This is a genomic window from Methanofollis sp. W23 (assembly GCF_017875325.1).
Classification (GTDB): domain Archaea; phylum Halobacteriota; class Methanomicrobia; order Methanomicrobiales; family Methanofollaceae; genus Methanofollis.
Genome location: NZ_JAGGMN010000001.1, coordinates 2070145 through 2869765, shown reverse-complemented (window position 1 = coordinate 2869765; position 799621 = coordinate 2070145). Strand labels below are relative to the sequence as shown.

Below are 799621 nucleotides of genomic sequence, written 5' to 3'. Positions count from 1 at the left end.
TCACCCTGTGGTGGTGTTTTTTTAATACCCCCCCCCCCCCCCCCCGTCCCCCCGCGGGGCGTCCAACACGTTTTTTTTTTTTTTTTTTTGGGCCCCCCCCCCCCCTGGGGGGGGGGGGGGGGGGGGGGGGGCGCCCCCCCCCCCACCCCCGGGATGACAAGAGGGTCAGGAAGGCAGAACGATGATCATGAAGACAGGACACAATCCTCCGCCACTCTTCATCTCCAGGGGCCAGGAGGAGGCGGCACACCCCCTGGTGGAGGACAGGGTTCGGACGCTCAGGAACAAAACACTTCAGTTCAAGATGATGTGCACCCCTAGAAGAGTCTGGGGATACGTTCAGAGCCAAAAAAACCAAAAAAAAGAGACGGACTTACGCCGCCTGCTGCGGCCCGCCGACCGCCTGCTGGATCTGGGCCTGGAGCTGCTCGAACTTCTTCTGCAGCACCTTCTCCTGCTTTTCCAGCGACGTGATCCGCAGTCCAAGCGTCTCGGCCTTCTCGGTGAGCGAGGCAAGCACCTTCTCCTTCTCCTGCTGCATCATGACCGTGCCCACGTTCACGAAGACCGGGGCGTCGTCGGCGACCTCCTTGAGGTCTTCAGCCGCACGGTTCGTCTCCTTCACTGCCATCTCGTACTGGGTCTTCTGCCCGACCACGGTCTGGAGCTGCTGCTGGATCTGCTGGAGCATCGCCACCTGCTGCTGCACCTTCGGGGAAATATTACTACTCATGCCTGATCATCTCCTGGATTTCATCTGCCACATTGATCAGCCGGAGCCACATGTTCAGCGCCGCCCGCAGGGCATGGACGTCCTCGGCCTGCACCGTAAGCACCAGCGTCTCAGGGTCAGGGAGAGTGACCGCCTCGCGCGAACGCGAGCCCGCGACCTCCCCGGCCTCAGGGGCGAGGGCCTGGTACAGGAGAGGCGCGGCAGGTGTTTTACATGAAAAGACCGCCTCATGCATCGGGTTCCACCTCAAGGACGACCCGCATCTTCTGCTGGCCGTCATAGACGACGAACGACTCTGTGGCCTCGACCAGTTCTGCTTCACAATATCTTTTCACGACATCATAAACCGATTGGTCAGAGACCCGGAGCGTCCGGACGATCGGTCCCTCCCGTGGAGAGATGGTGACCTTCCTGACCAATATCTCAAAAACGATCGTCCCTTCTTCGACGACCTGGAACCGGACCCTGCCGTGTTCACGCGAAAAAATGACCGCCGGTTCCTCTCCAAGGGCCGCAAGTCCCGTCTTCCCGCGGGGCAGGTACCTGGCACCGGTCGCAAAGGCGAGGTGCCGGGCAAGTGCCCGCAGTTCATGCGCCGCCTTTCTCGAGGTGGTGACGACGGTCATTGAGCCTTCAGTTCTTTGATCCCGGCCCCTCTTTCCTTAAAGAGGATACGGTGCCCGCAGTAGGGGCAGCGGATCTGCTTGCGCCCCTCGGAGTCGATATCGATCTCCACCTTCTGCTTGCACCGTGCACACTTATATCCGCTCGCCACGGCGTCTACTCCTGGAGTTCAATTGCGCGCTCGATCGTCCTGAGCGCCACGCGGAGCGACGGGGTCTGCGGCGTATAGGCACCGCCGGCGAACTTGAACCCGCACTTGCGGCACTCCCAGATCCCGGTGCCGACCCGCTTGACCGCGACATGGTCGCAGCGCGGACAGGTATGGGTCGCCCTCTGGACTTTCTCCACCTGCTGGACTCTCTTACGGATGAACCTACCGTACCGCGGTCCAAACCTGCCGGCACTCCCGGTGACTTTACCTTTTGCCTTCTGGTTACGCCTCGCCATTCTGGATTACCCCTGATTATGTCTTACTAGGTTAAACTTCTCGGTTAATATACTTGTTCAAGCACCTTGACCTCGCCGTCGCCCTTGGAGAGACGGTTGACCAGAGAGAAGAAGTCGTCCTGGACCCCGGCAGGGATGCGGCAGACACAGATCCAGGACCCGTCGTTCTGCCACTCCTCCTGCTCGACCGTCACCGAGGACTGCATCTCCCCATAGGCCTTGGGTGCGAATTCTGCAGGGATCCGCACCGCAAGCCGCAGCTCCTCGAAGCGGATCGGGATGAGCGGGCGCAGGGCCTTCATCGCCACCTTCACCTGATCTTCAACAGACTTGAAGGGATCGATACTCACCCGCGCCTCCTCCATCGCCATCTCGATCCGTTGCGGCGGATGCGGATACTTGGTCTGCGGGTTGATCGCGTTGCGTGCGATGAAGGTGACCACCTGCCGGCGCTTCTCCTCGATCATCTTCTTTCTCTGCTCTGAGGTCAGGTGGATCTCACCCTTCGTGAGGATCCGCCTGGCGACCGGTTCGAACTCGGCCGTCCCAAAGATCTTGGTCAGGGTCTCCTCTGAGGCCCGGTCCCCACGAGCAAAGTTCTCAAAGATCGTCTCTGCAGCGACGACCTCGTCGATCGGGACGTCTGCGCCCTGCCGCACCTCCTGTGCAAGGTCAGGGTCGACCCCGATCTCGAACCGCTCGCCATGGGTCTCCAGACGCGCCACGACTGCCCGGTCAAGCGGGATCATCTCACCACTCACTCCTCGCCGGGCGTCGTCTCAAACTCGGTCTTTTCGACGAAAGCCTTCACTTCTTCAGAGCCCATCTTACGGAAGACCGGGTGCTCACGTTCGATGATCCCGATCTCGACCGTCTGGACGTCGAACTTTCCTTCAGTCGCCGCATGAAGCGCCTTGAGTCCCAGGTGCACGCCCTGCTCGACATTCATCTCAGGGTCGTAGTCCTCCTCAAAGACCTTCATCACTGCAGAGCGCCCGATCCCGATCCCGGTGGCCTTGTACTCCAGGAGCGTCCCCGAAGGGTCGGTCTCGAAGAGGCGGCACTCGCCTTCAGAGACCCCTGCAATGAGCAGGGCCGTCCCGTACGGGCGTGCACCGCCGAACTGGGTGTAGACCTGCATATGGTCGCAGATCTTCTTGGCCAGGGTCTCGACCTCGATCGACTCGTCATAGGTGACGCGGTTGATCTGGGCCTCGACCCTGGCACGGTCGACCAGGAGGCGTGCGTCGCCGACCAGGCCGGACGACGCGACGCCGATGTGGTCGTCGATCTTGTAGATCTTCTCGATCGATTCAGGCTCAAGCAGGCGCGACGAGACGCGCTTGTCGACGAGGAGGATCACCCCGTCCTTGCACTTGACCCCCACCGCGGTCGTCCCGCGCTTGACTGCCTCACGGGCGTACTCTACCTGGTAGAGACGACCGTCCGGACTGAACACCGTGATGGCCCGGTCATATCCCATCTGATATTGTGGCTGCATTAGATCTCCTCACTCTCACTATCTGTCAAAAAGACTATGCTCTCTCCTTTAATATCTTCCTGTAACACATCTACCTTGTGCCGCCCATATCTGAAGGCCGGCACTTCTTTTTCGCCGTAGTGCACCTTTTCAGGTCGAAATCGACCAGAATCCCGGTCAAGCCGCGCTTTTAACGCGGCGATGGTCCCCGAACACGCAATCGTCCGCACAGAGACACGTTCGCCTCCGACCGAGGTGACGGTGGCGCAGGCCACGCCCAGGTCGTCCTCATACCCGCGCTGGCAGCGGATGACCGCGTACTCGCCTGCCGAGAAGACCACGGCCGGCTGGACCCGTGCCGCCCCGACATCCCCAAAGAGGGAGGTGACCGCCTCGGCGACCGCGAGGTACAGCGCCTTCTGCTCGACCGCACGCCAGGGCGGGAGGATCCTCACCAGGAGATAGCGCCGCTTGGCCCTGAGGGCTTTTGGTCTCGCCCTCATTCCACCACCCTCACCTGCTCCTCGCGGTCGAGCAGCCCTTCCACCGTGGAGAGGGCGGCATGCACCTCGTCCTTCTCCATCCCGAAAAGGGAACAGAGCCCCACCATATCATGCACGCTCCGCAGGTCAAGGACCGAATGAGCGTTGCTGGCGATGCAGAAGGGGAAGGCGTACTTCCGCTGGAGCCCGAGGAGGTCGGCATACCGGCCAAGGACCTTCTGCCTTGTGCGCCCATGGCAGGCGACCAGGGGGGCAAGGTCGATCTCGACGGCCACCCTGTGGTCGGCCGCGGTCTTTGCGGCCACGAAGTCGAAGCCCCGCCGCGGGACCCGGTGCATCCCTCTGAGGACGTCGACCCCCCCGGTCGAGAGCACCGCCCGGTTGAAACCGTCGTCCCCTCCTTCGACAAGGACCAGCGCATCCTGGGGCGCACGGCGTACGCTCCTGGCGACGTCCCTGGGGGTCCGCCCCCGCACCAGGACGCCTTTCACCACCCTGACCCCGAAATACTCCCCTGCCCCTGCAGTCGAGACGAGGATCTCAAGACCGCATGCACGAGCCTCAAGGGCAAGGCGGGCGGGGGAGGTATCGCCTGAAGGATAAGGATGCACACAGGCATCGGCATACGCCATCGGTGCACTCCAAAAAAATAAAGATGAGATTACTTTCCGCGGTTCGCGTGGGACCGGATGCTCGGGCGGGTCTTCTCGGTACCCTTGCCCCTGCGGCGCATGCCACGACCCTTCCGACCGGCCATCGTCTTGCCGCGCTCGGCACGACCGCGCTGGTTGGGGTTGATCACCCAGGCAAACGCCGGGTCGTTCCTGACCGCCGGGTGGCTGGCGTCGACGAGGATGACCTCGTACCACTTGTAGCGTCCGTCCTGGCCGACCCAGTACGAGTTGACGGCCTCCATGTTCGGGTACTTCCGGGAGGCGCGCTCCTCGGCGATCCGCTGGATACTCTTTGCGCCGGTGATCCTGCGCATCCCCATCCGTGCGGTCCTGCGGCCGCGGATATATCTGGGCTTTCTCCGGCCGCCCCGGCGGATCCGGGCACGGACAACGATCACGCCCTGCTTGGCCTTGTAACCAAGGTTGCGTGCACGGTCGATACGGGTCGGGTGGTCGACACGGACCACGGCACCCTCGCGCCGCCAGGTCTGCATCCGCTCCCAGAGGAGGGCCTTGACCTCGGTGGTTTCAGGGTTCTTCCACGCCTCGCGGACGTAGGCATACATTGACTTTGCCATTGATATTCACCTCAGGTTCGGCGCGTTCTGCGCCACATTCCTCAACGGGACGGATCCCGTGGTTCTGTATACTTAGACTTCAAGGGGATATTATTGTTCCGAACACCAGGACCGATCCGGTCCCCTCTCCTCAGGCACACGGGAGACCCCACCTGTCGCCGCCCTCACCCATCCCCATAGAAGGGGTAAGGAGGGCACGGTCCCCCGGCGCGAGACGAGGTGAAGATTTGACAATTGAGGGGGCGGCCATTCTGATCAGGGTGCCTTCTCCCATCACGTGCGCCGGGAGCTCAATCAAAGATCAAAGATCGTCTCACACTCCCTCGGGTCGCATCCTCCTGACCCCCAGGACCACGATGGGATTGGGGAGGCAGAATAAATGTCCATAATAAGGGGGGTGCCGTCCTTGGCCTATCATGTGGCGGGGGTCAGGGGGGTGGAAACCCCCGGCAGAGAGATTCATCAAGAGGATTTCTACAGAGCAAAAAAAAGGTCAGACCGTGCCCTTCGTCTTCTTGATCACCCTGATCCCCTCGATCCTGGTGACCGGGTACTGCCCGTCCTCGTCCTTCTCTGCAGACTTGACCATGTCCCAGACCGTGAGCAGGGCGGCCGAGACACCGGTGAGGGCTTCCATCTCCACGCCGGTCTTGCCGTACGAACGGACGCTGACCCGCGCCTCGATGGCGTCCTCCCCGGTCTCCTCGAACTCGACCTCCACCCCGCCAAGGGCGAGGGGGTGGCACATCGGGATGATCCTGGAGGTGTCCTTCACCGCGAGGGTGGCGGCGACCCTGGCGGTGGCCAGGACATTGCCCTTGACCGCGGTGCCAGAGCGGATCGCCTCCAGGGTCTCTGGACGCAGGTAGATCCGGCCGGCGGCGATCGCCGTGCGCACCACGTCGGGCTTGGCCGAGACGTCGACCATATGGGCGCGGTCATCGGCGATATGGGTAAACTCAACCATAGAGCACCTGTGGGATCTGTTCGAGCATCTCTGTTGCGGTCATCCCGGCGTCCCTCCCGGCGGCGGCGGCCTCACCGGCGAGACCGCTCGCGTATGCGGCGAGGCACGCCGCATCGAAGGGGGAGAGACGGCAGAAGAGCCCGGCGGTCAGCCCGGCAAGGACGTCGCCGGTCCCGCCCACGGTCATGGCCGGACACCCGCTCTGGTTGAAGCGGAGGCGCGCGCCGTCAGAGACGATGTCGACCGCACCCTTGAGGAGGACGGCCGCCCCTTCAGGCACCGCGGCCCGCACCGTTCTCGCCCGGTCGGCAAGTCCGTCAGGGAGGGCGACGCCGGTCATCCTTGCAAACTCGGCGGCATGCGGAGTATAGATCGTCTCATGCCCCGCGGGCAGGGGGCGGCGGAGGGCGTCGGCGTCCAGGACGAGTTTTCTGGCATGCGGGGCAAGGGCGGCCACCACCTCGTGGCTCTCGGTCCCCAGGCCGTTGCCGCAGAGGACGACGTCGGCCCGCTCGGCACACGGGACGAGCGTCTCCAGGTGCTCCGGGCCGATCCGCCCCCCCGCAAGGGGGAGATGGATGAGGTCAGGGGCAGGGAGGGCCACCGGCGAGGCGACCCGCACGATGTCGGCCCCGGCCCTGAGGGCTGCGAGCCCCGCGAGATAGGGGGCGCCCTGGTAGGGCCCGCCGCCGACGACGAGCACCTCGCCGCCCACACCCTTGTGGGCGGCCGAGCCCTTCGGCCTCAGCATCATGAGGTCGCCAGGTCCGGTGCAGACCTCCGCAGCGAGCGGGATCCCGATCTCTGCCACCCGGGCGCCGGGCGCCTTGGGGCGGTGGAAGGTGACGATGAGGTCTGAGCGCCCTCCTGGCGTCGGGACGTCGGTCGTCACCACCCTGGCAGGACTCGCGTTCATGAGCCTGACCATCGTCGCCAGGGGCTCTCGCGGCGTCCCCTGGACCCCGGTGCCGAGCATGGCGTCGACGATCAGGTCGGCCTCATTGAAGAGGGGGGCAAGGCCCTCGACGTCTGAGGGCATCCGCACCTCATGGAGGTCGACCGGGCAGGCCCTGAGGGCGGCGAGCTGGGCAAGGAAGCCAGGGGTGGCCGAACCCCATCCCTGATAGACCACGTCCACCTCCATCTCCTGGAGGTGGCGGGCGACGACCAGCCCGTCGCCGCCATTGTTCCCGCGCCCGCAGAGGACGAGCACCCGCGACGGGGCAGACTCCCGCACCGCCGCCGTGACCGCAAGCCCGGCCGCCTCCATCAACTGGGGACCGCTGACCCCGAGGGCCATGGTATTCCGGTCCACCGCCCGCATCCGCTCGGGGGTGATCGTCCCGGTCTCGCAAAACTCCCGCAATTCCCTGAAGTCCATAGTATATCCTCTCAAAGAGTCCTTTTTCGTGGTTCCTGCATAGATAATTTTGGCTCAGGGCGATCAGGTCGAGAGCACGCCTCAAGCATATCGATGAACAATAAACTGAGTGGCGCTTCTGAGTCTGAAGGGATCCATGACCCTTCTCCTCGCGAGAGGGCACCAGGCGGGAACATTGAATCTGGCCGCCCCCACCTATCCTCACTCCGTGGGGGGTCCGGGGGGCACTCGCCACCCGGCGCGAGACGACGGTGAAGATCCTGTGATCGGGGGCGGCACGTCCGATCATCACATCTCCAGTCTCAGGAATTCAGATCTCACGCCTTCCCACATCAATCGCGCCTGGGGCAGGGCCCCCAGAACCCCGGGGACAGCGATCGGGCCGAGACGGCACCATCGATGAATCTGAGGAGGTGTCGTCCCCAGATTTTCCCGCCACCGCCCTTCACCCGATGCATTATATGACAGCGACAAGGTACATACAGTCCATGAGTCTTGAGGGCGAGGTGCGCGAAGCTGCAGACACGATCCTGGACGCCGACGAAGTAACGGTCATCTCCCATATCGACGCCGACGGGATCACCAGCCTCTCGGTGCTGATGCAGGCCATCACCCGTGCCGGGGTGAAGGCGACCCCGGTCTTTCTCAGGCAGCTCGAACCCTTGATGATGCACCGCGTGCCCCAGGACGACACCCTCAAGGTCTTTTCAGACTTCGGGGCAGGCCAGCAGCACCTCCTCGAAGAGCACGGACTCTCGACAGACGAGGTGGTGATCGTCGACCACCACGTCTCGCAGGAATCCAATACCCCCTATCTCCAGGTGAACGCCCTCCCGTACGGCCACTCCAAGTTCTCGGCCGCAGGGGCGGCGTACCTCGTCGCCAGGGCGATCGATGCCGACAACCGCGACCTGGCCAAACTCGCAGTCATCGGGAATGTCGGGGACATGATGGCCAGGGAAGACTGCGGGCTCATCGGTCCGGCGAGGGCGATCGCCGCGGACGGGATCGAGTACGGGAACGTGACCGCCCGCCGCGACCTCAATGTCTTCGGGATCTCCACCAGGCCCCTTCACATCTGCCTTGCCTACAGCAACGAGACCAGGGTGCCTGGCGTGACCGGCAACCCCAGGGGCGCCCGCCGGCTCCTGGAACGCCACGGGATCCAGACCAGGACCGGGAACGGCAAGTGGCGGGTCTGGGAAGACCTTGACGAGGGCGAGCGCCGGACCGTCACCTCGGTCCTGGCCGAGCAGGTCGTCGCCGCCGGCGGGGACGTCGACAAACTCACCGCCGAACTCTACCTCTTCCCTGACGAGACCCCGCACACCCCCCTGCGAAACGCCGCCGAGTTCTCCACCCTCCTCAATGCCTGCGGGCGCTGGGCCAGGCCAGAGGTCGGGGCCACCGTCTGCGCCGGTGACCGGGGCGTCGCCTTCAGGGAGGCCGAGCACATGCTCACCCACCACCGGGCGGCGATCAAGGACCTGATGCACTACATCCTGAGGACCGGGGTGGAAGAACGCAGCGCCGTCCAGTACATCCACGTGGGCGACCGCTTCCCTGACACCGTCGTCGGGATCGGCGCCGGGATGGCCCTCTCCAAACTGCACTCAGACAAACCGATCCTGGTGATGTGCTCGCTCCCCGAAGACCCCTCCCTCACCAAGGTCTCGATGCGGGCGACCGACCAGATGGTCGAGGCCGGGGTCGACCTCCAGGCGGCGCTCGTCGAGGCGACCGCACCCTTCAACGGTGCGGGCGGCGGCCATGCCATCGCCGCAGGGGCCTTCATCCCAAAGGAAGCCGAGGAGGAGTTTGTCGGCCTGGTCGACGCCTGCATCGGGCGGCAGTGCGACCGGCGAGAGTGAACGCCCCTCGCCATCGAGTGACTTTCAATTTTTCGAGACACGGAGCTACAGCGAGTTCGAGAATGTCTCTGAGCAAAAATTCTACGATGAACCTGACCGACGTGCCTTCCCATCATTTCTTGCCAGAGACCCTATCAAAGACCTATCAGTCTTCGAACATATCCCAAAACTCTCTGGAAGTAAACCTTCTCATCGAACCAGAGTGCTCCCTTCCAGAAATTCTAAATCCTTTCCTCGACCGGGGGGCGGCACGCCCCCCGGACCCCCCTGCGGCACGATAGAACGAGGACAGCATCCCCTTCGTCATGGTCATCGATTCTGCCTTCCCGTTCCCATCGCCATCCCGGGGGTCCGGGGGCAGCGCCCCCGGCGGGGGGAGGGGGAAGGCGACAGATGCATGGGTGCGCGATGAAAAAACTGGGATCTCTTCATTGTCATCCACTGTTCTCAATCGGTGAGGAGGAGGACCAGTGAGTTTTGGGATGACCTCCCTGCCTGTGCCATCCTATCCCCGCCAGAACAGATGGCGACACCCTGCTCTCCCATCTCCATCCCCACATGTTAAATCCACCTGACACCCAAGTACTGACCGACCAGCCCCTGCGGGGGCAGAGACGGCAGGACCCGCAAACAGGAGTCTGTGTGTTGTGACAGGAAGATCAGGAGCGCGCGCGCTGGAGCAGGTTCGGGCCATCGCCGACTTCCAGTTCGGACGCGGAGCAGGCGAGGCCCTCTTCCCTGAAGGGTGCCGGTTCGTCAGGTCCAGGACCAGGCGGATCAGACAGGTGATGCTGGACAAGAAACGGCTTGTCACCCTCAGGGCCCAGGACGGACGGTTCACCCTCGGGATCGAAGGAGCACGGCGGCTCAAAACCGGCATCCAGGCCCCGGCCTATCGGGTCGTGATGATGGAGGACGCCGCCGAGTTCGTGGCGCAGGGGAAGAACGCCTTTGCCAAACACGTCATCGCCGCCGACCCAGGGATCCGCCCGGGCGACGAGGTGCTGGTGGTGCGTGAGGGCGACGACCTCCTCGGGACCGGCGAGGCCGCCCTTTCAGGCGACGAAATGATGGCATTTGATTATGGAGTAGCGGTAAAGGTACGGAAAGGAGGGAAGTAAACGTGTTTCCAGGCGGAAAGATCAATCCAAGAAAGATGAAACAGATGATGAGACAGCTCGGCATGCAGATGGAGACGCTTGAGGACGTCAAGCGGGTCGTCATCGAGACCGAGAAAGGGAACTATGTCTTCGACGAGGCCGAGGTCGTGGCCACGCTCATGCAGGGGACCACCACCTACCAGATCAATGGCGAGGCGCGGTTCGAGCCTGCGGCCATCGAGATCCCTGACGAAGACGTCAAACTGGTGATGGCACAGACCAACGCCTCTGCAGAAGCCGCACTTGAGGCACTCACCGCCACCAACGGCGATATCGCCGAGGCGATCCTGCGGCTGACCGGCGCATGATCCAGGCAGGGGAGCGGGTGCTCCTTGTCTCAAGCAAACGGGAGTACTATGTACGCGCCGGCGAGGGCACCCTCTCCACCGACCTCGGGATCCTCGACCTGGCCACCCTGGTCGGGGCGGCGCCCGGGAGCACCGCCGCCACCCACCTCGGGCACGAGTTCACGGTGCGGCGGCCACGCGCCACCGACTTCTTCACCCATGCCTCCAGGACCGGGGCCCCGATGCTCCCCAAGGACATCGGGATGGTCATCGCCTATACCGGAATGAGCAAGAACGACCGTGTCCTGGACGCGGGGACCGGGAGCGGGATCGCCGCGATCTATTTTGGCGGGATCGCCCGGACGGTGGTCACCTGCGAGGTGAGGCCTGAGTTTGCAAAGCGGGCCGAGAAGAACATCCAGGATGCCGGGCTTGAGAACGTCGAGGTGCGGGCCTGCGACGTCCTCGAAGTGGAGGGCGAGGCGTGCTTCGAGATCGTCCACCTCGACCTTCCGGTCACGGCCGAGCATGTCGCCCGCGCCCACGCCCTCCTGGTCTCTGGCGGTTACCTTGCCTGCTACACCCCCTTCATCGAGGGGATGAGGGCGGCCTATGACGCCGCCGCAACGCTCTTCTCAGAGGTGCACACCTATGAGTGCATGGAGCGCGAGATGACGCGGGGCAAACGCGGCACACGACCGTCGACGCGGGTCGGACACTCTGGCTACATCACGATTGCAAGGCGGTAAGATGCGGCAACATATCATCTCAATCAAGGAGTTTGAGAAGGCGGAGATCGACGCCCTCCTCGACCGGGCGGCGGCGATCGATGAGGGGAACTATGACCACAAGGCCCTTGAGGACAGGATCCTCGGGGTGCTCTTCTTCGAGCCCTCGACCAGGACGCGGATGTCGTTTGAGGCGGCGATGGCCAGGCTCGGCGGGGCCTGCATCGACATGGGCGGCGTGGAGGCGAGTTCGGTCGTGAAGGGCGAGACCCTTGCCGACACCATCAGGGTGGTGAGCGGGTATGCCGACGCCATCGTGCTCCGCCACCCCAAGGAAGGGGCGGCCCAACTGGCCAGCGAGTTTGCCTCGGTCCCGGTCCTGAATGCCGGCGACGGCGCAGGGCAGCACCCGTCCCAGACACTCATCGACCTGTACACGATCAGGCAGGCGATGCCGCTCGAAGGGATCGATGTGGGGCTCCTCGGCGACCTGCGCTACGGGCGGACGGCCCACTCGCTCGCCTACGCCCTCACGCAGTACGACGTCACCATCCACACCCTCGCCCCCGAGGGCCTGGAGATGCCCCCCAACGTCGTCGAGGAACTGCGCGAGCGGGGCGTCGAGATCGTGGTCCACGACGAGATCAAGGAGTTCACGCGGGGCCTCGACGTGATGTACGTCACCAGGATCCAGCGCGAGCGTTTCCCTGACTCGGCCTCGTACTACGCCGTGGCCTCGAGCTACCGGGTCACCCCAGAACTCCTCGCGGGAGCGCGGGAGCAGATGATCGTCCTCCACCCGCTGCCGCGGGTCGACGAGATCGACCCCAGGGTCGACGCCCTCCCGCACGCAAAATATTTCCAGCAGGCAAGGAACGGCGTCCCGATCAGGATGGCCCTCCTCCTGGAGGTGATGAGATGAAAGAGGAACCAGGGGTGCTGTTACAGATCAGTCCGATCAGGAACGGGACAGTGATCGACCACATCACCGCGGGCGAGGCCCTCAATGTCCTCAAGATCCTCGGGATCACCGGGACGACCGACGAGTGCCTCTCCATCGCCACCAATGTGGCAAGCGAGAAGTCGGGCAAGAAGGACATCGTCAAGATCGAGGAGCGCGAACTCTGCGCCGAGGAGGTCGACCGCATCGCCCTCATCGCCCCACATGCCACGATCAACATCATCAGGGACTACCTGGTCTGCGAGAAGATGGGAGTCGAGATCCCGCAGGTGCTCCTGGGCGTGGTCAGGTGCCCGAATCCAGGGTGCATCTCCAACACCAACGAACCGATCAAGAGCAGGTTCGAGGTGACAAAGCGGGGGCTGCACTGTCTGTACTGCGACTGGTACCTGAAGGACGATATCCCCGGGCATATTATCTGAGAGTTTTTTTCTTCTTTTTTTGGCTCTGTAGAATTTTTCATGAGGCGAGAACACGCCTCAAGCATACGGGATGAAAATATCGGATCAGATCTGGATTGATTCTTGACCCTCATCCTTGCGTTCGAGGAGTGAATCAAAGTCGAGCATCATGCCGCCCCCACCTATCTTCGGTCCGTGGGGGGTCCGGGCGGCAACGCCCCCCGGCGCGAGACAGCGGGGAAGATTCTATGATCGGGGCGGCACGTCTGATCATTCTATCACGCCTTCCCACATCTTCGTGCCGGGGGCGCTGCCCCCGGACCCCCGGGATTGCGATTGGGCGGGGAAGGCAAAAGGGAGAATCGTTCATACGGAGTATCTGTCCTCTGCGTATCAGTCTAGAAGGTGTTTGGTGGAGTAAAATCGCCATGCAATCTTGGAGTGATGGTCTTCTGGATCATTTTCATAGTAATTTTTTTCATGAGAGGAAAGCACGCCTCAAGCATATGGGATGAAAATTTCATAGCGCAGGTCTCTGGGTGTGGAAGGATCTTTGATCCTTCTCCTTGTGACAGGGGAACTGGTGTGAACACCGCTCCATCGCCGCCCCCACCTATCTTCGGTCTGTGGGGGGTCCGGGGGCAGAGCCCCCGGCGCGAGATGGCAGGGAAATCTCGTCGATGGGGGCGGCCGATCCATGAGAAGAATTTTCTATCCCCTGTGTATTGGCTTCAACGTGATATGACGAGTTCAAAATCTCATGCAAACTTGAAGAGAGGATCTTCTGGATCATTTTCATGGTAAATCCTCTCTATGACCATCTCTGTGGGAGGCTGGCCGCCCCCCCCCCGCACACACCCTGCCACATGATAGGGTCGAGGACGGCAACGCCCTCGTCATGGTCGCCCATGCCGCCTTCCCTGACCCATGTCATCCCAGGGTTTCGAGGGCTGAGCCTCCGGTGTGGGGCTGTGGGAAGGCGTTTGAATCATACTCGAACCAAGGGTGAGGTATTCTACAGAGCAGATTTTCCTCTTTTTTGTGGTAGGAGGGCGGCGAGGAAGCCGCGAGTGAGCACTCCTTCAGGAGGCAGCACGTCCGATCACCGACCAATCCATCTCGTGTAGGAGCAGAAGATCGAAGACGCACAAGAGAATGTTATCACACCAACGGGCTACCGAGAGATCCGGGAAATCAGCATGTACATTTTTTAGGTCATACATGTCCGTTAGGGCGAGCGAAATCCCGACGACAATTAGACGATCGTGCGAGAAACTACATATATTAATACAAATATATTTGACGCCGTGGAGGCCGATTCGGTCCCCCAGTAGGGTTCCGTTGCCAATGTCTAGGTGCTGACGGACCCCCACACTGCCCGGAGGCAAAGGGAATGTACGCGTCTCCTCTACTTAAGCGTGTACGTCTGCCTCTGGGAGAGAATGGAGGAAAGACACATGGTAAAAAGAATTGGAACGCGGGCATTCTCCATGCTCCTAGCAGTAGTGCTGGTGAGCGTGACGATGGTGCCGTTAGTGAGCGCCAGCGACGAAAAATGTGAGAAAACAAACATCATCGGTATCGATGTGCCCGTACCGGAGCCGGTTGTTGTACCATCGGATGAAAAATTACAGTCCCTCAGGGAAAAAGACGATGGAGTGATCATCGAGAGTACAATAACCTACCTGACCTATTGGAACGAAAAGATGAAATGGGACTTATCCGAGGAAGAGATCAAGAGATATTCCCAACACCTTGAAGAAAAAGTACTGGTCAGGTATTATGATGTGGACGATGGTTATTACCGCATACATGATCTGGACATCTTTGGCAAAGAATTAGGCTCCGTTCTAGGGCTCAATACTGAGCAAACCGTAGCTTTTGTCCAGACGCACAGAGAACAACTTGCGAAGGATCATCAGAACTATCACTGTGACTTCTTCCCACCCGATAACCAGATCAAGCATTACATTTCTCCCAGTACTCGGTCAGCACCCTACGCACATGGAAAGATGTACTACCTTTACATTATCACGAATTTCCAGACTCAAAGCAGTGACGGAGCATGGACCACCACACATCAAGATGACGCACTGGATGATGCATATTATGGGACACATGAAATAAGACAACAAGCGCCTTCAGGTGCTAATGCTGTCAACGAAGGCGGGATTTATACTGTAACTGTTTCTGGAGCAAATACTGGTGATAATAGCGATGCCTGGGGAGTAAATGGGTGGATGGAAGAAGCGGCAAGTAATATTGGCTATTCTGATAGCAACGGTGATGGACGAACGACAGATGACATGGCGAGATCGATCAAAAGTTGGTCTGGAGCAGATACGGTTATACTCTTGTATTTGACCCATGACGATATGGGTGGCTATGCGGTAGGCCCGGATCAGGGTTATGCAGACAGAACCGCACTTTCATACTGGGGTAAGGCAGACTGGGGAAGGTTCAATTCGGTTCCCGGGAGTTATGAGCATGAATCATTACACCTCTATGGTGCCCTCGACGAATATGAGGCACCTGGGACGTTCTGCGGCCAGTCTAGTATTCTTGCTGTCAGCCCGATGCACGATATGTACACCAATACAAATCATGTCTCATGTTCTTCTTCAACCAACAGCGTTATGAGATATTTATACAACACATCAACAATCAGTACGTCCACCAGGCGGTTCATCGGTTGGGGTGATTATGACAATGACGGAACTCTTGATCCGATCGACGCCACGCCGTGGGGTTGATCCCCCCCTCTTTTTTGGACAGGGATCGGCAATGCATATACCCCCGGTTATTGTCATACTGATGGTCATCACGCTTCCTGCAGTATGCTCCGGTCTTCCCTCTGAACAGACGGCACACCCCGAAGAGCCAATAAATCTCATTGTCACCTCCCCTAGTGAAGGAGATGAGGGCTGGATCGACGTCGTTCCACCTCATGTTGCAGTTGTCGGTGAAGTCTCTGCTCCTTCAGGAATACGGAATGTGGTTGTTCAGAGTAATACAGGAGAAGTTGCGTGCGGGAACGGGACGACATTCGCATGCTCTGTGCCGGTCTCCGCAGGAAAGAACACGATAACTGTCATAGCAACTGATAATCTTGGAAACCGGGCTGAAAAAACCCTGAACGTGACTATCCACATCGGGTTGCCCCCGCCTCCGGCGATCACCGTCTCGGGCAGGGTGACTGATCCGGACAACGGCCCGATCGCCGGTGCATCGATAGAATTCGAGTCGGAATTTACGCTCGACAACGAACCTCTCACGGTGACGAACACCACGGACCAGGACGGCAGGTACCTGATAGAGAACGCACCGGGATACCGGCAGAACATCACCGTCAGGAAAGAGGGGTATAAAGATCTCCATCGTGAAATCGAGTTCGAGAATCTGACGAACGAATGTGATCTGGAGATGGAACCATCAGGTCGGACCGTTCCGGGGTTTGGTCTCCATCTGAGTATCCTTGCCTTACTGGGGACTTTTTTGATCCTTCGGAGCAAGAGGAAATGAAGGCGTGCGCATCATCTTCCGAACCATAGAATAACGCACGCAGAAAAGCCCATCATTTCGTATCATAGAAAGGAATCGAGATGTATTGTCCGATGAATTTGAACCGCCCGGTTCATCGAAATACGCGATTCGTGAACGAGGGACATTAATATGGGCAATAGATTTATTTTCCAGGTTATTGCCGTTGCAGTGATTATCAGTTTCATCGGCTTAATTCCTACCGTCGATGCATCCGTTATTCAATTAGAATATTTTCACGCGCCCCGATGTCTCGAATGCGAAGATACCTCCCCGATAATTTCAGATCTGGAAGAAATATATGGGGAATCATTGAATGTGGAAAAAATTGATGTCAATACACCTGATGGATGGGAACGATGGCATCAATATGGATTTTTCGAAGTTCCCGCGGTGGTCGTGAACAGCACGATCAAAATTCCCCGAGAGGAGATCACCGAAGAGAATGTCAGAGTGGCGATCAGACAATCTCTCTCCGGAACCGAAGAGGAGAGCGGGCCACCTGCAATAAGTTGGAACATCCCGCTTGCATATTCATTGGGCCTCTTCTCCGGCTTTTCACCCTGCCTGATGGCAATATTGGGGTTTATACTGGTATATGTCACCGGTTCTTGCAAAGGTCTGAGAAGCAGTCTCATGAACTCGTTGATATTCGGCATGGGGTTGGTTGCCGCATACATCATCATGGGATGTTGCGTCCTGCTGGTGGGGATATCGCTTGGCAGATTCGGGCCTTATCTATCAGTCGCAGCGGGACTGATCACGATACTCGCGGGGGTTAGCCTGACAGGGTTGATAACGTTCCCGGTGACCACGAACAATTTCATTGATTCCTCGGTACGGAAATATTCAACCTCGCTGGCCGGATTATTCCTCCTGGGCATGCTGTTCTCGATCGTCAAAGCACCGTGTGCCGCACCGATGATCCTCATATTGCTGAGCAAGATCCTGATCGACGGCACGATACAGGACCTCTCGCTCCTATTGATTTTCGGTCTCGGAGTGCTTACGCCGTTTATCGGAATCGGGATCTTCGGAGGATATGTTTCATTGAGTAAGATAAGAGAATACAGAGAAATAATGAAAGTCAGTAGTGGAATTATCCTGATCGGATTCGGAGTCTGGCTGCTCTTCTGAGCTTAGTTGAGGTGTGAAACAAATTGAAGAAAAGGGCGTGAGACTTATTGGTCTTCTCGAAAACGCTCTCACTCGCATCCTCCGGGCCGTCGAAATGAAAGTAGGGCCGAAAAAGCTAAAAAAAGATCCTAAAAACCAGGGTGCCCTCCCCCGATGCTCCGAGGGAACTCCCGACGTGGGAATGTGGGAAGGTTTGAAAAATCATAACGTACCTCCTCCCGGTTGTGAGGAGAAGGATATCTTTCGCGCACTGCCTGCATCTCCCTCTCGTTCAACCCATCAACGATACCCCTACACTTCGCCAGAAAACTCTCTGATAGGGTCCACTCCCGCCCACATACCGACTCGAGGCGGCCCACAACCAGAACACAAGGATAATTTTCCGGGATTGGAACTGCCGTCTCCAGGCTGAAATAACCCTGGATGCCCCTGACGAGAAGAGAAAGAGCAGTTACTTATTCTTTTTCCACTCCAACCAACTTTCCATTTTCGTCATAAATCGTATGAACAATGATTTCACCACCATCAACAGACCGATAGGTAAAAATTCCCCCCCATTTGTTTTCATCTATAAACAACCGTACCATTTGTCCGTTATAATAGACGTTGCCAACGCTGCCTCCTTCTCGTTCTCTGTACTCAATTCCATATCCCTTATACTTGGAAAACCTCTGTGCAACTGATTCATCCTGTCCGGATCCTCCCGATACGTCCGCTACATAGGTGTCCGGTCCAGACGACTTTTTCAAATCAGACAGGTCTCTTTGTTTATATTCCTCTTGGCTATATCTTTCAATTCCTATTAATTCACCAAAAGGATTTTCACTCCCATCTCCATTGTCTATCACGTTTCGCGTTGTATGGACATCAACCGTACCATCAGCGTTAAGGTATTCGTAATAGACAGACGATGCATTATCGTCTAATTCGGCACCATCCCAAAAGTATCTGACGGGCTCTCCATTAAAACACATTTTACCTTTTTCATCAAAAGAGATGCCATATGCACCATATTCAGATAATAAATCCTGCTCAGTAGGGACATTTAGGGTTGTCTGAAAATTATCATTTTCTCCCTCGACCACATATGTGATGCCAGCGGTGTAATCTCCAATTGCGATTCTTGATATGCCTGATGTTGCAAATACTGCTGCAGTACCAACAACAAGCACCAGTGCCAGGACAATACCAAAAGTCGTCGTTTTCTTTGTTTTCATGATGGACACGATCCTTTCTTCAATCGCATTTCTGCTGAAGTTGTTGCATAAAGTAGTCAGTCCGCTTTTCTTTTCCTCCATGGTGATGAGGGTACGAGCATACGCAGATCTCGTCGTCTCACCAAACGTCCGCACGATCGCTTCATCGCAGGCAAGTTCGATATCCCGGTTTGCAAGGACATACATCACCCACACCACAGGATTGAACCAGTGAACGCACAGAGCAGCAGCCAGCAGACTCTTTGCCAGCGTATCAAACCGCATGACGTGCGTGTACTCATGGGCAAGGACATACCGCAACTGACGTTTGTCGGTATAATCCATTGATTTCGGCAACAATACCACCGGCTTGATGATCCCGTATGTCAACGGAGCGGAAATTGTATCTGAACGTTTGACCTGCACAGGTCGCCATGTCGGATGTTCCCGTTGCCACGCAGCCACAAAGTCGCTCTCAACCGGCAACGCCGTCCGGTATTCTCGACGGCATCGTACATGCGTGACGATGAAGAACAGGGCACAGACGAAGATGCCGGCCAACCACACCAGTGTCAGGGGGGAGACGGACAGGGCAGACGATACTGAGGGTGCGGGTGTTTCTGAAGCGATAACAAGAGAGTGAATCCCTTCAGCTGTCGAGATCGGAGTGACAATCTGTTCCGAGAACATACTTCCCACCCGGTCCATCAGCGTATAGACGCTAAACCGCGACGGTATGGAATACGGAACGAGCAAACGGCACACCACAATGCCCCACAGTACCAGAAAGGTAATTTTGGGTAGCCTGAGCAGGAACATCGCACGGACCGCCACGACCACCAGTATGAGGATAGACGCGGAGAGTGTCATACTGAGTATCGACATACCCACCACCTCATTCCAGACTGTTGACGATCTGCTTCAGGTGCTCGATCTCGTCTCTGGACAGGTTCTTGCGCCCTAATATAGAGGCGACAAGTTGGTCGGCAGCACCGTCGTACATCTTCTCGATAAGTTCATCTGTTTCAAATTCCTGTGCGTCTTCCCGCGTGACACGCGGGCGGCACACAAAGTGCGGGTCGATCCTTTGAATCGCTCCTTTCTCCACGCACTTTTTGATGACCGTATAGGTGGTCGTCTTGCTCCAGCCCACCTGCTCTTTCAGGATCTCTGCGATCTGCTTCGCGGTCGTATCCCCCTCTTTCCAGAGGACTTCCATGACCCTCAATTCAGAGTCAAATAATTTGATCGCCATGTGTACGGCTCCCTTGTGGCCGGGGATCGGATGTGGGTATCCCGGATCATTCTACTACAATAGAATGGCAGTACTCTGGGTGTATTTATCAGCTTCGATCTGGCCGCGAGAATGACAAGAGGACTAAGGGCGCGGCTTTCAGAAATCTGTCCCACCTGGGTGATGACCCCGACAAAGGTGATAGCCTGGGGGCCGCAGAACAATGGACCTTACGAGGACGATTGGCTCTTTAGAGATCCTTTTGATAGTTTTGAGGGAGGGGTCGACGCCTCCGCGTTCCCCCACGCAAGCGAGAGGCGGCGGACAGGGCAACACCCCCTTCATGATCATCCATGTGTTGCCTCCCCGACTCCATCGTCATCCTGGGGGACGACCGGAGGAAGTCCAGAAGATCTTTGATCTTCGCATTCCGAGGACTGCGAGCGCGAGCGGGCTTGAGAAATCTCTATTTTCGAGGGAGCCCCCGGTGTGGGGCTGTGGGAACGCCGTTCAGTCGAATCCATCCCAGGAGTAACCGAGGGATTCTCCAGAGCCAGGTCAACAATTTTATCCCGCCACCAGAGATATGAACACCCATAGTCTCAGGGTCATTGAAGGCAAGGACCATTCCGAGTGTTCCCTGTCCCACGCATGGATCGCGTGACCGAAGGAGAGGAGGAGTGATCGCACTCCTCCTCGTCCTCTTTATTTACTGTGCCGGGTGCGTTCAGGAACAGCCCATGAATCCATCTGAATATGACGACAATTCTTCTACAGAACCGATCTCTCGATCAGATGCTGTTATTATTGCTCTTTCTCATCCATGAGTTCCCGAAGCAATCAATAATGTCTCGTTCCAGATCTCGGTCAGAACGCTCGATGCCTCGACGCTCAGTATCTCAGACCCGGATTATCCCAAAGAGTTCTATGTTGTCTCCATCGAGCGTTCCACCATCAACACCGACGAACCACTCGAAACACTCCGTGTCGACGTGACCATGGACGGGCGGATCTATAGAATCCGTCGAATGCCTCCTCGGCCAGAGAATTTTGAGTGAGAGATCATCCTGGAACTCTTTTCAGGGGAAGAGTAGTGCCGCCCCGGACGTGATATGGCGGCAAAGATCCTGTGATAGGGACGGCACATCTGATCCATCACTCGCATCTTCAGGTCTTCTGAACGAGCACCTTCCCGGTCAGATCGCGTCGGCATCTTCCCGCCCAGGATAAAATGAGAACATTTTCGTATCCGCGAGAGAGAGCAGACATACACCGGAGAGAGCATGTGAATCACGACAGAGAAAAGATCACTGCATTGCTTGACCAGGATTCGGTCATCATCTCCCATCACGCCCGGGTCAGGATGTTTGCGCGCAACATCTCCACCGATGATCTCTCTGGTGATCAGGAGCGGCGAGGTGATCGAATCATATCCCGACGATGAGCCCTGCCCGTCCCGGCTCATGCTCGGTTTTATAGGGGACCGTCCCTATCACGTAGTACTCGGGATCTGCACAGACCACCTCAGGGTGATCACCGCCTCCATGCCGGATGACGAACACTGGACCGATACACGAACAAGGAGGAAGAGAGAATGATTCCAGAAAGGTGCACGTTCTGTAAAGGAACCCTGCACGAAGGGAAAACTGAGTTCATCGCGAGGGTCGGAGACAAGATCATCGTCATCAAAGATGTTCCTGCTTACATCTGCGATCGGTGCGGTGAGGCGTATTACCGCGCAGATGTTTCCCGAAAGATCGATGCCGTGATGAGAGATGTCCATAACGGCAGGATCTGCTGCCGTCCGCTCGCGGCAGGCGAGGTCGAACTCACCGGATAAGTTGGAACAGCGACAACGCGTTCACCCTGCCCTTTCGCGAGAAAAAAAGATTTTCCAGGTCTTGTAGAATATTTCATGAGGCGAGCGCCCGCCTCACACATACGCGATGAAAATATCATCTCAGAACTGGATCGATGCTTGACCCTCATCCTCGCGTTCGAGGAGTGAATCGAAGTCGAGCATCGTGCCGCCCCTCGGCTATCTTCGTCGGAGGGGTCCGGGGGTGCAACCCCCGGCGCGATTCAAGATGTGAAGGCATGTGATCTGAAGGCTACGCTGACAGATCAATGCATATAATTCCGCCATGATAGATCCCATTCACAGAGGGTATGAAGAGATGGAGAGAAAAAAGACGAGGAGCATCCTGGCCCTGGTGGTCACCGCCTGCCTCGTCGTCGCGGCGGCCGGCCTCCTCCTCATCGCCCCTGCGTTCGTCGAGACCACACTCTCGGTCAACTCCTACGTGATCGAGGTCACCGGCCTCTCCGGCATTCCTGTGGACGGCACCGCGACGATCATGGTCCCTCTCCCTGTGAATACGGATGGCGAGCAGGTGATGAGCGAGGAGACGTTCGCTGAAGGTCAGGTCGAGGGATGGAACGTGGCGGTACAGGATACCCCCTACGGGAGGATGCTTGCGTTCACGACGACAGAACGCAACGCCTCAGACATCTTCGCCCCCTTCGGAGTCGGAGAGCATGAGACAAAAGAAGAACCACGGCTGTTGGCACCCGTGCTCAGGACGCCAGACAACACGAGCCTCGCCGAATATTGTCAGGTGCCAGACGGGGCCTACACCACCGCCGTCTTCCTCGACGGGCTTGCACCAGGGCCGGAGGACCAGACCCAGGTCTCGTTCAGCCTTGAGTACAGGGGCGGCGGAGGCATGAAACATCTTGTGAAAGAGGATACCTTGACGACGACGGTGAAGACGGTCGTGCCGGTCACCGCCTCAGGGGTTGTCCAGGTCCCTGCCAGGTACCAGGTGATTGCCGGGGGGGTCTATTTCTGAAAGCTAGGGGCGTTTTTATTTATCACGGGGGATCAGTCTCCCGGCATCGTCGATCTCGCCCCTGATGATCCGTGTCGAGGAGATCCACCGCCCGTCCTCGGCAAGGACACAGGCGATCTGGTGGATCTCCACCATCTCCCTCCCCTTGGCACGGCGGAGTTTGTTGATCTCAAGCCCCACAGGAAGCGTCTCCTCTGAGACGACCAGGATATCGAAATCGACATCAAGCGCCGAACCGTAACGGTCGTAGAGAGGCTCCACCTCCCACCTCGCCGTGGTGCCAAGACTCTGAATATATGTTTCCAGCGCCTCCTTCCGCGCCTCGTAGGTCGTGACCGGGTGGCTCTTCCTGCCCGCAAAATTGTCGGATGAAAGCCCCAGGACGACCAGACCGTCAGGGCCCGCGAGTTCGAATGAGCGCGAGATCAGTTTCTTGTGCCCGGCATGAAGGGGTGAGAAGGTCCCCCCGACCATAATCTTCATTGATAGTAATGGGGAAACCCATACTATAATATGAACCACAATCTGCGCATCGGCGACGAGGTGTTCATTGCAGAGAATGCCACGGTACTCGGGGACGTCACCCTCGGCGAGAGAGCGGCGGTCTGGTTCGGCGCCGTCGTGAGGGGCGACCGGGACCGGATCGTCATCGGCGCCGACTCCAACATCCAGGACAACGCCGTCGTCCACGGCAGCACCGGTCACCCGAGCATCATCGGCGAACGGGTCTCGGTCGGGCATGGCGCCATTATCCATGGGTGCACCATCTCAGACGAGGTGCTTGTCGGGATGGGGGCGATCGTGATGAACGGGGCGGTCGTCGGAGAAGGTTCGATCATCGGCGCCGGCGCGGTGGTCACCGAAGGCAAGGTCGTCCCGCCGGGTTCCGTGGTCCTCGGCGTCCCAGGCAAGGTCGTCAAGGAGGTCGACCCTGAGCAGCGCGAGCACATCAGGGAGAATGCACGTGTCTATGTCGAATTGGCCGGGAGGTATAGGCGTGGCTGACGTGGTCGTGGTCGGCGGCGGGATCACCGGGATCCAGGCCGCTCTCGACCTTGCGAATCATGGAGTGAAGGTCCACCTCGTCGAGCGCGAACCGACGATCGGCGGGCATATGGCCATGCTCGACAAGACCTTCCCGACGAACGACTGCTCGATGTGCATCCTCTCCCCCAAGATGGTCGACGTCGAGCGCCACCCGCTCGTCACCCTCCATACCTGCACCGAGGTCGTCGGGGTCGAGGGCGAGGTCGGGGACTTCACGGTCCGCCTCCTCCGCCACCCCCGCTATATCGACGAGAAGGAGTGCAATGGCTGCGGCGACTGCACCGAGGTCTGCCCGGTCGAGGTCTACAACCGGTTCGACGCCGGGATCGGGGTGCGCAAGGCGGTATACAAACCAATGCCCCAGGCCGTCCCGAACATCACGGTGAGGGACGCCGAGCACTGCATCGACTGCGGGCTCTGCTACGAGGCCTGCGGCAAGGACGCCGTGCTCAGGGACGACGAGGACCACGAGGAAGAGACCGAGGTCCATGCCGCCGCGGTGGTGATCACCACGGGCTACGCCACCTTCGACCCTTCGCGGAAGCCCAATCTCCGGTACCTCCAGCTCCCCGACGTCGTGACCAACCTCGAGTTCGAGCGGATGATCAACGCGAGCGGCCCGACGAAGGGCGAACTCCGCCGGCTCTCGAACGGGGCGGTGCCGGAGAGCATCGCCTTCCTCCAGTGCGTGGGGTCGCGGGACATGCAGATCGACCGTCCGTACTGTTCCTGCGTCTGCTGTATGGCGGCGGTCAAGAACGCCATCCTGATCAAGGAGCACCATCCAGGGACCGAGGTGACCGTGCTGTACATGGACCTCAGGGCCTATGGGAAGGGCTACGAGGAATATTTCGAACGGGCCAAGGCGATGGGCGTTCGGTTCCTGCGCGGGATGCCAGGCGAGATCGCCGCCAGGGACGGCGGGCTCGAGTTGATGGTCGAGGACACGGAGAGCGAGGAGGTCGAGTACCTCCACCCAGACCTTGTCATCCTCTCAGTCGGGATGCAGCCCCCGGCAGGGGCCGAGGAACTGGCCGGGCGGCTCGGGATCACCCTGGAGCCGACCGGGTTTGTGCATATCAAGGACGAGAAGATGAACACGGTCTCGACGCTCAGGCCCGGGATCTATGTGGCCGGGACGGCGGTCGCCCCGAAAGATATCCCTGACTGCGTGGCGATGGCCGGGGCGGCGGCGATGCGGGCCTACCAGGACACGCGCAAGGTGGGAGCGTGATCCCGCGGACCATCGCCCGCAAGGGTGAGGGAATCGTCTTTATCGACCAGACTCTCCTCCCTGAACACCTGGAGATGGTGGAGTGTACTGATCTCGAACGCCTGGCGAGGGCGATCAGGCGGCTCGAGGTGCGGGGGGCGCCGGCCCTCGGGATCGCCGGGGCTTACGGGGTCGCCATGGCCGCAATGCAGAGCGAGGCCGCCGAGATGGAAGGGTTCCTCGCCGAGGCCGTCAATGCCGCCGAGTTCCTGAGGGCGACGCGCCCGACTGCGGTGAACCTGGGCTGGGGGATCGACCGGGTGCTCGCCGCCGCCGGGGCGGCAGAATCGGTCGGAGCCGCAAAGGAGGCGGCGGTCGTCGAGGCCGACCGCATCGCCGCCGAGGACGAGGCGACCTGTCGGGCGATCGGGAGCCATGGGGCGGCGCTCATCCCTGACGGCGCACGGGTGCTCACTCACTGCAATGCCGGGGGCCTGGCCTGCTCGACCTGGGGGACGGCGCTCGGGGTCGTCCGCTCGGCGGTCGAGGCCGGCAAAAAAGTCTCGGTCACGGCGTGCGAGACGCGGCCGCTCCTGCAGGGGGGGCGTCTCACCGCCTTCGAACTCGCAGAGGACGGGATCCCGGTGCGGGTGATCACCGATTCGACCGCGGCGTTCCTGATGCGCAAAGGCGAGATCGACTGCGTGGTCGTGGGGGCCGACCGGATCACCCGCGATGTGGCCTTCAACAAGATCGGGACCTACATGCACGCGGTCTGCGCCCGCCACCACGGGATCCCCTTCTATGTGGCGGCGCCGCGCTCGACCTTTGACCAGGTGCTGGGCGAGGACGAGGTGGAGATCGAGGAGCGCGACGAGGAGGAGATCGCGGTCTTCAATGGCAGGCGGACGGTGCGGGAAGGCGTGCGGTGCACCAACTACGCCTTCGACGCCACGCCTCTCGACCTGGTGAGCGGGATCATCACCGAGGAGGGGGTGTTGAGGCCGCCCTTCGATCCGATGCCTTGACCCCGGAATATATAAATTCCCTTCCCATATCTTATGTCAACCATGTTTCTCTCAAGCCCGCTCTGGACGCCGTTGATGACGCTGATCGGCGAGATCACGGTCCTTATCTTCATCGGGATGTTCGTCGGGGCGATTATTGTCATGACCATTGCCACGTTCTCGGTCAGGAACGGAGAGTTTTACTTCCCGCGGTTGATGAAGAGCGGGATGGTCCTGCTTGAGGGAATGATCAAGGGGATCTGCAAGTTCTTCGGGTTCGACGACAAGGACCTGGTCACCTTTTTCATCAGGCTCCACAACACCATGAACATGAAGACGTTCGGGGAGACACCGGTGAAAAAGCGGGCGATCTTCCTGCCCCAGTGCCTGAGGGCAGGGGACTGCCCGGCCCGCCTTACCCCTGAAGGTCTGGTCTGTCGCCGGTGCAAACGGTGCGCCATCGGGTCTGAGATCGATGCATATGAAGCGATGGGCTACCGGGTCTTCATCGTGCCTGGTTCGACATTTATCAAGCGGATGGTAAAGCAGTACCATCCTGAGGCGGTCATCGGGGTCGGGTGCCTGATGGAGATCAAAGAGGGGCTCGAACTCTGCGACCGGATCGGGCTCATCGGGATGGGCGTGGTCACCCTCAAGGACGGGTGCGTCGAGACCGTCCTCGACTGGAACGACCTCACCGAGATCGCAGAGATCGGACTTGGCTCTGAGAGTGTCCCAGGGAATACTTGAAGAAAGGGGGAGGCCTGGTGCCGGGTTTTCATGTGCCTGGCTCTGGCCTGATCAAGATAGATTTCACTTTTCTCGACTCTGTAGAAACGGGCATGAACTCGGGGTTCACGCATACGGGATGAAAATTCTTGTTGGTCTCCAGTGAGTGGATCCTTGTTCCCTCTTCGGAGCAGGACACCACATAGGATCATCACGTCATTGCCGCCCCCGCCTATCCTCGCCGGGGGGGTCCGGGGGGCACTCGCCCCCCGGTGCGAGATTGCAATGAAGAGTCGCAAAGAGGGCGGCACGTTCTGATCATCACGCCTTCCCAAACATCGATGTCGGGGGCAGCGCCCCCGGCGAGATTCATGAGGGAAGGGGGGTGAGGATTTCTACATAGTCCTTTTCTCGACTCTTTTGTTCGTCTTCAAAAATTAGACACGGTCTCCAGGTGCCTCCGGCACCCGAAGCCCTCACCATGAAGATTGGTCGAGGGAGGGACGCGGTCGAAACAATTGGGAGAAGCATCCCCCTTGATCACAGGACAGCGGTCCTCCACCTATCGCCATCGCGGGGGTCCGGGGGCGGCCAGCCCCCGGCGCGAGGGCGTGCGTACATGTAATCAGATCTCATGCTCTCCCTCTCTCTCATCCGATCACTCAAACAACAAGCTTCAGGCGCCTCCGACACCGAAGCCCTTGTCATGAAGATTGGCCAGGGACGGCACCATTCCTTCCATGAATATCAATGAGATCATCCCAGAACTCTCCGCCCCTCCTCCTCACCGATTGATGGCGATGGATGACGATGAAGAGATCCCCACGTGTTCATCGCGCACCCATGCATCTGTCGCCTTCCCCCTCCCCCCGCCGGGGGCGCTGTCCCAGGACCCCAGGGATGGCGATGAGGACGGAAAGGAAGAGTTGAGATCATGAAGATGGGACGCAATCCTCCGCCAATCTTCATCAGCGGGGGTCTGGGGGCGGAGTCCCCCAGCGCGAGGGCAACGGTCTCCAGGTGCCTCCGGCACCCTAAGCCCTCACTATGAAGATTGAACAAGAACGGCACAATTCCCCCCATGAATATCAATGGATCCCTCTCCGGCCCACTCTTCATCCAGAGATCCGGAAGCCGCACCCTGAGCAAGAAACAATAGGAAGGCTGGTGAATCACACGTGTATCAAGAATTGATAAGAGATTCTACAGAGCCAAAAAAAGTACTGATCATTGAGGCAGGGGATCTGCCGCTAATTCCCCATCACCTTCACGTTCTTGCCAGTGAGTTTGGTCGAGGCGATCTTGCCGTAGACATAGATGGTGGCCTCGCTCCTCACCTCGCCGACGTCCGCCCCTGGCCTGAGGATGATGTCCCCCTGGGCATTGACGCCATGGATCTCCGCCCGGTCAGAGATGGTGAGCGTGCCGGCCGACGAGAGCACCCCCTTGATCCGCACCCCTGGACCGATGACCCCTGAGCCGCAGGTGACGTCGTCGCCGACGGTCGAGAGAGGCCCGAGTTCGAGACAGCCGTCGACATCGAGGCGGCCCCAGATATGCGTCTCAGCAGGGACGATAAAATTTCCAGGGATATAGATATTTCCGTCAAAAAAAGATCCTTTTGGTGCAATATAGGTGTCCCCGCGCTGATAGACCTTCATGCTCTCCACACGATCATACCGTGCGAGAGAAGAAAAGGTTTCGGTTTGTTTATATTTTTGAGGAAGAGATCACCAGCCGGTATAAATTATTTTTCACCCGCCTGTCCACATTGCGGGACTGGATCGAAAAGGTGGGATATTTTTTGATTTTTTTCAGGTTCAGTATATCACCGCGGCGGCGGTGAAGACCAGCAACGAGAGGAACATCCCTTTCTTCAGGGTCGAGGTGACGCGGGAGTCGCGGACACAGGCCGGCGTGGCGCACTCGCGCACCCCCGCCGACCTGACGAAGACGAGAAGGTTGAGGGCGCCGATGGCAAGGAGGTACGGGAGGCCCCACCACCGGAAGACCGGGAGCATCGAGAGGACGGCGGCCGCAAGGGCGAAGCCGAGGGCAAGCCCGACCGACCTGGGCACCCCGAGGATCATCGGGAGAGTCCGGGCCCCGCCGGCGCGGTCGCCCTCGACGTCCTCGGCGTCTTTGAGCACCTCGCGGGCAAGCATGGCGAGGAGGGTGACCCCTGCCACCGGGAGGTTGGCGGCAAGCCCCGCGGGCCCGGCGAGCGCCCCGCCGAAGAGGAAGATCGAGGACGAGAGGTAGGCGACGGCGAGGTTGCCAAGAAAGGGAGTACCCTTGAGGCGCACGGCGTAGAGCACCAGGAGCACCGAGTTGAAGACGGCGATCCCAAGACAGAGAACGTTGGTGAAGAACGCCAGGACGACGCCGCCGGTAAAGAGGAGCGCGGCATAGACGAGCGCCCCGCGCCTGGAGACCGCACCCGAAGGTACGGGGCGGTCAGGGCGGTTGACGGCGTCGATCTCGGCGTCGCAGTAGTCGTTGATGGTGTTGCCTGCGGCGGTGACAAGGGCGATGATCCCGATGAGGAACGCCGCCTCAGGCCTGACCGTGCCGGTGGCGATGAGGTAACCGAGCACCCCGGCGAGCCCGGCGACGACCGAGTTGACCGGGCGGGTGATCGCAAGATAGCCGTGCATGCTGGAAAAAAGGTGAGCGGGAGAGGTATTTCAATCCCACTCACCTGACGACGACGAGGCGCCCCACCCCGGTCAGGAAGGAACGCACCTCACGCCACCGCCGCATACCCGGCGGTCCACCAGGGCCTGGGCGGGGGATCGTCCCTGAGCATCTGCATCCATGCCTCGTCGGTGAGGCGGTCGTCGAGCGGGTGCGTGAACTCGTAGTACGAGAGGACCGGACCGGCGCAGAGAGTGGCCTCGCCGTCTGAAGCGGGACAGGCGACGACGATGAGGTCGACGTACCCCACGCCCTCTTCGAGGACGATGTCATCGTACGGGTCTGAGTGCACGTCGGCGACCAGAGTCGTCTGTTCCTCAAGGCCGAGAACAAGGCCGTCGAGGGTCTCGGCGGCGCCCCTGATGAAGGCATGGTCATCGGCGGTGAGGGGGACGCCTTCGAGTTCTTTCATCGAGAGGGCGGTGAACCGGTCGATCACCTCGCCAAGGGCGCTGAGCCGGTGCTCTGCGTCGGGGTCAAGGACGCCGAGGTCAAAGAGCCCGTCGGCGGTCATGGCGTTGAGGGCGGCGAGGCGGTGGTAGGCCTCCGGGACCGGCTCGACATAACCCGGGATCTCTGGCGTCTCAAGGGGGAGCCGCACACCACCCTTAGCGAGGGTATAACTCTGCTTGGCATAGAGGAGGGTGTCGTGGCGGAGTTCGGTCCATGAGGCAAGCGAAGTGGTGAGTTCTTTCTCCTGCCAGGCCCGGGTCTGCATGAAGGTCGGGTAGCCTTCCCCGAACTCGACGAGGAGCGGGCGGAGCGAGTCCAGCCAGGCCCAGTAGAGGGTCTGGTGCCACTCGGTCTCGTTGCGCGCGGCAAGGTCCTCCTCAAGCCTGCCATAGATCGTAGCATAGTTCATGTAGGCGCTGTCCCCGCCCTCGTCCAGGAGAGCGCGGCCCCGGTCTGAGCCGAGGAGGGCCATCAGGTCCAGGCCGGTCGGAATGCTCCTTTCCTCGTCGATCATGGTGAAGGGCGCACCGGTCCCGTTGAACGTGCCGGTGTACGGAAAGACAAGTTCTGAGAAGACGTACGAGTCGGGGACGGCACGCTGGCCCATGAACCTGAAGCCCATGGTGGCGTTGAGCACCGCCCGCGCCTCTTCAGGCGACCCGACAATCTGGTAGCCGGTCCCGCTGTAGATCGTCGGCGGCGCCAGGGTCAGGAGTTCCTGCCTGAGTGCTTCGACCTCGTCAGGAGCGAGGGTCTGCTTCGCCTCGCCGAAGAGCCGTTCCATCGCGGCGATATAGTCCGCGGGCCCGAGGTCGTCCGCGTAGCCGACATAGAAGGAGGTGACCTCATAGACGCGGTCCCAGTGCGCCTTCAGGTCAGGGTCGGCGACGAGGAGTGCCGAGGTCTGGGCGGCGGCCGCGGTCTGGACGCGCGCCTCCTCCTCACTGACCTCGCGGGTGGCGTTGAGGAGGAAGGGCATCCGTCCGTGCCACATCATCGCCTGGAAATAGTGTTCCAATTCCTCTGACTTCGTGTAGTGGCCGCGTGGGCGGTACTGGGTGTAGTCCTCGGTGTACGAAAAGAGAGGCGAGGGCGCAAGCCCGGCCTGCCCCTCGATGAGGGCGAGTTCGGCCGCGGCCTCGTCACGGACCTCGGCCGGGACAGGGTGGGCTGAAGGGTCGAGGAGGGCGACGGCCACGGCATAGTAGCCCATGTTCAACCTGGCCGCCTCCTTCGCCTCGCCAGAACTCTGCCGATAGGCTCCCTCTGAGGCGTTGAGCAGAGCGGTGTCGAGAGCCAGGAGGTCGCCTGCGAGGGCGTCCATCTCGATCCGGCAGAGGGTGTCGTCGAACTGGGCATGATAGAGATGGTAGAGGGTGTCAGAGGAGAGGAAGAGCGGGACGTCATGCTCGCCAAGCGTCCTGTACGGCCTGACGATCTGGCTTTCTGGGCCGAACGGGTAGGCGGCGACGACAAACCCGTGCTCCTTGAGGAGGGCCTGCTCCCCCTCGCCGAGGTCGAGGGCGGCGACGACCTCGTCCCAGTTCGTAATATTCTCGGGGTCAAGGGGGAGGGGGTACTGCGGTGCCGACGGCGTGACCTTCAGGGGCTCGGACAGATAATACCCGGCAAAGCCGGGATCATTCTCCGCCGACGCACCCTCGATCGGAGGGGCGGGTCCGTCTACGGTGGTGCACCCCGCAACGAGGAGGGCCGCACCAAGGATAAGGACCGGAAGTATTCGGTGCATGATCTCACGACTGGAGATCTGGCCGACGGCGCAATAAAGATATCCAAGACTGCGAATACAATCGCAGCGATAAAATCGAGCGGGCTTGAGGGGATTCGAACCCCTGGTATTCAGCTTAGGAGGCTGACGCCCTATCCTGGCTAGGCCACAAGCCCTCAGTGCCTATAGATGTTGGTGCCAGGAAGGTATTAAGGTTTTGAGAGGTCACCTCTCTGCCGCAATGGAGAGAGTACGGGTCACCGAGGGAAAGACGTCATTTTATGCACCGGTCCAGGATACGAACACGCAGTTCCCCCCGGGGTCAGCCCCCATTTTCTACAATCCAAGGATGGAGGCGAACCGGGACGCCACCGTCCTCTTCCTCTCGGCGGTCCGCCCTTCCGAGTATCTCGATGCGATGGGGGCGACCGGAGTGCGCGGGCTACGGGTCGCACACGAGACTGGGGTCCATGCCACCATCAACGACCTCGACCCTGCGGCGGCGGCAGAGATCAGGGCCAATGTCGAGGACCTGGGTCTCGACGCCGAGGTGACCTGTCAGGACGCCAACGCCCTGATGAGCAGTCGCCGGTTCGACTGCGTGGACCTCGACCCCTTCGGGACGCCGGCGCCCTTCACCGACTCAGGGTGCCGGAGCGCACGGCGGTTCCTCTGCATCACCGCCACCGACACCGCCCCGCTCTGCGGCGCCCACCTCAAGGCAGGGATGCGCCGCTACTGGGCGCGGCCGATGAACACCGAGTACCATGGCGAGGTGGGGCTGCGGGTGCTCCTCGGGTTTGCGGCGCGCCAGATGATCAAGTACGACCGCGGGGTGCGGCCCCTCTTCTGCTTTGCCCACGAGCACTTTGTCCGCCTCCACCTGCGGGTGGTGCCCAAGGTCAGCGCCGCCGAGGAGACCCGCGGCCGGATCGGGTATCTTCTCCAGTGTCCGCACTGCTTCTACCGCGCTGAACACCCAGGGATGTTCCCTGAAGACCGGACCTGCCCGCGCTGCGGGGCGGCCCTCACCCCGGTCGGCCCCCTCTGGCTCGGGGCGATCAACGACCTCCCCCTCCTCGAAGAGATGGAGGCCCTCCTCCCGACGATGAGCCTCGGCACCGCCTCCTATCTCGGGCGTCTCCTCCCCCTCCTCAGGACCGAACTCCCGACCTCGTCGTTCTACGACTACCACAAGGTGGCCAAGCGGCTGCGGACCTCGCCGCCGTCGATGGAGGTGATGCTCCAGCGGGTGCGGGAGGCCGGGTATGCGGCGACGCGGACGCATTATCTCGGAACCGGGGTGAAGACCGAGGCCCCGCTCGAAGTGGTCGAGGCGGCGGTGAAGGGGGAGAACACCGAGAAATAATTCTAAAGAGGGTGCTCCTTTCCCCACCAATCCTTCACAGGACTACAGAGACATACGCATCTCCCTCTTTCCCTCCAGAAAAAGAATTCAACAAAAAAAATGAATCCCCTCTGAAGCCATCAGAGAGAGAAAGTGCAATCCCACTCAGGTGAAGAGTGGATAGACGACTTTCTCTAGAACCCGGTCAATCCCGCCGACTTCTACAAGACGAGAGTCCTCAATTTTCTTAACATTCTGCTCAGACCAGACCCGGTACACACTCGATTCCCCCACAGTAAGGACAATATAGCGTGATGTTGTGCGGATCGTAACGGTCGGATGTTGAGATCCTGGCCGTGAGATCCAGATCGTGTTTTCATTGTACTTCCTCCCCCTTGTCTCCCAGTTACAGGGGGAACTGTTCTGGCGAATCCCTTCACAAAGGTACTTCAGGGCCTTTTTACTCTCATTATTCTTTAAAACGTCAAAGACATGACCAAAACCTAGATCATTATAATATTGTTTCTGTTTAGGGCGTATGAAAGCATCAAACAAAAGATCTGGTCTCTTGTTGAACACTTCGTACAAACATGGCCTGGCTCTGAGATGGCTCTCAAAATTACCCGGTGACCTCTGCTGTGTATGGGAGATCGCATAATTATACCCCCTACACAGATCAATCTGTTTTGGCTCGATAACTTCGTCTATGAAATATTCATCTTCATCCTTGATACAGAGCAGGACACCGATGCCCTCATGATTACATAAATTTCTGATCTCATCCGACACTTTTTCAGCAGGATAGGAGATATAAACGGAAAGCGTATCCAGCCCGACTTTACTCCCCTGAGGAAGAAGAGAATTATCTATCCAGTTTTTCAGACACGACACCGATTGAGTAACGCTCTTTTCACTATTTTCTATTTTGATCGCATGGCCATGGAAATGCAGATAGTCAGAAGAGGTGTTTTCCTCATAGACCTCATAACGGATGCCAAGGACATCGAAAACGAAACTCTCTCCTAAACGAGCATCTATAATATATCCCTGAGAGTACTCATCTCTCTGACATTTTTTCTCTTTTGATAGCCATAGACCGATCCGATTTATCATTCCGCGCATATTAAACCCCATACCCATGGGATATGATCATATATATTCATCCTGAGGATTTCAAGGAACATAAGCCTTTTAAAATTGAAAAAAATCCCGCGATCACTCCATTCACACCAAATATAAGGAAATAGGAAGGGAAAACATCCCCAGAGGGCCGCACACCCTGACGATGTGAGTGGCCAGTGAACAGACATTCACCGCAAAATAGAGTTTAACAAGAGACGATCTGATCTCTCCACGATCATCTCTGATGAGTTCTAAGCTCGTATGACTGAATTATCTTCAGGCTTTGTAGAATCCCTCATAGATCGATATATCTGGGTGCCCTCTCCCTCCTCACGTCAAAGGCTCCCTCAAAGACTTCGTATTCCCATGCTCGCGCAGGGGGCGCTGCCCCCCCGAGCCCCGGAGGAAGATGGACCAGGAAGGCAGAGGGCGGACGTAGATGACGAGAGGTTGTTATCCTCGACCCCATTCATCCATGTGGCGGGTGTGAGCGAAGCGAAGATGAGAAGATCTCTCAAATGCCCGGCGGCGAAACCCCCAGCGCGATCGAGGCGAGACCGCACGGGATCAGAAGACCGCTCTGACAGATCTATGGGGGTATCTACAGAGCCGAAATATTCTCAAACTCGCTCGCGCTCGTTTCCACCGGACACCATCTCTCTTCGCACGAGGAGGATCAGTGGACGACCTGAGCGAACATGAGATAACTCTCAGGTCTTCGAGTGACGGGCTCGCCGCAGAGATTGCTATCCTGAGGATTTCTACAGTGTCCATCATAAGGAGAGACTACGAGACCGCACAACGATCCGCACACGCCACAAAAATATGAAAAATTTTTCAGAAATATTCAGAACCGCGAGACGATCGTGATGATGTCCTCGTCGGCAAGGACATGCTGGAGACCGACCCGCTGGGCATCGTGCTTGACCGAGTTCCCCCAGACCTTGGCGTACTTGAACTTGTCGACAAAGTCGCGGTGGAGCCGCTGACAGACTTCCTCGACCGTTGAGCCGGACCTGACGATGAGGGGTTCTTCCATATCCGCCTTGCCACCCAGGGGTTTCATGTACAGGCGCATGAACCCAAGGTGGTCATAGATCGCGTCCTTCAGTTCCTCGACATTATATCCTGAGTGGGCCGAGATCATATAGGGCTCTTCACCAAAGCGCCCGGTGACCGTCTCCTTGACCTCCTTCCTCATCTCGTCATCGACAAGGTCGACCTTGTTGACCGCGGCAAAGGCCGGGACATAGACCCGGTTGCCGATCATGGCGTCGATGAAGTCGTCCTGCGTGACATCGCCGCGGATGAGGACGTCGGCATTGTTGATCTTGTTCTCGGCAAGGATCGAGCGGACCTCGTCGAGGTCGAGAGATTCTCTCCCAACATAGTTGAGCCTGATACCCCCGCTTGAAGCCTTCTTAATGGTGATGTCGGGCTTTGGCCTGTTGATCCTGATACCGGCATCATAGAGTTCACGCATCAGGACGTCGAGGTGTTTGCCATTATAGACATCACCAAGAAGAAGGATCAGGTCGGCACTCCGGACGACGGCGATCACTTCCTTGCCACGCCCCTTGCCCATCGCCGCACCGGCAATGAGCCCAGGGATATCGAGGATCTGGATCTTCGCCCCCTTGTGCTCAAGGACACCAGGCACGACCGTGAGGGTGGTGAAGGCATAGGCTGCAATCTCGCTCTCCTTGCCGGTGAGCCGGTTGAGGAGAGTGGACTTCCCCACCGACGGGAAGCCGACAAGCACGACTGTCCCGTCCCCTGACTTCTTGACTGAATAGCCTTCGCCGCCGCCGGCAGAACTCATCGCCCGCTGAACGGCTTCCTCCTTCATCTTGGCAACTTTCGCCTTCAGGCGACCGATGTGTTTGGAGGTGGCCTTGTTATAGGACGTCCGCTGGATCTCATCCTCGATCTCTTTGATCTGATCTTCAAGACCACTCATTCCTCATAAGTCTGTCAGAAGACTACATGAGGATTGTGATGGCGGCCAGCGCTCTGCGCCCGCCACCGTCTCCGAGTCCTCAGGAGGGGCGATCAGGGCGCAGGAAGGGAAATCGTTATATAGCGCACACGTAGACATAATAGACGCACAAGTGTGTGCACCACGCTGCTATAGTGTAGACCGGCCAATCATGCAGGACTCTCACTCCTGCGACTGGGGTTCGAATCCCCATAGCAGCATTCCGACTTTCGGTCCAAATTCCGAACTTTTCTCTGAATGCATTGGGAGAGAGCCTGTGCCATCATGAGATCCCCACGCTCCCGCGGAAATGGTCCTGGATAACAGTCCAGAAGATCCTAAACCAATTCTGGCGGGAGCACATCTCAACCGCCCTTCTCCCCCATCTCGCACTCGAAAATCCGCCCAGGGGGCGTGCCGCCCCCTGACCCCCAGAACGAAAACTGATGGAAGACCGCGTCCTGTCTTCATGATTTCCCTCTGCCGTCCCTGTTCTCTCTTGATCCCGGGGGTGCGGGGGGCACGCGCCCCCGGCGCGAGGGTATGGGAAGGCACCGAATGCGTGGTTATGTCATGGAGAAAGGAGGAGGCGGTCCCCACTATCATTCATCGCTATCTTCGAGGGAGATATGGATGAAGAGTGGAGGGATGACCTCCATGAAAATAATCCTGAAGATCATCTCTCCAGGTTTCCATAATGATTTGAATCCACCTGACCCCTTCAAGAATGATACACAGATCGCAGATACATTTCCTGAATGATCGAGCCTCTGCTTTCCCCGCCCTATCTTGATCCTGGAGGCCAGGGCAGCACCTGCCCTGGCACGAAGGTGCGGGAAGGCACGTCGATCAGACAGGTCGCTCCCATAGAAGGACGAGAAACTTTACTCTGCTCTCTCGCGGGACCCCCCACGGCGACGACAACCGAGGGGCGGCGAAGTGTGTGGATCCCGTCACCTCCAAGGCCAGGAGAAGAGGACGCGGGCTCTGTAGAAATCCTCTGGATATCTCTTTTTTGGCAGAGGGAGGGTTGCACCCCCACATGTTCGTCTATTGTGCCTTCCCAGCCCTATCTTTATCCGGGGGTGCCCTCCCGGCGCGATATATGTGGGAAGGCAATTGAGTTACAGTCACATCAAAAATTTGTGAGGGGTCCAACAGAGCCAAAACTTTCTCACAAGTCAAAAAAAATCGAAGACCCCCCTCTCACCCCCATCTCCTGATCCGCCAGGAGGCCTATGCCGTCGGCGCAGGGTCGGGGGGGAGCGGGGTGACCAGCACCTTGTCCACGCGGTTGCCGTCCATGTCCACCACCTCGTAGCGCAGGTCGTCCAGTTCGATGTAATCCCCGGTCCGCGGGATCCGCTCCAGGACATACATGATCAGCCCGGCAATCGAGTGGTAGCGCCCCTCCTCTTCTCCAGGGAAGACCTCCACCGAGAGCACGTCCTTCACATTCTCGATCGCGGTGCTCCCATCGATCAGCCACGACCCGTCCTCCCTGACGACCACCGGTACCTCTGCCCGTTCCCTGAGGGTACGGACGTCGCCCACGATCGCCTCCAACACATCATGGAGGGTGACAAGCCCCTGCACACTCCCGTACTCGTCAGTGACCAGGGCAATATTCAACCCGGTCTGCTTGAACGACTCGATGAGTTTCAGGACCTGAAGACCCTCAGGGACAAAGAAGGGTTCTGTCATGGCTGCCCTGATCGCCGGCGAGGTGCCCTCCTCCATCTTTGCCAGCACGTTCTTCACCGAGACCATGCCGATGATGTTCTCCTGATCCCCTTCATAGACCGGGAACCTGGAGCGCCCGCTCTGGATCATCGTCTTCACGTTCTCGGCATCTGAGTCATCAAGGTCGAGGGCGACGACATGGGGGCGGGGCGTCATCAGGGACTCGACCCGCCGGTCGTCGAGGTCGAAGATGCCTTCCACCATACTCAACTCAGACCGCTCAAAGACCCCGGCCTCGGCCCCCTCCTCGAGCATGATCTTGATCTCCTCCTCGGTGACCGGGGGCTCTGCAGAGTCTCTGATCCCCATGACCTTGAGCACCGCCTCGGTCGAACAGGTGAGCACGAAGACGACCGGTGTGGCGACGACCGAGAGGATGTGCATCGGGCGTGCCACGACCGAGGCGATCTCCTCGGTCTTGTTGAGGGCGATGCGCTTGGGGACGAGTTCCCCGAAGATCAGGGTCAGGTAGGTGATGGCCAGGACCACCAGGGTGATGCTCAGCACCTGGCTGTAGGGGGCCAGGGCAGGGACCTCCTGGAAGAAGGGGACGATGCCCGCCGCAACCGTCGCCCCACCAAAAGCACCGGCAAGGATCCCCACGAGGGTGATCCCGATCTGGATCGTCGAGAGGAACGTCGTCGGCTGTTCTGCAAGTGCAAGGGCCGCAGCAGATCCAGTATCCCCTTTTTCTGCACGTTGCTGGAGTCTGACCTTTTTGGCCGAGACGATTGCGAATTCAGACATCGCAAAGATGCCATTGAGCACAATAAGGATAACAATAAGAGCAATCTCAAAGAGATACGACATTTGGTTAGTAGAGTGTTTCAAATTGCCGATATATAAATATTTAGAAAGAACGATAATGAACCGCAATTCTGGGACGGCATACGATTTCCCGACCAAAATGACGGGAGAATTATTTTTCATCCCTATAATGATCGCTATCGTCCCCCTGATCTGGTGCACCCGGTCTTATCGGCCATGTTAGATGACCTCTCCTGGACGTGATCTCCTGAAAACCCCATACGACATGCGCATGAAAAGAGAGCACGCTTTATTCCTGGGCGGACTTTGTAGAAACCCTCATCTTTTCTTAGTACGAGCGTGATGCACCCCCCTTCCTCCCTCTGGCCGGGGGCGCTGCCCCCCAGACCGCCGGGATAAAGATAGGGCAGGGAAAGCATAATCAGTGGACTTGAAGAGAGATTGGCCACCCTCGACACTCTCGTGTGGCGGGGATTCTGGGTGCAACCCCTAGATTCAAAGAGAAAAGGCCGCCCTTCACAGGACTATAAGGGTTTCTACAGAGTCATGAGAGACCATATGTCGGCACCATTATCTGCACAGAAAGCAACATTATCCGCTCCTATCCAGAGACCCCCGGAGCACTCAGAAAGGGCATGATCACCCTTCTTCCAGACCCCCAGATATTCTAAAAGGTATGATATGACAGAACTCCCCATCACCCCCGACCAGGACCAGGAACCGGCCGGCCACCAGAACATGATCACCGAAGGTGTCGCCGTTCTCACCGGCGACCCCAAACGTGCCATCTGGAAGATAGGCGGACCGATCATGATCGCCATGCTCTTCCAGGCAGTTTACAACCTTGCCGACGCCGTATGGGTCTCAGGACTCGGCGACGACGCCCTTGCCGCCGTCGGGTTCATCACCCCCATCTTCATGATCTTCATCGGGCTTGGGAGCGGTCTTGGGGCCGGCGTCACCTCGGCCGTCTCACGACGGATCGGGGCGGGAGATAAAGTTGGGGCAGACAATGCCGCGATGCACGGCATCGCCATCATCCTGATCCTCTCGACGGTCGTCACCCCCGCCCTCCTCCTCTTCATCGAACCCCTCGTCCTCGCCCTCGGTGCCGGGGAAACCGCGGGATATGCCGTCGAGTACGGCCGCATCGTCTTTGCCGGGGCCGTGTTCATCCTCTTTGCCGACGTGCTCTATGCCATCTTCACCGCCGAAGGGAACACGCAGAAGACGATGTACGCCTGCGCCGGGTCCGCAGTCCTCAACATCGTCCTCGACCCCATCCTCATCTATGGCGCCGGCATGGGCATCGCAGGGGCGGCCTGGGCGACGATCATCTCGATGGCCGCCGTCTGTGTCCTTCTCCTGTACTGGTCCCTCGTGAAAAAGGAGACCTATGTCGCCATCGACCGGTGGCACTTCTCCCCTGAGAGGCACACGGCCATCGACATCCTCGCGGTCGGGATCCCTGCAAGCCTTGAATTCGTGCTGATGTCGATCGCCGGGATCGTCATCAACTGCATTCTTGTCCATGCCGCAGGCTCCGACGCCGTCGCCGTCTATACCGGGGGATGGCGGATCGTCTTCTTCGCCCTGATCCCGTTCATCGCCATGTCCATCGCCGTCGTCTCGGTGTCGGGCGCAGCCTATGGCGCAAAGAAATACGACAGGCTCAGGGTCGCCCACTCGTTCGCGGTTCAATCAGGCCTCCTCATCGGGCTCGGTCTCTCCCTCCTCACCTGGTTCCTCGCCCCCACCATCGCCTGGATCTTCACCTACTCGGCAGAGAGCGCCCACCTGGCCGGCGGGATCACCGCCTTCCTCATGACCATGTGCTTCTTCTACCCCTTCATCGCACCAGGCATGATGTCGGGCGGAGTCTTCGAGGGGACCGGGAAGGGCCTCTTCGCCCTTGCAGTCGAGGTCCTCAGGAACCTCGTCTTCATCGCCCTTGCCGTCTGGGTGCTCGGCGTCGTCCTCGGGTTCGGAGAAGTAGGGGTCTGGTGGGGGATCGTCGCAGGGAACACCCTCGGCGGGATCGTCGGCTACCTCTGGGCGCGGGTCTATATCTCGCGACTCATCAGACAGGGGTCACCCTCCCCCACCCCCGCCCACAGCCCTTAAGTAACCCCGCGCACTATTGCCGGCATGGACCCGAGCGCCTTCTCAGCCGCGTTCTTCGCCGCCCTCTTCGCCATCGCCAACCCGGTCGGCAACGTCCCCTTCTTCATCATGTACACCACAGACGTCTCCTCGACCCGCATCAGGCACGCCGTCGCCCTCCTCCTCGGGGGGATCCTTGTCGGGACGATGCTGGTGTGCATGGTCTTTGGTTCAGGGATCCTCGGGTTCTTCGGGATCTCGGTCCCGGCCTTCGAGATCGCCGGGGCGATCATCCTGCTCACCATCGCCTTCTCCATGCTCTCGGGGACGCACACCGACCGCACCCATGCCCACACCACTGCCAGGGGCGACGCCTCAGTCTGGAAGCGTGCCGAGGCCGTGATCCCGAAGGTCATCGTCCCCCTCGTCATCCCGATCTATGTGGGCGCCGGCACGATCAGCGCCCTTGTCCTCTACGGCCACCAGACCCTGGCAGACGACGCCCTCCTCCTCCCGGCCGTCGGTGTCGTCCTGGCTGTCTGCCTGCTCATCACCCTCTGCAACCTTGCCTCAGACTATATCCTCCAGTTCTTCGGGAAACAGGGGCTCGAAATCGTGGTCAGGATCTTTGGGATCGTCATCGCCGGGATCGCAGTCCAGATGTTCTTCGAGGGACTCGGGCAGATGACGGTCGGGTTTGTCAACCCGGATATCAAGTAGGTCATATGCCATGGAAGATATTGGTCGGCCTCATGACCCTCCCCACACAGACCCCAGGAACCATTAAGTATGCGTACGGGTGCATCAACCAGCATTGCCGACCATTCTGCACCGGGAGAGAGGCGTATGACCCTGAAGATCACCACATGGAATATCGAGCATGCCGGAAAACTGATCGCCGATCCACCCTCAAAAGCCATCCTGAACCGGAGAGGGAGGGTGAAAAACACCATCGACCAGATCGATCCCGACATCCTCTGCCTGCAAGAGGGACCGAAAGGAGAAGAAGGAATAATCGCATTCGCATCGGAGGTGCTGGAAAACGGCTGGAGTCCGATACTCCTCCATGAAAGAGAAGGTACACGTCCCAACAGTCGTGCATACCATCAGAAAGGAACCCAGTGGATCTGGTTCCTCGTCAGGGCAGGGCTTGAAGGCCGGTGTGCCCTGCAATCACCAGGGATCTGGCAGGCATTCACCGCGTCAACAACCTGGCCGGTGCACTTCTGGGGACAGGAAGAGGCAATGCAACACTCCCATTACCGCCATCCCCAGGTGCTGGCCTACGACACCGGGAACAATCAGACGATCGAGTTCATCGGTGTCCATCTCAAATCCAAGATCAACCGCGAGAGGATAATCCGGGACGACGATGGAAACCTCATCGGCCCCTATGTCAACGAGGCGATCAAGGCCAGGATAAAACTCGCAACCGAGGCCAGAAACGTCCGGCAGTACATCACGTCAAAGTTCAACCAGATCGAACACCCCCACCTCGTCATTCTGGGCGACTGCAATGACGGTCCAGGACAGGATTATTTCGAGAACGCCTATCTTTTCTTTGATCTCGTCAGCAATCTGCAGGGAGACATGATCCTTGCAGAACAGTTCTTCATCCACGCACTGATCGTCGACCCGCCGCATCTCCGCTGGACGGCACGGTTCCGAGACGAGGTGCTGGGGATCCCTGCATCCAAAAACCCCCTCCTGCTGGACCACATCCTCCTCAGCAGGTCGCTTGTCGACGGCACCTCAAACCTCCGTATCGACGATGAGAGGACAAAAGTCGAGCATGAAGCATATGAGATCTTCAATGCCAACTGCACGAATAGCACCCGGACAAGCGACCATCGTCCGGTCTCCCTGGTGCTCAGGGAGTGCACCTGAAAGGCAGAGAAAAAAGGGATCTTTGGCCTTGTAGAAACCCTCATATATCGCAGGGAGAATGTGTGTCACCCGCCTTCCTACCCCTTTGGCCGGGGGCGCGGCCCCCAAACCCCCGGGACGAAGATAGGGACAGGAAGGCATATTCAAACTCCCTGAAGAGGGTATTGTCGGCCTCGACCTATCGTGTCGCGGGGGGTTCGGGGGGCGGCAAGCCCCCCGCCAGAGAGATTCATCAAGAGGATTTCTACAGAGCCGGATCTTTAGGTTTTGTAGAATTTTTCATGAGGGGAAAACATGCCTCAAGCATAGGGGATGGAAATTTCTCGTCGCTTACTCTCCCTCTTTTCAAGACCGGAGACTTGATGGAGACCTTGTTCCATTGCCGCCCCCACCTATCCTCGGTCCGCGGGGGGTCCGGGGGGTGCAACCCCCCGGCGCAAGACGGCGGTGAAGATCCTGTGATAGGGGGTGGCCGATCAGATCGACGTGCCTTCCTCCACCCGTGCGCCGGGGGCGCTGCCCCCGGACCCCAGGGATGAAGATAGGGCGGGGATGGCAGAGGACCGATCACGCGGAGGAATTTTCTATCCTCTGCGTACCGGCTTCAACGAGATATGGGGAGTTCAAACTCTCATCAAAACCTGAAGAGAGGATCGTCAGGATCATTTTCCATGAAAACCCCATTGAAATCAGAAATAGCATTCAATGTGTGGGTTTTCATCGGTTCAGCATGAGGCTCTTGCCTCATCCACTTTCATAGTAATTTTGCATGAAGCGAGAGCACACCTCAAGCATACAGCATGAAAATATCATCTCAGATCTGGATCGATTCTTGACCCTCATCCTTGCGTTCGAGGAGTGACTGCTCCCCCGACTTTCAGTCGTGGGCATCCTGGGATGTTACCCCTGAGATTGCAGTCCCAATCTCATAATATTGATCGCCGCGTTCTGGTCGCGATCCATCACCAACCCGCAATGCGGGCAGGAGTGAACACGATCAGAAAGCGTCTTTGCGACGATCATCCCACATCTGGACCATTGCTGAGAGGTGTTTCTGGGGTTCACCAGGATCACGCGTGAGCCAGCCTCTTCCGCTTTGTTCCCTGTGATCGAGATAAACATATTCCAGGCAACATCTGCAATGATTTTCGCCAGATGATGGTTTTTCTCCATTTTTATGATATTCAGATCCTCGAATACAATTCTGCCGAACCGGTCCACCACCTTCCGGGAGGTCTGATGAGCAAAATTGAGCCGTCTGTTGGCGATCCGTTCGTGGATGTGTACAACGATCTTTCTAGCCTTCTTCTGTTCGGGAGTGCCCTTCTCTGCGTTTGAAAGTCTTCTCTGTGCTTTCGCAAGGGCTTTCTCATCGGTGCGGAAGAACCGGGGGTTCTCGATCTTCTCCCCGTTCGAGAGGGTGGCGAAGGACTCCAGACCCACGTCGATCCCGACTACTGACTCCTTCTGCGGTGCAGGGGAAGGATCATACTCGACCGAGAAGCAGGCATACCACTTCCCGGTCGAAGACCGTCGGATCGTGAGGGTCTTGATCGTCCCTTCGACAGGACGGTGGAGAACGATCTTCACATCCCCAATCTTCGAGAGATGGAGACGACCCCTATCGAGTTTGAACCCATACTGGGGATATGTGAAGCTGTCGTACAGATCCCTCCCTTTGAACCGTGGATGCCCGGGGTTCTCCCCTGCCTTCACCCGCCGGAAGTATGCTTTGAAGGCAAGATCTACGCGCATCTGAACGTTCTGGAGAACCTGAGAATGAACCTGATTCAGATCAGGTCGTTCCTTTTTCCACTGCGTCAGGATCTTGTTCGTCTCATAAAGAGAGATGGAACGCTGTTCCTCTTCCTAGGCGTTCTTCCGCAATGCGAGCGTATCGTTATAGACCCATCGGCATATCTCAAGCGTCTGCTCAAGGAGAGAAACTTGAAACTTTGAGGGATAGATCCGATATCGATATGCCTTACGCATTATGGGGCCATATGGCCTGATGCGTACTAAGATTATCGGAGGACCGCATTCATCCCCCCACTAAAGTGGGGGGCCTTTTGCCTGTTTTCTTCGTAAATCGAAGTCGAGCATCATGCCGCACCCACCTATCTTCTGTCTGTGGGGAGTCCGGGGTTTTCTCCCCGGACACGCCCCCAGAGAAACTTCAGAAGATCCCGGTGTCGATGTATTCGCTTTTAATCAGGGTCCACCAGTCCACAGCCAGTCCTTTGAGGACATACTCATAGGGCAACCATCCATAGCCGCCCGAGCCCCACCTCGCCCCCCAGGAGTTCCGGATCAGCAGTGCCCCGGTTGTTTCAGCGTCGCAGTTGGCGTTCTTGATCTTCCGGTTGTCATCGTACCCCACCGCCACCACCGCATGGCCGCCGAGGACTTTTTCTTTCCTGCACGGATAGGGAATCAGACCGTCGTCATTCGCCTGCTCAATCGAGTCGTAGACCGTGAACCCGAACATCGATGGGAAGCCTGCAGCAAGATGCGCCCGGATCCATTGAAGGGCCTGCTCCTTGGTATAGTTCGGAGGATCAAGTTTGTAATAGTGGATCGGTTGGTATGACTGGCCGAAGGCATAGCAGAACGCCGGAGGCTCCTTGTCGAAATCTGCGATTTTATAGGGCCAGTACTCTTCCGGAGGCACGCCGAAGAGCACCATCGCCCCCATCGTCGTCCTCAGATAGGCCCCGGTGTCACCAGTCCAGTGAAGGAGGTTTCGTGTGGTCTTATAGAGGAACAGCCGCGATGCATCGATATGTTTCCCAAACGCCCTCCTTTCGAAGTACTCAATCAGAGTCACCCCTGCCTGAGCGGTACATGACCCAAGATTGCTCTGGTGCTCAACCGGAGGGCACCACTTCCGAAGGTCCACAGACGCGGGCAATTTCGCCTGGGAAGACCGATCGATTCTGGTCCTCTCAAGCAGCGGTGCAATGGCTTCATGGTCTGGAGAGTAGTCCCTGACATCAGGGTACTCATGCACCCAGCCCATGGCATAGGTATTCTGTTCGGTCATCGTCCATCCTCTCCTCAGGTAGCCGCGAGCAGCCGGAGCGACGGGGAATTCCCCCCACTCAATATATATACCTATCGTAGAGAAGACCAGACCATCCCTGAAGGGCAGGTCACAGCAACATCAAGGCCGTTGAACCAGGACAAAAATAGAAAAAGGACAAGATGAGGTACCAACGCAGGTTATCCAGATCCCGATCACTTCCCCATCATCGGCACCCCGCACTTCGGGCATGCCGTATCCCGGCAGGGCACGCCCCTGACCTTTGTCTTTTCACAGCCGCACGCGGGGCATACACACTTCTCAGGCGGCACCCCCCGCCGACCTTGCCCCCTTCCAGGCGGACCTCTTGCTCCATCAGGCATGATGATGCACCTCAGGCGAAAGTAGCATGCCAGGGTTAAAAATAAACTGGCGAAATTAGTTGCGTACGCAACTATTATCCCCTGTCAACACCCATGAGATACTCATGCACCTCTCCCCGGAAACGCCACCACTCGGGGCCCTCGTCTCGGTCATCCACCGAACCCACGACATGATCATCAACGAACGGATGAGAGCGTTCGGCCTCTCGTCAGGGCAACTCTTCACCCTCATCCACCTCGCCCACCAGCAGGGAGTCACCCAGGAAACCCTGGCCCGCCGCTTTCACGTCGACAAAGGCACCACCGCACGGGCGGTGCGGAGGCTGGAAGACACCGGGCACATCATCAGGACCACCGATCCAGACGACCGTCGGGCAGTCAGGATCTTCCTGACCAAAAAAGGGGAGGAGATCATCCCTGAGATCATCAGGATCGATCGAGAATGGGAGAAGGACGTCTGCGCCGGGCTCACCGACGAGGAGCAGCGCGCCGTCTACACCCTCCTTCAGACCATCGCCAGGAACAGTATCACCATTACCCAGGAAAACGAAGATGCACGCCACAGAAACAAAACACCCTGAACAGACCGGCACCACAAGAGGCGTCTCCGTCCTCACCGGCGATCCGAAGAAGGCGATCATCAAACTCTCAGGCCCGATGATCGTGGCGATGTTCCTCCTCTCGGTCTACAACCTCGTCGACGCCGTCTGGGTGGCAGGCCTCGGGAAAAACGCCCTTGCTGCCGTCGGGTTCGTGACCCCCCTCTTCATGGTCTTCATCGGCCTCGGGAACGGCCTCGGCGCCGGGGTCACCTCGACCATCTCCCGCCGGATCGGTGCACACGACAAGCCAGGCGCAGACAGTGCGGCCATGCACGCCATGGTCCTGACCATCCTCCTCTCGGCGGTCATGACCCTCCCGCTCATCCTCCTTGCCGGCCCGATCGTCGCCGCCCTGGGCGCCGGCGAGACCACTGACCTGGCGGCGACCTATGGGAGCATCGTCTTCTCTGGGACGATCTTCATCCTCTTCACCAACATCGCCTATGCCGTTCTCAGGGCCGAAGGGGACACCAGACGGACAATGTACGCCATGGCCGTCTCTGCAGTCGTCAACATGATCCTCGACCCCATCCTCATCTACTGGGCCGGGATGGGGATCGCCGGCGCCGCCTGGGCCACCGTCATCTCGGTCGCCCTCGTCTCCCTCGTCCTGCTCTACTGGTTCCTCGTCAGGAGGGACACCTATGTCACCCTCTCGTGGAAGGGCTTTTCCTTTGACCGGGGGATCTTCACCGACATCCTCAAGGTCGGGCTCCCGGCAAGCATGGAATTTTTCCTGATGTCGATCATCGTCATCATCATCAACGGCCTCCTCGTCCATGTCGCCGGCACCGACGCCGTCGCCGTCTACACCTCTGGGTGGCGGGTCGTGATGTTTGCGATCATCCCCCTCATCGCCATCGCGACCTCGGTCGTCTCGGTCGTCGGCGCCTCCTATGGGGCACGGCGGTTTGAAAATCTCAGGACCGCCCACACCTTCTCGGTCGGGCTCGGGGTGGCGATCGCCCTCGCGGTCAGCGCCATCACCTGGGTCTTCGCCCCGGTGATCGCCCTCATCTTCACCTACTCGCCTGAGAGCGCCCTCCTTGCCCCGGCGATCGTCGCCTTCCTCCAGACGATGTGCTTCTTCTACCCCTTCGCCCCGCCTGGCATCATGTCGGGGGCGGTCTTCCAGGGGACCGGGCGGGGGATGAACTCGCTCGTCCTCAGTCTGCTGCGCAACCTCGTCTTCACCGCCGTCTTCGCCTACCTCCTCGCCCTTCCCCTCGGGCTCGGCGAGGCAGGGGTCTGGTGGGGGATCGTCATCGGCAACGTCCTCGGCGGGATCGTCGGCTACGGATGGGCGCGGGTCTTCATCTCCCGCCTCCTCAGGACAAGTGAGAGAGGAGGGGAGGCGGCCACCTGAGCGGTGCACCGACCGCGACCTTCATCACCCCGCGGCGGGCAGAGGAGATCACAGGATGACGCAGATCTCACAGATGGTCACCCATGCCCGCCCCGACTTCGCCGCCCTCAGGGAGGCAGGGCTGATGCCGGTGGACATGCACACCCACACCCTCCACTCTGACGCTCCCATCAGGGTCAGAGACGCCCTCCGCAAGGCCGAAGACCGGGGGTTCGGGCTTGCGATCACCGACCACAACGGCGTCGGCGGCGTCCTGGAGGCGCGGCGTCTCGGTACGCGTGCGATGGTCGTCCCCGGGATCGAGGTGAGTGCCTGGGACGGCCCGCATATCCTCATCTATTTTTACGATATCCATGACCTGGAAGATTTTTACGAGAACCATATCAGGGACGCACTGAGCAAGAACCCGTACCTTGCCACCCGCCTCATGACCGAAGAGGTTCTGGAGCGGGCCGCTGGCTACTCCTGCGTCGTCTCGGCCGCCCACCCATACGGCTACCTCCTCTTCAACAAGGGCGTGCAGAAGTGTATCGACCGCGAATATCTCAACCCTGCGGCCCTCTCCGAGTTCGACGCCGTCGAAGCCCTCTGCGGGGGGATGGGAAGAGGACAGAACGAGAAGGCCGCCGCCCTTGCGAGGGACAGGGGACTCGGGGTCACCGGCGGCACCGACGGCCACCTCCTCTCTGACCTCGGGAATGTGGTCACCTGCGCCGATGCCGCGGACGTGGGGGGGTTCCTCGACGCCGTCGCCAGGCGGGAGACGAGGATCGTCGGGCTCGAAAAGAACACCCTCGAAAAATGTACGACGGCCGTCGGGGTTCTCCCACAGTACCTCCCGTACCTCGGCCCCTCTCTCGCGGTCCACTGGCACCAGAACCTCCCCCGTCTCCTCCGCATCCCATCGCGGCTGAAGACAGGGTTAAAGCACCCCTGAGAAGAGGCGGAAGACCGACTCCTTGGCCTTCACCCGCCGAGACCTGGCCACATAGCGGGCGGGCGTCACCTCGGTACAGTCGGCGAGGTCGGCCTCGAAGGCGGCTTTCAGTCGCCCGGCCACCCTTCGATCGTAGATGAAGGCGTTGGCCTCGAAGTTCAGGCGAAAACTCCTGATATCCCAGTTGGCGCTCCCCACCGAGGCCGCGACCCCGTCGACGACGATGGTCTTGGCATGGAGAAAACCGGCGTCATAGGTGTAGGCCCGCACCCCGGCGGCGACGAGATCGCCGATGTACGAATATGTCGCCCAGTAGACAAAGGGGTGGTCGGGTTTGCACGGGATCATCACCCGCACGTCGACGCCAGAGAGGGCGGCGACCGTGAGGGCGTCAAGCACGCTCTCGTCAGGTACAAAGTACGGCGACTGGACATAGACCGACTTGTGTGCCGAGGAGATGAGCTTGAGGTAGCCCTTCTTGATCTCTTCGCCGAGCGAGTCTGGGCCGCTTGAGACGACCTGGACAAGGACGTCGTCTGGATCGTCGCAGGCAGGGAAGTAGCGGCCCTCAAACCCGAGGTCGGCGCCGGCGGCATAGTTCCAGTCCTGGAAGAACCTGAGTTGCAGGAAGGAGACGGCCTTCCCGGCGATCTTGAGGTGGGTGTCTCGCCAGGGACCGAGGTGCGGGTCTTCGCCGAGGTACTCGGTACCGGGATTGAACCCCCCGATGAACCCGACGTTCCCGTCGACGACGGTGATCTTTCGGTGGTTGCGGTAGTTCACCCTGAGGTTGAAGGGGAGGTAGCGCAACGGGAAGAAACTCGTCACTTCCCCGCCTGCATCGGTCAGGGGTTTGAAAAACTTTTTTGGAAGTTTCCGGCACCCGACAGCGTCGTACAGCACCCGCACCTTGCATCCTTCTGATGCCTTCTCCGCGAGCGCCGAGACCGTCTGCCTGCCCAGCCGGTCGTCCCTGATGATATAATACTGGAGATGGATATGGTCGCGGGCCGCCTGGATTGCCTCGAAGAGGGTCGAGAACTTCTCGGCGCCGCCGGTGTAGACCTCCACCTCATTACCCGGACAGAGGGCCGCCTTGGTGTGGCGGAACAGCATGGAAGCAAGGGGCCGGAAGCCCCCGAGACGGTCGTTGAGCGGGGAGTCGCCGGTGGTCATCCATGCCTCCTGCTCCCTGAGGATCCCCCTCAGCACCTGGTCGTCCTTTTTTTTTTTGAGGATGAAGAGCCGTTCTTTGTAGAGGTTCTGACCGAGGAGGAGGTAGAGGACGAACCCCAGCGCCGGGATGAAGACCAGGACGATGATCCAGGCACGGGCGGCGGCCGGGTTTTTCTGCTCGAAAAAAATGATCAGGAGGGCACAGAGGGCGTTGAGGACGAGCAGTCCGGGACAGACGGTCCCCGGTCCTTCCATATCGCACCCCCTCTCCCTTCATAGAGACAAGAACCTCATCAGCCTTTTGCCGGGGAGGGCTCAGGCACCCCCCTCGTCGCAGAAGATAGAGGGAGGAGAGGAGAATAGGATGAATATTTGGCTCTGTAGGCCCTGTAGATACCCACACCTGTTGTTTGTAGGAAGGAGTGTGAATCGAATGCCTTCGAGGTCATCCCAAAACTCTCCTGGGGTGTCCATCTCCTCGAACCGAAGCGCTTCCTTCCAGAAATTCTAAACCCTTACCTCCACCGGAGGGCGGCACGCACCCCCACCAGAGAGAGCCATCAAGAGGATCTCTACAGAGCCCCAAGTTTCAAGAGAACCCCCGGCACCAGCGTGGGAGGGCGATGGACCCATGTCCTCAAGGCTCCATGCAGACCATAAAACTCAGACAAACCGAAACTCCCACAGCCTCTTCCCCGAGATGGTGCGGGCGTCGAGGTGCTCCATCTCATGGGCAAAGGTGAACGCCGCCGAACCCTCGAAGGTGAGGTCGTCGCCTGGCACCTCTTCGGTCGACACCTCACACCTGCCCGGGTCGACCCGCACCCGTACCGCCCGGCGCACCCTGAGACGCACGCGGGAGGGGCGGACGACGAGGAGGCGTTCTGGTTCTTCTCCGCACTTCTCCAGCCTGGCGACCGCCCCCTCCTCGTTGAGGATCTCCGGGTCGACGAGGAGATAGATCTCCTCGATGGTCGCCCCTCGCCCTCCGTCCTCATACACCGTTGTCTTTTTCACGACCGAGACGGCCCTGAGCCCTTCGACCGCGTAACTCCAGGCACCACCAAAACGCAACGAGAAAAAGACCGGGAGGAAGGCTTCAGCTGGAAGAGCGAACCGTTCGGCAAGCTTCCACTCAGCACCGAGAAAGGCCAGCACCCTGAGGGTCTCGTTGTCGTCATCCCTCTCCATAATCAGTGCAGACCCAGGGGAGGCAGAGCAGATAAATACCCCCCCACCCATCCACAGGCAGAGGGAGATGATGAGACTCGCACCACTCATAGTTATTCTCGTAAGTGCCGTTTTCATCGCAGGATGCACCTCAGAACCACCCGTTGGGCCACCTGAGGTCACCGTCACCGACATCGCCGTCAGTGACCTCAGCCTGGAGAGCATGGACCTGGTGGTCTTCCTTGCCGTGGACAACCCCAACCCCATTGAGATAACGATCGGCAGGGTTGAGATGGACGTGTCCTACTCAAAAGACAGAGCCGAGGTGCTGCTCGGGTCAGGAACTGCAGGGGCGATCACCGTGCCAGCCTCCAACCAGACCGAGGTTACGGTCCCGATCACCATGGACAATGCGGCCATGCTCTCTGCAGCCGCGGTCCTGCTCCTCTCCGGAGAACTCGAAGTGAAGGTAGAAGGCATAGCGACCGTCGATGCAGGCGTCGCCTCGTTCGACGTGCCTTTCGAGAAGACAGAGAAAGTATCGGTGCGGGACTGAACAGGCACCGCGCACCGGCACCAACCCTTTTTTGTACGCACGCCACCCTGCCACCATGCATCCAGTGAGCGGGATCGCCCGACCTCTCGATGTCTCCTACCTGACAAACCGCGCGATTGCCATCTTTTCCCTGGCGATCGTCGTCATCATAACAACGACGACGGCCTTCAACGGTGTCGGGATCGTTGAGTCGATGATTTCAGGCGCCGCCTCGGGCCTGGTCGTTTTCCTCGCCTGGGCGCTCGGTCGGGAGGTCGATCCCGACCATGACCTCTCCGCCCTGTTCGCAGCGGCACTCATGGCCGCCGCACTCTTCTCTGTCCTGCCGCTCCCTGACCTCGTCACCCCCCTCTGGCTCCTCCTTCTCCTGCGGCTCGTGAACCGGACGACCGGTCGTGCGGCAACACCCATAGACGTCGCGGTCATGCTCATCCTCACCCTCTGGCACCTCTGGCAGGGGTTTCTTATGGCCGGGCCCATCGCGGCCGCGGCCCTCCTCATCGACGGAACATTGAGGGGACCCGCCCCCCATCGCATCCCCGCCGCAGGCATTGCACTCGCGGCCGCGGCGGGTGCGCTCTTCGCCGAGCGGGAGACCGCGATCACGATACCTCCCCTCACGGCTGGCATCGTCACCGCCGTCGTCGCGACGGTGCTCTTCCTTCTGGTGATTGCCGAGTCATCAACCATCCGTACCTCAGGCGACAGCGGAGGAAGACCACTGGACGCCGGCAGAGTGAGGGCGGCGCAGGCCCTCGCCCTCGCGACGGCACTCATCACCCTCCTCTGGAAGAGCGGAGCGCTCGTTCCCCTCTGGGCCGCCGTCCTTGCTGCCGGAACCTGGCAGGTCATGCTGATGATACGAAAAACCAGGTGAGAGGACCACAACCTATTTATCTATCATGCCAAGGTAGAGGCATGCTCGGACCAATCATCGGGATCCTGCTCGCACTTCTCGTAGCATTGCTTCTGTTCTATTTTGTGAGAAAGGGGATCGCCCTCGTGATCAATGCCATCGCTGGCATCGTCATCCTCTTCCTGATCAACCTCTTCAATGTGATGAGCCTCTTTGGGCGGCCCGACATCCCGATCGACATTATTACTGTAGTCATCAGTGCCCTTGGCGGGATCATCGGCGTGATCATCGTAGTGATCCTCCACCTCCTCGGGATACCCCTGTGAGAGGGGACGTGAAATTGTGGCCCTGCAGAATTCGTCATGAACCCCGGGCTCACGCATATGGGATGAAAATTTCATATTGCAGATCTTCTGGACGTGGAAAGACCTTTGAGCCTTCTCCTCGTGACAGGGGAACGGCCAGAAATCGAGCATCGTGCCTCCCCCACCTATCCTCTCTCCGCTCTCTCCGTGAAGGGTCTGGGGGGCCACGCCCCCCGACACAAGAGGGGGGCGAAGATTCTACAATATGGGCAGCATGCCAGATCATCCCGCTTTCCCAATCCCTGGTGCCGGGGGAGCCGCCTCCGGCAAGAAGATGTGGGGAAGCAGGCGAGTCACAGTCACACCTGGACCTGGTGAGAGGTACTACAGAGCCAAAATAATGGATGAAATCCCCATTCAAAATGAATCAAGCAGATCACCCGCCTCCCATTTACTTTCATCCTCCAGTGCATAGAGCGATATATTGGTCAGTCCAAGCGACATCATGGACCAGAGTACCGAGGTCTGCGGGACGATATGTACGGAGTGCGACTATTTCTCCAGATGCGGAGGATGTGGAGCGGTCCAGGGCAGGCCATTCTGGACGGCATCCGTCGGGATCGAGGAGTGTCCGATCTATGAGTGTTGTGTAGGCGAGCGGCACCTCGACCACTGCGGGGAGTGTCCCGAACTCGTGTGTGAGCGGTTCACCCGTTTCAGAGATCCTGATGTAACCGACGAAGAGGCGGCAGCCGCGCTTGAAACGATGAAGACACGGCTTCTCAGAAAAAAGAGGGAAGAGCAGGGTCTGTAGATACTAATATCGATCTCTCAGAGTGATCCTCTGATCACGTGCCTCCCCTCACCGGTACCACTTGAGGGGCTCATCAAGAGGGATTTGAAGACGTTCGCTTCATGAACTCTGTAGAAATCCTCTTGATGAGTCTCTCTGGCGGAGGTGCGTGCCGCCCCCCAAACCCCCCGCCACACGAGAGGTCCGAGGACGGCAGCACTCTCTTTATGGTCATTTATTCTGCCTTCCCGACCATATCGTGGTCCCGGGGGTCCGGGGGCCGCGCCCCCGGCCAAAGGGGTAGGAAGGCGGGCGACACATGTCTCCCCCACACAAGAGGTGAGGGGTTCTACAGAGCCGCTTCATGACCTATTCTGCAGAACCGAATTTTAGCTTTTTTTGGCTCTGTAGAAAGCCCCATAAATCTGTCAGAGCAGCCTTCTGATCATATGGCTTCCTACCTCTTCGCGCTGGGGACTGCACCCTCGGCGAGAGACTATATCGGAAGACGGGAGACACACATTCTCTCCACACAATAGGGAAGGGTCTCTACAAAGCCCTTTTTTCACGAAGAGATCGTCTGGGCCGACACGCCCTTCATTCCAACCTCACCTCTTCTCTCAGGTCCAATCTCACTCCTGGACTCTAAGACTTGCGGGTCTCCTCAACTCACCCCAGCCGTTTTTCCACAAAGATGATCGACAGAGGGCGTGAAGTGTAGTGTCCCCCCTATCCTAATGAGAGGAGTGAGAACAAAGGGCTCTGTAGAAATCCTCTTGATGATGCTTTCTGGCGAGGGGTTAGCCGCTCGAAGATCTCCAGGTCAAGAAAATGCTCCGCACTTCCCGTGCACGAAATAAATATTTCATATTCTTTTCTTCACAGGAAAACTCTGATACCCTGCGTTCTCAAGTTTCCTTCGGTCGCACCTCGAAGATCAGAGATCTTCTCATGTTCGCTCCGCTCACACCCGCCACATATAGCAGGGTCGAAGACTGCAACACCCTCTTTATGATCATTGATTATGCCCTCATGGCCCTATCTTCATCCTGAGGGCCGGGCGGAGCCCCAGGCACTGGGGTAAGGGAAGGCGAGTGAATCACGTTCATCCAAAAATGGGTGAGGGTTTCTAAAGAGCCGAACTAAGATTTCTCATGAGCATCTCATTATGTGCTATCCATTTGGCCTGTTCCTGAGTTATAGCAGTCAATAGAATCCCCACATAGATTGAGCCGCAATCCCAGGGACCTCCCTGAATACCTCCCTTCAGACGAGGAGGCGGCCGAGATCGCGACGGCGTACCTGGAGGAGAAGGGGTTGATGCCCGCGGATGCAGTCCCCTGCAGCACCGAACATGCGCAGATCATCAGCACTGATGAAGACGGCGAGGTCGGCGGCGGCGGAGACGTCACCGGGATCGATCTGGGCTACTACGAGGCGCAGGCCATGGAGGACCCGGCCTACCTGGTGCCGGTGTATATCTTCACCGGCGAGGTGGTGGACGGGAATACGACGACGCCCTTTGTCAGGTATGTCGCCGCCGCCCCAGAGTGCAGGGGAGAGGTGCCGCGGGTTCAAGCGGCATCATGATCTTTTTTGGCCCTGTAGAAACCCTTACCTTTTCTGGGTGCACGCGCGGTTCAACCGCCTTCCCCCATCTTCTCACCAGGGGCGGCGGCACGCCCCCCGCCAAAGAGAACTGTCCTGAGGATTTCTACAGAGCCTTTTTTTAGTAATATTGGCTACATCAAAAACTTTGGTCACTTCCCTCCCGGCAGGGAGCAACTCCCCCTTCACGATTCTCTCCCCAGAAGATGGCAGGAGATGATGGAGGGGAGAGCCTCACCTCTTCGTTGCGCACCCACGCATCCATTACCTTCAGACACCACCGCGCCGGACCCCCAGATGACGATGAAGCCAGGGAGGCACAACCCGCAAACTTGAAGAGAGATTTGCCGTCCTCGACTCTCTCTCATGTGGCGGGGAGCTCGAAGCCCCTCCAAAGATGGTCATCCAGAGGAATCCTACAGGGCCTTTTTCCGTCATCCTCTCTATCATGAGGGGACAAATCAGAGGCTCCAGGAGATCTGAAGAAAAAAAGTCTGAAGAGAGGGGGCCCTCGCCAGGTCACTCCTTCTTCTCGTAGGTCTTGCGCGCCTTCTCGGCCATCTCGTTGACGGCACGCTCCAGCGCCACCCCGGCGTCCCGCGCCTTCTTCTCCAGGTGACTGCGTCCCTCCTCGGTAAGAAAGAGGTGACGGCCAAGAGAGGTCACGTCGCCGACCGCTCTGCGCACCGACTTCGAGGCCTCATCGACGAGGTCGTCCACCGACGGACCCGAGGGGGTCTCCGGTGCCGGTTCCTCGTCCTCGACCCACCGCCCCTTCTCAAAGTGTCCTCCATTCTGAGTCATTGAAGATCGTTTTTCCGCGCATGGGAGATAATACTCGTGCCTGATCTCCCACACCCCAGCAGAGGGGTGGTCCCCCTGCCAGGTAAAAATGTCAGGGCGACGGTCTCTGCGAATGCTTCGCAAGCGCATAGACCCTGGTTGCGATGAGCGCGGAAAATCCGGGAGCTATCATGGAAAAGAAAAGAAGGGAAACGGTGCTGATCATCTCGGCCTGGACCTCCATCCAGATACTGATCAAGATGACGACCCCAATCGAGACTGTGGTGACAAGATAGATCGTCAGGAATATGAGGAGCCATGGATGACTGGTCCTCATCGAGGGCCTGAAGGGCGGATCGGTGAGAAGATAGGCGCAGGCACCAGCAAGGACGCCGGGCATCCATGCCACCCCAAAGTAACCGACCATATGCCCCTGGCACTCTTTCAAGCCAGAACCACAGGAGCATGGAGAAGAGTATCAGTACCGCATACTCCCCGCTTCCCGCCTGGGACTGATATGAACTCGGGATACGAGTGCGACAAGAAATATCAGGAACCCTGCGATGAAAACCCATGGGAAGACGAAGAAGATCACACACGCACGGAGAGGAGTCGGGAGATTCCGGCTGGGGTGGTCGTCCAGCCATCCCACCACCTCACCGCCGATCAAGAGGGCGCCGCAGACAGACGCGGAGAGATAGGCGACGCCAGGAAAAAAGGAGAGGAAAACTCTGTAGAAATCCTCTTGATGAACCTCTCTGGCGGAGGTGCGTGCCGCCCCCCAAACCCCCCCGCCACACGATAGGTCCAAGGACGGAAACACTCTCTTTATGGTCATTTATTCTGCCTTCCCGACCTTATCGTGGTCCAGGGGGTCCGGGGGCAGCGCCCCCGGCCAAAGGGGTAGGGAGGAGGGCGACACACGTCTCCCTCACACAAAAGGCGAGGGTTTCTACAGAGCCGAGAGGAACTCGATTGACCCAAAAAGGACTCCGAGCGAGGTCGAAAGATTTTCAAACGCGAGGACTCTCGCTTCATCAGGCACCCCGCCCATGACTTGCCCAAATCCTCAGAGAATGAGAAAGATCATGACCAGACAGGAGGCAAGAAAGACCGACAGCCACTGAAATGATCGCCTATTTCTCAGGTCGGTCAGAAGAAATGGGATGATAACAGCAGAGGCCAGCATAAGTCCAGTCACCATCGCACCACCACCGCACGGATGAGTATGTGCTGGATACCTGCACATCAAGCACAGAGCACGACCAGGGCCGAGCCGACACCTTCCTCCTCAGGAGGACAGAGAAGACAGTAGCATAGACCGGGAAGAGGAAAAGCCAGCATATTTCGAGATCATAGGCCGCAATGGACACCACCAGGCATCCAGGTCATAAATCACAGGCATTATGATGACCAATTAATTTTTAAACCGCCATAACTCATGCGAAATATATCATGCCGCTGATCTGAATCTCTTCTCTGGGTACATCCCAGAGAGATTGACTCTGGCGTGACCATGGAATCCTCCCAGAGGCAGAACCCCCATATCCCCCACCCGGTCGAACCGATCATTGAAAAAAATGCATGAGACCGAATTATGATCCAAGAATCATACAAAAAGTATAATAACTATCGCCTGTACATGCCCTATCATACGGCACGTCGCCGGTTGTAGCACCCCCTGATCCCAGCCTTCATACCCACTTTTCAGCGTTCACGCCCGGCCGTACCATCTGGTGATATGCACATGGGCAGAGACCCCCTGAAACTGGCACTCCTCTCAGCCTGGGCCGCGGCCAGCGGGCTCTTCGTGGTAGGTGGCGCAGGATACGCACTCACCGGCGACATCTCTAGTTATCTTGACCACATGCACGCCCTCTCGGTGGTCATCCTCCTTCTCGCGGGTTTCACCCTCCTCATATACGCCACCTTCAAGCTCAGGGCCTGGCTTGACCGCCGCCACCGCGAGAATATCGGGATGAATCAGGAGTTCGTCGAACTGAAGCGTTCGGTGGAGGAGATCAGGGAGAGGGTCGAGAGGATCGAGGGAGGCCTGGAGAAGAGAGAGGGATAAAAGAGGGCAGAGGACCGGAGACTACTCGACTTTGTAGAGAGCCTCACCCCTTCTGAGCGGGAGCGTGACTTCACCGCACTCTCTCCCTCATCTCTCCGGAGGTTCATCGAAAACCTGCTATTCCAGATACAAGTGTGAACCAACACCTCTCCTACATCGAGCGCACAGGGAAGGAAAAATGGACGAACATGAAGAATGAGAAGCTGTCCTCGACCCAATTGTGTGGCGGGAGTCCGGGGATGAAAACCCCGGCGCGAACATGGTGGAAGGCACACGATCAGGAGGTTACTCTGACGATCTATGAGGATCTCTCCAGATCCCAATATTCCGAATACCTAAGTATCCTCCAATCGCACAGCAATGATCAGAGATATTCCCGAACTCGTTCCCACCTGACCCCCATGATAACGATGGAGTTGGGGGGGGCAATTCAGACCCCTCACTGGATATTCGCAAGCCGCCCCTTTACCTCTTCAAGACTGCAATGCTTCAACTCCATCAGGGCCGAGAGGGCGGCGTCTGAGAAGATCAGGGCGGCAGTTTCGTACAGCGTCCCGAACGGAGCAAACGCCGGCGAGACCGACCGATACTCCCCGGTGAGCTGGCGGACCTCATACTGTCCCGACGAGGTCCTGATCGGGGGGGTCGAGGCACCCAGGTCCACGACACAGTCGGCCATGCGCCCGAGCTGTGAATCAGGGGTGGCCGTGATAAGACAGATCCGGCCGTCGAGTTCCTTCACAGTCTCGCTGAAGTCGACGACCGAGGTCGTCTCGCCTGATCCTGAGAAGGCAACAAGGGTGTCGCCCTCCCCAAGAGCCGGGGTGATCGTCTCCCCGACTACATAGGCCTCCATCCCCAGATGACAGAGCCGCATCGCAAACGCCCTCGCCACAAGCCCGGACCGTCCCGCCCCGACCACGTAAACCCGGCGTGCCGCAAGAAGGTGGTCGACAAAACCCGCCGCCTGCTCCTGGTCCAGACTGCGAGCCGTCTCCGCCACTTTCTCGGACATCAGGAGCATCAGGTCGATGATGCTGTAGCACTCCTCTGCCATGGATGGATCTTAGAACATACCAGTAATCTTCCTGTCGATCTGGCCCCGGTAAATTCAGGCCTCCACCTCGGCCTCTTTCTTCTTTTTTTTCTCCTGATAATCCTCGATCGCCTCGTGCAGGGCGTCGGCCGCAAGGTTGGAGCAGTGCATCTTCACCGGCGGAAGCCCCTCCAGTTCGTCGGCCACGTCCTGGCGGGTGATCGCCAGCGCCTCATCGAGGTGCTTGCCCATCGCCAGTTCGGTGACCATACTTGCCGTCGCGATCGCAGACCCGCACCCAAAGGTCTTGAACTTGATGTCAGTGATCACGTCGTCCTCGACCCTGATAGTAACCTGCATCAGGTCGCCGCAGACCGGGTTGCCCACCAACCCCACACCGTCGGCGTCCTCGACCTCACCCACATTCCTCGGGTTCATGAAGTGGTCCATGACCCGTTTCGAATAGCCAATCTGTGGCCTTTCCTCCATTCTTCTCACCTCAGAGATCATAACGGGGAGATCCCCCGCAGACGCCCCACCGTCTCGCGCATCGCATCGGCGACATAGCGCACGTCGGCGACGGTGTTCGACCGCCCGAGGGTCATCACCACCGACCCGTGCGCCTGCTCGTGGGTCAGTCCGATCGCAAGCAGGACATGGGACGGCTCCAGTGTCCTGGACGAGCAGGCCGATCCGGTTGCCACCTGGATATCAAAGAAGGTGTCAAGGTTCAGGAGGATACTCTCCCCCTCGATCCTGCTGAACCTGAAACTCGCGTGGTGCGGGAGACGCTCAGTCGGGTGCCCGGTGAGCGCCGCTTCCTCGACCTCCAGGACCTCCCTGATCAGGCGGTCGCGGATCGCCTGCTCACGCCCCATCTCATCGGCCATCTCCCTTGAAGCAAGCCGCGCCGCCTCGCCCATCCCGGCGATGGCAAAGACGTTCTCGGTCCCAGAACGCAGCCCTCGCTCCTGCCCGCCGCCAGGCATCATCGACTGCACCTTCACCCCAGGCCTGATGTAGAGCGCCGCCGCACCCCGCGGCCCCCCGAGATCGTTTCCAGAGAGGGTCAGGAGATCGGTCCCGTCCTCCTGGAGATCGATCGGGATCCGGCCGGCCGCGGCGGTGGCATTCACATGGAGGTACGCTCCCGCCTCATGCACCACCCTGCTCACCTCGCGTATCGGTTCGAGCGTCCCGATCTCGTCGTTCGCATAATTCACCGAGACAAGAATGGTCTCTGGCGTGAGCAAGCCCTCAAGGGCGGCCAGGTCGACGGCGCCATATTCGTCCACCGGGATGAACTCCAGTTCAAACCCCTGTTTCTGGAGATCTTTGGCCGGGTTCATCACCGAGATATGCTCGATCGCACTGACAAGAACTTTCTTGCCCTTCCGCCGGTTTCGCAGCACTGTCCCCCTGATCGCCAGGTTGTTCGACTCGGTCGCACTCCCGGTGAAGACGATGCTCCGCGGGTCGCCGGCATTGACCAGGGCCGCGACCTCTCCTCTCGCCGCCTCCACCGCACGCCGCGTCGAGAGCCCACGGTCATATAATGAGGAGGGGTTGCCGAACTCCTCTTCCAGGTACCGCCTGGCAAAGGCAAGGACACGCGGGTCGACCGGCATCGCCGATGCATGGTCGAGATAGACCATTTGCGCCCCCCCTCAGAAGGTCAGGACCGCATCGGCCTCAAGGGCGAGGTCATTGAGCGTCGCCCCACCGGCGATCACTCCCTCAGGGATGAATTCGCCCCGCGGGATCCCGAGCAACTGCGTGCTCTGCTCGCAGATATAGACCTTCACGCCGGCATCGAGCGCCTGCTGCATCGCTTCTGCAAGGGGCGGGAAGGCCCCGACCCTCACCTTCTCAGCCTCGCCCTGCTTGACGACCATCACCCCCTTGATCATAAAGAAGATCGCCGCCTCGACCCCCATGCTCACCGCCGTCGCCCCGAGGATGAACGGGGCGTACAGCCGTTCAGGCGTATCAGGCCCGCTCGTCTGGACATACACGATCTTTGCCACATTATCACCTCACACCGTTCTCCTGATATAGAAGGTCAGGATCCCCCCGGCCTTCCCAAACCCGACGATCTCGTGCCCGGTCCGCTTTGCCCAGCGGGTGATGTCCTCCTCTGCCGCCGGGTCGTCGGCCTCGACCTTCAACACCTCGCCGACGGCGACCTTCTCGATCTCTTCTTTTGTCCGTGCAATCGGTTCCGGGCAGAAGAGGCCGACGCAGTCCAGTTCCCGTGCTGCGCTCTCCTCCTCAGCCATTCAACCAACCTCTCAGGCAGAATTGTCCTACAATCATCCCGGTCCTGTCCCCCCCATCTCGGGGGCATAGGTGACCGCGGGGGATAAACCTACCTCTGAAGGGGGGTCTGGTGAGGCTGGCGGCAGGATGACCTGAAGGGTCACTTCTGAATATAATGGCGAGAAGGTTCGTTCGATGATCCAGGTGAGTCGAGAATATCTCTGAACCTCGAGTTGCTCCCCGGCGCAAGCATGACTGAATCGCCCTCCCACCGCCTCGTGCCTGGCCCATCCCCTTGAAAATTGGGCTTTGTAGAACCCCTCACCCCATATGGGTGCAAACGTGATTTTCCCACCTTCCCTCATGATCCCCGCCGGGGGGGGCACGCCCTCCACCAGAGAGAGACATTCAGAGAGTTTCTACAGAGCAGAAAATTGAAAATTCTCTCAAGATCGTTCATGCTCCGAGCCATCAGATCCCCAGGACAAAGATTGGAGCAGGAAGGCAACATGGACGACCATGACGAAGGTGTTACCGTCCCCAACCTCTCGTGTGGCAGCATGCCTCCTGCCGGAGAGAATCACCTCAAAGATTTCTACCGGTGGTGAGTCATCCCTCAAATGTCGGACCTTTCGAGACCTTTGATCACGCTCCTCAAGACGAGACAACGGACAGGGACACAAGCCATCACCGCCCCCCGCCTCTCTTCATTCCAGGGGGGCCTGGGGGGTTCCCACCCGTGCGAGATGACAGGAAAAACTCTGCAATGAGGGTGGCACACCTGATCATCACACCTTCCCCCCCCATATGCCCAGGGGGCGCGGCGCCCCCAGACCTCCAGGATTGCGATTGGGCCGGAAAGGCAGAGGAGGGATCATGAAGAGGAGGGTGTCGTTCCCTACGATTTCTTCACACGAAGAAAGAGAGATCCTGTTCAATTGCATCATGGTGCCGACTATTCGTTCTTGATGCACCACTAGTGTCGTGTCATCCCTCAAATGTCGGACCCGGACGCCGCTGATCACGCGCTTCACGCGGGGGCAGCAAGCAAGATCACCACTTCGTCGCCGCCCCACCCCCATCCTCGTCGTAGGGGGTCTCGGGGGTGCAACCCCCAGCGCGAGAGAGAAAAATTCTTAGCTCTGTAGAAACCCTCACTTCTCGTGTGGAAAATGTGTGTCATCCGCCTTCCCATAGCCTCGCGCCGGGGGCGCTGCCCCCGGACCCCTAGGAGGAAGATAGGGGCGGGAAGATATTATGGGAAATTGTGACGAGAGTGTTGCCATCCTCGACCTATCTTGACGCGGGGGGTGCGGGGGGCGGCCAGCACCCCGCCAGAGATAGTCATCAAGAGGATTTCTACAGGGCCAAATTCTTCGTTTTTCTGTGGCCGCAGCACAGATGATCGATGTCCCTCCCCACAGCACATACGCCAGGGGGGTGCTCACGGCCTCCGAGATGAAGATAGGGACAGGATCATGAAGAGGATGATGTCGTTCCCTACGATTTCTTCACGCATTTTCGGCCCTGTTGAAACCTCCACCTCCTCCTGGTATGTGCATGTATCAACTGCCTTCTCACAAGCACACACGCCGGGGGTGTTACCCCCAGAGCCCCACAGGATGACGAGGGGGTCGGGAAGGCAGAATAGATGACCATGAAGAGAGTACTGCCGTCCTCGATCTATCGTGTGGCAGGGTGTTTGAAGAACGGCCTGCCCCCCGCCAGAGAGATTCATCTAGACAATTTCTCCAAAGCCGAAAAAAATGGAAAAAAGATTGAGTCCCTCACACAGGGACGGCGTATTTCTTCTCAAGCCGGTTTGCGACCAGGGTCGTAACCGTGACCAGGAAGAGATAAACGATCCCGACCACGATGAAGGTCTCGTTGAAGGTGAAATACTTTGTCGCCACCAGTTTGCCCGCACCGGTCAGTTCAATGACCGTGATCATGTAGGCCAGAGACGAGTATTTGATGAGATAAATGAACTCGTTGGTCAGCCCTGGGATGGCCCTGCGGAGCGCCTGGGGGAGGACGATATTTTTGACCGCCTGGACGCGCGTCATCCCGAGTGCCTGGGCCGCGATCATCTGCCCCTCCTTCACCGAGAGGAGCGCACCCCTGATATATTCCGAACTATACGCTCCATTACAGAAGATAAACCCGATGATCGCCGCCCACTCTGCCGACGGGAACCTGATCCCGACCGAGGGCAGGCCAAAGTAGAGGATGAAGAGGAGGAGGAGAAGTGGGATCCCCTTGACAAAGATGACAAAGGCCTTGCATGGGAACGAGATGAGACGGGTCCCATAGGTCCTGCCGACCGCAAGACTGATCCCGAGGAGGAATCCGAAGGGAGCTGCCACTGCGATGAGAAGGAGGGTGACCAGCACCCCGTCCCAGAGGGCAGGGAGAAGAACCGTCGTCAGGAATACTATATCATCCATTGTCTCGCCACGTCACTGCTCGTCAAAGTCCTGGAATGTTCCTATGAACTCGCGTGTGCGGGTAAATGCAGGACCTGTCATGAGGTCGGCAGGAGCACCATGCTCCTGGACCTTCCCATGCTCCATGAAGATGATCTCGTTTGCCACCGACCTGGCAAAACTCATCTCGTGCGTCACCACAAGCATCGTCATCCCCTGCCGAGCAAGCGTCTTCATCACCTCGAGCACCTCGCGGGTCAGTTCAGGGTCGAGGGCAGAGGTCGGTTCGTCAAAGAGGATCACGTCGGGGTCCATCGCAAGGGCGCGCGCGATCGAGACACGCTGCGCCTGACCACCTGAGAGTTCGGCAGGATAGTTCTCGGCCCAGTCCTCCATCCCGACCCGACGCAGTTCGGCGAGCGCCTTCTCGCGTGCCGCCGCAGGGTCCATCTTCTTCACCTTCAGGAGGGCGATCTCCACGTTCCGCAGCGCCGTAAGGTGGTCGAAGAGGTAGAAGTTCTGGAATACCATCCCGATCTTCTGCCGGAAATAATTGATACGGTTCCCAGAATGCGTCACCTCCTCCCCCTGCAGGAACACACGACCAGCGTCGGGCTCGGTCAACTGGTTGATGCACCGCAGCAACGTGCTCTTCCCGGTCCCCGAAGGACCGATGAACACCTTTGTCTCACCCTTCTTTACCTCGAAGGTGACCCCGCGGAGCACCTCGCGATCACCATATTGTTTATGGATATCCTCAACACGGAGGATGCAGTCCTCTGAACCCATATCTCTAGACACCTCCTTGTCCAAACCCTGGAATACTGGTCTTCTTCTCCAGCATATGCAGTCCTTTCATCCCCGCATAGTTGAGGACGAGATAGATCCCGGCTGCCGCCAGATAAAGCGGCATCGCGATGTAGGTCTGGGCCACAATCTGCGTCGTCCGTGTCAGGATCTCAGCCACCCCGATCGCATAACATACCGACGTATCGGTCAGCACCGTCGGGTACTCGTTTGACCATCCAGGCAGGGCGATCCGCGCCGCCTGCGGGAGGATGATGCTCCTGATCGCCTGCATCCGCGTCATCCCGAGCGACCTCGCGGCGGTCATCTGCCCCTCGCTGATCGAGAGGATCGCGCCCCTAAAGATCTGGGACTGGTACGCCGCTCCCCTCAACCCCAGGACAACGACGGCCACGTAAAACGGTGCGACATCAAGGTTCAGAGAGGGGAATATGCCAAAGAAGAAGAGGAACAGGAGTACCAGGACAGGCATGCCTCTGAAGAACCAGACATATACCGAAATTATACTCTGGAGCACACGGTTCCCATAGATCTGGCCGAGTGCCATCGGCAGGCCGAAAAGCAGCCCCAGACCAAGGGACGCGAGCACCAGAGCAAGGGTCTGAATGATCCCCAGGACAAGATATGGGAACCATTCCACCAGGATAGTTACAACATCCATGTTCAGTCCCTATAGCCACACAAAGGAGCGGCCATGTTCTATGTGTTCACCAGGAATACAGTATCTCATGGTTATCCGGCATTTCACAAAAGGTTTGGGGTTTAACCCCTCACCCTATCGGTTGCATCGCAACCAGAACAAAGAGATGGCTCAGAGCATCTCGTATTTCTTGAGAAGTTCTTCCCACTTTGGAGAGGCCATCAACTCGTCCAGGCCCTCGTTGACGGTCTGGAGGAGTTCGGGGTCGTCCTTCCTGATCGCCACGCCATAGTTCTCGCCGGTGTAGATCTCACCCACGATATGGAGGGGCTGACCCTGGATCGCGTCGAGGTGCGGGGGCTTATCGTAGACCGTCGCATCGACCTGCCTGTTGTTCAGAGCGGTGATGGCAATCGGGAAACTGTCAAAGTATTTCAGGTCGTCCTTGGACATCGTGCCATTTGCGATGAGGTTCTGTTCCACCCAGTAGGCACCGGTGGTCCCGCGCTGGGCACCGATCACGACCTTGCCAGCCATGATATCCTCCATCGTGATCCCGGAGTCGTCATGGACGGCGAAGGACTGGTTGATCGTCAGGTACGGCTTGGAGAAGTTTACCATCGCAAGACGCTCAGGCGTGATGGTCATGCCAGAGTAGACCATATCGATCTTGCCCTGCTGAAGTGCGGGGATGATCCCGTCCCATTCCATCCCTTTGATCTCGACCTTGAAGCCTTTCTTCTCGGCGATCCACTGGATTGACTCGACGTCAAGTCCAGTGATCGTGCCGTCTTTCTCCATGGAGGCATATGGAGGATACGCCGCATCGACACCAACAATGTATGTAGGGACATCGTCGGCACCGTCGGATCCCTGGTCCTGGTCCGCTGGCGTCGCACCACCCGTACACCCTGCAAAGCAGACTGTACAGGCAAGTATAAGGACCAGCAGACCACCACCCAACTTCATATTCATTCATAAAAAAATAGGGTCGGCCGTGATATATCTTTTATGAATTAGCAAGGGCCTGGACGAATAGAGGAGAGGCCCGAAATACCTTCTATTTTACCCCATGAACTGATACGATCGCACCAGACCGACCCTGCTGCCCCACGCCATTCCTCATCATTCGTGAACGATGGAAAACGCACCTGAGATGAGAGAGGAAGACTCTCAGGCTCGGAGAGCAGGGCAAAAAATCCTGGAGAATTCTCCTGGAGCGGCCCTGTAGAAAGCCTCACCAATTCTCGGTGCGAGCGCGATTCAACCACCGTCCTCCATCTTCTCGCCGGGGGCGCTGCCCCCCGACCCCCAGAAGGGAGATAGGGGCGGGAAGGCATCATGGGCAACTCTGACGAGAGTGCTGCCGACCTCGACATATCGTGTGGCGGGGGGGTTTCGGGGGGCGGCAAGCCCCCCGCCAGAGAGATTCACCAAGAGGATTTCTACAGAGCCGGAATTTGAAAGATCAGTCCTGTAGGAAACCCTCACCAATCCTTAGTATGCGTATGATGCACTCACCCTCCTACCCTTTTGGCTGGGAGCGCTGCCGTCTTTGACCGATCGCATCGCGGCCAACCCACTCAGAGATAGAAATTTTCTTGATGATTCTCTTCGACGGGGAGCGAATGCCCCCCGACCTCCAGACGAAGATAACCAGGTGGGCTGGGCATTCGATGATCGTCCCGCGTGGTGTCCTGGTATACCGAGGGAGCAAGGGGTCACTCACTCTTAAAGAACTCCAACAATTTTCACGCGTATGCCTGAGCCAGGGGCTCATGCCGGATCCTACAGAGCCAATAAAAAAAAGAAATTATTCTGAGGCCTTTTCCTCGACATCCACGCCCTTATGGTTCCGATAGATATAGGTGAGAGCCATCGCAAAAACCGGGAGGAGGATGACCTCAGCCCATCCAACAAGGGTGGCCGCAAGCGGATAGTCACCATAAGGATCAGAAAGGTCGGTGACGATATTGAAGAGCAGGGCCGACCCAAGGAAGAGCGGGACGACGACCCAGATACAGGCGTCCCACCAGCGCCCGGCCTTCCAGTCAGAGAACTGGTTGACAAACTCACGCAGTTTGGGAGCGCCATAGACATACCCGATGGCAAGGGCCTCGGCAAACCCGACCAGAAGGATCAGGAACTGGTTGACATAATTGTCGACGATATCGAGCCAGAGGATACCGGCATCGGTCATATAGATCAGGCTCACCGCAAAGGCTGCGGCGCAGATGACTGCATTGAGACACCAGCGTTCGGTCTTGACATAATCAGAGAGACTGGCGCTCACCGCCTGCACCAGAGAGAAGGACGACCCGACCCCAAGGGTGATGAGCATCGCAAAGAAGAGGATGCCGAAGAGCTCAGGGAGGAACGGGAGCGCACTGATGACGGCGGGATAGGTCACGAACGCCAGTTCGATCCCGCTCCTGACCACCTCAGTCACCGGGACGCCATGCGTGAAGGCAAGATACCCAAGCGTGGAGAAGACTGCAATACCTGCAAAGATCGAGGTGAAACAGTCGGCGATCGCGATGAGCACGGTGCTCTTCACCACGTCGGACTTCTCGCCGAGGAATCGGGAGTATGCGATGATGATCGCCATCCCGATTGACATCGAGTAGAATACCTGGCCATAGGCGGCGATCCAGACGCCTGGATCAAGAAGAGCCTCGAACTGCGGGGTCAGGTAGTAGGAGAGCCCGTCCATCGCGCCAGGCAGGGTGATCCCCCTGAACACGAAGAGAATGATCAGCAGCCAGGGGACGACAACCGTGATCCAGGCCATCTTCTCGACCGACCTGACGCCCTTGAAGATGGAGAGATAGATCCAGATCCAGGCAAGGACCGCACCGGCAAGGACCACCAGGTTCAGGCCGCCGATGGAGAAGAACCCATCAGAGACCTGGAGAAAATCTTCGTAGAAGAACGTAGCCGGGTCGCTGCCCCAGGCCAGGTTAAATGAAAAGCCAAGATAGTCGAAACTCCACGCCACAATCACCGAGTAATAGGTGACGATGAGAAAGGCGACCAGGACCGCAGCCCATCCGATCACACTGTACCACTTGCCCAGCAGACGCTTGAATGCCATCGGCGGGCCTGCCTGGGTCTTGTATCCCACCCCTGTCTCAAGGATGAGGAGGGGGATCCCGACAGTGAACATTGCAATCAGGTAGGGGATAAGGAACGCGCCGCCGCCGTTCTCATATGCGACGTATGGGAAACGCCAGAGGTTTCCCAGACCTATCGCCGAACTGACAACGGCGAGAATGAACATTTTTCGAGAACTCCAACGCTGATTTTCTGCCATAGTACTGAAAAAACGTTTTCAAAGAGGTTTGATTAATGATTTGGTTCTATATTTTCTCTAAATTCTCATAGATGAAGAGATGAATCCTGATTTACAGTGCATATCCCGTCGGCATTTGCAATATAATATCAGCAATATAGATCCCGGTTCCCGCCTAAAACAAGGAGAGAGCGCCAGATGCGCTCATGACCTGACCATGCCCGGGACGGCGGTCCGCTTCTCCAGCCAGTTGACGGCGAGGGTGGCCACCGTGACCATGACCAGATAGAAGACCCCGACCATGGCAAAGGCCTCGAAGTATGCAAAATATTTGGAAGCGATATCGGCACCCGCGCCGGTCAGTTCTGGGACCGTGATCAGGTAAGCCAGGGACGAGTATTTGATGAGATAGATGAACTCGTTTGAAACGCCAGGGATGGCCCTGCGGAGCGCCTGGGGGAGGATGATATTTTTGATCGCCTGGAACCTGGTCATCCCGAGGGCCTGGGCTGCGGTGATCTGCCCCTCCTTTACCGAGAGGAGCGCACCCCTGATGTACTCGGAATTGTAGGCACCATTACAGAGGATGAACCCTATCACTGCCGCGACAAAGGGCTCGAAGACGATCCCGACCGAGGGCAGACCGAAGTAGAGGATGAAGAGGAGGAGGAGGAGCGGCGTCCCCTTGAAGAAGATGACATAGAGTTTGCAGAGGAACGAGAGCAGCCTCCCCCCATAGGTCCGGCCGACGGCGATGCCGGTACCGAGCAGGAACCCGAAGGGGGCCGAGAGAAGGATCAGTTGCAGAGAGATGACCGCTCCGCTCAGGAGAGCGGGGAGGAGGATCTCAAGGAAAAAATCTGCTTCTGTCATCCTAATCAGTCAATGATTCACTGAATGTTCCTATGAACTCGCGTGTGCGGGTAAATGCAGGACCTGTCATGAGGTCGGCAGGGGCGCCATGCTCCTGGACCTTTCCGTGCTCCATGAAGATGATCTCGTTTGCCACCGATCTGGCAAAACTCATCTCGTGCGTCACCACGAGCATCGTCATCCCCTGCCGAGCAAGCGTCTTCATCACCTCGAGCACCTCGCGGGTCAGTTCAGGGTCGAGGGCAGAGGTCGGTTCGTCAAAGAGGATCACGTCGGGGTCCATCGCAAGGGCGCGCGCGATCGAGACACGCTGCGCCTGACCACCTGAGAGTTCGGCAGGATAGTTCTCGGCCCAGTCCTCCATCCCGACCCGACGCAGTTCGGCGAGCGCCTTCTCGCGTGCCGCCGCAGGGTCCATCTTCTTCACCTTCAGGAGGGCGATCTCCACGTTCCGCAGCGCCGTAAGGTGGTCGAAGAGGTAGAAGTTCTGGAACACCATCCCGATCTTCTGCCGGAAATAATTGATACGGTTCCCAGAATGCGTCACCTCCTCCCCCTGCAGGAACACACGACCAGAGTCAGGCTCGGTCAACTGGTTGATGCACCGCAACAGCGTGCTCTTCCCGGTCCCCGAAGGACCGATGAACACCTTTGTCTCACCCTTCTTTACCTCGAAGGTGACCCCGCGGAGCACCTCGCGATCACCATATTGTTTATGGATATCCTCAACACGGAGGATGCAATCCTCTGAACCCATATCTTATGCTCCTTTCCCAAATCCAGGTATGCTGATCTTCTTCTCGACCCGGCCAAAGATCCACATCCCGCCATAGTTGAGGAGGATGTACACCACCGCCGCCCCCACATAGACGGTCATCGGTTCATAGGTCACCGAGACGATCTGGTCGGCCCGAAACAGGATCTCCATCACCCCGATCGCATAGCAGACCGCCGAGTCGGTGAGGAGGATCGGGTACTCGTTCGTCCATCCTGGCAGGGCGATCCTCGCCGCCTGCGGGAGGATGATGCTCTTGATCGCCTGCCCCCTGCTCATCCCAAGCGACCTCGCGGCGGTCATCTGCCCCTCCCCAAGCGACTGGATCGCGCCCCTGAAAATCTGCGACTGGTAGGCCCCAGACCTCAGTCCGAGCACGATGATGGCCACGAGAAAGGGCGAGACGTCGCCAAGTCCCAGCAACGGGAAGACCCCGAAGAAGAAGAGGAACAGGAGCACCAGGTTTGGGAGGGCCCTGAAGAACCAGACATAGACCGATATGATCCCTTTGACCGCCCTTGTCCCGTAAACATGGGCGACTGCCATCGGAAGCCCCATCAGGAGCCCAAGGCCAAGGGCGGCAAGGACAAGGACGAGCGTGATCACTACGCCTTCTGCAAGATAGGGGAGCGACTGGGAGATCACCTCGAGGACACCGGTCACCTGAACTCACCACACTGCAGGGGACCCTGTCCTGTCCTGAACATGGGGGCTCTATTCACGCGTGATATGAGTTGAGCCCCATCATTGAAAAATGTAGAGGAGATAAAGACGCACAAGACCGCGCCTACTCCATCTCGTATTTCTGCTTCAGTTCTTCCCACTTCGGGGATTCCATCAGTTTGTCCAGGCCTTCGTTGATGATGGCACGCAGTTCGTTGTCGTCCTTGCGGACAGCCACGCCGTACTCTTCATCGGTCTGGATCTCACCGAGCATCACGAGGGGTTTGTCCTGGATGGACTCCTTGATGACCGGGACGTCGTACATCACGGCGTCGACCCGCTTGTTCAGGAGGTCGTTCAGGGCGAGTTGAACGTTTTTATAAAGTTGACGGTCGTCTTCAGAGATCTTCCCGGTCTCGACCAGGTGCTGGTCGATCCAGGTGTGGGCGGTGCAGCCGCGCTGGACACCGAGCACGACCTTGCCCTCCTTGACGTCATCAATGGTGAAGTCAGAGCCCTCGCGGACAGCGACAGCCTGGTTGGTGATCCAGTAAGGCTTGGAGAAGTTCACCTTCTCAAGACGTTCAGGGGAGATGGTCATGCCAGAGTAGACCATGTCGATCTTGTTCTGCTGGAGGGCGGGGATAATACCGTCCCAGGCCATAGGCTTGATCTCGACTTCAAAGCCCATCTCGTCGGCGATCCACCGGATCGACTCGACGTCAAACCCGGTGGGCTCCCCCTCAAGGGTCACCGAGGAGTAGGGCGGATAGTCGCCGTCGATGCCCACGATGTACGTTTTATTCTCGTTTGTTGGAGCATCAGCGGCATTACCGGTGCATCCGCAGAGAGCAACCGCCAGAACGACGATCGCTGCTACAAAAGCGGTCAGGATCCTTTTGTCCATAAAATATGTTCAGCGCCCGACAATATATAGCCCTTCTGAAATAGGAACGCCCACAGGCGCATGTTAACCAAAATCAACCCAAGTTAAGGATTTTTGTCCTGCGAGGAGGGGCGCGCCCGCATACACCCACATGTCGCAAGCCCTATGGTGGTCGGCCCCTATCGGGATCTATGCGCATCGGGATCATGGCAGACACCCATGACTGTCTTCCCCTGGTGGAACGGGCGGTTGAGGTGTTGAACAGGGAAGGGGTCGGACTGGTCCTCCATGCCGGGGACTATGTTGCCCCCTTCGCCCTGAAAGTGCTTGAGAGCCTGGAGGCACCGGTGATTGGGGTCTTTGGGAACAATGACGGTGACCGTGAGGCGCTCAGAAAAACTGCGTCTGACGGGGGGAAGGTCGACCTGCGCGGCGATTATGCCAGAACAAAGGCCGGAGGGCTCTGCATCGGGCTTGTCCACGGTCATGACACCGGCCAGATCGCGTCTCTCATAGAGCGCGGCGACCTCGACGTCCTTGTCTCGGGCCACACCCATCACCCGCTCATCGGCCGGCACGGGGGGACGCTGATGATCAACCCTGGCGAGATCTGCGGGTATCTCACCGGGACGCCGACCCTCGCCGTCCTGGAAACGGAGATAAAAGAGGCGCACCTGGTCAGGCTGTGAGGGAGGAGAGGAACGCTTGAAGATCGGGGTTGTAGAGGGCTCACCTATTGCAAGGAGAGTGTGACCCAAACGCCTCCTTGCACCCACGTGCCGGCGACACAGAGAGTCTTCACAAGGACTGACCATGAAACCATCCCAAAACTCTCCGGCCCTCCCATCTCAGAAGAGAGCAATAGATGAGGGGGGAGTTTCTCACCTTTTTGTTGCGCACCCATGCATCATCGCTTGCCCTGATCGATCGTGCCGGGCGGGAGCGCGCACCCTCGGCACGAAGAGGCGGGAAGCACGTGATCAGAAGACCACTCATTCCTCTGAATCACTATCTCTATAGAGGAGGGCGTGCCGCGACACGACTGGTCAAGGACAGCATCACCCATCTCACATTCATCTATTCTGCCTTCCCTGCTTCATCGTGGTCCCAGGGGCCCGGGGGCAGCGCCCCCGGCATGATGATATGGGAAGGCACGTCGGTCAGAATGGCCGCTCCCAATCGCAGGATCGTCACCGCCACCCCGCACCAGGGGAGGGGGAGGACACCACCTTTCCTCTCCTCATAGAGAGATCAAACGACAAAAAATTTCATCAAGAACATATCTCAAAACTCACTGTGGTTGAAAACCATCTTGAACTGAATTTTTTCGTACCTGAATTTCTAAACTCCATCCTCCCCCAGGGGGCTTGCCGCCCCCGGCACGGTGGAGTTGGAAGGCATGAAGCCATCGTTGGGCAACGAAGAGAGGGAGGATCTCTCCACCCCATTCAGTGCTCTCTTCTGAGAAGAGGGAGGACAGGAGAGTTTGGGGATGACTTCCAAACCAGATCACAGAATCAAGAACGCCCCTCTCAACTCTCCGCCTCCGTCTCCCTCTTCCTCTTCCCACTGAGGATGATCCCGATATTGGGGACGATGGTATAGACCGTGAAGTGACCGGCAAGACGGTGGCGTTCAGGCCCATAGGCACTTAACTGGACGAGGGTCTTTCTGATCTCTGTGAGTTCTTCTGCAATCTCGGGGCCGTCCTCTCCCTCTGCGGCCCGGTCGGCCAGGCGCTCTGCCGCCGGAAGGAGGCGCGCTTTCATCCCCTGGACCTCGGCCCTGTTCACCTCAAGGAGGAGCGCTCTGGAGTACCTCCCCTGCAGAGAACGGAGCACCACAAATTGTGAGAGGAGGAGCGGGACCACCGGGAGAAATGTCCTGAACCGTGAGATCCCCTCGACATCCAGGAGTCTGCCAAGGGTCATGCCAGGGAGCAGCATCGCCGAGACGATCAGGATCCCGGCGACCGCAGCGATCCCGCCGATCACCAGGAGGGCGACGAAGCCCGACCTGACCCCGCCGGCGATCCCGGCCTTGAGGTCATGGCGCAACCCGAGGACCCGCCCAAAAAATCCAGGCGAGTAAGGCTTCATATGCCAGATGGCAAGGTAAAAGGCGATGATCGCCCCCGACTGCACGGCGACGATCGCCGCCACGTGCCACTCGGTCTCCCCGGTTGCGGTGAGGACGAGGGCGAAGACTACGTCGAGCAAGTAGATGAGCCAGAACCCAGGGGCCAGGGGCTGACTGTTGATGAAGAAGAGGTTCCAGAAGACTTCGGCGACCGCATTCCGCCTGGACGTCACCGTTTCCTTGATCGCCCCGGCATCTCTGAGGTACCTCGTGTATTCGACCAGGTCCTCCCGGCGGGGTGCACCCTTGCCGCTCCCGCCCGAGGGGACGAACATAGCGAGAGGGTGGAACATATAGAGGTAGAAACTGGCCACAATCCAGAAGAGGAGAGCACCGTCGACGAAGAGAAAAAGTGCTGCAGTGGTGACGACGGCGAGGAGAAGAATAGAGGTTTCAACCCAGGTCCATCCTGGGGTCTTCTGCATCTCCTGGTGGTAGTCTTCCGCACTCCTGACCGCGTCTCGCACCTCATCCCTGAGGGCCGCAGCCTCCCCGGCGTACACGTCTCCCATACAAGAATAACTCCTTAATCTGGATTAAGGGTTTTCCTCCATTCTGCTCACCTTTCGGTGAAGACCAGGGAGGCGGAGTTGATGCAATAGCGCAGACCGATCGGCGGCGGACCGTCCTCGAAGACATGGCCAAGATGGGCACCGCACCGCGAGCAGAGCACTTCAGTCCGCACCATGCCATAACGCATATCTTTTCGTGTCGCGATGTTCAATTCAGAGACCGGCGCCCGGAAACTCGGCCACCCGGTGCCAGAGTCGAACTTCGCCTCTGAGAGAAAGAGGTCGGTGCCGCAGCAGACACAGCGGTAAACCCCCCCCAACTTCCAGGCATGGTATTTTCCGGTGAATGGCGGTTCGGTGCCCCCCTCTCTGGCGACCCTGAAGGCCTCTGGCATGAGTCGCTGCCGCCACTCGTCCTCTGTGAGCCGGCACCGTGCCACCGTCCTCACCGTCCCCGAGGCGGCGTCATAGATCCTGACCTCGTCCATCGCCCACCTTCAAGCGGAGGAGGGAGATAAGGATGCCGGTACTTATACCGGCCTCTTGATCTCTCTGAGGATAAGGGTGAAGGTGAGATCCTTGCCAGCAAGGGGGTGGTTGGCGTCCACGACCACCCAGCGCTCGGTCACCTCCTTGATCGTGACCAGCGAACTCTTCCCGTTCTTGAGACTGACTCTCGCGATCCCTCCGGGGACCGGTTCTTCAGGGAGGTTGAGTTTCTTGCGCCTGATCCTGAAGACCAGTCTTCTCTTGTACGGACCATAAGCCCTTTTTGCCGGGAGGAAAATGGTCTTGGTCTCTCCAGGGGCCATCCCGACCAGTGCTTCCTCAAAGGCCGGGTTGACCATCCCCTCACCGATGGTCACTTCTTGCGGTGCCTCAGAGTGGTCGAAGACGGTGCCGTCCTCAAGGGTGCCAGTATATTCGACAAGGACGAGATCGCCCTCTGCTGCCCTCTCCATGCCTCTCAGGTGCGGCGGGCCGGCGCATAAAGGTGCGGTGCGGACGAGGACGTATGGGAGTCCCCCCTATCCCCTCCAGCACACGACCGGTCGGAGACCGTGTGGAGCCAAACTATGATAAACTGGCTATGGAGCAATCCTCATAATGGTGCTCTCTAGCAGGGGAGGTGGGCGTGCCGTCCCCCCGCAACACGATAGATCGTAGAACTGCAACCCCATCTTCATCCCAGGGGTCCGGGCGGCACTCGCCCCCGGCGCGATTCGATATAAGAAAGCAAATGAGTCACACTCAACCAGGAATTGGTGGGGAGTTGCCAAAGAGCCCATTTTCGAACCGTAAGCAAAGGGAACATCAGAAGAACAGAAGTTCTTCGATGAACCCAGGCGCATATAGAGCGAGGACACAAGCAGGTCGCGCCTGCATCACAAATTGGCAAGAGTTTCTATGGAGCCATAATTTTATGTATTCTGGTGATGACTGAAACCCCAGTCTCTCCGGTTCCGGGACGCAACCCGACCGGTGGAGAGGTGGTGAATATGCGTACAAAAACCCTTCTCCTTACCCTAACGCTGTGTATCCTCTGTTCAGCGCCTGCCGCGTCGGCAGTGCTCCTTGAGGTCACAGAAAAAGGGACCATCACGGCACTTGATGCCGAGAACGGTACAATGACCATCCTGCCTGATGCCAGGTATGCCTGCAACTACTCGGCAACCCCGCCATGCGGGTGGGAGGCGATGAACGAAAGTGCCAAGGTCAACGGCACTGTCCCGGACCCCGCGGTCTTCTCGGTCTTCGAGGTCGGCGATACGGTTGAGGTCACCTCGCTTGGCGGCGAGGGCGGGCCGTGGATCGCCGTCGGAAAACTGGTAGCCTCTGAGGGCACCTGGTATGCAAGCGAGATCGTCGGCGACCTGGCAACCCTGCCCGCTCCATTGGTCGGCAACTACTCCCTCACCTATGAAGCGGTCCCTGACTGCGCCAACTGCACCGGGTCGGTCTGCCCGGCCACCGCGATGAACATCACCGTCATGAGCGAGGGGATGACCGTCTTTGAAGACCTCGTCGAGCCCGGTGGAGAGTTGATGTACAATGGAAGAAACGACAACTCAAGCGTCCTGATCACCTTTATTCAGGGAGAAGCCCCGTCTTCGGCCTGTACCAATGTCCCCGCGGTGAGCGGCCCACAACCGGTCTCGGTCTTCCTGGTCCACGTGAACCCGCCGATCGGGTTCGAGACCGAGAATGTCTCTGCCCAGACGACCGTCCCGGCCACGACCACCACGACCGCCCAGGCCTCGTCGAGCGCCCTGGTGGTGCCCCTAACTGCAGGTCTCCTGGGCTGTGCCGCTGCGCTCAGGCAGCGCTAAATCTTTTTTTAATTGGCTCTGTAGAAAACCTCATTTTTTCTTGGTTCGAGTATGATTCAACCGCCTTCCCCTATCTTGTCGCCGGGGGCGAGTGCCACCCGGACCCCCGGGATGAAGATAGGGTGGGGGGGCAGGATGGACGAAGATGAAGAGGGGATTGCCGTTCCCCGCCTCTCCTGGACCCGGGGGGTTAGGGGGGCGGCCAGCCCCCTGCCAAGATGGCTATCTAGAGGAATTCTACAAAGCCTTTTAATTATTTAAACCAGGAGAAGAGAGGCCCTGGTGTGCGCGCGGGACGGAGGTCAAGATTTCACAATCTCTCTCCAAGAACTCCGGTCCCCCTCATCAAGCCCGCTCTTCATCCCGGAGGAACGAGTGAGAGATCGGCCCCCCTCAGCGCAGAACTTTCACCGCCGTCTCTCCCCAGAGGAAACCCCGGACCCCCCACGGACCAAGGATGGGCGGGCGGCACTGAGGCGGTGGCTCTCTGTGGTGCCCTGCTCTAAAGGCGGAGCAGGGATCACCCACCCACTCGATTTCATATCTCTGGCTCTGTAGAAACCCTCTGGATCTCTCTGGCCGGGGACGGCAATCCCTCTTCAGGGAGTTCAAATATGCCTTCCCTGCCCAATTTTCTTCCCGAAAGTCAGGGAGCAGTGGCATGGCCGATGGGGAAGGCGGTCCTGTCGCGCTCAGCCCCCAGGACCGGCGAGAGTTTTTTTCAGCGCAAAAAAAGAGATTAATAGTCCTCGAGACGGTCCAGTTCGTCCTCATATTCATCGGCCGGATCTTCCCCGCCCTGCCAGAGATCGTCCTCATAACACTCTGGACAGACCTCGTGCGGCCAGGTATCGGTCCTGAAAGTACGCTCGCAGTAGGGACATATCCGGGTATACGCCCGCCTACAGGCGGGACAGAACACTTCCTCTCCGTTTTCCAGAGAATGGGGAATAAACCATTCCCCACAGAGTTCGCAGCACACGCGCTCAGGCGTTGAGACCCCGGCACCCCCGGCAATCCCCCCAGATTGTGACGGTTCACAGGGATACGCACCATTATCTTCTCTAATCTTGCGTGGCATCTTCATGTACTTCTCGAATTTACCGCGATTTTAAATTTTTCCATCTCACGACCCAGAGAAGGCCATGAGGGTACCACAGATCACGAAGAGGGGAGATTGTGGTGCGAGACCTCTGGGTCCGAGAGAACATGAGAGAGAAAGCCCTGTAGAATTCAGCATGAGGCGAGATCACGCCCCACGCATACGAGATGATAATTTCCTGTTGCTGGACCATTCTTTTTTAAGACAGGAGAATCGGGGAGGGCCTTGTTTCATCGCCGCCCTCACCTATCCTCATCATCGGGGATCCTGAGGAGATCTCCCCAGGCGAGACAGCGGGGAAGACTCCTCAATTGAGGACGGCACGTCGGATCATCACGCCTTCCCATACTTCGTGCTGGCAGCGACCCCATAACCCCCATGATGAAGACAGGGTCGGGAAGGCAGAGAAGAAAACCATTTAGAAGAGGTATTTTTCCCTGCGTATCACCCTTGAGGAATCCTGAAGAGAGAAAGTCACCATACAATCCCTGATAATCAATTATCGCCTCTGTAGAAATCGTCTTGATGAATCTCTCTGGCGGGGTATGGGAAGGCAGGGAAATGTATGAGTACGCAACAGAGAGAGGGGGCGCCCCACCATCTCTACTGTTATCTTCTGGGAAGGGGAGGGTCGGGGAGTTCTGGGATGAACGCATGGTAAATTCTCACAGAGATTCTCTGTGGGGGGGCGTGCCGCCCCCTACCCCCCACACGCGACAAGTCGAGGACACAACCCCTGTCATGCCCATCCATCGTGGTCCAGGCGGTCCGGGAGATCCGGGTGGTCATGCCTGTACACAGAAGGGTCGAGGAGTTTTACAACGCTGAATTTCTGGGATAAATGGATGGGAGCCAGGCGAGGACTCGCGTCCCCGACACTTCGGGGACCAGGGACTACCCTGGATTTTCACGGTGAATCCGCTCATACTCTTCACCCCATAACCCCACGAAATTCAATCTCTCGATGGTTCTCCTGTGAATTCACACTCCCCCAGAACCGATAAGTGCGAAATTTTTCGGAGTTTAAGGAAGGTATTTTTATTCTCTCACCAGACAGTAGCCTGATAACCATGCGTACGCGCACATTCGTCCTCTGTACCGCTCTCATGGTGCTCGTGGCCGCCTGCGTCTGGAGCGCCAGCGCCGCAGTCGCCCCCAACACCACTGACGAGCGGCTCATCCACGCCTCAGGTACCGGCGAAGTGACGACGACTCCCGACCGGGCCGTCATCTCCTTCGGCGTCGAGACCAAGGACACCGACCCGAAAGCCGCCCAGGCGGCAAACAGCCAGGCGATGAACAAGGTGATCAACGCCATCAAGGCCGCAGGGATCGCCTCTGAAGACCTCAAGACCACCGGCTACAACATCTGGGCCGAAGAACCCGACAACGACAAGCCGTTCAGGAGCAAGGCAGTGATCTACCATGTCACCAACACCCTCCAGGTCACCCTCAAGGACGTGGACCGGGCCGGTGAGATCATCGACATTGCCGTTGCAAACGACGTTAACCGTGTCAACGGGCTGTATTTCACCCTCAGCCCAGAGAAAGAACAGACACTCAGGGCCGACGCACTCACCCAGGCCGTCACCCATGCACGGGCAGACGCCGACGCCGTGGCGACCGCCGCAGGCGTGACCATCACCGGGACAAAAGAGATCACCATCGGCGGCACCTATGTCCCGTACTATGAGCGCAGCTTCAACGCACCAATGGCAATGGACGCTGGTGCCAGAATGCCGACTCCGATCGAGGTCGGCGAGGCGAAGGTCACGGCATCAGTCTCCGTCTCATATCTCTGTGCCTGAACACATCCCATTTTTTTGCCCTGAAGAGATCCTCATGACAGCTCCCTGCAACGAGGAGCGTGCCATCAAAGACTTTCAACCGCCTCAACTCCTTCCAGTCATCCCCTCAGTTTCCCACGTAAAGAGTGAGGCAAGGACGGCAGCACTCTCTTGATGGTCATCGATTCTGCCTTCCCGGCCAAAGGGGCAGGAAGGCGGGCGACACACGTCTCACCTACACAAGAGGTGAGGGTTTCTACAGAGCCGATCTTCGTGCTTTGTAGAACCAGGGATGAGCCCCCATCTCACGCATACTGGATGAACATGGTCATGGGTCTCCAGGGCATGTGGATCTGTGCTCCCCCTCCAGAGCGGGACACCATGGGGGCATGGGGGGAAAACGTCTCATTGCTGCCCCGCCCTTATCCTCGGGGGGGTCTCGGTGCAAGATAGCAGAAAAGATTCAGCGATTGGAGACGGCTGATTGCCTGGAGAAAAATTTTCTCCCCTATGTATCAGCCTCAGTGGGGTTTTATGGGTGCAAATTCTCATGCAAACCTTAAGAGATAATCTTCAGGATCATTTTCATGGTAACCCCCCAGATGATTCTCTTAGAGAGAGAGAGGACGACAATGCCCCCCTCATGTTCGTCTATTGTGCCTTCCTGCCCCATTATTAATAAGGAATTCTACAGAACCGATCTTCAATAGACCATAAAAACGCAGGGGAGTCTCGCTCATATCCGGACCTGGTGAGAGGGAGGGCTATAAAGCCCCATTTTTCCTCAAACACAAAACCTATAGAAGAGGCCCCCCTCTCTTCTCCCATGTACACAATCACCGAGGTCTACAACAACATCCCCTTCGACCCGGCGCTCAGGACTGCCAAAGGCTTCTCATGTTACATCGAAGAGGCCGCCCTCCTCTTTGATACCGGCGGCGACCCCGCCATCCTCTCGGCCAACCTGAAGACACTCGGGATAGACCCTGCCGACATCCAGACCCTCGTCCTCTCCCACGACCACTGGGACCATGTCGGCGGGCTCCAGGCAGTCCTCGGCCGCAACCCCGACCTCACCGTCTGCATCCCCGACACCTTCTCGGAAAAGACCAGAGTGGCGGTGGCCGCGGCAGGCACCGTCGTGGTCATCGACGGGTGGCAGGAACTGGCGCCAGGCCTCTTCACCACCGGGCCATGCGGCGAGCATCCTGCTGAGCAGTCACTCGCCCTCAGGACCGAGCAGGGCTACCTCCTCGTCACCGGGTGTGCTCATCCCCACATCGGCGAGATCATCAGGAGCGTCGGGAACCATGGCCCGGTCATGGGCGCGATCGGCGGGTTCCACTCAGTCTCTGATGACGACCTTGACGTCCTCACAACTCTCGTCTATCTCTCTCCATCACACTGTACAGAAGGAATAGAGACAATCAGAGAGATAAATACCAGAGCATTCAAGCAAGGAGGGGCGGGCCAGCGACACCGGTTTTCCTGATCCCTGTGTCTAAGAAACATATATATATAATATCATAGAGATGGAGGGATGGTCCATCCGTGGGTGGCCGGACATCCCACCCGGGGTGACGACCAGACATCTTCATTCCACTCAAACCCTCTATAAATCCGAGAGTAAACACCATACCGGTGTGTGTTGGCAGGGTGTCAGACCTGCCAACCTTTTTTTTCCTCCGCACAAACTATATATGAACATCAGTCAGAATTTCCCATGAATAGGAAAAATCAGAACGAAAACCAGAGAATACACATAATTATAAGGGACTCATAAAAATGGAACGGAGTATTGGATTTAAAGAGAGAAGATACATCGAGGAACTCCGCATTCTCACCAAATCAGTGGCATATGACTGCCTCATCGACGACCGGTTCGACCGGGTGATCTACGTGATCAAACCCGGTGACATGGGCCTTGCCATCGGAAAAAAAGGTGAAAACATCAGAAAAATGCAGAAAGTCCTCGGGAAGCGGATCGAGATGGTCGAATACGCCGAAGACAGGGGGGGGTTCATCGCAAATATCCTCAGACCTGCGGAGGTCAAAGAAATCAGGACCGACGAATTGACCGGCAAACTCGAGATTGTGATACAAAAAAAGAGCGAACTCGGGATCGCAATCGGCAAAGGCGGCAGCACCGTGGAAAAAGCAAGGCTCCTGGTCAGACGTTTCTTCGGTGACGAAATCGGCGAGATCATCCCTCCCGTTGAAGAGGAGGTGCCGCAGGCATGAAAAACCAGGCAGTCCTTGAAGAACTCTGGAGTGTCATCAATGATCGGGCCGCCCATCCCTCGCCCGACTCCTATGTCAGTTCACTTCTCACCCACCGGAAAGGGATCGACAAACCCCTTGAAAAGGTAGGAGAAGAGGCGACCGAGTTCATCCTTGCCGTCAAGAACGGAGAAGATAACCGGACCATCGAAGAAGGTGCCGATCTCCTCTTCCATTTCCTTGTCGCCCTCAAAGCGGCAGAGATCGATATCGAGGACGTCCTCGGTGAACTGGCGGCACGAAGAAAATAATCCCACTTTTTGGCTCTGTAGAATCTGACATAAACCTTGGGCTCACACATACTGGATGAAAATAGTTCTGAACGGCACTTCAAGGTGTGGGGGAACCTTATTCTCACAACAGGCATCTGAAGGATACAGGGTCAGTGTCGCCACCGAAACCTCTCGCCACACGATAGATCGAGGACGATAAATCTCTTCAGGTCCATTGATTGTGCCTTTCCGCCAATCTTCATCGGTGGAGGACCAGGGGAGCGGCACGTCCCCCGGCGGAGGAGAAAGTGTAGAATTTCTAGAAGGATACACTTCAGTTCGAAGAGATGTTCACCCCAAGAGAGCTTGAGATATACTCCATGAAAATGGTCCCTAAGATCATCTCTTCTGGTTTGGATGAGAATCTGAACTCACCTGATCCGAGTGAAGTCGATATGCAGAGGATTAAAAACTCCTTCTGAATAATCGACCCTCTGCCTTCCCACCCCCATCATCATCCCGGGAGTCCGGGGGCAACGCCCCCGGCGCGAGCATGAATGAAGGCGGTTGAGTCACGCCTGCACCAAGATGAGATTAAAACCTCTACCCACCCCTCAAAACCCGGTTCTCGCTTTTTTCGACGGGGTATAATTCCTCTTCCAGATGGAGCGACCGAGGGCACCATTCAGTCGCTGCCTGCCTCTGCCATGAAGGAACCCGGACGGCGACGGAAGACTCCAGAACGATCTACGCTGAAAAATATTTGCAATGCAACATGCCTCAAGGGGGCGCTCGCCTCACCACCCCTGCATGGTCCCTTCTCCCCTTCAAGGCGCACTGGTCACGAGAGATAGGTCGAGAGATCAACGAAATCAGGGAGTTCCTCCTCTTCAACCCCCGCCTTCTCGGCCACCACCTCCTCAATCGCGATCGGTGCCCCTGCCCTGAGAGCGATCGCGATCCCGTCGCTCGGCCGGCAGTCCAGACTCTCCTCCCCCTCCTCCCGCGACGAGGCAAGGGTGGCATAGAAGACGCCGTCCCGCAGGTCGTCGATGGTGAGCCCTCTCACTGTGATCCCGTACGACTCCAGCATCGCCACAAAGAGGTCATGAGTCCCCGGCCTCGGGAGAAGATCGTCGTTGAGCGCATTGTTGATCGAGATCGCCTCCCACAACCCGATATAGATCGGCAACGTCTTCCCGGAGGGCAGGTTCAACAGGACCGCAGGTACTGCCCCGCCAGCACTGGTGGTGAAGAACACCCCTCGTACACTCGCGTCCATGACTCCCATAAGCTACGAGATCATTTCCCCGCAGTTAAGAGTTGCGGCGGTCAGAGCCTCTTGACCTCACGCTTGAGGATCCCGATGCTCGCCACAAGACCCACAAAGATGTTGAAATAATAGAATATCATCCGCCAGAGAAGGACAAAGACACCGACAATCGCGGGATCTACAAAGATCCCATAGATCGAGGTGGCGCTCACCTCTGCAATCCCTGACCCCCCGGGCGTGAGCGGGATCATCATCAGGAGGGCAATGAGGATCTGGGCGATAAACGACTCCACAAAGAACGGCTCTTCCCCCAGGCCCATCAGGATGACCGAAGCAATGACAAATTCGATGATCCAGAAGAGCGCGGTGCACCCCATCCCTGCAATAAGTCCCACCTTTCCACGGCTCACAAACATCCCCAGACTCTCGTGGAAGTTGTCGACCTCGCTGTCGATCCTGGCAAGGAACGCACTCAGTTTTTCCGCGTTCCGCTTCCTCTTCCTCCGGTCCAACCAGAGCGAAATCCTCTTCAGCCACCCCTTCAGCACATGGGGATTTTTGAACAGGTAGAGCAGGAGCAGGACAAACGAGGCGATGACCACCCAGGACCCATAGATCAGCCCTGACTGCCCTGAGCCGATATCCCGCCACTGCTGGCCCAGCAGGAGCATCGAGATGATGCTGATGGCCACAAGGACGATGGCGTCCAGGATCCGCTCCATGATCACCACCGCCGTGGCGTCGCCAAGTTTCACTCCTGAACGGTAGAGTTCATGGACTCGTACCGGTTCGCCCCCGGCCTGCGAGGGGGTGATCCCGGCGATGAGCAGGTTTGCAAATACGGCGTTGAGACAGCCAAACAGTCCCACGCGGTACCCGAGCGACCTGGAGAGGACCTTCATCCTGAGCGCCCAGATCCCGAGGGCCAGAATGTGGGCGAGGAGGGCAATCAAGAGATACCAGGGGTTCAACCTGGAGAGATAGGTCAGCGTCCTCTCGTCGAAGGTGAAGTACAGGACAAGGACGAGCACGACACTGCTGAACCCAAGCGAAACAGCAAGCCACTTCCACTGCGATCTCTTCATTCGCCACCATTGCCCCCCATGTCAGGGAAAGATGCGGGGGAGTTCTGTTCCACTACGTTTATGGACCATAGTATAAACCCTTTGAGTCTCCAGAACAGAGAGAAAAGAGGATATGAATGAATTCAATCGGAAAAACGAGGAGATAGAAGGTTCATACGGTAAAGATATCTCTTCGCCCCAGGATTACAAAAAGACCAGCCTGCACCCCGGCATCAAGCCACCCGTACCCGTACGAATACCAGCCAAGTGCTTCTTCCAACCGTCCGTCCCCTGCACACCCTTGTCCCCGTGCCAGGGCAACTCCGCCAGTATCGGCGACCTCACAGGCTGCTCTGTACATCGGGGTCTCTGAATCGGGGGCCGGGGAGACCGAACCGGTCGCCTCGACAAGGAGGTGTTCATAGCGTGCAGTCTTCTCCTCAAGATGGGCACGGAGGTCGGGACCGGTCGAGGTGACAAAGTCATAGTCCATGGGCACCGTCCGCCCATGGTACAGCCCAAGATGGGCACCGGCGTCCAGCCACCCATATGCATAGGCAAAACTGGCATGGGCATTGACCAGGTCGCCCCTGCCCGCAAAGACTGTCCCGTCAGAGAGATATGAGGAGACCATCCTGAGAACACAGGCGCAGACTCTCGCATGAGCCGACCCCTCTGGAGGGGCAGGAGAAACCACAGAAAGGTCGGCGTCAAGGGCATCGTGCAACGACGAACTCATAGGCCAGCAAAGGTCTTGAGATATTCCTGTTCCATAAGATGGAGTGCTGCCGGAACGACAAGGATATGAAGCGGACCGCCGAAGTCCACTCCAGCCAGGTCGGCCGCATTCCCGGCCGCGACCACCGGCGCGGGCGAACCCGCCCTAGCCACCCCCACATAGAGGGGGATTGAAAGACCGCGTTCGGCAGCCATTTCCTCGAGGAGCACCACCGCTTCAGGGACTCGCATATACCGCTCAGGCTGGATGTCAAGATAGACGAGTGTGTGGAGGTTCTCGGCCATGTTCTGCTCGATCACCTCGATCGGGGTCTTGGGCGCCCATTTCCCATAGGGGAACGGCAAAGAGCACGACTTCCCGAAACGATAGTTCTGCAGCCCGGTAAGCCCACAGACCGCACTCACGATCGAAGCCCCATGGACAATCGAAGTCCTGACCCCCATCCTTTCGGCCCTGATCCGCAGATCGATATGTGTCGTCGAGACCATGGGGTCGCCCGCCGTAAGGAAGGCAACATCTGTGTCGAGCGCAAGCCTGAGAAAATCTTCAGGATGGCCCTCGACATCGTCCCTGGCCAGCGTCTGTATCTTCTTCCCAAAGAGGTCCTCCATCCTCTCAAGGGTCGTCCCGGTCAGGACCGAGGTATATGATTCAAGAAATACATAGTCGGCCCGCCGGATCTGCTCCAGCCCCTTGACCGACACATCATGCTCATCAAAGAGACCAAGCCCAATAAATGTCAGCATTACGTCTTCACTCCATAGATTTTCCGCGGACGATCAATTCCACGAGGGCGTCGACCACGGCCGTCGCCTCGTCGAGCCGCTGTGCCGAGAACGAGATGACCGGCGTTTCTTCAGGCACACCGAGCACCTCACGCACCTCTCCGTCGTCGGTCCTCAGGGGGAGGTCTTTTACATTTACGCCCACGACAAAGGGAGCACCGAGGGCCAGCACAGGCGCCAGCATCCCGCGCGCCCCCTCTAGATCCCCGTCTCCCGACCCGTCCACCATGAAGACGACCCCGGTGGCGTTGGTAAGCAGGTGCCTGATGATCGGCCCGAAGTGCTCCTGTCCTGGGGTGCCGAAGAGATTGACCTCAAAACCGCTACATGTCACTGCAGGGTTTCCAAAGTCCATCGCAACCGTCGTCGGCGTACTTGAAACTCCCTCCCGTTCAGAGGAGACCCACCGCTTCGAGACCGTCCTGATGAAAGTGGTCTTCCCAGCATCCACCGGACCGGTCACGACGATCTTCGGGATCTGCGGAACCAGGCGCCCGTCCCCATGGACCACAAAAGGGAGGGGGCGGGGTGGGACGTCTCTCCACGAGACCTCCTCCACCCTGAAAGTGCTCAGGAACATATGGCCCCCAAACCCCTCGCCAGCGGTCACCACCAGGTCGAAGGGCACCGCATCCAGCATGTCCCTGAGATGACAGGCATTATACAGGTTGAGATACTCCACAAAGAGCGTCACCTTTCGCATGGCACAGAGGTCGGCAAAGAGCCTGAGTGTCCGGGCCGTTCCGAGGGTATCACAGAGACGGTTCGGGTACAGGAAGACCGCATCAATGGAATACTCTTGCAGCACCATATCGATCCGCTCTTCCCATGCCCTGGCCTCACTCTCAGGAGTCGCCGTACGGAGGGCATCGATCTCCTCGAAGACGTGAGAGTCCAGGAAGTACAACCCCTCTCCCCCCCTGATCTCGTATGGGGTTCCCCTGGTCCCGGAAAGGAATGCGGGCCCGGTGGCATAGGGGATCACGACCAAGCAACGGTGCCCCTGCACCCTTGCGCACCTGAGGGTGCTGAACATGAACTGTTGTCCTTCCACCCCCATGCCAAGGGAAAAGAGGGCGCTCTTCCCCTCAGGAACCCCGCCGCCGATCATCCTATCAAAGGCCAGAATGCCTGTCCTGATCATGCTTCAATCACCACAAGTGCATTCCCCAAGATGCGGTAGCGGACATCCCTGACTACGACACCCCCTTTTGTCCTGAGGTCCAGCGTTCTGACCCCATCGCCGCCGTCTTCCTCAGAGATCCTGATGACCCCGTTCATCAACTGCTCAATGGTCGAGATGGTCTTCTCATCGACTGCCGCGGGGTTGAGCAGATAGACCGCGACCCCGTTCATCCGCCTCACCCTGGCCGAGAGGATATGGAAAAACCGGTAGATCGCCTCAAGTTTCGAATAGATGAGAAAACTCGAGAGAGAGTTGACACAGATCCGCACCCGCGGCACTTCCCCGGTCCCCGCCGCCGCTTCGATCTCCTTGATCTCTTCCAGGATCCTGGTGACCTTGATCCCCATCCCGGTCAGGTCCACCGGACTTGCCACGTACTTCACCTGGTCGCTGTCGGTGGCCGTGGGCTCCATCGTCCTGGTGATACAGTCGACGACCCAGAGACGGTGGCTATCTTCTCTTGAGAGTCCAAATGAATCTTTCACATCCAGAGCATCGCCGTCTGCCGAAATTACGATGGTATAGTCATTTTTCCCTGGATGAGTCAGTTGATATGCCAGGCGATCGGCGCCTGTAAAGGGAGGGGCGAGAAGGAGCAGGTTGGAGGCCGGGGGGATCCCTCCTGCGGTCTCGTCGATCGCCCTAATGCCAGTCTTGAACGGATCCATCTCAGACCAAACCTGTGATCAGATGTATGATCGCACCGATAAAAAATCCAAGCATGATCGTGTATGCCGACACTGCAAGTGTGATCTTGGTCCCCACCTGTTTGAGGAGGACGGCGATGGTGGAGATGCAGGGAACGAAGAGGACGCTGATCACGGCAAAGGTGTAGAGCTGCACAGAGGTCATCACCGCGGCAAGGTCGGTCGTCCCGGCCAGGACCGCAAGCGTCTCGAAAGCCATCTCCTTCCTGAGGATCCCAAAGAGGAGGGCGGTGGATGCATAGGCCGGGAGACCGAGCACCCCTTCTGAGATGGGGGCGACCGCCGTGGAGAAGGCGCCGACATACCCGAAATAGTCCAGCGCCCCAAGGACGATACTCCCGACCAGGAGGAGAGGCATGGCGATAAAGAGGAACTCCTTGATCCGCTCCCACGACTTGCGCAGCACAAGGATCGGGTCTGGACGGCGGAGAGGGGCCATCTCGAGGATCATGCCGTACTGCCCACCAGGGATGTACTTCGCAAGGACATACCCGGTGAGCAGGATGAGCGCCATGACGATGAGGTAAACTGAGAGGGCCGCACCTATCCCTACAAAGGCGGCGACGATCCCGGCGATGATCACGGTCCTTGCCGAGCAGGGAACCATCGTGATAAGAAAAGCGGCGATGGTCTTTTCCCGGCCGCTCCGCATCTGCCCGGCCGCCATGACCGCAGGGACATTGCACCCAAAGGCCATTACCATCGGGATGAGGGCGCCCCCGTGAAGCCCAAGGTGGTGCATTGCCCGGTCGGCAAGGAAGGCGGCCCTGGTCATGTAGCCTGAGTCCTCGATGATCGAGAGGAGGATGTAGAAGATGAAGACGAACGGGAAGGCGATCCCAAGCCCTGCCACGACCGCAAGAAGGGCGGCATGGCCGAGAGTCTCCGCAAGTGGAGGGAGACCGAGGGCAAGGAACGGATCGATGATATAGAGGTTGAAATTCTCGACGATCAGTTCTTCAAGGAACGATCCGGCGATAAAGACCGTGATCAGCATCGAAAGAAGGACCAACACCAGGATCGGGATGCCTGGAAAGGCCTTCGTCAGGAGACGGTCGAGAGAGAATCGTCGGTCGGGTTCTTGAGCGCCGACGACGGATTCGATGATCCGACGGGCACAGAGATACCGGTTTGCGGCGATGATCTGGTCGGGGGCCATATGGTTTCTGGCCTCGATCTCGTCTGCGATCGTCTGCGCCCCTTCAAGGAGGACAGGGTCGTCCCCGATCCCCTGGAGGGCCTGGAGGACCTGGAGCCTGGAGGCTCCATAGAGTTTCTCCAGGCTCCTGATCCCGGCCTCGACCTGGGGGTTGTATGGGACCGAGAGGGTGGCGGTCTTTGCTTCGCTCAGGACCGCCGGGATGATCTCGTCCACATTTTTCCCTTCGGTGGCAGCGGTCTCGATGACTGGCAGGCCCCCGAGGAGGGTGGAAAGACGTACGCGGTCGATGGAGATCCCCTGGGCCGCGGCTTCGTCGGTCATGTTCAGGACAACGACGGTCGGGATCCCATATTCAGCCACCTGAAGGAGGAGGTAGAGGTTACGCTCAAGCCTGGTCGCGTCGAGGACGGCGACAATGACTTCCGGGGACTCGGTCATCAGGTAGGTCCTGACCAGTTCTTCTTCGACCGAACCGCCGTCCAGAGAATAGACCCCAGGGAGGTCGATGACTTCGATCGAGGACTGGTGATAGCAGAGTGTCCCCTGCATCAACTCGACGGTGGTCCCTGGATAGTTGCTTACTTCAACCCCGAGCCCGGTGAGCTGGTTGAAGATGAGCGATTTGCCGACGCTCGGGTTCCCGACAAGCGCACACCTCATCCTGTTCTCTCCACAAAGATGGTCGATGCGACTTCAGGAGAGAGGGCGATGTCGGCGCCCATCACCCCGACCACGAGGGCGTTGTTGTGGAGTTTACGCCGGACTGCGATCTCGCGTCCGGGGATGAGTCCAAGGTCGATAAGCCGCCTGTTCCGGCCGATGCACTGGATTACGGCGACCTTCACGGTCTCTCCCTCCGAACAGTCCAGGAGAGGGCGGCGTCCATTGGGCGTGGCACCTACCGGGCAGGCGGCGGCCCTGGGGCCGCGCCGGTGCCGTAGTCCCCGGCGCGCCGGGGGCAGATCGCCATGCGGGTCCTCGATATATGAGGAGAGACGGTCGATGGCCTCGTCTGAGACGGCATGTTCAAGGATGCAGGCTTCTTTTGAGGCAGCACCGACGTCCATTCCGAGCATCTCATGGAGAAAACACTCCAGTACCCGGTGCTTTCTCAACACCACCTCCGCGGCATCGTGTCCTGGCGGGGTCAGCAGATAGCCGCCGTCCTCGTTTCTGAGGTATCCTTCCTCGGCCAGCACCCTGACTGCAGTCGTGACCTCCGATGAAGCCGCCTCCACCACCTCGTCGATCTCTCTTTCGGTGACAGGGCGCTGATGTTCCTGCACCAGAGTGAGGACCGCCTCAAGACAGTCTTCCCGGACGGAAGAATTCATACCTACATTTTTAGAGGTCTCGTATCTTATGGATTTGCTTCTCTGCAGGGCGCGAGGCGGGTGTTTTTTCAAGGTGCATTCAAAGATCGTCCCTTTTAAATCCCAATTCTGGAAAATCGGCCATGACGCAAGAACGAATTTCAGGGTTCGATAGAATGACCTATAAAATTGGCCCTGTAAAAATCCTCACTTTTTTTGGATTGAATATGATTCAATCGCCTCCCCTCATCTTTTCGCCGGGATCAAGTGCTGCCCAGACCCCAGGATGAAGATAGGGCGGGAAGGCACTCTCAATGACCATGGAGAGCGTAATGCCGTCCGCCACCAATCACTCGCGCGGGGGGACAGGGTGCGTGCCGCCCCCTGCCAGAGATCGCCGCCAGGAGGGTTTTTACACAGCCCTCTAAACAGAGAAACCACACCTGTACTTCACAACCCGAGGGCATGGCCATGACTTCTCTCAGGTCCCGAACCGGCGGGCCCTGGACTGATAGTCCCTGATCGCCCTGAGAAAGTCCACTTTTCTGAACCACTTCCAGTTCACGTCAAGGAAGAAGAGCTCGGAATAGACTGACTGCCAGATGAGAAAGTCGGTGAGATAATTGCCGCCAGTCTTGATCACCAGGTCTGGCATGCAGGTGAAGGTGAGGTGGCGTTCGATCATCTCCTCATTGATCTCATCAGGCGCTGCCCCTTCCCTGGCGATCTCTCTGATACATGCGGTGATCTCCTCGCGCCCGCTCATCCCGACGGCGACGGTCACCTCCATCCCCTCGCCGATGGTCTCGACGGTGTCTGCATAGTGGAGAGTGAGTCTGGCGATCTCTCCGATCCTCCGGATCGTCGGGAGACACCCTCTGATCTGTTCAGGTTGGTCGGTGGAGATGTGGAAGGTCGTCCCCTGGATCCCCACCTCCCGGCACCACCCGGTCGCCTCAATGATCTTTTCTGGCGCTTCGAGCATGTCCTCTCCGGTGATCATAAAGCAGATCTGCTCAGGGGGCCTGTTAAGATCCCTGAGAAGGAGGCGTTCGTAGAACCACCGGATCATCCGCGCCACTCCATCAGGTCCACAAGAGACATGGTATTGAGGATGTCACCCGCCCCACACCATCCCCGGCGCGCGAGGGTGACCCCGTGCCTTATATGGTCGAGATCAGAGGGGGCGTGGGCATCAGTCCCGATTGCAAGTTTCACGCCCCTCTCTTGGGCCTGCTTGATATAAATATCATCCAGATCGAAGCGACCAGGGGAAGCGTTGATTTCCAGAGCCTTTCCATTCTCTGCCGCGGCACCAATGACCCGCCCCATATCAAGGGCGACCGGTGGGCGTCGGCTGATGACCCGCCCCGTCGGATGGCCGATGATATCGACATGCTCTTTCTCGATCGCCGTGATCACCCGTCGGGTCATCACGTCCTCCGCCTGGCCGAAGCCAGAGTGAACTGAAGCAACGACCAGGTCGCAGTCCTGCAGCACCCTGTCAGGGAGAGCAAGTCTCCCGTCGGCGAGGATGTCCACCTCGACGCCAGCAAGGAGGGTGCATCCTGATCCCAAGGTGCGGTTCACTTCCCTGATCGCCTGGTGCTGACATGCGAGTCTGTCGGCGTCAAGACCATGGGCGATCCCAAGGCTCGCAGAGTGGTCGCTGACCAGAATATATTCATAGCCCCTCGACTCCCCGACCAGTGCGATCTCGTCCAGACTCATCGAACCATCGCTCCACTCTGAATGGAGATGGAGGTCGCCCCTGATCTCCTGCGCCTCCACGACTCGGGGGAGATGCCCGGCAAGGGCCAGGTCCACCTCGCCGCGGTCTTCACGCAGTTCAGGGGGGACCAGGACCATACCGAGGGCGGTAAAAACCTCGTCTTCGGTCCCAAAACTCCTGAGTTCCCCGGTCGTCTGGTCGGTCAGGCCGTACTCGTTGAGGCGCATGCCCCCTGACCTGGCAACTTCCCTGAGTCTGATATTGAAGCCCTTCGAACCGGTGAGGTACAGGAGCATCGCCCCGAGGTCTCCAGATGTCGAAAACCTGACATCGATCCGTATCTCATCGATCCTGACCGAGATCTTCTTCTCTCCGGCGTCGATCACCTCGTCGGCGATCCCCTCGAGGGCCAGTGCGGTCTCGGCGGCCGGAGCAAGGGTGACGACGTCAATGTCCCCGATGGTGGACCGCCCGCGCCGCAGGCTCCCGGCCACCCATGCCTCCCCAGGTATGACCAAGAGCACCCGCTCTGCCAGGCGTTCGGCCTCGGTCATGCTCATCCGCGTGGACACCTTTCTGGCGGCAGCGACCGCCCTGAGGATCTCGTCCTCCTTCTTCTCCCCAAACCCCCTGAGCCCCCTGATCCGGTGTGCCCTGGCGGCGGTTTCGAGGTCGTCGATCCCTGTCACCCCAAGTTCTTTCCAGAACCTGTGGACAGTCTTTGGGCCGACGCCCCGGAGATTCAGGAGGGCGGGAAGCCCAGGCGGCGTCGCCTCGCGGAGACGTACCTGTTCCTGGCAGGTGCCGGTCTCGACGATCTCCGCGATATTCCCTGCAATCACCTTCCCTATCCCGGGAAGCGCCTCAAAGTCGTCGTCGTCCATCCCTGCGACCGGTCGGCCGAGGTGCCTCACCGTCTCCGCGGCCCTGGCATAGGCCCGCACCTTGAAGGGGTTCTCACCGTGGACCTCAAGGAGATCGCCGATCTCGGCGAGCACCCCCGCGACCACCTGATTGGTCACGTCCATGTATGGGGAGTCGTATGCTGGATATTTATGCAGTGCGGCGCCCTCGAAAAAACCAGGTATAGACCGTGCCGGGCAGATCGTCATCCCGGCGATCGGGTGGCACTCGCCCGCGGCAAGAGAGATGAGAAGAAGACACATCATGCATCTGGATCACCAAATCGCCTTCCCAGGAGGGCATGGACCCATGCCCCCCGCGTCCTCAAACAAGGGTGTAGGTCTCGGCCCCACCCCGGTAAAAGACCGCTCTCTGAACCTCGCCGACCCCGGTGAGGTCGAGGTTCATCACTCCAGTCGAGTCTGGCAGCAGGGCGGAGAGGACGACGCCGTGTCCGTCCCCCCAGTCTTCAATGACGATCTCGCCGTTGACGAGAAGAGAGGTCCATGCAGTCTCGGGTTCGACCGAGAGGGTGAGGGTAGAGGTCGGGTTCTCGTACCCGCTGATCCAGATCCCGCCAGATCCGATTGCACCCGCCCCAATAACCTCATCGTTGACCGAGACCTGAATGTCAGGGAACTCGAAGGTGGTGATGGTAGCCTCCGCAAGATGGAGCATACCCTTCTGGTCTCCCATGAGGGTGAGTTCGACCCGGTCGCCCTGAACGAGGGGGAGGTAATCCTCACCGACCTGGAGGTATGACCAGGGACCGGTGACGGTGAAGGCAAATGTCCCCTCAAGTGTGCCGTCCTTGGGCGGGGAGGTGACCAGGGTGATCTCCTTTCCCTTTACAGGCAGTGCCGTGACCATGATGGTCCTGGATGCAGTGTCGGCCCCGGCACTGTTCCTTGCCGTGAGAATGACGGTATAGGTGTCGGGTGCGCTATAGGTGTGCGCCGGGTTCTGCCAGGACGAGGTCTCTCCGTCGCCAAAGTCCCAGGACCAGGAGGTCGGCGACCCTGTGGAGAGGTCGGTGAACTGGACAGTGAGGGGGGCCTCTCCTACGATCTGGTCAACGGTGAAGTTGGCCTCGATCCCGGACAGGCCCTGACAGAAGAATTCGACTGGCCGCCGATCAAAGGTGGAAGAGGACCATTCCAGATGGAATACAGCCTCGCCTTTGTTCTCAAACATGATTGTCCTGATCCGGTGGGCCCCAGCAGGGAGATTGACTGCCGCACTCATTTCGTGTACCTGGTGATAGTCCCAGTTGTCGATCAGAGGTTCGTCGCTCTCCGTAACTGCATCCAGCCAGAGTTTCGATCCGTCGTCTGAAGTCAGATAAAACGTGTATGTGTCGTCTGTCGGCACGATGACGTATCCCTCGTAGATCACACTGAACTGGTCCTGTTTCCCGATCATCGACTGGGGCCAGTCATATTCGTCGGTTTCAGCCATGATCCAGGAGGTCGTGTTGGCTTTTTGGTCTGCAAACCAGATCCTCCGGTCGACCCTCTGGACCGATGTGCCGGTAAAGCCTATGGTCGGGTAATAGGTTCCTGTGATGCCAGGGGAGACACACTGGTAGACCATGATATATCCAGTCCTGGCGAGAATGTCTGACCCTCCGGAGTTCGTGACCGTGAGGTTGACGGTGTAGATCCCAGGATCAGTATAGGTATGGAGGGGATGCTGCTTGGTCGAGACCTTCCCGTCCCCAAAGTCCCAGGACCAGGAGGTCGGCGACCCTGTGGAGAGGTCGGTGAACTGGACAGTAAGAGGTGCGGAGCCTGTCGTCAGGTCCGCGGCGAAGTGTGCGACGAGAGGCGACGGGCTCGGGGTGGGGGTCGGCACTATCGTTGGCGTCATGGGGGGAGTGATCGTCGGGCCCGGAGATCTGCCGCCGCCGTCCCTGAGGGTATGGAGGAGCCATCTGCTCCCGTCCTCTCCCACGCCGTCGCCGACAATCCTGATATCGGCCGGTTTGTGCCGGCTTTCGAGGCCAAGGACCAGGATCTCTCCATTTGTCCAGGTCGTCCACGCTCCAGAACCCTCAAGAGTGGTGAATGCGTCAGTCAGGTCTCTGCCGTCGACGAGGATCTGGAAGTGTCCCTTCTCCAGAGGGTCGCCGCCATCATGACAGAGGACGATGCGCCCGTTGACCAGGGCATCGTCGTCAAGGTGTACGAGCGTCGCTGGAGGGGCGCTGCCCGGGTGAATGGAGAGTAGGGTGAGCCCGAAGACTGCGGCAGCGGCGACAAAGACCGCAATGAGCAGGACCGCAGCGATCTCTTCTGAGACTGCCTCTTCATGATCCCTATCCATTCCGTCTCCTCCCCGTGTCAGTATGCCGGCCATACCTGTACGGTCACGCGGTCCCTGGCCACTTGGGCACCGGTGTGGTCATAGGCGACGACCGCGAGAGTGACCTCCCTGCCCGTCATCTTCTTGAGTTGCCCATAGTTGCTGACGATATCAGCATAGAACTCTCCGTCCCCACCCCGTATTGCAGGGTATACCCCCTCGATGAAGATCTCCCCTTCTGAAGATTCAAGGACGAACTCCACCTCCTCGATCGCCTCACCAGTCGCTCTCGCCCTGACGGTCGAAGAATACTTCGGGTGCCCTGAGAAGACCATATGGCCGCCGTCAGAGGGTGTCTCGATCTCAATACCTGGAGTGCCGGGCTCTGGGCCCGGCCCTGGCCCCGGACCAGGCCCAGGCGTACTTCCACCCCCGTCCACGACAGTGGCGATGGTTCCTTCGGCCCATGGCTCAGCGATCACCGTCTCACCCTCTCCTATGAGTACAGTGACGACGACGCGGCCGCCCGGTTCTCTGTCGGCATAGGTCAATCCCTCCCCGACCGACCAGGCACCGTCCCCCTCAAGGAGGAACCGATCGGTCCTGTCGACGAGGCCGTCCCCCGCGTCCACATAGAGGTGGTAGGTGCCAGACGCCAGAGGGTCGCCGCCTTCGTGGACCAGGACAAAGGTACCGTCAGAAGTGGTCCCGGCAGTGAGGGAGACCGCCGGGACTTCGGCCCCCGAAGGAGTGGAGAAGAGGAGGGCGGCGACGACCGCCACCCCGGCGACACTCAGAGCGATGAGCAGGACGCTTGCGACCACCTCTGAGATCCCTTCTTCTCCCCTCATGTCCATCACTCGATCCTCGCCGCCGCCCCATGGAGGGAGGCATAGAAATCTGCCCTGTGGACATGGAGAGAGACATCCTTGTTCTCACCATGGTCGGGGCCGTCGATGAAGACAGAGGCGACATTGCCGTCGTGTGTTACCTGATACCACTCCTCAGGAACCCCTTCTCGCGCGGGCGCCTCTCCCAGGACCCGCGTCCAGGCCACCGTGCGCTCCGGATCGTCACTTCTGATGCTGAGACGCACCCATGCTACAGGGGCGTGGTCGCCATATGGTCTCTGATCGCCTGGCATCTCCTGCAACCGCGTTTCGAGCCGTACCGGTCCAGGGCCGCCGACGAGTCCGGACCCTCTGAGATGCACCGGGGTGATGCTCACCGACGCACTCGTCCGGGCAAGGTCAGAGACAGCAAAGAGAGGAGCAAGCCTGACCGTCGTCCCGCCATCCTGGGCGAGGAAGACTCCCCCCATCTGGTAGGTCCAGGTCTGGTCCACCCAGTAGCGGTTCTCTGAACAATATTCAAGGGCGCCGAGCGGGATCTCCCATCCTTGAGGGTGGTCGCTGGTCTTGATGACGAGGACGTCGCCCTCTCTGATGCTCAGGGATCCTGCAGATGCCGTCGGCGAGAGGAAGGGAAGCCATCCGTTCGGTGCCGTGGCCTGACCGGTCCCAAGGTCAAGTGCGGTGGAGACAGGGACGGTAACAGCGTTGTTTATCCAGAGCGAATCGAGTGCGAGTTTATAGTCGAGAAAAAAGTCCTTGACCCCGTTCATATGCACGATCTCGTCACTGCGTCCCTGTGCGGGGACGGCATAGGCCTGGTAGACGGTGAGTGCGAGCATGAGGACACCAAGGAGGAGGACAAACCCCACCACTTCAGAGAGTCCCTCCTCGTCCTGTCTCGGGATCATGGTACCGATGTACATCTATGGGATATTTATCCTTTTCAAAGGGGTACATGCCTGCTGGGATATGGTTAAAGGTGACAGCAGGTACATATACGGTAGAAAGGTCGCATGAACGGAGACAAGACAGGTCGTATCGACGGGTGCACATCGCATCTCTCTGAGGGATGTATCCTCTGCTACGAGGGGGCGAAGATGGTCCTCTTCGTGACTGGTATCTGCGCAAGGAACTGCTGGTACTGTCCGCTCTCGGAGACGCGCCGGGGACGCAGGGTGGTCTATGCCAACGACCGACTGGTGAAAAGCCCTGACGACATCATCACAGAGGCCGAGATGATGAGCGCACTCGGCACCGGGGTTACGGGCGGCGAACCCTTCCTGGTCCTCGAAGAGGTCGTCTCATATTGTCGTCTTCTCAAGGAGCATTTCGGGCCCGAACACCATATCCACCTCTACACCGGGATCGCCCCCACACGGGCGCAGCTCGAACCCCTCTGTGGACTTGTCGACGAGGTCCGCCTCCACCCCCCTCAGGAGACATGGGCCGGGATCCTGACCAGTCCCTATGCCGCCTCAGTGGAGGTCGCCAGGGAACTCGGGTTTTCCATCGGGATCGAGGTCCCCTCCCTCCCCGGGATCGAGGCCCTCGGCGCCATCATTCCTGCCCTTGATTTTCTCAATATCAATGAACTCGAGTGGAGCGAGACAAATGCCCAGGCCATGCGGGAGCGACACCTCGACCTTGAAGACGGCCTTCACAATGCCGTCGGAGGGGCCGTGGCCTGGGCCGCCCCTCTTCTCGACGACCCGAAGGTTCACTTCTGTTCGTCGGACTTCAAGGACTCGGTCCAGTTGCGAGAACGGCTCAAAAGAATCGCAGCGAACACCGCCAGGTCCTTCGATGAGATCACCGAGGACGGGACGATCATATATGGGGTACTCGAACTGGAAGACGGTGATCTCCCTCCCGCACTCCAGGAAAGTATATATGAGATCGAGAGATCTGGAGATCTGGTCGAGATGGCATGGTGGGTGCTTGCCGAGATGCGGGACCGACTGTCAGGGCGCAAATATGTGGTGGAACGGTACCCGAATAACGGGATAATCCTCGAGGTGACGCCTCTCTGATCCTACGAACCCAGGCCGAACACCTCTATGAACGCTACCTTGGATGGCAGTGCAAACATATCCCTGGCCACATTGCGATCATCCAGGACGGCAACCGCCGGTATGCACGTCTCAATAATGTCGGCACCATCGAAGGGCACCGGGCAGGAGCGCAGGCCACCCTGCGGGTTTTAGAATGGGCGCAGGATCTGGGAGTCAGGACGATCACCCTGTATTCCTTCTCGACCGAGAACTTCAAACGCGACGAGGCCGAGGTCGACTATCTCTTCGATCTCTTCAAGGAGAAGTTCGCAGAGATCCCCACCGACGACCGTATCCACAAGAACCAGATCAGGGTGCAGATGATAGGCGACCGCTCAATGCTCCCCAGAGATCTCCTCTCGCTCATCGAGTCTGCAGAGGACGCCACCCGCCACTACAGTCGCTATTTCCTCAATATCGCACTGGCCTATGGGGGGAGAAACGAGATCGTCCATGCCGCCAGGCGGGTCGTGGAAGGGGTGAGGGAAGGCAACCTGAAGGCCGATGCGATCACCTCAAAGACGGTCGAGCACCACCTCTATGACGGGGCACCTCTCCCTCCCGTCGACCTTATCGTGAGGACAGGAAATGAGCGGCGGACCTCGAACTTCTTGCCATGGATGGCAAATGGGAACGAGTGCGCGGTGTACTTTTGCGCCCCATACTGGCCGGTCTTCAGGAAAATCGACCTGATGCGAGCGATCAGGGTGTACGACCAGCGGATGCGGAGACACCGGTAGGGTCCAGAAGGGATGATATGGCCCCAGGCATCTGGCCCCCTCATCACAGCATCTTCACTGCCATCTCGCACCATGGGTAGGTAAAACCCCCGACCCCCCCCACGACAAAGATCGGCGAGGATGGCAATCGAGTTTTTCTGACCAACTGCAAAGATTCACCATACCTTTATTCATCCCCCTGATGACAGATCCCTGTCTCTCCGGTCCTGGGACGTGATCAGACCGGTAGAGAGGTGGAAAATATGCACACAAACTCTCTTCTTCTTGTCCTGGCACTGTGCCTCTTCTGCCTCGTACCTGCCGCGTCGGCAGTCTTCCCCGAGGTCACAGAGAAAGGGACCATCACAGCACTTGATTCAGGGAATGGTACGATGACCATCCTGTTTGATACCAGGTATGCCTGCAACTACTCGGCGACACCGTCGTGCAGATGGGAGGTGATAAACGAGAGCGCCGAGACGAGGGGCACCGTCATACACGGGGAGATGACAGTCCTTGAAGATCTCGTCAGGCCCGGAGAAAAATTGATGTACAGCGGGAGAAACGACAACTCAAGCATTTCGGTCACATTTCTCCGGGGAGAAGCTTCTTCATTTGGCTGTACCGGCCTCCCAGTTGTGTCGCCCGGCCCACAACCAGTCTCGGTCTTCCTGATCCACGTGAACCCACCAATCGGGTTTGAGGCCGAGAATGTCTCGACCCCGACGACCGTCCCGACCACAACCACCGCGACTGCCCGGGCCTCGCCAAGCACCCCGCTGCTGTCCCTGGCTGCAAGTCTCCTGGGATGTGCTGCTGTGTTTAAAAAACGGCGCTAAATCTTTTTTTTGGTCGACCGCGTGGCACCCATAGATCTCTCTGGCTGAAGGAATACCGCATCCCTCGCGAACTAGATTGAGAAGATGCAGTAACCTCTTCATCGTCATCCATACTACCTTTCCAGCCCGCCTTTTATCCTGGAGAACCCGGGGCAGAGTTCCTAGCAAAAAATAGAAGGAAAACGGGCGCTGTAGAAGCGCTCAAAATGAAATTCCTGACAGGGAGCTTGGCCACCCACCAGTGAGATGATGGGAAGAGTGGGTGAGGCACGTTCACACCAGGAATTGGTGAGGGATTCTACAGAGCGGGAAAACCGGCGATTCACCCTCGCGCCCTGGATGGACAAGGGGTTCTCAGGAAAAAATAGAGATCAGATCGGGCAGGTCATCCCGGGCAGGTCTGCAGGATCATGCACCGGGTCAGTATAGTCATCAAACCAGAGTGCCGCTGGATTGCGCCTGAACGCCATGAATTTCCCGATATGCGCCGGGTCGGCCGCCTGGTGATACTTGAAATACACACACTCGTCGGTCAACCCCGCGACCTCGATCTTCCCGCTCGCATGCGACATCACAAGCCGCGCCCGCTTTGCAAGCCCGGAGACCTGCGCCTTCGCCTCCTCAAAGATCTCATACGTCTCCTCGACCGGCACCTGGAACATTCCGTTCCCCTTCGTCGGGCGACACTGGAAGACATAATACGGCGGGACACCGATGAAAGAAAGTTTCTTGAAGAGTTCGGCAAGCACCACGGGATCGTCATTGATCCCCCGCACCAGAGGCGTCTGGTTGACCACGATCGCCCCGGCATCAATGAGAAGGGAAACTGCCCTCACCGCCTCAGGGGTCAGTTCCCGCGGATGATTGAACTGGGCCATGATATAGATCCGCTTTTCAGGCGTCGAATACCTCCGGATCATCTCACACAGGGCCGGATCCTCCGTGACCCTGAACGGATTGAAGGCCAGCATCTTGGACCCGATCCTGATAATCCTCACGTGCTCGATTTCTCGCACCGCCCGCACGATCGGTGCAAGCCTCGACGTGGCCATGATCAACGGGTCTCCCCCGGTGAGGAGGACATTTGTGACCTCAGGATGCTCTCTGATATAGGCAAGTTCTTCAGTCACATCTCTTGTCACCTCCGCGCCCCGGTCCATAAACAACCGTTTTCTGAAACAAAATCGACAGAACGACCCACATACATCTGAGACCAGGAGCAGGGCCGTCTCCCTGTATTTATGCTGGAGCCCCTTCACCACCGTATAATCTTTCTCCTGCGATGGGTCAAGGACTCCTTCTTCATCCAGTTCCATCAGGTCAGGGACCGCAATCCGCCGGATTGGATCCATCGGATCGTCCCAGTCGATAAGAGAGAGATAATATTCATTTGAACGGAAGGCAAACCTTTCTTCGACCCTGCGAAGGGCCACCTTTTCTTCGAAATCCAGGGCACTGATCTGATCAACTCGTGTCAAATATCGGGGTTTCATCTCCGTTCACCTCCTTAGACCCGGATCTTTTCCTGACATTCCAGGACAGATACATCTCACAGAAAAAACCGGGCCTGAACGACACGGAACATCTCGACCTCCCTGCCGTCCAGATATGATAGGAGATCCTATATCCCCAATATTATAAATATATTATAGGCCGCACACAGGAAAATCAGTGCCTCCAGAAACGCCTTTTACGAGGTTTCCGGCCCATCGAGAGGATATCAACCATATACTTCCCCTCATCCCCCACGCCAACCACCATGTCCTCGGTCTGCGCGAGTTTTTCAATATTCAATTCATATGACCCTGGCCCGACAATACGGATCGATTCAACACGCTCATAGGTGCCCCCCGACCCTTCCACATCTCCAGTGACCTCAAGTGCTTCCTCGCCGGTTTCCTCGGCGATTTCGCCGACCGATTTCTCCTCGAGCACGTCTTCGTGCCGCTGTTCCTCTCTCACATAGAGAAACTTCTTCCCGCCACAGCTCGGGCAGCCCTTCAGGATATCAGTCGACCCGTCCTCAAACTCCCGTCCGCACCTGGTACACTTATGTGGCATTCCACCTCACCGTGAGGAGACCCATGCACTGATCAGGCCGTCGTCCTTTTTCAAGGTTTTGAGCTGGTTTGCAGGCCCTATCACCGTGAGTCTGGATTCATCTGGTTTTTTCCCGACAAATCGAGAGAAGAATCCCCCCAACCCTTCGTTTCCGTCCTTTGTAGGATAGGTCTCGATCTCAATCCCTGAAAACCCGCCAGGACTGATCTCCATCATCGTCACCTCGATGAGCTTGCTCTGCTCTTCAGGGGCAAGCCCCCGCTCAAGCACCACGATCCTGCCGGCCCTGACATCATCAAGGATAAGCCTGATCTTCTCCATCATCCCGAGCCTTGACATCCTATCTGCAGAGACAAAATCTATCTGAACTCCCTGGATCATCATGATCACCCAAAGACCTCTGTCATCGCATCATAGAGCGACTCGATATTCTTCCCCTCCATCCCTGAAATCTGCACCACCGGGTGCTGGGGGAATGCAGACCTGATCCGTTGCGGTGCCGCATCAGGGAGATCGATCTTGTTGGCGACGATCACGACTGGGAGTTTCCTGCTCTCGATGATCCCGATCATCATGATATTCACCTGCATGAACGGATCCTGCGTGGAGTCCAGCATATAGATGACCCCGTCAAGATCCCCGCGCAGCCAGTGCATCGCCTCGGCAACCCCCTCGGTCGCCTCCCTGGCACGGCCAACGGCCTCGTCCTTCTCAAGACCATATTCCAGGAACTCGTGATAATCGATCTTGGTTGTCACTCCGGGCGTATCGACGATATCGATGGCAATCGAACTCCCGTTCGCACCAGTGATCGTGATATCCTCCTTCCGCCGGGCCCGTCTCGTCTCGTGGGGCACCTCACTCACCGGACCAACTGCATCGCCGGTCCAGTCCCTGACGATTCTATTGGCAAGGGTGGTCTTACCTGCGTTGGGAGGGCCATATATCCCGATCTTTGAATGTTTCTTTCCGAATAATGTTCGGAAGAACTTGGATGCCTTCAGTTTTGCCAGAAACAGAAAATTCATAATTCCAACCCCTATCCGAGAATTATCAACTATTCATTAGAAGATTGCTCCCACCGGTATAAATAGCCCCCTATATTGACGAGGATATCACTCCAGAGCATATGGTCACGATTTCTAAAATATCCTCCAGTATTCTTTTATAGAGGAATCTCATAGTAGTGTTTTGTCTGGAAATAATCCAGAGAATAGCGACCCTCGGGGTGAACTCATGTCAAATGGACGAGACACGATGTACCTTGAAACAAGAGTTCCTCTGAAAGAAATTATGAGGGTCAACCCCACCACCATCGAGGCTGAGGCAACGGTCGCAAAAGCTGCAGCCCACATGTGCCGTGATGAGGTCGGGAGTTGCATCGTCCTTTCAGGGAACATTCCCACCGGTATCGTCACCGAGCAGGACATCAACTGCAAGGTTGTCGCAAAGGATCTCAAACCCAGTTCAGTATATGTCAGGGAGATCATGAGCACTCCTCTGATCACCATCGAGACCAGACAGACGGTTGGGGAAGCTGCACAGATGATGATTCAGCACCGGGTAAGGAGACTGCCTGTGGTCGAAGACGGGAAAGTGACCGGCATCGTCACCGTCAGAGACCTCCTTTCTGTTGCGAACGAACTCAACGAGGTGATGTCAGACCTTATCGTCATCAACCGCGATGAGAGTTATGCCATGGGCGTCTGTGACCGGTGCGGGCAGATGAGCGACAACCTTATACAGGTTGACTCTATGCTGCTGTGTGAAGACTGTCGAGAGGAGGAGCGCTTGAGATGAAGGTGGCTGAAGATATGATGGTGAAGACCCCGGTCCTCACCACAGGCGATCCCATGACCAGGGCACGCCAGGTGCTACGGGACGACATTTTCCGTGAGATTCCGATTACCAACCCCAATGGGCGTTATGTCGGCTATATCAACATCACCGACGTGCTGAAGATCACGGAGACAAAGTCCAACGTCCTCATCGAGGGATTTGTAAGGGAAGGGACCACGGTCCTGCCAGACCTCCCTCTCCAGGATGTCGCAGAGGCGATCCGCGAGAATGGGACTGATACGGCCACGGTAATAGACGACACCAGGAACGTACTCGGGAGCGTGTTGCTCTCCGAGATCTTTCCGGTCCTCTGCACGCGCAGGGAACTCCACGGAGAGATCAGAGACTACATGCGTCGGCCTCCACCAGTCTGCGAGGCTGCCGAGAGCGTCAGCAGAGTCTATGCACAGATGCTTGACAGGAATATCACCGCCTTCGCAGTGATAAAGAACAATACCCTATCAGGGATCATATCGAGGAGGGACATCTTAAATAACGGCAGAGTGAGAAAAAGCCTTGAAAGGGGGGGGAAAGTTCCAGTCGAGAGCGTGATGGTCACGCCGCCCATCACCATCGACATTGAGGAAGACATCAAGACTGCGGCAGAGCGCATGGTCGAACATGACCTCTCGCAGATCCCAGTCATGGACGGCGAGACCCTTGTCGGTATGATCGACAGGCATGGCGTACTGAAAGGCCTTTAGAAAAAGGAATGATGGCATGCATCAGAACTGGCAGAACTCGAAGCAGGGCGACAAACTCTTAAAAATGCCCGGTAAACTGGACCGCGGACCGATCGATTTCAACTCCCGGGTCGTCGAGACCAAGGGAGACGTGATGGGAATCGCAACCAGAAACGTGATCTCGGCCCCCCCTACCACCCGTATCATCGATGCAGTCGAGATGATGACTGAATACGGGTTCAGGAGACTGCCCATCACCGACGCCGGCACCCATCACCTGCGGGGGATCGTCACGGCCCGCGACATCATCGACCTCCTCGGCGGGGGCGACCACTACAACCTTGTGCGGGTCAAACACAACGGCAACCTCATCGCCGCGATCAACGAGAGCGTGCGGTCGATCATGACCCAGCGAGTCAGGACCATCTCTGACTCGGCCTCGCTTTCCGAGGTTACCAAGACGATCGTCACCCAGAAGATCGGCGGGCTCCCGATCGAGAACGACGACGGGGCCGTCGTCGGGATCGTCACCGAGCGCGATGTCATGAAGGCCCTGGCCACCGAAGAGACCAAGACCATGGTCGAAGCGATCATGAGCACCAGTCTGCGGGTCACCGGCCCTGACACCCCGATCGGCACCGTCACCAATGAGATGATCTCGCACGGCTTCAGGCGCCTGCCCATCGTCTCGGACGAGGTTCTCTTCGGGGTCGTGACCGCCTCAGATATCATGAAATATCTCGGGAACGGCGAGGTCTTCAACAGGCTCTCCACCGGAGACGTCGGCGAGGTGATGGCCCTGCCGGTCCGCACCCTGGTGTCGAGCGACCTGTACACCACCACCCCCATGACAAACATCAATGATGCGGCACTCAAGATGCTGCAGAAAAAGGTCGGTGCACTCCCGGTCATCGAGGACGGGAAATTGATCGGCCTGATTACCGAGTTTGATCTTGTAAAAGCGTTTTCCAAGGAGTGAATGAGATGAAGGCGGAAGATGTGATGTCGTCACCAGTCAGAGTGGTCGCTCCCGAAGACACGGCCGCGCATGCGAGGAACCTGATGATCAAACATAAGATCTCCCGGCTTCCGGTGACGGAAGGGACACATCTGATCGGGATCATCACCAAAAAGGACCTTGCCTACCGCCTGCGCCAGACCGAACCGGTCTGGCGGAGGAGACCGATCGACCGTATCCCGGTCTCCATTCTGATGACGTCCACACCCATGACCATCGACCCTGAGACCGAGATCAGAGACATCGCCGCCATCATGCTTGACCGCATGGTCAATGGTCTGCCCGTGATCCATGAGGGAGAACTCCTCGGGATCGTCACCAAGTCCGATCTCCTCAGGTCCGAGGTGGCGGGGGCCCTCGGGGTGCCGGTTACCGGGCTCATGGAAGAGCCGATGACCGTGAACCGTTACCATTCTCTCGACCATATCATTGACCTCCTCTCTGAAAGAGAGGAAAAGTTGATCGTCGTCAACAACAACGGGACGATCGCGGGCATCATTACAGAAACCAATCTTGCATTCTTTGAATATGTAAACGAGTCCGGGGGAATACCCGAAAAAGATATAAAAATGCTAAGAAAAGAGGAGTCTGGTGGTAGAAAAGCATTCAGGCATGTAACCGAAGTCTCGGCAATTGCGGAGGACTTCATGACCAATCCGGTCGTGACCGCGCCCCCCGAGGCCACCGCCGCCAAGGTGGTGCAGACAATGATCGACCACCATATCAACAGCGTGGTCATTACACGAGGAAATGAGATCCTCGGTATCGTGAAACGGGATAATATCTTACAGGAAGTGGCAAAATGAGCGAAGACATGTACATCTATATCAAAGACGTGATGGCAAAACCAGTCACCATCGCAAAGTCCGCACCTATCACCGATGCCCTCGACAAGATGCTGAGCGAAGATGTCGATCCGCTGATCGTCACCGACAATGGGTCGGTGGTCGGCACCATCTCGAGGGAGGCAATCGCCGACAAACTCGGGAAAAAACGGAACTCTGATATCTCACCTACAAAGATCCATGTCGCCAACACTGTATCAGCCGATTTCACTGCCGCCTATCCAGACCAGGGCATTGAAATTCTTCCCGCACTCCTGCAGCATGCAAAGATCGTGGTCGTCTTCGACAGCGACCATAAGCTCATCGGCCAGATCGGGTACAGCGATCTCCTGCGGGTCCTCCAGCCCTCCACATCCCTCTCCGATGTGATGGAACCGGTGTTCTCCATCAATTTCGAGGAGCGGGTCGTCCATCTCCGCCGGAGGATGGTGGACGAGGGGATCGCGAGGTTCATTGTCACCGACGAGAACGGCGATCCCATCGGGATCGTCACCGAAACCGACGTGGCAAGGTCGATGCGGGCCTTCCGCGAAGTCGTCGAAGATAAATACCAAGACCATCGGATCAGGAACCTCCTGGTCAGGGACATCATGTCCTCCCCCCTGATCTCGGTCGCCCCCAGTTACTCGCTCTCAGAGATCATCGACCTGATGCTGAAGAAAAAAATCAGTTCAGTCGCGGTCTCTGATAGGAACAACCATGTCGCCGGGATTGTGACCCGTGCGTCGCTGGTCCAGGCACTCTGAAAACAACAATTATTTCTCTTTTTTTGGCTGTGTAAAGACCCTCTCTTCTAGGCGCAATCGTGACTGGACCGCCTTCTCTGGTGCGGGGGTGCGGGTAGGTATCCATCGTTCCTCCTCATGCTCGCACCTGGAGACCAGGGGGAAGCGATTCCCCCACAGGGATGGCCAAAAAGCGGCGGTGGGCATGATATTCTCTGTTGCACTGTTGCGAGGATCGGGATCCACCTACATCCCGAAAAGTTGCTCAGAACAATTATCATGGCATATGTCTGAACCCAAGGTTCATGCTGAATTCTACAACGCCAAAAAAAGAGAAGCCCGCACCCATCACCACAACACCTCTATAAGGTACTCTCCAGACCCCCCCTCAGGGACAGATCAATGCCTTCTTCTCATCTTCATCCCAGTATATCTCTGGAGAAGAGCCATGGAACTCAACCCACGCCGACCAGTCCGCCCGAACCGTGACATCCCCTCACTGGTGCACGCCATGAGCATGACCGGGTTCCAGGGCAGAAAACTGGGAGAATCGGTCAGAGTCTGGTCGTCGATGATCCAGGACCCGGACTGCACCATCATCCTCGGGCTCTCAGGGGCCATGGTCCCGGCAGGGATGCAGGAATGCCTCATCGAGCTGGTCGCCCATCACTACGTCGACGCCATCGTCTCGACCGGTGCAAACATCTTCCACGACATCGCCGAGCACCTCAGCATCAACCACTACCTCGGACACCACTGCGTCGACGACGCCACCCTGTACGAGGAAGGGATCGACCGTATTTACGACGTCTTTGCATACGAAAACGAGTTCAGGGACGTCGACCAGAAGGTCGCCGCCTTTGCCGAAAGTCTCGCTCCCTATCACGCCTCTTCGGCAGACTTCACCCGCCGCCTTGCCAGGCACCTCGTCGCCACCGCGCCCGAAGGCCGGTCCCTCACCGCGACCGCCGCCCAGGCCAAAGTCCCGATCTATGTCCCGGCCCTCTGCGACTCGTCCCTCGGGATCGCCCTCACCGTCGCGCGCAGGCGCGGTGCAAAAGTTGCGATCGACCAGATCGCCGACGTCGACGAACTGACCAGGATCGTGGAAGACGCAAAAAAGACCGGGGTCGTCTACATCGGCGGCGGCGTCCCGAAGAACTTCATCCAGCAGACCCAGGTGACCGCCTCGATACATGGGCACGACCCCGGGGGCCACGCCTACGCCGTCCAGTACACCACCGACGCCCCCCACTGGGGAGGACTATCCGGGTGTACCTTTGAAGAAGCGATCTCGTGGGGCAAAGAATCCGTAGAGACCAGGAGCGTCCAGTGCTTCTGCGACGCCACCATCGCCCTCCCTATCGTAGTCTCGGCCCTCCTCGGCAATGGACTCGTGCGAGCCCGCCAGGACTGAGACAGACCATAACCCTTATTAAGAAGCCTTTCTAATAGTAATGAACATCATTCATGGAGCAGCGCTGAGACGTTGCGAGTATCCACGGATGCGCAATTCAAATGTTGAGGTAGCCAAGCCTGGTATGGCGCAGGTTTGCTAAACCTGTGTCCCCCTGGGACTCGAGGGTTCAAATCCCTCCCTCAGCGCTTTGACCAGATCTGACGAGGCGATCAGATGGATCAAGAAGAAGAAATCAAATACTTCGTCCGGGTCAGAGACACCGACCTGGACGGTACGAAAATGGCGCTCGTCGCCCTGACCGGCATCAAAGGGATCGGGCGACATGCTGCAAAGATCATCGCGCAGCAGGCCGCAATCGATCCGCGTGCAATCCTCGGAAAGATGTCTGACGAGGAGATCGACCGGATCCGCACAGCTGTCGACAACTACGCGTCAAGCGTCCCGACCTGGATGCAGAACCGTCCCGTCGACATCCTCTCAGGTAAACCGCGCCACCTTATGGGCAGCGAAGTCGGACTTACCCTCGAAGAGGACATCAACACCATGCGCAAGGTCCGCAGCTACCGCGGGATCCGCCACGAGACCGGCCAGAAGGTCCGCGGCCAGCGTACCAAGGCTTCAGGCAGGACCGGCACCACCGTCGGCGTAAGAAGATCAAAGGTGTGAAGAGGCAGAAAGAGAGGCAGAAAGATGGGATATCCAGGCAAGAATCATAAGACCTACTCCACCCCAACGCGCCGGTTCGAGAAGAGCCGCATTGAGGAGGAAGTCAAGCTCGTCATCGAATACGGCCTGAGGAACAAGAAAGAACTCTGGAAGGCCCAGAACACCCTGCGCAAATACCGCAAGGCCACCAGGGAGATCCTCGCTCTTGAATCCGCAGGTACCGACACGGCCCAGGCCGAGACCAAGAAGAACCAGCTCCTCAACCACCTTGGACGCTACGGCCTGGTCGGGGACGAGGCCAGCATCGACGACGTCCTCGCCCTGAAGATCGAGCAGGAACTCGAGCGCAGACTTCAGACCATCGTGTACCGGAAAGGCCTCGCCCGCTCACCAAAGCAGGCCCGCCAGTTCATCACCCACGGTCACATTGCCATCAACGGCCGCAGGGTTACCATCCCCGGATACATGGTCCCAAGAGAGCAGGAAGCCCAGGTCGAATACTACGGCCACTCCCCGCTCGCCACTGAGTCGCACGCTGAGCGCGCCAGGATCAGCGGGAGGTAATCATGGCAAATGAGAAGGAAAAATGGGGTGTCGCACACATCTTCGCCTCATTCAACAACACAATCATCACGGTGACCGACATCTCCGGTGCAGAGACCATCGCCAAGAGCAGCGGCGGTATGGTTGTCAAACAGGACAGGAACGAGAGCTCGCCCTATGCTGCAATGCAGATGGCCACGAACCTCGCCAACGTCGTGAGAGAGAAAGGCATCGTCGGACTTCACGTCATGGTGCGCGCCCCCGGCCAGGGGAAGCAGCGCAGCCCAGGCCCCGGAGCCCAGGCCGCCATCAGAGCACTTGCACGTGCAGGCATGCGTATCGGCAAGATCGAGGATGTAACCCCGGTCCCGCATGATTCGATCCGTCAAAAGGGTGGGAGACGCGGCAGGAGAGTCTGATGCAGATCGAATTTGCCAGAATTGATGATGACGCCGCCCGTTTTGTATTGAGCGGCGCCACCCCAGCGTTCGCCAATGCCCTGCGCCGTGCCATGATCGGCGAGGTGCCGACGCTCGCCATCGAAGATATCAGGATCTATGATAACTCCAGCGTACTCTTCGATGAGATTCTGGCACACAGGCTCGGACTAATCCCGATAAAGACTGACCTATCTCGATTCGTTCTCCAGAGCGAGTGTTCGTGTGGCGGTGAAGGCTGCTCACTCTGCTCGGTGAACTTCACCATGAGCGTCGAAGGGCCTAAGACCGTCCTCTCAAGTGACCTCATCTCAGACGACCCCGATACCGCCCTGGTCCATGACGACATCCCGATCGTCAAACTCTTCGAAGGGCAGAAGGTCGTCCTTGAGGCCCGTGCCGTCCTTGGCAAGGGGAAAGACCACGCCAAGTGGCAACCGACCAACGCCTGCGGTTACAAGGAATACCCTGTCATCACCATCTCAGAGAACTGCGATGGATGTGGCATGTGCATTGATGAGTGCCCACGCGGGGTGCTCGAACTGAAGGGTAGGACGATGGGCGTGGTCGAAGGCAAACTTGAGGAATGTTCGCTCTGCAGACTCTGCGAGAACGCCTGCCTGACCACCGGCATCGGCGAAGAGCCCGCAGTCAGCGTCACTGCAGACAGCTCACGGTTCATCTTTGTCGTGGAAAGCGACGGATCCATGCCTGTTTTAACAATAATCGAAAAAGGACTCGAATTCATCAGAAAACAGTCGACGGATCTCTCAGATACGTTGAGTGAGATAGCCGGAGTGAATTAGATGGCAAAGAGGACAAACCAGAAGACAAACCCGCGCCTGACGCACCTGATCGCGACGCTCAAAGAACTTGCGCGCGAGAATGATGCAAAGGTCTGGCGGGCCCTCGCACAAAATCTGGAGTCACCCAGCAGGAACTATGCTGAGGTGAACATTGGAAAGATCAATCGGTACGCCCAGGACGGGGAAACGATCCTGGTGCCCGGCAAGGTGCTCGGGAGCGGCGTGCTCAACCACAAGGTCTCGGTTGCAGCACTGACCTTCTCCGAGTCTGCAGTCGGTAAGATCACAGGCCTTGAAGGGAACTGCATGACCATCGAAGAACTGGTCCAGACAAACCCGAAGGGATCTGGCGTGAGGATTCTGAGGTGAGACCAATGGTGACGATTATCGATGCAGACGGAAACCTGCTTGGGCGGCTTGCAAGCAACGTCGCAAAGCGCTCACTTCAGGGCGAAGAGTTCGTGATCGTAAATGCCGAGAAGGCGATCGTCTCGGGCAAGCGCGCCATGGTGCTTGGCAACTACCTCCAGAAGCACCAGCGCGGCTCAGTTGAAGGTGGCCCGTTCTTCCCGCGACGCCCTGATCTCATTATGAAGCGGACGATTCGCGGTATGCTCCCCTATAAGAGGCAGCGCGGTGCCGAAGCCCTCAAGAGGGTCATGATCTACACCGGCGTTCCAGTGGAGTACCAGGATAAGGAGTTCGAGACCCTCGAGAGCGCAGGGATCGAACGGCTGAACAACCCGAAGTACATCACGCTTGGCGAGATCAGCAAGAACCTTGGGTCCAAGTTCTGAGGTGATGGAGAGATGGTAAAGGTCATTAATACGAGTGGAAAAAGAAAGACCGCGATTGCACGGGCGACCCTCAAGGAAGGAAAGGGCCGGGTCAGGATCAACTCCGTGCCCCTCGAGGTCTACGGGAGCGAGCTGGCCCGCATGAAGATCTCTGAACCCCTGCTCCTCGCGCCGAGCGCGATCGAGGGCGTCGACGTGACCATCGAGGTCGCCGGCGGCGGGTTCATGGGCCAGGCTGAGGCGGCACGGACCGCTCTCGCCCGCGGCATCGTGAAGTGGCATAACGACCCGAAGATCAAAGACGCCTTCGTCACCTACGACCGCACCCTCCTGGTCAACGACTCTCGCCAGAAGGAAGCGAAGAAGCCACACGGTCCAGGCGCACGGGCAAAGTTCCAGAAGTCTTATCGTTAAAGCTGGAGAAAAGAAATGGAGGAAATCGAGATATGATCCCGGTACGTTGTGTCACCTGTGGTAAGGTAATCTCTCCCGCGTGGGAAGAATTCAAACAGCGACGGGAGGCAGGCGAGGATCCCCAAGAGATCCTCGACGATCTCGGTTTGAAGCGGTACTGCTGCAGGCGGATGCTGCTCACTCACAAGGAAATTGTGGAGGACATCAATCCGTACCAGTGAGAGGGGTCGTGGGGTAGCCTGGACTATCCTATGGCGTTCGGGACGCTGTGACCTGAGTTCGAATCTCAGCGACCCCATTTATCTATTATGAGTTTCGAGGGTGAATGATGGACCCATATACTCGCTATGAAAAAGCACGGATCATCGGAGCACGAGCGCTCCAGGTCTCCATGGGTGCCCCAGTCCTGATTCAAACCACCAGTGTCGATCCCCTCAACATCGCACTCGAAGAATTCGAGAAGGATCGGATCCCCATTACCGTAAAGAAAAAAGCGTGATCTGATGACTGAGATTGAGAGAATTGGACTGAGGACAATCCAGGACAGTCGGGGCAACCCCACTGTTGAGGCTGAGATCTACACTGCATTTGGTTTTGGTCGGGCCGCGGCTCCAAGCGGGGCTTCGACCGGCACCTGGGAAGCAAAGGTGCGGCCGCCACGCGAGGCAATCGCGGCGGCACGCGAACATCTCCTGCCCGAACTCATCGGGAGAGACGCCGCAGACCAGGCAGGTTTCGACGCCGCCCTACATGAGATCGACGGGACGGCAGACTTCTCAAACATTGGTGCAAATGTCGCGGTTGCGCTTTCCCTGGCCTGCGCAAAGGCCGCGGCAGATGCAACCGGAACCGACCTCTTCAGGTATCTTGGTGGAGCCTTCGCCCAGAAGACTCCCCTGCCCCTGGGCAATGTCATCGGCGGAGGGGCGCATGCGTCCAATGCCACCGACATCCAGGAGTTCCTGATTGTACCGACCGGTGCATCGTGTGCGGAGGAGGCAGTCTTTGCCAACGCCACGGTACACCAGAAAGTAAAAGAACTCCTGGTCGCAGCCGGAAAAGGGTGCGGCAAGGGGGACGAAGGCGCGTGGGCACCCAGGATCCAGGACTCCGAAGCATTTGAACTGCTCCAGGAAGCCGTGGGTGCAGTCTCTGACGAACTGAACTTTGCGATCAACATGGGTGTCGATGTTGCGGCCTCTGAACTCTGGGACGGCAAGACCTACACATACAAAGACGCAAAGCGGACAACAGAAGACCAGGTTGCCTATATTGCCGAACTCATCGACCAGTATCATCTGGTCTATGTCGAAGACCCTCTTCAAGAGGAGGACTTCGAAGGGTTTGCCGAGCTCACCAGGCAGGTCCGCGACCGGTGCCTTATCTGTGGGGACGACCTCTATGTCACCAATGCCGAGCGGATCACCAGGGGCATCGAGACCGAGGCGTCCAACTGCGTGCTCATCAAACCCAACCAGATCGGTACCCTGACCGACACCTACGAGGCAATCCACCTCGCTCAGGCCCATGGTATGGAGACGGTGATGAGTCACCGGTCTGGTGAGACAACCGACGAGACCATCGCGCATCTCGCCACCGCGTTCGAGAGCGTCTTTCTCAAATGCGGGGTCGTGGGCGGCGAGCGGATCGCAAAACTGAATGAACTGTTACGCATTGAGGAGCTGATCTAAATATGGCTGAAGCAAATGAGATGGAGATCGTGCTGGAGGAGCCCCTCGCGCCGGTGGAAGATTACCTCGCCGCGGGCGTCCACATCGGCACACAGCAGAAGAGCCAGGATATGAAGAAGTTCATCTACCGCGTGCGCGGGGATGGGCTGTATATCCTTGACATCAGGTCGACCGACGAGAGGATCAAGACCGCAGCAAAGTTCCTTTCCCAGTACGACGCCCCAAAGATTCTGGTCGTGGCTTCGAGGCAGTACGCCCAGTACCCGGCCAAGAAGTTCGCCGAGAGCATCGGCGGGACGTCGGCAATCGGCCGTTACATCCCTGGTACCCTGACCAACCCGAACTTCAGGGACTACCTTGAGCCTGAAGTCGTCGTGGTCACCGACCCGATGGGTGATGTGCAGGCGATCAAGGAAGCAATCCAGAACGGGATCCCGGTCGTCGGGCTCTGCGACACGAACAACATGACCAAAAACCTCGACCTGGTCATCCCGACGAACAACAAGGGGAGAAAGGCACTCTCACTCGTCTACTACCTGCTTACGAAGGAGATATTCCGTATCCGCGGAGTCTCCACCTCTCTCACTCCCGAAGACTTCGAGACCGAACTCTAAGGAGGGAACATGGATGGAGACGAGAGCATGCAGCGTCTCTGGCATGTATTATCCAGGTGACCCGGCCCACCTTGAGCAGTTCCTCGAGATGGTCTTCCTGGATGCTGGAGAGACCGACATGCCCGATGATGCCCTTGGCATCGTCTCCCCCCACGCAGGCTACCCCTATTCAGGGGCCGTGGCGGCACGGGCCTTTGCCGCCATTCCATCCTCTTTTGACGGGACATTTATTGTAATCGGCCCAAGTCATGAAGGGTTCATGACCTGCGCCTCGGCAGTTCCCTGGGAGACTCCCCTCGGGATCATTGATACCGATGCCGCACTGGTTGAGGCGATCGGGGTGCCAGTGGACGAAGGCGCCCATGCCGGCGAACACTCGATCGAGGTGCAGATGCCCTTCATCAAGTACCGCTTTCCACGGGCACGGGTCGCTCCTCTCATGATGGGAGACCAGAGTATGGAGAGCGCCGAAGCGCTGGCGGCCGCGGTCGTGCACGCCACACGCGAGACCGGACGGGAGGTGCGGGTCGTGGCCTCAAGCGACTTCTCGCATTATATCCACATGGATCTCGCCAGGCAGATCGACCTACAGGCGATCGAGGCGCTGGAGACGCTGGATATCCCCCAATTTTACCAGAGGATCCGATCCCTGCATGTCAGTGCCTGCGGATACGGGCCGATCGCCGCGATGGTCCTTGCAACCAGGGGTCTTGGCGCCACGCGAGGACATCTCCTCTCCTACACTACAAGCGGGGACGTCACAGGGGACCCGATCGCCGTCGGGTATGCGGCGATAGCGGTGGTATAGCGTGGCCACCTGGAGCGCACCCGGCAAAGTCTTCCTTTTTGGAGAGCATGCCGTCGTCTACGGGAAACCTGGCATGGCAATGGCCATCAAACCCAGGGTCACCGTAACAGTCAGGAAACACCGCCACCCAGCCCATGTACGTTCGCCCTATATCGAGGAATGTTTTAAGTCGGCCGGGGTGAGGGGGAGTGTCTATATCAGATCCCAGATCCCATCGTCTTCAGGTCTGGGTTCATCCGCGGCCGTGACAACAGCGACTCTTGCCGCGATCTCAGACGAGTTCAAACTCGGATTTTCGCGAGAAGAGATCGCACGTCGCGCCTTTGCCATTGAGAAAAAGGTCCAGAGAGGAAGAGCAAGCCCGACCGACACCTATGTCACGACCTTCGGGGGGATCGTCCTGATCACCGGGGACTCGAAACGCAGACTTCCCCCGCAGAACCTCCACTTGGTCATCGGGAACTCACAGATCTCCCACTCGACCGCAAAGATGGTGGAACTCGTCGCAAAAGAACAACGGCACCACCCCGAGATCGTGGACCCCATCATGGACGCCATCGGGGCCGTGACCACCCAGGCGATCAAGTCGATCAACAAACCGCAACAACTCGGGAAGTGCATGGACGTCAACCACGCCCTTCTCGAAGCCCTGGGGGTTGGTCACCCGGTACTCTCCAAACTGGTGCTCTCGGCCAGGGCGGCCGGCGCCTTCGGGGCCAAAATGACCGGGGCAGGCGGCGGCGGATGTATGGTCGCACTCTGTCCCAAACACGCCAAGAGCAGGGTCGCAGGTGCGATCGACGCAATGGGCGCACGCTCGATCATCACCACCATCGACACCAAAGGCATACGCAAAGAGAAAAATGGATAAAAAAGTCATTCTGTTAAAACTCGGCGGGAGCGTTGTCACCGACAAGGCAGGGACAGGAGCGATCGAGTACGCGCGCCTGGCGACACTTGCCGGGGTGATCGCAGCCAGGCCCGACCTTCGACTGGTCCTCGTCCATGGGGCGGGATCCTGCGGCCACCCTGAAGCAAAGAAATACCAGATCCAGGAAGGCGTCGGCCCTGGGAACAAGACGGGGATCGCCGTGACCCACGAAGCGGTCGCCAGCCTCAACAGGGCCGTGGTGGCGGCGTTGCGCGAGCATGGAGTGGACGCGATCGGTGTCCACCCCCTGGCCGCGTGCCGTGCCGAGAGCGGACAACTCATATCCTGTGAGTGCATACCTATAGCTCAACTGGTGCGGTTGGGCGTCACCCCGGTCCTTCATGGGGACGTGGTGATGGACGCACGCCGCGGTGCCTGTATCATTTCAGGTGACCAGATCATCCGGTACCTCGCCCTTGCACTTGATGCAGGACGGGTCGGGCTTGCAACCGATGTCCCGGGCGTCCTCGACAGGGGGGCGGTCGTGCCGGAGATCACAAGGGACTCAGTCGGACGTCTGTCTATCGGGTGTTCAGGGAACACCGACGTCACCGGCGGGATGAAAGGGAAGATTACCGAATTGCTCGCACTCGCCGAAGCAGGAGTGGAGTCGCATATATTCCATATCTCCCATATCGAGGACTTCCTCGACGGAAAAGACCACGGTGGAACGATAGTCAGAAGGTGAGATTCAGAGAAGTCTGCAGGCACACCCAGATACTTTCGGAGGGATTGAGATCACACAAGATATGCAGACCCCCTCCCGCAAACTCGACCACCTCAAGATCTGCTGCAACGAACAGGTCGAGGCAGGACGAGCCGGGTTCGACGACGTCAGGCTCGCGCATGCGGCCCTTCCTGAACTGGACCTGGACGGGATCAGACTGCAGACACGCTTTCTGGGAGCGGAGCTCGGCTCCCCTCTCTTTATCGCGGCGATGACCGGCGGTCACCCGGCGACCACCGAGGTAAACCGAAGACTCGCCAGGGTCGCCGAGAAGTTCAAACTCGGGATGGGCGTGGGGTCGCAGCGAGCGGCCCTCGAACACCCTGACCTTGAAAAGAGTTTCACGGTGGTACGAGACGAGGCGCCGCACGCCTTTCTCTGCGCAAACCTCGGGGCGGTACAACTCCGCGACCACGGTGCAGAATGGGCCGAGCGGGCAGTCGAGATGATCGATGCAGACGCCCTCTGCATCCATCTCAACTTCCTTCAGGAAGCCACCCAGCCAGAAGGCGATCATGATGCCCGCGGGTGTCTTGCGGCGATCGGAGACCTCTGCAACAACTTCAAGACTCCGGTGATCCTCAAGGAGACCGGGGCCGGGATCTCGGCAGAGACCGCACGTCTCATCTGGGGTGCAGGCGCCGCGGCGATCGACCTCGGCGGCGCAGGTGGCACCTCGTGGGCCGCAGTCGAAGTGGAACGCGCTGGAGAGAACAAAGAACTCAAGGCCCTCGGCCAGCGTTTCCTCGGATGGGGGATCCCCACTGTGGTAAGCCTCTGCGAGGTCGCAGGCAGCGGGCCGGTGATCGCCACCGGTGGCGTGAGAAGCGGGATCGATATTGCCAGAGCCATTGCGCTCGGCGCCGATCTCGGGGGCATGGCCCTTCCCCTTCTCAAACCGGCTATGCAAAGTGAAGATACACTTGAACAGACTGTCAGGGCGTTCCTCAGGGAACTGCAGGTCGCAATGTTTCTGACCGGCTCTGGCAGCATCCAGGACCTTGCGCATGTACGGACCTATATTACCGGGACTACAAGGCTGATGCTCTGTGAATAAAGACACAAGGAGAAGAAAAATGGATGTTGAGATCGTTGCAGTGGGCGGCTATAATGAAGTCGGCCGAAACATGACTGCAGTCCGCTGCGGAAAAGAGATCGTCATCTTTGATATGGGCATAAGGCTCGATCAGATCATGATCCACGAGGATGCAGACCTTGAGAAAATGCATTCTCTGGACCTCATCGAGATGAAAGCCATCCCCGACGACACGATGATGAACACAGTCGAAGGGACAGTGAAGGCGATCGTGTGCACGCATGGTCACCTGGACCATATCGGTGCGATCCCAAAACTCGCCCACCGGTACAATGCTCCCATCATCGGGACACCATATACTATCGAGCTGATCAAACAACAGATCCAGGGCGAACAGAAGTTCGGGGTAAACAACAAGCTCCAGGTGCTACGGTCAGGCAACCGCTACCGTATCTCCCAGAACCTCACCCTTGAGTTTGTGCGGACGCAGCACTCGATCATCGACACAGTGATGGCAGTGCTCCATACCAAACGCGGGGCGGTGGTGTACGCCAACGACTTCAAGCTCGATCGCACCCCGGTGCTCGGTGACCCCCCGGACTTCGCGCGGCTGCGCCAGATCGGGAAGGAGGGAGTGCTTGCCCTCATCGTCGAGTCCACCAACATCGAGCGGAAGGGCAGGGCGCCGAGCGAGCGGATCGCAAAAGAACTGGTCAGGGACACGATGACCAGTTATGAGGACGACAAGAGTGCGATCATCGTCTCGACGTTCTCGTCCCATATTTCAAGGATCAAGACCATCGCCGAGTGTGCATATGAGATCGGGAGAAAGCCGGTCCTGCTCGGGCGGTCGATGGAGCGCTACTCGACGACGGCGGAGAAACTCAAACTTGTTGCCTTCCCCAAGAACCTCTCGGTCTTCGGGAACAGGCGGACGGTCGACCGGACGCTGCGCCAGATCATGAAGAATGGGAAGGACAAGTACGTCCCGATCGTCACCGGCCACCAGGGTGAGCCAGGGGCGATCCTGACCAGGATCGCCCACGGCGATACGCCGTTCAGGACCGCAAAAGGGGACAAGATCCTCTTCTCGGCAAAGGTCATCCCAAACCCGATGAATTATGGGCAGCGTCACCTGGTCGAGACCCTGTTACGGATGAAGGGAGCGCGGATCTTTGATGAACTTCACGTGAGTGGTCACGCCTATGTGGAAGATCACTATGAACTGATCCACCTCCTCAACCCGCAGCATATCATCCCCTCCCATGGGGACATCGATATGACCGGGGGATACCTGAGGTTTGCAGAGGGGTGCGGGTACACTCTCAACAATGACCTCCACCTCCTGAGGAACGGGCAGAGAGTGTTGATCAAATAAGGAAGGAATGGTTCCGTATGAGCGAAGATCTCAAAGATTATCTGGATAAGACCGCCGAGCAGGTCGACATGATGCTCGAACGGTATTTCAGTGATGCGTTTGGCGAACTCTATAAGGCAAGTGCACACCTGCTGCTCGCAGGCGGGAAACGCCTGCGGCCGGCGGTGCTCCTCCTGGCGGCCGAGGCGGTGCGGCCCGGGTCTTCAGACGACCTGATGCACGCGGCGATCGGCCTGGAGATGACGCACACCTTCACCCTCATCCATGACGATATCATGGATGGGGACGCGACGCGCCGGGGCGCCCCGACGGTCCATGTCAAGTGGGACGAACCGACGGCGATCCTGGCAGGCGATGTCCTGTATGCGAAAGCCTTCGAGTTCATTACCCATGCGGTCGCCGACGACCGGGCGCGGGTGAAGGCGGTCGCGATGCTGGCACGGACGTGCGCCGAGATCTGCGAGGGGCAACACCAGGACATGGCCTTCGAAAAGGCCGAGAAAGAGGTCGACGCCTTTGAATATCTCGAGATGGCCGGGAAGAAGACTGGGGCCCTGTATGCGGCATCGGCAGCCATTGGAGGGGTTCTGGCCGGGGGGAACGCCGTCCAGGTCGACGCACTCTACCAGTACGGGATGAACGCCGGGATCGCCTTCCAGATTCAGGATGACCTCATCGACTTCATCGCTCCCCCTGAGAAGAGCGGGAAGGACCGTGGATCTGACCTGCGCGAGGGCAAACAGACGCTCATCGCGATCACGGCGCGGGAGAAGGGGCTCAACCTCTCGAAGTACCGCCGTCCTGACCTCACGCCCGAGGAAGTGGACAGGGCGATCGCCGAACTGAAGGAGGCCGGGGTGGTCGACGCGGTCAGGCGGGTCGCCGAGGAGAAAGTGGCGACGGCCAAGCACGCTCTCACAGTCCTGCCAGAGTGCAAGGAGCGCCAGCACTTAGAAGACCTGGTGGAGTTTTTCATCAGCAGGAGTTTCTGAGATGGACGCAGCGCTCAGACAAATCCTCCTCGTCTACGCGCTCGAGAACGCGGCAAAGCATGGCAGCGTCCCCAGGGCGAAGGCGGTGATGGGCAAGGTGCTTGGCACCCATCCTGAACTCAGGCCGCACGCAAAAGAACTCCCGGCAGCCCTCGACGAGGTGCTGGCCGAGGTGGCGGCGATGGACCCGGAGACGTGGAAGGCAAAACTTGCCGAACTCGCTCCAGAGGTCGCCGGCGAGATGGACACGGGGAAGAAGAAAAAGAAAGAGAAGAAAGAACTTCCCCCCCTGGAAGAGAGCGAGGGCGGCGTGGTCATGCGGTTTGCCCCCAACCCCTCAGGCCCGCTCCACCTTGGTCATGCCCGGGCGGCATTTCTCAATGACGCCTATGTGAAGCGGTACGGCGGGCGCTATGTCCTGCGGATCGAAGACACCGACCCGCGCCGGGTGGACCCTGAGGCATATAGAATGGTCCAGGAGGATATCGAGTGGATGGGACTTGGGGTGACCGATATTGTCTACCAGTCCGACCGGATGGATATCTACTATGACCTGGGCAGGAAACTCATCGAACTGGGTGGAGCGTATGTCTGCACCTGCGATGCAGGGCGGTTCAGGGAACTGAAACTTGCCAAGAAGGCCTGTCCGTGCCGGTCACATACCATCGAGGAGAACCTGGAACTCTGGGAACAGATGCTCTCTGGCGGGTTTGCCGAGGGACAGGTGACAGTCCGCGTCAAGACCGATCTGGAACACCCTGACCCGGCGATCAGGGACTTCTCCATCTTCAGGATCGTCGACGCCCCGGCCCACCCGCGGATCGAAGCAAAGGTCTATCCGCTGATGAACTTCTCGGTGGTGGTCGACGATCATCTCCTTGGGATCACCCATGTGATCAGGGGCAAGGACCACATCGCCAACACCAGGCGGCAGCGGTATATCTTTGACTATTTCGGTTGGAAGCCACCAGTGTATCGCCATTATGGCCGGATGTCCATCGAGGGACTGGTCCTCTCGACGTCTTCGATGCACCAGGGGATCGACGAGGGGACCTATACGGGCTGGGACGATATCCACCTGGGGACCTTGCGGGCGATCGCACGCCGGGGGATCCAGCCTGAGGCGGTGTGCCAGGCGATGGTCGATCTCGGGACCGGGGATACGGATATCTCGTTTTCGTGGGAGAATCTGTATGCTCAGAACAAGGCGGTCATCGACGAGACTTCAGATCGGTTCTTCTTTGTCCCTGACCCGGCACGCTACGAGGTGGAGGGGGCGCCTGAGCAGACGGCAGAGGTGCCGAGATACCCAGGCGACGAGAAGAGGGGGATGCGCACCCTGGAGTTCACCGGGGGGGTCGTCCTCCCGGCGGCCGAGGTGGAGGGGACGGCGATGGTTCGTCTCAAGGATCTCTTCAACATCGAGGTGAAGGGAGAAGGGCAGGCAGCATACGCAGGCGATGACCTCGCGGCGGCACGCGAGGCAAAGGCCCCGATCATCCAGTGGCTCCCGGCAGGATATGGAGTTCCATGCACGCTCCGCACTCCAGAGGGCGATCTCGACGGGGTCTGCGAGCCAGAAGTCGCAGAGCATGTCGGCGGGACGGTCCAGTTCGAGCGGGTGGGCTTTGCACGCATCGATCGGGTCGAGGACGGCCGGGTCATGGCGTTCTTTGCACACCGGTGAATTGGATCTCTGTCTCTTTTTTTGGGTTTTCTGGGATGACGATAGGGTCTAGAAGGCCGTCGATCTGATCGGCCGCCCTCACTATAGGGTCTTTCCTGTCGTCCGCGTCGAGGGGTTTCACCCCCGGAAACCCCCAGGACAATAAGAGAAAGAAAGAGGGGCGGCAACCGAACAAGATCTCCACTGACTCTCCAATCTTGGAAAATTTGGCTCTGTAGAAATCCTCTTGATGAATCCCTCTGGCGGGGGGCGTGCCGCCCCCCGAACCCCCCGCCACACGATAGGGCGAGGGCGACAGCACTTTCTTTATGGTCATCGATTCTGCCTTCCCGACCCTATCGTGGTCTCGGAGGTCCGGTCCGGGGGCAGAGCCCCCGGCCAAAGAGATAAGAAGGGGGGTGACACACGTCTCCCCCACACAAGAGGCGAGGGTTTCTACAAAGCCGAGATTTTGAGGGACAAAATTTTTAGTCCTTTTTCTTCAGGCCGATGGCGACCGCAGCGAGTGCGGTCCCAAAGAGGGCCATGACCGGAAGCGGAGCTCCTGCCCTGGTCTGGGTCGTCTCGGGACGTGGGGTGAGCGTGCCGTTGACAGGTGTCGTCGTCCCGGCCTGGACCTGAACCTCTCCGCTCCAGGGTTCATACCCTTCGAGTTCAAGAGTGACCGAGTAGTTGCCGGGCGCACGGTCCGGGACCGTGACCGGGGTCCTGCCGACGAGGAGGTTGTCGATATAGACCGCCGCGCCTGCAGGATCAGAGGAGACAACCAGGGTGCCGGTCGAAACTGTGGTTTCCAGCGTGGGGGCGGCCGTTGGAACTTCAATAGGGGTTTCAGTGGGTTTTGCCGTGGCCATGGTATAGCCCTGCACCACCCCGTCATTATCCCCGGTGATCAGACTGAGACCGTCAGATGAAAGGGCGACCGCCCTGATCCCCGCGCCGGTCTCTCCGGTCAGGAGAGTCTCTCCGTCTTTCTCGAGGACCACAAAAGTTCTGTCAAGCGATCCTATGGCAACATTCCGTGCGTCTTCGGTCATGGAGACCGAGGTGACCGATCCTCCAGCCCTTGTCTCCCAGAGGAGTTCGCCCTCTGCAGAGAAGAGGTAGACCCCCCCTTCAGACGTGCCTGCCGCGATATATCCACCGTCAGGTGAGATCGAAACTCCCAGCACATCCCCAAAGATCGCCTTCGTCCAGAGAAGTGCACCTGATCTCTCGAAGAGGTAGACCTGGTTGTCGGCAGACCCCGCGGCGATCCGCGATCCGTCCGGGGTGATCGCAGTGCAGAGAAGGTCGTCTCCAGATTTATATTTCCAGAGAACTTCTCCCTCACCGTCGAAGAGGTAGACGCGGCCGTCCGATCCACCGGCGGCCACATATTTCCCACCGTCGGCGAGCGCGACACCAAACCCTCTTCCTGGCAAGAGGTAACTCCAGCGTTTCTTTCCGTCGATCTCGTAGAGGTAGACACGGTTGTCAGAAGAGGCCGCGCCCACCGCACTCCCATTCGGCGCAACCGAGACACTGTTCACCTTTGCCCGGGCGTTCTCCTCCCAGCGCACCTCGCCGTCAGGGCCAAGGAGCGTGACCGTCCCATCGTCTCCACCTGCTGCGACCAGTGCGCTGTCTGCAGAGACGGAGACCCCGCGCACCGTCCATTCTGTGTCATATATCCAGTCAGGAACCGTCTCTTCTGCGGCCACGACACTGCAGAGGGAACAGAGTGTGATGGACACGAAAACCACAGCCCATACTATCTTCTGTGTCATGGAGGGAGATCTCTTGGTGCCTCTATTTATCTTCGGCGGATGAAGAGCGCCGCACCAAGAAGTCCAAGGGCATTCGCTATCCCTCCAGTCGCGGCCTCGGTTGGAGGCGTCTTCAGGGTTTCAGGGGTTTCAGGTACTGACGTCGTGGCATTGGCAGTCGTCGTGACCGTCCCGGTCATCTCCTCAGTGACAGTGAAGGTGGTGCTTGCCTGTGCGTCCCCTTCGATCCACATGACCGTGACGGTGTACTCATCAGGCGGGAGGTCGACCTCGGTCGCGAATTCCCAGGTGTTCAGCGGCGCCCCGGCCTCGACTGTCACCGTCCCGCGTGCTCCATATGCCGGTACTTCGGTCTCTTTCCCTACTGGCTCAAAGCCCGACGAGGTCACCTCGACCTGCAGTGTATTTCCAGGGGCGATATTTGTCGTCCCGAAGATCACCAGACTTTCCTGGGTGTCGGCCTCGACGGCGTCAATATTGATCATCCCTCTTGTCTCGGCCTCCGCTCCCCCGACGACGACGGTCACGGCCAGGAGAGCGATGAGATATGGTACATGACGTGACATGAAAAGGCGTGATGGGAGTCGCAGTATATGAAGATAGAGGTGGTGTCCTCACGCTCCCTCTCAATTAATCTTTTCAATAGTTCTCTTAGAGAGATGGAAATCCTCTCTCCATGGTCATTGATGGTGCTTTCCCGGCCCAATCCACATCCCAGAGGTCCGGGCGGCACTCGCCCCCGGCGAGAAGATGGGGGAAGGCAGTTGAATCATACTCGAACCAAAAAAAGTGAGGGGCACCACAGAATAGGATCCAGACTCACACATATCTGATGAAAATATTCTGAGAACATTGTCCTGAGCGGCGTTTCAACGTCCTGATGGGTGCGGTCCATCTCCTCATAAGAGAGGGAGCACCCCAGCGCCACCTTCGCTTCTCATCGTCGAAAGATTCCACGAGAAGGTGGGAATGATTCTGTGATATAGGGGAACTCCGTCTCCGGTCCTCAGCGATAAAGATTGGACCTGGAAGGCACAATCGACGAACATAAATTGGGGATGATTGCTTCCCGTCCTCCCCTGGCCCCGGCACTGGCGCGGGAGGAACAGGGAGCAGCACGTCCCGCCTCACTGAGATGATTATTCAGAATCCAGGCTGTGTTGAAAAAGTGACTTTTCATGTCCATTGATTGTGCCTTCCCAGTTCAATCTTCGTACCGAGGTCAGGGGGCCGCGCCCCCAGCGCGCTCGATGTGGGAAGGGTTCTACAGAGCCAAAATCCAGAGACCTTCTAATGAGGTATCATCCCAGGAAATGCCTGATATTCGCGGCCCTGAGGATCCCGGACCTGACGTCTGCGGTCCGGCCTTCCTTCATCGCCAGGCGGACCGAGGCCGCGCACTCCAGGTGTTCTGGGTCTGGTTCGACATCGACAAGGTCGCAGACCGACTGGACCAGGGACGCAGGGGCGTACGAGGATTCAGGATCGAAGTACCGCACCGCATCGGCCAGGTCAGTGTCGAAGTTCACGTAGACCTCACGCAGGTACTCGATGTCGTCTGACTCAAGGGCATCGAGTCCGAGGAGTTCAGGGGGGAGGCCGATTGAATAGAGTGCCGAGGTGAAGGTGATCGCCCTGGGGAGGGTGACCCCGCCCATACTCCGCGAATACCCGAAGAGTCCGATATGGAGTTTCCGCTTTCTCCGGCTCGGGACATAGGCGGCAACGCGATTGATAAGGTCTGAGAGGGCGGTGACACTTTCCATATACCGTACCGTGCACTTCTCAACCACCGGGAGGACGTCTTCTTCTCTGATCTCCATCGGGGCAGATACCTCACGCTTTTCAAGATCTGTGACTGCTTTACAGACTTCATCCTGGGGATAGTCATATTTGAAGGCCGACTGCACCGTGAAGGTGTGGACACTTGGGTACTCTGCAGTGCAGCGCTCGACGGTTTCGGGGCTGAGATTTCCCCTGAACGGAGCGGACCCGACACCGATGATCGGGTAGATCGGGACGCCGGTCTCCTCGGCCAGGAGGTGAAGACGGTAGAGCGCAACTTTGTCAAGGAGGATTGCCCCCACCATCCCATAATTCATTGCGGGATCTGAACGCGCAAGAAAGACCCGCTGATAATCGAGGTTTTTATCCTCCATGTACCGCCCTACAATTTTGGCCGCATTGAGCAGGCTTGATTGGTCTTCAAAGAGCGGGATTACATCGATCTTTTCTGGATTAAATCGCCCTATCCAGTCCGCAATTGTTTTTTCACGCCCCCCAAGTCGTTTGTATTGTTGGCCCACCACAAAATCGCGGTAATATTGATAGATATTATCAATGGCCGGGTATGATGACGCCATCGGGAGAATAACCTGGAAGATCGGAGGGGTGGTACCACCTGAGAATAGGTGAGCGACATCATATGAGCGTGGGATGCTCTCCAGGGTCTCGAGGAGGATCTTTGCCTCGGCCTTCTCTACCTCAGGATTCGGTACCCTGAGGGTCAGAAAGACATCTTTCCCGAGGGGATGTTCATGGAAGAATGGACCATATCTAGACAGAAGTTTTTTGACGACAAAGTTGTCGACTTCTTTCCCTTCGCAGTCCCACATCTGTTCCCCGCACCCGAGATGTGAATAGGCATAGTAGGCCTCCCTGACCTCGTCCTCCCCACCGAGTTGTGTGTTCTCAGCAAAAAACGGGATATGAACATTGTCAGGATGCTGGGTGCTCATACACTGTGGTATTCGTGGAATCTCTGCCATCTCTATCACCATACATCCTGAATGAGCGACATGATCTCGCACTGCTCAGGATGGACACACGCTGTCGCGAGAACTGACACTGACCGTGTGCCTGATGATATGTGAGAATATACCTTATAATAGTGCTTCAAGAACGAGGCAAAAGGAAAAGAGAGATCAGATATCACGGTATCCACAGGTGATCGCCGGAAGCATAAACCTGCACCAAGACTGATCACAACAGCCTGGGGAAGGAGTGTCTGCAGGAATGAGCTGAATTGAATAACAAATAGAAAATAGACATCTACTCATTGCTCAGGAAGAATATAGCAGCGCACTACCGTTCCCAAGTGCTCGCGCAACTCAGTACAAGGCAATACGTGAACAGGCTTAACTTCTGGGTTCGGAAAGAGTCCAGGTGTTTCCCTGTTGCTATGGCCGCTATACATTGTACTAATCGGTCCTAATACGATATAAGGATATGCACATAAGACCAGAGGATAGGACAGGGAAATACTTGAGAGACAATAATCGATCGAAATTCTAAAGTCCTGGGATCAATTGTTGGAAGAAGTACATAGGATCGAACACTAATGGCAACTGAACACTGGATTGATAGATCTTCCTATTGGATAATCCCAGGTAAGTCCATGTTATAGAATAAGAAATACACAATGATGATGCTGAAGATAACAAGTCCTGTACACATGCAGGAAACAATCTCCTAAACAATGCATATAAGAACAGTCTAATTATAAGGAAGGGGATAGCAGCGCATTACCGTTCCCAAGTGCTCGCGCAACTCAGTACAAGGCAATACGTGAACAGGCTTAACTTCTGGGTTCGGAAAGAGTCCAGGTGTTTCCCTGTTGCTATGGCCGCTATCACCCAAAGCCAAGGCCCGGATTTGAACCGGGGTGTAGTTGATCTGCAGTCAACCGCGTAGCCGCTCCGCCACCTTGGCAGCCGTGTTATCAGTCTATAATGTTAACCATTATATGATTTAAGGGTATGCACATCGGATTTCGTCTGGGTTCAACGGAATACTGGATTCGGACGTTAGTACTCGCGGACTGAACACGTCGTTGCCTCCGTGCTTACATCCCGAGCCTATCAAGCGGGTCTTTTACCCGTGTCCTCAATGGAGTCTCTTTTCAGGCTGGGTTTCAAGCTTAGATGCTTTCAGCTTTTACCCCTTGTCGCGTAGCTGCTCGGCAGTGCCTTGTCAGACAACCGATCGACCAGAGGCGACGAAAGAAAGTTCCTCTCGTACTATTTCTTTCTTACCTTCAGACTCCGAACACCCCAAATAGATAGTAACCGACCTGTCTCACGACGGTCTAAACCCAGCTCACGATCCCCTTTAATAGGCGAACAACCTCACCCTTGGCTGCTGCTGCACAGCCAGGATGGAAAGAACCGACATCGAGGTAGCAAGCCGCCGGGTCGATATGTGCTCTTGCCGGCGACGACTCTGTTATCCCCGGGGTAGCTTTTCTGTAGTCAATAGCCCTCATCAAAAAGGCGTATTGGTTCGTTAGACCCGAGTTTCCTCTCGCGATTATTTGCTATTCATAATCGCGTCAGGCCAACTTTTGCTCTTGACACTCTTCTGTGAGTTTCTGACTCACATGAGTTGACCTTAGGGCACCCTTGATATCTTTTCGAGGGTGTGGCGCCCCACCCAAACTGCCTACCTATCGTTGTCCTCGAACGAGTTAGTGTTACAGCAAACTAAGGATGGTGTCTCATTGTCGACTCCCTACCCCCCGCAAGGGGCAGATCGACGTCTCCCATCTACACTGCGCAAAGAATACCGTAACACAACGACAGGCTGCAGTAAAGCTCCACGGGGTCTTCACTTCCCATTTGGGGTCCCTGGCCTCTGCACCAGGATAAAAGGTTCAACGGATTCATGTTAGGGACAGTAGGGCTCTTGTTAATCCATTCATGCAAGTCGCCAATTAAGCGACAAGGTACTACGCTACCTTAAGAGGGTCATAGTTACCCCCGCCGTTTACGAGTCCTTCGTCCGGTTGAAACCAGTGTTCAGATACTCGCACTGGGCAGGAATCACTGACTATACTAGTCCTTTCGGAGTTGCAGTCAGCTATGTTGTTATTAGACAGTCAGAGCCCCCTGGTCACTGCGACCTGCCTGATCACCAGGCAGGCACCCCTTCTTCCGAAGTTACGGGGCCATTTTGCCGAATTCCCTTAACATGATTCATCCGAAACGCCTTAGCCTTTTCAGCTAGGGGCACCTGTGTCAGATCTCGGTACGGACATTTGGTCACCTTTTCATGGACTCCAGGAATTTGCCGAGTTACCCCATCACACTTTCACCTGGTTCTCACCATAACGGTACTCCCCAGACTTAGATGCTTAGACAAGGCGACAACCTTGCCCGGCATATCCCAAAGCGTCAGTGCTTTCGCAAAGACCAAATGGTACAGGAATATTAACCTGTTTCCCTTTTGCTGCACTCGCGTTACGGTGCAACTTAGGACCGACTAACCCTCGGCTGACGAACATTGCCGAGGAAACCTAGCCCCTCCGGCGGATGGGATTCTCACCCATCTTTGCTTCTACTACTGCCAGAATTCTCATTCCTACACGGTCCACAGGAACTTACGACCCTGCTTCTCCCCATGCAGGATGCCTTCCTACTAGATCACCTTTCGGTGCTCCGTGGTCTCTGTAGTAGGCTTTAGCCCCGTCCATTTTCAGTGCCCTAAACCTAGACTGGTAAGCTGTTACGCACTTTTTGAAGGATAGCTGCTTCTAAGCTCACCTCCCAGTTGTTTTTGGCCTAGGACGCCTTTCAGTATTGACACTTAGCCTACATTGAGGGACATTAACCACGGTCTGGGTTGTTTCCCTTACGCATTACAAGCTTACCCCGTAATGCGGACTTCCAGCCTTCCACGACGTCGGGGAGTTTGGAGTTTGACAGGGGAGCGAGAGATTTCTCTCCCGGGATCCCCAATCAGTGCTCTACCTCACCGACTATCTCTGGCCAGGTCATGCTACGGCATGTTTCGGAAGGAACCAGCAGATGCCGGGTTCGATGAATCTTTCACTCCTATACGCAGGTCACGAGAATGATTTGTATATCAAAACCTCATGCGGTCCTCCACGCGACTTTCGTCACACTTCAACCTGCCCACGCATAGATCACCCGGCTTCGGGTCTAGTCCCATTGACTTCACGCACTTTTAATACGTCGTCCCATGCCCGAAGGCTACGGACTTGTCGCTTTCGCTTCGGCTTCCCTCTACGGTTAACCTTCGCCAACGAGACTAACTCTCTGGCCCATTCTTCAAAACGTAAGTTACGACACTGGCAACTACACCCGTACTACCGCCTCGCGACGGGTTCCTTCATGCAGAAGATCCTTTCGCGCCGTAACACACTATCACCTATCAGTTTCAGGCGCTTTTAACCACCTTTTCAGGGTTACTTTTCAGCTTTCGCTCACGCTACTACTGCGCTATCGGTTTCGAGTTGTATTTAGTTTTGGAGGTTGATGACCCCCAGATTCCCGCGAGAATTCCAACCCACGGTACTCAGGACACTGCCAGGATGAATTGATTTACATGTACGGGACTGTCACCCCCTATGGTGCCTCATTCCAGAGGACTTCCACTTCATCGCATCACCCAGACGGCAGGCCTACCACACCACATGTCCCCGAAGGGATTCGGTTTGAACTATGTCGTTTTCAATCGCCTTTACTCGCGACATCTCGGTTGATTTCTTTTCCTGCCCCTACTAAGATGTTTCAATTCGGGGCGTTCCCGATCCTTACGGATCAACACCGAAGTGTTGGGATGTCCCATTAGGGGATCTCCGGATCGTAGATTCCTTGCCTCTCCCCGGAGCTTATCGCAGCTTGGCACGCCCTTCTTCGGCACTCGAACCGAGCCATTCACTGACAGGCTTGACTCCAGCGTTCCGCTGAACCCATTTGACGCCCGATGTGCATTCCCTTTACACGGCCTCTTCAGGTCATTGACTTGACCTTCAGCCCTTCCCTGAGGACTTGCGTCCCCAGGTGCATTGAAAGTGGACTCAGGGGGATTTGAACCCTCGGCCTCCGCCTCGCAAAGGCGGCGATCTACCACTGATCTATGAGCCCGCTCCCTTCTTGGCACTAGCAACTTTACGGTCTATCTAACAACCGCGAACCCTATTTCGTTAGGAGGTGATCCAGCCGCAGATTCCCCTACGGCTACCTTGTTACGACTTAACCCCCCTTGCGGAACCTAGATTCGACTATGGCAACAACCACAGCCTCACCCAAACCCCACTCGGGTGGTTTGACGGGCGGTGTGTGCAAGGAGCAGGGACAGATTCACCGCGCTATCTTGAAACGCGATTACTACGGATTCCAGCTTCATGTGGGCGAGTTGCAGCCCACAATCCGAACTAAGAACAGGTTTAGGGGATTACCTTCACCTTTCGGTGTCGGAACCCATTGTCCTGACCATTGTAGCCCGCGTGTAGCCCGGGTAATTCGGGGCATGCTGACCTACCGTTGCCCATTCCTTCCTCCTCTTTAGCAGAGGCGGTCCCAACAGTGTCCCCATCAGTCCGGAGACCATGCTGGCAACTGTTGGCGTGGGTCTCGCTCGTTGCCTGACTTAACAGGATGCTTCACAGTACGAACTGACGACGGCCATGCACCTCCTCTCAGCTGATCAAGCAAGGTCTTCAGCCCGGCTATCATATCGCTGTCCTACCCGGTGAGCTGTCCGGCGTTGAGTCCAATTAAACCGCAGGCTCCACCCGTTGTGGTGCTCCCCCGCCAATTCCTTTAAGTTTCAGCCTTGCGACCGTACTTCCCAGGCGACGCGTTTCACGGTTTCCCTTCGGCACCTCGGTAACTCGTGGTCACCGATACACCTAACACGCATAGTTTACAGCTGGGACTACCCGGGTATCTAATCCGGTTTGCTCCCCCAGCTTTCGTCCCTCACTGTCGGAGTCGTTCTGGTGAGACGCCTTCGCCACAGGTGGTCCCCTAAGGATTACAGGATTTCACTCCTACCCCCAGAGTACCTCTCACCTCTCCCGATCCCTAGGTAGCCAGTATCCCTTAGACGCCTTCCGGTTAAGCCGGAAGATTTCCCAAGAGACTTAACTACCCAGCTACGGACGCTTTAAGCCCAGTAATAGTGGCCACCACTCGAGCCGCCGGTATTACCGCGGCGGCTGGCACCGGTCTTGCCCGGCCCTTTCTCCAAGTGTTTTTTACGCACCTGAACAGCCCGTCCATACGGGCACTCGGGGTTCCCTTATCACAGTTTCCTGCATTGTAAAGTTTCCGCTCCTGCTGCGCCCCGTAGGGCCTGGATTCTTGTCTCAGAATCCATCTCCGGGCTCTTGCTCCCACAACCCGTACCGATTACAGGCTTGTTGGGCCATTACCCCAACAACTACCTAATCGGCCGCAGACCCATCCTAAGGCGGCGGACCTTTCACCTACAGAGCATTCCAGCACCTGTAGATTATGAGGTATTATCCCCAGTTTCCCGGGGTTATCCCTCACCTTAGGGCAGGTTGTCCACGTGTTACTGAGCAGTACGCCGAGGGCCGAACCCTCTCGACTCGCATGGATAAATCGAACCCCGATAGCAGTAGCCTCTGGCAGGATCAACCAGAATTTAAAGTAAGCACACTATTTTCTTAAAGGGATTAGCGGTTGCTAGATAGATTTCCGCATTGCCAGTGCCAACGTCAGAACCAACACCGACCAAATTCGGTGATTTTGATTCTCCATTAAAACGCAGAACAGTATTCTGCGCCCTTTGTCAGGGGCGAACTTCCTCGCACCCGAGTGACTTCTTGGGGATACAGTATTAGACTTCAGAGGTTATAAACCTTTGGAGTCACTGTCTCGAACCAAAGATATGATTCGAGGTCACCCATTGAGGCATATTATGTTTCACTTCACCAGTTATATACCTTCGCTCAGACCGAGTGAAAGACAAACCAGATTGGTGTCGCCCAACACCGATCCCAGAACATTCCGGGGTCTTCGGTGCCAGCCACCTTGCGTGCTAACAATATTAGAGTTCAGGACATATAAACCTTGTCTGCCCCTGACTCCAACATCATATGCTCGTTTAGAGGTAACAATATTGGGCGCTTCAGGATATAAACCTTCGCAGTCACACCCCCGGAGGAGCGCGTTAAAGGAAGACCACATCCGATGCCTCAGGTCCCATAAAGGCTCGATTCCGATCTCGCCGGATTCATCGAACCCCAGTCACTTTGAGAGGTAACAATATTGGGCGCTTCAGGATATAAACCTTCGCAGTCACACCCCCGGAGGAGCGCGTTAAAGGAAGACTTCCCAAAGACCAACAAAAGACCAGTTGCATTGCAACCAGTCCCCGTCACCTTGTGCGTTATCATTGTTAATCTTCGACGCATATATACCCTTCGACCCCGGCCCACAGCCAGGATCGAGAATACAATCCCCAGAGGGCCACCCCATGAGCAGCCCTCTGGAAACCGTCTCAGACACGACCTTACAATGTTGTAAGGTCCAGCATAAATAACTACCGCACATCCAGGCGTTCCTGGACACTCGAAAGGGTTGCAGTTTTAAAATACCGGGAGAATTCAGGAGTCGTCTGGAGTTCATAACTCCGCCCGCTCCGCTGACGCGCCACCAGACCCCGCTCCACAAGTTCCTCCACATGCGCATATGCTCCACTCCCGCGCACCCCCACAAGATCACTCTGGAGCATCGGCTGCCGGTATGCGATCACCGAAAGCGTGCGTAAAACCGCACGAGAAATCTCAGGGCGCATCAAAGGATAAACAAACTCGCTATACTCCTCCTTAAGGACCATGTACAGAGTTTCACCAGAATCGAGCACCTCAAGAGGAGCTGCGCGCCCCTCCAGCCGAGTTTTCAACTCAGATGCAAGCGCCGGCACCTCATCGCCCCGCACTTTAAGCATCTTTGCAATATCCCTATAATCAACAGGCGCACCTGCCACAAAGAGAATGGCTTCAAGCATCGCGACTCTGTCCATGCAGATCCCTCCTCACGTACACATCACCAAAATATTCCTCCTGCCAGAGCGCCACTTCTCCCTCCAGGGTAAGAAAAAGAAGTGGGATATAGACATCTATCGTTCTCTTCCCTAAAGAATCACAAAGTGCGCGCACTGTCACTGTCTCCCCACCAGGAGCCAGAGACTCATAGCAACCGAGCACGGCCCCGGCCGCACCTCCATAATCCTCATCATGGGCCACCGCCACAACCTCACTGACATGAGGAGGAGGGATCTCCTGCTGCTGCGCGCGCCTCCGGTGACGACGGCGCTCCTCTTTCTCCGCCGCTTTCAACTCAGTGATCAGTTCATAGAGTGTGACTGGCCTGCGGCGCACTTTCTTGCGACCGATACGCCGTTGAATCTCGCGCTCCAACTGCTCGATTGGTTCAGTCTCATCAGCGGCACACTCAAGGATCTCTTCATCCTCCTCTGACCCGTCCAGATCGTCCTCACCCTCATCTTCAAACGGATCAGTCGTAAGGTACTCCGACTTCATCCTCAGCAATGTCGCCGCAAAAAAAAGTGTGCGCCCCGAGATCCTGAGGTCCAGTTCACGGCGCCGTTCAAGTTCAGAGAGAAAGCGATCTGTCACTTCGACGATGTCGATATTCCATGGATCGATCTCACCCCGCTCCGCGAGCTGGACCAGAATCTCTACAGGCTCCTCATGCATGATTCTCGACACCGGTCACAAGCGTACTCTTGTCAGGGCGGATCGTCACACCCATCACCCGGTCAGCCCGCTCAATCATCGGCTTGCGCAGAGAGACCGAGATGAACTGGGCATTCCTGGAAAGTTCCCTGATCATGGCAGCAACCTGCTCAACATTTGCCCCATCAAGGAACATATCCACCTCATCGAAGGCATAGAACGGGGCGGGCATGAACTTTTGAATCGAGAAGAGGAACGCCAGGGTGGTCAGCGACTTCTCCCCCCCCGAAAGCGCAGAGAGGAGCTGGACCTTCTTCCCTCTCGGCCGTACCGCAAATGAGAGCCCCCCTGAGAAGGGGTCGTCAGGATTCTCGAGGTTCAGATGTCCACTCCCTGCAGTCAGACAAGCAAAGATCTCCCTGAAGTTCGCATCGATCGCGCGGAAAGCCTCCATAAAAGAGTCATATTTCAGGGTATCAAAATGCTCGATCCGCTCAAGGATCGACGTCCTCTCCCCGGAGAGCACATTCTTCTTCTCAGTCCGCTCGTTGATACGGTCGCACACCCGCCCATACTCCTCTATGGCCAGCATGTTCACCGCCCCGATGGCGCGCATATTCCGTTCCGCCTCTGCGATCCCGTCCTCGATCTGGGAGAGTGAGAGATCAGTCTCCTCCCCCGCGTGCCCGCGCAGTTCCTCGATCTCCGCGGCCAACCCTGTAACCTTCTCCTTGTAGGAGACGATAAGGAGACGGACCCGATCGGCCTTTGCATTCAGTCCCGCACACCGCTTCTCGGCCTCTGTAATCGCCCCTGCAACCTCTTCGCGTTTTTTACGCAGCCCGTCAAGTTCAGTCGAGAACACCTTCTGCCGCTCTTCAAGCCCGGCGATCTCGGCCTTTGCCGACGCGATCTCGGCCTCCGCCCCCGAGACCTCGGCATCAATCCCGGCATTCTTCTCTGCCAGGCGTTCCCGCTCGGCGGCAAGTTCCTCCACCCGCCGCTCAAAGTACTGCCTCTCGCGCTGGGCATCGGCAACATCTGCCTCCTTGTTCCGGAGACGACGCTCGATCCCCTCGCACTCCCGACGCCTCTGCTCCAACTCCTCGGTGAGCCGCGGGATCTCAGTATCGTCCAACTCCTGCTTGAGGCCCTCGACCTCCCGGTCCAGCGCCGCAATCTCATCTCCCACCGTGTCCAGCGCGGCCTCGACCAAGGCAAGTTCTCCCGCGCTCTCCTCCACCTCAGCCTTGAGGGCGGCAAGCGATGTGGCAAACTCCCCCTCATCACTCTGCTGCGAGGTCGTCCGACGTTCGTACTCCTCGAGGACCATCGCATACCGTGCCGCCTCCTGCTCGATCCCTGAGCGGCGCCTCCGCAACTCTTCGGCCTCAGAGGTGAGACGGGCGACAGAACGCTCAAACTCCGTAGCCTCCTCCCTCTTCTCTGCAAGCGAAATCGAAAGACGTGCGATCTCGTCCTCGACCGCCGCACCGAACCCACCCTGCTGCTTCTTCTTTAGATAGCCGCCAGTCATCGCTCCTGAGCGCTCCAGAAGTTCGCCCTCCAGCGTGACCATCCTGTACCGCCCCATCAACCGCCGTGCATTCGCCAGGGTTTCAACGACCAGCGTCGTCCCGAAGACCTGCTGGAAAGCAAGGTCGTACTCTGGACCAAAAGAGAGGAGGTCCTTCGCATACCCGACCACCCCAGCTTCCCGCACCGGTGGATACTCCCTCCGCTTCAGTTTATTCATAGGAAGGAAAGTCAACCGCCCGAGACGCTGCTCCTTGAGGTACCGGATCGCCTCAGCCGCCACCCCATCACTCTCAGCGACGACATAGCGCAACTTTCCCCCGGCCGCCACATCCAGCGCGGTGGCATACTCAGGCGGCGTCTTCCCAAGCTGCGCCACTGTCCCACAGACACCGTCCATCCCAAGAACGGCCTCAAGCGCAGGCCCCCCCACGCCACCGCGCGACTGCTGCTGGGCCTCAAGCCGCATCAACTCACGCTCAGTGTCCTGGAGTTCTTTCCTGATCCGCTCAAGAGACGACCTCCGACCAAAGAGCGTACTCTCCGCCTTCGAAAGGTCACGGTCAAGGGCACTCTTCTTCTCCACCAGAGCGGCCGACGCCTTCCGCACTTTCTCGACCTCAGCGGCAAGCCCCTCCCTGCCTGACCGCACCTCATCAAGACGGGCCTGAAGACGCTCCATCTCCGAGGTCCGCATCCGACTTTTTTCAATCAGGAGATCCTGGCGATGCAGATACTCTGAGCGTGCCCCTTTCTTCTCCTCCACCCCCCTCATCAGGGAGAAGAGGTGCTCTTTCAGGTCTTCTGCCGCCTGCCCGCCGCGTGCGATCTCGGCCTCCAGGTTCTCGACCGCCGCCTTTGCACCGGCAAGTTCCATCGAGAGATTTGCCCGGTCGACCGAGAGCGTCCTGATCTGCGTGGTGCACTCCTGCACCCGCTCAGAAGCACGCTTCTCATCAAGGAACGCACGGTTGACCCCCTCAAGGTTCCCTTCTTTTTCCTTCTTCAACCTCGCGATCGTCGACTCAGATACCTTGATCCTCCCCTTAGCGCCTTCAAGGGCCGAGATCATCTTCAGGTATTCGCTCCCGCTCTTCTCATTGATCTCTGCATCGACCTCTTTGAGATCCCCACGCAGGTACTCAAGGTCGTTCTGCTCGATCCCGAGATCCAAGAGCGTCCGCTCAAGGTCAGTCTCTGCATCAGCCACCTTTGAAAGGAGAGACGTGTGCTCCTTCTCCATATCGCGCAGCTGCGCCGCGGCACGACACCCCTTGAAATGCTCGAGTTGTTCCTGCCAGTGACGATATGCCAGGGCCTGCTCACGCTCGTGCTTCAGTTCCTCAAGCCTCGCATCGAGTTCAAAGAGCACCACCTCTTCGCGCTCGATCCGCTCGCGCACCACCTCGAGTTCATCAAGGGCCCGGGCCTTCTTTCCCTCGAACTCCGAGACGCCAGCGATCTCATCAATGATCTTGCGGCGCTCGAAGTCGCTCATCTCCATAATCCTGGTGATGTCACCCTGCATCACCACATTATATCCCTCAGGTTTGACCCCAAACTTTGCAAGGAACTCGACAATATCGTTCTGCTTGACAAGTTTGCCATTGAGATAATTGTATGAATAATAGTTTGACGCCGTCCGCTTGATCCGTCGCCTGATCTCGGTCCCGTCAGAGAAAGTTATTCCCACCTCGGCAGTATTTTTTCCAGAATTGAGGTTGATGAGGTCGGTCAACTTCTCAGCCCTGAGTCCACGCGAACTGGAGAGTGCCAGGGCGAAGAGGAGACTGTCGATAATATTACTTTTACCAGAACCGTTCGGGCCTGAGATGACAGTGAAACCCTCTAAAAATGGGATTCTCGTCTTTTTCGCAAAAGACTTGAAATTATCGATCTCAATCCCGGTAATGTACACCCAACAGCCCCTTATTTCGTAATAGAGTCGTCTTCTTCCTCAGCGAAGATGATCTCTCCGCTCTTTCGACCGGAACTGCTGGACTTCTCACCCTTGCGCCTCCCGATCAGACTGGGGGGCGCCTGATACCTAGTGGGGGCGATAATATAATCAGACCCATGGCGGCGCTCGCGCTTAAGTGTGCCGTCGGTCTGCATGATCAGGTCCAGGTCCCTCTCGTCCTCTTCCACGGGCATGGAGACCTTTTTTTCAGGAGCCGGCACAGGGGCCGGTTCTTCCTTCTCCCCAGGTACCTCTTCGACCAGAACCTGGTGCCTCGGTTTCTCCGCGGCCTTCACTCTCACCTCAAAGGCGTGATCGATCTTCATCGTGACCGTCTTGAGGTCAAGCATCTCTTCAGTCAACCCCTTGACCAGGGCCTCAAGATCTCTCACCCGCTGCTCAAGCCGGTAGATCCGCTCGTCTCCCTCGTTGATAAAAGTCTTCTCTGCACCCTGCATAGACATCTCCCGCTCCCTCTCTTCAAGTTGATGCTCAAGAAATTTTACTTTTGCATCCTTTTTGAGCATATCTTCCCTCGAAATAATGATGATTCTATTGCCCTATAATCCTTGTGCTCTTATCCTGCGGTATTCCTGCGACGAATCAAGGTTAAAGACGTGAGAGACATTCTCCCAGGTAGATCCTACCTTCGCTGGAGCGCTGGAGCATACCTCCATCCGTACCCCATGTCTTCTCTCCATCTGGAACCCCCGGTCCCCGGTCCCCTGACCTGACCCGATTGACCGATTTCAGGTCTGTAGGATCATGCATGAAGTGAGAACACGCCTAAAAAATACTGGATGAAAATTAAAATTTTTTGTCGCGTGATTTGTGATTTCTCTTTTTTCAAGACCGGATAATCGGTGAAGGCCCCATTCAAGTCTCCGCCTCCCACCTCTCCTCATCACGAGGGATTCCATGGGGTGCACCCCGTGGACCAAAGAGAAGGGAGGGCGGCGATGAGGGACCTCCCAAGACCTCTCGCAGAGCCCTCCGGCGCGTAACAATGAAGGCAGGTGAACGAAGTCACATCGGCGAGGAACACTACAGAGCCAATTCTTCGGGACGGACGCGAGATGCAACCAGTCGCCTCCCCACGTCTTCGCACCAGGAATGCTCGTGAGGACAGATTGGTAAAGATATTTACAGGGCCATTCTCCCAGAAAACCGGACCGATCCATGACCCCTCCCCCCCCCTGGACATGAACCCGACCCTGCCATCTCCCGGGATCCCCGGCCACCGCATCCAGAAGACCGCCGGACGAAGACATAATACCTATTCAATACAACATTCCTGTACATGTCTAGTCTTGCCAATACCGATCCCGAAATCGCAGCACTCATCGAAAAAGAGCGGCTGCGGCAGACAAACGGGCTTGAACTGATCGCATCTGAAAATGTTGTCTCCAAGGCAGTCCTCGAAACCGCGGGCTCGATCCTGACCAACAAATATGCAGAAGGCTACCCCGGCAAGCGCTACTACGGGGGATGCGAGTACTACGACATCATCGAGAACCTCGCAAAAGACCGCCTGTGCACCCTCTTCGGTGCGGAGCACGCCAACGTCCAGGCCCACTCGGGCTCTGGCGCCAACATGGCCGTCTACTTCTCCACCATCAACTACGGCGACAAGATCATGTCCATGAAGCTCTCCGAGGGCGGCCACCTCTCCCATGGATCCCCGGTGAGTTTCTCGGGCAAGAGATACAACGTCGTCCAGTACGGCGTCGACCACGAGACCGAAGTGCTCGACTACGCCGCCCTCGACGAGATGGCCAGGAAAGAGAAGCCCCAGATGATCGTCTGCGGCGCCTCGGCCTACCCGCGCGAGATCGACTTCAAGGTCTTTGGCGAGATCGCCGAAGAGGTCGGGGCCTACTGTGTGGCCGACATCGCCCACATCGCCGGGCTTGTCGCCACCGGACTCCACAACTCTCCCGTCGACGTCCTCCCCTTCACCACGACAACCACCCACAAGACCCTCCGCGGCCCTCGCGGCGGAGCGATCATGTGCCGTGAAGAGTTCGGGCAGGCTATCGACAAAGCCATCTTCCCTGGTCTGCAGGGCGGGCCGCTGATGCACATCATCGCCGCCAAGGCCGTCTGCTTCAAGGAAGCCTCGACCCAGTCATACAAAGACTACTGCAAGCAGGTCGTCGCCAATGCACGGACCCTCGCCGAGACCCTTGACAGCGAAGGGTTCCGTCTCGTCTCAGGCGGCACCGACAACCACCTGATGCTCCTCGACCTCTCCGACAAGGGGCTCACCGGACTCGACGCCGAGAACGCCCTTCACGACGCCGGCATCACCGTCAACAAGAACACCATCCCGCGCGAGACCCTCTCTCCCTTCGTGACGAGTGGGCTGCGGATCGGCACCCCGGCAGTCACCTCACGGGGCATGAAAGAAGAGGAGATGAAGAGCATCGGGCACTTCATCGCCACTGTCCTCAACGACATCGAGAACAAGGAGAAGATCGCAGACGTGAAGACCGAGGTCGAGGCACTCGCGAGCAAGTTCTCCATCTACGCGGTAACAGAATGATACTCAACGGCAAGACCCTCTCTGAGAAGAGACTCAAACTCCTCACAGAAGAGATCAAGAAATCGGGCATCTGTCCATGCCTCGCCACTGTGTTGGTAGGGGACGACCCCGCCTCCCATATGTACGTCAGGATGAAACACAAGGCCTGCGAGAAGGTCGGGATCACCTCGGTCGGTGCTGAACTCCCTGCCGAGGCGACTACGGCCGAGGTGCTCGCCACCGTGGAAAGGCTTAACAAGGACCCAGAGGTCTCCGGGATTCTGGTCCAACTCCCCCTCCCGCCGCAGGTCAACACTCAGGCAGTAATCGACGCCGTCTCTCCTGAAAAGGACGTGGACGGGTTCCACCCGACCAGCATCGGCCGCCTCTATTCCGGGCACCCGGGGTTCGTCCCCTGTACCCCGCAGGGGATCATGACGATGCTTGCCGAGTACGGGATCGAGATCGCCGGAAAGAACGCCGTCGTCGTGGGGCGGAGCGTGGATGTCGGACGGCCGATGGCCGCTCTGCTCCTCAACGCCGACGCAACCGTGACGATATGCCACTCCAAGACCCAGGATCTCCCTGCGATCATGCAGCAGGCCGACATCCTTGTCTCAGGGATCGGCAAGGCAAGATTTGTAACCTCTGAGATGGTCAAAGAGGGCGCCGTGGTCATCGACGTCGGGATCAACCACGACGAGAACGGCAAACTCTGTGGAGACGTGGACTTTGACGCGGTGGTCGAGAAGGCGTCGGCCATCACCCCGGTACCCGGCGGTGTCGGGCCGATGACCATCGCCACCCTGATGGAGAATACTCTCAAGGCGGCCAGGGCGATGTCATGCAACCCTGCACAGTAAACGGGATGCAGGTCGGCGGCGGGGCACCGGTCCGCCTGATGGGCGTGATCAACTGCAGCCCTGAATCCTTTTTTTCCGGCTCATATGTACCTGAAGAGACAGTGCGAGAACGCGCCTTCCAGATGATCGATGCAGGCGCCGACCTCATCGACCTGGGGGCGCGGTCCACGGCTCCTCACTCGGTCCCGATCACCGTCGAGGAGGAGGTCGACCGGATCACCGCGGCCCTCTCTGCCCTCGACGGTTCAGGGGTCACCATCTCGGTGGACACCATGTACCCCGAGGTGCTGGAGGCCTGCCTGCGCCATGACGTCCATGTGATCAACGACATCAGCGGGCTTTCAAACCCCGAGTACGCCAGGACCGCCGCCGACTCAGGCCTCCCTGTCATCGGGATGGCGGCACAGAACCTCCCAGGCGACCCGCGTGGGACCGAGGCGACCCTTGCGGCCCTCAAAGATGTTGTCGTGCGGGCCGAGAAGGCAGGCGTCACCGACCTCATCCTCGACCCAGGCGTCGGGAACTGGACGCCTGAGCGGACCTTTGCCGACGACTGGGACCTCTGCCGGCACTTCGACCGTTTCCAGGAACTCGGATATCCGGTCCTGATCGCGATCTCACGAAAGTCCTATCTCGGCGGCCTCATCGACAGGCCCTCCGAGGAACGGTTGGCCGCCACCCTCGCGGTCACGACCAGGCTCCTGCCACATGCCGACATGGTCAGGGCCCATGACGTCGCCGCCACCAGGGACGTCATTCTGGTGGTCAGGGAGATGGAGAAAGAGTTATGAGCCGGTGGTATGCGGTGTATGCCCTGGAGACCGGCATGGTCCAGGACGGCGACGACATCGGCGAGAAGGTAGTCGCAGCCGCAGAGGCCGCACCCTGCGAGGGGATCAGGGACGGCGACATCATCCTGATCGCCGAGACGGCGGTGGCGACAGCCGAAGGGAGGGTGGTCAGTCTTGACGGGGTCGTCCCCTCCGAAGAGGCACGCCGCCTCGCCGTGCGCTATGCCATGGACCCGGCGATCACCGAGGTGGTCCTCCAGGAGAGCGACCGGGTGGTCGGCGGCATCCCTGGATTCCTGCTCACCCTCAAAAACGGGACGCTCCTCCCGAACGCCGGGACCGACCACTCAAATACCCCTGAGGGGACGGTCGTACCCCTGCCCCTCGACCCCAATGCTTCGGCAGGAAGGGTGAGAGCAGCGGTGCGCACCCGCCTCGGCGTCAACGTCGGGGTGCTCGTCATCGACTCGCGCACCCACGCGATGCGCCTTGGATGCAGCGGTGTCGCCATCGGGTGCGCGGGGCTCTCGGCCGTCGTCGACGAGACTGGCAGGCGCGACCTCTTCGGGCGCGAGCTCGAGGTGACCAAGCGCGCGGTCGGCGACTGTCTGGCCTCGGCCGCCGAACTCCTGATGGGCGAGGCTGACGAGTGCGTCCCGGCCGTGCTGGTGCGCGGCACGGGTATCGAACTCAACGAAGACTACGGCATCCCTTCGATCGATACGTCAGAGTGTCTCTTTATGGGCGCGGCGCTCCACGCCGACCCTGCCATGTTCGATGGAAAGGGCAAATCCGAGTGACTCGAGGCACCTGCAGGCGGCCGACTCCCGGCCGTGGATCAGGACCTCGACCAGGTCCTCTTTTTCGTCGACATCGGTGTGAAGCCTGAACGAGTCGGTGACCTCACATGACAGTCCTGCTTCGGCGGCGATCGCCATGTGTTTGCAGAAACTTGCGCCATAGTAGTTCACATGGTACCTGGAGGGCTCTTTCACAAAGATCGCGTTCGTCCCCCCACCAAGGCCTGGAGCGATCGCCATCTGGGCGTCGGTCTCGATCATCCTCCTGACCGCCTCAGGGGTGGCGAGGGGGAGGTCTGCCATGATGATGAGGACCGGCCCTTGCGCATGTGCAAGCACACGGTTTAATGAGTCGTCGAGGCCTGCAGGGTCTTCGACGACTCTGGCGTCAGGGTGTTCGAAGGGGCTGGTGCTGATGAGTGTGGGGGCGCACCCCGCCGCACGGACGGCGCCGAGGACGTCCGAGAGCATGGCTCGGGCGAACGCCTCCCGTTCCGCCTGCTCCATGACACAGGAGAGGCGGGTCTTGGGGTTCTTCGGCTTGAATGGAATGATCGCGTCTATGGCCATTTGAGAGAGAGTTGGCAAGATAGATGCAAAAAGCAATCGGAAAGGGATTCCCCGGAAACTCAAGTCGGTCCCATCCTCCCCTCCTGGTCGGTTCTTCCCCCTCTCGCAAGGGATTATCGGCCCAGGTGAAATCCTCCTGACGACCACAACCGCCATCCTAAGAGAGGACTGTGTCTTCTGTTGCCGCTCTTCGTCCACTGGATGGCGATGGGGGCAGGGAGGCAGGATGGACAGCCATGAAGAAGGTATTGCCGTCCACACCACTGCACCAGGAGCACCGCCCCCGGATCCCCAGGATGGCGGTTGTAACAGGGAGGCAGAGCGATGACCGTGAAGACGGGACGCACGCCCCTGCCAATCGTCATCGCTGGGGGTTCGGGGGGCAGCACGTCCCCCGGTCGAGGATAGAGCTTAGAACTCTAGGAAGAACAGATTTCATTTCAAGACGGTAGCCAAGCATTAGAGAGTTTTTGGATATGCTCACCGTCAAAGATCAGAGTCTCCGAATGACCGTCCTGGAAAAAATATCGAGAGAGCCCTCTGTGCCAGTAGGTTCACAGAGTTCTGATCAGTGGGTCTGTTTTTGCGAAAAATAAGGGAGAAATTAGTTCTTCTTCTGGTCCTTCTTCTCATCGCCGCCCTTCTTCTGGAGGTAGTAGCCTACCCCGACAAGTGCGACGATGGCCACAAGAAGCGCAGCGATCCAGCCAACCGGGAGACCTTCACCCGCGCCGGCCTCGCCGGAGGGTGTGGTCTCAGTGGTCTCGACACCAGACCCCACATCAGTGGGGCGCACGGTGACGCCAGTCGACTCGGTCACTGCGACCAGTCCGATCTCAGAGAGACCTTCAGGGGAGACGGCCTCGAAGAGGTAGTTGCCGTCGGCGTCATACCCCTTGAAGACCGTCTCAAGCACCTGGGTGGTGCCGTCGTCGGCCAGCCTGAGGATCCTGATCTGGTCCATGCCGCCCGAGGAGGTCACCCATTCAGGTGGGGCCGTCATGGTGATCGTGGCGGGACCGGTCGCCTCGATGCCCTTCTTGGTCACCTTCAAGGTGTAGGCGACCTCTGAGACGTCGAGTCCCTCGTCAAGGAGAGCAAGGCTGTAGGCAGAGACCACATTCTCGCTCACATTCTCGACCAACGTGGCACCAATTGTGGCGTTCACCGGGAAGGACGCGAATTCTGCGGTAAACTGTGCAGAGACATCACCGAGACCTTCGACCTCGCTCTTAATCGGGTCGGCCTTGACCTTCACCGACGTAATGGTGCCGGCGATCGTCGTGCCGTCTTCCTTGAGGTCGGACGCCAGGATCTCAAAAACCATCCCATCCTTCTTGAAGGTGATGACATTGCCATCGACCTTGACACCCGTCGCCTCATCGAGGTCGATGGAGAAGGTCTGGCCGTCGTCGGTGCTCTCGAAGGTCGCACCGCTCAGGGAGAAGGAGGTCCAGAGATCAGCGCCAGGGGTGGATGGCTCAGAGGGGGTGGAGGGACCGGTGGGACTGCGACCACTGGGGCCGTCGTCATCAGATGGGGAATACCTCTTCACGGTGAGGGTCTTCTGGTCGAGGGCGACGATGTCGTGCTCGTCATTGAGCCCGACGGCATAGATCGCATAGGTGCCCTTCCCAAGGGAGTTGAGGGCCGCCTTCGGGACCGTCGCCGAGGATGCCGCAGCATACCCGGAGCAGCCATATCCAGGTGTGATGGCGATGTCAGACCACTCGGTGCTCGGCTCCGCCGATTTACCTACCGCCTTGACCGTGTAGGTCACCGGTTGGTCCTTCCCGAGTTCATGAGTGACACCCCAGGTCAGGATCTCAAGGAATGAATTTGCCGAGGTGAACCCCTGGGCATCTACGTCTTCGAGGAGCGTATCGACATCAACCTTTGCGTCGAGGTCATAGGTCGTGCCCTGCCTGATGATCACGTAGCCGATGTGCTCGACATCGTTACGGTCCTCGAAGGAGAGGGTCACATCGCTCGCCCTGTTGTTGTAGACAGAAGATGGCGTAGTCTTGCCGTTCCAGGTGAGGGAGGAATCCTTGTCCAGGATCACGACCGGGTAGGAGGCAAGCACCTTGACCTTCTTGTCGCCAGGGAGGTACTGGATTGCCGTGAGGGCGTACTTGCCCTGGGTAGGGGGTAGCGCTTTCTTTGAGTACTCAGATTTTGCCGTGAACGGCGAGAGTATGACCTCGTTGTTGATCAGGGTTGAACCCAGATCCTCTGGATTAACTGTGATGTGATATGTTCCCCGGCCTTCCGGAGTATCATAGGCGATACCCCCCGCCGCGTACAGATACCCGCCATTCATGGCACCCAGCAGATCCTCAAAGCCCACCTGCTCCTCATCCTCTGGACATGTGTAGGTATTGTTGTACTTCCCGACAAGAACGTTCCCTGAATTACCAGGCACATTCACCTTCGGGGTCGGGACATGGAGGGCGGTGTAGACATTCAACTTTGCCGCGCCATTGATCTCCACTGGATCTTTGAGGGTGGGGTTGAGCGTGATCGTTGCTCCTCGCATTGTAATGGGCCCGTCCCCGGTGTAGGAACGGGTGAGATACCGCACCTCAGGTGCAGTGAGCGTCTTGAGGTCATTACCATCGGTCGGCAACAACTCAGCCCGGGAGACAGAAGGGTCCGCAAGGTCAAGGACTTCGATGGAGGAGACACTCATCCCCTTCTCACTATAGACCTTGTCGAGATCCACCGTCACGCCGCTCTCGGCGGCCGAGGCTGATGCCGGCACGAGCATGAAACAGAGAAGTCCAATGATGATAAAAGGACTCCAATGTTTCAAAAATCGTACAGAACTCATCATGGCACATGGATATATCTTATGGATAGATATCTTTTTTTGTTCATGTCCTGTACTAAATGAAAAAGATATCGAAATAAAGTGATAATATGATGAAAAAGATCGTGCAAATTGCGTGTATTGGCTGCCTCCTCTCCACTCTTATCATGGGTGCGAGTGCGGTCAGCGTAACCGCCTCACCAGACTCTATCCAGAAAGGGGAGACTGTCACCGTCAGTCTCAGCGACATCCCTGACGGCGCCCCCTTCTCGCTCAGGATCGATGCCACCTTCGCCGTTAGTCCAGGTTCGGAATTCGCTTTCAGGGCCGAAGACTTTGTGATGCCAATCAGCCTCAAGGACTCGACCGTTTCGGCCTCCACGGAAAACGCCCAGGAAATTCTCCTTGAAGTGAAACCGTCTGATGGGAAGATGATCAGGATGATAGATGACGAAAAGTACTCTGTGACCCTGAACAAAAACATCGGTGCCGGCACCTACGACCACCTCATCCTCGGCGGCACGGCTGGCGAGAAGAGCACCGAGATCAGGACGAGCATGAGCCTGACCGGTGAGAAACAGGGACCCAAAGACTCTGCGATCACCTTCCGAGTCGCCGGGATCACCGATGGCATCGTCACCGTCACCGCCCTGGTGGACGGGCACAAGGAACTCGCAAAGGAGATCACCATTGGGCAGGGTATTGTCCCGACCCCGACCACTTCAAGGCCCAGCAACCCGAGTGGACCGAGCGGGCCAGGCAACCCCGGCGCAAGGACGACTCCCACCCCACTCCCTGAAAAGTACTCGACCGACGGCGTCGTCCATGTTCTCGGAGAGGACGCACCAGGGATTTCAGTCCTCACCACCCAGACCCCCACCGTCCCTGAGGAGTGGCAGGCCGTCACCGGCACCTATCTCCTGAACCCGCAGGAGAAGACCTTCTCCCAGATCGTCACGCTCACCTTCAGGCTCCCGCAGAAGGTTGCGGCCGACCCAGATGCATACACACTCTTCCTGGCAGAATATGCCGATGAAGAGTGGACCGCACTCCCGTCCAGCATCGACGGCGACGAGATCTCGGCCACGATCAGGAACGGCGGGACTTATGCCTTGATGACCTTTGCCCGGGCCGAGGTGCCGTCTGCCACCGTCGCTGCCGCGGCCCATGGTCAGGCCGACACCTCAGAAGAACCCTTGACGACGACGGTCACCCCCGCCCCCACCCAGTCGCCGACCGGGATCCTGGCGGCGATCGGCGCGATCGTCGGCACCCTCTATATAGCAGGAACGCGCAAGAGGCTGTAAAACCTGGTGACATCTGTGAGTCCTGACGAAGAATATGCCAGAGCCCGTGTGGCGGTCGACCTCTGGTCGGTCCCAAAAGACATCATTTTTATCGCCCTCTGGACCGTGGCGACCGTCGCGGCGATCTACCTCCCGGTCCTCCACGGGACCTTTGTCCAGGCGGTCTTTGGCCTGCCCATGGTCATCTTCATCCCCGGTTATGCACTCATCGCCGCACTCTTCCCGAACAACGAAGACATCGACGGTATCGAACGGGTCGCCCTCTCATTCGGGCTCTCGATCGCGGTCACCCCCCTCATCGGTCTCGGTCTCAACTACACCCCCTGGGGGATCAGGCTCGAGCCCATCCTCACTTCACTCATCATCTTCACCTTCGTCATGCTTGCCATCGCCCACTGGCGACGAACGCTTCTCCCCAGAGACCAGCGTTTTTTCGTCCCATTCAAGGAGATGGTCGCCGAAGCGAAGACCGAACTTTTCCCTGAAGAACAGTCCGGCCTTGACCGTGCCCTCTCGGTGATCCTGGTCCTCTCGATCCTTACGGCGATCGTGACGACCGTCTATGTCATCGTCGTCCCCAAAGAAGGTGAACACTTCACCGAGTTCTATATCCTCGGTGCAGGGGGGAAGGCCGCTGACTACCCGACTTCCTTCTTCACCGGGAGCGAACAGTCCCTGATCATCGGCGTCGGGAACCACGAGTACAGGGAGGTGCCCTATACCGTGGAGGTGTTGCTCACCAACCAGACCCTCGACAGGACGACCAATACCTCCAGGATCAACGATATGGAGCGGCTCGACCGGTTCACCGTCACCGTCCCGCACAACAAGACCGTTGAACGTCCGTACAACTTCACGGTCTCCAGGACCGATATGAACCGTCTCCAGTTCCTCCTCTTCAACGAGACGGTGCCGTCAGATGCGGTCTGGGACCAGGACAGGATCAACGCGAGTTACCGCGACCTCCACCTCTGGGTCACGGTGAGGCCAGCAGACGCGGCCCTATGATAAGGTGAAGGTCGTTCCCATTTTTCGAGGGGACCGCCGCCAGGATCTGGCACGGCACCCCCATCCCTTCCGCGGCGATGCAGGCGATCAGCGAACAGAAAGGACACCCGACCATGGTGCAGCACTTTGGGGAGACCGCTCTCACCTCCCGGCACCCATCGGCAAGGGCAAAGCCCTTCAGGTCGACGACCAGGTTGTAGCCGTCAAACGAGGCCTCGACATGCTCAGAGACTTCAAGCACGTCCCTGCAGACTTCGACAACCGCCTCACAGAGACGGTCCCGCTCCTGCGGCACCACAAATGCACATGAATCCTTCAGATACGAGAGAAGAGGAGCCGCAAGCGGAGCGAACACCGCGCCGTCCCCCTCCTCGGTCATGACATACGAGTAAGTGCTCTCCGGGAGCGCGGATGGGACAGACGGTCCGGCCGGGACCAGAACCCGACTTTGCCCTGATTCATCAGGAGGATAGAAGAGGGCGTCCCTCTGTAACCCAAGATCGGCAAGAAGTGTAGCGATCTCGACGGGGCCCTGTACCAGGAAGAGGGAGGCGATCTTCGTGTCAAGAGTCTTGCTTCTCCCAAGGGAGATAAAAAAGATCCCCGAGATAAACGTCCCGAACCCTGCAAGGATCAGAACGGCGGTCGTGAGGTCATTGCGGCCAGTCAGCGCCGCCAGGCCGAGCGCCGCAGCGGCGGCCCCGAGGAGGAGAAGACCGGCAAGAGCGGTATCATTCATCACAGACAGTTTTTTCATTCTTCTTCACCCCTTCGTGCAGACCACACCAGGCTGTACCATGAGAAAGAGATGAACAGACCACTGAACACCAGGAATACTATCAGGAAGACGAGGGGGAGGGAGACATGCCCGTTCCCGAGTGCCAGAAGGAGAAAGACTGTGGCGACCCCAGCAAAGAGCAAAAAACCCATCATATCCCCGGGCGACGTAAAGAGGCCAAACGAGTCCTGCACCCAGCCAAGCACAACAAGGATGAGAGGGATGGACCAGAGAGGAGAAGAGAGCCCGACGACAACCGCCACAAACGCCCCTGCCGCAAGAAGAGCAAGCCAGTGATCCCTCTCACGGGAGATGACAGCGACGGCGATGATCAGTGCACCGATCCCGACCAGCCCTCCCTGTCCCAGGACTGAGGCAAGAAGCCCGGTCACCACAATGAGCCCGAACCAGATCCGTTCGTCCACTCAGATCTCCTCCACCTTATCTGCCCCGCATGCCCCCAACTCACGCCCCACCGCCACCCCGCCCATGCCGGAGAGGATATGGACCTCGACCCAGAGCCCCTGCTGTTTGGCCTCAAGGACCACCTGGACGAGGTGACTGCCATCCCCCCGCCCTGGCGTATAGAGATGGACTGAAGATGCCTCAGAGAGACGCACCTCCTCAGAGACCTGTCTCCTGAACGGAAAATCGGGAGAATGTGCCCGGAACCGATGTAAGGTCCCTGAATAGTTCTCCCTGAATGTCCCTGAACCCCTCGGCCCATCCTCAGCCTTCCTGAGCAGCAGGTGAGCCATGAGCGGGTCAAGGTACCGGTAGAGGAGGGAGGTACGTTCGGTCGGCCTGACCGCGGTGAGCGCACCAAAGACCTCGTCTTCTGAACTTTCAAGGGGGACCGAGGCAACCACGCCGCCTCCGGCAATGAGGAGAAGAGGGCAATTTCCGAATTTGTTGTATGTCCCTTCAACCGCACCGGTCGCGGCAAGAGAATACCTTGATATCTCTTCTTTTGAGAGTCTCTCGTCAACACCCGGGAGATCGATGATGACCATCGGGGCCCCACCGCTCAGTCCCTCCCGCTCCCTGACATACATCTTCCCATACTTGGCCGTGAGTTTCCAGTCCACCTGTTCAAGGGGGTCGCCAGGAAGATATTCACGGCAGGCACGCGTCTCCTGCCCCCTGAAGAGAAGAGACCGACCCCCTTCCATATCGCCAAGCCAATTCCCTGACGCCGGGCCAGACTGCGCCTGTCCAACCGGGACAACCGCCACAGATGGGAGACTTAAATCCGTGTGTCTGAAAGAGAGAGAACCCGAGAAGAAGGGGTCGCGGGCCGTAAGTTTGATGCCTCCAAACAGAGTCTCCCCGGGCGCCATGCACCTCATCCTGTACCTGATCACAGCCCGCCCTGGCTCAGGGAAAACTGTCTTCTGCTCCTGGTCAAGCACGGCAACAGGCGGAAGAAGGTCTTCCACCTGCACGGCAACACCCGACTGAAATGCATAGGAGACCACGGTCTCCACGCGGGCGACAGCACCCTGCCTGACGACCTTCTTGTCCACCTCTCGCGAGAGGGCAAGGGACCCTGCAAGGCGCGTATATCTCTTGAGAAAAGAAGCGGCTCGGTACACGAGATAAACAAGCAACGCCCCGGCAACGACATATCCCGCAAGGTCGTCGAAGATGAGGGCATATCCCGCGAGTGCAAGCGCAAGCACCCCCATCCCTTCCGCAACCGGGCCCGGTTTCACGGCTCAGGACACCTCAACAACACCCAAGATCTCGTTGATGACCGTATCCGTCGAGATGCGCCCGATGATAGCCTCACGCTCCATGATCAGGCGGTGGCGGAGGGCCGGGAGAGCGAGTCCCTTGACATCGTCCGGGATCACATAGGTCCGGCCTTCAAGGGCGGCATTGGCCTTGGCACCACGCAGAAGCGCTAAAGTGGCCCGGGAACTTGCTCCCAGGCGGACATCAGAGTGTGACCTGGTGGCCATGACCAGATCAGTGATGTACTGGAGGATCGGGTCTTCCACATGGACCTCCCTCACCGTCCTGATCATCCCCTCGATCTCCTCAAGGGTGAGGCGGGGGGTGAGCGTATCGGCGTAATTCTTCCAGATCAGTTGTCCTGCCTGGTCGCGTCTCAGGACTTCCAGTTCGTCCCTGGCGTCAAGATAGGTAAGCGGGGCGCAGAACATGAACCTGTCCCGCTGGGCCTCGACCAGGGCGAAGGTCCCTTCAAACTCGTACGGGTTCTGGGTGGCCATGACAAAAAACGGACGGGGAAGAGGGTAGGTCACCCCATCGATCGTCGTCTGCTGCTCGCTCATAGCCTCAAGGAGGGCGGATTGCGTCTTGGGGGTGAGCCGGTTGATCTCATCGACGAGGACAAAATTCGAGAAGATCGGACCTTTTTTAAGGATAAATTCCTCTTCGTCATTGGTATAGATCCGCACCCCAATGATGTCGGCCGGCTGGACATCCACCGCTCCCTGCACCCGCCCGAATGAGGCGGAGAGGAGGTGCGCCATGATCTTTGAGATCGTTGTCTTTGCGGTGCCAGGAACCCCTTCGATGAGGATCGCACCCTCTGAGAGGGAACTGATCGCGATCAGTCTGATCAGGTTCGCGTTCCCGACGACATACTGGTTGACGGCCACCTCGATCTCCCGGAATTTCTCGGCAATCGGTGCCACATCGCGCTCACTCAGTTGCATTTCTTCTCCTTCCTGATCCTCTTTCTGAATACATATACCGCCCCGCCGATGAAGAGGGCTACAATCCCGATCTGAACAATAGGGTGATCTTTCACCCATAAAATCGCACCTGTATATGGCCCGCCGGTAGACGTCCTGCTCCATCCCTCGTCGACCAGCACGACCGGTCGGAGGGAGAGGAGGTTTTTGAGGAACATCTCGTTCCCCTCTCCAAGGCCTGCCATCGAGTTGAGAAAGATCCCGGGGTCACCGACGACGACCAGTTCACCGCCGCCGATCTCTTCATAGGCCACAAGGTCGTAGCGCCCGACACTCTCCTCACCATCGATCCTGCCGTTCCCATTCTCGTCGGCCCACGAGAGGAGAGAGGTCTGGAGGAAAGGGGTCCCACCTTCGAGTGCCATGGGCCGGTTGAAGAGGACGGCCGGCACCCCGTCTATGAGAGTATGGTTCCCGGCCGCATAGCCCCTGACCGCCGCCGTGGTGACATAGTCCCTCTCGACCGATGAGACCGTGCCGGGGAGCACCGAGATGGTGCTCTGAAGCCCCTCAAGGAGAGGCGCGATCTCCCCGGTGTCGTCGCAGAGGAGGAGGGTGTTGTTGTGTGCCAGGAAGTTTCTGTAGGCCCTGGCCCTCTCCGGGTCAGGGGGCCCATCAGGGGCGATGACCAGGAGAAGAGCGTTGTCATAGGTGATCAGATCATCCCGGTCGGTGACCATCTGCGCCCCATGGCCCTCGAGATGTGAGAAGAAGGTCGAGGTGCCGTTCCACTGGACATTGTACCTACTGTAGTCGTCATAGGTGGTCGAGAGGTGGAAGACGGCGGCATAGAGGCAGAGAAGCAGGACCGCAACGGCGACAAAGTACCGGGTCCGCATCAGAAACTGTTCCTCCGCGACCTGCCCTGCGCCAGAGGAACACTCCGGACCACCGGCATATCGCTGTCATCGGTGGGATCCCATGAAATGAACCTGGCAGAGAGAGGGGGCCTCATCAACCTGAAGAATACGGTCAGACGATAAATATATCTTCCCTCTTCATGGTCTCGACAAAACCTTCGCAGTCATTGTAGTCGGCGGCGACCATCCCGGCGAAGAGCACGGGGGTGAGGAGAGAACCAAATTTCCATTCCTCTGGATCAGGGAGCGGGAGGGAGGCGGCGATGTCATCCGCGCTCAGGGTTCTGATCCTGGCAAGGACGTCCGCCACCTCGCCTGCAGGGTCAGGGCCGGTCATCCCCCTGACACAGATCCAGAGGTCGGCGGCCGTGACTTTCGGGCCGTCAGGGAGAAGGGCAGTGAGGACGGCAGCAAGGACGCGGTTCACGCGACCGCCACGAAATGAGAGGACAATGATCCCTTCGGGTCGGTCCAGAACGGAGAGCCCCTCAGGCGGCACGGGCGCACCGATCTCTCCTGCGATGCCCTTAACCGATGCCTGCTCTGCTCTGCCAAGTGGGAGATCAGAGTGGCCCCTGGCAAGGAGGCGCCCGACAGAGGCGGCGACAACCGGGCTGAGGGGCGCACCGGCGCCGGCCCAGAAGGGGCGACGGTCCGAGGATTTGCGAGTTCCTGCAGCCGGGAGGACGGTGGCGATATGGTAGTCCTGGTCGAGGGCGACGACCCGCCACCTCCTGCCGCCAAGGGTGCAGACGGTCCCGGTGCCGCCGGCCACAAACCTGGCGTCGAGTTCCCCGACCGCCTCCCCCTCAGGAGTGAGGGCACGATAAGCAGCCGATGAGGCGAAGACCGAGAGGAGCGCGGCCCAGTGAGAACGCGAGAGGGTGCGTTCGGCCTCTGGGCCGAGCATCAGAAGCCCCTGGTCGGCAACGATATGACCGGTAGCGAGGAGGGCCCCAACCAGGGTCTCGGCCGCGGCTTCCATCCCCCTGAAGGGCAAAAGTCCGCAGAGCCAGGCGATAACCGAGTGCGCGGGCACCCTCCCGCGGGCTCGGAGGACGAGGAGGAGTTGCTGGGCAAGGACAGTGTAGGGTGCCCGTGGGGGGAGAAGGGGTTCGACCTCGTGGTGGACCGCAGCCTCGACGGTGGCGACCGCAACGAGGAGGGCAAGGTCGTCGCCAAGGACGAAGGCCATCCTGGCTGGTGCACCCCGGCGGCCGGTCCGGCCGAGGCGCTGGAGGAAAGAGGAGACCGAAGGGGGAGGTCCGACCTGAACGACAAGGTCGAGGCCTCCGATATCGATCCCGAGTTCGAGGGTGGAGGTGCAGATGACACAGGCGCTCCCCGGCCCGACAAGAGACGCCTCGGCCGCCCGGCGCATCGCGGGGGAGAGAGAGGAGTGATGGACTGAGAGGGAGTCAACCTCCCCGTCAAGGGCGGCGGCAAGCCCTTCAGCCTGGCTCCTGCTTGCGACAAAGACGAGGGCACGTTTGCCGGCGACAAGACGGGCGACAGCACGGGCACGTGCCTCGCGGTCCCGTGAGACCGTAAAGGAGAACTGTTTTTTTCCGGGGGGTGTGGGGACGGCGACGACCTGGCGACGACGGTCAGGGCCTGAGAACCAGTCAAGGACTGCCTCAGGGTTCCCCACCGTCGCCGAGAGCCCGACCCGCTGGAGAGGTCTCCCGGCCACTTCGTCGAGACGGTCGAGGAGACACCTGACCTGCACGCCGCGCAGATCCCCGGCAAAGGCATGGAGTTCATCGACGATGACAAAACGAAGATTTTTCAGAGCAAGCCTGAGGGTGTCGTCCATGAGGATCACCTCCAGGGACTCGGGGGTGGTGAGGAGGAGGTGGGGGGGGTCTTCTCCGGCCCAGGAACGCTCACTTTTCCCGACATCGCCGTGCCACCTCGTGACCGAGAGCCCTGCCGGGGTGCAGATCTCCTCGACCCGGTCGGTCTGGTCGTTGATGAGGGCCTTGAGGGGGAAGAGGCAGAGGCAGGCGACGCCGGAGCAGCCTTCCTTGAGGACGGCGTCGACGACCGGGATGAGGGCGGCTTCGGTCTTGCCTCCGGCAGTGCCGGCGACGACCAGAAGGTCGGCACCGTTGGCAGCGGCGCGGCAGGCCTCCTCCTGGACAGGGCGGAGGTCGCCCCAGCCGAGACGATGGGCGAGCACATTCCTGAGCGTGGGGTGAAGAGAGGCGTAGACTGACGACACAGAAGAATGGTGAGGGTTCCTTCCATAACAACTTATATATCTCAGGAAGAGCAGGCAGGTGCATGCCACTCAGCACAGAGACACCGGTGCCGGTGACGCCAGGATCGGCGCCGCTCACCAGACGGGAGATGCTTGCGCTCCTTCCTGAGGTGCCGGGGTGGACCCTGGAGAATGGAAGACTGTGGAGGAGGTTTACCTTCCAGTCTGTCGGGGAAGCTGCCGCGTTCATCGGCAAGGTCATCGAGATCGGGTCGAAGAGCGGGGCAGACCACTATCCCGACATCGTCCTCTCGCAGTATCGCCATGTCGACGTCCTGTGGTACACCTATGCGTGCGGGGGACTGACACGGACCGATTTCGTCCTTGCTGCAAAACTCAGTAGCCTGACCCCAAAAAAAGGATTTTTCAGATGAACGAACTCTCGTCTGTTGGCAACAAGAATCGTTCTGGAATATGTTCAGGATTATTCTAATTTCGGCTCTGTAGAACTCTTCACGGTGGGCCTCTCTGCGGCGGGCGTGCCGCCCTCCGAACCCCCCGCGTCAAGATAGGACGGGGAAGCGCGACCCCCCCCTTCATATCCATCGGTTTTGCCTTCCCAACCCAATCTTCATCCCTGGTGTTCGGCGGAAACGAACTATTGCCGGGAGGTCAGGGGGTGCAACCACCTGTCACAGAGCACCATCCAGAGGAGTTCTACAGGCCCCTCACTCCGCATCATGCTTCAAAGACCTATAATCCCGGCCTCACCAGAGGTCATACACTCTCCTGAGATTGGCGCGGAGCACATCGGCAGAGACCGCACCGGTAAGCCGTCCCACCGCCCTGCCATGCGAGAAGAAGACAAGGGTCGGGACCACCTGGATCCCGAACGTTGAGGCGACGCCAGGAGCCTCGTCGACATCGCAGGTGGCAAAGGCGACTGTGCCGGCAAGTTCGACGGCAAGTCCCTCGACCACCGGGCCGAGACGCTGGCAGGGCCCGCACCACTCTGCCGAAAAATCGATGACAAGACGGGGGTGCTCGCGCACCATCTCAGGGAAGGTGAGGTCGGTGACCCTGGTCACCCCCTCCCTGAGGGCAGCGAGACGTGCCGCAAGCGCCTCCTGCTTCCTCTGCCTGATCCTCTCAAGCTCTTCATCCATGATCCAAAATGAGATGGCATGCATAATCTATCTGCCTCAGGGCGAGCCAGAAAAATATATATAGAAATGAATCAGAAACTATAGCCCACAGGATAGCGAGGTGGGGTAGTCAGGAAATCCCGACGGGCTCATAACCCGTAGACCGATGGTTCAAATCCATCCCTCGCTACTTTTCTCTATAAGAAAAGTTTATTCTGCACAGATAGCGAGGTGGGGTAGTCAGGAAATCCCGACGGGCCCATAACCCGTAGACCGATGGTTCAAATCCATCCTTCGCTACTGGTCCCATAAGAAAAATCTCACAAGAAAAATTGATTTTATACAGGATAGCGAGGTGGGGTAGTCAGGAAATCCCGACGGGCCCATAACCCGTAGACCGATGGTTCAAATCCATCCTTCGCTACTGATCTCATAAGAAAGATCTCACAAGAAAAATTGATTTTGCACAGGATAGCGAGGTGGGGTAGTCAGGAAATCCCGACGGGCCCATAACCCGTAGACCGATGGTTCAAATCCATCCTTCGCTACTTTTGAACACTATTTCTTCCAGCCAATGCTGAGGATTCTTCCCATCTCTGCAAGAACGAATGAACACGTACCGGAGCGCATCCATATATATCCTGAGCATATCCCGAAATCCCTGAGGCCCGACCATCGTCTTGAACTGAAGACTTTCCTTCCTGGAGATCTACGCCCTATCCTCCACCAGGGAGGCGTGCCACCCCCCGACCTCCCGCTGAGGACGAGTGGCGGGGGGTCGCATCCCATCGTCACGATCATCGCCCTGTCTTCCCGCCACCTATCGCTCGCGCAGGCAGGGAGATCGGGGGGCAGCCAGCCCCCTGCAGAGGGGATCATCAAGAGGATTTCTACAAAGCCAAAAAAAGGGACGAATTATTCGTTGCCGTCGTGGGGATCGCGGATCAGCGCTGAATTCCCGGTCTCGTCCTCGATGATCAGCGTGACCTTCTGCTCGCCCCGCTTCACCGCCGCGATCAGATCCTTGATCGCCAGGCACCGTTCCTGTTCCTCGGCCCCCGCCGTCTTGAGCGCCATATCCAGGACCGCATCGATCCGGTCGAGCACCCCCTCGACATTGGAAATGAAAGACTCGGCGGCCGGTCCAGGTTTGATCTCGACGCCGAGTTCAGGCACCTCGATCCGTCCGGCCGAACCACGCACCACCCGCACCGAGAGGTCGTCCTCAGAGGAGACCGTCAACTCGTCCTTTGTCGGCACCCCCTCGCGCATGATGAAGGCATCGCTCATCCTCCACCCACACGAGCAGGTCGCACTCTCGATGAGAATCTCAGAAAAATACGGGATCTCTTCGGTCTGATAGATATATTCGATCTCTTTTCCACAGACCGGGCATGGGGCACGGAGCACGTTTCGCACTACAGGCCCCCGATCTTCTCCCTGGAGATCTTCACCGACATGGGCGCCACGATCACATACTGCTGCTCGCCAAGACCGATGATATCGCCGTTGACGTCGTTTGCCACCTCACGGAGGTCCTTGAGCACCCGCTCGTACATGATCTTGTCCAGTTTCAGGCGGGTGATGTCCACGATGACCATGTTGCCATTGTAGACCTCGTCCTTCACGCGAGGGGTATCTTTGATATCATTGATCTGGGCGACCTTGACGTACATCGACGCCGGCTCATCACGAGCCGCCCCTTCAAACGTGCTGAGGTCGAGATCCATATAGTCATCCTGCCTCGGAGGTGCGCTCCTGCCTATGATGGATTCGAGGAATTTTCCCATGAAAATAACTCTATAATAGAATTTATTTAATGGTATCCTATTTTTGTTCAGAGTTCAAGGTTCCAGATGCTATCCCCGACCCTGTGGAGCGTCCTGACGACCTTCCCCTTCTCCTGTGCCAATAATTCGGCCCCATCATACAGGGCTATCCCGACAGCAAGCGGTTTCCCGTAGCGCTCTTCGGTGATGATGCAGGGTGCGCCCTCTTTCACGTCAGGCGTGGCATCGACAACCCCTGGCCGCATGATGTCAGCGCCGTTCATCACATAGGGCACCGCCCCCGAATCGACGGTCACCCGTCTCGCCTCAAAAGGCCGCTCGACCGCACCCCGCACCGTCGGGAAGGTCCATCCCTCGAACTCCATAAGGAGGGGTTTCTTGTCCACCAGATAGATCAAGAACTCCGAGTCGGTCTCGACGACCTCGAGCCTCTTGGCGTCGAAAAGCGCTGCATCGGCCCCAAGTTCCCCTTCCAGTGCTCTCTTGAGCTGTGCCACCGCAGATTTCTTGATGCTGTGCCGTTTTTTTACCTGAATATCACCCATGGCCAACCTCAATACCCCGTATCTCTCATTAAATGGTTCGCCGCGGTATATTTAAGTAGATTCCCCTCGCATGTATGGTACTCTTAAACGGGTCAAAGGGTAATTACCATGTCAAAAAGACCACTGGAGATTCTTGATCAGGTACTCAACGGCCAGCCGGTCATTATCGCTCTTAAAGGCGGGCGTGAGATCCGCGGGATCCTGCAGGGGTACGATGTCCACCTGAACCTCGTCCTCGACCGGGCTGAAGAAGAAATTGAAGGACAGGTAGAGAAACACGGTACGGTGATCGTCCGTGGAGACAATGTGATCTATATATCTCCGTCAATCGAATAATCTGGGTGAGCGAGCATGTCAAAAGGTACACCATCGATGGGTAAGCGGCAGAAGAACAGCCACATTACATGCCGCAGGTGTGGAAAGAAGTCATTCCATGTCAGGCACAAGGTATGCTCGGCCTGTGGCTTTGGCCGGAGCAAGAAGATGAGCAGCTACAAGTGGATAAACAAGCGCCCCAAAGTACCAACACACTAAGGTAGTCAGATATGTGTGGGATCGTTGGCATCGTGGATGCTGGCGGTGTCTCTTTCCCGTTGTACTATGCCCTATATGCTCTCCAGCACCGCGGGCAGGAGAGCGCGGGCATGTCCACTTTTGACCGCCGCCCCTATGTCCATAAGGACAAGGGGTTGGTGGCCGAGGTCTTTGATGAATCAATTCTTCAGGAGCTCAAGGGGACCGTCGGGATCGGACATGTCAGGTATCCGACAACTGGTGCGAATCTGCCGGAAAATTTTCAGCCGTTCAATTTTGTCTTCCGTGATCAGACCATCTCTCTGGCACACAACGGAAATTTGGTGAATACTGAGGAACTACGAGCGCAGTACGAGCAGGACGGGCAGATCTTTTGTACGAGCACCGATTCTGAGGTGATCGCCACGATCATCGCCCACGAGATCCGCACGTCCGGGTCGGTAGAGGACGCGGTGGCGGCGGCGATGCGGCTCCTGCGGGGGTCGTACTCGATTGTGCTGATGCTCGACGAGACGCTGTACGCCTTCCGCGATCCCCTGGGGATCAAGCCCCTCTGCCTTGGCAGAACAAAGAACGGCCATATCGTGGCGTCTGAGAGTGTGGCGATCGACGCCCTTAACGGGGAGTTCGTCAGGGACGTGCGACCCGGAGAACTTATCACGGTCACCGCAGACGGGGTCAAGTCCACCCAGATCACGACCTCAGACCGGAGGGCCCATTGCATGTTCGAGTACGTCTATTTTGCCAGGGCTGACTCGGTCATCGACGGGACGCTGGTCTATGACGTGCGCCGAAAGATCGGCGAACAACTGGCAAGGGGTGCACCGGTCGAGGCCGACATGGTGGCGCCGGTCCCTGACTCGGGGACGGCGTATGCGATCGGGTATTCCCGGACGTCGGGGACGCCGTACCTGGAGGGATTGATGAAGAACCGGTATATGGGCCGGACGTTCATCATGCCGACCCAGCAGATGCGGGAGAATGCCGTGCGGATCAAACTCAACCCGATCAAAAAGCACCTGGAGGGCAAGTCGGTGGTGCTCATCGACGACTCGGTGGTGCGCGGGACAACCTCGCGGCGGCTCATCGATATGGTCAGGGCCGCTGGGGCAAAGGAGGTCCATCTCAGGGTGGGGTCCCCCCCGATCGTCGCCCCCTGTTATCTGGGGGTGGACTTCCCGACGAGGACCGAACTCATCGCCCACGAGCGGTCGACCGAGGAGGTGCAGAACCTGATCCATGCCGATTCGCTCTATCATGTGCCGATCTCCAGGATGGTGGAGGCGATCGGGATCGATATGGACAACCTCTGCACGGCATGCCTGACCGGCAAGTACCCGGTCGCGGTGCCCGGAGAGGAGTGCGCCTGCCGGAAGGTCGAGTTCGTGAACGCGAGTGTCCAGAGTCATCTGGAGACCGAGTAATTTTTTTTCTTTTTTTTTGGCGTTGTAGAAACCCTCACCAATTGTGTGGGGATACCATGTGCCACCCGCCTTCCCTTATCCCCATACCGGGGGCTCTGCCCCTGGACCCCCTGGATGAAGATTGGGGCGGGAAGGCACGTCCCCGGAAGTCAGAGATCAGCTCAGGTCCTCTCCCTCATTCTTTCACTTTGCACACGGCCCCCAACACTTCGCGCCAGGGGGGTGCAAACCAATCTGGCGCCGTAAACTCTCTCATTTTATAATTCACGACTACCCTACAGGAATAGAAAATCGTTTGCACTTCGCCGGGAAACACCCCCATCAAGTATGCTCTGTGTTCTTCCATCCTCGTGTAAAGATCACTTTATACACGCGTGTACTACTCTACCTTATGCACAAATCATGATCGGCCGCCATTCTGCCCCATCCTATCTTTCCACCACCAGGGTGCGAAGGTGGTGCGAAGGTGCAGACCAGGCATGAACCCCGCACGCATCCTGGATGAAATATTCCTGTGGGCCTCCAGAGGGCGTCCTATTCGCCGGTGCGAGATCAAAAAATGTTCTCGATGAGGGCCGACACACTCGATCATCCTGACGAGGGTAGTGCCGTCCTCGACCTCCCTTTGGGCGGTTCGTCAGGTGATGGGGAAGACGTTTTGATCCGACGTGCCGCCCCCCCTCTTCATGATCTTCTCTTTGCCTTCCTCCATGAATCGCACCGGGAACACCGTCCCCGAACCCCCTGAATGACGTTGGAGTCAGTAAGGCATAATGGACGACCATGAAAGAAGTGTTGCAGTCCTCGGTCTATCATGTGGGAAATGTGAGCGACAGCGGACTTGAGAAGATCTTTGATCTCCGAGGTCACGCCCCCGGCGGGAAATATGCATCTAAAAATCCTGGACTGAAGGGATTCTGTTCACGTACCAGATCCCCCGCGTCCCAAAAAAGATAGAAAAATTACCTGATCTGCCTGCCCCTGAGGTACGCCCCCGCCTCAGGCACCACGACCCCGACAACTTCGGCGTCCGGCACCACATTTTTGAGGACCGGCAGACTCTCCTCAGGGATGACGAAGGCGTAGCCCATCCCCATATTGAAGGTCCGGTACATCTCTGCCTCGGCGATCTCGCCCTGCTCCCCGATCCAGGCGAGGATCTCAGGAACCGGCAGGGGATCGGTGATATCGAACCCATAGTCCGAGAGCCGCGTGAAGTTCAGCAGGCCGCCGCCGGTGATATGGCACATCCCATGGACCTCGCAGGCCGCTGCGGCGTCCAGGGCCTCGCGGTAGATCCTGGTCGGCGTGAGGAGGGCCTCGCCCACCGTCCGGCCCGACGGGAGGACATGGTCGAACCCGCCGTGCTCCAGGGCCACCTTCCTGGCCAGGGTGTAGCCGTTTGAATGGACTCCGGTCGAGGGCACGCCCACGATCAGGTCGCCGGGCGCCACCTTCTCGCCGGTGACGATCCTGTCCTTCTGCTGGGCCCCAAGGCAGGTCCCTGCCAGGTCAAGCCCGGTCACCAGACCCTTCAGCGTCGCCGTCTCCCCGCCGACGATATTCATGTTGGCCAGGCGGGCACCTTCGTTGAGCCCCATTCCGATCTGGCGCATCTTGTCCAGCGAGACCTCGTTGCACGCGATATAATCCACGAACGCCACCGGCTCGATATTCATCACAAAGAGATCGTTGACATTCATCGCGATGCAGTCGATGCCCACCGTCGACCAGTCCTCCAGGGCGTCGGCCACCAGCATCTTCGTGCCCACGCCGTCGACCGCCAGAGCCAGGGCCGTATCGCCGAACTCCACCAGCCCGGCAAAATGCCCGCTCTTCCCGACCGTCTGGAACGCTCCCGACCGCCTGAAAGTCAACTGCTCGATCAGCGTCCGCACACCTGCCGCCTCAAGGTCGATATCCACCCCGGCCGCCGCATATCCTTTCTCTGTATTACTCATCGTCACACTCCTCTGAAAGCCTGAACTCGTCGTGCAGCACCTGCAACGCCCGGTGATGCTCCTCCTGCTTCACCACAAAGGAGACATTCACCTCAGATGACCCCTGCGAGATCATCATCACATTGATCCCCGCATCTCCCAGCGCCGTGAAGATCCGGCCCGAGATCCCTGGCGTCCCTGCCATCCCGGCACCCACGACCGCCACGGCCACGACATTCCGGTCAGCCGTGACCTCGCGGACCAGCCCGGCCTTCACCGGACCGGAAAGGACGTCTTTCGCCACCGCCAGGTCGGCCTCCTCGATGACCATCGAGATATTCGCCTGCGACGAGGCCTGCGAGATCATCATCACATTCACTCCCGCGTCGCCGAGAAGCGAGAAGATCTCCTTGGCCGTTCCTGGCCGTCCGATCATCTGGACGCCATTGACATTGAGCAGGGCCACCTGGTCGATATGGGAGACCGCCTTCACCACCCGCTTCTCCCGGTTCTCCTGCCGGCGCACCACCGTGCCAGGATGATCCGGGTTGAAGGTGTTCTTCACCCGCACGACGATGTTCTTCTCCATCGCCGGTTCGATGGACTTGGGGTGGAGCACCTTTGCCCCGAAGTACGAGAGTTCCATCGCCTCACGGTAACTGACATAGGGCAGCACCCGCACATGCTGGACCACCCGCGGGTCTGAGGTCAGCACCCCGTCGACGTCGGTCCATATCCAGACCTCGTCGGCCTCGATCCCGCGACCGATCACCGCCGCCGAGTAGTCTGAACCGCTCCTACCCAGCGTGGTGACGATCCCCTCTGGCGTGCACCCCATATACCCGGTGATCACCGGGACCGTGTCCATCAGGAGGGGGAGGACCCGACTGTTGATGGTGGCGTCGCTCGACGGGAGGACCAAGGCGTCGCCGTGGCGGTCGGTGGTGAGAACCCCGGCCTCGCACCCGTCAAGGGCGACCGACGAAACCCCGGCCTCGTTGAGGGCCGCGCTCACGATCAGCGACGAGAGACGCTCGCCATAACTGACAATATAGTCCCTGGAACGCTGGGTCAACTCATGGAGGGAGTGGACCGCGGTCAGGATATGGTCAAGTTTCCAGAGGCGCTCGTCGATGACCGCCCCGACCTCGTCCACTCTGGACGGCGCGACGGCCCGGAGGGCCTTCATATGTTTTGTCCGTAGTGCCTGAACAAAAGTGGCGATCTGCGGATCATCTACGCTGGATTCGGCCTCTGCGGCGATGGCATGGAGTCGGTCGGTCACCCCGGACATGGCCGAGACGACGACGGCAAGTTCGTGTCCCTCGGCATGGTATTGGGCAAGAATATTGACCACCCGGGCGATAGACTCGGCATCCCCGACAGATGTGCCCCCGAATTTCATTACAAGCCTCATTTCTGGCTCACTCTCTCTATTCCCACACGATGTTATTTATGTACTGACACCGCCCACGTAATAAGTGAATGCGCGCGCTGGACGTGATCGACTGCCATGTCCTCGTAATCGGGAGTGGCGGCGCCGGAGTGAGGGCGGCGATCGAGGCCGACCAATACGGTGAGACAGTCCTTCTTTCCAAGAGCATCACCGGGAAAGGAGGCTGTACGACGATGGCCGAGGGCGGGTACAACGCCGTCCTCAAAGACGACGATACCTGCGACCTCCATGTGGCCGACACCCTTAGAGGAGGCGCCTACCTCAACGACCCCGGCCTGATCGAGGCCCTGGTCCATGACGCCCCCGCGCGTCTCGACGACCTGGTCAGATGGGGGGCGGTCTTCGACGCTTCGGCCGACCACGAGGTGGCCCAGCGTTCTTTCGGGGGGCAGTCCTTCCCGCGGACCTGCTATGCAGGCGACCGGACTGGCCACGAGATCATGGCCACCCTGATGGAACGGCTGCGCGGGAGCGGGGTCGAGCGGCATGAGGAGACGGCCGCGATCGAACTGCTCAAGGACGGGAACCGGGTCTGCGGGGCCCTGGCCCTGGACAGGAACGGCGAGATGGTCGCGGTGCGCGCCGACGCCGTCGTCCTCGCGGCCGGCGGGGGCGCGCGGGTCTATGACGTCTCCACCAACTCAGGCACCGGCACCGGGGACGGGTTCGCCCTCGGCTACCGCGCCGGCGCCGACCTGATCGATATGGAGATGGTCCAGTTCCACCCGACCGGTGCGGTCTTCCCGTACGACGCACGGGGGCGCCTGGTCACCGAGGCGGTGCGGGGCGAGGGGGGGCACCTGGTCAATGCCGAAGGAGAACGGTTCATGCACCGTTACGACCCTGAGCGGATGGAACTTTCCACCCGCGACGTGGTGGCGCGGGCGATCGCCACCGAGGTGCTGGAAGGACGGGGGACTTCCCACGGCGGCGTCTGGCTGGACGTCACCCACCTGCCGGCACACCAGATCGAGGAGCGCCTCCCCCTGATGCTCGCCCAGTTCCTCAGGTACGGCGTGGACATCAGGACTGAGGCGATGGAGGTCGCCCCCACCGCCCACCATGTGATGGGAGGGCTTCGGATCACCCCAACCTGCCAGACCAACCTCACCGGGCTTTTCGCCTGCGGTGAGACCGCCGGCGGGGTCCACGGGGCCAACCGCCTCGGCGGCAACGCCCTGGCCGACACCCAGGTCTTCGGGAAGCGCGCTGGCGAGGCGGCCGGGCAGGCGCCGACACGGGCAAAGACCCTGGACAGAACCCAGGTGACGGCGCAGGAAGCACGGCTTGCCGCCTTCTACGAGGGCGAGTCCTCCCCGGTCTGGGCGCAGGAACACCTCCAACGTGCGATGTGGGACGGCGCCGGGATCAGGCGGGACGCGACCGCACTGCAGACGACGCAGCGGGCCGTCGAAGGGCTGCTCGCCGCCCCGCTCAGAGCGGCCTCGGGACGCAACCTCATCGAGTGCTGCGGGGTCCAGAACCTCTGCACCACCGCACTGCTCATCGTCCGCTCGGCCCTGCTCAGGCCTGAGAGCCGCGGAGCCCATTACCGGACCGACGTCTCCCAGGACTGGGACGCCGCCCACTCGCCGTACGGCCACACAAAGATCAGTCTCCAGGGATCGTCCATCGAGGAGAGAGCGCAATGAAAACGATCACATTCCAGGTCTCGCGCTTTGACCCTGAGACCGACACCCGGCCACACCTTGAAGAATATACCGTCGAGGTCCACGACGGGGCGCGGGTCCTCCACGCCCTTCACGCCGTCCACGCGATGGACCCGACACTCGCCTACCGCTGGTGCTGCGGCGCCGGGCAGTGCGGGAGCTGCGCCGTGAAGGTGGACGGCACCCCTGGGCTCGCATGTCTGACCGAGGCCCACGACGGGATGGTCGTCGAGCCCCTCGACCTCCCGGTGACACGGGACCTGGAGGTGGACCTGGCACCGTATCTGGATCGGTTCACCTCCATCGCCCCGAACGACTCTGCGGTCTTCCCGACTAGGGCCGAGATCGAGGCGATCAAACCGCTGCGCGAGTGCATCGAGTGTATGTCCTGCGTCTCAGTCTGCCCAGCCCTGAAGGTCTCAGAATTCGCAGGCCCAACGGCGATGCGTCAGGAACTCCGCCTGGCCCTCGACCCCCGCGACTCGGGCGACCGGGTGGCTGAGGCTGTGGAGAGGGGGCTCTTTGCCTGCACCTCCTGCCAGCGATGCAGGATCGTCTGTCCCAAGGAGATCCAGATCCCGGGCAAGGCGATCGAGAAACTCCGTGAGATCGCGGCAAGAGAGGGGCTGGCTCTTCCACGCCATACCGACCTGGCCGGGACAGTCAGACTGACCGGTCGGAGTGTGGACCGGACCAAGCCCACCCTCCTCGAAGAGGTGCCTGAGGTGATCGAGCCAGAGGGGGAGGTGAAGGCGACGGTCGGGTTCTTTGTGGGCTGTATGTACAATGGCCGCCTCCCTGAGACCGCACGCGATATGCTTGCGGTGATGCGGAGAAACGGCATCAGGGTGATCATTCCCCACGAGCAGGTCTGCTGCGGCTCGCCCCTGATCAGGTCAGGCCAGACCGGGGTGGTCGACCACCTCAAGCGCCGCAACATCGAGGCCTTCAGGAGCCGTCATATCGACCTCGTGATGACGATGTGCGCCGGGTGCGGGTCGACGCTCAAGAACGACTATAACACACCGTTCACGGTGATGGACGCCACCGAGGTACTCGCGAAATACGGGTGCGAACCCCCGGCACACCTCCCGGTCACCGTCACCTATCACGACCCCTGCCACCTTCTCAGGGGGCAAGGAGTCAGCGAAGAGCCGCGGGCCCTGCTCAGGAGTGTGGTCAAGCAGTTCGTCGAGACCCCGAACCAATGTTGCGGGTCAGGCGGCGGGGTGCGCTCTGGCCGGCCTGAAGTGGCGGCGGCCCTCGGGGACCAGCGTGGTGAGGCCTTCGAAGCAAGCGGTGCCCGGATGGTCGTCTCGTGCTGTCCGTTCTGTGAATACCATATCTCAGAACATACAATACTCCCGGTCAAGGACCTCATGACCCTGCTGCGCGAGGGGTATGAGGAGAAGGACCGCCAGAGAACGCAGAGACCCTAAACCCCTTTTTTCCCTCTCATTCTTAATTCGCTCATCAGGAACCCCTCTTTCCAGGGACACCGCCACCACTTGATATCCATACCCCTCAATGACCAGTTTCTTACTGAAATTCTCATCATATTCACACTCTCGATTGTGGCCTCGCATTCTGCCAGCAGATGAAGGTGCCAGGCATCGTCGCCTTTGTCCTCACCGGGGTGCCTGCAGGACCGTACGGTCCGGGACTCATCGGGGACCAGGCCGACGTCCATCTCCTCACAGAGATCGGGATGGATATGTCCCTGAAATGTCATGCCGCTCCCGCTGCCCTCCAGGGAGATCGACCCCCGATCCCACAACCCTTTTATCTCCCCTTTACTACCCCCCTCACATGCCTGAAGTCATCGTCTACTCCACCAGACAGTGCCCTTACTGCCGGATGGTCAAGGCCTTCCTGGAAAAACACGGGATCACTTATCGTAACATCGACGCCGGCGCCGACGAGCAGGCGGCCGCCGACCTGTACCGCATCTCAGGGCAACTCGGCGTGCCGGTCACCGTCGTCGGCGAGGAGGTGATCGTCGGTTTCGACGCTCCCAGGCTCACCGAGGTCTTCGGGACAGAACGGGGCGGCGACACCTTCGACGTCGTCATCCTCGGGGCAGGACCCGCCGGGTTGACGGCCGCGGTCTACACCACCAGAAAATCTCTCTCCACCCTCGTCATCTCAGAGAATATCGGTGGGCAGGCCATGGAGAGCTGGGCTGTCGAGAATTATATGGGCTACCGGATGGTCACCGGCGAAGATCTCATGAACCGGTTCGAAGAACAGGCCAGGGGCGCCAATGTCCGCCTCGAACTCGACCGTGTCACCGGGGTGAGCCGGGGGCCAGACGACCTCTTTGCGGTCGCCACCTATGCAGGGGAGACCTTTAAGGCCAGGAGCCTCATCGTCGCCACCGGCCGCCAACCCCGCCGGCTCGGCGTCGAGGGGGAGGAGAAGTTCTGGGGCCGCGGAGTCTCTGTCTGCTCCACCTGCGATGGCCCCCTCTTCAAGGGCAAAGACGTCGCCGTCGTCGGCGGCGGGAACTCGGCCGTCACCGCTGCCCTGGAGATGGCCAGGATCGCACGCTCGGTCCACCTCATTGTCCGTTCACAGATCAGGGCTGATCCCGTCTATGCCGACCGCCTGGACGAGCACGAGAACATCACGGTGCATATGCCCTACACCGTGACCGGCCTCCTTGGCGGAGAGGTGCTCTCTGGCGTACGGATGAAGGACGCGGAGCGCGGCACAGAAAGGAGACTCGCGGTCGACGGGGTCTTCGCCGAGATCGGCCACGAACCCAACACCGCCGCGGTCAAGGACCTGGTCAGGCTCAATGACCAGGCCGAGATCCAGGTGGACGAGAACTGCCAGACCTCTCAGCCCGGGATCTTTGCCGCCGGCGACGTCACCTCGGTCAGGGGCAAACAGATCATCATCGCCGCAGGCGAAGGGGCGAAGGCCGCCCTCGAGGTCCATACTTACCTGATGGCCGGAGAGGCGAAGGCCGCGGCAAAAGTTGCCAGGCCGCCGCTCATACCCCCTCACCCCTGAAGAGCGGGTCGACGCCAGCGACCTTCTCCTCGGGACCGATGACCACGCAGACGTCCCCGGCCATGAGCTCTGTCTCCCCGCTCGGGGTGGAGAGGACGGTGGCCCCCCGGCGGACCGCCAGGACCGTCACTCCGTATCGCCTGCGCAGGTCGAGATCGGCCAGGCTCCGCCCCTCGACCTTCGCGCCCTCACCGACCCTGAGGCTCTCGACCTCGGCACCTGGCTGGAAGAACCCGATGTCGTGGAGACGTGGTGCTTGCATGGCCGTGGCCCTGAGGAACCCGTAGCCCCCAGCCCGCACCTCAGCAGTGAACCGCTCGATCTCTTCTCTCGGCACCAGGTAGGTAGTGAGGATCCTGGTGAAGATCTCGACCGAGGTCTCGAATTCGGCAGGGATCACCTCGTCGGCTCCGAGCCTGAAGAGGTCCTCCATCTCGCTCACATAGCGTGTCCTGGCGATGATCTGGAGGTGCGGATTGGCCCGCCTGGCTGTCGCCACCACTCGCCCGGTCGCCGACGGGTCCGAGATGACGACAACGAGCGCCTTGGCCCGGTCGATGCCTGCCTGTTCGAGGACCGCCGCTCTGGCCGCATTGCCATAATAGATCACCTCGCCCCGCCCCCGCTCCTCGCGCACGGTCTCTGGGTTCATCTCGACGACGACGTATGGGATTTTGGCGGCCCTTGCGGCCCTGGCCACATGCCTGCCGCTGAGCCCGAACCCGACGATGACAATATGATCGCGCAGCACCGGTTCGTCGGGAGGGGCCTCCCTGATACTCCCTGTCCTGACCCGTTCGGGGAGAGGGAGACGGCAGGAGCGTTCGGCAAGACGAGGTGAGAACCCGACGGTAAAGGGCGTGGCGATCATCGTGACCACCGCCACGGCCAGGAAGACCTGCTCGGCCCAGGGACTGAGGAGGCCATATTGCACGCCCACCACCGAGAGGATAAACGAAAACTCACCGACCTGGCTGAGCGCCGTCCCGGTGAGGACTGAGGTCCGCAGGGACGACCCGAGGAGCGAGGTGACGCCCGCGGCGACGACGCTCTTGCCCATGATGACGGCGAGGGCCAGGAGCAGGACGATCCAGGGGTGGTCGACGACGAACCTGAGGTCAAGGAGCATCCCGACCGAGACAAAGAAAAAACTGGTGAAGACGTCTTTGAAGGGGAGTACGGTGCCGAGGGCTTCGTGGGCGTATTCGGACTCGGATACGATCAGCCCAGCGAGGAATGCGCCGAGGGAGAGGGAGAGCCCGGCGCTCTGGGTGAGCCAGGCGGTGAAGAGGCAGATGACGATGATGGAGAGGAGAAAGATCTCGCGGCTCCGCAGCCTGGCGGCATGGAAGAGGAGTTTTGGGACGAGCCATTTTGCCGAGACGACCACGTAGGCGATAAGCCCGGCCGAAGTAAGCAGAAAAACCAAGACCGACCCGCTGCCAGGTTCGCCGCCCTCCCCTGCAAGGAAGGGGACGAGGAGCATCATCGGGATGATGACCAGATCCTGAAAAATGAGGATCCCGAGGGTGGTGCGGCCGTGCGGGCTTTCCACTTCAGAGCGTTCCTGGAGGAGCGAGAGGACGATGGCGGTGCTGGAGAGGGAGAGGAGAAACCCAAAAAAGACTGCCTGCCCAGGTACGAGCCCGAAGAAGGTGCCTGCGGCCGCCACCGCGACGACGGTAAGAACCACCTGGAGGGTGCCGCCGATGAGCACGGCCCGGCGGATCCGCAGCAGATGCTGGAACGAGAACTCCATCCCAATGGTGAAGAGGAGGAGGACCACCCCGATCTCGGCAAGGGCCTGGACGCTCTCGGGGTCGTCGATGAGCCCGAGGGCGTGCGGCCCCGCGACCATCCCGGTGATGAGAAACCCAACGATGCCAGGGATCTTCAGGCGTGAACAGAGGAAGAGGATGGCGATAGAGAGGGTGAAGATGACGAGGATGTCGTCGAGGATTACTGCTTCCATGAAGGCTCCTGTTTCTTCAGAAATCGGGAACCATCTCATTTAGGGTTTCTGGTGAAGGGCGACGTGCAGGGCTGTGGAGAGATGCGCATGAAACAAACTGGCGTCCCGGCCCTACCGCGAGTTTGTCCCGAAAGTGTCACGCCCCAGCCGTGTAGAACCCCTCATGATCTGGGACGGTATGAGCATCACCCCACCATTCTCCCATATCGATCATGCCAGACGCCAGGGGAACGACCAGAGGGAGTCAAGAGGATACAGCACCCATGGCGTGAAAGTCCACCGGATAAAAGCAGATTTTCAACTCAAGAGTGCCCCCCATAAAGAGGAGCAGAGAATGTCGGAGCAACGATTCAGAAAGTTTCGTTCACACAAGAAAAGAGCGGAAATGCCCTCTCACTCCAGGTCACCCCCCATCTCCCCCTCCATATTCTCCACAAACCTGATGAGAAACGCATGCCGTTCTTCGGCGATCTGTCTCGCCCCCCCGGTGTACATCAAGTCCTTCAGTTTCAGGAGTTTCTCCTCGATATGGCCCATGGCGTCCTGGATCCCTTCGCCGTGCTCTCCTGCCCGCAAAAAGGTCCGGGCAATACCGACCGCCCCGATTGCGTCGAGTTTGTCGGCGTCGGAGAGGATCTTTGCCTCCAGGGTCTCGGGCGTGGCGCGGGAGCGGTAGCGGTGGGTGCGGATGGCATGGGCGATTGCCAGGATAAGAGCGGGATCATAGTGGACGCCCTTGAGATAGGCATCCGCGACCCGAGCCCCCTCTTCCTCATGACGAAGCCCGCGCTTCTCCTCCAGGGGGCGGGCGACGTCATGGAAGAGCGCCGCCGGGATGAGCACCCGCATGTCGGCACCCTCGACCCGGCCGATCACCTGGCAGAGGCGGGTGACCCTGAGGATATGGTCATAGCCGTGGGACCCCGAGGCCCCGAGAGCGGTCTCCACATATGCTCGCATCCGGTCCATCTCGTCGTCCATGCCCTGCATTGTGGAAGGATATTGGGAGGCCGGGATGATAGAGGCGACGGTCCTGGACCCGGTCATCAGGGATCTGGAGAACTCATTCCCTCTTCTTCAGGATGAACCCGGCATCCCCCAGGCGGCACCCTGATCTCAAAGCGCGCCCCCTCGCCTTCCCGCCCGGTCTCGGCGATCGTCATCCCGGTGATGCCCAGGATCGACTGCACCAGAAAAAGCCCGAACCCCCCGGCCTTCCTGCCAAACCTTACCTCAAAGATCGAAGCTTTCTCGCCGTCAGGGACACCGACACCGTTGTCCTCTACGACGATGACCCCGCCGCGCTCATCCCCTGAGAACCCAACCCTCACCATGGTCACGCCACCCCCGTGACGGACAGAATTCTCCAGGAGGTTGAAGAAGACCTTCTCCAGCATCGGGTCGGCATAGACTTCCAGCCCCCCTGTCTCAACACTGAAGTCAAGATGTCCTGGCAGGACTGTGGCCGCCGCATGCCGCACCACCTCGTCCACCGACTGCCACACCGCCCCGTGCACGCCCAGTTCTTCATAGTCACGGGTAAACGATATCTGGCGCTGGATCGTCTCTGCAGCCGTCTGACACCGTCCAAGATACTTCTGCACCGCCGGGTTGTCCTCCCCCTCCAACTCGCGGCCAAGAAGATGAAGGTAGCCGGAAAGGGCGGTGACCTGATTGAGGATGTCGTGGCGCGTGATGCCAGAAAGGAGATTGAGTTTCCTGTTCGCCTCCCGCACCGCCGACACCGCCTGCTTGTGGTCAGAGATATCCCGGGCGATCGCGCAGAGATATTCCGTGCCGTCAAAATGAAGATATTCCCCACTGATCTCCAGGGGGATCGTCTTCCCCGCCTTCGTCAGGTGTGAAGACTCCTGGGATACACGCCGACGCAATTTCATCCCCTTCCAGGCTTCGGGCCATCGCTCTTTCGGAAAACCAGGATCAATATCGGCAAGCGTCATCGTTGCAAACTCCTCGCGTGAGTAGCCCAGAAGAGCCGAGGCAGTCTCGTTGATATAGACAAACCTCCCCTCGGCATCCAGCCAGAAGACCAGATCACCGGCGCGTTCAAGAGCGATCCGCGCCATGCCGAGGTGGCGCACTGTCTGCCGCTGTGCCGCAAGGCAACGGACAACGGGTTCAAGCGCAGAACCATCGCCGACGGTCGGGAGGAATAGGTCGGCCCCTGAGACGATCCCCTCCGAGACCTCATCCGCCGCCGTCCCGGCAAAGAAGATAAAAGGAATATCTGGGTGCCGGGCCCGCACCGTCCTGAAGAAGGCGAGGCTGTTGGTATCCGGCACCTGATACTGTGCAAATATCGCGTAACAAGGAGTGGTTGCAAGATATTCAAGGGCTTCGTCCACCGAATGATGGATCACGACCGGGAGCGTATCGTCGTACCCGAGGGCGTCCTTCATATGGTCCTTAACCCGGTCATCTGGATCAAACACCAGAATAGAACCTATCGGCCACCTTTTCTGCTGTCCTTCCTGCATCCAAAAACCCATCCCGATGCTCTCCTTCGGGAGAATTATAGGTTTCCATTTATCTCCTCGGACATATCGGGGATGACAGTCACCAGAAAACCCTCATAAATTCCCTCCATATCAATCTAAAATGTCGAGGGCCGAACGCTCACATCATATATTGATGTGAGCGCGACTCGCCCGCCTTCCCCATCACATGTGCCGGGGGCGCTGCCCCCTGACCCCAGGAAGCAAGATAGAGTAGGGAAGGCAGAATAGACGGCCATAAAGAGGATGCTCCCGTCCTCGACCTCTCGTGTGGCAGGGGGTTCAGGGGGCAGCACGCCCCCGCCAGAGTGAGACATCCAGAGAATTTACCATGAAAATGATCCTGACGACAATCTTCCCTGGTTTTTATGATGAACCATCCTGATCTCGTCGATGATGACATACAGATGAGAGAGACACCCTAAGCACGATCGGAGCCCTGCTTTCTCACCTCTATCGCCATTCCCGGGGTCCAGGGGAGCCTCGCCTGCGGGGTGAAGGTGGGGGAAGGCGCGATGTGATCAGGGGTGCCGCCCCAGATCATAGAATCTTCTCTGTCATCTCGCGCCGGGAGGCACCCCCTGGACAGAGGAGAGGTGGGGGCGGCAGGTGAGTGGTGGTCCCTCTGTGGCGTCCTGCGCTACAGGGGGAGCATCATGGGCCCACACACCCTGGAGACCAATGATCATGTTCATCCCATATGCGTGAACCTGGGGTCCATGCCTGATTCTACAGAGTTAAAAATTGCATAAAAGAATGTCAGGGGAGACTTTCACTCCACCTTCATAAACTTCGCACCAGGCACTCCGCAGATCGGGCAGCGCTCAGGGGGTTTGCCAATCTCGATATTCCCACAGACCGGGCAGAGAAAAACCTCGGCGCCCTCGAAGTCCTTGCCGCCCCGCAACGCCTCCAGGGCCCTGGTGTACAGCCCGGCATGCACCTGTTCGGCCTTCATCGCATGAGTGAAGATGACCACGGCCTCGGTGTTCCCCTCCTGCTTCGCCTCCTCGATGAAGCCGGGGTACATCTCGGTGAACTCCTCGGTCTCCCCTTCAATGCTCCCTTCCAGGTTCTCGGCCGTGCTCTTCACCCCGCCCATCACGCTGAGTTCGCGACGGGCATGGATCGCCTCGGCCCTGGACGCCGCACGATAGAGACGTGCGACATTCGGAAACCCTTCTTCGTCTGCCTTCTCAGAGAAAGACTGATACTTCCTGTTCGCCTGCGACTCCCCGGCAAAGGCGTCCTTAAGGTTCTCCATCGTTGCCATATGCAGTGCTTCACCCTGGCCGTTAAAAATACTTTTCACCGTCAGGAGAGAGAACGGCCTGATCAACGAGGGAAAATACTCCCCCATGACCCTGAACTCCAGCCAGGAAGGCATTCAAACACATATATATTGGAGACGACGATACCGGAGATGATGATGAAACGGATCTCCGAGGTTCCGGCCCTCGACCGGCCCAGGGAGAAGATCGCCGCCAGAGGCCCTGAGGCTCTCACCGACCGGGAACTCATCGCCGCGATCATCGGAAGCGGTGGCCCTGGCCATGACGTCCTTGAGGTCGCACGGGCGATCGAAGGGACTCTCCCCCTCAGCGATGTCCCGGCCTACGCCGACCTCCTTGCCATCCCCGGCGTCGGCGCCGCCAAGGCCTCCCAGATCACTGCCGCCTTCGAACTGGCCAGAAGGCGACTCGTCCCGGATGATATCAGGATCACGAGGCCCGAAGACGTCCTCCCGCTCGTCCGCCACATCGCCGAACGAAAACAGGAATATTTTGTCTGTCTCTCTCTCAACGGCGCCGGGGAGGTCGTCGGCAACCGCGTCGTCACCAAAGGCCTCCTCAACTACAGCCCAGTCCACCCTCGTGAGGTCTTTGCCGACGTCATCACCGACCGCGCCGCCTCGGTGGTCTTCGTCCACAACCACCCCTCGGGATCGCCGGAACCCAGCCGCGAGGACATCGCCATCACCAGGCAACTTCTCGACGCCGCCGGGATCCTCGGGATCCGGGTCCTCGACCATATCATCCTCACGAAAAAAACCCACCTTTCGATGCGTGAGCGCGGCCTCCTGTAAGGTCTGGAGGAATCTTTCAGATGCAAGGTGATTAGAAAATCTCACCTTGTGTGTCACTTGCTCTCCTTTCTCTTCGACCTGGAACTCTGCCCCCAGACCCCCAGGACCTCGATATGGTCGGGAAGGCCGAATGGATGGCCAATGAAGAGGCAAGTTGTTCTCCTCCCCTTTATCGTGTGGCAGGGGGAGCAGGGGGAGGCAAGCCCTCCGCAGAGATGGCTATCTAGAGGAGTTCTACAAAGTCAGATTTTCAAAAATGTGAGCAGAACGAACATGAGCCTCGGGCGCGGTGCATGAGAGTGGGCGAGTGATCAGAAGGACATTCAGACAGATGTGAAGACTGACTTCTCCGAACACTCGTACTGGAGGCAGGACACAGGATCATGATGTCCCGGAAAGACTGAACCCATCACCCCTCTCCTCTCCCAGATCCTGCGTATTCCCATGACATAACCCTAAATATCGCGGCGTCAATCTACTTTCGATATGCAGTACGTGCGGGCCAGGCGGGTGCTCTGGCTCATCCTCATCGCCAACATCACCGTCGCCCTGGCCAAGGCGGTCTTCGGCCTCCTTGCCGGGTCGATGTCCATGGTCGCCGACGCCCTCCACTCGACCTTTGACTCGGTCTCCAACATCATCGGGATCGCCGCCATGACCATCGCCGCCATCCCGCCCGACCAGAACCACCCCTATGGTCATGCCAAGTTCGAGACGATGGGTACCCTGGTCGTCGGCGGCCTCCTTCTCCTCACCGCCTACTGGGTGATCACCGAAGGACTGACCAGGATCACCACCGGGGCCGTCCCCGAGATCACCCTCCTCACCATCGGCGTCATGACGGCGACGATCGTGATCAACATCCTCGTCGCCCGGTACGAACGCCGGGCTGGTAAAGAACTGGGGAGCAGTTTTCTCATCGCTGACTCTAAACACACCCAGAGCGACATCCTCGTCTCACTCTCGGTCCTGGCCGGGTTCGGGTTTGTCTGTCTGGGCTACCCACTCGCCGACCCCCTCATCGCCCTGGCCATCGGGGCCATCATCGGGAAGATGGGGCTCTCCATCCTCAAGGACGCCGGGATGATCCTCACCGACGCCGCTACCGTCAACTGCGAGGATGCAGTGAAGAAGGCCGTGACCGCCATCACCGGTGTCCAGGGCTACCACCGCTTCAGGTGCCGGGGCGGTGCTGGCGACCTCCGTGCCGACATCCACGTCACCGTCGACCCCAGGATGAGCGTGCAGACCTCGCACGCCCTCACCATTGAGATCGAGGCGGCGATCATCGCCGCGGTGCCAGGCATGAAAGAGGTGATCGTGCACATCGAACCAGGCGAGGAAGAGGACAGGGAGGTCAGTCCTCTCTCCTGACCAGGCGGCAAAGTTCTTTTCCCTTCTCGTACGCCGCCTCGACCACCTCCGGGCGCGTCCTGATGTCCCTGACATGGTCCATGTCCCGCTGGAAGACCCCATCCCAGTACGGACAGTCGACGATCTCGCAAAAGGCCCGCGTCGTCTGGAGGGCCCCGTCGAAGTTGTCGGGCAGGTCCATCCCTGATATGCAGATGAAGAGCGTCTTCCTCCGTGCCCGGTGCTCTGGCGAGATGAACGAGTGGTGCCGCATATATTTTGCCATATAAAAGACCTGGAACCGGTCCATGAACGACTTGAGTTTGCCAGGAATGCCCATCGTCATGATCGGCGTGGCGATGATCAGGCCGTCCATCTCCCTGAACTTCTGGTAATATGGCGTGAGATCATCCTGCATCTGGCAGTCCTCATGGGCCATACAGTGGAAGATCTCCATGCAGGGCTGAAAATTGAGGAAGGGAACCATCACCTTCTCGACCTCGCACCCCTCCTCCTCGGCTCCTTCCACCGCTTTTTGGAAGAGATATGCAGTGTTCCCCCGCCGCACCGGACTTCCCAGGAGAGCGATGATCTTTCCAGGCATGGATGACACCTCTGCCCTGGCCTATATGTAGTTATGCCCGGTCAGGCCCTGACCTCCCCATACCGGGAAGAAATATATAACAGCGACTATAATCTCCCGTCGGTGAGAGCATGACAGCAGAGGAACCACAGAAAGTAAAGGCCGGGGAGCGGGTGGGGCCTGGCAAGTACATCTGCATCGACTGCGGGCGGGAACTGAAGGTGACCGACGCCGAGAAAGACCTGGTCAAGTGCCCGAGTTGCGCCTGCGAGGAATACCAGTGCTTCCCCATGACCCATATCAGGCCTGATATCAAGACGCCAGAAGACGTCCTCCACCCCCCGAAACGAAAATGAGGGGATCAATTGGCCAATGTCAAAGAAGTGGGGCAGGTCTTTCTCTGTGAGATCTGCGGGAACGTAGTCGAAGTCAAAGAAGTAGGAGGAGGAGAACTGGTCTGCTGCGGCGAACCGATGGTCCTCCAGGAGTGATTGTATGGAGCAGAAACTGAAAGACCTGGAAGAGAAGATCGGCAAGGTGCCGAAGATCTTTGCTGAACTCAAGGAGATGGAACCCGACCTCTATGAGAAGGTGATGGGCCTGGACCAGATGGTCTGGGCCGACGGGGCGCTCTCCAAACAGACGAAAAAAGTGCTTGCAATTGCGATCGCCGCGTCGCTCCGCGACCGACACGCGGTTCGTGCCCAGATGGCCGGGGCAAAGAGTTTGGGCGTGAAGAAGGAGGCGATTGAGGAGGGACTGCGGGTCGCTTTCCTCCTGGCCGGGATGCCAGCTTATGTCTATGGGAAGGCGGCACTCGAGGAGTTCATGGACTGAAGCCGGGGGATCGAAGGGGGACACATAATGGAGGAGATACACTCCCTCCCCATCCTAGGGGAGGAAGCGCCTGACTTTGAGGCCCTGACCACTCATGGCCCGCTCAAACTCTCGGACCTGCGTGGCAAGTGGGTCGTGCTCTTCTCGCACCCGGCCGACTTCACGCCGGTCTGCACCACCGAGTTCATCGGCCTCGCAGAGGCGAACGACGAACTCCAGCGCCTCAACGTCCAGTTGATCGGGCTCTCCATCGACAGTGTCCACTCCCACCTTGCGTGGGTCAGGAACATCAAGGAGAAGATGGGAGTGACGATCCCCTTCCCGGTCATCGCCGATCTGGACATGGGAGTCGCACGAAAGTTCGGGATGATCCATCCAGGCCAGAGCAGCACGGCAACGGTGCGGACAGTCTTTTTCATTGACCCCGACGGGATGATGCGGGCGATGATTTACTACCCGCTCAGCAATGGGCGGTATATCCCCGAGATTGTCAGACTGGTCAAGGCCCTCCAGACCTCAGACCGGCACGGGGTGGCGACGCCGGCAAACTGGCAGCCAGGCGAGAAGGTCGTGGTACCTCCGCCGAAGACCGCGAAAGCGATGGAAGAACGGGAGAAAGAGGGGTACGACTGCAAGGACTGGTACCTCTGTTTCAAGGAGATCTGAGCAGGACGCCCCATCGGCCCCTGCCTTGTGAGCCATGGAGACGATACAGAAAGGGGTTAGCATCCTGATCGTCGGGAAGAGCCCCAGGCCCCGGACAGAGGAGACTCAGGTCACGATTGTCCCCGGACCTGACGAGGCGTTTGCCGAACTTGACCGGCAACGCTACGAGGTCGTCATCGCCCCGATCGAGGAGACCGGGACAGACTTTTTTGAGCAGGTGCTCAGGAGCGAAACCCCGCCCGACCTCCTGATCGTCCCGTCTGAAGGCGACCACTCGGTGGTCATTGAGACGCGATCGGTCGGCGGGATGGCGGGGGGGACCGGCGAGATGGTGCGGGCAGCGCTGGAAGCCCATGAACGGCGCCGCGCCGGCGAGGCCCTCAAAGAGCGGGAACGCCAGCTCACCACCCTGATGGCCAACCTGCCAGGCATGGTCTACCGGTGCAGACTTGAACCCACGTACACGATGGAGTTCGTGAGCGACGGGAGCAAGGAGGTGCTTGGGTACGCCCCTGAAGACCTGGTGATGAACAGGCGGGTCTCGTACGGCGACCTGATCAGGGAGGAGGACCGCGACTATGTCTGGGAGGATATCCAGTCGGCGGTGCAGCGGGGGACGGCCTTCAGGGTGACATACCGCGTCACGACCGCCGACGGGAGCGAACGCTGGGTCTGGGAACAGGGCCGGGGGGTGCTCGGGCCCGACGGTTCGCTCGTTGCCCTTGAAGGTTTCATCACCGACATCACCGCACGGGTGACGGCCGAAGAGGAACTTCGCTGGCGAGAGGTGGTGCAGAAGGCGATCCTGGACAACATCCCTGATTATGCCTGGCTCAAGGACCGGGATAGCCGCTACATCACAGTGAACCGGGCGTTCGAGGAACTTGTCGGGAAGAAGCGTGAGGAGATCGTCGGGCGTACCGACACTGAGGTCTGGCCGGCGCACCTGGCCGAGCGGTATCGCGAGGAGGACCAGGAGGTGATGGTCTCGGGGGCACGACGGTTCCTGGTGGAACCCCTGACCAGGCCAGACGGGCTTGAGGCATGGGTCGAGACGGTGAAGACCCCGATCACCGGGCCCGACGGCGCGGTGATCGGGACCACCGGGATCGCGCGGGATGTCACCACGCGGATGGCGATGGAAGACACACTCAGGCGGAGCGAGGAGAAGTACCGCGTCTTCCTGGAGAACTTCCAGGGGATCGCCTTCAGGGCGAAACCCGACCTCAGTCCAGCCCATATCTTCGGGGACGTCGAGGGGATCACCGGGTATACCCCCGAAATCTTCCTCTCAGGTGAGGCGGACTGGCGCGAGATCGTCCACCCAGACGACCGGGAGATGTTCAACGCATTTGTTGCCGACCTCATCGAGAGGCAGGGGGCAGGAACCCTTGACTTCAGGATCAGGAAGAAAGATGGGAGTGTGGGATGGATCCACGAACAGATCCAGACGATCCAGGATCCCGAAGGAGAGACGAAAATTCTTCAGGGTTCTCTCTACGACATCACCGCCCGAAAAGTGGCTGAAGAAAAGGCACAGGACCTGGCAAAGTTCCCTGAAGAGTCACCCGAACCCATCCTCAGGGTGCGGGCCGACGGGACGGTGCTCTATGCAAACCCGGCAAGTCGACCGCTCATGGACCTCTGGGGGATCAGGGAAGGCGGCATGGTGCCAGAAGATCTCTGGACTTTTGTCAGGGAGACGTTCACTGCCGGGGAGGGAAGGCGCCAGGACTTCCAGGTCGACGGTGCCGACTACTCAATCACCTGCGTCCCGGTCCTTGAAGGAGGCTACATGAACCTGTACGGGACCGAGATCACCGAACGCAAGGCGATGGAGACCACGGTCCATGAGGCAAACCGGAAACTCAACCTCCTCAACTCGGTCCTCCGCCACGACCTCCTCAACCAGCTCACGGTCCTCCAGGGCTACCTCGAACTTGCTCGCCAGAGTGGGGAGGGCGGGGAGTACCTGGACCAGATCGTCGGGGCTTCGGAACGGATCAGGCGGCAGGTCGATTTCACCCGCGATTACCAGGAACTCGGGGTGAAGGGCCCGGTCTGGCAGGGGGTGAGGGAGGAGATCGAGCAGGCCTTTGCCTCACTCTCGCCCGCCGACCTCGCCCTCAAGGTCGAGGTCCCGTCCGATTTCGAGGTGCTCGCCGACCCTCTGCTGGAACGGGTCTTTTACAACCTGGTGGACAACTCGATCCGCCACGGGAAGGGGGCGAAGACGGCCCATGTCAGACTCGTGCCTGCAGGTGACGAGGTCATGATCGTCTACGAGGACGACGGCGTCGGGATCCCTGAGAGGCAGAAAGAGCAGGTCTTCAGGTATGGGGCCGGACACGGTACCGGCCTGGGGCTTTTCCTTTCGCGCGAGGTTCTCGCCCTCACCGGGCTTACTATCACCGAGACCGGGCGGGAAGGCGAAGGGGTGCGTTTCGAGATCAAGGTCCCTGTAGGGCGGTTCTGGTCCCATGAGGAGGCCTGACCGCCACCTTTTTTGTGGTCCCGGGAGATAGAACCTGTAATGGTGCTCCATGTCCTTGCCATCGCCGGCAGTCCGCGCCGGCATGGCAACTCTGAGACTCTCCTCGACTGGGTGACCGCCGCCATGCAGGCCGAAGGAAAGGGCGGGATCGAGGTCGAGAAGGTTCCCCTCAACAAAGTGACAGTCGGACCGTGCCGGGGGTGCAATGCCTGCGAGCGGTTGAACCGGTGCGTGCAGCGCGACGACCTTGACTGGCTCGGGCAAAAACTCCTGGACGCCGACTGTGTCATTCTTGCCGCCCCGATCTACTGTATGGGCATCTGCGCCCAGGCCAAGGCGCTCATCGACCGGGCGCAGGTCTTTCGGTCGCGCAAATATGTCCTCCACCTGCCAGTCGTCCCGCCCGAGCGGAAGGGCAAACGGCTCGGGGTCTTTCTCTCGACGGCAGGGCAGACCTGGGAGCATGTCTTCGATGCAGCGGTGCCAAGCGTGAAATGTTTTTATCATGTGATGGAGATCAGGGACGTCGATATCTCGTACCTGATGGTAAAGGGGGTCGACCATGCCGGCGAGGTGAAGGAACACCCGACGGCCGCAGCCGAGGCGTCGGCGTTGGGAGTGACCCTGGTCAGGGAACTGAGGGAGCGGTTCGGCGATGACTGTTAAGGTGCTCGGGATCTCGGGGAGTCCGCACAGGCACGGGAACACCGAGACCCTCCTTGACGCCTTTCTGGGAGGTGCCGACGAGGCGGGCGGCGAGGTCGAGAAGGTGGTGCTCAGGGAACTGAGGTACTCGGCCTGCCGCGGGTGCAATGCCTGCCATACCCATGGGATCTGTGTGGTCAGGGACGACCTTACCGGGCTCTTCAAGAAGATCCTCGCCGCCGATGTCCTGGCCCTCGCCTCCCCGATCTACTCGATGGGGATCACCGCCGACCTGAAGGGGCTCATCGACCGGGCGCAGTTTCTCTGGGCACGTAAGTTCGTGATCAGGGATCTCTACTACTCAGACGAACATATACGGGCGCACAAGGGTGTCTTCATCTCGACGGCCGGGCAGAGCTGGGACCATGTCTTTGACTCGGCCTATCCGATGGTGACGGCGTTCTTCCATGGGACGGGGTTTGAGTATTATGACAATGTCATCGCAAACAACATGGACGAGTTTGGAGGGATCCATGGGCACCCGACCGCACTGGCCGAGGCAAAAGAGAAAGGAAGGGAGGTGATCGAGGAGGTGACCGCCATCCAGACTACAGGAAAGTCAGTGCGGCGATGACCGCCCCAAACGAGGCGACGAAGAGGACGGCAAAGATCCCTTTGTCCCAGTCCAACACTTTTTTCCCGTCGAGCACGCTCACCGGGAGCATGTTGAAGGCGGCAAGCATGGCGTTGATCTGAACGCCCATCATCCCGAGGATCATGACCCAGGGGGAAAGGCTCGCCCCCACAAAGTAGATGCCGGCAAAGATGGCGCAGAGCACGAGGTTGGTCGCAGGCCCGGCGGCCGAGATGACACCGTTCTCCCGTCTGGTCGTGGCGCCGTAGACCATGGTGGCGCCAGGCGCAGCGAAGACGACGCCGACAAGGGCGGCGAGGAGCACCGCCATCAGGAGCATGATGTTGTCTTTCCTGAACTCGGCCCAGTAGCCGAAGTGCATCGCGGCGAACTTGTGGGCGAGCTCGTGGAAGACAAAACCGATCCCGACGGTGAGGAGGGAGAAGACAAAGATGATCAGGAGCCACACCAGATCGACAGAGTCCCGGAGGTAGAGAAAGGTGAAGGCGACGGCGATCGCCGCCCAGGCCACGAGCAGGTCCCGCCGTTCGCGCCGCGGGATTCTCTCAAGCATGTAAATAAAGTGCACCTTCTGGAGGTTTATCCTTGTGGGTCGGCACCGTTTTGTAGCGGGAGGGTAGAGGTAGAGGCATGACGATCGAGGAGGTCAGACGGGAGATCGACCGGATCGACGCCGGGATCATCGATCTCATCGCGGCGCGGCAGGCGGCGGCGGTGAGAATGGCCCACGAGAAGTACCTGGCCGGGGCGGCAGTGCGGGACGAGGCACGGCGGGAGGCGCTGCTGGAAGGGATCTTTGAGACGGCGGTGGAGAAGCAGGTCGACCCGGTGCAGGTGCGCCGGATCTTTGAGATCTTGATCGAGATGAGCGAGGAACGGCAGCGCGAATGGAGCGGGGAAGGGAATTTGCCGTGAAGAGTGGCCATTACCCGGCCCTGTAGAAACTCTTTGGACAGTTATCTCTGCGGGGGGCGTGCCGCCCCCGGCCAAAGAGGGGGGAAGGCGATTGAGTCACCCTTGCACCGAGAGGAAGTGAGGGTTTACCATGAAAATGATCCCGACATTCAATTATGGAGTTATGGATGAGAATTCGAAGATACATATTTTTTTCATAACTGATATGCGGAGAATAAAGCCGTCCTCAGAACGATCCGAATCTCTGCCCTCCCCGCCCTATCTTCATCCCAGGGGTCCGGGGGCAGCGCCCCCGGCAGGAGCGTGTGGGAGGCGTGATGATCAGAACGTGCCGCCCTCGTCGCGACTCTTCATCGCAATCTCACACCGGGGGGCGAGTGCCCCCCGGACCCCCCACAGCGAGGATAGGCAGGGGCGGCAATGACGTGATGATCCTATGTGGTGTCCTGCTCTGAAGGGGGGCACAGGCCCACACACCCTGGGGGCCCACGGTCATGTGCAATCGTGTATGCATGAGCCAGTGGTTCATGCCTGATTCTACAGAGCTAATTTCTCGTCATTTGATCACTCTACTTCAATACAGAAGAAGCAGCGGAGATCTTGTTCCATCGCCGCACCCACCTATCTTCGTCGTGGGGGGTCCGGGAGGTGCAACCCCCGGCGAGAGATTCAAGGAGAGATTCTGCGATAGGGACGGCACATCTGATCATCACCCCGTCCCACACATCGGTGCCAGGGGCGCGGCTCCCCAAGGCCCCGGGATGGCGATAGGAAGGGAGAGGCATCTTTGATAATTCTGAAAAGAGGATTACCGTCCTCCTCCCTATCCCCTGCGTGGGGACGGGGGGGACAGCCAGTCCCCCGGGGAGTCTTCTCCCGGCAGGAGAACACAAAGAAAGAAACCGGATCCTATCGACGACCCTCTTTTTTTGATCTGTCCCTGGTGCCGTAAAGATAGGAGGCGGAGGTGATCCCGCCGAGGGCACGTGCTTTGATCTCTTTTTTGAGGGGAGCGAGGTCGGCACGGCGGGACCAGTCGGCGGCAAGCGCCTCGCGATAGATCCCGGTCATCTCCCCTGCATAGGCTGGGCCGCGCCACCGTGCGTCGATGATGAAGGTCACCACCCCTGCACTGGCAAGGTCAGGGAGGTAGTCGAGGAGACAGGTCTCGACGGGGTTGCCGATCGCAGTCCGGCATGCGCCGGCGTTCCTGAGCGGGAAGACCATGCCTCGTTCGTCCTTGAGGCCCCAGGCCTTCCCACCGCACCCTGCCGGGCATCCAAGAGCAGTGGCCGGCGGGCAGTCCTCGGTGACCGCCGCCTCGACGGTCCCCTGCACGAGGAGGCCCAGGGCCGGCGAACCGGTCGGGCGGCGGGCGGCGAGATCACGGACCTCGTCGCCTGAGAGTTCTGGCGAGAGGGTGAGGAGGGCGAAGTCGGCATAGGCCTCGACGGCGACGTGGTTCCAGATGTTCAGCCCGATACCCCCGTAGAGGGGCATCTCGGGCACGATCAGGCGCACGGCGTCGGCGCACCCGTGCCCCTCGACCATCACCCCGGCGATCCCGGCGGCATGGACGGCAGGGAGCAAGGGGAGGGCGCGGTTCAGGAAGGCGCGGGTGACGATCCGAGGCCATTTCCAGACCACAGGGTGGTCGGCGGCGGCCCTAACCGCCTCCTCAAAGGTCTCAAGGCGGCATGCCGGCAGCGTTGGTTCAAAGCAGATCAGGTCGGCACCGGCGTCGGCGGCCGCGGCCACCCCCTCAAGGGTGTCGGTTATCACCGCAAGGGCGGGGCGCACTGTCGGGGCGGGAGTGACGTTTGTCTCCAGGTCAGGGAGGAGGGCGGCAAGGCGCTCGTAGGCGGCCTCGACCGTTCCGGCAGGCGGGCGGGCGGCATAGACGAGGGCCGACTCGGCGGCGGCGAGCATGTCCCGCCTGAGGGTGTTGAGGTAGGAGGCAGGGGCGAAGAGGCCGCCGGGGTACTGGAGGTCGAGGCGGCCAATGAAGAACTGGGTGCCGCCGGTCCTGACCAGATGCTCCCTGATCCTGTCGGCACTGAGCGGCCTGGTCCTGGCCAGGCCCATCGGTTCGTCGGCGCGAACATGGAACGCGACGCATTCCCCGCGGGGTGGGGTGCAGATCCCGGCTACCACCGGGGTACCATCCGCCTCCCAGGTAACGGTGGCGTCAACCCTGAGGCGTTGCCGCCCGGCACGGACGATTTCGGTGGCCTGCGCTTCCAGGGCGGACCGGCGGGTGACCGCGATCTCGGCACCGAGAGGGGCAGGGCGCGGGAGCCTGAGCCTGAGGGTGCCATCCCGCACCCGCGGTGTCCCATGCACTACGAGTCCGAACTCTCCGCCAGGCCACCTCACCGCGAGCCCGTCGCCACTTTGGGGGACGAGGTCGCTTTCGGCAAGAGCGACAGTCGCCTCCATCCGCGGGCTCGAGAAAGCAGTGACCGTGCCGAGGGCCACCCCGCGGTTGTCAGGGCGCTCTGGCCCGATCACCCCGCGGTGCCGCTCGCCGCAGAGATAGCCCTGAGTAAACCCGCGGGTGAAGGCGAGAGCAAGGTCGCGCTCTGCCGCAGCAGGGTCGGGGAGGGATCGGCCCGCGGCCAGGGAGTCGAGGGCACGCCGGTAGACCGAGACGACGGTGGCCACATAGGCCGGGGTCTTCATCCGCCCCTCGATCTTGAGCGAGGCGACTGGCGCACGGACGACCTCCTCAAGGGCCGGGTACAGGCAGATGTCGCGCGTGGAGAGACGGTACCTGTCAGGGAGCCTGACTGGCCTGAGCCCGACCGGGCGGCCATAGGTGTCCAGGTCGCCCCTCAGCAGGGTGTAGGCTTTGCGGCACGGCTGGGCGCAGGCGCCCCTGTTCCCGCTCCGTCCACCGATCACCGATGAGAGGAGGCACTGGCCAGAATAGGCATAACAGAGGGCACCGTGGAGGAAGACCTCCAGGCCGATCCCGGTCTCCTCGACCGCGGCCCGCATCCCTTCCACCTCGTGGAGCGGGAGTTCACGGGCCAGGACGACCCGCTCGATCCCGTGCGCTGCCGCCCAGCGCACCCCCTCCTCGCTGGTGATGGTCATCTGCGTCGAGGCATGGAGAGGGAGGTCGGGGACGAGTGTCCTCGCAAGTCTGAGGAGCCCGACGTCCTGGACCAGGACGGCGTCGACCCCTATCTCGTACAGGAAGAGGAGATACCTCACCGCCGCCTGGAGTTCGGCGTCGTGAAGAAGGGTGTTGACGGTCACATAGACCCGCACGCCGCGGGCATGGGCATAGGCCACCGCCTCCTCGATGGCGGCATCGTCGAAGTTGGCAGCGTACCGGCGCGCCGAGAAATGTGTCCCGCCGAGGTACACTGCATCGGCTCCGGCCGCGACCGCGGCACAAAGGGCCTCCCATGAGCCGGCAGGGGCAAGAAGTTCGGGCATCGCTTTGGGTTTCGTGTGCATAGATGGGGGAGACGGAGATAAATCCCTTTCAGAGGGGGCATCTATCCTCTGCACCTCGGAAGGTGCGGGCCCCCCGTTGGGATCCCAGAAGGGGGAGATCGCAGACAGATGAAAGATGGCCTGAAACTACACTCTAGCCAGGCTATGGAGAGAGTCTCTCTAAACTGGTGAGTCCAAGGGTCTTCTCAAATTCCTTCCAGTCGTGACTCGAAAATTGTGCCCTGCAGATCTCCCCGTCACCTTGAGGTGTGAGCATGACTCAACCCCCTCCCCCGATGCTTGTACAGGGATGAAGAGAGGTCAGGAAGACGGAATCAAGGCTTTGTAGAGACCCTCATAGATCCTGTCAGAGTAGCCTTCTGATCACGTGCCTCCCTCCTCTTCATGCCGGAGGTCGCACCTCCATACCCCTGGATAAGGACAGGACCAGGAAGACAGAGGGCCGATCATTCTGAAATGAGGTTCCCGTAATTTTGGCTGTGTAGAAATTCCCTAGAAGGTAATTTCTGCGAGGGACTGGCCGTCCCCACGTCGCCCGTCAAATGATAGGTCGAGAAAGGTAACGCACCCGTCATGGTCATCTGTTCTGCCTTCACGACTCAATCTTGATCCCGGTGGGCCGGGCGGCACTCGCCCCCGGCCGAAGAAAGGAGAAGGCTGGTGACACGCATTCTCCCCACCAAATAGGTGAGGGTTTCTACAGGGCCCGATTTCTCCGTTCAAATATCCCTGTCATCTGAACTTCATTACGCCATTTCATAGCCATTTATCGGAGACAGACCCATATAGAACAGGATACCATGACCGACATAGACACCTACGTACGCCAACTGGCCCAGACGCGCAAAGACCTGGAGGGCTTCGATCCCGATGCCTGGAATGCCTTCTCCTCCTTGGTCAAGACCACCTCAAAGAGAGGGGCGCTCCCTGAAAAGGTCAAGGAGATCATCATGGTCGCCCTCGGCGTCGCCGACCACTGCCAGTTCTGCATCGGCGTCCACACGAAGAAAGCCATCGAGGCCGGGGCGACGCGCCAGGAGATCATGGAAGGTGCCATGATGGCCATCCCGATGGGCGGCGGACCGTCGATGGCTTTTATGCGCCATGTGATCGACGCCTGCGATGAATATGGAGCCAGGTAATCGGTCGCCGAATTTGGAGAAAGGGGAAAGGAATAGATATTCTGGCTATGTAGAATCAGGCATGAACCTTGGGTTCAAACCAAGCATACCGAATGAAAATTCCTTTGGGTCTCCTGGTCGTGCACTGATCTGTGTTCCTCCTTCTGAGTAATACACAAGACAGGAATCACCGGATGCTCCCCGATCCTCGTCGTGGGAGGACTGGGAGCAGAGCCCCCAGTGCGAGACGAGGATGAAGGTTCTACGGTGGGGGCGGCACACCTGATCATCACGCCTTCCAAAATCCCGGTGCCGGGGGCGCCCAGACCCACGGGCACCACGACGGGGGCAGGAAGGCAGAATAGATGACCATGATGAGTGTGTCGCGGCACGACCCCCACCAGAGAATTTCATCCAGAGCGTTTCTACACAGCCGATTCCATCCCTTTGAAACGTTTCATACCTCTTATCACGGATGAAGGCGAGAAAGATAGATGATAGCATGACCGACATTGCCACATATCTCAAAGAGGTCCAGCAGACCAACGCCGAGATCGCCGAGTTCGACCCTGAGGTCTGGGACACCTTCCTCCCGATGGTCAGGAGTATCTCGAAAGAAGGGGCGATCCCGGCAAAGTACAAAGAGATCATGATGATCGCCCTCGCTGTCGCCGATCACTGTCCCTTCTGCATCGCGATGCACACCAAGATCGCCATCAAGGCCGGGGCGACGCGCCAGGAGATCATGGAAGGCGCCCTCACCGCAATCCCGATGGGAGGCGGGCCTGCGATGGCATATATGCGCTATGTGATCGATGCCTGCGACGAGTTCGAGGCACCATAAGACATTCTGACTCTTTAGAGATGCTCGGGATGGCCATCTCTGCAGGGGGCGTGCCGCCCCCCGAGCTCCCCGCGCGAGCGATTGGTGGCAGACGGCGCTCAACTCCTCATGGTCGTTGATGGTGCCTTCCCGGCCCTATCTTCATCCCAGGGGTCCAGAGGCAGCGTCCCAGGCGCGTTCATGGTGGGAGGTGGGCGAATCATACTCAAACCAGGAGAAGGTGAGGAGAATGGATGTCACTCACCTTCTCATAGTCTCTATCCGGGGCTCTATCGAAAATTAGACATTTTAAAAAACTTCACTCATTCCCGGTATGAGCGTGACTCACTCGCCTCCCCCCCCCTTCGTGCGTGGGGGGAGTCCCTGGAAGGAGTCGAGACAATCCCTGATCTCAGATGGCCATCAAGAGAATATCTACAGAACCTATTTTTCTGGACACAATTTCTTCAGAACAGGGCAACATATCGAGACAAGGAGATCATTCCATTCACGCAGAGGCGATGCGCGTTTTCACCCCTTGAGGATCAGGCATATAACTGGTGAGTGTGTGATCCCTCTGTGTATGAAGATCGTTGTCTCGCTGGCGAGCCCGGCCGAGATCCCGAAGGCGGTGGCCCTGGGTGCGGACCTCATCGAGCTGCGGCTCGACCTCATGAGCGATGACCTTTCCTCGGTGATGGCAGGGACCGGGGGGCAGTGCACCCTCCCGATCATCGCCACCCTCAGGAGCAGAGAGGAAGGCGGCGCCTTCACCGGTGATGCAGAAGAATGGTTCTCGACCATCCAGCCTTTCCTGGACCTGGTGGACTATGTGGACGTGGAGCGGAAGTTCAGGAAGTTTGCCAGGATGATCCACTACCAGCCTCTCCAGGTCGTCGCCTCGGCGCATATCAAATACATGCCCTCACCAGATGATCTCAAGGCGATCGAGCGAGACCTGAGAGAATACGGCGATGTCCCCAAGATCGCCGTCACCCCGTCGTCACCCAGGGACCTCCTGGACTTCCTCGAATTCACCCTTGAAGCCGAGAGACCCCTGGTGACGACGGTGATGGGCGAGGAGTTCAGGTATGCCAGGACCTTCCTCCCCTTCTTCGGGTCAGAATGGGTCTACTGCCATATCGGCACGCCGACAGCGAAGGGGCAGTACGACATCAGGGAACTCGAACACCTCCAGGAGTTGCTCACCTATCGGTGACGTCACCGGGACGATATGAATTTCAGGCCTTGTAGAAACCCTCACTCATTCCTGGAAGTCATCCCCAAACTCTCCAGTCCCCCCCTCCTTCTCAGAAGAGAGCACTGAATGTGGTGGAGAGATCCTCCCTCTCTTCATTGCCCAACGATGGCTTGCTTCATGCCTTCCAACTTCACCGTGCCGGGGGCGAGTGCCCCCCGGACCCCCAAGATGAAGAGAGAGTCGGGAAAGCATATTCAAATCTATGAAGAGGGATTGTCATCCACGACCTATCGTGATGCGGGAGGTCCAGGGGGCGGACAAGCCCCCTGGTAGAGGATGGAGTTTAGAAATTCAGGAACGACACAAATTCAGTTCAAGATCATTTTCAACCACAGTGAGTGTTGAGATATGTTCCTGGTATGAGTGTGACCCATTCGCCTTCCTCCATGCTCTCGCCGGGGGCTCTCTCGAAGATCAAAGATCCTCTCGAACTCATTGTCGTTCGTTTCCCCCAGACCCCAAGGATGGCGATGGGGACTGGAAGGCACATCCGACGTTCTTGACAAAGATTATGCGATCTCCGACTAATCGTGTGGCGGGGTCCAAGGGCAGAGCCCCCGGCACGAAGAGGGGGAAAACCACGCGATCAGAAGGTTGCTCGGACAGGATCTAAGGGATTTCTACAGAACCGAATTTCACGACGATCGGCTCTGTAGAAACCCTCACCCTTTCCTTTATGGTGCACGCGTGACTCAACCACCTTCCCCCATCACAACGCGCCGGGGGCGCCGCGCCGCCCCCGGATCCCTTGGGATAAAGATTGAGCCGAAAGAGCATATTCAAACTCATTGAAGAGAGAGTGCCGTCCACGACCTATCGTGGCGCGGGGGGTGTGGGGGGTTGGCCAGCCCCCCGGCAAAGAGAGGCATCACGATGATTTCAGTTCCCCAGAATCTTCAGAAATGATATGAAGGAAACAATAGCGTTTTATGAATGATCGGGACTCACTATTCTCGCTTCCATCTTCATCCCAAAGGTCTGGGGACTCTGCCCCCAGAACGGTGGTGCGGGAGGGTACTCCACTCAGAACAGCCACTTTCATCACAGAGTCGTTCCTGTTGTCTCCGCCAGGGATGAAGATAGAGAGATCACCATGATGAGAGGGGTGCCGTCCACCGACCGCCTTCGTGCAGGGTGGGGTCAAGGGTGAAACCTCCGCGACGGCGATAGGATCACGAACAGCAGAGGATGAACCCACCCCTGCGATCCCTTCGCCAGTCACGGAGGTACCGTCTCCCCCTCGCCACCCAACACCATTAAATACCGTCACGATCCACCATGGTGCCAATGTGTGGTGGATGTTTTTTCGCCAGTGAATGTTTTTACCTTCACGAGTGTTGACCGTCGTCCACATACCGACTTTTCTCTGACCGTTTCACCTGGAGCGGTCGCGCCGTACGGCGTCTATTTTAGGTATTTTTATCGCTTTTAAACTCAGCAGAATCATTTGATCCTGCTGAGGGGTGTTTCTATGAGAGGAAAACAGATTAGGATGGAACGTATTATGGATCGTAACACCGGACGGACGATCATCGTCCCGATGGACCACGGTGTTACGGCCGGGCCCATGAACGGGCTCATCGATATGGGACGGACCGTCGACTGCATTGCGGAAGGGGGGGCCAACGCCGTGCTTGGCCACCTGGGGCTTGCGCTGTACGGTCACCGCCGGTGGGGGCGGGACATCGGGCTCATCCTCCACCTCTCGGCCTCGACCACGCTCGGGCCCGACCCGAACGAGAAGGTGCTCGTCAACACCGTCACCAACGCCCTGAAGATGGGCGCCGACGCCGTCTCGGTCCATGTGAATATCGGGGCCGGGTCGGAGGCCAGGATGCTCGAAGACCTCGGGAAGGTCGCGGTCGAGTGCATGGAATGGGGGATGCCGCTCCTTGCCATGATGTACCCCAGAGGGCCGTCGATCGAGGACGAACGCGGGGTGGAGGCCGTCGCCCTCGCCGCGAGGGCTGGGGCCGAACTGGGCGCCGATCTGATCAAGACGGTGTACACCGGCGACCCCGACACCTTCAGGGAGGTGACGCGGGGGTGCCCGGTGCCGGTGGTCGTGGCCGGCGGGTCGAAGACCGGCGAGGCGGCGACCCTCGCCATGATCGAAGGTGCCATAGAGGGCGGGGCCGCCGGGATCTCGATCGGGCGCAATGTCTTCGGCCACCCGCACCCGGCCCAGTTCCTGAGGGCGGCGGCCGCGGTCGTCCACCAGGGACGGAGTGCCGAGGAAGCAATGGAGATGATGGAATTATGATTGGAAAAGCGATACGACTCGAACGTATCATGGACCGCAACACCGGAAGGACCGTCATCGTCCCGATGGACCACGGGTTCACCCTCGGCCAGATCGAGGGGCTGCGCCGGATGCCCGAGACCGTCGCTGCGGTCAGCGACGGCGGGGCGAATGCGATCGTCATGCACAAGGGAATGGTCAGGGCAGGTCACCGCGGCCACGGTAGGGACATCGGGCTCGTCGTCCATCTTTCGGCCTCCACCTCGCTCAACCCCGACCCAGACGACAAGGTGCTCGTCTGCACCGTCGAGGAAGCCGTCTCCCTGGGGGCGGACGCCGTCTCGGTCCACATCAACCTGGGGGCCCCGCACGAGTCGAGGATGATCGAGGCCGCGGGCGAAGTCTCCCGCGAGTGCGCCAGATGGGGCATGCCGCTCCTCGCGATGGTCTACCCACGGGGCGTCGGCATCGACCCCAGGGACCCCGCCGCCGTAGGCCACTGCGTCAGGGTGGCCGAAGAACTCGGGGCCGACCTGGTCAAGACCACCTACACCGGCGACCCGGCGACCTTCGTGGAGATCACCGCGGCGAGTTCGATCCCGGTCCTCATTGCCGGCGGGGAGAAGGCCGGTGACCTCGCCACCCTCCAGGCGATCCACGACGCCATCGACGCCGGGGCGTCAGGGGTCTGTATCGGGCGCAACGCCTTCCAGCGCGACGACCCGAAGGCCTTTGTCCGCGCCATCTGCCAGGTCGTCCACTCGCGCCTCGACCCTGCAGCCGCCCTGGAGGAGCGATGACCCATTTCTGGGTGGACGTCCGTCCCTGGCGGACCGACCTGGCCACCGCGGCGATCGAAGCCGGGGCCGGAGCCCTTGTCGTCGAGGCCGCCGAAGACGCCCGCGCCCTCGGACGGGTGACCACCGTCGCCCCTGACGGCGACCTGGTGCCGGGAACCGACGTCCTCTTCGTCGAGGTGACGCCAGATACCCCGCCCCTCCCGGTCGCTGGCGAGACGCTTCTCGTCGTCTCCACCCCTGACTGGACGGTGATCCCGCTGGAGAACCTGGTCGCGGTCTCAGACCAGATCATCGCCGTGGTCCATACTGCCGAGGAGGCCGCCCTCGCCCTCGGCATCCTGGAGAAGGGAGTTGCTGGGGTGCTCCTCAGCACCGACGACGCAACCGAGGTCGGGCGGGTGGCCGCCGCCGTCGCCGCAAGGACGCCGGCCCTCGCCCTCGAAGAATTCACCGTCACAGGGGTCCGCCAGATCGGGATGGGCGACCGCACCTGCATCGACACCTGCTCGCTCCTGGCCGAGGGGCAGGGGATGCTCGTCGGCAACACCTCCTCCGCCTTCTTCCTGGTCCTGGCCGAGACGGCCGAGAACCCCTACGTCTCCCCCAGGCCCTTCAGGGTGAATGCCGGGGCGGTCCATGCCTACCTCCTCGGGCCAGACGGGAGGACCGCGTACCTTTCCGAGGTACGGGCCGGCGATGGCGTGCTCGTCGCCGACGGCGAGGGGGTTACCGAAGAGGCGGCGGTCGGCAGGGTGAAGACCGAGCGCCGGCCTCTCCTCCTGGTGGAGGCGAAGACCGCGGCCGACAGACCGGCCGGGATCGTCCTCCAGAACGCCGAGACTGTCCGCCTCCTCGGCCCTGACGGTCCGGTCTCGGTCGCCGCCCTCCGGGAAGGCGACGTGGTCCTCGGCCTCTCGATGACCGCCGGACGCCACTTTGGGATGGCGGTCGGGGAGACGATCACGGAGACCTGAGGATGCGTCTCGGGATCATCGGCGGAACCGGCGGGATGGGCACTTTCTTTGCCAGGGTCTTTCGGGAGGCCGGGTGGGAGGTGCTCATCTCAGGCCCGGCGACCGCCCTCACCAATATCGACCTCGCCCGGACCGCAGACGTGGTGATGGTCTCGGTCCCGATCAAAAAGACCATGGCGGTCATCGAGGAGATCGCTCCCCACCTCAGGGACGACCAGGTCCTCTGCGACCTCACCTCGCTCAAGGCGGCGCCGGTGGCGGCGATGCTCAGGACCAGGGCCGCCGTCCTCGGGCTCCACCCGATGTTCGGCCCCACCACCCCCACCCTTGCCGGCCAGACGGTCGTCGCCTGCCCGGCGAGGATCAATCCTGACCAGGCCGACCTGCTCCTCGACGCCCTCAAGGCCGGCGGGGCCAGGGTCATCGAGATGGACCCGGCGGCGCACGACCAACTGATGGCCGTCGTCCAGGGATTGACTCACTACACCACCCTCACCCTTGCCGGGACGATGCGGAGACTCGGTGTCGACCTCGACACCCTCCTGGCCGTGACCAGTCCGGTGTACAGGACCGAGATGGCCCTGGTCGGCCGTCTCCTCGGGCAGGATCCCGCGCTCTACGCCGCCATCCTCCAGGAGAACCCGGCTATGCCGGCGGCCCTCGACGCCTTCAGGGAAGCCGCGGCAGAGGCCGAACGCGCGGTGCGGGACGGCGAGAAGGAGTTTGTCGACCTCTTTGCCAGGGACGCGGCGTTCTTCTCGGCATATATCGAGGAAGCGACCGAAGAATCGGAGGCGCTGGTGCAATGTCTCGCCACACGCTGATCCTCGCCGCCCTGGGCCCGGCCGGCACCATCTCCCATGCCCTGGCCGCCCGCCTCGCCAACGAGGTCCGGCTCCTCCCGACCATAGGAGCGGTCTTTGAGCATGTCGCCGCCGGAAAGGGCGACGGGCTCGTACCCCTGGAGAACAGCGAGGCCGGCGGGGTCGGGCCGTCCCTCGACGCCCTCCTCACCCACCAGGTCTTCATCACCGCCGAGATCTGCGTCCAGGTCAGGTTCCACCTCGCCGCAGCGGTCGGCATGGACGCGGTCACGGCCGTCTATGCCCACCCGCAGGCCCACGAGCAGTCCTCGCGCCTGGTCGAGCGTCTCGACGTCCCGGTCGTCCACACCTCCTCCAATGCGGCGAGTGCGGAGGAGGCCGCCCGTGTCGGGGGTGGGGCGGCGGCCCTCACCACCGCCCTGGCCGCGGAGCGGTGCGGGCTCTCGCTCATCGCCCGCGACGTCCAGGACGCTCCCGACAACACCACCAGGTTCGTGCAGATCTCAAAGGCCCCCTATACCGGGGAAGAGGCGACAAAATGTTCGCTCCTCCTCGACCCCATGACCGACCGCGCCGGCCTCCTCGCCGACCTCCTGACCGTCTTCGCTCGCCGGGAGATCAACCTCACCAGGATCGAGTCGCGCCCGGCACGACGGGGACTTGGGCGGTATGTCTTTTTCATCGACGGCGAGGCCGGACCAGAGTGGGGCCGGGCCGTCGCCGAACTCAAGAACCTCGTAGAGGTGAAGGAGTTCGGGTGCTACCCGCACCTGGAGGTGAGCGGATGGAGATGACGCTGACCCGCCGGCGCGGGGTCGACCTCGACATCGCCGCCCCGCCCTCGAAAAGCCTCACCCACCGGGCCCTGGCCGTCGCCGCCCTTGCAGACGGGGAGTCAGAGATCGTCAGGCCCCTCGACGCCGGGGACATCGCCCGCACCCGCGCCGGGCTTGAAACCCTGGGGATCCGGGTCGCCGGGGACGCCGATGTCCTCATGGTGCAGGGGTGTGCCGGCCGCTTACCCCTCGACGCCCCGACTGTCATCGACGCAGGGGATTCAGGGACAAGCCTCAGGTTCCTGACCGGGCTTGCCACCCTTGCCGGGCACCGGGTCACGCTCACCGGAAGCGCCAGGATGCAGGAGCGCCCGGTGGGGCCGCTGGGCAAAGCGGTGGCGGGTCTGGGCGGCGAGGTCAGGTATGCGGGCCGCCCCGGTTTCCCGCCCGTCACGGTCCGTGGGCCGGTGCGGGGCGGGAGCGTGTCGATGCCAGGCGACGTCTCAAGCCAGTTCATCTCGGCCCTCTTCATCGCCGCCCCATGCTGGGCCGACGGGCTTGCCCTCACCCTCACGACACCCCCGGTCTCCGCGAGCTATCTCGACCTCACCACCGGGGTGATGGCCGCCTTCGGCGTGGAAGTGCGCCAGGAAGGGGACACCTTCCTGGTCAAGCCTGGCCGGTATCGTCCGACGTGCTACGTGGTCGAGGGCGACTGGTCCTCGGCCTCGACCTTCTTTGCGATCGGGGCGGTCTGCGGCGGGGGGGTGCGGGTCGACCACCTCGACCCGGGCTCGGCGCAGGGCGACCGCCGGTTCCTCGACGCCCTCGCGGCGATGGGATGCCGCGTCCGGGCCGACGCGACCGGCGTGGTCCTGGAGTCAGACGGCGTCCTCGAAGGGGCCGAGATCAAGATGGCGACCTCGCCCGACACCGTCCAGAACCTCGCGGCCGTCGCCGCCTTTGCCCGCGGCCCGACCACCATCACCGGGACTGCCCATCTCAGGTACAAGGAGAGTGACCGGGTGGCGGCGATCGCACGGGTGCTCCGCGGCTTCGGCGCGGGAGTCGAGGTCGGGGAGGACCAGATCACCATCTCGCCCGGATCCCGCCGCGGCCATCTCGTGGTGGACCCGGTCCACGACCACCGGACGGCGATGAGCGCCGCCGTCCTCGGGCTCGGGAGCGGCGAGGTGACGGTGCAGGAGGCCGAGTGCGTGGCCAAGTCCTTCCCTGGGTTCTGGGAGGCGTTGCAGGAGGGAGGTCTGGTATGAAGGTCGTCCTCATCGGCTACCGCGGCACCGGAAAGTCGACGGTCGGCCGCATCCTGGCCGACCGCCTCGGCCTTCCCTTCTATGACACCGACGCCATGGTCGAGGCACGGGCCGGCAGGTCCATCCCGGCGATCTTCGCCGACGAGGGGGAAGAAGAGTTCAGGGCCCTGGAACGTGCGGTCGTCGCGGGCCTCACCGATGTCGACGGGGTCGTCGCCACCGGCGGCGGGGCCGTGCTCGACCAGGCCAATGTCGCCGCACTCCGACGGGGCGGACGGGTCGTCCTCCTTGAAGCAGACGCGGAGACGATCGCGGAGAGGACAAAAGGTTCTGACCGCCCGCCTCTCACCGCCCTCCCGCCTGCCGACGAGGTGGCGGCCCTCCTGGCCCGGCGGCGGCCACACTACTGCGCCGCCGCAGACTTCGCCCTCTCCACCGCAGGCCTGACCCCGGCGGAGACCGCCGACGCCGTCCTCGGCCTCCTGAAGGGGCGCGAACGCGATCCACAGGTGATGGACGGCTTCCGCCTCCCGCCCGAAGAGGCCGAACGCCTCCACTCCCTCAGACCGGCGACCGGGCTCTACGGGATCGCTGGTCACCCCTGCCTTCACAGCAGGAGCCCTGAACTCTACACCGCCCTCTTTGCGACCTACGGCATCGACGCCGCGTACACCTTCTTCGACCACCCTGAGTTCGGGGAGATCCTCAGGGCGGCCAGAGCCCTCGGTGTGCAAGGACTCTCGGTCACGGTCCCGCACAAGGCGGCGGCCCTGGCCGCGGCCGACGAGGTCGACCCGCATGCGCAGGCGATCGGAGCGGCAAACACCCTGGTCTTCTGCGGCGATCAGATCAGGGCGACAAACACCGACTGGACCGGGGTCCGCCGTCCTCTCGAAGGCGCAGGCGCCGGGACGGCCGTCGTCCTCGGGGCCGGGGGCGCGGCGGCGGGCGCGGTCTATGCCCTCCTCGACCTGGGATGCGAGGTGACGGTCCTGGCCCGCAACCTCCGACAGGCCGAGGGCCTGGCCGGGCGGTTCAGGTGCCGGGCCGGGGAGATCAGGGACTTCGCCGGGATGACCCCTCCCGACGTCGTCGTCCATGCCACCCCGGTCGGGATGGGCACCGACCCGCGTACGCTTCTCTCCGCCACCGACCTCGACCCGGCGACGACGGTCTTCGACCTGGTCTACACTCCGCAGGAGACCCCGCTCCTCAGGGCCGCCGCCGCCCGCGGGTGCCGCACCATCCCAGGGACCGAGATGTTTGTCTACCAGGCGTGTGAACAGTTCCTTCATATGACCGGGATACAGGTCAGGCCCGAGACAGTGCGGGAGGTGCTCGGGCTATGAACACCTTCGGGCAGTGGTTCAGGGTCACGACCTTCGGGGAGAGTCATGGCCCGGCGGTCGGGGCGGTCCTCGACGGCGTCCCGCCGGGCCTCCCACTCTCCGAGGCCGACATCCAGCCCATGCTCGACCGCCGCCGGCCGGGCGGCCCGCTCGCTTCCCCACGCAAGGAGGCAGACGCCGTCGAGATCCTTTCAGGCGTCTTCGAGGGGCGGACGACCGGCACGCCGGTCGCCCTCCTTATCAGGAACCGCGACGTCAGGAGCGGCGACTACGACGCACTCCGCGAGGTCTTCAGGCCGGGGCATGCCGACTACACCTATCTCCAGAAGTACGGGCTACGCGACCACCGGGGCGGCGGCCGGAGTTCTGGGCGGGAGACCGCCGCACGGGTCGCCGCCGGGGCAGTGGCCGCGAAGTTCCTCATGACGCACGGCATCGACGTGGCCGGGCGTGTCGGCGAGGTGCACGGCGAACGCGACCCCGGCGCGATGGAGGAGGAGGTGCGGATCGCGGCCGAAGCCGGCGACTCGGTCGGCGGGATCGTCGAGGTGACCGCCGAGAACGTCCCTCCTGGCCTGGGCTCACCAACCTTCGGGAAACTGGACGCCGCCATCGCCGCCGCGATGATGGGGATCGGGGCGGTGAAAGGCGTCGAGATCGGGGAGGGGTTTGCCGCCGCTCGCCTCCTGGGAAGCGAGAACAACGACTCCATGGACGCCTCCGGGTTTCTCTCCAACCATGCCGGCGGCGTCCTCGGCGGGATCTCGACCGGGCAGGAGATCAGGGTCCGCCTCGCCGTCAAGCCCACGCCGTCCATCGCCAGGCCGCAGCAGACCCTCGACCTCCACGGCACCGAGGTCGAGGTCTCGATCACCGGGCGTCACGACCCCTGCATCGCCTTCCGCCTGGTTCCGGTGGCCGAGGCGATGCTCGCCCTCGTCCTCGCCGACGCCCTCCTGGCGCAGAGGGCAGTGAGGAGTGGTGAGGAGTGAAGAGCAGATCAAGCAATGTGACCCTATAGAGATCCTCACCAGTTCCTGTTAGAAGTGTGCCGCACCCGCCTTCTCACCCCTTCGGCCGGGGGCGCGGCGTCCCCGGATCCCCGAGATGGAGATTGAGCCGGGAAAGCATATTCGAAACCTTTGAAGAGGGGGCTGCCGTCCTCGACCTGTCGTGTCGCGGGGGGTTCGGGGGGCGGCAAGCCCCCTGCAGAGATAACAGTCCGGGGGGTTGCTACAGAGCGAAAAATTCGGCTTTGACTTTGTAGAGATCCTCACCTCTTTTAGGTGCAAGGGTGACGCAACCACCCCCCCCACACCATCACGCCGGGGGCTCCCTCGAAAATCGAAAATTCCCTCAAACTCCTTCCAGTCGCATCTCCTGGATCCCCGGGATGAAGATAGGCATGGGAAGGCATTCTCAATGACCCTGAAGAGGAGATTGCCATCCACTGCCTATCTTCTGCACGGAAGTTTGGAGGAGTGACCGCCCTCATCACAGAATCTTCCCCATCCTCCCACAACAAGGGCAGACGGGGCGCAGGCGGCCATTCGATGATCTTCCCACCAGGGGTCGTGCTCAGAAAGAGGCACACAGATCAGTGCACGACCCAGAGACCCACGGCCATGTTCAATCACGTGTGCGTGAACAAGGGGTTCATGCCTGATCCTACAAAGCCGAGAATTTCTCCAGCGCCAAAAAAAGAGAGTCTAATTACCCATGCCGGGGCACAAACGCACCCTGCACCAGGTCTGTGCCAAACTCAGGAGAGATAGTGCCTTCTTTTGCATACCGGTAGAGCACTGCGACAAAGATCCCCTGGAGAGCGGCATAGACGACGCCGAGCACCACGGTGACGACAAACCCGAGACCAAGCAGGGCAAGTGCTGCGGCACCGAGGTCCACCGCCAGGGCGACCACGCCGACGACGATGAGGAGGATGCCCGGCACCATGATCAGCCCGAGACCAAACCCGCCGACGACGTTCTCGCCCCAGGTCCGCTTGAAAAGGCGCCAGGACTCGCCGATCGCGTCGACGACCCCCATCTTCTCGAAGACCATCACCGGGACGACGAAGAAAGTCGCAAGGTTCCAGGCCGCACCGACAAGGGCGACGGCAAGCTGTCCGAGCCCTTCTGATTTTTCTGAGACCAGGTTGAGGACGAGACCCACGGTCGCCGCCACAAGGGCCCAGGAGAGGAGGTGACCGAAGTTGGCGGTGGCGGCCCGGAGACCGTCGGCAACCGTCGGGTCACCGCCGCGGAGCCTGATGTCGGCGCAGGCGATGAGGGCGGTGTTGAAGTAGATGACGACGGCGTAACTGACGAGGTAGAAGAGGAAAAGGAGCATGATCCCGCCATACTCCCCGAGAGTGCCCTCAGCCATGAACCCGGTGAAAATGAGGGGGAGCGCAAAGGAGGCGGCGAGGATCAGAGTGACGATTCCTGAGAGGATGGGGAAGAGCATCATCTCCTTGTCCTTTCTCAGGACCGAAAGCGACGCCTTCGCCAGCGTAATACTGCGGCTAATGGTTCCTGCCATTCCAGATTATGAAACCTGACAAAATTTAAGATCTCTCTGGGCGTGAAAAAAAGGCGGGCCACCTGCCATGACCCCGCACCAGGACAGAGGCGAGTGCGGCAATGAGGCGGTGTTTCCCTCTGGTGTCTTGCTCAGAAGGGGGAGCAGAGACCCACTCACTCCAGAGAACTCCAATAAGTTTCATCCCATATGCCCGAGCCCCAGGGTTCATGCCTGATTCTACAAAGTCCTCGGAATAATTTTCCCCTGGCACGTCGGGGCGCGCATCTGTTCCATGAACAGTTCTTGAGAATTCGGTCAGACCTCCTCCCCCTCGATCGGACACCGCCCGATATATTCCAGACTAAATTTGTAAAAATGCGTGTAGCCACAATTGTGGCACCGCGTCGTGAACTGGTTGCACCCGACGATCAGGTCATGCAGCCCCTCGACCCCGCAGTTCTTGCAGAGGGCTGTCGGCGTCAGGTGCCAGACCTCATAGCAGCTGATTGGAGTATATGCCCCCTCGGCCCCCACTTCCTCCACCCTCGGGAGAAAGATCCTGGTGGCTCCACAGTGGTCGCACACCACCTGAGCCTGTGACGAAACCGCCTTGATCACCTGGTCCGCCTCTTCATGGCAGCGATAACAGACTGTCCGGTGTGTAGTGAAGATAAACCGCTCGCCCATGCCCTCTCATCATAGAGGATGCATATAAAGGTTCTTCATGCCCCGACCAGGCCGACACTACATTCTGCGTTTTTGATGCAAAATATACCGATATTTAATGAGAAATATCTAAAAAGTGAATTGATTGAGAATTTGAATAAATGAGAAGACATAATAAGGAGTTCATTGAATTGATCAAAAGCAACAATTGATCATTACAAAGAATGGAGGGTATAGAAAAAATGACTACAGGAAATCCAAAAAAAGTCGAAGACATCCTGGAACAAGCCCTGAACGGCGATTACTCCGTCCGGGTGAATGAAGACCAGGTCACTGACGAGTTCAAACCCCTGGCCAGGATGGTCAACAAGGTTGTCAGGATCATGGGGGAACGCGAGGAAGAGAGAAAAGAACTCGAAAAACTGAAAAAAAGGTCAGAAGCATTCTTAAAATACAACCCCCAGGCCATCGCCGTCCTTGCCGGTGACAAACACCGTCTTGACCTCAACAAGGAATACGAACGGGCCTGGCACGGCACCTATGACGAACTGATGGCCAAGAAACTGTACGACTTCGACATCAAGACCAGCGGCGACGACTTCTACGCCTCATACCAGACCAAGAAACTCGCCATCTCAGACATGGAAGTCTCCTGGGAAGACGGGACCACCTCATATCTCCGCCTCTTCCAGGTCCCCATCCTTGACGACGACGGTGAGATCGACGTCAACTACTACATCTACCAGGACCTCACCGAGCAGAAAAAAGAACTCAAGAAAGTCAAGGCCCTTCAGAAGCGGGCGGACGCCTTTGTCAACCAGAACCCCCTGGCCATCGCCGTCCTTGCCGGTGACAAGCACCGTCTTGACCTCAACAAGGAGTACGAACGGGTCTGGCACGGCACCTATGACGAATTGATGGCCAAGAAGTTGTACGACTTCGACATCAAGACCAGCGGCGACGACTTCTACGCCTCATACCAGACCAAGAAACTCGCCGTCTCAGACATGGAAGTCTCCTGGGAAGACGGGACCACCTCGTACCTCCGCCTCTTCCAGGTTCCCATCCTTGACGACGACGGCGAGATCGACGTCAACTACTACATCTACCAGGACCTCACCGAACAGACCAAGAAACTCAAGGAGGTCGAACTTCTCCAGAAGAGGTCTGACGCCTTCATCAACCAGAACCCCCAGGCCATCGCCGTCCTCGCTGGCGACAAGCACCGCCTCGACCTCAACAAGAAATACGAAGAAGTCTGGCGCGGGTCCTATGACGAACTGATGGCCAAGAAGCTGTACGACTTCGACATCAAGACCAGCGGCGACGACTTCTATGCCTCATACCAGACCAAGAAACTTGCCGTCTCAGAGATGGAAGTCTCGTGGGAGGACCATACGAAGTCGTACCTCCGCCTTTACCAGCTCCCCATCCTCAATGACGACGGCGAGATCGACGTCAACTACTACATCTACCAGGACAACACCGACCTGATCCTGAACGAACTCAAGACCAAAGATCAGGCCCGTCGGCTTGCAGAGAGTGCAGAAGAACTCAAGTCCGCGATGGACGAGATGGCTGCGGGCGACCTCACCACCCTTGTCAACATCGGTGACGACGACCTCCTCAAAGACCTCAAACTCAATTACCGCCACTCCAGGGAGTCGATAAAAGAGGTGCTCAAGAAGATCACCGATCTTGGCAACAGGGTCGAGGCAAGCACCAAAGAGAGCGGGAGGAGTGCCGAAGATATCAGCAAGGCCGTCGAACAGGTCGCCACCAAGAGTCAGCAGACCGCCGAAGACGCGAAGAAACAACTCGAAAACCTTGAAGAAGTCGCACGCTCGATGGCTGACCTCTCCGCCTCGATCGAAGAGATCGCAAGCACCTCCCAGGAAGTCCTCAAAGGGACCGAGTCGGCGGTCGAGGCTGGCGACGAGGCAGAAGAGATCGGGCGTGAAGCGACCCAGAAGATGGGTGAAGTCGAAAGGATTACAAAGAAAGGTGTCGAGGAATTCTCAAGGCTGAAAGATGAGATGAACGAGATCTCCAAGATCGTCAAACTCATCAACGACATCTCCAACCAGACCAACCTCCTTGCGCTCAATGCCGCGATCGAGGCGGCACGGGCCGGCGAACATGGCCGTGGGTTTGCGGTCGTCGCAGGCGAGGTGCGGAATCTTGCCGGCGAGTCGAAGAACGCCACCAACCATATCGAAGAACTCATCGGGAGCATCCAGGCAAAGAGCGAACAGACCGCGCATGACCTTTCGGCCGCCTTCGACGAGATCACCGCCGGGATCACGAGCGTCAACAAGACCATCGATGCCATGAACCAGATCGTCTCGGCGTCCAAGGAGGCACACACCAGTGTCACCGAGATCGCACGGGCGACTGAAGATCAGGCCAACTCCACCAACAGCGTGATGGAGCGGATGGACTCGACGAACACGATGACCAGGGACACGATGTCCAGGATCGAGGACATGGCCGCCCTGGCAGAAGAGGTCTCGGCATCGGCAGAAGAGGTCGGAAGCGGGGCGATGGAGGTAGCAGACATGGCCGGCGAGATGAAGGAAAGCCTCGACCGGTTTAAACTGGAGTAAGGTGAAAGGAGTGGCACATATAGACATCGTTGAATTTGAAATTGCAGGAGAACGATACGCGCTCGACATTGCGCTTGCCAGGGAGATTGTGGAGATGGTCCCGATCACCCCGGTGCCGCGGTCACCCGCACATATCGCCGGGATCATCAACCTCCGCGGCGAGATCACGACGGTCATGAGACTCAGCTCCATCCTCAATATCCCTGATACGACTGTGGAGGAGCGGCAACAGAAGATCATCATCCTCGTCCCTGAAGCCGCCGGAGGGACCAATGTCGGGGTGATTGTCGACGATGTCCTCTCTGTGATGCAGGTCGCAGAGGAGGATATCGAACAGATGAACGACACCATCTCCAATGACGCCCATGTGAAGGGGATCATCAAGATCACCGAGAAGGCCCAGGAGAAGGAAGACGACGAAGAAGAGAAGAAAAATCTCATCATCTGGGTCGATATGGCCCGGATCCTCGGTGAGATGACAGGCGCTCTCGCCTGATTCTTTTTTTCTGTTCTAGGGGCCCAGGAGAGAACCCCATTAATCTTTCAGAGTACCCTTTTGATCACGTGTCTTCCCACAGCGGTCGCACCGGGGGCCGGAAAGTGCGAGCGACCGCGAGTCTGACAAAATCTGGATCTGTAGAATCGGGCATGAACCACTGGCTCACGCATACACGATTGCACATGATCGTGGGTCCCCAGGGGGTGTGGACCTGTGCCCCCCTTCAGAACAGGACACCATGGGGGGAACACCGCCTCATTGCCGCCCCACCCCTCTCCTCGTCGCGGGGGATCCGGGGGGCGGCACGCCCCCGCCGCGAGACGACAGGAAAGATCCTATGATAAGGGCGGCCGATCAGATCGACTTACCTTCCCCTATCAATCGCACCGGGGGCGCAGTTCTCCCGGACCCCCTGGAGCGCGATGAGGCCGGGAAGGCAGAATGGACGACCATGAAAAGTGGGTTGTAGCCCTCAACCCATCGTGTGGCGGCATGCCTCTCACAGAAGAGTTCAATCCAGGGGTTTTTTACAAAGCCCAAAAATCTGTCAGAGAAGCAGGTGTTCTCACGGAGCACATGAGGAATAAAGTGTTGCCCAAGAACGCACGAGACCAAAAAAGACGGTGCCCGGGATCCCGGGCATCTGCAGTATATCTTTTAGGGTGTTCACATCGGGGGCATGCCGCCCATGCCGCCCATGCCACCCATGCCGCCGCCGCCCATGGCCGCCATCTCCTCGGGTGAGGGGCCGGCAGACTTGGCAGAGGCGATGACGTCGTCGATCCTGAGGATCATCACCGCGGCCTCGGCGGCCGAGGAGATCGCCTGGGTCTTGACACGCAGGGGCTCGACAACGCCCAGAGCGAGCATGTCGTCGGCCTTGCCGGTGTAGACATCGAGACCTGCGGTCTTCTGGCCCTTCTCGTGGGCTGCACGGAGGTCGACCAGGGTGTCGATGGGGTCGAGGCCCGCGTTCTCGGCCAGAGTCCTCGGGATGATCTCAAGGGCGTTCGCAAAGGCCTCAATGGCGAGCTGCGCCCTGCCGCCGACGGTCGCCGCATACTCGCGGAGCCTGAGGGAGAGCTCGATCTCTGGGGAACCGCCGCCAACGACAAACTTCTTGTCGCGGATGGCAACCTCGACGACCCTGAGGGCGTCCTCGATCGCACGGTCGAGTTCGTCGACGACGTGCTCGGTGCCGCCCTTGATGATCATGGAGACCGCCTTCGGGTTCTTGCACTTCTCGACAAAGATCATGTCCTCGCCAGCCACTTTACGCTCCTCGACGATGCCCGCGTAGCCGAGTTCTTCGGGGGCGATGGCATCGATGGAAGAGACCAGGGATGCACCGGTCGCACGAGCGAGCTTCTCCATGTCTGACTTCTTGACACGGCGGACCGCAAAGACACCGGACTTGGCAAGGTAGTGCTGGGCGATGTCGTCGATACCCTTCTGGCAGAAGAGGACGTTCGCACCGGAGTTGACGATCTTGTCGACGATGTTCCTGATCATCCGCTCTTCCTCGTCCAGGAACATCTGGAGCTGGTCAGGGCTCGTGATATTGATCTCGGCGTCGACCTCGGTCTTCTTGAACTCGACTGCGGCGTTGAGCAGAAGGATCTTGGCTTCGTCGACCTTCTTTGGCATCGCCGGGTGGACACGCTCCTTGTCGATGAGCATGCCTTCGACGATCTCGGAGTCCTCGATGGACCCGCCGACTTTCTTCTCGACCTTGACGTAGTCGGTGTCGATGGTGCCGTCTTCGTCGGCGACCATGGTGACGGCCTTGACGACGAGGTCGCAGAGCTTCTCCTTCGCGGCCTCGGCACCCTTACCGGTCATGGCGGTGCCTGCAATCTTCTTGAGGGTCTCCTCGTCGCCGGTCTCGACATTGATCGCAAGATCGTTGAGGAGCTCAATAGCCTTCTCAGAGGCCTTGCGGTAGCCCTGGGCGATGACGGTGGGGTGGACGTCCTGCTCAAGGAGTTCCTCTGAACGCTTGAGAAGTTCGCCGGCCACGACAACTGCGGTGGTGGTGCCGTCGCCGACTTCGTCGTCCTGGGTCTTTGCGACCTCGACCATCATCTTGGCGGCCGGGTGTTCGATGTCCATCTCTTTGAGGATGGTCACACCGTCGTTGGTGATGACGACATCCCCGATCGTGTCGACGAGCATCTTGTCCATGCCACGGGGACCAAGGGTCGTCCGAACGGCGCTGGCCACGGCCTTTGCGGCGGAAATGTTGATGCTCTGAGCGTCCCTCCCGCGGGTGCGGGAGCTGCCTTCCTTCAGAACAAGGATCGGTTGTCCTCCCATTTGTTGCGACATTTCAAATCACCATATAATGTAGTGCTAAAATAGATGGTTTGTAGTTCTATATATAGTTTCTTAGCGGGAGACCAGGTCGATGAGGTCAGAACCATCCTCAAGAGTATGGAGATGCCCCTCTCCAACAACCAGCGTCCTTCCGATCCGTTTTTTCTTTTTGTAGTCAGAGATGACACACATCGCATACGCCCCCGCGATCTGCGAGATGTTCCCGATGAGAGCCGCACGCCTGACAGTCTTCTGCGCCGTTCCATAGCAGGTGAATATCGTCTCGCTCTCCGCCATGGCCAGGGCCTGGAAGGGGGCCCGCCGCATCTGGTGGACCTCGACCCCTATCCGTTCGAAGTCGTCAGGGAGGACACTGGTTGGTGGCTCCTCGGTCTGGCCTGCCGGGACATAGGAGAGGAGATCGATCGCCTCGATCACTGCCTCGTCAAAGAGTTCTTCGAGCTGCACCGCCACCTCGAGGGTGGTGTTCATCCCGTCCTCGTACTTGGAGATGGTCCGGCGGGAGACCCCGAGGTACCGAGCCAGGTCGCCGAGGGAGAGCTGGTGCTGTTCACGCAGTCCTTTGAGTATATCGCCGTTGACGTTCACGTACAGTCCGCCGGGCTGGGCATAGATAAGAGGCGGCACCCCGTCGACAAGGTAGTCGTACAGCGTGGCCGGGCTGATGGCATAGATCCCATAGCGCACATAGACGGTCCCACGCTCGAGGTCGGCGTCCCGGGCCCGCTCACCCACGATCATCGGGGATGCGTTGAGGTGGCGGGCGATGGCGTCCAGGTCCCGCGAGATCTCTTCAGTGACAGAGTCGATGTGCGAGACCACTTTTAAGACCATGAGAACGTCTTCTCTGCCTGCGATCAGATCAAAAGACCTGGGCCTGAGGCTACAGCGTTCGGAAACCTCAAACCCCGCTGTCAGCATCACGCTGACAACCATATCAAGGAGACGTCCATGCGACATTGTCACTCGTTAAAGGTGGATATAGTACGACGCCCTAATAAATAATCGCTTCATGCTCATCGGTATCGACGACACCGACTCGCCGGCGGGGATGTGCACGACCTATCTGGGGGCCGTGCTGGCCAGAAACCTCAGGAGCGCAGGCATCGGGGTCACGGAAACCAGGCTGGTCAGGCTCAACCCGAACGCCCCCCATAAGACCAGAGGGAACGCCGCAGTCTGTCTCAGGGCCGAAGGGAACCCTGAACTGGCGTTCTCGATCGCCGGGGCACTGGTGGACGACCTCGCCGATCTCTCCTGCGAGAACACCAACCCCGGGCTAGTGGTCGTCGAGGAGGCCCCGGCGCCGGAGTTCTACTGGCAGGCGGTGCAGGATTTCTGCATGGTCGAAGAGGCGCGGGAAGTCCTCGAAGGTGCCGGGGCGCTCGCACGCGGGTGGAAGAACTGCCGCGGCCTGATCGGGGCGACGGCGGCGGTCGCAAGCGTACTGCCAGATAGAACCTACGAACTCCTGGCCTACCGCGCCGCCGACCGCTTCGGGACACCGAGACAGGTCGAGCGCGACTCGGTCTTTGCGGCAGAGGCGGCGACCTGGCCGCATACGTGGGACTCGGTCGATCCGGAGAACAAAGTCGTCGTCTGCGTACCTCACACCCCCGACCCGGTCCTCTACGGGATCAGGGGCGAGAGTCAGGCCTGGGTGGGGGCGGCGGCCGGGCGGATCATCGCGGAAAAGGCGCCAATCGCGCAGGTCTGGGTCACCAACCAGGGGACCGACGCCCACCTCGTCCCTGGCACGGTCGGCGCCCTCCTCGACGGGCGGTCGTACTGCGTGGCGGCCATCGTCGCGGAACGGGCGACGACCGGCGAGGGAGGTCACGTCGAGATCACGGTCCGCGACGGCGACGAGTGCCTCAGGTGCATGGCCTATGAGCCAACAAAGGGGTTCCGCGATGTGGTGCGGGCCCTGGCCCCAGGTGACCGGGTCGTCGTCTGCGGGAGTTACAAACACGGGAGCCTCAACCTGGAAAAGATCCGGCTTAGAGACGCGGCGGCAGACGTCCGGTATCGCCCACCCCTCTGCCCAACCTGCGGGAAGCGGATGACCTCGGCGGGACGGGAGAAGGGTTACAAGTGCCGCCAGTGCGGGGCGAGGGTGGCCGAGCCCGAACAGGTCGTCTCGCCACGAGCGATCATCCCGGGGTGGTTCGAAGTGCCGCCGACGGCACGCCGGCACCTCTCAAAACCCCTGGTGCGAGGAGAACCCGGGCTGCGGTGGAATGAGTCCAGTTAATCTTGTACCCGGGGGGGTTACACCCCCCGACCCCCCTGCTGTGAGGATAGGAGGGGGATGGGATCTCGTCGACAAAATATAGGATCGCACATACGTGATCCATCGAAATACCGTCCCCCGCCAATCGTCGCAGGGGGTCCAGGGACGGCAGTTGAGTGGCAGTCCCCCAGGTCGTCAGGCTCCGGGGGCACAGGCCCATGCAAACCCAAAAATCCATAGGAATTTTCGGCTTTGTAGAAACCCTCACTTCTTCTCGGTGCAAGGGTGACTCAATCGCCTTCCCCACAATCACGCCAGGGGCGTTGCCCCCGGAACCCCCGGGATAACGGTAGGGCCGGGAAGGCTGAATCGATGACCATAAAGAGAGTTTTGCCGTCCTCGACCTATCGTGGAGTGGGGGTTCGGGGGGCGGCAAGCCCCCGTCCGAGAGATTTATCAGGGGGCTCCCATAAAGCCAAATTTAGGCCAGTTTTTCAAGTCCGAGTTCTTTCAGCTTCTCCTGCGTCGGGACCCCCTGCTCGTCCCAGCCGCGGACCTTATAGTACTCGGGTAGCATCTCGGGCAACCTGCTGACCCGGCCCTTTGCAGGCCCCCGCGGGATCGGGTCGTTGAGCAACCTGGGCGGGAGGGTGTCGTCTGCAGCGGTGTAGCCGTTCTTAAGGTTGAACACCCGCTCCATATTCCAGATTCTCTCGCCGATCGCCATGATCCGCTCAGGAGTATAGTCGACCCCGGTGGTCACCTTCAGTTCGGCAGCGATCTCGTCGGCACCGATCGCAAACGAGGCAAAGAGACAGGTGCCCGACGAAGAGAGTGCGGCAGTGAGGTCCTGGAAGATCTTAAGAACATCGGCCTTCCCCTCGGTGACCGCCGGGTCCAGTTTCATCGGGAGGCCAAGGATCTCGGGCGAGATGGTGTAGCCCCGGACATGGCACCCGCCGCGGTTGGAGGTGGCGTACTCCAGCCCGATCCCCTGGATCGCCCTGGGATCATAGGCTGGCATCTCCTGCTTCTTGACACTCATCGAGAGTTCGGGGTGGCCGTACTTCTCGCCCAGGCGGTACGAACCCAGGGCCAGGTCATCACCGAACCCCTTGCGATAGGCGGTGGCCCGCGTCAGTTCGACCAGCGCCTCCGTACTCCCAAAACGGACCTCGATACCGTCCTGCACCTGATCGATCGCCCCGATATCGGCGAGTTCCATCGCACAGGCGATCGTCGATCCCATTGAGATGGTGTCCATCCCAAGTTCATTGCAGAGGAAGTTCGCCTTCAGGACGGCATCCATGTCAGCGATCCCGCAGTCCGCCCCAAACGACCAGGCCGACTCGTATTCAGGCCCCTCGCCGACCTCCTGGTAGCGCCCATGGGCCTTGGCGACGCGGCCGCACCCGACCACGCAACTCCCGCAGCCCTTGCCATGGACCAGGTGCTCGCCGGTGAGCGTCTCCCCCGAGATCTTGTCGGCCTCGTCGAAGTAGGCCTCGCGCCAGTTGTTCGTCGGGAAGGCCCCGGCCTCGTTGATGATGTTGACCAGGATGTTGCTCCCATACGTTGGCAGGCCCTGGGAGGTGACCGGGTTCTCCGCGATCTTCTTCCTCGCCTCCCTCACGATGGAGAGGAACCCGTCTCTGTCGGCGACCTTGATCCCCTTGGTCCCGCGGATGGCGATACCCTTGAGGTTCTTCGAGCCCATCACCGCCCCGATCCCGGTCCGACCAGCGGCACGGTGTTTGTCGTTCATGATGTTCGCAAAGAGCACCATTTTCTCGCCAGCAGGACCGATACAGGCCACCTCTGCCTCGGGATCGGTCTCGGCTTTCACGGCGTCGTCGGTCTCATAGACCGTCTTGCCCCAGAGATGAGAGGCGTCGCGGATTTCGACGACAGCATTGTTGATCCAGATATATACCGGCTTTGCCGCCTTCCCCTCGAAGATGATCAGGTCGTAACCCGCGTACTTCACCTCGGCACCGAAGTACCCCCCCGAATTGGACGAGGCGAGAGTATTGTTCAGCGGGGCCTTGGCGACGACGTCGTAGCGCCCGGTCGAGACGCCCATCGTCCCGGTCAGCGGCCCGGTGGCAAATATGAGTTTGTTCCCCGGCGAGAGGGCGTCCACCGTCGGGTCGACCTCTTCCATAAAGTACTTCTCGCCAAGTCCCCTGGACCCGATGAACTCCTCGGCAAACGTCTTGTTCAGTGCCTCTTTCTTGACCGTACCCGCCGCAAGATCGATCCGGAGCACCGTCCCCATCCAGCCGTACATCAGATCTCCACCTCCGAAAGTCCGGCGGCAATCTTCGCCGAGAACGCCTTCTTCCGCTGGATCGTTGCTGTCTCCGCCGGCAGATACTCGATGGCGTTCGTCGGACAGAACTCGGCGCACAACGGACTGCCGCCGCAGTGATCACACTTCAATGGTTGTTTCTCTGCCATGCTGTACGAAATGTTGCCGAACGGGCAGGCCATCACGCACATCCGGCACCCGATACACTTCGACGCAATGACATTGACCATCCCGGTCTCGGTGTCCTTCTCGAGGGCACCGGTAGGGCACCCGGCCACACATGCCGGTTTGTCACATTGCAGACAGGCCATCGGGACGTTCACCCCGGCCTCGAACCGGTGGACCGATATTCTTGATACCGCCGGCCGAAACTCCCCTTCATGCCCGAGCGAGCATGCCAGTTCACAGGTCCCGCAGCCGATGCACCTGTCAGGCGTGATCAGCAGCAGGTTCTCAGTCTTTTCCATCTTTTTCCCCCCTCAATAGTCCCACGATCTCTACTCTCCAATTTAACCGTTCCCATCCCGTCACCAGGGTGAGATAGTCACCCCTTCTTCTCCTCACGCGACCCCACCCCGGCCCCGACCTCCCGCGCCTCGACGATCCGCCGACACCTCGGGCAGAGAAGCCGCAGGCCTTTCGTCTCAAACCCGGGTTCCACCACCTCGATCTGTTCCTTCGTCGCAAACAGTTCGCCGCAGACCTCGCAGGCGACCAGGTCGAAGGTCCGCCCCCAGATCGTCCTGGTGCCCGCCTCCTCGTCCTCGACGACAGGGATCGCACCAGTCGGGCAGACCTCGGCACAGGCCGCACACCCCCGACAGTCAGCGGTCGGTTCTCTGAATGGCGTATGCACCTCCTTCTCCCATCCGCGCCCGACAAACCCGAGACAGTTCCCAAGGTCGGCGCAGGCCCGCACACACCGGCCGCACCTGATGCAGAGGTCGGGTTCTCCGCCTGGAGCGAAACGTTCGTCCAGGGGTTCGACGCCGTACTCCTCCGCAAGGTGCTGGAGGACCGGTGAGTGTGGCGAACGGGTAAGGAGCAGCCTGAGCACAAAGGCGCGGGCGGCAAGGACCGCGGGAGTGTCGGTCATGATCTCGACTGGCCGCGTGATCGGGTACATGCACGAGATGACCAGTTTGCTCCGCCCGAGTTCGCCCACCTCCACCTGGCAGAGGCGGCAGTTCCCGTCAGGCGCCATCCCCTCGTGGTAGCAGAGAGTCGGCACCTCAATGCCCAGGGCACGCGCCGCCTCCAGGGCTGTCGTCCCTTTTTCGACCTCAGTCCTCTGCCCGTCGATCGTCACTTCCACCATCTCACCTCACCTCCCTCACGACCTTGACCGCCCTGACAGGACAGACATCAATGCACGACCCGCAAGTGATGCATTTCTCCATGTCGATATGGTGGGTCTGCTTCTTCTCCCCGGTCGCGGCATCGACCGGGCAGACCTTGGCGCAGAGGGTGCACCCGGTGCAGAGTTCAGGGTCGATTTCAAGGGCATACAACCCGCTGCAGACCCCGGCCCGGCAGAACCCCTCGTTTTCGTGCTCCTCATATTCTTCAGGGAACCAGTGCATCGTCGAGAGCACCGGGTTTGCAGCGGTCTTGCCAAGGCCACAGAGGGAGGTGTCGCGCACATACCCGGCAAACTCCTTGAGCAGGGCGGTGTCGCCGGGCCTGGCAGTACCCGAGGTGAGACCGTGGAGCAGCGTCTGCATCGCCTTGAGTCCCTCGCGACAGGGCGTGCATTTCCCGCACGACTCCTCGACCAGGAAATCGATGAAATACTGGGCGACATTGACCATGCAGGTGTGCTCGTCCATCACGATCATCCCCCCAGACCCCATCATCGACCCGGCCCTGAGCAGTTCGTCGAAGTCCACCGGGAGGTCGAGTTTCTCGGTCGGCAGACACCCCCCTGACGGCCCGCCGGTCTGGACCGCCTTGAAATCGCGGTCTTTCAGCACCCCGCCACCGATCTCGTAGATCATCGTGCGCAAGGGTATGCCCATCGGCACCTCGACAAGCCCACTGTTCTTGACCTTGCCGACGAGCGAGAAAACCTTGGTCCCACTGCTATTCTCGGTGCCCATACTCCTGAACCACTCAGCCCCATGCACCAGGATCTGCGGGATATTCCCCCAGGTCTCGACATTGTTGAGGACGGTCGGGGCCTCCCAGAGTCCCTTCTCGGTCGAACGGATGTACTTGACCCGTGGAACCCCGGCCTTTCCCTCGATAGAAGTCATCAGGGCGGTGGACTCGCCGCAGACAAAGGCCCCGCCGCCCCGGAAGATCTCGATCTCGAAATCGAAATTGCTCCCAAGCACCCCCTTGCCCAGGAGCCCATACTCGTGCGCCTGCTCGATGGCACGGGTGAGGTGCCTGACCGCGAGCGGGTACTCGTTCCTGACATAGATGATCCCACGGGTGGCGCCGACGGCATAGCCCCCGATGATCATCCCCTCGACGACGCTGTGCGGGTCGCCTTCCATGAGACTACGGTCCATGAAGGCGCCGGGATCCCCCTCGTCACCGTTGGCCACGATGTACTTCTCAGGCGCCTCGATCATGGCAGCGGCCTCCCACTTCACCCCGGTCGGGAACCCGCCGCCGCCGCGGCCGCGCAGCCCAGAGGCCTTCACGACCCCGACCACTTCGGCCGGCGCCATCGCAAGGGCCTTTGCAAGCCCGGCGTACCCCCCTTCGCGGATACAGTCGTCGATCTCGAAGGGGTTGACCTGCCCGGTGTTCTTGAGGACGACCCGGTGCTGACGTGCATAAAACGGGATCTTCTCGGCGGACTGGTAGCGTTCTTTCGTCGAGGGATCGCGGTACAGCAAACGCCTGATCACCTCGCCGTTCAGGACCGTCTTCTCGAAGATCTCGGGGACGTCCGCGACCTTCACCTGCTGATAGAAGATCTCGCCCGGGTGGACGACCACCAGGGGCCCTCGCTCGCAGAATCCATGACACCCGGTGGCGTCGGCCATGAAGGCGACCCCGACCTCCATGCCCCTCTTCCTGGCCTCCTCCTCGAAGGCCTCGCGCACCGCTGCGCTCCCGAAGGCGAGACACCCGGTGCCGGCGCAGACCTGTACCCACGCCCTGGTCGTGCCCCCTTTCGGTGGCAGCGAGGTGCGGTAGCCCTCGAGCGCCTCCTTACTCTCCAGCCTCATCCTTACGCTCCGTCTCGATCATACCCGGGATATCGGCGATCCCCATCTTGCCGTACACCCGTTCGTTCACCACCACGACCGGCGCCATCGCACAGGCCCCGACACAGTTCACGGTCTGGAGGGTGAACTGTCCGTCTTCGGTGGTCTCGCCGTCCCTGATCCCAAGTGCGTCTTCGACGGCCTCGACGAGTCGCGGCGCCCCGCGGAGATGGCATGCCGTGCCTGCGCAGACCTTGATCACCTTCTTTCCCAGTGGGACAAGACTGAGCGCCTTGTAAAAGGTGGCGACACTAAAGACCTGGCTTTCCGACACGCCAAGATACCTGGCGACCTCTTTCATCGACTCGATCGAGAGATACTTGTATTCGGCCTGGATGTCCTGCAATGCCGCGAGCAGATGCCTGGGATCCCGCGGATAGGCCCCAAGGATCTCCTGCACCTCTTTGTGATCTCCCATGCCTCCAGTCATCTCTCCCTCCCGTGCTACCCTCACCGGGTCTCAGGGTAGAAAAAACCTTCGTGGGCGGGAGGTCCGGATCTGACCGCGGGAAAGGGAGGAAAAGATGGAGCCGGTTTCATTTCCTGATCAAAGTCGAGGAAGAGTAGTCTTCATTTCCAGACCCTTGACGGCACCTTTCCCGGGTTCACGCATACGCGGTTGGAAATTCATGGGGGTCTCTAAGAGTGAGTGGGTCCCTTCTCCCCCCTCCGAGCAGGACACCACAGGGAAACACCGCCCCATTGCCGTCCCCACCCATCCTCGTCGTAGGGGGGGTCCGGGGTCCATCCAGGGGGCACAGCCCCCCAGGTACGAAGAGGCAAGAAGACACGTGACCAGACGGCCACTCTGAGAGGGCTACGAAGGTCTCTACAGAGCCAGATTTAAGGGATTTTCGAAGTACCAGTATGGTGCTGCGTCCCCTGGCATCACCTGCCAGGGGCAGATCAGGTCTCAAGAACCTTATGGCGAAAAGCATAAGATATACAATACAGTAGGAAGCCGACATGAAAGTAGGAATTATTGGAGGGACCGGGGGGATCGGACAGGGGATGGCGTTGCGGCTCTCACAGGACCACTCGGTTTATATCGGGTCGCGCATCGAAGAGAAGGCCCAGGCCGCCTGCGAACTCTGCGGCTATGCCCTCAAGGTGTTGGGTCTTCCTTTCGACCTGCTCCCGACGACCAACCAGGGGGTCGTGGACGAGTCCGAGATCGTTGTCTTCTCGATCCCGGCCGAGAACCTGGAGAGGACAATCGAGGGGCTCACCGGACTGGAGGGCAAGACGGTTATCAGCCTGATGAACCCGATGATCAGGACCGACTACTTCAAGTACAACCCGCCAGAGGACGGCTCGGCCGCCCTTAAACTCCAGAAACTTCTGCCAGACTCAAAGGTCGTCGCCGCCTTCAACAACATCCCGGCGGGCAAGTGGCAGCAGCTCTCCGAACCTCTCGATTACTCGGTCTGTGTCTGTTCAGACTTCGACGACGCAAAAAAGAGAGTGATGGAACTGGTCAACTCGGTCTCAGAACTCAAGGCCCTGGACGCTGGTCCCCTTGCAGTATCGCCGTACATTGAGGCCATCACCCCTCTTGTCATCAACATCGCCAGGTTCAGCAAGATGCGCGACGTTGGGGTCTATTTCAGGTAGACCTGAAGATTTTTCATTTTTGGATCCTGAGAGGTCCGTCGTGGTCATCGATCCGGCCGGTTCGGTAGAACCCGGCATGACCCCTGGACTCACCTATACGCATTCGAACATTCTCACGGCGTTCAGATATGAGAACGGATTGATCCCTGATCCCCCTCCTTGTGTCTGATGAGCAAACACTGATCAAGCATCGTGCCGCCCACCCCATCCTCATCTATGGGAGGTTCATGGGGATGCAGACCCCCAGGACTGATCTTCAGGACCACTGTCAGCACCCCGGGATGCCCGTGCCCCCAAAGAAGAGAGAAACCCACACCAACACCATTCTGGCCTCCATACCCCTTGACCGCACGCTCTCCCATCCACACACAGAACAGAGATTCCGCCAGACCACCTACAGGGGACCGAGACGTAAAGAGATTCAGACCAATTTTGAGGAGAAAACCGAAAATCTCTCAAACCGGGCAAAATATTTTATGCCCTCAGGGGATCTCTCACCCTCACAGGGTACCTGTTGCGGTGCCCCATACGGAGGGGAAAAAGAAATGACATCCACCTATCTCAACCCGCCAGTCGCTCTCATGGGCGCCGGGGCGGTGAAAGATATCGGGACCTGGGCCACGATGCTCGGGGGAAAGAAAGCATTCATTGTCTGTGGGATCGGGAAACATGGGAAGGCACTCGCCGAAGATGTCGGGGTCCTTCTCAAGGGCGCGGGTGTCGACTTTGTGATCTATCCGGGCGCCGAACCCAACCCGACCGATAACGCCGTCCACAAGGGCGCCGAGATGTACAAGAAAGAGGGCTGTGACATGATCGTCGCCGCAGGAGGGGGATCCCCGATGGACTGCGCCAAAGGCGTCGGGGTCATCGCCACCAACGGCGGGAAAATCTACGACTACGAGGGTGCCGGGCAGGTCGGAAAACCGCTGCCGCCGCTCATCGCCGTCAACACCACCGCCGGCACCGCCTCTGAGATGACCAACTTCGCGGTCATTACCGACACCCGCCGGCATGTCAAGATGGCCCTCGTCGACTGGAAGATGACCCCCAAGGTCGCGATCAACGACCCAGAACTGATGGTCAGCATGCCGCCGGCACTCACCGCCGCCACCGGCATGGACGCCCTCACTCACGCCGTCGAGGCCTATGTCTCCACCATCGCCACACCGACCACCGACGCCGCCGCTCTGATGGCCATCCAGCTCATCGGCAAATGGCTCCGCCCGGCCGTCGCCAACGGCGCCGACATCCAGGCACGTGACATGATGGCCCATGCCGAGTACCTCGCCGGCATCGCCTTCAACAACGCCAGTCTCGGCTACGTCCATGCCATGGCTCACCAGCTCGGTGGGTTCTACAACCTCCCGCACGGCGTCTGCAATGCCATCCTCCTGCCGCATGTCGAGAAGTTCAACCTCATCGCCGCACCCGAGCGCTTTGTCGACATCGCCAGGGCACTTGGCGAGAATGTCGAGGGGCTCTCCACCACCGAAGCTGCAAACAAGGCCATCGACGCCATCAGGACACTCTCGACCGACATCGGGATCCCGCCAGGGGTCAAGTCGCTCGGCGCCAAGGAAGAGGACATCCCGACCCTGGCCGAGAATGCCATGAAAGACATCTGCAACCTCACCAACCCGCGGGTCGCGACGAAAGAAGAGGTGATCGAGATCTACAAAGAGGCGATGTAAGGGATTTACCGCGCCATGCATGAGCCAAAAACGCATATTTCACGCATAAAATAGTTCAGATGGATCCTCTGATCCCTTTTCTGACGACAGGAGAGCAGAAGGGAGATCATTCCAGTGGGGCGTCAAGAACGAGAGGGCGTGTGAAGAGAATGTAGGGAACTACACCCCCCATTTTATGATCCCTCCTCTGCCTTCCCGGCCCAATCGCCATCCCAGGGGTCCGGGGGTGCCGCGCCCCTGGGGCGTATGGGGGGAAGGCACGTCGATCAAACAGACCACCCCATAGATATACGAAGACATTTTTGACCTTCATCTCGCGCCGGGGGAACCCCCCCGACACCCAACAATAAAGATAGGCGGGGGGGGCGATGGCTTGTGTTCCTGTCGGATCAAGATCGAGTCGGGAAGGCAGAATCGACGAACCTGATGAGTGTGTTGCCGCCCTCGCCCTATCGTGTTATGTGGGACTGGGAGCGGTACGCCCTCCCAGGAGATAGCCGTCCAGAGGATTTCTACAAAGCTGAAAATTGAAGATATTCCTGTTCAGGCAGATCTATGATCTGCCACAGACCCACAGGTCTTCGAGGAGCCTCCTACACAATGGTATGAGAAGACATGATGATCAGATGTGCTGCCCAGACGAAGAGCAAGGGTCCACACACCAGAGACTCACACGAATGCCCAATCACATTACCAGGAGATGTGCTCTCGATACATGCCCTCATCTCCAGAGGTGATGTAAGGAACACCCTGATCAAAATCAGAGTATATCGGAGGAACTGCACCGTCCTGATCCCAGACACAAATTGGACGGATAAAATAAGATAAAAAGAGGGGGTTCAGGCCATCTCGGCCAGACCAAGCGCCTCCAACTTCTCCTGGGTCGGGATACCGTCGGCGTCCCAGCCCCTGATCTCGTAATATTTCGGCAGCATCTCAGGCACATGACTGACACCACCCTTTGCCGGGCCTGCCGGGATCGGGTCGTTGAGCAGCCGCGGTGGGAGGACATCGTCCTTGCTGGAGTAGCCGTTCTTGACGATGAACATCCGCTCCATGTTGTAGATCCGCTCACCGATCTCCATCACCTTCTCGGTCGTGAACTCGACCCCGGTGGCAGCGGAGAGTTCGGCGGCGATCTCGTCGGCGCCGATCGCAAACGACGAGAAGAGACAGGTGCCCGAGGCGGAGAGCGCACCGGTGAGATCCTGGAAGACCTTGAGGATCTCAGGCTTGCCCTCGGTGACTGATGGGTCCATCTTCATCGGAAGGCCGAGGATCTCGGGCGAGATGGTGTAGCCCCGCACGTGGCACCCGCCACGGTTGGAGGTGGCATATTCCAGCCCGATCCCCTGGATCGCACGCGGGTCGTATGCCGGCATCTCCTGCTTCTTGACGGTCATCGAGAGTTCGGGGTGGCCGTACTTTGCAGCCATCCTGAAGGACCCGTCGGCGATCTCGTCGCCAAAGCCCTCGCGGTAGGCGGTGGCACGGGTCATCTCGACCATTGCATCGGCGTTGCCGAACCTGAGGTCGCACCCGGTCTTCTCTGGGTCGAGGGCGCCGATGTCGACGAGCTCCATTGCACAGGCAATTGTCGAAGCAATTGTGATGGTGTCCATCCCGAGTTCGTTGCAGAGGAAGTTCGCCTTCAGGACGGCGTCCATGTCGTGGATGCCACAGTCTGAACCGAAGCCCCAGGCCGACTCGTACTCTGGCCCTTCCCCGATCTCGTTGAACTTGCCCTTGGCCTTGGCGACGCGCCCGCACCCGATGACACAGGAGGCGCACCCCTTGTTGTGAATGAGGTTGTCGCTGGCAAGGGTCTCGCCTGAGATCTTGTCTGCTTCTGGGTCATAGGACTCACGCCAGTTGTTCGTCGGGAGTGCCCCGGACTCGTTGATGATGTTGACCAGGATGTTGGACCCGAAGGTCGGCAGGCCCTGGGAGGTGACCGGGTTCTCGGCGATCTTCTTCCTGGCGGCGCGGACGGCGTTGAGGAACTCGTCCTTGTCGGCGACCTTGATCCCGCCGGTACCGCGAATGGCAAGGGCCTTGAGGTTCTTCGAACCCATCACCGTGCCAATACCGGTCCTGCCGGCTGCACGGTGCTTGTCGTTCATGATGCAGGCGAAGAGAACGAGCTTTTCACCGGCAGGGCCGATGCAGGCCACTTCGGCGTCGGGATCGGTCTCGGCCTTCACGGCGTCGTCGGTCTCGTAGACGGTCTTGCCCCAGAGATGGGAAGCGTCGCGGATCTCGACTTTGTCATTGTTGATCCAGAGGTACACCGGTTTTTCAGCCTTTCCTTCGAGGATGACCAGGTCGTAGCCGGCATACTTGAGCGCCGGACCGAAGTAGCCACCAGAGTTGGACGAGGCAAGCGTGTTGTTCAGCGGGCCCTTGGCGACGACGTCATAGCGCCCGGTCGAAATCCCCATCGTCCCGGTCAGCGGCCCGGTGGCGAAGATGAGTTTGTTCTCGGGGGAGAGGGCGTCGACAGCCATGTCGACCTCGTCGATGAAGTATTTCTCGCCGAGTCCACGTCCGCCGATATAATTCTCTGCGAAGTCTTTATTGAGGGGTTCTTTCTTGACCGTGCCCTCGGTCAGGTTGACGCGGAGCACCGTTCCAGTCCATCCATACATTATACATTCACCTCTGAGATCCCGGAGGCAAGTTTTGCAGCAAACGCCTTCTTCCTCTGCACCGTGGCGGTGTCGGCGGGCAGGTACTCGATGGCGTTGGCCGGGCAGAACTCAGCGCACAATGGGTGGCCGCCGCACTGGTCACACTTCAGGGGCTGCTTTGCCGCGGCATTGTAGGTGATGTTGCCGAAGGGGCAGGCCATCATGCACATGCGGCATCCGATGCACTTGGCACCGTTGATACCGACAAGACCGGTCTCAGGGTCTTTCTCAAGGGCACCGGTCTGGCACGCTGCAACACAGGCAGGCTTGTCGCACTGCAGGCAGGCCATGGGCACATTGACCCCGGCCTCAAACCTGAGGACCGAGATATTCGCAACAGTCGGGTTGAATTCTCCGACATGCCCGATCGAGCATGCCAGTTCGCAGGTCCCACAACCGATGCACCGCTCAGGGGTGATCAGTAGCAGGTTCTCAGTCTTCTCCATGATTGTACACTCCTTTGATCTGAGAATCAAATGATTGATTATTTATAGATTTCTATGGTCGATACGATTATTTTACGCATATATTAGATTTTCAATGATAAAATGTGTAGTTTGTGTCAACACCCCTTGATTAGATTCCAAACTGAAATGAGGAGGTTTATTTAACCTCCCTTCAGTTCTCCTCCTGCGCTCCCAGTCCGGACGCAACGGCACGGGCCTCTGCAAGTTTACGGCACCTCGGACAGAGCACATGCCCGTCCGTCGGCTTGAACTCAGGGCTGACTGCCTCGAGTTGTTCAGGTGTCGCAAAGCGCGCCCCGCACCTCTCACAGGCGACGAGGTCAAAGGTCTGGTCCCAGATCGTCCTGGTGGCCCCGTCTTCGATGGCACGGATCGCACCGGTCGGGCAGACCTGGGCACAAGCCCCACACCCGATGCAGGTATGCGACGGTTCCTCGAAGGGGGTGTTCACCTCCTTCTCCCAGCCACGCCAGACAAACTCGATACAGTTGTTGCCAAGGGTGGCACAGGCCCGCACACACCGGCCGCACCTGATGCAGAGGTCGGTCTCGTCTTCAGGGACAAAGCGCGCGTCCAGAGGTTTGACGCCGTACTCCTCCGCAAGGTGCTGGAGGACCGGGGAGTGAGGCGCACGGGCGAGGAGCAACGTCACCACAAAGGCGCGGGCGTCGCGGACCCGCGGCGTGTCGGTCCTGATCTCGACCGGCCCCTTGATCGGGTACATGCACGAGATGACCAAGCTGGTGCGGCCACGCGCGTCGGTGACCTCCACCTGGCAGAGGCGGCAGTTTCCATCTGGGGGGAGGCCCTCGTGGTAACAGAGGGTCGGGATCTCGATACCCAGGCTACGCGCCGCCTCGAGGGCGGTCGTTCCCTTCTCAACCTCAATTTTCTGCCCGTCGATCGTCACTTCAACCATGTTACTCATTCCTCCTCACGACCTTGATCGCCTTGAAGCGACAGGCGTCGATACATGACCCACAGGTCACACAGGCACGTGTATCGATTGTGTGCGGCTTCTTCTTCTCTCCAGAGACTGCATCGGCCGGACAGACCCGCTCACAGAGCGTGCACCCTGTACAGAGGTCAGGGTCGATCTCAAGGGTGTAGAGCCCGCTGCAGACCCCACCCCGACAGAAACCTTCCTTCTCATGCTCCTCGTATTCTTCGGGGAACCAGTGCATCGTCGCAAGCACCGGGTTTGCGGCGGTCTTGCCAAGGCCACAGAGGGCAGTGTCGCGCACATGTTCGGCGATCTCCTTGAGCAGGGCACAATCGCCAGGTTTGGCGGTGCCAGAGGTGAGACCATGGAGCAACGTCTGCATCGCCTTCAACCCCTCGCGACAGGGGGTGCATTTCCCACACGACTCTTCGACCAGGAAGTCGACGAAGTACTGGGCGACATTGACCATGCAGGTGTGATCGTCCATCACGATCATCCCCCCTGACCCCATCATCGACCCGGCGGCCTTGAGCTGGTCGAAGTCCACCGGTCGGTCGAGTTCACTTGCCGGGAGACATCCGCCAGACGGTCCACCGGTCTGGACGGCCTTGAACTCGCGGTCATTCAAGACCCCGCCGCCGATCTCGTAGATCATCTCGCGCAGGGTGACGCCCATCGGCACCTCGACAAGCCCGCTGTTCTTGACCTTACCGACGAGCGAGAAGACCTTGGTCCCGCTGTTGTTCTCGGTGCCCATGCTCTTGAACCACTCGGCACCATTGAGCAGGATCTGCGGGATGTTCGCCCAACTTTCGACGTTGTTGAGGACGGTCGGGCCTTCCCAGAGACCCTTCTCGGTCGAACGGATGTACTTGACCCGCGGGACACCGGCCCTCCCCTCGATGGAGGTCATCAAGGAGGTCGACTCACCGCAGACAAAGGCTCCGCCACCCCTGACGATCTCGATCTCAAATTCGAACCCGCTTCCCAGGATATTCTTGCCAAGGAGGCCGCACTCGTGCGCCTGCTCGATGGCGAGGCGGAGGTGGTCGACCGCGATCGGGTACTCGTTCCTGACATAGATCAGGCCGCGTGTCGCCCCGATCGCATACCCACCGATCGCAAGCCCTTCGAGCATGGTGTGCGGGTCGCCTTCCATGACGGCGCGGTCCATGAACGCACCAGGGTCACCCTCGTCGCCGTTCACGACCACATATTTCTGCGGGGCGTCGACGATAGCGGCCGACTCCCACTTCACCCCGGTTGGGAACCCGCCGCCGCCGCGGCCGCGCAGCCCAGAGGCCTTCACGACCCCGACCACTTCGGCCGGCTCCATCGAGAGGGCCTTTGCAAACCCTGCATAGGCGCCAGCGGCAAGGGCCTCGTCAAGGGAAAGTGGATTGACATGCCCACAGTTCTTGAGAACGATCTTCTTCTGGTGAGAATAGAACGGGACGGCCGAGGTCGAAGCGATCTTCGACTTGGTGGCCTGATCACGGTACAGGAGACGGTCGACGGTATTCCCTCCAAGAATGGTCTTCTCCATGATCTCGGAGACGTCCTTGGGCTTGACATGCTGGTAGAAGATCTCTTCGGCGTCCTTTGAGAGACGGACAGTGACGAGGGGGCCGCGCTCGCAGAAACCCTGGCACCCGGTCGCCTCGGCCCTGAGATCGATATCGGCCTTCAGACCGTGCTCATCAGCATATGCCATGAAGGCCTCGTAGATCGCCATGCTGCCGTTGGCAAGACAGCCCGGTCCCGCACAGACCCAGATATGGGGAACATCAGGCGCTGAGGCAAGAAGCCCTGCGCGGTATTCTTCGAGGTCTTTTATCGTCTCAAACCGCATCTTTCCTCTCCTCCTCGATAATTTCTGGGATCTGTGAGATCGTCACTTTTCCATACACCCGGTCATTGACCATCACCACCGGAGCCATCGCACAGGCTCCGACACAGTTCACTGTCTGGATCGTGAAAAGACCGTCTTCGGTCGTTTCGCCGTTCTTGATGCCAAGCTCTTTCTCCAGCGCCTCGACGAGTTTGGGAGCGCCGCGCAGGTGACAGGCCGTGCCGTTACAGACCTTGATCACCTTCTTGCCCTGCGGGACAAGACTGAGCGCCTTGTAAAAGGTGGCGACACCGAAGACCCGGCTTTCAGGGACGCCGAGATACTCGGCGACCATCTTCATCGATTCAACTGATAGGTATTTGTGGTGTTCCTGGATGTCCTGCAAGGTTGCGAGCAGATACCTGGGCTCTTTCGGGTAACCCTCGATGATCTGACGCACTGTCAGGACCTGTTCTTGTGTCTCTGTCGTTTCAAACCCTCCATGATATTGTATACTCTGGGTCTAATTAATGAAAAAATCTCTAACTATTTACATCTGTTGATATTCTCGTGAATTTGAGAGTTTTTCATGATTAAACAGTACAAATGAGACATTATACAAACAATATTTTATTATGTAATTGAAAATAATTCCACCCCAGGCAGGTACAGAGAGACGATGAAAGCCGAGCATCAATCGGCCACAGAAGGGCGCGCACAGGATCAGAGCACAAATTAAAGAGATTTTTACGCCATATCCAGGTCGGATCCTCTCATGGAGGTGGACACCCCCCATGTGGAGAGCCATGGACCCGCACACCATCAGAGACCATATACGGCCTTAATTGTTGAATTATCTGCGAATCCCCGCCACATCCAATTCTACATGAATTTTAGCAAATATTTAGTCATACTAGAATAATTTCAAACCGAAACAATTAATTAAATCTGAAAATCCATCCATCGACCATGAAAGTAGGAATAATCGGTGGAACCGGTGGAATAGGACAGGGAATGGCACTGCGGCTCTCGCAGGACCACACCGTCTATATCGGATCGCGCAAAGAAGAGAAGGCCCAGGCCGCTTGTGACATGTGCAGCTATGCCCTCAAAGTGCTCGGCCTCCCCTTCGACCTCAACCCGACGACCAACCAGGGAGTCGTGGACGAGTCCGAGATCGTCGTCTTCTCGATCCCGGCCGAGAACCTGGAAAGGACGATCGAATCTCTCAACGGACTGGAGGGCAAGATCGTCGTCAGCCTGATGAACCCGATGATCAGGACCGACTACTTCAAGTACAACCCGCCAGAGGAAGGGTCGGCCGCCCTCAAACTCCAGAAACTCCTGCCAAACTCAAAGGTCGTCGCCGCCTTCAACAACATTCCGGCAGGCAAGTGGCAGAAGCTCTCTGAGCACCTCGACTACTCGGTCTGTGTCTGTTCAGATGATGAAGACGCAAAGGAGAAGGTCATCGAACTGGTCAACACGATCTCTGAACTCAAGGCCGTGAACGCCGGACCCCTCGCGGTCTCGCCATACATCGAGGCCATCACCCCTCTTGTCATCAACATCGCCAGGTTCAGCAAGATGCGTGATGTCGGAGTCTACTTCAAATAAAATACACAAAATTATATTTTTTTCAGAATTATCCTCTGCCTCCCATTCAGGGGTCCTCTTCTCGAACATACCCTAAACTCCCCTGGAGTGAAGATCCCCTCTGACCGAAGATATCCTCTAACAGGGGGGCGTGCCGTTCCCCGGACCCCTCGCCGATGAAGATTGGCAGAGGGTTGCATCCTGTCTTCATGACTTCTCGCTGCCTTCCCCCCCAATCGCCATCTCACCGATGATAGCGATGAATGATGATTGGAAGTCCCTCGCCTCTTTGGTGGGCAAACCTACATCCATACCCTTCCCCCACCCTCGCGCTGGGAACTCTGCCCCCAGACCCCCGGGAAGAGGGGCGGAGAGTTTTCGGATGACCTCCTCAACACTATTCTCAGCACCTCATGCACATCACCCTGGAGGGTGCCGCACCCCATGACTCCCGGGAGACGAACGCGCAGATTTCGAGATGGCCGCACGACAAAAATATCGAAATTTTCCCGGAAAATCGGGCATTGTACATGATTGTTCATGACGTATCTGCATAAAATGAGTGAATTACCATCATAGACCATTATAGTATAACTTTGCAATATACGCGACCAGGAAGCAGATCAGAACAATATCTTACGCTCGATTGCGAATTCAAGGATTAATAGTTATAAATATTTCATATATAAGTCCATAGACCTGGAATAAAATATTCACCCTTTATATTGACCGATGTGGACTCTTCGATCATAGGATGTTCAGAACAGAACGTCCTCAAATGGAGTGGGAATAAATGGTATACACCTATCTGAACCCGGCAGTCGCCCTCATGGGCGCTGGAGCAGTGAAGGAGATCGGCAACTGGGCACAGATGCTCAGCGCCAAGAAGGCCCTGATCGTCTCGGGGAAGGGGCGGCACGGCAAGGCACTTGCAGAAGACGTCGGTGCTCTCCTCAAGGAATCAAAGGTCGACTTCCATATCTATGCAGGCGCCGAACCCAACCCGACCGACGTCTCGGTCCACGAGGGCGCGAAGGTCTACAAGAAGGAAGGCTGTGACATGATCGTCGCCGTCGGCGGCGGGTCCCCGATGGACTGCGCCAAGGGCGTCGGCATCGTCGCCGCAAATGGCGGCGAGATCTATGACTATGAAGGCGTCTCAAAGGTTGAAAAAGCGTTGCCACCTTTCATCACCGTCAACACCACTGCAGGCACCGCCTCTGAGATGACTAACTTCGCGGTCATCACCGACACCCGCCGGCACGTCAAGATGGTCCTCGTCGACTGGAAGACGACCCCAGACGTGGCGATCAACGACCCAGAACTGATGGTCAGCATGCCGCCGGCACTCACCGCCGCCACCGGTATGGACGCCCTCACTCACGCTATCGAGGCCTATGTCTCCACCATCGCCACCCCGACCACCGATGCCGCCGCAATCGGCGCGATCGAGCTCATCAGCAAGTGGCTCCGCCCTGCCGTCGCCAACGGCGCCGACATCAAGGCCCGCGACATGATGGCCCACGCCGAGTACCTCGCCGGCATCGCCTTCAACAACGCCAGTCTCGGCTACGTCCATGCCATGGCTCACCAGCTCGGTGGGTTCTACAACCTCCCGCACGGCGTCTGCAATGCCATCCTCCTGCCGCATGTCGAGAAGTTCAACATGCTCGCCGCACCCGAGCGCTTCGTCGACATCGCCAAGGCACTCGGCGAGAACGTCGAGGGGCTCTCCACCATGGACGCCGCCGACAAGGCCATCGAGGCCATCAAGAGGCTCTCTGTCGATGTCGGTATCCCAGCAGGTGTGGCTGAACTCGGCGCCAAGGAAGAGGACATCCCGACCCTTGCCGACAATGCCATGAAGGACGCCTGTGCCCTCACCAACCCGCGTGTCGCGACGAAGGAAGAGGTCATGGCCATCTACAAGGAGGCCTTCTAAGCACCAATTGCCAGGTGGTCTGCACATCATCTCCACCTGAACGTTCGTCCCTTGACACCAGCATGGGAAATGAAGAGGCCGCAGAAAAATTGCGGCCTTTCAAGATACATACACGCATAAGCCTCGGAAGCAGTGGAACTAAACACCATATACCAATAGGGGGACAGGCACCCCCACCCAATATCCTATAAGGTACTACAAATCGATCCCTTTCGCCACCAATGAGAGGATCCGATACTGGGGAATAACGATACAACACCCATATCACAATATATCTCTTTTTTTGGCCCTTTAGAATCAGACATGGTCCACAGGCTCACGCATACATGATGAATACTATCCAGGACGCTACCGCCGCAAATCCCAAAGGCTGATCTTCAAGATCATCTTCATCCTTCCCCCATCCTCGCACCGGAGGCGTTGCCTCAGGACCTCCAGGGACAGCACATCCTTCACTCAAAAGGCTCATCCAGAAGATTTTACAAATCGGCTCTGTAGAATTCCTAAGGTTTGCTATCTCTGCGGAGGGGCGGCAATACGGCTCTTCACGGTCATTGATCGTGCCTTCCTGTCCCTATCTACATCCAGGAGGTCCAGATGGCACTCGCCCCCGGCGAGGAAATGGGGGAAGGCGGTTGAATCGCGCTCGCACCCAGATAAAGTCAGGGTTTCTACAGAGCCTACAAATCTTTTTTTTTTTGCACCTCGTCCTGGTCAAAACTGTTAATGGATCTCAGCACGAAGATCATAGGCAATCTGGTGTCCTATGGAACCTAATACTGATGAATATAATACTGAAGAATGCGGAGATCCGGTCAAGCAGCTCAAACTCGCCCCTGGCATGACGGCCGACATGCTCGTCCGTGCTATCGGCGGCGCCGGGGCATATAACGGCGGAGCCCTTGCCCAGGCGGCAGACATCTATGAAGCGATGCTCAGGGACGAGAAGGCGACAAAGTTCTTCGGTCTTGCCGGAGCGATGGTCCCTGCCGGGATGGGTGGAGTCGTCAGCGATCTCATCGAGAGGGGCCACATCGACATCCTGGTCTCGACCGGCGCCAACCTCACCCATGACACCATCGAGGCGATCGGGTGCCACCACTACCACGGCACCTCGGTCTGCGACGATATCGAACTCCGTCACGAGGAGATCAACCGCATCTACGATATCTTCCTCCCTGATGAGGCCTTTATCCGTCTCGAAGAATTTATGCAGGACTGTCTCTCCGAACTCCCTGACAAAACGACGATCACCATCTCAGGGCTCCTGCGCCATATCGGCGAGCACCTGGATCACGGGATCCTGGCGACCGCGGCGAAGTGCGATGTCCCGGTCTACTGCCCGGCGATCCAGGACTCGATGCTCGGGATGCAGTTCTGGTTCTACAACCAGATGCACCACATCACCGTCGATGCCTTTGGCGATATGAAAGATATCATTGACCGCTGCTATGCAGCCGAGCGTGCCGGTGCCTTCCTGGTCGGCGGCGGGGTGCCGAAGAACTTCATCTTCCAGAACAAACTCATCACTCCGACTGGCTTCGATTACGCGGTGCAGCTCACCGGCGATCGTCCTGACCTCGGCGGACTTTCGGGTGCGACCCTCACCGAGGCGCAATCCTGGGGCAAGATCAACGAGGACGCCGCGGCTGTCACAGTGTACGGCGACGCGACCATCAACCTCCCCCTCATCGCCGCCGCGGTCCTGGAGAGAATGGACCAGGACTGAACTCGTTCTCTTTCAAGACGTCACATCATCATTAAATATGATCTCACACGGAGCATAGGAATATGACTGATCTTGTCCTCTCCCTGGATGTCACCGACCGGGCTTCCGCCATTACGATCGTAGCGGCCTGCGCAGGAGAGGTCGACGCGATCAAGGTAGGCTATCCCCTCGTGCTCGGGGCAGGCCTCGGGATCGCCCGCGACCTCGCGGGTTTCGACCTCCCGCTCATTGCCGACTTCAAGGTCGCGGATATCCCGAATACCAACACCCTCATCTGCGACCAGGTTTTTGAGGCCGGGTTCTCGGCGGTCATCGCCCAGGCCTTCCCTGGCCCCGACTCAGTCACCGCCTGTGTGAAGAGCGCCCATGCCCATGGCGGCGAGTGCTATGTCGTCGCGGAGATGAGTCACCCAGGTGCCCTCACCTTCTTTTCCGAAGGGGTGCCCGAGGAGATCTGCCGCCTTGTCGTGGAGACGGGCGCGGATGGGATCATCGCCCCGGCGACGCGGCCCGCGCGCATCAGGGCGTTGCGCGACCTGATCGGCGAGAGAAAGATCCTCTCGCCTGGCGTCGGGGCGCAGGGCGGCGACCCGGCAGAGGTCGCGCCTCTCGTCGACGGGATGATCGTCGGGCGCGCGATCTACGGGGCGCCAGACCCGGTCGTAGCGGCAAGGGCCTATGCCCCGTACCGCCGATGATGAGATTGACCGTTCCGAGCCGGTCCGTCCGGCGCTGAGGAACCCTATGAGTCCTCTGAGGTGGCTGGTCAGGGCCTGACGGCCCCGGCCTGCTCGTTCTTTTCTGAATACACTCCACAGCACCTTCTTCCAGACGATCGGTTCGCGACCTTCCTGGCCCACTCGTCATCATAAGAACTCGGGCGTGAGAAACGCCCTGATCTTCGACGAAAGGAGAGCAATCATGAGAGATGCAAGGTGTTTCGAAGGACCTGGGCCCCTAGAGTGCATGATGTGGGAGGACGGCTCAGTCACGCGTGCATCATAAATCTGGGTTTATAGAACCCCTTCGAATGGCCATATCTGTGGGGGGTCTTGCCGCGACACAATCGGTCTCGGAAGGCAACGCACCCTTCATGGCCATCCATTTCCCCTTTCCACCACTATTTTCCTCACGAGGGTCCGGGGGCAACACCTCCGGTGGGAATCTATGGGGAGGCGGATGACACGCATTCTCCCCACGACACGTGAGAGTTTCTAAAAAACCCAATTTTCGAGATGCGAGTGAAAAGAGCATGAGAAAGTCAGTGGCTTTCGAGGGAGCCCCAGTGGTGGGGGTGTGGGAAGTCGATCAGAATAGCTGTTCTCAACCGCAAAACCTTCATCGCCATCTCGCACCAGCCTGCGCCACAAGATTGGTCGAGGAAGACAGCACCCTCGTCACACTTCCCGTTCTGCCATCTCGAACCCCAGGGATGGAGAATGGGACGGGAAGCACGCATGAGAGAGGCAGGCATTCCAGCCCCACTCACTCCTGAGATTGGTATGGGGCTCTACAAAGCCATAGAGCTAAAAAAATTATTATCCCAGGCACCAGACCGGCGAGCCCCCCACACCTAACTTCGCCTGGAGATACGCATTCGCCGGATCAAAGGACTCAGGTACTTCGAAGACCAGGAACCCGATCGCACGGCGGTCGTCCCGGTCGATGGTGACACTGCGGTAGACCGTCCCGATCCCCTCGATATAAGGGACCGAGACCGTGGCAGGCGCATAGGTCTCCCCTCCATTGATCAGGGAGAAGGTCTGGGGTGCAGGGACCTTGGCCCTAGAACTCCCCCCACCATAGAACCCAAGATAATTCACGTCCACCAGGACCATCATGAACGTCTTCCCATAGGGCGCCGTCACCTCTTCGTCGCCTGCCTTATAGGACTTCGTGAAGGTGTACGATTCAGGCCGTACCGAGATTTTGTGCACTTTTCCGCTATCAAGATAACTATACCCCTTCCCGAAGGCGAGGGCGTCAGGGTAGACCTCGGCCGACGGAAGTTCAAGAGTCGGGTCGTCAAGGGTCTGGAGGGCAAGCGCCCCGAGCACCCCGTTCATCGTGTCGCGCGCCTCAGTGAGCGAGGTGGCCCCCTCCCCGTACACCGTCGTGTTCGCACAGGTGACCCCATACCAGAGCGCCGACCCTGCATCCTGGTAGGCATCCAGTGCCATGACAAAGTCCGCCCTGGCGCCGTCAGCACTCGCCGGCACCTCCAGGTCTTCATACTCGATAGCATACGACCGTGCCGCATCAGCCAGGTCCAGGGCAAGGACGGCCACCTTATTCTGGTTCTCGTCCCCTGCCGAGAGAGTGAGGCTACTCACGCTGGCCGCCAGGTCGTCAGCGGTCTCGCGCATCCTCTGCTTCAACTCCTCCTGGTCACAGGACGCCCCCCCCTGGGGTTCACCCAGGGCCAGGACCGGGCCAGTCGTCTCCAGTGCGCCACCAGGTTCCTCATAGCCTGCGATCTCTTCTGCGCTCACCGATGCCTCAGTCCAGTCGCGGAACCTGATATATGAGCTTTCATCCCATGTATCCCCAAACTTCGCGGCGTCGGCGGCGTTGAGAATAAACCTGGCATTATGCTCATCAGGTGTCCCTTCCCTGAAGAAGACCGCAACAAAGGCGGTCCTTGTCCCGAGATCACCGGTGAAAAGGGCACCTGCGATCCTGGTGGCATCTGCTTCATAACTCCCGAGCGTCCCCTCGAGAGTGTCAGGATCCCCCTCTGGGAAGAGGTCGACCTTCACACCCTGACCCCGCCCAAGGTAGACCGGGTCGGCCAGGTCAGGGTCGGTGATCACCGGGTAGGTGGTGACCCTGACCTTCTTTGCCAGGGCGGCCGGGCCACTACACCCGGCACATGCCTCAAAGACCTGATATTCAGCAGCGGCTGCGTAGTATTCAGAATCTGGAGGGACGTACTCCACTTCAGAGTCAGAGAAAATATCAAAGGCGGCAAGGCTCTGGTTTATGATCGGGATGTTTGGCACTGTCGTGACGTTTTCGGCCGTACACGGCACACCGAGGCCGATGAACACCAAAAACGTCAGAAGAACCAGACGTTTCGAAGGACACTGCATTCATGATCCATAGGCAAATAAGGAAGATATATCTTCGGCTTCTTCCCTGACGCCCACACCAGATCCTCAAGAGACAGAACCCGTGTTCAGGTCCGAATCTCTATATAATTTCAACTGGAAGGGTATTGCATGCAGTGGAGTGACGAGCAACTGGCTCTGGCAAAAAAATATCAAAAATTGAGTGATATTCCGGTTGAAGAACGGCGGTACAAGTGCCACACCTGTAACCATGTCGTCGAGAGCGCACCCTGTCCAGTCTGCGGCGAGACCGAACTTGAGATCATGTGCCCCCTCGACCACACGCACTGTCCCCACGAGATCGTCTCAGGGATCGACTACTGCCCTCTCTGCGGCGCCCCGGTCTGCCCTGAGTGCGGGTCGCACGACGTCACCCAGATCAGTCGGGTCACCGGATATCTCCAGGATGTCTCTGGTTGGAATGCCGGGAAACAGCAAGAGCTGAAGGACCGGGTCAGGTACACTGTCGCATGAGGTATTACTACACCTCTGGCACCCTTATTGTCAGGGGGGACTTCAGAGCGGCAAGTACCGGGATCGCCGGAGGGTTCGGGCGGGTCACGACCCTCTTCAACCATACGGTCCCGAGCGGGTTTGACCATGCCGCACCTGCCAGGTACCTTCAAGACCTTGCATCTTCCTGGGGGTATGATCAGGACTATTTCGGGCTCCTTACCGCGGTCCAGATGCGCCACCTCTGTGTCCTGCAGTACGACTTCATCACCGTCTTTGTAACCGCAGGGGTCACAAACCCGAACCCCGACCCTGACCGCCCCCATACCATCAACATCATCGTCACCTCCAGAGAAGGGCTCAGCGAAGGGGCGCTCCTTGAGACGATCATTACTGCCACCGAGGCAAAGGCGCTGGCCCTGCGGGAGGACGGGCGTCCCTTCACCGGGACGACGACCGACGCCGTGATCGTGGCCTCAGAAGGAGAAGAGAAGCATATCTATGCCGGCACCTTCACCGAGGTGGGGCGCCGGGTGTACGCCGCGGTGCTCCGCGGGGTGCATGAGGCGCTTGACCGGCAGGAAGGAAAGATCGTCAGGAAACGTCCGTCCTACTTTATCTTCAGCAGGTACGGCGGCGACCACTGGGTGGAGTGGCAACCTGAGGGATGTCCGTATTATCCCTGCCACTTCGAGGGCCAGGTCTGCGACTTCTGTTATTGTCCTTTCTACCCGTGTAAGGACGAAGAACTCGGCGACTGGGTCGAGAGTTCAAGTAGTGGACGGATCTGGAGTTGCAGTCGGTGCACGCTCCTTCATGAAACCAGGGTGGCAGCTTACTTCAAGCGCAACCCCGAAGCGACGCTCAAAGAAATGAAAAAATATCGGGCATCCCTCAAGGACCGCCCCATAATATAATTTTTACTCCTCGATGCCCAGCGCCGCAACAAGTTCTTCGAGCGGGATGCCATGCGCAGCCGCGGCCTGGCGGATACTCTCGCCCCTACCGATTGCACAGCCAAGGCAACCCATGCCAAAGCGCATCAGGACATCTGCAGATTCCGGCTTCTCCTGGAGAAGTTCCAGGATCGTACTGTCAGCGGTGATCGCCATATTCAAAATTTAGACTCATGAGTACTTAAAGGTACGACCAGACAGCGATCACTTTCACCCCCCGCCCGACTGATTTTTTATACCCATGAGTTGATGCTCCTGTGGAGATGTATATGGACCTGTCCGAAGTAGCAGAAAGAATCTCCCAGAAGTTCACCTCACAGTCTGTCGAGGTCGATGCGGCCTCCATTGAGAAAAAACTCCGTACTCTCGTAGATGAGTTCGGGGTCAACCTCACCGAGGCCGAGAAGACCGTGAGTGAGAACATCGCCAAGGAGCACGGTCTGGAGAGTGTCCCCCGCCAGACCTCAGAACAGCGCGAGATCGGGACCCTCCTCCCTGGTGAGTGGGCGACGATCGAGGGGAAGGTCGTCGGGCTCTCGACTCCTGTTTCACCCATGATCAAACAGACCGGGGTCATCGCCGACGCCACGGGCGCGATCCAGTTCACGGCATGGGCGCGGGCAAACGCCCCTCTCCTCGAGATGGGGGAGTCTTACCGGATCGAGTCGGTGGTCGTGGACGAGTACCGCGGCGTGCCGAAACTGAACTTCCATGCCGGGACGACGATCACCCAGAGCGAGGAGAACATCACATTCCTGCCGCAGGTGACGAATGTCGCCGACCTCAGGCCGGGGGTCGCGTGTCTGCGGGTGAAGATGGTCCAAGAGTGGGAGGCGCGCCACGAGCGGATCTTCCAGACCGGACTTGTCGGCGACGAGACAGGGACGGTCAAGTTCACCACCTGGAAGGGCGACGATGCCCCCAGACTCGAGGTCGGCATGGTCTACAATATCTTCTATGCCTCAGTCGGCGAATATCAGGGGCGCCCAGATATCACTCTCAATGGGGCTACCTGTGTCCCTGACGAAGATGCAGAGATGGAGGTCGGTACCGGCGGCATGACCTACCAGGGGGCGATCATCAATATCGGGCCTGGTTCAGGGGTGATCAAACGCTGTCCAGTAGAGGGGTGCAACCGTGTCCTCTCGCGGATGAATTACTGCCCTGTACATGAGATGCAGAACGACTTCAGGTATGACCTGCGGATCAAGGGAGTCCTCGACGACGGAGAGAAGGCGCACAATATCCTGATGCAGCGCGAGGTCGTCGAGACGGTGACCGGGGTCACCCTTGAAGAGGCGGTCGAGACGGCCGAGAACAGTCCGATGGGTATGGACGATGTCTTCTACCGTCTCAAAGAGACGATTATGGGACGATATTTCACCTGCACCGGCAATGACCTGGGGGACACCATCCTTGTCAAGGAATGTTCTCCGGTTACCTTTGATAAAGATCGACATGCCGAACTGCTCAACCTCCTGGGAGGTGAGGCAAATGGCGAGTGAGGGACGGTTCAACCAGCAGCGCTATGAGCGTGAACCTGCTCGCCGGGTCTTTGCGGCCGAAATGCGCGAGGCCACCTACCACTTCAAGAACGGCGAAGACGAGAAGAGCCCGGCCTATGTGCTCCTGCCCACGGGCGAGCGGTGCAACCGGGTCTTCATCATCGGGTCGATGACCCAGAAGGAGAAGCGTGGCGAGCAGAATATCTTCTACAACTTCCGTGTTGCCGACCCGACCGGGATCTTCTTTGTCACCGCTTCGTCCTACCAGCAGGAGGCGATGCAGCAGGTCTCCAGGATCGAGCCGCCGGCATTTGTCGCGGTGGTGGGCAAGCCCAATGTCTACGAGGCACCTGACGGCAGGATCTTTGTCTCGGTGCGGGCCGAGTCGGTGACAGTCGTGGAGAAGGAGATGAGGGAGGCCTGGATCCTCGACGCCGCCGAGAGCACGCTGAAACGGGTCGAGCACTTCGACCAGAGCGCGGACGCCGCGCTCACACAGGAACATTATCCTGGGACCAACCTGGACATCTACCGGCGGATGGCCTATGAGGCCCTCAGGCAGATCCAGATCTAATCTTTTTTTAGCTTTTTAGAATATGGCATGAGGCGAGATCGCGCCTCACGCATATGAGATGAAAAATACCCCGAGTTCTCTAAGGCGGCCGTCCTGATCGGTGTGCCTTCCCCCTATCTTGACAATCTTGACATGGGGGGATCGGGGGAAACGAGCGTGAGCAAGTTCGAGAAGAATTCTACAGAACTAAAAAAGGGCCCTGTAGAAATCCTCTTGATGAATTTCTCTGGCGGGGCAGCGTCCAAGCCCACGGCATGAAGATATGAGAAGGCGGGGGACACACATTCTCTCCACGATTCGCGAAGGGTTCTAAAAAACTAAAAAAAGAGGAATCGAGAGTATTGGTTTTTTTCACACAGGAGGAATTCTGTGGTCTTGTTTACATTGGGGCGAACTTCGTCCCATAGTAGATGACCCCGCTCTCGCCCTCACTGCCGATCTTGCGGAAGACCGCCTTGACCGGCATCCCGATCGTGACCTCTTCGGGTGAACAGACGAGTTGCGTCGTCAGCCTCGGGCCTTCCTCGAGTTCGACGATGGCAAGGACATATGGCGTCAAGGCAGAGAACTGGTCGCTTGCGGTCCTGATCACCGAGTAGGTCACGACCTTGCCGACCCCCTTAAAGGTGTGGTTGACGATCGTGCCCTCGCGCCGGCACTCAGGGCAGAGGTTCCTGGGCGGATAGAAATATCGCCCGCAGGTCTCGCAGTGGGTTCCCTCCAGGTTATAGCGCTGAGGGATCTTTCTCCAGAAACGTGGTACCGACATCTCAGGCCCTCCCGAAGATATGGGCGGCGACCGTCGCACCGGTCCCGCCGACATTGTGTGTCATGCCGATCTCGGCCCCGTCGACCTGCCGCTTCCCAGCCTCGCCGCGGAGCTGGAGCACGGTCTCGCAGACCTGCTTGATCCCGGTCGCCCCGACCGGGTGACCGCATGACTTCAACCCGCCGCTGGTGTTCACCGGGATCTGGCCGCCAAGGGCGGTGGCGCCTTCCTCGGTGAATTTCCCGGCTTCGCCTTTCTTGCAGAAGCCAAGGTCCTCGATGGCGCAGATCTCCGCAATCGTGAAGCAGTCGTGGACCTCGACAAAGTCGATATCTTTTCTCTCGAGCCCTGCCATCTGGAAGGCCCGGTTGCCTGCGGCCACGCTGGCATCCAGGGTTGAGATGTCGCGGCGGTCATGGAGGGCGATGGTGTCGCTGGCCTGGGCGGTGGCGAGCACCTTGATCGGCGTGTCGGTGAACTTCTTCGCGACCTCCAGGGGTGCAACGACGACGGCCGCCGCCCCGTCGGTGATCGGCGAGCAGTCGAAGAGGCGCAGCGGGTCGGCGACCAGCGTCGAGTTGGTCACCGTGTCCAGGGTGATCTCCTTCTGGAATTGTGCGATGGGGTTGCGCGCGCCATTGTAGTGGTTCTTCACCGCGACCTGGGCGAGCTGCTCCCTGGTCAGGCCGTAGCGATGGATGTAATCGGTGGCGATCATCGCATACAGCCCTGGGAAGGTCGCCCCGGTAAAGCCTTCCCACTCGCGGTCGGCCGCACCGGCCAGAGCGTCGGTGGAGAGACTGGTGTCGACGTCGGTCATCTTCTCGACCCCGGCGGCGACGACGATGTCAGACATCCCTGAGGCGACCGAGATGACCGCCTCACGGAAGGCCAGACCACCAGAAGCGCAGGCCGCCTCGACACGGGTCGCGGGGATGTGCTCGGACGCGAGTCCAGCATAGTCGGCGATGAGTGCACCGATGTGTTCTTGCTCGATGAACCGCCCTGCACTCATGTTGCCGACGTACATGGCGTCGATCTGTTCGCCAGCGAGGTTTGCATCCTCGATGGCCTTGACGCCTGCCTCAACAAAGAGGTTCCTGAAGGAACGGTCCCACCATTCACCAAATTTGGTGCAGCCGATCCCGATTACTGCTACATCTCTCATTTTTGCACCATGATCTTACCCTTGTGTTTGGCATACTGTGCATAGTCGAGATAGATCGGGTCGGCGAGGAGGGCCTCCACTGACGGTGCCGCCGCCCGGTCGAAGACGTTGGTGTCCGCGATCAGGTCGGTGACCGTGATGTCGAAGGCGTCGCTGCCTGCACCCGAGCCAAAGGAGGTGACAAAGATCCGGTCGCCTGGTTTGGCGATGTCGAGGGTCGCCGCAAGCCCGACCATCGAGGCGCCTGAGTAGGTGTTCCCGAGGCGCGGGACGACAAGCCCTGGCGTGATCTGCTCTCTGGTAAACCCAAGTTTTCCGGCGACACGTGTCGGGAACTTGGCGTTTGGCTGGTGGAAGACGGCGTAGTCGTAGTCGGAAGGCTTGGTTCCCATCTGTTCGAGCATCATCCGGGCCGCGCCCTGGACATGCTTGAAGTAGCCTGGGTCACCGGTGAACCGGCCCCCATGGCGGGGGTATGCCTGTCCTTCCCGGCGCCAGAAGTCTGGCGTGTCGGTGGTATATGAGCAGGTGTGGTTGATCTCGGCGACCGGGTTCTTGGACCCGATGACCATCGCACACCCGCCAGCCGCAGCGGTGTACTCGAGGGCGTCGCCAGGTGCACCCTGAGCGACGTCGGCCCCAACGGCGATGCCGTATGTCACCATCTCGCTCCCGACCAGACCCATGCAGGTCTGGACACCGGCAGTGCCAGCCTTGCATGCAAATTCGTAGTCGGCCGCGGTCATCACGGGGGTCGCCCCGATGGCCGCACCGACCGTCGCCGCCGTCGGTTTGACGGCGTAGGGGTGGGACTCTGAGCCCACATAGATCGCCCCGATGGCGTCGCGGTCGACGTCTCTTCTGAGGAGTGCGTTCCTGGTCGCCTCGACGGCGATGGTCGCGGTGTCCTCGTCAAGGTCGGGGACCGACTTTTCCTGGACGCCAAGGCCGCCTGAGATGTCCTTGGGGTTGTCCCCCCAGACCCGGGCGATCTCCTCGACCTTGATCCTGAACCTGGGGATATATGCCCCATAACTGATGATGCCTACCATTCTTTTTCCCTCAATGTGCTCACGATTTGTTCGACGTCCATCGATGTGCAGAGTACAGTGATACGGTCGCGTTCAGCCAACTTCGGAACGAGCGGATGGACCTGCTCCACCTCGAGTCCCTGGAGGACCACGCACCGGGGCTTGAAAGGGGTCACCCTGATCGCCACCAGTGGGGATTTTCCGGTCGAGACATTGGTGAAGATGAGTGCACGCTCGGTGCTCCATCCATAGATGCGGTTGAACTCGTTCGAGGAGAGCTGCAGGATCGCGTTGAGGCTGTTGACCACGGTGTACCCGAAGATGGAAAGGTCAACTGATCCACAGAGTCGCTGTGCACCCACAGCCTCCCCGAACTCGGTCATCGGGACCGAAGAGGCGTAGTCGTGGATGTCATAGATGACGTCATCGTCATCAAAGGCATTGTAGAGGATCCTGGAGAATCGCTGGATATATTTCCCGCCGTTCTCCTCGTCGATCGAGAGGATGGTGTCGACGATCTTGCCGACCACGGCGGTCCCCGGGCTTTTGCGCCTGCCACCCTCATAGTCTGAGATAACCGAGGGAGAGACGCCGAGCCGCTCTGAAAGCATTCCTTGCGGAATGCCGAAACTCATGCGCCATTTTTTCAGGGCTTTTCCCGGTGAGTCCGAGAGCGTAATCTCACCTGCCATCTTCTCGGCAAGCTGCTTACGCAGTTCGGAGTTCATGAGGATAGATGTTTACCAGGCAGATTAAATAATTAACGAATGCTCCATCGACAATCTGCGAAGTGCCGGAGCGCAATCCATATATAGGATGCATCTCAATTTTGAAATACATGATGGATGCAGGAGATCTCCAGTGCCTGAAGGTCGTTGCACTCATGGGCGGGCTACGGAGCTCTGCGTGGATGTCCTCGCAGTCCCTGGCAAACGCCCTGAACATCAGCCCTCAGACAGCCTCCCGCCGGCTTAAGGGGCTTGAGGCGGCCGGGATGATCACGCGCACCGTCAGGACCGACGGGCAGTATGTGGCCGTCGCCCCTGCCGGTGAGGAGGAACTCAGGCGCGAGTACTCGGCGTACTCGCGGATCTTCTCCCCTGACGGGGGATATTATGTCCTTAAGGGGACGGTGATCAGCGGGCTCGGCGAGGGACGCTACTACATCGATCACCCCCAATACCGTGAACAGTTCATCGAGAAACTCGGGTTCAATGCCTATCCAGGCACGCTCAATGTCAGGCTCGACCCTGAGAGCGTCAAGGTGAAACGTCGCCTGGAAGGACTGGTCTGGATCGGGATCAAGGGATTCGAGGCCGACGGCAGATCGTTTGGAGATGCTCGGTGTCTCCCGTGCCGTATCGGCGAGTGCCCGGGTGCGATCATCGAGCCAGGACGGAGCCACTACCCCGAGGAGATCATTGAGATCATCGCGCCGGCTCCTTTACGCGAGACCTTTGGACTGCATGATAATGACATCGTACATGTGGAGGTTACCCATGATTGAAGACGCCTATGCCGCCCTCAGAGAGGGCAAGATGGTACTGCTCTATGACTTTGACGACCGCGAGAAGGAGACCGACCTGATCATCAGGGCCGACGCCGTCACGCCCAGAGATGTGCTGACGATGCGCCGCGATGGGGGCGGACTGATCTGTACTGCAGTCCATCCTGAGGCGGCCAAAACTCTCGGTCTTCCCTTTGCCTCCGACCTCCTGAAGGGCTTCGAAGCAGTCGAGCACCTGGGGGACATCCCATATGACCGGAAAAACCACTCGTCGTTCTCGATCTGGGTGAACCACCGGAGCACCTACACCGGGATCCCTGACCGCGACCGGGCGACGACCATCAACGCCATCGCCGACCAGGTGAAGATGTCTCTCAACGGCGGGGGGCAGGACTTCGCGGCTGAGTTCAGGACGCCGGGCCACGTGGCGATCCTGAGGGCGGCCGACGGCCTCCTCGACGACCGGCGCGGACAGACCGAACTCTCGATCGCCCTTGCCGAACAGGCCGGGGTGACGCCTGCGGTCGTGGTCTGCGAGATGCTCGACGACGAGACCGGGCTCGCACTCTCGAAGGACGACGCAAAGGCCTATGCAGAGAAGCACGGGCTCGTCTTCATCGAGGGCAAAGACGTAGTGAAAGAGTGGGAGGCACTAAAAACTGCCAACAATGCCTAAATTTCTCTATTTATTTCTTTTTTCCAGTATTCCATCATTATTTTTCTGATTTTCTTTATGGTGCTTTTTTTATAGCATTTACCAAGAATCGTAACAGATAAATGGTCATGAATTTTAATATTTTCTATGAAAAAAGATGCTGTAGCCTACCTTTCTACCAGAAAAAAAGGCGATATGGAGCATCATCGAGAGATTTTGGAAGAATATTGCAAATATAGGTTTCATATCAATAGGCTTTTCACCGACCACCGGGTGAATAGCACGCCGCCCAGAAAACGGGAGGGCTATCTTGAAATGCTTGCATATTGCCAGGAGCACGGGATCACCCATATCCTGTTTCTGAATCTCCCCGCCCTCTCCAAAAATCTTGACAACGGACTCGATGAACTGAAAATCCTTCTCAGCGAAGGCCGCACCCCATACTTTGCCGAAAACGATTTTATTGCGCACATCGACGACCCCGTGGCACGGACACGAGACCTCAAGAATTTCCTGGCATATATGAACCTCTACCAGGGGTTCGCCCGCAAGACCTATTCTCACCATGCTCGCTCGTCCTCCAAACCAAAAGGCACCATCGGCCGCCCACGGGCCCTGAACGACGGGCAGGTCGAGGCCCTGATCACGGTCAGGCGTTCCGGGGTCAGCATCTCCCAGATCTGCCGGATGTTCAATGTGAGCAGGAGCACGGTCTCCAAGATCCTCTCCGACCATCCAGAGTTAAAGGGCGAGTGGAAAGGGGCACGGTCGTCGGCGACGGAACATAAATAATCACCCTTGGGTTTTGTAGAAACCCTCACCCATGTGTGGAGAGAATGCGTGTCATCCGTCTTCTCATAGCCTCCCGCCGGGGACGAGTGCCGCCCGGAACCCCGGGAGGAAGATAGAGGCGAGAAGACATTATGGGCAACTGTGACAAGAGTGCTGCCATCTTCGACCTATCGTGTCGCAGGGGATCCGGAGGGCGGCACGCCCCCCGCCAGAGAGATTCATTAAGAAGATTTCTACAGAGCCCATTCTTGAAAATTTTTCAAAAGATCTTTTTTGCTCAGGGATATTTCTCATCTAGCCTGTACACCGGGTTTGACCAGAACCTCCCCCTATCAATATCCAATCCAAGGAACAACACCCTCTACAGGATCTCCCCTCCGCCATTCAGCCATGGAAAAACGCGGGCAGATACTTCTCGTTAAAAAGGGGAGGAATGACGCCCCACTCGTGAGAGGAGCGAGGCGGCCTCAGAGGTTGTCGATCTCCTCGACCAACCGCATCATCTGCGCCTGGATCTCCTCCATGCCCCTCTCAACCGCATCGAACTCTCGTGAGAGTTGTTCGACCTGGCCTTTCATCTCAGCCAACTCGACCTGCTGCTCACTGATCCTCCCTTCCATCCTCTCAGCATCCCGGTTCTCCTCAAGACTCAGCGGGCGTTCTGCATATCGCGCATTGTATGTGTCGATGATGGAGTTGAGTTTCGAGAGACGTTCATTGTAGGTATCGGCCATGCGATTGTACCGATACTCAAGATCGAGGGCCTTGTCCACCTCTGCGTTGTACTGCTTTGAGAGGTCGATGTACTCCTTGAAATCCCGCGGGGTCTCGAAGAACCAGCCCTCATAGTAATTTTCGTCGTCGCTGGCAAGGAACCCGCCCGTCGTCTCCACTGCCGTCCACTCTCCAGGCGAGGTCTCGGCCAGCACCCAGGCATGGTCGGCCTCATGGATCGCCTCGCCTCTCTGGTGGACGTCGCCGACCGCGATCTTCGCCTCGATCCCCTTCGTCTCGATCATGTTCCAGACGTCCATGGCCATGTCGGCGCAGACGAAGAAGTCGGCGTTGCTGTAGGTATGTGTCTGGTGGTAGGTTCTGGCGATCTCCCGCACGACGGCGATGTTCACCTCCCCCTCAGTGAGGACGGTGAGGGTCTGGTTCTCCACCTCGCCGGTGCCCAGTCTGGCGGAGAGGCGGTATCGCCCGCCCGGCATCAGATCGGTCGGGAGACGATACTCGAAGAGATACTCGTCGTCGACCGGGAGCAGATAGGACTGCGGGGCAAAGGGCCTCTCGCCGTCGAGTTGCTCGACCGAAAGGGAAACCGTTCCTTCGCCGGTGACGGCGTAGCCGGTGATAGAAACTGTCTCGCCCTGCGCATATGTGCCAGGCCCCTCGCAGGAGAAGGTGACCTCCGGGACGAGGTTCTCGGCAAGGTCGGCGACGACCTCCACCTCCTCGCCCATCCCCATCTCCAGGTCGGTCCGCCAGGCCGGGTAGCGCTCGTGGCGGAGTTCGAGGGTGTGGTTCCCGGCCTGGACCTCGCGCACCATGCAGGGGGTGTTACCGCGGTACTCGCCGTCGAGATAGACAGCGGCATCTTCGGGCTCTGAGATGATCGCCAGTGTCCCAGAAAGGGTGCTACACCCGGCAGTCAGGAGGAACCCGATGGTCAGGAGGAGGAGGAGGGGCTTCATCAGATCGGATCTATACGCCAATCGATATGTAGATTTCTCGCCCGCCCCCGCGCCGCCCAGTGGACCCCGGCATAGATTTATCTCCCCGCCCGCCAGGGAGGAGACGTGAGGAGGGGACGAAATGTCAGCAGAGTTTGAGGTGGGTCTTGAGGCACGGGTGGTCAAGCCAGACCCCATATACCTGGAGACCTCGGCCCTCGGGCCGTGGGAGCAGGCATACCGCCGGTACCTCGAGGACCCGGACGGGTTCTGGGCGCGGTATGCCGGCGAACTCGAATGGATCGAACCCTGGGACCGGGTGAAGGAGTGGCGCCACCCCTATGCCCGCTGGTTTGTGAACGGAAAACTGAACATCACCACCAACTGCCTGGACCGCCATGCCGCAGGCGAGCGCAGGAACAAGGTGGCGCTCATCTGGCGGGGCGAGGAGGGGGGGGTCGAGCGGGTGCTCACCTACCGCCAACTCCACCGGCAGGTGATGCGGTTTGCCGGCGCCCTGAAAAACCTCGGGGTCGGGCGCGGGGACGTCGTCTGCATCTACATGCCCCTTGTCCCAGAACAGATCATCGCTATCCTCGGTTGCGCCAGGATCGGCGCGATCCACTCGGTGGTGTACGGCGGGTTCGGGGCTGGCGCCCTCAACGCCAGGATCCGGGACGCCGGGGCGAAGGTTGTCGTCACCGCCGACGTCAGCTACCGGCGCGGGACACGGATCCCGCTCAAGACCATCGTCGGCGAGGCGGTGAGGAATGCCCCGAGCGTCGAGAAGGTGATCGTGCTCAGGCGGACGGTCCCGCACGTCGCCCTCCACCCAGAGATGGAGGTCGACTTCCAGGAGTGCATGGCCGACGCCCCCACGCATGTGGACCCTGCGGTGATGGACGCCGAAGACCCGCTCTTCATCCTCTACACCAGCGGCACCACCGGCCCGCCCAAGGGGATCGTCCACACCTGCGGCGGCTACATGGTCGGCACCTACTACACGGCGAAGTACCTCTTCGACCTCAAGGAGCACGACGTCTACTGGTGCACCGCCGATCCAGGATGGATCACCGGGCACTCGTACGTCATCTACGGCCCGCTCGCCGCCGGGGCCACGGTGCTCATCACCGAGACGGTCCCTGACTACCCCGACCCAGGGGTCTGGTGGCGGGTCATCGAGGACTTCGGGGTGACGGTCTTCTACACCGCCCCGACGGCGGTGCGGATGTTCATGAAGTTCGGCGACGAGTGGCCCGCCCGCTCCAATCTCGACTCGCTGCGGGTCATCGGGTCGGTCGGCGAACCCCTCAACCCTGAGGCCTTCGAGTGGTATCACCGGGTCATCGGCCAGTCCCGCTGCCCGGTGCTCGACACCTGGTGGCAGACCGAGACCGGGATGCAGATGCTCGCCACGCTCGTCGGCGAACCGATGAAGCCAGGGTTCGTGGGCCGACCCATCCCGGGGGTCTCGGCGGAGGTGGTGGACCGCGAGGGCAACCCGGTGCCCCCCGGCACCGGCGGCCTCCTGGTCCTCACCGAACCATGGCCGGCGATGATGCGCACGGTCTACAAAAACGACGAGCGCTACCGGAAGTACTGGACCACGGTCGACAAACTCTATCTTGCCGGCGACCTCGCGGTGAAGGACGAGGAGGGCTACATCATGGTCCTCGGACGGGCCGACGATGTCATCATCGTCGCCGGGCACAACCTGGGCACTGCCGAGGTGGAGTCGGCCCTGGTCGCCCACGAGGCAGTGGCCGAGGCGGCGGTGATCGGCGTCCCCGATGCCGTGAAGGGCCAGGCGGTGAAGGCCTTCGTCATCCTGAAGGTGGGCTACGCCCCGAGCGAGAAACTGAAGACTGACCTCATCTACCATGTGCGCATGAGCATCGGCCCTATCGCCATGCCTTCAGAGGTCAAGTTCGTCTCCTCGCTTCCCAAGACCAGGAGCGGCAAGATCATGCGCCGGGTGTTACGGGCGCAGGAGATGGGCGTCGACCCCGGCGACATCTCGACGTTGGAGGTGTAGGGATGAGGGGCGTCACCCCCTCCCCTGACCCCCAGATATGAACCGGCACCATTAAGCAGGTCGGCCCCAGTCCTTCTCTCATACTTCTGGTGATCCATAATGTTTGAGAACCTCGACCTCCTCCCCGTCCTCTTCCCGCAGGTGCTCCTCCTCTATCTCCCAGTCTATCTTCTCTGCGGCGTCTGCGCTGCAGTCTATACGGTACTCCTCGAAAAGATCTCGTCAAAACGTCTCGCCGCCGTCGTCCCAGTCGCGGTCGTTGCGCTCTGGATGGTCTGGGCTGCGGCCGTCGCCACGGACCACGCCTTCCTCCTCGCCGTCAACCTCAGCGCCTTCTTCGTCTTCCACCCGATGATCGTCGTCGCCCTCCTCCCGCTGGTCAGGCACTACGCCCATCCGGGCCATGCCTGGGCCTGGGCCGCCGTCGTCGCGGCGGTGGTGCTCATCGTCAGGCTGACCCAGGGGGCGCTCATGTCGCCCATGACCCCGGTCGCCCCGCCGGTTCCGGGGCTTGAGGGGTTCCTGGACGAACTCGTGAAGGGGTGCGTGAGTACCCTGAAGACGGGCGCGTATGCCCTGGTCGGATATGCGGTCCTGGGGGTTCTCGCGCACTGCTACCGGGAGGGAAAGGCGGCTTCGGGGGCCGGGGAGGAGTAACGGCGAATATGGTGGGCCGATCAGAGGGGTCGCCCAAGAAGGATGACGGATATGAACCCAGACCCCCACGACGAAGATAGCGGGAGGATGGCATGGGTTGTGATCCCGCTGAAACGTGATCGGGCCTCTGCCGTTCCGATCTATCCCCGGGGTCACGACGATGAGGGAGGTGCGGTGATCAGGTGTGCCGTCCCCATTCATCGGATCTGTTCTGCTCTCTCGCGAGAAGATAGGGCATGGGTGGCATCACGCCTGATCTCTCCGAAAAAAGATCAGCCGCCTTCCGTCCTGATCCGATCTTCGGAGTCATCACGACGGGACGACGGGACGATCAGACCATGCCGCACTTTTTTGGAGAATCTTTTCCGCTCTCTCGTGCGGTGTCGGCACCTCCCTCTTCAGGTTCGTTGATCGTCCCTTTAAGGCTCCCCGAACCGCTCCGCGAGCGCCGAAAGCCTCCCCTCCGGGAGGTCCTCGCGCAGGAGCCCGAAGAGAAGACGGTCGTGGTAGCCGCCGCGGGCGTGCCAGTACTTCCGTTGCCTCCCCTCCTCGACGAACCCGCACGTCTCCATCACCCGCACCGAGGCGACATTCCCCGCGGCGCAGTCGCCATTCAACCGGTAGCCGTCGAGGAGGTTGAACCCGACATGAACCAGAAACTCGCAGGCCTCAGTCCCGTAGCCCTTCCCCCAGAAGGGATCGTCGAGCTGGTAGCCGATGAGATAGACGCCAGGGCTGAACTCGACCTGGAAGAGGGCGCACTGTCCGACGAAGGTGCCGGTCTCTTTTTCCCTGATCGTGAAGACCGGGCACTCAGGGGCCCGTCCGCCTGCCAGGGCCAACTCGATCCCCTCGACCAGCGGGAGGAAGTAACTCTCTGTCGTCTCAGGAGTGTTCGGCCCGAAGAAGAGCCACTCGCAGACGCGTTCCTTTGCAAGCATCCTGGCGATCGCCGGGAGATCGTCCCGGGTAAGATATGTAAAGGTAAGGCCGGCCGTCATCATGATCCAGAGGATCTCACCCGTGGGGAAGATGGGCTTTCTCCTTCTGCGTCGACCAGTGCGCTTATGACCGGTGAGATCAGACCATTTCAGGCTATGGCGCAGTATTCACCTGGCGATGTGGTGCTGGCCGCGGTCAGGTTCGGAGGAGGAGAGGGCCCGAAGGTGCGGCCCGCCGTCGTCGTCGGGGCCGAGAGGGCCGGGATCCTTGAGGTCTGCCCGGTCTCAAGCACCCCGCCCACCGACGCCCCCTTCGTCCCCATCGACCTCGACGACTTTGTCCGCGGCGGACTCGACCTCTTTGAGGAGAGTTATGTCCTCGCCGCTCACCTCTCCACCCTCAGGGTCCGTGAGATCCGCGGGAAGAAAGGACGTTTGAACCCCGAGCGTATCGAGAATATCGTCAGGGCGATCCCTGGCCGCCGCCCGGCCAGGAGGTAGCATAAATACAGGGATCAGGAGGATCCGGGCAATCACGAGTTCAAAAACAGAGGCACTCGATGTTTCCGTGTGAAAGAAAGATATGGACTATTGACCCTGTAGAAATCCTCTAAATGATGCTCTGTGTCGGGGAGCGTGCTGGCCCACGAACCCCTCCACACAATACGGTCGATGACTGCAACGTCCTCGTCATGATCATCTATGCTGCCTTTCTCCCTCAATCGTCATCCCGGGAGCCCAAAGGAAACGAATGACAACGAGTTCGAGAACAGAGGAAATCAAAGATTCCTGATGACAGGAAGATCTTTGATCTTCGATATGTGAGCAGAGCGAAGATGAGAAGACGAGAGTCTTTCGAAGAGCCCCCCGCCCAAAGATATCGGAAGGCGATTGAGTCACGCTCAACCAGGACTTGATGAGGGGGTCTACAGAACCAGGATATTTTTTTTCTGTGCATCATAAATGCGAAACATTTTCTAGACAGGGTGGGCGGGTTTCTTCCACGTATCCCTGATCTTTGCGGTGCGACCGGAAAGTGGTTGATTCACGCCCGTGCCTGGGAATGGTGAGGGACTCTCCAGAACCAGGCGAAGTTTATTATTTCAACGCCGACCCCCGCACGGTAAACGATCCCCCATGCAGATTGATCCATGGCCCCTCCACGACCCCAATATGGTGGCCACACGGGCAGTAGACCTGATCACCGTCTCTGATCGTATAGTCAGACGAGATCCTGGTCTTCCAGCAGTGGAGGAGTTTTCCTTTTCCGATCTTCTGGTACCTGAACAATTTACGGCCGCAGGCAGCGCAGGTGATGGTGATCATGGTAGAGAGATCTCGTGGCGGAGGCATAATGGGTGTCCCTTGTGTGCGGGGACGCAGCGCCATGATGGCCCCGGTGCCGCCGGCCAGGTCATCCCATGCCGCTGTTCACCTCGGGACAAAAATCGGCTCTGTAAAATTCCCCTGGATATCTCCCCTCAGGGGACGTGCCGCCCGGCATGATAGGGGCGGCCATTGAACAAAACCCCCACCGATTTCCCAATCCAGGAAAGAGAGAACGCACGCGACGAGAAATGTTCATCCCATATGCCCGAGCCCAAGGTTCATACCCTATTCTACGGAGCACTCTGTTCATATGAGAACAGGAGGAGAGATCGACCTCTATCACTCTCTCAAGACCATGGCCCCCTCAGAGCCCACAATACTATATTGACCCTGGACCATACCCGATCAGTGTGTCGATGAAGGTAGAACTCCTTGCCATCACCCCTGACGCCGAACGGTTGATCGAGAGCGCCGGACGCACCGCATACCGCTCCTTCGACCGCCAGGCTCCAGGCAGTGAAAAGAAATTTATCAGGATGATCGTGAGAAACGGGCACGAGTCAGTGCTCGAACACGCCTACGCGACGTTCCGGATCTCTGGGATCTCTCGCGCCTGTTCCCACCAACTGGTCCGCCACCGCCTCTGCGCCATCACCCAGCAGTCGCAGCGTTATGTCTCGGAAGACGACTTCCCAGCCGTCGAACCGACGTCGATCGCGGAGAACGAGGAGGCGCATGCCCTCTATAGCACGTATCTTGCACAGACGCGCAAGACCTACAAGGCGCTCGCCGACCTCGGCGTACGGAGGGAAGACGCCCGCTTCGTCCTCCCCAACGCCACCGAGACCGAGATGGTCGTCAGCGCCAACATGCGCGAGTGGCGCCACATCGTCGGGCTGCGCGGGAGCCGCGGGGCACAGTGGGAGATCAGGGCGCTCGCCATCGCACTCCTCCGTGTCTTTCAGGAACAGGTCCCGACCGTCTTCTGCGACTTCGAGATCGACGAGGAGCAGCAGGTGGTCAGGCGGGTCGAGGTCTGAGCCTCGCCCTCCAGATCTTTTTTGCGCGAGAGTCTTCACTCCTCCTTGGTCAGGCTTCCTGATCCCGTGATCACCTGGGTCACCGCCGGGTCGCCGCGATAGGTGACGATCCCGTTCCCTGTGATCTGGACGTCAAGCGCCTCGGTGGCGAGCACCTCGGCCCTCCCCGAACCACTGATCACGAGGTTCGTCCGATCAGTCGCGAGGTCGAAGCCCTTGACCGTGCCAGACCCGGTGATCACGACATTATGTTCGGCCGCCGTCCCGGCATACCTGGTCTTGCCCGACCCCGAGATCACGCTCTCGAGCGTGCTCACGTTCACGTCAAGGTCGAGGGCGCCCGACCCGCCGACCGCCGTCGACAGACGGTCCGCGACGATCTCGTTCTCCCCGAGGACCGACCCGGCCCCATTCACTGCAAGCCCACGGACCTCGTCCATCGCCACCCTGACGACGACCGGCGTGGTGTTCTCCACACAGACAGCGTCGTGGTCGATGACCAGCACGCCGTCGGAGACCCTGGTCCTGAGCAGAGGCATGATATTGTCCTCGGCCTCGATCTTCACCGCCCCTGGCGTGCCCTGCATCACCAACACCGTTGCAAAGGTGTTGAGTTCTACGCTATGAAATGTCCCGAGGTCTCGCGTCTCTGAGATCACATTTCCCGATCCGACGCTACAGGGAGGCACGGTGCACCCGGCCGTCAGCACGAGGACGAGCAGCACCACCGCTCCAGGGAGGTATCGTGTCAATGGGCTCATGATCTGTCCCTCCACCCATGACCTCTGGCGATAAAATATCATCGGGCCAGACCGCCGTGAGATGGCGGCCTGCCACGAATATTGATTGACATGAGAAACCCATTGATAGATACTCATGCGTACGCTCGACACCCGTCGTCTCTCCTATCTCTATGCCATTGTCGCGGCCTTTCTCTTCGGGAGCGGAGCGCCTGTGGCCAAACTCTTCCTCGGCGATGTGGCCCCAGTCACCCTGGCCGGGCTCTTCTACCTCGGGAGCGGGCTTGCCCTTGCCTTCTACCTCCTTGCCTGCCGCGCCCTTGGCCGCGACCGGGACGAGACCGAGGCCCCTCTCGCCCGGGGCGACCTCCCCTGGCTTGCAGGGGTCGTCGTCTTCGGTGGGTTCCTTGCGCCGGTCACGCTCATGTGCTCCCTTGCGTCCACCCCGGCCGCGACCGCCTCCCTCCTCCTCAATTTCGAGGCCGTGGCCACCGCAGGGATCGCCGCGTTTGTCTTTGCCGAAGCCGTCGGGAAGCGGACCTGGGCGGCGCTCGGGCTGATCACCGCCTCGTGTGCGATCCTCTCCTGGGAAGGCAACGGTGCCGCAGGGTTCTCTCTTGCCGCCCTCGGCGTACTCCTTGCCGCCACCTTCTGGGGCATAGACAACAACTTTGCAAGAAACCTCTCAGCCCGGGATCCCCTTGCCATCGTGACCGTCAAGGGTCTTGGCGCCGGGGTGCTCTCCCTCATCGTCGCCTTCTTCCTCGCCGAACCCTTCCCCACCCCGCGGGTCTGTCTTGCGGCGATGGCGGTCGGGTGCATCAGTTATGGGGGCCTGACCAGCATCCTCTTCATCCTCTCGTTGCGGACCGTCGGGACAGCACGGACCGGGTCGATCGTGGCCATCGCCCCCTTCTTCGGAGTCGCGGCGTCGTTCCTGCTGTACGCGGTCCCGATCGAGCCTGCCTTCTACCTCGCCCTCCCGGTGATGGCCGTCGGTGCCTGGCTCCTCGTCACCGAGAAACACTCCCATCCCCACCGGCACGAGGCGGTGGTCCACGAGCACCGGCACCGGCACGACGACCTTCACCATGACGGCCACCCCCATCCGCCTGGCACCCCGCCGCTCGATGCCTGGGGCTACCACTCCCACCGCCACGCCCACCAGGAGATGGTCCATGACCACCCCCATGTCCCTGACATCCATCACCGTCACAGCCACCGTCACTCGTGACCACCTCTTCAGGAGAGCGAGATGGGGTTATGTACCCACTTTTTTCATCGTTCCGGGTTTTCTCCCATGTTCTGGCAAACTTCATGCAGAGGATGGCCGGATCACCCCATGAAGAAGATACCCTTATATTCTTTCAGCAGAAAAAGGGTGCAGGAATAGATCTGATACCTGGAGTTGATTACCTGAGTAATTTCCGAAACAACAGAAACAAAAAAAAGAAGAAGAACATGAATGACGGAGAGGTCGTACGGGTCCGCCTGCCGAACAGGAAGAAAAAGGAGATGTTTGCCAGCGCAGACTTGATGCTCGGCGCCAACCATATCCGTGTCCGCTGTTTCGACGGCACGACCCGTGTCGGCAGGATCAAGGGAAAGATCAAAAAGCGCGTCTGGATCCGGGAAGGCGACACCCTGATCGTCGTGCCCTGGGACTTCCAGGCCGAAAAGTGCGATATCATCTACCGCTATACCCGTCCGCAGGTGGACTGGCTCCGCGGTCACGGATACCTGTAAAAAAAGATCTCTTCCTGGTGCTCAGATACCGAGCACCTGGATCTCATATTTTTTGACGATGAGTTTGTTGACATTTTCGAGGGTGTAAGAGTTCCCACCTTTTGCCATTCCCAGTGTGCCGGTGAGATAGTTCTCCCAGGCCTTTGAGAAGCTCAACCCTTCTGTCTTATCTGTGGGATATGTGACCTTCACAGTCTCTCCGTCGGGCAGGTCAAGGATCAGCGGCGGCGCCGAGGATTCAAGTTTCATTCGCACGTTCCCCATCCCGCTCCTGGCCATAGGGCCGCTTGTGTTCAGGGCGACGAGGTTGATGACAAAGGTCTTCTTGTTCTCCTGTTCATCGATGTACCACCGCGGTTCGGCAAGCATCGAGGACCCACCTGCCTGCGCCCTGATCACCGCCCCGTTCTCAATGGCGATGGTGGCATCCTGAGAGTCGGCGGAGTAGACGAAGGCGCCAGGGCTGAAGGGCGAGTATTCTTTTCTATGGATGAGATCTGTGGCTGATTCATTGATGGTTTCACCACTCCTGAATATACTGATATTGAACCGCTCCCCGGTCTCGGTGCGGTTCTCCACAGCGAGCACCCCGCCGCCCACCTGGAGGGAGGTCTCCTTGTAGGGGACGTTCTTGTAGCAGAGACTCTTGATGTCGTTCTGGAGTACCACTGCAGTCTGTTCCATGTTGCGCACGTCGGCGTTGCTCTGCTGCTGCAGGAGCATCGGGTAGCCGTACAGGGTGATCAGGGCGATCCCGGTCATCACCAGTCCGAAGATGATGATGAACCCAATCGCCTCTGAGACCCCGTCTTCGTTCTTGATTTCACCTGACCTCATCATTCAAACCCCTCAGAATTGTAGGTGATCCTGTTGACCCCGCTCCCGGTGGTGTCCCCGGCCACCCCCATCGTCGCCCCTATCCCGGCGATGGAGATCTCGCTCATGACATTGTCCCGCGAGACCATGACCTGCTGGTCGGCAGTGTGTCCCACATCGAGGCTGACCTGGTAGTCCTGCCCGGCGACGTCGTCTGGGATGTCGAAGGCGGTGACGATCGAGCCATTGTCAGGGGCGAGCACGTAGACATCGACGATCCGCGTCGAGATCCCGTTGCCGATATCGGTGAAGGAGTGGTAGGCGAGGCGGTCAGAAGGGCCTTCCATGAAGATCGCGTTCACCGCAAAGGTCATGACGATGAGGAGGACCACCAGGATCCCCGAGATGATCATGTACTCCACCAGGTTGGAGACCCCTTCCTCGTCAGTAGTGTGCAGTCTCATCATACTCGGTCACCCCGTTGTTGAAGTGGATCTTGACCTCGGTGAATGTGGTATCACCAATGTTCACAGATTCGCTAATATCCACGACGGCGTTCTTGCGTGCAATATAGAGCGCCTCGATGTCTTCCCAGAGTTCTTCGTCGGCGTTGTCGGCGGCGACGATCGCGGCCACCTCGCTCTTCACGTCCCTGATCTCCTCTTTCGGGAACTCGAGCACCCCTTCGGCGGTGGTCTGCCCGACCAGGGTGGACTGGTTGATGACAAGGGCCAGGAAGAAGAAGGCCGCCGCCACCATGAAACCCATCAGCACGATCCATTGTGCCTCGTCGTTTAACTTCTCCATATCAACACCTCCAGGAGGACGACCTGCTCACGATTTTGGAGTGGACACCCCTCCGGCCTGGGATTATCTTCTGGCACCGTCACCAGCCGCGTCACCCGCACCGCCTGCTCGTAGCCGGTCCGTGTTTGCGATGAGATGAACGGTGTGTTCTGTACAACATTGTCGACGTCACGGTACGAGATCGAGGCAGCGAACTGGAGGGTGTCTTTTCCTGATGTTCGACTGTTCAGACGATTCAGGAAAGTGGTGTTAAAATCATTAGTGTTCCAATCTTTGAGATATCCCACAAGTTCGCTCTCGCCGTCCTCCATCGTCGGCGTGTCCATCACCGCCAGGACGTCGTTGCCGATCTGCTCAAGCTGCATGTCGGTGATATGCGAATCGCCCGGAGTGTAGATGCTCGTCGTCCCTGAGATGAGATAGGCAGTCGCCAGGATGATGAATGCGGCGGCAAATCCCTCGATGGTGTAGAGTTGGGCCGAGTCGTCTACCATATGGCCACCTCCAGGACGGCGGGTTTGAGGGGGGAGGGGGTGGACGCGTAATCATAGGTGCCGTTGAGATATGTCCAACTAGCGTCGGCAGTTTTGTTGAAGGTGAACTTTATGTCCACAGTCTGGCTCGGCTTGACGATGTCATAGGTGAAGAAGCCTGGCTCCAGGATGAGGGAGATGTTATTGGCTATAATAGACGGCTTTGTATCTGGATTTTTTATCTCATCGCCGACTTTCAAGATGGAGTACCGTGTGTCCTTGAGCCGGTTGGTGGGGATCTTGCTTGGTCCCCGGTAGAGATCTAAATCCTCTAACATGACATCTTCGCTGCCAGAATAATGATCGAGATCTTCAAGTCTCACCTCGATCCTGTCCTCATAGGGGTCGACCCGGTAGGCCAGGGATTGATTCATGATCTCAGAGAAGTCCAGCCTGATCGCGAAGGTCTTGGCGCCGGTAATACCTGAACTATTCAGGGTTGAAGAGTTCAGGACCACCGGCCCCACCTCCTTCAGCATCACCATCCGCCTGATCGACCCATAGTCGGTGGTGTCCTTCGGGACAGGCGACCCGATGGTATAGGTGTCGCCACTCTCCACCTCCTTCAGCGAGATGTTGAAGGCGTACGGGTAGTCAGAGAAGAAGAGATTGCTGGAATAAAACTCCGGGTTGGCATTGTACTCGGTCTGGTTGAAGAACCGGTCCACCTTCCCCATCGAGAGGATGCCTGGAGTGTCCTTTGAGATCGCAAGTCCCATCCGCTTGATGGAGTCGAGTGCGGTCCGCTCACCTTCCCAGTGGGTGTGCCCGGTCATCGTCACCTCGTCGAACCACCACCCTGGATCCTCGGCCAGGATCACCCCGGTCCGGTAGGCGACGGCGTCGTGGTCGACGGTCGAACTCTGGAGCGAGGCAAGCATGCCAGGGACCATCGAGGCCGCCACGATGAAGGCGAGGAGAAAGACCGTGAACCCCGCGAGAAAGTCGATGGAGAGGAGGGCCGAGTCGTCGTCTCGCAGGCTCATGCAGCCGCCTCCGTGCCCTGCGCATCAAAGGTGAGAGACCTGGTCTGGTCTTCCTCAGACCTGATCGTGTAGACCCCGTCGATGAGCGTGAGGTCGGTCACCTCGCCGAGGCCCTTGATCTCGTCGGCATGCCCCTGGTACAGGGCCGCGGGCATGACGGTTGCCTCCATCTCCACCCGTCCATCAGGGAGCGGACCATGCCAGACATACCGCGACCATCCACTCTGGGAATGGACCATGAGCGAGGTGTTCTCGGCCTGCCGCACCCCAAGCGTCCATGTGGTCGCGTTCCCGGTTGAGTCCACACCAGACCCGCTCACCGTGACGATCTCCATCCCGGTCAGATCCTCGAGTCCCTCACCGTCGAGGACTTCAAGATCTCGAAGTGCCTCTTCGAGTCCGATCCGCTCCACGGTGGGCTCGGTAGTAATGTCCTGGATCCCGCCCCCGCCGTCTGGCGCCGAGGTGCAGCCGCAGGTCCAGGAAAGGACGAGGATGCAGAGGCCAAGGAGGGGGGCGAGGTGCGCGAGTTTCATATGAATGATCCATTTTGGGAAGATTGCTATATAAGATATTCGAAATTTGATTGCTTCTCCTATGGCCTTAATTCATTGTTTTTCGTAGATCTGTGCGTGATCTCCCCACGGCCTGGGGCCACGACGACGCCCTGTATGGTCTGGTCCCTGCCCTGTGCCTGCAAGAGAAAGACCCTGGTCGGACAGGGATACCAGGGGGCAGGAAGGAGGGCATGTTCTATTTTAACGAGGGACGGTGTGACCAAATATGACTGGTGCCGCCATCGATCACAAAGAGTATCTTTGATCAGGCAAGATCTATGAACATGGATTGTGCATGCCCTGACTTTGACGATGTTGTCCGTTTCCATGGCCATCTCTGCCCTGGCGTCACTATCGGCTACCGGGCCGCCCTCATTGGGATGGAGCAGGTCGGCGCCACCCGTGCCCCTGACGAAGAACTGGTCACCATCGTGGAGAACGATGCCTGCGGGGTCGACGCCGTGCAGGTGATGACCGGGTGCACGGTCGGGAAGGGGAACCTGATCCTCAGGGACTTCGGGAAGAACGCCTGGACCTTCATCAACAGGACGAACGGCAAGGCCGTGCGGGTGGCAAGCAGAGGAGACGTCACGATGGACTCGCTCGACCCCGAGTTCCACTCCCTCAAGGGGAAGGTGCGCTCAGGTGAGGCGACACAGGAGGAGCGTGAGGCCTATGTCCATCACCTGCACACCCTCTGCGAGGCGATCAAGACGCGGCCCGCAGAGGAGATCTTCCTGGTCCATGAAGTCACCCCCAAGGTGCCTGAGCGGGCCAGGATCTTTCGGTCCTATACCTGTGCGAAATGCGGCGAGCAGGTCTCAGAGGCAAGGGCGCGACTCGTCGACGGCAAGGTCCTCTGCATGCCCTGCGCCGGGGAGTACACCCGCGGGTGGTGAACGCACGCCCCATGAACAGCAGATGAAGATTGTGTGCCGCTACACGACAGCGGGAAGACGTTGTTACATCCGCTCTGTAGATACCAGGCACGGGCCCTGGACTCACGCATACGTGATGGACATCCATGTAACTCCGCGGTGTGAGAACAGATCGATCTTTGATTTTCCGGCTCTGTAGAATTCCTCCTGATCCCTCTCGGTGGCGGGGGGTGCACCCCCCGGTCCCCCCGCCGCACGATGGGTCGAGGGCGGCAAATCTCTTCTTCAAGAACCATGTACTCTGCCTTCCCGTCTCTATCTTCATCCCGGGGGTCCGGGGGCAGGCAGCGCCCGCGGCGAGAGCATGAGGGAAGGTGATCAGGTTACACTCACACCTGGAAGAGATATGGGTTTCTACAAAGCCGATCTCCCTACGTCCGGTGAGCGAACAGAACTCAATCATTGTGCCGCCCCCACCTATCCTCGCTCCGTGGGAGCCCGGGGGGTGAAACCCCCCGGCGTGAGAGGGCAGTGAAGATTCTGCGATGAGGGCGGCAAGTCCCCCGTAGAGATGACCATCCAGGGAATTTACTATGAAAATGATCCTGACGATCCTTTCTTCAGGTTTGCATGAGAGTGTGAACTCGCCATATTCCGTTGAAGCCGATAAGCAGAGGATAGATAATTATTCAGATGGAACTGCCGCCTCAAATCATCAAATCTTTCCCGCAATCTCGCGCCGGGGGCCATGCCCCCGGACCCCCACGACGAGGATAGGTAGGGGCGGCATGACACTCGACTTCGATTCACTCCACGAACGCAAGGATGAAGGTCAAGAATCGATCCAGATCTGATCTGATTTTTCATCGCGTATGCTTGAGGGGGGCGCTCGCCTCATGAAAAATTCTACAGAGCCCAAAAAAAGTGGTGCGGGGGGACGGCCCCCATCCAAACGGTGAGCGACCTATCCGCGCCCGAGCTCTTTGTGTGCTCGTGCAAGATGATGAGCGGCAAGGGCCCCGAGGAGCGAGAGTTCACCGGCAAGCACCCCGACCCCCACCAGTTCCGCAAAGGCCTTTGCGTTCGTTCCTTCTGGCTCGCCGCCACCTGCCACGTCCAGGAGACGGAGACACGCCGCCTGGGTATCGATCCCGGTCCCGCCGCCGACCGTCCCCACCTGGACGGCCGGGAGGGTGACCGAGATATAGACCCCGTCATCGGTCGCCTCGACGGTGGTGATCGCGCTGCTCCCCTCGACGACATGGGCCGGGTCCTGGCCGCAGGCAAGGTACATAGCGGCGACCAAGTTCGCCGCATGGGCGTTGAACCCCAGCGCCCCGGCACGCGCTGACCCGATGAGGTTCTTGCGGTAGTTGACCTCGACCAGGGTCGCCGCGTCGGTCTTGAAGACCCGCTGGATCAGGTCGGCGGAGAGACTGACCCCCGCGACGACCGTCTTGCCCCGCCCCTCGATGAGGTTGATCGCCGCCGGTTTCTTATCCACGCACATATTGCCCGAAAGAGCGATGAGCCGCGCCCCGGTCCTGGCCTCGACGAGATCGGCGATCGCGGCGGTGGCGATGGTCGCCATATTCATCCCCATCGCGTCCTTGGTGTCGTAGGCGCAACGGAGGAAGACGCTGGTGCCGGTGACATAAGGAGTGACCGAGAGGAGTTTACCCCGCGAGGTGGTCTTCTCGGCGGCCGCGGCAAGGTCGGCGATGTGTGCGGTCGTCCAGTCTGCCACCTCTTTTGCGTGCACCACGTCACGGGCCGCAAAGACCGGCGCCCGGGTCATCCCGTCCCTGACCACCCTGACCTCGGCACCGCCCGCCTTCGTGATCGCCGAGGCTCCCCGGTTGGCGGAGGCGACGAGCGCCCCTTCGGTGGTGGCAAGCGGCAGATAGTACTCGCCCCTCGCGTACTCGCCGTTCACCTGCACCGGCCCTGCCACCCCGACCGGCACCTGGATCGCCCCGATCATATTCTCGATGTTCCGCCTGACCACCCGGTCGAGCCCGATGGAAAAACTACCGAGAGCCGCCAGGTCCGCCCCCCTCTCTTCCTCGACAAAGGTCCGCCGCACCTGAACCGCCTCTTTGGGCGGAAGTTCCTTTTCCAGGGCATAGAGTTTGAGGGTTCCTTTTTTTAGTCTTGCAAGAGCATCTTCCATGGAAGTATAGAGGGACATGATACCTTTTGAATTTATGGAATCCTTTAATCCGGGGTTTCCACCCGTTTCGATGAGGATATCTGAGCCCTCTTGGTGACTGAGCCAGGGAGAGATAGTATACGATGGAGGACGAAGAGAGAGTGCGGCGATGGTGTCTGCGGGTGGAGAAAAAGCGTGCGGAAGACGAGAGGCAGGCCCTCATCGCCGGAGGACTCCTTGACCGGAGCGTGCGCCCCTGTGCCGACGGCGACGACCTCCTCCTCCCGCTCGTCGAAGAGGTGGAAGGGGCCGAGGAAGCGGAATTCAAACCCTTCCCCCATCACGAGGTCCTGCCCAGGCACGAACTTGTCGGCGGGATCGCGATCATGCAGGAGGAGGACCGGGCTGGTGCCGCCCACCTCCTTGCCTCCCGTCCCTCACTCCACACCGTCCTCTACCCCACCTCACCGGTGGAAGGGGAGTTCAGGACCAGAGAGTTCCTGGTCCTCGCCGGCGAGGAGACGACCAGGACCGTGGTCACCGAGCACGGCCACCACTTTGTCGTCGACCTTGCCGGTGCCTACTTCTCGGCCCGCCTCTCCACCGAACGCCAGCGGGTCTGTGCCGAGATGGACGAAGGCGAGCGGGTCGTCGATATGTTTGCCGGCGTCGGACCCTTCGCCCTCACCCTTGCCGACCATGCCAGTCGTGTCGTGGCCGCCGACCTCAACCCCGCGGCGGTCTCCCTCCTCTGCGAGAATATCGAGAAGAACCATAAGACCAATGTCATCCCAGTCTATGCCGACGCCGCCCACCTCCCTGGCGTCTTTGGCCGGACCTTCGACCGGGTGATCATGAACCTCCCGATGGAGTCGGTCCAGTTCCTCAAGGCCGCCTTCGCCCTCTGCCGCCCAGGGGGGACGATCCACTTCTATGCCCTGGTGGACGAGGAAGGGAAGCATCTCGATGCCATCAAAACCTTCCCGGTCGCGGAGGTGCGTGAACGTCGGGTGCGGAGTTATTCGCCAGCAGAGTGGCATGCGGTGTACGAGATCGTGGTCAGGGAATGAGGGGTTCGCTCCTAGGTGTACGGGACCGATGCAATATATTCACTGGGCATGAGATACTCTTCAGTCGGGCGTTCTCCTCTGAAAAAGTGGATCTCTGGTTCTGACGATTTTGCATCGGAGACCAGGTAAAAATAATAATTTTTCGGCTTTGTAGAAATCCTCTTGATCGTTCTCTTCGCCGGGGGGCGGGCCGCCCCCGGCGGGAGCAGGGGAGAAAGCGGATACATCACGCTCACACCAGGATACGCAAGGGTTTCTACAAAACCAATTTTTCATTTTTGTGCAGGTTATCCATTCGTTCCGGGTGAGATGGAACGAATTACGGGTTTTCCACCTGATGTCATAGCTGAGGGCTGCGTTCTTTGGGCCCTGTAGAAATCCTCTTGATGAAACTCTCTGACGGGGGGCGGCACGCCCCTAGCGTGAGGGTATGGGAAGGCAACGAAGGCGTGGGCATGTCATGGAGGAGGGAGGAGTCTCCACCATCTTCATCGCGATTTTTGAAAAATGTATGGATAGGGAGTTTTGGGATGTCCTCAAGAACAGGAGGTGCCCCACCCGATCCCCCTAAAAAAACCACTTCATCATCAGGATGGCGTCCTCGCCGTTGGCATAATATCCTGCGACGACGAACACCGGCTGATACCCGTTTTTCTGGTAAAATGACTGTGCATGGGTGTTCGAGACCCGCACTTCCAGCTGCACCCCCTCGGCCAGGCGGATGGCGAACTGGTGCTCGGCACGGCGGAGGAGGAGACGGCCGATCCCGTGCCCCTGGTAGGTCCTTGTCACCGCGAAATTGCAGACATGCCCATAGATTGCATCCCCGGTATCTTCCAGGCCTCCGACGATGAACCCCGCGATCTCATTGCCCACCTGGGCCACAAAGAACATATCGGCCCAGACCTCCAGCGCCTGAAGAAAGGTCTCCTCGCTCCATGGGTCGACAAAGGACTCCCGCTCGATGGCGGCGACAGTGGGGAGGTCGGCAACCACCGCTCGCCGCAGGAACACCCTGGTCTCAGACATTGCAGTAGAGTACACCCCATGAGCTAATATATTGACGCAGGTGAAACTACTACCACCTTTCAGGAGACTGTGATCCCCATGGTGAAGATATACCGATTCTCAGGACTTCGGCCAGCACGCGCACAGGCCGCAGCGACCGCCTCAGTGCCGTACGATGTGGTGACGACAGACGAAGCCGAAGAGATCCTCAAGAAAAATCCGAAGTCGTTCCTGCGGGTCGTCAGGACTGACGCCCTGCTCAGGGACATCCCGGCCGACGACGAGAAGATCTACGAGACCGCCCGCGAGAACCTCCAGGAGATGGAAGACCAGGGGATCCTCTGCCGCGACGAAAAACCTTCGATGTACCTGTACCGCGTAAAACAGGGCGGCAACCTCTATCTCGGGCTTGTCGCCTGTGTGGACGTCGACGACTATCTTGAAGACACCATCAAGAAACACGAGCACACGCGCTACGACAAGGAGCGGGACCGGACGCGACACATCGCCGCCACGAACGCCAACACCGGACTGGTCGTCATGCTGTACCCGGACGAAGGCGAGATCTTTGGGTACCTTGATTCGATCCTCCCTGACGGCAAACCCGATGCGGTCGTCAAGACCGAGAACGGCGTGGTCCATGAACTCTTCAAGGTCAGCGATCCCGTCAGCCTCAGTTATCTGGAGGACGCCTTCACCAGGGTGCCGGCCCTCTATATCGCCGACGGTCACCACCGGGCACGGTCCGCGGTGACCGTCGCCGAGGAGCGGAGAAAGGCCGGGACCTACGAGCCAGAGGACGGGCGGATCATGACGATCCTCTTCGCCCACAAGCGGGTGAAGATCCACGGCTATTCCAGGCTGGTCACCGACCTGGGCAAGTATACCCCTGAGTCCTTCCTTGCCGCCCTCAAGGAGAAGTTCGAGGTGCGGCCATACGGCGAGATCGACGACACGGTCTTTAAGATCGCCCCCCTGCGCGAGGTCGAAGGGGCGCATGTCGTCCATATGTACCTCGGCGGTGAGTGGTACGAGATCTCGAGCCCGATCGAGAACCCCGAGGATCTTACCGGTTCCCTTGACGTCTCGGCCCTCCAGAAAGAGGCGCTCGAGGGGATGCTCGGCGTCACCGACCCCCGCGCCGACCCCAGGCTCCAGTACCTCGGTGGGGCCAGGCCGCTGGCCGACCTCGAAGCCAGGGTCGATTCAGGCGAGTTCGCCCTTGCCTTCTCGATGCAGCCGGTCGACGTCGAGACAGTGATGGAGATCGCCGACGCCGGGATGGTCATGCCCCCGAAGTCGACCTGGTTTGAGCCAAAACTCCTCTCAGGCCTGGTGATCCACACCCTGGGCGAGGGGAAGAAGGAATAACCTGGCGTGTAGACGTGTCCGTAAAGCGGACACCTCCCCTCACGTATACCTCATGAACAACTGTTCAGGAGAGAACTCCCAGGAGATGAGGGATCCTTGATCCCCTTTCTCATGACAATCCCTCTTTTCACGGCACCGCAACACGGGGAACAGGGGCATCAAAGAGTTCTGCTGAAAGAAAATCTGGCTTTGTAGTAGAATCCCTCTGGAAGTTTTCTTTGGCGGGGGGTGGCCGCCCCATGATCCCTCATAAATCGAAAATTATCTCATGTTCGCTCCGCTCACCCCTTGAAGATCAAAGATATTCTGGCCCTGTAGAAACCCTCATCTATTTTTCGTGCGGGCGTGATTCTATCGCCTTCCCCCATCTTCTCGCTGGGGGCGAGTGCCCCCCGCACCCCCAGGATGAAGAGAGAGCAGGGAAGGCACTATCAATGATCATAAAGAGGGGATTGCCATCCTCTGCCTAGCCTCGTGCGGGGGTGTGGGGGGGGGCGGCGAGCCCCTCGGCGAGGAGACCCATCAAGACGGTTTCAAGACGGTTTCTACAGAGCCGACGTTCTCAACCTCCCTCCGGTCACACCCTCACCACACGATAGGGCCGAGTACTGCAACGCCCTCTTCATGTTCGTCTATTCCGCCTTCTCGGCCCACTCTTCATCCCGGAGGTCCGGGGGGAACGAGCGTCAGTGAGAAGACGAGAGTCTTCAATTGAGCCCTGGCGAGAAGTTATAGAGAGACGAGAGGGGAGAGAAGATGGTATCGTTCCCGACGCATTCTATCGCGAGAGTTATCATTCAAATAATATTGGTAGCCTTTTGTTCTCGACGCACCGCCAAACAGCCGCGAACATCAAGGGCGAGAGATGTATCCGGAGTGAGTGACGCATCAGGATGAACAGGAGGCGCAGGTTCTCCCTCATCTCCAGGTTCAATTGTTTTTTCTTCATGACAACAGGTGGCCCAGGCCGATACTTACAGCATTTTCAGTAGGTTTTCAGCAGGTGCCGCGAAGATCAAATGGCAAGGAGGGGGGTTGGATCGTACTGTACTAAGTACAGAGAAAGAGACGCGTCTCTCTCTGTACTTAGTACAGCAATACACACCCACAGCATATGGTCTCGGTCTCCAGGTGTCAGGGTGTGTGCACAATGCGAAATGTTGTAAGCGACCGCGTGATCTCATCACTTGACGGATAAAATCAGAATCGAATGACTTTTAGCCCGTTATAGAGTGTCAGCACCTTCCGAAAGCGGCTGAAAATTGTTGAAAAGAGGGGCGATCTGCTGTAAGGCCCCCTGGAGAATCAGGCATGACCCCCGGTTTCACGCATACGCAAGTGATATTCATTCAGAGTGGCGGCTCGAAGGGCGGATGATCCCCTCTCGTCGCAACAGAACATCTTGGCAGGGACACTGTTCAATTTCCGCCCGCCCCCGCAGACTGTACTGGACGGTCCTGGGAACCGTCACCCCCAAACCTCGAAACCCTTCGAACGGTCAGGCCCCAACCATGTGCGATCATGAATAAGAATTCCACAGACCTGATGCAAACACCCCCGCAACATGCCGTCTCACTATGCCTCCTCCTCCCAGACCGGACGGCGCCGTCTCTTTGCCTTCTTCGGGGGCTTGAGGTACTCGGAGACCGGAGGACTGGCCATCATCCGCAGGCCGCCGGCAGTGGAGAGGTTGCGCATCTCCCGACGCACCTCGGTGAAGAGTTCGTGGACGACGACCCGCTTCTTCTCCTCGCCTTCCTCCCTGACAAAGGAGAGGCGATGGAGAGAGTAGAGCCCGATGAGGAAGGCAAAGAAGAAGAAAAAGTCCCAGTGCTGGAAGTCGAGGGGGTGGAGGATGAGGACGCCTGTAGGGTCGCTGAAGGTGATGGTGAGGGCGACCTCGCGCGAGGCGAAGTAGTCGACAAAGACTCCGCCGAGAATGGGGGCGATCCCGGCCGCGAGATAGGTGGTGATGCTTGAGGCCATGAGATATGAGGTCGCATGCGCCTTGGGGGCAAGTTTGAGGCCGATGTAGTTGGTCGAGAGCGTGACCCCCGCGGTCGAGAGACCGATAAAGATGTGGATGGCGATGAGGAGGGGTACGGTGAGGACGTAGGTGTCGGGGAGGGTGGTGAAGGTCCAGGCGATGATGGCCAGGATAAAGATCGGACCGCTGATCTGGAGAACCGATTTATGGCTGAAGAGGTCGGCGACCTCGCCCCAGACCGTGAAGAAGATGATGGAGACGATCTGGCTCATCACGGCAAGGGCGATCACCCAGGAGATGTCGAGCCCGATCCGCTGGAGCATATAGACGGTGAAAAAGGGGGCAGCGAGGTTGATCGCAAAGTTCCAGGACCCAAGGAATATCAGCAGGTTCTTGAAATTTTTGTCGGCAAAGGGTTCCTTCAATATCTCACCGAAGTTGGGCTCCAGGTCTTCGCCAAGCACCGGTTCGGGCGTCCTGGCAAGGAAGAGTACCCCGATCAACCCGGCGATGCATCCCCCAAAAAAGAGCAGGGCGTAGGCCGTAATCTCTCCTCCAGGACTGACCTCCAATGTGTCGACGAAGAGGGCGGCGGCGACCGAGAGCGGTACTGCAACGGCGGTCGAAAGACCCATCCGGCGCGAGAAAAAGGCTCCGATTTTCTGCTGCGGGATCAGGTCGTGCATCCAGGAGTTCCAGGAGCAGTGCGAAATCGAGGAGATGGTCGAGTAACAGAGCATCGCCCCGACCAGCACCCAGACCCCCGACCCTGTCCCGAAGAGAAAAGGGATGGCGGCGATGAGGAGCCAGAAGAGCCTGGCGGCGGTCGAAGCGGTGACGGTTATGAGCCGCCGGTTCCGGAGTTTTCTGATGATATAAACCGACGGGACCTGGAGGAGTTCGGCAAGTGGGGGGATGGCGGCGAGGAGACCAATGACAGTGTTGGATGCGCCCAGTTCCAGGGCGAAGGCGACGAGGAAGATCCCACCGGTGAGGGTGACCATCGCCTGGGTGGCCAGGCCGTCCCAGAGGACCATGGAGAGACCTCGCTTCTTTTCGGCCTTGCTCAATGCCGGTTTCGGTTTGAAGTCTGGAAACACCGGTGCCCGCCCCCCGCGGTTCCCGTGAATATGGTGCAGGGTTATGAAAAGGTTGCGAAGAGAGCATGAGATCTTTGCCTGGTGTGATGACCAGCAAAGAGGACAGCCCAAAACTCCCCATGCATATACTCTTCGAAGAGAGCGATGAATAATGGTAGAGAAGTCTTCCATTCTACAGGAGACAACCACGCATTCGTCGCCTTCCCACACCCTCAGGCGGGGGTGCACCTCTGGCGCGATCAGGGGGAAGCACGTGACCAGAGAAGTCTCTGACAGGGCTATGAGGGATTACCATGAGGTCATCCTGAGAGAGTCTTGAGATCTGCTCAAAGCATAGAGACCCCTCGCAGATCACGAAGGTCGTCTCCCTCCAGTGGGGTCATGAAGGGTGTGCCAGTGTGGCCAGGATTGTGATGCCCTGAAGTGGGCTCTGTAGAATCAAGCATGAAACTGAGGGCTCACGCATACGCGATTGAACATGATCGTGGGTCTCCTGGTGTGTGGACCCGTGCTCCTCCTTTCGCACAGGACACCGCAGGGGGAACACCACTCACCCGCCGCCCCCGCATATCCTCTCTCCGTGGAAGGGACCGGGGGGCGGCACATCCGATCATCGCGCCTTCCCACACCTTCACGCCGGGGGCGCACAGCTCCCCCGGACCCCCGAAATGGCGATAAGAGCGGGAAGGCAGAATCCCGATCATGATGGGGGCGTCTCTCTCATCTGCAGATAATATTCAACGATATCTTGACGGTTCAAATTCTCATAAAAACCCGGAGAAATTATCGTCAGGATCATTTTCATGGTAGCCCTTCATAGGTCTGTCAGTATAGCCTTCTGATCACGTGCCTTCCCAACCTCTTCGTGATCTCAGGGATCCGAGAACCCCCGGCGGGAAGATAGAGGAGGGGGAGGGGGAGGGGGGCGACATGCATTCTCCCCACACAATAAGTGAGGGATTCTACAGGGCCCTGAGATGGTTCAAGGTCTCTCCTTTATCTATGCTGATAAGTAATAATTCTGTATTTACGAAATCAAGGTGATTTTTTGGAAAGAAAAACAATATATCTCCTATTAGGATCGATCACACTCGTTGTAGCGGCATTGTGTGCGGTATTCTTCCTTCCCTCCGCAGGGCAAGGTGCAGGACCCGAGGTGCTCTATGACGGTCAGGTGAACCTCACCGCAGGCACCATCCTTTATTCTGCTCCCAATTCGGGGATCCAGTACTGTGTCGAGAATACGACTCTGTATGGCGCCCTTGCAGCATCCACCGCTGAGAAGGGCCTTGTCCTTTCAGTCGAAGACCAGGACTGGAACCCCCGTCTTCACTCCCAGGTGATGACCGAGATCGCCGGATATCGCGAGACCAAAGAGATGGAATGGAACTGCACCGTGAACGATGCGCCGGTCCTTCTGAGTTCTGCGGAGGACGGGGTCTGCAGTCATCTCCTCAATGATGGCGATGACGTCGTCGTCTTCTATGGTACAAAGGGCTGCAGGTCTGATGAAGCCGATGCTCTTCTCCATCTTAAGGTACACACACTTTCCGGGCACGACGATACCACAGAGACCTGGACCCTCGCACTCAGGGGCGTCTCTGAGATGGCAACCGGGCCGGCGATGTATGCCAGTGCACTGCGGTGTCATGGCGGGGCATATACCGATGCCAACGGGGTGACCTGGAGCGGCGTCCCGGTCTGGTTCTATATCGGGCTGGTGGACGGGGAGGAGTCCCCTCATCACCCAATGCTCAGTTCGCACCTCGCAGCGTCAGGATATCAGGTCAGGTTCACAGCTGCAGATGACAGTACGCTCACCCTGAATAGTACCGATCTGGTCAGGAACGACACCTATCTCCTGGCGTACATGAAAGATGGGGAACTCCTCTCTGGAGACCCGGGCCTCGGCCCCCTTGCGCTTACCGGGGCGGGCATGCATGGCCAGGTCTTTGGCGGGGTCGCGGCAATCGAGTTGACCGGTTTTGAAAAACCGCCGGCACCTCCAGAAGTCAGGATCGTCCGTTATGCCGGGGACGGGGTCACTCCTGTGAACGAGACTGTCGTGAACACCTCCTGGATGGAAACACACTTCGAGGCCCTGGGAGACGAAAAAGATCCATACCGTTTCCAGGGCCCGACCTTTGACCCCGAAGACCTCTGGAACCCTGCGGAGAATAAAAATCTCGTGAAGATCGAGGATGCCGTGTTGGGGACGAGGATCTCTGATCTCTGCGATCTGATCGGCGGGATGTCACCGGGCGAACAGATCAGGTTGAGGGCGTCGGACGGCTACATGACCGAACTGACGTACGAGAATATCTATGCACCCGCACCCAGGCAGGGGGAGGCGGTGCTCGCCTGGTGGAGTGCCAGGTCCGGGTATGCTCCTGCGTACCGGGACGGCCCCCGTCTCTTCTTCCTTCCCCAAGACCACACGTTCGGGAACGAGGACATGCGTCTCTGTCTGGAGAATACCTCATGGACGCATTACTGGACCGAAGGGATACAGTATCCTTCGGCTGCTGGAGTCTCAGTGCGCGGGATTGTCGAAGTTGCGATTCTCCCGGCATAATGGGTCAGGGCCTGTGTAAAATCCCTCTTGATGACCATCTTCGCGGGGGCGGCGCCCCCGATGAGATGATGGGGAAGGGGGGCGAGTCACGATCACCGCTCCGCCTTCCCGCCCCAATCATCGTCCCTGGGGTCAGGGCGGCACTCGACCCCCAGCGCGAGCATGGAGAGGGGGTATAGATACAGGTTTGTGCACCAAAGAGGTGAGGATCTCTCAACCTTCATCCATCACCATCTTCTCCGAAAGGGAGACCGGAAAATTTTGAGATATGCTCCATGTCTGTCTACTCTGCCTCCCTGGCCCCATCGTCATCCCAGGGGCCAGGGGGCAGGGCCCCCAGGCGCGATGCATGTAGGAAGGGGGGTGCATCACGTTCACACCAGAAGGGGGTAAAGATCTCTCCAGAACCCATTGACGAGATCTCTGTTTCAGACCGTTGTACACACAGGAGGCCTGATGAAAAATGTCACTGAGACAGTTCCACCTCGATCCCCCCGAGCCATCCTGAGGCAAAATTGTATATCAAGGCAATGACTGCGCCGGCAATAAACCCGATGACTGTACACAGGACTACAAGAAACACAAGCATCAACACCCCGCCGACCCCGGTCATCATCAGGCCACCCACAGGCACCCCTCCCATAGCACCGGCAACCCCTGCCACTGTGATCATCCCGATCCAGAAAATGCTCCCTATCAGTCCGATGACAAGAGCAATTGCAGCATGAACTTTTGCGATCGAAAGAACACCTAAACGTTTTACTTCAATCATAAATTGCCATATATTTTTCCAAAGTATATATTCATCGAATTTCGTAGGGTTGTTAGATATATGTCACAAGGCCCAAATAGAGGATGTGAGATATATATCACATATGCGGGGGACTGCACGCCCCGAAGGAAAGACTCCATACCACCGATCCCTGAGAGATCACTCCGGGTCATGGACGCGCCCGTGACCCCCCGCACAGAGATCTCCGCCTGGATCACCGGACCATGGATATTTTCATCCTCTCACCTGCCATTGCAGAGCCATCAGAAAGACCAGTGGGACAGACCCTCCGAAGAAAGAGCAGAACGATCTGGACCAGGGGAAGGTCCTGGGTCATCCCGAAAGGGCGAGGTGAGATGATGCAACACTCGAAGAGTAAATGCTTGGCAGGACTCCTTGCCGGGGTGATCCTCCTCCTGCTGGGGGTCATCCCCCCGGCCGTCGTCAGGGACCAGGAGAGGATCGTCCTCTCTGTCATCGTGGCCGGGTCGGCCCTGATCGTCACGAGTCTGACAGGGCTTCTCCTCTGTTCACGGGGAAAGACCGCCGAGAACCCGGACGAGCGTGACAGAAAAAATCGAACAGACCACGCGATCGAAGTCATGGGCGATGACATTCTGTCTCATCATCGTGCTCTTCCTGATCGAATTCACTGGTATCCCCGACCTCGGGGGCACCGAGGTCCTAATGACGGTGTTTTTGATGAGGGGCATCAGTGCGACAGGGCTCATGTGGGGGTACACGCGTAGAGGGGATGCCGAATGAGAACGGCACAGGGCGAAGAGCAGGCACGCCGCATGAAGACAGAAAGAAGGGCCATGTAGAAACCCTCACCTATTGTGGGGGGGATGGATGTCGCCCGCCTTCGCACCACTTCGGCCGGGGGTGCAGCCCCGCCAAAGATACCTGTCCAGAGGATTTCTACAGAGCCGAAAGGAAGGTACATATGAAACGATCAGATATGCTCAGGCATGAGAAAAAAACCGCCGGTACGGCAAATGGGATGATGCACCATGAGTGTCATAACCGTACACAACCTGAAAAAAACCTTTGATAAAGCCACGGTCCTGCAGGACCTCTCCTTCTCTGTCGAGAAAGGGGAGGTCTTCGGGTTCCTCGGCCCGAACGGCGCTGGCAAGACCACGACAGTCCGCTGTATCCTGGGTCTCCTGCATCCTGACGCAGGGGACGCCACCGTGCTCGGCGGCGACCTTGGGACCGACGACCAGGTGCGCCGGCGCGTCGGCGTACTTCTTGAACAAAACGGGCTCTCTGACAGGCTCACGGCACAGGAGAACCTCGACTACTATGCGAGGCTCTATGATGTCCAGGACCCTGAAGAGAGAGTCGCCGAGATGCTCAGGTTTGTCGGGCTCGAAGAACGCAAGGACAGTCTTGTCGGCACCTTCTCAACCGGAATGAAACGGAAAATCGGGATCGCGCGGGCCGTCCTCCATGACCCCGAAGTCCTCTTCCTGGACGAACCCTCTTCAGGCCTCGATCCTGAGGCCCAGAAGATGGTCCGCGACCTCATCCTCGACCTCTCCAAGATCGAAGGAATGACGGTCTTCCTCAACTCCCACAACCTCGCCGAAGTCCAGCGGATCTGCACCTCGGTCGCCATCCTTCACCAGGGGCGGATCAGGGCGTTCGACACCGTCGAAAAACTGAGGGAAGGAGAGAAGGGCACCCACCTTGAGGTCGTCCTAGCGGACCTGGCATCTGCCGAGAAGGCCGCCGAAGTTATGCGGGGCGTGCCCGGGATCACCGAGGTCGCAAGAGAGGGCAAACATGTCACCGCCACTCTCACCGACGGGAGTGCATCGGCGACGGTCAGGGCACTGGTCCAAGCGGGATGTGGCGTTGAAGAGGTCAGGAAGGCGCGGCGGTCCCTCGAAGAGATCTATCTTGCGGCCGTGCAGCAGGCGGAGGGGTCGGCATGAGCAGTGTCATAACCGTGGCGCGAAAAGAGGTGAAAGCGATCCTCACGTCCAGACAGACGATCATCTCGGCGATCATCGTCGTCGTCCTCTTCTCGCTCCCGATGGCCCCGGCCATCACGGCCCTTGGTACCACCGAGGGAGGCGCCCCGATCGACCAGGCGCTCTTCATGTTCCCGGTGCTCATCGGGGTCTTCCTTGGCTACATCTTCGCCGGCCAGGTCTTCCTGCGCGAGAAGACCGACGGGACCATCGAGACCCTCCTCTGCGCCCCGATCTCGCTCAGGAACCTCTGGGCAGGGAAGGTCGTCGGGACTGTCATCCCGGCCTACGCCCTCACACTCATCGGGGTGGTGCTGATCATCGGGGCGGCCTCCAGTCTTGGAGGAGGAGTCGTCCTTCCGTCTCTCCAGATCATCGTCCACCTGCTGGTGGTGGTGCCGGCCTACATCGCGTTTGCCACCGGAGGACTTGGATTTATTCAACTCCTCCTCGGGTTGAAGGAGAACCAGATCGTCAACGTGGTCGTCATCTTCGTGGTGATCTTCTCCTTCTCGCTCGTGACAGGGTTTATGGGCTCCTCGTTCTCGGTCGGGTGGGGAGTGATTGGAACCCTGCTCGCCGTCGCCGCCGCCCTCCTGGGCATCCTTGCATGGGCTACCCGGTTCCTGGACAAAGAGCGTATCGTGACCACCATCCCATGATCTCAGATGCAGACACGGATGCGTGAATACCGGGCCCGCCTCGGACTCACCCAGGAAGAACTGGCCACACGAGTTGGGGTCAGACGGGAGACGATCGTCTTCCTGGAGAAGGGGAAGTACAACCCTTCTCTCCGCCTTGCCTGGCGGGTCTCCCGTGAACTGGGGGCGCCGATCGAAGAGATCTTCATCTTCGGGGAAGAGGATCTCGGGTGAGGTTCTGCGGCGCAAAAAGGTGATCCGGTCAAGAGGCCAGACAAAAGTCAGAGAAAAAACAGGGGCAGGAGAAGAAACTCCTCTCTTGAATATCTCATTTCCTCACCTATCAATCAGGTCGAGGGACTCTATTCATTTTTTTACGATCTCTCAGAGGCTGAAATCGCCAGAAGCTGAGATCATCAGAATGCCGAGAAAAGTACGATAATGTATATTTATGATCATCACACAGTTGTGGTATGCGCACCAAGATCCTCCTGGATGAGGACGCGATGCCGAAGGCCTGGTACAACATCCAGGCCGACCTGCCGACGCCGCTTGCCCCGCCTCTCCACCCCAGCACAGGAAACCCGGTAAAACCCGACGACCTTGCAGCCATCTTCCCCCGCGAATTGATCAGGCAGGAGATGGCAACCACGCGTTCGGTCCCCATTCCCGACGAGGTCCAGGAGATCCTGAAACTCTGGAGGCCGAGTCCCCTGTACAGGGCGCGGCGCCTCGAGGAGCACCTCAAGACCCCGGCAAAGATCTACTACAAGTGGGAGGGGGTCAGCCCGCCTGGTTCGCACAAGCCAAACACTGCAGTGCCGCAGGCCTATTACAACATGAAGGAGGGGATCGAGCGGCTCGCCACCGAGACCGGGGCAGGGCAGTGGGGGTCTTCCCTCGCCTTTGCGACCGCCCTCTTCGGGATGGAGTGCACGGTCTACATGGTGAGGTCGTCCTATGCCCAGAAGCCGTACAGGAAGAGCATGATGCAGGTCTATGGAGCCGAATGCATCCCGTCACCGAGCGAGATGACCGCCGCGGGCAAGAAGGTGCTCGCCGATCATCCTGACACGCCGGGGAGCCTGGGAATCGCGATCTCGGAGGCGGTGGAGGATGCCGTGAACCATGCCGACACCAACTATGCCCTCGGCTCGGTCCTGAACCATGTCTGCCTCCACCAGACAATCATCGGGCTCGAGGCGCGGGAGCAACTCGCGCGTGAAGACGCCTATCCAGACATGGTCATCGGGTGCGTCGGCGGCGGGTCGAACTTCGCCGGACTCGCCTTCCCGTTCGCCGGGGAAAAACTCCGCGGCACCCATCCTGAGACCGAGGTCGTCGGGGTCGAACCGGCGGCCTGCCCGACCCTCACGAAAGGACTCTATGCCTATGACTACGGCGACATCGCAGGGCTCACCCCGCTCCTCAAGATGTTCACCCTTGGCCACGACTTTGTGCCGCCGGCGATCCATGCGGGCGGGCTGCGCTACCACGGGGTCTCACCCCTCGTTGCCCATCTTGCCGACGCCGGGACGATGCGGGCCGAATCATATCACCAGAACGAGGTCTTCGAGGCGGCCCTCACCTTCGCACGGACTGAAGGAGTCATCGTCGCCCCTGAAGCGGCCCATGCAGTGAAGGCGGCGATCGAAGCCGCCCTGGCCTGCCGGAAGACCGGGGAGGAGAAGGTGATCCTCTTCAACAATTCTGGCCACGGCAATTTCGACTTTGCAAGTTATGACACCTATCTCGCGGGCGGCCTCCCTGACTACGACTACCCGGCCGAGTTGATCAGGGAGTCGCTGGCGCACCTGCCAGAGGTGGGGTGATCCCCGGCCAGATCCTTTTTTCGCACGGACCATTGAGCCAATCTTCTGGATCATTATCATCAAGGTCATCCCAAAACTCTCTGACCTTTCCCTACGCTCCTGCCAGGGGTGGAGTCCCCAGGCGCGAGACGGCGACACATGTCTCGCGACGCGCATATCCATACACTCTCTGAAGTCTGAACATTCCCTCAAACCGGAGTTCCTTTCCAGGAATTTTGAATGCATATCTTCTGCTGGGGGGCTCGCCGCCCCCCGGTCCTCCGCCACACGATTGGGAGAATGAAGGTAACCTTGAAGCAGACGGCATGCACTCGATCCAGAATAGATGACCCTTGCCAGATCTATCCTTCAGCGATTCCCCTCCAATCGCCATCCGCCAGGGGTCAGGGAGGCGGCACGCCGCCCAGCGGAGAAGAGACTGAAGAATTTCTGGAAGAATACATTTCAGTTCGAGGAGATGTTGCCCCAAGAGAGTTTTGGGATATGCTCATAGTAAATCCTCACAGTGACCCTCTCTGGCGGGAGAGTGTGCCGACCTCAACCATCGGGTCTTCACCACCATCTCGCACCTGGAGGCTTTTACCCCCTGGAATCTCCCACGAGGAGGAGAAGGGGACGGTGAAGTGAGCATGGTCTTCACCGGTTTTCCTGTCTTGAAAAGAGGGAGAACGCACGTGACGAGAAATGTTCACCCCACATGCGCGAGATGTGCGTTCGCTTCATGAGCAGTTCTCCAGAGCCAGAAGATCGAAGAATTCAAGCGGCCAGAGATCTGGAGAGACTTCAATCCAGAGGATCTCTCCAGGACCGTCTACCCCTCCATCCGTCCTCATCCTCCCCAGACCCCTGCCTATCACGACACCGAAAGCCCATCAAGACGGCACTCCAGAGCATCACAACATTATTATAAGCCCGGGCGTATGGCAGAGTTGGGGGACGTGGATGAAACCTATCATGACGACCGAGATGGAAGAGAAGAAGCAGATGGTCCTCTCGCTCTGCACCTGCACCGAGTGCCCAAGTTTTGAGGACTGCGGCGAAGAGGGGGGCTACTGCTTCCCGTCGATCGGAATGAGTGCGTGCATTACGGCGGAAAAGGGATGTATCTGCGGCGGGTGCCCAGTTTACGAGAAGATGGGACTCGAACATATCTACTACTGTTCCCGCGGTTCGGAGAAGGATCAGGCCGGGAAGTAAGGATGGGGGGACTGGCATGGCGAGGTACCGCTGTGATGTCTGCCAGGTCTTTGAGTATGACCCCGCACATGGTGACCAGGCCACCGGGGTCACTCCAGGCACCGAACCTCCGGAGTTTCCCGAGGACTGGCAGTGTCCGATATGCCGCTCAGACCGTTCCCACCTGCACATCGTCGAGGTGGAACCGAAGAAGACGGTGGAGCAGACAGTCGTCTGCCCGGTCTGCGGCGCCACCCACGCCATCACGGTCTCTCATTACGGCCTCGGGTATGCTGAGGGCTATCTTGGGGAGTGGCGGCGGGAGGCCGACCTTCTCGAAGTGCACATGGCCGAGATCCACCAGATCGCCGCCACCGGCGCGTCGGTCGTCGAACCGATGCGCACCCAGCGTCCGGTCCTCTCGTGGGACGAGATCCTTATTCTCGGGGCACAGCTGGCACGCCTCCCTCTTAACCACGACGAACCGGTGGACACCAGGACGGTCATCGGCCCCCGCGCCGACCATCCACTTGTCATCGAGACGCCTATCTATGTCACCCACATGTCATTCGGGGCGCTCTCGCGCGAGATCAAACTCGCCCTCGCACGGGGGAGCGCCGCGGTGGGGACGGCGATGTGCTCGGGAGAGGGAGGGATGCTTGAAGAAGTGCGGGACGCCTCGTACCGCTACATCCTCGAGTACGTCCCGAACCACTACACCACCACCCCTGAAGACCTCAGGATGGTGGACGCCGTCGAGATAAAGATCGGGCAGTCCGCCAAACCAGGGATGGGCGGCCACCTGCCTGCAGAGAAGGTGACGCCCGAGATCGCGGCGGTACGGGGATTCCCGCCAGGGCGCGAGATCACGAGCCCCGCAAGGTTCGAGGAGATCAGGGACGCTGAAACCCTCAGGGAAACGATAGAACATCTACGTGACGCCACCGACGGCCGTCCGGTCGGGGTGAAACTTGCCGCGGGCCGCATCGAGGACGACCTGGCGGTGGTCCTCCCTGCAGGCGCCGACTTTGTCACTGTCGACGGGCGCCCAGGGGCGACTGCGGCCGCCCCCCGCGTCGTGAAGGACGCCACCTCGGTCCCGACGCCCTTCGCCCTCCACCGGGTCAGGGCCTTCCTCGACCGACATGGCGCCGATGACATCTCCCTGGTGGCCACCGGGGGCCTGCGCATCTCCGCGGACTTCGCCAGGGCCCTGGCCATGGGGGCCGACGCCGTCGCGATCGGCACCGCCGCCCTGATGGCCTGCGCCTGCCAGCAGTACCGCCTCTGTTCCACCGGCACCTGCCCGGTCGGGGTGACCACCCAGGACCCGGCATTGAGGAGGCGGTTGCGGGTGGATATCTCGGCCAGGATGCTGGAAAACTATCTCACCGTCTCGACCGAAGAGCTCAGGACCTTCGCACGCCTCACCGGTCACGATGATGTCCACGCCCTCTCTGTCGACGATCTCTGCACGACAAATACAGAGATCTCGGATCACACCGGGATCAGGCATGTGTAGGAAGGAGAAATGTGTACAATGGAGAGGCCAGGGACAGCACCTCCCTCTTCATGATCATTTTTTGCGCCTTCCCGGCCCCATCGTGACCTGGAGGCTCCGGGGACAGCGCCCCCGGCGTGATCGGGTGGGAAAGCGATTGAGTCACCCTTGCACCAAGAAGAAGTGAGGGGTTCTACAGGGCCACCATTTCGGTTCATTTCTCACACCCTGGAAGACCTCGCCATGACCTTCCCTCTCTGACCCCTTTCCTGACAGGCATGCGTGACTCCCTCTCCTTCTATGACACATCTTTTTTTCTTCATGACGGCATACCCTGCCTCATCCATGACGATAATCGGCCTGGTCATCAACCCGGTCGCCGGCCTCGGCGGCACGGTCGGATTGAAGGGGACCGACGGGAGAGCCGCCGAGGCAAGACGGCGCGGGGCGGTGCCGAAGGCAGAGGGACGTGCCGTCGAGGCCCTCCGTACGCTCAAGAACCTCCCCCTCCTGATCCTCACCTCTGCCGGACCGATGGGGGCCGACGCCCTGGAAGCCGCGGGCGTCAGGGACTACAGGATCGTCCATGTCCCCAAAGGCCCTGAGACGACGGCCGACGACACTCGCACCGCGGTCAGGGCCTGTATCGCCGCCGGGGCCGACCTCGTCCTCTTCTGCGGCGGCGACGGCACGGCGCGGGACGTCGTCGCGGCCGCGGGAGAGATCCCTGTCCTCGGCATCCCTGCAGGCGTGAAGATGTACTCTGGGGTCTTTGCAGTCCGCCCGGCCATGGTGGGCGAGGTCCTTGGCGGCGACTATGCCCTCCGCGAGGCCGAGGTGATGGACATCGATGAGGAAGCATATCGGCGGGGGGAGTTGCGGGCCCGCCTTTATGCGACGGTGCGAGTGCCCTTCCTTCCTGGCCGCGTGCAGTCTGGGAAAGAAGCCTCGTTCAGGGACGAGGCGGCGGCCCTCGCCGGCATCGCCAGGTTCATGGCCGACCTGATCAGGGCGGGCGGGTGCGTGGTCCTCGGCGCCGGGAGCACCACCGCCGCGATCGCACGGGAGGCCGGGATCACGGCGACCCTCCTCGGGGTGGATATCATCGTGGACAGAAAACTCGTCGTCGCCGATGCCGACGAGGCGGCGCTCCTCGCACATCTCGAATGGGCGAAAAGATCCTGGATCATCATCAGCCCGATCGGAGCGCAGGGCGCGGTCCTCGGCCGGGGCACCGGGCCGATCACCCCTGCGGTGCTGAGAGCCGTGGGGCCCGACCACCTCATCGTCGTCGCCACCCCCGGCAAACTCGCCGCCACCCCCACGCTCTTCATGGACACCGGAGACCCGGCCCTCGACGCCGCTTTCGGGGAGAGGGTCCGGGTCATCTGCGGTTACCACCTCGCGCAGGTGGTCCCGCTGGTCAGGCCTGAGTGACCACAGAGGGACCGCACCCTTTTCTTCCTTTCAGGACACCTGTCCACAGTCAGAACCTCTCCTCCCCAATCAGCCAGAGCAGGGACAGGTCACCCCACATATTGGGACATATTATCAGCATTTTAGGGAAAACTATGCCAACATAATTCCTCTTTGTCCATAAAAGCGAGACGAAAAGATATACTTATCACATCCATAAGATAACCGCCCCTCCATGGACCACCAGGCCACCGAGATCACCCTCCTCCCTGGAAGCGACAAGAACGGCGAGACCGAACACTTCGATCAGATCGTGATCAGGCCAGGCGAGACCCTTGCCATCGTCGGCCCGACAGGCTCTGGGAAGAGCGCCCTGATCAACGACATCGAAGTCTTTGCCCAGAAGGACACCGTCACCGGACGGACCGTGCTGGTCAATGGCCGGGCGCCGCCCGAGGAATATGTCCGTGACCCTGCAAAAAAACCGGTCGCCCTCATCACCCAGAACACCAAGTGTCTCGCCGACCTCCAGGTGCAGGAATTTCTTGAGATGCATCTCAGGTCACGAAAGATCGAGGAGGAAGGAGTCGTCGAGGAGACGATCGCCCTTGCAAACGAGTTCACCGGCGAGAAGATCACGCCCGGCGCCAGGATGACCTCGCTCTCAGGGGGACAGACGCGTTCCCTGATGGTCGCCGACGCGATCCTCATCAGCAACACTCCTGTGATCATCCTCGACGAGGTCGAGAATGCCGGGATCTTCAAGGACCGGGTGATCGAGGTTCTGAGAACCTACCAGAAGGCCGTGGTCTTCGTCACCCACGACCCGCTCGTCGCCCTCCTCTGCGACCGGAGGGTCGTGATGCGGAACGGCACGGTCGTCAGGGTCATCGAAGCGACAGGTGTCGAGCTCGAGGCCCTCGAACAGGTCAGGGCAGTCGACGGATTCCTCTGCATGCTCAGGGAAGAGATCAGGGCAGGAAAGATCATCACCGGCGACCTGCACCACCTCTCGCCCCCTGGAGAGGTGAACGCGGCGTGAGACTCCTGGTCGTTGCTGGGCCCCCGTCTGCAGGGAAGACCGCGGTCGTGAAGCAGGTGATCAGGCATCTCGGCGGCGAGATGCAGCCCGCCTACCTGAAGATCGACGTGGTCAGGGCCTTTGAAGACGAGGAGATCGCGCGGGAGTTCGGCATCCCCACAAAAAAAGTATATTCTGGCGACCTCTGCCCAGACCATGCCGGGATCATGATCATGCGGGAAGCGATGGAATGGGCAGGGAGGGAGGGGGCCGACCTCCTCATCGTGGAGAGTGCCGGGCTCTGTCTCAGATGCTCGCCGTACGTCACCCAGTCCCTCGGGATCGTCGTCCTCAGCGCGATCTCAGGCACCCATGCCCCGCTCAAGATGGGGCCCATGATCGCCCTCGCCGACATGGCGGTCGTCACCAGGACAGACCTCGTCTCCCAGGCCGAAAAAGAGGTCTTCCGCGAGCGGATCAGGGAGGTGGCCCCAGAGATCGAGATCGTCGAGACGAACGCCGTGCAGGGGACCGGGTTGCGCTACCTGTTCAGGCGGGTCGCGGGGACCCCTGCGATCGGAGACCCGGACAGGGTCGTGCTCCGCGGCGTCCCGCCGCTTGGGGTCTGCACCGTCTGTGTCGGGAAAAAGGAGATCGGGTGGCAGCACCACTTTGGCGTGGTGAGGAGACTCGAAGGGACCGACCTCTTCTTCAGGGGGGAGTAGATGGACTGGACACCACCTGGCAAGAACTGCGGGCTCTGCGGGGCGCGGACCTGTGAGGTGTTCATGGAGATGGTCGCCGCGGGGGAACGCTCTCTCGCCGACTGCCCCTTTTCCGAGGCCGGGTCCTGCATCTCCGTCCATGACGCCGTCTATACCGGGCGAGACATCCTCGGCAATGCCTACGACTTTGTCATCGATCCCCTGCCAGGCGAGCCCACGGTCAGGAAGATCGTCCTTCCCTTCAGGCCCGACCTGGTGGAGCGGCGGGGGATCGCGGAGGGCGAGATCGTCGTCGGCCGACCGATGGGGGCCGGGTGCCCGGTCCAGCACGTGATCAGGGTGATCGAGGCCGATCCCATCACCGGGGTGATCACCGGGCATGTCGTCGGTCCCGCCTTCTCCAGGGACAGGGAGTACCACGACGTCAGGGCCTACCATATGCTCGGCTTCGAGGGGCTTGCCACCCATATCTCCTCGCCGCCGGTCTTCGGGAAACGCCAGCGTTTTCTCCCCGGGTTCTGCATGATGGCCCTCGCCCATACCGGACTGGTCAATATGATCGTGGAACGATCTGAAGGAGTGCACGTGCGAGTGGAGGACGTCATCATATGAAGACGATTGCAGAGATCAGGGAGCGGATCAGAGGGGGGACCGCCGTCGTCCTGACGGCGCCTGAGTTCAAGAGGCGGGTCAGGGACGGGGATCATCCGGCGCCCGAGGAGGTGGACGTAGTCACCTGCGGGACCTGCGGGGTGATGTCAGGGACCGCCGCCCTCCTCTCGGTCCAGGCCGCCCCGCCCGGCACTTTTGGTCGGGCCGAGGCGGCGCGGCTCAACGGTGTCCCTGCCTATCCAGGCCCATGCCCGAACGAACGTCTCGGTCTCGTCGATATGATCGTCTATGGCACGGCCCATGTCGGGACACGTTACGGCGGCGGCCACCTCTTCGCCGACCTTGCGGCCGGGAAAGAGGTTCACCTGGAGGTCGAAGCGGGGGGCCGAACCTATGAGGCCGACTTCACCCTCGACGACTGCGATACCGCCCGCCTCTTCACCACCAGGAGCGCCTTCAGGAACTACACCGCCTTCGTGAACCGCGCGGTCGGGGCAGAGAAGACGATCTTCTCGGTGACCGGGCTGAAAGGGCCCTGTGCCGAGGCTTCGATCAGTGGGTGCGGCGAGATCAGTCCGCTGGAAAACGATCCCGATCTCAGGGTGTTCGGGCCGGGAGCGCGGGTGCTGGTGAACGGCGCACCCGGCATGGTGATGGGCGAGGGGACGAGGAGCACTCCGGAGAAACCGAACCTCTCGGTCTTTGCCGGGATGAAAGGGATGGACCCCTGCACCTGCGGCGGGTTTGTCACGGCGGCAGGCCCTGAGTGCATCACCAGCATCGCCGCCCCGATCCCGGTCCTGGACCAGGCTTCCATCGACGCCCTCTCAGTCCTGGACGAGGAGGTCGTCCTGCCGGTCGCCGACATCACTGACCGCCGGCCCTTTGCGAGGGCCACCTACGCAGAGGTCTGGCAGGGGACCGACCACGAGGTGACCTATCGCCCCGCGGCCTGCCTCTCCTGTGAGCCCTGCACGGCGGCCGGGATCTGCCCGACCGGCGCCTTCATGACCGGCAAGGGGATCGACCCATGCCTCTGCGCCTCGTGCGGGGCCTGTGCCATGGCGTGCACAGGCAGGGCGGTGCATGCCGACCTCGGCGCCATCCATCCTGACGGCATGACTGTCCCGATCACGATGCGGCAGTCTGACAGGAAGAAGGCTGAAGAACTCTGCGTACGTCTCAAAGACGCCCTCCTCGAAGGGTCGTTTGAATTATAATCGGAGGTGAAAAGAAGATGCGACACTATGAACTCGTCTGCCCTGGATGCGGCACAATCCATGAGGACCACTACACACTTTCGTGTCCGCAGGGGTGCGACGCACTGATCAGGACCAGATATCAGAGTAAAATGTTGAAACTCAGGGAGGAGCCCGGGATATTCCGTTTTGCTGAATGGCTCCCTGTCGAAGGGGCCCTAAAGAGCCCCGCCGGGCCGGTGACCTACCAGAGCGAGGGCCTGGCCCGCGACCTCGGGCTGAAAAATCTGTACATCGGTTTCAATGGCTACTGGCCCGAGCGGGACGCCCAGATCCATACCTGCTCGTTCAAAGAACTGGAAGCCCTGCCCACCATGGTCAGGGTCAGGGAGACCGGAGAAGGCACGCTGGTCGTGGCCTCGGCCGGGAACACCGGCCGGGCTTTCTGCCAGACCGCGGCCACGACCGGAGAGCAGGTCGTGGTGGTGGTGCCAGGGAAGGCCGCGGACCGCCTCTGGACGACCGTCGAGACCGACCAGGCCTGTATAGTCCTGGTGGACGGCGACTACTCAGACACCATCGCCGTCGCCGACGCCCTCTGCACCCATCCCTCTCTCCTCCCTGAGGGCGGGGCCAAAAATGTCGCACGACGTGACGGGATGGGCACGGTGATGCTCGACGCCGCGGTCACCATCGGCCGCCTCCCTGACCGCTACTTCCAGGCGGTCGGGAGCGGGACCGGCGGGATCGCCGCATGGGAAGCGGCGATGCGACTGGTCGGGGACGGACGGTTCGGCTCAGCCCTCCCACGTCTCCACCTTGTCCAGAACCTCCCCTTTGTCCCGATGGTCAGGGCATGGGAGGCCGGGCGGCGGGAGATCGTGCCCGCGACCGACATGCCTGACGCCCGCACTGCCGTCGCCGCGGTCTACGCCGACGTGCTCACCAACCGCAAACCCCCCTATGGGACCAGAGGCGGGGTCTTCGACGCCCTCACCGCCACGAAGGGGACGATGCACGCGGTCACCAACCCTGCCGCGGAGGCGGCGGCACGCTGGTGCGAGGAGGCCGAAGGGATCGACCTCGACCCGGCGGCCGCGGTCGCCCTCGCCGCCCTGGCCGACGCCGTCGAGACCGGGACCGTCGGCCCCGACGAGACGGTCCTCCTCAACCTCACCGGCGGGGGGTATCGGCGGGTCGCCGAAGAGCACGAGCACTACCCGATCGCACCGGCCTTCGAGGTTGCGGCCGACGTCGAGACCGCCTCTCTGACCAGGGACGTCCTCTCATGGGTGAGAGACCATGCATGAAGATCTCGTCTGCGAAATTCTCGAGAAGGCCGGGGTCGACCTCACCCTCACCCTCCCCTGCGACCGTGCCGGCGACCTCTGTTTTCTCCTGCCCGATAGGATCAGGACCGTCGGCCTCACCCGCGAGGAGGACGGTGTCGGGATCGCCGCCGGGGCGGTGATGGCCGGGCTGCACCCGGTGGTGGTCATCCAGAGTTCCGGCCTCGGGAATATGCTCAACGCGATCATGTCACTCTCCGTCACCTTCAGCCTCCCCCTCCCTGTGCTCGCGAGCTGGCGCGGAGTCTACGAGGAACGGATCCCGGCCCAGATCCCGTTCAACAGCCAGCTCCCTGGCGTGCTCGACGCCCTCGGGATCACCTCCACCATCATCGCCGAGCCCTCAGACCTTCCGCAGATCGGCGAGGTGGTCAAGGACGCCTACACCCACTCACGCCCCCATGTCGCCCTCATCTCGCCGAAGGTCTGGGAAGGCGAGGCATGCCCTGCGGTCTCCCGCACCGTCCCGACACGCGCACGGCACTCGGCACTCACCTATGAGAGGGAGATCAGGGAACCGACGATGGCACGGTATGACGCCATCAGGGCCCTTGCCCCCCACTTTGGGGACGCCGCCGTCGTCGCAAACATCGGGGTCCCGAGCAAGGAACTGTATGCGGTCATGGACCGGCCCCTCACCTTCTACATGCTCGGCTCGTACACCCAGGCGACGCCTATCGGCCTCGGCATCGCCCTCGGGACCGACCGGCGGGTGGTCATCCTCGATGGCGACGGCAGTCTCCTGGGCTCGTCGGTCCTCTCTGTGGCGGCCGCCGCCGCCCCTGAAAATCTCACGGTGATCGGTCTGGACAACGGGGCCTTCGGGTCCACCGGCAACCAGCCCACCTATGCAGCCGCGAACCTCGACCTCGAACTCCTCGCCCGTGCGACCGGGTTTCGCAGGACCTGGAAGATCCAGCGCCCTGAAGAGTGCGGGGGAGTGATGGCCGCGTCGGCCGGTGGGGGCCCAAACTTCATCCATGTGGTGCTCAGGCCAGGGAACGCGCCGGTCAAAAACATCCCCATGACGCCTCAGGAGATCAGGGCCAGGTTTGTCGCCGCCCTCAAGGGCTGATGAAGATCCCTTCAGGGATCTTATCTCCCCTCTTTAGGTCATGGGATGCATGCAGGACGAGACAAAGGGGGGACAGGGCCTGGATCGAACTTGACATCCAATAATCTGCACGCCTGAGGGTATCACCCTGGAAAATCCCGCACGCTTTTGATAGGATCTCTCTGATCAATGTGTATTCCCCATCAGTCACGCCGGGGGCGCTGCCCTCAGAAGTCCTGGGGTAGAGAGTGGGCCCGGACGGCCGAGATATCGGTCCTGAAAAGTAATGATGCCCCCCTCCCCCTCCCTTCTTCCAGATGATGGTCCTGATCAAGACATGTCTGAAACACGCAGAGAGAGTGTTTCAGGTAGCAATGGTTCCCCGGGACATGAACAGATAGTTTCCCTGGACACCATCTCCAGCCCCTTCCCCCGGCCATTTCAAATAATGTACAGGCAGTTCTCGACAATATGTGAGTATAATCGATATTGGGACAGAGATCTCGGAATATAGAGAGGAATGTTTATATAAAATATCCCCCATGAAGCACCAGTACCACTCACAGGAGAGTGGCTTCGCACAGGGGGGGAAGGCAATTCAGGGGCCAATATCAGGAGATCCAGCACCGCAAGGTATCATCAAAAAAGATCATATTGTCATCTTTACCGCCGGGTTCCCCCCCAGGATCGGGGGACTCGAAAAGATCATCTATGAACTCTCCCAGAACCTTGTCAGGGCCGGGTATCAGGTGGACGTGGTCACCTGCAACACCGACCACGCACCCCTGACCGAAGAATACGGCGAGGTACACGTCCTGCGGTTCCCCTCCCTCAACCTCCTTGGAGCACGATACCCGGTACCTCTACTCTCTCCCGCCGCCCTCCGCCTCTTCATCAGGGTTCTCAAAGGGAACTACCAGGCAGTCTGCACCAATACCCGTTTCTTCTCGATCACCCTGCTTGGGTGGTGTGTGGCAATGATCAAAGATATCCCGCTCGTCCACCTTGAACACGGGTCGTCCCACGTCTACCTGGAAGGGCGAGTGGCCTCGACACTCGCCGAGGCCTATGATCACACCGTCGGCACGCTGATTGTCAAAGACGCCGCCGCCACCTTTGGGGTCTCAGCCGCCGCGGTTGCATTCCTCGACCACCTCGGAGCAGAAAACCCGCGAGTGCTTCACAACGGCATTGATCTCACGCCATTCAGGGCTGCACGCACCAGAGACAACGGCAACGGCACCCACTCCCCAGCTGACATCACCTTCATCGGACGATTGGTCTATGGGAAAGGCGTCCAGGACCTGCTTGCAGTCTATCCCTCACTCCCTGAGGGGGCGAACCTGACGATCGTGGGCGACGGCCCGTACAGATACGACCTTGAGGAGATGGCGGCCGGGATGAAAGGCGTCTCGTTCCTCGGGACCATCTCCCATGATGAGATCCCCAAGGTCCTTACCTCGACCACAATTTTTGTCAACCCCTCGTACTCCGAGGGCCTGCCCACCTCGGTGATCGAGGCGTGCGCAGCAGGGTGCGCCGTGGTGGCAACCGATGTGGGCGGGACACGCGAGATCATCACCGACGGGAAGAACGGATTTCTTGTCTGTCCCAGGGACAGGGAGACACTTGCACAACGGATCACCTTTCTCATCGAACACCCCGAGGTCGCCAGAAAAATCGGGGCTTCGGCACAACAATCGGTGACCGAACGTTTTTCCTGGGATGTCATCAGGGAGCAGTGGTCGCATGAGATCGAGACCATGGTCAGGCCAGCCCTGAAGACAGAGACGCATGCCCAGGAGGGTATCACCCCCCCTGGCACTCATTCCCCAAAAAAAGGCGGTTAAATGGAGGGAGATCATGAATGTGCTGATCTGCAGTTTTGAGTATTATCCGTACGGGACAGGGATCGCCAATGTCACCTATAATGTGGTGAAAAAATTGGAAGAACAGGGGGTCACATGCACCGTGGCCACCCCGACCGGGCCCGACATCAGACTGGGGAACCGCGCACTCATCATGCGGTCGGGGATCGTCGGGATCTCCCATTACTGGCATACTGTTGCGAGACACCTCAAGGAGGATGATTTTGATGCCGTATGGATGCACCAACCCTTGTTCCCCGGCAAGGTGCCGTTCAAGCAAGGGGTGGCAACCCTGCACTCCACCTCATATGGGGAATATACCCACTGGCCGCCCGGCACCGCCCGGCATGTCAAGGCCTACAAGAGATTCTCCTCCAGATGCGAACGCCGGTGTCTCCAATCTTTCCCTGAAAATGCCATCTTCACCGGGGTGAGCCGTGGCGTCTGTGAAGAGATCGTGGGAATGGGGGTCGATGCACACCACGTGAGATATATCCCGAACGGTGTCGACACAGAACGTTTTTCTCCGTCAACAGATCCAGGAGACCTCAGGGAACAGTTCGATATCCCTGACGACCGAACAGTCGTCCTCTCGGTCGGACGGTTCATCCCGCAGAAGAACCCATTCGGCATGATCGATCTCTTCTCAGCACTTGAACATCTGCGTGACGACCTCACGCTCGTCGCAGTAGGGTATGGGGCGCTCCTTGAGGAGACCAGGGCATATGCCGCAGAAAAAGGGGTGAAAAATGCGATATTTACAGGAAAAATACGGTGGGAAGATATGCCTCATCTTTATGCCAGCGCAGACCTCTATATGATGACCTCGCGGTATGAAGGACAACCGCTTACCCTTCTTGAGGCCCTTTCTTCAGGTCTGCCCTGCATCGTCTCAGACATTCCCACCCTTCGCCTGGTAAAAGAGGCAGACGCCGGGCTGGTCATCGATCCCACCCACCCCGCGGCCGCCGCCCGTTCGGTAGCCACCTATCTCGAGAACGGCATCTCGGCCCACGCCGCAAATGCACGCCGTTACGCTCTTGAAAATCTCAAGTGGTCAGGGATCGCAGACCATTACCTCGCGACCTTCAAAGAGGTGGCCCGCTCGTGAAGGTGTTGATGGTCACCGACAATGTCGCAGGGGGGATCGTCCACTATGTCTCCCAGCTTACAAACGCCCTAGCCGAAGAGGACGAGACCGTGCTCTTCGCCCCCATCGGGATAGAAAAGCAGCACTTCTCGCCAAAGGTGAGGGTGGAAGAACTGCCGGTCGGGAATACGCTCAGGAATTTTATTATAAACACCGCCCTGTTCCCGAGGGCGGCCCGATTTCTTGCGGCGGTCCGCAGGGAAAAACCCGAAGTGATCCATTTCCAGCTCACCCCGCCATGGTTCCTGCTCTTTTTCCCGTTCCTGCGGCAGTATCCAATGGTGACCACCATCCATGATGTCAGGCCTCACGCCGGGAGCAGGGCGTTCGACCAGGTTCTCAGCAACGACGCCTATCTCGCCCACTCTGACGCTGTCATCGTTCACGGGCGGTGGGCAAAAGAGGTGCTCGGTGCAGGCGAGAAGTGCCATGTGATCCCGCACGGCGACTATGCCTTCTTCGGGGACTATAAGGACCACCCCTCCCCTGCCGAAGAAGAAAAGGGAACAATTCTTTTTTTCGGGAGACTCGAGGAGTACAAAGGGCTTTCCTATCTTCTTGACGCGATGCCCGGCGTTGCAGAACGCGTCCCCGGCGCCAGACTCATCATCGCCGGGAACGGCGACTTCTCACCCTACCAGGACGCCGTCGACCCGGCCTGGTGCGAGGTGCACAACCGGTATATCATGGACGACGAAGTCGCAGGCCTCTTCAGGCGGGCGTCGGTGGTGGCTCTTCCGTACATCGAGGGCACCCAGACCGGGATCGTCCCGATCGCCTATGCCCTCAAGAAACCGGTGGTCGTGACCGCGGTCGGGAGCATTCCCGAGGTCGTGGAGGAGGGGAAGACCGGACACATCGTACGACCCAGGGACGCGGGCGCACTCGAAGAGGCATTGATAGACCTTCTCACCGATCCCAGGAGGTGCACGGAGATGGGGGAGGCCGGGTACCAGAAGATGCGGACTGAACTCTCATGGGAGATCGTTGCCGAACGGACACGTGCGGTATACCGCGAGATCAGAAAGGAGAGAGAGAGAGAGAGAGATGTCGGGCCTTGAACTCCGCCGCTGGTCATGGCAGCGTTTTGTCATCATCTCGCTTTCCCTCCTCTCTGTCTTCTGGGGATCGCTCTTCCTTGAAGGAATAGGGGCAGGCATCCCTCTTCTTAGGCAAATTAGCGGATTTATACTCCTTACTTTTGTCCCAGGGCTCTGCCTTCTCCGGGTCATGGGGATCAGACGACCCATTGGCGTAAGAACCCTGGTCTATACCGTCGGGATCAGCCTGATATTCTGGATGGTCCTCGGATTTCTCATCAATATGGTCCTCCCCGCCTTTGGGATCATGAGTCCGCTTGCTGGGCCTTTTCTTCTCCTCTGGACAAGCACAGCCCTGGTCGTCCTCCTGATCATGGCGGCCGTCACCGACCGCCGTGCAGGTGTGGTGCATGTACCAGGGAGGGCTCTCCCGCCCGGCAAATCCCTCCTCTTCTTCACCCTTCTCCCCCTGCTCACCGGACTGGGTGTCTATGCAAAGGAGATCTGGGGGACAAATCTCGTGTTAATAGGGGTCGTCCTCGTGATCGCCTGTATCCCGATCGTGATCGGAGCGTGGAGAGATGCACCCAGGGAGATCTATGGGCTTGCCATCTTCTCCATCGCCCTCTCCCTCCTCCTCCACACCGCCCTGATCTCAGGACATATCTGGGGGTGGGACATCAATGAAGAACTCTATTTCGGGACACTTGCCGCCCAGCACGGGCTCTGGGACCATACCCTGTACTCAAATGTCAATGCCATGCTCTCGATCGTGATGCTCATCCCTCTCTATTCAGGAGTCTGTGCGATCACGCCGGTCTGGGTACTCAAACTGATCTATCCATTTTTCTTCTCACTCGTCCCCCTTGGACTCTATGCAGCCTACCGGCAGCAGACGTCACCACTCACCGCCTTTTTCGGGGCGTTCTTCTTTGTCTCGTTCTATGTCTTTTTCATCGAGATGGTCCAGCTTGCACGCCAACAGATCGCGGAACTCTTTCTCGTTCTCATCATACTCGTCTTCCTGGACCATGCACTCGACCGCCCGCACCGTGCATTCCTAATGGGGCTCTTCGCCTTTGGCCTGGTGACCTCACACTATGGACTTACGTACCTCTTTCTCCTCACTCTCATCCCTTCGGTCATCCTCCTCCTCATCGCAGAACGCGACGCCGTCGGCAGGACGGTGAAGGGGATCCTGGGATGGTGGACGCATTTCTCCCCGGTCCTGACCGGTAAGGGAGTGCGGGTAATCAGTATCTCTTTTGTCATGCTCTTCTGTGCATTTATTCTCAGTTGGTATTTTTTCACCAGCGAAGCCGCCGCACTCAGGGCCGCTGCAGAAATCGGGGAGAATGTATTGAGCAGTCTTCAAGAAGAACTGTTCACGACAGACACCTCACAGGGATTGCATATCATCCTCTCCCCCACACAGACCCCACTCCATGAACTCTACAAGATCCTCCAGCTCATCTCGCAGGGCCTGATCGTCCTTGGACTGCTCTCAATACCGGTCTTCGCCCTCTTGAAGTCCAGGTTCTCAAAAGATTATTATGCCCTCTCCATCATGTTCCTCGGGCTCTGTATAGCCGGGATTGCACTTCCATACTTCTCAAGCGCCCTGAACACCTCGCGGCTCTACCAGATCTCGCTTATTTTCATCTCACCTTTCTTTGTATTTGGCGCCATGGTGGTCGTCGGCTTCATCACAAGACTGTTCCGAAAAGATTGGAACGGAGCCGCCATCACCTGGGGACGCACCCTTATAGCACTCTTTCTTGCAGTTTTTTTCCTTTTCAACACCGGTTTCATCTTTGAAATTGCAAATGACGGGCCAACATCCCCTTCACTCTCCGAACTCAAAGAATACCCCATTTTTTCAGAACCTGAGGTCGTGGGTGCATCCTGGCTTGTCGCCGCGACCGATGACCAGGCACGCAAAGACCGCTACCTGTATGGGGACGACATCTCCTGGTTGGTGGTCAGAGGGTTTGCGGCGATGAACTCCTGGATGATCTCTGCCGAAGGAACGCACGCGCCAGAGGATTCATACCTCTTTTTTGGAGATCAAAATCTCAGAGATCGATCTGTCACCGCGACCACCTCACTGAAGGCGGTCAGGATGCCGGTCCATCTCCCCCTGGACCAGATCATTCTCGGGAGAGGGAAGATCTACGACGCAGGCACCGCTACGGCGTTCAGATAATTTCTCTCTGATAGGCACGTTCGAGGAGTTCATGATAGGGGGTCTCCACCCTGTTGACGACCTCTGCAGGCACCCCGACTGCAACCGCCCAGGCAGGGATATCTCTGACCACCACAGCATTCGCCCCGATCATGGCATTTGCTCCGATGGTGACCGGTCCGAGAACCTTCGCACCTGCCCCGAGGAGGACATTGTCCTCGACCACCGGTTCAGTCTGCCCCTCTATCTCCTTGCCCGGCGAAGCCCCGACGGTGACGCCCTGGTTTATGGTGACATTTGAACCAAGGACGGCCCCGGCGCCGATGACGATGCATTGGGGATGCGGCATAAAAAGACCAGGACCAATCCTGGCACGGGGGTGGATCTCGATACTGTTTGACAACACATCGATAATGCCGATCACCCCGCCGAGAAAACGGATATTCTTTTTTTCTGCATGATTTCTGAGACGGTAATAGAAGATTGCCCTGAATCCCCTGGAAAAGACAAGGTGAATGATGGCCCCCCTGATGATGGCGGTCTTTCCTTCAGTGGTGATGTCCCTGCCATGATAGGAATAATACCTATTCAGGTCAGCGAGTATGACCGTCGAGAGCCCTTTCGAGGACATCGTATGCCCTTATCCACATCTGTCACCATAAATATCTTCTCCCACAGGGGAGAGAGGATTTATATTCTCCCCCATCCATCCAGGGGGCATGGGCCGGCAAAGCACGCCCTGGTTCTTTGTTGTGCTGATGCTCCCGATCCTCTCTGGAGCTCCAGTATCTGCAGGTGTTATCACCATTGCCGCCGGGGGATCCTCAGAGGTACGAGGAGTCGATATTGTCTGCGACGGAGTCTCAGATCAGGTCGAGATCCATGCCGCGTTGGAAATGGCCGGAGACGGCGGGAAAGTTCTCCTCAGGCCTGGAACCTACTATTGCGACGACTCGGTCACGCTCAAGGATGGCCGGCATCTTGAGGGGACCGGTGAGGAACAGACAACCCTGACATTTGCAGACGGGTGGATCGGGGCGGTGGCAAATGATCACACCTCCCTCTCCGACCTGACGATCACCGGGCATGGTGCGGTCTGGGTCCAGGGGAGTCATGTCCTGGTCCAGCGGGTGACCGTCACCGGCGCCCCCCAGATGAATGGAGGCTACACGGTCTGGGCAGAAGGGCAGGTCATCGAGGACGTGGTCTTTGAGGACTGCACTGCCGTCGACCTGACCTGGACAGGGTTCAATGTGGATGGGAGAGGGGATCCGATTCTGGTACGGGATCTGCGGTACGAGCGCTGCCAGGCGATCAGGTGCGGCGCGGACGACAATTCACATCCATGGTCCGCGGGGTTCATCCTTGCAGAACACAATGACCTCGAAGATGTGGTGGTCAGGGATTGCCATGCTGAAGACAACTGGGAATCAGGGTTTCATATCGAGGCCGCGATCTCGGTACGCAATGTACTGATCGAGAACTGCACGGCGGTAAAGAACGGCATCAGAAAAAGTCAACTTTTTCCAGAATCAAATTCACCTGAGACGAAAGGCCTCACCTTCGGTGCCGGGTTTACCGGGATCGAAGCATCCACCTTGAAGGACTGTACTGCCCAGGAAAATTATCGTGGTTTTTTCCTCTGGTCAACAGACGGAGCATATCTTGAAGACTGCTCTGCAGTACGATCATTCGCGGACGACTATTCCATCGTTCATCACAGTGGTTACACCGCAGGCAACTCGTTTATAGATTGTATAAGCACTGAGGCAGGACGACACGCCCTCTCAATCCGGAATGCGGCAAACCTCAAATTTGAGAACTTCACGGTATGTTCCCCTGTTGGAGACGGGCACTCATGCATCCAGATCGGCGGATATGAGCCTTCTCTTGACTATGATTACCCGTGCGAGTCATCTTCCTTCGATATGAATATCATCGGAGGGAGCTCCCCAAATATCGTCTATGTGTACCTCGGGCGTGACCTCACCCTCTCCGGGGGGATCGAAACCTCGGGGTCATGCCCCATCCTGATCGCCAGTGACGGGCAGCGAGCGGTCGGGGGAAAGACGACACAGGGGGTGACCATCGAGGGGATGCGGATCGTGATGGAGGGGCCGGGAGCAGCGGTCCGCATCAGCGAGACACTCCCTGATGCGGGTAGCGTGAGTGTGCGAGATACCATGATATTTGGAAATTCAGTTTCCCCAGGAATAAGAAACGATGCCCTGGGGACCGTTATGGTATCGAATTTCTCTATCAAAGACCATATCGAGAGAGATGGAGATGAAACCCGTCCTGGGATAGCGATTGTCGGCCCAATGATTGATGTTATTCGAGAAATCTTTTCACGGATTTCCCCTATTTTTAATACATAAAATAAAGAATATTGTGTGTTTTATCTGTCTTTTCTCCATCCTGGACGACAGTATCCCAAAGAGATCAGATCCAGAACCTCGTATCTATCATAATTCCATACATTTTGATTATGCATCTCCATGAATATTCCATTTTTTTCCGAAGATTATATCTACTTGCGCTCCGGGATGATCCGAGCGCCCATGCCCACATCTGTCAAAATAGACGTTATTTTGCATATATTCAAATCGTTTTATTGCTGATGTCGCGTTGCATAAGATCCCGATCATTAGATGGTCATTCCAACAACAAATTCCAGATCCATACCCAATATCCTGCCTGAAACCGCCCCCACACCAGATGAGAATTCAACGATAGCCAGACCATGATTTTGTGAAAATTATTTTGCATTTCCTTCGTTTGACACCAAATTCCGAAAATATTTTTGGAGATTGAATAATCCCCTATCACAATGTTTAAAAGTACAATGTGTGAAAAGTGATCTAGACGGGGGGATGAACATGAGGAACATTCCATGAACAGATCAATGTTGCGCCTCCTGCTCCTGGCTTCAGTGCTCATATGCCTGATGCCAGCGGTCAGTGCTGCTGCCACCCTCAACGTGGCTGCATCTGACAGTTCGCAGGATGCAAAGGCACAGGCAGATTATGTCTGTGACGGTAATTCCGACCAGGTTGAGATCACAAATGCGCTCAACGCGGCCGGGAACGGCGGCACGGTTCACCTTGCCGCCGGGACGTACAGCACACAAGGCAGTATCAAGATGGCACCTGGGACAACACTCATGGGCTCTGGCGAAGACAAGACCAGGATCGATATCCAAGGTAACTGGGACGGTGTATTCGCCAACGAGAATACCCACCTCGAGGGGTTCACCGTATCAGGCCAAGGTGCCGTCTGGATCCAGTACAGCCACGTCTCAGTCCAGAGTGTGACCGTGACCGGTGACACCCGGATGAACGGCGGGTTCACGGTCTGGTGTCCTGGACACAGCCTCACCGACATCTCGTTCAAGGACTGCACTGCCATCGACCTGACCTGGACAGGGTTCAACATCGATGCGACCAGTGCTGGCCTGAAGGTCTCCGACATCACGTATGAGAACTGCAAGGCGATCCGGTGTGGTGCCGACGACAACTCGCACCCCTGGTCTGCAGGATTCATCTTCGTAGAGCACAACGACCTTGAGAACGCACTGATCAAAGACTGCTACGCAGAGGACAACTGGGAATCCGGCTTCCACATCGAAGCGGCCCCCACCACAAAGAACGTTGTCTTCGAGAACTGTACAAGCAAGAACAACGGTCTCAGAAAACAGGCACGGTTCCCTGAATCTGACACCCAGCAGGACATGAACCTCATCTTCGGTGCAGGGTTCTTCCTCAACAACGGGGTCACGGTGAAGGACTGCACGGCGATCGGGAACCATCACGGGTTCATGATCTGGTCGTCGAATGGTGCGAAGTTCGAGAACTGCTACTCCAAGGACTCGGAAGCCTCTGACTACTTCCTGATCCACTGGAACGGCTTCAAATCTCCGAATGTCTTCACCAACTGTGTGAGCGAGAACGCAGGCGGGTATGCCATCGATGCCTCGAACACCAATGACGTGAGGTTCGAGAACTTCAAGATCATCGACGCAGAGGGTGTCGACGGCTACATGATCAGGCTCGGGAAGTACTACCCGGCAATCGGTCGAGACCTGCCATGCCAGAACTCGTACTTCGACCTGACTATCGAAGGCGGGCCTGAGAACATCCTGTATTCGCACTATGGTGTGAACAGCGTCCTCGAAGGGACGGCAACCGGCAACTATGCGGAGAACCCGTACAAGGTTGTCTCGCCGTCGTCAGGTATGGACACTGCAGGACTGAAGATCACGCGGTCCACCGACCCGGTGGACCCCACCCCGACCCCAACCCCAACCCCAGATCCTGACCCAACCCCTAAGCCGGTGGAGAGGCACACTCTCCCTGGCACGGTCGAGGCCGAGGACTATGACCAGGGCGGAGAAGGGGTCGGTTATCATGACACCGATGCCGTGAACGAAGGCGGAGAATACCGCGAGGACGGCGTTGATATTGAATACTGGGCGAAGAACGGCGCGACCACCATCGCCTATGCATATCCGGGCGAGTGGCTCCAGTACTCGGTCAATGTCACCGAGGCAGGGACCTATGACGCCGACTTCACCGTCGCATCCGCCATGAACGGGCAGTCTATGATGGTGCTCGTCGATGGCGAGGAGATCGCCGCTGTTGAAGCCCCGAACACCGGGTCATGGGGTACGTTCACGACAATGAGAAAGACCTTCGACCTCTCCGAAGGAGACCACACATTCAAAGTCGCCTTCGACGGATCGCTGAACCTGGACAAGATCGCCTTTGCCAGGAACACCACCTCCGGTTCAAACCCTGATGACGGCTCTGGCGGCGACTCAGGCTCAGAGGACGGGTCAGGCACTGATATGGGTGCCGCCGTCCCTGGCACCATTGAGGCCGAAGATTATGACGAAGGCGGCGAAGGCGTCGCCTATCATGACACCGACGACGTGAACGAAGGCGGGGCATACCGCAAAGACGGCGTCGATATTGAATACTGGAAAGCCAGTGATATCACTACCATCGCCTATGCATTCCCTGGCGAGTGGCTCCAGTACACCGTCGACGTCGCCGAAGCAGGGACGTACGATGTGGCGTGCACCGTTGCTTCAGCCATGGACGGGCAGGCCATGAAGGTTCTCGTCGACGACGAAGAAGTCGCGACCATGACCTCGCCGAACACCGGATCCTGGGGAAAATTCACCGCGGTGAAGAAGAGTGTCGAACTCCCTGCCGGGACACATGTCATCAAGGTGGTCTTTGAAGGATCCCTGAACTTCGACAAGATGGTGCTCTCAGCATCTGAATCGTCAGGTTCTGACTCAGGAGACAAGGCAGCAATTGCACTCCCTGGATCATTTGAAGCCGAAGATTATAACGAAGGCGGCGAGGGCGTCGCCTATCATGACACCGACGCCGTGAACGAAGGCGGGGCATACCGCAAAGATGGTGTCGATATCGAGAACTGGGAGAAGGTCGGCGTCACCACCATCGCCTACGCCTATGCAGGCGAGTGGCTCCAGTACACCGTTGACGTTGCCGAAGCAGGGACGTATGATATGGCGTGCACCGTCGCCTCAGCCATGGACGGGCAGGCCATGAAGGTCCTCGTCGACGGCGAAGAGGTCGCGACCATGACCTCGCCAAACACCGGTTCGTGGGGCACGTTCACCACAGTGAAAAAGAGCGTCGAACTCCCTGCAGGTGAGCACACCCTCAGGCTTGTCTTTGACGGTTCCCTGAACCTCGACAGGGTCGCGGTCACGAAGGGTCAGGACGCAGTCTCCTTTACGGTCCAGGCCGAAGACTATGACGAGGGCGGCGAGGGTGTCGCCTATCATGACAGAGACGCGGAGAACAGGGGCGGTGCGTACCGTCAAGAAGGTGTCGACATCGAGTATTGGGAGAAGAATGGTGTTACCACCGTCGCCTATGCCTTCCCTGGCGAATGGCTCCAGTACACCGTTGACGTCCCACGAGCAGGGACCTATGACGCCACATTCACTGTCGCCTCAGCCATGAATGGGCAGGCCATGAAGGTCCTCGTCGACGGGAAAGAGGTCGCGACCGTGACCTCGCCGAACACAGGGTCGTGGGGCACATTCACCACGGTGAAGAAGAGCATTCCGCTCCCTGGCGGCGAGCACACCATCAGGGTGGCATTCGACGGTTCCCTGAACCTCGACAAGTTCTCCTTTGCCAGCGCATCCGGTTCTTGAGCGGGGGGCAGTCCGGCGTTCTGCCGTTGGACTTCATCCCCCTTATTTTCCAGGAACTGACCCGGGCCCTGCCATGACATGGCGGATCCCGTCCACCACTCCCCGGATCTGCGGTACACATGTGTTGAACCGCCCTTTTACCACCGCCCCACCGAGTTCCCTGGGGTTGTCCACGATGGCCTGATGGAGGAGAAATGTCAGGAACTGTTTCTGGGTCGCATACCGGCGCATGAAGATGAACTTGTTCCTGGCAAAGTAGTAGACCTCTGTCGGACTCTTCCGCCCGCCGACACTCCTCCCTCCCTTGTGCCAGATCTTTGCATGCGGCGTATAGAGGATCCGGTACTGCCGGTTTGCCCGGGCACAGAAATCCACCTCTTCGAACTGATAAAAATATCCGGTGTCAAAGAACCCGACATTTTCAAAGACTTCGGTCCTTGACAACCAGTAGACCCCGTCGATGTAGGAATATTCACGGACCTCGTCGTGCTGCCCATGGTCTGTCTCTGAATACCCTTCATTGATCATCTGACCGGTGGAGAAGTTGATCTTTTTGCCCACCACGAGGAGACGGTCTGGAACATAGTAGTCATAGACCTTGCCGGTGACGATCCCCACCGTCGGGTCAGATTCCAGGACCTCGACCAGACTGCTCACCATCCTTGAGTCAGCGATGGTGTCGTTGTTGTAGATGAGGGTGTAGGGGATCCCATGCTCCATCGCGTACCTGACGCCGAGATTGATCCCGCCTGCAAACCCCAGGTTCTCCCCGGTCTCGATGAGCACCACCGGGGGGTCGACGGCCCTGAAGGCATCGGCCGAACCGTCGGTCGATCCATTGTCGACGACGATGATCTCGCAGGCCGGATAGTCCTGTTCCTGCAGTGACCTGATACACTCCAGCGTGTCCTCCCTGCCGTTCCAGTTGATGATCAGGATGGCAACGTTATCTCTCTCCACCTTGTCTCCCCCGTCTGGATCTCTCTTTGGGGAGATGCTTCGTATATATGCATTGCGGCGATCCCGGCCCCACATGATATTACCAGAAATTCTTAAATCCCGCATCAGCCAGAAATAAACTGCGTGATCATCGTTCTAACCAATTATTTTCGGGCGTTCTGGCAATATACCCGATCTTATCTGCCTGAACTGGCGAGATCTCGGGAAATTTATATATAATCGTGGTCGTATCATTCCCCTACTCTGATGGTTATGGGGGGGATGGGTTACGAGACGCATTCTTTCATTATTGGTAATTTTATCCTGTACTGCAGTCATCGGCACGGGCCTGGCGGCAGATGATATGATAAAGATCATGCCTCTTGGAGATTCGGTTACCGCAGGGGGGACCGATACGCAGAGCGGAGTGAACTATCCCAGTTATCGCTACCATCTCTGGAACCTCCTGCAGGAGAACGGCTACAGGGTAAATTTTGTCGGGACACGATCTGGACCCGATTCCCAGTTTGATTTTGACAGGGACAATGAAGGGCGTTCAGGATGGCGGGCGGACCATATCGCCTCCGGAAACTCCGACTATGAACCACAGAATGGAGATCTCTCGACCTGGCTGGAGAGTCTTGAGACGAGGGGGGAGGTTCCTGATCATGTCCTCATCCACCTCGGCACCAACGACATCCTCCAGCAGGGGTACCCGGACACCCCGGAGGCGGTGGCCGCCGCCACCATCGAAGATCTCAGAGCGGTCGTCAGGACACTCAGGGAGTACAACCCCGGAGTCACGATCTATATCGCCGAGATCATCCCGATGAAATTTTCATTTTTCACGCAATATGTAGACGCATTCAACACAGAGATCCCTGGTCTGGTCAGATCCCTGGACACCTCCCAGTCACGGGTCTTCCATGTCGATCAGAACACCGGGTTTGATACCAGGACCGACCTCAGGGACCACCTGCATCCAAACCACCTGGGAGAGCACAAGATGGCCGAGCGATGGTACGAAGTTCTTTCTCCGGTCCTTACTATCCCCTCTTCAACTAATTCGGTCGATTTTTCCGAAGAGCTGCGGAATTGAAAGAGGGCTTTCAATGTGTGGTTCACCTGATTCCCTGGAGGCGATCCCCATCCCCTTTTGAATAGGCGTGGGACTTTGACGGAGACCGGGTTCTTACTCGACCTAGAAAGACGCAGAATATACCTATACCCATACCTCTCCTGGCCGTTACACCGTCTCTCTCAAATTCACTGACAGCCGCGAGACTGCAGGAGAGGTGAAGCAGGAATATATCGTCGTGAACAGCGGCATTCCGCCACTTACGCCTATCCAGGCGAATAGTTCGAATACACCGTCAAAATCACGGAGGCATGGAGGTACACCGCGGTCTTCAATCTCGCCACGCCCGAGGACGGCAAAGAGTGCGTCCTTTCGGTGGACGGCACCGAAGTCGGCCGCGTCACCGCCCCGATCACCAGAAGGGGGGACACCCTCAAGACCGTCAAGACAGGGATCGATCTCCGGTCAGGGCTCCATGTCATCCGGCTCACCCCCCCCATAAGGATGGGTGAACGCCGACGTCCTTACCTTCTCGAAAGGAGTGGGAGCACCGATCGCGGACTCTGGCGACAGAACGGAGTCTCAAAGACTTGCACCAGTCCACCACGAGAGTGAAGGTCGTCGGCCTGAGTGGGAAGGCGAGCGTGAGAGAGGAGAATACCCTCCCCCCTGTAAAGGAGATCAGAATGATCGCCTTCCAGAGAACCAGAACATGACACATGGGGAGAGAAGGTCTTCCGGGGCTGTGGAGAGACCACCTCCTGATCATTGTGCAGGAACTATGCCACCCCCAGTCCCCCCACTGCACGATCAGGTCAAAGACCGCACAATCCTCTTCTCGAACGCTGAAAAGAAGGGTCTTATAGAATCCCCCCTCCCCTATTGAGGAGGAGAATATATGCCGCCTGCCTTCCCACTGTCTCTCGCCAGGGGCGAGTGCTGTCGTCCTCGACCTTTTCGTGCGGCGTGGGGACCGGGAGTACAACCCCCCCGCCACTGAGAGGAGTCAGGAGGATTTCTACAGAGCCGAAAGAAGCCTCACTCCATCCCGCGGGACCGCTGGTGCACCCCCGAAATGGCAAAATAGGCCCAGGTGGGCAGGGCGGCCAGGAGGGAGAGACGCATCTTTTCTGTGGAAAAGGATTCGGTCACGCATGCCTTCAAATATTCCTGCGCCTCCATCCGCATTCCCAGGTTGAGCATGGACGCGGCAAGATAGAGTTGTTTCCCCGCGATAAACTCCTTTACCTCAGAGATTTTCTTCTCAGGGACCAGATCCTCTTTCAAGGCCTTCCGCGCCTCATCGATGATATTGTGGGTCCAGTACGGGTCTCGCCCCAGTTCTGTGGTCCGATTTGCCGCCTCCATATGATAGACCGCCCCATACTCCCATGTGAAGACAATCTCCCTGGTGAGGGCGATCCTGAACCAGGTGGTCAGGTCTTCCCCGACCTGAGCATCTTCAGGGAACCCCCCGACCTCAAGGATGACCTCCCGGGGTACCATCACCGCCGACGAGATCACCGGTTGCGTAGCATTTGCGGCGGCAAGAAAATAACTGGGGAGATATCCCTCCCACGGCGGGGGGGGCAACCTCCGGTAGGTCGCCGGTCGTCTCTCTCCCCCCTCCTGTTCCACCTTCATCCATGCAGTGGCATAGGCCCCGGCCCCTGGAAACACCTCTCGCAGCCGCATCACATTCGCAAGAAACACAGGCATCCATTCATCATCGGCATCAAGAAAAGCGATCCACCCGGCCCGCGCCTCGCTGACCCCCCGGTTGCGTGCTGCAGAAACTCCCCTATTATCCTGGGTGACAAGTCTCACCCTGGGATCACACACCTCTCCGACCAGGAGGTCACCCCCGTCAGTGGAACCATCATCCACTACGATGACCTCAAAGTCGGGGAACGTCTGAGAAAGAACCGATCGAAGTGCCCGCCCGATATATCGACCTTTGTTATAGAGAGGGACGACCACCGAGACCCCAGGTACCCCCCCTTCAGGATTCATGCATCAGACATTTCTGGCTGCCATCCTGACATATATACTTTTTCTCAGTCCCGTGCCCAGACGGAGGACAGAAATGTATTTATTTACCTTCCACATCTCTTCCACCGGGGGGAGTGACTGAGAGGTATCGTACATCCCCTGTATGAGACTGCCATTTTTCCGCAGGGGGGCAGATGGACGATCATGATCACACCGAGGTGAGCAGAAGTTTTGCGGGGCAGTTCCCCCTCAACCTGATCTCCAACATTCTTCTGTTTGTGGTGAATGTCGTCACCGGGTTCTGGCTCGCACCCTTCTTCATCTCGACCCTCGGGATCGCCGCGTATGGCCTTATACCTCTGGCCATCACCATCACGACCTATCTTGGCCTCGCCACGCGGTCACTCAATTTCACGGTCGCACGCTACCTCACCGTCGACCTCCAGCGCCAGGAATATGACCGTGCCAACAACACCTTCAATACTGCCTTCTTCGGGATCCTCGGGCTCACCCTCTTCCTGATCGTCCCGATCGTCTTCCTCCTGGCATTCAACGTCAACGCCGTCTTCAATGTCCCTTCAGGCGAACTGACCGACGTCGTCTATCTCTTTCTCGGGATCCATCTCTCATTTCTGATCAGGACGATAGGGAGCACCTTCAGTGTCTCATTCTTTGCTCACAACCGCCTGGACCTCTACAACATCGTCGAGGCCTTCGGCCGTATCCTTGAGGTCGGGCTCATCGTCGCACTCTTCCTTTTGGTCTCACCCCGCCTTGGTTATGTTGGGGTCGCCTATCTTGTGACCTCCTTCTTTCTCCTGTTCCTCATGGTCGGCGCCTGGCGGGTGCTCACTCCCCAGCTCGCGGTCAGGATCAGATCCTTTCACAGAGGCACCCTCAAGGAGATGTCGGCCTTCGGGAGCTGGATGCTCGTCAACGAGATCGGGTCTCTGCTCTTCCTCCAGGTCGACCTGATCATCGTCAACATCTTTCTCGGTTCATTTGCCGGCGGGGAATATGCCGTCGCGCTCACCTTGAGTATTCTCCTCAGGACCATGGGCGGCGTTCTCGCCGGGGTGCTCGCCCCGATGATCTTCATCTATTATGCCAAGGAAATGTTTGCAGAGATCAAGCGCATGGCCCTCTCCTCGGTGAAATGTATGGGTCTCGCCCTTGCCCTTCCAGTCGGACTCATCTGCGGGTTCGGGTTCGAACTCCTGACCCTCTGGGTCGGTGCAGAGCACGCAGGTCTCGCCCCGCTCCTCGCTCTCCTGACCATTCACCTGGCAGTGAACCTTGCGGTGCTCCCGCTCAACCATGTCAATGTCTCGTATTCCAGAGTGAAGGTTCCCGGACTTGTAACCATTGCGCTCGGCATTGCAAATGTCCTCCTTGCACTCTGGCTCGTGGTCGGTGCCGGGTGGGGGGTTTATGGCGTCGCGGCCGCCGGTGCGATCTTTTTCACCCTCAAGAGCAGCATCTTCATGCCATGGTACACCGCAAAGGTGCTCTCCATCCCGGTGAAGGCGTTCTTCAGGCCCCTTCTCGCGGGGGCATCAGCCACCTTCGCCATCACCCTCACCGCCTTCGCACTCGACCGCCTGGTCCCGATCCAGACCTGGCTTGAACTCGGGGTGATCTCGGGGGCGATCGGGGTGGTGTATCTCCTGCTCGTCTGGTGCTGCCTCTTCACCGACGAAGAAAGGGTCATCTTCGGGTCTCTCCTGCCCCCCCAGATCAGAAAATTTTTGTTGCCTTCGACCCGGGGAGAGGGGTCGTCGCCTCTGGATAAGTACTAAGACTCTGAAGAATTTCTTCCAGGGCCACCCTGATGAAAATCGGCAGGAGAACGCACCCATTGTTACGAACATCGCTCTGCCTTCCCGCCCCAATCGTAACCCTGGCGATCCGGGAACCGTGGCCCCGGCGCGGAGGCGAGGGAGAGCATGAATGTGAATGCATGGTTGCGCAACGAAAAGAGGAGGAACGCCTCACTACATCCATTGTTCTCTTCCGAAAAGGGAATGGCTGGAGAGTTTGGGATGATCTCAATGAAAATGATCACAAATATCATCTCTCTGATTTCACAGAATGGTTTGAATTCACGGCTCTGTAGAAATCCTCTGGATGGATCTCTCTGGCGGGGGGCGTGCCGCCCCCCGAACACCCCGCCACACGAAAAGGTCGAGGAATATTCTGCCTTCCCACCCCTATCTTCATCCCAGGGGCACGGGGCCCGAGGGCAGAGCCCCGGGCGAGAAGATGGGGGAAGGCGGTTGATCGCGCTGGGGGGTGGCCCACCCCCCGGACCCACACGACAAGCATAGACAGGGGCAACGATTCAGTAATCCCCGCGCGGTGTCGTGCACCCAAGGAGGAAGGAACCAGATCAGTGCACGAGCGGGAGACCCATGATCATGTTCATCCTGTATGCCTGAGCCCAAAGTTCGTGCACGGTCCTGCCAGGTCACCAATCCAGAGGATCTTCCATGGTTTCCAGAACACTATCTGTACGATCCTGATAAGGCTGCTCCCGTCCCGTACCAGAGTCTACAGGGGCGGGTTCGCCAAAATTTATAATTTAACCTGGATTATACAGGATGATTGTTATTTCCAGCATCCGGTGTCGTTTCGATATTTTTTTGTAGCCAGGATCCCCCATCATCCATATGCCCCCAGGTGAAGAGGAGCGCGGACCTGAAGAAGATGGCCCCCCATGGGAGATCGTCCTGGGCGTCCTCCCCTTCGGGTCTCTGGTCACACGACCGGATGACCCAGAGATCGTCTATCTCAGTCCTTCCATGGCCGGGATCCTCGGCACACACTACCACACTCTTGCGGGTTCTGATGCCTCGCAATTCTTCCAGTATCTTGTACTGCCCGGAGGAGGGGTCGGGATGCCGGGAGGGGCACCAGACGGCACCCTATGCCGTTTCCTCTCAGGCAAAGAGAAATTTTTCTCCTGGAAGAGTCATCGGATCGTCTCCCATGGGACCAAGTATATCCTCGACACCTTCGAGGAAGAGGGACTTCTTGGATGGGAGGGATCATTTGACCCCTCAATTCAAGCCAGGCATGCAGGGAATATCATCCTGAAATGGACCCCTGATCTCAGGATCACCTATATCGAGAGGTCGAGCGCTGATTATCTCGGATACATCCCTGAAGAACTCCTGGGAAAACCACTTCTCAAGACCTTCCTCCCCGAGTATGAATCAGACGGACGGTCCCTCCTCCCTATAGTCGAGACGATCATTCGCGATCCAGAAGAGAACTCCCCCTATGAAGCCGAGGTGATCAAGAAAGACGGGACACGGGCGCGTATCATATGGTTCTCGCGGAATCTCAGGGGGTCTGATGGGGAAGTGGTAGAGTATCTCTCAGTAGGTTCAGAGATCAGGGAACAAGGAGGGGCTCCGCCCCACCCGGACTCTCGCCATGCAGTCATATCAGTCTCAAGAGAAGGGAAGGTAACGGCATGGGACGGCGTCGCCACCGAGATCTTCGGGTACTCAGAGTCCGAGGTGCTCGGCTCTGACTTCATCGACCTCATCGTCCCTGAGAGCAGACGCGAACTCCACCGCAAGATCGTGACGGCAGTTCAGGACGCACAGTCCTGGATCAGGGGATTCATCCGTGGTCATGGATACCGCCAGGGGATCTGTCTTAAAAAAGACGGCACACGATTCCCTGTAGAATTATCAGTCATCCCGGGACCTGGCGTGCCCACATCCCCCTTCTCAGAGGGGGTCGTGATTGCCATCAGGGCCCTTACCCTGGACAGGGAGGCCGAATGCCAGCAGATACGTTATGCCAGGAACATCGCCCTCCTTTCTGGTACGGCAATGGCCTTCGTCGAGATGGACGATGGGTCAGACATCTATGGGTTTGTCGGGAAGCAGATCCAGTCCCTGGCCGGGAGAAGTATCGTAGTCGTGAGTGCCTACAGTTCACAAGACCGGTCCTTCTCCCCACAGGTTGTTCTCGCCGAAGACACCGAACGCGCGGCCTATATGAATGCGTTGGGGTCAGATGTGGTGGGGTCCAGTTTCCTGATCCCCGACGAGGTGGAGACACTCATTACCACAGAGCGAGGGATCATCAGGGCTCCTGGCCTGCATGAGGCCATGCTCATGACATGTCCCCCTGACGTCTGCACCGTCCTTGAGGAGAAACTCGGGATTTTGGGGACATATGTCATTCCTTTTGTCAGAAGAGATCAGGTCTTTGGAGTTGCAATCGTCCTGACAAAAGAGAGCCCCAGGCTCAGGAATCCAGACATTATCGAAGCCTTTATGAACCAGACCGCAGTCGCACTCCAGCGCCATCATGTCGGAGAGGCCCTCAAGGAGAGCGAGAAGACTGCGCGGGCGCTCCTGGATGCAACCCCTGACCTCGCCTTTCTCACTGATCGAAAGGGGCGGGTGATCTCCTACAACGAAGCGGCCCGTCTCGCATTCAGGAGAAAAAACACCTTTATCCGTCAGAAGATCGGGGACATCGCCGGTCCGGGATGTGTCCCGGGACTGCACGAGGCTTTCGACACTGTGGCAGGGTCAGGGAAGTCCACTCAATTGGAGATGACATGGAAGGAACAGGTCTGTCTTGTGAGAGTCTCTCCGGTCAGTGGCCCTGACCGTGAAGTAACAGGATTTGCCGTCTTTATCAGGGACATCACCGACTCCAGGCGAGCAGAAGAGGCACTGATGGTCGCAAACCGTTATCTCAACAACACTATCGAACATCTCCCAGACGCGATCCTGGTCACCGACACCGACGGACGCGTCGTCTCCTGGAACTGTGCGATGGAAGAACTCAGTGGTATCAGGAAAGACGAGATCCTGGGAGAAGGAGACTACGCCTACGCCGTCCCATTCTATGGGATACGGCGTCCCATACTCATCGATATGGCCGAGGCTGGAGAGGAGGAGGTGCGGGAGATGTACCCCATGGCCAGGCGTATGGACGGGCTGATCCATTCCTACGTGACCGCAGATCTCCATGCCGGAGATGGGCGTGCTCTTCACCTCTCTGCAACGGCGTCCCCCATCGTCGACCATGACGGCAGAGTGGTGGGAAGGATCGAGTCGATCAGGGACGTGACCATGGAGAAGGCCATGGAGGAGGAGTACCTGAGAAATGAAAAACTTGAGTCGATCGGACTCCTTGCCGGCGGGATCGCCCACGACTTCAACAACATCCTCACCTCGGTCCTTGGAAATATCACCCTATCCAGGATGAAGATCAGGGAAGGGTCTTCTCCTGATACCAATCTGGAAGAGGCGGAGAATACTGTAAAAAAAGCGCGCGCCATCACCCAGCAGCTCCTCACCTTCTCACAAGGGGGTGCTCCGATCCTTGAAACGGTTGAACCCCTCGATTTTTCCTCTCTGGTCCTTGAAACGGCAGAGTTTGTTCTCAGGGGGACCAGGTCCTCCTTTGAGGCCGCCTTTGATCCAGGCCTCTGGCAGGTGAGTATCGATCAGGCACAGTTCTCCCAGGTGATCCAGCACCTGGCGGTCAACGCCGATCAGGCGATGCCAGACGGCGGGAAGATCCAGATCAACGTACATAATCGGGTGGTCGAGGAAGACGGCCCTGTGCCGCCAGGACGGTATGTCGTCCTCTCTGTCGCCGATACTGGCACAGGAATCCCGACCGAACACCTCCCCAGGATCTTTGACCCCTACTTTACCACCAGGGGGGACGGGTACGGCCTCGGACTTGCCACAGTCCGTTCGATCGTCAGGAATCATGGGGGGTACATCACTGCAGCATCTGGCCTGCAGGGTTCGGTCTTCACGGTCTACCTCCCCGCGACCTCGACCCAGGGGCAAAGAGAGTTCGCAGGCGACAGAGAGAAGGGAGAACGTCCCCATAAGCGTGAAGCACGCATCCTCTTCATGGACGACGACAGAGGAGTGCTCTCATCGATCGTACCCCTTCTGGAGAGTGAGGGATATTGTGTCACTGCAGCATCTGAAGGGAGTGAAGCAGTCAGAGAATATATCACAGCCTCTGAATCAGGCCGCCCATATGATCTTGTCATCATGGACCTGACCGTTCCTGGGGGGATGGGAGGGGTCGAGGCGATTGCAGAACTCAGAAAGATTGACCCCTCAGTGAGAGCGATCGTCTCAAGCGGTTACTCTACTGATCCGGTGATGAGTGCATACCAGGAATACGGTTTTGCCGGTGTGGTCAGGAAACCTTACCCCATCGATGAACTCTTTGCTGAGGTCAGGCGCGTGCTCTCCCTCTGACCTGACCTGAGATCAGGCCCGAGGCGCGCCCCCCGCGTCCAGGGGAGGGAAAGCGGGGCAGGAAGGCAGCACCGAATTTTCTGGACAGGACTGTATCCTCCCCCGCCCCATTTCATAGCCCGCATTCCGCCAGAGAGAGGCGGCACAGAGATATTTCCAGAGTTGAATTCAATCATTTTTCTGTAAGACGCCAGTATTATCTGAGATATGTCGAAGAACTTATTATATCGCCCGGTGAATAGGACACTGATGCTGGACCGTTTCAGGGGATGTCTGCTCGGGGCGGCCATCGGCGACGCCCTCGGAATGCCAGGGGAGAGTGGCCCCACGAACCTCTCGCACCTCTACCGTGGCTACCGCAAGCCATGGAAATGGCACCCAAATGCCAGACTCGACCCCGGACAGTACACCGACGACACCCAGGTCATGCTCCTCGTGACATCTCTCCTTGCATCAGGTACCTATTCAGAGGGACATTATGCCGACGCCCTCGCGCGCCTCTGTCTCTCAGGAGACCTGAGGTTCCCTGACGGGTCGCTGATGGCGGCCTGCGAACGCCTGGTCACTGTCGGACCCGACCAGAGCGGCGTGAACTCAGATACCGCCGGATGCATCCCCCTCGCCGTCCCCTTCGCCCTCAAATATGCGGACCAGGTCGAACTCTCAGGACGACTTGCAAAGGCCTGCTCCGTCACCCATACCCATCCCGCCGCCCTCGCCGGGACCGTGACTGTAGGACTGTTCCTCTCGGCCGCACTCCGTTCTGCCGCAGACCCCCTCGACGTCGCCCTGCGGACTGCGGCGGCCGAAGACCCCGAGTTCGGGACACGGACCAGGCGTGCCGTCGAACTCGAACATGAAGGGATCAGTCTTGAGAGTGCTCTCACCGTGATCGGGAACGACGTCTCGGTCTACCAGACCGTCCCGATCACCTTCTTCCTCATCAGCAGGTATGAGAACCCTGAAAACCTCCTCTACATCGCGGCCAACATCGGCGGGAACACTGACACCATCGCCTTCATCTGCGGGGCATATGTGGGAGCGAAGTACGGGGAGAGTGCGCTTCCCCCTGATCTTCTCAAAGGACTTGAAAATCGGGACGAGATCAGACAGTTAGCCGGAGAACTCCTCCTGGCTACTCCAAAGCATTAAATTTTCCCTCCGGTATAGTGTCCTGTATGGATGTTGCTATTGTCGGGGCATCTGGCTATACAGGCGGCGAGTTGATCCGCCTCCTCCAGGGCCACTCCTCGGCCGAGGTGGTCATGGCCACCTCAAGGAAAGAGGAGGGCCGACCGGTCAGCGCGGTCCACCCCCATCTCACAGGATATACCGACCTCACCTTCACCAACCCTGCCGTCGAAGAAATCGACGCCGACGTCGCCTTCCTTGCGGTGCCGCATACCGCCGCGATGCATTATGCCGGCGGGCTCCTGGAACAGGGGATGAAGGTCGTCGACCTCTCTGCCGACTACCGTCTGCCAAGGGAAGTCTACGAAAAAGTCTACGGCGTCACCCATACCGACTATTTTGAGGCACCGTACGGCCTTCCCGAACTCCACCGGGAAGAGGTGAAGGGGAAGCAATTTGTCTCAAACCCCGGATGTTTCCCGACCGGGGCCACCCTTGCCGCGGCGCCGCTTGCCGACAAGGCACGCTATGTGATCTATGACTCGAAGACCGGCGTCTCGGGTTCAGGTGTCAACCCTTCGTCCTCCTCCCACTACCCGAATGTGGCCGACGGGGTGACCCCCTATAAGTGGACCAGTCACCGCCACCTCGCCGAGATGAAGCAGGAACTCGGGCGTCTCGGGTCGAAGGCGCACTGTTTCTTCACCCCCCACCTCGTCCCGGTGAATCGGGGGATCCTCACCACCGCCCATATCATCACAGACGAACCCCTCACCCAGGAGGAGATCGAGGGGCGCTACCAGGAGTTCTACAAGGACGAGTTCTTTGTCCGTCTCCAGAAGCCTTCCTTGCCAGCGGTGCGCGGGAGCAACTTCTGCGACATCTGGTTCGAGGCACAGGACGAACGGGTCGTCGTTGTCTCGGCGATCGACAATCTTGTCAAGGGCGCCGCAGGGCAGGCGATCCAGAACATGAACATCATCTGCGGGTTTGCGGAGAACGACGGGCTTATGACCCCCCCCTGCATGCCATAAGAGTGGAGATGAACAGCATGAAAGTCAGGGAGATCATGACAGAGGAACCGGTCACTGTCCATGCCGACGCGACCGTGAGGGAAGCCGCGGCCCTCCTGCGCACGCACGACGTCGGGGGCCTGCCGGTGATGGACGAAGAGAAACTGGTTGGGGTGATCACCGAGGCCGATGTACTCTCGCTCCTCAAGACCGGCGAGATCTCAGACGACCTCTGGCTCCCCTCACCTTTCGAACTGATCGAGGTCCCGATCAGGGAGGTCATCAACTGGGAGAAGACCAAATCGGCTCTCTCAGATATCGGGACAACCCCCGTCCGCAGGGTGATGTCGATGCCGGCGATCACCATCAAGCCTGACGCCGAGATCGAGGAGGCGGCAGGACAGATGTTGCGGGAAGGGATCGCCCGCCTCCCGGTCGTCGACGAAGGCCGACTGATCGGGATCGTCGCCCGTCGGGACATCGTCCATGGGCTTGGAACCTCGTACGAGGAGACTCAAGAATGATGCAGAGTATCTGTGCAGTCCCTGGCGTCGAAGCCGCCGGGATGAAAGAGGGAAAGTACGGACTTGCGGTGATCAGGGCCCGTGGCACAGCGGCGGCGACCTTCACCTCCAACCTCGTCACCGCCGCACCGGTCCAGGTGATGCAGGAGCAGATGAAGGCCGGGCGGCTTGACGCGATTGTCGTGAACTCGGGGTGTGCAAACGCCTATACCGGCGAACGAGGCCTGGCCGACGCCGCCGAGATGTGCCGGATCGCCGCCGAGGCCCTTGGGCTTGAGCCCGGGCGGATCGGGGTGGCAAGCACCGGGGTGATCGGGCGCTATCTAGACCTCGACCTGATCAGACGGCAGTGCAACGAGGTCGTCCCGCACCTCGCCCACACCGAGGAGGCCGAGACCGCGGCGGCACGGGCGATCATGACCACCGACCTCGTCGAGAAACACGCGCTTGTCAGGGGCGACGGGTTTACGGTCGCCGGGATCTGTAAGGGCAGCGGGATGATCGCCCCGAACATGGGGACGATGCTCGCCTTCATCTATACGGACGCCGAAATCGGGGCCGAAGACCTCCACGAGTCTCTGCGCTCGGCAGTGCGCCGGAGTTTCAACCGCGTCGTCGTCGACGGGGACGAGAGCACCAATGACTCGGCCTTCTGCACGGCCACCGGGGTGGCCGGGCCGGTGCCGCGGGAGAAGTTCGACGCCGCACTTGAGGCGTGCTGCATCTCCCTTGCCAAACAGATCGCCGCCGACGGCGAGGGGGCGACCAGACTCCTTGAGGTGCAGGTCGTCGGCGCTCCTGACGAGGCGGCGGCGGAGACAGTGGCCAGGACGGTCGTGGCCTCGCCGCTCGTCAAGACGGCGGTATACGGCGAGGACCCGAACTGGGGCCGGGTGATCGCGGCGGCAGGGCGAGCGGGGGTCAGGTTCGACCCTGACACTGCCTCCCTCACCATCGGCGAAGGATCAACGCTGACCGAACTGGTCACGGACGGCAAGATCGTCTCAGACCTGGTGCGGGCGAAAGCGGCGATGCATGGCAAGAGGGTCGTCTTCTCCCTCGACCTGGCGTCCGGCGAGGGCGAGGCCGTGGCATGGGGGTGCGACCTGACCGAGAAATATGTCGAGATCAATGGGAAGTATACGACATGAGGCGTGAAGAAGTCCTGATGGAGGCCCTGCCCTACATCCAGCAGTTCCATGGCAGGACCATCGTGATCAAACTTGGTGGGCATGCGATGGTCGATCCCGAGATCCTGGAGAACGCGATCCGCGACATCGTCCTCCTCCATTATGTGGGGATGAAGGTCGTCGTCGTCCATGGGGGCGGGCCCGAGATCACCGAGAAGATGCGGGCCATGGGCAAGGAACCTGAGTTTGTCGGGGGGCTCCGAATCACCGATGCCGAGACCCTGGAGATCGCCCAGATGGTCCTGGTCGGCAAGATCAACAATGGGATCGTCTCGCTCATCGCCCGGGAGGGTGACCGGGCGGTCGGGATCTCGGGGAATGACGGCAATATCATTCTTGCCAGAAAGATCAGCGCCCAGATGGTGCGGGTCGGTGATGAGGAGCGCGAGGTCGACCTCGGGTACGTCGGGGAGATCGAGGGGGTCAACCCCGACCTCCTCACCACCCTCCTGGAGACCGGGTATATCACGGTCATGGCCCCGATCGCGATCGACCGGGCGGGCCGCAATCTCAACATCAATGCCGACACGGCGGCGGGCGAGATCGCCGTCGCGCTCGGCGCCTTCAAACTCGTCAACCTCACCGATGTCGACGGGGTGATGGACCGGGAGCGGAGCCAGGTCTTCCGCCGCCTCAAGGCTGTGGAGACCGAGGAACTGATGGCCGACGGAACCATCTCTGGTGGGATGATCCCAAAGATCGAGTCCTGCGTGAGGGCGGTGAAGGCCGGGGTGCCGTACGCCCACGTGATCAATGGCAACAAGACGCACAGCATCCTCCTCGAACTCTTCACCGACGCCGGTGTCGGGACGATGATCATCGAATAACCGGAGAAATTGGCTCTGTAGAATTCCTCTGGACATTTATCTCTGGTGGGGGGCGTGCCGCCCCCTGTGGGAAGATGAGGGGGGGCGGTTGAATCGCGCGTACACCGAGAATTGGTAAGGGATTCTACAGGGCCGAGAAATCCTCTTTTTTTGGCTCTGTAGGATCTCACGCCTCGGCCATGACGGCTGAAAAATTTCTTATCGCAGTTCTAAGAGTGTGAAAGGATCGATCCTTGATCCTTCTCCTTGTGACAGGGAACAGGCAGAAATCTCTTAGCCTGCCGCCCACGCCTCTCCTCTGTTCGTGGGGGTCCGGGGGACGCTCGCCCCCCGGCGCGAGACGGCGGTGAAGATTCTGCACTTGAGGGCGGCATGTCTGATCATCATGCCTTTCCAAACATCGGTGCCTGGGGCGCTGCCCCCGGACCCCCACGATTGCGATCGGGGCTGGAAGGCAGAGAAGGGAATCGTTCAGAGGTTGGCGCTGTCCCTTGCTCATTGTTTGCGAGGGAGAGGGGTGTTCAACCCAATTCATATTCAAGAAGAGAAAATCTCCAGCGCCTCAACAATCAGCATCCCGGAGTCTCTTGCCCCCGCTCTTTTCTCCTGATCATGGTATCCGGATCTGGTGAATGGCCCTGCATTCCCGCAAGGGCGATATAGGTGACCGACCGATACCGGGCAGAGGTGGACGACAATGCCAGAGGGCGATACCGGACCTCCATGGCATGCCCTGCCAGACGAGGAAGTGCTTACGGCGATCAGGTCATCGCCGCATGGTCTCTCGGCCGCCGAGGCAGAGGCCCGCCTCTCGGCCTATGGAAAAAACGCCCTCCCCACGCGAGCACCCCCGTCGGTCTTCCAGGTCTTTTTCCGCCAGTTCAAGAGCCCGCTCATCTTCATCTTGATCGTGGCCGGGGGCATCTCTCTGCTGATCGGGGAGACTACCGACGCCCTCTTCATCTTCGCGGTCATTTTCCTCAACGCCCTCCTCGGCATGGTCCAGGAATGGAAGGCAGAACAGAGTGCGGCGGCACTCAGGGCCCTCCTCAGGATCACTGCACATGTCAGGCGTGACGGGACAGAAAAGGGAATTTCGGCCGAGGACGTGGTGCCAGGCGACATCGTCCTCCTGGAACCAGGGAGCCGCGTCCCTGCCGACCTCAGGATCTTTCAGGAGCATGTCCTCTCGGTTGACGAGTCGCTCCTCAGCGGAGAATCAGTCCCTGCCGGGAAAGTCACCGGGCCGGTGGATGCAGACATTCCCTTGATGGGCCGCAAGAACATGGCCTATGCCGGGTCCACCGCCATCTCGGGCAGGGGGTGCGGGGTGGTGGTCGCCACCGGCAGAGAGACCGAGGTCGGCAAGATCGCGGCGAGCATCTCGGCGATGGAAGTGACAAAGCCCCCCCTTCTCATCAGGATGGAGCAGTTCTCGAAGTGGGTGGGGGTGCTCGTCGTCGGCGCAAGCGCCCTCCTCGCCGTGGCCGCTCTCCTCCAGGGCATCCCGGCGATCGAGGTCTTCTTCATGGCCGTCGCCCTCGCGGTCTCGGCGATCCCCGAAGGTCTGCCGGTGGCAATCACCGTCGCCCTCTCCCTTGGAGTCAGCAGGATTGCGAGGCGAAATGTGGTGGTCAGGAACCTTGCCGCGGTGGAAGGGCTTGGGAGCTGTACCTGCATCGCAAGCGACAAGACCGGGACACTCACCGTCAACGAGCAGACCCTGACCCTCATCATGCTCCCTGACGGCGACCGCTACACCGTGCTCGGCGAGGGCTATCGCGGGGAAGGACGGGTGACCGACACCGCGGGCATGCCGCCGGAGGAAGAGGAGTTCGTGCGTCTCCAGGAGATGGTCAGGACGTCGATGATCTGCAACGAGGCCGTGCTGGAACGCAAGGATGGAGAATGGACGCATTTCGGGGACGCCATCGATGTGGCCTTCCTTGCCTGCGGTTACAAACTCAGGCTCTCCCCGGAGACGGTGCGGGCCGAGGTGGCATCCCTCGCCGAGATCCCGTTCGAACCCGAGCGCAGGTACGCGGCGACGCTTTACCGGGTAGGCGGGTCGGTGAAAGTCGCCTTCAAGGGTGCGCCCGAGGTGGTGGTCCCGCGCTGTCCTGAGGCCCCCCCAGGCACGGCAGAGATGGCGGCCCACCTGGCCGCAGCAGGGTACCGCGTCATCGGGGTGGCACACGGCGAGATTGCCGGGGGCGTGGACCTTCCCTTCGACGAGGAGGACATCCCTCCCCTGAAATTCCTCGGCATGGCCTGTTTCATCGACCCGCTCAGGCACGACGCGGCGGCGGCGGTGGAGATCTCCAGGCAGGCTGGGATCAGGGTGGTCATGGTCACCGGCGACCACCCCGCGACCGCCCTGGCGATCGCTCGCGACCTCGGGATCGCCTCCTCCAGGACAGACCTCGTCACCGGTGAGGAACTCGACGGGGCCAGGGGGGCTGACGGCGATCATTTCCGCGACCTGGTCAAAAACGGACAGGTCTTCTCGCGGGTCGCCCCTCTCCAGAAGTCCGAGATCGTGGCCGCCCTCCAGGACAACGGTCATTTCGTCGCGGTGACCGGCGACGGGGCAAACGACGCCCCCGCCCTGAGACGGGCAAATATCGGGGTGGCGATGGGGTCCGGCACCGACCTTGCAAAGGACACCGCCTCGATCATCATCACCGATGATGCCTTCTCCTCGATCGTGACCGGGATCACAGGGGGCCGGGGCACCTACGACAATATCAGAAAGGTCACTTATCTTCTCATCTCGACCGGCGCCGCCGAGGTGCTCCTCTTCACGCTCGCGCTCCTTGCCGGCCTCTCGATCCCGCTCCTGGCGGTACAGCTTCTATGGCTCAACCTGGTAACGAACGGGATCCAGGACGTCGCCCTCGCCTTCGAGAAGGGCGAACCCGACGTGATGGGGCGACGGCCCAGGCCACCTGAAGAGGGGATCTTCAACCGCCAGATGGTGGAACAGACCCTGGTCTCGGGGGGGTACATCGGGGCGACCGCCTTCCTCCTCTGGGCCTGGTTGCTCTCGTCCGGGTGGACGGACGAGGCCGCACGAAACGTCCTCCTCCTCTTTATGGTCTTTATGGAGAACGCTCATGCCTTTAACTGCCGTTCTGAACGCCGGTCGATCTTCAGGGTGCCTCTCTCTGCAAACCCCTTCCTGGTCGTCGGCGTCGTCGCGGCGCAGGGGATCCATCTCCTCGCGATGCAGGTCCCCCTCATGCAGGGTGTCCTCGGGGTCGCCCCGGTCTCCTTCTCCATCTGGCTCTCCCTCCTCGCCGTGGCCCTCTCACTCGTCCTGGTGATGGAGGGCTACAAGTACATGAGGAGATGGTAAAATCGAATGAGGAGATGGGGGGTCACTCCTGATTTAATTACGTCCATGTGGACGTTCGGGGCGGTAAAATCTGTATTCACCACTCCAGAACCGATCAAGAAATTCTCTTCAGGGCAGAAAAATCAGGGATGGTCTCCTCAGACCATCTTCGTCCCCCAGACGGTGTGCTCATACCGCTGCGCCTTCTCGGCCCCCCTGGTGCAGAAAAAGGAATACTTCAGCCCCATCTCCTTTGTCACCGGACAGGTAGGACAGATGCACCTCTTCTCATCGCTGATGCACATGAAACTCTTGCCCGAGGCACAGAAGAGGGCCTCGTTCCCCTCCTTCGCACACCGGTTGTACGACGGGCATCCCTGACAGATGCACATCGATTTCAACATTTCAACCGTTGCCTGCACTTCGTCAGGGGTCATCCCCTTCATTGCACGGATCTTCTCCTCAAAGGTATCCATATCACTCCTCCGGGCAGAGACTGCCGACACGATATATATGGCTTTCCGGGCCATGGGGAGATCCTCCTCTGGGTGAGAGCACCGACCCCTTCAGTTCTCTCAGTCCTGAGGGATGCTCCACAGCGGGAGAAAAAAGTATGAGGCCCCCGACAGAGGTGATCCCCTGTCAGGCGACACGATATGAGATGGTGCGTGACGGTGTGTCGGACGTTCAGAAGCAGTCGAGGTCTTCCAGTGCCTTCTTGATATCTATCCAGATTATAAGGTCGCCCCCGACCTCTTCCTCGCCAGTGGCAGCCCCGGTCCTGATGATCCCTTTTACATAGGCCTCCCGGCAGAGCGAGGAATCCATCGTCTCGATATTTTTCTCTGCAACCTGCATCACCGAATGGACATCATCGACGATCATCCCGATATTGGACCCGCCGGTGAGTTCAGAGACAAGCACGATGATCTTCTTGTTCTGGGTTGTCTGGCGTTCAGGGATCTGGAGGAGGGTGCCGAGGTCGATGATATTGGTGACCTCGCCCCTGAGGTTGATCACCCCGGAGATATGGGGGGGCGCCCGCGGCACCGGGGTGACCGGCAGCATCTCGACGATCTCGCGGGCAAGGAGGATGTCGAGGGCATACCGCGTGCCCCCGATCTCAAACTCCACCACATCGATGGTCTCTCCCATGTCATTCACCCCCTCATCAGACCCTGAACTTCTTCATCTCTTCGTCCAGGTCGGCCGCCAGCCTGTTGAGTTCATGGACCGCACTCCCGATCTCCTCGGTAGAGGCGCTCGTCTCTTCGGCAAGGGCGGCAAGGTCCTCGATCTGGTTGAGACTCTCCCGCGTCATCCTTGTTCCGTCTTCGACGATCTGGACGACGTTGTTGGTGGTGTTGGCCTGGTCTTCAATGGCCCGGGCAATCTCGCTCATGTCATGGGTCACCGCGACCGCGCCCTCCACGATCTCGTTGAGAGCCTCGATAGCGCCGTTCACGCTCTGGACGCTTGCGGTGATCTCGTCGTTTGCCGAGCGGATGGCCGTGGCCGTTTTCTCGCTCTTCCCCTGGATTGAGGTGATGAGGTTCTCGATATCGTCGGTGGCCTTCTTCGACTCACCGGCAAGGTTTCGCACCTCGCCCGCGACGACCGCAAACCCGCGGCCGTGCTCGCCGGCCCGGGCCGCCTCGATCGCAGCGTTGAGGGCGAGGAGGTTGGTCTGGTTGGAGATGTCGGTGATCAACTTGACGATCTTGTTGATCTCGTGCATCTCGTCGTTGAGCTGGGTGATATCCTCCACGCTCTCGTTGGCAATCTTTTCGACAACGGTGATCTTCTCGTTGGCCTCCCGGCCAAGCCCCTGGGTGTCACGTCCCTTCTGGGCCACCAGTTCGGAGCGGCTGAGGATCTCCTGGGAGGTGCTCGCGACCTCCTCGTTGGATGCGGAGAGGTCGCTGATCTGCCGACTGATCTCTTCCATCTTGGTGAGGGTCGTCTTGTTCAGGTCGGCGCACTGCTGGCTGGTGTTTGCCACCTGTTCGGCGGCCTTGGCGATCTGGTCGCCGCCTTTGCTCGCCTCAAGCGTGCCGTACTGGACCTGTTCGGCGGCGCCCTGCACTTTCGTGAAGACCGCACTCCCCTTGAAGATGATCTCGTTGAGCGAGTCTTTGAAGCGTTTGAAGTCGCCTGAGACCTGGATGTCCTCTGAGAATGGTCTGGTGTAATCTCCGTCCGCGAGTGCGGCGGCGATCTTCATCCCCTCGTTGAGCGGCTGGACAATGACATCAAAGAGACAGTTGACCCCGTTCATGGCTTCCGCAAAGGAGCCCTTGTGACGGGTGACGTCGGCCCTGACCGAGAGGTTTCCTGCTGCCCCCGCTTCTGCAAGTTGTTCGCTGTCCTTTATGAGAGCAGTGATACTCTCCTCCATGGTGATGAGTGCCGGGAGTATCTTGTCGTTCTCTGACCGTTTGCCGACCGTCTTGAGATCGTCAAGGTCGGAGAGGTCACCTTCGGCGATGTGAGCGCTTACATTCTGGACGGTGACAAGACGGTCGATGACCATGTTGATCTCGGCGGCGATATCGGCGTAAATCCCGTGGAAGTCCCCTTCGACCCGTAGGGTGTAGTCGTTTAAGGCCATCCGCTTCAACACAGCATTGGCACCAGAGAGGGCGGCAAGTCCGTTGATGCAGTGGTTGATATCGTCGATGAGGGCCTTGAAGTCACCCTCGTAATCGCCTTCGACCTTCTCCGGGATCTCTCCTCTCCCGATCTGTTCGATGACCGTGGAGGCAACCTGGAGGGGTTCGGTGACGGTGTCGAGGAGGGCGTTGACGTTCTCCGCGATCTCACGGAAGTCGCCCTCCGCATTGAGATTCGCCCTGGCCGAGAGGTTGCCCTGTTGTGTCTCTTCGCCGACCTCAAGGAGATCTCTGACGGCACGGACCTGGGGACCGACGTCCTGCATGAACTCCACAGCCCCGATGATCTCTCCCGAGTCGTCTTTGAGAGGGGCTCCGGTGCAGTCGATCCAGCACCCGCCGGCAAGTTCGGTCCTTGCGATCTCGGTCTGCCCGGTCTTCATGGCATTTCTGCAGGGGCACCCTTCAGAATTGCAGAGGTTGTTTCCAAAGATAGCATAGCAGGGTTTTCCGACGCAATCTTCGGCCCGTACCCCAACCAGGTCGGCTGCAGCCTGGTTGAGATAGAGAATACGATACTCTGGGTCAATGACCTGGATGGGAGCGGGAACCTGGTCCATCCCTTTGAGGATAACCCCGGTTCTGGCGATCCCGTCCTGAGATCCTTCAGCGATGTCTGTGTAATCTGGCATGGTCGTCTCCTGTCTGATATGTGTGCAAGGGAGTGCGGCCGGTCGCGTTCAGTCAGGCCCCATGGACGTTCCACCCCGGGGGGTCAAGACCATGGGCGAGAGGTTCTTCCTCTACACTCAGGGATAGGTCCTGAGTGGATCATCATCTTCCTACAATAGTATTTAATATATTCTATTTTTTCTACAGGCGTAAATTATGCATCATATCATTTTAAACGGGATTTATTCTTCATACTCCTTTTTTCGCAATAATAAACCGAATCCATGAGCCCTAAAAGAACAAAGAGAATTTAAAAGACATCTTATTCCCATTATATTCCATATTCTGGATTAAAATTACATCCAATCCATATTCATGTAGAATTGATGGGTCATGGCAGGAACCTTGAGACAAACCTTGATATCAACCCCTGTTTCAGGTCGATCGCCCCTTCCTCGCACATCTCATGGCAGCAATAGCAACGGATGCATCTCCCCTCATCGACCATGGCCGTCCCCCTCTCAAGGGCGATGGCATTCACCGGGCAGGTGAGGACACACCGCCCGCACCCGGTGCAGCGTCCAGGGTCAGGAGCAGGCAGGGGCCTGGTAGATGTCCCGCGCCCCTGCATAAACCTGAGCACCTGCCTGTTGAGAAAGGAGACGGTAGGAGCGGCCGGGTGAGTGGAAGGGTGCCTGAAATCAGGGACCGTCACCCCCGCCTCGTCGTCGCCGATCACCTCGACCTCATGAAGACCTGTGCTCACCCATCCGCGACCGACCGCCGCCCTGACCGTTGGGAGCGTGGCCGGGTCCATCCCCATCAGCCGCGCTGTGACAATGTCGAGGGCTGTGGGGTCGGCGGCCGCAAGAACGGCCCCGATCGGTCGTGGCGATCCCGACATCGGGCCGTCGCCCTCCATCCCGACGACGGCGTCCATCACATGGAGGAGAGGGACGACACAGGTGTTGAGGTCGAGGAGCATCTCGGCAAAACGTTCGGGCTGCCTGAACCGTGCATGAAAGACCGGTTTCTCAAGCCCAGGGACGACCCCGAAGAGGTTCTTCACCGCCCCTGAGTAGGTGGTGAAGAGGTGGGTCTTCGCCTTGGAGACGACGACGATGGCGTCGGCATTGAGCGCCTCGTCGATGACCGAGAAGCGTTTCATCACCTCTCCGTCAGGGCACGAGACCTCCTGAGACGAGGTGTCGGTGCTCAGCCTCACTCCAGGATATACCGTGGCCGCGGTGAACCCAGCCTTTTCATAGGCATGCTCCAGGTTGCGCCTGGTATACCGCGTCCCGGCTCCCGGAGAATCGGCGATGACCACCTCACATCCATAGGCCGAGAGGAGGCGGGCGACGGCGCAGACCACCGCCGGGTGGGTGGTGACCGCCCGCTCAGGCCCGGCCCCCATCAGGAGATTGGGCTTGAGGAGCACCCGGCTTCCTGGTTTGATATATCTCCCGATCCCGCCGACCAGGTCGACGGCCCTCCTGACCGACTGGTAGACCTCTTCCTCATCGTACCGGCGGCAGTGGACGAGGGCGACCTCGTGTCCGGTTGTGTTTGCCCGGTTCATCGTATCTCTCTGGTCTCTCTGCCTGAGTCAAAAAGGGTATGCACGGGGGTTCCAGGGTGCTAGCCCCCGGCACGATTGATGTGCGGAGGCGTGCTGATCCGACGTGCCGCCCCCATCGTAGAATTTTTCCTGCCGTCTCGCGCCGGGGGCCGTGCCCCCGGACCCCCACGGACGAAGATAGCCGAGGGGCGGCAGGAGAGGGAGGTCTCCACCGATTTTTCTGTCTTGAAATGAGACAGCACGTGACAAGAAATTTTCATCCCGTATGCTTGAGATGTGTTCTTGCCTCATGAGCAATTCTACACAGTTGATTTGTGAACGATTCTCCACAACCGGTCGAGATATTTCTGAAAAAAGGGCTCTGTAGAAACCCTCATCTATTGTGTGGGTGAGACATGTGTCTCCCGCCTTCCCCCCTCTTCGGCCGGGGGCGCTGCCCCCGGACCCCCGGGACGAAGATAGGGGTGGGAAGACATCACGGGCAACTGTGACGAGAGTGCCGCCATCCTCGACCTATCGTGTGGCGGGGGGTTTGGGGGGCGGCAAGCCCCCCGCCAGAGATCTTCATCAAGAGGATTTCTACAAAGTCGAAAAAAGAAGGGGCACGAAGCCCCAGGAATACATTACCTCTCTTCCCTGACCATCGTGATGGCCTTCTTCGGGCAGACGTCCGCACAAATCCCGCAACCCTTGCAGAAGTCCAGGTCGATGTTCAGTTCCTCGTCGATGACCGCGTCGGGACAGTGGATCTCGCAGATCCCGCACTGGTTGCACTTCTCCCTGTCCACGACCGGACGGAAGACCCGCCACGACCCGGTGAGTCCGCATGCGCCCTTCTTTGGTCTGCTCAGTGCAAGCCGTTCTCTCATATGACCAGCTCCTTGTAGGCGGCCTCGGCCACCTTCACGTTCCGTTCGTCTGCGAACATTTCCTGGATCGCCTGCGTGACCGACTCGAAGGAGACGATCCCGAGTTTTGCCGCCGCACCCAGGAAGGGGGTGTTGACGATCGGCGTCCCCGCGATGGCGAGGTCCTGGGCCAGGGCGATCCCGGTCAGGTCGACATGATAGGAGGTGAAGCCCGGGAATTCCCGGGGGTGCTCGCTGTTGACCACGACCGTCCCGCCATCTTTAAGCCCCTGGAGGACGTCCACCGTCTCCATGACCGAGGCGTCCAGGACGACCACCATGTCGGGACTGTGGATCTGCGAGTAGATCTTGATCGGATCGTCGTCGATCCGCACGAAGGAGACGACCGGTGCGCCCCGACGTTCAGCGCCGTAGAAGGGGCATGCGGTCGCGTGTTTCCCATCCCTGAACGCCGCGAGGGCAAGGAGACGGGCCGCCGTCACCCCGCCCTGTCCGCCTCGGGAGTGGATACGGATCTCGTACATTACTCGCTCACCCCGAACCACATCTCTTCACCAATCCGACGGGTCCGCACAAACTCGGCGATGTCGTCGTACGTGACCTCCTGGCCGCCGAGGCCGGCGATCACGTTGTAGCACTCGGTCCCGGTCTTCGCCTTGAGCGAGGCCGCCACGACCCCGCCGAAACCGAACGAGTAATCGCGGTCGATGACCACGACCTCCCGACCTCTCAAGTCGATGTCAGGGAAAGGCCTGAACCAGCGTAGACGCATCGACCCGGCCTTGATCCCCTCCTTGCGGAGGATGTCGACGGCCACCTCGGCCTCCTTGCCGAGGGTGCCCATCGAGACGACGACGACCTCGGCGTCCTCGCACCGATACTCCTCGGCCGGCCCGTACTTCCTGCCGAACCGGCGGGCAAACTCCTCCTCGGTCTCGCGGATCACCTCGTGAGCGTCCCGCATCGAGCGCTCGATGTCCCACCTGAACCTGAAATAATCGTCAGGCCCGGTCATCGGGCCATACCCCATCGGGTTCTCGACGTCGATGGCGTACGGGAGTCTGTTCGGTGGGATGAAGTCTCCGAGGTCAACGGTCTCCAGGGACTGCATAATATGCGAGAGGGTGAAGCCGTCGAGATTGACCATCACCGGCAGGAGCACCCGCTCGTCCTCTGCGATCCTGAAGGCCATGAGCGTGGCGTCGTAGGCCTCCTGGACCGTCCCCACGAAGACCTGGAGCCACCCGGTGTCGCGCTGGGAGAAGGCGTCGGTGTGCTCGGCCCAGGTGTTCCATCCCGGCCCCACGGCGCGGTTCACGTTCGCCATCACGATCGGGAGACGTGCCCCCGCCGCCCAGTGGAGCATCTCGTGCATGTACAGCAACCCGTGCGAACTCGTCGCCGTAAAGGTCCGCACGCCCGTGGCCGAGGCCCCGATGCATGCCGCCATCGCCGAGTGCTCGCTCTCGACCGGGATGTACTCGGTCTCGACCTCGCCTGCGGCGACATAGGCGGCGATCTGCTCGATGATCTCGGTCTGCGGGGTGATTGGATAGGCGGCGACGACCGACGGAGCGGCCTGCCTGACCGCGGCGGCGATGGCCTTGTTGCCGGTGGAGATCATCAACATATGCCTTCTTCCTCCTTCTTGATCCGTGCAAGATTCTTCTCAATGCTCTGCTGAAGTTCAGCGATGATCTCAGGGGTGGCCTTTTTGAACCTGCCCTGGGCACGGATATATTCCTCGATCGGGTGCGGCTTTTTCAGCGCTGTTCTGGACGGCCCAGAGACCGTAAGTTTCCCGTACTCACGCTCGTACAGCACCCACGACCCGGTCTTCACCGCGAGTTTCCCGACCTCGATCGTCTTGTCGGAGTTGTACCGCCACCCTGGCGGGCAGGGCGCAAGGATATGGATGAACTTCGGCCCCTCAATGGAAAGCGCCTTCTTGACCTTCTTGTACAGGTCAAGGGGGTAGGCGCTGCAGGCGGTCGCCATGTACGGAGGATTGTGGGCGGCCACAATCCGGTCGAGGTCTTTCTTGGTCTCGGTCTTCCCGGCCGGAGTGGTGGTGGTCACGGCGCCGAGCGGCGTCGCACCAGAACGCTGCATCCCGGTGTTCCCATAGGCCTCATTGTCATAGCAGATGTACAGGAAATCGGTGCCGCGCTCGAACGCGCCGGAAAGCGCCTGAATCCCGATATCGACCGTCCCGCCATCCCCGGCATAGACGATGACATTGGTCTTCTTCCCTGCACTCCTGAACGCCTTGCTCATACCCGAGGCGCAGGCTGCAGCCGCTGCAAAGGCGATGTTATACACCGGTACATTGAAGGAGGTGTTCGGATACATCCCCTGGATGACGCTGGTGCAACATGCCGGGACGACCAGGACCGTGTCGGGCCCAGCCGCCTTCAAGACATAGCGGAGGGACAGCGACGAACTGCACCCGGCACAGGCCGCGGTGCAGGTCGTGAGGTATTCCTCCTTTGGAATCTCAGAAATCGTACTCAACTCCTCACCAGTAATTCTCAATTATTGATCATTACCTTTGTTCCCAGGCTCTTCTACATTACTATCTGTACACCTATTCTTTGGTTTGTTGGTTTGATACAGATCTGACAGCCGGGGTTTCTACTGCGAGAAAAAAGATCGTAGAGCCTCATTCACCCGTACTTTCACTCGAAAGTCCTTCTCTCTCCTGAACAGGGCACCCTCTGCCTTTGGTGAGGGGGCAAGGGGGGTGAACTCGAAATCATACGCGATGTCGGTGAGGATCAGGCCGCCTGGCGGGGCGGCGGCAACACGCCGCTCGCCCTCTCCCCTGAGCAGGGTCCTGACCCATTCGGGTTCCTTCTCCCTCCTCCCGACCGCGGCGAGGGCCGAGGCCATGCACCTGACCATATTCCAGAGAAAGCCCGCGGCGCTCACCTCGAAGACGCAGAACCCCCCCTCTTCATAGACCCTGGCGGCATGCACCCGGCGCACCGGACTTCTCTCGCTCCGTCTTGAGAGGAGTGAAAAGTCGTGTTCGCCAAGAAAAAACTGCGCCGCCTCGTCCATCAGGGCGGCGTCGCCAGGGTGTTCTTCAAAAAAATACCGATATGTCCGGGCGGCCGCCTCTTTCCTCGGGCTGAACCGGTCAGGAACCTCTGCCCACCCGGTGACCCAGATGTCTGCAGGGAGTTCATATGGCAGGGCGGCGACCGCCCGTTCAGGGACATCGGTCGTGAAGGCACAGACCTGGCCGGCGGCATGGACGCCGCGGTCGGTTCTGCCGGCAAAGGCGAAGCGCGCCTCCCGTGGATCGTCGAAGAGCCCGAGTTTCCTGCAGACCGCGACCACCTCGCCCTCGACGGTCCTGACCTCGGCCTGGACCTGCGAACCATAAAACCCGTCGCCCCAATATCCGATCCTGAAGGCGAGTCTCATCTCGGTATCCTGCCCTTGATCTTCTTCCATGAACTCTTCAGGGACTGCCGGGTGTACGACTTGAGAGGAGTCATCCGCCCTCCCGCCGTGGTCCGCCCGGCCCGGATCGCCTCGAGGATAGAAGCCACATTGGGCTCGGCGTCGACGAGCGTGTAGCCGTAGCCGACAAAACGTGCCTGGTGGGCGTCGCTTCCCCCCACGCAGGGTTTGCCCAGGGACCTGGCGACCAGGGCCGCCTTCCTGTTTGCGGTGCCCATGATGTAGCGGCTGTTGAAGACCTCGATGGCGTCCACGAGGGACGGCCCGGCCTTCAGTTTCTGCCCGACGCCATGGCGCCACATATGGTAGGGGTGCGGGAGGATGAGGACGGCCCCCACCGCACGGGCACGGTGCACGGCTTCGAAAAAGTCCATGCCTATCGGGAAGGCCTCGGTGACCCCAAGGGCCAGGAGGTGCCCTTGTTTCGTCGAGATCTCTGTCCCCGGGATGACGATGATCGGAGTGTCGTACGAGCGCGCCACGAGTGCGCCCTCGACTGTGTCATGGTCGGTGATCGCCACGGCGTCAAGTCCGACGACCTCGGCCCGTCTGAGGATCTCCTCGATACTGCTCTCCCCGTCGCGCGAATAACGTGAGTGGACGTGCAGGTCACATCTCAGCATAAGATCATACCATTTTTCGCCTCACGGCTATTAAGGAAATGGTATGCGGATCCTGCTTCCTACAGGCGAGGCGACCGCCGGGACTGTCAGGAAGGCGGCCGCCGGATTTGACGCAGAGGTGGTAGTCACCGGCGAGATCGCCGCATTCCTCACTCCAGGCCAGTTGCGAGAGATCATCGTAGCGGGCGAGTACGACCTGGTCCTGGTCTCCGGGATGTCGACGGCATCCTTTGCGAAGGTCGAGGAGGAGACCGGCATCCCGGTCTACCTGGGGCCGCGCCATGCAGCCGACCTGAAAACCGTTCTCCCGCGTCTTGGGGCGGTGACGCTCTCCAGGACCGTCCCGGCCGACGAACTCTTCGCGGCCGAACGGCGAGAAGAGGCATACCGACGGATCGCCGCGGCAGAGGCGGCGGCCGATGCCGATCTCCTGATCAGGGGACTCAAGATCGGCGGGAGATCGCGGATGAAGGTGCTCGCCGAGATCATGGACGCCCACCGTCACCCTGACCTCCGCGCGGCAGTGGAGGACTTCTTCGCGCGGGGGGCCGATATCGTGGATCTCGGGTTTGGGTTCGATGCCACGCCTGCAGAGGTACGCCGGTGTTTCGCAGACCTGGAAGGGGTCGAGGGCCCCCTTGCCGTCGACTCTCAGAACCCCGCCCTGATCAGGGCGGCGCTTCCCAAGGCAGACCTGGTCCTCTCCCTCCATGAAGGAAATATCCCTGACATTGGTGCCGAGGTGGCCGCCGCAGGGGCGGCCGCCGTCGTCGTCCCCGGCGAGACCGGGCTTGCGGCCACCCTCGCGGCGGCACGGGCGTCCGGGGTCGAGGCCCTCATCGCCGACCCCCTCCTTCAGCCTGCAGGCTCGGGGTTTGTGAACTCGCTCCAGCACTTCACAGAGATCACATGTCCCCTCTTCTTTGGCGCAGGCAATGTCGCCGAACTCATCGACGCCGACTCGGTCGGGGTCAATGCCCTCCTGGCCGCGTGCGCCCACGAGGTCGGGGCGGCGGTGGTCTTCACCAGCGAACACTCTGACAAGACGAGAGGCTCGGTGGCCGAGATGCGCCAGGCGACCGGGATGATGGCCGCCCTCGGCGAGCACCCCTACCCCAAGGACCTCGGTCTCGACCTCCTCATCCTCAAGGAGAAACGCCGCCGGAGGGAACCGGCGCCAGAAGGAGAGGTCGTCGAGGTGCCACCTGCCCTGGACGGGTTCGTCCCCGACCCTGCCGGCAACATCAGGATCGCCGTCGAAGACGGGATGATCCTTGCCGCCCAGAAGGGCCGGATCTACCGCGGCCGCACCGCCGCCGACCTCACCGCCGCCCTCCTCAAAGACGGGTGCGTCACCCGCCTCGACCATGCCACCTATCTGGGGCGGGAACTGGGGCGGGCCGAGGTTGCCCTGGGCCTTGGCAGGAGTTATGTCCAGGACGGACCGTTCTGAGCAGGGCCATGATCCAATCATTCATTGGGCATGGCACCCAACATCCATAGACCTATGAAGATCAGGGGCATCTCTGCCGACCTCCTCGACCTCCTCCTCAGACTAGGGATGGAAAACCATCCAAACGAGTTTGCCGCAATACTCAAGGAGACCGACGGCGTCATCACCGAGCTCAATCTTGTGCCCGGGACGACGAGCAACGAGGAGAGCGCCAGCATCTTTCTGGACATGCTTCCCCTCGATACCCACACCGCGGGGAGCGCCCATTCCCACCCCAACGGTGTCCTCCTCCCTTCCGACGCTGACCTCGGGTTCTTTCCCAGGACCGGACGCTACCACCTCATCATCGGGTGGCCGTACGGCCCTGACGACTGGCAGTGTTTTACCGCCAGCGGTCAGTCCTACGACCTCGAGGTGATCCAGTGAAGCGGGTCGTCGCCACCGGTACCTTCGACCTCCTCCACCCTGGCCACCTCTTCTATCTGGAGGAGTCGAAGAAACTCGGCGACGAACTCTGGGTGATCGTGGCGCGGGACGTCAATGTCCGCCACAAACCGCGGCCGATCATCCCACAGGAGCAGCGGCTCACGATGATCAAAGCCCTCAAACCGGTCGACCACGCGCGCCTCGGGGTGGAGGGCGACATCTTCGACCCGATCAGGGAGATCGATCCTGATGTGATCACCCTCGGGTTCAACCAGTTCTTCAAGGAAGACGACCTGAGGGCGGCCCTGAAGGAGCGCGGGCTGCGTGCTGAGGTGGTGCGTATCGGACGCTACGAGGGGTCGCTTGCCAGTTCGTCCCAGATCGTCGAGCGGACGCTCGCCAAGCGTGCTCCCCGGTGACCTTTCTCTCTCTTTTCTTCAGGCCGCTATTGCTCGGGAGAGATCCTTTGAAGGCTCTCAAATCGTTCTGTGAGGGTGCCGACCTTCGAAGATTCCTCGTCTTTTCGTGCTGCCGCTCACTCTTGTCTCGCCCTCACATGAAGAGAGATCGGGGATGGGATCCCGATTCTAAGGATTCGTGAGCATATAGATTTCATCGGGGGGCGGCTGCTCCCCGAACCCTCGAAGACTTCGTCTTCTCAAGTTCGTTCAGTTCACACCTCAAAAATCGGCTCTGTAGAAACCCTCACCCTTTATGGGTGCACGCGTGACTCCCCCTTCCCACCTCTTCGTGCCGGGGGCGAGTGCCGCCCGGACCCCCGGATGATGATAGGGCCTGGGAAGGCATATTCGACCTCCCTGAAGAAAGACTGCCGTCCACGACCTCTCGTGTGGCGGGGGGTTCGGGGGGCGGCCAAGCCCCCCGCCAGAGAGAGATCCAGAGGGTTTCTACAGAGCTAAAAATACCTCTCGTGCGTGTACTTCGTATGAGACACTTCAGGGAGTTTTTCCTCACCCCCCATTCATAATCCTGGTTGGTCGCCACAATTTTATGGAATGGTGCAGAGATCGTGGTGACATGGGCGAAGGAGGACAGAGAAATATCCCCATAGACCTGCAGGGACGTGCCGGCAGACTCATCCTCCCCCTCCTCCTCTACCCCTTGTACGCCCTTGCCCTCTACGTCCTCTTCCCTGATGAGGCGACCCTCTATATCGGCCTGATGGCGGCCTATATCGCTCCGCCGGTCGGGCGGGAGGCACTCATCCCCATGGCCGTGGTCCTCGGCCAACCCTGGTGGCTCACCGCCCTCACCTGCACCTATGTGGACGTCGTCGGTTGCCTCATCGTCGCCCTCAACTTCGACCTCGTCCTCGCCCTCCCCAGAGTAGGGCCAAAACTGGCTTCTGTGGTCAGGACCGGAGAGGCCCTTCTCGAACGGCGACCATGGCTGAGAGGCCTCTCGTACGCGGGGATCGTCCTCTTCACCACCCTGCCGATGATGGGGTCTGGCGGGATCGGCGGGGCGGTGGTGGGCCGGCTCATGGGCCTGGACGAACGCGGGCTGATCTGCTGTGTCGGACTCGGGGCGGCGATCGGGGCGACCCTTCTTGCCCTTGGAGCCACATTTGCCGTCTCTCTTGCAGGCGGGGGAGTGATCGTGGGGATCGCCCTCCTCCTTGTTTTCGTCACCGTAGGCTACCTGCTCCGCCGCGTCGCGCTCCTTGATAAGGGGCCGACGCCAACCTACAAAGAAAGATGACAGGGATGCTGCTCACCAAAGAAGTCTCATTCCACCCAAACCCCCTGGTCGACCGGGCAGTCAAATTGGCCCTCCCCTTTGGACTTGTCACGGCCCTCCTCATCTCCCTCTACCTGACCACACCCCATGAGGACTACCTGACCCTCGCAGGCCTGCTCGCCGCCTATGTCGTCCCGCCGGCAGGGAAGGAGTCGGTGATCCCGGTCGGGATCGGGCTTGGCGAACCCTGGTGGCTCCTGGCGATGACCATCGTCATCATCGACCTCAGCACCTCGCTCTTCGTCGCCCTCAACCTCGACCTGTCCCTGAAGATCCCGTTCATCGGCCCCTGGATCGGGCGGGCGATGGAAGGGGGGCAGTCGTACATCGAGGCCCACCCATGGATCGGACGGCTCTCCACCATCGGGCTGACAATCTTCGTGATCGTCCCCTTTCAGGGTTCCGGCGGGATGAACGCCACCATCCTTGGACGGATCATGGGACTGGCCCCGATGGCAGTGGTCGGGTGCGTGCTGACCGGGAGCATCATCAGCAGTTTCGGGATCGCCCTCGGGACCACGGCGGTCCTCTCCCTCTTCAGGGAGAGTGTGTACCTGGGGTGCGGCGCTCTCATCGCCGTCGCCGCCCTGATCACCGGGATCATCCTCCTCTGGAAACGCTACGCCCCCGCGGCCTGAACTTCCTTTTTTTTGGTTTTGTGGAGATCTTCACCTGTTCCTGGCGTGAACGCGACTCCCTCGCCTTCCCCCCTCTTCGTGCCGGGGGCCGTGCCCCCGGACCCCTGGAACCACGATGAGGTCTGGAAGGCAGAATAGATTACCATGACAAGTGCGTTACAGTCCACGAGCTATCGTGTCGCAGGGGTTCCAGGGGGAACGAGCGAGAGCGAGTTCGAGAAAATCTATGATTTTCGAACGGCCAGCATCCCACCCGAGAGAACCATCCAGAATGTTTTTCCAGAGCCCATTCTATATCCAACCTGCAGGTTCAGAATTCTCATATAGAGATGATGGCAGAGATCGTCGCGGTGATACCTGTGAAATCCCGCGCCGCCATACTTGTGATCGCCCTCCTCCTCCTGCTTGCCGCACCTGCCCTTGCGGTTCCTGGAGAAAAGGGTGCGGTCCACGAGAAGGGATGGGAAAAACATTCTGCCTCTCCCCAGGACAGTGTGATCCCCTCCCCTGCACCGCTCGCCGAGAACGAGACCGAGATCCCGGAAGTCGCCGAGAATGAGACTGACGAGGATCCAGAGATCATCGAGAACGAGACCGACGAAGATCCCCAGGTCAAACCGACCAGGAAGATCCCTCCCGGCATTGCAAAGCGCCTGTCCCAGGATGAGGATGCGAAACCTCTCCCTCCCGGACTTGCAAAACGTCTCCCCTCCAGTGTGAACGGGACGAACACCCCCGTTGATCCTTCCGAGAATTTCACCTGGCCACCTTCGACCTGGAAGGACCAGAACCAGGTCAGGACCGCAGTCCACGCCCTCCTTGCCATGGAAGAGAGAGAGGGCGGGATCGGGGAGAACATCTCAGCGATCGCCAGGGAGTTCAACAACTCCATCCAGACGAGGATGATGGCCGAACAGCAGATCCAGGAGAGGCAGGGACTGACCCGCACCCTCTTCGGCGGCGATCAGGAGGCGGTGGCGGCCCTCCGCAGCCACCTCAACCAGACCTCTGAGCAGATCCGCACGATGCAGCAGCTTGTCGAGACCTCCGCCTGCGACAACCAGACCCGCACCCTCCTCATGGAGCACCTTGCCGTGATGGAAGAGGACCAGGCCCGTCTCTCTGCCCTTGTGCAGAACGAGACTGTGGACCAAGGCCTCTTCGGATGGCTTTTCCAGTGAAGGGAATTTCCCTTCACGTCTCAGTCTCTCCTTTTGCCTTCGCCGCCGAGCGTGCGATCAGGATGGTGACCACCACCGCCACGATGGTCACGACGACGGCATAGATCGTCTGTGCCGTCAGACTCTCGGCCGTCCCAAAAACCTCCTTGAAGAGTTCCTGGATCGCCCCGTTCCACGCCAGCGCGGCGACCAGCCCAAAGGCCGCGGTGACCAGTGCCGCGACCTTATCCAGTACCTCTGCATACAGGGACATGGCCGGGAGATGACTCACACATTATATAACCTCTTGGATGGACGTGACACGCCATCACCCCCTGCCCAGGAGAGGGACGCATGCACCAACCGTAAGAAATAGGAGGATTTTTCCGGTCCTGCGGGGATGATCTGCTCAGCCATGAAGACAGGAATGGTCTATCTCAAGCCCGCCGAGATCGCCGACCTCGCCGGTCTCCCCGAAGAGACCGTGCGAGAATATCTCCACACCCATCCCGACCTCTTCCGCGGCCGGAGCATCGGACCGGTCCGCCTCTACACCCCTGCCGCCGTCGAGACCGTGAAGCGCCTGGCCGAGGAGGCCTCCAGGGGCGAGGACCAGACGGTGCCCGCAACGCCCGCGGTGACCCCTCCCGTCAATGATGACGGAGAAGAAGAACCCGAACCCTCCCCTGTCACCCAGGCCTATCTGGACGCCCGGGACCTCAAGGTCCAGGTCGCACGGCAGGCGCAGGAGATCGAGAACCTCAGGACCGAACAGGAGAGACAACGCAGGGAGCTCGCGGACACGGTCGCCGCGCTGGAAGCACGCCTCGCCGCCGAAGAGAAGAAGACCTCCCTCATCGCCGAGTGGGTTGATTACTTCGACTACGAGACCGGGCAACTCAAGCGCCCCTTCTTCGAGCGCCTCCTTGGAAAAAAGAGTTAGTTTTTCCTGCCGACCAGGAAGAGTGCACCGCAGATCGCAAGCGCTCCGAGGACCGGGAAGAATGAGAGCGGCGTCTGAGTCTGCGTCGGTTCAGGCGTGAGCGTGGCGTCGACCTCGACGGTCTCCCCCTTGGCCGGGTACTGCTCGATCTCCACGGTCAAAGGCTGGTAGCCAGGTGCCTCGACGGTGATCGCCTTATATGGCGTGGCGGTGGTGTAGACCCTGACCAGGAGTTCTCCGTCCTTGATCTCGCCCTTCAGGTCGCTGTCGAAGAAGACTGCAGCGCCCTCGACATTGCTCTTCACCAGGAACGCCCCCACGTCCCCGCCGATGGGGGCCTGTTCAAGGGTGACGTCGACCTCGACGGTCTCCCCCTTGGCAGGGTAGGTCTCGATCGGTGCGGTGTAGGTCTGGTAGCCGTCCGCCTCGACGCTGATCATCGTGTACGGGGTGCCGGTGGTGTAGACCTCGACCAGGAGTTCTCCGTCCTTGACTTCGCCCTTCAGGTCGTCGTTAAAGTAGACCTTTGCCCCGTCGACATTGCACTTCACCAGGTATGCCCCTTTGTCCCCGCCGATGGGGGCCTGCTCAAGGGTCACCCTGATATCCACGGTCTGGTCCTTTGCCGGGTACTCCAGGATGGGGGCGGTGTGCGTCTGGTAGCCCTCCGCCTCGACGCTGATCGTCTTGTACGGAGTCGCGGTCGTATAGACCTCTACAAGAAGACGGCCATCTTTGATCTCGCCCTTCAGGTCGTCGTCAAAGTAGACCTTCGCCCCGTCCACATTACAGTGGACGGTGAAGTAGCCTTTGTCCCCGCCGACCTGGGCATCATCGTTGGTTGCTGCGCTGGCAATGGCGATCATTCCAGCAAAGAGCAGGACGACGAGCAGGGTGGTATATTTTCTCAGCATGCTATCACCGATCATCCAGTCTTCTTCATCACTTAGAGATTTTTCCATATATCTCCAGGGACACTTCCGCACATTATATCAAGGATAAACGGCAGGCAGAAACAGTGAGCCTGGATGACCCTATATATGCAAGACGCGTTTCAGGAAGCAAGGGCCTCCCTTGCCGAGGGCGGGATCCCGATCGGAGCGGTGCTGGTGGAGGGCGGCGCGGTGATCGGCCGAGGCCATAACCTCAGGGTGCAGGAAGACAACCCCATCCTCCATGCCGAGATCGCCTGTCTCCAGAATGCCGGACGGATCAGACGCTACACAGACTGTGTCCTGTACTCTACCCTGATGCCCTGCTATCTCTGTGCCGGGGCAGTCGTTCAGTTCGGGATTCCAGAGGTCGTTGTCGGGGAGTCGGCAAACTTTGCCGGGGCAAAGGAGTTCCTGGAAGAACATGGGGTGGAGGTCGTCGACCTCGACCTGCCCGAGTGCCGGGAGATGATGCGCCGCTTTATTCTGGAGCACCCCGCACTCTGGGACGAAGATATCGGGGCGCGGGAGTGAGCGAGTAAATACCATTCCTGACAGAGGAATAAGAGAGAGTCGTCTGTCTATGCGGGTCAGGATCGTCGCCGTCGGGAAGGCAAAGGAGCGGTATATCGCCGAGGGGATCGCAGAGTACGAGAAGCGTCTGGGGCCGTACGGGGGGGCAAAGGTCATCGAGGTGCGGGACGAACGAGTCCCGAAAAACGCCTCCCCTGCCGAAGAAGTCCAGGTCAAGGAACGGGAAGGAGAGCGCCTGCTTGCGGCGGTCCCTGACGGTGCCCTCGTCGTCGCGCTCGACCCTGAGGGCGAGACGTGGTCGAGCGAAGAACTCGCTACGCACTTCGGACGGTGGGAGATCGGAGGCGTACGGGAGATCACATTTCTGATCGGCGGCCCCCTCGGGCTTTCAGATGAGGTATATGCCCTTTCTGATCTCCGTCTCTCACTTTCGAGGATGACCTTCCTTCATACCCTGGTCAGGATCATTCTCCTCGAGCAAGTCTATCGTGCGTTCAGGATCCTCAGGGGCGAACCCTACCACAAATGACTGCGGCAGGTGCCGCCATCCAAACTCCTATTATACCGCGCCCAGTATATTTTCTTGGATACATCTTCAGGCAATAGAGCCAGAAGGGGGACAGAACCAACATGTACGTCAAGATTCCAGAGGACGATTTCGAGCAGCTCAACGAATATATCAGGCGGATGGTCTACCGGGCGATGGCCGAGGGTGACGGGCGTTCGATCGCCTTCAGGGTTGACCTGATGATCCAGGAGGGGCGGTGTCATGTCCTGCCGCCGGTCTGGTCTCCCACAGGGGAGAGGGGAGTGCCTGAGGACGACGAGGACCAGCCCAAATGTCTGGTCGAGGTGCAGGAGACCGAGCGCCAGTTCCTGGTGACCGCCGAACTCCCAGGGATGCGGGAGGAGGAGATCAGGGTCTGGCAGGAGGGGTCGACGCTGCATATCGACGCAGCAAATGGGGAGACGCAGTACAGGAAGCAGGTCGAACTCCCCCGCTTCGACTTCCAGGTGGACTGGATGACCTTCCGGCACGGTATCCTTGAGGTGGCTTTCGGCCCGGCATCTGAACATTGAGGGCAGGGTAAAATCTTTCACTCTGTCAGGGGGCGAGTGCGACGCACTCCTTTTTGCCCATATTCTCGCCAGGGGTTCTTCGAAAAACCTGTGTCTTCTTGTGTTCGCTCTGCTTACAATTCAAAGATCAGAGGTCGTCTTGAACTCACAGACGTCTACCTCTCGAAAAATGAGAATATTCTGGTTCTGGAGAAACCCTCACCACTTCCTGGTGTGATCATAACTCCTCCGCCTTCCCGCATCCCCGCCCCCGGGGGTGCACTCCCCGGACCGCCGGGAGGGAGATAGGTCGGGAAGGCACATTGAATGTTCTTGAAGAGGGGCTCTGTAAAACCCTTTGGACAGTTATCTCTGCGGGGGGCGTGCCGCCTCCCAGGCCCCCGCGAACACGATTGATCGTGGACTGCACCGCACTCGTCATGGGTATCTATGCTGCCTTCCCGCCCCCATCGTAGAATCCTTCCTGTCATCTCGCACCAGGAGGTGCACCCCCCGGACCCCCCCGCGATGAGGAGAGGCAGGGGCGGCGAGGGAACACGATCTTCACCTGCTCTTCAGTCTTGAAAAAGAGAGACCACATGACACGAAATTTTCATCCCATATACGTGAACCCAGAAAGTTCACCCCAGATTCTACAGTGCCAGGATCCTGGCACGTTTTAGAGGAGGCAAAAAAGAAAAGCAGTCGGTCTTCACACATCTCCCCCCTCTTCCAGAGATCTTCGAGACCCATATTTTTCATCGAATATTTTTTTATTAAAATCATAGGATGCACTTATTTCAGGGGAGAGGCGCCCCCGGATCCTGGGAAAATGTGCAGGAAAAGATGATTAACCATACGCTCATAACGTACCCAGACCTTCATGAAAGACTCTGAGATCTTGATGAACCCAAACGACCTTGTCCGCTTCCTCAAGAAGCCGTCGTCAGAATTTACCAAAGACGATATTATTCGTTTTTGTTATGAAAATGGTATCGAGATGGTGAATTTCCGCTATGCCGCGGAGGACGGCAAACTCAAGACGCTCAATTTTATCATCTCTTCGAAGGAGCACCTTGACACCATCCTCTCCGACGGCGAGCGGGTCGACGGGAGCAATATCTTCTCGTTTATTGAAGCAGGGAGCAGCGACCTGTACGTGATCCCGCGCTACCGGACCGCCTTTGTCAATCCATTTACCGAGGTGCCGACACTCGAGATCCTCTGCTCGTACTACGACTACGAGGGCAAGCCCCTGGAGAGCGCGCCCGAGTATGTCCTGCGCAAGGCCAACGAGGAGTTCACGAACCAGACCGGCGGGGTCTTCAAGACCCTCGGCGAACTGGAGTACTATGTGATCAGCGAGCGCGAGGATCTCTATCCTGGCCTCGACCAGAAGGGCTACCATGCCGCCGCACCCTTCGCCAAGTTCGAGGACCTGCGGACCGAGGCGATGCGGTTGATCGCAAAGGCGGGGGGCAAGATCAAATACGGCCACTCCGAGGTCGGGTGCTTCACCACCGAGGACCAGTACTTTGAACAGCACGAGATCGAGTTCCTGCCCATGCCGGTCGAGGAGGCCGCAGAGCAGTTGATCATCGCGAAGTGGATCCTGCGGATGCTCGGCTACCAGTACGGCGTCGAGATCAGCTTTGCCCCCAAGATCACCGTTGGCAAGGCGGGGAGCGGGATGCACTTCCACATGCTCGTCGAGAAGGACGGCCAGAACCTGATGGTCGAGGGCGGGAAACTGAGCCCGATGGCCAGAAAGATGGTCGCCGGCATCCTCGACGCCGCCGACGCTCTGACCGCCTTTGGCGACACGATCCCGACCTCATACTTCAGGCTGGTCCCGCACCAGGAGGCGCCCACCAGCATCTGCTGGGGCGACCGGAACCGCTCGGTCGTGGTCCGCGTGCCTCTGGGCTGGATCGGTGCCAACGGCATGACCCAGGACGCCAACCCGTACGATGTCGGTATCAAGGCGGAGCGCCCGTCCAAGCAGACGATCGAGTTCAGGGTCCCTGACGGCTCGGCCGATCCCTACCTGATGATCGCAGGACTCATCGTCGCCTCGCTGCGCGGGATCAACATGCCCAATGCCCTTGACCTGGCCAAGAAGCTCTATGTCGACGTGAACATCTTCAAGCCCGAGTTCCGCGACCGCCTGGACAAACTCGATCAGCTCCCGGCCTCGTGCTGGGAGTCGGCCGATGCTCTCCTTGCAAAGCGCGCGATCTTCGAGGAGAACGGGATCTTCCCTGCTGGCATGATCGACAGCAGGGTGGAGTCGCTCAAGGGCTTCGAGGACAAGGGGCTCAGCGAGAAGCTCTACGGTGACAAGGACGCGATCAGGGAATTGGTCGACCGGTTCATGCACGTGGCGTAAGGTTTCAGAATATTCTTCCCGATATTATTTTTTCGGGGCGAACGGAGGATCTTTTTTTCTTCACATCTGTGGGTGTGGATTCGCGGGATATCTTCAGGACTGAACCCTATGGTCAGGACTTTCAAGGCAAGTGCCGGCCAGAGAGAGTACAAGAGCATGTCCCAATGCCATCCAGGGCTTGACCGATCACTTCAAGCGGGCTTCCGAGGATAAAACCAACACCGGTGCCTTCTTGAATGGTGCCAGGGACAGGGGAACATTCTCAATGATGGGCCTTGTAGAACCCCTCACCTATTGTGTGGTGTGAGCGCAACTCATCCGCCTTCCACCATATTTGGCCAGGGGCGCGGTGCCCCCAGAACCTCAGGGTGACGATGGGGGGGGAAGGCAGAATGGACAACTGTGACGAGAGTGGTGCCGTCCTCGACCAATCATGCAGCGGGGGGACCAGGGGTGCACCCCCTCGCCACCCTGAAGGACCAGGATGATTTCTACAGAGCCCAATGATGTATCAAGAGGAGCCATCTCTATGCAGAAGCCTGGCATTCAATTTGAGATGCTGATCCAGGCCCAGATATAAATCGAAAACAATACATTGCCGTAAAAATATTGTCATCATATGACCAGACCCCTCTTGATTGTTCTTTTGCTTATTGGAACAGTTTTAATTGCTGGCTGCACAGGAACTGGCACTACCCTTGAGCCGGTTGTTGCGAGCGTCGATGTGCCGTATGATTATCTTTATGTCTATGAACTCTGGGGCGAGAAAGGGACCAGTTTTAGCATTGAAATAAATACCGATGGAGCGCCGGTCGATCTCCTCGTCTTTAATAGAGCGAATTATATCAAATACAAGAAGGCGTTTGAGAACAGTACGCAAGACACCTGGAAAGCAGTAATTTATCGAGATGTGGTCTCAAAGGAGTTTACCTATACGCTCCCTCATTATGGCACACATTACCTGGTGATCGAGAACTCGGAGTTCACCACAGATGGGGCGGATGCGAAACGAGATGTGAATGTTTCGGTGAGGATTGAGTGAGGGGGAGATTTTTCAGACGATTTTTTTCTGAGATGGGGTGTGGGATTGGCCCCCGGCCCCTGGGAGCAGAGGAGAGGCAGGGTGGCGGGTCGAGAAATTTCTGGCCGGTCCCCTGTCACAAGGAGAAGGATCAAGGGTCCTTCCACCCCCTAGAGAGTCATTTTTTTCTTCGCACCTGGTTTGCACCTGGGAAAATCCACATGAACCATCTTCGATCCGGCAACCGGGGATGGGTTCCGGTTTTCCCCTCTCATCCGCACTTTCTCTCCCTACACCCCAGGCCACCATGGGTGCCGGGTGTTCCCTGGATCGTGTGCGAATTACCTGGGGGAACTGTACACACTTCTCTCTCTGTACTCCTGTACCAAAATCCCGTCAGGACTAAGGTTCTTTCCGGGCCGCCATCTTCGCGCCCGCCAGGTGCGAACCAGGTGCGGAGGTGAAAAGGTCGGGAGACCTGGCGATCAAATGAGAGATCACGTTCGCGGTGTTCTTCAGAGCAGGACGCCACGGGAGGAACACCATCGAATCGCCGCCCCCCCCCTCTCCTCTGTCCGGAGGGATCTGGCGGGTGCAAACCCCCGGGGCGAAGATAGGGACGAGAAGGCAGAATGCCGATCATCCTGAAGGCGCCCCTCTCATCTGCATATCACCTTCAACGAGATCTTGATGGTTCAAATTTTCATAAAAACCCGGAGAGATTGTCGTCAGGATCATTTTCATGGTACCCCCTCACTTCTCATGTGAGGAGCATGTGGATCACCCGCCTTTCCCTTCTTCGGCCTGGGGCATCGCCCCCTGACCCCCCGGGATTCACGATGCAGTCGGGGAGGCAGAATGGATGATCATGACGAGTGCGTTGCAGTCCACAGCCTATCGTAATGCCAGGGGTTCGAGGGGATCGGTAACTCAGGAATGGTCTGGCAGAATGTTCAGAAGTAGTGTGAACCCTGCTTTATCTCACTCATCTGGCAATCCATAAATTATCTGTGAATATTATTAAGAAGACATGGCGAAAGGCTTTACTTTTTGAATTATTTCGTTCCTTGCTTCTATTTCCATGAATATGGAATCGCCATACTCAATAGTGTGCACAATCCCCTCATCATAAAGCCACGATACCATGGATATACCCTCCTCAGACATCGGGACGGATATCCTGCAATGTTCCCATTCAGGAAGGCTCTCATAGAGAACCTGTTTAAGTTCGTTAAGACCTTCTCCTGATCTTGCAGATATCATGACAGGAACAGGAGCAAGATCACTGATCACTCTCATTTTTTCCTGCAGTTCTTCATCAGGAACAAGATCGGCCTTGTTAAGAGCAGTAACTATCACAGGATCTTCTGCTCTTTCCCAGAAGATATCATGACTGACAGCCAGTTTTTGTCTGATAACATCCACTGGATCACTCATATCCACCACAAGAAGAATGATATCAGCCAGGAATATCTCATCAAGCGTTGACCTGAAGGCATCCACCATCAAGTGTGGGAGGTCTTCGATAAATCCCACAGTATCGGTCAGAAGCATTTTTCTGCTATTTACCATGAGAGAGCGTGTTGTAGGAGATAGTGTCGTAAAGAGCATGTCCTTGACTATCGTCTCTTCCTCTACAAGTGACTGGAAAAGAGTACTTTTTCCCGCATTCGTATAACCTGCCAGAGCTATAAGGGAAAATCCTCTTTCATGCCTGAAACTGCGAAGTGACTCGCTCCCATTTCCATGCTGAAGAAGTTCGGTCCTGATCCTTACGATCTTTTTCTTAATATCCTGCTCATAAGAGTCCTCATAACTTCCAAGGCCCATAAAGCCCTGCCTTTCCTCCTTCTTCTGCAGGGAAACGATAGACTTTGCTTTCGGAAGTTCATATCGTAATCGTGCAAGTTCTACCTGCAGTTTTGCACGTCTTGTAGTGGCTCTTGCAGCAAATATCTCAAGGATAAGCTGGAACCTGTCCATTACTTCACATTTGCACGTCTCAGAGATATTGTAGATCTGCGTCATTGACAACTGGTTGTTAAAAATTACTTTTTCAGCATCCAGAGATTCCACACGCTCCGCAAGGTCATCCACCTTCCCAGAACCTATCTGGTATTTCCTGTTAGGATATATTGATTGCACAAGTGTGCCCACAACCACATAATCAGCGGCATGTGCCAACTCCTTGAGTTCTGCCAGTTTCCGCGAATTGGTAGCAGCGTCAGTATCTGGATCATTTCGCTGGACAACAATAGTTTTTTTCATAGGACGGCCTCCGACGTAATCATCTGGCACGAATTCTGTTTTAAATGTCATTAAAATCCTTTATTTTATAATAGTGCTGGGGAACATATGTACATATTATATCCTTATGAATTTTTTTCCCAAATTTCTGGTTATTATTTATTTAAGCACCCATTGAACCATTCGAGATATCCGAGAACCTCAGTGAATATGGATCTTAAGGCCTTGTAGAAATCCTCTTGATCATTCTCTTCGCCGGGGTCGTGCCGCTTCCCGGACCCTCCACGACAAAGATAGATGGGGGCGGCGAATTGAACACGATCCCCACCGATTCTCCTATCTTGAAAAGAGAGAGAATAAGCGGAGATAAATTTTCATCGCGTATGCGTGAACCCCGGGTTCATGCCCATTTTTACGAAACCATTTTTGGAATTATTTTCTGAAAATAAAATATTCTGTCCGATCGATTTCGGTCCACTTTTGATCGGTTTCGATCACGTTTCGATCAAAAAATGTTCAGGGCCTGAACAACACTGGCACTCCTCCCCGGATGATCCTGAAGAGATCGACGCCGGTAAACACCCTATAGAGTACGATGATCAGTGAGAGGGCAAGCACGCTCACCACAAGTACCGGTGATATTTTGTTCTGTGTGACCTTGCCTCCCTTCACGCTCGCACCTGGGACGCTGCCTCCGTCGAAGAGAACCATCACGATAATTTACAAAGCCCAGGAATGGTTTGTGAAAAAATACCGCAGAGACGATCAGATCTCAATGGCAATCTTGGCTGCGGACTGTGCCAAACAGGTGCTTCCATACTTTGAACGTGCATATCTTGAGGACGACCGGCCGCGTCATGTTCTTTCGCGTCGCGGGTGGCGGCATGTGCGGCAAGGGACGCATCGCGGATCTCAGTCATTTTGAATACAGGCGGTGGTGACTGCGCATGTCCCCCGGCACGCCTTCGGGGCGGCGTACTATGCTTTGAAAGCTGTCGCGGCACCCCTGATTACCGACCATGCACCAGAGATGTGCAAAAATGGGACTGGGCACCCCCCTCTCCCCTGCATGCGATACATGACGGAGAGCCGTCTCCCTCTTCTGATCTTCTGTACAGGTTTCCCTGCAGGACGCACTCATTTCCCGGGACAAAACCTTCATCCACCCCGGGATCCCATCCCAGGTACCAACAGAGGGGCTTTGAGTCCACCGGATCCCAGGAGAGCTGTATGCATTACCACAAAAACATCGTCCTCATCGGCATGCCTGGCGCGGGGAAGAGCACCGTGGGCGTTATCCTTGCAAAATCCCTCGGCATGCAGTTCATCGATACCGATATCCTGATCCAGGAGCGGACCGGAAGGATGCTGCAGGAGATCCTCGACGAGGACGGGCCGGATGCGTTCGGGCGGATCGAGGAGGAGACGATCCTCTCCCTTCACCCCGGCCATGCGGTGATCGCGACGGGCGGCAGTGTGGTATGCAGCGAAGATGCGATGGCGCACCTGAAGGCCGGAGGGATAGTTGTGTACCTCGAGATCTCGTATGACGAGATGGCAAAGAGGCTCAAGAACATCACGACCCGGGGGATACTCCTCATCCCGGGCCAGAGTCTCCGCGAGATGTACGACTGGCGGGTTCCGCTCTACGAGAGGTATGCCGATCTCACCGTTGCGTCTTCGGGTGAGGATCTCGAGTCCGTGGTCGGGAAAGTAATCCCCCGTTTTGTCCCATGAACCCGACTACTTCCTAGGATGTGTCGGCCTTTAGGACTCATCGAATCGGATGGTAAACTCGGATGGGGCAACCTATTCTCTTATGTTAAACCCTGCAGATCGTTGAGAACAACATTCCATTGCGCTCCTCGAATGCGGCTTCCATCCCATCGAAGTTCCCTAAGTCGTGAACCGGGGTGAGAGCCCCATTACGTCCAATGATCCAAATTGAATGCGTCAGAACATTCTGCATACTAAAAAAAGCATGCAAGATACCACAAAAAAAATCCCAAAAGAAGAGATAATCAATGGGCCCGCTGAGATTCGAACTCAGGACCTCCGCCGTGTGAAGGCGACGTCATAACCAGCTAGACCACGAGCCCGCGTCCTCGTATAGATAGGTGCAGGGCGGTAATAAATCTTCTTCCCGGCGCCGGGCCGCCGCCCGCCTCGCTTCGTGCATGAACCCCGAACCGCGCCGGGCGTGCACTCCGCTGCTCAGAACAATCTTTAAAAAGCGATGCATCGACCGGGAATTGAACCCGGGCTATTGGCTTGGAAGGCCAAAGTCATGCCACTAGACCATCGATGCGCAGGCATTCCGCATGGGAATACCTTACAATATTCGCGCCCTGAAGATAAAATGGTATTGCCCGAGGGGTTACCTCGGCATATACCGAACTTCATCTTCGAGTGCTTCAAGTGCCTCCACCCGCTTCTCCAGGGTCGGGTGGGTGGAGAAGAGTTCCATCAGGGTGTTGCCCGAGATGGCCGGGAGGATGAAGAAGGCATTTGCCCCCTCGACCTCTCTCCTCTTCTCTGCCGGCACCATGTCCATCCGTCCGCTGATCTTGTAGAGCGCGGAGATGAGCGCCTTCGGATTCCGGGTGATGTAGGCGCTGCCGCGGTCTGCCGCAAACTCCCTGTACCGGGAGAGCGACCTGACCAGCAGCGTGGAGACGATCCAGACGACGATGGACACCGCCCATGCGGCCATCCAGGCGCCTCCTTCCCTACGGTCTGCGATGGAGAAGAGCCAGGCATTCTGCATGATGATCGCCGCGACCATCGCAAGGAAACTCGCGATGGTGAGGGTCATCACGTCCCTGTTCTTCACATGGGCGATCTCGTGAGCCAGCACCGCCTCAAGCTCCTCCCGCGTCAGCAGGCGGAGGATCGAGTCGGTCGCTGCGACCACCGCATGGCTTGGGCTCCGCCCCGTCGCAAATGCGTTCGGGACAGGGGTGGGCATCACCGCGACCCGTGGTTTGGGAATATCGGCCTCAGCGGCCAGTTTCTCCACCACGTCATGGAGCACCGGGTACTCTTCAGGCGTCACCTCGCGGGCACCCGTGCTCATCAGCACCAGTTTGTCCGAGAAGAAATACTGGGCAAAGGCTATCACAAAGGCGATAGCAACGAGTGTCCATGGCCCGACACCGAACAGAGTCCCGAGGATCGTGAGAAAGACCAGATAGACCAGGAGCAAGAGTGCCCAGGTCATGATCTGCCTCATCGTGAGCCCCAGATCACGTTTCCATTTCATGTAACGATCAGTTACTCACTGTACTTTTCCACATCATAATACCTCCGACCGTACCTCATCCCGTGAATGGCTATTTGTAGAGTGATACCCAATCTTTTCTGCGAAGTGAAAGCGATGGAACTGGATGAAGTGACAATCAGCAGGGCGATCCTTGCCACCCAGATGGAGACGATGACCGAGTACCTCGACCTGGACGTCGCGGTCATCGGCGGCGGGCCATCAGGGATCACCTGTGCCGCCCTTCTCGCCGAGAAAGGCGTAAAGGTCGGACTCATCGAGAAGAAACTCTCTATCGGCGGGGGGATGTGGGGCGGCGGCATGATGTTCCCGAGGATCGTTGTCCAGGACGGCGCGAAACGTCTCCTCGATCACTTCGAGATCGCCTCGACCGAGTACGAACCAGGCTACCATGTCGCAAAGTCAGTGGAGGCCGTCTCCAAACTCACCGCCGCCGCCTGCACCGCCGGCGCCGAATTCTTCAACCTCATCGCCGTTGAAGACGTCGTCGTCAAGGGCGACGGCCGCGTCTCAGGCCTGGTCATCAACTGGAGCCCGGTCGAGATGACCGGCCTCCATGTCGACCCCCTCACCATCAGGTGCCAGGCCGTCGTCGACGCCACCGGACACGACGCCACCATCGCCCACATGGTCGCCCACAAGGGTGCCGACCTCACCATCAAGGGCGAGAGTTACATGTGGGCCGAGCGTGCCGAGAACAGGATCGTCGAGCACACCAGAGAGGTCTTCCCAGGACTCTGGGTCTGCGGGATGGCCGCCAACGCCGTCGCCGGCGAGTGCCGGATGGGCCCGATCTTTGGCGGCATGCTCCTCTCAGGCGAACGGGCTGCCGACCTCGTGGCCGAGGCCCTCAGACCCTGACCACGCTGCTGCCCGGGAACAACACCCGGACGACAACCTTTTTTCATCCCCTCTCCAAGGAAATATTCATGGAACAAGTCGATTCCGATACCCTTGCCGATGCTGCCTATGGCATCTTCGAGATCATGCTGAGCAAAGGCCTCGAAGCACGCGGCGCCCCCCTCTTCTCGCCCGTTGAGGCAGGGATCGACTTTTTCGATGACGTGCAGGCGATCTTTGCCGAGTTTGCAGACGACTACCCGCCCCTTGCAGAGGCCCTCCTCCACCGTTTCGGGAGCGTCGACGCAGTCTACCAGATGATCACGGCCGGCGAAGGCGTTGTCCCCTCCCAGACCACACAGATGTACTGGATCACCATCGACAACCCCGCGGCCGGGGCACTCACGCCCAACAACGAACTGGCCGGGAAATGGCTGATCTTCTGCGAGATCACAGAGGTCGACGCCATCTGGAAGAAAGTCCGTGACGCCACCGTCGCCGGCGACCTGGGCCTCTCTGCCAAAGTGAGCACCGCCAGGCCTGACCCCGACTCGCGGGACGACCGGAAAGTCGTCTATGTCTACACCCGCGACTGGAGCGACGAAGCGGACGTGATGCGGGTGCGTGAACACCTCCGTGCCCTCGGGATCACCGATCGGATCGGGTACAAGCGCAACCTCGAGACCTTTGCCGGAGAATATTCTGAGAAAGGAAAGAAAGTCACCTATTACAGTGCGTGAGCCGACGCTCCGGCCCACCATTATGGACACACAAAAGAATGATGAGGGCTGCCGGCCCCACCATGGGGCCGGTCCAGATATCCCTCTGTTCTTCCCGTGATCAGGCCTTGCGGTCCTTGTTCTTGGGACGCAGGTGCTGGTAGCCGCACTTGCGACACTGTGTTGCCCTCACCGCGTTCCGTGCGTTGCAGCGCATGCAGATCTTGACATTGAGCAGCCGTGCTTCGGCTTCGGGGAACCGTGCCATATTTTATCTCACCACGTAATCAGTTCTAAGTACAATGCTGTCCGCGGACTTAAGGTTTATTGATCTCCCAGCCAGCCCCTGAAGGCGGCAAGGGCCCGCGCCCGGTGGGAGATCCTGCTCTTCTCTTCAAGGGGGATCTCGGCAAAAGTCCGGCCTCCGACCGCAAAGATCGGGTCGTACCCGAAGCCCTCCTCTCCCTCTGGCTCCTCAGTGACCTCGCCTTCGATCACGCCTGAGAAGGTATGGACCTCGCCTCCGTCGTCGGCATAGGCGATCGCCGTCTCGAAGTGCGCCCGCCGGTCGGCGACCCCTTCCATCAACTTCAAGATCCCGTCGTTCCCGATCCGGTCCTGCACATATGCCGCATATGGACCAGGGAACCCCTGCAGAGCATCGACCGAGAAGGCCGTATCGTCCACGATGAGCGGGCGGCCAAGATGGGCATAGGCGTACCGCGCCTTCTCCCGCGCGATGACCCGCACATCGTCGTCGCGGTACTCAGGGATCTCCATCCTGACATGCTCGACCTCGGCCACCCCTGCAAAGAACCTGGCCACCTCCTCGGCCTTGTGGGGGTTGGAGGTCACCACCGCGATCCGTCTCACAGGTAGCGCCCCCGCAACTCGACCTCGTGCTCCCGCTTTGAGGCCGCCGCCGCACCAGGGAAGGCCGAAGCGTAGCCTTGCAGGAAACTCTCTTTCAGTTCCGCCGGGTTCTCGGTCGTGCTCTCCAATGTCTGGAAGAGGACATGGAGGTCCACGCCCTGGTCCTCCACCTCGGTGGAGGCATGGGCCAGTCCGAAATCGATGAGCACACACCGCCCGTCCCGCTCGATCATATTGGAGGTGGTCAGGTCGCCGTGCACGATCCCGGCGCCATGGAGACGCCCGACCGCCACCCCGGCACGCGCAAGACTCGCAGACGTCGGGGTGTCCCTGAGCAGGGTGCCGTCCACCCGCTCCATCGTGATCATATCTTCCGAGAGATCGGAGATGATCGGCGTCGCCACCCCCGCCTTCCGTGCGGCGGCGATGAGCCGCGCCTCGGCCCGCGTCCGTTCGGCGATCAGGTGGGCATCAAGGGCCTCGACCCGATACGATTTCGAGACCCGCCGCTTGGTCACCGTCTCCTCGCCGATGGTGACGAGCGCCTCGGCCCCGCGGCGGTGACCGCTCTCGGGCTCGCGCTTCACCTCGTCCTGTCGCCAGACCACCTCGACCTCGTCGGGCCGATAATGGGAGTTCGCCCTCGACGCCTCAAGCGGCAGGGTCGCCCCGGCCTCGAGCATGATCTTCCCGGTATAGGCGATCATCGCCCCATTGTCGCCGCAGAACTGCGGTTCAGGCACGAAGAGCCTGGCCCCCCGCTCCTCGCACATCGTTTGAAGCATCTCGCGCAGACGGGAATTGGCGGCGACCCCGCCGACAAGCAGCACCTCGTCCTTACCAGTCTGGGCCAGAGCCCGCTCGGTCACCTCGACACACATCGCAAAGGCAGTCTCCTGGAGAGAGTGACAGACGTCCTCGATCGGAGCCTTACTCTCCTGTGCCGCGGAGATGAGCCCGGAAAACGCAAGGTCCATCCCCTTCACCGTATACGGGAGATGGATATACTCTCCACCCCGTGCAAGCCCCTCGATCTTTGGTCCTCCAGGATGAGGAAGACCCTTGCTCCGTGCAAACTTGTCAAGCCCGTTGCCAAGCCCGATGTCCAGCGTCTCCCCAAAGATCCGGTAGCGCCCATTCAGGTAGCCGAGCACCTGGGTGTTCGCCCCCGAGGTATACAGCGTGATCGGGTCGACACACCCGGTGGCCCACCGCCCGATCTCCACATGGGCGACGCAATGGTTCACCCCCACCAGGGGGACGTCCAGAGCGAGGGCAAGCACTCTCGCTGCCGTCGCCACCGTCCGCAAGCAGGGCCCAAGCCCCGGTCCCTGGGAGAAGGCCACCGCCCTGATCGCAGATGGGTCGGAAAGCACCCTGGCAATGACCTCCCGCATCTCTGAGGCATGGTGCTGGGCCGCCTCTCGCGGATGGATCCCTCCCTGCGCCGGTTGATATGGCTTTGAGTAGAGGGAGATGAGGCCGTCCCCAAAAACAGCAGCACTGAGGTTCCAGGCTGTCCCTTCGATCCCCAGTACCTTATCGCCCTTTTGCATTCCGCCTATTTCGTGAACTCAGTATAGCCGCACTTCCCACAGGCAAGGCGGTCCTTGTGCTGAGCCATGAAGACCCCAGGCCCACAACGGGGACAGTATTTGCGCTGCGGTGCCGCCTTGTCGCCCTCGACCTTGAAGTATGCACTCCGTTTGACCGCCGCGGCAGGGGCCGCCCCTTTCTTCTTTGCCGCCATGATCACTCGGCCTCCTCAGCCTCGGCCTTCTTCTCGGCACTGCGCGTGATCATGTATGCGCGCTCAGTCTTCGTGAGTTCGTCTGCGGTGTCGTATATTCTCGCAATGTACGAACTTTCCGAAACGCCATACGGCTTTTTCGTCGTCTCGAGCACCATGAGTTCTCTCTTGGCGTCGAGCTTTGCGCCCAACTTCCCGAGGATCTCGTCCCGGGATGGGGTTGCACCATCGTAGGTGAGCGCGAAGGAAACTTCCCTCCGGCTCAGGAGTTCGTTCCGGTAGTCACGGGTGATGTTGAATTCCATCGATATCCCTCAAATATTGTCGACATGGTTATTTAAAACATGATGCCCTGCACAGGGACTAATCCGATGCAGGGACAAATAAAGAAAGGAGGTCTTTTGCGGCATTTTTCAGATCAGGGGTCACCCTGCAGACCACGACCCCCTCGCCAGGTTGTCCGTAGAGAATAACCGAACCGTCAGGCACAATGAGCGCGAGCGGGATCACCGCCAGGTCCTCCTCCCCCTCGACCTGGACCAGGGTCGGAGGGTCAAGGACCGCCTCCTCCAGCGCCTCTCTGAGTTCCTCGGTCAGGGCGCCTGCCGGATTTTTCACCTGCACCCGCCTGAAGAGGAGGAGCGGAGTCTTCCCATAAGGCGAACGCATGGTATACCCATCGATCACCGCGACCGCTGGCGTCCCCCCGGCCGCAAGGAAGTTATGCGTCACCACGTCTCCGACAGTGTAGACCGTCTTGCCTTCGATCGTCGGGAGCGCGTCTTCCAGTTCAGGGAAGAGTTCCCCGAAAGGTTCTTTGAATCGTTTCCTGTGCTCTTCAGGCAGACGCAACATCAACGGACCTTCAGGGCGTACCTTCCAGGCATCTCGATATTCATCCGCTGTGCGATCTCAGAACGGGTCGGGTCGACGATGACCAGGTAGCCGGCCCAGTCCTCGGTCAGGTTGCTCGAGTTGCAGGTCATGCAGACTTCGCCCTCCACCACCTTGTGGCAGTCCCTGCAGACCTTCAGCACCTTTTTTTTCCGTGCTTTTGCCATTTTTACTCACTCATCTCCTCTTCTCGTTCCTCGGCCAGCCATTTCTCGGTCCCAAGCCCAGCCTGCCGCATCGTCAGCCCGATCTTGCTCTCCCTGGGCTCGCGTTCGTTGAGGCTCAGGGTGACCACCCGGCACCGGATCGCATCGCCCACCTGGATCGAACGCCCGGACTCCTGGCAGTTGAGGGTGTTGTTCTTCTCGTCATAGGTGATGAAGTCGTCTGAGATCTGGCTCACGTGAAGCATGGCGTCGATAGGGCCAAGCGAAATAAATGCGCCAAACCCGGTCGTCTCGACCACTTCGCCCTCGACCACTTCCTGGAGGGCGAGCCTGAGCACCAGCGCCTCAAAGGTCACGTCATAGTAGACTGCTCCGTCGCTAGGGACAATCTCTCCCTCGCCAATCTCGTCGATCGTGGTCACAGCAATGAAGATCCCGATCTCTTTGTCGATGCTCCCTTCGAGTTGCTTCTGGAGTTCGTCCAGGATCACAATCTCCAGGTCCTCGCCAAGGCGGTGCGGGGGCACTCTGACCTTGTCTTCGAGCGTCACACGAAAATACATGCTAACTCCTTAATATTTCCAATTTTTTCTGTTTTCTCAGCGAGATGACAGGGACCCCCGCGGCAAGCAGATCGTCCCGCAGGCGGCGGTCATTTGTCACCACCATACACCCTTCGGCCCGTGCATAGGCAGCCACCCGCTCATCGACCGATGAGGCAGCACTCGTCCCCTTGACGGTCCTACAACGTTCTGCAAAGAGGAGGCCGGCCCGTGCGGCCGCAGCATCGTTCCCTCCTCCCCGGGCCAGTCCGTCCAGTTCGCCGACGACATCTCTGAGCACCAGCGGCTCATATCCGCCAAGCAGAGACCTGAGTTCGTCGAAGATATCGATCCTGAACTGCACCGGCATCATGAGGGCGTTTGTGTCGAAGAGCACCCTCACTTTGTGAGGGTCCCCATCCCGATCAGCCGCCATCTCCCTTCGACCTGCCGGCTGATGGCGATCCGTGCCCCGACGTCGGCGCAGACCGTACGCTTCAGGACGACCTCAGCCAGGTTCTGGTCCTTCTTGGTGTTTGTCACCACGCCGACCGTGACAGCCGTGCCCACCGAGAGCATCAGTGGTTCGCGGTGCTTTAACGGGACGATCTCAAGTTCGCTGTCAGACCCGACGACACGGTCCATCAGGTCCACCTTAAAGACCAGTCTCTCCCTGACAGGCGGGAGTTCTCCGACATGTCCAACGACCTGCCCGACCAGGGTGTCGCTCTTGGTGATCGCCGGGTCGAGTTTTGTTCCGAGTGCCATCAACCCGCCAGGCGTGGCCTCGTTGATCTTGGTCTTCCCGGTGTGGACTGAGATGACCTTGGTCCTGATCGGTTCCCAGACCGTCTTATTCTCCACTTCAGTCCTGATGCCAGGCCGGACCTCGATCTCGTCGCCGTCCTTGATCACCCCGCTGACCAGCGAACCGCCGATGACCCCCCCCCTCATCTCACGCCAGTGTGAACCTGGCTTGTTGATGTCAAAGGAACGGGCGATGAGCATCTGGGCCCTGGCCTCTGGATCGCGTTCTGGAGCTGGGATATATTCGTTGAGCGTCTCGATAAGAGCCCCGATATTGATCCCTTTCTGCGCAGAGACCGGGATGATGGGCGCGTCTTCGGCGATCGTGCCCTTCACGAATGTCTTGATCTGTTGATAATGTTTCAGGGCGTCGGCCTGCGAGACAACATCGATCTTGTTCTGGACAATGACGATATTCTTGATCCCCACCAGTTCCAGAGCCATCAGATGTTCTTTCGTCTGTGGCTGCGGGCAGGGCTCGTTGGCTGCGATGACGAGCATCGCCCCATCCATGAGAGCGGAGCCCGAGAGCATCGTCGCCATCAGCGTCTCGTGACCGGGGGCATCGACGAACGAGACGGTCCTGAACGGCTCACATTTCTCGCCGCAGATCGGACATACCGGCTGGTTCGTGAACCTCTCGCTTCCCTCGTGGTTCTCACACTGATAGAATGTCGCGTCGGCATACCCGAGCCTGATCGAGATCCCCCGTTTCATCTCCTCGCTATGCCGGTCTGTCCAGACCCCTGTCAACCCTGAAACGAGCGTCGTCTTGCCGTGGTCCACGTGGCCGACGAGCCCGATATTGACGTTTGGTACCATTACGTCATGCAAATTGCTTCAAACCTCCCTTCCCATATATATCGCAGTCTTTATAGATAAATCGGTGCCGGTGGTACAGGCCAAAATTCCTGGAACTTCCCTGACCCCGCGCACACGACGTATGCTGCATGCTGTCCAGACACCATCACTTATTGTTACCGTAATCTGCATTCTTTATATCGTCATGCATACTATACCATACTATGCAGCATGATAGCGAGCTCTCCAGGATCGGGATCTCTCTGCCAAAAAACCTCCTCGACAAGTTCGATGCGATCATCGGCGCCAGGGGCTACTCGTCCCGTTCTGAAGGGATCAGGGATGCGATCAGGAGTTACATTACCTATTATCAATGGATGTCAGACGTCAAGGGCGAACGGCAGGGCGTGATCACCATGGTCTACGACCACGACCAGCGCGGGCTTCTCCAGACGATCACCGATATCCAGCATGAATATATCAAGACCATCCAGACCTCAATGCATGCGCATCTCAGTCATGAACGGTGCCTTGAGGTGATCCTGTTGCGCGGCGACGGTGCTGAACTGAAAATGATCGCAGAACGGCTTATGTCGCAGAAAGGGGTGGAATCGGTGAAGTTGACCACCATCCCGTTAAGAGAGGAAGAGGATTAACCCCCTCCTTCGCAGGCATTGTCGATGTTCTGCCAGGCATCACTGAGGTCTTTGCCGAACTCAGTCTTCTTCCTGACGAGGTCATCAATACCATCTCTTTTTTCTTCAGCATGATGCTCTTCCAACCGTGCAGCGGGCTCAAGGGTATCGACACGGTACAGGAGCCCGGTGGCATCAAGAGTGGCAAAGGTCTCGCCCTCGATCACCTCGATCCCGGCCACCTTTCCGGCCGTGCCGGTTCTTGGATAGCGGACCGCCATCCCCACGGCGACCTCAGCGGCGTCCATGAAGGATGGTAGAGCGTGAAGATATAAAATAGAACCCCACCCATTCCATTATAATGACCCTCACCTTCACGCATGTGAAAAAACAGTATTATGACGGCACCCACCGCTCCAGGCCTCCAGAAGAGACGCTGAAGATGATCGAGCCCCTCATGGAGGAGATCGGGGTGGTCTCTGTCGAGGAGATGACCGAGTCAGACCGTCTCAGGATCCCCTGCTTCTCGGCCTACCGCCCTGGCGCCGCGATCGGTGCGGCAAAATATCATGCAGGCAAGGGCAAGGGACCTCTGCAGGCAAAGGTCTCCGCGATGATGGAGGCGGTCGAACGCTACTCTGGCGAATATCATGGCGACCATATGGACTATGCGAGCTTCGAAGAACTCGGGTACCTCCGCGCCCTCGACCCTGAGGACCTCATCCTCCCCCGCCCCCTTGAGAAGAACGAGAAACTTCACTGGACGCCAGGATGGGACCTGCTCAATGAAGAAGAACTCCTGGTCCCGAGCAATGCGGTCTTCCACCCTTACGACTGTCTGGGCATGGCCGTGCCTCTCTTCACGTCTGATACCAATGGGATGGCCTCGGGCAACGTGATGGAGGAGGCGGTCCTCCATGCACTCCTTGAGGTGATCGAGCGCGACTGTCTCTCGAGCGCCGAACGCCTGCACCATATGGGCACCAGGCTCTCGGCCGACACCTCCGGGCCGGTGCGGGATCTCCTTCAGGTCTTTGAGGAGAACGGGATCGCGATCCACCTCTGGCTCCTTGACGGGAAGACCGGGGTCCCGACGGTTGCCGCGGCCGCCGACGACACGGTCACGAAGGACCCGGCGCTCCTGGTGATGGGAGCGGGCACGCACCTCGACCCTGAGATCGCAGCGCTCAGGGCCCTCACCGAGGTGGCGCAGAGCCGCGCCAGCCAACTCCAGGGCGGGCGGGTCAACCAGGGGAGGCAGGAATTCCTGGAGCGGATCGGGTATGACCGGATGAAGCGGATCAACCGGGAGTGGTTCAAGGAGACGGAGACTATCCCTCTTGCGTCGGTTCCAAACCTCGCCACCGAATATGTCGATGAGGACATCAGGGTGGCCCTCGACCAGGTCGGGCAGGTGGCCGAACATGTCCTAGTCTGCGACCTCACGAGGACCTGTGTGCCGGTGGTGCGGGTGATCGTGCCGGGCTTTGAGGTCTCTCATATGAACAAGGACCGGATCCCTCGTAGGCGTCTCCAATAATTTGCCGGTATAATTTTTCGGCTTTGTAGAAACCCCCACTTTTCGTGGGGAAATGCGTGTCATCCGCCTTTCCATAGCCTCCCGCAGGGGGCTCTACCCCCAAACCTCCCCCGACAGAGATGGGCATGGGGTGGCGAGTGACACACGTCTCCCCCACACGAGAGGCGAGGGTCTCCACAGAGCCCGGGCAACGAGAAATGTTCCTCCCATATGCGTGAGCCCAGGGATCATGCCCGATTTTTCAGGCCCTCAGTAATAGATCAATCTCTTCAATTTTCCCGCGAGGGCCAGCGTCGACCGCCTCGGCACTCCCGCCTCCTTTGGAAGAAACTCGCGCCCCTTCAGGGCCGCAAAGATCGAGGCCACCGCCTGCCCGTGTGAGGGGCCGTACCCGCCTTCCAGGACGAGGGCCAGCGGCAGGTCCTGGGAAAGAAGAGAGGCGGTCAGGCACCCGTAGTCTCGCGGCACAAGCCGCATCAGCCCATGGGGGTCGTCGGCAAGTCCGTCCTGCCCGGCAGAGACGAGGAGGAGGTCGGGGTGGTGGGCCTGGATCGCCGGGAGAAAAACTTCGGAGAAGATATGGAGATAATCAGCAAGCCCGCACCCGGGCCTCAACGGGGCGTTGAGCGAGCACCCCCTCCCCGCTCCGGTCCCGACCTCTTCAGGCCACCCGGTCCCCGGGAAACTCCCTTCCTGGTGGACCGAGCAGAAGAGCACGCGATCTGAGGCATAAAAGATCTTCTGCGTCCCATTGCCGTGGTGGAGATCCCAGTCAAGGATCGCCACCCGGTCAACCCCCTCCTCCAGGGCAGCGGCGGCGGCCACGGCAACATTGTTGAAGATGCAAAACCCCATCTGCCGGTCAGGTTCGGCATGATGACCGGGGGGACGGACAAGGGCAAACGTGTGCTCCCCGTCAAGGCTCATTTCGACGGCGACCCGGGCAGAACCCGCCGCCATCATCGCAGCCCTGAGACCCTGCGAGGAGAGATAAGTGTTTGCGTCCAGGAACCGCCCGCCGCGGCCCATCTCAAAGACCCACCTGACATAGGCCGGGTCGTGGACGCGTTCGATCGCCGCCTGGTCGGCGGCTACAGGGGGGCGGACCGGGATATCTCGCGGGAGGCCGGTGAGCACCTCCCGCAGGCGCGCCCCGGTCTCGGCATGGGAGGTGCCTGGATAGGCCTCCATGTCGTGCCTGGCAAACACCTGCCCGGTAACCGCCGCACACCTCATGCCCCGACGACCAACCCCTGCATCACGGCGTCCTCAGGGACCTCGACGGTCGTGCCGGTCCCGACGATCCGGTATGGCCCGGTCGCCTTCACGTCGTACGGTGTCCCAGAGGTGGAGTACGGCACCACGAATTCCCCGTTCTCGCTCTCCTGCCGGTAGGTGAAATTGCGTCCGGTGTTGGTGACGAGGTCCACCTCGATCGTCCCCTCGCCCTTGATCCGTGCACCAGGGACATACTCGTAGACCTTGACGTTCTTGATGTCGGGCGTGCCAGGATACATCCCGCTTAGCGTGCTCCCACTCGATTCGAAGGCCAGCCTGAAGTGGTGAAGGGCCGAGACCTTCTCGGTCGGGAGGTCGAGGCGTACCTCTGACCCAATGATTGCAGCCCCCTTACCAGGCTGTGGGTTGGCATTGAAGGCCGCGACCTTCGCCTCTGCCTCGGTGCGGTTCATCGGCACCACACTGGTGATCACCGGCGCGGGGAGACCGGTTACACCTGGCTCATAGTATTCAACATAAGGCACCTGCATGGCTTCAACCATCGAGCCATCGAAGTTGTGGAGCCTCGAAACCATTGTATTGAAATACGCGGGCGTGTAGATCCTGGTCCCCATCGCAGTCTTAGGATTCATCGGGTTCAAGGCATATACCCCCGATTGATATGGCGCCATTTTCTTCACAGGATCGGCCCAGGTCGCCATTGCATAAAATATCCCGCTATCCATCTTGTAATCGGTCACGATGTACCTCGTGCCGTCTGCCTCCATGATCCTGACCGCCTCGTCCTCGTCCCCTGTCACGAAGAAGGCCGCAGAACCGTTCTGGCCGGCAACCCCATGCTGGAAGGGGTTGGCATTCGGGATCCGATGGGCGATGGTGGTGATCCAGTGGCCATAGTCCCACCAGGACATCACGCCATAGGACTCAGGCGGGTACTCGTAGCCGTCCTTCTCATAGATCTTATAATAATCGACCCCAGGGTCAGGCGTATGCTCCCCCATCCAGAAGAGCGCTTCCTGCCATTGCTGGTCGTCAGGGTGGTTCATCCCGCCGTAGGCCTTGTTAAACTCGACATAAGCCATGCTTGACTGGGCCGAGGTGACGATAAAAGCGACAGAGAGGATCCCGACCACGATCATGCTAAGAATCCCAAGAGGATCAGGTCCGGCGGTCTTCTTCTCAGGTTTTTTCTGGGTGGTCTTCTTTTTTCCTTTCCCAGGATTCTTCTTCTCTTTCTCTGGCTTAACCTTCTTCTTTGGTGCGGCAAGCCCTTTCCATCCCAGGTCAAAGACCATGCCGGCACAGAGCCCTGCAAGGAGGGTGACATTCGCGGCAAGGTAGTATTCGTACCTGACATGCTGCCAGGTGGAGAGGAGGATCAGTGCCGACCAGATGAGGACGAAGAGGTGCTCTGACCGCCGCTTGACAATTGTTTCATACCCAAGGACGGCGAAACCGCCGGCCATCAGGACCAGACCGTATCCATAGGTACCCCAGGCCGCGTCAAGGCTCCAGGCCTTCGCCTCTCCCACCGTGAGGATCTGCGACGACTGACCAAAGAACCCGAGGAAGTTGCTGGCAAAGATTGCATAGGCCTCCGGGGCGGCGACCATCATCCCGACGAGACCAAGGACTCCGATCCCTATGATCGAAAGAGGATAAATGTACTTTGGACGCTCCTTTGTGACCTTCGCCAGGAGATAGAGCGCCCAGGTGCCGGCAATGATCAGCAGGTACGAGAGCACATGTCCAAGCGAATACCTGGCAAGGCTAAAGCCTTCATGCTTGAGCCCGAAGAGAAGGAGCCCGACAGTTGCCACCGCGAAGAGCACCGTGTTTATCACCAGAAGATCAGTGCTCTCCCGGCTCTGCCAGGTATCGATGATGAACTGGAGAAGAGTGTAGATGGTCACGATCAGGGCGAAGAGGATCATCGTCGGCATCACGAAGAGCCCGAGGAGATAGGCGATGCCTGCAACCGCCCCAAGGAAGGCCGGACGTCTCAGAGTCTCGACAATCTTGATGTCCACGCTCTGCTCGCGTCCTTTCGAGATCGCAACGATATACGCAAGGGCGAAGAGGGTCGAGAAGAGGGTTTCTGCGATATGGTGGTCGAGAAAACCGAAGACTGAGCGTTGAAAATACGCACCCCCGACAAAGACTACGAATGCAGCCGCAAAGAGCCCACTCTTCCAGTCGCCCAGTCTTTTCCCGATGAAATAAACGACGGGGACCATCGCCGCACCCATCAACGCTGGAGTCATCGAAGCGGCAACGCTCATCTCGAATGGGGTCGAGGCCCCCGAGAGGATGGCGAAGACCGCCGCGATGGTAGGGAAGAGCGGCCCCCAGTGGATGGTGTCGCCGGTCGGGTACAGGGTCATCGGGTCGAACCAGGCATAAGCCAGTCCGTTGGCGACGAGCAATTCGACCTGCCTGAAGTTGTACCAGGCGTCATTGCCAAGGAGATTCACCTCTCCTGATGCGGTTATAGCGGCCATCGGGATGAGCCTCACCCAGAGGGCAAGCATAGTGAAGAGGGCGACCAACCCGACGACAATATATCTCCACTTCTTTGAAAACACTGTTCGATCCATATGATACCTCTGCATTTCTTCGATATTGCAACGATCTTTGTGATCTGATGATTTAATCTCTTGAAATTATAATTATGATCAAGAGTCCTGAAGAAGTCTTGTGAAGAGATCCTCGAACTCCTGCGCCTTCACCTTCCAGCTATACCCTGAGAGATCAAGGTCGTACTGACGTGGCATCTCGATCAAATCCTTGATCTGTTCCAGATACTCTTCTTCTGAACGATAGACGCGGTAATTTTCCTGGGCGATCTTCATTACGTCAGGTACCGGGGTCGAGAGGATCGGTTTGCCGCATGCCGAGTACTCAAAGAACTTGTTCGGGAGGGCGATGTTGTCCCAGGTCGCAGAAGAGAATGGGATAAGACACACATCCATGCAGGCGACATACTCGGGCATCTCAGGGTAGGGGACGGTCCCGGTGAAGATCACCCTGTCTTTCAGTCCAAGGTGCTCTACAAGATCTTTGAGTTCCTGGTCATAGGAGGTGAAGAGCGATCCCCCGACGATCAGGAGCATTGAATTTTCATGAAAGGCGAGAACTTTCTTGAAGGATTTTATTACCCACTCGAGGTCGAAAAAGCGTTCAATACTGCCGGAAAATCCAACCACAAAGGCATCTTCTGGAATTCCAAGGGCCTTCCTCTTCATCGAGCCGTCCATAGGCTTGAAATAATCGGTGTTCACCCCGTTTGTGATCAACTGGGAAGAATACCCGTGCTCCCTGAGCCTATCGACCAGTGACGGAGAGACGGTCGTGATCGCTGTGCTGTGATCGAGGTTGTACCTGGTGATCGCCCAGACAACCTTGTAGATGGTGTCCTTCAGGAGACGGTTATGATAATAAGCCGCCGCAGAGTCAGGAAGCCAGTCTTTCAGGTCAAATACAACCGGGATCCCTCTCTTCTGTGCGGCCCTGATCGCCGCCGTTCCTGCAAGGAGGTGCCCTGCCACCACCACGTCGATCTCGTGCTCCCTGATGATCCGGCTCATCACCGCCGCATGATAGGGGGCATTGGCAGTGTAATGGAAGGCCGGGTTCTTGAAGGGGAAGAGGGTCGCTTCATGGACATGGAGGCGGGTGGACCGCTCGGGCCCGTCGCTCACATGGAAGTGAGGGACATGGACCTCGTGCCTGGTGGCGAGTTCTTCAAAGATGTAGTGGTGGCGTGAGGGGACCGGGTGGTGGATGTAGTCCTGGGTGGAGACGAGCAGAATTTTCATGGGTGGTCACCTGAGTGTGTGGGTGTTTCGATCGCCTCTCCCGATGCCGCGGTATGCACACCCAGCCTCGATCCAGGGGTCTGGGGCGACGAGGTTGCGCCCGTCGATGATTGCCGGGTGGTCGCCCCCGCAGAGGGGCTTCACCCTCGCGGGGTCGAGGCGGCGGTATGCATGATGGGCGGTGAAGAGGGCGACGGCGTCGGCACCTGAAAGCACGGCTTCAAGATCGTCGGAGATGGTTACGCCGTCGGCGTGCCTGACCCACGGGTCGTGCACCCTGACCTCTGCCCCGGCCTCGGTCGCCGCCTCATAATAGGTCTCTGACGGGCTCTCACGAGCATCGTCTGAATCTGCGAGGAAGGCCCAGCCAAGGAGGGCGATCTTTGCGCCCTTCAGGTCCTTGCCGACCTGGCCCAGCGCCGACCTGGTCAGGGTGAGCATGTGGAGGGGCATGAAGTCGTTGATCCCGCGGGCAAGAGTGTACAGAGACTCTCTCCCGTCAGGGAAGTCGAGGGAGCCGGCGCCAATGGCCCTGACCCCCCGTTCGAGGTGAAAGGTGTCCTTGGTAAGACAGTGGCCGCCGACCCCGGCCCCTGGCCAGAGGACCGCCCTGGTGATCCCCTCGCCCTTGAGGGAGGCGATCCCGGTGCGGACCTCGTAGAAGTTGACGCCCATCGCCTCGCAGTACAGGGCGAGTTGGTTGGCAGCGGCGATCTGGAGGTCGCGGAAGGTGTTCTCCGCGGTCTTGGTGACCTCGGCGGCGGTGGCAGTCATCGGGATGACATGACCGACGGTAAGGAGGGGGGCATAGAGCTCGACAGCGCGAGCAGTGCTCACTTCGTCGATCCCGCCGACGCACCGATCGTGCTCCCTGAGGTTCCTGAGCAACCGTCCGACCATCACCCGCTCAGGGGCGTGCGCCAGGGCAAAGTCCTCCCCGGCAACAAGCCCCGAGGCTTCTTCGAGAATCTCTCGTGCCATCCCCGAGGTGGTGCCAGGGGTGACTGTCGACTCGACGACGACGAGCGTCCCTGCACTGAGGTGCTCGCCGACCGACCTGAGCGCGCTCTTGAGAGGCGTGTAGTCAGGGACCAGGTCTTTCTTGTCCCTGAACGGTGTCTGGACCGAGATGGTCACGGCGTCCAGGTCGGCGACCGGGGCATAGTCGCCGGTGGCCCTAAATGTACCAGCCTTGACGACCTTGTTGATCAACGCTGCAAGTCCTGGCTCTTCGCCCTTCAGCGGGCACTCGCCGCGGTTGAGGGTGGCGACCTTCTCTTCCGAGACCGGAGAGCCGCGTTCAAACCCGACGACTTCTTCGATTCCCGGCAGGGCGGCAAAGAGGGCGGCGGCCGGGGTGCCGACATAGCCCATCCCGACGACCCCGATCTTTTTGATCGGCCCGCGTGCTTCGATCAGTTCTCTGAGTGTATCTGTCATGGTGTGCCTTCTCTCTCAGGCAAGGAGTCCTTTCTTGATTTCCTCGCAGACCTTGAGGTTTGCAAGTCCCTGTTCCGGGGTGACCGGGAAGGGCGTCCCGTCCCGCGCCGCCCGCACAAAGGTCTGGAGTTCGGTCTTGAGGGGCTCGACCTTGTTGACAAGCACCTTTTCGATGATGTTCTCCTGCCGATAATGACCATCCTCCAGACCATATGTCCCGGGTTTGCGATAGACGTAGACTTCCTGCGTCATGAAATCGCCCTCGATCGTCGCCTCTTCTTCCTCGATATAGATCTTCCGTACCTTCTTGGAGGCCTTCCGTGACGCCGAGAGGTAGACCGGCGTGCTACCGAAGGAGAAGAGGGCCGAGGCGATGTCCTGCGTACCGGTGCTCGTGAGAGTGTGAGGCCCGGAGAAGAGGGCGTGGAGCACAACGTCGATGTCGTGGATCATAAGGTCCTCGACGACCGAAGAGCCCGTGACCCTGGATGAGGTCGGGTTGTGTCTGGAGACCTGGACATAGAGCGGATTGGTGACCAGGCCCCTGATCTCCTCGACGATCGGGTTGAAGCGTTCGATATGCCCGACGCCGACCGTGACCCCGTCCGGGATCGCGGCAATAAGGTGCGCCCCCTCCTCGGTGGTGAGGCAGATGGGCTTCTCGATGAGGGCGTTGACCCCGGCGTCGATGACCTGGCGGGCGGTGGCAAAGTGATAGGGGGTCGGGACCGCGACCGAGACCGCCTCGGCCTTTCTGAGGAGTTCGCCCATCGAGTGGCAGACCTCCGCACCGGTCGTCGCCGCGACCTGCTCGGCCGCGGCGGTGTCGAGGTCATAGACATAGGTGGTCCCGACCTCCTTCAGTTCAGAATAGACCCTCACATGGTTTCTGCCCATCGACCCGGTCCCGATAACGCCTGCGTCCATCTCAGGCCACCTCGTTGATCGCGGCAGCGATATATGAGCGTTCTTCGTCGGTGACGCCCGGATGGACCGGTATGGAGAAAACCGAGGCGGCAAGGCGCTCGGCGACCGGGCATGAGGAGCCCCGTTCCTGATAGAGGGGCTGTTTGTTGATGGGGATGGGATAGTGGACGGCCGTGCCGATCCCTTTTTTCCTGAGTCTCGCCATCAGATCGTCTCTCGTCGCCGGACACGCCGGGGTGACCCGCAGCACATACTGGTGCCAGACATGGCTCCGGTCAGGGGTGACGACCGGGGTCAGCAGTCCCTTGAGGTGGAGACGGCGTGTATAATAGGTGGCCGTCTCCTGACGCCGGCGGTTGAATTCTGGAAGTTTTCCGAGTTGCACCCGCCCGATCGCCGCGGCGATATCGGTCATCCGGTAGTTGTAGCCGAGTTCGCTATGGAGATATTTCTCAGACTGGCCATGGTTGACGATCCTCCTGAGGTGGTCGGCGTACTCGTCGTCCCTGGTCGTCACCATCCCTCCTTCCCCGGTGGTCATGTTCTTGGTGGCATAGAACGAGAAGCAGGCAAGGTCGCCGAGCGACCCGGCCTTCTTCCCGTGATATTCCGCACCATGCGCCTGGGCGGCGTCCTCGATGAAGACGAGACGGTTGTCGGCACAGAAGTCGTTGACAGCCCCCGCGTCGCAGGGCTGGCCATAGAGATGGACCCCGATGACCGCTTTTGTCCTGGACGTGAGGAGCGTTGCGGCAGACTCAGGGTCGATGGTCGCCGTCGCCTCTTCTACGTCGGCAAAGACCGGGGTCGCCCCGCACATCGAGACCGCCGTCGCCGTGGCGATGAAGGAGAAGGCCGGGACGATCACCTCGTCGCCCGGCCCGACTCCTGCAGCACAGAGGGCGGCGTGAAGGGCGGTGGTCCCTGAACTCGTCGCCACCGCATGGGAGACCCCGCAGAATCCGGAAAACTCTTCTTCAAATTTCTCGGTCTGCGCGCCCGAGGCCACCATCCCTGATGCCAGGACGGCGGAGACGGCGTCTGCTTCTTCGGTCCCCAGGAGGGGACGTGCGATCGGGATGCTCATCTCAGTCACGCATCCCCTCAGGAAGGTCGACAAAGCGTGCCGGCGACCCAATGGCCATCATGTATTCCGGGACATCATGGGTGACGACCGCCCCTGCGGCGACGAGCGCACCCTCGCCGACTGTGATCCCGGGGAGGAGCACCGCGCCGGCCCCTATCGAGACATGGTCCCTGATCACCGGGCCCTGGAGAGGGGGCTGCCCCCTCGGCGGGTAGCGGTCATTGGTGAGAACGGCATTTGGCCCGATAAAGACATGGTCGCCGAGGATGGTGTTGGTCGGGATATAGACCATGCTCTGGAGAGAGACGTGGCTCCCGATGACACATTCTCCCTCGACCACCGTCGACGTCCCGACGGCCACCTGGTCACCGATCTTGGTCCGCTCCCTGATCATCACATTGTGCCCGGTCGAGAACCCGTCGCCGATCTCGACGTCACAATAGATGACCGTCCCTGACCTGAGGACCGCGTCTTTTCCGATGACGGTCCCGGGATAGTCCTCCTCACCCATCCGCTCTCGTGAGGGGAACCCGAGGGTGACGGGATCAAAGATGCGTGCACCCTCTCCTACACTATTTTTGCCGTATTCAATCATTCGACGGTCACACTCTTAGCTAGATTTCTAGGTTTATCGATATCTCTGTTTAAGGCTCTGGCGGTATGGTACGCGAGGAGCTGCAGGACTACCGAGACGGTGAGTGCCTGGACGACCTGGTGGTCATCAGGGACCGGGACGAAGACGTCAACGATACTCTGGGCTTCGGTGTCCCCTTCGACCCCAATACCGATGACCGGCGCCCCACGTGCCTTCATCTCCTTGATGTTGGAGAGCATCACCCCATAGGTCGGCGAGGGGGTGCAGATCGCGACCACCGGCGTCTCCTCAGAGAGGAGGGCGAATGGCCCATGTTTCAGTTCGCCTGCCGCATAGCCTTCGGCATGAATATACGAGATCTCCTTCATCTTCAGCGCTCCTTCGAGCGCCACCGGGTAGAAGACGCCGCGGCCGACATAGAACATCTCAGAGGCATTTTTCACGATCGCAACGGCATCTTCGAGTTCATAAGAGAGCACCCGTTCAAGAGAACAGTGGGCGCGGGCAAGGATCTCGGTGAACTTCCCGTCGCACATCTCGTTGAGGATGCCCATGAAGACCGCCAGTTGTGCGGTAAAGGATTTGGTGGCGGCGACCGAGATTTCCGGGCCCGCACACATGAAGAGCGTCCAGTCGGCACTCCTGGTGATCGAACTACCCAGGACATTGGTGATCGCCAAGGTCGGGCAATTCCTGGCCTTTGCACGCTCGATCGCAGCAAGGGTGTCGGCAGTCTCTCCTGACTGGCTCACTGCAATGACCATGTCCCGGATCGGCGGCGTATAATACTTGAACTCTGAGGCGAATTCCACACTCACCCGTTTGCGGCTGTACTCTTCTGCAAGGTACCGGAAGATCAGGGCCGCATGATAGGATGTCCCGCAGGCGACCACGGTGACGTCGCTCGGGATCCTGAGCATGGCCAGGCGACTGTCCTTCTCGATCGACTTGACGGTCTCAAAGAAGACCTGGGGCTGTTCATAAATCTCCTTGAGCATATAATGTTCAAATCCGCCCTTGCGGGCGTCGTCAAGACTCCAGGTGATGTGATCGATTGAACGTTCGACATGGACGCTGTCATGGTAGACATCGATGCGGGAGGGAGTGAGGGCGGCGATGTCCCCGTCTTCAAGATAGACTGCACGTTCGGTATGTTCAAGAAGCGGGGTGATGTCTGAGGCGCAGAGCACCTCGCCATCCCCTACCCCAAGGACAAGTGGACTGTTCTTGCGTGCGGCGATGATCCTGGGATCGTCCTCCGCAATGGACAGGATGGCATACGACCCCTCAAGGTGGCGGACCGTCTCGCTGACCGCGGTCAGGAGGTCACCTTCATAATATTCCTCGATGAGGTGGGCGATCACCTCGGTGTCGGTCTCGCTCTTGAACCGGTGTCCACGCTCGACGAGTTTTCTCTTGATAAGTGCATAGTTCTCGATGATCCCGTTATGGACCACGGCGATCCGGCCGGTACAGTCGGTGTGGGGATGGGCATTGGTGTCGTTCGGGACGCCGTGGGTCGCCCAGCGTGTATGCCCGATCCCGATCTGCCCGGTGAGAATGGTGAGGTCTGCACCGTTCTCTGAGATCCTCCCGCTCCGCTTTACCACGCTGATATGGCCGTTCTCGGTAGCCACCCCGAAAGAGTCGTACCCCCGATATTCAAGTCTTTTCAGACCCTCAATAACGATGGGGGCGGCTTCTCTCCATCCTATATACCCCACGATCCCGCACAAACCGCATCACTCTCTGTTGTTCTGGTGAGTATCCTCTGAATATTTATATAATTCTTGCTCCATCCGGAACCTCCCCATAGATCGTTTTCCCGTCTTCCACTTCCACCCCATTCCCGATGATACAATTCTTGAGCACACAGAAAGGGGCGGTCCTGACATTGTCCCCGACGATGGCCCCGAACTTTGCCCTGATCAACTCGCCCTCGATGGAAAAGATGGTCTTGTGCGGGACGGCGGTCATGTGGTCTCCAAGACATGACCCGGTCCCGATGACGGCATCGGTGATCCGGGCGTGTGACCCGATCCTGACATCATCAAGGACGAGAGACCGCCCGATCATGGTGAAGGGTTCGACCTCGGTCCTGGCACCGATGCTGGTATCTGGGAGGATCACGCAGTTGGGACCGATCGCACAGTCCTCCCCGATCACCACCGGGCCAAGGATGGTGGTGTTCGGGCCGATGGTGGTCCCTCTGCCGATTGAGACCGGGCCCCTGATCACCACGTTCGCCCCGATCTTTCCTGCCCGTTCCTGGGTGACCCCCCGGAGGAGGGCGGCATTCAGGCGCAGGAGGTCCCAGGGGTAGATGGCGTCCTGCCAATCGGTGGCCCTGACCGCCTTGAGCGGCGTGCCGGCGGCGATCATGGCGTTGACAGCGTCCGGGATCTCGGTGCTCTCAAGATACGCAAAAAACCCGGGGTCGAGGGAGAAGATCCCGGTCGAGACCGTGAACCCTGGGGCTTCGTCAGGTTTCTCAAGGACCTGCCTGACAAGTCCGTCCTTGATCATGAGCACCCCAAAGTTGGAGGGATAGGGGTGTTCCCAGGTCAGGACGGCGTTTCTCTCCTGCATGATCCGTGCGATAGACGCGGTGTCGACGTAGTTGTCTCCCGAAAGGAGGAGGAAATCTTCCTTGATGAGAGGAGCGGCGCATTGCAGGGCATGGGCGGTGCCGAGTTGCCGGTCCTGGACAACGACCCGCACCGGGAGGTCGAGGGTGTTGAGGTGCCTGATCACCCGCTCTTTCTGGTAGCCGACCACGACGATGATGTCCCTGATCCCGTTTTTCTCGAGTGCCCGCACGATGTACTCGATGATCGGGCGGTTGGCCACCGGCACCATTGCCTTCGGCACCGTGTGGGTGAGAGGGCGGAGACGTCTGCCCTCTCCTGCTGCAAGAATCACTGCCTGCATCTTTTTCCACCTCACCTGATCACGGTCCTGTCTCGGAGGACCCCTTCGACGAGGCTGTGCGGCCCGATGAGAGAGTAACTCCCGATGACGCTGCCGACATTCACCGAGCAGTTGATCCCGAAGAGGACGTGGTCGCCGATGATGGCCCCGAACTTCTTTCTCCCTGTCGAACGGCCGTTGACCCTGATGATCCCGTGGTCGTGCCTGAGGTTTGCCACCTTTGTTCCGGCACCGAAGTTGCAGTGGCTACCGACGACCGAGTCCCCGAGATAGTTGAAGTGCGGGATCTTGGTCTCGGCAAAGATGATCGAATTTTTCACCTCGACCGAGTGGCCGATGTGGCAGGAGTCGCCTATGGTGGTCGAACCCCTGAGATAGGCGTGGGGTCCCACGGTGCATCCGTCACCGATGACGCAGTCGCCCTCGATGTAGGTCCCGGCCTTGACGACCGAATTTTTGCCAAGAATGAGTTTGCCGTGGACGACGACGCCCTCCTCGACGGCGCCATCTCTCGACGCCTCCATGCCGGCAAGCAGGGTGGCGTTGGCGTCGAGGAGGTCCCAGGGCGACCCGACATCCATCCAGGTCTTAAGAGGATAGGCTGTGAGCCGTCCCTCGGCGATATATCCCTCAAGGGCGTCGGTGAGTTCGTACTCGCCGCGCCCGGAGAGGGAGAGGTCTTCGGCCCTGGCATAGATCTCCTGGTCGAAGAGGTAGACGCCAGCATTGATCCAGGTGCTCCTGGGGTGTCTGGACTTCTCTTCAAGCCCGGTGATCTGGGCGCCGTCCATGGTGACGACCCCGTAGTCCTGCGGATGGTCAGACTCGTGCACCCCCATGCACGGGGCCTCCCTCTGACAGAGGGCGGCAAGGTCGCTGCTCTCAACGATCATGTCACCATTGAGCATCAGGAACCGCCCAGTGGTCAGGCCCTCCGTCGCCATGAGGGCGTCGCCGGTGCCAAGCTGGTGGCGCTGAGTGACATAGCGTATCGAGAGCCCAAAACGGCTTCCGTCGCCGAACCAATCGCGCACTTCCCGCTCGCCATAGCCGACGACCAAGACCACCGAGGTGATCCCGGCGTCCCTGACCGCACAGACGAGGTGTTCAAGCATCGGGCGGTTGGCGATGGGGAGCATCACTTTGGGCCGGTCGGCAGTGAGCGGACGCATCCTGGTACCTTCACCGGCGGCGAGAATGACACACTCCATCAGGCCGTCCTCCCCTTGCGTGCGGCCTGCAACCGTTCTTTCGCGGTCTCCATCACCTGTTTTGCCGTCGCCAGGTCTTTCCCTTCGGCGGTAAACCGCACCTTCGGTTCGGTCCCGCTCGCCCTGACCAGGCACCATCCGTCCTCTTCCTCGATCCTGACCCCGTCGGTCGGGACCGCGGCGCCCATCGTGGCCATCACTTCGTGGGCGTCGTCGAGGGGGATGGACTCGCGCAGGATCGGGTAGGCGGGCATGGCGTCGATGCACTCTGCCAGGTCCCATTCACCGGCGATCTCGCAGAGGAGCGTGGCTGCATAGATCCCGTCCGGACAGAAGGAATTTTTCGGGAAGATCCAGGCCCCTGAGGCTTCGCCCCCGAAGTCTCCCCATTGCAGGAGTTCTTCAGAGACATAGGTGTCCCCGACCGGGGTCCGTCGCACCTCGGCAACTTCTTCGATGGCCATCGAGGCGTCTGCGGTGGTGACAACCTTTTTTGCACCGAGATACTCGGCAAAGAGCATCATCATGTGGTCGCCGCCGATATAGCGGCCTGCACCGTCGAAGGCCATCATCCGATCCGCATCGCCGTCATGGATGATCCCGCAGGAGGCATTGTGTTTCTTCACCATGGCAGACATGTACGGGAGGTGCTCCTCCAGGGGTTCGGAGGGCCTGACAAACCGGCCTTCAGGATCGGCGTTGAGGGCCAGGACATGGACTCCTCCATCGGCGAGGAGCGAGGGGGTAATGACGCTCCCGGCCCCGTTGCCGCAGTCGACGACGGCGTGTAACCCCTCCGGGAGGGTGACACTCTCGAGTATCGCCTTCTTGTGGAGAGAGACGGCGTCGAGGCGGTGGAGCCGTCCCTGTTCCTCCCACCTGGCAGGACGCCCGCCCTGGACCGCGGCCTCGGTCTCCTGCTGTTGGTCCGAGGTAAATGAAGAGCCGTCAGGATTGAGAAGTTTAATCCCATTGTATTCCTCCGGGTTGTGCGAGGCGGTGACCATCACGCCAAGGGCGTGGTCGCGGGCGGCGCAGGCGACCGTCGGGGTGGGGGCGATCCCGCAGTCATAGACCTCGACGCCGGTCGAGAGCATGCCAGACGTGACGGCGTCAGCGATGAGTGGTCCGGTCGTCCTGGTATCTCTACCAATGACGGCACTCTGGCCGCGCTGGCCGACGGCGACCCCGACCTTGACGGCCAGTCCGACAAATGCTCCCGAATATCTTCTCCTGATCCCTGAAGAGCCGAAAAGCATGCGTGGTATTGGTCTGTCACAGGATATGAGGTTTGGGATCTGGTGAGGTGCCTGGAGAAAACAGGGTTCTTCACGGTTTCATGGAGAGATAGGGGCGGCGGGATCAGGCATGAGGAGGGAACACACCCCCTTGAGATCTCATGAGACAGGGTTCATGGGTATCCTTGCTTCCCCAGTCAACCAGGCCAGAGGGCTCTCTTGATGATCAAAGATCTTCTCATGGCTCTGTAGAATCGAGCATGAATCTCTGGTTGGTCTCTAATGAGTGGATCCTTGTTTCCTCTTCAGATCAGGACACCACAGGGGACCACCACTTTGTTGCCGCCCCCACATATCCTCTCTCCCATGAGGGGTCTGGGAGGGGCACCCCCCAGACACGAGATTCCAGGGCGGATTCTACGATGAGGGCAGCACGCCCGATCATCATGCCTTCCCACACCACCGCGCCGGGGGCGCGGCCCCCGGAAGCCCGGGAATGAAGATAGAGTTGGGAAGGAGGGAGACTGATCATTCAGAAGATGTTTCTGTCCTCTGTATATCAGCCATGAGAAGGTCAGGTATGATCAAATCCTCATTCAAGCCAATAGAGAGACTGCAATCCCCGCCACTCTTCATCGGCAGGGGTTCAGGAGAGGGTATTCTACAGAGCCTATAGAAGAAATCTTCAGGGCCATTTTCATGGTAAATCCTCTTGATAGTTCTCTTCGACGCGGGGGCGAGCCCACCCCACAGAGCGTCATCAAGACGATTTCTACAGGCCCTGAGATTCAATTCCCGTATGGGCACCAGTGCTCGATCCCGAGGAGATTCGCAACACCTGCAGTTGACGGCCCAAGGAAGATCACCCGTTTCTCCCCCCTCGCACCTTCAACCGCTGCCAGGCCGTCATCTGAGATCAGCCCAGGACCGGTGACCAGGAGGACGTCGGCCTCCTCCGGAGTAGCGACGAGGTGCGCTTCCAGGGCCTCGGGGATCCCCGCCGCCTCGCCGACGACGTAGACCGTCTGGGCTCCAAGGGCGGCGACGAGGTCCTGGAGACAGGGAGCATGATGTGCCGGGTTACAGGCGTTCATCTTCCTATTGGTGCAGAAAAATCCTGTAACGGCGTTGATGATCGCACAGGCCGCGGTCCGCTCGACCGGGCGGGAGAGGGGCGCTCCATACATGAAGGAAATCCTGGTCGAGACCTTGAGAGGGTCGGTGGTGACGACGTGTCCGGTCCTGTCACCAAATCTGGCATCCACACAAACACCTTGCGGGTACTGGCAGAGAGGCCTGGGGGAATTTTGTGTGAGGACGACAACTCCGTCCTCGCAGCCTGAGTCTTTGATCTGTTCCTTGAGTTCAGCTACAGCAGATGCGATCAGATTCATAGGTCACCTCATATGATTGGTTGGTCTGAGAGGATCACCCGCGCCGGCGAACCGTCAAGCCCTTCGAGCCTGAGAGGGAGCGCCGCCATATAATAGTCACCTTCAGGCACGGCAGAAAGGTCGAGGAGTTCGATGACCGCGACCTCGTTCCCCAGAAGGAGACAATGGACCGAACCGTCTCCCTCGTAGGCCTCGATAGAGGGCGAATCGATCCCGACAGAGGAGGTTCCACCTTCGAGGAGGTACGATGCGGCGTCATGGGTGAGATAGGGAAAATTGGGATCAAAATCTTTTTTCTCTGAGAACCAGGTCTTGAAGAGGACCCGCTCAACCTCATCGACCCGCCCCTCCAGGTCGGCCTGCGTGATCCCGGTCACCCTGCCGAGGTCGAGGACGCGGCAGCGCCCAAGGAGCCTGGCGGGATCGATCCGATCGACAGAGCGATCATTTTTTAGATAGTGAGACGGGGCGTCGATGTGGGTGCCGGTATGGGTCGAGAGCGCGAGGTGGGAGAGCACATATTCGCCGCAATCTTCCCGTCCGAAGGTCGGCACCGGGTCGCCAGGAAAGGTCACAACATCTTCGTTGAGAGGACGAGTGACGTCATACCACACGGCGGTGCTCCTCCCATCCGTGCCTGCCGATGAGCGGGACAAAACAAACCGCCCCCCACGAGCGGTGGATGATCTCGTCCCCTCGTCTCGTGTAGACCACCAGGAACTGGAGTTCACGCCCGCCGACCGGGGCGACGAGCCGTCCACCGTCGGCAAGCTGGTCGAAGAGGGGTCGGGGGACTGAAGGGGTGCCCGCCGTGATGATGATGGCGTCGAAGGGAGCGTGTTCATGGAGGCCCAGCGTCCCGTTGGCCGCGACCACGTGGACGTTCTCGACGCCGACCCTGGCCAGGTTCTGCCGCGCCAGGTCGGCGATCTCAGGGAGACGTTCGATACTCCAGACTTCATGTGCCATCCTCCCAAGGATCGCCGCCTGATATCCGCTTCCAGTCCCGATCTCAAGCACCCGGTCTCCTGGTTCGAGATCGAGGAGTTCGGTCATGACGGCGACGATGTAAGGCTGGGAGATCGTCTGCCCGCTCCCGATCGGGAGGGGGTGGTCGCCGTAGGCCGCCGGCCTCAAACTTTCAGGGACGAAGAGATGACGCGGGAGGTCGCGCATGGCTGTGAGGAGGCGGGGGTCAGATACGCCCCGTGCCCGGATCTGGCGTTCCACCATCTGGTGGCGCTCACGCGCGAACTCCTCGCTCATCTCCTTAGAACCCCGATTCTGCAGCGTCGATGGCGGCGTCGATCTGCTGCTGGAGCACCGGCGGCAGGCCGTCGATCTTGACGTCCAGGAAACCGCGGATGATCGTCGCCGTCGCCTCTTCTTCAGAGAGGCCGCGGGCCATCAGGTATTCGATCTCGTCCTTGGCGATCTTGCCGACCGCCGCCTCGTGTGTAAGTTCGGTGCCGGTGACCTGCCCTTCGATCTCAGGGATGGCGTGAACGGTACCGTCTTCCAGGATCAGTCCCCGACACTCGATATGGCCCTTTGTCCCTTCGGTTGCGCCCTGCACATGGCCGCGGGAGATGACCGTCCCTCCCTTGGTGATCGCCCTGGTGAGGAGTTCTGCACTGCTCCCTTTGCCCTGGAGGACCGCACGGGAACCAAGGTCAAGGTGCGAACCCGGATGAGCGACGACAATGGAAGAGAACCTTGCGGTGGCATTCTCTGCCAGCCGTGCCTCAGGGTACATCTGGACCCGTGACACCGGGTGCATGCAGACATAGTTGGAGAGGAAGACCCCGTTTTCCTCAACGATGGCGGCGCTCCTCGGGTAGACCGAGATATGGGGGTTCCAGTTGTGGATCATCGTCGAGGTGATCTGGGCATTCTTCCCAACATAGAACTCGGTGATGCCGATATGCGATCCGCTCCTTGCCCCGGCGGCGCTTGCACACCCAGAGATGACGTGAAGTTCGGCGCCCTCCTCGGCGATCATGATGTTGTGCACGGTCTGGACTGGTTCGCCAGAGAGGTACAGGCAGGCCTGGACAGGGAAGACGGTCCGTGTCCCCTTGTGAGCGATGACGACGACCCCCCTGGGTTTCTCCTGCTTCGCGACAAATTTGGTGAATTTGTCTTTGTCCTTCTTGACGGCATTCCAGTAGCGGTCTTTCATCCAGTCATACCGCTCAAGGGCCTCCTGGAGGGGGATAACCTCGACTCCTTCCCCTGAACAGGTGGTCTGGACAGTGTCCTGGTCGACCTGGAAGTAACTCCCGCACCTATTCTCAAGCCCGACTTCAAGACCGGTCTCGGTGAGGCGTTCTCGCTCTGATTCAGGAAGTCTAAAAAATTCGTTCATATCTGCTGGCATGCGAGGCACTCCTTGTAGCCTTTTTCTTTGATGACATTGAGGATTTCGCGCGGGTTGCCATGGCACCGGATCTGCCCGTCGATCATCACATGCCCGAAGTCGGCCTCGATATAGTTGAGGATATGGCCGGTGTGGGTGATGATCAGCCCGCTCTTCTGGCGGTTTACGATATGCAGATCTTTCTGGAGGAGTTGAGCGATGGAGTTGCCCATCAGAGAGATGTTCTCCAGGTCAACCCCGCTCTCTGGTTCGTCGATCATCACGAAGTCTGGCCGCTGCACCATCAACTGCAAGACTTCACTCCGCTTGATCTCCCCACCGGAGAATCCTTTGTTGATATCGCGCTCAAGAAAACCCTCCATGTTCACTCCCCTGGCGTAGGCCGGGATGTCGCCGGTCTTCCCCCCTGATATCGCCGTGAGGAGCTTGCCGAGTTTCAAACCTGATATCGTGGGAGGACGCTGGAACAGCATGCCAATACCCAGTTTTGCCCGTTCATGAATGGGCATATGGGTGATGTCCTTGTCATTATAGAGGATCCGTCCTCCGGTGATCTCATAGTTCCCTGACCCCATGATAGTCATCAGAAGGGTGCTCTTTCCAGAGCCATTCGGTCCCATGAGGACGTGAGTCTCCCCGTCATTGATCTGAAGATCGATCCCGTGGAGGACCTCGCGACCCCCGACATTGACCTTCAGGTTCTCGATTTTGAGCATGGGTATCTCTCAAGAGTATATCAGGCGGCCGGGATAAATACCCTTGTCGTGCCATGTTCACTTTCACCCCGCCCCCGGTCAAGGGACATATACCCTCACGTATCCAGAATGGTTATGCAAGATTCGACCTTCTCTGCACTCGCCAGGCGGGCAGAGGCATATCAGACAGTTCAGCGCAGAAACCAGATCTCCAAGGCCGCATGGAGAGCCAGGGGGCAGAGTCAGGAGGTTCCTGTGGGGAGCGGGTGGTCAAGGAGCCACCGGTAGGTGCCTGCCCGGTCATGGCGGTGTTCAACAATATAGTTGTAGACCTCTGCGGTCAGGTCGTAGCGTTCCACATCACTCATGTAGTCGGTGAGGTCCTGGTTGTGAGTACGCACGTCCCTGTTGAACGGGATGATCGCACGATTGTAGCCAGAATGGTCTCCCCCATCAAGGAGAGACGTGATCGATGACTTCTCTTCTCTGAGTCCCTCTTCAGATCGTTTAAGCGCCTCTGATCGCCGGGCGATCTCCTCGTTGAGTGTCCCTGCAGCCTCTTTGGCCTCCTGTTCCCTGGCGATGATGTAGGCGGTCTCGGCACCGCCGGTATATCTGGTGGTCCCGTTCCCGATCCTGATCACCTGGGGTTCCCCGGAGAGAGTCACCCCCCCCGCAAGAGTGCCTGGCACAGCACCGACAAACCCTGAATCAGTCGTTTCGATATAGGCATATCCCGTCTCACCATAGGTGACATCGTCGCTTGCAATGCCAACCGCCATGTGCCCATCATCTGCAAAATTGAAGAGGGCGACATCATACTCATCCCTGGAAAGGAGAGCGGCAAGCAGGAGACTTTTATCGTCGCAGTCTCCTTTCCTTTCTGCGACGGTCTCAACCGGGAACTTCGGCGGAGTGTCAGGAGGATGGACCTGGTACGGGATCGCCTGTACAAATGCGACGATCATCTCGAGGTATCGGTCTGAGTCGAGGCGATTCTCGTCTCCCACTTCACGGAACGCGGTGAGAAGTCCGGCGTACAGGTCTTCCTGGTGAGGATCGTCGAGAAAGGCCCGATAATATTCTGCCATCCACACCTCATCTGCAATCTCTTCATAGAGCACGGCATTTTTCTGCCCCTCCCTGGCCCCGCTATAGACCGCGGCATCTACCGGCATTTGCAGGCGATAGTGATCTCTTTCAAATGAAAAAATGAATTCAGCAGGGTCGATCTCGTCGACCCCCGCCACCGGCGTGATAGAAGGATAGACGGCGGCGGGCCTGAGAAAGGGCACCACGCCCGAGACGATAAGGACACTTGAACAGAGCATGGCGATCACGATGATGCCTGCCCATTGTGGTATGGTACGCATGCTTCACGTCCCTCCCGGTGAATATATGGCTCGGGAATTCATGACACTCTATATATATGTATCTCATGGCCCCGACCGACCGCTGAACAGGACCAGATGGACCGGAGAATGGTGACTGACCCTCCACGCCGACCCTGGGGACGGCATGACATACCCGATTTTTTTTCCGGCAATGTTTATATTGTGTGCGATATGTTTCTATTGCGTCGCGAAACAGCGCGACGTGGAGGTGCGAGTGATGGTTGAGATCAATACGATCCCGGTAGAGGTCAGATGGAATCTTGCCACGCGGGCGATGACGGCGATTCCCATCGCATATAGCCGGGGAGTACGGAGACGGTTTGGGGACGGTTTTGAAGACCTGGACGAGGAGATATGGAAAGAAGTCGGGAAGAGCCAGGCGGGACTGGCGCGGGCCTTCAACTTTCCACTCAGAAACGCGGGAGATGTCGCACGAGCATTTGGAACCCTTTCTGTGCTCCTGCTCGGCCCAGAACTTCAGGGAGAAGTGAAGATCGCGAGGAGCCAGGACGCGGCAACCCTCTGTACGACGGCATGCCCGCTGGTCTCCAGGGCACGGGAGGTCGGGGAAGAGACGCCGTCCCTCTGTCAGGCCTGCCGGGCATATACTGAAACGGCAGTGGCCTCGCTCAACCCGGACTACGACGTCACCTACCAGAGCGGGATCTGTGTCGGTGACCACCAGTGCGAGATCAGGATCGAGCCGGTGCGCTGAGCCGGCCTGACCGAGGGGATGATATCTGTGAGGCGCGCCCTGGTCGAGGAGGTCCCGCCCCTGGCGCGGTGGAAGGTGGCAACGCGGGTCGCCTCACTCCTGCCTGCTCTGTACGCCCGTGCACTCAGGAACGAGAAGGAGAGCCCTGAGGAACGGGAACAGATGGTCTGGTACGCCCTTGGGCGAGAGATGAAGACAATCGCCGAAACCTTCAGGTTCCCGACACAGACCGCCGGGGAGATCGGAGAGGCCCTTCAGGTCGGGACGACCGTGATCTTCGGGCCCGAGTTCAGGATCTCGGTTATGGACACCTCTGAAGAGACGGCGACCCTTGTGATGACCGGGTGCCCTCACCTGAAGACATTGCGTGAGGTCGGGGCAGGGGAGGAGACCGGGTTCTCCTGGTGTCTGCCCTTCTCTCTTGCATCTGTAGAGAGGCTCAATCCCTCGTATACCCTGCGCGCGGTCCGTGCCAGATGTATGGGAGACGAGCGTTGCGAGATGACAATCCAGAAAAAAAAGGAGGAATGATCGAGTGTATCCTGGAATTTCGGCAGGATCAAAGGAGGTGAAATAAGTATGAAAAATCTGCTGATCACCGGCGCACCCGGCTCAGGGAAGACGACTCTGGTGCGGCGGGCGGTCAAAGGACTCCCTGGAATTACAGGGTTTTACACCCAGGAGATCAGGGAAGAGGGCGAACGAACAGGATTTGAATTGATAGGATTTGACGGTCGCAGAGTACTCTTTGCCCATGTCCATTCAGTCAGTCATCATCGCGTCGGGCAGTATGGGGTCGACCTCCAGGCCTTCGACGCTTACCTGGAAACGACATCTCTCGACCAGGCTGAGACCGGACTGGTGGTGATCGACGAGATCGGAAGAATGGAATGTCTTTCGACGCGTTTTCGGTCATTGGTGACCAAACTCCTCGACGGTCCGATCCCGGTGGTAGCGACGGTGGCATTGCGCGGCGACCGTTTCATCGAGGAGGTGAAGGTCAGGCACGATGTGGAGATGGTGGTGGTGACCAGGGAGAACCGCGATGCCCTGCTCCCCCAGGTGAGGCGGTCGCTCGCCCATCTCATCGAGGGGCAAAAGCCCTGATATGTTCTGGGGCGCAAGGTCTGGTGGATGGAAGACGGTTCTGTCATCGCGGTGGACCTCGGCGCGACCCATTATCGTGCGGCCCTTGTGACGCCGGAGGGGAGGGTGCGAGAGTGTGTGTGCGGGGATACCCCCAGGGAGGGACGTTCTGGAGAGGTGGTGACCAGGGCGGTCGGGGATGCGATCGCGTCAATCATGAGCGACGGTCATCCCGTCGGGATCGGGGTAGCCTCGGCCGGACCCCTCGACCTGATCACCGGCCGAATCGTCTCTTCACCGAACATAGTCTTTGAAGAGGTGCCTCTTGTCTCGCCGCTCACCAAACGGTTTGGTCTGCCGGTGAGACTCCTCAATGACTGCCGGGCCGGGGTTCTGGGTGAACGGTGGCGTGGAGGGAGAGCAGACGTGGACGACCTGATCTATCTGACTCTCTCGACCGGGATCGGCGGGGGGGCAGTGGTCGGGGGTCGCCTTCTCCTGGGCAGGGACGGAAACGCCGGGGAGGTAGGGCACCTCTTTGTGGATGCTGAATATGCCCTCCCCTGCGGGTGCGGCCATCAGGGTCACTGGGAAGCCTATGCGTCAGGGACCGGGATGCCCCGATTTTTCAGGGCATGGCTGGCAAGACAACACATTGATCTCCCTTCCTTTGATTGTTCGTCCAGTCAGGGGATCCTGGACGCGGCGGCGCGAGGGGATCCCCTGGCCGGGGGGTTCATGGACATCCTCGGGGAGATCAACGCGCGGGCCCTCTCCGACATCATCGTCGCCTATTCGCCAGAGGTGATCGTCCTGGACGGGCCGATTGCCCGGGCCCATGGCGAACTTCTGCTCAGGCATCTGCACCCGCACCTCGACCGCTATCTCCCCATTCCTGAGATCGTGGTCAGTGCCCTTGGGGGCCGCGCCCCTCTCCTGGGAGCAGCGGCATATGTCCTTGGGCGCGGGTGACTTCAAGAGGGCGGAGAGGCTTCTCCAGGATATGGACTCCTATCTGACCATCGTCCTTCCAGGATGATACGCAGAACAACTTTGTAGAGAGACTCACCCGCTCATCAATACTGAGAGAACATATCCCAAAACTCTCGAAGAGTGAATATCTCCTCGAACTGAAGTGCATCCTTCCTGGAGTTCTCCATCTTTCCTCCCCAGGGGAGCTCTGCCCCGGACCCCCCAACAATGAAGATTGAAGGAAGATCGTACCCTCTCTTTGTGGCTTCTCGCCGCTTTCCTGTCTCTATCTTGTTCCTGGGAGTCCAGGGGCAGAGCCCCTGGTCAAAGAAATGGGAAGGCGGGTGACACACGTTCTCCCCACACAATAGGTGAGGGGATCTACAAAGCCAGATCCCTGGAAGAAAATACTTCATTTTGAGAGGACATTCATGTTCTGACGATTCCGGGAAATGCGCTAAAAAAGTCATGGCCTCAAAAACCTGGCTGCACCGGCAACACCCTCCAGTCCTGCCTGGAGAAACACAGTCCCAAACACCCCTTCCACAAGCGTACCCTTGATATGTTCGATCTCTTTTTTCTTCTTCTGTATCGGGGGATCAAACTGGATCCGGTATTCATACAGCCCCCACCGGTCCGCAAGTCTGGCCATATTCGCGTTGCTCTCGTATGTCTTCCTTCTCTCTGAGAGTTTGCCGGCATCTGCAGTTCTCGGGGTCCAGATCTCACGAAGCACTCCGATTTTCAACGCGGCATCCCCGATCCATGCAAGCGCTTCGGCAACGTCGTGGAGAGAAGCCATTTCAGTTAATTTTTCCTGTGAAAGAGAACAACTCCCATCCTTAAAATGAACGGCAATCTCTGAGAAGAGATTTCGCGTACTTGGCTGGAAAAAAATCATGGTAAACATCTCAGGGGTCTGGATCTCATAGCCAAGATCTCTCTCGACATGGGGCTGCACTTCAGCCTTGACTGCTGCGATCCGCTCGATCATCGTCTCAAGAGAAGAGCTCCAGTGTCCCATCTTCCCGATGGTGTGTCGTTTCCCTGACGGAAGAGAGGCCCGCGTCTCGACAAGGTCGTCCAGAAGAATATGCAGGTTCTGCTCGATTCCTACCTCATGCCACCTGAGTGTCTGGTGCATCAGGGGAGGAGGGGTCCTGATCTGGTTTATCTCTTCTGTCATGAAAAACTATAAATAGAAATTTTCCTATCTGGACCTGCCTCAGGGGACGCGATCCAGAGATTGCCCTGCGGTGACGGGGCGAGGCAGGTGGCTGAAACGGCTTGAAAGCCACCATTACGCTGAAAAAACCCCGTAACTGGGCCGAACAGACGCCTGGTCGAAGATAAGGCTGTGACTGGTCGGGCCTACAAGTCTTCTCCAGCAGAGGGGTTGTGGGCAGTGAAGACGACCGGCCATGGCGCCGGCTTATCTTCAATGGGCGCGATGCTGCATTTGCCTGGCCTGATGGTCAAAACGGCTGAAGACCATGGGCGAAGGGGCATGATGCAGGGCCGACCAGGGATGGGGGAGAGGCCCTCTGGGGCACCATGATGCTCAGCCAATGTTCTTGAAAATCCTCTTCTGGACCGCAGTCGATCTCTTTTATCCAGCCTGGGAATGAGGAAATACCTGCCCTTTTCTGCACCACTCACCGGCATCCCATATCTTCTTATATTATTCAGACAATGCTCGACTGTGGTTTCGATGCCAGGAGAGCAGATGGTCAAAGTTACCGCTGAGGAGCTCAGGAACTTTATCACAGCCAAGGCGATCATCGGGGAACCCCTTGACCTCGGGGACAAGGTTGTCTTTTCAATTGCCAGGTTTGGTTTCGCGTTCGGTGCGGGGGTAGGAAAAGGATCCGGTGAAGAAGGAGAAGGAGGAGGCGCAGGGGGAGGGGTCGATCCGATCGCCCTGCTTGTCGTCTATAAAGAGATCAAAGGCCCTGGAGGAGTCCAGATATTCTCGGTGAGTAAGAAAGGGGCAGTTGCAGAAGTTATCGAGACGATCGGGGAGACCATTCCGCCGGTGATCGAGAAGGTGGCCTCAGTGGTCGGAGAGAGAAAGCAGGAAACGGAGAAGCCTGAAGAGAAGTAACCTCAAACCATCATGGGAGGCAGCGAAGTAATTCTCCTCTGCATCCTACTCGGATCTGTCGGCTTCTTCATGCTCCTGATCTTCCTTGTCCCATTGCATATCAGGATGAAAGGATCATTCGGGGGCGAGGAATGGGTGGTCGCCCTTGTCATGAGCTGGGCGGGTCTTGGGATCAGAGTGGACAACAGGGCAGAATGGGAGGTGAACTTCCTCGTCGGAAATACCCCGGTGATGAGAATCCCCCTGCCCTCTGATGAAGATGATACCAGGAGCGAGGACGCGGGGGGTGAAGAGGAACCAGGGATTCCGGACCTGCAGACGATCAGGGAAGCAGGAGCGGCCCTCCCCCACCTGGTCCGTTTTCTCAGGGATCTGTTCGCACACACCGGAGTGGAGAAGATCCGCCTCTGGTTCAGGGGAGGATTTGGAGATCCGATCATAACCGGTGAGGTCTTCGGCGTTGTGCAGGCATTGAACGGGATGCTGTGGCCTACACCGGTCCGTCTTGAGATGGAACCCCTCTTTACCGATGAGGACGCGGCAGGTGAAGCAGAACTTTCCCTCTGCATCAGGCGACCGGTGGCCCTTTTTGTCTCTGCAGGGAGGATGGCACTTCAACCAGAGTCGCGCGCCGCGATCCAGACGATGACACGAGGAGAAGGATGACGGAGATCATTGTCGGAGAACCTCTCCGCGTCGGCGAGCGCGTGATCATCCCCCTGATCAAGGAGACCACACTTTCAGGCACGAGAGGGGCGTTTTATGCAGCACGACCGGTCGCGCTCATCGTCACTTGGGAGGAGAGCACGCTCCTCTTCTCTCTCGAAGCCGAGGTTCATCTCTCTGACGAAATAATTCACGATGCAACAGGGCGGGTCTCTGCCGTACTGAAAGAAGGATAAAATATAGGCCGTGCAGAACCTGGCATGAACCCCTTGCTCATGCATAGGGAATGAAATGATCATGAATCTCCTCCTCGTGCACTGAATCGATGTGCCTCCATCTGAGCACGACATCACATCAGAGCATCATCGCATGGCCGCCCCGGCAAGAGATGACAGGAAGATCTACGTCGGGGATGGCCATTATAATCGTCATGCCTTCTTCCATGCCCGCGCCAGGGGCTCGGCTCCCCCGGACCCCAGGGATGAAGATAAGGCCGGGGAGGCACAAATGAAGATCTCAAAGAGTGTTGTGCCGTCTTTGATCGATCGTGCAGCCCCTGGAGAGAAGGGTTGAGTTCTTAGAGAGAGACTTGATCTCGGCGAGGAGTCATGTCCTGTAGACTCCTGGGATAAATTCAGAGCGAATTTCTGATCTCTCGCTCCGCCTTATCCCTCACACCAGGGAACGGCATCCTCTTCTTTTTCCCACCAGATATGCGCGGCATGCGAGCGCTCGCGCATTACCAGCATCTCCCCTTCCCTGACAAGCCACCTCTCCAGGGCCGTGCGCAGCACCCCCTCCTGTCTCACATCTGCCACCCCAAACTTTGGGGCATAGTGGAAGAAGGCCTCGTCGAGATCCCTGAACCATTCCTCCTGCACGAGGGGCATCTGCACCAGGTCCGGATGTTTCCCTCTCTGCCAGAGCAGATTGAAGACCACGTCGGCCTTTGGGACCGGGCGGTACTGGGCGGCATGAAGGGACGGCCAGATCTCCAGATAGTGACGTTCCCATCCAGGCACGTCGGCAAACCAGAAGAGATGCACTGAACCCGAAGAGACTGCGTCCATCTTTTCCAGGGCGCCGGCAAGGTCCTCCATCCCGAGTGAAAACGAGGCGAGGACAAGGTCATAGGGGCCGTCGAGGTCACAGGCGGGGACCACATCTTCCCAGCGTTCCTGCACCACCCTGAGATTCCTGCAGGCCCCGACATCAGTCTTTTCCCTGATGACCGAGGCCATGCCAGCAGCAGGTTCTACGGCAGTGATCGATCTCACCTGCCCGGCAAGCGGGATCGCCAGGGTGCCGGGCCCTGCACCGATATCAAGGACCGAGAGCGTGGGGCCGAGAGGGAGGAGCGCAAGGGTCGTCTTCACCCGCTCTGCCGGTGCTCTGTATTCCTCTGCCACTTTTTTCTTCTTCCAGAGATCGGTGCCGCTCTTGAACCCAGGGACCGACCTGTTCTCCCTGACCTGGTCCTTCCAGATCTGGTTCCAGTCCAGATTTCCCATTCCCATGAATTAGAGTGGGTGCAGAGAGGCAAAAAATGGTTCAGGGCCTCTCGCGATCCATGGAGAAGGACAAGACTGATATGCAGGATTGGACTATCACTCTTCGGTGACGCTGTCCATGGACAAGACTGGTGTTGCAATGATTGTCATAGGGCTGGTCCTGATCGCCGCCGGCATTTACGGGATCACGCTCCTCACCCCTGAAGTAGTAACATTCCTGATCGGGCTCATCGAACTCGCCATCGTCATCGTCGGCCTCGGGCTTCTGGTGGTCGGCGCGATTATGGCAAAAGAGTGATTGACCCCCCTGAATAGAGATGAAACCGCCCGGATTTTCCCGGGAATATCTCTGGTACTTGATGCGATCGCAGAATTATTCAGGAGTTGACTCTCCCTGAGATTAAGAGAGTAACGGGAAGGCGGAGAGTCAATCATTCTGAAGGGTTTTTTTTGTCCTCTGTGTATCAAGCATGAAACAATCTGAGGATGATAGATTCTCTGTAAATCTTAAATTCCGACTCTGGAGAAACCCTCTGGATGGAACTTTCTGGCGGGGGGGGCGTGCCGCCCCCCGGTCCCCCCAGCCACACGATAGGTCGAAGACTGCACCTCCCTCTTCATGTTCGTCTATTCTGCCTTCCCGGCTTCATCGGGGTCCCGGGGTTCGGGGGCAGAGCCCCCAGCCGAAGAGATGGGGAAGGCGAGTGCGGCACACTCATATGAAGAACAGGTGAGGGGTTCTACAGGGCCAAAATACCGGTTCCATAAAGACCCTTTCCATCTTCTCGACGCAAGCGCGACAGAACGCCTCCCCCTCACCTGCGCGCCGGGGGCGTTGCCCCGGGCCCCCAGGGATGAAGATTGAAACGGGAAGGCAGAATGGATGATCACAACGAAGAGGGGGCCTTCCTCGACCAATCGTGTGGCGGGGGGACTGAAGAGTAAATCTTCGACAAAGAGATTTTTCGGGGAAATTTTTACAAAACTGAAAGTTTAGAGGTCAAACTGCTCCATATCCACTGCGAGATGGGGCGTGTCCCAGGGGAGGAGGTGACTTGCATGCGTACACCTGAACTCGGCCGGGGCCAGTTCTTCGGCAAGTCTCAGGGCGTCGGCATAGTTCATATGCTTCGTGATGGTGAACCCATCAGGGACGATGGCGTCCAGAACCAGGAGGTCGGCACCAGAGAGACACTCCTTGCTGGCCCGAGGGATCTGGGCATTGGTGTCGGCGGTGAGAGCGAGAACCTTCCCTTCGTGCTCGACCCGCACCCCGTAGGTCGGCATCGGCGGATGGTTGACCGGGAAGAGCGTGATCTCTGCACCGAAGAGGAGGAATGGGCGATATGGTTCGACGATATGTTCCTCCAGCGGGAGGAAGGAAAAGACCGACCCCGCATATTCCATCGTCGGAGCGGCGGCATAGACCGGCGGAACTTTCTGGACACGATAAAACTCGCCATAGCCCATAAAGTGGTCGTAATGTCCGTGAGTCCAGACGACAGCGTCGATATGAGGAGAACCCGCGGCCAGGAGTTGAGCTCGCAGGTCCGGGCCGGTGTCGACGAGGATATGCTTCTCCCCGACCTCGACGAGCGTCGCGGAACGGAGGCGCTGCCTGCCATTTGCACGGGCAAAAGTGCAGACCGGACAGGAACACCCGATCTTCGGGGTGCCGATGGCATCGCCTGTCCCAAGCAGCGTAACTCTCATCTGACTATCCCCACGAACACTCACGGATGACGTTGCGGTTTGTCACCTGGGCCAGGGCGCCCTCGATATCCTCCTCGGAGACAGTATGACGGCCGTCCATCAGGGCCGAGAGCACCCCCTCCTTGATGGTCATCTTCAGGTCCGCACCCGAGAACCCCTCGGTCCGTGCGGCAACCTCGTCGAGATCGCACTCGCATACCAGGGTCCGGGTGATCGTCCTGAGGATCGCCGCCCGCATCGCCTCGTTCGGGAGGTCGAACTCTACGACCTCGTCGAAACGCCGCCAGGCCGCCTGGTCGAGGAGTTGTGGGTGGTTCGTGGCCCCGATGAGAAGAACCCCATTTCTGACCAGGCTGATCTTGTCGATGTTCTTGAGGAGCATATTCACCGCCCGCTTCATCGCTCCGTGGTCGTCGGAGACGCGGCTCTTTGCCACGAAATCGAACTCGTCGATGAAGAGGATGCAGGGCGAGAGATGCCTTGCAAGGTCAAATATCCGATCGATATTCTTGGAGGTCTCGCCCAGATACTGGGAGGTGACCATCGAGAGGCGCACCTCCAGGACCGGCATATGGAGTTCATGAGAGACCGCAAGTGCAAGCGAGGTCTTCCCGGTACCGGGCGGGCCGACAAAGAGAAGTTTGCCGACTTCGGCGATGTCATGCTCCCTGAGGAAATCACGGTTCTCGATCGCGATGTTTATCCGCTTGATCACCTCAAGCTGGTCCTCGGTGCAGACGAGACGGTCCATCTGCTGCTCGATCTCTGCCGGGGCATTGACGATGACGAGTTCGAGGGCTTCGTTCATCTTCTCGTCCTTTTCAGTAAGTTTTGCGATCTTGTGATCGATATAAGCCCTCGAATCTGAAAAACGTGGATTTTCGGCCCTTACCTCCTCGTACCTCACCCCTAGGGAGTCATAGTTCCCGATGTAGAGGGCAAGTGCCGGGTTCTTCTCCACCATCTCCTTCCCTCCATGGGTGGCGAACCAGACCGCCGCCGCATGGAGGTCGGTGAGATGGTACTGGAGTTTGAGGGTATCGAACTCGACGAATGGATTTTTCACGAGATCTTTGAGTGGTTCCTCCGAAGAACCGACTGCTCGCTTGAGCAGACCTTCCGTGATCACGACCGGGCGCTTCACCTCAACGGCGTCAGGACCAGGGAGGAAGAGGGTCCGGCACTGAGGGGGAAGGTCATCCAGGTCGAGCTGAGGAGTGGCGTTGTAGACCTCAGCCGTCAGGAGGTGCTCAATCAACCGGAGAACATCGTCTCTCTTGTCAGCACATGGCATGGGTTCCAACATCACCTATGGTGGGGGAGTATCAATAATACTATCTCATCGGGTCGTCACAATGGCGCCGTCTGCGGTGACGATGAGGGTGTGCTCAGTCTGGGCGACAAAGGAGCCTTCCACATCATGGAGGACCGGGAATCCATAGACGACCCCCTGACGCACCAGTCCTGCAAGGGCGATCTCGACCTTTTCCTGCGGGAGCCAGCGGCGGGAAAACGGCATCCCCCGCCGACCTCTCACTTTCGTGAGAACGCGCTTTGCCGACGGGAGGCGTACCGGTTTTACCTCGATCTGCTGGTAGATCTCAATCCTGGAGCGGTCGCTCACCCGCCCGCTGCCGGTAGTGGCGAAGGGTTCGATGGCGATGGCCATACCCTCTTCAAGGACGGCACCACCGTTGACGGCGATGTTGGGGATGGTGGGATCGGTGTGGATCGCATACGGCGCCAGACCGTGGCCGGTGAGGTTGGCCACCGGCAAAAATCCCCGTGACTCGATCTCGTCCTGGATCGCCGCACCGATCTCGCCGGTGGTGACGCCAGGGCGGACCTGGCCGATCGCACGGTCGAGGGCGGCGCGGGTTGCTTCGACCAGGTCGGCGTGCCCACCGAGGTCGACCGAGAGGGCGGTGTCGGCGATCCGACCGTCGACCGCGACACCGAGGTCGAGTTTGACAAGGTCGCCTTCCTTAAAGACCCGCTCGTCCCCGGTGGAGGCGGTATCATGAGCGGCGTCCTCGTTGATCGAGAGGTTGAGCGGGAAGGCGATCTCGGCGTCGGCGTCCAGAATTTTTCCTTCCATCGTCTCGACGACCTCGAGGACCGACGCCCCGACCGTCACCATCTTTTTGCCGTCCTGCAGGATCGTATGTGCAAGACGACCTGCTTCCAGATATGATTCCATCTCTTCGTCATTCATAGCGCTCATAGGACTAACTCCTGTGTATAATGAGTAAAGCGGTCAAACCCTGACTGCGTGACTGCCCCCATATTTTCAACCCGTACCCCGCCGATACCCGGGTAATAGAGGCCCGGTTCGACGGTCACGACGTTCCCGACCTCAAGGGGCCCGCCTGAGGGGGAGAGGTTCGGGGCCTCATGGACCTCAAGCCCCACCCCATGGCCAAGAGAGTGGACAAACCCGCGGGCCCCGCTCTCATATCCCCGCTCCTTGTAGAGGTCGACGACGGCGTTGTGGACCGCCGCCCCCTCGACACCGGCGGCAATGAGAGATTCGCCAAGGGCGACGGCCTCGCAGGTGACGGCGTGCATCTCGGCGATTTCAGGGGAGGGGTCGCCCTTCACGACCGTCCTGGTCATGTCGGCATGGTAGCCGCTCCTGTCATGCTGTGGGAAGAGGTCGATGACGATCGGGGCGTCTTCAAGGAGGGTGCCTTCGCCCTGGCGATGGGGCATCGCCGTCTCTTCCCCGCAGGAGACGATGGTGTCCCTTGCGGTATAGCCGCGCTCCATCAGGTAGGTATGCATCGCGGTCCTGACCCGGTCAGAGGTAAGCGGAGCGTCTTCGAAGTAAAGCACACCTTTCTTCGGGACTGAACGTCTGATCATCGAGATCCCGAGGGCCATCGCCGTCTCGGTCTCTTTCTGGGCAGCCCTGATCGCGGCGAGTTCATAGGGGGTCTTGACGGCCCGCATCGAACGGACTATGCCGTCCCCGTCGGCGACGACTCCACTGTGCTCTTCAAGGAGTTTGCCGAGCCAGTACGGGAAGCCCCTCGGAACCATGACCCTGCCCCCGGCAAGGGAGGCAGCGGTACGGGCAAGGGCCTGCCACGGATCCTTTTCCTCCTCCAGGAACTTCAGGAATCCAGACTCGGCCCTGGTCACCGGGACGGCCGAAGATTCATTGGCCGCACGTTCATATTCCATCTGCGGGACGACAAGTATTCCAGTCTCCCCTTTTTTCTTCAGGTATAAGAGGGGGTCAGAGACCTGAAACCCGGTCAGGTACCTGAAGTCCGCGTCTGTTGATGAGGCATAGACTACATATGCCGAGCAGTCGGCGGCAACAAGCGCATCGTCAAGTTTTTCCATGAGATCATCGTGCCGGACGGTATTCCGGCCGTTCTGAGTAGGTATGGCCGGGAGACCACAAGTACTTTTAGAAGGACGCACAAGTACGATCGATGGAGGAAGCGGACAAAAAGGTCTTCAAATGGAAGTTCTGGAAACTCACGATAGTCCTGAACGTCATCATCATCCTGGTCGCCCTTGCAATAGGTCTCTTCTTCAAACTGCCGTCATCCCTCGGGCCTCCCGTCGCCGCAGTCCTGATCCTCATAGACCTCCCCCTCATCTGGTACTTCAGGAAGCATTATTACCTGACCAAGGCCTGGTTGGATGTCCATGCCGGACCATCGGAGAAGAATGATTGAGCATGCTTGAGAAACTAAAGACCGAGATCGAACTGCAGGCCAGGCACCTTGAGGTGCTCAGGGTGGTCGCGGCCAACCAGCCGATCGGGATCATGAAACTTGCCGATCTCCTGGGCCTCCCCTATCACCGGGTACGCTATTCGTTGCGTGTCCTCGAGGGGATGGGATATATCAGGGCCTCGCCGTCAGGGGCGGTGGCGACCGGGCGCGCCCTCGAGTACCTTGATGGCCTGGACGGTGATATCGACGAGATGATCGCGCTCCTTGAGGGGATGCGCGACCCCTCTTCCCAAAATCTTTAATAGGAACGAAAAGATAGATATTAGGGCGCAAGGTGCGCACTGCCGCCATAACTCAGTTGGTAGAGTGGCTGGCTGTTAACCAGCATGTCACAGGTTCGAGTCCTGTTGGCGGCGTACCATTCTTCTTTTGTGAATGTAACGTTGGAATAGCACAGAGGCTCGGTAGTGCAAGTCTGACGCACATGCTTTCCCCCATCTTCCTGAAGTGCTATCCCGGACCCCTCTGAGGTTCGAACTGAAACGTTCCTTTCCAAAAATTTTGAATGCAGATCTCTGCCGCGAGGTCTGCCGCCTCCCGGTCTCCCCGCCATAGTATCATTCAGGATTATCAAAGATCTCTTCCTGTCCCCATCGTCATCCCGGGGCTCCAGGCGGCGCTTGCCCCCGACACGAGGACATAAGAGGGCCGGGATGACCTCGAAGATTGAACCTGGAAAGCAGACTTGAAACTCATGGAGAGAAATTGCCAGCCGCGGTCAAATCCTGTGACGAGGGGAACAGGGACCAGCACGCCCCATGCCACAGAGTGGCATCATAAGGTATTCTCAGCCTCTTTTCACTCCTCCTCCCACCGAAGAACTGCTCACCAGGACTTCATCGCCCTCAGGCGTTGCAATCGTGATCGAGATCCCGACGCATTCTTCTTCTCCCCGCGGTTCGGTGATCTCGATCGGGTGGGAGGCGCTGATCCCCTCGAGCCACTGTTGCTCCACCTTCACCCTGATGACGCCGTCTACCTGCACTTCGTAGGTCACCAGATAGTCAGAGGTATCTGTGCCAGTCGGGACAAATGAGAAGACGACCCTGTCGTCAAACACTGCTGCCATCTCGCAAAAGGGGTCGAGATCAACAGACCGGATCTCCCGTGAGGATGGGAGGGCACCGGGATGGCGATGTGGTGCACCCGGCAAAGAGGAGGATGACACAGAGACAACAGAGGAGCGGCAGGAAGGGGGTCCGGGTATTCATCATACATGAATTCCCGCCAGGGAAGCATCAACGTTCTGGGAGTTGGACCATGTAGAGATCTCCACCTATTCCGGGCATGAAGACGCCTCGCTCGTCTTCCCCCAGCATCTCACCGGGGCCGCTCTCGAAAAACTCTGGAGATTCTCAAAAGCTCCCCCCTATTCCTATTGCAGCCACATCAGCCCATGGACCCCTGCATAAGAAGAGGAGGGGGACTACACGTCCCTCTTCATGATCATCTTATCCTGCCTTCCCGCTTTATCGCCATCCCGGAGGTCCGGGGGACGAAATCCCGACGCGACCGATGGGGGAAAGTGGTCAAATCATACTCATTTCAGGAAAAGAAGAAGATCTCTGCAACAGAAAAAAATTACTCCTCCGGGTCGTCCACTTCTGGACACCCGTCCTCCTCCTGCCGCCTGCACCCGGCGATCCTGATCGCCTTCCCGTGGACGAGGGCATCGGCGACTTTCCGCCGCGCCCTGTGGAGATCGCGCCAGAGTGTCTTCCTGGATATACCCATCGACTCGGCTGCTGCGGTCTGGTCCAGGCCTTCGAGATCGACAAGCCTGAGGACTTCCACTTCCTCGGGACGGAGAGGGACAACCTCTTCGGGTTGCCCACAGAGCGGGCCAAAGCACCTGAATGCTGTGCCCCCGCGGATCATCCGGTGGGCTCTGGGGCGCCCGCGCCCGCGTCCATGCCCGCACCACCCCCCGTCTCGATCTTTATCCATCAAGGCCAAGCTCCGCCACAAGCCTCTCCTTGATCCTGACAAGTGCCTCTGACGCGGGCGAGTCGGTGGAGGTGATCGGCACGCCCCGACGCACCGCAGCCACCACCGCAGGGTCGAAGGGGACCTTGCCGAGGAGGAGAAGCCCCTCATCCTCGCAGAAACGCTCGATCTCCTGGCAGACATCCGGTTCGAGATCAAAACGGTTGATGACCACAAAGATCTCCACGTTGAAACGCCTGGAGACATTGACAACCCGCTTGAGGTCGTGGAGGGCCGAAAGGCCCGGTTCGGTGACGACCACCACGGCGTCCATGCCGCTGACCGTCGAGATGAGCGGACACCCGATCCCTGGCGGACCGTCGGCAAGGAGAAGCCGACTCTCGCCGGCCATCTTCTCAGCCTGCTTTCTCACTTCATGGACGAGCAGCCCCGAGTTGCCCGAGCCCGGGTAAAGCCGCGCATGAGAGAGATGGCCCCGCTCGGTCTCGGAGGCAAGCACCTCGCCGGCCTGGTACGGATGCATCGTCACCGCCCCGGCGGGACAGACATGGACACAGACCCCGCACCCCTCGCACTTCAGGGGGTCGACGACATATTCCTTCGCCTCTTCATGGATCGCGTCAAACCGGCAGGCGTCCGCGCACCGTCCGCAGAAGAGACAGACCTCGTGATCGATCTCGGCCTTTTCCAGCCCCATAAAGGGTTCTGAACTGACCAGATCCCCGTCGAGAAGAAGCCCGAGATTTGCCGCTTCTACATCACAGTCCGCAAGCACCTGATCGGTCGCGAAGAGGTCGGCAAGGGCGGCGGTGACCATGGTCTTCCCGGTCCCGCCCTTCCCGCTGATCACGGCAAGCCTGATCATGCCCTCACCTCACAGTGCCTGGCGACTTCGTCCCAGAGCCCGGCAAACCGTTCTTCCCATCCCTGGAGATCGCGGGCGATGAGTCCCCCGCGGTTCTGGACCGCCGCGACCTCGCGGTCGAAGGGGATGGTCATCAGGACAGGGAGATCGTGCTCCTGGCAGAAGGAGACGGCCGCCTCGTCTTCACCGTCGCTCCGGTTGATCACCACGCCGGCCTGAACCCCGAGGGCCGCAGCCGCCCGCACCGCAAGGTCGAGGTCGTGGAGACCGAAAGGCGTCGACTCAGTGACCAGGATGCAGAAGTCTGCCCCTTCAAGGGTCTCGATCACTGGACAGGCGACACCCGGGGAGGCGTCATAGACGATCCGTCCCGTGTCCCCGGCCGCCTCCTTGGCGGCGGCGACGACCTTCGGCGCCAGGACTTCACCCTCGTGCATCACGCCCGAGACCAGGGTGAGTCCGGGAAGGGGGCGCGAGGTGGTGACCACGCCGACCTCCCGCCCGACTTCGGTGATGGCGTCAGCCGGACAGACCAGGGTGCACCCGCCACACGAATGGCAGAGTTCGGCGAAGAAGAGCACGCGGTCCTTGAGGACGGTCAACGCCCCGTAGCGGCAGAAATGTCCGCACTCCCCGCAAAGAGTGCAGCGTTCTGGATCGATCGCAGGGACCGGGACCGGTACCCCCTCTTCCTCATATTCTCCAGGAAAGAAGAGATGGAGGTTGGGTTCCTCCACGTCACAGTCGACGAGGGTCACCCCGCCGCGCCCTGCAAGGGCATAGGCAAGGTTCGCCGAGACAGTCGTCTTCCCGGTCCCTCCTTTCCCGCTGGCTACCACGATCTTCATAGCTGGTGATCAGAGGATCTCTGAGAGTCCGCCCTGCGTATATTTCTCAAGGGCCTGGGCCACCGTCGCGGCGTCCCCGAAGGTGTAGACCTTGATCCCTGCCGCCTTGAGCGCGGTGGCGGCATTGCCCCCGACCTGCCCGGTGACAAGGACCGTGGCGCCGTGGTCGACGAGTAACTGGGCGGAACGCGGGCCAACCCCGCCAGCGGCGTCGACAAGTTCGTTCTTGACCGAGACAAAGGTCCCGGCTTCAGTGTCGGCGAAGACAAAATATGGCGCCCGGCCGAACCTGGGTTCGACCGCCGCTTCAGCACCCTCACCCTTCGCGGTGATACAGACGATCAATTCGATCCCTCCTCGCAGTTCTCGTGTTCTTCCTCGCCATGGGTGCAGGTGCTCTCCCCTGCAGCAAGGTTCCCGGCGGCGTACGCGGCGGCCACTGCTTCGATCTCACCGGAGACCCCAAGGAAGACCTCGATCCCATTCATATGGAAGAGTTCAACCGCCCGGGGACCCATCCCCCCGGCGATGACGACTTCGACGCCGTGCTCGGCAAGAAATGCCGGGAGACGCCCTGGTTCATGACCAGGACTGAGGAGATCGTCCTGCCTTGCAAGGGCCCCATCGTTCAGTTCAAAGATCGCGTAGCTCTCGCAGTGCCCAAAATGTGCAGAGACAGACTTTCCGTCTTGTGCAATCCCAATTTTCATATATATTCCACCTCCGCGATCAGCGGCAGTCAGACCAGACTGCCGGTACGCAGACATAATTTGTACTCATATGCGCATAAATAAAAACCCTCCGGTCCGGGCAGGGTGCAGAGGGGGTTGAACACCCCTTGCTTGACGGAAGGACGCATGAACTCAGAGGAGCGCACAAACTATTTCAGGGGAGAGGGAGATGTATATCAGTCTGATCTTCCTGGGCCCGTAGCTTAGTGGTGGAGCGTCCGGCTCATAACCGGACGGCCGTGGGTTCGAATCCCTCCGGGCCCATCTCTTCTTGACACGTGATCACAGCACTCTGTCCAGTTCAGCCAGCGCCGCCTTCTCCTTCTCGCTCACACGCACCCCGCCAATCCCGAGAAACCCTCCTCTCTTGCTGGCCTCGGCAACGACGAGGGCAAGAGAGAGGAGCCATTTCTTAAACCCCGCGATCTCCTCTGAGGGTGCCTTATTCTCAAGAAGAGGAGTGACGCCCCTGAGCGTGTCCAGAACCCGTGCCCTGATCTCCTCGGGCGTCCCTTGAGATAATTCCTCAGTCCCTGGAAGTTTCTTCATGCCCTCAGACTTCTCCCTGATCTCAGCGACCAGGGAAACCACCAGTTCCCGGGCGCTTTCAGGCACCAGTTGGCTCTCAAGTGCCTTCGAGAGGGCCCGCAGTTCCTTGATCATCCCCCTGAGATTGGGGTCGGCCATGATCACATAGAACCCCACATAAACCGGTGCCTGCAACAACCGCCCCCATTCTTCGGGAGTATAATCGTCCTTTGTTGTCATATCATCAATCACTGTCTGCCCCAGATACAGAGGTGTCGCTCTTCATGCCAGGGGCCATGATCTACCTGGCCACCAGCACTCATATGAAGACATCGATACTCCCAGAGTTCACCCCAAAAATTTTGAATCCTCTCCCCCTGATCTTCGTCCCTGGCGGGGAGGAGAGACCGGGGCGGAGATTGAGCAAGAACCCATACACCCCTCAAACACCCATGATGAAACGCTTCATGGGCCTTTGAGGTGTGCATCCGCGTGTTTCATCTTCGATTCGCCAGGGGCAGCGGTGCCCCCAGATCCCGCCATCTCAGGACCGGCATAATAGTTTGCGAACACCACACCGGCAACGATCAGAAGACTTGCAACGGCATGGTAGACGAGGAACGGTTCATGGAGCACGAGCACCCCAGCACCCACCGAGACCACGACCGAGAGGTTCTGGATGATCCCCACCCGCGCCGCTTCCAGTTCTCTCAGACTGTACATCGCGAAAAACGAGGTCGCCACCGAGGTGAAGAGGGCAAGGTACAGGATCTCGATAAGAAAGTCTGTGTCCCTCAGCAGCACGAGCGCACCGTAGGGGCCCAGGCCTTCACATCCCATTGCTGCACCGAGAAAGATCACGCACCCGGAGAGCATCATGAGAAAAGTCAGGCTCACAGGATCGATGGTGCGCGAGAGGCGGCGGCCCATCACGATGTACAGGGAGGTCGCACACACCGATAGGACCGCCAGAACCAGGCCAAAGGTATCGATCCCGGCCCCACCATTCCCTTCCATCAGGAAGAGACAGGCGATCCCTGCGAGGGAGATGAAAAAACAGATGAACTGCTTCGCATTGACCCACTCCCCGAGGACCACGATCCCGAGGATCCCCACGAAGACCGGCGTGATGGCCTCGATGATCCCGGCCTCTGACGAGGAGATATAGAGGAGACTAAAGGCTTGCAGAGAGAAGAAAAGGATAGGTTGGGCAATGAGGAGGACCAGGAGATCGCCGTACCTCTCCTGGGGGAGGCGCACCCTGATCACCCCGACTGCGGCCAGGCCCAGCAACACCAGAAACGAGAGGGTAAACCTGAAGGCAAGTGTCGTGAACGGTGCGGCAGAGTCCAGGGACTCTTTGACGAAGAGGAAACTCAACCCGATAAAAAAGGCATTCAAGACGGCGGCCAGGTACGCACACGACCTCGTATTCATAGAATGTCTATATATTTCGGAAATTAGGCAGATACATTTTTTGACACCCCGAGGATGAATAATTCACGAATTATTGTGCAAGCGATATCTTTCGATCCGGACGAATGCCCTCGATCTCCAGGCCCATCTCACGTCGACGTCCCTGTAAAGAGATCGAGCACCCCGGCAAAGATGAGTTGCACTGCGAGCGCCGCAAGAAAGATCCCCAGCACCGTCCCAAGTACCAGCACCCGCTCATGGGCGAGGTGTCGGGCGAAACGGGGGGAACCAAGAAAGATCATGGATTCGATAGCCGCAACACCGAGACCATCTCTGAGAGAATGAAGATCTGAACAGGGTCCGTCGCCTCACCTGAGAATACAGTCAATGCCACGATACCGATCGAGTTGAGGAGGAGTGGGATGGCCATAGGATAGATGGTCATTTCCATGAGATGGTCTTCGCTCACCGGCGAGCACCATTCTGAGGGCAAGGACAAGCAGGATCAGTCCGCTGGCCACGGCAAGCGCACCTCTGGAGAAATGCAGGACTCGCACCATGAACGAACCTACCAGGAGAAGGAAGAGCGCAATGAGCGTAGCGGTGACGACCGTTTTAATCCAGCGATATTCCGCCTGACCGCAGGACTGGCGTCCATGGTGAGGGCCATGTACATGAGCAGCACCTTGACCGGTTCCATGCCGATGAAGATAACCAGAAAGAGGTCAAGGAGGGGGAACATGGTGGTCATGCCCTTTCCCCAAGAGGGGAGGGAACGATCTCATCAGGTAAATGGAGACGTGATCTGCCTCTCATCTCCCCACCAGTACGAAAAAAGAGCACAAGATACTGCTGAAGAGTGCGGATCCGAGAACCCAGAGCGTGAAAGGGCCTGAAATTCCAGTCTGCCCCCATTCCTCACTCTTCCACCGGCCCAAGAAGTCCCGCGAGCCACCGCGTCTCCTCAGAATATTCTAGCACGGCCTTTGCCATCAGAGTGAGCGGGACCGCGAGAAACAGTCCAGGAACCCCCAGCACCCAGGTCCAGAAGAAGACTGAGAGGACGATGACGAGCGGCGAAAGTCCGAGACTTCGCCCGGTAGGTTCAGAGACAAATACCCTCCTGGCGACAAAATCGACGGCCGCGATCCCGACCAGGACAATGGCCGCCCCGGCCAGTCCATGTTGCAGCCACGCCAGCCCTATGGGGGGGACAGAGGCAAGAGGAAGCCCAAGGAATGGGATGAAACTCAGGAGAAAGATGAGCAATCCCCACAGAAACGGCGTCTCGATCCCGAGGCCCAGAAAAATTCCTGTCGCGAGAAGACCGGTCGCCAGACTGGCCCTGAACTTTGCGGCCACATAACCGTTCAACCTCTCGCCAAACCCAATGAGAAGGTCCGCGACCGAGGGCGTGGTCTTCTTTTTGTCCTTGATGCCGGAGACCCCGAGGAGCATGAAGACGGTGACGATGATGATCACCAGGAAATCGATCACCAGGACCGAGAGACCAATCAGGATCGTCCCGAGAGGCGGGAGAAACGACCCTTCCCCCGGGAAAGGCGAGACCGAGAGGTCGAGGTCGATCCCCCACCCTGCAAGCACCGCCTGGAGACCTGTGGTCTGCGCCTTCAAGAGGTCCTGGTAGGCGGGCAACGCTCGGTCCAGCTGGATGGCCGAGGCGCTCAAAAAGGCGATGAGGCCCAGGCTGATCGCAATGATCGCCCCGACACAGAGGAGCACGGACACCCACCTCGGCACACCCCCGACCTCAAGACGATGGACAGCAGGGGCGGCGATGATCGAGAGGACGAACGCGACGAGGATAGGATTGACCAAGATGGCGGCAAGATGCATGCCCACCGCCAGGAGCGCCACGATGAGGAGGAGACAGGTGAACGAGAGGAGCCCCGAGTCTCCGGTCGCCGGCATGTCATCTCCTGGCGGAGTGGAGATGTGCCCTGAGGATCGAGACCGATTCCCGGACAAAGAGCACGCAGAAGAGGATGGCCAGCAGGAGCATGAAGACGATGAAGAGAGCGAGCACCTGATCGACACTGATTCCAAAGACCGACGCTACCGGCTGGAAAAGGAACGGGAATTGGGGAATGAGGACGGTGAGTCCGAGGACAAGCATCAGGAAAATAGAAAAAATAGGGATCTTTTTCATAACCCGCCTTTCAACCTCTTACTCTTTTTTCTCCTCTGGCGTCCCCTCTTCTTTCAGTTTTTCCACGCGCTTTGAGAAGTCGGCAGCCTTCTCTTCGATCTCTGTCGAGAAGATTCTCCCCGCCTGGAAGAGAATGATGATCGCCCAGATGACCAGGAGCACCAGGATCACGCCGGCAAGCACCCCCAGGACGCCGGCGATCAATGGCAGGAAGAAGAGGTACGCAACGACGGCCAGAAGCACGTACCCGATCAGCCTGAACCCGGTCTGGTAGCGATCGAGTTTCTCTTCAGAAACCTCACCTTTGGAAAACGCGAGCGTCGCATATCCTGCAATGGCATTGGTGACATCGATGACCTCCTTGAGAATGGCGATGAAGATGATGATGAGGGCGACGATGACGATCCCTGAGATCAGCGACTGGAGCCCGATCAGGCCGAGGAAGGTCGGGTCGCTCAGTGTTCCGGCAAGTGGAATGAAGATGTAGACTGCAAAGAGCCATATCAGAAAAGCAATGACGATCTCGACGATGATCTTTGGGAGACTGTCCGCGATCTCCCGTTTGGATTCATTATAGATCTCTTCACGAGTGACCATACAATCACCAGGCACACCTGAATATAAAACAGACAATATATACCTGCTGGTGAAGGGAGCGGCTGAAGACTGGACCAGAGCATACAGCCTTTGCATGAAATTTCAATGATATTCTCCTTTTTCGAGAACCGGCCCTTTCTCCTGAGATCATTTTTTCAACACGATACCTTCTGTCGTGACGGACGGAAATGGGTTCATCACGCCCGTCCACCGTTACCTCTCCTTTCCCGGAGTTACCAGAGATCGGCGGGTCTCTTGCAGATGTCCAGGCGTAATAATCCTGTAGAGAACCTCACCTGGTATAGGGGAGAATATGCGTCACCTCCATTCGTCCACCATCTTGCCGGGGATGAAGAGGAAGATGGGACGGAGCAGCCAACCCCCCGTCACCAGGACCCATCAGAAGAATTTCTACGAGACCTCCAGGACACGATTTTCAAAGTCACGTCATTGAATGCTCATAATCTCAGAAAAAAAAGAAGATCAGAAACCAGACGGCAAGATCACGCCGTCGATCCCATGGACCACACCATTCGAAGCCAGAAGATCAGGTGCCGTCAGCGGGATCCCATCCACTGTCAGATTGTCATTGACGACCACGACCTCAATCGAGGTCCCTGCAAGTGTTGTCAGGTTTGTCGGTGTGATGAAGTCCTCTGAGGTGTACTCCCCCTCCACGATATGGCCGCGGACCAGTGGCTCCAGACTGATCTCTGCATATGTCCTGAGCTCGTTCTCCTTGTCAAGCGGGATGTAATCGGAGACGCTCCGGTCCACCGGTGCAAAGACCGTATATGGTCCAGAGCCAGAGAGATCCTCGTTGACCTTGGCTAAATACACATAGTCAAGAAATGTGCTATAATCTCCCGCCCTGACCATCTCGTTGATCAGACTGTCAGAGCCTTCAAGCCCCTCGCCGGTCTCATTCTCGGAGAGGGTGATCCCCTCATCCTGGAGCGTTTCGGTCGGAAGAGGCGTTTCTTCGCCTGGTTCAGGTGGTGAAGACGCCTGTTGTTGGGTACACCCTGCAGTGAACGCCCCTCCCACTACAGAAAGGAGCACAAAGAACAGGACCAATTTTTTCATATCAAATCCCCCCAATTCTGCCTAACAGTATAACCTCCCTGAACAGAACTGTACCTATATATATCTTTCAGAACCCTGCATCGCTCCAGAGGGGAGCCGCGACTCCCCCGGCCCCCCACATATATCCTCCAGATAAAATACCGTACAGCATATACCAATACTCACAATCCCATTTTTATGCAATGTCCGGTCTGTGGGGGCGACTGTCTCCAGGACGCAGGTTCGGTGCTCGCCACCCTCCCCGAGGTCTTCACCCCCTGTGACAGGTGCATGATCGTCTCCCTCGACAAACGCCGTCCCCCTCCCGCTGACTATGCCCCGCCACCCCCATGCACATGCGGGCGCCGGGTTCTCGATGACGTCATCACCACCTGTTACCAGATCTTCACCGAAGAAGGGATTACCACCGGCACCGAACCGCTCGGCGCCATCGCCACCCCAGTCATTAACCCGGGATTTGTCATGAAAGCCCCTCCTCTCCTCCCCACCCGGAGTCTTCTCCTCCTCTCCCCCCTCCCGGATCAGACGACCGCCGAACGGATTGTCCGCGAGGTGCCGGAGGTGCAGGGCGTCGTGCAGACGAGCAGGGCCGTCCCTGGGATCGGACCAGACGGAGCCCTCGCCACTCACACCCTGCTGGCCGGGTGCGATGTCCAGGCCAATATCTTCCCCACCTCTTCCGGAGACCTCGTAGTGTACAAAGAACTCTCACGCCTCCACCTTGAATTCCCCCACCCGGTCAACCCCAAGGTCCGCGCAGTCGAACGCGCGATACGGCGCGAAAGAGCGGAGATCTTTGTCGACGCCTGCTGTGGGGCCGGCACCCTCGGCCTCGCCGCCGCGCGTACGGGAACACCCGAGATCATCCTCAACGACACCTACGGTCCTGCAGTCCTCTGGACCACCGTCAACCTGATGGTAAACCAGGACGCCCTCCTCATCGACGAGGTTGTGCTTCATGCCGCATACACCGACCTGCCGCCCGCCCGCAATGATCCTTTCCTGGTTGCCGAAGGGCTTGGAGACCAGCATATTACCATCTACCAGGGAAACTTTGACCGCCTCCCTGCCACCATCCCTGAGGCCTCCTGGTCTCTTACTGCACTGGATATCTTTGGAAAAGATCAAAGCCAGGCCTGTACCGCCGCGCTTGATCGGTGGATACAGGCCGGAGGAGGGAAAGCATTTATCCCGTGAATCACAGTATATATGGGGGCTAGCCCGGGTGGTTAGGCGTCACCTGTAAGCCGAAATCGCCGATACGCGGTGGGCGAAGTCCGAGGAAGGCCTTGGCGATCTGTAGGCGCCATGCGCTTCCCGACTGAGAAGCCTTGTCCCATGAGGTCGACGGCCAGGGATCGATGCTCTGGAGGGAGCGGAGACCTGTTGTCGCGGAGACCGGTCCAGGCCCGGAAGGGAGCAGACTTACCGTGAACGTACGGCGCCCATGGGAGCGCGGGGTGGAGAAGGGGAGTCACGGCAAGTGCAGGCACGCATTGTCGACCAAGGACACGCCCCTAACTATTATTGATTTCTATGGCAAAAGTCACGATCATCGGAGCCACCGGGAGACTGGGCTCTTTTGCATCCCATCCTATCGCCGGGATCCCGCATGTGGACGAGGTCCTTCTGATGGGAAGGCCGGGCAGAGAAAATCTGCTTGCCGGACTTGCTCACGACCTCACCGACTCGTGTGCCGCCAGAGGGATCTGGACCGAAATCTCCTCAAGCACCAGAGAGGAGGACTGCGCCGATTCTGACATCATCGTGATCTCCGCCGGTGCGCCGCGGCACGACGGGCAGGACCGGATCGACCTCGCCCTTAACAATGCCAGGATCATCAGGCCGATTGCAGAATCGATCAGTCGCAATGCGCCTAACGCCATCGTCATGATGGTCACCAATCCGGTCGACGTGATGACCGCAGTCGCCCTTCGCTACTCTGGACTGGAGCCCAAACAGGTCTTCGGCCTTGGCACCCACCTCGACTCAATGCGGCTCAAGGTTCTTATCGCGGAATATTTTCATGTCCATGTGAGCGAAGTCCACACCAGGATCATCGGCGAGCATGGAGAGAGTATGGTCCCGCTCTGGTCGGCGACGACGATCGGCGGCATCAAGATCTCGAACCTTCCGGCGTTTTCAGGTCTGCCGATGGACGAGATGATGGACCGCGTCAAGAACAGCGGGAGTTATATCATCAAGAACAGCGGCGCCACCATATATGGCCCTGGAGACGCGATCGCCACCCTGGTCCAGACGATCCTGGGCAATGAGAACCGGATCCTCACGGTCTCCAGTTATATCAGGAGTGAAGTCCACAATGTCGGCAACACCTGCATCGGGGTGCCGGCACGGGTCAACCGCAAGGGGGTCTTTCCGGTACCGATCCGGATCGAAGAGCGCGAACTCGAGGCCTTCCGTGGTTCTGTCGGTAAGATCCGGGGGATCACCAGCGAAGTGCTGGAAAAATTGGAATAATTTTAGAGCATCCGGTTGACGTCGATGATCTCGGCGCTCGCGATGCCTTCGACACCGTTGAGTTTGGACTCCAGCGCGTCAGTCGCGCCTTCTTCGTCTTCCACGAGCACGGCGACCTTCAATGACGAGAGGCCAAAACCGATCGGCTCTTCCTGGATGTCGTCCACACTTGGCACTGCGGCCTTGACGGCCTCTTTCAGCGTCTCCATCGGAGTCTCAGTCGACTCGGGCATCAGTTTCAGAATAACTGCCACTTTTCCCATATTGTTCACGGCCCCTGGAATCCGCACTTGGCGCAGGTGTATCCGATGCTCTGTTCCCTGCACTGTGGACAGCGCCTGATCTCATTCCCGCACTTTGGGCACGGGAACCTGGTCGCTCCATCTTCTGCGAGCGGGGCATTGCATGATGTGCATTTTTCCATAGCCATAGAATATCCCCAACAAAGAATTAGTGATCTTTGCACCTGGCGACAATTAAATGCTTGGATGGATCCTGGTGCAGATCACCTTCTCCCCCCTGAGCAAGGCGACAAGTCGACCGGGCGCACGACCGTTGACGGCCACCGCCCTGATCTGGTGCTCAAAGAGGTACGGGAGGAGGAAGGGATCGACCTCTTCGCAGGCATAGGGTCCAGAGACCTCAGAGAGAGAGGTGCCGTCTTTCATAAGCCTGTCGACCGACTTTACCATCACAAGAGGGAGCCCGAGCTCTCCGGCGACCCAGGCGGCGATGGTGTCTGAGGTGACCTCCCAGGAGTGGGGGAGGGGATCGAGGGCGCGAAAGAGGGTATAGGGGAGAAAGACTTCAGGGCACTCAGGGATCTCAAGCCCCCCTGTAACTCTGAGTCCAAATGAGGAGAGGTACCACCCGTACATCTCCATCGCTGAGATGGCCATCCAGTGTGCCGGCGTCGCCGGCGGGTCGAGGGCGCGGACGGCGTCGGCAAACCCCCCGCCCCCTGGGACCAGCAGGGCGGGTCGGCCCGCCGCGATGATCTCGTCAACGACCGTAGCCGCACAATCCATCAGGCTCCCACCTATCTTGATGACGACCGGCGTCTCCATGGGATCAAGATGGGTGAGGGAGGTATAAAAACGAGGACGGACCACAGAGGATCCATGCTGTGGCGCGGCCCCCCCACTCCCCTCCTCCTGCTCATCATCCTGGCGTTCCTTACCGTGCCGGTGGTGGCCATACAGATCGTCGAGTTCTGTCCTGACCCCTATCGCGCCAACGAACCAGACGAATATTTTGTCCTTGAGGGAGCAGGGAGTCTTGACGGGGTCGCGGTCACCGACGGAGAGGGGACGCTCAGGTTTCCCCCCGGATCAAAAGTCAACGGGCGGGTGACCGTGGCCAGGGAAGCAAGAGGATTCTTCCTGACGCACGGGCATCTCCCTGACTATGAGGTCATGGACACCGACCAGACCGTCCCTGAGATGCATGGGGGCGGACGGTTCAAACTGGCCAACAAGGAGGACAGCATCGCCCTCCTCATCGAGGGGACCTCTGCTCAGGAGGTGCGGTGGCCTGGGGATGTGGCGGCCAGGGAAGGACAGGTCCATTTTCTGGAAGACGGCGTCTGGGATCCGCACCCCAGGCTCCTGGGCCAGTCCGACTTCTCTCCCCAGACCTTCGAGAATGTCACCGTCACCCTCTTCGTCTCCCCTGACTGCGCCTACGAGGTCTTCGAGCGTACTTTTGAGAACGCGGAAGAGAGGGTCGAAGTCAATGTCTATGAGTTCACTCATCCAGGGATCGCCGCGATGCTTACCAGGGCTGCAGACCGGGGCATAGAGGTCTCGGTTCTCCTTGAGGGCGGACCGGTCGGCGGGATCCCTCCTGAAGAGGAGGCGATCGCGGCGGCCCTCACCGCACACGGGATCGATGTTCAGGTGATGACAACGACGCCTGAGGCCCATGCAAAGTACCGCTACAATCATGCGAAATATGCCGTCGTCGACAACGAAAGCGTCCTGATCACCACCGAGAATTTTAAACCAAGCGGCGTCCCGGCACCTGGCACGAGAGGGAACCGGGGATGGGGAGCCCTGGTGGAGGACGAAGGAATCGCAGCATATTTTACGAGCGTCTACCAGTGGGACGCCACAGGGGGTGACCTCGCCCCTGCACCCACCGGGGGGAGAGGAAGGGACGAAGAAGGGCATGGAGACTATGCCCCCACCCTCTCCTCGCTGACCGTCGAAGGGGCGCGAGTGACGCCGGTCCTCGCACCTGAAACGACCGCCCTGGTCACCGACTTCATCGCCAGCGCCGAAGAGAGAGTCCTCATCGAGCAGGCATCTATCAGAAACAGCACTGCAGGTGGACCAAACAGGTTCCTGGCCACGGCGATCGATGTCGCCAGGCAGGGGGTGGAGGTGCGAGTGCTCCTTGACGCCGCCTGGTTCAATATCGAGGGGGAGAAGGACAACGACGAGATGGCGGCCTGGATCAACGGGGTCGCGAGGGCCGAGGGGATCCCGCTTGAAGCGAAATGCATCGATCTCGACGCCGCAGGGTTCGTAAAGGTCCACACGAAGGGAGTGATCGTCGACAACCACAGCGTGCTCATCTCAAGCATCAACTGGAATGACAACTCGGCCGACTTCAACCGCGAGGCCGGTGTCATCATCGAACATCCCAGGGCCGCCCACTACTTTGTCACTGCTTTTGAAGCCGATTGGACGGCAGGCGAACCGGTCTGGATCAAGACTGACGACCACAGACTCGTCCTTGCTGTCGGTATCGTCGCTGCGTTCTTTATCCTCTATCTATGGAGAGAGAAGAGACGCTGACCGGCATTCCGGCCCGGAGAAAAAGAGAATTCTTTGCGTTCAGACAGCCTCAACAGATTCCTGGGGCTTGCACTCATAGATGATCTGGCGTGCGTCCTTGAAGTTGAACTTCTCAATGATGAGGTTGTTCTCCTTCAGTCTCTTCAGGGCATACCTGACTGTCCGGGGTGCAAGGCTCGAACTCCTGACGAGATCCTTGTGCGTCATCGCACCACCGTCCTCAAGGATCAGGAGTACCTTCCTCGAGGAAGGGGGGAGGGAGGTTTGGTGCATAGTCTATAGTTAACAACGTTAACATAAGAATGTATCGGGCACTTATATATATCGACCCTATATATTATCTATGCTTGACCCCCCGGAAAAACGTGCTCTCATCATTTTGATCGGCATATCAGCCCTTCTTCTCCTGGTTCACCTGGGTCTTGATCAGGTTGGGAGCGCGGCCTTTGCCACCCCCTGGCATCCTGAGGTGGAGGACGGCACCCTCGTCCTCCTCCGCGGCGAGGTGACCGAGGTGCGCGCCCTCTCCGGCGACCACCTCCTCATGGAGGTGAATGGGACGCGAGTCTTCCTGCCCGCCAGAGTTGCAGCCAGGGCGGAGATGAGAGAAGGGACCTTTGTGGAGATCGTCGGGACGGCCCAGACGTACCAGGGACAAAAAGAAGTGGTGGTGGAATCGGCCTCTGACCTCACCCTTATTTGACCGGCATCGTCGCCCAGTCGGGGAGGGCCGGAGTGAAGCCGAGGACCCCCATCACGACCGTGAAGATAAAGAAGGTCCAGATCCCGACCCCGATAAAGTTGAGCACCCAGCCTGAACGCATCAGGTCTTTCATGTCGATGTACCCCGAGGCATAAGCGACGGCGTTCGGCGGGGTGGCGACCGGGAGCATGAAGGCCATCGAGGTACAGACGGCCACGGTGAGCATCAGCACATAGGGATGGAGCCCCATCGAGACCGAGGTCACCGCCATGATCGGCATCATCAATGAGGCCATCGCCGTATTGGAGGTCACCTCAGTGAGGAGTGAGACGGCGATCCCGACGAGCAGGACCAGGAGGACGATGGGCAATCCGCCGAACATCGCGAACTGCTCGACGATCACATTTGCAAGCCCGCTCTTGATGAAGGCGACAGAGAGACAGATCCCACCGCCAAAGAGGATCAGGATCCCCCACGGGATCTTCACCGCCCACTCCCAGTCCATCGTGTAGATCCCTTTCTTCCGGTCCACCGGGAGGAGGAAGAGGAGAAGGGCGCCGGCGATCGCGATCGTCGAGTCATGGATGCCAGGGAAGATCATGTCAAGGCCAGGGATGGTGAAGTCACCGAGGTACTTGGTCTTCGCAAAGATCCAGGCAAAGGCGGTGAGGACAAAGACCATCAGGGTCCACCGCTCGCCGCGGCTCATAGGGCCGAGATCCTCCATCTGGTGGTCGATGATGTCCTCGGCATGGGCCACCTTCTTTGGGAGGTGACGGTACGAACCGTAGGTGAGCCAGAGCCAGGTGATCGGGATCAGGATCATGGCCAGCGGGATCCCGAACTTCATCCAGGAGAAGAAGTCGATCGCCGGGGCGGCAGGGAAGAGAGCCTTCATCTGGGCGGCGAAGATGCCGTTGGGTGGAGTGCCGATGAGGGTGGCGATCCCCCCGATGTTCGCCGCATAAGCGATGGAGATGACGATGGCCTCGGAGAAATCCCGCTGCTGGGGGGACATGTCCTTGAGGAGGGTGCTGGCATTGGGGATGATGGTGGTGATGATCGCGATCGCGATCGGGATCATCATCATCGCGGTGGCAGTGTTGGAGATCCACATCGAGAGGAAGGCGGTCGCGATCATGAACCCGAGGATCAGTCGTCTCGGGCTTGTTCCAACTACTTTGATGATGTTGAGAGCGATCCTGCGGTGGAGACCCCATCGTTGCATCGACATTGCGATGATAAACCCGCCCATAAAGAGGAAAATGACTTTGTCGGCATAGGGTGCCGTCGCCTCCGTCGGGGTAAGGACACCCAGTGCAGGAAAGAGCACGACCGGGAGGAGAGCGGTGGCCTCAAGAGGTACAGCTTCGGTGATCCACCAGATGATCATCAGAAGTGTGACGGCGGCGACATATTTTGCCGACGTCGGGAGTACGGTCTGGTCTATGGGGGCAAAAACGAGTGCTAAAAATGCGAGCACCCCAAGGACTCTCCCTACCGTTTTTTTCATCGGATTGAAAGATTGGAATTGGTAATATTTCTATTATTCTCTTCCGATGAGAATAAGTGCATAGAATCTATAAATCAACCGTATTGGCGCATAATTATCATTTTTCACGAATATAACCCGAGATTGAGCCACAAAATTATATCTCTACATTCCTAAAATTTTGGCAAAAAAACCGATCAAACTCATCATTCGCCGCCCCCGACACATTTTTGAGCGGATATATCGATAAAATTATACTCTCTTGCCCTAATCGCGAAATAAGGATTGAATAAGGGCCAGGCTATCGACCCTTCTCTGAGGCATTAATATCTTCGCTCCGATCTCCTGAAAGGCCAATCTCAAGAAATGGACCATTTGAAGGGAGATTAAGGTCAAATTGTGGCGTGCTGTGGATCTGGACCCTTACGCGCTCTGCCGTGCACCCGAGAAGGTGGCCCCCACCGCTCCGGTCATCGGCCAAGAAATGAAGATGAAATCCTGGTACACCCACCCCTTCAAGATAGGAAGGGAAATAAAAACCAACTGCCGTCCCCTCTGTCCGACCAAAAGAAAACAGATGCTGGTCTGCAGTCGCTTCGACAAGTGGGGGATAGGGGATCTCCTGCCGGTCTACACTCCTGGCCGTGAGGTTGACAAAAGTACCCTTTATCTGCACGGCGCAGGGGAGATTTTCTGAGGGCATGGCGTCCTTGATCGCCTCCTCAAGGGCGGGGAGGTCGAGGGGGCCGGCGAGGTCAAGGGAGATGTCCGGAGTGAAGCAGGTGACCGTCGCATAGGGGGTCTTCATCGAAGGGTCGACGGCATGCACCGACCCGTCGCCGCGCACCTGCCAGACCCTGCCGTCCAGAATGATCAATTCACCGTCAAGGGCGTTGAGAGTACCGATCCCGGTGTCGCCGTTCTCCAGCAGGGTGCCGATCTCGGTCTCACCGTCATACACTCCTTCGAGGAGGGCACCAATGGTCGAGACCTGATAGAGTGATCTGTCTCCCCCTGGATTGCCAAAGGTTTCAATAAAAGAAGAGGAGGCAAAGACCCCGGCCACCGCAATGACCACGAGAAAGAGGGCAAGTTTCCATTCCTGGGACTTCACGGCATATCTCCTCCCCCAAGAGGGGTGACCTTCGTCTTCTTCCCGACGATCACCGAATAGGTGTCTTCATCCTTGTTGTACTTCACCTTTGCGTTTCTAAAGAGGAGGAGATCTCCATATTCTGCGGCCAGAAGGTATTCGTTTCCCTTGTTCCTGGCATATCCGGGAAGCACGGCATAGACCGGTTTCTTTGTCGTGCCGTCACAGACCTTCACTACATGCCGTTTTTCGTCCCCGATCTCTCCTGACATCCTGGCGGCACAGAGGTTGACCTGTCGGCCGACATGGGAAGAAAGAACTCCAAGACGGACCACTTTGCCCGGTCTTGCCACCGTCCCCCACCGGGTCAGACCGTCGGTCCGTAGCACCGCATACGAGACCTTGATGTCGGTGTTCTTGAACCGGTACCCTTCTCTGCCGGAGGCAAGGGCCTCCATGAGCCTGGGAGGTCTCACCTCTGGACCGCCCTCAAAGGTCCAGCAACGTTCAGGCTTACATGGGGCATCCCAAAGATAAGTGCAGGGGGCATAGACAGTCAACTCCTTCTCGACAAGGGCGCACTGCACTTCGCGCAGCCCGGTCGAGGTCGCCTTCTCGGCGGGTTCGACGAGAAGGACCGATCCTTCTGAAGAGAGGAGCCCGGCATATCTGGCAACGAGATCGGCCTTCTCCTCTGGCCCGAGGCCCTGCAGTTCGTTGAGGACATTGGAGAAGACGATCAGGTCAAACTGTCCGGAGAGGGCGTCTTCGGGTGGATGGCGCAGGTCAGCCAGGAGCGGTTCATTGACCGAGACCACGCCTTTGTGTTCAGCATAGGGCCCGACGATCGCGGTGTAGGCCTCAAGGTTCTCCTCTGAAAGGTCAAGAGCGGCGACCTCGGCAGTCGGTCCATCAAGTCTTCCAAAATAGTCCACGACCGCAGCCGAGACGACGCCTGGACCACATCCCACGTCAAGCACCCTCAAGTGGCGGGGGAGAAGCCCGTTTTTCACGAGGCGGTGGAGGAGGAGTTCAGTCTGGACCAGGTAAACCGGGGCGTGATAGCCAAGATACGCAAGGACGTCATAGCCTTTTTCATATGAGATCTTCCGGTCTCTCCCCCGCGCCCAGTACCGCCCCTTCTGGGCGATGACCGCCGCCCTGATCCGATCGAGGACGACCCTATCGTCCCATGCCTTCCCGGTTTTCCTGCCGATATATTCTTCTATCAACCGTTCCAGTCGCCTCGGCACTCGTGGAGACGAAAAAAAGATCTCCTGTTTTTTAATTTCTTCGGGAGAGAGAAGAAGCGGGTCAGAGGGTCGCGTCATAGAGAAATATCGCCTCTGACCCATATACACTTAGGGGGTGGTGGCGACATTCCCTGAAGAGACAAGCCCGATGATATGCCCTTTCTCATCCCGCACAATGGTGTTGTGCCAGAGGACGTCCACCGTATCTCCATCCCTGGTGACGACCGGAGTGGTCTCTTCCTCGGGAGGGACAACCACACCTTCCATCAGTTTCTTGAAATTTCCTTCAAACCTCTCCCTGAGAGAGGAGGGGACCAGGGTCGCAAACCAATTCTTTCCCACGAGTTCATCTTCACGGTATCCGAGGATCCGGCACCCCATCCGGTTCATCCGCTCGATCGTCCCGTCGGTCTCGATCACCGCGATCATCACTCCAGCCACCTCAAGGTAGCGCTCGGCCCGGTCACGTTCCTTCCGCACCCGCTCCTGGGCACGGATGCGGCCGATCACATTGTTCACCTGGGCAGCGACAGTCTCGAGGGCATGGTTGGCATAGTCAGGGACTGCGGTATGATGGCACGAGGCCACGACAAGCACCGCAACCGGGCGGCCAGACCACATGATCGGTCTGGAGGCCACGATCGCAAGTGATTCATCAGCAAAGGGATGGAGGACAGGGTCGACGGACGCGAGCACCACTCCCGCACTGGACGAGACCATCCCCCCTCCGACAAGACAGTTCACCGCCGGACCAGCAGGGATCCTGGCCATCGACTCTGAGAATTTATTTGAGAAGCCCGATGCATCGACAAGCACGAGGTCGCCGCTCGCCTCGTCAAAGGAAAAGACCGCACCCACTTCCATCCCTGAGACCCGCAGCGAGGTTCTGAGGCAGAGGGAGAGGGCGTCGACGAGATCGGTGGCCGAACCCAGGGCAAGGGCAAGGTCGCGCTGTTCGCGCAGGAGGATGTCGGCCCTGACATGGGTGGTGATGTCGCAGATGATGGAGAGGATGTACTTCAACCCCCCGTCTCCGCCGGTGATCGGGATCTTTTTGGCCTGAAGGAAGTGTTTTTCCCCTTCCCTGAGAGAGATCGCAGTCTCAGGGCAGTCGTACGGGAGCATCCGTGTGCGCACCTCCTCTTCACCGCAGGACATGAAGGGTACAAGATGGGGCGGAAAGATTTCTTCGTCCCTCTTCCCGGCGAACTCTTCCAGGCGCCCTCCGGCAAACTCCTCTGCCGCCTGGTTGAAGAAGACATAGGTGCCGCCCCCGACTTCTTTGACAAAGACCATGTCAGGGATATTCTGAACGATCGAATGAAGAAACGACTTCCATCCACGCACCCGCCGTTCTGCCTGCTGCCGCCCAGTGACATCCCTGGCGACCATCCGGTAGCCGGCAAAACATCCGATCTCATCAAAATTCGGGGTGCCACTTGCTTCAAATACCACCCTGTTCCCGTTCCTGTGCATCATCGGGATCGATACAAGGGAAAAGGATTTTTCTGAATCGATATGTTCATGAAGGCGTTTTTCGACCTTCTCGCGCTCTGCAGGAGGGACAAAGTCCATAATATTGCGCCCTTCTACTTCTTCAGGGGCATATCCAAGGAGATCAAAACATTTGGGACTGACATAGACAAAGGTCCAGGTCTCATCGATATTCCAGATGATGTCATTGATGTCCTCGACAAGCGCCCTGAACTTTGCTTCACCTTCTCGAAGCGCTTCTTCAGAGCGTTTCTGCTCGGTAACATCCTCAAGAAGGATCGTGATCCCAGGACTCCCGTCATTGAAGACAGTCGAAAGGATCTTCATCTTGAAGAAGAGTTCACCGTCGGCCTTGAGAAATCTGACCTCCTCGACGATGTCCTGCCCATCGAGCGCGGCCTCGATACGTTCCCTTATCAGGGGATGATCAAAGGCGGAGAGACGGGATTCACCCAGCGATTTTCCGACCACTTCATCCCGTGAAGCCTGAACGATCTCAAGAATTCGATCATTGGCCTGGACGACCACAAGATCCCGGTTGAGAACAAAGACACCATCTGCCGAGAGATTGATCACCGCAGGGAGGGGAATGCGTTGGGAGAGATAGAAGACTTTTGCCTTGCCATAGGCGTGCATCTCCACTTCCCCGGCGATGAGGAGCATATCAAGGTATCTGGAGACGGTGTTTCTATTGACCCCAAGGTCCCTGGAGAGATCACTGACCGACATTCCTCGTGGATTTGCTTTCAGTCGGTCCAGGATCCGGGTGATCTCTTCAGGATAGGGGTTCATATCATACTTAATCTGCCACGGGCCAGTACTTATCGGTTTCGCTGATGAGATGGCATTGAGGGAGGCCACATCGCTACCGACAATGCCATGCAATAAACGACAGATTAATATAGTTCTCCAATCAACATAGTGATCGCCGGTGCCCAGTCGGACACGGGGAAGTCCTGACCGGGCGGCAGCAACAGACAGGAACACAGAGTAGCAGGCACCACTACCACCTAACTCAAAAGGCACCACGACACACAGAGGCGCCTGCAGGCTACCACCTCTCAATAAACGTCAACATTCATCTGGCGGGAGGAAAAACACCTCCCACCTGTGCAACATACACGTACACTCCTTATCGGAACAGGGGAAAGATCCCCTGTATTCCCACTCCTACCAGACTTTATTCTGAGCACATCAGGTCTCTTGTTCTTTCGGTATTGAAATCCTCCACCACCTGACCGATGGGCAGAGGGATGGACAAGAACAGAGTAACTCAATGAGGGGTCCGAGTGATCTGATGAGATCAGAGCTCTGTAGAATCGCTCATGAGGTGAGAACACACCTCACGCATCCAGGAGAAAATTTTCGTCATGTGACCCCTCTCTTTTCAAGACAGGAGAACTTTTGGAGACCTAATTCCATTGTCGCCCCAACCTCTCTTCTTTGTGAGGGGTCCAGGAGTGCAACCCCCAGTACAAGATTCCAGGAACGATTCAACGAGTGGAGGCGGCACGCTTGATCACCACGCCTTCCCACACGCGTACACTGGGGGAAGCGCCCCCTGACCCCCGGGATGGCGATTGGAATAGGAAGGTAGAGCGACGATCGTGAAGACAGCCTGCGATCCCTCGCCAATCCTCATCACTGGGGGGTCAAGGGAGTGGTACGCCCCCGATGGAGGATATGGCGTAGCACTCCAGGAAGGAAAGACTCCAGTTCAAGGCGATGTTCACCCCAGGAGGGTTTTAAGATGTGCTCTGAAACAAAAATTCTGCAACGCACCCCATCACAACCCCATGAGATCTCCAGATCAATACGAGTATCTTTCTTTACGCCCCAAAGACACAGGAAAGAGGTACGACGAGATGGAGACCACGATATTACGCAACTTCTTCTGGGAATATATCTGGACCACACTCTGGGAAGAGAGAGAGGCAGACCCCGGGGAGTCCGCCCTTCTTCACCTCTTCCTGATCAGGCGGAGACGTGACATCGGCTTTGCCGCCCATGTCGCCACTGCAGCATATGCAGATGAAGAGGCAAAGAACAAATTTAAAACTGCACTTTCCAGGGTGATCACCGAAGACAGCCCCAAATTCACCGGAGAAGACAGGATCGATTATTTCTGGCAGCAATATCTCTGGGAGCTCAAAAAAGGAGACCTCCACGGTGCCCAGAAGACCGAGACCATCCTTGCCGCAGGTACCTGGACCGACGATGGGTATCTCGCTCCCCCCATCCCCTCCGGAAGATTGCCTGGAATCAGGTGCTGGGAACAGCAGGAGAAGGCGGCCATAACTTCTCTGGTCAAATGGTCCGACCTCTACTTTGAGGCCCCTTTCACAGACTTTCCGGCGACCCAGATCATCCCGGCCGAACTTAAAACAGCCTCGTTCACCTTTACCGCCCTCAGGGATGAACTTGGGGAAACAGTAGCCGCAGGCAATCCAGCATCATTTGAAAAATTTGTCAATGATGCAGCCGCAAGCATCGCCCTCTTCTGGTTTATCGGGATGAAAACAGAGGATCAGGTCGCACTTCTCAATACCACATATCCATTTTCCATCGATGAAGAGACCCTGGACGACTTCGTCACCCTCTTCGACGACTACGAGACCCTCCTCGAAGATGCCGCCGATATATTCAGACACGGTTTCCATGAGGAGGCCAGGACTATCTATGCCTACATCCTCCTTCATGACAAGGAGGCGCCCCACCTCCACGCCGCCTACACCAACCTCGCGGTGATCTTCAGAGATGAGGACGAGACCGAGAACGCGGTCAGATGTGCAGAGAAGGCCTTTCTCGTCCTGGATGCAGACCCCGATCCCGACCCCTATCTCCTTGGCCTTGCGGAAAAAGATGTCGGGGAGACCTGTTTCCTGGACGGAAATATCGAAAAAGCTGAAATTGCCATCTCCACCGCCATCAAGACCGCCGAAGACCTCCCTCCAGCACAGGCCGCCCCACTCCTCTGGGCAGTCGCCTCAGCCCTCAGGCGGACCGGACAATTTGAAGAAGAGTACGCGGTGCTGACCAGGGTGCTGAGCCTTGATGATACCGGCAAAGCCATGGACGCCTCGCTCGAGAGGCTCTTCTCGATGGACCAGTACGCCAGGCCAGACGGCACCTTTGACCGCGAAGGACTCTCAGAGATCGAGACGAAACGGAAATACCTCGACTCTTTTGGGAAGGGGGCGGCACTTCTCCAGACCTTCCAGTTCGACCAGGCGATCGCATATTTTGAAGAGGCGCTCTCTCTCTCCAGGGACATCGACCTCCTGAGAAATACCGGGATCGCCCACCGCTTCTATGGTTCACCAGAGAAGGCGCGCACCCTCCTTGAGGAGGTGCTCACGGAGCGGCCCGACGATCTCTACGCCTCTGTTCACCTCAGCCTCCTCATCGGCGGGAAAAAAGGCGCCGAACTGATCAAGGATGCGATAGAAGAGGGAGTCAGGCAGGGCGCCGACCTTGCCATGGTGCTGTACCCGGCGGTGCACCATGCCGCTTCCCATCAAGACGTGGAGGTCCTCACCGAGATCGAGAAGTACAGCGATCTTCCCACCCATGAGGGCAGGCGCAGCCTCTTCTATCTCGGTGTCGGCACCGTCCTCGCCGACCTTGGCTTCCAGAAAGAGGCGAATACCTGCTATCGCCGTGCCCTGAAGGCGACCCCACCCGCATCAGTACGGGGGCGGGTGCTCAGGAACATGGGGATCCTGGCCGCCGACCGGGACGAACATGAGCGCGCCGCCTCTCTCCTCGAGCAGGCCCTCAAGGTCGCCCCCAAGGATCCGACCATCTGGCACCGCCTCTCTCAGGTCAGAGCGGCCCTCGACGATACCAAAGGGGCGGCCGAGGCCGCACGAGAAGCCGCACGCCTTGTCCCGACAGACGAGACCTACCAGCAAGAGAAGGCGCTCAGGGCAGCAAAAGAAGAAGTACCCACCCCTGCACCCGAGGATAGAACCGCTGCAGAACTCATCAATGCAGGAGAACGACTCATCGAACACCAGGCAGGGGTTCCGGCCGCACTCAGGGCCTATGCCGCTGCCGCCACCTCTCTCGGACTCGACGCGGGAGAACCGGACACGGGCGCAGACGCCCTCTCAGAGCGGGCAAGACTTCTCACCCTCATCGCGGACGCCTGAGACCAGGACACGCCGCACCGTCGCCACCAGGTCGGCGGTGTCGGTCACCACCTCGGCCGACTCCTCAAGCATCAGGTTGACATACTCACAGGGACCGACCCTCCTGAAATCGGTCCGCAGGGCCACGACCGGAATGCCAAGCCCGGCCGCATATCCCATCTCCCAGGATGTGCCCGAGTCTGCGTCTGCGCCGTCGATGACCGCGACGACAGCATCGACCTCCCTGAGCGCCTCCACATGGGTCTCAAAGATCTGCCGGCGGTCGCCCAGGTCGCGGCTCGCCCCGTCGTCCCCCACCTCCTGCGGAAGATAGACCTCATAGTGGTGCTCCTCAAGGAGGGCGCGGACCTCCCGGTTGAACGCTCGTTCGGCCTCATTGAAGAGGGGGGCGGCGAAGTAAATGCGGTAGCGCGCGAAGTCGTAGACATCGATCGCCTCGATCTCAGGAAATCGTGAGAGGAAGGCGCCGCGCCCGGGAACCCGCGTATCGTACCAGGTCTGGTTCACCCCACAGCACGGAGACGAATCGACACCGACGATACAGAGGGGGGGGCCACGCGCGGCAATGCCCTCCCTCACCTCCTCCTCCATCCGGTCCAGGACGGCGCGGAAGCCTGGAGTGTCGAGATGTTCCACAAAAGTACCTGGAGGGCGGGGGCGCCCCAGGTAGGCGGTCTCGGGACAAGGGAGGGGGACGACCTCGATCCCGAAGCGCCGACAGCGCTCCAAAACTTTTCTGAAGGCTTCGAGGTCTGCAGGTCTGGTGATCCCGTCGGCACGGAGTGTAGGATCAAGGACGCATGGTGCGCAGAGGACATACATTCATCTTCACTCTGTCCCATACCGAGATAGATGATACGCCTCTACGCCTTCAGGGACAACTCCTGCGACCCCAGGAAGTGCACGGTCAAGAGGATGGAGAAATGGGACCTGGTCAGGGTGGTCGATTCCCTTGACCGCATCCCGCGCTCCTCGCTCATCCTCGACCCGACGGCAGAACAGGCCCTTTCACCGGCCGACCGGGGCATCCCTTCCATCACCGCCCTCGACTGTTCCTGGGAGGTGCTTGAGACCTGGACGATCAGGCGGTGGCCGACCCGCCGGGCCCTCCCGTACCTTGTCGCCGCCAACCCGGTGAACTTCGGCAGGCCCCTGCGTCTCACCTCGGTCGAGGCTTTTGCAGCAGCCCTCTATATCCTCGGCGAGGAGGAGCAGGCCAGAAAGGTTCTCTCCAAGTTCAACTGGGGACTTCACTTCCTCGAACTGAACGCCGAACCCCTCCGCGAATACGCGGCAGCGAAAAATTCTACCGAAGTGGTGGAGATCCAGGGATATTATCTCTGAGGGGATCCCAGATCTCTCTGGATCTTTTTCTCTACAGATGACCGAGATTGAGAGAAGCGTGACTTCATATCACCTCTCTCATATCTGATGAATCGGATCTGTAGAATCTGGCATGAACCGTGGGCTCAAAGATATAGGATGAAAAATATTGAAGTTCTCTGGAATGAGTGGATCCCTGTTCCCTCTTCTAGTGTCGAGTCAAGAACGAAAAGTCGTCAACACGATGCAATAGAACGAGATCTCTCTCTCCTTGCGTGAAGAGAACGTAGGTCTCGCCACTACCCTCTTCATGTTCTCGCCCCTGCCTTCCCGTCCCTCTCTTCATCCCGGGGGTCCGGGGGAGCCGCGCCCCCGGCGTGAAGGTGTGGGAAGGCACGTCGATCATCTGTGCCGCCCCACAGAAATACGAAGAAACTCTTGTCTCTCTCACGCCAGGGGGAGACCCCCGTGAACCCCCCCACAGTGGGGAGAGGTGGGGGCGGCGATGAAGCGACGAGAAATGTTCATCCCGTATGCGTGAGCCCGGGGCTCATGCCCTAATTCTACAGAGCCAACCCTACACCCCCAAGTCATCCTCTTCTCTTCCTCTCTTTCTCCACATATTCCCGCACCTTCTGCTCCTCCCACTCCGGCCCCAGGAACCGCCCCCCAAGAAACGCCCCCAGGGCATGGAAGAGGAGCCCGACCCCCCAAAAGAGGCTCACCCAGTAGAACCACCACACCCCTGGGGAGGTGACGGCATTGATCGCAAAGAGCATGAGATTGATGATCAGGTAGACCCCGAGATGCTCGTAAAACCCCCTGAGTTCCCGTACCCTCTTCTTTGCCCTCTCATATGATTTGTCTTCCATGACTCTCACCTTCAGATCTTGAGCGCCGGGATGCTCGCACACGCAAGTATCTTGGGATAGTAGCGGTTCACGTACTCCTTCACCATCCGTCTCGCCGAAAAATGTGGAGCAGTGCTCTTGATCGCCTCTTTCATCGTCTTCACCCACCCATGCGGCACCCCATGAAGGTCACGGGCATAATAGAGCGGGACGATCTCCCTCTCAAGGAGATCGTAGATCGCAGCGGCGTCTGCCGCGTCCCTGCCCTCACCAACGTACTCCCTGTCAAAGCCCCATCCATTCCGGCCATTGTAGCCCTCGATCCACCACCCGTCCAGGATCGAGAGGTTCGGCACCCCGTTGATAGCCGCCTTCATCCCAGAGGTGCCGCTCGCCTCCATCGGCGGGAGAGGATTGTTCAGCCAGAGATCGACGCCATGGACAAGGTACTGGGCGACCTGTTCGCCATAGTCCTCAACAAAAGCGATCCTCCCCCCGAACTCCGGCGACCTCGCACTCTGGTAGACCCGGCCAAGCATCTCCTGGCCGGCACGGTCCGCCGGATGTGCCTTGCCTGCAAAGACGATCTGGACCGGCCGCCAGGGGTTGTTCACGATCCCGGCAAGACGCGCCGGATCAGTGAAGATGAGGTCAGCCCGCTTGTAAGTGGAGAACCTCCGTGCAAACCCGATCGTAAATACCATCGGATCGAGGAAGACCCCTTCTGCAACAATGTTCTCAGGCACGTCCCGCCGCTCGGCCCATTTCGCGCGTTTTCTCTCCCTCACCCGATTGAAGAGTTTGGTCTTGAGCCAGAGGTGGAGGCGCCAGAGTGTGTCGTCAGGGATCTCATCGATAAGTTCCCATACGACTGGTTTGTCGTGTTCAAGCGGCCAGTATGGACAGACCGCCCCGATGTATTCATCGAAGAGCGCCGCCATCCTTGGGTTGAGCCAGGTAGGGAGGTGAACACCATTGGTGACCGAGTCGATCGGCACCCGATCCACCGGGAGGCGTGGCCAGAGCGAGTGCCACATCTCCCGTGTCACTTCGCCGTGGCGGCGCGAGACGGCATTGTGGTGGGCCGAGAGACGGAGGGCGCAGACCGTCATGTTGAACCCTGCACGCGGATCCTCTGGATGCGCCCCGAAGGCGAGGAACTCCTCTCGCGAGAGCCCGAGGCACCGATAATATCCTGAGAAGTAGCGGTCGATGAGATCTGAGGGGAAGACGTCGTGCCCCGCGGGGACCGGGGTGTGGGTGGTGAAGACCGTGGTCCCGCGCACCTGATCGAGGGCGTCTTCATAACTCATCCCTTTCCCCACCCGCTCCCGCACCCGTTCCACAAGGGCAAAGGCAGGATGACCCTCATTGAGGTGGACCGCAGCATAATGGATCCCAAGATGTGAGAGGGCCTTCCTCCCCCCGATCCCGAGGACGATCTCCTGGAGAAGCCGTTCCTCCCGCCCCCCATAATAGAGGCGGTGAGAGATCCCCCGGTGCTCTGGCCGGTTCTCCTTGATATCAGTATCCAGAAGATAGAGAGGCACCCGTCCGACCTGGACCTTCCAGAGGGCGACATGGATGGGGGGATCGATATGCGGCACCCTGAGGACGACCTGGCCTCCGGAGGGATCGAAGACCCGCGTGATCGGAGCATTTTCACGGTCAAGGGACTCTTCGATATCTCTCTGGAGGCCGTCGGGGCCGATGTGCTGGTGGAGGTAGCCTGAGGAGTACATGAAGCCGATGGCGACGAGCGGGACGCCGAGGTCTGAACATTCCTTCAGATGGTCACCGGCGAGAAATCCCAATCCCCCGGCATAGAAGGGGAGAGAATGATGGAGGCCGTACTCCGCGGAGAAATAGGCGATGGTGACCGGGCGGCAGGCCGAGTACTCCTCAATGAACCAGGAACTCTTCTTCCCCATATACTCCTGGTAGCGTTCCATGATGATGTCATAACGCCTGAGATATTCCCGGTCCCTGGCCGCTCGCTTGAGATACCCTTCAGGGACGTCGAGGAGCATCCTGACCGGATTGTGCCGGCTTTCCTTCCAGGCGCACCCATTCACCTGCTTGAAGAGGCCGCGGGCCGCCGGGTGCCAGCTCCACCAGAGATTGTAGGCGAGGTCGACAAGACCCTCGATACGCCCGGGAACTCTTTCAAACCGACCACTGTCCACCTGGTCACCATTCATCAGGACTGCCCGGATGCATCAAGGTTATATATAGGTATGGCAAATTATGCGATCTTTTGAAATATGCACTTAGAGACGAGTTCAGGACCCCGGATCACCATATTTAAATAAAAATAGGATAAAGGATCGGACCACCATGGAAAAGGCATATATAAAATCAATGAAATCCGAGGCCACTGATCCACCCAGGCCCCTGACCGCACGAGGGAAAGACACCCAGACGATCCTCCTGACGATCGTCTTCCTCATCGCCCTGACCTCTGTGGTCATCGGGATAGCGGTCGCCTATGCCTTCCCTGAACTCTTCCTGAAGAACACCCCGCCAGTTGCAGAAGGACTGACCGGAGTCCCAGACGTGCGACAGAGCGACGGAGAGGGATCGGCCGCTGCCTCTTTTCAGGCCGTGATGGCCTATTATGGTCTTGACCGCGGGGAACAGGAATGGCGCGAAGCGATCGGTCCGGTGAGTGGGACAGAGAAGACGACGGCATCACTTGCAACCACGGCCAGAGAAGAGGGGTTTAACGCGGAGGTGAGAGAAGGGATCGGGACCGAAGAACTGACGGCCATGGTCATGGAAGGCGTCCCCGCCATCGTCCCTCTTGAAGGAGAAGCATATGTCGTGGTCGTCGGGGTAGAGGAGGAGAGGATCGTCTTCGAAGACCCGGCAGTCTTCGGCGGACCGACTCACCTGAAGACCGATGAGTTCATGGCACGTTGGACCGGAGGGACCGCCGTCGTAATTACAAACACGTACCCCGAATGAGATGGCCGCCATCGGATCATACCCAGAAAATAGAACAAAATATTAATTTTTTACCCTGTGCGGACCGATATCTTGTAGATCCAGAATTCACGACGAGGGCGCAAGGGCCTTGCCGCCCATCACCGCCCCATAGACGGCGACGCTGATGAGGATCACCGTCGCTCCCGAAGGCACATCAAGAAGCGACGAGAGCACAATCCCTCCGCTCGTGAAGACCGCACCCAGGAGCACAGCGAGGGCCATCATCTTCCAGAGCCTGCCGGTGACCTCTCTTGCGATCGCGGCCGGGAGGGTAAGGAGGGCGATAACCAGGATGATCCCGACGACCTGGATGAGCATCACCACAGTCAGGGCGATGAGCACCAAGAGGAGGAGATAGATCCGCTCGACCCGGAGGTTCATCACCCGTGCATATTCTTCGTCGAAGGTGACGGCGAAGAACTCATGGTACAGCAGGAAGACCGTCCCAAGGATGAGCAGATCAAGAAGGGCCATGACCAGAACCTCATCTGAAGGGACAAGGAGGATGTTCCCGAAGAGGTAGCCGAAGAGATCGGGAGCGGTGCCTGGCGCCAGATAGACAAAGAGGATCCCGAGGGCCATCCCCCCCGACCAGAGGGCACCGATGAGGGTGTCGAGGTGCTGGTGGCGGCGCAGGGAGAGTTCACCCATGCCGAGGGCCGAGGCCACCGTGAAGATCCCGGCGCCAAGGAGGGGTTCGACCCCCAGGAAATACCCGAGCCCGATCCCGCCGAAGGCGGCGTGCGAGACCCCCCCCGCAAGGGCCACCATCCTCTTGACGACGACATAGGTCCCGATGACGCCGCAGGCAACACTGGCGAGCAACCCGGCCATCAAGGCGTTTCTGAAGAACTCATAACCAAAGATCTCGATCATCGGCGTCCCTCCTGCCGGTGTTCTGGAAAGACCCGGTGCGGGATCCCATGGGCGATGAGGTCGATCGGACACCCATAGGCCGCCTCGATCATGTCTGGCGTGAGCTCTGGAGAATCATGCGTATAGAGATGCCTGTTGAGACAGGCAACCCTGGTCACTCTGGAGGAGAGGACACCGACGTCATGGGTGACAAAGACGATGGTCATCTTCTCGCGGAGGGCATCCAGGGTCTTCATGAAGTGGTCTTCAGTGGGCGAGTCGATGTAGACCGTCGGTTCATCCAGGATCAGCACTCTCGGTCTGGCGGCAAGGGCCCTGGCAATGATCGCCCGCTGCTGCTGCCCCCCAGAGAGCCGACTTATCTCCCGCTCCGAAAGGTCGGCGATCCCCATCATTGTCAGGGCCTCTTCAGCCATCTCATGATCTTCTGAACTATAACGTCTCGGAAAATTCGTGAGATGCCCGAGTCGCCCGGAGAGTACCATCTCCCCCACCGTCGCCGGATACGAGAAGTCGAAGGTACGGTACTGCGGGACATACCCGACAAGATGACGGCATTCCTGCGGACTGCCCCCCAATACCTTCACGCTCCCTGCCGCCGGGCTGACCAGTCCAAGGACGGTCTTGAGGAGAGTGGACTTCCCCCCGCCATTCGGCCCGATGATCGCGTAGAAGTCTCCCTCTTCAATAGAAACCGTAATGTTTTCAAGAACCCGTTTTCCGCCGAGGTCGACGGTGACACCCAAGAGTTCGATGACTGGGGTTCCCTTCATGCCGACCCTGCAAATGCCCCGGCCACATGGCGCATGTTCTCAAGATACTCCTTTTCCAGGGGACTGACCAGGACGACCGATCCATTGATCTCTTCGGCGACCACATCAGCACTCCTGGTGGACTGCTCAGGCGAAGCAAAGACGACGCTGATATTTTCCGTTCTGGCCTGGTCGATGAGATGCTGCAACCCCTGGGGAGTCGGTTCCTTGCCTTCGTCCTCGATCGGGACGATATCCAGCCCATAGTCCTGACCAAAATAACTCCATGCCGGATGATAGACCAGGACCACGGTCCCCTCCTGACCTTCAAGGATGGCAGTAAGCTCGGCATCAAGATCCTGGAGTTCATTGAGATACTGGTCACGGTGTGCCTCATAGATCATTTTTCCCTCAGGATCGACCGCAACCAACCCGTCACAGATATTGCGCACCATGGTCGCGGCATTCCTGGGAGAGAGCCAGATGTGCGGATCGCCGTCGACGACTTCGACCCCTTCAGAACAGTCGACGACGAGCATCTGGGAGTTCAGTCCGGCAATCTTTTCCATCCAGGCATTCTCGACCTCCACGCCCGACCCGACTTTCGCATACATCGCCGCCTCGCCGAGTCTGGCAAGCTGTCCTGGGGTGGGTTCATAGGTATGCGGGCTCTCACCTGGACCGACAAGGACCATCACATCTACCCGGTCACCACCGACCGCCTCTACAAATTCTGCCTGCGGCGGGATGGTCACGGCGACCAGCATCTTTTCGTCTGCGGTTTTTTCCCCCTCACCGAGGCAACCTGCAATGAATATAAAAGCCAGGGCAAGCACTATAGCGCAGAGCACCTGACCTGCATATCGTATCTCTGAGATCTGAGACTCCTCCTGAAATTTGGTGTGCACCCAACTATTGCAGGCGCCCTATATACGCCTTCCGCGGCTCAGGGTTCGTCAGGGCAGCAAGAATGATCGTGTTCAATAGGCCCGCACCCGCTCATCACCGGGTGGCCGAGGGAGGCGCAGATCCGATCGACGAGATCTTTTGAGACACAGGCCTCGATCTTTCCTGCTTCAAGACAGGCCTCCTCAGCGGAGAGACCAAAACGACTCAGGGCAAGCGAGACGATACGATGTCTCCGCACCAGGAAACGCGCATATTCCTCCCCATTCTGTGTGAGATAGACACCCCGGTACGGATGGTGCTCAAGATACCCGGCATCGGCCAGATCGGCCACCGCCTTCGTCGCCGTGGACGGGGATACCCCGAGAGAGGCGGCGAGTTCGGTGGTGCGTGCCGACCCCCCCACCATATAGACTGTTTTAAGATATTCCGCCTTCCTTGCAGGGAGTTCAGAGCCGTCGATCTCCACCATACATCCATAGTCTGGTCTGGCCGGCATAAAAGTTTCCCCCATACCAAATTTCAGAGCATGAGCATATTCCTGAGTTGCTGGGGAGTGCGGCGCGGTAAAATCCGGGATGACCCTCAGGTCCATGTGTGGTTCTACAGAACCGGCAGTTCATTGGATCACCCCTCTCACAGCAGAGGAACGATCAGGTCATGAGCATGCCGTCCTCTGTGGAGAGGGGTGGTGAGATCTGATCCATGCAAAGGATTGATCACCAGGGATCACCTAAAGATCACCAATGCTCTGCGACGAGGAGATCGTCGCCAGGTTCCTGGACGCCTCTTTTCAGGTCACCCAGGACGTGGTGGACTTCATAAAGGAACAGGACGACCCCGGCCTCATCGATCAGATCATCGCTGGAGCACCTCAAAATTCCTTCGTGATCGATGGCACTTCAATAGCCCCTGTGAGATCTGCACACACCCCGAAAAAACTCCGCGACGGGACCAGGTTCCTGACCGACCCCACAATCGAGGTTCTCCAGGGGAAAGAAAATACCGCCAAAGGGATCAGAGACTTCGAAGAGTACGTAAACTACTTCAAAGACCGCTACACCAGACACTCAAGGATCATGCGGGGCCGGATCCAGCCAATGCCCATCGAAGCCCTCGGAAGAAATGGGAGGTATCGGGACGAGGAGATCTCCTTCACCGGGATGGTCTCTGAGATCAGGAACAGTGCCAAAGGCAACAAGATCGTGGAACTTGAAGACCCCACCGCCACCATGCGGGTGCTCTTCAACAAATCCAGGGACGGGTTTGAAGAAGCAGAAAAGATCCTCCCTGACGAAGTGATCGGAGTCAAGGGCAAACTCTCCAATGACGGGAACATCTTCTTTGCCGACACCCTGATCAGGCCCGACATCCCGATCAACAACGCCCCCTTCCGATCAGAGCGTCCTGGCAAGGTGGTGCTGATCTCAGACGTCCACGTCGGTTCAGACACCTTTCTCGAAGACGCCTGGCACCGCTTCTCAGACTGGATCTCCGCCCAGGACGATATTGCGTACCTCCTCATCGCCGGCGACATGGTCGACGGGATCGGGATCTACCCCAACCAGGACAAAGAACTGGTGATCACCAATATCTACGAACAGTACCGTGCCTTCGGCGAGATGCTCTCAGTCCTGCCGGAGAGGATCACGATCGTCCTCTCCCCTGGCAACCACGACGTGGTCCGCGGGGCCGAACCGCAACCGGCCATCCCCCCAGAGTTCAGGGAAGGATATCCCCCGAACTGTATCTGGGTCGAGAACCCAGCACTGGTCAGTCTCCAGGGAGTCAGGGTGTTGATGTACCATGGCCGCTCCTATGACGACATGATCGGGATGATCCCTGGGGCGTCATACCGCCACCCCGAAGAGATCATGGAGGAGATGCTGAAGCGCCGCCACCTCGCCCCGACCTATGGCATGCGGACCCCCATCGCCCCAGGGAGGACCGACAGTCTCGTCATCGATCCAGTACCTGAAATCCTCCATACCGGCCATGTCCATATCTCCGGGATCAAACGCTACCGCGGAGTTTTAATGGTCAACGCAGGCACCTGGCAATCGCAGACCGCCTTCCAGAAACAGATGAACGTCGAACCCACCCCGGCACAGGCAGTCGTCGTCGACCTCCAGACCCTGGAACCAAAAGTCATCGACTTCTCAGATCCCTCGCCCGGCCTCTCAACAGAGATAATCCACAGAAATTAAAAGGCATTCTCCGCACCCCACCCAGGACCTCCAGACCGCCGTACCAATAAAATCGCTCTCTTTTTATCATTGGAACATCAGATACATAGAGGAACAGCAACCGGGTTTTGATACGAAATTCATCGCCCGGAGGATAGAAAAAACATGGATCCAATCGTGTACCTGGCACCTCTGTGCGCTCTTCTCGGCCTCCTTTTTGCAGGCTACTCCTACATGAGAGTCAAAAAGGAAGGGGAAGGCACTGAGGTCATGAAAAAGATCACCGCGGCGATCCACAACGGGGCTATGGTCTACCTGAACCGGCAGTACAAGGCCATCGCTGTGTTTGTCGTGGTGTTAGCCATTGTCATTGCATTGCTCCTGCCAAACGGCATGCTTACTGCAGGCTGTTTTGTGCTCGGCGCCGTGCTCTCGGCAACCGCAGGCTATATCGGCATGTTCACTGCAACGAACGCAAACGGCAGGACGACCAACGCCGCCCGTCGAGGCATCGCCGAGGCCTTCAAGGTCTCTTTTGCAAGCGGCAGCGTCATGGGTATGTCTGTCGTCGGTCTCGGCCTCTTCGGGCTCTCCATCGCCTTCATCGGGCTCACCACCTTTATGCCCGGGATGGAACAGGCTGATATCGTGAACATCCTCGCAGGGTTCTCCCTTGGTGCGTCTTCGATCGCTCTTTTCGCCCGTGTCGGCGGCGGTATCTTTACCAAAGCTGCAGACGTCGGTGCCGACCTCGTCGGCAAGGTCGAGGCAGGCATCCCTGAGGACGACCCCAGGAACCCGGCCGTCATTGCAGACAATGTCGGCGACAATGTCGGCGACATCGCCGGGATGGGTGCAGACCTCTATGAATCATATGTCGGCTCCATCATCGCGACGATGCTCCTCGGCGCTGCAACTGCGGCGACCTTCTTCCCCAACATCGACCAGATGAACGTCATCCTGCTCCCGGTCGTCATCGCCTCGGTCGGGATCATCGCTTCCATCATCGGTTCCTTATTTGTCAGGACAAACAGGGCCGATTCGAGCGCCATCCACATGGCCTTCAACAAGGGTCTCCTTGTCGCGCTCCTCCTCGTGGTGGTCGCCACCTACTTCATCACCAATATGCTCCTCGGCGAGTACGGGTTTGGGGTCTTCATTGCCACCATCTCTGGTCTCATCGCCGGGTTCCTCATCGGTCAGATCACCGAGTACTACACCTCCTTCGAGCGCAAACCCACCCTCGAGATCGCACGGTCATGCCAGACCGGGTCTGCGACCAACATCATCACCGGGTTTGCGAAGGGTATGGAGTCCACGCTCTTCCCGGTGATCATCATCGCTATCGCGATCTTCTTCGCCTACCAGTTCTCCGGGCTGTACGGCATCGCCATCGCCGCCGTCGGTATGCTCGCCACCCTGGGTATCTCCCTTGCGGTCGATGCCTACGGACCAGTGGCCGACAATGCTGGCGGGATCGCTGAGATGTCCCACCAGGACCCTGAAGTCCGCGAGATCACCGACACCCTCGACGCCGTCGGCAACACCACCGCCGCGATCGGCAAGGGCTTTGCCATCGGGTCCGCGGCACTCACCGCACTTGCCCTCTTCTCGGCCTACGCCCACGCGGTCAGCCCAGCCAGCGGGACCATCGCCATCGACATCCTTGACACCCCGGTCTTCATCGGGCTGATCATCGGTGCGATGCTCCCATTCCTCTTCTCCTCCATGACCATGATGGCCGTGGGGCGTGCGGCCTACGAGATCGTCGTCGAGGTCCGTCGCCAGTTCAAGGAGATCAAGGGGTTGATGGAAGGGAAGGCAGACCCCGACTATGAGTCCTGCATCACCATCTCCACGCACTCTGCCCTCAAAGAGATGATCGCACCCGGTCTCCTTGCCATCGTTGCCCCGATCCTCGTCGGGCTCGTGCTCGGCAAGGGTGCCCTCGGCGGTCTGCTCGCGGGTTCACTTGTCTCAGGGTTCATGCTCGCCATCACCATGGCCAATGCCGGTGGTGCCTGGGACAATGCCAAGAAGTACATCGAGATGGGCAACTACGGCGGCAAGGGCTCTGACGCCCACAAGGCCAGTGTCACCGGCGACACCGTCGGTGACCCGTTCAAGGACACCTCGGGCCCGTCCATCAACATTCTGCTCAAGTTGATGTCCATCGTGGCCGTCGTCTTTGCCCCGATCTTCCTCTAATCTTTTTTTTCTTTTTAGAGTCCCGGATTCCTGCTATCCGCGTGTAAAAAATTAGTATGAAGCAGGCCTGAGAGAAAACCAGTACAGATGTCTCGTCGTTTGATCTCTCTTTTTCAGGACTGAAGAACCGAAGGGGATCTTGTTCCATCGCCGACCCCACTATCCTCGTTGTGGAGGAACGAACAAAGGGAGTCGAGAAGATCTCTGGTTCTCAAGTCCGGGGGGCGCAACCCCCAGGCACAAAATAAGGATGAAGATTCTACAATATGGGCAGCACGCCAGATCGATCATCACGCCTTCCCACATGCTTACGCGGGGAGGCGCTGCTCCCGGACCCCCGAGATGAAGATAGGGCGAGGAAGGCAGAGAGGCAATTATTCAGAAAGCATCTCTGTTCTTTGCGTATGGACCGCGACTGGTGCAGAAAAATCTCCATCAAAATCTCAAGGGTCGATATTTGGGATCATTTTCATGGAAGTCATCCCAAAACTCTCCTGCCCTCCCCTTCCCAGAAGATAGCAGTAGAGATGGTGAGGAGATCCTCCCCTTTTCGGTGTGCCCCCCTGCGTTCATGCCTTCCCACACCACCGCGCCAGGGGCGCTGCCAGGGGGATGAAGAGAGAGACAGGAAGGCACAATAGATGACCATAAAGAGGGAGAGGCAGTCCTCGCCCTATCGGGTGGCGGGTGCGAGCGAAGCGACCATGAGAAGATCTCTGATCTTCAAGCCATTGAAAAAATCGGAGGGTTTCGAACGGCACGCTCACCATTCCCCTCCAGAGAATCAAACCCATCGAGTCTCTCCAGACCCAAAAATCCTCATTGGCCACCGCCCCATCACCTTCATCTGCGATCAGGGCAGATCAGAACCAGGGACGCATGCTCAGGATTTTTAAGACACGTCAGGACACAAGCGGGACATATATCGAACGACTCGACGTCATCGAACCAGGGTCATGGCTTCTCTGCACCGAACCCAAAGAGGGCGAGATCACCCGCGCCGCAGGAGTCATGGAGATGGCCCCCGAAGACATCAGGGCCGCCCTCGACGAGGAAGAACGGCCGCGGATGGAAAGCGAAGAGGGGAGAACCCTCATCATCATCGATGTCCCGGTGCGGATTCCAGGCGAACCTACCGGCACTTTCTCCACGGTCCCGCTCGGGATCGCGATCAATGACCAGTATATCCTGACCATCTGCCTCCAGGAGGTCCCCATCCTCCAGGACTTCATCGACGGCAAGGTCAAGACCTTCTATACCTTCAAAAAAACCAGATTTCTCCTCCAGATCCTCTACCGGAACGCCTCCTATTATCTCACCTACCTGCGCCAGATCGACCGGCGTTCCTCTGAAGTGGAAGAGCGTCTCCATGCCTCGATGCGCAACGAGGAACTGATCCAACTCCTGAACCTTGAGAAGTCCCTGGTCTACTTCTCGACCTCGCTGAAGAGCAACGAGGTGGTCCTCGAAAAGATCCTGCGCTTCAAACCGGTACGGATGTTTGCAGACGACGAAGACCTTCTGGAAGACGTCATCATCGAGAACAAGCAGGCGATCGAGATGGCAAACATCTACTCCAACATTCTTTCAGGAACCATGGACGCCTTCGCCTCGATCATCTCCAACAACCTCAATATCGTGATGAAGTTTCTCGCTTCCATCACCATCGTCCTCGCGATCCCGACGATGATCGCAAGTTTCTATGGGATGAATGTCGGACTCCCATTCGCCCAGAACCCCATGGCCTTCGGGATCATCATCGTCTTCTCGATGGTGATCTCAGCGCTCCTGGCTCTGGTGCTTGTCAGGAAAAAGATGCTGTAATGGCTCAATAGAAACCTTCGTCTCTTCCTGGTTCAAGTATGATTCAGCCGCCTTCCCCCCTATTCTCGCCTGGGACGCTGCCCTGGGATCCCCAGGGTGACTATAGGGGCGGGGCGATACGCATGGACAAAGATGACAAAGGGGTTGCATTCCTCGACTCTATCGTGTGGCGGGGGTTCAGGGGTGCACCCCCTGGCGCGATTCGAGGTGAGAAGGCACGTGATCAGAAGGCCACCCTGACAGATCTATGGGGGTTTCTACCGAACCGAAGAGAACGAACTCTTCCGTTCACCCGCATTCTGGTGCCGAGCGTGTGTTTGTGACACGACACTAACGCAAGGACGCGAGGGCTACTGCCGCACGGACCGCATGAGCAAGTTCGACCAGTTCTGCCCTGGTCCCCACTCCTTTTCGTACATAAAATGAAGCACCTGCGGCAAGGGCGTCCTCAAGAACCGAGTCGCGCCCCATCCCCGTGTACAGAACCCCGGGAACCTGGAAACCTTGCGCCCGCAACGTCTTGAAGAAGGTGACCCCGTCCATCCCCGGCATCTGACAGTCTGAGACGACGGCGTCGAACTTCCCTGCCGGCAGAAGGTCAAGCGCGACGATTGCAGAGGGGGCGGTGGTGCAGAAAAACGCCTCTTTCCCCTCAAACCACTCTTTCGTCCTCTCCAGAACCTCAGGATCATCGTCAACAAGGAGGACCTGGAGACGCTCGTTCCTTATCATCTTTCTATTATGAGAGAGACGAAGTGAAAAAATTCGCTCTGGTTGCGACTGCCCCGGCGCTCCTCCACCCGGTGCTCCTGATCGAACGGCGATCCCGGCCTCCCCTGAGGGGCGGCAGAATCGATCTCTGAAAAGTATTTCTCCAGGCATTGAGTACAAAATATGATGGACACCCCCCTCTCTGTCCTCTTCTATGCATTCGCCACGCTCTTCATCATACTCGACCCCCTCCTCTCCATCCCGATCTTTGTCGGGCTTACCGAGGGGTGCCGCCCTGAAGAGAAGGCACAACAGGCCTGGTTGGCAGTCAGAGTCGCCGGAGTTATCCTCACGGTCTTCCTCCTCTTCGGACTCACGATCTTCGACCTCCTCGGCATCTCCCCCGCGAGTTTCAAGGTGGCGGGCGGGATCCTCCTGCTCATCCTCGGGATGCAGGTGGCGCTCGGGGTCGAATTTCCTCACGACCTGAAAGCAAAGCAAAATATCGCCGGCGTCCTCATCGGCACTCCGCTGCTCTGCGGACCAGGGGCGATCACGACCATCACCCTTCTCTCGACCAAGTGCGGGATCCCCATCACTGCCGCCGCCCTTGTGCTCTGTCTCGCTGTCACCTGGCTTATCCTCAGATATGCCGCGGACATCCTCCGCATCCTCGGCGAGACGGTCACCGACATCATGGGGAGAGTGCTTGGCATGTTCCTCGCCGCAATCGCCGTGAAACTCATCGCCGAAGGAGTGACCGGGCTCGCCATATAGAAGAGATTGAGGAGATTACAGATCAAATAATATTACTATGGAAGAAATAATTACGACCTTCCTGTATGTTTTTGCGACTCTCTTCATCATCTTACACCCGGTCCTCGTGATCCCGACTTTTATCGGGCTCACAAGAGGGTACGATCGTGAAGAGAAGACGCGGCAGGCAGGGATCGCCGTTGCCGTCGCCGGGGGACTCATGATCATCTTCCTCATCATCGGACTCCCCATCTTCGATCTCCTAGGGATCAGCCTCTCGAGTTTCGAAGTAGCAGGCGGACTTCTTCTCTTAATCATCGGAATGCAACAGGCGCTCGGGATTGAATATTCACCTGATTCCACAGGGCGACAGAAAAATGTTGGGGTGCTCATCGGCACCCCACTCATCTGCGGACCAGGGGCGATCACGACTGTGATCCTCCTCTCGACAAAGTGCGGGGTGCTCATCACCCTCCTAGCCCTTCTCCTCACCCTTGCCCTCACCTGGCTCACCCTCAAGTATGCTGAGGTGATCCAGCAAATGCTTGGCGAGACGATCAGTGGGGTTCTGACCAATGTCTTCGGGATGGTCCTTGCAGCCCTCGCGATCACCCTCATCGCCGAGGGGATAGAAGGACTGATCTAGGGGTCGGGTCGACACCAAAACGCGAAGACCTTTTTTTGAAATTTTGAGTTGAACAGAAACCACCGGTCCAAGCGTACGCGATCGACCATTGTCCGGAATAAAAGACGGTGGATAATATTCTCCAAAACGGGACCGCAGATCAGATCGACCTGCCTTCCTGCAACACCATCCCCGGGGCGCTGCACCCGGACACCCGGGATGAAGATAAGGCCGGGGAGGCACCGTCAATGATCACGAAGAGGAGAGAGCCGTTCCCTGTCAATCTTCATCAACGGAGTCTCCAACAAAATATTCAAACACCGGAGCGTTCTGGGATCTACTCCAGGAGGTCATCCCCAAACTCTCCAGGCCTCCCCCCCCAGAAGATAGCAGTAGAGATAGTGAGGAAATCCTCCCATTTTCGCTGCGGATCCATGCATTCATGCCTTCCCACACCACCGCGCTGGGGGCTCTGCCCCCAGACCCCAGGGATGAAGATAGGGACGGGAAGGCAGAGCGATGATCAGGAACAGGAACACGAGATGGGATCCTCCACCAATCTTCATCGGCGTGGGGTCAGGGGGGTGCGAGCGCCAGCGAGCTTGAGAAGATATTTGATCTTCGAGCGGCGAGCCCCTCGGTGGAGGAGAGAGTGTAAAAACTCAGGAAGAATGCACTTCAGTTCAGAGAGATATTCATCCCAAGAGAGTTTTGGAATATGCTCCAGAAGAAAAAACTCAAAAAAATTGTTCAGAGGGCATTGAGGAACATCTGGTGAAGACGGAGATCGCCACCGAGTTCAGGATGGAAGGAGAGGACCATATGTTTCCCGCTCCTGACCCCAACGATCCCCTGCTCGGTCCTGGCGATCACCTCGACACCAGAACCTGCAGCCGTCGCCATCGGGGCCCTGATGAAGACCGCGTGGAAGAGTTCATCAAGTCCTTCGACCTCGAGGTCGGCCTCGAAGGAATCGCGCTGCCGCCCAAAGGCGTTGCGCTCGACGGTGATATCGACGATGCCGAGAGGTTCAAACCTGGAGTCATCGATCTCGGTCGCGACCAGCACCATCCCGGCGCAGGTCGCAAAGATCCCGCCTTCGAAAGATCGGATCGCCCCATGAAGGCCGCTCTCGGCGATCAGGCGGGCAAGAGTCGTCGACTCCCCGCCTGGAATCGCGAGGGCGTCGCAGCCCTCAAGGTCGGCCGGCACGCGGACCGGCACGACCTCGCCGTCCCCTCCAAGAGCGACCTCAAAGGCCCGGATATGTTCGCTCACGTCCCCCTGCAGGGCAAGGACGCCGACCCTCTTACCAGCCACGCTCCTGCAGCCTCTCTTCTCCCTTGAGTTCGTGGATGTCCAGGCCCTTCATCGGGTCGCCGATCCCGCGGCTCACCTCGGCGATGACCTTCGCGTCGGTGTAGTGATGGACGGCCTCGACAACGGCCTTTGCCATCTTCTGGGGGTTGGTCGACTTGAAGATCCCTGAGCCGACGAAGACCCCGTCCGCGCCCATCTGCATCATGAGAGCAGCGTCGGACGGGGTGGCGATCCCGCCCGCGGAGAAGTTCACGACCGGGAGACGGCCCATCTTCGCCGTCTCGGCAAGGATCTCGTAGGGGGCCTCGATCGCGCGCGCGCGGGCACGGAGTTCCTGCTCGTCCATCCCGACAATCTCCCTGATCTCGCCCTGGATCGCCCGCATGTGCCTGACCGCCTCGACGACGTTGCCAGTCCCGGCCTCGCCCTTTGTCCTGATCATCGCCGCACCCTCGTTGATCCGGCGCATCGCCTCGCCGAGGTTGCGGGCGCCGCAGACGAATGGGACCGTGAACTTCGACTTCTCGATATGATACTCCTCGTCTGCCGGGGTGAGCACCTCGCTCTCATCGATCATGTCGACGCCGACCGCTTCAAGCACCTGGGCCTCGACAAAGTGACCGATCCGCACCTTGCCCATCACCGGGATGGAGACAGCGTCGATGATCTCGATGACCTTCTCGGGGTCGGCCATCCGCGCCACCCCGCCAGCCTTCCTGATGTCGGCCGGGACCCGCTCAAGCGCCATGACCGCAACGGCGCCTGCTTCCTCAGCGATGCGTGCCTGCTCGGCGTTCACCACATCCATAATGACCCCGCCCTTCTGCATGGACGCAAAGCCCCGCTTCAGGAGTTCGGTGCCGTACCTCAGTTCCTCAAGTTTCATTATTCCTACCTATTGGACAGTCAACCCAATAAAAATAGTGCGATGATCCCAAATGAGCAAAATCCAAGCGTGATGCCCCGGACCGCCCGGATAATATCCTGGCCGCCGTCAACAAGCCGGCGATCGCCAGGGCCGATGGTGTAGACCCCGGGCTTGACAAACTTCACCCCGGTCCCCCCGGCGATGACCCCCATCGGCCACCCGCCATTGGGACCTGGGCGCTCCCTCCGATCGGCGCGGAGGGTCTGCCACGCCGGGATGAACCGTCCCTTCACCCCGAAGTAGAGGAGCCCCACCAGCGCGGTCAGCCTCGAAGGGACGAGATTTGCAAGGTCATCGGCCCGCGCCGCCCACCACCCGAGCCTGACCCGTTCGTCAGGATACCCGAGCATCGCGTCCATGCAGTTGACCGCCCGGTACACCGCCGCCGCGGTCAGCCCGAATCCCAGAGGGGCGAAGAGGAGGAACCAGAAGAGCGGGGCGACCACCGAGTCTGAGAGATTCTCGGCCACCGATTCATAGGCCGCAGAGCGGATCTCCTCGGCACTCAGGGCGGCGGTGTCTCGGGAGACCAGCATCCCGGCGGCCTGCCGTCCTTCCTCGAGTCCCCCAGAAGAGAGAGCCACCTCGACGGCGGCGGCGTGCTCCTCAAGGGAGCGCCAGGCGAAGGTCACCTTGAGGAGAAACGGCGAGACGAGGAGGAGGACAAGAGAAGGAAGATAATTCTCGGCTACCCAGAAGGGGAGGGCAAAGAGAAAGACCGAGAAGGTCCAGAGCACGACCCCTGCCACCCGCTGGAGAGAGAGGGGATAGCGCCCTGGGCGTCCCCACCACCCGACAAACCGCCCGAAGAGGGCGACCGGATGGAAGGGCGTATGAGGATCCCCGACCAGGCGGTCAAGGATCAGGGCAGAAAGAAGTGTCAGGACCGCAGGAACCACGCCGAAAGCACTCCTGCAATCAGGAGAAGGAAAGCCGAAGCCTCAAAGGCAGTGAGCCCGGTCCCGATATAGATAACAAAGAGGAGGACCGCCATAGTCACGATCGCAAAAGGGACCACCGGAAGTCTTGGCGGAACCTCTGGTTCTGGTGGTATTATTACCGGCTCTTCTCCCTTGGGAACCGGAGGTTCACGGACATAGACCAGGATATCAGAGCGATTTGCCCCATACCCGGTGATCACCTGGAGCGTAAAGGTACCAGGGAAGATGTCGTTCCTGAGATAGACCGGGACGTCCTCGCCATGTTGCAAAAAAATATTTTCATGGACAAAATCAGTGAAACGACCACCATCTGGTGCTGATATGGTGAGATGGAGGGGAGAACCCTCATTGAAGAGGTTCAGTACGAGCGTGTCCCCTGGTCCAACTTCCACCGAGGCAGGCAGGTCTATAGAATTGATTCTATGCCTGTTGAACCGGATCTCACAGGGGACGTCCATACTTCAGTCCTGATCAGCAGGGGGGAGGAGATTGGGGATCCCTTCCCTGATAGGGTACTCAACCTTGCACGCGCTGCAGAAGAGGGCCCCCTCGATGATATCGTCGTCTTTCTCCTCAACCACCCTGAGTTCAAGGTCACCCTTGCAGACTGGGCAGCAGAGGATGGGGAGGAGCGAGCGTTTCACAGTTCATCCCTCACGTCGATGATCTGGGAGAGTTCGGGGCCGGTCGAGATCAACCCGATCGGAGCGCCGATATCCTTCTCCGCCTGCTCAAGGAACTCAAGGGCCTTCGGAGTGAGGTCGTCGTACGAGGTCACGCCAAAGCAGGCCGGGTCGACGTGGTCGATCCCGGTGATCGCGGCGATCGTGCATCCGTTGATCATCGCTGAGTACCTGGCCATCTTTCCGTCCCACCCACCGATCCTGCGGAGACGATGGGTGACCGTGCCGAATTCCTGGAACCCGAGCGTGTTCGATTCTGCTGCGGTCATCTCGGTCTGGAAGGGACCCTCGCCGACCCTGGTCGGGTAGGCCTTGAAGACGACGACGACATCGTCGATCTTCGTGGGACCCACCCCATTGTCGGCCGCGATCTGGGAGGCCGAGGTGTCTTTGCTGGTCACATACGGATAGGTGCCATAATACAGGGAGATCCCGAACCCCTGGGTTCCTTCGAGGAGGACGTTCTCGCCGCGGTTGATGGCCGCATTGACATCTTCCGCCACGTCGATGATATATGACGAGAGTTCTGGGACGTCTTTCGCCTGCCTTGAGGTCCGCAACACCCGGTCAGAGTTTGCAGGCCCGCACCCGGTTCCGGTCGATCCGATCTTCTTGGCCAGGTGATCGCTGCCGCGGTCGCGTGCTACATGCTCTTCCTCGATGACGCCGCAGCGCCCGTCCACAAAGACGCGGCCGTCGACGCCGAGGAGGTCGATCTCCTTGAGGAAGACTCTGGGGTCGACGAGCACTCCGCTCCCGATACAGAGTTTTGCGTCAGGATAGACGAAACCCGACGGGATCATCCGCACGCCGTAGTTCTGGTCTCCAACGGTTACGGTGTGTCCGGCGTTCGGGCCCACGCCTCCTCTCGATATAATAGAGGGATGGTCCTGGTGGGCAATATGCGCGACGATTTTGCCCTTTCCTTCATCCCCAAAAAATCCTCCGACAATGATGGTGCACGACATGTCTATATCATGTAATTTGGGGCGATACATGATGATAAAAGTATATCCTCAGGGGCCCCGACTCCTCACTTCTGGTCACCCATCTCCTCTCCTGATCCCGAGAGAGACCGTCTGATAGTGCAGTAAAAGGGAATGTGCAGGATGATATGAACGGCCATCAACATCATGAAGGCAAAGCCCATGATCGTATGGAGGACCACCCACTCCCCCGTGTTACCCTGAGAAACACCCTGAGAGTAGTCGCGCCGGTCCCGGCATGGACCCATCCCCATCCCCATCCCGCGCCACCCCTTCCAGGATGATGGTAGGGAGATCCTCCCCTTTTCGTTGCGCACCCATGTATTCATGCCTTTCCACACCACCGCGCCAGGGGCAGCGTTCCCCGGGATGTGCTGGCCGCCCCCCGGGCCCCTGCCGATGAAAATTGGCGGAGGATCACATCTCATCTTCACGTCCCTATTGCCATCCATAAATCCGGTGGAGGGGAGAGTTCTGAATTTCAGGAAGGAAAGCCTTCAGTTCAAGATGATGGTCGCGTCTCATGGAGGTTCGGGATATACTCGAAATGAATGCACGTCCAGAAGATACCCATCAAGACTGTGCAGAGCATCTGTAGGATCCTCATATCTCAAATATGGAGAATTCAGCATGCACCCGGGACTCATGCATACGCAATTGAACATGAGTGTGGGTCTCTGGATCGTGCACTGATCTATGGTCCTCTTTGGGAGAGAGAGAGACCTGCAGGAATCACTGGATGGCCACCCCCCCTCTCCTCGTCGCGGGGGTCCAGGGGCACAACCTCCCGGGGCGATCGATGGGGGAAGGCGATTGAATACCCTCCCACCAAAAATCGATGGGAGATCTCTACAGGCGCTGGGAATCTTCCCTTCTATATGAATATACCCGACCGGGCCCAGATCAGATCGACATCTCTCCTGAACTCGCAGAACCAGGCGACGAGAACATTCTTCAAAATCATACACCTTCACTCCACCCCAAGAAGGGTTTCCACTCTAAAAAAAGCCCCAAACATCTCACACCCCAACACATCTCAAGAATAAAATATAATGAGTAATATCGATATCTCCAGTGGAAACAAGGGGGTCCAGCAGGCTGGAATTGTCAGACAATGGTCATACAGAACAGATCAGGATCAGATGAACCGGCAAAAAAAGATCGCGCGGATCTTAGCCGCGGAGATTGGTGACAAACTCGCCCATCCGATCGACTGCGACTGAAAGGTCCTCACGACTCGTGGCATACGAACACCTGATATGCCCCTTCCCGGCCGGGCCAAAGGCACTGCCAGGCACGACCGCGACTTTCTCCTCCTTCAGGAGTCCTTCGGCAAACTCCTCGTCTGTAAGCCCGGTCGCCTTCACCGAGGGGAAGGCATAGAAGGCACCCTGCGGCATATGACACTGCAGCCCGATCCGGTTCAGCCCCTCGACAAAGAGGTTGCGGCGGAGACGGTACTCGCGGACCATCTTATTTTTGTCCTCTTCTGCCTGCCGCAGAGCCGCCAGCGCAGCCACCTGGCCCATCACTGGGGCGCAGAGCATCACATACTGATGGATCTTCAGGGCGGCGTCGCAGATCTCCTTGGGAGCGCACAGATACCCGATACGCCATCCGGTCATCGCATAGGCTTTGGAAAAACCATTCAGCGTGATCGTGCGCTCACGAAGTTCGTCAAGCGAGGCCGGCGAGCAGTGGGTCCCCTCATAGGTGAGTTCAGAGTAGACCTCGTCTGAGATGAGGAGGAGGTCGTGGTCTACCAGGATATCGGCAAGTGCCTGGTAGTCGCTCCTGTCCATGATCCCGCCGGTCGGGTTGTTCGGGTAATTGAGGAGGATCGTCTTGGTCTTCGGAGTGATCCGCTCCATCAATGCCTCAGGAGTCACCTTGAATCGGTCCTTCTCCAGACATGGGAGCGGGACCGGGCGACCACCCGCCAGGGTAACGCAGGGAGCATAGCTGACATAACTCGGGTCCATAACGAGGATCTCGTCACCGGGATCGGTGACCGCCCTGATCGCGATGTCGACCGCCTCTGAGACCCCGGTCGTCACGATCATCTCATCCTCGGCCGAATAGGCGGTGCCATACCGGCGCGCCAGGTCGGCGGCAAGGGTCTCGCGCAGGGCAGGAAGGCCCCTGTTCGAGGTGTACGAGGTGACTCCCTGCTCGATCGAGTAGATCCCCGCCTCGCTGATATTCCATGGGGTTGAATAGTCTGGTTCGCCGACCCCAAGGGAGATGACGTCGTCCATCCCAATACAGAGGTCAAAGAATTTTCTGATCCCTGACGGAGGGATCTCCCTGGCCCGTTCAGATATAAAGTCCCGCATCTGTCACCTCAGAATGAGTACGGGAGACGCTCCCCGGCGATCCGCTCATCGTACGGCGTCCCATTCTCCTTATAGGTCTTCATCACGAACTGGGTCGCGGTCTCGGTGATCTGCTCCATGGGGGCGATGTGCTCTGAGACAAAACGGGCGACCTCCTGCATCGTCCGCCCGGTGACGACGACGATAAAATCATAGCGCCCTGAGACCAGACGGAGAGTCTTCACCTCTCTGAACCGCGCGATCCGCTCGGCGATCTTGTCATAGCCGTAATTGCGCTCAGGGGAGACTTTCAGGGCGATGATCGAGGTGACCGCACCGTCACCGGCTTTTTCCCAGTCGATGACCGCGCAGTATTTTCTGATGACCCCTGCTGCCTCCAGCGCCCTGACCCGGTCCTCGACGTCATGTGCAGGGAGCTCTACCATGGTTGCCAGTTCTTCGATCGGAACATGGCTGTTTTCCTCCAGGATATAGAGGATCAAACGATCTTTGTCATCCATTGCAATCACCGAAACGATGCCTTCAGGCGGTTGAGGTCGACCTGGGCGAGACGTTCCTCAGAAAGCCTCGGGTCTTTCGCGAGCACTTCCTGTATTTTCTTCGTGTTGCTGTCAAACCACATCTCTTTTGTCCTTCCATATCGGCCTTTCGAGACGACGCGGGTGTTGATCACCCCGAGCATATTTAATTCTGAGATAAGATCAGTGATCCGTCGATGGGTGAGGGGGTCGATGTTGACGATCCGCGAGACCTCGCGGTAGACCCTGGTCACCTCGCCAGAGGTGAAGATCTTCTTGTCCATCTGCTCGAGGAGGAGCATCGAGTAGAGCACGACCTTGCTCTGGGTGGGCAGGGTCGAGATGCACTCGATCATCGAGTCGGTCTCGATCTTCTCAAGGGCCATGCGCACGTGCTTCTCCTTCACCTCTGCAGCGTTCTCGCGGTCTGCAAGTTCCCCTGAGACGCGGAGGAGGTCGAGGGCGCGGCGGGCGTCCCCATGTTCCTGGGCGGCGAAGGCGGCACAGAGCGGGATGACCCCTTCTTCAAGACTTCCTTCGACAAAGGCCATCTCAGCGCGCTGGGCAAGGATGTCGCAGAGCTGCGGGGCATTGTATGGGGGGAAGACGATCTCCTCTTCAGAGAGAGAGGAGAGGACGCGGGGGTCGAGGAAGTCGGTGAACCTGAGGTCATTGGAGATCCCGATCATCGAGACCTTCGAGCCCTGGAGGTCGGCGTTGATCCTGGTGAGGTTGTACAGGGTCTCGTCCCCACTTTTTTTGACGAGTTTGTCGATCTCGTCGAGGACGATCACGAGCACCCCCCCGGTCGCCTCAAGCTGGTTCTTGAGTTCGGCGTACACCTGGTCGGTCGGCCACCCGGTCATCGGGATGTGAGCGCGGGCGCGGTCACTTGCGGTAGCATCCAGGTCCTCAAGACTCTTGGCGATCTGGGCGAGGACACGGTACTGGGTGTCGATCACCTCACAATTGAGGTGGACCACCCGGCACCCGGTCCCGACCCCGGCGCCGACCTTCTCAAGTTCGCTCCCGACGTACCGGACGCAGGCAGTCTTCCCTGTCCCGGTCTTCCCATAGATGAGAATATTCGAGGGAGTTTCGTCCTTGATGGCAGGGGCGAGGATGGAGGCGATCGCATCGATCTGGGGGCGCCTGTGGGGGAGGATCTGTGGTCGGTATGAGTGCCTGAGCACTTCCCGGTTCTTGAAAATACGGTTGTTGCTCAGGAATTTCTGGAAGAGACCAAGGGGTTGATCATCATTTTCAGACATAATATCAACTGCAGAGCGAGTAGAGTAAACACTAATCTCATGGTGGGGAGGGGATATAACCCCTTTGTTTCCATTGGAGATAACCTATAAATATGATCCTCTTTTCTGAAAAATCAGCCTGATCTCGCATGATCACAAGCGATCACCCCCACCCCTTTGTTTCGATTGGAAACGCAAGGAAAACAGGATCCTGTTTTCCTTTTATACAGTGAAAAACAGCTTGTGGTATGGTTCGCGACTTGTACTATATATCCGATCTGATCAGAGATCAGAGATCACGCTGATCTGGTCAGATCATGATCAGTGATCAGGGATCGGCGCGTGATCTGATCGTAGATCTCTTCTCTGTGATCCAGCAGATCAATTCTCCAATAGATTTCAGATCAAGGATCAGATTGGATCCTGATCATGGATCCAGGATCATCTCGATCTGAAATCATAGAGATCAAGGAATTGTCGGGATCAAAGAATCATGGAGATCCAGAGAAGTGAGAATCAGAGATCAGTATGATCTGCACTCATAGAGATCGAGGGGTAGAGGGATCAAAACAGATGGGACTCAGGGATCTCAGGAATCAAGGATCTTGAAAATCAGAGATCCTGAAAAATCAAAGGTCATGATGACCTATCACCAGGGAGGTCAAGAATTACAAAGGTCATAAAAATCATAACAATCGAAAATCATGACTGTCGAAAATCGCGGAGATGACGATCAGGGATCAAGATGAAGGGGTGATCTGTGGTCTCCGTGATCAAAATATCTGGGGATCAGGGGAACTGGGAGGGTCAGGAGAACCAGGAGGATCAGGGTGATCTCTGATCACAGGGATCTCTAGAGACTGATCACAGGGATCTCATAGAGATCAGAATTATGAGGGATCAGAATTATCAGAGATCCGACAATCAATCTGACAATCAGAATGATCTGGCGATCAGAGTTGTTGATGATCAGAGGTATCATCTGAGGAGATCAGCGGTATGATCACGGAGGATCTGTCTGTGATCAGTATGATCGAGGGTGATCCTGGGTATGATCATGGGAGATGTGGCCATGATTGGGGGTGATCCTGGGTATGATCAGGGGTGATTTGAGGTCTGATCGTCCATGATCTAATTATGATCAGGAGTGATCTCGATCTTTTATTTAAACGAGGAGAAAGGGTTTCATGTGGTTTTAACCTCTTCCTGGAGGTTATCTCATGGGGGATGAAGCCGGGATCATGGGTCGAGAATGAGTAAAACACTCCTATTTTTCTCTGCTCTTCGTTTCTTTTGTTCCAGTGGAAATAAAGGGGTCGGGGTTCTCTGTCGTCCACAAGTGGTATCTGGGGGTAGGGATCAATCACTCTGGGAGGACTCCTGATGAAACCAGAACATATCAAAGATATCGAGGTGACCGTCGCGGTGGTGACCGTCTCCTCGACGCGGACCGAAGAGACCGACACAAGCGGGAAGGCGATCCGAGACCTCCTTGAGGCGGCAGGGTATCGTGTCGTGCACACCGCGATTGTAAAAGACGATCTCCAGGCGATCAGGGCCTCGCTCTTCAAATCGCTCTCGGTGGCCGATGCCGTGATCTTCAATGGCGGGACGGGGTTGACCCCTGACGACTGCACCATTGAGGCGGTGGAACCGTTCTTCGGGAAGAAGATCGAGGGGTTCGGGGAACTCTTCAGGATGCTCTCGTATAAGGACATCGGGACTTCGGCCCTCCTCTCGCGTGCCGCCGCCGGAGTCGCCGGGGGAAAAGTGATCTTCTGTGTTCCAGGATCGACCGGGGCGGTCACCCTTGCCACCGAGCAGATCATCGTCCCTGAGTTGCTGCATATCATCTCACATGCACAGGGATAGATTATTTTTTCTTTTTGGTGCGGGGCGTGCCGCTCGAAGGTTTGCGCTCAGCCCTCGAAAACTCATAATTTTAGCTCTGTAGAAATCCTCACTTCTCGTGTGGAAAATGTGTGTCATCCGCCTTCCCATAGCCTCGCGCCGGGGGCGCTCCCCCCGACCCCTGGGAGGAAGATAGGGGCGGGAAGATATTATGGGAAATTGTGACGAGAGTGCTGCCATCCTCGACCTATCTTGACGCGGGGGGTGCGGGGGGCGGCCAGCACCCCGCCAGAGATAGTCATCAAGAGGATTTCTACAGGGCCATAATTTTCTCAAGTTCCCTTCGGTCACACCTCGAAGCTCAGAGACCTTCTCATGTTCACTTTGCTCATATCTACCACACGAGAGAGCGAGGACTGCAGTGCCCTATGCCCTCCAGTCCCAATCTTCATCCAGAGGGTGTGGGAAGATGAGATGATCAGATGTCCCGCCCTCAATCGCAGGATTGTCACTGATGTTTTTGAACCTGCTGGCGCTTGTTCTCCCCACAATGAGGACGAGCGAGGATGGTCATCCGATATCGTCCCGCGTGGTATGTGCTCAGAAGGAGGATCACACATCAGTGCACGATCCAAAGGTCTACAGTCATGTTTATCCCGCATGCGTGAGCCCCAGGTTCATGCCCAATCGCTATGAGGTCATCCCAAAACTCTCCAGATCTCCCCCACTCAGAAGAGCGCGGTAGATATGGTGAGGAAATCCTCCCCTTTTCCTTGCAGATCCATGCATGCATTCTTGTCTTTCCAGACCCCAGGTGGAGGATAGGGCGTAATACTCCAGGAAGGAAAGCCTTCAGTTCGAGACGATAGTCTCTTCAGGTTTGCATCAGTGTTTGAACTCGTAATATTATGTTGAAGATGATATGGGGAGGATAGAAAATTCTTCATATGGATCGACTCTCCCTATCGTAGAGTCTTCACCGTCATCTCGCGCTGGGGGAAATTCCCTGGACCTCCTACGGACCGAAGATAGGTCAGGGCGGTGATGACACGAACTCTCCATCAGTTCCTCGGTCTTGAAGTTGAGCGATCAAGCGACGAAAAATTTTCATCCCATATGCGTGAACCCGGGGTTCATGTGGAATTTTACAGAACTAAAAATTGAGAATTATTCTTGAATTTGTTCTCACTCATTTCCCCCTTGAACTCCCTGATGAAGATTGAGCAGAGAAGGTAGCATGGATCACCATGAAGAGGGTTCCTTGGGGGCAGGGGCAGCACCCCTCTGTGGCGGGGGGTTGCACCCCCTGGTCCCCCGCCGCACGGTATGTCGAGGATGGCGGCACTTTCATCACAATCCCCCATTATGCCTTTCCGGTCCCGTCATCATCTCAGGGGTCCGGGGCAGCGCCCCCAGGACGGAAGTGTAGGAAGGTAGGTGAGTCGCGTTCACTCCAGGAATTGGTGAGGATTTCTACAGGGACGAATTATCGGTTTATCTCGAGAAGGGCGACGCGCTCGTAAACGAGAAGTGTGATCCTTCCGTCTGCGGCTTCAAGTTCTTCCTCGGTGATCTCGAAGCGCTCCATCAACCGCGCCTGCCTGGAGGGGTCGATCTCCTCCCAGTCCTCGTCCGCCCACCTGACCATCTCGCCTAAGGTCTTGGCGGCCTCAGGGGAAGGTGGGCAGAAGCAGACATAGGAGCGGTTCGTACCCTCGTGAAGCCCGATCTCGGTCCCGATCCGGCACTGCCGCGTCCCGGCGGCGTACAGGAGGGCCTCCATCTCCAGCGACCTTGAGATCGCCCGGCCTTCCCGCCATGAACGCACCGCATGCCTCACCGCCTTCTCGGCATGCCCACGTCCGGCCATCTCGTCCGCGTCAAAACAGATGATATGGGTCTGGTACATCTCGGCGATCCCGGCCATCTTCTTCAGGAAGCCCGGGAGCGAGTCCACCTTGATGACCGCCTCTTTCACTTCACACTCATTCATGGTTGGTTCCTCCGAATGCACTCAACGAAGTCTGGTGTTCGCCTGGAGGTTCTGGGATCGGTTCGTTGACCTCGTTCACATCTGGATCAACTTCTTCTCCCTCTTCGACCTTCCCGCCCGCCTGGACGATGACACTGGCCGCGGTCTTCTCACCAAGGACAGGGGCGAGTCTCCTGACGCCGGCGTTCTTGAGATCTTCAGGGGTGGTGAACCCTGCATTGAAGAGCCTTCTCGCCCGCACCCGCCCGATCCCGCGGAGTTTGATCAGGGGGAGGAGTTCACGCTTGATCCCGTGCTTCACCCTGGTCCCCAGTTCGGCGATCGAGGTCTCGAGGTCAGGGGCGAAGAGGTGGGCAAGACGGGAGGTGGCGTAGATGAGCCAGACTGCGGTCTCGACCTTGTTGTGGATGTCGCCTGGCCCGACATTGAAGCGCTCGCAGATCATCTCGTCGGTCACCTCCTCGCCCCAGTTGAGGAGGAGCATGGCGGTCTTGACACTCTGGAGGAAATGCTCGCGCTCGTCATATCCGTACGGCACCCCGGTCCAGAGGTCGTCGCGGTGACTGGCAAGGAAGTGGTCGACGACCTCGTAGTCGGCCTTGCGCAGGAAGAGGGTGAGCATGTCAGGGGTCTCGCAGAGGAGTTCGAGCACCCCGAAATCTGAGAATGCGGGCTGTAACCTCAGCGCCTCGACGACCGCCTCGGCCGTCCTCGGATCGATATAGAGTCTGGAGACCAGGTTCCCATACGTGGTCCCTTCGAGCCACTCGTCGAGTTCGTCGACCATCTCTGCCCTTACCAGGTCGTCGACGACCCGCTCGACCGTCTCCTGGATGGTCGAGTGCTGCCCCTGGTGCTCGTAGGCATAGAAAGTCGTCTCCATAAAGTCGAGCACCTCGGCGCGGCTCTTTGCAAACCCGGTGGTGATCAGAGAGAGGATATGGGACCTGAGAGCGTTCTCGGCATTGCACTGCGAGTGGACCTCTTCAGGCGGCGCCTCGATAAAAGTCTCAAAGAGATCTTTCCCTTCGCCTTCCCCTTTTGCAGTGAGCACCGCCTCGCCATATGGGTCGAGGTGGGGCCGCCCGGCCCGCCCGGCCATCTGCTTGTACTCGCCGACCGGGATCCTGGCCATCCCGTTCTGGCCGAACCTGAGGTGATCGCGCACGATCACCCGTCTGGCAGGGAGGTTCAGGCCTGCGGCAAGGGTCGGGGTCGAGGAGATGACCTTGATCGCCCCTGCCCTGAATCCCTCCTCGACCTCGTGGCGTTCGGCGGCGGCGAGCCCCGCATGGTGGAAGGCCGCCCCGCCTTTCACGCAACGCGCGAGCGTCCGGCCCAGTTCGGTCGAGGCCCGCCCGTTGATCCGGTCGGCCGCCGATTCGAGGGCTGGGTCGGAGAGATCTAATTTTGATGCCGCCCTCTTTGCGAAGGCCTCGGCATTCCGCCTGCTGTTCACAAAGACCAGGCACTGCCCCCCCTCGTCGACGGTGTCCAGGCAGAGGTTGAGGGCATCGTCCTTCGAGGGCGCCGGCACCCTGCGGGTATGGTCCTCGAAGTGGATCGCCCCCTGCCAGTAGACCCCCTCGCGCAGGTCGACCGGCCGCCACTCGCTGGTCACCAGTGCGGCGTCCAGCCACCCGGCCATGGCACCGGGGTTTCCGACCGTGGCCGAGAGGGCGATCACCTGCATCTCCGGGTTCCTGCGCCTAAGTTTGGCGATCACCATCTCAAGGGTCGCCCCGCGGTCCTCAGACCCGACGAGATGACACTCGTCCACGACGAGCAGGGTGATCTCCCCGAGCCACGGCGCCTTGTTCCTGAGCAATGAGTCGACCTTCTCAGAGGTCGCGACGATGATGTCGTTCCTGCCCAGGTAGGCGTCGCGCCGGTCCAGGTCCCCGGTCGCCACCCCGACCGCAAGCCCCTTCTCAGAAAAGTCCTCGTACTTCTCGCTGGCCAGCGCCTTGAGCGGGACGATGTACAGACACTTGCCCCCCACCCCCACCTGGCGGTGCATCGCCATCTCTGCGACGATGGTCTTCCCGCTTGCGGTGGGGATGGCGCAAAGAAGATTTTTTCCGTCGAAGATCCCGCACCTGACCGCCTCCTCCTGTGGCGGGTAAAGGTTCTTGATGCCCTTTGTCGTGTACGATTGTTTGAGGGGCGCCGGGATGGGGAGGTCAGTCACTTTCATATAGACCCCTTTATTTCCACTCCACACTTGAACATTTGATTCCAGATCGTGAGATATATAGAGTAATTTGTATATCTCTTTCCATTGGCAATAATGCCAGTCAGTAGTAATACCCCAGCATGTCCTCGCGCGCTTCGCGCCGCTTCTTCTCAAGGAAGGAGAAGACCGTCTCGTGCTGGGCACCATTGATCAACATTTCGATGGCGGCCCGTGCGGTCCTGAGTTTTTCAGGCATGCCGATGAGTGTCACCGTCTTTCCCTGGACCGAGATCTCGACCCTGGTCATGTCTTCGATCTGCTGACGACCCTTCCCGGCCTTGCCGATGATCCGTCCGCGCAGACGTTCCTGCTGTTTGGGGGAGGGGTCGATCTCAGAGAGATCGATGATCTCAATGGCCATATCCTCGTCCTCGAAGAGCACGAAGGCCCGCTCAGGAGAGAACCCTCGTGCAATGGCGGTGACCACATCCGCGGCCCGCAGCACCCCGAAGGCGTCCTCGCCCTCGATATGGACGTCGCCCTCTTCGCTGTCGATCCTGATGGTGCTCCCGGTATTCTCTTCGATCTTTCTCTTCGTGGCTCCTCCTTTTCCAATGAGGGCGCCAATCCGTTGCGTTCCGATCTTGATCTCCTGTATTGTCATCTCATTCACCAATCTTTCTTCTCGCGGAGTGGTCTGATCGCCCCGCCGGTCACCTGCTCCATGAGCACCTCCTCGTCTTCCACCTCGCAGAACGAGGAGAAGAAACGGTTGATGTTCCTGATATCCCTGACCAGGAAAGTGCCGGCATTCGGGTGCTCGCGGGTGACCGCCTGGCCCATATCGATGATATAGGGCCTGTTGTCCACCCAGAGTATATTGAATTCGCTCAGGTCCCCATGGACGAGGCGGGCCTTCTGGTACAGCGTCGTGATGTTCTCGATGATCTCGCGATAAGTCGCGTCCGGTTCAGGGAGGTCGATGTACCGGATCTGGGGCGCCGGCACCTCGTCTTCGCCGAGGAACTCCATGATCAGGATGTTGCGGTCGAAGGCATAGGGCTCAGGGACCGGGACGCCGGCCTCATATGCCCGTTTGAGGTTTGCAAACTCTTTCCTCGTCCAGGTGAAGACGATGTCCTTGCGTGTCCGGCGGACCGAGACAAACCTCGGGTCGCCGATGATGTAGTCGGCCATCGCCTTGAAGTTCGCCGTCCGCATCCGGTAGATCTTGATCGCAACCAGGTTCTCGTCCCGCTCGCCCAGGAAGACATTTGCCTCTTTTCCGGTAGAGAGCGACCCCCCCACCGCCGAGAGTTTTTTCTTGTGGACAAGCCGGTACAGGGCGAGGAGGGTCACCTCGTCGAAGACCTCTCCTCTGACCTTCCTGGCGTCTTCGTCTTTGATCCTGACGCCCAGTTCTTCGAGTTTCCTGTCAAAGTCCCGTCCGTCTCTGTCCTTGCCCATACTTTCCTCTCACCTTATACGACGGCGTCGTGGACCCCGGCGAGGATCTCGACGAGGTAGTCAGCAGTCATGTTCTTGAGGTCCAGCGGGTGGATCGTCCCGCCGGCGTACGCTGTCTCGGCCTCGGCGTAGGATTTAAATTCCAGGTCGCCGCCGAACTTTGCCGGGCGGTGCATCGTGACCGTCTCGAAGCGGGGGAAGACATGATGCTGGAGCACCTGGAGCACCGGGTTCTCCTCGATCTCAGGCGGGCAGAAGGCCTTTTTCATCCGCTTCCTGATCGTCTCCTCCGAGTCTGCGACCGAGATGAGGTTGCCGGCAGAGGAGGACATCTTCTTCCCGTCCAGGCCATTGATGATGGGGGTGTGGATGCAGACCGGGGCGGAGTAGCCCATGCCAGGGAGATGCTCGCGGGCGAGCATGTGGATCTTTCTCTGGTCGATCCCGCCGGCCGCAGCGTCGACCCCGAGGAGGGCGATGTCGGCCATCTGCATGATCGGGTAGACCATCTGCGAGACGGCCGGGTGGTCCATCCCGCGCCCGACCTCGTCCATCGAACGGTGGGCGCGGTTGACGGTGACCTCCTGGGAGAGCTGGAGGACCAGAAGTTCGTACTCGGGGTTGAGCTGGAGGTCGGTGCCCATCACGTAGTTCGCTCCTGTCAGTCCCAGGGCCTCGAAACACCGGCGGTTGTACTCCGCGGTCTCCCGCACCTCTTCCAGCGTGCCTTTGTGGTTGAGGAAGGCATGGAGATCGGCAAGGAGGACGGTCACTTCAAATCCGGCCTTCTGGAGGTCTATGAGTTTGTTGATGGTCACGAGGTGGCCGAGGTGGATCTCGCCGCTCGGTTCGTAGCCTGCGTAGACTCGCTTGACGGGCTTTTCAAGGAGAGCCCGCAACTCCTCGTCGGTGACGATCTCGACAGTATTGCGTGTGGCAAGAGAGTATGGATCCATAAAAAGAGTTGGGGTGCTATGAGGATTAAACTTCTTCAGATGGCACGGAACCCGAGGGCCTTGTTGGTCATGCTGATCGAGGTTGCGGCGTCCCCGGCGCCGTTCATCATCGCCCTGATCGCGTCGACGTTCTCGACGACAACGTCGGCTTCCTGGTGAATGGCCTGGAACATGAAGAGTTCCTTCCCGACAAACCCGATCGAATCGGCGAAGATGCAGTTCTCGTACAGGTCGGCGCGCGGGCGCCCCATGTCCTGCGCGAACTCTTTCAGTTCGGCGGTGCTCTTGATCCCGGTGGCGCTCCTGACCAGTCCTATCCTGGGGTGTGCCTCGATGATCTCAAGGATCTCTTCCCTGGTGGCCTCTGTCTTGAGTTCCATCTGGAGGGCGTGCATATGCATGAAGGTGGTGGGGACGATCATCGCCATGGTCGTGATCTCGATCTGCGGGAGGACGCTCTGGACGTCAGGGCCGTGGTGGCTCGGGATCTCCACGGGGTTGAGGACGATGGCGTCGACCGGGCCTTTCTTCACTTCACCGGGGTCTGAACCGCGTCTGACCATCGTTGCCCGTACTTTCTGTACTCCAAAGCCTTCGTCCACCGCCTGGATGATCCGGCAGAGCCCGGTGGTGTTGCAGGAGACCACCCTGGTGAACTGGCGCCCTTTCGCCTCTTCGAAGTTGCAACTTGAACAGAAGGAGAAGCCTGCGACCTCGTGGTCCTCGCCGCCCTGCCAGATCGCCTTGACGCCGTGGAGTTCATACAGCTTCTTGTTCTTCTCTCCGATCCCGCCAGGGGTGGCGTCGACGACGATGTCGGCCTGCTTGATCATCTCGGTGACGTCACCGGCGACCTTGATCCCGGCCTCCTCGAAGAGAGGCTTGCGGTTGATCTCAGTGATGTAGAGGGGGTAGCCGCGCTGGTTCGCGACGAAACCTTCAGCGCTTGGCTTCGTCTTCGAGACCCCAATGACCTCCATGTCGGGCTGAGCGGCGACTGCATCGGCGACACGTTTGCCGATGGTGCCGTATCCGTTGATTGCGACCTTGATCATGCAAAGCTTCAGTGACAACAGAACACTATAAAGGTTCCCTCTTGGAGTCTTCAGAGGGTACAATTTACCGGTCTGAGACCTTGAGGGCAGGTCGGAGGTCTGGCGATCTCTGAGTCTGAGTGTTCGAGGTCGTGGGTTCGCTTGTCTCTCTTAAAACTCTCATGGATTTTATTTCCTGCCGGGGGCAGCGCCCCTGGCAGAAGCCTATGGGAAGGCAGACAAGTCGCGCTCACACGAAGTATAGGTGAGGATTTCTACAAGGCCAAAGAAATGGCTCTCTAAAAACTCTCATAGATCTGTCAGAGTGGCTTTCTGATCGCGTGGGTTTTTCCTTCTCTTCCTGCCGGGAGCGAGTTGCCGCCCTGACCCCAGGGACGACGATGGATCCGGGAAGGCATAAGGGGCGAACATGAAGAGGGCGTTACTGTCCTCGACTCTATTGTGTCGTAGCCCGCCCCCTGTCAGAGAGAGCCATCAAGACGATCTCTCCAGAGGTCTTCATTTAAAAAAGAACCGGCCTTCAGGCCATGGGAAACGTCCAGGGGTCAATTGCACCTGTTTCAGGGCCAGGGCCTTCTTCTCGATGAGGTTCCAGGAGAGGTAGGCAAGCGGGAAGGTCAACCCGATCGTGAGAAGACAATAGAGCCAGAGCGGGAGAGCGGTCCCGAGCAGGACGATGAGCGTCTGCTGGATTGGGTAGGCATAGATGTAGACGCCATAGGAGAAGTCCCCCTTCTTTCCAAACCTGTTGAGGGCGGGTATCTTGAGGTGAGCAACACAGAGGACAAGGTACGGGACGGCGATCAACGCGGCAAACTCATAGAGCGGACTCGAAGCAGCAACGATCAGGAGGCCTGCCAGGATACAGGCCACTGCCGGGTGATACTGGTGATCAGAGTGATGTAGGGCAAGATATGCCCCGATAAGGAAATAGAGGGTAAACCTGACCTTCGAAAGGCTTGGGTCCGGATAGAAGAGAATCCATATCAGGAAATTCACCAGGATCAGACCCAGGATGACCCCTTTTTTCCTGAGACATCCTATGACCCCGAGGAAGGCGACGAGGATGTACATTCCGAACTCCACCGGGATCGTCCAGAGTGAGGCATTGACAAATGTGACCGGGTTCTGATCGAAGAGGCCGATACATGCACCATTGTTAAAAAATGGCAGCGCCATCAGGGATTCAGGGGAGAGGAGGGCTATGAAATATTCGGAAAAAGAGAAGGTCGTTGCAATGGGGCCAATAATAATGAGCGTGAAGATGATCGCGGGTATCAGGCCAGGAAACACTCTGAGGATCCTCTTCCACATAAACCGTTTGAGATCAGGCTGATAGGTCCAGCTCAGCGAGATCAGGTAGCCGCTGGTCACGAAGAGCGAGGCAAGGGCGGTGGTCCCGAAAAATATCATCGGGTCAAATCGGTACATCGACTCATATCCGATCTGGAGTGCATAGGCATGAGATATGATGATGACCAGCGCTGAACTGAGGCGCAGAAGATCAAAATTGTTCTCATGCCTGGCAGAGGTCATATAGAGAAAAGGTGTGTGAAAAGGATATAAGCCCTGTCGCTCCGGGGACTCGCGAAGATCTTCTCTCCCCTACCTGGCCAGAAGATCTGGTTCTTGATCAGGATATGGCCCTGATTCTATGATCGACGGGTAGAGAAAAGACCTCTCTTTTGGTTCTGGAGAGACCCCCGTCGATCTCTCAGAGTGGCCTTCTGATCACATGTCTTCCAACATGCTCGCGCTGAGGAGGTGCACTCCTATACCTCCACCATATGATTTGGTCGAGGACGACAGCACTCTCTTTGTGGTCATCTATTCTGCTTTCCCCAACCCAATCTCCATCCTCGGGGTGCGGAGGCGTGCCGCCTCCGGGCTCCACACGATGAGGATGGGTGGAGGCGGCGAATAGAACATGGTTTCCATTGATTTTTCCCGGGAGAGCAAGGGGTTTTCCGGGGTTGTTTTTGTCATTTGTAGGGATCTCCTGGCCTCAGATGATCGTGATGTACGTTTTGATCGCGCTCGAAGAGCGCAGGCCCATGCCGATTATCTCCTGATTGGGAACGCACCCGATATATAAACCGTCCCCATATTGGCCAGGGAATCTTTCTCTTCTTGAGATATTATATGTAGTCTCGGAGTATAATAAACATTATATACTATATTGGGTATCCACTACGTGCTGGGCGGATTGCTCAGACTGCATCTCCGGGCTGCGGGTATCTCTCATTTCCCACTCCACATCATGTGCCTCCTGTGGTCCGGGCATGCGTCAGATCCCTTCTGCCGATGAGGTGATGCAATGAGTAAGATCATACATTGGAGGTGGCTACCAATTGTAGCCGGCCTCATGATGGCCCTCTGCTGCTGTGCAGGAGTTGCAGCAGGGGCGCCAACTGATCCGGTAGAGATTACCGGTCCAACTGAGATCACAGAACCAGGACATTATATACTCAAAAACTCGTTCTATGGAGCCTACAATGGTACGTTCATTACGATAGGTTCGAATGACGTCCTTCTCGATGGTCATGGTTATACTATCATGACCAATGGCACCGGTTCAGACCGTACCGGGATCCTGGTGGAAAACAGGGGAAATGTCACGATTGCAAATGTGTACCTGAATAGTTTTGACGAGGGGTGCGTGGTAAGGGGTGGAACAGGTGTTGAACTCCTGGGTGCAAATCCTCTTAACTGTGAACGTGTGGGGATAAAACTTGAGAACACTGCGGGATGTACGGTCCATAAGTGTACGATCTCAGAGAACAAGGGTCCAGGGCTTGAGATCATAGAGGGTGCCGAGAACACCATCTTCAACAACCGCTTCAAGAACACAGAGAATGTCAGGTTATCAGGTCAAAACATATACGTCTGGAATCAAACAAAGACGGAAGGAGAAAATATCCTTCTTGGTCCGTACCTTGGTGGGAATTTCTGGGCGACACCTGACGGCGATGGATGGTCAGAGACCCATCCTGACAGTGACAGTGATGGCATCTGTGAAGAGCCCTTTTATTTAACCGAGAATAATGTCGACTTTCTCCCGCTCCATCAGAGCCAGCCAGGGGCTCCTGATCTCAGGGCCGACTTTACCGCGAATGTGACTTCAGGCGAGGCGCCGCTTGCAGTGCAGTTCACCGACAATTCGGCCGGCGCCCCGACCACCTGGGCATGGGACTTTGGTGACGGCGCCAACTCGACCGAACAGCACCCGAGCCACGTCTATGCCGCACCCGGACCATATAATGTCACGCTCACGGTTTCAGATGGAGAGTTGACAAAGACCGAGGCTCGCACCTGGTATATCGACGTGAAAGAGTCCACATCACCGGCGCCTCTTGAGGCCAACTTCTCGGTCGACATCACCGCGGGCGAGACGCCGCTGAAGGTGCAGTTCACCGACACCTCGGCCGGCGACCCGACTACGTGGGCATGGGACTTTGGTGACGGCGCCAACTCGACCGAACAACACCCGATCCACTACTACCAGACGCCAGGGACCTACAATGTCACGCTCACCATCTCTGATGGGACAAACGATGACACCTATGTGATGCCCGACTCTCTTGAGATCACTCCTTCGTCCAGGCCTCTTATGGCGAACTTTACCGCATATGAGACCACGGGCGCTATGCCTTTCGTCGTGAAGTTCATCGACCTCTCGACCGGGAACCCGACTGCATGGTCGTGGGACTTTGGTGACAACGGGACGTCAGATATCCAGAACCCGGTCCATACCTACGAGGAGGCTGGCACCTACAATGTCACGCTCATCGCCTCGAACGGCACTGCAAACCGCACCCTGACCATGAAGGATTATGTCACGGTTGAGGAGTCTGCACCAAAGCCCATTGCCGCAAACTTCACCGCGGACACCACCTCAGGGAAGACTCCACTCACCGTCCACTTCAATGACACTTCGACCGGGAACGTGACCACCTGGGAGTGGTCCTTCGGGGATGGGACCGGGAGTTCCTCGCTCCAGCACCCGACCTATGTCTACAAGAAATCAGGGACCTACACTGTCTCTCTCACTGTCTCTGACGGCGAGACAGATGACACCCTGACCCGAGAGAGTTATATCACAGTCACCACCCAGTCCACCCGCCGCTCGAGTTCAGGAGGTGGGGGAGGCGGCACTTCCTCGAATGTGGGGGTACGGAGTGGCTTGAATTCAGGTGACTCGGTTGTCTTCACTTTCAAGGGGCTTGGTGTCTCAGAGGTCAAGGTCACTGCCGCCGACCGTATCGACGGGATCAGGCTCTCTCTGAAGAAGGCTTCTGATGAGCCGGAGGGATTGGAGACCGCGGTCTACCAGTATCTCCTGGCAGACATGACCTATGCGATGGAAGACGACATTGAAGAGATCGTCTTCTCCTTCGACGTCCTCAAGTCATGGCTCAAGGACCATGATGCCGGTGCAGGAGATATCGTGCTCTGGTGGTACGATGATGAGACCTGGCAACCGCTCAGGACTGAAGTGGTCAAAGAGACCAATACTCGCGTGTACTATCAGGCGGTCAGTCCTGGCTTCTCGTACTTCGCGATCGCCGTCGGTGAAGGGATGACGATCATCCCCGAGGGGGCATTGTCAGAGAGCGGCCTCGATGCCGAGGAGACAACTGTGCCAGAAGAACCCGAGACCACCGACTCCGTCCTGTCTGAACCAACAGGGAACGTGACTACGACCGAGACGACCGCGCAGCCCGCGTCGCCCGGGGTTGTGGGAGTGGTGTTGGCCCTGCTTGCCGTGGGGCTTGTCGTCCTCTTTGTGAGGCGGCGATAAATTCTTCTTTTTTTGGCTCTGTAGGACCTGCATAGATCTGTCAGAGTAGCCTTCAGATCACATGCTTTCCCACTTCGGCCGCACCAGGGGTTGCACCCCTGGACCCACGCCACACGATTGGTCGAAGGCCGTATTACCCTCTTCAAGAACTTTGAATGTGCCTTCCAGCCCCAATATTCATCCCCGGGGTCATGGGGCCGCGCCCCTCGCGCGGAGATGTGGGAAGGCGGAGGAGTTATGTTCGCACCAAGAAGTGGTGAGAGATTCTACAGAGCGCTTTTTTGATCTCTGCCCGCTGATCTGAGGGGATCAAGGATCCATTATAATCTGGAGATCTGCTCAAAACTGCATTGTAGATCCTCTTTTGATGGCCGTGTCGAGACCCTCTGGACGATTATCTCTGCGGGGGGCTTGTTGCGACACGATTGGGTCGAGGACTACAACATTCCTGTCATAGTTATCTATTCTGCCCTCACGCCCTCATCATGGTCCTCAGGGGTCTGGGGGCAGCGCCCCCTGCCGAGGAAGTGGGAAAACGAGTGTATAATATGCTGATTAAGAATTGATGGGATTTTCTCCAGGCCAGGTTTAACAGAACAGAAATGAAAGCCCCTCTACAGGACCCTGAACTCGCGTCTGGGTCCTGGTGAAGATCTGTGTCATTGGTTTTTTGTCTGACCGAAAGGTCGTCTCTCCTGATCTGACCCACATCTCTTTCTGCTCTCCACGACATCTCCCTTCATGCTGATCAGGGAGATCAGGACCACTCCGCTCTTCACTGCCAGAGATCGCACACATCTCAGGGAGATCCTCCACCCGAAAAATGAGCCAGAATGCAGGAACCGGTGTTCAATCGCTCATGCCTATCTTGCTCCTGGCGAGGCCTCGCGTCCCCACCGGTTGAGGACCTCCTCTGAGACCTATTATGTCCTCTCTGGTGAGGGGGTGATGCATATCGATGAGGAGTCGGCTCAGGTCTCTGCTGGCCAGGTAGTCTATATCCCCCCCGGTGCGGTCCAGAGCCTTGAGAATACCGGGGAAGACGATCTCGTGATCCTCGCGATCGTCGACCCTGCCTGGGATGCGGAGGACGAGGAGGTGCTGGACTGACAGGGAGATGAGAGACTCGTTTCTCGCGACACCCGAGGATGTGCCTCTTCTCATCAGGGTGCGGCTGCATCTTTCAAAGCACCCTCCCCTCAGACCAGGACCTGACAATCTTCATTCTCTTTGATCTGTGAAAGTCGTTTTATCACGAATATTGCCGCCGGGACCAGCAGATAGATTCCTGTACTCCAGGCCGAACCCAGCAGGGCGGCGGCGATCCCGAGGAACGAGAGGACAGGGATGACCGCGGCGAGGCGCATTCCAGGGGAAAGGCCGTTCTGGTGGATACCAGGCCTGAGCAGGTCCGTGTTGGAGGCGACATAGGTCCATTGGGCCAGGAGAAAACCGCCCACAGCAAGGAGGTTGACCTCGAGCACCATCGCGGCAACTGGGGATTCAGGGAAGTCCCCGGCAAATGAGGTGGAGAACGGGATGATCGCGACGCTCAACAGCAGGAGAGAGTTGAGGTCCAGGAACCGACGGTCGATATATTCCATCTTCTGGGAGAGGGCATGGTGGGAGACCCACATCCCATGCAGAATGAGGAAGGCGATGCAATAATGGACGAAGTCGGGGAAGAGGGACGAGAGCGTCTCCTCGATCTCGACAGTGCCGGTGATCGTGGCCACCGCCGGGACGCTGAGCCCGACCACAAGAAGGGTCATGGCGATCCCGAAGATCCCGTCGGTGAGTGCCTCGAACCGGTTCTTGGAAAAACCGATCCATCCGGCATATGCAGGCTCCGTGCTCATGTCACTCAAAAAATTGCAGTGACCGGTATTAACCGCTCTGGTCTGTGTCTTATATGATTAGCCGATGTTTCATCAGCCTGAGTGCAAAGAAAAAAAGTATGGGGGCGATGGTCCCGATCCAGAGGAGCCCGAGGAGAAGGAGATCCCATCCTGTCGAGAGGGTGAGGGCTCGCGCCACGTTGACGACATGGGCAAGGGGCAGAACGGCAAGGGCGAGGGCCTGGAGGGGGGCGGGCAGGAGGTCGAGGGGGAAGAAGGTGCCTGAGAAGAGGAACATCGGCGTGATAAAGAGAAAGGCCGGGTAGTTGATCGATTCGATGTTGGGGATGACGGCGGTGAAGCACATCCCGATGGAGGCGAAGAGGAGCCCGGCGGCGAAGGCGAAGGGGACAAGGAGGAGAGAGCCAGGGAGGTCGACAACCCCGAAGAGGATGAGGACCGGGAGGATGATCGCGGCAGAGATGAGACTTCTGGTGGCACCCCAGAGGATCTCCCCGGCGATCACCTCTTCGATCGTGACCGGGGTGGCGACGATGGCATCGAAGGTCTTCTGGTAGTACATCCTGACATAACTCCCATAGGTGCACTCGAAGAAGGAGGCGTTCATCACCGAGACGGCAAAGAGGGCCGGGGCGATGAACCTGATGTACGGGACGCCCTCGATGTCGGTGATGAATGCTCCGACTCCGAACCCCAGGGCGAGGAGGTAAAGGACTGGTTCGATCGCCGGCGGGATGAGGTTCACCTGCCAGGTCTTGGAGAAGACGTCGAGGTTCCTGCGCCAGACCGCCCATGCCAGGCCGCTGAGTTGCTCTCTCATTCGCGCAGTCTCCTGCCGGTGAGTTTGAGGAAGACGTCTTCAAGGGTCGTGGGCCTTGTTGCAAGTTTGATCGACCCGCATTCCTGGAGGAGGGCGGCGGTCATCTGTGTAGGGTCGTCGGTCGGGACAAGGACCGACCCGCCAACCAGGTCGTACCTCGCTCCATGCCGGTCGAGGCAGGAGAGGACCGCAGGCACCGCCTCGGCTTCGAGGATCTGGCGGCCGATCGTCCGGTCGATGAGGTCTGTCGGCGACCCTTCGACGAGGACGCCGCCATGGTCCATGATGACGAGGCGGTCGCAGAGCCGTTCCGCCTCTTCCATATAGTGCGTGGTAAGGACGATCGTCCGTCCTTCGGCCTGGAGCCCCTGGAGCTGTTCCCAGATCAGGTGCCTGGCCTGCGGGTCGAGCCCGGTGGTCGGCTCGTCGAGGACAAGGATCCTGGGGTCGTTGACCAGGGCGCGAGCCAGGACCAGTCGGCGTTTCATCCCGCCAGAGAGATGTTCGATGATGACGTCCTGTTTCTTCTCCATCTCTACAAATGCAAGGAGCCTGGCGATCCGCTCCTCGGCCACATCCTTCGCGATCCCGAAGTAGCGGGCATAGGTGCGGAGGTTCTCATATCCGGTCAACTCGGGGTCGAGGTTGTCTTCCTGGGGGACGACTCCGAGGAGGGCCTTGATCTCGCGTGCATGGGTGGCTGGGTCCATCCTCAGCACTTCCAGGTGCCCTCCGCTCCTGGGGGAGACGCACTGGACCATGCGCATCGTCGTCGTCTTGCCTGCACCGTTGGGGCCCAGGAACCCGAAGGCCTCACCTTCGGCGACAGAAAAGGTGACTCCCTTCACGGCGACAACATCACCGAAGCGTTTTACCAGGTTCTCCGCCCTGATGACCTCTCGCATCCCCCTCGCCCTGGGGTGTACTCCACGGTAGTTGTACTTTTCGCAAGGGGTCGGATGAAGAATTTTTCCTGGGAATGTCTATTTTATGGATGGCACCGCCAATTTTAGCCTTAATGATCTCGTTCCTTCTCTCAGGACTCGGCTTGTTCCTGGGGACGGTCGGACATTGTGTCCTTGCGGTGCTCTCTACGCTTCTGATGCCCCTCCTGATCGAGGTCTCCCTCGATCTCATCATCTGGATCTATGGGATGTACGACGGGTAGCACGCGGCAAAAGAGATGGTTTTGGGGTTGGGGGGTGATCCCCTCATAGATCTGTCAGAGTGATCTTTTGATCGCGTGCCACTCCCCTCTTTGCGCCGGTTGTACCCCCTGGACTGAAGACGGCAGCATTCTTGCCACAGTCGCCCATTCTGCCTTCCCTGCTCAATCTCGATCTCGGGGGTCTGGGGGCGTCGCCCGCGGCGCAAGACTATGGGAAGGCGGGTGCACCCCTCTGCATCAGGAACATCAGGGGGATTTCTATAGATCCCCTTTTTCCAAACATTCTTTGGGGAGGCTACATCTGCCCCGAATCTCTGACTATAGATACAGAGGCGTATGAAAACCACAGCGACAAAAACCGGGAGATCAGGCATGGGTATGACACCGGAAGGAGCGCCTCCCGCCGTGGGGGTGAGCAGATGTGACCTTCGCTGTCGGGCATGAAGACGTTTCTGTCCCGACTGCATAGATTCTTGTGCACTCCAGAGAAAGACCAGCCATACTCTACGCCCGGACACTCATATCGAGAGGAGATGTCTGGAAAATATACTCGGAAAATCGCCAAATATAAACCCCTCCATTGGTTTCACGCACCCATAATGGATTGAGAAGGAGGAGGACCTCATTTTTCCACGACCGGTCCGCCGGTCGGACACACCATCCGTCTCCTTATATGTTCTGCGTACATCTCCTGCCACGAGAGAGAACAAACGCGCGTTCATCTGTATGCCTGAGACGGGCGTACGTTGTAGGAACGATTTTATTGAGCGCACTTTCCGTAAATATCTGAAATTCTGGCTTTGTAGAAGTCCTCACTTATTGTGGGGAGGGATGTGTGTCGCCCCCCCTCTCATCTCTTCGGTCGGGGGCGAGTGCCGCCCGGACTCCCAGGATGAAGATGGGGCCAAGAAGGTACAATCAATCACCATGAAGAGCGTAATGCCGTCCACCGCCTATCTTTGCGCGGGGGAAACCAGATTCTTGTCCATACCAGATCCCTTTATCCATGTAATCCCAAATTTCAGGCCCTGTAGAAATTTTTTTGGCGTTTCTTTGCGACGGGGGGCGGACGGAGACCGGAGAAAAAACTATGAAAAGGGCCTGTAGAATTTAATACGAGGCGAGATCACGCCTCACGCGTACGAGATGATAATTTTCTGTCGTTGTATCTTTCTTAAGACGGAGAATTGGTAAGGGCTTTGTTCCATCGCCGTACCTACAATAGGTGAGGGGTTCTACAAAATTAAGAGCACATCCCACAACTCTCTTGGGGTGAATATCTCCTCGAACCAAAGCACTTCCTTCCAGAAATCCTGATCCTTATCCTCTACCGGCGGGCTCGCCGCCCCTGGCGCGAATACACGGGTGCACCACGAAGTGGGGAGGAGGTGTGTGCCTCACCTCCCCATAGCCTCGCGCCTGGGGCCCTGTCCCCGGACCCCTGGGAGGAAGATGGGGTTGGGAAGGCACAATCAATGATCATGAAGAGGAGGTTGCCGACCCCGGCCTATCGTGTGGCAGTGGGGTCCGGGGGGCGGCCGATCCCCCGGCGAATAGATTCATCAAGAGGATTTCTTTCTACAGAGCCCTATAAACAGAGATCCCTTCAGGAAGTCTTCTCCTCGCCCAACCCCTCGACCAGGTCGCCGATCCCCTCCTCGCCCATCTTCCAGAGCGTCAGCGAGGCACACATCCGCTGCACCTCGTCGCCCTCCTTGAGCATGTGCTTGAGCGGGGCGAGCGCCGGGGTACCGATCCGGCAGAGGGCCATGGCGACAAACCCGCGAAGCTCCCTGTCCTCGGTCGAGAGGCCCTCGATGAGGGGCGCCACCGCCACCTCGCCCATCGACCCCAGGGCCGCCGCCGCATAGCGCCTGAACCCCCGGTCCTTCTCGACGATCATCGTGAGCAGGAGAGGCTTGATCGCGGGTTCCCCGATCCTCGCGAGCACCCTGGCGGCGTACCAACAGGTGCTCTCTTCACCCTCGGTCAGGATCTCGATGAGCGGGAGGATCGCTTCCTCGCCCTTCGCCTCCAACCCGTCCTCGGCCGCATGGCGTTCGTCAATATTCTCACTTGAAAGTGCCTCTATCAGACTGGAGATCTCTTTATCCATAACATCTACCTTCCTTCATCGCCTTCGGCGTCAGAGACCAGAGGCGACGCATTGTCCGCACCGGTCGAAGGGAACGTGGGCGGTTCGGGCTGGGGGACGGGTTCCTCTCCCGCCCGTCGTCCCTTCTGAAGAGCAAGTTCGTTCTGGAACCAGACCACCCGTTGCGGGAAGGGTATCTCGATCCCGTTTGACTCAAGTTCGGCCTTGATCTTCCAGAGGAGGTCGGTGTACACTCCCCACCATTCGCTCGCCGGCGCCCAGATCATCACCCTGATATTCACCGAATTGTCGCCGAGTTCCTGGACATAGATCGTCGGCTCCGGGTTTTTGAGGGCAAAAGGATGCTCAAGGACCACCCTTTTGATGATCTCGATCGCACGCCCGGCATCGGCATCGTACGGGATCCCGACGACATAACTGAACCGCCTCGCCGCGTGAGCGACATAATTTGTGATCTCAGAGGTGAAAACCGTTTCATTTGGGATCCTGACATAGACGCCGTCGTAGGTCTTGACGATCGTCGAGAAGATGTTGAGGTCCGCGACAATGCCCCCCACACTCCCCATCTTGATATCATCCCCGATGGAGATCGGGCGCTCGACGATGAGGAAGAGCCCTGAGATCAGGTTGCCAAGCACACTCTGACTGGCGATACCGACCACGATCGAGAGGAACCCGCCGGCCACCAGCAGCCCGCCCAGTTCGACCTGGAAGTACGGGAGGATCATGAGGACGGCGATGACCAGCACCGCATAATTGACGATCTTGAGGAGGAGATCGAGCTGACTGCGCTTGATCTTGTCGGTAAGTGCCTTTTTGAGGTAGATGGTCAGGATCTTCGCGATGAAGGCCGCCCCGACGATCAGGATGAGGATGGTGAAAATCTGCCACCAGTCGATGGTTTCCAGGAACGAGACATTAAGTTCGGGTTCTGCCATCATAACCCCTGGTCCATCAGGAACCGCGAGCGCTCAACGCCAGGGATCCCCCGTCCCAGGTAGAGTTCAAGCGCTTTTTTCTGTCCTTCGGCAAAGGGGCGGTCACGGAACGAGGTCTCGGCGACCATCGTACTGACCAACCGCATCCTGGCCTGCATCGAGACCCTCTCCTCGTCATAATAGATCTTCATGCCCGTGCCCTCAAGGACCACCCTGGAGAGGTCGACCCAGTCCCTGGTGGTGTTGCTGATGGTGAGGGTGAGCAACCCTTCTTTGAAGGGGTCGAGATGCGGCGGAGTGGCATGGGTCGGGCTCCTCCAGTATCTCGCGATCGTCCCGTCGTCAGACGAGCCGTACAGGGTATATTTCTGGGCATTCCACGAGAAGACATCCAGAACCTCCAGGTTCCCCCGGCCCGCAACAAAGACGGCGATCTCGATGGGGAAGGTGAGGTAGACCGTCGACCTCGCGCCCGGTTCGATGGAGAGATGATCGAACTCGACGAGGAGGGCGTGACAGATGTTCTTCGGGAGGTTGAGCGGTTCGACCGGGTTGATGATCACCCGCCCGCCAGAGGTGAGGAGGAGGTGTTCCTTCTGGTCGCCGTTCAATACCCGGCGGTAGCAATATCTGCCTCCGTCCTGCTCGAACCCCAGAGAAAAACCTTCTCTTTTGTAATGGTAAGCAAGGTCGTGGGTGCCGTACACGCATTGAGTTTCAAAGGATGCCCACTTTAAGGTATCTCATCAGGCCACGCAAACAGTTCAAGGGTTCAGGTCAATCGCCCTCGCATAATAGACACAGACTCAGGACTGATGACCGGAATATGAGAGAAAAAAAGCTCTGCGAGATATGGTATGCGTCAGGGGTGGGCCTCACGCGACTTGATGGACCCTGGCACATGCGGTGAGAAAGGTGGGGGCGGCGTATCTGTACAAAGAACCAGTGAAAATTTCTACAGGGCCTGGGATTCAGAATTCACCGGGAGGTGCGTTCTGGTTTGAGAGAGCGGTCAGGCACCAGGAGACTTCCGGGACGGACATAGAGCAAAAAGAGGGAAAAATCTCGGCCCAGGTCTTACGAGATCGCCACGACCTCGACCTCGAAACAGAGGATTTCTCCTGCAAGCGGGTGGTTGGCATCGATGACAACCGTCTCCTCGGTGACCGCCGCCACCCTCACCGGTACTTTCTCCCCTTCGGAGAGTTCTGCCAGGAAACTGGCGCCAGGTTCAGGCGCCGGGCCTTCTCCGAAGGCCGAACGAGGCACCTCGGCCACGAGCCCTTCCCGCCACTCGCCATAGGCCTTCTCAGGATCAAGCGTGAATGCCTTCTTCTCTCCTGCGACCATCCCGAGAAGTTCCTCCTCGAAGGCCCGGAGATATTCGCCCCCCCCGATCGTCAGGACCAGCGGGGCACCCCCGGTGGTAGTCCCGAATATGCGGCCGTCTTCAAGGGTACCGGTGTAATGAAGCGTGACCGTGCTCCCATGTGCTGCCTGCTCTGACATACCCAACCTGCGGAGTGGGAAGTAAAGTAGTTTGTGGCCCGGGCAAGGGGCAGGAAAAGCATATCATCTCAGAGGAGATCTCTACCTCCATGCACCAGGATGAAGAGACGATCGCCGTTGATATTGCCCTTATCCCGCCAGCAGAGATCCGGAGCGAGGTCGGCCGGATCAACAGGACATTGATCAGGCGGAGCCGTGACCGGGGCGTCCTCCTTGGCCCGGGTGGAGGGATCGCCCATATCACCCTTGCCATGGCACCGATCAGGGCCGCCGACCTCACCGCGGTCTGTGACGATCTTGCAGAGATCTGGGGCCGGCACCGGCCTCTCAGTCTCACCCTCACCGGGGTCTCCAGTGTCATGACCGCACCCGGCCATCCGGTCTCAGGATTTGATATCGCCCCGGCACCCCCCCTGCGGGCACTCCACGACGAGGTCGTCCACGGCCTCACCCCCTTTGCCCTCAGCGAGACCGCACCCGGAATGCTTGCGGTCAGGAAGGGCGAGGTGCCCGACCGCGGGTTCCTCGACTATATCAGGGAGTTCAGGGCCGCCCATGCCGGCGACCGCTACTCGCCGCATATCACTCTCGGGGTCGGGGACGCAGGAGATCAGGACACCAGGCTCCCGCTCCCCTATCAGTTCACCACCGAGACGGTGGCGGTCTGCCACCTGGGCAATGGCGGGACCTGCCTGACCGTGCTCGGCGAGGTTGGAGGAGCACGACCCCTGGCCCCCCTCCCCTGATCTTGTTCCTCACGACCAGAAAGGCGAGCAGGGGAACAATCGCCCTCGCCGCCCCCCTGGCACCCGCGCTCAAGAAGAGCAAAGGCTTTGAAAATGATCTCGAAAGTTGGGATCTGTAGAGCCCTTCACCGATTTTCCTGTCTTCATATGGGAGATCAAGCCATGAGAAATTTTCATCACATATGCATGAGGTGCGATCTCGCTTCATGCAGAATTCTATGGAGCCGATGTCTGGCCCCATAGATCTGGAGGAGGGTTTCCCTCATCGATCTCTTTCTGGATTGATACGCATGGGACAGAATGACCGTCCAGATGATCGGCCCCCTGTCTTCCTGACCTGATCTCCATGCAAGACATGGGGTGCAAACGTCATTGAGGATGAGGGTATCGCAAAACGCCCCAGTTCTCCTCTTGGAGAAGAGAGAGATGATAGATGAGAGAACTTTTTCTCTTCTTTGTGTACCCATGCATCCATCCCCCTCCCATCCGCCCGCGCCGGGGACGAGTGCCTCTGGACTCCCTGGATTGTGATGGGACGGAAGGCAGAGAGAAGATCATGAAGAGAAGGTGTGGCCCTCCCCCAATCTTCATTCCAGGAGTCCGGGGATGGCACGCCCCTGACGGAAAGAGTGTTTTAATTCTGGGGGATATGCATAATCCAGAAAGTCCCGGGATATTGTCCGCAGAAAATATCTCTGATTTTCAAATGGTCATTTCGCCGCAGAGAGATCCATCCTTGAAATTCCTAAATGTTTTCAAGCCATTTTCTCGTTCTGCTCATCGTGGGGACGAGATATCGTTCCTGGCCAGACACGAAAGAGAGAGGGCACACCCCTTTAATACCCGAAAGTCTCACTCCTCTCCATGAGCACCGGGATCGAGACGACCATCGAGTTCCAGATGAGCCTGCTCCTCTTTGTGGCGCTCACCGGCTACCTTGTGGCATCCAGGATCAACCAGTCTGCCGTCGTCGGCGAGATCCTGGTCGGCCTCATTGTGGGCCCGAGTTTTCTTGCTCTCATCACTTATACCGACTTTGTCAGGAGTCTTGCCGCCCTCGGGGCTGTGATCCTCCTCTTTGTCATCGGCCTGGAGTTCGATCTCAAGGACCTTCTTGACCGGCGATATATTGTCATCGGACTTTTTGGGGTGGCGGTGCCCTGGATCGGCGGGTTCTGGCTTGCAGAGGCGATGGGATATCCCTTCGGGAGTGCGGTCTTTGTCGGGACTGCAATGACCGCCACGAGCATCGCGATCACCGCCAATGTCCTCAAGGAGATGGGACAGTTGAACAGCGCCGCGGCCAGGGCGGTGATCGGGACCGCAGTCATCGACGACGTCCTCTCCCTCATTGCCCTCTCGGTCTCTGTTGATGTGGTCTCAGGTACTTTCTCCCTGCTTACGGTGGCGACCACCGTCTTCAAAGACCTCGCCTTCATTGTCGTCGCCGGAGCGGTCGGGATCAAACTGGTCGCTCCCCTCCTCGAATGGATTGACAGGACCCCGTTCGCACGGCGCTACCCTGAGTTCGTCTTCATCACCGCGATGGCCGCCGCCTTCTTCTTCGCGATGGGAGCCGAGTTCGTCGGGATCTCGGCGATCATCGGGGCTTTCATCGCCGGGATCTCGTTCAAAGGCGTCGACCTCGTCCATTCCCGCGACCTCAAGGAGGGGGCCGAGTACCTGCACATCATCTTCGCCTCGATCTTCTTTGTCTCGCTCGGGATCCTCGTCGATATCAACGCCCTCACTCCAGACATCATGCTCTTCCTCATCGCCCTCACTGTCATGGCCGTCATCACCAAACTGATCGGCTGCGGCATCCCGGCACGTCTCCAGGGGGTGAGCACCAGGAACTCGCTGATCATCGGGTTCGGGATGGTGCCGCGTGGAGAGGTGGCGATGATCGTCGCCCTCATCGGGCTCAACCAGGGGCTCATCGACCAGGGGGTCTATGTGGCCATCGTGATGATGAGTCTGCTCACGACGGTGATCACCCCGATCGTCTACCGGAACTGGCTCTATAGGGGGTCCACAGATCCTGCCTGATCTACACGCCGATGGCTCGCGCGAGGCGGTGCATTCCCTCGGTGATCCTCTCCTCATCGGCGTTCGAAAAATTCAGGCGGACCATATGCTCCCCGCCGCCGTCCACATAAAACGGGAGGCCAGGAAGGATTGCGACCTGCTCGGCACGGGCACGCTCGAAAAGCGTCATTGAGGAGATCAGGAGGGGGGGTCACTAGGAGAAATATTCCGCCATCTGGATCGGTGCGGACGACATTGTCAGGGAAGAGGTCATCGATCAGGGCGGTTATCAAAGCGTAGTGCCGACCGTAGACCCTGCAGATCTCCCTGACATGCGCATCGACATCGGTGTTCAGAAGATATCGGGCGATGAATCCTCTGGTCAAGGGTGCTGGAATGGAGGTCTGACGCCTGCTTCGCCACAACGAGGGGCTCAAGGATCGCAGGTTCCGCACAGATCCAGCCGACACGCAGTCCCGGCGCCGCGACCTTCGAGAAGGACCCGGTCAGGATCGTCGTATCAGGGAGATACCTCTTTACCGGGGGCATAGCACGATCTGAGAACCGCAGTCCGCCATAGGCGTCGTCCTCGACAAAGAGCGTGCCGGTTCCGTCGAGGAGAGACGTTATATCTTCTCTTTTCTCCCGCGACGGGGTGATCTCTGAGGGATTCTGCGAGTTTGGGACGCCATAGAAGAGTCTGACCTCCTGCTCATCGAGCCCCCTCTCCAGGGCACCGAGGTCAGGTCCGTCCTTTTCGAGAGGGGCAGGACAGCAACGGGGTTCATAGAGGGAAAAGGCCTGGATGGCACCCAGATATCCAGGACGCTCGGTCGCCACCGCATCGCCTGGGTCAAGAACGACCTTGCCGATAAGGTCGAGGGCCTGTTGCGAACCACTGGTGATGAGGATCTCCTCGGGCCCGACCTCAAGCCCGAGCCTCTGCCTGTCGCGCCCGGCGATGAACTCCCTGAGAGGCAGATGCCCCTCGGTGGCGGCGTACTGGAGGGCGGCGGCATCCTTGGATCCAAAGACCAATCGGGCCGCCTTTTCAATCTCATCAACCTGAATAAGGCCAGGATTTGGAAACCTCCGGCAAAAGAGATGACTTCAGGGCCCCGTAGAAACCCTTATCTTTTCTGGGTGCGAGCGTGGTCCAACCACCTTCCTTCATCTTCTTGCCCGGGGCGCTGCCCCCAGACCCCACGGATGAAGATAGGGCCGGGAAGGCACACTCAATCGTCATGAAGAGCGTAATGCCGGCCACCGCCTCTCGCTCGCGGGGGGACCAGGAGGCGGCACGCCTCCCCGCCACAGATACCTGCCCAGAGAATATCTACAGAACCGACTTCAGGGTTTTCAGTGACTTTCAGGATCTCCCTGATAAAAGACCGGGACGTCTTCCCCATCCTGGCGGCGTACCGGAATGTCATCACCGACTCCTAGGGTCAGTGAAGGAAAATAATTTTTGGGAGGGTTCAGACTTTTTTCTCCTCCTTTATCGCATATTCTGCATCAAGGACGCCTTCTTCCCCTTCTTCCTCCTCAGGGATAATGATCACGGCGAGGATATAGAGGACGACCCCCGGAATGATCTGCGTGATCAGGGTGAGGACTGCCCAGGCGATCCTGACCCATGTCGGGTCGACACCGAAGTAGTTTCCAAGCGCCGCACACACCCCCGCAATCATCCGCCCTTCCCTGGGACGGAGCAGCCTTTTCTCTGCCATCCTTCCATCATTGACCTCATCCACAATTAGCCCTTTTGGAGAGGATCAATCCAACACCTTCATTTATTCTCCAGTCAAACGAGGGTGCGATGGATGAAAAAACATCCAAAAATGGCAAATTCAACCAGGCACTCCTCTTTATCGGCGGGATCATTTTTATCTCGATGACCATCATCACCGTCGTCTTTCTCGGTCAGATGATACTCGCATAAAGACAACGCCACGATTAATATATTCCCGGGGGATCTCTGTATATGAACGCGAAAGAACACCTCAAAGGAGTCCCAGGGATACTCAGGCCGTTCAAAGAGTATCTTGACAATGCAGGCCTCCCCGAAGGCGCGCAGATCGTCTACTATGGCTGTCCAGGTACCTGCACCCCCTTCATCGAACTCCTGACCTTTGCCGTCAGGAAACTCCCCTTAAAACATGTCTTCGTTCCGTTCCTCGACGAAGAGAAGGCGCGAGAGATCACGCCCGCACCAGGGATCGGGATGCAGATCAGTGACCAGGCTGGAACCCTGGAGCCGCAGGTGGTCGTGATCATGGGCGGACTTGCGATGCCCAATATCGAGGTCAGCGCAGAAGAGACCGCCGCCATCCTTGCAAACTACCCGCAGGCCAGACCTGTCGGGGTCTGTTTCATGAGCATGTTCGAGAAGGCCGGATGGACCGACAGAATCACCTTCGACCTCCTCATCGACGCGACCATCGATCCCGTGACCATCTACCAGGGATGAATCAGGCCTGGACGCGGGGCATATCCTCTGGCCTCAGTGTCCTGACGATCTCATCCACCATTTTCTCCACCTGATCTGATCGAGCAGGTCGTTCCCCGACTACAAGCGTGAGTTCGCCCATCTGTGCCAGTGCCAGTGCCACAATCCCCTCAAAAAAAGGCATCTCCACGAGATCGTCAAACGAGATCTGTGTTGTCATATCAAGCATGTCCCCCGTCGCGGACCTACACGAGTGAAACTATATAAAGTTTTTGAGAGTTCGAAATCTATCTAATCGCAAGAAGACAGAAGACTGCAGCCGACCTGCACCCTTCCGGCCCATTCAAGGACGTGCAAAAAATAGGATTAGAGGTAAGGGTTGCGCAGACCCTTGCCCACGCCAAAGGTCGCACGTTCATCCAGAGTCTTCTGGTTCTTGGTGATCTTGTCGGTCGCAAGCTTCTTGACAAGGTCAAGACCTGGCTTGACCTCCTCGATAGGCTTGGTCTCGAAGCATCCTGCACCAATTGCCTTCGACCAGGCGTTCTCACCATTCTTGGTCCTGACAAAGACCGTGCTCCAGCCGTCTGGGGCGCCGACCGATCCGGTCGAGACGTCCGCAAGATTGGAGACATAGTCCAGGCAGACATGACAGCCAGGCTGCTCATACTTGTGCGTAACCTTGAGCGGGATCTGGGCGACCGCACCGCGCTCGGTGTAGGCCCAGAACTTGCCCTTCCCGATGTCGAGTTTCTTGACCGACTCGAGTTTGACATTGCAGTGGTCCTCGACCATCGCCTCAAGACCCTGGTACGGGAAGTTCTCCATACAGAAGATCCCGACTGCAAGGGCGATCTTGTCAGGGACGTCCCGCATCCCGATCGGGTAGAGCTGGGCCTTGCGGACCGCCTGCATCTGGCACGGGGTGCCAACGATACCGATCCGGTCAAGACCGTAACTGCGGGTCGCCTCCTTGAGGAGGGAGATGTTCGGGGAGAGGGTGTATCTGGTCCCGCGGGCCGCGAGAAGTTCTGCTTTGCTGGTCGCAATGACCGGCTCTGGCTTCCAGGGTTCGTCAGAAGGCCCTGCGACGATGGCGCCGTCGATGATCCCCTCTTCAAGCGCGTACGCGAAGAGCTGGGTGACGATGCCGCCGTCCTGGGCACCCTTCAGGATCTCATTGTCAGTGCTGCGTGCCGCAACCACAGACTTGTAATTACCGAGTACCATCTCTTTCACCTCACTCCATGACTCCTTTTATGAGTTCTGAAATTCCTTCGAACTCGTTCATCACATCGAAGTTGAAGAAACTCCTCGGGCACTGGGCATAGCAGGCGCCACACTTGATGCAGAGGTCACGGTCGATGTTTGGCTTGCCATATTCCATGCTGACCGCACGGACCGGGCATGCCGCCGCACATGAACCACAGCCCATGCACAGGCCCTGGTTGATGACGTCGTACATCAGGTCGCAGCCGCATGCCTCGTCGCCGCGCTGGGCAAGGTCCATGAGCGGCTTGAGATAGGCGCCCGCGAGCTCCTTCTGCTCGTCGGTCCCCTTCAGCAGCAGGTAAGCCATGATACAGACGTTCCTGATCTGCTGGGGAGTAGGTGCACAGCCAGGGATGTACAGGTCGACGTCGATCAGTTCACCGATCGGGACGTACGACTCCATCTGAGGCTGGTTCCACTGGCCACCGCGGCAGAACCGGGTGATGTTCCCGTATGCCGCACAGCCACCAAGGGCGACGACGATCTTTGCCTTCTCCCTGGCTTCCCTGATCTCTTCCACTGAGCTCTTGTCCTGGAGACAGACCGACCCCTCGACAAGGGCGACGTCCATCTCTGGGATCTGCCTGACATCCACAAGGGTCAGTGCATACACGAGGTCTGCATAATCATCAAGGATCTTGAAGAGACCTTCGTAGTTGTCTGCAAAGGACACAAGGCACCCGGTACAGCCACTCAGGTGCACGTGTCCTACGGTAATCTTCTCTACCACAGGCATTTCCTCCTTCGTATTTTCCACCTTTTTTTCCACATCGATCTCGGAAGGTTTCATTCTGGGTCTGGGTGTCGGTTGTGCCGTTTCTGTTTTGGCTTCAACCGTTTTAGCAGGCTTTTCAGCAACCGTATCCTCTTTTGAAACCTTTACAGGCTCAGGACGTGTCGCCGGAGCGGGCGTGGGTTTCTGAACTCCCTTTGTTGATCCCTTCCCTTCAGATGGCTTCATTTCAGGCCTGGTCTCCGCCGTTACCGGCTCAACCGCACCTTTATGGGCCTCCCTGGGCCGGGGTCGTTCCTTCCTCCCCAAGATCTGCTTTAACTTTGATAGTAGCCCCATCATCCACCCCAATTTCTTTGAGTACGTGACGTACCGCTTTGGGAATGGCCTTTTCAACCTCATCCGAGAGACCCAATTCAACATTGGGTTCGGTCACACGCTTTGGCTGGCATCCAATGATCGCGATCTCGACCCGGTCCTTGAGTAACTGGAGTGGCTCGACCATATTCCATGAGTGGACGTCCCGGTAACTGCCGGGAGGGAGGTCTTCGGGTGTCAGGCGGACAAGTGTCCCGGGTTTTCCCCCGAAGTCAGCAATATCGACGACGATCAATTTTTTGACCGGTTCGTCGGAGTGCGCCATCAGAGTAAAAAGATAGTGCGGGCCACCCAGGCCGCCGTCGATCACCTTGACCTTCTCTGGCAGGTCAAGTTTCTGCAGTTCTTCAACGACTGCAGGGCCAAAGCCATCGTCGGCAAAGAGTGGATTCCCACATCCCACCACCACGATCTCTCGGAACAGCATGCGTGCAACTCTCACTCGATGAGTTTCTGAGCCACTATCCTCTTGTCTTCGTTGACCACCAGCATGTGGGTCGCACAGGAGACGCACGGGTCATACGCACGGACGATGACCTCGGCGAGCTGCCATGGTGCACCCTCAAGTGCCCGGCTGCATGTCGGGAAGTTCCAGGTGGTCGGGACAAGCAATGAATACCAGCGGACCCGGCCGTCCTTGACCTTGACAAGGTGGACGTCGCTGCCACGCGGGGCTTCGTTGGCCGCCCAGCCAAGGGTGCCGTCGCCCTGCGGGATCTCGTCGGCAAGGACCTTGCCTGAGGTGTTGAGTGCGTCGGCCGCTTCCATCATGCCATAGATGCAGTCCATGTACTCCATCTGCCGGGCGATCTGGAGGCCCATCGCGCCCTTCAGGTCGAAGTTCCTGTACTGGACCATACGGGCACGCGGCCCGACCTCGACCGGCTGGCCGTCGTACAGGGGCACGCCCATGCAGGCCTCCATCTGCGGCCAGGCCTTGTTGCCTGCCGGAGTGGTCCCCCCGATCGGGTAGTTGGGCTCGTCGTAATCGATCTCGGTCTCGCCCATGTACCAGTCCCAGGGCCTGACCTCAGTCCAGCGCTCAGGGAACCAGGTCGGGTCGTCGTCAAGGCTGGAACTGCCGTAGACCGGGGCGGTTGCCATGTAGCCCTGGTTGTGGAACCCAAAGGTGTCGGGAACCGGCACTTCCATGCCGCCGACTTCGACGGTGTCCCTGTTCTGGAAGTTCTTGAAGACTGAGATCATGAACTCCATGTGGTCGCGGGCAAGAGGCAGGGCCTCTTTCGCGAGGTCGTAAATCTTCTCTCTAGCCCGTGGGGTGATGTTCTTGTACATCCCGCCGACACGGGGGTTGGACGGGTGGATTGCCTCACCGCCGACGATCTCGCCGACCGTCTGCCCGACTTCACGGAGTTTCTGGATCCGCAGGGCGACCGAGCGGACTGGTTCTTCAGGAGTGAAGGGGTTGATCTTGGTGTCGGTACCCGGCAGGTACATGTCGGGCAGGGAGAGGATGTTGTGCAGGGCGTGGCTGTGTAGCCTGTTCGCACACTGAAGGATGTAACGCAGGAGCATTGCATCTTCTGGGACATAACAGCCGACCGACGCTTCCATTGCCTCGGTAGCCGCGAGCGTGTGGGCGATCGGACAGATACCGCACACGCGGGAGGCAATCTTAGGCACCTGGTGCATCGACTTGCCTACGGCGAGTTTCTCAATGCCCCGTACAGGGGTCAGACTGAGCCAATCACCACGCTCGACGATGCCTTCGTCGTTTATCTTGAGCACGAGTTTGGTGTGGCCCTCGTGCCTCGTGGTTGGGGAAATCTCTACAACTTTCGACAAATATATCGCCTCATTTCGATTCGGATTGTTCAAACAGCGATACTTATGTTTTCGAACCTGTGCAATAGGTGTGACACGTACCACAGAAGTACGTTAGAAGCAATTACCTCAAGCGTTTAGTTATAGCTTTCGATTTAAAACCAGGGCTTTACAAAATATCAGGAAAAACGAACAGACTTCGATTGAGTATTCTCGCACAATACGATAATATTGCCCCCGCCTCATAATATCTGCCGAATAAAATATGAACTCCGCCCTAAAATCTATTATAATGAATAATATGATACAATTGCGGGTAAAAACAGAAACATACCATTTATATCATGAAATATTCTGAAAACGATTCAGAGATCCGTTGCCATACCTGATCTCCTAGAGAGCGTTCAAATAGAATTTGGAAAAATCAGGATGATTCCAGGGAACGCGCACAAAATAACGCAGATCGCCACAAAAGAATTTAAATTAAGAATGCCGGTATATGTCCCGGCACATATGGGGGATGGACCAGAAATTCTCAGGGATATCAGGCGAATATTGCGCCAGAATCCAAAAGGTCTGAGTATCTCAGACATCTCACGAAAAGTGGGGCTGAACCGCAACTCTGTCGCAAAGTACCTTGAGATGCTCCTGATCTCGGGCCAGGCAGAGATGCGCACCTATGGGGCTGCCAAGGTCTACACCGCCTCCCAGCGCCTTCCCATCTCCGCTCTCCTTGAATATTCCAGTGATCTGATCGTAGTCCTTGATGACGAGGCCCGGGTCCTCCAGATCAATGCCCCGTTCCTCTCGTTCTCAGGAATGAAGAAGGAAGACCTCCTTGGAACCCCGGTTACGTCGTCCGGTCTCCCGATCATCACCACCCCCCTGGTGCTCTCGGTCCTTGAGGACCGCCCCATCGGCGAGGTGGTGGTCCCTGAGGTGGCATGGGGGGATGAGAGCATCTTCAGGGCCAAGATCCTCCCGACCACCTTTGAGGAGGGAGGACACGGGACGACGATCATCCTGGAAGATCTTACCGAAATGAAAAAGACCTGGAGGGTGCGGACCTTCCTGGCCAACATCGTCGAGTCGACAGAGGACGCCGTCATCGGCAAAGACCTTGACGGAAAAGTAGTGTCATGGAACCAGGGCGCTGAACGATTGTACGGATACACTTCACACGAGATGATGGGGCAGACCCTTGACCGCCTCGTCCCACCCGAAAAAAAAGACGAAATTCAGACTGTCCAGGAGGAGATCGAGGTGGGCAGAAGTATCGACCGGCTCGAAACGGTCCGGTTCAGGAAGGACAGGTCCAGGGTCGATGTCGCCATCTCGGTCTCGCCGGTGAGAGATGAAGGGGGGCGGGTGGTCGGAGCTTCCACCATCGCCAGGGACATCAGCACCCAGAAACATGCCGAAGAGGAGCAGAGACTCCATACTGAGGAGACCGCATTCCTCTCAAGGACCGCGATGGCGTTCGTCGAGATGGAGGACGACGACGAGATCTTTGGGTTCATCGGCAGACAGATCCAGACACTTCTCCCTGATGCGGCGGTCGTCGTCTCTTCATATGCCCGTGAAGAGGGGGAGTTCTCTGTCGAAGCCGTCATGGAGAGTGAGGGAGAGGACGAGGGGCGGGCTCACGGACTGTATGGGGGCCACTATCCCATGACGCCAGAGATCAGGGCATATGGAGAGAGTCGGCTCTACGAGAAGGTTTCCCTGCCCGGCTACCCTGCTGCAGAGATGAGGTACGGAGGGGAGGGGCACATGTACGCCCCCCTCATCTCGCACGAGACCTTCTTGGGGAATGTGGTGGTCCTGGCAGATCAGGGGGAGGTCACGAGGAAAAGAGCGGTGATCGAGGCGTTCATCCGCCAGTCCGCCGTGGCCCTCCACCGTCGACATGCCCGCCTGGCCCTGAAGAGGAGCCGGGAACGGGCCCGGACCCTGCTTGACGCTTCTTTCGACCTGGTGGTCCTCACCAATCCAGAGGGAGAGGTGCTCGCGGTCAACGAGCGAGCAGGCCGGTTCTTCAAGCGGACTGGAAAAAACGAGGCAGGTCCCCTCTATGCCGCCCTTGACGGGATGCAGGAGGGGGTCCTGCGGGAGGGGCGGCCGGCGAAGAGCGAGGTGCGGGCCTGTGGGAAGATCTTCGAAGTCTCCATGACCCCGGTCAGGGTCGTGGACGGAACCGTGCATGAGGTTGCCACGTTCTTCAGGGACATCACCCTTGAGCGCGAGGCGCAGGAAGAGAGCAGACGGACAAACCGGCAACTCGCCGATATCATCGAATTTCTTCCCGACGCCACCGTCGTCGTCGATGCGGCCGGGCAGGTGGTTGCCTGGAACCGGGCGATGGAGGAGATCTCAGGGGTCAGGAAAGAAGCGATTATCGGGGAGGGGGGACATGCCTATGCCGTCCCCTTCTATGGCGAACGCCGTCCAGTCCTCCTCGACCTGGTCGGAACTGGAGACGCACCGCCGCCAGGCTACCTCCAGTTTGAACGCCTGGGAGACACGGTCGTCGGGAGTGCCTACTGTCCGGCGGCAAAGAGGGGGGCAGGGGTCCATGTATGGGGGAAAGCCACGGCACTCTTCGATGATACCGGAGAGCGGATCGGGGCGATCGAAGCAGTCAGGGATATCGGCCCCCTTGTCGAGGCAGATATGGCACTCAGGAGGAGCGAAGAAGAGTACAGGGCGTTGGTCGAGCAGGCCAGTTCGGTCATCCTCTCCCTTGACCCCGAGGGCAGGGTGCTGTTTCTCAACGCCTTTGCCGAGCAGTGCTTCGGCTACACCAGGGAGGAGGTGATCGGGAGGGACGTGGTCGGCCTGATCACTCCGGAAGTGGAGTCTTCAGGCCGCGACCTGCGGGCCCTGGTGCACTCGATCTGCACCGCCCCTGAGCAATTCCAGACCTGCGAGAACGAGACTGTCACCAGGGACGGCAGGCGCCTCTGGTTCTCCTGGACCAACCATGCTGTATATGCACCGGACGGACGGCTCAAAGGGGTGACCTGTATCGGCAACGAGATCACCGAGAGAAGAGACCTGGAGAGGGCACTGGAGTCGGCGCGCCATGACCTGAAAAGTGTCGTCCAGGTGCTGGCGCAGGCGGCGGCGGATCACCTCGTGGTCAGGCCAGGGGAGATCGAGCCCGCGGCCACACCCCCAGAAGAGATCAGGGCGGCCCTCAAGAAGGGCACACCAGTCAGGGATGAGAGCGAGGAAGGCGAGCAGAGGTGGTATATCCCGCTCACCGACTGGGGAGGGGAGGGGCCGGCGGTCCTCGCGGTGGTCCTGCCCCTGTCTGAACAGGCGAGGGGATGCGAGAGTTCGCAGAAAAAAGTTTTGTAGAATCCGGCATGAACCTCTGGTCCACGCATAGGCGATATCAATTTCTCGCCGCGTGCTTTTTCTCTTTTTCCAGAACCGGAGTATCGGTGGAGACCGTGTGCACTTCACTGCTCTCCCCCACCATCAATGCTGGGGGTGCGGCGCCCCCTGAGCTCAGGGATGAAGATGGGGAGGAGGGCAGAGTGAGCATATTTTTCTCTGCCTTCCCGGCCCTGTCCCCATCCTGAGGGTCGAGGGCAGAATCTCCGGCATGGAGAAGCAGGTATCTCTTCATTGTCATCCATCGCGCTCATCAGTGAGGAGGAGGGCGGAAAAATTCTGGGATGACCACATAGTAAATCCCCAGGATGGCGCATATTGGAGGAAGGTTGGCCGCTCCCAGATACGCAGATGGGGGAAGGCGGATGACTCACACTCACCCCGGGGCGCACTCGAAGTTCCTGAAGAGGAGTGTGCCATCCTCCGCCAGGAGAGACCCTCCTCTAAAGGGCCTCTCCCGCGTCAAAAAATACTTATTCGCCGTTCAGCTCGTTGATGAGCTCGGCAAGTGTCGCTTTCCGCTCGGCGTAGGCGTCATGCTGGTGGATGCTCTCCTCATTGGTCTGACGCACGAGGATCGCGGAGTCGCCAGGCAGGTCGCCGAATTCCTGGACCACCCTCCTGGCCATCTCGCGGACGCAGTCCTCGACAAAGCGGGCATTGGAGTGTGCCTGCATCACGACATAATTCTCATCGCCGCGCTTGAGGAGTTCATAGATCGAGGCGCTCATCGAGGCCTTGAGCAGGTTGATGATTGATTCCAGGGAGACGTGGGATTCATCATCGGTCTCGATACAGAGGAAGCCGCGCCCGCGCTGGTTGTGCGTGGCCATCGGCACCTTCTCAAAGAAGGCGTCGATCTTCTCTGGTTCAACCTCGAGGTCCTGCATCACGTGGACCGCATAGTCCTTCATGATGTCCTGAGCACACGGGCAGGCCGTCATGCCGGTCACTTCAGCACCGATGCTCTTCCTGATGATCGGGTTGCCCCCGTTCCTCTTTGCAACGGCACGTGCATAGACTTTCACGACTTCATGGCACCCAGTCTTGGAGACCGGGGTCTCGCGGCGGACCATAAACTCGCTGCGCATCTGGATCTCGGTTCTTTCTGCATACTCGTGGTGGTCAAGGAGTTTTCTCGCGACAACGCTGCAGAGTTCCTCGATCTCGGTGACCTTTCCGTCGATGGCCTCCTGGAGTACCTCGTCGATCACCTCGAAGTTGCGGGAGAGGTTCGCACCCTTCAGGCTTCCGGGGAGGTCGACATATACGTCGAAATTAGAGATGAAAACGACAGGACGCTTTTCGGGGCGGGACACTTCAACGAGCTTTTTTACATTCTTTACGCCGACCCGCGTCAGGTTGATTCTGACATCCGGACACGTCGACTGTACATCAGGCAGATCCATTCTCATTACCCTCAATCATTGGAAAGTAGTTTTATTTTCGGTTTGACGCCGTCCAGAGAACCGAAAAGCGCCAATTTGTAGTAATTTTAGGTACCCACTATAGTTATTTATGGACTTCGATAGCACTAAGCGCGTGGTGCAGATGGTTGAGAAGTACTTTGACGCAGACGCCGACCTGGGCGTGCTGGCCGGAAAACGGATTGCAGTCATTGGCTACGGGTCCCAGGGGCGCGGACAGGCGCTGAACCTCAGGGACTCGGGCCTCGATGTGATCGTCGGGGTGAGGCCGGGAAAGAGCTGGGAAAACGCCATCAAAGACGGGATCGAGGTCTTCCAGGTCGCGGACGCGGTCCAGCAGGCCGACGTCGTTCAGGTCCTCCTCCCTGACGAGGAGCAGGCGCGGGCCTATCTGGCGTCCATCAGGCCAGGGCTCTCTGCCGGCAAGACCCTGATGTTCTCCCATGGGTTCAACATCCATTATGGACAGATCGTCCCCCCGCCAGACGTGAATGTCGTGATGGTCGCGCCAAAAGGCCCGGGCGACCTGGTCAGGCGGTTGTACGAGGAGGGCGCGGGCGTGCCGGCGCTCATCGCCGTCGAACAGGACGCCGTCGGGGACGCGAGGGACGTCGCCCTTGCCTATGCGAAAGGGATCGGGGCGACGCGGGCGGCGGTCTTCGAGACCACCTTCAGGGAGGAGACCGAGACCGATCTTTTCGGGGAACAGGCGGTGCTCTGCGGCGGGTGTTCGGCCCTGATCAAGGCCGGGTTCGAGACCCTGGTCGCCAACGGGTACGCGCCTGAGATGGCCTATCTGGAGGTCTGCCACGAACTCAAGCTCATCGTCGACCTCATCTATGAGGGAGGGCTCTCTGAGATGCGCGGGGTCATCTCGAACACCGCCAGGTACGGCGACCTGACACGCGGGCCGCGCGTCGTCGGACCTGAGGTCTATGCGGCGATGCAGGAGGTGCTCGAGGAGATCCAGGATGGGCGGTTTGCAAAGGAGTGGATCCTGGAGAACCAGGTGAACCGCCCGGTCTTCACGGCCCTGACCCGCGCCGACGAGGAGCACGACCTCGAGGTGGTCGGGGCGGAGATCAGGGGTGTGATGCCGCAGTTCAAAAAGAAGTGAGGGGCGGCATTATTTTTTAGCGAATAGATCGGCCCTAGAGAAACCCTCACCTCTCCCGGGTACGAGCGTGACGCACCTCCCTCCCCTCCCATAGTTTCTCGCCGGGGTGCTACTCCTGGACTCCTGGGACGAAGAGCGGACAGGGAAGGTAGAATAGATTATGAACATATCCCAAAATTCTCGGGAGGGAAAGAGATGATCATGAAGAGGGGAATGCGATCTCTGGCCACTCTTCATCAGTGGGGGGAAGGCCATGGATGCATGTGTGCGCTACGAAGAGGCGAGGGCTTCTCCACCATCATCTCTCTCGATCTTCAGAGAGAGAAGCAGGAGAGTTCTGGGATAGCCTCAGAGAGATGGACCCTTCCGCCCCATGGAGAGTCATTTTTTTTCTTCGCACCTGGTTTACCCCTGGAATAAAACGCATATGCCGCGTCTGATCGGTCGACCAGGCGTGCGTGCCAGGTTTCCCCCACTCATTCGCATTTTCTCCCCGTACACCTGGCCACCATGGGTGCCGGGTGTTCTCTGGATCGTGTGCGAATTACCAGGGGGAACTGTACACACTTCTCTCTCTGTACTCCAGTACCAAAATCCAGTCAGGACTGAGGTTCTTTCCGGGCTGCCATCTTCGCGCTCGCCGGGTACGAACCAGGTGCGAAGGTGCGAAGGTGAAGAGGTCAGTCAGGGGCGTCGTCGTCGATCAGGAGGCCTCCCTGTCCGCTCGCGGGAGACCTGGCGATCAAATGAGAGATCACGTTCACGGTGTTCTTCAGAGCAGGACACCAGTAGGAACACCACTCCCCTGCCGCCCTTAACCATAGAGCAGATCCCACAACCCCCTGAGACCTGACCATCGTCTTGAACTGAAGACTTTCCTTCCTGGAGTGCGACGCCCCATCCTTCACCGGGGGGCGTGCCCCCCCCGGACCCCCCGCTAATGAAGAGCGGCAGGGGTCCGCATCCCATCGTCACGATCATCACTCTGCCTTCCCACCCTATCTTCATCCCGGGGGCCCGGGGGCAGGGCCCCCGGCGCGGTGGGGGGGAGGCATGAATGCATGCATGGACCCGCAACGAAAAGGAGAGGACTTCTTCACTATATCTCCTGCTCTCTTCTGGGTAGGGGAGGGCAGGAAAAGTGTTGGGATATGCTCATAGAACATTTGCCGCGTTCTCGACCCCCCAGACCCCCCGCCACACGGTAGATCGCGGACGGGACTCTCTTCATAGATTTCGAATACGCCTTCCCGGCCCAATCTCCGTTCCCGGGGTTCGAGGGCCGCGCCCCCGGCGAGATTCAGGAGCGGAGGTGAGAGAATCACGCGTGCACCCAGAAGAGGTGAGGCTCTCTACAGAGCCGTAATCTGAGACTTTCGTCAGGTATGCCTGAAGCGTGCTTTTGCTTCATCCCCAACACGAGCATGCCCCGCCGCAACCCTCATACCCCTGCCAGTCAAGGACTCCTCCATGAAGACCTGCATGATCTTTTACTCTGGCACCGGGCAGACCCGCGCCCTGGCGAAAGGTGCCGCCGAGATCGTCGGGGCAGACCTGGTCGAAGTCAGGGACCGCGCCAATTACTCGAAGGTGATGATGTATCTCAAGGGGGCGCCACGGGCGCGCCGCGGGGAGAAGGCCGAGATCGAACCCGCCGAGATCGATGTCGGGGCATATGACCTCGTCGCGATCGGGACACCGGTCTGGGCCGGGAACCCGACCCCTGCCGCGCACGCGATCATTGCCGGACTCAGGAACTGCGAGGGAAAAACGGCGGTAGCCTTCGCGACGAGCGGCGCCGTGCCTGGGGGGGCCCTGGAAAAACTCTCAAAAGCCCTCGGAGCGCGTGGGCTGAGCGTCGTCGGCACTTTTCATGCCTCCGCGAAGGACCTGAAAAAAGGGGACGGACCAGAGAGACTGGCCCGGGTGATCAGAAGCGCATCAGGCGCGTGATCGAGGTGCGGGCCTCCTCGATCTCTTCGCGCGAGAGGGAGAACGCCTCGTCGCCGACGGTCAGGCGCAGGCCTTCGCCGCCGACGGTGCCGATGACCTGGTACTCCAGGCCTTCGAGGGCCGCCTCGTCCTTGAACGCGACGAGGAACCGTCCGTAGGTCTCTGAGAAGAGGGCGACGAGCGGGTCGTCGCCAGTGATCGCGACCTCGGCGTCGGGCGCAAGTTTGGCCAGGGCGGCGATCAGTCCGCCCTTCGAGAGGTCGGTCGCCCCGGTGAGGGCGTCGGCCGCCACCAGGTCCCTGACCTTCTCCATCACTGCCGGGTCGGCCTTTGGCGGGGCCGCACCGCCGCATCCGGTCACCGCGTCCAGGACCGACCCGCCGAGGTGCGCCCCGGTCGCCCCGACAAGGGCGAGGCGGTCGCCGGCCGCAGGAGCGGTCCACCGGCGGACCGGACCCTTCCCGACCATCCCGATCGTCGGGGTCGGTTTGATCTCGGTCCCGAACTCGTCGCTCTCATTGTACATCGAGACGTTTCCGCCGACGACCGGGGCGTCGAGGGCGCGGGCCATGTCGCCGAGGCCGAGCACGCTCTGCTCCATCTCCCAGAAGACCTCAGGATGAGAGGGACTGGCAAAGTTGAGGCAGTTCACGATACAGAGAGGCCGGGCGCCGAGGCAGGCGAGGTTCGCCGCATTCTCGTAGACCGCATTTGCGGCGTTCTCGTAGGGCGCCAGGGCGATCTGGCGGGGGTTGCACCCGCACGAGAGGACCAGAGCGGCGTCACCCAGGCGCAGAACTCCTGCGTCGTGATCGGTGGAGACGGTCCGCAGCTGCACATGGTGGTCGTACTGCTCGACGATCCACTCCTTGGAGGCGACGTCAGGGTGCGAGAGGACGGCAAGGGCCAGGGTCTTGAGCGCGCCCTCAGGCGGAGTGTAGGTGGTGTCCGGGGCCTTTGGCGTCTTTGGCAGGGCACACCCTGGTGTCCCGCCGACCAGGAGGTCGACAGGAAGGTCGCAGACCACCGTCCCCTCGAACTCAACGATATAGCGCGGCTCGGCGATCACCTCCCCGATCTCGCTCCAGCGCAGGTCGTACTTCTCGGCGATCGCGCCGATGAGGGCGACGTCCTCGGGAGCAGCCTCGACGAGCATCCGTTCCTGCGACTCAGCAAGCATGATCTCGACCGCATTCATGCCTTCTTCCCTGAGGTGGACCCTGTCTGCAACGATCTTCGCTCCGAAACTGCTCGCCATCTCAGAGGAGGCCCCGGCGAGCCCGGCGGCCCCGAGGTCGCGGCAGGCCAGGACCTTTCCGGTGGCGGCCATCTCGCAGGTTGCCTCGATGAGCAGTTTCTCGGTATAGGGGTCGCCGATCTGCACACTTGTCCGCTCTGAAGCTTCTGAATCTTCTGAGAGATCACGTGACGCGAACGAGGCCCCGCCAAGCCCGTCCCTCCCGGTGGACGATCCATAGAGGACCAGACGGTTCCCTGGCGCCTTCACCCGTGCGGTGAGGTAGTGGTCAGGGTCCACGACACCGACACAGACGACATTGACCAGCGGGTTGCCCTGGTACGAAGGGTCGAAGACTGTCTCGCCCCGGACCACCGGGACGCCGATGCAGTTGCCATAGCCCCCGATACCCCCGACGATGTGCTCGAAGAGGTACCTGGTCTTCTCCCCGTCGAGAGACCCGAAATACAGGGGGTCCATCAGGGCGATGGGGCGGGCACCCATCGAGATGATGTCCCTGACGATCCCGCCGACCCCGGTCGCCGCCCCGTCATAGGGATCGACATAACTCGGGTGGTTGTGGCTCTCCATCCCGACGACGACCGCGAGGTCGTCGGAGAACCGGACGACCGCAGCATCGTCCCCTGGTCCGAGGATTACGTCTTCCCCCTCGGTCGGGAGAGTCTTGAGAACAGACTTGGTCGAACGATATGAACAGTGTTCGCTCCACAGGTTCTCGAAGCACGCGGATTCCACGTCGGTGAGGGCGCGGCCCAGTGTTCCGGTGATGAACCCAAGGTCATCGGCAGACAGCATGTACTCACAGGTGGGTTTCGGGAACTATATATCCATCTCCAGGAGTCCTCCATGATCTCTGACCAGGGCCAGACCGGCGCGTCACACCAGAATCGCACGGGGGGGTCACGCGAGATCTCGAATACCCATTTTTCCAGGGGGCCTGAACTCCCCTTTCCTCCTCGCCATAGGCCGCCGCATCAGGGAAGACGGGATTGACCGACATGAAGAGGGTGTTGCAATCCTCTACCCTGTCGTGTGGCAGGGTGCGCACGAGACAAACGTGAAAAAACCCTGGATTTTTGGCTCTCTCGAATCAGAGATGAATCCTGGGATCCACGCATACGAGATGAACATGATCATGGGTCTTGAGGTCATGCACCGCTCTGTGTCCCTCTTTCAGAGCAGGACACCATGCGGGAAGATCACCAGATCGCCGCCCCCCGCCGATCCCCATTCCAGGGGCTCAAGGGTGGGGTCTTCCCCTGGCGCGAGACGATGGACAAAAATGTCTTCAACTCTGTAGAATCGGGCATGAGGGTGGGGTTCAAGTATACGCGATGAAAATCGTTCTGAGGAGCGCTACAGAGTTTAAGAGGATCTTTCTCCTCGCGATTGGGGATCTGGAAGATCCGGTTTCATCGCCGCCCTCTGCATATCTTCGTCGTGGGGGGTTCCGGGGGGTGCAACCCCCGGCGTGAGACGGCACCCACGATCATCACGCCTTCCCATACCCTCGTGCCGGGGGCGCTGCCCCCTGACCCCCGGGATGGCGATAAGGGCGGGAAGGAAGAGGGCCGATCATGCAGGAGATGGGTCCGCACTCTGCGTATTAGTCCCGAAGGTGTATGGTGGATTCAAACCCTTCTATGATCCAGGAGATATGATCTTCAGGATCATTTTCATGGTAACCCCTCACCTTTTCTGGGTGCACGCGCGATTCAACTGCGTTCCCCTATCTTCCCCTGCAGAGATGGCAAACCTGAGGAATTCTACAGAGCTATATTGCAGATGCATCTCCTGAATGATCGGGCGTCTGCCTTCCTATTCCTATCTTCATCCCCATGAATATTCATTCCCTATGCGTGAGTCCGGGGCTCATGCTGAATTCTACAGAGTCGATCTTCGAGCGGCACGCCCCCCCGTAGGGGAGGCATTCGAAGGAATAATTCTATAAATCCATTTTTACAGGGCCGCGGCGAAACCCGCGACATTACGATCCCGCAGGGAGGGAGCCACCTCTTATAACCCCTCCCGGCAATAATGTACCGCATGGCAGATCCCTATGAAGAGTTATTGAAAAAGGCCTACGCCAATATCACCGAAATCGGAGACACCTCTGATCGGTTCCATATCCCGGACGCGAAGGTCTACCTTGAAGGCAAGACCACGGTCATCGAGAACTTCACCGACGTCGCCAGGTACATCAGGCGCGAGCCTGAACAGCTGATGAAGGTCCTGGTCGGCGAACTCGGGACCGCAGGAAAGATTGAAGGGAGTCGTGCCGTCTTCAACGGAAAGTTCGACGAGACGATGATCAACTCGGCGATCAAGAAATTCGTTGAAGACTACGTGATCTGTTCTGAGTGCGGGCGGCCAGATACGCGGCTGGTCAAAGACGGGCGGGTGCTGCTCCTCAAGTGCGACGCCTGCGGCGGGCATCGGCCGGTGAAAAAACGGCGTGCACGCACCGAGGCCCCGACCAATCAACTGGAAGAAGGTTCGGAACTCGACGTCACCATCGGGTCCATTTCCAGGCGCGGGGACGGGGTCGTCAAGATCGGGAAGTACATCATGTATGTCTCCAAGGCAAAGCCGGGCCAGACGGTGAAGGTACGTATCACCAAGATCTCGGGATCGATCCTCTTCACCGAACGGATCTGATCATTTTAGGTCTGTAAAATCCGGCATGAACCTGGAGCTCACGCAGATGCGATGGACATGAGCGTGGGTCTCTGGATCGCGCACTGATCTGTGTTCCTCCCTGGGAGCACGAGGCCACGCGGGAAGAGCACCAGGTGGCCACCCTCCCTCTCCTCGTCGTGGGAAGGTCAGGGAGGTCTCCTTCAGGCGCGAGAGGACGGTGAAAGTTTTGCAATGGAGGGCGACAGGGCATATCGAAATGCTCTTTTGCTTGCAACTCCATGGCGGGGGTCCTGCCACCCGGGCCCTGGGGATCCAGAGAAGGACGAGAAGGCAGAAGCTCGATCATTCGGTTCTGTAGAATCTGGCATGAACGTGGGGTTCACGCATACGTGATGAACATGATCGTGGGTCTCCATGGTGCGTGGACCTGTGCTCCCCCCTTCAGAGCAGGATTTTGGATCTCGGGTATGGAGGATCTTGGGGAGGAGAGATCATCATACAAACCTCCCGGTTGATCGTCAGGATCATTTTTATGGAGCATATCTTACAATTCCCTGAGGCCTGACCATCGTCTTGAACTTGAAGGCCTCCCTTCGAGGAGTGCGACGCCGTATCCTCCACTGGGCGGCACGCGCCCCCCGGGTCCCCCTGCTGATGAAGAGTGGCGGTGGATGGCATTACGCTCTTCATAGCGGTTGATTGTGCCTTCCCGCCCCTCTCTTCATCTCGGGGGGGTCCGGGGGCGTAGCCCCCGGCGAGAAGATGGGGGAAAGCATGAATGCATGGATCCATAACGAAAAGGGGGTATCTAAAGTTCTCTTCTGGGTGGGAGGGTGTTGGGATGACCTCATGGTACCCCCTCACCCATCATGTGGGCGGATGTGTGTCACCCGCCTTCCCCCTCTTAGGCCGAGGGCGGCACGCGCCCCCGCAGAGATCGCCGTCTAGAAAACTTCTACACAGCCATCATTTTTTGATCTCGACCCAGAACCCGGTCTCCTCATCTTTTATCCCGGCGTCGTGGAGACCGGCGCTGGAGAGGGCAGCGGTCAGCGTGGCGGGCCGTCCCCGCCCGCTCCGGCGTGCGACGTCCTCGTCCCAGTGAGGATTTCTCCGCCGCATCTCGGCAAAGATCTCTTCTTTGATGGCAGGGGTGCCAAAACTCCCGCCCAGGTAGGCGGTCCCGCCCGGAGCAAGGGCGCGAAAGATCTCAGAAAAGGCCCGCGGGCGGTCTTCCCAGAAAAAAATCGAGCCACGAGAGACGAAAAGGTCGACAGTGTTGTCGCAGAAGGGGAGGGCATGGACGTCGCCGAGAAGCGACCCGACCCTCCCTGAGAGCCCGGCCTCCCTGATGTGCTGGCCGGCAAAAGAGAGCATCTCAGGATCGCGATCGAGAGCGAGCACCTCCATCTCTGAGTGTGCGGCAACCTCGATCCCGAGCAGACCTGGACCCGCACCGAGGTCCACACAAAGCCCCTTCTCGGTCCCGGCCCAGGAGAGAAGTCTTCTCGCGACGACCGGATAGAGAGGGGCAAACACCTGCGTGGCGATCCGGTCAAAACCTGCGGCGTTCCTGGGCATCTTCAGGCCCTTCAGGCCGTGGTCTTTGCCCTGACCTCTTCGAGAAGCTCGTCGCACTGGACAGTGAGACGGGCGCAGGCTTCACGGATCGAGACGATCGGGTCCTTGCCGTCTTTGGTGGTGACGAAGAGTTCAGGCTCCGAGAACTGGTACATAATCACATATTTTGCCACGTCGACCGAGGGGTCGGTGAGGAGCTCCTCGGTGAGGGCGTTCATGAAGGTGTGGCCCTGCCCCTTCAGGACCATCCGCACCTTGTCCTCTTCACGCTCCAGGATCTTGATATCCATGTAAAGATAGGTGGTGGGCAGAAGAGTATATAGATATGGGTACCCGTCCCTGGCCCGGGAATCTATATCAAGCGCCGGGATTATTGGGCGTATGGACAGGGGCGGAGGGTTGCGCCGGGAACTCGGTCTGGCAGAGGTCACCCTCACCGGCGTCGGGATCATCCTGGGTGCCGGGATCTATGCCCTCCTCGGCGAGGCGGCCGGGCTTGCAGGCAATGCTGTCTGGGCGGCCTTCGGGCTCTCGGCGGTGATGGCCTCGTGCACCGGGCTCTCCTATGCCGAACTCGCGTCCATGTTCCCGAAGGCCTCGGCCGAATATGCCTATGTCTCGCAGGGCTTTGGCGGGCGGGCCGGGTTTGTGATCGGGTGGCTGATCCTCCTCTCCGGCGTCCTCTCTGCGGCGACGGTCGCCCTCGGGTTTGGCGGTTACTTCGGGGAGGCGACCCCTCTTCCGGTAATTCCGGTGGCGATGCTCCTCATCGCCGGGCTCTCCCTGCTCTCGATCAGGGGGATCCGCGAGACCGCTTTCTCTGCCATCGCCATGACGATGGTCGAGATCGGGGGGATCGTGGCCATCGTCCTCATCGGTCTCCCGCACCTCGGGGAGGTGGACTATCTGGAGGCCCCACTCGGTCTCCCAGGAGTGTTTCAGGGGGCGGCCCTGGTCTTTTTTGCCTATATGGGGTTTGAAGAGATGGTGAAACTTGCCGAGGAGACGAAAAATCCAGAGAAGACGATCCCGAAGGCGGTCGTCATCGCCCTGGCCATCGTCGTCGTGCTCTATATGCTCGTCACTCTCAGCGCCGTCTCGGTGATGGGATGGGAAGGGCTTGCCGGGTCGCAGGCGCCCTTCGCCGAGATCGCCGGGGCCGCGTTGGGGGCACAGGCCTTCACCGTCCTCACGGTCGTCGCCCTCTTTGCGACGGCGAACACCACGCTCCTGCTTATCGTCGCCGCTTCACGTCTTGCCTATGGGATGGCGGCGGCGGGGTCCCTCCCGTCCCCACTCGGGACCGTCCATCCGCGGTTTGGAACTCCATGGGTTGCGGTCGCGGGGGTGGGCGCCGTCGCCGCACTCTCCACCCTCGCCGGCGAGATCGCCTTTGTCGCCAACCTCACCAACCTCGCCCTCTTCCTCACCTTCGTCCTCATCAATGCCACTGTCATCGTTCTCAGGATACGGATGCCCGAGACCGCAAGGCCCTTCAGGGTTCCCCTCGCGCTCGGACCGGTCCCGGTCATCCCGGTCCTCGGGGTGCTCTTCTCCCTCTTCCTCCTGGCGCAACTCGAGGCAAGGGTGTACCTCCTCGGCCTCCTCCTGGTCGGGACCGGGGTCGCCCTCTCGTACCGGTGGCAGGCGACCGGATGAACATGGGTCCGAGACGAACGTCAGGGTGTTCATGTACGAGAGAGCAATGGAGAGGAATACCGTTTAAGTGCCGTCTTCCCCCTATCCTCGTCGTGGGTTCCGAGGGAATGCGGCTGGAAGGAGACGAATGATCAGAAACCCGCTCTGACGTATCGATGAAGGGGTACCCTGAACATGATCGTAAATATCACCTTTTGGAGAAAAATCTGCCAATCCCCAACACAAGCGCAATTAAATTGCCTTCCCACATCGAACGCTGCGGCGGCGGCGAAGTGAACACAGTTCCCAATGGTTTTCCTGTCTTAATAGAGGAGATCACGCGACGAGAAGTATTCATCTCATATGCATGAGGCATGATCTCGCCCCATGCAGAATTCTACAAATCCTGCTTTGTAGAACTCCTCACTTCTTCTCGACGCAAGGGTGACTCAATCGCCTTCCCACACAATCACACCGGGGGCGCGGCGCCCCCGGACCCCCGGGACCGCGATGGGGCCGGGAAGGCACAAAAATGATCATGAAGAGGGGATTGCTGTCCTCTGCCTATCCTCGTGCGGGATGTACGCCGCCGCCACTATGACTCGTTCTCCTTCGCCTTCTTCCATGACCGAAAGATCACTGCCCCGGCGATCACCGCGACCACGAGGACCAGCACCACCGCGAGCACAGGGAAAGACCCGCTTCCCTCCTCCCCTGCATCAGACAGGGCGGGCTTGACTCCGACCATCGCCGTCGTCGAATAGGTGTTCCCGTCAACATCCTTGTACTCGATGACCAGGGGCACCTCGGTGACGTTCTCCGCGGTGAACGTGACATCGAAGTTCGCGAGGTCGTCTGGGTCGAGGGACGCAACCGGATAGGCGCGGTTGGGGTCCACAGGCACCGCCGGCGCCCCGGTGGTGATCACCACCGCCTTCGCCACCTCGAGTCCGGTGTTGGTGACGTCGCCGTTCACGCGGTAATGCCCGCCCTCGGCAGTGACCTCCACCCCGGAGACGACGATCTCGGCCCGTTTCTTGTCCTCAGAGAAGACGATCGGGAGGGTCACCTCTTTGCTCCGCTGGTTGTCGCCGTTGCGGTACCTGAGCGTGAACACAAGGTCCATCTCTTCGGTGGGGGTGATGTTGAAGGTGGTCTCGCCCGCCTCGTCAGGTTCAAGCCCCCCGATGAAGGCGCTCGTCGGGGTGATCTCAAGGTCCTGGCCAGAGAGAACGACCGAGACCCCATTGACCGGACCGTCACGCGGGTTGCTCACCTGCACTCTCACCATATCCTTCCTGTCCCTGACAAACGAGTCTGGCCTGTCAGAGATGGAGAGTCTTGGTTCGGTCCCATCCACCTTCACCGGCACCGGGTACCTGAGCGAACCCGCGTCCCTGAAATCGAGGACAAAGACCGGATAAAAAAATCCTTCACTCAACGAGGCCTTGACCCTGAAGGTGAAGTTGACCGTGTTCCCCGGGCCGATGGCCCCAAATGACTGGTACGGGCTGTCAAGCACCATCACGTTCCTTTCGGTGTACAGCTTTGCGCTGCTGACCGCAACACTCTCATCGGCCGTGTTCTTCACCGTCACCCGCACCGTCGCCTCGTCGCCGGGCATCAGGACGGCAGGATCGGTCTGGGTATCAAGGACCGCCACCCTCGCCGCTTTCTCCTCGCCATTGTATGCCACTGCAGCTGTAGGGAGGAGAAAGAGGAAGACCATGCACCATATCCACAGCGACCGCATATTACAGAACTCCCAGGGACCAGATCTGAATAATAATATATATCCCCACCGGCAGACCGACGGTGATGAGGGCGTGGCGCAGGGTGAGGGCGCGTGCATGCCGCATCCCGAAGATCCAGATATTGGCAGACCAGAGGAGGAAGAGGATCCCGAGGATGGCGGAGATCATCGTCATCGGCGCACTGGCGATCGCCTGGCCCATTGCCTCCATCCCGGCCTCCGTGGTCGGGTCCACCTGCGGAAGCGCTATGGATGGAGCATAATAATAATACACCGCAGACGAGAGGATACTCCCAAAGACCATCGGGAGAAATCCATACCCGGCCACCTCAAATGTCTTTATTATATCTCCCTGACCCTTGAATGCCGCAGAGATGAGATAGAACACTATCGCCACTGCGATAAACATCAAAAACGCAGTGATCACCACAAAAATAGCCGCAATGAGCCCGCCAAACCACATGTACGACTGCATCTCAGGAGAGAAGAGGGATCCTGTGATCTCGACCGACTTGTACGCCCCCGGTGCCATCGCAAGCCCGGCCAACAGGACGCACAACAACGGGAATTTCAGTCCAGCCTCCTGGTCAGCCCTTTCCCTGAAGAAGGTGTCAGGGTTGAGGAGGAGGTCGACCATCCAATGACTCATAGAGATCTCTGGCACAGCCAAACCATATAAATAAGACGATTATTCTTCAAGCGCCATGAGGACCGCCTTCCTGAAGATAATCTCAGGGACGACGCACCCCACACGCACCTCAGGGTCATAGGCGATCTCTGGATGACCGAGTTCTTCCATCCGTGAAGGCCCGCTGCAATAGGCCTCGGCCTTCGCGATCTCCTCGACCAGGTCCTGCAGAGGGAGGCCATTGAAGGAGACCTCTGAGACGTCCCCGGCGACCTTTTCCACCCTGACCTCGACGATGACCCCGCTCTCCTCAAGAAGAGGGCGGATCTCTTCCAGGACTTCTCCCAGGGACCGTTCCGTGTCGGTGGTGCGGTAGTGGCACCGCACTCCCGGGCCCCTGCGCCAGAGGACCACAAATCTCTCCTTCGTCAGTTCGCCCTCCTGTCTTCTCTCACCATACTCCAGAAGGTAGAGCCCAGGCCATATCAACCTGCGCCAGTCAATTCCGCTTTCTCAGGAAGGCCTGCACCTTCTCGGACTCGATCCATCCCTGGTCGAGGCGGTCGATGATCGCATCAATGATCCTGGCCTGTTCGAGGATCTGCTCGGCGTCCCTCTCATCGCAGTTGAGATCGGCAAGCCCGACGATGACCGAGAGAGGGTTCCTGATCTCGTCGCCGAGGGTGGCGAACTGGGCGATGTTCTGGTCGATCTGGGCATAGGCCTCCTCACGGACACGCTCCATCTCGCGGCGTTCGGTGACGTCGCGCACCACCCCCTGGGCCCCGGCCACCGCCCCTTCGACCATGATGGGAGCGGCATTGATCTCAAGGTGCCTGGGCGACCCGTCCTTTGCATAGAAACAGACCTCCACTCCCTCGACGACCTCGCCGGACTTGAGGGCGGCGATTGCATCCTCTACGATCTTTTTCCATTTCTCACGCAGTCCCGCGCGGTATGACCTCCCGACGAGTTCCTCGGGGGTATATCCGGTGACCCTCCTGACCGAGGGGGAGAGGTAGGTGTACTCGCCGTCGGCATCGGTGATGAAGATGACGTCAAAACTCCGCTCCGCGATCTCGCGGAACTTCTGCTCACTCTTTTTCAGGGCATGTTCGGTCTTCTTTCTCACGCGGATGGTATAGGCCAGGAACCCGACCAGGAGGAGAAGAGTCACGAGGGCGATGATCACCGCCGCGAGCACCTCACGGTCGATCTCGACGGCCGTGTTTGGGGCATGGATGACCGTACTCCCTGCCGGCAGGTCAGACTCCTGGAGCCCGAACCGGTCCAGTTGTCGATAGTCAAACCTATAGGTCCCCTGGAGATCGGCCTCGACCGGGATCTTCGACGCCGACTCGCCCTCAAGCACCCGCAGGGCAAGGCGCCCGGCGGCAGTCCCCTGGTCCTCTCCCGAGGTGAGACGGCCCCCCACAAGCCCTTCCCCCAGGTAGATATCCCAGACCCCATAGACCGGGACCGGCGAGGCGGCGCTCACCGTGCCGACGACCTCGTCATAGTCGTACGAGGTGCCGTCCTGATCCAGGTAGAAGGTCATCAGGAGGACGATTGCGTCTGGCGGAAGGGCGGCGACAGTGTCCAGGACCTGGTCGAGGGATTGCCCTTCAGAGGAGACGATCTCCAGGCGCCCCTGATATTCCCCGGCCGCTCGTTCGATCACCTTCTGGTTGGAGAGACCGGTCTCTGAGCAGTCATTGATGACATAGATCCTCCTGACTCCAGGGTCAAGCGCAAGGGCGGCATCGATGGTGCCGACCACATCGTATGCCTCGACGATCCCGGTGCAGTCCCAACCCTCGAGATAGGCATCTTCAAAATAATTCACCCCGCAGAAGACGACCGGGACACCAGGGAAGAGATCATCATGATGGTCACGGAGAAAATGGAAGGCGTACTCGTCTGCACAGATGATCGCATCAAACGAGGCGTCTGCATACTTGACCCTGAAGAGCTCGATCAACTCCTCCTCATACCCGGGGGAGTTGACCCGTGGCATGTCCATATACTCGATGTAGAGGACGACGCCCTCCTCTTTGTCAAGGACTGACTGTACCCCCCCGGTCACGTCGTCGGTCCAGGAGAGACCATCATAATAGGAATGGAGGAGGAGGACATTGTGAGAATCGTCCGGGGCGATCGCTCCGACAGGTGAGAGTGAGGCAGAGAAAAGAGATACTAAAAAGAATGTCAGGAGAAAAACCCTCACGACGTCGCATCTGCCGTCGAAACCGGGCTTTTCTCTCATCTCCTGGGCACCGCCTCGGTCTAATTCGTGTTCTTCCAGAGCCTGATCCGGTGCATCGCCTCTTTGAGAGTCTCAAGAGACGCCGCATAGCTGACGCGGATCCAGCCTGGGGCATTGAAGGCGCTGCCTGGCGTCGCGGCCACGTGCGCCTCGTTGAGCCACTCGTGCGCGATGGCCATGTCGTCGCCTTCCACTTTTACAAAAGCGTAGAAGGCACCGTCAGGCGGGGCGACCGTGTAGCCCATCGACCCGAACTCGTCGAGCATGTACATCCGGCGGCGCTCGAACTCCTGGCGCATCGCCTCGACACAGGACTGGTCGCCGGTGAGGGCCGCCACCCCGCCCCACATCACGAAGGTGGTCGGATGAGAGACCGAGTGCTGCTGGACCTTGACCATCTGGCGGAGGACCGGGAGCGGGGCCACCGCATACCCGAGCCGCCACCCGGTCATCGCATAGGCCTTGGAGAACCCGTTGATGGTGATCGTCCGCTCGGCCATGTCGCCGATGGACGCAAGGGAGACGTGCTCTCTCCCATAGATGAGTTTCTCGTAGATCTCGTCTGAGAGGGCGAGAAGGTCATAGTCCTCACAGAGGTCGGCGACCAGGTTCAGGGACTCCTTCGAGAGGACTGTCCCGGCCGGGTTGGAGGGCGAGTTGATCACGATCATCCTGGTCTTCTGGCCCACCCGTTCGAGGAGAGAGTCGTCGAGCTGGAAGTCGGGCTCGTCCATCATGTGGTGGACGACCCTGCCCCCGGCCATCTGGACGCAGGGTTCATAGCTGACCCACGCCGGGTCAGGGAGGATCACCTCGTCGCCAGGGTTGAGACAGGCTTGCATTGCCTCGTAGATGGCACTCTTCGCCCCGCAGGTAGCGATGACCTGGTCAGGGGTGCAGGGGATCTGGTTCTCGGTCCGGCACTTCTCGGTCACCGCGTGCAGGAGTTCAGGGATCCCGTTCGAGGGGGCATAATGGGTCTCGCCCCTCTTCAGGGCGTCGGCACAGGCCTGCACGATGTGGTCGGGCGTATCGAAGTCGGGTTCGCCGATGGAGAGAGAGATGACGTCGATCCCCTCTCTCTTCATCCGCTTGGCGGCGTCCGAGATCTCGATCGTCGCCGACGGGGCGACGGCACCGACCTTCTCAGAGAGGGCTCTCATCCTAATCTCTGCACCATCTTGATGGCCGACTCGACCGCACGTCTTGCATAGTCGATCCGCTCGTTGGCCTCGAGTCTGGTCATGCCAGGCCCTGAGATCCCGAGGGAGACAGGTTTGTTGTACTCAAGGGAGAGGTCGATGATCTTGCGAGCGGCGTGCTGAACCACGATCTCGTCGTGCTGGGTGGCACCCTCGATGACGCACCCGATGGTCACGACAGCGTCGACCTTCCCGTCTTCCAGCATCTTCTTGATCGCAAGGGGCATGTCGTAGGCGCCAGGGACGTAGAAACTCTCGGTCACTTCTGCGCCCAGGAACTTCGCGTGTTCCTGTGCCTCGATCTCCATCATATAGGTGATGTCGCGGTTGAACTCTGCCACGACGAAGCCAAGTTTGATTGTCATGATGATCTCCTCGATTGATCCTTTTTCCAGTCTTCTTTTATTCCTGCCGGTCTACTGCCTGGCCGGGCCGGCGTCTTTGAAGCCCTGCCGCTGCCCGGTGCCGGCCATTCTGGTCAGCACCTCGGGACGGAGGACGAGGTTCACGGCGTTCTCGGCATGTTCTCTCGTCCGCCGTTCGGCAAGCCAGGCGAGTTCCCGGTCGTCTCTGGCCTCGTCCTCATGGACAAAGACCTCGATGATATGGTGGTTGGTCATCAGCTGAGCGAGCATCAATCCCTGGGAAGCTTCGTGGGCGCAGAGTTTGTCCTTCTCCTGCCCGCCCGGCATCCCGAGGGCGATGACGATGTCGCATCCTCGCTCTTCGATGAGTTTCTTGCAGGCCACCGGGAGGTCCTTGAATCCCGGGACCGTGGTGCGTTCGATCGCCACGCTGCCATGTCGTTTCAGCTCGTCGATGGCGATCGCGCCCATGTTGACGCGTGCAAAGGTGGTGTCGGCAACCCCGACCTTCATGAATCCAGCACCTCTGCCGCGGCCTCGACACCGTCACCCACGCCGGCAACGCCAGCCTTGCGGAGTGCGTGCTGGACTGCGGCGAGGGTGGCAAGGATCTCGGGGGCGCTGACCGCACCCATCGAACCGATGCGGAAGATCTTGCCCTTGAGGTGGTCCTGCCCGCCGGCGATCTCGATGCCCATCTGCTTGACTTTGCCGCGCACGTCGGCGTCGGCGACGCCTTCGGGCATCCGCACCGCGGTGACGGTGTTCGAATAGGCCGAGTGTTCGTCGAGCTGCGGGAACATCTCGAGTCCCCATGCGGCGACGGCGGCGCGGACCGAGGCCGACATCTTGCGGTGCCTGGCAACCCTCGCGGCCATTCCTTCTTCCTTGATCATCATCAGGGACTCGTGAAGCCCGAGGAACAATGGGACTGCCGGGGTGTACGGGGTCTGCATCGGCTCTTTCTGGGCGCTCTTCCGGTACGAGGCGAGGTCGAGGTAGAAGGGACGGTCCTCGACGATCCGGTCCCATGCCCGGTCAGAGACGGCGACGGCGGCAAGCCCGGCCGGGGCGGCGAGGCACTTCTGCGACCCGACGATCGCGACGTCGACTCCCCACTTGTCGGCGAGGACTTCGTCGCCGCCGACCGAGGTGACGCCGTCCATCACAAAGAGGGCGTCGTACTTGTGCGCAAGTGTGCCGACTTCCTTGGCCGGGTTGAGGATACCGGCGGAGGTCTCGTTGTGGACCATCGTCACCATCTCGGCGCCGTTCTCAAGGGCGTCCTCGAGGGCGGCAAGGTCGACCGGGGTCCCCCACTCGGAGGCGATCTCGGTGGCGTCGCCGTTGCGCGCGGCGATCTGGTAGAGACGGTCGCCGAACTTCCCGTTGACGAGCGAGGCAATCTTTTTGCCCTTCCCGAAGTTGGAGATCGCGGCGTCCATGCCGGCGGTGCCTGAGCCACTGAGGACCAGCACGTCGTTTTCTGTCCCAAAGCATTCTTTCAGGACTTCGACACTCTCGGTATATGCGGCGCCGAACTCGGGACCGCGGTGGTTGATGGCCTGACGCATCATGGCCTGGCATACCCGTTCAGGGAGCGGGACCGGACCTGGCAGCATCAGGAGTCGTACGTCTTCCATAGGTACAGGTTTGATTCGCGGTACGTGGCAATGTAGATTTGCCCCGGGCAGGGGTGCCGGGGCGTTCACGAACATTTTGATCTGACCTGGAGGCGGTGGAGCACAAGGGGTATGAAGGAAGAATTTCTGGGTTTGTAGAATTGGGTATGAACCTCTGGCTCATGGATATATGATGAAAATGACATGGGATGGACCCGTGCTCCTTCTTCAGAGCAGAACACCCACGCCGGAAGATCACCGAATGGCCCTGCAGAGATAGTCATCAAGAGTATTTACCATGAAAATGATCTAGAAGATCGGCTCCTGAGATTTTGATGGGGATTTGAAACTATCTGTGGCAGACATGACCCATACGCAAAGAACAGAGACGCCTTCTGAATAATTGTCTCTCTGCCTTCTCCACCCTATCTTCATCTCATATTTTAGACTCTTCCCCGCCGCCTCGCGCCGGGGGGCCTTGCCCCCCGGACCCCCCGCCACACGATTGGTCGAGGATGGCATCCAGTCATTCAGGATCTTCGATTCAGCCTTCTCGCCCCAATCTTCATCCCGGGGGTCCGGAGGCAGCGCCCCCGGCGTGATTGTGTGGGAAGACACACTCAATGGCCATGAAGAGCGTAATGCCGTCCACCGCCTATCGATCGCGCGGGGGGATCGGGGGCGCTCTCGAAGATCAAGACCTGTCTCTCAAACTCATCTTCCCAGGATAGTGATCCCTCTCATCCCCCTGACACTCAGGACGACGGTGAGATCACGAAGGCCGGGACAAAGATCCTGGAAGAGATTGTGCCTATCGTGTGGCGGGGTGTGTGAATGTTCACTCCTCAGAGTTCTGCCAGGAGCAGGAGAAGGCATAAACCATCCCGCCCCACTATCTTGGAAGCAGACAGAGTGGATTCATCATGCCAGATGTTGCAGTCATCATCGGATCGGCCTCTGACAGTGCAATTGCCGAGAAGGCCACACATATACTCGCCGAATATGGGATCACCTATGACCTCCAGGTGATCTCGGCCCACCGCGATCCCGAGCGCCTGGACGAGTACGTGAAGACCTCGGACGCGACGGTCTTCATCTGCATCGCCGGGATGTCGGCGGCACTCCCCGGTGTCGTGGCCTCGAAGACCAAAAAACCGGTGATAGGAGTGCCGGTCTCTGGTACACTCCTCGGCGGACTTGACGCCCTCCTCTCGGTGGTGCAGATGCCGAAGGGCGTGCCGGTCGCATGTGTCGCCGTGGACGGCGGGGAGAATGCCGCCCACCTCGCGGCGCGGATCCTGGGCACGGCGTAACACACATTTCAGGGCCGCTTTAGAATATTTCATGAGATGTCCCAGGAGATGTTCTGGGGTGTGAAGAGAGCCTTCATCTTTTTCGCTCTGTAGAATCGAGCATGACCCTGAGGCTCACGCATACGCGATTGAACATGATCGTGGGTCTCCAGGGAGTGTGGATCTATGCCCGCTCCTTCAGCACAGGACACTCTGTGAGACCCCCGCCTCATTGCCGCCCCCCAGGAAGGAGAGTCTTCGGTTCAAGACGATGGTCAGGCCTCAGGGAGTGGTGGGATATGCTCATGGTATATCCTCATCTTTTCCGGGCGCACGTGCGAACCGTTCACCTGCCCGGGGATCTCAAAAGGATTTCACCAGGCCCTGATTTTCACACCTCCGCACGTGGCACGAGATGGCAACCGTGATACTACGAGGAGGGCGGCAACCTGATCGATGTGAACCCCTGACGTGTCTTCAGGATCCACTCAAGGGGGTCGCAACAAGGAAAAATACTGCCTGGTCGCCAGGTATGTCCCGCCCCCCCCCGGCGATCTGATCCTATATTTATATTATGTGCCGCTCCTAACAACTCCCTACAGATGTCTGACAGAGCGGCCAAAAAACCGGGTGTGATCGAACAGATCAGGACAAGCAAGCATCCTGCCGTATCCATCGCCAGAGACATCGCCTGGGCGGTCGCGGTAGTCGCAGGGATCGCCCTGGTCCTCTTTCTGGTCTCAGGGACCTGGCCGGCGGTGGTGGCGATCGAATCAGGGAGCATGATCCCGAATATGAACGTCGGCGACCTGGTCTTCGTCTCTGCCCCTGAGCGTTATGGCGACTTCCAGACATGGGAGGACGGCCAGGCCTCGGGGTATGTGAAATACAATGACTATGGCGACGTGGTCATCTATCGCCCCAACGGCGCCGACTCTGTCAACCCGATCATCCATCGTGCCCTCATGTGGGTCGAAGCGAACCAGACGGTGATGTTGCCTCTCGAGACCGGGCATACCGCCGAGTATACTGCCCCGCATGCAGGCTATATCACGATGGGAGACAACAACCCGGCCCCAGATCAGCTCTCTGTCTACCGCGAGGTCGGCGGGCAGATCGAACCGGTGAAGAAGGAGTGGGTGGTAGGCAAGGCTCTCTTTGCGATCCCGCTCGTCGGCTACCTCCCCCTCCATATCCTCGAGGTGGCCATCGTCCTGATCGTCCTGATGCTGGTCTACGACTTTGTGGTCGGGCGCAGAAAAGAACAGAAATAAACCGGGAGAACCCCCCTATGCCCAGAGACGAAATCAGTGTACTACTCTCAGACACGCGTGCAGGCCACCGGATGACCGAGGAGGAGGCCCTCACCCTCCTGAAGGTGCGGGACCGGCAGGTGTGGGAGATCGCGGCGGCCGCCGACGAGGCCAGGCAGGAACGTGCCGGCGAGACGGTCACCTATGTGCGCAACCAGAACCTTCACATCACCAATATCTGCAAGAACCTCTGTGGGTTCTGCGGGTTCGGGCGGAAGGCCACCGACCCTGGCGCCTATTTCCATGGGAGAGAAGAGGTGGAGCGTCGGGCCTGTCTTGCCCGCGACCGCGGAGTCAGCGAGGTCTGTTTTCTCTCAGGCGTCCACCCCGACTTTGACGTCACCTCCTATGAGGAGATGATCGGGTGGGTACATGCGATCCTCCCTGATGCCGACATCCACACCTGCAGTCCCGAGGAGGTGGCCTTTGCCGCGGAGCGGAGCGGGATATCCACAAAGGAGGTGCTCAAACGCCTCCGTGCCGCGGGGCTCGGCACCCTCCAGGGGACGGCGGCCGAGATCCTGGTCGACGAGGTGCGGCAGGTGATCTGCCCGCGGAAGGTGGACACCGCCACCTGGGTCCGGGTGATCACCGAGGCCCATCAGATGGGGATCAGGTCGACGGCCACGATCATGTACGGGAGTTACGAGTCTGAGGCCGACCGGGTGCGCCACCTCGGGGTCTTGCGCGAGGTCCAGGACAGGACCCATGGGTTCACCGAACTCGTCCCCCTCCCCTTCATCCACACCAACACCCCACTCTATAAGGCCGGGATCGCACGGCCAGGCACGACCGGGCGTGAAGACCTGCTGATGTTTTCGGTTGCCCGTCTCTTCCTGGACAACTTCGAGAACATCCAGATCTCGTGGGGAAAGGTCGGGACGAGGCTGGCGCAGCTCGGGCTCATGGCCGGGTGCAACGACCTGGGCGGCACGATGTTCGATGACGAGGTCTCCACCGACGCCGGGGCAGAGGACGCCGATTATCTCGACCCTTCGGCGATGCGCCGGATCACTGAGGATCTGGGACGGCCGTTGCGGCAGCGGACGACATTGTATGAATTGATCTGAGGGGGATAGGAAAGAGGGGCTCTGTAGAGCCCTCCATATGTCGTGGAGAGAATGGATGTCACCCCTCTTCCTACCCCTTTGGCCGGGGGCGAGTGCCGCCCGGACCCCCGGGACCACGATAGGGACGGGAAGGCAGAATAGATGGCCATAAAGAGTGTGCTGCCACCCTTGACGTATCGTGTGGCGGGGGGTTTGGGGGGCGGCACGCCCCCCGCCACAGAGATTCTTTCCTTCTTGCGAAGAAGAGAGGGGGACCGCATCATCCCGTCCTCTTCAGGATCTCCACTTAATCACGCGGCTGCAGGAGATTCACGATCTTCTGCGCGACCTCGTCGGCCTTCCTCACCGCTCGTGCGTCGGTCATAATCTCGCCAGGGGCATACGCCTTCCCGCAGACATACCCGAGGTACGAGAAGTGGTGAGTATTCAGGAACCCCTCGATCGTCTCAAGCGAACGTTCGCACCCGCGGTCGGCGCAGACAGTCACCGCCACCGCGCTCCGTCCCGCGAGTTTGCGGTCATGGAAGAGTGAATATGTCCGGTCGATGAAGTTCTTCATCTGGCCGTTGACGTCGTAGTAATAGGTCGGCGACCCGAGGACGACCACCTCGGCCTCAAGCATTTTTCTGGCAAGGTCGGCCCAGTCATCGCCTTCGATGACGCACCACTTGGTTTCCTTGCACTGTTCGCACCCGGTGCAGGGTTTGATCATCCTGCCCGTAAAAGAAACGAATTCAGTCTCGATCCCGGTCGCCTGGACCTTTGCGAGGACGTACCTGATGAGCTGGGCGGTGTTCCCGTCCTTTCTCATGCTCCCTGAGATGCCGAGGACCTTCATACATTGAGATGGCATCCCCCCATATTGCTCTTTCTGATCTGTGGATCAAGCCTTATCGAGGTGAAGGCATCGGTGATCTCGGTGAATGGCTCGTCAGGGCGGTAGAAAAGATGAGAGACACACGTGCAGTCACTGCACCCAAACCCCTCGACAGAATCCCCGCTGATCGCGGTGGCAAGCCTGCATTCAAGGTCTTCGTCGGTCACGCCGCAGACTACCCCCATGAGAGTGAAGGCGTCTGAGAGGAGGAGGCGGTCGACATGCCAGCGCGGCCGGCGGTCCCGCACTGCGGCGAGACGGAGATGGCGGCCCACCCTGGCCCTGAGTCCGCCAGGTCCCTGGGCCGACCCGACATAGAGGTGCCACCCCTCCCTGAAGGCCACCTCGCCGAGGGTCCCGACTCCGAGGGTGGCGGCCTGGTTCTGGAAGACCAGGCAATAGATCCCTTTCATCAGCTCCCCTGGAGGGCCATGGCCGCCGCCCTCACATGGCGCCCGCCCTTTTCCTCCACTGGGGTACCGTGGCCCGGGTACAGTCCCTTTACCTCCAGGGTTGCGAGCCGCTCGACCGACCTGGCCAGGGCGACGCGGTCGCCGCCATGAAAGTCGTAGCGCCCGAAGGACCCGCCAGGGAAGATAGTGTCCCCGCAGAAGAGGAGTTCTTCCTCTCTCTGGTACAGCGAGATCCCGCCTGGCGTGTGGCCTGGGGTATGGATCACCTCAAGCCCGCCGACCTGATCCCCGTCCTTGAGCAGACGGTCGGGGGCGATCCCGGGGGGCCTGGCCACGAAGAGCGGGGCAAGACTCGGGGCGTCGTCGGTGAGGCCCCTCACGTCAAAGGCATGGACGCAGACCTCGGCATGACAGAGGTCTCTGAGCTCTTTCAGGTGGGCGGTGTGGTCATAGTGCGTGTGGGTGAGCACGATCGTGGTGATCTCTTCGGCATAGGGCGCGACCGCCATGGGATAGACCCCAGCGTCGATGAGCACCTCGCCGCAGATATAACTGTTCGCGAAGAATCCTTCTCCTGGCAACCAGACGACAGGCATGCAGAATAATAAGGAACACCGACAGATGTGTGTTATGCAAACCCTGATCAAGGAGTGCCTCAACGGTGTCCCTCCCGAGGTCGAGGCGATCGCACGGGACGAAGGGCTTTCACCCAGACAGGCGGCCCGTGCGGTGACGCGGGGGCGGATCACGGTTGCTGCAAATCCACGCCGTCCGCACCGTCTCTGTGCTGTCGGCGAAGGGTGCAGCGTCAAGGTGAACGTGAACATCGGCACCTCGGCGGAGCGGTGCGACCCTGACCTTGAGATCGAGAAGGCGAAGGTGGCCCTTGCCAACGGTGCCGACACCCTGATGGACCTCTCGACCGGGGGCGACCTCCCGGCGATCAGAAAACGGATCCTGGAACTGGACGCACCCCTCGGGACGGTCCCGATCTACGAGGCAGTGCGGCGGGCCGGGTCAGCCGCCGACGTCACCGCCGATCTTCTCTTCAAGGTCATCAGGGAGCATTGCCAGCAGGGCGTGGACTTTCTCACCCTCCACTGCGGGGTGAACCAGGATGCCTTCGCCGACCTCAAGGCCGATCCCAGGATCATGGGCGTGGTCTCGCGAGGCGGGGCCTTCCATGTGGCCATGATGGCGGCGACCGGGGAGGAGAACCCGCTTTATAAGGAATACGACTATCTCCTTGAGATCCTGGAGGAGAACGACGTCGTCATCTCGCTCGGCGACGGGATGCGGCCCGGGTGTATTTATGACGCCGAGCGGCTTGCCAAGGCGACCGAGTACATCACTCTCGGGCGTCTCTCGAGGCGTGCGCTCTCTGCCGGAGTGCAGCGTTTCATCGAGGGGCCCGGGCATATGCCCATCGACGAGATCGGGTATAATGTGAAGATGATCAAGGAGGTCTGCGACGGGGCGCCGCTGTACCTCCTCGGGCCGCTGGTCACCGACATCACCCCGGGCTACGACCATGTGGTCGGGGCGATCGGCGGGGCGGTGGCGGCGATGCACGGCGCCGACTTCCTCTGTATGGTCTCGCCGAGCGAACACCTCGCCCTGCCCGACATCGACGACATCGCCGAAGGGACGAGGGTGGTGCGGGTCTCCGCCCATGTCGGCGACATCGTCAGACTCGGGGAAGGTGCGTCTTCGGCGGCCGACCTCAAGATGGCTCAGGCTCGCCGGCGGATCAACTGGGAGGAGCAGTTCGAGGCGGCGATGTTCGGCGATCTGGCCCGTAAAGTCCACGCCCGTGACGGTGACCTCGAGACTTGCTCGATGTGCGGCGATCTCTGTGCGATCAAGATGGTGCGCGAGGCCCTGCAAGGGGAAGCCGAGAAGAAGGACTGAAAAACTAGACTCTGAAGAGATCCTGGAAATGGATCTCTCTGGCGGGGGGTTGGCCGCTCCCTCCCCGGACCCTCCGCGCAAGCGATGGATGGGGGAGTCATATTTCTCTTCAGGTTCATCGAATGTGCCTTCCCACCCCTATCTTCATCCCTGGGGTCGGGGGGCAGCGCCCCCGGCAGGAGACTCCAGGAAGGTGGGGTGACACACATTCTCCTCACGGTACGTGAGGGTTTCTACAGAACCATTTTTTTAGAATTTCGTGCCTTTTTCCTGAGGGGATCACAAAAGAACTGTCTTCAGATCTTTCGTGTAGTTACGCCCCTTCCGCCGTCCACATCGTCAGGTCGCCGGCGACACTCTCAGAGATAAAATACCGTGTCGTCCTGCCAGAGCGTTCTTCTCCGACAAACCCGTCCTCCTCCAATTTTTTCATATGCCAGTGGACTGCTGGGCCCGAGATTCCGACGACCCCGGCCACCTCTTTTCGCGACATCCCCGGGTGGCTGAGGACCACGCAGAGGATCTGTCGGGTGGTCGGGTTTCTCAAATGCTTGAGCAAACGCTGCTGGGTCAGGGAGTAGGTCCCGCTGTTCTCGTAAAACATCAGGCGACCGTCCTCCTGGAGGACGGTGACCTTGTGGTGCTGGTGGAGAAGACCCAGGTGATACCTGAGCGTACCCATCGGTGTCCCGGTGGTGGCCGAGAGGGCGCGGAGATGGATCCCCGGGCAGGCCCTGATGCACCGGTAGATCGCACCCCTCACCGGATGGTCGAGGAGGGCGCTCCCGGCCTGGCGAGTGCGGAGGAAAAACCAGGCGCCAGATGACCAGGTGAATAGATCAAGCGGGGCAAGACAGAGGCTGTACACCAGGACATAGAGAGGGAGTTCCCAGGGGGCGACTTCCACCGGCGTGATCGGGTCTCCTGTCGGCGGATGATCATATCCTGAGGTGACCGTATAGGCACCGGCACCCTGGACCAGAAAGACCAGAGTAAGAAGAACCAGAGCAGTGTGTCGGTCCATATGGTTCACCCGATATATGTCTTGAAGGTATAGTTGAGGGCCACCGGGATCCTGGGGCCGCTCACCCGGTAGTACCATGCGCCGCCCTCGACACCCTTCGGGTCAGAGATCCGCAGGAATATTCTCCCATTCTTCTTCCCGTCGTCGGCATCCCTGAAGGTGCCGAGCAGGCCCGAGGGGTGCCAGACAGTGAGGGTGAGGTTTTGCTCCCCCTTCCCCCAATCGAGGTCGACCCAGTGGTGTCTGGTGCCTTCAGGCACCTTCTGGGCATAATAGACCGGGGCGCTCGATCTGGAAGTCTCCTCGCGGTTGATCACATTATAGGTTGGGACCGTCTCTTCCAGGCTAGACCCTGGAGAAAACACAATTTCTGTCTCCACCGCCACTTCAGACGCGTCGTCACGTATAATGACCATATCCTCACCATACTCAGTCATCGTGACTTCAGAAGACGAGAGAACGACTTCTTCGACAGGGACGACCCTGTACGCATAATGGATATATGAGAGAGAGGGGTAGGAGTCGATGAGGGCATCGTTGGAAGCGGCGACATCGGTGATGATAATAATACTCTCGGCAGGTTCCTCGTGGACCTGGACGGGATCAGACTTTATGGATATCTCTACCGTCTCGACGTGCTCATCCTCCGCGGCGACCGATGGGATCAGGAGACAGACCAGCACCAGCATCCAGAGAAGCGCCCGCCATTTCATAGGTACGATCTCTGCCCCACCCGATAATAAACGATCTGGCACAGACGTTTACACATCCTCTTGGTCTGGCCCATTGGCCGACATGTAAAGGATTGTGCCACAATCGATTTTATAATACAACTCCCATGGATGTTTCATAATTATAATGAGAGATGAATAATCCATGATATGTTGCGAATATCTCTACAAGGCTTATCACAGTGTTCATGCCGTCGAAGGCCTCCGCCCGGGGGTGCCCGAGGAGGGAGCCTCTGGCCTCATCGAGGTGAGCAAGGTCTGCACCCAGGCAGGCATCCTTGTCCATGGCACCTGGGGCAAATGTGCCAACACTCTTGCAGAAGCAGGAGGCGCAACCAGGAGTCTCGAAACAGAACACCCTGACATCGAGGCCGTATTTTTCTCATCCTCTCACGCCACGGGGGATAACGCATGAGAACCGAGGCCCTCAGGGTCATCGCCGCCAGGGAGTTCCATGATCACGTCAGGAGCAGGCGGTTTCTCTGTCTCCTCGGGATCATGCTTGTCATCGCCGCCGTCGGTCTGGCCTCAGGGACGGTCCAGTATCATAAAGACTTGGACGACTACAACCAGGCCCGCACCGCGGTCGGTGATGAAGAACTTGCACAGACCCCGCTCATCACGAAACCATCACCGCTCTTTGCCTTCTACGAGATGGCACTGATTTTCTCCTCTCTTGGTGCCGTCACCGGGATCGCGATGGGATTCGACCTCGTGACCAGAGAGAAGGAGAGTAAGTCACTCAAGATCCTCCTCTCTCACCCGATCTATCGTGACGAGGTGATCACCGGCAAGGCACTCGGCGGCGCCGCGGCAATCGCCCTCGCAATCTTCCTGCTCGTCGGGGTTTCGTGTGCGGTGCTGCTCATGTCGGGGGTCGTGCCCGATCTTGACGAGTCGATACGGATCTTGATCTTCGGACTGCTCTCGTTCCTGATGATCGTCTCCTTCTTCGCCCTCGCTCTCTTCTTCTCGACGGTCACGAAGACAAGCGGGAGCGCCCTGGTGTCCACGCTCATCGTCTTCATCACCCTCTCCTCGGCCACCTATCTGGCCACGTCGAGCGCGGGGGTCACCCTCCTCATCGGCGAGCCGCCGGAGTTTCCGGGAGTGACATATGACTATAGTTTCATGACCGGGCCGAACAGCGGGAGCGGGATCATGGGCGTGTCGGACGAAGGGATGGCGCCGGGAGAGTTCGAGGAAAGGATGGAGGAGTATGAAATAGAGTCAAAGGTCTACCAGGGGAAGAGACAGGCGATAGAGGATACGTTCCACCTCATCTCCCCTGACCGAAATTACGAGAAACTCACCTTCGCAGTGGTCAGACCAGGACTTGTCGCGGCGACCGTCTCAGACGGTGAAATCGTCTCTGAAGATGGTCTCTCCGCGCTCTTCGCTCTGCTCGGGAGCCTTGCAAGCAACATCGTCGCTATCCTTGTCTTCCCCGCGGCTTTCTTCGGGCTTTCATGGATTCGTTTCGTACGGGAGGACATTCGATGAGGACCGAGACCATCAGGACCGGACCATCGCAGGCAAGGAGTTCGGAGAACCAGTCTGGACCCGATGGTTCAGGATCCTATATTCCTCCTCTCCCTCGTTTTCAGCGGCCTGATCGATCGGTGGAGGATCTTTATCATGGTTCAATCCTCTGGATAACTCTTTCTGGCGGGGGGCCGGCCGCCCCCCAAACCCCCGCGACACGATAGGTCGTGGACGACAATCCCTCTTCATGGATTTCGAATATGCCTTCCCGGCTCAATCTTCATTCCGGAGATCCGGGGGCAGCGCCCCGGGGGCGCTTCATGAGGGGAGGCGGGAGAATCACGCGTGCACCCATAATGGGTGAGAGATTCTACAGAGCCAAAAAGCCAGACAATGAACATATTCAGGCTCTGTAGAATTGCTCACGAGACGAGAACACATCTCAAGCACCCTGGATGAAAATTTCTTGTCACCTGCTGTCTCATATCTAGACAGAAGAATCGGTGGAGTTCGAGTTCACTTCGCCTCCCTCCTTCTCCTCGTCGTGGGGGGGGTTTCGGGGGGTGCAACCCCCCGGCGCGAGACGGCAGGAAGGGCTCTACGATGAGGGCGGCACGTATGATCGACATGCCTTCCCCCCTCTTCACGCCGGAGGCGTTGCCCCACGTCCCCCACGACGAAGATAAAGCTGAGAAGGCAGAGGGCCTGATCGTTCTGAGGGCGATTTTTTCTCCGCATAGTAGTTATGAGGGAGATCTGTGTGTTCGAATTCTCATCCATAACTCCAGAATTGAAAGTCAGGATCATGTTCATGGTAAACCCTCTGGATAACTCTCTCTGGCGGGGAACGTGCCCGCCCCTCGAACCCCCACGACATGATAGGTCGTGGACGGCACCTCCTCCGTCGTGGTCATCTATTCTGCCTTCCCACTCCTATCGCCATCCCCGAGGTCAGGGGGTGCGCCTCCGGCGCGAGATGGCAGTGAAGATTCGACGAGTGGGGGTGGCAGGCAGATCCATCTGAGGAATTTTCTATCCTCTGCGTATCGGTTTCAACGGGGAATGGCGGGTTCGAACTCTCATGCAAACCTGAAGAAAAAAAATCATCGGCTTTGTAGAAACCCTCGTCTCCCGCAAATACGAGTGTAACCGAACCGCCTTCCCTCATGCTCTCGCCGGGAACACCGCGCTCCCGGCAAGAGACGATGGGAAGGAAGGTGGTCCGGTCGCGCTCACACCACGAAATAGGTGAGGATTCTACAAAGCCCTGAGGCCTGGAGATCTCCTCGAAACGAAGCGTTTCCCTCCAGAAATTCTGAACAGATATCTCCTGCCAGGGGATCCGGCCACCCCAGGCGCGAGGGGATAGGGAGGCGATGGATGCATGGGTGCGCAACGAAGAGACAGAAGTCTCTCAACTCCCCTCCATCGCCCGGTCCCGCGATGGCAGGGTCGGGAAGTTTCTGGATGATCTCAATGTGTAGAGGATTGTGCCACAACTCATTTTATAATACAGTCCCAATTGATGACTCAGAGTTACAGAACAGGACGAACTATCTATGATACGTTGTGAACATCTCTGCAAGGTCTACCACGGCGTTCCCGCCGTCGACGACCTCTGCCTTGAGGTGCCCGAGGGTGAGGTCTTCGGCCTCCTCGGGCCGAACGGCGCCGGGAAGAGCACCACCATCCTGATGCTCACCGGGCTCATCGAGCCTACCTCGGGCGCCTGTTATATCGACGACCTCGAGGTCGCCACCCACCCGATCGAGGTGAAGAAGAAGATCGGCTACATGCCTGAAGACGTCGGGTTCTACCCAACGCTCACCGCCGAGGAGAACCTCGAGTACTCGGCAAAACTCTATGGCATGGGGAAAGAGCGCAAAGAACGGATTCAAGAACTTCTTACCCTCGTCGGGCTCGAAGGGGTCACCAAGGAAGTGGGCGGGTTCTCAAAGGGGATGAGGCAGCGCCTCGGGATCGCCAAAGCGCTCATCAACCATCCCAGGGCCATCATCCTCGACGAGCCCACCGCCAACCTCGACCCCCAGGGCGTCGCCGACTATCGGAGGATCATCAGGCAGGTCGCCGACCAGGGCACCACCGTCCTGGTCTCATCCCACATTCTCTCTGAGGTGAGTAAAGTCTGCACCTCGGCTGGGATCCTCGCCCACGGCAAACTCGTCGCCCACGGCACCTGGGACGAACTCGCCCGCGTCGGCGGTGACGAGCAGGTCGTCATCCACATCGAGACACGCACCCCGATGCCGGACCTCCAGAGTCCGGCGCTCGTCGCCGCGGAGTTTGCAGAGAACCGACACCGTGCACGCATCGTCGCCACCGTCGACATCAGGGACGAACTTGCAGACACCCTCGCCAAAGCAGGCGTCGCGATCAGGAGCCTGGAGGCAGAACACCCGGACATCGAGGATGTCTTCCTCTCATACTACCATGCCACCGAGGAGGCCGCATGAGAACCGAAGGGCTCAGGGTCATCGCCGCCAAGGAGTTCCGCGACCATATCAGGAGCAGGCGGTTCCACATCCTCCTCGGGATCTTCCTGATCATCGCTGTCGTCGGTCTCATCGACGGCTCGATCCAGTACAACAAGCAGATCGACGACTACAACGACCGCCTGGCCCAGGTCTCGGACGACGAGATAATGCCCGGTTACTTCGGGTGGAAGCCCTCCATCCTCTCGGCCTTCTTCAAGATGTCCATGCTCATCACCACCGTCGGGGTCGTTCTCGGGTGTGCGATGGGATTCGACCTGATCTCGCGCGAGAAAGAGAGCAAGTCCCTCAAGATCCTCCTCTCCCACCCGGTGTACCGCGACGAGGTGATCAATGGCAAGGCCCTCGGCGGTATCGCCGCCATCGCACTCGCAATGGGAATCGTGCTCGCACTCTCCTTTGCGATCATCCTCATCTTCGGGATCGTCCCGAACCTTGACGAGAGCGTACGCATCCTGCTCTTCGGAGGACTCTCGTTCCTGCTCATCTTCTCATACTTCGCGATCGCCCTCTTCATGTCCACGGTCGCGAAAGACAGCAGCAACGCACTCATCTACACCCTCATCATCTTCATCGTACTCTCTACCCTCATCCCGGCCATCGCCGCCAATGAGAGTGTGATGAACGCCGTCATCGGAGAACCCCCAGAATTCCCTAATATGGATGATAAATTTTCTGCCAATGGCGTAGTCATCTCAGCACCGGTCGAGGGCCTGGAAGAGCCCTCTGAGATCGATCTGGCCTGGGAAGAGTACGAGGAGAAGTCAGATGCATACTGGAAGAAGAGACATACCTTCACCGACACCGTCAACCTGATCTCTCCCTCCTACAACTACCAGGAGATGGCGATGGCCCTGACCAACCCACAACTTGCCGTCACCCTCCAGAGTTACGGCTTTAATGACCCGTATGACGAGCCCCCTGAGAGCGGACTCGCAGTCCTCGGAGATCTCATAGGAGACCTTGCAAAGAACATTCTCGCCCTCTTCGTGATCCCTGCCGCCTTCTTCGGGCTCGCATGGATCAGATTTATGCGGGAGGATATTAGATGAAAGAAAAAATTGAACAGAGGCTTGCAGCCTTCTGCGCCGTCCTCATGCTCCTGCCCCTCCTGGTTGCCGCTCCTGCGGCGGCCCTGGATGATGCGGCAGGCGGAACCGTTTCCATTCACTGCGACTTCCCCGGCCAGGTGATCGAGGCCGGGGAGACGGCGACCTTCTCGCTCGCCGTGACCAACAACGGAAATTCAGACCATATGGAGATGTGGACGGAGTCCTTTGTCGGGTGCAGAGACTGGGAGATGCGTTTCGTCGACGGCGAGACTGAGGTGAACAAGGTCTCCATCCCACCGGGTGCGACAAAGACCGTCACCCTGGAGGTCGAGACCGCGGCCGACACCAGGGTCGGGGAGTACCCGCTGAAGGCCCATGTCGGCACCGGGTCGATCTGGCTCCACGTGGACATCTCCAAGACCCATGCTAATGAACTCGGCACCCTCGACCTCACCGTCACCGACAAGGACGGCGAGAAGGTGAAGGGCGCGACCGTCGAGGTCTATGAAGACAAACATGCCGAGCCCTTCGACAAGGTGACGACCACCGCAGACGGCAAGATCAGCACAGGCATCCCCCAGGGAATCTATGACCTCGTCATCGAGAAGGCCGGGTACAAGGGAGCCGAGAAGAAAGACGTCAAGGTGAAGTGCGGGATCACCACCGACGCCGGGACCGTGATGCTGGAGAAGTCGCCGTACGCCGCCGAGATGACCATCAAGTCCCCGATCATCACCTCGCCGGTGGGGCGCAACCCGATCTTCGAACTCAACCTGAAAAACGCGGGTACCGGTGACGACAACTACCTCCTCTCCACAAAAGACCTCCCTGAAGGCTGGTACGCACGCTACAAGGAGTCGGCCAATGCCCCGGGCGATCTCTCAGAGATATTCCTGCGTGCCGGCGAGGAGAAGGAACTCTATCTTGAGGCGATCCCCCCGTACGGTACCGGCACAGGGGACTACTCGTTCCAGGCCCTCATCGGTTCCTCGGCAGGTGAGTATTCAGACGAACTGACCGCAAAGATCCGTGGGAGTTATGAGATGCGGGTCTCGGCCGACCGCTACAGTTATGAGACCGACATGGGCGGCACGGTCACCTTCGATCTCAGGGTGAGGAACGCCGGCACGGCGGGTGCGCTCACCGGTATCGGGTTTGAAGTGATGGCCCCCCAGGGATGGAGCGCCACGGTGACTCCGACCAACATCACGAGTCTCCAGCCAGGAGAGCGCGACACCGTGAAGGTGACGGTAGCCCCACCCTCCAACATCGTCGCCTCTGACTACAAGGTCAGCGTCAAGGTGATCTCAGACCAGGGTGAACAGGAGGAGGACTTCAGGATCGTCGTGAAGGAACAGTCCTTTGCGGCCGTCCTGGGTGTCCTCCTGCTGGTCGGGATCGCTGGCGGGGTCTGGTATTACTTCAGGAAATACCAGCGCCGTTGAACCTCTGCTCTGGTGGATCTTATCCAGGGCACGAATGAGGGGGGCCGACCGCCTCCCTCGCGTCCTTTGCGCACAAAAAACGCATACGGGACGACCATCCCTCTTCTTGATCTCTCCTGGTCTACGCTTATACAACTCTTTAGAATCTGGCATGACCCCCTGGCTCACGCATACCAGATGAAAATTACCGGATTTGTAGAATATCTCTTAATGAGCATATCCCAAACCCCTCTGAGTCCTGAATTGAAACACTCCTTTCCAAGAATTTTGAATGGGTATCTTCCGCCGGAGGGCTGCCGCCCCCCGTTCCCTCCGCAGAAGATAGGGAGGAGGACAGTAATTCCTCCTTCGTGATTATAAAAGACGCTATCCTCCCCCTATCGCCATCCCGGGGGTCCGGGGGCAGTGCCCCAGGTGCGAGAGAGAGTGACAAAAACTTCGGCTCTGTAGAAACCCTCGCCTATTGTGTGGGGGAGACGGGTGTCCCCCGCCTTCCTACCCCTTTGGCCAGGGACGCTATCCCCGGACCCCATACGCGATGAAAAAATCTCGTCGCTTGCTTTCTCTCTCTTTTTCAAGAATGGAGAACCGGCGGGAACCTTGTTTCATCGCCGCCCCCGCCTATCTTCGTCGTGGGGGTCCGGGATCACGATAGGGCCGGGAAGGCACCATCAACGACTATAAGGAGGACATTGCTGTCTGCCACCTATCTTCACGCGGGGGGACCGGGGGGTGGCCAACCCCCCGGCGAAGAGAACGATCAAGAGGATTTCTACAGAGCCAAAAAATTATTTTTTCTTCTCATCGCCCCGTACAGGATTGCGCTGACATGTAGAGGATTGTCACAGAACCTATTTTATAAATGGACCTCTATGGATCTTCAAACCAGACTATTGGAGTGAAGGACCATGATACGTTGTGAACATCTCTGCAAGGTCTACCACGGCGTTCCTGCCGTCGACGACCTCTGCCTTGAGGTGCCCGAGGGTGAGGTCTTCGGCCTCCTCGGGCCGAACGGCGCCGGGAAGAGCACCACCATCCTGATGCTCACCGGGCTCATCGAGCCCACCTCAGGCGCCTGTTATATCGACGACCTCGAGGTCGCCACCCACCCCATCGAGGTGAAGAAGAAGATCGGATACATGCCCGAAGATGTCGGGTTCTACCCGACGCTCACCGCCGAGGAGAACCTCGAGTACTCGGCGAAACTCTATGGCATGGGGAAGGAGCGCAAAGAACGGATTCAAGAACTCCTCGCACTCGTCGGGCTCGAAGGGGTCACCAAGGAGGTCGGCGGGTTCTCGAAGGGGATGAGACAGCGGCTCGGGATCGCCAAGGCGCTCATCAACCATCCCAGGGCCATCATCCTCGACGAGCCCACCGCCAACCTCGACCCCCAGGGCGTCGCAGACTATCGGAGGATCATCAGACACGTGGCAGACCAGGGCACCACCGTCCTGGTCTCATCCCACATCCTCTCTGAGGTGAGCAAGGTCTGCACTTCGGCAGGGATCCTCGCCCACGGCAAACTCGTCGCCCACGGCACCTGGGACGAACTCGCCCGCGTCGGCGGTGACGAAAAAGTCGTCATCCACATCGAGACCCGCACCCCGATGCCGGACCTCCAGAGTCCGGCGCTCGTCGCCGCAGAGTTCGCCGAGAACCGCCACCGTGCACGACTCGTCGCCACTGTCGACATCAGGGACGAACTCGCAGACACCCTCGCCAAAGCAGGGGTCGCCATCAGAAGCCTGGAGGCAGAACACCCTGACATCGAGGACGTATTCCTCTCATATTATGAGGTGGGTGAGGGGATGACATGAGGAGCGGGGGCCTCAGGGTCATCGCCGCCAAGGAGTTCCGCGACCATATCAGGAGCAGGAGGTTCCACATCCTCCTCGGGATATTCCTGATCATCGCCGTCGTCGGCCTCATCGACGGCTCGATCCAGTACAACAAGCAGATCGACGACTACAACGACCGCCTGGCCCAGGTCTCGGACGACGAGATAATGCCCAGTTACTTTGGGTGGAAGCCATCCATCCTCTCGGCCTTCTTCAAGATGTCCATGCTCATCACCACCGTCGGGGTCGTCCTCGGGTGTGCGATGGGGTTTGACCTCATCTCGCGCGAGAAAGAGAGCAAGTCCCTCAAGATCCTTCTCTCTCACCCGATCTATCGCGACGAGGTGATCAATGGCAAGGCCCTCGGCGGGATCGCCGCCATCGCACTTGCAATGGGAATCGTGCTCGTCCTCTCCTTTGCGATCATCCTCATATTCGGGATCGTCCCGAACCTTGACGAGAGCGTACGCATCCTGCTCTTCGGAGGACTCTCGTTCCTGCTCATCTTCTCGTACTTCGCGATCGCCCTCTTCATGTCCACGGTCGCAAAAGACAGCAGCAACGCTCTCATCTACACACTCATCATATTCATCGTACTCTCTACCCTCATTCCGGCCATCGCCGCCAATGAGAGTGTGATGAACGCCGTCATCGGAGAACCACCTGAACCCCCTCACATACATGGACCATATCTCAGCTCATACGCGGTCTCAAGTTCCTCGACAGCCTCGTCGACAGGAGAAGTGGGAGAACCCTCTGAGGTTGATCTGGCCTGGGAAGAGTACAGAGAAAAGTCGGACGCCTACTGGGAGAAGAGACGTGCCTTCACCGATGCCGTCAACCTGCTCTCGCCCTCCCACAGCTACCAGCAGATGGCGATGGCCGTGACCGAACCAAGAATTTCCATTGCAGTTCAGAATGCCGGGAGTTATTCTCCAGACATCTACGAAGACCTCCCTGAGAGCGGGCTTGCGATCCTCGGGGGTCTCATGGGAGCCCTTGCAAAGAACGTTATCGCACTCCTCGTGATCCCTGCCGCCTTCTTCGGGCTCGCATGGGTCAGGTTCATGCGGGAGGACATTCGATGAGAACCGGTATCCTCAGGATCATCGCGGGCAAGGAGTTCCGCGACCAGGTCAGGAGCAAGAGATTCCGAACTCTTTTTGCGATCTTGCTCATCATTGCGGTCGCCGGACTGATCGACGGAGCGTTTTCGTACCAGGAGGGCCTGGAACGGTATAATGAGATGCAGGTGGCCGCTTCAGAAGGAGAAGATGACTTATCATACCATTATTATGAGGGGAAACCATCAGTCCTAGAGGCTTTCAACAGGATAGGTTATCTGCTCTCGACAGTCGCGGCGGTGCTCGGGATCGCGATGGGTTTTGACCTCATCACCGCGGAGAAGGAGAGCAAATCGCTTAAGATCCTCCTCTCCCACCCGGTCTACCGCGACGAGGTGATCACCGGCAAGGCACTCGGCGGCGCTGGCGCAATCGCCCTCGCGATGGGGATCATGCTCCTCGTCTCCCTTGCCCTGATGCTTGTCTTCGGGATCGTCCCGAACTTTGAGGAAACAGTCCGGATCCTGCTCTTCGGCGTCATCTCCTTCCTTGGGGTGTTCACCTTCTTCGCTATCGCTCTCTTCATGTCGACAGTCGCCCGAAACAGCGGGAACGCCCTCATCGGATCCCTTGCAATCTTTATCGTCCTCGGGATCTTCCTGCCGTCCCTTGCCGGGAATGGTGCCCTGATCAATGCCCTCTTTGGTGACCGGCCAGAACCCCCCCAGATGGGTGGCCCCTCCACCTTCGCCGACGTAGAGGAACATAGACGAGTCTGGGACGAGTACCAGGAGAAAAATAGAATGTACCAGATAAAAGTGCAGGGTCTTCACGACACGACCGACCTCCTCTCCCCCACAAGAAATTATATGGAGATGGTGAGGGCGGTGGCAGATCCACGCGGCACGGCAGCAATGGTCTCCGGAGCGTATTACCTGGACTGGGAAGAGACCAAGGAATTTTACGCAACCCTCCCTGAGAGCGGGCTTGCGATCTTCGTCGGACTGCTCGGAGCCCTTGCAAAGAACATCATCGCCATGCTTGTCTTACCAGTAGCTTTCTTCGGACTCGCCTGGGTGCGGTTTGCACGAGAGGACATTCGATGAGGATACACGCACTCAAGACCATCGCGGGCAAGGAGTTCCGGGATCATGTGAGGAGCAGGAAGTTCCACCTCATCTTCGGGATCTTCCTGGTCATCGCCCTCGTCAGTCTGGCCTCAGGGATGGCCCAGTACCAGGAAGAACTGGAGACCTACAACGAGGCTTATGGGGACGTGAGCGACGAAGCACGTGCACAGATGCCTGCATCGATGATACCCTCGCCACTCTCGGGCTTCACCCAGATGGCGTACTTCATCGGGACACTCGGGGCGGTGCTCGGGTGCGCGATGGGGTTCGACCTCGTGACCAGAGAGAAGGAGAGCAAGTCGCTCAAACTTCTCCTCTCTCATCCGGTCTACCGTGACGAGGTGATCAACGGCAAGGCGCTCGGCGGCGCCGGCGCAATCGCCCTCGCGATGGCGATCGTGCTCGTCCTCGCCCTTGCCGTCCTCCTCGTCTTCGGGGTCGTCCCTTCGTTCGAGGAGACGGTGCGGGTTCTGATCTTTGGCGGACTCTCATTTCTCATGGTCTTCTCCTTCTTCATCCTCGCCCTCTTCTTCTCGACGGTGGCAAAGGACAGCGGGAGCGCTCTTGTCCTCACTCTCGTCCTCTTCGTCCCCCTCTCCGCGGTCACCATACTGGTCATCTCAGGCCCGGCGATCACCTTCCTCATCGGCGACCCGCCCGAACCCCCAGAATCTCCTGGATTTACCTATACATTTGACACCGAGGCAGGGAGCACGGGGAGCGGTACCACGGTGATCTCAGACAAACCCACCGAAGTGGCGTTCGACCAGGAAGAGTACCAGGAGAAGATGGAAGAGTACAGAGAAGAGTCCAGGGCCTACTGGGAGAGGCGCACGGCGATCACCGACACCTTCACACTCCTCTCCCCTGACCAGAACTATCAACGCCTCGCCTTCGCGGTCACCGAACCAGGGCTTGAAGCGGCAAGGCAGCACCAGGGCGAGAACGCTCTGTTCGACCCGATGACCGAACCAAAGGACGGACTCAGCACCTTCTTCGGACTTCTCGGCGGACTTTCCCAGCGCATCATCGCCCTCTTTGTCTTCCCCGCCGCTTTCTTCGGGCTCGCGTGGGTGCAATTTGCACGGGAGGACATTCGATGAGGACCAGGGCCCTCGGGATCATCGCGGGCAAGGAGTTCTGGGATCACGTGAGGAGCAGGAGGGTCCACATCATCCTCGCGATCTTCCTGGTCATCGCCGTCGTCGGGCTCATCGACGGTGCGGTGAACTATCAGGAACAGATCGACCGCTACAACGAAAACTTGGCCCAGACCGACGACGAGATGATGCACGCCATCTTCTGGTGGAAACCTTCCATCCTCTCGGCCTTCAACCGGATGTCAGACCTCATCGCCACCGTCGGGATCGTCCTCGGGTGTGCGATGGGGTTCGACTTGATCTCGCGCGAGAAAGAGAGCAAGTCGCTCAAGATGCTCCTCTCCCACCCGATCTACCGCGACGAGGTGATCAATGGCAAGGCCCTCGGCGGGACCGCCGCGATCGCCGCTGCGATGGCGATCGTACTCCTCGTCTCCTTTGCGATCCTGCTCATCTTCGGGGTGGTGCCGAACTTCGACGAGGGTGCGCGTATCCTTATCTTCGGCGTCATCTCGTTTCTCCTCGTCTTCTCATACTTCGCGATCGCCCTCTTCATGTCCACGGTCGCGGAGAGCAGCAGCAACGCCCTCATCTACACCCTCATCATCTTCATCGTCCTCTCCGTCCTTGTCCCGGCCGTCGCCACCAACCAGACGGTCCAGAAGGCGGTCATCGGCGAGGCACCCGAACCGCCGGATCCACCTGAGACGGTGGGAGGACCGACTGGAAGTTTCAATGTCATGGTCAGGCCCATGCCCATAGAGATCAGCGGTGAGGTCGAGGAGGCATGGAAGGAGTACGAGGAGGCGTCGCAGGCCTACTGGGAGAAGAGACGTGCGTTCATCGACACCGTCAACCTGCTCTCGCCCTCCAAAAATTATCAGGAGATGACGCTGGCCGTCACCGAACCAGGGTATGCCGCTTCGATGCTGAGCGACGACCCCTACTCCTTTGACCGGCCCGAAGACCTCCCCCAGAGTGGGCTTGAGATCCTCGCGGCCATCATCGGAGAACTGGCGCACTACATCATCGCCCTGATCGTGATGCCCGCGGTCTTCTTCGGGCTTGCGTGGGTGAAGTTCGCACGGGAGGACATCAGATGAGGGGATACCCCCTCAGCGTAATCGCGGGCAAAGAGTTCCGAGACCATGTGAGGAGCGGGCGCTTCCACCTCTTCCTCGCGATCATGCTCATCGTCGCCGTGCTGGGATTGATCGGAGGCGTGAGCCAGTACCAGGTGAGTCTGGAACGATATCAGGAGACACAGATAGCGGCGCCGGAGGCGGACGACCCCCGGACCACTTCCCCGCCCCCCAAACCCACCGTCCTCTCTGGCTTCAGCCAGTTTTATATAGCCACCGCTTTCGTCGGGATCTTTCTCGGGGCAGCGATGGGGTTTGACTCGGTGACCCAGGAGAAGGAGAGCAAGTCGCTCAAACTGCTTCTCTCTCATCCAGTCTACCGCGACGAAGTGATCACCGGCAAGGCCCTCGGCGCCGCCGGGGCAATCGCCCTGGCGACAGGGATCATCCTCGTCTTCAGCTTTGCCGTCCTCCTCATCTCCGGGATCGTTCCGAGTCCTGACGAGAGTCTCAGGATTGCACTTGGTGGAGGGATGGGCTTCTTATTCATCTTCTCCTTCTATTCCATCGCCCTCTTCTTCTCGACGGTCTCCCCAAACAGCGGGAGCGCCCTTGTATCATCCCTCCTTCTCATCATCATCCTCTACGCTGTCGTCCCGACCATCGGCAACGGTGGCCCGGTCACCGCCCTGCTCATCGGGGAATCACCTGAGCCCCCCGACTACCCCACCGAGACTGAGACAGTCACCATAGAGGATCCAGAGGATCCTTCAAAAGTCATAGAAGTTCAGAGGATCGGGTTTGAAGATTTCGATCCCGGTAGTGAAGAAATGAAAGCCTATGAAGAAGCCTATGAGGCATACTCCTGGCGACGCGATACCGTCGACGGCATCGCAACTCTCGTCTCACCCTATCAAAACTACATGGAGATCCTCTCTCCAGTGAACAACCCCATTTCCTCCACCCGTCCCGACCTGATCAGGAACATAATCGCCTTCCTCGCCTTCCCGATGATCTTCTTCGGACTTGCCTGGGTGCGGTTCGCACGGGAGGATGTTAGATGACGGCGTATTCCAGCGCAGGGGGTGACCTGCAATGAGGACGCAGGCCCTTGGCATCATCACAGCCAAAGAATTCCGTGACCATCTGAGAAGCAGGCGTTTCCTCACGATCCTTGCCGTCTTCCTCATCGTCGCAAGTCTCGGGATGATCGCCGGGACGGTTCAATACCAGAAAGACCTGGACGAATACAATGAAGCGCAGGTGCTCGCGTCCGGTGAAGAAGAGCCCGTCAGCACCAGATACCCCCCCTCCTCTTCACGTCCCTCGATCATGAAAGTCTTCGAACAAATAGGGTCCATGACCGCCATCATCGGGAGTTTCCTCGGGTTGGCGATGGGGTTCGACCTCGTAACCAGAGAGAAGGAGAGCAAGTCGCTCAAGATGCTCCTCTCTCATCCCATCTATCGCGACGAGGTGATCACCGGGAAACTTCTCGGCGGCGCCGGGGCCATCGCCCTCGCGGGTGCCATCACCGTAGGTATCGCCCTCGCCGTCCTGCTCATCGGTGGGGTCGTGCTCAGTTCTGTCGAGATGATAAAGGTGCTCCTCTTCGGGGTGTTCACCTTCCTCTTCATCTTCTCACCCTTCGTGGTCGCCCTCTTCTTCTCGACCGTGGCAAAAAATAGTGGGATGGCCCTTGTCGCCTCCCTCGCCCTCGTCGTCGTCACCATGCTCGTCATCCCGCTCATCCTCACCATCCCCATGGTCACCGACACCATCCTTGGCGAACCTCCTGAGTTTCCTGAAGAGTCCGATGCAGAGGAGATCGCGGAGTACGAGACGGAGATTAAAGCCTACTATGACGCACGAAACACTCTCATGCGCACGGCGATGCTCATCTCACCGTCCTGGAATTATGATCAGATCCTTGAGACCATGATACCGGATGACCGTAACAGAGACGATATCTCTGATGATACTGAAGAGCCCGGAATCTCCGCACTCTTCGAGATGATCGCCGATCTCTCGCACCACCTGATCGCACTTCTCGTACTCCCGGCGGGCTTCTTCGGGCTTGCGTGGGTGCGGTTCGCACGGGAGGATATTCGATGAGGGTCCAGACCCTCAACGTGATCGCGGGCAAGGAGTTCCGCGACCATGTGAGGAGCAGACGGTTCCATATCCTCTTCGGGATCCTCCTCATCATCGGCCTCACCGGTCTTGTCGCCGGGATGGTCCAGTACCAGAACGACCTGGACGACTACAACCAGGCCCAGGTGGACGTGAGCGGAGAAGAACTCCAGGCCGGGGCCATCGGCACAAAACCCTCCCCCCTCTCTGCCTTCGCCCAGATGGGTTCTCTCATCGGGACACTCGGGGCGGTGCTCGGGATCGCGATGGGGTTTGACCTCGTGACGAAGGAAAAAGAGAGCAAATCCCTCAAACTTCTCCTCTCTCATCCGGTGTACCGCGACGAGGTGATCACCGGCAAGGCACTCGGCGGCGCTGGCGCAATCGCCCTCGCGATGGGGATCGTGCTTCTCCTCGCCCTTGCCGTCCTCCTCATCTTCGGGGCCGTCCCTTCGTTCGAGGAGAGCGTGCAGATCCTCCTCTTCACCGGGCTCTCATTTCTCATGGTCTTCTCCTTCTTCGTCCTGGCCCTCTTCTTCTCGACAGTCGCCCCAAACAGCGGGAGCGCCCTGGTCTCGGCGTTCATCGTCTTCATCACCCTCTCGTCCCTGACGTCGCTGATCATCTCCACCCCGGCACTCAATCTGCTCATCGGCGACTACCCCCCCGGACCGCCCTCAAGTGACAGGATGTTGAGTCCTGAGGAACAGATCGAAAAAGATAGGCTGTGGGAGGAATACCGGACACAGAAGATCGCCCACGAACAGAAGCGTCAGGCGGTCAAGGATACGCTTTCCCTCTTCTCGCCAGACAAAAATTACCAGAAACTCACCGGTGCCGTCACCGCCCTCCATGTATCAGAAGAGCGTCATCAGTCTCTTGCCGATCTCTTCGGGATGCTTGCCGGACACATCGTCGTCTTCTTCGTCTTCCCGGCGGGCTTCTTCGGGCTGGCATGGGTGCGCTTTGCACGGGAGGATATTCGATGAGGGTCCAGACGCTCAGGACCATCGCGGGCAAGGAGTTCCGCGACCATCTCAGGAGCAGACGGTTCCTCGCGCTCCTTGCCGTCATCCTGATCATCACCGGGACGGGAGCATTCTCGGGCATGATCCAGTTCCACAAGAGCCTTGATAGATACCACGACGCACTGACGGTCGTCTCCGGGGACGACGCACCCCCCGATCCGACGGCCTCCTCGAAACCCTCGGTAACGGTGATCTTCCATCTGATCGAGATGATGACGGCGACGTTCAGCGCCTTCATGGGGATCGCGATGGGGTTCGATCTCGTGACCCGTGAAAAAGAGAGTAAATCGCTGAAGATCCTCCTCTCCCACCCGATCTATCGCGACGAGGTGATCACCGGCAAGGCACTCGGCGGGGTCGCGGCCATCGCTCTCGCCGTCGCGATCGCCCTCGGGGTGAGCTGTGCGATTCTGCTCATCGGGGGGACTGTCCTCAGCCCGATCCAGACGATACAGACGTTCATCTTCGGGCTCTTCACCGTCCTCTTCATCGCCACCTTCTTCATGATCGCCCTCTTCTTCTCGACGATCGCATCGGAGAGCGGTACCGCATTCCTCTCCTCTCTCATCGTCCTCGTCCTCGTCGCCGTCATCCTCCCGTTCTTCGCCTACAATCCCCTGGTCCTCGATGCCGTCCTTGGCGAACCGCCGGAATGTCCCGAAGAAGCCTATTCAACGGATGTCTCATATGGAGAGAGTCTTGCTCTCCTCGATGAGTATGATGCAGAGAACGAGGCCTACTGGAACACACGCAACACCCTGATCACCGCGACGATGATCATCTCGCCCGCGTGGATCTATAATGCGGCCACCGCTGCAGTGACGGCACTTCCTCCCGCCGACGACGGCATGCAGGACTATAGTCCAGGAACCATCCTCTCGGTCCTCCTGAACTCCTGGTATATCTTCGCCGCCCTGATCGCCATGCTCGTCATGCCCGCGTTTTTCTTCGGGCTCGCATGGGTGAAGTTCGCGCGGATGGACCTGCGGTGAGAGGCGCATCTCCCCATTTTTATCATCAGTTGGCTTTGTAGAAATCATCTTGATGGTTCTCTTCGCCGGGAGGCTGGCCGCCCCCCGAAACCCCCCGCGCGAAGATAGGTGACGGATTGCAACCCCCTCTTCATGGTTATCTCTCCGCCTTCCCGTCCCAATCGCAATCCCGGGGGGTCAGGGGTGCTACCCCCCGGCGTGAGCATGAGGGAAGGCGATGGATTCGGTTCACAGGGGTTGAAGCGATGAAAAGAGAATGGTTTACCATGAAAATGATCCTGAAGATCATCAGGCCTTCTGCCTTCCCATCCCAATCCTGACGTGGGGGTCCGGGGGTCGCAACCCCCGGCGCGATTTATGGAGGAAGGCGTGCGATCAGAAAGAGAAAGAAAGACACGAGATCAGAAGCCGCCCTCTATTGCAGAAACTTCCCTGCCGTCTCGCGCCGGGGGCCGTGCCCCCGAACCCCCACAGACGAAGATGGCCGAGGGGCGGCAGGTCAAGAGATATATGGCCTTTCCCCTATCACGAGGAGAAGGATCAAGGACCATCTCACATGCCGGAGACCTGCACTATGAAATTTTCATCCCATATCCTTGAACCCCATGTTCATCCCTGATTACCATGAAAATGATCCAGAAGATCGCCTTTCCGGATTTCCGTAATGGTTTGAGACCTCCAAACACCTTCTGGACCGATACGAAGATTTTGGATACATCTTCCGAATGATCAGGCCTCTGCCTCCCTGACCCAATCGCAATCCCGGGGATCCGGGGGCGGGGCCCCCGGCGCAAGGATGTGGGAAGGCGTGACGATCAGATGTGCCGCCCTTAATTGCAGAATCTTTCCCACCATCTCGCACCAGGGGGAAACCCCCCGGACCCCCACGACGAAGATACCCGAGGGGCGGCGATGGAACACGATCCCCACCGATTCTCCTCTCTTGAAAAAGAGCAATCAAGCGACGAAATATTTTCATCCCGTATGCTTGAGCCAGAGGTTCATGCCCGATTCTACAGAACCCATCAGTCAAGAATATCTCGCCCGTCCGGGTCACCTCTTTGTCACTCCAGGACCAACATTCTCTCTTCAGCAGGTCCTGATATCATGGCGTGGTCAATGGAACGGAAATTCGCCCTCCTCGCAGGGCTGTACATCGCAGCACTCGTCGCCGCCAATCTCGTCGGGAACAAAGTCGCCGTCATCGGCGGGATCGTCGTCTCAGTGGCGATCTTCTCGTACCCGGTCACCTTCCTGGTCACCGATATCGTCGCCGAAGTCTTCGGGAAGAAGAAGACCACCGACCTCGTCCTCGCCGGCGTGGCCTCCCTCATCTTCGTCCTCCTCCTCACGGCCCTCTCTGTGGCCCTCCCACCGGCCGACCGGTTCCCGTACAATGAGGCATACACCGATATCTTCGGGATGTCGACGCGGATCCTCATCGCAAGCATCATCTGCTTTGCCGCCAGCCAGACCCACGACATCTGGGCCTTCCATTTCTGGAAGGAGAAGACGCACGGCAAACACCTCTGGCTCAGGAACAACCTCTCGACGATGGGCAGCCAGTTCATCGACTCCTTCGCCTTCATGTTCATCGCCTTCTACGGGGCGGCGCCCGAGTACACCCTCGGCTTTGTCGTCTCCATCACCATCCCGTACTGGCTGGTGAAGGTCGTGGTGGCGGCCGTGGACACCCCGTTCTGTTATCTCGGGGTGCGGTGGATGAGAGGAGAAGACGTGACCGGATCCACTCCTTGAAATAAAATACATCAGTTCAAGAGAGTCAGAGATGACGGGAAAACACGCCTCAAGCATACCGCATGACATGTTTTTCGTGGTAAACAGCGGTGTAAAATCGAGCATGAACCCTGGATTCACATATAAGAACTCATCCCCATCGATCCTTCTTCTGCACCCCTCGTGCGATCGCCACCGCACCGAGCGGGATAAAGAGGACCAGGGCCCAGCCACAGGCATTGGCCCAGAGAGGATACCCCCCATATGGCTCGGCAAGTCCCTGCAAAATGCTGAAGCCGAGGGCCGCAAAGAGGAGGGCCGGGGCGACGTACCTGATACAGAGGTCCCACCAGCGCCCGATGACGATCTCGGAGTGCGCATTGATGAACCGGCGCATCAGGTCGGCGCCATAGAGATGGCCGACCGCCACCGCCTCCAGGGCTCCGACCAGGACGAGAGCGAAGAAGGAGAGGTAATGGTCGGCGATATCCAGCCACTGGTATCCTGAACTGGTGGTAAAAAAGAGCCCGAGGAGGAAGCCGGAGATACATACCGCAGGGACGACAAGGCGGCGCGGGAGGCCGGTCTGGTCGATGACGGCGCGGTTCACCGCTTCGATCGTCGCAAAGGCCGAGGCGATCCCGAGCGCGAGGAGCATGAAGAAGAAGAGCACCCCAAAGATCGGGGCGCCGAAGGGCAACATCTGGATCGCCGCCGGATAGGTGACAAATGCCAGTTCGATCCCACCCCGCACCACCTCAGTGACCGGCACCCCTGCCTGGTGCGCCATATATCCGAGGGTGGAGAAGACCGCAAGCCCGGCGACGATGGAGGTGACACTGTTGGCGAGGGCGATGATCACCGCATTCTTCCCGATATCGCTTTTTTCAGGCAGGTAACTTGCATACGCGATCATCACACCCCATCCGAGCGAGAGGGTGAAAAAGATCTGGCCGTACGCCGCAAGCCAGACCTGGGGGTCGAGGAGGACCGAGAAGTCGGGAGTGAGATAGTAGGCGATCCCGTCCATCGCCCCCGGCAGGGTGATCCCCCTCACCACAAAGAGGAGGATGAGGAGCCATGGCAGGACGACGGTGACATAGGCCATCTTCTCCACCGACCTGACCCCCCTGATCACGGCGACATAGACCCAGAGCCAGGCGACGGCCGCCCCCGAGACGATGAGCCAGTTGATAGTATCAAAAAAGCCGATGCTCTCTGAGAGACCAAGGAATTCGCCGAAGAAGAAGGCCTCGGTATCCCCTGCATACGCAAGCGTGGTCGAGAAGACAGTGTAGTTCGCGGCCCATGCCAGGATGGTGCAGTAATAGGCCATCGTCAGGAATCCGATCAGCACCGCCATCCACCCGATCCACTCCCGGCGTTCGCCGAGCAGTGTGCGAAAGGAGAGGGGGGCCCCGGCCTTCGCCTTATACCCGAGCCCGAATTCCATGATCAGGAGCGGGATCCCGGCAGTTACAAGGGCGACGGTGTAGGGAATGAGAAAGGCACCACCGCCATTCGAATAGGCCATGTACGGGAAGCGCCAGACATTCCCGATCCCGATCGCCGCTCCGATGGCGGCGAGGATGAATGCAAGACGCGAACTCCAGAGTGCCTTTTCATTCACAATAATCCTGATAACGTTGACCTGAAGTGTAAAATAATTATAGAATATAAGTAGAATACTTCTGGTTCGAGCAGTGTTTTATTATAATTTCGGCTTTGTAGAAATCCTCTCCTTTCTGGGTGCGAACGTGATTTTTCCGCGATTCTCCATCATACGCGCCGGGGCCAGGATGAAGCTGAGAAGATAGAATAGACGATCATGATGGGGGCGGCCATGTGATGATGCTCTATGTGGTGTCGTGTCCTGAAGGGGGAACGCCGGTACAGTGCACGATCAGGAGACCCATGATCATGTTCAATCGCGTATGCCTGAGCCACAGAGTCGTGCCTGATTGTACAGAGCCCAGAGGCCGTGCATGTACCTGACCGGCAGGGGTGGTCGTGGAAAAATGCGGTCCTCCCTCCTCTCATTCCGACAAGGTGCGTGAAATCTGGGGGTGAGGGATGATGAAATTTGGCGATTTATGGAGTAATATTCCAGACGTCATCCTCCCTGAATGAAGTCTGGATGCTATTGGTATGGTAGAGGTCTTTCCCTGAAATGCACAAGGAACCTGTGTGGTCTGGACAGAAGACTACCTCTGCCCTTCGGCGGGGGTCACCTCACGCGTTCACCCCCCTGGAGAGAGAAGGAGACTCTTTCCAGTGCCGTCGCTGTACCTCGCCAGCCTGTCCAGGTCTGATCTCTGCAATGTTCATGGTGCTCTGTATCTATAGTCGGCCATTCGGGGCTAATGTAGTCTTCCCAAAGAATGTTTGGAAAAAGTGCTGTGATGAACATTTTGAACATTTTACCGGATATATGGTGCGAATGCACGGAAATGGGCTCATGCAGAGGGCCCGTAGTACTCTTCTTGGTGATGAGCATATCCCCAAAGTATCCCGGACATGAATCTTCGTCTGGATCAAAACCTTTCATTCCAGAAATTCAGAGCGCAGATCTTCCGGCGGGTGGCTGGCTGTCCCACAGTCCCCCTACAGAAGAGAGGGGGGGACGGTCATCCCCTCTTCTGATCATCACATGTGCCTTCCCTCCCCTATCTTCCTCCCGGGGGTCCGGGGGCAGCGCCCCCGGCGGGAGGCTATGGGAAGGCATGATGATCCGACGTGCTGCCCCACATAGAGACTAATGAATGTTTTCCTGGTTTCTTTCGCCGGGGGGAGACCCTGCGAAACCCCCGCGACGAAGATAGAGGTCAGGTGGCAGGACCCCGGCGAAAAGATAGAAGGAGGCGATGAATGGATGTTCACGCTACGAAGACAGGAGAGTTTGATACTATCATCTTTCTTTATCTCTGGCAGAGGGGGAACTCAGGTGAGTTTTGGGATGACCTCGATGCGTATCCTGGTGAGGGTGCGTCCTGCCCGGCCGCACGGCTGATCGGAGATTGCCCCCTCCTCCAGGGATGTTCCACGAACGAGGGGGAGAGGACCCGCGCCCTTCAAAGAGTCAGGTTCTGCCCGGGGAGGCCGGATCATTTTTTACCCTGCGGCCCGCATCTCCCCGTGATGGCGGAGGTGCGCAGGGCGATCGTGGCCGCGGCGCTTCTTTTCATGGGTGTGCTGGTCGTGCTGGTCCTGACTGGAGTGCCATCTTTTCCCCTGTCTCTTCTCCTTGCTCTGCTCACCGGGACCGCGCTCCTCGTCGCCGGCGTTCTTCTCCTCGGGCGGCGGTCAGGAAAGAACCCCCTCCGTGACCTCCAGAGCCGCGATCCGGACGTCCGCTACCTGGCGGCGAGGGCCCTTGGCGAATCCGGCGATCCGGCGGCGATCGGGCCCCTTGAAAAGGTCCTTGCAGACGAGGAGACAGGCGTGAGGTGGGCGGCCCTTGAGGCCCTCGGGGCGATCGGCACCCCGGCGCTCCCGGTCCTGATCGGGCTCCTTGATTCAAGGGACGTCGACCTCAGGTGGGGGGCGGCCGTGACCCTCGGCGAGGTCGGCGACCCTGCGGCCGTTGGCCCCCTGGGTGCGGCCCTCGCCGATCCTGACCGGTATGTCAGGACAAGGGCGGCCCTGGCCCTTGCGGTCATCGGGGGGCCTTCCTGCGCCGTCCTCACCAGTGCAGTCGCGTCACCCGACCCTGAGGTCAGATGGGCCGCCGCCCTCGCTCTCGGTCGGATCGCCTCGCCTGCGTGCGTCCCTGCTCTCTGTTCCCTCCTTGCCGACCCCGACCCCCAGGTGAGATGGAAGGCCGCCGAGGGCCTCGGGGCGATCGGGAACGAGGAAGCGGTCTTCGCCCTGATCCCGCTCCTTGCCGACCCCGACCCCGGGGTAAAAGCCGGGGCCGTGGACGCCCTTGCCGGGACCGGGTCTGAAGCCGCTGGCATGGTGGTCGAGGGGTTGAAGATGCGTGACCGGTGGTTTGGTGCGGTGGACACTCTCAGGGAGATGGGGGCCGCCGCTCGTCCGGCCCTCCATGCCGCCCTTGACTGGGAAAATCCCTGGGTGCGGATCGGGGCGGCCATGGTCCTGGCAGAGGAAGGGGACGAGGCTGGGACCGCCGCCCTCTTCGCCGCCCTCGACGATCCCGACCCCGACGTCCGCGACGCCGCGAGGCAGACCCTCTCGGCCGGGCTGAGGCGGGAGAATGAGGGGGGGAGTGACCGCGGCGTGATCTGATCGGCCCGCGGCTCCCTGTCCATTTCCTCTTTCTCTTCTCACATGCATCGGGGGGGGCGCGGGCGGCAGCAATGCAGTGGGCTTTTCATCGTTCTCCTGCTCCTGATGCGGAGCATATATCCATGCCCTATCCCGAGATCCCGGTCATATTCATTGCGTATGCGTGAGGCGAGATCTCACGTCATGCCGGATTTTATTGAGCCGAACATTTTGTCCGGCCCGGGAGGGCACCAACCATTATTGTCCCAGGCGACGACCTGATCTCCATGGTAGCGGTTTCCCCGTCGATGGCTGAATACTTCAAACTGCTTGAGAAAAACCTCAATACAGTCCTGAAGGTGGCGGAGGAGGCGCGGGCCAAGGACTTTGACCCGCGCACCACGATCGAGATCCCGCTGGCCAACGACCTCGGCGACCGGGTCGAGGCCCTTCTTGGAATTAAAGGCGTCGCCGCGCGGATCAGGGAACTCGAAACCCAGATGTCCCGTGAAGAGGTCTCCCTCAAGATCGGCGACGACTTTGCCGCAAAGATGTTCGGGGAAGAGACCCGTGAAGAGGTCGCCGACCACGCGATCAGGACGGCGGTGGGGCTCCTCACCGAAGGGGTGGTGGCGGCGCCGACCGAGGGGATCGCGAAGATCGGGTTTGGCAAGAACGACGACGGCACCGAATATCTCAAGATCTATTATGCCGGCCCGATCCGTTCTGCCGGCGGGACGGCCCAGGCCCTCTCGGTCCTGGTCGGGGACTATGTCCGCCAGCAGATCGGGATCGACCGCTACAAGCCCAGGACCGAAGAGGTGGAGCGCTATGTCGAGGAGCTCAAGCAGTACAACGGCATCCAGTCGATGCAGTACATGCCAAGCGACGACGAGATCAGGCTGATCATCAAGAACTGCCCGGTCTGTATCGACGGGGAACCGACCGAACGCGAGGAGGTCTCAGGCTACCGCAACCTGGAACGGGTGGAGACGAACACGGTGCGGGGCGGGATGTGCCTGGTCGTCGCCGAAGGGTTGGCCCTCAAGGCCCCGAAGGTGATGAAGAACGTCAAGAAGATGAAGATGGAGGGGTGGGACTGGCTCCAGCAGATCATCGACGGGGCTTCGAGTTCTGACGACGATGAAGAGGAAGAGCCCGGTGTCCACCCGAAGGACAAATATATCCGCGATCTCATCGGCGGCCGTCCGGTCTTCTCGTATCCGATGCGCACCGGAGGGTTTCGGCTGCGCTACGGCCGGTCCAGGAACACCGGGTTTGCCGCGGCAGGGTTCAATCCCGCCTCCCTCCACATCCTCGGTGACTACCTGGCCGTCGGCACCCAGATGAAGACCGAACGTCCCGGCAAGGCGGCCGGGGTGGTGCCGGTCGACACCATCGAGGGCCCGACCGTCCGCCTGAAGTCAGGGGAGGTGCGGCGGGTCGACGACGCCGAGGAAGCAAAGCAGATCATCCCGCAGATCGAGAAGATCCTGGACATCGGGGAGATCTTGATCAGTTATGGCGAGTTCCTGGAGAACAACCACCCCCTCATCCCGCCGACTTACTGCGAGGAGTGGTGGCTCCTTGAAGGCGGCCCCCGCCACCCTGAGTGCGAGATCGAGGCGATCGAGTTTGCCCTGGAAGGCGCCCCCCTCCACCCGGGCTACACCTGGTGCTGGGACGACCTCGACCCGGCCCAGATCAGGTGGCTTGCCGACGAGGTCTCGGCCCATGGCCGGGTCGAGGACGGTGCGCTCAGGATCTCGGACAGCCCGGGACTCAGGGAGGTGCTGGACGTGCTCCTCATCCCACGCACGGTCGAGGACGGCGAGGTGGTGCTCAGGACCCCCCTCGCCTTCCTGGCCTGCCTGGGGCTCACTCTCACTCTTGAGAAACGGCCGGTCTGGGAGGATGCTCCCGACGCCCCCTCTCTTGCCCTCGTCTCTCACCTCTCAGGGTTCACGGTCAGGTCGCGGGGCGGGACCAGGATCGGGGGACGGATGGGCCGGCCAGGCAAGTCCAAACCCCGTGAGATGAAACCCGCGCCTCACGTGCTCTTCCCGGTCGGCGAGGCGGGCGGGGCGCGGCGTTCAGTTCAGACCGCAGGATCGTACCGCCCCAGGAGCAACCGGGACGGTGGGACGATCCATGCCGAACTCGGCGAGCGCCGGTGTCCCTCCTGCGGCGAGGTCACCTTCAAGAACCACTGTCCCTCCTGCGGCGGGCATACTGACCCGGTCTGGCGGTGCCCCAAATGCAACCGCGAGACCGAGGGGCGGATCTGTCCGGCCTGCGAAGGAGCGACGGTCTGTCTCCAGGAGGTGGACCTCCCGATCAAGGAGGAGTACGACGAGGCCCTCAAGGCCCTCCAGATGAACCACAACGCTTTGAAGTTGGTCAAGGGCGTCAAAGGCTTGATATCGGCCGAGAGGACGGTGGAGCCGCTCGAAAAAGGGATCCTCCGCGCCCTCCATGGGCTGTACGTCTTCAAGGACGGCACGGTCCGCTATGACATGATCGATCTTCCTGTCACTCACTTCAGGCCGCAGGAGGTGGGGGCGAGCGTCGAGCGCCTCAGGGCGATCGGCTACACCCACGACTACAATGGCGTCGAACTGACCAGGCCAGACCAGGTGCTTGAACTGCGGTGCCAGGACATCATGGTCTCCGAACTCTGCGGAGAGTGGCTCCTGAAGGTCTCCCAGTTCGTCGACGATCTTCTGGAGCGTTTCTACGGTCTCCCGCGGTTTTACAACGCGGAAAAACCTGCCGACCTTATCGGGCAGATGCTCATGGGACTTGCCCCGCACACGAGTGCCGGGGTACTCTGCCGCCTCATCGGGTTCACGAAGGCCCAGGTCGGCTATGCCCACCCCTTTTTCCATGCGGCGAAACGGCGGAACTGTTTCCAGGGCGACACCCTGATCAGGGTGATGGAGGAGGGGCGCTGGCGCGAGGTGCCGGTGAGTCAGTTCGTGCTGGAGAACTTCGACCTTTCCCGTCCTGGCCTGGACCAGGCCGGGACCCACTGGTCAGAACCAAAACACCGTGCCACCGTCCTCGCCGTCGACTCGCAGGGCAATGTCCGCCCCCGTCGGGTGACCGCGGTCTCGGTCCACCGCGCTCCCAATCACCTCATCAGGTTCGAGACGGCCAGGGGCCGGAGCCTGGAGGTGACACCCGAGCACACGATGCTGGTCTGGGACCTCTGCTATCTCAGGAAGATCATGGCAATGGAGGTGAAGGTCGGCGACCGCGTCCCGGTGATGGAGGGCGGAGGCGTCGTCTCCGACACCGTGACCAGGGTGGACTATCTCCAGTGTCCCGACGAGGCGGTCTACTGCCTGACCGTCGCCGAGGACCACACGCTCGCGGCGAACGGGATCTTCTGCGGGCAGTGCGACGGCGACGAGGACTGCGTGATGCTCCTCCTCGACGGGCTGATCAACTTCTCGCGCACGTTCCTGCCCGAGACGCGGGGCGGGTCGATGGATGCCCCGCTCGTGCTCACCTCCCGCCTCGACCCCAAAGAGGTGGACAAGGAGAGCCACAACGTCGATGTCGTCGACCACTATCCGCTCGCGCTCTATGAGGCGGCCCTCGCCTTCGCACCACCCAAGGACCTGGAGAAGGTCATCGACCATGTCGACCTCCGTCTGGGCACGCCGGCGCAGTACGAGGGTTTTCGTTTTACTCACGACACTGCCGATCTCTCTGCAGGACCCCTGGAGTCCACCTACACCAAACTCGGGACGATGCTCGAGAAGATGGAGGCTGAACTCGAACTCGCCGAGATGATCAGAGCGGTAGACGAGGACGATGTGGCAGAGCGGGTCTTGAACACTCATTTCATCCGCGACCTGATGGGCAATCTTCGCGCCTTCGCTTCCCAGACCGTGCGGTGCACCAAGTGCGGCCGGAAATATCGGCGCATGCCCCTCTCTGGCAAGTGCACGCGGTGCGGGGGCAAGATCCTCCAGACGGTCCATGAGGCGTCGGTGAAGAAATATCTCACGATGAGCCGGAATCTCTGCAAGAAGTATGACATCTCAGCGTACACCACGCAGCGGGTCGAGGTGCTGGACATGGCGATCCTCTCGACCTTCGGGGAGGAGAAGGAGAAACAACTGGGACTTGCCGACTTTATGTGAGGGGGGGCGAGACTTTCGTCCTGGCGTGCGAGAGGGCGGCAGGAGAGAACATCGCTTCATCGCCGTCCCGCCTCTCTCACCATCAGGAGAGGGATCCGGGTTTTTCCCCTGCGCAAGAGGGTAATGAAATCCTCTGATGGATCTGCCCTGTTGATCAACCGGCGTCCCTTTCTCAGTTGTTTCTGCTCTTATGCCTTCCCGTACCGTACGCGCCTGGGGCGCCACCTCAGGATCCCCGACGGTGGGGAGAGGCGGGGGCGGCAACGAAGTGGTGATCCCATGTGGTGTCCTGCTCTAACGGGGGAGCACGGATCCACACCCCCTGGTGTCCATTCAAGAACGAAATGTCGTCATCACAATGCAATAGAACGAGAGATCTCTCTCCTCGCGTGAAGAACGTAGGTCTCGCCACTATCCTCTTCATGGTCTCGCCCCTGCCTTCCCGGCCCTCTCTTCATCCTGGGGGTCCGGGGGCAGGGCCCCTGGCGCGAGGGCGTGGGAAGGGACGTCGATCATCGGTGCCGCCCCACAGAAAAACGAAGACATTGTTGTCACTCTCTTGTGAGGTGGTCTTCCCGGGTGCGGGAGAGCAGAGAAGCATTTTTTTATTTTCTGGTGGGGCGGACCCCACGACGCTCTCTTCACGTGAGGCGAGAACCTCTTCTTGTTCAGGGTATTAGACCGGCGATCTCGGGCCCATGACGTGCCGCTAATCCCTCTGGATCCTTCCGAAGAAGTCTTCGTCCATCTCGCGCCGCTCGTCCACCGCCGAGAGGAGTTCGTTGTGCGCCGCCTTTTTCGAGTAGTAGAGGGTGACGATCACCCCGGCGTCCTTTGCGGTCTCGACGGCCGGGACAAAGTCGCTGTCCCCGGTGACAATTGACGCATACTCGATCTGTCCGGTCCAGCTGAGCCTGACCAGGTCGACAGCGAGGAGGATGTCCACCCTCTTCTGTTCATAAGTCTCGCCGATCCCTTTCTGCAGTCGTCCAAACCTCATCTGGAACCTGGGCAGGCCTTCCATGATGTCTCTGAACTTGCAGTACTGGGCATAGCGCCGCTTCTCCTCCTCGGTGGGCGGGTCGCTCTGGTAGGGCATGCAGTCATAGAAATACGTGCGCAGCCGCGCTCTTCTGGCGCAGGCCTCCTCAGAAAATTTTTCAAAATCGATCTTGGTGCCTTCTGGCGAAACTTTGGAGAGGTATCCGTTGTCGATGAATACGGCTGCCCTCCCGGTCATGGGGGATGAAAAGGATCGGTACAAGAATAAACTATCGTCCTGGGGGGGAGGACGATAGCGAGTATGATAGTATAATTGTCACCGTCTCTGGATATAAACTTTCTGAAACTCGGAACAAGCCGAGGGAAATTTGTATTTAAATCCATAAATAGAATGTATTTTTGCGGATCAAGGGTATGTGAAATGGTTCATAGAACGGAATGGGACAGAGGCCCCCGCGATGGTCTGGAATAGTCTCGCTCAGATCGCCCTCTCTCCAGGGAGGGAAAAATCGCGATCAGATCCCTGGTACGTGGACGAGAGAAGGAGGGGGGGGGTGGACGGTCAGAGACCCCCTTCTCTCAGGTGATCACATGGCCCCTGGACTCGCGCCTGTGTGGTTGACATTGTTCTGACCGGGGTTGTCAGGGCATGGGGGCGTCCTTCTCTTCTGGACAGGGCATCGCGTGTCCCCTGCAGACGCGTGATCCCCGCGGCGCGACCCCGCCCTCTCCCCCCCTCTCCACCTCCTGACCGGGGTGTACTTTAGAAGCCCTCAAATACCCTGACTGCAAACCTATAGTGCACCCTGGGGTCGTGGGGTAGCCTGGCCATCCTATGGCGTTCGGGACGCTGTAACCTGAGTTCGAATCTCAGCGACCCCATTCTTCTTATTCTTCTAATTATAGCCGCGAGGAGCCGCAGGTTTCGGCACCGCCCTTCCCGCCGCGTGATCCCTGTGCACGGCCCCTCTGTCATTCTCCTCTCCGAAAGGTATATCTCTCGGTTTCTCTTTATCCGTCCAGAAAGGGGGGAAATGTGATGATGCCGATAGATGAGGAAGGACCGCGGGGGGCGATCCTCCAGCGGGACCTGGAGACCTATGCGATCGTGCCGCGTACACCCGCCGGCCTGGTCTCTCCTGAAGACCTGGAGAACATCGTGAAGGTGGCGCGGCGCTACAAGGTACCGGTCCTCAAGATCACCTCTGGCCAGCGGATGGCCCTGGTCGGGATCAAGAAGGACGAGGTCGACAAGATCTGGGAAGAACTCGGGATGACTGTTGGGGAGGCGACGGCGCCCTGTCTCCATTATGTCCAGGCCTGTCCCGGCACTGCGGTCTGCAAGTACGGCGTCCAGGACTCCCTGGGCCTGGGCACCGAGGTGGAGAAGGTCTATAGCGACCTCAACCTCCCGGCCAAACTGAAGGTAGGGGTCTCGGGGTGCCCGCGCTGTTGCGGCGAGAGTTATGTGCGCGACATCGGGGTTCTGGGGTCGACGAAGGGGTGGACCGTGATCTTTGGCGGGAACTCTGGCGGCCGCCCACGGATCGGCGACATCATCGCCACAGACCTCAACCACGACGAGGTCATCGACCTGGTGCGCCGGTTGCTCGAATATTATCAGGTCCATGGCAAACCCGGCGAGCGGACGCACCGGATGGTGGAGCGTGTCGGGATCGAGGCGGTGAAAGACGCCGTCCTCGGGTAATTTTTCTTTTTTTTTGGCCCTTTAGAAACCCTCACTTCTCGTAGGAAGAATGCGTGTCATCCGCCTTCCCATAGCCTCCCGCCGGGGGCGCGGCGCCCCCAGGGCCACGATAGGGCCGGGAAGGTACCATCAATGACCATGAAGAGGGATTGCCGTCCTCTGCTTATCCTCGTGGCGGGGGGTCCGGGGGTGCAACCCCCCCGCCGAAGAGAACAATCAAGAGGGGCCTGTAGAAACCCCCACCAATTCCTGATGCGAGCGTGATTCAACCTCCTTCCCCATCATCTCACCGGGGGCTCTGCCCCCGGACCCCCGGGATGAAGATTGAGCCGGGAAGGCATATTCGAACTCCCTGAAGAGGGATTGCCCCGTCCACGACCTATCCTGGTGCAGGGGGTTCGGGGGGCGGCATGCCCCCCGCCAGAGAGAGACCCAGAGGGTTTCTACAGAGCCCTTTTTTTGGCTTTGTAGAATTTCCCATGAACCTCTGGCTCAAGCATACGCGGTTGAATATTTCCCGTCGCGTGATCGCTTTTTTTCACGACAGGAGAATCGGTGGGGATCGTGTTCTATGGTCCCTCCCTATCCTCGGTCCGTGGGGGGTTTTGGGGGCGGCCAGCCCTTCGCAGAGATGCCCATCCAGAGCATTTCTACATAGACGATCATCCCCCCTGCCTACATCAATCACGCCGCCCGCGCCCCCCGTCGGATCGGTTTGTCCTTCCCTCGTCTGGCTCTCCCTAATCTTCTTTTTCTCCCCCCCACTCCTCGATTCCCTCGGTGGCAAGCCCGACGACGACCGAGAACCCGAACATGAAGAGGGTCAGGACAATGGTGTAGGCCCAGCCAAAATAGTAGATCATCAGCGGGACCAGGGGCAGTTTCACCGACCGGCAGTACAGAAACGCAGCGGCGAGGGCCGGGCGCATCCCGTGTTTGCGCAGGTCGGCAAGGAGCGGGAACCAGAGATAGACCGGGCCGGTCGAGACGACCCCTACACCGGTGGCGATCATCCAGCCCCGCACTCCTGCCTCCCGCCCCAGCGCCCTCGCCACCTGTGCTGGTTTGAGGGAGAGGTCGACGGCAAAGAGAAGGAGGAAGACCAGGGCGAGCGCCGGGAGGACCTGGACCCCGAGGGCCATGAACTTCGCGAGCGCACGGGCGCCGAGGTCCGGGTCGAGGACGAAGACGATGGCATAGACCAGGAGCACGGCGCCGAGGAAGAGGACGGGGTACGACGAGCCCCCTCCTTTCTGTGCTGGCTTCATGGCCCCCCTCCCAGCACCGAGAGGACGAAGACGACGAGCAGGGCCATCGCCACGGCGCAGAGGAAACTGATCATGGTGCGGGCCAGGGCGAACCGCCGGCCCATCACCGCCATCTCAGCAGGGAGACTGACCACCCCGACGCTCACCCAGGCGACGATGAAGGCCGTCACCGCCGTCAGGCTCACGCCGACCCTGAGGAGTTCGCCGCCGATCACATAACTGGTGACCGGGTTGCCCGCGGCCACGCTCCCTGCCGCCGCTCCGACGAGGGGGTCGAGGAGGGGATGGCCGGTGAAGAGCGCCCCATAGGCCTCTTCAGGGACGGCGGTGGTGAGAAGACTGACCAGGAGGAGCACCCCGGCGATCATCGGGACGACCTGGAAAAAGGTCTTTGCCGTCTTCTTCGCACTGCTCAGGATCTCCATGGACCGATCTGGGCACTTCGAGGACTTGAGGTCTCTGGTCGGCAGAAGGTTCATCCCCTGGCATGCCCCCACCTTTCCCCAGGGTAGACTGCGGCATATGATGACCGGCGTCCGCCCACATCTCAGGTGAACACCATGCCCGTCGAACAGATCCCCATCGGGAGGTTCTCCAGGATCGTGCACCTCACCCAGAAGGCCCTCCGCCTCTATGACCGGAAGGGCCTGCTGGTGCCCGAGGCAAAGGACCCGATCACCGGCTACCGCAACTACACCATCAGGCAACTTGAGGCCGGGGTGCGGGTCAGGACCCTGGCGAGTCTCGGGTTCTCGCTCGAAGAGATGAAGGCCGTCATCGATGGGGGGGGCGACGACGGGATGGTGGAGAGGCGCCTGGCCGCGGTGCGGCAAGAGATGATGCGTCTCAAACATATCGAGGAGGTCCTCTCTGTGAGGCCCGCCCTCGAGGAGTTGTATACAATGTCGCTGTCAGAACCAGTCGTCAAGGAGATCCCGGAGATCCGGGTGATCAGCAAGAGAGGGAAAGTGGGCTCTGAGGACGGGAACTATGAGGACATCTGTCGCCGGGTCATCGAGGAGTTGATGGCCGCGGTGTACAGTCCGGAAAACCAGCGCAACGGCATACGGATCGTCGGGCCGGTGATGATGCTCTGTTATGACGAGGAGTATCGGGAGACCGATGCCGACCTCGAACTCGCGGTCCCGGTCGCCGGGCGGGTGAGCGTCGGCGAGGGGATGGAGGTGAAGGTTCTCCCGGCCGTCGAGGTCGTCTCTGTCCTGTACACCGGACCGTATTACAACCTCACCTCTGCCTACGGCAAGATCCAGGAGTATGCCGCGGTCGCCGCCCTCACCCTCCGCGGCCCGGACCGGCAACTCTACTACAACAACCCGCAGGAGGTCGCTCCCGAGGAGTTGCGGACCGAGGTGCAGTACCCCATTCTCAGGGCTGCCTGATCTTTGCGCCGAAGAGTTCATATGGCGTGCAGGCTTCTGGACGAATATGCAGGAGATCACCGGGGTGAAAAAACTGGCCAATGGAGTATTGGTCGAATACAGCCAGGGGGGCGGGCGGAGGACGGTCGGGTTCACCTACCAGGAGATCATCGACATGCAGGTCAACGCCTTCGACCTCATCGAGAACCCGGACGACTACCTCATCGAACCCATGGCCAGGCGGATCGAGGCGCGGCCTGACAAGTGCGAGCGTCATATTGTCAGGTAAGAGAAAACGTCTTCTCTTCTTTTTTTAAAGATCTGGGGATGCACGAAGATCAGGTCGCTCTCCGCCCGGCGCGCCAGGCCGACGCCCGGGTGATCGCCGACTACAATATCGCCATGGCCCTGGAGACCGAAGGAAAAGTTCTCGATGCCGGGATTGTCCAGAAGGGGGTCGACGCCGTGCTCGCTGACCAGGCAAAGGGGTTTTATCTCCTTGCCGAGTCCGGGGGCAGGGTCGTCGGGCAGGCGATGGTCACCTTTGAGTGGAGTGACTGGCGCGACGGGGTCTTCTGGTGGCTTGAGAGCGTCTATGTCCTCCCCGACTTCAGGCGGCGGGGGGTCTTTGCCGGTCTCTTCCGCGCCCTTGAGGCCGGGGCGCGGGCGCGGCCCGAAGTGGTGGGACTGCGGTTGTACGTCGACCAGGAGAATAAGGTGGCCCAGGAGACCTATCGTCACCTCGGGATGGCGACATCGAATTATGCCCTGTTTGAACTGGAGTTCGAGGGCTGACCTCCTCTTGTAGGGGTGTGCGCAGGGCCGGCGGCCTGATCACTGCCCTCGGCGCCGCACCGAAAACCCGGAGAAGGTTCCGGTATATGGCTCCTCATGTACTTCGACCCCGGTGACCCGCGCTGCCGGTGGCCCGCGCTGGCAGACGGCGAGCACTGCCTCGACATCCTCTGCCTCTCCTTCGAAGACTGCCTCCACCCGGCCGTCAGGGAGGTTTTGCACCCACCCGGTCACTCCGTGCTGCCGGGCCGTCTCTTCTGTCGCGTCCCTGAAGAAGACTCCCTGCACCCGACCGCGGACGAACAGATGTACCCGTCTTTTCATGGTGCTTTCAACAGGTCTTCGACGATCTCCACCGCGTCCTGCACATATCCGGTGCACCGCGTCGCAAATGCCCCTACTTCCTTTGCCGCCGCGATTCCCTGCGGGTCGGAGAGGTCGTACCCGATGAGCGGGGTACACTCCACGGCGCCATGGCGGTCGGCAAACCGCCTGAGGAACTCCTGTACCAGGGTATAACAGTGCTCTTTCCCCTCGCGGTCGCCTGGCATGGCAGTGCCGCGGGCCAGGCCCAGCACAAGGACGCCGCCGCTCACCGCCCCACAGGTCCTCCCTGTGTGCGCGAGTCCGCCGCCAAACCCGCATGCCAGTTTCCGTACGGTCGCCTCGTCAGTCCCGCATTCCTGAGCAAATGCCCCGGCAACTGCCTGGGCACAGTTCAGGCCGTCAGAGAACGACGCCGCGGCCCGTTTTGATCGTACCGACATATCACGAATCCCCCTGTCTTTACTCCCTGATCATCGTCAGCATCATCTTGAAACGCCTCACTGCCGCCACGGCATGAGGCACATGGGCCGGGAAGATGATGGTCTCGCCTTCCTGGAGGCGGTGGGACTCGGCACCGAGCGTCACCTCGCATTCCCCTTCGAGGACTGTCACCACGGCGTCATATGGTGCCGTGTGCTCGGAGAGACCTTCCTCTTCATCAAAGGAAAAAAGCGTGATGTTCCCGGCCGGGCGGGTGACGAGCATCCTGCTTGCCACTGTCCCGGGTTGATATTCGACGAGGTCCTTGAGGTGCAGGACCTTTCCTTTCAGTTCAGAACGCATTGTTTCACCCATGCTTTCCTCCCTCGTTCAGGAGTGCATCATCTGCACCTGATATATGCCTGATGGTCGGTGTGGGTATTTGAATAAAAATGCACGAGTGCTCCTCGCCGGTCCGCCGATTTTTTTCTTAAGATTTTTCATAATACAGACCCAAATAAAGAGGCAACTACGAAAGAGGTCTGATCTGATTGATTCGCCGCTCGAAACTCGAAGATGCCGATGCCATCTATGTGTTATATGCTGAGACTGCCGCCGTCCCTGGCGGGCTTGCCCGTTGTCGGGACGAGATCACCCCCACCTATATCAGGACGTTTCTCAGCAGATGCATCGCCGACGGTCTCTCCCTTGTCGCCGTCGACGACGGCGGCAGGGTCGTCGGGGAGGTGCACGCCTCCCGCTGCGGGTTGAGAGTTTTTGGGCATGTGCTCACCGACCTCACCATCTCAGTCCACCCGGCATGCCAGTCACATGGGTGGGGCCGGCAGCTCTTCGGGCGGTTCATCGGAGTGGTGACCGAGGAGATGCCCGAGATCCGCCGGATTGAACTGAGTGCCAGGGAGAGCAATACGCGGGCGATCAGGTTCTATACATCGCTCGGGTTTGTCCCTGAAGGGAGACTGAAGGGCCGGGTCTGTGGCGTGGGGGGCAGGTACGAGGACGACATCCTGATGGGATGGCTCCGCACCCCCGTCTCCAGGCCGTGAGCCGGGCCTGCAGGGCCGGACATGTTGTGGCTTTGAGCATCCAGCATGACCCGTGGGGTCACGCACATGAGATGGAAAGGGATCGCGGGTCTCCTGCTCGTGCACTGATCTCTGTCCCTCCTTCAGAGCACGACACCACGCGGGACGATCCCCGGGGTCGCCCTCGCCTCTCCTCGTCGTGGGGATCCCCGGGCGCGGGATGAAGAGAGGGCCGGGAAGGCAGAGGTTCGATCATTCAGGAGATGAATCTGCAATCCGCGTAGCAGTCCAGAAGGGGCGTGATGAGCTCAAACCATTATGAAAACCTGGAGAAATGATCTTCAGGATCATTTTCATGGAGCATATCCCAGAACTCTCTTGGGGTGAATACCTCCTCGAATTGAAGTGCATCCTTCCTGGAGTTCTCCACTCCCTCCTCGGCCGGGGGGTGTGGGAAGGCAGGGGAGTTTTGGGATGACCTCATGGTGATTTTCGGAGGAGAGGGTCGTGCCGTCTCCAGGTCACTCAGCCATATACTCTGGTCGAAGATCACACGATCCCTGTCAGGGACGCCGAGTCTGTCTTTCCTCCCGGGGTGCCGGCCGTCTTCCGCACCTGGAGATTCCCGGGATTACTCTGCCATCTTCCGGTAAAAATAGACACTAAAGGCATACAGGAGGAGGAGAATCCCGACCGCGGTGTAGGCCATCGTATACCCGACTGTCTCGTAGGCGGGCAGGCTCTCCCGTGCGGCGATGAGGACGATCCCACTGACGGCAAGGGCCACCGATGCGATCATGATGGTCAGGTGTGCCGCCCTCCCCATGATCATCTCGGTCATCTCGTCGGTCTCCACCCTGCCGCTGACGTAGCGTTTTCGAAGGACGATGAGCGCGAAGAGGCCGGCAAACCAGACGGCGATCGCAATGAGCGGCGACGTCACTGCCACCGCCCCCCCGAGCCCGGCGCCCATCGCGATGACGATGAAGAGTTTCACGAGTTTGAACTGCTTTCTGTCCATGCTATCTTCCTGGTGTGTGTGAAATATCTCACGTTATGTTAGATATTTCCCACACATAAGGGTGTCGGCGCCAGGAAGGGAGAGGGGCCGGGCCCCCTTCTCCTTCAGCCCGAAGGTGAACGGTTCGGAGAAGACGAGAGCGGGCTCGCCGGTCGTAGGATCGAGGGGGCCGTCGCCGAGATAGATCGTTACCGTTATTTCGCTGTTATCCAGATCAGAACGCCCGTTCCAGAGCGTCCTGATCGGGAAGGGACAGCCTGCCCTGATCTCCTGGTTGGTGCCGGTCACCAGATATGCCACACCTCCATGGGGATGTCGGCCTCCTCCTGGAAGACCACTTTGTCGGTGACGAGCGGCAGGAGGGGGGAGGCCAGGGCAGGGGATATCAGCAGCGCGGTCCGGAGAAATGGGGTCTCATAGTTCCCCCCTGCCACGCTCTCAAAAAAATATTCAGATATGGCTCCGCGGCCAGATCGCCTGACCTCAAGGGGGAGTCTTGTTGCCCTTCATGTCAGGAGAGGACAGACCTCCCATAAGACTGATGCCCCCAGATGGCCGGGGTTCCATTCATGCTCGACGATAAGAAGGAGTGCATCGTGGTGTGGCGGCAGGGGACTCTCGCCCGGGGATCGACGCGGGCAAGGGGGCATGTGCTCCTCAGGGCCTTTCTGGACTCTCTCTCCCCTGCTCCCGCCGATAAATATTAACCTTTGTCTGGCGAAGAGATCTGCACAACGCGAGAGTAGCCAAGCTGGCCAACGGCGACAGACTCAAGATCTGTTCCCGCAGGGGTTCGTCGGTTCAAATCCGGCCTCTCGCATTTTTCACAAGTGTCTCTCTCTTTTCCTCTAAAATCGATCTCTGATTCCCTGAAACCTGCTTTTTTACTCAAACCAGGGCGCATACCCTCACGAATTTGATCGCATGGCCTCGGGTCGGGGGAAGAGAACGAGTTCGAAGAGCTCTCTGAACTTCGAGAGGGCCCTGGCGCGAGTGGCGGGAGAAGGCGGATGAGTCAGGCGTGCATCAAGAATGGGCAGGGGATTTTCCAGAGCAAAAAAAAAGAAATTCTGGTTTACGCCTCGACGCCCAGCACCTTCAGGGGGTTGACGCCGGCGTACGTGAGCGTGGAGAACTCTTCAGGGCTCTCGCACCTGAACTCCTTGAGGGTGGAGACCACCGCCTCGGGCTTGTCGGTGTACTCGATCAGCTCGAGGTCCATCACCAGTTTTGCCAGCAATGGGTTTCCGTCCCAGTCGGCGGTGCCGGTCAGTTCATTGCTCCTGGTCCAGTTGTAGCCCACGACCATGCCGTCGCCGGTCTTTGTGGCGGCGTCCCATCTCACATAGATCCCTGCAACATCGGTCCCGAGATTCTTCTTCAGTGCCGCCTTCTCGACGGCGCTGAGGTCTTTGACAAAGAAACTCCGCTTCCCTGGCGTGGCGTCCCAGACGATCGGGAAGAGATCGTCCTTGCACCAGACCGGGCAGGCGATGACCTTATAACTCTGGGTAGGGGCCTCGATGGGGAGGCGCTCCTCCACATAATGAGAGATGAGATAGCCGCTGGTCACTCCAGGGCAGAGGTGGTTGTGGAAGGAGGCGGCCCTGAGAAAGTCGTACGGGGTGGTCGGGTCGGCCCACATGTTCGCGATGGTGATGAGGCTGAACTCGTTGCCGGCAAAGGTTTTCTTCTCAAGGAGCGTGGTCCATGCACTCTGGTTTTCCAGGAGGTGCCTGGCACTGATCTGGGCTTTTGCGATCGGTCCGAAGACCTCGCCCGCCGGCATCGTCCTGATCGCGGCGGCCGGGCGTGCCGCGGCCGACTCGTTCACCTGGAGGAAGACCGCTTCGCCGGTGTCTTTCTTGTAGAACATGAACCACAGGGGAGCGAACTTGCTCCTCTGCGGGATGAGGAGGTTGCCGTCGCCGATGGTGCACCCGCTGACTGCGGTCACCCCTGAGAGACACCGCTCTGTGGTCTGGTTCCCGGTCATCGCAGTGCTGGCATCGGTCATGGCCAGCAGGTTCTCGTCGCCCTGAGTGGCCCCGAGCCGGTCCATTGCCACGGTCGCGGCCTTCGCCCCGATCGCCTCCATCGCGGCGTCGTCGGCAAGGACTGTCCCTGGGACGACTGCCAGGAGGAGGAGCATTACCATACAATATCGTGTTTTTATCACAAGAATCACCTGGTCAGTATCCATTCGTCACATGTGCCTGGCGGCCCATGTGGCCCGAGTAATACATTGTTGAAATTATGTATTACCTGATGCCTCAGATATACTTTTTGATATTACTTTTCCCTGGAGGGCACGTTTACATGGAGGAATGCCCGGCATGCCTGGTGGAGGAATTAATTGGGTCTCATTAACAATTCCGGGAGATCAAATGACAAAACAAAAGGTATATCCAGGGGGGAATGGATGGATCAGATGATTCTAGAGTTATGATTCCCTCTTGGGCCAGGATAGATCCTTTGATCCCGATCTCTGTCCCTTAGACCTTGATTCTGAGCACGGTCTGCCAGGTGAACCATGATTCTCCCTTATACTCATAGAAGGAAGTGAGAGAATTTCAGACAGATTGAAGATCAGCGCCGCCATTCTGGTGGCCTTCATGCTCCTCATGCTCCCTGCCGCGGCATCAGGTCTCGTTGAAGGCGGCGAAAATATCTCTTATGATGACGGTGGCGGGAACGACGCCCCCGTTCTGAGTGCCGAAGGAGACGTCGCTCCTGCCGATGTCCGCATCACGGCGAACAGGGAGCACCTCGTCAGGAACAATGACTTCTGTGTGACCGTCCGTGGCGAGTCCAGAAAGCAGTATTATCTCTTCATCGAGGACGCCGGGGTCAGTGACGCCGGGTACCCCCTGATCAAGGAGGGCCAACCGAGCGTGGAGATCATTGGCGATGCTCCCTTCCCAGATGCGCCTGCTGCCGCCATCGCAAACGAGAAGCGTGCCGGTGACGGCGCCCACTTCCCTGACCAGACTGCCGCACTCGTGCAGACCGATGTCAGCGGCGTCAGGACTCTCGGCCTCTCGACCTATTCTGCCACCACGCCCCGCTCCTTCACCATCATGGTCATCGACCCTGAGGATGAGACCAGGGTCGACACTGTCGGGGTGACGGTCGAGGAGGGCGAGGTCACCATTGCCGCTGAAGGTGCAGGCACCTACTCCCTCGGTGAGGAGATCGCACTCTCCGGCACCAACACCGCCAGCGACACCACATACCTTTTCCTGACCGGTACAGACCTTGGATGCGGAGTCCCACTTGACTCCCCCTCGCTCAACGCCTAGGACGGACACTATGCTGTGTGTGAGGTGGCGGCGGATGATACGTGGGAGTACCGCTGGGACACCTCTCCTCTTGGAAGAGATCTTGGGACAGGCAACTACACGATCTATGCGGTGACGGCAGACCACGACCTTTCCGGGAATTCTGTTGACCTTGCGCACCTCGACGGGGTGAAGCATGCGACAGCACCGGTGAAGTTGCAGCGCCCCTATCCGGTCGCTGTCCTTAACACGTCAGTCCTCCAGCCCGGTGATTCTCTTCTGATCTCTGGTACAACTACCGGCGGTTCAAAAACGCTTTCACTCTGGATATTCAGTCAGAAACACTTGATCCCTGGCATCTCCGTACCTGTCGGTGAAGATGGTACCTTCGAGTGTGTGCTGGGGCCAGACGAAACCACGAATCTTTCAGGTCTCAGTTTTGCCGTCATTCAACATCCTGGTGCGAACGGTCTCTTCGATGTCAAGCATGATCCGGTCGACGGGAAACCCTACCAGATCGGGGACGCCTCAGGGTACGCGATCGATCTTGGATCTCTCACCGGCATAGAAGCGTGCTCGGCCTTCATCGATGCCCTCAATGCGTGTGATTCGGATGATGCATATTCAAAATACAAATTCTTCGTCGAGGCCGAGGAGTGGATCAGGATCGATCCGATCGAAGAGGCGTATCAGAGCGAGATCGTCACCGTCACCGGCACTGCTGACCCTGCGACCGCTCCCGACCTTTGTGTCAAGGTTTCGCCCCATGGCATCACTCTGCCTGGCGAACCTGGAACCACCCCAGGTGAAGCCTGGGGTGAGGTCATCGTTCAGGAAGGCCCTCAGAACAGCACCTGGTCTTTCTCCTTCGATACCTCGGGATGGTCGCTTGGAGAATATACGGTGTGGGTAGGAACATCTGACCATAATCTCTTTCATGAGGAGACCTTTATCCTCAAGTACGGGCATGTCGACGCCGCCTGTGCGCCGCTCCCCCTCATTCCAGGCAAGGATCTGACGATCTCCGGGAACGCCACCGGAGGAGTCGACAATGTCTCGATCTGGATCTTAGGTGAAAGGACCATCTTTGGTGAGAACTACCCGAAGATGGGTGAGTCCGTGCCGGTCGGTGCCGACCAGACCTATACCTATACTCTTGGATCAGAGGAGACAACGAACTTCTTCTCAGGCCGATATTTTGTCATCGTCCAGCATCCCTCGTATGACGGCATGTTCGGCGTTACAAAGACCTCGCCCCCTGCAGGGGAGTCGGGCGACTTCTGGATCCCCAGGGTGCTTCAGGAAATAAAATCAATCTGAGTGCACTGAATGCTTCAGAGGCTTCAGATGCGGTGGTCAGGGAGATCAACAGACCGGAGTGCAATGACCTCTCCACTGTTCTCGCCTTTATAGTGGAACAGCCTTTCATCACGATCGACCCCATCGGCAATCATACTCTTGGGGATGTCTTCTTGATCAACGGTACCACCAACCTTGCAGTTGGTGACACCATTCATTATGCGGTCACCTGTGAGTCATTCAATTATACCGATCCGCATCAGGATCCGGCCCATGGATACTATGGCATATGCAAGAATACCTCGGTTTTTGAAGGCGGCGATTCCAACAGGTATTCCTTCAAGGTCAATACCACTGCCTGGAAACCTGACTGGTATGGAGTGTTTGTCGAATCTGTTGATCCAGACTACACTCAGAGTGCAAGTTTTCATCTCCTGAATCGATCGCTCTATGTTTCGCTTTCATCTGAAACGATCTCACCAGGGGAAAGTATCGTCATCTCTGGAAACGCCACCGGCGGGGCGGAGAACGTTTCGGTCTGGATCCTTGGCAAGGACTGCCTGAAGATGGGTGAGGCCGTGCCGGTCGGTGCCGACAAGACCTTCGCCTATTCTCTCAACGCCGACGAGACGAAGAACCTCTCAGGGAAGTATTCGGTCGTCGTCCAGCACCCGATGGGCGACGGGGTCTTCAATGTGAGGCCGACCACCGTCTGCGACAACCCCTTCTGGATCATCACCGCGACAGGAGAGGAATGCAATCTGAGTGGGCTTTCGGCCGGGGATGCCGTGGCCACCCTGACCGGTGCCATGGACTCGGTCTACAGCGATGATCGCTATCAGGTGCTCCCCTTCGAGGTCAAGGCGGCTGAGAAGTCCCCGGGTAACCCTGGTGGCAATGGCGGCAGTAGAGGTGGAGGCGGCGGCGGGGGCGCCGCACCACGCCCTCCGGCTCAACCTGTCCCCCAGGTGATCGAAAAGATCGGGAGCGCCTATCTTGAGGCCGACGTGAACGGCACGGTGGAGACCAGGACCGTCGTCCTGACTGCAGAGAAGCGCGGGTCTCTCTCCCTCGACACCGGCGTCATGGCACTGGACCTCTTTGGCAGGCCCCTGGAGAAGGTCAGTGCCGCCCAGGTCTCTGCCGCAAGCCTTCCCGAGCCCGACGACGCCTCCCTCAGGCAGGTCGGGCCCGGGTTGACGTGCGGGCCTGACCGGGCGACATTCGACCCGGCGGTGGAGATCTGCTTCACCCTCACCGAGGACGAGTGGAAGAGTCTCGGCGCTGGCGAGGAGTGGGTGGTCAGGTGGTACAACGCAAAGATCGGGGCCTGGGAACCGCTCAGGACAAAGGTCGATCCTGGAACGCGCCAGGTCATTGCGAGGACCTCGCACTTCTCCACCTTTGCGGTCTTTGCCGAACCGGCCACGGTGGCCCCCTCTGAAACGGTTGCGGTGACGAAGACGGCGTCTGCCGGTGCTCAGGAGATGCCCTCAGATGGCGACGTGTCGATCGAGGTGCCGACGACCTCTGCGGGCCCTGCTCCCTGGCTGAATCTGGTCGGGGCCGGTGCGGCCCTGGTCGTGGCCGGGGTGATCTGCGCCCTCTGGAAGAGAAGATGAAATGATGGCTTTGTAGAATCGCTGATGAACCAACGTTTCAAGCGGTTCTTTGAAAAACACCGCAGTGTTTTTCATGGTAAACCCTCACCTCTTCTTTGTGTGAGCGCGACTCATCCGCCTTCCCATAGTCTCTCACTGGGGCCTCCCTCGAAGGCCTGCGGGCCTTCTCAAGCTCCCTCCGGTCGCAACCACTGGACCCCCGGGATGACGATGGGGTCGGGAAGGCACAATGGATGACTGTGACGAGAGTGTTGCCGCCCCCGACCAATCGTGCGGCGGGGGGACCGGGGGGTGCAACCCCCCGCCCCGTGAGGAACTAGGAAGATTTCTACAGAGCTGAAATAATCTATTTCCCGGCCCTCACACCCCCTCCATCTGCTCTGCCGGACAGACATTGCAGATCGAGAAGGGGACGTCCTCCTCTTTGTCCCTGATCGGGCAGAGGAACTTCTCCCCCCGGCGCTCCACCACGAACCCGCCAGGGAAGGGGGTGCCGACCGGGTGGCCTGGGCCGCCCTCGACAAAGATCGCATATCCGGTGACCAGATAATAGAAGAAGGTGTGACGTGGCCCTCCGAGACCGAAATCAGTCTCAGGATCCTTTTTGAGACACCCGTCAGGCACGAGGGCGACGAACTTCTCGAAACGCTCGCGGTCAGGGACCGCCTCGTTCATCCGCTCGAACTCCCCGCTCCTGTACGCCTTCATCGCCCGGTGGTAGGCCCCGAAGAGCTGCGCCTCGAAGTACGGGCGGACGCGGCTCCGGTAGGGTTCGGGAAGGGGGTCGACCTCTCGTTTCATCCCGCCGCCGATGGCCTGGAGGTCGAAGAGGGAGTACCTCTTCAGCTCCTCGGCGATCGCCTCGCCGAGTTGCCCTCGCGTCCTGCAGGCGGCGAAGCGGGCGACGGCGGCATGGATGAGATCGGCGGCGTCTGGCATCAGGATCAGTTGGGCGCACGAGAAGATGAGGGGTGCGGGTCGTCATAGGTGCCCCTGACCCGCCTGGGCAGGATGAGCGCCTGGAAGGTCTCGGCAAAGTAGCGGTCGGTCATCCCCGCGATGAAGTCCCGCACCTTCTCGCCCTCGCTTGCGGAGGTGCGGTAGGTCTCTGAGACCCAGGGGGCGTCGAGGTAGTCGGTGTAAATGAGAGAGTCGGTCCGCCCGGCGTCGAGGTCGGCGGCGAAGTGGTCGAAGAGGGTGACGAACATCCTCCTGATCTTCTCCTGCTGGGCGGTGAGCCGCGGGTCCTGGTAGATGTGCTCGATGCTGAACGCCTGCATCCTGGTCACCGCCCCGGCGGCCTCGCGGGAGAAGGCGATCTCCGCCGTCCCGAAACTCTCGGCGACGAGGTCTTTGATGAGGGTGTCGATGACCGTCCAGTTGATCATCTGATAGTCCTCGACCCCGAGAGATTCATGACAGATCGCCGCAAGGTCCTCGTCGTCTTTTTTGATCACCCCGACCTCGATCGCGTCCTGGAGGTCGCGGCCCAGGTAGGCAATGACGTCGGCGGCCCTGACCACGCACCCTTCCATCGTGGCCGGGAGGACCGGGGCGTCTCCCCCCTTCTGGATCTGTTCGCACTTGGCGGCGAGCGCCGCCGCGGTGAGGCTCCCGGTCGGGCTGAGGCGGCGGACGAACCGTTCACCGTCGTGACAGAGGACGCCGTCCAGAGTCTGGAGGGTGAGGTCCAGGTCTTCGATGACGTCGAGGGACTGGATGCTCTGGAGGTTGTGCTTGAAGACCCCGATCCCCTCGCGCCTGCAGATCTCGTCGAGGCACTCCTCCCCCTTGTGCCCGAACGGGACATGCCCGATGTCGTGAGCAAGGGCGATCGCCTCGATCAGGTCCTCGTTGAGTCCGAGGGCCCGGCCGATGGTGCGCCCGATCTTCGAGACGAGTTGCACGTGGAGGACGCGGTGGGTGATGTGGTCGTTGTCGATGAGGAAGAAGACCTGGGTCTTGTCGATGTAGCGGGTGTAGGCCTTGGAGTGGAGGATGCGGTCGGCGTCGCGGGAGAAGGGGGGGCGGATGACCGGCTCTTCTGGTCTCCTGGGCTGGAGTTTTTTGCGGAAGGCACTCGAGTTCCTGGCGGCGTACGGGGAGGCGGTCTCCTCGATCGCGGCCTGGCGTGTCCGGATCTTTTCGAGGATTGCAGGGGATAATTCCATCTGGTTCATGGTGATCTCATGCAGACCGGTATTTGGGGTTTTCGGGCGCGGCGGGAGAGATGATCTCACGGTTCTTGGGGGATGAGAACGCCGCGCCTCGTCACTCCCTGTCGGAGAGCCCCATCAGGAGAATTTCGACAATAGGTTTTGTAGAACCTCTCGCGAATCGTGGAGAGAATGTGTGTCCCCCGCCTTCTCACATCTTCATGCTGGGGGCGCTGCCCCCGGACCCCAGGGAGCACGATAGGACTGGAGGGCGGAATCGATGAACTCGAAGAGAGGTGTGCCGTCCTCGATCGATCGTGTGGCGAGGGGTTTGGGGGCGGCGAGCCCCTCGCCAAAGAAAACCATCAAGACGATTTCTACAGAGCCCATTGTCATAATTTTCTCTCCCCTCATTGGGGGAGAACCTCCCCCGGTCATGCCCGATCGAATACATTATGTATACTACCGTATACATTTGTGATACATGCTCGAACGCCTCATCCCCTCGAAGACGCGGGTGAAACTTCTCACCCTCTTCCTCATGAACCCAGGCCGCGATATGTACCTCCGCGAGGTCCAGCGCCTCACCGGCGAGAACCTCAACGCCGTCAGGCGCGAACTGGCCAACCTTGAGGAGTTCGGACTCCTCACCAGCACGAGGAAGGGAAACGCGCATTATTATATGGTCGACCGCACATTCCCTCTCTATGAGGAGTTGACCGCCATCATCCTCAAGACCGAGGGGGTGGCAAAGGTCATCACCGAGCGCCTCGACGGGATCGGGGTGATCGACCGGATGTTCATCTACGGCTCTTTCGCCCGCGGGGAGGCGGGTGCGGAGAGCGACATCGACCTCTTCATTGTCGGGCATGTGGACGAAGGGCGCCTGATCGTCGCGGTCCAGGAGGTCGAGGAGGCGCTCGGGAGAGAGATCAACTATGCCCTCTTCACGCCAGAGGAGATGGAGGAGCGGATCGCCAGAGACGATCCTTTTGTGACTCATGTCCTCAGAGGGCCGAAGGTGATGCTGATTGGAGACGCTTGAAGGACTGCGACGCCGACGGGTCATCAAAAAGTTCAGGCCTGAACCAGGGACAGTGGAGAATGCCATGGACCTTGCACGACGGGACGTGGCGGTCGCCGGCACCATGCTCGGGGGCAACAGCGATTGGGCCTACTCCATCGCCTACAATGCCATGCTCCAGGCCGGGCGGGCGTTAATGTTCTCGAAGGGCTATCGGCCTTCCGGCGCAAACCAGCACATCGCGGTGGTCAGGTTCGTCGGACTTTTCCTTGACCCTGAGGTCGTGATCGCCTTCGACCGGATGCGGCGAAAACGGCACATCACGGTCTATGACATGGCAGGCATCGTCTCAGAGCAGGAGGCGGAGCACGCGGTCGCCCGTGCAGAGGGGTTCCTGGACCTCATCGAGGGGCATCTCGCGTCAGGGTGAATAACCCTGGACTGCTTCGGCTCTGTAGGGCGCATTATGATGGCTCTCAATACCAGGGGTTTGGTCGTTCGAACCTCGTCGATCTTCTTGAACTCGCGCTCGCTCGTACCTCTCAGACCCGTGCAAAATCGATAGGTCGAGGAGGGCAACACTTTCGTCACAGTCGTTGATTCTGCCTTCCTGTCTTCACCGTGGTCTCGGGGGTCCGGGGGCAGCGCCCCCGGCGTGAAGGTGTGGGAAGGCGCGATGATCGGGTGGGCCACCCCAGATCGTAGACTCTTTCCTGTCATCTCGCACCGGGGGTTGCGCCCCCGGACCCCCCGGACAGAGGATAGATGGTGGCGGCAGGTGAGTGGTGGTCCCCCGTGGTCTCCTGCGCTAATGGGGGAAGATCCACGCACCCTGGGGATCCACGATCATGTTCATCCCGTATGTGTGAACCAGGGGTTCATGCCTGATTCTACAAAGCCCACACATCAGCGATCCATGGAAGGTCGAACCTCTTCCTATCGCCGAGAGTGATTCCCTGTCCTCTCGCACTCGCGTTCGCTCGTCCCTTCAGACCCGTGCAAAATCGATATGGCCGAGGTACGGGTCGGTGCGTGTCAGGCGGACGCGGACCGTTTTTCCGACATAGAGCCCGTGCTCGCCCTCCATCACCCGCCCTTCGACCGGCGGGGAGACGAGCCTGGCATAGGTCCCTTTCTCAGAGGCCCCGGTGACGATCGCATCAAATGTCTCCCCTATCCGGTCCTGGAGCAGCACTGCGGCCGCTGCCTTGTGCACGAACCGCTCCACCTTCTCGGCCGCCCTCTCGCGATCGCTCAGCCATGCGGCAAGATAGTCAAGGTCGTCGCGGGAGTACGGGCACGCCTCCCCGCGGAGGGCCGCCTTCACCTGGCGCTGGATGACGAGATCGACGTAGCGCCGGTTCGGGGCTGTGCCGTGGGTGTAGTCGGTGACCGCGAGCCCGAAGTGGCCGTACGGGGGGTCGCCCGGGGTGAAGGCCAGATAGATCCCGTGCCCGATGAGTTTCACGATCGTCAGCGAGAGGTCGGGGAAGCCTTCGGGGTCGGCCTTCTTCTGCCTCGAAACGAACTTCGAGAGGGCCTTCGAGTTGGGCCTCTTCGGGAGGCGCCACCCGTATTCGGCGGCGGTCGCCACGATCCCGTGCCAGTCTTTCGGGGTGAGCACGACCCGCTGGATCATCGGGACGCCGGCCCTCTCCAGAAATGCGACCGTCGCCTGATTGGCCCCGATCATGAACTCCTCGATGAGGCGCCGCGCCGCATTCTGCCGCGGGACGACGAACCCGCTCACCCGCCCCTCCTCCATCACCGGCGTGGCCTCGATGGTCTCGAGGTCGAGCGCCCCGTGCTCGAACCGGTAGTTTCGCAGCCGTCGCGCCGCTTCGTCCTGGAGGAGGAGTTGCTCTTTGAGCCCCGGACGGTCGGCGACGGCCGCAGGGGGGTCGCCGACGCCGTCCAGCCAGTCGCCGACCTCCTCGTAGATCAGTTTTGCCTTGTTGGCCACGAGCGCCCTGTACATCCTGCCAGGTCTGGTGCTCCCGTCCCTCTGCACGGTGTACTCGACGACGACCGCGAGACGGGGCGGGCCAGGGAGCAAGGAGGTGATCCCGTGGGAGAGGCGCTCAGGGAGCATGGAGAAGGTCTCGACCCCGGTGTAGACCGAGGTGGCGTTATGAGCGGCGTGCCGGTCGGTCGCCGACCCCGCCGGCACCGCGGCGTCCACGTCGGCGATCGCCACCCTGACCAGGATCCCGCCGCGGCGAGTGCGTTCGCAGTGCTCGATCTGGTCGAGGTCCATGGAGTCGACATTGTCGATGGACGACCAGAGGAGGGACGAGAGGTCGGGGACGTCGTCGGGGGCGGCCGGCGTCTCGATCATGCCGACCTCGCGCTCGACGCCCATGGAGAATTCCGGAGAGAACCCGTAGTCCGCCATGGCTCCCCGTGCGATCGCCTCCAGGTCGATGGGTGCGTGTTCGTGCATTGTTGGATGAAGAAGCGATCTTTCCTGGAGCATAATTACTTTCTGGCACACCTCCTGGGGGGCGCCTGAGAAAAAAAAAGGTGAGAGCCCGGCGCCGTCGCATCCGCGACCGCGCTCAGGTCTCCCTGGTTCAGGCAGACGTGGTTTCGTTTGCCTGGGAGATGGACACTGTCCATGGGGTCGGGTTCTCGCCGGCGATGACGCTCAGGAGGTACGTCCCTGACTCAGGGACGGTGAGGTTCCTGGAGGTCTCCGTGGACAGCACCCCAAATTCGGTCTGGACATGAGTCTGGTCTGTGTCCATGAGGAAACTGCCATTCTCGTACCTCATGAGGTACAGCGGGGAGGCTTCTCCGGTCTCGTTCCGCTCGAAGAGGTACTGCCCCTCCTCAAGGTAGAGTGCCTGCGGCACTTCGGTCCCGTTGCCGGTGAGGTTCAGCGGCGCCTTCAGGGTTTCGCCACCTGCATACTTCGAGGCCTCGGCGGTCCATGCGCCGGTCCCTGTGATGTTCAGCAGGTATTCGTCCTTCTGTGGGATCTCGAAGACGACCGATCCGTTGTACGGGGCGGTCATGGAAAACTCGTTGCTCTCGCCACATTCCTGCGAGACATTCGCGAAGGTGATCTCCATCTCCTGGGCCTCTGCGGCGTGGAAGGAGACGAGGAGAACCCCGGCGTCAAGAGAGAGCGTGGCGTTGGGGTTGGACGAGGAGAGTGCAACAGGGAGCGCACCGGCGGGGGCGGCAGGGGTGGCGGTCGTCGTGGTCGTGGTCGTCGTCGTTGCCGGGGCCGTCGGCACCGGGGTCGGTGTGGCGGGGGTCGTCCCTTCTTCTGTGCAGCCGCATGCAAGCACCATGCCTGCGAAAAGAAGTGCGATCAAGAAAATCTTTTTCATGCGCAGATTTTGCGTGCCGTGGGGAAATATTTTTTTCTTTGGCTCTGGAGGGCCGGGCACGTCTCTCCGGCGTGTGCATGCCCTGGATGAGGACTTCAATAGAAGAGTGGGATGACGATGGGGAGATTTTCGCTTTTTTTGGGCCCTGTAGGAGTTCTCACGGTGGCCATCTCTGCGTGGGACACTCGCCCCCCGTCGAAGAGGACCACCAGGAGGGTCTCTACAGAACCAAAGTTTCGATCGTCTCGGCCGCCGCGACCTGGCGCTCGACCTGCCCTGTGTATTTTCTTCGCACCTGGTTCGCACCTGGAATAAAACGCACATGCCGTCTCTGATCAGTCGACCAGGCATGTGTGCCAGGTTTCCCCCTCTCATTCGCACGTTCCCACCCTACACCCGGCCGCCATGGGTGCCGGGTGTTCCCTGGATCGTGTGCGAATTACCTGGGGGAACTGTACACACTTCTCTCTCTGTACTCCTGTACCAAAATCCCGTCAGGACTAAGGTTCTTTCCGGGCCGCCATCTTCGCGCCCGCCAGGTGCGAACCAGGCGCGAAGGTGGAAAGGTCGGGGTCGTCATCGATCCAGACGTCCCCCTTCGCCATCCACTCGCGGTAGATCCGGGAGTCGAACGAGAAATAATGTTCACGGCGTTTCATCTCGATCCCGTAACGTTCTTCGGCCACCGTGGCATCGATGAGACTCACCGCCGGGCACGTGTCCAGGATCCCGGTATAGGTTATCTTGGTGTTGTTGTAGCCGTGGAGCAGGCGGTAAGTCTGGTGGTACGAGAGCCCGAGGGCGTCCTGCAGTTGCCTGACAGTGAAGACCTCAAGCCCCATCGCGGCGATCGACTCCAGAGCCGCCGCCTCCCTTCTGGTCTGCTTCGTCTCCTGCCCGCCGACCTCGCTGTTGATCGCAAGAAACACCCGCCTGGCTGTGTCGAAGTCCTCGCGGGTGGCGATGAGGCTCCCGTCCTCGTCCCTCTCCCGCTGAAAGCGGTTGAGGAGGGCGGCGGCCTTGATCAGGTCGAAGAGCATCGCCGGGTTGCGGCGGTTCCTGGCCGACTGAAAGGCGATCTGCCGTGCGAACGGGATGCGGACATAGACGGTCTCCTCCTTGAGCACCTCCCAGAGGGCGCGGCAGACATGGACGTCCTCGTCCTGCTCCCGCTCGCGGCGGCGCTCGGCCTCGGCCTCTTTCATGTGGCCGAGCACTTTCTGGTCCTGCTCGTGCGAGTCGTCGATCCAGACGGTGAGCATCCGGTTCATCACCTGGTCGTCGCCGACATTCTCCACCCGTGCAAGCCACCAGACGCAGCGCTCAGGGATGGTGCAGACCCGTAGCCGCCGGTCGGTGGTGAGGGTCCGGTGCTCGATGGGTTCCCTGAACCTGGAGGTGGCGCTCTTCAGGACTTCCTGGAGGTCTTCGGAGAGGGCGACGTCGTCGAAGAGGAAGACGGTGCCTGGCCGCAGGTCGTCCTGGTAGTAGAGCGCCTTGTCAGAGACGGTGCCCTTGATCTTGAAGGCCTCGGGGATGAGGTCGAGCATGGTCTCGCAGGTGTGGGTCTTGCCTTTCCCTGAGATCCCTGAGATCGCGACATGCAGTCCGTTCGTGTTCTCGACCGACTGGGAGGCGACCGAGAGGGCGAGGCACTCGGCGACGATGTGGTCGCCGACATGGTCCTGGTGGAAGGTGTCGAGGAGAAAGCCGAGGGGGTCGCCGCGGGTGAGGACTTTCATCGCCCGCGCCCTGACTGAGAGGGATTCGGGCGCTCCGGTGTCCTGGGTCTGGGGCGTGCCGCTTTTCGTTCCCGGCGGGGGCCTGGTCGGGAGGAGGGCGGCGACCTTCTTGAGATGGTCGGCATCGACGACCGCCACGTGCTCAGGGGCCGAGAGGATCTCTGCCCACCGATGCGGGCGTTCGGGCGTCGAGTCCCCTTTTCGTGAGTAGGTGCCGTAGAGTTTCCAGATCCGGCCGGCATTGAAGTTCGCCGTGTCGACGGTGACGACGTCGTCTGAAAACAGGGCGTCGAGTGCGGCGAGCACCCCTTTCACGAGTGCGGTCGCCGCCTCGTCATTCGGGAGGTCGATCCGATAGAGGAGATGGGCACCATTGCCAGAGTCGGCCTTGATCGGATCGGAGAAGCCCTGTGTCCTGAGCCATCCGGCGATCTCGTCTGCCCGTGTAAGTGCCGCCTCGTGTTCCTCATCGGTGGACGACACCCCGCTCGGCCGGACCGGGTCGAGGTCGACGGGCACCCAGCGTCGGCGGAGGATGTCGGCGTCGGCGGTGGTGGGGTCAGAACGCGTGAGGCGCATCTTCACGCGGTTTGCCCGCCTCGCGAGGAGGGCTGGGTCCACGGGGTTCAGGGTGACATAGATCCCCCTGTTCTCGGGGTCGGCGTCCAGGGCCTCGGCGGCGTTCGTCAATTTTGCATAATCGTCGAAGTAGCCCGAGTGCGTGAACCGGTCGGCAAGGGCGCGGAGTTCCACCACTCCTCCTTCAGGGAAGAGGGTGGCAAGGGCGCGGGCGATCGGGGAGGTCGACGGGGTGTCGGCCGTAGTCTTTGAACCGGTGTTGGCGCACGTTTCAGTCCGGGGGCTGCCGGTTGTTTTTTTCTTTCGATGCATGAGGGTGAATGGGCGAGCGGGGTTTTAAGGTTGCCTTATGGGGGGGTCGGGGGGTCGCCGGGATGGTTGGTGGGAAGGCATGAGATCGATGGGTGCAAGGACAAGGGTCACGGATGATCATACGTGCCGTCCCACCAGAAGGATGAAGAAATTTTTGTCACGCTCTCTCGCCGGGAGGAGACCCCCCGGACCCCTACGGTGAAGATGGACGGGGGAGGTGACGATGCAGTGATCCCGTTCGCCGCCCCTTCATAAAGAGCGTGATCTGCGGCATCTCGGTCGGACATGTGAGGCATGACACGACACCAGGTATACTATTTTGCCCTTCATCCATCTGACCTTGAATCATAGATTATTGATATGTTATAAATTCGGAACGTATTTATCCAAAAAGGAAAATGATATTATAATTAATTTGGACAAATTTCTGGACAATTTTTTCTTATTCCTCTCTGAAAAAGTAGGAATTGACCTTACCTGGCTAAAATAGAGGTGAACACGTTGAAAATAAAAATCATGACTATTGTAACAGTGCTTCTCTTTTGTCTATGCATATTCGGTTCTGCTCAATCATCTGATATGTCAGATGCCGGGAATAATGATACAGCTTTTGTTTCCGAAAACGATCCTGCACTGGTATCGACCATTGCGGTGAATGAAACTTCCGGTGTCGTGCCGTTTACGATGAATTTCACCGGGGGTTCAGTCGGGTATACTGCCGATCTCTGGCAATGGTTCCTGGATGATGCTACGGTTCCTGGAACGGAACAATATTTCAGTCATACCTTCACCGTTCCGGGGACGTATGTGATAACCCTTAATGCCACAAACACCAGCACTTCGGTTTTCAATACCACGTCCCTTACGATCGTCGCTGAAGAAAACAGCTCTGACCGTCTCCTGTCAGAATCATCCTCTTCTGATACCCTGAAGATGACCAGTACTCTCTCCATTACCCATCCGGCACTCTGGAGTGTCTCCCCCATTCCGGGGAGCGGGAACTATAGCAATATCTCCCGCATTCCCGAAATCCGCGATGGCGATACCATCCGCATCTGGGGTGCTGAGGGCCACACCTATGAGGACGACATCACCATAAGAGAATCAAATGTTACCGTAGAACAATGGGAAGGATCTCCGGTTCGTCCGCTGATTGCCGCTAAAACAGATGGAACGTCAACACTAACCATACAGATGGTCAATAATGTCACCTTACGTGGCCTGGACATCTCAAATAACCATCATTCCCCTGACTGGGGTGGCGGGGTCTATGTCAGGGCTGCCACGCTGACCATTGAAGACAGCATCATAGATAACAACACCGCCAGTCTCCGGGGTGGCGGGGTGTATGTCTTTGAGGGCAGCACGCTCACCATCAGAGACACCGCCATACACAACAACACCGCCACTGACCTTGGCGGCGGGGTCTGTGCAGAATCCGCCACCCTTACCATTGAAAACGCCATGGTAAACAATAACACGGCCAATTACGGTGGCGGAGTCTATGTCCAGGATGCCACGGCAACCATCGGAAACACCACCATACACAACAACACAGCTGGTGAGTTTGGCGCCGGGGTCTATGGCTGTAATGCCGGTCTCACCATCGGAAACACCACCCTGAGTAACAACACAGCCGCACAAAGTGGTGGCGGGGTGTATATTTTTCAGGACAGTACTCTCACTATCAGGGACACCACCATATGCGACAACGAAGCCGAAAATAATTATGGCGGCGGGGTCTCTGTCTCTGGTGGCACACTGGCCATCGGAGACACCACCATACACGATAACAAAGCCCAGGGTAGTGGCGGCGGGGTCTATGTAGGATCTGCCACCCTTTCCATTGAAAACGCCACCATATACAACAATAAAGCCAGTTCCGGCGGCGGGGTCTATGCCGGTTCTGCCACATCAGCCATTGAAAAGACCACCATATACAACAACAAAGCGACAGGTGATTATGGCGGCGGGGTCTCTGTCTTGGGTGGTACGCTGACCATCGGAAATGCCACCATACATGACAATACAGCCTCTGATGGCGGCGGGGTCTCTGTCTCTGGTGGAACGCTGGTCATCGGGGACACCACCATACACGACAACACAGCTGATTACGGCGGCGGGGTCTATGCATATGACAGCAGACTGACACTCAGAAACAATCTCTTCAGCAATGAGAATAATTTCGAAGCATATACCCGATCAGCATATGACTGGCATGCGGTCTTTAACCGGACCCTGCTTCTGAAAGACAACATTGCCGGCGGGCCCTACTGCGGGGGAAATGTCTGGGCCAGTCCGGCAGGCACCGGCTTTTCAGATACTGCCAGGGATGCCAATTTCGATGGCATCTGTGATGAAAACATCACTTTTTATGAATTCAGTTTAGGCGCCATCCACCCTGTCGTCGGCACCGACGAACTTCCCCTGGTGTATAACCGTTCCCGCGGGACACTGACCATTGCAACAGATCCTGCCGGAGCAATCCTTTTTGTGGATAAAAAAGATATCAGCCGCACCACAGATGCACCGGCCGCCCTCTACCTTCCGACAGGAGAACACACAATTCTCGCAAAGAAGGATAATCTGGTCAATACCACCCGGGTGACCGTCAGTGCAGGAGAGAAACGTGCCCTTGCTCTTATGCTTGAGGAGGCGGAGATTATTCCTGTCATCTCTGCCAGTCCCGGACAGGGTCTCGCGCCATTACACGTCGTCTTCAATGGCAGTGCAACAGGAAATATTGAAGCAGACAGATGGAACTGGACTTTTTATGACGGCAAAGCCGCCTCACAGAATACCACGCACACCTTCAGCCAGGTCGGAATCTATTCGGTTGTGCTGAATGCCACCAACAGTATCACCGGATTCTCAAACGAGACCTCCCGGAAGATAACAGTCTTAATGTCTGAACCTGTTCTGGCACTCTCTCCCGACTCAGGAGAGGCACCTCTGTCCATAGCGCTGAATGTCTCGTGCAGGGACGAACCAACTGCATGGAACCTCTCCCTTGGGGACGGCAGGCGGATCGATGCGACCACTCCGGACGGAATCAACCGGACGGTCACCTACCCGCAGGCAGGTGAGTATACGCTTACCCTGAACGTATCTGCGAACGGGTGCTCGAACGAAACGTCACAGGCGATAACCGTCTTGATGCCTGAACCTGTTCTCTCCGTTTCACCTGATAGCGGAACAGCACCACTGGATCTCATCATCCGGGCAGGGTCACGGGGCGGAAAGCCGACGGCATGGAACCTCTCTCTGGGTGACGGCAGGTGGGTGAATGCGACCACTTCGGATGATCTCAATCGCACCGTCACCTACCCGCAGGCAGGTGAGTATACGCTTACCCTGAACGTATCTGCGAACGGGTGCTCGAACGAAACATCGCAGACAATAGCAGTCTCGATGCCTGAACCGGTTCTCTCGGTTTCACCGAAAGCAGGACCGGCACCACTGGGTGTCAGGATAGAAGCATATTCACCCGGAGAGCCGACGGCATGGAACCTCTCTCTGGGTGACGGCAGGTGGATCAATGAGACCACTTCGGAGGATCTCAATCGCACCGTCACCTGCCCGCAGGCCGGCGACTATACCCTCACCCTGAACGTGTCGGCGAACGGGTATTCCAACGAGACCTCGCAGGCTATATCTGTCTCGATGCCGGAACCGACCCTCTCGCTCTCACCGGGAAGAGGGCCGGCCCCGCTGGATGTCCGGATTCAGGCACATTCATTCGGAGAGCCAACCGCATGGAACCTCTCTCTGGGAGACGGCAGGTGGATCAACGAGACCAGTTCGGATGATCTCAATCGCACCGTCACCTACCCGCAGGCCGGCGACTATACCCTCTATCTGAACGTATCGGCGAACGGGTACTCCAACGAGACCTCGCAGGCGATATCTGTCTCGATGCCTGAACCGACCATCTCGCTCTCACCTCAAACAGGAACGGCCCCGCTGGGTGTCAGCATGGAAGTGTATTCATCAGGACAGCCGACCGCATGGAACTTCTCGTTTGGCAATGGCACGTGGATCAATGCGACCGGTCCGGATGAGATCAACCGGACGATTATCTACCCGGAGGTTGGCGACTATACCCTCTATCTGAACGTATCGGCGAACGGGTATTCCAACGAGAGATCAGAGGTGATAACGGTCTCACCGGTTTCGTCAAAAGGATCCGGAGATGCGTCCCATACCGACGTTCGTTCGGTATCGGATCTGAGAAAAGGCGATCGAACCTCTCTGACATTTACCCACACCGCAGTGACAAAAGCAACAATTCTCCCTGCGGCGGATATCCAGGATCTGATGATCACCGTCGAGAAGAGATCAGGGCCGGGAAACGGCATAGTGCCTCCTGGTGCACAGATTTACCAGTATGATCTCGTGAACCTGTACAAAGCCGATGCCCGGGATGTCGCCGAGATCACCTATACATTCAGCATCCCGAGAGACTGGCTTGCCGCACGAAACGCCCTGCCGTCACTGTGGCGGTATGATGCACCCGCAGGAATGTGGACAGAGTATGCTGCAGAGATCACCGGCGATGACACCCGGGGAGTCATGTGTGAGGCGACCTGTCCGGGCACCGGGTGGATCGCTCTGGGCGGTGTGGCCGTTGACACGCCGGTTGCCGGAGAACAGACGACACCTGACGTTCCCCTTACACCGGGAGATCCGGGATCGGGATCTGCCGCTGAAGAAACAACGCCGATGCCTGAAGCAACCGCCTCACCGCTCGGGTATGCAGGTATACTCATCGGCCCTGGAGCAGCGGCACTTCTCCGGCGAAAAATGAGAGGAGAGTGAACGCCGGGCTTTGTAGAAGTGCTCCGGGTGACTTTTTTTGCGGGGTGCTGGCCACCCCCCGGTGTAAGGGTATGGGAAGGCGTGAGGATCAGATGTGCCGCCCTCAATTGGAGAATCTTCTCCGTCGTCTCGCGCCTGGGGGCGGCGATGGTGAAGTGTTCGCGCCCGCCTCCCCATCGAAAGGAGAGGGATCCCTTCAAACTCAGAAGCGCTGCTCAGAACAATGTTCAACCGCGTATGCTTGAGCACGGGGTTCATGCCAAATTCTTCAGAGTCTGAAATTGTCATTTTGAAGAATGCGGATGATGCTGGCGGGGGCAGGGGACGGATCATGTGAGGTCTTCGAGATCTTCTCTTTTGATCCCTGCCTGTCGGAGAATTTCAAGAAGAGTGCCCGTGGGTGGATCCTTTGCCTGGTCCGGGACCGTCACGCGCCGTCCAGTCTCCGGGTGACGGTAAAGGTGGTGGCTGACCCGTGTTCGTACCAGGACAAACCCTTTCCTCTCAAGGATTATGATGACTTTTTGCGGGAGAGGACAGGGATTTCAGGCATGTGCTTCGATGGTCAGCGTATATTCAAGGGTGTCCTCCTCGGTCGGGATCTCTTCTCCTCTTTCAGCCAGATCTTCCAGGTAGGTCTCGATCGACTCTTTTGCCATGGCGATCGTCTCCTCGATCGTACCCCCACAGGTGGCGCAGCCCGGGAGTGTCGGTACCGTGACGGTGTAGCCTCCTTCCGACTCTTTTCGCAGAAGAATGCGGTAACTGACGCGGCGCATTTCCTTCTCCTCTCCTGTTGGATCAATCTGGTGAGAGGAAGTGGGGATTGAAATAGGTTTGTGTGAGGTGGGTAGAATCGCCCTGGACGAAGATGGGGATCTTGTGGATCTCTCTCGTCTGTTTTTTGTACCGGTGCATATCCCTGAGGGTATCACCCTCGACAGTGACGGCACGAGAGGCGGCACACCCCCCATTGAAGAGCATCATCAGGAGGTTTTCTTCAAAGTTGAAAAAAATGCTTCACGTTTTTCTGGAGTTGCCAGATTGGGTTTTCATCATCTTCTTGGTCCAATGAGATCGACGCGACCTAGAAACGATCTGCTCAGAGAGCATATATGTTCCAAAAATATATTTTCGGTCGTGGAGATCAAAAACGACCTGATATGGATCTGGAAGATCGGTCTGATCGTGGGTGCTCTTCTCCTCGACTCTGATCTCTCTTATTATCTCACGACCGGAGAAGGTGCTTTGAGCGCGATCATCCGGTACGGCGGTCCTCTCTCAGTTCTGATCGCGTGCATTGCGCTGTATGCGAGTCGGCGCATGGACGGTGATCGAGGATAGGATTCGATCGGGTGATCGGTGACAAGAACATAATGAGATTAAATTATACGTTGGGTGGAGTATGGTGTCTGATTGCCGCGTTCTTTTTTTATCACAGAGTATATCCCAAAACTCTCCAGGGGTGAAGATCTCCTTGATCTGAAGTGCTTCCTTCCAGAAATTCTGAACCCTCTCCTCCACCGGGGAGCGTGCCGCCTCCCGGACCCCCCCCGCCGATGAAGATTGACGGAGGGTTGCGTCCCATCTTCATGATCTTTACTCTGCCTTCCCGTCCCCATCGCTATCCCCAGGGACGACCTGAGGTAGTCGAGAAGATCTATGATCTTCGCTGTCCGGGGGCATCGCCCCCGGCGTGGGCGAGGGGGAAGGCGACGAATGCATGGGTGCGCGATGAAAAAGCTGGGATCTCTTCATTGTCATCCATCGCGCTATCATCGGTGAGGATGAGGGCCGGAGAGTTTTGGGATGACCTCACATATTATTTAACATATTTTTGTGCGATGTGCGAGCGCTGATCAGCGAAAGATTTCCCGAGCAGGATCTGACATGGAGAGGGAGCGTTCATAACGAATATATAAAACAAAAATGATACTTCGCGGTGTGAGGGCTGGAATGATTCCCCGGCAGGGTTCTGCTGCACTGTCAAGAGATCGAAAGAACCCCGCGACACTCCTGGCATATCCCCCTTACATGATGAGAGGAGAAGGTGAACCATGGAGAACACCAATTCAAAGAGAATAAGATTTTTTCTGGCGGCGGGACTCATCGTGGTCGTCTGTATCGCCGGCATCGTTCTCGTGAACCAGCACGAAAAGGCCAGGACCGAGGAGCAGAGGGAGGCCATCAGTGAGGTCATCCCTGATATCGATGAGCGGGACATGGAGTACCTCATGTCCAGGAACATCTATGCCGCCTACGGACAGGTCCAGAAAAATCAGGATCTTATGGCCATTCTCGATTCGGCATCCGAAGGATTTGAAGAGAAACATCTCTACCATCCGGACGGTCCGATCTTCGGCCACGGCGTCAATTACCTGGATTGTATCGAGATTTATCTCCATGAAGAGTTCCCGGTGACCGATGAGACCACTGATGAGATCTATCAGGTCATCGAGTCGCATGCCCGCCCGCCTGGGACGAACGACACGCCGGTGATCTTCATCCGTGCCGGTCTCATAAATCTGGATGGCACGTAATGGGGCGAAGGATGCAGAATGCGATCGTGGTGGGGTTTGCACTGCCGTTTTTTGTGGAGGGCCAAGCCATCAGAACAATCTTCCCCTTCATCGATACGCAACCCTGACATCTCTGACCGTATAGAGGTCGGGTTCATCCTCCAGGAACGCAGAGACCGACTGCTCTGAGAGTTTCATCATCGCCGTCGTCTCTTTCTCATGGAAGAGTTCGTCGATCGTTTCGGTGAGCACTTCTGTGCGTTCCTTGATCTTTTTGATGTCTGTTTTGATGCCGGTCATGGTCCACCTCCTCTTTATGCTCATGGTTGGGGGATGTAGTATCAATCTTTGCGTCTGGTATGCTGTTGTCGGTAATTGCTCCCACAGCGAGGTGTGGAATCGGGGAGGTACCGAAAAAAGCATGGAGGTCTCAACAGAACTCGAAACCCTTATCTTCCGCTACCTGTGATCCTCTCTTTGATGACTGCCGCGGTACAGATCACTCTCTCTGAGGGGACGCAGGCCCTGCTGAGGGAGATGGGATATGAGGGTGAGAGCGATGAGCAGATTCTCACGCGGTTGATTGAGGAGTGGGGGGTCGGATCGCGGGACCGGCGGTGGAATCGTGTTCTGGAGAAGGATGAGTTCTTTCCTGTGGAAGAACTGTGAGACTCGTAGTACTTGAGGGTGATAATATGTTCCCAAAAAAATCTCTCCTGTTCGCCGTGGTCCTGGTCGGAGTAATCGCAGTGGTGGCGATCATGCTCATGGTCGCGGGCGAGGGTGCCACCGCTCCCACAGCAGTAGCGATCGATGGAGTGAATGAGACGGGGGATCCATCCCCCGAGACGGTGGTCTATATCGATTCGATGACCGAGAGACGCGACCTCTCTCCAGAGGAGTGCGAGGAACTCGACATCCCTGGATCGATCACGAGGTACGATGTCATGGTCTTTGACACCAAAGAGATCAAAGAGGTGCTGCTCCGTGGCGAACCCCTGACGCTCTCTCTCGACGGCCAGGTCTTCACGACCGATGTAAGAGAGCATACCACTGACACCGAAGCTCGGAGCATCGGGATCCATTCATTTACCGGCACGCTCCTTGATGTCGAGAAGAGCGAGGTCGTGCTGACGGTCAGTGACCGGGTGCTACTCTGTCGGGTCTGGATCGATTTTACCGAGTACTTTATCGAGAGCACCGCGGTCAATGACACCAAATACCCTGAGAGGGTCCTCCATTATGCGTACTGCTCCGATGATGTAGTCCCTGAAGGGCCGCCTGGTAATCTGGGAGGGATCTATCTTGACGTGATCAATATCAGCAACGGGGATGCGGAATATCGCGACCTCCCTGCCGACAGCACAGAGGACGACTTCATTCGTGCGGGTCTTGAGATCATCAGGATCGATGACACCGACCTCAAAGACCTCCCGACAGTAAATCGATCGATCCAGACCGGAGAGATCGGTGCTGAACTGCCATTCGATGAAGAAGGGATCATAGTGGAGAGATATAGGGGGAATGTCGTGGAATATAAGGGGAGTTATTACTTCTTCTCGTATTGGAAAGGGTGAGGGCACGTTTTTTGGAGTGATCACGGCACTCGCTTCCCTTTTTTCAGCGTGTGGTGGGGGGTCCGGGGGTGCAACCCCCGGCGCGAGACGGCGGGAAAGATTCTGCGATGAAGGCGGCACGTTCTGATCATCACGCCTTCCCAAACCCGGTGCCGGGGGCTCTGCCCCCGGACCCCTGGGATGAAGATAGGGTCGGGAAGGCGGAGGGCTGATCATTCAGAAGATGTCTCTGTCCTCTGCATATCAGTCATGAGGAGTTCCGGTGTGATAAAATCGTCATTCAAGCTCATAGGGAGGATCTTCGAGATCATTTTTCCGTGAAAACCCCATTAAAATCAGAAATAGCATTCAACAGGTAGATTTTCATTGGTTCAGCATGAGGCGTCTTCTCGCCTCATGCCGTTTCATGGTAAAACCTCACTTCTCCTGGTTCGAGTATGATCCAACCGCCTTCCTTCATGCTCGCACTGGAGGGCGGCCAAGCCTCCCGGCGAAGAGAGTTATCAAGAAATCAAGAGAATTTCTTCAGATCCAAAAAAAGAAAAAAAATTATTCCACAATCTCCGCCCGCACGGTCACAAACACCGGGCCGCGGAGATCGATCTTCTTATTATTATCAGTCAGGTAGCGCATCGCGTGCCCCGCGATCCTGAGGTTCACGTCAGACGGCACCTTCGCCATCTTCACCTGCACGCTCGCTTCCTCGCCGCAGCGGACGCCCTCCTCGATCCTCGCCGCCGCCAGCGCCGCCACCGTCTGCACATACGAGATATGCGCCGGGGTGCCCTTCTTCCTGACCTTCCCGAACTGCGGGGTGTTGGGGACGCCGAGCACCTTGCCGTCCTGCACATAGACCTCGTTGAAGGTCGCAGGACCGCAGAGCTTCGAGTCCTCCTCGTCCTCCACGACCGAGACGCGGACCTTCCGGCCGAAGAGGTCGCCCTCCCACGCGGTGAAGGCGCAGGGCGAGGGGGCGGCCGCATGCTCGGTCGCCGTGGCGACGACCGCCCGTGCGATCTCTCGCCCCGTGGCGGTCTGCGGCTCCTCCCGCATCCAGATCGCCCGTGCGATATCCAGGTCGGTGAAATGCTGCGGGAAGAACTGCGGGTAGGTGAGCGCCCTGATATCGTCGGCCTGATACTCGATCATCGCCAGACGCTCGACCCCGAGGCCCAGGTTCATCACCGGCACCCCGACGCCGTACTGCGCCAGGGCCGCCGGGGAATACATCCCGAAAGTGGCCACCTCGACCCACCCGATCTCAGGGTGCTTCGCATAGACCTCGGTCTGGGTGTCGGGGATATAATATTTGGACCGCTTCTCGTCGGGACGGAACTCGAAGTCGGTGAACCCGAAAGCCGAGAGAAGCGCCTCTGAAACCGCCTTCCCGTCCTCGATCGTCACGTCCTCCCCGGCCACGATGCAGGAAGCCGAGTGATAGGTCATCAACCTGGTCGGCCCCTCCTCCTGCTCGCGGCGGAAACACCGGTCAATCGAGAACATCCTGACCGGCAGGGGCGCCTTCTCCCACATCGCCCCCAGGGTGAGGAACCATCCCGAAGTCATGTGCGAACGCAGGGTCGTGCGCGAGGACTCGGGGGCAAGTTCCCTGAACTCAGGGAAGACCTCGTCCATGATCCTGACCACCAGCCCGTCGTCGCACGAGAGCACCTCTGCAAGTTCGTGAGTCAACTCGTCCCCGTCAACCGTCCCCTTCTTGTAGGCATGCAGGGTCTCGCGGAGTTTTTCTTCCTCTACGTCCGTGACCTCGCGCTCCAGGATCGCCCCGATCTCCTCCAGACGCTTCTTGCCGATCCCCACGTTCGGGCGCGGCAGACCGCCCAGATAAAAGACCCGGTCCAGGACCGCGCTCGCCTCAGGCCCGAACTGCTTGTAGACATCCTGCTCCTCGATGAAGAGCGGGACCCGCGCCTCGGAGAACCCCATGCCCAGGTAGACCTCGCGCAGGCGCTGGATCGTCTCGGCGATCGGGTGCGGGCGTGCCCGCGGGTAAAATTTCCGCGGGTACGTCCCTGCCATCCCTGGCGGGCTCAGGGTCTGCGGCCCCTCATGCCATGCCGCCTCGAAGTCCTTGCGTGCACGTTCCTTCCATTCTTCTGGATCAAATCTCATTCCACTCTCTCCAACAGGACGACCCTTGAAATCGGGGACTCGTCCGTGATCTCATATTCACAATGTTCGGCGACCGCCTCGGCAAACCGGCGGACCTCGGCGTGTTCGGGCATATGCTCTCGTGACAGACGGTTACGACTGTATCCGAGATACATGTATCCTTTTATCTCGATATAGGTCGGCCTTGCCGCATCATAGATCGCCGCATACCCTGCCGGGTCGATATCGTTGATCCCTTTGACGATCGTCGTCCTGATCGCCGACCGCCTGGAGGCAAGTTCCCCAAGACTCTCCTGGATTTTATCCCAGAAGTCTTCGACCGGGTTGCAGAGCCCAAGATAGGTCTCGCGGTCTGGGGCGTCCAGGGAGATGTAGGTCTGATAGGGGTGGCACCGCCTGATCATCTCAGGGTGCGTCCCGTTCGAGACCAGGAACGTCGTGTAGCCCTCGGCATTGAGAAGGTCGATCAACTCGGGCAGGCGTGAGTAGCAGGTCGGCTCGCCTGAGAGCGAGATCGCGACCATGTCGGGCTCGAGCGCCTCCTTGAACCGCTCCTGGGTCACGTACGGCGAGACCTTGTAGCCGGAGAGCGCCCGCTTCTGGAGACGCCTCAGGTTGGCCACGATCTCCTCGGGCGGGTACTCCTCGGTCTCCTCGACCTCGTACTCGAACGAGCGCCAGCAGAAGAGACAGCGCTGGTTGCACTTCAGCGTCGGAGTCATCTGCACGCACCGGTGACTGCTGATCCCGTAGAACTGGTGCTTGTAGCACATCTCGCCCCCCCGCAGGGCACGCTTGTTCCACAGGCACGGTTTGACCGCCGCCGTGGACTCAGGAGAAAAAAATTGGTAACCCTGTTTTTTCAGGGCGCCCCTCGGACTCCCGTCATCACATCGTCGTGATCGCATCGATACCAAGTGTCTCCAGGGCTTCCTTGAGGGTGTTCTGCGCCGCCTTCACCAGGGTCAGCCTGCTCTGCCTGGTCGTCCCCTCGCTCTTCAGCACCGGCACATACCGGTAGAAGGTGTTGAAGAGGTCGGCGAGGTCGCGGGCATATGCCGCCAGGATGTGCGGGCGCAGGTCAGAGACCACCTGGTCGATGACCGCCGGGAACCGTGCGATCTCTTTTGCCAGGGCGACCTCGTGCTCGTCGGTGAAGACGAAGGCCGGTTCGAACTCCCCGGCCTTCTCCAGGATCGAACTGGCGCGGGCATGGGAGTACTGGACGTACGGTCCGCTCTGCCGCTCGAAGTTGAGGGCCTCCTCCCAGTCAAAGACCGTCGACTTCTCTGGCGAGATCTTGATGATGTCGTACCTGATCGCGGCGAGGGCGACCGAACGTGCGATCTGCTCGCGGTCGCACTCGGGAAGCTCGGGCCGGCGTTCAGAGACCTCGGCGAAGGCCTTGTTCGTCACCTGGGCGATGAGTTCGTCGGCCGAGATGAACTTCCCGGCCCGCGTCGACATCGAGCCCTCTGGCAGGGAGACGAACTCGAAAGTAACGATCTCGGGCGCCTTCTCGCCGAGAAGTTTCAGGGTGCACTGGAGCTGCGCCCCGATGAGCTTGTGGTCGGCGCCCAGGATATCGATGTTCCGGCTGAAATTGCGCCCCTTCCAGGTGTGATAGGCGAGGTCGCGGGCCGCATAGACCGAGGTGCCGTCAGAACGCCTGATCACGTAGTCCTTCTCGAACCCACACTCGGTCAGGTCGAGGGCCAGGGTGCCGTCGTGCCGTGCCTGCGGCATCCGCTCGATCCGTTCGATGACCTGGTCCATGTCCCCGTTGCGGATGAAGTCAGACTCCCAGACAAACCGGTCGTGGACGACATTGAGCTTCTTCATCGTCGTCTTGAACCCTTCGAGACAATGGGAGACGACTTCCCTGAACTTCCTGCTCGTTTCGGGGTCGCCCTCCTCGATGAGCTGCATCCGGTGGTCGATCTCGGCCTTGATCTCGGGGTGCTCCTCGATCGCCCGGTTCGCCGCCACATAGACCCTCGCGATGTGGTGGTCTTCCTTCTCGTCCTCATGGGCCGGGATCTCGAGATGATCAAACCCCCACGAGACGATGGCGATCTGGCGCCCCATGTCGTTCACATAATACTGGACCTCGAGGGGATACCCCGCCTTCCTGAAGGTCCGCGCCAGGGTGTCGCCGAGGATCGAGTTCCTGATATGCCCGACATGGAGGGGGCCGTTGGGGTTGGCGCTCGTGTGTTCGAGGAGCACCCGCTCGGTCTGTGCCGGGAGCGCTCCAAAGCCCGGTTCCAGGGCGGCCCTGAGGGCCTCCTGGATATATGCCTCGCCGACCGTGAAGTTGATGTACGGCCCTGTCGACTCGACGATGACCCCGGAGGGGGCGAGCCGCGCTTTCAGTTCTGCGGCCAGTTCGCCGGCGATGATCACCGGCGACTTGCGCTGTTTCTTTGCCAGGGTAAAGGCGATCGTCGTGGCAAAGTCGGCGTGTTCACCCCCGTCGACGACGTCGACCTCCTCCTCTCCGGTGCATGCCCGGAGAGCCTCCTCAATTTTTTTGCGTGTTTCGAGGAACATCAGTATCCCGTCCTGTATCTGAGGATCGCTGCAATCCCGCCGAAGGCGGAGAAGAGCATCGATCCCTCTTCAAATTCGTCTGATATGATCTCGACGTTCGTGGCGCTCTGGTCGGCCAGGCCGGTCAGTTCGTCGATGATGTCGGTCTCTTCTTCGATAAAAAGAGGCGAACTGCACTTCGGGCAGATCCCGAGGTCGAGGTCCTTGGCCGTCTTGCCAGGTTCGTTTCGAATCGTCTCTTCCTTCGAGTAGCCGCAGTTCCCGCAGGCGATCTTGAGGCGGGTCTGGCGCAGGCTTTCTGAGAGGATGAGAGTGTCGACCGCCCCCATCTCCAGGTTGCGCCGCACGCTCTCCTCGCCATAAGCGGCGACCCCGTCGTCCTTGACCAGTTCTTTCAGGAACCGGTCCATCACCTGCTTCTCCTGGATCACCTCCATCCCCTTGAGGGCGTCCTGGGCATTGTCGACCAGTTCGGAGAGCCCGCTCTCGTTGGTGTAGGCCACGTCGAAGAGCCCGAGCACCCGTTTCTGGACCTCGTGGTGGAGATACCCGCCCTCTTCAAACTCCTCCTTCGTCGGGGAGGGCCCGCCGATGAGCAACCCCTTGAACCGCTCGAAGAACTCGTTTTCGGCCAGGAAGGCCTCGCTTGAGCGGTCGCCGACCTTCTTGTAGAACTCGTTGATCGCGATGAGCCGGAGCCGCTGGAAACGGGCCGAAGACTGACCACCTTTTCGCTGTTTGCCAGGGACCATCGAGGTCGCCCCGCCGACCGGTTCGATCCGGTTGCCCCGCAGGAACCCCCAGTAGGCCTCTCGCCGGTCGATGACCAGGAGCCCATAGACCGCCTTCTCCTCGAGCATGTCAAGAAGGGGTTCGAGCTCGAAGGAGGACGAGCACCGGTACATATAGAGGTTCAGCGGTTCAGGGGGGTGGACGATCTCGCACGCCAGATCGGTGCGGTCGCCGACCGTGTTGACCGTCCCGCAGAAGATCGCCATGCCGTTCTCGGGCGGCGTCTTGAAGTACTTGAGCCTGGAGAGGATGGAAGAGATGGCGCTCTGGACATTGGTTCTGGTCTGCTTGCTCTTGATGTTCGCGCACTGCCCGAACTCGTCTCTCAGCTGGGCCGTGACATCATAGATCTGTTTGTCTGGGGGAATATAGAGCGAGATCAACTCGGTCCCGCTTCCCTGCTTTGATTGCAATCGCTCGAGCATCTTTTTGAACTCGTAGCGTAGCCTCGCACTGTCCATCTCCACGTTTTCCGTCATCTCTTCGTTCACCAATCTTCAAAGCTAGTATATGTTCTCTTCAATATCAGATAAATTACGCGCGTTCCGGCGTCAGGGGCCTCATCTGAGGCACCGGCAGACGATCGCGATCGTCTTGGCGTCGGCGATCCGGCCGTCCATGCACATCGCCTTCAGGTCGGTGAGCGGCACCTGGACCACCCTGATGATCTCGTCGTCGTCAGGTTCGAACTCGTGCGACGGGGTCAGGCCGCGCGCCTCGAAGAGGTAGACCTGCTCGTCTGAGAACCCGGGGGTGGTGTAGATGAACCCGTGGGGGATCATCTCCTCTGCCGCATACCCGCACTCCTCGATCAGCTCGCGGTGGGCGGTCTCGACCGGCGCTTCGCCCTCTTCGAGGGTGCCGGCCGGGGCCTCATAGATGTACTCCCCGATCGCAAACCGGTACTGCCTGATCAGGTAACAGTGGTCGCCCTCGATCGGGAGCATCACCGCGGCGTTGCCAGGCTTCACGACGACGCGCTCCTTCTCCCTCCCGTCCGGGAGGGTGAACCGGTTCAGTTCTACTTTCAGTCGTTTTCCTGTATAGATCTCGGTCATGGTCTCTTCCTGTATGGTATCGGGTCCTCGATCCCCAGCGCCCTGAAGGCCTCGAGCCTGAAATGACAGGACTCGCAGACCCCGCAGGCGGCGTCAGAACTCTGGTAGCAGGACCAGGTATGCTCGTACGGGACGTCGAGGGCCAGGCCCTTCCTGAGGATCTCGGTCTTGTTCATCTGGACAAAGGGGGTCATCAGCCTGATCGGTTTTTCCCGTGCCGTCCCCAGGTCCACCGCGCGCTGGAACGCCTGGATGAACTCGAGTCTGCAGTCAGGATACCCTGAGTAGTCGGAGGTCTGGACCCCGATAAAGACGGCGTCGGCGTCGCGCGACTCGGCATAACTGACCGCCATCGCCAGAAGATTCCCGTTCCTGAACGGGACATAGGTCTTTGGGACGCCTTCGTGCTCGTCCCTGAAGTCGTTCACCGGGATGTCCGGGTCGACGAGGGCGCTTGCCCCGAACTGGCTGAAGTAGCCGACGTCCACCTCGCAGAACTCTTCGGCGCCGAGGAGTCCGGCGACCCTCTCTGCACAGGCCCGTTCCTTCTCCTCGGTCAACTGGCCGTAGGTGAGGTGGAGGGCCAGGATCTCGTAGCCCATCTCCTGCGCCACATAAGCGAGGGTGGTCGAGTCCATCCCGCCTGACAGCAGACATACTGCTCGCATGTGTTATCTCATCTCCAGGTGTTTATGGAGCTGTATCTGGAAGCGCACCGGCAGACCCGAGTTGAGCACCCATGCGGCGATCCCGCGCTCGTCGGTGCCGTAGACCGGCGAGACGAAGATCTCGCCCTTCACCGGGCAGCGGGTGATCACCTCCTCGGCATACGAGAGGTCGCGGGCGTCGCCGACCACGAACTTCACCGAGTCGCGGGAGTTGATATGTGAAAGGAGACCAAGGTCGCTCTTCTCTCCTGAAGACGGGCACTTGACGTCCATGCAGACCGAGGCAAACGGCTGCACCGGGCGGAAGTCGACGGTCCCGTTCGTCTCGATCTCGACTGAGTAGTCCATCCGGTGGAGGCGGCGGCACATCTCGGCCACCTCCTCGACCTGGAGCAGGGGTTCGCCGCCGGTGATACAGACGTGCCGCCGGCGCATCCGCCAGACCTGGTCGAGGACGACATCGACGCTGACCTCTTCGCCGTCCTCCGGGTCCTGCGCGCCCGGGGTGTCGCACCACCGGCACCGCAGGTTGCACCCGGCAAGACGGACAAACGTGGTGGGGCGCCCCTGGGATCTCCCTTCCCCCTGGAGGGACCCGAAGATCTCACAGACCTGCATACTCGATCTCCGCGTAGCAGGTCTCGGCCTCCCAGACCCTGATCTTCGTCACCTTCGCGTCGCCCCCCTCGCCGGCGCACGCCTCATTGATGAGGGCGGTGATAACCTCGGCGAGCACCTCGCTTGTCGGGTCGCCGCGGGTGGTCACGACCTCCTGGAAATGCTGCAGGCATCCGGCCATGGGGTCGTCCTCGTTGAGGATCACCTGGTGGTCGAACCGGTCCACCACCTCTTTTATGGTATTGAAGTCGATGAGAATCCCGGTCTGAGGGTCTGGCGTCCCCTCCACCCAGACCTCCACCCGCCACCGGTGGCCGTGGAGCCGGTTGCATTTGCCCTTATAATGGAGCAGGCGGTGACTCGCGTCAAAGTGCGTGTCCTTGTAGATACAGGTGACCATCATGTATCATTCGGCGGGTGGGGATATAAGATTATTATAGTGTGCGTCCCATGAATACTACCAGATTTCAGGATGATGGACAATACATAAATTCAATCCACACGTTGGTATATACCACAGTGAGGAGTATCCACATCCAGGAATTCAACTCCAGAGAGGGTATTCAATGGGAAAGGGTAAATTCGCAGCCAGAAAACTGAAGCGTGAGGCCAACAAGACTCGTTGGAGCGATGTCAACTATGCACGCCGTGAACTGATGCTCGATATCAAGTCTGACCCGCTCGAGGGCGCCCCGCAGGCCCGCGGCATCGTGCTCGAAAAGGTCGGCGTCGAGGCAAAACAGCCGAACTCGGCAATCAGGAAGTGCGTGCGCGTGCAGCTGATCAAGAACGGTCGCCAGGTCACGGCCTTTGCCGTCGGCGACGGGGCGATCAACTTCATCGACGAGCACGACGAAGTGACCATCGAGGGTATCGGCGGCCGTCTCGGCCGGTCCAAGGGTGATATTCCAGGGGTCCGTTTTGCAGTGACCAAGGTCAACGACGTCTCCCTCCCGGAGATGGTGCTTGGCCGTAAGGAGAAGCCGCGCAGGTGATCGTGATGACGGAAGTAGAAGCTCCTGTCCAGGCAGAAGAGCAGCCGCAGGAAAGCGGTGTAAAGAGGCTCCTTTTCAACAAGTGGGACCTCGCAGAGGTGGAGATCAACGACCCCGGGCTTGCCAGGTACGTCACTCTCACCTCCATGATCGTGCCGCATTCGTGCGGGAAGCTCTCGCAGCAGCAGTTTGCCAAGAGTGACATGCTCATCGTCGAGCGCCTGATCAACAAGATCATGCTGACCGAGCACAACACTGGCAAGAAGCAGGTGGCGAGCAAGATCGTCGAGAAGGCTTTCGAAAGGGTCTATAAGAAGACGAAGACCAACCCGATCCAGATCCTCGTTGATGCGGTCGCCAATGCAGGCCCGCGCGAGGAGACGGTCAGGCTGAAGTACGGTGGGATCAATGTCCCCAAGTCGGTCGACACCGCCCCGCAACGCAGGGTGGACGCCGCCGTGGGGTTCCTCGCCACCGCGACCTACAATGGTTCTCACAAGAGCAGGCGGTCGGCCTCTGACGTCCTTGCGGACGAACTGATCGCCGCAGCCAAGGGCGACGCTAAGTGTTTCTCTGTTTCGAAAAAAGAGGAACGTGAGCGTGTTGCCAAGGCTGCACGGTAAATACTTTTTTTTTGTGTCTGAGGCGTTTCCATGACTAGAAGAAAAAAGATGGTAGAGCGGGTCACCGAGCTGATGGACAAGCCCGATCGGATCCGTAACATTGGTATCGTAGCACATATCGACCACGGGAAGACCACCCTCTCGGACAACCTGCTTGCAGGGGCCGGGATGATCTCCGAAGAACTTGCCGGTCACCAGCTCTTCATGGACTCTGACGAGGAGGAGCAGGCCCGCGGGATCACCATCGACTCGTCCAACGTCTCGATGGTCCACGAGTACGGCGGGAACCAGTACCTCATCAACATGATCGATACCCCTGGTCACGTCGACTTTGGTGGCGACGTCACCCGTGCGATGCGCGCGGTGGACGGTGCGGTCGTTGTCGTGGACGCCGTAGAGGGGACCATGCCCCAGACTGAGACGGTGTTGCGCCAGGCCCTCAAGGAGGGCGTCAAGCCGGTGCTCTTCGTCAACAAGGTCGACCGGCTGATCAATGAGCTCCAGGTCGATGCCACCGAGATGCAGATCCGTCTCGGCCGGGTCATCGACAAGGTGAACAAGCTCATCAAGGGCATGAATGAGAAGATGTACAACGATGGCTGGAAGCTCGATGCCGCACAGGGCACCGTGGCGTTCGGGTCTGCGCTGTACAACTGGGCGGTCTCGGTCCCGTACATGAAGATGTCGGGCGTGAACTTCGGCGAGGTCTTTGAGCGCTGCCGCGCCGAGGACATGAAGACCCTCGCAAAGAAGAGCCCGCTCCACGACGTGCTCCTCGATATGGTGGTCAAGCACCTGCCTAACCCGATCGAGGCCCAGGACCGGCGTGTCCACATCATCTGGCACGGGGACTATGAGTCCAAGGTCGGGAAGGCCATGATCGACTGTGACCCGAAGGGGCCGGTCGCCATGATGGTCACCGACATCTCCTTCGACCCGCACGCGGGCGAGGTCGCCACCGGGCGGCTCTTCTCAGGGACGCTCAGCCGCGGCGACGAACTCTATATCTCTGGTACGGGCGGCAAGGCCAACCGTCTCCAGCAGGTCGGGATCTTCATGGGTCCTGAGCGGATCGAGGTCGATAACCTCTGTGCCGGCAACATTGCGGCGGTCACCGGTCTCAAGGACGCTATCGTCGGGTCCACGGTCACCTCGATGATGGATATGGCGCCGTTCGAGTCGCTCCAGCACTACTCTGAGCCGGTCATGACGGTCGCCGTCGAGGCAAAGAACATGAAGGATCTCCCCAAGCTCGTCACCGTGCTCCGCCAGGTCGCCAAGGAAGACCCGACGGTCAGGGTCACCATCAACGAGGAGACCGGCGAGCACCTCATCTCAGGGATGGGCGAGCTCCACCTGGAGATCATCACCGGGAGGATCGCGAGGGACAAGGGTGTCGAGATCGTCACCTCCCCGCCGATCGTCGTCTACCGTGAAACTGTAGCCCAGAAGGCCGGGCCGGTCGAAGGGAAGTCCCCGAACCGCCACAACAGGTTCTATATCGAGCTCGAGCCGATGAACCCGCAGGTCGTCGACCTGATCAAGAGCGGCGAACTCTCGATGAACCTGCCCGAACTTGAGCGCCGTGAGATCCTGATGAACGCCGGCGTGGACAAGGACGAGGCCAAGAATATCAAGGCCATCGAGGGCACGAACGCCTTCTTCGACATGACCAAGGGTATCCAGTACCTCAACGAGACAATGGAACTGGTCTTCGAGGGCTGGCGCGAGGCGCTGGCCGGCGGCCCGCTCGCGGAAGAAGAGGTCCAGAACCTCAAGATCCGCCTGGTCGATGTGAAGCTCCACGAGGACGCCATCCACCGTGGCCCCGCCCAGGTTATTCCTGCGGTCAGGTCGGCGGTCAAGGCAGGGCTGCTGCTGGCAGGCGACACCCTCCTGGAACCGACGCAGAAGATCCAGATCACGGTCCCGATGGAACAGATGGGTGCGGCGACCGGCCAGATCCAGGGCCGGCGCGGGCAGGTCTTTGACATGCAGAGCATCGGCGACACGATCACGGTGGTCGGCAAGGCGCCGGTGGCCGAACTCTTCGGGTTCGCAGGCGACCTCAGGTCGGCGACCGAGGGACGTGCGATGTGGTCCACCGAGTTCGCAGGGTTCGAGATGGTGCCCACCAGTCTCCTCAACGAGGTCGTGATGAGCATCAGGAAGCGCAAGGGTCTGAAGGAACAGATCCCGCGGCCTGACGACTATCTGGCGTGAATACCCTCACCAGAAATTTTTTTTGATGGAGCAGTGGCGAAAGGCCCCTTCTGTCTCTTCTGGCTGCGGGACGGGAGGGGTGCCGCTGGTCCTGTGCTGTCGTGTGATTTTTCTGGATCTATTTTCTGAGGTCGTCCCAGAACTCTCCGGCTTTTCTCCACCTCAACGATGAGAGCGATGGCGAGGGGGACGGGAGGTGCATCCCCGGCATGATCGAGACGGGAACCCATGTGATCAGAGGGCTACTCTGACAGATCTATGAGGATCTCTCCAGGGCCAGAGAATCTTTGATTCATACCGTCCCTGGCGGAAATAGGACAGTATGTCTGGTTATCATGCCTTCCTCCTGTCGGTCGCACCAGATCGTTCATCAGCGATCACGACATTCTCTTTCCAATGCATCCAGGACAGGATCCCATCCCTGGCGACACCATCGATCTCGCCGGTCTCAAGGCGATGAAGGAGCGCGACGAGATCGAGGTCTGGGTCTACTTCGACGAAGATCTTGCCCGCGGCTCTTCCATCGAGGCAGACCTGCAGGCCTTCGAGTTCGTCGCCGAGCCTGCCAGGCCTTTTCTCGAACTGCGCCGGTTTCTTCAGTACATGGAGAGCATGGAGCCTGGGTTCATGGAGAGGTACGGAGGTCGAAAAACCGAGGTCGTCGGCGTCGGCGAGCGGGAGGCCTACTGTGCCTGCGTCCTCTGCCCGCAGGCATATGTGAAGGTCCTCCTGCGATAGGGGCGGCGGCGAGATCCTCCTCCCCTGCATCCATAATCCTATCTCCGGTCAGACGGTCTTCCCGTCTCTCGGCTGGGTACATCGGATTGGGACGAGAGAGGAAGGGAGACGGAAAGGGGGAGGGGCCGCAGGTTATGGGGTCTGTTTCCGACGGCCTGGACACCACAAGGAGGCCGACCTCCTCTGTGATTTCTGGTCCTCATGCCCGCCTTCATCCCCGCGCTGTGGGTGAGCCCCTGGTGCGTTTGATCTGGGAAGCCGATTGGTTCACCCCTGTGCCTGGAAGAGGTGAGGGTTTTTCCAGAGCCAGAAATTCTTTGTTTATCTCTGGGGCGGTCTGTATGTTCCCGGCCCTCACTTCCTCTTTCACAACCTCTTTCTCGCCCTGGCCCCCATCATCCGCATGGACATCACCCTCCTCTGCGACAACACCGTGCTTACCGATCACTATTATCTCGGCGAACCCGGGCTTTCAGTCCATATCAAAGATCAGGAGACTGAGGTGCTCTTCGACCTCGGGTATTCGGACGTCTTTCTCAGGAACGCCCTGGCGATGGGGATCGCACCCTGTGACGCCGAGTATGTCGTCTTCTCCCACTGCCACCTCGACCACACCTGGGGGCTCGGGCCCCTCCTCCGCCACCACGTCACCACATGGAGCAAAAAGAAACCCGAGTTCCTCGGCCACCCCGCGCTCTTCAGGAGCGTGCAGTTCGACGGCGACGAGATCGGGATGGTCGCCTCAGAGGAGACGCTTGCCAGGTACGGCACGGTGCGGCTTTCGCACACGCCCGTCGAGATCACCGACGAGATCGTCTTCCTCGGCGAGATCCCGCGGCGGTTCTGCTTCGAGGGGAGGACCGCCATCGGAACGTCGGAGGGCGTGCCTGACCTGGTGCCAGACGACACCGCCCTTGCCTGCCGCACCGACGACGGCCTGGTGGTCGTGACCGGGTGCGCCCATGCCGGGATCTGCGCGACGGTCGAGTATGCACGGGAGGTCTCAGGCGAAGAAAAGGTGGCGGACGTCATCGGGGGGTTCCACCTTCTCGATGCATCGCCCGCGCAGATCGAGGCGACCTGCCGGTATTTCGGGGATCTCGGCGCCGACCAGATCCACCCCTGTCACTGCACCGGGCTCCCTGCGACCCTCGCCCTCGCCAGGGTGGCGAAGGTCTGCGAGACCGGGGTCGGGCTCAGGCTCTCCTTCGGGCCGCGCTCCTGACCACCGCCATCAGGTCCCAGGCAAGGGCCTCGGCCTTCCCTTCATTGGACATCAGGGTATCGAGGCGCATCGCCCCGGGCACCTCGGTCTCGTCCCGCCGGTCCTGGACAAAGACGTCCACGAAGTCCTTGTAGAGGTCGTAGGTCCCTGCCGACGAGGGCTCCATCCCCCACGCCTCCATCAGGGCGGCGGCAGGGCCTGAGACCGGGCGGTCCCCGATGAACGGAGAGACGGCGATGACGAACTGCTCCTTCAGCGCCTCCCTCACCCCGGCACACTCCAGGATAGGCGAGATGCTTGTCACCGGGTTGGACGGCCCGAGGATGACGGCGTCGGCCTCCTTGATCGCGGCCAGGACCTCGGGCGTCGCCGCAGGGGCGGCCTCCCCCTTCCTGACCACGCCCTCGATCGGGACCTCGCCCCGGTGCCCCACCCAGTAGTGCTGGAAGTGCATCGGCCCCTCAGGCGTCTCCACATAGGTCGTCACCTCGGCGTCGGTCATCGGGAGGACGCGGGCCTGCACCCCCAGGGCCTCGGCCAGGGCCGCCGTCGCCTCGGTGAGGGTGGCGCCGTCCCAGAGCATCCGCGCCCGCGCGATATGGACCGCCCGGTCCTTGTCGCCGATCCCGATGAACTCGGCATCGGTGAACTGCTCCAGGAACTTGTGGGTCGAGAAGGTGTCGCCCCTGATTCCCCACCAGGTGTCGGTGTTCAGGAGCCCGGAGAAGAGGTAGAGCACGGTGTCGATGTCAGGGGACATGTGGTTGCCAGAGATCCACATGTCCTCGGCGGTATTGACGATGACCGCGATCTGATCGTCGTCGACGAGATTGCGCATCCCGCGCAGGAGTTTTGGGGTCCCGGTCCCCCCTGAAAGGAACGTAATCATAGAGAATAGTTTAATTGTCCATACATGAAGATTTTTAACAGAACGCCTGATGAAGATCGTCAAAGACCCGGTGCACGGTGACGTGGAAGTGGGAGAGACCGCGCTCACCCTCCTGGACTCCCCGGTGCTCCAGCGTCTCCGCCATATCAGGCAACTCGGCTTCGCCCACCTCGTCTATCCTGGCGCCAACCATACGCGCTTTGAGCACTCGCTCGGGACGATGCATCTGGCGGCCGCCCTCTCCCGTCACCTCGACCTCCCCCCTGACGAGACCGACCTGGTCACCGCCGCCGCCCTCCTCCACGACATCGGGCACGGCCCCTTCTCCCATGTGACCGAGGCATTCATGGTCGAACTCCTCGGGTGGGGCCACGAGGAAGTGGAAGGGCTCCTGGCCACCGGGGAGACCGCCGATCTCCTCGACGCCTGCGGGCTCGACCCGGCCGAGGTGGCCGCGGTGATCAATGGGCGCCACCAGTATGCGGGACTGATCCACGGCGACCTGGACGTGGACAGGATGGACTATCTTCTGCGGGACGCCCACTATACCGGCGTCCCGTACGGGCTCGTCGACACCGGGCGGCTCATCAGGTCGACGGTGCTCACCGAGAACGGCGTGGCCCTTGACTCCAGCGGGATCAATGCCGCCGAGTCGCTGCTCATCGCGAGGACCCTGATGCGTCCGGTGGTCTATTACCATCATGTCTCCAGGATCGCCACCAGCATGTTCCATCTCGCCCTCCTTTCCCATCTGAAGGGGACCAGCGAGGACGTGGGCGCCCTGATGCGCAAAGACGACGCCCTCCTCTTCACCCGCCTCCTCGGCTCGCCAGATCCGGTGGCCGCCGACCTCGCGGGGCGACTGTACACGAGGAGGCTCTATAAGCGGGCGGTCTATGTTGGACGGGACCGGGTGAATGCCGCCGCCGTGCAGGGCCAGACCTCGATGCAGGACCGGCGGCAGATCGCGGCGGCGATCGCGGAGGCCGCCGGGGTCGCACCCTGGACCGTGCTCGTCGATATCCCGGCCTTCCCGACCGACATGTCGATGGAGGTGCGGGTGCGCAACCGCCATGCCCTGGTCGGGCTCGAGGAGGTCTCGCCCCTGCTCACCACCCTCAACGAGACTCGCCGGCAGCAGTGGCGGCTCGGGGTCTACACCACCGGGGAGCAGCGGGACATGGTGGAGCAGGCGGCGACCGAGGTGCTCCATATCAAGAGGCCGACCCAACAGGACAGGCTGCCAATCTGAGGAGAGAAGAAGAGATGAAGAAGAGGTATGTTGTCGGGGTGACCGGGGCAAGCGGGATCGTCTATGCCCGTCGGCTCCTCGAGGTGCTCAGCGAGCAGGCGACGGTGTATCTTGTAGTTTCTGAAATTGCAGAGGAGATCGCCCGCCATGAAGGGACCGACCTCTCAGACCTGCCGGTGATCAGGGAGGACAACCATAACCTGGCCGCCGAGATCGCGAGCGGGTCGTTCAAATACGACGGGATGGTCATCGTCCCGTGCTCGATGAAGACCCTGGCCTCGGTCAGCACCGGGCTTTCCAGCACTCTCATCGCCCGCGCCGCCGACGTCTGCCTCAAGGAACGGCGCCGGTGCATCCTGGTCATGCGCGAGATGCCGCTCTCCAGGGTCCATCTCAAGAACATGCTCGCCGTCGATGAGGCCGGCGCAACGGTGATGGTGGCAAGCCCCCCATTCTATGGGAGACCACAGACGATCGACGACCTGGTGGACATGGTGGTGGCGCGGATCCTCGACCACCTGGGCGTCGAACACGATATAGGGGCGCGATGGAGCGGATATGATGATGCGTAAATTTATCGACGAGATGCGTGCGCACGGACTGGTCGACGAGATCGAGCGGCCGGTCTCGAACAGGTTCGAGGCGGCGCAGATGGCGGCAAAGACCGACCGGGTTCTCTACTTCCATGACTGCGACGGAAAGCGGGCGGTGATGAACCTCACCGCCGACAGGAAGGCCCTGGCCGCGGCCCTTGGTGCCGACGAGAAGGGGCTGATCCGGCGGCTCGCAGGGGCGACCTATGACGGACGCCTGAAACCGATGGGCACACTCGAGATGCGCCCGGCCGACTTCTCTGAGCTCCCGGTGATGACCTTCTATCCAAAGGACGGGGGGCCGTACATCACCGCGGGGATCGTCTTCTCCTGCCTCGACGGCGTGGAGAACGCCTCCATCCACCGGATGATGGTCACCGGCAAGGACCAGGTGGCCGCACGCCTGGTGGAAGGGCGGCACACCTATGTGATGCACAGAGAGGCCCTGGCACGCGGCGAGCGCCTGCCGGTCGCAGTGGTGATCGGGGCGCACCCGGCGGTGACTTTTGCGAGCTGCACCCGTGTGCCTGAAGGGCGGGAACTCCAGTTTGCCGCAGAACTTCTCGGCGGCGATCTCCCGGTCTGGGAATGTTCGAACGGGGTTCTGGTCCCTGAGGCCGAGATCGTCCTTGAAGGCTACATCGGCAACAAGACCACCGAGGAGGGGCCCTTCGTCGACATCACCGGCACCTACGACTTCGAACGGATCCAGCCGGTCATCGAGTTCACCGGGATGTGGACGAAGGAAGACCCTGTCTACCACTCCATCTTCCCTGGCGGGAGCGAGCACCGTCTCCTGATGGGGGTCCCGTACGAGCCAAAGATCTACCGGGCGGTGGGCGGGGTGACGACGGTCAGGAACGTCGTCCTCACCACCGGGGGGTGCGGCTACCTCCACGGGATCGTCCAGGTCCGCAAGAACACCCAGGGCGATGGGAAGAACGCGATCATGGCGGCCTTCGCGGCGCACACTTCTCTCAAGCATGTGGTCGTCGTCGACGAGGACATCGATCCTTTCGACCCTGCGGACGTGGAGTACGCCATCGCCACCAGGGTGCGGGGCGACCGCGACCTCCTGGTGGTCACCGGGGTGCGGGGCTCTTCCCTTGACCCGTGCCGTGAGGGCGACGGGACGAACGTGAAGATCGGGGTCGACGCCACCATGACCCTGGGAGAAGAAGAGAAATTTGTACGTGCAGGATGGGATGAATGATGCAACTGGAACCAGAAGATGAACAGATTCTGAATGGCGAATATGGCGAGACCCGCCAGAAGATGATGGAGCTCCTGGTCGGCCTGGGCAAGGTCTTCGGGGCCGAGGAACTCATCCCGATCACGAGCGCCCAGGTGAGTGGGGCCTCGTACAAGACCATCGGGGAGTGGGGGCTCGAGTGGCTGCGCAAGATGGACGCCAAGGTCGTGGTCCCGACGGTCCTCAACCCGATCGGGATGGACCGCCTGCGCTGGAAGGAGATGGGGATCCCTGAGGACTTCGCGAAGAAGCAGAACGAGGTGGTCGAGGCCTACAAGAAACTCGGGATCGAACTCGAGTGCACCTGCACTCCCTATTATCTCTCCATCACGCAGTTCGGCGAGCACCTGGCATGGGCCGAGTCTTCCGCGGTCTGTTATGCCAACTCGGTCATCGGGGCGCGGACCAACCGCGAGGGCGGGCCGGCGGCCCTGGCCGCGGCGATCATCGGGAAGACTCCTTTCTACGGGTTGCACATCTTCAAGAACCGTCTCCCAGACGTCGGAGTTGTCATCGACGATCCTTCGGAACTGAAGGACGCCGCGGACTTCGGGGCCCTCGGGTACGTGGCCGGAAAGAGCATCGGGAACAGGATCCCGTTCTTCACCGGGATCAGGCCCAACCGCGACCAGCTCAAGGCGATGGGTGCGGCGATGGCGGCGAGCGGGGCGGTGGCCCTTTTCCATGTGGACACCATCACCCCTGAGACCCGCTTCCCGACTTTCAAGAAGGACGTCCCAGAGACGATCGAGGTGAGCATGGCCGAGGTGCGCGAGGTCTTCTCTTCGATGGACGTTGACGCTGTCGCAGTCGGGTGCCCGCACCTCTCCCCGGCCGAACTCGAATCTCTCGGCGACCTCCTCGCTGGCAAGAAGGTGACAAAGCCGTTCTTCGTCTTCGCGGCCCGCGGGGTCATCGCCGACCACCCCCAGGCGGTCGTAACGATCGAGCGGAGCGGGGCGAAGGTCTATGCCGATACCTGCGTCGTCGTCTCCCCGGCCCTCGACCGCTACGACCGGATCATGGTCAACTCAGGCAAGGCCCTCGCGTATGTCCCGACGATGTGCGGGGCGGTGGCCAGGATCGGCACCCTCGAGGAGTGCGTGACGGTCGCGACGTCGTAGAAATAAGGGTTTATTGGTTCTGTTGAAATCCGCTTGATGAATCTCTCTGGCAGGGGGCTTTCCGCCCCCCGGACCCCCGCCGTACGAGAGGACGAGGACGGCACCATACCCGTCATGGTCATCTATTCTACCTTCCCGACCCTATCGTCCCCCGGCGTAAACGTGTGGGAAGATGTGCTGCTCTTATCGTAGAACCATTCCCGTAATCTCGCACCGGGGGCGACCCCTCGGAACTCGAAAATCAGAGATCCACGGAAGATCAAAGATCTTCCGGCTTTGTAGAAATGTTCTTGATGATTATCTCTGCGGGGGGCGTGCCGCCCCCGGTCCCCCGGCGCGATTCGAGAGGCGGGGGATGGCAATACTCACTTCATGTTCAACGAATGTGCCTTCCCAGCCCTATCTTCAATCCAGGGGGTCCGGGGGCAGCGCCCCCGGCGAGAAGATAGGGGAAGGCGGATGGATAGCGCTCGCACCGAGAATTGGTAAGGGTTTCTACAGGGCCGATCTTCCTATCATCTGGAATCTTCAGTTCCCTCTGTTCTCAAACTCCTTCTGGTCGTCCCCTCAGGGTGAGGAGAGGCTGGAGCGGCAATGAATTAGTGGTCCCATGGGGTGTCCTGCTCAAAGAGGGGACAAGGATCCACTCATCAGAGACCACCACGAATTTTCTTTCGGTATGCGTAAGCCCGAGCGAGGTTCATGCTGAACTCTACAGAACCAGTTCATCCAGCGTGGGGGAGGTGAGGGGGACCGTCCTTCCCCGTCCCTCTCTTTTTTTGTTCTCTTACGATCCTGGGGATTGCAAATGATCTTCTTCAGGACATTTCTCCACAGCCTTTATATCAGGGCCCGGACACGCGGGGTGCATGAAAGAGAAGGTGCTCTTCATCTGCACCCACAATGCCGCCCGCTCCCAGATGGCCGAAGGGTATCTGAGGGCGCGGTATGGCGAACGCTACGAGGTCTATTCTGCCGGCACCGCCACGGCCGAGGAGGTCGATCCCAGGGCCGTGGCGGTGATGGCCGAGATCGGGGTCGACCTCTCGGGCCAGGAGACGAAGCCTCTCTCGGTCTATTTTCAGCAGGAGATGGACACCGTCGTGACCGTCTGCGAGGGTGGGATTTGCCCGATGTTCCCCTGGGCAAAGACCGTCATCCATGAGGCGTTCCCTGACCCGCGGGCCTTTACCAGGAACGAGGAGGAGGTGCTCGACGGGTTCAGGGGGGTGAGAGACGAGATCACGAGGTGGATCGACGGGCGGTTCGGGTGAGTCGGTGCGCCGGAAGAGGCGGGGGTACCGTTCCTGAGCAAACGATCCTGAAGAGAACATCAACCCGCGCCGCCTTCCCGGGGGAAGAGAGCAGTATCCCTCTCCTGCGGTGGGGGCGACCTTTTTGATCCCATGCTTTTTCCTGTTTTGAACGTGAACCGTGCGCCTTCCTCAATCAATCGCGCCGGGGGCTCTGCCCCCGGACCCCAAGGATTGCGATTGGGGTGGGAAGGCCACATCGAAGATCCCGATCACTCACATCACAACAGAACAGCAAATGAAGAACACGCCCATTGCCGCCCCCGCCTCCCCTCTCCCCGTGGGGGGCTCCGGGGGGCACTCGCCCCCCGGCGCGAGACGACAGTGAAAATCTTTCAATGGGGCGGCCCTCTGATCTCTCACCTCCCCCCGCTCAAGGCTTCAGAACACACGCCATCCCACATCCTCGCACCCGAGAGCTTCGCCCCTGTCACCACTCCTCACTCCCCCTTCCCCTTCACCCTCCGAAGCAGCGCAGATTCAGGACAGGGTTCTTGCTCGAACTCAAGGATGCTGTACTGGACATCAAACTCTCTCAACCTCTGTTTGATCTCCGCCTTGATCTCCTCGATCTTTGCGATCTCATCGGTACAGGCGACGACATGGGCGTCGAGAACATTGATGTGCGAGCAAAGGGCCCAGAGGTGGATGTTATGGACCTCCTCGACGCCGTCCACAGACTCCATCGCCATCACCACCTCGTCGAAGTCGATCCCTCTGGGCACGAACTGGAGAAGGATCCCTACGGTCTCTCGCAGGAGCGAGACCGACCCGGCAAGGATCACAAGGGCGATCCCGATGCTGAGGAGGGGGTCGACGATCGTCTGATCGGTCACCGCGATCCAGGCGGCGGCCACGACGACCGCCACCGAGGAGAGGGTGTCGCCGACGACATGGAGATAGGCGCTGCGGACATTGAGGTCCTCTGCCCCGTGGAGTCTCCAGGCGACATAAAGGTTCACCACAAGCCCGACCACCCCCACTGCGGCCATCAGGGGACCGGCGACCGGGACCGGATCGGCAAGGCGCCTGAACGCCTCCCAGATGACCGTGCCCGCGAGGACGATGAGAAGAGTTCCGTTGACGAGGGCGACAAAGACTTCGACCCGGTGATACCCCCAGGTCCGCCTCCTGGTGGGCAGACGTTCGGCGATGACCACCGCACCCAGGGAGAGGAGGAGGGCGAGGACGTCCCTGAACATGTGTCCGGCGTCTCCGATGAGAGCGAGCGAGCCCGAGAGCACCCCGGCCACCGCCTCGACCACGAGAAACCCGGTGGTGAGGACGACGGCGACCTTCAGGGCCGCTCGTTCGTCGCCCTTCCTGAACGGCATGCCCGGGGATGTGGGTCCCCGCGGGTATCAACCTGCCCCTGGTGAGGGGGCCTGGGACGGCAGGCAAGGCACGGTCACCCCAAGAATATGTGAGAGGATCTACAGAGCCGACTTTTCGACCATGTAGAATTCACCATGAACCTGCGTTTCACGCATACGCGATGAAAATTCTTGTTGGTCTCTGGTGAGTGGATCCTTGCTTCCTCTTCGGAGCAGGAATTCTACGATTGAAGGCGGCACGCCTGATAATCACGCCTTCCTCCATCTTCTCGCCGAGGGCTCTGCCCCCGGACCCGGACCCCTGAGACGAAGATAGGGATGGGAAGGCAGAGAGCCTGATCGTTCTGAGGACGGTTTTATTCTCTGCATATCAGTTATAAGGGGGATCTGTATCTTCGAATTCTCATCTATAACTCCAGAATTGAACGTCAGGATCATTTTTATGGAGATCATCCCAAAATTCTCCAGCCCTCCCTTTCCCAGAATATATCAGTAGAGACAGTGGGGCGGTCTTCGCCTCTTCGTCACACAAAGAAGCTCCATTCCTCATACCATGCGTGCCGGAGACTCTGCCCTCAGATCCCGGCATGGTAATTGGGACAGGAAGGCAGAGTGATGATCGTGACGACGGGATGCGAACCCCCGCCACTCTTCATCAGCGGGGGTTTCGGGGGGCGGCGAGCCCCCCGGTCGAGGATTGGGCTTAGAACTCCAGAAAGTGATGACTTCGGTTCAAGACGATGTTCAAGCCACAGGGAGTTTTGAGATATGCCCATGGTAAACCCTCACCCATGTGTGGAGAGAATGCGTGTCATCCGCCTTCTCATAGCCTCCCGCCGGGGGCGAGTGCCGCCTGGAACCCCGAGAGGAAGATAGAGGCGAGAAGACATTATGGGCAACTGTGACAAGAGTGCTGCCATCCTCGATCTATCGTGCTTGCGGGCTGCACCCCCGGCGCGATCGAGACGGCACACCCCCATCAGAGATCTCCATCCTGAAGAGTCCTACCGAGGCGATTTTTCTTCTCTCCCAGGTATCGTCGCGGCCTTCGAGGCTCACTCTCGCTCTCACTCTTCGTCGCCGCACCCACACCCGCATCCACAGGGCCCTGCCTGGGCGTCGGGGTCTTTCTTCTCTTCTTTTCCTTGTTTGCCCTTCCCCTCCCAGACGGCGGAGACAATGCACTCGATCTCATCATCCGCGATATTGAGGTCATGGGATTTGGCGACCCCTTCTTCGGTGACGATGACCGTCTGGTCGACCGCGACCCCCTGGGCCTCGGCGATCTTCGAGGCGCAGGCGGCCGGGCACCCGTCGAGGACAACGACCTCGTCGGCCTCTGTACACTTCGTCTTCACCGGGCCCGCGCCGGTGGCGAGCTGCGCCGTGCAGGCCGGACTGCCGAACCCCTCAGCCGCGAGTTGGATCGCGGCGAGGTTGGTGATCTGCCCGACATTGGCGGCGCCGGCGCAGGGGAAGATGATCCGCTTCGGCCCCTCGCCCTCGCCGCCGCCGCAGGCGCACCCGCACTCTGCCATCAGGCCGCCTCCGAGAGGATCTCCTTGACCTCGTCGACGGTCGGGACACGGCCCTCGACCTTCATCTCGCCGTTGACCGCAAGCGCCGGGGTGAGGAGGACGCCGCGGTCGGTGATCGCGTTGATCTCCTCGATCTTGACCACCTCGGCCTCGATCCCCATCTCGGCCACCGCTTTCTCCACATTCTTTGCCGTCCGCTTGCACTTTGCACAGCCTGTGCCAAACACTTCAATTGTTACCATGGTTCTTCACCTCTTTCTGATAGATTTCGAGGAGCGCTTCGCCATATATCGTCTCCGCGCTCTTCGGGATATAGTTGTAGATCTTCGCCCGCGTCACCAGTTCTTCGGTGAGTCTGGACTCCGCGGTGATCCCGAGCGCTTTCACGTCCGCGATCACCGTGTCAAGCATCGAGAGCCCGACGACGATCCCCCCGACGTCCACCTGTCTGATGCGTCTGAGGGCCTCTGCTGCACAGCATGGTTTGTCTTCTTTCATAGAACATCTCCCCAAATGATCTGAGGTTACTGCCTTGCACCTGAAGCGTTTCCTTCCAGGAATTCTAATCGCATGGCTCTGAAGAATTCCTCTTGATGGCCCTCTCCTCCGGGGGGGCTGGCCGCCCCCCGGTCCCCCCACCACACGATCGGCCGAGGACTGCAACACACCCATCATGATCATCCATTCTGCCTTCCCGACCTCATCGTAATCCCAGGGGTCCGGGGGCAGCGCCCGCGGCGTGGTGGTGAGGGAAGGCGTGATGATCGGGGCACTCGCCCCCCAGACGGGAGATATCTGTCCTTAATTCCTTGGAGGAAGCGCCCCGGTCGAGCGGTTGGTCAGACCTCTGAGCGTTCTGGAATGCCTTCATCATCTCTTCACCCCACGATGGTCCCGTACACCAACCCGGCCAGGGCCGAGAAGAGGATGACGAGCACGGCGTACACCGCCGTCTTCTTCGCCCCCATCACCCGGTAGATGACCATCAGCGAGGGCAGACTCACGCTCGGTCCGGCAAGGAGGAGGGCGAGCGCGGGACCGCCGGCCATCACGCCTGAGGTGTAGCCGAAGGTCGTGCCGATGATCGGCACCTCCAGGAGGGTGGGCATGTACAGGATCCCGCCGACCAGGGCCGCCAGCAGGGTCGAGTAGATCGAGGTCTCCCCGAAGTACGGGGCAAAGGTCTCGGGCGGGAGGAAGTAGGCGAGCATCCCCAGGGCAAAGGTACCGATCAGCAGGATGGGAAAGATCTTCTTTGCCAGGTCCCAGGTCTCGTAGCCCCAGTCGGTCACCTCGTCGCGCTCGAAGAAGTAGATGAGCAGGACGGCGACGGCGAGAGTGAGGAGGTACACCACCGGGAACTTGATCGTCCAGGGAAGTTGCGAGGCCCCGACGATGAGGATGCCGACGAGTGCGGCGAAGAACCCGAGGGTCGCCCAGCGCGGCCGCTCGTCATCGCCGTTCCCGTAGGACCGTGCCGGTGCCGTCGCCCTCACGTTCTCGTCGTGCCTCCTGAAGATCGCCGCCATGATGAGGCCGATGACGATGGCAAGGAGCACGGCCGAGACCGCCCTGGCAAGGCCGAGATCGAAGCCGAGCACTTTTGCGGTGTAGATGATCGCCAGCACGTTGATCGCCGGGCCGGCGTACAGGAAGGTGACCGCCGGGCCGATGCCACTCCCTTTCTTGTATATCCCGGCGAACATCGGGAGGATCGTACACGAGCAGACGGCGAGCACCGTCCCTGAGACCGATGCGATCCCGTAACTGACGCTCTTCTTGGCGTCAGGACTGAAGTACTTCAGGATCGCGTCCTTCTTCACGAAGGCGGCGATCGCCCCCGCGATGAAGAAGGCTGGGATCAGACAGGTGATGACGTGCTCTGCAAGATAACCGATAAGCGTGTCGGCGCCTGCAAGGAGGGCGCCCGTAATGGGGTCTATCATGACTGTTTTCTCTCCTGGTTCTGTCTCTGTTTTTTTAGAACACTCCTCCTGCCGCGAGGAAGGAGAAGCCGATACCGGTGACGATGGCGACGGTGAGGATTACCCCGACGAAGACGCCGACCAGGCGCCGTTCGAAGATCGCCGAGAGCAGGGTCACCTCAGGGATGCTTGCCCCGGCCCCACCGATGATCAGGGCCATCACCGCCCCGATACCCATCCCCTTTGTCAGGAGCACGGCCGAGATCGGGATGATCGTCTCGGCCCTGATGTACATCGGGATCCCGATGAGGGCCGCGGCCGGGATGGCGAGGGGATTCTCAGGGCCGGCGAGGTTGACGATGAGGTCTTCGGGGACGAACCCGTAGATGAACGCCCCGATCCCGGCGCCAAGGACGAGGTACGGGAGGACATGGCGGAAGAGTGAGAGCGAGAAGGTGAGTGCCCGCCTGACCCTGGGGCCATGGCCGTTCCCTGTTGCGCAGGCGCATGCCTCCTCCCCGTCCCGCTCCACCATCACGTCTTTGACATGCCGCTCGTACCCAAGTTTCCCGAGGAGGGCGCCGAGCACGGCCGCCGCCAGGAAGGTGATCCCGGCGTAGATGGCGGTCGGGGCGACGCCGACCAGAGCCACGAGGAGGGAGAGGATGACCGGGTTGAGGAGGGGCGAGGCGATGAGGAAGGACATGCACACCCCGAAGGGGATGCACGCGTCCAGGAGGCCGAGGAGGATCGGGATCGTGGAACACGAGCAGAAGGGGGTGAGTGCCCCGAAGCCCGCGCCGATGAAATTGCCTGCACCGTGGCCGCGGCCTGCAAGCACCCGCCGCATCCGCTCTTCAGGGACGTACTCATGGATGAGTCCGACCAGGAAGGAGATCCCGATGAAGAGAAGGACGAGTTCTGCAGTGATGACGGCGAAGAACCCTGCGGCCGTCGTGATGGCTGATGTGAAGTCCACGCTCCCGCTCCAGTGCCGTTACTCGTTCTTCTCTTCTGATTTCTCACTCTTCGGCACGATCTTCGTCCCGCAACAGCAGCACCCGCCGCTCCCTTCGGACTTCAGTGCTCCCATGATCTTTCCCATGATGCCGCATTTCTTCTCTTTCTTTTCTGGTGTGTCCATGATACGCTACTCCTGTTGTTTCAACAATTGTTGAAATACTGTCATGGCCCGAACCTATATAGAGGTAACCATTTCATATCATTTTGAAATAGATCATGGCAATACCTGACCCTCTTGAAGACGACCTCGCAACAATCGGCGGCATCGAAGGACTTCGATCTCTCTTCCCTGATGATGAAACGCTCGAAGTTTTCTCTGGCCGGTTCAAGGCCCTGGCCGACCCGATGCGTCTGAAGATCCTCATCCTCCTTGCTCCAGGCCCCCTCTGTGTCTGCGTGATCAGGGAGACACTCGGGATCGCCGACTCCCGCCTTTCCTATCACCTCAACGTGCTCAAGAAGGCCGGGTTGATCGCAGGCGAACCGCAGGGCACCTGGATCATTTACTCGCTCACCCCCGCAGCTGGCAGGGCGCTCTCGTTCCTTGAGGGGGAGTGACCCCTGCCAGGATAAAGACCATATCCCCCCCGACCCAATAAATACTGGATTATACATGCGCGTCCCAATCAGCGAGGTAACACCAGAAACCGAGCATGCAGAGGTCATGGGATGGGTCCATGAGATCCGTGACCTCGGCGGCCTCACCTTCTTCCTCATCCGCGACAGGACCGGGATCGTCCAGACGACGGTTGTCAAGAAGAAGGCGTCAGAGGCGGTCCTCCAGGCCGCGAAGGAAGTCTCCAGAGAATCGGTGGTCCGTGTCGCCGGGCCGGTCAAGGCGATCGCCAAGGCCCCGGGCGGCAGAGAGATCTCCCCTGAAATCTTCGAGGTCGTCTCCCCCTGTGCCTCCCCTCTCCCCCTCGACGTCGTGGAGAAGGTGCCGGCCGACCTGGACACCAGGCTCGACGCCAGGTTCCTTGACGTGAGGAAGCCGAGGGTCGCCGCGATCTTCAAGATCCGCAGCACCGTCACCACCGCAGTCTACGACTTCTTCCACCAGCGCGGGTTCTACAACATCACCTCCCCCAAGGTCGTCGCCGCTGCGACCGAAGGTGGGACCGAACTCTTCCCGATCGCCTACTTCGAGAAGGAGGCCTTCCTTAACCAGAGCCCCCAGCTCTACAAGCAGATGATGATGGCTGGCGGGTTCGAGAAGGTCTTCGAGGTCGGACCGATCTTCAGGGCCGAGGAGCACAACACCCTCAGGCATCTCAACGAGGCCACCTCCATCGATGTCGAGGTCTCATTCGCCGACGATAAGGACGTCATGGTCCTTCTCGAAGACCTGGTCGCCCACCTCTACGCCACGGTCGCCGAGGAGTGTGCTGACGCCCTTGCGACCCTCGGGGTCGAGCTCGAAGTCCCGGAGACGCCCTTCCCGCGGCTCCCGTACGCCGAAGCGATCGAGATCGCCGCCGCAAAGATCGACGAACCGATCAAGTACGGGGACGACCTCTCGACCGCCGCCGAGCGGGCGATCGGCGAGGAGATGGGTCAGCACTACTTTATCGTCGACTGGCCGACGTCCATCAGGCCGTACTATGCGATGCCATGCGAAGACGACCCCTCGATCTGTAAGGCCTTTGATATGATGCACCCCAGGATGGAACTCTCCTCTGGTGCCCAGCGTATCCATCAGCACGACCTGCTCGTCGAGCAGATCAAAGCGAAGGGATTAAGCCCGGAGAGCTTCGAGTTCTATCTCAAACCATTCGAGTACGGGATGCCCCCGCACGCAGGATGGGGCATGGGCATGGAGCGGTTCCTCATGACGATGCTCGGTCTCAAGAACATCAGGGAAGCTGTGCTCTTCCCGCGTGACAGGCATAGAGTCGTGCCATGAACTTTATCACCAAGGTCCTGCCGACGACGGTCGTCGGAAGTTACCCGGTCGTCAAGACCGGGGGTCTGCGCTCGCTCCTCGACCCCCTCAAGGGGGCGGTCGAGACAGCGGTCGCCGACCAGGTCAGGGCCGGGGTGGACATCATCTCTGACGGGCAGGTGCGGGGGGACATGATCACTGCCTTTGTCTCGCGTCTCCCCGGCATCAGGGGTCAGAGCGTGGTGGGGCGGGTCCAGTCACCGGCGCACCCGCTCACGGTCGCCGATACGAAATATGCACTCTCGAAGCATCCCAAGGTGAAGGGGATCATCACCGGGCCTTCCACTCTTGCCCATGGACTGCGGATCGAGACCCCGAATTATCGTGGCAAGGACGAACTGGTCCTCGACCTGGCCCAGGCGCTCGCGACCGAGGCACGGTCTCTCCAGGCCGCTGGCGTGACGATGGTCCAGATCGACGAACCGATCTTCTCGACCGGGGCGGCCGACCTCTCGGTCGGGGTGCAGGGCGTCAACCTCATCGCCTCGGTCCTCAGGATCCCGTCCTGTCTCCATGTCTGCGGCAACCTCGGGGAGGTCGTCGACGAGGTGCTCACGACTCAGGTCTCGCTCTTCGACTTCGAGTTCTCTGAGAACCAGGAAAATTGTGAGATCCTCTCTGACAAGGATCTCAAGGGGCGCCCGATAGGATACGGGTGTATCGCCTCGGCAGACCCCGGGGTCGAGAGTATCGAGACCGTCGAGAAGCGTCTCCAGAAGGGGATCGACCTCTTCGGTGCCGAGAATATGCTCGTCGACCCGGACTGCGGGATGCGGATGCTTGAGCGCGACGTCGCCTTCCAGAAACTCCAGGCCATGACCGGTGCGGCCGACCGTCTCAGGCCTGAATACGAACATTAAGGCGACGCAGATTTTTCTGGGTGGTGCGGGCATGGGCGCGGGCGCGGCCTTCCTCTTTTTTTGGTCCTGGGGAATCAGACATGAACCCCTGGGCTCAGACAGATCTGATGAGAATTCGTATGGGTCTCCTGGGTGTCTGGACCCGTGCCCCGCCTTTCAGAGCAGGACGCTATGTGAGACCGCCGCCTCATTGCCCGCCTGACCTCCAGGATGAAGATAGGGAAAGCAGAGACATTCCCTAAATGATCGGGTCTCTGCCTTCCCGCCCCCATCGCTATCCCGGGGGGTCCGGGGGCAGCGCGGCAGCGCCCCCGGCGGGAGGCTATGGGAAGGCGTGATGATCCGACGTGCCGCCCTCATCGTAGAGTTTTTCCTGTCATCTTGCGCCGGGGAGCGGCGAGTGAACACGATCCTCACCTGCTCTTCAGTCTTGAAAAAGAGAGACCACGTGACAAGAAATTTTCATCCTGGATGCGTGAACCAGGAGGTTCATGCCAGAATCTACAAAAACCATTTTCATGACCTTTGATTCCACCATCCGGGTCCAATCTTTATTTCTGGAGTTTTGGGGGTGGTGCCCCCGCGGGGAACCTATGGGACGGGGGTATAGGTAAGGATTTTTACAGGGCCCTTTCTCCTCAAAAAATCTTGGCACCTATTTTATCCATGAACTCAGGGGGACCGCGAGACCGGTCCTTCACCGCTCGACCTTCCGGATCCCTTCGTCGGTGATCACATAGTCAAAACAGATATCGGCAGGGCGTGAGCGGTGCTTCTCGAGCACCACTCGCCTGACCCCGCCGGGACGCTTCTCGATCCGCAGGATCGCCTTGGAGAGATGACCGAGCGCCGTCCCCCCAAGCCCGAAATATACGTCGGTGTCGATGTCCTGGTAGACCTGGTTGGTGATCAGCACCGGCACCTCGTAGCGCTTCGCATACCCGAGAAGGACGACCATGTGCCTGGACAGGGTCCTGAGCCCGTCTCGTGACTTCCCGAGTTCTGAACGGTACAGGGCGGTCGCGGAGTCCATCACGATCAGCCCCACCTTCCGCGCCCGCAGGAGCGCCTCACACTCGTGGATCATCAACCCTTCCTGCGTGAAGTCGACCGGTTCATAGAGGTACAGCCGTTCGGCCAGGGTGTTTGCCTCATCGCCGGCGACTTGCGCGAACCGCTCGGCAGAAAACCCCTCGGTGTCGAGGTACACCACCGCCTCTCTCCCCCGCAGGCAGGCGACCGCCGCCATCACGGCCAGCGTCGACTTACCTGATCCAGGTTCACCGTAGACCTGGGTGATCGTCCGCCGCTCCAACCCGCCGCCGAGAAGGTCGTCGAGGGGCGCCGAACCGGTGCTCATCTTCGAGTCCTTCATGCACCCCCCCCTCGGAGTTGCTCCCAGGCCTCTTCCTCGACAAGGCGTGCGACCATCCTGACCGGGACGCCCAGGGCCGAAGCCCAGGCCCGCACCTCGTCTGACTCTGCCTTCACCGAGGACGCCACGCCGCCGAGATACCCGACTTTCACGTGGACGGTCCGGCGCTCGCCCCTGACCTCGGCCTCGACCGGTATCTCCCGGCGCTCAAGCACGCGCCGGTGGACCGAGGGGAGGCACCGCACTCCGAGCGTCCCGAGTTCGCGGGCAAGGATCCCGGTGAGGCCCGGGCTATCGGCCGGACTGCAGACCACCCTGACCAGGTGACCGGCCCGCCCCTTCTTCATCACCGCCGGGATCACCGAGACATCCCGCGCCCCGGCCGCAAAGAGGAGGTCCATGCAGTGGCCGAGCACCTCGCCGGTCACGTCGTCCACGTTCGTCTCGAGGACGTCCACCTCGTCGGCGAGGGCCGTGCCCCCCACCTCGAGGAGCACCGCCCTGAGCACGTTGGGGGTATCCTCGGGATCCCGCGTCCCGGCGCCATAGCCGATATCCATCACTCTCGCCGGCCCGAGGTCGGCGGGACTGAGACTTGCCCACTCGGCCATGAGTGCGGCACCGGTCGGGGTGCAGAGTTCGCCCTCCCCTCCGCCGAACCTGGCCTCAAGCCCCGAGGCCGCAAGGACTGCCAGGGTCGCGGGGGCCGGGACCGGGATCAGCCCGTGGGCCGCCCGCACCTTCCCCGCTCCCAGGGCGATGGGCATCACCGCGACCCCGTCGACGGCAAGCGTCTCCAGGGCGGTGCATGCTCCGAGCACGTCGGCGATCGCGTCGTCGGCACCGACCTCGTGGAAATGGGCATGTTCTCCGTGGATACTCTCTTCTGCTCTTGCGATCCTCTGGAATACTCTCTTTGCCTGCTCGATTGCCGCTGGCGGGGCATCGGCACTTCCCACGATCTCAAGCACCTGGTGGAGATCTCGGTGTGCCGGGCCGGCATGGGTCTCCACCTTTATTGCCGAGATCCCGCACCGTTTCACGCGGGAAAAGAGTGGTTCGGCCACGACCGAGGTCATCGCCCGTTTGACAACCGTTTCGTCCGCACCGGCGGCCAGGAGCGCCCCGATGGTCATGTCCCCTGCTGCACCATGAAAAGGGTCAAAGAGAAGAATACGCATACTGTGGCAGTACTTATAAATCAGGGCGTATATGATTCTAACGAATGCCTGAAATGTATCTGAAAGTCGACAGGGCATATCCAGAGGACCAGGGCGGGGGGAAGGCGCGCCTGGATCCTGACACCATGCTCCAGATGCGACTCTCGCCCGGCGATCTCGTTGAGGTCGTCGGGAAACGCCAGACCATCGCCAAGGTCTGGAGGGCGATGGTCTCTGACTGGCAGCAGGGCAAGATGCGGATCGACAAGTTTACCAGGGAGAACTCGGGGGTCGCGGTCGGGGACAAGGTCCTCGTGCGGAAAGTCGAGACCGAGATCGAGGCAGAGCGGGTTATCCTTGCTCCGCCCGAAGATCTGCCGCGCCAGCTCCCGATCAACTACCAGAGCGTGGTCAACCACCTCATCGACTTCCCGATCACCAAGAACGACTCGGTCCCGATCCAGGCTGGACTGCCGTTCATGCAGCCCCAGATCGTGGCCTTTAAGGCGGTCGTCGTCGAGCCCGAAGACGCGATCATCATCACCAAGAACACCAAGGTCGAGTTCTCGGAAAAACCGGCCGCCGGGTTCGACGGTGCAAAAAAGCTCTCGTACGAGGATATCGGCGGGCTCAAGGACGAACTCCAGCGGGTGCGTGAGACGATCGAACTCCCGATGCGTCACCCCGAGCTCTTCAGGAAACTCGGGATCGACCCGCCCAAGGGAGTGCTCCTGTACGGCCCACCCGGCACCGGGAAGACGCTTATTGCGAAAGCCGTCGCCTCGGAGAGCGGGGCGCACTTCATCTCCATCGCGGGGCCAGAGGTGATCTCGAAGTACTATGGCGAGTCAGAACAGCGTCTGCGCGAGGTCTTTGACGACGCCAGGCAGAACGCGCCCTCGATCATCTTTATCGACGAACTCGACTCCATCGCCCCAAAGCGCGAGGAGGTCACCGGCGAGGTTGAGCGGCGGGTGGTCGCCCAGCTCCTTACCATGATGGACGGGCTTGAGGAGCGGGGGCAGGTCGTCGTGATTGGGGCGACGAACCGTCTTGACGCCATCGATGCGGCGCTCAGGCGGCCGGGCAGGTTCGACCGGGAGATTGAGATCGCGGTCCCGAACGAGCGGGACCGGACCGAGATCCTCAAGATTCATACGCGGGGGATGCCGCTTGCCGACGACGTCAAGATCGAGGAGATGGCCATGCAGACCCACGGGTTTGTCGGCGCCGACCTTGCGGCGCTGGCACGCGAGGGGGCGATCAGGGCGCTCAGGCGTTACATGCCCCAGATCGATCTCGAAGAGGACGAGATCCCGCCTGAAGTCCTGGAACAGATGGAGGTGCAGGCCGGCGATTTCCGCGAGTCGCTCCGTGACGTCTCGCCCAGTGCCATGCGCGAGGTCCTGCTCGAAGTCTCCCATGTCTCATGGGACGATGTCGGCGGACTGGAATCTGAGAAAGAGGAGGTTCGCGAGGCCGTCGAGTACCCGCTTACCGAGCGGGTGCGGTTTGAGGACCTGGGGATCGAGCCGCCGCGCGGGGTGCTCCTGTACGGTCCGCCCGGTACCGGCAAGACGCTCATCGCCAAGGCCGTCGCCTCGGAGAGCGGGGCGAACTTCATCCCGGTGAGGGGGCCGCAGCTCCTCTCCAAGTGGGTCGGCGAGTCTGAACGGGCGGTGCGCGAGATCTTCAAGAAGGCCAGGCAGGTGGCGCCGTCGATCATCTTCTTCGACGAGCTCGACGCCCTGGCCCCGTCCAGGGGTGCGGGGGCGGAGAGCCATGTGGTCGAGAGTGTGCTCAACCAGATCCTGACCGAGATGGACGGTCTCACCGAGAGGGGCGACGTCGTGGTGATGGGGGCGACAAACCGCCCCGACATCGTCGACCCGGCGCTGCTCAGGCCTGGGCGCTTCGATCGGCTTGTCTATATCGGGTCGCCAGACCGGAAGGGCCGGGCAAAGATCCTCGGGATCCATACGCGCCATATGCCGCTTGAGGGCTCGGTGGTCAATGAGGCCGTGGCGGTGACCGAGGGGCTCGACGCCTCGGCGATCGAGGAGACGATCATGACCCTGCCAGAGGAGGGAGCGCCCTCGGTCGTGGCCCTCAGAGAAGCCTTTGAAGGGGTCGAGAAAGGGACCGGCGAGCCTCTTTCGGCAGGCGCACGCCGGCGGTTCATCACCGACCAGCTCGTCGCCCGCGGCACCCCGCTTGCCGACGAGGTGCGTGACGAGATCGTCTGGGCCATCGCCAAAATGACCGAGGGGTATGTCGGCTCAGACCTCGAGGCCCTCTGCCGCGAGGCCGGGATGCTTGCGATGCGCGAGAAGAGTCAGGTCGTTACGAAAGAGCACCTTGAGGCGGCGGCCAAGAAGGTGCACCCAACGATGAACGAGCGGATCAAAGATTATTACGGGCGGGTGCGCGAGCACTTCAAGGGGGGTCTGCCCGAACAGGTCCAGCCGCCAGAGTACCAGTGACTAGGGGATCCCCCCGCTCCTGTTTTCCATGAGCATATCCCACAACTCTCTTTAGGTGCACATCATCTTGAACTGAAGTCTACCGTTCCTGAAATTTCGGCTCTGTAGAAATCCTCACCTATTGTGGGGAGATGTGTGTCGCTTGCCTTCCCAAACCTCGGTGCCGGGGGCGCTGCCCCCGGACCCCCGGGATGAAGATAGGGCCGGGAAGGCACACTCAATCGCCATGAAGAGTGTAATGCCATCCGCCGCCCATCTTTACTTGGGGAGACTGGGGAGCGGCACTCCCCCCGCTGATGAAGAGTGGCGGATGATTGCCTCCCGTCTTCACGATCATCGCTCTCCCTTCCCGTTCTCATCGCCATTCCTGGGGTCCAGGCGGCATTCGCCCCCGGGGCGGGGGTGTGGCAAGGCATGAAGGCACAGGTGGGTAACGAAGAGGGGGAGGATTTCTTCACCCCATCCAGTGCTTTCTTCTGGGAGGGGGAGAGTTGGAGAGTCTTGGGATGCCCTCATGTCCTGCGTCAGGAGGGAATAGGGTATATATCAGGATGTACATATCTATTCATTGTGGCCAGAATATGGCCACACGGAGTCGACCATGCACAACATCACCACCTTCCTTGACGTACAGGCCAGGACCCACGAGGGGCCGGCATTTATTTTTGCAAACGATGGGAGGACTTATACCTATGCAGACCTGCGTGACACCGCAGATGCGCTTGCAGGGGGGCTTACCGCCCTTGGCGTGACAAAGGGCGACCGGGTCTGCATCTACCTTGACACCACTCCAGAATATCTCCTCTCGTACCTGGCGATCTGGCGGATCGGGGCGGTCGCGGTCCCGACCAATGGCGTGTATCACGAGGAAGAGGTGGCATATGCCCTCAACGACTCCGGGGCCGCGGCGGTGATCACCGACGAGGAACACGCCCCGACGGTCCGGGGGGTGCAGGGGGCATGCCCTGCTCTCAGACATCTCTGCGTCGTCGGCGCGGCAGAAGAGGGAGAGTGCGCATGGGACGATCTCCTCCATTCCGTCCCGCTCGGGCGTGCGATGGGGTGCCGGGCAGACGACCTTTGCCAGCTCCAGTACACCTCAGGGACGACCGGGAAGCCGAAGGGTGCGATGCTCTCGCAGGGCAACTGGATGAATGCCCTTGCCACCCAGGAGGAGTTGCTCGACCTCGCCGCCGACGATGTCTATCTCGGGGTCTATCCGATGGGGCATGTCGGGCTCTCGTGGGGGCTTGCGACCCTCAAGGCCGGGGGGACCTGGGTCTGTATGGACCGGTTCGACCTCGACACCTATCTTTCCCTTGCGCAGCAATACCAGGCCACCGTGCTTGCTTCGATGCCGCCGGTGATCCACTCCCTCATCAGGGCCGGACCTGAAGCCGACGAGGCCCTGGAGAAGGCGAGATCAGTCATATCCGGAGGAGGCCCGCTCCTCCCGGTCATCTGGGAGGAGTTCGACCGCCGGTTCGGGGTGCCGATCGTGAACGCCTATGGGCTCTCTGAGACGATCGTCGTCGGTTCAGGGACGGCGACCAGGCCTGACAATTCCGGGCTCCACAAGGGCTATCGCTCGGTCGGGGTTCCGGCCGGGTATGCTGAGGTGAAGATCGTCGCCGAAGACGACCCCGGCTATGAGCTCCAGCCTGGCGAGGTGGGGGAGATCGCCCTCCGCGGCCCGTCGGTCGCCAGCGGCTACTGGGGCATGCCCGAGGCGACCAAGAAGGTCTTCCTCCCTGATGGCTGGTTTTTGACCGGCGACCTGGGCTACCTGGACGAGGACGGGGTGCTCTTTGTCACCGACCGGAAGAAGGACATGATCATCATGTCTGGCTGGAAGGTCTATCCGACCGAGGTGGAGAACGTGATCATCGACCACCCCAAGATCGCAGACGTCGCGATCTTTGCCAGGCCTGATGAGCGCCGGGGCGAGATCCCGGTGGCCGCCGTCGTGATGAACGCGGGGCAGTCGGTCACCATGGACGAACTGAACCGCTACTGCAGGGAACGGCTTGCCGGCTACAAGGTGCCCCGAGATATGGTCGTCCTCGACCACCTCCCGCGGGTAAGTGGATGGAAACTCCTGAGGCGGACACTCAGGGAACACGATTGTGCAAATCCCTCAGAATAATCTCTATTTTGGGAAGTGATCGAGGTTTCGATCATGGGGGTGAGAAAGATTGAAAAAGGGACGTCCAGGATAATCTCGTAAGGTTTATTGCAACACATCACTACATCTAGTGCGGAGGAAAGCGTGGATAAGGATAATTTGCGATCCACCGGGCTTGCGGGGCTTGATCTTGCTTTAAATGGGGGTATTCCAAGAGGGGCCGTCATTATCGTCGCCGGTACGCCTACCGATGGCCTCGACCTCTTTGGTGCCCAGTTCTGGCGGGGTGGAGAAGAAGAGGCCACCATGAATGGGATATACCTGATGATCGATGATGAACCGTCTGAAGGGATGTACGATGCACGGGGGGTCAACAACCAGGACCTGCCCACGCTCGTCACGGGCGAACGGATCGTCATCGATTCGCTCTCTACCATCATCCTCAAGGACGGTGTCAGTGCTGCTCTTGACCTGGTCCAGGCACTGAGAGTAGAGGCGCGCGCAGAGGGATCGAATGTCCTCCTCCTTCTCTATAAGGGGCTCCACACCAGGGAAGAAGAGATCAGGTTGACCAGGGCTGCCGATGGGTATATTGAACTGCTCCAGCGGGTCGTCGGTTCAGAGGTCGAGCGGATGCTCGGGATCTTCAAGATGCATGGGAGTGAACTCCCCAACCAGCTTGTGCCGTACAATATCCTGGAAGACGGCCTCGAACTCTCCACTACGAAGCGCGTGGTCTGAAAGGCCTCTGGCCTTTTTTTGCGCTCTTTTCGGCTTTGTAAAAACTCTCTGGATGAAACGCTCTGGCGGGGGGCGTGCTGTCTTGATCGCGCCGGGGGTTGCATCCCCGGGCTCTCGTGAACACGATAGGTCGAGGATGGCAGCACCCGCGTCATATTCATCTATTCTGCTTTTCTGGTCCTAGTTTCATCCAAGGGATCCGGGGGCTGCGAGCAGGAGCAAGTTTGTGAAGATCTTTGATCTTCGAGTGGAGCCCTCGGCGTGAGCATGGGGGAAAAGTAGGTGAGGGTTTCTACAGCCCCCTCATTTCGGCGTTGTAGGACCTTTCACCCATTCCGGACACACACGTGTCGAGCACCCGCTTTCCCGCATCTTCTCATCGTGAGCGGCTCCATGGATCCCGGGACGGAAATTGGGTCAGGAAGGCACAATCGATGGACCAGAAGAGAGATTTGCCATCCATGACCTATTATCATGTGGCGGGGGAACCGGGGGGAGGAGCCCCCCGCCAAAAAGAACCATCCAGAGGGCCTCTACAGAGCCTAAAAACCATTTTTTCGTGCACGTGACCCAGGAATGCCCCTCTAAAATGAGGGATAAGGAGAGACCGCGGTCCTTCAGACGTATGTACTCAGTCCTCGATGACGCCGGAGAAGACGGTTGCGGCAGGGCCGGTCATCGTGGTCTTCTCGCCACACCTGATCACCAGAGGGCCGCCGTGGGTCTCGACCCGCACCTCTGGCCCGACAAACCCGAGGTGATGGGCGACGGCCGCAGAGGCGGTGGCGCCGGTGCCGCAGGACTCGGTCTCGCCCTCGATCCCCCGCTCGAAGGTCCGGATCCTGAGCGAATTTTCGCCGTTGCGCTGTACGAAGTTGACGTTCGCACCCCTCGGGAAGGAGGGGTGGTGCCTGATGGCCGGGGCGACGGCCATGATCTCGACCGTCTCAAGGTCGTCGACGAAGACCACGGCATGGGGGACGCCGGTGTTTGCGGCGTGGACCGTGAAGCCGTTGATCTCTTCGTGATACTCTCCTTTGCCGGTCGCAGGGACGACCGAACGTTCAAAGCCCGGGTCGACCATCTCGATCGTCGCCCAGAACTCGCCTTCGTCGTCGTAGCCCATCTCGACCGGCATGACCCCGGCCAGGGTCTCGACGGTGCAGGAGTCCGTGGCATGCCCGGCATCATGGGCATATTTTGCCAGGCACCGGATCCCGTTCCCGCACATCTCGGCCTCGCTCTCGTCTGGCTGGAAGAGACGCATCTTCACGTCTGCAGAGGTGGAGGGGGAGATGAAGAGGACACCGTCGCCGCCTATCCCGAAGCGCCGGTCACAGTAGAGAGCAGCGAAAGTCCCTTTCATCTCGTCGGGGATGACAGGATCGTTCATCTCGTCGATGAGGATGAAGTCGTTGCCATTGCCGTGGAGTTTGGTGAACGTGATCTCCATGGAAGAGTACTGGGCGACGCCAGGATTTGTCTGTAACTGATCTCTGCAGATGGAAGGGCGGTGGCGGGATTTTTTGAGGATGAGGGGATGATCAGGCCCTGGAGCACTCTGCGGGAGGACTCCACTCATGGAAGACCGAGGTGGCCCCAACCCCGGACCAGGAACGATTGGGAGGATTTAAGGCTTTGTAGAAGTCATCGTGGCGGTTCTCTTCAACAGGGGGCGTGCCCGCCTCCCGGGCCCCACGCTGATGAAGATTTGTGGGGGTTCGCAGCCCGTCTTCACGATCATCGCTCTGCCTTCCTGCCCCCATCGCCATCCCTGGGGTCAGGGGGGCACTCGTCCCCGGCATGGGGGTGGGGAAGGCATAGATGCATGGGTGCGAAACAGAGAGGTGAGAAACTCCTCTCATCATCCATTGCTCTCGTCTGGGAGGGGGAAGGCTGGAGAGTTCTGGGATGACTTCATGAACTGTCAAAATTGAGAGGGTTCCGCCTAAACTTCGTAACACTGCTCAGAACAATTTTCATCAGGTATGTTTGAACCCGGGGTTCATACCCAATTCTACAGGGCTTTATTTTATGTATCTGGTGAGATTGGGATGGTTCGGGGGGAGTGCGCATCCCAGGAACTTTCTGAATATTTTTATTCTGTAGAGCTTCGTGCCGATTCTTGATGCACGCGCGATAGGGTTGATTTCCCGGATCAATCGTGTCGGAGAGGCATAATGGACGAATATGAAGGGGAAGTGTGGTCCCAGGCCCTCTCCCCGGCCCTGATCATCTCCTTTGAGGGGCTTCATTCATGTCCTGAACAATCTGTAGAGAAAAAGATGAGGGGGGGGAGGTTGTAAAGCCGACCATGCCTTCATTGCTGCGTTTTCTTGCGGTAGACCAGGTGTTCCAGGATCAGAACCAGGACCACCCCGGCGACAAACCCATTTGCAAGGAGGGGGCGGGTGGCGGCCGAGAACTGGGAGGCCAGGGCCGCCGGCATGAAGGCCACCACTGTGCCGACGAGCAGGGGCGTCCCGATGATCACGCCGTCGTCGAAAGACCTGAACGCGCTGCTCTCCTCCCCAAGCATGAATCCGGCCGCGATCTGGGCGGTCATGACATAGGTCAGGACCACGCCGATGACCGGCGAGGGAATGCTGCCAAGGTACCCGATGAGGAGCGGCGAGAGCCCGACGGCCATCAGGGCAAGGGCGGCAGGGACCAGGGCGAAGCGCGAGGCGCACCCGGTGGCAGCGATCACGCCTGGACTGAGCGAAAAGTCCACCGGGCCGATCACGCCGGCAAATCCTGAGAGGGCGTTGCCGACCCCGGTGACGGTCATCCCGCGGTTCACCCGCGTGTCCATCTCGTCGGCCTTCAGGAGACTGCCCACCGACTGGATTGAACCCAGTTCATTGATGGCCAGTGCCAGGAAACAGATCAAAAAGGCGATGAGAACGCTGGCTTCTGGTGCCGCAAGCGGCGCGATGAGGTCGCCTGGAAGAGCAAGGATTGCCGTCTCCGGGGTCGGGGGGGTGAAGGTGCCGAAGAGCGCGAAGTAGGCAAGGCTGCCAAGGAGAAGTGCCCACATCGCAAGCGTCGACTTCCAGATCCCCTTCAGGAGACCGTTGGCGACGAAGACCACCACTGCAAGGACCAGGGCGAAGACAAAGTTGTAGACGGCCGGGACTGCACCTTCCCCGGTGACTAGGTCGAGGATCACCGGCGCCAGGGTGAAGGCGATGAGCATGAGGATGACCACGATCACCCTGGGAGTGAAGAGCGGTTTCAGGTACTTAAAGAGGCCGGTGGCGGCCAGTACGGCAAGGACCACCCCGCCGATCACCAGGGACGAGTTGATCGCCCCGACGCCCTGACTCATACTGGCGAGGACGCCGATGAGGAGGACGGTGGCCGGGCCGACGACGAGGGGAAGTTTATGTCCCCAGAGTACCTGGACCAGCAGCACCAGGGCGATGAGCAGGAAGAGTTTCTGCAGATAGGTGATGACTGATCCGTCGGGCTGGAAGGCGGCGACGACTCCTCCGATGATGAGGATGGCCGGGATACTGACGGCCAACCATTGTAGCCCGAAGAGGAGAAGTTTTCCTAGATCTGGTTTATCATCGATTCCATACGTAAAGTCCATCTCTGTGACTCCTGAGATCCTCGGATCTCAAAATGGACCTGAAAACTGAATTTTAAAGAATAAAAAATGTGTTCCAGGTCTCTCCATCCTGGAGTTTAGGATCGAGCAGGTATAATGTTTTTGAAATTATTTTTTATGTCTTTGTGCTGGTTTTTCTCATGTCGGGCATTGATGCACAGGAGGCGTTGAGGGACAGGGTCTCTCTTGTCCCTGGAGATCTCTGGACGGTGACAGGTATGCTGATCTCTGGCGCGGGGTCGGAAGCGGCAACGACCTTCACCGGGATGTTCTTGATCCCGGTCTTTTCACCATATTCCCTGAGGATCTGGTACCAGGCCCTGGTCTCGTTTGTCCCGACGGTGTGGTTGTCCTCGACCATGACCTTCACGTAGCCCTGGACATCGTACCCGAGGCTGAGTATGGGGCCGTCTGGAGAGAGGTAGGGTTTCATCTCTTTTTTCTGGACCCTGGTATAGGTCTGGAGAATGCCGATCCAGGCCCGCCGCTCGGTCTCGTTCTCCAGGTCAGGGAGGGTGCCGTAGGTGCAGATGACCTCTTCTCGCGCGCTGATCTTCTCGATCACGTCCTGCCATGTCCCGTCGTCGAGGGGGTCGGTCTTTCCACTCATGGGAGGAGATGAATCCCTGAAGTCCTGTCCGGCAAGGAAAAGGCCGACTGAGGCGACTAGAAATGACAAGACCACGAGGAAGGCAATAATATAGTGTTTTTTCATCACAGTTCGCCTCGCAGGGTACGCATGGCGCCCCTCGCCTGTGCAGGGCCGGAGAGGGAAGCAGGCATGTGCCAGACCTTTTCTTTATGGCAATGAGATTTATCTTTTTGGGTGTGTTCTTCTGGTGGTCTGGACATCTATTTTCAATTTTGGTGAAGGTTCACCGTCTGGTCCCTTCAAAGGTCATGGCGGAAGGATGTCTGGGAACGGGGTGGACGGCCCCTTCTGCATTGTACTGGCCCCAGGACTCTTTTATGATCCCGTACTCTGCCAGTTCTTCCTCACTCATCCCTTCTGGGTCAGGGAGGGGATCGATGGTCATCTTCCATTGCTGCGTGGCCTTCTCGCCCCAGATGGTCTCGAAGGACTCAGTGAGCGTGGCCTCGCAGGAGCGGTCGGGCGGGATGAGGAGAGCCCAGTTGGAATAATGGGACGCTGAAGATGCGGTGGCGCCGAGTTTTGTGAATCTCCAATTCCATTCTGCTCTTTTTCCAACGTCTTCAATTGTTTCGGTCTTCTCCCTGATCACCATCTCATGCTCAGGGTCGGTACGGCCACTGAAGTAATGTGGTTTTAGTGGTAGGGGGTTGATGGAAAACCCACGCTGAGCAGTCTTGATCCTGATTTCTGTGCGCTGTTCGGTGATGGTGCAGACGTCCTGGTCTCTGGCGTGCACCGAAGCGGTACTGGAGATGCCAAACCCGTGCCACCACTCGCCCGTCGAGGCTCCGAGTGGTCCCATCCATGTCGATTGCCGGTTAAGAGTGCTGTTCAGAGAGACGGTGGCGTCGGGTGCTGCCTCTGGCGTCCACTCGCCCTGGTACCTCCCCCCATCTTCGACAATTCCTGGCGGCGGATCACCGCTCTCGACCGGTGCTCCGGCGGAGAGGGTCATGCCGAATGAGAGGACGGAGAGGGCGAGGAGTGCCGTGATGAAGCCGAGGACTTTTATGGGGTGGGGGATTTCGTCTGTCATAGTACGTCTATCTCCTCCTGGCGAGGTGGGCCAGGAAAACCACGAGGAGTGCAGAGATGCCGGTCCGGAGATCATATCCGGGAATGGTCTGACTCCTGGGCTCCAGGTCGAGGTCGAGTCCGTCGGTCAGATGTTCAAAGACGATCTCGCGCTGCAGAGGGGGGTACCCCTCCTTCCTGCTGTGCCCGACTGCGTCTTTGATCAGGTGGTGTCCGTCATCGTCTGTCGTGGCCGTTGCCGAGAGGGGTCTGTTCTCAAGCGAGACGGCCGACTCAAACCTCACCGTCGCACCCGGAACCGGGGTGCCGTCAGGGTCGGTCACCCGTCCTGAGACCGTGACCGCCTGGGGTGGGGGGAGGCCGATATGGACGGTGATGTTCAAATTTTTCTCAGCTCGGTTCCCGGGTGTGTCGGCGGCGACGACGGCACCCCCTCCTCATGTTCATCCATTGTGCCTTCCCGTCCCTATCTTCATACCAGGGGTCTGGGGGTGCTGCCTCCGGCACGGGGGTGTGGGAAGGCATGATGATCCGACGTGCCGCCCACATCGAGAATAAATGAGCGTTTCCTTATTCTCTTCTGCCGGGGGAGACCCCCCCCTCAACGAAGATAGGGGTGGGTCGTCGTCCCGCTCTTGAACGACGCCGTACGTGGGGAACTTCCTCCGGTCACATCGCAAGCCTGAAAAATGAAAGGATGATTCATCCTGGAGAGTCATGCACGCGGTTCAGGGCAGGTACCCTTCCACCGCGTCGAGGAACCGCTCGACCATGTCCTCTGAGTACGGCCCCTCCTCGTAGGCCGAGATGATCGTCATCTGATCACGGAAGGTGGAGAGGGACATGAGAAACCCATACGGCCAGCAGACACAGGGGAGGAACCTGGCGTCCCTGAGGTCGAGGGGTTTTCCGTCTTTCCCGTCCGCCGGGAGAAACCACGCCGGGTCGAGGACGCCGATGTTGGAGAAGACCGGGTTCTTGAGGCCGTTCTCCTCATATTTCTGGATCATCTCGTCGAAGAACGCCTGCACTCCAGGCATGCCCTTCCCATAGATCTCGTCATAATAGAGGATGCACCCGATGCCGAACCCTTCTGCCTTCCGCCGTCTCGTCACCGCAGTGACCTGGTCGATGATGTCCTCCAGGCCGTCGCCTTCTCCGGCGGTGAGGGTGACCTCGAAGGCGACCGAGAGGTTCATGGGCGGGCATGCCTCAGGGTGGTCGAGGTGGCGGCGGAGGTCTGCCGAGGTGAGGAGGGCGCGGGGGGCGCCGCAATCTGAGGGGTCGGCTCTGACCTTCATGAGGGCGAGGAAGAAGGCGGCGATCATGATGTCGTTGATGGTGGCGCCGTGGCGTCTGCCAAACTCCTTTGCCCGCCTGAGTCGTGCCGGAGAAAATGTCCTGGAGGCGGTCCGTGGTGTCCCCCGCCCCTGGCGCTCGGCGGGGAAGCGCCAGTTGTCGACGAAGGGTTCTTCCTCGTCCCATGCTCGTCTGATCTCTTCCGCGCTGAACTGTGTGAGGACCTTCCCTGTCCCGCGGTCGTACCACCCCAGGGGTTCAGGCCTGAATGCCGGGTCTCTCCGGACCGCCTGGTAGGTCGCGAGGAGGTGATGTGCGAGGTCGATGATCCCCTTCGCGTCAGAGAACCCGTGGTGGCAGGTGACGACGATCTGGTCGCCGTCCCTGGTGCGTGCGAGACTCACCCGGACCTGCGGTCCTCTGCGGACGTCAAGAGGGGCCGGGGGGTGGTCGTGCTTCACCTCTTCAGGCAGGAGCACAAAGGCCCGCGCCCACTCTTCCTCTGCAATCTCAGTCCAGCAGGGCATGCCGTCTCCCTCCTCAGAAAATCTCGATCTGAGATAGGGGTTGGCGGCGAGGAGACGGAGGGTGGCGGTCTTGAGTGCCGCCTCGTCGACCTCCCCGTCGAAGGTAAGGACGAGATGCATCGTGGGATCGTAGAGGCGTTCGAAGTAGACATTGAAGAGGTCGAAGGCGGGTGTCGGGTGGAGGGACATAGAGGGTGATCTCTCTCTAGAGGACGATATGTGCTTTCATGGCCTTGGGGGTGGATGAAGTGGGGATATGGCGTTGTAGAATCAGGTATTAGAATCAGGCATGAAGCAAGGGGATACCTCACGCATAGGGGATGAAGAATTCTCATCGCGTGATTTCTCTCTCATTTCAAGACTGGAGAATCGGTGGAGATCGTGTTCAATTCACCGCCCCTACCTCTCCTCATCGTGGGGGGGTTACGGGGGCACAGCCTTCCGGCGCGAGATGATGGTGAAGATTCGACGAGATTGGGGGGCGGCACTTGATCAGTATGATACTCTGACAGACCTCTGAGTATTTCTACAAAGTGTTTTCTCAGGTTTGTAGAAACCCTCACCTATCATGTGGGGAAAACGTGTGCCGCCTGCCTTACCTCGTCCCCGTGCCGGGGGCGCTGCCCCCTGCCAAAGAGACCCATCAGAAAGGGTTTCTACAGAACCTTTTTCCTCAGGTTTGTGTATTCCATGTCTCTCTCGTCCCCCCGACACGAGATCCGCCCCCATTACAATCCAAACGCCGGACCGACGATCCACCTGGAGAAGAGCACCAGCACCGCCGCACTTGTTGCAAGGGAGGCGAATGCGGCCCGGTCCTTTGAGATGTCATGAAAAACGCATATGCCGAAGTAGGTGATGAGGGCGAAACAGAGAAGGAGGAGCGGGCCTGCAGCCGGAACCTTCATGACCGCCACTGCCCACCAGAAGAGCACGATCGGGAGAAGGGCATAGATCACCGACTTCATGGTCCTCTCAAACCCCTGGTGTGCATCGACGAAGAGCAAGAAAAAGTGCTCGATGAGACTGACGCCAAGGAGTATGACCGTCCAGGTGACCAAGCTCTGGACGATACCGAATGCCCCAAAGACCATGCCCAGGAGAAGGTGCGACCCGACGGGATCGTGGCCAGGACCGGTCACGAAGATCCCCAGGTGAAAGAGAACCGAGACCGCGAGCACGGCAGCGAAAAAGAAGAGGAGATCCTCTTGCAGCGACGAGATCTGGAGATGGTTGAAGAGACGCCGCGAGACGACGGGGGTATTTTTTGCGGGGGTATCTCCTGGCATGGGGATCGCTTCATCGATTGAGATCGGAGATCTCTGGATAGTCAGTGGTATCTTCGGCCTATTATATATAGGTTCTATTTTGGGCCCGGGACGGCCAGAGATGGGAATAACAGGAGATCCTTCCTCGAATTTTTCACACTCCATATCGGATCGGCGTGTGTCCTCCTCTTCGTGGTCAGTCCTCTGCTTTTCCATCCCACTCTTCTGCCCTGAGGGAGGTCATGTGGGAGGGCGTGATCGATCGAACGTGTCGCCCATCGAGTCTCTTCGTCCTTGTGGGGACGAGTGGAAAGAGTAGAGAAAATGTTTGATTTTGGCTCTGTAGAATCGAGCATGAACCCCTGGTTCAAGCATACGCGATTGAAAATTTCATGTCACAGGGTTCCGGGGCGTGGAAGGATCTGTGGTCATTCTCCTAGTGACAGGGGACCGGCCAGAACTCTTGCCTCGTGCCACCCCCGCCTCTCCTCTCGCGAGACAGCGGGAAAGAGTCTGTGCTGAGGGTGGCACGACTGATCCTCATGCCTTCCCATACCCTTGCGCCGGGGGGGTTAATCATCATACAGACCTGGAGAGGCGATCATCGGGATCATTTTCATGGTAAACCCTTGCCCTTTATGGATGCAAACATGATTCTCCCGCCTTCCCTTGTGAATCGCCCCGGGGGCGAGTGCCGCCCGGACCCCCCGGATGAATATAGGGCCGGGGAGGCGGAATAAATGACCATACAGAGTGTAATGCCGTCCTCGACTTCTCATGTGGTGGGGGGGTTCGGGGGGACGACTTGAAGGAGTCGAGAAAGCCGGAGGCTTTCGAGTGACTACCCCCTGCCAGAGAGATTCATCAAGAGACTCTCTACAGGGGCTTTATATTCGAATCGATGCCTTCAGGCCGGAAATGATTGTGGAGATTCTGTGATGAAGGCGACTGATCTGATCCGCGTGCCTACTCTCATCGATCGCGCCCGAGGCGGCACGCCCTCCACAAGAGAGAATTATTCAATCGCCCTCAGGTGATGCCCGAGATGGACACCAGCATCCACAGAACCGACACCACCAGTGCGATGATTCGGTATGATCTCTGCGTGTTTGAGGCAAAAAATCCGATCAACCCGATCATGAACAGGAGGAGCAGGCGATATCCAGCAAATTGAAACAGATAATTCTGGTTCTCAAAACTATTCCCACCCTCCATGGTGAAGAAGGCCGTCAGGATGAATGAGGCGTACGAGAGCGTGCCGGCAAAGATCATCTGGCCCTGTCGCCGCTACCATCCCCATAAATGAGGGCGCCGAAGAGAGACAGGAATATCGCGAGAATCTCGAACGCTCCGAAGAAAAACTTGCTCTCAGATCTGAAAGAATAAAGCGCGAAGTTGAGTACGAGGTCATCCCAAAACTCTCCGTACCTCCCCCCACCCAGGAGGGAGCAGTAGATATGGTGAGGAAATCTTCCCCTTTTCACTGCGGGTCTATGCATTCATGCTTCCCCACACCACCGCGTCGGGGGCTCTGCCCCCAGGCCCCGGGGATGGCGATTGGGGTGGGAAGGCAGAGCAATGATCGTGGAGATGGGCTGCGAACCCCCGTTAATCTTCATCAGCGGGGGGTCCGTGGGGCGGTACGCCGCCCGGTGGAGGAGAGAGTGTAGAATTTCTGGAAGGATGCATTTCAGTTCGAGGAGATGTTTCCCCCAAGAGAGTTTTGGGATATGCTCTACGACAAAACCCAGTACATAAAAAGGAGGATGAGGTCTTTTCTGTCAGGGGTTCTTGTTTCTGTCACGGCTCTCACCGACAGTAGAGACTATGGTCGTGTCAGGCCTCATATCTCGGACCTGAGATCCCCGAACGCCCAACGCCCAGTCCTTACCGGTTCCCCCACCTCTCCAGCGCCCGCGCCAGTTCATGGTGATCCTTCGCATACTCCTCTGCAGAGACCCCCTCCATAAACGCATCGACCGCCTGGCGCATCGCCCTCGCCCCGGCCTCGGTGCCGTCAGGGTGGCCGTGGATCCCGCCGCCCGCCTGGAGGACGATGTCGGTCCCGAGATTTTCGATCTCTGCCGCCACCTTGCCTGGATGGAGCCCGCCGCTTGCCACCGGGAAGGTGGGTGCGATCCCGAAGTACTCTTCGGTGAGGGCGAGGTTGTCGCCCTTCAGTTCGGAGACGTCATGACTCATCTTGCCCGAGACCGTCCCCGTGTGGAGCTGGTCGCCGCCGAGCATCCGCACGATCCGTGCAATCGGGCGCATCGCGATCCCGTGCTCAGGGTTGCGGGTGATCGCCCCGTGCATCGTCCGGTGGACATGGACCGGCACCGTCACCGACGGCGCCTCGGCCAGGGCCTGGAGGGCGGTGAACCCGCTGGTGATCACGTCGATCATCAGCATGTTCGCCCCAAGATCGATCGCGTGCTCGGCCCGCCCCACGATCTCGTCGGCCCGTGCCGAGATGTTCACCGCATACAGCACCTGCCGCCCGGTCTCCTCCTTCGCCTCGTCGAGCCGCGCCATCACTGCAGGCAGACGCTCGTCGATCGGGCAGAAAGTCTGGTCGGTGAGGGTCTCGTCGTCCTTGATCAGGTCCACCCCGCCGACCGCCGCATGATAGGCCACCTCGGCGGTGTCCTTCGGCGTGAGGCCGACCTTTGGCTTGATGATCGTCCCCACATGCGGGCGTTCGGTCGTCCCGACAAGTTTTCTCACTCCTTCAAGCCCGAACTTCGGGCCCTTGAACGGGACCAGCGACGCCGGGAAGGCGACGTCAAGAAGCCTCACCGCTTCCAGACGCCCGAGCCCGAAGAGGTTGCCCGCGACCACCGAGAGATACTGCGGGACATTGCCGGCCTCAAAGATCTCGGCCGGGTACCGCACCTGCGTCACATACCCCTTGCCTGACGGTTCGAGGGCGAGCACCTCGCCGTCGAGACGGCGGACATACTCGGTGGTGGTCGTGATCTCGGTCCATGTTCCGGTCGTCTCCTCCTCGACGATCGCCTGCGCCGCCTCTTCGGGCGTGGTGTCGGCCCGCGGGCGGAAATAATAGGTTGCGGTAACGTCTTGCATCGTTCTCACTCCTGCATTCATTCGTCTAACTCAAAATTCTTGTGGAACTCCTCGATCCCCCATCCCAGGTGATCCCTGATGATGACATAGGCCATCGTCGGCGGAATCGCCCCCATCTCGGTCACGATCTCGTCCACATAGCGTGCCGGGGTGACATCGAAGGCCGGGTTCCTGACCCGCACATTGGGGAGCGTCGCCGCCACCGCCGGGTCCAGCACTTCGTCGGTCTGGCGCTCCTCGATCTCGATCCGCTCCCCGAGAAGCGTCCGCGGGGCGAACTTGTAGGTCTCGGCCGCCACCAGCATCGTCGTCCGCGCCTCATGGGCGGCGAGAGCGATCTGGGAGGTCCCGATCTTGTTCACCACCGCCCCGTTTGCGGTCACGGCATCGGCCCCGGTGACGACCAGGTCGACGTCGTTGATGAAGGAGCGGACCGCCGAGTCGACGATATAGTTTGTCTTCACCCCGGCATCGTTCAGGGCCCTGATCGTGAGCAACCCCTGGTTCCTCGGGCGCACCTCAGTCGCAAAGACCTCCAGGTCCTTGCCCTGCCGGTGGGCGGTGAGGATGCAGGCCAGGGCCGCCTCAGAGTTGCAGTGGGTGAGGACGACATCACCGTCCGAGATATGGCGAGCGCCGATCTCGCCGATCCACTCGACCGCATGCTTTGAGGAGAGGATAAACAAGTCTGCTGCCTTCCTGATCGCCTCCTGGGCTTCAGGGACAGTGCCCGCCCCTTCCTTCGCGTTCATCACAAATCTGACGGCATTGGGGAGGGAGACCGCCGTCGGCCTGGTGGCCAGGAGGGTGGCGGCGCCCTCGTCCATGTACTCTTTGAACAGATGGACGTCTGCGCCTTCATAGGCCGTTGCATGGTCTCTCAGCGCGGCGGCTGCCGTACGGGCGATCCGCCCCGCGCCCCTGACTTCCATCGATCTGATCTCACCGGCGATCTCATTCAGCAACATACTTAATGAGAGTGGATGAATATCCCATCACATAAGGTTAACCTGTGAACATCATGAGCATTGCAGTGGTATTTGACAGCGCAGGCACCCTGTTGAGGAGTTACCGGACGGCGCGGGATGTCGAGAGCGGAGAGGTTCTCTCCGACGTTGAGACGACCCTGCTTACCTGCCGCGACCGCGCCAGGGTGCTCATCGCCCTCAACGCCCACAGCAGGGACGTGATGGGGGCACCAGACGACCAGTTCCTCTCCGAGTATCTCTGTGAACGGAACGTTGGGTTCGGGGTCTCCTGTCTCCAGCAGGTCACTCCACATGAAGACCTTGCGTCCCTGCTGTACGGCGACCGCAAGGCCCTGGTCGAAGACCTTCAGGTCTGTATCAGGGACGTCTGGGGAGTCTTGAAGGAAGAGGACCTGGTGGTGATGGACTCGGGTGCGATCCTCAATCTGGCCGACCGCGGGATCGAGTTCACGGTCACCGCCGGCGGGCGCCCCTTTGAAGGGGCGAAAGAGACGATCGAGGCGCTCCATGCCCTGGGAGTCGCCACCTATATCGCCTCGGGCGACCGGGCCACCAAACTGGAACGGATCGCCGACCATCTCGGCATCCCGCGTGACCAGGTCCATGGGATCGCCACGCCTACGATCAAGGCCCAGGTCGTTGAGGACCTCCAGGAGTGCTACGAGACTGTCGTGATGGTCGGAGACGGGATCAACGACCTCAAGGCGTTCAGGCGGGCCGACGTGAGTATTCTTTCAGAACAGCAGTCAGGAAACAAGCCCGAGAAACTGAGACGAGCAGCAGGATATACCATCAAAAATGTCAGGGAAGTCGTCCCAATTGTGCAGGAACTCTCTGATGATGGTATTGTCTCAATATAAAGGATAATATGGTCTGACCTCAAGAGTACGTTTGAGGAATCAAAGGAGTAGAGCATGACCGCGTTGATCACAGTCGAGAACCTCTGCATGGATTTTGGAGAGAAGAGGGCGCTCAACAATATCAATTTTGAAGTTGAGGAGGGAGAGATCGTCGGCATCATCGGCCGGAGCGGGTCGGGGAAGACGGTGCTTCTCCACCTTCTCAGGGGCGTCGACCAACCCCCGACAGACGGGAAGGTGGTCTACCATGTCGCCGCCTGTGAAGGGTGCGGATGGGTGGACGTCCCGAGCAGGGCCGGAGAGCGATGTCCGAAATGCGGGCAGCCGATGGCCCCACTTGATGTCGACCTCTGGAACCCCGAGAATGAACATTTGAAGAGGCGGGTCATGGCGCGGACCGCGATCATGTTCCAGCGGACGTTCGCGCTGTACGGGAACGACCGGGTCATCGAGAATGTCATTCATGCCCTGGAAGACATCAAGTACCCGCCAGCCAAGGCGGTCAACCGCGCCGCCGACCTCCTCGACGAGGTCCGTCTCTCCCACCGGATGATGCATATCGCCCGTGACCTTTCAGGTGGCGAGAAACAGCGGGTGGTGCTTGCCAGGCAGCTTGCCAAGGAACCGTTCACCCTCTTTGCCGACGAACCGACCGGCACCCTTGACCCGGGTACGGCGACCCTGGTCCACCGGATGCTCAAGGACGCCGCCGAGAAGAACGACATGGGAATGATGGTCACCTCCCATTTCTCCAAGGTCATCGAGGACGTCGCCGACCGGGCGATCATGCTCAAGGACGGCGAGATCGAGATCATCGGCGAACCCGAGGCTGTCATCGCCAGGTTCATGGAGGGCTACTCCGACACCGAGACCTACGAGGAGGCCGAACTCGGCGAGAACGTGCTGGTGGCGCGTGACGTCATCAAGCGCTACCTCTCGGTCGACCGCGGGATGGTCAAGGCCGTCGACGGCGTCACTTTTGACGTGAAGGAGAAGGAGGTCTTCGGGATCATCGGGAAGAGCGGGGCGGGCAAGACCACGCTCTCCAGGATGATCGCGGGGATCATCGAACCGACCGGCGGCGAGATGAATGTGCGGATCGGCGAGGGCTGGGTCGACATGACCAGGCCGGGCATCGAGTACCGCGGCCGGGCCAAGGGATATATCGGGCTCCTCCACCAGGAGTACGACCTTTACCCCCACCGCACCGTCCTCGACAACCTCACCGACGCCATCGGGCTTGAGTTCCCCAAGGAACTCGCGGTGAGAAAGGCGGTCATCACCCTGAAGATGGCCGGGTTCCCTGAGGAGAAGAGCAGGGAGATCCTGGACCGCAGGCCGAGCGAACTTTCGGAAGGCGAGCGGCACCGCGTCGCCCTGGCGCAGGTGCTCATCAGAGAACCGAGGATCGTGATCCTGGACGAACCGACCGGGACGATGGACGCGATCACCAAGGTCGACGTGAAGCACTCGATCATGCATGCCCGTGAAGAGATGGACGAGACCTTTATTGTGGTCTCCCACGACATGGACTTCGTGCACGATATCTGCGACCGGATCGCCCTGATGCGGGGCGGGAAGATCATCGCCCTCGGCGAACCAGAGGAAGTGCTCGCCAGGCTGACCGACGAAGAACGCGAGATCATGGGCAAGCCTGAGGCCTGAAGGAGGGAGTGGAGTATGCAGGTCCTGCTCGACGGCAGGCAGGTGGCACTCCCTGAGAGCGCGACGCTCGGCGATCTTCTCCCCGACCATGACTGGGGATATGTCGTCGCGGTGATCAGGCCGGCGACCCGTGAAGCGGCGCGGACCGAGCATATCCGGGTGCTGACGACGGCCGGAGAGGTCGTGGTCGAGATCACCCCTCTTTATTCTGAATATTTTGGCGACGGTACGGCCCTGCGCGAGGCCGGGCCGCGGTCTCTCCGGTGGAGCGACCGCTATGCCGCGGCATTCGGGCCGTTTGTCTCAGGGGTGAACCCTGACCGCACGTCCCACCGCTATGCCCGTGGGGACGTGGTCCTCGGGTGTGCAGGCTATGACCCGGCAAAGTCACTCATCCTCTTCTGCCGCGCCGATCACCGGGCTGACTTTGGCGCTGGCGCCGATGGGGGAGTGATCGGCCAGGTCGTCTCGGGCCGGGGGGTCATCGACCACTGGACCCAGGGCGACGAGATCACCGGGGTCGAGCGGGTCATCTCCTGGGCCGATCGCACGACCTCTTTTGTGACCATTGACCCGGCGACCCCTCTTGAGGATGGTGCCGAGGTCGTTACCCGGGTCGAGATCGATGCCGAAGGATTTGCCGACGGACGGTCCGACACCACGACCGCACGGAGTGTCGAACATCTCCTCCTCTCCCTTGAAGAGGGGTCGTTTGTCGTCGGACGGGCAGCGAGCACCCATATCAGGGACGAGACGATGGCCCCGATGGACGTCCCGATGGACCGCAAAAAACCGCGCCACGAGGGGGCGGTGACGGTGCGGACCGCGGGCGGGTCCCGCGGCGCGGTGTATATGTATCGCGAGGAGATCCCGAGTCACCCGGCCCACACCCTTGTCGGCCAGGTCGTCCATGGGATCGAACTGGTCAAACTTGCAGGGAAGGGACAGCGCTTTGCGGTCGCGGTCGACCCGCCGCGTTTCGACCTGGTGGGGCTCTCCCTTGCCGACGCCATGGCGGTCGCGGAGGAGCGTGGGATCGCGGTCACCCTGGACGGCGAGGGCGACGACCTGGTGGTCGTGGGGCAGAGTCCGGGGACCACCCTGGAGGCCCTGGCCGCCGGGGCGGTGACCCTCTCGGTCATGCCGGCCGAGGCGGTCGTCTCCCTCACCCTGGACGATATTGCCGCTCCCATGACCTGCGACATCTTCAGGCGCGCCACCGGCCTGAAGACGCATGCGGTCGGGTCGATGCCGGTGCTCTTCACCTTCGAGGACGTCGTCCTCTTCAATCCCACGATCAAAAAGAAGGTCAACATCATCCCTGAGAACACCCCGCAGGACATCGTGCCCGCGGGGCTGCTCGCAATGACCAACGAGTCGCGTCGCGGTGCCGGGATGGTCGGGGTGCGGGCGAGCGACAACTCTGAGTTCGGGCCGACCTCAGAACCCTTCGGCGGCACGAACCTCATCGGGCGGGTGCTCGATATGGAGAAACTGGCGGCGTTCCGTGAAGGAGAGAAGGTCTATATCAAGGAGGTGCGGAAGTAATGGCTGAGTACGTTCCTGATTATCAGGGGACGGTCACGAAGTACGTCTTTGTCGAATCGCCCCTCCTCACCCCCAAAGACCTCGCAGTGAAGGCCTACGAGATCTCTGCCGGGGTCATGATCAAGGAGACCTGTTTTGGGCTCCAGGTGACCGGAACCCCTGAAGAGGTCGAACCCCTCATCAGGGCGATCAGGGAGTTTGACCCGACGCATATCTTCATCAAGGACCGGGGGTTCCCGCCTGGCGACGAGCGCCGGTGCCGGGCCAACCTGGGGGGAGCACGGCCAGGCTATCTCGGGCACGAGTTCGAGATGCAGCGGGTCAGATATATCTCGCACGGGCTTTCGCGCCTGGCCGGGATGGACGATACAGAGATGCATACGGCCGCAGCCAGACGGCCAGAGGACGAGCGGGCACGCCCGCTCGACCTGAGGAGACTGAAGAAATTGATCGAAGCAGAGGAGCCCTAAGAATGGTGAAGGTGTTTATCTATCCGGCGACAAGCCTCATCCTCTCTGACATGGTCGCCAGGTTCGGGCACGAGCCCTTAGGATCGGCGATCGGCATACGAGAACGTATCCAGACGCCGGGGATCGAGAGCCCCCCGCTCCAGATCACCCCTGAAGAACCGAAGAAGGGGCTGAAATGGGCGGCGGTCGAGGTGCCCTCAGGGGTGCGCGGCCGGATGGCGGTGTACGGTCCTCTCATCGAGGAGGCCGAGGCGGCGATCATCATCAAAGATCCCGACTATGCCTTCGGGTGCATGGGATGCGCGAGGACGAACGAGTTGATCCAGTTCCATCTCAGGCACAAGGGGATCCCGCTCCTCGACCTGGACTACCCGACGAGCGACGAGGAAGGCGTCGGGTTTGTCGCGGCGGTCAAGGAGTTCCTGACCGGGCTGAAGACGGAGGGATCGGCGTGACCGAGAAGGTACGGATTGCGCAACTCTCCTGCGGCCCTGAATATTCAGGGGTCCAGAAGGAGATCTATGACGCCGCCGCGATGGTGGACGCCGAGGTCTTCTTCCCTGACATCGCCCTTGCCGACGTGCAGCAGGGATTCTCAGAGTTCGGGCTCGACGTGAGGAGTCCTGACCTCAAGCTCGCGATCGCCAGGGCAAAGGCCCTGGTCGAGGGACGGATCGATGCCGACGCCGTCTTCATCGCCACCTGCTTCAGGTGTGCGGAGGCGGCGATCGTCAGGAACGAACTGCGCCGGTATATCCACGAGAACTCGACTCTCCCGGTGGTCTCGTATTCCTTCACCGAACGGACTACCTCGGGCACGCTCCTCACCAGGATGGAGGCCCTCACCACCATCGCACGCCGGCGGGCCCTGCTCGCCCGCGAGGAGCAGGAGGGGATCACCCTCGGGATCGACTCAGGGTCCTCGACCACCAAGGCGGTGATAATGAAGGACAACGAGATCGTCGGGACCGGGTGGCTCCCGACCACCGAGGTGCTGAAGAGCGCCGAGGGGGTCGTCGACCTCGCGCTCCAGGAGGCCGGGATCAGGTTCGAGGACATCGAGGCCATCGGCACGACCGGCTACGGGCGTTATCTCATCGGGAAGAAGTTCAATGCCCAACTGATCCAGGAAGAACTGACCGTCAACTCGAAGGGCGCGGTTTACCTCGCTGATCGTCAGCACGGGTCGGCGACGGTCATCGATATCGGCGGGATGGACAACAAGGCCATCACGGTCCAGGACGGGATCCCGGGCACCTTTACGATGGGCGGGATCTGCGCCGGGGCGTCGGGGCGGTTCCTTGAGATGACCGCAAAGCGGCTCGGGGTCGACATCACCGAACTCGGTCCTCTCGCGATGAAAGGGATGGGCGACACGGTCCCGATGAACTCGTACTGTATCGTCTTTGGGACGCAGAGCCTGGTCAACGCCCTTGCCGAGGGGAGCGCCCGCGAAGACGTCGCCGCGGCGGCTTGCCACTCAGTGGCCGAGCAGGTCTTTGAGCAGCAACTCCAGGAGGTGGACATCAAGGAGCCGGTGATCATGGTTGGAGGGACCTCGCTTATTCAGGGACTGGTCCGTGCGATGGGCGAACTCCTCCAGACCGAGATCGTCGTCCCGCCGTATTCCCAATACATCGGGTCGGTCGGGAGCGCGCTCCTTGCGTCCGGGTTTATCAGGGGAGAGTAGATGGCAATCGAGTACTTCGTGGTCGAGTCTCCAGAGGAGAGGGGGAAGCAGGCCTACGAGGAGGTCGCCAACGATGTCCTCCTCGACCACGACCTGGTCAGGATCGTGCAGAAGATCCATATCTTCGTCGACCCCGGGGTGCCGCTTTTCGTGGCGGTGGGGACCACCCACCCGATCGGGAGCCTTATCCGGGTCCGTGACGCTGCCGATGTGAACGTGGACGAGGACGGTCGGGCAATCCTCTCGGTCGGGGACGAGGGGTATCTTGCCCCGATGCTCAAGGCCCTCTGGGAACGCTACGGCAAGGAGCATGTCGACCAGCCTGACCGGTTCTCGGTGCTGGTCTCGGTGCCCGCCGGCGAGGACCCGCGCGGGATCGAGGAGATCGTCATCGCCGATCCTGAGGAAGGGGTGTATAAGGACCTGGTCTATGCTCTCCAGATCATCGCTCCGGAGGGCTTCAAGGTCCGCCGGCAGTACCACAAGGAGGGGGTCTTTTATTATGTGGCAAGCGAGGACACCCTTCCTGTAGAGGTGGTCGAGACCGTCGTCGCCGAGCAGTTGAAGAAGATCGGGGTGGTGCTATGATCTTTGTCCCGATCACCTACAAGGGCGGGGTCTATCGCCATGACGAGGTCGTCGACCTCATCGAAGACCTGGGCGGCTACATTGTCCAGAAGCACATGATCGCCCAGGAGGTCGTCCTCCAGTGCCTGGTCCCGCGAGAAGACGTCGACCTGATCAGGGAAGTGGGCAAACCCCTTGGGGGCGAGGTGATCGTCGCCCCGCTGGTGGGCACCGAGATCGCCGTCGTCTCGCCGAGTCTTGAGATCCATCACCTCCCCCATGTCTCCTGCGACGTGGCCGAGTATCTCCGCCGGGCCGGGGCGAAGACCAATATGGTCGGGCTGGCCCGCGGGTTTGGGAAGCGGATCGCGAACCTCAACACCGAGGAGCGGGACGTGATCAATGAGCACGACCTGGCGGTCTATGTGCTCGGGTCCTTTGAGGCGTGTATCGAGAGGAAGTTCCCGGCCCTGCGCCAGGGGATCACGGTCCCGATCGTCGTGACCGGCGCTCCTGACGCGGAGCGGTTGAAGGCGGTTGTCGACCCGCCGGTGGAAGGATATGTCGGGGGCCTTGGGCGGTGCATGCACCGGACCAAGAAGCCTGAAGAGCTGGCGACCCTGGACGAGATGGTCGATGAGGTCTCAAGGGCGCTCGACGAGCGGCGCGAGGCGATCGCGAAGGATCCGCTCTCGGTCTCGCCGGCGAGGTTGATGGACGTGATCATGGAGAAGATGCCTGAGATCCATATGGTCACGCACCCGACGCCGGTCACGGTCCAGATCGCGGGGCTCAGGGTCAAACTCCCGTACGAGGAATATGCAGAGTCACTCCAGGAGATTGAGATTGAGGAGGGGGTCACCGTCGGGGACGTCGCGGAGGTGTTCCCGTCACGGATGCGCAACTACATATGGCTCAGGATTAAACCCTTCTCAGAAACCAATCTCATGGTGTGACGATGGATTACGAAGAGAAACTCGCCGCCATCCTCGAGGAAGGCACCGAAGAGACTGCATCGCGCTGGCTTTCTGAGATTGAAGGGGAGTTCGGCAGGGCCCCCCTGATCCTCAAAAGGATGGGGGAACGGCCTGAAGTGCTCCTCTCTCATCTCCTGTATAAGAACTCGGTCTTTGAGACCAGCCACCTGGACCCAAAGTGCATCGAGTTGATCAGTCTTGCCGTCGGCGCCGCCCTCAAATGCCGTCATTGCGTGGAGTATCATATTCAGGCAGCCAGGACCAAGGGTGCGAGTCGTGACGAGATCCTTGAGGCGATCCTCATCGCCGGCCTTGCGTCCAATGCTTCGGTCCTTGCCGATGCCTACCGGGTGATGGACGACGAGGCGCCGGCTGATGCCTGCCTCTCCTGTGATTTGCAGGGTTCGAATGGGGGCCCTGAGCCCCATCGCCCGGGACAGGAATAGATCCTCTCTTCTTTTTTCGGTTGAAAGATCGTGTTCATGGCGCGAGCGTATGCCCTCTGCGATCGCGGCTGGAGGGGGATGTAGGCATGACATACTCCGCCTTCCCCCATGGCAAGATATGATTGAGGGCGGCACGTCTGATCACTTACCTTCTCATCTCCTTGTGTTGGGGGCGGCACGCCCCGGGCCTGAAGATGTGGGAAGGCGTGATGATCGGGTGTGCCGCCCCAGATCGTAGAATATTCCCTGTAATCTCGCGCCGGGGGTTGCACCCCTGGACCCCCACCACACGATTATTCGAAGACTGTATTACCCTCTTCAAGAACGTTGATTGGGCCGGGAAGGCACACTCAATCGCCATGAAGAGCGTAATGCCGTCCAACGCTTATCTTCACGTGGGGGTTTCGGGGGTGGCCAGCCCCCTGCCACAGAGAGAGATCCAGAGGGTTTCTACAGAGCTGATTCTACAGACCTCTTTCATCTGTGTATCAGTCACAGGCGTGCGTGGTGGGATCAAATTCTCGTACAAACATGGACAGACAATTTTCTGGAAATTTTCATGGTAATCCCCCAGGAGAGGTAGATCCTGCAGGCCACTGTCTTCCTGAGATCTTCGGTCATCTTATGCGCACTCTGTGGGTTGGAGACGATCTATGATCTTTGAGGTGGGGGTGATACTGAGCTTGAGACCACAGGCAATCGAAGAGTCCTGGACGTGAAGATGAGGGAAGGTACAGCCGATCAGAGGTGCCGCCCTCAATTGAAAGACCTTCATCGTCCATCGTCTTGTCTCCATTCTTGCTTGCGTCCACCAGGTCTCAGTGGGTCTGATTAAAGCGGAAAGGGGGCGGCATGGTCCTGATGAGGGTCTCCTGAAATGCGTTCACATGAGGGCGAGGTATTATCACCTCTGGGGGGCAGGAGACGGTGATGATCCTGAGCAGGGTTCCGGGCGTCGCCCTCATCCCGATACTCTCGGCAGACGAGATCATGCTCCTCGCGGTGGTCATGGTGCCGGTCCTCCTCCTCTACCTCTTCATCCTCGTCAGCGAGGAGGCCTTCGAACTCGCGGGCATTAAGATCTCCCACGCGTTCTTTATGACCTTCGGCGCCCTTATCGGGAGTTTCATCGATATCCCGCTGGCGACGATAGACGGGGTGACCCTTGCGGTGAATGTCGGGGGATGTCTTATCCCGGTCGTGCTCTCTGCCGAGATCCTGGTCAAGCGGAGGATGAACCTCATGCCGGCCGTCCTCTCGGTGGCGGTGGTGAGCGTGGCCTCGTACCTCTTCTCCTTCCCGGTCGAGGGCCAGGGGATCCTGATGCCATTCTATGTCGCCCCGCTTGTGGGGGCGGCCGCAGGGATCCTCTTTACCTGGGCGGGCCCTTCTGCGGCGGGTGCCGCCTATATCGGTGGGACGGTGGGCACCCTCATCGGGGCCGACTTCCTCAACCTTGCAACGCCAGGGACGATCGAGACGATCGCTGGTGGTGAAACTGCGATGCTTTCCATCGGCGGTGCCGGAGTCTTTGACGGGATTTTTCTCACCGGGATCCTCGCGGTCTTCCTGGCCACTCTGGCCACCCGCCGGATCAGGCGGTCACAGAAGGATGCCGGGACGGTGCGTCGGGAATGAATGTTCTCTCTGATGATTGATCGTGCCAAGGAAATGTGTGGGATATGCTCATAGTAAACCCTCATCGGTCCCTGGTGTGAACATGACTCCCTGGCCCCCCAGGGACCATGACGAGGGCGGCACTCCCTCTTCAGGGATTTCGGATGTGTCTTCCCGGCCCATTCTTCATCCCGGGGGTCCGGGGGCAGCGCCCCCGGCGCGATTCATGAGGGAAGGCGGGAGTATCACGCCTGCACCTTTAAAGGGTGAGATTTTCTACAGGGCCTGAATTTATCAAATCCTATTGAGGCTGATACGCGAGGGAAAGAAATTTCCTCGGAGTGGTCGGCCACCCTCAATTGTCGGATCTTCTCCCCTATCTCGTGCCGGGGGGCTGGCCGCCTCCTGGGCCCCCGCGACATGATAGGCCGTGGACGGCAGCACTCTCGTCACAGTTGCTTGTTCTGCTTTGCGGCCCCCTCTTCATCCCGGGGATCAGGCGGCACTCGCCCCTGGCAGGATGATGTGAGAAGGCATGCCGATCAGAATGGCCGCCCTCAGCATGGATCAGTGCACGACCAGGAGACCTCCACTCGCTTTCATCCTATATCTTTGAGGCGGGCGTTCACTTCATGGGGGATTCTACAGAGATCAGAGTTCGTCTCAGGCCCCCCTTCCCCCGGTCTTTCATTTTTGCATGGGCCCTGGTACTTCGCACCTGGGAGGGGGAAACCGATCAGCCCCCTTGAGGTCGTTCTTTTTAGAATTCACCTCAGGCATGCAGGAATAGAAAATCGTTTGCACCACAACAGGAAACACAGCCATGTCTTCATCGGTCATGCTCTGTGTTCTTCCATTCCGGTGCAAAGATCAGTATATACACGCGTGTACTGCTCTATCATGTGTGAAATCCAGATCGATCGCCATTCTGTCTCATCTGATCTTTCCACCGCCATGGTGCGAAGGTGGTGCGAAGATGGAAACCAGGGGTGAATCCAGCACGCATATCGGAAAAAATCATCGTATGGTCTATAGGGCGTGCTGTTTCCAGGTGCGAGTGTGAGGGAATGCCTCTCCGATGAGGGGGAGCCATTCAGATCGCCGTGCCTTCCCACGCCCTTGTGCCGGGGGCGAGTGCCGCCCGGGCCCCCGGGATCACGGTTGTGCGGGGAAAGCAGGACCGATAGACTTGAAGAGAGATTTGCCATCTTCGGCTCTCTCGTATGGCGGTGGTCCGGGGGTGCACCCCCCAGCGCGGTCGACGGGGGAAGCCCGTGATCAGAAGGGTACTCCGACAGATCTATGAGGATTTCTCCAGATCCAGGAGATCTTCACACCGCAAAGAGTGCCCAGGCCTCTTTGATATGAAGGGCTTGCATCCCGAGTTCTCGTGACGGGAAAATATCATTTTTCTCCGAGTCGCCGATAAAGAGCGCCTCGTGCGGCTTGATCCCGAGCCGGTCCAGGGCGACATAGAAGATCCGTCTGTCCGGTTTCTTGCACCTGATATCTGAGGAGAAGACGACGGCATCGAAGAACGGATAGAGCCCAAACATCCGCAGTTCGATCTCAGAGAAGACTCGCTGCCCATTGGAGACGACGCCCAGACGATAGCCGTCGAAGGCCGAGAGGAGGTGACGGGTCCTCGGGAAAGCACAGATCTTTCTGGCAGTCGCCGCCCTGAATGACCTGGCAAAGTGGACGCCGAGGTCGGCGAATTCGACCGGCCAGATCGCATAGTCCTGGCAGATCCCGGCAAAGACCTCCTCCACCCTCACGTCAGGATACTCCTCGTCGACCGCCTCCATCGCCTCCGCCACCCGCCGCCGGTATTCCTTGCGCAGTGTCTCAGGGGTGATGCGCACCCCCTGGTACGCCGCCCAGGCGCTGAGATGGCGGTACGGGTCAAGGCTCCGCTCATCGGTGCTGACATCGAGCAGGGTATCATAACAGTCGAAGAGTACCCCTTCGACTCTTTCAAGGTCTACGGGCGTCTCAAACATCGTTCAGCCTCCTTGATCAGCCAGCGCTGGTCCTTCTCGCCGAGGTCCAGCCTGGCAGTCCGCAGGTAGCCAAGGGCCATGAAGAACGGGAGCGCCGCAACGACTCCCTCGAACTCGGCCGACGAACCAGCGTACTCCCTGAGAAGATGACCGATATATGGCTCGGCGGCACTGGGGTCGCCATACTGTTCCCTGAAGAGAGATTTCATCTCGGCGCAGAACACCCCGAGGTCGTGGACCGGATGGGCACGCGTCCAGGCACTCTCGAAGTCGATGGCCGTCACCTGCTCGCCCTGGAAAAGATAATTTGCCGGGGTGGCGTCGCGGTGGATCATGCATCCGCGGCGCCGGTCGAGGTCTCCCGAGTGCCACCATGCCCCGAGCAGGTCGTTGAAACGCCCCCGCTTCCGTTGGGAGAGTTCGACCTGGTCGAGGACGTCGTGAAAGGTCGAGAACTCTCTCGCCTTCTCATATGACGACGATCTCCTGGCATGGAGGAGTCGCATCACTCCGGCCACTGCCGAGAGCCTGGAGTAGAGGGACGAGCAGTCTGTGATATGGACTCCGAGAGGGGTGCCTGGGACATAGGCGGTGACCAGGGCGCACTTGAAGGTCCTGTTCACCGCGAGCGGTTGCGCGACCGGCACCCCGGCCTTCTGCGCTTTTTTGAGCATACGGTACTCCCTTTTCATCGCCCGTTCTGGGTCGTACTCGCGAATTTTCCCGGTCGGTTCGGCGAAGAACTTGACGACGACGTCCAGATCCCCTCCATCAGAGGTGCACCGACAGACCATGTGCGACGCCGGCCTGATCTGCGAGACCGTCAGGCAACAGGCGGGGTCGCGGACCTGGCCGTCGAAGAGGGAGACCACCCAGTCCCTGAAGGGATCACCTGGCGATATTATTTTTCTCGTCCCGTGCCTCCCTTCCATTCAGAGCACCTTCTGGTAGACCTCAAGCATCTTCCCGGCCACGGCGTCCCACCTGAACTCCCGCTCCACCTTCTCCCGCCCCCGCCGTCCAAGCGTGGTGCAGAGGTCATGGTCGCCGATCACGGCATTGATCCCGTCGGCGACCCCCCGCGACGAGACCGGCACCTTCACCCCGTCCACGAAGTGCTCGATATTCTCGGAAAGCCCGCCGACATCTGAGGCGACGACACACCGTTCGGCACTCCATGCCTCGGTGAGGATCAGCCCGAAGGGTTCGTTTCTGCTTGGGATGGCGACGATATCCGCGGCATTGAGGAGCCTGACAAATTCAGGTTCCTCCACGTAGCCGAGGACCTGCGCCGGGGCGTCCCTGAGGCGGCGGTCGAGCCAGTGGCGCATGTCGCCTTCCCCGGCAAAGACGAACTGCGTGTCCCACCGATTCTTCAGGACCGAAGGGATCGCCTTGACAAGGAGGTCAGGCCCCTTCTGGTAGACCAGACGCCCGCCGAAGAAGACCAGAGGGGCATAGGGATGGATCCCGTACTCCTGCTTCACCTCGCCCCGGTCGACCCCGCGGCCATAGTGCTCGGGGTCGATCCCGTTCCTGACCACGTCCACCTTCCAGTGGGGCACATGGTACAGGTCCATCACCTCGCGCCGCAGGGTCTCTGAGACCGTGACCACCCGTCCGGCAATATAGGCCCCATACCACTCCTTCCCTGAGATCTCGCGAAACTCCCACCATCCTCCCTTCTTGTTCCCGTTTCTTCCATATTCGGTGGAGTGAAAGGAGAGGACGGTCTTGCGGTTCTTGAGACGATGGAGGGCTTCCACGAAATGCCAGTCATGGAAGTGGAGGAGGTCGAAGGGCGGGGAGTCGGCCTTCTTGAAGAGGCGGAGAGAGCGCATCGAGAGGTCACGGCAGAACTCAACGATGTTCGCACCCTTCGGGTCGCAGTAGTGATATATGACCCCGTTCTTCTTGTCTGGCCCTTCCCCCCTGGTAAAGAAATGGACCTCATGGCCGCGGGCAAGGGCCTCGGCAAGATTGGTCGCCGCGGGGGCGAGTCCGCCGACCCTGAGGCCGTGGAGCGATTCCCAGCAGAAGACGGCGATCTTCAGTCTCTGCATAGTTCAGACCACCTCCGCTCTACGGTGTCCCTGACCTCTCCTGGCGTGAGGCATGCGGCGACGGCGTGTGCCAGGCGCCGCTCTCCAAAAACGCCCTCCAGCCATCTGGCATAGTCGCCGCGGTGGAGGTGCCAGAGGACCGACACCTCAGGGATCTCAGGGAGGATGCGCCAGAACTCAAGGAGGCTGTGGGCCGATCGTCCGGTGTAACTTCCGTCAGGAAAGAAGAAGTGGAAGGCCTTCTCTGCCGGGACCGAGGCGAGCGCCTGCCGTCCACGCGGGAGGCTGCGGGAGTCGAGGTGCGAGAGCACGCGCATGTAGACCTCGTAGGCCCCGGTCTGGCCGTCCAGGTCGTCTGGACAGAAATAGGTGTGCACGTCCCCGCAGGCCCCGTCTTTTGAGGAGAGATAATAGAAGTGGTCGCTCGTCCCGAAGTATCGCCAGAGGTCAGGGCGCCGTGTCCGTGCCTGGGCCTGTTCGAGGGCGAAGAACGCGCTCCTCTGCCGCGGGTTGCCGAGCCAGGCCGACCCGTCCTTCTCCATGTCGGCCCAGGAGACCATCCACGGGAGATCCAGGTCGCCGGCGGACGGGAGAGCCGCGGCCTCGGAGGGGAGGAGGCAGGCAACCCCGGCGTCCTCCAGGGCCGGGTAGAGATCTTCGAGGAAGGTGAAGATCCCGGTCCCGGCCTGGTGGTGCTCGCCGAAGGTCTCGTAGTCGAGGAAGACATGGGCGCAGGTGCCTGGCGAGGCGGCGACCCACCAGGCATAGGTCTCAGGAGCGAGCGGATACTTATCCCATGCCTCCCATGAGAACCGAAACCCGATATCGTCTGAGAGCGGGCAGTTGCGCATCAGGACCTGGAGCCCCTGGCAGGTGTAGGGTTCGTTGGGGCTCTGTTCCCCGAGCACCCACCCGGCCCCTTCGGTGTACACAGCCAGGTACCCGAGGTCGCGGACGGCGGCGGCAAGGGTATTGTTCAGGGCGAACTCGGTATTCTCGGCCACCCGAGGTTTTTTCCCGAAGAGGTCTTCCATCAGCCTGGCATGCATCTGCACCTGCCCGACAAATTCGGTGGGCTCCTCAAAGAACCCGACCAGGCTATGATAATAAGTCTGGGCCAGGACCTCGGTGTGAGGGTGACGTCCCGCCTCGGCGAAGAGGGCGAGGGTGTCAGGGCTCCAGCGTTCGAGTTGTTCGAGAACCGTCCCTGAAAAGGAGAGGGCGCACCGCAACCCGTCGTCCAGGGCGTCGAGCAGGATCTCGGTCGCCGGGAGGTAACACCGTTCGGCCACGCGGCCGAGGTTCTCCTGGTTCGATGGAGCAAAGTAATACTTCTCCAGGTCTCGCCGTCCCTTCGCCATCTCAGGTCTGAATTCAGGATTGAGACGGAACGGCTGGTGTACCTCAAAACCAAGACAGAGCCTGGCCATTGTCCCCCCGCTCAGGCCATGCAGAAGGCCTGTAACCGTACCCCTCTATCCAGAGATTGCAATAAAATGCTTTCCCTGGCCGTGAAGAGATCTCGGGGGGCGATGTGGCCCCCTTCGTCGATGGACAGGAGAGGGGAACAGTCCCTGGATGATGGCACTGTAGAGTCTGGCATGAACTCTGGATTCACTCATACGCAATGAACCTGGTCGTGGGACTCCTGGGTATCTGGATCACACCACGCGGGGACGATCCCCGAATGGCCGCCCCCGCCTCTCCCCTTTGTGTGGGGGTCAAGGGGGCGCACCCATGGCGCCAGGATGAAGGAGGACATTCTGTGATTGAAGGGGGGCGGATCAGATTGATATGCTTTCCTCCATGTTCGCGCCGGGGGGCGACCGTGAGCGCCCCTGGGAACTATGATGAGGTAGGGAAGGCAGAGGTTTGATCATTCAGGAGATATATCTGCAATCATTGTATCGCTCTTGAAGGGATCTGGTGGATTTAAACCATTAGGGGAACCTGGAGAGATGATCTTCAGGATCTTTTTCATGGTGACACCTCTGGATAATTCTCTTCGCGGGGGTCTGCCCTCCTCTCTCACTCCTCTGTGGGGTGCGAAAGGAGAGATCTTGGGCTCTGTAGAAATCCTCCGGACAGTTATCTTTGGCGGGGGGCTTGGCCGGCCCCCCCGGTCCCCTGCGCGAAGAAAGGGGTGAACGGCATTACGCTCTTCATGGCGATTGAGTGTGCCTTCTTGGGCCTCTCTTCATCCCGGAGGTCTGGGCGGCACTCGCCCCCGGCGAAAAGACGGGGAGAGGCGGTTGAATCGCGCGTGCACCGAGAATAGATAAGGGTTCTACAGGGCCAGGTCTTGAGAATATTCTCGTTCTTCGAAATGCGATTGGAAGAAAGATGAGATGACCTGAAGTTGTTGGAGGGTAGTTCTCTGGCAGAGCGATCCGTCAGGAGGAGTTCAGAGATCCAGAAAAGAGTGTCAGGTCTCTTTTGCCTCCCCCCTGAGGGCGATCCCGACGGCGATCGAGAGCACCCCTGAGAGGATGGCGAAGACGCCGAGGTACAGGGCGACCAGGAGCATCCCGCCAAGCAGGGGATAGACCAGGAAGAACAGGCCGAGGATGATCGAGAGGATTCCGGAGAGTGCGAGGAGGCCCCGGTGGGAGTGTCCTTTCATCGAGAAGATGGCGAGCCCGAGGTCAGCGGCCCCGATGACAAGTGCGAGCGCACCCATCACCGTCACGATGAGGGCCGCCACGAGGTATGGCATCGCGACGGCGACGACCCCCAGGGCGACGACGAGCACGCCCATGAGCAGGGTCAGTGTCGTGTTCGTCTCCCCGACCGGTCGCGTAGACCCGTAGGCCGCAAGTGTGATGCCGTAGACGATCACCAGGAGCCCGAAGAGTATCATCAGGAGTTCGAGGGTGATCTCGGTCCAGAAGAGGACCGCCACCCCAAAGAGGACCGCGGCCACTCCCCGTATGACAAAGGACCCCCATTCTCTGGGGTTGATCTCTACAACTTCCATCTCGAATTCTTCCATTATGCATAAGGGACGGGAAAATAATATTTGGCTTTTTCGAAACTCGGCTCTGTAGAATCTGGCATGAACCTTCGGGTTCACGCATATGGGATGAAAATTTCTTGTCACGTGGTCTCTCTTTTTCTCAAGACTGAAGAGCAGGTGAGGATCGTGTTCACTCGCCGTTCCCGCTTCTCTTCGTCGTGGGGGGGGGTCAGGGGGGTGCACCCCCGGGGCGAGACGGCGGGGCGTCGGATCATCATGCCTTCCCATAGCCCCCACCGGGCGAGTGCCCCCCTGATCCCCGGGATGACGGTGGGGTCGGGAAGGGAGAATGGACGGCTATGATGAGAGTGCTGCCGTCCTCGACCTTTTGGTGCGCAGGGGGGACCGGGAACGAGGAGGATTTCTACAGACCATATCCCACAGCTTCTGAGGCCCGACCCTCGCCTTGAACCGAAGTCTTTCCTTCCTGAAATTCAGAACCCTATCCTCTCCACCGGGGAGCGTGCCGTCCCCAGGGGATTCCTGCTGATGAAGATTGGCGGAGGATCGCATCCCGTCTTCATGGCTTCTCGCTGCCTTCCTGGCCCACTCTTCATCCAGAGGGTCAGGGAGGTAGCACTGCCCGGACAGAGATATGATCTGAACATTTCCTGGAAGGTCCGTATTGGCCCTTCAGAGTGTACAGGCACTATATATTTCTGAGATCTGCTCCCTGGGATGAGGGGGGCATCACCGTGCGTGCCGCGCTCATCAAAAAATACTTTGACCGGTGGGGGAAGAAGTAATCTTATGGCCACGATCCAGGTGGAAGGGCTCACCAGAACCTTCGACGAGGTTGTCGCCGTCGACGGGATCTCGTTTACCGTGGAGGACGGCGAGATCTTCGGGTTGCTCGGGCCGAACGGTGCGGGCAAGACCACGACCATCAACATGCTCACCACCCTCCTCTCGCCGACCGGGGGGCGGGCCACCGTCGGCGGCGCCGACATCGCCACTGAAAGGGACCGGGTCCGCCAGCAGATCGGGGTCGTCTTCCAGGAACCGGCCCTCGACACCAACCTCACCGCCAGGGAGAACCTCGACTTTCACGCGATGATGTACGGGATCCCGCGGCAGGCGCGAGAGGACCGGATCGCGGCGGTGCTCGGGCTCGTCGAACTCGACGACCGGGCCGACGACCTGGTCTCAGAGTATTCTGGCGGAATGAAGCGCCGGCTCGAGATCGCCCGAGGCCTGATCCAGCGCCCGAAAGTCCTCTTCCTCGACGAACCGACCCTCGGCCTGGATGCACAGACCCGCCGCCGCATCTGGGAATATGTCGAGGCACTCAACCGCGACGAGGGGGTGACGGTGGTCCTGACCACCCACTATATGGAGGAGGCCGACTACCTCTGCGACCGGGTGGCCATCATCGACCACGGAAAGATCAGCGTCCTCGATACCCCTGAGGCGCTCAAGACCTCGCTGGGCGGCGACCTCATCACCCTCGGGGTCGAGGGGGACGATGCGGGGTTTAAAAATCGGTTGCACGAGGAGCCCTGGGTCAGGCAGGTGGGAGGCGCCGGCCAGACCATCTCCATTGTGGTGGAAGAAGGGGACCGGCGGGTGGCGGCCCTCGTGGCGATGGCGGCGGCCGAAAGACTGGAGATCGTCTCGGTGAATCTCAGACAACCGAGCCTTGAAGACGTCTTTCTTCATGTGACCGGCAGGACGATCCGGGAGGCCTGAGATGAACCGCGAGGTCACCGCGATCTATGTTCTCTGGCTCAGGGAGATGAAGCGCTTCTTCAGGGCGAAGTCCAGGGTCGTCGGGACGCTCGGGATGCCACTCTTCTTCATGGCCTTCCTCGGGTTCGGGTTTCGGACCAGCACGGTCCCCGGGATCCCTGAGGGCATCGACTACATCACCTACCTGGTCCCCGGGATCGTCGGCATGACCCTCCTCTTCTCCTCGACCTTTGCCGGGATCTCGGTGCTCTGGGACAGGGAGTTCGGGTTTTTAAAAGAGATCATGGTCGCCCCGGTGAGCAGGATCTCGATCGTCCTTGGCAGGACGGCCGGCGGGGCGACGACCTCGCTCCTCCAGGGGGTTCTGATCCTTCTTCTCTCAGGGCTGATGGGCTTCTCGTACCCCGGGTTCTTCGCCTTCCTGGCCGCGGCGCTCTTCATGCTCCTCATCTCCACCACCTTCATCTCGATGGGGTTGATCTTCGCCTCGAACATGAAGGACATCCACGGGTTCACCCTGGTGATGAACTTCGTCGTCTTCCCGATCTTCTTCCTCTCAGGTGCGCTCTTCCCGGTCGAGAACCTCCCTCTCTGGGTCCAGCCGCTCTCGTACGCCGATCCCCTGACCTATGGGGTGGACGGGCTGCGCGGTGTTCTTACCGGCGTCTCCTCATTTCCCTTGATGACCGACGCCGTCATCCTCACCGGGTTCTTTCTTCTGCTTCTTGCCCTTGGCGCCTGGTCCTTTGAGCGGAGCGAGTCAACCTGAATGATTTATATCAGGGCCGGGAGATCCTCCTCCATGCCAGATCAGTATCAGGCCCTCCCCCTGCTCCTCCTTGCGCTGGCCCTCGGTGCGGGAGGCTGTATGGGGACGGCATGGACCGACCTCTCGGTCGACGAGGCCCATGCCCTCATCCAGGAACGTGCGGGGGACCCGGGGTTCGTGCTCCTGGACGTCAGGACGCCTGAAGAGTTTGCCGCCGGGCACATCGAGGGCGCGGTCAATCTCGACTGGTATGACCCGGCATTCAGGGACGAGGTCAGGGCCTTCGAGAGAGGGGCGACCTGCCTGGTCTACTGCCGGACCGGCGTGAGAAGTGCGGGGGCGGCGTCGGTGATGGTCGAAGAAGGGTGTGACGAGGTGTATAATATGGAGGAGGGGATCACCGCCTGGAAGGCGGCCGAATATCAGGTCGTCACCTGAAGTTCCTCGCCGGCGAGGAAGGTGGTGGTCTCGGTGTGCACGATCCGGCCGTACTCGTCGAAGATGGTGACCTGCACCCTCACCTCGTCGCCTGCGCCTGCCGGCACGGGCGGGAGTTCGATCGGGTGGGCGGCCGAGATGCCGGAGAAGCTCTCTCCGGCCACGGCGTCGGTGACCTCCCCGGCCACCTTGATCTCGAAGGTGACCGAGTATGAGGCGGGTTCGGTGGTGTTGGGGTAATACCTGATGATGAGCCCGTCCCCTGTGCCGCCACCGGTCACTTCAGGGATGAACTCGACCGGCGGGGGGAGCGAGCCGTCTGGCTCTCCAAGACACCCCGAGACGAGTGCGACCACGACGACGGTGCCCACAAGACAGGTCAGGGCCGGGCCAGGTCTCACAGTCCTGGCCTCCCTTTCTCCTCCTTCCAGTAGTCGCGCTGGTCCTGCGAAAGGTCGGGCGGAACCTCCATCAGCCCTGGGGGCAGGGGGGAGAAGAAGGTCTGCTCTGCGAGGTAGTCGATCCCGAACCTCACGATCCATGAGCGCAGGATGGTCAGGTTCGGGCAGATGGTCACCTCGTTCTTCCGGTAGTGCTCGACGGTCTCCAGGAAGAAGGCCTTCTCTTCTGGAGAGAGAGAGTCTTTGAAATATCCCAGGGCATGGAAGAGGACATTGGTCCGTGAGGTGGCCTTTGGGGGATTTTTCAGGGCGGCCCTGAGATGACGTTCATAGGTCGCGACAACCTCTTCGAACGGCTGCGATTCCTGGTTTGCCACCACATTCCCGAGGGTCTGGAGTTCTTTCTGGCTATATGCCATCAGGAGAAATTTGTTCCTGGCGTGAAACTCAGAGAGGGCCTGGAGGTCGCCGTGCGCCCGTGCCTCCCTGAACCCGGCAAGGGTGAAGAGCCTGATCAGGAAGTGCTCTCTGATCCGCCGGTTCCGCAGCCTCCCCTCGTCCTCGACCGGGAGGTCAGGGTGGCGTGAGAGCACCGCCTCCGCGAAGAGCCCGGCCCTCGTCCCTCTGGAGGCGCCGCCCTTCATCGACGAGTAGATTTTCACCCCTTTGATCCCGCATGAAGGCGACCTGGACTTGAGAAGAAACCCGTCCACCTCGCCCAGGTCGTCGAGGAACGCGGCGGCAAACCCGGTCATCATTTCGGTCACGTCCCGTCCGGTCTCGTGCTGCACCAGCCTGACCTCGTCGCCCTCCCCCACCAGCCTGACCGGCTCTCTCGGGATCCCGAGCCCGATCTCCGCCTCGGCGCAGACCGGCACAAACTCGACGTGCGCGTTCATCCGCCCCACCACCTCGCTCCTGATCATGTCCCCATTCCACCGGCAGTGGTCGAACTCGATGCACCTGCTCACCACCACCCTTGGCCGCGCAAAGGTCTGCATATCTTCCCACCTCGAGGGGGTTGGATGGGGGCCCGGGAGATAGAGATTTCCCCTTGAGTCAGGGTGATGAGGTCACGCAGATGTGGCTCAGGAGGAGGTGAGATGATCTCTGATCCTCATGGTGCAGGAATGACGTGGCATTTGACATTCACACTCTTTGGAAATGTCGGTTCTGTAGCGAGGTGTAGAATTCAGTATGAGGCGAGTTCACGCCTCTGGCATATGGGATGCACATCTCTCCTTACTTGATCGCTCTTTTTCGAGACTGAAGTGCAGGTGAAGATTGTGTTCCTTCGCCGCCCCGCCCCTGTCCTCGTCGTGGGGGGGGGCAGGAGGGTGCACCCCCCGGCGTGAGGCGAAGAAGGCATGATGATCAGGTGGTCCGTCTTCAGGTCGGCGTTGAGGACAATCATGCCGGTGCCGATCGGTCCAGAAGATCCTGACCTTCGCCTGAGACCACACCAGGAGTTCGATCGTCCAGCAGAAGTCTTGGTCCTGGAAGTAAGGAGAGCTGAGGAAGGGCTGATGGTTGTGGTCACCCAGGGGAACCCGCCTCTGCACCGTGGACAGTGATGTTCTCGTCTTCGATGACCGAGATGTCAGGCCCCTCAGTCTCGTCGAGGTGGTGCGGCGGGCGGGTTCAGGAGGATGAACCTTCACGGGCGCCGATCAGAAGTACTATATTAGCCATCCATGACAAGGGGAGGATGGTGATGACAGGTGCGTGAAGAGATACGAACAGAGATCGACGATCTGGTCGGCCGCAAACTCCCGGCACTCGTCGCCCTCTACCAGGACCTCCATGCCGAACCCGAACTTTCAGGGGGAGAGGAGCAGACTGCAGAGTTGCTTGCCGCAGAACTGGAGGCTGCGGGCATCTCTGTCACCTCTGAGATCGGCGGCCATGGGGTCGTCGGGGTGCTTGAGAACGGGCCGGGACCGGTCGTGATGCTCAGGGCCGATATGGACGCCCTGCCGGTCCAGGAGGAGACCGGGCTCCCCTATGCAAGCAGGCGCCCTGGCGTGATGCATGCCTGCGCCCATGACCTCAACATGACCTCTCTTGTCGGGGCGGCAGGGGTGCTTGTCGGGATACGGGAGGCATGGTCTGGGACGCTCCTCTTTGTGGGCCAACCCGCCGAGGAGACTGTGGCAGGGGCGCGGGCGATGCTCAGGGACGGGCTTTTTACCAGGTTCCCCCGTCCCGTGTGTGCGGTCGCCGTCCATGCCGGTCCAGACATCCCGGCCGGGACGGTCGGGACACGGAGCGGCGTCCTCTCTGCCGGGGGCGAGTCGATCGACATCGTCGTCAGGGGGATCGGGGGGCATGCCGCCCATCCTGACCAGGCAAGAGACCCGGTCGTCATCGCCGCCCAGATGGTCCTCGCCCTCCAGACGATCAGGTCCAGGGAGATCGACCCGAATGAGTTCTTCGTGCTCACCATCGCTGCGGTCCATGGAGGGAGCAAGCACAACACCATCCCTGACGAGGTGACGATGAAGGTGAACCTGCGCTATCATCACAGCACGGTCAGGGATCAGGGGCTTGAGGCCGTCCGCCGGGTCACGACCGGGGTCGCCAGGGCCGCCGGCGTCCCCGAGGATCTGATGCCGGTCGTCACGGTCATCGACGAGTCGGTCCCTCCGCTGGTCACCGACGCTGGACTTACCAGCCGGTGCGCTGCGGCAGCAGAAGAGGTGCTCGGCGAGGGGAAGGCCATTGAGATCGCGCCTCTTTCAGGGAGCGAGGACTTCGCCATCTATGGGCAGGAGGGGGTGCCGCTTGTCTACTTCAGGTTCGGAACGATGGTCGGGGGGCAACCAGGGCCGTACCTCCACTCATCACATTTTGCCCCTGAGCAGACCAACGCGATCAGGAGCGCGACGCTCACCCTTGTCGCCTCCGCCCTCACCTGCGTCGGGAAGGATCAGGAGAGGTCTGGATAAGATCGTGGGGGTGGGATGCTTCTCTCGTCGCCCCCTTCCCTCTCGTTCGCGACTATTCCTGGCCTGCTCAGTTGTAGGCGTGTTCCAGAGATATTTTGGGGATCTGTAGAATTCGGCATGAACTTTGGGCTCAGGCATACAGAATAAAAATAGAGCATATCCCAAAACTCTCTGGTTGAAGATCTCCTTGAACTGAAGTGCTTGCTTCCAGAAATTCTAAAAGCTCTCATCGACCGGGGGCTTGCCGCCCCCCGGACTCCCCGTCGATGAAGATTGGTGGCGGATTGCGTCCCGTCTTCATGATCTTTTCTCTGCCTTCCCGCCCCCATCGCCATCCCTGGGGTCCGGGGGCAGCTCCCCCGGCCAAAGAGGTGGGAAGGCGACGAATGCATGGGTGCGCGATGAAAAAACTGGGATCTCTTCATTGTCATCCATCGCTATCAATCGGTGAGGATGAGGACCGGAGAGTTTTGGGATGACCTCATATTAAAAATATCGAGTTTATAGAATTCCTCTTGATGAATCTCTGTGGGGAGGGGCGTGCTGCCCCCGGATCCCCCACGACGAAGATAGGCGGGTGCGGCCATTCGATGTTCGTCCCGAGTGGTGTCGTGCTCTGAAGGAGGAACACCGGTTCAGTACACAAGTAGGAGACTCATGATTGTTTTCATCTTGTATTCTTGAGCGTGAGTTTATGTCTGATTCTACAGAGCCGAAAATTCGAAATATTTTGGTTTTGTAGAAACCCTTGCGTATCCTGGTGTGAGCGTGATGTATCCGCCTTCCCCCATGTTCCCGCCGGGAAGGCATATTCAAACTCCCTGAAGAGGGATTGCCGTCCACGACCAATCGTGTTCGTGGGGGGCCCGGGGGGCGGCCAAGCCCCCGGCGAAGAGAACGATCCAGAGGATTTCTCCAAAGCCAACATTTTCAACTCTCTCCGCTTTTCTCCTGAACTCCACGTCTGGAGAGGGGTCGATGACGGCAACCCCATCATTATGTCTGTCCATTGTGCATTCTCACCCATCTTCCCCATTTTTCGGGAGTCCGTGGCTCTCCCCCGCGGGAGATGGTAGGATCCTGTGATTGAGGGCGGCACGTCAGGTCATCACGCCTTCCTGCATCCTCGCACCTGGGGGGAGTGCCGCCTGGGCCCCCCAGGACCTCGATGAGGTCTCGAAGGCAGCATGACGACCATGACGGGTGCGTTGCCGTCCTTGGTCCTATCCTGATAGAACAGGTTCATGAGAAAGACTATCATAGATTCGGCAGACTCAGGTCCATGCCCACCGTCACATGGTTTGAGATCCCTGCGGCCGACACCGGCCGGGCGAAGAAATTTTACCAGTCTCTTTTCGGCTGGAAAGTCAGGCCATTCCCGGCAGAGTTCAAGGAAGACTTCTGGATGGTCGAGACTGGCGGCGAGGTCGGGGGGGACCTCTTCAGGCGGGAGGCGCCTGACCAGCAGATGATGATCTATATCGACGTCCCCTCCATCGAGGCATATCTCCAGAGGGTCGTCGACCTGGGCGGACAGGTGCTCACCGGGAAGACCGAGGTGCCAGGCATGGGATTCCTGGCGGTCTGCGAGGACACCGAGAAAAACCGTTTTGGGCTCTGGGAAGGTGCTGGAGGGTCAGGGGAGTGAGAAGAGCAGGAGAGTGTCGGCACCAATCAGGAAGACGACAAGTCCCGCCATGGTCAGTCCTGCACCAGAGACGGCGCCGTCACGGTCCGGCGGACACGCCCGGAGTGTGACGGCCGTGAGTGTGAGCGGGACGAGTGAGAGGAGGGTGATCATCCAGAAAACCTGGTGGACTGGTCCTGCCATGAAGAAAAGAAGGGATGCAAGGGCGCAGGCAAAGATGGCTATGACCTGTGCCTTCTTCCTCCCCAAGGAGGCGACCAGCGTCTGTTTCCCTGCGGCATGGTCCGCCTCCATGTCAGGGAGTTCGACGGTGATGATGAAGGCAAGCCCCAGGAAGAAAAGAGGGAGAATGGTTGCAAAAAAGAAGAGGTTGAACTCTCCGGTCGCCGTGAGGTAGCCCATCCCTGGCATGAAGAGACCGAAGGTGAGCATGGTCGCCACCTCACCGCCCCCATGATATGCAAGGGCGAGCGGCGGGGCGGTGTAATACCATCCGATGAGGTTTCCAGACAGGACAAAGAGGAGGAAGTACCAGGGGGCGGGATAAAGGAGGATGTAGTAGAGGGCAAGGAGAAGAGAGGCGACGATCAGGCCAAGGGCGATCCACCTGGCCGCCGGTGCGAGGTCGGGGCGTTCACCAAGCACGCCGCTCCCGCCAGAGATATGGGTTCTCTTCCCGAGGGCATCGGTCCGGCGGTCAAAGTAGTCGTTGGAATAGGAGACCGAGAGTTGTCCGGCCGCAAGGATCAGGCAGCCGAGGAGGAGTCTGGCCGGGACAGGAGACGGCTCTGTCAACCCGGCGACCAGCACCCCATAGGCAAAGAGGACGACCCCTCCGAGGACGAAAGGAAGACGGCCCAGCCTGATCAGGGCGCAGAGTGTGGACGACATAGATCATGGCCCTCACCCTGGTGAGGGGGTGCCCTCTGATATAGGTCGCGGCGCCTCAGGGATATGGTCACGGTCTGGAGGGGGTGGCCACTCTCACCTGAATGCAGAGATCTTCAGGTCTTCTTGGTTCTTTCAGGGTAGAGATCTTGGAATTGTGAGATCTCTGATCTCAGGTGCGAGCGTGAGTCAATCACCTTTACTCCTCTTCGTGCTAGGGGTGTATCTCTTGGAGGAGGATGGTTCAGAATTTCTGGAAGGAGACGCTTCAGTTCGAGGAGATGTTCCCTCAAGAGAGTGTAGGGGTATGCTCCATGAAAATGATCCTGAAGATTGCTTGTTAAGAAATCCTATTGAGGGCCATACACGGAGGAGAGAAACTTCTTCTGGGTTATCGGCCGTCTTCAAGTGTTGAATATTCCCTGCCATCTCGCGCCGGGGGGTTGCACTCCCCGGACCCCCACGATGAGGATATGTGGGGGGCGGTGATTGAACACGATCCCCGCCGGTTCTTCAGTCTTGAAAAAGAGAGATCGAACGACGAGACATCTTCATCACGTATGCGTGAGGCGTGTCTTGGTTCATATCTGAATCTACAAAGTCGAAATTTCATCAGATCCTTATGGAAAGAGTATCATCAAGGATCTCTACAAAAACAAAGACGCTGAGGGGGAGATTTGAACTCCCGAGGGGCTCAACGCCCCACGGGCTTTCCAGGCCCGCGCCCTACCGCTAGACTACCTCAGCTCGTGCCTTATTCTATTTGTATCAGGGTGTTTTAATGGTATCCTTTTTCTCCGGCGGCCTGCGAGTCCAGTGGGAGGGGTAGGTGCCTGGGGGCATCATCACGGTCTTAGGGGCGACGACGAGGCCGGTCTGCCCGGGTTCGTAGGCGGAGGAGTCGACGAGGGCTTCGCCAAGGGCGACCAGTTCGTCCTTCTCGGTGAAGACCGCGACCATCGCACCTTTTTTGTACTTCGTCTTTGAGCGCACGCCCACCCCGGCGAGGGACGCCCCATGGCAGAGGGCGTCGACCGCGGTCTCCCGCACCACGACCCTGGGCAGGTCGCCGGTCCCGGCGGCGGCCGGGAGGATCAGGGCCTCGAGCGCGGCGGTGTCCCCTCCGTGTGCGGCCTCAGCAGCGTCCCTGAGGTCATGGAGGGAGTATGCCTCCTCTTCGGTGAAATTCCCTGACCTGGTCCGGCGGAGTTCCTGCATGTGGGCCCCGGTCCCGAGGGCCAGGCCCAGGTGGTGGCAGAGGGACCTGATGTACGTCCCCGCGTCACAGACCACTCTGAAGAGGACAAGCCTCCCGTCCATGTCAAGAACCTCGAGTTCGTAGATCTTTCTGATCCGCAGGTTCCGTTTCACCGCGCTCCGTCGCGGTGGGCGCTGGTAGACCCGACCGACAAACTCCTTTGCGGCGGCATCGACCACCTCCCCGGGGACGTCGCCGTGGAGGCGCATGGCGCAGACATACTCCTTGCGCTCTTTGAGGAGGACCGGGGCAAGCCGTGCCGCCGGGCCGATCATGACCACCAGCACCCCTGAGACCATTGGGTCCAGGGTACCGGCATGCCCGACCTGGACACCGAGCATCTTCCCGACCCAGGCGGCGACCTGGTGGCTGGAGGGTCCCTGCGGTTTGTCGATGACGACAAGTCCGGCGGCAGGGGTGCCTGGCACTCGCCGGCGTTCAGGCATGGTGCTTCATCTCCTCGGTCCACCTGTTCAGGGCAGCAAGTGTGCCGGAAAGAGACCCGTCGCCGACGACGTCAGGGGAGACCCCGCTTTCCTCCATCGCCGCGGCCGTGACCCGGCCGATGGCGGCGACGCTCTGGCCGGTGCGGCGTGTCCATACCGCTTCCCTGAACGAGGAGGCGCTGGTGAAGAGGACCACGTCGGCCCGCTCGGTCTCAAGGCTCTCGCCTGAAGGGACAAGATGATAGGAGGGGTACTCGCACGCCTCCCCGCCCGCGGTCCTGATCGCGTCCAGAAGCCCGGGGTTCGGGACGGCGGCCCGCGGGATCCCGACCCGCCGCCCTGCCAGCCACGCGCCCAGGTACGGGGCGAAGTCTGCTGAATAGAAGGACGGGAGGGTCTCGGCCTTGATCGCATGTTGTGCAAGGGTCCGCGCCGTCTGCGGCCCGATGGCGACGACTCTCACTGTCTCGGGGAGCGAGAGTCTGGGAGCGATGACCTCTGCCGGGAGGGCGCTGGTGAAAAAGATACAGTCGAAGGCGCCTCGGTTCGCCTCTGCCACAAACCGGGCGATAGCGTCTTCGATGAGTTCGGCCCTGAGCGGCGAGACAGTATAACACTCATGACCTAATTCGGCACAGAGGGCGGCGTCCCTCCCCGCCTTTTGAGGGAGCCTGGTGATCGCGATCAACATCGAAGGAATGATCAGTGCGGCGGAGATATCACCATTTCCCTCCAGGGTCGGGAACTATATATGGGTGGCCCCCGAGTCTGCTCTGTGGTTGTCTCCCTCCTCATCGGAACCCTGGTGGGGGTCGTGCTGGGCGTGGTCAGCGGATTGGTGCCTGGCGTGCACGTCAATACCATGGCCGCCTTCCTCCTCTCCGTCTCCCCGCTCCTGGCCGGCGCCCTGGGGACCGTCCCCCTTGCTGCCGCCCTCGTCGCCGCCCTCATCACCCACACCTTCCTGGACTGCGTCCCCTCCACCTTCCTTGGGGTGCCTGACGCGGACACCGCGGTGATGGTCCTCCCTGCCCATGCCCTCTGTATGGAGGGGCGGGGTGCGGAGGCGGTCCGGGTCTCCGCGCTCGGGAGCGCCAGCGCCGTCGCCTGGGCTCTCCCCCTCTCGCTCCTCTTCCTCGGCCTCCTCCCACTCCTGCAGCCCGCGATTGACTGGGGGATCGGGCTCCTCCTCATCGTCGTCGCCTGCTCATTGGTCGTCTTCTCGGAGTCGCCAGAGTGGTCGGCCGCGGTCTTCCTGGTCTCAGGTTTTCTCGGGCTTTTTGTCTTCAGGTATTCCTTTCTTGCCTGGCACGGGGGCACCTCGGTCCTGATGCCCCTCCTCTCAGGGCTCTTTGGGGTGGCGGTCATCCTCTCCGCGACTGGGGGTCGGATGCCCGCCCAGGCCGCACCGGTCTCGTACCCTGAGAGACAAGAGGTGCTCCGCTGCACCTTCACTGGCTCGGTGGCGGGGGCGGTCGTCGGATGGCTTCCAGGACTCTCGAATGCGACCGCCAATGCCCTCCTCGCCTCGGTCATCGACTATGGCCAGGACCGACGGGGATATCTGCTTGCCACCAGCGCCGCGAACACCGCCAACGCCTTCCTCGGACTGTCGGCGCTGTACGCCCTTGGCAGAACACGAAACGGGGTGATGGTCGCCCTCGCCGCCTTCGACCTCCCTCCGCTCTCGCTCCTCCTTCTCGTCGCTGCCCTCGCCGCGACGATCGCCTATCTCCTCACGCTCTATTGTTCGGGGGCGGCGGCACTCTTTGCCAGAGTGAGGCTCCGCCCCCTCCACACTGCGGTGGTCCTCTCGGTCACCGCGCTCTCATTTCTCCTCTGCGGTCCCTTTGGGCTCTTTGTCCTGGCGGCGGCGACCCTGGTCGGGACCGTACCGGCGCTCGTCCAGGTGAGGAGGGTCTCCTGCATGGGGGCGGTGATGCTCCCGGTCATCCTCTCCTCTCTCGGGGTGGTGGTCTTTTAATTTCTGGAGAATTGGTTCTGTAGGGCCCACGTGATTGGCCATCACTCTGGACGGTTTGATTATACGTTGTGGGGGGTTTCAGGGAGGGAAAATCCCTATTGATCTTCAGGGTGTGTAGGGGTCTCCTCTGGACAGGGATCTCTGTGGGTGGGTGTCCCATGCCATTGCCCCTGTTTGTTATGGTCATCTATTGGCTCTGTAGAAATCCTCATTTTTTCTTGGTTCGAGTATGATGCAGCCGCCTCCCCCTATCTTGTCGCCGGGGGCGGCGAGCCCCCCCCGCCGAGATGGCTATCTAGAGGTATTCTACACAGTCCATCTATTCTGCCTTCTCGTCCTCATCGTGGTCCGGAGAGTCAGGGGGCTGTGCCCCCCCCAGGACCCCCCACGACGAGGATAGGCAGGTGTGGTCATTCGATGATGTTGCCGCGTGGTGTCGTGCTCAGAAGGAAGAACCCGGATCAGTACACGAGCAGGAGATCCATGATCATGTTCAATCGCGTATGCGTGAGTGAGGGGGTGATGCCGAATTCTACAAGGCCCTGGTCTGGGTATATGCGAAGAACTTTTTTTATCACCGCCGAGCGGTGGAGAGGTCATCTCCTGTCATTCACGTCACGAAAGGAAGAGAGGCAGGAGTCCCACCCTCGCCGCCCCTTCTTTCTCTCTTCGCGCGGGCGCCGATCCCATGCAGAGATGGTTTTCCAGAGTGGTTCTATGAGAGTCCACCACGGCGCCATTCAGAGCAGCCCGAAGATCGAGGCGATATAGAGGGCATATGCCACGAGGAGCCCGGCCCCCCAGACCCTGGTCAGCCGGTCACCGAAGAGGAAGAGGGGGATGACCGCTGCGGAAAAGGCCAGGGTGACGAGCACGTCGGTGAGACTCCCGATCAGGATCGGGGAGATGAGTGCCCCGACCCCCATCACGAGGAGGAGGTTGAAGATGTTGCTGCCAAGGATGTTCCCGACCGAGATCCCGCCCTCGCCCTTCATGATCGCCACGAGCGAAGTCGCAAGTTCTGGGAGAGAGGTGCCGATCGCCACCATCGAGAGCCCGATGATGAAGGTGGGCACCCCAAGGGAGGTGGCGATCGCCACCGAGGTGTCGACGACGAGCTGCGCCCCGATGATCACGGCGATCAGTCCGCCGATGGTGAGGGCGATGTCCTTTCTCCCGTGTGACTCGACCTCTTCGCTGTCGGACTCGGCCCCCCCGCTTCGCCAGAGGACCGTAAGGATGGCGACAAAGGCGATGAGCATCACGCCCCCGGCCAGCATATCGAGCGTCCCTCTCATGGCAAGGAGAAGGAAGAGCACGGTGGCCGCGAGCATCAGCCCGGTCTCCCTGACCATCAGTCCTGAAGTCGCCCGGCTCCCGACAATCTTCGGGTTGATGACCGCGCAGAGGGCGAGGACCAGGGCGATGTTTGCGATGTTGCTGCCGAGTACGTTGCCGAGAGCGATCCCGCCGTCATTGGCGATGATGGCATTTATGCTCACCACGAACTCGGGGAGCGAGGTCCCGAAGGCGATGACCGTGAACCCGATGGTCGCTACAGAGACACCGAAACGCGCGGCAAGTCCGCTCCCTCCGCCGACAAAATAGTCCGCACCTTTGACCAGAAGAATGATGCCGACAATGAAGATGATGGCTTCGATGATCATGATCTGTCAGTATTCCTTGTCCGTAGTGGTCTTTCGCGCCTGCTATTAGGTTGTTCCTGTGAAGGGGCGGTCAGGTCTGGATCCTCTTGTACTGTTCCCGACCTGAACAGGGCTCGCGCCTGTTAGGTTAATACTCCCTGCCTGCCCACACTTGTACTATGGAGCGCTACTGGTTCGGGGACCTCGACGAAGGCCGGTGGGATCTGGCCGGGTCTGACCCCGAGGCCCTTGCAGGACGGATCCGGACCCTTGGTCCTGACCTCCTTATCCCTGAATGGAGACTGGCCGAGGAATCCGGGGCTGTTCCCGACCGGGAGGCCTATCTCGCCTCTCTCAGGGGCGCCTGCATTGCCCTGGCCAGGGAGCGGGTCGCGGAGGAATTCTCAGAAAAGGACGTCGAACTCCTCCAGATGGTCAGGACTCTCGACGAGGTCGACCATATCATCAATCTCCTCATCGAGCGCGCGGTGGACTGGCAGGCCGTCATCGACCCGGGGTTCACCAGGAAATACCGCCGGGGCGGGAAGGCCCTGACCGGCCGGATCATGCGGAGCCGTTCCCCGCCATTGCGCCAGGTGGGCCGGGAGATCCAGGGGCTTGGAGAGATGCGCCGGCGCCTGGCGCGTGACGTCTCCAGGCGGGCGGATGTCGTCCTCCCGAACATGAGCGCGCTTGTCGGCGGCCTGGTCGCGGCCAGGGTGATGGCCGCTGCCGGGGGTCTTTCCTCTCTTTCCAGGATGCCTGCGGCGACGGTGCAGGTGCTCGGGGCGCGCTCGGCCCTATTCTCCCATATCAGGGGGAGCGCCCCCTCCCCGAAACACGGGGTGATCTTCCAGCACCGGCGCGTCCACAATGCCCGAAAGGACCTCAGAGGGCGGGTGGCCAGGGTGCTTGCTGCCAAACTGGTCATCGCGGCGCGGATCGATTATTACCGCGGCGAGGTGGACGAGGCATTTCTTGAGAAGGCGCAGGCGCGGGTCGATGCCGCGGGAGAGTCGGCATGATCTGGCTCGACGGTGCTCTGGTCTCGCAGGGCGAAGGCGGGGTGTACGGGGAGCGGACAGTCGGGGAGTACCGGGTCTGGGATCCGTACCGCTCGAAGTTTGCGGCCTATGCGATGCTGGGAGGCGCTTTCGACCTCACCGCAGATATGCGGGTGCTGTACCTCGGCGCGGCCAATGGCACGACGGTCTCCCATGTCGCCGACTATGTAGAGGTGGTCTATGCGGTGGAGTTCGCTCCCCGCCCGGTGCAGGATCTCCTCGAGGTCTGCCGGCGCAGGAAGAATATCATCCCGATCATGGCCGATGCCGGGCGTCCAAAATTCTACCAGGGGGTCGTCGAGAAGGTGGACCTCGTCTACCAGGATGTGGCCCAGCCTGACCAGGTGCGGATCGCCCTTGCAAACCTTCCCTTCCTCCGTCCTGGCGGGACCTTCATCCTGATGCTCAAGACCAGGAGCGTGGACATCAGGAAGAGCCCGAAGGAGGTCGCGGACGAGACGGTCCGCGCCCTGGAGGAGGGCGGGCTTGCGGTGAAGGAGGTGCGGTGGCTTGAGCCCTACCATCATGACCATGCGGCCATCATCTGCGAAGCCCTGAAATAAGATCTCCACCTTCTCTTCTTCATGGCCCGCAGGTGTTTCTTCAACCCGTTCAGCCTGCTGATGATCGGTTTTCTCTTTCTTGTTCTCCTCCTCCTGATCCCGTTCCTCTTCCTCAGTCTCATCGGTTCGGCCTTTGCAAAACTGGGTTTCCCCCCGGGGGCGGTGCTTCTCCTCCTCTTTCTCACGCTGGTCGGGAGCCTGGTCAATATCCCGCTGACCACGCTCAGGACCGGCGGGCCGGTGCGGATGGAGAAGACCTACAGTCCTCTCTATGGCTGGGTCTACCAGATCCCCGAGGTCGCGCCCGAGACGACGGTGGCGATCAACCTTGGCGGGGCGCTGATCCCCCTCCTGGTCTCGGTCTATCTTCTGGGGCGTGCGCTGCTCATCCCTGGTGGGGCCACGGTCTTTTTCCTCGCCCTGATCGGGGTGCTGGTCGTCACCCTGGTCACACATTGGGTGGCCCGCCCGGTGCCTGGACTTGGGATCGCCACGCCGTTCTTTGTCCCGCCGCTGACCGCCCTCATCGTCGCCCTTGTCCTTGCGCTCTTTGCGGGCGGGGGGGATGCGGCGGTGATCGCGGCGCCGGTGATCGCCTATATCTCGGGGACGCTCGGGACGCTCATCGGCGCCGACCTTCTCAACCTCAGACGGCTTGGAGAACTCGGCGCCCCGATGGTAAGTATCGGGGGCGCGGGCACTTTCGACGGGGTCTTTCTCAGTGGGGTGCTCGCGGCCTTCCTGGCCTGATCTTTTTTCTTCTGCAGGCTCTGACCATATCTCAAAAGTATCCCTGGCACGATCAATCATCAGGACCGGGATTTTTTCTGGCTGGCCATTCCTCTGCCTCCCCCACTTCAATCATCATCGCAGAGATCGAGGGGCGGCACCCCTCTCTTGCACGAGATCGTGCTTCAGAACCTCAATCTACTTATTTTTCTGGGCCAGAGGGGTTTTGGGATGCCCTCTTTGTCTACCATCTTTCATATTCAAGCTCTGTAGAATCGGGCATGAACATGGGGTTCAAGCATACGCGATGAAAATCGTTCTGAGCAGCGCTACAGAGTTTAAGAGGATCTTTCTCCTCGCGATTGGGGATCTGGAAGATCCGGTTTCATCGCCGCCCCCTGCATATCTTCTTCGTGGGGGGTTCGGGGGGTGCAACCCCCCGGCGCGAGACGGCAATGAAGGTTCTGCGATTGGGGGCGGCACCCATGATCATCACATCTTCCCATACCCTCGTGCCGGGGGCGCTGCCCCCGGACCCCAGGGATGACGATAGGGGCGGGAAGGAAGAGGGCTGATCATGCAGGAGATGGATCTGCACTCTGCGTATTAGTCCCGAAGGTGTATGGTGGATTCAAACCCTTCTATAATCCAGGAGATATGATCTTCAGGATCATTTTCATGGTAAACCCGCACCTCTCGTGTGGGGAGAAAGTGTGTCACCCGCCTTCCCCCTTCTTCGGCCGGGGGCGCTGCCCCTGGCGCAAGCCTGTAGGAAGGAAGGCACGTCGATCAGATCGGCCGCCCTCATCGGAGAATCTTACTTGTCGACCCCCTCGGGTCGTCTCCCCACGACGAAGATGGGTGTAGGCGGCAATGAACTGGTGGTCCCATGTGCTTCCTGCTTCGAAGAGAGAGTAAGGATTCATAACCCGGAGACCACCAAGAATTTTCATCGCGTATGCGTGGGCCAGGCGTTCATGCCCTATTCTACAGAATCCCTGTTTTCGGGAAACATCTCCATATCTCGCATAGAATCGCGCCGATTTCCAGGAAGTCTCGCGGCTCGTAGATCCTCTGTTCTGGTGGATCTGATGTTTCCCTTCTATCTCGCATTTGCAGGTCTCCAGGAGGTGGAGAGGTCCGGCGGATCTCGTGGTATTTCATGAAATGGCTTCATATCTCCGGGATCGCAGGTCTGCCTGATATGACCCTCGTTTGGGGTGGCCGTTCTCGAAAATAAGGTTAATGAGGGGTTATTGAAGATGAGGGAAGGGTGGCCCTGTAGTCTGGTACCAGGATGCCCCTGGTAGGTGCTTCCCGGTTTAACGGGACCGGGTATGTAACCGGTACAGGGTGTCAAAGGCCCTGAGTTGCTTCACATAGACCCTGGGGTCGTTCTCCTTGTATTCCAGGCTTGTCTCGATCTCGGGGTGCGCGGCGATGAAGGGGATGACCTCGGTGAAGTTGAGGCCCCCGTCGGGGTGGTCGAGGGCGAGGTGTTCGTCGGTGATCGAGTTTTTTCTGCTGTTGGAAAGGTGGAAGAGGCGGAGGGGTAGGTCGGCGAAGGGGGCGAGGAGGTCTGCGTACGGGACCCTGAGATAATTTGCCGTGCAGAAGAGGTGGGCAAAGTCGAGGCAGTAGCCGCGTATTCGCCCCCCGCCCAGGGCCTTCAGGTCGTCGGCGGTGTTGCCGAGGAGGGGGTAGTCGGTGTGGACTGACGGGAGGTTTTCGAGCACAAACCTGGGGTCGAAGTATTCGTCAAGGAAGGTCTCGAAGGTCGCCGCCGCCTCTTCTCGTCTGCCAGGCAGGTACCGCCCGGGGTGGAGGACGATCGTCTCCGCCCCGGTCAGGTCCGCGGCCTCGGCCGTCTCTGCAAGGGCGAGTTCGATCCAGGCCTGTGCATCGGCCTCGCTCCAGGTCTCGTAGGCCGTCGGCGCGCAGGGGTTGAGTCCGTGGCCGTGGTGAGGGGCATGGATGACGATCTTGACCCCGCCCGAGGCGATCGTCTCGATATGCTGCCTGAAAGTCCGCTGTTCTTCCGGGTTGATCTGGACCTGGATATGGTCGATCTCGCCTGCATGATACATCGCTGCCAGGGCGGGGAATGTCTTCTCGTCGTCAGAGCGGACCCCGGCCCCGACCAGATACAGCCGTTTCATGCCTCACTCTTAGCACTGGCTCACGCATCAGTCTGTCGGAAAAGGAGTAGCCCGGAGCAGATTCGAACTGCTGTCGGAGGATCCAGGGTCCTCCATGATTGACCACTACACTACCGGGCTATGGGCTTCTATGAGTTCTACGTCACAAAAGAAAAAGGTGACGGCCGGGCCCGCCCTCCCTGTTGTCAGGGGCGCACCATGGATGCCGGGTCGACGAGGGGGATCAAACGGGATTTCTGGGTAATTTTTCCATATCAGGGGCCTGTAGGCCGTGGGAGTGTGCGGGGGTCGGGCGGCGGTGACGCGCCGCGGGGACAGGGGGGTGCATATCGTCTTGCCCCGGCCCCACTCCCCTTCCCTCCACATCAGGAGAGGCAGGCGGCCGGTCTTTATGATGGAGCAATCTTTGGTTCTGTAGAAATTCTCCTGGCGATGCTCTCTGCCGGGGGCGCGGCGCCCCGGCGCGATCGATTGGAGAAGGCGGGGGTAAGGGTTTACCATGAAAATGATCCAGGCGATCATCTCTTTTGGTCTGCATCAGCATTTGAATTGACCAGATCCCGTTGAGTCCTACACAAATGGGATGGACCCCCCCCTCATTCAGAATGGTTCTCTGCTCTCCTGACCCTGTCTTCATCTCCGGGGTCAGGGCAGCACCCGCCCCTGGTGAGAAGATGGGGGGAAGGTGGTTGAATCATACTCAAACCAAAAGAAGTGAAGATTTCTACAGGGCTGAATGTTTTTTTCTGCTGGGGAACTTCTCAGCCCTCTCGTCTACTCGAAAATCTGAGATGATCTCATGTCTGCTCGCGCTTCACACCCCAGAAAAGATAAGGAGGAAGACGGGAATTTCCTCCTCGGGACCATCAAAGATGTCTCCCCCTCCTCGTCGTCATCACGGGAGAGACGGGTGAGAACGAGGTTGAGACGATCTCTGATCGTCGAGATGTGAGCGACAGCGAACATGAGAAACACGAAGTGTTTCGATGTGCTCCTGGTGCGATCGTGAGGAAAGGTCAGGGGTGCTTCTTTGCGCGCGGGGGATGAAGATCTCTCACCCATCTCCCCCCGCTCTCTTCTGCAACGGTAAGGTAGGAGAATTTTGGGATGGCCTCTTCATCTATCTCAGATCCCTATAGTCCTCTTTCTTCCAGATGGTCGAGGATGATCTCAGGGAGTATCTGATCAGCATGGGGAGTGATCCAATAGAGGGAGTCAAGAAAGTTTTTGCCAGAATATGGGCGCGGGGATTCCCACCAGTTTGAAGACCGGGTATATCTCTCCCGGCATCGTCATCCCCTTCTATGGGAAACAGGAGAAATGATCATGGGTGCATGCATGCGCTCTCGTGGTGCGGGGAACGTATGATCTTCCCTATCAAGGGGCAGGGACACCCTCGGCTCTGGTATCCTGCTCTCCCCTCTCCCTGCGCCAGGGTCACGCTAGGCATGTCGGTGCCTGGCACGATGCTGCCGCATGGAAATTCATATATTCTCTGATAAATTTGAATTTGCGCAATCCTGGTGCGTCTGACGCCCGTCATCATGCGGGCCCGACCACAAAGGATATATTAAGTGTTACCCTAATAATGTCGTATATTCCGGCAATCGGAGTATTGGGCATGGTGAATCCGAATTCGACACCTGTCGAAGAAGGATAATTATGCTCACCACGTTTCACATTAAGGAGGAATTGCATGAAGAGTACTTCAAAGATGATGGTGATCGCCGCCGTCTTCCTCGTCGCAGCTGCCCTGCTTGTAGCACCGGGCGCCGCGAGGAATCTCACCAATGGTGACACCTTCTTTGCGGAAGAAAATGGGGCTGAACTCACCCTTGACTTCCCAGAAGAAGTTGGGACGATTAACCGTGTGGTAAGGATCAAGGACAACGACTTTGATGCTCCAGAGGAGATCAATGATTTTAAAGTCGTAGATGGCAAGATCACGACCAACCTGCAGGGAGCTGACTTCAAGGACAGCTACTTCGGCACCTATTTCGTCGACAATGGAACCCTGCAGAAGGGCTATAAGCTCTACTTCGAGAAGCCCACGCTGAAGGTCGATGTCGTTCTTGCAAACGACAAGTCGTCCTCGGTCGCAGGCAAGACCGTGACCAAGGACAACCAGGTCTTCTTCAAGGTCGACACCGGGAAGGTCGGGTCTACGCACAATGCGAACGTCCCTGCCAACTACTTCAACCTCAAGGTTGAACTGAAGGGAGAGGATGACGGGTCCACCATCACGGTGATCCCGCATGACGGCTACGATCAGGATCTTAAAGATGTCGATGTGACTCAGCAGTTGCTGTACGTGGGGAACTCCACCGATTACGATGGTACGGACTCTGCTGACGGCATCTACCTCAAGGATCTGACTGCTCAGACCTATGCAGTCAAGGCTGTCTGGACCGAACCTCTCGGCTTTGATCAGTATGCGGCAGATTCCACAGAGGCTACCTTCACCGTCTCCACTGTCGACCTCTCCATTGAGGCCAACAAGGAGAATGTTGTGAGGAACAACGACTTCTCCGTGACTGTCACTGGCAACTCGAAGACTCCATACTTCCTGTACATCAAGGACGCCAGCGTTGCTGACAACCTGTACCCGATGATCAAGGCTGGTCAGCCGAGCGTGGATGTTCTTGGTATCAACGAGAACTTCACCGACGATCTCAAGAATGTCAATGGCGATGACCCTGCTTCTGCAAAGCTTGCCGACAGGGAGCGCGCCACCAACGGTACCCACTACCCGGCCAACACCGCTGCGGTCATTAAGACCAACGCCGGCGGTCAGAGGACCATCGGTTTCAACACCTACACCTACACCGACGACAAGTCGTACACCATCAAGGTCGTCAACCCTGACGACTCTTCCAAGTACGACGATATCAAGGTGAAGATCGAAGAGGGTGAGGTCACCATCACCGCAGAGGGCTCAGGCACCTACTACCTTGGTGAGGAGATCAAGCTCTCAGGCACCAACACCGACAACGACAAGGTCTTCCTCTTCATGACCGGTCCGAACCTCGGTGACGAGAACGGTGTGTCACTTGTTAACCTCGATGCCTACGCCAGCAATGGCGATTACCTGGAGCGCGAGGTTGAGGGCGACGACACCTGGGAATACCGCTGGGATACCTCCGCAATCACTGGCGGCATCCTTGACGCCGGTGCGTACAACGTCTACGCAGCCAGCAGGGGTGTTGCCGACAACGGATTGGCAGTCACCAAGAACAACCTGAAGGGTGTCAAGTACGCAACCTTCAACGTCCGTCTGGACCAGCCGTTCCTCACCCTTGACGACGTGGCCAGCACGGTTGCCCAGGGCGACGACCTCACCGTGAGCGGTGTCGCCGAGGGTAAGCCTGACAACGTCAGGATCTGGATCTTCGGGAAGAACTACCGCAACCTCGGCGAGTCTGAGTCTGTTGAGGACGACGGCACCTTCGAGTTTGAGTTCGAGAACACCGAGTCCCTTGCCACCGGGCAGTACTTCCTCGTGGTCCAGCACCCGATGACTGACCGTGAGTTCAATGTCCGGCCTGCTCCTGAAAAGGGCACGTACGTGATCAGGGACGCCACCGGTAGCTTTGTCAACCTCGGCAAGCTTTCCGCTTCCGAAGCTGCAAATGCACTGGTTGACGCTCTCAACTCACCGTACTGTGATGACACCTACAGGAAGGTCTCCTTCGATGTAGCCGCTGCGGTCATCGCCATTGAGCCTGTCGGCGACCAGTCGATCGGCACCAAGTTCACCATCAGCGGCACCACCAACCTCGCGGTCGGCGACGACCTGCAGGTTGAAGTGAGCGGCGCTTCCTTTGGTCCTGCCAAGAAGACTGAGGGTACCGGCTTTGCGTCCTCCACCGGCACTGTGACGGTTGAGAAGGGCGACGGGATCAACACCTGGTCCTACGAAGTCGATGCCTCTGACTTCAAGCCTGACCAGTATACTGTCACCGTCGAGTCCATCGACGCTGACGTGACCGCAAGCTCGACCTTCAACATGATCGAGGGTCCTGTCTCGCCAGTCGAGACCGAGACCACCCCGAGCGTAACCACCACGGCTCCGGCCGATGTGACCACCACTGCCCCTGAGACCACGGCTCCGCCGACCCCAGGCTTTGGTGCACTCGTGGCCCTTGTCGGCCTTGGTGCAGTTGCGTTCCTGGTCATGCGTAGGAACTAATCTTAATTTCCCCCCTTTTTTTGCACACTCTGTTTCTTCTGACACTTTTTTCTCGCACCCCTGATCTCCTCTCCAGAGATGCAGGTCGATACCCTTTAGAGAGCGGAGACTGATTCTCTACTCATGAAACTCACGACCAGGCTGATCGACATCGGGAACCGCGGCGTCCTCCTCAACACCGCCGACGCCCGGGAGATCAGCGTGCGGGACGGCGACCGCGTGGAGGTGAAGAACCTGGCCACCGGGGAGACGGTCTCGGCCTTCGTGGACACCACCGCCACCATCCTCGGGCCAGGCACGATCGGGGTCTACCGCCCGACCCAGGTGCGGGTCGACGTCCTCGACGGCGCCGACGTGGAGGTGCGGGTCGCCGACCGCCCTGCAAGCCTTGCCTACATCAAGAAGAAGATGGACGGCCAGCGCCTGAACAAAGAGGAGACCTACGCGATTATAAGGGACGTCGTCGCCGACGACCTCTCCCCCAGCGAACTCACCGCCTACATCGTCTCCACCTACACCAACCCCCTCGACATGGACGAGGTGGAGTACCTCACCAGGGCGATGGTGGAGACCGGCGAACAACTCAGTTTCCCCTCGTACCCGATCGTGGACAAACACTCCATCGGCGGGGTGCCGGGCAACAAGATCACCCTGCTGGTCGTCCCGGTCGTCGCCGCCGCTGGCCTCAAGATCCCAAAGACCAGTTCGCGGGCGATCACCGGCGCCGGCGGCACCGCCGACCTCATGGAAGTGCTTGCCCCGGTGAGTTTCTCCGCCGCCGAGGTGCAGCAGATGACCGAGAAGGTCGGGGGCGTCATCGTCTGGGGCGGGGCGACGAACATTGCCCCTGCCGACGACCGGTTCATCACCGTCGAGTACCCCTTCAAGATCGACGCCAGGGGCCAGATGCTCGCCTCGGTGATGGCCAAGAAGTACGCGGTCGGGGCAAACCTGGTGGCGATCGACATCCCTGTCGGGGCGCAGACCAAGGTCCCGACCGCCGAAGAGGGGCGGCGCCTCTCCCGCGAGTTCATCGAACTCGGTGAACGCCTCGGGATGCAGGTGGAATGCGCCCTCACCTATGGCGAGTCTCTTGTCGGGCATACCATCGGCCCGAAGGTCGAGGTGCACGAGGCCCTCTCAGTCCTCGAAGGGGCGACCGAGCCGAGTTCACTTATTCAGAAGAGTCTCTCTATCGCTGGGATCATCCTGGAGATGGCAGGGAAGGCGGCGCCAGGCCAGGGCTACGCGGTGGCCCAGGAGATCCTCTCCTCCGGCAAGGCCCTTGCCAAGATGAAGGAGATCATCGAGGTCCAGGGCGGAGACCCGAAAGTGACCGCAGATGATATAATTCCTGGCACGTACCAGTACGTGGTAAACGCCCCCACCACCGGGTACGTGATCGAACTGAACAACAGGGCATTGATCAGCCTTGCCAGGGCCGCCGGCGCCCCCCAGGACCAGGGTGCAGGCATCTGCATCCATGCGAAGAAGGGAACACGCGTGCGGGCCGGCGAACCGATCTTTACCGTCTATGCAGACCGGAAATGGCGCCTCCAGAAGGCGCTCGAAGAAGGACGCCGGTTGATGCCGGTCGTCGTCGAGGGGATGCTCCTCGACCGCGTGCCCGGTCGGCACTGGACAACACGAGGTGGACACCAGTATGGAGAGTAACATGAGGTCGAGATTCACCTATCTCATCATCGGGGTCATGGCCCTCGCACTGATCTGCAGTGCGGTGCAGGCCACTGACGTCGATATCACGGTAAAGGACGCAGACGACGGGTCGTACATCCGAGGTGCGTCGGTCTATGTCGACGGCCATTATGAGGGCAAGACCAATTCAGACGGCGAGTTCTCATATGAGTACGACGGCAGGAACCGGTACACTCTTAAGGTGACGAAAGCCGGATATGATGACTGGGACGACCGTATCGACGAAGACGAACGTTCGGTCGTCGTCAGAATGGACCCGGGGAGCCTGGACCTTGAGATCATGGTCTACGACGCCCTCACAGTCCTCCCGGTCAAGAGTGCGCGGGTCGATCTCATCGGTATATCGACCTCCTTCGACGACTATGAAAGGACCGATTCCTCGGGCCGAGTGGTCTTTGAGGTCGAAGACAGGGAAGAATACCGGATCGAGATCGATGCCGACGATTATATGGAGATCACTCGCGAGATCGACATAGACCGGGACGCCCTGACCCTCCAGTACTGGCTCTACCCTGAGAACAGGTTTGCCTTCAGGATCGTGGACGACCGGAGCGAGTCCCCGATCGTAGGGGCCAGCGTGAAGGTCGACGGGAAGGCTGTGGGCACGACCGGCAGCGAGGGCGTGGCCACCACCGTCCTGGACGGCGACGGGTATTATGATGTCGAGGTGACCCACCCCTCATATTCGACGTACAGCAAGGAGATCTACCTGGGAGACGATGCGGTCGTCGAGGAGATCGCCCTTACCAAGTCCACCACTTCGCTCATCCTCTCGGTCTTTGACGCCGAGAAGACCCCGGTCTCCGGAGCAAAAGTCGTTGTCGACGGGAAGGACATCGGGGTGACCGACTCCTTTGGCAGGATCGACCTCGACACTGTCGTCGCCGGCACCCACACCTTTGAGGTGAGTGCCCCTGGCTATGTCGCCCAGAAAGAGACCAGGAAGATCGGGGAAGGGACTCCTGACCTGATCTTTGAGCTCGGGCGTGCGACGGTCCCGGTCTCGGTGCTGGTCGAGAACCCCTCCCATGAACCGATGGGCGAGGTGAAGATCTGCGTGAATGGTGCCGAGGCGGGTACGACCTCCTCTACCGGGCAGATCGCCCTCGATCTTGCTCCAGGGACCTACAATATCACAGGATCGATGGACGGCTACCGGCAGGTCATGCAGGAGACCGCGGTGACGGCAGGGTCCTCTGGCGAGTCGGTGGTCCTCACCCTTGAGCCCCATGGCCTGCCTCTGGGTGCCATCGTCATCATCCTTGTCATCGTGGTGGTCGTGGTGGTCATCGCCGGTGCGGTCGCCACCGGTCGGGTCGATCTCCCGAACCGCCGCCAGCCTGGCCGCCGTCCGCCGACAAGGCGCCGGCAGTTCTAATTTTTTGGTATTGTAGAAATCATCTTGATGGTTCTCTTTGCCGGGGGGCTGGCCGCCCCCCGGACCCCCTGCACGAAGATAGGGGAGAGCGGCTGCATCATGCTTGAACCAAGAAGAGGTGAGATTTTCTACAGATCCAATCTTTTCTCTCTTTTTTTCGGGGCCCTGTAAGTATCTTCACCTGTTTCAGGTGCGAGCGCGAATCATGTGTCTCTGTACTGTATGCCCCGGAGGTTCGTGAGGACTAGGGATCTTCTCAGGGGCGGCATGTGGCCCGGAAGGACAGGGCTGATTTTTGGCTCAGGAGGATCCCTTCAACAGTTCAAGTTCCTGTGTGCACATGATTCAATCGGCTTTCCCTCTCGAACGCGCTGTAGGCGTGGTTTCCCTTGGTCCCTAAAATGAAGACGAATTTTAGATGGAAGAGGAGACGACGGTGACGAGGAGATCGTGTGGCGGCCGGTCCCGTCACAGAGAGCCATCCAGGGGGTTTACCATGAAAATGATCTTGAAGATCATTTTTTCGTGTCTCCGTGCTGGTTTGGATTTGCCAGATTGCTTCAGGGACGATACACAGATGCAGATCCCTCTCTCTTCCCATCCCTATCTTCATTGGGGGTCGGGGCGGCGCTCTCCCCAGACATGATTATGCGGGAAGGCACGCCGATCAGAATGGCCGCCCTCATCTCAGGACGTCTCCCATCATCTCGCGCCGGGGGGTTGCCCCTCCCGGACCCGCTGTGGAGAGGAGGGGCGGGGGCGGCGAATTGGACGAAGTCTTCATCGATTCTTCAGTCTTGAAAAGAGAGAGAAAGCACGCGAAGAGAGATTGTTATCGTGTATGCCTGGGCCCAGGGTTCATGTCTGATTCTGCGGGCTCCGATCTTTAGAAATTTCCCTCCCCCCTCTCCTTGAGGCGGAGTACATCACCCACCTTCCCGTATTGATTGTGGCAGGGGCGGCCCTGGCGCGAGGAATCCTTCTAAGGATTGGTTATGCTATATAATGATGATCTCTTTTGATCTTACGCAAAACATTATTGTGATCAATTCTACGGATTAAAATCAATTACTTCCTTAAAATAATATTTTATGAGATGATTTATAAAATGAATGCCTTTATATGGGGGGGCTGAAAGTGTACGTACCTTGAGGATGATTATGGGTCAGATACGATACTGGACGTTCCTGGTGGCGTTCCTTCTCCTCTGTACCGGGGCCGTAGCCGGGGGGGAGGTTCCCCAGGTCGTCGTCACCTCTGCCGACGAGTGGGTCGTCACTGGCAGCGACAATGGGACTGACGTGAGTGCGACGGTGACCGGTGCCAACGGAAATCCGCTCCCCGAGGTGGGCGTTACCTTCTCCTGCGACGCTGCCATAGGCACTCTATCGCCGCTCACCGCTACCACCGGCCCGGACGGGACGGCGACGGCCATCTTCACGCCGGGGACCGCGAGCGGCGTTGCCGAGATCACCGCCACGGTCGCATATGACAATGAAGGCACGCCTGCTGAAGTCTCGGGCTCCTATGAGCAGAAGATCGACCATGCTCCCCCCTACCGCCTGAGATCTCTTGACTATGAGAGCAGGGTGAGCGTTGACACTACGACCGGGATCGTCTTCTCGCTGGAGGACGAGTATGGCAACCTGGTCGATGCCCGCCGGGGTGCAGAGTCTTTCAGGTTCTCTGTCGGGTCACCGGACGGGACCGCCGGGTTCTTTGATGGGAGTGGGTATAGCGATGATGTTGTCCTGCCGGTGGGTGCGGACGGATTTGTCAGGGCCGAACTGAAGGCTGCCTGTACCGCCGGTGAGAACGTCGTCTATATCGACCTCCCTGACCCGGTGGCAGATCTCTACCTGACCTTCTACGGGATCGGGGATGGAGCCCCCAGTTCGATCACCGCCTCGGTCAGTCCTGGGGGAACCCCTCCCTATTGTTATGCCGACGGGGAGAGCTGGTTTACCATCACCTACACCATGAAGGACCAGTACGGCAACCCTGCCGGGAACCAGAACGTAACGATCACTTCAGACATCGGGACCAAGGTGAAAGCCACCTCCAACTCGGAAGGTCAGGCCCAGGTCACCTTCGGGCCCAGGGACATGGCAGGGCTTGTAACCATCACTGCCGTCTCGGAGGAAGACCCCGCCGTCTCCTGCACGACGGTGGTGGAGTTTGTCCACACCGCCCCGACCGACATGCTCCTCACTGCCAACCCTCAGACGATGCCGAGTTATGACGTGAACCCTGACCCTGGGGGTGCCGCCGAGGTGCGGGCCAAGGTGATCGACGTGAAGGGTAACCCGGTCCCAGGTGAGACGGTCACCTTCTCGCTTGGCACCGTCGACACCGGGTCATACAAGATGACAGACACCCCAGGCCTTCTTGAGACTGTGGCCACCACCGACGAGAACGGGTATGCCACCGTGTGCTTCAGGCCAGGCGGATTTACCACTGACCGCGATGACCCTGATTACAGTTCGGCCGCCACCGGGAATGGGGTGGTCACCGCACAGTGGGGTGAGGTCACCAGGGAGATCGCTCTGAAGTGGGTGAACTTCCCCTACCTTTCGGTCTCCACCAGGGTGGACCCAGAGTCCGGGCAGGTCGCAGTGAACGAGACGATCGATGTGCACCTTGACCTCAAGGGTGACGGGTGGGCCCTTCAGCCTGAACCGATCGATGTGGTACTGGTCATCGATAAGTCGGGGAGCATGCAGTGGGAGGACAGTTCTGGACAGGTCAGGTTGGTCAGTGCGAAAAACGCTGCTTCATCCTTTATCGATGCGATGGACTCGCGACGCGACCGGGTGGGACTTGTTTCCTTTTCATCCTCAACGACCATTGAAAAAGGTCTGACTGATGATTTTTCAGATGTCAAGTATAGGCTGAATCATCTTGATGCGAGAGGTGCGACGCAACTGCGTCGCGGGATCTATGAGGCTGTCAGGCTCCTTCAGGAGCAGGGACGGGACGACGCTGTGAAGGCAGTGATCGTCATGACCGACGGCGACTGGAACTATGACGGCAGCCCACTTGCGCATGGGACCGGGTGGAAAGACCCGTACAATGTGGCGTACCGCTTCTCAGGCAATGAACTGGAGGCAAATGACTATCGGTATTATGATGGTCTGGGTGGGACGCTCGAGTATAATGAGAGGCGGATTTATTCATACTGGGAGAGACGATGGAACACCTATCCCTACTGGACCTGCTCTGACGGTGAGGGGACAAACCAGAATATGGGCCTATTTTCCAGGGACAATGGAATAAAACTCTATCCCATCACCTTTGCCTACAGTCCTGGTCAGACTGTCACCGGCACGATGAATGAACTGGCCTCATTGACCGGGGGGTTCTATGAACATGCTCCTGGCGGCGACGAACTTGCAGGGATCTATGAGCGGATCGCCGGCGAACTCAAGGTCGAGGCCGGGGTCGACACCTCCGTCGATCTCTCATTCAAGAATGTCGAGGTGAATGGGGCCTCGATGCCTGGTGATGATGTCTTTGAGTATGTCCATGCAGATGGCATCTCGACGGTCATCGAGAGCTGGATCGAGAATGAGACCGGTAGGGCGGTGGTGGTCCCGCGGCACACCGAGGACCAGACCGCCGACTGGCAGGACGACCAGTCCCTTCACTTTGATGTCGGGACTGTGAAACTTGGTCAGACCTGGACGACGTCGTACCGCCTCAAGGTCAAGACCGAGGGGAACATCAATGTCTTTGGGCCGGGCTCGACCATCTCCTTTAATGGCGGTGCCGATCACCTTGAACTCCCCGACACCTTCATCTCGGCCCGTCCAAACAGCACTGATCCTGCCTTCGGGAACGTGTACCTCGATGTCTCCAACCTCCACCGGGTCGGCACCGGTCCGGTCACCGACTTCCTCACACTGGGGTGGGATCTTGACTATAATGGGACCGGGACGGTTACGCAGGAAGTGAAATATTCGGATGATGATGGGCATTCCTGGACCCCGATCAAGACGTTGTCGCCGTGTACTGCGGCAGAGGTCGGTGCGCAGACTGCCATACTTGATGTCCGCGACCTCCCTGCGGGCCGATATACCTTTGGGGTGCTTGCAAAGTGCACCGAGAAGAAGGAAGATTGGGTTGATCTTGGTGATGCCGGGATCGCCATCGGCAACGGGGACGCTACCAAGATCAGGCTTGAATAGGCCCTCTGACCCAGATCTTTTTTTGTGTTTCGGCTCTGTAGGATCCCGCCCCCTATTGAGGGGGAACATGTGCATCACCCCCCTTTTTTCATCACCATGCCGGGGGTGCTTTCAAAGACCTGTGGATCGTCTCAGGTTCCCTCCGGCCGCATACTGAAAAATCGCAGATCCACGGGAGACTGGAGGTCCGCCCTGTAGGATGGGGCCGGGAGGGCACCATCAATGACCATGGAGAGCGTAGTGCCGTCCGCCACCAATCGCTCGCACAGGGGACTGTGGGTTTGCCGCCCCTCCAACCCCTCGCACCACGATAGGTCAGGGACGGCAATCCCCCTTCAGGGCGTTCGAATATGCCTTCTGGCTCAATCTTCATCCCAGAGGGCTGGGGGTTTGCCGCCCTTGGTGGGATTCATGAGGGAAGACGGTAGAATCGCGCGTGCACCCATAAAGGGTGAGGGTTTCTACAGAACCCTTTTTTGTAGAGGCCATCTCAGATCTCTCTGGTCGCGTTCTCCAGAGCCCATGTCATCCCGGGGCCCCGTGTCCATAGGGGGATCCTCCCCCCGGGAGAGGGGGGGCGATGATTCCCTTCCAAAAATGCGAGGGGTTATCCTGAGGCGGTCCCTTTTCATTTCGTGGTGTCTGGTATGTCGAGAATTATTTTTGAAGACTCATATATCTTCTTTTTCATCCAGAAATTTTCCTGATATATCTTCAATTGATTATATCATGAGATGTTGGTTCTAAGTCCTCATTTTTTGAAAAGAAAGGATCATATGATCATCGGCTCTGGCGAAACTATATATATTAAAAGACGATCTGATCGTTATATGATCGAAGTATCCCGTACCAGGTGCCTGTTCATTTTTCTCGGGCTCCTTATCATCTGCATGACCGCCACAGCCGGGGAGGGGCCGCAGATATCGGTCGAGGCCGATACCGCGTGGCTGATCGCGGGCGACCCCGGGGAGGCGGTGGTGACCGCGACGGTGACGAATGGCAGCAATCCGCAGGCAGGGGCCGAGGTCGTCTTCTCCTGCGATCCGGCGCGGGGCTCGTTTTCCCGGACGACGCTCGCGACCGATGCCGAAGGGAAGGCGGTGACGAGATTTATCCCCGGGACGAAGAGCGGGGATGTGGTGGTCTCTGCGGTCTGGGGTGAGGGGGACGGATCTGTCTCTGACGAGTGTGAGGTGGGGATCGATCACGCGGCGCCATATCGGATCCAGTCTATAGAGTGCAACGATGAGGTCACGGCCGGTTCGACGACAGAGATCACTCTCTCGATGGAGGATGAGTATGGGAACCTGATCGATGACCGCCGCAGCGCTGAGAATGTCACATTCTATGTGGGGTCTCCGGATGATGGTGCCCACTTTGGAGGGGGAGAGAAGGAGATCACCGTTCAAGTCGATGGAAGCGGGGAGGTCCGCGCTCCTCTTACGACCGATACGGTGGCAGGGGAGAACATCGTGTATATCGCTCTGCCAGGGGCGGTGAAAGACCGGTACCTCACGATACTAGGTATTGGAGAGCCGATCCCATACACACTCAACGCTGTGGTCGACCCGGACGAGCGATGGGTTCCGGCAAATGGCGAGGGTGTCTTTGTCATCACGTACTTCGTCCAGGACCGATACGGGAACCCCTGTAACGGCACTGCGATCGTCGTCAACACCTCATTGGAGAAAGAAGAGGACCGGACCATCCACACAAACCGGGCCGGCCGGGCGGCGATCAGTTATGGTCCGAAGGACTCGGTGGGAGAGGTGACGATCACTGCAAAGACCCTCGAAAACGAGAGCCTCTCTGATACCCAGGTCGTCGAGTTCACGAGCACCGAACCGGTCCAGATGGTCCTCAGCGCCTATCCCCAGATGATGCCGAGCGGTGACGTCCCGAATGCCAAACCCGCCCAGGTGATGGCGAAAGTGATGGACGCGAAAGGGAACCCGGTCGAGGGGGAGACGGTCACCTTCACTATTAAGAGTCACTATGGAGATACCCAGGTCGAACTCCCGCAGTGGGAGGGAACGGAAGAGGATACAACAACGGCGAACACCGATGAACGCGGGTATGCCGTCGCCCCTCTCTGGCCAGGGTCGTTCACAGGCAATGGATATCCGACGGCACATGCTGGATGCTGGGTAGAAGCGGTGTGGAATTCGTATCAGGAACCCCTGAACTTGAATTGGACCAATGTCCCGTACCTCAGTGTCATCACCAATGTCACCCCCCCGAAGGCGGCGTGGAACGAGACCGTTGAGGTGAATATCACGTTGATCGGGAATGGGTACAAACTGGAGCCGAAAAAAGTGAACGCTGTAATCTGCACTGATCGGTCAGGAAGTATGCTCCATAATGATCCTGACCGGATGCATTCAGTGCGGGAAGCGGGAAAAGAATTTGTTGCTTCTGTGGATGAGGGTGACAAGGTCGGCCTTGTGACTTTTGGCAGGAACACTGGGAATTATAATCAGATAGATGAACCTGGAGAGTCATCGTTTCGAGATCCAGAATCATATACTGATAATTGGTATGATGTCCCTAAACAATATCTCGATTATGCTACTGTAGATCTGGCGCTCACTGAGGATCACTCTCTTGTTAAGGCTGAACTTGACAGTATTGTTCCAGACTCTGGTACCCCTCTACGGTATGGACTATACCGAGCGATCAAAGAACTGAGTGGAGAAGGGAATTCGGAAGTTGATCCTGGTGCGATAAAAGCGGCGATTCTCCTCTCTGATGGTGACTACAACTGGTATGGGGACCCGCTGGCACGGGGAGACCCTGATGGTTATTGGCGTGAGTATTGGGTATGGGATAGTTTCCTCAAGGGGCATTATGAGAAAGTTTGGGTTCCGATAGATAATCCTGAGGACTATGGAGATCTCATGAGGGGATATTATAGTTTCACTGATCTCTCCGATGCCGAGCAGAACTTATCGGTTTATGCTAGGAATAATGGCGTTCTGATCTACGCGATCGGTTATGATGATGATCTGTCATCTGATGGAACAGGGACTCTCAAAAGGCTTGCAGAGTCGACTGCTGTCAATATAGATGAGGAAATACTGACAGGTCGATACTACAGTGGCACGGCGGCCAACATTGAAGAGATTTACCGTTCGATCGCCGGCGAACTCAGGGAGGAGGCCGGGGTCAACACCACGCTTGCCCTCGACTTCAAAGATGTCACGGTGAGCACCAACACGTCTGAGTGGACGGTGCCTGGGAACGAAGCCTTCTCATACGTCCCCTCCACCCGTGAAGATAAGGTCTGGTTCAATGGGGATGGTGTTGAAGGCTACCCGAAGACCTATGATGACAGAGAGAACTGGTCGAAAGGGGAGTTGTACTTCAACGTCGGGACCATCAAACTCAACCAGACCTGGCAGACCACCTTCCATCTGAAAGTCCTGCCAAACCCGGATGCCATCGGCAATGTGAAAATCCTGGATAATAACTCGGTATTGACCTTCAACGATGGGAAAGACGATCTCAAGATCCCCAACACCTACCTGACCGTGATGCGGGCGCTGAACAACACCCCGCTCGGGAACGCCTCCCTTGACCTCCAAGATCTTGAGGTGACCGGAGTCACGCGTCAGAACCTGGACCTCGCCTGGACCCTCAACTACACCGGGAACAGCACGGTCACCGAGACGATCGAGTATCGTTCGGAACATGGATCCTGGGCCCAGGCCGGGACCAGGACTGCCGGGAAGGGTGAGAAACGCGAAGAGGCCAGACTTGATATCAGAGATCTCCCCTTAACTCTCTATGATATCAGAGTCGTGGCCGACACCGAGGATGCCGGTTCGCGTTATTGTATCACGGATGCTGACCTCAGGAAACTCTTGAATGAAAAAACGTACATAAAGATGGAATAAATGGGCCGATTTCATGGGGGGAAGCGATCCTTTTTCCCTGAACTGTTTTCAGGCTTATAATATAGGACTAGAACTCTTTTTTTGGGTTTGGTGAAGTTTTTCTGGATGATTTATGGGATCTCATGGAAGTCGTCCACTTGAGAAGTATGGTTTTGTAGGCTTTGTAGAACTTTTCTGATGACCATTTCTCTGGGGAGCGTGATACTCTCCGAACCCCCTGCTACATGATAGGTCGTGGACTGCGACGCACTCGTCATGGTAATGCTCATCGATTCTGCCTTTCATGCTCTATCGTGGTCCGGGGGGGACGGCACACTCCCTGGTTGAGGATGATTCTGAGGTCTGGAAAGATGCGGTTTCGGTTCGAGGAAATCTTCACCCTGAGAGAGTTTTGTGATATGCTCTCTCTTTACCTCCCTCCATCACACCAGGGGCACTCTCGAAAATTGGGGATTCAGGGGAATGTGTTGATCTCTGGGATATGGGTGCTGGCAAGCATAAATTCCCACACCTCTAATGGGGGCAAGGATGGCAGTGCCCTCTTCACGATCATCATATCTATCTTTCCGGTTCGATCTCCATCCATGAAGCTCGGGGAAAACGAGCGATAGCGAGTTCGAGAAGATCTCTGATCTCCGAGAGAGTCCTCAGGGCGACAGGCCCATGTGCATGAGAAAAACTGGAGAGTAAACCTGATGAAAAAGGATGCGTTTCTACAAAACCAAAAAAAATCACAAAAACGGACCCAGCGGGAATCGAACCCGCGTCCCTGGGTTCGAAGCCCAGGAGGATATCCTCTACCCCATGGGTCCATGACCTACGGGTCGTGCCCCCTGATCCTCTTGCCGGTCTGGAAAAGGAGCCGGCCGGAAAGAAGAAATGGGCTATGTCCTGCTATATATCATATCACAAGATATTAAGCCTTTTCCGGCACCATCAACTACTACAATGATCCTCTCATCTGCTGAGATCCAGTCGCGCCTGAGAACCTCCGAGGAAGCGGGACGGCTGGTCATCACCCCGTTCAGTGACACCTCCCTCCAGCCCGCCTCTTATGACCTGCGGGCCGGTGAGGAGATCGCTCTTGCGCCCGGCACCCTGACCCTGGTCCCGAGCCTCGAACACGTGGAGATCCCCGGCGACCTTGCCGCCACCCTCCGGTGCCGCTCCTCGTACGCGAGACGCGGGGTGCTCCTTGGCGGCGGCTTTGTCGACCCAGGGTTCAGGGGCCAACTTACTCTCTGCCTCGTCAACATGGGTGCCGAAGAGGTCGTCCTCCCTGAAGGCGAACGGGTCGTCCAGATGATCCTCCACGAGGTCGGCGACGGTGCCGTATGTTATCACGGACGCTACCAGGACAGTGAAGGAGTGGTCGGAGCCAGATGAGTCAGATCCGGACCGAGCGCAAATATGTCGAGATCCTCAGGATCCTCAAGGAGCACCCCGACCCGATGGGCGCCAAGAGGCTCTCTGAACTGATGGCCGAACATGGGTTCGTCCTCTCCGACCGTGCGGTCCAGTACTACCTCCGCTCCCTCGACGAGATGGGGTTCACCAGAAAAGTCGGCAACCGCGGCCGGGTTCTCACTCCCAGGGGCGTCGCCGAGATCGAGAGCGCCCTTGTCGGCGAGCGGATCGGGTTCATCATCTCCAAACTGGAACGCCTTGCGGTCAGGACCACCTTTGACCCCACCACCTCCACCGGCGACGTCGCCTACAACCTCTCGGTCGTCCCCGACGCCGAGGTCGACCGGGTGAAACAGGCATATGACGCCGTACTCTCGACCAGGTGCGGATTTTTCAGTTCATACCGCCTCGTCGACGACGACCCCCGCGTCCCCCCCGGCCACACCGGGTTCATCACCGTCTGCTCGGTCACCATGGACGGCGTCCTCCAGCGCCTTGGCATTCCGGTGGAGATGAAGTACGGGGGCAGACTTGCCATCCATGACGGCCGCCCTGCCGGGTTTGCCGACCTTGTCTCCTACCGCGGGACCAGCATCGACCCCCTCCAACTCTTCATCTCTGCCGGCCTCACCTCGATCTCCGCCTATGTCGCCACCGGCACCGGGACAGCCCTTGCCAATGTCAGAAAAGTCCCGCTCCCGGCACAGACCTATGTCGAAGAGATCGCCGCCGCCATGCGATCTGCCGGGTTCCTCTTTCCTGTTGAGATGGGAGAAAAAGTGTTCAACCTCTCGAAAGAACCCTACCGGCTCTCGATCGTCTCATATTCCAGCATGAACCTCATCGGCCATGCAGTCGAACTGGGATGCGCGATCAAAACCGAGATCGGCGCAGGCACCATCCCGTTCTCAAGAATTCTCTCTACGTGATCCAGTCGATCCCGTCTGCCTGCTCTTCTTCTTCTTCTTCGTTTTTGATGACCGAGATCTTTCCTTTGCCAGGTACGATCTCCTTAGGGGCCTTTTTTGGGGAAATTTTTCCGCCGCGCAGGACCGAGTCAACAGGAGTTGTAAAATCAGACAATTTGACTTTTTTCCCGTCCAGAATATCGTCTTTCGCCTTTTTTACAACATCCTTGAGATTGACGCCCCCCCCCTTGAAGACCTCATCGTTTGCCGGCCTCACCGTATCTCTGAGATGGATGTGCTCGCCGGTGAGCGCCTCGTCCTTCGCCATCGGGACCGCATCGATCTTGATCTCCCTGAAGTCGACCTCTTTTGGTTTTTTCAGGTATGTGTGACTCACAGTCGCGCCGAGGGCCGAGTCCTTCGGAGCCTGGGGGAGGTCGATCGCCGTCATCCTGGTAATATCGCGGGGCGCCTGCTTCCCGACACCAGGGACCATGACCGCCCTGTCATCGTCGTCTTTCTGCGTAAGATGATCGCTTGAGAGACTGATCTTGAGTGTCTCGTCGTCATCTTTGCGTTTCCTGGGCTTTCCTCCCCCGCCAAGGTTGAGCATCTCATCATGTCTCTCAGGGACGTCATACTGTTCAGGCATAGAATATCGGTCTCCACCTGGCGACGATGCCACCGGGGGCGCCAGCGGATCTCCTGGTGCCTCCCAGTACCGGCTCTCCGCCTCAAGTTCATCTGCGCTGACCAGGGCTTTGGCCTCTGCCTCTGCTTCCGCCTCGGCGTTCATCGCCTCGATCTCGAGTTCCCGCCGGTACTCGTCACGCAACACCTTCAACTCCTCGATCCTCGGCACATTCTGCACGCCAGAGAGGGCGATGATGATCCCCACGAACTTGGTGTTCTTCACCGGGTAGTCGCCAGACCGCATCTCAAGCCCGGCGATGCTCCGGTCGACCCACTTTCTCACTGTCACAAAACCCTTGAGGCTCAGTTCCTGGCTCGGTCCCGCCACCAGGACCAGGGCCTTCTCTGCGCTGGTGAGATCGCAGGGCACCGAGATCTCCTCGTAGATCGCCTTCTTTGCAAGTTTGACGATCCGCGCCGCCCTCTTATGCGACCCCTCCATGTATTGCCTGGCCGTCTTCCAGAAACTGAGGACATCAAGGGGACTTGAGTGAAGACGTTCGACCGCATAGCCGACCGCGACCGTCCCCATTCCTGTGAGGGTGTTGAGCACCTCGCCTGCATCGAGGACCAGTTCCCCGACGTCAAGCCCCTCGTTGTTGAACTCGCCAGCCCTGAGCAGAAGACCGATGCGTCTTGCGATCTGTTCGTTGAGAAGTGAATTTACGAGCCTTGGGTTCCTGGTATAGGAGATGGTACCAAAGGGGTCGGTGATCGCCCTGGCATCAGACGACCTGATCTTCTGGTACCAGGTCTCGTTGTCAAAGACGATCGTGGCGTCGAAGAGATCATGGATCATCTCAAGGTCGTCCGCTGCCTTTGCCGAACGCTTCTTCCCTTCCTCCGTGCGGGGGAGGGTGACCACTGCAAAGATCGGTTCGAGAAAAGTCTCTCGCATCTGGGGCATGATGAGAGGGACCAGGTCGACCATCGTCCCGCCAAGCCCCGCGAAGATCATGATCGCATCGATCTCCACCGTATCGACCCGCTGGATCCTCGTCATCACCTCTTCGATATCGACATTTCTTTCGACATCATAGGGGTTGGATGGGTCGATCGGGGGGAAGAAGACCTGCGCCTCAGACGGCAGGGTGTCGAGCTGGAGAAGCGTGTTTGCATCAAGATCGATGGCAAGAGCGCTCATACAAAAGACCTTGCTGCGCCTGTCATGGTCATAAAGTCGGTTGACTACTCTGTTCCCCGCCCCTCCAAGACCGATTGCCAGAACTCGCATCTACACCCGCTCCGCCCCGTATGGCTGCGGCCCTGTCACCATCCGGGCAGTATACATATTGTGGGTATTTGGGCAGGTGATCATAAATACTTCTCCTTTTGGGTATCTTGAGTCGATCAGGTCCCTCTATCCCATGGGCCCATTTTAATCTCTTTTTTTTCTATGAAGAATCCATATGCATTTTTTTCTCCAGCATTCCTGGGTGAATGACAATACTTTTATCTTTGTGCGATAACTACTCTCTCTGAGGTGAAATGCCTTGAGTTATGGAATTGAATTTGTGCCAGGCAACATCAGCGTAAAGCAGGTTGTCAAGTACGTGAAGCTCGCGGAGTCGAAGGACATCGACTACGCGTGGATCACCAACCACTATAACAACCGCCACTGCTACCCGACCCTGGCGGCTATCGCAATGAGCACCGACACGATCAAGATGGGCCCAGGTATCATGAACACCTTCACCGACACTCCGGCGTCCATCGCGTCGTTCATGTGCACCCTGAATGAGATCTCTGACGGCCGTGCCGTCCTCGGTATTGGCCCAGGTGACCTTTCGACCCTCCCGAAGATCGCGATCGAGGGGTCAAAACCCGTCTCCCGCCTGAGGGAAGGTGTCACCCAGATCCGTGCACTCTGCTCCGGTGAAGAGGTCAAGAAGACCGGCGAGATGGAGTTCTTTGACTACGACGGTGCCAAACTCACCGGCGTCCAGCTCCCAAGCAAGAAGAAGGGTATCCCGGTGTACATCGGTGCCCAGGGCCCCAAGATGCTCGAGCTCGCCGGGACCATGGGTGAGGGCTCCCTCATCAACGCCTCCAACCCCAAGGACTTTGAGATCGCTATCCCGATCATCAAGAAGGCTCAGGAGGCCGCAGGCCGCAAGAAGCACGACGTCGGTGCCTACACCGCCATGTCTATCGACAAGAGCGAGAAGAAGGCCCGCAACGCCGCGAAGATCGTTGCTGCGTTCATCGCTGCAGGCTCCCCGCCCGCACTCCTTGACCGCCACGGTCTCGACCAGAACAACGTCGCCAAGATCAAGGAGGCCCTCGGCCGCTTTGACTTCAAGGCCGTCGGTGGCCTCGTCACTGACGCCGAGATCGACGCTTTCACCATTGCAGGCACCCCGGACATGGTCGCCCAGAAGTGCGAAGACCTCAGGGCAGCCGGTGTCACGCAGATCATCTTCGGGTCCCCACTCGGTCCCGACATGACCAACTCGATCCGCCTGCTCGGCAAGTACGTCGTCTGAACCCCCCAACAGGGGTTCTCGATAAACCTATTTTTCGGAGGAATTCCCCGTCCTCCTTCTTTTTGAGTCTTCTTCCTGAATCTTTTGGATGGATTTATCTCATCTGGCCTCCCACGACTGGACTGTAGGGATGTTTTCGGTTGAAGAATATGCAGGCGGGCGCGTCCAGGTCCGTCGGGAAGACCTGACCGGTCTTACTGCCCGGCTCTCGCCAGAACGGATCACGCGAGACATCACCCCTGTCTATCTCCCTCCCAGGGACGAAGAGTGTCCCTTCTGTCCAGGGAGAGTTGAACACGAGACTCCCACCTTCCCTGACGGCGGCAGGATCTGGTGTGGTGAGAGTGTGACCTTCCCGAACCTCTACCCTTTTGCCTCCTGGCATGTGGTGACCGTGATCACCAGGGCCCATATCGTCGACCACTTCTCTCAAAAACACCTTGAAGATGCCTTCATGGGTATCTCAGAGGCCCTCTCCGGGCGCGGAGGGTATGCCTCGATAAACTGGAACTTTCTCTCCTCTGCCGGTGCAAGCATCGCCCATCCCCACCTCCAGGGGATCGCCGATCCAGGGCCTACCAACCTCCAGGGGAGGTACATCCGGGAGAGCAGGCGCTACTCCCGAGAGCACGGCCGGTCGTACTGGGTCGACCTTGTCGACCGCGAGTCTGCCTCTGAGCGTTTCCTCTTTGAAGATGATGGGATCGTCTGGTTTGCCAACCCGGTCCCGCTCGGCGAGCGAGAAGTGCGGGGGATCCTGCCGGGAACCACCCTTGCTGACCTCGGGGCTTCCATCTCTGCCCTGGTCAGAGGCGTCCTCCGGGTGATCGGGTGCTACCGCGCCCTTGGCACGCGAGCATTCAATATGGCGATCTACTTTGGGCGCCCCGAAGACGCTGAATACTTTTCTGCCTTCTGCTCCCTCATTGCGCGGGTCAACCCCAACTCCTCTGCAAGGACCGACTCGGCCTTTATGGAGCGCCTCCATCTCGAACCGGTCGTGATGACCCTGCCTGAACACCTGGGAGCAGTCTTTCGTGAGATGGGGGGGAGGGAATAAGGGGGTCAGGGGGCTGTAGAGATCCTCTGGACGGTTTTTGTGGGGGGTGCCTCCCCCGTTATCCCCGGAGTCCGGAGATCATCCTCACACCTCTTCTGGCCGCTCTCCCCGACACCGGGCAGGAAGATCGAGGGTGAACGACACAGGCCCCTCTTCAGAAAAATCCTCTCTTCGTCCTCGAGGATACGAGCGAGAGCACATTTGAGAACATATATGATTGGCTCTGTAGAATTCCTCAGGACAACTATCTTTGGCTTGGGCAGGCCGCCCCCCGGTTCCCCCACAATATGATAGGGCGAGGACTGCACCCCAAAATATGTGTCTCTTGTGCCTTCCCGGCCCTATCTTCATCCCTGGGGTCAGGGGGCTGCGCCCCCGGCGCGAATATATGGGGGGGCGAGAGTTACGGTCATACCAGGAATTTGTGAGAGTTTCTACAGAGCCATATAATCAACGATTCCTGATGAAGGAAGATCCAGGTTTGGAGAGTTTGCTCATGAAGCGAACGCCCGCCATACATATTGGATGAATATATCTCGTCGATCGCTCTCTTTTCAATGCGTTGCCCCCACTCTCCTCCTTGTGGGGAGTGCCACCCCCGGCGCGAGATGGTGGTGAAGATTCGACGATTGGGGGCGGCCATTCTGATCGGCGTGCCTTCCCATACCCATGGAGAGATGGTCGTCTGGAGGGTTTCTGTGGGCTTGAATCTCTCTGGCACCTCACCAGGGCGCCATGACGCGGGGTGCTTTGAGGAACGAGTGTAAACGGGTTCGAGAAAGACGGCGGGCTCTGGCATCCACCTGATGTGATCAGGGGGGCGGGGCGTCGTCGTCTCTACAGGGACATGGGGGACACTCTCCGGTACCGCTCAGAGAAATTCCCCCTCAGGTCCGCCCGGCGCGAGGCATGGTCCTGAGTGCTACATAGGGCCAGGGTTCCCATCCAGGGAAAGATCGCTCAGGTAGACGTATATCCCCGCCCCGAAACCCCTGTCGGTCCTGCTCATAACCTACGACCGAACAGGGCCAGAAAAAAAGAAGTGTGATATTTTTACTCAGGCTTGGAGATGAGCGCCGTCTTGGAGACGATGACGCCATCCTTCTTGTGCGGCTTGCGGATGATGCCGTCGCCGGCCTTCTCGATCTCACGGGCCTCGTCACAGAGATATGCGGCCTCGCGCATCATCTCGTGGGCGGACGCCACGATCGGGACGTAGTTCTCAAAGCCCTTGGTCATGAAGCAACCCTTGACATTGACCCCGGCAACCGCCTGGGCGATCTCGTAGGCCGCACGGGCCTTTGCAAGGGCGTACGGGTTCGAGAACTCGCCGGCGACAGCCTTGTCGGAGTTCATGACAAGCTTCGGGAGCACGAGGTCGGCACCCTTCTTCCCTTCCTTGACCTGGTCGATGACCTTGTCGAGTTCAAGCTGGAGCTTGCGGAAGGCACCGGTGAGGGCGAGCACCTTGACGAGGTTGCCGTTGAAGTCGGCCATCTCGACAGGGTCGAGGAACTCGCGACGAGCACCGATCATCGAGTCAGCCTTCATGATGATGTAGCCGAACTGGCTCTCCTTCAGGGCGGCGAACTGGTCCTTCTTCCCGGTGATGTCGTCGGTGATGACGATGCACGGGATGCCTGCCTCAGCAAGCTGCTCACGGGCGCCGGTCGGTCCGGGGAGGATACCGTTCGGGGAGACGACAATACAGAAGTCTGGCACCCATTCCTTCATGGTGGTGACGACACGGTCGATGTCCTCTGGCTGGAGCTTGGTCCCGCTCGTCGCCATGAACGTCTGCATGTCCTCACGGTCCGCACGCTCGTCAAGGAGGAGCTCTGCCATTACGCCACTGGCAATGTTACCCAGTTTGGCAATTCCTACTTTAACTACCATCTATACACCTCTCAAATTTGAGAACAAACTAACTATTGGCAAGTTCTCATATAAAGATTGTGAATCCCTGACCTTCTTCCCATCCTCGTGGGGTTAAAGAACATTGTTTATGATACATGAGGTTAAATTTATACTCTAATGAAACAGGGGCTTCTCACCGACAGACAGAAAGAAGTACTCCGGTACCGGAAGATGGGGCTCACTCAGCAGCAGGTCGCCGATATTATCCAGACTTCCAAGGCGAATGTCTGCACCATCGAGAAGGCGGCATATGAAAATATTGGCCGTGCAAGAGAGACGCTTGAGTTCCTGTACACCCTTGACTCAGACCATCTCTGCACCATCAAGGCCGGGACCGACCTTATTGAAGCAGCCTCCGAGATCTTCCAGGAGGCGGAAAAACATGGTATTAAAGTGAAGTACAATACCATCGAACTGGTCAACCGCGTCCAGGAATCCAACCCTGGCAAGTTCAGGGCGCGCTATGTCAGGGAGGACGTCGAGGTCTACATCAACCAGGAAGGGGATCTCTTCTTCAGCTGAACGATCGGCCCTGTAAATCCCTCACATCTCCTGGACGAGTGTGCGACTCACTCGCCTTTTCCTCCCCTCTTCACCGCCCAGGGGCGGCGGCACGCCCTGGTTAGAGGACATCACGAGGATGTGTATGGGGCCAGAAGATCCCTCTTCTCTCCCCTCCTGCCACAAGTGCCTGGCTCCCGACAATGCCAGAGGAGAATGGATCCCCCAGGGGTCACAAACCTTTATATTCAAATTTGATGAATAATTACAGAACCGGAGACGATGGTATCCAGCGCAACCGGACACAGAACAATGGCCATATGGTGGTAGAAGTGGCCATTCTGTAACCGTTTGCCGGATAGTACAACAGGCCTGCACCCCAAACTCTGGGTCAGACTGCAGTGCCCCGGTTGCCCCGGTATAGGGGCATGACCGAGAAGGACTCATCCCAGTCCCAAGGAGCTGACAGACGCTGGATCTGATCACTGCATATGGGCCTCCGTCAGTGCAGACGAGCCCGGTCCGGGTTTTGACCCGGCGTGCACACGATCAGGATCTCTTCGCGAGACGAGGTAATTCCGGAGCACACCGGAATGGACTCTAGACATTGGAGACCACACCAAGGCACATCGCTCCCGACACCACCGCAACAGGAGAAGATCCTGTTGTGCGGAGAGCGCGCCCGATCGTCCGTTCCCCCTCAGGGGAACAGAATTGGTGGGGATCCGGTTCGCGATGTTTGTGCAATCCCGGCGGGAATCTGGCATACCTGCCCTTCAAAGAAGGCAGGGATGTGACAGAGTTGCAAGCTCGGAGAGAACCAAACGCAGAGGATTGATTAGAACATGCCGAACATACACAGACCGCGCAGGGGTTCCCTTGCCTTCAGTCCGCGCAAGCGGGCAAAGAGCCAGGTACCAAAGTACCAGTCCTGGCCTCGGCACGAAGGAGAACCCATGCTGCAGGCGATTGCAGGGTATAAGGTTGGTATGACGCACGTCGTCGGCGTTGACGACCACAAGAACAGCCCGACCGAAGGGCGCGAGATCATGGTGCCGGTCACCATCATCGAAGTCCCGGTCATGAAGGTTGCGGCTGTGCGCGCCTATGTCGCCGACTCTTATGGAAAACACCCGCTGACTGAGGTCTGGGCTGAAGACCTTGACGCCGCCCTCGCAAAGAGGATGACGCTGCCAAAAGAACACGACCGCGATGCGGCCCTCAAGGCTATCCAGGAGGCCGTGGCGGCAGGGAAAGTCACCGAGATCTTTGCCCTGATGTACACGCAGCCGGCGGCCCTCTCAGGTGTCCCGAAGAAAGTGCCAGAACTGATGGAGACCAGGATCGATGGCGGGTCCATGGAAGACCGCCTCAACCTTGCGACGTCCCTCCTTGGCACCGAGGTCGACCCGCTCTCTCTGGTTACAGAAGGGCAGTACATCGACGTCACCGCTATTACCAAGGGGAAGGGTACCGAGGGTCCGGTCAAGCGCTGGGGTATCCAGGTCAGGAAGGGAAAACACTCCCGCGGCGGCAAGAAGCGCCACATCGGCAACCTTGGTCCGTGGCATCCTCACCACGTCAGGTGGCAGGTCCCGCAGATGGGCCAGAAGGGGTATCAGCAGAGGACCGAATTTAACAAGCGGATCCTCAAGGCCAGCGCCGACGGCACTGAAATCGTGCCCAAGGGTGGATTCCTCCACTACGGACTGGTCAGGAACTCGTATATAATGGTCAAGGGCTCAGTCCCCGGTCCGGTCAAGCGTCTCGTGCGCATCCGCCCGGCAATCAGGCAGGGCGAACACGAAGTGAGGACACCGGCCGTGAACTATGTCAGCCTGGAGAGCAAGCAGGGGTGAATAACGGATGAAAGCAAATGTCAGATCAACCGACGGGTCAGTCGTCCGTGAGATTGAACTCCCGGTTGTCTTCGATGAACTCTACCGGCCTGACCTGATCAAGAAGGCGGTACTGGCTGCCCAGAGCATCAGGCTTCAGCCCCATGGCACCAACCCGTTTGCCGGGATCAGGAGTTCAGCCGAGAGCTGGGGGTCAGGACGCGGCGTAGCACAATTGCCCAGGATCAAGAACGGCTCAAGAGCCGCCAAGATCCCGCAGGCCAAGGGCGGCCGTGCGGCCCACCCGCCAAAGGCTGCAAAGGTTTTGAAGAGAAAGATCAACAAACAGGAGAGATGGTTGGCCCTGCGTTCCGCAGTCGCCGCTACCATGGTGCCGGAACTCGTCGCCGCCCGTGGTCACCGGTTTGAAGGTGACGTCCCGTTTGTCGTCGACGAATCCTTCGAAGCGCTCCAGAAGACTTCTGATATCATCAACGCCCTTCAGGCCCTTGGGCTCTATGCCGATGTCGAACGGGCAAAAGAGAGCAAGAAGGTCCGTGCAGGACGGGGTAAGATGCGTGGGCGCCGGTACAAGCAGCGCAAGAGCGTGCTGATCGTGACCGGTGATGAACCACTTCGTGCCGCCTCCAACCTTGCTGGTGTCGATGCGATCTCAGTCTATGACCTTGATGTCGAGCTTCTCGCTCCTGGTACCCAGGCGGGCAGGCTGACGATCTGGTCTGAGAGCGCACTCAAACTGATGGAAGAGGTGGAGTGAATGGTGCTCAAGCATCCGTATGTGACGGAAAAAGCGATGATGATGCTCGAGAACGAGAACAAGATCCAGGTTCTCGTCGAGCAGGGCGCTTCCAAAGACCAGATCATGCGTGAGGTCGAGAAGGCCTTCGAACAGCCGGTCAAGTCGATCAGGACCATGATGACAATGAAGGGTCAGAAGAAGGCCATCATCAACTTCGAGAACGAAAACGCCGCTGAGGAAATTCTCAGCAGGCTTGGCGTCATGTAAGGTGGTGTAGATGGGACATAGAATTATTCAGCAGAACCGCGGCCGGGGTGGCCCGACCTACCGGGCACCATCTCACAAGTACAAGGCCGACCTCAAACACGCCTGTCCGAACACCGAGACGGTGAAGGGCGAGATCGTCGATATCGAGCATGATCCTGCAAGGCATGCCCCGATCGCCCGTGTCGCTCTTGAGGGCGGGAAGAAGGTCTACGCTCTTGTGACTGAGGGTATGGGCGTCGGTGACGAGATCTCCTGGGGGCCAGAGGCCGGTGTCCAGAACGGCAACACCCTGCCCCTGCGGGGGATTCCGGTCGGTGCATATATCTGCAATATCGAGGCAAAGCCGAATGACGGCGGCAAGTTTGTCCGCTCAAGTGGTGTCCAGGCCATGGTCGTCGGCAAGACCACCGGCAAAGTTGCAGTCCAGATGCCCAGCGGCAAGCAGAAGTGGTTCCACGAACTGTGCATGGCCACGATCGGGATCGTGGCAGGCGGGGGACGCAGTGAAAAACCCTTCGCCAAGGCCGGGAACAAGCATTACAAGATGAAATCGCAGGCCCAGAAGTGGCCCAGATCGTCGGGTGTGAAGATGAACGTCATCGACCACCCGTTTGGTGGCGGTGGCCACCAGCACCCGGGCAGGCCGAAGACAGTATCCCGCGGCACCTCTCCAGGCCGCAAAGTGGGGCATATCGCTGCTCGCAGAACTGGGAAATGGAAGAAGTGAGGGGATTGAATGGCTAAAAAAACACAAAAAAGGCTTCCGCGGCGGCGGGAGGCGTTTAAATACCGCGGCTACTCCATTGAGGAGCTCCAGCAGATGGGGACAAGTGAACTGATCCCCCTGATGCCGGCCAGAGCACGGCGCAAATTCAACCGCGGGATCTCGCGGGATCAGGAGACCCTCCTCGCCAACGTGAAGAAAGGGGAAGACCACATCCGCACTCATCTGCGTGACATGGTCATCATGCCCGAGATGGTCGGCAAGACGATCGAGATCTACAATGGCAAGGAGTTTGTCAGTGTCGAGATCCAGCCTGAGGCGGTCTTCCACTATCTGGGTGAATTCGCCCTGACAAGAAGGAGAGTCAACCACGGTACCGCCGGTATCGGTGCGACCAGGTCTTCCAAGTACGTACCCCTGAAGTGATGGCAATGGCACGGACTGGATATTCAATGCAGGTCAAGGGAGAGAACATCGCGCGCGCAAAGGCGAACGAACTGTCCATCTCCCCGAAACACTCCATCGAGATTGCCAGATATATCAGGGGCATGAAGGCCGATGCGGCCATCGAGTACCTGGAGGCAGTCGTCGCGAAGAAGAAGGCCATCCCCTTCAAGCGTTTCAACATGGACGTAGCACACAAGAAGGGGCTCTCGGGCTGGGACGCCGGTCGTTACCCGGTCAAGGCCTCTGGCGAGTTTATCAAACTCATCAACCAGGCAAAGAAGAACGCCGAGTATGCCGGGCTTGACCCCGAGAAACTCGTCATCGTTCACACGTCCGCCAACCGCGGCCGTGCGATGCGTGCGATCTTCCCGCGTGCGATGGGCAGGGCGACCCCGAAGATGCGTGAGAGCGTGAACGTCGAACTGATCGTGAAGGAGGTTGAGTGAACCATGGCAATAGAGCGTAAGTTTGTGAGTGACGGTGTCACCAAGGCACGCATCGAGCAGTTCCTCAACCGTGAACTCAAGCGCGCCGGCTACGGCGGGATGGACATCGTCCGCACCCCGCTCGGAACGCAGATCACGATCTTCGCCGAGAAGCCCGGGATCGTTATCGGGAAAGGCGGTAAGGTCGTGCGGCAGTTGACCCAGGACCTTGCGACCAACTTCGACCTTGATTCTCCACAGGTCGAGGTGCAGCAGGTCGAGAACCCGAACACCAACGCCCAGATCATGGCCGAGCGTCTTGCTACGGCTCTTGAACGCGGCTGGTACTTCAGGAAGGCTGGTTCGAGCACGATCCGCCGTGTCATGGAGTCCGGTGCACTCGGGTGCGAGATCGTCCTGTCAGGAAAGGTAACCGGGGCCAGGTCAAGGGTCCAGAAGTTCATCGAGGGCCATGTCAAGCACGCCGGCGAACCGAGCGAGACCATCGTCGAGAAGGGTTTTGCCGTGGCCGTCAAGAAACTGGGCACCATCGGGGTCCAGGTCATGATCATCCCTGGCGACGCCAAACTCCCTGACGAGTTCGAAGTGCTTGAGCCCAAACCGGTGGCCGAGGTCACTGAAACGGCAGAGCCAGAAGTCGTCGAGGACATCGGCGAGGATGTCGACGCCGAACTCGAGGAATTCGAGGAAGAGGTTCCAGAATCTGCAGAATTCGTCGAGGAGGAGCAGTAAATGGCCATCTTCAGGGCACATGAGGTCCGCCAGCTCTCGGACGTAGAACTGGTCGAACAGCTTGAGAAGCTGAAACTCGACCTGATGCAGGCTCGCGGCAAGGTCAGTGCAGGCGGTGCGCCTGAGAACCCTGGACATATCAGGGAACTCAGGCGGACCATCGCCCGCATCCAGACCGAGCAGAATGCACGGAGGGCCGTCACCCAGGCATGATCACACCGCAGACCCTCCTTCGGCACGAACTGACCGGGCTTGCAGTCTCTGTGGTGAAGGCCGGGAACCCGACCTATGTCGGGGTATCTGGCCGGATTGTAGATGAGACTCGCAATATGCTGGCGGTCCTCACCCCTACGGGAGAGAAGAAGGTGGAGAAGAAAGGCACCGTCTTTCTCTTCACCCTCCCTGACGGGGTATGCGCCGAAGTCGAAGGGTCTGCCCTTGTGGCACGACCTGAAAAACGGATCAGCATGCGCAAAACCAGATAGAGGATAGAGAATGGCGAGAGATATTGGGTTAAACGTCCCACTTCCTGAGAAGGAGTGCAGCGACGTGAACTGTCCGTTTCACGGCACCCTGCCGGTGCACGGCCAGGTGATCACCGGCAAGGTCGTGAGCGACCGCATGAATGGAACGGTGGTAATCGGACGGGATTTCCTCCACTATGTGCGGAAATACAAGAGGTACGAGAAGCGTACCTCCAGGTACCACGCCCACCTCCCGGAATGCTTCGACGTGAAGGTTGGTGACATGGTCAGGATCGCCGAGTGTCGGCCCCTGTCCAAGACAACCAACTTCGTTGTGGTCGAGGTGATCTGAGATGAAAGCACGGATGTCCAAGATCCCACGGGCGATCAACACCGGGACCAGACTTGTCTGTGCCGACAACACCGGTGCCAGGGTCGTCGAGATTGTCTCAGTGGTCGGATACCACGGTGTCCGCAGGCGTCAGCCGAAACTGGGTCTCGGTGACATGGCGACAGTCTCGGTCAAGAAGGGTACGCCCGACATGCGGCGCAAACTTCTGAAGGCAGTTGTCATCAGGCAGCGCAAAGAGATGCGCCGCCCGAACGGCCTGCGGGTCGGCTTTGACGACAACGCTGCCGTGATCGTCGACGACCGCGGCGAACCGAAGGGGACCGAGATCAAGGGACCGGTGGCCCGTGAGGTCGCCGAGCGTTTCCCGAAGATCGGGTCCACCGCGACGATTATCGTGTGAGGTGTGGTGCATGGTACGGATTGCAAGCAAACAGCCCAGAAAACAGCGTAAGATACGCTACAATGCAGCCACCCATCAGCGGAGCAGGTTCCTCTCGGCACCCCTTTCCCGGGATCTCCGTGAGGAATACAAGAGGCGCCGCGCCCGCGTCGTCGCTGGCGACACGGTGCTGGTGCTCCGTGGCGAGCATGCCGGAAATGAAGGCGTCGTCGATAGCGTGGACACAAAGAAGGGCATGATCGAGGTGCACGGCGTGACGGTGGCCAAGACCGACGGGACCGAGGTCCCACGTCCGGTGAATCCCTCCAATGTCGTGATCACCAAATTCAAGACCGACGACTCCCGCCGGGTTGCAAAGCTGGAGGAGAGGAAGTAAATGTCACATCTGAAGAGACTGACCGCGCCGATGGCCTGGCAGATCGCCAAGAAGGAGAACACGTTCATCACCAGAACCTCCCCTGGCCCGCACAACGCGGCTGCCATGCCGATCGGTGTCTGGCTCAGAGACGGAATGGGCCTGGCCAGGAACATGAAGGAGGTCAAGCGGATCCTCCACCAGCGCGATGTCATCGTCAACGGTAAACCGGTGACCGACTCCAAGATCGGGCTTGGTATCTTTGATATCATCTCCATCCCGAAAATGGACAAGCACTACCGGATCCTGATAGACAAGCGCGGCCACCAGGTCTCGGTCGAGATCGACGCCGAGGCTGCCAAGACCAGGCTCTGCAAGATCAGGAACAAGACGATCATCAAGGGCGGGAAGGTCCAGTTGAACCTCAACTATGGCGCCAACGTCCTTGCCGACAACACCTACAAGCCCAAGGACTCGGTCGTCCTCACCATCGGCGAGGGCGAGGAGCGGTTCAAGATCGTGGACCACTTCCCCTTTGCGGTCGGGAACATGGCAATGGTCATCGGCGGGAAGCACTCGGGCAGGATCGGTTCGATCACCGAGATCAAGACGGTGCCGGGCAGCATCCCGAACCGGGTCATCCTTGAAGACGAGAACAAGGAATCGTTCGAGACGATCGAGGAGTATATCTTCATGATCGGTCGTGAGGCGTCTTCGACCACAGAATGGGGGATTGAGGCCTGATGACAAATCCAATGCAGGAACTTCACATCGATAAGATCGTCGTGCACATGTGTGTCGGCGAGAGCGGTGAGAGGCTTGTCAATGGCGAGAACATCATCCGCGCGGTCACCGGGGCCGAACCGGTGCGTTCCATTGCAAAGAAGACGCAGCCGGCCTTTGGGGTCAGAAAAGGCGCACCAATCGGTACCAAGGTGACCCTGCGGGGCAAGAAAGCAGAAGAGTTTTTTAAGACTGCATTTGACATCGTCGGTCGGAAACTCTCTCCCTCTGCCTTTGACAATCAGGGCAACTTCTCCTTTGGTATCGAAGAGCACACCGATTTCCCGGGGCAGTCCTATGACCCGCAGATCGGGATCTATGGGATGGACGTCAATGTCATCCTTGAGAAGAACGGCGTCAGGATCGCACGCAGGATGATCGCACGCCGAAAACTTCCGGCCAAGCAGACCGTCACCCGTGACGAGGCGGTCGCCTTTATGACCGAACGCTATGGCATGGAGGTGCAGTGATGGCAGACAAAGAACAGAAGAAAAATTTCGGACGCGGCGCAAACAGGTGCCAGATCTGTGGCAGGAAGCAGGGTCTTGTCCGCAGGTACAATATCATGTTCTGCCGGCAGTGCTTCCGCGAGTGGGCCCCCAAGATGGGCTTTAAGAAGATGAACTGAGGTGGAGTGAAATGGCACGACTGAACACAATTGCAGATGCGATGAGCGCCATCAAGAACGCCAGCGACGGCGGGAAGTCCTCAGTCATCGTCGAGCCCGCGAGCAAGGTCCTTGGCGCCATGCTTGGGATCATGCGGGAATCTGGGTATATCGGCGAGTTTGAATATATCGAGGACGGCCGCGGCGGTCAGTTCGAGGTCACGCTCATCGGTCGGATCAACCGGTGTGGTGCGATCTCCCCACGCTTTGCCACCACTCTTGAAGAGATGGAGTCGTGGGAGACGAGGTACCTCCCGGCAAAGGGCTTTGGGCTCCTCATGATCTCGACGTCGAAGGGCGTCATGTCACATGAACAGGCCCGCCGTGACGGTATCGGCGGCGAACTCCTGGGATATGTATACTGAGGTGGAGGAGAATGACAACTGAGAAGAGAGTAGCGATCCCTGAGGGGGTCACGGTCTCGATCGAAGGCTTCACCATCGTGGTGAAGGGCCAGAAGGGCGAGATCTCACGTGACATGCGTTACCCTGGCGTCTCCATTGTTCTTGAGGACAATGAGGTCATCGTCTCCACTGAATCAACCAGGAAGCGCATCGTCGCGATGATCGGCACCTATGCCTCACATATCCGGAATATGGTTGATGGTGTCAGCATGGGCTTTGAGTACCACATGAAAGTGGTCTATGCTCACTTCCCGATCCAGATCAAACTCCAGGGCGATCTCCTCTCTATCAACAACTTCCTCGGGGAGAAGCAGCCGAGGGTTGCAAAGATCCTCCCTGGCGTTGAGGTCAAAGTCGGCAATGACGAACTGACTCTCACCGGTATCGACAAAGAGCGTGTTGGGGCGACTGCAGCGAAGATCGAGCGGGCGACAAAAGTCCGCAATCGCGACACGCGGGTCTTCCAGGACGGAATTTACATTGTGCAGAAGGCGTGATGGAGATGGTAGACGAGAAGATTCGGTTAATCCGTGTCCGGTCCCAGAAGACCGGATGCACGTTCCACCGCCAGTGTCTCCACTCAAAGAGGAGACTGAAGGACACCTGGAGGAAACCCCGTGGTCTGACCAGCAAGCAGCGGAGGCAGTACAAGGCAAAGGGCGCACACCCGCAGGCGGGATATGGTTCCCCGGTGGCGGTGCGCGGCATGCACCCAAGCGGCTATTTCGAGGTGCTGGTCAACAACCCTGCCGAACTTGAGGGACTCAACCCTGAGGAGCAGGCGGTGCGGATCGCGAGCGGCGTCGGGAAGAGAAAGCGGATCGAGATCCAGCAGAAGGCCCTTGAAGCCGGGCTGAAAGTGCTGAATGCAAAGGACCTCTCGCAGGCACCGGTTGAAGAGGCTGCTGAAGAGGACGTTGAGGAGAGTGAAGCAGATGAGTGATCTTTCCGCTCAGAAACGGCTTGCGGCGGCTGTACTCAACTGTGGGGTCAACCGTATCAGGTTCGATCCTGCACGTCTCTCTGACATCGAGGGCGCGATCTCGCGTGCCGAGATCAGGGAACTCATCGAAGAGGGCGTGATCAAGGCGGCCACGGCAAAGGGTAACAGCCGTGGTCGTGCACGGGTCAGGGCGGCCAAGCGTTCGTACGGCCACAAGAAAGGATATGGCCGGAGGAAAGGTACTGCTGGCGCCCGCAATCCGTCGAAAAGCCAGTGGATGCAGAGAATTCGGGCGATCAGGACGACGCTCCGCGAGATGCGGGAAGACGGGTCCATCGACCGCCGGACGTACCGCCGTCTGTATCGGCGTGCGGCTGGTGGCCAGTTCAGGAGCCGGGCGCACCTGATTACCCATGTTGAGATGATTACGAAAGGGAGGGTTGAATAAATATGGCGACCGGAGCACGGTATTTTGTTCCATTCCGCAGGAGGAAAGAGGGTCGGACCGATTATCATGCAAGGATCAAACTCCTTCTTTCCGAGACTCCTCGGATGGTCGTCCGCAAGACCAACCGCCAGATCATCTGTCAGCTGGTGGTGCCCGGTGAGCAGGGAGATCAGACCCTGATCTCGGCCTACTCCAAGGAACTGACTGGTCTTGGCTATGAGGGCTCGACGTCGAGCACCCCCGCAGCCTACCTGACCGGGATGCTCTTTGCGAAGAAAGCTCTTGCAGCAGGCTACGATGAGGCAGTTCTTGATATCGGGCTTGCGCGTGCACAGTCTGGTGCCCGGATCTTTGCTGCGCTGAAAGGTGCAGTCAAGGCGGGGCTGGAAGTGCCGCATGGCGAGGAGATTCTCCCTGACGACGAGCGGACCAGCGGTTCGGTGATTGCAGCATATGCTCCTGAAAGGGCCGGGAACCTCGTCGAGAATGTTGAAGAAGTGGCAGAGGCCATCATGAAGGAGCTCGAGTGATATGGCGTACGAACAGGAACCCTGGGTCCCGTTGACCGGGCTTGGCCGTGCCGTTGCGGCAGGCGAGATCGCGAGCATCGACGAGGTGCTCGATAGCGGGAAGCCAATTAAAGAGGCTCAGATCGTCGATACCTTCCTCCCTGACCTGGACGACGAGGTACTTGACATCTCGATGGTCCAGCGGATGACCGACTCTGGCAGGCGTGTGAAATTCAGGGCTGTGGTCATCGTCGGGAACCACGATGGCTACATCGGTCTGGGGCAGGCCAAGGATGCACAGGTCGGAAACGCAATCCGAAAGGCAATTGATAACGCAAAGACCAACCTCATCAAGGTACGCCGCGGCTGCGGGAGCTGGGAGTGCGGGTGTGGAGCCACACACTCGATCCCGGTGCAGGTCAAGGGCAAGGCTGGCAGTGTCAGGGTCACCCTGATGCCGGCTCCGCAGGGGATCGGTCTGGTCACTGGTGAAATCGGCAGGAAAGTGCTCGACTTCGCGGGTGTCAAGGATATCTGGGCTTTCTCAAGCGGGAAGACCAGGACGACGATCAACTATGCCAAGGCGACCTTCAATGCGTTGAAGGCAACGAATATGATCCGGACCGGAGGGGCAGAGTAACATGTTTGCAGTCGTGCAGGTCCGTGGCGTCGTGAATACGCGCCGCGATATCAAAGACACGCTCAAGATGCTCCGTCTCCACCACATCAACCACTGTGTGCTGGTCCCTGACACCCCGGCATACCTGGGGATGATCAGGAAGGTCAAGGACTATGTCGCCTATGGCGAGGTGGACGAGCGGACAATTGCGACGCTTCTCTCCACTCGGGGCCGTCTGGCCGGGAATGTCAGGCTTACCGATGCGTATGTCCATGACCACTCCCAGTTTGCGAGCATTGAAGAGTTCGCGGCAGCGGTCTGCAAGGGTGAGGCGACGATGCAGGACATTCCTGAACTGAAGCCTGTTCTGCGTCTTCACCCGCCGCGTAAGGGCTACCGGACGATCAAGCGCACCTTCCAGCAGGGCGGGGCGCTCGGGAACTATGGGGAGGACATCAATGACCTCCTCTACAGGATGAGGTGAATGCGATGCCTACGAATACACGCTCGAAATATCGCGGATCCAAGACCTGCGGTGGCGGAACGCACAAGAACCGTCGTGGTGCCGGGAACCGTGGTGGCAGAGGACGGGCTGGACACCGTGATCACCGCCTGACTCATTACCTCCTTGCAAACCAGATCCACAATGGTAAGCATGGGTTTACCAGTGTCGGCAAGGCTGAGGTTCCGGTGCTGGACATCGGGGACGTCGATCAGATGGTCGAGTTCCTGGTGCAGATCGGGATCGCCGAGGAAAGCGAGGGCCTGATCGCCCTTGATCTTGCAGAGATCGGGGTCGAGAAGGTTCTTGGTGGCGGGCGGGTCACCCATGCCCTGAAGGTGAGTGCAGCGGCGTTTTCAACGCAGGCGAAAGAGAAGATCGAGGCGGCCGGCGGTCAGGCTCTGACCAACTGAGCCCCTCGTTTTTTGTTTGGTGGGAACCACATGGGGAATCTGCTGGATAGAATGGAGCCTTTGCTTGCGGCGATGCCCGCAGTAAAGTCTCCTGAAGGCCATGTTCACTTCAAGAACAAGTTGATGTGGACCGCTGCAATTTTGTTGCTGTACTTTTTCCTGACCAATATTCCTGTCTTTGGCCTCGACCCCAGCTCCCAGGACACATTCCTGTACTTCCGTGCCCTTCTTGCTGGTGCGAGCGGGTCAATTGTGCACTTGGGTATTGGGCCGATCGTGACGGCGTCCATCGTGCTCCAGCTCCTGAAAGGTGCGGATCTGATCCAGATCGATACCTCTGAAGCACGCGGGCAGATCATGTATATGGGGCTCCAGAAACTCTTGATCTTCGTCATGATCGTTCTTGAGGCGGCGCCGAACCTCTTTGGAGGATTTATGCGTCCGGATATGGAGATAGCCCAGGCGCTCTTCGGGGGGAGTGCGGCTGCGGTCTCGTTCCTGATCTTCCTGCAGATCTGTCTTGGCGGGGTGCTGATCTTCCTCATGGATGAGGTGGTCACCAAGTGGGGGCTTGGCTCTGGTGTCGGGCTCTTTATCATTGCCGGGATCTCACAGAGTCTGATCAACGGCTTCTTAAACTGGGAAGCAGTGGCCGACCCCTATCCGGTGGGTTTCTTCCCCAGGATCTTCGCGATTGGCGTCTCTGGCGGGAACTTTCTCCAGTACTTTGGAGCAGACCTCCTGGCATTTGTGACGACGGTTGCGATCTTCCTGATCGTGGTCTATGTGGAGTCCACACGGATCGAGATCCCGCTTGCCCATGCACGGGTCCGTGGAGCGCGGGCGCGTTTCCCGGTGAAACTCATTTACGCATCAGTCCTGCCGATGATCCTGGTGAGGGTGCTCCAGGCAAACATCCAGATGTTTGGGATGTTTCTCTCCAATATCGGGATCACCGTGCTCGGGCGGTTTGAAAACCAGGCTCCGGTCGACGGGCTGATGTACTTCCTGGCCCCGATCAACAACCCGCAGGACTGGATGTGGTGGGTCCACGACCTCGGGCATGCTCCCTGGGAGGTCATGCTCAGGCTCGGGATCGATGCCACGTTCATGGTGGTCGGCGGTGCGGTCTTCGCCCTGTTCTGGGTGAAGACGGCCGGTCTTGACTCGAAGCATGTGGCCAGACAGATCCAGATGTCAGGGATGCAGATCCCTGGATATCGGCGGAACACGCAGGTGCTCATCAAGTACCTCGACCGGTATATCCCGAGGGTCACGGTCATCGGTGGCGTGCTCATTGGTCTGTTGAGTGTGTTTGCAAACCTCTTTGGTGTGATAGGCGGAGTAACTGGTACAGGGCTGTTGCTGACGGTCAGTATCACCTATCGGCTGTATGAGGAAGTGGCAAGCGAACAGATTATGGAGATGTATCCGTTCATGCGGCAGTTCTTTGGGAGAGAATGAATGTCCGGAAAGAGAGTAGTGATCACAGGTGTGCCTGGGGTGGGCAAGACCACGGTGATCGAAGAGTCTATGAAACGGCTTGCAGGGGAGGGGATCCCCTACAAGGCCGTCAATTTTGGCACCTGTATGTTTGAGACCGCGAAGGCGGAGGGCAAGGTTGAGGACCGCGACCAGATGCGGACTCTTGACAAGGATGTCCAGAAGGAACTCCAGAGGCTCGCCGGCAAGCGAATCGGTGAGATGGAAGGCAATATCATCGTGGATACTCATGCGTCGGTGAAGACTCCGGTCGGCTACCTGCCTGGTCTGCCTGCGTGGGTGCTGACCGAGCTCAAACCTGATATGGTGGTGCTGGTCGAGGCCGACGAGGACCAGATCCTGATGCGCCGGATGGACGACGAGAGTCGCCGGCGTGATCCTGAGGGCAGCCGTTCCATTGCAGAGCACCAGGGGATCAACCGTGCTTTTGCGGCGGCATATGGGATGCTGACCGGGTGCACGGTTCAGGTCGTCAGAAATGAAAATTATCTTCTCGACCATGCGGTCGAGGCGATGGCCCGGGTTCTGAGGTGAGGCATGGGAGCCAAGGATCGTAGCAGCATAATCTTGATCCTCCTCACGCTGGTGCTGATGATGTCATACGCGATCCCCTGGGTGAGGGAGAGCGTCGGCGGTGCAATGGACCTGATCTTCGGGCACCTGGTGGACGTCTATGGTATCCCATTCTTTGTGCTGATTATGATCCTCTCGGCGATCACGGGGTTGTACTCTTCGCTGATCCAGAAGTACACCATCGATTATGAGAAGATGCAGCGGGTCCAGGCGAGGATGAAGGAATTCCAGAAGGAGTTTCGTGAGGCACAACTTGGCGGCGATGAGAAGAAACTGAAGAAACTTGAGGCAAAGAGGGACCGGATGATGCAGGAGCAGCTGGATCTTTCCAAACAGCAGTTCAAACCGATGGCGTTTATTCTGCTCCTTACAGTGCCGATCTTCTTCTGGTTGCTCTTCCGTCTCCCTGGTGTTGAGCAGACGATGACAATCCCCTATGTGGGAACGCTCGGGTTCATGGATCTCGCCTTTGGGTTCTTCCCGATCTGGATCCTGTGGTACATGATCTGTTCGCTGGCGATCAGTCAGGTGATCAGGAAATCACTCAATATTGGGGGGTTGTAGATGCGGATTACTGTCAGCGGGTCGCCGGGTAGCGGGACAACGTCGCTTGCCCGGTACCTTGCTGAAAAGCACGGGCTCAGGGCGATTTCGGCCGGTGAGATGTTCAGGACGCTTGCAAAAGAGCGCGGGGTCAGTCTTGCCGAGTTTGGGACGCTTGCTGAGTCCGACCCGGCGGTAGACAAACTTATCGATGCACGCCAGAAGGAGACAGCCGAGGCCGAGGACGATATCGTGGCCGAGGGGAGGCTGTCTGGATGGATGGTCGCAAACGCGGACCTGAGGATCTGGTTGTCGGCGTCGATCGATTGCCGGACGGTACGGATCTCGTCGCGCGACGGCGAGGGAGAGGACGAAGCGCGCAGGCATACTGAGGAGAGGCAGGCCTGTGAGCGGGGGCGTTATCTCTCGTATTATAATATTGATATCGATGATCTCTCGGTCTATGACCTGGTCCTCAGTTCAGAGCGTTGGGATGTCGACGGGCTGGGTGCGATCGTCGATGCGGCGATTGCTTCCCTGCATGAGTAATTCTCTTTTTTTGTGCTCCGGGGGTTGCCTTTCGGGGTTTGCATGATGGTGTGATCTGTAGGGTCGGCTCATGCCTACGCGGTTGGAAATTATCGGCCCTGTAGAACCCCTCACTTCCTCTCGGTCCAAGGGAGACTCACTCGCCTTCCCGCACAATCACACCGGGGGCGCTGCCCCCGGCGCGGTGGTGGGGGAAGGGCTTGAAAGGTTGCGGTGACCTCTTGGTTTGCCCGGTGAGGTCGATATGCAGAGGAGAGAAGCTCTTTCAGAATGATCATCGGTGGTGCAGGGGCACGGGTCGGTACCGGTGATCTGACCTGTGGGGTGCCCGGTGCGGGGGGTGCCGCACCGGGAAAAAAGGTTCTGAGTGGTATCTGCCAGTTATTAGAGGGGATTTTATCTGCTGGCCGACGGCGCGATCCCTGCGGCCTGCCTGATCTGTTCGCGGAGGATCGGGTGGATCATCGGTGCGTCGGCAAGGGCGCTGAGGGCGTCGTGTGCCTCAGTGTTCCCTTTCTGTGCCATGATGCCAAGGAGGTCCACGGCGTCGCGCTGGATGTCGTTGACCATCGGTTCATTGTCATCTTTAACTGAAAGATAGAGTCGGAATACTGTTCCGTCTTCAAAATGATGCATTGCTTTCACCTGTACATGGTAATTGTTTTTCTCAAATAAATGGGATATGTTAATTTATCCTATTGAACTTTGAGGCATCAGGAGAAAGTATTTATCGAATTAGTGCCTTTTTATAAAAGCACTGCACAATGCCCCGCCATGAGAGGTGAGATCGCCAATTACGTGATCTCCGACCTCATTTATTTCCATATAACAGGAATCAGGGAGTATTGATGGGGCGCATCATATGATGATTCTGCACGGAGTCTTACTTTATGAACTTTATCACGGTCTTTGACCAGATCTTACTTCTCTTCCTCCTGGTGCTGGCTGGATATGCGGCCCGCTGGCTTGAAGTCTTTGACGATGAGACGACCAGTGGTCTCTGCAGTCTGCTGGTGAAGGTTACTCTGCCGGCCCTGATCATCTCCTCGATGATGGTCCCCTTCAGCGCGGAACGGTTGACGGCATGCGGCGAGATGCTTGTCATCTCGGTCGTCTTCTATGCGATCTCTCTTGTCGTCGCCTGGGTGGTCCCGAGGGTCCTTGGGTCGCCTGAGACCGACCTCGGGGTGTACGGTTTTCTCCTGATGTTCTCGAACACGGCGTTCATGGGGTTCCCGGTCATCGAGGCAATCTTTGGAAAGGATGCACTATTCTATGCCGCGATCTTTAACCTGCCCTTCAACCTGCTGGTCTTCTCCATCGGGATCATCATGCTCCGTTGGGGGGCGTCGGGGGAGAGGGCTCGCCTTGACCCGAAGATCCTGTTCAACCCTGGGATCATCTCGGTCATCATCGGATTGGTCCTCTTCGTCACCTCGGTGCGCCCGCCCCTCCCGGTTGAAGGGGCACTTGCATCTCTTGGGTCTCTGACTACCCCTCTCTCGATGATCGTCGTCGGGGCGATGCTCGCACGGGTCAATCCTGCCGAGGTCTTTCGTGGGTGGCGGGTCTATGCGGTCACGGGAGCGCGCCTTCTCCTGATGCCGGTCGTCGTCTGGGCGGTCCTTGTGCCCTTTGTCCATGACCCCTATCTGCTGGGGGTGCCGGTGGTCATGGCGGCGATGCCGGCCGCTGCTTTTGCGGCAATCCTTGCAGAGGAGTGTCACACTGATACAAAACTGGCTTCACAGGGAGTGTTTCTCTCAACACTTTTTTCAGTTGGGACCATCCCCTTTGTCGCTCTCCTGGTTGCCTGAGGGAGAGATGATCTCCTGGACCCTCCCCACTTTCCCGTCCTTCAGCCTGACCTTGATCCCATGAGGGTGAAAGGACGAGTTGGTGAGAATGGTTGCAACGATGCCGCGGGTACGTTTGCCGGTTTTCTGGTCTGCCTTTAAGACGATGTCGACAGTAAGCCCTGGTTTGATGTCCTTGCGGTGCTGTCCGTTCATGGACCAACAAGTTCATTGAACAACGCTTTTAATGTTCCCTGTGGAATAGGTAATGAGAGTGAATTTACAATGGGTGCGTGTAAAGAGGCGTATTACAACACGGTCGAGCGCGACCTGAAACAGGCGTACAGAGGTGAAGACGGCTGGAGAATCGAGCGCAGTCCTGATGGTGGCGATACTGCGCCTGACTTCCTGTTGAGCAGGGGCAGGCCTGGCTCTCTCGAGCAGATCGTGGCGAACGTCAGGATCGCCCCCGTGATTGGGGCTGATGATGTGGCCCGTCTGCGGGCCGCGGCCGAAGGTCTTCTTGCAAAGAAGGCGCCGGTGAAGAAGATGCTCCTCGTGGTGCCACAGGATGTTGAGGTCTCAACTGAGATGGAGGATGTCGACCTCTTCTACCTTGGATCCTATGCGGTACGGGGCAGTGAGGTCATCTGGTCGAGCAGCAATCTCTGGACTCCTGATGGCACACCGGTGCTGGGTAATCTTTAAATTTTCTTTTTTTATTTACGGCCTAAAAAAGAAGATATTTGGTGCCAGAAACTGAGCTCGAAGTTGATGCCCGAAAGGTGTGCCTAACAACTCCGGCTATGTATCTTCTTGTCGTGGCGCTTATTAAATCTATGCATTTAACTTTCCCTCAGTGTTAATCGGTTGATCCTCACCTTCGGTCCACGATCCGTTTTGGTCGCCCCTTCACCGCCGCGAGTTCAAGTCCTCCGGGCGCGGTGAAGTGGAAGAGCACTCTGCACTTCTTCTCCTCACAGGCTTCTGCAAGTGTCGGTTTATCTGTGAAGAGTCTCTCAAGAAACTGGTGTTTGACGGCATTCTGGTCGGCCGAGGCGAGGTCTTCGCATTCCATGCTGACCCTGAGGACGGTCTCGTCCTCGTCACCATAGAGAAAGGCCTCATATTCGCCGGTCAGGTATGCCATGTTCTCGGGCTGAAAGACCGCCCGCTCAATATCGACCCGGTTGACCGCGCACCCCGCAACGGTTACCGTCTCGGCCTCCCTCCAGGGGGGTTCGATCCTGAGGTGCGTCCGCCCGCAGGCGCAGGTGCTGCGGCTCACCACCCGGCTCCAGTCCTCGGTGTCGTAATTGAGGAGGAGGGTGCCGGCTTTCCCGCCAGGGGGGAGGAGGGTGGTGAGGACAAGGCGCCCGTCTTCTCTGTCTCTGACGAAACGTTCGAGCGCTGGATCGTACAGATCGACGTGCACGAGGTCTTCGGGGCAGTGCAGTCCGTTTTTGACAGGGCACTCTCCGCACATCGTGCCTTCAGTGGAGCCGTAGGTGTTGTAGACCTTGCAGCCCCAGACCTTTTCCAGATGGGCACGGGACTCTTCGGCAAACCCCTCCCCCCCGATGACGAGACTCCGCACCCCTGCGTTCTGTGGCTCGATCCCTTCGGCCCTGAGTCGTCTTGCAAGCCTGAGGAACTTGAAGACGCTTCCGACGATGGCGGTGGGCCGGTAGTTCCTGATCACTCTGACCGGGAAGGTGCATTTTCCTTCAGGGATGACAGCGACGCCCATGTCCCTGGCGGCAAGGGTCATGGTGTTTGCCCCGATATTCATCCCATACGAGGTGCAGAGGACAAGACGGTCTCCTTTGCCGATCCCCTGGGCGGTAAAAGCCCTGGCATACTTCTCGGCATATCGCTCCCAGTCTTCCCAGGTGAGGAAGAAGGTCTTTGGCACCCCGCTTGTCCCGCTTGTCTCATGCACCGTGAAGACTTTCTCCCATCCTATCGAGCGGAAGGCGAAGTCGGGGGCGGCCGGGGGTTGGTGCTCCCTGATCACCTGGCCTGAGATGACCGGGAGGTCGAGGAGATCTTCGTGGCAGGTGACGGCGGTCGGGTCGATCTGTTCTTCTGCAAACCATTTTCTGTAGAAGGGAGAATGTTCGGCGGCGTACCTGACGGTGTAACGGATGCGCTCGTCGACAAGGGCGTCAAGGTCGCCCCGTTCCATCGTCTCGATCGTCTCGTCCCAGTACCTCGGTGCCATCATCCCCTGGGGCGGCGGGATGGTTTATAGCATTTGTGAGTTCCTCATCGTGTTTGCCCTGTATTCATCCCAGGTCTCCCTGGCCTTATCCTCACAGGAAGAACTTCGCTGCGCACCTATGCCTCTATCCATGCCTTTCCCTTGCCCTTGTGCCGTGGGGAGGGAGATAGGGGCGGGAAGGCAGAGTGGGTGTCCATAAAGAGGGTTGCTGCTGTCCGCCGCCACCCCCCCAGGTACAGAGAGACATCAAGAGCATCTCTCACGAGCATACCCCTAAACCCTCTCCTGGGGTGAAGATGTCCTCGAACTGAAACGTCTTCTTCCAGAAACTCCAAACCATCCTCCACCGGGGCGTGCCGCCCCGGCGCGGCGGTGTGGGAAGGCTTGAATGAAGGCATGCATGGGGGCGCAACGAAAGGGGGAGACTCTTCCCCCCCGTATCCAATCGCGCTCTCCTGGGAAGCGGAGGCCCGGAAAGTTCTGGGACGATCTCCAGGAAAACGCTCTCAAAAATTATGTGTATAGATTTTCATGAGGATTTTAACTCGCCAGATCCCATAGATACCAGTATACGCGGGATAAAAACTTCCTATGCGTAATCGGCCGCCTTCGCCCATGGGATCTTCATCCCTGTCCTGCACGCACCCGGGGGTGCACCCCCCTGGCCCCCTCCATGGCCAGGAGAGGGGGAGGGCGGTGGTCGAAGAATTCTCCATGAACATATCCCGAAACTCTCTGAGGCTTGAACTGAAACACTCCTTTCCAGGAATTTAGAGTGCGAATCTTCCGGCGGGTGGCGTGCCGCTCCCCGGTCCCCCCGCAGAAGATAGGGAGGAGGACGCTTGTCCCCTTTTCAGGATCATCAAGGATGTCTTTCCGTCCCCATCGCCATCCTGGGGGTCAGGGGGCCGAGCCCCCGGCACGAGCGTGTGGGAAGGCCAGAGGTGCTTCTTTACGCTACGAGGGGGTGAGGATCTTTCAACCATCATCCATCGCTATCTTCTGTGAAGGTAAGGTTGGAGAGTTTTGGGATGACCCCCATCAGTACGTTGATCGAGACCCCAATAAGTAGTTTTTAAGGCTCTGTAGAAATTCTCAGGATGTTTTTGTCTGCCAGGGGGTGTGCCGCCCCCCAAACCCCCTGCCACACAATTGGTCGTGAACGTCACATCTCTCGTCTGGTCCATTGATTGTCCCTTCCCGGCCCTCTCTTCATCCCGGGGGTCAGTGCGGGACTCGCCCCAGGCACGGAGATGTGGAAGGTGGGCGAGTCACGCTCACACCAGGAATAGGTGAGGGTTTCTACAGAGCCAATTTATAAGAGTTTTATCCTCACGTTCGCTGCTCCTATCACACCGCAAAACTCTTTGATCTTCATCTGCTCCTCCCGGAGAATCCATCAGGCAGGAGGTCGAGAAGATACGGTATGACACAGGAGTACGTGCGGGTGAAGATCTGCGGGGTGACACGGCCTGAAGACGCGCGGGCGGCCGAGGCGGCGGGGGCCGACGCCGTCGGGGTGGTGATGTACTCGGACTCTCCCAGGTCAGTCAGTCCAGACAAGGCGTCGGCGATCTTCTCGGCCCTCGGCCCATTCATGGCGCGGGTGGTGGTCACCCATACCCCCTCGCCAGAGGATCTTGCGGAAGTACTCGCCCTCGGCCCGACCGCGGTCCAGATCTCATATCCCCATGACGTCCCTGAGACGTGCGGGACGGCGGTGATCAGGGTGGTCGGTCGGGACCGTCCGGTCCCTCCTCTTCATGCGGACGCCTATATTGTGGACGAGAGTATGGGGCGGGGCCGCCTCTTTGATCCCGTCTCTGCGCGCAGGATCATCGAGAAGAGTGGGGTGCCGGTGGTGCTGGCCGGGGGACTGACCCCTGAGAACGTGCGCGCCGCCGTCAGGGCCGTCGGCCCCTATGCGGTGGACGTCTGCTCAGGGGTTGAGACCAGACCCGGGGTGAAGGATCCGGCCCTGGTCAGGGGCTTTGTCGCCGCGGTGAAGGGGTGAAGGTCCGCTCACGCAGGACCTGCCGCGCCGCATACCCCTCATTTTGAAGGGACGTGTCCAGGTAGACCGTCTCGTCGGGGGTGATCGTGATCACGTTGAGGTCTGCCGGAAAAGAGGCAAGCATTTCTTTTGAGATCCCGCAGAGGTCGAGTGCCTCCTTGTGGCCCTGGTCCCCTGGACAGATCACCTCGACATTGCCGGTGAGTTGCATGCCGCGCACCTCCTCCATGGTGGCGCGAGGGTCGTAGATCGCGACCGAGGCGCGGGGGTTCTGGACCAGGTGGGCGAACTTTGCCCCGCCCTCGCTGAAGATATAGACCCGCCCGTCGGCATAGAAGTAGTTGACCGGCGTCGCCCGTACCGAGGTGCCATGGGCGGTGGCGAGCACACATTCTGAATGGGCGATGAGGAACCGCTCGGCCCTGGCCTTGAAGTCCTCTTCAGGCATCTGGTCGATGCCCTCCAGTTTCTCGCGCAGGCTCAGGGCATACGCGGCGACCGCCTTCATGTCGAGGAGGTCGTGGTCCTGCAGGATGAACCCGGTCCGTTTCGCATAAAAGGTGAGGGCGTTTCTGTCCTCCCGGTCGAGGTCCGCGGTCCTGAGTTGTCCGCCGAAGGCGACGGCCGGCACCTCTTCGCCGAGGAAGGCCCGCAGTCCTGTGAGGTATGTCCGCCCCCTGTGAAGTTTGACACAGGTGCAGAAGAGGGCCACCGATTTTTCTCGCAGCCACGAGGCATTGGTCTCGACAAATCGCCTGACCGAGGGGACGACCTCCCCATTGTAGATGGGTGTGCCGATCACAAAGAGGTCAGAGGATTTCAGGTCCTCTGAGAATGCCTCGGGCCGGCACATCCTGGACGGCCCCAGGACGAGGGCGAACGCCCTGGCCACCTCGGCGGTCGTCCCGTATTTGCTCTCATAGACGACACATGTCCTGAGCATGAGGCCCCTTCTGCCATCTGCTCTGATAAATACTCTGGCACTGCCTGGTGCCTGGACTGGACCCCCATGCATGTGGAGAGGTATGAGGACGGCGCCCTCCTTCCATGATGTGAATGCTCTCCTGGACACCACCTTGAGAGGGAAGAGAAAGACGATACCGCACCCCTGCACTCTTGCTTATGATGTCCATTCCGACCTTCCTCGTGCAGACGATAGTGATTGGATTATGGCTGAAAGATCCTCCTCCTGTTGTCACGCAGACCTGCATCCATCTCCTTCCCGAAGCTTGCACCGGGTGCGGCCGCCCCCGGTGGAGGACAGGGTTTAGAATTTCGGCTCTTTAGAATCCCTTGCCTCTTGTGTGTGGGGATGTGTGTCGCCCGCCTTCCCACCTCTTCGGCCGGGGGCGCTGCCCCCGGACCCCCGGGATGAAGATAGGGTCGGGAGGGCACAATCAATCGTCATGAAGAGCGTGATGCCATCCCCCGCCAGAGATACCTGTCCGGAAGATTTCTACAGAGCCGAATTTCTGGAAAGATGTGTTTCAGTTCCAGAAGATGTTCGCTTCCAGAGAGTTTTGGGATCTGTTCAGAGCCAAAAGAAAAGATGAGGATCTCGGTTCAACGCCCTCCGACGCCGCCACCGCCGAAGCCGCCGCCGCCACCGAAACCGCCCCCTCCACCACCGAAGCCGCCGCCACCGCTGCCGGTGGAGGGCGCGGAGAAGTGAGCGATCGGTATGAAGGCCAGGGGCATATGGGAGTAGACCGGCATCCCCACCTCGGCATAGGAGACATGCAGGTGCTCCATCGCCTTCTCGACCTGCTCGCCCAGGCCCAGGGCGGTGCCGTAGACCATCCACTCGCCCCACATCGAGAGGTCTTCTGGGGCGTACTTCTGGATCTGCGCCATGTCGGAGAGGAAATTCTCGAAACTTTCCCATTCCAGTTTTTCCTTGAAGTGGTCGCCCTTCCAGTGGCCAAAGAGGGTCGAGGGCATCAGGAGGGCGATGCCCACCTCGACGAGCCCTGCGACCGAGAGGACGATCGCCGGCACCGACGCCGCCCCGGTGGCCGGGGCAAGCACGAAGACCAGGACTGCAAGCCCGAGGAGGAATGCAGGCGGGAAGAGGAGGGGTGAGACAAACTTCCTGCCGTCCACCGCGTACTTCCTGGAGAGGCGCGTGTCTGTCGGGTTGAAGAGCGCCTGGAGACTCCGCTGGTAGCCCTGCACCGTGGCCAGGTCGGCCCTGCCCTCTGCCGCCCGCGTTGCCATCCTCTCCAGTTCACCAGAGTCAAAGACCCCGTTGCCCCCGACACCGGAGATGTAGTTGAGCACCCGCTGTTCATAGGGGTCGTCTGAATGGCCGCGGTTGACCGTGACCGTGATCCCCTTTGCATCGTCCTTCTCCCTGACGGTGACCACGCCCTGCCTGTGGAGGTCGAGGAGCGTGGCGTAGAAGGCGTCCTCGTCTGACTCATTCACGTCCCCCTTGAAGAGGAGGTTCACCTGCCAGGGTTTGAGGGCGGTGTTGGGCGTGAAACTGAGATACTCGGGGACAGTGAAGGTCTTCTCCCGCCCATACCTGCGGTATAGGAGGAGGAGCGCGAAGGGGAGGACGAGGACCAGGAAGGCCGCAACCGTCTGGAAGACCGAGGCCGCATGGTACGGGAAGTTATACCAGAAGGCGCCTTCTTCGGTCTTCTGTCTCAGGTCGTCGACCGGGTGCGGGAACCCGCTCGTCTGGTCCAGGTAGGAGAGAGGCAGGAGGAGTTCGACCGCCACGGGATCGTTTGCGGCGGCACTACCTGTGATCGTCACCGTCCCGTCCTGCCGTTCGACCGAGAGCCAGGGCGGGTAGGCATAGACCGTCTCGATCCCCTCCCAGTCAGGGAGGGTGAGGGTGAGGTGGCGGTACGGGATATGCTCGCGGACGAGTTTGAGGTTGACATGGGCCACCTCGCCGTCGTACTCCACCGGTGGGCGCATGACCGAGTGGTACTCGACGACATATGTGCCTGCGTCGAAATATCCAGGGTTGTAGAGCCCGACCTCGTTGGGATAGGCCTTGCTCCTGATGAACTCGGTCTCGGCCTCGGTCGCGGTCGGGTAGGTCCTGACCTCACCAGAGGCGTCCTTCACGTATCCGATCACTCCCTCTGGTACCGTCATCTCCTCGAACTTCACGTGCGGACTTGACGCATCGGCAAAGGTGAGGCGGTCGTCGAAGAAGCGGAAGAGCATCCTGTACTCATCAGAGCGCGCGACGTCATAGGTGTAGCGTTCGACAAAGGTGCCGTTCTCGTACAGGACCGCCTGATAATCGTCGACGACCAGGTCGCCCTCGGTGAGGAAGGGCAGAGCGGCGCTGAGGCCGAGGGCCGCAACGCCGAGAAAAAGGGTGACGATGAGGAGGGTGGCGATCTGCCGGTTTTCACTCACCACGTCCACCTCAGAACTCGATCTTTGGCGCCTGCTCGATCTCTTCCTCGAACTCGAGGTAGTCGAGTCTCTGGACATGGGCCATGGAGGCGACGATGTTGGAAGGGATCGTCTCGGTCATGGTGTTGAGTTGCTGGGCGATGTTGTTGTAGGTGTAGCGCTGGCGGGCGATCTCGTCCTCGATCTGTCTGATGGACGCCATCAGTTCAGAGACTGTCGCCTGCGTCTTGAGGTCGGGGTAGGCCTCGGCGACGGCGAAGAGCCGACCGATGATCGAGCGCGACTGCCGCTCGACCTCGTTGAGGTCGCCGGGATCGGCCTTCCCGACGCCTGCCCGCATCTCGGTGACCCTGGTGAGGGTCTCCTTCTCGAAGGAGGCATAACTCTTGACAGATCCGAGGAGCTGCTCGATCTGGTCGAGACGCTTCTTCATGGCGACACGGATCTGGCCGAGGGTGGCCTCGCCCGAGTTTTTCAGGTTCATGAACCGGTTGTAGATGCTGATGATCCAGCCGATGAGGGCGAGGATGACCAGCACGACGACTGCGATTACTATGATGGTGGCTAAGTCCATGGGTTCACCGTACCTGAAAAATAGAGGTCTGCGGATATGAAAGTATGGATGGGGCGGCGCGTTTCTGGAGAGATTTAAGATGTCCCAGAGGTTCTTTCGTGCTCTCAGGGCTCTGGTGAACCATGCATGGACCGAGAGCGTGTTTCAGGCAATCCCTCATGAAAAGCGAGGCGACTCTGCCTGGAGACGAATGCCCACCCGGACCCCTGCGGCACGATCGATGAGGGGAGGCGGTCTCATTGCGTTCCCCCCAGGGATGAGTGGGGCTCTCTCCAGGTCCGAAAAAAAGGCTTACCGCCTCCTCCATAACAGGAGAGCGACGGCTGCAAGTCCTGGCAGGATGGAAGGGCTTGCGTGTGTGGTCGCGGTCGGTTCTGTGCTACTCCCTGAGGTGACACGCCCTGCAGGGGCGGCCAGGGGGGCGAGCGTGGCCCCTGGCGACCCTTCCTCTCTCCCTGTCGAAAAGAATCCGATATCTCCTCCCTGTCCGGCGATCGCCAGTCTTCTCCCGTCGGAAGAGAGTGCGACCACCTGCACGCTCCTGTTTCCGAACGGCTCATGGTCGTCGTCCTGGAGAGTGCGGAGCACGACCCCTTCGTCTCCACCCGCAGCAATGACCGAGCCTTCGGCCGAGATTGAGACCGCAGGAAGGCGCTTCCCGATGACCTCTTCCCAGATGAGGATCCCGTTTCTGTTCAACAAGAAGACCTTTCCATGGTCGGCTCCGACGAAAATATATGCTCCGTCGTGGGTGACGGCGCAGGTGAGTCTTTCGCTCCCCCCGGTGTCATAGCGCCACAGCAGTCTTCCGTCCCCGGTGTAGACGTTTACCATCCCGTCCCTGGTGCAGGCTACGAGAGAGGATCCATTGTCGGTGAGTGCCACGCTGATAACGTCCTCTGAGGTCTCAATCGTCCAGGCAGGTTCGAAGTCTTTGGAGGTGTCGCCCCTGAAGAGGACCAGACTCCTGTTGTCAAACCCGGCGGCGATACAGGAACCGTCAGGGGACACCCCGACCCCCAGGGCGAAATACCCGGTGTCAAGCCTGAAAGCCCGGTCGCCACGGTGGTCATAGGCCCTGAGGTCGGCGCCGCCCGTGACAAGGAGCGCCCCATCATCAGAGGCCCCGAATGTCTCTACATTGTTTGCCGGGACATGCCATGAGAGTGTCCCATCTTTATCGTACCATGAGAGTGTCTGATCTGAGAGGACGGCCACCCTGGTGCCGTCGGCATTCAAGGCAACCTGTTTCACCTCGCCAGGGACTGCCACCTCAGAGAGCGGTGTTTCTTCAGGTGTCGCTGCCGTCGCGATCGCGGGAAGTGCCGAGAGAAAGAATAGGAAGAGGATGGGGCCGATGATTCTCATCCAATCCTCCTGAGGAGGAAACATGCACCCCCCACCCCGGCCAGTGCTGCAAAGATCCCGAACCCTGGGGTCTGTGCGCCTGATGGTGTGGGTGTCTCCTCTTCTGTGCCAAAGAGATCAGGGTGGATGTCGGCCGCCACCATTTCGATGGCGTCCACGATCCTGGGACCGCCGCGGTCGATGATGTCTGAGGGCACAATGTAGATCCGATCATTCTTCACTGCCTTGAGGTTCTGGAAGCGCGGCTCCTCGGCGAAGTACCGGTAGATGAGGTCGCTCTCCCCCCCGTCCATCCCGGTGCCAGAGTTGACCAGGATCACGTCAGGGTCGGTGGTGAGCACTTTTTCGAGGGTGACGATCTGCCAGCCTTCAATATCAGGGAAGGCATTCTCTCCGCTGGCGATATCGATCAGCTCGTCCTGGAAGGTGTTGTTGCCGCTCACCCAGATGGGGTCGTACCAGACGACATGCATTACGGTCGGGTGCTCAGGGGCGTCCTCCACTTTTGTTTCAACAGCGTTGATCCGTTTCTGCATCGAGGCGGCAAGTGTCTCGGCCTCTGCCCCCTTGCCAGTTGCCTCGCCGACGAGTCTGATGTCATGGAGCGTTCCCTGGACCGAGTCGGGGTTGAGGGTGACGACGGTCAGGCCAAGTTTCCTGAGGTGGTCGACCACCTCTTCGGTGTTGCCAAGGGCGGCAAAGACCAGGTCAGGTTTCTCCGCCACGACCCGCTCGATGTTCACGGTGGAGAACCCGCCGACCTTTGGCTTCTCGGTGGCTTCTTCGGGGTAATTGCAGTAGTCGGTCACCCCGACCATGCGGTCGCCCAGGTCAAGGGCAAAGAGGATCTCGGTGTTGGCCGGGGAGAGGGAGACGATGCGCATGGGCTCTTCTGTGATGGCGACTTTTTCACCGAAGTCGTCGGTGACCGTGACCAGTTCCCAGGGGCCGCCGGCATTCTGGACTGTCGTGGCGGCGCCGACCGGCGCGGTTGCGGCGGTGGCGGGTGTCGTCTCCGCCTTCCTGGTCTGTCCAGAGAGTGCAGGTGTGGTCTGGCCAGGCAGGATGGGGTATGGTCGGCCCAGGAGGGCGGGGACGGCGGCGGCGGTCATCCGGCAGGGGTTGTCGGTGACCTGGGCGGTCCATTTGAACGATCCGTCAGGCTGCTGGATGTCGGTGAGATATGAGATGACGTCTTTCTCGTTCTTCGTCCAGGTCGAGGGGTCTACACCTGCTGCGACGATCGCCTGCGTCACCCACGCGGCCGACGCCGCATTCGAGGACGAGGATCCGCCGTAGTTGAACCCGCCGTCATCCATCTGGGCATCTCTGAGATAACCCAGTGCGTTCTTCACTGCCGGAGAGTCCTGTGGTTCTCCGGCGGCGATCATCGCCATCACCGATGCGGAGGTGTCGTCGCAGTCGCTTTCGGCACCTGGCATCCAGCCAAACCCGCCATCTTCGTTCTGCTGATCTTTCAGCCAGGCGAGGGACTTTGACGCATCTTCACCCGCAGCGACAAGCCCGAAGATCCCCCAGTAAGTGGTGTAGACGAAGTCGCCGAACTGACCGGAGGATTTCATCTGCGCCTTCAGGTCGGCAAGATAGTCTTTGCCGCCGAAGTCGTGTGGGTCGCCCCCGACGGCAGCGATGAGTGTCACCATCCGCCCGAGTTCCGCAGTCCCTTCGGTCGTGAGGTCCTCGCTGGCTGTCCAGTAGTCGACCGCCGAGGTGCCGTTCACTGTCCAGGTCGAGGGGTCCTGGCCGGCGGCGACGATCGCCATTACCGTAAACCATGAGGTGCCTGGGTTGGTCTCCCGTTCTGGTTCGGCAAATCCGCCGTCTGGGTGCTGGCAGGATTCGAGATAGTTAAGACTCTCCTGTATGGTGTTGTCCTCTGCGGCAAGCGGGTAGGCCGCACCGCCGATGATGCAGGCGGTGCAGAGGAGAATGACGAGTGCACATAGTTTCTTCATTTTTTTTCCTCGTTTCTTTTTATCAGATGTGTAGCACCCACGATTAAGAGTGCTGAAAATGGTGTCAGGGCCCATAAGGGCGTCTGCTGTGAGGGGGTCGTCGGTGGGGTCGTGCCGCCCTCTGCCTCTGGCGGCAGTGGTGTCACCAGGTCTGGTGGAGTCTCTTTTTTGTCTCCAAGGGCGAGGGGGACAAATGAAGAGAGGCCGTTCTGGGACTCCGCCTCGAAGGTGAGAACTTTTTCGCTCTCCTGAACCATTCTGGTCTCGAGGAGTTCTACTGTCCCGTCGTCGGTGAGGTGTGCGATCCTGACGGCCCCGGCGCCACCATGCTCTTTCACCCAGGCAGGGTCGACCTCCATCCTGACGGTCGCACCGAGGATGTCTTCGCCGTTCCTGAGGTTGGTCTTGTTCACGTCCATCACATAGGCGATGCCCAGGAGGGACCGTCCCTCTGTGGCGGCGAGATCTGTGAGGGATTCTGTCATGTCGGGAGACATCAGGTCGCTGAAATCTGTCGTGATGACTCCTTCGGCCGGGATCCCGGCAAGAGAGAGGATGATCTTTCCTGCGGTCCCGGCCGTCCCGTTGAGTCCTGCCGCGGCAGGCATCAGTTCGGCGGTGACGCTCTTTATCCGGGCAGTCGAGGAGTTGTCTGCTGCCTTCATATCACCGGTCAGGACAGTGAGCAGGAGCCCTGGACGTATGAGAATGACCCGATCGCCCCTGACGATCACCTCCTCCCCGTCGCCGCCTGCGTCCTGGCGGACCGAGATCCGCGCGCCTCCTGCACCAAAGGTCAGGGTCACGCCCTGAGGGAGGTTGAGGGAGATGGCGGGATCTTCGGCCGGCGCAAGGCGTTCCTGTATGGTCTCCGACCCCTCGCCGCCGTCGCCCCCATTTGAAGTGGTGGTGCCGAAGGCGACCTTGAGGTAGATCGCCCCGGTCGAGTCTTCGGGTTCTGCCGACATGCTCTCGCTGTAGTAGAAGATGACTTTGTCGCCTTTCTTCACGCTATAGGAGTTGGCGCCGACCGACGGCGACTTTTCGTTGACCTGATAGACCCATCCGGCCAGTCCCTCGCCTTCACGACCATTGACTGACTTGAGGTACAGCGTGCCGTACTCCTCGTACCACTTGTCGTCGAGGACATAATCAGCGCCTGAGGCATCCAGGGCACCGAGGGCGGTCCGTTGCTTCACAGAATAGACCTCACCGTTCTCGGTGGTTACGTTGAAGGTGCCTGGACCGAGGGTGACGGTCTTCCATGGTCCTGAATCGTCATCGAGGTCTCCTCCTCCGTCATTGGTGCCCCCAGAGGTGATCTTGACATTCTTTTCGACGCTCTGGCCCTTTGCCTCTGCAGTGACCGTGAGTGTGCCGGTGAGGTGCGGGACAAACTTCACCGTCGTCCCATGGGCGTAGTATGGTGTCCCACTGTTCATCTGGAAGGTCACGTTTGCCTCGGTGTCGAGGGTGACGGTCACGGCCGAACCTGGGGACGACCCGGCGACATCCATGGTGAGCGCCGCTGCCGGCGCTGCGAGCACGAGGAGAAAGAGGAGGGAGAGGGTCCACTTCATGTGATGGCGCATTCCACTCCCTCGCTCATGAAGAGACAGCGCTGGGGATACTCTTCGATCTGGTAGATGCCTGCATGGAGCGTGTAAGTGCCGGTTTTTGCCTGGAGGGGCACGGTGACGAGGACCGGGACCCCGATACTCTCGCCGGTATTGAGATAGACGGTGCCTGTACCTGCAAGGGACTCACCATTCTCATCGGTCCCGCTCACCACGATGACATACCGCCCTTCGTTCACGGCAGAGGCCGTGACATCGGCGCGGACGCTCCCGCCGCGGTTCCCGTCGGTGAGGGTGAGTGCGGAGAGTGTGGCCTCAGTCATGCTCACACGGATCCTGACGACGGCGTCGGCCTCGTCGGTGAGGGGAGCATAGGTCGTCTCGTTGACAGGGCAGTAGAAGAACTCAAGGAGGTCGCCGTCGTCAAGGGAGTTTCTGCCAAGGCCCATGGGTGCCGATTGGTTGTTGATGAAGATGGACCAGGACCGTGCGTCAGGGTTGGTCCAGTCCTCGTTGGCAATGCCGTCGATCGATTCGAGGCTGAAGGAACTGTATGAATCGTACCATGAGTCGCTTGCCTTGAAGGTGAATTCTCCAAGGTCAGCGGCGTCGCCGAGGGCGCCGAGGTCGGTGGTGTGGTTGACTTCATAGGACGCAGAAGCGTTGTTCGACGGGATAAAAGTGAAGGTGGCGTCGGTGAGACTGACCGTGCCGTCGAAGATGATCTCAGGATGGGGTGACCCTTCGCCGAAGGCGTAGAGGTGGTTGTTCTCGGCCCCGAGGTACAGGACACCCTCTGAGACTGCAGGTGATGAGGCGTAGAATGAAGCAAAGGTGTTGTCTCCAGGTGCTTCTAGGGTGTATGACCATACTTCGTCGCCTGTGGTGGTGTTCACCGCATACACAGTCCCTGTTTCTTCATTTGTCGCGAAGTAAACCGTCCCGTCTGCGACCACCGGCGAGACGGTGATCTGGGCGGAGGGGAAGGTCCAGCGCTCTGCACCGGTGATGGTGTCCAGGCAGTGGAGGCCATCTTTTGCGCCGACATAGAGGTGGCTGGCGTCAACTGCAGGGGAAGATGAGGTGCCGGCGAGAGATACATTCCAGCGTTCGTCGCCGGTCTCGCGGTCGAAGGCATAGGTGTTGATGGCCCCGGCGCAGAAGATCGCGTTCTCGCCCGCGGTCGGTGTCGAGAGGAGGACGTCACTGACGCTGGTGTTCCAGATCTCGCCCTGCGTCGAGGGGTCGATACAGAAGAGGGCGGTCATGTTCGAGCAGTAGACCTTCCTGTCGGCCGCCGCAGGTGAGACGAAATATCCTGCCGCGCCGCCGGTCGTAAACGACCATGTCTCGGTGCCGTCAAGGTCGAATTCGTGGAGTACGCCGTCAGAGGCTGAAAGAGTGTACACTTTTCCATCGTATACGAGTGGAGACGAGGAAAGCCCGAAGTATCCGGTCTCGTCGATCTTCTCGCTTGACCAGAGAGTTGCCCCGGTCTCTTCGTCGATGCAGTAGAGCTTGCCGTCGGTCCCGCCAAGATAGATCTTCCCATCCATGACGGCGGTGCCCGAGACCGACCCGACGGCCGCGCCCCCGAGTTCATTGGTCCAGAGTTCTTCACCGGTGGCGGCGTCATAGCAGACCAGTCCTGTAAGTCCGTTGTCGTCGAAGACCATGTCCGGCCAGGTCGGGACAAAGACCTTGCCGTCATGGACTGCCGGAGACCCATCGGCGTACTCTGCAGTCTCTTCCACCCAGAGGGTGGCATTGGTCAGGGGACCACTTGTTGTAATGGCCCCGGTCCGCGCTTCGTCCGCGCCAAACATCGGGTAGTCGGCCGCAACAGGAGCGGCAAGAACGATCAGAAGGATGCATATCATCCCTGTACAAGGAAAGTGTGCCATAATTTTCTCCCCATAAAAATATTTATCCCATGTATTCACACAAATTATCTGATGTTAAGTTAATAGATTTTTCTATAATGCTTTCGCAGATACGTGCAGGCGACAAATTCCCTGTACAATAGGACATTGTAGAATCTCTCACCTATCCAGGGTGCGAGCGTGATTCTTCACCCTCCCCCAGTCATACGCCCCAGGGGCCCCTTTCCCTGGCATGATGGTAGGGGAAGGCAGTCGGTCAGATCTGCTGCCCTCAATCGCCGGATCTTCGCCATCGTCTCGCGTTGAGAGAGACCCCCAGGACCCCCCAGGATGAAGATAGGCGGGGCGGCCCTTCGATGGTGCTCTCTGTGGTGTCGTGCTCCCAGGGAGGAACACAGATCAGTGCACGATCCAGAGACCCACGATCATGGTCATCCCCTCTGCCTGAGCCCGGGGTTCATGCCAAGATTTCACAGGGCCACCTCCTCCCCCTTCCCTTGAGTTCTTGTCCTTTTCTGCAGGAGAGTCTCCCCGCGCTGTTCACTTCTTCCTACAGGATACAACGCGTATGAGCATGAGCGGGGTGCAGAAGGAGTCGCATGTTCAATTTAGAAAGGGGATTAAGAGTGATCCTGTATCTCCTTGAGGTTCTCAGGACCCTTCGCGGCGACGATCCTCTCGTAGCCACCGGAGGCACCATTTTCAAAGACGACCTTCAGGTAGATCGCCTCAGCCGAGTCTTCGGGCTCTGCCGACATGCTTTTACTGTAGTAGAAGACGACTTCATCGCCCTCCTCCACAGCATAGATGTTGGCGCCGATCTCCGGCGTCTCGTCGTTGACGTGGTAGACCCATCCGGCCAGTCCCTCGCCCTCGAAGGCGTTGATGGACGAGATGAACAGTGTGCCGTACTGCTCATACCACATATCGTCAAGGACATAGGTGGCATTCGAAGCATTGAGGGCACCAAGAGCAGTGCGCTCCTCCACCTCGTACTTGGTCCTGTTCTCGGAGGTCACGGTGAAGGTGCCCGGCCCGAGCGCCACCTCCTCCCAGACGATCCCGTCATTCCCTTCTCTGCTGGATACCCCGCTGGAGGAGATCATGGACGTGATGTTTGACGATGGCATCCGACTCGTTTATCGGCGAGGATGCGTAGTCTGGCGCCTCGCCCCAGGTCTCATGTTCCCCGAGGGTGATGTTCGTCTCAGGATCAAGGGTGACATTTCCTTCCCACCCGGTAAATCCTGTTGCCGCAACAGGTACGGCAAGAAGGATGAGAAAGGCGGATGCCGTCTCTGTACACGAAAACCATTTCATATTTCCAGTCTCCACACGAACCTACGCATACATCTTCATTCTGACTGTTTGGTGTTGAATGAGGACTGATCTTCGCCCCCCCCTCCAGTATTCATATCACAATATATGACGAATGGATATGTGATGGCCAGGTGAATGCCATGATCTGTATGGGATATGCAAGCATCTCTCCCGAACAGGTGGAGATGGTAAAAAAACTTGAGAAAGAGATGAGAGTGACGCTCCTTGCGTACGCCAGGCCATCCTATTCGTCGCTGAAGGACACGGACCTCAGGAGGATCCAGGACTTCGAGAAAGAACCGGGGCTGTCGCTCGTGGCATATGAGGTCTGAAGGCCTCATCTCGCTTTTTATTTAAACGGTCCTGTATCCTATGCCGCTTATGCTCTGAACCACACCCTCTGGTAGTGTGCGTGGGTGCCAATCATTTGGGTAACTTTATTTTCCTTAGGGTAAGATACGTTTAAGAAGACTATCATGCAGAAGAAGACCTGGATCGTGCTGGTCACCCTCATTCTCATCCTGGGTATAAGCATCATCCTCACCACCGCCATAGGGACCAGCGGCCTCTCCCTTCTCGACCTTGGCCCCGCCGGGATCACCCAGATCCTCTTTGACGTCCGCCTCCCCAGAGTGCTCGCTGCCCTCCTTGTCGGTGCGGGGCTTGCGGCTGCAGGGACCGCGATGCAGGGGCTCTTCAAGAACTCGATGGCAGACCCCTACATCATCGGGACGTCGTCGGGAGGTGCCCTGGGTGCGTCTCTCTCGATTGTATTTTTGATGGGATGGGGGCTGCCGGTCTTTGCTTTCATCGGTGCCACCGCCTCGACCATTGTCGTCTACCTCATCTCGCGCCGTGATGGACGGGTGGCAGTCGAGACCCTTCTCCTCTCAGGGATCGCGGTCTCCCTCTTCCTCTCGGCCCTCCTCTCCTTTGTGATGTACATCTCAGGCAAGAGCCTCCACCAGATCATGTTCTGGCTGATGGGCGGCCTCTGGAATGTCTGGTGGGATGATGTCAAGGTCGCCGCCCTCATTCTCGTCGGGTGTATCATGCTCTTCTTCTTTGCCAGGGACCTCAATGTCATCTCCCTTGGCGAGGAGGACGCCCTGCACCTGGGAGTGGACGTCGAAAAACTCAAACTCGCGCTCCTCCTTCTTTCCTCATTTATCACCGGGATCGCCGTCTCGGTCGCCGGGGCCATCGGGTTCATCGGGCTCATCACCCCGCACGTGATGCGTATCATCGTTGGCCCTGACCACCGGGTGCTCCTCCCCTCGGCCATGATGGCCGGTGCGGTCATCCTGATGTGGGCCGACACCCTTGCCCGCACCATGCCCAATGAAATTCCGGTCGGGATCGTCACGGCGTTCTTTGGAGCGCCATTCTTCATCTATCTCTTACGGAGCAGGACACGGACATGACAACAGAGATGATCAGGGCAGAGGACCTCGATGTCAGGTATGGCGATGTCCAGGTGCTGGACGCCGTCTCGCTCGCCGTGAACGAAGGGTCGTTCATCGGGATCCTGGGACCGAACGGGTGCGGGAAGACCACGCTCATCCGCACGATCTCGCGGGTCATCAACCCGGCGGCCGGTGCGGTCTATGTCGACGGCAGAGAGATCGCCGGATATTCGCCCAGGGAACTGGCCACCAGACTCGGCGCCGTCCCGCAAGAGACGATGGTCTCCTTCGGGTTCACAGTCGAGGAGATCGTGCAGATGGGTCGCCACCCCTATCTCGGACGGCTCTCGTCGATGAAAGAGGCTGACTACGCCGTTTGCCAGAAGGCGATGGACCTGACCAGCACTGCCCACCTGGCCGACCGTCTCATCACCGAGATCAGCGGGGGCGAACGGCAACGGGTGCTCATTGCCCGCGCCCTCGCCCAGCAGCCCAGGGCTATGCTCCTCGACGAACCGACCTCCCATCTCGACATCAACCACCAGATCGAGGTTCTCTCGATCATCAGGGGCCTCACTCCCGAGGTGACGGTGGTCGCCGTCTTCCATGATCTCAACCTTGCCGCCTACTTCTGCGACCGCCTCATCCTCATGGAGAGAGCAAAGATCGTTGCCGCAGGTTCGCCTGAAGAGGTGCTCACCGACGCCCATATCAGGCAGGTCTTTGGCGTCCCGATGATGGTCAGGACCCACCCGCTCACCGGGAGACCGTACCTGGTCCCGCGGTATGAACCGGCGCCAGCGCCGGCGCCCCAGGACACTGCACCGTTGCACGTCCATGTTGTCTGTGGCGGGGGCACCGGGGCCGAGACGATGTATGCCCTCTCTTCGCAGGGGTACAGGGTCACCGCCGGTGTCCTCTCGGCCAACGACTCTGACTGCACCACCGCCGAAGGGCTCGGGATCCCGGTCGTCAAGGAACCACCCTTTGCACCGGTCTCTGCACGTTCACTTGATGAATATGCTGCTCTCCTTGAGAAGGTCGACGCCGTGGTCATCACCGAGATGCCGGTCGGCCCGGGCAATATCGCCAATCTCAAGGTCCTGGGACAGTCCCATGGCCCGAAGATTTTTGTGCTGGCACGGGACGGTTCCTCGCTCTCGAGCCGTGATTATACCGGGGGAGAGGCGACCGCGATCTTCTCGTCCCTCTGTCATGGCGGTGCTGTCTCAGTCAAAGACATCCCCATGCTCGTGGCGCACCTTGCGGCTCTCAGGAAGAGAGGGAAGAGATGAAACTTCCTGGATGTTCTACCTACTGCCTCATGGACCGTCCGCTCGAGGAGGCACTTGGTCTGCTTGCCGCCGAGACCAGGCTTGTCGAGGTGCTCTCCGACTCGCTCCATTCCCTGTTCTTCTACCAGGAGGCCTGCGACTCTTTCGACTTTTCCTATACCGTCCATGCTCCGACCACCGATATCAACCTCGCTGCGGAGAACGAGACGATGCGGTGCGCCTCGGTCGAGGCGATCGCCGATCTTGCCAGGATCTGTGACGAGGTCGGGGCATGCCGACTTGTCGTCCATCCTGGTTTCTGTATGGAACCTCACCTCTGGCAGGCCTCAGAACAGGCCCTGCTACGGTCTCTCCACGACCTTGCCGCGCTCCAGGACGAGGTCTCGGTCGTCCTTGCGGTCGAGAACATGGGCTCATGGACCTGTTGCCACTTCAGGGACACCAGTCTCCTCCCGCTTCTTGACGACCTGGGACTCGGGTTTACCCTTGACATCGGGCATGCCGTGCTCACCGGCACTCTTGAAGCCTTTCTTGCAGAGGCACGGCCGGTGCATTTTCACCTCCATGACAATGACGGCACACATGATCTCCATGCCGCCTGCGGAAGCGGTTGCATCGATTTTTCAGCGGTGATGGCGGCCATCCCTTCGTCGGCGACGGCCGTCGTCGAGGTGCATGACCCGGGGGCAGTGCGGCCGAGCATGGAGTTTTTGCAAGGGAAGAAGAGGGCGTGAGCCTGAACCTGTTGCGTTCTTCGACTCCGTCCCGTGGGTTAGGTCCTCTGGGTCATGACGACGGGAGCGGTGTGATGATCATGCATCCCGCCCCATAATCAGGTGAAGAATGTTCCCTCTTTCCTTCACGCCAGAGGAGATCCCAGATCCCCACGTCAGGATGGGCCCGGGGACGGTACTCCCCTCTTCAGGTGCATCGATTGAGCCTTCCCGGCCCAATCTTCATCTCGGGGGAACGAGCGAGAGCGAGTTCGAGAAAATTTTTAATTTTCGAGAGCGCCCTCGGACGATGGTGGGGGAAGGCATGATGATCAGACGTGCCGCCCCTTATCGCACGATCTTTCCTGCCATCTCGCGAGGGGATGGGGGGGTGCGGCGATGGAACAAGATCCCCCCGATTCTTCTGTCTTGAAATTGAGAGATCAAGTGACGAAAAATTTTCATCGTGTATGCTTGAGCCTCGGGTTCATGACTGATTCTACAAAGCCAAATTCTCTCGACTCCCTTCGGTTGTCCCCTCACGGACGAAGATAACTGATGGGCGGCGAGGTGCTGTGTTCTTCGTCTGCTGTTTTGTCATACGACGAGTGAGCGGGCTCTCCATTGCGGTCTTCCTCTGCCCACCATTGTCCTGGGATTCCTAGGGTGAAGGGATCACTGCGACAGAAGGGAGAGACGTGCTACAAAACCAGAGAAAAAAAAGAGATTGGGTTTAGACGAGAAGCGTAATCGGGTGCTTCTCTGCCTGGACCTCGCCGCCGAGTTCCTTGAGAGCCTCGGCAAGGACGACGTCGGAGAATGCGGCCGCCGTGGCCATACCTTCCATGTTCTCAATAGGCCCGAACATGATCAGGTCTGCGCCAAGGGTCATGGCCATGATGTTGCAGCCGATATCAGGGGAGGCCCATGCGGTCTGCCTGATACCTTCCATCCCGCCGAAGTGGTGGTGGGACATCTGCTCCAGCAGGACATCGTTGCCCTCGTACTGCCCGGCAAGGACGCTCTTCCTCCAGCGCTTCAGCCAGGTCCAGGAGACAGTCATGTTGTGGTATGCACCGCCGGTCGGCAGACCGTGGATCGCCTTGCAGGCGAGGATCTCACGGAACGAACCGCCAGAGCCCATACCGAGCGGGGTTGCCGCCGTGTCGAGGATCGGACGGGTGACGCCGCACTCCTCGGCGATCGCGAGCATGGACTTTTCCTGGCCGGCGACACCGCCCTCGGCCAGCACCTTCTCACGCCCTGCGACTGATGGGTCGCCAGGGTTGAAGGCGAGGACGATGGCTGAGTTGACGTCGGACTTCTTCAGGGCCTCGATGTTCTCGGGGACGATGGAACCGTTGATCGAGTTGTAGATCGCACGGTCTGCGATACCGGCCTCAGTGACGTACTCACAGGCGTGAGCGAGCGCTTCTGGGGCTGATGAGTCCATCAGGAACGGCGTCTTATCGTCGATGGAGCAGAACCAGTCGATGTAACTCTCGAACGCCTCGCCGTACTCGGCGATGATCTGGCAGAAGAATGGGTTGCCAGTCTGGTCGTAGAGCTCCTGCGTACGGTTCCAGAGCGCCTCGGCCTTTGCCTTGTCGATCTTTCCCGTGTGGTCGTCAAGCACGGTCTCGTGCTTGTTGTAGAAGATGGATGCGCCGAGCACCCTTGGGTACTCGCCCGGCTGGCCACCGATCTTGATGCCGTTAAAGTCGAAAACGGCCTGTTCTTTCTCGAATTTGAACATTCTGATCTTGCCTCCTTACATCAACTTGGGGAGCAGGAATATCAGCATCATGAAGACGATCAGTCCTGCTACTAATCCGTAGAGAATACCGATGTCACGGCCGATCTTGCGACCGACACGCTGGGTGACCTCGGCGTTTACGAACTCAATCTTCGTTTCGATCTCGTCGAGTCTCTCCTCGATCTCGAGGAACTGCGGGCTTGCGCCGGCGACTGCTCCGCCTTCCGCACCGCCCTCGGCTTCCTTGACCTCGACGATAATTGGCGCTTCGCCGAACGCACCCGGGTCCTTTCCGGCGAGTTCAGAGATCTTTGCCTTGATCTCGCCGAAGTCTTCGGACTCCATGATGTCGACGATCTCGACCTGCTCCTGGAAGCGTTTGATCGCTGCGTCATCGAGGTTCTCGATGAACGGGATGGCACCCTTCGAGCCTACGACTTTGCCGCCCTCGACCCCGCCTTCGTGGAGGGCCCTGAGGGTCTGGCCAGAGAGGTGGCCCTTGACTTCGGTACCACAGAGGAGGACAAACCTGATGTTCGGGTTTGCAATGACGTTTGCAATAACCTTCTCCAGGCCGAGGTTCTCTGTCTTGCATGAACCGCAGAGTGCGGCGCCTGCGTCACAGATCCCCTGCTCGTCGAGGTGAGAACCCATGGTGACGACGGCGACACACGAATTTGCGTCGCCAGAGTGGAAGTCACCCTTGATCAGGGGCCATCCACTCGCTGGTGATGTCTTGTCTGCCATGTCTTACCCACCTCACATTAGTACCATGACAGGCACCACGACAAGGATCAACGAGATGAGCAACCCGACAGTAAAGGCGGGGATCCCGGAGTCCATGATGCCTGAATCGATCTTATTTGTCCTGGCGATAATCTGCGACTTGTACTGGATGTCTGCGACGATACTGTCGATCGCGGCCATCCTGATCGCGCCAGTTGACTTTTTCTCTTCTTCCGCCATTTCAAATCACCCCAGCAGGAGGAATCCGAGGATGGTAAACGACACGATCAGGCCGATCATCAGTCCTTCGATCTTGCCTGAGTAGACACCGGCGGCAAACCTGTCCCGGTATCCGATGTCGGTCACCATCTTCTCGATGGTCTTGAACCTGGCGTGGATGAGCGCAAGGTCGCCGTTGAGTTCTACTGCCTCGCCGACTTCCTCTCCGCCCCCTCCTTCTTCTTCCTTGACCTCGACGACGATTGGCGCTTCGCCGAACGCACCCGGATCCTTTCCGGCGAGTTCAGAGATCTTTGCCTTGATCTCGCCGAAGTCCTCGGACTCCATGATGTTGACGATCTCGACCTGCTCCTGGAAGCGCTTGATCGCTGCGTCATCAAGGTTCTCGATGAACGGGATGGCACCCTTCGAGCCCACGACTTTGCCGCCCTCGACTCCTCCTTCGTGGAGTGCGCTGAGGGTCTGGCCAGAGAGGTGGCCCTTGACTTCGGTACCACAGAGGAGGACGAACCTGATGTTCGGGTTTGCAATGACGTTTGCAATAACCTTCTCCAGGCCGAGGTTCTCTGTCTTGCATGAACCGCAGAGTGCGGCGCCTGCATCACAGATCCCCTGCTCGTCGAGGTGAGAACCCATGGTGACAACGGCGACACACGAGTTTGCGTCGCCAGAGTGGAAGTCACCCTTGATCAGGGGCCATCCACTCGCTGGTGATGTCTTGTCTGCCATAATCTCTTCACCTCACATCAGTGCAAGGGCAATGACCCCTGCGATGAGCAGTCCGACTGCGATACCATACCACAGGGCGGTGACACCGCCGGCAATGGCCAGTGACTTCTCCCTGCCAGGGAAGGAAGCAACAAAGGAACCTTCACCAGAGAGCATTCCGACGAGGTCGTCGGTATACATCTCAAGTTCCTCGACCTTGTCGATGACCGGCTGGTATGAGACGCCTGCGGTGGTGACCAGGCCGACTACTGGGTCGGCGACAAGCCCGAATTCGGGCAATACCTGCACGTATCCCATTAGTCCTCACCCTCTGGTTCAAGAATCGGCTTTGCGTCGAGCCACGCGAAGGCGTCGCGCTTGGAGAGCTCGATGAAGCGGATGTAGGTGTAGACAAACCCGACAATGGCGACGATCAACGAGAGCATGGCCGCGGCGAAGGCGACGAATGCGAACGAGATCACTGCGACGACGATCATCGAGAGGAATCCACACTCTGCAGCGAGCATCAGGGTTCTGTCCTGCTGTTCACCTGGGCCAAGGCACGCGTTGAACGGGTGCTGCAGCGCAATGCTGCCGAGCATGAATGAGACCGCAAGCAGACAGCCCCCAAGGAGTGAGCCTGCGTAGGACGTCATGGAGAGAGGTCCAAGGATGGCGATCTCCCGTGCAGCAAGAGCGTCGAAGCTGAAGCCGCCTGCCATGACTGCGGTGAAGCCCATAAGGACGATCGCACCGATGATGGCCATCTCGGTGATCGAGCGGACCATGACCGGGATGTTCATTTTCAGGACACTGTTTGCGATCCAGCCTGCCACCGCACCGACGATGGCGCCGAAGACGACGGCGGCGATCGGGGCGGAGTAGGGCATCGCAGCCTCTACTTTGGTTGCAAGCAGCATGGCGATGACACCGGTACCGAAGGCGATCATACCCGCCGACGGGACACCGGTACCGATACCATAACTGCAGAGGTGCTTGATCGTGTCGGTCCCCCAGAGGAGAGCGAACACTGCGGCCAGCCCGCCAAAGAACGCGGCATATTCGGCGTTCAGGAATTGGTTGGCATAGGTCAGGTACAGACAGACCAGAGAGCCGACCAGGCCGACTGCCATGATCGTGTTGTGCGGGATGCCGCCTTCGGATGCAGTAACTTGTACAGTCATCTTTTCACACCACCACAATCAGAATTGCAAAGAGCCCGCAGACGGCCGAAGCGGTAGCACACCCGATGATGGCACGCGGGAAGCGCTTGAACTTCGGGTCGTGAGGGCCTTCGATGGTACCTGTGATGTTGTACGCGGCGAGCACGGCGTTCACCAGGAACATACCGATGGCGAAGATCCCGGCGAGCGAGACCGCGATCGGCATAATCTGAGCGACATCAGCAGTGAGAATGTCGGGCAGCAACGCAGAGTAGAGCTTGAGGAGCTCGTAGTAGATGAGCGTACCCCCAGCACCGCCGAGAAGCCCGCCGATGACACCGCCGACATAGGAGATGAACGGCAGACCGTGACCCTCGGTACCCTGAGACTTGTATGCCTCCTGGGTGTCGCCGGTGATCGGATCTTTGGCGACCTTACCGGACGCCGCCGGGATACCCATGCCGAAGATGTAGACGATGTTGACCATCAGACAGGTGATCGCCATCAGCAGACCGCCGCCGATGGCGCCGGACGCAATGACGATTGCAAAACCGAACTCAGGATTGGCCGCAGCCCACGCCCCGCCGAAGAGACCGGCGAGACCGGCACCGGCGGCGAGCATCGCCACACCGGTCGCAATACCTGGAGATTGCCCCATCGCAGCCGGAGCACCACCGACTGGCACGAAGTGAACGCCAAAGCCGATGAGAAGTCCACCGACGATGACGCCGATAAGTGCCGCCAGGGCGGCAGGCGGGGCCACGGAGTAGGTAATTGCGATTGCGATAAGAATAAGAATGATACCAATGACTGACGCGACAGGGTTGATCCCTTCGCCTCCACTTGAGCTCGCTTCAATTGCGGTCACGCGGACACCTCCTCGGTGGTTTCAGGCTGGTATGGACCGTAGTTCTTCCGTGCCCAGACCTCGATGTACCGGTCGATGATCATGAAGATCAGGATAATTACGACACCGGCGATGATGGCGCCCCACCCTGCAGCGACGCTCTCGAAGAGCACCGTCCTCCAGAGTTCAAAGAACACGATCAGTCCGAAACAGAGACCTGATGCCGGACCGGCGAGCTTTGCGGTGAACCAGCCGTTGTCAAGGGAGCTGCGCTGACCGGCCTCGGCGTACCTGACAATGTTGCCGGACGCAGAGATCGGCACCCCGGCGCCGAACTTCTGGGACTGGTACTGACGTTCCTTACCATAGAACGGGTTGCCGGTCGCAGAGCCGGCGGCACCGAGAGCGATACCCCAGACGATTCCCAGAAGAGCAAGTGGGAACGGGTGGTTGAGTGCCGCGACGAGAAGGTAACACATCGCCACTGCCGGGAACACGGCGACAAAGGCGTGTGCCATCGTCACGGTGGTCACCGACTTGATCACATCGATGTATACCGGTTGTTCAAACTTCGCAAGACTGGCCGTCCTTCCAAGGTAGGCAGTCGTTGCATACACACCCTGCACAAAGATTGCGAGTGCAGAAGCGATAACAAGGGCAAGTACCGGGTTCATCCCGGCGACCATGAATGCCCAGGCTACACCTGCGCTGATGGTGACCCACAGACCATATGCGGGCGGTTCACCGGACACAGCCTTGTTGTAAATCCGGTGAATATAGCCCATCTGTGGAGCCAACTGGACCTGAGAGTTCGGGTCACCCTGTGACCCTATGTTTGATTCAGTATCCTCAGCAGCGCCTGCAATTGTAGCGAGAGCACCTGCCAATGCTGTTACTCCAATGCCAAATAATACGCTTTCCATTCGTCTCCCTCCCAGCGCACACAAGATCGATGCACGAGAGTTTCTGTTCGCGTTACCACACAGATGGAGTACAAACTCTTTGTGGTTCATTTAACAGTCGTTTATTATTCAATTAAATGTTTCGGAAACGACTGGGAATTCTCTCCTTATATCCTTTAAAATACTAATTTGGGCATAATTCTGGGATTTTCGCATGCCCATTTGAAGTAGTGCAAAAAAAATTGTGTTGATTGATTTCCTTACCTGGCCGGGATGATGAGCGAGCGCTCGCCTGCAGGTTCAAACTCGCGGATCGCACCCTTCGCAAACTCACGCCTCGGTTCGGCGAAGTCGAACTGGAGGGACGGGTCGGCAAAGGTGATCTTGATCAGCGGGTTCATGGACCAGGCGTCGCCGCGGCTGTAGTGGGCGCTGCCGACGATGGCGGCGTACTCGCCCTGGTGGCCGACGTTCATCGCGTAGTTCGGGTAGTTCGGACCGCGGAATTCACCGATCGCACCCTCGTCAGGCCTGACCGAGAGGGAGTTGGATGAACCGCACTGGTCCTGCAGGTCGTAGCCGAAGAAGCCGAGACGGCTCCAGCCTTCCTTGTGCAGGAGCATGGAGAGGTACCAGCCGTTAAGACCTGCGTTCGAGTTCCCTGTTGCGATTGCGGATGAGAGGCCGGAAGCTGCAGCGATGACGCCTGCACGCTGGGAACCGCCGAAGTGGTCTTCCATCAGGGTTGGGAACTGCTCGTACTGCTCCATCGCGTTGAGGGTGACCTCCGAGGCGATGTCGTTGACGACGTCCTGGGTGGCCGTGACCTTGTCGGCCGGGTTCGGGTTCTGCCAGTCCACCTTGTACTTGTCCTTGATGTAGTCCATCCCATAGTAGGTGTACTCATCGAGGATGTTGTCGGTGTACGCCGCAGTGGCGTACTGGGTGAACCCGACACCGCCTGACATGTAGGAACCAAGCCAGATCTGGTCGAAGAGCATGGTACCTGCACCGACGACCTCGAGAGCCGCCTTGGCCGGGTCGTTGGGGTACTTCCGGTCGGTCTGGATCATGTCGGAGAAGTGACCGAACTTGATCCCGCCCGGCTCGTTCGGACCGCGGGCACGCCGTGCCGGCAGGATGTCGGCCATCTGGATGACGCCCGCGTGCTTTGCGGCAAAGGAGAGGTCGGCGACCGCCGCCTCGCCGGCGCACATGCGGTACGCGGCGATGTAGGACATCCCGATCTGCATCGCAGACCACCTGGAGGTGGTACCGCCGTCGCATGTCCTGGAGACGATGGTCGGGATATGGATCGCCTGCCACATCGACTTGCCGACCGCGGCCTTGAGGGCCTCTGCCGACTTGGCCGGGAAGAGCTTCTCGACATCAAGGAGGAACTGGGGTTCGATGTCGTCGGCGAGTTCGTCGTCGCCGGTGAAGACCTTCACATAACAGTCGTCGACAAGTCCCGGGTGGGTCTCGACCATGTGCTCCTGAACCACGGCCGCACCAGGCATGGCGTGGTTGAGGATGTGGAGGTACTCGTTGATCGTCTCAGGGGTGACCTCTTTGCCAAGCCTCTTCTGGAGGGTGGCGTGGGCAAGGTCCATGCCGACGATGACTGTCCTGCGGATGTCGTCCCACATCTGCTGCATCGCAGAATTGTTGACGAAGTGCAGGTCGTCGCCCTCGACATAGACTCCGGTGCCAGAGACCTCGTAGGTCATCAGCTGACGCTGCCCCATCGGCAGACCGCCGAGATGACAACGTTCGGGGTCGTACATCGCCATCCCGCGCTGCATCTCTACGGCCTGACTTGCTTTCATGAACTCAAGTTTTCTTGGGGACTGGCGGATGCCACCGAACTTGTAGAACTCGGTCTTCTCGGACTGGACATCCTGGTCCTGGAACTTCTCCTTGAGTGACTTGAGGAACAGCTTCTGCGCCCTTTCAATCTTTGCCATGTCTATCACTCCTCCTTCGGCATGAAGCCGTACTTCGTTCTCAGCGAGTGGATCCGCTGCACATACTCGACATATTCCTGGTCCTCGCGGAACCCGGTCCCTGCGAGGGAGTGGAACATGGTGGTGTGCGTCTTCAGCCAGGCCTCGTCCATCGGCTTGCCGACCTCGACTGCACGGTCGAGAGGCTCACCGATCTGGTTCTTGACATACCTGACGACGCCGTCGTCGCCGAGGACGCAGCGCTGGAGCATGTCGAACATCATACCGTCCTCTGCAAGACGGAGGGAGTGGCCGTGCACGGTCGCACCGCGGATACCGGTCCTGGCCGGGTCAAAGACCTCGGTGTTGATCAGTTCCTTGGAATATCCTTCCAGGTCGCGCTCGCGGCACTCGACAATCTGGCGGCCAGAGAGGGTGCCCGGGTCGATGCCGCGGAAGCGGTAGCACTCACTGTATGTCCTCTGGTACGGCTGACAGGGTGCGTTGAACATGGAGTCCGCAAACTGGATATAGCGGACGCGGTCGCCGGCCTTTGCGCCCTCGGTCGGCTCGACGATCTTTCTGATCGGACATGCGGGTTCCTGCTGCTCGGCCAGGGGCGGGTGGGCCGTTGGATAGGCCGCACCAGGGGCGCGGTGGCCAAGGATCAGGACGATGTCCTCGTCAGTTACTTCACGCAGCTTCTCAAGCTGGTAGTCCGGGTTCATCTGCTTGCGCCGGTTCTCGGCGACGACAGTGGTGCCCGGTCCGAACTGTGGTTTATATGCCATAGACAATTTCACCTTGGGTTTTGTTCTTTCATCAATCTGGTAACGGTTGAGATGACTTCAGCCATCTTTTCCCTTGTAGGGGTCTGGCCACGGGTGATCCCGGAGACGATCGCCTCGACGGTTCCCCTGGTCTTGACCCTATCGGGCGGTGGCATGACGAGGGCGGTCTTGACGCCCTCTTTTGCGAGATCCTCATAATCGATCGGGCACTGGGAGACGACGACCGCCTTGACGTCGACATGCTCCAGGATGAACCTGACCTTCTGTACCACATGGGACCTGACGTTCCCGTGGTGGAGAATCGCGACCTTATGCTCTTCGATCTGCTCGATCTCCTGGGGGGTGAGCCCGAAGTAGGCGCCAAGGACTGACCCCGCAATTCCGGGGGCATCAGGAGGAACACCGCTCCCCGCGTTCAGCACGAGCGTGCTCACCGAGAACTCCACCCCTTCTCTTCTCAGGGCGGACGTGATGTCGCAGACCGGCTTTGTCACATGCCTGCGTCCTGGCGACATCCCGACGACGATCACGTCGGGGCTGCGGCATTCTGAAATGGTCCCTCGCTGGGCAAGGCCTCCGCCTTTGCCCATGCCCATACTCTCTCTGCAGTCCACTACCTGGGTTACCCTTCCGATCGGCATAGTAATCACTTGAGTCCTTGAATAATAAGGGGCCCGCCCCGGCTCTTCGGGTCTGTCATCCCGAGGATGAATGTGTCGGCGTCGGGTCCGTATTTTGCATAATCTGAAACGGTCGCCTGGGTCTTTATGAATTTCCCTTCCGTGAAACCGTACGGGAACTTCACGAAGACTTCGTCACATGCCTGTCTGATAGGGTCGATGTACGACCGGTCTTCGAGTTCGAGGAGGATCGTTCCTACATGTACCTGGAGTTCCATGTCCTGGTCTCCGACCCTGATCACCTTTCGCATCGGGTGGGGGTTTGGGGTACCCCGGGCCGGGCCATAGGGAACGGTGGTGGGGAGGCGGGGTCCGTTCAGGACCAACCGCCTGATCCCGCCAACCTCCAGGATCCTGTTGAGGAGACGTTCCACCGTCTCTGGGTTGAGGAAACGCGCAGGCACAATCCTACATTGGGGATATGTGGCTTCTGTCATCAGCGGCTACCTTTACACTTCCTTTGCGATGTTCTGGATCGGCCGTGCGAACTCCTCGATCTGGCCATAGGTCTCGCCATAGATCTTGGAGGTGCCCTCCGGTGCAAACATCTGTGTGCCTGCGTCAAGACAGCAGGCCGAGACCACACATGGGATGGCAAAGCCGGCCGAATGCCTGGTCACGACGTGGTTGCCGTTGAAGACCCCGGGGCCACCGCCGCCATAGATGGAGTGGCTGAAGAAGGAGAAACCGACTGCGGTCCCCATCACACGGCCATAGTCACAGCCTGGCAGGCCAGTCTCGTGCTCAAGCAGGTCGTTGAAGTACAGGAGCGTCGAGGAGACCGCCTGGGCGAACCGCCCGGCACCACAGTTGACCATCGTCCCGGCCAGGGTGCCGGCTGCCGCATAGGCGTTCCAGAGCATCGGGTCCTTGGTGTCATAATACTGGAAGTACCCGCCCTTCTTGCCCGGTGCGATAACCTTGTCCTCGATCGCGCGTTCGACCAGGGACTGGACCACGGTACCAATTGTCCCGCTCTGGCCGTTGGTCTTGACCAGGTCGTAGACCAGGTTGTTGGCGTTGAGGCCCTGGTAGGCGTAGCCAAGGAGCTGGGCACGCTCGAAGGGGCCGATGGCGTTGCCCATCTCGAACTGGCCCGCCTGTTCGAAGGTCGAGGAAAGGGCCGCACCCTGCATGGCGTTCCGGCCGGTGATCATCACGACGTGGTTGGCCGGGATGTTTCTCAGGGCAAAGCCAAGGCCTTCGTTCTTCTGCGGGATGGACAGGATCGAGCTGACATTTGCTCCGCTCATGTCCATGGTCTGCGGGTAGGTGCCCCAGACCGCCGCCTTGACCATCGGGCCGTCGAAGGGGCCGATGTCGTACTGGTCGATGATCGCGTAGGTGGTCGCCGCCGCGACTGCGGTGGTCGCCGCGTCATAGGTGGCGGCCGCGTCGATACGGGCCTTCGGCACCTCGACAAGGAGAAGTTTGCCTCCGAAGTCCTTGATGTTGGTGTCGTCGCCCTCTTCGACCTGGACCATCTCCTGGATCTTTGCCTTGATGGCATCGACATCCTTGACAATGTCGAGGTCAAGGGTCCGTCCGGCGATCTGGTTTGCTTTGCCGCCGACCGCACCGGTCTTGATCCCGTTCTCGATCCCGGCCAGATTGACCGCGATCGTCCGCTTGGTCATGTCGATGATTCTTTTGATCGCCGGGTTGACGACCGGGCTGACCTTCTCAAGTGTGACCCCACTCTTCAGAAGTTTTCCTTCGTCATCGTAGAGGTCGATCGTGTCTGAGTATTTAGCCATATAATTTCCTCCAAATGAGATGTATCTACCAATACAATACAGGAACTGTGTAGTGAATCGCTAAAGGAATCGCTGATAATTGCTGATGATGCTACTGCACGTCCCTCAAGGGACAATTGCATAGTCACCATCTCGGCATATAAGCATTGCTATCTTTGGACCTGTCTGCCGAGGTATATATACATAGATATATTGATGTAATGGAAGAAGATTCAAATAGGGTGGCCTCATGCCACGTGTGGAGCAAGGGGTTGTGCGAGATAATTTGCAATGCGTGTTACGATATGATATTATACTTCGGGAAATATAACATCCGGGCTTGCGCTCTTTTGTAGAAAAAAAGAAGGGTGATATTTAGTATTTCTGGTAAATTTTACCGTAGATGACCTGACCTTTCCGCTTTGAATGACGCTCGCCCATGTCGCCCTCAAAGAGGGCGAACCTGGCCGAATCGCCATCGACTTCAAGGTCCACATCTTCTCGGTAGATATAGCCGGGCATCATGACGTCGATGGTGCCGAAGACATAGATCTCCCCTTTCACCATCTGACCGCCAATCTTGGATGTGCCATTCCCCTTGACGATGATGGTCCCACCCTCGGCGTGGGTGCCGACGTGGACGTCCACGTCGCCCTCGACGATGATGGTCCCGCCATTCATGAAGGTTCCAAGGTCAGATCCGGCATCTCCGTGCACACGGATCGTGCCAGCCTGCATACCTCTCCAGTCCCCGCGATAGGCGGCACCGAGGTAGTTTCCGGCATTGCCGTCGACCTCGATCTCGCCACCTTTCATACCGGTACCAGAGAAAGAGTCGACATTCCCCTGCACATGGATCCTGCCGCCTTCCATCCAGGCCCCGACGTACATGTCGGCTGAGCCTTCGACGACGATCTCGCCGCCAGTCATCCGCATACCAATGTACTTGACCTTGGTGACATCGCCTTTGATGACGATCTTCGTCTCCTCGGCCGTGGCGCCGGCCGTGCCGGCGACCTCAAAGTACTGGCCCAGGGTCTGGGTCTGGTTCCCTTCAAAGACCTGCAGTTCGGCGATCTCCGCGGCGGACTTCCCTGCAAAGGTGTCAGGGGTGATGTTCTCCGCATCGATATAGAGCTCGGACTGCTCCTTTGGTGTCAGTGTTACCGTCTCCATCGTCATCTCCTCACTGGGTTGCGTCGACCTCGATCCTGTACGGGTTCTTCATGAAGATCTTCTCGTTCACCTCATAGTTTGCCTGGGTGACCGTGTAGTACCGCAGGAACTTCTCGGCGACGTCCCTCTGGACCTGTGGGTTCTCCGCAACCTTGGCGTCGACCCACAGCGTCTTCTTGTTCCCGTTGCTGACGACCTCGCCCTCCTTGACGACCATTTCGCCGCCCTTGAAGAGGTACGCCGCGTTGCTGAAGGCCTTCTCGATGAGTTCTGGGTCCTCCGCGGTCTCGGGGTTGTAGTCATAGACTGCAACATCTCCTTCAAGACCTGGGGTAAGACTGCCGTACCTATCCTTGAGACCGAGCGCCTGGGCCGTGCCTGCCCTGGTCATTGCCGCGATCTCGTAGAGTGTCAGCTCACGGTCGATGCCGGAGAGGAACGTGGCGTCCCTGACCTTCTCTGCCCACTTGAACGAGTCCATCTGGGCTTCACGGGCGTCCTTGCTCATCAGCCACTTCATGACCCGCGGGTACCTGAAGAACGGACCTGCGTTCGGGTGGTCGGTGGTGATGAAGACCCGCATCGGGTCCTTGGCCATCAGGCCGAGTTCAAGCCCGATAGCCCACTGGATGCCGCAGACTTTGACATTTGGTGCGTAGATGTACGGGACGACGCCTGCTGCGGTCTCAAGTTCCACATCGGTGTTTGCCCACTTGAGGTGGTTGAGCTCGGTGAGGTGGTGCTCGAACGGACCGTCTGCGGTCATCGTCGTGGTCTCGTCCAGGGTGACACAGCCAAGGTCCATGGTCATGTTGTCGTGGCTGTTGACATAGTCCATGATCTTGTCGGCCTTGGACTCCACGTTGCGCCAGCTGTCCCCGCCGTACGAGTGGAACTGTACGTGGGTGTGGTGCATGACCTGGTTACGCCCGAAGTCGTTGTTCGGCTTCTCGCCCTCGAAGAGCTTGAAGGTGTCGAGGGTGGTCTCGTAGTTGCCAGGGTTGCCCAGGTTGTTGGTGTGGATGTGGACGGAGTGCGGGAGCCTCAGGGCCTCGTTTGCCTCCATCAATCCCTTCATGATCTGGGCCGGGGTGATGTCGAAGTACGGGACCGGGTCATGGATCGAGTTGCAGTTCAGACCCCAGCCCCAGGCTTCGGTGCCGCCCGGGTTGACGATCTTGACGGCGTAACCCTTGGTGGTCCGCAGCAGCCAGGACATGTAGGCCGCGGTATTCTCGACCTCATGGTTCTTGAGGTACTCAAGGACAAACCAGTTGTTCCCGAAGACCGGGTAGGCCCCCTGGTCAAGGATCGGAGTGTCCCGCATCTCTTCATGGACGTGACGGGCGTACAGCGGCGGCATTGCCGCTTCCATTACGGTCGTGTAGCCCATCTGGGCGTACTTGTACCCGGTCCTGAAGACTGTTGGGACCGAGAACCCGCCTGTCATCCTCATTGCACCCTTTCCAGGTTTGCAATTGAAGAGTTTATCTTCAGGACGGTAGTTTCTGCCGAGGTTGACCTTTGGCCCGGCGACGTGGGCGTGAATGTCCACCCCGCCAGCCATCACTGTTTTGCCGGCTGCGTCGATGACCTTCGGGTTCTTGATCTCGGTCGACTTGACGATCTTGCCGTCTTTGATGGCAACATCGGTCTTGTCACCGTTGATCCCGAGCACCGGGTCGAAGACGAAACCGTTCTTGATCAGATATTCTACCATTTCACGCAACCCCCTTGATCTCCTTTACCCGTGTGAGTACACGCTTGAGGAATTCCTCGTCGCTGAGCATGCCTTCTGGGGCATCGACGACCTTCCTGGTCTCGATTGGGACATTGTCCATCCGGTAGGCACAACCCGCCTCCTCAACACCGACGAACGCGACTGGCATGTGGAGTTTGCAGACGGCGGAGGTCGGGGTGAAATGCGGGTCGACACAGACTGACGGGAGGTGTGCGATCTTCTTCACCGAGGAGATCGGGAAGTGTGCACCCGGGTCAGATCCCAGGACGAAGACCGCGTCGACCTCGCCCCTGCGGAGCAGGTCGTTTGAGGTGGAGTCCCCTGGATTGTAGCGGGCAAAGCCGCGGGAGAGGTCCACGCAGAACGGGTATCCGAACTGCCAGCCAAGCACCTGCCCTGAGCCCGTGACATTGTAGTGACCACGCATCGGCATGATGGCCGCCTTGGTGTAGTCGTTAAGGTCGCGGGTCAGCGAGATGGCTATATCGATGTTGTGGTTCTTGGAGAGCGACTGCGTGACTCCCATACCGAAGAAGATGATCACGAAGCGGCCTGATTTAAGAGTTTCGGCGACATCCTGGATCGTCTCTCTCGGGATCCCGGCGACGGTTTCAGGCAGCGGGTTGCCGCGGATGGCAACACGCAGGGCGCTGAGCAGTTCGTAGTCGCGGCCCTGCTCGATCTGCATGTGGAGGTCGGCCATCTTTGCCGTGTCAGTGCTGCGCGGGTCGACGACGACCATCTTGCGTGCCTTGTGGCCCTTCCCGGTGAAGAACCCACGTGGGAAGATGGAGTACCTGCTCATGTGCCTTGGGTGAGCGTGGGCAGGGTTGCAGCCCCAGAAGACGATCCGGTCGGCACGGTTCTTGACCTCACCAAGGGTGCAGCTTGGCACACCGACATCCTGGAGTGCGATGAGGGTGGTGCCGTGACAGACCGTGGCGGTGTTGTCGACGACCGCTCCGACAAGTTCGGCGATCTCGTGGCCCACCGACTGTGCCTCACAGTTGGTGGAGGACCAGCCGTACATGAGGGGCTTCTTTGCGTTGCAGAGCATCTGGGCGGTGTACTCGACGGCGTCGTCGACGCTGACGTCCTTCGAGTTGCCCTCTTCATCCTGCATCTGCGGGACCTTCAGGCGGTCTTCTGCCTGGGAGTGAAGGAACTTCTCTGTGCCGATGACACAGGCATTGTAGACCTCGAGGATCTCTTTGCCGTCGTCAGAGACCTTGACTTCCAGGTCGTCACAGAGCGTTCCACAGAACGGACAGACTACGTCAGAGATAATCTTTGCCATTAGATCTCACCCTTGCAGGCTTTGCGGACGAGGTCGAGTGAATCGTACACTGGCTCATCTTCAGCAACGTCGACGGTGACCGGTACGCCCTTGAAGGTCGGCATCCCGGTCGAGTAGGTCTTCGGGCTGATGACCATGTTTGCCCACGGTCCCATGGGGATGAAGGCAAGCCCAGGGTGGGGGCCCTGGGTGGTCTGCACTGCTTTCACGACGACGCTACCGTATTCGCTGGTGACACGGACATTGGTATTTCTCCAGGCGCCCAGACGCTTGAAGTCGGCATCATCCATCTCGATGATGCCGCAAGCCTTGGTGTAGGCGGGCTTTTCCTTGCCCGCCTCCATTGAAACACCCTGCTGGATGCTCCGCCCGGATATGAGGTTTAATTCGATTTCTGGCACCGTAATAACCTCCGGCATTTACTGCTTCAGCTGGTTGATGGGGCTTGGACCCAGTTCCTTGACGGTCTTGACGACGTCTTCCATGACCATTGCCCACTTGGCACCCTCAGATGCAGAGACAAAGGTCATTCTAAGACGCTTGTCATCGATCCCAAGGTCCTTGAGGACACTCTTGAGGAGGAACATCCTCTTGGCACACTTGTAGTTGCCCGCGATGTAGTGACAGTCACCGAAGTGGCACCCGGAGACGAGCACCCCATCGGCACCGTCGGCAAAGGCCTTCATGATGAAGAGCGGGTCGACACGCCCGGTGCACATCACACGGATGGCACGGACGTCAGGCGGGTACTGGGTACGGGCACTGCCCGCGAGGTCTGCACCAGCGTAAGAACACCAGTTGCAGATGATTGCGATGATCTTCGGCTGCCATTCTTCTTCTGCCATTTACTCCTCACCTCCAAGGAGGAATGCATCGATCTGGGCCACGATCTGCGGTGTGGTGAAGTGTTGCATGTAGATCGCACCACCTGGACAGAACCCACCACAGGTCCCGCAGCCCTTACACTTTGCTTCGGTCACGTGCATGACCGTCCTGCCGTCCTTCTCGATGAGTTCGAGTGCGGAGTACGGGCACTGGTTGATGCACATCCCACAACCCGCACACTTCTCCTCGATGCACTGGGCGAAGTACGGTTCGAGGTCGACCTTGCCCATGTGGATCGGGATGGATGCGGCGGAAGCTGCACCTTCGGCCTGGGCGACGGTGTCAGGGATATCCTTTGGCCCCTGGCAGACGCCGGCGAGGAAGATCCCCGCGGTCGTGGTCCCGCACGGGTTCAGCTTCGGGTGGGCCTCAAGAAGCCATCCGTCCTGTGAGCAGGACACGCCAAACAGGTGTCTGACGTGGTCGGTATCTGCTGCAGGCTGAATCGCCGCGGCGAGCACGGCCATGTCGACCTCGATGTCGACCGGACGCCCGAGCAGGGTGTCCTCTGCATAGACGTGCAGGTTCTTGGTCTTCGGGTCTTCGAGGATGTTGGCCACACGGCCACGGATGAACTTCGCACCCTCGTTCTGGATACGATAGTAGAACTCCTCGTACATCTTGCCAAAGGACCTGATGTCCATGTAGAAGATGTAGGGCTGGCATCCCGGGATCTTTTCCATGACCTGGTGGGCGTGCTTGAGCGAGTACATGCAGCAGAACCGGCTGCAGTACGGCTTGCCGACACCAGTGTTGTCACGAGAGCCTGCACAGAGCAGGAAGGCGACCTTCATCGGGGTCTCGCCGTCAGACGGGCGGACCAGGTGACCGCCGGTCGGACCGGAGGCACAGATGAGGCGCTCAAACTCGAGTGAGGTGATGACGTTGTCGAACTGTTTGTAGCCCCACTCGCGCTTTTTCTCGATCGGGAACATCTCGTACCCGGTTGCGAGGATGACACTTCCGACCTTGACGGTCTCGAAGGTGTCCTCCATCTCAAGGTCGATGGCTTTCTTGTCGCCACAGGCCTCGACACAGAGACCGCACTTCACACAGGAGTCAAAGTCGACGGTATAGACCAGAGGCACAACCTGCGGGTGGTAGATGTAGATGGCCTTTCTTGGTGCCATCCCGAGCTCGAAGGGGTTGGGCTTGATGACCGGACAGGCTGCTTCACAGTCGCCGCAGCCGTTACACCCGCCGCCGATGATCCCTTTGGCCGTGGCCTCGTCCTGGCTCATGACCCCCCTGGCCTTCTTTCTGAGGGTGATCTCGAAGTTGCCGATGTAGCCGTCGACTGCCTCGACCTCGGTGTAGGTGTGGAGTTCGATGTTCGGGTGACGCCCGACGTCCACCATCTTCGGGGTAAGGATACACTGTGAACAGTCGAGGGTCGGGAAGGTCTTGTCGAGCTGGGACATACGTCCGCCGACCGTCGGGGACTTCTCGATGAGGTAGGTCTTGATCCCGGCGTTTGCAAGGTCGAGTGCCGCCTGGATACCACCGACACCGCCACCAACGACCATGGCGGCGTGTTCGACCGGGACGCTCTTGGGGTAGAGATCCTCAAGAAGGGATGCCTTGGCAACGGCGATCCTGACGGCGTCCTTTGCCTTTTCGGTTGCACCCTCGGAGTCGTGCATATGGACCCAGGAGTTCTGGTCACGGATGTTGGCCATCTCGAACCTGAACGGGTTGAGACCGCCTTCCTGTGTGGCCGTCCTGAAGGTCGGCTCGTGGAGACGGGGCGTACAGGCAGCGACCACGACGCCGGTCAGGTCGTTTTCCTTGATGGCGTCCTTGATCATCTGCTGGCCCGGAGTCGAGCACATGTACTGATAGTGATCGGCGACCGCGACATTGGGGAGGGTCGTGGCATAATCCTTGACTGCCTCCACGTCGATGGTGCCGGCGATGTTGGTACCGCAATGGCACACAAACACACCTATTCTGGGCTGTTTTTTCTCTTCTGCCATGAATATTCCTCCCTTACAGGATCTTGTCCAGGAACGGCTTGCAGTCGATGGCGTGGAGGTCAAGTGCAAGCTCCTGGGGGCTCATTCCCTGGGCAAGTCCCAGCAGTTCGTTGTAGTGAAGCACCGGAAGACCCCATTCGATGCCAAACTTGTCTTTGATCTCGACCTGACCGCGGTCGAACTGGAGCTGACAGAACGGACAGACCTCAGTGAGGGCGTCTGCGCCTGCATCAGCGATATTGATCATCTTCTCGTTCGTGATATCGAGCGAGTGGGCCAGGTCAAAGCCGCGGACACCGCCGCCTGCACCGCAGCACTGCATCTTGTTGCGGTACTGGACAGATTCTGCACCAAGGGCGTCGACGAGTTCCTCGATCCACATCGGGTTCTCGGAATTGGTGAACCGGCGCTCCTTGAGTGGCTTGAGAAGGTGGCAGCCGTAGTGGACCGCGATCTTGGTCCCGTCGAGGGGCCTGACCACGGACTCGCGGATCTTCTCGACACCGCAGACCTTGGGGTCATAGTAGAGCTCGGCGAGGTGGTAGACATCGACTGAGCCCTTGAACTCCATGTCGATCTCGGCGAGAACCTCGTTGGCCTCGTCACGGAGCTCGTCGTCCTCTTTCAGCCGCTCGTTGACCTCGTAGATCGACTTGTAGCAGCCGTTGCAGATGAGGGTGATGTCCTTGCCCATCTCTTCGGCAAGACAGATGTTCCTGGCGGCCATCGCATACCAGACGCGGAGGTCGACCGCGCCGAATGCCCCCGGTGCCGGGCAGCAGCTTGCGCCCTTCAGAGGGAGAAGTTCGATGCCGACGTTCCGGCTTGTCCTGATGGCGGCCGCTTCGCAGCCTGGGTAACGGTTCGGTGCAATGCACCCGAGGAAAAACGCATATTCGTGCATTTACTGCTCACCCTCTGAGAGGATTCTGTCTGCAGTCTCTTTCATATGGTAATGGTCCAAGATCTTCTGGATGCCTGGAATGAACTCTGGGTACTTGTGGGTCGTCTCAGGTTCGGCCTCAAGTCCGAGTTTAAGCCGGGCAGCCCGGTTCGCGTCGTTGTTGGGCACGCCGTGACCGGTCTTGTAGATGAGCTGGATCGTCTTGAGGAAGTTCCTGGGGACGATGTCTTCCTTGAACGCGAGGTTGCGCATTGCCATGATGACGTCGGTCGGGGCAATGTCACGCGGGCACCGGTCAGCGCAGCTGTAACAGGTGGTGCAGAGCCAGAGGTCCGGGTCGGTCAGGGCCTCTTTCTCAAGTCCAAGCACGGCACGGCGCATGAACTTCCTGATCCGGTAACTCGACCTGGGTGCCGAGGGGCAGGAGCCTGTGCAGGTCCCGCACTGGAAGCACATATGTGCGGGAGTACGGCCGAGCCGCTCTATCTCTTTGATAAATTCGGGGTTTGTTTCTGTTGTAGCGTGGAAGTACCTGTCCTGGAACTTTTCTTCCATCGCAGGGTCATTATATCCTTTTGCCATGTCACTACCTCACGCGTTTTCAAGGGCCTTGAGTTCCACTTCGCCGGGCGTGACCTCTTCCTTTACTCTGGAAGTCCGCGGGGTGAAGAGCTTCGCCTTGATCTTGTTGAACAGGTCTGTCTCCTTGCCCTTCATGCGGATGCCGGTCCGCTTCAGGACGATGATGTCCTCGCCGGGGCAGGCGTTGACACATGCGCCGCAGAGGATACAGAGATCCTTGTTGACGGCGATGTTCGGCTCCTTCTCGCCCTTCATCTCGGCTACGGGTGCAGGGGAGGGAAGGTAGATCGCGTGGGCCGGACAGATCTCGGCACAGGTCGAGCAGCCACCCGGACATTTCTCGGCGTGGAACTCGATCTCGCCCTCGAAGATCTTCTCGACAGTGATCGCCTCGGTTGGGCAGTTCTCGGCACACCAGCGGCAGGTGCAGCAGTCATCCTCGATGATGTTGACCTTGCCCGGGAGTTTCTTGGCCTCAACCTCGCGGTTGACGGTGATCGCTTCTTCTGGGCAGGCTTCTGTGCAGACCTTACAGCCGTCACAGAGGTTCTCGTCCCAGAGGACGTCGCCTTCGATTGCGCCGGTCTCAGCAGTGAAGTCCTTGCGCTTGACCGTGATTGCCGGACAGAGCGAACCGCAGATGCCACAGACCGTACACTTGTCGGTGTCGACCTCGAAGGTGGTCTTTGCGGTCAGCGCGGTCTGGCGCTCGCGCCCGCCCTCGACGCTGCCTTCATAGGCGGGGACGTCGCGGTCGATGGCGTCACGGGGACAGACGTCCTCGCAGACGGTACACCGCACACACTTTTCTTCGTCGATCTTGGCGAGCATATCGTACTGCGGGAAGCCTTCCCGCTCTACGATTGGAAGAGATTCTTCGCCGTCGATCTTCAGAGTCAGCGAGTTGAAGGGGCACATGACCACGCAGACTCCACAGTATGAACACTTGACTTCGTCAATGTTCACGGGGGACGCGTAGTTGATACCCTTTTTCCTCTTGGTCGCACCGACCATGCTGACTGTGATTGCTTCTTCAGGGCAGGACTCCGAGCAGATCCCACATCCTGTACACCGCTGGGTGTCGAGGATGAGGTGGTTGACCTGCTTGAGGAGCCGCTGCTCGTTGATGATATTCACACCATCTCTTGTTTTCGAGAATTTCGGAAAGATCGCCATGAGTAACCCTCACTCCTTTGCTGTCATCGGGGCAGGAGACCCGGACTGCATTGATCCAACGACCAGTCGTATCACATTGTATGGGCATGCCTCGACGCATACGCCGCACCCGGCGCAGAGCTCGTGATCAACGTCAAGGACAGTTGCCTTGCCGTTCATCACCTTGTAGATCTTGTCAGTGGTGACAGGATCTACGGTGTTGAGCTCCAGTGCGTCCACTGGGCACGCGACCACACAATTGTTACAACCGGTACAACGTTCCATGTTGACGTGCACTGCAAATGCCATGGTTTCACGCACCAGCTATATCGATTGAAAATCGATTATGAAAGAGTTGGCAAATAATATAGATAAACTTTCTGAATCACGACACTCTTGAAAAACGCCCGGAGAGGGTCTCTGATAATGACATTCTGTTGATTTTAACAGATCATTAAGCGAGAGTACTCTATTGGTCTCTCAAACCGGATTTTTCAGGCCGTTCATCTGGTCTCGCGTCGGTTCTGTGTGATCGTGCAGTTGGACCGACCGGTCACGGGTGATTTAGAAATGTTCTTCTATTTACCTGTTGCACCATCTGTACGGTGTACACATATGGAATATAATGGTGTGACCATTGACGAGACATATGCTGAAGCGTTCCCGACCTGGGTCGCGAGGGCAATCATTACTGCTGTGACCAAGGAGTGGGCGCATAAGGCCGCGGTTGAGGCGACCGGGTTTGCCACCTCGGCGATCGGGTGCCCGTGCGAGGCGGGGATCGAGGGATTTGTCCCGGCCGATGAGACTCCTGACGGACGGCCAGGGTATGCGATCCTTGTCTGTGCCGGCAAGAAGAAGATCAAGGGGCGGGTTCTTGAGCGCCTGTCCGAGTGTGTCCTCACTGCTCCGACGACTGCAGTCTTTGACGGTATGCCTGAAGCTGAGGAGCGGATCCCGCTGAAACTCCACTTCTTCGGTGACGGCTACGAGTACAAGAAGGAAGTCGGCGGCCGGCAGTGCTGGGCCATTCCGATCATGAACGGCGAGTACATTGGCGAGGAGGACTTCGGGATCGTCAAGGGTGTCGCGGGCGGCAACTTCTTCATCATGGGCGAGAACCAGATGGCCGCGCTCATGGCCGCTCAGGCGGCGGTCGACGCGATCGCCGATGTTCCTGGTGTTGTCACTCCGTTCCCTGGCGGCATCGTCGCTTCGGGTTCAAAGGTCGGCAGCAACAAGTACAAGTTCATGACTGCCACCACGAACGAGAAGTACTGCCCGACGCTGCGCGACCAGGTTGAGGACTCCATGGTGCCTGAGGGCGTGAAGGCGCTCTACGAGATCGTCATCGATGGTGTCGACGAGGCGTCGGTGAAGGCCGCGATGGCCGCCGGTGTCAAGGCGGCGGCCGGGGTGCCGGGGGTCGTCTTCATCAGTGCCGGCAACTTCGGCGGCAACCTTGGGCCGTTCAAGATCGAGCTCAAGGACCTCTTCTAAATCTTTTTTTCTGATCTCTCCTCGTGCGCGGGGCTGAGAGGGTGCTGGGTCGATCTGCCGACCGGACAGGGTGGTGGTGTTTGTCCTGAATAGGGGATCGGTGGAACCCCGGTCAGGTGAGGGGTTGGACCAGGGCATATATGAGCGAAGCTTGGAGTTGAGTTGTATTCCTGGGGTAAATGGAGCACAATATTAATCCGAAAAATATAAGCTCGCCTGAATCAGTACTGGATCTTGTTGACTGTGGGCAGATGTTTGGTGAGTGTGTTTGACCTGTGCGATCTGGCCCTCAGTTGATAGAACCCTGGAGTCAGAGTGGACTCTGGGATTGTACGAAGGTGAGTTTTAAATGGAAAATGAAGGAAGAGCACGGGCACTAAAAGTGGCGATGGTCTCAGCAGTGCTGCTGATGTGTGCCGTGTGTGTTATGCCGGTGTCTGCGGCTGAATTTACCGGGAACAACCAGACGTACATCGAGATGGGGAATGGAGCATTTTATGATCCTTATGGTGACGATACCTACTTCTTCAACTTCTCAAAGGCGGGTGGTGGACTCAAGGCGATCCATATCGCCGACAGCACGACGAACAAAAATGGTGGGGTTTACACAAATCAGGGTCTGAACGGGACGTTCTACATCTCTGACACCAGCAAGAATCCTGGGTGCAGTGATTCTGCGATCCTCATGTTTGGTGTGCCGGGAGAGGTTGATACGACAGATCTTGCATTGAGCATCACGGCTTCTGGATACAACTGGACGCTGACGCCGACGATTATGTACCCGCCGTCGGTGACCTATTATGATTCAGTCAATGTCGGTACATTTGATGATGGATATTTCCTTGAGTCTGATAATGGTACCCGTATTAATTGCAACTGGCGCCCGTACTTCGATGAGGATTATCCGATGTACTGCGGCCAGGACATGACTGACCCCTCAGACACCTACAAGGTCATGTTCATCGACCTGGGGCTTGGGACTCTGAAGTACAACACCGACCTCATAGATAATGGCATGATCAAGATCGAGTACGACATCACAGGGTATGATGGCCGCGCATTGTTCGACATCTACACCTGGTGCAATCAGTCGAAGCAAGGGCAGTCTGTATCCTGGACAAACAGGGTGACTGATACGGGGAGCAGCGGCTGGACAATCAACTTCTAAACTTCTTCCTTTTTTTGGTTCTGTAGAAACCCTCACCTCTTGTGTGGGGGAGACATGTGTCACCCGCCTTCCTATCCCTTTGGCTGGGGGCGCGGCGCCCCCTGACCCCCGGGACCACGATGGGGTCGGGAAGCCAGAATCGATGACCATACCTATCGTGTGGCGGGGGGGTTCGGGGGGTGACCAAGCCCCACGCCAGAGAGAATTATCAAAAGGGTTTTTACAGAGCCCTTTTTTTACTTGGATCGATCCAGGCTCGGAGACAGGACTCAGAGTTGATCCATATCAAACATTTCCCTCTCATAAGACCACCAGAATCCATCCTTGAGATCGCATCCAGGGTCATGCTTTCTCTGGATATTCTAGAATCTTTGCTCTCTCTCTACTCTGGCATGGATGAGTGTATTCAAGAAATTTTTTGATTTTATGGCCCTGTAGGATCCCCCGCCAATTCTTAGTATGGTCGTGACTCCTTTTCCCACATCGGTCGGCCGTGGCCCCCTGAAGATCAAAGATCTTCTCAAACTCACGTACGCTCGTTTCCCCCTGACTCCCGGGAGGATGATGGATCCGGGAAGGCAGAATGGATGCCCATGACGAGGATGCTGCTGTCCTCGGCTCTATCGTATGGAGGCGCGCGATTCGAAGGCTTCCCGCCTTCTTATGTCCGCCCCGCTCACATCCAGCACGAAGATAAGCGATCGATGGACGGGGGTCTCTTCATCAGGTGCATCAATAATGGATGAGGCTCTCTACGGAACTGATTTAATCTTGAATTCATCGCTACATGGATGAAAGGATCGTTAAAGATATATCAAATTTAAATTGGGGTTATCATAATCTGTTTAACTCCAAAGCAAATCAAAAGAGTTATCTTAATCGCCAAATTATCAAATACTGAGTATATCGTTCTGCATATGCTTTTGCGCCAGTGATAATATGGTTGGATTATGATGATTCGTGATATCTTATCCAGATCCGGAAAGAAATGCCGGAAAAATATTTTCTCATCAGTATTGCTGGGCCTTGTGCTCATAACTATCGGTACCCTCTGCATGGTCCCTGCTGGAGCAGAGGACTTCTCTCTCTCAGGGACAAACACATCTGACCAGAGTGCTGGTGTCGGGGACACGGTGCTCTCTCCTTTGAATACTACTGAAGGAGATGAGGAAGAGAATGCTACGATCTCGGTGTCGCCTCAACAGGAGATCTCACAGGTGAAGATCACGCCAGTCTCCACTGAAATGATGGTGGGCGAGGTGCGTTCGTTTTCGGCGGTGGCGTACGATCCTTTGGGTGAGGTCGTGCCTGAGGTTCCATTTTCCTGGAACTGCAGCGACCTGTCGGTCGGGACGGTGAACCGCACCGGTTCGTTCACCGCACTTTCCGCTGGAGATACGCTGGTCACCGCCACTGCCGTGAACAGTACCGTGAACGGCACTGTCGAGGTGAGCGTGACGGCTCCGTTGCCCGATACCCCGCCAGTACCGATAGAAACGGTGGAGAGGCTATCTTCTGTCAGTGAAGATATCAGGGGCGTGATGCCTGATACCAACAATCTGTTCCTCAGGGTCTCGAATGAAGATGGCGCCAGGTTCAATGATTTCGGGAATCACACCTATAACATCAGGTGGATCGGCGAACCTGCTGCATCCCCTGATATCGATGGAGGACAAAACGCGCTGCACATCACCGACGACCTCTCGGAGTCTGGAAAAGTTACGTTTACAAACAGGCCTTCCGGGACATTCTGGGTTACCGACACCGGGGGACGTTATTACAAAGATGAGATCTTGCTCCTTATTGCAGTCAACGGGACAATTTCGGATGATTTTAAACTTCATCTGAAGGCAGACGGGTATCAATGGGTTCCAAATCCGGTCCCGCACGCCCCGCCTGCAATGGAGGATGTTCATTACAAAGCTGTGACTCTGGATGAATGGTTTACAAAAGACGACCTCATCTATGGTCCGCAGACCTGGCGGCCTGCCGCACATACGAAATATCCCCTGTACCCAGAGCAGGATGTGAATGATGAGTCCAATCCATTCATGATGATGCTCGTCGATCTCAATGCTGGCGACCGTCATGGGGTGCCGCCGGTCAGGGTGCAGTACGAGGTCGAGAACCTGAACTCTTTCATGGCGGTGAATGCCTATGCATATTCGAAAAACGCTGATGTTGGGATATACAATATCACCTGCTGGACAAACCGTCTCCTTGGAAACCCTGGTGAGTTCAGTGGATATTATGTCTCAGGTGCCCCCCTTCCTCCTGCTGCGCAGGTCGTGATCTCTCCAGAATCTGCAATAGTGCCCCTCAACGGCAAGCAGACGTTTTCAGCACGGGCATATGACGAAAACGGTGAAGAGATCGTCGGTGCTCCCTTCACCTGGTCAAGCAGTGTCCCTGGAGTCGGCACAGTCGACAACGATGGAGTGTTTACACCGACTTCTGAGGGCGTGACCGTGCTCACCGCCTCGACAAAGGGAGCCTCCAGCAGTGTTGAGGTTACGGTGACAGGGCCTGTCGAAAAAGTACTGACATCGATCAAAATGGATCCTGCTTCGGCCGTGATGTACACTGACAATATCAGAGACCAGGTCTTTACCGCCACGGGATATGACCAGTTTGGGGACGAGATCACGCCACTGACATTCACATGGTCAAGCACCAATGAGAATGTCGGGACTGTGGATTCCTCAGGTACCTTCACAGGTGTTTCAGTCGGGACTACAGAGGTACAGGCACAGAGCGGTACGGTGACCGGGACTGCACAGATCGTGATCAAACCACATCCTGACTGGGATGTCGACCTGATCGGGGCAGTGAACAGAACCCTGGACCGTTCCACGATCATCGACCTCTCCAGAGATGGACCTCTCCCATATACTGACCCCAGCGGGAAAACATGGGAAGGGGCCCGCCTCTCTGCAGTCATCGGACTTGTCGACGACCAGGATCCTGCTACATTCAATACCCCGCTGGCGGGCCGTGACTATACGGTCACCATCGTCGGAAAATATGCAGGCAATGATAAGACAGTCCATATCAGCAGCCGCGAACTCATCGAAGGGGACAAGACCTTTATCACTGCGTATAAGTTGAACGGGTTTGAGATCCCGGAGGAACCTGTCGACGGCCGAACATTCTGGCCGTTGAAATTAACTGGTTCTGGTATTGCAAATCATGGTAGAAATCTTGAACAGATCACAGAGATCTCTCTTGAGTTCCCTCCTGATGTTCAAAAAATTAATGTCACACCAGTTACGGTGAAGACATGGGATAATTGGGATCCAATCCAGTTTCATGCGAAAGTATTTGATGGGAATGGCATTGAACTTCAATATGTTCCCCTTACTTGGACAAGCAGCAATCTTTCGGTTGGTATAGTGAATAAAACGGGTTATTTTACACCTACAGGACCAGGCAAGACTATTGTTCAGGCAAACTTCAATGATGTCAATGGTTCGGCGACAGTAGAAGTATACCCCAGCAGTCTTCCGGTACGTACCTGGATTGTTGATAGGACGGGAGATGGTGACTATACATCAGTTAAAGACGCTGTTTCAATTGCACGAGATGGCGATACAGTTTTAGTCAGAAATGGAACATATACCGAACCTTTTGAAATTAAGACCAGTGTGATGCTAAAATCCGAACATGGACTTGGATCGGTTACAATAGGGGATGAGCAGTCAAGTAATGGCCAAGTGAGTGTCGCTGCTGATAATGTCTCGATTTCTGGCTTTATATTCGGGGAAACGGACACAAAACTTGAAGATGCTGATAATTGTACTATTGTAAATAATAAATTTTCAGAATGTGGCATTCAGGGATCTACGAATGGAGCAATCATTCAGGATAATCACTTTGAAAGAGGTTCTGTAAGTTTGAGTGGCTCTAATATTTTTATTGGAGAGAATAAGTTAAATTCGGGGAGTATAACTGTTAAATCCTGTTCTCAAGTGATCATTAAAGATAACCTATTGCCTGGAGGAGAAATATCATCTCAAGATGTGAATTATGGTCTGATCGAGCATAATACTGCAGATGGGATCTATATGAAATCCCAGCAGTATACTCAAGTGATAAATAATACCTTTACCGGGACTTCTGGGTCTGGGTCAAGAATGATTGCTTATATAATGTCGGATTGTGTAATCTCGAATAATTTCTTAGATCAAGGTCAATCTAAAAATTATGCTCTCCAATTTAAATATTCATTAAGTAATGTTACCGTATCGAATAATGTCTTCATGGGAGGTAAAAGATCTACACTTTATTTTGACAAAGTACGTTCAATACAGTCTCTCAATTTCTATATGAATGACATCTATGTGAGTGATTCGAGCAGGTATGGGTTTTGTTATTTTAAGAGGTCTAAATGTGTCAGCCTTAATTCAACCGTACCAGTTACTTACATCTATAATGGCACAATATACACCAACTTTGTCGGAAACTGGTACCAGACCTACACCGGCAACGACACCGACGGCGACGGACTCGGCGACACGCCGTTCACCGCCGGAGGCACAGATCATTACCACCCCCTCATCTCCCCGATCGACAACTATCTCGTCCTCACCCCGACGACCATCACCATAACCGCGCCTGCCACAACCCTTGAAGTAACCGAGAGCGTGAACTTCACGGCCGAGGTCTTTGACCAGCGTGGCGAGGCGATGCCCCGCGCCGTGCCGGTGTGGTCGAGCAGCAACACGACCCGCGGTGTCGTGAACGCGACCACCGGGTGCTTTGACGCCCTCTCCCCCGGCGAAGTGACGGTCACCGCCGGATGCGACGGGTGCACGGGGTCTGCAGTCGTCACGGTGGTTCCCGCGACGAAGAAGACGGAGACAATCTCCTTCGAGGTGCCGGACTGCACCTTCACTGAAGACAGCAGTGGGACGCATATTGTCTCGGTCAACGCAAGCGCCGCCGATATCGAGGGCGACTGCCTCGCCCTGCAGGGTGACGGCTTCACCCTGACGGTCATGACCACGTCGATGGAAGAACCGGTGGACGGACGGATCAATGCGACCTATGACGCACTGGTCCTCGAGACCGATCCCCTCGTCGCCGACCTCCCGGTGCCTGGCACCGTCTCAGGGGGTATACGCGCCAACCTCACCTGCCTGCCGGCCGGTGCGGGCATCACGACCACCCTCAACCAGACCGTACCTGAAGAGGTCGTCTCCGCCTTCCACCTCGCCGCGAGCGACGCTGGCCTGGAGGTGGACGAGGTCGGCTTCACGATGAATATCAAGAAGACGAACCTGACGAACGGTGAAGAGATCACCGGTGCGGTCGTGAGGATGGGGATCGACGAGGCATGGGTCGACGCCCATGGCGGCCCAAATGCGGTCAGGATCATCAGGTGGGCAGAAGACGATGTGCAGGAGGTGCTGAAGACCAAGTATGTGGGTCTTGATGCATCAGGGGAGATGGTCTTTGAAGGCTATTCCCCGAACGGTTTCTCGCTCTTCGGATTCGCCGCGACCTTGTCCCTGTCGGTGCCAGGGTCCCACGAGTCTGTGGGTGGGCCATCATCTGGTGGAGATCACTCAGATGTGGCGTCCTTTGCAGGATCGATCCCGGAAGGTGAGAAGCAGACCTTCACCATAGACAGGACGGCGATCGACCAGATCACCGTGGAGGCCTGGGACGAACTCTCCGGTTTCCTGGTCACCGTGGAGAAAGCCTCTCTCCCTGTGGAGATCGAGATGCCGGCCTCCACAGTCTATGAGATCCAGAAGGCGACCCTGTATCACACCGACCCGGCCGCGATCGCCGGGCTAGTCCTTGAGTTCTCTGTACCAAAGACCTGGCTGGATGCACATGACCTCTCAGCGAAACAGATTACGCTCATGCAGTACGCCAATGACAGGTGGAGGACCTTTCCGACCACGCTCCTGAGCGAGGACGGCGAGATGGTGTATTACTCGGCTGAAGCCGACAGGTTCTCGTACTTCGCGATCGTCTCAGGTGAGGTCGCTGCTGCAGAGGCGTCGGTGCCGGCAGAGAAGACGCCGGTCCCAGCGACAACAGAGGTGGCGCAGGTCACCGAGACGTCAACGCCTCCAGCAAGCACCACGGCTCCGAAACAGACCCCGATGATGGAGGGACTTGCCCTCGTCGCCATCGGGGTGGCGGTCATGATGAGAAGAAGGTAATTCTTTTTTTTGCTCTGTAGAAGTCGTCCTCTTTTCATCACCTCCCCTCCCCTGTGAACCGAATCTATCGCCTTCTCTTATGCTCGCGCCGGGGGCGAGTGCCGCCCGGACCCCCGGGATGACGATAGGGCCGGGAAGGCCGAAGAAAAGATCCTGATAGACAGGATGCCGTCCTCCCCCCTATCTTTACGGGGGGTTCGGGGGGCGGCCAGTCCCCTGTCGAAGAGAACCATCAAGATAATTTCTACAAAGCCGGGAAATATTCATCCTGTATGCTTGAGACGTGGTTTCGTTTCATGCCCAGTTCTACGAAGCCTGAAACAGGGCCTTTTTTTCTTGAACTGACTGGAAAACTCCCCTTTCATCCGCGCTTCTGCCGCCACAGAGCCTTCGCCTGCCCGAAAAATCGCGGCGATTTCCACGCGTTTCCGGCGGCCATATGTGGCCTCATCCTGGGCAACAGATATGCCAATATCTCTCTCACTCATATTGGGCCTTCATGGGGTCGACAAAGTTCATGATATTGCCGATGTTTCGTGAACAGGGTTTTCTCTGCTATGCTCCTGAAATCTCTTCAATCTGGGCCCGGATCGGAGCCTCTCCTCCCGGATCGGAGGGCAATTTGGGCGTGGTTCTCTCTGAGTCGGGTCGAGCATATGAAGGGCTGCTCCTCCTGCTCACCTACGATTCATTTATCCGTGATGACGCCGAATATTTCGGTAACGAAATTTTCGGTGTATATACCATGATCGTGCTGACACCCGACGAAGTGAGAGAGCGCTTTGGGCCGCTCTTTGCAGAGAAATTTATTGCGATGGTAGACGAGGAGAAGGGCCTGGCCGAGATCCTGGAGACCTGCCGGCATCGCGGCACCATCGAGTGGGACGTGATGAACCGTCGGCGTGCCGGAGGGGCGCTGACCGCCGTCGACGTTCAGGGGTCGTCGATGACCATGGCCGCCCGTCTGGGGGAGTACGAACCCCATTTCGGGGCGGCGGGTCAGGAAATCGGTGGCCAGGCCCTTGCCGGGGTCGAGGTGGAGGGCGACGAGGTCGTGACCACCTGGGCCGGGATCGCCGGTGCCGGGGTCGGCGTCGCCGCCTGTCTCCCCCAGGCCCCTGGCGTGATCAGGGCCGAGTACCCGACCGAGGAAGACCTGCACATCGGGGGGGCGCGCGTCTGCCGGGTGCGGATTGTCTCGCCAAAATACGAGAAGGTGACCATCGGGATCGACGACACCGACACCAAGGAGGATGGAGCGACCTGGGTGCTGGCCCTCAAGTGCGCTGAGGCGTGCAAGGTTGCAGGAGCAGAGTACCTTAATATGAGATTGGTCCAACTCAACCCCAAGGCCCCGCAGAAGACGACCAACTGTGTCGGGTCGGTGCTGAACTTTGCGGTCAGGCCAGGGGCGGTCGACGACCTCCTCGCCTTTGTGAAAGACTATATCGAGGAGCACGCGGTCTCGGGCGATACCGGAATTGCATACTACCGCGGCATCGGTCTGCCAGAGACCGAGTACATGAAGAAGATCAAGACCGAACTGCTCACCCAGGACGAGGTGGAGGCCGAGGCGGCAAGGCTCGGGATCACCTTCATCGATTCTGCAGCAAGCAAGGGCCGTATAGGTGCCTTCGGGGCTGTGCTCTGGGGGAACTGCGGCGTGGAGGCGGCTGGCCTGTATGGCGAACGACCAGAAGGAACCCTCTAAAGTCCTTCTAGATCCCTACGTGATCTCGTACCCCGGGATCGTCGCCGTCGCCGATCCCGGCGGCGACCAGGTCGAGATCATCGAGTTCTACGAATGTATCGGCGGGGCGCAGTGGGTCCGTCGCCACTATGCCCAGAGCCCGCTCGTCGAGTCGGTGCGGACAGTCGGACCGACGACGAGGTACCTCGTGCGGACCGGGTCGACTGACCTCGGGCTCGAAGGCTCGAAGTTTCCTGCCGGGATCGCCGGGGCCTTGGTCGAGGACGACGAGGTCTCGGTCACCTATCTTGGCATGGGCGGTGGTGGCGTCGGCGCCTCGGCCTGCCGGGCGCGGGGCCGGGGCGTGATCAGGGCCGAGTGCGACGAGTCAGGTGGGGGAAAACTGGCCGGCTCGACGATCTGGCTCCCCCGCCGCGACCGGGTGGTGATCGGGGTGGACGATACCGACACCCCTGAGGCGGGAGCGACCTGGACCCTGGTCCACAACATCGCCATGGCGGTGGCGGACGAGGCTTCGGTCTACCTCTCTCACACCATCGTGCAGCTTTTCCCGGTCCCAGAGAGGACGAAGAACTGCGTGGGGTGTGCGGTTGAGTTCGCCTCCACCGATCCTGATGGCCTCATCAATCGGTTTGCGGCGCTGCTCAGGCGCTACACCCTCTCTGACCAGACCGGGATGGCGGCCATGGTGGGGTTCGACCCCTCGTCCCTCCGCGAATATGGCGAGGCGGTGAAGCGGGGCAAGGTCTCGCGTGCCGACCTCGAAGATGTACTCCCTCAGGTCAGAGTCGTGATGGACGGGAACGGGCTCATCGGTGCGGTCGGTGCGATCCCCTTCTATACCGACTTCGAGGAGGCACTTGCCCTGTGGACTGGCTCAGACTGAAGGCCGAACTCCTGGCCGAAGGTCGGGTGAAGGTGGTCGGGGTGCCGGCGAGGCGATTCATCTCGTCTTCGACGGCCGGCCCTGGCGCCGGCGGCACAGGTTCTCTTTTTTTCTCGGTCGACGGCCGGAGGGTCAGGCTCTTGGTCGATCCAGATGCCGCCCTCATACTTATCCACGAGGGGATGGGGAAGGCGACCATTCCCTTCAAGGGAGAACTGGTGCGCGGTGAACTTGAACCCGCTCCTCTCCACTGTCCTCGCCAGGCCTACATCACTCTCTCTGAACGGTGCATCTTCTCATGCAAGTACTGCACTGTCCCGCTCGGGCAGGGCCGGATCAAGAGGCCTGACGAGGTGATCGAGATGGTGATGTCGGCTGTCGGGGAGATCGACGCCATTTCGATCACGAGCGGGGTGCCGGTGAGTGCGGCCGAGGAAGAACGGCGGACCGTCGGGATTGTCCGTCTCCTTGTCCCCTTTGGTCTCCCGATCGGGGTCTCCATCTACCCGACGCCGCAGACCCCAAGGGTGCTGCGGGAGGCAGGGGTCGCGGAGGTGAAGTTCAACCTCGAAGCAGCGACGCCCGGACTTTTCGCCGAAATGTGTCCAGGACAGGACTGGACCCTCCTCTGGGAGGTGCTCGAGGAGTCAGTCAGGATCTTTGGTCGGGACCATGTCCAGAGCAACATCATCGTCGGGCTCGGGGAGAGTGACGAGGAGATGGAGGTGGTCGTCCGTCGGCTCTGTTCCATCGGGGTGATCCCGATCCTCCGTCCTCTTGCGCCTGCGGCAGGGCTTGCCCACTATGCACGCCCGTCGGCAGAACGGATGCTCAGCCTCCATGCCATGCTGGAGAGGGCATTGAAGGAGGCCGGGCTCGATCCCGCACAGGCGCAGACAATGTGTGCGGCCTGTGCAGGGTGTGACCTGATCCCTGGGAGGGACTGAGATGAATGGGGCAGAGTCTCTGGCCACCGCCCTGCGGACCGCGGCCGACCATGTCTATGGGGTGCCTGGCTACCCGGTGACCGAGGTTGTCGCGGCGGCCGGGGCCGAGGTCTGCGTCAACGAGAAGGTGGCCCTGGAATACGCCCTTGGCGACTCGCTTTCAGGTCGGCGCGCGGCGGTCGTCGTCAAGCACGTGGGGATGAACCTCCTTGCTGACCCGCTGGTCCAGGCGACGGCCCAGGGGCTCTGTGCCGGGGTCGTGGTCCTGGTCGGCGACGACCCCCTGGCCCGCGCCTCGCAGGTGGCCGAGGACTCCAGGGCCTTCGGGCAGGTGGCGATGGTCCCGGTGGTGGAGCCCGAAGATCCGTCTGCCCTTGGGGCCGCAGTCGAAGAGGCGTTCTTGCTCTCAGAGTCTCTCTCAAGGGTCGTTATCCTCAGGGTCGTCCCTGAGGTGCTCGGTGCCGACGCGGCGGCAACGCCTGTGCCGAGAAACCCTGGTGCCGGGGCGCTCGCCGACCCTGGCCTGACCACCCTCGGGCGGTGGCAGCATGCCCTCCAGGTCATGGCGGCCTTGTCGGGCCGCCCGGCCCCGGGGGGGATAAGGGTCACCTATCCTGCAGTCCCCGCACCCGAGGCCCCACCTGAGCGGTTCTCACACAGGGGCTATTCCCGGACCCTCTGCGGGGGGTGTCCGTACCGCCCGCTCTTCTCTCTGCTTGCAGAGCGGGGGATGCGGCCCGCGGTCGATGCCGGGTGTTCCCTCCTTGCGGTCAACCCGCCATACTGCATCGGGACGGCCAGTTATGGCCTCGGCTCGGCGGTGGCGGTGGGAGCGCGGAGCACCGGGGTGGCCCTCATCGGGGACTATGCCCTCCTTCATTCTGGGGTGAATGCCCTCATCGACATCTATGAAAAAGAGATCCCGCTCCTCTGTATCGTACTGGAGAACAGGCGTATGGGCATGGTCGGCGGCCAGGAGACCCCTGGTCTCAGGCGGTACCTCGGGTGGGCCGAACCTGAATACTGCCAGGCCGACGACCTGCCAGGACTGCGGCGGCTGATAGTCCCTGCAGACCGCCCGAAGACGGTGGTCGTCAGCGGAGAATGTCCTGCTGGTGAATGTCATGAAAAAGTTGAATGTAGAGATCTGTGATGTAACACTGCGTGATGGTGAGCAGACGCCAGGCGTCACGTTCACCCGTGAGGAGAAGATGGAGATCGCCTCCCTCCTTGACGCGACCGGCGTCGAGGTGATCGAGGCGGGGTTCCCTGCAGTCTCTGGAAAGGAGCAGGAGGCGGTGAAGGCGGTCTGCCAGATGGGGCTTGACGCCAGGATCTGTGCGCTTGCCCGGGCGAAAAAGGGGGATATCGATGCCGCCCTCGACTGTGACGTCGACATGATCGGGCTCTTTGCCGCGACCTCTGACCTCCATATCAGGACCAAGTACAAGAAGAGCCGCGAGGCGGTGATGGCCGAGACCTGCGAGATGGTCGAGTACGCCCATGACCATGGGGTCCAGGTGAGGTTCGGGGCCGAGGACGGGTCACGGACCGACCTCCAGGACCTGATCAACGCATACCGGCAGGTGGCCGCTGCCGGGGCCGATCTCGGTACTCTGGCCGACACGGTCGGGTGCATGACCCCGATGGAGACCTTTGCACGGGTGCAGGCGGTGCGGCAGGCGGTCGACCTCCCGCTCTGTATTCACTGTCATGACGATCTCGGGTGCGCCACCGCAAACACCCTCGTCGCCGCGGAGGCCGGGGCCTTCCAGCTCCATACCACGGTCAACGGCCTGGGGGAACGCGCCGGCAACACCCCTCTTGAAGAGGTGCTCGTGGTCCTTGCGATGAAGAACGATCTCAACCGCTACGACCTCTCCCATATCGCCGCCCTCTCAGACCTGGTCGCTCACACGTCAGGGGTGGAGGTCGCGAGGAACAAGGCGGTGGTCGGGGCGAACGCCTTTGCTCACGAGAGCGGGATTCATATCGCCGCCCTGCTCGAAGATCCGTCGACCTACGAGTATGTCCGCCCCTCCCTGGTGGGGAGGGACCGGACCTTTGTGCTGGGCAAGCACACTGGTCGGCACGCCGTCGAGCATGTGGCCGCGTCCCTCGGGTATCATCTCGACGGGGAGGAGGTGCGCTGGGTGCTGCGCGAGGTGAAACGGCGCAGCGAGGCGAAGTGTCATGTGACGCCCGAGGTGCTCCAGGACATTCTCTGTGCCGCCGTGAAGGGGGTGCATGGATGAGCACGCTCTCAGAGACGATCCTCGGCGCACCCGCCGGCGAGTATGTCGACCGGCGGGTGGACCGGGCCTATGCCCACGACGGGACCGGGGTTCTGGCCCTTGAAGCATGGCGGGCGATCGGGACCGGGGTCTTCACCGATCCTGACCACCGGCACCTGATCTTCGATCACATCGCCCCGGCCAACACCTCGCTGACCGCCGACCTCCAGAAGGAACTGCGTGCCTTTGCAGAGGAGCAGCAGGTCCACTTCTCAGATGTCGGCGGTGGGGTCTGCCACCAGGTGATGGCCGAGGGGGCCGCCCTGCCTGGCGAGGTGGTCCTTGGCGCCGACTCCCATACCTGCACCCTCGGGGCCCTCGGCGCCTTTGCGACCGGGGTGGGTGCGACCGACCTTGCAGGGGTCTTTGCGACCGGTGAGACCTGGTTCAGGGTGCCTGAGACGACCGGGCTCTTCCTTGAGGGGCACCTTTCCGGGGCAGTCGAGGCAAAGGACCTCGCGCTTGCCTATGTCGCCGCCCTCGGGATGGACGGCGGGACGTACCGCGCCCTTGAGTTCGTGGGCGAGGCGGCCGCCGGGCTCTCGATGGCCGACCGCCTCACCCTGTCGAACATGGCGGTGGAGACCGGTGCGAAGGCCGGGCTCTTCTATGCCGACGAAACGACCCGGCAGTACTTCGCCGGGTTCGGGCACGAGGTCGAGGTCCAGCCGCGGGGGATCGACAGCTATCCTGACGAGGTGACCCTCGACCTTGAGAACCTTGAACCCCTCATCGCCCTCCCGCCCAGGGTGGACACGGTCTGTCCGGTCGCCGAGCAGGAGGGGGTGCCGATCGACCAGGTCTTCCTGGGCACCTGCACCTGCGGGCGCTATGAGGACCTGGAACGCTTTGCGAGAATTGTCAGGGGCAAGAAGGTGGCGGTCAGGACCGTTGTCGTCCCTGCGTCGCGGAGCGTGCTTCTCCGTGCACTTGCGACCGGCGTCCTTGAGACGCTTATCAAGGCCGGGTGTGCGGTCGGGACGCCAGGGTGCGGCCCGTGCCTGGGTGCGCATATGGGCGTGATCGGGGAGGGCGAGGTCTGCCTCTCGACGGCGAACCGGAACTTCAGGAACAGGATGGGTGTCGGCGGCGAGATCTATCTTGCGTCCCCTTCGACTGCGGCGGCGACTGCCCTTGCCGGCGAGGTCGCCTCACCGGAGGGATATCTATGAAGGCAGAGGGACGTGCGGTCTGCCTGGGCCGTGACATCGATACCGACCTGATCATCGCGGGGAGGTACTTGCGGACCAAGGATCGTTCGGTCTGGGCCACCCATGTCTTTGAGGACCTCGACCCCGGCCTTGCCAGGAGACTGAAGGGAGCGGTGATCGTCGCAGGCCCGAATTTCGGGTGCGGTTCGTCCAGGGAGCAGGCCCCGGTCGCCCTGAAAGAGGCAGGGGTCGTGGCGGTGGCCGCTCCGATGTTTGCCAGAATATTCTTCAGGAACGCCGTCAATATTGGTCTTCCAGTGCTTGAGTGCGAGATCCCATGCCAGGATGGTGGGGAAGTGTGCTTTGACCTTGAAGAGGGATGGATCGAGGCGTCGGGTGCCCGCCGCCCTCTCCGTCCTCTCTCCCCGCGGATGCGGGCGATCCTCCAGGCTGGAGGTCTTGTCTCCTATCTCAGCGGAGGCCAGAGATGATATTTCCAGAAGAATGCAAATATGTAGGAATCGCTACCTCGCAGCCACTGGGTGAGAGGGTCTACTTCCTCTCCAGGTGGCTGATCAGAGAGACAGCCGAAGGGCCGGAGGTGCTGGCGGTCCGTCTCAGCGACGGGGAGACGTTGATGCGTGACGTGACGGCCACCTGGGTGCTTGCCTCCCCTGAGGAGACGACGGTCTGGCCTGAAAAGGTAAATATCAATGACCGTGCTCGTCTGCTCAGCCTTGCCCGCGAGAGCGGGAAGAGGTGTACGATCTTTAAGAGTCCTGACGAGTCGCGGACCTTTGTCCTCGACCCTGATCCCAAGGATCTCCTCACGGTCCATGTCTATGACGTCGTGCCGCCGCGGGCCCATCTCGTCGGGGTACTGGAGGATCTCGAAGGGGTCGGGCTCTTCGGCGATCTCCATGTCAGGTTTGAATATCATATCAGGGATATCAGCGAGATCGGTGCCGAGGTCTACCCCTGCCGGGCCGGGGGGTTTGACCGCACCCTGGACGCCGACCCCCTGGAGGGGAACGAGCGGGTGGCCGGGTGTCTTACGGCCAGGCAGTTCTGTGCCGAGAATTATGGTGACGGGATCGAGGTCGCCGAGATCTGTCCGCTCACCCAGGTGGCAGAGGAACCGTTTATGGCCAGGTGTTGCCGGGGCGAGCGCGAGGGTGTCGGCGTCTGGAATGAGAAGTTCGGCGGCGTGGTCCATTGGGGGGCGTCACCGCATACAGTTGATAGAGTGCTGAGAGAGATGGTGCAGGAGTGGAGAAAGGATGAAGGTCGCAGTCGTTCCAGGTGACGGGATCGGGAAGGAGGTGGTCCCGGTCGCTGAGGCGGTGCTCAGGCGCCTCCATCCGGAGTGGGACTACGTCGAGGTCGAGATCGGGTATGGGCGCTGGAAGCGTTGCGGCGAGGCCCTCGGCGCCGAGGAGTTGCAGGCCCTCCGTGAAGCCGACAGTGTGCTCTTCGGGGCGGTGACCACGCCGCCCGACCCGAATTACCAGAGCGTGATCGTCAGGTTGCGCAAAGAACTCGAACTCTATGCCAATGTCAGGCCGGTCCAGGGGGCCGGGGTGGACATCACCATCGTGCGCGAGAACACCGAGGGGCTGTACTCAGGGATCGAGTGGGAATTGCCAGGGTCGGCCTGCACTCTGCGGGTGGTCACCGAGGCGGGGAGTCGGCGGATCGCACGGTTTGCCGCAGCACGTGCAAAGGGGCGTCGGTTCACCATCGGGACGAAGGCCAACGTCCTCAAGTCGGACGCTCTCTTCAGGCGGTGCGCCATCGAGGAGGCCGAGGCCGCCGGGCTCGAGTGGGAGGAGAAGTACATCGATGCCCTCTGCCTGGGCGTCCTGATGCACCCGGCGCACTACGGGGTCGTGGTGACCACAAACATCTTCGGGGACATCCTCTCCGACGCCGCCGGGGCCCTGGTCGGGGGCCTTGGTCTCCTGCCGTCGGCAAATATCGGGGACGACCATGCTCTCTTTGAGCCGGTCCATGGGTCGGCACCCGACATCGAGGGGAAAGGCATTGCAAACCCTGTGGCGGCTCTCAGAAGTGCGGCGATGCTCCTGGACCATGCTGGAGATGCCGCAGGGGCGGCCGCCGTCGAGGCGGCGGTGACGGCCACGCTGGATACCGGGATGAAGACGCCCGACCTTGGCGGGTCGGCGACGACCGCGGCGTTCGGCGAGGCGGTGCTCGGGCACCTTGGGTGAAGGGGATATTCGAGGGTAAGAAGCCCTTTTGAATTGCTTTATACTTTTTTTGGATTTTTAGAATTCAACATGAGGCGAGATCATGCCTCAAGCATACTGGATATGAATTTCTGGCCCTTTAGAATCGGACATGAACTCCGGGTTCAAGCATACGGGATGAACATTTCTCGTCGCCTGATCGCTCTATTTCAAGACAGGAGAATCGGGGGGGATCGTGTTCCATCGCCGCCCCCACCTATCTTCGGTCCGTGGGGGGTCCGGGGGGTGCAACCCCCGGCGCGAGATGGCGGTGAAGATTCTTCGACGATGGGGGGGGGCGGCACATCGGATCGACGTGCCTTCCTCCAACCTTGCGCCAGGGGCGCTGCCCCCGGACCCCCGGGATGAAGATTGGGTCGGGAAGGCGGAAAGATGACCCTGAAGAGGGGGTTGCAATCCGCCACCTCTCTTCGGGCGGGGGGTTCTGGGGGCGGCCAGCCCCCCAAAGAAATAGCGATCCAGAGCATTTCTACAAAGCCAAAAAGAAGTCTTTTATCTTACATAATATTCTGTGGGGGTCTTCAATGTCTATATTTCACGAATTCCATATCGAAATACATATCCCTCGGGGTGTTGCACGGTTTTATGTCCTTTTAGATAACGAGGCCTTTTATAATGGTTATAAAAATAACTCCGTCGGTTCTGCTATTTGTTTCTGTCATTGCGGTTGTTTTAACGGGAGGATGTACCGATTCATCTCTCAGCGAAGGTGACACGCACCTGCAAATACTCGATGGTGGTGCTGAAAATCAAAGCACTTCTTCCATTGACACGTACATGTCCGTCAAGAACACCGGATCTACCACGGCACATAATGTTGTCGTTGCTGTGATAACTCTGCCTGAATCCGATATCTCTTCTGCGCTGGAGAGTACTGAGATTTTAAGGACTGTGACATTGAATGACTCTCATAATGAGGATTTAATGCTGGATCGGGATTTTTTCGATGCGTTAGGGCCTGGAGAAACCATTAAGATCCATCTTTCTGTGAATCCCGATGCTCTCTCTGATGGGTGGGACGTTTTGAGGGTTGCTTTTGCGGATAACGCCGAAGTCGTGTACTCCGAACCAGAACCATCTTCGTCTCTAGGAGTTCAACTGGGTAATACGCCGGATACAACGACACCCGCCGTTCCTTCCGCACTTTTGCCGGAACCTGCGTACGCGATAGGGGATGTGATCTCTTATGAGCAGGATTCAGACGTTGCAGAGGTCATTCTGGATTATGATCCTCAAAATGATGCGTATAAAACGGATGTGATCTTCAAATGGGACGAATATGATACCGGTGAATATGGGTGGTATCCGTACAGTGCTCCCGCGGGTACGTGGGGGTATCGCTTAGAAAGCAACGATTCGAGTTGGACGGATCGTACGTGTATGGAAAAATCCTATCCCTACGTTCTGGGACATGCCGATTCTATCGCTCTTAGAGAGGACTATGATTGAGTGAACATGAGGGGTTGCTCACACCCTTACCCCTCCGAGATGGACCGGCAGAGGACGGAAACATTCCTGGATGGTGCGGATGGGTTCTGCCGTCGCCTGCGGGAATCCCTGAGGCTCTGGAATTTCGCGGATCTTAATTCAGGAATATGGGGTTGGGACCGACTCTCTCAATACTCAGAGAGCGATTCCGTGTCGAGAGCATCGCCCTCTTCGGCTCATATGCCCGCGAGGGACAGGGGGAGGGCAGCGAGATCGATCTCCTCGTCGCGTTCGGCGCCGGTGCCGACCTCTTTGATTTTGTCGGGCCGTCGCAGTTTCTCGAAGAAAAACTCGGCGGTAGCGTTGATGTCGTACCGGAAACCGCACTCCGCCCGGAGATCCGCAGCCAGGTGACGCGAGACCTCCTCTTTGCATGAGATCCTCTCTCCTCTACTTCTCCGACCTCGCCGGTGCCCTGGAAAAGATCGAGGAGTTCACCGCGGGCATGACCTACGACGGGTTTCTCTATGACGATAAGACACAAAGCGCCGTCATCAGGAAGTTCGAGGTCATCGGGGAGGCGGCAAAAAGATCCCCCTGTCCGTCAGGGAGAGGCACCCTGCCGTTCCATGGAAGGAAATGGCGGGGTTGCGGGACAAACTGATCCATACCTATTGTGGCGTCGACACGATGCTCGTCTGGAGGACGGCCGTCAACCACGTGCCTGAACTCCGGCGGGAGATCCAGCGGATCGTTGGGGAGGAAGGCGGAGGGTAATCTTCGGGCGGTGTGAGATTTCATTGCTTTTACCAGGACATGGGGCTGCGGGTTCGTCGTGTGGGTAATATGACTCAAAAAATAATTTCGTTACCTTAAAGGATGTATGCGTAAAGCCAGATTATGCGAATAACCATGCCGAAATTTTGTCCTGAATGTGGAACGCCATTACAGTACACCAACGCAAAATTCTGTCCCGAATGTGGTACCGAGTTAACACAGGAGACATCATCGCAAATTGTTCCAACCAAAACCCAAAGTGACCCTCCTTCTGATGATGATTGGTCGGATCCTATCGATTGGTCGGATGAAGATTACACCGAAGAGAGCGGACCGTCTTCTGCGAACGTCTACGAACTCGGAACGAAACTGGAAGAGATGGTAGACTCGATTTACCAGGCAGAAGGTTACAAGACCGAAAGAAGGGTCAGAATGCCTGGTCAGGGGGGTTATACAAACGAAATCGATGTCGTTGCCAAGAGAGGGAAAAAGCAGATTGCTATCGAATGTAAGAATTTTAAAGACGCAGTCGGCATAAAAGAGGTTCGGGACTTTTCTAAGAGACTTGATGATCTCGGTGGAGGTTGGCGAGGTGTTTTTGTCGCCTTCAACGACTTTACCATTGATGCTCAGAATTTTGCGGAGAGTAAGAACATCGAGATCGTCGGTCACGAAGAGATCAAGGAAAAGTGGCTCGCTGTCTCTGTCGGAAGGACCAGTTGGAAAGGAGAAAAACTGAATTTAAAATTTGCTCTGCCAATAGAATCAGATTACCTCGCAGTGACGACGCTACCACTCCAGAACAAAGATCTGGTTGAGGTGAGCGATGCCAGGCTCACCTTCCATCCATATATAAAGATACCCTACAGTTTCAAAGCTCAGGTCTATGATCCGACCAAAGAACTGCATAAGTTTTCGGATGACGGAATCGTTGTGATCGATCTCTTAGATGGCAGGGTACTCAACAGGCAGGCAGAGAAGGGGAGCTCGTTTTTTAATTCGCTGAGTGCCTCAAAACAGAGCACCAGCAACACTCGAACACTCCAGACCTTCAACGAAGTACTGAATTATTCTCCCTCACCCGAATACTCTATTACCATCGGTTCGGATTATCAGATCACCGAACTGAAACCTGAAATCACCAAGCGGACGGTCCAGAGAGTTGCCATAGAATATATCACCGCTAAGAATACGAGTGATATAACGTACACCCCTTCAAAGGGGGATACCATTCTGGATAGCAAGAGAAGGAAGTTTATCCCAAGAAGGGGCGATATAAAACTATTTAATAGTGAAATGGTTTCCGTTCCAAAATGGAATGTTCATTTCAACGCATTAGGCACGATATATACGAAAGAAGTGTTTGCCCACTCTGGAACAGTCCTTGAAAATACCATCCGCTATTGCCCGCAGCATTTCAAACTTGGTGCGATTAATATTAAGAAAGAGACTGTTGCTGTTTGTGAAGTGTGCGGAAAAGCCTGTTGTAGTGAGCACATTTCACAATGCCCTGTCTGCGGGAAATGGGTCTGTGAAGAACATGCTTTGACCTGCAGTTCCTGCGGCAAGACATTCTGTAAAGAGCATGCCAGCACGATCTGTTCAGTATGCAATATGCCGATCTGCTCCGACTGTGAGGTTGAGTGCCCGATCTGTCACAGAACCTATGGGTCCGATCATACCCAGATCTGCGACAAGTGTGGAACAGCGGCTTGCTCGCAGTGTATTGCTACATCAGGGTTATTTCGGAAGACAAGGATCTGTAAGAATTGTCAATAATTTTTCAAACCAAAACGGGCGTCAAAGTCACGCTCCTATCGAATGGCAGATAACATCGATCTCCCCCTCACCTCCTCTCTTCCATCACTCAGATCGTCACCCTCATCTCCTCCCCCTTCCCACCCTTCTCTCATGCTACGTGTCGGGTGTCATGTCTCGATCGCCAAATCCCTGGCGGCGGCGGTGGGTCGCGCCGTGGAACGAGAGTGCACGACCTTTCAGATCTTTTCGCGAAACCCACGCGGCTGGCGGTTCAAACCGCTGACCGACGAAGGCATCTCGGCCTTCAGGGACGCTCTTGAGGGGTCGGGGATCGCCCCGGTCGTCGACCACATGCCCTACCTCCCGAACCTCGCCTCGCCCAAGGAGGAGGTCTATCAAAAGTCGGTGACGACTCTCGCCTCCGAACTCGGGCGGTGCGAGGCGCTCGGGATCCCGTACCTCGTGATGCACCTTGGCAGCCATCTCGGGACCGGGATCGAGGGCGGGCGCCGGCGCCTGGTCGCTGGGGTTCTCCGGGCCTTTGAGGAGGCAGAAGGGGAGACTCTCCTCCTCCTCGAGAACACCGCGGGGACGAAGAACAGTCTTGGCGGAACCTTCGAGGAGATCAGGGCGGTGCTGGACGCCCTGCCTGAGGCGCGGACCGCGGTCTGTTTCGATACCTGTCATGCCTTTGCGGCCGGGTATGATCTCCGCACTGCCGCCGCCGTCGGCGAGACCCTCGACACCTTTGACGATGCCGTCGGACTTGACCGCCTCCGGGTCGTTCACTGCAACGACTCGAAGGGCCCCCTCGGCTCGCACCTCGACCGCCACGAGCATATTGGGATGGGAGCGATCGGTGAGGAGGGGTTCCGCACTTTCTTCTCGGTCCCGGCGGTGAGGCGCCTCCCTCTTATCTGTGAGACACCGGTGGACGAGCGCCGCGACGATGCCGGGAATATCAGGGTGGTGCGGGAACTCGCCCGGGAGTGAACCTCGTAGTCCATGAGCATATCCCCAAAGTATCCCTGACATGAATCTTCGTCTGGATCAAAATCTTTCATTCCAGAAATTCAGAGCGCGGATCTTCCGCGGCGAGATTGTTCGAGGAAGGCAGACCGATCGACGTGCCGCCCCACATATAGATTAAAGAATGCGCTCCTGATTTCTTTCGCCGGGGGGAGACCCCCCGGAACCCCCTACGAGGAAGATAGGGGTGGGGCGGCAATGAGACGGTGATCTCGCGGAGTGTCCTGCGCGAAAGGGGGAGCACAGGTCCACACATCCTGGAGAAAATTCTCTCTTGTTCTGTACGAGATGATGCTTTCTGGTGACACATCTGGTGATGCAAAAGACTCTGTAGAATTCGACGTGAATCCCTGACTCAAGCATATGGGATGAATATGATTGTGGGGGCTCTGGGGGCGGTCGTGCCAAACGGTTCATGCCTGGAGTCCGGGGGCGTTGCATTTCCCGGCGAGAAGCGATGGAGACTTGAGGGGGACACCAGGATTCCTTATTCTCCCTGTCCGGGATGGAGGAACATCCTGGCCATCTCCTCCTTTTCCACCCGCCTGAGATAGAAGTTCCCGACCACGGCGATGATCGCCGCCCCCACCAGGTCGAAGATGAGGTCGTACATCGTGTCTTCAAGTCCGTGCTGGAGTTGTGTCCCAAAGAGGTTGTCAAAGGTGAACTCGTAGATCTCCCAGAACGCCCCAAGTGCCATCGTGAAGATCACGATGAAGAAGACGATCATCGGCCGCGTCAGTCGCAGACCGCTGTAGCGGTCGACGATGAGGACCATCGCGAACCCGAGGACCGAGACGGTGATCGAGGAGACGAAATGGGCGATCTTGTCGTAGTACGGGGCGAAAAGATCATAATATGCAGAGATGTGCCCGGCCACGTGGAGGTACAGGGAGAGTGCGATGAGGAGGTTGACCTCCCAGGGCATGCAGATATCGGTGCGTCTGCTGACGATGTGCGGGACTGTGGTGAGGAAGAACCCGAAAAATCCGACAATCGCCAGGAAGTAGTCGCCGATAGAGATGCTGTAGCCTACCTGGAAGAGGATGAGGGCCTGGACGGCGTACGCAAGATAGATCCCGGAAATTTTTGGAAGGTACACCATGAGATATTACCCCATGGGGACGGCGGCAATATAATGATACCCGGATATGGGGGGCGGGAGGTGCCCCCAGAAGTGAGGGGTGTGCAGGTCCCTCCTATGGAGATGTAGATCTGTGTGACCTGCTTGGCAAGCGCGAGGCCCGCCTGGTAGCATGCCTCCCGCTCGTCGGTATCAGGTTTGAAATAGACCTCCATGCCGCCTTCGACCACCTCGATCCCGGTGGTCTTCAGGTCGCCGGTGATCTGGTCCCCCGCCCCGCCGTGGCCGCCGTGCGAACCAAAGGCGAACCCGATCTTCTTCTGGGTCAGGCGTCCTTGGCCGCAGGTCGCGGAGGTACGAGAGGAACCCGGCGACCGCGAGGCATGCCTGTTCATCATGCCTTCCTCCATCTTCTTGGACCCCCATGATGAGGATAGGATGGGCGGGGCGGTAATGAAACAGTGTTTTCCTGTGGTGTCCCTGCTCAGAAGGGGGAGCATGGGTCCACCGGGTACCTTCATCGCGTACGCGTGAGCCCGCGGTTTATGCCAGATTCTACAATGTCAAAAAAGAAAAAAGATTCTCTGATCCCATGGCCAGGAATCCCCCTGAGAAGGAGATCAGATCCCGCCGATCCCCATGATCATGATGGAGAAGAGGACCAGGTCATAGGTGGCATGGGTGACGGCGCTGACCGTGGTGGACGTCCTGGCCCGCAGGAGGGCGAAGACCAGACCGGCCAGGAAGACCGAGAGGACACCGTCCCAGGCGTACTGGTAGGCGTGAAGGGAGGCAAAGACCAGGGCCGAGATGAGGATCCCAAAGCGCGGCTGGAGCACCCCGCGGACCGCCACCTCTTCCCCGACCCCGGCGACGATCGCCGCCACGACCGCCGTGACCGGGGTGAGATATGCACTAAAGAGCGCCTCGGTGTAGGCCTCGTCGGTGACATACCACCCGAAATATTCCCAGACTGCGACGATGACATGGTCCACTACTCCGAAGACCAGGACCAGGCCAAGCCCCACCGCCACGGCAAAGAGGAAGGAACGGAGGGTGGGCCTGACCAGGCCGAGACGGTCGAGGGTCTCGGGGAGGGAACGCTTTACAAAGAGCCCTACTGCAAGGAACGCCCCGCCGAGGGTCCAGACCAATCCATAGAGATTGGTCTTCGCCGCCTCAGACGGACTGAGATTAAATGACATGGAAGGATCGCCGATGAGGTCGACGAGCGGCGGGTGCCCGATGACCAGGAGGGGGATGAGGGGCATGAGGGCAAGGGCTGCGACCACGACAAAGGCCGTGGTATGGACAAAGTTCTCAGGGTCGATCGGGACCCACCTGGCAAGGGCTCGCCTGAGCCGCATCGAATAGAGGAGGAGACAGAGCACGGCCGCACCGGACGCGAGGAAGAACCCGGCCAGGAGGGGCACTGCAGCCTCTATCGGGAACTCCGAGGCGTCCATGACGCTGAACCAGGGGGCGATGGAGAAGATCCAGCTGACGAGTGCAAGCCCCAGGACAAAGAGGGCGGTGAGCACCATGACCACCGGCCGCAGGCGCGGGCGGTCGAGGGCAAGGAATGCCAGGGTGGCGATCAGAAAGATCGGGGCCGCTTCGGCACCTGCGGAGAAGAAGAGCCCCAGGTCGTTCTGTGGGTTGCCGGAGAACCCGACGACCACGGCGATCGCTCCGGCCACCAGGGCGAGTAGCACCAGATAGGGGTGAAATCTCTGAGTATCCATAGTGTTCCTGTGTCGTCTAAGTCTGCAGCCATCAGGTATAGAGATGCCCCAGGTCCGGGTTCTGGTAGTTTTTTCTTTGTATTTTACAAGAGATCGCCTCGAACGATTCTCATGATCTCCTGGGTTGCGTTATACTGGTCCCGGAGATGGAGAGAGATGACGGGAAGAGGGGACGGCTTCTGTGAACGTGATAGAACAGTCTGTATTTATTGAGCATATCTCAAGACTCCCTGAGGCCTGACCATCGCCTTGAACTGAAGCCTTTCTTTCCTGAAATTCTGGCTCTGTAGAAACCCTCACCCTTTATGGGTGCACGCGTGATCTTCCCGCCTTCCCTCATGAATCTCGCCGGGGGCAACGCCCCCGGCGTGAAGGTGTGGGAAGGTATGAACGCATGGGGGCACACCGAAAAGCGGAAGAACACCTCATGATATCTGCTGTTATCTTCTGGAAGGAGGAGGCCCAGAGAGTTTTGGGATGGTCTCGGGGATTCTGTCCTCTGCCTATCATGTGTGCGCGGGGCGAGAGGATCAACCCCATGATGCACGTGTTCGGATGAAAAATTTCTAAAGAGCCAAAAAAGATCCTGGTGAGGGTGGTGCCGCCCTTCTCCTGTTCAATGGCCCTATCCTGCCCGCACTTCCATCCCTTCAGGGGCCGGGGCGATCACCACGATCTCGGGGGGATCGTTCAGGCGCAGGTCGGTCTGCAGGTTCGAGGTCCCGATCCCGCGGCTGACATAGAGGGGGGTCTCGTCCTTCTGGAAGAGTCCTGAAAGTTCCAGATACCCGGCATCATTCAACTCCTTCACGCCAGGGAGCATGATCTGACCGCCATGGGTGTGGCCTGCGAGGATGAGGTCGGCCTCCCAGTCTGCCCGGCACTCTGGCTCGTGGATCAGGTAGATGGTGAAGGCGTCGCTCTCGGGGAGGTCAGGGGGGTCTGCCATCCCCGCCCATCCGTCGTCGACGCCGACGATCCGCAGCGGGGTGCCGTCGACGTCGAGGTCCACGTACTCGTTTCGCAGCACATGGACCCCGGCGCTCTCAAGTTCTGCGGTCAGGTCGTCGGCAAGTTCGGTGTCGGTGGTCTCGTCCCTGAGCATGCTCATGTCGTAGCCGTCCACGCTCCGGTCGGTCCCTGAGATTGCCAGCACCTTCTGCATCCCGCTGACCGCGCTCACTCCTGACTTATAATCATGGTTGCCGAGTACGGCGTAGACCGGGGCGTCGACCTCACGCCAGACCTGCTGGAGTGAGAGGTCGGGGTCTTCTCCATAGACGAAGTCCCCACCGATGAGCACGACCGAGGGGTGCATGGCATTGATCTCCTGGATCATCCCTCTCACATGGTCGAGGTTGCTCTCCTTCAGGTGCGGGTCGGCGATGAAGATCACGCCCCCGGGCGCCCCTTCGACGGCGAGGGTGGTGGTGGAGGTGGTCTGTCCCTCCCAGGCCATATAGGTGAAGAGCACTGGCGAACAGATGACGAGGCCGATGGCCACGAAATATCTGGCTTTGAGGTCAGGTAGTCTCAGGTTCATGGATGATCGTCCCTTGGATCGCGGTTGACCTGTGGGGTATAAAGGTGATGGGGTGGCGGCATGGCAGTCGGCCTGGCAAGGCCGAGGATTTATCGCAGAATCTGTGAATATGGAAATTTTAACGATATGATCAGATTAATATATCACAAGAATTGTGTGGCATGCAAGAGGAGAGGGCAGGAGGATTTTTCGCCGGCCTGCCTGTTGCGGCCGCGCCCACCGGTATATCCACCTGCCGCTCGGAGAAAAGAGACGCCCGCCCGCAGTCTGGCAATTCCCTATCCTATTTAACCCCTGCCCCCCCAGTACTCTCCTTACGTGAAGGCGAGATTTGACGGTACCTGGCTCTGGCTCGGGCAGGACGGGCTCTCTCTCTATGAGAGCGGGGGCTACGGCCGGCCTGGCAAGGGGAAACTCCGCCTTGCTCCGGAGGAGGGGCTCTACCTCCTGGTGCGCAGGCGGATCGAACTGCCCGGCTACGACTTCGAGAGGCTCCTGCAGGAACTCTCAGAGGACCCGGTCTTCTTCAGGCGATACCTTGTCTACCGCGATCTGCGGGAACGGGGCTACGCCCTCCAGACCGGGCCGCATGACTTCAGGGTCTTTCGGCGTGGTGAGCGTCCTGGCAAGGGACAGTCCTATTATCTGGTGCGGGTGCTTGCCGAGCGCGACCTCGTCGACTTTGTCCGTGTCACCGCCGAGGTGGAGACTGCCGGGAATATGCGCAAGACCTATCTCATCGCCGCCGTCGACGACGAGGGCGAACTCACCTACTATGAGGTGAAGGTCGACCATATTGCCGGACCTGAGGACGAGACCCCGGCCGGGAAAGAGACGACCCGCGGCGAGGCCTTCGGTCCCGTCGCCCTGGTCAGGACCGACACCGCCCCCTGGATCGACATGGAGGGCTATGGCAAACCTCTCGACCACGAGCGGGTGATGCTCTCCCCGGCCGAGGTGCTCTATCTCATGGACGAGGGGAGACTTGCGCTCACCGAGAAGGGCACCCCCCTCGGTCGCGAGGCCTACCAGGCAGTCGCCGCCGAGGTGGACAGCGAGATCACCGAGAAGACCGCGCTCTACACCGACCTCCGCCGGCGCGGCTATGCCCCAAAGACGGGGTACAAGTTCGGGCACCATTTCAGGGTCTATGGCGGGGGGGTCAAGCACTCCCTCATGCTCGCCCACGCCCTCCCGGCCGGGACAACACTCACCATGGCGGCGATCTCCCGGTCAGTCCGCCTGGCGCACAGTGTCAAAAAGAAGATGTTGTTTGGTTGTGTACATAACAACGATATCAGGTATATCGAGTTTGCACGAATAAAAATGTGAGAATCGACATGACACAGGGGATCAATCCATGGGCAAGCGACCAGTCGATCGATGTCGGAAAACTCTTTGCAGAGTTCGGCATCGAACCGATTGAGAATGTGACCGGCGGTCTTGTGACCGTCCCCTCCTTCATACGCAGGGGGGTCGTCGTGGGTCACCGGGACTATGGGCTGATCGCAGAGGCGATCAGGGAGAAGAAGCATTTCAATGTGATGACCGGGTTCATGCCCTCAGGCCACCCGCACCTGGGCCACCTGATGGTGATGAAAGAGGTGGCCTGGCACGTCGCCCAGGGGGGGACCGGCTACATCGGCGTCGCCGACCGCGAGGCTCACGCGGTGCGGGGGCTCTCATGGCGGCAGTGCAAGGAGTACGGGCGTGAATATCTCTCATGCCTGTATGCGCTCGGGTATGAGGGGCACACCTACTATCAGAGCGAGAACACCCCTCTCAAGGACCTCGCCTTCGAGGCGGCGACCAGGATCAACTTCTCCGAACTCTCGGCGATCTATGGCTTCACCCAGGACACGGCCCTTGCCCATGCGATGAGCGTCGCCACCCAGGTCGGCGACATCCTGTATCCGCAACTCGACGGCGGCCCGGCCCCGACGGTGGTGCCGGTCGGGATCGATCAGGACCCGCACATAAGACTGACGCGCGACGTCGCCCACAAACTCCGCCTCTTTACCGTCGAGCAGCGGGAGGGCTATGTCAGCGTCCGCGGGAAGAACGCGCCCGAGGCTGCGATCGACGCCGTTAAAGCCGCCTATCCTGGCTCGAAGCGCTACGAGGCCCATGTGGACATCCCGGGCGCCGCCCTCACCGAGGTCGAGGAGAGGGTGCGCGGGATCGAGAGGGCGCATGGCGGGTTCGGGTTCTTCCTGCCGTCTGCGACCTATCACACCTTCATGCCAGGTCTCCAGGGGGGCAAGATGTCTTCGAGCGTCCCTGAGAGTTTCATCTCCTTCTGGGAGAGCGACAAGGATCTCAAGAAGAAGGTGATGGGGGCGCTCACCGGCGGGCGGATGACCCTTGAGGAGCAGAAGAAACGCGGGGGCGAGCCTGAGAAGTGTCCGGTCTATCTCCTCAACCTGTATCATATGACCCCTGACGACGAGGAACTCGTCGAGATCTGCCGCAAGTGCCGGGAGGGCGAACTGATGTGCGGCACCTGCAAGAAGGAGACGCTTGCGCGGACAAAAGAGTTCCTGAAAGACTTCAGGGAAAAGATGGACGAAACAGCACATCTGGTGGAAGGATAGAATGGCTGACCTCACCTTGAATGAGAAGAAACTCCTCGTCGCTCTTGCCCCGCTCGGCGAGGCCAGGGCCGGGGATCTGGCGGCGGCCTTGCAGACAACCGAGGAGGCGGCCGTCCAGTATGCGAATCTCTGCGCCGAGCACGGGCTTGCCGCGGTCGAGCGGGTGAGCACGACGACCTACACCCTCACCCCTGAGGGCGAGGACTACAGGGAGCACGGCCTCCCTGAGAGACAGATCTACGAGAGTTTCGGGGACGCGATCCCGATGAAAGACCTCCAGGCCCACCCGCTCTCGCGCATCGGGATCGGGTGGCTCAGGAAGAAAGGCTGGGTCGCGATCAAGAAAGGTGTCGCCGAAAAGACCGGCGAGGCCCCGGCAGGCGAGGACGAGACCGCCCTCGCCGACCTGAAGGTCGGGATGCCGGGCATCCCCGACCTGCTCAAACGCAACCTCGTCGAGGAGCACGAGGCGGTCTCGTACCATATCGCGATCACCCGGGAGGGCCGGGCCCTTGTCGAGGCCGGGCTCGACCTGGTCGAGGAGACCGGGACGCTCACCAGGGAGCAGATCATCACCGGGTCGTGGCGCGAGGCACACCTCAGGCGGTACAGCCTTGCGACCCCGCCAAAGCGGGAGTACCCCGGCAAGGTCCACCCTTATCAGCGGATCATCGACGAGGTGAAGAGGGTGCTCCTGGACATGGGGTTTGTGGAGATGCAGGGCGAGATCGTCCTCTCCGCCTTCTGGGACTTTGACGCCCTCTTCCAGCCCCAGGACCACCCTGCCCGCGAGATGCAGGACACCTTCTACCTGGACCAGACCGAGCCCATGCCTGAGGGCTGGGAGAAGGTGCGCGACATGCACCTCTCAGGCGGCGAGACCACCTCGACAGGGTGGGGCGGCGTCTGGGATCCTGAGGTCGCGCAAAAATGCGTGCTCCGCACCCACACCACTCCGCTCTCAGTCAAATATCTCATCTCCCACCCCAAACCCCCGGTCAAGGCCTTTGCCCTCGGCCGGGTCTACCGGCGGGAAGCGATCGACCCCACCCACCTGCCCGAGTTCGAGCAGCTGGAAGGGATCGTCATGGACGACGGAGTCTCGTTCAGGCACCTCCTCGGGTTCCTCAAGGAATTCTACAACAGGATGGGCTTTGAAGAGGTGCGGTTCAGGCCTGGCTACTTCCCGTATACCGAACCCTCGGTCGAGCCCGAGGTCTGGGTCGACGGCCTGGGCTGGGTCGAACTCGGCGGCGCCGGGATCTTCAGGCAGGAGGTCACCGCCCCGTGGGGGATCGACACCCCGGTCCTCGCCTGGGGGCTCGGGATCAGCAGGATCGCGATGCTCCGCCTCGGCCTCAAAGACCTCAGGCAACTCTACCGCAGCGACATCGAGTGGCTCAGGGAGAGCCCGGCGATCAGGAGGCAGGAGTGAGTCATGGCAGTCATCACCCTCAATTACGAATATCTGGAACGGCTTGTCGGCACTGATAGAGAGACCATCCTCGAGCGCCTGCCCCTCATCGGGTCAGACATCGAGCGGACCTTCGACGACCATATCGATGTGGAGTTCTTCCCAGACCGCGTCGATCTCTACTCCACCGAGGGCGTGGCCAGGGCGATGCGGGGATACCTGGGGATCGAGGAGGGGTTGCCCGAGTACGAGGTCACCCCTTCAGGGATCGCCTTCTCGGTCGACCCGGGCCTTGCCTCGATCAGGCCGCACCTTGGTTCGGCTGTGATCAGGAACGTCCATCTGGACGAGGCCGGGATCGAGAGCCTGATGGCTCTCCAGGAGTCCTTGCACTGGGCCCTGGGCCGGGGCAGGCGGAAGGTGGCGATCGGGGTCCATGACCTGGACACCGTCACCCCGCCTTTCCGCTACCTCGCCTCGCCGCGGGACCGGAGGTTCGTCCCCCTCGACTTCGAGGAGGAACGTTCGATGGAGGAGATCCTTGCCGAGCACCCGAAGGGCCGGGACTATGCCCGGCTGGTCGAGGAGTTTGAGCGCTTCCCGCTCATCGTCGATGCGAACGATCAGGTCCTCTCCTTCCCGCCGATCATCAACGGCGAACTGACCAGGGTCACCACCGGCACCAGGAACATCCTTCTCGACTGCACCGGCACCGACGAGCGGGCAGTGCGGATGGCGGCGAACATCATCTGCGCCGCCCTCGCCGAGACCGGGGCGACGATCGAGAGCGTGGAGATCGAGGGCACGCCGTACCCCGACCTCAGCCCTGCAGAGCGGGTCGTGAGCGCGGCCGAGTGCGCTCGCATCCTTGGGATCGACCTCACGGCCGAGGAGATGGCGGCGCTCCTGCAAAAGATGCGTTTCGGTGCGGAGGCCCTGCCCGACGGGAAGGTCCGGGTGCTCGTGCCCCCGTACCGTGCCGACATCATGCACGACTGGGACATCTTCGAGGACGTGGCCGTCGCCTACGGGTTCGACAACTTCGAGGCGGCACTCCCGCCGACCTTCACCACCGGCAAGGAGCACCCGATCGCCGTCCTCCAGCGGGAGGTCAGGTCGGTCTTCACCGGGATGGGCTATCTCGAGGTGATGCCCTTCACCCTCACGAGCGAGCGGGTGCTCTACGACCAGATGCGACGCGAGCCCTCGCCTGAGGTGCTCAGGGTCGCCAAACCGATCTCAGAAGAACAGACCGTGGTGCGGACCGAGATCCTCCCGCTCCTCATGGAGATCCTGGAGATCAACTGCCACCGCGAACTCCCGCAGCGGGTCTTTGCGACCGGCGACGTGATCCGCGGGACCCACACCACACAGACCGTGGCCTCGGTCTCGCTCCATCCGGGCGCTGACTTCTCCGAGGCCTACGCCATGATGGAAACCCTCTGCCGCGAGTGCGGGGTGGCCGCGGAGTTCGCCGAGTCAAAAGATCCGGGCTTCATCGACGGCCGGCGCGGCGATGTCCTGGTGGACGGAAAAAGAGTGGGGGTCTTTGGCGAGGTCCACCCCGACGTCCTCACCGCCTTCTCCCTTGAGCACCCGGTGGCGGCGCTCGAACTCGACCTTACCGCCGTACCTGGATACCCCGTCCGGCCAGATACTCCTTGACCTGGCTGACGGTCATCTCCCCGTAGTGGAAGACGCTCGCGGCAAGGCAGGCATCGGCCTTGCCGAGGGCGAAGCCTTCCCAGAAATGTTCGAGGGTGCCGACGCCTCCGCTCGCGATGACCGGGATGCCGACGCGTTCAGAAATGGCGCGGGTGATCGGGATGTCGAACCCGGCCTTCGTCCCGTCGGTCTCCATGCTGGTGAGCAGGATCTCGCCGGCGCCCCGTTTTTCCACCTCTTCTGCCCACGCCACGGCGTCGAGCCCGGTCGGGTGTGACCCGCCCATGGTCACCACCTCGTACCAGACCTCGCGCCCATCGGCCAGGGTGATGGGGGTTGCCCCTTCTTTCATCTCCGGGTGTGCCCGCACGTCGAGGGCCACGACGACGCACTGCCTCCCGAACCGCTCGGCGGCCTCGGTGATGAGGTCAGGGTCGGTGACGGCGCTGGTGTTGAGCGAGACCTTGTCGGCGCCGGCCCTGAGCACCTGCTGGATCTCCTCGATGCTCCTGATCCCGCCGCCGACGGTGAGCGGGAGGAAGAGTTCGTCCGCGGCCCGCTCGATGACCGGGATGAGCGTCCCCCGCTTCTCTTTCGAGGCGGTGATGTCCAGGAAGACCACCTCGTCCGCGCCCTGTTCATTGTACCTCGCGGCCAGTTCCACCGGGTCCCCGGCGTCCCGCAACCCTTCGAAGTGCGTCCCTTTCACGACCCGCCCGTTCTTGATGTCGAGGCAGGGGATGATCCGCTTGGTGAGTGGCATGTCCACATGTCTGACCGCTCCGGGCATGAGCATTGTGGACGCGGGGCCACTGGACGACTTCATACTTTTTATGGGCTGGGCCGCGTAATAGAGATGGACACGAGGCTCAGGTGAAAATATGAAGACCGGTCAACAGAAGATGGACTGGGCCAGGCAGTATATGCCGGTGCTCGGGAGCATCAGAAAGGAATTTGAGGAGACAAAGCCCCTCGCCGGCGTGACCATCGGCATGGCCCTCCATGTGGAGGCCAAGACCGCGGTGCTCGTCGAGACCCTGGCGGCAGGCGGGGCCGAGGTGCATATCACCGGGTGCAACCCGCTCTCCACCCAGGACGATGTGGCCTCTGCCCTCGGCAAGGTGCCAGGGGTGCACTGTTATGCGAAGCGGGCATGCTCGAATGACGAATACTACGCGGCGATCAACCGCGTCCTCGACGCCCGCCCGTCGGTCACCATCGACGACGGGATGGACCTCATCCATGAGCTCCACACCCGCCGGCAGGACGTCCTCAAGGGCGTCGTCGGCGGGTGCGAGGAGACGACGACCGGGATCCACCGTCTGCGCTCGATGGCGGCCGAGGGGGCCCTGAAGTTCCCGGTGGTCGCGGTGAACGACACCCCCATGAAGCGGCACTTCGACAATGTCCATGGGACCGGCGAGAGTTCGCTGACGGCGATCATGACCACGACCAACTGTCTTATCGCCGGCAAGGTGCTGGTGGTGGCAGGGTACGGCTACTGCGGGCGCGGTGTCGCAAGGAAGGCCCGCGGCATGGGCGCGAAGGTCGTCGTCACCGAGGTGGACCCAAGACGGGCGCTCGAAGCCCATATGGAGGGCTTTGACGTGATGCCGATGGACGAGGCGGCGAAGGTCGGCGAGATCTTCATCACCACCACCGGGAACACCTCGATCCTCACCGCACACCACTTCCCGCTCCTCCGCGACGGGGCGCTCCTCTCCAATGCCGGTCACTTCAATGTGGAGATCGATGTGGCATGGCTTGAGGAGCACGCCGACGAGGTCGACCGGCGGGACGGGATCGACACCTATCGCCTGGGCGGGAAGAAGGTCCATGTCCTGGCCCAGGGCCGCCTGGTCAACCTTGCCACGCCCAAGGGGATGGGCCACCCGATCGAGGTGATGGACCTCTCCTTTGCGCTCCAGGCACTCTCGGCACGCTATATGGTCGAGCACGGGAAGGACCTTGCGCCAGGGGTCTATGATGTCCCGAACACCATCGACGAAGAGGTGGCGACCCGCAAACTCGCCGCCCTCGGGATCGCGATCGATGCCCTGACCGAGGAGCAGAAGAATTATCTCTCGGCCTGGGATATCGGAACATAATCTTTTTTTGGGCTCTGGAGAACCGGTCACCTATCGTGGGAGAATGTGTAGCTCCTGCCGTCCCCTGGTGTCCGGTCAAGAACGAAAAGTCGTCACTACAGTGCGATTGAACGAGATCTCTCTCTCTCCTTGCGTGAAGAAAGCGTAGTGGATGGTTCCATTCTCTTCATGATCTCGTCCCCATCTTCCTCCCTGGGGTCTGTGAGCAGCGCCCCTGGTGGGTATGGTGTGGGAAGAGATGTCGATCTGATCCGTCCCACAAAAAATAGAAAAAATTTTGGCTCTGTAGAAATCCTCTTGATGAATCTCTCTGGCGGGGGGGCGTGCCGCCCCCCGAACCCGCCGCTACACGATAGTCGAGGACGACAATACCCTCTTCAGGGAGTTTGGATATGCCTTCCTGTCCCTATCTTCGTCCCGGGGGTCTGGGGGCCGCGCCCCCGGCCAAAGGGGTAGGAAGGCGGGTGACACACATTCTCCCTGCGATACGTGAGGGTTTCTACAAGGCCAAAATTTTGTCACCCTCTCGTGCCGGAGGGGTGCACCCCCGGATTCGAAGATCAAAGATCTTCTCAAGTTCGCTGACGCTCACACCCCCTACGACGAGGCGAGGCGGGGGCGGCCATCTGATGATTCCCGCGTGGTGTCGTGCTCCAGAAGGAGGCATACAGATCAGTGCACGATCAGGGGACTCACGATTTTTTAATATCATGTATGCATGAACCAGAGGTTCATGCCTGATTCTACAGACCTGGAATCCCTCCAAAGCCATAATCTCTTTTTCCCCTCTCCTCCAACCAGGTAGGCACTATGGTGAAGCCAGGGCTTCTTGTGTGTATCTTTATGCTCATCGTCCTCGTTGTCATCCCCGCGGCATTGTACCTCTCGGCCTCTGCGGAGGCGGAGACCCTCACCATCACACACCTGCAGGTCGAGGGCGTGCCTGGCACGGTCGTCTTCATCGCCGACCTCCATCTCAGGGAAGAGACCGCTCCGCTCATCGAGCGGGCGGTCGAGGAGGTGAATGCCCTCTCCCCGGCACTGGTGCTGATGGGGGGAGATTTTGTCTCGTCAGGGGAGGACGACCTCCCGTACCTCGGCCTCTTCGCCGGGATCGAGGCGCCGACCTATGCGGTCCTGGGCAACCATGAATATCGACGCTCCACGCGAGACGTCGACCGCGAAACCCTGGAAGAGGCCAACCTCACCGTCGAGGGCTACGACCTCTCCCCGCTTGACGACGGAAGTGCCGATGCGGCCCTTGCCGACGCCGTCACTGCACGGCTTGAGGCGGCCGGGGTGGAGGTGCTCAGGAACGACTACGCGGTGGAAATGATCGACGGCCGGCGTCTCCTCATTGTCGGCCTCGACGACGCCCTTGCCGGGCGGACGGCATATCCCGACGACCTGCCTGGCGCCGACTATACCCTCGTCCTCCTCCATGAACCCGAGTACCGGGCGGCATGGGACGCTGACCTCCTCCTCTGCGGCCACACGCACGGCGGGCAGGTCGACCTCCCTCTCATCGGGAAGCCCGCGGCATGGTTCGGCCACTGGCCCTTTGCCGGGCGGCTGGAGGAAGGTGACCGGACCCTCTATGTCAGCCGTGGGCTTGGGACCACGCCCTTCCTCGGGATGGAGTTGAGGTTCAACTGCCCGCCTGAGATTGTGGTCATCGAGGGGTAGGGGTTTCTGTTCATCACAATGGAAAAATGGATTCCCTGATCCCACGCGTGAATTGAAGGTTCACCTATTCCGGCTCTGTTGAAATCTTCTGAATCTCTCTGGCGGGGGGCTTTCCGCCCCCCACGCCTCTCGCCACACGATAGCAGCCCCCTCTTTATGGTCATCTATTCCTGCCTTCCCTGCCCTATCTTCGTCCCGGGGGTCCGGGGGCAGCGCCCCCGGCGCGAGGATGAAGGAAGGAGAGAGGTGTGATGATCAGGCGTGCCGCTCTCAATCGCAGAATTTTCATCCCAATCTCGCGCTGGGGGTTGCACCCTCCAGACCCCCCACGACAAAGATAGGTAGGGGCGGCGATGGAACTCGATCCCCACCGATTCTCCTGTCTTGAAAAGAGAGAGCACGCGGAGATTAATTTTCAACCGCGTATCCTTAAACCCCGGGTTCATGCCCAATTCTACAGGACCCCTATCTCATATCTCAATCCTTATCCTGACGCGGGGGCCCGGGGGGCGGCATGCCCCCCGTAGAGATAACTCTCCAGAGGCTTTCTACACCACCTTACAGAGTCACATCTTCTATCTTCGATAGCGCCCACGGCAAGGAGAGGGGGGAAGGCGGGTGGAAACCCCCCGGTGTGGAGATGAAAGATGGCGGTTCTGGAGAGGATCTCTGTAAAATCTTCAAAATACGCTTTCCCGAACTGATTCAACACCTCTCCTTCTCAAGAATCCCTCCTTAATCCTGCCTCTTTATAGGGCCTTTTCAGGGCCGTACGAGATCAGGAGGATGAATGATATTCCTCCCAATCATATCGGGCACCAGGAGGGCAGGAGAGAGGTGGTTTCCTTTCCATGTTGGATGAAAAAACGATTTTACGGCTTTATTTGAAATAAAGCCCGGAGCGAGCCCAGGTTGAGGGGGTTGTCCCCGAAACCGGGGGTATTCTGACCGTATTTAGGGGTGGACCCTGCCCTTGCGTGAAGATGAATCTCCACCTTCCCCCCTCCCTCGCGCGACACGATATGCGGTGGACGGCAGTCCTCTCTTTATGGTCATCCTTTGCGCCTTCCCTGTCCAATCGCAATATCATGGGTTCAGGAGCCGCCCCGGGTGTCCGCTCGTTTCAGTCCCTGATCCAGATGACCGCCCCATAGACATAGTCCCTGGAAATGTCGAGCCTCTTGATCGCCGATTCTCGCGGCAGGTCGGCAGTGATCTCTACGGGAGCGTCATAGACCGTGATAAAGACGCTCCTGTACGGAACCCCCGCTGCCCTCACCTCGTCTGCCGAAACAGGTACAGGGTCTCCAGATCTGGCTGCCGTGTTGTAGGCGAAGAACGTCGTGAGGATATCGGCACCGTCGCGAGCGATCGCCGCCCCCTTCGGATCGACATGGAGTTTCAGGATGACGCCCTGCCCGTCCTCGCGCTCGACGGCGTCGAAGGTGATCTTCATCTCGTCAAGCCTGGGGTCGATGGTCAGGACCGGGCTCTCGACGGCGGGGATCTGGGTCGTGGGGACTGTAGTGATGGTCGTGGTCGGGGTGGGTTGTGGATCGTGAGGTGCGGTGCATCCGGCAAATAATGCCGATGCACCAAGACAGAGGAGCATGAGGAGGGAAATATGGGGGTTCATACAATTCAGGATATATCCATGTCGAGATAAGGGTTTCCATTGCCTGTGGCCGGGAACCGAACAGTAATATAGAGACGGGGAGATATGTGATTTGTTTGACATGGCCGATGAAGGATACAGGAACGCAAATGTCGAGGGACACGAGGTACCCTACGACCCGGAACAACTGCGGAAGGTCAAAGACCATCCCTGTTACAGTGAAAAAGCTCACCACACCTGCGGGCGCTGTCACCTGCCGGTCGCGCCCAAGTGCAATATCCAGTGCAATTACTGTGTGCGGGACTTTGACTGCGTGAACGAGAGCAGACCGGGAGTGACTTCTAAAGTTATCAAGCCTGAAGAAAGTCTTGAACTGGTAAAAAAGGTCATAGCGCAATTCCCGTACGTGAAAGTGATCGGGATCGCAGGGCCTGGCGAACCCCTTGCCAACCCCGAGACCTTCGAAACCCTGCGGGTGGTCCATGAGGCCTTCCCGCACCTGATCATGTGCCTCTCGACAAACGGCCTCCTCCTCCCCGACTCGATCGACGAGCTCGTGAAGTACGATGTCGGCAATGTGACGGTGACGCTCAATGCCATCGACCCCGCGATCGGCGAGCAGATCTATTCATATGTCAATTACGAGGGCACCCACTATACCGGGCGGGAAGCGGCAGAGGTTCTCCTTGAGCACCAGATCGAGGGGATCAGGATGGCGGTCGAGCGCAAGATGTTCGTGAAGGTCAACTGCGTCTACATCCCCGGGATCAATGACGAGCACATCCCGGCGATCGCCAAGAAGGTCGGAGAGATAGGTGCCTTCTCTTTCAACCTCATCCCTCTCATCCCGCAGTACAAACTGGCCCACATCACCCCGCCGACCCCGGCGGAGAAGCGGGCGATGCAGGACCGGTGCGCCCCCTACATCAAGCAGATGCGCCACTGCGCACGGTGCCGTTCCGACGCCATCGGGAGACTCGGGCACGACGTCCAGTCCAGGATCTACTGCGAGGGCAGCTGCCACGACGAGAGAGAAGAATAACCCCTTTTTTTGTGATGAAGAATTCCATCACTCTCAGGACCGACACTCCACTTGACCTCGACGCCACGCTCGGGTGCGGGCAGGCATTCAGGTGGGAGAAGGGTGCGGACGGCACCTGGTCGGGGACAGCGAGGGGACGGGCAATCCAGATCAGGCAGGACGGCAAGACCCTTTCCTTCACTGGAGCGGATGAGGCATTCATCACCGACTACTTCGCCCTCGACCTCGACCTTGACGAGGTTCTCTCCTCCATTGACACCGACCCCGCGATCCACCGCGCGGTCGCCGCCTGCAGGGGCCTGCGCATCCTCAGGCAGGAGCCCTTCGAGACTCTCATCTCCTATATCTGCGCCACCAACACCAACATCCCGGCGGTCAAAAAACGGGTCCGCCTCCTTTCTGAGCGCTACGGCACACCCCTTCCAGGTGGGGCCCATGCCTTCCCGGACGCGGCGGCCCTCGCGCCCTGCAGCGAGGACGCCCTCAGGGCATGCGTCCTTGGTTACCGGGCGCCCTATGTCTGCGCGACCGCACAGATGTGCGCGGACGATCCTGAATGGGCGGCACGGGTCGCCGACCTTCCCTATCAGGAAGCAAAAACCGAACTCCTCCGCTTCCCTGGCGTCGGTCCCAAGGCCGCCGACTGTATCCTCCTCTTCGCCTTCCAGCAATACAGGGCCTTCCCGGTGGACGTCTGGATCAGGCGGATCATGCGCCGCACCTATCTCCCTCACCTGCGCGAGCACGGCGGGATGGGTTCACGGGAGTACGAGGAGATCGCCTCCTTCGCCCGCCGGCACTTCGGGAAGTACGCCGGGTGGGCGCAGGAGTACCTCTACTGTGTCCGTGAAGACGAGTAGGGTCCGCGGCCCCACAGTGTTGTCAGGCGTTGTAGAACCCATCTGGATCAGCCTCTGTGGGTGGTGGCCACCCCCAGGATCCCCCGCCGTAGATTGGTCGGGGACGGTCACTTTCTCGTCATGTTCGTCCAGCCATCCCGGACTTATCTTTTTCGGGAGTTCCAGGGACAGAGTCATCGGTGTGAAAATGGAGGAAGGTGATCCAGTCACGCCCGCCCTTGGGAGGGGTGAGGGTTTCTACAGGCCCCGATGTCGAATATTGTTGTATGGGATCTGTAGGCTCAGATATGAGTCGAGAGCATGCCTCACGCATACCTGATGAACATCTCATAGTGACGCGGAAGGATCTTTTTTGATCTTTCTCGTTGTGATAGGGGGATGACCTTTGGTCACCATGCCTTCCTCTGGGTGAGAAGATAAGGCTGGGGAGGCAGATTTGCTGACTATGAAGGGGATGCTGCGTCGATGACCCTATCATGTACCAGAGTGCACTCGAAGGAACTTGAAAAAATCGGATCTGTAGAATTCGGCATGAACCCTGGCTCAGGCATACGCGATGAAAATGATTGTGAGTCTTTGGATCGTGCACTGGTCTGTGTTTCTCCTTCAGGAGCGGACACCACGCGGGAATTTCCGGATGACCGCCCCCTGTTCCCCGCGCAGAAGATGGGGAGGAGGACAGTAATCCCGCCTTTGGGATTATAAAAGATACCATCCCCCTCCTATCGCCATCCCGGGATCCTGGGGCAGCGCCCACGGACCCACGAGACGAAGATTGGGCCGGGAAGGCACACTCAATCGCCATGAAGAGGGTACTGCCGTCCGCCGCCTATCTTCCGCGCGGGGGGTTCGGGGGGCAGCACGCCCCCCGTCGAAGAGAGCCCTCAAGATGAATCTCTACAGGGTCAGAGATTCTGTAATTGAGGGTGGCCCATCAGCGGCATGCCTTCTCACACCGCCGCGCCGGGGCGTTGCCCCCGGACCCCTGTGACGAAGATAGGGTCGGGAATGCACAGTCGACGACTATGACGAAAGGGTTGCCTTCCTCGACCCTATCGTGTGGTAGGGGGCCGCGGCATGTGAGCGGAGCGAACTTGAGAAGGCCCGCAGGTCTTCAAACGGCACGCCTCCCACCAGAGAGTTTCATCCTTCGTCTTCCACCACATGGACCGCGCTTGCCTTGAAAGAGAGGCGCACCCTCTTCCCGACCCTGATCTCCAGGTCCTCTGCCGACTTCCAGGTGATCAGGACGGTGAGGGGGATCCCGCAGTCGATGGTGAGGTGGTTGAGCGGGCCATAGGCCTTCATCTCCGTGACCGTGCCGGCAAGGACATTACGGGCGCTGATCAGACTGCCGTCCACGAGGTATAGGGTGATGTCTTCTGGCTTGATGCAGGCGCAGACCCTGGTGCCGACCTGGAACGGGGCGACGGCCTGGACCTGCACCCCTCCCCCGACATCGATGGTGACGACCCCCTCTGAGGTGTCGGCGATCTCGCCAGAGAGGATGTTCTCGATCCCGACAAACCTCGCGACATGCTTGTTCTTCGGTGTTGCAAAGACTTCCCGAGGGGTTCCCACCTGGGAGAAGACCCCGTCCATCAGGACCCCGATCCGGTGGGCGAGACGCTGGCCCTGGTGCATGTCGTGCGTGGAGATGATCACCGTCTGGCCCTGCTCGCGATTGATCCGCACCACCAGTTCCTCGATCGCCGCTGTCGAGACCGGGTCGAGGTTGGCGGTCGGTTCGTCCATCAGGAGGACCGCCGGGGCGGTGACCACCGCACGGGCCAGGGCGACCCGCTGCATCTCCCCGCCCGAGAGGGTGCGGGCCTGGCGCGTCTCATATCCTGCAAGCCCGATCACCTCCAGCGCCCATCCCACCTTCTCCCTGGTCTCCTCTTCAGGGAGGTGCCTGAGCCTGAGGCCATAGGCGATGTTCTCATAGACGCTCATATTGAAGACCGCCGGGCGCTGGAAGACCATCGCCATTCTCCTCCTGAACTCGAGCATCTGCGAACGTTCGCCATGGATGTCGGTGCCGTCAAGGAGGATACGGCCACTGGTGGGACTGTCGAGGAGGTTGATCATCCGCAGGAGGGTGGACTTGCCAGAGCCCGACGGCCCGATCACCGCAAAGATCTCCCCGTCCTGGATGACGGCGTTCACGTCACTGAGGACCTGGGTGGCGTCGAATGATTTTGCGATATGCTGGAGCTCGATCATGGGAGGTCACCGTTGCTGTACAAAGTTCATGATGATGTTCACGACCAGGGCGATGGAGAGGAGAATGATCCCGAGGGCGATGGAGAGGGAGATATCTCCCCGCCCGGTCTCAAGGGTGATGGCGGTCGTCAGGATCCTGGTTGAACTCCAGAACGAACTGGCCTGGATGTTCCCGCCGATGATGATCGCCGCCCCGACCTCGGAGATCGCCCGACCAAAGGCCATGGCCACGGCGGCGACGATCGCAAACCGTGCTTCCTTGAGGACTGAAAAGAAAAACTGGACCTTCGTCGCCCCAAGAGAGATGATGGTGTCCCTGATGGTGGTGTCCACCGCGATCAGCGCCGAGATAGTGAGGCCGATGATGATGGGGAGGACCAGGATCGTCTGCCCGATGACCATTCCGCCGGGTGTGAAGAGGAGCCCGAGAGTCCCGAAGGGCCCGGTCCGACGGATGAAGAGAAAGACCACCAGCCCGACGACGACGGTCGGGACGGCATACAGGGTCTGGACCAGGTTGATCACCGACTTTCTCCCGGGAAATTCCTTGAAGGCGATGGCCGCTCCGATCGGGAGGGAGATGAGCGAACCAAGGAGGACGGCCGAGAAGGTGATGATCAGGCTACGGACGGTGATCTCCATTACCGCCGGGTCAAGGGTGAGGATCAACTCGATCGCCTGGAAGAGCCCCTCCCCGATCGGGTCGAGTCCCTCGAACAGCCCGGTCATATCTCACGCTCCCGGTCTTCGTGACCGAACCGGTCGCGGGGAAGAGAAAAATGGGAGTGAGAGGTCGGAGTGACCGCACGCCCCAGAACCCCTCACCTCAGGTGACCGGTTCTTCGGTCTCCGCACGCTCCACCCCGAGCATCTCCCAGTTCCCCTGTGCAGGGTAGAAGAGCGGTTGGCCGTACTCCTCGACACCGAAGTTCCCGATCTCCTCCTGGATCTCGGGCGAGATGAGGAAGTTGATCCACTCTTTGGCAAGGGTGCTGTTGACGTCAGGATACTTCTTGGGGTCGATCTCCATCACGCTGTAGATGTTCAGGAGGATCTCTCCCTCCTCGACCAGTGGGACCAGACCTGTCTCGGTCTTGTAGGCGAGATAGGTTCCGATGTCGCTGAGGGTGTAGGCCTCCTTCTCGCCGGTCATCACCAGGGTGGACCCCATCCCGGTGCCTGCCTCGACATACCACTCACCAGAACCCTGGATGTCGGCGGTGTAATTGAGGCCGGCGGCTTCCCAGATGGCCTTCTCTTTTCCGTGCGTCCCTGAATCGTCACCCCTGGAGACAAAGACGACGTTCCCTGGTTCGGCAAGTCCCTTGTCATGGATTGTGGTGAAAGCCTCTTCAGGGGTCATGTTTGCGATCCCGGCCGGGTCGGATTCAGGGCCGACGATGGTGAAGTAGTTGTAGGCAAAGACCCGGCGGTTGGCCCCATAGCCCTCGTCGATGAATTCGTCCTCGCGGGCGCGGTCATGGACCATCATCACGTCCACGTCCCCTGCTCTCCCAAGTTCAAGGGACTGTCCTGTCCCTTTTGCGGTGATCTTCACGTCTGCATCATACTGCTCCTCAAAGATCGGTCTGAGATAATCCAGGAGCCCGGTGTCCTGGAGACTGGTCGTCGTTGCGATTAAAAGGGTCTGTGTTCCTTCTGGCGCCGTGCCCGTCCCTTCCGGCGCCGCAGTCGTTTCTGCCGGTGCCGCAGTCGTCTCGGTCGGGGTTGGGGTTGCATCTCCACCTTCTGGGGTGGTACAGCCGCAGATAAAGGCGGCGGCCACCATGACCACGACAAGCAGGATAACAGCAATCTTTTTCATGGCACCGGTACAATATCTCGCAACCATTATATTTCTTCCTCTATCCTGCGTGGGGCCATACTCCCTCAGGCGGCATACGGGGGTTTTATTCCTGGAGGCGGGGATGGAGACGGAGAGAAGACTACACTCAAGGGAGGACAAAGATGAAAAAACCAGGAAAAAATGCAGAAAAAGTACTCTATGCCCTGGTCGGGAGCGAGATGCGCCAGTATACCGGCAAGGATCTGAAGGGCATGACCACGCTCTCCCCCCAGGAGATCAACATGGCGGTCAGGGAACTCGAGGAGATGGGGGCCGTGGAGGTCCACCTCCGGACCCCACAGGACCCCTATCTCTTCACCACGACCACCCTCACCGCAAAGGGGCGGGCAATCTTTCAGGTGATGGCGGCGCCCGGGTGCGACACCTGACCTCTTTTTTTGGGTTCTGTAGACGCGAGCATGAACCTGAGGCTCACGCATACGCGATCGAACATGGCCATGGGTCTCCAGGGTGTTTTGACCTGTGCTCGCCCTTCAAAGCAGGACATCACGGGGGGAACACCGTCTCATTGCCGCCCCCGCCTACCGCCACGGCGGGGATCCGGGGGTGCACCCCCCTGCACGAGATGACGGTGAAGGTGCTGCGCTGAGGGCGGCCGATCACTCTGAGAGAGTTTCTGTATTTCGTATATCAGGTATGGAGGATCCCGGTGAGGAGAAGTAATCATACAAACATCCCTGGTTCATCGTCAGGATCATTTTCATGGAGGATATCCCAAAATTCTCTGGAGGTGATCATCTCATCAAACCGAAACGCATCTTTCCAGAAATTCTGAACTCTCTCCTCCACCAGGGGACTGGCCACCCCCCGGCCCTCTCGTGGATGAAGATTGGTGGAGGATTGCGTCTCGTCTTCATGATTTTTTTCTCTGTCTTCCCGTCTCTCTCGCCATCCCAGGGGTCAGGGGGCAGCGTCCCCAGCGCAGGTGTATAGGAAGGTGTTGAATGCAGGGGTGCGCGATGAAAACGCAGGGATCTCTTCATAATCATCCATCGCGCTTATCGGTGATGAGGAAGGCTGAAGAGTTTTGGGATGACCTCATGGTAACCCCTCATCCAGTATGGGTGCAAGCGTGATTCTCCTGCCTTCTCTCCTGCTCGTACCGGGGGGGCTGTGCCCCCCCGGACTCCCCGCGATGAAATAGGTGGGGGCGGCCATTCGACGATCTTCCCGTAGGGCGTCTCGGGAGACCCACGATCATGTTCATCCCGTATGCCTGAACCAGGGGGTTCATGCCTGATTCTACAAAACCATTTCTCAGAGCCGATAAGCACACCTCTGATGTGGCGCACGGGCCGGAAGAACGTCAGGTCGTCCCCCTTATGATGATGAGAGATCGGGGGTGGCGACGTCTCCGCCACCGCCGCCGCACTGTTGTGAGGGGCGCACCATGCCCGGCGAGCCCATCTGTTCTGGACTTTTGGCTCTGTAGAAATCCTCAGGAGGGTTATCTTTGGCGGGGTGCGTGCCGTCCCCCGGTCCCCCCCGCGTGAGCGAGAGGTGGTGGACGGCATTACGCTCTTCATGGCGATTGAGTGTGCCTTCCCGTCCCTATCTTCATTCTGGGGGTCCGGGGGCGGCGCCCCTCCGTCCGAAGAGGTGGGAAGGCGGGCGACACACATCCCCCTACAATAGGTGAGGGTTTCTACAGACCTGGATTTTTCAGAAGACCTGGACAGACGAGGCCTTAAAGGCCACAGAGACGGTGTCCCCCTCGGCAAGCCCCATCTCAAGATAGCCCTGCCTGGTGATCAGCACCGCCAGGGGGATGCCGCAGTCGACCGTGACCCTGACCGTCGCCCCATTATCGGCGATCTCCTGGACTGTCCCGGTGTACTGGTTCCGTGCACAGGAACCGATCGGCCGCGGCGAGATCAGGATCTCTTCAGGGCGGACCGTGACACAGACCTCCGTGCCGTCTGCAAGGGCCGTCGAGACCATCCTGACGCCCTCGACCGTGACCTCCGAGAGTCCGTCTTTTCTGACACAGGTCCCCCTGAAGAGGTTCTCCACTCCGACGAAGTTTGCCACAAACTCGCAGTTCGGTTTCCTGAAGACCTCGTCAGGGGTGCCGATCTGCACGATCTCGCCCCCCCTGATCACGGCCACGCGGTCGGCAAGCGAGAAGACCTCCTCGAAGTTGTGGGTGACATGGATCACCGTGATCCCGTAGGCGTCATGGAGGCGGCGCAGTTCTCGCCTGAGTTTGTCCCGTGTGCGCCCGTCCAGCGCGCTCAGGGGTTCGTCGAGGAGCAGGAGCGCGGGCTCCATCACGACCGCCCTGGCGATGGCCGCACGCTGCTGCTCGCCCCCTGAGAGGGTCTCAGGATGGCGGTGGAGGAGGTGGTCGATGCCGAGAAACTTTGCGGCGTCCATGACCTTCTGCTCGATCTCGGGTTGCGCAACCTTCTGGTTGCGCAGTCCAAACTCGATGTTCTCCGCCACCGTGAGATGGGGAAAGAGCATGTAGTCCTGGTAGACCATGCTGATCCGCCGTTCACGCGGGGGGGCGTCGGTGATGTCCCGGCCGTCAAGGACCATCCGGCCGCTATCAGGCGGATAGATCCCGGCAAGGGTCTCAAGGAGGATCGTCTTGCCCGCCCCGGTCGGTCCGATGATCACCAGGTATTCACCGTCATTTACCTGGAGAGTCGCGTCTTTGAGGACGAACTCTCCCATGTCTTTGGAAAGATGTTCTATCGATAACATAGGTCGATTTCCTACAATCTGACGCTCCCGCCATAGCGTTCAAAGACATAGAGTGAGGCGATCGAGATGATGATCAGGATCGTCGCCGCTGAGATGGCCAGTTCGAGTTCCCCGCAGGACATGTTCAGGAAGAGCGAGATCGGCAGGGTCTCGGTCTTCATCCGCGTCGCACCGGCAAGCATGAGCGCGGCCCCGAACTCGCCGATCCCCTTTGCCCAGGTGATCACCCCGCCGGCGATGAGTCCGCTCGTCGCCATCGGCAGCGTGACCCGCCAGAGGGCCTGGATATCGGTGCACCCGAGGGTCTTTGCCACATATTCGTAACGCGGACTGATCGACTCGAAGGTCGAGCGCATGATCCTGAGCATGAACGGGAAGTTCACAAAGACCTGGGCCACCACGATCCCGAGGGGCGTGAAGATAAAGACCAGTCCTGCCTCGGCAAGTGCCTGCCCGATCGGCGTGGACCCAAAGAAGAGGAGGAGGGCCACACCTGCGACGAGCGGCGGGAGGGCGAGTGGCATGTCGACGACCGTGTTCACGGCGTTCTTGCCGAAGAAATCATATCGTGCAAGGGCATAGGCCGAGGGCACGGCGATCAGGATGCAGATCGCCGTCGAGGCCACCGAAGTGACGATCGAGAGATAGACGGCAAACTGGATCTCGCGTGAGGTGATGGAGGAGAGGAGCGCGGTAGGAGAAGGGTGGGTGACGACAAGGAGGAGCAGAAGAATAATAAATGCGGTAAGAGAGGCGGCAACCCCTACTGTCACCGCTTTCAGGGGACTTGGCCTTCTCACAGGTTCACCCGGTCGCGATGCCTGAGTGCCTCAGGGGTGCTGTTCCACTCCCTGACATCGTCCACATGCTGGTCGTCCACCCATCCGCTCCTGACCTCCTCGCGGTGGTCGAACTGGTGGACATAGGGCTTGATGTCGAGCAGTGGCGTGCCGTCGAGGGTGTCCACGCCGCAGACATCGAGGACATTGCCGCGCACGCCCTTCAGTTCCACGATCGAGATCCCGATCGGGTTGGGGCGGTTGAAGTGACGGATGGCAAAGATGCCGCGTTCCTTCTGAAGGTCGAGGAACGGTTTCTGGCGGAGCATCTGGGCGTTCGCCTGGTGGAAGTGGTAGATGAGGAAGAGGTGCGAGAACGTCTCGATATCCAGCAATCCGCTCTCATATTCGGGGAACAACTCGACGGTGCCGCACGCCTTGTTGAAGACTCCCTGGATGGGAGTGTTTTTCTGTTCGGTAAAGGGCGTCCTGATGACGCCGATGGGCCGGTAGGTGACCGGATCTCTTGTCTGGTCTGTTGGTTCAGAATGCATGGATGTGTCCTCGTCGGAAATTATAAAAAAGGGAATGAGACCCAAGGGCCTCAGTCTTCATACTCCGGGTCAGGGTAGACGATATAGCCGTGCTTCACGAAGACTGCCTTCCCTTCGTCTGAAGCGACGAAGTCGGCAAACTCCTGGGCCTCGGCCGGGTTCTCAGAGAACTTGAGCGTGCCGATGGGGATCACCTTGATGTCGTTCTGGTCCTTCGGGATCTCGACGAGGTCCATCTTGTCAGGGACATAGAGGTCGTACCAGATGACCGAGGCGTCGGCGGTGCCCATGCAGATGTCGACGACCAGTTCGTTGACGGTCGCCCGCGTGGCAACGGCGTTCTCAGAGACCGCGTCCCAGAGCCCGCTCTTGTTCAGCATCTTCTTGGTGCTCTTCCCGATCGCCGGGCCGGTGGGGTCGCCGACCACGACAGTCAGGTCATCGTGCGCCAGGTCCTCAATGCAGGTCACGTTCTTGGGGTTGCCCTTGGCGACGGCGATCACCGGGATATGGTAGACAACCTGCTCGGTGGTGTTCACATATCCCTTCTCGGCGGCTTTCTCGATATAGGCGGTGGCGCCCGGCATATAGAGGTCACCCTGTTGCACCAGTTCCATCTGGCTCAGGAGGGCGGCGGAGTTGCCGAAGGAGAACTCGATCATGGTGCCGGTCTTGTTCTCATAGAGGTTGGCGATCTCTTCCATCGGTTCGCGGATACCGGCGCCGCAATAGGTCATCAACGCGGTTTTTTCTGATATTTCTGGTGTTGTTGGACTCTGATCTGTGGTGCACCCGCAGACGACGCAGGAAGCACCGATCACAAGCATCAAAGCCAGAATGATCGAGAATGATTTCATGTAGCATGCGTTAATTAACAATGTAAATAAATGCTCCTGAATTGATCAGGTACGGGAAACCTTTCTCCCATAGCAAGGCAGAGAGGAGTGCTATAGACTGAAATATACGGACGGCGGGAAGAGTGCAGGCAGAAGAATCATACAGGAGACGGCCGCTTAAGTTCACCATCGGCGAGGCCGCCGGGTCGGTGGGGGACTTCGGGACCATCCTCCCGATCGTCCTTGGCGTCGCCCTGGTCTGCGATGTAAACCTCGCGCATATCTTTCTCTTCTTTGCCCTCTGGTACGTTCTATCAGGGGTCTATTATCGTCTTCCTATACCCATCGAGCCCCTCAAGGCGGTCGGGGCGATCGCCATCGCAGAAGGACTGACCGCAGGTGAGATCGCCGGGGCCGGGATGATCATCGGGGTGATATTCCTTGCTCTTGGGTGCTGCGGGAGCATGACCTGGCTCAGGGATAGGATCCCGGTCCCGGTCATCAGGGGGGTGCAGGCTGGACTTGCCCTGATGCTGATCAAGACCTCTCTTGGTTTCGTCGTTTCCGACCCTCTCTTTGCCGGGATTTCCATTGCTGTGGTGGTGCTCTTCTTCCTTGCGGCGCTGCGCGGGACGATCAAGGATATCTCAGCGCTCGTCGTCCTCGGCATCGGGATCGTCGCGGGGGTACTCACCGCCGGCCTCCCCCAGGTCTCGATGATCGCCCTCCCCGCCCTCGTCCTCCCCGACCTTGCCGACCTCACGTATGCGGCGGTCTATCTTGTCCCTCCGCAGTTCCCGCTCACTCTCACGAACGCGATCCTGGCCACCGCCCTTCTCACCCACGACCTCTTCAAGACCGAGGTCGAGCCGGACCGCCTTTCCAGGACCATTGGAGTGATGAACCTGGTCTCGGTGCCCTTCGGCGGGTTCCCGATGTGCCATGGTGCCGGCGGGCTTGCCGCCCAGCACCGGTTCGGAGCGCGGACCGGCGGGGCGAACGTGATCGCAGGGGTGATCTTCCTCGGCTTCGCCCTCTTCTTCGCCTCGCCAGAGAGCCTTGCCCTCATCCCGCTTGGGGTTTTTGGCGGCCTGCTTATCTTTGCGGCGATCGAACTCGGTAAACACAGTCTCAAGACCGATTCATACCTCGTCACCGGGGTCATCGCCGCCCTCGCTCTCCTGGTGAACATCACCCTCGGGTTTGTGGTGGGCCTGGCCCTCGCGTACGTGCTGGAGGCAAGGAAGAAAAAGGTCGGTAGCACTCCTCACCAATAGATGGGAAGAACGTGACCGGACCACCTTCCTTCATCTTCATGTCGCGGGGATCCCGGGAACCAGGGCATGAAAAGATCGGGCCAGGATGGCAGCATGGGCGAAGATGAAGAGGGGGTTGCCGTCCTCGACTCTCTCGTGTGGCAGGGGGTTCGGGGCATGCCAGGCCCCCCGCCGGAGAACATCATCCTGCGGGTTTCTACAGAGCCAAAAATACGTGATGCGGTCAGACCGGTGAATGCTGTGTCTCACTCCTCACAGATCCTTCCCCTGATCGCAGAGAGGAGGTCTTTGCCGAGGATCTGCTTGACCTCTGCAGGATAATGCTCCATGATCCTGGAGAAGAGGAGTGCCGTCCCTTTTGCATTGGTCGAGACTCCCACCCGCTCGGTGCGGGTGACCAGGCCGTCCTCCTCCATGGCGGCGAGGACTGGGATGACATAATAGTGCGGGACCGAGAGATAAGCGGCAAGGCGTCTGGTCTTTGGGAACCTGATGCTGACTTCGTCCTGAGTACAGAGAAATGTGATGGCACGGTCCTCAAAGATGAGGATCCGGGCCACTGCGTTGAGAACCTCGTCCGGGCTCAGTGCAGACATAGTGCACAGGTTTTGGTGTTATTCGTTTTTCTTCGTATGGGGGCGCTTGTCCTCTGGCATCGGTTCGAGCCAGACGATCTCGGCCTCGAGATCTGCGGCGATGGTCTCGATCTCGTTCTTTCTAAAGTGTTTGGACTCCACCCAGAGTCTCCTGGAGGTGCTGTCACCGGTGACGGCGACGATACGGAACTTCGGCTGCTTGACACCGCTGCCGACCTTCTGTCGTTCACGGACATAGATCTTCATAGTTATCACCTCTATCAGTTGGTATACCAACTGGTATACGCTCTGTTATATCTCTCTACGTATAAACATTCTCTCAAGGTGATATCATTACGGCAAAACGGTTTGAACTGAATTCAGGGCTCCGTGGAGAGACGATGGTGAGGAAGGGACTGATGCGGCAGATCGAAGAGATCCCGCAGATCAGGATCATGCCAGACCTGAATGTGATCAAGATCGGCGGGCACGGCACCATCGACTTCGGGCGTGAGGTGGTCTACCCGATCGTGGAGGAGATCGGGGACCTCAAGGAAGCCGGGGAGAAGGTGCTCCTGGTGACCGGCGGCGGCGTCCGTGTGCGGCATATCATGGACCTCGGGATCAATCTCGGGATGCCGACCGGCGTGCTCGCCGAACTTGCCGGCAAGATCAGCGAGCAGAATGCCCTGATGATGTCCCTCCTCCTCTCCCCGTACGGCGGGACGCAGGTCTCGTCAGACGACCTCCTCGAACTTCCCACACTCACCTCATTGGGGCTTCTGCCGGTGACTCATGGCACCCCGCCGTATGGGCTCTATGAACAACCTCCTGAGATGGGGTCGATCCCGCCGAACCGGACCGACACGGGTGCGGTGCTCATCGCCGAGGTGATGGGGGCGAAGAACTGTATCCTTGCAAAGAATGTCGAGGGGCTCTTCACCGACGACCCGCGCCTCGACCCTGAGGCAGACCTCATCTCTGAGATCACGGCAGACGACCTGCTTGCAAAGGACATGGAGGACATGGTCCTTGAGAAGAACGCCGTCGAACTTCTCCTCCACACCAAGCACGTGAAAGAGATCAGGGTGGTCAACGGGCATGTGCCAGGCAATATCACGAAGGCAGTAAAGGGTGAGAAGATCGGGACCCTGATCAGGGCCTGACCTTCTTTTCATTTTATCGGGCGGCGGCCTTCATCTCACCGCGTTTTTCTTCGGGCATCGCTTCGAGCCAGACGATCTCGGCCCCCACGTCCGCGGCGATCTGCTCGAGTTCGGTCTTCCTGAAATGAGTCGCCTCGACCTTGAGGTGTCCTTCATCCCCCTTTCCGCCGGTGGCGGCAACGACGCGATACTTCGGTTGCCTGACACCGCTGCCGACCTTCTGCCTCTCTCTCACATAGAGTTTCAACATTTTCTCGTCCCTCCTGGCCGTCACGTGGCCATGGCGACACCTCTATAAATCGCATGATATTATAGTGTTGTCTAGGTGAAGGTATGAAATCAGGCCGATATGAACTGGAGTCAGGGCTACGGGGCGAGACCCTGGTGAGAAAGGGACTGATGCAGCGGACCGGGGAGGTCCCGCAGATCAGGATCATGCCAGACCTGAATGTGATCAAGTTTGGCGGACATGGGACGATCGATTATGGCAGGGAAGTGGTCTTCCCGATCGTGGAGGAGATCGGGGCGCTCAAGACGGGCGGGGAGAAGGTGCTGGTAGTGACCGGCGGCGGGGGACGGGTGCGCCATATCATGGACATCGGCATCAACCTCGGGATGCCGACCGGCGTGCTTGCCGAACTTGCCGGCAAGATCAGCGAACAGAACGCGATCATGATGACTGTCCTCCTCTCTTCCTATGGGGGGGTGCGGGTCCACACCGCCGACCTCCTCCAGCTTCCGACGATCATCGCCCTCGGGCTCCTGCCGGTGACCCATGGCACCCCACCGTACGGGCTCTACGAGCAACCGGCCGAGGTGGGATCGATCCCGCCAAACCGGACTGACACGGGTGCGGTGCTCATCGCCGAGGTGATGGGGGCGAAGAACTGTATTCTTGCAAAGAACGTTGATGGCCAGTTTTCCGAGGACCCGAGGATCAACCCCGGCGCCGAGTTGATCCCTGAGATCTCGGCCAAGGCCCTCCTTGCCATGGACCTCGAAGACCTGGTGCTGGAGCGCAGGGCAGTCGAACTCCTCCTCCACACCAAGCACGTGAAGGAGATCAAGGTGGTCAACGGGCATGTGCCGGGCAATATCACGAAGGCGGTGAAGGGAGAAAGGGTCGGGACGGTGATCAGGGGGTAATGTGGCTTTGTAGAAATCGTCTTGAGCTCTCTCTGGCGGAAGGCTGACTGTCCCCTGAGCCTCCCGGACTCGAAGACTTCGTCTTCTCAACTCCCTCCGGTCGTCCCCCCACGGAACGAAGATAGCCAGGGGGCGGCGATGAAGGGATGTCCCCCCCCCTGTTGTCAGGCTCCAGGGGAGAGAAAAGATTCGTGTACTCCCTTGAGACCCACAGGAATTATTATCCTGTATACTTGAGGCATCCCCTCGCCTCATGCAGAATTCTACAAAGCCAAAAATTGGTTGTCATGGAGTCCGGCAGACTGAGGGGATACAGGCCATTCGTCCGGCTTCTTCGACATAGGAGATCGCCACATCGATGCCATAGGCCTTGCTGAGGTGTCCTGGAGTCAGAACCTCTTTAGCCGGACCGACAGCGATGAACCCGCCGTCCTTCATGATCGCCACATTCTGTGGAATGATGAAACTGTGGTCAGGGAAGTGCGAGGTCATTACCACGGCGATCCCTTCCTCTGCAAGCCGCTCGATGAGGCGGAGAACCCGCACCTGATTTCCGAAATCGAGATGTGAGGTTGGTTCGTCGAGGACCATCACCGCAGGCTGCTGTGCCAGTGCTCGTGCAATGAGGGCAAGTTGCAATTCGCCGCCGCTGATCTCTGAGACCGGGCGATGGGCAAGGTGGTCAATCCCCACGGTGACCAGTGCGTCCTCTGCAATGTGCTGGTCTGCACGTCCTGGAGAGGCAAAGAGGGAGAGGTGAGGTGCCCGTCCCATCAGCACAAAGTCGATGACATCGAAGGGGAAGACGATCTGATGGGCCTGCGGCACATAGGCGATCTGTTGGGCCACCTCGGTTCTGGAAAGCGAGGTGATCTCCGTGTCATTGAGTGTGATGGTGCCGACATCCAGCGGTAAGACATTGATGAGACACTTGATCAGGGTGGACTTGCCGGTGCCGTTTGGGCCGAGGATGCAGAGGCATTCCCCCCGGTCGACGGAGAAAGAAACCCCCTCAAAGATCGTCCTTGTCCCGTCATATGAGAACGAGGCATCTCTGACTGTCAGGATCATTCCCATCCCACCTTCCTGAACTTCAACAGGTACGCAAAGACCGGGGCCCCGATCACGGCAGTGAGGATGCCGAGCGGGATCTCGGCGGCGGTGAGGGTGCGGGCAATGTCGTCGACGACGAGAAGATAGCACGCCCCGATCACCACCGAGACTGGAAGGATCTTCTTGTAGTCAGGGCCGACGATCATCCGGGCGATATGGGGGACGACGAGTCCTACCCATCCGATGATCCCGCTGATGCAGACGGCCATTGAGGTGATGACGGTGGCGCAGACGATGATGATCTGGGCCATTCTGGTGGTATTGATGCCGAGCGCCTTTGCTTCCTCGTCTCCTACCGAGAGAATGTTGATCCGCCATCTGATCAAGAGAAGAATAACGATACATACGATGATCAGTGGGGCGATGATATACAGGTCGCCAACCCTGACGTCTGCGAGACTTCCCATCATCCAGAAGACAATGGCAGGGAGTTTTTCATAGGGGTCGGCGACATATTTCGTGAGCGAGATCATCGCCTGGAAGAAGGCGCTCACGATGATCCCGGCGAGGACGAGGACGAGAGTGGGGGTGGTACGATAGACCCTCGCCAGCAGATAGGTTACCACGACGGCGATGATCCCGAAGGTGAAGGCAAGGCTCTGGACCACGAACATGGATCCTGAGATCAGGATGCCCAGCGCCGCACCAAACCCTGCACCTGAGGCAACACCGAGGATGTGAGGGGAGACCAGCGGATTTCTGAAGAGCCCCTGGAAGGCTGCACCCGATATGGCAAGCCCGGCACCCACGAGCATTGCAGCGCAGATGCGAGGGAGCCTGATCTTGAGGACGACGGTGTCCATCACCGCCGGCCAGGTGTGGGGGATCGAGAGCGGGAAGCCAGGTATGGCATCGATGATCGCCGCTACGATGATCTGAACGGCGGTGATGGGATCGATAGCATATCGTCCGAGAAAAAATGAGACCAGAAACAAAACAAGCGGGAGGCCGGCAAGAAAACCGATGGTCGTCCAGTTCCGGGCCGATCGGATCGCATTCATCCTTTTCCTCCCTGGAAACGGATCCAGAGTTGCCAGGGGTCATGGAGGAGGGTATATTCCTCAATGCCAGCTTTTTTCAGTTCCTCTCTGAACCGTTCTGCCGTCCGGTCCCCGAGGCGCTCCCGCACCCCGTCGATCCACGTCGGATCGAACCGGTCCATCTGCTCTCCAACCCCCTGGAGGATGACGGAACTCCCAAATCCTCCACCGATCCATGCCACTCCGCCGGGCCTGAGCACCCGTCTGATCTCCCTGAATGCGGCCGCCGGTTCAGGCCAGAAGAAGACGGATCCCTTGCTGACGGCGAGGTCAACTGATGCGTCGGGAAGAGGCATCTGTGCGGCGTCGCCGGTGACAGCCGTGATCCGGTCGGAAAGCCCGGCGGCCCTGATATTTTCGGCGGCCACCTGACGTATGCATGCCGAGATGTCGAGAGAAATGATCGTCAGGTCGGTGATCCGCGCCAGTTCGATAGCAAGGTGGCCTGGTCCGCCCCCAATATCGACGGCCGTGCCACGATTGACTCCACACTCCTGTACGATCTGGTGGGCGACGGCGGTGTTGACCGGGGCGAAGACGGTGCAGGCAAGGCGGTTGAACTGTTCCGCCGATTTTTTGTCGGTAAAAACTCCTTTCTGATCTCCTTTTTTCATTGGATCCTGCCCCAGAGTTCATTCTTGCTGCTGCGGACCGCCGCCATCGTCCCATAGTTGTAGAGATTCCTGGCAAAACACTCTATGGCGATGTCGGTGCCAGCATAGACATGGGTCATGGTGCTCCTGCTCCCGACCGCCGCACTCCTCCCTTCATATGCCATGCCGAGGGTGTCTGTGGGCATCGTGCCATATGGGCCGGCGAATGGGTACTCCCTCTCCTCGCCGTCCTCAGGGTAATAGCGAAATCCGGGGGGATACGCCTGTTCGGGCAGATGTTTTCCGGTCAGGATAGCAGCATATTGCCCTTCACCCGGGGAGTAGGAGTGCCAGCGCCAGGTGTTCCTGCAGGCATACGCGGGACGGTCCAGATCGGCGGACCCGATGCCCTCGACGATGATGAGAGCGATCCGTTCCCCTTCTGCAAGGTGTTCTGCGATCATCCCCCTGATGCCGGTGATCTCCCCGGCCTGTCCGATGCCGGAGACCAGCGGGACCGACTCGTTGCATGCAGGCAAATGGGCCACCGGCCGCGGGACACCCCCAAACCCTCTGAAGAGATGTCCGGATCTGGCGGCAACGAGATAGTCGGGAAAACGGCGTTGTGCAGCGGCACAGAAATGATCAGCCTTGAAAACATCCTCACGTTTGAACAGGCCCCGTACGCCCGGATGATCGGCGAGATACTCAAGGTCATGTTCCGAAGGGTGGTAGAGCCCTGCATAGCGCGGCGCCGCCCCGCCGGTGGCCGTGAGACATTCTAGCCCGCTCAGATCGATTCTGCCCTGTACAGGCACCATGGCGCCGGTGCCGACGATCACCGGAGTCATTCCGGAGGCTTCTGTGAAGCGATCGACCGCACTCAACGTCTTTTCGACGATCTCATGCCATTCGCTCCGTGAGGGTGCGGTAAAGAGGCGGGTGAGATAGGGGTATGCGTAACTGAGCACCATCAGGCCGGGCGTTGAGCGGCGGCAGAGGTCCAGTGCCGTATCGGTGACCCATGAGACGCTCTCCGGTTTTCGATCGCCGGGGTAGTGATGATCGGCCTGCACCCTCTGTGCAATCCTGACCAGAGGGCCGTCCGCAACGGTGCCCCTGCCGGTTCTGAGGTCGACCGTCGTCTGCCAGTCGGTGACGTCGATGACTCCGATCATTGGTCTTCGACCTCCAAGGAATCCCACATGACACGCTTGCCATGGATGGGGATCGTTTCTCCGCAAAACGGGCATCTGCCGTCCTCGAGCAGGTAGCGGACGATCTTTCCCCCGCACCCGCCGGGGTTGATCCGTTCGACGACCGTACGGCCGCATGCAGGGCAGACGGTGTTCAGGCGGTTGGATCCGACGAAGTTGCTGAAGTACACATAGGGGAGGATCTCCCGTGCGGGTTCGAGGAGGGCGTCGATATGCCTGATGTCAGGTGCTTTTTCCCCGGCCATCCGGTGTTCGGGGAGGAGGCGGAAGACATGCCAGGGGATGGAAGGATCGATCCCGGCGATGAACCGGGCGATCTCTTTGATCTCGTGATCGTTTTCGCCCTGCACAATAGGAGTGGTCACCTCCACATGGCAGTGTTCTGCAAGGATGCCGATGGTCCTGAGCACAGGGTTCACGCTCTTGACGCCGGCATATTTCTGATAGAATGCCGACGACAGCGACTTCAGACTGACATTCACAAATGAAAGGTGCTCTGCAACCGTATGGGCGGATTCTTCGGTCATGTAGCCGTTTGTGAGGCAACCTATGGGTATTCCCCGCGTGTGTGCCTGTGCCGCGAGATCGAGGAGCGAGGGGATCGAAACCGTCGGTTCGTTGACCCCGAAGACGATCGTATGGCATCCCGTCTCTTCTGCGATCTGGACCAGGCGTTCGGGAGAGACATGAAAAAGTTCAACCGTTGCCGGGTCTGTCCTCGCCACAAAGGCATTGGAGCAGTAACTGCATGCGAGGTTGCATCCTGCTGTTCCCACCTGGAGGGTGCGTGCACCAGGATAGGCATGAAAGAATGGCAGGGACTCGATGTGCGTCACCTGATATGACGACCAGCGGTGGGGAAAGCGTTCCGTGATCGTCCCTTCATTCAGGGAATACATTCTGCAAAAGCCGATCTGCTCGTCCGAGAGATCGCATCTCCGTTCACAATAATGACATTTCATTCTTTTTTCTCCTGCAGACCACTCGGGCCGGCAGTCTGCGTGAAAAGGGGGCGGGGGATCACTCCCCCGTGTTCAGAGAAGTCAGACCGTGGCCTGCATCGGCGTCTGAGCGGATGCGGCTTCTGCATTGCCGGGGAAATTGGTTGCCGGCAGCGTCCCGCCAAGTTCAGTGAAAGACGTGCCATAGAACTCTTCGTAGAAGGCGTCTGCATCTGCGGTCACGTCGATGTCACCGAAGAGGTCGGGGTGGAGGGTTTTTGCGGTCCACTCCAGGCCGAGGGCGGTCTGTGGGGAGGGGGAGTCCCATTCGCAGATTCTGGAGGGGAACCAGTAGACCTGGCCGTTCTTGACTGCGGTGATGGTCTGGAGGTCTGGGTCGCCCATCACATTCTCGGGCGTGGACGTGCTCTGGTATGGGACGAGGAAGATGATGTCAGGGTTCCATGCGAGGAGTTGCTCAGTATTGACATCGGCCCAGTGGGAGCCTGCAAGTTCTGATGCAACATTTTTGCCGCCTGCGGCCTCGATGAGGCTGCTCTGGAACATCTCGCCGCCTGCGGTGGAGGAGATCCCTGTACATCCGCCAAGGAAGACCTTGGGCTTCTGGTTCTCTGGGAGACCTTCGACTCTGGAGGTCGCGGTGTCAAGGGTGTTCTGATAGATCTCGGTGAAATCAGCGGCTGCGTCCTCAGACTCAAGGGCCTTGCCGAGCTGGTCCATCGTGCTCTTCATCTGATCATGGTTCTCAGCGACGACACCAAAGACGGTCAGGCCCTTGTCTTCGAGGTCTTCAAGTTTATCCCGGTTCCATCCCGCGACCAGCACGAGGTCGGGCTGCAATTCGAGGACCGCCTCGACGTTCAGGTTTCTCGGGTTGCCGACACAGGTGAGGTCGGCGATCTCAGGGTGAAGAAGACAGACAAACTGGTCGGTCTGTGACTGGGTGACTGAGTCGACGCCCACGAACCGGTCCGCGGCCCCGAGCGTGGTCACCATCCTGACTGCTGGCGGGTAATTGGTTACGATACGCTCCACCGGCAGTTCGAGTTTGACTTCTCTCCCTGCACCGTCGGTCACGGTGACGGTTCTGACATGCGGTGCAGGATTCGGACCCATGATCTCACGGGCCTCCTCCTCAGAGAGGTCGTAGTCGTAGAAGAGGCTGTAGAAGTGCTGGGTCTCGGCGACCATATCGAGGTCGACGATCTCAGGGTAGGTGCCGTTCGCAAGCCATTCCATACCAAGGATCGACTCGGGAACCGGGCTGCCCCAGTCGCCGACAAAGCGCGGGATGCGGTAGATCTTGCCGTGCTTTACGGCCTCGATCTCCTGCCAGGTGGGGTCGGTGAGGAGGGCCTCGGGGTCGCCGCTGTTGCTGAGGATGATCACGTCCGGGTTCCAGGTGGCGATCTGCTCGAAGTTCACTTCCTGGCGATGGCCGGTGAGTTCTTCTGAGGCGAAGCGGCAGCCCGCGTCATGGGCCCACTGGGAGTGGAAATCGCCGCCGGCGAAGGTGTGGAGCGGCGACCTCCAGGTGATGTAGGCGTTGTCCTGGTCGTCCTCCGGGATCTCGGCGGTCATCTCGACAAGGGCCGAGCGGTGGTCGTCGAGGTACGAGGCAAGCTCGTCGGCGCGTTCTTTCTTGTTCAGGACATCCCCGATGACGGTGAGGGCGCCTGGGACATCTTCGAAACCGTTCGTGGTGAGGGAGACGACCGGGACACCGATCTCCTCGAGTCCTTCCTTGGACCAGGAACCGGCGATGATCACGTCAGGGTGGACCGCGAGGATCGCTTCCTTGTTCACCTCGATGCCGGTCCCGCTGACGACCGGGATCTCTGAGATGGAGGGGTCGATGGTCTGGAAGCCTTCGTCGATGGAGGCAAAGCGATCGACGCCTGCGAGGCGCCTGGCATCCCCATCGATTGCCATGACCATCGCAGCCGCAGGAGTGTAGAGGGTCACGACGCGATGGGTGGTATAGGGGATCCTGACCTTTTCGCCGGTCATGTCGGTGACTGTCCTGTACCGTGGCGTATAACTGTCACTCCCGGAATCACCCCAGTCTGATGACGGTGCGGGGGTGGTTTCGGTGACATTGGCCGTCACTTCTGGTGTAGTGGTGTTTACCGGCACAGGGGTCGTGACCGGCGTCTCGTTTGTCGGAGAGACAGTCGGTACGATGGTGAGAGTCGGGTGCGACTCAGGGGAGGTTGTATTGCCCTGGTGAGGATCTCCGCTCCCCTGACTGGGAGTCTGCGGTTGGTCTGGCTGCTGATCTGGAGGTGCAAATATGGCTGCACCTGCAACTACCGCAGCAACGACGGCAGCGATGAGGATAATGATTGTTAGTGTTCGGTCCATTGTTATTCTCCTGATTAAATAAATTTAATTGAGTGAAACCTGATTTTAGGTTTAAAAATAGGTTTTTTTAGTGTGGCGATATAGGTTTTTATCTGATTCACAGTGTAAAGTAAATTAACTTAGTTAACTTTCTTCGTCTAATGGGGCCTGATCTCCGATTAACTTGAGTAGAATGTATCTGGGGAAATGGAATCAGGAGATATGCGCAATGGAAACCATATATTTAGATTTTGCGGTGAGATGTCATCTATGCCAGCCCCGCGCCGCTATCCCTCTCCTTCCACCTGCCGCATCAACCCCTCTAAATGCTCCAGGTACGCCCTCCTGAACGCACTCTTGCTGACGGCCCCGGCCTGATGCCCCCGCAGCACGAGGATCCGGTCGGCCTGGGCGATGAGGGGGTCGAGGGAGGAGGAGGCGATGACGAGCGTGGCATCGCCGAGCACCTCCCGGTCCCCCGCGAGGATCCTGGCAAGCGGGGTGACGTCCTCCTCCTGAAGACAACTTGCGACCAGGAGGTTGGCCGCCGCCCTGTCCTCGTCCACCACGATGAGCGGGGCCTCCTCCCGTATCGCCGCCGCGAACTGCATGGCCATCGTCATCGACCCGCTCCCCTGCCCGAAGGCGGCCTTCGTGGTCCCGGTCATGCCGGGGGGGAGGCGGTGGAAGAAGAGGCTTACATCGGCGCCATGGAGGTCGAGTCCTCCTGCCTCCGCGGTCCTTGCTCCCCTCACGGTGACGGCAAGTTCCCGCCCGTCGCCAGGGGCATGATCGTCCTCGCCGGCCCTGATCGCCTGGATGAGCGTGGTCTTCCCCTGGGCATTCGAGCCTGAGATGACCAGCGCCTCTCTGCGTCGTATCCCAAGGCCGGTGACGACCCGCCCACTTGCCGGGAGTTCGACCTCCACCGGCTCCAGGGTTTCAGGGCACTGGAAGGGGATATGCACCCCGTCTTTTGGTCCGGCGATCCGGTAGTGCTGCCTGAAGGGCGTGTAAGTCCGCGCCGGCATGGTGCCGTCGCCGAGAAAGGCGACGAGCCCCATTGCGGGCAGGCGGGCCCTGAGGGCTTTCTGGTCAAGGGACCAGAGGGCGGCGTCTTTGAGTGTGCTTCCTGGCACCTGCCTGGCCGTTGCCAGGACCCCGTCGGCCAGGGCGGCCACCTCCTCGCCGAGGTGCCTGACGGTCCGCGGTTCAGGACCTCCAGGGTACGGGACCGCTCCCTTCACCGTGCAGTGGAACCCGTCCTCTGCCAGGACATTTTCATGGTCTGCCTTCCAGAGCCCAGAGCCCATCGCCGATTCTGAATGAAGAATGGTGACCGGTTCGGTCCACGCGGCGTACCGCCGCGGCCGCGGGGTGTCCAGTCCCCCGAGAGGGCGGAGGTGGGGTTCGTCAGGCACCCTGCGCTTCACCGCTTCGATGATGGCCCAGGTCGCACCGTCCGCCCCGTGCCGATCGATCTCTGCGGGGAGTGGGGCGGGGATGAGGAGGGGCATCGAGAACTGGAGGGCCCCGCCGTCTGGCGAGCGGATGACAAAGGTGTTGGTCCCTTCCCGCACCCGCGGCAGGTCGACTGCACCCCCCGCTACGCTCACCACCTTGCCGGTCGCCGCCATCCACCCGTCCCTGCTCATCATGATGATCTGGGCCCAGAGAGATCAAAGAGTTTCCCTCTCTGGCATGTGGCAGAAGGCGCCGTCGGGGCCCACAGGGATCAGGGATGGCACCGGAGTACGGCATGTGGTTCTGGACGATAAAAAAGCATGAATACCTGTAGGGGAGTATATATTCTGGGGTTTACATTGCAATTCAAGGTCCTTGTCAGCGATGCGCTGGCTGAAGAAGGTATAGAGATATTGCGGGAGACGTGCGACGTCGATGTCCGCACTGATCTCACCGAAGAGCAACTGGTCGAGGCGATCAAAGACTACGACGCCATCCTTGTCCGGAGCGGCACCCAGGTCACCGCTGAAGTGATCGATGCCGGAGAGAAGCTGAAGTTCATCGGCAGGGCAGGGGCAGGTGTCGACAATATCGATCTCGATGCCGCGACCCGCCGGGGGATCCCGGTGGCCAACGCGCCGTCAGGCAACACCCTTGCGGCGACCGAGCACACCATCGCCATGATGTTCTCTCTTTCACGCAACATCCCGCAGGCGACGGCGTCCTTGAAGAAGAAGGAGTGGAAGCGTTCAAAGTTCATGGGGGTTGAACTGAACGAGAAGACGCTCGGGATCGTTGGGCTCGGCCGGATCGGCCGCGAGATCGCAAAGCGTGCACAGGCAATGGAGATGAAGACCGTCGGGTTCGACCCGTTCGTCACCAAGGAGCACGCCGCCCAGATCGGGGTCGAGTTGATGGGGATCGACGACCTGGTCAAGGTCGCCGACTTCATCACCGTGCACACGCCGCTGACGCCTGAGACCACGCACCTGATCAATGCCGAGCGGATCGCCACCATGAAGGACGGGGTCAGGCTGATCAACTGCGCCCGCGGCGGGATCATCGACGAGCAGGCGATGTACGACGGCCTGGTCTCTGGCAAGATCGCCGGCGCCGCCCTGGACGTCTTCGAGAACGAACCGCCCTTCGAGTCGCCGCTCCTCGCCCTCGACAATGTCATCGTCACCCCGCACCTGGGGGCGAGCACGGTCGAGGCGCAGAAGAATGTCGCGACCTCGGTGGCAAAGCAGTGCCTCGCGGTCTTTGACGGCGAACCGGCAAAGTACGCGGTGAATGTCCCGATGGTCCCGCCCGACCGGCAGGAACAGGTCCCGCCCTTCGCCTTCCTGGGCGAGAAGATGGGCAAACTCGTCGGGCAGCTCGTCGACGGCAGGGTCGAGAAGATCGAGATCACCTATGGCGGGGAACTCTCTGAGAACCGTACCAACCGGTTCATCACCAGGAGCATCCTCAAGGGTCTGCTCGACCCGATCCTCCGCGAGCCGGTGAACTTTGTCAATGCCGAGTATGTCGCCAAGGAGCGCGGGATCCAGGTGGCCGAGACGGTCACCAAGGCGGACGCGGGCTTCAAGAACCTCATCACCCTCAAGGTCACGACCGACACGATGGAAGAGACGGTCAGCGGCACGGTCTTCTCGAAGGACCGGATCAGGATCGTCTCCATCGGCGGCTATACCATGGACATGGTCCCTGAGGGCTCGGTGATCATCTCACGCCACCTCGACAAGCCGGGCGTGATCGGCCGGGCCTCCACCATCCTTGGCGAGGCCGGGATCAACATCGCCGGCATGCAGGTCGGCAGGGTCAAGCCGGGCGAAGAGGCGATCATGGTCCTGAACGTCGATGCCGATGTCCCTGCGCCGGTCATGGAAGAGATCAGGGCGAAGGTCGGGATCTTCTCGGCGAAGTTTGCAACGCTCTGAGTGAGGGGGAATGGCGCGGGGGCATCCCGTCCCCCCGACTCTCTCCTTTCAAATGCCCGTCTCCCAACAAAGTTTATATGAGACGAGGTGCAATCTATAGAGAGTCTGATTGTTCAGGCATCAAAGGGCTCGTGGTCTAGCCGGTATGACGTCGCCTTGACATGGCGGAGGTCCTGAGTTCGAATCTCAGCGGGCCCATTGTCTTCTTTTTGTGAAATTATGTATTGAAGAGCGGAGTGTCCGTTTTTCGCACTGAGAATTAAGAACTCGATTAATCGCGACGCGTCTGAGACAGATTCCTGTACGAATTCATACGCCTCCTGGGAGAGCGTGATCTGCATCGAGATGCGGTTCTGTGTATGGTCTGTGGTCATGATCTCTCCTTTCCTCACAGGGATTTATCGGTGATCGCAACTCGATCGGCCTGAAGAAAGGGAATACCAGAGGAGATCATACCAAAATCTCTGCCAAGAGAGGATGCCGCCCCGCGCTTACCTCTTTTTGGGGGTTCAGGTGGCAAAGTTTCGCGGGGGAAATGTCACCGTAGCCGGGGATCAGCGCGGCTAGGTTCAGGCCGGTGCCGACGAGGTCGCCCCGCGAGATCGTCGCCGCGATGTCCCGCACGTCGCCGAGGACGCCACTTGCGATCCAGTCGCCCAGGTAGAAGATATTGTCGTGCTCGTCAGCGCCCCACTCCCCGAAGACCGCACCGAGGAAAAACTCGCGGCCCATCTCCATCGGGCCGTAGCGCTCTTCGTAGACGAGGGGGTCGTAGTCGGGATCGAAATGCTCTTCGTAGTCGGAGTGGCCGTCGTCGTCTGAGTCGGCCGACCAGAGATCGGTGCCGACGGTGTTCCACTCAATCGAATCGGAGAGACCGTCGCCGTCGGTGTTAAGAGCAAGAGGGGGGGTTGAAGTTTTTCCCCCTTTGATTTCAGTAGAGCATCTTTAAAAACGCTGAAAAAGAATCTGAAATAATTGTTTTCCATCCCGTTGTCGCCCATTTGGCAGTTACATACACGATTTTTGGAGGGTAACATCCCTCATAGTCCAGACATATGTAGTTGCCTTCCGCATCCTGGGCAATTGGATAGGGATCCCCCCTATAGCCTAGTGGGTGCCATCCTGCAGCTACGTAATGTCTCCAGAAGAAGTCCTTTGACCTTGGGTTGAGACTCAGCAATTTTGTAAATTTCTTTTCTTTCTTGTTTTCCACGTTAAAACGGCACGGGGATGGACTCCCTCCCCCATTTTCAATTGCACATGTTTTAAAATCTTCTGGAAAGGTCAGGAGAAATGCTTTCTCGATACAGGGTATCAACTCGTCAAAGTCGTCCCGTTTCTTTTCGGTATTTTCCCAGTGTATTTTTTTCATAGCAAGCATTGTCCATCTTTTCCTGACTGATCACTCACACCTTTTCATAAGGCCAAGTAGTTCTGTGAACGATTCGCAGAGAGTTATAGGCGGCTTTTCTTCCCCTTTTTTATGATATTCCCGGTACACAATTTGTGGGGGAAAGTTCTCTCTGTAGTCAAAACAGAGTAAATCATAATAAAGCGCCTGCGCAAAGGGAACAATCCGATTAAAACCTGTTGACGACCGATTAATTGCATAATATGAATTTAAAATATACGATACAGAATCTTTCGGGTTAAAACTTAAAAAATTTACAAACTGACTGTTTCCCCCTCTGATCTCTTTGTCTACAATCATATTGTACGGATAGGGGAAACCATGGGGATATTTTTTTACATAACTCAGATAATCGTCAGGAAACGTAATGTCGAGGATCTTCTGCACACATTCGATCATCTCCTCGTCGTCAGCACCCTCAACACCGATCCATCTGATACGCCCTTCTTTTACCCTGAGTGGTTTTCTCTCTATTGATGTATTCAGAGTGTTTGTAGTCTTCTCATACCGCTCTTGATACCAGTTTCGGATGAGGTCCATGTCTTCTTTTAACACGACGTAATTTTCATCGTCCTCAAGTTCAGGGGCGATGCGTAATACCTCCTCAAGCATTTCACTTGCTGATTGAAGTATTCCTTCTGCGAATTGCTTTAAAGGGATCTCCACAATATGATACTCAGGGTGTACGAAATTACGATATTTTAAAGATACGATGTCAGATTCTTTATTCAGGAATACATAGAGATCAAAACTTCCTCCATCAATATTGTTTTTCACGTTGGAAATCATATGAAATTTTTTTTCTTGCAGGTGATCTGGGTCTAAAGAATAAAATACATAAAAAAAACTAAGGAAGATATCATCAAAAAGAGAAATATGCCCTTTTGGAACTTCTTCAAGCCCGGTTATATCTAAGCCGTTTACAAAAACTTGAACTGGCGTCCAAAAACCAAGAGAATTTTCTCTTCCTCCCTCTCTTGATCTTATTTCTTGTTTTACCTCTTCTTTATCCCAGACGATCTTAAACATCAATCTCACCTACACTGCTGGATTCCAACAGTCTTTATACCATCTGAAGACCTGTGGTCCCTTGGATGCGAACACTGTTTCTACACCCACATCTCCGTAGACTATTGCTTTAACTTCCGATATTCCATATTCATCTATTTCAGATTGACTGAAATGTCTTTTCACAGTCGTCCTCTGTTTTGGCCACTCAGTAAGATCAGCTTTCAAAGCATCTTCAATCCACGGGATGAGTTTTTCTTTAATTTGTTCTGGTGTTTTGGAGGAACTGCCCGGATAGGGGATACCATATGATGTCACTGGCTCCGATGTCGGGAAAATGGTAGTCCCGGGTCGTCCAACATTTTCTGTACCGTCAACATGGCGACCGATCGCATGTTCAAGATTAGTACCTAAAACCGGTACCACATCATCTCCCACCTTTACGGCAACAGTAACTTCAGAGAGATCAACGCCGCGCGTGGTCAGTTTCGATACATCATCGGCATTGAGATCATATTTCTTTATAAGCCGACTTGCAGCCCCATCATAGAGCACATTCCAGACATCGATTTTAATCGAATCCGGGAGATGGGGCATAATCTCCTTCGAGAGGAGGACGCCGAGTTCCTTCGCCTTCCATGGATACTTGCCGGTGAAACACGCAACCGCCCCGGTGACCTTCACCCCGTCACCCGGCCCAGGGAGCGCCCCGGCGGCGTTCATCGCCGCACCGACCGCATCGCCGTTGATGATCGCCTGGACGGCGTCGCGGATATCGGCGATCCCGCCGGCTACCGGGATACAGGAGAACCCGATCCAGCCGACCATGTAGTACGGGGAGGAGGCGATCTCGTCGCCAACCATACAGTGGAAAGATCCGTCCGGAAGCCCGGTCTCCCCGAAGACCGCACCAAGGAGGATCGCACGTCCCATCTCGACGAGGGAGGGATCTGCGGGTTTTGCTTCAGGGTCCGTAGGATTGGGATCGACCCCGTCGAGAAGACCGTCGCCGTCGGCATTTTAGTTTTCAGCTGAACACCGTAATAACGTGCGAAAAAAGGATGAAAATTGTTATTCTCTGGATCTAACTTTCTATAAGATATCCTGCATTCTGGAGTAGTTTTTTGGTAGTCTGATAGTCTTCGATGAGTGTTGATACCGGAATCATAACATACGTTTCTTCTTTATCTGCCTGCATTTGTTGGATAAAGTCTAAAGTGACCTCCTGCACCGCTCGAAACCATTCTTCCAGAGGGGCCGTAAATTCTTTTCTGGGCTCAAACCACTCTGTAACCTCAGTCTCAAAGATTATGGTGACCATGTCCCCTTTGGAAACAAAAATCAGGGTGTGAGGATCGTCAAGGAGATCGATTTTGCAGGTCTCTCCTCGAAGGAGTTTTGGAATGCACTCCTCGTGGATCATCACTATCAAATAGTCACAGAAATCCATGATCTGATCGTATCCGTCTTTCGCTTGAGTAAGGGATATTCCACCATATGAAAGGTGAAAATATCCGTCTTTAATCCAAAAATTAATTTTCTCTGTCTCCATGGCAATCACACCGATGGCAATTTATTCACCATATATGCCGATATGATCATCCCCTCGGGGTTCGTTACGACCCTGATGTACTTGCCGTTTGGCGGAACCATATCATGGTAGTGTAGGAGGTTGCTGTTCTTCATACTGATTTCAGACACGCACGGGTTTCGAAGAGTTTCAAATATGAGATTTTTCACGTCTGTTTCAGTCATCGAACTCGGGAACAAGGTACCATCTCGAATTTCGCCGGTGATATGTTTCTTTTTGATATGAGTCCAACCCCACTTATTATTTCCTTCCTCCAGCCAGACGACCGTCCCATCTCCCCTCTTGACGACCGCCAGTGTTCTCAGCAGGTTTCCGTTGCTGTTCACGACCACCTTCAGTTCATTCTCGGTGATCCCGTCCCTCAGCAACCGATCGATCACGTCGTCGCCATGGGCCTTTCGGAGAGCGTTGATTGTCTCCGCAGCTTCATCCACATGCGGCGCGACGCCGACCATCAACACCATCGCGGGCTTCAACAGCTCCGGATGCACCACCACGAACTTCCCGACGATGGCCGAGACCTTCGCCGCGTCTCCGTAGCCAGGGATCACCGCAGCGAGGTTGAGGCCGGTGCCGACGAGGTCGCCCCGCGAGATCGTCGCCGCGATGTCCCGCACGTCACCGAGGACAACAACGCCACTTGCGATCCAGCCGCCCAGGTAGTAGATGTTGTCGTGCTCGTCAGCGCCCCACTCCCCGAAGACCGCACCGAGGAGGAACTCGCGGCCCATCTCCATCGGGCCGTAGCGCTCCTCGTAGACGAGGGGATCGTAGTCGGGATCGAAATGCTCTTCGTAGTCGGAGCGGCCGTCGTCGTCTGAGTCGGCCGACCAGCGTTTGGTGGAGGAATTATCTCCCGATCACCTTACTTGATGAAGAAAAATAAAGTGTTCAAATAATCATGACGATCGAACCTCCGGATTTGATCGCCTTTTCACAGAGATCAATCAGTTGATGAAGGCTCGAAATTACTCCATTCCAGCGATCTCTGGGAGTTGTGCGCATCCTTGCCAATTCTCGCTTCCTTCGTTGCTCTTCCGTTTCGGTCAGCAAGCTAATGCCCTTACGATCCAGTTCCTCAACCAGGTTCAGCATCTCTCGATAAAAAAGAAGGATTTTCCGAACATCCTCCAGTTGAATCACCCATTCTTCCTCTAACCCAGAATATTCAGTGATCCGATCATATTCATCTAGGTCGAGTCCCGCAATCTTCCCTACACGACTAATGTCACCAAATGAACCATAACTCATCATGGTAACGTACTCGCGAGTACCGTCCGGCTTCTGGATTTCAAAGTCCATTCCCATGATATCTCATCCTGTGATTGTTCTGTAAAGTTCATGCAGTTCGCGATTTGTGTACTCAACGACGTGATCGAATCCGTTGCCGTCTTTCGGACCCACAGTAACGGTATCTAATTCAACAACTCTGAACTGTGCAGGTGTAAGGTCAGGTTTATCTGTGGAAATAAACCGGTATCGGTCATCGATAACATCCAGATCCCGGCTAAGTTGATCCCTTGCATGATCTGCTGCCTTTCGACCCGTTTTTGTTTGCACGATCGCTACGACGTTGTTCTCTCTTACAATAACAGTATCGATCTCTCCGAGTACCATATTGTTTGCATTTCTCAATTTTACGTCAGAGTAGAATGCATACACAGAATTTGGATAGAGAGTATTCAATATAGTCCTCTCAGCAATGATCTCTGCAACAGTCCCTTCTTTATCAACCATTCGCGAAGATCCCCGAACAATCTCCAGTGCATCGGCATGCCGCGCCAGATGAATTCCATCGATCTTACCGACTTCGAGTATCCGCACCATCGGGACATTGAGGCCTCGCAGCGCCGTTGCGCCGCCGTCAAAGCAGCGATCCAGTACAAACAACTGGAGAGACTCGCTCGGAATCCTCTGAACAACATCCTGTTTTAGGAGATATCGTCCCAGATCCGCAGCTTTGCCAGGATATTTGGTGACAACCTTTCTCAGGGCATTTGCCGATCGTTCGCCATCTCCTGCAAGGGGAACGATACCGAGCGCGTTTAAACCCGCTCCTACGGTGTCGCCTTGGTACAACGCCTCAAGAGTATCACGGAGATCACCTACTGCAAAATAGCCAGATGCCATCCAGCCGATAAAATAAGCAGGAGAAGATGCGACATCATCTCCTACGATCCAATTCATCGATCCGCCTGTGATGCCAGTTTCTCCAAAAACTGAACCCAAAGTTGCGTTTCTTTTTTCAATTAACTTATTCAGAGGAACAGAGATGTAGACCGGTGTTAAAGGAGCATCATCTACACCATCAATAATGAAATCAAAATCTGTATCTCTATTAAATGGATCTGTCTCTAGATAATCTTCATCCCAGTCATCCAACCCATCCCCATCGGTGTCGGCCTTATTCGGATCGCTGCGCTGCTTGTGATAGGTCTTGCCGTCGATGGTAATCGAGGGGCCGGCCTCGTAACCGTCGGAGAGACCGTCTCCGTCGGTGTCGATCTCGAACGGATCGGTGGTGTGGCGGTTGCCGAAGCCGTCGAGGAACCCGTTTGTCTCATCGTAGTCGAGCAGGCCGTCCTCTTCCAGGTCGTCGTTGTTCAGGGTGGCGGTGAGGGCGGTCGTCTGGTCGACCTCGATCGTTACGGTGGCGATGTAGGGTGCATAGTCGTTCTTGACGACCTTGACCTGCCGGGTGCCGGCGGGTGCGTCGGATATGGTGAGGAGGCCCGTGGTCTCGGAGGTCGTGCCTTTGTAGTAACCGTCGATGTAAACCCTGGCGCCCGGCGGCGACGAGGTCACCTCGAGCGTCCCCGTCTCGGCAGTCAGTTCGAAGGCGACTTTGGTTGTCTGCCCGTCGTAGACCTGGACAGTCTTGGAAGCGGGATGATACCCTTCTTTTCTGACCTCGACGGTATGGCTGCCTGCCAGGAGATCATAGACCCAGCCATTTGTTCCTCCACATAAGAGACCATCAACATAGACTATGGCATGATCTGGGTTAGATGTCACCCTGATATCACCTGTCGGCGCGGTTTCCTTGTTGATGATCGAATAGGCGGTCTTGGCATCACCAAGGGTGACCTTTATGAGGCCTTCATGGATCTTGTACCCATACGCCTCGACCCGGTACTGATAGAAACTGGTGGATTTCAGGAAGAAGTCATTAGTATACCCGCTTGTGTCGGTACGCTTGACTTCATTGTTGCAGTAGACCGAGACATGGGGGACGCCCTCGTTGGTCTGCGAGTCGCGGACAAAGAACCGTACATTTGCGGTATCAGGTGCCGCAGGCTTCTGTATCGACCATGCACTGACATCGTCGATGAGGAACTGAACTCTGGAGAGTTCGTTGCTGTTCGATGTGCCGAAGCCATAGGTCAGGTAGCCGTTGAATGCAATGGTGTGCATCCCGGTGTACCCGCTGACATCGACCGCTTGGGACTGCCAATCTGTTTCAAAGGGATAGGAGTATTTGTGGAAGCGGAACTCTGTACGGCCATCGATCTTGAACTCAAGCCTGGAAGCCGTGAGGCCTTTGCCCTTCTCGAAGAATGGACATTTATACTTGAATGTAAGGGTATCGACACCAGTCAGATCGACATTGGCGTGTGCCACCTGATAGTTATGATGATCTTTTGTACGGCCGTTGTTCCATAAGAATATGCTCAGGCAATGAGGTGGTGAAGCACAATCAAAGTCTTCGGTGTCGATCTCGTGTCCATACCCTGCCCTGGACTCATAGACACGGTTGGACGGTGCCCAATCAGCCATGCCTTTGAAGAAGTCACCGTTTGAAACGGCCTGATACCGCACCTCGTCAGAGGACGTTGTCATCGGATCATCGGAACCAATGAAATCGAGACATTCGGGATCTTCAACCCCTAAATCGACCCGGGTCTCATTTTCTTCATCATTCGGGCAATCGATGGATTCATTATACGGAATAACGCCATAATCCACACCTTCGACGAGTTCAACTTCAGGGGGCGCTATGAGTGGATACTGATCATCGAAAGCCGGGATGTACTTATCTTTATCCAGATATTCCTCTTCAGAGAGAGAGGTGGCAGGCCCAGCCAGAGAGGCAGTCTGGACGGTATTTGTTTCGGGCGCAGGATCATCAAACAGGGCATCCCATTTCAGTGAATTGAAAACGGCATATTTCGAGGAATTTGTTGCACTGCAGGAGACGATCTCGTTCGAGACATCGACGACCGACTGAACCGGCACAAAGGTGCCGAGTCCAGTGTCGAACTGATAGATCGAGAGGTTGTCGGGGATATCCACATGCGTGGGGTCATAAGTGATCTTCAATTCGCCGGAACTGATATTCTGGCCAAATTCAATGTTGTAAACCTTGCTTGCAAGAACGTCGTCACTGATCAGGCGAGTGAGGTTTACCTCAGCAACGCTGACATTCCCGATCGCATACCCCTGACCGTGAACGGCCAGTTCGAGCGTGCCGTTGATGAATGAATCCTGGCTCAGGTACTCTTCGTAGCCGTCAGGGATCCCGTTGTTGTTCGAATCGGCGTTGAGAGGATCAGTGCCGAGTATTATTTCGGCGGCGTCGTTGAGCCCGTCGTCGTCGGTATCGGCTTTGAGTGGGTCGGTCCCGTGCTCGATCTCTTCTGCGTCGTTGAGCCCGTCGTCGTCGGTATCGGCTTTGAGCGGGTCGGTCCCGTAGGTCTGTTCCTCAAGGTTCGTGAGGCCGTCGCCATCAGGATCGTCGGTTGTACCGCTGCTGACTTCATACAAACCTGCTCCTGCGTCCAGCATCATTAATGCCGGCGCAGGCTGTGAAGATCCGCCGGGAATGACGCCCAGTTTTGTCAGTTCAAACTCATCGGTAAGGCCGTCCCCATTGGTATCTGCATTAAACGGATCCGCGCCGACTTTCACTTTTGCAAAGACCGGCAGGTTGCCGTCAAGGATCTCATAGCCATCAAGTATCCCGTTTCCTGCTTCATTCTCTTCGGTTCTGCTACAATCAGAATCAGGATTCAGGGGATCAAAGCCGAGTTTTCTCTCATCTTCATCCCAGAGATGGTCTCCGTCAAGCAAGATCTCTTTTGAATAAACGATACCATTTTCAGTAACATGGATCGTGATGGAGTTGACGTCTGCGAGGTCAATTTCAGCACTGAAATTGGAACTGGATACTGGAACGGTGAGATCGTTGCCATTATGGCGGATCTGAACTACTTCAGCATTTGAATTCTCAAGATGGCCACCAAGAATAATTTTTTCATTTGCATAAATGTCTTCCTTTGGCGAAAGGATCTCGATTATTGGTTTATTTATGATTTTGTCATCAATAATGGTTTCTTTCTCGACAAATATCCACCCTCCTTTGCCTGGCGAGAGCAGTTGGGTTTCAACATATTTTTCGCCGTCAAATGAGAGCGATGGACACTCCATGACCTGATTCGGGATCTCGGAGAGATCAAAGGTAACGGTAGGCCCGTATCCCCCGATCATGTTCCAACCGGGTTTCAGATCTTTTGTTATGCCTACGATCTTCGAACCCTGGATCATGATCGAGCGCGGCTGTTCAGTGTAGACAAAATAGCCGGTCAACGGTTTGATCATGTCGACCGATATGAACTCTTTGCCGTTCCAGAACAGGACGGGGTGTTCGTTCAGCGTTTCGATCTCACCAAAGATGCCCTCAACAGAGGGATTCTCAACCATAAGAGGAACCGAGACAAGGTTCCATCCGGCATCAAGGTGAAGGGTAAATGCATTGTTCTCAGAACTCTTCGGGGATGTCAATACTGCCGCAAGGCACGGCTGCACCGTTGCAAGCAAGATGGCAATCACGAAAAAGATACTCAAGAACGCTTGTTTCCGAATCAAAGTAATTTCTCCGCTTTTGTTCGTTGTAGATTTAATGTTCTCTAAAACGTCATCAAATGAAATTTCAAATGTTTATATTTTCCATTTAACAATTCAAAAGGATTTAAGTTCCTATAAATGTATTCATTTGATTTTTTGCGAATTATTTATTAATTTGATTGCTGTATTACTCCCAAAGTAAACAAAACTGCAGATGGAGCGATAAAGTGAAAAGAAAAAACCTTGAATTCTTTAATCGTGAGATATGTCTCACATTGATACTCTGCATGGCAATGCTGCCCGCAGCAGCCTCTGCAGCATGGACTGTTGAAATTACAGCCGAAAACCAGTTGGAACCAATATATTTTGGATATTCTGAAAGCGGCGTCGATAATAGGACGGGGATGAACGATACATACACCAAAGCTCCACTCATTGGCAAAACGATAATGCATCTTGATGATCTGTACTCAAAAAAGGTCAAAAGCCAGGAGTTAACAT

744 protein-coding genes, 20 tRNA genes, 4 rRNA genes, 1 other RNA gene and 1 pseudogene (1 of these 770 cut by a window edge) are annotated in these 799621 nt (G+C 58.9%); 368 read left to right on the top strand and 402 right to left on the bottom strand.

What is annotated here, in order from left to right; genetic code table 11:
• Positions 1-373: 373 nt before the first annotated feature.
• The 12 genes from J2129_RS12630 to J2129_RS12575 form a co-directional block, all read right to left on the bottom strand.
• On the bottom strand, positions 374-733 hold the full coding sequence (locus J2129_RS12630; protein ID WP_209631195.1) for a prefoldin subunit beta: 360 nt from the start codon (positions 731-733) through the stop codon (positions 374-376).
• Positions 726-968: a KEOPS complex subunit Pcc1 gene (locus J2129_RS12625; RefSeq protein WP_209631194.1), complete on the bottom strand. Its 243-nt coding sequence runs from the start codon at positions 966-968 to the stop codon at positions 726-728. Before J2129_RS12625 ends, J2129_RS12630 begins: the two co-directional genes overlap by 8 nt.
• Positions 961-1359, bottom strand: coding sequence for a hypothetical protein (locus tag J2129_RS12620; RefSeq protein WP_209631193.1), 399 nt, complete (start codon positions 1357-1359; stop codon positions 961-963). The genes J2129_RS12625 and J2129_RS12620 overlap by 8 nt, the downstream gene beginning before the upstream one ends.
• Positions 1356-1508, bottom strand: coding sequence for a DNA-directed RNA polymerase subunit P (locus tag J2129_RS12615; protein ID WP_209631192.1), 153 nt, complete (start codon positions 1506-1508; stop codon positions 1356-1358). Before J2129_RS12615 ends, J2129_RS12620 begins: the two co-directional genes overlap by 4 nt.
• Before the next feature lie 5 nt (positions 1509-1513).
• Positions 1514-1804, bottom strand: coding sequence for a 50S ribosomal protein L37ae (locus J2129_RS12610; protein WP_209631191.1), 291 nt, complete (start codon positions 1802-1804; stop codon positions 1514-1516).
• Between the two features lie 44 nt (positions 1805-1848).
• The gene (locus tag J2129_RS12605) at positions 1849-2553 is read right to left on the bottom strand and encodes a ribosome assembly factor SBDS (protein WP_209631190.1); all 705 of its coding nucleotides are present in this window, start codon (positions 2551-2553) and stop codon (positions 1849-1851) included.
• An 8-nt stretch (positions 2554-2561) separates the two neighbouring features.
• Positions 2562-3305, bottom strand: coding sequence for an archaeal proteasome endopeptidase complex subunit alpha (gene psmA, locus J2129_RS12600; protein ID WP_209631189.1), 744 nt, complete (start codon positions 3303-3305; stop codon positions 2562-2564).
• Positions 3305-3787 (bottom strand): Rpp14/Pop5 family protein, encoded by a 483-nt coding sequence (locus J2129_RS12595; protein WP_209631188.1) that lies wholly within the window; start codon positions 3785-3787, stop codon positions 3305-3307. The genes psmA and J2129_RS12595 overlap by 1 nt, the downstream gene beginning before the upstream one ends.
• A complete protein-coding gene (locus tag J2129_RS12590) occupies positions 3784-4419 on the bottom strand; it encodes an RNase P subunit p30 family protein (protein ID WP_209631187.1) in 636 nt (211 codons plus the stop codon). The genes J2129_RS12595 and J2129_RS12590 overlap by 4 nt, the downstream gene beginning before the upstream one ends.
• A 29-nt stretch (positions 4420-4448) precedes the next feature.
• Positions 4449-5039: a 50S ribosomal protein L15e gene (locus J2129_RS12585; protein WP_209631186.1), complete on the bottom strand. Its 591-nt coding sequence runs from the start codon at positions 5037-5039 to the stop codon at positions 4449-4451.
• Positions 5040-5532: 493 nt separating this feature from the next.
• Positions 5533-6006: a cyclic pyranopterin monophosphate synthase MoaC gene (moaC, locus tag J2129_RS12580; protein WP_209631185.1), complete on the bottom strand. Its 474-nt coding sequence runs from the start codon at positions 6004-6006 to the stop codon at positions 5533-5535.
• On the bottom strand, positions 5999-7387 hold the full coding sequence (locus J2129_RS12575; RefSeq protein ID WP_209631184.1) for an NAD(P)H-hydrate dehydratase: 1389 nt from the start codon (positions 7385-7387) through the stop codon (positions 5999-6001). The genes moaC and J2129_RS12575 overlap by 8 nt, the downstream gene beginning before the upstream one ends.
• A gap of 488 nt (positions 7388-7875) precedes the next feature.
• Here J2129_RS12575 and J2129_RS12570 point away from each other — a divergent pair, with 488 nt between their 5' ends.
• The 9 genes from J2129_RS12570 to J2129_RS12530 all read left to right on the top strand — a co-directional run bounded on the left by J2129_RS12570 (position 7876) and on the right by J2129_RS12530 (position 17472).
• Positions 7876-9258, top strand: coding sequence for a DHH family phosphoesterase (locus tag J2129_RS12570; protein WP_209631183.1), 1383 nt, complete (start codon positions 7876-7878; stop codon positions 9256-9258).
• A gap of 647 nt (positions 9259-9905) precedes the next feature.
• A complete protein-coding gene (locus J2129_RS12565) occupies positions 9906-10379 on the top strand; it encodes a PUA domain-containing protein (protein WP_348632327.1) in 474 nt (157 codons plus the stop codon).
• A 2-nt stretch (positions 10380-10381) separates the two neighbouring features.
• Positions 10382-10726 carry a nascent polypeptide-associated complex protein gene (locus J2129_RS12560; RefSeq protein WP_209631182.1) on the top strand — a complete coding sequence of 115 codons (345 nt, stop codon included), beginning with the start codon at positions 10382-10384 and terminating at the stop codon, positions 10724-10726.
• Positions 10723-11454: a methyltransferase domain-containing protein gene (locus J2129_RS12555; RefSeq protein WP_209631181.1), complete on the top strand. Its 732-nt coding sequence runs from the start codon at positions 10723-10725 to the stop codon at positions 11452-11454. Before J2129_RS12560 ends, J2129_RS12555 begins: the two co-directional genes overlap by 4 nt.
• A gap of 1 nt (position 11455) precedes the next feature.
• The gene (gene pyrB, locus J2129_RS12550; protein ID WP_209631180.1) at positions 11456-12355 is read left to right on the top strand and encodes an aspartate carbamoyltransferase; all 900 of its coding nucleotides are present in this window, start codon (positions 11456-11458) and stop codon (positions 12353-12355) included.
• On the top strand, positions 12352-12816 hold the full coding sequence (pyrI, locus tag J2129_RS12545) for an aspartate carbamoyltransferase regulatory subunit (RefSeq protein ID WP_209631179.1): 465 nt from the start codon (positions 12352-12354) through the stop codon (positions 12814-12816). Before pyrB ends, pyrI begins: the two co-directional genes overlap by 4 nt.
• A gap of 1397 nt (positions 12817-14213) precedes the next feature.
• The gene (locus tag J2129_RS12540) at positions 14214-15548 is read left to right on the top strand and encodes a hypothetical protein (RefSeq protein ID WP_209631178.1); all 1335 of its coding nucleotides are present in this window, start codon (positions 14214-14216) and stop codon (positions 15546-15548) included.
• Positions 15499-16317: a carboxypeptidase regulatory-like domain-containing protein gene (locus tag J2129_RS12535; RefSeq protein ID WP_209631177.1), complete on the top strand. Its 819-nt coding sequence runs from the start codon at positions 15499-15501 to the stop codon at positions 16315-16317. Before J2129_RS12540 ends, J2129_RS12535 begins: the two co-directional genes overlap by 50 nt.
• Before the next feature lie 150 nt (positions 16318-16467).
• On the top strand, positions 16468-17472 hold the full coding sequence (locus tag J2129_RS12530; protein WP_209631176.1) for a cytochrome c biogenesis protein CcdA: 1005 nt from the start codon (positions 16468-16470) through the stop codon (positions 17470-17472).
• A gap of 455 nt (positions 17473-17927) precedes the next feature.
• Here J2129_RS12530 and J2129_RS12525 read toward each other — a convergent pair whose 3' ends face one another.
• Together J2129_RS12525 and J2129_RS12520 are read right to left on the bottom strand one after the other, a co-directional pair.
• The gene (locus J2129_RS12525) at positions 17928-19553 is read right to left on the bottom strand and encodes a M56 family metallopeptidase (protein WP_209631175.1); all 1626 of its coding nucleotides are present in this window, start codon (positions 19551-19553) and stop codon (positions 17928-17930) included.
• Between the two features lie 10 nt (positions 19554-19563).
• Positions 19564-19923: a BlaI/MecI/CopY family transcriptional regulator gene (locus tag J2129_RS12520; protein WP_209631174.1), complete on the bottom strand. Its 360-nt coding sequence runs from the start codon at positions 19921-19923 to the stop codon at positions 19564-19566.
• Positions 19924-21290: 1367 nt separating this feature from the next.
• Between J2129_RS12520 and J2129_RS13075 the strand changes: the two genes are divergently transcribed.
• The 3 genes from J2129_RS13075 to J2129_RS12505 all read left to right on the top strand — a co-directional run bounded on the left by J2129_RS13075 (position 21291) and on the right by J2129_RS12505 (position 22754).
• Complete coding sequence (locus J2129_RS13075) at positions 21291-21500, top strand: DUF4258 domain-containing protein (RefSeq protein ID WP_245320781.1); 210 nt, start codon at positions 21291-21293, stop codon at positions 21498-21500.
• A complete protein-coding gene (locus J2129_RS12510; protein WP_209631173.1) occupies positions 21497-21742 on the top strand; it encodes a type II toxin-antitoxin system MqsA family antitoxin in 246 nt (81 codons plus the stop codon). Before J2129_RS13075 ends, J2129_RS12510 begins: the two co-directional genes overlap by 4 nt.
• A 337-nt stretch (positions 21743-22079) precedes the next feature.
• Positions 22080-22754, top strand: coding sequence for a hypothetical protein (locus tag J2129_RS12505; protein WP_245320780.1), 675 nt, complete (start codon positions 22080-22082; stop codon positions 22752-22754).
• Positions 22755-22769: 15 nt separating this feature from the next.
• On the opposite strand, the gene J2129_RS12500 is transcribed toward J2129_RS12505, so the two are convergent.
• Entirely contained in the window at positions 22770-23237 is a 468-nt protein-coding gene (locus J2129_RS12500) for a phosphopantetheine adenylyltransferase (protein WP_209631171.1), read from the bottom strand.
• A gap of 30 nt (positions 23238-23267) precedes the next feature.
• Here J2129_RS12500 and J2129_RS12495 point away from each other — a divergent pair, with 30 nt between their 5' ends.
• Genes J2129_RS12495 through J2129_RS12480 form a run of 4 tightly spaced genes read left to right on the top strand, consistent with a single transcriptional unit; the run spans position 23268 to position 26771 of the window.
• Positions 23268-23759, top strand: coding sequence for a gamma carbonic anhydrase family protein (locus J2129_RS12495; protein ID WP_209631170.1), 492 nt, complete (start codon positions 23268-23270; stop codon positions 23757-23759).
• Positions 23752-25035 carry a CoB--CoM heterodisulfide reductase iron-sulfur subunit A family protein gene (locus J2129_RS12490; RefSeq protein ID WP_209631169.1) on the top strand — a complete coding sequence of 428 codons (1284 nt, stop codon included), beginning with the start codon at positions 23752-23754 and terminating at the stop codon, positions 25033-25035. Before J2129_RS12495 ends, J2129_RS12490 begins: the two co-directional genes overlap by 8 nt.
• On the top strand, positions 25032-26042 hold the full coding sequence (mtnA, locus tag J2129_RS12485; protein ID WP_209631168.1) for an S-methyl-5-thioribose-1-phosphate isomerase: 1011 nt from the start codon (positions 25032-25034) through the stop codon (positions 26040-26042). The genes J2129_RS12490 and mtnA overlap by 4 nt, the downstream gene beginning before the upstream one ends.
• A gap of 33 nt (positions 26043-26075) precedes the next feature.
• Positions 26076-26771: a DUF116 domain-containing protein gene (locus J2129_RS12480; protein ID WP_348632326.1), complete on the top strand. Its 696-nt coding sequence runs from the start codon at positions 26076-26078 to the stop codon at positions 26769-26771.
• Between the two features lie 1229 nt (positions 26772-28000).
• On the opposite strand, the gene J2129_RS12475 is transcribed toward J2129_RS12480, so the two are convergent.
• The 4 genes from J2129_RS12475 to J2129_RS12460 form a co-directional block, all read right to left on the bottom strand.
• Positions 28001-28411: a polymer-forming cytoskeletal protein gene (locus J2129_RS12475; protein ID WP_209631167.1), complete on the bottom strand. Its 411-nt coding sequence runs from the start codon at positions 28409-28411 to the stop codon at positions 28001-28003.
• 159 nt (positions 28412-28570) lie between these two features.
• Positions 28571-29407 (bottom strand): geranylgeranylglycerol-phosphate geranylgeranyltransferase, encoded by an 837-nt coding sequence (locus J2129_RS12470; RefSeq protein ID WP_209631166.1) that lies wholly within the window; start codon positions 29405-29407, stop codon positions 28571-28573.
• A gap of 89 nt (positions 29408-29496) precedes the next feature.
• Positions 29497-31650: a DUF3160 domain-containing protein gene (locus J2129_RS12465; RefSeq protein ID WP_209631165.1), complete on the bottom strand. Its 2154-nt coding sequence runs from the start codon at positions 31648-31650 to the stop codon at positions 29497-29499.
• Positions 31651-31730: 80 nt separating this feature from the next.
• Positions 31731-31805: transfer RNA gene (locus J2129_RS12460), tRNA-Arg, on the bottom strand.
• 65 nt (positions 31806-31870) lie between these two features.
• Between J2129_RS12460 and J2129_RS12455 the strand changes: the two genes are divergently transcribed.
• Complete coding sequence (locus J2129_RS12455) at positions 31871-32998, top strand: tRNA (guanine(10)-N(2))-dimethyltransferase (RefSeq protein WP_209631164.1); 1128 nt, start codon at positions 31871-31873, stop codon at positions 32996-32998.
• Between the two features lie 144 nt (positions 32999-33142).
• Here the strand turns inward: J2129_RS12455 and J2129_RS12450 are convergent, their stop codons facing one another.
• The gene (locus J2129_RS12450) at positions 33143-34111 is read right to left on the bottom strand and encodes a hypothetical protein (protein ID WP_209631163.1); all 969 of its coding nucleotides are present in this window, start codon (positions 34109-34111) and stop codon (positions 33143-33145) included.
• A 667-nt stretch (positions 34112-34778) separates the two neighbouring features.
• Between J2129_RS12450 and J2129_RS12445 the strand changes: the two genes are divergently transcribed.
• Complete coding sequence (locus J2129_RS12445; RefSeq protein WP_209631162.1) at positions 34779-34928, top strand: hypothetical protein; 150 nt, start codon at positions 34779-34781, stop codon at positions 34926-34928.
• Positions 34929-34946: 18 nt separating this feature from the next.
• Here J2129_RS12445 and J2129_RS12440 read toward each other — a convergent pair whose 3' ends face one another.
• The gene (locus J2129_RS12440; RefSeq protein ID WP_209631161.1) at positions 34947-36059 is read right to left on the bottom strand and encodes a GTP-binding protein; all 1113 of its coding nucleotides are present in this window, start codon (positions 36057-36059) and stop codon (positions 34947-34949) included.
• Between the two features lie 164 nt (positions 36060-36223).
• On the opposite strand from J2129_RS12440, the gene J2129_RS12435 reads away from it, so the two are divergent.
• Together J2129_RS12435 and J2129_RS12430 are read left to right on the top strand one after the other, a co-directional pair.
• Positions 36224-36298, top strand: a tRNA-Glu gene (locus tag J2129_RS12435).
• Positions 36299-36650: 352 nt separating this feature from the next.
• Complete coding sequence (locus J2129_RS12430) at positions 36651-36839, top strand: hypothetical protein (protein ID WP_209631160.1); 189 nt, start codon at positions 36651-36653, stop codon at positions 36837-36839.
• Positions 36840-37313: 474 nt separating this feature from the next.
• Here J2129_RS12430 and J2129_RS12425 read toward each other — a convergent pair whose 3' ends face one another.
• A complete protein-coding gene (locus tag J2129_RS12425; protein ID WP_209631159.1) occupies positions 37314-38630 on the bottom strand; it encodes a hemolysin family protein in 1317 nt (438 codons plus the stop codon).
• A 639-nt stretch (positions 38631-39269) separates the two neighbouring features.
• Between J2129_RS12425 and J2129_RS12420 the strand changes: the two genes are divergently transcribed.
• From J2129_RS12420 to J2129_RS12410, 3 genes are all read left to right on the top strand, one after another.
• Entirely contained in the window at positions 39270-40712 is a 1443-nt protein-coding gene (locus J2129_RS12420; protein WP_209631158.1) for an MATE family efflux transporter, read from the top strand.
• A 24-nt stretch (positions 40713-40736) separates the two neighbouring features.
• Positions 40737-41411 (top strand): MarC family protein, encoded by a 675-nt coding sequence (locus J2129_RS12415; RefSeq protein ID WP_209631157.1) that lies wholly within the window; start codon positions 40737-40739, stop codon positions 41409-41411.
• A gap of 126 nt (positions 41412-41537) precedes the next feature.
• Positions 41538-42578 carry a hypothetical protein gene (locus tag J2129_RS12410; protein ID WP_209631156.1) on the top strand — a complete coding sequence of 347 codons (1041 nt, stop codon included), beginning with the start codon at positions 41538-41540 and terminating at the stop codon, positions 42576-42578.
• Positions 42579-43478: 900 nt separating this feature from the next.
• Here the strand turns inward: J2129_RS12410 and J2129_RS12405 are convergent.
• Together J2129_RS12405 and J2129_RS12395 are read right to left on the bottom strand one after the other, a co-directional pair.
• Entirely contained in the window at positions 43479-44429 is a 951-nt protein-coding gene (locus J2129_RS12405) for a transposase (protein ID WP_348632343.1), read from the bottom strand.
• Between the two features lie 325 nt (positions 44430-44754).
• Positions 44755-45621 carry a C1 family peptidase gene (locus tag J2129_RS12395; RefSeq protein WP_209631153.1) on the bottom strand — a complete coding sequence of 289 codons (867 nt, stop codon included), beginning with the start codon at positions 45619-45621 and terminating at the stop codon, positions 44755-44757.
• 466 nt (positions 45622-46087) lie between these two features.
• Between J2129_RS12395 and J2129_RS12390 the strand changes: the two genes are divergently transcribed.
• The 3 genes from J2129_RS12390 to J2129_RS12380 are packed head-to-tail and all read left to right on the top strand — an operon-like array spanning position 46088 to position 48888.
• Positions 46088-46564: a MarR family transcriptional regulator gene (locus tag J2129_RS12390; protein ID WP_209631152.1), complete on the top strand. Its 477-nt coding sequence runs from the start codon at positions 46088-46090 to the stop codon at positions 46562-46564.
• A complete protein-coding gene (locus J2129_RS12385) occupies positions 46536-47951 on the top strand; it encodes an MATE family efflux transporter (RefSeq protein WP_209631151.1) in 1416 nt (471 codons plus the stop codon). The genes J2129_RS12390 and J2129_RS12385 overlap by 29 nt, the downstream gene beginning before the upstream one ends.
• Before the next feature lie 55 nt (positions 47952-48006).
• Complete coding sequence (locus J2129_RS12380; protein WP_245320776.1) at positions 48007-48888, top strand: PHP-associated domain-containing protein; 882 nt, start codon at positions 48007-48009, stop codon at positions 48886-48888.
• Here J2129_RS12380 and cls read toward each other — a convergent pair.
• Both cls and J2129_RS12370 read right to left on the bottom strand, forming a co-directional pair.
• Entirely contained in the window at positions 48874-50319 is a 1446-nt protein-coding gene (cls, locus tag J2129_RS12375; protein WP_209631150.1) for a cardiolipin synthase, read from the bottom strand. The two genes, J2129_RS12380 and cls, sit on opposite strands and share 15 nt — an antisense overlap.
• Before the next feature lie 408 nt (positions 50320-50727).
• Positions 50728-51255, bottom strand: coding sequence for a RimK/LysX family protein (locus tag J2129_RS12370; protein WP_209631149.1), 528 nt, complete (start codon positions 51253-51255; stop codon positions 50728-50730).
• 70 nt (positions 51256-51325) lie between these two features.
• On the opposite strand from J2129_RS12370, the gene J2129_RS12365 reads away from it, so the two are divergent.
• The 5 genes from J2129_RS12365 (at position 51326) to J2129_RS12345 (ending at position 55334) form a co-directional block, all read left to right on the top strand.
• Positions 51326-51790, top strand: a complete 465-nt coding sequence (locus J2129_RS12365) for an LEA type 2 family protein (protein ID WP_209631148.1) — start codon at positions 51326-51328, stop codon at positions 51788-51790.
• A gap of 55 nt (positions 51791-51845) precedes the next feature.
• The gene (locus tag J2129_RS12360) at positions 51846-52667 is read left to right on the top strand and encodes a hypothetical protein (protein ID WP_209631147.1); all 822 of its coding nucleotides are present in this window, start codon (positions 51846-51848) and stop codon (positions 52665-52667) included.
• 41 nt (positions 52668-52708) lie between these two features.
• A complete protein-coding gene (locus J2129_RS12355) occupies positions 52709-52972 on the top strand; it encodes a pro-sigmaK processing inhibitor BofA family protein (RefSeq protein WP_209631146.1) in 264 nt (87 codons plus the stop codon).
• 463 nt (positions 52973-53435) lie between these two features.
• On the top strand, positions 53436-53765 hold the full coding sequence (locus J2129_RS12350; RefSeq protein ID WP_245320774.1) for a DUF3795 domain-containing protein: 330 nt from the start codon (positions 53436-53438) through the stop codon (positions 53763-53765).
• 1206 nt (positions 53766-54971) lie between these two features.
• Entirely contained in the window at positions 54972-55334 is a 363-nt protein-coding gene (locus J2129_RS12345) for a hypothetical protein (protein ID WP_209631145.1), read from the top strand.
• A gap of 537 nt (positions 55335-55871) precedes the next feature.
• Here J2129_RS12345 and J2129_RS12340 read toward each other — a convergent pair.
• The 3 genes from J2129_RS12340 to J2129_RS12330 all read right to left on the bottom strand — a co-directional run bounded on the left by J2129_RS12340 (position 55872) and on the right by J2129_RS12330 (position 56973).
• Positions 55872-56156, bottom strand: coding sequence for a hypothetical protein (locus J2129_RS12340; protein WP_209631144.1), 285 nt, complete (start codon positions 56154-56156; stop codon positions 55872-55874).
• Positions 56157-56247: 91 nt separating this feature from the next.
• A complete protein-coding gene (locus J2129_RS12335) occupies positions 56248-56583 on the bottom strand; it encodes a hypothetical protein (RefSeq protein ID WP_209631143.1) in 336 nt (111 codons plus the stop codon).
• A 30-nt stretch (positions 56584-56613) separates the two neighbouring features.
• Positions 56614-56973 (bottom strand): hypothetical protein, encoded by a 360-nt coding sequence (locus tag J2129_RS12330; protein WP_209631142.1) that lies wholly within the window; start codon positions 56971-56973, stop codon positions 56614-56616.
• A 909-nt stretch (positions 56974-57882) separates the two neighbouring features.
• Here J2129_RS12330 and J2129_RS12325 point away from each other — a divergent pair.
• Positions 57883-58209 carry a hypothetical protein gene (locus tag J2129_RS12325; protein ID WP_209631141.1) on the top strand — a complete coding sequence of 109 codons (327 nt, stop codon included), beginning with the start codon at positions 57883-57885 and terminating at the stop codon, positions 58207-58209.
• A 439-nt stretch (positions 58210-58648) separates the two neighbouring features.
• On the opposite strand, the gene hxlB is transcribed toward J2129_RS12325, so the two are convergent.
• The 14 genes from hxlB to J2129_RS12255 all read right to left on the bottom strand — a co-directional run bounded on the left by hxlB (position 58649) and on the right by J2129_RS12255 (position 71887).
• Positions 58649-59266, bottom strand: coding sequence for a 6-phospho-3-hexuloisomerase (gene hxlB, locus J2129_RS12320; protein ID WP_209631140.1), 618 nt, complete (start codon positions 59264-59266; stop codon positions 58649-58651).
• 54 nt (positions 59267-59320) lie between these two features.
• Positions 59321-59734 carry a Fe-S cluster assembly scaffold protein NifU gene (nifU, locus tag J2129_RS12315; RefSeq protein WP_209631139.1) on the bottom strand — a complete coding sequence of 138 codons (414 nt, stop codon included), beginning with the start codon at positions 59732-59734 and terminating at the stop codon, positions 59321-59323.
• A 17-nt stretch (positions 59735-59751) separates the two neighbouring features.
• Complete coding sequence (locus J2129_RS12310) at positions 59752-60900, bottom strand: cysteine desulfurase family protein (RefSeq protein ID WP_209631138.1); 1149 nt, start codon at positions 60898-60900, stop codon at positions 59752-59754.
• A gap of 12 nt (positions 60901-60912) precedes the next feature.
• Entirely contained in the window at positions 60913-61272 is a 360-nt protein-coding gene (locus J2129_RS12305; RefSeq protein ID WP_209631137.1) for a DsrE family protein, read from the bottom strand.
• Positions 61273-61281: 9 nt separating this feature from the next.
• Positions 61282-61524 carry a sulfurtransferase TusA family protein gene (locus J2129_RS12300; RefSeq protein ID WP_209631136.1) on the bottom strand — a complete coding sequence of 81 codons (243 nt, stop codon included), beginning with the start codon at positions 61522-61524 and terminating at the stop codon, positions 61282-61284.
• A 1767-nt stretch (positions 61525-63291) separates the two neighbouring features.
• Positions 63292-63951 carry an amino acid ABC transporter permease gene (locus J2129_RS12295; protein ID WP_209631135.1) on the bottom strand — a complete coding sequence of 220 codons (660 nt, stop codon included), beginning with the start codon at positions 63949-63951 and terminating at the stop codon, positions 63292-63294.
• Between the two features lie 12 nt (positions 63952-63963).
• On the bottom strand, positions 63964-64719 hold the full coding sequence (locus tag J2129_RS12290; RefSeq protein WP_209631134.1) for an amino acid ABC transporter ATP-binding protein: 756 nt from the start codon (positions 64717-64719) through the stop codon (positions 63964-63966).
• Positions 64720-64723: 4 nt separating this feature from the next.
• The gene (locus tag J2129_RS12285; protein WP_209631133.1) at positions 64724-65398 is read right to left on the bottom strand and encodes an amino acid ABC transporter permease; all 675 of its coding nucleotides are present in this window, start codon (positions 65396-65398) and stop codon (positions 64724-64726) included.
• A gap of 150 nt (positions 65399-65548) precedes the next feature.
• Positions 65549-66352 (bottom strand): ABC transporter substrate-binding protein, encoded by an 804-nt coding sequence (locus J2129_RS12280; RefSeq protein ID WP_209631132.1) that lies wholly within the window; start codon positions 66350-66352, stop codon positions 65549-65551.
• Positions 66353-67190: 838 nt separating this feature from the next.
• Positions 67191-68690 carry a sodium-dependent transporter gene (locus J2129_RS12275; protein ID WP_281069804.1) on the bottom strand — a complete coding sequence of 500 codons (1500 nt, stop codon included), beginning with the start codon at positions 68688-68690 and terminating at the stop codon, positions 67191-67193.
• Between the two features lie 183 nt (positions 68691-68873).
• A complete protein-coding gene (locus J2129_RS12270) occupies positions 68874-69542 on the bottom strand; it encodes an amino acid ABC transporter permease (protein WP_209631130.1) in 669 nt (222 codons plus the stop codon).
• 1 nt (position 69543) lies between these two features.
• Positions 69544-70299: an amino acid ABC transporter ATP-binding protein gene (locus J2129_RS12265; protein WP_209631129.1), complete on the bottom strand. Its 756-nt coding sequence runs from the start codon at positions 70297-70299 to the stop codon at positions 69544-69546.
• Positions 70300-70302: 3 nt separating this feature from the next.
• The gene (locus J2129_RS12260; protein ID WP_209631128.1) at positions 70303-70980 is read right to left on the bottom strand and encodes an amino acid ABC transporter permease; all 678 of its coding nucleotides are present in this window, start codon (positions 70978-70980) and stop codon (positions 70303-70305) included.
• A gap of 124 nt (positions 70981-71104) precedes the next feature.
• The gene (locus tag J2129_RS12255) at positions 71105-71887 is read right to left on the bottom strand and encodes an ABC transporter substrate-binding protein (protein ID WP_209631127.1); all 783 of its coding nucleotides are present in this window, start codon (positions 71885-71887) and stop codon (positions 71105-71107) included.
• A gap of 170 nt (positions 71888-72057) precedes the next feature.
• On the opposite strand from J2129_RS12255, the gene J2129_RS12250 reads away from it, so the two are divergent.
• Positions 72058-72555 carry a metallophosphoesterase gene (locus J2129_RS12250; RefSeq protein ID WP_209631126.1) on the top strand — a complete coding sequence of 166 codons (498 nt, stop codon included), beginning with the start codon at positions 72058-72060 and terminating at the stop codon, positions 72553-72555.
• Between the two features lie 843 nt (positions 72556-73398).
• On the opposite strand, the gene J2129_RS12245 is transcribed toward J2129_RS12250, so the two are convergent.
• The 3 genes from J2129_RS12245 to J2129_RS12235 are packed head-to-tail and all read right to left on the bottom strand — an operon-like array spanning position 73399 to position 75479.
• Positions 73399-74517: a hypothetical protein gene (locus tag J2129_RS12245; protein ID WP_209631125.1), complete on the bottom strand. Its 1119-nt coding sequence runs from the start codon at positions 74515-74517 to the stop codon at positions 73399-73401.
• Between the two features lie 47 nt (positions 74518-74564).
• Positions 74565-75005 (bottom strand): peptide-methionine (R)-S-oxide reductase MsrB, encoded by a 441-nt coding sequence (msrB, locus tag J2129_RS12240; protein WP_209631124.1) that lies wholly within the window; start codon positions 75003-75005, stop codon positions 74565-74567.
• A 42-nt stretch (positions 75006-75047) separates the two neighbouring features.
• Positions 75048-75479 carry an FKBP-type peptidyl-prolyl cis-trans isomerase gene (locus J2129_RS12235; protein ID WP_209631123.1) on the bottom strand — a complete coding sequence of 144 codons (432 nt, stop codon included), beginning with the start codon at positions 75477-75479 and terminating at the stop codon, positions 75048-75050.
• 537 nt (positions 75480-76016) lie between these two features.
• Between J2129_RS12235 and J2129_RS12230 the strand changes: the two genes are divergently transcribed.
• The gene (locus tag J2129_RS12230; RefSeq protein ID WP_209631122.1) at positions 76017-76847 is read left to right on the top strand and encodes a hypothetical protein; all 831 of its coding nucleotides are present in this window, start codon (positions 76017-76019) and stop codon (positions 76845-76847) included.
• Positions 76848-77586: 739 nt separating this feature from the next.
• Here the strand turns inward: J2129_RS12230 and J2129_RS12225 are convergent.
• Positions 77587-77769 carry a hypothetical protein gene (locus J2129_RS12225; RefSeq protein WP_209631121.1) on the bottom strand — a complete coding sequence of 61 codons (183 nt, stop codon included), beginning with the start codon at positions 77767-77769 and terminating at the stop codon, positions 77587-77589.
• 422 nt (positions 77770-78191) lie between these two features.
• A complete protein-coding gene (locus J2129_RS12220; protein WP_209631120.1) occupies positions 78192-78605 on the bottom strand; it encodes a hypothetical protein in 414 nt (137 codons plus the stop codon).
• 414 nt (positions 78606-79019) lie between these two features.
• Between J2129_RS12220 and J2129_RS12215 the strand changes: the two genes are divergently transcribed.
• From J2129_RS12215 to hisE, 4 genes are all read left to right on the top strand, one after another.
• Positions 79020-79757 (top strand): SIMPL domain-containing protein, encoded by a 738-nt coding sequence (locus J2129_RS12215; RefSeq protein ID WP_209631119.1) that lies wholly within the window; start codon positions 79020-79022, stop codon positions 79755-79757.
• A gap of 805 nt (positions 79758-80562) precedes the next feature.
• Positions 80563-81228, top strand: coding sequence for an MBL fold metallo-hydrolase (locus J2129_RS12210; protein WP_209631118.1), 666 nt, complete (start codon positions 80563-80565; stop codon positions 81226-81228).
• 293 nt (positions 81229-81521) lie between these two features.
• Entirely contained in the window at positions 81522-81977 is a 456-nt protein-coding gene (locus J2129_RS12205) for a NusA-like transcription termination signal-binding factor (RefSeq protein WP_209631117.1), read from the top strand.
• Entirely contained in the window at positions 81974-82267 is a 294-nt protein-coding gene (gene hisE / locus J2129_RS12200) for a phosphoribosyl-ATP diphosphatase (RefSeq protein WP_209631116.1), read from the top strand. The genes J2129_RS12205 and hisE overlap by 4 nt, the downstream gene beginning before the upstream one ends.
• Positions 82268-83069: 802 nt before the next feature.
• Here hisE and J2129_RS12195 read toward each other — a convergent pair.
• The 13 genes from J2129_RS12195 to J2129_RS12125 all read right to left on the bottom strand — a co-directional run bounded on the left by J2129_RS12195 (position 83070) and on the right by J2129_RS12125 (position 97173).
• Positions 83070-83519, bottom strand: a complete 450-nt coding sequence (locus J2129_RS12195) for a bifunctional nuclease family protein (protein WP_209631115.1) — start codon at positions 83517-83519, stop codon at positions 83070-83072.
• A 41-nt stretch (positions 83520-83560) separates the two neighbouring features.
• The gene (locus J2129_RS12190; protein ID WP_209631114.1) at positions 83561-84586 is read right to left on the bottom strand and encodes a flippase-like domain-containing protein; all 1026 of its coding nucleotides are present in this window, start codon (positions 84584-84586) and stop codon (positions 83561-83563) included.
• Between the two features lie 151 nt (positions 84587-84737).
• Positions 84738-85304 carry a DUF357 domain-containing protein gene (locus J2129_RS12185; protein WP_209631113.1) on the bottom strand — a complete coding sequence of 189 codons (567 nt, stop codon included), beginning with the start codon at positions 85302-85304 and terminating at the stop codon, positions 84738-84740.
• The gene (dph5, locus tag J2129_RS12180; RefSeq protein ID WP_209631112.1) at positions 85301-86050 is read right to left on the bottom strand and encodes a diphthine synthase; all 750 of its coding nucleotides are present in this window, start codon (positions 86048-86050) and stop codon (positions 85301-85303) included. The genes J2129_RS12185 and dph5 overlap by 4 nt, the downstream gene beginning before the upstream one ends.
• 7 nt (positions 86051-86057) lie before the next feature.
• The gene (locus J2129_RS12175; protein ID WP_209631111.1) at positions 86058-87233 is read right to left on the bottom strand and encodes an ADP-ribosylation factor-like protein; all 1176 of its coding nucleotides are present in this window, start codon (positions 87231-87233) and stop codon (positions 86058-86060) included.
• On the bottom strand, positions 87230-87943 hold the full coding sequence (locus J2129_RS12170) for a hypothetical protein (protein WP_209631110.1): 714 nt from the start codon (positions 87941-87943) through the stop codon (positions 87230-87232). The genes J2129_RS12175 and J2129_RS12170 overlap by 4 nt, the downstream gene beginning before the upstream one ends.
• Before the next feature lies 1 nt (position 87944).
• The gene (gene feoB / locus J2129_RS12165) at positions 87945-89804 is read right to left on the bottom strand and encodes a ferrous iron transport protein B (protein WP_209631109.1); all 1860 of its coding nucleotides are present in this window, start codon (positions 89802-89804) and stop codon (positions 87945-87947) included.
• Positions 89801-90478 carry a metal-dependent transcriptional regulator gene (locus tag J2129_RS12160; RefSeq protein ID WP_209631108.1) on the bottom strand — a complete coding sequence of 226 codons (678 nt, stop codon included), beginning with the start codon at positions 90476-90478 and terminating at the stop codon, positions 89801-89803. The genes feoB and J2129_RS12160 overlap by 4 nt, the downstream gene beginning before the upstream one ends.
• A gap of 460 nt (positions 90479-90938) precedes the next feature.
• Positions 90939-91529, bottom strand: a complete 591-nt coding sequence (locus J2129_RS12155; protein WP_209631107.1) for an undecaprenyl diphosphate synthase family protein — start codon at positions 91527-91529, stop codon at positions 90939-90941.
• Entirely contained in the window at positions 91526-93358 is a 1833-nt protein-coding gene (polX, locus tag J2129_RS12150) for a DNA polymerase/3'-5' exonuclease PolX (RefSeq protein WP_245320772.1), read from the bottom strand. Before polX ends, J2129_RS12155 begins: the two co-directional genes overlap by 4 nt.
• A 58-nt stretch (positions 93359-93416) precedes the next feature.
• The gene (locus J2129_RS13070) at positions 93417-95417 is read right to left on the bottom strand and encodes a PKD domain-containing protein (protein ID WP_245320770.1); all 2001 of its coding nucleotides are present in this window, start codon (positions 95415-95417) and stop codon (positions 93417-93419) included.
• A 17-nt stretch (positions 95418-95434) separates the two neighbouring features.
• The gene (locus J2129_RS12130) at positions 95435-96253 is read right to left on the bottom strand and encodes a type IV pilin (RefSeq protein ID WP_209631106.1); all 819 of its coding nucleotides are present in this window, start codon (positions 96251-96253) and stop codon (positions 95435-95437) included.
• A complete protein-coding gene (locus tag J2129_RS12125) occupies positions 96253-97173 on the bottom strand; it encodes a hypothetical protein (RefSeq protein WP_209631105.1) in 921 nt (306 codons plus the stop codon). Before J2129_RS12125 ends, J2129_RS12130 begins: the two co-directional genes overlap by 1 nt.
• 90 nt (positions 97174-97263) lie before the next feature.
• Between J2129_RS12125 and J2129_RS12120 the strand changes: the two genes are divergently transcribed.
• The 3 genes from J2129_RS12120 to J2129_RS12110 all read left to right on the top strand — a co-directional run bounded on the left by J2129_RS12120 (position 97264) and on the right by J2129_RS12110 (position 99859).
• Positions 97264-98280 carry a 4Fe-4S cluster-binding domain-containing protein gene (locus J2129_RS12120; RefSeq protein ID WP_209631104.1) on the top strand — a complete coding sequence of 339 codons (1017 nt, stop codon included), beginning with the start codon at positions 97264-97266 and terminating at the stop codon, positions 98278-98280.
• Positions 98277-99041, top strand: coding sequence for a polyprenyl diphosphate synthase (gene uppS, locus J2129_RS12115; protein WP_245320952.1), 765 nt, complete (start codon positions 98277-98279; stop codon positions 99039-99041). The genes J2129_RS12120 and uppS overlap by 4 nt, the downstream gene beginning before the upstream one ends.
• A gap of 242 nt (positions 99042-99283) precedes the next feature.
• Positions 99284-99859 (top strand): hypothetical protein, encoded by a 576-nt coding sequence (locus J2129_RS12110; RefSeq protein WP_209631103.1) that lies wholly within the window; start codon positions 99284-99286, stop codon positions 99857-99859.
• 371 nt (positions 99860-100230) lie between these two features.
• On the opposite strand, the gene J2129_RS12105 is transcribed toward J2129_RS12110, so the two are convergent.
• From J2129_RS12105 to J2129_RS12090, 4 genes are all read right to left on the bottom strand, one after another.
• Positions 100231-101352, bottom strand: coding sequence for a KamA family radical SAM protein (locus tag J2129_RS12105; RefSeq protein ID WP_209631102.1), 1122 nt, complete (start codon positions 101350-101352; stop codon positions 100231-100233).
• A 175-nt stretch (positions 101353-101527) separates the two neighbouring features.
• Positions 101528-101920, bottom strand: a complete 393-nt coding sequence (locus tag J2129_RS12100) for a Zn-ribbon domain-containing protein (RefSeq protein ID WP_209631101.1) — start codon at positions 101918-101920, stop codon at positions 101528-101530.
• Between the two features lie 6 nt (positions 101921-101926).
• Positions 101927-102301 carry a DUF2073 domain-containing protein gene (locus J2129_RS12095; protein ID WP_209631100.1) on the bottom strand — a complete coding sequence of 125 codons (375 nt, stop codon included), beginning with the start codon at positions 102299-102301 and terminating at the stop codon, positions 101927-101929.
• 5 nt (positions 102302-102306) lie between these two features.
• Positions 102307-102948 carry an Era-like GTP-binding protein gene (locus J2129_RS12090; protein WP_209631099.1) on the bottom strand — a complete coding sequence of 214 codons (642 nt, stop codon included), beginning with the start codon at positions 102946-102948 and terminating at the stop codon, positions 102307-102309.
• A gap of 208 nt (positions 102949-103156) precedes the next feature.
• Between J2129_RS12090 and J2129_RS12085 the strand changes: the two genes are divergently transcribed.
• The 26 genes from J2129_RS12085 to J2129_RS11960 all read left to right on the top strand — a co-directional run bounded on the left by J2129_RS12085 (position 103157) and on the right by J2129_RS11960 (position 121977).
• Positions 103157-103720, top strand: coding sequence for a CBS domain-containing protein (locus tag J2129_RS12085; RefSeq protein WP_245320768.1), 564 nt, complete (start codon positions 103157-103159; stop codon positions 103718-103720).
• Complete coding sequence (locus J2129_RS12080; RefSeq protein WP_209631098.1) at positions 103717-104463, top strand: CBS domain-containing protein; 747 nt, start codon at positions 103717-103719, stop codon at positions 104461-104463. The genes J2129_RS12085 and J2129_RS12080 overlap by 4 nt, the downstream gene beginning before the upstream one ends.
• A 16-nt stretch (positions 104464-104479) precedes the next feature.
• A complete protein-coding gene (locus J2129_RS12075; RefSeq protein ID WP_209631097.1) occupies positions 104480-105421 on the top strand; it encodes a CBS domain-containing protein in 942 nt (313 codons plus the stop codon).
• 5 nt (positions 105422-105426) lie between these two features.
• Positions 105427-106266, top strand: a complete 840-nt coding sequence (locus J2129_RS12070) for a CBS domain-containing protein (RefSeq protein ID WP_209631096.1) — start codon at positions 105427-105429, stop codon at positions 106264-106266.
• Positions 106263-107051, top strand: a complete 789-nt coding sequence (locus J2129_RS12065) for a CBS domain-containing protein (protein WP_209631095.1) — start codon at positions 106263-106265, stop codon at positions 107049-107051. Before J2129_RS12070 ends, J2129_RS12065 begins: the two co-directional genes overlap by 4 nt.
• Positions 107052-107478: 427 nt before the next feature.
• Positions 107479-108447, top strand: a complete 969-nt coding sequence (locus tag J2129_RS12060; protein WP_209631094.1) for a deoxyhypusine synthase — start codon at positions 107479-107481, stop codon at positions 108445-108447.
• Positions 108448-108550: 103 nt separating this feature from the next.
• Positions 108551-108635, top strand: a tRNA-Ser gene (locus tag J2129_RS12055).
• Between the two features lie 28 nt (positions 108636-108663).
• Positions 108664-109116: a 30S ribosomal protein S13 gene (locus J2129_RS12050; RefSeq protein ID WP_209631093.1), complete on the top strand. Its 453-nt coding sequence runs from the start codon at positions 108664-108666 to the stop codon at positions 109114-109116.
• A gap of 24 nt (positions 109117-109140) precedes the next feature.
• Positions 109141-109680 (top strand): 30S ribosomal protein S4, encoded by a 540-nt coding sequence (locus tag J2129_RS12045; RefSeq protein ID WP_209631092.1) that lies wholly within the window; start codon positions 109141-109143, stop codon positions 109678-109680.
• A 2-nt stretch (positions 109681-109682) separates the two neighbouring features.
• Positions 109683-110078 carry a 30S ribosomal protein S11 gene (locus J2129_RS12040; RefSeq protein ID WP_209631091.1) on the top strand — a complete coding sequence of 132 codons (396 nt, stop codon included), beginning with the start codon at positions 109683-109685 and terminating at the stop codon, positions 110076-110078.
• On the top strand, positions 110078-110902 hold the full coding sequence (locus tag J2129_RS12035; protein WP_209631090.1) for a DNA-directed RNA polymerase subunit D: 825 nt from the start codon (positions 110078-110080) through the stop codon (positions 110900-110902). The genes J2129_RS12040 and J2129_RS12035 overlap by 1 nt, the downstream gene beginning before the upstream one ends.
• Positions 110903-111271 (top strand): 50S ribosomal protein L18e, encoded by a 369-nt coding sequence (locus J2129_RS12030; RefSeq protein ID WP_209631089.1) that lies wholly within the window; start codon positions 110903-110905, stop codon positions 111269-111271. It begins immediately after the preceding gene.
• Between the two features lie 5 nt (positions 111272-111276).
• Positions 111277-111699: a 50S ribosomal protein L13 gene (locus J2129_RS12025; protein ID WP_209631088.1), complete on the top strand. Its 423-nt coding sequence runs from the start codon at positions 111277-111279 to the stop codon at positions 111697-111699.
• A 12-nt stretch (positions 111700-111711) separates the two neighbouring features.
• Positions 111712-112113 (top strand): 30S ribosomal protein S9, encoded by a 402-nt coding sequence (locus tag J2129_RS12020; protein WP_209631087.1) that lies wholly within the window; start codon positions 111712-111714, stop codon positions 112111-112113.
• A gap of 32 nt (positions 112114-112145) precedes the next feature.
• Positions 112146-112334, top strand: coding sequence for a DNA-directed RNA polymerase subunit N (locus J2129_RS12015; RefSeq protein ID WP_209631086.1), 189 nt, complete (start codon positions 112146-112148; stop codon positions 112332-112334).
• A gap of 2 nt (positions 112335-112336) precedes the next feature.
• Positions 112337-112411: transfer RNA gene (locus J2129_RS12010), tRNA-Pro, on the top strand.
• A 30-nt stretch (positions 112412-112441) separates the two neighbouring features.
• Positions 112442-112612: a DNA-directed RNA polymerase subunit K gene (locus J2129_RS12005; protein ID WP_209631085.1), complete on the top strand. Its 171-nt coding sequence runs from the start codon at positions 112442-112444 to the stop codon at positions 112610-112612.
• Positions 112613-112616: 4 nt separating this feature from the next.
• Complete coding sequence (eno, locus tag J2129_RS12000; protein WP_209631084.1) at positions 112617-113804, top strand: phosphopyruvate hydratase; 1188 nt, start codon at positions 112617-112619, stop codon at positions 113802-113804.
• A gap of 2 nt (positions 113805-113806) precedes the next feature.
• Positions 113807-114418 carry a 30S ribosomal protein S2 gene (rpsB, locus tag J2129_RS11995; RefSeq protein WP_209631083.1) on the top strand — a complete coding sequence of 204 codons (612 nt, stop codon included), beginning with the start codon at positions 113807-113809 and terminating at the stop codon, positions 114416-114418.
• 13 nt (positions 114419-114431) lie between these two features.
• Complete coding sequence (gene amrB, locus J2129_RS11990; protein WP_209631082.1) at positions 114432-115226, top strand: AmmeMemoRadiSam system protein B; 795 nt, start codon at positions 114432-114434, stop codon at positions 115224-115226.
• 1 nt (position 115227) lies between these two features.
• Positions 115228-116097: a mevalonate kinase gene (gene mvk, locus J2129_RS11985; RefSeq protein ID WP_209631081.1), complete on the top strand. Its 870-nt coding sequence runs from the start codon at positions 115228-115230 to the stop codon at positions 116095-116097.
• Positions 116090-116845: an isopentenyl phosphate kinase gene (locus J2129_RS11980; protein WP_209631080.1), complete on the top strand. Its 756-nt coding sequence runs from the start codon at positions 116090-116092 to the stop codon at positions 116843-116845. The genes mvk and J2129_RS11980 overlap by 8 nt, the downstream gene beginning before the upstream one ends.
• 61 nt (positions 116846-116906) lie before the next feature.
• Entirely contained in the window at positions 116907-117941 is a 1035-nt protein-coding gene (fni, locus tag J2129_RS11975) for a type 2 isopentenyl-diphosphate Delta-isomerase (protein ID WP_209631079.1), read from the top strand.
• A gap of 19 nt (positions 117942-117960) precedes the next feature.
• On the top strand, positions 117961-119298 hold the full coding sequence (locus J2129_RS11970) for an RNase J family beta-CASP ribonuclease (RefSeq protein ID WP_209631078.1): 1338 nt from the start codon (positions 117961-117963) through the stop codon (positions 119296-119298).
• Positions 119299-119315: 17 nt separating this feature from the next.
• The gene (locus J2129_RS11965) at positions 119316-120290 is read left to right on the top strand and encodes a polyprenyl synthetase family protein (protein WP_209631077.1); all 975 of its coding nucleotides are present in this window, start codon (positions 119316-119318) and stop codon (positions 120288-120290) included.
• Position 120291: 1 nt separating this feature from the next.
• On the top strand, positions 120292-121977 hold the full coding sequence (locus J2129_RS11960; RefSeq protein WP_209631076.1) for a glutamate--tRNA ligase: 1686 nt from the start codon (positions 120292-120294) through the stop codon (positions 121975-121977).
• 467 nt (positions 121978-122444) lie between these two features.
• Here the strand turns inward: J2129_RS11960 and J2129_RS11955 are convergent, their stop codons facing one another.
• From J2129_RS11955 to J2129_RS11895, 13 genes are all read right to left on the bottom strand, one after another.
• A complete protein-coding gene (locus J2129_RS11955; RefSeq protein ID WP_209631075.1) occupies positions 122445-123746 on the bottom strand; it encodes a PEGA domain-containing protein in 1302 nt (433 codons plus the stop codon).
• A gap of 26 nt (positions 123747-123772) precedes the next feature.
• Positions 123773-124312: a hypothetical protein gene (locus tag J2129_RS11950; protein ID WP_209631074.1), complete on the bottom strand. Its 540-nt coding sequence runs from the start codon at positions 124310-124312 to the stop codon at positions 123773-123775.
• Between the two features lie 735 nt (positions 124313-125047).
• A complete protein-coding gene (ppcA, locus tag J2129_RS11945; RefSeq protein ID WP_245320766.1) occupies positions 125048-126484 on the bottom strand; it encodes a phosphoenolpyruvate carboxylase in 1437 nt (478 codons plus the stop codon).
• A 333-nt stretch (positions 126485-126817) separates the two neighbouring features.
• Positions 126818-126939, bottom strand: a 5S ribosomal RNA gene (rrf, locus tag J2129_RS11940).
• A 318-nt stretch (positions 126940-127257) separates the two neighbouring features.
• Positions 127258-127379, bottom strand: a 5S ribosomal RNA gene (gene rrf, locus J2129_RS11935).
• Between the two features lie 6 nt (positions 127380-127385).
• Positions 127386-127457: transfer RNA gene (locus tag J2129_RS11930), tRNA-Cys, on the bottom strand.
• 76 nt (positions 127458-127533) lie between these two features.
• A 23S ribosomal RNA gene (locus J2129_RS11925) occupies positions 127534-130451 on the bottom strand.
• Positions 130452-130561: 110 nt separating this feature from the next.
• Positions 130562-130633, bottom strand: a tRNA-Ala gene (locus J2129_RS11920).
• A 61-nt stretch (positions 130634-130694) separates the two neighbouring features.
• Positions 130695-132161, bottom strand: a 16S ribosomal RNA gene (locus tag J2129_RS11915).
• The 16S, 23S and 5S rRNA genes sit together here with 2 tRNA genes alongside, the layout of an rRNA operon.
• A 900-nt stretch (positions 132162-133061) precedes the next feature.
• The gene (scpB, locus tag J2129_RS11910) at positions 133062-133544 is read right to left on the bottom strand and encodes an SMC-Scp complex subunit ScpB (RefSeq protein WP_209631072.1); all 483 of its coding nucleotides are present in this window, start codon (positions 133542-133544) and stop codon (positions 133062-133064) included.
• Complete coding sequence (locus tag J2129_RS11905; protein ID WP_209631071.1) at positions 133522-134241, bottom strand: ScpA family protein; 720 nt, start codon at positions 134239-134241, stop codon at positions 133522-133524. The genes scpB and J2129_RS11905 overlap by 23 nt, the downstream gene beginning before the upstream one ends.
• A complete protein-coding gene (gene smc / locus J2129_RS11900) occupies positions 134234-137674 on the bottom strand; it encodes a chromosome segregation protein SMC (RefSeq protein ID WP_209631070.1) in 3441 nt (1146 codons plus the stop codon). Before smc ends, J2129_RS11905 begins: the two co-directional genes overlap by 8 nt.
• A gap of 11 nt (positions 137675-137685) precedes the next feature.
• The gene (locus J2129_RS11895; protein WP_209631069.1) at positions 137686-138243 is read right to left on the bottom strand and encodes a hypothetical protein; all 558 of its coding nucleotides are present in this window, start codon (positions 138241-138243) and stop codon (positions 137686-137688) included.
• A 773-nt stretch (positions 138244-139016) separates the two neighbouring features.
• Here J2129_RS11895 and glyA point away from each other — a divergent pair.
• The 4 genes from glyA to cofE are packed head-to-tail and all read left to right on the top strand — an operon-like array spanning position 139017 to position 142694.
• On the top strand, positions 139017-140261 hold the full coding sequence (gene glyA / locus J2129_RS11890) for a serine hydroxymethyltransferase (RefSeq protein ID WP_209631068.1): 1245 nt from the start codon (positions 139017-139019) through the stop codon (positions 140259-140261).
• Positions 140258-141103 carry a bifunctional methylenetetrahydrofolate dehydrogenase/methenyltetrahydrofolate cyclohydrolase FolD gene (gene folD, locus J2129_RS11885; protein WP_209631067.1) on the top strand — a complete coding sequence of 282 codons (846 nt, stop codon included), beginning with the start codon at positions 140258-140260 and terminating at the stop codon, positions 141101-141103. The genes glyA and folD overlap by 4 nt, the downstream gene beginning before the upstream one ends.
• Positions 141085-141894, top strand: coding sequence for a dihydropteroate synthase (gene folP / locus J2129_RS11880; RefSeq protein WP_209631066.1), 810 nt, complete (start codon positions 141085-141087; stop codon positions 141892-141894). Before folD ends, folP begins: the two co-directional genes overlap by 19 nt.
• A complete protein-coding gene (cofE, locus tag J2129_RS11875) occupies positions 141891-142694 on the top strand; it encodes a coenzyme F420-0:L-glutamate ligase (protein WP_209631065.1) in 804 nt (267 codons plus the stop codon). Before folP ends, cofE begins: the two co-directional genes overlap by 4 nt.
• Here the strand turns inward: cofE and cofC are convergent.
• Positions 142620-143264: a 2-phospho-L-lactate guanylyltransferase gene (gene cofC, locus J2129_RS11870; protein ID WP_209631064.1), complete on the bottom strand. Its 645-nt coding sequence runs from the start codon at positions 143262-143264 to the stop codon at positions 142620-142622. The two genes, cofE and cofC, sit on opposite strands and share 75 nt — an antisense overlap.
• Positions 143265-143868: 604 nt before the next feature.
• Positions 143869-146097, bottom strand: a complete 2229-nt coding sequence (locus J2129_RS11865; RefSeq protein WP_209631063.1) for a hypothetical protein — start codon at positions 146095-146097, stop codon at positions 143869-143871.
• A gap of 89 nt (positions 146098-146186) precedes the next feature.
• Here J2129_RS11865 and J2129_RS11860 point away from each other — a divergent pair, with 89 nt between their 5' ends.
• On the top strand, positions 146187-147383 hold the full coding sequence (locus J2129_RS11860; RefSeq protein WP_209631062.1) for a hypothetical protein: 1197 nt from the start codon (positions 146187-146189) through the stop codon (positions 147381-147383).
• A 15-nt stretch (positions 147384-147398) separates the two neighbouring features.
• On the top strand, positions 147399-148391 hold the full coding sequence (locus J2129_RS11855) for a DUF1616 domain-containing protein (protein ID WP_348632325.1): 993 nt from the start codon (positions 147399-147401) through the stop codon (positions 148389-148391).
• On the opposite strand, the gene J2129_RS11850 is transcribed toward J2129_RS11855, so the two are convergent.
• The 6 genes from J2129_RS11850 to J2129_RS11825 form a co-directional block, all read right to left on the bottom strand.
• A complete protein-coding gene (locus J2129_RS11850) occupies positions 148360-149148 on the bottom strand; it encodes a hypothetical protein (protein WP_209631061.1) in 789 nt (262 codons plus the stop codon). The two genes, J2129_RS11855 and J2129_RS11850, sit on opposite strands and share 32 nt — an antisense overlap.
• Positions 149145-149594, bottom strand: coding sequence for a hypothetical protein (locus J2129_RS11845; protein WP_209631060.1), 450 nt, complete (start codon positions 149592-149594; stop codon positions 149145-149147). Before J2129_RS11845 ends, J2129_RS11850 begins: the two co-directional genes overlap by 4 nt.
• Positions 149595-150884 (bottom strand): DUF58 domain-containing protein, encoded by a 1290-nt coding sequence (locus J2129_RS13200; protein WP_209631059.1) that lies wholly within the window; start codon positions 150882-150884, stop codon positions 149595-149597.
• A 3-nt stretch (positions 150885-150887) separates the two neighbouring features.
• Positions 150888-151856 (bottom strand): MoxR family ATPase, encoded by a 969-nt coding sequence (locus tag J2129_RS11835; protein ID WP_209631058.1) that lies wholly within the window; start codon positions 151854-151856, stop codon positions 150888-150890.
• A complete protein-coding gene (locus J2129_RS11830; protein ID WP_209631057.1) occupies positions 151847-152734 on the bottom strand; it encodes a DUF4350 domain-containing protein in 888 nt (295 codons plus the stop codon). The genes J2129_RS11835 and J2129_RS11830 overlap by 10 nt, the downstream gene beginning before the upstream one ends.
• Positions 152735-152867: 133 nt before the next feature.
• Positions 152868-154979: a DEAD/DEAH box helicase gene (locus J2129_RS11825; protein WP_209631056.1), complete on the bottom strand. Its 2112-nt coding sequence runs from the start codon at positions 154977-154979 to the stop codon at positions 152868-152870.
• A gap of 62 nt (positions 154980-155041) precedes the next feature.
• Here J2129_RS11825 and J2129_RS11820 point away from each other — a divergent pair, with 62 nt between their 5' ends.
• Positions 155042-155392: a 4a-hydroxytetrahydrobiopterin dehydratase gene (locus J2129_RS11820; protein ID WP_209631055.1), complete on the top strand. Its 351-nt coding sequence runs from the start codon at positions 155042-155044 to the stop codon at positions 155390-155392.
• A gap of 333 nt (positions 155393-155725) precedes the next feature.
• Here J2129_RS11820 and J2129_RS11815 read toward each other — a convergent pair whose 3' ends face one another.
• A complete protein-coding gene (locus J2129_RS11815; RefSeq protein ID WP_209631054.1) occupies positions 155726-156124 on the bottom strand; it encodes a thioredoxin domain-containing protein in 399 nt (132 codons plus the stop codon).
• A 94-nt stretch (positions 156125-156218) separates the two neighbouring features.
• Between J2129_RS11815 and J2129_RS11810 the strand changes: the two genes are divergently transcribed.
• The 4 genes from J2129_RS11810 (at position 156219) to J2129_RS11795 (ending at position 156651) form a co-directional block, all read left to right on the top strand.
• Positions 156219-156293 (top strand) — tRNA-Met (locus J2129_RS11810).
• A gap of 35 nt (positions 156294-156328) precedes the next feature.
• A tRNA-Met gene (locus J2129_RS11805) sits at positions 156329-156403 on the top strand.
• Between the two features lie 49 nt (positions 156404-156452).
• Positions 156453-156527: transfer RNA gene (locus J2129_RS11800), tRNA-Met, on the top strand.
• A 49-nt stretch (positions 156528-156576) separates the two neighbouring features.
• Positions 156577-156651, top strand: a tRNA-Met gene (locus J2129_RS11795).
• A 367-nt stretch (positions 156652-157018) separates the two neighbouring features.
• Here J2129_RS11795 and J2129_RS11790 read toward each other — a convergent pair.
• Genes J2129_RS11790 through J2129_RS11780 form a run of 3 tightly spaced genes read right to left on the bottom strand, consistent with a single transcriptional unit; the run spans position 157019 to position 158438 of the window.
• Entirely contained in the window at positions 157019-157513 is a 495-nt protein-coding gene (locus J2129_RS11790) for a ZPR1 zinc finger domain-containing protein (protein ID WP_348632324.1), read from the bottom strand.
• A gap of 8 nt (positions 157514-157521) precedes the next feature.
• Positions 157522-157893, bottom strand: coding sequence for a cell division protein SepF (gene sepF, locus J2129_RS11785; RefSeq protein WP_209631052.1), 372 nt, complete (start codon positions 157891-157893; stop codon positions 157522-157524).
• A gap of 47 nt (positions 157894-157940) precedes the next feature.
• On the bottom strand, positions 157941-158438 hold the full coding sequence (locus J2129_RS11780) for an RNA-binding protein (RefSeq protein WP_209631051.1): 498 nt from the start codon (positions 158436-158438) through the stop codon (positions 157941-157943).
• Between the two features lie 108 nt (positions 158439-158546).
• Here J2129_RS11780 and J2129_RS11775 point away from each other — a divergent pair, with 108 nt between their 5' ends.
• The 3 genes from J2129_RS11775 to purF are packed head-to-tail and all read left to right on the top strand — an operon-like array spanning position 158547 to position 160396.
• Complete coding sequence (locus J2129_RS11775; RefSeq protein WP_209631050.1) at positions 158547-158774, top strand: LSM domain-containing protein; 228 nt, start codon at positions 158547-158549, stop codon at positions 158772-158774.
• A gap of 15 nt (positions 158775-158789) precedes the next feature.
• On the top strand, positions 158790-158972 hold the full coding sequence (locus tag J2129_RS11770; protein ID WP_209631049.1) for a 50S ribosomal protein L37e: 183 nt from the start codon (positions 158790-158792) through the stop codon (positions 158970-158972).
• A gap of 11 nt (positions 158973-158983) precedes the next feature.
• Complete coding sequence (gene purF, locus J2129_RS11765) at positions 158984-160396, top strand: amidophosphoribosyltransferase (protein ID WP_209631048.1); 1413 nt, start codon at positions 158984-158986, stop codon at positions 160394-160396.
• Positions 160397-161358: 962 nt separating this feature from the next.
• Here purF and purM read toward each other — a convergent pair.
• Together purM and J2129_RS11755 are read right to left on the bottom strand one after the other, a co-directional pair.
• Positions 161359-162357, bottom strand: coding sequence for a phosphoribosylformylglycinamidine cyclo-ligase (purM, locus tag J2129_RS11760; protein ID WP_209631047.1), 999 nt, complete (start codon positions 162355-162357; stop codon positions 161359-161361).
• Entirely contained in the window at positions 162350-163741 is a 1392-nt protein-coding gene (locus J2129_RS11755; protein ID WP_209631046.1) for an aspartate kinase, read from the bottom strand. Before J2129_RS11755 ends, purM begins: the two co-directional genes overlap by 8 nt.
• An 80-nt stretch (positions 163742-163821) precedes the next feature.
• Here J2129_RS11755 and tfrA point away from each other — a divergent pair, with 80 nt between their 5' ends.
• Together tfrA and tfrB are read left to right on the top strand one after the other, a co-directional pair.
• On the top strand, positions 163822-165444 hold the full coding sequence (gene tfrA, locus J2129_RS11750; protein ID WP_209631045.1) for a fumarate reductase (CoM/CoB) subunit TfrA: 1623 nt from the start codon (positions 163822-163824) through the stop codon (positions 165442-165444).
• A complete protein-coding gene (tfrB, locus tag J2129_RS11745; RefSeq protein WP_209631044.1) occupies positions 165441-166901 on the top strand; it encodes a fumarate reductase (CoM/CoB) subunit TfrB in 1461 nt (486 codons plus the stop codon). Before tfrA ends, tfrB begins: the two co-directional genes overlap by 4 nt.
• On the opposite strand, the gene J2129_RS11740 is transcribed toward tfrB, so the two are convergent.
• On the bottom strand, positions 166898-167152 hold the full coding sequence (locus tag J2129_RS11740; protein WP_209631043.1) for a hypothetical protein: 255 nt from the start codon (positions 167150-167152) through the stop codon (positions 166898-166900). The two genes, tfrB and J2129_RS11740, sit on opposite strands and share 4 nt — an antisense overlap.
• Positions 167153-167271: 119 nt before the next feature.
• On the opposite strand from J2129_RS11740, the gene J2129_RS11735 reads away from it, so the two are divergent.
• A complete protein-coding gene (locus J2129_RS11735; RefSeq protein WP_209631042.1) occupies positions 167272-168480 on the top strand; it encodes an FAD-dependent oxidoreductase in 1209 nt (402 codons plus the stop codon).
• On the opposite strand, the gene J2129_RS11730 is transcribed toward J2129_RS11735, so the two are convergent.
• The 4 genes from J2129_RS11730 to J2129_RS11715 all read right to left on the bottom strand — a co-directional run bounded on the left by J2129_RS11730 (position 168461) and on the right by J2129_RS11715 (position 174241).
• A complete protein-coding gene (locus J2129_RS11730) occupies positions 168461-170452 on the bottom strand; it encodes a cation:proton antiporter (protein WP_209631041.1) in 1992 nt (663 codons plus the stop codon). The genes J2129_RS11735 and J2129_RS11730 overlap by 20 nt on opposite strands.
• A gap of 393 nt (positions 170453-170845) precedes the next feature.
• Positions 170846-171499, bottom strand: a complete 654-nt coding sequence (locus J2129_RS11725; protein ID WP_348632323.1) for an HD domain-containing protein — start codon at positions 171497-171499, stop codon at positions 170846-170848.
• A complete protein-coding gene (locus J2129_RS11720) occupies positions 171499-172905 on the bottom strand; it encodes a hybrid sensor histidine kinase/response regulator (RefSeq protein WP_209631040.1) in 1407 nt (468 codons plus the stop codon). The genes J2129_RS11725 and J2129_RS11720 overlap by 1 nt, the downstream gene beginning before the upstream one ends.
• Positions 172906-173740: 835 nt before the next feature.
• Positions 173741-174241: a rubrerythrin family protein gene (locus J2129_RS11715; protein WP_209631345.1), complete on the bottom strand. Its 501-nt coding sequence runs from the start codon at positions 174239-174241 to the stop codon at positions 173741-173743.
• Positions 174242-174397: 156 nt separating this feature from the next.
• Between J2129_RS11715 and radC the strand changes: the two genes are divergently transcribed.
• Together radC and J2129_RS11705 are read left to right on the top strand one after the other, a co-directional pair.
• Positions 174398-175054, top strand: coding sequence for a DNA repair protein RadC (gene radC, locus J2129_RS11710; RefSeq protein ID WP_209631039.1), 657 nt, complete (start codon positions 174398-174400; stop codon positions 175052-175054).
• Between the two features lie 486 nt (positions 175055-175540).
• Entirely contained in the window at positions 175541-176428 is an 888-nt protein-coding gene (locus J2129_RS11705) for a cation diffusion facilitator family transporter (protein ID WP_209631038.1), read from the top strand.
• On the opposite strand, the gene J2129_RS11700 is transcribed toward J2129_RS11705, so the two are convergent.
• The gene (locus J2129_RS11700; protein WP_209631037.1) at positions 176412-177011 is read right to left on the bottom strand and encodes a flavodoxin family protein; all 600 of its coding nucleotides are present in this window, start codon (positions 177009-177011) and stop codon (positions 176412-176414) included. The two genes, J2129_RS11705 and J2129_RS11700, sit on opposite strands and share 17 nt — an antisense overlap.
• A gap of 110 nt (positions 177012-177121) precedes the next feature.
• Here J2129_RS11700 and J2129_RS11695 point away from each other — a divergent pair, with 110 nt between their 5' ends.
• From J2129_RS11695 to J2129_RS11665, 7 genes are read left to right on the top strand one after another with little or no spacing between them, the layout of a single operon-like run.
• Complete coding sequence (locus J2129_RS11695; protein ID WP_209631036.1) at positions 177122-177346, top strand: hypothetical protein; 225 nt, start codon at positions 177122-177124, stop codon at positions 177344-177346.
• Between the two features lie 9 nt (positions 177347-177355).
• On the top strand, positions 177356-177481 hold the full coding sequence (locus J2129_RS11690) for a desulfoferrodoxin FeS4 iron-binding domain-containing protein (RefSeq protein WP_209631035.1): 126 nt from the start codon (positions 177356-177358) through the stop codon (positions 177479-177481).
• Between the two features lie 4 nt (positions 177482-177485).
• Positions 177486-177827, top strand: coding sequence for a carboxymuconolactone decarboxylase family protein (locus J2129_RS11685; RefSeq protein ID WP_209631034.1), 342 nt, complete (start codon positions 177486-177488; stop codon positions 177825-177827).
• 27 nt (positions 177828-177854) lie between these two features.
• Complete coding sequence (locus tag J2129_RS11680; RefSeq protein ID WP_209631033.1) at positions 177855-178493, top strand: peroxiredoxin; 639 nt, start codon at positions 177855-177857, stop codon at positions 178491-178493.
• Between the two features lie 34 nt (positions 178494-178527).
• Complete coding sequence (locus J2129_RS11675; RefSeq protein ID WP_209631032.1) at positions 178528-180987, top strand: PAS domain S-box protein; 2460 nt, start codon at positions 178528-178530, stop codon at positions 180985-180987.
• Between the two features lie 39 nt (positions 180988-181026).
• Positions 181027-181653, top strand: coding sequence for a flavodoxin family protein (locus tag J2129_RS11670; protein ID WP_209631031.1), 627 nt, complete (start codon positions 181027-181029; stop codon positions 181651-181653).
• Positions 181643-182266, top strand: coding sequence for a flavodoxin family protein (locus J2129_RS11665; RefSeq protein WP_209631030.1), 624 nt, complete (start codon positions 181643-181645; stop codon positions 182264-182266). Before J2129_RS11670 ends, J2129_RS11665 begins: the two co-directional genes overlap by 11 nt.
• Here the strand turns inward: J2129_RS11665 and J2129_RS11660 are convergent.
• Positions 182241-182840, bottom strand: coding sequence for a peptidase M50 (locus tag J2129_RS11660; protein WP_209631029.1), 600 nt, complete (start codon positions 182838-182840; stop codon positions 182241-182243). The two genes, J2129_RS11665 and J2129_RS11660, sit on opposite strands and share 26 nt — an antisense overlap.
• A gap of 77 nt (positions 182841-182917) precedes the next feature.
• On the opposite strand from J2129_RS11660, the gene J2129_RS11655 reads away from it, so the two are divergent.
• Entirely contained in the window at positions 182918-183202 is a 285-nt protein-coding gene (locus J2129_RS11655) for a chorismate mutase (RefSeq protein ID WP_209631028.1), read from the top strand.
• A gap of 909 nt (positions 183203-184111) precedes the next feature.
• On the opposite strand, the gene J2129_RS11650 is transcribed toward J2129_RS11655, so the two are convergent.
• Entirely contained in the window at positions 184112-186670 is a 2559-nt protein-coding gene (locus J2129_RS11650) for a U32 family peptidase (RefSeq protein ID WP_209631027.1), read from the bottom strand.
• A gap of 800 nt (positions 186671-187470) precedes the next feature.
• On the opposite strand from J2129_RS11650, the gene J2129_RS11645 reads away from it, so the two are divergent.
• From J2129_RS11645 to aroC, 11 genes are all read left to right on the top strand, one after another.
• Positions 187471-187812 (top strand): carboxymuconolactone decarboxylase family protein, encoded by a 342-nt coding sequence (locus J2129_RS11645; RefSeq protein ID WP_209631026.1) that lies wholly within the window; start codon positions 187471-187473, stop codon positions 187810-187812.
• 481 nt (positions 187813-188293) lie between these two features.
• A complete protein-coding gene (locus J2129_RS11640; protein ID WP_209631025.1) occupies positions 188294-188635 on the top strand; it encodes a carboxymuconolactone decarboxylase family protein in 342 nt (113 codons plus the stop codon).
• 562 nt (positions 188636-189197) lie between these two features.
• The gene (locus J2129_RS11635) at positions 189198-189833 is read left to right on the top strand and encodes a type I 3-dehydroquinate dehydratase (protein WP_209631024.1); all 636 of its coding nucleotides are present in this window, start codon (positions 189198-189200) and stop codon (positions 189831-189833) included.
• A 1513-nt stretch (positions 189834-191346) separates the two neighbouring features.
• A complete protein-coding gene (locus tag J2129_RS11630) occupies positions 191347-192138 on the top strand; it encodes a 2-amino-3,7-dideoxy-D-threo-hept-6-ulosonate synthase (protein WP_209631023.1) in 792 nt (263 codons plus the stop codon).
• Positions 192135-192917, top strand: a complete 783-nt coding sequence (locus J2129_RS11625) for a 2-amino-3,7-dideoxy-D-threo-hept-6-ulosonate synthase (protein WP_209631022.1) — start codon at positions 192135-192137, stop codon at positions 192915-192917. The genes J2129_RS11630 and J2129_RS11625 overlap by 4 nt, the downstream gene beginning before the upstream one ends.
• The gene (locus J2129_RS11620) at positions 192914-193891 is read left to right on the top strand and encodes a 3-dehydroquinate synthase II (protein WP_209631021.1); all 978 of its coding nucleotides are present in this window, start codon (positions 192914-192916) and stop codon (positions 193889-193891) included. The genes J2129_RS11625 and J2129_RS11620 overlap by 4 nt, the downstream gene beginning before the upstream one ends.
• A 2-nt stretch (positions 193892-193893) precedes the next feature.
• Positions 193894-194715, top strand: a complete 822-nt coding sequence (locus J2129_RS11615; RefSeq protein ID WP_209631020.1) for a prephenate dehydrogenase/arogenate dehydrogenase family protein — start codon at positions 193894-193896, stop codon at positions 194713-194715.
• Positions 194697-195509: a prephenate dehydratase domain-containing protein gene (locus J2129_RS11610; protein WP_245320762.1), complete on the top strand. Its 813-nt coding sequence runs from the start codon at positions 194697-194699 to the stop codon at positions 195507-195509. Before J2129_RS11615 ends, J2129_RS11610 begins: the two co-directional genes overlap by 19 nt.
• Positions 195500-196765 carry a 3-phosphoshikimate 1-carboxyvinyltransferase gene (aroA, locus tag J2129_RS11605; protein WP_209631019.1) on the top strand — a complete coding sequence of 422 codons (1266 nt, stop codon included), beginning with the start codon at positions 195500-195502 and terminating at the stop codon, positions 196763-196765. The genes J2129_RS11610 and aroA overlap by 10 nt, the downstream gene beginning before the upstream one ends.
• Positions 196762-198114, top strand: coding sequence for a shikimate kinase (locus tag J2129_RS11600; protein ID WP_209631018.1), 1353 nt, complete (start codon positions 196762-196764; stop codon positions 198112-198114). Before aroA ends, J2129_RS11600 begins: the two co-directional genes overlap by 4 nt.
• Positions 198111-199106 (top strand): chorismate synthase, encoded by a 996-nt coding sequence (gene aroC / locus J2129_RS11595; RefSeq protein ID WP_209631017.1) that lies wholly within the window; start codon positions 198111-198113, stop codon positions 199104-199106. Before J2129_RS11600 ends, aroC begins: the two co-directional genes overlap by 4 nt.
• 721 nt (positions 199107-199827) lie before the next feature.
• On the opposite strand, the gene J2129_RS11590 is transcribed toward aroC, so the two are convergent.
• Together J2129_RS11590 and J2129_RS11585 are read right to left on the bottom strand one after the other, a co-directional pair.
• Positions 199828-200655, bottom strand: coding sequence for a DUF6159 family protein (locus J2129_RS11590; protein ID WP_209631016.1), 828 nt, complete (start codon positions 200653-200655; stop codon positions 199828-199830).
• A gap of 297 nt (positions 200656-200952) precedes the next feature.
• Positions 200953-201324 (bottom strand): hypothetical protein, encoded by a 372-nt coding sequence (locus tag J2129_RS11585; protein WP_209631015.1) that lies wholly within the window; start codon positions 201322-201324, stop codon positions 200953-200955.
• A 221-nt stretch (positions 201325-201545) separates the two neighbouring features.
• Between J2129_RS11585 and J2129_RS11580 the strand changes: the two genes are divergently transcribed.
• The gene (locus J2129_RS11580; RefSeq protein WP_209631014.1) at positions 201546-203909 is read left to right on the top strand and encodes a PAS domain-containing methyl-accepting chemotaxis protein; all 2364 of its coding nucleotides are present in this window, start codon (positions 201546-201548) and stop codon (positions 203907-203909) included.
• A 10-nt stretch (positions 203910-203919) separates the two neighbouring features.
• Positions 203920-204405: a chemotaxis protein CheW gene (locus J2129_RS11575; protein ID WP_209631013.1), complete on the top strand. Its 486-nt coding sequence runs from the start codon at positions 203920-203922 to the stop codon at positions 204403-204405.
• A 669-nt stretch (positions 204406-205074) separates the two neighbouring features.
• Here the strand turns inward: J2129_RS11575 and thsA are convergent.
• Together thsA and J2129_RS11565 are read right to left on the bottom strand one after the other, a co-directional pair.
• A complete protein-coding gene (gene thsA / locus J2129_RS11570) occupies positions 205075-206736 on the bottom strand; it encodes a thermosome subunit alpha (RefSeq protein ID WP_209631012.1) in 1662 nt (553 codons plus the stop codon).
• A 60-nt stretch (positions 206737-206796) separates the two neighbouring features.
• Positions 206797-207705, bottom strand: coding sequence for a transcriptional regulator (locus J2129_RS11565; RefSeq protein ID WP_209631011.1), 909 nt, complete (start codon positions 207703-207705; stop codon positions 206797-206799).
• A 52-nt stretch (positions 207706-207757) separates the two neighbouring features.
• On the opposite strand from J2129_RS11565, the gene J2129_RS11560 reads away from it, so the two are divergent.
• Positions 207758-208999, top strand: a complete 1242-nt coding sequence (locus J2129_RS11560; protein WP_209631010.1) for a tRNA(Ile)(2)-agmatinylcytidine synthase — start codon at positions 207758-207760, stop codon at positions 208997-208999.
• Positions 209000-209459: 460 nt separating this feature from the next.
• Here J2129_RS11560 and J2129_RS11555 read toward each other — a convergent pair whose 3' ends face one another.
• The 5 genes from J2129_RS11555 to J2129_RS11535 form a co-directional block, all read right to left on the bottom strand.
• Positions 209460-211268: an aldehyde ferredoxin oxidoreductase family protein gene (locus tag J2129_RS11555; protein ID WP_209631009.1), complete on the bottom strand. Its 1809-nt coding sequence runs from the start codon at positions 211266-211268 to the stop codon at positions 209460-209462.
• Positions 211268-211756, bottom strand: coding sequence for a 4Fe-4S dicluster domain-containing protein (locus tag J2129_RS11550; RefSeq protein WP_209631008.1), 489 nt, complete (start codon positions 211754-211756; stop codon positions 211268-211270). Before J2129_RS11550 ends, J2129_RS11555 begins: the two co-directional genes overlap by 1 nt.
• Before the next feature lie 77 nt (positions 211757-211833).
• Complete coding sequence (locus tag J2129_RS11545) at positions 211834-212607, bottom strand: 2Fe-2S iron-sulfur cluster-binding protein (RefSeq protein ID WP_209631007.1); 774 nt, start codon at positions 212605-212607, stop codon at positions 211834-211836.
• Between the two features lies 1 nt (position 212608).
• Positions 212609-214474 (bottom strand): NADH-ubiquinone oxidoreductase-F iron-sulfur binding region domain-containing protein, encoded by a 1866-nt coding sequence (locus J2129_RS11540; RefSeq protein ID WP_209631006.1) that lies wholly within the window; start codon positions 214472-214474, stop codon positions 212609-212611.
• Entirely contained in the window at positions 214458-214931 is a 474-nt protein-coding gene (locus tag J2129_RS11535; RefSeq protein WP_209631005.1) for an NAD(P)H-dependent oxidoreductase subunit E, read from the bottom strand. Before J2129_RS11535 ends, J2129_RS11540 begins: the two co-directional genes overlap by 17 nt.
• 548 nt (positions 214932-215479) lie before the next feature.
• On the opposite strand from J2129_RS11535, the gene npdG (J2129_RS11530) reads away from it, so the two are divergent.
• Positions 215480-216127, top strand: a complete 648-nt coding sequence (gene npdG / locus J2129_RS11530; protein WP_209631004.1) for an NADPH-dependent F420 reductase — start codon at positions 215480-215482, stop codon at positions 216125-216127.
• 545 nt (positions 216128-216672) lie between these two features.
• Entirely contained in the window at positions 216673-217821 is a 1149-nt protein-coding gene (locus J2129_RS11525) for an iron-containing alcohol dehydrogenase (protein WP_209631003.1), read from the top strand.
• 839 nt (positions 217822-218660) lie between these two features.
• Here J2129_RS11525 and J2129_RS11520 read toward each other — a convergent pair.
• The 5 genes from J2129_RS11520 to nuoE all read right to left on the bottom strand — a co-directional run bounded on the left by J2129_RS11520 (position 218661) and on the right by nuoE (position 224218).
• Entirely contained in the window at positions 218661-220469 is a 1809-nt protein-coding gene (locus tag J2129_RS11520; RefSeq protein WP_209631002.1) for an aldehyde ferredoxin oxidoreductase family protein, read from the bottom strand.
• Positions 220469-220957, bottom strand: coding sequence for a 4Fe-4S dicluster domain-containing protein (locus tag J2129_RS11515; protein WP_209631001.1), 489 nt, complete (start codon positions 220955-220957; stop codon positions 220469-220471). The genes J2129_RS11520 and J2129_RS11515 overlap by 1 nt, the downstream gene beginning before the upstream one ends.
• A gap of 172 nt (positions 220958-221129) precedes the next feature.
• Positions 221130-221897 (bottom strand): 2Fe-2S iron-sulfur cluster-binding protein, encoded by a 768-nt coding sequence (locus J2129_RS11510; protein ID WP_209631000.1) that lies wholly within the window; start codon positions 221895-221897, stop codon positions 221130-221132.
• 1 nt (position 221898) lies between these two features.
• Positions 221899-223773, bottom strand: coding sequence for an NADH-ubiquinone oxidoreductase-F iron-sulfur binding region domain-containing protein (locus J2129_RS11505; RefSeq protein WP_209630999.1), 1875 nt, complete (start codon positions 223771-223773; stop codon positions 221899-221901).
• Positions 223763-224218: an NADH-quinone oxidoreductase subunit NuoE gene (gene nuoE, locus J2129_RS11500; protein WP_281069825.1), complete on the bottom strand. Its 456-nt coding sequence runs from the start codon at positions 224216-224218 to the stop codon at positions 223763-223765. The genes J2129_RS11505 and nuoE overlap by 11 nt, the downstream gene beginning before the upstream one ends.
• Positions 224219-224721: 503 nt before the next feature.
• On the opposite strand from nuoE, the gene npdG (J2129_RS11495) reads away from it, so the two are divergent.
• From npdG (J2129_RS11495) to pyrF, 4 genes are all read left to right on the top strand, one after another.
• Positions 224722-225369 (top strand): NADPH-dependent F420 reductase, encoded by a 648-nt coding sequence (gene npdG, locus J2129_RS11495; protein ID WP_209630997.1) that lies wholly within the window; start codon positions 224722-224724, stop codon positions 225367-225369.
• Between the two features lie 772 nt (positions 225370-226141).
• Positions 226142-227290 (top strand): iron-containing alcohol dehydrogenase, encoded by a 1149-nt coding sequence (locus J2129_RS11490; RefSeq protein ID WP_209630996.1) that lies wholly within the window; start codon positions 226142-226144, stop codon positions 227288-227290.
• A gap of 766 nt (positions 227291-228056) precedes the next feature.
• A complete protein-coding gene (locus J2129_RS11485) occupies positions 228057-229019 on the top strand; it encodes a deoxyhypusine synthase (RefSeq protein WP_209630995.1) in 963 nt (320 codons plus the stop codon).
• A gap of 62 nt (positions 229020-229081) precedes the next feature.
• Entirely contained in the window at positions 229082-229717 is a 636-nt protein-coding gene (pyrF, locus tag J2129_RS11480) for an orotidine-5'-phosphate decarboxylase (RefSeq protein WP_209630994.1), read from the top strand.
• Between the two features lie 840 nt (positions 229718-230557).
• Here pyrF and J2129_RS11475 read toward each other — a convergent pair.
• Positions 230558-232111, bottom strand: a complete 1554-nt coding sequence (locus J2129_RS11475) for a hypothetical protein (RefSeq protein ID WP_209630993.1) — start codon at positions 232109-232111, stop codon at positions 230558-230560.
• 129 nt (positions 232112-232240) lie between these two features.
• Here J2129_RS11475 and nrdD point away from each other — a divergent pair, with 129 nt between their 5' ends.
• Positions 232241-232603 (top strand): anaerobic ribonucleoside-triphosphate reductase, encoded by a 363-nt coding sequence (gene nrdD, locus J2129_RS11470; RefSeq protein WP_209630992.1) that lies wholly within the window; start codon positions 232241-232243, stop codon positions 232601-232603.
• Positions 232600-233499 (top strand): adenosylcobinamide amidohydrolase, encoded by a 900-nt coding sequence (locus J2129_RS11465; protein ID WP_209630991.1) that lies wholly within the window; start codon positions 232600-232602, stop codon positions 233497-233499. The genes nrdD and J2129_RS11465 overlap by 4 nt, the downstream gene beginning before the upstream one ends.
• A 3-nt stretch (positions 233500-233502) precedes the next feature.
• Here the strand turns inward: J2129_RS11465 and J2129_RS11460 are convergent, their stop codons facing one another.
• Positions 233503-233694 carry a DUF1858 domain-containing protein gene (locus tag J2129_RS11460; RefSeq protein WP_209631343.1) on the bottom strand — a complete coding sequence of 64 codons (192 nt, stop codon included), beginning with the start codon at positions 233692-233694 and terminating at the stop codon, positions 233503-233505.
• A 113-nt stretch (positions 233695-233807) separates the two neighbouring features.
• Here J2129_RS11460 and J2129_RS11455 point away from each other — a divergent pair, with 113 nt between their 5' ends.
• Positions 233808-235043 carry a nucleotide-binding protein gene (locus tag J2129_RS11455; protein ID WP_209630990.1) on the top strand — a complete coding sequence of 412 codons (1236 nt, stop codon included), beginning with the start codon at positions 233808-233810 and terminating at the stop codon, positions 235041-235043.
• Positions 235033-235617, top strand: coding sequence for a nucleic acid-binding protein (locus J2129_RS11450; protein ID WP_209630989.1), 585 nt, complete (start codon positions 235033-235035; stop codon positions 235615-235617). Before J2129_RS11455 ends, J2129_RS11450 begins: the two co-directional genes overlap by 11 nt.
• Positions 235618-235996: 379 nt before the next feature.
• Here the strand turns inward: J2129_RS11450 and J2129_RS11445 are convergent, their stop codons facing one another.
• Genes J2129_RS11445 through J2129_RS11430 form a run of 4 tightly spaced genes read right to left on the bottom strand, consistent with a single transcriptional unit; the run spans position 235997 to position 239313 of the window.
• Complete coding sequence (locus J2129_RS11445) at positions 235997-236386, bottom strand: Zn-ribbon domain-containing OB-fold protein (protein ID WP_209630988.1); 390 nt, start codon at positions 236384-236386, stop codon at positions 235997-235999.
• 1 nt (position 236387) lies between these two features.
• Positions 236388-237554 carry a thiolase domain-containing protein gene (locus tag J2129_RS11440; protein WP_209630987.1) on the bottom strand — a complete coding sequence of 389 codons (1167 nt, stop codon included), beginning with the start codon at positions 237552-237554 and terminating at the stop codon, positions 236388-236390.
• Entirely contained in the window at positions 237551-238606 is a 1056-nt protein-coding gene (locus J2129_RS11435) for a hydroxymethylglutaryl-CoA synthase (protein ID WP_209630986.1), read from the bottom strand. Before J2129_RS11435 ends, J2129_RS11440 begins: the two co-directional genes overlap by 4 nt.
• Positions 238600-239313 carry a helix-turn-helix domain-containing protein gene (locus J2129_RS11430; RefSeq protein WP_209630985.1) on the bottom strand — a complete coding sequence of 238 codons (714 nt, stop codon included), beginning with the start codon at positions 239311-239313 and terminating at the stop codon, positions 238600-238602. The genes J2129_RS11435 and J2129_RS11430 overlap by 7 nt, the downstream gene beginning before the upstream one ends.
• A gap of 113 nt (positions 239314-239426) precedes the next feature.
• Between J2129_RS11430 and J2129_RS11425 the strand changes: the two genes are divergently transcribed.
• From J2129_RS11425 to J2129_RS11415, 3 genes are all read left to right on the top strand, one after another.
• Positions 239427-240092, top strand: a complete 666-nt coding sequence (locus tag J2129_RS11425) for a DUF120 domain-containing protein (protein ID WP_348632322.1) — start codon at positions 239427-239429, stop codon at positions 240090-240092.
• Entirely contained in the window at positions 240085-240768 is a 684-nt protein-coding gene (ribB, locus tag J2129_RS11420; RefSeq protein WP_209630983.1) for a 3,4-dihydroxy-2-butanone-4-phosphate synthase, read from the top strand. The genes J2129_RS11425 and ribB overlap by 8 nt, the downstream gene beginning before the upstream one ends.
• A gap of 126 nt (positions 240769-240894) precedes the next feature.
• Positions 240895-241539 carry a helix-turn-helix domain-containing protein gene (locus tag J2129_RS11415; protein WP_209630982.1) on the top strand — a complete coding sequence of 215 codons (645 nt, stop codon included), beginning with the start codon at positions 240895-240897 and terminating at the stop codon, positions 241537-241539.
• A 467-nt stretch (positions 241540-242006) separates the two neighbouring features.
• Here J2129_RS11415 and J2129_RS11410 read toward each other — a convergent pair whose 3' ends face one another.
• Positions 242007-243236: a PEGA domain-containing protein gene (locus J2129_RS11410; RefSeq protein WP_209630981.1), complete on the bottom strand. Its 1230-nt coding sequence runs from the start codon at positions 243234-243236 to the stop codon at positions 242007-242009.
• Positions 243237-243357: 121 nt separating this feature from the next.
• On the opposite strand from J2129_RS11410, the gene acs reads away from it, so the two are divergent.
• On the top strand, positions 243358-245250 hold the full coding sequence (gene acs, locus J2129_RS11405) for an acetate--CoA ligase (protein WP_209630980.1): 1893 nt from the start codon (positions 243358-243360) through the stop codon (positions 245248-245250).
• Between the two features lie 99 nt (positions 245251-245349).
• The gene (locus J2129_RS11400; protein ID WP_209630979.1) at positions 245350-245907 is read left to right on the top strand and encodes a hypothetical protein; all 558 of its coding nucleotides are present in this window, start codon (positions 245350-245352) and stop codon (positions 245905-245907) included.
• Between the two features lie 419 nt (positions 245908-246326).
• Here J2129_RS11400 and J2129_RS11395 read toward each other — a convergent pair whose 3' ends face one another.
• The gene (locus tag J2129_RS11395; protein ID WP_209630978.1) at positions 246327-246911 is read right to left on the bottom strand and encodes a GNAT family protein; all 585 of its coding nucleotides are present in this window, start codon (positions 246909-246911) and stop codon (positions 246327-246329) included.
• A gap of 93 nt (positions 246912-247004) precedes the next feature.
• On the opposite strand from J2129_RS11395, the gene J2129_RS11390 reads away from it, so the two are divergent.
• The gene (locus J2129_RS11390; protein ID WP_209630977.1) at positions 247005-247349 is read left to right on the top strand and encodes a type II toxin-antitoxin system PemK/MazF family toxin; all 345 of its coding nucleotides are present in this window, start codon (positions 247005-247007) and stop codon (positions 247347-247349) included.
• 597 nt (positions 247350-247946) lie between these two features.
• On the opposite strand, the gene J2129_RS11385 is transcribed toward J2129_RS11390, so the two are convergent.
• The gene (locus J2129_RS11385) at positions 247947-248174 is read right to left on the bottom strand and encodes a hypothetical protein (RefSeq protein ID WP_209630976.1); all 228 of its coding nucleotides are present in this window, start codon (positions 248172-248174) and stop codon (positions 247947-247949) included.
• Positions 248175-248593: 419 nt separating this feature from the next.
• On the opposite strand from J2129_RS11385, the gene thyX reads away from it, so the two are divergent.
• Positions 248594-249217: an FAD-dependent thymidylate synthase gene (thyX, locus tag J2129_RS11380; protein ID WP_209630975.1), complete on the top strand. Its 624-nt coding sequence runs from the start codon at positions 248594-248596 to the stop codon at positions 249215-249217.
• Positions 249218-249252: 35 nt separating this feature from the next.
• On the opposite strand, the gene J2129_RS11375 is transcribed toward thyX, so the two are convergent.
• Entirely contained in the window at positions 249253-249978 is a 726-nt protein-coding gene (locus J2129_RS11375; RefSeq protein WP_209630974.1) for a head GIN domain-containing protein, read from the bottom strand.
• Between the two features lie 115 nt (positions 249979-250093).
• Between J2129_RS11375 and J2129_RS11370 the strand changes: the two genes are divergently transcribed.
• Together J2129_RS11370 and eif1A are read left to right on the top strand one after the other, a co-directional pair.
• On the top strand, positions 250094-251191 hold the full coding sequence (locus tag J2129_RS11370) for a DMT family transporter (protein WP_209630973.1): 1098 nt from the start codon (positions 250094-250096) through the stop codon (positions 251189-251191).
• Positions 251192-251373: 182 nt separating this feature from the next.
• On the top strand, positions 251374-251703 hold the full coding sequence (eif1A, locus tag J2129_RS11365) for a translation initiation factor eIF-1A (RefSeq protein WP_281069824.1): 330 nt from the start codon (positions 251374-251376) through the stop codon (positions 251701-251703).
• A gap of 21 nt (positions 251704-251724) precedes the next feature.
• Here eif1A and J2129_RS11360 read toward each other — a convergent pair whose 3' ends face one another.
• From J2129_RS11360 to J2129_RS11335, 6 genes are read right to left on the bottom strand one after another with little or no spacing between them, the layout of a single operon-like run.
• On the bottom strand, positions 251725-252540 hold the full coding sequence (locus J2129_RS11360) for a hypothetical protein (RefSeq protein ID WP_209630971.1): 816 nt from the start codon (positions 252538-252540) through the stop codon (positions 251725-251727).
• The gene (locus J2129_RS11355; RefSeq protein WP_209630970.1) at positions 252540-252986 is read right to left on the bottom strand and encodes a hypothetical protein; all 447 of its coding nucleotides are present in this window, start codon (positions 252984-252986) and stop codon (positions 252540-252542) included. Before J2129_RS11355 ends, J2129_RS11360 begins: the two co-directional genes overlap by 1 nt.
• Entirely contained in the window at positions 252964-253326 is a 363-nt protein-coding gene (locus J2129_RS11350) for a hypothetical protein (RefSeq protein WP_209630969.1), read from the bottom strand. The genes J2129_RS11355 and J2129_RS11350 overlap by 23 nt, the downstream gene beginning before the upstream one ends.
• Complete coding sequence (locus J2129_RS11345) at positions 253314-253820, bottom strand: hypothetical protein (RefSeq protein ID WP_209630968.1); 507 nt, start codon at positions 253818-253820, stop codon at positions 253314-253316. The genes J2129_RS11350 and J2129_RS11345 overlap by 13 nt, the downstream gene beginning before the upstream one ends.
• Complete coding sequence (locus tag J2129_RS11340) at positions 253814-254845, bottom strand: hypothetical protein (RefSeq protein ID WP_209630967.1); 1032 nt, start codon at positions 254843-254845, stop codon at positions 253814-253816. Before J2129_RS11340 ends, J2129_RS11345 begins: the two co-directional genes overlap by 7 nt.
• Positions 254842-255381 (bottom strand): hypothetical protein, encoded by a 540-nt coding sequence (locus tag J2129_RS11335; protein WP_209630966.1) that lies wholly within the window; start codon positions 255379-255381, stop codon positions 254842-254844. The genes J2129_RS11340 and J2129_RS11335 overlap by 4 nt, the downstream gene beginning before the upstream one ends.
• Positions 255382-255686: 305 nt before the next feature.
• On the opposite strand from J2129_RS11335, the gene J2129_RS11330 reads away from it, so the two are divergent.
• A complete protein-coding gene (locus J2129_RS11330) occupies positions 255687-256301 on the top strand; it encodes an FmdE family protein (RefSeq protein ID WP_209630965.1) in 615 nt (204 codons plus the stop codon).
• A gap of 943 nt (positions 256302-257244) precedes the next feature.
• On the opposite strand, the gene hmgA is transcribed toward J2129_RS11330, so the two are convergent.
• Positions 257245-258453, bottom strand: coding sequence for a hydroxymethylglutaryl-CoA reductase (NADPH) (gene hmgA / locus J2129_RS11325; protein ID WP_209631342.1), 1209 nt, complete (start codon positions 258451-258453; stop codon positions 257245-257247).
• 122 nt (positions 258454-258575) lie between these two features.
• Between hmgA and J2129_RS11320 the strand changes: the two genes are divergently transcribed.
• Positions 258576-259502, top strand: coding sequence for a methyltransferase domain-containing protein (locus tag J2129_RS11320; protein WP_209630964.1), 927 nt, complete (start codon positions 258576-258578; stop codon positions 259500-259502).
• Between the two features lie 11 nt (positions 259503-259513).
• On the opposite strand, the gene J2129_RS11315 is transcribed toward J2129_RS11320, so the two are convergent.
• Together J2129_RS11315 and rimI are read right to left on the bottom strand one after the other, a co-directional pair.
• Positions 259514-259729, bottom strand: a complete 216-nt coding sequence (locus tag J2129_RS11315) for a hypothetical protein (protein WP_209630963.1) — start codon at positions 259727-259729, stop codon at positions 259514-259516.
• Positions 259730-260069: 340 nt separating this feature from the next.
• The gene (rimI, locus tag J2129_RS11310) at positions 260070-260531 is read right to left on the bottom strand and encodes a ribosomal protein S18-alanine N-acetyltransferase (protein WP_209630962.1); all 462 of its coding nucleotides are present in this window, start codon (positions 260529-260531) and stop codon (positions 260070-260072) included.
• A gap of 78 nt (positions 260532-260609) precedes the next feature.
• Here rimI and J2129_RS11305 point away from each other — a divergent pair, with 78 nt between their 5' ends.
• Positions 260610-261881, top strand: coding sequence for a DUF1015 family protein (locus J2129_RS11305; protein ID WP_209630961.1), 1272 nt, complete (start codon positions 260610-260612; stop codon positions 261879-261881).
• A 1575-nt stretch (positions 261882-263456) separates the two neighbouring features.
• Here J2129_RS11305 and J2129_RS11300 read toward each other — a convergent pair.
• Positions 263457-264968: an MFS transporter gene (locus tag J2129_RS11300; protein ID WP_348632321.1), complete on the bottom strand. Its 1512-nt coding sequence runs from the start codon at positions 264966-264968 to the stop codon at positions 263457-263459.
• A gap of 1156 nt (positions 264969-266124) precedes the next feature.
• Between J2129_RS11300 and J2129_RS11295 the strand changes: the two genes are divergently transcribed.
• A complete protein-coding gene (locus tag J2129_RS11295; protein WP_209630960.1) occupies positions 266125-267543 on the top strand; it encodes a hypothetical protein in 1419 nt (472 codons plus the stop codon).
• A gap of 466 nt (positions 267544-268009) precedes the next feature.
• On the opposite strand, the gene J2129_RS11290 is transcribed toward J2129_RS11295, so the two are convergent.
• Complete coding sequence (locus J2129_RS11290; protein ID WP_209630959.1) at positions 268010-268315, bottom strand: hypothetical protein; 306 nt, start codon at positions 268313-268315, stop codon at positions 268010-268012.
• Between the two features lie 1013 nt (positions 268316-269328).
• Between J2129_RS11290 and J2129_RS11285 the strand changes: the two genes are divergently transcribed.
• The 17 genes from J2129_RS11285 (at position 269329) to J2129_RS11205 (ending at position 289087) form a co-directional block, all read left to right on the top strand.
• Positions 269329-270258, top strand: coding sequence for an ABC transporter ATP-binding protein (locus tag J2129_RS11285; protein WP_209630958.1), 930 nt, complete (start codon positions 269329-269331; stop codon positions 270256-270258).
• Positions 270255-270959, top strand: coding sequence for an ABC transporter permease subunit (locus tag J2129_RS11280; RefSeq protein WP_209630957.1), 705 nt, complete (start codon positions 270255-270257; stop codon positions 270957-270959). Before J2129_RS11285 ends, J2129_RS11280 begins: the two co-directional genes overlap by 4 nt.
• Positions 270960-270965: 6 nt before the next feature.
• On the top strand, positions 270966-271172 hold the full coding sequence (locus tag J2129_RS11275; RefSeq protein WP_209630956.1) for a helix-turn-helix transcriptional regulator: 207 nt from the start codon (positions 270966-270968) through the stop codon (positions 271170-271172).
• A 239-nt stretch (positions 271173-271411) separates the two neighbouring features.
• Positions 271412-272770 (top strand): TrpB-like pyridoxal phosphate-dependent enzyme, encoded by a 1359-nt coding sequence (locus J2129_RS11270; RefSeq protein WP_209630955.1) that lies wholly within the window; start codon positions 271412-271414, stop codon positions 272768-272770.
• Positions 272771-273712: 942 nt separating this feature from the next.
• Positions 273713-273967 (top strand): DUF2769 domain-containing protein, encoded by a 255-nt coding sequence (locus tag J2129_RS11265; protein ID WP_245320756.1) that lies wholly within the window; start codon positions 273713-273715, stop codon positions 273965-273967.
• A 16-nt stretch (positions 273968-273983) separates the two neighbouring features.
• Positions 273984-275468, top strand: a complete 1485-nt coding sequence (locus J2129_RS11260; RefSeq protein WP_209630954.1) for a glutamate synthase-related protein — start codon at positions 273984-273986, stop codon at positions 275466-275468.
• A gap of 324 nt (positions 275469-275792) precedes the next feature.
• Positions 275793-276884 (top strand): ATP-NAD kinase family protein, encoded by a 1092-nt coding sequence (locus J2129_RS11255; protein WP_209630953.1) that lies wholly within the window; start codon positions 275793-275795, stop codon positions 276882-276884.
• Between the two features lie 214 nt (positions 276885-277098).
• A complete protein-coding gene (locus tag J2129_RS11250) occupies positions 277099-277905 on the top strand; it encodes an ATP-binding cassette domain-containing protein (RefSeq protein WP_209630952.1) in 807 nt (268 codons plus the stop codon).
• Positions 277902-278609: a GTP-binding protein gene (locus J2129_RS11245; protein WP_209630951.1), complete on the top strand. Its 708-nt coding sequence runs from the start codon at positions 277902-277904 to the stop codon at positions 278607-278609. Before J2129_RS11250 ends, J2129_RS11245 begins: the two co-directional genes overlap by 4 nt.
• Positions 278610-279221 (top strand): (Fe-S)-binding protein, encoded by a 612-nt coding sequence (locus tag J2129_RS11240; protein WP_209630950.1) that lies wholly within the window; start codon positions 278610-278612, stop codon positions 279219-279221.
• The gene (locus J2129_RS11235; protein ID WP_209630949.1) at positions 279218-280441 is read left to right on the top strand and encodes a methanogenesis marker 16 metalloprotein; all 1224 of its coding nucleotides are present in this window, start codon (positions 279218-279220) and stop codon (positions 280439-280441) included. Before J2129_RS11240 ends, J2129_RS11235 begins: the two co-directional genes overlap by 4 nt.
• Positions 280442-280458: 17 nt before the next feature.
• Positions 280459-281730 carry a cysteate synthase gene (locus J2129_RS11230; RefSeq protein ID WP_209630948.1) on the top strand — a complete coding sequence of 424 codons (1272 nt, stop codon included), beginning with the start codon at positions 280459-280461 and terminating at the stop codon, positions 281728-281730.
• Entirely contained in the window at positions 281723-282844 is a 1122-nt protein-coding gene (gene comE / locus J2129_RS11225) for a sulfopyruvate decarboxylase subunit beta (RefSeq protein WP_209630947.1), read from the top strand. The genes J2129_RS11230 and comE overlap by 8 nt, the downstream gene beginning before the upstream one ends.
• Positions 282845-283365: 521 nt before the next feature.
• On the top strand, positions 283366-284673 hold the full coding sequence (locus J2129_RS11220) for a glycosyltransferase family 4 protein (protein ID WP_209630946.1): 1308 nt from the start codon (positions 283366-283368) through the stop codon (positions 284671-284673).
• A gap of 13 nt (positions 284674-284686) precedes the next feature.
• The gene (locus J2129_RS11215) at positions 284687-285802 is read left to right on the top strand and encodes a glycosyltransferase family 4 protein (RefSeq protein WP_209630945.1); all 1116 of its coding nucleotides are present in this window, start codon (positions 284687-284689) and stop codon (positions 285800-285802) included.
• Entirely contained in the window at positions 285799-286902 is a 1104-nt protein-coding gene (locus J2129_RS11210) for a glycosyltransferase family 4 protein (protein ID WP_209630944.1), read from the top strand. Before J2129_RS11215 ends, J2129_RS11210 begins: the two co-directional genes overlap by 4 nt.
• Positions 286889-289087, top strand: a complete 2199-nt coding sequence (locus J2129_RS11205) for a DUF2206 domain-containing protein (protein WP_209630943.1) — start codon at positions 286889-286891, stop codon at positions 289085-289087. Before J2129_RS11210 ends, J2129_RS11205 begins: the two co-directional genes overlap by 14 nt.
• On the opposite strand, the gene J2129_RS11200 is transcribed toward J2129_RS11205, so the two are convergent.
• Positions 289080-289697, bottom strand: coding sequence for a serine O-acetyltransferase (locus J2129_RS11200; protein ID WP_209630942.1), 618 nt, complete (start codon positions 289695-289697; stop codon positions 289080-289082). The genes J2129_RS11205 and J2129_RS11200 overlap by 8 nt on opposite strands.
• Before the next feature lie 88 nt (positions 289698-289785).
• Between J2129_RS11200 and J2129_RS11195 the strand changes: the two genes are divergently transcribed.
• Both J2129_RS11195 and J2129_RS11190 read left to right on the top strand, forming a co-directional pair.
• Positions 289786-291444, top strand: coding sequence for a right-handed parallel beta-helix repeat-containing protein (locus J2129_RS11195; protein WP_209630941.1), 1659 nt, complete (start codon positions 289786-289788; stop codon positions 291442-291444).
• A 515-nt stretch (positions 291445-291959) separates the two neighbouring features.
• Positions 291960-295265: a carbohydrate-binding protein gene (locus J2129_RS11190; protein WP_209630940.1), complete on the top strand. Its 3306-nt coding sequence runs from the start codon at positions 291960-291962 to the stop codon at positions 295263-295265.
• A 42-nt stretch (positions 295266-295307) separates the two neighbouring features.
• On the opposite strand, the gene J2129_RS11185 is transcribed toward J2129_RS11190, so the two are convergent.
• A complete protein-coding gene (locus J2129_RS11185) occupies positions 295308-296225 on the bottom strand; it encodes a glycosyltransferase family 2 protein (RefSeq protein WP_209630939.1) in 918 nt (305 codons plus the stop codon).
• Between the two features lie 355 nt (positions 296226-296580).
• Between J2129_RS11185 and J2129_RS11180 the strand changes: the two genes are divergently transcribed.
• Entirely contained in the window at positions 296581-297303 is a 723-nt protein-coding gene (locus J2129_RS11180) for an SGNH/GDSL hydrolase family protein (protein WP_209630938.1), read from the top strand.
• 1017 nt (positions 297304-298320) lie between these two features.
• Here the strand turns inward: J2129_RS11180 and J2129_RS11175 are convergent.
• Positions 298321-299295: a glycosyltransferase family A protein gene (locus tag J2129_RS11175; RefSeq protein WP_209630937.1), complete on the bottom strand. Its 975-nt coding sequence runs from the start codon at positions 299293-299295 to the stop codon at positions 298321-298323.
• A 173-nt stretch (positions 299296-299468) separates the two neighbouring features.
• Here J2129_RS11175 and J2129_RS11170 point away from each other — a divergent pair, with 173 nt between their 5' ends.
• The 8 genes from J2129_RS11170 (at position 299469) to J2129_RS11135 (ending at position 313580) form a co-directional block, all read left to right on the top strand.
• The gene (locus tag J2129_RS11170) at positions 299469-301073 is read left to right on the top strand and encodes an oligosaccharide flippase family protein (RefSeq protein ID WP_209630936.1); all 1605 of its coding nucleotides are present in this window, start codon (positions 299469-299471) and stop codon (positions 301071-301073) included.
• Positions 301074-301943: 870 nt separating this feature from the next.
• Positions 301944-305537 carry a PAS domain S-box protein gene (locus J2129_RS11165; RefSeq protein ID WP_209630935.1) on the top strand — a complete coding sequence of 1198 codons (3594 nt, stop codon included), beginning with the start codon at positions 301944-301946 and terminating at the stop codon, positions 305535-305537.
• A gap of 234 nt (positions 305538-305771) precedes the next feature.
• On the top strand, positions 305772-306689 hold the full coding sequence (locus J2129_RS11160) for an ADP-ribosylglycohydrolase family protein (protein ID WP_348632320.1): 918 nt from the start codon (positions 305772-305774) through the stop codon (positions 306687-306689).
• Positions 306690-306715: 26 nt separating this feature from the next.
• Complete coding sequence (argC, locus tag J2129_RS11155) at positions 306716-307702, top strand: N-acetyl-gamma-glutamyl-phosphate reductase (RefSeq protein ID WP_209630934.1); 987 nt, start codon at positions 306716-306718, stop codon at positions 307700-307702.
• A gap of 17 nt (positions 307703-307719) precedes the next feature.
• Positions 307720-308205: a CBS domain-containing protein gene (locus J2129_RS11150; RefSeq protein WP_209630933.1), complete on the top strand. Its 486-nt coding sequence runs from the start codon at positions 307720-307722 to the stop codon at positions 308203-308205.
• Positions 308205-309356, top strand: a complete 1152-nt coding sequence (gene argJ, locus J2129_RS11145) for a bifunctional ornithine acetyltransferase/N-acetylglutamate synthase (RefSeq protein ID WP_209631338.1) — start codon at positions 308205-308207, stop codon at positions 309354-309356. The genes J2129_RS11150 and argJ overlap by 1 nt, the downstream gene beginning before the upstream one ends.
• Positions 309353-310222 (top strand): acetylglutamate kinase, encoded by an 870-nt coding sequence (gene argB, locus J2129_RS11140; protein WP_209630932.1) that lies wholly within the window; start codon positions 309353-309355, stop codon positions 310220-310222. The genes argJ and argB overlap by 4 nt, the downstream gene beginning before the upstream one ends.
• A gap of 697 nt (positions 310223-310919) precedes the next feature.
• The gene (locus J2129_RS11135; RefSeq protein ID WP_209630931.1) at positions 310920-313580 is read left to right on the top strand and encodes an HAD-IC family P-type ATPase; all 2661 of its coding nucleotides are present in this window, start codon (positions 310920-310922) and stop codon (positions 313578-313580) included.
• 137 nt (positions 313581-313717) lie between these two features.
• Here J2129_RS11135 and J2129_RS11130 read toward each other — a convergent pair whose 3' ends face one another.
• From J2129_RS11130 to J2129_RS11085, 10 genes are all read right to left on the bottom strand, one after another.
• Positions 313718-314035 carry a DUF2769 domain-containing protein gene (locus J2129_RS11130; RefSeq protein ID WP_209630930.1) on the bottom strand — a complete coding sequence of 106 codons (318 nt, stop codon included), beginning with the start codon at positions 314033-314035 and terminating at the stop codon, positions 313718-313720.
• 211 nt (positions 314036-314246) lie between these two features.
• Positions 314247-314714 carry a chemotaxis protein CheW gene (locus J2129_RS11125; protein WP_209630929.1) on the bottom strand — a complete coding sequence of 156 codons (468 nt, stop codon included), beginning with the start codon at positions 314712-314714 and terminating at the stop codon, positions 314247-314249.
• 16 nt (positions 314715-314730) lie between these two features.
• A complete protein-coding gene (locus tag J2129_RS11120) occupies positions 314731-316863 on the bottom strand; it encodes a methyl-accepting chemotaxis protein (protein WP_209630928.1) in 2133 nt (710 codons plus the stop codon).
• 371 nt (positions 316864-317234) lie between these two features.
• Positions 317235-318425, bottom strand: a complete 1191-nt coding sequence (locus tag J2129_RS11115; RefSeq protein ID WP_209630927.1) for a DUF362 domain-containing protein — start codon at positions 318423-318425, stop codon at positions 317235-317237.
• A 623-nt stretch (positions 318426-319048) separates the two neighbouring features.
• Positions 319049-319294, bottom strand: a complete 246-nt coding sequence (locus tag J2129_RS11110; RefSeq protein ID WP_209630926.1) for a 4Fe-4S binding protein — start codon at positions 319292-319294, stop codon at positions 319049-319051.
• Positions 319291-319818: a 2-oxoacid:acceptor oxidoreductase family protein gene (locus tag J2129_RS11105; RefSeq protein ID WP_209630925.1), complete on the bottom strand. Its 528-nt coding sequence runs from the start codon at positions 319816-319818 to the stop codon at positions 319291-319293. Before J2129_RS11105 ends, J2129_RS11110 begins: the two co-directional genes overlap by 4 nt.
• Positions 319818-320924: a transketolase C-terminal domain-containing protein gene (locus tag J2129_RS11100; protein ID WP_209630924.1), complete on the bottom strand. Its 1107-nt coding sequence runs from the start codon at positions 320922-320924 to the stop codon at positions 319818-319820. Before J2129_RS11100 ends, J2129_RS11105 begins: the two co-directional genes overlap by 1 nt.
• Positions 320918-321799 carry a thiamine pyrophosphate-dependent enzyme gene (locus tag J2129_RS11095; protein WP_209631337.1) on the bottom strand — a complete coding sequence of 294 codons (882 nt, stop codon included), beginning with the start codon at positions 321797-321799 and terminating at the stop codon, positions 320918-320920. Before J2129_RS11095 ends, J2129_RS11100 begins: the two co-directional genes overlap by 7 nt.
• Positions 321800-321928: 129 nt before the next feature.
• Entirely contained in the window at positions 321929-322756 is an 828-nt protein-coding gene (gene truA / locus J2129_RS11090) for a tRNA pseudouridine(38-40) synthase TruA (RefSeq protein WP_245320752.1), read from the bottom strand.
• Positions 322723-323388, bottom strand: coding sequence for a PHP domain-containing protein (locus J2129_RS11085; protein ID WP_209630923.1), 666 nt, complete (start codon positions 323386-323388; stop codon positions 322723-322725). The genes truA and J2129_RS11085 overlap by 34 nt, the downstream gene beginning before the upstream one ends.
• Positions 323389-323431: 43 nt before the next feature.
• On the opposite strand from J2129_RS11085, the gene J2129_RS11080 reads away from it, so the two are divergent.
• From J2129_RS11080 to J2129_RS11055, 6 genes are all read left to right on the top strand, one after another.
• Entirely contained in the window at positions 323432-324841 is a 1410-nt protein-coding gene (locus J2129_RS11080) for a dihydropteroate synthase-like protein (RefSeq protein WP_209630922.1), read from the top strand.
• A gap of 54 nt (positions 324842-324895) precedes the next feature.
• Positions 324896-325267 (top strand): Mov34/MPN/PAD-1 family protein, encoded by a 372-nt coding sequence (locus J2129_RS11075; protein WP_209630921.1) that lies wholly within the window; start codon positions 324896-324898, stop codon positions 325265-325267.
• Positions 325264-325686, top strand: a complete 423-nt coding sequence (locus J2129_RS11070) for an adenylyltransferase/cytidyltransferase family protein (RefSeq protein WP_209630920.1) — start codon at positions 325264-325266, stop codon at positions 325684-325686. Before J2129_RS11075 ends, J2129_RS11070 begins: the two co-directional genes overlap by 4 nt.
• Positions 325687-326305: 619 nt before the next feature.
• The gene (locus J2129_RS11065; RefSeq protein ID WP_209630919.1) at positions 326306-326989 is read left to right on the top strand and encodes a small multi-drug export protein; all 684 of its coding nucleotides are present in this window, start codon (positions 326306-326308) and stop codon (positions 326987-326989) included.
• A 5-nt stretch (positions 326990-326994) separates the two neighbouring features.
• Positions 326995-327666 (top strand): small multi-drug export protein, encoded by a 672-nt coding sequence (locus tag J2129_RS11060; RefSeq protein WP_209630918.1) that lies wholly within the window; start codon positions 326995-326997, stop codon positions 327664-327666.
• Between the two features lie 332 nt (positions 327667-327998).
• Complete coding sequence (locus J2129_RS11055; RefSeq protein ID WP_209630917.1) at positions 327999-328847, top strand: hypothetical protein; 849 nt, start codon at positions 327999-328001, stop codon at positions 328845-328847.
• A gap of 13 nt (positions 328848-328860) precedes the next feature.
• Here J2129_RS11055 and J2129_RS11050 read toward each other — a convergent pair whose 3' ends face one another.
• Positions 328861-329118, bottom strand: coding sequence for a DUF5654 family protein (locus J2129_RS11050; protein WP_348632319.1), 258 nt, complete (start codon positions 329116-329118; stop codon positions 328861-328863).
• 123 nt (positions 329119-329241) lie between these two features.
• On the opposite strand from J2129_RS11050, the gene J2129_RS11045 reads away from it, so the two are divergent.
• Positions 329242-329769 (top strand): hypothetical protein, encoded by a 528-nt coding sequence (locus tag J2129_RS11045; RefSeq protein ID WP_209630916.1) that lies wholly within the window; start codon positions 329242-329244, stop codon positions 329767-329769.
• Here J2129_RS11045 and J2129_RS11040 read toward each other — a convergent pair.
• Entirely contained in the window at positions 329766-330683 is a 918-nt protein-coding gene (locus J2129_RS11040; protein WP_245320749.1) for a hypothetical protein, read from the bottom strand. The two genes, J2129_RS11045 and J2129_RS11040, sit on opposite strands and share 4 nt — an antisense overlap.
• A 126-nt stretch (positions 330684-330809) precedes the next feature.
• Between J2129_RS11040 and J2129_RS11035 the strand changes: the two genes are divergently transcribed.
• The 5 genes from J2129_RS11035 (at position 330810) to J2129_RS11015 (ending at position 335725) form a co-directional block, all read left to right on the top strand.
• A complete protein-coding gene (locus J2129_RS11035; protein WP_245320748.1) occupies positions 330810-331235 on the top strand; it encodes a nucleoside deaminase in 426 nt (141 codons plus the stop codon).
• Positions 331236-331284: 49 nt separating this feature from the next.
• Positions 331285-331764 carry a 23S rRNA (pseudouridine(1915)-N(3))-methyltransferase RlmH gene (rlmH, locus tag J2129_RS11030; protein WP_209630914.1) on the top strand — a complete coding sequence of 160 codons (480 nt, stop codon included), beginning with the start codon at positions 331285-331287 and terminating at the stop codon, positions 331762-331764.
• Between the two features lie 101 nt (positions 331765-331865).
• Entirely contained in the window at positions 331866-332315 is a 450-nt protein-coding gene (locus J2129_RS11025) for an Hsp20/alpha crystallin family protein (protein ID WP_209630913.1), read from the top strand.
• A gap of 883 nt (positions 332316-333198) precedes the next feature.
• Positions 333199-334683: a glutamine synthetase family protein gene (locus tag J2129_RS11020; protein ID WP_245320746.1), complete on the top strand. Its 1485-nt coding sequence runs from the start codon at positions 333199-333201 to the stop codon at positions 334681-334683.
• Positions 334684-335302: 619 nt separating this feature from the next.
• Complete coding sequence (locus J2129_RS11015) at positions 335303-335725, top strand: hypothetical protein (RefSeq protein WP_209630911.1); 423 nt, start codon at positions 335303-335305, stop codon at positions 335723-335725.
• 999 nt (positions 335726-336724) lie between these two features.
• Here J2129_RS11015 and hflX read toward each other — a convergent pair.
• Together hflX and J2129_RS11005 are read right to left on the bottom strand one after the other, a co-directional pair.
• Positions 336725-338023 (bottom strand): GTPase HflX, encoded by a 1299-nt coding sequence (gene hflX / locus J2129_RS11010; protein WP_245320744.1) that lies wholly within the window; start codon positions 338021-338023, stop codon positions 336725-336727.
• Between the two features lie 444 nt (positions 338024-338467).
• Entirely contained in the window at positions 338468-338662 is a 195-nt protein-coding gene (locus J2129_RS11005; protein WP_209630910.1) for a hypothetical protein, read from the bottom strand.
• Here J2129_RS11005 and J2129_RS13195 point away from each other — a divergent pair.
• Positions 338604-338876 (top strand): putative immunity protein, encoded by a 273-nt coding sequence (locus J2129_RS13195; protein ID WP_348632342.1) that lies wholly within the window; start codon positions 338604-338606, stop codon positions 338874-338876. The genes J2129_RS11005 and J2129_RS13195 overlap by 59 nt on opposite strands.
• Positions 338877-339181: 305 nt before the next feature.
• Entirely contained in the window at positions 339182-339688 is a 507-nt protein-coding gene (locus tag J2129_RS11000; RefSeq protein ID WP_209630909.1) for a shikimate kinase, read from the top strand.
• Positions 339689-339976: 288 nt separating this feature from the next.
• Here the strand turns inward: J2129_RS11000 and J2129_RS10995 are convergent.
• The 3 genes from J2129_RS10995 to htpX all read right to left on the bottom strand — a co-directional run bounded on the left by J2129_RS10995 (position 339977) and on the right by htpX (position 341213).
• Positions 339977-340050, bottom strand: a tRNA-Val gene (locus tag J2129_RS10995).
• A 138-nt stretch (positions 340051-340188) separates the two neighbouring features.
• Positions 340189-340259 (bottom strand) — tRNA-Gly (locus tag J2129_RS10990).
• A gap of 69 nt (positions 340260-340328) precedes the next feature.
• Positions 340329-341213, bottom strand: a complete 885-nt coding sequence (htpX, locus tag J2129_RS10985; protein ID WP_209630908.1) for a zinc metalloprotease HtpX — start codon at positions 341211-341213, stop codon at positions 340329-340331.
• A gap of 114 nt (positions 341214-341327) precedes the next feature.
• Between htpX and J2129_RS10980 the strand changes: the two genes are divergently transcribed.
• Together J2129_RS10980 and J2129_RS10975 are read left to right on the top strand one after the other, a co-directional pair.
• Positions 341328-342092: a sulfide-dependent adenosine diphosphate thiazole synthase gene (locus J2129_RS10980; protein WP_209630907.1), complete on the top strand. Its 765-nt coding sequence runs from the start codon at positions 341328-341330 to the stop codon at positions 342090-342092.
• 68 nt (positions 342093-342160) lie between these two features.
• Positions 342161-342811: a putative phosphothreonine lyase domain-containg protein gene (locus J2129_RS10975; RefSeq protein ID WP_209630906.1), complete on the top strand. Its 651-nt coding sequence runs from the start codon at positions 342161-342163 to the stop codon at positions 342809-342811.
• 100 nt (positions 342812-342911) lie between these two features.
• Here the strand turns inward: J2129_RS10975 and J2129_RS10970 are convergent, their stop codons facing one another.
• From J2129_RS10970 to J2129_RS10925, 10 genes are read right to left on the bottom strand one after another with little or no spacing between them, the layout of a single operon-like run.
• Complete coding sequence (locus tag J2129_RS10970) at positions 342912-343058, bottom strand: 50S ribosomal protein L40e (RefSeq protein WP_209630905.1); 147 nt, start codon at positions 343056-343058, stop codon at positions 342912-342914.
• A 56-nt stretch (positions 343059-343114) separates the two neighbouring features.
• A complete protein-coding gene (gene rdgB / locus J2129_RS10965) occupies positions 343115-343663 on the bottom strand; it encodes an RdgB/HAM1 family non-canonical purine NTP pyrophosphatase (protein WP_209630904.1) in 549 nt (182 codons plus the stop codon).
• Entirely contained in the window at positions 343660-345219 is a 1560-nt protein-coding gene (locus tag J2129_RS10960) for a bifunctional N(6)-L-threonylcarbamoyladenine synthase/serine/threonine protein kinase (RefSeq protein WP_209630903.1), read from the bottom strand. Before J2129_RS10960 ends, rdgB begins: the two co-directional genes overlap by 4 nt.
• A 5-nt stretch (positions 345220-345224) precedes the next feature.
• Entirely contained in the window at positions 345225-345413 is a 189-nt protein-coding gene (locus J2129_RS10955; RefSeq protein WP_209630902.1) for a 30S ribosomal protein S27ae, read from the bottom strand.
• 2 nt (positions 345414-345415) lie between these two features.
• Positions 345416-345718 (bottom strand): 30S ribosomal protein S24e, encoded by a 303-nt coding sequence (locus tag J2129_RS10950; RefSeq protein ID WP_209630901.1) that lies wholly within the window; start codon positions 345716-345718, stop codon positions 345416-345418.
• Between the two features lie 58 nt (positions 345719-345776).
• Positions 345777-346268, bottom strand: coding sequence for a GTP-dependent dephospho-CoA kinase family protein (locus J2129_RS10945; RefSeq protein ID WP_209630900.1), 492 nt, complete (start codon positions 346266-346268; stop codon positions 345777-345779).
• On the bottom strand, positions 346268-346474 hold the full coding sequence (gene spt4, locus J2129_RS10940; protein WP_209630899.1) for a transcription elongation factor subunit Spt4: 207 nt from the start codon (positions 346472-346474) through the stop codon (positions 346268-346270). The genes J2129_RS10945 and spt4 overlap by 1 nt, the downstream gene beginning before the upstream one ends.
• 2 nt (positions 346475-346476) lie before the next feature.
• On the bottom strand, positions 346477-347037 hold the full coding sequence (locus J2129_RS10935; RefSeq protein ID WP_209630898.1) for a DNA-directed RNA polymerase: 561 nt from the start codon (positions 347035-347037) through the stop codon (positions 346477-346479).
• Position 347038: 1 nt separating this feature from the next.
• Positions 347039-347413, bottom strand: coding sequence for a PIN domain-containing protein (locus J2129_RS10930; protein ID WP_348632318.1), 375 nt, complete (start codon positions 347411-347413; stop codon positions 347039-347041).
• A 2-nt stretch (positions 347414-347415) separates the two neighbouring features.
• Positions 347416-348657, bottom strand: a complete 1242-nt coding sequence (locus J2129_RS10925; RefSeq protein WP_209630896.1) for a translation initiation factor IF-2 subunit gamma — start codon at positions 348655-348657, stop codon at positions 347416-347418.
• 191 nt (positions 348658-348848) lie between these two features.
• Between J2129_RS10925 and nikR the strand changes: the two genes are divergently transcribed.
• A complete protein-coding gene (gene nikR / locus J2129_RS10920) occupies positions 348849-349280 on the top strand; it encodes a nickel-responsive transcriptional regulator NikR (protein ID WP_209630895.1) in 432 nt (143 codons plus the stop codon).
• On the opposite strand, the gene J2129_RS10915 is transcribed toward nikR, so the two are convergent.
• Entirely contained in the window at positions 349277-349567 is a 291-nt protein-coding gene (locus tag J2129_RS10915) for a DUF2098 domain-containing protein (RefSeq protein ID WP_209630894.1), read from the bottom strand. The two genes, nikR and J2129_RS10915, sit on opposite strands and share 4 nt — an antisense overlap.
• 53 nt (positions 349568-349620) lie before the next feature.
• Here J2129_RS10915 and J2129_RS10910 point away from each other — a divergent pair, with 53 nt between their 5' ends.
• Complete coding sequence (locus J2129_RS10910; RefSeq protein ID WP_209630893.1) at positions 349621-350799, top strand: YcaO-related McrA-glycine thioamidation protein; 1179 nt, start codon at positions 349621-349623, stop codon at positions 350797-350799.
• Positions 350800-351048: 249 nt separating this feature from the next.
• Here the strand turns inward: J2129_RS10910 and J2129_RS10905 are convergent, their stop codons facing one another.
• The 17 genes from J2129_RS10905 to J2129_RS10825 form a co-directional block, all read right to left on the bottom strand.
• Positions 351049-352035, bottom strand: a complete 987-nt coding sequence (locus J2129_RS10905) for a histone deacetylase (RefSeq protein WP_209630892.1) — start codon at positions 352033-352035, stop codon at positions 351049-351051.
• Positions 352032-354635 carry an oligosaccharyl transferase, archaeosortase A system-associated gene (locus J2129_RS10900; protein ID WP_209630891.1) on the bottom strand — a complete coding sequence of 868 codons (2604 nt, stop codon included), beginning with the start codon at positions 354633-354635 and terminating at the stop codon, positions 352032-352034. The genes J2129_RS10905 and J2129_RS10900 overlap by 4 nt, the downstream gene beginning before the upstream one ends.
• Positions 354636-354713: 78 nt before the next feature.
• The gene (locus J2129_RS10895; protein ID WP_209630890.1) at positions 354714-355856 is read right to left on the bottom strand and encodes a glycosyltransferase family 4 protein; all 1143 of its coding nucleotides are present in this window, start codon (positions 355854-355856) and stop codon (positions 354714-354716) included.
• Positions 355857-355862: 6 nt separating this feature from the next.
• Positions 355863-357296 (bottom strand): nucleotide sugar dehydrogenase, encoded by a 1434-nt coding sequence (locus J2129_RS10890; protein WP_209630889.1) that lies wholly within the window; start codon positions 357294-357296, stop codon positions 355863-355865.
• Between the two features lie 15 nt (positions 357297-357311).
• Positions 357312-358223 (bottom strand): Gfo/Idh/MocA family oxidoreductase, encoded by a 912-nt coding sequence (locus tag J2129_RS10885; RefSeq protein WP_209630888.1) that lies wholly within the window; start codon positions 358221-358223, stop codon positions 357312-357314.
• Between the two features lies 1 nt (position 358224).
• The gene (locus tag J2129_RS10880) at positions 358225-359310 is read right to left on the bottom strand and encodes a DegT/DnrJ/EryC1/StrS family aminotransferase (RefSeq protein ID WP_209631332.1); all 1086 of its coding nucleotides are present in this window, start codon (positions 359308-359310) and stop codon (positions 358225-358227) included.
• A gap of 1 nt (position 359311) precedes the next feature.
• Positions 359312-359905 (bottom strand): acyltransferase, encoded by a 594-nt coding sequence (locus J2129_RS10875; protein WP_209630887.1) that lies wholly within the window; start codon positions 359903-359905, stop codon positions 359312-359314.
• A complete protein-coding gene (gene glmS, locus J2129_RS10870) occupies positions 359902-361641 on the bottom strand; it encodes a glutamine--fructose-6-phosphate transaminase (isomerizing) (RefSeq protein WP_209630886.1) in 1740 nt (579 codons plus the stop codon). The genes J2129_RS10875 and glmS overlap by 4 nt, the downstream gene beginning before the upstream one ends.
• A 43-nt stretch (positions 361642-361684) precedes the next feature.
• The gene (glmU, locus tag J2129_RS10865) at positions 361685-362836 is read right to left on the bottom strand and encodes a bifunctional sugar-1-phosphate nucleotidylyltransferase/acetyltransferase (RefSeq protein WP_209630885.1); all 1152 of its coding nucleotides are present in this window, start codon (positions 362834-362836) and stop codon (positions 361685-361687) included.
• Positions 362837-362847: 11 nt separating this feature from the next.
• Entirely contained in the window at positions 362848-364047 is a 1200-nt protein-coding gene (gene glmU / locus J2129_RS10860; RefSeq protein WP_209630884.1) for a bifunctional sugar-1-phosphate nucleotidylyltransferase/acetyltransferase, read from the bottom strand.
• Positions 364047-365306, bottom strand: a complete 1260-nt coding sequence (gene glmM / locus J2129_RS10855; protein WP_209630883.1) for a phosphoglucosamine mutase — start codon at positions 365304-365306, stop codon at positions 364047-364049. Before glmM ends, glmU (J2129_RS10860) begins: the two co-directional genes overlap by 1 nt.
• A gap of 767 nt (positions 365307-366073) precedes the next feature.
• The gene (locus J2129_RS10850; protein ID WP_209630882.1) at positions 366074-366679 is read right to left on the bottom strand and encodes a hypothetical protein; all 606 of its coding nucleotides are present in this window, start codon (positions 366677-366679) and stop codon (positions 366074-366076) included.
• Between the two features lie 8 nt (positions 366680-366687).
• Positions 366688-367293, bottom strand: a complete 606-nt coding sequence (locus J2129_RS10845; protein ID WP_209630881.1) for a cyclase family protein — start codon at positions 367291-367293, stop codon at positions 366688-366690.
• A complete protein-coding gene (locus J2129_RS10840; RefSeq protein ID WP_209630880.1) occupies positions 367283-367945 on the bottom strand; it encodes a protein-L-isoaspartate(D-aspartate) O-methyltransferase in 663 nt (220 codons plus the stop codon). Before J2129_RS10840 ends, J2129_RS10845 begins: the two co-directional genes overlap by 11 nt.
• Before the next feature lie 4 nt (positions 367946-367949).
• The gene (locus J2129_RS10835) at positions 367950-369059 is read right to left on the bottom strand and encodes a SufD family Fe-S cluster assembly protein (protein ID WP_209630879.1); all 1110 of its coding nucleotides are present in this window, start codon (positions 369057-369059) and stop codon (positions 367950-367952) included.
• Positions 369044-369775 (bottom strand): ABC transporter ATP-binding protein, encoded by a 732-nt coding sequence (locus tag J2129_RS10830; protein WP_209630878.1) that lies wholly within the window; start codon positions 369773-369775, stop codon positions 369044-369046. The genes J2129_RS10835 and J2129_RS10830 overlap by 16 nt, the downstream gene beginning before the upstream one ends.
• Before the next feature lie 221 nt (positions 369776-369996).
• Positions 369997-371127, bottom strand: a complete 1131-nt coding sequence (locus tag J2129_RS10825; RefSeq protein WP_209630877.1) for a hypothetical protein — start codon at positions 371125-371127, stop codon at positions 369997-369999.
• Between the two features lie 238 nt (positions 371128-371365).
• On the opposite strand from J2129_RS10825, the gene J2129_RS10820 reads away from it, so the two are divergent.
• From J2129_RS10820 to J2129_RS10805, 4 genes are read left to right on the top strand one after another with little or no spacing between them, the layout of a single operon-like run.
• The gene (locus J2129_RS10820; protein ID WP_209630876.1) at positions 371366-371863 is read left to right on the top strand and encodes a hypothetical protein; all 498 of its coding nucleotides are present in this window, start codon (positions 371366-371368) and stop codon (positions 371861-371863) included.
• A 27-nt stretch (positions 371864-371890) separates the two neighbouring features.
• A complete protein-coding gene (locus J2129_RS10815) occupies positions 371891-372394 on the top strand; it encodes a hypothetical protein (protein ID WP_209630875.1) in 504 nt (167 codons plus the stop codon).
• A gap of 48 nt (positions 372395-372442) precedes the next feature.
• Entirely contained in the window at positions 372443-372970 is a 528-nt protein-coding gene (locus J2129_RS10810; protein WP_209630874.1) for a nucleoside-triphosphatase, read from the top strand.
• Between the two features lie 27 nt (positions 372971-372997).
• A complete protein-coding gene (locus J2129_RS10805; RefSeq protein ID WP_209630873.1) occupies positions 372998-373921 on the top strand; it encodes an ROK family protein in 924 nt (307 codons plus the stop codon).
• A 104-nt stretch (positions 373922-374025) separates the two neighbouring features.
• Here the strand turns inward: J2129_RS10805 and J2129_RS10800 are convergent, their stop codons facing one another.
• Both J2129_RS10800 and J2129_RS10795 read right to left on the bottom strand, forming a co-directional pair.
• Positions 374026-374337 (bottom strand): hypothetical protein, encoded by a 312-nt coding sequence (locus J2129_RS10800; protein WP_209630872.1) that lies wholly within the window; start codon positions 374335-374337, stop codon positions 374026-374028.
• 50 nt (positions 374338-374387) lie between these two features.
• Complete coding sequence (locus tag J2129_RS10795; protein WP_209630871.1) at positions 374388-374915, bottom strand: ribonuclease III domain-containing protein; 528 nt, start codon at positions 374913-374915, stop codon at positions 374388-374390.
• Positions 374916-375632: 717 nt separating this feature from the next.
• Between J2129_RS10795 and J2129_RS10790 the strand changes: the two genes are divergently transcribed.
• The 3 genes from J2129_RS10790 to J2129_RS10780 are packed head-to-tail and all read left to right on the top strand — an operon-like array spanning position 375633 to position 376927.
• A complete protein-coding gene (locus tag J2129_RS10790) occupies positions 375633-376025 on the top strand; it encodes a spore germination protein GerW family protein (protein WP_209630870.1) in 393 nt (130 codons plus the stop codon).
• Positions 376026-376037: 12 nt separating this feature from the next.
• Positions 376038-376691 carry a DUF2953 domain-containing protein gene (locus tag J2129_RS10785; protein WP_209630869.1) on the top strand — a complete coding sequence of 218 codons (654 nt, stop codon included), beginning with the start codon at positions 376038-376040 and terminating at the stop codon, positions 376689-376691.
• Positions 376688-376927: a hypothetical protein gene (locus tag J2129_RS10780; protein WP_209630868.1), complete on the top strand. Its 240-nt coding sequence runs from the start codon at positions 376688-376690 to the stop codon at positions 376925-376927. Before J2129_RS10785 ends, J2129_RS10780 begins: the two co-directional genes overlap by 4 nt.
• 429 nt (positions 376928-377356) lie before the next feature.
• Here the strand turns inward: J2129_RS10780 and J2129_RS10775 are convergent, their stop codons facing one another.
• A complete protein-coding gene (locus J2129_RS10775) occupies positions 377357-378208 on the bottom strand; it encodes a class I SAM-dependent methyltransferase (protein ID WP_209630867.1) in 852 nt (283 codons plus the stop codon).
• A gap of 133 nt (positions 378209-378341) precedes the next feature.
• Between J2129_RS10775 and J2129_RS10770 the strand changes: the two genes are divergently transcribed.
• Positions 378342-378500: a hypothetical protein gene (locus tag J2129_RS10770; RefSeq protein WP_209630866.1), complete on the top strand. Its 159-nt coding sequence runs from the start codon at positions 378342-378344 to the stop codon at positions 378498-378500.
• A gap of 695 nt (positions 378501-379195) precedes the next feature.
• Here J2129_RS10770 and J2129_RS10765 read toward each other — a convergent pair.
• From J2129_RS10765 to J2129_RS10750, 4 genes are read right to left on the bottom strand one after another with little or no spacing between them, the layout of a single operon-like run.
• Positions 379196-379915: an MBL fold metallo-hydrolase gene (locus J2129_RS10765; RefSeq protein ID WP_209630865.1), complete on the bottom strand. Its 720-nt coding sequence runs from the start codon at positions 379913-379915 to the stop codon at positions 379196-379198.
• 4 nt (positions 379916-379919) lie between these two features.
• Positions 379920-381209 (bottom strand): ATP-binding protein, encoded by a 1290-nt coding sequence (locus J2129_RS10760; protein ID WP_209630864.1) that lies wholly within the window; start codon positions 381207-381209, stop codon positions 379920-379922.
• 45 nt (positions 381210-381254) lie between these two features.
• Complete coding sequence (gene map / locus J2129_RS10755; protein WP_209631331.1) at positions 381255-382130, bottom strand: type II methionyl aminopeptidase; 876 nt, start codon at positions 382128-382130, stop codon at positions 381255-381257.
• A gap of 5 nt (positions 382131-382135) precedes the next feature.
• Entirely contained in the window at positions 382136-383266 is a 1131-nt protein-coding gene (locus tag J2129_RS10750) for a Xaa-Pro peptidase family protein (protein WP_209630863.1), read from the bottom strand.
• Positions 383267-383358: 92 nt separating this feature from the next.
• Here J2129_RS10750 and J2129_RS10745 point away from each other — a divergent pair, with 92 nt between their 5' ends.
• From J2129_RS10745 to J2129_RS10735, 3 genes are all read left to right on the top strand, one after another.
• Positions 383359-383607 (top strand): hypothetical protein, encoded by a 249-nt coding sequence (locus J2129_RS10745; protein WP_209630862.1) that lies wholly within the window; start codon positions 383359-383361, stop codon positions 383605-383607.
• Positions 383608-383609: 2 nt separating this feature from the next.
• Positions 383610-383909: a hypothetical protein gene (locus J2129_RS10740; protein ID WP_209630861.1), complete on the top strand. Its 300-nt coding sequence runs from the start codon at positions 383610-383612 to the stop codon at positions 383907-383909.
• Positions 383910-383950: 41 nt separating this feature from the next.
• Positions 383951-384023: transfer RNA gene (locus tag J2129_RS10735), tRNA-Asn, on the top strand.
• A gap of 431 nt (positions 384024-384454) precedes the next feature.
• Here the strand turns inward: J2129_RS10735 and J2129_RS10730 are convergent.
• The 6 genes from J2129_RS10730 to J2129_RS10705 form a co-directional block, all read right to left on the bottom strand.
• Positions 384455-384736 (bottom strand): hypothetical protein, encoded by a 282-nt coding sequence (locus J2129_RS10730; RefSeq protein ID WP_209630860.1) that lies wholly within the window; start codon positions 384734-384736, stop codon positions 384455-384457.
• 512 nt (positions 384737-385248) lie between these two features.
• Positions 385249-385614 carry a DUF134 domain-containing protein gene (locus tag J2129_RS10725; protein WP_209630859.1) on the bottom strand — a complete coding sequence of 122 codons (366 nt, stop codon included), beginning with the start codon at positions 385612-385614 and terminating at the stop codon, positions 385249-385251.
• Entirely contained in the window at positions 385607-386479 is an 873-nt protein-coding gene (locus J2129_RS10720) for an ATP-binding protein (RefSeq protein ID WP_209630858.1), read from the bottom strand. The genes J2129_RS10725 and J2129_RS10720 overlap by 8 nt, the downstream gene beginning before the upstream one ends.
• Entirely contained in the window at positions 386476-387327 is an 852-nt protein-coding gene (locus J2129_RS10715; RefSeq protein WP_209630857.1) for an ATP-binding protein, read from the bottom strand. Before J2129_RS10715 ends, J2129_RS10720 begins: the two co-directional genes overlap by 4 nt.
• 9 nt (positions 387328-387336) lie before the next feature.
• The gene (locus J2129_RS10710) at positions 387337-387672 is read right to left on the bottom strand and encodes a NifB/NifX family molybdenum-iron cluster-binding protein (RefSeq protein ID WP_209630856.1); all 336 of its coding nucleotides are present in this window, start codon (positions 387670-387672) and stop codon (positions 387337-387339) included.
• Positions 387669-388037 carry a NifB/NifX family molybdenum-iron cluster-binding protein gene (locus tag J2129_RS10705; protein WP_209630855.1) on the bottom strand — a complete coding sequence of 123 codons (369 nt, stop codon included), beginning with the start codon at positions 388035-388037 and terminating at the stop codon, positions 387669-387671. Before J2129_RS10705 ends, J2129_RS10710 begins: the two co-directional genes overlap by 4 nt.
• Before the next feature lie 213 nt (positions 388038-388250).
• Here J2129_RS10705 and J2129_RS10700 point away from each other — a divergent pair.
• Positions 388251-388322, top strand: a tRNA-Ile gene (locus J2129_RS10700).
• Positions 388323-388340: 18 nt separating this feature from the next.
• On the opposite strand, the gene J2129_RS10695 is transcribed toward J2129_RS10700, so the two are convergent.
• From J2129_RS10695 to J2129_RS10655, 8 genes are all read right to left on the bottom strand, one after another.
• Complete coding sequence (locus J2129_RS10695; RefSeq protein WP_209630854.1) at positions 388341-388826, bottom strand: hypothetical protein; 486 nt, start codon at positions 388824-388826, stop codon at positions 388341-388343.
• Positions 388827-389051: 225 nt separating this feature from the next.
• Positions 389052-390023, bottom strand: a complete 972-nt coding sequence (locus tag J2129_RS10690; protein WP_209630853.1) for a DMT family transporter — start codon at positions 390021-390023, stop codon at positions 389052-389054.
• Positions 390024-390151: 128 nt separating this feature from the next.
• Positions 390152-390313, bottom strand: coding sequence for a hypothetical protein (locus J2129_RS10685; protein WP_348632341.1), 162 nt, complete (start codon positions 390311-390313; stop codon positions 390152-390154).
• 257 nt (positions 390314-390570) lie between these two features.
• Entirely contained in the window at positions 390571-390753 is a 183-nt protein-coding gene (locus J2129_RS10675) for a hypothetical protein (protein ID WP_209630851.1), read from the bottom strand.
• 167 nt (positions 390754-390920) lie between these two features.
• Positions 390921-391934, bottom strand: coding sequence for an AI-2E family transporter (locus tag J2129_RS10670; RefSeq protein WP_209630850.1), 1014 nt, complete (start codon positions 391932-391934; stop codon positions 390921-390923).
• Position 391935: 1 nt separating this feature from the next.
• Positions 391936-392172, bottom strand: a complete 237-nt coding sequence (locus J2129_RS10665) for a hypothetical protein (protein ID WP_209630849.1) — start codon at positions 392170-392172, stop codon at positions 391936-391938.
• Between the two features lie 18 nt (positions 392173-392190).
• Positions 392191-392769, bottom strand: a complete 579-nt coding sequence (locus J2129_RS10660; protein ID WP_209630848.1) for a hypothetical protein — start codon at positions 392767-392769, stop codon at positions 392191-392193.
• A gap of 483 nt (positions 392770-393252) precedes the next feature.
• Positions 393253-393855: a fasciclin domain-containing protein gene (locus J2129_RS10655; protein ID WP_209630847.1), complete on the bottom strand. Its 603-nt coding sequence runs from the start codon at positions 393853-393855 to the stop codon at positions 393253-393255.
• A gap of 177 nt (positions 393856-394032) precedes the next feature.
• Between J2129_RS10655 and J2129_RS10650 the strand changes: the two genes are divergently transcribed.
• The 3 genes from J2129_RS10650 (at position 394033) to J2129_RS10640 (ending at position 396336) form a co-directional block, all read left to right on the top strand.
• The gene (locus J2129_RS10650) at positions 394033-395052 is read left to right on the top strand and encodes a hypothetical protein (protein WP_209630846.1); all 1020 of its coding nucleotides are present in this window, start codon (positions 394033-394035) and stop codon (positions 395050-395052) included.
• Between the two features lie 12 nt (positions 395053-395064).
• An RNA gene (ffs, locus tag J2129_RS10645) (signal recognition particle sRNA) lies at positions 395065-395376 on the top strand.
• Positions 395377-395391: 15 nt separating this feature from the next.
• Positions 395392-396336, top strand: a complete 945-nt coding sequence (locus J2129_RS10640) for a malate dehydrogenase (protein ID WP_209630845.1) — start codon at positions 395392-395394, stop codon at positions 396334-396336.
• Between the two features lie 2 nt (positions 396337-396338).
• Here J2129_RS10640 and J2129_RS10635 read toward each other — a convergent pair whose 3' ends face one another.
• The 3 genes from J2129_RS10635 to J2129_RS10625 are packed head-to-tail and all read right to left on the bottom strand — an operon-like array spanning position 396339 to position 397403.
• The gene (locus J2129_RS10635) at positions 396339-396599 is read right to left on the bottom strand and encodes an elongation factor 1-beta (protein ID WP_209630844.1); all 261 of its coding nucleotides are present in this window, start codon (positions 396597-396599) and stop codon (positions 396339-396341) included.
• Between the two features lie 5 nt (positions 396600-396604).
• The gene (locus J2129_RS10630) at positions 396605-396766 is read right to left on the bottom strand and encodes a zinc finger domain-containing protein (RefSeq protein WP_209630843.1); all 162 of its coding nucleotides are present in this window, start codon (positions 396764-396766) and stop codon (positions 396605-396607) included.
• Between the two features lie 46 nt (positions 396767-396812).
• Positions 396813-397403: a uridylate kinase gene (locus J2129_RS10625; RefSeq protein ID WP_209631329.1), complete on the bottom strand. Its 591-nt coding sequence runs from the start codon at positions 397401-397403 to the stop codon at positions 396813-396815.
• A gap of 54 nt (positions 397404-397457) precedes the next feature.
• Here J2129_RS10625 and J2129_RS10620 point away from each other — a divergent pair, with 54 nt between their 5' ends.
• Positions 397458-399137, top strand: a complete 1680-nt coding sequence (locus J2129_RS10620) for a phospholipase D-like domain-containing protein (RefSeq protein WP_209630842.1) — start codon at positions 397458-397460, stop codon at positions 399135-399137.
• A gap of 39 nt (positions 399138-399176) precedes the next feature.
• Here the strand turns inward: J2129_RS10620 and J2129_RS10615 are convergent, their stop codons facing one another.
• Positions 399177-399410, bottom strand: coding sequence for a winged helix-turn-helix transcriptional regulator (locus J2129_RS10615; protein ID WP_209630841.1), 234 nt, complete (start codon positions 399408-399410; stop codon positions 399177-399179).
• Positions 399411-399516: 106 nt separating this feature from the next.
• Between J2129_RS10615 and J2129_RS10610 the strand changes: the two genes are divergently transcribed.
• Entirely contained in the window at positions 399517-399840 is a 324-nt protein-coding gene (locus J2129_RS10610) for a hypothetical protein (protein ID WP_209630840.1), read from the top strand.
• Here the strand turns inward: J2129_RS10610 and J2129_RS10605 are convergent.
• From J2129_RS10605 to J2129_RS10590, 4 genes are all read right to left on the bottom strand, one after another.
• Positions 399833-401353: an SLC13 family permease gene (locus J2129_RS10605; protein WP_209630839.1), complete on the bottom strand. Its 1521-nt coding sequence runs from the start codon at positions 401351-401353 to the stop codon at positions 399833-399835. The genes J2129_RS10610 and J2129_RS10605 overlap by 8 nt on opposite strands.
• A 280-nt stretch (positions 401354-401633) precedes the next feature.
• Positions 401634-402446: an acetolactate decarboxylase gene (budA, locus tag J2129_RS10600; protein WP_209630838.1), complete on the bottom strand. Its 813-nt coding sequence runs from the start codon at positions 402444-402446 to the stop codon at positions 401634-401636.
• Positions 402443-403756: a class I SAM-dependent methyltransferase gene (locus J2129_RS10595; RefSeq protein ID WP_209630837.1), complete on the bottom strand. Its 1314-nt coding sequence runs from the start codon at positions 403754-403756 to the stop codon at positions 402443-402445. Before J2129_RS10595 ends, budA begins: the two co-directional genes overlap by 4 nt.
• A 30-nt stretch (positions 403757-403786) precedes the next feature.
• Entirely contained in the window at positions 403787-405964 is a 2178-nt protein-coding gene (locus J2129_RS10590) for a PAS domain S-box protein (RefSeq protein WP_209630836.1), read from the bottom strand.
• 1073 nt (positions 405965-407037) lie between these two features.
• Between J2129_RS10590 and J2129_RS10585 the strand changes: the two genes are divergently transcribed.
• Positions 407038-409326 carry a tetratricopeptide repeat protein gene (locus tag J2129_RS10585; protein ID WP_209630835.1) on the top strand — a complete coding sequence of 763 codons (2289 nt, stop codon included), beginning with the start codon at positions 407038-407040 and terminating at the stop codon, positions 409324-409326.
• On the opposite strand, the gene J2129_RS10580 is transcribed toward J2129_RS10585, so the two are convergent.
• On the bottom strand, positions 409285-410148 hold the full coding sequence (locus J2129_RS10580; protein ID WP_209630834.1) for a nucleoside 2-deoxyribosyltransferase: 864 nt from the start codon (positions 410146-410148) through the stop codon (positions 409285-409287). The two genes, J2129_RS10585 and J2129_RS10580, sit on opposite strands and share 42 nt — an antisense overlap.
• A gap of 30 nt (positions 410149-410178) precedes the next feature.
• Here J2129_RS10580 and J2129_RS10575 point away from each other — a divergent pair, with 30 nt between their 5' ends.
• Positions 410179-410670, top strand: a complete 492-nt coding sequence (locus J2129_RS10575) for a DUF367 family protein (RefSeq protein WP_209630833.1) — start codon at positions 410179-410181, stop codon at positions 410668-410670.
• Positions 410671-411239: 569 nt separating this feature from the next.
• On the opposite strand, the gene J2129_RS10570 is transcribed toward J2129_RS10575, so the two are convergent.
• Complete coding sequence (locus tag J2129_RS10570) at positions 411240-411521, bottom strand: 2TM domain-containing protein (protein ID WP_209630832.1); 282 nt, start codon at positions 411519-411521, stop codon at positions 411240-411242.
• An 11-nt stretch (positions 411522-411532) separates the two neighbouring features.
• Positions 411533-413701 (bottom strand): alpha-glucan family phosphorylase, encoded by a 2169-nt coding sequence (gene glgP / locus J2129_RS10565; RefSeq protein ID WP_209630831.1) that lies wholly within the window; start codon positions 413699-413701, stop codon positions 411533-411535.
• 160 nt (positions 413702-413861) lie between these two features.
• Here glgP and J2129_RS10560 point away from each other — a divergent pair, with 160 nt between their 5' ends.
• On the top strand, positions 413862-414467 hold the full coding sequence (locus J2129_RS10560) for a cysteine peptidase family C39 domain-containing protein (protein WP_209630830.1): 606 nt from the start codon (positions 413862-413864) through the stop codon (positions 414465-414467).
• A gap of 87 nt (positions 414468-414554) precedes the next feature.
• On the opposite strand, the gene J2129_RS10555 is transcribed toward J2129_RS10560, so the two are convergent.
• The 4 genes from J2129_RS10555 to J2129_RS10540 form a co-directional block, all read right to left on the bottom strand.
• Positions 414555-415364 carry a metal ABC transporter permease gene (locus J2129_RS10555; protein ID WP_209630829.1) on the bottom strand — a complete coding sequence of 270 codons (810 nt, stop codon included), beginning with the start codon at positions 415362-415364 and terminating at the stop codon, positions 414555-414557.
• Positions 415361-416137, bottom strand: coding sequence for a metal ABC transporter ATP-binding protein (locus tag J2129_RS10550; RefSeq protein WP_209630828.1), 777 nt, complete (start codon positions 416135-416137; stop codon positions 415361-415363). Before J2129_RS10550 ends, J2129_RS10555 begins: the two co-directional genes overlap by 4 nt.
• Positions 416134-416967 carry a zinc ABC transporter substrate-binding protein gene (locus J2129_RS10545; protein ID WP_348632317.1) on the bottom strand — a complete coding sequence of 278 codons (834 nt, stop codon included), beginning with the start codon at positions 416965-416967 and terminating at the stop codon, positions 416134-416136. Before J2129_RS10545 ends, J2129_RS10550 begins: the two co-directional genes overlap by 4 nt.
• A 95-nt stretch (positions 416968-417062) precedes the next feature.
• Positions 417063-417521: a metal-dependent transcriptional regulator gene (locus J2129_RS10540; RefSeq protein ID WP_245320739.1), complete on the bottom strand. Its 459-nt coding sequence runs from the start codon at positions 417519-417521 to the stop codon at positions 417063-417065.
• A 247-nt stretch (positions 417522-417768) separates the two neighbouring features.
• Between J2129_RS10540 and J2129_RS10535 the strand changes: the two genes are divergently transcribed.
• The 3 genes from J2129_RS10535 to J2129_RS10525 all read left to right on the top strand — a co-directional run bounded on the left by J2129_RS10535 (position 417769) and on the right by J2129_RS10525 (position 423240).
• Entirely contained in the window at positions 417769-419229 is a 1461-nt protein-coding gene (locus tag J2129_RS10535; RefSeq protein ID WP_209630827.1) for a DNA-directed DNA polymerase II small subunit, read from the top strand.
• A 144-nt stretch (positions 419230-419373) separates the two neighbouring features.
• Complete coding sequence (locus tag J2129_RS10530) at positions 419374-421416, top strand: sodium-translocating pyrophosphatase (protein WP_209630826.1); 2043 nt, start codon at positions 419374-419376, stop codon at positions 421414-421416.
• Positions 421417-422295: 879 nt separating this feature from the next.
• Positions 422296-423240 carry a magnesium transporter CorA family protein gene (locus tag J2129_RS10525; protein WP_209630825.1) on the top strand — a complete coding sequence of 315 codons (945 nt, stop codon included), beginning with the start codon at positions 422296-422298 and terminating at the stop codon, positions 423238-423240.
• Positions 423241-423570: 330 nt separating this feature from the next.
• On the opposite strand, the gene J2129_RS10520 is transcribed toward J2129_RS10525, so the two are convergent.
• Positions 423571-423972 carry a response regulator gene (locus tag J2129_RS10520; protein ID WP_209630824.1) on the bottom strand — a complete coding sequence of 134 codons (402 nt, stop codon included), beginning with the start codon at positions 423970-423972 and terminating at the stop codon, positions 423571-423573.
• A gap of 162 nt (positions 423973-424134) precedes the next feature.
• Here J2129_RS10520 and J2129_RS10515 point away from each other — a divergent pair, with 162 nt between their 5' ends.
• Both J2129_RS10515 and J2129_RS10510 read left to right on the top strand, forming a co-directional pair.
• Complete coding sequence (locus tag J2129_RS10515; protein WP_245320738.1) at positions 424135-424728, top strand: MarC family protein; 594 nt, start codon at positions 424135-424137, stop codon at positions 424726-424728.
• A gap of 37 nt (positions 424729-424765) precedes the next feature.
• On the top strand, positions 424766-425353 hold the full coding sequence (locus tag J2129_RS10510) for a MarC family protein (protein WP_209630823.1): 588 nt from the start codon (positions 424766-424768) through the stop codon (positions 425351-425353).
• Positions 425354-426082: 729 nt separating this feature from the next.
• On the opposite strand, the gene pdxT is transcribed toward J2129_RS10510, so the two are convergent.
• From pdxT to J2129_RS10460, 9 genes are all read right to left on the bottom strand, one after another.
• Positions 426083-426652 carry a pyridoxal 5'-phosphate synthase glutaminase subunit PdxT gene (pdxT, locus tag J2129_RS10505; RefSeq protein ID WP_209630822.1) on the bottom strand — a complete coding sequence of 190 codons (570 nt, stop codon included), beginning with the start codon at positions 426650-426652 and terminating at the stop codon, positions 426083-426085.
• On the bottom strand, positions 426642-427538 hold the full coding sequence (pdxS, locus tag J2129_RS10500) for a pyridoxal 5'-phosphate synthase lyase subunit PdxS (RefSeq protein WP_209630821.1): 897 nt from the start codon (positions 427536-427538) through the stop codon (positions 426642-426644). The genes pdxT and pdxS overlap by 11 nt, the downstream gene beginning before the upstream one ends.
• A 20-nt stretch (positions 427539-427558) precedes the next feature.
• Entirely contained in the window at positions 427559-428479 is a 921-nt protein-coding gene (gene cbiB / locus J2129_RS10495) for an adenosylcobinamide-phosphate synthase CbiB (RefSeq protein WP_209630820.1), read from the bottom strand.
• Complete coding sequence (locus tag J2129_RS10490; protein WP_209630819.1) at positions 428461-428979, bottom strand: hypothetical protein; 519 nt, start codon at positions 428977-428979, stop codon at positions 428461-428463. The genes cbiB and J2129_RS10490 overlap by 19 nt, the downstream gene beginning before the upstream one ends.
• Positions 428980-428982: 3 nt before the next feature.
• A complete protein-coding gene (locus J2129_RS10485; protein WP_209630818.1) occupies positions 428983-429165 on the bottom strand; it encodes a methytransferase partner Trm112 in 183 nt (60 codons plus the stop codon).
• Entirely contained in the window at positions 429162-430172 is a 1011-nt protein-coding gene (locus J2129_RS10480; RefSeq protein ID WP_209630817.1) for an adenylosuccinate synthetase, read from the bottom strand. The genes J2129_RS10485 and J2129_RS10480 overlap by 4 nt, the downstream gene beginning before the upstream one ends.
• A gap of 1190 nt (positions 430173-431362) precedes the next feature.
• Positions 431363-432526, bottom strand: a complete 1164-nt coding sequence (locus J2129_RS10470; protein WP_209630815.1) for an aminotransferase class I/II-fold pyridoxal phosphate-dependent enzyme — start codon at positions 432524-432526, stop codon at positions 431363-431365.
• Positions 432527-432534: 8 nt separating this feature from the next.
• Complete coding sequence (locus J2129_RS10465) at positions 432535-433026, bottom strand: Lrp/AsnC family transcriptional regulator (RefSeq protein ID WP_209630814.1); 492 nt, start codon at positions 433024-433026, stop codon at positions 432535-432537.
• Positions 433027-433031: 5 nt separating this feature from the next.
• Positions 433032-434315: an ORC1-type DNA replication protein gene (locus tag J2129_RS10460; RefSeq protein ID WP_209630813.1), complete on the bottom strand. Its 1284-nt coding sequence runs from the start codon at positions 434313-434315 to the stop codon at positions 433032-433034.
• Between the two features lie 1362 nt (positions 434316-435677).
• Here J2129_RS10460 and J2129_RS10455 point away from each other — a divergent pair.
• Positions 435678-436166, top strand: a complete 489-nt coding sequence (locus J2129_RS10455) for a molybdenum cofactor biosynthesis protein B (protein WP_209630812.1) — start codon at positions 435678-435680, stop codon at positions 436164-436166.
• A 1465-nt stretch (positions 436167-437631) separates the two neighbouring features.
• Here J2129_RS10455 and cgi121 read toward each other — a convergent pair.
• The 7 genes from cgi121 to J2129_RS10420 form a co-directional block, all read right to left on the bottom strand.
• Positions 437632-438138 carry a KEOPS complex subunit Cgi121 gene (gene cgi121 / locus J2129_RS10450; RefSeq protein ID WP_209630811.1) on the bottom strand — a complete coding sequence of 169 codons (507 nt, stop codon included), beginning with the start codon at positions 438136-438138 and terminating at the stop codon, positions 437632-437634.
• Complete coding sequence (locus tag J2129_RS10445) at positions 438131-440335, bottom strand: ATP-dependent DNA helicase (protein WP_209630810.1); 2205 nt, start codon at positions 440333-440335, stop codon at positions 438131-438133. Before J2129_RS10445 ends, cgi121 begins: the two co-directional genes overlap by 8 nt.
• Positions 440336-440435: 100 nt before the next feature.
• A complete protein-coding gene (locus J2129_RS10440) occupies positions 440436-440978 on the bottom strand; it encodes a KH domain-containing protein (protein WP_209630809.1) in 543 nt (180 codons plus the stop codon).
• A gap of 5 nt (positions 440979-440983) precedes the next feature.
• Positions 440984-441781 carry a serine protein kinase RIO gene (locus tag J2129_RS10435; RefSeq protein WP_209630808.1) on the bottom strand — a complete coding sequence of 266 codons (798 nt, stop codon included), beginning with the start codon at positions 441779-441781 and terminating at the stop codon, positions 440984-440986.
• Between the two features lie 14 nt (positions 441782-441795).
• Positions 441796-442737 (bottom strand): tyrosine--tRNA ligase, encoded by a 942-nt coding sequence (locus tag J2129_RS10430; protein ID WP_209630807.1) that lies wholly within the window; start codon positions 442735-442737, stop codon positions 441796-441798.
• A gap of 35 nt (positions 442738-442772) precedes the next feature.
• A complete protein-coding gene (locus tag J2129_RS10425) occupies positions 442773-443792 on the bottom strand; it encodes a type II glyceraldehyde-3-phosphate dehydrogenase (RefSeq protein WP_209630806.1) in 1020 nt (339 codons plus the stop codon).
• Positions 443793-444290: 498 nt separating this feature from the next.
• Positions 444291-445328, bottom strand: a complete 1038-nt coding sequence (locus J2129_RS10420; RefSeq protein WP_209630805.1) for an acyltransferase — start codon at positions 445326-445328, stop codon at positions 444291-444293.
• 781 nt (positions 445329-446109) lie between these two features.
• Here J2129_RS10420 and J2129_RS10415 point away from each other — a divergent pair.
• Together J2129_RS10415 and J2129_RS10410 are read left to right on the top strand one after the other, a co-directional pair.
• Positions 446110-448593: a PKD domain-containing protein gene (locus tag J2129_RS10415; protein WP_209630804.1), complete on the top strand. Its 2484-nt coding sequence runs from the start codon at positions 446110-446112 to the stop codon at positions 448591-448593.
• A 741-nt stretch (positions 448594-449334) separates the two neighbouring features.
• Complete coding sequence (locus J2129_RS10410; RefSeq protein WP_209630803.1) at positions 449335-449703, top strand: cupin domain-containing protein; 369 nt, start codon at positions 449335-449337, stop codon at positions 449701-449703.
• 89 nt (positions 449704-449792) lie between these two features.
• Here the strand turns inward: J2129_RS10410 and J2129_RS10405 are convergent, their stop codons facing one another.
• Genes J2129_RS10405 through J2129_RS10395 form a run of 3 tightly spaced genes read right to left on the bottom strand, consistent with a single transcriptional unit; the run spans position 449793 to position 452177 of the window.
• The gene (locus tag J2129_RS10405; RefSeq protein ID WP_209630802.1) at positions 449793-450452 is read right to left on the bottom strand and encodes a TMEM175 family protein; all 660 of its coding nucleotides are present in this window, start codon (positions 450450-450452) and stop codon (positions 449793-449795) included.
• Between the two features lie 49 nt (positions 450453-450501).
• Positions 450502-451272, bottom strand: a complete 771-nt coding sequence (locus tag J2129_RS10400; protein ID WP_209630801.1) for an ABC transporter permease — start codon at positions 451270-451272, stop codon at positions 450502-450504.
• On the bottom strand, positions 451269-452177 hold the full coding sequence (locus J2129_RS10395; RefSeq protein ID WP_209630800.1) for an ABC transporter ATP-binding protein: 909 nt from the start codon (positions 452175-452177) through the stop codon (positions 451269-451271). Before J2129_RS10395 ends, J2129_RS10400 begins: the two co-directional genes overlap by 4 nt.
• An 89-nt stretch (positions 452178-452266) precedes the next feature.
• Between J2129_RS10395 and J2129_RS10390 the strand changes: the two genes are divergently transcribed.
• Positions 452267-452440, top strand: a complete 174-nt coding sequence (locus J2129_RS10390) for a hypothetical protein (protein WP_209630799.1) — start codon at positions 452267-452269, stop codon at positions 452438-452440.
• A gap of 1606 nt (positions 452441-454046) precedes the next feature.
• Here the strand turns inward: J2129_RS10390 and J2129_RS10385 are convergent.
• The 4 genes from J2129_RS10385 to J2129_RS10370 form a co-directional block, all read right to left on the bottom strand.
• Positions 454047-454556 carry a HEAT repeat domain-containing protein gene (locus J2129_RS10385; RefSeq protein WP_209630798.1) on the bottom strand — a complete coding sequence of 170 codons (510 nt, stop codon included), beginning with the start codon at positions 454554-454556 and terminating at the stop codon, positions 454047-454049.
• 5 nt (positions 454557-454561) lie between these two features.
• Complete coding sequence (locus J2129_RS10380; RefSeq protein ID WP_209630797.1) at positions 454562-455494, bottom strand: mechanosensitive ion channel family protein; 933 nt, start codon at positions 455492-455494, stop codon at positions 454562-454564.
• A complete protein-coding gene (locus tag J2129_RS10375) occupies positions 455494-456201 on the bottom strand; it encodes a DUF432 domain-containing protein (protein WP_209630796.1) in 708 nt (235 codons plus the stop codon). The genes J2129_RS10380 and J2129_RS10375 overlap by 1 nt, the downstream gene beginning before the upstream one ends.
• A gap of 370 nt (positions 456202-456571) precedes the next feature.
• Entirely contained in the window at positions 456572-457003 is a 432-nt protein-coding gene (locus J2129_RS10370; protein WP_245320736.1) for a peptidylprolyl isomerase, read from the bottom strand.
• 89 nt (positions 457004-457092) lie between these two features.
• Between J2129_RS10370 and J2129_RS10365 the strand changes: the two genes are divergently transcribed.
• Both J2129_RS10365 and J2129_RS10360 read left to right on the top strand, forming a co-directional pair.
• Positions 457093-457749 carry a 2'-5' RNA ligase family protein gene (locus tag J2129_RS10365; protein WP_209630794.1) on the top strand — a complete coding sequence of 219 codons (657 nt, stop codon included), beginning with the start codon at positions 457093-457095 and terminating at the stop codon, positions 457747-457749.
• 864 nt (positions 457750-458613) lie between these two features.
• A complete protein-coding gene (locus tag J2129_RS10360) occupies positions 458614-459798 on the top strand; it encodes a cation:proton antiporter (protein ID WP_209630793.1) in 1185 nt (394 codons plus the stop codon).
• A 1-nt stretch (position 459799) separates the two neighbouring features.
• Here J2129_RS10360 and J2129_RS10355 read toward each other — a convergent pair whose 3' ends face one another.
• The 3 genes from J2129_RS10355 to J2129_RS10345 all read right to left on the bottom strand — a co-directional run bounded on the left by J2129_RS10355 (position 459800) and on the right by J2129_RS10345 (position 461507).
• Positions 459800-459967: a hypothetical protein gene (locus J2129_RS10355; protein ID WP_209630792.1), complete on the bottom strand. Its 168-nt coding sequence runs from the start codon at positions 459965-459967 to the stop codon at positions 459800-459802.
• Positions 459968-460047: 80 nt separating this feature from the next.
• Complete coding sequence (locus tag J2129_RS10350; protein WP_209630791.1) at positions 460048-460815, bottom strand: PLP-dependent aminotransferase family protein; 768 nt, start codon at positions 460813-460815, stop codon at positions 460048-460050.
• Positions 460816-461255: 440 nt separating this feature from the next.
• Positions 461256-461507 (bottom strand): PspC domain-containing protein, encoded by a 252-nt coding sequence (locus J2129_RS10345; protein ID WP_209630790.1) that lies wholly within the window; start codon positions 461505-461507, stop codon positions 461256-461258.
• 89 nt (positions 461508-461596) lie between these two features.
• On the opposite strand from J2129_RS10345, the gene J2129_RS13170 reads away from it, so the two are divergent.
• The gene (locus J2129_RS13170) at positions 461597-461719 is read left to right on the top strand and encodes a hypothetical protein (RefSeq protein WP_281069803.1); all 123 of its coding nucleotides are present in this window, start codon (positions 461597-461599) and stop codon (positions 461717-461719) included.
• 42 nt (positions 461720-461761) lie between these two features.
• Positions 461762-462247 (top strand): DUF2124 domain-containing protein, encoded by a 486-nt coding sequence (locus J2129_RS10340; protein WP_209630789.1) that lies wholly within the window; start codon positions 461762-461764, stop codon positions 462245-462247.
• Between the two features lies 1 nt (position 462248).
• On the opposite strand, the gene J2129_RS10335 is transcribed toward J2129_RS10340, so the two are convergent.
• From J2129_RS10335 to frhA, 5 genes are all read right to left on the bottom strand, one after another.
• Entirely contained in the window at positions 462249-462446 is a 198-nt protein-coding gene (locus J2129_RS10335) for a hypothetical protein (protein ID WP_209630788.1), read from the bottom strand.
• Positions 462447-462592: 146 nt separating this feature from the next.
• Complete coding sequence (gene frhB, locus J2129_RS10330; protein WP_209630787.1) at positions 462593-463456, bottom strand: coenzyme F420 hydrogenase subunit beta; 864 nt, start codon at positions 463454-463456, stop codon at positions 462593-462595.
• A 10-nt stretch (positions 463457-463466) separates the two neighbouring features.
• Positions 463467-464228: a coenzyme F420 hydrogenase subunit gamma gene (gene frhG / locus J2129_RS10325; protein WP_209630786.1), complete on the bottom strand. Its 762-nt coding sequence runs from the start codon at positions 464226-464228 to the stop codon at positions 463467-463469.
• A gap of 271 nt (positions 464229-464499) precedes the next feature.
• Complete coding sequence (frhD, locus tag J2129_RS10320) at positions 464500-465036, bottom strand: coenzyme F420-reducing hydrogenase, FrhD protein (protein WP_209630785.1); 537 nt, start codon at positions 465034-465036, stop codon at positions 464500-464502.
• Positions 465037-465047: 11 nt separating this feature from the next.
• Positions 465048-466415, bottom strand: coding sequence for a coenzyme F420 hydrogenase subunit alpha (gene frhA / locus J2129_RS10315; RefSeq protein ID WP_209630784.1), 1368 nt, complete (start codon positions 466413-466415; stop codon positions 465048-465050).
• A 621-nt stretch (positions 466416-467036) separates the two neighbouring features.
• Between frhA and J2129_RS10310 the strand changes: the two genes are divergently transcribed.
• Entirely contained in the window at positions 467037-469757 is a 2721-nt protein-coding gene (locus J2129_RS10310) for a PAS domain S-box protein (RefSeq protein ID WP_209630783.1), read from the top strand.
• Positions 469758-470269: 512 nt separating this feature from the next.
• Here the strand turns inward: J2129_RS10310 and mptA are convergent.
• On the bottom strand, positions 470270-471205 hold the full coding sequence (gene mptA / locus J2129_RS10305; protein WP_209630782.1) for a GTP cyclohydrolase MptA: 936 nt from the start codon (positions 471203-471205) through the stop codon (positions 470270-470272).
• A 142-nt stretch (positions 471206-471347) separates the two neighbouring features.
• On the opposite strand from mptA, the gene ilvC reads away from it, so the two are divergent.
• Positions 471348-472340 carry a ketol-acid reductoisomerase gene (ilvC, locus tag J2129_RS10300; RefSeq protein ID WP_209630781.1) on the top strand — a complete coding sequence of 331 codons (993 nt, stop codon included), beginning with the start codon at positions 471348-471350 and terminating at the stop codon, positions 472338-472340.
• Between the two features lie 1470 nt (positions 472341-473810).
• Positions 473811-474293 carry a flavodoxin gene (locus J2129_RS10295; RefSeq protein ID WP_209630780.1) on the top strand — a complete coding sequence of 161 codons (483 nt, stop codon included), beginning with the start codon at positions 473811-473813 and terminating at the stop codon, positions 474291-474293.
• Here J2129_RS10295 and purL read toward each other — a convergent pair.
• Complete coding sequence (gene purL, locus J2129_RS10290) at positions 474271-476346, bottom strand: phosphoribosylformylglycinamidine synthase subunit PurL (RefSeq protein WP_209630779.1); 2076 nt, start codon at positions 476344-476346, stop codon at positions 474271-474273. The genes J2129_RS10295 and purL overlap by 23 nt on opposite strands.
• Positions 476347-477597: 1251 nt before the next feature.
• Between purL and J2129_RS10285 the strand changes: the two genes are divergently transcribed.
• Positions 477598-478209 carry a translation initiation factor IF-2 subunit beta gene (locus J2129_RS10285; RefSeq protein WP_209631325.1) on the top strand — a complete coding sequence of 204 codons (612 nt, stop codon included), beginning with the start codon at positions 477598-477600 and terminating at the stop codon, positions 478207-478209.
• 948 nt (positions 478210-479157) lie between these two features.
• Here J2129_RS10285 and J2129_RS10280 read toward each other — a convergent pair.
• Both J2129_RS10280 and J2129_RS10275 read right to left on the bottom strand, forming a co-directional pair.
• The gene (locus J2129_RS10280) at positions 479158-479772 is read right to left on the bottom strand and encodes a class I SAM-dependent methyltransferase (protein WP_209630778.1); all 615 of its coding nucleotides are present in this window, start codon (positions 479770-479772) and stop codon (positions 479158-479160) included.
• Between the two features lie 11 nt (positions 479773-479783).
• Complete coding sequence (locus J2129_RS10275) at positions 479784-480062, bottom strand: DNA-directed RNA polymerase subunit L (RefSeq protein WP_209630777.1); 279 nt, start codon at positions 480060-480062, stop codon at positions 479784-479786.
• A 91-nt stretch (positions 480063-480153) separates the two neighbouring features.
• On the opposite strand from J2129_RS10275, the gene J2129_RS10270 reads away from it, so the two are divergent.
• Entirely contained in the window at positions 480154-481431 is a 1278-nt protein-coding gene (locus tag J2129_RS10270) for an APC family permease (RefSeq protein ID WP_209630776.1), read from the top strand.
• Between the two features lie 574 nt (positions 481432-482005).
• Here J2129_RS10270 and J2129_RS10265 read toward each other — a convergent pair.
• The 8 genes from J2129_RS10265 to J2129_RS10230 form a co-directional block, all read right to left on the bottom strand.
• Positions 482006-483139: a hypothetical protein gene (locus tag J2129_RS10265; RefSeq protein WP_209630775.1), complete on the bottom strand. Its 1134-nt coding sequence runs from the start codon at positions 483137-483139 to the stop codon at positions 482006-482008.
• Between the two features lie 25 nt (positions 483140-483164).
• The gene (locus J2129_RS10260; protein ID WP_209630774.1) at positions 483165-483812 is read right to left on the bottom strand and encodes a Yip1 family protein; all 648 of its coding nucleotides are present in this window, start codon (positions 483810-483812) and stop codon (positions 483165-483167) included.
• A gap of 39 nt (positions 483813-483851) precedes the next feature.
• The gene (locus J2129_RS10255) at positions 483852-484205 is read right to left on the bottom strand and encodes a DUF2703 domain-containing protein (RefSeq protein ID WP_209630773.1); all 354 of its coding nucleotides are present in this window, start codon (positions 484203-484205) and stop codon (positions 483852-483854) included.
• Between the two features lie 85 nt (positions 484206-484290).
• The gene (locus tag J2129_RS10250; protein ID WP_209630772.1) at positions 484291-486057 is read right to left on the bottom strand and encodes a PAS domain S-box protein; all 1767 of its coding nucleotides are present in this window, start codon (positions 486055-486057) and stop codon (positions 484291-484293) included.
• Positions 486058-486077: 20 nt separating this feature from the next.
• Positions 486078-487220, bottom strand: a complete 1143-nt coding sequence (locus J2129_RS10245; protein WP_209630771.1) for a pyridoxal phosphate-dependent aminotransferase — start codon at positions 487218-487220, stop codon at positions 486078-486080.
• Positions 487217-487624: a 6,7-dimethyl-8-ribityllumazine synthase gene (gene ribH / locus J2129_RS10240; RefSeq protein ID WP_209630770.1), complete on the bottom strand. Its 408-nt coding sequence runs from the start codon at positions 487622-487624 to the stop codon at positions 487217-487219. The genes J2129_RS10245 and ribH overlap by 4 nt, the downstream gene beginning before the upstream one ends.
• Before the next feature lie 51 nt (positions 487625-487675).
• Positions 487676-488137, bottom strand: coding sequence for a riboflavin synthase (gene ribC / locus J2129_RS10235; protein WP_209630769.1), 462 nt, complete (start codon positions 488135-488137; stop codon positions 487676-487678).
• Complete coding sequence (locus J2129_RS10230; protein ID WP_209630768.1) at positions 488134-489267, bottom strand: alanine--glyoxylate aminotransferase family protein; 1134 nt, start codon at positions 489265-489267, stop codon at positions 488134-488136. The genes ribC and J2129_RS10230 overlap by 4 nt, the downstream gene beginning before the upstream one ends.
• A 902-nt stretch (positions 489268-490169) precedes the next feature.
• Between J2129_RS10230 and purE the strand changes: the two genes are divergently transcribed.
• The 3 genes from purE to cofH all read left to right on the top strand — a co-directional run bounded on the left by purE (position 490170) and on the right by cofH (position 492921).
• Complete coding sequence (gene purE / locus J2129_RS10225) at positions 490170-490559, top strand: 5-(carboxyamino)imidazole ribonucleotide mutase (RefSeq protein WP_209630767.1); 390 nt, start codon at positions 490170-490172, stop codon at positions 490557-490559.
• 581 nt (positions 490560-491140) lie between these two features.
• Positions 491141-491812, top strand: a complete 672-nt coding sequence (locus J2129_RS10220; RefSeq protein WP_209630766.1) for a signal peptidase I — start codon at positions 491141-491143, stop codon at positions 491810-491812.
• A 17-nt stretch (positions 491813-491829) separates the two neighbouring features.
• Positions 491830-492921, top strand: coding sequence for a 5-amino-6-(D-ribitylamino)uracil--L-tyrosine 4-hydroxyphenyl transferase CofH (cofH, locus tag J2129_RS10215; RefSeq protein ID WP_209630765.1), 1092 nt, complete (start codon positions 491830-491832; stop codon positions 492919-492921).
• A 286-nt stretch (positions 492922-493207) separates the two neighbouring features.
• Here the strand turns inward: cofH and J2129_RS10210 are convergent, their stop codons facing one another.
• From J2129_RS10210 to J2129_RS10200, 3 genes are read right to left on the bottom strand one after another with little or no spacing between them, the layout of a single operon-like run.
• A complete protein-coding gene (locus J2129_RS10210) occupies positions 493208-493759 on the bottom strand; it encodes a flavodoxin family protein (protein WP_209630764.1) in 552 nt (183 codons plus the stop codon).
• Entirely contained in the window at positions 493756-494211 is a 456-nt protein-coding gene (locus J2129_RS10205; protein ID WP_209630763.1) for a DUF123 domain-containing protein, read from the bottom strand. The genes J2129_RS10210 and J2129_RS10205 overlap by 4 nt, the downstream gene beginning before the upstream one ends.
• Positions 494211-494807, bottom strand: coding sequence for an MBL fold metallo-hydrolase (locus tag J2129_RS10200; RefSeq protein WP_209630762.1), 597 nt, complete (start codon positions 494805-494807; stop codon positions 494211-494213). The genes J2129_RS10205 and J2129_RS10200 overlap by 1 nt, the downstream gene beginning before the upstream one ends.
• A gap of 25 nt (positions 494808-494832) precedes the next feature.
• On the opposite strand from J2129_RS10200, the gene thiC reads away from it, so the two are divergent.
• Positions 494833-496122: a phosphomethylpyrimidine synthase ThiC gene (thiC, locus tag J2129_RS10195; protein ID WP_209630761.1), complete on the top strand. Its 1290-nt coding sequence runs from the start codon at positions 494833-494835 to the stop codon at positions 496120-496122.
• Positions 496123-496435: 313 nt separating this feature from the next.
• Here thiC and J2129_RS10190 read toward each other — a convergent pair whose 3' ends face one another.
• Positions 496436-497146: a winged helix-turn-helix transcriptional regulator gene (locus tag J2129_RS10190; protein ID WP_209630760.1), complete on the bottom strand. Its 711-nt coding sequence runs from the start codon at positions 497144-497146 to the stop codon at positions 496436-496438.
• A gap of 5 nt (positions 497147-497151) precedes the next feature.
• Positions 497152-497859 (bottom strand): hypothetical protein, encoded by a 708-nt coding sequence (locus J2129_RS10185; protein ID WP_209630759.1) that lies wholly within the window; start codon positions 497857-497859, stop codon positions 497152-497154.
• Between the two features lie 163 nt (positions 497860-498022).
• Between J2129_RS10185 and J2129_RS10180 the strand changes: the two genes are divergently transcribed.
• From J2129_RS10180 to J2129_RS10105, 16 genes are all read left to right on the top strand, one after another.
• Entirely contained in the window at positions 498023-498292 is a 270-nt protein-coding gene (locus tag J2129_RS10180; protein WP_209630758.1) for a hypothetical protein, read from the top strand.
• Positions 498289-499380, top strand: a complete 1092-nt coding sequence (locus J2129_RS10175) for an ABC transporter permease (protein ID WP_209630757.1) — start codon at positions 498289-498291, stop codon at positions 499378-499380. The genes J2129_RS10180 and J2129_RS10175 overlap by 4 nt, the downstream gene beginning before the upstream one ends.
• 600 nt (positions 499381-499980) lie before the next feature.
• Positions 499981-500193, top strand: coding sequence for a hypothetical protein (locus tag J2129_RS10170; RefSeq protein WP_209630756.1), 213 nt, complete (start codon positions 499981-499983; stop codon positions 500191-500193).
• A gap of 728 nt (positions 500194-500921) precedes the next feature.
• Positions 500922-501836, top strand: coding sequence for an ABC transporter ATP-binding protein (locus J2129_RS10165; RefSeq protein ID WP_209630755.1), 915 nt, complete (start codon positions 500922-500924; stop codon positions 501834-501836).
• Positions 501833-502927 (top strand): ABC transporter permease subunit, encoded by a 1095-nt coding sequence (locus J2129_RS10160; protein WP_209630754.1) that lies wholly within the window; start codon positions 501833-501835, stop codon positions 502925-502927. The genes J2129_RS10165 and J2129_RS10160 overlap by 4 nt, the downstream gene beginning before the upstream one ends.
• Complete coding sequence (locus J2129_RS10155) at positions 502924-504372, top strand: NEW3 domain-containing protein (protein WP_209630753.1); 1449 nt, start codon at positions 502924-502926, stop codon at positions 504370-504372. The genes J2129_RS10160 and J2129_RS10155 overlap by 4 nt, the downstream gene beginning before the upstream one ends.
• Before the next feature lie 908 nt (positions 504373-505280).
• On the top strand, positions 505281-506195 hold the full coding sequence (locus J2129_RS10150; protein ID WP_209630752.1) for an ABC transporter ATP-binding protein: 915 nt from the start codon (positions 505281-505283) through the stop codon (positions 506193-506195).
• Positions 506192-507304 carry an ABC transporter permease subunit gene (locus J2129_RS10145; RefSeq protein WP_209630751.1) on the top strand — a complete coding sequence of 371 codons (1113 nt, stop codon included), beginning with the start codon at positions 506192-506194 and terminating at the stop codon, positions 507302-507304. The genes J2129_RS10150 and J2129_RS10145 overlap by 4 nt, the downstream gene beginning before the upstream one ends.
• On the top strand, positions 507301-508386 hold the full coding sequence (locus tag J2129_RS10140) for an ABC transporter permease (RefSeq protein WP_209630750.1): 1086 nt from the start codon (positions 507301-507303) through the stop codon (positions 508384-508386). The genes J2129_RS10145 and J2129_RS10140 overlap by 4 nt, the downstream gene beginning before the upstream one ends.
• Complete coding sequence (locus J2129_RS10135; protein WP_209630749.1) at positions 508383-509513, top strand: ABC transporter permease subunit; 1131 nt, start codon at positions 508383-508385, stop codon at positions 509511-509513. Before J2129_RS10140 ends, J2129_RS10135 begins: the two co-directional genes overlap by 4 nt.
• A complete protein-coding gene (locus J2129_RS10130; protein ID WP_209630748.1) occupies positions 509510-510613 on the top strand; it encodes an ABC transporter permease subunit in 1104 nt (367 codons plus the stop codon). The genes J2129_RS10135 and J2129_RS10130 overlap by 4 nt, the downstream gene beginning before the upstream one ends.
• A complete protein-coding gene (locus J2129_RS10125) occupies positions 510610-511656 on the top strand; it encodes an ABC transporter permease subunit (protein WP_209630747.1) in 1047 nt (348 codons plus the stop codon). Before J2129_RS10130 ends, J2129_RS10125 begins: the two co-directional genes overlap by 4 nt.
• 31 nt (positions 511657-511687) lie before the next feature.
• Positions 511688-512707, top strand: coding sequence for an ABC transporter permease subunit (locus J2129_RS10120; protein WP_209630746.1), 1020 nt, complete (start codon positions 511688-511690; stop codon positions 512705-512707).
• A complete protein-coding gene (locus tag J2129_RS10115) occupies positions 512704-513714 on the top strand; it encodes an ABC transporter permease (protein ID WP_209630745.1) in 1011 nt (336 codons plus the stop codon). Before J2129_RS10120 ends, J2129_RS10115 begins: the two co-directional genes overlap by 4 nt.
• A complete protein-coding gene (locus J2129_RS10110) occupies positions 513711-514745 on the top strand; it encodes an ABC transporter permease subunit (RefSeq protein ID WP_209630744.1) in 1035 nt (344 codons plus the stop codon). Before J2129_RS10115 ends, J2129_RS10110 begins: the two co-directional genes overlap by 4 nt.
• Before the next feature lie 1119 nt (positions 514746-515864).
• Positions 515865-516503 (top strand): queuosine precursor transporter, encoded by a 639-nt coding sequence (locus tag J2129_RS10105; protein WP_209630743.1) that lies wholly within the window; start codon positions 515865-515867, stop codon positions 516501-516503.
• A 130-nt stretch (positions 516504-516633) separates the two neighbouring features.
• Here J2129_RS10105 and J2129_RS10100 read toward each other — a convergent pair whose 3' ends face one another.
• Complete coding sequence (locus J2129_RS10100; protein ID WP_209630742.1) at positions 516634-518112, bottom strand: sodium-dependent transporter; 1479 nt, start codon at positions 518110-518112, stop codon at positions 516634-516636.
• Between the two features lie 1508 nt (positions 518113-519620).
• On the opposite strand from J2129_RS10100, the gene J2129_RS10095 reads away from it, so the two are divergent.
• Positions 519621-520730 carry a HEAT repeat domain-containing protein gene (locus J2129_RS10095; protein WP_209630741.1) on the top strand — a complete coding sequence of 370 codons (1110 nt, stop codon included), beginning with the start codon at positions 519621-519623 and terminating at the stop codon, positions 520728-520730.
• Between the two features lie 266 nt (positions 520731-520996).
• A complete protein-coding gene (locus tag J2129_RS10090) occupies positions 520997-524863 on the top strand; it encodes a DNA-directed DNA polymerase II large subunit (protein WP_209630740.1) in 3867 nt (1288 codons plus the stop codon).
• A gap of 709 nt (positions 524864-525572) precedes the next feature.
• Here J2129_RS10090 and J2129_RS10085 read toward each other — a convergent pair.
• A complete protein-coding gene (locus tag J2129_RS10085) occupies positions 525573-526103 on the bottom strand; it encodes an NYN domain-containing protein (RefSeq protein WP_209630739.1) in 531 nt (176 codons plus the stop codon).
• Positions 526104-526673: 570 nt separating this feature from the next.
• Between J2129_RS10085 and J2129_RS10080 the strand changes: the two genes are divergently transcribed.
• Both J2129_RS10080 and J2129_RS10075 read left to right on the top strand, forming a co-directional pair.
• A tRNA-Pro gene (locus J2129_RS10080) sits at positions 526674-526747 on the top strand.
• 160 nt (positions 526748-526907) lie between these two features.
• A complete protein-coding gene (locus J2129_RS10075) occupies positions 526908-527573 on the top strand; it encodes an NAD(P)/FAD-dependent oxidoreductase (RefSeq protein ID WP_209631324.1) in 666 nt (221 codons plus the stop codon).
• A gap of 740 nt (positions 527574-528313) precedes the next feature.
• Here the strand turns inward: J2129_RS10075 and J2129_RS10070 are convergent.
• Positions 528314-528841, bottom strand: coding sequence for a hypothetical protein (locus J2129_RS10070; protein WP_209630738.1), 528 nt, complete (start codon positions 528839-528841; stop codon positions 528314-528316).
• A complete protein-coding gene (locus J2129_RS10065) occupies positions 528838-529266 on the bottom strand; it encodes a hypothetical protein (protein ID WP_209630737.1) in 429 nt (142 codons plus the stop codon). The genes J2129_RS10070 and J2129_RS10065 overlap by 4 nt, the downstream gene beginning before the upstream one ends.
• Positions 529267-529401: 135 nt before the next feature.
• Here J2129_RS10065 and J2129_RS10060 point away from each other — a divergent pair, with 135 nt between their 5' ends.
• Genes J2129_RS10060 through J2129_RS10050 form a run of 3 tightly spaced genes read left to right on the top strand, consistent with a single transcriptional unit; the run spans position 529402 to position 531015 of the window.
• Positions 529402-530241, top strand: coding sequence for a MerR family transcriptional regulator (locus tag J2129_RS10060; RefSeq protein WP_209630736.1), 840 nt, complete (start codon positions 529402-529404; stop codon positions 530239-530241).
• 46 nt (positions 530242-530287) lie between these two features.
• Complete coding sequence (locus J2129_RS10055; RefSeq protein WP_209630735.1) at positions 530288-530509, top strand: hypothetical protein; 222 nt, start codon at positions 530288-530290, stop codon at positions 530507-530509.
• Positions 530510-530547: 38 nt separating this feature from the next.
• Positions 530548-531015: a GNAT family N-acetyltransferase gene (locus J2129_RS10050; protein ID WP_209630734.1), complete on the top strand. Its 468-nt coding sequence runs from the start codon at positions 530548-530550 to the stop codon at positions 531013-531015.
• A 39-nt stretch (positions 531016-531054) separates the two neighbouring features.
• Here the strand turns inward: J2129_RS10050 and J2129_RS10045 are convergent, their stop codons facing one another.
• The 3 genes from J2129_RS10045 to J2129_RS10035 are packed head-to-tail and all read right to left on the bottom strand — an operon-like array spanning position 531055 to position 532137.
• Complete coding sequence (locus J2129_RS10045) at positions 531055-531339, bottom strand: acylphosphatase (RefSeq protein WP_209630733.1); 285 nt, start codon at positions 531337-531339, stop codon at positions 531055-531057.
• Complete coding sequence (locus J2129_RS10040) at positions 531336-531782, bottom strand: C-GCAxxG-C-C family protein (protein ID WP_209630732.1); 447 nt, start codon at positions 531780-531782, stop codon at positions 531336-531338. The genes J2129_RS10045 and J2129_RS10040 overlap by 4 nt, the downstream gene beginning before the upstream one ends.
• Positions 531783-531801: 19 nt before the next feature.
• Complete coding sequence (locus J2129_RS10035) at positions 531802-532137, bottom strand: cupin domain-containing protein (RefSeq protein WP_209630731.1); 336 nt, start codon at positions 532135-532137, stop codon at positions 531802-531804.
• 176 nt (positions 532138-532313) lie between these two features.
• Here J2129_RS10035 and J2129_RS10030 point away from each other — a divergent pair, with 176 nt between their 5' ends.
• Positions 532314-532829: an N-acetyltransferase gene (locus J2129_RS10030; protein ID WP_209630730.1), complete on the top strand. Its 516-nt coding sequence runs from the start codon at positions 532314-532316 to the stop codon at positions 532827-532829.
• A 295-nt stretch (positions 532830-533124) separates the two neighbouring features.
• On the opposite strand, the gene J2129_RS10025 is transcribed toward J2129_RS10030, so the two are convergent.
• The 3 genes from J2129_RS10025 to J2129_RS10015 all read right to left on the bottom strand — a co-directional run bounded on the left by J2129_RS10025 (position 533125) and on the right by J2129_RS10015 (position 534129).
• Positions 533125-533361 (bottom strand): hypothetical protein, encoded by a 237-nt coding sequence (locus J2129_RS10025; protein WP_209630729.1) that lies wholly within the window; start codon positions 533359-533361, stop codon positions 533125-533127.
• Between the two features lie 78 nt (positions 533362-533439).
• Entirely contained in the window at positions 533440-533829 is a 390-nt protein-coding gene (locus tag J2129_RS10020) for a DUF2178 domain-containing protein (protein ID WP_209630728.1), read from the bottom strand.
• Between the two features lie 33 nt (positions 533830-533862).
• Positions 533863-534129 carry a hypothetical protein gene (locus J2129_RS10015; protein WP_209630727.1) on the bottom strand — a complete coding sequence of 89 codons (267 nt, stop codon included), beginning with the start codon at positions 534127-534129 and terminating at the stop codon, positions 533863-533865.
• Between the two features lie 269 nt (positions 534130-534398).
• Here J2129_RS10015 and J2129_RS10010 point away from each other — a divergent pair, with 269 nt between their 5' ends.
• Positions 534399-534536 (top strand): hypothetical protein, encoded by a 138-nt coding sequence (locus J2129_RS10010; RefSeq protein WP_209630726.1) that lies wholly within the window; start codon positions 534399-534401, stop codon positions 534534-534536.
• 29 nt (positions 534537-534565) lie between these two features.
• A tRNA-Leu gene (locus tag J2129_RS10005) sits at positions 534566-534649 on the top strand.
• A gap of 255 nt (positions 534650-534904) precedes the next feature.
• Here J2129_RS10005 and J2129_RS10000 read toward each other — a convergent pair.
• Positions 534905-535987 carry an FmdE family protein gene (locus J2129_RS10000; protein WP_209630725.1) on the bottom strand — a complete coding sequence of 361 codons (1083 nt, stop codon included), beginning with the start codon at positions 535985-535987 and terminating at the stop codon, positions 534905-534907.
• A gap of 424 nt (positions 535988-536411) precedes the next feature.
• On the opposite strand from J2129_RS10000, the gene J2129_RS09995 reads away from it, so the two are divergent.
• From J2129_RS09995 to J2129_RS09985, 3 genes are read left to right on the top strand one after another with little or no spacing between them, the layout of a single operon-like run.
• On the top strand, positions 536412-537131 hold the full coding sequence (locus J2129_RS09995) for a hypothetical protein (protein ID WP_209630724.1): 720 nt from the start codon (positions 536412-536414) through the stop codon (positions 537129-537131).
• Between the two features lie 24 nt (positions 537132-537155).
• Positions 537156-538430 carry a hypothetical protein gene (locus J2129_RS09990; RefSeq protein ID WP_209630723.1) on the top strand — a complete coding sequence of 425 codons (1275 nt, stop codon included), beginning with the start codon at positions 537156-537158 and terminating at the stop codon, positions 538428-538430.
• Between the two features lie 32 nt (positions 538431-538462).
• Positions 538463-540031, top strand: coding sequence for a hypothetical protein (locus J2129_RS09985; RefSeq protein ID WP_209630722.1), 1569 nt, complete (start codon positions 538463-538465; stop codon positions 540029-540031).
• A 360-nt stretch (positions 540032-540391) separates the two neighbouring features.
• Here J2129_RS09985 and J2129_RS09980 read toward each other — a convergent pair whose 3' ends face one another.
• From J2129_RS09980 to J2129_RS09970, 3 genes are all read right to left on the bottom strand, one after another.
• Complete coding sequence (locus J2129_RS09980) at positions 540392-540970, bottom strand: DUF2115 domain-containing protein (RefSeq protein ID WP_245320727.1); 579 nt, start codon at positions 540968-540970, stop codon at positions 540392-540394.
• A gap of 5 nt (positions 540971-540975) precedes the next feature.
• Positions 540976-542211, bottom strand: a complete 1236-nt coding sequence (locus J2129_RS09975) for an HD domain-containing protein (protein WP_245320725.1) — start codon at positions 542209-542211, stop codon at positions 540976-540978.
• A 195-nt stretch (positions 542212-542406) separates the two neighbouring features.
• Positions 542407-542577 (bottom strand): hypothetical protein, encoded by a 171-nt coding sequence (locus tag J2129_RS09970; protein WP_209630721.1) that lies wholly within the window; start codon positions 542575-542577, stop codon positions 542407-542409.
• A 94-nt stretch (positions 542578-542671) separates the two neighbouring features.
• Between J2129_RS09970 and J2129_RS09965 the strand changes: the two genes are divergently transcribed.
• Positions 542672-543232 (top strand): nucleotidyltransferase domain-containing protein, encoded by a 561-nt coding sequence (locus J2129_RS09965; protein ID WP_209630720.1) that lies wholly within the window; start codon positions 542672-542674, stop codon positions 543230-543232.
• A complete protein-coding gene (locus tag J2129_RS09960) occupies positions 543219-543641 on the top strand; it encodes a HEPN domain-containing protein (protein WP_209630719.1) in 423 nt (140 codons plus the stop codon). Before J2129_RS09965 ends, J2129_RS09960 begins: the two co-directional genes overlap by 14 nt.
• 558 nt (positions 543642-544199) lie before the next feature.
• Here J2129_RS09960 and J2129_RS09955 read toward each other — a convergent pair.
• The 3 genes and pseudogenes from J2129_RS09955 to J2129_RS09945 form a co-directional block, all read right to left on the bottom strand.
• A complete protein-coding gene (locus tag J2129_RS09955; RefSeq protein ID WP_209630718.1) occupies positions 544200-545654 on the bottom strand; it encodes an RNB domain-containing ribonuclease in 1455 nt (484 codons plus the stop codon).
• Between the two features lie 130 nt (positions 545655-545784).
• The gene (locus J2129_RS09950; protein WP_209630717.1) at positions 545785-546549 is read right to left on the bottom strand and encodes a hypothetical protein; all 765 of its coding nucleotides are present in this window, start codon (positions 546547-546549) and stop codon (positions 545785-545787) included.
• A 575-nt stretch (positions 546550-547124) separates the two neighbouring features.
• Positions 547125-549086, bottom strand: a pseudogene (locus J2129_RS09945) (hypothetical protein); the annotation flags it as partial.
• Positions 549087-549683: 597 nt separating this feature from the next.
• Between J2129_RS09945 and J2129_RS09940 the strand changes: the two are divergent.
• Positions 549684-554000 (top strand): PKD domain-containing protein, encoded by a 4317-nt coding sequence (locus tag J2129_RS09940; protein ID WP_209630715.1) that lies wholly within the window; start codon positions 549684-549686, stop codon positions 553998-554000.
• Positions 554001-554329: 329 nt separating this feature from the next.
• Here J2129_RS09940 and J2129_RS09935 read toward each other — a convergent pair whose 3' ends face one another.
• Together J2129_RS09935 and J2129_RS09930 are read right to left on the bottom strand one after the other, a co-directional pair.
• On the bottom strand, positions 554330-554488 hold the full coding sequence (locus tag J2129_RS09935) for a type II toxin-antitoxin system HicA family toxin (protein ID WP_245320939.1): 159 nt from the start codon (positions 554486-554488) through the stop codon (positions 554330-554332).
• Positions 554489-554545: 57 nt separating this feature from the next.
• Positions 554546-554779 carry a type II toxin-antitoxin system HicB family antitoxin gene (locus J2129_RS09930; protein ID WP_209630714.1) on the bottom strand — a complete coding sequence of 78 codons (234 nt, stop codon included), beginning with the start codon at positions 554777-554779 and terminating at the stop codon, positions 554546-554548.
• A 40-nt stretch (positions 554780-554819) separates the two neighbouring features.
• Between J2129_RS09930 and J2129_RS09925 the strand changes: the two genes are divergently transcribed.
• Together J2129_RS09925 and J2129_RS09920 are read left to right on the top strand one after the other, a co-directional pair.
• Positions 554820-555344, top strand: a complete 525-nt coding sequence (locus J2129_RS09925) for a hypothetical protein (protein WP_209630713.1) — start codon at positions 554820-554822, stop codon at positions 555342-555344.
• Positions 555345-556057: 713 nt separating this feature from the next.
• The gene (locus J2129_RS09920; protein WP_209630712.1) at positions 556058-556540 is read left to right on the top strand and encodes a hypothetical protein; all 483 of its coding nucleotides are present in this window, start codon (positions 556058-556060) and stop codon (positions 556538-556540) included.
• Positions 556541-556627: 87 nt separating this feature from the next.
• On the opposite strand, the gene J2129_RS09915 is transcribed toward J2129_RS09920, so the two are convergent.
• A complete protein-coding gene (locus J2129_RS09915) occupies positions 556628-556819 on the bottom strand; it encodes a hypothetical protein (RefSeq protein ID WP_209630711.1) in 192 nt (63 codons plus the stop codon).
• Between the two features lie 75 nt (positions 556820-556894).
• Here J2129_RS09915 and J2129_RS09910 point away from each other — a divergent pair, with 75 nt between their 5' ends.
• Both J2129_RS09910 and J2129_RS09905 read left to right on the top strand, forming a co-directional pair.
• Positions 556895-557188 (top strand): hypothetical protein, encoded by a 294-nt coding sequence (locus J2129_RS09910; RefSeq protein WP_209630710.1) that lies wholly within the window; start codon positions 556895-556897, stop codon positions 557186-557188.
• A 26-nt stretch (positions 557189-557214) separates the two neighbouring features.
• Positions 557215-558096 (top strand): hypothetical protein, encoded by an 882-nt coding sequence (locus J2129_RS09905; RefSeq protein WP_209630709.1) that lies wholly within the window; start codon positions 557215-557217, stop codon positions 558094-558096.
• Between the two features lie 549 nt (positions 558097-558645).
• Here J2129_RS09905 and sepS read toward each other — a convergent pair.
• The 8 genes from sepS to J2129_RS09865 form a co-directional block, all read right to left on the bottom strand.
• Positions 558646-560229, bottom strand: coding sequence for an O-phosphoserine--tRNA ligase (gene sepS, locus J2129_RS09900; RefSeq protein ID WP_209630708.1), 1584 nt, complete (start codon positions 560227-560229; stop codon positions 558646-558648).
• Positions 560226-561137 carry a 4-demethylwyosine synthase TYW1 gene (twy1, locus tag J2129_RS09895; protein ID WP_209630707.1) on the bottom strand — a complete coding sequence of 304 codons (912 nt, stop codon included), beginning with the start codon at positions 561135-561137 and terminating at the stop codon, positions 560226-560228. Before twy1 ends, sepS begins: the two co-directional genes overlap by 4 nt.
• Positions 561118-562782, bottom strand: coding sequence for an arginine--tRNA ligase (argS, locus tag J2129_RS09890; RefSeq protein ID WP_209630706.1), 1665 nt, complete (start codon positions 562780-562782; stop codon positions 561118-561120). Before argS ends, twy1 begins: the two co-directional genes overlap by 20 nt.
• Positions 562782-564053, bottom strand: a complete 1272-nt coding sequence (prf1, locus tag J2129_RS09885; RefSeq protein WP_209630705.1) for a peptide chain release factor aRF-1 — start codon at positions 564051-564053, stop codon at positions 562782-562784. The genes argS and prf1 overlap by 1 nt, the downstream gene beginning before the upstream one ends.
• An 81-nt stretch (positions 564054-564134) precedes the next feature.
• Positions 564135-564632, bottom strand: a complete 498-nt coding sequence (locus J2129_RS09880) for an NUDIX hydrolase (protein ID WP_209630704.1) — start codon at positions 564630-564632, stop codon at positions 564135-564137.
• The gene (queC, locus tag J2129_RS09875; protein ID WP_209630703.1) at positions 564629-565300 is read right to left on the bottom strand and encodes a 7-cyano-7-deazaguanine synthase QueC; all 672 of its coding nucleotides are present in this window, start codon (positions 565298-565300) and stop codon (positions 564629-564631) included. Before queC ends, J2129_RS09880 begins: the two co-directional genes overlap by 4 nt.
• 3 nt (positions 565301-565303) lie before the next feature.
• Complete coding sequence (locus J2129_RS09870; RefSeq protein ID WP_209630702.1) at positions 565304-565918, bottom strand: radical SAM protein; 615 nt, start codon at positions 565916-565918, stop codon at positions 565304-565306.
• Positions 565905-566318: a 6-carboxytetrahydropterin synthase gene (locus J2129_RS09865; RefSeq protein WP_209631320.1), complete on the bottom strand. Its 414-nt coding sequence runs from the start codon at positions 566316-566318 to the stop codon at positions 565905-565907. The genes J2129_RS09870 and J2129_RS09865 overlap by 14 nt, the downstream gene beginning before the upstream one ends.
• A 166-nt stretch (positions 566319-566484) precedes the next feature.
• On the opposite strand from J2129_RS09865, the gene J2129_RS09860 reads away from it, so the two are divergent.
• The 5 genes from J2129_RS09860 to J2129_RS09840 all read left to right on the top strand — a co-directional run bounded on the left by J2129_RS09860 (position 566485) and on the right by J2129_RS09840 (position 571722).
• A complete protein-coding gene (locus J2129_RS09860) occupies positions 566485-566913 on the top strand; it encodes a 30S ribosomal protein S12 (protein WP_209630701.1) in 429 nt (142 codons plus the stop codon).
• Between the two features lie 5 nt (positions 566914-566918).
• A complete protein-coding gene (locus J2129_RS09855) occupies positions 566919-567536 on the top strand; it encodes a 30S ribosomal protein S7 (RefSeq protein ID WP_209630700.1) in 618 nt (205 codons plus the stop codon).
• Positions 567537-567566: 30 nt separating this feature from the next.
• Complete coding sequence (locus J2129_RS09850; protein WP_209630699.1) at positions 567567-569759, top strand: elongation factor EF-2; 2193 nt, start codon at positions 567567-567569, stop codon at positions 569757-569759.
• Between the two features lie 396 nt (positions 569760-570155).
• Positions 570156-570497: a hypothetical protein gene (locus J2129_RS09845; RefSeq protein WP_209630698.1), complete on the top strand. Its 342-nt coding sequence runs from the start codon at positions 570156-570158 to the stop codon at positions 570495-570497.
• Positions 570498-570900: 403 nt separating this feature from the next.
• Positions 570901-571722 carry an MBL fold metallo-hydrolase gene (locus J2129_RS09840; RefSeq protein ID WP_209630697.1) on the top strand — a complete coding sequence of 274 codons (822 nt, stop codon included), beginning with the start codon at positions 570901-570903 and terminating at the stop codon, positions 571720-571722.
• Here J2129_RS09840 and cofD read toward each other — a convergent pair.
• Entirely contained in the window at positions 571694-572611 is a 918-nt protein-coding gene (cofD, locus tag J2129_RS09835) for a 2-phospho-L-lactate transferase (protein WP_209630696.1), read from the bottom strand. The two genes, J2129_RS09840 and cofD, sit on opposite strands and share 29 nt — an antisense overlap.
• Positions 572612-572660: 49 nt before the next feature.
• On the opposite strand from cofD, the gene J2129_RS09830 reads away from it, so the two are divergent.
• The 5 genes from J2129_RS09830 (at position 572661) to J2129_RS09810 (ending at position 578106) form a co-directional block, all read left to right on the top strand.
• Complete coding sequence (locus J2129_RS09830) at positions 572661-573863, top strand: HD domain-containing protein (RefSeq protein ID WP_209630695.1); 1203 nt, start codon at positions 572661-572663, stop codon at positions 573861-573863.
• A gap of 14 nt (positions 573864-573877) precedes the next feature.
• Positions 573878-574435, top strand: a complete 558-nt coding sequence (locus tag J2129_RS09825) for a UbiX family flavin prenyltransferase (protein WP_209630694.1) — start codon at positions 573878-573880, stop codon at positions 574433-574435.
• The gene (locus J2129_RS09820; protein WP_209631318.1) at positions 574428-575669 is read left to right on the top strand and encodes a UbiD family decarboxylase; all 1242 of its coding nucleotides are present in this window, start codon (positions 574428-574430) and stop codon (positions 575667-575669) included. Before J2129_RS09825 ends, J2129_RS09820 begins: the two co-directional genes overlap by 8 nt.
• A complete protein-coding gene (locus J2129_RS09815; protein ID WP_209631319.1) occupies positions 575669-576832 on the top strand; it encodes an aconitase X catalytic domain-containing protein in 1164 nt (387 codons plus the stop codon). Before J2129_RS09820 ends, J2129_RS09815 begins: the two co-directional genes overlap by 1 nt.
• An 869-nt stretch (positions 576833-577701) precedes the next feature.
• On the top strand, positions 577702-578106 hold the full coding sequence (locus tag J2129_RS09810) for an arsenate reductase ArsC (protein ID WP_209630693.1): 405 nt from the start codon (positions 577702-577704) through the stop codon (positions 578104-578106).
• A gap of 479 nt (positions 578107-578585) precedes the next feature.
• On the opposite strand, the gene J2129_RS09805 is transcribed toward J2129_RS09810, so the two are convergent.
• The 7 genes from J2129_RS09805 to J2129_RS09775 form a co-directional block, all read right to left on the bottom strand.
• Entirely contained in the window at positions 578586-579479 is an 894-nt protein-coding gene (locus tag J2129_RS09805) for a cation diffusion facilitator family transporter (protein ID WP_209630692.1), read from the bottom strand.
• Positions 579480-580546: 1067 nt separating this feature from the next.
• Positions 580547-581017, bottom strand: a complete 471-nt coding sequence (locus J2129_RS09800) for a putative zinc-binding protein (RefSeq protein WP_209630691.1) — start codon at positions 581015-581017, stop codon at positions 580547-580549.
• The gene (locus tag J2129_RS09795; RefSeq protein ID WP_209630690.1) at positions 581017-581259 is read right to left on the bottom strand and encodes a thioredoxin family protein; all 243 of its coding nucleotides are present in this window, start codon (positions 581257-581259) and stop codon (positions 581017-581019) included. The genes J2129_RS09800 and J2129_RS09795 overlap by 1 nt, the downstream gene beginning before the upstream one ends.
• Complete coding sequence (locus tag J2129_RS09790) at positions 581246-581515, bottom strand: hypothetical protein (RefSeq protein ID WP_209630689.1); 270 nt, start codon at positions 581513-581515, stop codon at positions 581246-581248. The genes J2129_RS09795 and J2129_RS09790 overlap by 14 nt, the downstream gene beginning before the upstream one ends.
• Positions 581516-581895: 380 nt before the next feature.
• Positions 581896-582963, bottom strand: a complete 1068-nt coding sequence (locus J2129_RS09785) for a permease (protein WP_209630688.1) — start codon at positions 582961-582963, stop codon at positions 581896-581898.
• Positions 582964-582997: 34 nt separating this feature from the next.
• Positions 582998-583921: a permease gene (locus J2129_RS09780; RefSeq protein WP_209630687.1), complete on the bottom strand. Its 924-nt coding sequence runs from the start codon at positions 583919-583921 to the stop codon at positions 582998-583000.
• 18 nt (positions 583922-583939) lie between these two features.
• Positions 583940-584086, bottom strand: coding sequence for a hypothetical protein (locus tag J2129_RS09775; protein ID WP_209630686.1), 147 nt, complete (start codon positions 584084-584086; stop codon positions 583940-583942).
• A 95-nt stretch (positions 584087-584181) separates the two neighbouring features.
• Between J2129_RS09775 and J2129_RS09770 the strand changes: the two genes are divergently transcribed.
• Genes J2129_RS09770 through J2129_RS09760 form a run of 3 tightly spaced genes read left to right on the top strand, consistent with a single transcriptional unit; the run spans position 584182 to position 586767 of the window.
• Complete coding sequence (locus tag J2129_RS09770; RefSeq protein ID WP_209630685.1) at positions 584182-584523, top strand: metalloregulator ArsR/SmtB family transcription factor; 342 nt, start codon at positions 584182-584184, stop codon at positions 584521-584523.
• Positions 584524-584578: 55 nt separating this feature from the next.
• Positions 584579-585868, top strand: a complete 1290-nt coding sequence (gene aspS, locus J2129_RS09765) for an aspartate--tRNA(Asn) ligase (protein WP_209630684.1) — start codon at positions 584579-584581, stop codon at positions 585866-585868.
• Positions 585865-586767 carry a methionine synthase gene (locus J2129_RS09760; protein WP_209630683.1) on the top strand — a complete coding sequence of 301 codons (903 nt, stop codon included), beginning with the start codon at positions 585865-585867 and terminating at the stop codon, positions 586765-586767. The genes aspS and J2129_RS09760 overlap by 4 nt, the downstream gene beginning before the upstream one ends.
• 697 nt (positions 586768-587464) lie before the next feature.
• Here J2129_RS09760 and radB read toward each other — a convergent pair.
• Together radB and larC are read right to left on the bottom strand one after the other, a co-directional pair.
• Positions 587465-588142, bottom strand: coding sequence for a DNA repair and recombination protein RadB (gene radB, locus J2129_RS09755; RefSeq protein WP_209630682.1), 678 nt, complete (start codon positions 588140-588142; stop codon positions 587465-587467).
• Entirely contained in the window at positions 588139-589323 is a 1185-nt protein-coding gene (gene larC / locus J2129_RS09750; RefSeq protein ID WP_209630681.1) for a nickel pincer cofactor biosynthesis protein LarC, read from the bottom strand. Before larC ends, radB begins: the two co-directional genes overlap by 4 nt.
• 44 nt (positions 589324-589367) lie before the next feature.
• Between larC and J2129_RS09745 the strand changes: the two genes are divergently transcribed.
• From J2129_RS09745 to J2129_RS09735, 3 genes are all read left to right on the top strand, one after another.
• Entirely contained in the window at positions 589368-591785 is a 2418-nt protein-coding gene (locus J2129_RS09745) for a CDC48 family AAA ATPase (RefSeq protein WP_209630680.1), read from the top strand.
• Between the two features lie 601 nt (positions 591786-592386).
• Positions 592387-593931, top strand: a complete 1545-nt coding sequence (locus J2129_RS09740) for a class I adenylate-forming enzyme family protein (RefSeq protein ID WP_209630679.1) — start codon at positions 592387-592389, stop codon at positions 593929-593931.
• Positions 593932-594054: 123 nt separating this feature from the next.
• Complete coding sequence (locus J2129_RS09735; RefSeq protein WP_209630678.1) at positions 594055-594651, top strand: ATPase domain-containing protein; 597 nt, start codon at positions 594055-594057, stop codon at positions 594649-594651.
• A 631-nt stretch (positions 594652-595282) separates the two neighbouring features.
• Here J2129_RS09735 and dapF read toward each other — a convergent pair.
• The 11 genes from dapF to J2129_RS09680 form a co-directional block, all read right to left on the bottom strand.
• On the bottom strand, positions 595283-596104 hold the full coding sequence (gene dapF / locus J2129_RS09730) for a diaminopimelate epimerase (RefSeq protein WP_209631317.1): 822 nt from the start codon (positions 596102-596104) through the stop codon (positions 595283-595285).
• Positions 596105-596971: 867 nt separating this feature from the next.
• Positions 596972-598249: a solute carrier family 23 protein gene (locus J2129_RS09725; protein WP_209630677.1), complete on the bottom strand. Its 1278-nt coding sequence runs from the start codon at positions 598247-598249 to the stop codon at positions 596972-596974.
• A 133-nt stretch (positions 598250-598382) separates the two neighbouring features.
• Positions 598383-598982 carry a hypothetical protein gene (locus tag J2129_RS09720; protein ID WP_209630676.1) on the bottom strand — a complete coding sequence of 200 codons (600 nt, stop codon included), beginning with the start codon at positions 598980-598982 and terminating at the stop codon, positions 598383-598385.
• Between the two features lie 160 nt (positions 598983-599142).
• On the bottom strand, positions 599143-599958 hold the full coding sequence (locus J2129_RS09715; RefSeq protein ID WP_209630675.1) for a hypothetical protein: 816 nt from the start codon (positions 599956-599958) through the stop codon (positions 599143-599145).
• A 7-nt stretch (positions 599959-599965) separates the two neighbouring features.
• Positions 599966-600340 carry a carboxypeptidase regulatory-like domain-containing protein gene (locus tag J2129_RS09710; protein WP_209630674.1) on the bottom strand — a complete coding sequence of 125 codons (375 nt, stop codon included), beginning with the start codon at positions 600338-600340 and terminating at the stop codon, positions 599966-599968.
• A 345-nt stretch (positions 600341-600685) separates the two neighbouring features.
• Positions 600686-601972 carry a condensation domain-containing protein gene (locus J2129_RS09705; protein WP_209630673.1) on the bottom strand — a complete coding sequence of 429 codons (1287 nt, stop codon included), beginning with the start codon at positions 601970-601972 and terminating at the stop codon, positions 600686-600688.
• Positions 601973-602511: 539 nt separating this feature from the next.
• Positions 602512-603072, bottom strand: a complete 561-nt coding sequence (locus tag J2129_RS09700) for a YIP1 family protein (protein ID WP_209630672.1) — start codon at positions 603070-603072, stop codon at positions 602512-602514.
• A gap of 1008 nt (positions 603073-604080) precedes the next feature.
• Positions 604081-604323: a hypothetical protein gene (locus J2129_RS09695; protein WP_209630671.1), complete on the bottom strand. Its 243-nt coding sequence runs from the start codon at positions 604321-604323 to the stop codon at positions 604081-604083.
• On the bottom strand, positions 604320-604550 hold the full coding sequence (locus tag J2129_RS09690) for a hypothetical protein (protein WP_209630670.1): 231 nt from the start codon (positions 604548-604550) through the stop codon (positions 604320-604322). The genes J2129_RS09695 and J2129_RS09690 overlap by 4 nt, the downstream gene beginning before the upstream one ends.
• A 388-nt stretch (positions 604551-604938) precedes the next feature.
• The gene (locus tag J2129_RS09685) at positions 604939-606138 is read right to left on the bottom strand and encodes a RuBisCO large subunit C-terminal-like domain-containing protein (RefSeq protein ID WP_209630669.1); all 1200 of its coding nucleotides are present in this window, start codon (positions 606136-606138) and stop codon (positions 604939-604941) included.
• A gap of 17 nt (positions 606139-606155) precedes the next feature.
• Positions 606156-607106, bottom strand: a complete 951-nt coding sequence (locus tag J2129_RS09680; protein ID WP_209630668.1) for a ribose 1,5-bisphosphate isomerase — start codon at positions 607104-607106, stop codon at positions 606156-606158.
• A gap of 53 nt (positions 607107-607159) precedes the next feature.
• On the opposite strand from J2129_RS09680, the gene J2129_RS09675 reads away from it, so the two are divergent.
• The 10 genes from J2129_RS09675 to J2129_RS09630 all read left to right on the top strand — a co-directional run bounded on the left by J2129_RS09675 (position 607160) and on the right by J2129_RS09630 (position 616988).
• Positions 607160-607987, top strand: a complete 828-nt coding sequence (locus tag J2129_RS09675; protein WP_209630667.1) for an HAD-IC family P-type ATPase — start codon at positions 607160-607162, stop codon at positions 607985-607987.
• Positions 607988-608041: 54 nt separating this feature from the next.
• A complete protein-coding gene (gene atwA / locus J2129_RS09670; protein WP_209630666.1) occupies positions 608042-609652 on the top strand; it encodes a methyl coenzyme M reductase system, component A2 in 1611 nt (536 codons plus the stop codon).
• A 15-nt stretch (positions 609653-609667) separates the two neighbouring features.
• The gene (locus tag J2129_RS09665; RefSeq protein WP_209630665.1) at positions 609668-611200 is read left to right on the top strand and encodes a methanogenesis marker 3 protein; all 1533 of its coding nucleotides are present in this window, start codon (positions 609668-609670) and stop codon (positions 611198-611200) included.
• Positions 611200-611670, top strand: coding sequence for a methanogenesis marker 6 protein (locus J2129_RS09660; protein ID WP_209630664.1), 471 nt, complete (start codon positions 611200-611202; stop codon positions 611668-611670). Before J2129_RS09665 ends, J2129_RS09660 begins: the two co-directional genes overlap by 1 nt.
• A 2-nt stretch (positions 611671-611672) precedes the next feature.
• Positions 611673-612125 carry a methanogenesis marker 5 protein gene (locus J2129_RS09655; protein ID WP_209630663.1) on the top strand — a complete coding sequence of 151 codons (453 nt, stop codon included), beginning with the start codon at positions 611673-611675 and terminating at the stop codon, positions 612123-612125.
• Positions 612122-613360 (top strand): methanogenesis marker 15 protein, encoded by a 1239-nt coding sequence (locus J2129_RS09650; protein WP_209630662.1) that lies wholly within the window; start codon positions 612122-612124, stop codon positions 613358-613360. Before J2129_RS09655 ends, J2129_RS09650 begins: the two co-directional genes overlap by 4 nt.
• Entirely contained in the window at positions 613361-613948 is a 588-nt protein-coding gene (locus tag J2129_RS09645; RefSeq protein WP_209630661.1) for a methanogenesis marker 17 protein, read from the top strand.
• Positions 613945-614883, top strand: a complete 939-nt coding sequence (locus tag J2129_RS09640) for a methanogenesis marker 7 protein (protein WP_209630660.1) — start codon at positions 613945-613947, stop codon at positions 614881-614883. Before J2129_RS09645 ends, J2129_RS09640 begins: the two co-directional genes overlap by 4 nt.
• 2 nt (positions 614884-614885) lie before the next feature.
• Positions 614886-615350 (top strand): carboxymuconolactone decarboxylase family protein, encoded by a 465-nt coding sequence (locus J2129_RS09635; RefSeq protein WP_209630659.1) that lies wholly within the window; start codon positions 614886-614888, stop codon positions 615348-615350.
• A gap of 930 nt (positions 615351-616280) precedes the next feature.
• Positions 616281-616988, top strand: coding sequence for a DUF1614 domain-containing protein (locus J2129_RS09630; protein ID WP_209630658.1), 708 nt, complete (start codon positions 616281-616283; stop codon positions 616986-616988).
• 1310 nt (positions 616989-618298) lie between these two features.
• Here J2129_RS09630 and J2129_RS09625 read toward each other — a convergent pair.
• From J2129_RS09625 to J2129_RS09605, 5 genes are all read right to left on the bottom strand, one after another.
• A complete protein-coding gene (locus tag J2129_RS09625) occupies positions 618299-618970 on the bottom strand; it encodes an HAD family hydrolase (RefSeq protein WP_209630657.1) in 672 nt (223 codons plus the stop codon).
• Positions 618952-619902 carry a phosphotransferase gene (locus J2129_RS09620; RefSeq protein WP_209630656.1) on the bottom strand — a complete coding sequence of 317 codons (951 nt, stop codon included), beginning with the start codon at positions 619900-619902 and terminating at the stop codon, positions 618952-618954. Before J2129_RS09620 ends, J2129_RS09625 begins: the two co-directional genes overlap by 19 nt.
• The gene (locus J2129_RS09615) at positions 619903-621033 is read right to left on the bottom strand and encodes a glycosyltransferase family 4 protein (protein ID WP_209630655.1); all 1131 of its coding nucleotides are present in this window, start codon (positions 621031-621033) and stop codon (positions 619903-619905) included. It abuts the gene before it with no gap.
• Positions 621021-622463: a glycoside hydrolase family 57 protein gene (locus J2129_RS09610; RefSeq protein ID WP_209630654.1), complete on the bottom strand. Its 1443-nt coding sequence runs from the start codon at positions 622461-622463 to the stop codon at positions 621021-621023. Before J2129_RS09610 ends, J2129_RS09615 begins: the two co-directional genes overlap by 13 nt.
• 995 nt (positions 622464-623458) lie before the next feature.
• Positions 623459-624010, bottom strand: a complete 552-nt coding sequence (locus J2129_RS09605) for a DUF308 domain-containing protein (protein WP_209630653.1) — start codon at positions 624008-624010, stop codon at positions 623459-623461.
• 789 nt (positions 624011-624799) lie between these two features.
• On the opposite strand from J2129_RS09605, the gene J2129_RS09600 reads away from it, so the two are divergent.
• The 3 genes from J2129_RS09600 to J2129_RS09590 are packed head-to-tail and all read left to right on the top strand — an operon-like array spanning position 624800 to position 626945.
• Positions 624800-625738, top strand: coding sequence for an ATP-binding cassette domain-containing protein (locus J2129_RS09600; protein WP_209630652.1), 939 nt, complete (start codon positions 624800-624802; stop codon positions 625736-625738).
• A gap of 1 nt (position 625739) precedes the next feature.
• Positions 625740-626507, top strand: a complete 768-nt coding sequence (locus J2129_RS09595; RefSeq protein ID WP_209630651.1) for an ABC transporter permease — start codon at positions 625740-625742, stop codon at positions 626505-626507.
• Between the two features lie 33 nt (positions 626508-626540).
• Positions 626541-626945 (top strand): rhodanese-like domain-containing protein, encoded by a 405-nt coding sequence (locus tag J2129_RS09590; RefSeq protein ID WP_209630650.1) that lies wholly within the window; start codon positions 626541-626543, stop codon positions 626943-626945.
• Here J2129_RS09590 and J2129_RS09585 read toward each other — a convergent pair.
• Together J2129_RS09585 and J2129_RS09580 are read right to left on the bottom strand one after the other, a co-directional pair.
• Complete coding sequence (locus J2129_RS09585) at positions 626930-627346, bottom strand: hypothetical protein (protein WP_209630649.1); 417 nt, start codon at positions 627344-627346, stop codon at positions 626930-626932. The two genes, J2129_RS09590 and J2129_RS09585, sit on opposite strands and share 16 nt — an antisense overlap.
• Entirely contained in the window at positions 627343-628347 is a 1005-nt protein-coding gene (locus tag J2129_RS09580) for a DUF523 and DUF1722 domain-containing protein (protein ID WP_209630648.1), read from the bottom strand. Before J2129_RS09580 ends, J2129_RS09585 begins: the two co-directional genes overlap by 4 nt.
• Positions 628348-629067: 720 nt before the next feature.
• Here J2129_RS09580 and J2129_RS09575 point away from each other — a divergent pair.
• Entirely contained in the window at positions 629068-630294 is a 1227-nt protein-coding gene (locus tag J2129_RS09575; protein WP_209630647.1) for an amidohydrolase, read from the top strand.
• Between the two features lie 812 nt (positions 630295-631106).
• On the opposite strand, the gene J2129_RS09570 is transcribed toward J2129_RS09575, so the two are convergent.
• Positions 631107-631304, bottom strand: coding sequence for a hypothetical protein (locus J2129_RS09570; RefSeq protein WP_209630646.1), 198 nt, complete (start codon positions 631302-631304; stop codon positions 631107-631109).
• 158 nt (positions 631305-631462) lie between these two features.
• Between J2129_RS09570 and J2129_RS09565 the strand changes: the two genes are divergently transcribed.
• Complete coding sequence (locus J2129_RS09565; protein WP_209630645.1) at positions 631463-631942, top strand: VOC family protein; 480 nt, start codon at positions 631463-631465, stop codon at positions 631940-631942.
• On the opposite strand, the gene J2129_RS09560 is transcribed toward J2129_RS09565, so the two are convergent.
• From J2129_RS09560 to J2129_RS09545, 4 genes are all read right to left on the bottom strand, one after another.
• Entirely contained in the window at positions 631931-632833 is a 903-nt protein-coding gene (locus J2129_RS09560) for a prenyltransferase (RefSeq protein ID WP_209630644.1), read from the bottom strand. The two genes, J2129_RS09565 and J2129_RS09560, sit on opposite strands and share 12 nt — an antisense overlap.
• A 659-nt stretch (positions 632834-633492) precedes the next feature.
• Positions 633493-633577, bottom strand: a tRNA-Ser gene (locus J2129_RS09555).
• Positions 633578-633598: 21 nt separating this feature from the next.
• Positions 633599-634534: an RNA-guided pseudouridylation complex pseudouridine synthase subunit Cbf5 gene (locus J2129_RS09550; RefSeq protein ID WP_209630643.1), complete on the bottom strand. Its 936-nt coding sequence runs from the start codon at positions 634532-634534 to the stop codon at positions 633599-633601.
• Positions 634527-635225 carry a uroporphyrinogen-III synthase gene (locus tag J2129_RS09545; RefSeq protein ID WP_209630642.1) on the bottom strand — a complete coding sequence of 233 codons (699 nt, stop codon included), beginning with the start codon at positions 635223-635225 and terminating at the stop codon, positions 634527-634529. Before J2129_RS09545 ends, J2129_RS09550 begins: the two co-directional genes overlap by 8 nt.
• Positions 635226-635285: 60 nt before the next feature.
• On the opposite strand from J2129_RS09545, the gene J2129_RS09540 reads away from it, so the two are divergent.
• Positions 635286-636518 (top strand): tripartite tricarboxylate transporter permease, encoded by a 1233-nt coding sequence (locus J2129_RS09540; protein WP_245320723.1) that lies wholly within the window; start codon positions 635286-635288, stop codon positions 636516-636518.
• A gap of 740 nt (positions 636519-637258) precedes the next feature.
• On the opposite strand, the gene J2129_RS09535 is transcribed toward J2129_RS09540, so the two are convergent.
• Positions 637259-638185 (bottom strand): calcium/sodium antiporter, encoded by a 927-nt coding sequence (locus tag J2129_RS09535; RefSeq protein WP_209630641.1) that lies wholly within the window; start codon positions 638183-638185, stop codon positions 637259-637261.
• Positions 638186-638343: 158 nt separating this feature from the next.
• Between J2129_RS09535 and J2129_RS09530 the strand changes: the two genes are divergently transcribed.
• The 3 genes from J2129_RS09530 to J2129_RS09520 are packed head-to-tail and all read left to right on the top strand — an operon-like array spanning position 638344 to position 640541.
• Positions 638344-639189: an RNA-processing protein gene (locus J2129_RS09530; protein ID WP_209630640.1), complete on the top strand. Its 846-nt coding sequence runs from the start codon at positions 638344-638346 to the stop codon at positions 639187-639189.
• On the top strand, positions 639186-639791 hold the full coding sequence (locus J2129_RS09525) for a fibrillarin-like rRNA/tRNA 2'-O-methyltransferase (RefSeq protein WP_209630639.1): 606 nt from the start codon (positions 639186-639188) through the stop codon (positions 639789-639791). Before J2129_RS09530 ends, J2129_RS09525 begins: the two co-directional genes overlap by 4 nt.
• 21 nt (positions 639792-639812) lie before the next feature.
• Positions 639813-640541 carry a DUF1614 domain-containing protein gene (locus J2129_RS09520; RefSeq protein ID WP_209630638.1) on the top strand — a complete coding sequence of 243 codons (729 nt, stop codon included), beginning with the start codon at positions 639813-639815 and terminating at the stop codon, positions 640539-640541.
• Between the two features lie 1301 nt (positions 640542-641842).
• Here the strand turns inward: J2129_RS09520 and J2129_RS09515 are convergent.
• Together J2129_RS09515 and J2129_RS09510 are read right to left on the bottom strand one after the other, a co-directional pair.
• Positions 641843-642679 carry a TIM barrel protein gene (locus J2129_RS09515; RefSeq protein WP_209630637.1) on the bottom strand — a complete coding sequence of 279 codons (837 nt, stop codon included), beginning with the start codon at positions 642677-642679 and terminating at the stop codon, positions 641843-641845.
• Positions 642680-642726: 47 nt separating this feature from the next.
• A tRNA-Gln gene (locus J2129_RS09510) sits at positions 642727-642799 on the bottom strand.
• A 1576-nt stretch (positions 642800-644375) separates the two neighbouring features.
• On the opposite strand from J2129_RS09510, the gene J2129_RS09505 reads away from it, so the two are divergent.
• From J2129_RS09505 to J2129_RS09485, 5 genes are all read left to right on the top strand, one after another.
• Entirely contained in the window at positions 644376-646868 is a 2493-nt protein-coding gene (locus J2129_RS09505) for an MEMAR_RS02690 family S-layer glycoprotein (protein WP_209630636.1), read from the top strand.
• Between the two features lie 123 nt (positions 646869-646991).
• Positions 646992-648542, top strand: coding sequence for an AMP phosphorylase (locus tag J2129_RS09500; protein ID WP_209630635.1), 1551 nt, complete (start codon positions 646992-646994; stop codon positions 648540-648542).
• Between the two features lies 1 nt (position 648543).
• A complete protein-coding gene (locus tag J2129_RS09495; RefSeq protein WP_209630634.1) occupies positions 648544-649962 on the top strand; it encodes a PEGA domain-containing protein in 1419 nt (472 codons plus the stop codon).
• 1160 nt (positions 649963-651122) lie between these two features.
• Complete coding sequence (locus J2129_RS09490) at positions 651123-654149, top strand: Ig-like domain-containing protein (protein ID WP_209630633.1); 3027 nt, start codon at positions 651123-651125, stop codon at positions 654147-654149.
• An 830-nt stretch (positions 654150-654979) separates the two neighbouring features.
• The gene (locus J2129_RS09485; protein ID WP_209630632.1) at positions 654980-658045 is read left to right on the top strand and encodes a hypothetical protein; all 3066 of its coding nucleotides are present in this window, start codon (positions 654980-654982) and stop codon (positions 658043-658045) included.
• Between the two features lie 740 nt (positions 658046-658785).
• Here J2129_RS09485 and J2129_RS09480 read toward each other — a convergent pair.
• Positions 658786-658857: transfer RNA gene (locus J2129_RS09480), tRNA-Arg, on the bottom strand.
• Between the two features lie 136 nt (positions 658858-658993).
• Here J2129_RS09480 and J2129_RS09475 point away from each other — a divergent pair.
• Positions 658994-659431 (top strand): dCTP deaminase, encoded by a 438-nt coding sequence (locus tag J2129_RS09475; protein ID WP_209630631.1) that lies wholly within the window; start codon positions 658994-658996, stop codon positions 659429-659431.
• Positions 659428-660381 (top strand): NrpR regulatory domain-containing protein, encoded by a 954-nt coding sequence (locus tag J2129_RS09470; RefSeq protein ID WP_209630630.1) that lies wholly within the window; start codon positions 659428-659430, stop codon positions 660379-660381. The genes J2129_RS09475 and J2129_RS09470 overlap by 4 nt, the downstream gene beginning before the upstream one ends.
• Here the strand turns inward: J2129_RS09470 and J2129_RS09465 are convergent.
• A complete protein-coding gene (locus tag J2129_RS09465; protein ID WP_209630629.1) occupies positions 660374-662287 on the bottom strand; it encodes a tubulin/FtsZ family protein in 1914 nt (637 codons plus the stop codon). The genes J2129_RS09470 and J2129_RS09465 overlap by 8 nt on opposite strands.
• A 259-nt stretch (positions 662288-662546) precedes the next feature.
• On the opposite strand from J2129_RS09465, the gene J2129_RS09460 reads away from it, so the two are divergent.
• Entirely contained in the window at positions 662547-663539 is a 993-nt protein-coding gene (locus J2129_RS09460; protein WP_209630628.1) for a 5,10-methylenetetrahydromethanopterin reductase, read from the top strand.
• A gap of 130 nt (positions 663540-663669) precedes the next feature.
• On the top strand, positions 663670-664599 hold the full coding sequence (locus tag J2129_RS09455) for a galactose-1-phosphate uridylyltransferase (RefSeq protein WP_209630627.1): 930 nt from the start codon (positions 663670-663672) through the stop codon (positions 664597-664599).
• A 1053-nt stretch (positions 664600-665652) separates the two neighbouring features.
• Here the strand turns inward: J2129_RS09455 and J2129_RS09450 are convergent.
• Positions 665653-666495 carry a F420-dependent methylenetetrahydromethanopterin dehydrogenase gene (locus J2129_RS09450; protein ID WP_209630626.1) on the bottom strand — a complete coding sequence of 281 codons (843 nt, stop codon included), beginning with the start codon at positions 666493-666495 and terminating at the stop codon, positions 665653-665655.
• Between the two features lie 138 nt (positions 666496-666633).
• Between J2129_RS09450 and J2129_RS09445 the strand changes: the two genes are divergently transcribed.
• The 28 genes from J2129_RS09445 to cmk all read left to right on the top strand — a co-directional run bounded on the left by J2129_RS09445 (position 666634) and on the right by cmk (position 682258).
• A complete protein-coding gene (locus J2129_RS09445) occupies positions 666634-667038 on the top strand; it encodes a Tfx family DNA-binding protein (protein ID WP_209630625.1) in 405 nt (134 codons plus the stop codon).
• Between the two features lie 824 nt (positions 667039-667862).
• Positions 667863-668876: a 50S ribosomal protein L3 gene (locus J2129_RS09440; RefSeq protein ID WP_209630624.1), complete on the top strand. Its 1014-nt coding sequence runs from the start codon at positions 667863-667865 to the stop codon at positions 668874-668876.
• Positions 668877-668883: 7 nt separating this feature from the next.
• Complete coding sequence (gene rpl4p, locus J2129_RS09435; RefSeq protein ID WP_209630623.1) at positions 668884-669633, top strand: 50S ribosomal protein L4; 750 nt, start codon at positions 668884-668886, stop codon at positions 669631-669633.
• Positions 669634-669882, top strand: coding sequence for a 50S ribosomal protein L23 (locus tag J2129_RS09430; protein ID WP_209630622.1), 249 nt, complete (start codon positions 669634-669636; stop codon positions 669880-669882).
• A gap of 10 nt (positions 669883-669892) precedes the next feature.
• Positions 669893-670609, top strand: coding sequence for a 50S ribosomal protein L2 (locus J2129_RS09425; RefSeq protein ID WP_209630621.1), 717 nt, complete (start codon positions 669893-669895; stop codon positions 670607-670609).
• A 9-nt stretch (positions 670610-670618) separates the two neighbouring features.
• Complete coding sequence (locus tag J2129_RS09420) at positions 670619-671032, top strand: 30S ribosomal protein S19 (protein ID WP_209630620.1); 414 nt, start codon at positions 670619-670621, stop codon at positions 671030-671032.
• Positions 671033-671037: 5 nt separating this feature from the next.
• On the top strand, positions 671038-671499 hold the full coding sequence (locus tag J2129_RS09415) for a 50S ribosomal protein L22 (protein WP_209630619.1): 462 nt from the start codon (positions 671038-671040) through the stop codon (positions 671497-671499).
• 3 nt (positions 671500-671502) lie between these two features.
• Positions 671503-672231 carry a 30S ribosomal protein S3 gene (locus tag J2129_RS09410; protein ID WP_209630618.1) on the top strand — a complete coding sequence of 243 codons (729 nt, stop codon included), beginning with the start codon at positions 671503-671505 and terminating at the stop codon, positions 672229-672231.
• Complete coding sequence (gene rpmC, locus J2129_RS09405) at positions 672232-672444, top strand: 50S ribosomal protein L29 (RefSeq protein ID WP_209630617.1); 213 nt, start codon at positions 672232-672234, stop codon at positions 672442-672444.
• A complete protein-coding gene (locus tag J2129_RS09400) occupies positions 672441-672716 on the top strand; it encodes a ribonuclease P protein component 1 (RefSeq protein WP_209630616.1) in 276 nt (91 codons plus the stop codon). Before rpmC ends, J2129_RS09400 begins: the two co-directional genes overlap by 4 nt.
• Before the next feature lie 10 nt (positions 672717-672726).
• The gene (locus J2129_RS09395) at positions 672727-673047 is read left to right on the top strand and encodes a 30S ribosomal protein S17 (protein WP_209630615.1); all 321 of its coding nucleotides are present in this window, start codon (positions 672727-672729) and stop codon (positions 673045-673047) included.
• Between the two features lies 1 nt (position 673048).
• A complete protein-coding gene (locus J2129_RS09390; protein ID WP_209630614.1) occupies positions 673049-673447 on the top strand; it encodes a 50S ribosomal protein L14 in 399 nt (132 codons plus the stop codon).
• Positions 673448-673457: 10 nt separating this feature from the next.
• Positions 673458-673823 (top strand): 50S ribosomal protein L24, encoded by a 366-nt coding sequence (rplX, locus tag J2129_RS09385; protein ID WP_209630613.1) that lies wholly within the window; start codon positions 673458-673460, stop codon positions 673821-673823.
• The gene (locus tag J2129_RS09380; RefSeq protein WP_209630612.1) at positions 673824-674546 is read left to right on the top strand and encodes a 30S ribosomal protein S4e; all 723 of its coding nucleotides are present in this window, start codon (positions 673824-673826) and stop codon (positions 674544-674546) included. It begins immediately after the preceding gene.
• The gene (locus tag J2129_RS09375; protein ID WP_245320721.1) at positions 674546-675055 is read left to right on the top strand and encodes a 50S ribosomal protein L5; all 510 of its coding nucleotides are present in this window, start codon (positions 674546-674548) and stop codon (positions 675053-675055) included. Before J2129_RS09380 ends, J2129_RS09375 begins: the two co-directional genes overlap by 1 nt.
• Positions 675055-675213, top strand: coding sequence for a 30S ribosomal protein S14 (locus J2129_RS09370; RefSeq protein ID WP_209630611.1), 159 nt, complete (start codon positions 675055-675057; stop codon positions 675211-675213). Before J2129_RS09375 ends, J2129_RS09370 begins: the two co-directional genes overlap by 1 nt.
• A gap of 11 nt (positions 675214-675224) precedes the next feature.
• Complete coding sequence (locus J2129_RS09365; protein WP_209630610.1) at positions 675225-675617, top strand: 30S ribosomal protein S8; 393 nt, start codon at positions 675225-675227, stop codon at positions 675615-675617.
• An 11-nt stretch (positions 675618-675628) separates the two neighbouring features.
• A complete protein-coding gene (locus J2129_RS09360) occupies positions 675629-676153 on the top strand; it encodes a 50S ribosomal protein L6 (RefSeq protein ID WP_209630609.1) in 525 nt (174 codons plus the stop codon).
• Between the two features lie 5 nt (positions 676154-676158).
• The gene (locus J2129_RS09355; protein ID WP_209630608.1) at positions 676159-676599 is read left to right on the top strand and encodes a 50S ribosomal protein L32e; all 441 of its coding nucleotides are present in this window, start codon (positions 676159-676161) and stop codon (positions 676597-676599) included.
• Positions 676592-677047: a 50S ribosomal protein L19e gene (locus J2129_RS09350; protein ID WP_209630607.1), complete on the top strand. Its 456-nt coding sequence runs from the start codon at positions 676592-676594 to the stop codon at positions 677045-677047. Before J2129_RS09355 ends, J2129_RS09350 begins: the two co-directional genes overlap by 8 nt.
• Positions 677048-677049: 2 nt before the next feature.
• Entirely contained in the window at positions 677050-677577 is a 528-nt protein-coding gene (locus J2129_RS09345; protein WP_209630606.1) for a 50S ribosomal protein L18, read from the top strand.
• 1 nt (position 677578) lies between these two features.
• Positions 677579-678196: a 30S ribosomal protein S5 gene (locus tag J2129_RS09340; protein WP_209630605.1), complete on the top strand. Its 618-nt coding sequence runs from the start codon at positions 677579-677581 to the stop codon at positions 678194-678196.
• Position 678197: 1 nt separating this feature from the next.
• Positions 678198-678659 carry a 50S ribosomal protein L30 gene (locus J2129_RS09335; RefSeq protein ID WP_209630604.1) on the top strand — a complete coding sequence of 154 codons (462 nt, stop codon included), beginning with the start codon at positions 678198-678200 and terminating at the stop codon, positions 678657-678659.
• Positions 678660-678664: 5 nt separating this feature from the next.
• Entirely contained in the window at positions 678665-679090 is a 426-nt protein-coding gene (locus J2129_RS09330; RefSeq protein WP_209630603.1) for an uL15m family ribosomal protein, read from the top strand.
• Between the two features lie 30 nt (positions 679091-679120).
• Positions 679121-680554, top strand: coding sequence for a preprotein translocase subunit SecY (secY, locus tag J2129_RS09325; RefSeq protein WP_209630602.1), 1434 nt, complete (start codon positions 679121-679123; stop codon positions 680552-680554).
• Positions 680555-681127: an adenylate kinase gene (locus J2129_RS09320; protein WP_209630601.1), complete on the top strand. Its 573-nt coding sequence runs from the start codon at positions 680555-680557 to the stop codon at positions 681125-681127.
• Between the two features lie 3 nt (positions 681128-681130).
• Positions 681131-681730: an EMC3/TMCO1 family protein gene (locus J2129_RS09315; protein ID WP_209630600.1), complete on the top strand. Its 600-nt coding sequence runs from the start codon at positions 681131-681133 to the stop codon at positions 681728-681730.
• The gene (cmk, locus tag J2129_RS09310) at positions 681731-682258 is read left to right on the top strand and encodes a (d)CMP kinase (protein WP_209630599.1); all 528 of its coding nucleotides are present in this window, start codon (positions 681731-681733) and stop codon (positions 682256-682258) included. It begins immediately after the preceding gene.
• 396 nt (positions 682259-682654) lie between these two features.
• Here the strand turns inward: cmk and J2129_RS09305 are convergent, their stop codons facing one another.
• Positions 682655-682894 carry a hypothetical protein gene (locus J2129_RS09305; RefSeq protein ID WP_209630598.1) on the bottom strand — a complete coding sequence of 80 codons (240 nt, stop codon included), beginning with the start codon at positions 682892-682894 and terminating at the stop codon, positions 682655-682657.
• Positions 682895-683148: 254 nt separating this feature from the next.
• On the opposite strand from J2129_RS09305, the gene J2129_RS09300 reads away from it, so the two are divergent.
• The gene (locus J2129_RS09300; protein WP_209630597.1) at positions 683149-684075 is read left to right on the top strand and encodes an AEC family transporter; all 927 of its coding nucleotides are present in this window, start codon (positions 683149-683151) and stop codon (positions 684073-684075) included.
• Here J2129_RS09300 and J2129_RS09295 read toward each other — a convergent pair.
• Entirely contained in the window at positions 684034-684270 is a 237-nt protein-coding gene (locus tag J2129_RS09295) for a YwbE family protein (RefSeq protein WP_209630596.1), read from the bottom strand. The genes J2129_RS09300 and J2129_RS09295 overlap by 42 nt on opposite strands.
• A 69-nt stretch (positions 684271-684339) precedes the next feature.
• Here J2129_RS09295 and J2129_RS09290 point away from each other — a divergent pair, with 69 nt between their 5' ends.
• The gene (locus J2129_RS09290) at positions 684340-684762 is read left to right on the top strand and encodes a hypothetical protein (protein WP_209630595.1); all 423 of its coding nucleotides are present in this window, start codon (positions 684340-684342) and stop codon (positions 684760-684762) included.
• A 169-nt stretch (positions 684763-684931) separates the two neighbouring features.
• Here J2129_RS09290 and ftsA read toward each other — a convergent pair whose 3' ends face one another.
• On the bottom strand, positions 684932-686281 hold the full coding sequence (gene ftsA, locus J2129_RS09285) for a coenzyme F390 synthetase (RefSeq protein WP_209630594.1): 1350 nt from the start codon (positions 686279-686281) through the stop codon (positions 684932-684934).
• A 1423-nt stretch (positions 686282-687704) separates the two neighbouring features.
• Here ftsA and J2129_RS09280 point away from each other — a divergent pair.
• The gene (locus tag J2129_RS09280; protein ID WP_209630593.1) at positions 687705-688292 is read left to right on the top strand and encodes a phosphoribosylanthranilate isomerase; all 588 of its coding nucleotides are present in this window, start codon (positions 687705-687707) and stop codon (positions 688290-688292) included.
• On the opposite strand, the gene J2129_RS09275 is transcribed toward J2129_RS09280, so the two are convergent.
• From J2129_RS09275 to J2129_RS09235, 9 genes are all read right to left on the bottom strand, one after another.
• Positions 688261-689235, bottom strand: coding sequence for a flavodoxin domain-containing protein (locus J2129_RS09275; protein ID WP_209630592.1), 975 nt, complete (start codon positions 689233-689235; stop codon positions 688261-688263). The two genes, J2129_RS09280 and J2129_RS09275, sit on opposite strands and share 32 nt — an antisense overlap.
• 620 nt (positions 689236-689855) lie before the next feature.
• Complete coding sequence (locus J2129_RS09270) at positions 689856-691676, bottom strand: DUF2207 domain-containing protein (RefSeq protein WP_348632316.1); 1821 nt, start codon at positions 691674-691676, stop codon at positions 689856-689858.
• 10 nt (positions 691677-691686) lie between these two features.
• Positions 691687-692250: a LemA family protein gene (locus J2129_RS09265; RefSeq protein ID WP_209630590.1), complete on the bottom strand. Its 564-nt coding sequence runs from the start codon at positions 692248-692250 to the stop codon at positions 691687-691689.
• 291 nt (positions 692251-692541) lie between these two features.
• Complete coding sequence (locus tag J2129_RS09260; RefSeq protein WP_209630589.1) at positions 692542-693618, bottom strand: PQQ-binding-like beta-propeller repeat protein; 1077 nt, start codon at positions 693616-693618, stop codon at positions 692542-692544.
• A complete protein-coding gene (locus tag J2129_RS09255) occupies positions 693615-695594 on the bottom strand; it encodes a helical backbone metal receptor (protein WP_245320711.1) in 1980 nt (659 codons plus the stop codon). Before J2129_RS09255 ends, J2129_RS09260 begins: the two co-directional genes overlap by 4 nt.
• Positions 695591-697174 carry a DUF4430 domain-containing protein gene (locus tag J2129_RS09250; RefSeq protein ID WP_209630588.1) on the bottom strand — a complete coding sequence of 528 codons (1584 nt, stop codon included), beginning with the start codon at positions 697172-697174 and terminating at the stop codon, positions 695591-695593. Before J2129_RS09250 ends, J2129_RS09255 begins: the two co-directional genes overlap by 4 nt.
• The gene (locus J2129_RS09245; RefSeq protein ID WP_209630587.1) at positions 697171-699075 is read right to left on the bottom strand and encodes a PQQ-binding-like beta-propeller repeat protein; all 1905 of its coding nucleotides are present in this window, start codon (positions 699073-699075) and stop codon (positions 697171-697173) included. Before J2129_RS09245 ends, J2129_RS09250 begins: the two co-directional genes overlap by 4 nt.
• A gap of 599 nt (positions 699076-699674) precedes the next feature.
• The gene (locus J2129_RS09240; RefSeq protein WP_209630586.1) at positions 699675-700160 is read right to left on the bottom strand and encodes a DUF4430 domain-containing protein; all 486 of its coding nucleotides are present in this window, start codon (positions 700158-700160) and stop codon (positions 699675-699677) included.
• Positions 700120-700374 (bottom strand): hypothetical protein, encoded by a 255-nt coding sequence (locus J2129_RS09235; RefSeq protein ID WP_209630585.1) that lies wholly within the window; start codon positions 700372-700374, stop codon positions 700120-700122. Before J2129_RS09235 ends, J2129_RS09240 begins: the two co-directional genes overlap by 41 nt.
• A gap of 140 nt (positions 700375-700514) precedes the next feature.
• On the opposite strand from J2129_RS09235, the gene J2129_RS09230 reads away from it, so the two are divergent.
• The 4 genes from J2129_RS09230 to J2129_RS09215 all read left to right on the top strand — a co-directional run bounded on the left by J2129_RS09230 (position 700515) and on the right by J2129_RS09215 (position 703809).
• Positions 700515-700706, top strand: a complete 192-nt coding sequence (locus tag J2129_RS09230; RefSeq protein ID WP_209630584.1) for a hypothetical protein — start codon at positions 700515-700517, stop codon at positions 700704-700706.
• A 144-nt stretch (positions 700707-700850) separates the two neighbouring features.
• A complete protein-coding gene (locus J2129_RS09225; protein ID WP_209630583.1) occupies positions 700851-701798 on the top strand; it encodes an iron chelate uptake ABC transporter family permease subunit in 948 nt (315 codons plus the stop codon).
• Complete coding sequence (locus tag J2129_RS09220; RefSeq protein WP_209630582.1) at positions 701795-703075, top strand: heme ABC transporter ATP-binding protein; 1281 nt, start codon at positions 701795-701797, stop codon at positions 703073-703075. Before J2129_RS09225 ends, J2129_RS09220 begins: the two co-directional genes overlap by 4 nt.
• Before the next feature lie 29 nt (positions 703076-703104).
• Positions 703105-703809 (top strand): sugar phosphate isomerase/epimerase, encoded by a 705-nt coding sequence (locus J2129_RS09215; protein ID WP_209630581.1) that lies wholly within the window; start codon positions 703105-703107, stop codon positions 703807-703809.
• A 712-nt stretch (positions 703810-704521) separates the two neighbouring features.
• Here J2129_RS09215 and mtrH read toward each other — a convergent pair.
• From mtrH to J2129_RS09100, 23 genes are all read right to left on the bottom strand, one after another.
• Positions 704522-705544 (bottom strand): tetrahydromethanopterin S-methyltransferase subunit H, encoded by a 1023-nt coding sequence (mtrH, locus tag J2129_RS09210; RefSeq protein WP_209630580.1) that lies wholly within the window; start codon positions 705542-705544, stop codon positions 704522-704524.
• A gap of 15 nt (positions 705545-705559) precedes the next feature.
• Positions 705560-706291 (bottom strand): tetrahydromethanopterin S-methyltransferase subunit A, encoded by a 732-nt coding sequence (gene mtrA / locus J2129_RS09205; protein ID WP_209630579.1) that lies wholly within the window; start codon positions 706289-706291, stop codon positions 705560-705562.
• Positions 706292-706303: 12 nt separating this feature from the next.
• Positions 706304-706510, bottom strand: a complete 207-nt coding sequence (locus tag J2129_RS09200; protein WP_209630578.1) for a tetrahydromethanopterin S-methyltransferase subunit F — start codon at positions 706508-706510, stop codon at positions 706304-706306.
• Positions 706511-706516: 6 nt separating this feature from the next.
• The gene (mtrA, locus tag J2129_RS09195) at positions 706517-707239 is read right to left on the bottom strand and encodes a tetrahydromethanopterin S-methyltransferase subunit A (protein ID WP_209630577.1); all 723 of its coding nucleotides are present in this window, start codon (positions 707237-707239) and stop codon (positions 706517-706519) included.
• A gap of 12 nt (positions 707240-707251) precedes the next feature.
• Positions 707252-707536, bottom strand: a complete 285-nt coding sequence (gene mtrB / locus J2129_RS09190; RefSeq protein ID WP_209630576.1) for a tetrahydromethanopterin S-methyltransferase subunit B — start codon at positions 707534-707536, stop codon at positions 707252-707254.
• Positions 707536-708402, bottom strand: coding sequence for a tetrahydromethanopterin S-methyltransferase subunit C (mtrC, locus tag J2129_RS09185; RefSeq protein WP_209630575.1), 867 nt, complete (start codon positions 708400-708402; stop codon positions 707536-707538). The genes mtrB and mtrC overlap by 1 nt, the downstream gene beginning before the upstream one ends.
• 4 nt (positions 708403-708406) lie before the next feature.
• Positions 708407-709249 (bottom strand): tetrahydromethanopterin S-methyltransferase subunit D, encoded by an 843-nt coding sequence (mtrD, locus tag J2129_RS09180; RefSeq protein ID WP_209630574.1) that lies wholly within the window; start codon positions 709247-709249, stop codon positions 708407-708409.
• Complete coding sequence (mtrE, locus tag J2129_RS09175; RefSeq protein WP_209630573.1) at positions 709246-710151, bottom strand: tetrahydromethanopterin S-methyltransferase subunit E; 906 nt, start codon at positions 710149-710151, stop codon at positions 709246-709248. Before mtrE ends, mtrD begins: the two co-directional genes overlap by 4 nt.
• A 239-nt stretch (positions 710152-710390) precedes the next feature.
• On the bottom strand, positions 710391-712097 hold the full coding sequence (gene mcrA / locus J2129_RS09170) for a coenzyme-B sulfoethylthiotransferase subunit alpha (protein ID WP_209630572.1): 1707 nt from the start codon (positions 712095-712097) through the stop codon (positions 710391-710393).
• Positions 712098-712102: 5 nt separating this feature from the next.
• Positions 712103-712867, bottom strand: coding sequence for a coenzyme-B sulfoethylthiotransferase subunit gamma (gene mcrG / locus J2129_RS09165; RefSeq protein WP_209630571.1), 765 nt, complete (start codon positions 712865-712867; stop codon positions 712103-712105).
• 8 nt (positions 712868-712875) lie between these two features.
• Entirely contained in the window at positions 712876-713508 is a 633-nt protein-coding gene (gene mcrC / locus J2129_RS09160) for a methyl-coenzyme M reductase I operon protein C (RefSeq protein ID WP_209630570.1), read from the bottom strand.
• A 5-nt stretch (positions 713509-713513) separates the two neighbouring features.
• Complete coding sequence (gene mcrD / locus J2129_RS09155; protein ID WP_209630569.1) at positions 713514-713984, bottom strand: methyl-coenzyme M reductase operon protein D; 471 nt, start codon at positions 713982-713984, stop codon at positions 713514-713516.
• A gap of 12 nt (positions 713985-713996) precedes the next feature.
• Positions 713997-715304 (bottom strand): coenzyme-B sulfoethylthiotransferase subunit beta, encoded by a 1308-nt coding sequence (gene mcrB, locus J2129_RS09150; RefSeq protein ID WP_209630568.1) that lies wholly within the window; start codon positions 715302-715304, stop codon positions 713997-713999.
• 354 nt (positions 715305-715658) lie between these two features.
• Positions 715659-716459, bottom strand: a complete 801-nt coding sequence (locus J2129_RS09145) for a formylmethanofuran dehydrogenase subunit C (RefSeq protein ID WP_209630567.1) — start codon at positions 716457-716459, stop codon at positions 715659-715661.
• 10 nt (positions 716460-716469) lie between these two features.
• Complete coding sequence (locus J2129_RS09140; RefSeq protein ID WP_209630566.1) at positions 716470-718179, bottom strand: formylmethanofuran dehydrogenase subunit A; 1710 nt, start codon at positions 718177-718179, stop codon at positions 716470-716472.
• 1 nt (position 718180) lies between these two features.
• The gene (locus tag J2129_RS09135) at positions 718181-719497 is read right to left on the bottom strand and encodes a formylmethanofuran dehydrogenase subunit B (protein WP_209630565.1); all 1317 of its coding nucleotides are present in this window, start codon (positions 719495-719497) and stop codon (positions 718181-718183) included.
• Complete coding sequence (locus J2129_RS09130) at positions 719497-719898, bottom strand: molybdopterin dinucleotide binding domain-containing protein (protein ID WP_209630564.1); 402 nt, start codon at positions 719896-719898, stop codon at positions 719497-719499. Before J2129_RS09130 ends, J2129_RS09135 begins: the two co-directional genes overlap by 1 nt.
• 18 nt (positions 719899-719916) lie before the next feature.
• Complete coding sequence (locus J2129_RS09125; protein WP_209630563.1) at positions 719917-720342, bottom strand: hydrogenase iron-sulfur subunit; 426 nt, start codon at positions 720340-720342, stop codon at positions 719917-719919.
• On the bottom strand, positions 720343-722358 hold the full coding sequence (locus J2129_RS09120) for a CoB--CoM heterodisulfide reductase iron-sulfur subunit A family protein (RefSeq protein ID WP_209630562.1): 2016 nt from the start codon (positions 722356-722358) through the stop codon (positions 720343-720345).
• A 13-nt stretch (positions 722359-722371) separates the two neighbouring features.
• Positions 722372-723262, bottom strand: a complete 891-nt coding sequence (hdrB, locus tag J2129_RS09115) for a CoB--CoM heterodisulfide reductase subunit B (RefSeq protein ID WP_209630561.1) — start codon at positions 723260-723262, stop codon at positions 722372-722374.
• Positions 723263-723844, bottom strand: a complete 582-nt coding sequence (gene hdrC, locus J2129_RS09110) for a CoB--CoM heterodisulfide reductase subunit C (protein ID WP_209630560.1) — start codon at positions 723842-723844, stop codon at positions 723263-723265.
• A gap of 9 nt (positions 723845-723853) precedes the next feature.
• Positions 723854-725020, bottom strand: coding sequence for a 4Fe-4S binding protein (locus J2129_RS09105; protein ID WP_209630559.1), 1167 nt, complete (start codon positions 725018-725020; stop codon positions 723854-723856).
• A gap of 9 nt (positions 725021-725029) precedes the next feature.
• Entirely contained in the window at positions 725030-725308 is a 279-nt protein-coding gene (locus J2129_RS09100) for a 4Fe-4S binding protein (protein WP_209630558.1), read from the bottom strand.
• A 306-nt stretch (positions 725309-725614) separates the two neighbouring features.
• Between J2129_RS09100 and fhcD the strand changes: the two genes are divergently transcribed.
• The 18 genes from fhcD to J2129_RS09010 all read left to right on the top strand — a co-directional run bounded on the left by fhcD (position 725615) and on the right by J2129_RS09010 (position 748061).
• Positions 725615-726499, top strand: coding sequence for a formylmethanofuran--tetrahydromethanopterin N-formyltransferase (gene fhcD / locus J2129_RS09095; protein ID WP_209630557.1), 885 nt, complete (start codon positions 725615-725617; stop codon positions 726497-726499).
• Between the two features lie 409 nt (positions 726500-726908).
• On the top strand, positions 726909-727667 hold the full coding sequence (locus tag J2129_RS09090) for a hypothetical protein (protein ID WP_209630556.1): 759 nt from the start codon (positions 726909-726911) through the stop codon (positions 727665-727667).
• Between the two features lie 1028 nt (positions 727668-728695).
• On the top strand, positions 728696-733843 hold the full coding sequence (locus J2129_RS09085) for a PGF-pre-PGF domain-containing protein (protein WP_209630555.1): 5148 nt from the start codon (positions 728696-728698) through the stop codon (positions 733841-733843).
• A 745-nt stretch (positions 733844-734588) separates the two neighbouring features.
• Positions 734589-735554, top strand: a complete 966-nt coding sequence (locus tag J2129_RS09080; RefSeq protein WP_209630554.1) for a tRNA(Ile2) 2-agmatinylcytidine synthetase — start codon at positions 734589-734591, stop codon at positions 735552-735554.
• Entirely contained in the window at positions 735526-736440 is a 915-nt protein-coding gene (gene mmp11 / locus J2129_RS09075) for a methanogenesis marker protein 11 (RefSeq protein ID WP_209630553.1), read from the top strand. The genes J2129_RS09080 and mmp11 overlap by 29 nt, the downstream gene beginning before the upstream one ends.
• Positions 736422-737387 (top strand): radical SAM protein, encoded by a 966-nt coding sequence (locus tag J2129_RS09070; RefSeq protein WP_209630552.1) that lies wholly within the window; start codon positions 736422-736424, stop codon positions 737385-737387. Before mmp11 ends, J2129_RS09070 begins: the two co-directional genes overlap by 19 nt.
• A gap of 1 nt (position 737388) precedes the next feature.
• Positions 737389-738540 carry a thiamine pyrophosphate-dependent enzyme gene (locus J2129_RS09065; RefSeq protein ID WP_209630551.1) on the top strand — a complete coding sequence of 384 codons (1152 nt, stop codon included), beginning with the start codon at positions 737389-737391 and terminating at the stop codon, positions 738538-738540.
• Positions 738512-739642 carry a homocitrate synthase family protein gene (locus J2129_RS09060; RefSeq protein WP_209630550.1) on the top strand — a complete coding sequence of 377 codons (1131 nt, stop codon included), beginning with the start codon at positions 738512-738514 and terminating at the stop codon, positions 739640-739642. The genes J2129_RS09065 and J2129_RS09060 overlap by 29 nt, the downstream gene beginning before the upstream one ends.
• Positions 739639-740853: an aconitase/3-isopropylmalate dehydratase large subunit family protein gene (locus J2129_RS09055; protein ID WP_209630549.1), complete on the top strand. Its 1215-nt coding sequence runs from the start codon at positions 739639-739641 to the stop codon at positions 740851-740853. The genes J2129_RS09060 and J2129_RS09055 overlap by 4 nt, the downstream gene beginning before the upstream one ends.
• A complete protein-coding gene (locus tag J2129_RS09050; RefSeq protein WP_209630548.1) occupies positions 740850-741323 on the top strand; it encodes a 3-isopropylmalate dehydratase in 474 nt (157 codons plus the stop codon). The genes J2129_RS09055 and J2129_RS09050 overlap by 4 nt, the downstream gene beginning before the upstream one ends.
• Entirely contained in the window at positions 741320-742138 is an 819-nt protein-coding gene (locus J2129_RS09045) for a hypothetical protein (protein WP_209630547.1), read from the top strand. The genes J2129_RS09050 and J2129_RS09045 overlap by 4 nt, the downstream gene beginning before the upstream one ends.
• On the top strand, positions 742113-743063 hold the full coding sequence (locus J2129_RS09040) for an isocitrate/isopropylmalate family dehydrogenase (RefSeq protein ID WP_209630546.1): 951 nt from the start codon (positions 742113-742115) through the stop codon (positions 743061-743063). Before J2129_RS09045 ends, J2129_RS09040 begins: the two co-directional genes overlap by 26 nt.
• A gap of 654 nt (positions 743064-743717) precedes the next feature.
• A complete protein-coding gene (locus J2129_RS09035; RefSeq protein ID WP_209630545.1) occupies positions 743718-744551 on the top strand; it encodes a hypothetical protein in 834 nt (277 codons plus the stop codon).
• A gap of 152 nt (positions 744552-744703) precedes the next feature.
• Entirely contained in the window at positions 744704-744967 is a 264-nt protein-coding gene (locus J2129_RS09030; protein WP_245320708.1) for a nucleotidyltransferase domain-containing protein, read from the top strand.
• On the top strand, positions 744964-745194 hold the full coding sequence (locus tag J2129_RS13165) for a HepT-like ribonuclease domain-containing protein (RefSeq protein ID WP_209630543.1): 231 nt from the start codon (positions 744964-744966) through the stop codon (positions 745192-745194). Before J2129_RS09030 ends, J2129_RS13165 begins: the two co-directional genes overlap by 4 nt.
• Positions 745179-745307 (top strand): HepT-like ribonuclease domain-containing protein, encoded by a 129-nt coding sequence (locus J2129_RS13160; RefSeq protein WP_281069802.1) that lies wholly within the window; start codon positions 745179-745181, stop codon positions 745305-745307. The genes J2129_RS13165 and J2129_RS13160 overlap by 16 nt, the downstream gene beginning before the upstream one ends.
• Positions 745308-745442: 135 nt before the next feature.
• Positions 745443-747086, top strand: coding sequence for a restriction endonuclease (locus J2129_RS09015; RefSeq protein WP_209630541.1), 1644 nt, complete (start codon positions 745443-745445; stop codon positions 747084-747086).
• Positions 747087-747218: 132 nt separating this feature from the next.
• Positions 747219-748061, top strand: a complete 843-nt coding sequence (locus J2129_RS09010) for a deoxyribonuclease IV (RefSeq protein WP_209630540.1) — start codon at positions 747219-747221, stop codon at positions 748059-748061.
• A gap of 523 nt (positions 748062-748584) precedes the next feature.
• Here J2129_RS09010 and J2129_RS09005 read toward each other — a convergent pair.
• The 4 genes from J2129_RS09005 to J2129_RS08990 all read right to left on the bottom strand — a co-directional run bounded on the left by J2129_RS09005 (position 748585) and on the right by J2129_RS08990 (position 752469).
• Entirely contained in the window at positions 748585-749202 is a 618-nt protein-coding gene (locus tag J2129_RS09005; RefSeq protein ID WP_209630539.1) for a hypothetical protein, read from the bottom strand.
• Positions 749130-749579, bottom strand: coding sequence for a hypothetical protein (locus J2129_RS09000; RefSeq protein WP_209630538.1), 450 nt, complete (start codon positions 749577-749579; stop codon positions 749130-749132). Before J2129_RS09000 ends, J2129_RS09005 begins: the two co-directional genes overlap by 73 nt.
• 222 nt (positions 749580-749801) lie before the next feature.
• Complete coding sequence (locus tag J2129_RS08995) at positions 749802-750926, bottom strand: CPBP family intramembrane glutamic endopeptidase (RefSeq protein WP_209630537.1); 1125 nt, start codon at positions 750924-750926, stop codon at positions 749802-749804.
• Positions 750927-751551: 625 nt separating this feature from the next.
• Positions 751552-752469, bottom strand: a complete 918-nt coding sequence (locus tag J2129_RS08990) for a metallophosphoesterase (protein ID WP_209630536.1) — start codon at positions 752467-752469, stop codon at positions 751552-751554.
• Between the two features lie 318 nt (positions 752470-752787).
• On the opposite strand from J2129_RS08990, the gene endA reads away from it, so the two are divergent.
• Genes endA through pheT form a run of 4 tightly spaced genes read left to right on the top strand, consistent with a single transcriptional unit; the run spans position 752788 to position 758142 of the window.
• A complete protein-coding gene (gene endA, locus J2129_RS08985) occupies positions 752788-753801 on the top strand; it encodes a tRNA-intron lyase (RefSeq protein ID WP_209630535.1) in 1014 nt (337 codons plus the stop codon).
• 8 nt (positions 753802-753809) lie between these two features.
• Positions 753810-755063, top strand: coding sequence for a tryptophan--tRNA ligase (locus J2129_RS08980; RefSeq protein ID WP_209630534.1), 1254 nt, complete (start codon positions 753810-753812; stop codon positions 755061-755063).
• Between the two features lies 1 nt (position 755064).
• Entirely contained in the window at positions 755065-756498 is a 1434-nt protein-coding gene (locus tag J2129_RS08975) for a phenylalanine--tRNA ligase subunit alpha (RefSeq protein WP_209630533.1), read from the top strand.
• 3 nt (positions 756499-756501) lie between these two features.
• Positions 756502-758142 (top strand): phenylalanine--tRNA ligase subunit beta, encoded by a 1641-nt coding sequence (pheT, locus tag J2129_RS08970; protein WP_209630532.1) that lies wholly within the window; start codon positions 756502-756504, stop codon positions 758140-758142.
• On the opposite strand, the gene hisF is transcribed toward pheT, so the two are convergent.
• Positions 758099-758905 carry an imidazole glycerol phosphate synthase subunit HisF gene (hisF, locus tag J2129_RS08965; protein ID WP_209631313.1) on the bottom strand — a complete coding sequence of 269 codons (807 nt, stop codon included), beginning with the start codon at positions 758903-758905 and terminating at the stop codon, positions 758099-758101. The genes pheT and hisF overlap by 44 nt on opposite strands.
• A gap of 118 nt (positions 758906-759023) precedes the next feature.
• Here hisF and J2129_RS08960 point away from each other — a divergent pair, with 118 nt between their 5' ends.
• From J2129_RS08960 to J2129_RS08950, 3 genes are all read left to right on the top strand, one after another.
• Positions 759024-760250, top strand: a complete 1227-nt coding sequence (locus J2129_RS08960; protein ID WP_209630531.1) for an adenosylhomocysteinase — start codon at positions 759024-759026, stop codon at positions 760248-760250.
• Positions 760251-761060: 810 nt separating this feature from the next.
• Positions 761061-761936, top strand: coding sequence for a metallophosphoesterase (locus tag J2129_RS08955; protein WP_209630530.1), 876 nt, complete (start codon positions 761061-761063; stop codon positions 761934-761936).
• 514 nt (positions 761937-762450) lie between these two features.
• On the top strand, positions 762451-762675 hold the full coding sequence (locus tag J2129_RS08950) for a hypothetical protein (RefSeq protein WP_209630529.1): 225 nt from the start codon (positions 762451-762453) through the stop codon (positions 762673-762675).
• A 384-nt stretch (positions 762676-763059) separates the two neighbouring features.
• Here J2129_RS08950 and J2129_RS08945 read toward each other — a convergent pair whose 3' ends face one another.
• A complete protein-coding gene (locus J2129_RS08945) occupies positions 763060-763572 on the bottom strand; it encodes a hypothetical protein (protein WP_209630528.1) in 513 nt (170 codons plus the stop codon).
• Between the two features lie 100 nt (positions 763573-763672).
• Here J2129_RS08945 and nifB point away from each other — a divergent pair, with 100 nt between their 5' ends.
• Positions 763673-764593, top strand: a complete 921-nt coding sequence (gene nifB, locus J2129_RS08940; RefSeq protein WP_209630527.1) for a nitrogenase cofactor biosynthesis protein NifB — start codon at positions 763673-763675, stop codon at positions 764591-764593.
• A gap of 14 nt (positions 764594-764607) precedes the next feature.
• Positions 764608-765453 (top strand): DNA glycosylase, encoded by an 846-nt coding sequence (locus J2129_RS08935; RefSeq protein WP_209630526.1) that lies wholly within the window; start codon positions 764608-764610, stop codon positions 765451-765453.
• A 1143-nt stretch (positions 765454-766596) separates the two neighbouring features.
• Here the strand turns inward: J2129_RS08935 and J2129_RS08930 are convergent.
• The 3 genes from J2129_RS08930 to J2129_RS08920 form a co-directional block, all read right to left on the bottom strand.
• Positions 766597-767679: an ABC transporter ATP-binding protein gene (locus J2129_RS08930; protein WP_209630525.1), complete on the bottom strand. Its 1083-nt coding sequence runs from the start codon at positions 767677-767679 to the stop codon at positions 766597-766599.
• Positions 767680-767685: 6 nt separating this feature from the next.
• A complete protein-coding gene (locus tag J2129_RS08925; protein ID WP_209630524.1) occupies positions 767686-768408 on the bottom strand; it encodes an ABC transporter permease in 723 nt (240 codons plus the stop codon).
• Between the two features lie 97 nt (positions 768409-768505).
• Positions 768506-769531 carry a substrate-binding domain-containing protein gene (locus J2129_RS08920; protein ID WP_245320706.1) on the bottom strand — a complete coding sequence of 342 codons (1026 nt, stop codon included), beginning with the start codon at positions 769529-769531 and terminating at the stop codon, positions 768506-768508.
• A gap of 116 nt (positions 769532-769647) precedes the next feature.
• Here J2129_RS08920 and J2129_RS08915 point away from each other — a divergent pair, with 116 nt between their 5' ends.
• Complete coding sequence (locus J2129_RS08915) at positions 769648-769914, top strand: hypothetical protein (RefSeq protein ID WP_209630523.1); 267 nt, start codon at positions 769648-769650, stop codon at positions 769912-769914.
• 295 nt (positions 769915-770209) lie between these two features.
• On the opposite strand, the gene J2129_RS13155 is transcribed toward J2129_RS08915, so the two are convergent.
• From J2129_RS13155 to modA, 5 genes are all read right to left on the bottom strand, one after another.
• A complete protein-coding gene (locus tag J2129_RS13155) occupies positions 770210-770335 on the bottom strand; it encodes a hypothetical protein (RefSeq protein ID WP_281069801.1) in 126 nt (41 codons plus the stop codon).
• Positions 770336-771208: 873 nt separating this feature from the next.
• A complete protein-coding gene (wtpC, locus tag J2129_RS08910) occupies positions 771209-772255 on the bottom strand; it encodes a tungstate ABC transporter ATP-binding protein WtpC (protein WP_209630522.1) in 1047 nt (348 codons plus the stop codon).
• A gap of 11 nt (positions 772256-772266) precedes the next feature.
• Positions 772267-773055: an ABC transporter permease gene (locus tag J2129_RS08905; protein ID WP_209630521.1), complete on the bottom strand. Its 789-nt coding sequence runs from the start codon at positions 773053-773055 to the stop codon at positions 772267-772269.
• Entirely contained in the window at positions 773052-773588 is a 537-nt protein-coding gene (gene tsaA, locus J2129_RS08900; RefSeq protein ID WP_209630520.1) for a tRNA (N6-threonylcarbamoyladenosine(37)-N6)-methyltransferase TrmO, read from the bottom strand. Before tsaA ends, J2129_RS08905 begins: the two co-directional genes overlap by 4 nt.
• A gap of 50 nt (positions 773589-773638) precedes the next feature.
• Positions 773639-774325: a molybdate ABC transporter substrate-binding protein gene (modA, locus tag J2129_RS08895; protein WP_245320704.1), complete on the bottom strand. Its 687-nt coding sequence runs from the start codon at positions 774323-774325 to the stop codon at positions 773639-773641.
• A gap of 242 nt (positions 774326-774567) precedes the next feature.
• On the opposite strand from modA, the gene J2129_RS08890 reads away from it, so the two are divergent.
• Complete coding sequence (locus J2129_RS08890) at positions 774568-775701, top strand: putative sulfate/molybdate transporter (RefSeq protein WP_209630518.1); 1134 nt, start codon at positions 774568-774570, stop codon at positions 775699-775701.
• Positions 775702-775946: 245 nt separating this feature from the next.
• Here J2129_RS08890 and J2129_RS08885 read toward each other — a convergent pair whose 3' ends face one another.
• The gene (locus J2129_RS08885; RefSeq protein ID WP_209630517.1) at positions 775947-776297 is read right to left on the bottom strand and encodes a hypothetical protein; all 351 of its coding nucleotides are present in this window, start codon (positions 776295-776297) and stop codon (positions 775947-775949) included.
• Between the two features lie 18 nt (positions 776298-776315).
• On the bottom strand, positions 776316-776543 hold the full coding sequence (locus tag J2129_RS08880) for a hypothetical protein (RefSeq protein ID WP_209630516.1): 228 nt from the start codon (positions 776541-776543) through the stop codon (positions 776316-776318).
• An 86-nt stretch (positions 776544-776629) separates the two neighbouring features.
• Here J2129_RS08880 and J2129_RS08875 point away from each other — a divergent pair, with 86 nt between their 5' ends.
• Positions 776630-777442: a uridylate kinase gene (locus J2129_RS08875; RefSeq protein ID WP_209631311.1), complete on the top strand. Its 813-nt coding sequence runs from the start codon at positions 776630-776632 to the stop codon at positions 777440-777442.
• Between the two features lie 13 nt (positions 777443-777455).
• On the opposite strand, the gene J2129_RS08870 is transcribed toward J2129_RS08875, so the two are convergent.
• Positions 777456-777689, bottom strand: a complete 234-nt coding sequence (locus tag J2129_RS08870; RefSeq protein ID WP_209631310.1) for a hypothetical protein — start codon at positions 777687-777689, stop codon at positions 777456-777458.
• An 86-nt stretch (positions 777690-777775) separates the two neighbouring features.
• On the opposite strand from J2129_RS08870, the gene J2129_RS08865 reads away from it, so the two are divergent.
• Positions 777776-778588, top strand: coding sequence for a uridylate kinase (locus J2129_RS08865; RefSeq protein ID WP_209630515.1), 813 nt, complete (start codon positions 777776-777778; stop codon positions 778586-778588).
• Positions 778589-778873: 285 nt separating this feature from the next.
• Here the strand turns inward: J2129_RS08865 and J2129_RS08860 are convergent, their stop codons facing one another.
• From J2129_RS08860 to J2129_RS08830, 7 genes are all read right to left on the bottom strand, one after another.
• Positions 778874-779659 (bottom strand): ABC transporter ATP-binding protein, encoded by a 786-nt coding sequence (locus J2129_RS08860; protein ID WP_209630514.1) that lies wholly within the window; start codon positions 779657-779659, stop codon positions 778874-778876.
• Positions 779656-780702 (bottom strand): iron ABC transporter permease, encoded by a 1047-nt coding sequence (locus tag J2129_RS08855; RefSeq protein ID WP_209630513.1) that lies wholly within the window; start codon positions 780700-780702, stop codon positions 779656-779658. Before J2129_RS08855 ends, J2129_RS08860 begins: the two co-directional genes overlap by 4 nt.
• A complete protein-coding gene (locus J2129_RS08850; protein WP_209630512.1) occupies positions 780699-781355 on the bottom strand; it encodes a class I SAM-dependent methyltransferase in 657 nt (218 codons plus the stop codon). The genes J2129_RS08855 and J2129_RS08850 overlap by 4 nt, the downstream gene beginning before the upstream one ends.
• Positions 781352-782512 carry a hypothetical protein gene (locus J2129_RS08845; protein ID WP_209630511.1) on the bottom strand — a complete coding sequence of 387 codons (1161 nt, stop codon included), beginning with the start codon at positions 782510-782512 and terminating at the stop codon, positions 781352-781354. The genes J2129_RS08850 and J2129_RS08845 overlap by 4 nt, the downstream gene beginning before the upstream one ends.
• The gene (locus tag J2129_RS08840) at positions 782509-783450 is read right to left on the bottom strand and encodes a radical SAM protein (protein WP_209630510.1); all 942 of its coding nucleotides are present in this window, start codon (positions 783448-783450) and stop codon (positions 782509-782511) included. The genes J2129_RS08845 and J2129_RS08840 overlap by 4 nt, the downstream gene beginning before the upstream one ends.
• 144 nt (positions 783451-783594) lie before the next feature.
• On the bottom strand, positions 783595-785877 hold the full coding sequence (locus J2129_RS08835) for an ABC transporter substrate-binding protein (protein ID WP_209630509.1): 2283 nt from the start codon (positions 785875-785877) through the stop codon (positions 783595-783597).
• A 266-nt stretch (positions 785878-786143) separates the two neighbouring features.
• Complete coding sequence (locus tag J2129_RS08830) at positions 786144-787514, bottom strand: P-loop domain-containing protein (RefSeq protein WP_245320701.1); 1371 nt, start codon at positions 787512-787514, stop codon at positions 786144-786146.
• 126 nt (positions 787515-787640) lie between these two features.
• On the opposite strand from J2129_RS08830, the gene serA reads away from it, so the two are divergent.
• Positions 787641-789263 carry a phosphoglycerate dehydrogenase gene (gene serA / locus J2129_RS08825; RefSeq protein WP_209630508.1) on the top strand — a complete coding sequence of 541 codons (1623 nt, stop codon included), beginning with the start codon at positions 787641-787643 and terminating at the stop codon, positions 789261-789263.
• Between the two features lie 125 nt (positions 789264-789388).
• Positions 789389-789461: transfer RNA gene (locus J2129_RS08820), tRNA-Val, on the top strand.
• Between the two features lie 252 nt (positions 789462-789713).
• On the opposite strand, the gene J2129_RS08815 is transcribed toward J2129_RS08820, so the two are convergent.
• The 8 genes from J2129_RS08815 to J2129_RS08780 all read right to left on the bottom strand — a co-directional run bounded on the left by J2129_RS08815 (position 789714) and on the right by J2129_RS08780 (position 799120).
• Positions 789714-789995, bottom strand: a complete 282-nt coding sequence (locus J2129_RS08815; protein WP_209630507.1) for a hypothetical protein — start codon at positions 789993-789995, stop codon at positions 789714-789716.
• Between the two features lie 202 nt (positions 789996-790197).
• Positions 790198-790647, bottom strand: coding sequence for an SMI1/KNR4 family protein (locus J2129_RS08810; RefSeq protein ID WP_209630506.1), 450 nt, complete (start codon positions 790645-790647; stop codon positions 790198-790200).
• A gap of 21 nt (positions 790648-790668) precedes the next feature.
• Entirely contained in the window at positions 790669-791706 is a 1038-nt protein-coding gene (locus J2129_RS08805; protein WP_209630505.1) for an SMI1/KNR4 family protein, read from the bottom strand.
• Positions 791707-791715: 9 nt separating this feature from the next.
• Positions 791716-792549 carry a hypothetical protein gene (locus tag J2129_RS08800; protein ID WP_209630504.1) on the bottom strand — a complete coding sequence of 278 codons (834 nt, stop codon included), beginning with the start codon at positions 792547-792549 and terminating at the stop codon, positions 791716-791718.
• Positions 792550-792769: 220 nt separating this feature from the next.
• Positions 792770-793237, bottom strand: a complete 468-nt coding sequence (locus J2129_RS08795; protein ID WP_209630503.1) for a hypothetical protein — start codon at positions 793235-793237, stop codon at positions 792770-792772.
• Positions 793238-793242: 5 nt separating this feature from the next.
• The gene (locus tag J2129_RS08790; RefSeq protein ID WP_209630502.1) at positions 793243-794007 is read right to left on the bottom strand and encodes a hypothetical protein; all 765 of its coding nucleotides are present in this window, start codon (positions 794005-794007) and stop codon (positions 793243-793245) included.
• 160 nt (positions 794008-794167) lie between these two features.
• Positions 794168-794578 carry a hypothetical protein gene (locus J2129_RS08785; protein WP_209630501.1) on the bottom strand — a complete coding sequence of 137 codons (411 nt, stop codon included), beginning with the start codon at positions 794576-794578 and terminating at the stop codon, positions 794168-794170.
• 12 nt (positions 794579-794590) lie between these two features.
• Positions 794591-799120 carry a PEGA domain-containing protein gene (locus J2129_RS08780; RefSeq protein ID WP_209630500.1) on the bottom strand — a complete coding sequence of 1510 codons (4530 nt, stop codon included), beginning with the start codon at positions 799118-799120 and terminating at the stop codon, positions 794591-794593.
• Positions 799121-799347: 227 nt separating this feature from the next.
• Between J2129_RS08780 and J2129_RS08775 the strand changes: the two genes are divergently transcribed.
• Positions 799348-799621: the 5' portion of a NosD domain-containing protein gene (locus tag J2129_RS08775; protein WP_209630499.1), read on the top strand. 1955 nt of this gene lie beyond the right edge of the window; 274 of the gene's 2229 nt are visible here — the first part of the coding sequence; the start codon lies at positions 799348-799350; the stop codon falls past the right edge of the window.

What these genes read in the sequence shown, in the direction of transcription:
- J2129_RS12630 (WP_209631195.1), bottom strand. Translation starts at nt 733, where the DNA reads ATGAGTAGTAATATTTCCCCGAAGGTGCAGCAGCAGGTGGCGATGCTC.
- J2129_RS12625 (WP_209631194.1), bottom strand. Translation starts at nt 968, where the DNA reads ATGCATGAGGCGGTCTTTTCATGTAAAACACCTGCCGCGCCTCTCCTG.
- J2129_RS12620 (WP_209631193.1), bottom strand. Translation starts at nt 1,359, where the DNA reads ATGACCGTCGTCACCACCTCGAGAAAGGCGGCGCATGAACTGCGGGCA.
- J2129_RS12610 (WP_209631191.1), bottom strand. Translation starts at nt 1,804, where the DNA reads ATGGCGAGGCGTAACCAGAAGGCAAAAGGTAAAGTCACCGGGAGTGCC.
- J2129_RS12605 (WP_209631190.1), bottom strand. Translation starts at nt 2,553, where the DNA reads ATGATCCCGCTTGACCGGGCAGTCGTGGCGCGTCTGGAGACCCATGGC.
- psmA (WP_209631189.1), bottom strand. Translation starts at nt 3,305, where the DNA reads ATGCAGCCACAATATCAGATGGGATATGACCGGGCCATCACGGTGTTC.
- J2129_RS12595 (WP_209631188.1), bottom strand. Translation starts at nt 3,787, where the DNA reads ATGAGGGCGAGACCAAAAGCCCTCAGGGCCAAGCGGCGCTATCTCCTG.
- J2129_RS12590 (WP_209631187.1), bottom strand. Translation starts at nt 4,419, where the DNA reads ATGGCGTATGCCGATGCCTGTGTGCATCCTTATCCTTCAGGCGATACC.
- J2129_RS12585 (WP_209631186.1), bottom strand. Translation starts at nt 5,039, where the DNA reads ATGGCAAAGTCAATGTATGCCTACGTCCGCGAGGCGTGGAAGAACCCT.
- moaC (WP_209631185.1), bottom strand. Translation starts at nt 6,006, where the DNA reads ATGGTTGAGTTTACCCATATCGCCGATGACCGCGCCCATATGGTCGAC.
- J2129_RS12575 (WP_209631184.1), bottom strand. Translation starts at nt 7,387, where the DNA reads ATGGACTTCAGGGAATTGCGGGAGTTTTGCGAGACCGGGACGATCACC.
- J2129_RS12570 (WP_209631183.1), top strand. Translation starts at nt 7,876, where the DNA reads ATGAGTCTTGAGGGCGAGGTGCGCGAAGCTGCAGACACGATCCTGGAC.
- J2129_RS12555 (WP_209631181.1), top strand. Translation starts at nt 10,723, where the DNA reads ATGATCCAGGCAGGGGAGCGGGTGCTCCTTGTCTCAAGCAAACGGGAG.
- pyrB (WP_209631180.1), top strand. Translation starts at nt 11,456, where the DNA reads ATGCGGCAACATATCATCTCAATCAAGGAGTTTGAGAAGGCGGAGATC.
- pyrI (WP_209631179.1), top strand. Translation starts at nt 12,352, where the DNA reads ATGAAAGAGGAACCAGGGGTGCTGTTACAGATCAGTCCGATCAGGAAC.
- J2129_RS12535 (WP_209631177.1), top strand. Translation starts at nt 15,499, where the DNA reads ATGACAATGACGGAACTCTTGATCCGATCGACGCCACGCCGTGGGGTT.
- J2129_RS12530 (WP_209631176.1), top strand. Translation starts at nt 16,468, where the DNA reads ATGGGCAATAGATTTATTTTCCAGGTTATTGCCGTTGCAGTGATTATC.
- J2129_RS12525 (WP_209631175.1), bottom strand. Translation starts at nt 19,553, where the DNA reads ATGTCGATACTCAGTATGACACTCTCCGCGTCTATCCTCATACTGGTG.
- J2129_RS12520 (WP_209631174.1), bottom strand. Translation starts at nt 19,923, where the DNA reads ATGGCGATCAAATTATTTGACTCTGAATTGAGGGTCATGGAAGTCCTC.
- J2129_RS13075 (WP_245320781.1), top strand. Translation starts at nt 21,291, where the DNA reads ATGATCTCTCTGGTGATCAGGAGCGGCGAGGTGATCGAATCATATCCC.
- J2129_RS12510 (WP_209631173.1), top strand. Translation starts at nt 21,497, where the DNA reads ATGATTCCAGAAAGGTGCACGTTCTGTAAAGGAACCCTGCACGAAGGG.
- J2129_RS12505 (WP_245320780.1), top strand. Translation starts at nt 22,080, where the DNA reads ATGGAGAGAAAAAAGACGAGGAGCATCCTGGCCCTGGTGGTCACCGCC.
- J2129_RS12500 (WP_209631171.1), bottom strand. Translation starts at nt 23,237, where the DNA reads ATGAAGATTATGGTCGGGGGGACCTTCTCACCCCTTCATGCCGGGCAC.
- J2129_RS12495 (WP_209631170.1), top strand. Translation starts at nt 23,268, where the DNA reads ATGAACCACAATCTGCGCATCGGCGACGAGGTGTTCATTGCAGAGAAT.
- J2129_RS12480 (WP_348632326.1), top strand. Translation starts at nt 26,076, where the DNA reads ATGTCAACCATGTTTCTCTCAAGCCCGCTCTGGACGCCGTTGATGACG.
- J2129_RS12475 (WP_209631167.1), bottom strand. Translation starts at nt 28,411, where the DNA reads ATGAAGGTCTATCAGCGCGGGGACACCTATATTGCACCAAAAGGATCT.
- J2129_RS12470 (WP_209631166.1), bottom strand. Translation starts at nt 29,407, where the DNA reads ATGCACGGCTATCTTGCGATCACCCGCCCGGTCAACTCGGTCGTCGCC.
- J2129_RS12465 (WP_209631165.1), bottom strand. Translation starts at nt 31,650, where the DNA reads ATGCACCGAATACTTCCGGTCCTTATCCTTGGTGCGGCCCTCCTCGTT.
- J2129_RS12455 (WP_209631164.1), top strand. Translation starts at nt 31,871, where the DNA reads ATGGAGAGAGTACGGGTCACCGAGGGAAAGACGTCATTTTATGCACCG.
- J2129_RS12450 (WP_209631163.1), bottom strand. Translation starts at nt 34,111, where the DNA reads ATGGGGTTTAATATGCGCGGAATGATAAATCGGATCGGTCTATGGCTA.
- J2129_RS12440 (WP_209631161.1), bottom strand. Translation starts at nt 36,059, where the DNA reads ATGAGTGGTCTTGAAGATCAGATCAAAGAGATCGAGGATGAGATCCAG.
- J2129_RS12430 (WP_209631160.1), top strand. Translation starts at nt 36,651, where the DNA reads ATGGAGAAAGGAGGAGGCGGTCCCCACTATCATTCATCGCTATCTTCG.
- J2129_RS12425 (WP_209631159.1), bottom strand. Translation starts at nt 38,630, where the DNA reads ATGTCGTATCTCTTTGAGATTGCTCTTATTGTTATCCTTATTGTGCTC.
- J2129_RS12420 (WP_209631158.1), top strand. Translation starts at nt 39,270, where the DNA reads ATGACAGAACTCCCCATCACCCCCGACCAGGACCAGGAACCGGCCGGC.
- J2129_RS12415 (WP_209631157.1), top strand. Translation starts at nt 40,737, where the DNA reads ATGGACCCGAGCGCCTTCTCAGCCGCGTTCTTCGCCGCCCTCTTCGCC.
- J2129_RS12410 (WP_209631156.1), top strand. Translation starts at nt 41,538, where the DNA reads ATGACCCTGAAGATCACCACATGGAATATCGAGCATGCCGGAAAACTG.
- J2129_RS12395 (WP_209631153.1), bottom strand. Translation starts at nt 45,621, where the DNA reads ATGACCGAACAGAATACCTATGCCATGGGCTGGGTGCATGAGTACCCT.
- J2129_RS12390 (WP_209631152.1), top strand. Translation starts at nt 46,088, where the DNA reads ATGCACCTCTCCCCGGAAACGCCACCACTCGGGGCCCTCGTCTCGGTC.
- J2129_RS12385 (WP_209631151.1), top strand. Translation starts at nt 46,536, where the DNA reads ATGCACGCCACAGAAACAAAACACCCTGAACAGACCGGCACCACAAGA.
- J2129_RS12380 (WP_245320776.1), top strand. Translation starts at nt 48,007, where the DNA reads ATGACGCAGATCTCACAGATGGTCACCCATGCCCGCCCCGACTTCGCC.
- cls (WP_209631150.1), bottom strand. Translation starts at nt 50,319, where the DNA reads ATGGAAGGACCGGGGACCGTCTGTCCCGGACTGCTCGTCCTCAACGCC.
- J2129_RS12370 (WP_209631149.1), bottom strand. Translation starts at nt 51,255, where the DNA reads ATGGAGAGGGATGACGACAACGAGACCCTCAGGGTGCTGGCCTTTCTC.
- J2129_RS12365 (WP_209631148.1), top strand. Translation starts at nt 51,326, where the DNA reads ATGAGACTCGCACCACTCATAGTTATTCTCGTAAGTGCCGTTTTCATC.
- J2129_RS12360 (WP_209631147.1), top strand. Translation starts at nt 51,846, where the DNA reads ATGCATCCAGTGAGCGGGATCGCCCGACCTCTCGATGTCTCCTACCTG.
- J2129_RS12355 (WP_209631146.1), top strand. Translation starts at nt 52,709, where the DNA reads ATGCTCGGACCAATCATCGGGATCCTGCTCGCACTTCTCGTAGCATTG.
- J2129_RS12340 (WP_209631144.1), bottom strand. Translation starts at nt 56,156, where the DNA reads ATGACTCAGAATGGAGGACACTTTGAGAAGGGGCGGTGGGTCGAGGAC.
- J2129_RS12330 (WP_209631142.1), bottom strand. Translation starts at nt 56,973, where the DNA reads ATGACCATAAAGAGAGTGTTTCCGTCCTTGGACCTATCGTGTGGCGGG.
- J2129_RS12325 (WP_209631141.1), top strand. Translation starts at nt 57,883, where the DNA reads ATGGGCAGAGACCCCCTGAAACTGGCACTCCTCTCAGCCTGGGCCGCG.
- hxlB (WP_209631140.1), bottom strand. Translation starts at nt 59,266, where the DNA reads ATGGCAGAGGAGTGCTACAGCATCATCGACCTGATGCTCCTGATGTCC.
- nifU (WP_209631139.1), bottom strand. Translation starts at nt 59,734, where the DNA reads ATGGAGGAAAGGCCACAGATTGGCTATTCGAAACGGGTCATGGACCAC.
- J2129_RS12310 (WP_209631138.1), bottom strand. Translation starts at nt 60,900, where the DNA reads ATGGTCTATCTCGACCATGCATCGGCGATGCCGGTCGACCCGCGTGTC.
- J2129_RS12300 (WP_209631136.1), bottom strand. Translation starts at nt 61,524, where the DNA reads ATGGCTGAGGAGGAGAGCGCAGCACGGGAACTGGACTGCGTCGGCCTC.
- J2129_RS12295 (WP_209631135.1), bottom strand. Translation starts at nt 63,951, where the DNA reads ATGGATGATATAGTATTCCTGACGACGGTTCTTCTCCCTGCCCTCTGG.
- J2129_RS12290 (WP_209631134.1), bottom strand. Translation starts at nt 64,719, where the DNA reads ATGGGTTCAGAGGACTGCATCCTCCGTGTTGAGGATATCCATAAACAA.
- J2129_RS12285 (WP_209631133.1), bottom strand. Translation starts at nt 65,398, where the DNA reads ATGGATGTTGTAACTATCCTGGTGGAATGGTTCCCATATCTTGTCCTG.
- J2129_RS12280 (WP_209631132.1), bottom strand. Translation starts at nt 66,352, where the DNA reads ATGAATATGAAGTTGGGTGGTGGTCTGCTGGTCCTTATACTTGCCTGT.
- J2129_RS12275 (WP_281069804.1), bottom strand. Translation starts at nt 68,690, where the DNA reads ATGGCAGAAAATCAGCGTTGGAGTTCTCGAAAAATGTTCATTCTCGCC.
- J2129_RS12270 (WP_209631130.1), bottom strand. Translation starts at nt 69,542, where the DNA reads ATGACAGAAGCAGATTTTTTCCTTGAGATCCTCCTCCCCGCTCTCCTG.
- J2129_RS12265 (WP_209631129.1), bottom strand. Translation starts at nt 70,299, where the DNA reads ATGGGTTCAGAGGATTGCATCCTCCGTGTTGAGGATATCCATAAACAA.
- J2129_RS12255 (WP_209631127.1), bottom strand. Translation starts at nt 71,887, where the DNA reads ATGGACAAAAGGATCCTGACCGCTTTTGTAGCAGCGATCGTCGTTCTG.
- J2129_RS12250 (WP_209631126.1), top strand. Translation starts at nt 72,058, where the DNA reads ATGCGCATCGGGATCATGGCAGACACCCATGACTGTCTTCCCCTGGTG.
- J2129_RS12245 (WP_209631125.1), bottom strand. Translation starts at nt 74,517, where the DNA reads ATGGGAGACGTGTACGCCGGGGAGGCTGCGGCCCTCAGGGATGAGGTG.
- msrB (WP_209631124.1), bottom strand. Translation starts at nt 75,005, where the DNA reads ATGGACGAGGTCAGGATCTATGACGCCGCCTCGGGGACGGTGAGGACG.
- J2129_RS12235 (WP_209631123.1), bottom strand. Translation starts at nt 75,479, where the DNA reads ATGGAGAGGGCAGCAGAGGGCGATCTCGTCCTTGTCGAATATACTGGC.
- J2129_RS12230 (WP_209631122.1), top strand. Translation starts at nt 76,017, where the DNA reads ATGCGTACAAAAACCCTTCTCCTTACCCTAACGCTGTGTATCCTCTGT.
- J2129_RS12220 (WP_209631120.1), bottom strand. Translation starts at nt 78,605, where the DNA reads ATGCGTTCATCCCAGAACTCCCCGACCCTCCCCTTCCCAGAAGATAAC.
- J2129_RS12215 (WP_209631119.1), top strand. Translation starts at nt 79,020, where the DNA reads ATGCGTACGCGCACATTCGTCCTCTGTACCGCTCTCATGGTGCTCGTG.
- J2129_RS12210 (WP_209631118.1), top strand. Translation starts at nt 80,563, where the DNA reads ATGTACACAATCACCGAGGTCTACAACAACATCCCCTTCGACCCGGCG.
- J2129_RS12205 (WP_209631117.1), top strand. Translation starts at nt 81,522, where the DNA reads ATGGAACGGAGTATTGGATTTAAAGAGAGAAGATACATCGAGGAACTC.
- hisE (WP_209631116.1), top strand. Translation starts at nt 81,974, where the DNA reads ATGAAAAACCAGGCAGTCCTTGAAGAACTCTGGAGTGTCATCAATGAT.
- J2129_RS12195 (WP_209631115.1), bottom strand. Translation starts at nt 83,519, where the DNA reads ATGGGAGTCATGGACGCGAGTGTACGAGGGGTGTTCTTCACCACCAGT.
- J2129_RS12190 (WP_209631114.1), bottom strand. Translation starts at nt 84,586, where the DNA reads ATGAAGAGATCGCAGTGGAAGTGGCTTGCTGTTTCGCTTGGGTTCAGC.
- J2129_RS12185 (WP_209631113.1), bottom strand. Translation starts at nt 85,304, where the DNA reads ATGAGTTCGTCGTTGCACGATGCCCTTGACGCCGACCTTTCTGTGGTT.
- dph5 (WP_209631112.1), bottom strand. Translation starts at nt 86,050, where the DNA reads ATGCTGACATTTATTGGGCTTGGTCTCTTTGATGAGCATGATGTGTCG.
- J2129_RS12175 (WP_209631111.1), bottom strand. Translation starts at nt 87,233, where the DNA reads ATGATCAGGACAGGCATTCTGGCCTTTGATAGGATGATCGGCGGCGGG.
- J2129_RS12170 (WP_209631110.1), bottom strand. Translation starts at nt 87,943, where the DNA reads ATGGATCCGTTCAAGACTGGCATTAGGGCGATCGACGAGACCGCAGGA.
- feoB (WP_209631109.1), bottom strand. Translation starts at nt 89,804, where the DNA reads ATGAGGTGTGCGCTTGTCGGGAACCCGAGCGTCGGCAAATCGCTCATC.
- J2129_RS12160 (WP_209631108.1), bottom strand. Translation starts at nt 90,478, where the DNA reads ATGAATTCTTCCGTCCGGGAAGACTGTCTTGAGGCGGTCCTCACTCTG.
- J2129_RS12155 (WP_209631107.1), bottom strand. Translation starts at nt 91,529, where the DNA reads ATGATCCGGTGGTTCTACGAACGCCTCCTTCTCAGGGATCTTAACAGG.
- polX (WP_245320772.1), bottom strand. Translation starts at nt 93,358, where the DNA reads ATGATGTGTCTTCTTCTCATCTCTCTTGCCGCGGGCGAGTGCCACCCG.
- J2129_RS13070 (WP_245320770.1), bottom strand. Translation starts at nt 95,417, where the DNA reads ATGGATAGGGATCATGAAGAGGCAGTCTCAGAAGAGATCGCTGCGGTC.
- J2129_RS12130 (WP_209631106.1), bottom strand. Translation starts at nt 96,253, where the DNA reads ATGGACATGAGGGGAGAAGAAGGGATCTCAGAGGTGGTCGCAAGCGTC.
- J2129_RS12125 (WP_209631105.1), bottom strand. Translation starts at nt 97,173, where the DNA reads ATGTACATCGGTACCATGATCCCGAGACAGGACGAGGAGGGACTCTCT.
- J2129_RS12120 (WP_209631104.1), top strand. Translation starts at nt 97,264, where the DNA reads ATGAACGGAGACAAGACAGGTCGTATCGACGGGTGCACATCGCATCTC.
- J2129_RS12110 (WP_209631103.1), top strand. Translation starts at nt 99,284, where the DNA reads ATGCACACAAACTCTCTTCTTCTTGTCCTGGCACTGTGCCTCTTCTGC.
- J2129_RS12105 (WP_209631102.1), bottom strand. Translation starts at nt 101,352, where the DNA reads ATGAAACCCCGATATTTGACACGAGTTGATCAGATCAGTGCCCTGGAT.
- J2129_RS12100 (WP_209631101.1), bottom strand. Translation starts at nt 101,920, where the DNA reads ATGCCACATAAGTGTACCAGGTGCGGACGGGAGTTTGAGGACGGGTCG.
- J2129_RS12095 (WP_209631100.1), bottom strand. Translation starts at nt 102,301, where the DNA reads ATGATCCAGGGAGTTCAGATAGATTTTGTCTCTGCAGATAGGATGTCA.
- J2129_RS12090 (WP_209631099.1), bottom strand. Translation starts at nt 102,948, where the DNA reads ATGAATTTTCTGTTTCTGGCAAAACTGAAGGCATCCAAGTTCTTCCGA.
- J2129_RS12085 (WP_245320768.1), top strand. Translation starts at nt 103,157, where the DNA reads ATGTCAAATGGACGAGACACGATGTACCTTGAAACAAGAGTTCCTCTG.
- J2129_RS12080 (WP_209631098.1), top strand. Translation starts at nt 103,717, where the DNA reads ATGAAGGTGGCTGAAGATATGATGGTGAAGACCCCGGTCCTCACCACA.
- J2129_RS12075 (WP_209631097.1), top strand. Translation starts at nt 104,480, where the DNA reads ATGCATCAGAACTGGCAGAACTCGAAGCAGGGCGACAAACTCTTAAAA.
- J2129_RS12070 (WP_209631096.1), top strand. Translation starts at nt 105,427, where the DNA reads ATGAAGGCGGAAGATGTGATGTCGTCACCAGTCAGAGTGGTCGCTCCC.
- J2129_RS12065 (WP_209631095.1), top strand. Translation starts at nt 106,263, where the DNA reads ATGAGCGAAGACATGTACATCTATATCAAAGACGTGATGGCAAAACCA.
- J2129_RS12060 (WP_209631094.1), top strand. Translation starts at nt 107,479, where the DNA reads ATGGAACTCAACCCACGCCGACCAGTCCGCCCGAACCGTGACATCCCC.
- J2129_RS12050 (WP_209631093.1), top strand. Translation starts at nt 108,664, where the DNA reads ATGGATCAAGAAGAAGAAATCAAATACTTCGTCCGGGTCAGAGACACC.
- J2129_RS12045 (WP_209631092.1), top strand. Translation starts at nt 109,141, where the DNA reads ATGGGATATCCAGGCAAGAATCATAAGACCTACTCCACCCCAACGCGC.
- J2129_RS12040 (WP_209631091.1), top strand. Translation starts at nt 109,683, where the DNA reads ATGGCAAATGAGAAGGAAAAATGGGGTGTCGCACACATCTTCGCCTCA.
- J2129_RS12035 (WP_209631090.1), top strand. Translation starts at nt 110,078, where the DNA reads ATGCAGATCGAATTTGCCAGAATTGATGATGACGCCGCCCGTTTTGTA.
- J2129_RS12030 (WP_209631089.1), top strand. Translation starts at nt 110,903, where the DNA reads ATGGCAAAGAGGACAAACCAGAAGACAAACCCGCGCCTGACGCACCTG.
- J2129_RS12025 (WP_209631088.1), top strand. Translation starts at nt 111,277, where the DNA reads ATGGTGACGATTATCGATGCAGACGGAAACCTGCTTGGGCGGCTTGCA.
- J2129_RS12020 (WP_209631087.1), top strand. Translation starts at nt 111,712, where the DNA reads ATGGTAAAGGTCATTAATACGAGTGGAAAAAGAAAGACCGCGATTGCA.
- J2129_RS12015 (WP_209631086.1), top strand. Translation starts at nt 112,146, where the DNA reads ATGATCCCGGTACGTTGTGTCACCTGTGGTAAGGTAATCTCTCCCGCG.
- J2129_RS12005 (WP_209631085.1), top strand. Translation starts at nt 112,442, where the DNA reads ATGGACCCATATACTCGCTATGAAAAAGCACGGATCATCGGAGCACGA.
- eno (WP_209631084.1), top strand. Translation starts at nt 112,617, where the DNA reads ATGACTGAGATTGAGAGAATTGGACTGAGGACAATCCAGGACAGTCGG.
- rpsB (WP_209631083.1), top strand. Translation starts at nt 113,807, where the DNA reads ATGGCTGAAGCAAATGAGATGGAGATCGTGCTGGAGGAGCCCCTCGCG.
- amrB (WP_209631082.1), top strand. Translation starts at nt 114,432, where the DNA reads ATGGAGACGAGAGCATGCAGCGTCTCTGGCATGTATTATCCAGGTGAC.
- J2129_RS11980 (WP_209631080.1), top strand. Translation starts at nt 116,090, where the DNA reads ATGGATAAAAAAGTCATTCTGTTAAAACTCGGCGGGAGCGTTGTCACC.
- fni (WP_209631079.1), top strand. Translation starts at nt 116,907, where the DNA reads ATGCAGACCCCCTCCCGCAAACTCGACCACCTCAAGATCTGCTGCAAC.
- J2129_RS11970 (WP_209631078.1), top strand. Translation starts at nt 117,961, where the DNA reads ATGGATGTTGAGATCGTTGCAGTGGGCGGCTATAATGAAGTCGGCCGA.
- J2129_RS11965 (WP_209631077.1), top strand. Translation starts at nt 119,316, where the DNA reads ATGAGCGAAGATCTCAAAGATTATCTGGATAAGACCGCCGAGCAGGTC.
- J2129_RS11960 (WP_209631076.1), top strand. Translation starts at nt 120,292, where the DNA reads ATGGACGCAGCGCTCAGACAAATCCTCCTCGTCTACGCGCTCGAGAAC.
- J2129_RS11955 (WP_209631075.1), bottom strand. Translation starts at nt 123,746, where the DNA reads ATGACACAGAAGATAGTATGGGCTGTGGTTTTCGTGTCCATCACACTC.
- J2129_RS11950 (WP_209631074.1), bottom strand. Translation starts at nt 124,312, where the DNA reads ATGTCACGTCATGTACCATATCTCATCGCTCTCCTGGCCGTGACCGTC.
- ppcA (WP_245320766.1), bottom strand. Translation starts at nt 126,484, where the DNA reads ATGAGCACCCAGCATCCTGACAATGTTCATATCCCGTTTTTTGCTGAG.
- scpB (WP_209631072.1), bottom strand. Translation starts at nt 133,544, where the DNA reads ATGGACAGAGTCGCGATGCTTGAAGCCATTCTCTTTGTGGCAGGTGCG.
- J2129_RS11905 (WP_209631071.1), bottom strand. Translation starts at nt 134,241, where the DNA reads ATGCATGAGGAGCCTGTAGAGATTCTGGTCCAGCTCGCGGAGCGGGGT.
- J2129_RS11895 (WP_209631069.1), bottom strand. Translation starts at nt 138,243, where the DNA reads ATGCTCAAAAAGGATGCAAAAGTAAAATTTCTTGAGCATCAACTTGAA.
- glyA (WP_209631068.1), top strand. Translation starts at nt 139,017, where the DNA reads ATGTCTAGTCTTGCCAATACCGATCCCGAAATCGCAGCACTCATCGAA.
- folD (WP_209631067.1), top strand. Translation starts at nt 140,258, where the DNA reads ATGATACTCAACGGCAAGACCCTCTCTGAGAAGAGACTCAAACTCCTC.
- folP (WP_209631066.1), top strand. Translation starts at nt 141,085, where the DNA reads ATGCAACCCTGCACAGTAAACGGGATGCAGGTCGGCGGCGGGGCACCG.
- cofE (WP_209631065.1), top strand. Translation starts at nt 141,891, where the DNA reads ATGAGCCGGTGGTATGCGGTGTATGCCCTGGAGACCGGCATGGTCCAG.
- cofC (WP_209631064.1), bottom strand. Translation starts at nt 143,264, where the DNA reads ATGGCCATAGACGCGATCATTCCATTCAAGCCGAAGAACCCCAAGACC.
- J2129_RS11865 (WP_209631063.1), bottom strand. Translation starts at nt 146,097, where the DNA reads ATGAGTTCTGTACGATTTTTGAAACATTGGAGTCCTTTTATCATCATT.
- J2129_RS11860 (WP_209631062.1), top strand. Translation starts at nt 146,187, where the DNA reads ATGATGAAAAAGATCGTGCAAATTGCGTGTATTGGCTGCCTCCTCTCC.
- J2129_RS11850 (WP_209631061.1), bottom strand. Translation starts at nt 149,148, where the DNA reads ATGAAAAAACTGTCTGTGATGAATGATACCGCTCTTGCCGGTCTTCTC.
- J2129_RS11835 (WP_209631058.1), bottom strand. Translation starts at nt 151,856, where the DNA reads ATGCAACTGAGTGAGCGCGATGTGGCACCGATTGCCGAGAAATTCCGG.
- J2129_RS11830 (WP_209631057.1), bottom strand. Translation starts at nt 152,734, where the DNA reads ATGCGGACCCGGTACTTTGTCGCCGTTGCGGTCCTGCTTCTCTGCCTC.
- J2129_RS11820 (WP_209631055.1), top strand. Translation starts at nt 155,042, where the DNA reads ATGCCACTCAGCACAGAGACACCGGTGCCGGTGACGCCAGGATCGGCG.
- J2129_RS11815 (WP_209631054.1), bottom strand. Translation starts at nt 156,124, where the DNA reads ATGGATGAAGAGCTTGAGAGGATCAGGCAGAGGAAGCAGGAGGCGCTT.
- sepF (WP_209631052.1), bottom strand. Translation starts at nt 157,893, where the DNA reads ATGGGAAAATTCCTCGAATCCATCATAGGCAGGAGCGCACCTCCGAGG.
- J2129_RS11780 (WP_209631051.1), bottom strand. Translation starts at nt 158,438, where the DNA reads ATGGGTGATATTCAGGTAAAAAAACGGCACAGCATCAAGAAATCTGCG.
- J2129_RS11775 (WP_209631050.1), top strand. Translation starts at nt 158,547, where the DNA reads ATGTCAAAAAGACCACTGGAGATTCTTGATCAGGTACTCAACGGCCAG.
- J2129_RS11770 (WP_209631049.1), top strand. Translation starts at nt 158,790, where the DNA reads ATGTCAAAAGGTACACCATCGATGGGTAAGCGGCAGAAGAACAGCCAC.
- purF (WP_209631048.1), top strand. Translation starts at nt 158,984, where the DNA reads ATGTGTGGGATCGTTGGCATCGTGGATGCTGGCGGTGTCTCTTTCCCG.
- purM (WP_209631047.1), bottom strand. Translation starts at nt 162,357, where the DNA reads ATGAGTAATACAGAGAAAGGATATGCGGCGGCCGGGGTGGATATCGAC.
- J2129_RS11755 (WP_209631046.1), bottom strand. Translation starts at nt 163,741, where the DNA reads ATGAAATTCGGGGGCACATCTGTCGGGGATGCCGAGTCTATCGCCCGG.
- tfrA (WP_209631045.1), top strand. Translation starts at nt 163,822, where the DNA reads ATGCGCGCGCTGGACGTGATCGACTGCCATGTCCTCGTAATCGGGAGT.
- tfrB (WP_209631044.1), top strand. Translation starts at nt 165,441, where the DNA reads ATGAAAACGATCACATTCCAGGTCTCGCGCTTTGACCCTGAGACCGAC.
- J2129_RS11740 (WP_209631043.1), bottom strand. Translation starts at nt 167,152, where the DNA reads ATGGACGTCGGCCTGGTCCCCGATGAGTCCCGGACCGTACGGTCCTGC.
- J2129_RS11735 (WP_209631042.1), top strand. Translation starts at nt 167,272, where the DNA reads ATGCCTGAAGTCATCGTCTACTCCACCAGACAGTGCCCTTACTGCCGG.
- J2129_RS11730 (WP_209631041.1), bottom strand. Translation starts at nt 170,452, where the DNA reads ATGGAAGCAGTAATCCTCGACGACATCCTCGTCATCTTCACCCTCTCT.
- J2129_RS11725 (WP_348632323.1), bottom strand. Translation starts at nt 171,499, where the DNA reads ATGACCGGGTCCAGGACCGTCGCCTCTATCATCCCGGCCTCCCAATAT.
- J2129_RS11715 (WP_209631345.1), bottom strand. Translation starts at nt 174,241, where the DNA reads ATGGCAACGATGGAGAACCTTAAGGACGCCTTTGCCGGGGAGTCGCAG.
- radC (WP_209631039.1), top strand. Translation starts at nt 174,398, where the DNA reads ATGAAACGGATCTCCGAGGTTCCGGCCCTCGACCGGCCCAGGGAGAAG.
- J2129_RS11705 (WP_209631038.1), top strand. Translation starts at nt 175,541, where the DNA reads ATGCAGTACGTGCGGGCCAGGCGGGTGCTCTGGCTCATCCTCATCGCC.
- J2129_RS11700 (WP_209631037.1), bottom strand. Translation starts at nt 177,011, where the DNA reads ATGCCTGGAAAGATCATCGCTCTCCTGGGAAGTCCGGTGCGGCGGGGG.
- J2129_RS11695 (WP_209631036.1), top strand. Translation starts at nt 177,122, where the DNA reads ATGACAGCAGAGGAACCACAGAAAGTAAAGGCCGGGGAGCGGGTGGGG.
- J2129_RS11685 (WP_209631034.1), top strand. Translation starts at nt 177,486, where the DNA reads ATGGAGCAGAAACTGAAAGACCTGGAAGAGAAGATCGGCAAGGTGCCG.
- J2129_RS11680 (WP_209631033.1), top strand. Translation starts at nt 177,855, where the DNA reads ATGGAGGAGATACACTCCCTCCCCATCCTAGGGGAGGAAGCGCCTGAC.
- J2129_RS11675 (WP_209631032.1), top strand. Translation starts at nt 178,528, where the DNA reads ATGGAGACGATACAGAAAGGGGTTAGCATCCTGATCGTCGGGAAGAGC.
- J2129_RS11670 (WP_209631031.1), top strand. Translation starts at nt 181,027, where the DNA reads ATGGTGCTCCATGTCCTTGCCATCGCCGGCAGTCCGCGCCGGCATGGC.
- J2129_RS11665 (WP_209631030.1), top strand. Translation starts at nt 181,643, where the DNA reads ATGACTGTTAAGGTGCTCGGGATCTCGGGGAGTCCGCACAGGCACGGG.
- J2129_RS11660 (WP_209631029.1), bottom strand. Translation starts at nt 182,840, where the DNA reads ATGCTTGAGAGAATCCCGCGGCGCGAACGGCGGGACCTGCTCGTGGCC.
- J2129_RS11655 (WP_209631028.1), top strand. Translation starts at nt 182,918, where the DNA reads ATGACGATCGAGGAGGTCAGACGGGAGATCGACCGGATCGACGCCGGG.
- J2129_RS11650 (WP_209631027.1), bottom strand. Translation starts at nt 186,670, where the DNA reads ATGCACACGAAACCCAAAGCGATGCCCGAACTTCTTGCCCCTGCCGGC.
- J2129_RS11645 (WP_209631026.1), top strand. Translation starts at nt 187,471, where the DNA reads ATGACCGACATAGACACCTACGTACGCCAACTGGCCCAGACGCGCAAA.
- J2129_RS11640 (WP_209631025.1), top strand. Translation starts at nt 188,294, where the DNA reads ATGACCGACATTGCCACATATCTCAAAGAGGTCCAGCAGACCAACGCC.
- J2129_RS11635 (WP_209631024.1), top strand. Translation starts at nt 189,198, where the DNA reads ATGAAGATCGTTGTCTCGCTGGCGAGCCCGGCCGAGATCCCGAAGGCG.
- J2129_RS11630 (WP_209631023.1), top strand. Translation starts at nt 191,347, where the DNA reads ATGAGAGGAAAACAGATTAGGATGGAACGTATTATGGATCGTAACACC.
- J2129_RS11625 (WP_209631022.1), top strand. Translation starts at nt 192,135, where the DNA reads ATGATTGGAAAAGCGATACGACTCGAACGTATCATGGACCGCAACACC.
- J2129_RS11620 (WP_209631021.1), top strand. Translation starts at nt 192,914, where the DNA reads ATGACCCATTTCTGGGTGGACGTCCGTCCCTGGCGGACCGACCTGGCC.
- J2129_RS11615 (WP_209631020.1), top strand. Translation starts at nt 193,894, where the DNA reads ATGCGTCTCGGGATCATCGGCGGAACCGGCGGGATGGGCACTTTCTTT.
- J2129_RS11610 (WP_245320762.1), top strand. Translation starts at nt 194,697, where the DNA reads ATGTCTCGCCACACGCTGATCCTCGCCGCCCTGGGCCCGGCCGGCACC.
- aroA (WP_209631019.1), top strand. Translation starts at nt 195,500, where the DNA reads ATGGAGATGACGCTGACCCGCCGGCGCGGGGTCGACCTCGACATCGCC.
- J2129_RS11600 (WP_209631018.1), top strand. Translation starts at nt 196,762, where the DNA reads ATGAAGGTCGTCCTCATCGGCTACCGCGGCACCGGAAAGTCGACGGTC.
- aroC (WP_209631017.1), top strand. Translation starts at nt 198,111, where the DNA reads ATGAACACCTTCGGGCAGTGGTTCAGGGTCACGACCTTCGGGGAGAGT.
- J2129_RS11590 (WP_209631016.1), bottom strand. Translation starts at nt 200,655, where the DNA reads ATGGCAGGAACCATTAGCCGCAGTATTACGCTGGCGAAGGCGTCGCTT.
- J2129_RS11585 (WP_209631015.1), bottom strand. Translation starts at nt 201,324, where the DNA reads ATGGGCGAGCGGTTTATCTTCACTACACACCGGACAGTCTGTTATCGC.
- J2129_RS11580 (WP_209631014.1), top strand. Translation starts at nt 201,546, where the DNA reads ATGACTACAGGAAATCCAAAAAAAGTCGAAGACATCCTGGAACAAGCC.
- thsA (WP_209631012.1), bottom strand. Translation starts at nt 206,736, where the DNA reads ATGTCGCAACAAATGGGAGGACAACCGATCCTTGTTCTGAAGGAAGGC.
- J2129_RS11565 (WP_209631011.1), bottom strand. Translation starts at nt 207,705, where the DNA reads ATGTCGCATGGACGTCTCCTTGATATGGTTGTCAGCGTGATGCTGACA.
- J2129_RS11560 (WP_209631010.1), top strand. Translation starts at nt 207,758, where the DNA reads ATGCTCATCGGTATCGACGACACCGACTCGCCGGCGGGGATGTGCACG.
- J2129_RS11555 (WP_209631009.1), bottom strand. Translation starts at nt 211,268, where the DNA reads ATGTACGGCTGGATGGGGACGGTGCTCCGGATCGATCTTGCGGCGGGT.
- J2129_RS11550 (WP_209631008.1), bottom strand. Translation starts at nt 211,756, where the DNA reads ATGGAAAAGACTGAGAACCTGCTGCTGATCACGCCTGACAGGTGCATC.
- J2129_RS11545 (WP_209631007.1), bottom strand. Translation starts at nt 212,607, where the DNA reads ATGGTGGAAGTGACGATCGACGGGCAGAGGACTGAGGTCGAAAAAGGG.
- J2129_RS11540 (WP_209631006.1), bottom strand. Translation starts at nt 214,474, where the DNA reads ATGAGGCTGGAGAGTAAGGAGGCGCTCGAGGGCTACCGCACCTCGCTG.
- J2129_RS11535 (WP_209631005.1), bottom strand. Translation starts at nt 214,931, where the DNA reads ATGGGAGATCACAAAGAGGTGCAGGAGATCCTTGGGGCCTATCCGCGG.
- npdG (WP_209631004.1), top strand. Translation starts at nt 215,480, where the DNA reads ATGAAAGTAGGAATTATTGGAGGGACCGGGGGGATCGGACAGGGGATG.
- J2129_RS11525 (WP_209631003.1), top strand. Translation starts at nt 216,673, where the DNA reads ATGACATCCACCTATCTCAACCCGCCAGTCGCTCTCATGGGCGCCGGG.
- J2129_RS11520 (WP_209631002.1), bottom strand. Translation starts at nt 220,469, where the DNA reads ATGTATGGATGGACTGGAACGGTGCTCCGCGTCAACCTGACCGAGGGC.
- J2129_RS11515 (WP_209631001.1), bottom strand. Translation starts at nt 220,957, where the DNA reads ATGGAGAAGACTGAGAACCTGCTACTGATCACCCCTGAGCGGTGCATC.
- J2129_RS11510 (WP_209631000.1), bottom strand. Translation starts at nt 221,897, where the DNA reads ATGGTTGAAGTGACGATCGACGGGCAGAAAATTGAGGTTGAGAAGGGA.
- J2129_RS11505 (WP_209630999.1), bottom strand. Translation starts at nt 223,773, where the DNA reads ATGCGGTTTGAGACGATAAAAGACCTCGAAGAATACCGCGCAGGGCTT.
- npdG (WP_209630997.1), top strand. Translation starts at nt 224,722, where the DNA reads ATGAAAGTAGGAATAATCGGTGGAACCGGTGGAATAGGACAGGGAATG.
- J2129_RS11490 (WP_209630996.1), top strand. Translation starts at nt 226,142, where the DNA reads ATGGTATACACCTATCTGAACCCGGCAGTCGCCCTCATGGGCGCTGGA.
- J2129_RS11485 (WP_209630995.1), top strand. Translation starts at nt 228,057, where the DNA reads ATGGAACCTAATACTGATGAATATAATACTGAAGAATGCGGAGATCCG.
- pyrF (WP_209630994.1), top strand. Translation starts at nt 229,082, where the DNA reads ATGACTGATCTTGTCCTCTCCCTGGATGTCACCGACCGGGCTTCCGCC.
- J2129_RS11475 (WP_209630993.1), bottom strand. Translation starts at nt 232,111, where the DNA reads ATGCAGTGTCCTTCGAAACGTCTGGTTCTTCTGACGTTTTTGGTGTTC.
- nrdD (WP_209630992.1), top strand. Translation starts at nt 232,241, where the DNA reads ATGCAGTGGAGTGACGAGCAACTGGCTCTGGCAAAAAAATATCAAAAA.
- J2129_RS11465 (WP_209630991.1), top strand. Translation starts at nt 232,600, where the DNA reads ATGAGGTATTACTACACCTCTGGCACCCTTATTGTCAGGGGGGACTTC.
- J2129_RS11460 (WP_209631343.1), bottom strand. Translation starts at nt 233,694, where the DNA reads ATGGCGATCACCGCTGACAGTACGATCCTGGAACTTCTCCAGGAGAAG.
- J2129_RS11455 (WP_209630990.1), top strand. Translation starts at nt 233,808, where the DNA reads ATGGACCTGTCCGAAGTAGCAGAAAGAATCTCCCAGAAGTTCACCTCA.
- J2129_RS11450 (WP_209630989.1), top strand. Translation starts at nt 235,033, where the DNA reads ATGGCGAGTGAGGGACGGTTCAACCAGCAGCGCTATGAGCGTGAACCT.
- J2129_RS11445 (WP_209630988.1), bottom strand. Translation starts at nt 236,386, where the DNA reads ATGTCGGTACCACGTTTCTGGAGAAAGATCCCTCAGCGCTATAACCTG.
- J2129_RS11440 (WP_209630987.1), bottom strand. Translation starts at nt 237,554, where the DNA reads ATGAGAGATGTAGCAGTAATCGGGATCGGCTGCACCAAATTTGGTGAA.
- J2129_RS11435 (WP_209630986.1), bottom strand. Translation starts at nt 238,606, where the DNA reads ATGGTAGGCATCATCAGTTATGGGGCATATATCCCCAGGTTCAGGATC.
- J2129_RS11430 (WP_209630985.1), bottom strand. Translation starts at nt 239,313, where the DNA reads ATGAACTCCGAACTGCGTAAGCAGCTTGCCGAGAAGATGGCAGGTGAG.
- J2129_RS11425 (WP_348632322.1), top strand. Translation starts at nt 239,427, where the DNA reads ATGGATGCAGGAGATCTCCAGTGCCTGAAGGTCGTTGCACTCATGGGC.
- ribB (WP_209630983.1), top strand. Translation starts at nt 240,085, where the DNA reads ATGATTGAAGACGCCTATGCCGCCCTCAGAGAGGGCAAGATGGTACTG.
- J2129_RS11415 (WP_209630982.1), top strand. Translation starts at nt 240,895, where the DNA reads ATGAAAAAAGATGCTGTAGCCTACCTTTCTACCAGAAAAAAAGGCGAT.
- J2129_RS11410 (WP_209630981.1), bottom strand. Translation starts at nt 243,236, where the DNA reads ATGAAGCCCCTCCTCCTCCTCCTGACCATCGGGTTCCTCCTGACTGCC.
- acs (WP_209630980.1), top strand. Translation starts at nt 243,358, where the DNA reads ATGTCAGCAGAGTTTGAGGTGGGTCTTGAGGCACGGGTGGTCAAGCCA.
- J2129_RS11400 (WP_209630979.1), top strand. Translation starts at nt 245,350, where the DNA reads ATGTTTGAGAACCTCGACCTCCTCCCCGTCCTCTTCCCGCAGGTGCTC.
- J2129_RS11395 (WP_209630978.1), bottom strand. Translation starts at nt 246,911, where the DNA reads ATGATGACGGCCGGCCTTACCTTTACATATCTTACCCGGGACGATCTC.
- J2129_RS11390 (WP_209630977.1), top strand. Translation starts at nt 247,005, where the DNA reads ATGGCGCAGTATTCACCTGGCGATGTGGTGCTGGCCGCGGTCAGGTTC.
- J2129_RS11385 (WP_209630976.1), bottom strand. Translation starts at nt 248,174, where the DNA reads ATGATCACCATCACCTGCGCTGCCTGCGGCCGTAAATTGTTCAGGTAC.
- thyX (WP_209630975.1), top strand. Translation starts at nt 248,594, where the DNA reads ATGAAGGTAGAACTCCTTGCCATCACCCCTGACGCCGAACGGTTGATC.
- J2129_RS11375 (WP_209630974.1), bottom strand. Translation starts at nt 249,978, where the DNA reads ATGAGCCCATTGACACGATACCTCCCTGGAGCGGTGGTGCTGCTCGTC.
- J2129_RS11370 (WP_209630973.1), top strand. Translation starts at nt 250,094, where the DNA reads ATGCGTACGCTCGACACCCGTCGTCTCTCCTATCTCTATGCCATTGTC.
- J2129_RS11360 (WP_209630971.1), bottom strand. Translation starts at nt 252,540, where the DNA reads ATGAGGTCAGGTGAAATCAAGAACGAAGACGGGGTCTCAGAGGCGATT.
- J2129_RS11355 (WP_209630970.1), bottom strand. Translation starts at nt 252,986, where the DNA reads ATGATGAGACTGCACACTACTGACGAGGAAGGGGTCTCCAACCTGGTG.
- J2129_RS11350 (WP_209630969.1), bottom strand. Translation starts at nt 253,326, where the DNA reads ATGGAGAAGTTAAACGACGAGGCACAATGGATCGTGCTGATGGGTTTC.
- J2129_RS11345 (WP_209630968.1), bottom strand. Translation starts at nt 253,820, where the DNA reads ATGGTAGACGACTCGGCCCAACTCTACACCATCGAGGGATTTGCCGCC.
- J2129_RS11340 (WP_209630967.1), bottom strand. Translation starts at nt 254,845, where the DNA reads ATGAGCCTGCGAGACGACGACTCGGCCCTCCTCTCCATCGACTTTCTC.
- J2129_RS11335 (WP_209630966.1), bottom strand. Translation starts at nt 255,381, where the DNA reads ATGAAACTCGCGCACCTCGCCCCCCTCCTTGGCCTCTGCATCCTCGTC.
- J2129_RS11330 (WP_209630965.1), top strand. Translation starts at nt 255,687, where the DNA reads ATGGATTGTGCATGCCCTGACTTTGACGATGTTGTCCGTTTCCATGGC.
- hmgA (WP_209631342.1), bottom strand. Translation starts at nt 258,453, where the DNA reads ATGGAAGATGCTCTTGCAAGACTAAAAAAAGGAACCCTCAAACTCTAT.
- J2129_RS11320 (WP_209630964.1), top strand. Translation starts at nt 258,576, where the DNA reads ATGGAGGACGAAGAGAGAGTGCGGCGATGGTGTCTGCGGGTGGAGAAA.
- J2129_RS11315 (WP_209630963.1), bottom strand. Translation starts at nt 259,729, where the DNA reads ATGTATCCGCTTTCTCCCCTGCTCCCGCCGGGGGCGGCCCGCCCCCCG.
- rimI (WP_209630962.1), bottom strand. Translation starts at nt 260,531, where the DNA reads ATGTCTGAGACCAGGGTGTTCCTGCGGCGAGCGGTGGTTGCCGACCTC.
- J2129_RS11305 (WP_209630961.1), top strand. Translation starts at nt 260,610, where the DNA reads ATGGTGAAGATATACCGATTCTCAGGACTTCGGCCAGCACGCGCACAG.
- J2129_RS11290 (WP_209630959.1), bottom strand. Translation starts at nt 268,315, where the DNA reads ATGATTGAAGTAAAACGTTTAGGTGTTCTTTCGATCGCAAAAGTTCAT.
- J2129_RS11285 (WP_209630958.1), top strand. Translation starts at nt 269,329, where the DNA reads ATGAGTGTCATAACCGTACACAACCTGAAAAAAACCTTTGATAAAGCC.
- J2129_RS11280 (WP_209630957.1), top strand. Translation starts at nt 270,255, where the DNA reads ATGAGCAGTGTCATAACCGTGGCGCGAAAAGAGGTGAAAGCGATCCTC.
- J2129_RS11275 (WP_209630956.1), top strand. Translation starts at nt 270,966, where the DNA reads ATGCAGACACGGATGCGTGAATACCGGGCCCGCCTCGGACTCACCCAG.
- J2129_RS11270 (WP_209630955.1), top strand. Translation starts at nt 271,412, where the DNA reads ATGCGCACCAAGATCCTCCTGGATGAGGACGCGATGCCGAAGGCCTGG.
- J2129_RS11265 (WP_245320756.1), top strand. Translation starts at nt 273,713, where the DNA reads ATGAAACCTATCATGACGACCGAGATGGAAGAGAAGAAGCAGATGGTC.
- J2129_RS11260 (WP_209630954.1), top strand. Translation starts at nt 273,984, where the DNA reads ATGGCGAGGTACCGCTGTGATGTCTGCCAGGTCTTTGAGTATGACCCC.
- J2129_RS11255 (WP_209630953.1), top strand. Translation starts at nt 275,793, where the DNA reads ATGACGATAATCGGCCTGGTCATCAACCCGGTCGCCGGCCTCGGCGGC.
- J2129_RS11250 (WP_209630952.1), top strand. Translation starts at nt 277,099, where the DNA reads ATGGACCACCAGGCCACCGAGATCACCCTCCTCCCTGGAAGCGACAAG.
- J2129_RS11240 (WP_209630950.1), top strand. Translation starts at nt 278,610, where the DNA reads ATGGACTGGACACCACCTGGCAAGAACTGCGGGCTCTGCGGGGCGCGG.
- J2129_RS11235 (WP_209630949.1), top strand. Translation starts at nt 279,218, where the DNA reads ATGAAGACGATTGCAGAGATCAGGGAGCGGATCAGAGGGGGGACCGCC.
- J2129_RS11230 (WP_209630948.1), top strand. Translation starts at nt 280,459, where the DNA reads ATGCGACACTATGAACTCGTCTGCCCTGGATGCGGCACAATCCATGAG.
- comE (WP_209630947.1), top strand. Translation starts at nt 281,723, where the DNA reads ATGCATGAAGATCTCGTCTGCGAAATTCTCGAGAAGGCCGGGGTCGAC.
- J2129_RS11220 (WP_209630946.1), top strand. Translation starts at nt 283,366, where the DNA reads ATGAAGCACCAGTACCACTCACAGGAGAGTGGCTTCGCACAGGGGGGG.
- J2129_RS11215 (WP_209630945.1), top strand. Translation starts at nt 284,687, where the DNA reads ATGAATGTGCTGATCTGCAGTTTTGAGTATTATCCGTACGGGACAGGG.
- J2129_RS11205 (WP_209630943.1), top strand. Translation starts at nt 286,889, where the DNA reads ATGTCGGGCCTTGAACTCCGCCGCTGGTCATGGCAGCGTTTTGTCATC.
- J2129_RS11200 (WP_209630942.1), bottom strand. Translation starts at nt 289,697, where the DNA reads ATGTCCTCGAAAGGGCTCTCGACGGTCATACTCGCTGACCTGAATAGG.
- J2129_RS11195 (WP_209630941.1), top strand. Translation starts at nt 289,786, where the DNA reads ATGGGCCGGCAAAGCACGCCCTGGTTCTTTGTTGTGCTGATGCTCCCG.
- J2129_RS11190 (WP_209630940.1), top strand. Translation starts at nt 291,960, where the DNA reads ATGAACAGATCAATGTTGCGCCTCCTGCTCCTGGCTTCAGTGCTCATA.
- J2129_RS11180 (WP_209630938.1), top strand. Translation starts at nt 296,581, where the DNA reads ATGCCTCTTGGAGATTCGGTTACCGCAGGGGGGACCGATACGCAGAGC.
- J2129_RS11175 (WP_209630937.1), bottom strand. Translation starts at nt 299,295, where the DNA reads ATGAATCCTGAAGGGGGGGTACCTGGGGTCTCGGTGGTCGTCCCTCTC.
- J2129_RS11170 (WP_209630936.1), top strand. Translation starts at nt 299,469, where the DNA reads ATGGACGATCATGATCACACCGAGGTGAGCAGAAGTTTTGCGGGGCAG.
- J2129_RS11165 (WP_209630935.1), top strand. Translation starts at nt 301,944, where the DNA reads ATGCCCCCAGGTGAAGAGGAGCGCGGACCTGAAGAAGATGGCCCCCCA.
- argC (WP_209630934.1), top strand. Translation starts at nt 306,716, where the DNA reads ATGGATGTTGCTATTGTCGGGGCATCTGGCTATACAGGCGGCGAGTTG.
- J2129_RS11150 (WP_209630933.1), top strand. Translation starts at nt 307,720, where the DNA reads ATGAAAGTCAGGGAGATCATGACAGAGGAACCGGTCACTGTCCATGCC.
- argJ (WP_209631338.1), top strand. Translation starts at nt 308,205, where the DNA reads ATGCAGAGTATCTGTGCAGTCCCTGGCGTCGAAGCCGCCGGGATGAAA.
- argB (WP_209630932.1), top strand. Translation starts at nt 309,353, where the DNA reads ATGAGGCGTGAAGAAGTCCTGATGGAGGCCCTGCCCTACATCCAGCAG.
- J2129_RS11135 (WP_209630931.1), top strand. Translation starts at nt 310,920, where the DNA reads ATGCCAGAGGGCGATACCGGACCTCCATGGCATGCCCTGCCAGACGAG.
- J2129_RS11130 (WP_209630930.1), bottom strand. Translation starts at nt 314,035, where the DNA reads ATGGATACCTTTGAGGAGAAGATCCGTGCAATGAAGGGGATGACCCCT.
- J2129_RS11125 (WP_209630929.1), bottom strand. Translation starts at nt 314,714, where the DNA reads ATGGGAGAGACCATCGATGTGGTGGAGTTTGAGATCGGGGGCACGCGG.
- J2129_RS11120 (WP_209630928.1), bottom strand. Translation starts at nt 316,863, where the DNA reads ATGCCAGATTACACAGACATCGCTGAAGGATCTCAGGACGGGATCGCC.
- J2129_RS11115 (WP_209630927.1), bottom strand. Translation starts at nt 318,425, where the DNA reads ATGAACCGGGCAAACACAACCGGACACGAGGTCGCCCTCGTCCACTGC.
- J2129_RS11110 (WP_209630926.1), bottom strand. Translation starts at nt 319,294, where the DNA reads ATGAGAGAACGGCTTGCACTGAGCAGACCAAAGAAGGGCGCATGCGGA.
- J2129_RS11105 (WP_209630925.1), bottom strand. Translation starts at nt 319,818, where the DNA reads ATGTACGAGATCCGTATCCACTCCCGAGGCGGACAGGGCGGGGTGACG.
- J2129_RS11100 (WP_209630924.1), bottom strand. Translation starts at nt 320,924, where the DNA reads ATGTTGATGATCTCCACCGGCAACAAGGCCATCGCCGCCGCGGTCAGG.
- truA (WP_245320752.1), bottom strand. Translation starts at nt 322,756, where the DNA reads ATGGAAGAAGATCAAGGGCAGGATACCGAGATGAGACTCGCCTTCAGG.
- J2129_RS11085 (WP_209630923.1), bottom strand. Translation starts at nt 323,388, where the DNA reads ATGCTGAGATGTGACCTGCACGTCCACTCACGTTATTCGCGCGACGGG.
- J2129_RS11080 (WP_209630922.1), top strand. Translation starts at nt 323,432, where the DNA reads ATGCGGATCCTGCTTCCTACAGGCGAGGCGACCGCCGGGACTGTCAGG.
- J2129_RS11075 (WP_209630921.1), top strand. Translation starts at nt 324,896, where the DNA reads ATGAAGATCAGGGGCATCTCTGCCGACCTCCTCGACCTCCTCCTCAGA.
- J2129_RS11065 (WP_209630919.1), top strand. Translation starts at nt 326,306, where the DNA reads ATGGGCGAAGGAGGACAGAGAAATATCCCCATAGACCTGCAGGGACGT.
- J2129_RS11060 (WP_209630918.1), top strand. Translation starts at nt 326,995, where the DNA reads ATGCTGCTCACCAAAGAAGTCTCATTCCACCCAAACCCCCTGGTCGAC.
- J2129_RS11055 (WP_209630917.1), top strand. Translation starts at nt 327,999, where the DNA reads ATGGCAGAGATCGTCGCGGTGATACCTGTGAAATCCCGCGCCGCCATA.
- J2129_RS11045 (WP_209630916.1), top strand. Translation starts at nt 329,242, where the DNA reads ATGAAGACAGGAATGGTCTATCTCAAGCCCGCCGAGATCGCCGACCTC.
- J2129_RS11040 (WP_245320749.1), bottom strand. Translation starts at nt 330,683, where the DNA reads ATGCTGAGAAAATATACCACCCTGCTCGTCGTCCTGCTCTTTGCTGGA.
- J2129_RS11035 (WP_245320748.1), top strand. Translation starts at nt 330,810, where the DNA reads ATGCAAGACGCGTTTCAGGAAGCAAGGGCCTCCCTTGCCGAGGGCGGG.
- rlmH (WP_209630914.1), top strand. Translation starts at nt 331,285, where the DNA reads ATGCGGGTCAGGATCGTCGCCGTCGGGAAGGCAAAGGAGCGGTATATC.
- J2129_RS11025 (WP_209630913.1), top strand. Translation starts at nt 331,866, where the DNA reads ATGTACGTCAAGATTCCAGAGGACGATTTCGAGCAGCTCAACGAATAT.
- J2129_RS11020 (WP_245320746.1), top strand. Translation starts at nt 333,199, where the DNA reads ATGAACCCAAACGACCTTGTCCGCTTCCTCAAGAAGCCGTCGTCAGAA.
- J2129_RS11015 (WP_209630911.1), top strand. Translation starts at nt 335,303, where the DNA reads ATGACCAGACCCCTCTTGATTGTTCTTTTGCTTATTGGAACAGTTTTA.
- hflX (WP_245320744.1), bottom strand. Translation starts at nt 338,023, where the DNA reads ATGACATTTAAAACAGAATTCGTGCCAGATGATTACGTCGGAGGCCGT.
- J2129_RS11005 (WP_209630910.1), bottom strand. Translation starts at nt 338,662, where the DNA reads ATGGTTCTCTTCGACGGAGGCAGCGTCCCAGGTGCGAGCGTGAAGGGA.
- J2129_RS11000 (WP_209630909.1), top strand. Translation starts at nt 339,182, where the DNA reads ATGCATTACCACAAAAACATCGTCCTCATCGGCATGCCTGGCGCGGGG.
- htpX (WP_209630908.1), bottom strand. Translation starts at nt 341,213, where the DNA reads ATGAAATGGAAACGTGATCTGGGGCTCACGATGAGGCAGATCATGACC.
- J2129_RS10980 (WP_209630907.1), top strand. Translation starts at nt 341,328, where the DNA reads ATGGAACTGGATGAAGTGACAATCAGCAGGGCGATCCTTGCCACCCAG.
- J2129_RS10975 (WP_209630906.1), top strand. Translation starts at nt 342,161, where the DNA reads ATGGAACAAGTCGATTCCGATACCCTTGCCGATGCTGCCTATGGCATC.
- J2129_RS10970 (WP_209630905.1), bottom strand. Translation starts at nt 343,058, where the DNA reads ATGGCACGGTTCCCCGAAGCCGAAGCACGGCTGCTCAATGTCAAGATC.
- J2129_RS10960 (WP_209630903.1), bottom strand. Translation starts at nt 345,219, where the DNA reads ATGCAAAAGGGCGATAAGGTACTGGGGATCGAAGGGACAGCCTGGAAC.
- J2129_RS10955 (WP_209630902.1), bottom strand. Translation starts at nt 345,413, where the DNA reads ATGGCGGCAAAGAAGAAAGGGGCGGCCCCTGCCGCGGCGGTCAAACGG.
- J2129_RS10950 (WP_209630901.1), bottom strand. Translation starts at nt 345,718, where the DNA reads ATGGAATTCAACATCACCCGTGACTACCGGAACGAACTCCTGAGCCGG.
- J2129_RS10945 (WP_209630900.1), bottom strand. Translation starts at nt 346,268, where the DNA reads ATGTTGCGTCTGCCTGAAGAGCACAGGAAACGATTCAAAGAACCTTTC.
- spt4 (WP_209630899.1), bottom strand. Translation starts at nt 346,474, where the DNA reads ATGGCAAAAGCACGGAAAAAAAAGGTGCTGAAGGTCTGCAGGGACTGC.
- J2129_RS10935 (WP_209630898.1), bottom strand. Translation starts at nt 347,037, where the DNA reads ATGTATTTTCGTGTGACGCTCGAAGACAAGGTCAGAGTGCCCCCGCAC.
- nikR (WP_209630895.1), top strand. Translation starts at nt 348,849, where the DNA reads ATGCAGCATGATAGCGAGCTCTCCAGGATCGGGATCTCTCTGCCAAAA.
- J2129_RS10915 (WP_209630894.1), bottom strand. Translation starts at nt 349,567, where the DNA reads ATGGACGCCGCTGAGGTCGCCGTGGGGATGGCGGTCCGCTATCCAAGA.
- J2129_RS10910 (WP_209630893.1), top strand. Translation starts at nt 349,621, where the DNA reads ATGACCCTCACCTTCACGCATGTGAAAAAACAGTATTATGACGGCACC.
- J2129_RS10905 (WP_209630892.1), bottom strand. Translation starts at nt 352,035, where the DNA reads ATGAGGTGTGCGGCGGTTACCGGGCAGGTGTTTGCCAGGCACGACATG.
- J2129_RS10900 (WP_209630891.1), bottom strand. Translation starts at nt 354,635, where the DNA reads ATGGATCGAACAGTGTTTTCAAAGAAGTGGAGATATATTGTCGTCGGG.
- J2129_RS10895 (WP_209630890.1), bottom strand. Translation starts at nt 355,856, where the DNA reads ATGAAAATTCTGCTCGTCTCCACCCAGGACTACATCCACCACCCGGTC.
- J2129_RS10890 (WP_209630889.1), bottom strand. Translation starts at nt 357,296, where the DNA reads ATGACAGATACACTCAGAGAACTGATCGAAGCACGCGGGCCGATCAAA.
- J2129_RS10885 (WP_209630888.1), bottom strand. Translation starts at nt 358,223, where the DNA reads ATGGACGCAGGCGTTATCGGGACCGGGTCGATGGGCAGAAACCATGTG.
- J2129_RS10880 (WP_209631332.1), bottom strand. Translation starts at nt 359,310, where the DNA reads ATGAGCATCCCGATCGCACGTCCCCTCCTGGGGACCGAAGAAGCAGAC.
- J2129_RS10875 (WP_209630887.1), bottom strand. Translation starts at nt 359,905, where the DNA reads ATGATTGAATACGGCAAAAATAGTGTAGGAGAGGGTGCACGCATCTTT.
- glmU (WP_209630885.1), bottom strand. Translation starts at nt 362,836, where the DNA reads ATGCAGGCAGTGATTCTTGCAGCAGGAGAGGGCAGACGTCTCCGCCCT.
- glmU (WP_209630884.1), bottom strand. Translation starts at nt 364,047, where the DNA reads ATGGAGTGTGTCATTCTCGCCGCCGGTGAAGGTACCAGGATGCGTCCG.
- glmM (WP_209630883.1), bottom strand. Translation starts at nt 365,306, where the DNA reads ATGCTTTTCGGCTCTTCAGGGATCAGGAGAAGATATTCGGGAGCATTT.
- J2129_RS10850 (WP_209630882.1), bottom strand. Translation starts at nt 366,679, where the DNA reads ATGAATCTGATCGCATCTGCTGTAGCTGAACTCAAGGAACAGATCAAA.
- J2129_RS10840 (WP_209630880.1), bottom strand. Translation starts at nt 367,945, where the DNA reads ATGAGCGAGGAGTTCGCGCGTGAGCGCCACCAGATGGTGGAACGCCAG.
- J2129_RS10835 (WP_209630879.1), bottom strand. Translation starts at nt 369,059, where the DNA reads ATGCCAGCAGATATGAACGAATTTTTTAGACTTCCTGAATCAGAGCGA.
- J2129_RS10830 (WP_209630878.1), bottom strand. Translation starts at nt 369,775, where the DNA reads ATGCTCAAAATCGAGAACCTGAAGGTCAATGTCGGGGGTCGCGAGGTC.
- J2129_RS10825 (WP_209630877.1), bottom strand. Translation starts at nt 371,127, where the DNA reads ATGCGTACCATACCACAATGGGCAGGCATCATCGTGATCGCCATGCTC.
- J2129_RS10820 (WP_209630876.1), top strand. Translation starts at nt 371,366, where the DNA reads ATGGTTGAGATCAATACGATCCCGGTAGAGGTCAGATGGAATCTTGCC.
- J2129_RS10810 (WP_209630874.1), top strand. Translation starts at nt 372,443, where the DNA reads ATGAAAAATCTGCTGATCACCGGCGCACCCGGCTCAGGGAAGACGACT.
- J2129_RS10805 (WP_209630873.1), top strand. Translation starts at nt 372,998, where the DNA reads ATGGAAGACGGTTCTGTCATCGCGGTGGACCTCGGCGCGACCCATTAT.
- J2129_RS10800 (WP_209630872.1), bottom strand. Translation starts at nt 374,337, where the DNA reads ATGAAGTATTTTCTTCCAGGGATCTGGCTTTGTAGATCCCCTCACCTA.
- J2129_RS10795 (WP_209630871.1), bottom strand. Translation starts at nt 374,915, where the DNA reads ATGATCGAGCGGATCGCAGCAGTCAAGGCTGAAGTGCAGCCCCATGTC.
- J2129_RS10790 (WP_209630870.1), top strand. Translation starts at nt 375,633, where the DNA reads ATGCCAGGAGAGCAGATGGTCAAAGTTACCGCTGAGGAGCTCAGGAAC.
- J2129_RS10785 (WP_209630869.1), top strand. Translation starts at nt 376,038, where the DNA reads ATGGGAGGCAGCGAAGTAATTCTCCTCTGCATCCTACTCGGATCTGTC.
- J2129_RS10780 (WP_209630868.1), top strand. Translation starts at nt 376,688, where the DNA reads ATGACGGAGATCATTGTCGGAGAACCTCTCCGCGTCGGCGAGCGCGTG.
- J2129_RS10775 (WP_209630867.1), bottom strand. Translation starts at nt 378,208, where the DNA reads ATGGGAATGGGAAATCTGGACTGGAACCAGATCTGGAAGGACCAGGTC.
- J2129_RS10770 (WP_209630866.1), top strand. Translation starts at nt 378,342, where the DNA reads ATGATTGTCATAGGGCTGGTCCTGATCGCCGCCGGCATTTACGGGATC.
- J2129_RS10765 (WP_209630865.1), bottom strand. Translation starts at nt 379,915, where the DNA reads ATGAGAGTTACGCTGCTTGGGACAGGCGATGCCATCGGCACCCCGAAG.
- J2129_RS10760 (WP_209630864.1), bottom strand. Translation starts at nt 381,209, where the DNA reads ATGCCATGTGCTGACAAGAGAGACGATGTTCTCCGGTTGATTGAGCAC.
- map (WP_209631331.1), bottom strand. Translation starts at nt 382,130, where the DNA reads ATGAATGACGAAGAGATGGAATCATATCTGGAAGCAGGTCGTCTTGCA.
- J2129_RS10750 (WP_209630863.1), bottom strand. Translation starts at nt 383,266, where the DNA reads ATGGAAAAACTTGACGATGCGCTTGTTGCCGCCGACTGCTCGGCATAT.
- J2129_RS10745 (WP_209630862.1), top strand. Translation starts at nt 383,359, where the DNA reads ATGGAGGAAGCGGACAAAAAGGTCTTCAAATGGAAGTTCTGGAAACTC.
- J2129_RS10740 (WP_209630861.1), top strand. Translation starts at nt 383,610, where the DNA reads ATGCTTGAGAAACTAAAGACCGAGATCGAACTGCAGGCCAGGCACCTT.
- J2129_RS10730 (WP_209630860.1), bottom strand. Translation starts at nt 384,736, where the DNA reads ATGGCAGCAGTGTTTGACGACAGGGTCGTCTTCTCATTTGTCCCGACT.
- J2129_RS10725 (WP_209630859.1), bottom strand. Translation starts at nt 385,614, where the DNA reads ATGGATAAAGATCGAGACGGGGGGTGGTGCGGGCATGGACGCGGGCGC.
- J2129_RS10720 (WP_209630858.1), bottom strand. Translation starts at nt 386,479, where the DNA reads ATGATCAGGCTTGCCGTGATCAGCGGGAAGGGCGGGACCGGGAAGACC.
- J2129_RS10715 (WP_209630857.1), bottom strand. Translation starts at nt 387,327, where the DNA reads ATGAAGATCGTGGTAGCCAGCGGGAAAGGAGGGACCGGGAAGACGACT.
- J2129_RS10705 (WP_209630855.1), bottom strand. Translation starts at nt 388,037, where the DNA reads ATGAAAATTGGGATTGCACAAGACGGAAAGTCTGTCTCTGCACATTTT.
- J2129_RS10695 (WP_209630854.1), bottom strand. Translation starts at nt 388,826, where the DNA reads ATGACAACAAAGGACGATTATACTCCCGAAGAATGGGGGCGGTTGTTG.
- J2129_RS10690 (WP_209630853.1), bottom strand. Translation starts at nt 390,023, where the DNA reads ATGAATACGAGGTCGTGTGCGTACCTGGCCGCCGTCTTGAATGCCTTT.
- J2129_RS10675 (WP_209630851.1), bottom strand. Translation starts at nt 390,753, where the DNA reads ATGACCACCATGTTCCCCCTCCTTGACCTCTTTCTGGTTATCTTCATC.
- J2129_RS10670 (WP_209630850.1), bottom strand. Translation starts at nt 391,934, where the DNA reads ATGCCGGCGACCGGAGACTCGGGGCTCCTCTCGTTCACCTGTCTCCTC.
- J2129_RS10665 (WP_209630849.1), bottom strand. Translation starts at nt 392,172, where the DNA reads ATGAAAAAGATCCCTATTTTTTCTATTTTCCTGATGCTTGTCCTCGGA.
- J2129_RS10660 (WP_209630848.1), bottom strand. Translation starts at nt 392,769, where the DNA reads ATGGTCACTCGTGAAGAGATCTATAATGAATCCAAACGGGAGATCGCG.
- J2129_RS10655 (WP_209630847.1), bottom strand. Translation starts at nt 393,855, where the DNA reads ATGAAAAAATTGGTCCTGTTCTTTGTGCTCCTTTCTGTAGTGGGAGGG.
- J2129_RS10650 (WP_209630846.1), top strand. Translation starts at nt 394,033, where the DNA reads ATGCAATGTCCGGTCTGTGGGGGCGACTGTCTCCAGGACGCAGGTTCG.
- J2129_RS10640 (WP_209630845.1), top strand. Translation starts at nt 395,392, where the DNA reads ATGGCAAAAGTCACGATCATCGGAGCCACCGGGAGACTGGGCTCTTTT.
- J2129_RS10635 (WP_209630844.1), bottom strand. Translation starts at nt 396,599, where the DNA reads ATGGGAAAAGTGGCAGTTATTCTGAAACTGATGCCCGAGTCGACTGAG.
- J2129_RS10630 (WP_209630843.1), bottom strand. Translation starts at nt 396,766, where the DNA reads ATGGCTATGGAAAAATGCACATCATGCAATGCCCCGCTCGCAGAAGAT.
- J2129_RS10625 (WP_209631329.1), bottom strand. Translation starts at nt 397,403, where the DNA reads ATGGAGACGCCGGTCGTCATCAAGATAGGTGGGAGCCTGATGGATTGT.
- J2129_RS10620 (WP_209630842.1), top strand. Translation starts at nt 397,458, where the DNA reads ATGCTGTGGCGCGGCCCCCCCACTCCCCTCCTCCTGCTCATCATCCTG.
- J2129_RS10615 (WP_209630841.1), bottom strand. Translation starts at nt 399,410, where the DNA reads ATGCACCAAACCTCCCTCCCCCCTTCCTCGAGGAAGGTACTCCTGATC.
- J2129_RS10605 (WP_209630839.1), bottom strand. Translation starts at nt 401,353, where the DNA reads ATGAAAAAAACGGTAGGGAGAGTCCTTGGGGTGCTCGCATTTTTAGCA.
- J2129_RS10595 (WP_209630837.1), bottom strand. Translation starts at nt 403,756, where the DNA reads ATGACGCGACCCTCTGACCCGCTTCTTCTCTCTCCCGAAGAAATTAAA.
- J2129_RS10590 (WP_209630836.1), bottom strand. Translation starts at nt 405,964, where the DNA reads ATGAACCCCTATCCTGAAGAGATCACCCGGATCCTGGACCGACTGAAA.
- J2129_RS10585 (WP_209630835.1), top strand. Translation starts at nt 407,038, where the DNA reads ATGGAGACCACGATATTACGCAACTTCTTCTGGGAATATATCTGGACC.
- J2129_RS10580 (WP_209630834.1), bottom strand. Translation starts at nt 410,148, where the DNA reads ATGTATGTCCTCTGCGCACCATGCGTCCTTGATCCTACACTCCGTGCC.
- J2129_RS10575 (WP_209630833.1), top strand. Translation starts at nt 410,179, where the DNA reads ATGATACGCCTCTACGCCTTCAGGGACAACTCCTGCGACCCCAGGAAG.
- J2129_RS10570 (WP_209630832.1), bottom strand. Translation starts at nt 411,521, where the DNA reads ATGGAAGACAAATCATATGAGAGGGCAAAGAAGAGGGTACGGGAACTC.
- glgP (WP_209630831.1), bottom strand. Translation starts at nt 413,701, where the DNA reads ATGAATGGTGACCAGGTGGACAGTGGTCGGTTTGAAAGAGTTCCCGGG.
- J2129_RS10560 (WP_209630830.1), top strand. Translation starts at nt 413,862, where the DNA reads ATGAAATCCGAGGCCACTGATCCACCCAGGCCCCTGACCGCACGAGGG.
- J2129_RS10555 (WP_209630829.1), bottom strand. Translation starts at nt 415,364, where the DNA reads ATGATCGAGATCTTTGGTTATGAGTTCTTCAGAAACGCCTTGATGGCC.
- J2129_RS10550 (WP_209630828.1), bottom strand. Translation starts at nt 416,137, where the DNA reads ATGAAGGGAACCCCAGTCATCGAACTCTTGGGTGTCACCGTCGACCTC.
- J2129_RS10540 (WP_245320739.1), bottom strand. Translation starts at nt 417,521, where the DNA reads ATGCCGGCCAGACCAGACTATGGATGTATGGTGGAGATCGACGGCTCT.
- J2129_RS10535 (WP_209630827.1), top strand. Translation starts at nt 417,769, where the DNA reads ATGCTCTGCGACGAGGAGATCGTCGCCAGGTTCCTGGACGCCTCTTTT.
- J2129_RS10530 (WP_209630826.1), top strand. Translation starts at nt 419,374, where the DNA reads ATGGATCCAATCGTGTACCTGGCACCTCTGTGCGCTCTTCTCGGCCTC.
- J2129_RS10525 (WP_209630825.1), top strand. Translation starts at nt 422,296, where the DNA reads ATGCTCAGGATTTTTAAGACACGTCAGGACACAAGCGGGACATATATC.
- J2129_RS10520 (WP_209630824.1), bottom strand. Translation starts at nt 423,972, where the DNA reads ATGATAAGGAACGAGCGTCTCCAGGTCCTCCTTGTTGACGATGATCCT.
- J2129_RS10515 (WP_245320738.1), top strand. Translation starts at nt 424,135, where the DNA reads ATGATGGACACCCCCCTCTCTGTCCTCTTCTATGCATTCGCCACGCTC.
- J2129_RS10510 (WP_209630823.1), top strand. Translation starts at nt 424,766, where the DNA reads ATGGAAGAAATAATTACGACCTTCCTGTATGTTTTTGCGACTCTCTTC.
- pdxS (WP_209630821.1), bottom strand. Translation starts at nt 427,538, where the DNA reads ATGAAACTTGAGGAACTGAGGTACGGCACCGAACTCCTGAAGCGGGGC.
- J2129_RS10490 (WP_209630819.1), bottom strand. Translation starts at nt 428,979, where the DNA reads ATGGACGTCCCCTGTGAGATCCGGTTCAACAGGCATAGAATCAATTCT.
- J2129_RS10480 (WP_209630817.1), bottom strand. Translation starts at nt 430,172, where the DNA reads ATGTCGTGCACCATCATTGTCGGAGGATTTTTTGGGGATGAAGGAAAG.
- J2129_RS10470 (WP_209630815.1), bottom strand. Translation starts at nt 432,526, where the DNA reads ATGCGGGACTTTATATCTGAACGGGCCAGGGAGATCCCTCCGTCAGGG.
- J2129_RS10465 (WP_209630814.1), bottom strand. Translation starts at nt 433,026, where the DNA reads ATGGATGACAAAGATCGTTTGATCCTCTATATCCTGGAGGAAAACAGC.
- J2129_RS10460 (WP_209630813.1), bottom strand. Translation starts at nt 434,315, where the DNA reads ATGTCTGAAAATGATGATCAACCCCTTGGTCTCTTCCAGAAATTCCTG.
- J2129_RS10455 (WP_209630812.1), top strand. Translation starts at nt 435,678, where the DNA reads ATGAAACCAGAACATATCAAAGATATCGAGGTGACCGTCGCGGTGGTG.
- cgi121 (WP_209630811.1), bottom strand. Translation starts at nt 438,138, where the DNA reads ATGAATGAGTGTGAAGTGAAAGAGGCGGTCATCAAGGTGGACTCGCTC.
- J2129_RS10445 (WP_209630810.1), bottom strand. Translation starts at nt 440,335, where the DNA reads ATGAAAGTGACTGACCTCCCCATCCCGGCGCCCCTCAAACAATCGTAC.
- J2129_RS10440 (WP_209630809.1), bottom strand. Translation starts at nt 440,978, where the DNA reads ATGACAATACAGGAGATCAAGATCGGAACGCAACGGATTGGCGCCCTC.
- J2129_RS10435 (WP_209630808.1), bottom strand. Translation starts at nt 441,781, where the DNA reads ATGGGCAAGGACAGAGACGGACGGGACTTTGACAGGAAACTCGAAGAA.
- J2129_RS10430 (WP_209630807.1), bottom strand. Translation starts at nt 442,737, where the DNA reads ATGGATCCATACTCTCTTGCCACACGCAATACTGTCGAGATCGTCACC.
- J2129_RS10425 (WP_209630806.1), bottom strand. Translation starts at nt 443,792, where the DNA reads ATGATCAAGGTCGCAATCAACGGATACGGCACCATCGGCAAACGTGTC.
- J2129_RS10420 (WP_209630805.1), bottom strand. Translation starts at nt 445,328, where the DNA reads ATGACCTCTGCCAGGCATGAGAACAATTTTGATCTTCTGCGCCTCAGT.
- J2129_RS10415 (WP_209630804.1), top strand. Translation starts at nt 446,110, where the DNA reads ATGAGTAAGATCATACATTGGAGGTGGCTACCAATTGTAGCCGGCCTC.
- J2129_RS10410 (WP_209630803.1), top strand. Translation starts at nt 449,335, where the DNA reads ATGCTGATCAGGGAGATCAGGACCACTCCGCTCTTCACTGCCAGAGAT.
- J2129_RS10405 (WP_209630802.1), bottom strand. Translation starts at nt 450,452, where the DNA reads ATGAGCACGGAGCCTGCATATGCCGGATGGATCGGTTTTTCCAAGAAC.
- J2129_RS10400 (WP_209630801.1), bottom strand. Translation starts at nt 451,272, where the DNA reads ATGAGAGAGCAACTCAGCGGCCTGGCATGGGCGGTCTGGCGCAGGAAC.
- J2129_RS10395 (WP_209630800.1), bottom strand. Translation starts at nt 452,177, where the DNA reads ATGCGAGAGGTCATCAGGGCGGAGAACCTGGTAAAACGCTTCGGTGAT.
- J2129_RS10390 (WP_209630799.1), top strand. Translation starts at nt 452,267, where the DNA reads ATGGCACCGCCAATTTTAGCCTTAATGATCTCGTTCCTTCTCTCAGGA.
- J2129_RS10385 (WP_209630798.1), bottom strand. Translation starts at nt 454,556, where the DNA reads ATGGATAAAGAGATCTCCAGTCTGATAGAGGCACTTTCAAGTGAGAAT.
- J2129_RS10380 (WP_209630797.1), bottom strand. Translation starts at nt 455,494, where the DNA reads ATGGCAGAACCCGAACTTAATGTCTCGTTCCTGGAAACCATCGACTGG.
- J2129_RS10370 (WP_245320736.1), bottom strand. Translation starts at nt 457,003, where the DNA reads ATGTCAGAGCAGGCAGCACATGGGAGCACGGTCACGCTTCATTACACC.
- J2129_RS10365 (WP_209630794.1), top strand. Translation starts at nt 457,093, where the DNA reads ATGCACCAGGATGAAGAGACGATCGCCGTTGATATTGCCCTTATCCCG.
- J2129_RS10360 (WP_209630793.1), top strand. Translation starts at nt 458,614, where the DNA reads ATGAGCACCGGGATCGAGACGACCATCGAGTTCCAGATGAGCCTGCTC.
- J2129_RS10355 (WP_209630792.1), bottom strand. Translation starts at nt 459,967, where the DNA reads ATGACGCTTTTCGAGCGTGCCCGTGCCGAGCAGGTCGCAATCCTTCCT.
- J2129_RS10345 (WP_209630790.1), bottom strand. Translation starts at nt 461,507, where the DNA reads ATGGCAGAGAAAAGGCTGCTCCGTCCCAGGGAAGGGCGGATGATTGCG.
- J2129_RS13170 (WP_281069803.1), top strand. Translation starts at nt 461,597, where the DNA reads ATGGATGAAAAAACATCCAAAAATGGCAAATTCAACCAGGCACTCCTC.
- J2129_RS10340 (WP_209630789.1), top strand. Translation starts at nt 461,762, where the DNA reads ATGAACGCGAAAGAACACCTCAAAGGAGTCCCAGGGATACTCAGGCCG.
- J2129_RS10335 (WP_209630788.1), bottom strand. Translation starts at nt 462,446, where the DNA reads ATGACAACACAGATCTCGTTTGACGATCTCGTGGAGATGCCTTTTTTT.
- frhB (WP_209630787.1), bottom strand. Translation starts at nt 463,456, where the DNA reads ATGGTACTCGGTAATTACAAGTCTGTGGTTGCGGCACGCAGCACTGAC.
- frhD (WP_209630785.1), bottom strand. Translation starts at nt 465,036, where the DNA reads ATGCTGTTCCGAGAGATCGTGGTGGTGGGATGTGGGAATCCACTCTTT.
- J2129_RS10310 (WP_209630783.1), top strand. Translation starts at nt 467,037, where the DNA reads ATGCTCCTGATCTCGGGCCAGGCAGAGATGCGCACCTATGGGGCTGCC.
- mptA (WP_209630782.1), bottom strand. Translation starts at nt 471,205, where the DNA reads ATGGATCTGCCTGATGTACAGTCGACGTGTCCGGATGTCAGAATCAAC.
- ilvC (WP_209630781.1), top strand. Translation starts at nt 471,348, where the DNA reads ATGGTTGAGAAGTACTTTGACGCAGACGCCGACCTGGGCGTGCTGGCC.
- J2129_RS10295 (WP_209630780.1), top strand. Translation starts at nt 473,811, where the DNA reads ATGAAGACCTGCATGATCTTTTACTCTGGCACCGGGCAGACCCGCGCC.
- purL (WP_209630779.1), bottom strand. Translation starts at nt 476,346, where the DNA reads ATGCTGTCTGCCGATGACCTTGGGTTCATCACCGGAACACTGGGCCGC.
- J2129_RS10285 (WP_209631325.1), top strand. Translation starts at nt 477,598, where the DNA reads ATGGCAGATCCCTATGAAGAGTTATTGAAAAAGGCCTACGCCAATATC.
- J2129_RS10280 (WP_209630778.1), bottom strand. Translation starts at nt 479,772, where the DNA reads ATGCCCAGGAACGCCGCAGGTTTTGACCGGATCGCCACGCAGGTGTTT.
- J2129_RS10275 (WP_209630777.1), bottom strand. Translation starts at nt 480,062, where the DNA reads ATGGATATCAAGATCCTGGAGCGTGAAGAGGACAAGGTGCGGATGGTC.
- J2129_RS10270 (WP_209630776.1), top strand. Translation starts at nt 480,154, where the DNA reads ATGGACAGGGGCGGAGGGTTGCGCCGGGAACTCGGTCTGGCAGAGGTC.
- J2129_RS10265 (WP_209630775.1), bottom strand. Translation starts at nt 483,139, where the DNA reads ATGGTCTTCCTCTTTCTCCTCCCTACAGCTGCAGTGGCATACAATGGC.
- J2129_RS10260 (WP_209630774.1), bottom strand. Translation starts at nt 483,812, where the DNA reads ATGAGTCATTGGATGGTCGACCTCCTCCTCAACCCTGACACCTTCTTC.
- J2129_RS10250 (WP_209630772.1), bottom strand. Translation starts at nt 486,057, where the DNA reads ATGAGAGAAAAGCCCGGTTTCGACGGCAGATGCGACGTCGTGAGGGTT.
- J2129_RS10245 (WP_209630771.1), bottom strand. Translation starts at nt 487,220, where the DNA reads ATGAGAGCCCTCTCTGAGAAGGTCGGTGCCGTCGCCCCGTCGGCGACG.
- ribH (WP_209630770.1), bottom strand. Translation starts at nt 487,624, where the DNA reads ATGACAATCAAACTTGGCTTCGTCGTGGCAGAGTTCAACCGCGACATC.
- ribC (WP_209630769.1), bottom strand. Translation starts at nt 488,137, where the DNA reads ATGAAGGTCGGGGTTGCCGACACCACCTTTGCACGCGTCAACATGGGC.
- J2129_RS10230 (WP_209630768.1), bottom strand. Translation starts at nt 489,267, where the DNA reads ATGGAAGACGTACGACTCCTGATGCTGCCAGGTCCGGTCCCGCTCCCT.
- purE (WP_209630767.1), top strand. Translation starts at nt 490,170, where the DNA reads ATGCCAGATGTTGCAGTCATCATCGGATCGGCCTCTGACAGTGCAATT.
- J2129_RS10220 (WP_209630766.1), top strand. Translation starts at nt 491,141, where the DNA reads ATGTCTGACAGAGCGGCCAAAAAACCGGGTGTGATCGAACAGATCAGG.
- cofH (WP_209630765.1), top strand. Translation starts at nt 491,830, where the DNA reads ATGCCCAGAGACGAAATCAGTGTACTACTCTCAGACACGCGTGCAGGC.
- J2129_RS10210 (WP_209630764.1), bottom strand. Translation starts at nt 493,759, where the DNA reads ATGAAGGTCCTCGGCATCTCAGGGAGCATGAGAAAGGACGGGAACACC.
- J2129_RS10205 (WP_209630763.1), bottom strand. Translation starts at nt 494,211, where the DNA reads ATGAAAGGGATCTATTGCCTGGTCTTCCAGAACCAGGCCGCCACCCTC.
- J2129_RS10200 (WP_209630762.1), bottom strand. Translation starts at nt 494,807, where the DNA reads ATGCCTGTCGTCTGGTTGCCAGGAGAAGGATTCTTCGCGAACAGTTAT.
- thiC (WP_209630761.1), top strand. Translation starts at nt 494,833, where the DNA reads ATGTGTGTTATGCAAACCCTGATCAAGGAGTGCCTCAACGGTGTCCCT.
- J2129_RS10190 (WP_209630760.1), bottom strand. Translation starts at nt 497,146, where the DNA reads ATGGACCGACACACTGCTCTGGTTCTTCTTACTCTGGTCTTTCTGGTC.
- J2129_RS10185 (WP_209630759.1), bottom strand. Translation starts at nt 497,859, where the DNA reads ATGAAATGGCGGGCGCTTCTCTGGATGCTGGTGCTGGTCTGTCTCCTG.
- J2129_RS10180 (WP_209630758.1), top strand. Translation starts at nt 498,023, where the DNA reads ATGATATGTTGCGAATATCTCTACAAGGCTTATCACAGTGTTCATGCC.
- J2129_RS10175 (WP_209630757.1), top strand. Translation starts at nt 498,289, where the DNA reads ATGAGAACCGAGGCCCTCAGGGTCATCGCCGCCAGGGAGTTCCATGAT.
- J2129_RS10170 (WP_209630756.1), top strand. Translation starts at nt 499,981, where the DNA reads ATGATCGACATGCCTTCCCCCCTCTTCACGCCGGAGGCGTTGCCCCAC.
- J2129_RS10165 (WP_209630755.1), top strand. Translation starts at nt 500,922, where the DNA reads ATGATACGTTGTGAACATCTCTGCAAGGTCTACCACGGCGTTCCCGCC.
- J2129_RS10160 (WP_209630754.1), top strand. Translation starts at nt 501,833, where the DNA reads ATGAGAACCGAAGGGCTCAGGGTCATCGCCGCCAAGGAGTTCCGCGAC.
- J2129_RS10155 (WP_209630753.1), top strand. Translation starts at nt 502,924, where the DNA reads ATGAAAGAAAAAATTGAACAGAGGCTTGCAGCCTTCTGCGCCGTCCTC.
- J2129_RS10150 (WP_209630752.1), top strand. Translation starts at nt 505,281, where the DNA reads ATGATACGTTGTGAACATCTCTGCAAGGTCTACCACGGCGTTCCTGCC.
- J2129_RS10145 (WP_209630751.1), top strand. Translation starts at nt 506,192, where the DNA reads ATGAGGAGCGGGGGCCTCAGGGTCATCGCCGCCAAGGAGTTCCGCGAC.
- J2129_RS10140 (WP_209630750.1), top strand. Translation starts at nt 507,301, where the DNA reads ATGAGAACCGGTATCCTCAGGATCATCGCGGGCAAGGAGTTCCGCGAC.
- J2129_RS10135 (WP_209630749.1), top strand. Translation starts at nt 508,383, where the DNA reads ATGAGGATACACGCACTCAAGACCATCGCGGGCAAGGAGTTCCGGGAT.
- J2129_RS10130 (WP_209630748.1), top strand. Translation starts at nt 509,510, where the DNA reads ATGAGGACCAGGGCCCTCGGGATCATCGCGGGCAAGGAGTTCTGGGAT.
- J2129_RS10125 (WP_209630747.1), top strand. Translation starts at nt 510,610, where the DNA reads ATGAGGGGATACCCCCTCAGCGTAATCGCGGGCAAAGAGTTCCGAGAC.
- J2129_RS10120 (WP_209630746.1), top strand. Translation starts at nt 511,688, where the DNA reads ATGAGGACGCAGGCCCTTGGCATCATCACAGCCAAAGAATTCCGTGAC.
- J2129_RS10115 (WP_209630745.1), top strand. Translation starts at nt 512,704, where the DNA reads ATGAGGGTCCAGACCCTCAACGTGATCGCGGGCAAGGAGTTCCGCGAC.
- J2129_RS10110 (WP_209630744.1), top strand. Translation starts at nt 513,711, where the DNA reads ATGAGGGTCCAGACGCTCAGGACCATCGCGGGCAAGGAGTTCCGCGAC.
- J2129_RS10105 (WP_209630743.1), top strand. Translation starts at nt 515,865, where the DNA reads ATGGAACGGAAATTCGCCCTCCTCGCAGGGCTGTACATCGCAGCACTC.
- J2129_RS10095 (WP_209630741.1), top strand. Translation starts at nt 519,621, where the DNA reads ATGGCGGAGGTGCGCAGGGCGATCGTGGCCGCGGCGCTTCTTTTCATG.
- J2129_RS10090 (WP_209630740.1), top strand. Translation starts at nt 520,997, where the DNA reads ATGGTAGCGGTTTCCCCGTCGATGGCTGAATACTTCAAACTGCTTGAG.
- J2129_RS10085 (WP_209630739.1), bottom strand. Translation starts at nt 526,103, where the DNA reads ATGACCGGGAGGGCAGCCGTATTCATCGACAACGGATACCTCTCCAAA.
- J2129_RS10075 (WP_209631324.1), top strand. Translation starts at nt 526,908, where the DNA reads ATGCCGATAGATGAGGAAGGACCGCGGGGGGCGATCCTCCAGCGGGAC.
- J2129_RS10070 (WP_209630738.1), bottom strand. Translation starts at nt 528,841, where the DNA reads ATGAAGCCAGCACAGAAAGGAGGGGGCTCGTCGTACCCCGTCCTCTTC.
- J2129_RS10065 (WP_209630737.1), bottom strand. Translation starts at nt 529,266, where the DNA reads ATGGAGATCCTGAGCAGTGCGAAGAAGACGGCAAAGACCTTTTTCCAG.
- J2129_RS10060 (WP_209630736.1), top strand. Translation starts at nt 529,402, where the DNA reads ATGCCCGTCGAACAGATCCCCATCGGGAGGTTCTCCAGGATCGTGCAC.
- J2129_RS10055 (WP_209630735.1), top strand. Translation starts at nt 530,288, where the DNA reads ATGCAGGAGATCACCGGGGTGAAAAAACTGGCCAATGGAGTATTGGTC.
- J2129_RS10050 (WP_209630734.1), top strand. Translation starts at nt 530,548, where the DNA reads ATGCACGAAGATCAGGTCGCTCTCCGCCCGGCGCGCCAGGCCGACGCC.
- J2129_RS10045 (WP_209630733.1), bottom strand. Translation starts at nt 531,339, where the DNA reads ATGAAAAGACGGGTACATCTGTTCGTCCGCGGTCGGGTGCAGGGAGTC.
- J2129_RS10040 (WP_209630732.1), bottom strand. Translation starts at nt 531,782, where the DNA reads ATGTCGGTACGATCAAAACGGGCCGCGGCGTCGTTCTCTGACGGCCTG.
- J2129_RS10035 (WP_209630731.1), bottom strand. Translation starts at nt 532,137, where the DNA reads ATGGGTGAAACAATGCGTTCTGAACTGAAAGGAAAGGTCCTGCACCTC.
- J2129_RS10020 (WP_209630728.1), bottom strand. Translation starts at nt 533,829, where the DNA reads ATGGACAGAAAGCAGTTCAAACTCGTGAAACTCTTCATCGTCATCGCG.
- J2129_RS10010 (WP_209630726.1), top strand. Translation starts at nt 534,399, where the DNA reads ATGCTCGACGATAAGAAGGAGTGCATCGTGGTGTGGCGGCAGGGGACT.
- J2129_RS10000 (WP_209630725.1), bottom strand. Translation starts at nt 535,987, where the DNA reads ATGGTAATGCTCCTCCTCCTGGCAGTCGTCCCAGGGACAGTCCTTGCC.
- J2129_RS09980 (WP_245320727.1), bottom strand. Translation starts at nt 540,970, where the DNA reads ATGCCAGACGCCGCCGATCTCATCCATGCCGCCGTCGCCCGCTTCGCC.
- J2129_RS09975 (WP_245320725.1), bottom strand. Translation starts at nt 542,211, where the DNA reads ATGAACCAGATGGAATTATCCCCTGCAATCCTCGAAAAGATCCGGACA.
- J2129_RS09970 (WP_209630721.1), bottom strand. Translation starts at nt 542,577, where the DNA reads ATGGGCTCTGTAGAAATCGTCTTGATGGTTTTCTTTGGCGAGGGGCTC.
- J2129_RS09965 (WP_209630720.1), top strand. Translation starts at nt 542,672, where the DNA reads ATGCTCGAACGCCTCATCCCCTCGAAGACGCGGGTGAAACTTCTCACC.
- J2129_RS09955 (WP_209630718.1), bottom strand. Translation starts at nt 545,654, where the DNA reads ATGCACGAACACGCACCCATCGACCTGGAGGCGATCGCACGGGGAGCC.
- J2129_RS09950 (WP_209630717.1), bottom strand. Translation starts at nt 546,549, where the DNA reads ATGAAAAAGATTTTCTTGATCGCACTTCTTTTCGCAGGCATGGTGCTT.
- J2129_RS09930 (WP_209630714.1), bottom strand. Translation starts at nt 554,779, where the DNA reads ATGCGCCGCGTCAGTTACCGCATTCTTCTGCGAAAAGAGTCGGAAGGA.
- J2129_RS09920 (WP_209630712.1), top strand. Translation starts at nt 556,058, where the DNA reads ATGGAGAACACCAATTCAAAGAGAATAAGATTTTTTCTGGCGGCGGGA.
- J2129_RS09915 (WP_209630711.1), bottom strand. Translation starts at nt 556,819, where the DNA reads ATGACCGGCATCAAAACAGACATCAAAAAGATCAAGGAACGCACAGAA.
- J2129_RS09905 (WP_209630709.1), top strand. Translation starts at nt 557,215, where the DNA reads ATGTTCCCAAAAAAATCTCTCCTGTTCGCCGTGGTCCTGGTCGGAGTA.
- sepS (WP_209630708.1), bottom strand. Translation starts at nt 560,229, where the DNA reads ATGAGATTTGATCCAGAAGAATGGAAGGAACGTGCACGCAAGGACTTC.
- twy1 (WP_209630707.1), bottom strand. Translation starts at nt 561,137, where the DNA reads ATGCGATCACGACGATGTGATGACGGGAGTCCGAGGGGCGCCCTGAAA.
- argS (WP_209630706.1), bottom strand. Translation starts at nt 562,782, where the DNA reads ATGTTCCTCGAAACACGCAAAAAAATTGAGGAGGCTCTCCGGGCATGC.
- prf1 (WP_209630705.1), bottom strand. Translation starts at nt 564,053, where the DNA reads ATGACGGAAAACGTGGAGATGGACAGTGCGAGGCTACGCTACGAGTTC.
- J2129_RS09880 (WP_209630704.1), bottom strand. Translation starts at nt 564,632, where the DNA reads ATGACCGAGATCTATACAGGAAAACGACTGAAAGTAGAACTGAACCGG.
- queC (WP_209630703.1), bottom strand. Translation starts at nt 565,300, where the DNA reads ATGCGAGCAGTATGTCTGCTGTCAGGCGGGATGGACTCGACCACCCTC.
- J2129_RS09870 (WP_209630702.1), bottom strand. Translation starts at nt 565,918, where the DNA reads ATGCAGGTCTGTGAGATCTTCGGGTCCCTCCAGGGGGAAGGGAGATCC.
- J2129_RS09865 (WP_209631320.1), bottom strand. Translation starts at nt 566,318, where the DNA reads ATGGTCACCTGTATCTACAAGGACACGCACTTTGACGCGAGTCACCGC.
- J2129_RS09860 (WP_209630701.1), top strand. Translation starts at nt 566,485, where the DNA reads ATGGGAAAGGGTAAATTCGCAGCCAGAAAACTGAAGCGTGAGGCCAAC.
- J2129_RS09855 (WP_209630700.1), top strand. Translation starts at nt 566,919, where the DNA reads ATGACGGAAGTAGAAGCTCCTGTCCAGGCAGAAGAGCAGCCGCAGGAA.
- J2129_RS09850 (WP_209630699.1), top strand. Translation starts at nt 567,567, where the DNA reads ATGACTAGAAGAAAAAAGATGGTAGAGCGGGTCACCGAGCTGATGGAC.
- J2129_RS09845 (WP_209630698.1), top strand. Translation starts at nt 570,156, where the DNA reads ATGCATCCAGGACAGGATCCCATCCCTGGCGACACCATCGATCTCGCC.
- J2129_RS09840 (WP_209630697.1), top strand. Translation starts at nt 570,901, where the DNA reads ATGGACATCACCCTCCTCTGCGACAACACCGTGCTTACCGATCACTAT.
- cofD (WP_209630696.1), bottom strand. Translation starts at nt 572,611, where the DNA reads ATGATTACGTTCCTTTCAGGGGGGACCGGGACCCCAAAACTCCTGCGC.
- J2129_RS09830 (WP_209630695.1), top strand. Translation starts at nt 572,661, where the DNA reads ATGAAGATCGTCAAAGACCCGGTGCACGGTGACGTGGAAGTGGGAGAG.
- J2129_RS09825 (WP_209630694.1), top strand. Translation starts at nt 573,878, where the DNA reads ATGAAGAAGAGGTATGTTGTCGGGGTGACCGGGGCAAGCGGGATCGTC.
- J2129_RS09820 (WP_209631318.1), top strand. Translation starts at nt 574,428, where the DNA reads ATGCGTAAATTTATCGACGAGATGCGTGCGCACGGACTGGTCGACGAG.
- J2129_RS09815 (WP_209631319.1), top strand. Translation starts at nt 575,669, where the DNA reads ATGCAACTGGAACCAGAAGATGAACAGATTCTGAATGGCGAATATGGC.
- J2129_RS09810 (WP_209630693.1), top strand. Translation starts at nt 577,702, where the DNA reads ATGAAAGAGAAGGTGCTCTTCATCTGCACCCACAATGCCGCCCGCTCC.
- J2129_RS09805 (WP_209630692.1), bottom strand. Translation starts at nt 579,479, where the DNA reads ATGCCGTTCAGGAAGGGCGACGAACGAGCGGCCCTGAAGGTCGCCGTC.
- J2129_RS09800 (WP_209630691.1), bottom strand. Translation starts at nt 581,017, where the DNA reads ATGGCAGAGTGCGGGTGCGCCTGCGGCGGCGGCGAGGGCGAGGGGCCG.
- J2129_RS09795 (WP_209630690.1), bottom strand. Translation starts at nt 581,259, where the DNA reads ATGGTAACAATTGAAGTGTTTGGCACAGGCTGTGCAAAGTGCAAGCGG.
- J2129_RS09790 (WP_209630689.1), bottom strand. Translation starts at nt 581,515, where the DNA reads ATGAAAGAAGACAAACCATGCTGTGCAGCAGAGGCCCTCAGACGCATC.
- J2129_RS09785 (WP_209630688.1), bottom strand. Translation starts at nt 582,963, where the DNA reads ATGATAGACCCCATTACGGGCGCCCTCCTTGCAGGCGCCGACACGCTT.
- J2129_RS09775 (WP_209630686.1), bottom strand. Translation starts at nt 584,086, where the DNA reads ATGGACACACCAGAAAAGAAAGAGAAGAAATGCGGCATCATGGGAAAG.
- J2129_RS09770 (WP_209630685.1), top strand. Translation starts at nt 584,182, where the DNA reads ATGGCAATACCTGACCCTCTTGAAGACGACCTCGCAACAATCGGCGGC.
- aspS (WP_209630684.1), top strand. Translation starts at nt 584,579, where the DNA reads ATGCGCGTCCCAATCAGCGAGGTAACACCAGAAACCGAGCATGCAGAG.
- J2129_RS09760 (WP_209630683.1), top strand. Translation starts at nt 585,865, where the DNA reads ATGAACTTTATCACCAAGGTCCTGCCGACGACGGTCGTCGGAAGTTAC.
- radB (WP_209630682.1), bottom strand. Translation starts at nt 588,142, where the DNA reads ATGAAGGACTCGAAGATGAGCACCGGTTCGGCGCCCCTCGACGACCTT.
- larC (WP_209630681.1), bottom strand. Translation starts at nt 589,323, where the DNA reads ATGCGTATTCTTCTCTTTGACCCTTTTCATGGTGCAGCAGGGGACATG.
- J2129_RS09745 (WP_209630680.1), top strand. Translation starts at nt 589,368, where the DNA reads ATGCCTGAAATGTATCTGAAAGTCGACAGGGCATATCCAGAGGACCAG.
- J2129_RS09740 (WP_209630679.1), top strand. Translation starts at nt 592,387, where the DNA reads ATGCACAACATCACCACCTTCCTTGACGTACAGGCCAGGACCCACGAG.
- dapF (WP_209631317.1), bottom strand. Translation starts at nt 596,104, where the DNA reads ATGGAGATCACGTTCACCAAACTCCACGGCAATGGCAACGACTTCATC.
- J2129_RS09725 (WP_209630677.1), bottom strand. Translation starts at nt 598,249, where the DNA reads ATGGACTTTACGTATGGAATCGATGATAAACCAGATCTAGGAAAACTT.
- J2129_RS09720 (WP_209630676.1), bottom strand. Translation starts at nt 598,982, where the DNA reads ATGAAAAAACACTATATTATTGCCTTCCTCGTGGTCTTGTCATTTCTA.
- J2129_RS09715 (WP_209630675.1), bottom strand. Translation starts at nt 599,958, where the DNA reads ATGACAGACGAAATCCCCCACCCCATAAAAGTCCTCGGCTTCATCACG.
- J2129_RS09705 (WP_209630673.1), bottom strand. Translation starts at nt 601,972, where the DNA reads ATGTCCCTCCACCCGACACCCGCCTTCGACCTCTTCAATGTCTACTTC.
- J2129_RS09700 (WP_209630672.1), bottom strand. Translation starts at nt 603,072, where the DNA reads ATGCCAGGAGATACCCCCGCAAAAAATACCCCCGTCGTCTCGCGGCGT.
- J2129_RS09695 (WP_209630671.1), bottom strand. Translation starts at nt 604,323, where the DNA reads ATGATCTTTGCCGGCACGCTCTCGTACGCCTCATTCATCCTGACGGCC.
- J2129_RS09690 (WP_209630670.1), bottom strand. Translation starts at nt 604,550, where the DNA reads ATGCATAGACCCGCAGTGAAAAGGGGAAGATTTCCTCACCATATCTAC.
- J2129_RS09685 (WP_209630669.1), bottom strand. Translation starts at nt 606,138, where the DNA reads ATGCAAGACGTTACCGCAACCTATTATTTCCGCCCGCGGGCCGACACC.
- J2129_RS09680 (WP_209630668.1), bottom strand. Translation starts at nt 607,106, where the DNA reads ATGTTGCTGAATGAGATCGCCGGTGAGATCAGATCGATGGAAGTCAGG.
- J2129_RS09675 (WP_209630667.1), top strand. Translation starts at nt 607,160, where the DNA reads ATGAGCATTGCAGTGGTATTTGACAGCGCAGGCACCCTGTTGAGGAGT.
- atwA (WP_209630666.1), top strand. Translation starts at nt 608,042, where the DNA reads ATGACCGCGTTGATCACAGTCGAGAACCTCTGCATGGATTTTGGAGAG.
- J2129_RS09665 (WP_209630665.1), top strand. Translation starts at nt 609,668, where the DNA reads ATGCAGGTCCTGCTCGACGGCAGGCAGGTGGCACTCCCTGAGAGCGCG.
- J2129_RS09660 (WP_209630664.1), top strand. Translation starts at nt 611,200, where the DNA reads ATGGCTGAGTACGTTCCTGATTATCAGGGGACGGTCACGAAGTACGTC.
- J2129_RS09655 (WP_209630663.1), top strand. Translation starts at nt 611,673, where the DNA reads ATGGTGAAGGTGTTTATCTATCCGGCGACAAGCCTCATCCTCTCTGAC.
- J2129_RS09645 (WP_209630661.1), top strand. Translation starts at nt 613,361, where the DNA reads ATGGCAATCGAGTACTTCGTGGTCGAGTCTCCAGAGGAGAGGGGGAAG.
- J2129_RS09640 (WP_209630660.1), top strand. Translation starts at nt 613,945, where the DNA reads ATGATCTTTGTCCCGATCACCTACAAGGGCGGGGTCTATCGCCATGAC.
- J2129_RS09635 (WP_209630659.1), top strand. Translation starts at nt 614,886, where the DNA reads ATGGATTACGAAGAGAAACTCGCCGCCATCCTCGAGGAAGGCACCGAA.
- J2129_RS09630 (WP_209630658.1), top strand. Translation starts at nt 616,281, where the DNA reads ATGATCCTGAGCAGGGTTCCGGGCGTCGCCCTCATCCCGATACTCTCG.
- J2129_RS09625 (WP_209630657.1), bottom strand. Translation starts at nt 618,970, where the DNA reads ATGTTTGAGACGCCCGTAGACCTTGAAAGAGTCGAAGGGGTACTCTTC.
- J2129_RS09620 (WP_209630656.1), bottom strand. Translation starts at nt 619,902, where the DNA reads ATGGAAGGGAGGCACGGGACGAGAAAAATAATATCGCCAGGTGATCCC.
- J2129_RS09615 (WP_209630655.1), bottom strand. Translation starts at nt 621,033, where the DNA reads ATGCAGAGACTGAAGATCGCCGTCTTCTGCTGGGAATCGCTCCACGGC.
- J2129_RS09610 (WP_209630654.1), bottom strand. Translation starts at nt 622,463, where the DNA reads ATGGCCAGGCTCTGTCTTGGTTTTGAGGTACACCAGCCGTTCCGTCTC.
- J2129_RS09605 (WP_209630653.1), bottom strand. Translation starts at nt 624,010, where the DNA reads ATGGAAGTTGTAGAGATCAACCCCAGAGAATGGGGGTCCTTTGTCATA.
- J2129_RS09600 (WP_209630652.1), top strand. Translation starts at nt 624,800, where the DNA reads ATGGCCACGATCCAGGTGGAAGGGCTCACCAGAACCTTCGACGAGGTT.
- J2129_RS09595 (WP_209630651.1), top strand. Translation starts at nt 625,740, where the DNA reads ATGAACCGCGAGGTCACCGCGATCTATGTTCTCTGGCTCAGGGAGATG.
- J2129_RS09590 (WP_209630650.1), top strand. Translation starts at nt 626,541, where the DNA reads ATGCCAGATCAGTATCAGGCCCTCCCCCTGCTCCTCCTTGCGCTGGCC.
- J2129_RS09580 (WP_209630648.1), bottom strand. Translation starts at nt 628,347, where the DNA reads ATGCAGACCTTTGCGCGGCCAAGGGTGGTGGTGAGCAGGTGCATCGAG.
- J2129_RS09570 (WP_209630646.1), bottom strand. Translation starts at nt 631,304, where the DNA reads ATGGACAGACATAATGATGGGGTTGCCGTCATCGACCCCTCTCCAGAC.
- J2129_RS09565 (WP_209630645.1), top strand. Translation starts at nt 631,463, where the DNA reads ATGAGGTCTCGAAGGCAGCATGACGACCATGACGGGTGCGTTGCCGTC.
- J2129_RS09560 (WP_209630644.1), bottom strand. Translation starts at nt 632,833, where the DNA reads ATGTCGTCCACACTCTGCGCCCTGATCAGGCTGGGCCGTCTTCCTTTC.
- J2129_RS09550 (WP_209630643.1), bottom strand. Translation starts at nt 634,534, where the DNA reads ATGCCTGAACGCCGGCGAGTGCCAGGCACCCCTGCCGCCGGACTTGTC.
- J2129_RS09545 (WP_209630642.1), bottom strand. Translation starts at nt 635,225, where the DNA reads ATGTTGATCGCGATCACCAGGCTCCCTCAAAAGGCGGGGAGGGACGCC.
- J2129_RS09540 (WP_245320723.1), top strand. Translation starts at nt 635,286, where the DNA reads ATGGGTGGCCCCCGAGTCTGCTCTGTGGTTGTCTCCCTCCTCATCGGA.
- J2129_RS09535 (WP_209630641.1), bottom strand. Translation starts at nt 638,185, where the DNA reads ATGATCATCGAAGCCATCATCTTCATTGTCGGCATCATTCTTCTGGTC.
- J2129_RS09530 (WP_209630640.1), top strand. Translation starts at nt 638,344, where the DNA reads ATGGAGCGCTACTGGTTCGGGGACCTCGACGAAGGCCGGTGGGATCTG.
- J2129_RS09525 (WP_209630639.1), top strand. Translation starts at nt 639,186, where the DNA reads ATGATCTGGCTCGACGGTGCTCTGGTCTCGCAGGGCGAAGGCGGGGTG.
- J2129_RS09520 (WP_209630638.1), top strand. Translation starts at nt 639,813, where the DNA reads ATGGCCCGCAGGTGTTTCTTCAACCCGTTCAGCCTGCTGATGATCGGT.
- J2129_RS09515 (WP_209630637.1), bottom strand. Translation starts at nt 642,679, where the DNA reads ATGAAACGGCTGTATCTGGTCGGGGCCGGGGTCCGCTCTGACGACGAG.
- J2129_RS09505 (WP_209630636.1), top strand. Translation starts at nt 644,376, where the DNA reads ATGAAGAGTACTTCAAAGATGATGGTGATCGCCGCCGTCTTCCTCGTC.
- J2129_RS09500 (WP_209630635.1), top strand. Translation starts at nt 646,992, where the DNA reads ATGAAACTCACGACCAGGCTGATCGACATCGGGAACCGCGGCGTCCTC.
- J2129_RS09495 (WP_209630634.1), top strand. Translation starts at nt 648,544, where the DNA reads ATGAGGTCGAGATTCACCTATCTCATCATCGGGGTCATGGCCCTCGCA.
- J2129_RS09490 (WP_209630633.1), top strand. Translation starts at nt 651,123, where the DNA reads ATGGGTCAGATACGATACTGGACGTTCCTGGTGGCGTTCCTTCTCCTC.
- J2129_RS09485 (WP_209630632.1), top strand. Translation starts at nt 654,980, where the DNA reads ATGATCGAAGTATCCCGTACCAGGTGCCTGTTCATTTTTCTCGGGCTC.
- J2129_RS09475 (WP_209630631.1), top strand. Translation starts at nt 658,994, where the DNA reads ATGATCCTCTCATCTGCTGAGATCCAGTCGCGCCTGAGAACCTCCGAG.
- J2129_RS09470 (WP_209630630.1), top strand. Translation starts at nt 659,428, where the DNA reads ATGAGTCAGATCCGGACCGAGCGCAAATATGTCGAGATCCTCAGGATC.
- J2129_RS09465 (WP_209630629.1), bottom strand. Translation starts at nt 662,287, where the DNA reads ATGCGAGTTCTGGCAATCGGTCTTGGAGGGGCGGGGAACAGAGTAGTC.
- J2129_RS09455 (WP_209630627.1), top strand. Translation starts at nt 663,670, where the DNA reads ATGTTTTCGGTTGAAGAATATGCAGGCGGGCGCGTCCAGGTCCGTCGG.
- J2129_RS09450 (WP_209630626.1), bottom strand. Translation starts at nt 666,495, where the DNA reads ATGGTAGTTAAAGTAGGAATTGCCAAACTGGGTAACATTGCCAGTGGC.
- J2129_RS09445 (WP_209630625.1), top strand. Translation starts at nt 666,634, where the DNA reads ATGAAACAGGGGCTTCTCACCGACAGACAGAAAGAAGTACTCCGGTAC.
- J2129_RS09440 (WP_209630624.1), top strand. Translation starts at nt 667,863, where the DNA reads ATGCCGAACATACACAGACCGCGCAGGGGTTCCCTTGCCTTCAGTCCG.
- rpl4p (WP_209630623.1), top strand. Translation starts at nt 668,884, where the DNA reads ATGAAAGCAAATGTCAGATCAACCGACGGGTCAGTCGTCCGTGAGATT.
- J2129_RS09430 (WP_209630622.1), top strand. Translation starts at nt 669,634, where the DNA reads ATGGTGCTCAAGCATCCGTATGTGACGGAAAAAGCGATGATGATGCTC.
- J2129_RS09425 (WP_209630621.1), top strand. Translation starts at nt 669,893, where the DNA reads ATGGGACATAGAATTATTCAGCAGAACCGCGGCCGGGGTGGCCCGACC.
- J2129_RS09420 (WP_209630620.1), top strand. Translation starts at nt 670,619, where the DNA reads ATGGCTAAAAAAACACAAAAAAGGCTTCCGCGGCGGCGGGAGGCGTTT.
- J2129_RS09415 (WP_209630619.1), top strand. Translation starts at nt 671,038, where the DNA reads ATGGCACGGACTGGATATTCAATGCAGGTCAAGGGAGAGAACATCGCG.
- J2129_RS09410 (WP_209630618.1), top strand. Translation starts at nt 671,503, where the DNA reads ATGGCAATAGAGCGTAAGTTTGTGAGTGACGGTGTCACCAAGGCACGC.
- rpmC (WP_209630617.1), top strand. Translation starts at nt 672,232, where the DNA reads ATGGCCATCTTCAGGGCACATGAGGTCCGCCAGCTCTCGGACGTAGAA.
- J2129_RS09400 (WP_209630616.1), top strand. Translation starts at nt 672,441, where the DNA reads ATGATCACACCGCAGACCCTCCTTCGGCACGAACTGACCGGGCTTGCA.
- J2129_RS09395 (WP_209630615.1), top strand. Translation starts at nt 672,727, where the DNA reads ATGGCGAGAGATATTGGGTTAAACGTCCCACTTCCTGAGAAGGAGTGC.
- J2129_RS09390 (WP_209630614.1), top strand. Translation starts at nt 673,049, where the DNA reads ATGAAAGCACGGATGTCCAAGATCCCACGGGCGATCAACACCGGGACC.
- rplX (WP_209630613.1), top strand. Translation starts at nt 673,458, where the DNA reads ATGGTACGGATTGCAAGCAAACAGCCCAGAAAACAGCGTAAGATACGC.
- J2129_RS09380 (WP_209630612.1), top strand. Translation starts at nt 673,824, where the DNA reads ATGTCACATCTGAAGAGACTGACCGCGCCGATGGCCTGGCAGATCGCC.
- J2129_RS09375 (WP_245320721.1), top strand. Translation starts at nt 674,546, where the DNA reads ATGACAAATCCAATGCAGGAACTTCACATCGATAAGATCGTCGTGCAC.
- J2129_RS09370 (WP_209630611.1), top strand. Translation starts at nt 675,055, where the DNA reads ATGGCAGACAAAGAACAGAAGAAAAATTTCGGACGCGGCGCAAACAGG.
- J2129_RS09365 (WP_209630610.1), top strand. Translation starts at nt 675,225, where the DNA reads ATGGCACGACTGAACACAATTGCAGATGCGATGAGCGCCATCAAGAAC.
- J2129_RS09360 (WP_209630609.1), top strand. Translation starts at nt 675,629, where the DNA reads ATGACAACTGAGAAGAGAGTAGCGATCCCTGAGGGGGTCACGGTCTCG.
- J2129_RS09355 (WP_209630608.1), top strand. Translation starts at nt 676,159, where the DNA reads ATGGTAGACGAGAAGATTCGGTTAATCCGTGTCCGGTCCCAGAAGACC.
- J2129_RS09350 (WP_209630607.1), top strand. Translation starts at nt 676,592, where the DNA reads ATGAGTGATCTTTCCGCTCAGAAACGGCTTGCGGCGGCTGTACTCAAC.
- J2129_RS09345 (WP_209630606.1), top strand. Translation starts at nt 677,050, where the DNA reads ATGGCGACCGGAGCACGGTATTTTGTTCCATTCCGCAGGAGGAAAGAG.
- J2129_RS09340 (WP_209630605.1), top strand. Translation starts at nt 677,579, where the DNA reads ATGGCGTACGAACAGGAACCCTGGGTCCCGTTGACCGGGCTTGGCCGT.
- J2129_RS09335 (WP_209630604.1), top strand. Translation starts at nt 678,198, where the DNA reads ATGTTTGCAGTCGTGCAGGTCCGTGGCGTCGTGAATACGCGCCGCGAT.
- J2129_RS09330 (WP_209630603.1), top strand. Translation starts at nt 678,665, where the DNA reads ATGCCTACGAATACACGCTCGAAATATCGCGGATCCAAGACCTGCGGT.
- secY (WP_209630602.1), top strand. Translation starts at nt 679,121, where the DNA reads ATGGGGAATCTGCTGGATAGAATGGAGCCTTTGCTTGCGGCGATGCCC.
- J2129_RS09320 (WP_209630601.1), top strand. Translation starts at nt 680,555, where the DNA reads ATGTCCGGAAAGAGAGTAGTGATCACAGGTGTGCCTGGGGTGGGCAAG.
- J2129_RS09315 (WP_209630600.1), top strand. Translation starts at nt 681,131, where the DNA reads ATGGGAGCCAAGGATCGTAGCAGCATAATCTTGATCCTCCTCACGCTG.
- cmk (WP_209630599.1), top strand. Translation starts at nt 681,731, where the DNA reads ATGCGGATTACTGTCAGCGGGTCGCCGGGTAGCGGGACAACGTCGCTT.
- J2129_RS09305 (WP_209630598.1), bottom strand. Translation starts at nt 682,894, where the DNA reads ATGCATCATTTTGAAGACGGAACAGTATTCCGACTCTATCTTTCAGTT.
- J2129_RS09300 (WP_209630597.1), top strand. Translation starts at nt 683,149, where the DNA reads ATGAACTTTATCACGGTCTTTGACCAGATCTTACTTCTCTTCCTCCTG.
- J2129_RS09295 (WP_209630596.1), bottom strand. Translation starts at nt 684,270, where the DNA reads ATGAACGGACAGCACCGCAAGGACATCAAACCAGGGCTTACTGTCGAC.
- J2129_RS09290 (WP_209630595.1), top strand. Translation starts at nt 684,340, where the DNA reads ATGGGTGCGTGTAAAGAGGCGTATTACAACACGGTCGAGCGCGACCTG.
- ftsA (WP_209630594.1), bottom strand. Translation starts at nt 686,281, where the DNA reads ATGATGGCACCGAGGTACTGGGACGAGACGATCGAGACGATGGAACGG.
- J2129_RS09280 (WP_209630593.1), top strand. Translation starts at nt 687,705, where the DNA reads ATGACACAGGAGTACGTGCGGGTGAAGATCTGCGGGGTGACACGGCCT.
- J2129_RS09275 (WP_209630592.1), bottom strand. Translation starts at nt 689,235, where the DNA reads ATGCTCAGGACATGTGTCGTCTATGAGAGCAAATACGGGACGACCGCC.
- J2129_RS09265 (WP_209630590.1), bottom strand. Translation starts at nt 692,250, where the DNA reads ATGGACTTAGCCACCATCATAGTAATCGCAGTCGTCGTGCTGGTCATC.
- J2129_RS09260 (WP_209630589.1), bottom strand. Translation starts at nt 693,618, where the DNA reads ATGAGAATCATCGGCCCCATCCTCTTCCTATTCTTTCTCTCGGCACTT.
- J2129_RS09255 (WP_245320711.1), bottom strand. Translation starts at nt 695,594, where the DNA reads ATGAAGAAACTATGTGCACTCGTCATTCTCCTCTGCACCGCCTGCATC.
- J2129_RS09250 (WP_209630588.1), bottom strand. Translation starts at nt 697,174, where the DNA reads ATGAAGTGGACCCTCTCCCTCCTCTTTCTCCTCGTGCTCGCAGCGCCG.
- J2129_RS09245 (WP_209630587.1), bottom strand. Translation starts at nt 699,075, where the DNA reads ATGGCACACTTTCCTTGTACAGGGATGATATGCATCCTTCTGATCGTT.
- J2129_RS09240 (WP_209630586.1), bottom strand. Translation starts at nt 700,160, where the DNA reads ATGATCTCCTCCAGCGGGGTATCCAGCAGAGAAGGGAATGACGGGATC.
- J2129_RS09235 (WP_209630585.1), bottom strand. Translation starts at nt 700,374, where the DNA reads ATGAAATGGTTTTCGTGTACAGAGACGGCATCCGCCTTTCTCATCCTT.
- J2129_RS09230 (WP_209630584.1), top strand. Translation starts at nt 700,515, where the DNA reads ATGATCTGTATGGGATATGCAAGCATCTCTCCCGAACAGGTGGAGATG.
- J2129_RS09225 (WP_209630583.1), top strand. Translation starts at nt 700,851, where the DNA reads ATGCAGAAGAAGACCTGGATCGTGCTGGTCACCCTCATTCTCATCCTG.
- J2129_RS09220 (WP_209630582.1), top strand. Translation starts at nt 701,795, where the DNA reads ATGACAACAGAGATGATCAGGGCAGAGGACCTCGATGTCAGGTATGGC.
- J2129_RS09215 (WP_209630581.1), top strand. Translation starts at nt 703,105, where the DNA reads ATGGACCGTCCGCTCGAGGAGGCACTTGGTCTGCTTGCCGCCGAGACC.
- mtrH (WP_209630580.1), bottom strand. Translation starts at nt 705,544, where the DNA reads ATGTTCAAATTCGAGAAAGAACAGGCCGTTTTCGACTTTAACGGCATC.
- mtrA (WP_209630579.1), bottom strand. Translation starts at nt 706,291, where the DNA reads ATGGCAGACAAGACATCACCAGCGAGTGGATGGCCCCTGATCAAGGGT.
- J2129_RS09200 (WP_209630578.1), bottom strand. Translation starts at nt 706,510, where the DNA reads ATGGCGGAAGAAGAGAAAAAGTCAACTGGCGCGATCAGGATGGCCGCG.
- mtrA (WP_209630577.1), bottom strand. Translation starts at nt 707,239, where the DNA reads ATGGCAGACAAGACATCACCAGCGAGTGGATGGCCCCTGATCAAGGGT.
- mtrB (WP_209630576.1), bottom strand. Translation starts at nt 707,536, where the DNA reads ATGGGATACGTGCAGGTATTGCCCGAATTCGGGCTTGTCGCCGACCCA.
- mtrC (WP_209630575.1), bottom strand. Translation starts at nt 708,402, where the DNA reads ATGACTGTACAAGTTACTGCATCCGAAGGCGGCATCCCGCACAACACG.
- mtrE (WP_209630573.1), bottom strand. Translation starts at nt 710,151, where the DNA reads ATGGAAAGCGTATTATTTGGCATTGGAGTAACAGCATTGGCAGGTGCT.
- mcrA (WP_209630572.1), bottom strand. Translation starts at nt 712,097, where the DNA reads ATGGCAAAGATTGAAAGGGCGCAGAAGCTGTTCCTCAAGTCACTCAAG.
- mcrG (WP_209630571.1), bottom strand. Translation starts at nt 712,867, where the DNA reads ATGGCATATAAACCACAGTTCGGACCGGGCACCACTGTCGTCGCCGAG.
- mcrC (WP_209630570.1), bottom strand. Translation starts at nt 713,508, where the DNA reads ATGCCGATCGGAAGGGTAACCCAGGTAGTGGACTGCAGAGAGAGTATG.
- mcrD (WP_209630569.1), bottom strand. Translation starts at nt 713,984, where the DNA reads ATGACAGAAGCCACATATCCCCAATGTAGGATTGTGCCTGCGCGTTTC.
- mcrB (WP_209630568.1), bottom strand. Translation starts at nt 715,304, where the DNA reads ATGGCTAAATACTCAGACACGATCGACCTCTACGATGACGAAGGAAAA.
- J2129_RS09145 (WP_209630567.1), bottom strand. Translation starts at nt 716,459, where the DNA reads ATGGAGACGGTAACACTGACACCAAAGGAGCAGTCCGAGCTCTATATC.
- J2129_RS09140 (WP_209630566.1), bottom strand. Translation starts at nt 718,179, where the DNA reads ATGGTAGAATATCTGATCAAGAACGGTTTCGTCTTCGACCCGGTGCTC.
- J2129_RS09135 (WP_209630565.1), bottom strand. Translation starts at nt 719,497, where the DNA reads ATGGCAAAGATTATCTCTGACGTAGTCTGTCCGTTCTGTGGAACGCTC.
- J2129_RS09125 (WP_209630563.1), bottom strand. Translation starts at nt 720,342, where the DNA reads ATGGCAGAAGAAGAATGGCAGCCGAAGATCATCGCAATCATCTGCAAC.
- J2129_RS09120 (WP_209630562.1), bottom strand. Translation starts at nt 722,358, where the DNA reads ATGGCAGAAGAGAAAAAACAGCCCAGAATAGGTGTGTTTGTGTGCCAT.
- hdrB (WP_209630561.1), bottom strand. Translation starts at nt 723,262, where the DNA reads ATGCACGAATATGCGTTTTTCCTCGGGTGCATTGCACCGAACCGTTAC.
- hdrC (WP_209630560.1), bottom strand. Translation starts at nt 723,844, where the DNA reads ATGGCAAAAGGATATAATGACCCTGCGATGGAAGAAAAGTTCCAGGAC.
- J2129_RS09105 (WP_209630559.1), bottom strand. Translation starts at nt 725,020, where the DNA reads ATGGCGATCTTTCCGAAATTCTCGAAAACAAGAGATGGTGTGAATATC.
- J2129_RS09100 (WP_209630558.1), bottom strand. Translation starts at nt 725,308, where the DNA reads ATGGCATTTGCAGTGCACGTCAACATGGAACGTTGTACCGGTTGTAAC.
- fhcD (WP_209630557.1), top strand. Translation starts at nt 725,615, where the DNA reads ATGGAATATAATGGTGTGACCATTGACGAGACATATGCTGAAGCGTTC.
- J2129_RS09090 (WP_209630556.1), top strand. Translation starts at nt 726,909, where the DNA reads ATGTGTGCCGTGTGTGTTATGCCGGTGTCTGCGGCTGAATTTACCGGG.
- J2129_RS09080 (WP_209630554.1), top strand. Translation starts at nt 734,589, where the DNA reads ATGATCGTGCTGACACCCGACGAAGTGAGAGAGCGCTTTGGGCCGCTC.
- mmp11 (WP_209630553.1), top strand. Translation starts at nt 735,526, where the DNA reads ATGGCGAACGACCAGAAGGAACCCTCTAAAGTCCTTCTAGATCCCTAC.
- J2129_RS09065 (WP_209630551.1), top strand. Translation starts at nt 737,389, where the DNA reads ATGAATGGGGCAGAGTCTCTGGCCACCGCCCTGCGGACCGCGGCCGAC.
- J2129_RS09060 (WP_209630550.1), top strand. Translation starts at nt 738,512, where the DNA reads ATGAAAAAGTTGAATGTAGAGATCTGTGATGTAACACTGCGTGATGGT.
- J2129_RS09055 (WP_209630549.1), top strand. Translation starts at nt 739,639, where the DNA reads ATGAGCACGCTCTCAGAGACGATCCTCGGCGCACCCGCCGGCGAGTAT.
- J2129_RS09050 (WP_209630548.1), top strand. Translation starts at nt 740,850, where the DNA reads ATGAAGGCAGAGGGACGTGCGGTCTGCCTGGGCCGTGACATCGATACC.
- J2129_RS09045 (WP_209630547.1), top strand. Translation starts at nt 741,320, where the DNA reads ATGATATTTCCAGAAGAATGCAAATATGTAGGAATCGCTACCTCGCAG.
- J2129_RS09040 (WP_209630546.1), top strand. Translation starts at nt 742,113, where the DNA reads ATGAAGGTCGCAGTCGTTCCAGGTGACGGGATCGGGAAGGAGGTGGTC.
- J2129_RS09035 (WP_209630545.1), top strand. Translation starts at nt 743,718, where the DNA reads ATGGTTATAAAAATAACTCCGTCGGTTCTGCTATTTGTTTCTGTCATT.
- J2129_RS13165 (WP_209630543.1), top strand. Translation starts at nt 744,964, where the DNA reads ATGAGATCCTCTCTCCTCTACTTCTCCGACCTCGCCGGTGCCCTGGAA.
- J2129_RS09015 (WP_209630541.1), top strand. Translation starts at nt 745,443, where the DNA reads ATGCCGAAATTTTGTCCTGAATGTGGAACGCCATTACAGTACACCAAC.
- J2129_RS09010 (WP_209630540.1), top strand. Translation starts at nt 747,219, where the DNA reads ATGCTACGTGTCGGGTGTCATGTCTCGATCGCCAAATCCCTGGCGGCG.
- J2129_RS09005 (WP_209630539.1), bottom strand. Translation starts at nt 749,202, where the DNA reads ATGGTGTACCTTCCAAAAATTTCCGGGATCTATCTTGCGTACGCCGTC.
- J2129_RS09000 (WP_209630538.1), bottom strand. Translation starts at nt 749,579, where the DNA reads ATGATGAACAGGCATGCCTCGCGGTCGCCGGGTTCCTCTCGTACCTCC.
- J2129_RS08995 (WP_209630537.1), bottom strand. Translation starts at nt 750,926, where the DNA reads ATGGATACTCAGAGATTTCACCCCTATCTGGTGCTACTCGCCCTGGTG.
- J2129_RS08990 (WP_209630536.1), bottom strand. Translation starts at nt 752,469, where the DNA reads ATGAACCTGAGACTACCTGACCTCAAAGCCAGATATTTCGTGGCCATC.
- J2129_RS08980 (WP_209630534.1), top strand. Translation starts at nt 753,810, where the DNA reads ATGACACAGGGGATCAATCCATGGGCAAGCGACCAGTCGATCGATGTC.
- J2129_RS08975 (WP_209630533.1), top strand. Translation starts at nt 755,065, where the DNA reads ATGGCTGACCTCACCTTGAATGAGAAGAAACTCCTCGTCGCTCTTGCC.
- pheT (WP_209630532.1), top strand. Translation starts at nt 756,502, where the DNA reads ATGGCAGTCATCACCCTCAATTACGAATATCTGGAACGGCTTGTCGGC.
- hisF (WP_209631313.1), bottom strand. Translation starts at nt 758,905, where the DNA reads ATGCCACTCACCAAGCGGATCATCCCCTGCCTCGACATCAAGAACGGG.
- J2129_RS08960 (WP_209630531.1), top strand. Translation starts at nt 759,024, where the DNA reads ATGAAGACCGGTCAACAGAAGATGGACTGGGCCAGGCAGTATATGCCG.
- J2129_RS08955 (WP_209630530.1), top strand. Translation starts at nt 761,061, where the DNA reads ATGGTGAAGCCAGGGCTTCTTGTGTGTATCTTTATGCTCATCGTCCTC.
- J2129_RS08950 (WP_209630529.1), top strand. Translation starts at nt 762,451, where the DNA reads ATGCCCCCCGTAGAGATAACTCTCCAGAGGCTTTCTACACCACCTTAC.
- J2129_RS08945 (WP_209630528.1), bottom strand. Translation starts at nt 763,572, where the DNA reads ATGAACCCCCATATTTCCCTCCTCATGCTCCTCTGTCTTGGTGCATCG.
- nifB (WP_209630527.1), top strand. Translation starts at nt 763,673, where the DNA reads ATGGCCGATGAAGGATACAGGAACGCAAATGTCGAGGGACACGAGGTA.
- J2129_RS08935 (WP_209630526.1), top strand. Translation starts at nt 764,608, where the DNA reads ATGAAGAATTCCATCACTCTCAGGACCGACACTCCACTTGACCTCGAC.
- J2129_RS08930 (WP_209630525.1), bottom strand. Translation starts at nt 767,679, where the DNA reads ATGATCGAGCTCCAGCATATCGCAAAATCATTCGACGCCACCCAGGTC.
- J2129_RS08925 (WP_209630524.1), bottom strand. Translation starts at nt 768,408, where the DNA reads ATGACCGGGCTGTTCGAGGGACTCGACCCGATCGGGGAGGGGCTCTTC.
- J2129_RS08920 (WP_245320706.1), bottom strand. Translation starts at nt 769,531, where the DNA reads ATGGTTGCGAGATATTGTACCGGTGCCATGAAAAAGATTGCTGTTATC.
- J2129_RS08915 (WP_209630523.1), top strand. Translation starts at nt 769,648, where the DNA reads ATGAAAAAACCAGGAAAAAATGCAGAAAAAGTACTCTATGCCCTGGTC.
- wtpC (WP_209630522.1), bottom strand. Translation starts at nt 772,255, where the DNA reads ATGTTATCGATAGAACATCTTTCCAAAGACATGGGAGAGTTCGTCCTC.
- tsaA (WP_209630520.1), bottom strand. Translation starts at nt 773,588, where the DNA reads ATGCATTCTGAACCAACAGACCAGACAAGAGATCCGGTCACCTACCGG.
- modA (WP_245320704.1), bottom strand. Translation starts at nt 774,325, where the DNA reads ATGACCTATTGCGGCGCCGGTATCCGCGAACCGATGGAAGAGATCGCC.
- J2129_RS08885 (WP_209630517.1), bottom strand. Translation starts at nt 776,297, where the DNA reads ATGTCTGCACTGAGCCCGGACGAGGTTCTCAACGCAGTGGCCCGGATC.
- J2129_RS08880 (WP_209630516.1), bottom strand. Translation starts at nt 776,543, where the DNA reads ATGAAGATCTATGTCCGTGAACGACAGAAGGTCGGCAGCGGTGTCAAG.
- J2129_RS08865 (WP_209630515.1), top strand. Translation starts at nt 777,776, where the DNA reads ATGAAATCAGGCCGATATGAACTGGAGTCAGGGCTACGGGGCGAGACC.
- J2129_RS08860 (WP_209630514.1), bottom strand. Translation starts at nt 779,659, where the DNA reads ATGATCCTGACAGTCAGAGATGCCTCGTTCTCATATGACGGGACAAGG.
- J2129_RS08855 (WP_209630513.1), bottom strand. Translation starts at nt 780,702, where the DNA reads ATGAATGCGATCCGATCGGCCCGGAACTGGACGACCATCGGTTTTCTT.
- J2129_RS08850 (WP_209630512.1), bottom strand. Translation starts at nt 781,355, where the DNA reads ATGAAAAAAGGAGATCAGAAAGGAGTTTTTACCGACAAAAAATCGGCG.
- J2129_RS08845 (WP_209630511.1), bottom strand. Translation starts at nt 782,512, where the DNA reads ATGATCGGAGTCATCGACGTCACCGACTGGCAGACGACGGTCGACCTC.
- J2129_RS08840 (WP_209630510.1), bottom strand. Translation starts at nt 783,450, where the DNA reads ATGTATTCCCTGAATGAAGGGACGATCACGGAACGCTTTCCCCACCGC.
- J2129_RS08835 (WP_209630509.1), bottom strand. Translation starts at nt 785,877, where the DNA reads ATGGACCGAACACTAACAATCATTATCCTCATCGCTGCCGTCGTTGCT.
- J2129_RS08830 (WP_245320701.1), bottom strand. Translation starts at nt 787,514, where the DNA reads ATGATGAGCAGGGACGGGTGGATGGCGGCGACCGGCAAGGTGGTGAGC.
- serA (WP_209630508.1), top strand. Translation starts at nt 787,641, where the DNA reads ATGAATACCTGTAGGGGAGTATATATTCTGGGGTTTACATTGCAATTC.
- J2129_RS08815 (WP_209630507.1), bottom strand. Translation starts at nt 789,995, where the DNA reads ATGGGCCGCGAGTTTTTCCTCGGTGCGGTCTTCGGGGAGTGGGGCGCT.
- J2129_RS08810 (WP_209630506.1), bottom strand. Translation starts at nt 790,647, where the DNA reads ATGCTTGCTATGAAAAAAATACACTGGGAAAATACCGAAAAGAAACGG.
- J2129_RS08805 (WP_209630505.1), bottom strand. Translation starts at nt 791,706, where the DNA reads ATGTTTAAGATCGTCTGGGATAAAGAAGAGGTAAAACAAGAAATAAGA.
- J2129_RS08800 (WP_209630504.1), bottom strand. Translation starts at nt 792,549, where the DNA reads ATGGTTGGCGACGAGATCGCCTCCTCCCCGTACTACATGGTCGGCTGG.
- J2129_RS08795 (WP_209630503.1), bottom strand. Translation starts at nt 793,237, where the DNA reads ATGGAGACAGAGAAAATTAATTTTTGGATTAAAGACGGATATTTTCAC.
- J2129_RS08790 (WP_209630502.1), bottom strand. Translation starts at nt 794,007, where the DNA reads ATGGGCCGCGAGTTCCTCCTCGGTGCGGTCTTCGGGGAGTGGGGCGCT.
- J2129_RS08785 (WP_209630501.1), bottom strand. Translation starts at nt 794,578, where the DNA reads ATGGACTTTGAAATCCAGAAGCCGGACGGTACTCGCGAGTACGTTACC.